General features: G+C 59.9%; 866 protein-coding genes, 19 tRNA genes, 4 other RNA genes, 4 pseudogenes, 2 riboswitches and 2 other annotated features. Of the genes and pseudogenes, 431 read left to right on the plus strand and 462 right to left on the minus strand.

The annotated features are described in order from the left end of the window. Window positions 1-373 precede the first annotated feature (373 nt). Window positions 374-928, plus strand: a complete 555-nt coding sequence (locus CRO23_RS14985; RefSeq protein ID WP_016928207.1) for a cytochrome b — start codon at window positions 374-376, stop codon at window positions 926-928. 23 nt (window positions 929-951) lie between these two features. Beyond that, entirely contained in the window at window positions 952-1530 is a 579-nt protein-coding gene (locus CRO23_RS14990) for a YceI family protein (RefSeq protein WP_016928208.1), read from the plus strand. A 43-nt stretch (window positions 1531-1573) separates the two neighbouring features. Here the strand turns inward: CRO23_RS14990 and trhO are convergent, their stop codons facing one another. Together trhO and CRO23_RS15000 are read right to left on the minus strand one after the other, a co-directional pair. Continuing rightward, entirely contained in the window at window positions 1574-2641 is a 1068-nt protein-coding gene (gene trhO, locus CRO23_RS14995; protein WP_016928209.1) for an oxygen-dependent tRNA uridine(34) hydroxylase TrhO, read from the minus strand. A gap of 119 nt (window positions 2642-2760) precedes the next feature. After that, a complete protein-coding gene (locus tag CRO23_RS15000) occupies window positions 2761-2919 on the minus strand; it encodes a hypothetical protein (protein WP_016928210.1) in 159 nt (52 codons plus the stop codon). 261 nt (window positions 2920-3180) lie between these two features. Here CRO23_RS15000 and CRO23_RS15005 point away from each other — a divergent pair, with 261 nt between their 5' ends. From CRO23_RS15005 to CRO23_RS15020, 4 genes are all read left to right on the plus strand, one after another. Beyond that, entirely contained in the window at window positions 3181-4101 is a 921-nt protein-coding gene (locus CRO23_RS15005; RefSeq protein ID WP_097102365.1) for a Kdo(2)-lipid IV(A) acyltransferase, read from the plus strand. A 102-nt stretch (window positions 4102-4203) separates the two neighbouring features. Next, window positions 4204-4488, plus strand: a complete 285-nt coding sequence (locus tag CRO23_RS15010; protein ID WP_016928212.1) for a YciI family protein — start codon at window positions 4204-4206, stop codon at window positions 4486-4488. Window positions 4489-4689: 201 nt separating this feature from the next. Further along, on the plus strand, window positions 4690-5928 hold the full coding sequence (gene mdtG / locus CRO23_RS15015; protein ID WP_049300566.1) for a multidrug efflux MFS transporter MdtG: 1239 nt from the start codon (window positions 4690-4692) through the stop codon (window positions 5926-5928). A 475-nt stretch (window positions 5929-6403) separates the two neighbouring features. Then, a complete protein-coding gene (locus tag CRO23_RS15020; protein ID WP_097102367.1) occupies window positions 6404-7957 on the plus strand; it encodes a peptide MFS transporter in 1554 nt (517 codons plus the stop codon). A 50-nt stretch (window positions 7958-8007) separates the two neighbouring features. Here the strand turns inward: CRO23_RS15020 and CRO23_RS15025 are convergent, their stop codons facing one another. The 4 genes from CRO23_RS15025 to CRO23_RS15040 are packed head-to-tail and all read right to left on the minus strand — an operon-like array spanning window position 8008 to window position 9569. Further along, window positions 8008-8406, minus strand: coding sequence for a VOC family protein (locus tag CRO23_RS15025; RefSeq protein ID WP_016928215.1), 399 nt, complete (start codon window positions 8404-8406; stop codon window positions 8008-8010). Beyond that, entirely contained in the window at window positions 8397-8825 is a 429-nt protein-coding gene (locus CRO23_RS15030) for a DUF6691 family protein (protein WP_079451369.1), read from the minus strand. The genes CRO23_RS15025 and CRO23_RS15030 overlap by 10 nt, the downstream gene beginning before the upstream one ends. A 2-nt stretch (window positions 8826-8827) precedes the next feature. Continuing rightward, complete coding sequence (locus CRO23_RS15035) at window positions 8828-9262, minus strand: YeeE/YedE family protein (protein WP_016928217.1); 435 nt, start codon at window positions 9260-9262, stop codon at window positions 8828-8830. Then, window positions 9252-9569: an ArsR/SmtB family transcription factor gene (locus CRO23_RS15040; RefSeq protein ID WP_016928218.1), complete on the minus strand. Its 318-nt coding sequence runs from the start codon at window positions 9567-9569 to the stop codon at window positions 9252-9254. Before CRO23_RS15040 ends, CRO23_RS15035 begins: the two co-directional genes overlap by 11 nt. Before the next feature lie 135 nt (window positions 9570-9704). On the opposite strand from CRO23_RS15040, the gene CRO23_RS15045 reads away from it, so the two are divergent. After that, window positions 9705-10505: an AraC family transcriptional regulator gene (locus CRO23_RS15045; RefSeq protein WP_016928219.1), complete on the plus strand. Its 801-nt coding sequence runs from the start codon at window positions 9705-9707 to the stop codon at window positions 10503-10505. On the opposite strand, the gene leuA is transcribed toward CRO23_RS15045, so the two are convergent. Beyond that, entirely contained in the window at window positions 10456-12144 is a 1689-nt protein-coding gene (gene leuA, locus CRO23_RS15050) for a 2-isopropylmalate synthase (protein ID WP_033640758.1), read from the minus strand. The two genes, CRO23_RS15045 and leuA, sit on opposite strands and share 50 nt — an antisense overlap. Window positions 12145-12352: 208 nt before the next feature. Between leuA and CRO23_RS15055 the strand changes: the two genes are divergently transcribed. After that, a complete protein-coding gene (locus CRO23_RS15055) occupies window positions 12353-12730 on the plus strand; it encodes a MysB family protein (protein WP_097102369.1) in 378 nt (125 codons plus the stop codon). A 33-nt stretch (window positions 12731-12763) separates the two neighbouring features. Then, window positions 12764-13309 (plus strand): GNAT family N-acetyltransferase, encoded by a 546-nt coding sequence (locus CRO23_RS15060; RefSeq protein WP_079451372.1) that lies wholly within the window; start codon window positions 12764-12766, stop codon window positions 13307-13309. A 6-nt stretch (window positions 13310-13315) separates the two neighbouring features. Here CRO23_RS15060 and CRO23_RS15065 read toward each other — a convergent pair whose 3' ends face one another. From CRO23_RS15065 to mdoG, 3 genes are all read right to left on the minus strand, one after another. Continuing rightward, a complete protein-coding gene (locus CRO23_RS15065) occupies window positions 13316-13561 on the minus strand; it encodes a YceK/YidQ family lipoprotein (protein WP_015377417.1) in 246 nt (81 codons plus the stop codon). Window positions 13562-13725: 164 nt separating this feature from the next. Next, window positions 13726-16284, minus strand: coding sequence for a glucans biosynthesis glucosyltransferase MdoH (mdoH, locus tag CRO23_RS15070; RefSeq protein WP_016928223.1), 2559 nt, complete (start codon window positions 16282-16284; stop codon window positions 13726-13728). Continuing rightward, a complete protein-coding gene (gene mdoG, locus CRO23_RS15075; RefSeq protein WP_025302384.1) occupies window positions 16277-17845 on the minus strand; it encodes a glucans biosynthesis protein MdoG in 1569 nt (522 codons plus the stop codon). The genes mdoH and mdoG overlap by 8 nt, the downstream gene beginning before the upstream one ends. A 259-nt stretch (window positions 17846-18104) precedes the next feature. On the opposite strand from mdoG, the gene mdoC reads away from it, so the two are divergent. From mdoC to CRO23_RS25320, 5 genes are all read left to right on the plus strand, one after another. Further along, entirely contained in the window at window positions 18105-19235 is a 1131-nt protein-coding gene (gene mdoC / locus CRO23_RS15080) for a glucans biosynthesis protein MdoC (protein WP_079451373.1), read from the plus strand. A 216-nt stretch (window positions 19236-19451) separates the two neighbouring features. Continuing rightward, window positions 19452-20468, plus strand: a complete 1017-nt coding sequence (locus CRO23_RS15085) for an acyltransferase family protein (protein ID WP_097102371.1) — start codon at window positions 19452-19454, stop codon at window positions 20466-20468. A 304-nt stretch (window positions 20469-20772) separates the two neighbouring features. Further along, window positions 20773-20997, plus strand: a complete 225-nt coding sequence (locus tag CRO23_RS15090) for a hypothetical protein (protein WP_016928227.1) — start codon at window positions 20773-20775, stop codon at window positions 20995-20997. A 282-nt stretch (window positions 20998-21279) separates the two neighbouring features. Further along, the gene (locus CRO23_RS15095; RefSeq protein WP_015377414.1) at window positions 21280-23001 is read left to right on the plus strand and encodes a potassium/proton antiporter; all 1722 of its coding nucleotides are present in this window, start codon (window positions 21280-21282) and stop codon (window positions 22999-23001) included. A 246-nt stretch (window positions 23002-23247) separates the two neighbouring features. Beyond that, window positions 23248-23376 carry a hypothetical protein gene (locus tag CRO23_RS25320; protein ID WP_016928228.1) on the plus strand — a complete coding sequence of 43 codons (129 nt, stop codon included), beginning with the start codon at window positions 23248-23250 and terminating at the stop codon, window positions 23374-23376. A 65-nt stretch (window positions 23377-23441) separates the two neighbouring features. On the opposite strand, the gene CRO23_RS25325 is transcribed toward CRO23_RS25320, so the two are convergent. From CRO23_RS25325 to cho, 5 genes are all read right to left on the minus strand, one after another. Beyond that, on the minus strand, window positions 23442-23573 hold the full coding sequence (locus CRO23_RS25325) for a hypothetical protein (RefSeq protein ID WP_015377413.1): 132 nt from the start codon (window positions 23571-23573) through the stop codon (window positions 23442-23444). Window positions 23574-23642: 69 nt separating this feature from the next. Beyond that, a complete protein-coding gene (locus CRO23_RS15100; protein ID WP_016928229.1) occupies window positions 23643-24146 on the minus strand; it encodes a YlaC family protein in 504 nt (167 codons plus the stop codon). 123 nt (window positions 24147-24269) lie between these two features. After that, complete coding sequence (locus CRO23_RS15105; RefSeq protein WP_016928230.1) at window positions 24270-24569, minus strand: sigma-S stabilization anti-adapter protein IraP; 300 nt, start codon at window positions 24567-24569, stop codon at window positions 24270-24272. Between the two features lie 185 nt (window positions 24570-24754). After that, window positions 24755-24851, minus strand: a tRNA-OTHER gene (locus CRO23_RS15110). Between the two features lie 112 nt (window positions 24852-24963). After that, a complete protein-coding gene (gene cho / locus CRO23_RS15115) occupies window positions 24964-25812 on the minus strand; it encodes an excinuclease Cho (RefSeq protein ID WP_079449677.1) in 849 nt (282 codons plus the stop codon). 216 nt (window positions 25813-26028) lie between these two features. Here cho and CRO23_RS15120 point away from each other — a divergent pair, with 216 nt between their 5' ends. The 6 genes from CRO23_RS15120 to CRO23_RS15140 all read left to right on the plus strand — a co-directional run bounded on the left by CRO23_RS15120 (window position 26029) and on the right by CRO23_RS15140 (window position 33102). Next, complete coding sequence (locus CRO23_RS15120; RefSeq protein WP_079449414.1) at window positions 26029-27234, plus strand: efflux RND transporter periplasmic adaptor subunit; 1206 nt, start codon at window positions 26029-26031, stop codon at window positions 27232-27234. Further along, window positions 27231-29168, plus strand: coding sequence for a MacB family efflux pump subunit (locus CRO23_RS15125; RefSeq protein WP_016928233.1), 1938 nt, complete (start codon window positions 27231-27233; stop codon window positions 29166-29168). Before CRO23_RS15120 ends, CRO23_RS15125 begins: the two co-directional genes overlap by 4 nt. Window positions 29169-29171: 3 nt before the next feature. Continuing rightward, a complete protein-coding gene (locus CRO23_RS15130; RefSeq protein WP_097102373.1) occupies window positions 29172-30539 on the plus strand; it encodes a TolC family protein in 1368 nt (455 codons plus the stop codon). A 414-nt stretch (window positions 30540-30953) separates the two neighbouring features. Next, window positions 30954-32456, plus strand: coding sequence for a glycine betaine/L-proline transporter ProP (proP, locus tag CRO23_RS15135; protein ID WP_004927916.1), 1503 nt, complete (start codon window positions 30954-30956; stop codon window positions 32454-32456). Between the two features lie 142 nt (window positions 32457-32598). Then, on the plus strand, window positions 32599-32736 hold the full coding sequence (locus CRO23_RS25105) for a hypothetical protein (RefSeq protein WP_162531381.1): 138 nt from the start codon (window positions 32599-32601) through the stop codon (window positions 32734-32736). A gap of 96 nt (window positions 32737-32832) precedes the next feature. Further along, window positions 32833-33102: a hypothetical protein gene (locus CRO23_RS15140; protein WP_016928237.1), complete on the plus strand. Its 270-nt coding sequence runs from the start codon at window positions 32833-32835 to the stop codon at window positions 33100-33102. A gap of 58 nt (window positions 33103-33160) precedes the next feature. Here the strand turns inward: CRO23_RS15140 and CRO23_RS15145 are convergent, their stop codons facing one another. The 3 genes from CRO23_RS15145 to CRO23_RS15155 form a co-directional block, all read right to left on the minus strand. Next, on the minus strand, window positions 33161-33712 hold the full coding sequence (locus CRO23_RS15145) for a hypothetical protein (RefSeq protein WP_097102375.1): 552 nt from the start codon (window positions 33710-33712) through the stop codon (window positions 33161-33163). Then, window positions 33678-33959 (minus strand): hypothetical protein, encoded by a 282-nt coding sequence (locus CRO23_RS15150; RefSeq protein ID WP_016928239.1) that lies wholly within the window; start codon window positions 33957-33959, stop codon window positions 33678-33680. The genes CRO23_RS15145 and CRO23_RS15150 overlap by 35 nt, the downstream gene beginning before the upstream one ends. Before the next feature lie 141 nt (window positions 33960-34100). Further along, on the minus strand, window positions 34101-34667 hold the full coding sequence (locus CRO23_RS15155) for a PaaI family thioesterase (RefSeq protein WP_239511171.1): 567 nt from the start codon (window positions 34665-34667) through the stop codon (window positions 34101-34103). Window positions 34668-34789: 122 nt separating this feature from the next. Here CRO23_RS15155 and CRO23_RS15160 point away from each other — a divergent pair, with 122 nt between their 5' ends. After that, window positions 34790-36130: an anaerobic C4-dicarboxylate transporter gene (locus CRO23_RS15160; protein WP_097102377.1), complete on the plus strand. Its 1341-nt coding sequence runs from the start codon at window positions 34790-34792 to the stop codon at window positions 36128-36130. A 178-nt stretch (window positions 36131-36308) separates the two neighbouring features. Here the strand turns inward: CRO23_RS15160 and CRO23_RS15165 are convergent. The 6 genes from CRO23_RS15165 to uvrY form a co-directional block, all read right to left on the minus strand. Beyond that, window positions 36309-36394 (minus strand) — tRNA-Leu (locus CRO23_RS15165). A 10-nt stretch (window positions 36395-36404) separates the two neighbouring features. After that, window positions 36405-36478: transfer RNA gene (locus CRO23_RS15170), tRNA-Cys, on the minus strand. 719 nt (window positions 36479-37197) lie between these two features. Next, window positions 37198-37273, minus strand: a tRNA-Gly gene (locus CRO23_RS15175). 144 nt (window positions 37274-37417) lie between these two features. Continuing rightward, window positions 37418-37966 (minus strand): CDP-diacylglycerol--glycerol-3-phosphate 3-phosphatidyltransferase, encoded by a 549-nt coding sequence (pgsA, locus tag CRO23_RS15180; RefSeq protein WP_004927937.1) that lies wholly within the window; start codon window positions 37964-37966, stop codon window positions 37418-37420. Between the two features lie 58 nt (window positions 37967-38024). Then, complete coding sequence (gene uvrC, locus CRO23_RS15185) at window positions 38025-39857, minus strand: excinuclease ABC subunit UvrC (protein ID WP_004927940.1); 1833 nt, start codon at window positions 39855-39857, stop codon at window positions 38025-38027. After that, the gene (gene uvrY, locus CRO23_RS15190) at window positions 39850-40506 is read right to left on the minus strand and encodes a UvrY/SirA/GacA family response regulator transcription factor (protein ID WP_004927947.1); all 657 of its coding nucleotides are present in this window, start codon (window positions 40504-40506) and stop codon (window positions 39850-39852) included. The genes uvrC and uvrY overlap by 8 nt, the downstream gene beginning before the upstream one ends. Before the next feature lie 704 nt (window positions 40507-41210). On the opposite strand from uvrY, the gene CRO23_RS15195 reads away from it, so the two are divergent. Then, complete coding sequence (locus CRO23_RS15195; protein ID WP_004927950.1) at window positions 41211-41435, plus strand: DUF2594 family protein; 225 nt, start codon at window positions 41211-41213, stop codon at window positions 41433-41435. A 123-nt stretch (window positions 41436-41558) separates the two neighbouring features. After that, on the plus strand, window positions 41559-41900 hold the full coding sequence (locus CRO23_RS15200; protein ID WP_016928244.1) for a GlpM family protein: 342 nt from the start codon (window positions 41559-41561) through the stop codon (window positions 41898-41900). Window positions 41901-41917: 17 nt separating this feature from the next. On the opposite strand, the gene CRO23_RS15205 is transcribed toward CRO23_RS15200, so the two are convergent. Then, window positions 41918-42349 carry a hypothetical protein gene (locus tag CRO23_RS15205; protein ID WP_028128013.1) on the minus strand — a complete coding sequence of 144 codons (432 nt, stop codon included), beginning with the start codon at window positions 42347-42349 and terminating at the stop codon, window positions 41918-41920. Window positions 42350-42520: 171 nt separating this feature from the next. After that, window positions 42521-42835, minus strand: a complete 315-nt coding sequence (locus CRO23_RS24775; protein ID WP_033633390.1) for a hypothetical protein — start codon at window positions 42833-42835, stop codon at window positions 42521-42523. Between the two features lie 543 nt (window positions 42836-43378). On the opposite strand from CRO23_RS24775, the gene CRO23_RS15210 reads away from it, so the two are divergent. Continuing rightward, window positions 43379-43738 carry a hypothetical protein gene (locus CRO23_RS15210; RefSeq protein ID WP_004927961.1) on the plus strand — a complete coding sequence of 120 codons (360 nt, stop codon included), beginning with the start codon at window positions 43379-43381 and terminating at the stop codon, window positions 43736-43738. A gap of 41 nt (window positions 43739-43779) precedes the next feature. Here CRO23_RS15210 and CRO23_RS15215 read toward each other — a convergent pair whose 3' ends face one another. Genes CRO23_RS15215 through CRO23_RS15230 form a run of 4 tightly spaced genes read right to left on the minus strand, consistent with a single transcriptional unit; the run spans window position 43780 to window position 47369 of the window. Next, on the minus strand, window positions 43780-45048 hold the full coding sequence (locus tag CRO23_RS15215) for an FAD-dependent oxidoreductase (protein ID WP_016928247.1): 1269 nt from the start codon (window positions 45046-45048) through the stop codon (window positions 43780-43782). After that, entirely contained in the window at window positions 45041-45301 is a 261-nt protein-coding gene (locus CRO23_RS15220) for a (2Fe-2S)-binding protein (protein ID WP_071525942.1), read from the minus strand. Before CRO23_RS15220 ends, CRO23_RS15215 begins: the two co-directional genes overlap by 8 nt. Beyond that, complete coding sequence (locus CRO23_RS15225; RefSeq protein ID WP_097102379.1) at window positions 45298-46422, minus strand: NAD(P)/FAD-dependent oxidoreductase; 1125 nt, start codon at window positions 46420-46422, stop codon at window positions 45298-45300. The genes CRO23_RS15220 and CRO23_RS15225 overlap by 4 nt, the downstream gene beginning before the upstream one ends. Then, a complete protein-coding gene (locus CRO23_RS15230; RefSeq protein WP_097102381.1) occupies window positions 46422-47369 on the minus strand; it encodes a 4-hydroxyproline epimerase in 948 nt (315 codons plus the stop codon). Before CRO23_RS15230 ends, CRO23_RS15225 begins: the two co-directional genes overlap by 1 nt. Window positions 47370-47758: 389 nt before the next feature. Between CRO23_RS15230 and CRO23_RS15235 the strand changes: the two genes are divergently transcribed. Next, the gene (locus CRO23_RS15235) at window positions 47759-48613 is read left to right on the plus strand and encodes an AraC family transcriptional regulator (protein WP_031300114.1); all 855 of its coding nucleotides are present in this window, start codon (window positions 47759-47761) and stop codon (window positions 48611-48613) included. 31 nt (window positions 48614-48644) lie between these two features. On the opposite strand, the gene CRO23_RS25110 is transcribed toward CRO23_RS15235, so the two are convergent. Then, on the minus strand, window positions 48645-48791 hold the full coding sequence (locus tag CRO23_RS25110) for a hypothetical protein (protein WP_153303148.1): 147 nt from the start codon (window positions 48789-48791) through the stop codon (window positions 48645-48647). A 28-nt stretch (window positions 48792-48819) separates the two neighbouring features. Between CRO23_RS25110 and CRO23_RS15240 the strand changes: the two genes are divergently transcribed. Genes CRO23_RS15240 through CRO23_RS15255 form a run of 4 tightly spaced genes read left to right on the plus strand, consistent with a single transcriptional unit; the run spans window position 48820 to window position 54054 of the window. Next, a complete protein-coding gene (locus CRO23_RS15240; protein WP_016928251.1) occupies window positions 48820-49740 on the plus strand; it encodes a dihydrodipicolinate synthase family protein in 921 nt (306 codons plus the stop codon). 54 nt (window positions 49741-49794) lie between these two features. Continuing rightward, window positions 49795-51411, plus strand: a complete 1617-nt coding sequence (locus CRO23_RS15245) for an aldehyde dehydrogenase (NADP(+)) (RefSeq protein WP_097102383.1) — start codon at window positions 49795-49797, stop codon at window positions 51409-51411. 44 nt (window positions 51412-51455) lie between these two features. Continuing rightward, window positions 51456-53021: an APC family permease gene (locus tag CRO23_RS15250; protein ID WP_079449421.1), complete on the plus strand. Its 1566-nt coding sequence runs from the start codon at window positions 51456-51458 to the stop codon at window positions 53019-53021. A gap of 19 nt (window positions 53022-53040) precedes the next feature. Beyond that, window positions 53041-54054, plus strand: coding sequence for an Ldh family oxidoreductase (locus CRO23_RS15255; protein WP_028128275.1), 1014 nt, complete (start codon window positions 53041-53043; stop codon window positions 54052-54054). Window positions 54055-54099: 45 nt separating this feature from the next. Here CRO23_RS15255 and CRO23_RS15260 read toward each other — a convergent pair whose 3' ends face one another. The 3 genes from CRO23_RS15260 to CRO23_RS15270 form a co-directional block, all read right to left on the minus strand. Next, on the minus strand, window positions 54100-54780 hold the full coding sequence (locus CRO23_RS15260; RefSeq protein WP_028128011.1) for a hypothetical protein: 681 nt from the start codon (window positions 54778-54780) through the stop codon (window positions 54100-54102). A 177-nt stretch (window positions 54781-54957) separates the two neighbouring features. Next, window positions 54958-55386: a universal stress protein gene (locus tag CRO23_RS15265; protein ID WP_004927993.1), complete on the minus strand. Its 429-nt coding sequence runs from the start codon at window positions 55384-55386 to the stop codon at window positions 54958-54960. A 180-nt stretch (window positions 55387-55566) separates the two neighbouring features. Continuing rightward, the gene (locus CRO23_RS15270) at window positions 55567-56283 is read right to left on the minus strand and encodes a LuxR family transcriptional regulator (RefSeq protein ID WP_028128010.1); all 717 of its coding nucleotides are present in this window, start codon (window positions 56281-56283) and stop codon (window positions 55567-55569) included. 335 nt (window positions 56284-56618) lie between these two features. Between CRO23_RS15270 and CRO23_RS15275 the strand changes: the two genes are divergently transcribed. The 7 genes from CRO23_RS15275 (at window position 56619) to CRO23_RS15305 (ending at window position 63711) form a co-directional block, all read left to right on the plus strand. Then, window positions 56619-58148 carry a 3-hydroxyacyl-CoA dehydrogenase NAD-binding domain-containing protein gene (locus tag CRO23_RS15275; RefSeq protein WP_028128009.1) on the plus strand — a complete coding sequence of 510 codons (1530 nt, stop codon included), beginning with the start codon at window positions 56619-56621 and terminating at the stop codon, window positions 58146-58148. Between the two features lie 9 nt (window positions 58149-58157). Beyond that, window positions 58158-59369, plus strand: coding sequence for an acetyl-CoA C-acyltransferase (locus CRO23_RS15280; protein ID WP_016928258.1), 1212 nt, complete (start codon window positions 58158-58160; stop codon window positions 59367-59369). 15 nt (window positions 59370-59384) lie between these two features. Beyond that, the gene (gene hemA, locus CRO23_RS15285) at window positions 59385-60596 is read left to right on the plus strand and encodes a 5-aminolevulinate synthase (RefSeq protein WP_015377390.1); all 1212 of its coding nucleotides are present in this window, start codon (window positions 59385-59387) and stop codon (window positions 60594-60596) included. Further along, window positions 60593-61765 (plus strand): MFS transporter, encoded by a 1173-nt coding sequence (locus CRO23_RS15290; protein WP_097102385.1) that lies wholly within the window; start codon window positions 60593-60595, stop codon window positions 61763-61765. Before hemA ends, CRO23_RS15290 begins: the two co-directional genes overlap by 4 nt. Then, a complete protein-coding gene (locus tag CRO23_RS15295) occupies window positions 61758-62477 on the plus strand; it encodes an enoyl-CoA hydratase-related protein (RefSeq protein ID WP_016928259.1) in 720 nt (239 codons plus the stop codon). Before CRO23_RS15290 ends, CRO23_RS15295 begins: the two co-directional genes overlap by 8 nt. Window positions 62478-62600: 123 nt before the next feature. Then, window positions 62601-63167: a GNAT family N-acetyltransferase gene (locus CRO23_RS15300; protein WP_016928260.1), complete on the plus strand. Its 567-nt coding sequence runs from the start codon at window positions 62601-62603 to the stop codon at window positions 63165-63167. Continuing rightward, the gene (locus CRO23_RS15305; RefSeq protein ID WP_028128008.1) at window positions 63151-63711 is read left to right on the plus strand and encodes a hypothetical protein; all 561 of its coding nucleotides are present in this window, start codon (window positions 63151-63153) and stop codon (window positions 63709-63711) included. The genes CRO23_RS15300 and CRO23_RS15305 overlap by 17 nt, the downstream gene beginning before the upstream one ends. Before the next feature lie 117 nt (window positions 63712-63828). On the opposite strand, the gene CRO23_RS15310 is transcribed toward CRO23_RS15305, so the two are convergent. Continuing rightward, the gene (locus CRO23_RS15310; protein ID WP_028128007.1) at window positions 63829-64131 is read right to left on the minus strand and encodes a putative quinol monooxygenase; all 303 of its coding nucleotides are present in this window, start codon (window positions 64129-64131) and stop codon (window positions 63829-63831) included. 451 nt (window positions 64132-64582) lie between these two features. Here CRO23_RS15310 and CRO23_RS15315 point away from each other — a divergent pair, with 451 nt between their 5' ends. Both CRO23_RS15315 and CRO23_RS15320 read left to right on the plus strand, forming a co-directional pair. Further along, window positions 64583-65821, plus strand: coding sequence for an MFS transporter (locus CRO23_RS15315; protein ID WP_250648469.1), 1239 nt, complete (start codon window positions 64583-64585; stop codon window positions 65819-65821). Between the two features lie 74 nt (window positions 65822-65895). Beyond that, window positions 65896-66405 carry a DedA family protein gene (locus CRO23_RS15320; RefSeq protein WP_097102387.1) on the plus strand — a complete coding sequence of 170 codons (510 nt, stop codon included), beginning with the start codon at window positions 65896-65898 and terminating at the stop codon, window positions 66403-66405. A gap of 215 nt (window positions 66406-66620) precedes the next feature. On the opposite strand, the gene CRO23_RS15325 is transcribed toward CRO23_RS15320, so the two are convergent. Further along, window positions 66621-66696 (minus strand) — tRNA-Lys (locus CRO23_RS15325). 349 nt (window positions 66697-67045) lie between these two features. Between CRO23_RS15325 and cycA the strand changes: the two genes are divergently transcribed. Then, complete coding sequence (cycA, locus tag CRO23_RS15330; RefSeq protein WP_028128006.1) at window positions 67046-68446, plus strand: D-serine/D-alanine/glycine transporter; 1401 nt, start codon at window positions 67046-67048, stop codon at window positions 68444-68446. A gap of 48 nt (window positions 68447-68494) precedes the next feature. On the opposite strand, the gene CRO23_RS15335 is transcribed toward cycA, so the two are convergent. Continuing rightward, entirely contained in the window at window positions 68495-69418 is a 924-nt protein-coding gene (locus CRO23_RS15335) for a DMT family transporter (RefSeq protein WP_016928266.1), read from the minus strand. 67 nt (window positions 69419-69485) lie between these two features. On the opposite strand from CRO23_RS15335, the gene CRO23_RS15340 reads away from it, so the two are divergent. Further along, the gene (locus tag CRO23_RS15340; RefSeq protein ID WP_015377381.1) at window positions 69486-70061 is read left to right on the plus strand and encodes a helix-turn-helix domain-containing protein; all 576 of its coding nucleotides are present in this window, start codon (window positions 69486-69488) and stop codon (window positions 70059-70061) included. A gap of 117 nt (window positions 70062-70178) precedes the next feature. Beyond that, complete coding sequence (locus CRO23_RS15345) at window positions 70179-70649, plus strand: helix-turn-helix domain-containing protein (protein ID WP_097102389.1); 471 nt, start codon at window positions 70179-70181, stop codon at window positions 70647-70649. On the opposite strand, the gene CRO23_RS15350 is transcribed toward CRO23_RS15345, so the two are convergent. Then, window positions 70633-71556 (minus strand): LysR family transcriptional regulator, encoded by a 924-nt coding sequence (locus tag CRO23_RS15350; RefSeq protein WP_097102391.1) that lies wholly within the window; start codon window positions 71554-71556, stop codon window positions 70633-70635. The genes CRO23_RS15345 and CRO23_RS15350 overlap by 17 nt on opposite strands. A 68-nt stretch (window positions 71557-71624) precedes the next feature. Here CRO23_RS15350 and CRO23_RS15355 point away from each other — a divergent pair, with 68 nt between their 5' ends. From CRO23_RS15355 to CRO23_RS15370, 4 genes are all read left to right on the plus strand, one after another. Next, entirely contained in the window at window positions 71625-72242 is a 618-nt protein-coding gene (locus CRO23_RS15355; RefSeq protein WP_033640782.1) for a LysE family translocator, read from the plus strand. A gap of 78 nt (window positions 72243-72320) precedes the next feature. Next, window positions 72321-72920 carry an NAD(P)H:quinone oxidoreductase gene (gene wrbA, locus CRO23_RS15360; RefSeq protein ID WP_004928045.1) on the plus strand — a complete coding sequence of 200 codons (600 nt, stop codon included), beginning with the start codon at window positions 72321-72323 and terminating at the stop codon, window positions 72918-72920. A gap of 235 nt (window positions 72921-73155) precedes the next feature. After that, window positions 73156-73470: a hypothetical protein gene (locus tag CRO23_RS15365; protein WP_097102392.1), complete on the plus strand. Its 315-nt coding sequence runs from the start codon at window positions 73156-73158 to the stop codon at window positions 73468-73470. Between the two features lie 189 nt (window positions 73471-73659). Next, window positions 73660-74460, plus strand: coding sequence for a DNA/RNA non-specific endonuclease (locus CRO23_RS15370; RefSeq protein WP_060387549.1), 801 nt, complete (start codon window positions 73660-73662; stop codon window positions 74458-74460). Window positions 74461-74509: 49 nt separating this feature from the next. Here CRO23_RS15370 and CRO23_RS15375 read toward each other — a convergent pair whose 3' ends face one another. Together CRO23_RS15375 and CRO23_RS15380 are read right to left on the minus strand one after the other, a co-directional pair. Further along, the gene (locus CRO23_RS15375; RefSeq protein ID WP_049300490.1) at window positions 74510-77590 is read right to left on the minus strand and encodes a MexW/MexI family multidrug efflux RND transporter permease subunit; all 3081 of its coding nucleotides are present in this window, start codon (window positions 77588-77590) and stop codon (window positions 74510-74512) included. Between the two features lie 10 nt (window positions 77591-77600). Next, window positions 77601-78686 (minus strand): efflux RND transporter periplasmic adaptor subunit, encoded by a 1086-nt coding sequence (locus CRO23_RS15380; protein ID WP_049300491.1) that lies wholly within the window; start codon window positions 78684-78686, stop codon window positions 77601-77603. A gap of 145 nt (window positions 78687-78831) precedes the next feature. Here CRO23_RS15380 and soxR point away from each other — a divergent pair, with 145 nt between their 5' ends. Continuing rightward, window positions 78832-79305, plus strand: a complete 474-nt coding sequence (gene soxR / locus CRO23_RS15385) for a redox-sensitive transcriptional activator SoxR (protein WP_016928275.1) — start codon at window positions 78832-78834, stop codon at window positions 79303-79305. Window positions 79306-79340: 35 nt separating this feature from the next. Here the strand turns inward: soxR and CRO23_RS15390 are convergent, their stop codons facing one another. From CRO23_RS15390 to CRO23_RS15400, 3 genes are all read right to left on the minus strand, one after another. Continuing rightward, on the minus strand, window positions 79341-79844 hold the full coding sequence (locus CRO23_RS15390; protein ID WP_228988414.1) for a fimbrial protein: 504 nt from the start codon (window positions 79842-79844) through the stop codon (window positions 79341-79343). A gap of 31 nt (window positions 79845-79875) precedes the next feature. Further along, window positions 79876-80091, minus strand: a complete 216-nt coding sequence (locus CRO23_RS15395) for a hypothetical protein (RefSeq protein ID WP_016928277.1) — start codon at window positions 80089-80091, stop codon at window positions 79876-79878. A 228-nt stretch (window positions 80092-80319) separates the two neighbouring features. Then, a tRNA-Ser gene (locus tag CRO23_RS15400) sits at window positions 80320-80407 on the minus strand. A gap of 228 nt (window positions 80408-80635) precedes the next feature. On the opposite strand from CRO23_RS15400, the gene yccA reads away from it, so the two are divergent. Both yccA and tusE read left to right on the plus strand, forming a co-directional pair. Beyond that, window positions 80636-81295, plus strand: coding sequence for an FtsH protease modulator YccA (gene yccA, locus CRO23_RS15405; protein WP_004928091.1), 660 nt, complete (start codon window positions 80636-80638; stop codon window positions 81293-81295). 111 nt (window positions 81296-81406) lie between these two features. After that, a complete protein-coding gene (gene tusE, locus CRO23_RS15410) occupies window positions 81407-81736 on the plus strand; it encodes a sulfurtransferase TusE (RefSeq protein ID WP_004928095.1) in 330 nt (109 codons plus the stop codon). 34 nt (window positions 81737-81770) lie between these two features. On the opposite strand, the gene yccX is transcribed toward tusE, so the two are convergent. The 3 genes from yccX to CRO23_RS15425 form a co-directional block, all read right to left on the minus strand. Further along, complete coding sequence (gene yccX, locus CRO23_RS15415; protein ID WP_049300496.1) at window positions 81771-82049, minus strand: acylphosphatase; 279 nt, start codon at window positions 82047-82049, stop codon at window positions 81771-81773. Window positions 82050-82206: 157 nt separating this feature from the next. After that, window positions 82207-83169 carry an acyltransferase family protein gene (locus tag CRO23_RS15420; RefSeq protein ID WP_016928279.1) on the minus strand — a complete coding sequence of 321 codons (963 nt, stop codon included), beginning with the start codon at window positions 83167-83169 and terminating at the stop codon, window positions 82207-82209. Between the two features lie 378 nt (window positions 83170-83547). Beyond that, entirely contained in the window at window positions 83548-83925 is a 378-nt protein-coding gene (locus CRO23_RS15425) for a hypothetical protein (RefSeq protein WP_028128003.1), read from the minus strand. A 379-nt stretch (window positions 83926-84304) separates the two neighbouring features. Between CRO23_RS15425 and rlmI the strand changes: the two genes are divergently transcribed. Both rlmI and hspQ read left to right on the plus strand, forming a co-directional pair. Beyond that, window positions 84305-85489, plus strand: a complete 1185-nt coding sequence (gene rlmI, locus CRO23_RS15430; protein ID WP_028128002.1) for a 23S rRNA (cytosine(1962)-C(5))-methyltransferase RlmI — start codon at window positions 84305-84307, stop codon at window positions 85487-85489. Between the two features lie 60 nt (window positions 85490-85549). After that, window positions 85550-85867 (plus strand): heat shock protein HspQ, encoded by a 318-nt coding sequence (gene hspQ / locus CRO23_RS15435; protein WP_004928104.1) that lies wholly within the window; start codon window positions 85550-85552, stop codon window positions 85865-85867. 59 nt (window positions 85868-85926) lie between these two features. On the opposite strand, the gene CRO23_RS15440 is transcribed toward hspQ, so the two are convergent. Then, on the minus strand, window positions 85927-86340 hold the full coding sequence (locus tag CRO23_RS15440; protein WP_033640793.1) for a CoA-binding protein: 414 nt from the start codon (window positions 86338-86340) through the stop codon (window positions 85927-85929). Window positions 86341-86595: 255 nt separating this feature from the next. Between CRO23_RS15440 and CRO23_RS15445 the strand changes: the two genes are divergently transcribed. Next, the gene (locus CRO23_RS15445; protein WP_097102394.1) at window positions 86596-87261 is read left to right on the plus strand and encodes a DUF2057 family protein; all 666 of its coding nucleotides are present in this window, start codon (window positions 86596-86598) and stop codon (window positions 87259-87261) included. Window positions 87262-87384: 123 nt separating this feature from the next. Further along, window positions 87385-87843: a methylglyoxal synthase gene (locus tag CRO23_RS15450; protein WP_016928284.1), complete on the plus strand. Its 459-nt coding sequence runs from the start codon at window positions 87385-87387 to the stop codon at window positions 87841-87843. A 32-nt stretch (window positions 87844-87875) separates the two neighbouring features. Here the strand turns inward: CRO23_RS15450 and helD are convergent, their stop codons facing one another. Continuing rightward, the gene (gene helD / locus CRO23_RS15455) at window positions 87876-89930 is read right to left on the minus strand and encodes a DNA helicase IV (protein WP_016928285.1); all 2055 of its coding nucleotides are present in this window, start codon (window positions 89928-89930) and stop codon (window positions 87876-87878) included. A gap of 166 nt (window positions 89931-90096) precedes the next feature. Between helD and CRO23_RS15460 the strand changes: the two genes are divergently transcribed. After that, window positions 90097-90549 (plus strand): YccF domain-containing protein, encoded by a 453-nt coding sequence (locus tag CRO23_RS15460; RefSeq protein ID WP_004928120.1) that lies wholly within the window; start codon window positions 90097-90099, stop codon window positions 90547-90549. Window positions 90550-90575: 26 nt separating this feature from the next. After that, complete coding sequence (gene yccS, locus CRO23_RS15465; protein ID WP_079449429.1) at window positions 90576-92711, plus strand: YccS family putative transporter; 2136 nt, start codon at window positions 90576-90578, stop codon at window positions 92709-92711. Window positions 92712-92715: 4 nt separating this feature from the next. On the opposite strand, the gene CRO23_RS15470 is transcribed toward yccS, so the two are convergent. Further along, window positions 92716-93372: a TfoX/Sxy family DNA transformation protein gene (locus tag CRO23_RS15470; RefSeq protein WP_028128001.1), complete on the minus strand. Its 657-nt coding sequence runs from the start codon at window positions 93370-93372 to the stop codon at window positions 92716-92718. A 229-nt stretch (window positions 93373-93601) separates the two neighbouring features. On the opposite strand from CRO23_RS15470, the gene sulA reads away from it, so the two are divergent. Together sulA and ompA are read left to right on the plus strand one after the other, a co-directional pair. Further along, on the plus strand, window positions 93602-94108 hold the full coding sequence (gene sulA / locus CRO23_RS15475; protein ID WP_015377359.1) for an SOS-induced cell division inhibitor SulA: 507 nt from the start codon (window positions 93602-93604) through the stop codon (window positions 94106-94108). Window positions 94109-94464: 356 nt separating this feature from the next. After that, complete coding sequence (gene ompA / locus CRO23_RS15480; RefSeq protein WP_004928134.1) at window positions 94465-95544, plus strand: porin OmpA; 1080 nt, start codon at window positions 94465-94467, stop codon at window positions 95542-95544. Between the two features lie 102 nt (window positions 95545-95646). Here the strand turns inward: ompA and matP are convergent, their stop codons facing one another. Continuing rightward, window positions 95647-96105 (minus strand): macrodomain Ter protein MatP, encoded by a 459-nt coding sequence (matP, locus tag CRO23_RS15485; RefSeq protein ID WP_004928138.1) that lies wholly within the window; start codon window positions 96103-96105, stop codon window positions 95647-95649. A gap of 210 nt (window positions 96106-96315) precedes the next feature. Between matP and CRO23_RS15490 the strand changes: the two genes are divergently transcribed. From CRO23_RS15490 to fabF, 4 genes are all read left to right on the plus strand, one after another. Then, window positions 96316-98064, plus strand: a complete 1749-nt coding sequence (locus CRO23_RS15490; protein WP_033640797.1) for an AAA family ATPase — start codon at window positions 96316-96318, stop codon at window positions 98062-98064. Between the two features lie 68 nt (window positions 98065-98132). After that, a complete protein-coding gene (gene fabA / locus CRO23_RS15495) occupies window positions 98133-98651 on the plus strand; it encodes a bifunctional 3-hydroxydecanoyl-ACP dehydratase/trans-2-decenoyl-ACP isomerase (protein ID WP_004928144.1) in 519 nt (172 codons plus the stop codon). Window positions 98652-98968: 317 nt separating this feature from the next. Next, window positions 98969-99496: a winged helix-turn-helix transcriptional regulator gene (locus CRO23_RS15500; RefSeq protein ID WP_028127999.1), complete on the plus strand. Its 528-nt coding sequence runs from the start codon at window positions 98969-98971 to the stop codon at window positions 99494-99496. Continuing rightward, window positions 99493-100770, plus strand: coding sequence for a beta-ketoacyl-ACP synthase II (gene fabF, locus CRO23_RS15505; protein ID WP_097102396.1), 1278 nt, complete (start codon window positions 99493-99495; stop codon window positions 100768-100770). The genes CRO23_RS15500 and fabF overlap by 4 nt, the downstream gene beginning before the upstream one ends. A gap of 64 nt (window positions 100771-100834) precedes the next feature. On the opposite strand, the gene rmf is transcribed toward fabF, so the two are convergent. The 6 genes from rmf to rlmKL all read right to left on the minus strand — a co-directional run bounded on the left by rmf (window position 100835) and on the right by rlmKL (window position 108892). After that, window positions 100835-101005, minus strand: coding sequence for a ribosome modulation factor (rmf, locus tag CRO23_RS15510; protein WP_004928150.1), 171 nt, complete (start codon window positions 101003-101005; stop codon window positions 100835-100837). A 270-nt stretch (window positions 101006-101275) separates the two neighbouring features. Next, window positions 101276-101836, minus strand: a complete 561-nt coding sequence (gene pqiC / locus CRO23_RS15520; RefSeq protein ID WP_016928294.1) for a membrane integrity-associated transporter subunit PqiC — start codon at window positions 101834-101836, stop codon at window positions 101276-101278. Next, window positions 101833-103479 (minus strand): intermembrane transport protein PqiB, encoded by a 1647-nt coding sequence (gene pqiB / locus CRO23_RS15525; protein WP_016928295.1) that lies wholly within the window; start codon window positions 103477-103479, stop codon window positions 101833-101835. The genes pqiC and pqiB overlap by 4 nt, the downstream gene beginning before the upstream one ends. Next, a complete protein-coding gene (pqiA, locus tag CRO23_RS15530) occupies window positions 103466-104779 on the minus strand; it encodes a membrane integrity-associated transporter subunit PqiA (RefSeq protein ID WP_369825817.1) in 1314 nt (437 codons plus the stop codon). Before pqiA ends, pqiB begins: the two co-directional genes overlap by 14 nt. Before the next feature lie 76 nt (window positions 104780-104855). Then, window positions 104856-106760, minus strand: a complete 1905-nt coding sequence (locus CRO23_RS15535; protein WP_015377351.1) for an ABC transporter ATP-binding protein — start codon at window positions 106758-106760, stop codon at window positions 104856-104858. A 5-nt stretch (window positions 106761-106765) separates the two neighbouring features. Next, window positions 106766-108892, minus strand: a complete 2127-nt coding sequence (gene rlmKL / locus CRO23_RS15540) for a bifunctional 23S rRNA (guanine(2069)-N(7))-methyltransferase RlmK/23S rRNA (guanine(2445)-N(2))-methyltransferase RlmL (RefSeq protein WP_028127997.1) — start codon at window positions 108890-108892, stop codon at window positions 106766-106768. 103 nt (window positions 108893-108995) lie between these two features. Between rlmKL and CRO23_RS15545 the strand changes: the two genes are divergently transcribed. Then, on the plus strand, window positions 108996-110099 hold the full coding sequence (locus CRO23_RS15545) for a YcbX family protein (protein ID WP_097102398.1): 1104 nt from the start codon (window positions 108996-108998) through the stop codon (window positions 110097-110099). 6 nt (window positions 110100-110105) lie between these two features. Here CRO23_RS15545 and CRO23_RS15550 read toward each other — a convergent pair whose 3' ends face one another. Continuing rightward, entirely contained in the window at window positions 110106-110654 is a 549-nt protein-coding gene (locus CRO23_RS15550) for a cell division protein ZapC (RefSeq protein ID WP_004928171.1), read from the minus strand. 176 nt (window positions 110655-110830) lie between these two features. Further along, window positions 110831-111841, minus strand: a complete 1011-nt coding sequence (gene pyrD / locus CRO23_RS15555) for a quinone-dependent dihydroorotate dehydrogenase (protein ID WP_015377348.1) — start codon at window positions 111839-111841, stop codon at window positions 110831-110833. Window positions 111842-112099: 258 nt separating this feature from the next. Between pyrD and ssuE the strand changes: the two genes are divergently transcribed. The 5 genes from ssuE to ssuB are packed head-to-tail and all read left to right on the plus strand — an operon-like array spanning window position 112100 to window position 116412. Beyond that, window positions 112100-112678 (plus strand): NADPH-dependent FMN reductase, encoded by a 579-nt coding sequence (gene ssuE / locus CRO23_RS15560; RefSeq protein ID WP_097102400.1) that lies wholly within the window; start codon window positions 112100-112102, stop codon window positions 112676-112678. A 24-nt stretch (window positions 112679-112702) separates the two neighbouring features. After that, a complete protein-coding gene (locus CRO23_RS15565) occupies window positions 112703-113668 on the plus strand; it encodes a sulfonate ABC transporter substrate-binding protein (RefSeq protein ID WP_015377347.1) in 966 nt (321 codons plus the stop codon). A gap of 19 nt (window positions 113669-113687) precedes the next feature. Further along, entirely contained in the window at window positions 113688-114836 is a 1149-nt protein-coding gene (gene ssuD, locus CRO23_RS15570; RefSeq protein WP_097102402.1) for an FMNH2-dependent alkanesulfonate monooxygenase, read from the plus strand. An 11-nt stretch (window positions 114837-114847) separates the two neighbouring features. Continuing rightward, window positions 114848-115642 carry an aliphatic sulfonate ABC transporter permease SsuC gene (ssuC, locus tag CRO23_RS15575; protein WP_097102404.1) on the plus strand — a complete coding sequence of 265 codons (795 nt, stop codon included), beginning with the start codon at window positions 114848-114850 and terminating at the stop codon, window positions 115640-115642. After that, window positions 115639-116412, plus strand: coding sequence for an aliphatic sulfonates ABC transporter ATP-binding protein (ssuB, locus tag CRO23_RS15580; RefSeq protein WP_016928303.1), 774 nt, complete (start codon window positions 115639-115641; stop codon window positions 116410-116412). The genes ssuC and ssuB overlap by 4 nt, the downstream gene beginning before the upstream one ends. Window positions 116413-116469: 57 nt before the next feature. Here the strand turns inward: ssuB and pepN are convergent, their stop codons facing one another. Further along, window positions 116470-119088, minus strand: coding sequence for an aminopeptidase N (pepN, locus tag CRO23_RS15585; protein ID WP_097102406.1), 2619 nt, complete (start codon window positions 119086-119088; stop codon window positions 116470-116472). Between the two features lie 337 nt (window positions 119089-119425). Here pepN and CRO23_RS15590 point away from each other — a divergent pair, with 337 nt between their 5' ends. From CRO23_RS15590 to CRO23_RS15610, 5 genes are all read left to right on the plus strand, one after another. Continuing rightward, window positions 119426-121126, plus strand: coding sequence for a GGDEF domain-containing protein (locus tag CRO23_RS15590; protein ID WP_097102407.1), 1701 nt, complete (start codon window positions 119426-119428; stop codon window positions 121124-121126). Between the two features lie 255 nt (window positions 121127-121381). Continuing rightward, window positions 121382-122587 carry a nicotinate phosphoribosyltransferase gene (gene pncB / locus CRO23_RS15595; protein WP_028127363.1) on the plus strand — a complete coding sequence of 402 codons (1206 nt, stop codon included), beginning with the start codon at window positions 121382-121384 and terminating at the stop codon, window positions 122585-122587. Between the two features lie 214 nt (window positions 122588-122801). Continuing rightward, a complete protein-coding gene (gene asnS, locus CRO23_RS15600) occupies window positions 122802-124202 on the plus strand; it encodes an asparagine--tRNA ligase (RefSeq protein WP_097102410.1) in 1401 nt (466 codons plus the stop codon). Between the two features lie 301 nt (window positions 124203-124503). Beyond that, a complete protein-coding gene (ompC, locus tag CRO23_RS15605; RefSeq protein ID WP_015377340.1) occupies window positions 124504-125631 on the plus strand; it encodes a porin OmpC in 1128 nt (375 codons plus the stop codon). Between the two features lie 245 nt (window positions 125632-125876). Further along, complete coding sequence (locus CRO23_RS15610) at window positions 125877-127067, plus strand: amino acid aminotransferase (protein ID WP_097102412.1); 1191 nt, start codon at window positions 125877-125879, stop codon at window positions 127065-127067. A gap of 77 nt (window positions 127068-127144) precedes the next feature. On the opposite strand, the gene CRO23_RS15615 is transcribed toward CRO23_RS15610, so the two are convergent. The 7 genes from CRO23_RS15615 to cmoM all read right to left on the minus strand — a co-directional run bounded on the left by CRO23_RS15615 (window position 127145) and on the right by cmoM (window position 137873). Then, window positions 127145-127792 (minus strand): MBL fold metallo-hydrolase, encoded by a 648-nt coding sequence (locus CRO23_RS15615; protein ID WP_097102413.1) that lies wholly within the window; start codon window positions 127790-127792, stop codon window positions 127145-127147. Between the two features lie 64 nt (window positions 127793-127856). Further along, the gene (locus tag CRO23_RS15620) at window positions 127857-128405 is read right to left on the minus strand and encodes a YcbK family protein (RefSeq protein ID WP_004928217.1); all 549 of its coding nucleotides are present in this window, start codon (window positions 128403-128405) and stop codon (window positions 127857-127859) included. A gap of 180 nt (window positions 128406-128585) precedes the next feature. Beyond that, a complete protein-coding gene (ldtD, locus tag CRO23_RS15625; RefSeq protein WP_097102415.1) occupies window positions 128586-130394 on the minus strand; it encodes a L,D-transpeptidase in 1809 nt (602 codons plus the stop codon). A 220-nt stretch (window positions 130395-130614) separates the two neighbouring features. Then, complete coding sequence (gene mukB / locus CRO23_RS15630; RefSeq protein WP_016928310.1) at window positions 130615-135063, minus strand: chromosome partition protein MukB; 4449 nt, start codon at window positions 135061-135063, stop codon at window positions 130615-130617. Further along, the gene (gene mukE, locus CRO23_RS15635) at window positions 135060-135788 is read right to left on the minus strand and encodes a chromosome partition protein MukE (protein ID WP_004928226.1); all 729 of its coding nucleotides are present in this window, start codon (window positions 135786-135788) and stop codon (window positions 135060-135062) included. The genes mukB and mukE overlap by 4 nt, the downstream gene beginning before the upstream one ends. Next, a complete protein-coding gene (mukF, locus tag CRO23_RS15640) occupies window positions 135769-137091 on the minus strand; it encodes a chromosome partition protein MukF (protein WP_004928228.1) in 1323 nt (440 codons plus the stop codon). Before mukF ends, mukE begins: the two co-directional genes overlap by 20 nt. After that, on the minus strand, window positions 137088-137873 hold the full coding sequence (cmoM, locus tag CRO23_RS15645) for a tRNA uridine 5-oxyacetic acid(34) methyltransferase CmoM (RefSeq protein WP_015377334.1): 786 nt from the start codon (window positions 137871-137873) through the stop codon (window positions 137088-137090). The genes mukF and cmoM overlap by 4 nt, the downstream gene beginning before the upstream one ends. A 152-nt stretch (window positions 137874-138025) precedes the next feature. On the opposite strand from cmoM, the gene elyC reads away from it, so the two are divergent. Beyond that, window positions 138026-138799 carry an envelope biogenesis factor ElyC gene (gene elyC / locus CRO23_RS15650; protein ID WP_097102417.1) on the plus strand — a complete coding sequence of 258 codons (774 nt, stop codon included), beginning with the start codon at window positions 138026-138028 and terminating at the stop codon, window positions 138797-138799. 7 nt (window positions 138800-138806) lie between these two features. Here elyC and CRO23_RS15655 read toward each other — a convergent pair whose 3' ends face one another. From CRO23_RS15655 to cspE (CRO23_RS15680), 6 genes are all read right to left on the minus strand, one after another. Next, the gene (locus CRO23_RS15655) at window positions 138807-139703 is read right to left on the minus strand and encodes a YcbJ family phosphotransferase (protein ID WP_097102419.1); all 897 of its coding nucleotides are present in this window, start codon (window positions 139701-139703) and stop codon (window positions 138807-138809) included. 150 nt (window positions 139704-139853) lie between these two features. Further along, a complete protein-coding gene (kdsB, locus tag CRO23_RS15660) occupies window positions 139854-140603 on the minus strand; it encodes a 3-deoxy-manno-octulosonate cytidylyltransferase (protein ID WP_004928235.1) in 750 nt (249 codons plus the stop codon). Beyond that, window positions 140600-140782 (minus strand): Trm112 family protein, encoded by a 183-nt coding sequence (locus CRO23_RS15665; RefSeq protein WP_004928237.1) that lies wholly within the window; start codon window positions 140780-140782, stop codon window positions 140600-140602. Before CRO23_RS15665 ends, kdsB begins: the two co-directional genes overlap by 4 nt. Before the next feature lie 298 nt (window positions 140783-141080). Beyond that, complete coding sequence (locus CRO23_RS15670) at window positions 141081-142307, minus strand: winged helix-turn-helix domain-containing protein (RefSeq protein WP_097102421.1); 1227 nt, start codon at window positions 142305-142307, stop codon at window positions 141081-141083. Between the two features lie 113 nt (window positions 142308-142420). Beyond that, window positions 142421-142642: a cold-shock protein gene (locus tag CRO23_RS15675; RefSeq protein ID WP_004928241.1), complete on the minus strand. Its 222-nt coding sequence runs from the start codon at window positions 142640-142642 to the stop codon at window positions 142421-142423. 223 nt (window positions 142643-142865) lie between these two features. Continuing rightward, window positions 142866-143075 carry a transcription antiterminator/RNA stability regulator CspE gene (gene cspE / locus CRO23_RS15680; RefSeq protein WP_004928244.1) on the minus strand — a complete coding sequence of 70 codons (210 nt, stop codon included), beginning with the start codon at window positions 143073-143075 and terminating at the stop codon, window positions 142866-142868. Between the two features lie 525 nt (window positions 143076-143600). Between cspE (CRO23_RS15680) and hglS the strand changes: the two genes are divergently transcribed. Beyond that, window positions 143601-145007, plus strand: coding sequence for a 2-oxoadipate dioxygenase/decarboxylase HglS (hglS, locus tag CRO23_RS15685; RefSeq protein WP_016928315.1), 1407 nt, complete (start codon window positions 143601-143603; stop codon window positions 145005-145007). Window positions 145008-145009: 2 nt separating this feature from the next. On the opposite strand, the gene lpxK is transcribed toward hglS, so the two are convergent. The 9 genes from lpxK to ansB form a co-directional block, all read right to left on the minus strand. Next, window positions 145010-145990 carry a tetraacyldisaccharide 4'-kinase gene (gene lpxK / locus CRO23_RS15690; RefSeq protein WP_097102423.1) on the minus strand — a complete coding sequence of 327 codons (981 nt, stop codon included), beginning with the start codon at window positions 145988-145990 and terminating at the stop codon, window positions 145010-145012. Next, window positions 145990-147738, minus strand: coding sequence for a lipid A ABC transporter ATP-binding protein/permease MsbA (gene msbA / locus CRO23_RS15695; RefSeq protein ID WP_079449440.1), 1749 nt, complete (start codon window positions 147736-147738; stop codon window positions 145990-145992). The genes lpxK and msbA overlap by 1 nt, the downstream gene beginning before the upstream one ends. Window positions 147739-147773: 35 nt before the next feature. After that, on the minus strand, window positions 147774-150005 hold the full coding sequence (locus CRO23_RS15700) for a ComEC family protein (protein ID WP_441347589.1): 2232 nt from the start codon (window positions 150003-150005) through the stop codon (window positions 147774-147776). Window positions 150006-150320: 315 nt separating this feature from the next. Continuing rightward, the gene (gene ihfB / locus CRO23_RS15705) at window positions 150321-150605 is read right to left on the minus strand and encodes an integration host factor subunit beta (protein ID WP_004928264.1); all 285 of its coding nucleotides are present in this window, start codon (window positions 150603-150605) and stop codon (window positions 150321-150323) included. Window positions 150606-150667: 62 nt separating this feature from the next. Next, window positions 150668-152341 carry a 30S ribosomal protein S1 gene (gene rpsA, locus CRO23_RS15710; protein ID WP_004928267.1) on the minus strand — a complete coding sequence of 558 codons (1674 nt, stop codon included), beginning with the start codon at window positions 152339-152341 and terminating at the stop codon, window positions 150668-150670. Window positions 152342-152516: 175 nt separating this feature from the next. Continuing rightward, window positions 152517-153206: a (d)CMP kinase gene (cmk, locus tag CRO23_RS15715; RefSeq protein WP_028127992.1), complete on the minus strand. Its 690-nt coding sequence runs from the start codon at window positions 153204-153206 to the stop codon at window positions 152517-152519. A 262-nt stretch (window positions 153207-153468) separates the two neighbouring features. Next, window positions 153469-154755 (minus strand): 3-phosphoshikimate 1-carboxyvinyltransferase, encoded by a 1287-nt coding sequence (gene aroA, locus CRO23_RS15720; RefSeq protein WP_016928320.1) that lies wholly within the window; start codon window positions 154753-154755, stop codon window positions 153469-153471. A gap of 113 nt (window positions 154756-154868) precedes the next feature. Then, window positions 154869-155954 carry a 3-phosphoserine/phosphohydroxythreonine transaminase gene (gene serC, locus CRO23_RS15725; protein ID WP_028127991.1) on the minus strand — a complete coding sequence of 362 codons (1086 nt, stop codon included), beginning with the start codon at window positions 155952-155954 and terminating at the stop codon, window positions 154869-154871. 302 nt (window positions 155955-156256) lie between these two features. Further along, window positions 156257-157303, minus strand: a complete 1047-nt coding sequence (ansB, locus tag CRO23_RS15730; protein ID WP_016928322.1) for an L-asparaginase 2 — start codon at window positions 157301-157303, stop codon at window positions 156257-156259. A gap of 148 nt (window positions 157304-157451) precedes the next feature. Between ansB and ycaO the strand changes: the two genes are divergently transcribed. From ycaO to pflA, 4 genes are all read left to right on the plus strand, one after another. Continuing rightward, window positions 157452-159215 carry a 30S ribosomal protein S12 methylthiotransferase accessory factor YcaO gene (ycaO, locus tag CRO23_RS15735; RefSeq protein ID WP_016928323.1) on the plus strand — a complete coding sequence of 588 codons (1764 nt, stop codon included), beginning with the start codon at window positions 157452-157454 and terminating at the stop codon, window positions 159213-159215. 461 nt (window positions 159216-159676) lie between these two features. Next, window positions 159677-160537, plus strand: a complete 861-nt coding sequence (gene focA, locus CRO23_RS15740; RefSeq protein WP_004928284.1) for a formate transporter FocA — start codon at window positions 159677-159679, stop codon at window positions 160535-160537. Between the two features lie 54 nt (window positions 160538-160591). Further along, window positions 160592-162874 carry a formate C-acetyltransferase gene (pflB, locus tag CRO23_RS15745; RefSeq protein ID WP_016928324.1) on the plus strand — a complete coding sequence of 761 codons (2283 nt, stop codon included), beginning with the start codon at window positions 160592-160594 and terminating at the stop codon, window positions 162872-162874. Window positions 162875-163155: 281 nt separating this feature from the next. Further along, window positions 163156-163896: a pyruvate formate lyase 1-activating protein gene (gene pflA, locus CRO23_RS15750; protein WP_031299859.1), complete on the plus strand. Its 741-nt coding sequence runs from the start codon at window positions 163156-163158 to the stop codon at window positions 163894-163896. Between the two features lie 48 nt (window positions 163897-163944). Here pflA and CRO23_RS15755 read toward each other — a convergent pair whose 3' ends face one another. After that, window positions 163945-165096 carry an MFS transporter gene (locus tag CRO23_RS15755; RefSeq protein ID WP_097102427.1) on the minus strand — a complete coding sequence of 384 codons (1152 nt, stop codon included), beginning with the start codon at window positions 165094-165096 and terminating at the stop codon, window positions 163945-163947. A 163-nt stretch (window positions 165097-165259) separates the two neighbouring features. On the opposite strand from CRO23_RS15755, the gene CRO23_RS15760 reads away from it, so the two are divergent. Then, entirely contained in the window at window positions 165260-165625 is a 366-nt protein-coding gene (locus CRO23_RS15760; RefSeq protein ID WP_033640818.1) for a DUF1801 domain-containing protein, read from the plus strand. A 53-nt stretch (window positions 165626-165678) separates the two neighbouring features. On the opposite strand, the gene serS is transcribed toward CRO23_RS15760, so the two are convergent. The 5 genes from serS to lrp form a co-directional block, all read right to left on the minus strand. Beyond that, complete coding sequence (gene serS / locus CRO23_RS15765; protein ID WP_016928328.1) at window positions 165679-166971, minus strand: serine--tRNA ligase; 1293 nt, start codon at window positions 166969-166971, stop codon at window positions 165679-165681. 109 nt (window positions 166972-167080) lie between these two features. Continuing rightward, window positions 167081-168367, minus strand: a complete 1287-nt coding sequence (locus tag CRO23_RS15770) for a replication-associated recombination protein A (RefSeq protein ID WP_176519334.1) — start codon at window positions 168365-168367, stop codon at window positions 167081-167083. A gap of 67 nt (window positions 168368-168434) precedes the next feature. After that, on the minus strand, window positions 168435-169046 hold the full coding sequence (lolA, locus tag CRO23_RS15775) for an outer membrane lipoprotein chaperone LolA (protein WP_015377319.1): 612 nt from the start codon (window positions 169044-169046) through the stop codon (window positions 168435-168437). A gap of 198 nt (window positions 169047-169244) precedes the next feature. Further along, window positions 169245-172997, minus strand: a complete 3753-nt coding sequence (locus CRO23_RS15780) for a DNA translocase FtsK 4TM domain-containing protein (protein ID WP_097102432.1) — start codon at window positions 172995-172997, stop codon at window positions 169245-169247. A 120-nt stretch (window positions 172998-173117) separates the two neighbouring features. Continuing rightward, window positions 173118-173612 carry a leucine-responsive transcriptional regulator Lrp gene (gene lrp / locus CRO23_RS15785; protein WP_004928318.1) on the minus strand — a complete coding sequence of 165 codons (495 nt, stop codon included), beginning with the start codon at window positions 173610-173612 and terminating at the stop codon, window positions 173118-173120. Between the two features lie 654 nt (window positions 173613-174266). Between lrp and trxB the strand changes: the two genes are divergently transcribed. The 5 genes from trxB (at window position 174267) to infA (ending at window position 180064) form a co-directional block, all read left to right on the plus strand. After that, window positions 174267-175238, plus strand: coding sequence for a thioredoxin-disulfide reductase (trxB, locus tag CRO23_RS15790; RefSeq protein WP_016928331.1), 972 nt, complete (start codon window positions 174267-174269; stop codon window positions 175236-175238). Between the two features lie 238 nt (window positions 175239-175476). Next, complete coding sequence (cydD, locus tag CRO23_RS15795) at window positions 175477-177243, plus strand: heme ABC transporter permease/ATP-binding protein CydD (protein WP_097102434.1); 1767 nt, start codon at window positions 175477-175479, stop codon at window positions 177241-177243. Between the two features lie 2 nt (window positions 177244-177245). Then, entirely contained in the window at window positions 177246-178985 is a 1740-nt protein-coding gene (gene cydC, locus CRO23_RS15800; protein WP_097102436.1) for a heme ABC transporter ATP-binding protein/permease CydC, read from the plus strand. Window positions 178986-179014: 29 nt separating this feature from the next. Next, a complete protein-coding gene (gene aat / locus CRO23_RS15805; protein ID WP_016928334.1) occupies window positions 179015-179740 on the plus strand; it encodes a leucyl/phenylalanyl-tRNA--protein transferase in 726 nt (241 codons plus the stop codon). A 105-nt stretch (window positions 179741-179845) separates the two neighbouring features. Then, window positions 179846-180064 (plus strand): translation initiation factor IF-1, encoded by a 219-nt coding sequence (gene infA, locus CRO23_RS15810; protein WP_002211347.1) that lies wholly within the window; start codon window positions 179846-179848, stop codon window positions 180062-180064. Between the two features lie 205 nt (window positions 180065-180269). On the opposite strand, the gene clpA is transcribed toward infA, so the two are convergent. Together clpA and clpS are read right to left on the minus strand one after the other, a co-directional pair. Then, window positions 180270-182549 carry an ATP-dependent Clp protease ATP-binding subunit ClpA gene (clpA, locus tag CRO23_RS15815; protein WP_004928343.1) on the minus strand — a complete coding sequence of 760 codons (2280 nt, stop codon included), beginning with the start codon at window positions 182547-182549 and terminating at the stop codon, window positions 180270-180272. Window positions 182550-182576: 27 nt separating this feature from the next. Beyond that, complete coding sequence (gene clpS / locus CRO23_RS15820; protein ID WP_004928347.1) at window positions 182577-182897, minus strand: ATP-dependent Clp protease adapter ClpS; 321 nt, start codon at window positions 182895-182897, stop codon at window positions 182577-182579. Between the two features lie 355 nt (window positions 182898-183252). Here clpS and cspD point away from each other — a divergent pair, with 355 nt between their 5' ends. Continuing rightward, window positions 183253-183474 carry a cold shock-like protein CspD gene (cspD, locus tag CRO23_RS15825; RefSeq protein WP_004928349.1) on the plus strand — a complete coding sequence of 74 codons (222 nt, stop codon included), beginning with the start codon at window positions 183253-183255 and terminating at the stop codon, window positions 183472-183474. Window positions 183475-183561: 87 nt separating this feature from the next. Here the strand turns inward: cspD and macB are convergent, their stop codons facing one another. Together macB and macA are read right to left on the minus strand one after the other, a co-directional pair. Beyond that, complete coding sequence (gene macB, locus CRO23_RS15830) at window positions 183562-185508, minus strand: macrolide ABC transporter ATP-binding protein/permease MacB (protein WP_097102437.1); 1947 nt, start codon at window positions 185506-185508, stop codon at window positions 183562-183564. Next, window positions 185508-186623 (minus strand): macrolide transporter subunit MacA, encoded by a 1116-nt coding sequence (gene macA, locus CRO23_RS15835; RefSeq protein ID WP_028127988.1) that lies wholly within the window; start codon window positions 186621-186623, stop codon window positions 185508-185510. Before macA ends, macB begins: the two co-directional genes overlap by 1 nt. A gap of 194 nt (window positions 186624-186817) precedes the next feature. Between macA and CRO23_RS15840 the strand changes: the two genes are divergently transcribed. Beyond that, window positions 186818-187771: a VirK/YbjX family protein gene (locus CRO23_RS15840; RefSeq protein WP_016928337.1), complete on the plus strand. Its 954-nt coding sequence runs from the start codon at window positions 186818-186820 to the stop codon at window positions 187769-187771. A 14-nt stretch (window positions 187772-187785) separates the two neighbouring features. On the opposite strand, the gene CRO23_RS15845 is transcribed toward CRO23_RS15840, so the two are convergent. Beyond that, on the minus strand, window positions 187786-189444 hold the full coding sequence (locus tag CRO23_RS15845; protein ID WP_016928338.1) for an ATP-dependent endonuclease: 1659 nt from the start codon (window positions 189442-189444) through the stop codon (window positions 187786-187788). A gap of 187 nt (window positions 189445-189631) precedes the next feature. Between CRO23_RS15845 and CRO23_RS15850 the strand changes: the two genes are divergently transcribed. The 5 genes from CRO23_RS15850 to ltaE all read left to right on the plus strand — a co-directional run bounded on the left by CRO23_RS15850 (window position 189632) and on the right by ltaE (window position 196598). After that, complete coding sequence (locus CRO23_RS15850) at window positions 189632-190528, plus strand: lysine exporter LysO family protein (protein WP_004928363.1); 897 nt, start codon at window positions 189632-189634, stop codon at window positions 190526-190528. A gap of 178 nt (window positions 190529-190706) precedes the next feature. After that, window positions 190707-192356: a hydroxylamine reductase gene (gene hcp, locus CRO23_RS15855; RefSeq protein WP_097102439.1), complete on the plus strand. Its 1650-nt coding sequence runs from the start codon at window positions 190707-190709 to the stop codon at window positions 192354-192356. Window positions 192357-192412: 56 nt separating this feature from the next. Further along, on the plus strand, window positions 192413-193414 hold the full coding sequence (gene hcr, locus CRO23_RS15860; protein WP_097102441.1) for an NADH oxidoreductase: 1002 nt from the start codon (window positions 192413-192415) through the stop codon (window positions 193412-193414). Between the two features lie 201 nt (window positions 193415-193615). Then, window positions 193616-195337, plus strand: coding sequence for a ubiquinone-dependent pyruvate dehydrogenase (gene poxB, locus CRO23_RS15865; RefSeq protein ID WP_097102443.1), 1722 nt, complete (start codon window positions 193616-193618; stop codon window positions 195335-195337). A 244-nt stretch (window positions 195338-195581) separates the two neighbouring features. Then, window positions 195582-196598, plus strand: coding sequence for a low-specificity L-threonine aldolase (ltaE, locus tag CRO23_RS15875; protein WP_016928343.1), 1017 nt, complete (start codon window positions 195582-195584; stop codon window positions 196596-196598). A gap of 29 nt (window positions 196599-196627) precedes the next feature. Here ltaE and CRO23_RS15880 read toward each other — a convergent pair whose 3' ends face one another. Then, window positions 196628-196975 carry a DUF1294 domain-containing protein gene (locus tag CRO23_RS15880; protein ID WP_028127981.1) on the minus strand — a complete coding sequence of 116 codons (348 nt, stop codon included), beginning with the start codon at window positions 196973-196975 and terminating at the stop codon, window positions 196628-196630. A gap of 150 nt (window positions 196976-197125) precedes the next feature. Between CRO23_RS15880 and CRO23_RS15885 the strand changes: the two genes are divergently transcribed. Continuing rightward, window positions 197126-198565, plus strand: coding sequence for a DUF2867 domain-containing protein (locus CRO23_RS15885; protein ID WP_079449452.1), 1440 nt, complete (start codon window positions 197126-197128; stop codon window positions 198563-198565). A gap of 158 nt (window positions 198566-198723) precedes the next feature. Beyond that, window positions 198724-199734, plus strand: coding sequence for an NAD-dependent epimerase/dehydratase family protein (locus CRO23_RS15890; protein ID WP_004928393.1), 1011 nt, complete (start codon window positions 198724-198726; stop codon window positions 199732-199734). Here CRO23_RS15890 and CRO23_RS15895 read toward each other — a convergent pair whose 3' ends face one another. After that, the gene (locus CRO23_RS15895; RefSeq protein ID WP_097102445.1) at window positions 199735-200571 is read right to left on the minus strand and encodes an N-acetylmuramoyl-L-alanine amidase; all 837 of its coding nucleotides are present in this window, start codon (window positions 200569-200571) and stop codon (window positions 199735-199737) included. A 187-nt stretch (window positions 200572-200758) separates the two neighbouring features. On the opposite strand from CRO23_RS15895, the gene CRO23_RS15900 reads away from it, so the two are divergent. Further along, window positions 200759-202240 (plus strand): DUF3300 domain-containing protein, encoded by a 1482-nt coding sequence (locus CRO23_RS15900; RefSeq protein ID WP_097102447.1) that lies wholly within the window; start codon window positions 200759-200761, stop codon window positions 202238-202240. A gap of 49 nt (window positions 202241-202289) precedes the next feature. Here CRO23_RS15900 and CRO23_RS15905 read toward each other — a convergent pair whose 3' ends face one another. Next, window positions 202290-202613, minus strand: a complete 324-nt coding sequence (locus CRO23_RS15905) for a heavy metal-binding domain-containing protein (protein ID WP_004928400.1) — start codon at window positions 202611-202613, stop codon at window positions 202290-202292. A gap of 159 nt (window positions 202614-202772) precedes the next feature. Here CRO23_RS15905 and CRO23_RS15910 point away from each other — a divergent pair, with 159 nt between their 5' ends. The 8 genes from CRO23_RS15910 (at window position 202773) to CRO23_RS15945 (ending at window position 208026) form a co-directional block, all read left to right on the plus strand. After that, window positions 202773-203315 (plus strand): lipoprotein, encoded by a 543-nt coding sequence (locus tag CRO23_RS15910; protein ID WP_097102449.1) that lies wholly within the window; start codon window positions 202773-202775, stop codon window positions 203313-203315. 263 nt (window positions 203316-203578) lie between these two features. Then, on the plus strand, window positions 203579-204307 hold the full coding sequence (gene artP / locus CRO23_RS15915; protein WP_016928352.1) for an arginine ABC transporter ATP-binding protein ArtP: 729 nt from the start codon (window positions 203579-203581) through the stop codon (window positions 204305-204307). 32 nt (window positions 204308-204339) lie between these two features. After that, on the plus strand, window positions 204340-205071 hold the full coding sequence (artJ, locus tag CRO23_RS15920) for an arginine ABC transporter substrate-binding protein (RefSeq protein WP_004928409.1): 732 nt from the start codon (window positions 204340-204342) through the stop codon (window positions 205069-205071). Window positions 205072-205080: 9 nt separating this feature from the next. Then, window positions 205081-205797 carry an arginine ABC transporter permease ArtQ gene (artQ, locus tag CRO23_RS15925; protein WP_028127976.1) on the plus strand — a complete coding sequence of 239 codons (717 nt, stop codon included), beginning with the start codon at window positions 205081-205083 and terminating at the stop codon, window positions 205795-205797. Continuing rightward, window positions 205797-206465 carry an arginine ABC transporter permease ArtM gene (artM, locus tag CRO23_RS15930; protein WP_033637817.1) on the plus strand — a complete coding sequence of 223 codons (669 nt, stop codon included), beginning with the start codon at window positions 205797-205799 and terminating at the stop codon, window positions 206463-206465. The genes artQ and artM overlap by 1 nt, the downstream gene beginning before the upstream one ends. A 199-nt stretch (window positions 206466-206664) precedes the next feature. Next, a complete protein-coding gene (gene artJ / locus CRO23_RS15935) occupies window positions 206665-207399 on the plus strand; it encodes an arginine ABC transporter substrate-binding protein (RefSeq protein ID WP_016928355.1) in 735 nt (244 codons plus the stop codon). A gap of 101 nt (window positions 207400-207500) precedes the next feature. After that, on the plus strand, window positions 207501-207752 hold the full coding sequence (locus CRO23_RS15940; protein WP_097102451.1) for a type II toxin-antitoxin system Phd/YefM family antitoxin: 252 nt from the start codon (window positions 207501-207503) through the stop codon (window positions 207750-207752). After that, window positions 207742-208026: a type II toxin-antitoxin system RelE family toxin gene (locus CRO23_RS15945; protein ID WP_016928357.1), complete on the plus strand. Its 285-nt coding sequence runs from the start codon at window positions 207742-207744 to the stop codon at window positions 208024-208026. Before CRO23_RS15940 ends, CRO23_RS15945 begins: the two co-directional genes overlap by 11 nt. Here the strand turns inward: CRO23_RS15945 and rlmC are convergent. The 9 genes from rlmC to CRO23_RS15990 form a co-directional block, all read right to left on the minus strand. Further along, window positions 208023-209150 (minus strand): 23S rRNA (uracil(747)-C(5))-methyltransferase RlmC, encoded by a 1128-nt coding sequence (gene rlmC / locus CRO23_RS15950; RefSeq protein WP_097102453.1) that lies wholly within the window; start codon window positions 209148-209150, stop codon window positions 208023-208025. The two genes, CRO23_RS15945 and rlmC, sit on opposite strands and share 4 nt — an antisense overlap. 69 nt (window positions 209151-209219) lie before the next feature. After that, the gene (locus CRO23_RS15955; RefSeq protein WP_028127974.1) at window positions 209220-209699 is read right to left on the minus strand and encodes a YbjO family protein; all 480 of its coding nucleotides are present in this window, start codon (window positions 209697-209699) and stop codon (window positions 209220-209222) included. 104 nt (window positions 209700-209803) lie between these two features. Continuing rightward, entirely contained in the window at window positions 209804-210649 is an 846-nt protein-coding gene (gene potI / locus CRO23_RS15960; RefSeq protein WP_016928360.1) for a putrescine ABC transporter permease PotI, read from the minus strand. Beyond that, entirely contained in the window at window positions 210646-211608 is a 963-nt protein-coding gene (gene potH / locus CRO23_RS15965) for a putrescine ABC transporter permease PotH (protein WP_016928361.1), read from the minus strand. The genes potI and potH overlap by 4 nt, the downstream gene beginning before the upstream one ends. Window positions 211609-211632: 24 nt before the next feature. Continuing rightward, the gene (potG, locus tag CRO23_RS15970) at window positions 211633-212766 is read right to left on the minus strand and encodes a putrescine ABC transporter ATP-binding subunit PotG (RefSeq protein ID WP_004938650.1); all 1134 of its coding nucleotides are present in this window, start codon (window positions 212764-212766) and stop codon (window positions 211633-211635) included. Between the two features lie 122 nt (window positions 212767-212888). Further along, on the minus strand, window positions 212889-213998 hold the full coding sequence (gene potF, locus CRO23_RS15975; RefSeq protein ID WP_015377292.1) for a spermidine/putrescine ABC transporter substrate-binding protein PotF: 1110 nt from the start codon (window positions 213996-213998) through the stop codon (window positions 212889-212891). Window positions 213999-214402: 404 nt separating this feature from the next. Further along, window positions 214403-214882, minus strand: a complete 480-nt coding sequence (locus tag CRO23_RS15980) for a YbjN domain-containing protein (protein WP_004938666.1) — start codon at window positions 214880-214882, stop codon at window positions 214403-214405. Between the two features lie 136 nt (window positions 214883-215018). Then, entirely contained in the window at window positions 215019-215921 is a 903-nt protein-coding gene (rimK, locus tag CRO23_RS15985) for a 30S ribosomal protein S6--L-glutamate ligase (RefSeq protein WP_016928363.1), read from the minus strand. 54 nt (window positions 215922-215975) lie between these two features. Then, on the minus strand, window positions 215976-216290 hold the full coding sequence (locus CRO23_RS15990; protein ID WP_016928364.1) for a YbjC family protein: 315 nt from the start codon (window positions 216288-216290) through the stop codon (window positions 215976-215978). A 230-nt stretch (window positions 216291-216520) separates the two neighbouring features. Between CRO23_RS15990 and CRO23_RS15995 the strand changes: the two genes are divergently transcribed. Continuing rightward, window positions 216521-216784: a GrxA family glutaredoxin gene (locus CRO23_RS15995; RefSeq protein ID WP_004938676.1), complete on the plus strand. Its 264-nt coding sequence runs from the start codon at window positions 216521-216523 to the stop codon at window positions 216782-216784. Between the two features lie 39 nt (window positions 216785-216823). Here CRO23_RS15995 and CRO23_RS16000 read toward each other — a convergent pair whose 3' ends face one another. Continuing rightward, complete coding sequence (locus CRO23_RS16000; protein ID WP_004938679.1) at window positions 216824-217213, minus strand: inner membrane protein YbjM; 390 nt, start codon at window positions 217211-217213, stop codon at window positions 216824-216826. A 294-nt stretch (window positions 217214-217507) separates the two neighbouring features. Between CRO23_RS16000 and CRO23_RS16005 the strand changes: the two genes are divergently transcribed. After that, complete coding sequence (locus CRO23_RS16005; RefSeq protein ID WP_004938680.1) at window positions 217508-219196, plus strand: aspartate:alanine antiporter; 1689 nt, start codon at window positions 217508-217510, stop codon at window positions 219194-219196. Between the two features lie 477 nt (window positions 219197-219673). Here CRO23_RS16005 and CRO23_RS16010 read toward each other — a convergent pair whose 3' ends face one another. The 3 genes from CRO23_RS16010 to eco form a co-directional block, all read right to left on the minus strand. Next, window positions 219674-220417 (minus strand): ankyrin repeat domain-containing protein, encoded by a 744-nt coding sequence (locus CRO23_RS16010; RefSeq protein WP_097102455.1) that lies wholly within the window; start codon window positions 220415-220417, stop codon window positions 219674-219676. Beyond that, window positions 220414-221889: a phospholipase gene (locus CRO23_RS16015; RefSeq protein ID WP_097102457.1), complete on the minus strand. Its 1476-nt coding sequence runs from the start codon at window positions 221887-221889 to the stop codon at window positions 220414-220416. The genes CRO23_RS16010 and CRO23_RS16015 overlap by 4 nt, the downstream gene beginning before the upstream one ends. Before the next feature lie 415 nt (window positions 221890-222304). Next, on the minus strand, window positions 222305-222817 hold the full coding sequence (eco, locus tag CRO23_RS16020; protein WP_048796780.1) for a serine protease inhibitor ecotin: 513 nt from the start codon (window positions 222815-222817) through the stop codon (window positions 222305-222307). Window positions 222818-223109: 292 nt separating this feature from the next. Between eco and CRO23_RS16025 the strand changes: the two genes are divergently transcribed. Both CRO23_RS16025 and ybjG read left to right on the plus strand, forming a co-directional pair. Further along, entirely contained in the window at window positions 223110-223844 is a 735-nt protein-coding gene (locus tag CRO23_RS16025) for a phosphatase PAP2 family protein (RefSeq protein ID WP_033634209.1), read from the plus strand. Window positions 223845-223849: 5 nt separating this feature from the next. After that, window positions 223850-224455 (plus strand): undecaprenyl-diphosphate phosphatase, encoded by a 606-nt coding sequence (gene ybjG, locus CRO23_RS16030; RefSeq protein ID WP_028127970.1) that lies wholly within the window; start codon window positions 223850-223852, stop codon window positions 224453-224455. Between the two features lie 36 nt (window positions 224456-224491). On the opposite strand, the gene CRO23_RS16035 is transcribed toward ybjG, so the two are convergent. Then, the gene (locus CRO23_RS16035) at window positions 224492-225325 is read right to left on the minus strand and encodes a hypothetical protein (protein WP_097102459.1); all 834 of its coding nucleotides are present in this window, start codon (window positions 225323-225325) and stop codon (window positions 224492-224494) included. A gap of 219 nt (window positions 225326-225544) precedes the next feature. On the opposite strand from CRO23_RS16035, the gene deoC reads away from it, so the two are divergent. From deoC to CRO23_RS16055, 4 genes are all read left to right on the plus strand, one after another. Beyond that, window positions 225545-226225: a deoxyribose-phosphate aldolase gene (deoC, locus tag CRO23_RS16040; RefSeq protein WP_016928371.1), complete on the plus strand. Its 681-nt coding sequence runs from the start codon at window positions 225545-225547 to the stop codon at window positions 226223-226225. A 151-nt stretch (window positions 226226-226376) separates the two neighbouring features. Next, entirely contained in the window at window positions 226377-227141 is a 765-nt protein-coding gene (deoR, locus tag CRO23_RS16045; RefSeq protein WP_016928372.1) for a DNA-binding transcriptional repressor DeoR, read from the plus strand. A 979-nt stretch (window positions 227142-228120) separates the two neighbouring features. Continuing rightward, window positions 228121-229419: an HAAAP family serine/threonine permease gene (locus CRO23_RS16050; protein WP_004938697.1), complete on the plus strand. Its 1299-nt coding sequence runs from the start codon at window positions 228121-228123 to the stop codon at window positions 229417-229419. Between the two features lie 93 nt (window positions 229420-229512). Continuing rightward, the gene (locus CRO23_RS16055; RefSeq protein ID WP_097102461.1) at window positions 229513-230880 is read left to right on the plus strand and encodes an L-serine ammonia-lyase; all 1368 of its coding nucleotides are present in this window, start codon (window positions 229513-229515) and stop codon (window positions 230878-230880) included. Window positions 230881-230897: 17 nt separating this feature from the next. Here the strand turns inward: CRO23_RS16055 and CRO23_RS16060 are convergent, their stop codons facing one another. The 9 genes from CRO23_RS16060 to CRO23_RS16100 all read right to left on the minus strand — a co-directional run bounded on the left by CRO23_RS16060 (window position 230898) and on the right by CRO23_RS16100 (window position 239306). Next, window positions 230898-231599: a helix-turn-helix domain-containing protein gene (locus CRO23_RS16060; RefSeq protein WP_102025902.1), complete on the minus strand. Its 702-nt coding sequence runs from the start codon at window positions 231597-231599 to the stop codon at window positions 230898-230900. Beyond that, complete coding sequence (locus CRO23_RS16065; protein WP_079451002.1) at window positions 231596-232984, minus strand: FKBP-type peptidyl-prolyl cis-trans isomerase N-terminal domain-containing protein; 1389 nt, start codon at window positions 232982-232984, stop codon at window positions 231596-231598. Before CRO23_RS16065 ends, CRO23_RS16060 begins: the two co-directional genes overlap by 4 nt. Continuing rightward, entirely contained in the window at window positions 232981-233403 is a 423-nt protein-coding gene (locus tag CRO23_RS16070; RefSeq protein WP_016928377.1) for a hypothetical protein, read from the minus strand. The genes CRO23_RS16065 and CRO23_RS16070 overlap by 4 nt, the downstream gene beginning before the upstream one ends. A 24-nt stretch (window positions 233404-233427) precedes the next feature. After that, window positions 233428-233982, minus strand: a complete 555-nt coding sequence (locus CRO23_RS16075; protein ID WP_028127969.1) for a fimbrial protein — start codon at window positions 233980-233982, stop codon at window positions 233428-233430. A 50-nt stretch (window positions 233983-234032) separates the two neighbouring features. Further along, window positions 234033-234671: a fimbrial protein gene (locus CRO23_RS16080; RefSeq protein WP_033640839.1), complete on the minus strand. Its 639-nt coding sequence runs from the start codon at window positions 234669-234671 to the stop codon at window positions 234033-234035. Window positions 234672-234742: 71 nt separating this feature from the next. Beyond that, the gene (locus tag CRO23_RS16085; protein WP_079451001.1) at window positions 234743-235507 is read right to left on the minus strand and encodes a fimbria/pilus periplasmic chaperone; all 765 of its coding nucleotides are present in this window, start codon (window positions 235505-235507) and stop codon (window positions 234743-234745) included. Between the two features lie 81 nt (window positions 235508-235588). After that, window positions 235589-238123, minus strand: coding sequence for an outer membrane usher protein (locus CRO23_RS16090; RefSeq protein ID WP_097102463.1), 2535 nt, complete (start codon window positions 238121-238123; stop codon window positions 235589-235591). Between the two features lie 46 nt (window positions 238124-238169). After that, complete coding sequence (locus tag CRO23_RS16095; RefSeq protein WP_097102465.1) at window positions 238170-238706, minus strand: fimbrial protein; 537 nt, start codon at window positions 238704-238706, stop codon at window positions 238170-238172. Window positions 238707-238784: 78 nt separating this feature from the next. Continuing rightward, entirely contained in the window at window positions 238785-239306 is a 522-nt protein-coding gene (locus CRO23_RS16100; RefSeq protein ID WP_004938731.1) for a fimbrial protein, read from the minus strand. 664 nt (window positions 239307-239970) lie between these two features. Between CRO23_RS16100 and CRO23_RS16105 the strand changes: the two genes are divergently transcribed. From CRO23_RS16105 to CRO23_RS16115, 3 genes are all read left to right on the plus strand, one after another. After that, window positions 239971-240300: a hypothetical protein gene (locus CRO23_RS16105; RefSeq protein WP_016928383.1), complete on the plus strand. Its 330-nt coding sequence runs from the start codon at window positions 239971-239973 to the stop codon at window positions 240298-240300. Between the two features lie 78 nt (window positions 240301-240378). Beyond that, window positions 240379-241350, plus strand: a complete 972-nt coding sequence (locus tag CRO23_RS16110; protein ID WP_228009661.1) for a fimbrial protein — start codon at window positions 240379-240381, stop codon at window positions 241348-241350. Window positions 241351-241369: 19 nt separating this feature from the next. Next, window positions 241370-241861, plus strand: a complete 492-nt coding sequence (locus CRO23_RS16115) for a fimbrial protein (protein WP_227944624.1) — start codon at window positions 241370-241372, stop codon at window positions 241859-241861. Window positions 241862-241955: 94 nt separating this feature from the next. Here the strand turns inward: CRO23_RS16115 and CRO23_RS16120 are convergent, their stop codons facing one another. Then, window positions 241956-243161 carry a serine hydrolase gene (locus tag CRO23_RS16120; protein ID WP_015377270.1) on the minus strand — a complete coding sequence of 402 codons (1206 nt, stop codon included), beginning with the start codon at window positions 243159-243161 and terminating at the stop codon, window positions 241956-241958. A 467-nt stretch (window positions 243162-243628) separates the two neighbouring features. Between CRO23_RS16120 and CRO23_RS16125 the strand changes: the two genes are divergently transcribed. Then, complete coding sequence (locus CRO23_RS16125; RefSeq protein ID WP_033640842.1) at window positions 243629-244996, plus strand: pyridoxal-phosphate dependent enzyme; 1368 nt, start codon at window positions 243629-243631, stop codon at window positions 244994-244996. Window positions 244997-245008: 12 nt separating this feature from the next. Next, window positions 245009-246154: a trans-sulfuration enzyme family protein gene (locus tag CRO23_RS16130; RefSeq protein WP_016928387.1), complete on the plus strand. Its 1146-nt coding sequence runs from the start codon at window positions 245009-245011 to the stop codon at window positions 246152-246154. 59 nt (window positions 246155-246213) lie between these two features. On the opposite strand, the gene CRO23_RS16135 is transcribed toward CRO23_RS16130, so the two are convergent. Both CRO23_RS16135 and CRO23_RS24785 read right to left on the minus strand, forming a co-directional pair. Beyond that, a complete protein-coding gene (locus tag CRO23_RS16135; RefSeq protein WP_097102467.1) occupies window positions 246214-247236 on the minus strand; it encodes an isopenicillin N synthase family dioxygenase in 1023 nt (340 codons plus the stop codon). Then, the gene (locus CRO23_RS24785; RefSeq protein WP_102025903.1) at window positions 247181-247417 is read right to left on the minus strand and encodes a hypothetical protein; all 237 of its coding nucleotides are present in this window, start codon (window positions 247415-247417) and stop codon (window positions 247181-247183) included. The genes CRO23_RS16135 and CRO23_RS24785 overlap by 56 nt, the downstream gene beginning before the upstream one ends. Window positions 247418-247524: 107 nt before the next feature. On the opposite strand from CRO23_RS24785, the gene CRO23_RS16140 reads away from it, so the two are divergent. Together CRO23_RS16140 and CRO23_RS16145 are read left to right on the plus strand one after the other, a co-directional pair. Further along, a complete protein-coding gene (locus tag CRO23_RS16140) occupies window positions 247525-248181 on the plus strand; it encodes an HAD family hydrolase (protein ID WP_016928389.1) in 657 nt (218 codons plus the stop codon). 89 nt (window positions 248182-248270) lie between these two features. Continuing rightward, window positions 248271-248891 (plus strand): glutathione S-transferase family protein, encoded by a 621-nt coding sequence (locus CRO23_RS16145; protein WP_033640845.1) that lies wholly within the window; start codon window positions 248271-248273, stop codon window positions 248889-248891. 13 nt (window positions 248892-248904) lie between these two features. Here the strand turns inward: CRO23_RS16145 and CRO23_RS16150 are convergent, their stop codons facing one another. Next, window positions 248905-250005: a PQQ-dependent sugar dehydrogenase gene (locus CRO23_RS16150; RefSeq protein ID WP_016928391.1), complete on the minus strand. Its 1101-nt coding sequence runs from the start codon at window positions 250003-250005 to the stop codon at window positions 248905-248907. Between the two features lie 131 nt (window positions 250006-250136). On the opposite strand from CRO23_RS16150, the gene CRO23_RS16155 reads away from it, so the two are divergent. Both CRO23_RS16155 and CRO23_RS16160 read left to right on the plus strand, forming a co-directional pair. Further along, complete coding sequence (locus tag CRO23_RS16155) at window positions 250137-250556, plus strand: GNAT family N-acetyltransferase (protein WP_016928392.1); 420 nt, start codon at window positions 250137-250139, stop codon at window positions 250554-250556. Window positions 250557-250567: 11 nt separating this feature from the next. Then, a complete protein-coding gene (locus CRO23_RS16160) occupies window positions 250568-251551 on the plus strand; it encodes a magnesium and cobalt transport protein CorA (RefSeq protein ID WP_015377262.1) in 984 nt (327 codons plus the stop codon). A 74-nt stretch (window positions 251552-251625) separates the two neighbouring features. On the opposite strand, the gene CRO23_RS16165 is transcribed toward CRO23_RS16160, so the two are convergent. The 4 genes from CRO23_RS16165 to speB form a co-directional block, all read right to left on the minus strand. Continuing rightward, window positions 251626-252438, minus strand: coding sequence for a nitrilase-related carbon-nitrogen hydrolase (locus CRO23_RS16165; RefSeq protein WP_016928394.1), 813 nt, complete (start codon window positions 252436-252438; stop codon window positions 251626-251628). Further along, entirely contained in the window at window positions 252435-253862 is a 1428-nt protein-coding gene (locus CRO23_RS16170; RefSeq protein ID WP_079450996.1) for a purine-cytosine permease family protein, read from the minus strand. The genes CRO23_RS16165 and CRO23_RS16170 overlap by 4 nt, the downstream gene beginning before the upstream one ends. Before the next feature lie 16 nt (window positions 253863-253878). Next, complete coding sequence (locus CRO23_RS16175; protein WP_079450995.1) at window positions 253879-255264, minus strand: sodium:solute symporter; 1386 nt, start codon at window positions 255262-255264, stop codon at window positions 253879-253881. Between the two features lie 77 nt (window positions 255265-255341). Further along, complete coding sequence (speB, locus tag CRO23_RS16180) at window positions 255342-256274, minus strand: agmatinase (RefSeq protein ID WP_049299809.1); 933 nt, start codon at window positions 256272-256274, stop codon at window positions 255342-255344. A gap of 249 nt (window positions 256275-256523) precedes the next feature. Between speB and CRO23_RS16185 the strand changes: the two genes are divergently transcribed. Beyond that, window positions 256524-257429, plus strand: coding sequence for a LysR family transcriptional regulator (locus CRO23_RS16185; protein ID WP_016928398.1), 906 nt, complete (start codon window positions 256524-256526; stop codon window positions 257427-257429). Here CRO23_RS16185 and CRO23_RS16190 read toward each other — a convergent pair. Beyond that, on the minus strand, window positions 257420-258610 hold the full coding sequence (locus CRO23_RS16190; RefSeq protein WP_028127964.1) for an MFS transporter: 1191 nt from the start codon (window positions 258608-258610) through the stop codon (window positions 257420-257422). The genes CRO23_RS16185 and CRO23_RS16190 overlap by 10 nt on opposite strands. Window positions 258611-258747: 137 nt before the next feature. Between CRO23_RS16190 and CRO23_RS16195 the strand changes: the two genes are divergently transcribed. Beyond that, window positions 258748-259632, plus strand: coding sequence for a LysR family transcriptional regulator (locus tag CRO23_RS16195; RefSeq protein WP_016928400.1), 885 nt, complete (start codon window positions 258748-258750; stop codon window positions 259630-259632). Window positions 259633-259647: 15 nt separating this feature from the next. Here CRO23_RS16195 and CRO23_RS16200 read toward each other — a convergent pair whose 3' ends face one another. Then, on the minus strand, window positions 259648-260472 hold the full coding sequence (locus tag CRO23_RS16200; protein ID WP_016928401.1) for an SDR family oxidoreductase: 825 nt from the start codon (window positions 260470-260472) through the stop codon (window positions 259648-259650). 229 nt (window positions 260473-260701) lie between these two features. Between CRO23_RS16200 and hisL the strand changes: the two genes are divergently transcribed. The 9 genes from hisL to hisIE all read left to right on the plus strand — a co-directional run bounded on the left by hisL (window position 260702) and on the right by hisIE (window position 267988). Then, a complete protein-coding gene (hisL, locus tag CRO23_RS24790; RefSeq protein WP_100396937.1) occupies window positions 260702-260749 on the plus strand; it encodes a his operon leader peptide in 48 nt (15 codons plus the stop codon). After that, window positions 260725-260851, plus strand: a sequence feature (His leader region). It overlaps the preceding gene by 25 nt. 71 nt (window positions 260852-260922) lie before the next feature. Beyond that, the gene (hisG, locus tag CRO23_RS16205) at window positions 260923-261822 is read left to right on the plus strand and encodes an ATP phosphoribosyltransferase (RefSeq protein WP_004938793.1); all 900 of its coding nucleotides are present in this window, start codon (window positions 260923-260925) and stop codon (window positions 261820-261822) included. A gap of 4 nt (window positions 261823-261826) precedes the next feature. Beyond that, the gene (hisD, locus tag CRO23_RS16210; protein WP_033640853.1) at window positions 261827-263134 is read left to right on the plus strand and encodes a histidinol dehydrogenase; all 1308 of its coding nucleotides are present in this window, start codon (window positions 261827-261829) and stop codon (window positions 263132-263134) included. Continuing rightward, a complete protein-coding gene (hisC, locus tag CRO23_RS16215) occupies window positions 263131-264219 on the plus strand; it encodes a histidinol-phosphate transaminase (protein ID WP_033640854.1) in 1089 nt (362 codons plus the stop codon). Before hisD ends, hisC begins: the two co-directional genes overlap by 4 nt. After that, window positions 264216-265283: a bifunctional histidinol-phosphatase/imidazoleglycerol-phosphate dehydratase HisB gene (gene hisB / locus CRO23_RS16220; protein WP_016928404.1), complete on the plus strand. Its 1068-nt coding sequence runs from the start codon at window positions 264216-264218 to the stop codon at window positions 265281-265283. Before hisC ends, hisB begins: the two co-directional genes overlap by 4 nt. After that, window positions 265283-265873: an imidazole glycerol phosphate synthase subunit HisH gene (gene hisH, locus CRO23_RS16225; RefSeq protein ID WP_004938803.1), complete on the plus strand. Its 591-nt coding sequence runs from the start codon at window positions 265283-265285 to the stop codon at window positions 265871-265873. The genes hisB and hisH overlap by 1 nt, the downstream gene beginning before the upstream one ends. Window positions 265874-265878: 5 nt before the next feature. Beyond that, window positions 265879-266616 (plus strand): 1-(5-phosphoribosyl)-5-[(5-phosphoribosylamino)methylideneamino]imidazole-4-carboxamide isomerase, encoded by a 738-nt coding sequence (gene hisA, locus CRO23_RS16230; protein ID WP_016928405.1) that lies wholly within the window; start codon window positions 265879-265881, stop codon window positions 266614-266616. After that, window positions 266598-267374, plus strand: coding sequence for an imidazole glycerol phosphate synthase subunit HisF (hisF, locus tag CRO23_RS16235; protein WP_016928406.1), 777 nt, complete (start codon window positions 266598-266600; stop codon window positions 267372-267374). Before hisA ends, hisF begins: the two co-directional genes overlap by 19 nt. Then, a complete protein-coding gene (gene hisIE / locus CRO23_RS16240; protein WP_049299812.1) occupies window positions 267368-267988 on the plus strand; it encodes a bifunctional phosphoribosyl-AMP cyclohydrolase/phosphoribosyl-ATP diphosphatase HisIE in 621 nt (206 codons plus the stop codon). Before hisF ends, hisIE begins: the two co-directional genes overlap by 7 nt. A gap of 74 nt (window positions 267989-268062) precedes the next feature. Here hisIE and gndA read toward each other — a convergent pair whose 3' ends face one another. Further along, window positions 268063-269469 (minus strand): NADP-dependent phosphogluconate dehydrogenase, encoded by a 1407-nt coding sequence (gene gndA / locus CRO23_RS16245; RefSeq protein ID WP_004938815.1) that lies wholly within the window; start codon window positions 269467-269469, stop codon window positions 268063-268065. 266 nt (window positions 269470-269735) lie between these two features. Here gndA and CRO23_RS16250 point away from each other — a divergent pair, with 266 nt between their 5' ends. Genes CRO23_RS16250 through CRO23_RS16270 form a run of 5 tightly spaced genes read left to right on the plus strand, consistent with a single transcriptional unit; the run spans window position 269736 to window position 275514 of the window. Further along, the gene (locus CRO23_RS16250) at window positions 269736-271052 is read left to right on the plus strand and encodes a hypothetical protein (protein WP_228988419.1); all 1317 of its coding nucleotides are present in this window, start codon (window positions 269736-269738) and stop codon (window positions 271050-271052) included. Beyond that, window positions 271033-272304: an oligosaccharide flippase family protein gene (locus CRO23_RS16255; RefSeq protein ID WP_016928410.1), complete on the plus strand. Its 1272-nt coding sequence runs from the start codon at window positions 271033-271035 to the stop codon at window positions 272302-272304. The genes CRO23_RS16250 and CRO23_RS16255 overlap by 20 nt, the downstream gene beginning before the upstream one ends. Window positions 272305-272354: 50 nt before the next feature. Then, window positions 272355-273248, plus strand: a complete 894-nt coding sequence (locus CRO23_RS16260) for a glycosyltransferase family 2 protein (RefSeq protein WP_157783257.1) — start codon at window positions 272355-272357, stop codon at window positions 273246-273248. A 7-nt stretch (window positions 273249-273255) separates the two neighbouring features. Further along, on the plus strand, window positions 273256-274344 hold the full coding sequence (locus tag CRO23_RS16265) for a glycosyltransferase (RefSeq protein WP_016928412.1): 1089 nt from the start codon (window positions 273256-273258) through the stop codon (window positions 274342-274344). Window positions 274345-274374: 30 nt separating this feature from the next. Further along, complete coding sequence (locus tag CRO23_RS16270; RefSeq protein ID WP_028127962.1) at window positions 274375-275514, plus strand: glycosyltransferase family 4 protein; 1140 nt, start codon at window positions 274375-274377, stop codon at window positions 275512-275514. A gap of 60 nt (window positions 275515-275574) precedes the next feature. Here the strand turns inward: CRO23_RS16270 and galE are convergent, their stop codons facing one another. The 4 genes from galE to CRO23_RS16290 all read right to left on the minus strand — a co-directional run bounded on the left by galE (window position 275575) and on the right by CRO23_RS16290 (window position 281584). After that, window positions 275575-276591 carry a UDP-glucose 4-epimerase GalE gene (gene galE, locus CRO23_RS16275; RefSeq protein WP_028127961.1) on the minus strand — a complete coding sequence of 339 codons (1017 nt, stop codon included), beginning with the start codon at window positions 276589-276591 and terminating at the stop codon, window positions 275575-275577. Between the two features lie 457 nt (window positions 276592-277048). Beyond that, window positions 277049-278425, minus strand: coding sequence for a TolC family outer membrane protein (locus CRO23_RS16280; protein ID WP_016928415.1), 1377 nt, complete (start codon window positions 278423-278425; stop codon window positions 277049-277051). Window positions 278426-278427: 2 nt separating this feature from the next. Beyond that, window positions 278428-279759, minus strand: a complete 1332-nt coding sequence (locus tag CRO23_RS16285) for an HlyD family type I secretion periplasmic adaptor subunit (protein WP_016928416.1) — start codon at window positions 279757-279759, stop codon at window positions 278428-278430. A gap of 52 nt (window positions 279760-279811) precedes the next feature. Further along, window positions 279812-281584, minus strand: a complete 1773-nt coding sequence (locus tag CRO23_RS16290) for a type I secretion system permease/ATPase (RefSeq protein ID WP_028127960.1) — start codon at window positions 281582-281584, stop codon at window positions 279812-279814. A 641-nt stretch (window positions 281585-282225) separates the two neighbouring features. Here CRO23_RS16290 and CRO23_RS16295 point away from each other — a divergent pair. After that, window positions 282226-285216 (plus strand): beta strand repeat-containing protein, encoded by a 2991-nt coding sequence (locus CRO23_RS16295; protein WP_079450991.1) that lies wholly within the window; start codon window positions 282226-282228, stop codon window positions 285214-285216. Between the two features lie 219 nt (window positions 285217-285435). Here the strand turns inward: CRO23_RS16295 and CRO23_RS16300 are convergent, their stop codons facing one another. From CRO23_RS16300 to galU (CRO23_RS16385), 18 genes are all read right to left on the minus strand, one after another. Continuing rightward, a complete protein-coding gene (locus tag CRO23_RS16300; protein WP_050487525.1) occupies window positions 285436-286761 on the minus strand; it encodes a cellulase family glycosylhydrolase in 1326 nt (441 codons plus the stop codon). 92 nt (window positions 286762-286853) lie between these two features. Further along, on the minus strand, window positions 286854-288248 hold the full coding sequence (gene wcaJ, locus CRO23_RS16305; protein WP_049299854.1) for an undecaprenyl-phosphate glucose phosphotransferase: 1395 nt from the start codon (window positions 288246-288248) through the stop codon (window positions 286854-286856). A gap of 128 nt (window positions 288249-288376) precedes the next feature. Beyond that, window positions 288377-289750, minus strand: coding sequence for a phosphomannomutase CpsG (gene cpsG, locus CRO23_RS16310; RefSeq protein WP_028127956.1), 1374 nt, complete (start codon window positions 289748-289750; stop codon window positions 288377-288379). A 63-nt stretch (window positions 289751-289813) separates the two neighbouring features. Then, entirely contained in the window at window positions 289814-291229 is a 1416-nt protein-coding gene (locus CRO23_RS16315) for a mannose-1-phosphate guanylyltransferase/mannose-6-phosphate isomerase (protein ID WP_028127955.1), read from the minus strand. Window positions 291230-291299: 70 nt separating this feature from the next. Next, on the minus strand, window positions 291300-292364 hold the full coding sequence (locus tag CRO23_RS16320) for a glycosyltransferase family 4 protein (protein WP_016928422.1): 1065 nt from the start codon (window positions 292362-292364) through the stop codon (window positions 291300-291302). After that, the gene (locus tag CRO23_RS16325; protein WP_028127954.1) at window positions 292364-293422 is read right to left on the minus strand and encodes a glycosyltransferase family 4 protein; all 1059 of its coding nucleotides are present in this window, start codon (window positions 293420-293422) and stop codon (window positions 292364-292366) included. The genes CRO23_RS16320 and CRO23_RS16325 overlap by 1 nt, the downstream gene beginning before the upstream one ends. Window positions 293423-293453: 31 nt before the next feature. Continuing rightward, entirely contained in the window at window positions 293454-294788 is a 1335-nt protein-coding gene (locus CRO23_RS16330; RefSeq protein WP_016928424.1) for an O-antigen ligase family protein, read from the minus strand. Continuing rightward, window positions 294788-295927 (minus strand): glycosyltransferase family 4 protein, encoded by a 1140-nt coding sequence (locus CRO23_RS16335; protein WP_028127953.1) that lies wholly within the window; start codon window positions 295925-295927, stop codon window positions 294788-294790. Before CRO23_RS16335 ends, CRO23_RS16330 begins: the two co-directional genes overlap by 1 nt. Before the next feature lie 28 nt (window positions 295928-295955). Then, window positions 295956-296972: a hypothetical protein gene (locus CRO23_RS16340; protein ID WP_016928427.1), complete on the minus strand. Its 1017-nt coding sequence runs from the start codon at window positions 296970-296972 to the stop codon at window positions 295956-295958. A gap of 47 nt (window positions 296973-297019) precedes the next feature. Beyond that, complete coding sequence (locus CRO23_RS16345) at window positions 297020-297526, minus strand: acyltransferase (RefSeq protein WP_071525944.1); 507 nt, start codon at window positions 297524-297526, stop codon at window positions 297020-297022. Continuing rightward, on the minus strand, window positions 297520-298761 hold the full coding sequence (locus CRO23_RS16350; protein WP_016928429.1) for an oligosaccharide flippase family protein: 1242 nt from the start codon (window positions 298759-298761) through the stop codon (window positions 297520-297522). The genes CRO23_RS16345 and CRO23_RS16350 overlap by 7 nt, the downstream gene beginning before the upstream one ends. Next, entirely contained in the window at window positions 298762-301002 is a 2241-nt protein-coding gene (locus CRO23_RS16355; RefSeq protein ID WP_016928430.1) for an N-acetylneuraminate synthase family protein, read from the minus strand. A gap of 3 nt (window positions 301003-301005) precedes the next feature. Further along, window positions 301006-301695 (minus strand): acylneuraminate cytidylyltransferase family protein, encoded by a 690-nt coding sequence (locus CRO23_RS16360; protein WP_016928431.1) that lies wholly within the window; start codon window positions 301693-301695, stop codon window positions 301006-301008. Window positions 301696-301782: 87 nt separating this feature from the next. Then, the gene (gene wzc, locus CRO23_RS16365) at window positions 301783-303930 is read right to left on the minus strand and encodes a tyrosine-protein kinase Wzc (protein WP_028127952.1); all 2148 of its coding nucleotides are present in this window, start codon (window positions 303928-303930) and stop codon (window positions 301783-301785) included. A gap of 12 nt (window positions 303931-303942) precedes the next feature. Continuing rightward, complete coding sequence (locus tag CRO23_RS16370) at window positions 303943-304377, minus strand: arsenate reductase/protein-tyrosine-phosphatase family protein (protein WP_016928433.1); 435 nt, start codon at window positions 304375-304377, stop codon at window positions 303943-303945. A gap of 14 nt (window positions 304378-304391) precedes the next feature. Next, complete coding sequence (locus tag CRO23_RS16375; protein WP_016928434.1) at window positions 304392-305528, minus strand: polysaccharide export protein; 1137 nt, start codon at window positions 305526-305528, stop codon at window positions 304392-304394. A gap of 448 nt (window positions 305529-305976) precedes the next feature. After that, the gene (gene galU / locus CRO23_RS16380; RefSeq protein ID WP_016928435.1) at window positions 305977-306870 is read right to left on the minus strand and encodes a UTP--glucose-1-phosphate uridylyltransferase GalU; all 894 of its coding nucleotides are present in this window, start codon (window positions 306868-306870) and stop codon (window positions 305977-305979) included. A gap of 53 nt (window positions 306871-306923) precedes the next feature. Continuing rightward, entirely contained in the window at window positions 306924-307820 is an 897-nt protein-coding gene (gene galU / locus CRO23_RS16385; protein ID WP_028127951.1) for a UTP--glucose-1-phosphate uridylyltransferase GalU, read from the minus strand. 611 nt (window positions 307821-308431) lie between these two features. Between galU (CRO23_RS16385) and CRO23_RS16390 the strand changes: the two genes are divergently transcribed. Next, on the plus strand, window positions 308432-310015 hold the full coding sequence (locus CRO23_RS16390; protein WP_016928437.1) for a TerC family protein: 1584 nt from the start codon (window positions 308432-308434) through the stop codon (window positions 310013-310015). Between the two features lie 31 nt (window positions 310016-310046). On the opposite strand, the gene dcuC is transcribed toward CRO23_RS16390, so the two are convergent. From dcuC to udk, 4 genes are all read right to left on the minus strand, one after another. Then, window positions 310047-311399 carry an anaerobic C4-dicarboxylate transporter DcuC gene (gene dcuC / locus CRO23_RS16395; protein WP_015377222.1) on the minus strand — a complete coding sequence of 451 codons (1353 nt, stop codon included), beginning with the start codon at window positions 311397-311399 and terminating at the stop codon, window positions 310047-310049. A gap of 175 nt (window positions 311400-311574) precedes the next feature. Beyond that, window positions 311575-313407, minus strand: coding sequence for an outer membrane assembly protein AsmA (gene asmA, locus CRO23_RS16400; RefSeq protein ID WP_079449473.1), 1833 nt, complete (start codon window positions 313405-313407; stop codon window positions 311575-311577). A 44-nt stretch (window positions 313408-313451) separates the two neighbouring features. Beyond that, window positions 313452-314033 (minus strand): dCTP deaminase, encoded by a 582-nt coding sequence (gene dcd, locus CRO23_RS16405; RefSeq protein WP_004938917.1) that lies wholly within the window; start codon window positions 314031-314033, stop codon window positions 313452-313454. A 125-nt stretch (window positions 314034-314158) separates the two neighbouring features. Then, window positions 314159-314800, minus strand: a complete 642-nt coding sequence (gene udk / locus CRO23_RS16410; RefSeq protein WP_004938922.1) for a uridine kinase — start codon at window positions 314798-314800, stop codon at window positions 314159-314161. Window positions 314801-315028: 228 nt separating this feature from the next. On the opposite strand from udk, the gene CRO23_RS16415 reads away from it, so the two are divergent. Continuing rightward, window positions 315029-315658 carry a phosphatase PAP2 family protein gene (locus CRO23_RS16415; RefSeq protein WP_016928440.1) on the plus strand — a complete coding sequence of 210 codons (630 nt, stop codon included), beginning with the start codon at window positions 315029-315031 and terminating at the stop codon, window positions 315656-315658. Window positions 315659-315702: 44 nt separating this feature from the next. Here the strand turns inward: CRO23_RS16415 and apbC are convergent, their stop codons facing one another. After that, entirely contained in the window at window positions 315703-316815 is a 1113-nt protein-coding gene (gene apbC / locus CRO23_RS16420; protein ID WP_016928441.1) for an iron-sulfur cluster carrier protein ApbC, read from the minus strand. A gap of 159 nt (window positions 316816-316974) precedes the next feature. Between apbC and metG the strand changes: the two genes are divergently transcribed. The 8 genes from metG to sanA all read left to right on the plus strand — a co-directional run bounded on the left by metG (window position 316975) and on the right by sanA (window position 326729). Beyond that, window positions 316975-319002 (plus strand): methionine--tRNA ligase, encoded by a 2028-nt coding sequence (metG, locus tag CRO23_RS16425; protein WP_097102469.1) that lies wholly within the window; start codon window positions 316975-316977, stop codon window positions 319000-319002. 224 nt (window positions 319003-319226) lie between these two features. After that, complete coding sequence (locus CRO23_RS16430) at window positions 319227-320294, plus strand: sugar ABC transporter substrate-binding protein (protein ID WP_015377218.1); 1068 nt, start codon at window positions 319227-319229, stop codon at window positions 320292-320294. A 131-nt stretch (window positions 320295-320425) separates the two neighbouring features. Continuing rightward, window positions 320426-321637 (plus strand): MFS transporter, encoded by a 1212-nt coding sequence (locus CRO23_RS16435; RefSeq protein ID WP_097102471.1) that lies wholly within the window; start codon window positions 320426-320428, stop codon window positions 321635-321637. A 138-nt stretch (window positions 321638-321775) separates the two neighbouring features. Next, window positions 321776-322183 carry a CidA/LrgA family protein gene (locus CRO23_RS16440; RefSeq protein ID WP_049299822.1) on the plus strand — a complete coding sequence of 136 codons (408 nt, stop codon included), beginning with the start codon at window positions 321776-321778 and terminating at the stop codon, window positions 322181-322183. Then, a complete protein-coding gene (locus CRO23_RS16445) occupies window positions 322180-322875 on the plus strand; it encodes a CidB/LrgB family autolysis modulator (protein ID WP_016928446.1) in 696 nt (231 codons plus the stop codon). The genes CRO23_RS16440 and CRO23_RS16445 overlap by 4 nt, the downstream gene beginning before the upstream one ends. 137 nt (window positions 322876-323012) lie before the next feature. After that, entirely contained in the window at window positions 323013-323897 is an 885-nt protein-coding gene (gene cdd, locus CRO23_RS16450) for a cytidine deaminase (RefSeq protein WP_097102472.1), read from the plus strand. A 221-nt stretch (window positions 323898-324118) separates the two neighbouring features. Then, window positions 324119-325816 (plus strand): NAD-dependent malic enzyme, encoded by a 1698-nt coding sequence (locus CRO23_RS16455; RefSeq protein ID WP_004938945.1) that lies wholly within the window; start codon window positions 324119-324121, stop codon window positions 325814-325816. A 169-nt stretch (window positions 325817-325985) separates the two neighbouring features. Next, entirely contained in the window at window positions 325986-326729 is a 744-nt protein-coding gene (sanA, locus tag CRO23_RS16460) for an outer membrane permeability protein SanA (RefSeq protein WP_016928448.1), read from the plus strand. A gap of 126 nt (window positions 326730-326855) precedes the next feature. Here the strand turns inward: sanA and CRO23_RS16465 are convergent, their stop codons facing one another. The 8 genes from CRO23_RS16465 to CRO23_RS16500 all read right to left on the minus strand — a co-directional run bounded on the left by CRO23_RS16465 (window position 326856) and on the right by CRO23_RS16500 (window position 335851). Continuing rightward, window positions 326856-327248 carry a tautomerase family protein gene (locus CRO23_RS16465; RefSeq protein WP_079450986.1) on the minus strand — a complete coding sequence of 131 codons (393 nt, stop codon included), beginning with the start codon at window positions 327246-327248 and terminating at the stop codon, window positions 326856-326858. Window positions 327249-327479: 231 nt separating this feature from the next. Further along, window positions 327480-328490 (minus strand): galactose/methyl galactoside ABC transporter permease MglC, encoded by a 1011-nt coding sequence (mglC, locus tag CRO23_RS16470; RefSeq protein WP_004938953.1) that lies wholly within the window; start codon window positions 328488-328490, stop codon window positions 327480-327482. Between the two features lie 11 nt (window positions 328491-328501). Continuing rightward, window positions 328502-330010, minus strand: coding sequence for a galactose/methyl galactoside ABC transporter ATP-binding protein MglA (mglA, locus tag CRO23_RS16475; protein ID WP_004938959.1), 1509 nt, complete (start codon window positions 330008-330010; stop codon window positions 328502-328504). A 99-nt stretch (window positions 330011-330109) separates the two neighbouring features. Continuing rightward, complete coding sequence (gene mglB / locus CRO23_RS16480; protein ID WP_004938962.1) at window positions 330110-331102, minus strand: galactose/glucose ABC transporter substrate-binding protein MglB; 993 nt, start codon at window positions 331100-331102, stop codon at window positions 330110-330112. A 264-nt stretch (window positions 331103-331366) separates the two neighbouring features. Next, window positions 331367-332404, minus strand: a complete 1038-nt coding sequence (gene galS / locus CRO23_RS16485; protein WP_016928450.1) for an HTH-type transcriptional regulator GalS — start codon at window positions 332402-332404, stop codon at window positions 331367-331369. Window positions 332405-332531: 127 nt separating this feature from the next. Continuing rightward, window positions 332532-333704 carry a DUF418 domain-containing protein YeiB gene (gene yeiB, locus CRO23_RS16490; RefSeq protein ID WP_097102474.1) on the minus strand — a complete coding sequence of 391 codons (1173 nt, stop codon included), beginning with the start codon at window positions 333702-333704 and terminating at the stop codon, window positions 332532-332534. Window positions 333705-333783: 79 nt separating this feature from the next. After that, complete coding sequence (gene folE, locus CRO23_RS16495) at window positions 333784-334449, minus strand: GTP cyclohydrolase I FolE (RefSeq protein ID WP_004938969.1); 666 nt, start codon at window positions 334447-334449, stop codon at window positions 333784-333786. 244 nt (window positions 334450-334693) lie between these two features. Next, the gene (locus CRO23_RS16500) at window positions 334694-335851 is read right to left on the minus strand and encodes a YbfB/YjiJ family MFS transporter (protein WP_079450985.1); all 1158 of its coding nucleotides are present in this window, start codon (window positions 335849-335851) and stop codon (window positions 334694-334696) included. A gap of 105 nt (window positions 335852-335956) precedes the next feature. Between CRO23_RS16500 and ptrR the strand changes: the two genes are divergently transcribed. The 3 genes from ptrR to fghA are packed head-to-tail and all read left to right on the plus strand — an operon-like array spanning window position 335957 to window position 338889. Beyond that, entirely contained in the window at window positions 335957-336877 is a 921-nt protein-coding gene (gene ptrR / locus CRO23_RS16505) for a putrescine utilization regulator PtrR (protein WP_016928453.1), read from the plus strand. Window positions 336878-336907: 30 nt separating this feature from the next. Beyond that, window positions 336908-338032, plus strand: a complete 1125-nt coding sequence (locus tag CRO23_RS16510; protein WP_016928454.1) for an S-(hydroxymethyl)glutathione dehydrogenase/class III alcohol dehydrogenase — start codon at window positions 336908-336910, stop codon at window positions 338030-338032. Between the two features lie 14 nt (window positions 338033-338046). After that, window positions 338047-338889, plus strand: a complete 843-nt coding sequence (gene fghA, locus CRO23_RS16515; RefSeq protein ID WP_015377214.1) for an S-formylglutathione hydrolase — start codon at window positions 338047-338049, stop codon at window positions 338887-338889. 35 nt (window positions 338890-338924) lie between these two features. On the opposite strand, the gene CRO23_RS16520 is transcribed toward fghA, so the two are convergent. From CRO23_RS16520 to CRO23_RS16555, 8 genes are all read right to left on the minus strand, one after another. Continuing rightward, a complete protein-coding gene (locus tag CRO23_RS16520; protein WP_028127948.1) occupies window positions 338925-339227 on the minus strand; it encodes a CcdB family protein in 303 nt (100 codons plus the stop codon). A 9-nt stretch (window positions 339228-339236) separates the two neighbouring features. Beyond that, window positions 339237-339479, minus strand: a complete 243-nt coding sequence (locus CRO23_RS16525) for a type II toxin-antitoxin system CcdA family antitoxin (RefSeq protein WP_079449478.1) — start codon at window positions 339477-339479, stop codon at window positions 339237-339239. Window positions 339480-339559: 80 nt separating this feature from the next. Further along, the gene (gene gsiD, locus CRO23_RS16530) at window positions 339560-340468 is read right to left on the minus strand and encodes a glutathione ABC transporter permease GsiD (protein ID WP_016928457.1); all 909 of its coding nucleotides are present in this window, start codon (window positions 340466-340468) and stop codon (window positions 339560-339562) included. A gap of 9 nt (window positions 340469-340477) precedes the next feature. Continuing rightward, window positions 340478-341398, minus strand: coding sequence for a glutathione ABC transporter permease GsiC (gene gsiC, locus CRO23_RS16535; RefSeq protein WP_016928458.1), 921 nt, complete (start codon window positions 341396-341398; stop codon window positions 340478-340480). Between the two features lie 52 nt (window positions 341399-341450). Next, a complete protein-coding gene (gene gsiB, locus CRO23_RS16540) occupies window positions 341451-342986 on the minus strand; it encodes a glutathione ABC transporter substrate-binding protein GsiB (RefSeq protein WP_016928459.1) in 1536 nt (511 codons plus the stop codon). A 23-nt stretch (window positions 342987-343009) separates the two neighbouring features. Beyond that, the gene (locus CRO23_RS16545) at window positions 343010-344884 is read right to left on the minus strand and encodes a dipeptide ABC transporter ATP-binding protein (RefSeq protein WP_016928460.1); all 1875 of its coding nucleotides are present in this window, start codon (window positions 344882-344884) and stop codon (window positions 343010-343012) included. A gap of 19 nt (window positions 344885-344903) precedes the next feature. Continuing rightward, window positions 344904-345860 (minus strand): isoaspartyl peptidase/L-asparaginase family protein, encoded by a 957-nt coding sequence (locus CRO23_RS16550; RefSeq protein ID WP_097102476.1) that lies wholly within the window; start codon window positions 345858-345860, stop codon window positions 344904-344906. Window positions 345861-346217: 357 nt separating this feature from the next. Further along, complete coding sequence (locus tag CRO23_RS16555) at window positions 346218-346754, minus strand: DUF924 family protein (protein ID WP_038629078.1); 537 nt, start codon at window positions 346752-346754, stop codon at window positions 346218-346220. 157 nt (window positions 346755-346911) lie between these two features. Here CRO23_RS16555 and moeA point away from each other — a divergent pair, with 157 nt between their 5' ends. Then, the gene (gene moeA / locus CRO23_RS16560; protein ID WP_097102478.1) at window positions 346912-348150 is read left to right on the plus strand and encodes a molybdopterin molybdotransferase MoeA; all 1239 of its coding nucleotides are present in this window, start codon (window positions 346912-346914) and stop codon (window positions 348148-348150) included. Window positions 348151-348152: 2 nt separating this feature from the next. Beyond that, entirely contained in the window at window positions 348153-348908 is a 756-nt protein-coding gene (moeB, locus tag CRO23_RS16565) for a molybdopterin-synthase adenylyltransferase MoeB (protein ID WP_097102480.1), read from the plus strand. Between the two features lie 51 nt (window positions 348909-348959). On the opposite strand, the gene CRO23_RS16570 is transcribed toward moeB, so the two are convergent. Continuing rightward, window positions 348960-350552 carry an ABC-F family ATPase gene (locus CRO23_RS16570; protein WP_028127944.1) on the minus strand — a complete coding sequence of 531 codons (1593 nt, stop codon included), beginning with the start codon at window positions 350550-350552 and terminating at the stop codon, window positions 348960-348962. Window positions 350553-350733: 181 nt separating this feature from the next. Between CRO23_RS16570 and CRO23_RS16575 the strand changes: the two genes are divergently transcribed. Together CRO23_RS16575 and CRO23_RS16580 are read left to right on the plus strand one after the other, a co-directional pair. Further along, window positions 350734-351378, plus strand: a complete 645-nt coding sequence (locus CRO23_RS16575) for a hypothetical protein (RefSeq protein WP_065424615.1) — start codon at window positions 350734-350736, stop codon at window positions 351376-351378. Then, the gene (locus CRO23_RS16580) at window positions 351375-351590 is read left to right on the plus strand and encodes a hypothetical protein (RefSeq protein WP_025302132.1); all 216 of its coding nucleotides are present in this window, start codon (window positions 351375-351377) and stop codon (window positions 351588-351590) included. Before CRO23_RS16575 ends, CRO23_RS16580 begins: the two co-directional genes overlap by 4 nt. An 86-nt stretch (window positions 351591-351676) precedes the next feature. On the opposite strand, the gene CRO23_RS16585 is transcribed toward CRO23_RS16580, so the two are convergent. Next, window positions 351677-352588: an alpha/beta hydrolase family protein gene (locus tag CRO23_RS16585; RefSeq protein ID WP_072269809.1), complete on the minus strand. Its 912-nt coding sequence runs from the start codon at window positions 352586-352588 to the stop codon at window positions 351677-351679. Between the two features lie 91 nt (window positions 352589-352679). Between CRO23_RS16585 and CRO23_RS16590 the strand changes: the two genes are divergently transcribed. Further along, on the plus strand, window positions 352680-353111 hold the full coding sequence (locus CRO23_RS16590; protein ID WP_016928468.1) for a hypothetical protein: 432 nt from the start codon (window positions 352680-352682) through the stop codon (window positions 353109-353111). On the opposite strand, the gene cynR is transcribed toward CRO23_RS16590, so the two are convergent. Beyond that, a complete protein-coding gene (gene cynR / locus CRO23_RS16595; RefSeq protein WP_097102482.1) occupies window positions 353035-353985 on the minus strand; it encodes a transcriptional regulator CynR in 951 nt (316 codons plus the stop codon). The genes CRO23_RS16590 and cynR overlap by 77 nt on opposite strands. Window positions 353986-354099: 114 nt before the next feature. On the opposite strand from cynR, the gene CRO23_RS16600 reads away from it, so the two are divergent. From CRO23_RS16600 to CRO23_RS16615, 4 genes are all read left to right on the plus strand, one after another. Continuing rightward, the gene (locus CRO23_RS16600; protein ID WP_033642426.1) at window positions 354100-354753 is read left to right on the plus strand and encodes a carbonic anhydrase; all 654 of its coding nucleotides are present in this window, start codon (window positions 354100-354102) and stop codon (window positions 354751-354753) included. A gap of 20 nt (window positions 354754-354773) precedes the next feature. Continuing rightward, window positions 354774-355244 carry a cyanase gene (cynS, locus tag CRO23_RS16605; protein ID WP_004939029.1) on the plus strand — a complete coding sequence of 157 codons (471 nt, stop codon included), beginning with the start codon at window positions 354774-354776 and terminating at the stop codon, window positions 355242-355244. A gap of 233 nt (window positions 355245-355477) precedes the next feature. Further along, window positions 355478-355735, plus strand: a complete 258-nt coding sequence (locus CRO23_RS16610; RefSeq protein ID WP_097102484.1) for a YjhX family toxin — start codon at window positions 355478-355480, stop codon at window positions 355733-355735. 61 nt (window positions 355736-355796) lie between these two features. Next, window positions 355797-356303 carry a GNAT family N-acetyltransferase gene (locus CRO23_RS16615; RefSeq protein WP_097102486.1) on the plus strand — a complete coding sequence of 169 codons (507 nt, stop codon included), beginning with the start codon at window positions 355797-355799 and terminating at the stop codon, window positions 356301-356303. Window positions 356304-356335: 32 nt separating this feature from the next. Here CRO23_RS16615 and CRO23_RS16620 read toward each other — a convergent pair whose 3' ends face one another. Beyond that, window positions 356336-356833 (minus strand): AAA family ATPase, encoded by a 498-nt coding sequence (locus CRO23_RS16620; protein WP_097102488.1) that lies wholly within the window; start codon window positions 356831-356833, stop codon window positions 356336-356338. A 170-nt stretch (window positions 356834-357003) separates the two neighbouring features. Continuing rightward, window positions 357004-357900 carry a LysR family transcriptional regulator gene (locus CRO23_RS16625; protein ID WP_016928473.1) on the minus strand — a complete coding sequence of 299 codons (897 nt, stop codon included), beginning with the start codon at window positions 357898-357900 and terminating at the stop codon, window positions 357004-357006. A gap of 132 nt (window positions 357901-358032) precedes the next feature. Here CRO23_RS16625 and CRO23_RS16630 point away from each other — a divergent pair, with 132 nt between their 5' ends. Then, window positions 358033-358764, plus strand: coding sequence for an isochorismatase family protein (locus CRO23_RS16630; RefSeq protein WP_048796067.1), 732 nt, complete (start codon window positions 358033-358035; stop codon window positions 358762-358764). A gap of 34 nt (window positions 358765-358798) precedes the next feature. On the opposite strand, the gene CRO23_RS16635 is transcribed toward CRO23_RS16630, so the two are convergent. Continuing rightward, window positions 358799-359146 (minus strand): antibiotic biosynthesis monooxygenase family protein, encoded by a 348-nt coding sequence (locus CRO23_RS16635; RefSeq protein WP_097102490.1) that lies wholly within the window; start codon window positions 359144-359146, stop codon window positions 358799-358801. Window positions 359147-359321: 175 nt separating this feature from the next. Here CRO23_RS16635 and CRO23_RS16640 point away from each other — a divergent pair, with 175 nt between their 5' ends. The 5 genes from CRO23_RS16640 to CRO23_RS16660 all read left to right on the plus strand — a co-directional run bounded on the left by CRO23_RS16640 (window position 359322) and on the right by CRO23_RS16660 (window position 365053). Then, complete coding sequence (locus CRO23_RS16640; RefSeq protein ID WP_049299839.1) at window positions 359322-360005, plus strand: ArsR/SmtB family transcription factor; 684 nt, start codon at window positions 359322-359324, stop codon at window positions 360003-360005. 74 nt (window positions 360006-360079) lie between these two features. Continuing rightward, window positions 360080-360787, plus strand: coding sequence for a glutathione S-transferase N-terminal domain-containing protein (locus CRO23_RS16645; RefSeq protein WP_016928477.1), 708 nt, complete (start codon window positions 360080-360082; stop codon window positions 360785-360787). Between the two features lie 132 nt (window positions 360788-360919). Then, window positions 360920-362347: an alkaline phosphatase gene (phoA, locus tag CRO23_RS16650; RefSeq protein ID WP_097102492.1), complete on the plus strand. Its 1428-nt coding sequence runs from the start codon at window positions 360920-360922 to the stop codon at window positions 362345-362347. Between the two features lie 461 nt (window positions 362348-362808). Beyond that, window positions 362809-364389 carry a malate dehydrogenase (quinone) gene (gene mqo / locus CRO23_RS16655; protein ID WP_016928479.1) on the plus strand — a complete coding sequence of 527 codons (1581 nt, stop codon included), beginning with the start codon at window positions 362809-362811 and terminating at the stop codon, window positions 364387-364389. Between the two features lie 205 nt (window positions 364390-364594). Continuing rightward, entirely contained in the window at window positions 364595-365053 is a 459-nt protein-coding gene (locus CRO23_RS16660) for a helix-turn-helix domain-containing protein (protein WP_004939075.1), read from the plus strand. Between the two features lie 76 nt (window positions 365054-365129). On the opposite strand, the gene CRO23_RS16665 is transcribed toward CRO23_RS16660, so the two are convergent. From CRO23_RS16665 to CRO23_RS16680, 4 genes are all read right to left on the minus strand, one after another. Next, window positions 365130-366170, minus strand: coding sequence for a fimbrial protein (locus CRO23_RS16665; protein ID WP_016928480.1), 1041 nt, complete (start codon window positions 366168-366170; stop codon window positions 365130-365132). An 11-nt stretch (window positions 366171-366181) separates the two neighbouring features. After that, window positions 366182-368797, minus strand: a complete 2616-nt coding sequence (locus CRO23_RS16670; RefSeq protein WP_028127938.1) for a fimbria/pilus outer membrane usher protein — start codon at window positions 368795-368797, stop codon at window positions 366182-366184. Between the two features lie 27 nt (window positions 368798-368824). Further along, window positions 368825-369508 (minus strand): fimbrial biogenesis chaperone, encoded by a 684-nt coding sequence (locus CRO23_RS16675; protein ID WP_016928482.1) that lies wholly within the window; start codon window positions 369506-369508, stop codon window positions 368825-368827. 66 nt (window positions 369509-369574) lie between these two features. Next, complete coding sequence (locus tag CRO23_RS16680) at window positions 369575-370102, minus strand: fimbrial protein (protein ID WP_004939088.1); 528 nt, start codon at window positions 370100-370102, stop codon at window positions 369575-369577. Window positions 370103-370616: 514 nt separating this feature from the next. Between CRO23_RS16680 and CRO23_RS16685 the strand changes: the two genes are divergently transcribed. From CRO23_RS16685 to CRO23_RS16695, 3 genes are all read left to right on the plus strand, one after another. Further along, a complete protein-coding gene (locus CRO23_RS16685) occupies window positions 370617-371333 on the plus strand; it encodes an EAL domain-containing protein (RefSeq protein WP_016928483.1) in 717 nt (238 codons plus the stop codon). A 21-nt stretch (window positions 371334-371354) separates the two neighbouring features. Continuing rightward, window positions 371355-371945 (plus strand): LuxR family transcriptional regulator, encoded by a 591-nt coding sequence (locus tag CRO23_RS16690; RefSeq protein WP_004939094.1) that lies wholly within the window; start codon window positions 371355-371357, stop codon window positions 371943-371945. 180 nt (window positions 371946-372125) lie between these two features. Next, the gene (locus CRO23_RS16695; protein ID WP_015377182.1) at window positions 372126-373751 is read left to right on the plus strand and encodes an FMN-binding glutamate synthase family protein; all 1626 of its coding nucleotides are present in this window, start codon (window positions 372126-372128) and stop codon (window positions 373749-373751) included. Between the two features lie 108 nt (window positions 373752-373859). On the opposite strand, the gene betA is transcribed toward CRO23_RS16695, so the two are convergent. From betA to betI, 3 genes are all read right to left on the minus strand, one after another. After that, complete coding sequence (gene betA, locus CRO23_RS16700; protein ID WP_049299841.1) at window positions 373860-375527, minus strand: choline dehydrogenase; 1668 nt, start codon at window positions 375525-375527, stop codon at window positions 373860-373862. Window positions 375528-375752: 225 nt separating this feature from the next. Beyond that, window positions 375753-377225 (minus strand): betaine-aldehyde dehydrogenase, encoded by a 1473-nt coding sequence (gene betB, locus CRO23_RS16710; RefSeq protein WP_097102495.1) that lies wholly within the window; start codon window positions 377223-377225, stop codon window positions 375753-375755. 14 nt (window positions 377226-377239) lie between these two features. Continuing rightward, the gene (gene betI, locus CRO23_RS16715) at window positions 377240-377842 is read right to left on the minus strand and encodes a transcriptional regulator BetI (protein ID WP_004939107.1); all 603 of its coding nucleotides are present in this window, start codon (window positions 377840-377842) and stop codon (window positions 377240-377242) included. A gap of 400 nt (window positions 377843-378242) precedes the next feature. Between betI and CRO23_RS16720 the strand changes: the two genes are divergently transcribed. Then, window positions 378243-380282 (plus strand): choline transporter, encoded by a 2040-nt coding sequence (locus CRO23_RS16720; protein WP_004939112.1) that lies wholly within the window; start codon window positions 378243-378245, stop codon window positions 380280-380282. Window positions 380283-380326: 44 nt separating this feature from the next. On the opposite strand, the gene CRO23_RS16725 is transcribed toward CRO23_RS16720, so the two are convergent. The 4 genes from CRO23_RS16725 to CRO23_RS16740 form a co-directional block, all read right to left on the minus strand. Then, window positions 380327-380794, minus strand: a complete 468-nt coding sequence (locus CRO23_RS16725; RefSeq protein WP_016928490.1) for a YkgB family protein — start codon at window positions 380792-380794, stop codon at window positions 380327-380329. Between the two features lie 67 nt (window positions 380795-380861). Further along, window positions 380862-381152, minus strand: a complete 291-nt coding sequence (locus CRO23_RS16730; protein WP_016928491.1) for a pentapeptide MXKDX repeat protein — start codon at window positions 381150-381152, stop codon at window positions 380862-380864. Between the two features lie 59 nt (window positions 381153-381211). Beyond that, entirely contained in the window at window positions 381212-381988 is a 777-nt protein-coding gene (locus CRO23_RS16735; RefSeq protein ID WP_016928492.1) for a molybdopterin-dependent oxidoreductase, read from the minus strand. A 10-nt stretch (window positions 381989-381998) separates the two neighbouring features. After that, window positions 381999-382610: a cytochrome b/b6 domain-containing protein gene (locus CRO23_RS16740; protein ID WP_097102497.1), complete on the minus strand. Its 612-nt coding sequence runs from the start codon at window positions 382608-382610 to the stop codon at window positions 381999-382001. A gap of 150 nt (window positions 382611-382760) precedes the next feature. Between CRO23_RS16740 and CRO23_RS16745 the strand changes: the two genes are divergently transcribed. Both CRO23_RS16745 and CRO23_RS16750 read left to right on the plus strand, forming a co-directional pair. Further along, the gene (locus CRO23_RS16745) at window positions 382761-383474 is read left to right on the plus strand and encodes a response regulator transcription factor (RefSeq protein WP_016928494.1); all 714 of its coding nucleotides are present in this window, start codon (window positions 382761-382763) and stop codon (window positions 383472-383474) included. Between the two features lie 3 nt (window positions 383475-383477). Beyond that, the gene (locus CRO23_RS16750) at window positions 383478-384986 is read left to right on the plus strand and encodes a sensor histidine kinase (RefSeq protein WP_097102499.1); all 1509 of its coding nucleotides are present in this window, start codon (window positions 383478-383480) and stop codon (window positions 384984-384986) included. Here CRO23_RS16750 and CRO23_RS16755 read toward each other — a convergent pair. Both CRO23_RS16755 and CRO23_RS16760 read right to left on the minus strand, forming a co-directional pair. Beyond that, a complete protein-coding gene (locus CRO23_RS16755; protein ID WP_049299845.1) occupies window positions 384958-386376 on the minus strand; it encodes a heavy metal sensor histidine kinase in 1419 nt (472 codons plus the stop codon). The two genes, CRO23_RS16750 and CRO23_RS16755, sit on opposite strands and share 29 nt — an antisense overlap. Continuing rightward, a complete protein-coding gene (locus tag CRO23_RS16760; RefSeq protein WP_021504273.1) occupies window positions 386373-387044 on the minus strand; it encodes a heavy metal response regulator transcription factor in 672 nt (223 codons plus the stop codon). Before CRO23_RS16760 ends, CRO23_RS16755 begins: the two co-directional genes overlap by 4 nt. A gap of 140 nt (window positions 387045-387184) precedes the next feature. Between CRO23_RS16760 and CRO23_RS16765 the strand changes: the two genes are divergently transcribed. The 4 genes from CRO23_RS16765 to CRO23_RS25330 all read left to right on the plus strand — a co-directional run bounded on the left by CRO23_RS16765 (window position 387185) and on the right by CRO23_RS25330 (window position 389892). Next, complete coding sequence (locus tag CRO23_RS16765; protein WP_033640916.1) at window positions 387185-387811, plus strand: hypothetical protein; 627 nt, start codon at window positions 387185-387187, stop codon at window positions 387809-387811. A 13-nt stretch (window positions 387812-387824) separates the two neighbouring features. Beyond that, window positions 387825-388430, plus strand: a complete 606-nt coding sequence (locus CRO23_RS16770; protein WP_048795952.1) for a cytochrome b/b6 domain-containing protein — start codon at window positions 387825-387827, stop codon at window positions 388428-388430. Beyond that, window positions 388423-389190 (plus strand): molybdopterin-dependent oxidoreductase, encoded by a 768-nt coding sequence (locus CRO23_RS16775; protein WP_033640918.1) that lies wholly within the window; start codon window positions 388423-388425, stop codon window positions 389188-389190. Before CRO23_RS16770 ends, CRO23_RS16775 begins: the two co-directional genes overlap by 8 nt. Before the next feature lie 399 nt (window positions 389191-389589). Next, entirely contained in the window at window positions 389590-389892 is a 303-nt protein-coding gene (locus CRO23_RS25330; RefSeq protein ID WP_255253513.1) for a hypothetical protein, read from the plus strand. A 101-nt stretch (window positions 389893-389993) separates the two neighbouring features. Here the strand turns inward: CRO23_RS25330 and ygbI are convergent, their stop codons facing one another. Continuing rightward, entirely contained in the window at window positions 389994-390764 is a 771-nt protein-coding gene (gene ygbI, locus CRO23_RS16785; RefSeq protein WP_097102501.1) for a DNA-binding transcriptional repressor YgbI, read from the minus strand. 283 nt (window positions 390765-391047) lie between these two features. Between ygbI and ltnD the strand changes: the two genes are divergently transcribed. The 6 genes from ltnD to CRO23_RS16815 all read left to right on the plus strand — a co-directional run bounded on the left by ltnD (window position 391048) and on the right by CRO23_RS16815 (window position 396701). Continuing rightward, the gene (gene ltnD, locus CRO23_RS16790) at window positions 391048-391962 is read left to right on the plus strand and encodes an L-threonate dehydrogenase (protein ID WP_097102503.1); all 915 of its coding nucleotides are present in this window, start codon (window positions 391048-391050) and stop codon (window positions 391960-391962) included. Then, entirely contained in the window at window positions 391962-393221 is a 1260-nt protein-coding gene (gene otnK / locus CRO23_RS16795; protein ID WP_016928504.1) for a 3-oxo-tetronate kinase, read from the plus strand. The genes ltnD and otnK overlap by 1 nt, the downstream gene beginning before the upstream one ends. Beyond that, a complete protein-coding gene (gene otnC, locus CRO23_RS16800; protein ID WP_016928505.1) occupies window positions 393218-393850 on the plus strand; it encodes a 3-oxo-tetronate 4-phosphate decarboxylase in 633 nt (210 codons plus the stop codon). Before otnK ends, otnC begins: the two co-directional genes overlap by 4 nt. Before the next feature lie 3 nt (window positions 393851-393853). Then, entirely contained in the window at window positions 393854-394630 is a 777-nt protein-coding gene (gene otnI / locus CRO23_RS16805) for a 2-oxo-tetronate isomerase (RefSeq protein ID WP_016928506.1), read from the plus strand. Between the two features lie 106 nt (window positions 394631-394736). Next, window positions 394737-396107 (plus strand): GntP family transporter, encoded by a 1371-nt coding sequence (locus tag CRO23_RS16810; protein WP_016928507.1) that lies wholly within the window; start codon window positions 394737-394739, stop codon window positions 396105-396107. 63 nt (window positions 396108-396170) lie between these two features. Then, window positions 396171-396701: a GNAT family N-acetyltransferase gene (locus CRO23_RS16815; protein ID WP_079450971.1), complete on the plus strand. Its 531-nt coding sequence runs from the start codon at window positions 396171-396173 to the stop codon at window positions 396699-396701. Between the two features lie 4 nt (window positions 396702-396705). Here the strand turns inward: CRO23_RS16815 and CRO23_RS16820 are convergent, their stop codons facing one another. After that, window positions 396706-397578 carry a LysR family transcriptional regulator gene (locus tag CRO23_RS16820; protein ID WP_079450970.1) on the minus strand — a complete coding sequence of 291 codons (873 nt, stop codon included), beginning with the start codon at window positions 397576-397578 and terminating at the stop codon, window positions 396706-396708. Window positions 397579-397669: 91 nt separating this feature from the next. Here CRO23_RS16820 and CRO23_RS16825 point away from each other — a divergent pair, with 91 nt between their 5' ends. After that, window positions 397670-398650, plus strand: coding sequence for a nitrilase family protein (locus CRO23_RS16825; RefSeq protein ID WP_016928510.1), 981 nt, complete (start codon window positions 397670-397672; stop codon window positions 398648-398650). 91 nt (window positions 398651-398741) lie between these two features. Here CRO23_RS16825 and ompX read toward each other — a convergent pair whose 3' ends face one another. Continuing rightward, the gene (ompX, locus tag CRO23_RS16830) at window positions 398742-399260 is read right to left on the minus strand and encodes an outer membrane protein OmpX (RefSeq protein ID WP_004939201.1); all 519 of its coding nucleotides are present in this window, start codon (window positions 399258-399260) and stop codon (window positions 398742-398744) included. 400 nt (window positions 399261-399660) lie between these two features. Here ompX and rhtA point away from each other — a divergent pair, with 400 nt between their 5' ends. Both rhtA and nanQ read left to right on the plus strand, forming a co-directional pair. Further along, window positions 399661-400548 (plus strand): threonine/homoserine exporter RhtA, encoded by an 888-nt coding sequence (gene rhtA, locus CRO23_RS16835; RefSeq protein WP_004939202.1) that lies wholly within the window; start codon window positions 399661-399663, stop codon window positions 400546-400548. 132 nt (window positions 400549-400680) lie between these two features. Continuing rightward, entirely contained in the window at window positions 400681-401148 is a 468-nt protein-coding gene (nanQ, locus tag CRO23_RS16840) for an N-acetylneuraminate anomerase (RefSeq protein ID WP_016928512.1), read from the plus strand. Here the strand turns inward: nanQ and CRO23_RS16845 are convergent. Further along, the gene (locus tag CRO23_RS16845; protein WP_016928513.1) at window positions 401130-401681 is read right to left on the minus strand and encodes a shikimate kinase; all 552 of its coding nucleotides are present in this window, start codon (window positions 401679-401681) and stop codon (window positions 401130-401132) included. The two genes, nanQ and CRO23_RS16845, sit on opposite strands and share 19 nt — an antisense overlap. 357 nt (window positions 401682-402038) lie before the next feature. Here CRO23_RS16845 and dps point away from each other — a divergent pair, with 357 nt between their 5' ends. The 6 genes from dps to ybiO all read left to right on the plus strand — a co-directional run bounded on the left by dps (window position 402039) and on the right by ybiO (window position 407889). Further along, entirely contained in the window at window positions 402039-402542 is a 504-nt protein-coding gene (gene dps / locus CRO23_RS16850; RefSeq protein ID WP_016928514.1) for a DNA starvation/stationary phase protection protein Dps, read from the plus strand. 142 nt (window positions 402543-402684) lie between these two features. Then, entirely contained in the window at window positions 402685-402951 is a 267-nt protein-coding gene (locus tag CRO23_RS16855; protein ID WP_016928515.1) for a DksA/TraR family C4-type zinc finger protein, read from the plus strand. Window positions 402952-403290: 339 nt separating this feature from the next. After that, window positions 403291-404034 carry a glutamine ABC transporter substrate-binding protein GlnH gene (gene glnH / locus CRO23_RS16860; protein ID WP_019454486.1) on the plus strand — a complete coding sequence of 248 codons (744 nt, stop codon included), beginning with the start codon at window positions 403291-403293 and terminating at the stop codon, window positions 404032-404034. 102 nt (window positions 404035-404136) lie between these two features. Next, window positions 404137-404796 (plus strand): glutamine ABC transporter permease GlnP, encoded by a 660-nt coding sequence (gene glnP, locus CRO23_RS16865; RefSeq protein WP_004939229.1) that lies wholly within the window; start codon window positions 404137-404139, stop codon window positions 404794-404796. After that, entirely contained in the window at window positions 404793-405515 is a 723-nt protein-coding gene (glnQ, locus tag CRO23_RS16870) for a glutamine ABC transporter ATP-binding protein GlnQ (RefSeq protein ID WP_004939230.1), read from the plus strand. Before glnP ends, glnQ begins: the two co-directional genes overlap by 4 nt. 154 nt (window positions 405516-405669) lie before the next feature. Beyond that, window positions 405670-407889 carry a mechanosensitive channel protein gene (gene ybiO, locus CRO23_RS16875; RefSeq protein ID WP_097102505.1) on the plus strand — a complete coding sequence of 740 codons (2220 nt, stop codon included), beginning with the start codon at window positions 405670-405672 and terminating at the stop codon, window positions 407887-407889. 2 nt (window positions 407890-407891) lie between these two features. On the opposite strand, the gene CRO23_RS16880 is transcribed toward ybiO, so the two are convergent. The 6 genes from CRO23_RS16880 to rlmF all read right to left on the minus strand — a co-directional run bounded on the left by CRO23_RS16880 (window position 407892) and on the right by rlmF (window position 416076). Continuing rightward, on the minus strand, window positions 407892-408902 hold the full coding sequence (locus CRO23_RS16880) for an alpha/beta hydrolase family protein (RefSeq protein ID WP_097102507.1): 1011 nt from the start codon (window positions 408900-408902) through the stop codon (window positions 407892-407894). Further along, entirely contained in the window at window positions 408890-409528 is a 639-nt protein-coding gene (locus CRO23_RS16885) for a GNAT family N-acetyltransferase (RefSeq protein WP_016928519.1), read from the minus strand. The genes CRO23_RS16880 and CRO23_RS16885 overlap by 13 nt, the downstream gene beginning before the upstream one ends. A gap of 11 nt (window positions 409529-409539) precedes the next feature. Further along, on the minus strand, window positions 409540-410109 hold the full coding sequence (locus CRO23_RS16890) for a TetR/AcrR family transcriptional regulator (RefSeq protein ID WP_097102510.1): 570 nt from the start codon (window positions 410107-410109) through the stop codon (window positions 409540-409542). A 178-nt stretch (window positions 410110-410287) separates the two neighbouring features. Further along, window positions 410288-411592, minus strand: coding sequence for a methyl-accepting chemotaxis protein (locus CRO23_RS16895; protein ID WP_097102512.1), 1305 nt, complete (start codon window positions 411590-411592; stop codon window positions 410288-410290). A 308-nt stretch (window positions 411593-411900) separates the two neighbouring features. Beyond that, window positions 411901-414900, minus strand: coding sequence for a DUF4214 domain-containing protein (locus tag CRO23_RS16900; protein ID WP_097102514.1), 3000 nt, complete (start codon window positions 414898-414900; stop codon window positions 411901-411903). Between the two features lie 210 nt (window positions 414901-415110). Then, window positions 415111-416076, minus strand: coding sequence for a 23S rRNA (adenine(1618)-N(6))-methyltransferase RlmF (gene rlmF, locus CRO23_RS16905; protein ID WP_170913119.1), 966 nt, complete (start codon window positions 416074-416076; stop codon window positions 415111-415113). 118 nt (window positions 416077-416194) lie between these two features. Here rlmF and CRO23_RS16910 point away from each other — a divergent pair, with 118 nt between their 5' ends. The 3 genes from CRO23_RS16910 to CRO23_RS16920 all read left to right on the plus strand — a co-directional run bounded on the left by CRO23_RS16910 (window position 416195) and on the right by CRO23_RS16920 (window position 418177). After that, window positions 416195-416824, plus strand: a complete 630-nt coding sequence (locus tag CRO23_RS16910; RefSeq protein ID WP_016928524.1) for a flavin reductase family protein — start codon at window positions 416195-416197, stop codon at window positions 416822-416824. Window positions 416825-416993: 169 nt separating this feature from the next. Further along, window positions 416994-417254, plus strand: coding sequence for a multiple stress resistance protein BhsA (gene bhsA, locus CRO23_RS16915; protein WP_016928525.1), 261 nt, complete (start codon window positions 416994-416996; stop codon window positions 417252-417254). Between the two features lie 287 nt (window positions 417255-417541). Further along, window positions 417542-418177 (plus strand): carbonic anhydrase, encoded by a 636-nt coding sequence (locus CRO23_RS16920; RefSeq protein WP_004939270.1) that lies wholly within the window; start codon window positions 417542-417544, stop codon window positions 418175-418177. A 63-nt stretch (window positions 418178-418240) separates the two neighbouring features. Here CRO23_RS16920 and CRO23_RS16925 read toward each other — a convergent pair whose 3' ends face one another. The 4 genes from CRO23_RS16925 to CRO23_RS16940 are packed head-to-tail and all read right to left on the minus strand — an operon-like array spanning window position 418241 to window position 423253. Beyond that, window positions 418241-420097 (minus strand): M3 family metallopeptidase, encoded by a 1857-nt coding sequence (locus CRO23_RS16925; protein ID WP_097102515.1) that lies wholly within the window; start codon window positions 420095-420097, stop codon window positions 418241-418243. 46 nt (window positions 420098-420143) lie between these two features. After that, window positions 420144-421103 (minus strand): DNA-binding protein YbiB, encoded by a 960-nt coding sequence (gene ybiB, locus CRO23_RS16930; protein WP_016928528.1) that lies wholly within the window; start codon window positions 421101-421103, stop codon window positions 420144-420146. Window positions 421104-421141: 38 nt separating this feature from the next. Continuing rightward, window positions 421142-421771, minus strand: a complete 630-nt coding sequence (locus CRO23_RS16935) for an FMN-binding negative transcriptional regulator (protein ID WP_016928529.1) — start codon at window positions 421769-421771, stop codon at window positions 421142-421144. A 57-nt stretch (window positions 421772-421828) separates the two neighbouring features. Beyond that, a complete protein-coding gene (locus CRO23_RS16940; RefSeq protein ID WP_033640935.1) occupies window positions 421829-423253 on the minus strand; it encodes an MFS transporter in 1425 nt (474 codons plus the stop codon). A 99-nt stretch (window positions 423254-423352) separates the two neighbouring features. On the opposite strand from CRO23_RS16940, the gene CRO23_RS16945 reads away from it, so the two are divergent. Further along, on the plus strand, window positions 423353-424192 hold the full coding sequence (locus CRO23_RS16945; protein ID WP_097102517.1) for a helix-turn-helix transcriptional regulator: 840 nt from the start codon (window positions 423353-423355) through the stop codon (window positions 424190-424192). Here CRO23_RS16945 and CRO23_RS16950 read toward each other — a convergent pair. From CRO23_RS16950 to prpB, 4 genes are all read right to left on the minus strand, one after another. Continuing rightward, window positions 424189-424818, minus strand: a complete 630-nt coding sequence (locus CRO23_RS16950; RefSeq protein ID WP_046896927.1) for a LysE family translocator — start codon at window positions 424816-424818, stop codon at window positions 424189-424191. The genes CRO23_RS16945 and CRO23_RS16950 overlap by 4 nt on opposite strands. 79 nt (window positions 424819-424897) lie before the next feature. Continuing rightward, window positions 424898-426349 (minus strand): bifunctional 2-methylcitrate dehydratase/aconitate hydratase, encoded by a 1452-nt coding sequence (locus CRO23_RS16955; RefSeq protein WP_097103113.1) that lies wholly within the window; start codon window positions 426347-426349, stop codon window positions 424898-424900. A gap of 50 nt (window positions 426350-426399) precedes the next feature. Next, a complete protein-coding gene (prpC, locus tag CRO23_RS16960) occupies window positions 426400-427563 on the minus strand; it encodes a bifunctional 2-methylcitrate synthase/citrate synthase (protein WP_097102519.1) in 1164 nt (387 codons plus the stop codon). 33 nt (window positions 427564-427596) lie between these two features. Beyond that, entirely contained in the window at window positions 427597-428487 is an 891-nt protein-coding gene (gene prpB / locus CRO23_RS16965; RefSeq protein WP_097102521.1) for a methylisocitrate lyase, read from the minus strand. Between the two features lie 244 nt (window positions 428488-428731). Here prpB and prpR point away from each other — a divergent pair, with 244 nt between their 5' ends. Continuing rightward, window positions 428732-430318: a propionate catabolism operon regulatory protein PrpR gene (gene prpR / locus CRO23_RS16970; protein ID WP_097102522.1), complete on the plus strand. Its 1587-nt coding sequence runs from the start codon at window positions 428732-428734 to the stop codon at window positions 430316-430318. Between the two features lie 3 nt (window positions 430319-430321). On the opposite strand, the gene CRO23_RS16975 is transcribed toward prpR, so the two are convergent. After that, on the minus strand, window positions 430322-431230 hold the full coding sequence (locus CRO23_RS16975) for a DMT family transporter (RefSeq protein WP_097102524.1): 909 nt from the start codon (window positions 431228-431230) through the stop codon (window positions 430322-430324). Window positions 431231-431366: 136 nt separating this feature from the next. Here CRO23_RS16975 and CRO23_RS16980 point away from each other — a divergent pair, with 136 nt between their 5' ends. Beyond that, window positions 431367-431801 carry an Lrp/AsnC family transcriptional regulator gene (locus tag CRO23_RS16980; protein WP_016928538.1) on the plus strand — a complete coding sequence of 145 codons (435 nt, stop codon included), beginning with the start codon at window positions 431367-431369 and terminating at the stop codon, window positions 431799-431801. On the opposite strand, the gene dinG is transcribed toward CRO23_RS16980, so the two are convergent. The 4 genes from dinG to CRO23_RS17000 all read right to left on the minus strand — a co-directional run bounded on the left by dinG (window position 431802) and on the right by CRO23_RS17000 (window position 435562). After that, on the minus strand, window positions 431802-434000 hold the full coding sequence (gene dinG, locus CRO23_RS16985) for an ATP-dependent DNA helicase DinG (RefSeq protein WP_033640940.1): 2199 nt from the start codon (window positions 433998-434000) through the stop codon (window positions 431802-431804). Window positions 434001-434066: 66 nt separating this feature from the next. Then, window positions 434067-434459, minus strand: coding sequence for a tautomerase family protein (locus CRO23_RS16990; protein ID WP_016928540.1), 393 nt, complete (start codon window positions 434457-434459; stop codon window positions 434067-434069). Next, a complete protein-coding gene (locus CRO23_RS16995; protein WP_016928541.1) occupies window positions 434449-434781 on the minus strand; it encodes a carboxymuconolactone decarboxylase family protein in 333 nt (110 codons plus the stop codon). Before CRO23_RS16995 ends, CRO23_RS16990 begins: the two co-directional genes overlap by 11 nt. Before the next feature lie 124 nt (window positions 434782-434905). Next, entirely contained in the window at window positions 434906-435562 is a 657-nt protein-coding gene (locus CRO23_RS17000; protein WP_033640943.1) for a glutathione S-transferase family protein, read from the minus strand. Between the two features lie 241 nt (window positions 435563-435803). On the opposite strand from CRO23_RS17000, the gene ompC (CRO23_RS17005) reads away from it, so the two are divergent. From ompC (CRO23_RS17005) to CRO23_RS17015, 3 genes are all read left to right on the plus strand, one after another. Beyond that, complete coding sequence (gene ompC, locus CRO23_RS17005; RefSeq protein WP_004939326.1) at window positions 435804-436901, plus strand: porin OmpC; 1098 nt, start codon at window positions 435804-435806, stop codon at window positions 436899-436901. Window positions 436902-437080: 179 nt separating this feature from the next. Further along, window positions 437081-437932: a GNAT family N-acetyltransferase gene (locus CRO23_RS17010; protein ID WP_097102526.1), complete on the plus strand. Its 852-nt coding sequence runs from the start codon at window positions 437081-437083 to the stop codon at window positions 437930-437932. A 17-nt stretch (window positions 437933-437949) separates the two neighbouring features. Further along, a complete protein-coding gene (locus tag CRO23_RS17015) occupies window positions 437950-438780 on the plus strand; it encodes a 5'-nucleotidase, lipoprotein e(P4) family (protein WP_016928544.1) in 831 nt (276 codons plus the stop codon). A 3-nt stretch (window positions 438781-438783) separates the two neighbouring features. Here CRO23_RS17015 and CRO23_RS17020 read toward each other — a convergent pair whose 3' ends face one another. From CRO23_RS17020 to CRO23_RS17030, 3 genes are all read right to left on the minus strand, one after another. After that, a complete protein-coding gene (locus CRO23_RS17020) occupies window positions 438784-439302 on the minus strand; it encodes a GNAT family N-acetyltransferase (RefSeq protein WP_079449507.1) in 519 nt (172 codons plus the stop codon). A gap of 2 nt (window positions 439303-439304) precedes the next feature. Beyond that, a complete protein-coding gene (locus CRO23_RS17025) occupies window positions 439305-439874 on the minus strand; it encodes a helix-turn-helix domain-containing protein (RefSeq protein ID WP_079449508.1) in 570 nt (189 codons plus the stop codon). 133 nt (window positions 439875-440007) lie between these two features. Continuing rightward, window positions 440008-441462: an MFS transporter gene (locus CRO23_RS17030; protein WP_097102528.1), complete on the minus strand. Its 1455-nt coding sequence runs from the start codon at window positions 441460-441462 to the stop codon at window positions 440008-440010. 103 nt (window positions 441463-441565) lie between these two features. Here CRO23_RS17030 and CRO23_RS17035 point away from each other — a divergent pair, with 103 nt between their 5' ends. From CRO23_RS17035 to CRO23_RS25115, 4 genes are all read left to right on the plus strand, one after another. Beyond that, window positions 441566-442219 carry a helix-turn-helix transcriptional regulator gene (locus CRO23_RS17035; protein ID WP_049299510.1) on the plus strand — a complete coding sequence of 218 codons (654 nt, stop codon included), beginning with the start codon at window positions 441566-441568 and terminating at the stop codon, window positions 442217-442219. A 175-nt stretch (window positions 442220-442394) separates the two neighbouring features. Then, the gene (locus CRO23_RS17040) at window positions 442395-442889 is read left to right on the plus strand and encodes a DUF2878 domain-containing protein (protein ID WP_097102529.1); all 495 of its coding nucleotides are present in this window, start codon (window positions 442395-442397) and stop codon (window positions 442887-442889) included. Between the two features lie 108 nt (window positions 442890-442997). Beyond that, window positions 442998-443921, plus strand: coding sequence for a drug/metabolite exporter YedA (gene yedA / locus CRO23_RS17045; RefSeq protein ID WP_028127923.1), 924 nt, complete (start codon window positions 442998-443000; stop codon window positions 443919-443921). A 103-nt stretch (window positions 443922-444024) separates the two neighbouring features. After that, window positions 444025-444201 (plus strand): hypothetical protein, encoded by a 177-nt coding sequence (locus CRO23_RS25115; protein ID WP_016928550.1) that lies wholly within the window; start codon window positions 444025-444027, stop codon window positions 444199-444201. Here CRO23_RS25115 and CRO23_RS17050 read toward each other — a convergent pair. Then, window positions 444189-445100 (minus strand): LysR family transcriptional regulator, encoded by a 912-nt coding sequence (locus tag CRO23_RS17050; protein WP_079450955.1) that lies wholly within the window; start codon window positions 445098-445100, stop codon window positions 444189-444191. The two genes, CRO23_RS25115 and CRO23_RS17050, sit on opposite strands and share 13 nt — an antisense overlap. Before the next feature lie 134 nt (window positions 445101-445234). On the opposite strand from CRO23_RS17050, the gene CRO23_RS17055 reads away from it, so the two are divergent. Beyond that, a complete protein-coding gene (locus CRO23_RS17055) occupies window positions 445235-445954 on the plus strand; it encodes an SDR family oxidoreductase (RefSeq protein ID WP_016928553.1) in 720 nt (239 codons plus the stop codon). A 6-nt stretch (window positions 445955-445960) separates the two neighbouring features. On the opposite strand, the gene CRO23_RS17060 is transcribed toward CRO23_RS17055, so the two are convergent. The 9 genes from CRO23_RS17060 to CRO23_RS17100 all read right to left on the minus strand — a co-directional run bounded on the left by CRO23_RS17060 (window position 445961) and on the right by CRO23_RS17100 (window position 453707). Then, entirely contained in the window at window positions 445961-446722 is a 762-nt protein-coding gene (locus tag CRO23_RS17060; RefSeq protein ID WP_097102531.1) for a phosphate/phosphite/phosphonate ABC transporter substrate-binding protein, read from the minus strand. Between the two features lie 28 nt (window positions 446723-446750). Then, window positions 446751-447524, minus strand: coding sequence for an ABC transporter permease (locus tag CRO23_RS17065; protein WP_016928555.1), 774 nt, complete (start codon window positions 447522-447524; stop codon window positions 446751-446753). Beyond that, complete coding sequence (locus CRO23_RS17070) at window positions 447521-448456, minus strand: ABC transporter ATP-binding protein (RefSeq protein WP_016928556.1); 936 nt, start codon at window positions 448454-448456, stop codon at window positions 447521-447523. Before CRO23_RS17070 ends, CRO23_RS17065 begins: the two co-directional genes overlap by 4 nt. After that, window positions 448453-449613, minus strand: a complete 1161-nt coding sequence (locus CRO23_RS17075; RefSeq protein ID WP_097102533.1) for an ABC transporter permease — start codon at window positions 449611-449613, stop codon at window positions 448453-448455. Before CRO23_RS17075 ends, CRO23_RS17070 begins: the two co-directional genes overlap by 4 nt. Before the next feature lie 61 nt (window positions 449614-449674). Further along, the gene (osmF, locus tag CRO23_RS17080) at window positions 449675-450604 is read right to left on the minus strand and encodes a glycine betaine ABC transporter substrate-binding protein OsmF (RefSeq protein WP_079450954.1); all 930 of its coding nucleotides are present in this window, start codon (window positions 450602-450604) and stop codon (window positions 449675-449677) included. Between the two features lie 13 nt (window positions 450605-450617). Beyond that, window positions 450618-451676 carry a fatty acid desaturase gene (locus CRO23_RS17085; RefSeq protein ID WP_016928559.1) on the minus strand — a complete coding sequence of 353 codons (1059 nt, stop codon included), beginning with the start codon at window positions 451674-451676 and terminating at the stop codon, window positions 450618-450620. A gap of 90 nt (window positions 451677-451766) precedes the next feature. Next, the gene (locus CRO23_RS17090) at window positions 451767-452243 is read right to left on the minus strand and encodes an OsmC family protein (RefSeq protein WP_016928560.1); all 477 of its coding nucleotides are present in this window, start codon (window positions 452241-452243) and stop codon (window positions 451767-451769) included. Between the two features lie 140 nt (window positions 452244-452383). Then, the gene (locus tag CRO23_RS17095) at window positions 452384-452752 is read right to left on the minus strand and encodes a cell envelope integrity protein TolA (RefSeq protein WP_097102535.1); all 369 of its coding nucleotides are present in this window, start codon (window positions 452750-452752) and stop codon (window positions 452384-452386) included. A 43-nt stretch (window positions 452753-452795) separates the two neighbouring features. Further along, window positions 452796-453707 (minus strand): LysR substrate-binding domain-containing protein, encoded by a 912-nt coding sequence (locus CRO23_RS17100; RefSeq protein ID WP_079449514.1) that lies wholly within the window; start codon window positions 453705-453707, stop codon window positions 452796-452798. Between the two features lie 140 nt (window positions 453708-453847). Here CRO23_RS17100 and CRO23_RS17105 point away from each other — a divergent pair, with 140 nt between their 5' ends. From CRO23_RS17105 to CRO23_RS17115, 3 genes are read left to right on the plus strand one after another with little or no spacing between them, the layout of a single operon-like run. Continuing rightward, window positions 453848-454492 carry a hydrolase gene (locus CRO23_RS17105; protein ID WP_004939390.1) on the plus strand — a complete coding sequence of 215 codons (645 nt, stop codon included), beginning with the start codon at window positions 453848-453850 and terminating at the stop codon, window positions 454490-454492. Window positions 454493-454540: 48 nt separating this feature from the next. After that, window positions 454541-455086, plus strand: a complete 546-nt coding sequence (locus CRO23_RS17110; RefSeq protein WP_033640957.1) for an antibiotic biosynthesis monooxygenase — start codon at window positions 454541-454543, stop codon at window positions 455084-455086. Between the two features lie 21 nt (window positions 455087-455107). Beyond that, entirely contained in the window at window positions 455108-456979 is a 1872-nt protein-coding gene (locus tag CRO23_RS17115; protein ID WP_097102537.1) for an amidohydrolase, read from the plus strand. A 101-nt stretch (window positions 456980-457080) separates the two neighbouring features. Here the strand turns inward: CRO23_RS17115 and CRO23_RS17120 are convergent, their stop codons facing one another. From CRO23_RS17120 to CRO23_RS17130, 3 genes are all read right to left on the minus strand, one after another. Next, window positions 457081-458211, minus strand: a complete 1131-nt coding sequence (locus CRO23_RS17120; RefSeq protein WP_033640958.1) for a Gfo/Idh/MocA family protein — start codon at window positions 458209-458211, stop codon at window positions 457081-457083. Window positions 458212-458439: 228 nt separating this feature from the next. Next, window positions 458440-459063: a glutathione S-transferase family protein gene (locus CRO23_RS17125; protein WP_016928566.1), complete on the minus strand. Its 624-nt coding sequence runs from the start codon at window positions 459061-459063 to the stop codon at window positions 458440-458442. A 15-nt stretch (window positions 459064-459078) separates the two neighbouring features. After that, window positions 459079-459261 (minus strand): DUF1127 domain-containing protein, encoded by a 183-nt coding sequence (locus tag CRO23_RS17130; RefSeq protein ID WP_016928567.1) that lies wholly within the window; start codon window positions 459259-459261, stop codon window positions 459079-459081. Between the two features lie 179 nt (window positions 459262-459440). Between CRO23_RS17130 and CRO23_RS17135 the strand changes: the two genes are divergently transcribed. From CRO23_RS17135 to CRO23_RS17145, 3 genes are all read left to right on the plus strand, one after another. Further along, entirely contained in the window at window positions 459441-460877 is a 1437-nt protein-coding gene (locus CRO23_RS17135; RefSeq protein ID WP_033640960.1) for an aminotransferase-like domain-containing protein, read from the plus strand. An 81-nt stretch (window positions 460878-460958) separates the two neighbouring features. Continuing rightward, a complete protein-coding gene (locus CRO23_RS17140; RefSeq protein ID WP_016928569.1) occupies window positions 460959-461984 on the plus strand; it encodes an AraC family transcriptional regulator in 1026 nt (341 codons plus the stop codon). Next, entirely contained in the window at window positions 461981-462646 is a 666-nt protein-coding gene (locus CRO23_RS17145) for an epimerase (RefSeq protein WP_097102539.1), read from the plus strand. Before CRO23_RS17140 ends, CRO23_RS17145 begins: the two co-directional genes overlap by 4 nt. A gap of 7 nt (window positions 462647-462653) precedes the next feature. Here the strand turns inward: CRO23_RS17145 and CRO23_RS17150 are convergent, their stop codons facing one another. Next, the gene (locus CRO23_RS17150) at window positions 462654-463079 is read right to left on the minus strand and encodes an NUDIX hydrolase (protein ID WP_079451043.1); all 426 of its coding nucleotides are present in this window, start codon (window positions 463077-463079) and stop codon (window positions 462654-462656) included. Between the two features lie 106 nt (window positions 463080-463185). Here CRO23_RS17150 and sseA point away from each other — a divergent pair, with 106 nt between their 5' ends. Continuing rightward, a complete protein-coding gene (gene sseA, locus CRO23_RS17155) occupies window positions 463186-464031 on the plus strand; it encodes a 3-mercaptopyruvate sulfurtransferase (protein ID WP_033640962.1) in 846 nt (281 codons plus the stop codon). Here the strand turns inward: sseA and CRO23_RS17160 are convergent. Continuing rightward, complete coding sequence (locus CRO23_RS17160) at window positions 464028-464897, minus strand: LysR substrate-binding domain-containing protein (protein ID WP_016928573.1); 870 nt, start codon at window positions 464895-464897, stop codon at window positions 464028-464030. The two genes, sseA and CRO23_RS17160, sit on opposite strands and share 4 nt — an antisense overlap. Before the next feature lie 105 nt (window positions 464898-465002). On the opposite strand from CRO23_RS17160, the gene CRO23_RS17165 reads away from it, so the two are divergent. The 5 genes from CRO23_RS17165 to CRO23_RS17185 all read left to right on the plus strand — a co-directional run bounded on the left by CRO23_RS17165 (window position 465003) and on the right by CRO23_RS17185 (window position 468057). After that, window positions 465003-465572 (plus strand): DUF4865 family protein, encoded by a 570-nt coding sequence (locus CRO23_RS17165; protein WP_016928574.1) that lies wholly within the window; start codon window positions 465003-465005, stop codon window positions 465570-465572. A 76-nt stretch (window positions 465573-465648) separates the two neighbouring features. Further along, window positions 465649-466884, plus strand: a complete 1236-nt coding sequence (locus CRO23_RS17170; protein ID WP_028128268.1) for an FAD-dependent oxidoreductase — start codon at window positions 465649-465651, stop codon at window positions 466882-466884. A 68-nt stretch (window positions 466885-466952) separates the two neighbouring features. Continuing rightward, complete coding sequence (locus CRO23_RS17175) at window positions 466953-467213, plus strand: type II toxin-antitoxin system Phd/YefM family antitoxin (RefSeq protein WP_016928576.1); 261 nt, start codon at window positions 466953-466955, stop codon at window positions 467211-467213. 1 nt (window position 467214) lies between these two features. Next, window positions 467215-467520, plus strand: a complete 306-nt coding sequence (locus CRO23_RS17180) for a type II toxin-antitoxin system RelE/ParE family toxin (RefSeq protein WP_028127915.1) — start codon at window positions 467215-467217, stop codon at window positions 467518-467520. A 24-nt stretch (window positions 467521-467544) separates the two neighbouring features. Then, a complete protein-coding gene (locus CRO23_RS17185) occupies window positions 467545-468057 on the plus strand; it encodes a GNAT family N-acetyltransferase (protein WP_016928578.1) in 513 nt (170 codons plus the stop codon). 22 nt (window positions 468058-468079) lie between these two features. Here CRO23_RS17185 and CRO23_RS17190 read toward each other — a convergent pair whose 3' ends face one another. After that, window positions 468080-468592, minus strand: coding sequence for a DUF2165 family protein (locus tag CRO23_RS17190; protein ID WP_033640967.1), 513 nt, complete (start codon window positions 468590-468592; stop codon window positions 468080-468082). Window positions 468593-468726: 134 nt separating this feature from the next. On the opposite strand from CRO23_RS17190, the gene CRO23_RS17195 reads away from it, so the two are divergent. Together CRO23_RS17195 and CRO23_RS17200 are read left to right on the plus strand one after the other, a co-directional pair. Beyond that, window positions 468727-468990 carry a type II toxin-antitoxin system ParD family antitoxin gene (locus tag CRO23_RS17195; RefSeq protein WP_004939442.1) on the plus strand — a complete coding sequence of 88 codons (264 nt, stop codon included), beginning with the start codon at window positions 468727-468729 and terminating at the stop codon, window positions 468988-468990. After that, complete coding sequence (locus CRO23_RS17200; protein WP_042783942.1) at window positions 468975-469274, plus strand: type II toxin-antitoxin system RelE/ParE family toxin; 300 nt, start codon at window positions 468975-468977, stop codon at window positions 469272-469274. Before CRO23_RS17195 ends, CRO23_RS17200 begins: the two co-directional genes overlap by 16 nt. Before the next feature lie 7 nt (window positions 469275-469281). Here CRO23_RS17200 and urtE read toward each other — a convergent pair whose 3' ends face one another. The 15 genes from urtE to trpS all read right to left on the minus strand — a co-directional run bounded on the left by urtE (window position 469282) and on the right by trpS (window position 489424). After that, window positions 469282-469980, minus strand: a complete 699-nt coding sequence (gene urtE, locus CRO23_RS17205) for an urea ABC transporter ATP-binding subunit UrtE (RefSeq protein WP_079450946.1) — start codon at window positions 469978-469980, stop codon at window positions 469282-469284. 12 nt (window positions 469981-469992) lie between these two features. After that, on the minus strand, window positions 469993-470799 hold the full coding sequence (gene urtD, locus CRO23_RS17210) for an urea ABC transporter ATP-binding protein UrtD (RefSeq protein WP_015377102.1): 807 nt from the start codon (window positions 470797-470799) through the stop codon (window positions 469993-469995). Beyond that, window positions 470796-471872, minus strand: coding sequence for an urea ABC transporter permease subunit UrtC (gene urtC / locus CRO23_RS17215; protein ID WP_016928582.1), 1077 nt, complete (start codon window positions 471870-471872; stop codon window positions 470796-470798). Before urtC ends, urtD begins: the two co-directional genes overlap by 4 nt. Continuing rightward, window positions 471872-473452, minus strand: coding sequence for an urea ABC transporter permease subunit UrtB (gene urtB, locus CRO23_RS17220; protein WP_097102541.1), 1581 nt, complete (start codon window positions 473450-473452; stop codon window positions 471872-471874). The genes urtC and urtB overlap by 1 nt, the downstream gene beginning before the upstream one ends. A 56-nt stretch (window positions 473453-473508) precedes the next feature. Continuing rightward, window positions 473509-474777, minus strand: coding sequence for an urea ABC transporter substrate-binding protein (urtA, locus tag CRO23_RS17225; RefSeq protein ID WP_097102542.1), 1269 nt, complete (start codon window positions 474775-474777; stop codon window positions 473509-473511). Window positions 474778-474803: 26 nt separating this feature from the next. Then, complete coding sequence (locus CRO23_RS17230; RefSeq protein ID WP_028128266.1) at window positions 474804-475523, minus strand: GntR family transcriptional regulator; 720 nt, start codon at window positions 475521-475523, stop codon at window positions 474804-474806. A gap of 14 nt (window positions 475524-475537) precedes the next feature. Then, window positions 475538-479158, minus strand: coding sequence for an urea carboxylase (uca, locus tag CRO23_RS17235; RefSeq protein ID WP_097103115.1), 3621 nt, complete (start codon window positions 479156-479158; stop codon window positions 475538-475540). Between the two features lie 2 nt (window positions 479159-479160). Beyond that, window positions 479161-480990, minus strand: a complete 1830-nt coding sequence (atzF, locus tag CRO23_RS17240) for an allophanate hydrolase (RefSeq protein WP_097102544.1) — start codon at window positions 480988-480990, stop codon at window positions 479161-479163. 223 nt (window positions 480991-481213) lie between these two features. Further along, window positions 481214-483781 (minus strand): putative mucin/carbohydrate-binding domain-containing protein, encoded by a 2568-nt coding sequence (locus CRO23_RS17245; RefSeq protein ID WP_097102546.1) that lies wholly within the window; start codon window positions 483779-483781, stop codon window positions 481214-481216. Window positions 483782-483958: 177 nt separating this feature from the next. After that, window positions 483959-484423 (minus strand): DUF1456 family protein, encoded by a 465-nt coding sequence (locus CRO23_RS17250; RefSeq protein ID WP_004939471.1) that lies wholly within the window; start codon window positions 484421-484423, stop codon window positions 483959-483961. A 230-nt stretch (window positions 484424-484653) separates the two neighbouring features. Then, window positions 484654-485553 carry a phosphonate ABC transporter, permease protein PhnE gene (gene phnE, locus CRO23_RS17255; RefSeq protein WP_016928589.1) on the minus strand — a complete coding sequence of 300 codons (900 nt, stop codon included), beginning with the start codon at window positions 485551-485553 and terminating at the stop codon, window positions 484654-484656. Beyond that, on the minus strand, window positions 485550-486413 hold the full coding sequence (phnE, locus tag CRO23_RS17260) for a phosphonate ABC transporter, permease protein PhnE (protein WP_016928590.1): 864 nt from the start codon (window positions 486411-486413) through the stop codon (window positions 485550-485552). Before phnE (CRO23_RS17260) ends, phnE (CRO23_RS17255) begins: the two co-directional genes overlap by 4 nt. Window positions 486414-486491: 78 nt before the next feature. Further along, entirely contained in the window at window positions 486492-487424 is a 933-nt protein-coding gene (gene phnD, locus CRO23_RS17265) for a phosphonate ABC transporter substrate-binding protein (RefSeq protein WP_004939482.1), read from the minus strand. A 41-nt stretch (window positions 487425-487465) separates the two neighbouring features. Continuing rightward, a complete protein-coding gene (gene phnC / locus CRO23_RS17270) occupies window positions 487466-488299 on the minus strand; it encodes a phosphonate ABC transporter ATP-binding protein (protein WP_004939485.1) in 834 nt (277 codons plus the stop codon). 117 nt (window positions 488300-488416) lie between these two features. Next, entirely contained in the window at window positions 488417-489424 is a 1008-nt protein-coding gene (trpS, locus tag CRO23_RS17275; RefSeq protein ID WP_016928591.1) for a tryptophan--tRNA ligase, read from the minus strand. Window positions 489425-489714: 290 nt separating this feature from the next. Here trpS and CRO23_RS17280 point away from each other — a divergent pair, with 290 nt between their 5' ends. Next, window positions 489715-490590, plus strand: a complete 876-nt coding sequence (locus CRO23_RS17280) for an NAD(P)-dependent oxidoreductase (RefSeq protein ID WP_016928592.1) — start codon at window positions 489715-489717, stop codon at window positions 490588-490590. A gap of 32 nt (window positions 490591-490622) precedes the next feature. Here CRO23_RS17280 and CRO23_RS17285 read toward each other — a convergent pair whose 3' ends face one another. The 3 genes from CRO23_RS17285 to CRO23_RS17295 form a co-directional block, all read right to left on the minus strand. Next, window positions 490623-491150, minus strand: coding sequence for a cysteine hydrolase family protein (locus CRO23_RS17285; protein ID WP_097102548.1), 528 nt, complete (start codon window positions 491148-491150; stop codon window positions 490623-490625). A 34-nt stretch (window positions 491151-491184) separates the two neighbouring features. After that, window positions 491185-492288, minus strand: a complete 1104-nt coding sequence (locus tag CRO23_RS17290) for a suppressor of fused domain protein (protein WP_033642320.1) — start codon at window positions 492286-492288, stop codon at window positions 491185-491187. Between the two features lie 162 nt (window positions 492289-492450). Then, window positions 492451-493323, minus strand: a complete 873-nt coding sequence (locus CRO23_RS17295; protein ID WP_097102550.1) for an oxygenase MpaB family protein — start codon at window positions 493321-493323, stop codon at window positions 492451-492453. Between the two features lie 242 nt (window positions 493324-493565). Here CRO23_RS17295 and CRO23_RS17300 point away from each other — a divergent pair, with 242 nt between their 5' ends. From CRO23_RS17300 to CRO23_RS17315, 4 genes are all read left to right on the plus strand, one after another. Next, on the plus strand, window positions 493566-494009 hold the full coding sequence (locus CRO23_RS17300; RefSeq protein ID WP_016928596.1) for an acetyltransferase: 444 nt from the start codon (window positions 493566-493568) through the stop codon (window positions 494007-494009). Window positions 494010-494245: 236 nt separating this feature from the next. Further along, window positions 494246-495271, plus strand: coding sequence for a methionine ABC transporter ATP-binding protein (locus tag CRO23_RS17305; protein WP_097102552.1), 1026 nt, complete (start codon window positions 494246-494248; stop codon window positions 495269-495271). Then, window positions 495264-495932 (plus strand): methionine ABC transporter permease, encoded by a 669-nt coding sequence (locus tag CRO23_RS17310; protein ID WP_004939505.1) that lies wholly within the window; start codon window positions 495264-495266, stop codon window positions 495930-495932. Before CRO23_RS17305 ends, CRO23_RS17310 begins: the two co-directional genes overlap by 8 nt. A 19-nt stretch (window positions 495933-495951) precedes the next feature. Then, window positions 495952-496770: a MetQ/NlpA family ABC transporter substrate-binding protein gene (locus tag CRO23_RS17315; RefSeq protein WP_016928598.1), complete on the plus strand. Its 819-nt coding sequence runs from the start codon at window positions 495952-495954 to the stop codon at window positions 496768-496770. A gap of 807 nt (window positions 496771-497577) precedes the next feature. On the opposite strand, the gene CRO23_RS17320 is transcribed toward CRO23_RS17315, so the two are convergent. Beyond that, the gene (locus CRO23_RS17320) at window positions 497578-498222 is read right to left on the minus strand and encodes a TetR/AcrR family transcriptional regulator (protein ID WP_016928599.1); all 645 of its coding nucleotides are present in this window, start codon (window positions 498220-498222) and stop codon (window positions 497578-497580) included. A 176-nt stretch (window positions 498223-498398) separates the two neighbouring features. On the opposite strand from CRO23_RS17320, the gene bhsA (CRO23_RS17325) reads away from it, so the two are divergent. The 3 genes from bhsA (CRO23_RS17325) to dapF all read left to right on the plus strand — a co-directional run bounded on the left by bhsA (CRO23_RS17325) (window position 498399) and on the right by dapF (window position 500095). Next, window positions 498399-498656 (plus strand): multiple stress resistance protein BhsA, encoded by a 258-nt coding sequence (bhsA, locus tag CRO23_RS17325; RefSeq protein WP_016928600.1) that lies wholly within the window; start codon window positions 498399-498401, stop codon window positions 498654-498656. A 192-nt stretch (window positions 498657-498848) separates the two neighbouring features. Next, the gene (gene bhsA / locus CRO23_RS17330) at window positions 498849-499106 is read left to right on the plus strand and encodes a multiple stress resistance protein BhsA (protein ID WP_097102554.1); all 258 of its coding nucleotides are present in this window, start codon (window positions 498849-498851) and stop codon (window positions 499104-499106) included. A 113-nt stretch (window positions 499107-499219) separates the two neighbouring features. Beyond that, window positions 499220-500095, plus strand: coding sequence for a diaminopimelate epimerase (gene dapF / locus CRO23_RS17335; RefSeq protein WP_097102556.1), 876 nt, complete (start codon window positions 499220-499222; stop codon window positions 500093-500095). On the opposite strand, the gene CRO23_RS17340 is transcribed toward dapF, so the two are convergent. Both CRO23_RS17340 and CRO23_RS17345 read right to left on the minus strand, forming a co-directional pair. After that, window positions 500070-501368 carry an SLC13 family permease gene (locus CRO23_RS17340; protein ID WP_097102557.1) on the minus strand — a complete coding sequence of 433 codons (1299 nt, stop codon included), beginning with the start codon at window positions 501366-501368 and terminating at the stop codon, window positions 500070-500072. The genes dapF and CRO23_RS17340 overlap by 26 nt on opposite strands. Window positions 501369-501452: 84 nt before the next feature. Further along, a complete protein-coding gene (locus tag CRO23_RS17345; protein ID WP_016928604.1) occupies window positions 501453-502358 on the minus strand; it encodes a bifunctional helix-turn-helix transcriptional regulator/GNAT family N-acetyltransferase in 906 nt (301 codons plus the stop codon). Between the two features lie 481 nt (window positions 502359-502839). On the opposite strand from CRO23_RS17345, the gene CRO23_RS17350 reads away from it, so the two are divergent. The 5 genes from CRO23_RS17350 (at window position 502840) to CRO23_RS17370 (ending at window position 507113) form a co-directional block, all read left to right on the plus strand. Then, window positions 502840-503511, plus strand: a complete 672-nt coding sequence (locus CRO23_RS17350) for a CsgG/HfaB family protein (protein WP_016928605.1) — start codon at window positions 502840-502842, stop codon at window positions 503509-503511. Window positions 503512-503531: 20 nt separating this feature from the next. Further along, a complete protein-coding gene (locus CRO23_RS17355) occupies window positions 503532-503888 on the plus strand; it encodes a DUF4810 domain-containing protein (RefSeq protein WP_016928606.1) in 357 nt (118 codons plus the stop codon). After that, window positions 503885-504541: a DUF799 domain-containing protein gene (locus CRO23_RS17360; protein ID WP_016928607.1), complete on the plus strand. Its 657-nt coding sequence runs from the start codon at window positions 503885-503887 to the stop codon at window positions 504539-504541. The genes CRO23_RS17355 and CRO23_RS17360 overlap by 4 nt, the downstream gene beginning before the upstream one ends. A gap of 112 nt (window positions 504542-504653) precedes the next feature. Beyond that, complete coding sequence (amyA, locus tag CRO23_RS17365) at window positions 504654-506144, plus strand: alpha-amylase (protein ID WP_016928608.1); 1491 nt, start codon at window positions 504654-504656, stop codon at window positions 506142-506144. Window positions 506145-506264: 120 nt separating this feature from the next. Continuing rightward, the gene (locus CRO23_RS17370; protein ID WP_016928609.1) at window positions 506265-507113 is read left to right on the plus strand and encodes a PA4780 family RIO1-like protein kinase; all 849 of its coding nucleotides are present in this window, start codon (window positions 506265-506267) and stop codon (window positions 507111-507113) included. Between the two features lie 9 nt (window positions 507114-507122). On the opposite strand, the gene CRO23_RS17375 is transcribed toward CRO23_RS17370, so the two are convergent. Beyond that, complete coding sequence (locus tag CRO23_RS17375) at window positions 507123-507341, minus strand: DUF7661 family protein (RefSeq protein WP_016928610.1); 219 nt, start codon at window positions 507339-507341, stop codon at window positions 507123-507125. Window positions 507342-507410: 69 nt separating this feature from the next. On the opposite strand from CRO23_RS17375, the gene CRO23_RS17380 reads away from it, so the two are divergent. Next, window positions 507411-508238 carry an AraC family transcriptional regulator gene (locus tag CRO23_RS17380; protein ID WP_097102559.1) on the plus strand — a complete coding sequence of 276 codons (828 nt, stop codon included), beginning with the start codon at window positions 507411-507413 and terminating at the stop codon, window positions 508236-508238. On the opposite strand, the gene CRO23_RS17385 is transcribed toward CRO23_RS17380, so the two are convergent. The 3 genes from CRO23_RS17385 to lsrG form a co-directional block, all read right to left on the minus strand. Further along, a complete protein-coding gene (locus tag CRO23_RS17385; protein WP_016928612.1) occupies window positions 508214-508804 on the minus strand; it encodes a LysE family translocator in 591 nt (196 codons plus the stop codon). The genes CRO23_RS17380 and CRO23_RS17385 overlap by 25 nt on opposite strands. A gap of 83 nt (window positions 508805-508887) precedes the next feature. Beyond that, window positions 508888-509793, minus strand: a complete 906-nt coding sequence (locus CRO23_RS17390; RefSeq protein WP_004939557.1) for an O-acetylserine/cysteine exporter — start codon at window positions 509791-509793, stop codon at window positions 508888-508890. Between the two features lie 87 nt (window positions 509794-509880). After that, a complete protein-coding gene (gene lsrG / locus CRO23_RS17395; RefSeq protein ID WP_004939559.1) occupies window positions 509881-510174 on the minus strand; it encodes a (4S)-4-hydroxy-5-phosphonooxypentane-2,3-dione isomerase in 294 nt (97 codons plus the stop codon). A gap of 193 nt (window positions 510175-510367) precedes the next feature. Here lsrG and lsrK point away from each other — a divergent pair, with 193 nt between their 5' ends. From lsrK to CRO23_RS17425, 6 genes are all read left to right on the plus strand, one after another. Beyond that, window positions 510368-511933 carry an autoinducer-2 kinase gene (lsrK, locus tag CRO23_RS17400; RefSeq protein ID WP_016928615.1) on the plus strand — a complete coding sequence of 522 codons (1566 nt, stop codon included), beginning with the start codon at window positions 510368-510370 and terminating at the stop codon, window positions 511931-511933. Window positions 511934-512153: 220 nt separating this feature from the next. Next, window positions 512154-513338, plus strand: coding sequence for an MFS transporter (locus CRO23_RS17405; protein ID WP_016928616.1), 1185 nt, complete (start codon window positions 512154-512156; stop codon window positions 513336-513338). 59 nt (window positions 513339-513397) lie between these two features. Further along, the gene (locus tag CRO23_RS17410; RefSeq protein WP_033641001.1) at window positions 513398-514291 is read left to right on the plus strand and encodes a LysR family transcriptional regulator; all 894 of its coding nucleotides are present in this window, start codon (window positions 513398-513400) and stop codon (window positions 514289-514291) included. Window positions 514292-514370: 79 nt separating this feature from the next. After that, entirely contained in the window at window positions 514371-514712 is a 342-nt protein-coding gene (yajD, locus tag CRO23_RS17415) for an HNH nuclease YajD (protein ID WP_016928619.1), read from the plus strand. 270 nt (window positions 514713-514982) lie between these two features. After that, window positions 514983-515618: an AAA family ATPase gene (locus CRO23_RS17420; protein ID WP_033641002.1), complete on the plus strand. Its 636-nt coding sequence runs from the start codon at window positions 514983-514985 to the stop codon at window positions 515616-515618. After that, on the plus strand, window positions 515615-515917 hold the full coding sequence (locus tag CRO23_RS17425) for a hypothetical protein (RefSeq protein WP_033641003.1): 303 nt from the start codon (window positions 515615-515617) through the stop codon (window positions 515915-515917). Before CRO23_RS17420 ends, CRO23_RS17425 begins: the two co-directional genes overlap by 4 nt. Window positions 515918-515958: 41 nt before the next feature. Here CRO23_RS17425 and CRO23_RS17430 read toward each other — a convergent pair whose 3' ends face one another. Further along, window positions 515959-516720: a CDP-diacylglycerol diphosphatase gene (locus CRO23_RS17430; protein ID WP_176167106.1), complete on the minus strand. Its 762-nt coding sequence runs from the start codon at window positions 516718-516720 to the stop codon at window positions 515959-515961. A 237-nt stretch (window positions 516721-516957) separates the two neighbouring features. Here CRO23_RS17430 and CRO23_RS17435 point away from each other — a divergent pair, with 237 nt between their 5' ends. Next, on the plus strand, window positions 516958-517758 hold the full coding sequence (locus CRO23_RS17435; protein WP_079450938.1) for an alpha/beta fold hydrolase: 801 nt from the start codon (window positions 516958-516960) through the stop codon (window positions 517756-517758). A 73-nt stretch (window positions 517759-517831) separates the two neighbouring features. Here the strand turns inward: CRO23_RS17435 and CRO23_RS17440 are convergent, their stop codons facing one another. Further along, the gene (locus CRO23_RS17440) at window positions 517832-518224 is read right to left on the minus strand and encodes a hypothetical protein (RefSeq protein WP_016928624.1); all 393 of its coding nucleotides are present in this window, start codon (window positions 518222-518224) and stop codon (window positions 517832-517834) included. 352 nt (window positions 518225-518576) lie between these two features. Here CRO23_RS17440 and CRO23_RS17445 point away from each other — a divergent pair, with 352 nt between their 5' ends. Further along, on the plus strand, window positions 518577-519605 hold the full coding sequence (locus CRO23_RS17445) for a methyltransferase (RefSeq protein WP_016928625.1): 1029 nt from the start codon (window positions 518577-518579) through the stop codon (window positions 519603-519605). On the opposite strand, the gene CRO23_RS17450 is transcribed toward CRO23_RS17445, so the two are convergent. The 3 genes from CRO23_RS17450 to CRO23_RS17460 all read right to left on the minus strand — a co-directional run bounded on the left by CRO23_RS17450 (window position 519602) and on the right by CRO23_RS17460 (window position 523929). After that, window positions 519602-520525, minus strand: a complete 924-nt coding sequence (locus CRO23_RS17450; protein ID WP_048795758.1) for a DUF7916 family protein — start codon at window positions 520523-520525, stop codon at window positions 519602-519604. The genes CRO23_RS17445 and CRO23_RS17450 overlap by 4 nt on opposite strands. Window positions 520526-520598: 73 nt before the next feature. Next, complete coding sequence (gene bglX, locus CRO23_RS17455) at window positions 520599-522896, minus strand: beta-glucosidase BglX (RefSeq protein ID WP_028127648.1); 2298 nt, start codon at window positions 522894-522896, stop codon at window positions 520599-520601. A 112-nt stretch (window positions 522897-523008) separates the two neighbouring features. After that, a complete protein-coding gene (locus CRO23_RS17460; RefSeq protein WP_016928628.1) occupies window positions 523009-523929 on the minus strand; it encodes a LysR substrate-binding domain-containing protein in 921 nt (306 codons plus the stop codon). A 118-nt stretch (window positions 523930-524047) separates the two neighbouring features. Here CRO23_RS17460 and CRO23_RS17465 point away from each other — a divergent pair, with 118 nt between their 5' ends. Next, entirely contained in the window at window positions 524048-525202 is a 1155-nt protein-coding gene (locus CRO23_RS17465) for a methionine aminotransferase (RefSeq protein ID WP_021503974.1), read from the plus strand. Between the two features lie 34 nt (window positions 525203-525236). Next, window positions 525237-526016 carry an ABC transporter substrate-binding protein gene (locus tag CRO23_RS17470; protein WP_033641010.1) on the plus strand — a complete coding sequence of 260 codons (780 nt, stop codon included), beginning with the start codon at window positions 525237-525239 and terminating at the stop codon, window positions 526014-526016. Between the two features lie 34 nt (window positions 526017-526050). On the opposite strand, the gene ddlA is transcribed toward CRO23_RS17470, so the two are convergent. Beyond that, window positions 526051-527154: a D-alanine--D-alanine ligase gene (ddlA, locus tag CRO23_RS17475; protein WP_015377061.1), complete on the minus strand. Its 1104-nt coding sequence runs from the start codon at window positions 527152-527154 to the stop codon at window positions 526051-526053. A 168-nt stretch (window positions 527155-527322) separates the two neighbouring features. Between ddlA and CRO23_RS17480 the strand changes: the two genes are divergently transcribed. The 3 genes from CRO23_RS17480 to dld all read left to right on the plus strand — a co-directional run bounded on the left by CRO23_RS17480 (window position 527323) and on the right by dld (window position 530150). Further along, window positions 527323-527526 carry a ParD-like family protein gene (locus CRO23_RS17480; RefSeq protein ID WP_006324220.1) on the plus strand — a complete coding sequence of 68 codons (204 nt, stop codon included), beginning with the start codon at window positions 527323-527325 and terminating at the stop codon, window positions 527524-527526. Beyond that, on the plus strand, window positions 527523-528317 hold the full coding sequence (gene map / locus CRO23_RS17485; RefSeq protein ID WP_016928632.1) for a type I methionyl aminopeptidase: 795 nt from the start codon (window positions 527523-527525) through the stop codon (window positions 528315-528317). Before CRO23_RS17480 ends, map begins: the two co-directional genes overlap by 4 nt. Before the next feature lie 126 nt (window positions 528318-528443). After that, window positions 528444-530150 (plus strand): D-lactate dehydrogenase, encoded by a 1707-nt coding sequence (dld, locus tag CRO23_RS17490; protein ID WP_016928633.1) that lies wholly within the window; start codon window positions 528444-528446, stop codon window positions 530148-530150. 64 nt (window positions 530151-530214) lie between these two features. Here the strand turns inward: dld and CRO23_RS17495 are convergent, their stop codons facing one another. The 3 genes from CRO23_RS17495 to CRO23_RS17505 are packed head-to-tail and all read right to left on the minus strand — an operon-like array spanning window position 530215 to window position 532908. After that, a complete protein-coding gene (locus CRO23_RS17495; RefSeq protein ID WP_162807741.1) occupies window positions 530215-531222 on the minus strand; it encodes a FecCD family ABC transporter permease in 1008 nt (335 codons plus the stop codon). Next, entirely contained in the window at window positions 531219-532175 is a 957-nt protein-coding gene (locus tag CRO23_RS17500; protein WP_097102561.1) for an ABC transporter substrate-binding protein, read from the minus strand. Before CRO23_RS17500 ends, CRO23_RS17495 begins: the two co-directional genes overlap by 4 nt. Before the next feature lie 16 nt (window positions 532176-532191). After that, on the minus strand, window positions 532192-532908 hold the full coding sequence (locus CRO23_RS17505; protein WP_079449534.1) for an ABC transporter ATP-binding protein: 717 nt from the start codon (window positions 532906-532908) through the stop codon (window positions 532192-532194). 565 nt (window positions 532909-533473) lie between these two features. Between CRO23_RS17505 and CRO23_RS17510 the strand changes: the two genes are divergently transcribed. Then, a complete protein-coding gene (locus CRO23_RS17510; RefSeq protein ID WP_079450934.1) occupies window positions 533474-534325 on the plus strand; it encodes a DMT family transporter in 852 nt (283 codons plus the stop codon). Window positions 534326-534388: 63 nt separating this feature from the next. Here CRO23_RS17510 and CRO23_RS17515 read toward each other — a convergent pair whose 3' ends face one another. Beyond that, window positions 534389-534979 carry a Yip1 family protein gene (locus CRO23_RS17515; protein WP_025301967.1) on the minus strand — a complete coding sequence of 197 codons (591 nt, stop codon included), beginning with the start codon at window positions 534977-534979 and terminating at the stop codon, window positions 534389-534391. A 204-nt stretch (window positions 534980-535183) separates the two neighbouring features. On the opposite strand from CRO23_RS17515, the gene CRO23_RS17520 reads away from it, so the two are divergent. The 6 genes from CRO23_RS17520 (at window position 535184) to CRO23_RS25415 (ending at window position 538953) form a co-directional block, all read left to right on the plus strand. Then, window positions 535184-535651, plus strand: coding sequence for an acyltransferase (locus CRO23_RS17520; RefSeq protein ID WP_049299467.1), 468 nt, complete (start codon window positions 535184-535186; stop codon window positions 535649-535651). Next, window positions 535651-536193 carry a GNAT family N-acetyltransferase gene (locus tag CRO23_RS17525; protein ID WP_033641018.1) on the plus strand — a complete coding sequence of 181 codons (543 nt, stop codon included), beginning with the start codon at window positions 535651-535653 and terminating at the stop codon, window positions 536191-536193. Before CRO23_RS17520 ends, CRO23_RS17525 begins: the two co-directional genes overlap by 1 nt. Before the next feature lie 104 nt (window positions 536194-536297). Then, on the plus strand, window positions 536298-537149 hold the full coding sequence (locus CRO23_RS17530; protein WP_097102563.1) for a DUF1460 domain-containing protein: 852 nt from the start codon (window positions 536298-536300) through the stop codon (window positions 537147-537149). Between the two features lie 130 nt (window positions 537150-537279). Further along, entirely contained in the window at window positions 537280-538092 is an 813-nt protein-coding gene (locus CRO23_RS17535) for a MetQ/NlpA family lipoprotein (protein ID WP_079449537.1), read from the plus strand. Window positions 538093-538223: 131 nt separating this feature from the next. Further along, a complete protein-coding gene (locus CRO23_RS17540) occupies window positions 538224-538766 on the plus strand; it encodes a GNAT family N-acetyltransferase (RefSeq protein ID WP_207516375.1) in 543 nt (180 codons plus the stop codon). 103 nt (window positions 538767-538869) lie between these two features. Continuing rightward, complete coding sequence (locus CRO23_RS25415) at window positions 538870-538953, plus strand: membrane protein (RefSeq protein ID WP_016928643.1); 84 nt, start codon at window positions 538870-538872, stop codon at window positions 538951-538953. Between the two features lie 42 nt (window positions 538954-538995). Here CRO23_RS25415 and CRO23_RS17545 read toward each other — a convergent pair whose 3' ends face one another. The 3 genes from CRO23_RS17545 to CRO23_RS17555 form a co-directional block, all read right to left on the minus strand. Then, a complete protein-coding gene (locus tag CRO23_RS17545) occupies window positions 538996-539916 on the minus strand; it encodes a DUF808 domain-containing protein (RefSeq protein WP_028127651.1) in 921 nt (306 codons plus the stop codon). 102 nt (window positions 539917-540018) lie between these two features. After that, a complete protein-coding gene (locus CRO23_RS17550; RefSeq protein WP_233504994.1) occupies window positions 540019-540948 on the minus strand; it encodes an alpha/beta fold hydrolase in 930 nt (309 codons plus the stop codon). Between the two features lie 120 nt (window positions 540949-541068). After that, complete coding sequence (locus CRO23_RS17555) at window positions 541069-541473, minus strand: VOC family protein (protein WP_016928646.1); 405 nt, start codon at window positions 541471-541473, stop codon at window positions 541069-541071. A gap of 76 nt (window positions 541474-541549) precedes the next feature. Between CRO23_RS17555 and CRO23_RS17560 the strand changes: the two genes are divergently transcribed. Further along, a complete protein-coding gene (locus CRO23_RS17560; RefSeq protein WP_016928647.1) occupies window positions 541550-542005 on the plus strand; it encodes a GNAT family N-acetyltransferase in 456 nt (151 codons plus the stop codon). 34 nt (window positions 542006-542039) lie between these two features. Here the strand turns inward: CRO23_RS17560 and pbpG are convergent, their stop codons facing one another. The 3 genes from pbpG to CRO23_RS17575 form a co-directional block, all read right to left on the minus strand. Next, on the minus strand, window positions 542040-542969 hold the full coding sequence (pbpG, locus tag CRO23_RS17565) for a D-alanyl-D-alanine endopeptidase (RefSeq protein ID WP_028127653.1): 930 nt from the start codon (window positions 542967-542969) through the stop codon (window positions 542040-542042). Window positions 542970-543120: 151 nt separating this feature from the next. Continuing rightward, window positions 543121-544224, minus strand: coding sequence for an adenosylhomocysteinase (locus CRO23_RS17570; protein ID WP_016928649.1), 1104 nt, complete (start codon window positions 544222-544224; stop codon window positions 543121-543123). Between the two features lie 44 nt (window positions 544225-544268). Then, entirely contained in the window at window positions 544269-545213 is a 945-nt protein-coding gene (locus CRO23_RS17575) for a GlxA family transcriptional regulator (protein ID WP_016928650.1), read from the minus strand. A 91-nt stretch (window positions 545214-545304) separates the two neighbouring features. Between CRO23_RS17575 and CRO23_RS17580 the strand changes: the two genes are divergently transcribed. Both CRO23_RS17580 and CRO23_RS17585 read left to right on the plus strand, forming a co-directional pair. After that, on the plus strand, window positions 545305-545982 hold the full coding sequence (locus CRO23_RS17580) for a DJ-1/PfpI family protein (RefSeq protein ID WP_097102565.1): 678 nt from the start codon (window positions 545305-545307) through the stop codon (window positions 545980-545982). Between the two features lie 50 nt (window positions 545983-546032). Next, window positions 546033-546596 carry a DedA family protein gene (locus tag CRO23_RS17585; RefSeq protein ID WP_025301947.1) on the plus strand — a complete coding sequence of 188 codons (564 nt, stop codon included), beginning with the start codon at window positions 546033-546035 and terminating at the stop codon, window positions 546594-546596. Window positions 546597-546612: 16 nt separating this feature from the next. On the opposite strand, the gene CRO23_RS17590 is transcribed toward CRO23_RS17585, so the two are convergent. Next, window positions 546613-547506, minus strand: coding sequence for a LysR family transcriptional regulator (locus tag CRO23_RS17590; protein ID WP_016928653.1), 894 nt, complete (start codon window positions 547504-547506; stop codon window positions 546613-546615). Between the two features lie 112 nt (window positions 547507-547618). Between CRO23_RS17590 and CRO23_RS17595 the strand changes: the two genes are divergently transcribed. Together CRO23_RS17595 and ansP are read left to right on the plus strand one after the other, a co-directional pair. Next, entirely contained in the window at window positions 547619-548056 is a 438-nt protein-coding gene (locus CRO23_RS17595; RefSeq protein WP_097102567.1) for a PACE efflux transporter, read from the plus strand. A gap of 432 nt (window positions 548057-548488) precedes the next feature. Then, complete coding sequence (gene ansP / locus CRO23_RS17600) at window positions 548489-549955, plus strand: L-asparagine permease (RefSeq protein ID WP_097102569.1); 1467 nt, start codon at window positions 548489-548491, stop codon at window positions 549953-549955. Between the two features lie 37 nt (window positions 549956-549992). Here ansP and CRO23_RS17605 read toward each other — a convergent pair. Then, a pseudogene (locus CRO23_RS17605) lies at window positions 549993-550764 on the minus strand (HalD/BesD family halogenase). A 117-nt stretch (window positions 550765-550881) separates the two neighbouring features. Between CRO23_RS17605 and CRO23_RS17610 the strand changes: the two are divergent. Continuing rightward, window positions 550882-551778 (plus strand): LysR substrate-binding domain-containing protein, encoded by an 897-nt coding sequence (locus tag CRO23_RS17610; protein ID WP_049299457.1) that lies wholly within the window; start codon window positions 550882-550884, stop codon window positions 551776-551778. Here the strand turns inward: CRO23_RS17610 and CRO23_RS17615 are convergent. After that, window positions 551763-552515, minus strand: a complete 753-nt coding sequence (locus tag CRO23_RS17615) for an SDR family NAD(P)-dependent oxidoreductase (RefSeq protein ID WP_016928658.1) — start codon at window positions 552513-552515, stop codon at window positions 551763-551765. The two genes, CRO23_RS17610 and CRO23_RS17615, sit on opposite strands and share 16 nt — an antisense overlap. A 151-nt stretch (window positions 552516-552666) precedes the next feature. Between CRO23_RS17615 and CRO23_RS17620 the strand changes: the two genes are divergently transcribed. The 8 genes from CRO23_RS17620 (at window position 552667) to CRO23_RS17655 (ending at window position 562128) form a co-directional block, all read left to right on the plus strand. Further along, window positions 552667-553431, plus strand: a complete 765-nt coding sequence (locus CRO23_RS17620; RefSeq protein ID WP_048794765.1) for an arylamine N-acetyltransferase family protein — start codon at window positions 552667-552669, stop codon at window positions 553429-553431. Window positions 553432-553823: 392 nt separating this feature from the next. Beyond that, window positions 553824-554453 (plus strand): response regulator transcription factor, encoded by a 630-nt coding sequence (locus CRO23_RS17625; RefSeq protein WP_049299527.1) that lies wholly within the window; start codon window positions 553824-553826, stop codon window positions 554451-554453. Then, a complete protein-coding gene (locus CRO23_RS17630) occupies window positions 554453-555994 on the plus strand; it encodes an MASE1 domain-containing sensor histidine kinase (protein WP_016928665.1) in 1542 nt (513 codons plus the stop codon). Before CRO23_RS17625 ends, CRO23_RS17630 begins: the two co-directional genes overlap by 1 nt. A 60-nt stretch (window positions 555995-556054) precedes the next feature. Next, window positions 556055-557383: an MFS transporter family glucose-6-phosphate receptor UhpC gene (gene uhpC / locus CRO23_RS17635; RefSeq protein WP_255253524.1), complete on the plus strand. Its 1329-nt coding sequence runs from the start codon at window positions 556055-556057 to the stop codon at window positions 557381-557383. Beyond that, window positions 557380-558411: an ABC transporter substrate-binding protein gene (locus tag CRO23_RS17640; RefSeq protein WP_016928667.1), complete on the plus strand. Its 1032-nt coding sequence runs from the start codon at window positions 557380-557382 to the stop codon at window positions 558409-558411. Before uhpC ends, CRO23_RS17640 begins: the two co-directional genes overlap by 4 nt. Window positions 558412-558478: 67 nt before the next feature. Beyond that, window positions 558479-560557: an ABC transporter permease gene (locus CRO23_RS17645; protein WP_028127657.1), complete on the plus strand. Its 2079-nt coding sequence runs from the start codon at window positions 558479-558481 to the stop codon at window positions 560555-560557. Window positions 560558-560568: 11 nt separating this feature from the next. Continuing rightward, window positions 560569-561615: a ferric ABC transporter ATP-binding protein gene (gene fbpC / locus CRO23_RS17650; protein WP_079450923.1), complete on the plus strand. Its 1047-nt coding sequence runs from the start codon at window positions 560569-560571 to the stop codon at window positions 561613-561615. Between the two features lie 246 nt (window positions 561616-561861). After that, window positions 561862-562128 (plus strand): hypothetical protein, encoded by a 267-nt coding sequence (locus tag CRO23_RS17655; RefSeq protein ID WP_004939738.1) that lies wholly within the window; start codon window positions 561862-561864, stop codon window positions 562126-562128. A 41-nt stretch (window positions 562129-562169) separates the two neighbouring features. On the opposite strand, the pseudogene CRO23_RS17660 reads toward CRO23_RS17655, so the two are convergent. Continuing rightward, window positions 562170-562547, minus strand: a pseudogene (locus CRO23_RS17660) (tRNA-dihydrouridine synthase); the annotation flags it as partial. A 142-nt stretch (window positions 562548-562689) separates the two neighbouring features. Here CRO23_RS17660 and dgt point away from each other — a divergent pair. After that, window positions 562690-564174, plus strand: coding sequence for a dGTPase (dgt, locus tag CRO23_RS17665; protein ID WP_097102573.1), 1485 nt, complete (start codon window positions 562690-562692; stop codon window positions 564172-564174). Then, window positions 564174-564779: a primase 1D-like protein gene (locus CRO23_RS24945; protein ID WP_141398626.1), complete on the plus strand. Its 606-nt coding sequence runs from the start codon at window positions 564174-564176 to the stop codon at window positions 564777-564779. Before dgt ends, CRO23_RS24945 begins: the two co-directional genes overlap by 1 nt. 77 nt (window positions 564780-564856) lie before the next feature. Here the strand turns inward: CRO23_RS24945 and dusC are convergent, their stop codons facing one another. The 3 genes from dusC to rhlE form a co-directional block, all read right to left on the minus strand. Further along, window positions 564857-565789: a tRNA dihydrouridine(16) synthase DusC gene (dusC, locus tag CRO23_RS17670; protein WP_097102576.1), complete on the minus strand. Its 933-nt coding sequence runs from the start codon at window positions 565787-565789 to the stop codon at window positions 564857-564859. A gap of 84 nt (window positions 565790-565873) precedes the next feature. After that, the gene (locus tag CRO23_RS17675; protein ID WP_079449547.1) at window positions 565874-566833 is read right to left on the minus strand and encodes a D-2-hydroxyacid dehydrogenase family protein; all 960 of its coding nucleotides are present in this window, start codon (window positions 566831-566833) and stop codon (window positions 565874-565876) included. 113 nt (window positions 566834-566946) lie between these two features. Further along, window positions 566947-568320, minus strand: a complete 1374-nt coding sequence (gene rhlE, locus CRO23_RS17680) for an ATP-dependent RNA helicase RhlE (RefSeq protein ID WP_097102578.1) — start codon at window positions 568318-568320, stop codon at window positions 566947-566949. 297 nt (window positions 568321-568617) lie between these two features. Here rhlE and cecR point away from each other — a divergent pair, with 297 nt between their 5' ends. From cecR to CRO23_RS17705, 5 genes are read left to right on the plus strand one after another with little or no spacing between them, the layout of a single operon-like run. Next, complete coding sequence (gene cecR, locus CRO23_RS17685; RefSeq protein WP_016928673.1) at window positions 568618-569316, plus strand: transcriptional regulator CecR; 699 nt, start codon at window positions 568618-568620, stop codon at window positions 569314-569316. Window positions 569317-569334: 18 nt separating this feature from the next. After that, the gene (gene hlyD, locus CRO23_RS17690) at window positions 569335-570321 is read left to right on the plus strand and encodes a secretion protein HlyD (protein WP_089184345.1); all 987 of its coding nucleotides are present in this window, start codon (window positions 569335-569337) and stop codon (window positions 570319-570321) included. 8 nt (window positions 570322-570329) lie between these two features. Then, window positions 570330-572066: an ATP-binding cassette domain-containing protein gene (locus tag CRO23_RS17695; protein ID WP_016928675.1), complete on the plus strand. Its 1737-nt coding sequence runs from the start codon at window positions 570330-570332 to the stop codon at window positions 572064-572066. After that, the gene (locus CRO23_RS17700) at window positions 572063-573217 is read left to right on the plus strand and encodes an ABC transporter permease (protein ID WP_097102580.1); all 1155 of its coding nucleotides are present in this window, start codon (window positions 572063-572065) and stop codon (window positions 573215-573217) included. Before CRO23_RS17695 ends, CRO23_RS17700 begins: the two co-directional genes overlap by 4 nt. Before the next feature lie 12 nt (window positions 573218-573229). After that, the gene (locus CRO23_RS17705; protein WP_097102583.1) at window positions 573230-574336 is read left to right on the plus strand and encodes an ABC transporter permease; all 1107 of its coding nucleotides are present in this window, start codon (window positions 573230-573232) and stop codon (window positions 574334-574336) included. Window positions 574337-574411: 75 nt separating this feature from the next. Here CRO23_RS17705 and CRO23_RS17710 read toward each other — a convergent pair whose 3' ends face one another. From CRO23_RS17710 to moaA, 6 genes are all read right to left on the minus strand, one after another. Continuing rightward, the gene (locus CRO23_RS17710) at window positions 574412-575122 is read right to left on the minus strand and encodes a Bax inhibitor-1/YccA family protein (protein WP_004939761.1); all 711 of its coding nucleotides are present in this window, start codon (window positions 575120-575122) and stop codon (window positions 574412-574414) included. Window positions 575123-575252: 130 nt separating this feature from the next. Continuing rightward, complete coding sequence (gene moaE / locus CRO23_RS17715) at window positions 575253-575720, minus strand: molybdopterin synthase catalytic subunit MoaE (RefSeq protein ID WP_033642239.1); 468 nt, start codon at window positions 575718-575720, stop codon at window positions 575253-575255. 2 nt (window positions 575721-575722) lie between these two features. Next, window positions 575723-575968: a molybdopterin synthase sulfur carrier subunit gene (gene moaD, locus CRO23_RS17720; protein ID WP_004939768.1), complete on the minus strand. Its 246-nt coding sequence runs from the start codon at window positions 575966-575968 to the stop codon at window positions 575723-575725. Then, entirely contained in the window at window positions 575965-576444 is a 480-nt protein-coding gene (gene moaC, locus CRO23_RS17725; RefSeq protein ID WP_004939770.1) for a cyclic pyranopterin monophosphate synthase MoaC, read from the minus strand. The genes moaD and moaC overlap by 4 nt, the downstream gene beginning before the upstream one ends. A gap of 3 nt (window positions 576445-576447) precedes the next feature. Further along, window positions 576448-576963 carry a molybdenum cofactor biosynthesis protein B gene (moaB, locus tag CRO23_RS17730; protein ID WP_033633872.1) on the minus strand — a complete coding sequence of 172 codons (516 nt, stop codon included), beginning with the start codon at window positions 576961-576963 and terminating at the stop codon, window positions 576448-576450. A gap of 24 nt (window positions 576964-576987) precedes the next feature. Further along, window positions 576988-577974: a GTP 3',8-cyclase MoaA gene (gene moaA, locus CRO23_RS17735; protein ID WP_016928681.1), complete on the minus strand. Its 987-nt coding sequence runs from the start codon at window positions 577972-577974 to the stop codon at window positions 576988-576990. Next, a riboswitch (molybdenum cofactor riboswitch) is annotated at window positions 577961-578105 on the minus strand. Its footprint overlaps the gene before it by 14 nt. A gap of 260 nt (window positions 578106-578365) precedes the next feature. Between moaA and CRO23_RS17740 the strand changes: the two genes are divergently transcribed. Next, a complete protein-coding gene (locus CRO23_RS17740; RefSeq protein ID WP_049203797.1) occupies window positions 578366-579283 on the plus strand; it encodes a gluconeogenesis factor YvcK family protein in 918 nt (305 codons plus the stop codon). Between the two features lie 6 nt (window positions 579284-579289). Here the strand turns inward: CRO23_RS17740 and CRO23_RS17745 are convergent, their stop codons facing one another. The 3 genes from CRO23_RS17745 to CRO23_RS24950 all read right to left on the minus strand — a co-directional run bounded on the left by CRO23_RS17745 (window position 579290) and on the right by CRO23_RS24950 (window position 582407). Next, window positions 579290-579556: a VF530 family DNA-binding protein gene (locus CRO23_RS17745; protein WP_004939783.1), complete on the minus strand. Its 267-nt coding sequence runs from the start codon at window positions 579554-579556 to the stop codon at window positions 579290-579292. 100 nt (window positions 579557-579656) lie between these two features. Continuing rightward, window positions 579657-581669: an excinuclease ABC subunit UvrB gene (uvrB, locus tag CRO23_RS17750; RefSeq protein ID WP_097102585.1), complete on the minus strand. Its 2013-nt coding sequence runs from the start codon at window positions 581667-581669 to the stop codon at window positions 579657-579659. Window positions 581670-582200: 531 nt separating this feature from the next. Beyond that, window positions 582201-582407, minus strand: coding sequence for a hypothetical protein (locus CRO23_RS24950; protein ID WP_126186656.1), 207 nt, complete (start codon window positions 582405-582407; stop codon window positions 582201-582203). A 369-nt stretch (window positions 582408-582776) separates the two neighbouring features. On the opposite strand from CRO23_RS24950, the gene CRO23_RS17755 reads away from it, so the two are divergent. After that, window positions 582777-583499 (plus strand): ATP-binding cassette domain-containing protein, encoded by a 723-nt coding sequence (locus CRO23_RS17755; RefSeq protein ID WP_016928685.1) that lies wholly within the window; start codon window positions 582777-582779, stop codon window positions 583497-583499. A gap of 28 nt (window positions 583500-583527) precedes the next feature. Here the strand turns inward: CRO23_RS17755 and bioD are convergent, their stop codons facing one another. From bioD to bioB, 4 genes are read right to left on the minus strand one after another with little or no spacing between them, the layout of a single operon-like run. Beyond that, window positions 583528-584202 (minus strand): dethiobiotin synthase, encoded by a 675-nt coding sequence (bioD, locus tag CRO23_RS17760; protein WP_079449553.1) that lies wholly within the window; start codon window positions 584200-584202, stop codon window positions 583528-583530. After that, a complete protein-coding gene (bioC, locus tag CRO23_RS17765) occupies window positions 584195-584962 on the minus strand; it encodes a malonyl-ACP O-methyltransferase BioC (protein WP_028128263.1) in 768 nt (255 codons plus the stop codon). The genes bioD and bioC overlap by 8 nt, the downstream gene beginning before the upstream one ends. After that, complete coding sequence (gene bioF / locus CRO23_RS17770) at window positions 584946-586097, minus strand: 8-amino-7-oxononanoate synthase (protein WP_079450916.1); 1152 nt, start codon at window positions 586095-586097, stop codon at window positions 584946-584948. Before bioF ends, bioC begins: the two co-directional genes overlap by 17 nt. Next, the gene (gene bioB / locus CRO23_RS17775) at window positions 586097-587134 is read right to left on the minus strand and encodes a biotin synthase BioB (protein WP_028127661.1); all 1038 of its coding nucleotides are present in this window, start codon (window positions 587132-587134) and stop codon (window positions 586097-586099) included. The genes bioF and bioB overlap by 1 nt, the downstream gene beginning before the upstream one ends. A gap of 88 nt (window positions 587135-587222) precedes the next feature. On the opposite strand from bioB, the gene bioA reads away from it, so the two are divergent. After that, window positions 587223-588497, plus strand: a complete 1275-nt coding sequence (gene bioA, locus CRO23_RS17780; RefSeq protein WP_016928690.1) for an adenosylmethionine--8-amino-7-oxononanoate transaminase — start codon at window positions 587223-587225, stop codon at window positions 588495-588497. 4 nt (window positions 588498-588501) lie between these two features. On the opposite strand, the gene CRO23_RS17785 is transcribed toward bioA, so the two are convergent. Together CRO23_RS17785 and CRO23_RS17790 are read right to left on the minus strand one after the other, a co-directional pair. Then, window positions 588502-588903, minus strand: coding sequence for a YkvA family protein (locus CRO23_RS17785; protein ID WP_016928691.1), 402 nt, complete (start codon window positions 588901-588903; stop codon window positions 588502-588504). 2 nt (window positions 588904-588905) lie between these two features. Further along, window positions 588906-589181 carry a metal/formaldehyde-sensitive transcriptional repressor gene (locus tag CRO23_RS17790; protein ID WP_004939805.1) on the minus strand — a complete coding sequence of 92 codons (276 nt, stop codon included), beginning with the start codon at window positions 589179-589181 and terminating at the stop codon, window positions 588906-588908. 78 nt (window positions 589182-589259) lie between these two features. Here CRO23_RS17790 and dmeF point away from each other — a divergent pair, with 78 nt between their 5' ends. Both dmeF and CRO23_RS17800 read left to right on the plus strand, forming a co-directional pair. Continuing rightward, entirely contained in the window at window positions 589260-590228 is a 969-nt protein-coding gene (dmeF, locus tag CRO23_RS17795) for a CDF family Co(II)/Ni(II) efflux transporter DmeF (RefSeq protein WP_028127662.1), read from the plus strand. Between the two features lie 32 nt (window positions 590229-590260). Continuing rightward, a complete protein-coding gene (locus CRO23_RS17800) occupies window positions 590261-590743 on the plus strand; it encodes a kinase inhibitor (RefSeq protein WP_016928694.1) in 483 nt (160 codons plus the stop codon). Window positions 590744-590810: 67 nt separating this feature from the next. On the opposite strand, the gene pgl is transcribed toward CRO23_RS17800, so the two are convergent. Next, window positions 590811-591806 carry a 6-phosphogluconolactonase gene (pgl, locus tag CRO23_RS17805; protein WP_033641051.1) on the minus strand — a complete coding sequence of 332 codons (996 nt, stop codon included), beginning with the start codon at window positions 591804-591806 and terminating at the stop codon, window positions 590811-590813. A 178-nt stretch (window positions 591807-591984) separates the two neighbouring features. On the opposite strand from pgl, the gene CRO23_RS17810 reads away from it, so the two are divergent. After that, window positions 591985-592803 carry a pyridoxal phosphatase gene (locus CRO23_RS17810; RefSeq protein WP_049299447.1) on the plus strand — a complete coding sequence of 273 codons (819 nt, stop codon included), beginning with the start codon at window positions 591985-591987 and terminating at the stop codon, window positions 592801-592803. Between the two features lie 31 nt (window positions 592804-592834). Here the strand turns inward: CRO23_RS17810 and modC are convergent, their stop codons facing one another. From modC to CRO23_RS17855, 9 genes are all read right to left on the minus strand, one after another. Beyond that, complete coding sequence (gene modC, locus CRO23_RS17815) at window positions 592835-593902, minus strand: molybdenum ABC transporter ATP-binding protein ModC (protein WP_016928697.1); 1068 nt, start codon at window positions 593900-593902, stop codon at window positions 592835-592837. After that, window positions 593903-594592: a molybdate ABC transporter permease subunit gene (gene modB, locus CRO23_RS17820; protein WP_016928698.1), complete on the minus strand. Its 690-nt coding sequence runs from the start codon at window positions 594590-594592 to the stop codon at window positions 593903-593905. After that, window positions 594589-595362 (minus strand): molybdate ABC transporter substrate-binding protein, encoded by a 774-nt coding sequence (gene modA, locus CRO23_RS17825; RefSeq protein WP_097102587.1) that lies wholly within the window; start codon window positions 595360-595362, stop codon window positions 594589-594591. The genes modB and modA overlap by 4 nt, the downstream gene beginning before the upstream one ends. 158 nt (window positions 595363-595520) lie before the next feature. Further along, window positions 595521-595670, minus strand: a complete 150-nt coding sequence (locus CRO23_RS17830; protein ID WP_004939813.1) for an AcrZ family multidrug efflux pump-associated protein — start codon at window positions 595668-595670, stop codon at window positions 595521-595523. A gap of 146 nt (window positions 595671-595816) precedes the next feature. Then, window positions 595817-596578 (minus strand): ABC transporter ATP-binding protein, encoded by a 762-nt coding sequence (locus CRO23_RS17835; RefSeq protein ID WP_404948236.1) that lies wholly within the window; start codon window positions 596576-596578, stop codon window positions 595817-595819. A gap of 23 nt (window positions 596579-596601) precedes the next feature. Continuing rightward, on the minus strand, window positions 596602-597627 hold the full coding sequence (locus CRO23_RS17840) for a FecCD family ABC transporter permease (protein ID WP_079450910.1): 1026 nt from the start codon (window positions 597625-597627) through the stop codon (window positions 596602-596604). Between the two features lies 1 nt (window position 597628). Continuing rightward, the gene (locus CRO23_RS17845; RefSeq protein WP_097102589.1) at window positions 597629-598384 is read right to left on the minus strand and encodes a class I SAM-dependent methyltransferase; all 756 of its coding nucleotides are present in this window, start codon (window positions 598382-598384) and stop codon (window positions 597629-597631) included. 1 nt (window position 598385) lies between these two features. Next, the gene (locus CRO23_RS17850; RefSeq protein WP_079450908.1) at window positions 598386-599381 is read right to left on the minus strand and encodes an ABC transporter substrate-binding protein; all 996 of its coding nucleotides are present in this window, start codon (window positions 599379-599381) and stop codon (window positions 598386-598388) included. A gap of 4 nt (window positions 599382-599385) precedes the next feature. After that, a complete protein-coding gene (locus CRO23_RS17855; protein WP_079450907.1) occupies window positions 599386-601545 on the minus strand; it encodes a TonB-dependent receptor in 2160 nt (719 codons plus the stop codon). A gap of 189 nt (window positions 601546-601734) precedes the next feature. On the opposite strand from CRO23_RS17855, the gene modE reads away from it, so the two are divergent. The 9 genes from modE to gpmA all read left to right on the plus strand — a co-directional run bounded on the left by modE (window position 601735) and on the right by gpmA (window position 610793). After that, window positions 601735-602526, plus strand: a complete 792-nt coding sequence (gene modE, locus CRO23_RS17860) for a molybdenum-dependent transcriptional regulator (protein WP_033641058.1) — start codon at window positions 601735-601737, stop codon at window positions 602524-602526. 90 nt (window positions 602527-602616) lie between these two features. Then, window positions 602617-604104, plus strand: a complete 1488-nt coding sequence (modF, locus tag CRO23_RS17865; protein ID WP_097103120.1) for a molybdate ABC transporter ATP-binding protein ModF — start codon at window positions 602617-602619, stop codon at window positions 604102-604104. Window positions 604105-604198: 94 nt separating this feature from the next. Then, entirely contained in the window at window positions 604199-604771 is a 573-nt protein-coding gene (locus CRO23_RS17870; RefSeq protein ID WP_079450906.1) for a cysteine hydrolase family protein, read from the plus strand. A gap of 166 nt (window positions 604772-604937) precedes the next feature. After that, window positions 604938-605756 (plus strand): CPBP family intramembrane glutamic endopeptidase, encoded by an 819-nt coding sequence (locus CRO23_RS17875; RefSeq protein ID WP_016928709.1) that lies wholly within the window; start codon window positions 604938-604940, stop codon window positions 605754-605756. 285 nt (window positions 605757-606041) lie between these two features. Further along, window positions 606042-607094, plus strand: a complete 1053-nt coding sequence (galT, locus tag CRO23_RS17880) for a galactose-1-phosphate uridylyltransferase (RefSeq protein WP_097102591.1) — start codon at window positions 606042-606044, stop codon at window positions 607092-607094. Next, entirely contained in the window at window positions 607091-608242 is a 1152-nt protein-coding gene (gene galK / locus CRO23_RS17885; RefSeq protein WP_016928711.1) for a galactokinase, read from the plus strand. The genes galT and galK overlap by 4 nt, the downstream gene beginning before the upstream one ends. Beyond that, complete coding sequence (galM, locus tag CRO23_RS17890) at window positions 608236-609279, plus strand: galactose-1-epimerase (RefSeq protein WP_097102593.1); 1044 nt, start codon at window positions 608236-608238, stop codon at window positions 609277-609279. The genes galK and galM overlap by 7 nt, the downstream gene beginning before the upstream one ends. 197 nt (window positions 609280-609476) lie before the next feature. Then, window positions 609477-609824 (plus strand): PsiF family protein, encoded by a 348-nt coding sequence (locus tag CRO23_RS17895; RefSeq protein ID WP_028127665.1) that lies wholly within the window; start codon window positions 609477-609479, stop codon window positions 609822-609824. Window positions 609825-610040: 216 nt separating this feature from the next. Continuing rightward, window positions 610041-610793 carry a 2,3-diphosphoglycerate-dependent phosphoglycerate mutase gene (gene gpmA, locus CRO23_RS17900; protein ID WP_016928714.1) on the plus strand — a complete coding sequence of 251 codons (753 nt, stop codon included), beginning with the start codon at window positions 610041-610043 and terminating at the stop codon, window positions 610791-610793. A gap of 46 nt (window positions 610794-610839) precedes the next feature. Here the strand turns inward: gpmA and CRO23_RS17905 are convergent, their stop codons facing one another. The 3 genes from CRO23_RS17905 to aroG all read right to left on the minus strand — a co-directional run bounded on the left by CRO23_RS17905 (window position 610840) and on the right by aroG (window position 614395). Beyond that, a complete protein-coding gene (locus CRO23_RS17905; RefSeq protein ID WP_097102595.1) occupies window positions 610840-611877 on the minus strand; it encodes a M48 family metallopeptidase in 1038 nt (345 codons plus the stop codon). Window positions 611878-611884: 7 nt separating this feature from the next. Then, on the minus strand, window positions 611885-613075 hold the full coding sequence (locus CRO23_RS17910) for a YjgN family protein (protein ID WP_016928716.1): 1191 nt from the start codon (window positions 613073-613075) through the stop codon (window positions 611885-611887). A gap of 267 nt (window positions 613076-613342) precedes the next feature. Beyond that, window positions 613343-614395 (minus strand): 3-deoxy-7-phosphoheptulonate synthase AroG, encoded by a 1053-nt coding sequence (gene aroG, locus CRO23_RS17915; RefSeq protein ID WP_016928717.1) that lies wholly within the window; start codon window positions 614393-614395, stop codon window positions 613343-613345. A gap of 212 nt (window positions 614396-614607) precedes the next feature. On the opposite strand from aroG, the gene CRO23_RS17920 reads away from it, so the two are divergent. The 3 genes from CRO23_RS17920 to zitB are packed head-to-tail and all read left to right on the plus strand — an operon-like array spanning window position 614608 to window position 619372. Continuing rightward, window positions 614608-615213, plus strand: coding sequence for a response regulator (locus tag CRO23_RS17920; protein ID WP_028127666.1), 606 nt, complete (start codon window positions 614608-614610; stop codon window positions 615211-615213). Further along, window positions 615210-618410 carry an ATP-binding protein gene (locus tag CRO23_RS17925; protein WP_097102597.1) on the plus strand — a complete coding sequence of 1067 codons (3201 nt, stop codon included), beginning with the start codon at window positions 615210-615212 and terminating at the stop codon, window positions 618408-618410. The genes CRO23_RS17920 and CRO23_RS17925 overlap by 4 nt, the downstream gene beginning before the upstream one ends. After that, the gene (zitB, locus tag CRO23_RS17930) at window positions 618410-619372 is read left to right on the plus strand and encodes a CDF family zinc transporter ZitB (RefSeq protein ID WP_028127667.1); all 963 of its coding nucleotides are present in this window, start codon (window positions 618410-618412) and stop codon (window positions 619370-619372) included. The genes CRO23_RS17925 and zitB overlap by 1 nt, the downstream gene beginning before the upstream one ends. 36 nt (window positions 619373-619408) lie before the next feature. Here the strand turns inward: zitB and pnuC are convergent, their stop codons facing one another. The 22 genes from pnuC to cydA all read right to left on the minus strand — a co-directional run bounded on the left by pnuC (window position 619409) and on the right by cydA (window position 631869). Then, complete coding sequence (gene pnuC, locus CRO23_RS17935) at window positions 619409-620134, minus strand: nicotinamide riboside transporter PnuC (protein WP_016928721.1); 726 nt, start codon at window positions 620132-620134, stop codon at window positions 619409-619411. A 20-nt stretch (window positions 620135-620154) separates the two neighbouring features. Beyond that, window positions 620155-621216, minus strand: coding sequence for a quinolinate synthase NadA (gene nadA / locus CRO23_RS17940; protein WP_015376982.1), 1062 nt, complete (start codon window positions 621214-621216; stop codon window positions 620155-620157). A gap of 313 nt (window positions 621217-621529) precedes the next feature. Further along, window positions 621530-621643: non-coding RNA, RtT sRNA (locus tag CRO23_RS17945), on the minus strand. 74 nt (window positions 621644-621717) lie between these two features. Next, a tRNA-Lys gene (locus tag CRO23_RS17950) sits at window positions 621718-621793 on the minus strand. 6 nt (window positions 621794-621799) lie between these two features. Continuing rightward, window positions 621800-621875, minus strand: a tRNA-Val gene (locus CRO23_RS17955). Window positions 621876-621920: 45 nt separating this feature from the next. Beyond that, window positions 621921-622043: non-coding RNA, RtT sRNA (locus tag CRO23_RS17960), on the minus strand. Window positions 622044-622056: 13 nt separating this feature from the next. Continuing rightward, window positions 622057-622132 (minus strand) — tRNA-Lys (locus CRO23_RS17965). 152 nt (window positions 622133-622284) lie between these two features. Continuing rightward, window positions 622285-622409: non-coding RNA, RtT sRNA (locus CRO23_RS17970), on the minus strand. A 15-nt stretch (window positions 622410-622424) separates the two neighbouring features. Next, window positions 622425-622500: transfer RNA gene (locus CRO23_RS17975), tRNA-Lys, on the minus strand. Between the two features lie 7 nt (window positions 622501-622507). Further along, window positions 622508-622583 (minus strand) — tRNA-Val (locus CRO23_RS17980). A gap of 131 nt (window positions 622584-622714) precedes the next feature. Further along, window positions 622715-622790: transfer RNA gene (locus tag CRO23_RS17985), tRNA-Lys, on the minus strand. A gap of 178 nt (window positions 622791-622968) precedes the next feature. Then, complete coding sequence (gene cpoB, locus CRO23_RS17990; RefSeq protein WP_004939852.1) at window positions 622969-623763, minus strand: cell division protein CpoB; 795 nt, start codon at window positions 623761-623763, stop codon at window positions 622969-622971. Window positions 623764-623772: 9 nt separating this feature from the next. Then, window positions 623773-624288, minus strand: a complete 516-nt coding sequence (gene pal, locus CRO23_RS17995) for a peptidoglycan-associated lipoprotein Pal (RefSeq protein ID WP_004939853.1) — start codon at window positions 624286-624288, stop codon at window positions 623773-623775. 44 nt (window positions 624289-624332) lie between these two features. Beyond that, window positions 624333-625625: a Tol-Pal system beta propeller repeat protein TolB gene (gene tolB, locus CRO23_RS18000; protein ID WP_004939856.1), complete on the minus strand. Its 1293-nt coding sequence runs from the start codon at window positions 625623-625625 to the stop codon at window positions 624333-624335. 133 nt (window positions 625626-625758) lie between these two features. Continuing rightward, window positions 625759-626982 carry a cell envelope integrity protein TolA gene (gene tolA / locus CRO23_RS18005; RefSeq protein ID WP_016928724.1) on the minus strand — a complete coding sequence of 408 codons (1224 nt, stop codon included), beginning with the start codon at window positions 626980-626982 and terminating at the stop codon, window positions 625759-625761. An 81-nt stretch (window positions 626983-627063) separates the two neighbouring features. Then, window positions 627064-627492 (minus strand): colicin uptake protein TolR, encoded by a 429-nt coding sequence (tolR, locus tag CRO23_RS18010; RefSeq protein WP_004939859.1) that lies wholly within the window; start codon window positions 627490-627492, stop codon window positions 627064-627066. Between the two features lie 12 nt (window positions 627493-627504). Continuing rightward, window positions 627505-628188 carry a Tol-Pal system protein TolQ gene (gene tolQ, locus CRO23_RS18015; RefSeq protein WP_004939862.1) on the minus strand — a complete coding sequence of 228 codons (684 nt, stop codon included), beginning with the start codon at window positions 628186-628188 and terminating at the stop codon, window positions 627505-627507. Then, the gene (gene ybgC / locus CRO23_RS18020) at window positions 628185-628589 is read right to left on the minus strand and encodes a tol-pal system-associated acyl-CoA thioesterase (RefSeq protein ID WP_004939863.1); all 405 of its coding nucleotides are present in this window, start codon (window positions 628587-628589) and stop codon (window positions 628185-628187) included. Before ybgC ends, tolQ begins: the two co-directional genes overlap by 4 nt. Window positions 628590-628719: 130 nt before the next feature. After that, the gene (gene ybgE, locus CRO23_RS18025) at window positions 628720-629016 is read right to left on the minus strand and encodes a cyd operon protein YbgE (RefSeq protein ID WP_004939866.1); all 297 of its coding nucleotides are present in this window, start codon (window positions 629014-629016) and stop codon (window positions 628720-628722) included. Next, a complete protein-coding gene (gene cydX, locus CRO23_RS18030; protein WP_004939868.1) occupies window positions 629016-629129 on the minus strand; it encodes a cytochrome bd-I oxidase subunit CydX in 114 nt (37 codons plus the stop codon). Before cydX ends, ybgE begins: the two co-directional genes overlap by 1 nt. 17 nt (window positions 629130-629146) lie before the next feature. After that, window positions 629147-630286 (minus strand): cytochrome d ubiquinol oxidase subunit II, encoded by a 1140-nt coding sequence (cydB, locus tag CRO23_RS18035; protein ID WP_016928727.1) that lies wholly within the window; start codon window positions 630284-630286, stop codon window positions 629147-629149. A gap of 14 nt (window positions 630287-630300) precedes the next feature. Continuing rightward, window positions 630301-631869: a cytochrome ubiquinol oxidase subunit I gene (gene cydA / locus CRO23_RS18040; protein WP_049300326.1), complete on the minus strand. Its 1569-nt coding sequence runs from the start codon at window positions 631867-631869 to the stop codon at window positions 630301-630303. Window positions 631870-632551: 682 nt separating this feature from the next. On the opposite strand from cydA, the gene CRO23_RS18045 reads away from it, so the two are divergent. Next, a complete protein-coding gene (locus CRO23_RS18045; RefSeq protein ID WP_097102598.1) occupies window positions 632552-634450 on the plus strand; it encodes a bifunctional metallophosphatase/5'-nucleotidase in 1899 nt (632 codons plus the stop codon). A gap of 72 nt (window positions 634451-634522) precedes the next feature. On the opposite strand, the gene sucD is transcribed toward CRO23_RS18045, so the two are convergent. The 8 genes from sucD to sdhC all read right to left on the minus strand — a co-directional run bounded on the left by sucD (window position 634523) and on the right by sdhC (window position 644279). Beyond that, the gene (gene sucD / locus CRO23_RS18050; RefSeq protein WP_004939878.1) at window positions 634523-635395 is read right to left on the minus strand and encodes a succinate--CoA ligase subunit alpha; all 873 of its coding nucleotides are present in this window, start codon (window positions 635393-635395) and stop codon (window positions 634523-634525) included. Beyond that, window positions 635395-636561, minus strand: a complete 1167-nt coding sequence (gene sucC, locus CRO23_RS18055; RefSeq protein ID WP_015376978.1) for an ADP-forming succinate--CoA ligase subunit beta — start codon at window positions 636559-636561, stop codon at window positions 635395-635397. Before sucC ends, sucD begins: the two co-directional genes overlap by 1 nt. A 122-nt stretch (window positions 636562-636683) precedes the next feature. Further along, window positions 636684-637901 carry a 2-oxoglutarate dehydrogenase complex dihydrolipoyllysine-residue succinyltransferase gene (gene odhB, locus CRO23_RS18060; protein ID WP_015376977.1) on the minus strand — a complete coding sequence of 406 codons (1218 nt, stop codon included), beginning with the start codon at window positions 637899-637901 and terminating at the stop codon, window positions 636684-636686. A 64-nt stretch (window positions 637902-637965) separates the two neighbouring features. Further along, window positions 637966-640773 (minus strand): 2-oxoglutarate dehydrogenase E1 component, encoded by a 2808-nt coding sequence (sucA, locus tag CRO23_RS18065; protein ID WP_025301881.1) that lies wholly within the window; start codon window positions 640771-640773, stop codon window positions 637966-637968. Between the two features lie 275 nt (window positions 640774-641048). Then, window positions 641049-641765, minus strand: coding sequence for a succinate dehydrogenase iron-sulfur subunit (locus CRO23_RS18070; protein WP_015376975.1), 717 nt, complete (start codon window positions 641763-641765; stop codon window positions 641049-641051). A gap of 16 nt (window positions 641766-641781) precedes the next feature. Continuing rightward, entirely contained in the window at window positions 641782-643548 is a 1767-nt protein-coding gene (gene sdhA / locus CRO23_RS18075; protein ID WP_015376974.1) for a succinate dehydrogenase flavoprotein subunit, read from the minus strand. Further along, entirely contained in the window at window positions 643549-643896 is a 348-nt protein-coding gene (gene sdhD, locus CRO23_RS18080) for a succinate dehydrogenase membrane anchor subunit (RefSeq protein ID WP_004939891.1), read from the minus strand. After that, complete coding sequence (gene sdhC / locus CRO23_RS18085) at window positions 643890-644279, minus strand: succinate dehydrogenase cytochrome b556 subunit (protein ID WP_004939893.1); 390 nt, start codon at window positions 644277-644279, stop codon at window positions 643890-643892. Before sdhC ends, sdhD begins: the two co-directional genes overlap by 7 nt. 728 nt (window positions 644280-645007) lie before the next feature. Here sdhC and CRO23_RS18090 point away from each other — a divergent pair. Further along, a complete protein-coding gene (locus tag CRO23_RS18090) occupies window positions 645008-646300 on the plus strand; it encodes a citrate synthase (protein WP_016928730.1) in 1293 nt (430 codons plus the stop codon). A 61-nt stretch (window positions 646301-646361) separates the two neighbouring features. Here CRO23_RS18090 and nei read toward each other — a convergent pair whose 3' ends face one another. The 12 genes from nei to CRO23_RS18150 all read right to left on the minus strand — a co-directional run bounded on the left by nei (window position 646362) and on the right by CRO23_RS18150 (window position 656654). Further along, window positions 646362-647153: an endonuclease VIII gene (nei, locus tag CRO23_RS18095; protein ID WP_097102600.1), complete on the minus strand. Its 792-nt coding sequence runs from the start codon at window positions 647151-647153 to the stop codon at window positions 646362-646364. Between the two features lie 54 nt (window positions 647154-647207). Continuing rightward, a complete protein-coding gene (gene pcp, locus CRO23_RS18100; RefSeq protein ID WP_016928732.1) occupies window positions 647208-647852 on the minus strand; it encodes a pyroglutamyl-peptidase I in 645 nt (214 codons plus the stop codon). Window positions 647853-647860: 8 nt separating this feature from the next. Beyond that, complete coding sequence (locus CRO23_RS18105) at window positions 647861-648880, minus strand: DUF979 domain-containing protein (protein ID WP_016928733.1); 1020 nt, start codon at window positions 648878-648880, stop codon at window positions 647861-647863. After that, window positions 648877-649608: a DUF969 domain-containing protein gene (locus CRO23_RS18110; RefSeq protein WP_016928734.1), complete on the minus strand. Its 732-nt coding sequence runs from the start codon at window positions 649606-649608 to the stop codon at window positions 648877-648879. Before CRO23_RS18110 ends, CRO23_RS18105 begins: the two co-directional genes overlap by 4 nt. A 54-nt stretch (window positions 649609-649662) precedes the next feature. Beyond that, entirely contained in the window at window positions 649663-650403 is a 741-nt protein-coding gene (gene pxpA / locus CRO23_RS18115; protein ID WP_016928735.1) for a 5-oxoprolinase subunit PxpA, read from the minus strand. Then, on the minus strand, window positions 650393-651325 hold the full coding sequence (gene pxpC, locus CRO23_RS18120) for a 5-oxoprolinase subunit PxpC (RefSeq protein WP_016928736.1): 933 nt from the start codon (window positions 651323-651325) through the stop codon (window positions 650393-650395). The genes pxpA and pxpC overlap by 11 nt, the downstream gene beginning before the upstream one ends. Continuing rightward, complete coding sequence (pxpB, locus tag CRO23_RS18125; RefSeq protein WP_097102602.1) at window positions 651319-651975, minus strand: 5-oxoprolinase subunit PxpB; 657 nt, start codon at window positions 651973-651975, stop codon at window positions 651319-651321. The genes pxpC and pxpB overlap by 7 nt, the downstream gene beginning before the upstream one ends. Window positions 651976-652134: 159 nt before the next feature. Then, window positions 652135-652878 (minus strand): type 2 GTP cyclohydrolase I, encoded by a 744-nt coding sequence (locus CRO23_RS18130; RefSeq protein ID WP_016928738.1) that lies wholly within the window; start codon window positions 652876-652878, stop codon window positions 652135-652137. Between the two features lie 18 nt (window positions 652879-652896). Continuing rightward, a complete protein-coding gene (locus tag CRO23_RS18135) occupies window positions 652897-653877 on the minus strand; it encodes an MBL fold metallo-hydrolase (RefSeq protein ID WP_016928739.1) in 981 nt (326 codons plus the stop codon). Window positions 653878-653899: 22 nt separating this feature from the next. Then, the gene (gene phrB / locus CRO23_RS18140; RefSeq protein ID WP_097102604.1) at window positions 653900-655330 is read right to left on the minus strand and encodes a deoxyribodipyrimidine photo-lyase; all 1431 of its coding nucleotides are present in this window, start codon (window positions 655328-655330) and stop codon (window positions 653900-653902) included. Between the two features lie 15 nt (window positions 655331-655345). Next, window positions 655346-656302, minus strand: a complete 957-nt coding sequence (locus CRO23_RS18145; RefSeq protein WP_016928741.1) for a YbgA family protein — start codon at window positions 656300-656302, stop codon at window positions 655346-655348. Between the two features lie 142 nt (window positions 656303-656444). After that, window positions 656445-656654: a YbfA family protein gene (locus tag CRO23_RS18150; protein ID WP_004939916.1), complete on the minus strand. Its 210-nt coding sequence runs from the start codon at window positions 656652-656654 to the stop codon at window positions 656445-656447. 441 nt (window positions 656655-657095) lie between these two features. Between CRO23_RS18150 and CRO23_RS24800 the strand changes: the two genes are divergently transcribed. The 6 genes from CRO23_RS24800 to kdpE all read left to right on the plus strand — a co-directional run bounded on the left by CRO23_RS24800 (window position 657096) and on the right by kdpE (window position 665033). Then, the gene (locus CRO23_RS24800) at window positions 657096-657185 is read left to right on the plus strand and encodes a K(+)-transporting ATPase subunit F (protein WP_016928742.1); all 90 of its coding nucleotides are present in this window, start codon (window positions 657096-657098) and stop codon (window positions 657183-657185) included. Next, on the plus strand, window positions 657185-658873 hold the full coding sequence (kdpA, locus tag CRO23_RS18160) for a potassium-transporting ATPase subunit KdpA (RefSeq protein ID WP_016928743.1): 1689 nt from the start codon (window positions 657185-657187) through the stop codon (window positions 658871-658873). The genes CRO23_RS24800 and kdpA overlap by 1 nt, the downstream gene beginning before the upstream one ends. A gap of 26 nt (window positions 658874-658899) precedes the next feature. Continuing rightward, entirely contained in the window at window positions 658900-660969 is a 2070-nt protein-coding gene (kdpB, locus tag CRO23_RS18165) for a potassium-transporting ATPase subunit KdpB (RefSeq protein WP_016928744.1), read from the plus strand. An 18-nt stretch (window positions 660970-660987) separates the two neighbouring features. Further along, the gene (kdpC, locus tag CRO23_RS18170; RefSeq protein WP_049300339.1) at window positions 660988-661557 is read left to right on the plus strand and encodes a potassium-transporting ATPase subunit KdpC; all 570 of its coding nucleotides are present in this window, start codon (window positions 660988-660990) and stop codon (window positions 661555-661557) included. A gap of 73 nt (window positions 661558-661630) precedes the next feature. Continuing rightward, window positions 661631-664327 carry a two-component system sensor histidine kinase KdpD gene (kdpD, locus tag CRO23_RS18175; protein ID WP_097102608.1) on the plus strand — a complete coding sequence of 899 codons (2697 nt, stop codon included), beginning with the start codon at window positions 661631-661633 and terminating at the stop codon, window positions 664325-664327. A 16-nt stretch (window positions 664328-664343) separates the two neighbouring features. Beyond that, a complete protein-coding gene (gene kdpE, locus CRO23_RS18180) occupies window positions 664344-665033 on the plus strand; it encodes a two-component system response regulator KdpE (RefSeq protein WP_016928747.1) in 690 nt (229 codons plus the stop codon). A 27-nt stretch (window positions 665034-665060) separates the two neighbouring features. Here the strand turns inward: kdpE and CRO23_RS18185 are convergent, their stop codons facing one another. The 4 genes from CRO23_RS18185 to seqA form a co-directional block, all read right to left on the minus strand. Then, complete coding sequence (locus CRO23_RS18185) at window positions 665061-665360, minus strand: DUF3861 domain-containing protein (RefSeq protein WP_004939927.1); 300 nt, start codon at window positions 665358-665360, stop codon at window positions 665061-665063. Next, entirely contained in the window at window positions 665360-666001 is a 642-nt protein-coding gene (locus CRO23_RS18190) for a PadR family transcriptional regulator (RefSeq protein ID WP_097102610.1), read from the minus strand. Before CRO23_RS18190 ends, CRO23_RS18185 begins: the two co-directional genes overlap by 1 nt. Before the next feature lie 191 nt (window positions 666002-666192). After that, entirely contained in the window at window positions 666193-667836 is a 1644-nt protein-coding gene (gene pgm, locus CRO23_RS18195) for a phosphoglucomutase (alpha-D-glucose-1,6-bisphosphate-dependent) (protein WP_097102612.1), read from the minus strand. 77 nt (window positions 667837-667913) lie between these two features. After that, window positions 667914-668456, minus strand: a complete 543-nt coding sequence (seqA, locus tag CRO23_RS18200) for a replication initiation negative regulator SeqA (RefSeq protein ID WP_016928751.1) — start codon at window positions 668454-668456, stop codon at window positions 667914-667916. Between the two features lie 224 nt (window positions 668457-668680). Here seqA and ybfF point away from each other — a divergent pair, with 224 nt between their 5' ends. From ybfF to fur, 4 genes are all read left to right on the plus strand, one after another. After that, the gene (gene ybfF / locus CRO23_RS18205) at window positions 668681-669454 is read left to right on the plus strand and encodes an esterase (RefSeq protein ID WP_016928752.1); all 774 of its coding nucleotides are present in this window, start codon (window positions 668681-668683) and stop codon (window positions 669452-669454) included. A gap of 256 nt (window positions 669455-669710) precedes the next feature. Continuing rightward, entirely contained in the window at window positions 669711-669998 is a 288-nt protein-coding gene (gene ybfE, locus CRO23_RS18210; protein ID WP_004939936.1) for a LexA regulated protein, read from the plus strand. A 255-nt stretch (window positions 669999-670253) separates the two neighbouring features. Next, window positions 670254-670793 (plus strand): flavodoxin FldA, encoded by a 540-nt coding sequence (gene fldA, locus CRO23_RS18215; RefSeq protein WP_004939938.1) that lies wholly within the window; start codon window positions 670254-670256, stop codon window positions 670791-670793. Between the two features lie 329 nt (window positions 670794-671122). Then, entirely contained in the window at window positions 671123-671569 is a 447-nt protein-coding gene (gene fur, locus CRO23_RS18220) for a ferric iron uptake transcriptional regulator (protein ID WP_004939939.1), read from the plus strand. 251 nt (window positions 671570-671820) lie between these two features. Here the strand turns inward: fur and CRO23_RS18225 are convergent, their stop codons facing one another. From CRO23_RS18225 to nagE, 5 genes are all read right to left on the minus strand, one after another. Further along, window positions 671821-674478, minus strand: a complete 2658-nt coding sequence (locus CRO23_RS18225) for a beta-N-acetylhexosaminidase (protein WP_016928753.1) — start codon at window positions 674476-674478, stop codon at window positions 671821-671823. A gap of 13 nt (window positions 674479-674491) precedes the next feature. After that, the gene (gene chiQ, locus CRO23_RS18230; RefSeq protein ID WP_016928754.1) at window positions 674492-674818 is read right to left on the minus strand and encodes a ChiQ/YbfN family lipoprotein; all 327 of its coding nucleotides are present in this window, start codon (window positions 674816-674818) and stop codon (window positions 674492-674494) included. A 46-nt stretch (window positions 674819-674864) separates the two neighbouring features. Beyond that, window positions 674865-676268, minus strand: coding sequence for a chitoporin ChiP (gene chiP / locus CRO23_RS18235; RefSeq protein WP_016928755.1), 1404 nt, complete (start codon window positions 676266-676268; stop codon window positions 674865-674867). Window positions 676269-676846: 578 nt separating this feature from the next. Continuing rightward, window positions 676847-678511 (minus strand): glutamine--tRNA ligase, encoded by a 1665-nt coding sequence (glnS, locus tag CRO23_RS18240; protein WP_016928756.1) that lies wholly within the window; start codon window positions 678509-678511, stop codon window positions 676847-676849. Between the two features lie 240 nt (window positions 678512-678751). Further along, complete coding sequence (gene nagE, locus CRO23_RS18245; RefSeq protein WP_028127712.1) at window positions 678752-680788, minus strand: N-acetylglucosamine-specific PTS transporter subunit IIBC; 2037 nt, start codon at window positions 680786-680788, stop codon at window positions 678752-678754. A gap of 334 nt (window positions 680789-681122) precedes the next feature. Between nagE and nagB the strand changes: the two genes are divergently transcribed. From nagB to CRO23_RS18305, 12 genes are all read left to right on the plus strand, one after another. After that, window positions 681123-681923, plus strand: a complete 801-nt coding sequence (gene nagB / locus CRO23_RS18250) for a glucosamine-6-phosphate deaminase (RefSeq protein WP_016928758.1) — start codon at window positions 681123-681125, stop codon at window positions 681921-681923. Window positions 681924-681941: 18 nt separating this feature from the next. Continuing rightward, window positions 681942-683081: an N-acetylglucosamine-6-phosphate deacetylase gene (gene nagA, locus CRO23_RS18255; RefSeq protein WP_016928759.1), complete on the plus strand. Its 1140-nt coding sequence runs from the start codon at window positions 681942-681944 to the stop codon at window positions 683079-683081. A gap of 27 nt (window positions 683082-683108) precedes the next feature. Continuing rightward, complete coding sequence (gene nagC, locus CRO23_RS18260; protein ID WP_016928760.1) at window positions 683109-684329, plus strand: DNA-binding transcriptional regulator NagC; 1221 nt, start codon at window positions 683109-683111, stop codon at window positions 684327-684329. Between the two features lie 67 nt (window positions 684330-684396). Beyond that, a complete protein-coding gene (locus CRO23_RS18265; RefSeq protein WP_004939957.1) occupies window positions 684397-685149 on the plus strand; it encodes an HAD-IIA family hydrolase in 753 nt (250 codons plus the stop codon). Between the two features lie 189 nt (window positions 685150-685338). Beyond that, complete coding sequence (locus CRO23_RS18270) at window positions 685339-686781, plus strand: carbohydrate-binding protein (protein WP_089185620.1); 1443 nt, start codon at window positions 685339-685341, stop codon at window positions 686779-686781. Window positions 686782-687065: 284 nt separating this feature from the next. Further along, window positions 687066-688730: an asparagine synthase B gene (asnB, locus tag CRO23_RS18275; RefSeq protein WP_097102614.1), complete on the plus strand. Its 1665-nt coding sequence runs from the start codon at window positions 687066-687068 to the stop codon at window positions 688728-688730. A 219-nt stretch (window positions 688731-688949) separates the two neighbouring features. Continuing rightward, a tRNA-Met gene (locus tag CRO23_RS18280) sits at window positions 688950-689026 on the plus strand. Between the two features lie 16 nt (window positions 689027-689042). Beyond that, a tRNA-Leu gene (locus CRO23_RS18285) sits at window positions 689043-689127 on the plus strand. A gap of 30 nt (window positions 689128-689157) precedes the next feature. Further along, window positions 689158-689232 (plus strand) — tRNA-Gln (locus tag CRO23_RS18290). A 44-nt stretch (window positions 689233-689276) separates the two neighbouring features. Further along, window positions 689277-689351: transfer RNA gene (locus CRO23_RS18295), tRNA-Gln, on the plus strand. A 41-nt stretch (window positions 689352-689392) separates the two neighbouring features. Beyond that, window positions 689393-689469 (plus strand) — tRNA-Met (locus CRO23_RS18300). 4 nt (window positions 689470-689473) lie between these two features. Continuing rightward, window positions 689474-689548, plus strand: a tRNA-Gln gene (locus tag CRO23_RS18305). 87 nt (window positions 689549-689635) lie between these two features. Here the strand turns inward: CRO23_RS18305 and ubiF are convergent. Further along, the gene (ubiF, locus tag CRO23_RS18310) at window positions 689636-690817 is read right to left on the minus strand and encodes a 3-demethoxyubiquinol 3-hydroxylase (RefSeq protein WP_048796867.1); all 1182 of its coding nucleotides are present in this window, start codon (window positions 690815-690817) and stop codon (window positions 689636-689638) included. 197 nt (window positions 690818-691014) lie between these two features. Here ubiF and miaB point away from each other — a divergent pair, with 197 nt between their 5' ends. The 12 genes from miaB to CRO23_RS18370 all read left to right on the plus strand — a co-directional run bounded on the left by miaB (window position 691015) and on the right by CRO23_RS18370 (window position 702698). Next, on the plus strand, window positions 691015-692439 hold the full coding sequence (gene miaB / locus CRO23_RS18315; protein ID WP_004939964.1) for a tRNA (N6-isopentenyl adenosine(37)-C2)-methylthiotransferase MiaB: 1425 nt from the start codon (window positions 691015-691017) through the stop codon (window positions 692437-692439). Between the two features lie 119 nt (window positions 692440-692558). Further along, window positions 692559-692894 carry a zinc ribbon domain-containing protein YjdM gene (locus tag CRO23_RS18320; RefSeq protein ID WP_016928764.1) on the plus strand — a complete coding sequence of 112 codons (336 nt, stop codon included), beginning with the start codon at window positions 692559-692561 and terminating at the stop codon, window positions 692892-692894. Window positions 692895-693128: 234 nt separating this feature from the next. Beyond that, window positions 693129-694184, plus strand: coding sequence for a PhoH family protein (locus CRO23_RS18325; RefSeq protein WP_025301852.1), 1056 nt, complete (start codon window positions 693129-693131; stop codon window positions 694182-694184). After that, on the plus strand, window positions 694181-694654 hold the full coding sequence (gene ybeY, locus CRO23_RS18330; protein WP_016928766.1) for an rRNA maturation RNase YbeY: 474 nt from the start codon (window positions 694181-694183) through the stop codon (window positions 694652-694654). Before CRO23_RS18325 ends, ybeY begins: the two co-directional genes overlap by 4 nt. A gap of 85 nt (window positions 694655-694739) precedes the next feature. After that, window positions 694740-695618, plus strand: coding sequence for a CNNM family magnesium/cobalt transport protein CorC (corC, locus tag CRO23_RS18335; RefSeq protein ID WP_004939973.1), 879 nt, complete (start codon window positions 694740-694742; stop codon window positions 695616-695618). A 7-nt stretch (window positions 695619-695625) separates the two neighbouring features. Further along, window positions 695626-697155, plus strand: a complete 1530-nt coding sequence (gene lnt, locus CRO23_RS18340; RefSeq protein ID WP_016928767.1) for an apolipoprotein N-acyltransferase — start codon at window positions 695626-695628, stop codon at window positions 697153-697155. A gap of 394 nt (window positions 697156-697549) precedes the next feature. Beyond that, window positions 697550-698446 carry an amino acid ABC transporter substrate-binding protein gene (locus CRO23_RS18345; RefSeq protein WP_004939976.1) on the plus strand — a complete coding sequence of 299 codons (897 nt, stop codon included), beginning with the start codon at window positions 697550-697552 and terminating at the stop codon, window positions 698444-698446. A 213-nt stretch (window positions 698447-698659) separates the two neighbouring features. Further along, window positions 698660-699400 (plus strand): amino acid ABC transporter permease, encoded by a 741-nt coding sequence (locus CRO23_RS18350; RefSeq protein WP_004939979.1) that lies wholly within the window; start codon window positions 698660-698662, stop codon window positions 699398-699400. Beyond that, window positions 699400-700074: a glutamate/aspartate ABC transporter permease GltK gene (gltK, locus tag CRO23_RS18355; protein ID WP_015376945.1), complete on the plus strand. Its 675-nt coding sequence runs from the start codon at window positions 699400-699402 to the stop codon at window positions 700072-700074. Before CRO23_RS18350 ends, gltK begins: the two co-directional genes overlap by 1 nt. Continuing rightward, window positions 700074-700799 (plus strand): amino acid ABC transporter ATP-binding protein, encoded by a 726-nt coding sequence (locus CRO23_RS18360; RefSeq protein ID WP_004939983.1) that lies wholly within the window; start codon window positions 700074-700076, stop codon window positions 700797-700799. The genes gltK and CRO23_RS18360 overlap by 1 nt, the downstream gene beginning before the upstream one ends. A gap of 113 nt (window positions 700800-700912) precedes the next feature. Next, window positions 700913-701845 (plus strand): pyrimidine-specific ribonucleoside hydrolase RihA, encoded by a 933-nt coding sequence (gene rihA / locus CRO23_RS18365; protein ID WP_016928768.1) that lies wholly within the window; start codon window positions 700913-700915, stop codon window positions 701843-701845. 148 nt (window positions 701846-701993) lie between these two features. Beyond that, window positions 701994-702698, plus strand: coding sequence for an FMN-dependent NADH-azoreductase (locus tag CRO23_RS18370; protein ID WP_016928769.1), 705 nt, complete (start codon window positions 701994-701996; stop codon window positions 702696-702698). A gap of 40 nt (window positions 702699-702738) precedes the next feature. Here the strand turns inward: CRO23_RS18370 and CRO23_RS18375 are convergent, their stop codons facing one another. Next, on the minus strand, window positions 702739-703221 hold the full coding sequence (locus tag CRO23_RS18375; RefSeq protein ID WP_004939988.1) for a zinc ribbon-containing protein: 483 nt from the start codon (window positions 703219-703221) through the stop codon (window positions 702739-702741). Between the two features lie 286 nt (window positions 703222-703507). Here CRO23_RS18375 and leuS point away from each other — a divergent pair, with 286 nt between their 5' ends. The 13 genes from leuS (at window position 703508) to lipA (ending at window position 717009) form a co-directional block, all read left to right on the plus strand. Continuing rightward, a complete protein-coding gene (gene leuS / locus CRO23_RS18380) occupies window positions 703508-706090 on the plus strand; it encodes a leucine--tRNA ligase (protein WP_033641093.1) in 2583 nt (860 codons plus the stop codon). A gap of 14 nt (window positions 706091-706104) precedes the next feature. After that, window positions 706105-706665: an LPS assembly lipoprotein LptE gene (gene lptE, locus CRO23_RS18385; RefSeq protein ID WP_016928771.1), complete on the plus strand. Its 561-nt coding sequence runs from the start codon at window positions 706105-706107 to the stop codon at window positions 706663-706665. Next, window positions 706662-707696, plus strand: a complete 1035-nt coding sequence (gene holA / locus CRO23_RS18390) for a DNA polymerase III subunit delta (RefSeq protein ID WP_016928772.1) — start codon at window positions 706662-706664, stop codon at window positions 707694-707696. Before lptE ends, holA begins: the two co-directional genes overlap by 4 nt. Next, a complete protein-coding gene (nadD, locus tag CRO23_RS18395) occupies window positions 707686-708348 on the plus strand; it encodes a nicotinate-nucleotide adenylyltransferase (protein WP_015376938.1) in 663 nt (220 codons plus the stop codon). Before holA ends, nadD begins: the two co-directional genes overlap by 11 nt. Window positions 708349-708542: 194 nt before the next feature. Beyond that, complete coding sequence (rsfS, locus tag CRO23_RS18400; RefSeq protein ID WP_016928774.1) at window positions 708543-708860, plus strand: ribosome silencing factor; 318 nt, start codon at window positions 708543-708545, stop codon at window positions 708858-708860. Window positions 708861-708863: 3 nt separating this feature from the next. Continuing rightward, entirely contained in the window at window positions 708864-709334 is a 471-nt protein-coding gene (gene rlmH, locus CRO23_RS18405) for a 23S rRNA (pseudouridine(1915)-N(3))-methyltransferase RlmH (protein WP_004940002.1), read from the plus strand. Between the two features lie 38 nt (window positions 709335-709372). After that, window positions 709373-711268 (plus strand): peptidoglycan DD-transpeptidase MrdA, encoded by a 1896-nt coding sequence (mrdA, locus tag CRO23_RS18410; protein ID WP_016928775.1) that lies wholly within the window; start codon window positions 709373-709375, stop codon window positions 711266-711268. A gap of 8 nt (window positions 711269-711276) precedes the next feature. After that, entirely contained in the window at window positions 711277-712389 is a 1113-nt protein-coding gene (gene mrdB / locus CRO23_RS18415; protein WP_004940006.1) for a peptidoglycan glycosyltransferase MrdB, read from the plus strand. A 10-nt stretch (window positions 712390-712399) separates the two neighbouring features. After that, window positions 712400-713485, plus strand: coding sequence for an endolytic peptidoglycan transglycosylase RlpA (gene rlpA / locus CRO23_RS18420; RefSeq protein ID WP_097102616.1), 1086 nt, complete (start codon window positions 712400-712402; stop codon window positions 713483-713485). Window positions 713486-713665: 180 nt separating this feature from the next. Further along, entirely contained in the window at window positions 713666-714877 is a 1212-nt protein-coding gene (dacA, locus tag CRO23_RS18425) for a D-alanyl-D-alanine carboxypeptidase DacA (RefSeq protein WP_004940010.1), read from the plus strand. A gap of 104 nt (window positions 714878-714981) precedes the next feature. Then, on the plus strand, window positions 714982-715248 hold the full coding sequence (gene ybeD, locus CRO23_RS18430; protein ID WP_004940012.1) for a DUF493 family protein YbeD: 267 nt from the start codon (window positions 714982-714984) through the stop codon (window positions 715246-715248). 134 nt (window positions 715249-715382) lie between these two features. Then, on the plus strand, window positions 715383-716051 hold the full coding sequence (lipB, locus tag CRO23_RS18435; RefSeq protein WP_015376934.1) for a lipoyl(octanoyl) transferase LipB: 669 nt from the start codon (window positions 715383-715385) through the stop codon (window positions 716049-716051). Continuing rightward, window positions 716044-717009, plus strand: a complete 966-nt coding sequence (lipA, locus tag CRO23_RS18440) for a lipoyl synthase (protein ID WP_004940018.1) — start codon at window positions 716044-716046, stop codon at window positions 717007-717009. Before lipB ends, lipA begins: the two co-directional genes overlap by 8 nt. Window positions 717010-717102: 93 nt before the next feature. Here the strand turns inward: lipA and tatA are convergent, their stop codons facing one another. Continuing rightward, window positions 717103-717318 carry a Sec-independent protein translocase subunit TatA gene (gene tatA / locus CRO23_RS18445; protein ID WP_079449583.1) on the minus strand — a complete coding sequence of 72 codons (216 nt, stop codon included), beginning with the start codon at window positions 717316-717318 and terminating at the stop codon, window positions 717103-717105. A gap of 218 nt (window positions 717319-717536) precedes the next feature. Between tatA and CRO23_RS18450 the strand changes: the two genes are divergently transcribed. Beyond that, window positions 717537-718604 carry a diguanylate cyclase gene (locus CRO23_RS18450; protein ID WP_049299645.1) on the plus strand — a complete coding sequence of 356 codons (1068 nt, stop codon included), beginning with the start codon at window positions 717537-717539 and terminating at the stop codon, window positions 718602-718604. Window position 718605: 1 nt separating this feature from the next. Here the strand turns inward: CRO23_RS18450 and CRO23_RS18455 are convergent, their stop codons facing one another. After that, window positions 718606-719034: a GNAT family N-acetyltransferase gene (locus tag CRO23_RS18455; protein ID WP_079449585.1), complete on the minus strand. Its 429-nt coding sequence runs from the start codon at window positions 719032-719034 to the stop codon at window positions 718606-718608. Between the two features lie 83 nt (window positions 719035-719117). Next, window positions 719118-719180, plus strand: a riboswitch (Fluoride riboswitch). A 79-nt stretch (window positions 719181-719259) separates the two neighbouring features. Between CRO23_RS18455 and crcB the strand changes: the two genes are divergently transcribed. The 3 genes from crcB to CRO23_RS18470 all read left to right on the plus strand — a co-directional run bounded on the left by crcB (window position 719260) and on the right by CRO23_RS18470 (window position 721726). After that, on the plus strand, window positions 719260-719643 hold the full coding sequence (gene crcB, locus CRO23_RS18460) for a fluoride efflux transporter CrcB (RefSeq protein ID WP_016928782.1): 384 nt from the start codon (window positions 719260-719262) through the stop codon (window positions 719641-719643). A gap of 289 nt (window positions 719644-719932) precedes the next feature. After that, window positions 719933-720529 carry a TetR/AcrR family transcriptional regulator gene (locus CRO23_RS18465; protein ID WP_016928784.1) on the plus strand — a complete coding sequence of 199 codons (597 nt, stop codon included), beginning with the start codon at window positions 719933-719935 and terminating at the stop codon, window positions 720527-720529. Window positions 720530-720535: 6 nt separating this feature from the next. Further along, window positions 720536-721726, plus strand: a complete 1191-nt coding sequence (locus CRO23_RS18470) for a multidrug effflux MFS transporter (RefSeq protein WP_097102618.1) — start codon at window positions 720536-720538, stop codon at window positions 721724-721726. Between the two features lie 57 nt (window positions 721727-721783). Here CRO23_RS18470 and cspE (CRO23_RS18475) read toward each other — a convergent pair whose 3' ends face one another. Then, window positions 721784-721993 carry a transcription antiterminator/RNA stability regulator CspE gene (gene cspE, locus CRO23_RS18475; protein ID WP_004940030.1) on the minus strand — a complete coding sequence of 70 codons (210 nt, stop codon included), beginning with the start codon at window positions 721991-721993 and terminating at the stop codon, window positions 721784-721786. Window positions 721994-722339: 346 nt separating this feature from the next. Between cspE (CRO23_RS18475) and CRO23_RS18480 the strand changes: the two genes are divergently transcribed. The 6 genes from CRO23_RS18480 to CRO23_RS18505 all read left to right on the plus strand — a co-directional run bounded on the left by CRO23_RS18480 (window position 722340) and on the right by CRO23_RS18505 (window position 728258). Further along, window positions 722340-723503 (plus strand): M20 peptidase aminoacylase family protein, encoded by a 1164-nt coding sequence (locus CRO23_RS18480; protein WP_097102620.1) that lies wholly within the window; start codon window positions 722340-722342, stop codon window positions 723501-723503. Between the two features lie 189 nt (window positions 723504-723692). Beyond that, a complete protein-coding gene (locus CRO23_RS18485) occupies window positions 723693-725018 on the plus strand; it encodes an LLM class flavin-dependent oxidoreductase (RefSeq protein ID WP_016928787.1) in 1326 nt (441 codons plus the stop codon). Between the two features lie 26 nt (window positions 725019-725044). Then, window positions 725045-725965, plus strand: coding sequence for an ABC transporter substrate-binding protein (locus CRO23_RS18490; protein WP_004940036.1), 921 nt, complete (start codon window positions 725045-725047; stop codon window positions 725963-725965). Window positions 725966-725974: 9 nt separating this feature from the next. After that, a complete protein-coding gene (locus CRO23_RS18495) occupies window positions 725975-726502 on the plus strand; it encodes a GNAT family N-acetyltransferase (protein ID WP_015376925.1) in 528 nt (175 codons plus the stop codon). A 31-nt stretch (window positions 726503-726533) separates the two neighbouring features. Next, on the plus strand, window positions 726534-727421 hold the full coding sequence (locus CRO23_RS18500) for an amino acid ABC transporter permease (RefSeq protein WP_004940038.1): 888 nt from the start codon (window positions 726534-726536) through the stop codon (window positions 727419-727421). Window positions 727422-727430: 9 nt separating this feature from the next. Continuing rightward, window positions 727431-728258 (plus strand): amino acid ABC transporter ATP-binding protein, encoded by an 828-nt coding sequence (locus CRO23_RS18505; RefSeq protein WP_015376924.1) that lies wholly within the window; start codon window positions 727431-727433, stop codon window positions 728256-728258. Between the two features lie 36 nt (window positions 728259-728294). Here CRO23_RS18505 and CRO23_RS18510 read toward each other — a convergent pair whose 3' ends face one another. Beyond that, window positions 728295-728804 (minus strand): VOC family protein, encoded by a 510-nt coding sequence (locus CRO23_RS18510; RefSeq protein ID WP_097102622.1) that lies wholly within the window; start codon window positions 728802-728804, stop codon window positions 728295-728297. A 166-nt stretch (window positions 728805-728970) separates the two neighbouring features. Between CRO23_RS18510 and CRO23_RS18515 the strand changes: the two genes are divergently transcribed. Beyond that, window positions 728971-729450 carry a cold-shock protein gene (locus CRO23_RS18515; protein WP_016928791.1) on the plus strand — a complete coding sequence of 160 codons (480 nt, stop codon included), beginning with the start codon at window positions 728971-728973 and terminating at the stop codon, window positions 729448-729450. Between the two features lie 24 nt (window positions 729451-729474). Here CRO23_RS18515 and CRO23_RS18520 read toward each other — a convergent pair whose 3' ends face one another. From CRO23_RS18520 to CRO23_RS25120, 4 genes are all read right to left on the minus strand, one after another. Beyond that, window positions 729475-730923, minus strand: a complete 1449-nt coding sequence (locus CRO23_RS18520; RefSeq protein ID WP_097103122.1) for a sensor domain-containing diguanylate cyclase — start codon at window positions 730921-730923, stop codon at window positions 729475-729477. Window positions 730924-731553: 630 nt separating this feature from the next. Continuing rightward, on the minus strand, window positions 731554-732105 hold the full coding sequence (locus CRO23_RS18525; protein WP_004940045.1) for a flavodoxin family protein: 552 nt from the start codon (window positions 732103-732105) through the stop codon (window positions 731554-731556). A gap of 324 nt (window positions 732106-732429) precedes the next feature. Further along, window positions 732430-733962, minus strand: coding sequence for a glycosyltransferase family 39 protein (locus tag CRO23_RS18530; RefSeq protein WP_016928794.1), 1533 nt, complete (start codon window positions 733960-733962; stop codon window positions 732430-732432). Between the two features lie 125 nt (window positions 733963-734087). After that, window positions 734088-734231 carry a hypothetical protein gene (locus CRO23_RS25120; protein WP_016928795.1) on the minus strand — a complete coding sequence of 48 codons (144 nt, stop codon included), beginning with the start codon at window positions 734229-734231 and terminating at the stop codon, window positions 734088-734090. A gap of 355 nt (window positions 734232-734586) precedes the next feature. Between CRO23_RS25120 and CRO23_RS18535 the strand changes: the two genes are divergently transcribed. After that, a complete protein-coding gene (locus CRO23_RS18535) occupies window positions 734587-734898 on the plus strand; it encodes a MoaF-related domain-containing protein (RefSeq protein ID WP_016928796.1) in 312 nt (103 codons plus the stop codon). A 188-nt stretch (window positions 734899-735086) separates the two neighbouring features. After that, window positions 735087-735322, plus strand: a pseudogene (locus tag CRO23_RS25335) (tyrosine-type recombinase/integrase); the annotation flags it as partial. Between the two features lie 21 nt (window positions 735323-735343). On the opposite strand, the gene CRO23_RS18545 reads toward CRO23_RS25335, so the two are convergent. Then, window positions 735344-735420, minus strand: a tRNA-Arg gene (locus CRO23_RS18545). Between the two features lie 412 nt (window positions 735421-735832). Continuing rightward, the gene (locus CRO23_RS18550) at window positions 735833-736042 is read right to left on the minus strand and encodes a hypothetical protein (RefSeq protein ID WP_049299650.1); all 210 of its coding nucleotides are present in this window, start codon (window positions 736040-736042) and stop codon (window positions 735833-735835) included. Between the two features lie 205 nt (window positions 736043-736247). On the opposite strand from CRO23_RS18550, the gene folD reads away from it, so the two are divergent. Together folD and ybcJ are read left to right on the plus strand one after the other, a co-directional pair. Beyond that, window positions 736248-737114 carry a bifunctional methylenetetrahydrofolate dehydrogenase/methenyltetrahydrofolate cyclohydrolase FolD gene (gene folD / locus CRO23_RS18555; protein ID WP_016928798.1) on the plus strand — a complete coding sequence of 289 codons (867 nt, stop codon included), beginning with the start codon at window positions 736248-736250 and terminating at the stop codon, window positions 737112-737114. 10 nt (window positions 737115-737124) lie between these two features. Beyond that, window positions 737125-737337: a ribosome-associated protein YbcJ gene (gene ybcJ, locus CRO23_RS18560; RefSeq protein WP_097102624.1), complete on the plus strand. Its 213-nt coding sequence runs from the start codon at window positions 737125-737127 to the stop codon at window positions 737335-737337. 60 nt (window positions 737338-737397) lie between these two features. Here the strand turns inward: ybcJ and cysS are convergent, their stop codons facing one another. Next, the gene (gene cysS / locus CRO23_RS18565) at window positions 737398-738783 is read right to left on the minus strand and encodes a cysteine--tRNA ligase (protein ID WP_097102626.1); all 1386 of its coding nucleotides are present in this window, start codon (window positions 738781-738783) and stop codon (window positions 737398-737400) included. Between the two features lie 309 nt (window positions 738784-739092). On the opposite strand from cysS, the gene ppiB reads away from it, so the two are divergent. From ppiB to purK, 4 genes are all read left to right on the plus strand, one after another. Then, window positions 739093-739587, plus strand: coding sequence for a peptidylprolyl isomerase B (gene ppiB, locus CRO23_RS18570; RefSeq protein ID WP_016928800.1), 495 nt, complete (start codon window positions 739093-739095; stop codon window positions 739585-739587). Between the two features lie 10 nt (window positions 739588-739597). Then, on the plus strand, window positions 739598-740320 hold the full coding sequence (locus tag CRO23_RS18575; protein WP_049299651.1) for a UDP-2,3-diacylglucosamine diphosphatase: 723 nt from the start codon (window positions 739598-739600) through the stop codon (window positions 740318-740320). A 149-nt stretch (window positions 740321-740469) separates the two neighbouring features. Then, window positions 740470-740994, plus strand: coding sequence for a 5-(carboxyamino)imidazole ribonucleotide mutase (gene purE / locus CRO23_RS18580; RefSeq protein ID WP_016928802.1), 525 nt, complete (start codon window positions 740470-740472; stop codon window positions 740992-740994). After that, complete coding sequence (gene purK, locus CRO23_RS18585; RefSeq protein ID WP_016928803.1) at window positions 740991-742058, plus strand: 5-(carboxyamino)imidazole ribonucleotide synthase; 1068 nt, start codon at window positions 740991-740993, stop codon at window positions 742056-742058. Before purE ends, purK begins: the two co-directional genes overlap by 4 nt. Before the next feature lie 78 nt (window positions 742059-742136). Here purK and CRO23_RS18590 read toward each other — a convergent pair whose 3' ends face one another. The 3 genes from CRO23_RS18590 to ybbA all read right to left on the minus strand — a co-directional run bounded on the left by CRO23_RS18590 (window position 742137) and on the right by ybbA (window position 745681). Then, window positions 742137-742436, minus strand: coding sequence for a hypothetical protein (locus CRO23_RS18590; RefSeq protein ID WP_016928804.1), 300 nt, complete (start codon window positions 742434-742436; stop codon window positions 742137-742139). Between the two features lie 129 nt (window positions 742437-742565). After that, window positions 742566-744998, minus strand: a complete 2433-nt coding sequence (ybbP, locus tag CRO23_RS18595) for a putative ABC transporter permease subunit YbbP (protein WP_097102628.1) — start codon at window positions 744996-744998, stop codon at window positions 742566-742568. Beyond that, window positions 744995-745681, minus strand: a complete 687-nt coding sequence (gene ybbA / locus CRO23_RS18600) for a putative ABC transporter ATP-binding protein YbbA (RefSeq protein WP_004940192.1) — start codon at window positions 745679-745681, stop codon at window positions 744995-744997. The genes ybbP and ybbA overlap by 4 nt, the downstream gene beginning before the upstream one ends. Between ybbA and tesA the strand changes: the two genes are divergently transcribed. From tesA to CRO23_RS18615, 3 genes are all read left to right on the plus strand, one after another. Continuing rightward, window positions 745652-746290: a multifunctional acyl-CoA thioesterase I/protease I/lysophospholipase L1 gene (tesA, locus tag CRO23_RS18605; protein ID WP_161545168.1), complete on the plus strand. Its 639-nt coding sequence runs from the start codon at window positions 745652-745654 to the stop codon at window positions 746288-746290. The two genes, ybbA and tesA, sit on opposite strands and share 30 nt — an antisense overlap. A gap of 26 nt (window positions 746291-746316) precedes the next feature. Beyond that, complete coding sequence (locus tag CRO23_RS18610) at window positions 746317-747093, plus strand: SDR family oxidoreductase (RefSeq protein ID WP_097102630.1); 777 nt, start codon at window positions 746317-746319, stop codon at window positions 747091-747093. Between the two features lie 77 nt (window positions 747094-747170). Further along, entirely contained in the window at window positions 747171-748025 is an 855-nt protein-coding gene (locus CRO23_RS18615; RefSeq protein ID WP_025160052.1) for a co-chaperone YbbN, read from the plus strand. A 114-nt stretch (window positions 748026-748139) separates the two neighbouring features. Here the strand turns inward: CRO23_RS18615 and cfa are convergent, their stop codons facing one another. Continuing rightward, entirely contained in the window at window positions 748140-749291 is a 1152-nt protein-coding gene (gene cfa / locus CRO23_RS18620) for a cyclopropane fatty acyl phospholipid synthase (RefSeq protein WP_048795093.1), read from the minus strand. 325 nt (window positions 749292-749616) lie between these two features. Between cfa and CRO23_RS18625 the strand changes: the two genes are divergently transcribed. Then, a complete protein-coding gene (locus CRO23_RS18625) occupies window positions 749617-750522 on the plus strand; it encodes an SPFH domain-containing protein (RefSeq protein WP_004940203.1) in 906 nt (301 codons plus the stop codon). Window positions 750523-750524: 2 nt separating this feature from the next. After that, window positions 750525-750986 carry an NfeD family protein gene (locus CRO23_RS18630; protein ID WP_016928811.1) on the plus strand — a complete coding sequence of 154 codons (462 nt, stop codon included), beginning with the start codon at window positions 750525-750527 and terminating at the stop codon, window positions 750984-750986. On the opposite strand, the gene cueR is transcribed toward CRO23_RS18630, so the two are convergent. Then, entirely contained in the window at window positions 750983-751384 is a 402-nt protein-coding gene (cueR, locus tag CRO23_RS18635; RefSeq protein ID WP_015376888.1) for a Cu(I)-responsive transcriptional regulator, read from the minus strand. The genes CRO23_RS18630 and cueR overlap by 4 nt on opposite strands. Window positions 751385-751775: 391 nt before the next feature. On the opposite strand from cueR, the gene CRO23_RS18640 reads away from it, so the two are divergent. The 17 genes from CRO23_RS18640 to ybaK all read left to right on the plus strand — a co-directional run bounded on the left by CRO23_RS18640 (window position 751776) and on the right by ybaK (window position 777304). Continuing rightward, the gene (locus CRO23_RS18640) at window positions 751776-752948 is read left to right on the plus strand and encodes an acyl-CoA dehydrogenase family protein (RefSeq protein WP_228988481.1); all 1173 of its coding nucleotides are present in this window, start codon (window positions 751776-751778) and stop codon (window positions 752946-752948) included. Then, window positions 752945-754960 (plus strand): DUF6041 domain-containing protein, encoded by a 2016-nt coding sequence (locus CRO23_RS18645; RefSeq protein ID WP_255253514.1) that lies wholly within the window; start codon window positions 752945-752947, stop codon window positions 754958-754960. Before CRO23_RS18640 ends, CRO23_RS18645 begins: the two co-directional genes overlap by 4 nt. Beyond that, complete coding sequence (locus CRO23_RS18650; RefSeq protein ID WP_097102632.1) at window positions 754957-757623, plus strand: PEP/pyruvate-binding domain-containing protein; 2667 nt, start codon at window positions 754957-754959, stop codon at window positions 757621-757623. Before CRO23_RS18645 ends, CRO23_RS18650 begins: the two co-directional genes overlap by 4 nt. A gap of 170 nt (window positions 757624-757793) precedes the next feature. Continuing rightward, window positions 757794-760397 carry a hypothetical protein gene (locus CRO23_RS18655; RefSeq protein WP_028128230.1) on the plus strand — a complete coding sequence of 868 codons (2604 nt, stop codon included), beginning with the start codon at window positions 757794-757796 and terminating at the stop codon, window positions 760395-760397. Then, a complete protein-coding gene (locus tag CRO23_RS18660; protein ID WP_097102633.1) occupies window positions 760394-762955 on the plus strand; it encodes an aminotransferase class III-fold pyridoxal phosphate-dependent enzyme in 2562 nt (853 codons plus the stop codon). Before CRO23_RS18655 ends, CRO23_RS18660 begins: the two co-directional genes overlap by 4 nt. Before the next feature lie 10 nt (window positions 762956-762965). Beyond that, the gene (locus tag CRO23_RS18665; RefSeq protein WP_004940222.1) at window positions 762966-763982 is read left to right on the plus strand and encodes a methyltransferase; all 1017 of its coding nucleotides are present in this window, start codon (window positions 762966-762968) and stop codon (window positions 763980-763982) included. A gap of 23 nt (window positions 763983-764005) precedes the next feature. Further along, window positions 764006-764269: an acyl carrier protein gene (locus CRO23_RS18670; RefSeq protein WP_004940224.1), complete on the plus strand. Its 264-nt coding sequence runs from the start codon at window positions 764006-764008 to the stop codon at window positions 764267-764269. Continuing rightward, a complete protein-coding gene (locus CRO23_RS18675) occupies window positions 764266-766212 on the plus strand; it encodes an aminotransferase class I/II-fold pyridoxal phosphate-dependent enzyme (protein WP_097102635.1) in 1947 nt (648 codons plus the stop codon). Before CRO23_RS18670 ends, CRO23_RS18675 begins: the two co-directional genes overlap by 4 nt. Window positions 766213-766216: 4 nt before the next feature. Then, window positions 766217-767692 carry an L-proline--[L-prolyl-carrier protein] ligase PigI gene (pigI, locus tag CRO23_RS18680; protein ID WP_028128229.1) on the plus strand — a complete coding sequence of 492 codons (1476 nt, stop codon included), beginning with the start codon at window positions 766217-766219 and terminating at the stop codon, window positions 767690-767692. Then, window positions 767689-769977: a polyketide synthase gene (locus CRO23_RS18685; protein WP_097102637.1), complete on the plus strand. Its 2289-nt coding sequence runs from the start codon at window positions 767689-767691 to the stop codon at window positions 769975-769977. Before pigI ends, CRO23_RS18685 begins: the two co-directional genes overlap by 4 nt. Before the next feature lie 13 nt (window positions 769978-769990). Next, complete coding sequence (locus tag CRO23_RS18690; RefSeq protein WP_004940233.1) at window positions 769991-770305, plus strand: RedY-like protein; 315 nt, start codon at window positions 769991-769993, stop codon at window positions 770303-770305. Then, window positions 770289-770936: a 4'-phosphopantetheinyl transferase family protein gene (locus tag CRO23_RS18695; RefSeq protein WP_097102639.1), complete on the plus strand. Its 648-nt coding sequence runs from the start codon at window positions 770289-770291 to the stop codon at window positions 770934-770936. Before CRO23_RS18690 ends, CRO23_RS18695 begins: the two co-directional genes overlap by 17 nt. Next, window positions 770933-771991, plus strand: coding sequence for a prodigiosin biosynthesis protein PigM (locus tag CRO23_RS18700; RefSeq protein WP_097102641.1), 1059 nt, complete (start codon window positions 770933-770935; stop codon window positions 771989-771991). The genes CRO23_RS18695 and CRO23_RS18700 overlap by 4 nt, the downstream gene beginning before the upstream one ends. An 18-nt stretch (window positions 771992-772009) precedes the next feature. After that, window positions 772010-772738 carry a DUF1295 domain-containing protein gene (locus CRO23_RS18705; protein WP_016928822.1) on the plus strand — a complete coding sequence of 243 codons (729 nt, stop codon included), beginning with the start codon at window positions 772010-772012 and terminating at the stop codon, window positions 772736-772738. A 206-nt stretch (window positions 772739-772944) separates the two neighbouring features. Beyond that, window positions 772945-775656, plus strand: a complete 2712-nt coding sequence (gene copA / locus CRO23_RS18710; protein ID WP_097102642.1) for a copper-exporting P-type ATPase CopA — start codon at window positions 772945-772947, stop codon at window positions 775654-775656. A gap of 133 nt (window positions 775657-775789) precedes the next feature. Next, a complete protein-coding gene (locus tag CRO23_RS18715; RefSeq protein ID WP_016928824.1) occupies window positions 775790-776596 on the plus strand; it encodes a TraB/GumN family protein in 807 nt (268 codons plus the stop codon). Between the two features lie 228 nt (window positions 776597-776824). Beyond that, window positions 776825-777304 carry a Cys-tRNA(Pro)/Cys-tRNA(Cys) deacylase YbaK gene (ybaK, locus tag CRO23_RS18720; protein WP_016928825.1) on the plus strand — a complete coding sequence of 160 codons (480 nt, stop codon included), beginning with the start codon at window positions 776825-776827 and terminating at the stop codon, window positions 777302-777304. A 10-nt stretch (window positions 777305-777314) separates the two neighbouring features. On the opposite strand, the gene dacB is transcribed toward ybaK, so the two are convergent. Beyond that, the gene (dacB, locus tag CRO23_RS18725; RefSeq protein ID WP_097102644.1) at window positions 777315-778781 is read right to left on the minus strand and encodes a D-alanyl-D-alanine carboxypeptidase/D-alanyl-D-alanine endopeptidase; all 1467 of its coding nucleotides are present in this window, start codon (window positions 778779-778781) and stop codon (window positions 777315-777317) included. Window positions 778782-778930: 149 nt separating this feature from the next. Next, the gene (gene ushA, locus CRO23_RS18730) at window positions 778931-780583 is read right to left on the minus strand and encodes a bifunctional UDP-sugar hydrolase/5'-nucleotidase UshA (RefSeq protein WP_033641128.1); all 1653 of its coding nucleotides are present in this window, start codon (window positions 780581-780583) and stop codon (window positions 778931-778933) included. A 178-nt stretch (window positions 780584-780761) separates the two neighbouring features. On the opposite strand from ushA, the gene CRO23_RS18735 reads away from it, so the two are divergent. Both CRO23_RS18735 and ybaL read left to right on the plus strand, forming a co-directional pair. Continuing rightward, window positions 780762-781982, plus strand: a complete 1221-nt coding sequence (locus CRO23_RS18735) for an MFS transporter (protein ID WP_097102646.1) — start codon at window positions 780762-780764, stop codon at window positions 781980-781982. Window positions 781983-782227: 245 nt separating this feature from the next. After that, window positions 782228-783919, plus strand: a complete 1692-nt coding sequence (ybaL, locus tag CRO23_RS18740) for a YbaL family putative K(+) efflux transporter (RefSeq protein ID WP_004940247.1) — start codon at window positions 782228-782230, stop codon at window positions 783917-783919. Between the two features lie 54 nt (window positions 783920-783973). Here the strand turns inward: ybaL and CRO23_RS18745 are convergent, their stop codons facing one another. The 12 genes from CRO23_RS18745 to CRO23_RS18800 form a co-directional block, all read right to left on the minus strand. After that, window positions 783974-785278 (minus strand): inosine/guanosine kinase, encoded by a 1305-nt coding sequence (locus tag CRO23_RS18745; protein ID WP_004940249.1) that lies wholly within the window; start codon window positions 785276-785278, stop codon window positions 783974-783976. A 90-nt stretch (window positions 785279-785368) separates the two neighbouring features. Next, window positions 785369-786331, minus strand: a complete 963-nt coding sequence (gene hemH / locus CRO23_RS18750; protein ID WP_046897495.1) for a ferrochelatase — start codon at window positions 786329-786331, stop codon at window positions 785369-785371. A gap of 119 nt (window positions 786332-786450) precedes the next feature. Further along, window positions 786451-787614 carry a glycerate kinase gene (locus CRO23_RS18755; protein WP_079449600.1) on the minus strand — a complete coding sequence of 388 codons (1164 nt, stop codon included), beginning with the start codon at window positions 787612-787614 and terminating at the stop codon, window positions 786451-786453. 9 nt (window positions 787615-787623) lie between these two features. Beyond that, the gene (locus CRO23_RS18760; protein WP_016928831.1) at window positions 787624-788889 is read right to left on the minus strand and encodes a GntP family permease; all 1266 of its coding nucleotides are present in this window, start codon (window positions 788887-788889) and stop codon (window positions 787624-787626) included. Between the two features lie 119 nt (window positions 788890-789008). Beyond that, window positions 789009-790142: a sugar diacid recognition domain-containing protein gene (locus tag CRO23_RS18765; protein ID WP_016928832.1), complete on the minus strand. Its 1134-nt coding sequence runs from the start codon at window positions 790140-790142 to the stop codon at window positions 789009-789011. Window positions 790143-790307: 165 nt separating this feature from the next. Further along, window positions 790308-790952, minus strand: coding sequence for an adenylate kinase (gene adk / locus CRO23_RS18770; RefSeq protein WP_004940261.1), 645 nt, complete (start codon window positions 790950-790952; stop codon window positions 790308-790310). A gap of 202 nt (window positions 790953-791154) precedes the next feature. Continuing rightward, window positions 791155-793020 carry a molecular chaperone HtpG gene (gene htpG / locus CRO23_RS18775; protein WP_016928833.1) on the minus strand — a complete coding sequence of 622 codons (1866 nt, stop codon included), beginning with the start codon at window positions 793018-793020 and terminating at the stop codon, window positions 791155-791157. 143 nt (window positions 793021-793163) lie between these two features. After that, window positions 793164-793769: a recombination mediator RecR gene (gene recR, locus CRO23_RS18780; RefSeq protein WP_004940263.1), complete on the minus strand. Its 606-nt coding sequence runs from the start codon at window positions 793767-793769 to the stop codon at window positions 793164-793166. Further along, the gene (locus CRO23_RS18785; RefSeq protein ID WP_004940264.1) at window positions 793769-794098 is read right to left on the minus strand and encodes a YbaB/EbfC family nucleoid-associated protein; all 330 of its coding nucleotides are present in this window, start codon (window positions 794096-794098) and stop codon (window positions 793769-793771) included. Before CRO23_RS18785 ends, recR begins: the two co-directional genes overlap by 1 nt. A gap of 41 nt (window positions 794099-794139) precedes the next feature. Continuing rightward, window positions 794140-796098, minus strand: a complete 1959-nt coding sequence (dnaX, locus tag CRO23_RS18790; protein WP_016928834.1) for a DNA polymerase III subunit gamma/tau — start codon at window positions 796096-796098, stop codon at window positions 794140-794142. Then, window positions 794743-794807 (minus strand) — a sequence feature (DnaX frameshifting element). (Overlaps the previous gene by 65 nt.) Window positions 796099-796190: 92 nt before the next feature. Further along, window positions 796191-796742, minus strand: coding sequence for an adenine phosphoribosyltransferase (gene apt / locus CRO23_RS18795; RefSeq protein ID WP_015376864.1), 552 nt, complete (start codon window positions 796740-796742; stop codon window positions 796191-796193). Window positions 796743-796895: 153 nt separating this feature from the next. After that, a complete protein-coding gene (locus tag CRO23_RS18800) occupies window positions 796896-797276 on the minus strand; it encodes a DUF454 family protein (RefSeq protein WP_016928835.1) in 381 nt (126 codons plus the stop codon). A gap of 134 nt (window positions 797277-797410) precedes the next feature. On the opposite strand from CRO23_RS18800, the gene priC reads away from it, so the two are divergent. Together priC and rsmS are read left to right on the plus strand one after the other, a co-directional pair. Further along, window positions 797411-797947 (plus strand): primosomal replication protein PriC, encoded by a 537-nt coding sequence (priC, locus tag CRO23_RS18805; protein ID WP_028128221.1) that lies wholly within the window; start codon window positions 797411-797413, stop codon window positions 797945-797947. A gap of 106 nt (window positions 797948-798053) precedes the next feature. Continuing rightward, window positions 798054-798233 carry a pleiotropic regulatory protein RsmS gene (gene rsmS / locus CRO23_RS18810; protein WP_016928837.1) on the plus strand — a complete coding sequence of 60 codons (180 nt, stop codon included), beginning with the start codon at window positions 798054-798056 and terminating at the stop codon, window positions 798231-798233. A 31-nt stretch (window positions 798234-798264) separates the two neighbouring features. Here rsmS and mscK read toward each other — a convergent pair whose 3' ends face one another. From mscK to acrR, 3 genes are all read right to left on the minus strand, one after another. Beyond that, window positions 798265-801657 (minus strand): mechanosensitive channel MscK, encoded by a 3393-nt coding sequence (gene mscK / locus CRO23_RS18815; protein ID WP_097102648.1) that lies wholly within the window; start codon window positions 801655-801657, stop codon window positions 798265-798267. Window positions 801658-801757: 100 nt separating this feature from the next. Next, a complete protein-coding gene (locus CRO23_RS18820) occupies window positions 801758-802111 on the minus strand; it encodes a DsrE/DsrF/TusD sulfur relay family protein (RefSeq protein WP_016928839.1) in 354 nt (117 codons plus the stop codon). Between the two features lie 11 nt (window positions 802112-802122). After that, complete coding sequence (gene acrR, locus CRO23_RS18825) at window positions 802123-802806, minus strand: multidrug efflux transporter transcriptional repressor AcrR (protein WP_042705619.1); 684 nt, start codon at window positions 802804-802806, stop codon at window positions 802123-802125. 142 nt (window positions 802807-802948) lie between these two features. Between acrR and sdeX the strand changes: the two genes are divergently transcribed. The 4 genes from sdeX (at window position 802949) to ykgO (ending at window position 807894) form a co-directional block, all read left to right on the plus strand. Beyond that, complete coding sequence (gene sdeX / locus CRO23_RS18830; protein ID WP_004940290.1) at window positions 802949-804136, plus strand: multidrug efflux RND transporter periplasmic adaptor subunit SdeX; 1188 nt, start codon at window positions 802949-802951, stop codon at window positions 804134-804136. A 17-nt stretch (window positions 804137-804153) separates the two neighbouring features. Further along, window positions 804154-807300 carry a multidrug efflux RND transporter permease subunit SdeY gene (gene sdeY / locus CRO23_RS18835; protein WP_016928842.1) on the plus strand — a complete coding sequence of 1049 codons (3147 nt, stop codon included), beginning with the start codon at window positions 804154-804156 and terminating at the stop codon, window positions 807298-807300. A 186-nt stretch (window positions 807301-807486) separates the two neighbouring features. Further along, window positions 807487-807741, plus strand: coding sequence for a type B 50S ribosomal protein L31 (locus tag CRO23_RS18840; RefSeq protein ID WP_004940303.1), 255 nt, complete (start codon window positions 807487-807489; stop codon window positions 807739-807741). Between the two features lie 12 nt (window positions 807742-807753). Further along, on the plus strand, window positions 807754-807894 hold the full coding sequence (ykgO, locus tag CRO23_RS18845; RefSeq protein WP_004940304.1) for a type B 50S ribosomal protein L36: 141 nt from the start codon (window positions 807754-807756) through the stop codon (window positions 807892-807894). Between the two features lie 107 nt (window positions 807895-808001). On the opposite strand, the gene CRO23_RS18850 is transcribed toward ykgO, so the two are convergent. Genes CRO23_RS18850 through CRO23_RS18860 form a run of 3 tightly spaced genes read right to left on the minus strand, consistent with a single transcriptional unit; the run spans window position 808002 to window position 810473 of the window. After that, window positions 808002-808880, minus strand: a complete 879-nt coding sequence (locus CRO23_RS18850) for a metal ABC transporter substrate-binding protein (RefSeq protein ID WP_097102650.1) — start codon at window positions 808878-808880, stop codon at window positions 808002-808004. Between the two features lie 25 nt (window positions 808881-808905). Then, window positions 808906-809763 carry a metal ABC transporter permease gene (locus CRO23_RS18855; RefSeq protein WP_004940309.1) on the minus strand — a complete coding sequence of 286 codons (858 nt, stop codon included), beginning with the start codon at window positions 809761-809763 and terminating at the stop codon, window positions 808906-808908. Next, window positions 809760-810473 carry a metal ABC transporter ATP-binding protein gene (locus tag CRO23_RS18860; protein ID WP_097103127.1) on the minus strand — a complete coding sequence of 238 codons (714 nt, stop codon included), beginning with the start codon at window positions 810471-810473 and terminating at the stop codon, window positions 809760-809762. Before CRO23_RS18860 ends, CRO23_RS18855 begins: the two co-directional genes overlap by 4 nt. Window positions 810474-810877: 404 nt before the next feature. Between CRO23_RS18860 and CRO23_RS18865 the strand changes: the two genes are divergently transcribed. The 3 genes from CRO23_RS18865 to CRO23_RS18875 all read left to right on the plus strand — a co-directional run bounded on the left by CRO23_RS18865 (window position 810878) and on the right by CRO23_RS18875 (window position 812011). Then, a complete protein-coding gene (locus tag CRO23_RS18865; RefSeq protein WP_016928845.1) occupies window positions 810878-811231 on the plus strand; it encodes a hypothetical protein in 354 nt (117 codons plus the stop codon). Between the two features lie 158 nt (window positions 811232-811389). Next, entirely contained in the window at window positions 811390-811758 is a 369-nt protein-coding gene (gene tomB / locus CRO23_RS18870; RefSeq protein ID WP_004940312.1) for an Hha toxicity modulator TomB, read from the plus strand. A gap of 49 nt (window positions 811759-811807) precedes the next feature. Further along, window positions 811808-812011, plus strand: coding sequence for an HHA domain-containing protein (locus CRO23_RS18875; RefSeq protein WP_004940313.1), 204 nt, complete (start codon window positions 811808-811810; stop codon window positions 812009-812011). 329 nt (window positions 812012-812340) lie between these two features. Here the strand turns inward: CRO23_RS18875 and ffs are convergent. Continuing rightward, window positions 812341-812437, minus strand: an RNA gene (gene ffs / locus CRO23_RS18880) — signal recognition particle sRNA small type. Between the two features lie 156 nt (window positions 812438-812593). Here ffs and CRO23_RS18885 point away from each other — a divergent pair. Next, window positions 812594-812908, plus strand: coding sequence for an MGMT family protein (locus CRO23_RS18885; protein WP_004940317.1), 315 nt, complete (start codon window positions 812594-812596; stop codon window positions 812906-812908). Between the two features lie 64 nt (window positions 812909-812972). Here CRO23_RS18885 and CRO23_RS18890 read toward each other — a convergent pair whose 3' ends face one another. Then, window positions 812973-813464 carry a YbaY family lipoprotein gene (locus CRO23_RS18890; RefSeq protein WP_016928846.1) on the minus strand — a complete coding sequence of 164 codons (492 nt, stop codon included), beginning with the start codon at window positions 813462-813464 and terminating at the stop codon, window positions 812973-812975. Between the two features lie 230 nt (window positions 813465-813694). Between CRO23_RS18890 and tesB the strand changes: the two genes are divergently transcribed. Further along, window positions 813695-814558 carry an acyl-CoA thioesterase II gene (gene tesB / locus CRO23_RS18895; protein WP_016928847.1) on the plus strand — a complete coding sequence of 288 codons (864 nt, stop codon included), beginning with the start codon at window positions 813695-813697 and terminating at the stop codon, window positions 814556-814558. 90 nt (window positions 814559-814648) lie between these two features. Here the strand turns inward: tesB and amtB are convergent, their stop codons facing one another. The 5 genes from amtB to CRO23_RS18920 all read right to left on the minus strand — a co-directional run bounded on the left by amtB (window position 814649) and on the right by CRO23_RS18920 (window position 820688). Next, complete coding sequence (amtB, locus tag CRO23_RS18900) at window positions 814649-815935, minus strand: ammonium transporter AmtB (RefSeq protein ID WP_004940322.1); 1287 nt, start codon at window positions 815933-815935, stop codon at window positions 814649-814651. A 35-nt stretch (window positions 815936-815970) separates the two neighbouring features. Beyond that, entirely contained in the window at window positions 815971-816309 is a 339-nt protein-coding gene (gene glnK, locus CRO23_RS18905; protein ID WP_004940327.1) for a P-II family nitrogen regulator, read from the minus strand. 278 nt (window positions 816310-816587) lie between these two features. Continuing rightward, the gene (gene smdB / locus CRO23_RS18910; RefSeq protein WP_016928850.1) at window positions 816588-818366 is read right to left on the minus strand and encodes a multidrug efflux ABC transporter permease/ATP-binding subunit SmdB; all 1779 of its coding nucleotides are present in this window, start codon (window positions 818364-818366) and stop codon (window positions 816588-816590) included. Further along, window positions 818359-820134 carry a multidrug efflux ABC transporter permease/ATP-binding subunit SmdA gene (gene smdA / locus CRO23_RS18915; RefSeq protein WP_016928851.1) on the minus strand — a complete coding sequence of 592 codons (1776 nt, stop codon included), beginning with the start codon at window positions 820132-820134 and terminating at the stop codon, window positions 818359-818361. Before smdA ends, smdB begins: the two co-directional genes overlap by 8 nt. Before the next feature lie 92 nt (window positions 820135-820226). Further along, a complete protein-coding gene (locus tag CRO23_RS18920; protein WP_004940330.1) occupies window positions 820227-820688 on the minus strand; it encodes an Lrp/AsnC family transcriptional regulator in 462 nt (153 codons plus the stop codon). A 122-nt stretch (window positions 820689-820810) separates the two neighbouring features. Between CRO23_RS18920 and CRO23_RS18925 the strand changes: the two genes are divergently transcribed. After that, entirely contained in the window at window positions 820811-821851 is a 1041-nt protein-coding gene (locus tag CRO23_RS18925) for a PLP-dependent cysteine synthase family protein (protein ID WP_004940335.1), read from the plus strand. Between the two features lie 60 nt (window positions 821852-821911). Here CRO23_RS18925 and cof read toward each other — a convergent pair whose 3' ends face one another. Further along, window positions 821912-822736 carry an HMP-PP phosphatase gene (gene cof / locus CRO23_RS18930; RefSeq protein ID WP_049299678.1) on the minus strand — a complete coding sequence of 275 codons (825 nt, stop codon included), beginning with the start codon at window positions 822734-822736 and terminating at the stop codon, window positions 821912-821914. Between the two features lie 104 nt (window positions 822737-822840). On the opposite strand from cof, the gene CRO23_RS18935 reads away from it, so the two are divergent. Both CRO23_RS18935 and queC read left to right on the plus strand, forming a co-directional pair. Beyond that, window positions 822841-824556, plus strand: a complete 1716-nt coding sequence (locus CRO23_RS18935; protein ID WP_097102652.1) for an SgrR family transcriptional regulator — start codon at window positions 822841-822843, stop codon at window positions 824554-824556. A 115-nt stretch (window positions 824557-824671) separates the two neighbouring features. Continuing rightward, on the plus strand, window positions 824672-825370 hold the full coding sequence (queC, locus tag CRO23_RS18940; protein ID WP_016928855.1) for a 7-cyano-7-deazaguanine synthase QueC: 699 nt from the start codon (window positions 824672-824674) through the stop codon (window positions 825368-825370). Window positions 825371-825406: 36 nt separating this feature from the next. Here queC and CRO23_RS18945 read toward each other — a convergent pair whose 3' ends face one another. From CRO23_RS18945 to bolA, 9 genes are all read right to left on the minus strand, one after another. Then, window positions 825407-825820, minus strand: a complete 414-nt coding sequence (locus CRO23_RS18945) for an acyl-CoA thioesterase (RefSeq protein ID WP_004940344.1) — start codon at window positions 825818-825820, stop codon at window positions 825407-825409. Window positions 825821-825974: 154 nt separating this feature from the next. Continuing rightward, on the minus strand, window positions 825975-826349 hold the full coding sequence (locus tag CRO23_RS18950; protein ID WP_016928856.1) for a ComEA family DNA-binding protein: 375 nt from the start codon (window positions 826347-826349) through the stop codon (window positions 825975-825977). 138 nt (window positions 826350-826487) lie between these two features. Then, on the minus strand, window positions 826488-828371 hold the full coding sequence (gene ppiD, locus CRO23_RS18955) for a peptidylprolyl isomerase (protein ID WP_097102654.1): 1884 nt from the start codon (window positions 828369-828371) through the stop codon (window positions 826488-826490). 178 nt (window positions 828372-828549) lie between these two features. Further along, window positions 828550-828822 (minus strand): nucleoid-associated protein HU-beta, encoded by a 273-nt coding sequence (hupB, locus tag CRO23_RS18960; RefSeq protein WP_004940351.1) that lies wholly within the window; start codon window positions 828820-828822, stop codon window positions 828550-828552. A 216-nt stretch (window positions 828823-829038) separates the two neighbouring features. Further along, window positions 829039-831393, minus strand: coding sequence for an endopeptidase La (gene lon / locus CRO23_RS18965; protein WP_004940352.1), 2355 nt, complete (start codon window positions 831391-831393; stop codon window positions 829039-829041). Between the two features lie 194 nt (window positions 831394-831587). Continuing rightward, window positions 831588-832859 (minus strand): ATP-dependent protease ATP-binding subunit ClpX, encoded by a 1272-nt coding sequence (gene clpX, locus CRO23_RS18970; protein ID WP_004940354.1) that lies wholly within the window; start codon window positions 832857-832859, stop codon window positions 831588-831590. Between the two features lie 143 nt (window positions 832860-833002). Then, on the minus strand, window positions 833003-833626 hold the full coding sequence (gene clpP, locus CRO23_RS18975; protein WP_016928858.1) for an ATP-dependent Clp endopeptidase proteolytic subunit ClpP: 624 nt from the start codon (window positions 833624-833626) through the stop codon (window positions 833003-833005). A gap of 438 nt (window positions 833627-834064) precedes the next feature. Continuing rightward, window positions 834065-835369, minus strand: a complete 1305-nt coding sequence (gene tig / locus CRO23_RS18980; protein WP_004940358.1) for a trigger factor — start codon at window positions 835367-835369, stop codon at window positions 834065-834067. Window positions 835370-835736: 367 nt separating this feature from the next. Further along, entirely contained in the window at window positions 835737-836051 is a 315-nt protein-coding gene (gene bolA / locus CRO23_RS18985; protein ID WP_004940361.1) for a transcriptional regulator BolA, read from the minus strand. A 314-nt stretch (window positions 836052-836365) separates the two neighbouring features. On the opposite strand from bolA, the gene CRO23_RS18990 reads away from it, so the two are divergent. The 8 genes from CRO23_RS18990 (at window position 836366) to CRO23_RS19025 (ending at window position 845273) form a co-directional block, all read left to right on the plus strand. Beyond that, window positions 836366-836944, plus strand: a complete 579-nt coding sequence (locus CRO23_RS18990) for a lipoprotein (protein WP_004940363.1) — start codon at window positions 836366-836368, stop codon at window positions 836942-836944. A 51-nt stretch (window positions 836945-836995) separates the two neighbouring features. Continuing rightward, window positions 836996-838474, plus strand: coding sequence for a muropeptide MFS transporter AmpG (gene ampG / locus CRO23_RS18995; RefSeq protein ID WP_097102656.1), 1479 nt, complete (start codon window positions 836996-836998; stop codon window positions 838472-838474). A gap of 440 nt (window positions 838475-838914) precedes the next feature. Next, window positions 838915-839865 carry a cytochrome o ubiquinol oxidase subunit II gene (gene cyoA, locus CRO23_RS19000; RefSeq protein ID WP_004940365.1) on the plus strand — a complete coding sequence of 317 codons (951 nt, stop codon included), beginning with the start codon at window positions 838915-838917 and terminating at the stop codon, window positions 839863-839865. Window positions 839866-839868: 3 nt separating this feature from the next. Then, window positions 839869-841860 (plus strand): cytochrome o ubiquinol oxidase subunit I, encoded by a 1992-nt coding sequence (gene cyoB / locus CRO23_RS19005; protein ID WP_004940366.1) that lies wholly within the window; start codon window positions 839869-839871, stop codon window positions 841858-841860. Further along, on the plus strand, window positions 841850-842464 hold the full coding sequence (locus CRO23_RS19010; protein WP_004940367.1) for a cytochrome o ubiquinol oxidase subunit III: 615 nt from the start codon (window positions 841850-841852) through the stop codon (window positions 842462-842464). The genes cyoB and CRO23_RS19010 overlap by 11 nt, the downstream gene beginning before the upstream one ends. Next, window positions 842464-842802, plus strand: a complete 339-nt coding sequence (locus tag CRO23_RS19015; protein ID WP_016928864.1) for a cytochrome o ubiquinol oxidase subunit IV — start codon at window positions 842464-842466, stop codon at window positions 842800-842802. Before CRO23_RS19010 ends, CRO23_RS19015 begins: the two co-directional genes overlap by 1 nt. Window positions 842803-842819: 17 nt before the next feature. Then, window positions 842820-843710: a heme o synthase gene (gene cyoE / locus CRO23_RS19020; RefSeq protein ID WP_015376842.1), complete on the plus strand. Its 891-nt coding sequence runs from the start codon at window positions 842820-842822 to the stop codon at window positions 843708-843710. Window positions 843711-843908: 198 nt separating this feature from the next. Then, a complete protein-coding gene (locus CRO23_RS19025; RefSeq protein ID WP_176519329.1) occupies window positions 843909-845273 on the plus strand; it encodes an MFS transporter in 1365 nt (454 codons plus the stop codon). A 34-nt stretch (window positions 845274-845307) separates the two neighbouring features. Here the strand turns inward: CRO23_RS19025 and CRO23_RS19030 are convergent, their stop codons facing one another. After that, entirely contained in the window at window positions 845308-845799 is a 492-nt protein-coding gene (locus tag CRO23_RS19030; RefSeq protein ID WP_004940373.1) for a YajQ family cyclic di-GMP-binding protein, read from the minus strand. 182 nt (window positions 845800-845981) lie between these two features. Here CRO23_RS19030 and panE point away from each other — a divergent pair, with 182 nt between their 5' ends. Continuing rightward, entirely contained in the window at window positions 845982-846893 is a 912-nt protein-coding gene (panE, locus tag CRO23_RS19035) for a 2-dehydropantoate 2-reductase (protein WP_079449607.1), read from the plus strand. Continuing rightward, the gene (gene yajL, locus CRO23_RS19040; RefSeq protein ID WP_033641150.1) at window positions 846856-847446 is read left to right on the plus strand and encodes a protein deglycase YajL; all 591 of its coding nucleotides are present in this window, start codon (window positions 846856-846858) and stop codon (window positions 847444-847446) included. Before panE ends, yajL begins: the two co-directional genes overlap by 38 nt. 65 nt (window positions 847447-847511) lie before the next feature. Here the strand turns inward: yajL and thiI are convergent, their stop codons facing one another. Beyond that, window positions 847512-848960 carry a tRNA uracil 4-sulfurtransferase ThiI gene (gene thiI, locus CRO23_RS19045; protein WP_004940377.1) on the minus strand — a complete coding sequence of 483 codons (1449 nt, stop codon included), beginning with the start codon at window positions 848958-848960 and terminating at the stop codon, window positions 847512-847514. Window positions 848961-849120: 160 nt separating this feature from the next. Here thiI and xseB point away from each other — a divergent pair, with 160 nt between their 5' ends. The 4 genes from xseB to CRO23_RS19065 all read left to right on the plus strand — a co-directional run bounded on the left by xseB (window position 849121) and on the right by CRO23_RS19065 (window position 853291). Then, a complete protein-coding gene (gene xseB / locus CRO23_RS19050; protein WP_015376838.1) occupies window positions 849121-849384 on the plus strand; it encodes an exodeoxyribonuclease VII small subunit in 264 nt (87 codons plus the stop codon). A gap of 5 nt (window positions 849385-849389) precedes the next feature. Next, a complete protein-coding gene (gene ispA, locus CRO23_RS19055) occupies window positions 849390-850310 on the plus strand; it encodes a (2E,6E)-farnesyl diphosphate synthase (protein ID WP_016928868.1) in 921 nt (306 codons plus the stop codon). Window positions 850311-850344: 34 nt separating this feature from the next. Continuing rightward, window positions 850345-852210 (plus strand): 1-deoxy-D-xylulose-5-phosphate synthase, encoded by a 1866-nt coding sequence (gene dxs / locus CRO23_RS19060; protein WP_028128213.1) that lies wholly within the window; start codon window positions 850345-850347, stop codon window positions 852208-852210. A gap of 106 nt (window positions 852211-852316) precedes the next feature. Continuing rightward, window positions 852317-853291 (plus strand): aldo/keto reductase, encoded by a 975-nt coding sequence (locus CRO23_RS19065; protein ID WP_016928870.1) that lies wholly within the window; start codon window positions 852317-852319, stop codon window positions 853289-853291. A gap of 33 nt (window positions 853292-853324) precedes the next feature. Here CRO23_RS19065 and pgpA read toward each other — a convergent pair whose 3' ends face one another. The 6 genes from pgpA to nrdR form a co-directional block, all read right to left on the minus strand. After that, window positions 853325-853819: a phosphatidylglycerophosphatase A gene (gene pgpA / locus CRO23_RS19070; protein WP_016928871.1), complete on the minus strand. Its 495-nt coding sequence runs from the start codon at window positions 853817-853819 to the stop codon at window positions 853325-853327. Then, complete coding sequence (thiL, locus tag CRO23_RS19075; protein ID WP_016928872.1) at window positions 853812-854804, minus strand: thiamine-phosphate kinase; 993 nt, start codon at window positions 854802-854804, stop codon at window positions 853812-853814. The genes pgpA and thiL overlap by 8 nt, the downstream gene beginning before the upstream one ends. Before the next feature lie 51 nt (window positions 854805-854855). Further along, complete coding sequence (gene nusB, locus CRO23_RS19080; protein WP_004940384.1) at window positions 854856-855272, minus strand: transcription antitermination factor NusB; 417 nt, start codon at window positions 855270-855272, stop codon at window positions 854856-854858. Between the two features lie 20 nt (window positions 855273-855292). Next, the gene (ribH, locus tag CRO23_RS19085) at window positions 855293-855763 is read right to left on the minus strand and encodes a 6,7-dimethyl-8-ribityllumazine synthase (protein ID WP_004940385.1); all 471 of its coding nucleotides are present in this window, start codon (window positions 855761-855763) and stop codon (window positions 855293-855295) included. A gap of 107 nt (window positions 855764-855870) precedes the next feature. Beyond that, entirely contained in the window at window positions 855871-856980 is a 1110-nt protein-coding gene (gene ribD / locus CRO23_RS19090; RefSeq protein WP_097102660.1) for a bifunctional diaminohydroxyphosphoribosylaminopyrimidine deaminase/5-amino-6-(5-phosphoribosylamino)uracil reductase RibD, read from the minus strand. A 10-nt stretch (window positions 856981-856990) separates the two neighbouring features. Next, window positions 856991-857440 carry a transcriptional regulator NrdR gene (gene nrdR, locus CRO23_RS19095; RefSeq protein ID WP_004940387.1) on the minus strand — a complete coding sequence of 150 codons (450 nt, stop codon included), beginning with the start codon at window positions 857438-857440 and terminating at the stop codon, window positions 856991-856993. 174 nt (window positions 857441-857614) lie between these two features. Between nrdR and CRO23_RS19100 the strand changes: the two genes are divergently transcribed. Beyond that, on the plus strand, window positions 857615-858175 hold the full coding sequence (locus CRO23_RS19100; protein ID WP_016928875.1) for a DUF3251 domain-containing protein: 561 nt from the start codon (window positions 857615-857617) through the stop codon (window positions 858173-858175). 65 nt (window positions 858176-858240) lie between these two features. Here CRO23_RS19100 and secF read toward each other — a convergent pair whose 3' ends face one another. The 5 genes from secF to queA form a co-directional block, all read right to left on the minus strand. Next, complete coding sequence (gene secF / locus CRO23_RS19105) at window positions 858241-859209, minus strand: protein translocase subunit SecF (RefSeq protein WP_004940389.1); 969 nt, start codon at window positions 859207-859209, stop codon at window positions 858241-858243. Window positions 859210-859219: 10 nt separating this feature from the next. Then, a complete protein-coding gene (secD, locus tag CRO23_RS19110; protein WP_004940390.1) occupies window positions 859220-861067 on the minus strand; it encodes a protein translocase subunit SecD in 1848 nt (615 codons plus the stop codon). Window positions 861068-861091: 24 nt separating this feature from the next. Continuing rightward, window positions 861092-861424, minus strand: coding sequence for a preprotein translocase subunit YajC (yajC, locus tag CRO23_RS19115; RefSeq protein WP_004940391.1), 333 nt, complete (start codon window positions 861422-861424; stop codon window positions 861092-861094). Window positions 861425-861457: 33 nt separating this feature from the next. After that, a complete protein-coding gene (gene tgt, locus CRO23_RS19120; protein WP_033634014.1) occupies window positions 861458-862582 on the minus strand; it encodes a tRNA guanosine(34) transglycosylase Tgt in 1125 nt (374 codons plus the stop codon). Window positions 862583-862654: 72 nt separating this feature from the next. Beyond that, complete coding sequence (gene queA, locus CRO23_RS19125) at window positions 862655-863725, minus strand: tRNA preQ1(34) S-adenosylmethionine ribosyltransferase-isomerase QueA (protein WP_016928878.1); 1071 nt, start codon at window positions 863723-863725, stop codon at window positions 862655-862657. Between the two features lie 120 nt (window positions 863726-863845). Between queA and CRO23_RS19130 the strand changes: the two genes are divergently transcribed. From CRO23_RS19130 to ggt, 3 genes are all read left to right on the plus strand, one after another. Beyond that, entirely contained in the window at window positions 863846-864427 is a 582-nt protein-coding gene (locus CRO23_RS19130; protein ID WP_016928879.1) for an acyl carrier protein phosphodiesterase, read from the plus strand. A 229-nt stretch (window positions 864428-864656) separates the two neighbouring features. Further along, complete coding sequence (locus CRO23_RS19135) at window positions 864657-865259, plus strand: peroxiredoxin C (protein WP_004940403.1); 603 nt, start codon at window positions 864657-864659, stop codon at window positions 865257-865259. Between the two features lie 234 nt (window positions 865260-865493). Continuing rightward, window positions 865494-867257, plus strand: coding sequence for a gamma-glutamyltransferase (gene ggt / locus CRO23_RS19140; protein ID WP_097102663.1), 1764 nt, complete (start codon window positions 865494-865496; stop codon window positions 867255-867257). 53 nt (window positions 867258-867310) lie between these two features. On the opposite strand, the gene malZ is transcribed toward ggt, so the two are convergent. Further along, complete coding sequence (gene malZ / locus CRO23_RS19145; protein ID WP_097102665.1) at window positions 867311-869134, minus strand: maltodextrin glucosidase; 1824 nt, start codon at window positions 869132-869134, stop codon at window positions 867311-867313. Between the two features lie 245 nt (window positions 869135-869379). On the opposite strand from malZ, the gene CRO23_RS19150 reads away from it, so the two are divergent. The 4 genes and pseudogenes from CRO23_RS19150 to CRO23_RS19165 all read left to right on the plus strand — a co-directional run bounded on the left by CRO23_RS19150 (window position 869380) and on the right by CRO23_RS19165 (window position 871689). After that, window positions 869380-870636: a mechanosensitive ion channel family protein gene (locus tag CRO23_RS19150; protein ID WP_016928882.1), complete on the plus strand. Its 1257-nt coding sequence runs from the start codon at window positions 869380-869382 to the stop codon at window positions 870634-870636. 132 nt (window positions 870637-870768) lie between these two features. Then, window positions 870769-871038: a hypothetical protein gene (locus tag CRO23_RS19155; RefSeq protein WP_016928883.1), complete on the plus strand. Its 270-nt coding sequence runs from the start codon at window positions 870769-870771 to the stop codon at window positions 871036-871038. 85 nt (window positions 871039-871123) lie between these two features. Beyond that, window positions 871124-871402 (plus strand): annotated as a pseudogene (locus CRO23_RS19160) (type II toxin-antitoxin system RelE/ParE family toxin). Continuing rightward, complete coding sequence (locus CRO23_RS19165) at window positions 871402-871689, plus strand: HigA family addiction module antitoxin (RefSeq protein ID WP_025160069.1); 288 nt, start codon at window positions 871402-871404, stop codon at window positions 871687-871689. Before CRO23_RS19160 ends, CRO23_RS19165 begins: the two are co-directional and overlap by 1 nt. A gap of 45 nt (window positions 871690-871734) precedes the next feature. On the opposite strand, the gene proY is transcribed toward CRO23_RS19165, so the two are convergent. The 5 genes from proY to phoB all read right to left on the minus strand — a co-directional run bounded on the left by proY (window position 871735) and on the right by phoB (window position 878025). Further along, on the minus strand, window positions 871735-873141 hold the full coding sequence (gene proY, locus CRO23_RS19170) for a proline-specific permease ProY (RefSeq protein ID WP_097103129.1): 1407 nt from the start codon (window positions 873139-873141) through the stop codon (window positions 871735-871737). A gap of 73 nt (window positions 873142-873214) precedes the next feature. Further along, window positions 873215-874531 carry a branched-chain amino acid transport system II carrier protein gene (brnQ, locus tag CRO23_RS19175; RefSeq protein WP_079450868.1) on the minus strand — a complete coding sequence of 439 codons (1317 nt, stop codon included), beginning with the start codon at window positions 874529-874531 and terminating at the stop codon, window positions 873215-873217. Window positions 874532-875017: 486 nt separating this feature from the next. After that, window positions 875018-875980 (minus strand): PstS family phosphate ABC transporter substrate-binding protein, encoded by a 963-nt coding sequence (locus CRO23_RS19180; RefSeq protein ID WP_097102667.1) that lies wholly within the window; start codon window positions 875978-875980, stop codon window positions 875018-875020. A 14-nt stretch (window positions 875981-875994) separates the two neighbouring features. After that, complete coding sequence (gene phoR, locus CRO23_RS19185; RefSeq protein WP_004940434.1) at window positions 875995-877311, minus strand: phosphate regulon sensor histidine kinase PhoR; 1317 nt, start codon at window positions 877309-877311, stop codon at window positions 875995-875997. 24 nt (window positions 877312-877335) lie between these two features. Next, the gene (gene phoB, locus CRO23_RS19190; protein ID WP_004940438.1) at window positions 877336-878025 is read right to left on the minus strand and encodes a phosphate response regulator transcription factor PhoB; all 690 of its coding nucleotides are present in this window, start codon (window positions 878023-878025) and stop codon (window positions 877336-877338) included. A 215-nt stretch (window positions 878026-878240) separates the two neighbouring features. On the opposite strand from phoB, the gene sbcD reads away from it, so the two are divergent. The 3 genes from sbcD to licT all read left to right on the plus strand — a co-directional run bounded on the left by sbcD (window position 878241) and on the right by licT (window position 883801). Further along, window positions 878241-879473, plus strand: a complete 1233-nt coding sequence (gene sbcD, locus CRO23_RS19195; RefSeq protein ID WP_097102669.1) for an exonuclease subunit SbcD — start codon at window positions 878241-878243, stop codon at window positions 879471-879473. Further along, the gene (gene sbcC / locus CRO23_RS19200) at window positions 879470-882721 is read left to right on the plus strand and encodes an exonuclease subunit SbcC (RefSeq protein ID WP_097102671.1); all 3252 of its coding nucleotides are present in this window, start codon (window positions 879470-879472) and stop codon (window positions 882719-882721) included. Before sbcD ends, sbcC begins: the two co-directional genes overlap by 4 nt. 231 nt (window positions 882722-882952) lie before the next feature. Next, window positions 882953-883801, plus strand: a complete 849-nt coding sequence (licT, locus tag CRO23_RS19205; protein ID WP_097102673.1) for a BglG family transcription antiterminator LicT — start codon at window positions 882953-882955, stop codon at window positions 883799-883801. Here licT and CRO23_RS19210 read toward each other — a convergent pair. From CRO23_RS19210 to mak, 3 genes are all read right to left on the minus strand, one after another. Further along, window positions 883798-884184 carry a type II toxin-antitoxin system VapC family toxin gene (locus tag CRO23_RS19210; RefSeq protein WP_079450865.1) on the minus strand — a complete coding sequence of 129 codons (387 nt, stop codon included), beginning with the start codon at window positions 884182-884184 and terminating at the stop codon, window positions 883798-883800. The genes licT and CRO23_RS19210 overlap by 4 nt on opposite strands. Beyond that, entirely contained in the window at window positions 884181-884414 is a 234-nt protein-coding gene (locus CRO23_RS19215; RefSeq protein ID WP_016928893.1) for a type II toxin-antitoxin system Phd/YefM family antitoxin, read from the minus strand. The genes CRO23_RS19210 and CRO23_RS19215 overlap by 4 nt, the downstream gene beginning before the upstream one ends. A 102-nt stretch (window positions 884415-884516) precedes the next feature. After that, complete coding sequence (gene mak / locus CRO23_RS19220; protein ID WP_048796822.1) at window positions 884517-885431, minus strand: fructokinase; 915 nt, start codon at window positions 885429-885431, stop codon at window positions 884517-884519. Between the two features lie 217 nt (window positions 885432-885648). Here mak and rdgC point away from each other — a divergent pair, with 217 nt between their 5' ends. Continuing rightward, window positions 885649-886560: a recombination-associated protein RdgC gene (gene rdgC / locus CRO23_RS19225; protein WP_004940461.1), complete on the plus strand. Its 912-nt coding sequence runs from the start codon at window positions 885649-885651 to the stop codon at window positions 886558-886560. 65 nt (window positions 886561-886625) lie between these two features. On the opposite strand, the gene ppnP is transcribed toward rdgC, so the two are convergent. The 10 genes from ppnP to CRO23_RS19275 all read right to left on the minus strand — a co-directional run bounded on the left by ppnP (window position 886626) and on the right by CRO23_RS19275 (window position 896875). Continuing rightward, entirely contained in the window at window positions 886626-886916 is a 291-nt protein-coding gene (ppnP, locus tag CRO23_RS19230) for a pyrimidine/purine nucleoside phosphorylase (RefSeq protein ID WP_004940463.1), read from the minus strand. Between the two features lie 151 nt (window positions 886917-887067). Further along, the gene (locus tag CRO23_RS19235; RefSeq protein WP_097102675.1) at window positions 887068-887859 is read right to left on the minus strand and encodes an energy transducer TonB; all 792 of its coding nucleotides are present in this window, start codon (window positions 887857-887859) and stop codon (window positions 887068-887070) included. Between the two features lie 2 nt (window positions 887860-887861). Beyond that, window positions 887862-889193 carry an HlyD family type I secretion periplasmic adaptor subunit gene (locus tag CRO23_RS19240; protein ID WP_097102677.1) on the minus strand — a complete coding sequence of 444 codons (1332 nt, stop codon included), beginning with the start codon at window positions 889191-889193 and terminating at the stop codon, window positions 887862-887864. Further along, entirely contained in the window at window positions 889190-890974 is a 1785-nt protein-coding gene (locus CRO23_RS19245) for a type I secretion system permease/ATPase (RefSeq protein ID WP_033634212.1), read from the minus strand. The genes CRO23_RS19240 and CRO23_RS19245 overlap by 4 nt, the downstream gene beginning before the upstream one ends. A gap of 72 nt (window positions 890975-891046) precedes the next feature. Then, window positions 891047-891613 carry a hemophore HasA gene (locus CRO23_RS19250; protein ID WP_016928898.1) on the minus strand — a complete coding sequence of 189 codons (567 nt, stop codon included), beginning with the start codon at window positions 891611-891613 and terminating at the stop codon, window positions 891047-891049. A 78-nt stretch (window positions 891614-891691) separates the two neighbouring features. Next, the gene (locus CRO23_RS19255) at window positions 891692-894391 is read right to left on the minus strand and encodes a TonB-dependent receptor (RefSeq protein ID WP_097102679.1); all 2700 of its coding nucleotides are present in this window, start codon (window positions 894389-894391) and stop codon (window positions 891692-891694) included. Window positions 894392-894547: 156 nt separating this feature from the next. After that, complete coding sequence (locus CRO23_RS19260) at window positions 894548-895501, minus strand: FecR family protein (protein WP_097102681.1); 954 nt, start codon at window positions 895499-895501, stop codon at window positions 894548-894550. Between the two features lie 76 nt (window positions 895502-895577). After that, window positions 895578-896078: an RNA polymerase sigma factor gene (locus CRO23_RS19265; protein WP_025301723.1), complete on the minus strand. Its 501-nt coding sequence runs from the start codon at window positions 896076-896078 to the stop codon at window positions 895578-895580. A gap of 144 nt (window positions 896079-896222) precedes the next feature. Further along, entirely contained in the window at window positions 896223-896423 is a 201-nt protein-coding gene (locus CRO23_RS19270; protein WP_015376810.1) for a YaiA family protein, read from the minus strand. A 47-nt stretch (window positions 896424-896470) separates the two neighbouring features. Beyond that, window positions 896471-896875, minus strand: coding sequence for a nuclear transport factor 2 family protein (locus CRO23_RS19275; protein WP_097102683.1), 405 nt, complete (start codon window positions 896873-896875; stop codon window positions 896471-896473). A gap of 96 nt (window positions 896876-896971) precedes the next feature. Here CRO23_RS19275 and CRO23_RS19280 point away from each other — a divergent pair, with 96 nt between their 5' ends. Next, on the plus strand, window positions 896972-897715 hold the full coding sequence (locus tag CRO23_RS19280; protein WP_079450862.1) for a helix-turn-helix domain-containing protein: 744 nt from the start codon (window positions 896972-896974) through the stop codon (window positions 897713-897715). A 36-nt stretch (window positions 897716-897751) separates the two neighbouring features. Here CRO23_RS19280 and aroL read toward each other — a convergent pair whose 3' ends face one another. The 4 genes from aroL to CRO23_RS19300 all read right to left on the minus strand — a co-directional run bounded on the left by aroL (window position 897752) and on the right by CRO23_RS19300 (window position 902189). After that, on the minus strand, window positions 897752-898276 hold the full coding sequence (aroL, locus tag CRO23_RS19285; protein WP_016928904.1) for a shikimate kinase AroL: 525 nt from the start codon (window positions 898274-898276) through the stop codon (window positions 897752-897754). 109 nt (window positions 898277-898385) lie between these two features. Then, window positions 898386-898904: a GNAT family N-acetyltransferase gene (locus CRO23_RS19290; protein ID WP_097102685.1), complete on the minus strand. Its 519-nt coding sequence runs from the start codon at window positions 898902-898904 to the stop codon at window positions 898386-898388. Between the two features lie 53 nt (window positions 898905-898957). Continuing rightward, window positions 898958-901081, minus strand: coding sequence for a TonB-dependent siderophore receptor (locus CRO23_RS19295; RefSeq protein WP_016928906.1), 2124 nt, complete (start codon window positions 901079-901081; stop codon window positions 898958-898960). Further along, a complete protein-coding gene (locus CRO23_RS19300) occupies window positions 901074-902189 on the minus strand; it encodes an ABC transporter substrate-binding protein (protein ID WP_097102687.1) in 1116 nt (371 codons plus the stop codon). Before CRO23_RS19300 ends, CRO23_RS19295 begins: the two co-directional genes overlap by 8 nt. Window positions 902190-902408: 219 nt before the next feature. Here CRO23_RS19300 and CRO23_RS19305 point away from each other — a divergent pair, with 219 nt between their 5' ends. Further along, a complete protein-coding gene (locus CRO23_RS19305; RefSeq protein WP_049299698.1) occupies window positions 902409-902870 on the plus strand; it encodes a GNAT family N-acetyltransferase in 462 nt (153 codons plus the stop codon). On the opposite strand, the gene CRO23_RS19310 is transcribed toward CRO23_RS19305, so the two are convergent. Beyond that, window positions 902871-903428: a class I SAM-dependent methyltransferase gene (locus CRO23_RS19310; protein ID WP_016928909.1), complete on the minus strand. Its 558-nt coding sequence runs from the start codon at window positions 903426-903428 to the stop codon at window positions 902871-902873. It abuts the gene before it with no gap. Between the two features lie 241 nt (window positions 903429-903669). Continuing rightward, window positions 903670-903954, minus strand: coding sequence for a YdgH/BhsA/McbA-like domain containing protein (locus CRO23_RS19315; protein ID WP_004940519.1), 285 nt, complete (start codon window positions 903952-903954; stop codon window positions 903670-903672). A gap of 309 nt (window positions 903955-904263) precedes the next feature. On the opposite strand from CRO23_RS19315, the gene CRO23_RS19320 reads away from it, so the two are divergent. Continuing rightward, window positions 904264-905439, plus strand: a complete 1176-nt coding sequence (locus tag CRO23_RS19320) for a low temperature requirement protein A (protein ID WP_016928910.1) — start codon at window positions 904264-904266, stop codon at window positions 905437-905439. A gap of 31 nt (window positions 905440-905470) precedes the next feature. On the opposite strand, the gene CRO23_RS19325 is transcribed toward CRO23_RS19320, so the two are convergent. After that, on the minus strand, window positions 905471-906832 hold the full coding sequence (locus CRO23_RS19325; RefSeq protein ID WP_097102689.1) for an esterase-like activity of phytase family protein: 1362 nt from the start codon (window positions 906830-906832) through the stop codon (window positions 905471-905473). A gap of 425 nt (window positions 906833-907257) precedes the next feature. Between CRO23_RS19325 and aqpZ the strand changes: the two genes are divergently transcribed. Then, window positions 907258-907953, plus strand: coding sequence for an aquaporin Z (gene aqpZ / locus CRO23_RS19330; protein WP_004940529.1), 696 nt, complete (start codon window positions 907258-907260; stop codon window positions 907951-907953). Window positions 907954-908010: 57 nt separating this feature from the next. Here the strand turns inward: aqpZ and CRO23_RS19335 are convergent, their stop codons facing one another. Then, a complete protein-coding gene (locus CRO23_RS19335; protein ID WP_097102691.1) occupies window positions 908011-908781 on the minus strand; it encodes a class I SAM-dependent methyltransferase in 771 nt (256 codons plus the stop codon). Between the two features lie 117 nt (window positions 908782-908898). Between CRO23_RS19335 and CRO23_RS19340 the strand changes: the two genes are divergently transcribed. From CRO23_RS19340 to CRO23_RS19350, 3 genes are all read left to right on the plus strand, one after another. After that, a complete protein-coding gene (locus CRO23_RS19340; RefSeq protein ID WP_016928914.1) occupies window positions 908899-909702 on the plus strand; it encodes a helix-turn-helix transcriptional regulator in 804 nt (267 codons plus the stop codon). Between the two features lie 107 nt (window positions 909703-909809). Beyond that, window positions 909810-910553, plus strand: coding sequence for a DUF2076 domain-containing protein (locus CRO23_RS19345; protein ID WP_049299701.1), 744 nt, complete (start codon window positions 909810-909812; stop codon window positions 910551-910553). Between the two features lie 95 nt (window positions 910554-910648). Further along, window positions 910649-911197, plus strand: a complete 549-nt coding sequence (locus CRO23_RS19350; protein ID WP_033641180.1) for a GNAT family N-acetyltransferase — start codon at window positions 910649-910651, stop codon at window positions 911195-911197. Here CRO23_RS19350 and CRO23_RS19355 read toward each other — a convergent pair. The 5 genes from CRO23_RS19355 to CRO23_RS19375 all read right to left on the minus strand — a co-directional run bounded on the left by CRO23_RS19355 (window position 911188) and on the right by CRO23_RS19375 (window position 914162). Continuing rightward, complete coding sequence (locus CRO23_RS19355) at window positions 911188-911439, minus strand: hypothetical protein (protein ID WP_016928917.1); 252 nt, start codon at window positions 911437-911439, stop codon at window positions 911188-911190. The two genes, CRO23_RS19350 and CRO23_RS19355, sit on opposite strands and share 10 nt — an antisense overlap. A gap of 86 nt (window positions 911440-911525) precedes the next feature. Next, window positions 911526-911978 carry a thiol-disulfide oxidoreductase DCC family protein gene (locus tag CRO23_RS19360; protein WP_033641181.1) on the minus strand — a complete coding sequence of 151 codons (453 nt, stop codon included), beginning with the start codon at window positions 911976-911978 and terminating at the stop codon, window positions 911526-911528. A 75-nt stretch (window positions 911979-912053) separates the two neighbouring features. Further along, window positions 912054-912383, minus strand: coding sequence for a hypothetical protein (locus tag CRO23_RS19365; protein ID WP_015376796.1), 330 nt, complete (start codon window positions 912381-912383; stop codon window positions 912054-912056). 154 nt (window positions 912384-912537) lie between these two features. Further along, complete coding sequence (ycaC, locus tag CRO23_RS19370) at window positions 912538-913164, minus strand: isochorismate family cysteine hydrolase YcaC (protein ID WP_004928476.1); 627 nt, start codon at window positions 913162-913164, stop codon at window positions 912538-912540. 116 nt (window positions 913165-913280) lie between these two features. Then, window positions 913281-914162, minus strand: coding sequence for a pirin family protein (locus CRO23_RS19375; protein ID WP_016928920.1), 882 nt, complete (start codon window positions 914160-914162; stop codon window positions 913281-913283). A 125-nt stretch (window positions 914163-914287) separates the two neighbouring features. On the opposite strand from CRO23_RS19375, the gene CRO23_RS19380 reads away from it, so the two are divergent. Beyond that, window positions 914288-915196 carry a LysR family transcriptional regulator gene (locus tag CRO23_RS19380; protein ID WP_097102693.1) on the plus strand — a complete coding sequence of 303 codons (909 nt, stop codon included), beginning with the start codon at window positions 914288-914290 and terminating at the stop codon, window positions 915194-915196. Here the strand turns inward: CRO23_RS19380 and CRO23_RS19385 are convergent, their stop codons facing one another. Continuing rightward, window positions 915197-915580 (minus strand): VOC family protein, encoded by a 384-nt coding sequence (locus tag CRO23_RS19385; protein ID WP_033651049.1) that lies wholly within the window; start codon window positions 915578-915580, stop codon window positions 915197-915199. Window positions 915581-915582: 2 nt separating this feature from the next. After that, a complete protein-coding gene (locus CRO23_RS19390; RefSeq protein ID WP_016928923.1) occupies window positions 915583-916365 on the minus strand; it encodes a DeoR/GlpR family DNA-binding transcription regulator in 783 nt (260 codons plus the stop codon). A 34-nt stretch (window positions 916366-916399) separates the two neighbouring features. Here CRO23_RS19390 and CRO23_RS25340 point away from each other — a divergent pair, with 34 nt between their 5' ends. Both CRO23_RS25340 and CRO23_RS19395 read left to right on the plus strand, forming a co-directional pair. Next, on the plus strand, window positions 916400-916690 hold the full coding sequence (locus CRO23_RS25340) for a hypothetical protein (protein WP_228988477.1): 291 nt from the start codon (window positions 916400-916402) through the stop codon (window positions 916688-916690). Next, window positions 916632-917156: a hypothetical protein gene (locus CRO23_RS19395; RefSeq protein ID WP_232036913.1), complete on the plus strand. Its 525-nt coding sequence runs from the start codon at window positions 916632-916634 to the stop codon at window positions 917154-917156. Before CRO23_RS25340 ends, CRO23_RS19395 begins: the two co-directional genes overlap by 59 nt. The last annotated feature ends 22 nt before the right edge of the window (window positions 917157-917178 follow it).

The following is a 917178-nucleotide window of genomic DNA, read 5'->3' on the forward strand; positions in this document are numbered from 1 at the left end:
AATCCACCGTCACGCCGCAGAGTATTTCGCCTAACCGTTCGAAAAAATTAATCTTTCCGCCCTGCTCTTTGCCGCAAGAAATAGGCATAACCTTTGCCAACAAATAATTCCACCGAGCAACTCATGGGCGATTTACGTAAAATGACAAAAGCTGACATTAATAGATAATAAGCCTAATTTTCAACAACTAGCATAACCGCCCCGTGAGGGAAATAATATCATCTTCAACGATTTATCTGATGAAGCCCGAACATCTCAAACAAATTCACTGACTAATATTTCTAAGAAGTAACATAGTTAAATTTATTATTGATTTTATGTTTCCTAAAGTTTAATTATTGCAGCCAGCCAATCGGTAATCGAAGGAAACAGGATGCTCTGGAAAAATACCGCCGATCGTTTCGGCCATGTGTCAGTGTTGATCCACTGGCTGGTGGCGCTGACGGTGTACGGCATGTTCGCACTTGGCCTGTGGATGGTCACGCTGGGCTATTACGACGTCTGGTACCATCAGGCGCCGGAGATCCACAAAAGCATCGGCACGCTGCTGTTCATCGTGATGGTGATCCGCGTGGTCTGGCGCTTTGTCTCGCCGCCGCCCAAACCTCTGGCCAGCTATGGCCGCCTCACTCGCGTCAGCGCTATTCTCGCGCATCTGGCGCTGTATGCCGTGCTGTTCGGCATTCTGATCAGCGGCTATCTGATCTCCACCGCCGACGGCCAACCGATCAGCGTATTCGGCTGGTTCGACGTGCCCGCCACCGTCACCGGCATGGCGGAACAGGCCGACACCGCCGGCGCCATACACCTTTACCTGGCCTGGGCCGTGGTAGTGCTTTCGGTACTGCACGGGCTGGCCGCGCTTAAACATCACTTTATCGATCGTGATGTCACTTTGAAACGGATGCTGGGTAGCAGCGCCGATTAACCTTTGGATTTATGGAGATTGCTATGTTGAAAAAGACCGTATTGGGCCTGACCGCAGGCGCCCTGCTGCTGAGCGCCGGTTCCGCACTGGCGGCGGACTACAAGATCGACAAACAGGGCCAGCACGCCTTTATCGAGTTCCGCATCCAGCACCTGGGCTACAGCTGGCTGTACGGCAGCTTTAAAGACTTCGACGGCGGCTTCACCTTCGACGAGAAAGATCCGTCCAAGGACAAGGTTAACGTGACCATCAATACCGCCAGCGTCGACACCAACCACGCCGAGCGCGACAAGCACCTGCGCAGCGCCGAGTTCCTCAACGTGGAGAAGAACAAACAGGCCAAGTTTGAATCCACCGAAGTGAAGAAAAGCGGCGACGGTTATGCGGTGGTCGGCAACCTGACGCTGAACGGCGTGACCAAGCCCGTCACGCTGGACGCCAAACTGATTGGCCAGGGCAACGATCCGTGGGGCGGCTACCGCGCCGGCTTTGAAGCCAACGGCAAGATCAAGCTGAAAGATTTCGGCATTACCACCGATCTGGGCCCGGCGTCGCAAGACGTTGAGCTGATCATCTCCGTAGAAGGCGTGCGCGAGAAATAAAAAAAAGCCCGGCTTGGCGGCCGGGCTTCTCATTTCCTCAGGCTCAGCGGGCTGGGCCTTCTTCTTCCGGTGCCGGAATGTGCATCGTGGTCTGCAGCAAGCCTTTCGACTTATTGAAGATCTTGACGCCATTTTCGCGGCCTGCACGGCGCGCGCGCTGCTCTTCGCGCGGCAGCTTCAGCTCTTCGCGGCAAATCTCGCTACAGCATCCTTCAAACTTGGCGGCGCAGCTCGGGCACTGAATGAACAGCAGATGGCAGCCGTCGTTCTTGCAGTTGGTATGGGTATCGCACGGCGCGCCGCACTGGTGGCAGTTGGCGATCACATCGTCAGAGATGCGCTCGCCCATGCGCTCATCGAACACGAAGTTTTTGCCGATAAACTTCAGCGGCAACCCCTGTTCTTTCGCTTTGCGGGTGTACTCGATAATCCCGCCTTCCACGTGGTAGATGTTTTTAAAGCCGTTGTGCAGCATATAGGCGCTGGCTTTTTCACAGCGAATGCCGCCGGTGCAGTACATGACGATATTCTTGTCTTTGCTGTCCTGCAGCATCTCCACCGCCATCGGCAGCTGATCGCGGAAGGTATCCGACGGCACCTCGATGGCATTTTCGAAGTGGCCGACTTCGTACTCATAGTGGTTGCGCATATCGACAAATACCGTATTCGGATCGTCGATCATCTGATTGACGCGCTCGGCCTGCAGATACTCGCCGACGTTGCTCGGATCGAAGCTCTCGTCATCGATGCCGTCGGCCACGATGCGCTCACGCACCTTGAGGCGCAGCACCCAGAAGGATTTGCCGTCGTCTTCCAGCGCGATATTCAGGCGGACCTGATCCAACGCCGGGTGCGAGGCGAACAGCGCGGCTTTGAACGCGTCGAAGTGATGCTGCGGCACGCTGATCTGCGCGTTGATGCCCTCTTTCGCCACGTAGATGCGGCCGAACACCTTCAGTTTTTCGAACTGAATGTACAGGCTGTCGCGAAACGCCTTGGGATCGTCGATGGAGAAGTATTTGTAAAAAGAAACTGTGGTGCGCGGCTCGGTTTCCGCCAGCATGCGCGCCTTCAGTTCCTCATTAGAAATTCGGTTATGTAACACTGGCATGGTGTACTTTCCTGTCTTTCGGGAGGTGACTGATTACCGCGCGCAGCCAGCAGGCCCGCGCGCGGCGCACATCATACCCGAAAAACCGCCGCCGCGCAGCCCTGGCGCAAGCGCCCCGTTCAGCGTCCGCCGCCTTCGGTAAACGCGGAAGCCACCATACCGAGCGCCATCATCACGCCGGCAAGCGCCAATATCGCGTTCATCTGCAAATGTGCGCCGACGCTGCCGACCGCCGCGCCCAACACCAGCAGCCCCGCACTGATCCATGGTGCCAACATATTTACCCTCTGAATAATTACCGACAATAATATCGCCATTATCTTTGGCAGGAAAGATTGTGGAAAAATTCGGCATTCGATGCATATTTAACGCTCAAAAAGGGATTTTAATGCGTTGTGTTTTCCCGGATCGCCAGAAAAATGCCACAATAGTCGCAAACAAACGGCAGAAACGAACCTTGCCGCCGAGTTCACCCGGCTGCCAGACCGTGCGATGACGCTGTCATTACACTTAAACAACCGTATTCAAACAGAGAACCCATGACTCAAGTTCCTACTTTCAATCGCTCCTTATTGCACCCGCGCTACTGGCTGACCTGGGTCGGCATCGGCTTGCTGTATCTGCTGGTGTTGCTGCCTTACCCCGTCATCTACTGGCTCGGCACCTCGATTGGGCGATTTTCCATGCGCTTTCTCAAGCGGCGCGTCGCTATCGCCCAGCGCAACCTCGAGCTCTGTTTTCCCGACATGCCGCAGGCCGAACGCGCTGCGCTGGTGGTAAAGAATTTCGAATCGGTCGGCATGGGGCTGTTTGAAACCGGCATGGCGTGGTTCTGGCCCAACTGGCGCATCGAGCGCTGGTTCAAGGTCAGCGGCCTGGAGCATATCCAAAAAGCGCGCGACAACCAGCAGGGCGTGCTGCTGATTGGCCTGCACTTTTTGACGCTGGAGCTGGGCGCGCGCATCTTCGGCATTCACAACCCGGGCATCGGCGTTTACCGCCCGCACGACAACAAGCTGATGGACTGGCTGCAAACCTGGGGGCGCATGCGTTCCAACAAGTCGATGCTGGATCGCAAGGACGTCAAAGGCATGATCCGCGCCCTGAAACAGGGCGATATCATCTGGTATGCGCCGGATCACGACTACGGCCCGCGCAGCAGCGTTTTCGTGCCGCTGTTCGCAGTGGACAAAGCCGCCACCACCACCGGCAGCTATGTGCTGGTGCGAATGGGTAAACCGGCGATCATTCCGTTCACCCCGCGCCGCCTGCCGGACGGCAAAGGGTATGAACTGATCATGCAGCCAGCGGTGGAAAACTTCCCGCTGGATAATGAACTCGACGCCGCCGCCTTCATGAACAAAGTGGTGGAAAAAGAGATCCTGATGGCGCCGGATCAATACATGTGGCTGCATCGCCGCTTCAAGACCCGCCCGGAAGGCGAGCCTTCGCTTTACTGATAAAACCAACCCGCCGCCGGCGGGTTTTTTATTGCGTGCCTCTTGAGAATCGCCGGCGAGGGTGGGATGGTAATGCCTTTGCCGCCACCCCCTGGAGCCGCTATGTACATTGTCAGCCTGACCTACCATCGCCCGATCGCCGACGTCGACAGCCACCTTGACGGGCACATCGCCTGGCTTAAGAAATATTTTCAGGACGGCACCTTCGTCGCTTCCGGCCGCAAGAATCCCCGCACCGGCGGCGTGATCCTGGCCAAAGGCATTGAGCGTGCGCAACTGGACGCCATCCTGGCCGAAGATCCGTTCAACGCCGTGGCCCACTACGAGGTCACCGACTTTAGCGCCACCACCACCGCTGCCGGTTTCGAGGCGCTGGCCGGCTTATAAAACGCTGTAAATTCCGCGCGCCAAGCGCGGAATAAGGTTTAAACGTCATTTTTAAAACTTTATTTCATTTTTCGCCCAATCTTTGTCCCCTCATTTGCCGTCGCCGCGCTTGCGGCGCATACTTACCAGGCTAACTTTTCACGTTTTGCCCCTTCATCTTTGCCACCGGCAAAACGCGTCACCTTTCGGCAATGGACATTTATGGCTTCGGCAGCAGAACCCGTTAACTGGAAACGCAACCTTTTCGTCGCCTGGCTGGGATGCTTTCTCACCGGCGCCGCCTTCAGCCTGGTGATGCCGTTTCTGCCGCTGTACGTAGAGACGCTGGGCGTAACCGGCCATCAGGCGCTCAACATGTGGTCCGGTCTGCTGTTCAGCATCACCTTCCTGTTTTCCGCTATCGCCGCGCCGTTCTGGGGCGCCCTGGCCGACCGACGCGGCCGCAAACTGATGTTGCTGCGTTCGGCGCTCGGTATGGCGATCGTCATGGCGCTGATGGGCATGGCGCAAACGGTCTGGCAGTTTCTCGCGCTGCGTGCGGTGCTGGGGCTGCTCGGCGGGTTCATTCCCAACGCCAACGCGCTGATCGCCACCCAGGTGCCGCGCAACCGCAGCGGCTGGGCGCTCGGCACCCTGTCTACCGGCGGCGTCGGAGGCGCGCTGGTCGGCCCGCTGATCGGGGGGCTGCTGGCCGATTTATACGGCCTGCGCCCGGTGTTTTATATCACCGCCGCGGTGCTGTTCGTCTGCTTCGTGCTGACGTTGCTGTATGTCAAAGAACAATTCACCCCGGTGCAAAAGCGCGACATGTTGCATGCAAAACAGGTGTTCGCTTCGCTGAAAAACCCGAAGCTGGTGCTCAGCCTGTTCGTCACCACCATGATCATCCAAATCGCCACCGGCTCGATCGCGCCGATCCTGACGCTGTATGTGCGCGATCTGGCCGGCGCCACCCACAATCTGGCGTTTATCAGCGGGCTGATTGCCTCGGTGCCCGGCGTCGCGGCGTTGATGAGCGCCCCGCGGCTGGGCAAGCTGGGCGATCGCATCGGCCCGGAACGCATACTGGTATTCATGCTGATCGTCTCGGTGCTATTGCTGATCCCGATGGCGTTCGTGCAAACGCCGTGGCAGCTCGGGGTGCTGCGTTTTCTGCTGGGGGCGGCCGACGGCGCGTTGCTGCCGGCGGTACAGACGTTGTTAATTTATAACTGCACCAATCAGGTGGCCGGCCGTATTTTCAGCTATAACCAGTCTTTCCGCGACGTCGGCAACGTCAGCGGTCCGCTGCTCGGCGCCGCAGTCTCCGCCGGTTACGGTTTTCGCGCGGTCTTCGCCGTCACCGCTTTAGTGGTGCTGTTCAACGCCGGTTATTCCTGGTGGTGTCTGCGGCGGCGGCCGGGCTATTTGCGGGAAGACACGCTGCAGGAAGAACAATAGCTGCATTTATCGCCAGCTTCCTCCGTTGGCCGGTTCAACGGCGCATTTCCCCCACTTTTAATAATGCCTCCTTCGGGCCGGCGAATTTTCGTCCCACCCAGAACTTTCTTATCTCAACATTTTGTTTATCAACAAAAAAATAACTTTCAGCACATAAAACCCGCTGTCAATCATATTCCTGTCATAACCAACAGAAAAACCAGAAAAGGAGATGCTTGTCGACTTTTCATCTAAAAAATGGGATACAGGTACTAGACAAAACCAACGACCAGTTATCAAATGGTTAAATAATATCACGCCAGATGTGAAACATCGGCCAAGTGAAGAAAAGGTCAGCACGCTTTCCACGGTTTATCAGCGTTGCAGCCGCGGTGTTTGTCGGGTAATCCGCATTGGGCGGATCGCCTTCATTAAATACACATACATACCACAGTACGGGCTGCAGCCTTGCAGCGCCTTTTATTGGGAAATCGTTATGCAATCCTCTGTCAATAAGTCAGAAAGCCGGACCTTCTTCGGCCATCCCTATCCGCTGGGTTCTCTGTTCTTCACCGAAATGTGGGAGCGTTTCTCGTTCTACGGCATCCGTCCGCTGCTGATCCTGTTTATGGCCGCCACCGTGTACGATGGCGGTCTGGGTCTCGCGCGCGAGAACGCGTCGGCGATCGTCGGCATCTTCGCCGGCAGCATGTACCTGGCGGCACTGCCGGGCGGCTGGCTGGCGGACAACTGGCTCGGCCAACGCAAGGCCGTCTGGTACGGTTCGATCCTGATCGCGCTCGGCCACCTGTCGATCGCCCTGTCCGCGGTGATGGGCACCAATCTGTTCTTCATCGGCCTGATGTTCATCGTGCTCGGTTCCGGCCTGTTCAAAACCTGTATCTCGGTGATGGTCGGTACGCTGTACAAAAAAGGCGATGCGCGTCGTGACGGCGGTTTCTCGCTGTTCTACATGGGCATCAACATCGGCTCGTTCATTGCCCCGCTGATCTCCGGCTGGTTGATCAAGTCACACGGCTGGCACTGGGGCTTCGGCATCGGCGGTATCGGGATGCTGGTGGCGCTGGTGATCTTCCGGGTATTCGCCGTACCGGCGATGAAACGTTATGACCACGAAGTGGGCCTGGACTCCACCTGGAACAGCCCGGTCGCGAAGAAAGAAGGCGTCGGCGTCTGGTTGCTGGCGCTGGCGGCCATCCTGGTGGCGGTCATCGTGCTGATCGCTCAGGGCACCATCGTCATCAATCCGGTCGAGGTGGCCAGCGTGCTGGTATACGTCATCGCCGCGTCGGTCACCCTGTACTTCATCTATCTGTTCGCCTTTGCCGGCCTGAGCCGCAAAGAGCGTGCGCGCCTGCTGGTGTGCTTCATCCTGCTGATCTCCGCTGCGTTCTTCTGGTCGGCGTTTGAACAGAAACCGACCTCGTTCAACCTGTTCGCCAACGATTACACCAATCGCATGATCGGCGACTTCGAGATCCCGGCGGTATGGTTCCAGTCGATCAACGCCCTGTTCATCATCCTGCTGGCGCCAGTGTTCAGCTGGGCCTGGCCTGCACTGGCACGCAATAACGTGCGTCCGAGCAGCATCACCAAGTTCGTGATCGGCATCCTGTGCGCCGCCGGCGGTTTCGGCCTGATGATGCTGGCCGCGCAGAATGTGCTGAGCAACGGCGGCGCCGGCGTATCGCCGATGTGGCTGGTGGGCAGTATCCTGATGCTGACGCTGGGTGAGCTGTGCCTGAGCCCGATCGGGCTGGCCACCATGACGCTGCTGGCGCCGGAGAGAATGCGCGGGCAAATGATGGGGCTGTGGTTCTGCGCCAGCGCGTTGGGCAACCTGGCGGCCGGTCTGATCGGCGGCCACGTCAAGGCCGACCAACTGGATATGCTGCCGAATCTGTTCGCTCGCTGTTCAGTCGCGTTGCTGATCTGCGCCGCCGTGCTTATCGTGCTGATCGTGCCGATTCGCCGCATGCTGGAAAATACCCAGTCCAAGAGCGCGCAAAAACCGGCGACCAACGTCTGACGGATAACCCGTTTTTCTCTCGCAAACCGGCGCTCGATGCGCCGGTTTTTTTATGCTTGCCAGGCCTGATGTTGCAAGACCACCCGGTAGCCGTCAGGATCTTCAAAGGTTTGCCCCGCGCGATCCCAATAGGGATTATAGGCGGCGACCGCCAAGAACCCCGCCGCCCGCATCCGCTCACACGCGGCCCGCCATTCGTTCTCATCCGGCAGATAAAATACCAGCAGATGATCCTGCGTCGGCGCCTGCCCGACCCGCACCCCGCGGTGCTGCGTGAACTCCAGATGGTAGGCATGCTGCGGATGCCCAATCATCATGCCATCGAACCCCTGATGATCGACAAACTCGCCCAGTTTTTCGAAACCCAGCCCGCGGCAATACAACGCGGCAATTTCCTGCAACCGATCGGTGGGGCGCCCGATGCGCAACACCGCTTTGGCTATCGACATGTACGCCTCCGCCTCATGATAATGTCATACAGCGCCATGCCCGCCAGCATCGCCAGCAGGAACGGCCATACCCGGCCTATCGCCACCCCGGCCAACACCCAGGCCGGGCCGGGGCAAATGCCTGCGATACCCCAGCCGATGCCGAACAGCGCGCTGCCGGCCAGCAAACGGCGATCCACACGCCCGGCGGCCGGGATCTGCAGCGGCTCGCCCAACAGGCTCCGCTCGCGTCGCCGCGCCCACAGGAAGGCCGGCGCCGCCACCGCGATCGCCCCTGCCATCACCAACGCCAGCGAGGGATCCCACATGCCGGTAACGTCGAGAAACGCCAACACCTTGGCCGGATTGGCCATGCCGGCGATAATTAACCCCAGACCGAAAATCACGCCGCTCAGCAGCGCCAACAGCGTTTTAAGCATTTTCAACCTCCCAACGTGTGGCGCATCAGCCACACGGTCATAAAGCCCAGCAGCATAAACACCGCCGTGGCGGCCAGTGAACGCGGCGCCAACCGCGCGACGCCGCACACGCCGTGCCCGCTGGTGCAACCGCTGCCCAATCGAGTGCCCAAGCCCACCAACAGCCCTGCGGCCGCCAGCCAGCCGTTGCCAACCGAGATCTCACCGGGCGGCAACGCCGCAGCGGCAGCATACAGCCAGGGAGAGAGCAGCAACCCGCCAATAAATGCGGCGCGCCAGCCCCCCTCCCGGCCGCCCACGTTCAATAAACCGCCGGTAATGCCGCTGATACCGGCGATCCGGCCATTGAACAGCAGCAGCAGCGCTACCGCGCCGCCGATAATGGCCCCGCCCGCCAACGCGGAATACGGCGTGAAGTGCTGCCAGTCAATGGTCATCGCGGTTCTCCGGCTGTGGGCAATACAGTTGATACAGGGTCGTGAGCAGCGCCAGCGCTTTGGCATCGGCCACCGCATAGTAAATCTGCTTGCCGGCTCGCCGGGTGGAGACCAACCCCTCCTCGCGCAGCACGCCAAGCTGTTGGGACAGCGTCGGCTGGCGGATATCCAGCGCCTGCGCCAGCTCGCTCACCGCCATCTCGCCCTGACTGAGCCTGCACAGTAACAGCAGCCGATCTTCGTTGCCCAAGGTACGCAGCATCGCACCGGCCTGCGCCGCCGCCTTGCGCATCGCATCAATATCCATTGCCCCTCCATCAGTTTATAAAATTATATAATATAATTTTATAAACCATTTTGCCGTGCCGCGCCACAGACTGGTGTGAAACAACGCCGCATGGCATGCTGTCTTCCCCCTTTTGCCGCGCGGAGCCTGCTTACGATGCTGTTGTTTCACGACGTTCTGCCGCCCGATCGGCCTGTACGGCCATTAGCCAGAGATTATCGCCACGGCGACAGCGAGCCGGACCACTACCATAACTGCGCGCAGCTGATTCACAGCCTGAGCGGCGTGGTGCAGGTCACGACCCGGCTCGGCAGTTGGGTGGTGCCGCCCGGCCGCGGCGTCTGGGTGCCGGCGAAAGTGGTGCACAGCCTGCGTATCACCGGCCAGGTGGCCGCCAGGACGTTGTTCGTCGATCCGTTGGCGCGCGCCGATCTGCCGGCCCAATGCCAGGTAGTGCAGGTTTCCCCGCTGCTGCGCGAGTTGATTATCTGTGCGATGGAAATTGCGCCCGGCTATCCAAGCGGCGGGCGCGATGAGCGCGTGATGGAACTGATTCTGGATGAGTTGCGAATGCTGCCGATTCTGCCGCTGCACCTGCCGGAACCTCGCGAAGCCTCGCTGCTCGCCCTGTGCCGCCATATCCAGGCCACGCTGGCGCAACCCTGGACGCTGGAACAGGCTGCCGCTCATCTCAGCGTCAGCGGACGCACTCTGTCGCGGCGCTTCCAGCGAGAAACCGGGCTGCATTTTAGCGATTGGGTGCGACGCGCCCGTTTGCTGGCGGCATTAAACGCGCTGGCGACCGGCCGCTCGGTGTTGGAAGTGGCGCTGGATCTCGGCTATGACAGCCCCAGCGCGTTCAGCGCCATGTTCCGCCGGCTGCTGGGAGTAGCGCCCAGCGACTATTTCAGCCGGACTGCGCCGACGTTGGCGCCAGATAGCGCCCGGCGACGTTGAACAGCGCCTGCAGCGAGGCGCTGGCGGAGTCGGCGTCGATGCCAACGCCGTAAGTCGCCTCACCTTGCGGCAGCGTACAGCGAATATAGGCCACCGCTCGGCTATCGCTCTGATGTCCCAACGTATGCTCGTGATAATCCTCGATCGCCAGCGACAAGCCGAAGCGCTGACGCAGCGCATCCACCGCGCTGGAAAGCAGACCGTTGCCGGCCCCCTGCAGGCGCAGTGGCTCTCCCTCGCAGGCAACTCGCGCGTTGAAGCTGTAGGCCTCTACCCCATGGCTTTCCGTTTGGTAGCTTAACAGCTGCAAACGCGGCTGCTCCACCAGCCCGTAAGTATCGCGGAATAAACGCCACAGCTGCGCGCCGCTCATTTCTTTGCCGCTGCCGTCGGTCGCGCGCTGCACCACTTGGCTGAAATCAATCTGCAAACCGCGCGGCAACGCCAACCCATGATTCTGTTCCAACAACCAGGCGGCGCCGCTTTTGCCGGACTGGCTGTTGACCCGGATCACCGCTTCATAGCTGCAACCGACATCGGCGGGATCGAGCGGCAGGTATGGCACCTGCCAGCGGCCATCTTGCCGCTGCCGTTGCGCGGCGAAACCTTTCTTGATCGCATCCTGATGCGAACCGGAAAAGGCGGTAAACACCAACTCGCCGGCATAAGGATGGCGAGGATGCACCGGCAGCTGATTGCACTGCTCCACCACCTCCACCACCTGCTTCAGGCGGCTGAAGTCCAGACCCGGCGCCACGCCCTGGGTATAGAGATTCAACGCCAGCGTGACCAGATCGACGTTGCCGGTGCGCTCTCCGTTGCCGAACAGGCAACCTTCGACCCGATCGGCGCCGGCCAGCAAGGCCAGCTCCGCACAGGCCACGCCGGTGCCGCGATCGTTATGCGGATGCACGCTGATCGCCACATCGGCGCGACGGCTGAAGTGCCGGCAAAACCATTCGATCTGATCGGCATACACGTTGGGCGTGCTCACTTCCACCGTCGCCGGCAGGTTGATGATCATCGGCCGCTGCGGCCCCGGCTGCCAAACCTCCGCCACCGCTTCGCAGATCTCCAGCGCGAACTCTAACTCAGTAAAACAGAAGGTTTCCGGCGAATACTCAAAGCACCAGGCGGTATCGGGCTGCGCCTCGCACTGCCGGCGGATGCGCCGCGCGCCGTTCACCGCCAGCGCCACGGTGGCGGCCTTATCCTGGCGGAACACGATATCGCGAAACATCGGCGCCGTGGCGTTATACAGATGCACGATAGCCCGCGGCGCCCCCTGCAGCGCCTCGAAGGTGCGATCGATCAGATCGTCGCGCGACTGCGTCAGCACCTGGATCGTGACGTCGTCCGGGATCAGCCGCTCGTCGATCAGCGCGCGTACAAAGTCGAAATCCGTTTGCGACGCCGAAGGGAAAGCCACCTCGATCTCCTTGAAACCGCACTGCAACAACAATTGATAGAATTCGCGCTTGCGCGCGTTATCCATCGGCTCCGCCAGCGCCTGGTTGCCGTCGCGCAGATCGCTGGAGCACCAGCGCGGCGCCTGCCTCAGCGTACGCGCAGGCCATTGGCGGTCCGGCAACGCCACCGGCGGGAACGGTCGGTATTTGCTTGAAGGGTCGATTAACATGGGCTTCTCCTGACGCCAGAGTGAACGATGCGTCATTATTTCCCGCCATCGCCTCCTCTTCTCCCGCTTTGCGGACAACCATCGTCGCAAAGCGGACAACAAAAAAATTTGCATCCTGCGCCAGTGAGACAACAATTAGTTTTGACGTTTCCCCCACCGCACCGGCAGTGCGCCGGACGCTTTACTCTCATTGTCAACGGAGGCGAACATGAGCCTGTATGCAACCCTGGAAGAAGCCATCGAGGCCGCACGCGAAGAGTTTATCGACACCGCCGAAGGCGGCAGCGATGACGAGCCGCCGGTGCCCCAGCAGTTCAATCTGCAAAAGTACGTGATGCAGGATGGGGACACGATGTGGCAGGCGGAGTTCTTCGAAGAAGAAGGAGAGGCGGTGGAATGCCTGACGCTGCGCAGCGGTGCGGCGGCGCAGGCGATCTTCGACGGTGACTACGACGAGGTGGAAATTACCGCCGAGTGGATAGATGAAAACACCCTGTACGAATGGGAAGAAGGCGACTTTCAGCTCGAACCGCCGCTGGATACCGAAGAAGGCCAGGCCGCAGCCGATGAGTGGGATGAACGTTAACCCGCGCCGCGCTTTCATCGCCAAGGAGGCCGCATGATTATTCGCCGGGCCCGCCCTACCGACTACCCCGCCATTTTGCAGCTACAGGGGGAAAACGTGCCGGAAGCGCTCGACGAGAGCCAAAAACGGCAGGGATTTATCGTATCGCGCATGAATGAGGCGCAGCTGGCGACGATCAACCGCGGCATCGGCATATGGGTGGCCGAACAGGAGAACCAACTGGCGGGGTTTGTTTGCCTGATGCCCGCCGACGCGCAACCGCGGCCGCCGGTGGTGGATGCGATGCTGGCGACGCTCGCCACGCAGTCCTTCGCCGGACGGCCGCTGAGTGAGCAGCGGGTGTTTCTCTACGGCCCCGTTTGCCTCGCCGCCGCCTGGCGCGGCAAAGGCGTGCTGAAGCGCCTCTACGCCGCGGTCAAAGCGCACACCCGCGATGATTACGACGTGGGCGCGTTGTTTATCGACGACGACAATCCGCATTCGTTGGCCGCTCACGTGCAAGGGCTGGGGATGACGGCGCTGGCGCCTTTCCATTGCGGGCAGAAAGGCTATCAACTGGTGGTGTTCGCCACCCGCTGAACGAAATTACTCGTAGGGGCCATGCTGCGCATCAAACGGCAGCATAAAGGTGTCCACCACCATCGACAGCGGCACGTCTATCACCGTGACATAGCGCCAGGGCGTATCGCGCAGATCCCACTGCACGCCGGGATAATACTGGTGACCATGCCCGGCGCCGGGCACGGTGCGGCTGATAATGCTGCCGCAGCCGGTGAGTGCCATCACACCGGCCGCCACGCAGGCCAGCCGAAGGTAGGAAGAGAGCTTCACGACATTGACTCTGAGCAAGGGGTTGTTTCGCGAGTGAACAACGCATCGGCCGCAGTCTATCACAGTTCCCGTTCTCCACCGGCGTCGGCGCACGTAAGCAAAAGGTAAAAAAAAACGGGGAATGCGCCATGCGCATTCCCCGTCTGAGCGTTGCCGTTAAGCGATTAACGCCGGCCCGTAGGGTGCGCCAGCGGGTTGTGCGGCAACTGCTGATAGTGCTCACGCCAGGCGGCGCCTTCCGGCAACAGCCAGACGCGCTGATGCAAACGAGCCAGCGTGACCGGATCGCTCAGCAGCTCCAGACGTTTGCCCTTCACCAGCTTCTCAGGTCCCAACTGCAGCGCTTCGTTCACCCGCTCCTCACGGTTGCGATCGAGCGTCGCGCGCAGATGGTGACGCGCCGTCGCCAACGCCGTCGCCAGCGCGTTGAAGGATGGGTTGACCACCGCATGCATAAAGCCGTTGGTCAGCGCGCGGTTACGGTTGAGATGCAGATATTCTTCCGTCGCCAACAGCTCACGCGGCGGATTGTACTCTTCCGGGATCAGGAACAGCTTGGCGCGTTTGCTTTTCATGCCCAGCGTTGCGCGGCTCGACAGCACCGACACGAACGGCGACAGGATCAACGAAAACACGATCGGCGCCAACCACCACAGGAAGCGCAGATCCAGCCACGCCATGCCGCCGGCCCACACCAGGCCCAGCAACATCTGCGAGCCATGGCGGCGGAACGCTTCCCCCCACGGCGTATCGTCATCGTCACGCTGCGGCGAATTCCACACCACTTCCCAACCGAGGAAGGCGCTCACCACGAATACGGTATGGAACAGCATGCGCACCGGCGCCAGCAGCACCGAGAACAGCATTTCCATCAGCATCGAAATGAACAGACGGAACGCCCCGCCGTACTCTTTCGCGCCCTTGGCCCAGATCAGCACAATACTGAGCAACTTCGGCAGGAACAGCAGCACCAGCGTGGTGGAGAACAGCGCTATCGCCAGCTCGGGCCGCCACTGCGGCCAGACCGGGAACAGCTGCCGTGGCTGCAGGAAGTATTGCGGCTCCATCAGCGTATGCACCACCTGCAATGCGGTGGAGAGCGCCAGGAACATAAACCACAGTGGCGCCGACAGGTAGGACATGACACCGGTCAGGAACACCGCGCGGTGCACCGGGTGCATGCCTTTCACCAGGAACAGGCGGAAGTTCATCAGGTTGCCGTGACACCAGCGACGGTCGCGCTTCAGCTCGTCCAGCAGGTTTGGCGGCAGCTCTTCATAACTGCCCGGCAGATCGTAAGCGATCCACACGCCCCAGCCGGCGCGGCGCATCAGCGCCGCTTCAACGAAGTCGTGCGACAGGATAGACCCGGCGAAAGAGCCCTCGCCCGGCAGCGGCGCCAGCGCACAGTGCTCGATAAACGGCTTCACGCGGATGATAGCGTTGTGCCCCCAGTAGTGCGACTCGCCCAGCTGCCAGAAATGCAGGCCGGCGGTGAACAACGGCCCGTAAACGCGGGTGGCGAACTGCTGCACGCGCGCATACAGGGTATCCATACCGGACGCCTTCGGCGCCGACTGGATGATGCCGGCGTTCGGGTTGGCTTCCATCAGACGCACCAGCCCGGTGAGGCATTCGCCGCTCATCACGCTGTCGGCATCCAGGATCACCATGTAGCTGTACTCACCGCCCCAGCGACGGCAGAAGTCGTCGATGTTGCCGCTCTTGCGTTTTACGCGGCGACGGCGGCGGCGATAGAAAATGCGGCCGTGGCCATCGACATCGCGGCACAGCTCCATCCACGCCTTTTGCTCGGCCACGCAGATGTCCGGATCGTAGCTGTCGCTCAGCACGTAGATATCGAAGTGTTCCAACTGACCGGTCGCGGCGACGGACTCATAGGTCGCACGCAGGCCGGCGAACACGCGTTCGACGTCTTCGTTGCAGATCGGCATGATCAGCGCAGTGCGGTGCGCCGGGTTGATCGGCTCATCGCCCTTGATGGTGGAGGAAATGCTGTATTTGTCCTTGCCGATCAGCAGCTGCAGGAAGCCCATCAGCGCGGTCCAAAAACCGGCCGAGACCCAGCAGAACAGCACGGCGAACAGGATCAGAATGCCGGTTTGCAGCACATACGGCAGCAGCTGCAGCACCGACTGCATCAGATCCTGATCCAGCATGGCGATAGGATCGATCAGCGCCCAGCCCTGATAAGGCAAGATGGTTTTCATATACCAGGTAGCGATGCCGGTTTGCACCAGCATCAGCACCAGCAGCACATAGCGGCGCATGGAGCCGACGGTACGCCAGCGGTTTTCAGCCTCGGCCTCCTCTTTGGTGGCGTGCCGATTGTGCGGCGAACGCCCCAGCAGAGAATCCCAGAAGCGCGCCACCGGGTTGGTGCGCCAGGCTTCCGGGAACATGGTGGTCCGTTTGATCGGCGGCGTCGCCTTCAGAATGGCGCGCCCTTCGGCGTCGGTGTCGAAGTCGTCATCGCTGACCGCATCCGGCCAGGCGTTTTCGATACGCGGTTTGACCGAGGCCAGCGCCACGTCATCCGCCGACAGGCTATTGACGTTGGCGTCAGCGGCGCCCATCTGCCGATGGAGCGCCTCCAGTGCCTGAGCGTCATCCGCCGTTTGAGGGTTGAGCGCCTCCGACCGCTCGGCGGTCAGAGGCAGCGCCGCAAGATAATCCTGGGCGGGTTGAGTAGGCTTATTCATTGGCAGGTAGCTGATAGCTCCAGGTTTCCGACAGAGTCTTATCGCCATTGACCAGTGCCGCACGCATTTCTACCGGCTTCTTGTCGTCTTTCACTTTCAGACGCACCGTCAGGCGCCAGCCTTTGGTCACTGGGTTATAGCGGACGTTGTTTTCTACCATCTCACCGTTGTCGCCGATGCTGATCTGAGAGGCGACCGGAGTATTGGCATCCAGCCCTTTCAGCACCGGGCCAACGAAGTCGACCAGGAAGGCCACGCTGCCGTCTGGCTCGCGAATCAGGTTGGACTGCTTCACGTCGCCGGTCGAGCGCATGGTACGAGCCACATAGGCGATATCTTGCGAATGCAGTTTGTCTTCATCGCGGGTGAAGTTCAAACGGTAGCTCAGCGTCAGCGGCTTTTTGGCCTCCGGCAAGGTATCCGGCGTCCAGAACGCGACGATGTTGTCGTTGGTTTCATCCGCCGTCGGGATCTCCACCAGCTCGACCTTGCCTTTGCCCCAGTCGCCCTTCGGTTCGATCCAGGCGCTCGGACGCAGATCGTAACGATCGTCCAGATCTTCATATTCTTTGAAGTTGCGACCGCGCTGCAGCAGACCGAAGCCTTTCGGATTCTCGACGGTATAGGTGCTGACGGACAGGTGTTTAGGATTGTTCAGCGGACGCCAGATCCACTCGCCGTTGCCGGCATGGATAGACAGACCGTTGGAATCGTGCAACGCCGGGCGGTAGTTCAGCGTCGGCGACGGCTGGTTCGGCCCGAACAGGTACATGCTGGTCAACGGCGCCAAGCCCAGTTTGCCCACCTTGTCGCGCAGGAACACTTTGGACTCGACGTCCACGGTGGTGTCGCGGCCCGGGATCACCGTAAAACGGTAAGCGCCGGTGGCGCGCGGGGAATCCAGCAGCGCATAGATCACCAGGTGCTTGTCGCCCTGCTTCGGACGCTCAACCCAGAATTCGCGGAAACGCGGGAACTCTTCGCCGGACGGCAAAGCGGTATCGATAGCCAGGCCGCGAGCGGAAAGCCCGTAAACCTGCCCTTTACCCACCACGCGGAAATAGCTCGCGCCCAGCAGGCTCATGATCTCATCGTTTTTGTCGGCGCTGTTGATCGGGTAGAGCACCTTGAAGCCGGCAAAACCGAGATTTTTCACCGATTCAGGGTCGTGTTTAACCGAACCGAAGTTGAAGTAATCCGGGCTGTACTTGATCTGTTTTACGCTGGTGGAGGTGACTTCGTTGATTTTCACCGGCGTGTCGAAGTACATCCCCTGATGATAAAACTCAAGCTTGAAAGGGGTTTTCAGCTTGCTCCAATAGGCTTTATCGTGATTGAACTGAATCTGCTGATAGTCTGCGAACTTCATCTCGCGGAACTGAGAAGGAAGGTTGCTCTTCGGGGCTTCGAAACCTTTCGCCGCCAGATCCTGCGCCTGCTTGGCGACATCATCAATAGAAAAGGCCCAAGCCGGCGAACTGAACAGCGTGAACAATACGGTCGCACCTAACCAACGAACGCTCGCGGCGCGTGGTTGTCCGGATAATATATTAACTAGCACATCCCCCCCTATTCGTGTGCTCAAATCATTTAAATCCATATTAATGGATTACTCAGCTTTCCGACAACATGATAAATGGATGGTTCATGTTTACGGCTCATTGTTTAAGCAGCTGATGGAACACCAGCGTAGCAAGCCGCGCAACAAGACGCTATGGAAAAATGCGGGGGGCTATAGTAGGGTTCCGGATAACAATTTAACGTTTGACGACTTATTAAGCGTGTTAATGAACTCTCGATTAAATCACCAGCGGTAATCTATGACTAAAGGCAGCAAACAGCGCGAGTTTTTCCTCGACTCCATCAGAGCCTATTTGATGTTGCTCGGCATTCCGTTTCACCTCTCCCTGATTTATTCCAGCCACGCCTGGGCGGTGAACAGCGCGTCGCCCTCCTTCTCGCTCACGGTGCTGAACGACTTTATCCACGCCTTCCGCATGCAGGTGTTCTTCGTGATATCCGGCTACTTCTCCTACATGCTTTACGAGCGCTACGAGCGCCACCAGTGGCTGAAGGTCAGGCTGGAGCGGGTGGCGATCCCGCTGTTGAGCTCCATCCCGCTGATCACGGTGCCGCAGTTTTTCATGCTGAAATATTTCACCGATAAATTAAACGGCTGGGATGAATTTTCTCTCTATCAGAAAATAAATGTAACAGTTTGGGAATTGGTTTCTCATCTGTGGTTCTTATTGACGCTGTCATTGTTAACCTGCGCCTGTTTTTATCTGTTCCGTAAAATCAAGAGTCAACCCCGTGAACATATTCCAACGATAATAAACAGAATGCGCGGATTAGGAAACATCTCACTGTATTTCTTTATTTATGCGGTATGCTATTCGGCCGCGCACCGTATTATTTTAATTTTCGCCCCGCAGCTATTATCCAACGGCCTGTTCAATTTCGTGGTGATGGAGACGATGTTCTACCTGCCGTTCTTCCTCCTCGGCGCCTATGCGTTTAAGTACGTGTGGCTTAAGGAGATTTTTCTGCGCCGCTCGCCGCTGGCGCTGCTCGGTTCGCTGCTGCTGTTTATCGCATATATGCTGAACCAAAAGATGTTGGCGCACAGCAGCTATATGTTCGAGCTGGAAGTGGTGATCAAAACCCTAATGGGGATCCTGATGACCAACGTAGTGTTCTCTTTCGGGCATAACCTGCTGAATTATCACTCGCCGCGCATCACCTATCTGGTCAACGCCTCGCTGTTTATATATCTGGTGCACCATCCGTTGACCCTGATATATGGCGCTTTCGTGACGCCGTATATCGGCAACAACCTGTTGGGATTCTTGCTGGGCCTGCTGTTTGTGTTCTCTCTGGCCTTCGCGCTATATGAACTGCACAAGCGCATTCCGGTGCTGCGCTTCCTGTTCTCCGGCAAGCCGCAATAGGCTTCCCACCCCATTTCTGGGTGATGATTTATCATCCAGAAATTAACCTCACCAATGATAAAGCGCCTCACTACCTCGGCGCAGCGATAGCTGCCCTGAGCATTTTCCTAATATTAATCCTAATCCCCGGGATACATTGCAAAACGGCAACTGCCTGTTACGCTCATTATTCATACTTATAAATCAGTTGCGTTACTTTCTGGGCTAGGTACACATATGAGAGAAGCATGGGTCGATTATGCCAAGGGAATCGGCATCATTCTCGTGGTTTTTGGCCACGTCAATCGGGGTCTATACAGCGCGGGCATTCAGCTTTCCGGTTCATCCTATCTACTGACAGACAGCATCCTCTACAGTTTTCATATGCCACTGTTTTTCTTCCTTTCCGGCCTGTTTTTTACGCAGTCCTTGGATAAAAAGGGAAAAACACGCTTTGTGATCAGCAAGATAGACACCATCGTTTATCCCTATGTCATCTGGTCGCTGCTGCAAGGCATGGTGGAAGTGCTGTTGTCGCGCTATACCAATAACCCTGCCAGCCTGGGCGATATCCTGTCGCTGTTTACGCATCCGCGCGCGCAGTTTTGGTTCCTGTATGCCTTGTTCATGGTCTTTATTTTGGCCACCTTGCTGTATAGAAAAGAAACATACCGCTATCTCCTGCCGGTATTGATCGTTATCAGCGCGGGGCTGTATGTCTATCAAGACAGCCTCACCAAAGCCTTCCATTTTGATTACATTACCCGATTCTTGATCTTCTTCCTGCTGGGCGTTTTTGCCATTCGCTACGCTTCGCTCATCGCCCATCTGGGTTTCGGTTCGCTGCTGGCCTCCCTGATCGCGTTTATCGCGTTGCAGTGGGGATTCCACGGCTATTCAGGCTTGCTGTATACCGATACCGGAAGTTTCTCCCTATTACTGGCGATTGAAGCCATCTTCTTGATCGTCAACCTGTCGGTTCTGTTGGCCAAAACAAATCTTTCCTGGCTGCGCCGACTCGGCGAATTGAGCATGGTCATCTATTTGATGCATATCCTCGCGGCCAGCGGCTTACGCATCGTACTGACCAAGTTTATGCATATCAGCCATTGGCCAACACAAGCGATCGCCGGCACGCTGTTCGGGCTAATCGCCCCTGTTGTCGCCTATGCGCTGATACAACGTCTGCATCTTACTTTTCTGTTGGAGCGTCCTCGTTTCAATAGCCGTCTGCGAAAAGAAAAAATCTCCTGAAGGCGGTTCAACCGCCTTCACGTTTTCTCCCCGTCGCTATACTTGATGGCGCAACCTATCGGTTGCGTCATCTCTCTCTTGCCATGCAGAGCACACATTGCTCAGCCTGGCGTCGCCCGTTAGGGCAAAGTGATACGGCTGCATAGATAACCTAGCCGTTATAACTGCAATGCATAAGTAGAAATCCGGATCCCTGCCTTACGGTAGTGATTGGGCTCAACACCCCCGAAGGGCTGCGCGATCGTTTAATTTATTCGATGGCGTTAGCTGCATCTCCCTTCCGTCACGACAGAGAGGATTTTGAATGACCGATAAGACCCCCCCGGCTCAAGAAGCCATAGCGGAAAACGCCACCCTGCTGAAGATCCTCGGCAGGTTGCTGTCCGCGCTGGACGCTTCGATCAGCGGCAAAGAACGCAGCGTTTTGGTCGCTGAGCTTTCCAACTTCAATCTCGACGGTATTTCTGAGGCGGAAAGCAAGCTGGCCACCGAACTGATCAAACGGGCGCTGGAATCGCTCGATCATTAATCCTACCGCGCCTGCAAACCATTAAGCCTGCCTGCGCGGGCTTAATGGTTTTTCCTCCGCCGAATGGGACATTATTGTCGAAACAGAAACACAGCAGCCTGATAATGTTAGATAAAAGGCAGAATTTCCCCTCTTCTCCTCACTTTCGTAGTTCAAACGTGCCAACAGGCAATAATTGATCGGTTGTTTTCACAATCAGCCTTGGCGTTTTACCCACTAAACACGTTATCATCGGCACACGCGCAGTGCCCCCCCTATTCCCAGCCTCAGGAGAGCAATATTTTGGATGCCAGCACCATTAACAGTTTGTTCGTCATCGGTGCCGTGCTGGTGGGGGCAAGCATTCTGCTCAGCTCATTTTCTTCCCGGCTCGGCATTCCGATCCTGGTGATCTTCCTGGCGATCGGCATGCTGGCCGGCGTCGATGGCCCCGGCGGCATCGTCTTCAGCAATTACCCGGTCGCTTATCTGGTCAGCAACCTCGCGTTGGCAGTGATCCTGCTCGACGGCGGCATGCGTACCCGGGTCAGCTCTTTCCGCGTCGCCCTGTGGCCGGCACTCTCTCTCGCCACCGTCGGTGTAGTGATCACCGCCGGTCTGACCGGCATGGCCGCCGCCTGGCTGTTCAATCTCGATCTGCTGCAGGGGCTGCTGATCGGCGCCATCATCGGTTCCACCGACGCCGCCGCGGTCTTCTCCCTTTTGGGGGGCAAAGGTTTGAACGAACGCGTCAGCGCCACGCTGGAGATCGAATCCGGCAGCAACGATCCGATGGCGGTGTTTCTCACCATCACGCTGATTGCGATGATCGCCGCCGGGGAAACCGCACTGAGCTGGACCTTCCCGCTGCATCTGATGCAGCAGTTCGGCATGGGCATCGTCTTCGGTCTGGGCGGCGGCTGGCTGCTACTGACGCTGATCAACCACATCAAACTGGCGGACGGCCTCTATCCGCTGCTGGCGGTAAGCGGCGGTATTCTTATTTTCGCACTGACCACCGCGCTGGACGGCAGCGGCATTCTGGCGGTGTATTTGTGCGGCCTGCTGCTGGGCAACCGGCCGATCCGCAACCGTCACGGCATCGTACAAACCTTCGATGGCCTGGCCTGGCTCAGCCAGATCGGCATGTTCCTGGTGCTCGGGCTGCTGCTCAACCCGCACGAGCTGCTGCCGATCGCCATCCCTGCTCTGCTGCTGTCGCTGTGGATGATCCTGTTCGCCCGCCCGCTGTCGGTGTTTATCGGCCTGCTGCCGTTCCGCAGCTTTACCCTGCGCGAGCGCGGCTTTATTTCCTGGGTCGGCCTGCGCGGCGCGGTGCCGGTGATTCTGGCGGTGTTCCCGATGATGGCCGGGCTGCCCAACGCCCAGCTGTTCTTCAACGTGGCGTTCTTCGTGGTGCTGGTCTCCCTGCTGCTACAGGGCACCACACTGTCGTTCGCCGCTAAAAAAGCCAAGGTGATCGTGCCGCCGGCGCTGACGCCGATCTCCCGCGTTGGGCTGGATGTACACCCGGAAAACCAGTGGGAACAGTTCGTGTATCAGCTTTCGGCGGAAAACTGGTGCGTCGGCGCGGCGCTGCGTGAGCTGAAAATGCCGCCCAATACCCGCATCGCCGCCCTGTTCCGCGGCAAAGAGCTGCTGCATCCTAGCGGCAGTACCCGGCTGCGGGAGAACGATATTCTGTGCGTCATCGGCCATGAGCACGATCTGCCGATCCTCGGCAAGCTGTTCAGCCAGGCGCCGGCCGTGACGCTCGACGAACGCTTCTTCGGCGACTTTATCCTGCAATCCGACGCCCGTTTAAGCGACATCTCGCAGGTTTATGGCCTCAATCTGCAAGACGACGTCGACGAGCAGCAGACGCTGGGGCAGTTCGTCATTCAGCTGATCGGCGGTGAACCGGTGATCGGCGACCAGGTGGAATGGGACGGCCTGACCTGGACCATAGCCGAAATGGACGGCAATCAAGTCAGTAAGATAGGCGTCCGAATCGTAACCGACTGACGCTACCGCGGGCGGCGTTACCCGATGAGGGAACTTCTGGCCTTAAGAACGTTCTTAATCACTATCATGATGCATGAAATAGAGCGTCGCTGAATGATATCCCTTTGATATAAAAACTAACAGCGGCGTCCACAGGGATTAAGGATGTGAACGGCAAGACTCGATTTCTTTCGGTGATGATGCTCATGGCGCTGGGCGTAGCGGCAGCCGATCTCAGCATCGCCGGTTTGGTCCATAGACTTTTAATTGGATAATTTCAACGTGACGCAGCAGGAACAAGAAAAAGACATTCTGGGGAAAATACTGGTGACGGTGTCCGCGCTTTGCCTGATTCTGGTGGCGGCGTTCCTGATCTGGGGATTCGTGCTGGATTGATAATACCCAGCGACGCTCAGACATAAAAAAAACCGCCGCGGCGGTTTTTTTTATGGGGCAGGCGATCAGATCTTGCAACCTTCGCAGTCCGCTTCGTCTTCGAGGAACTCGGGGACCTCTTTTACCTTCTGCGCCGCTTTTTCTTCGGCTTTCGCCAGTTCGGCATCGATATCAAAATCGAAAATATCATCACTCATCGCTTGGTCCTCATTCTGCTTCGCGTTCAAACGCTGAGTATAATCGACAAGCCGCCGGCCGGAAACCTTTCAGTTTGCCGCCGCCAACTGAGGTGTCTCATCTTGCGGCTTTTTTCCGTAGGCCATGTCGTACACGTCGTAGAAGTCGATTTCGCCTTTGTTGCCGATGATCACGCGCATCTTCTGTTTCAGCGCGGCACCGATAGATGGCTCATCCAGCAGCTGCTGCACCGCATAAGGCGACAGCGCGCGGGTGAAGTACCACTCGCCGTTGTAGCAAACTCGCAGATCCAGCACCCCGATGTCCTCGAAGCGGTACACCGGCCGGATCTCGATCAGTAGCATGGCGAACATGAACAGCACGAAAGCGGTGAAGCCCAGGAAGGCATATATCCCCATGTACGGCACCTGATACATCACGGCGATCACCGCGAAATAACCGGCGAACATGGCAAGGCACAGATAGCGGTGAGTGCGGGCGAATTCGCTGTTGAAGCGCGGCTTGCCGTCCCGCCCTTCACGCCGATTGATCTGTTCAATCTCTTTAACCAAGATGCTTTTAATCGCGTCCATCGTTACAACCTTATGCTGGAAACAGCATTGCCATCAAATCTCACCGCTAAAAGTAACACAAGTACAGTTTCGCCGGGTAGATCAGTTAGCCAACTTAATGGCGGCAACTGTTATAGTTCGGCTTCAGCGCGGCTGGGCGGCCTTGCCCTGTGCAAACATGAACATACGCTGGGCCACATCGTCGGCCTGTTTGATCTTCTGCTTTTGCGGTTCGTTGCTGCGTTGAATGGCGCGGGCGTAAGCGATTTCATGAGCCTGATCGATCATCGCGATGATCCGGTCACGTTCGGTCTTCTCCATATTGCCCAACATGGTGGTGATAATCGCCTGATAAGCGTTGGACGCGGCGCTCAGCGCTTTCTCTCTCGCCTCGAGGGCGGCGACGCGTTGCAAGAGTTCCTGCAGTTGCTCGGAGTGAGACATATCGACCTCCTGTTGCCGGGCAGCAAGCCTGCCTGATTACAGTTTAGCAAAGGATCGAAAGAGAAAGAGGAAGGAAAGCCAGCGGTTACGGTAAAGCACACCCGAAAATCCCAACGAGGAGCCGATAGTGCAAATCAACCCGGGTGCGCTTTACGATAAGCGCGGTGAGATGAAGGAAAGAAAGCTGGCGCGCTATGCAGGACTCGAACCCGCGTCTATCAATTTTCAAGCCAAAACAAGCCATTATAAAACCAATCACTCTGCCAACTGAGTTAATAGCGCATTCCTTCGCTTCGGGGCGCCATTATCCATAACAACATTATGGACTCAAGCTTTTTTAGCATAATGCCCTGACTTTACGGATAAGTCTTAGGTTATCGATAGCGTTATGGCATTACGGCAGCTCAATAATCCGATAATCGCCGGCCATGAGTGGCTTGCACAAAATCTTGTAGCCATCGCTATCAAAATGGCTGGCCGCACTCTGGAGCCGCTGCGCCTGCGCCAGGCTGTTGACCGACCCCAGATAAAACCAATTGTGAATCACATGGTACTGACGCAGCGTCTCGCCCTGTTCTTCCAACGCCACTCGCCCGGCGAACGGCCAACAGGCGATGCTCAGCTGTTCAAGCGCCGCGCCGAGCCGCAGCGCATGCTCCTGCGCCGACTCCACGCCACAGCAGGCGCCCGCGCACTTGCGCAGGCTGTAGCGGAAACAGGCTCGCCCCGCCGGCAGCTTGTCGATCCCCAGCTTGCCGTAACATAAACGATGCTCGTCGGCGATGGCGCGCAGCTTTTCCAGCGCGGCGTGGCGATTGGCGAACAGCCCGTAGAGATGGGGCGTAACGGCGAAATCGATCTCTTTGGCGTGAGCAATCGTCACCGTGTCGGCCTGCACGCGCAGCGCGCACAGCTGCTTCGAGCGCCGCAGGCGCTTGTTGAACAGCGGCTGTTGTTGTTTGATCAATTGCGCCTCCAGCAGCAGTGCCCCCAACTCGCCGGCGGTCTCGATAAAGCTGATGCGTCGGGTTTGCCGCAGCATTTTAGCCTCGTCCTGCGCGCGGAAATGCGCCATCACCCGGCTGCGTATATTGACGCTTTTACCGATGTAAAGCGGCAGGCTCTCGCTTTGACCGTGAAACATATACACACCCGGCCCTTTGGGCAACGGCGCCAGGCAGGCGCGCAGGTGCTCCGGGTATTGATAAATGTCGAGTTCCGGCTCGAGGCGGTTTGGCATCATGGCGGCGGTGTTGTCCTGCTGATGAATGAATACTGGTTTTTTAGCCAGTATAACGCGCCCTGCAGCCGGTTGCACACCCGAAAGATAATAACTCGCCGTGATCTTTAGCGGGAAAGCCTTTACCATCCCCTTTCCAGCGGGAAAGCGCCTCACGTTTAGCGCCAGTTCAAGCTGGCGCTGCCATGATGGCAGACTGGAACCGCCGCTTTTATCGTTATGGAAAACCTGGGTATGTCATCACTGAAACTCCCCTCCCGCCGTCTGGCGTTGCTCGCCGCCATCGTTTTCATCGCCGTCGCCGTCGCGCTGGCCATCTTTTGGCAACGCCCGCCGCAGCAGGATTACGTTACCGCGCCGGCCCGCCTGGGCAATATCGAAAACGCCGTGCTGGCCACCGGGCGGCTGGATGCCATCGAACGCGTCAACGTCGGCGCCCGCGTCTCCGGCGAAGTCAAATCGCTGAAGGTCAAACTGGGCGATCGCGTCACCAAAGGGCAGCCGATCGCCGACATCGACGATCTGCAACAGCGCAACGATCTGCGCAACGCCGAGGCGGCGCTGAACGTCATCAAGGCCGAATTGCAGGCCAAACAGGCGCAGTTGAAGCAGGCGGAATCGCGTTTCAAACGCCAGCGCCGCATGCTGAGCGACGAAGCCAGCTCGCGTGAAGACTTCGAGACCGCCGAGGCCACGCTGGCCACCACCCGCGCCGAACAGCTTTCGCTCAATGCGCGCCTGGTGCAGGCGCAGATTGAAGTCGACAAGAAAAAAATCGATCTGGGCTATACCCGCGTGGTCGCGCCGATGGACGGCATCGTCATCGCCGTGGTGACGCAGCAGGGGCAAACGGTCAACTCCAGCCAAAGCGCGCCGACCATCGTCAAGCTGGCGCGGTTGGATATGATGACCATCAAGGCGCAGATCTCCGAAGCCGACATCACCCGCATTTCACCGGGGCAAAAGGCGTACTTCACTATTTTTTCCGATCCGGATAAACGGTACGACGCCACGCTACGCACCATCGAGCTGGCGCCGGAATCGGTGATGAAAGACGACTCGCTCGCCGGCACCAGCTCCGCGTCCGGTTCCGGCACCTCGAACGCCTCGGTCTATTACAACGCGCTGCTGGACGTGCCCAACCCGGAGAACCGCCTGCGCATCGCCATGACCGCGCAGGTTTCCTTACTGCTCGGCGACGCGAAGAACACCCTGCTGGTGCCGATCCAGGCGGTGCATAAAACCGAAGGAAAAGTGCAGCAGGTGCAGGTGCTGACTCAGGATCAGCGGCTGGAAACGCGCGAAGTGACCACAGGCATCACCAACAACGTCGATATTCAGATCCTCAGCGGCCTGAAAGCCGGTGAAACCGTGGTGCTGTCGCAGCCCGCCGCCAAGTCGGCTGAGGATGGCATTTTCCTGTGAACGCGATCATCGAGCTAAAAGGCATCAGTCGAACCTACACCAACGGCGGTCAGACGCTGACGGTGTTGAAAGACATCGATTTGACCATCGCCGCCGGCGAGCTGGTGGCGATCATCGGCGCCTCCGGTTCCGGCAAATCGACGCTGATGAACATCATGGGCTGCCTCGACGTGCCGGATCGCGGCGACTACTACATCAGCGGCCAGAACGCCGCCCACCTGTCGCCGGACGAACTGGCCCGCCTGCGCCGCGAGCATATCGGCTTTATCTTCCAGCGTTACCACCTGATGCCCGATCTCAGCGCGCTGGGCAACGTCGAAATTCCGGCTATCTACGCCAACGCCCGGCGCGATCAGCGGCGGCGGCGAGCGGCGCAACTGCTGGCGCGGTTGGGCCTTGAGGGACGCGAAGACCACAAGCCCGGCCAGCTTTCCGGCGGCCAGCAGCAGCGCGTCAGCATCGCCCGCTCGCTGATCAACGGCGGCGAAATCATCCTGGCGGACGAACCGACCGGCGCACTGGACACCCAATCCGGCCAGGAAGTGCTGGCGATCCTGAGCGAATTGAATCAGCGCGGCCACACCGTGGTGATCGTGACCCACGATATGAACGTGGCGCAGCATGCGCACCGCGTCATCGAGCTGCGAGACGGCGAGATCATCGCTGACAGCGGCCGCAAGTCGGCGTCCGGCCCATCGCTGCCGCCGCCGAACCGCAGTCGGCAAAGCGGCTGGCAAAGCCTGATTGACCGCACCCGCGAATCGCTACATATGGCGCTGAAAGCGATGAACGCCCATCGCCTGCGCACCGCGCTGACCATGACCGGCATTATCTTCGGCATCGCCGCCGTGGTGACGGTGGTGGCGCTGGGCGAAGGCGCCAAGCAGCGCACGCTGGAGAATATCAAGGGGCTCGGCACCAACGTGGTGAGCATCTATCCGGGGCGCGACTTCTTCGACGACGCCATCGACAGCATCCGCACCCTGGTGCCGGCCGACGCCGACGCGCTGGCGCAGCAAAGCTTCGTCGACAGCGTCAGCCCGGAGGTCAGCGCGTCCGACAGTATCCGTTTTCGCAGCAAATCCGCCACCGCCTCGATCACCGGCGTCGGGCGCGACTATTTCCGCGTCAACGGCATCACGCTGGTGCAAGGCGCCACCTTCCGCGACGATCGCAACGCGCTGCAGGAAGTGATCATCGACGATAACGCGCGCCAGGCGCTGTTCGGCGATTTTGGCGTCGAGCCGCTCGGCCAGATCGTATTTCTCGGCTCGGTGCCGGCGCGGGTGGTCGGCGTCGCCAAAAGCGAACGCAACTATGCGCCTAACCGCATCAGCGTCTGGATGCCCTACAGCACGGTGATGTACCGTATGGTCGGCAAGACCACGCTCAGCGGCATCACCGTGCGCCTGAAAGACGACGTCGCCAGCGAAGCCGCCGTCAGCGCCATCACGCAGTTGCTGACCCAACGCCATGGCGTCAAGGATTTCATGACGTTCAACCGCGATCAGTTCCGTAAATCGATCGAACGCACCTCGATGACGCTCAGCCTGCTGATCCTGATGGTGGCCTCGATCTCGCTGGTGATCGGCAGCCTGGGCGTGATGAACATCATGCTGGTCTCGGTCACCGAGCGCACCCACGAGATCGGCGTGCGCATGGCGGTCGGCGCGCGGCGCGGCGATATCATGCAACAGTTCATGATCGAGGCGGTGCTGGTCTGTCTGATCGGCGGCATTTTGGGCATTGCGCTGTCGTTCGCCGCCGGTTCGCTATTCACCTCGCTGGCGGGCGGCATGTTCACCGCCATCTATTCCTGGCAAGCCGCCGCGACGGCGTTTTTCTGTTCAACCTTAATCGGCATGATCTTCGGTTATCTCCCCGCCCGTAAAGCGGCAAGGATGGATCCGGTCGTTTCATTGGCCAGCGAGTAACCCATGAAAATTCTCTCTCCCCTGGCGTTAAGCCTCGCCGCTCTGCTCACCGCCGGCTGCGGCAACGCCCTGAAAAGCGACTACCGGGCGCCGCAGGTCAACTATCCTGCGGGGTGGCAATACGCCGCCGAAAACGCCACGCCGACGCCGTTCGACTGGCGTGATTTCCACGATCCTGAGCTCGATCGCTGGCTGCAACAGGTGATGGCGAGCAACAACGATCTGGCCGTCGCCGTGCTGCGCGTCTACCGCGCGCGGCTCGAGGCGGAACGCGTCGGCATCAGCACCGCGCCTGACGTCAGCGCCTCGTTAAACAGCGGCATCAATCGCCCGTTGTCCGAGTCCTCCGCCTGGAATAAAACCAGCGGCGCGACTCTCTCTACGAGCTATGAAGTCGATCTGTGGGGCAAACTGGCGCGCCAGCGCGACGCCGCCGAGTGGGCCAGCCAGGCTTCCGAGCAGGATCTGCGAACGGCGCGGCTGACGCTGCTGGCCGACGCCGCCACCAACTACTGGCGCATCGGTTTTCTCAATCAGCAGATCGGCGTCAGCCAGGCGAGCATCGCGTATGCCAAAACGACGCTGCGGCTGGCCAACGCCCGTTATCAGGCCGGCAGCATCTCAGCGCTGGACGTGGTGAACGCGGAACAAAACCTATTGACGCAGGAAAGCCGGCTGTTGACGCTGCAACACGATCGTCAACAGGCGCTGAATGAACAGGCGGTGCTGCGGGGCGCGCCATCAGGCCAGGCCACTATCGCGCCCGCGCGTCTGCCGACGACGGCGATGCCGCAGATCAACACCGGCATTCCCGCCAGCGTCTTGAGCCGTCGTCCGGATCTCAACGCTAAAGAACTGCGGTTGCGCGCCGCCCTGGCCAACGTCGACGAGAAACGTCTGCAATACTATCCCGCGTTCAGCCTGACTGGCTCGCTGGGCGCCAGCAGCAGCGCGCTGCTGGAATTCCTGCGCAACCCGACGGGCAGCCTCGGCGCCGGCCTGACGATGCCGTTCCTGCAATGGCGACAAATGGGCGTGGAGATCAAGATCGCCCGCAACGACTATGAACAGCTGGAGCTGGAGTTCAGGCAGGCGCTGTACAAGGCGATGGGCGATGTGAACAACGCCCTGTCGCTGCGCGCGCAACTGCTGGCGCAAGAGACACAGCTGCAGGCCTCGCTGGCGCTGGCGCGCAAATCGGAACGGCTGAACGAAGTGCGTTACCGGCAGGGCGCCGTCACCATAACCGACTGGTTAAACGCGCAGGAGCAACGCCGTCAGGCGGAACTGGCAGTGGACGAAAACCGCTTCGCGCAGTACCAGAATCTGGCGAAAATCTATCTGGAGTTCGGCGGTTCGTCGGCGCCCTAATCCAAACTGCCTGGCCAGTGGGTCAGGCGTTTTTTTAGCGGCGAACACATCAATTTTTCCGGTTTTATCTCCCGCACTCTCTATACTTGAAACATCACCAATTAGACGAAAAATCGTCAAATCGCACATTTATTAGACCATTCTCGCACCAAATCGGTGCAAATACTTAAGTTAAACTGCTGGATTTGATCGCCGCAAGATATAACGTTAAGCTATAGATGCAAAATAATTAGTCACCTAAATGACATAACCTTGGCATAAATGACGGTATTTTGTGATCCACATCCCAACTTAAATGTGGATAATGAATCGTCTTGAACCGCGATTCGATTAGCCTATTTGATAACTCGAAAACAACAGTGAACGGAGATTACGCTTTCACGAACAACGAATAATTCATTAAGGGATGATTATATGAAGTTAAGAAAAAAACGACATAAACCGATGCACATTAACGACATCACCATCATCGATGACAGCAAACTCAAGAAGGCGATCACCGCAGCGGCCCTGGGCAATGCGATGGAGTGGTTCGACTTCGGCGTATACGGCTTTGTCGCCTACGCACTTGGCCAGGTCTTCTTCCCCGGCGCCTCGCCCGGCGTACAAATGATCGCCGCGCTGGCGACCTTCTCCGTGCCCTTCCTGGTGCGTCCGCTCGGCGGCCTGTTCTTCGGCGCCATGGGCGACAAGTTCGGCCGGCAAAAAGTCCTCTCGGTCACCATTATCATCATGGCGGTCAGCACCTTCTGTATCGGCCTGATCCCGTCCTATGCGTCGATCGGCATCTGGGCTCCGATCCTGCTGCTGCTGGCCAAACTGGCGCAGGGCTTCTCCGTCGGCGGTGAATATTCCGGCGCGGCGATCTTCGTCGCCGAATACTCGCCGGACCGCAAACGCGGCTTTATGGGGAGCTGGCTGGATTTCGGCTCCATTGCCGGCTTTGTGATGGGTGCAGGCGTTGTGGTGCTGATCTCCAGCATCGTCGGCGAAGCTAACTTCCTCGACTGGGGCTGGCGCATTCCGTTCTTCATCGCCGCGCCGCTGGGCCTGATCGGTCTCTATTTGCGCCATGCGCTGGAAGAAACCCCGGCGTTCCAGCAGCACGTGGATAAGATGGAGAAAGAGGATCGCAACGCCATCGAAAATCCGCCGAAAACCTCGTTCAAAGAGATCGCGGCCAAACACTGGAAAAGTTTGCTGGTGTGCGTCGGTATCGTGATTTCCACCAACGTGACCTATTACATGCTGTTGACCTACATGCCGAGTTACCTGTCGCATAACCTGCACTACTCGGAGGATCACGGCGTTCTGATCATCATCGCCATCATGATCGGCATGCTGTTCGTGCAGCCGGTGATCGGCCTGACCAGCGACCGTATCGGCCGTAAGCCGTTCATCATCGGCGGCAGCATCGGCCTGTTGGCGCTAGCGATCCCGTGCTTCATTTTGATCAACAGCAACGTCATCGGCCTGATCTTCGTCGGTCTGCTGGTGCTGGCGGTGCTGCTCAACTCCTTCACCGGGGTGATGGCCTCGATTCTGCCGGCAATGTTCCCGACGCACATTCGCTACAGCGCGCTGGCGATTTCGTTCAACATTTCGGTACTGATCGCCGGTGCGACACCGACCGCCGCTGCCTGGCTGGTCGAAGCGACCGGCAACCTGTACATGCCGGCCTACTACCTGATGGTTGTGGCGGTGATCGGTCTTATCACCGGTCTGTACATGAAAGAGACCGCCAACAAGCCGCTGCGCGGCGCGACGCCGGCCGCTTCTGACCGTACCGAAGCGAAAGAACTGCTGCAGGAGACCTACGACAATATCGAACAGAAAGTCGAGGACATCAACGCGCAGATCGCCGAGCTGGAAAAGAAAAAGCAGATCCTGATAGACCAGCACCCCAAGCTGGACTGATCGCCGCTGAAAGACAAAAGCCACCCGTTTGGGTGGCTTTTTTACTTTGATTTCAAAAGAAATAATGCGCAGCGCATTTTTATGACAATCAGGATTGGTGGTACGCTTTGCCGCACACTCTTTATTGATGAAGAACATAATCATGAGCAAAATGGACCTTCCCATCATCATCGGCATCCTGGTGATGCTGACCCTGTGGCTCGGCGCGCTCTTCAACATTGGCGATATCACCTGCAGCATTTCACGTCTGTTTCACTGGATTGAAAGCCAACGCGGCTAACCCGACGCCGCCGCAGGCGGTGGAAAACTTCGGCTATGATTGATAGACATTACGCTATTTTCCGAGACTGTCGCTCGCGATAAAGAGGACTGCATCATGACCGACTATGAGTTCTACAATCAGATCCTGACCCGGCTGGCCGCCAATCACCCCGGCACGCTGGATGAAAAAACCTACGAACTGTGGAAGCAGGACGCCACCAGCCCGCACGCCTTCGCCGATCCCTTCGCCTATCTCAAAACCAAGGGGCTGATACAAGCCTACGTGATGAGCGACATCGACGAGAACAACTATGATATCGATCCGCATCAAACGCGGATCACCACCGCCGGTCTTGAGTTCATGCGCAACGGCGGGTTTAAGTAAGCAAAAAAAAACCGCCGGACGGCGGTTTTTTATCCTAAAAAGCCTGCGGACCGGTGGTTCAGGCGGGGAAAGGCCGATAAAAAATGCGCAGCACTTCGTTGTCGCCTTGGCGTAAAAAACCGCCTTCCGGCTGCCAGCGCAGATCGCGCGCCAGATTGAGATTTTCCCAACCGACCGCGCCCCCCACGCCGATGCAAAGATTTTTATTGCCCGCGGCAAATCCCGCGCCGGTGCCGATCATGGCATGCAGCAAACGGGGCGCCGCCGCGTCGCGCATGGAAAATATACCGATAAAACATCCCTGCGGCGCGCGCAGCATATCCGCCATGGTGCGGATCTCGGTATCATCAGGGCTGACGAAATGTTTGTATTGCTTATCGAACACCGTCAGCCACAGCTGCTTGTATTTCGCCTTGCTGAGCGCGCCTGAACGATGAGCGCAAAGCACCACCGCATCCCAGCACATCTCCCCGCTCAACGAAAGGTACTCTTCCGTATCGACTTGCGGCTTGTCAGCGTAATGCCGCGCAAACTCAGCCGCATTCAAATGCGGCGGCACAGCCTGTTTGGCAACATCACTCTTGTAGCGCTTGAAATTCAACCAATGCATGGGAAGTATCCTCTTCACCCGCGAGATTAATGAATCTGAAGCCGTGGATGAGACGAGCCATCAAATCCAGAGCGTCGTCGGCGATGGCGGTTTCGTCATCATCCAGCCCCTGCTCCACCGACCGCTCAATCGCGTTCATCACCGCCGGAGCGCTGGTTTCTTCCCCCTGCGCCACCACGTCTAATACGGCTTTGCCGATCGCCAGACAAAGCTCATGATCAAACTCAACCTCTTTATACGGCTGCATAATCACCCCGATAAATTTTCACCCAAGAATACTAGACCACAATGGCGTATCGCGCCTGCCATCGTAGCGCAGCAAGGTATGCAGCCAAAGATAAATGCATCAGGCTCCGGGTTGATAGCCCGAAGCCCGATAAAGAGCAGGTTATTGCGGTGCTTGTTCGGCGGGGCGAATAATAAAACAAGTGGCGGTTGCTGAAGCCAGCAGCTTCCCTTCCGCCGTTTTGAGCGTGCCTTCAGCGAAAGCGACGTTCTTCGCCGCATAGACCAAACGCCCCTCGGCGATCAGATCAGTTTCCTTCGGCACAGGGCGCAACATTTTAACCTGCAGATCGACGGTGCCATAGCCAATCCCCGCGCCCAGCGTACTGTGCACCGCGCAACCGGTCACCGAGTCCAAAACCGTGGCGGCGAAACCGCCATGTACGCCCCCCAGTGGATTCAGATGGCGCCCGTCGGCCCGCGCCGCGATGCGGATATACCCCTCTTCCACCGCGACCGGTTTCATGGGCACGGTTTCAGCGATCGAGGCCGGCGGGATCTTGCCAGCCATCGCAGCCTGTAATAACGCCAGCCCGGTCATTTTTGTCGGATCCATTGCTCTCTCCTCTGGTGGCAAACCGGTTATATAGGAGAGGTCTGACCTCTTGGCTTGTTTTTTCGTGCTGATGTCGTCAGCCGCCTGCTCTTCAGATTCTCTGAACGTGACCATCATCACTCTTTAGAGTCAATAACCACAATTTTTAAGCGCCTTTAGATTTAAAACAACTTTCTACTGTAAACACCGCCGGAAACTGAACGCAGTTAAGTTCAACATTTTAAGGCGTATCTATCATGGATTTCTTTCTGCAATTAGCGGTTATATTGGCATGCCTGCTGTATGGGGCGCGTAAGGGCGGCATTGCGCTGGGGTTACTGGGCGGCATCGGTTTGATGATCCTGGTGTTTGGCTTTCACCTGCAGCCCGGCAAACCGCCGGTAGACGTGATGCTGGTGATCATCGCGGTGGTGGCGGCCTCCGCCACCCTGCAGGCTTCAGGCGGGTTGGACGTCATGCTGCAGATCGCCGAGCGGATGCTGCGGCGCAACCCGCGTTATGTCTCGATCATCGCCCCCTTCGTCACCTGCATTCTCACTATCCTGTGCGGCACCGGCCATGTGGTGTACACCATCTTGCCGATCATCTATGACGTGGCGATCAAAAACAATATCCGCCCGGAACGGCCGATGGCGGCCAGTTCGATCGGCGCGCAGATGGGCATTATCGCCAGCCCGGTGTCGGTGGCGGTGGTGTCACTGGTGGCGATGCTCAGCAGCTACACCTTCAATGGCCGCCATCTGGAATTCCTCGATCTGCTGTCTATCACCATCCCTTCGACGCTGTGCGGCATTCTGGCGATCGGCATCTTCAGCTGGTTCCGCGGCAAAGACTTGGACAAAGACCCGGAGTTCCAGAAGTTCATCTCGGTGCCGGAAAACCATCGCTACGTCTACGGCGACGCCGCTACCCTGCTGGACCGGGTATTGCCGCGCAGCAACTGGATCGCCATGTGGATTTTCCTCGCCACCATCTCCCTGGTGGCGGTGCTGGGAGCCTTTTCCGGCCTGCGGCCCAGCTTCGGCGGCAAGCCACTTTCCATGGTTCTGGTGATCCAGATGTGCATGCTGATGGCCGGGGCGTTGATCGTTATCATCACCCGCACCAACCCGGCGTCTATCTCTAAAAACGAGGTATTCCGTTCCGGCATGATCGCCATCGTGGCGGTGTATGGTGTTGCCTGGATGGCGGAAACCATGTTCGGCGCGCACCTGGCGCAGATCGAGGCCACACTGGGTGTGTTGGTGAAAGAGTACCCTTGGGCCTATGCGCTGATCCTGCTGCTGGTGTCGAAATTCGTCAACTCGCAGGCCGCCGCACTGGCGGCGCTGGTGCCGGTGGCGCTGGCGATCGGGGTTAACCCTGCCTATATCGTCGCTTCGGCGCCGGCCTGTTACGGTTATTACATTCTGCCAACCTACCCCAGCGATCTGGCGGCAATCCAGTTCGATCGCTCCGGCACCACCCGCATCGGCCGCTTCGTGATCAACCACAGCTTTATTCTGCCCGGCCTGATCGGCGTCAGCGTCTCCTGCGTCTTCGGCTGGATCCTCGCTGCGGCGTTCGGTTTCTTATGAGTTGTACTTTGGAGCCCTGCGGGGCTCCCTGCAAGCAGGATGACAATCCATGGGTATAAGGCATGACAAGACAGGGAGGAATGCAGGTGTGATGCGAATGACAGAAACAAAAAAACCGCCTCTCGGCGGTCTACGACATTACTACTTATTGCTTTGATTATTCGGTATTTTCGTTCCCTGGTACCCGGGGCGGGACTTGAACCCGCACAGCCATAAGCCGAGGGATTTTAAATCCCTTGTGTCTACCGATTTCACCACCCGGGCTCGGGAAAGTTGGAGGCGCGTTCCGGAGTCGAACCGGACTGGACGGATTTGCAATCCGCTACATAACCGCTTTGTTAACGCGCCTTTATTCTGTTTGCCTTTTCAGGCCAAAGCCGGTGATTCACCCACTTCGTTTTGTTCTTTTTAACCGCGATGTTGAAATCGCATATCTTAATCATCTGATTCTTAAGTAATTTATTTCGTTACCGCCGAATCGATGGACTGCATTATGGACTAAACCCCCCACCTTGGCAACCCCCCGAAATAGCAAAAAGTTCTCTAACGCTTTCAACTGCTTATTTTGTGGGCGCACTGTTCACAATGCCAACTGAAAGGCAAGCGGAATGTTGAATTTATATGCATCGGCTCGGGGATTTTCACGGGCAAATCGGATCCTTTTTCTCGACATGAATCGCTTACGCACCTCTCTCCGGCTTTTTCACCTGCTTATGATGATGGGATATCATGCAAAACATCATCATGGGAGACATCGCGCAATCTCCGCCGCCCTGAACGGCCAACGTAACTGCAAAGCTGGAGACTGACGTCAGGTTTTCCAGCGCACGATGGGTCGGCATCAATCCCCCCACAAAGCACCGGCACGATGCCCAATCAAATGTGCCTGTTTTCGCCGTTCAACGGGGCATCCTACGGCAGGAAAACGACAGGAGAGATAGGGACAATAGTCGATGCAGGAAGATGCAGACAGGTTTCGCCGGACGGCAAAGGAATAAAAAACGAAAAAGGGGCCGAAGCCCCTTTCTCTTACCTGCCGAATCGCGGAGATCCAACAGGCCAATATTTGGAGCGGGAAACGAGGCTCGAACTCGCGACCTCAACCTTGGCAAGGTTGCGCTCTACCAACTGAGCTATTCCCGCGTTACCAGAACTGACTGATTTCTTTGCCATCTTTCGGCAATTCATCGTTGTCGTCTGATGCGATGCATTCTACTTACCTGACGTGATGAGTCAATAAAATTGTTGGCTCACCACGATCGTTTGCCGATTTTTGCAGCGTATCGATCACGGTTCCAGCAGATCGTTGCGTGCCGCGTTCAAATATTGGAACATCGACCAGAAAGTCAGCACCGCTGCGATATACAATAAGCCAATCGCCACATACTCCACGGAGCGATCCGGCCGCCACAGCAAGCCCACCAGTGACATCATCTGCGCCATGGTTTTCACTTTGCCTATCCAGGACACCGCCACGCTGCTGCGTTTGCCAATTTCCGCCATCCACTCGCGCAGCGACGAAATGATGATTTCACGGGCGATCATGGTGGCCGCCGGCAGCGTGATCCACCAGCTGTGGTAATGTTCCGCCACCAGCACCAGCGCCACCGCCACCATCACTTTATCCGCGACCGGATCCAAAAACGCTCCGAAGCGCGTCGTTTGTTTCCAGCGACGTGCCAGGAAGCCGTCAAACCAGTCGGTGACGGCGGCAAACACAAAGATAACGGCGCAAACCATCGGAGCCCAGTTGAACGGCAGATAAAACGCCAGCACAAAGAATGGGATCAGAACTACGCGAAACAGGGTAAGCCAAGTCGGTATATTCAATTGCATAATGCTACGGTAACTATCTGGCTAGAGTGGAAATTAAGAGTATGTTGCTACATTGCCCTCAGTGTTTCAATGCATTGTAGATCTTTTCTGCCAATGCTTGTGAAATACCCGGCACTTTTGCAATTTCCTCCACGCTGGCGTTCAACAAAGGTTGCAGTCCGCCCATATACTTCAACAGCACCTGGCGCCGTTTCGGCCCTACGCCTTCAATCAGCTCCAATGCGCTGGTATTTCTGACTTTCGCCCTTCTCTGCCGGTGACCGGTAATGGCATGATTGTGCGAATCGTCGCGGATGTGTTGGATCACATGCAGCGCCGGCGAATCCGGCGGCAGAGAAATCCCTTCACCTTCCGGGACGAAGAACAACGTTTCCAACCCTGCCTTGCGGTCGGCACCTTTGGCGATGCCGATCAGCAGCGGCTTATTCTTGTCCCAGGTAACATTCAGCGATTTGAATACGTCGATCGCCATGCCGAGCTGCCCTTTACCGCCGTCGATAAAGATGACATCCGGGATCTTTTTCTCTTCCAGCGCTTTGCCGTAACGGCGCTTCAGCACCTGCGTCATCGCCGCGTAGTCATCGCCAGGAGTGATGCCGCTGATATTGTAACGCCGATACTCCGCTCGCACGGGGCCGTTTCCGTCGAACACCACGCACGAAGCCACGGTCTGCTCACCCATGGTATGGCTGATATCGAAGCACTCCATACGGTTGATTTCCGTCAGGTTCAGCACTTTGGCCAACTCCGCCAGCCGCTGATGGATCGTCGACTGTTGCGACAGCTTGGTGGTCAACGCCGTTGCCGCGTTGGTGCGCGCCAGTTTCAAATAACGGGCGCGATCGCCGCGCGGTTTGCTTTGGATTTGGATCTTGCGCCCCGCCAACTCGGAAAGCGATTCCGCAAGCAGGTCTTTTTCCGGCAGACTGAAATCCAGCAGGATCTCGCCGGGCAGCGTACGCGCCTGGCTGCCTTGCAGATAGAACTGGCCGACAAAGGTCTGCACCACCTCGCCCATATCCGTGCCGCCCGGCACTTTAGGGAAATAGCTGCGGCTGCCCAGCACCTTGCCCTGACGGATGAACAGCACGTGCAGGCACGCCATACCGGCATCGAACGCCACGCCGATCACGTCCAGATCGTCGCTGTCGCCCGACACGAACTGCCGTTCGGTAACGCGGCGCACGGCCTGAATTTGATCGCGAATGCGCGCCGCCTCTTCGAAATTAAGCAGTTTGCTGGCTTCTTCCATACGCTCAATCAGCTGGTGCAATACCTGCTGATCTTTGCCAGAAAGAAACAGCCGCACGTAGTCCACCTGCTGCCGGTACTCTTCTTCGCTCACCAGGCCGGCAACACAAGGCCCCAGACAGCGGCCGATCTGATACTGCAGGCACGGACGCGAACGGTTGCGATACACGCTGTTTTCGCACTGGCGGATTGGGAACAGCTTCTGCAGCAGCGCCAGCGTTTCGCGCACGGCGTAAGAGTTGGGGAAAGGCCCGAAGTATTCGCCTTTGGCGTGTTTGGCGCCGCGATGCACCGCCAAACGGGGATGGGTATCCGCACTGAGAAAAATCAGCGGATAAGATTTATCGTCTCGCAAAAGAACATTATATCGCGGTTGGTACAATTTAATGTAGTTATGTTCCAACAACAGCGCTTCTGTCTCAGTATGGGTAACCGTTACGTCTATTTGCGCGATATTTTTAACCAGCGTCTCGGTTTTACGGCTGCTGACCTGCTGCCGAAAATAGCTGGCGAGACGCTTTTTCAGGTCTTTGGCTTTACCGACGTAGATCACCGTACCCGTGGCGTCGTACATACGGTAGACGCCGGGCTGGCTGGTGACGGTACTCAGGAAGGCTTTGGCATCAAAACGGTCATTCACTGCTTAACAACGTCTCCGCATTGAACAATCCATGTCGGATGGCCAGGTGAGTCAATTCAACGTCGCCGCTGATATTCAGTTTGCTGAACATGCGGTAACGGTAGCTGTTCACCGTTTTCGGGCTGAGACTCAGTTGCTCCGAGATCTCATTCACTTTTTTGCCTTTGGTGATCATCAACATGATCTGTAACTCGCGTTCAGATAAGCAGCTGAACGGCGTTTCAGCCTGCGGTTCCAACTGACTCAGGGCCATCTGCTGGGCGATATCAGACGCGATATAGCGCTGCCCGGCATGCACGGAACGCAAGGCGTTAATCACTTCCTGCGGCGCGGCGCCCTTGCTCAGGTAACCGGCGGCACCCGCCTGCATCACCTTCGCGGGCAAAGGATTTTCAGTATGGATGGTCAACATGATGACTTTGACGTCGGGTGCATAACGCACAATCTTGCGCGTGGCTTCCAGCCCGCCAATGCCCGGCATATTCATGTCCATCAGCACGATATCGACAGCGTTGCCACGGCACCATTTTACGGCGTCTTCACCGCACTGAGCCTCACCGACAACTTTTATACCTTTGATATCTTCAAGAATGCGTCGTATCCCTGCGCGCACCAGTTCGTGGTCATCAACAAGAAGAACGCTAATCAAGGAAAAATCTCCAAAAAAAGGGAGTAACGCAATCGGCCTCTGTTTTCGCCAGAGATATTACTTGTTTTTCAGACAAGAATGAACACAGATTAATACATACTTCCGAATAACTTTGCGGAGCAGAGCTGATTTTTCAATTTTAGCCGTCTATGCCGCCGATAAATCGTCACGTCGGAAAAGATCGGGCGACGAAAATAATTTCGTCGCGCTGCGTCTGACACAGGATAGCGCGACAATCATGCCGCGAGGGAGAAATCTGTGTAAGCAATCACGACATGAATAATATTAACACGGCTGTTGGCTGTTTGTAATCATTTGATATTTAAAGGCGTAACAAAATCCGCGGCTAACGCGGGTCTGGCAACCCACGGTCGAAACTATTATTCCCGGCAAACGTCGGTAAAATCGGCGCCTCCGCCCCCAATAATTATAATAACCCCGATTGTTCAACAATAACGTACCGGAAAAATACTTGTTAACCACCTCGAAATAACTTGCCGAGAGTAGATGATTCAGACAGGCAATGAGCGAACGTTGCCCACCTGCGTGACCTGAGCAAGCCCGGTGCAGATGGCAGACTCATGCTATGCTATACTCCGCGCCCAGTTAAATTCACCGCCGCGCCAGGGGCTAATTTTTAGCCCGCGCGCGGTGCGCCAAAGCAGCTTGTATCAGGCTACGGCCTCAGAAAATCAGGAGAGAAAATGAGCAACGTTGATTTCACTACGTCTGCAAACCCGGAAATCTTGGCGACCGAAGTTGCCTGCCTCAAAGCTACGCTGACGCTGATCTTGAAGTCGATCGGCCAGGCCGACGCCGGGAAAGTCATCATCAACATGGAACGTTTCATCGCGCAGATTGAAGATCCGACCCAGGCAGAAATCTTCAAGAACAGCATTCAGCAAATCAAGCACGCTTACCGTCAGTAAGCGTTGCGCCCCAGACCCGCACTTCTTGTGGGTCTGCTTTTCACCACGCTACGCCACACCCCATTGATCTTGCACGTGCTTTCGGGCAGTGTGTTGACTTTCTCCCCCACACCCGAGACCGTTATGGGCATCCTTGTCAAAGCGCTGATCGGCGCGCTGGTCGTGGTTCTGATCGGCCTGTTGGCCAAAACGCGCAACTATTATATCGCCGGTTTAGTCCCGCTCTTTCCCACTTTCGCCCTGATTGCGCATTACATTGTCGGCAGCGAACGTTCAATTGCGGCACTGAAAACGACGCTGATTTTCGGCATGTGGGCGGTATTGCCCTACCTGGTGTATTTGATTTCGCTGTATTTCCTGATTAACAGTCTGCGGCTGTCGTTAGCGCTGGGTGCAGCGGTACTGTGCTGGATTGCGGCGGCGTGGCTATTAATTACGCTGTGGGGATGGTGGCAAGGGCATTAACGCCCTTGCCTGAGCTGTTACGGCCGCCCTGCCTGCAACACGAAGCCTCGCTGCCGATCGCCGGCGATGCGCAGATAGCGGCTTTCACCGGCGCGCAGCGTCATCGGCACGCTGCCGCTGGTTTCACGCCAAATACATAGAGAGTTCTCGATCATATCTTGCCCGATACTGACCGAAATATTGCCTGGCGGCACGCGAAACTCTGCTTTTTCTTTCGCCTCGAGTGAAGCGGCAAACTCCCCATTCACATAGACGCCGGTACGGCAGCTGCCCGCCAGCATGCCGCTGTCGCGCACCACGACCACCGTAGCGTAAGGCGTATCCGGGATATTCTGATAGAGCATCAGACGGCTTGGGGGGGGCAACTCAGCCTGTTGCGGCGGTACGGCTTGAGTCGCACACCCCGTCAGCAGTGCAGAGGCAAATAACAACGCGGCGTAATGCTTCATCCTTGGCTCCTGAAGAAAATAATGCTTATCGTAACAAGAGAATAGCTGTCTCCAGTAGCATTCATACCGCAGAGACGAAAAAATCGGATAACTTCCCACTCCTCTCACGAACCTGCAGGGATAAGAAGATTCTGCATTAAAGCCATTGAAATAAAGGCGATTCTTGCAGATTTAAAACTTGATCATGCCACGTTGGATATCTGCCGCAAAAGCACCACTGACGTAACTGAAACCATCCTGCGTGACATAAACCCGGGTATGACCGGTCTCTGATAACACCGCCACCATATATCCCAGGCTGATCATTTCATGGGACGGAACGTTCATCGGGGTTAGAAAACCGCGCCCACGGCACCACTGATAAAAGCGGGTTCGCCCATATCCCAACACGGCGCCAACATCGGAGAGGTGCTTAAAAGTATCATAATCCTCTGATGGTGAAGGTAAACCGTCATGACTTTCAGGCGTTTTCTTTATCCCAGACAAAATAAACTCCTTTTTTGACTCTGTCGCCTACGGTTATCCTTCCTCTAAAATGAATTTAAAAAATCCAAATTTAAAATGCAAATGAATTCCCTGTAACTAAAAAGCCTTCCCCAGAAAAAACCTGAAAAAAAAACCCAATAAAAAAACAGAAATAAAAAAATAAGGTATTAATACCGAGAATTAAATCCTTGGCATGGGTAAATATCCTAAATAAAAATAATATTCATACCAGATAAGAAAATGCTTAGCTTGCATATTATTTCCCTCATCAAAACGATGCAATTGCGGTCGGATCATTGCGGCATAAAGAGAATGAATAAAATCAATGCCACATCGTCCAGCCCTCGCCGTGATGTCGCGGATCCTTACAGACTGCCCTCAATGCGCCACATCCTCTCTCAACGCGGCACTTCCTCAATCATACCTAAACAATAACCATTATCATTTCCAATTGTTCCGCCAGTTTATTACACTTTCCTACCTCGTCAGTTAGGAACATTCCTAGGCTGCGAGCCTCAGGATAGAGAAAGAGTTAGGGACACCATGAAGAATTGCCGTTGTTTGATTGTTTTGCCGTTATTGATGTTGACCGCCTGCACCCAATGGGAGAGGCCTGGCGCGGTTGAGAGTACCCGGAACGCCGAATATGCCGAATGCCGCAGCCGCGGATACGATCGCTTCCCCCCGGACGTGGTGCGGGACGTGGAGTTCAGCTACGAAAACAAATACATTCCTTGCGAGAAGAATAAGAAAGACTGTCCATCGGGATACCGCTACGACAAGGAACCGTCGATTAAAACAGTGCAGACCGATCGCAATCAGTCCGCCCGAGACGCCACCATCGAAGCCTGTATGTACGGCAAAGGCTGGCGGGAGAAAACCTACTATTGGCCGCAATGGTGATGTGGCGGCGTTTGCCTGAGGCGAAATGCCCGCAAACCCATTCAACCGTCGTCATCACATCGGCTCAGCCCCAGCGCAACCAGCGTTTCCGTCCTGACCGGCGTTAAAGGCACACGCGGCGACGGTAAAGGCCAGCTCAAAAGCTGCCTCGCCGCCGTTGCGCAGACTTTACCCTGGCATGCCCCCATGCCACAGCGGCTGCTCATCTTTGCCGTGTTCCAATCCGGCTGATGGCGTACCTGTTCCAACGTAACGTCTTCGCAGCGGCACAGTAACGTTTGCGGATTGGCCAGCGAATTCAAGCGCTCATCGAGCGCAAAAGCGGCCGCTGTCGCCGTGGCGAAACGCCGCCACCGCCGCCGCTGCGCCGCCAGGCGCTCTGCCTTTTCCCGCTGCCCGGTGGCGGCATAACCGGCAATGGCGCCTTCGGTGAGCGCCAATTCACTGCCGCCGACGCCGGTACACTCCCCGGCGGCATAAATTTGCGCTTGGCAGGTTTGCTGCCAATGATTCACCGCCACGGCGTCATGTTCTATCCGACACCCCAGCAGCATCGCCAACTCAATGTTCGCCACCAGACCAAAACCGCAGGCCAACCTGTCGCAGGCGATCGTTCTTTCCCGCCCGCCGTTATTGACACGCACCGAGGTTAAACGGTCTTGCCCCAACGCCGCCAGCACCCTGCTGCCGGCACGATAACGATGCGGCATCAAAGAAAACGCCTGACGCAGTTTGGCCGGCCAGCGCCACAAGCCGCCGGCAAACGCCGCCAACCGCCAAAGCGGCGCCTGCTCCGCCAACATGACCACCTCTCCGCCGGCCTGTTTCACGCTGTCGGCCACCGCCAACAGCAGCGGACCACTGCCGGCTATCACCACTCGCTCGCCGCGGATCGCCAATCCCTGCTTGATTTGCGCCTGTAGCCCACCGGCACCGGTCACCCCCGGCAGCGTCCAGCCGGGAAACGGCAACAACAGTTCACGCGCGCCATTGCATAAAATCAGCTTTTGATAGCGAATCACGCCACAGCCTTCAGCGTCTTCATATGCCAATCGGTTAGCGCCACACTGCGCCACCAGCTTGCAGCCGGACTGCCGTGCAATATTTTCCCGCGCCGCCACCGCCTGCCGATAGCGGTTCGCCGTTTCAGGCAACGCCGCCTGCGGTCCATCGCGCCAGATTTGCCCGCCGGGATGCGGATTATCATCAATCATTCGCACCTGGCCACCACTTTCCGCAGCGGCCAGCGCCGCCGCCATGCCGGCCGGCCCAGCGCCGACGATCAGCACCTCACAGTCGAAGTTACTCATCATCGCTCCTCTCTATGCGCATGCCGGCTTGGCACAGCGTTTGGCACGCCAGGCGACGCAGACCGTTAATGGTCACCCGGCACTCCTGACAAACGCCCATGCCGCAAAAGGGAGCGCGCGGTTGGTGTGAAACAGATAACCGACAACGATCGTCGCCGCACAGGCTGAGCGCCGCAGCAACGCTGAGACCAACCGGCACCTGTCGGTGTTCTCCATCGATGCTCAACGCGATCGTATTTTGTCTTTCATTCATACAGGCAACTCCTCGGCGGCAAACGCCCGCGCAGCCAAATACGGGGAATCGTCAATCTCCGGCGTTTGCCGGCCAATCTGCGCAGTAATCAGCGCAGCGCTGCCGAGTGCAGTCGTGACGCCCAATCCCTCATGCCCCAGAGCCAGCCACAACCAGGAATGCCGCGGATGCACGCCCAACAGCGGCAGCCCGTCGGCAGAGGCGGCGCGCAACCCTGTCCAGCAGCGAATGATGTTCATCTGCGCCAGTGCAGGCAAGAAATGCTGCGCACGCGTAAGCATTGCCGCCAACAGCGGCATGTCCAACGCCGAATCGACGGCGTCGAACTGGCGGGAAGAGCCGATCAGCCATTGTCCGGTGGGCCGCGCCTGCACATTGAAAGCCACCGACGTGCCGTTGCTGGCATGCGCGCTGGCGCCATACCCCAGCTCCACCAGTTGATGCCGCACCCGCGGCGGGTAGCGATCGGTGATCGCCAGTTGGCCCTTCTTGGCGTGAAGCAAAGTCTGTGGCAATAGGTTATTGGCCCTAAGGCCGCAGGCCAGGACCACCACCGGCGCGACCAGACGTCTGCCGTCCGTCAGCCGCACGGCTTCCTCCTCCAACGCTGTCGCTTCACCATGCACCACGTCAATTGCCGCACCACCGTCGGCCAACAGCCAGCGAGCCGCGAGCGGCGCATACACAATGCCGTCGCCCGGCACCCGCAGTCCGCCGGCCAGGCCATGCCGCAGCATCGGCTCCATGACGGCGATCTGCTCCGCCGCCAGCAGTTCCGCGGCTACGCCCTGCTCCGCCAGCCGCGCCCGCTTTTGCTCGGCGATGGCCATTTCATCCGCTTGATCCGCCAACCACAGCGTACCGCAACCGCGCCAGGCGCAGGCTTCCGGCATGCGCCCCGTCACTTCGCGCCACAACCGCAGCGAATAAGCGCTTAACGCCAGCTCGGCAGGATTATCGTCCATGCAAACCAGGTGCCCCATACCGGCTGCGGTGGCGCCGGCGCGGCGGTCGTCCACCACCGAGACACGATACCCTTCCCGCGCCAGCCGCCAGGCGCAAGCGGCGCCGATGATACCGGCGCCGACCACGATGACATCGGCTCCCCGCTCGGCGCCCATCAGCGTATTCCCCAGACGAAGGGATCGCGTTCGTCGAGCAACAGTTGGCTATCGGCGCACACATAGGCCTGCCCGCGAATAAAGGGGGCAATGCGATCGCCGTTCCAACGATAATAGGCCTGGAATTCGCTGCCGATCACGCTGGCCTGCCGCCACTGCGTGTCCGGCGGCAGTTTGCCGTCCGCCGCCAGACACGCCAGTTTGGCGCTGGTGCCGGTACCGCACGGGGAACGGTCATAGGCTTTGCCGGGACACAGCACGAAGCTGCGGCTGTCGGCCTGCGGATCGTCACCGAACAGTTCGATATGGTCTATAGCGCCGCCGTCTTCACCGCGGATGCCCGCCTGTTCCAACGTCTGCCGCACCGCCCAGGTGAACGCGGTCAACGCCTCCAGATTGTGTTTATCAATGAGCAACGGTGACTCGCCGATCAGGAAGAACCAGTTGCCCCCCCAGGCGATGTCGCCCGTCACCGGCCCGTGACCGGCAACCTCAATCCGCACCTGGCGGCGGTAACGATAAGCCGCCACATTCTCCACCGTGACGCTGCCGTCATCATGCAGCGTGGCGCTTACCGGGCCGACCGGGGTCTCGATCAGATGGCGCCCGGCGTGGATGCGCCCCAGATGAGCCAGCGAAGCGACCAGCCCGATGGTGCCGTGCCCGCACATGCCCAGATAGCCGCTGTTGTTAAAGAAGATCACCCCGGCGGTGGCCTGTGGCGAGCAGGGGCGGCACAGCAACGCCCCCACCAGCACGTCATTGCCACGCGGTTCGAGCATCACCGCGCAGCGCCAATCGTCATAATGTTGTGCGAAACGCGCCCGCCGTTCCGCCATGCTACCCTCGCCAAGATCGGGAAAACCTTCCACGATCAGGCGGGTCGGCTCTCCGCCGGTATGAGAATCGATCGCCCGCAAAGCGGTGATATGCGCAGAAAGTGCCATCGGCGTCTCCTGGGTTAATGAGATGTTACCAATAGCATTAGCCTGAACGAATGTGAGCATGACGGCTTGATGCGTTTCGGCGCAGCGAATGAAGAAATCAGCACAGTGACAAAAGTCGGGACTGACGCGCCGCGGGTATGAACTTAACGATTGTCATAATAATAACTTATTTATCATATTGTTATTTCCATGCTAAACCCTTGCCTAGCGAGAAACGCCGCAGTTTTCAAGCAACCGCCAAACACCGTCCGGCAAAAGTATGCGGCAATCCGCATATTTGGCAGCCCGCCGGAAATAGCGCTTGCTTCGTTACAAAAAAGTTAATATTGATGCGAAAGCGCCAACCTGGCCCGCCTGTTTTTCCGGCTAACGACCGAAAAGGGACTGCTATGCGATCCACTTCAGACTACCCGCCTCCGGTTTCTCTCTCGCCGCCTTCGCTTGTGGGGCTGCCGGAGCAGGAGGACGTTTTTGCCGTCGAACATCTGTCGCGCCTGTGCGACGGACTGGCGCAGCAGCGCCCGAACAATCTGCGCGATCTGCTGAATACGCTGGCGCTGATCGCGCCGTTGCTGAACGCGATTCCCAACGTCGTGTTCTTTATCAAAGACGCCCAGGCTCGCTACCTGCTGGCCAACCTGACGCTGGCCAGGCGCTGCGGTTTCAAAACCGTCACGCCGCTGCTGGGTAAAACCTCCGCCGACGTTTTTCCCGCTCAGCTCGGATCCGGCTATACCGAGCAGGATCTGCGGGTATTGCGCCACGGCGTGCTGATCCAGGATCAGCTGGAAATGCACCTGTACAACGGCCGAGAAACCGGCTGGTGTCTGACGCAAAAGCTGGCGCTGTATGACGCGCAGGGAAAAATCATCGGTATGGCGGGTATTTCTCACGATCTGCAGGAGGCCAGAGCCAATCACCCGGCCTACCAGCGGCTGGCGGCGATCGACGTGCATATCCGCCGCCACTACGCCCGACCGATCGCGCTTGAAGAGCTGACGGCGCTGACCGGGTTATCGGTGGCGCAGATCGAACGCTACTGCAAACGTATCTTCCACCTCACCCCGCGCCAGATGATCCACAAAGTGCGGCTGGAAAAGGCCACGGAACTCCTGGCCGGCGATCTGCCGATCACGGACATCGCGCTGCAGTGCGGCTATACCGATCACAGCGCCTTCAGCCGTCAGTTCAAAGCGATGACCGGCTCCACGCCACGCGATTTTCGCCTGACGCTTTCCGCTTAACGCGCTGATTTACCCCGTTAACCTTCTCTTCTCACGGCGTACCGACGCCCGATTTTTCACGCCCGTTTTCCGCCGCTATTGTGCCAATTTCGTCGCGGCAATCGGCGAAAAGCGTCAAGCCTCCCTGCGCAATACCGGTCAATCTGTCGGTGAGCCTTACCAAAGATTCACTTTTCATTAACACTTTCGGACGACAGGACAACACGATGAGCCATAAAACCATAAGCTGGAGCGGCGTATTCCCGGCGGTGACGACCCAATTTCGCAACGATTTCTCTCTGGATCTCGACGCCACCCATACGGTGATCAAAAACCTGGTGCGCGACGGCGTCTCCGGCCTGGTGGTGTGCGGCACCGTCGGTGAAAATACTTCGATGACGGTGCAGGAAAAACTGGCGGTGATCGAAGTGGCGAAAGACGCCGCCGACGGTAAAGTGCCGGTGATCGCCGGCATCGCCGAGTTCACCACCGCCTTCGCGCAGAACATGGCGCGTGAAGCGCAAAAGGCTGGCGTCGACGGGATTATGGTGATGCCGGCGCTGGTCTACTCCGCCAAACCGCACGAAACCGCCGCGCACTTCCGCAGCGTCGCTGGCGCGACCGATCTGCCGATAATGGTCTACAACAACCCTCCCATTTACAAAAATGACGTCACGCCCGACATTCTGACCTCGCTGGTCGACTGCGAGAACATCGTGTGCTTCAAAGACTCGTCGGGCGATACCCGCCGCTTTATCGACCTGCGCAATGAAGTCGGCGATCGCTTCGTGCTGTTCGCCGGGTTGGACGATGTGGTGCTGGAAAGCATCGCCGTCGGCGCGCAAGGCTGGATCTCCGGCATGTCCAATGCCTTCCCGCGCGAAGGGGAAACCCTGTTCCGGCTAGCGAAGGAAAAACGCTATGAGGAAGCGTTGGCGCTATACAGCTGGTTTATGCCGCTACTGCACCTCGATGCCCGCCCCGATCTGGTGCAGTGCATCAAACTCTGCGAACAGCGGGTCGGCCGCGGCAGCGCTGTCACTCGCCCTCCACGCCTGGCGCTGCAGGGAGAAACGCTCACCGAGATCAACGCCGTGATCGATAAAGCGCTGGCCACCCGCCCTGCGCTGCCGAACGTCGGCCTGTGACGCCTTCATCGCCCGGCCATGCCGGGCGTCATGCTTTATCTACCGGGGGAAACGATGCCCAACGATCGCTACGCCGCCATCAGCGGCCAACAATTTATCGGCGGCCAGCGCCGCGCCGAAGGGGAAGCGTCGCTGTTTAGCCTGCGCGCCGACGACGGTCAGCCAACCGGCTACCGCTTCCACCAGGCCACGGCGGCAGAAACCGCCGCCGCCGCAGAAGCCGCCGCCGCGGCCTTTGCGCCCTATTCGCAACTCAGTGCAGAACAACGCGCGAACTTTCTCGACGCCATCGCCGAAGAGTTAGACGCATTGGATGATGTTTTCTTCGCCTTCGCCATGCAGGAAACGGCTTTGCCGCCTGCGCGGTTGAGCGGCGAACGCGCCAGAACCAGCGGCCAGATGCGGCTGTTCGCCACGCTGCTGCGGCGCGGCGACGTCGAGGGGGTGCGCATCGACTGCGCGCTGCCGCAGCGTTCCCCCCTGCCGCGCCCCGATCTGCGTCAATACCGCACGGCGCTCGGCCCGGTGGCGGTATTCGGCGCCAGCAACTTCCCGCTGGCGTTTTCCACCGCGGGCGGTGATACCGCCGCCGCGCTCGCCGCCGGCTGCCCGGTCGTGTTCAAGGCGCACAGCGGCCATATGATCACCGCCGAGCTGACCGCTCAGGCGATCGAGCGCGCTCGGGAACGCACAAGGATGCCCGCCGGCGTCTTCAACATGATCTTCGGCAACCGCGTGGGGGCTGATTTGGTACAACATCCGGCGATTCAGGCAGTGGGATTCACCGGCTCGCTGCAAGGCGGCCGAGCGCTGTTCGATCTGGCAATGCAACGCCCTCAACCTATCCCGGTCTTTGCAGAAATGTCGAGCATCAATCCGGTAGTGATCCTGCCCAAGGCGTTGGCGCGGCGCGGACAGCACATTGCGCAGGAGCTGGTCTCTTCCTTCACACTCGGCTGCGGTCAGTTCTGCACCAAGCCCGGCGTGATCGTCGCGCTGCGCGGCGCCGCCTTGGATCGGTTAACCGAAACGATGAGTGCCCTGGTCAACGCCGCCGAGCCGCAGCCGATGCTGAATGCCGGCACCCTGGAGCACTACCGTCACGGGCTGGCGGCCCTTGATGCCCACCCGGGTATGCGGCGGCTGGCAGGCCGAAGCGAAACGCCCGCTCTTCGGGCGGCGGCGCAGCTTTATCAGGCGGAGGAGGCGCTGTTGCTGCAGGCTGACCCGCTGCTGCAACAGGAGGTCTTCGGCCCGGTCAGCATCCTGGTGGCGGTGGATAATGAAATGCAGCTGCATGCGGCGCTAACGGCATTGCAAGGCCAGTTGACCGCCACGCTGCTGGCGGACGACGACGATCTCGATGTGGCCGCCGGTTTGACGACACTGTTGGCGCGCAAAGCCGGTCGGGTGCTGTTCAACGGGTATCCGACCGGGGTGGAAGTGTGCGACGCCATGGTGCACGGCGGCCCTTACCCGGCGACCAGCGACGCACGCGGCACCTCGGTAGGCACGCTGGCCATCGAGCGTTTCCTGCGGCCGGTCTGTTTGCAAAACACCCCTGCGGCGCTGTTGCCGCCGGCGCTGCAGGACGCCAACCCGCTCAACCTGATGCGACTGGTTAACGGCGTTTACACCCGAGATCCCCTGGTTTCACCTGCCCAACATTAGCTCGGCCGCATCTGCCTGCCACTCAATAACAAAAGGGTAATACCATGACAACCCAAGGCAAATTCAAGAAGCAGCTTACGCTCACCGATCTGACGTTCATCGGTCTGGGCGCCATCTTCGGCTCCGGTTGGCTGTTCGCCGCCAGCCATGTCTCCTCCATCGCCGGCCCGGCCGGCATTTATTCCTGGCTGATCGGCGGCCTGGCGGTGCTGCTGCTCGGCATCGTCTACTGCGAGCTGGGCGCCGCCCTGCCACGCGCCGGCGGCATCATTCGCTATCCGGTATTCTCGCACGGCGAACTGATGGGTTATCTGCTGGGGTTTATCACGCTGATCGCCTTCTCCAGCCTGATCGCCATCGAAGTCGTCGCCGCCCGGCAGTACGCCGCCGCCTGGTTCCCGTTCCTCAGCCAGCCGGGTTCCGGCGATCCAACAGCGATCGGCTGGCTGGTGCAGCTGGCGCTGCTGTGCTTTTTCTTCGCGCTCAACTATTACAGCGTCAAAACCTTCGCCAAATCCAATAACCTGATCAGCGTGCTGAAGTTTCTGGTGCCGCTGTTGGTGATCGTGGTGTTGTTCAGCTTTTTCAAACCGGAAAACCTGCACAGCCAGGGCTTTGCTCCCTTCGGTTCCGCCGGCGTTGAGGCCGCCATTTCCGCCGGCGGCATCATCTTCGCCTACCTCGGCTTGACACCGATCATTTCGGTCGCCAGCGAGGTGCAACGGCCGCAGCGCACCATTCCCATCGCGCTGATCCTGTCAGTAGTGCTGTCCACCATCATCTATGTGCTGCTGCAGATAGCGTTTCTCGGCAGTATCCCCAGCGAGATGCTGAGCGGCGGCTGGGCCGGCATCAGCCAACAGTTCTCCCTGCCGTTCCGCGACATCGCCATCACGCTGGGCATGGGGTGGCTGGCGTTTCTGGTGGTCAGCGACGCGATCGTTTCGCCGAGCGGCACCGGCAATATCTATATGAACGCCACGCCTCGCGTGATCTACGGCTGGGCGCGCGCCGGCACCTTCTTCAAACTGTTCACCCGGGTGGATGGCGAGTCCGGTATTCCCCGCCCGGCGCTGTGGCTGACCTTCGCTCTCTCGGTATTCTGGACGCTGCCGTTCCCATCCTGGGAAAAACTGATCGGCGTGGTATCCGCCGCACTGGTGCTGAGCTACGCCATCGCCCCGGTGACCGCCGCCGGGCTGCGGCGCAATGCGCCCGATATGCCGCGTCCGTTCCGGGTCCGCGGTTTCTGCGTGCTCGGCCCGCTGTCGTTTATCATTTCGGCGCTGATCGTCTTCTGGTCCGGCTGGGATACCGTCTCCTGGCTGCTCGGCTTGCAGATCTTGATGTTCTTCATCTATATCCTGTTCAAGAATCAGGTGCCAACCCACGCCGTTAGCCTCCGACAGCAAATTTGGTCCTCGCTGTGGCTGATCGTCTTCTATGCGCTGGTGATCGGGCTTTCCTACCTCAGCAGCTTCGGCGGCATCGGCGCTATTGCTCATCCATGGGACACCCTCACCATGTCGGTGATTGCGCTGGCGATTTACTACTGGGGCGCCTATACCTGTTTACCCCAGGCCAATTTTATCGGCGATGAAGAAGAATGATCCCAGGGAGGACATCGAAATGACATCCATGCATGTGCTGTCGCTGGAACAGGCTTATCAACTGGCGTTGCGTACGCTGCGCAACAACGGTTTCAATCAGGCGCATGCCGAAGCGGTGGCGCAAAATGTCACTCAGGGCGAACGCGACGGCTGCGCTTCTCACGGGCTGTACCGGCTGTTGGGCTGCGTGCGATCGCTGCGGGCAGGCAAGGTTTCTGCCGATGCGATGCCCAGGTTGCTCGACCAGGCGCCGGCCATCTTGCGTGCCGACGCCGGCGGCGCGTTCTCCCTGCTGGCCTACCGTACCGCCCTGCCGGCCTTTATCGATAAAGTGCGCGCCAACGGCCTCGCCGCGCTGGCGATCAACCGCTGCGTGCATTTCTCCGCGCTGTGGGCCGATATCGAACCGCTGACCGAGCAGGGGTTGGTGGCCTTGGCCTGCACGCCCAGCCACGCCTGGGTGACGCCGGCCGGCGGTTCGCGACCGCTCTTCGGCACCAACCCCATCGCCTTCGGCTGGCCGCGTCCGGATCGGCCGCCATTTTTGTTCGACATGGCCACCAGCGCGGCGGCGCGCGGCGAAATCGAATTACACCGCCGCGCTGGCACCCCGCTGCCTGAAGGCTGGGGCATTGATAAGGCAGGCAATCCGTCCACCGATGCCGCCAGCGTGTTGGAGGGCGCGATGCTGACCTTCGGCGGGCATAAGGGCTCGGCGCTGGCGGCGATGGTTGAATTGCTGGCAGGGCCGCTGATCGGCGATATGACCAGCAAGGAATCGCTGGCCTATGACGATGGCACCGGTTCGTCGCCTTACGGCGGTGAGCTGGTCATCGCGTTGGATCCCGAGCGTTTTCTCGGTGCGGATAAGGCGAAATATTTCGCCGGAGCGGAGGCGATGTTTGCCGATATGCAGGCACAAGGCGCCCGCATCCCCGGCGAACGCCGTTATCGGCAACGGCGCCAGAGCGAGCAATACGGCGTGGAAATCCCCAAGGCGTTGTACGACGACATAGTGGCGCTGTGCGATTAACGCTGGATTAATGCCCCGCGCCGGCAACCCGGCGCGGGGAGAGGCTTATCCAGCCTGAGCCAGGTCGCTGTGCAGGCGTTTGCGCCACACCGGTTTGGTGTCCCAGCGGGCGAAGTGTTTCGCCTCTTTACCCGGCTGCACCTGATGCCACATGCCTTCTTGCCACCGGATCGGTTCCTTTCCTCGCAACGTTGGGCGGGTCTGTTTAATCGTCCGTTGCAAGACGTCTGCTTCTTCCGCAGTAATGGGCGGCGCCTGTCTGGCGGCGTCCAGCGCACGGCTTCCCAGCGGCGCCATCACCTGATACAACACGTTGACCTGCTGCAGCGTCGCTTGCTGATTAGTGCTCATGCCCTTACCCGACCAACCGTCGAAGTTTTCACCGGGATCGTCCCCCTGCGCGCGATACTCATTACCTGGCCCCTCGACGATATTCCATCCTTGCCAGGTCACCAGAGTGTGTAATCCATCGCGATCCTGCAGATTCTTATTTTGGATCTGTTTGAGCACCGCCGCGCGGTTTGGCACACCGATCAGGTTCATAAACTCGTCCAGCGCGTTCCAATGCTGCCCCGCCACCAGCCCATTCCAGACATTACGCAAACAGTTCCAGGGAATGGTGTGATGCCAGGTCAGCGTGATAAGCGGTTTGGTTGACGCATGTTGCCAACGGCTCGGTTCACTGCCCCGATCGCCTCTGATAATCCCATCGACTTCTAATGGCATAGCTGCCCCTCTTCTGGCTGAAATGAAAAATATGCGCAAGGCCGGTGGCCCGGTTGGCATAAAAACGTCAGCTAAAATCGTAGCAGTTCAGACTGGGATGGCAATAAAACGCAAAGCACGCTCTGCAGCCGGCCGGTAACCGCAGAGCGTGCCCGAAAATGGTGAGTTTAAGATGGATTATCTGACCACCATCACCGAAATATTGGCATGGCGAACGATAGCGGCGGCGTTGGACCCCAGCAGATAGGTTTTCACGCTCGGGCGACGCGAACCGATGATGATCAGATCGGCGTCGATCTCTTCCGCCAGTTCCAACACCTGATCGCGTGCAGAACCGAAGCTAACGGTGTAATTGAGGCGATCCAGCGGCAGATCGATTTCCGACATGATTTTCTTCAGTCTATCCACCGCCTTCACCTCCGCCTGATTCTCAAACTCCTTGAGACCGAACGAATAGGCAGTAACAAACGCCGAGGCATCCGGCAGCGCATGGAAGAAATGCACTTTAGCGCCGGACATCTTCGCCAAATATTCCACATGCTTCAGCGCATGCTCGGTCAACAGGTCCTCTTCAATATCGATCGGCACTAAAATAGTCTTGTACATATCACGTCCTTTCTATGTAAACCGGGTGCCAACAGAATACTGCCGCGCACGGGCGCGGTGAATCGCTTTATCACGCTTTTGTGATCGGGGGGTAAATACTGATAAGGATAGTTTTTAATTTAACAAAATATAAACATTACACCGATAACGGATAGGCGCTTAATTATTTATTACTCGAGATTAAATCAGCTGTAAATAAACCGCTTTGGCGGTAGCGGCGGTCTTATTGGCGACAGAAAGTTTTTTAATCGAGTTGCCAATGTGGAAATTGACCGTGCGCTCGCTCACCCCCATCAACAACGCGATCTCTTCCGCCGTTTTTCCTTCGCTGCACCAGCGTAAAATGTCTTTTTCGCGCAGCGTCAGCACATCTTTTATCGCGTCATCATTCACCGATATCAAGGCCTCCCGCAGCGTTTTATGGGCGGTTTGCGCCAGCCAAAGGAAAAAAGTTTCATTTGCCGCACGCACTTGCGGCGTTTGCTCGGGTAGCGCTTTACCGGCAAACGTCAGGATCCCCAACCTGCCATAGCAATCCTTGACCGACTGCGACCAACCGGCGCACAGGCCGAATTGCGCCATACGCCGCCAAAGCGTCGGCCGCTCATGATAAAAGCTTTCGTCCCACTGGAACTGCAGCGTGGAATGGTGAGCACGCTCAATAACCGGATCCTGCAAATACACCCGCTGCCGCCGATAATCTTCGAGATAGTTCGTTGAAATATTCCCTTCGATCAGCATCTTGGGGCTGCTGGCCGGATAACAGGAAAACACGATGTAAGAGAAATAATCAAACCCCAACGCCTCGGCGCAGGGTCCCAGTTGCGTCAGAAAGCATTCGCGATCGGCCAGGCTGCCAATTACCTCCGCCATGAGCCGTTGAGTGCGGGTATCCATAACGCAGGTTCTCCAGATAGCGATGTCGATTTATCGATAGGTCAGGTTCACTATAGAATATCGCCGCCCGGCGCCAGTAGCCGTTTCATATAATAAAAAATACCAACGCTATAACGAAAAAAGCTATTCCCCTTAAAATAAGCCTTTTTATTGCGCCGAACAGGAAAACTACGCGAATAGCATACTCTCCTCGGCACGTAAACCTGTCATTTCTACCGTTAGACAGCCAGGACACCACCAATTACTTTCCAGACAGGCACCCAGTGCCGCCGTAAATCCAAAGAGATAATAAGCATTTGCGAATTTCGCATGGCATACAGTGACGGGGATTTTCTATGGCAGAAAGTAATGCGGCAATTCAATCGGCTGCGATTATCGGCGCGGGAACGATGGGCAGAGGCATCGCTTATCTTTTCGCGCAAAAAGGCATTCGCACGGTGCTTTATAATCGCAACGGCAATACCCTCAATCAGGCTCGCGAATATATCGCGCAAGACCTGAACAAGAAAGTCGAACAGGGCAAGATCGCGCTGCAGGATAAAGGCGCGGTGCTGGCCAATCTGATGTTCACTTCAGTGTTTGAGGCCATCGCCGACAGCGAGCTGGTGATAGAAACCATCGCCGAGCAAGAACAAACCAAACTTGAGGTGCTGGCGGCCATCGCCGCGGTGGTCAAGCCCGACACGCTGATCGCCACCAATACCTCCTCACTGTCGCTTAACAAGCTGGCTACTGCGGTGACGCACAGCGAACGCTTTATCGGTTTGCATTTTTTCAACCCCGCGCCGCTGATGAAGCTGATTGAAATCATTCCGGCCTACTTTACCGCGCACGCCACCACCGAACGCTGCCGCCAACTGGTGGCGGCGTTGGGGAAACACGATGTCGTCTGCCAGGCCACGCCGGGGTTCATCGTCAATCGCATGGCCCGCCCCTACTACCTGGAAGGGTTCCGCCTGTTGGAAGAACACGTGGCGCGCGCGGCGCAGATCGACCGCGCTCTCAAGGCCGGCGGGCGCTTCCGCATGGGGCCGCTCGAGCTGACCGATTTTATCGGCCAAGACATCAACTATCAGGTCAGTCGGCAAATCTGGCAGGACATGCAATACGACCCGCGCTATACCCCCGGTCATCTGCAGCGTTCACTGGTCGATGCCGGTCTGTTGGGGAAAAAGAACGGCCGCTCCTATTTTGCCGCCGAAGAAACCGCCCCGCCGGTGACGGCCGCCAGCAATGCAGACGTCGAGACGCTGCGCGTTTACGGCGAGCACCCTTTTTTTACCCTGTTACAGCAGCGAGCCGCGCTTCAGTGGCCACAGCTGCGCGTGGAACAACGGCCGGCATTACCGGGGCTGGGGTCGGCCGTCCAGATCAATGACGCTTTCACCGTCAGCATCACCGATGGCCGCACGGCGAGCCAACTGGCCGAGCAGACGGCAGCAGATGCCTTTGTGGTCGATGTCGCCCTGAACTACGCCGACACGACGTATCTGGCGGCGGCGCACAGCCGCCACGCCTCTGCGGCCAATAAGGCGCTGTTTTTACGCCTGCTGCACACGGCAATCCCGCAGGTTGAATTTATCAAGGACTCTCCGGCGCTTATCGTCGCCCGCGTCCTCAGCAGCCTGATCAATGAGTCGGTGATCATGGTGGAAAGCGGCGTCTGCAGCCGGGAAGACATCGATGTCGCCGCCGTCGCGGGCGTTAACTACGCCGGCGGCATTTTCGACTGGCTCGGCAAACTGGGGGAGAAAAACGTCAGGACAACACTGAGCAATCTGGCTCAGCTGCTGCACGCGGCGCGCTATGCGCCGCATTACACCCTTCTGCACGCCGCGCAACCGGCGCTGACGACCACGCCTTAAGGATCCATGATGAGCATTAACGATGACGGCGTTTATCTGATCGACGGCACGCGCACGGCGATCGGCGCCTATGGCGGCAGCCTGGCGCATACCCGTCCCGACGACATGGCGGCGACGATCATTCGCGGCCTGCTGCAGCGCCATCCCGCGGCGGAAGCAGATCTGGACGAAGTGGTTCTGGGCTGTGCCAACCAGTCCGGCGAAGACAACCGCAACGTCGCCCGCATGGCGACGCTGCTTTCCGGGTTGGATCCGTCGGTGCCGGCCATCACCCTCAACCGCCTTTGCGCCTCCGGGTTGGATGCGGTGATCTACGCCGCGGCGAAAATCCGCAGCGGCCTCAGCGAACTGATTCTGGCCGGCGGTGTGGAAAGCATGAGCCGCGCGCCCTATGTGCTGAGCAAAGGCGAAACGCCGTTCGACAAGGGGGTAAAGCTGTACGACACCACATTGGGGTGGCGCTTTGTTAACCCGCGGCTGGCGCAGCGCTACGGCAGCGATCCGCTGGGCATCACGGCGGAAAACGTGGCCCAACAGCAGGGTATCTCGCGCGAGGAACAGGATCTGTTCGCGCTGGGCTCGCAGCAAAAAGCCCGCCGGGCGATCGACAGCGGCCGGCTGGCGCGGGAAATCACGCCCGTGGACGTGCCGGCGGATCGTAAAACTACCCGCACATTCGCGCAGGACGAATTCCCCCGGCTCAGCACGCTGCAACAGCTGCAGGCGCTGAAACCGGCGTTCTCCGTCGGCGGTTCGGTCACCGCAGGCAACGCTTCCGGCATCAACGACGGCGCCGCCGCGCTGCTATTAGCCTCCGGCCGCTACGTGAAACGCCAGGGGTGGCAACCGCTGGCGGAGATCGGCGACAGCGCGGCCGCCGGCGTTGAACCGGCGCTGATGGGGCTGGGGCCGATCGCCTCCACCGAGCGCTTGCTGCAGCGCGGCGGCTTCACCTTGAACGATTTCGACATCATCGAGATTAACGAAGCGTTCGCCTCACAGGTTCTGGCGGCGCTGAAACACTGGCGTATCGGCGCCAACGACGCGCGCGTCAATCCGAACGGCGGCGCCATCGCACTCGGTCATCCGCTGGGGATGTCCGGCGCGCGCCTGGTGCTGTCGGCGGCGCTGGAATTACGCGACCAACAGGCGAACAACGCATTGGTGACGATGTGCGTCGGCGTCGGTCAGGGGCTGTCATTAAACCTTAAAGCCGTTTAACACAAGGAACATACGATGAGCGTACTGAACATTCTTGAAGAAAAGCTGGCGGAAACCAAAAAACAGGGGCGTTTTCGCGAGTTCCTCAACCTTGAACGCGGCGTGCAGGACAAACCCTGGGCCACCAGCCACGGCCATCACGGTGAGCGCCGTCTCAACGTCTGGTGCTCGAACGACTATCTGGCGATGAGCCACCACCCCAAAGTGCTGCTGGCCACCACCGATGCGGTTAACCGGGTCGGGCTGGGCACCTGCGGCGCCCGCAGCATTTCCGGCACCTCGGTCTACCACAGCGAGCTGGAAACGCTGCTGGCCAGCGCCTACGGCAAAGAGTCGGCGCTGCTGTTCACCACCGGTTTCGGCGCCAACGACGCCACCTTGTCCACCCTGTGCGACGCCATTCCCGATCTGATCGTGTTCTCCGACGAGCTGAATCACGCCTCGATGATTTACGGGATACGCTACAGCAAGGCGGAGAAAAAAATCTTCCGCCATAACGACGTGGCGCACCTCGCCGAGCTGCTGCAGGCCGCCGATCCGGCGCGGCCAAAGCTGATCGCTTTCGAGTCGCTGTATTCCATGGACGGTGACTTCGCCCCCCTGGCGCAGATCGTGGCGCTGGCGGAGCAGTATCAGGCGCTGACCTATCTCGACGAGATCCACTCCGCCGGCGTCTATGGCGAACGGGGGCTGGGCTACGCCGAACAACTGGGCCTGCTGGATAAAATCACCATTATTCAGGGCGGGTTCGGCAAATCTTACGGTGCGGCGGGCGGCTATATCGCCGCGCCCCGCTCGGTGGTGGAGGCCGTGCGCAGTTGGGCTCCGGCATTCGTCTTCAGCACCTCGTCGCCGGCGCCGGTGGTGGCCGCCGCGCTGGCCAGTTTTAAATACAACCTCGAGCATGACACCCAACGCAAACACCTGCTGGCGATCGTCGATCACCTGAAAACCGGCCTGCGCGCCGCCGGCATCCCGCTGGTGTCGGCAGACAGCCATATCCTGCCGCTGCTGGTCGGCGATCCGCACCGCAACAAACACATCAGTAAAGTGCTGCTCGATGAGCACGATATTTACGTGCAACCGGTCAATGCCCCGACGGTGCCCGCAGGCAGCGAGCGGCTGCGGGTGACGCCGACCTCGGCGCACTCCCATGCCGACGTGGAGACCTTCCTGGCGGCGCTGGGGCGAGTCTGGGCGGCGAACGATCTGCGGAGGGCGGGATGAAGTTAGCGGATTATAACGGCCATCTGATCACGCTCTGTCTGATGGCGACCGGTACCTTCGCCATCGGCACCGACGCCTTTATCGTCGCCGGCGTGCTCAGCGACATTTCCGATACCTTTGCCGTCAGCCCCGCGCAAGCGGGGCAATTGATATCGGTATTCGCGCTGGCTTATATGCTGTTCGCCCCCCTCACCGCCTGGCTGCTGGGCAACGTCAACCGCAAGCATATCCTGCAGTTGGCGCTGGTGCTGTTCATCGCCGGCAACCTGGCCTGCGCCTGGGCCACCAGCTACCTGCAGATCTCGTTCGGCAGAGTGCTGGCGGCATTGGGGGCGGCCTGTTACACGCCGCAGGCCGCCGCCGCCGCGGTGGGGCTGGTGGCGGAAAAACGCCGCGGCCTGGCCATTTCCATCGTCTATGGGGGCATGACGTTGGCTATTGCGCTCGGTATTCCGTTCGGCACCTTTCTCGCCAAACTGATCGGCTGGCGTGAAATCTTCCTGTTCATCGCCCTGCTGGGGGCGATTGCGCTGCTGGGCCTGTCGCTGGCGCTGCGGGCCATTGCGCCTCCGGGCAAGCATTCGCTGAAAGAGCGGCTCGCCCCGCTGAGACAAAAGGCGGTGCTGACCACGCTGCTGATCACCTTTTTTGCCGTTTGCTCGGAACACATCGTCTATAGCTACGTCAGCGTGTTGCTGAAAAACACCCAGTTCGGCCCGCAGGCGATCCTGCCCCTCGCGCTGCTGGTGTTCGGCATTGGCGCGGTGATCGGCAATTTTTCCTCCGGCGCGTTAACCGATGCCCTCGGCAGCAAGTTCGTGCTGCTGTTTTCCGTGGCGATCCAGACGCTGTCCCTGTTTCTGCTGGCCTTCTATGTCACTTCCCCCTGGTGGGTGCTGGCCATCTTTCTGGTCTGGGGCATCACCGGCTGGATGTATCTGGTGCCGATCCAGCATCACCTGTTGTCGCTATCGAAACGCTTTGGCGCGCTGACCGTATCGCTCAACAGCTCGGTACTGTACGCCGGCATCGCGGCGGGCGGCATGCTGGGCGGCCTGGCGCTCTACGCGCTGCCGGCCTATTACCTGCCGCTGTTTTCGCTGCCGCTCGGCGCCATCGCCCTGCTGCTGACGCTGATCTTTTTCCGCGGGGAGGCCAGCGATGAGTGAATCACCGCCGGTGCTTTACGAACGTTATGGCGCGCAGGTTGCGGTCATCACCCTCAATCGGCCGGAGAAAAAAAACGCCATCAACCTGCAGATGGCCGAGCTGATCCGCACTTACCTGCGGCAGGCGGATAACGATGACTCGGTGCGAGCGATCGTCCTGGCTGGTCAACCGGCGGTATTTTCCGCCGGCATGGATATCAACGCCTTTCATCAGGGTGAACTGCCCATCGTCACGCCGGAGGGGTTTGGCGGGCTGATCCATGCACAGATCGCCAAGGTGATCATCGCCGCCGTTGACGGCATCGCGTTCGGGGGCGGATTTGAGCTGGCGCTGGCGTGCGATCTGATCGTCGCCGGCCAGAACGCGCGCTTCAGCTTCCCCGAAACCGGGCTCGGGTTAGTCGCCGCACAAGGCGGGTGCGCGCGCTTGCCGGCGCGTATTTCTCCCTATGTCGCGCTCGACTGGCTGCTGACAGGCAGAACCGTCGGCGCACAGGAGGCGTTGTCACACGGCGCCATTTCTCGCATCAGCGAGGGGGCGGCCCGGGAAGAGGCGCTGCGCATCGCCGAACAGATCGCCGGAAAAGATCTTGCCGCCAGCCAGGCGGTTAAGGCCATTGTGCGCCAGGGGCTGGCACGGCAAGAAGCCCCCTCATTCGATTTTCAACAAGGCCCGGTCGAGCGCCTGCGTCAGGCCGCCGCCCGCCGATAATGCCCCTGCCGGTTCGCCTGAACCGGCATTTCCCGTTTGTCCTCCACCGCTCATTTTACGCAGCCCGCCTCTCGGCGCTGGGCTACACTGCCGGTAGCCCTAATGCGCTGATAAGGAAAAACAATGCGCCACTTGCCTTTGCTGACCCCCAGACTGATCCTGCGCCCGTTCACCGCCGACGATCTGCCGCACTTTACCGCCTACCGCAGCCACCCTGACGTGGCGCGCTATCAAAGCTGGAGCGACTACAGCGTCGCCGAGGCACAGGCCTTTTTCGCACAGCAACGGCGGCTCGAATTCAACCGTGACGACAGCTGGTTTCAACTGGCGGTCGAACGCCGCGAGGACGGCGCGTTGCTCGGCGATATCGCGGTGCATTTCTTCGATGAGGGGCGCCAGGCTGAACTGGGCGTGACCTTCGCGCCCAGCCACCAGCGTCAAGGGCTGGCGCGCGAGGCGCTGAACGCCGTCATCGCTCTGCTGTTCGGGCCGCTGGCGAAGCACCGTATTACTGCGGTGGTGGACGCGCGTAATCTTGCCGCCGCCACGCTGTTCGGCAAACTGGGTTTTCGGCGCGAGGCCTATTGGCGGCAAAACGTGTTTTTCAAAGGCGCATGGGGCGACGAATTCGGTTTCGCCCTGCTGCAAAGTGAATGGCGGGAGAATGCAAGGCATGACGTTGCTGAATAAATACCTTGGGCAATACCAGTTCTCGGAACGGCATGCGATCGCCATCGCCGCGCCGCAGGCGCGGATCCTGACGGCCGTGGCCGCCTACGATCCCAAGCACGATCGTTTCTTCCGCAGCATGATAGCGCTGCGCGAATTGCCTGCGCGGCTGATGCCGCGCCGAACGCCCACCCCGCCGCCGTTTGGCCTGCATAACTTTTGCCTGCTTGAGCAGGATGACAGCGCGTTGGTCTATGGCCTGATCGGCCGCTTTTGGCAGGCTGAATACGGTCTGGAGCAGGTCGCTGACGGGGCGGGCTTTCTGGCCTTCGCTCAGCCCGGCGTCGCCAAACTGGCGCTGGGTTATGTTGTGAGTCCCCCCGAGGGCGGGCGTTGTCGTCTGGTGACGGAAACGCGCATCTTCTGCCCCGACGACGCCAGCCGGCGGCGGTTTACCCCCTATTGGTATGCTATTCGCCTGGTGAGCGGGTTGATACGGCGCCGTATGTTGCGCGCCATTAAAACCGCCAGCGAAAAGCAGGCGGTGAATCATTCACCAGATTGATTAATTTAAGAGCATTCTTAGAGAATGAAAATCATTATCAGCCTATTTTTTAATCACAACAAGATCAAGATAGTGTTGAGAAGCCATTAACCCCGCCCCCTGCGGGGATTTTTTCGCCTATTTATCACCTGTTTCAGGAAATGCCTCCATAAACAGGAAGGTGCAAGGCTTGCGTTGATACTGATTGATCTGCGGCACCAGCCGGGTGAAATGCTCGGTCTGACAATGCACGTCCAGGGCGGCGCGATCCGGCCAGCTTTCGATAAAAATAAAATGCCCGGGATCCTGCTGGTCGATGCACAGTTCATAACTGATGTTCAGCGGCTCTTGACGGGTTTTCTCCACCAGCTCGCGATACCACGGCATAACGGTGTCAATGTGTTCCGGGTGGATAAAATCTTCAGCGATGACCTTCAGCATGTTGCGCTCCTGCATTCTGTTTTGCCGTGCCTCACCTTATCGTCCTCACTCCCGAGATGAAAGCGCCATACTCCAGGTCTATCGCCGGGTTGCCAATTCGGTGATAGCGCACACAGATCTCGATCAAAGCGCTTGAACGCGCCCTGGCCCTGTGTGAACGTCTGATTAACAAAAAAGCAACACACCATTCACCATGGTGATGTCTGCATCAACCTGCCGACCCGATATGCGGCATTTTTTTCACCCTTAAAGGCCTGACCATTAGACCTTTAAGGCTCGCGAAGAAAGTCCGCTGTTACCGTCGTGTTGAGGGCAACGGCGCCAGGACGGTCCTTATGACCGACGCTTGTCATTCTCAGAAGAGAGGTTACCGCCAGTGAATCACGCCACCTATGCCGTTCCTGCGCTCAACGCCGCCATTCGCAAAACCTGGCGCAGACTGGTGCCCTTGATGTTCGCCATGTACTTCATCGCGTTTATCGATAGGGTTAACGTCGGCTTTGCCAAGGACGCGATGGCCATCGATATCGCGCTGTCGCAATCCGCCTTTGCACTGGGCGCCGGAATATTTTTTGCCGCCTATGCGCTGTTTGGCATCCCGGCCAACCTGCTGATGAACCGCTGGGGGGCCAAACGCTGGCTCAGCGCCACCACCGCGCTGTGGGGGGCGCTGTCGGCCTGCACCGGGCTGGTGACCAATGAACAGCAATTTATCGTTCTGCGCTTTCTGCTGGGGATCGCCGAAGCCGGCTTTTACCCCGGCATCCTGCTGCTGGCGTCGATCTATTTTCCCAATAAGGTGCGCGCCTCGGTTATTGGCATTTTCGTGCTTGGCGTGCCGGCGGCCCTGACGCTCGGCTCACCGCTGTCGGGGGCATTGCTGGAGATGCACGGCGTGTTGGGTAAACCCGGTTGGTTCTGGATGTTCGTGCTGGAAGGGCTGCCGGCCGTCGCCCTCGGCGTCTTCGCCTTTTTCTATCTCGACGATAACCCACGGCAGGCCCGCTTTCTGACCGAGGAAGAACGCACGGCGCTGGTGGCACAATTGGCCGATGAACAGCAGCAGACCGAAACCAGCAGCGTCAAAGCGGCGATGAGCAGCGGCACCGTTTGGCATCTGGCGTTGATCTACGGCACCCTGCAGATTGGCGTATACGGCCTGATGTTTTTCCTGCCGTCGCAGGTCGCTTCGCTGATGGGCACCCATCTCGGCTTCAAGGCCTCGCTGGTGGCCGCCATCCCCTGGGCGTTCTCCGCGCTGGGCGTCTATTTCCTGCCGCGCTATGCCGACAGAAACACCGCCAGAAGATTACCGATCGCCGTCGGGTGCATGGTCGCCGCAGCGCTGGGGTTGGTGGTGTCTTCCTATGCCGGCCCTCTGCTCGCCATCGTCGCCCTGAGCTGCTGCGCAGTCAGTTTCCTGGCGGTGCAGCCGATTTTCTGGACGTTTCCCGCTCAGGTGCTCACCGGCCCGGCGCTGGCGGCCGGCATCGGTTTTTGCACCACGCTCGGCGCCGCATTCAGCTTTTTAGCCCCGCTGATCCGCACGGAGGCGGAACAGCGTTTTCACAGCCCGCATGCCGGGCCATTGGTGCTGGCCGCCTTTTCGCTGCTGTGCGCCACGCTGTTGTGGGCGCTCAGAAACCGGCGCGCCGACGTGAGCAAGCAAGACGCGGAGATTGCCGGATAGCGGCGCGTTATTTAACCCTTATTGAACCTGCGGATGGGACACTGGCACTCAGCCCTCTCGCCCGCAGGTGTTAAATGGATGAATTGACGCACATTATCGCCAAATACAGTCCGGAACCGGGGATGTTGCTGCTGCTGATTTTCCTGTTCGCGCTGGGAAAATCCGTGATCGTGGTGTCTTCCGCCCTGCCGCCCGCCTCGGTGACGCTGCTGATGGGCATCGTTGCAGGCAAGCACGCGCTGCCCTTCGGCGCGGTTTGGGCGGCCATCGCCCTCGGCGCCGCGTTGGGCTCGATCCTGTCTTTCCACTGTGGCGCACGGCTGCACGGCCGCGTTCTTGGCCGCCGACTGCCGGCACGCTTTCACGCCCCGCTGCGCAAAGCGCAACGTTCCTTGCAAAAGCGCGGACTACCGCTGCTGTTCGCCTCACGTTTTCTGGCGGTGATGCGTTACACCGTGCCGCTGATGGCCGGCATGCTGCAACTGCCGGCGCGGCGCGTCTATGCCACCGCCGCGCTCTCGGCCGGCGTCTGGGCGCTGCTTTTGATGTCGGCGGCGCATTTATTCCCCCGCTTCATGACCTGAAAGATTCTTGGGCAAATGGCTCTCCCCTGCGCCGACATTGCGCCAGCGCACAGCCTCTCTTGCCGTATAAACTGCAGTGCGACACCGCAGTTTGCGCCAGATCACCTTTCTGAACATCAGTCGAAAAATGCGAATTTTTTTGCAAAAAGCGCGCTTAAAACGGCGCAACGAGGGAACAAGCAGAGAAAAGCCTGAGCGTAACACGCTGATTTGGTTGGTGGGTGGTACAGGGTTCGAACCTGTGCCCCATTGATTAAGCGTCAACTGCTCTACCGACTGAGCTAACGACCCAACGCGGTAAGTTGCCCTCCTCGTCAGTGCTGCTGTCAAACGCTTCCACTCATTACTTTTTCTCATGCGAATTTTACAACCCTTTGTTTAATCAACGAGATAAGCCGCATAAGGTCTGTTAATCCCATCTTTTGAAGAGTAATCTTCCGCTCCCTGAACGTCCGATTTGCCTCCTCCGTGTAAAGATTGATCGACTTTTATCCCACGTATAAATGTTGTAAACATGTTGCACAAAGGTGGCGTTATTGCACTACCTTACTAAAGCCGGATCAACCGGATAAATGTATAAAAAAGAGCCACTTCAGAGCTCACGACTTCACTAATGACAGGTAAAACAGGACATCATCAGATGGTAGATCACTCTAAAATAGCGACTGACGCGACGCCCGCTTCAGAAGATCATCTACGGCGAAACCTCACTAACCGACATATTCAACTGATCGCCATCGGCGGCGCCATCGGCACCGGTCTGTTTATGGGCTCCGGTAAAACCATCAGCCTGGCCGGCCCTTCGATCATCTTCGTGTACATGATCATCGGCTTTATGCTGTTCTTCGTGATGCGCGCCATGGGCGAGCTGCTGCTGTCCAATCTGGAATACAAATCGTTCAGCGATTTCGCCGCGGATCTGCTCGGCCCGTGGGCCGGTTTCTTCACCGGCTGGACCTACTGGTTCTGCTGGGTGGTCACCGGCATCGCCGACGTCGTGGCGATCACCGCCTACGCCCAGTTCTGGTTCCCCGAGCTGTCGCAGTGGATCGCTTCACTGCTGTGCGTGCTGTTGCTGCTCGGCCTTAATCTGGCGACGGTGAAAATGTTCGGCGAAATGGAGTTTTGGTTTGCGATGATTAAAATCGTCGCCATCGTCGGGCTGATTGTCGCCGGGCTGGTGATGATCGCCATGCAGTTCCAGTCGCCGACCGGCACCGTGGCCTCATTCACCCATCTGTGGAATGACGGCGGCATGTTCCCGAAAGGCATCAGCGGCTTCTTCGCCGGCTTCCAGATCGCGGTATTCGCCTTCGTCGGCATTGAGCTGGTGGGCACCACCGCCGCGGAAACCAAGGATCCGGAGAAGTCGCTGCCGCGCGCCATCAACTCGATTCCGATCCGCATCATCATGTTCTACGTGTTCGCCCTGATCGTCATCATGTCGGTAACGCCGTGGAACTCCGTGGTGCCTGACAAGAGCCCGTTCGTTGAGCTGTTCGTGCTGATCGGCCTGCCGGCCGCGGCCAGCGTAATCAACTTCGTGGTGCTGACCTCCGCCGCCTCTTCCGCCAACAGCGGCGTGTTCTCCACCAGCCGCATGCTGTTCGGGCTGGCGCAGGAAGGCGACGCGCCGAAATCGTTCGCTAACCTGTCCAAGCGCGCGGTGCCGGCCAACGGCCTCACCTTCTCCTGCATCTGCCTGCTGGGCGGCGTGGTGTTGATTTACCTGATCCCGAACGTGATGACGGTCTTCACTCTGGTGACCACCGTATCGGCGATTCTGTTCATGTTCGTCTGGACCATCATCCTGTGCTCGTACCTGGTCTACCGTAAACGGCGCCCGGCGCTGCACCAGAAATCGATCTACAAGATGCCTGCCGGCAAACTGATGTGCTGGGTGTGCATGGCGTTCTTCGTGTTCGTGCTGGTGCTGCTGTCGCTGCGCGAAGACACCCGCCAGGCGTTGATCGTCACCCCGCTGTGGTTCATCGTGCTCGGCCTCTCTTACGTGTTCCTGCGCAAGAAGAAAACCGCGTGATGCAAAAAGGGGCGGATCTCTCCGCCCCTTTCTTTTTACGCCTCTGCGCTAATCCGCTTCCGTCGCCACCGCCGCTTTATCCTTGCGCCGCACGCGCAGCTCGCTGACCACCACCCCAATCACGATCAACGCGCCCCCCAATAACGCCACGCCCGGTAAACGCTCACCGGCGAGCCGCCCGACGATGCCCGCCCAGACCGGTTCACCGGCGTAGATCACCGTAGCGCGCGTGGGTGAAACGCTGCGCTGCGCCCAGTTCATGGTCAGTTGAATCAACGCGCTGGCCAGCCCCAGCCCTATGGCGCTGTACAGCAGGTAATCCGAATACGGCGGCGGCGACTCGCCGGTCGGCACCATCATCAAAAACGAGGCCAGCGAGGCGGTCGCCAGCTGTACTATGGTCACGCGGCGGATATTCACCTTGCCGGCGAAAGCGCCGATGAGGATGATCTCTGCCGCCATGCCCAGCGTGCCGGCCAGCGTCAGCATTTCGCCGAGGCTCAGCGTCATGTCGGTGCTGCTCGGCGCCGCCAGCAGCATCAGGCCGGTAAAGGCCAGCAGAATGCCGATCCACGACATGATGCCGGGGAAGCGCCCCAGCACCAGCCATTGCAACAGCGGCACGATCGGCACGTACATGGCGGTGATGAACGCCGATTGGCTGCTGCTAATCGTCTGCAGACCGACAGTTTGCATGCTGTAGCCGAACATGATCGCCAGTCCGATCAGGACGCCCGCCTTCAGTTCATACAGGGTCAGGCCGCGCAGCACGCGCAGCGAAAACAACGTCAACGCCAGCGTGGCGGTGGCGAAACGCAGGCCGACAAAAAAGAACGGCCCGCTGACTTGCATCGCGTGATGCACCGCCAAAAAGGTGCCGCCCCAGATCATCGTGATGAAAATCAACACCGCTTCCGGCAGCCTGATCTGCGGAACCACGGCGGAAATAAAGGATTTTTTTGCTGCTGACACCGGCTTGCCCTTCCTGCTGAGTGCAATATAATGCACAGATCCTGCCAGTATGAGATAAAGTCCGGCGATGAGCAATACGGCGCATAACGCGAAAACCGATCCCCCCAAAGTGCTGCAGTACCTGAGCAGCAATCTGCGCGGCTACCGCCAACAGGCGGGCCTGAGCCAGATGGCGCTGGCCGAGCTTTCCGGCGTCAGCCGCCGCATGCTGGCGGGCATCGAGGCCGGCGATCGCAACGTCAGCCTGGCGGTACTCGACAAGATCGCCGCCGCCCTGGCGATTTCCTTTACCGATCTGATTCAGGCGCCGGAGGCTCGCGGCAGCCATCTGGTGGGCGAGTTGGCCTGGCAAGGCGCACAGCCGGGCAGCCAGGCGCTGTTCGCCGCCAGCGTGCCGGCGCGCCAACGGGCCGAGCTGTGGGAATGGACGCTGATGCCGGGTGAGCGCTATGACTCGGCGCCGGACGCCGAAGGCTGGAGTGAAATGATCTACGTGATTGCCGGCACCCTGACATTGGAACTGGAACAAGGCACGCTGACGCTCAGCGCCGGCGCCGCGCAAACCTTCAACAGCGATCAACGTTACGCTTACGCCAACCACGGCGACCTCCCGCTGCGCTTTATCCGCAACGTCGCCTTCTGACTGCCCGCCGGCCCGCGCCGGCGGCGGATGTCGTGTCGCTGTCGTGCCGCTGTCGTGGCGCCGCCACCCCGCGCCTCCTACACTGGATGACAGTGACAGCGAACTCGGGAGTGCATCATGCAAAAGTACCGCATCAGGCCGTTACGTCTGGAGAAAGGCTGGTCGCAGGAACAGTTGGCGACCATCGCCGGCCTCAGCACCCGCACCGTACAGCGGATTGAAAACGGCGAACAGGCCAGCCTGGAAACCTTGACCGCGATCGCCGCCGCGCTGGGCGTGCAGGTCCGCGATCTCAACGCACAGCCGCAACAGACAATAGAGGAGGAGGCGCCTGACGAACAGCGCCTTCGTCGCCAGGTCGTGGCAGAAGGCAAACTGCTGAGCATGGCGGTGCGTTTCGCCGTGATTGGCGTGATGTTGTTCGCCATCAATTGGTTTACCCACCCGCACTATCTCTGGTCGCTGTGGGCGATCGGCGGCATGAGCCTCGCGCTGGTCATGCGGGCGGTGCGCACTCTGCTGCTGCGCAACGTCTTCAGCCGCTGGCAGGAACAGCGGCTGGCGCAAAAACTCAGGCGTCTGCCGTGAGCGTTAGCCACTCGGCCAGCCGGGCCAAGGCGCTGCCCGGCACGATCGCCTGCGGCGACAGCAGGTAATAGCCGCTGCCGTCGGGCGTAAAACCGAACGGCGCACTCAACAAACCGGCGGCCAGATCGTCTCGCACTTGCAACCACGGGCCGATCGCGATACCAAGACCGGCGACCGCCGCCTGCAGGCTGAAATAGAAATGATCAAAGCGCTGCTCCGAATGCCCTGCCAACGTCATCCCCTGCTGCTGCGCCCAGTGCCGCCAGGCATCCGGCCGGGTGGCAGAATGCAGCAGTTTAGTGCCGGGCCGCAAACTCCGCAGGCTGCCCTCGGCGCTCGTCATCCTTGCCAATGCCTCGGGTTGGCACACCGGCCCAACCTTTTCACTGAACAGCGCCAGGCTATGCACCTGCTTTCCCCAATCGAAGTCATTGCGCCTGATCGCCGCCGTAATGCCGTCATGGAACGAAAACGGCCCGCCACCGGCCACCAGTTGTAAGTTGATATCCGGGTGCGCCTGCTGAAAAGCCGGCAGACGCGGGATCAGCCAACGCATCAATAAGGTCGGTTCGCAGGACAAGACCAGCGGCGCGTCGAGCGCCTGCTGACGCAGTTCCAGCGCGGTATGATCCAGAATGCCGAAGGCCTGCTGCGTCGCCTGAAACAGCTTGCGGCCCGCCGCCGTGAGCAGTACCCGCCGATGGCGGCGCTCAAACAACGCCACGCCCAGTTCCTCTTCCAGCGCCCGTACCGCCCGGCTGACGGCGCCATGCGTCAAATTCAGCCCCAGCGCGGCCTGCGTAAAACTTTCCAATCGCGCGGCGGCCTCGAAGCAGCGCAGCCCGCCCAACGGCAACGGCCTGCCGGTTTTGCGTGAGTTTTTCTCACCGATATTGTCACTATTCATCGTTTGTCACCGAGAAAAATTACTCTTATAAATCAGTCACTCTATTGATAAACACCGCAAGGATAACTATGACTGAACTCATCGCTGTCGTCACCATTACTTTACTCGCCGTGATAAGCCCGGGGCCGGACTTCGCCATGGTTTCGCGCAATAGCCTGTTGCTTTCGCGCCGCGCCGGCGTCTTGACCGCCTGCGGCATCGGCGCCGGGGTGCTGGTCCATGTCAGCTATACGCTGATTGGCGTCGGCGTGTTGATTCAACAGTCGCCCTGGTTGTTTAACCTGCTTAAAGCCATCGGCGCCGCCTACCTGATCTACCTCGGCGTTACGCTGCTGCGCAACGCGGCGCATCATGACGCAGCCCCCAGCACAGCGCCGGCCGCCATCAGCGATTTCGCCGCCTTGAAAACCGGTTTTTTCACCAACGCGTTAAACCCGAAAACCACCATCTTCATCGTCAGCCTGTTCATGCAGGTGGTTTCTCCGCACACCCCGCTCGGCGTGCAAATCGGCTATGGTCTTTTTATCGCCGCCGTCCATATCTTCTGGTTTGCCGCCGTCGCGCTGCTATTTTCCGCACCGGGCGTCAATGCGCGCTTTTTGCGTTTGCGCCGCGGCATCGACCGCACCTTTGGCGGGCTGCTGATCGCCTTTGGCGCCCTGCTGGCGATCGCCGGCATCAAGTAACGCCGTAACGCCAAGTTCGCCATTCGCTTCTATGCTTATCAGGGGTTTTTGTTAATCATCTGAGCGGGAGTACGGAACATGACGAAACTGTTGGTGCTTTATTACTCAATGTACGGCCACATCGAACGCCTGGCGCAGGCGGTGGCCGAAGGGGCGAATCGGGTCGATAACGTGGACGTGACGATTAAACGCGTGCCGGAAACCATGACGCCGGAGGCCTTCGCCAAGGCCGGGGGCAAACAACATCAACAGGCGCCGGTCGCCACCCCGCAAGAGCTGGCGGACTATGACGGCATCATCTTCGGTACGCCGACCCGCTTCGGCAATATGGCCGGGCAAATGCGCACCTTCCTCGATCAGACCGGCGGCCTGTGGGCTTCCGGCGCGCTGTACGGCAAGGTAGGCAGCGTCTTCTCCTCCACCGGCACCGGCGGTGGCCAGGAACAGACCATCAGTTCGACCTGGACCACGCTGGCGCACCACGGTTTCATCATCGTGCCGATCGGCTATGCGACGCAGGAGCTGTTTGACGTTTCACAGGTGCGCGGCGGCACCCCGTATGGCGCCACCACCATCGCCGGCGCCGACGGCTCGCGGCAGCCGAGCAACGAAGAGCTGACCATTGCCCGTTATCAGGGCGAACACGTGGCCAAAATCACCGCCAAGCTGAAAAGTTAAGCGCCCTCCAGCCTCGTGATCCAAAGGGCCGCGCATTCGCATGGCCCCATCTTGTTGCCGACCCGCCGCAAGGTTAGAATGCCCCTCCCCCGGCCATTCAGCGTCTGAAGGCCAGGCCCGAATTCGTTCTGCCCGTCGCTCATCCGCTTTCAGCCTGAGGACGGGCGTTCTGTTTTTTGCGCACAGCGAAGGGAATAAGTCAGTGTCTAAAGATTTTGATGAACTAATAAGAGACATGGATCTTATTATTGAAAATGTAGACTGCTTCAAGGCTCTGGCTCCGCGCGCGCCCGAGCCGGCTCCGGCCCCGCCGCCGCCGGTTCATCACTACGACTCGTTCTGCGAAAACATCGCGCTGAAAGTCGTCTTGAAGGTGCTGCTGTCTTCGGTGGACAAGATAGTCAAAGTGCAGATCGCCAACAAGGTCGAGCAGGAAATCGCCCAGATCGAACAGCAGGTGGTGCGCGCCGGCGGCGGCCCGGTATCACCGGACGATCTGGCGCAGATGACGCATTACGTTCGCCGCACGGTCAACGACCTGCTGGAATAATCCCCCCTTTGAAACGGCGTCTGTTGGACGCCGTTTTTATTTCCGCCGCATTTCACGTGCGGCGTGGCTGTACCATGACTGACACATTCACAACATGAATATGTTGCATTGTTGTATTCGTTTCACTGCGATAAGTTTAATTTACTGTAAATATATACAGTACTTTTTTAACTTATTGAGGATATGAATATGCGCTTTAACAACAAGATGTTGGCCCTAGTCGCCCTGCTGTTCGCCGCACAGGCGTCGGCCGACACGCTCGAATCCATCGACAACTGCGCGGTCGGCTGCCCGACCGGCGGCAGCAGCAACGTGTCTATCGTGCGTCATGCTTATACGTTGAACAACAACAGCACCACCAAGTTCGCCAACTGGGTGGCTTATCACATCACCAAAGACACACCGGCCAGCGGCAAGACGCGCAACTGGAAAACCGATCCGGCGCTCAACCCGGCGGACACGTTGGCGCCCGCCGATTACACTGGCGCCAACGCGGCGCTGAAGGTCGATCGCGGTCATCAGGCGCCGCTGGCCTCGCTGGCGGGCGTCTCCGACTGGGAATCGCTGAATTACCTGTCCAACATCACGCCGCAAAAGTCCGATCTTAACCAGGGCGCCTGGGCGCGGCTGGAAGATCAGGAACGCAAGCTGATCGATCGCGCCGATATCTCCTCGGTCTATACCGTGACCGGGCCGCTGTATGAACGCGATATGGGCAAACTGCCGGGCACCCAGAAAGCGCACACCATCCCCAGCGCCTACTGGAAGGTGATTTTCATCAACAACAGCCCGGCGGTGAACCACTATGCCGCTTTCCTGTTCGATCAGAACACGCCGAAGGGCGCCGATTTCTGCCAATTCCGCGTGACGGTGGACGAGATCGAGAAACGCACCGGCCTGATCATCTGGGCCGGTCTGCCGGACGACGTGCAGGCTTCGCTGAAGAGCAAACCCGGCGTCCTGCCGGAGTTGATGGGCTGCAAAAACTGACGAAAAAACCCGCCGAAGCGGGTTTATTTTTCACGCGGGCGCCGGCGGATTATTCCGTCAGCGCCTTTTGCGCGGCGGCCAACTCACGCTGACGGGGTGAGGCTACCGCGTGATCGCGCGCCAACAGCGTATACACCGTCGGCAACACAAACAGGGTAAACAGCGTGCCCACCAGCATGCCGGAGACGATCACCAGCCCCAGGCCGAAGCGGCTGGCAGCCCCGGCGCCGCTGGCGAACAGCAGCGGGATCAAACCGAACACCATCGCCCCGGTGGTCATCAGCACCGGCCGCAGACGAATTTGCGCCGCCTGCAAAATCGCGCCGCGCCGCGTCAGCCCCTGATGCATCTGCAGCTCATTGGCGAACTCCACCATCAGAATGCCGTGCTTGCTGATGAGCCCGATCAGGGTCACCAGCCCGACCTGGGTGTAGATATTCATCGTGGCGTAACCCAGCGCCAGCGGCAGCAAGGCGCCGCAGATCGACAGCGGCACGGTGATGAGGATAATCAGCGGATCTTTCAGGCTCTCGTACTGCGCCGCCAGCACCAGGTAAATGATCACCAAGGCCGCCAGGAACGCGAACGCCAGCGCGCTGCCCTCTTGGGTGTATTGGCGCGAATCCCCCTGCCAGTCGTGGCTAAATTCGGCCGGCAGCGCATTGGCCTGCCGTTCGAGGAAAGCCACCGCTTCGCCCATCGAAACGCCGGGCGCGGGAATGGCCTGCAGGGTGGCGGCGTTCTGCTGGTTGAACTGGGTCAGCTTGTTCGGTTCGACCTTAACGGCCACCGATACCACGGTGGAGAGCGGCACCAGCGTATTGTCCTGGGTGCGGACATATTGCCGCGCCAGCGCCTGCGGCGTCAGCCGTTGTTCGCGCAGGCTTTGCGGGATGACGTCATAAGCGCGCCCGTCCATGCCGAAGCGGTTGAGGTAGTTCTCTCCCACCAGCACCGCCAACGATTCACCGATGTCGCTCATGCGTATCCCCAGACTGTTGGCCTTGGCGCGATCGATGCGCACCTCCGCCAGCGGGTTGTTGTAGTCCAAATCGCTGTCCACCACCATAAACAGGCCGCTGTTTCTGGCGTTCTGCTTCACCTCCTCCAGGGTGCGGTACAGCTGCGGGTAGTCCTGCGGCGTACGCAGCACCATTTGCACCGGCAGCCCCCCGGTGGAGCCTGGCAAGGCGGGCAGCTGGAAGGCGAAAATGCTGGTGCCTTCAACATCGTTCACCGCCCGTTGCAGATCGGCCTGCACCGCCGACGCCGAGCGCTGGCGCGCCTGCCACAGCGTCAGGTTGATGCCGCCGATACCGGACGCCGTGCCGTCGCTGCCGTTGATGATCCAGCGGCTTTCGGTTTCCGGCATGCGGTTGTAAACCTCATCCAGCTTGTAGGCAAAGCGTTCGACATAGTTCAGGTTGGCGTGCTGCGGCGCCTTGATGGCGGTCAGTACAATGGCCTGATCCTCGGTCGGCGCCAGCTCGCGCTGCGGCATCAGGTACAATAGCGGCAGACTGATCATCACCAGCAACGCCAGCGTGCCGGTCACCCAACGGTGGTGCAGCGAGAAATCCAGCGCGCGCGCATAGCGCCGCGTCAGGCCGCCGAAGAACCACTCGGCGGCGTGCGCCACGCGCCCTTCGCTCTGTTTGGCCGGCAGCAGGAGCGAGCTCATCACCGGCGACAGCGTCAGCGCCACCACGCCGGACACCACTACCGCCCCGGCCAGCGTCAGTGCGAATTCGCGAAACAACGCGCCGGTCAGCCCGCCCATCAGGCCGATCGGCGCATAGACCGCGGCCAGCGTCAGAGTCATGGCGATCACTGGCCCGGCCACCTCGCGTGCGCCGATCATCGCCGCCGCCAGCGGCGTTTTCCCCTCTTCGATATGGCGATGCACGTTCTCCACCACCACGATGGCGTCGTCCACCACCAAACCGATCGCCAGGACCATCGCCAGCAGCGTCAGCAAATTGACGCTGAAGCCAAAGGCCAACATCAGCCCGGCAGCGCCAAGTATCGACAGCGGAATGGTCACCACCGGGATCAACACGGTGCGCAGCGACCCCAGACACAGGTAGATCACCGCCACAACGATCGCCAGCGCTTCGAGCAGGGTATGCACCACTTCATCGATCGAGGCCTGAATAAAGCGCGCGGTTTCGAACGCCAGCGCCATCTTCACGCCCGGCGGCTGCATCTTGTCGATCGCCGGCATCAGGTGGCGAATGCCGTCGACGATCACCAGCGGGTTGCCGGTCGGCGTAGGGAAGACGCCGAGGAACACCGCCGGTTCGCCATCCATCAAGGCGCTGGTTTCCGTGGCTGCGGCGCCCAGCTCCACGGTGCCGACGTCTTTCAGGCGCACCAGACCGTTGCCGTCGTTGCGCACCACCAGATTGCGAAACTCCTCTACGCTGGTGAGATCGGTATTCACCCGCACGTTGGCAACCACATACTGCCCTTTCACCTTGCCCGGCGCCGCCTGGTAGTTGTTGCGCCGCACCGCATCGGCCACATCGGCAGCGGTCAGACCGCGGCCGGCCAGCCGATCGCTGTCCAGCCACAGGCGCATCGCCATTTTTTGCCCGCCGAACACTTCAACCTTGGCGACGCCGTCGATGGTGGTGAACATCGGTTCCACCACCCGCGTCAGGTATTCGCTCAGCGCCGGCGTGGACAGCGTTTTACTGGAAAAACCGACATAGGCCACAGCGGTGGCTTCACCGGCTGAGCGCTCAATCACCGGATCGTAAGCCTGTTCCGGCAGCTTATAGCGCACCTGGTTGACCTTGGCCATCACTTCGGTCAGCGCCTGGGTGGAGTCGCGGTTCAGCGCCATGCGCACCGTCACCACGCTGCGCCCCTGCACCGAGGAGGAAGAAAGGTAGTCAACGCCCTCGACGGAGGACACTGCCTGGGCGATCGGCTGCGTAACAAAGCCCTGCATCAGCTCGGACGACGCGCCGGGATAGTCGGTGCTGATGGTGATGGTAGAGTTTTCCAGCAGCGGGTATTGGCGGATCGGCAGTTTGCTGAGCGCCAGCGCGCCGAACAGCAGAATCAGGGTGCTGACCACCAGCGCCAGCACCGGCCGGCGCACGAACAGATCGGTAAATGTCATCAGCCTCTCCTCAGGAACCGGCCTGGGCGGCGTTCAGAGTATCCTGCGCCACCGGCTCGGCCGCCGTGCCGTCGCTCAGCTTGAGCTGGCCCGAAGTCACCACCCGGTCGCCTTCCTGCAGACCGCTGACGATCTCGACGCGCCCGTCGTTGCGCTCACCCACGGTGACTGAGACGCGCTTGACCGTCATGCCCTTTTCACCCTGCTGGGCCAGAAACACGGTATCGCCGTACGCCGTATAGGTCAGCGCCGTTTCCGGCACCGTCAGCACCGCCACGCGCTGCTGCTGCGTGACGCGAATGCCCGCGTACATACCGGCTTTCAGCAATCCTTGACGGTTGGCCAACGTCGCCTGCACCTGCACGGTGCGGGATTTGCCGATCATCGGGTCGATAGCGGTAATGGCGGCGGGGAAAGCGCGCTCGGGATAGGCCCCGACCTGCACCGACACCGCCTGCCCCAACGCCAGCCCGGCGCTGCTTTGTTCGTCCAGCGAGAAGTTGACGCGCAGCGTATCGGCGTCCACCAGGTTCGCCACCGCCTCGGCGGCGTTGAGGTATTGCCCTTCATGCACGCGACGAATGCCGATGGTGCCGGAGAACGGCGCGCGGATCGCCTTTTGTGCGATTTTGGCCTGCGTTTCCTGCACCGCCCCGAACGCCATATCCCGTTCGGCCAGCGCATCGTCCAGCTGTTGTCGCGCGGTGGCGTTGAGGTTCATCAGCTTGCGCATGCGCGCCAACAGCAGATCGGCATTGCGCAATTGTGCCTGCAGGCGCACCAGCTCAGCCTGCTCGACCGCATCGTTGAGCTGCACCAGCAGTTGCCCCTGCCGCACCGTTTGGCCGGATTCGAACAGGATGCGCGTGATGCGGCCGCTGGTCTCTGCCGCCACTTCCACCTGGCTGGCCGCCTCCAGCTCGCCCACGCCGGCGTAACTGCGCGCCGCCTGTTCACGCAGTGCGGGCGCCAGCGCCACTTTCACCGGCGGATAGGCCGGCGCGCCTTCGCTTTGCCGCGCGGTGGATCGCATCGCGACCGCAGCGACGGCGAGCGCCGCCAGCAGCGCGGCAATAATGAGGTATCGTTTCATCATGTAACGGTTTCTTCCTGATTTTACAGCCAAAGCCATCCTTCCCCCGACGCAGCGCAGGCAGGTGACGAGAGATGCCGGTTGCCAAGCCCGGCTGGCTGCACTATAAAACCTCAGGTTAACTTGAGGTCAAGCTGAGGAACGTGGAATGGCAAGAAATGAACCGATTAACACCTATCGGCTATTGACCGTTGGAGAAGTGGCGAAGCGCAGCGGCGTGGCGGTATCCGCGTTGCACTTTTACGAAAGCAAGGGGCTGATTCAGGCAACGCGCAACGCCGGTAACCAGCGCCGCTACACGCCGGTGGTGTTGCGCTACATCGCGGTGATCAAGATCGCGCAAAGCGCGGGCATTCCACTGGAGGAGATCCGCGCCACGCTGGGCCGCTTTCCCAGCGGCAGCAAACTGACCTCAGAACAATGGGGGCTTTTGTCCTCCGCCTGGCGCAAAACGCTGGATGAACGTATTCAACGGCTAACGGTGCTGCGCGACCATCTCGACAGCTGCATCGGCTGCGGCTGCCTGTCGCTCGCCGACTGCCCGCTGCGCAACCCAAACGATATTTTGGGCCAACAGGGCGCCGGCGCGCATATTTTCGAACACCCGACGGAACACCGGTGAGCGAAACAGGTTGCGCACCGGTTCTCCCGGGCCTCTCAGGGATAGATGATGTTCAACGTGGCCGAGGTGTTGATTTCCCCCTGCGTCACGCCATCGCGCTGATAAGGGTAATAATAAGCGCCCATGCCGATGATGAAGTGACTGTTCAGGCTGCCGCCGGCGGCGACATGAAACAGTGAAGTGGCGCTGCCGCGATCGACGTTGGAAGGCGACAATACCACCGGCGAGCTCGGCATGTCGCGCTTGACCAGGCGCAGCCCCACTCCTTGCGCGCCGCCCGCATTGGCATTGGTCAACACGCTGGCGTCGGAGGCCAGCAGGTTATTGCTGGACAGGAACATCTCAACGGCGCGATCGGCGATGCCTTCCTGCTGCATGTTCTGGCAGCTGATGTTCAGCGAGAACGGCGTGTAGCCGGGTTGATTGTTATTCAGCACCTGCGCCATGCCCATTTTGGGCAACCTGACCGTCAGGCCGGCGTTGAGGGAGGAGTAGAAAGACAGCGAAGAAACACAAGGGGGCGTGCTCTTGGCAAACACGCCCCAGATAGCGGTTGGGGAGGCGGGAGGATTATTTTACCGACATATCCGTGCGGACAATGCCATGGTTTTTCATCACCTCTTCCATGGTGAGGTTCTCATCGTACGGCGTATCATCCACCACGACGTCTTGCGGGCGGACATAAGGTTTGGTCGCGCGTTTGAACATCCACCACCATACGAACACCAGAAAAGCGCCGGACTTCAAAAAGATCATCGTCCATAAGGCGACTTGATACCAGTTCATCTCTGTCTCCATAAGAGCATTAAGCGAAATTGATAAGGCGGCGTTGCTTGTCGCACCGGTAACGCCTGGCAACAGCAGGCATCCGAGCGGCCGACCTTGATGGGTGCATAATCTCACCGACGCATGGCCCTTATCAATAGCCGATCGCGTTTCCTGCAGAAGCGCCCCGGTTTATCCGCACGCAAAAGCAAAAAACCCCGTGCTCAGAGAGCACGGGGTCAGAATGTATGGCGGAGGAGCAGAGATTCGAACTCTGGAACGGTTTCCCGTCGACGGTTTTCAAGACCGTTGCCTTCAGCCACTCGGCCACCCCTCCGCAACGACGCGCACTATAAACAGACCTTATTCGCTTGTAAAGCCCAAACGCGTTCAACCGCGCGAAAAATCGCCGCAGGCAAAGCAAGCGGCGATCAAACGAACACCTTCCCCGTTGTTGCCATAATGATAACTAAGGGTAAAGATTGGTAAACAAACTTTAATCAAGCGCTTGCGCTGCCTATCATCGGGATTATTTTGTGATGGCCTGATAAGAGAGAGCATCATTATGGACCGCATTGTCGTCTCATCTTCTTCGCGCGACTCGCTGCTCAGCACGCATAAAGTCCTGCGCAACACCTATTTCCTGTTATCCCTGACCCTGGCTTTCTCAGCCCTGACCGCGACCGCCAGTACGATGTTGGGTCTGCCTGCGCCAGGCTTGCTGCTGATGCTGGTCGGTTTCTACGGCCTGATGTTCCTGACCCATAAACTGGCCAACAGCCCGGCGGGCATTCTGGCGGCTTTCGCGCTGACCGGTTTCATGGGATACGCCCTCGGCCCGATCCTCAGTTCGTTCCTGAACGCCGGCGCGGGCGATCTGATCATGCTGGCGCTGGGCGGCACCGCCGCGGTGTTCTTCTGCTGCTCGGCGTATGTGCTGACCACCCGTAAAGACATGTCGTTCCTGTCCGGCATGATGATGGCCGGTTTTGTGGTGCTGCTGGTGGCGGTGATCGCCAACCTGTTCCTGCAGATCCCTGCTCTGCACCTGGCTATCAGCGCGCTGTTCATCCTGTTCTCCGCCGGCGCGATCCTGTGGGAAACCAGCAACATCATTCACGGCGGCGAGACCAACTACATTCGCGCCACCGTTAGCCTGTACGTGTCGCTCTACAACATGTTCATCAGCCTGTTGAGCATTCTGGGCTTCGCCCGCAGCAACTGATCGCGCGTTACGCATGCCTTCCAGGCCCCGCTCCGGCGGGGCTTTGTTTTTTGCGGCCGAAAAAATTTGCTAAACTGGCGGCCGTTCCGAATTATCCGTTATCGAGGCAGTATGTTGGAGTTTGAAGGTCAGGTTATCGACACTGACGCGCAGGGCTATCTGAAAAACAGCGCCGACTGGCATGAAGGCCTGGCGCCGCTGCTGGCCGCGCAGGAAGAGATCGTGCTCACCGAAGCACACTGGGAAGTGGTGCGCTTCGTGCGCGACTTCTATCAGGAATTCAATACTTCGCCGGCTATTCGCATGCTGGTCAAAGCCATGGCGCAGAAATACGGCGAAGAAAAAGGCAACAGCCGCTATCTGTATCGCCTGTTTCCGAAAGGGCCGGCCAAACAAGCCACCAAAATCGCCGGCTTGCCGAAACCGGTGAAATGCATCTGACCGCTCAGCCCGCAGCGCCGCTGCAGGCGAGCATTCAGTAGCGAATGCCAAACCCGGCGTAATCGGCCACCCCCTGCGGCTCCACCAGCACGCGTTCGACGCGCGCGCTGCGCGGGCCGCCCTGTTTCAACCACTCCACCAGCTTATCCACCTGCGCCTGTGTGCCGCAGGCCACCACCTGAACGCTGCCGTCATCGAGATTGCGCGCATAGCCGGTCACCCCCAACGCCTCGGCCTGCCGCTGAGTGGAATAGCGGAACCCTACCCCCTGCACCACGCCATACACATACGCAGCAATGCAAACTTGTGACATAATCGCCCCCTGTTGTCTTGTCTAAAGAATAAGGATGTATTGAGTATAGAAACTCAATCAAAAGATAAAGAGACAGGGAGCCATAGGACAACAATTTGTCTAATGGAGGCTTACGTAAAAAGTAGACGGCCGAGTCCCCTCGGCCGGGACAGACGTTCTATTTTTCGGCGGGTAGCCAGTTGGCCCTTTCCCCGTAAAAGAAAGAGTCGATAAATCTGCTTTTGCCACGCAAGCGGATAAATATGATGACCAGGGCGAAAATAATGGCCGTTACGCTGAGATAAAAACCTGACGAATCCTTATCGACCATTGCTCCGACAAGCAAAATGGGTAACACATGCCAAAGATAAATAGGCAGAGATACCTGCCCCATTTTGACCACTAAGCCCTCAATTCTTAGCTTCAGGCGCTTACACAAACTCAGCATCAACAACAACAGCGCAGCATTAAATGCAAACCATGAGGCGGCATCCAGCAGTGCCCCGCTCGGTTCATAATACCCTAATATACCTACGGCCAACGCGATAGCGAACAATGCCAGCGGATTACCGTAAAAATTCTTATCCCCCACCAGGAAGCCTAATAAAAAGAAGGAGTAGTAATAATAGAAACGCTTATCACCAATGAATTTCAGCCAGGCATATTGGTTTTCCAGCGTGTCGGCGTAACAGTACCAGACAATAGACAATATGGCGGAAGTGAACAGAAAGAAACCGAGTAAGAAATTACTCTTGTAAATGACCATAGTATATAGCACAAATATGATCACTGCTGGGATATACCAAAGATGATAGTAGGGGTAGAGAAATAGACCGATGAGTTGCTTTAAGCCTACTTCTTCTGAGAAGTAAAGAGAATAAACACTGTAAACAACGAACGCCAAAACATAAGGAATTATCATTCGCCACTGATACTTTTTCAGCACGCTAATCACGCCGCCATCAAGAAAATAGCGCCGAACAAAGTAGCCCGTCACCCCTAGAAAAAGCGGCATATGGAAATAATATATTGCCCCACGTAAACCAACATCAGCACTGCCAGGCAATACATGTCCCACAATGACGAGCAAGATAAGCAACCCTTTCAAAAAATCAAACGATAAGCTTCTTTCTTTAGCCATTTAAGAAAAATCCTAACATCTAAATAATAAATATCAGGTGCTCAATAACAGATTAAGTTAAGATTTTTGTCAATGCGAAAAAACCTAAAAATCACAAAAAACTTACAAAGAACTTACAAACCGTCGCCCGGAGGATAGGCCTTCCTCCGTGAGGCAAACGACAGTCTGAAGTCAATTACCACGACAACAAAACGATAGTAATCAATTAATTAAAAAAATAACCCCCAACCCTCATTGAATGATAGGCTCTGCTTGCTCACAAGAAAGCGCACCGTCGACACGCCGTCGTTGTTACACTTACCGTCGGACAACCAAGCGGCAGCGCTATTCCTATTTCGAGTAAAGCCATCTGCTCCATTGACGATTATGTGAGAGGCGTCAATGATTTTTTTTCAAGTTATCGAGGGATGATGTAATATCAGAGAAATCAACCAACTTGCGAACGACTTTCGTTTTAAAACGATCATCATATTCAACCTGAGCATTTTTTACCTTTAATAACCTATCAATCATTCTGTCCGCTTGCTCGCCGTCGAATCCAAAATAACGGTTGCCGTAAAATCGCTCGCCGTTAATCAACACAGCACCTGAGTTTGGGTTCGCAGTGGGTGGAAATGAAATTTTATAATGCCCGGCCTGAACCGAAATCTTTAATACTCCATCACTTATAGTGTTTTCATCACCATGAAAAACCCACTCGTTAGCTAATACTGTGTTAGTCGTCATAAAAAAAATTAAAAACAAAAACATCCTCACTGGTGCACTCCCTTCAATTCATATCTTAAAAACAATCAGCAACACTCTTAATTAAAATAAAACATTACTATTCAGCCTTATTTCCTATAAAGCATAATGCCTCAGACGAATATCGGCGCCTACAGGTAACGAGGCGCCTTCACTCGCTGATCGACGTGCGTTCATCTCTACCTCGCTATAATACACCTATTTAAGCTGTCATTTCTTCAGTTTGAAGGCTGCACTTTCTCTCTCTTCGGTGTGACGTCAGCAGAGATAACGCGATACAATCCGAGCCAACGCGGTAGTGAACACCGTAAGATTCAGCTATGATGACGAACTTATTTTGGCAATTCTTCAAACCCGCCAATTAACCCATTGAATAAAAAGTAGTTTAACCATGCGCTTACATCTCGCCAAAGGACGTGAAAAGTCCTTACTCCGTCGCCACCCTTGGGTGTTCTCCGGCGCCGTTCAACGCGTTGAGGGTAAAGCCCTCTCCGGTGAAACCATCGATATCCTCGACAGCCAGGGCAAGTGGCTGGCGCGCGGCGCCTATTCGCCCGAGTCGCAGATCCGCGCACGCGTCTGGACTTTCCAACAGGATGAAGAGATTAACATCGATTTCTTCATTCGCCGCCTGCAGCAAGCGCAAAGCTGGCGTGATTGGGTCGCGCAGCGTGACGGTCTGGACGGATACCGCCTGATCGCCGGCGAGTCCGACGGCCTGCCGGGCATCACTATCGATCGCTTCCAGAATTTCCTGGTGCTGCAGCTGCTGTCCGCCGGTGCCGAATACCAGCGCCCGGCCCTGCTTTCCGCCCTGCAGCATTGCTACCCGGAATGTTCGATTTACGATCGCTCCGACGTTGCGGTGCGTAAAAAAGAAGGCCTGCCGCTGGCGCAGGGCCCGGTGCTGGGCGATCTGCCGCCGGAACTGCTGCCTATTACCGAGCACGGCATGAAGCTGCTGGTGGACATTCAGCAAGGGCACAAGACCGGTTTCTACCTCGACCAGCGCGACAGTCGCCTGGCGGCGCGGAACTACTCTGCCGGCCGCCGGGTGCTGAACTGCTTCTCCTACACCGGCGCCTTCGCCGTTTCCGCTCTGATGGGCGGCTGCGAGCAAGTGATCAGCGTGGATACCTCACAGGCGGCGCTGGACATCGCAAAACAGAATGTCGAGCTCAACAAGCTGGACCTGAGCAAGGCGGAGTTCGTTCGCGATGACGTGTTCCAACTGCTGCGCAACTACCGCGCTCAAGGCGAAAAATTCGATCTGATCATCATGGATCCGCCTAAGTTCGTCGAGAACAAGAATCAGTTGGCCAGCGCCTGCCGCGGCTACAAAGACATCAACATGCTGGCGCTGCAGTTGCTGAATCCAGGCGGCATTCTGCTCAGCTTCTCCTGCTCCGGCCTGATGCCGACCGACCTGTTCCAGAAAATTTTGGCCGATGCCGCTGTAGATGCCGGACGTGATGTACAATTTATAGAGCAGTTCCGCCAGGCTGCCGATCACCCGGTGATCGCCACGTATCCTGAGGGGCTGTATCTGAAAGGCTTCGCTTGTCGGGTGATGTAACTTGAAATGCGCTGCCTTGCCCCCATATATGAGCAAGGCATTGTTTCTCAGGAGGTCATCATGATTGCCAGCAAATTCGGTATCGGACAACAGGTTAGGCATAAACTGCTGGGGTATTTGGGCGTCGTGATCGATATCGACCCGGAATACTCTTTAGAACAACCCAAAGCTGACGAGATAGCGGCGAACGACGAACTGCGTTCCGCCCCTTGGTACCACGTGGTGATGGAAGACGAGGAAGGCCAACCGGTGCACACCTATCTGGCGGAAGCGCAGCTGGATGGCGAGCCCCAGGAAGCGCACCCCGAGCAACCATCGCTGGATGAACTGGCGGAATCCATCCGTCACCAGTTACAGGCGCCACGTTTGCGCAATTGACCGCGCCAAGACCTGAGAAACCCCGAGAGGGCCCGGCATCGCGCCAGGCCCTTTTTTATTTAGCGCTCCAGCCCTAAACGCGGTATTTCTATTTTCGGGCAGCGATCCATCACCACGCGCAGCCCAGCCTGTTGCGCCAGCGCCGCCGCCTGATCGTTAATCACCCCTATCTGCAGCCACAGCGCCCTGGCGCCGATCGCTATCGCCTCTTGCGCCACGCCGTAAGCCGCCTCTGAATTGCGAAACACGTCAACCATATCCACCGGCTGTGGGATAGCGGCCAGCGTAGGGTAAACCGGCTGCCCCAGCAGCGTCTGCCCCGCCAGTTTTGGGCTGACCGGTATCACCTGATACCCTTGTGCCAACAGATACGCCATCACCCCATAGCTGGGCCGCGACGGGTTATCGCTGGCGCCGACCAGCGCGATAGTTTTCACTTGCTGCAACAGCTCAACAATCTCTTGATCTTGCATCTTCAACTCCCGTTTATCACTGCGTCACTTTCCATTTCGAGTGTAACCGATCGGCATTCGCTCGGTTAAACGCAACGCGAGGGAAACTTCACCGCAATCTTATGGTCAGAGGCTGTCGCGGTTCAGCTGCGCACGGTCGTGTCTAATCGCGATAAAATATGTAAAAATGTAAACAAAATACCCGATTGAAAAATTTTGACACAACCTATGCCGTGTTCAACACTTAGAGCTACGTCACTTTATAAGGAGATAATGATGAAATTTGGTCTGGTGGTTGCGGCGTTGCTCAGCATCAGTATGCCTGCCGCGGCTACGACCCTGAAACTCTCCCCGGACATCGACCTGCTGGTGGTCGACGGCAAGAAAATGACAGGTTCGTTGTTAAAAGGTGCCGACAGCCTTGAACTGGACGGCGGGCAGCACCAGTTGCTGTTTAAAGTGACCAAAACCGTACGCTCCGGCCAGCATACACAGGCCTATACGTCCCTGCCGCTGGTTGCCACCTTCAATACGCAAAAGATCAGCCAAGTGGCGATCGAACTGCCGCGCATCGAGAACGATCGTGATGCGCAACGCTTTGACAGAACGTTAAATTATCTGGTGGTCGATAAAGACGGCAACGCCTTGCCATTCCGGCATGATGCGCTGCATCCCGACAGCGTCACCTTCAATACCGATTTGGAAAAGGTGATGGCCGATTACAACCGCCAGAACCGCCCGGCCTCCGTTCCGGCCTTTGTGCAGGCGAACGCAGGCAATCCCTCAACCCTCGCGTTGGCCGGCGCGCCGCTGAATGCCCCGACGGTGACGTTGAAAGGTGAGAACGTGTCGGAACAGATGTTGCAATACTGGTTCCAACAGGCCGACAAGGAAACACAGAAGCGCTTTCTGCGCTGGGCCAATAAACAACCGATTCGCTGATCCCTCCCGGCGTCTTTCCCCGCAAAGGCGCCTTTTCTTCGCATTTTCAGGCGCAAACGCTAGGCAGTGAAAAACAGTTTCAGTAATCTGTCGCACATCCCCTGATTAGCGAAGGACACCGAGATGGAATTGACTACCCGCACTATCGCCGCGCGCAAACATATTGCGCTGGTGGCACACGATCACCGCAAACAGGCCCTGTTGGAGTGGGTAGAAAGCCACAAGACCATTCTTGCGCAGCATCAGCTTTACGCCACCGGCACGACCGGTAATCTGATCCAGCGCGCCAGCGGCATTCCCGTCACCAGCATGCTGAGTGGCCCGATGGGCGGCGATCAGCAGGTTGGCGCACTGATTGCGGAAGGCAAGATAGACATGCTGATCTTCTTCTGGGATCCGCTGAACGCGGTGCCGCACGATCCGGACGTGAAGGCGCTGCTACGGCTGGCGACCGTATGGAATATTCCGGTGGCCACCAACCGCTCGACCGCAGACTTTCTGATCGACTCTCCGCTGTTCAAAAACGAGGTGGAGATCGCTATTCCCGACTATCAGCGCTACCTGCAAGACCGCCTGAAATAGTCCTCACGGCCTGGCTGCCGCCAGGCCCGAGCTTACGGTTTTTTCTGCACCGGTACGCCAAGATCCTGCAGATGTTCAACGAATACCGAAGGGCGTTCACGATCCTGCAACAGCCATACCTGATGTTTAGCTCGAGTTAACGCGACATACAGCAGACGGCGTTCTTCGGCATCCGGGAAATCCTCCGGCTGCGGCAGTAGCACCTCTTCCAACACCGACTCGCGCGCCACGGCGGGGAAGCCGTCACGCCCCTCATGCAAACCGGCAATGATGACGTATTCCGCCTGCTGCCCCTTGCTGGCATGGATGGTCATAAACTCCAGATTCAGTTTAGGCCAACGGGTGGCCGCTTTCGCCAGCGCTTCCGGTTTCAGATGGTGGTAACGCGCCAGCACCAGGATGCGCTCATCCGGCTTGGCATAGCCGCTCAGTTTATCCAGCAAGGGCTCCAGTTGTTCGTGCGGCAGGATCGCCACCGACTTTTTATTGCCCTTGCTCAGGCTGTTGAGCGGTTTTTTCAGCTGGTGCGGGTTTTGCTGCACGAACCGGTTGGCCACCTCGCCGATACGTTCATTGAAGCGATAGGTGGTATCCAGCGCGCACTGCGCGCCTTCGCCAAAGTTCGTGGCGAAGGCCGTGGTTAACGTCAATTCTGCGCCGCTGAAGCGATAAATCGCCTGCCAGTCATCCCCCACCGCAAACAGGCAGGTCTGCTTGTTCTGTCGGCGCAATGCCGCCAGCAACAGTGCACGCTGCGGTGAGATATCCTGAAACTCGTCGACCAGAATATGTTTCCACGGGCTGACGAAGCGCCCCTTGTCGAGAATGTTGACTGCCTGATGGATCAGGCCGGAGAAGTCCACCGCCCCTTCCTCTTTCAAGGCGCTTTTCCAGGCTTTCAGCAGCGGCGCCATCAGCCGGATGCGTTTTGAAAACAGATCGCGGATTTCTTCATCCGCCTGCTCAATCATTTCCGCCTGGCTGCCGCCGTGCATGCGCATCAGCCCCAACCAGCGTTCCAACCGGCTTGCCAGGCGATCCGCCAGGCGCTTATCCTGCCAGAAATCGCCTTCCGGCACTTCCCACTCCAGCTCTTCGGTCAACCATTGACGCCACCCCTTGGCCTGCGCTTTCTTCTCTGCGCACTGTTGGCGCCAATGGGTAATCAGCAGCTCTTTGCGCGCTTTGGCATCGGTTTCCAACCGGCTGATGGCCGGCGCTTTGCGGCTGCCTTGTTGAATGATTTGCAGCGCCAAGGCATGGAAGGTCTTGGCCTGAATGCCGACATCGCCCAAACGTTCTTTGATGCGGTCGTTCATCTCGCCGGCAGCCTGACGGCCGAACGCCAACAGCAAGATTTGCCCCGGTTCCGCCTCCTGACGGCGCAGCAGCCAGCCGGCGCGCGCCACCAGCACCGACGTTTTGCCGCTGCCGGCGCCGGCCAACACCAGCACGGAATCCTCGCCGTTGACCACCGCGCGGCTCTGGGCGTCGTTGAGCGGTGAGCTTTCGACGGTCTGGAAGAAGTCGTGATGTTGCTCCAGCATGCGATCGGTCCACTGCCGGTTGCGTTGTTCAACGCTGCGTTGCCCCTGCTGCAGCCATTGCAGACACAGATGGTAATCGGCCCGGCAGTTATCGAATTCATCCAGGCGCGCTACCGGCATCGGCAGCGCGGAGAAAGCCTCACGGATTTGCTGTTGCAGCTTGCCCAGCTCAGACTTTTTGAACCATTTATCTTGCTGTTCTATGCGCTGAATCTGTGCCACCTGCTGTTGCAACACGCCGGCGCTGACCTCACTCATTTCGGCGCTCCACTGCTGCCACGCCTGCTGCAGATAGTGATAAAAACGCTGCGTTTCCTGCCATTCGGTGCCGTGCAGTCGCACCACTTTTTCGTCCGGCAATTCAAATTCCAGCTCGCCCCAGACGATGCCGCGTTTGCACCTGACCTGAATCAGTTGATTGAAGGGGATCAGGTATTCATGTTTTTCCCCGCTCACCTCAACGCCGGCGTGCAGCAACCGCACGCGGTTATAAGGGTGCTGAGCCAGGTGTTTCCCCAGCGATGTCGCTTTAAGTTCCATATCGTCGCGCCATGACTATGTTGAGAGTAAATAACGGATATCTGCCAGTTTACCTGCGATAAGCAGTGGCACTCTAGCGCTAAAAAAAGGGTAGAATAGATTTTGCGTTTTTATCGTGAATACGCCCGCATCGCGGTTTGGCTATCATTAGAGCAGAATGACGTCTATGCGTACTGTACTGAATATTCTTAATTTTGTGTTGGGCGGTTTCTTCACCACGCTAGGCTGGCTTATTGCTACGGTGTTCAGCGTGCTGCTGGTCATCACACTGCCGCTTACCCGCTCCTGTTGGGAAATCACCAAGCTGTCGCTGGTGCCGTTCGGCAACGAAGCGATACACGTCGATGAACTGTATCCGGAAAAAAGCAATGCGCTGCTCTCCGCCGGCGGCTCGCTGCTCAACATTATTTGGCTGGTGCTGTTCGGCTGGTGGCTGTGCCTGTCGCACATCGCCGCCGGTATCGTGCAATGCGTTTCAATCATCGGCATTCCGGTCGGTATCGCCAATTTCAAAATAGCCGCCATCGCGCTGTGGCCGGTGGGGCGCCGCGTCGTCTCGGTCGAAATGGCTCAGCAAGCGCGTATTGAGAATGCTCGCCGCCACTATCATCAGCGTTAATTTTTTCTCCGTTTGAGGAGTTTTTCGTGCGCTCTTTTGCACCCGCAGTACGTCGTTATACCTACAACAGCAATCTGCTGTATCACCTGCGCATTCTTATTGCGCTGATCGGCACCACCGCCGTTCCCTGGTGGCTGGGCATTCCCAAGCTGACCATCCCGCTGACGCTGGGCGTGGTGGCAGCGGCACTGACCGATTTGGACGACCGCCTGGCCGGCAGGTTACGCAACCTGCTGATCACGCTGGTGTGCTTCTTTGTTGCCTCCGCGTCGATCGAGCTGCTGTTCCCTTATCCCTGGTTGTTCGCCCTCGGCTTAACCACGTCGACCTGCGGTTTTATCTTGCTGGGCGCCTTGGGGCAGCGTTACGCCACCATCGCCTTCGGCGCACTGCTGATCGCGGTTTACACCATGCTCGGCACCTCGATGTACGATGCCTGGTATCAGCAACCGCTGCTGCTGGTGATCGGCGCGCTGTGGTACAACTTGCTGACGCTGGCGGGCCACCTGCTGTTCCCTATCCGGCCGCTGCAAGAGAACCTGGCGCGCTGTTACGATCAACTGGCCAATTATCTGGATGCCAAGGCCAATCTGTTCGATCCCGACGCCGAACGCGCCGCCGACCTGCCATGGATGGATGTCGCGATGGCCAACAGCGCGTTGGTCGCGTTGCTGAACCAGACCAAAGCCTCGCTGCTGACGCGCCTGAAAGGCGACCGCGGCCAGCGCGGCACCCGCCGCACCTTGCACTACTATTTTGTCGCGCAGGATATCCACGAGCGCGCCAGCTCTTCCCATGTTCAGTACCACGCGCTCAGCCGGCAATTCCGTCACAGCGATATTTTATTCCGCTTCCAGCGTTTGCTGAGCATGCAGGCGCGCGCCTGCCGCCAGTTGGCACAATCGATCCTGCTGCGGCAAAAATACCAGCACAACCCGCGTTTTGAGCCAGCCTTCAGCCGCATTCAGGAGGCCTTGGCGCGCATAGCCGAAACCCAGGGCAATTCAGAGCAAACCAAAGCGCTGGCGCACCTGCTGAAAAACCTGCATGCGATCGATGCGCAGCTGGCCAATATCGAGTCAGAGCAGACGCTGGCCAGCGGGCAGGCGGAAGAGAACAGCCTGGCCGACGATCGCTTAACCGGCTGGAGCGACATCCGACTGCGCATCAGCCGCCATTTGACGCCGCAGTCGGCCCTGTTCCGCCATGCGATCCGCATGTCGGTAGTGCTGTGCGTGGGTTACGCCTTCATCCAGCTCACCGGCATGCAGCACGGTTACTGGATCCTGTTGACCAGCCTGTTTGTCTGCCAACCGAACTACAACGCGACCCGCCGGCGCCTGGCGCTGCGCATCATCGGCACCCTGGCCGGTATCCTGATCGGCCTGCCAATCCTCTATTTCGTGCCTTCAGTGGAAGGACAACTGGTGTTGATCGTCATCACCGGTGTCTTGTTCTTCGCTTTTCGCACCGTACAGTATGCCCATGCAACGATGTTCATCACGCTGCTTGTGTTGCTGTGCTTTAACCTGTTGGGTGAAGGTTTCGAAGTAGCAGCCCCGCGCGTTTACGATACCTTATTGGGTTGCGCCATCGCCTGGGCGGCGGTCAGCTTTATCTGGCCGGACTGGAAGTTCCGCCAACTGCCGGCGGTGGTGGATAAAACGCTGAATGCCAACTGTCGCTATCTGGACGCCATTCTGGTGCAATATCATCAGGGTAAGGATAACGGGCTCGCTTACCGCATCGCGCGGCGAGATGCCCACAACAGCGATGCCGAACTGGCTTCGGTCATCTCCAACATGTCCGCCGATCCCAAGGCCGACAAGGCGTTGCAGGAAGCCGCCTTCCGTCTGCTCTGCCTGAACCATACTCTCCTGAGTTATATCTCGGCGTTGGGGGCGCACCGCGAGCGGTTGAATACCCCTGCCACACTCGATCTGCTCAATGATGCCGTGTGTTACGTGGACGGCGCCTTGCATCAGGAAGAACGGAACAGCCAGCGCATTGCGCAAGCGCTGGAACAGCTGGCGGAGCGTATTCGCAAAGCCGTTCCAGAACCTGAAAGCAAAGAACAGTTGGTCTTGCAGCAGGTGGGGCTAATGCTCGAGCTGCTGCCGGAACTCACCGCACTCCATACCCAAATCAATAAGGCAACCTAATTATTCAGGGCCCGCTTGATGGGCCCTGAACTACTGGCTCATGGCCATGGCGACGCATAGCCATCGTATGATCGAACCAGCGCACCAGTTCGTTGCGCAATTCGGTCGGCAACGCCGCCTGATGATAACCGGCTATCGCGCCGCCCAGCGACAGCAGCACGCGCAGACCCAGATTGGTCTGCTGTTGCAGCAGGCGAAGATAGCTACGTTTAGCGCCATGCAGCCGCAGGTCATAGGCATTGCGAATACCCGCTCGCCATAGCAAGCGCTCCATGTTGACATCTATATTTGGCAACGCCTTCAATCTGCCGTGATCGCCGGCCTTGAGCCGCTGTTCTCGGCGCGCTTCCCTGATAGCCTGCCAGGCCAGCCCTACCAGCTCATTGCGTTCCCGCCACAGCGACTCGTCAACCCAGTAATAGCGCAAGGTGATGGGCACACCGCGCTTGGAATAGACCATATTGACCATGCCCCGGGCGCGAAAGGCCGGTTCCATGCTCGCCGTAGCCCGCAAGTACAATTCACCTTCTGCTACCACTGCAAACATTACCCCTTCAGCCAGCAGCCCATAGCCGCCAAACTGTGATCGTGTGGTGATGGCGCCCAGCGCCGCAAAGCAATTTTTAGCCTGCGCGATTCTTCTCGTCGACATCCTTTTCATAGCGTTCCTCCTTTTTAGGTTCTGGCCGTATTATTTCTCTCATCAATGAAAAAAGTAACGTGAACAACTAATTAGGAAAATACGCACTATCCGCCCGCCTGCCAATCACAAAAATCGTCGGTACAAAAAATGATCGCAATTATGCGAGCCGCTACGAAAATTTGGGTTGATCTTATCCTAAATCAGGGATACTGTATAAACATACAGTAACACGACGGGCGGGAACTTTATGCGTACTCAATCACTCTACCAACCTCATTTCGGCCATGGCTCTTATACAACGCGCAATGTTGCGAAGAACACGGATATCGGCAAAGAGAATGGCTTGATCAGTGAACTTGTTTACAACGAGCGCCAGCCCGCAGTGGCTCAATTACTGTTGCCCCTGCTGCTGCAATTGGGCAAGCAGTCTCGCTGGCTTCTGTGGCTGACGCCGCAGCAAAAATTAAGCAAGCAATGGCTGCAGCAATCCGGCCTGCCTGTAGATAAAATGGTGCAATTGAGCCAGATCAGCCCGGTGAATACGGTTGAGGCGATGGAAAAAGCGCTGCAAACGGGAAATTACAGCGTGGTTCTCGGCTGGTTGCCCGAGCTAACGGAGGAGGATCGTCTAAAATTAAGACGTGCGGCAGAATTGGGTAATGCCTATGGGTTTATCATGCGCCCTCAACGTGACATTAGCCCGACTCACGGACACTGTTCCACCCTAAAAATTCACTCTTCTTTGTATCATTAAGTAAATTTAGGATTTTTCCCATCATTTTCGCACCCCCTAAGCGGAACCTTTGCGGGGGAAGGCAAAAAGCGAGTCCGGCTGCGGTTTGGCAGGCAAAAACGCGCGATGAATCGCCGTTTTTTTAGGCTAAGAATGTTAGCAAATATGTACGATTCCGCGTTTTTTTTTAGAGCCTTATCACATCACACTTGTAACTTTCGCGCCACGTTGTAGACTTTACATCGCCAAGGTTGCTCTATAACGTCAGAAAAACTGGCGAGTAACAAACGAGGGCTTAAACCTTGGCGAAGGAATTTAACCAAGGGCTTAAACAGCTTTAAAGCTCATTGCCTATTTGGATGATAACGAGGCGCAAAATGAAAAAGACAGCTATCGCATTAGCAGTGGCACTGGCAGGTTTCGCTACCGTAGCGCAAGCCGCTCCAAAAGATAACACCTGGTACACCGGTGCTAAACTGGGCTGGTCCCAGTACCATGACGTTGGCTTCTACGGCAACGGTTACCAGAACGGTATCGGCAACGGCCCAACCCATAAAGATCAGCTGGGTGCCGGCGCGTTCCTGGGCTACCAGGCAAACCAATACCTGGGCTTCGAGCTGGGCTATGACTGGCTCGGCCGCATGCCTTACAAAGGCAGCGTGAACAACGGTGCTTTCAAAGCGCAGGGCGTTCAACTGGCTGCTAAACTGAGCTACCCAATTGCTGACGATCTGGACATCTACACTCGTCTGGGTGGTATGGTATGGCGTGCAGACTCCAAAGCTAACTACGGCCGTACTGGTCAGCGCCTGAGCGACCACGACACCGGCGTTTCTCCGCTGGCTGCTGTTGGTGTTGAATACGCACTGACCAAAAACTGGGCTACCCGTCTGGATTACCAGTTCGTAAGCAACATCGGTGACGCAGGTACCGTTGGCGCACGTCCAGACAACACCATGCTGAGCCTGGGCGTTTCTTACCGCTTCGGTCAGGATGACGTAGTTGCTCCAGCACCAGCTCCGGCTCCAGCTCCAGTTGTTGAAACCAAGCGTTTCACTCTGAAGTCTGACGTGCTGTTCAACTTCAACAAATCTACTCTGAAAGCAGAAGGCCAGCAGGCTCTGGATCAGCTGTACACCCAGCTGAGCTCCATGGATCCTAAAGACGGCTCCGTAGTTGTTCTGGGTTACACCGACGCCGTTGGTTCTGACCAGTACAACCAGAAACTGTCTGAACAACGCGCACAGAGCGTTGTTGACTACCTGGTCTCCAAAGGCATCCCGTCAGACAAAATCTCTGCACGTGGTATGGGTGAAGCAGATGCAGTTACAGGCAACACCTGTGGCTACAAATCTGGCCGCGCTACCAAAGCTCAGATCGCTTGCCTGGCACCAGATCGTCGCGTAGAGATCGAAGTTAAAGGTATCAAAGACGTTGTAACTCAGCCTCAGGGCTAAGTTTACTCGCCTAATAAAAAACCCCGCCAGTGCGGGGTTTTTTTTCGTCCTCTTGTTGCCAGAACATTCAATGCCTGGCGCCATAGAGGCGTTCTCACGCGCTTACTTGGGATCTTTGCCCAGAATCGCCTTCAAGTCTTCTTTCAACGACGACATCTGGTTCGCATACTTTTCTTTGCGTTCAGCGTCTTCGATAAGCTGCACGACGGTTTCCGACAGCGTAACTCCACGGCGGCGCGCCAGGGCAGCCAATCGTTGCCAAACCAAAAACTCCAGATCGATAGATTTTTTACGCGTATGCTGATGTTCTGCGTTAAAATGACGTTTGCGGCGGGCGCGGATCGTTTGTTTCATCCGGTTATCCAATTCCGGATTCATATGAGCGGCAATCCATGCAAGTACCTTGACCGGCTCATTTTCCAGCTTCAGCAGCTCGTTAACCGCCTCTTGAGCAGCGCTGTTTTCAATGTAGCGGGTAATGAGTTCCCCTTCCCGGTGCTTCTTCACCAGGTACTTCCATTTCCAACCGCTCTCCAGATTTTCCAGTTGCTGATATTTCATCTTGAGCTCTTCAGTGACCGCGTAACTTCAAATAAGCATAACAGCTTTGCGCCGAATTTCCCCGGCAATTAAACCGTCTTTTAGACTGTTTTTTGCACAGTCACCGCGCGATGTCAAACTCCCTGATGCCAACTGGCACTCCGCATGTATCAAGCCGCCGTTATTCTTGTATAATCGCCCTTTCCCTTTTTAACGATTGCATCTAACACTTTGACCAATAACCGACTTGAATGGCAATCTTTATTGCCGGACGTAACGCCTTATCAGGCGATATTTGATACCGCCGCTCAGTTGGCACCCGTGCCCTTTTCCGCCATTCAGCCTCGGCTGGAAAATGCCCTGACGCTATTTTGCCACCCCCAATCGCCACCGCGTTTCATGCTGTTGAAAGCGCAAGAAACGCGTGAGTATCTGGAACTGATCGCTCACGCCGTCAAACCACTGCTGCCGAAAAATACGGCATGCCGCGGCAGCCACTATGTCATTCAGGATGGCAAGGTCAGCGTCGAGCCTGCCAGCCGTGGCGATGAACCTTTTGCCGCCGGCGGCGCTTGTCTGTTCCAGGAGTGGATTGAGCCGGAACAGCTGTTTGGCTGCGTACGGATCCACAATGGCGACATTACCCTGCAACCGGGTCTGGTGCACCAGGCCAACGGCGGCATTCTGATTCTGTCGGCGCGGGCGCTGCTTGCTCAGCCGTTGCTGTGGCTGCGGCTGAAACAGATGATCGGCCAGCGTCAGTTCCACTGGGTATCGCCAGACGAAACCCGCCCGCTGCCGGTAGCCATTCCACCGATGCCGCTGGATCTGCGGCTGATTGTAGTCGGCGACCGTCACGGCCTGGCCGATTTTCACGATATCGAGCCGGAACTGAGCGAACAAGCGATCTACGGTGAATTCGAAGACGATCTGCAGCTGACTGAAGTTGATGATATGGCGCAGTGGTGCGGTTACGTCAACGGCGTGATTGCCGACCAGCAGTTGCCGATGCTGGCGACTGACGCCTGGCCGCCGCTGATCGTCCAGGCTGTGCGTTACAGTGGCGATCAGGGCATTCTGCCACTCTCGCCGGTTTGGATTGGCCAGCAGCTATCCGAAGCCGCACTGTATGCCGAAGAAGATCGCATTACGGCCAAAGCGTTCGAGGCGGCGTTAAATGCCCGAGAATGGCGTGAAAGCTATCTGGCCGAGCGTATGCAGGATGAGATTGAGTTGGGTCAGATCCTGATTGAGACCGAGGGTGAAGTGGTCGGACAGATCAACGGTCTGTCAGTCCTGGATTATCCCGGTCATCCACGCAGCTTTGGCGAACCGTCGCGCATCAGTTGCGTTGTGCATCTCGGCGACGGCGAGTTCACCGACGTCGAGCGCAAAGCCGAACTGGGCGGCAACCTGCATGCTAAAGGCATGATGATCATGCAGGCGTTCCTGATCGCCGAACTGGATCTTGATCAGCAACTGCCCTTCTCCGCTTCCATCGTCTTTGAGCAATCTTACGGTGAAGTGGACGGTGACAGCGCCTCGCTGGCTGAGCTGTGCGCATTGATCAGCGCCCTGTCACAGCAACCGATCACCCAGCAGATCGCCGTCACCGGCTCCGTCGACCAATTCGGCAACGTACAGCCGATAGGTGGCGTTAACGAAAAGATCGAAGGTTTCTTCGAGGTTTGTGTACGCCGCGGTCTGACGGGCAAACAGGGCGTCGTATTGCCCGCGACCAACGTGCGCCACCTTTGCCTGCGCCAGGATATCGTCGACGCGGTACGCGAAGGGCAATTCCATCTGTGGGCGGTAGAGAGCGCGGCGGAAGCCTTGCCTTTGCTCACAGGTTGCCTCTACTCTGACGAACAACAGCCGAATTTGTTGGCGGCCATTCAGGAACGGATTGCGCAGGTGAGCCTGCAGGAACGCCGTCGTCCGTGGCCGCTGCGCTGGCTCAACTGGTTCAACCACGGCTGATCGGACTTGTTCAGCGTACACGTGTTAGCTAACCTGCGTCCTTCATTAAAATAAGGCTTACTGAGAACATGGTAGATAAACGCGATTCCTATACGAAAGAAGACCTCGAAGCATCCGGCCGTGGCGAGCTGTTCGGCGCCGGTGGCCCACCGTTGCCGGCAGGTAACATGTTGATGATGGACCGCGTGGTCAAGATGACCGAAGACGGCGGGACTCACAACAAAGGTTATGTGGAAGCGGAGCTGGATATTAATCCGGACCTATGGTTCTTCGGTTGCCACTTTATCGGCGATCCGGTCATGCCAGGCTGTCTGGGCCTGGATGCGATGTGGCAGTTGGTCGGTTTCTACCTCGGTTGGCTGGGTGGCGAAGGCAAAGGCCGCGCGCTGGGCGTTGGTGAAGTCAAGTTTACCGGACAGGTGCTGCCAACCGCGAAAAAAGTGACCTACCGTATTAACTTCAAACGCGTCATCACCCGTAAGCTGATCATGGGCGTCGCCGATGGCGAAGTGCTGGTTGACGGTGAAGTGATCTATACCGCCACCGATCTGAAAGTGGGTCTGTTCAAGGATACCACAGCGTTCTAATCACGCAGAAAAGAGGGCGGCCATCGTCTTCTTTGCTAATGCTCTTCGCATGCATGCCATCACGCCCAGCGTGATGGCATTTCTTTCTCTTACCGTTTAAAGACTACCCACCTCCTTTAATCGCCCGCTACCGAACCGGTTTATCCCGCATGTCTCTACCGAAACGGTCAAAGCCACCGGCCGGTTGAGCGCCCCCTCCCCACAGCCAGCTATCGACACGATAGCGGTTTTTGCGTCCGGTTATTTTCTTGCCCCTTAAAATCACCTAGTATAGGCCCTCCATGTAACTACAATAAATGTACCGAAAAAGGGACGATATGCAAAAAACCCGCTTTAGCGATGCACCTTGCCCCGTCGCACGTTCATTAGATCGTGTCGGAGAATGGTGGAGCATCCTGATCCTGCGTGATGCCTTTCAGGGGTTGTCCAAGTTCGACGAATTCCAACAAAGCCTGGGGATGTCACCGACTCTCCTGGCCCGACGCCTGAAGGACTTGGTGGCCCACGGCATTCTGCATAAGCAACGTTATCAAACGCGGCCGGTCCGCTATCAGTATCTGCTCACCGAACGCGGCAACGATTTTCTCCCCGTGCTGGCAGCTCTCTCAGAATGGGGCAATCGCCATTTGATCGACGGTGACATTAGCGCCTTGTTAGTCGACAGCCGCACCGATCGGCCGATCCAGGTCCAGTTGGTCAATATCGATAGCCAACAACCGGTGCCGCCGCAGTTTATTACGCTGGCGCCAGGGCCTGCGGCAAATGAAGGCATACATCAACGCGCCGCACTGATGCGGCAACGGCGCCTCGCCGATTTATCTGAACTTACCAAGGAGTCGTCATGAGCAATCGTCGTATCGTTATTACCGGCATGGGTGCCGTTTCACCGTTAGGGTGCGGCGTGGAGACCATCTGGCAACGTTTGTTAAAAGGAGAGTCAGGCATTCGGGCTTTGCCTGACGAGATCGTTGCAGATTTACCGATCAAGGTCGGAGGTCAGGTTCCGGCGCTGGCGCAGGATGCTGAAGCGGGCTTCAACCCCGACGCTTCCGTCGCTCCCAAAGACCAAAAGAAAATGGATCGCTTTATCCTGTTTGCCATGGCGGCGGCGGATGAAGCCGTTCGTCAGGCCGGCTGGATAGCCGATACGGAGGAAAAACAAGAGCGCACCGCCACCGTCATCGCCTCGGGCATTGGCGGCTTTCCGGCGATTGCCCAGGCGGTACGCACCACCGACAACCGCGGCGCCAAGCGCCTGTCGCCGTTCACCATCCCCTCTTTCCTGGTCAATCTGGCGGCCGGCCATGTTTCCATCAAGCATCGCTTCAAAGGCCCGATTGGCGCACCGGTCACCGCCTGTGCGGCCGGCGTGCAAGCCATTGGCGACGCCGTGCGTCTGATCCGCAATGATGAGGCCGATATCGCGCTGTGCGGCGGTACCGAAGCCGCTATCGACACCGTCAGCCTGGGCGGCTTCGCCGCCGCGCGCGCTATGTCCACCGCACCGGCCGAGTTGGCAAGGCAGGCTTCTCGGCCTTTTGACAGCGCGCGAGACGGATTTGTCATGGGGGAAGGTGCCGGCATGCTGGTGATTGAAACGCTGGAACACGCGCGGGCGCGCGGCGCCACACCGCTCGCGGAAATCGTCGGTTATGGCACCAGCGCCGACGCCTACCACATGACCTCCGGTGCCGAAGACGGCAACGGTGCTTATCGGGCGATGAAAACCGCGTTGAAGCAGGCGAACGTCGCCCCAGAAGAGGTTCAGCATTTAAACGCACACGCGACCTCAACGCCCGTGGGCGATCTGGGTGAAATCAATGCCATCAAACACCTGTTTGGCACGACAGGGAGCGTCGCGGTAACCTCGACAAAATCCGCCACCGGGCACCTGCTCGGCGCCGCCGGCGGGCTAGAAACCATCTTTACCGCCTTGGCTCTACGCGACCAGATCGCCCCGGCGACGCTGAATCTGGACAATCCCGATCCGGCGGCGGCAGGTTTGCACCTGGTCGCGAAACGGGCTGAATCGATGAGCATAACCTACGCCTTATCGAACGGCTTCGGCTTTGGCGGCGTGAATGCGAGTATTCTACTGAAACGCTGGCAGGACGAATAAACGGCACAAACAAAAACCTCCGCCAAAGGGCGGAGGTTATTCCTTTTATTTGACAGGGAGCCGCTTAAGCGGTCACAGCCCTGTCTTCCATGGCTTCTCGCCAACCTCCCAGCCATTGAGACCGGGCGTCCACTGATGATTGGTAGGGACAATGTTCCCTGGAACGCCCTAAAATACCTGCCTGATACCCTCTCGAATGCGCCCTTTCCAGACGATCGCGTTTCTGTCTCTTCATGCCTCGTTTCCCTCATTTTGGTCTGGTGGAAAGAAAACAATGGCTGCTTTTTGCGCAGCCACGAGTAATCAATAGCGCTAAAAGAAGAGAAGATCAATGCGCAAAATTCACGCCAATGTCATATTTGTGAGCTACGCCCGAGGAAAATGCTAAGTGGCTGATCTGCAGGGGAAGGGGTTAACCAATTGAAAATAAATAGAAATCCCTGCCAGCGAGAAAAAACGGATTTTCACGCCGACAGGGATTAGACGATTTTAGACCAAATTATGACTAAATGCCGCCCATCTGTGCTGCGATAGCCTGAGCTTCCTGCTGCCATCCCTGCGCCAGGGTGCGCACCAGGGCATCATAGCCGTCTTCACCCTGTTTCAATTCCAGGCTGAAAGGCCGTTTGATCAGGCGCCCCTGGCGATTCAGCACCCACTCGCCGCGAATGATCGCCTTGCCGTCAAAACGGCCGTGGAAGCCGCTGATGGTCACGTTCAGTACATCCTGATCGCTGCTCATCGGCTGCGAAGAGACCACCCAGCCCGGCAGCGCGCTGCTCAGGTTGGTGACCAGCGTTTGCTGCAGCTGCTGGTCGAGCGGGCTGGCCCACAGGTTGTTCTGGGCTATCACATACTGTACGTCGTTGGTCTGATACACCACGCCGTTCTGCGCCAGATAATCCGCCACGCTCACGTGTTCCAGCCACAGCTGGCGCGTGGAAGCGCCGCTGCTGCTGGCTGCAGCAGGCGCACCCAGCGCCGGCAACTGATAGTAAGTCTTCTGTGGCGAACTGCTGCAGGCGCTGAGTAACAGCGCCAGGGCTACCGGGATCCATTTCATCATTTCGTGGCCTTCTTCGGCTGAGGGTCAGTGCTGCCGGCGGCTTCAAACACCAGCGCGTTGCTCTTCTCATTCAAGGTGCGCAGCACCGGTTGCAGCTCACGCAATACCTGATCGAGGCGCTGCATGTCGCCCACCATCTTGTTGTAAGCCGGTGAACCAGGCTGGAGCCCTTTCATGCTGCGGTTCAGCTCCAGCAGCGTTTTCTGCATGTCCTGCGGCAGCGCCTGCATCTCTTTGCTGGCGATGATGTCGTTCAGCGACTTCATGGTCTGCTGCGTCGACTTCATGGTTTTCTGACTTTCCGCCAGCGTCTTGGTCGCTTCGTTGATCATCGGATTGATCGGCATCGAATTAATCTTATCCAACGTCTGCATCAGTTTCTGCTGGATCTGCGCCAGACCGCCGCTGGTGGTCGGCATCAGCGGATAACCGAACAGCTCGCGCGGCCCTTTCCACGGTTTTTCCTGCGGATAGAAGTCAAGATCGATGTACAGCGAACCGGTCAGCAGGTTGGCGGACTTCATCGAGGCGCGCATGCCGCGAGACTCCGCATCTTTCAGGTGCCCTTCAATATCGAAGTTGCCGCCCAGCTGTTTCTGGAAGCGATCCGGCTCGATGCGGATCAGCACCGGAATGCGGTAATCGTTATCCAGACGCTGCGCCATGCCGTCTTTATAGAACGGCACCTGCGCCACCGTACCCAGACGGATGCCGCGGAACTCGACCGGCGCGCCCGGCTGCAGGCCGCGTACCGAGTCGGAGAAGAACAGCAGGTAATCCTTATGCACGGTATACAGTGAATCCTGCGTGCTGCGCTGGTTGTCGAACAGCTGGTACTCCGCCTTCTCTTTCGCCTGTTCGCCGCGATCCCAGCCGTCCGGCACGTCAAAACTGACCCCGCCGCTGAACAGCGTGGTCAACGAGCCCATCTCCACCCGCATGCCCTGCGCCGACATGTCAAACGCCACGCCGCTGTCTTTCCAGAAACGCACGTTGGTGGTGACCAACTGATCGTAAGGCGCGGTGATGAACAGCTGATAGCGCATAGCGCGTTCTTTAGGATCGAAGTAGCTGGTTTCCACCGACCCGACGCGATAACCGCGGAACAGCACCGGATCGCCGGCGTTGAGCTGGCCTGACTTCTCGCTGTCCAGCACGATGCGCAACCCTTTGGCATCCGGGGAGGCCAGCGGCGGCGCATCGAGCAGCTGATAGTTGTCTTTGCCGTCTTTGCCTTTGTTGCCCGGCTGCAGTTCGATATAGGCGCCGGAGAGCAGCGTGCCCAGCCCGGAGACGCCTTCACGACCGATCTGCGGCTTCACCACCCAGAAAGCGGAATCCTGGCGCAGCAATTTTTCCATGCCGGAATTGAGGCGAGCCTGCACCATCACCTTGCTCAGGTCATCGCTCAACGTGACGGTTTCCACCACGCCGACGTCAACGCTGCGGCTTTTGATTTTGGTTTTACCCGCTTCCAGCCCTTCCGCCGTCGAGGTCACCAGCGTCACCACCGGCCCCTGATGGCTGAAGTGGTAAAACAGGATCCAGGCGCCGATCAGCGCGGTCACGATGGGAATGATCCACACCGGCGACCAGCGTTTGATCTTCTCGACGTCCGCGACGCTATGATTATTTTCCGTCACCTTGCGGCTCCTTGTTGATTGTTTCACTTGCGCGATCCCAGGTCAGCCGGGGATCAAATGTCATGGCGGCGAACATGGTGAGGATCACCACCAGCGCGAACAGCACGGCGCCCGTCGCGGGATAAATGCTCATCAACTGCCCCATTCGCACCAGCGCCGACAACACGGCGATCACAAACACGTCGATCATTGACCAACGGCCAACGAATTCGACCACTTCATAAATCAGATGCATACGCTCGCTGTCGGCGCGCGGTTTCTTCCTGCCGTTCGCATCCCAGCACAGCCAGCCGATCGCCAACATTTTCAGCGACGGCACCATGATACTGGCGATGAAAATCACCATCGCCACCGGATAAGAGCCGTCCCCCCACAGCAGGATCACCCCCGCCATGATGGTGGAGTTCATCTTGTTGCCCAACGCCTCGGTCACCATGATCGGCATCAGGTTGGCCGGAATATACAGCATGACAGAGGTCACCAGCAGCGCCAGCGTCCACTGCAGGCTGTGACGACGCCGCACGTAGCCCTTGGTGTGGCAGCGCGGACAGCGCACCTGATCGGCCGGCAAGATCGCCGTGCAGCACGCGCAAGAGCGCACGCCCTGGCGCATGCCGGTGCGCCCCACCGTCAGCGGGCGATTAAGTCGCGGCGCCGGTTCGATATCCTGCCACAACCAGCGCCGATCCACGCACTGGAAGGCGCGCACCTGCAGCAGGCAGAACAGGCAGTAAGGCACGAAGCTGCTGCCGATGCCGATATCGCCGTAGGCCATCAGCTTGACGAAGCTGACCAGCACCCCGGCGAGGAAAATCTCCACCATGCACCAGGTCTTGAACTGGAACAGCACCCGGGCCATCCATTCTTTGAGGCCCAGTGGCAAACGCACTCTGGCGCACAGCAGGATGATCGCCACCATGCAAAACGCCGGGATCAGCTGCACGAACACCATAAACAAGGTGGCCATGCTGGCGTAGTCTTCCGCCACCATGACTTCCGGGATTTGGATCAGCCGGATTTCGTTGCCGAGGCCGGCGACGCGCATGTTGATAAACGGGAAAATGTTGGCCAGCACCAGCATGAATAAGGCGCTGAGCGCGTAACCGATCGGCCGCTTGCGCGGCTCGTCCCAGCGGGCGCTGAGCGTGGTTTTGCAGCGCGGGCATACCGCTTTGCTGCCATAGGCCAGCGGCGGCAGCGCCACCAGCATGTCGCACTGCGGACACAGCATCAGGTTATCCTGTTGCGCCGCCGAGGGTGCGGAATGACTATGCTGCTGATGATTGTTGTGGGAACACACCATATTCCTCCTAAATAACGTTGCTCACCGGCACGTCGATGCCGCCCGCAGCAGCGCGCGGGCGGCATCGCAACGGTCAGCCGTTTTTCATCGCTTCCAGCTCTTCCCAACGGGCGAAAGCCTGTTCCAGCGCTTGCTCGGCATCAGCCAGCGCCGTCAGCACTTCTTGCGTTTCGCTGTGCGGCCGCGTGAAGAAATCCGCGTCACTCATCTGCGCCTGCAGCGCTTCGATTTCCGCTTCCAGCTGTTCGAGCCGCTGCGGCAACTGTTCCAGCTCACGCAGCAGGTTGTAACTCAGCTTGGCCGCCGTTTTCTTCGGTTGTTCGGCCTTTTTCTCCGCCGCCGGTTTGCTCGCGCTCGGCGCCGCCTGACGAATCGGTTTCGCCGTCGCGCGCTGGTGATGCGCATCGTAGTAACCGCCGACGAAGGCATTGATCACGCCGTTGCCTTCGAAGATCCAGCACTCGGTCACCGAGTTGTCGACGAACTGACGATCGTGGCTGACCAGCAGTACGGTGCCCTGATAGCCGTCGATCAGCTCTTCCAGCAACTCCAGCGTTTCGACGTCGAGATCGTTGGTTGGTTCATCGAGGATCAGCAGATTGCTCGGTTTAAGAAACAGCTTAGCCAACAGCAGGCGGTTACGCTCACCGCCCGACAGCGCCTTCACCGGCGTCATCGCGCGTTTCGGGTGGAACAGGAAGTCCTGCAGATAGCCCAATACGTGGCGAGGACGGCCGTTGACCATCACTTCCTGCTTGCCTTCCGCCAGATTGTCCATCACCGTGCGTTCCGGATCGAGATCGGCGCGGTGCTGGTCGAAATAGGCCACTTCCAGCTTGGTGCCGCAGTGCACACGGCCGCTGTCGGCTTTCAGCTGACCGAGCATCAGTTTCAGCAGCGTGGTTTTGCCGCAGCCGTTCGGCCCCACCAGCGCAATCTTGTCGCCGCGCTGCACCTGGGCGGAGAAACCGCGCACCAGCACTTTTTCGCCAACCTGATAATTGACGTCTTCCAGCTCGAATACGATTTTGCCGGAGCGGGTCGCCTCTTCCACTTGCATCTTGGCGGTGCCCATCACTTCGCGGCGCTGCGAGCGCTCGACGCGCAGCGCCTTCAGCGCGCGCACGCGGCCCTCATTGCGGGTGCGGCGCGCCTTGATGCCCTGACGGATCCAGACCTCTTCCTGCGCCAGCTTGCGGTCGAACTCGGCGTTTTGCAGCTCTTCCACCCGCAGCGCTTCTTCTTTGCTCTGCAGATACAGATCGTAGTTGCCCGGCCAGGAAACCAGCTTGCCGCGATCCAGATCGACGATGCGCGTCGCCATGTTGCGGATAAACGAACGGTCGTGCGAGATAAAGACGATGCTGCCGTCGAACTCTTTCAGGAAACCTTCCAGCCAGTCGATGGTTTCGATATCCAGGTGGTTGGTCGGTTCGTCGAGCAACAACACGCGCGGTGAGCTCACCAGCGCGCGGCCCAGCGCCGCTTTACGCAGCCAACCGCCGGACAGTGAGGAAAGCTCGGCGTCGCCGTTCAGCCCCAGCTGCAGCAGCACTTCGCTGATGCGGCTGTCGAGCTGCCACAGCCCCTGGTGATCGAGGATCTCCATGATTTGCGCCATGCGCGCCAGGTTTTTCTCGCTTGGATCGCTTTCCACCAGGTGAGAGATCGCGTGATAGGCCTTCAGGTGTTCCGCCTGCTCCGCAACGCCTTCCGCTACGAAGTCGAATACGCTGCCGCCGATATTGCGCGGCGGATCCTGTTGCAGACGTGCCACGATCAGATCTTGTTCGTAGATCACCCGGCCATCGTCCAGCGGGATCTCTTTGCCGAGGATCTTCAGCAGCGTGGATTTGCCGGCGCCGTTGCGCCCGACCAGACACACGCGCTCATTGTCTTCAATATGAATTTCGGTGTTGTCTAACAGTGGCGCATCGCTGAAAGAGAGCCAGGCACCGGACATGCTGATTAACGACATAGTAATTATTTTCCTTCGCCGGCGTGAGTCACCAGCCAGCAGTTGTGGATCTGACGGTTACGGGCAAAATCCTGCGACAGCGTCTTGGCGGTGATCTCTTTCGCCTCCAGACCCAACGCGCTCAGCCCTGCCATATCCATTTGGAAACCGCGCTTGTTGTTCGAGAACATGATGGTTCCGTTGCGGCGCAGCAACCGTTTCAAATCTTTCATCAGCGCCAAATGATCGCGCTGCACGTCAAAGGTGTTCTCCATCCGCTTGGAGTTGGAGAACGTCGGCGGATCGATGAAAATCACGTCGAACTGTTCATTGGCGTTGCTCAGCCACGACAGGCAATCGGCCTGGATCAGCCGATGCTGGCGGCCGGTCAGGCCGTTGGCGCGCAGGTTCTTCTCCGCCCATTCCAGGTAAGTACGCGACATGTCCACCGTGGTGGTGCTGCGCGCGCCGCCCAGCCCGGCGTGCACGCTGGCGGTGCCGGTGTAGGCGAACAGGTTGAGGAAATCCTTGCCGCCGCTCATCTCACCCAGCATACGGCGCGCGATGCGGTGATCGAGGAACAGACCGGTATCGAGATAGTCGGTCAGGTTGACCCACAGTTTGGCGTTATACTCTTCCACCAGCAGGAACTCGCCCTTCTGCGCCAGCTTCTCGTACTGGTTTTTGCCCTTCTGCCGCTCGCGGGTTTTCAGGATCAGCTGATTCGACGGCAGCTCCAGCACCGCCAGCGTCGCGTTGATCACATCGAACAGACGCTGACGTGCTTTCTGCGCATCGACGGTTTTCGGCGGCGCATATTCCTGCACCACCACCTTGCTGCCGTAGCGATCCACCGCAACGTTGTATTCTGGCAGATCGGCATCGTACAGGCGGTAGCATTCAATGCCCTGCTGTTTCGCCCACTTGTCGAGCTTCTTCAAATTCTTGCGCAGACGGTTGGCGAAATCTTCCGCCACCTGCACGCCGCCGGTGGCGCTACCGGCCGGGCTTGCCGCCAGCTGATAATTTTTCTGCACGCACTCCAGCGGGCCGTTCTTCGCCTTGAACTGGCGCTCGGCGCGCAGCTGCAGGCAGCTCAACAGCTCCGGCGAGGCGCTGAACAGCGACAGTTGCCAACCGCCGAAGGCGCTTTTCATCACGCGGCCCAGCATGTTGTGCAGCGCGATCAGCGCCGGTTCGCTTTCCAGGCGTTCGCCGTACGGCGGGTTGCTGATCACCGTGCCTTGCGGGCCTTCCGGCAGCGGGTTGGTCAAGCGCGCGACGTCGCCGACGTTGAAGGTGATCAGCTCGGCGACGCCGGCGCGGCGGGCGTTGCCGCGCGCCATTTCAATCACCCGGCGATCGATATCGGAACCGAAGAAGCGAGAGGCGGTTTCCTGCAGGCCGCGGCGCGCGCGCACCTGCGCTTCGGTGGTGACTTCACGCCACAGTTCGGCGTTGTGGCCATTCCAGGCGCTGAAGCCCCAGTGTTGACGGTGCAGGCCTGGCGCGCGATCGGCAGCGATCATCGCCGCTTCGATCAACAGCGTGCCGGAGCCGCACATCGGATCAAGCATCGGCGTGCCCGGCTGCCAGCCGGAACGCAGCACGATGGCGGCCGCCAGGTTTTCCTTCAGCGGCGCCTGGCCGGTGAGATCGCGGTAGCCGCGCTGATGCAGACCTTCGCCGCTCAGATCGAGCGCCACGCTGGCCATATCGCGCTGCAGGAAGACGTTAACGCGAATGTCCGGCTGCTGTTTGGCGACCGTCGGGCGTTGGTCGAGTTTGCGGGTGAAGCTGTCGACGATGGCGTCTTTCACCTTCAGCGCGCCATATTGGCTGTTGCGGATCTCTTCGTTCACGCCGCTGAAATGCACGGCAAAGGTTTTATCCACGCCAAAAATGCTCGGCCAGTCGATCGCCTGCACCCCGAGGTACAGATCCAGATCGCTGTGCACGCGGAATTCGTTCAGCGGCAACAGAATGCGCGAAGCCAGGCGGCTCCACAGCAAGCTTTGGTACAGAAGACGATCGTCACCCTGAAAATGTACCCCGCCCTGCACCACTTTGCAGTCGTGAGCGCCAAGCGCTTCCAGCTCGCTTTTTAACAGTTCTTCCAATCCACGCGCCGTGCTGGCAAACAGAGAGTTCATATCGTACTTATCACCAAAAAGAAAATTGTTGCGCATTATAGCTAATCCGCACCGCTTGTCATAAAGTTGCTCCCTTCTATTTAATCATCGCACGGAGATAAGGGTGATCACGCTTTCCAAACTCTACGTCCATCCGGTTAAATCACTGCGCGGCCTGCAGCTTTCTTACGCCCAGGTCGGCAGCAGCGGTCTGGCCTTCGACCGCAACTTTATGATCACCGAGCCGGACGGCACCTTTATTACCGCGCGCCAATATCCGCAGATGGTGCTGTTCACGCCGGCGCTGTTGCCGGACGGGCTGTTTCTGACCGCGCCGGACGGTGAAAGCGCCGCCATTCGCTTCAGCGACTTCGCCACCGCGCCGCAGCCGACCGAGGTGTGGGGCAACCATTTCACCGCGCTGACTGCGCCAGATGAGATCAACCGTTGGCTGAGCGGCTATTTCCAGCGCGACGTGCAGCTGCGCTGGCTGGGGCCGGAGCTGACCCGCCGGGTCAAGAAGCACCCTGAAATCCCGCTGACGTTTGCCGACGGCTACCCTTACCTGCTGATTAACCAGGCTTCGTTCAACGATCTGCAGCAGCGTTGCCCCGGCAGCATCAAGCTGGAACAGTTCCGCCCCAATCTGGTGGTGAGCGGCGCTACCGCCTGGGCTGAAGACGGCTGGCAGGTGATCCGCGTCGGCGACGTCATGTTCGATCTGGTGAAACCCTGCAGCCGCTGCGTGCTCACCACCGTCAGCACCGAGCGTGGCCGCAAGCACCCGAGCGGCGAACCGCTCAGCACGCTGCAAAAATTCCGCTCCGCCGACAACGGCGACATCGATTTCGGCCAGAATATGATCGCGCGCAACAGCGGCATCATTCGCGTGGGCGATACGGTGGAAGTGCTGTCGACCAAGCCGCCGCGCCCTTATGGCGCAGGTAAAGTGGTGGAGAGCGTGCAGGCGCCGCAAGACAGCGCGCACAGCGTCACGATCGAATATGAAGGAAAGGTGTTTACCGGCAACAACCAGCAGATTTTGCTCGAACAGCTGGAGCAGCAAGGCATCCGCGTGCCTTACTCGTGCCGCGCCGGGATTTGCGGCAGTTGCCGCATTACGTTGCTGAGCGGTGAAGTCGCGCCCCTGAAGAAAAGCGCGCTGGGCGACAACGGCACCATCCTGTGCTGCAGTTGCATCCCGAAAAGTGATTTGACCCTGGCGTAATCCGCCTTATACCGCCCTGTCGTAAGCCGGGGCGGCGCTTTCATCCTGCGCGCAGGGTTTCAGCCGATCGTGCATCACCTTGATGGCGTCGCCCAATACCATGGTACGGCCAGCGACCGTCAGCTGATTTTGCGCCAGCAGGCACAGGCTGGCGTTATCCCCGGCCTCCACCACCAGCAAGCGCGCTTCCGCGCCGCTCTCCATCACTTTCACCGCCGCCAGCTCGCCGTTTTTCGGCTGCAGCGGGTAATGCTGCTGCGAGAAATGCCAGCTCTTTGGCATCAGCGGTTTCAGGAAGCGATAGGCGACCAGCGCATTCAACACCAGCTCGGCGCGCTGTTCATGGCTCAGCTTGACCTGCTTGCACTGTTCTTCATAGGTGAAATAAAGGGCGGCGTCATCCACGCAAAAAGCGCATTCATCAAAGGCGTCCGGCGTTAACATTTTGGCCGGGAAACGTGAACGAAAGATCATACCATTAGCTAAATCCAGCATTAGCCGATCGTGTTCGGCATCAAAATACCAACGCCAATTATCGTCAGGTTTTATCTTCATTTCGTATCCTTCTCGCTGCCTATGCCAACGCCGCACTCACCCTAAAAGGCGATTTTATCACCGATAAAATAGCTTAAACATCGGATAATTCCGCGAACGATATTTATGCTAACGAACAAAATATAGACGAGCCGGGGGCAGAAATAAACCCCCGGAATAAAATGAGAGGAAAAATATTAGATATGGGTAACGATATCTTTAATCAAACGCGGGCCGTGATAGATAAATCCGGAATAAATTTGCAGCAGGCTCGCGCCGGCCTCCATTTTTTCGCGCGCCGCCGTCAGCGAATCGATGCCGCCTACGCCGATAATCGGCAGACGTCCTTGCAGCTCGGTGGAGAGACGACGGATCACTTCGGTGCTGCGTGATTGCAACGGACGCCCGCTTAACCCGCCCGCTTGTTCGCAATAATTCAACCCCTGGATCAATTTTCGATCCAACGTGGTATTGGTGGCGATCACGCCATCGATATTATGCCGCACCAGGCTATCGGCAATTTGGATCAATTCTTCTTCTGAAAGATCCGGCGCGATCTTTACCGCCACCGGCACATATTTGTGATGACGCGCATGTAATTCCTGCTGCTTATTTTTAATCGCAGCCAAAAGATCGTCCAGCGCTTCGCCATACTGTAAGGATCGTAACCCCGGCGTATTCGGTGAAGAGATGTTAATCGCGATATATCCGGCATACGGATAAACTTTATCCATGCAGATCAAATAATCGTCTTTGCCCTGCTCGACCGGCGTGTCTTTATTCTTGCCGATATTGATCCCAAGAATGCCGCCGAAATGGGATTTCTTAACGTTTTCAACCAGATTGTCCACGCCATGGTTATTGAACCCCATGCGGTTAATCAGGCCTTCCGCCTCAACCACGCGGAACAAGCGCGGCTTGTCATTGCCCGGTTGCGGACGCGGCGTCACGGTGCCGACCTCCACATGGCCGAAGCCCATCGCGCCGAACGCATCGATGCATTCGCCGTTTTTATCCAGACCGGCGGCCAATCCCAGCGGGTTTTTAAACGACAGCCCCATGCAGTTGACCGGTTTGGTCGGCACGGACTGACGGACAAGAAACGCTAATGGGGTGCCGGTAATACGGCTGAGCTGACGAAAGGTCACTTCGTGCGCGCGCTCCGGATCGAGCTGGAACAACGCTTTCCTGATGAGGGGGTAGTACATGGACTCTCCTGATTTCCCGGTTGCAAACCGGGGGCGTATTATCCGGTATCCCCCGCCTAATTGGAATTGATTAAAGGCAAAAAAAGCCGTTTTTACGCAATCGTTTTCCCTCTTCGCCGCCAAATCGCTGCCAATCCGCTTTTGCGCATATCCAAATCAAAAAATGAGATTTAAAAAACGCGCCCGGTTGCTGGTAGGTTTAAAACACTTCCCATTGATTTTCTAATTAAACCTAACTTTTAGTTATAAGGAGTGGCAATGCGCGTTATATCACTGGCCGGTAGCCCACGCATCCCATCACGTTCCGCCGCGCTGCTCTCGCTGAGTCAGAACTGGCTGCGGCAGCAAGGGGTGGAGGTGACGGCCTATACCCTGCACGACTTTGACGCCGAAGATCTGCTGTACGCCAACTTCAACAGTCCGGCGATCCAGGCGTTTGCCGAGCAGCTGGCGCAGGCCGACGGCCTGCTGATTTCCACGCCGGTTTATAAAGCGTCGTTCTCCGGCGCGCTGAAAACCCTGCTGGATCTGCTGCCGGAACGCGCTCTGGATCATAAGGTGGTGTTGCCGCTGGCGACCGGGGGGTCTGTCGGCCACATGCTGGCGGTGGACTATGCGTTGAAACCGGTGCTGGCGGCGCTGAAAGCGCAAGAGGTGCTGCACGGCGTGTTCGCCGACGACAGCCAGATCCAGTTGACCGAAGAAAGCGCCACGCTCACCGACGCCGTGGCCGCCCGGCTGGAAGAGGCACTGGCCAGTTTCTATCTGGCGCTTGGCCGCCGCAAACCGCCTGCGCTGCGCGTCGCCTCGCCACTGGCGGCGCGTCAAACCGCCTGAAACGCCTGGAAAAGGAGAGCCTGAATGAAACAACGCATCGCTTTGCGGCGTTGGCTGAGCGCCGCCGCCTTCACCGGCCTGCTGTCGCTGGTTTGGGCCAACGCCGCCGTCGCTCAGGATCCGGCGCAATTCCGCATCGGCTACCAAAAAGGATCGGTCAGTCTGGTGCTGGCGAAGAGCCACCGGCTGCTGGAGGAACGTTTCCCCGCCACCCGCATCAGTTGGATCGAGTTTCCCGCCGGCCCGCAGATGCTGGAAGCCTTGAACGTCGGCAGCATCGATCTGGGCAGCACCGGCGATATTCCGCCGATCTTCGCGCAGGCCGCCGGGGCGGATCTGCTGTATGTCGGCGTTGAGCCGCCCAAACCGAAGGCGGAAGTGATCCTGGTGCCGGAAAACAGCCCGATCAAAACCGTCGCCGATCTGAAAGGCCATAAGGTCGCGTTCCAGAAAGGATCCAGCTCACATAACCTGCTGCTGCGATCGCTGCAAAAAGCCGGACTGAAATTTACGGATATCCAGCCCGCCTATTTAACGCCCGCCGATGCGCGCGCTGCATTCCAGCAGGGCAACGTCGATGCCTGGGCGATCTGGGATCCTTATTATTCCGCCGCGCTGCTGCAGGGCGGCGTGCGGGTGCTTGGCGACGGCACCGATCTGAATCAGACCGGTTCCTTCTATCTGGCGGCGCGGCCCTATGTCGAAGCCAACGGTGCCTTTATCAGCCAGGTCTTGACGGTGCTGACCCAGGCCGATGCGCTCACCCGCAGCGACCGGGCGCAAAGCGTGACCCTGCTGGCCAACGCCATGGGGCTGCCGGAACCGGTGATCGCCAGCTATCTGGATCACCGCCCTCCGACCGCCATCACACCGCTCGATGCGCATACGATCGCCGCGCAGCAGCAAACCGCCGACCTGTTTTACGCCAACCGGTTGGTGCCGGTGAAGGTCGACATCTCGCAACGCATCTGGCGCCCAAGCGCGCAATAAATACGGGGGAACATTGACGATGAGCCTGAACGTTTTCTGGTTTTTACCCACCCATGGCGACGGCCACTATCTTGGCAGCGCGCAGGGCGCTCGCAGCGTCGATCACGGTTACTTGCAGCAGATCGCCCAGGCGGCGGATCGGCTGGGATTCGGCGGCGTGCTGATCCCCACCGGTCGCTCTTGCGAAGACTCCTGGCTGGTGGCCGCCTCGCTGATCCCGGTCACCCAGCGGCTGAAATTTTTGGTCGCGTTGCGGCCGGGTATCATCTCCCCTACGCTGGCGGCACGTCAGGCGGCGACGCTGGATCGCCTGTCCAACGGGCGCGCGCTGTTCAATCTGGTCACCGGCGGCGATCCGGAAGAGCTGGCGGCGGAGGGGTTACATCTCAGTCATGAAGAGCGTTACGAGGCCTCGACCGAGTTCACTCATATCTGGCGCCGGGTGCTGGAAGGGGAAACCGTCGATTTCCACGGCAAGCATATTCAGGTGAAAGGTGCCAAGCTGCTGTTCCCGCCGGTGCAGCAGCCGCGCCCGCCGCTCTATTTCGGCGGATCCTCCGCCGCCGCACAGGATCTGGCCGCCGAACAGGTAGAAATGTACCTCACCTGGGGAGAGCCGCCGGCGCAGGTCAAAGAGAAGATCGAGGAAGTACGCGCCAAAGCGGCGGCGAAGGGCCGACAGGTGCGTTTCGGCATCCGCCTGCACGTCATCGTGCGGGAAACCACCGAAGAGGCCTGGCGCGCCGCCGATCGGCTGATCGCGCACCTCGATGAGGAAACCATCGCCAACGCGCAGCAGGCCTTTGCGCGCTTCGACTCCGTCGGCCAACGGCGCATGGCGGCGCTGCACGGCGGCAAAAAGGATAACCTGGAGATCAGCCCGAACCTGTGGGCCGGCATCGGCCTGGTGCGCGGCGGCGCCGGCACCGCGCTGGTGGGCGATGGCCCGACGGTCGCGGCGCGCATGCAGGAATATGCCGATCTGGGCATCGACACCTTTATTCTCTCCGGCTATCCGCATCTGGAAGAGGCCTACCGCGTCGGCGAACTGCTGTTCCCGCACCTCGATCTGGCGCAGGAGGAAACGCCCGCTCGCCTTCAACCGGTGCGCCCGCAGGGCGAAGTGGTGGCCAACATCTATGTTCCGCAAAAAGTATCGCAGAACTGAGGAGCGCCCCGATGGCAAATAACGTACAACGCATCCTGTATCGGCTGGCTCCCTGGGCGCTGCCGTTGGCGCTGGTGATCCTCTGGCAGATCGCCGTCGAAACCGGCTGGCTGTCCAACCGCATTTTGCCGGCGCCGAGTGCGGTGCTGGCCGCCTTCTGGCGCCTGAGCCAAAGCGGCGAACTGTGGCAGCACCTGAGCATCAGCAGCCAGCGCGCGTTGATCGGCTTTGGCATCGGCGGCAGCATCGGACTGATACTCGGCTTTATTACCGGGCTGTCACGCTGGGGTGAACGCCTGCTGGACAGCTCGGTGCAAATGATCCGCAACGTGCCTCATCTGGCGCTGATCCCGTTGGTGATCCTGTGGTTCGGCATCGATGAATCCGCCAAGATCTTTCTGGTGGCGCTCGGTACGCTGTTCCCGATTTATCTCAACACCTATCACGGCATCAAAAACATCGATCGCGGCCTGTTGGAGATGGCCCGCAGCTACGGCCTGAGCGGTTTCCGCCTGTTTACACAGGTGGTGCTGCCGGGCGCGCTGCCGTCGATTATGGTCGGCGTGCGTTTCGCTCTCGGCTTCATGTGGCTGACGCTGATCGTCGCCGAAACCATCTCGGCCAATTCGGGCATCGGCTACCTGGCGATGAACGCGCGTGAATTTCTGCAAACCGACGTGGTGGTGGTGGCGATCGTGCTGTACGCCCTGCTCGGCAAGCTGGCGGACGTGGGCGCGCAGCTGTTGGAGCGCGACTGGTTGCGCTGGCATCCGGCCTATCAACTGAAACAGGGAGAAGCGCTATGACCCTTCCCGCTCGCCTTGCGCAAGGCACGCCGGTGACGCTGGAGTCCATCGGCAAACGTTACGGCAACCGCACGGTGCTGGACAATATTCAGCTGCGCATTTCCGCCGGGCAGTTCGTGGCGGTGGTCGGCCGCAGCGGCTGCGGCAAGAGCACCCTGCTGCGCCTGTTGGCCGGCCTGGAACAGGCCAGCAGCGGCGCGCTGCTCAGCGGCAACGCGCCGCTTGCCGCCGCTAAAGAGGATACCCGGTTGATGTTTCAGGATGCACGCCTGTTGCCGTGGAAAACGGTGATCGACAACGTAGGTCTGGGGCTGCGCGGCCAGTGGCGCGACGCGGCGCTGCAGGCGCTGGACGCGGTCGGTTTGGCGGATCGCGCCCACGATTGGCCGGCGGCGCTGTCCGGTGGACAAAAACAGCGGGTCGCCCTGGCGCGCGCGCTGATCCACCGCCCCCGCCTGCTGCTGCTGGACGAACCGCTCGGAGCGCTGGATGCCCTGACGCGCATCGAGATGCAAGGGCTGATAGAAACGCTGTGGCAACAACACGGTTTTACCGTACTGCTGGTCACACATGACGTCAGCGAAGCCATCGCGCTGGCGGATCGGGTGATCCTGATCGAAGAGGGGCATATCGGGCTGGATCTGGCCATCGATCTGCCGCGGCCGCGCCGCAAAGGCTCGGCCAGGCTGGCGGAACTGGAGGCCGAAGTGCTGGAACGGGTGTTATCGCCGCCGGCCGCAGCGGACAGTACCCGCCGGGCGGTGAACTGAACGGATAAAAAAAGGGACGGCGCAGGCCGTCCCCCTTATCTATTCAGCGCGAAAAGATCAGGCGTCGAGCGCCTTGCTGATCTTCTCGTACAGATCGCCGGACAGGTTTTCCAACCCTTTCAGCTGTTCCAACGCCTTGCGCATCAGCGCCTGACGGCCCGCGTCGTAACGCTTCAGGCGAATCAGCGGTTCAATCAGGCGCGCGGCGATCTGCGGGTTGCGCTGGTTGAGATCGCTGAGGATCTCCGCCAGGAACTGATAGCCGCTGCCGTCCGCGGCATGGAACGCCGCCGGGTTGCCGGAAGCGAAGCCGCCGATCAGCGAACGGGTGCGGTTCGGGTTGCTCAGGCTGAACGAACGGTGATGCAACAGTGCGCGCACCTTGCTCAACACATCTGCCGCCGGGCTACTGCCCTGCAGCACGAACCACTTGTCCATCACCAGGCCATCCTGATACCAGCGCTCGTCGAACGCCGCCAGCAGCGCATCGCGGCACGGCAGCTGGGCCGCGACCGCAGCAGACAGCGCCGCCAGCGAGTCGGTCATGTTGTCCGCCTGGCGATACTGTTCGCTCACCAGCTGGTCCGCCAGCGCCACATCTTCGCCGAACGCCAGATAGCCCAGGCACACATTACGCAAGGCGCGCTTGGCGATCTCGGCATGCTCCACGCGGTAGCCGTCGGTCTTGTTGGTGTGATACACCGCCAGCCACTCATCGGCCAACTCCCGCGCCAGACAGCGTACGATCGCTTCGTGCACCGCGGCGATCGCTTCCGGATCGATAGTGGCGAACAGCTCGGCGATTTCGTTCTCCGACGGCAGCGTCAGGATCTGCGCCGCCAGCGCCGGATCCAGTTTTTCGTCCAGCAGCACCGCGCGGAACGCATCGGCCACGTGCAGCGGCAGCGACAGCGGCTGCTTCTGCTGGTGCCGCGCCACGTTCAGCTTGATATAGGTCGCCAGCAGGCTCTGTGCCGCATCCCAACGCGCAAATTCATTGCGTGCGTGCTGCATCAAGAAGGTCAGTTGCTGATCGCTGTACGGATAGTCCAGCTTCACCGGCGCGGAGAATTCGCGCAGCAGCGACGGCACCGGCTTGTGCGCCACGCCGTCGAACACGAAAGTTTGCTCCGCTTCGGTGACGTTCAGCACGTTGTTGACCGGCAGGCCGCCTTTTTGCAATGGAATGACATTGCCTTCGCTGTCGTACAGTTCGATATCCAGCGGAATATGCAGCGGCAACTTCTCCGGCTGATCGGCGGTCGGCGCGGTCTTCTGGCTGACATGCAGGCGATACTGTTGGGTTTCCGCGTCGTACTCGTCGCGCACCGTCAACAGCGGCGTGCCGGACTGGCTATACCAACGGCGGAAGCGCGACAGATCGACGTTAGACGCATCCTCCATCGCCTGAACGAAATCGTCGCAGGTAGCGGCGCTGCCGTCGTGGCGTTCGAAATAGAGCTGCATCCCTTTCTGGAAGTTCTCCTCCCCCAACAGGGTATGCATCATGCGGATCACCTCGGAACCCTTTTCATACACCGTAAGGGTGTAGAAGTTGTTCATCTCGATGACTTTGTCCGGGCGGATGGCGTGCGCCATCGGGCTGGCGTCTTCGGCAAATTGCGCGCCGCGCATCACGCGCACATTGTCGATGCGGTTGACTGAACGCGATCCCAGATCGGAACTGAATTCCTGATCGCGGAACACCGTCAGCCCCTCTTTCAGACTGAGCTGGAACCAGTCGCGGCAGGTCACGCGGTTACCGGTCCAGTTGTGGAAGTATTCGTGGCCGATCACCGCTTCGATGTTCAGGTAATCCTTGTCGGTAGCGGTTTCCGCCTTCGCCAGCACATATTTGGAGTTAAAGATATTTAACCCTTTGTTCTCCATCGCGCCCATATTGAAGAAATCGACCGCCACAATCATATAAATGTCGAGATCGTATTCCAGGCCGAAGCGGGTCTCGTCCCACTTCATCGAGTTCTTCAGCGAAGTCATCGCCCAGTCGGCGCGATCCAGGTTGCCGCGATCGACGAACAGCTCCAGTGCGACCTTACGGCCGGAACGGGTGGTGAAGCTGTCGCGCAGCACGTCGAAGTCCCCCGCCACCAGCGCGAACAGGTAGCAAGGTTTCGGGAACGGATCCTGCCATTGCACCCAGTGGCGGCCATCAGCCAATTCGCCCTGGCCGATGCGGTTGCCGTTCGACAGCAGGAACGGATAGCGCGTCTTGTCGGCCACGATGCGGGTGGTAAAGCGCGCCAGCACGTCCGGGCGATCCTGGTAATAGGTAATGTGGTGGAAGCCTTCGGCTTCGCATTGCGTGCACAGCGCATCGCCGGACAGGTACAGCCCTTCCAGCGCGGTGTTCTTCGCCGGGTGAATATCGTTGACAATGGTAAGAGTGAATTGTGCCGGCAACTCTTCGATGATCAGCTGGTTATCCTGCTGACGGTAGGCGCTCCACGGTTGGCCGTCGACCTGAATGCTCACCAGCGTCAAATCTTCGCCATCCAGCACCAGCGGTGCACCGGCCGCCCCCTGACGTTTGATTTTACTGACGGCGGTCACGCGCGTGGTTTCCGCATCCAGACTGAAGTCCAAATCGATATCGGTCGTGGTGTAATCGGGCGCGCGATAATCGTGGCGGTATTTTGCCTGTGGCTGTTGTGTCATAAAAACCCTTAAACGTCTCAGTGAGTTATAGGTGCCAGGCTGCGCTTCTCCTTCGTACCGCAGCCGGTATGTTCCCCTGCGGCGCGCGGTGAGCCTGAATTGTGAATAAACTGTATCACAGCTGGCCGAAAAGCCCAGAGCCGCAGGGCGACCAAGAGAGAGAAATCAGAGGCAAATCATAAATCGGCCGGCAGGCGGCAGTGCGGGTGACCAATGGCTAAATAAAAATCAGCATTTAATGCTAAAAAGCCGCCATCGCGGCGCGCCGGCATAGTTGAGGCGACACAGGCGGCATGGTGGTATAATTGCGGCATCAGGCTCAGGGATGACTCGCACTATGAAAATTAAATACGCAATCTATTTTTTTACCCTGTGCCTGATGACTTCCTTCTCTCTGTTCATCGTCGATGAGCTGCTCGAAGCCCATACCGACTACCGCGACAACCAGCTGAACCTGTACAAAATCGATCGCGCCAAAGAAATTTCCGAAGCCTTTCAGGCTGCGCTGCTGGCTCATCGCCTCAAACGATTGAGCCTGATCGATCCGCAAATCACCCGTGCGCAATGTTTAGCCGCCGATCGGGTGGCACGCGAGAGAATCACCCGGATCCGCGAACATCTGGACGATGAGGTCGCCAGACAGCTCGGGGTTCGACAAAAAATCGCCGCGCTGTCGATGATCGCGTTGATGGAGCAGCTGCTGGATAATGACAACCTGCAGCTTTCGCAGGTCAATAACACCAACGCCAATCTGTTCAACATCAACAGCGCCTATTACATCTCGCAAACCAGCAAGAGTTATTACCGTTACACCTACGATACCCGGATGGTGGATACCGACTCCTTTATGTTTCTCGAGGCCATCCGTCTCAATAACCGGTTAAATATGTCATTGACGGAATTGAGCGATCAGATTATCGACGTCAACGTCAGCCAGCTCGTTCGCAAAGACGCCTATCTAAAGTCCATTCAGCTTACCGGCGTGCTGAACGCACTGAGCACCCGATTGATCTTCATGAAGATCAACTACGACGATGAACAAATCACCAACATCGTCAATGCGTTGCTCGCCCAGGTGTCCGCTGAGCGCCTCCAGCAGATTACCAATGGGCTGTATACCGCTATCGATACCCATAGGCCCTACCCCACAGCGCTTATTTCTCGCTATATCGACGATGTGAGCGGGCTTTCGCAGGCGCTGTATCAACGCAGTTTCGAATTGGAAACCCTCGCCTCGCGCCACAAGATTTACGACAGCCAGACGACCATTTACGGCATGATCGCACTCGCCGGCCTGGTGGTTTTGCTGTTCATTTTGCCGGCGTTGGTGTTCTGCACCAGCATCAACCGCTGGTTGACCAAGACCCACAACAATATCGTGCGGCTGTCGCGCGGTGAGATGAATATCGATCGCAACGATGCCTTCTACAGCCAGGAATTGATCGCCATCAGCGACGCCATTCAGCAGCTCAGGCAATACCAGCTGGACAAGGTCTCGCTGGAGAGCGAGAAACAACTGCTGATTAAAGAGCTCGAGGCCTCTTCCTTCCTCGATCCGCTCACCAATATCTACAACCGCCGTAAATTCTTCCTTGAATGTCAACTGCTGGGCAACGCCAGCTACCCGCAGGCCTTTTGCCTGATCGACATCGACAATTTCAAACAACTCAACGACAGCTACGGCCACGACGTGGGTGACCGGGCACTGGTGGCATTCGGCCACTTGCTGCAACGCGCGTTCCGCGCCAGCGACATCTTCTGCCGCTATGGCGGCGAAGAGTTCGCGGTGCTGCTGGGCAACTGTTCGTTGGACAACGCGCGGGACATCATGGAGCAATTGCGCGCACGTACTCATCGCCTGACGCTAAATCTGGCCGACGGACGGCAAGTGCGCTTCACCACCAGCTGCGGCATCGCGCCGGTCAGCGCGTTCGCCGCGCTGCAGGCGGCGATCAAACAGGCGGACGAAGCGCTCTATTTTTGCAAAAAGAACGGCAAGGATCGGGTCAGCGTGCATACCCAGGCCGGCTTTATCTGATTCGTTGTTTAAAATAATTAACATTATAATTTTTATGACTAATTAGGCTAAGTCATTCACCTTACAGGCATATCTGGCTTTTTTTCCTCCCCGCCGCTATCCGGCTGCCATAAAGGCACGTTTAATCCTCGACCCGCTTCGGTGATTTATGGTGTGATGCAGCTTCAATAACAGGATAATCCGGGTATACTCCACCCCCACTTTTATGATTATCCGGATTTGGACACGCGCCTGACGAGGATGCTGTAACGCGCTATGACTCAATACGCTTCCCCGATTTTGACATCACTGCTTGATACCGATGCTTATAAGCTTCATATGCAGCAAGCAGTGTTCCATCGCTATCCCGCGATCAGCGTGGCGGCGGAATTCCGCTGCCGCGGCGACGAACTGCTGGGCGAATATGCCGACGAGATCCGCGCGCAGGTGGCGCTGATGAGCCGGCTGGCGCTAACCGACGCCGAATTCGCTTATCTTTCGGGCCTGCCCTTCTTCCGTCAAGATTACCTGAACTGGCTGCGCACGTTCCGCTACGATCCGCAGCAGGTCACCATCGACAACCGCGACGGCAAGCTGCACATCCGCATCGCCGGCCCCTGGCGTGAAGTGATCATGTGGGAAGTGCCGTTGCTGGCGGTGATCAGCGAAGTGGTGCACCGCCGGCGCTCGCCGCTGGCGACGCCGGAACAGGCGGTGGCGCATCTGCAAACCAAGCTGGCGCAGTTCAAGACGTTGGCGGGCGATCTGGATCTTTCACGCTTCAAGTTGATGGACTTCGGCACCCGCCGCCGTTTCTCTCAGGGCGTGCAACAGGCCATCGTCAGCACATTGCAGGCCGAATTCCCGTACCTGTCGGGCACCAGCAATTACGATCTGGCGCACCAGCTGGGTCTGGCGCCGGTCGGCACGCAGGCGCATGAGTGGTTCCAGGCGCATCAGCAGATAAGCCCGGTGCTGGCCAACAGCCAGCGCGCCGCATTGCAGGCCTGGCTGGATGAATATCCGGACCAGCTTGGCATAGCGCTCACCGACTGCATCACCATGGATGCCTTCCTGCGCGACTTCGGCCCGCAGTTCGCCGAGCGTTATCAGGGGCTTCGCCACGATTCGGGCGATCCCGTCGAGTGGGGTGAAAAGGCCATTGCCCACTATCAGAAACTGGGCATCGACCCACTGAGCAAAACGCTGGTGTTCTCGGACAACCTGGATCTGGAAAAAGCGCTGGCGCTCTATCGCCATTTCTACCAGCGCATTAATCTCGGCTTCGGCATCGGCACGCGTCTGACCTGCGATATTCCCGGCGTTAAGCCGTTAAATATCGTGATCAAGCTGGTCGAGTGCAAAGGCAAGCCGGTGGCCAAGCTCTCCGACAGCCCCGGCAAGACCATCTGCCAGGACCAGGCGTTCGTCAGGGCTCTGCGCAAGGCCTTCGATCTACCGCTGGTGAAGAAAGCCAGCTGAGCCTTCTTTATATAAAGAGAGAAAGCCGGCCCGGTTCTCGCGCCGGCTTTTTGTTTTTATCCCGAACGCCCTCTTTTCAGTCAGCCGCGATAAATGTTGCGCCAATCCGATGATTTCTGCTTGTGCTCTGCACCGCGGCAAGTAACATAGCCATTACCCCCATATTCTTGGGTTGTAAGCTATTTCTAAACCAAATTATTAAAGAGAGAAATCTATGAGCGTAGTGCCTGTAGTCGACGTACTGCAAGGTCGTGCTGCGGTTGACAGTGAAGTCACCGTACGCGGCTGGGTACGTACCCGGAGAGATTCAAAAGCTGGTATCTCCTTCCTGGCCGTCTATGACGGTTCCTGCTTTGATCCGTTACAGGCCGTCGTTAATAATTCTCTGCCGAATTATCAAGATGAAGTGCTGCACCTGACCACCGGCTGTTCGGTCGAAGTTACCGGCAAGGTCGTTGCTTCACCGGGCGAAGGCCAGAGCTTCGAGCTGCAGGCCACCGCGATCAAAGTGGTCGGCTGGGTCGACGATCCGGACACTTACCCGATGGCGGCCAAACGTCACAGCATCGAATACCTGCGCGAAGTGGCCCACCTGCGCCCGCGCACCAACCTGATCGGCGCCGTGGCGCGCGTGCGTCATACGCTGGCGCAGGCGATCCACCGCTTCTTCCATGAAAATGGCTATTTCTGGGTGTCCACCCCGCTGATCACCGCCTCCGACACCGAAGGCGCCGGCGAGATGTTCCGCGTGTCCACGCTGGACCTGGAAAACCTGCCGCGCACCGACAAGGGCGCCGTCGACTTCAGCGAAGACTTCTTCGGTAAGGAAGCCTTCCTTACCGTTTCCGGCCAGCTGAACGGCGAAACCTACGCCTGCGCGCTGTCGAAGGTTTACACCTTCGGCCCAACCTTCCGCGCCGAAAACTCCAACACCAGCCGCCACCTGGCGGAATTCTGGATGATCGAGCCGGAAGTGGCCTTCGCGACGCTGGACGATGTCGCCGGCCTGGCCGAAAGCATGCTGAAGTATGTGTTCCAGGCGGTGCTGAATGAACGTGCAGACGATCTGAAATTCTTCGCCGAGCGCGTGGATAAAGACGCTATCGCGCGTCTGGAGCGCTTCGTCTCTTCCGATTTCGCCCAGGTAGACTACACCGACGCCATTGAGATCCTGCTGGCCTCGGGCCAAACCTTCGAAAACCCGGTCTCCTGGGGTATCGATCTCTCTTCCGAACATGAGCGTTATCTGGCGGAGAAACACTTCCAGGCGCCGGTGGTGGTGAAAAACTACCCGAAAGACATCAAGGCGTTCTACATGCGCATGAACGAAGACGGCAAAACCGTCGCGGCCATGGACGTGCTGGCGCCGGGCATCGGTGAAATCATCGGTGGTTCTCAGCGTGAAGAACGCCTCGACGTGCTCGATCAGCGTCTGGAAGAGATGGGCCTGAATAAGGAAGACTACTGGTGGTATCGCGATCTGCGTCGTTACGGCACCGTGCCGCATTCCGGTTTCGGCCTGGGCTTTGAACGTTTAATCGCCTATGTCACCGGCGTGCAAAACGTGCGCGATGTGATCCCGTTCCCACGCACACCACGTAACGCAAGCTTCTAATTCATACGATCACACGTTTTTTAAACGATTTCGTTACAAAACAAAGGCCAGCCTCGCTGGCCTTTCGCATTTTTTAATATTGACGCACGTCACAAAGTTCCCGAAAAATTACATTTAGTTACACATACTTTCCTTTTGCAACCTCATTGCGACATTGGTATCATTTTCGTCCTAGATTAACCCGCCTGTGAATGGAACACTGCGTTCAGACACAGGACGACACCAATCTATCTACAATAGTTCCCAAGGAATTATTGGCGGCAGTGGCAAAGGTGTCCGAATAACACCAATGAGGGTAATAATGATGAAGCGCAACATTCTTGCAGTGGTTATCCCGGCTCTGTTGGCTGCTGGTGCAGCAAACGCAGCTGAAATCTACAACAAAGACGGCAACAAGCTGGATCTGTACGGCAAAGTTGACGGTCTGCACTACTTCTCCGACGACAAAGGTAATGACGGCGATCAGACCTATGTTCGTTTCGGCTTCAAAGGTGAAACTCAGATTACTGACCAACTGACCGGTTACGGCCAGTGGGAATACAACGTCCAGGCTAACCACTCCGAATCTCAGGGCACCGAAGGCACCAAAACCCGTCTGGGCTTCGCGGGTCTGAAATTCGCTGACTACGGCTCCTTCGACTACGGCCGTAACTACGGCGTACTGTACGACGTGGAAGGCTGGACCGATATGCTGCCAGAGTTCGGTGGCGATACTTACACCTACACCGACAACTTCATGACCGGCCGTACCAACGGCGTTGCGACCTATCGTAACAACAACTTCTTCGGTCTGGTTGACGGTCTGAACTTCGCCGTTCAGTACCAGGGCAAAAACCAGAACGACGGCCGTAACGTCAAGAAACAAAACGGCGACGGCTGGGGCATCTCCTCTACTTATGACATCGGCGAAGGCGTAAGCTTCGGCGCTGCATACGCGTCTTCTAACCGTACCGACGACCAGAAACTGCGTTCCAACGAGCGTGGCGACAAGGCTGACGCATGGACCGTAGGTGCGAAATACGACGCCAACAACGTTTACCTGGCGGCGATGTACGCAGAAACCCGTAACATGACCCCGTTCGGCGGCGGTAACTTCGGTGCAGGCTGTGCAGCTACCGATGACAAGTGCGGCGGCTTCGCGAGCAAAACTCAGAACTTCGAAGTGACTGCTCAGTACCAGTTCGACTTCGGTCTGCGTCCAGAAGTGTCTTACCTGCAATCTAAAGGTAAAAACCTGAACGTTCCTGGCGTGGGTTCTGACCAGGATCTGGTTAAATATGTTTCTGTTGGTACCACTTACTACTTCAACAAGAACATGTCCACCTACGTTGATTACAAAATCAACCTGCTGGATGACAACGAGTTCACCAAAGCAACCGGCACCGCTACCGACGATATCGTAGCTGTTGGTCTGGTATACCAGTTCTAAGTTGTCTCGCTTAACGGCGGTTCACCGTCGGCTAAGTTAAAAAAACAGGGCTTCGGCCCTGTTTTTATTTGTGTCTTCCGGTAACGTTTTATCCTGCAGATTTCTCCTTCCCCCTCATTTTTTCTGTCGAATCCTTCCCGTTCACAAGATCGCGGTGTTTTTATCGCAAACGGTTGGCAAAGCCGATAACTGGCGCTACCCTGATGCTTCTGTCTGCTTAACTCCGAGATTTGGAAGCACCTGACATGTTTGAAAAAATCACCGCCGCACCCGCCGACCCGATCCTGGGCCTGACCGACATTTTCCGCGCCGACGCCCGCCCGAATAAAATCAATTTAGGCATTGGCGTTTATAAAGACGAAACCGGCAAAACCCCGGTGCTGACCAGCGTAAAAAAAGCTGAACAGTATCTGCTGGAAAACGAGACCACCAAAAACTATCTCGGCATTGAAGGCATCCCGGCGTTTGCCAGCTGCACGCAAGAGCTGCTGTTCGGTAAAGAGAGCCCGATCGTCACCAATCGTCGCGCGCGCACCGCGCAGACGCCAGGCGGCACCGGCGGCCTGCGCGTGGCGGCAGACTTTATCGCCAACCAGACCAGCGCCAAGCGCATCTGGATCAGCAACCCAAGCTGGCCGAACCACAAGAACGTCTTTAGCGCCGTTGGCCTGGAAGTGCTGGAGTACGCCTACTACGACGCTGCCAACCACGCGCTGGATTTTGACGGCCTGCTGAACAGCCTGAAACAGGCTCAGGCCGGGGATATCGTGTTGTTCCACGGCTGCTGCCATAACCCGACCGGTATCGATCCAACGGCGGAACAGTGGGCACAACTGGCTGAGCTTTCCGTCGCCAATGGCTGGCTGCCGCTGTTCGACTTCGCCTACCAGGGCTTCGCCAACGGTCTGGAAGAGGATGCGCAGGGTCTGCGTATTTTCGCCGCCAAACATCAAGAGCTGATCGTCGCCAGCTCCTACTCGAAAAACTTCGGCCTGTACAATGAGCGCGTCGGCGCTTGCACCATTGTAGCTGCCGATGCCGAAACCGCCGATCGCGCCTTCAGCCAAGTGAAGGCGGCCATTCGCGCCAACTACTCCAACCCGCCGTCACACGGCGCGGCCGTTGTCGCCGCCATTCTGGGCAACGACGCCCTGCGCGCGATGTGGGAGCAGGAGCTGACCGACATGCGCCAGCGCATTCACCGCATGCGTCAGCTGTTCGTGAACACCCTGCAGGAGAAAGGCGCACAACAGGACTTCAGCTTCATCATCCAGCAGAACGGCATGTTCTCATTCAGCGGCCTGACCAAAGAACAGGTGCTGCGTCTGCGTGAAGAGTTCGGCGTATACGCCGTGAACTCGGGCCGGGTGAACGTGGCCGGCATGACCCCGGACAACATGGCGCCGCTGTGTGAAGCCATCGTCGCCGTGCTCTAAAAGCATCGACGCAGGTCATAAATCATAAAAAAAGGGCGCTCTATGCGCCCTTGATTATTTCGGCCGGGAAATAATCGTTACCACACCGCCGGTTCTTCGCGCAGGAACGGGTTGGTCTGGCGCTCGTGGTCAAAGGTCGACATCGGGCCGTGGCCGGGAATAAAGCGCATATCGTCGCCCAATGGCAGCAGCTTGGTGCGAATAGAGGCGATCAACGCCTGATGATCACCGCGCGGGAAGTCGCTGCGCCCCACGCCGCCGTTAAACAGCACGTCGCCGACCAGCGCCAAACGCGCCTGCTCATTGATAAAGACAATGTGGCCTGGTGTGTGCCCGGGGCAGTGCAGCACCTTGAGCGTCATTTCTCCCACCTGCATCTCATCGCCTTCCGACAGCCAACGAGTCGGGGTCAGCGGCGCACACTCCTCCAGCCCGAACATCCGGCTCTGCGCCGGCAAACCATCCAGCCAAAAAGCGTCCTCTTTATCCGGGCCGTAAATCGGCACCTGATAATGGTCCGCCAGCTCCGCCGCCGCGCCGACGTGATCCAAATGGCCGTGCGTCAGCAAAATCTGCGTGATTGTCACACCCTGCTTCGCCACTTCCGCTTTGATTTTTTCCGCTTCGCCGCCGGGATCAACCAACGCCGCCTGCTGCGTGTTTTCACACCAGATCAGGCTGCAGTTCTGGCTAAAGGCGGTAACGGGAATAAGATGGTATTTCATAAGGCTCCAACGACAATAACGCCGCCTCTGCAAGGAGCAGCGTTATTCACTGAGGGCACCGCGATTACCAGCTCCGAACCGGGCCGGTATCGATGTGCACGAAGTTGCTACGTGGGTAATATCCTACACCACCGGCGCGCATTTTTAACGCCGCTTTACGGATATTACTCAATTGGATACCTTCAATGTGGAAATCCATCGCCTGGCCCTTGGTATGGTAGCTGTGCTTGGCCACGCCGCGGCTGTGTGCGCGCAATTCGTTGTTGGTATCTACGGAGCGGTAACCGGAGATCAGCTGCACCGGCTTGCTGGTGCCCAGCAGCCCCTGCAGGCGATAGAGGTGATCAAACAAGCTGGGATCGATCGATTTAACCTTGTTGGCGCGATAATCGCGGAACAGATGATTTAGCCGAACCAACTCTTCTTTATTGTAGCCTTTGCCGTCAAAGAACTCGGCTTTAATAGATTCACCGGTATTCAGGTTATTCAGCACTAAAATACGCGGTCGAGCGGTGGAAAGACTGGCAAATGCCTGCCCTGGAAGCAGCGCTATGCCCATAGCGGCGCCACCTAGCGCCAGCCATTTACGGCGATGATGATCAATTTTGTCCATGACTCTGTTAAACCCGGCAAGAATGTCAAAATAAATGCACAAAGCAGCGCACTGTCCGAACCATAACCGCCTGCGTATGCTGAGTCAACCCGCGATACGCCTAGGTTTACAGGCCCCCGCCTACGAGGGCCTGCGGTATAGCCAAACATTCTGACCGTTATTTATTTATAATTACTGCATTTACTGCATTAATTTTTTGGCCTGAGCCAAAATTTGTGCGCCCGATCTCACCGTATTATCATAATTGTAAATATCTGTACGGAATTGCGGTTGGCCATCATCCGAAACCCAGGCGGTCAGATAATACAGTTTTACGGGAATACGCTGGCGAATATTCACATAAGTGGTATTGCCTTCTTTCAGCGTGGAGGAAACGCGGCTATTGTTCCAGCCGGCATCCTGCAGCAGCATATTCGCCAAATCGGAAGCCTTGTTCACCCGCACGCAGCCGGAGCTGAGCGCGCGGATGTCTTTCTGGAACAGGCTGTGGTTCGGGGTATCGTGCAGGTAGATGGCATCCGAGCTCGGCATATTGAACTTGAAACGTCCCAACGAGTTGGTGGCCCCCGGCGCCTGACGGACGCGATACGGGAAATTGCGCGCGGAAACCATGCTCCAGTCGATCATCGCCGGGTTGATCACTTCCGCATCGTTGCTCCAGCCTGACAGCACGGTATAGCCGTGTTTCTGGAAATAGTTACCGTCGCGCATCGCCTTCGGCACAATATCCTCACGCACCAGCGTGGTCGGCACGTTCCAAGGCGGGTTGACCACCACGTTGTTCAATGCGCTGCTCATCAGCGGCGTCTTACGGCTCGGCCGCCCGACGATAACGCGGGAGGACAACACTTCGTTGCCGTTCTGATAGTAGGTCAGCGAGTAGTTGGGAATGTTCACCATAATGCCGGTGCCGACATGCCCCGGCAAAATGCGCAGGCGCTGGATATTCAGCGCCAACAGCGCGGCGCGGGTTTTCGGTGACACGTTGAGCCACTCGCGGGTGCGCACGCCGATCACGCCGTCCGCCGTCAACCCCTGCCATTTCTGGAAACGCTTGACGCCCTCCACCAGCTCGTTGGTATAGAGGTTGTCGCTCACCACGCTGCCGAGCTGCGGCGGCGTCTGTTCCGCAGTCAAGTCCGTCACCGGCGCCGCCGATGGGCTCACCGTCACGCGGCTTTTCTCTTCATCTACCGTCAGCCCGCCGTCGTCGGGTTCATTGCTCTTCGCCGAAACCACCGCCGGTTCCGGCTCCGCTTCCGGCGCCGAGGCGGCCAGCATGCCGGTGCGCGTCAGGATCTCACGCAGCGCCGGGATATCGTTGCTCATTTGGCCAGGGCGCAGGCTCGGGCCACTGCCCACCTGCGGCCAGGGGCGGTTGTCCGCCAGCATGTCACGCAGCGCCTGATGCATCTTGGCATATTGCGGATGCTGCGGCGCGAGCGAATTTACGTAGCTCAGGGTTCGCGCCTGGCGCACCGCCAGCTGCCATTGATTGATCACCGCCGTGGGCGGCAAACCAAGCTTGTAGGGAATATTGCTGTACAGCCAGTTGTTGCCGTTGGCGCCGATGGCGGATACAAACTGCAAATAACCCAGCATCGCATCGGACAGCACCGCATCGCGGCCCGCTTCACTGAGCGCCGGATCGGTCAACATCTTCACCCACTGGGTGAACTGCGGCTGCACGCCGGACATCGCCAGTTCGGCCAGCTGCTGTTGAAACTGCTGAACGGCCTCGCGATCCTGCCACATCGGCTGCATATGATTCGCCGCATACAGCGGCGCCAGCGTGGAAAGGTAGTGCAGATCCATACCGCGCGGCAACGCGGCCAGCAGTTCAGAACGACTCTGCGCAACGGACATGCCTGCTGTTGCCACCGGTAACGCCGTTACGGTGGCCAAGGCGGAAAACGACGACACAAGACTACAGGCGATAGCGCCACTCAGCGCCAAACGTCGTAGAGAGTTTCCCTTTTTAAGCAACATCCCTTGCCCCCTGTATGCTCACAAAAAAAACGTCAAAAATTGCATATAGTTTCAGTATACAAACAGAAAGGCCGTTTCGCCCTACGGGCGTCGAATAACTGTTTATCTGATTAAACTAACCGCTTTTCAACGGATAAAAAAGCAGGACTATCATCCACGCGCACAAAAAAATAGCCACCCTGCGGCGGCTATTTTCGGATTTTTAGGGCGTTTTTCTGCGTTATGGCGTTTCAACCGGCGCAGTGCCCAGCGCCGGCGGCTCGCCGGCGAAACCGCGCAGCCCCACCACGTGCACATGCTCGTGGTTCTGGAACACCTTACGCACCAGTTTATAGGTGGTGCCCTTCTCCGGACTGATGTTTTCCGGCGCCGCGATGATCAGCTGCATCTCCAGACGATCGCACAGTTCGAACAGCGTGGCGATCGACTTGGCATCCAGACGCGCCGCTTCATCGAGGAACAGCAGGCGACACGGCGAGATATCTTTACCGCGCAGGCGGCGGGATTCTTCTTCCCAGCTCTGCACCACCATCACCAGGATTGACATCCCGGTACCGATGGCTTCACCGGTAGACAACGCGCCGCTTTCCGCACGCAGCCAACCGTCGGAACCACGGTACACCTCAACTTCCATTTCCAGGTAGTTGCGGTAGTCCAGCAACTCCTCGCCGATGGTCTGCGGCGTGCGCTGCCCCATGTCGATCTGCGGATTCAGGCGCTGATACAGTTTGGCCAGCGCTTCGGAGAAGGTCAGGCGGTTGCTGTTGAACAGATCCTGATGCTGTTCCTGCTGCTCGGAGAGCACATCCAGCAGAGTGGCATGCGCTTCGCGCACATTGACGTTCAGACGGACGCTCTTCACCTGGCCGAAGGCAACGGCCTGCAGACCCTGGTTCAGCATGCGAATGCGGTTCTGTTCGCGCTGAATGGTTTTGCGAATGATGTTAGCCACGCTTTTCGAACTGATCGCCAGCTTCTGCTCGCGCGCGGTCAGCTCTTCGGTCAGACGGCCCAGCTCGATTTCCATCTGCTCGATGGCCTCGACCGGATCGTCGGTGCGGATGATGTCCTGACGGATACGCTCGCGCAGGTGTTGGTACACCGCGATATAGAACTGAATCTTACGCTCCGGCCGCTTCGGATCTTCCGACAGGCGCAGCACGTCGCGCAGGTGTTCGTTATCCGCCACCGCCAGACGCAGCGCGCCGAGCGCCTTATCCGACATCGAGCGCAGCTCGTCGCCATCCATATACGCCAGCTCGCGGCGGTGCAGGCGGCGTTCCACGCCGTTGTCTTTCACCAGGCGCATCACCGCGCACCACCCCGCCTTGGCGGTCACCACCTGCTCGCGCAGCTGATGATAGTCGCGTTCCAGCTTCCGCAGTTTCTTCTGCAGGCCGTCCATTTCGGCTTCGCAGAAGGTCAGCTGTTTCTCCAACTGATTGCGGCGAGCGCGGTTGTTGCTCAGCGCCGCATGCAGCTCGTCGCGACGCGCGCGCGCGCGCGCTTCAGCGTTGGCGTCGGCCTGCACGCCGATATCCACCAGCTCCTGGCTCAGCTCTTTCAGCATGTCGCGCTTGGCGTCATACGAGCTTTTCAGCGAGGCCAGCACCTGGCTGTATTGGGTGAACTGGGTTTGATACTGACGCAGCTGCTCACGGGCGCGGGCGCGTTCGGCTTCCGCCTGCTCCAGACGCTGACGCAGCTTGTCGTTGAGATCGTTGTTGGCATTCTGCATGCCGGCGGAGTCGGTATAGCTGAAGTGCGCGCGACGCTGCACCACTTCTGTCAACGCGAACGCCTGCTGTTTAGCCTGACGCTGCACGCTTTGCGCCTGCGCATAGTCCTGCTGCAGCTGTTCATGCTGCTGCGGATCGCTCTGCAGCACTGACAGCAGCGGCTCCAGTTTGGTCAGTGACACCCCGTGCTGTTGAATGTGGCGCGCGGCGTCCTGCGCTTCTTCCAGCTCTTCGCGGATCTCGTCGACGCGATCCTGCAGCGTTTCATCGTTCAGCAACGACACCAGCGGCATCAGGCGGTTGAGCGCGGAAATGCCCTCTTTGGCCTGGTCGTACTGCTGACGCTGCTGCTGATTCTGCGCTTCGTGATTGTTCAGCGCACGCTCGATCTCGCCACGACGGGCGTTCAGACCGCGGATCTCCGCTTCCGGATCGGCGTCGAACGCCACCGCCAGATGGGTGCCGATAAAGCGGCTGAAAGCCTGGTGCGAGCGCTGAGTTTTCTGCACGTCGAACGACAGCGTGGCGTAACGCTCCGCCAGCGTTTCACGCTCGGCATGCAGCACCTCCAGCCGGTTTTCGCGCGCCGCACGGCCGAACAACGGCACTTCCGGGTAGCGGGAATAACGCCACTGGCGATCGGCGATCTTCACCACCACCGCTTTGTCCTGTTCTTCGACGGCAAATACGCTGTCATCGAACGACTGCGGATCCCCTTCGATCAGGTAAAGATCTTCCGGGCAATCTTCCAGTCCTTCCAGCATCTCGCGCACCAGCGACAGATCCGGCACCACGATGGCGTGGCGCGAAGGTCCATACAGCGCCGAGAAGTAAGGTGCGTCATCAATAGTGACGTCATCGTAAATTTCCGACAGCAGCACGCCGCCGAAACGTTCGGCCAAGGTGACCAGGCGTTGATCTTCCGCGCCGCCCGGCTGGCTGAGGCGCTCGATCTGCGCTTCCACTTCGCGCTTGCGGGCCGCCACTTCGTCGCGCTCGACGGTAGTTTCACGCTCGCGCTCCAGCAGTTGCTGCATGTATTCGGTCACCTGCTGGCTGTTTTCCAGCGGCTCCCCGCTCTGATCGCTGAGCTGGCTCAGGGCATCCTGCGCCGCCAGCCACACTGGGGCGCGCGCCGTCAGCTCACGGATGCGCTGCTGGATCTGTTCCAGCTCCTGGCGCATCTCCATGCGGCGTTCGCCGGCTTCGCTGACGTTCTGCGACAGCGCTTCCAGGCGCTCTTCCAGCTCCTGCTGCAGCATGTCGAGATCGTCCGGCTGGTACTCTTGGCCATGGCGTTTGCAAAACTCTTGCAGCAGGCGCTCGGCGTCCTGCTGCGAGCGCAAGCGCTGCTCCAGTTCGCTCAGGCGCAGGCGCAGCGGCTGAACGCGCTCGGCTAAGTGCTGCTGCGAAGGCCAATCGCGCAGCAATTCGCGCGCGCACTGCCAGGCTTCGCTGCGGCTGACCTGACCGGCGATTTTACCCACCAGCTGATAGGCCTGTTCGAACTGGCCGTGCGCGGCGTCGGCCACGCTCAGCTTCTGTTCCAGCATCAGCAGCGCTTCGGTCGCCTCCTGCTCGCGGGCCTGGAAGGTATCCAACCACTGTTCGGCATTATCGGCAGTCAGGTCCGGCAGTTGGCACAGCGCGCGCGCGCGCTCCAGTGCCTGCAGCGCCTGCTGGTACTGAATGGCGCGTGTCTGCTGCACATCGAGCGCCTGCTGGTAGTCGGCCAACTGGCTCTTCAGCTCATCCACTTCCAGCTCGGCCGCTTCGGCGCGCGCTTCGTTTTCGGCCTGTTGCTCGCTCGCCTCGGCCACCACTTCGTTCTGCTCTTCCAGACGGTAGGTCAGCTCTTCCAGATCGGCTTCATAGCGTTCGATCTTCTCCTGCTGACGCATGGCCGTCTGCACCAGATTCAAGTGGTCGCTGGCGGCCTGGTAATCGGTTTCCAGATCGGATTCAGCGCCGCTCTGTTCGCTCAGCTCGCGCGCCATTTCCACATGGCGATACTGTTCGGCGGCCAGCTGCTTGCGGCTGCCCAACAGATCGCTGCGCAGCGCCAGCGCGCCGTCCAGATGGATTCGGCGTTCGTTGGCATGACGCATATAGTCCGCTGCCACATAGGAGGTGGCCTCGGAGATCAGATGCTTGAACAGGTCGCGATCCGACTGGGTGACGCGGATCGCTTCCAGCGTCATGCGGTTTTCGCGCAGCGCCGCTTCCATGTCCTGGAACGCCTTGCGCACGCCGCTGTTTTCCGGCAGCAGGTAATCGCGCAGCGAGCGGGTGATGGCGCTGGAGATACCGCCGTACAGCGACGCCTCAATCAGACGGTAGAACTTGCTGCGATCGGCGGACGAACGCAGGCGTTTCGGGATCACGCCCAGATCGAACATCAGCGAGTGGTAATCGGTGATGGAGTTGAACTGCTTGAACTGCACGCCCTCCATCTCTTCCACGCGCTCTTTCAACTCTTGCAGCGACAGCACGCGCGCCTGGCGCTCACCCACGGTCTGGGTCAGCAATTCAGTCGGCTGTACCGCGGTCGGCAACCCCTGAATGGTGAACGGTTTGATATCGACCTTGCGATCGCGCCCCGCCACCTGCTGCAGACGCACGCCAACCACCACGCGCTGGTGGCGTGAGTTGACGACGTCAAGGGTGGAGTAACACACGCCGGCGCGCAGCTTGCCGTGCAGGCCTTTGTCGCGTGAGCCGCTGGTGGCGCCCGCTTCGGTGGTGTTACGGAAGTGCAGCAGCGTCAGGTCGGGGATCAGTGCGGTGACGAAGGCCGCCATGGTGGTGGATTTCCCCGCCCCGTTACCGCCGGACAGCGTGGTCACCAGCTCATCCAGATCAAAGGTGCGGGCGAAGAAGCCGTTCCAGTTAACCAGCGTCAACGAGCGAAATTTACCGCGTTCAATCATTCCTGTTCATCCTCTGCACCGTCAGGAGCGTTATCAACCTGCTGATCCTCAGCGTCATTCTCATCGTTCAGCGACAGGCTGGTTTCAACCGGCATCGCCTCGCCGTCGCGAATCATGCGCAGTTGCGCTTCACGCGGATCGTCGCCGCTGCGCACGTCGGCGCCGAAGCGGAACACCGCCTCGGTAATGCGGAACTTGCTGCTGTCATTGCCCATGAAATAGACCATGCCGAGGCGGCGCAGGCGGTTCAGGGAAGTGCGCACCTTTTCGTGCAGCTTCTGCCGATCGAGATCCGAACCGGTGGAGCGCTGGTTGACGAACTTCAGCAGCTTGTTCTCATCGGCCAGGCTCAGCAGCTCGTCGTACAGCTCCTGATGACTGAAAATGCCTTCGTGCGCCAGGCGCTCGGGGCTGAGATACAGGTAGCACAAGATCTTACCCACCATCATATCCAGCTCGGACAGCACCGAACGCGGGATCAGCGTGGTGGAGCGCGGGCGCAAATAGAAGAAGCCTTCCGGCGCCCGAATCAGCTCGACGCTGTAACGGTTGTAAAATTCTTCCAGCTCATCCTGGAAATCCATTAAAAAGGCGTGGTTGTCCAGCTCATCGATACCGATGTGACGACCCGCGCGCAGTTGGCTGTCCAACGCCGGAAACAGCGAGTTGGACAGCGCCTTGGCCAGCTTGACTGGCATTACTTGTTCAATATTTGTCGATGACATGGGCCTGGACCTTGGCTCCGTAATCATTGATTGCCTGCCATTCCGCCGGCAACCCTGAGAAATCTGCTTCAGCCACACCGAGGCGCACAGCCTGGTCGACCACTAAACGTGCCACGTCGAAATGACGCGCACGCGGATATTGCGCCAGGTAATCGCGCATCACCGCCGCAAGGTTGAGCGGCATCTGCTGTTCCTGGTACACCTTCAGCGCCTCTTCGATCATCGCCGCCAGCTGTTCGCGAATCTCGCTGAACTCTTCGAATTCCAGATCCGGCGGCAGTTCCCCGGTCACTTCCTCGCTGCGCAGCGCCAGTTCTTCGTCGCGCATGTCCAGCAGACGATCGGCATTGGCATGGGTCAGCGCCCACGGGTGGTCGAAATAGGTTTGCACCGACTGACGCAGGCGCTGGGCGAACACGCGGTTTTTGTCCATATCGATAGCGGTACGGATAAATTTATGCACGTGGCGATCGTAGCCGATCCACAGGTCGATCGCCTGCTGGCCCCAGCTGATGATGCGATCCAGCTTGCTTTGCAGATCGAACACCAGCTTGTCGACGAAACCCAGCTCCACGTTGCCGAGGGTTGCGTCCTGGATGCGCAGCAGGTTGGCCTGCAGCTTATCGCCCGCCGCATCCAGCGTATCCTGCAGCTCGCGCAGGGTGCCCGAGGTTTCCGACAACAGCATCTCGCAGCTGGAGATCGCCGCCCGCCAATCCTTGCTCAGCAGCGCCGCGATGTCGTTCTTCACGCTCTGCTGCTGCTCATCCATCACGCGTTGGGTCATGTCGATGCTGTCGAAGATTTCCGCCACCGAATATTTCAACGGCGCGAACACGTTGCGGTGCCAATGGAAATCGTCGCCGCCCTCGTCGGCGGCATCCGCGGCGCGTTTGAGTTCCTGCGCCACGATCGACAGCTGCATCGACAAACGCAGCGTGGAGAATTCGCGTTGGCGAATATAGTAATCGGTAATGCCGATACCCAGCGGCGTCAGGCGGTAAATCGCGTTGCCGTCCGCCAGCTCGCTGGTAAAACGGTTCAACAGGCGCTGGCGCACCATGTCGTTAATCGCATTGTTGGCGCGCATCGCCACCGTTTCATGCGTCTGTTCAAAACCCTTGCTGACATGGCGAAATGCATCAACCAGCTCACCTTCGCTCATCTCGCCATCCAGTCGTTCGCCGTTCAGGGTGGCGATGGCGAGCAGAAATGCGAGACGCTCCGTAGGGAGCGAAATAGAGAAATCATTTTTCCGTGCCCAGGCGACCAGTTCGGGTACTGTCTGGGAAAATTCACTCATAGTTCGTCCTTCAGGTTTGGTTTATGCGCCATGACGTGAATATAGCGCCCCAAACTCACGTACGGCTCCTGCCGGCAATAGTGCTGTTCAAGCGCCAGTAACTCTTCAAATTTTTGTGTTTGCAGCTGTCTGCTCTGCAGATAGTCGTGGAACACCCGCACGCCGGTTTTGCCGCCGATGCGCATGCCCAGCTGTTCCAACCAACCGTAGACCAATAGCGGATCGTGCGGATATTGCGGCGACAGCGAACGCTTGCGGCGCCGTCTGACCTCGGGATCCACCAGTTGGAAATTACCCAACACCACGTTGCGCATCAAGAGGCCGTTGGCGTTGAAGAACATCAGCGACAGCGCGCCGCCCGGCGTCAGGCAGTCATACAACGCCTGCAGCGCCGCTTCGGGCTCGGCGATCCATTCAAGCACTGCATGAAACAATATCAGATCAACCGGCTGTTCCAAATGTTGAGCGATATCCTGCGCAGAACTTTGTACGAATTGCATGTTCTGGCTCACACCTTTCTGCTCCGCCAGCTGCGCGGCGCGCTGGATCATCTCACCAGAAAGATCGCACAACAACACCTGATGTCCTAATTCTGCCAGTTGGCAGGCCATATGGCCTTCACCGCCCCCGGCGTCGAGAATGCGCAGCGGCCGCTGCGGCAACTGCGCCAGCAGCCCGGTCAGATCCTGCCAAACCACCGCCTGGCGGATTTTTCCTTTCGTGGTGCCGTAAATATTACGCGCAAATTTTTCAGCAATATCGTCAAAATTACGATCCTGCATGGACAACGGCTCCGCTGATCTCAGTCTTGTCGGCGGCAAAGCGCACGCCCATTCAAACCTGCTATTTTGGCACAGACTGGCTTAGAATGTATCTTCTTGCGGCCTGTTTATACCTGGATGCCGATTTTTCACCCAAAAGGATCTGATTTTCGATGCTGTTCAACCTGAAAAAGTTCTTTGGCGCCCTGCTGATGCCACTGCCGCTGTTGATGCTGCTGATGGGGCTGGCGCTGCTGCTGCTGTGGTTCACCCGCTGGCAAAAAAGCGGTAAGACGATTTTCACGCTGAGCTGGCTGTTTTTACTGCTTTTCAGCCTGCAACCGGTGGCCGACCGGCTGCTGCGGCCGATCGAAGCCGAATACCAGACTTATCGCGGTAACGATCCGGTCAGCTACATCGTCGTGTTGGGCGGGGGCTATACCTACAATCCCGATTGGGCGCCCAGTTCAAACCTGCTCGGCAACAGTCTGCCGCGCGTCACGGAAGGCGTGCGGCTCTACCTTGCACATCCCGGCGCCAGGATGGTGTTCACCGGCGCGTCCGCCGGCCCCATGCGAAGCAACGCCGCCACTGCGGCGCTGGTGGCCGAAAGCCTGGGCGTGCCGCGCAGTGATATGGTGATCTTGGGGGAACCGCGCGATACCGAGCAAGAGGCCGCTCAGGTCGCCAAGTTGGTCGGCGAGCAACCGTTCATTCTGGTGACCTCCGCCAACCATCTGCCGCGCGCCATACGTTTCTTCAAGGCTAAGGGGCTGCACCCGATCCCGGCGCCGGCCAATCAGTTGGCTATCGACTCGCCGCTGAATATCTGGGATCGCGCCACACCGTCGTCAATGTTCCTCGGCCATACCGAGCGCGCCTGGTATGAAACGCTGGGTAGCCTGTGGCAATGGCTGAAGGGCGCAGATAGCGCCGGCGCAGAGTAAAGCCCGTTCAACCGGCCAGCCAGGGCAGCAGCTGTTGCGACGCATAGTCGAACGGCCGCCGCTCCAGCTTGCCGGTATGGATCAAACGCCCTACCGCTTCCCATACCGCATATAGCCAGCGCCGCGCCAGGAAAGCGTCGGCGACCGGCGCCCGCTGCAGATAGTTGAACAACAGCTGGCTGGGCATGCCCGCCTCGCAGAGGCGGAAAAGATCGTATTCGCGCGGCGCCCACAGCACTACGCCGGGGTTGAGCATCGCCAGCAGTTGATCGGTTTTGGGATCTTTCAGCATGCTGCGCAGCGATAAGTTACCGTGCACCAGAACACAGGGATCATCGAAGCCGACGAAGAAATGGGTCAGCGTTTCACGCGTGCGGTACAGCAAACGCCGATCCGCCATGGTCAACTGCGGGGTGGTGAGATTGACCACCGTCGCCCACAACACTTCGACCCGCTGTTGATACCAGCAAAACCAGTCATTCTCCTGCGTGCTGTCAACGCTGCCGACGCTGCCGTGGCTGTCGATGCGGTGCCAGGCCAATATCCCGTCAACGATCTGCTCCATCAGCATATTCCAGCGATCCGGCGAGCGCGTCGGCGCCTCAGCCGACACGCCGCGCAGGCGCTCGATCAGCAGGATTTCCGTATACGGCGCCTGGTGGGTGCACACCACGCCATACACCGTAGGCAGGCGAATATCCCCGTCGCGCGCCAGCATCGACAGCTTGTACGCCTCCTGCTGGGCGATGCCCCGACAGATAAAGCTTTTCGCCATCAACGGGATCGCGTTGCCCTGCCGATCGTACAGTGAATACATATGCGCATAAGGCTGTTCGCTCACCCGCTCCAGCCGGCTGACGGACTCACCCAGCACAATGCTCAGTTCGGCGCGTAACTGCTCCATAAGGCATTCACCTCAGGCTAATTAGGGGGGATGCGTAACATCATCAAACGGCGAGCGGAAAAATTCTTCAACGCAGATCAACAAAACGGGGATCAATAATGGGGGTGTTGCATCGTCGGCGCGTTGCGCGGCGCGCCGACGAAATCAGGCTCAAGGTTGAATGCTGTCGCGCACGCGCTGGAGGTCTTCCGGCGTATCGACCCCCACGCTCGGGATCGCTTTCGCGACCGCCACGTGGATCTTTTCACCGTACCACAGCACGCGCAGCTGTTCCAACAGCTCGATCTGCTCCAGCTGGCTCGGCGCCCAGCTGACGTAGCGGCGCACGAAGCCCGCGCGGTACGCGTAGATGCCGATATGACGCAGCAGGCTGTCGCCGATGCTCTCTTTCGACGCGGCGAAACGCTCGCGATCCCACGGAATGGTGGCGCGTGAGAAATAGAGCGCGTAGCCCTGCGCGTCCATCACAACCTTCACCGCGTTGGGGTTGAAGGCCTCTTCGGCGCTCTCGATCGGCACCGCCAGCGTCGCCATGCCGGCCTGGCTGCCCGCCAGGTTCTCCGCCACCTGCCGCACGATCACCGGTGGGATCAGCGGTTCGTCGCCCTGCACGTTAACGATGATCTGATCGTCGGCAAAGCCGTAGTGCGCGATCACTTCCGCCAGACGCTCGGTGCCGGAATGGTGATCCGGGCTGGTCATGCACACTTCGCCGCCGGCGGCTTCCACCGCTTTGGCGACTTCAGGATGATCGGTCGCCACAATGACGCGGCTGGCGCCGGACTCACGGGCACGCTCCATCACGTGCACCACCATCGGCTTGCCGTGAATATCGGCCAGCGGTTTGCCCGGCAAACGGGTTGAGGCGTAGCGGGCGGGAATAATGGCGATAAAACTCATGCGTGCTTCTCATCCAGCGACAGCGCACGCGCTTCATTTTCCAACAGTACCGGAATGCCGTCACGCAGCGGGTAAGCCAACCCGTCCGCTTTGCACACCAGCTCCTGGTTTTCTTTATTGAAATAGAGTTTGCCGTTGCATACCGGGCAGGCAACGATTTCGAGTAAACGGTGGTCCATGCATCCTCCGCTAGGGGATAGGTCATCTGGGAAAGGCAGTGAGGATAGCATAATGCCCGGCCCCAGGTTAATCATCGGCAGCGCCAACCCGCCGATATTTCCTCACTGCGTCAGCGTGACAGCTTGAACTGCGGCGCATCCCGGCGTAGAATTTTGTGATGAAAATCACAAAAGAAAGCAGTGATACATGATCAAACGTCTGCATAAAATCATCGCTCTGTTCGCTAACTTTAGCCACTGAGCCCCTTTGTAACGAGCGACGCTTCACTTCGTTTTACCCCACCGACGGCGTCGCTCGTTATCCCACTTCCCAGCCGGCACCCCATTCAGCGGCTAACGCGGCCGGAATGTCGCCCAGCGCGACGCGTTGCGCACCGTGCCATTTGGCCGTGCGCGCGATGGCCTGCCGGATATCCTGCGTTCGCTGTTTGCCGAAGCGCACCTGCGGCTCCGCATGGAAACTGATGATCTCGAAGATGCCCTGGCGACGGTGCGCCTTGGCGTCAATCCGCCCCACCAGCTCGCCCCGATGCAGCACCGGCAACGTGAAGTAACCGTAGCGGCGTTTTTCTTTCGGCGTGTAACACTCCAGCCGATAGTCAAAGTTGAACAGTTCGAGCGCCCGGCGGCGATCCCACACCACCGGATCAAAAGGCGACAGCAGGCTGGTGACCGTCGATTTCAATTTGCCCTGCTCCGCCAGCGGCAGCAGTTCCGCCAGTGATTCATGCATATAGAACTGCCCTTCCAGCCCCTCTACCTGCACCGGCGAAATTTCCCCCTGCGCCTGCAGCTCTGCCAGCAAGGCTTTTGGCGCCACGCGTTTCAGCCGATAATAATCCGCCAACCATTCGGCGCGAAAAATGCCCAGATAGCGGCAGGTGCGATGCAGCATCTGCCGGCGCGCCCGCTCCGCAGGCAGCGCATGACGCGCATCGTCCCAGGCCGGCAGCAGCCTTTCGGTCAGATCGTAAACCCGGTGGAAGTTGCGACGCTCGGCCACCATCAGCTTGCCGGCGGTAAACAGGATCTCCAGGTGCCGTTTCTCCGGTTTCCAGTCCCACCACCCGCTGTTGCCTTTCTTCTCGGCGCTGAAATCGGCGGAACGCACCGGCCCCTGTTGTTCAATGTGCCGCAGCAGGTTGTCCATCGCGGCCTGGTGCTGCTGCACCCAGTCGGCCGAGTATTTCCAGCCCATATCATGCGGCGCCAGCATGCGGTGGCGCAGCAGACCAAAATCTTCGATCGGCAGGAAACAGGCCTCGTGCGCCCAATACTCGAACAGCTTGCGGCCGGCGAGCGCCTGCTCAAGCCACTCCGGCTGATAGGTTCCCAAACGGCTGAACAGCACCAGATACGGGCTGCGAGCGACGACGCTAATGGTATCGATTTGTAACAGCCCCATGCGCTGGATCGCGCTCACGACGTCATCGGGCCGAGCCTGGCGTTTAAGCGGAGAAAGCAGCCCCTGGGCGGCAAGGTGCAACGCGCGAGCGGCGGTAAGGGAAATGGTCGGGGTGGTCATCCTGATATCCGTGGCGAGTAGGCAATGGCCTGATAATAGTGGATATCGCGGGATTTATCTTCGCCAGTGCTTGCGGGTGGCGACACCGGCACTGGCGAGGAAGGAGGATGCGATCAGAACGCGATAACGTCTGCCGCGGACAGCCCATGCGAGCTGCGATAGATCGAGAACTCAACGTTCTGACCTTCGTTCAACGACTTATTTTTGGTGTTGGCGATAGCGTTGCGGTTGACATAGATTTCGTCGCTGCCATCTACCGGTGAAATAAAACCATAGCCTTCGGCCTGATTAAACCATTTCACACGACCCATTTTTAACACAGTATTTTTAAACATAACTTATATCCTTTTACTTGAGCATCCTTGACAACGTCATTTTTTATATTGTCTGGACGCTACCAGCCCATCCTAAAGTTTTTCGTAACAAACCTCTCGTGAGCAAAAAAATAAAAAACCCGCACTAAGGCGGGCTTGTTGAACTTAATATCTTCCGCATGACTCAGCGCTGAAGCGTCACCATGGTTGTATTAAGATCTCTTTATACGCGTTCCCTGTCTTCTTACAGAGCAACTACGTTGGCGGCAGCCGGCCCGCGCGGGCTGTCCTGGATGGTGTACTCGACACGCTGGCCTTCAGCCAGGGTCTTGAAACCGTCGGTCATGATTGCGGAGAAGTGTACAAATACATCTTTGCCGCCGTCGTGCTGCTCAATGAAACCAAAACCTTTGCTTTCGTTGAACCACTTAACTTGACCAGTCTTCTTAGACATTACTTTTACCTTTAAATATATTTACAAAACCTGCCATAAGAGGCAATTGCGGCCATTTCAGAAACATTACTTATGGGAGGTACTTAGAAGGTTCGTCTTTGAAGCGGAATCGGATGATAACGTTTTTGGAGGAACTGCTTAACTCTAAACTCGAACATAAATAGGTCTGGATTACAGGCCGACTTGCATTTACTCATAAAAATGGTGAATGCACAAGAGGTTTATTGCAATAAATTCATCATTACGCCGAATTTATTTTTATCCCCCTGAATATACATGACTTAATTTAACGCTCGCCGCGGCCGATCCACCGCGTTCCTCTCCTCACCGGAGCATCATTTGCCCGTCTGAGCGCTGCAAATGAGAGCTAACGCATAAAACTCTAATATGCTTGACGCTGCTATAACAAATCCCAAATCAGATGGCTAAACTTGAGGGGAAAACAAGGCAGACGGCTTTTTCGCCAGCACTTTTGCCGCTAAAAACACGATTTTTCAGATTATGCTGAATCAAGGAGCTATGCGCATGACCGCCCAGCAGTTCGTTTCACCTAATGAAATCCGCGCCAGATTCTCTCACGCGATGTCGGACATGTATCAAAAAGAGGTACCGCTGTACGGCGATCTGCTGGAGCTGGTGGCGGAAACCAACCGACAGGTTCTGCGCGAAGATGCCGCACTGGCTCATCAACTGCAAATCACCGGCGAGATCGAACGCCTGGCCATGGAGCGCCACGGCGCGATCCGGGTCGGTACGGCGGACGAACTGGCCACCCTGCGCCGCCTGTTCCGGGTGATGGGCATGGCGCCGGTCGGTTACTATGATCTATCGGTGGCGGGCGTTCCGGTGCACTCCACCGCTTTTCGCGCCATACACGAAGACGCGCTGCAGATCAGTCCTTTCCGCGTGTTCACCTCCCTGCTGCGCCTGGAACTGATAGAAGATCCCGCGCTGCGTGCGCTGGCCGAGCGCTTGCTGGCGCGCCGCCGTATCTTTACCGATCGCGCGCTGGAGCTGATCGCGCTGCAGGAAGCGCAAGGCGGGCTGAATGAAGTGCAGGCGCAAGAATTTGTCGAACAAGCGCTGGAAACCTTCCGCTGGCACAACCAGGCGACGGTCAGCGCCGAAGAATACCGGCAGTTGCACGATCAGCATCGCCTGATCGCCGACGTGGTGGCGTTTAAAGGGCCGCATATCAACCACCTGACACCACGCACGCTGGATATCGATCGCGTTCAGCAAGCGATGCCCGGCCGCGGTATTACGCCCAAAGCGGTCATCGAGGGCCCGCCGCGCCGCCGCCGCGCGATCCTGCTCCGCCAAACCAGCTTCAAAGCGCTGGAAGAAAGCGTCGATTTCGTTGAGCACGACGGGCACGCCGTCGCCGGTCACCATACCGCGCGCTTCGGCGAGATCGAACAACGCGGCGTGGCGCTAACGCCTAAAGGACGCGAACTTTACGACCGTTTGCTGCAGGCGACCAACGATGCGTTGCAGGCGCCGCCGAGCGAGAAGAATGCCGAGCGCTACTATCAACTGCTGGAGGAAAACTTCCGGGCGTTTCCGGATGATTACGCCACGCTGCGTGAGCAACAGCTGGCCTGGTTCCGCTATTTCCCGACCGAATGCGGCCTGGCGGCCAAAGAGTCGCTGGATAAGCACAGCACCCTGGAACAACTGATCGAGAAAGAACACGTTCGCTTCCAGCCTCTGGTGTATGAAGATTTTCTGCCGGTCAGCGCGGCGGGGATTTTCCAGTCAAACCTGGGCGACAGCCGCCACGCGCAGTACAACGCCGCTTCCAGCCGGGCAGCGTTTGAACAAGCGTTGGGCAGTGAGGTGATCGACGAGCTGGCGCTGTATCAGCAAACCCAGCAGCGTTCGCTGGAAGCCTGCGCGCAAGCCTTGGGACTTGCCACGCTGGCATCCTGAGATTACTTAGTCAGCAGAGATTCGATATCCTGCAGCAATTGCTCAGCCTGAGCGGAAGGTAGCACCGCATCAACCGGCAAATACCACCAATTAGGCTGGGCAAAGGCGCGACACTTCACCGCGTCCTTCTCCGTCATCAACAGCGTTTGATCGGCGGCAACCAGCGCCGCCAGCTGTTCCTGCTGATATTCCTGATGATCGGCAAACGCCACTTCCTGTACGACTTCGACGTTCAACTTTTCCAATGTCGCGAAGAAACGCGGCGGATGGCCGATGCCGGCCATCGCCACCACGCGCGGCAGCTCAGCCGCCGGGCGACGTTCACCGCTCAGCAGGTTCACCGCATCACGCGCCTGCAGGCGCATGGCAATTTCCCCGGTCTGCGCCACGCCGCCATTGGCGACGCGCGCATCGACGCTGCCAAGCCGCGCGGCACGCTCGCGCATCGGCCCGGCTGGCAACCACCAGCCGTTGCCGAAACGACGCACGCCATCGATGACCACCAGCTCGAAGTCACGCTGTAAAGCGTAGTGCTGCAAACCGTCGTCGGTGATGATCACATCCAGCGGCTGTTGTTGCAGCAGGGCCTGCACCGCCTCGGCTCGCTTGGGCGCGATCGCCACAGGCGCACCGGTACGTTGATAAATCAGCACCGGCTCATCGCCCGCCTCACGGGTCGATGTATTCTGACCGAGCACCAGCGGATAAACCGCCGACTTGCCGCCGTAGCCGCGTGACACCACGCCAACGCGATAGCCCCGCTGTTGCAGGTGTTCCACCAGCCAAATCACCATCGGCGTTTTGCCGTTGCCGCCGGCGGTGAGGTTACCCACCACCACTACCGGCACCGGCGAACGCCAACTTTTACGCAGGCCGCAGCGGTAACTGAGACGGATCAGCCAACTGAACAAACCATAGAGCCACGAGAGCGGCAATAGCGCCAGATAAAGCAACGAACCGCCGGACCAGATACGCTCAATCATTATTGACCAAACTGCATGCGGTGCAGCTGCGCATAGGCGCCATGCCGCTCAAGCAACTCGGCGTGTTCACCGCGTTCGACGATGCGGCCGTCCTCCACCACCAGGATCTCGTCCGCCTTCTCAATGGTCGACAGACGGTGCGCGATCACCAGCGAAGTGCGGTCTTTCTGCAGCTCGTCCAGCGCGGCCTGAATGGCACGCTCGGACTCGGTATCCAGCGCAGACGTCGCCTCATCCAGGATCAGGATCGGGCAATCGCGCAGCAAAGCACGCGCGATGGCAATGCGCTGGCGCTGGCCGCCGGACAGCATCACGCCATTTTCACCGATCACCGTATCCAGGCCGTTTTCCATCTTGTTGATGAAGTCCATCGCGTACGCCATTTCCGCCGCTTTCTCAATCTGCTCGCGGCTGTATTCGCTCTCGCGCGCATAGGCGATGTTGTTGGCGATAGTGTCGTTGAACAGGTGCACATTTTGCGAGACCAAGGCCACCTGATTGCGCAGCGAGGCCAGGGTATATTCACGCAGATCGTGACCATCCATCAGGATTTCACCTTCCTGAATATCGTAGAAGCGCGTCAACAGGTTGGCGATGGTGGATTTACCCGAACCGGAACGGCCCACCAGCGCGACGGTCTTGCCTTCAGCGATTTTCAGGTTGATATCACGCAGCGCCGGCGTGTCTTTGGCCGGGTAGTAGAAGGTGACGTTACGGAATTCGATGTCGCCTTTCGCACGCTTCACTTCGCGGGTGCCGGTGTCTTTTTCCTGTTCCATATCCAAAATGGAGAACAGCGTCTGACAGGCCGCCATCCCTCGCTGGAACTGGGCATTGACGTTGGTCAGCGACTTCAGCGGACGCATCAGCGCGATCATCGACGAGAACACCACGGTAATGGTACCGGCGGTCAGGGTTTCCATCACGCTTGGGAAGCTGGCGGCAAACAGCACGAACGCCAGGGCCAGCGAAGCAATCAGTTGAATGATCGGATCGGAAATGGAAGACGCGGAAACCAGTTTCATGCCCTGTTGGCGCATGCGGTTGCTCACCGAGTTAAAACGCTCGGTTTCTACCTGCTGGCCACCGAAAATCAGCACTTCTTTATGGCCTTTCAGCATCTGTTCGGCACTGGTGGTCACCTGCCCCATGGTGTTCTGCATGTTCTTGCTGATGTTGCGGAAACGCTTGGACACCAGGCGAATGGCGATGGAGACGATCGGTGCCAGCACGATCAGGATCACCGACAGCTGCCAGCTGTAGTAGAACATCATGATGAACAGGCCAATGATCGAGGCTCCTTCACGCACCACGGTCACCAGCGCGCTGGAAGAGGAGGAAGCCACCTGCTCGGAATCATAGGTAATGCGCGACAGTAAAGTCCCGGTGGACTGCTGATCGAAGAAGGCCACCGGCATTCTCATCATGTGGCCAAACAGGCGGCGGCGCATTTGCATCACCACCATGCCGGAAACCCAGGAAATGCAGTAGCTTGAAACAAAGCTGGTCACGCCGCGCATCAGCATCAGCGCAATCACCGCCAGCGGCATCCACACCAGCACGCTGCTGTCGGTTTTTCCAAACCCATCGTCCAATAACGGTTTAAGCAGAGACAACATCAGCGTGTCCCCCGCTGCGTTCATAATCAACGCAATGGCGGCCACAATCAGCCCGGTCTTAAAAGGAGTGATCATCGGCCAGAGTCGACGGAACGTCTGCCAGGTCGAGAGATCTTTATCATTCATCATGCAAATACCAGCATCGGAAGAAATAGCGGCCTATTTTACTCATTATCACCCTCTACGCCAAACCGCTGATGGTACCAACGGGGCATTAATTGTTCGCGAAAGCCTTTAATTTGCCAATCGTTGTCGAAAAAAAGTACCGATAACTGACCGGAGCGCGTCGTATCGCGCCATTGAATGCCATTTGCCCGGTATCTGGCGACCACTTTCCGCGCCGGCAATCGCCATTTGTTGTAACGCGATGCGGACGCCAGCGCCGCTTCGGGATTGACCGCGCGCAGAAACGGTGGCGTAGAAGACGTCTTGCTGCCGTGATGCCCCACCTGCAACACCGTGGCAGCCAAACGATCGCGCCGCAACCGTAACAGCTGCTCCTCCGCCTTCTTTTCCGCATCACCGGTGAGCAGCAAACTGTATTGCCCATCGTCGATGCGGATCACGCAGGAGTCGTCATTGACCGGCCTTTTGCGCGTTTTCGGTGGCCACAGCACCTCGAATTGCAGCGATTGCCAGCGCCAACGCTCACCGGCGACGCAGGGCAAGTGTCCTTCCCCGCGTATCGGGCTGCGCACCGTCGCCTGAGGAAATGCCCGCCGCATCACCGGCAGCCCGCCGATATGATCGAGGTGAATATGGCTGATAATGATCTGCTCCAGTTCAATATTCCGCCAGTTCAGCATCGGTAAGATATGCCGTTCGGCGGCGCTGCCCGCGGGCCAACGATCGCCGGTATCGTACAGTATCCCCTTGCCGTTTTGCTCGATAACCACCGCCAACCCGTGCCCGACATCAAGCATATCGACGCGCCAGCGATAGTCCGGCGCTTTGCCACGCCACAGCACACAGCATATCGCTATCGTCGCCAGCCCCGGTGCATAACGCCACCACCAATGAAAGCGCCAACAGACGACGATGAGCCACCCAGCCGCGCTGGCCAGCAGCGAGGCAGCCCCCAGATCCACCCAACCGCGTTGCAGGTAATGCAGCGGCACAAACACCCAGTACAGCGTGAAGTCCGCCAGCCACCATAGCCCGTAGCTTAACGGGGGAAAGAAGCCAAATATCACCGCCAGCAAAATCAGCGGCACCGTCACCAATGAGACAATAGGTACCGCCCACAGATTGGCGGGTAGCGAGGTCAACGTCAGGCCCAGAAACAGCGCGGCCTGCATCGGCACCAGCAGCAGCGTCATGCCGAGCTGAATATGCAGCCAGCGCACCGGCGCCCAATACCAGGCCGACCGGAATCGCTCACCGAGCGGCGCCCATTCAAACCAAAAAATCAAACACCCCACCGCCAGCACCGACAGCCAGAAACTGTCTGACAAAACCGCCAACGGATCGCACAGCAAAATCAGCCCGATACACCACAACCACACTTGCCAGGAAGAACAATGAACGCCGCGCAAGCGCAGCAGCATCCACAGCGTCATCGCCAACGCGGTACGCACCGCCGGCGGCTGGGCGCCCACCAACCAAACATAGATCAGCGTCGCCACCCAGCCTGCGACCAATGGAAAGCGATAGCCAATCAAATGGGCGGGCAGAAAAAACTGCAGCGCGCGCAACGCGGCCCAGAACAAAATGGCGACCATCGCCACATGCAACCCTGAAATGGCCATCAGGTGAGCGATGCCAGTCTTCAGCATCAGCGTGCGCAAAGCCTGCTCCAGCGCGGTTCGTTCCCCAAACGCCAGCGCCAGCAATACCGCCTTGTAACGCAATTCACCGATGTTGGTTTCCGCATGGCTGATGATGCGCTGGCGCAGCCCGCAATCGCCATCCAGCAAACGAGCCTGCCTGACCCGCCCCGTCAACGGCTGACGCTGGGCGATCGCCCAACGTTGGCTGTCAAATCCGCCTTGATTGAGCTTGCCATGTACCGGCCGCAGGCGCAGTTTCAATTGCCAACGCTGCCCGGCGCATAGCCGCTGCTGTTCGGGAGCCCACGTCGTGGTAAACGCCAGCGCAGGCGCCAACCAATGACCGTCGACCCGCTCGATGCGCATCAGCGTCTGTTTACTGGCGGCGGGCTCCAGCGCGACGCTGCTCACCTGCACCACCGCCGTCACGTCCGGCATGCGAGTTAAGCGATCCATTTGCCCGATCAGGCTGCCGGCGTTGAAAACCGCCCATATGAATCCCAATCCCAGACAGGCCAAATAGCGGCAGAATGGCCTGCGCGTGCGCAGCAGTAAACAGACAACAAGCACGAGCGGCCACAGCTGCCATTGCTCAGGCAACTGCGGTAAAACCAACAGCGGCAGGATGCCGCAGATAACGGCGAGTATCGCCAGATCCAGCGAAATTTTGATCGCTCTTCTCCCATCGGCTCCGCCATGAGCAAAAGCGCATCACGGCAAGCAAGCAGGATCATTCAGGCGACATGTCACCGCCAGCGGGCTTTAACGAAGATGCGGTGAACATGGCAGGATAAGAGAGATCTATGCAGGAGCCACATCGTAAATGCGGCGTAGTACGCAACTCGCGAGCATATCGCGGAGAATTGCAGGCGAAAAAAAACGGCGCCTTACAGGCACCGTTTTATATTCTTTTCAAGCAACAACGCTATGATCAGTCAGCGACTAGCCATAGATATTGGCGCGGTCACGCAACTCTTTGCCTGGCTTGAAGTGAGGAACGTATTTACCGTCCAGCTCTACTTTGTCACCGGTTTTCGGGTTGCGGCCTACACGCGGGGCACGGTAGTGAAGAGAAAAACTGCCGAATCCGCGGATCTCAATGCGTTCGCCCTCGGCCAGCGTTGCGGCCATGTGCTCAAGCATCTCTTTCACTGCATCCTCAACGGCCTTCGCCGGAATATGAGATTGCTGGCCAGCAAGTCTTTCAATAAGTTCAGACTTGGTCATAGTACCTCCAAGCTTTGCAGCTAAACTACCGTATCGGGGCGGTCAGCGACCGCCCCCCGTCATTACTCGCCTTTAGCCGCTTTGAAAGCTTCAGCCATTGCGTTAGAGAAGTTGCCTTCTTCCTGTTTGTTGTTAACAGTTGCGATGGCGTCTTTCTCGTCAGCTTCGTCCTTAGCACGTACGGACAGGCTTACAACGCGGTTCTTACGGTCAACGCCGGTGAATTTAGCTTCAACTTCGTCACCTACGTTCAGAACCAGAGTTGCATCTTCAATGCGGTCGCGAGAGGCTTCAGATGCACGCAGGTAACCTTCTACGCCGCCTGCCAATTCAACTGTAGCACCTTTGGCGTCAACTGCAGTGACTTTACCAGTAACAATAGCACCTTTCTTGTTCATAGACAGGTAGTTATTGAACGGGTCTTCAGCCAGTTGCTTCACGCCCAAGGAGATACGCTCGCGCTCTGCGTCAACTTGCAGAACAACCGCAGCGATTTCGTCGCCTTTCTTGTATTCACGTACTGCTTCTTCGCCTGCAACGTTCCAGGAGATGTCAGACAGGTGAACCAGGCCGTCGATGCCGCCGTCCAGGCCGATGAAGATACCGAAGTCAGTGATAGACTTGATTTTACCTTCAACGCGGTCGCCCTTGTTGTGGGTTTCTGCGAACTGCTGCCATGGGTTGGATTTGCACTGCTTCAGGCCCAGGGAGATACGACGACGTTCTTCATCGATGTCCAGAACCATCACTTCCACTACGTCGCCCACGTTAACAACTTTGGACGGATGGATGTTTTTGTTGGTCCAATCCATTTCAGAAACGTGTACCAGACCTTCAACGCCTTCTTCGATTTCTACGAAGCAGCCGTAATCAGTCAGGTTGGTTACACGGCCAGTCAGCTTGGTGCCTTCTGGGTAACGTTTCGCGATAGCAACCCATGGATCTTCGCCCAGCTGTTTCAGGCCCAGGGATACACGAGTACGCTCGCGGTCGAACTTCAGCACTTTAACAGTGATTTCATCGCCAACATTGACGATTTCGCTTGGGTGCTTAACGCGTTTCCAAGCCATGTCAGTGATGTGCAGCAGGCCGTCTACGCCGCCCAGATCAACGAATGCACCGTAGTCAGTGAGGTTCTTAACGATACCTTTAACTTCCATGCCTTCCTGCAGGTTTTCCAGCAGTTGATCGCGCTCAGCGCTGTTTTCGGATTCGATAACCGCACGGCGAGAAACGACAACGTTGTTGCGCTTCTGATCCAGCTTGATGACTTTGAACTCAAGCTCTTTGCCTTCCAGGTGCAGAGTGTCACGTACCGGACGCACGTCAACCAGGGAACCTGGCAGGAACGCGCGGATGCCGTTCAGCTCGACGGTGAAGCCACCCTTCACTTTGCCGTTGATAACACCGGTTACAGTCTCAGCTTCTTCGTAGGCTTTTTCCAGCGTGATCCAAGCTTCGTGACGCTTAGCTTTCTCACGGGACAGCAGGGTTTCACCGAAGCCGTCTTCAACAGCATCCAGAGCAACGTCAACTTCGTCACCAACCTGGATTTCCAGCTCGCCCTGGGCGTTTTTGAATTGCTCAGCCGGGATGGCAGACTCAGATTTCAGACCGGCGTCAACCAGTACGATATCTTTGTCGATAGCAACAACGACGCCACGAACGATGGAACCCGGGCGGGTTTCGATTTCTTTTAAGGATTCTTCAAAGAGTTGAGCGAAAGATTCAGTCATGTTGTTAATCTTCAGGGTTCTTTAGTTTAACGTCCATTTAGCGTCCCGCCGAATGGGGTTGTTTCACATACCCCGCCATTGGCTCCATGCCGACAGGGTTTAAGGTTACAGGGGTAAAATTTTACCCGATATATTGCGATACCGCTATGACAAAAAGCCAATAGCGCCGCCGCGCTTATTGCTGCGGCAACGCCAACACTTTCTGTGCATACGTCAACGCCTGCTGGATCACTTCCTCTATCGACATGCTGGTAGAATCCAGCACGAGGGCGTCAGAAGCGGGCACCAGAGGCGCGATAGGCCGATTACGGTCACGGTCGTCCCGTTCCTTTATCTCGGCTAAAAGACGTTCAAAGTTAACATTAAAGCCCTTCTCCTGCAACTGCAGCATGCGGCGGTGCGCGCGCTCCTCCGAGCTGGCGTCGAGGAAAATCTTGACCGGCGCGTCCGGGAACACCACCGTGCCCATGTCGCGGCCATCGGCAATCAGGCCGGGCGCCTCGCGAAACGCGCGCTGGCGGCGCAGCAACGCCTCGCGCACGCGCGGAAACGCCGCCGCTTGCGACGCGGTGTTGCCGACGGTTTCGGTGCGGATCTCATTGCTGACGTCCTCACCTTCCAAAATCACCTGCAACTTGCCGTCCTGGGCAACGAAGCGAACATCGAGATGTGCGGCCAGCGGAACCAGCGCTTCCTCAGAAGTGATATCCACCTGATGATGCAACGCCGCCAGCGCCAGCACGCGGTAGATCGCGCCAGAATCCAGCAAACGCCAACCAAGGGACTCGGCCAACGCTTTACACAGCGTGCCTTTGCCTGCGCCACTTGGTCCATCAACGGTTATCACCGGGGCTGTAGCCGTCATTTCTCTCTCCTTCAGGTAGAAAACCTCACAGAGACACGGCGCGCTTCGACTCGAAGCCCGTGCGCTCTGCCACCTGCCCAATCAGGGGCAAATACGGTGGCGTATTATACGCTGCCCTACGGCAATCTGTTACCCTGGAACTGTCCGGTTGTTGAAAATAAGCGCACAACCGCGAAAAAGTATAGAAGAAACGCCGGTCGCCGAAGGTTAAAAACGATAAAGGCCCACAAAGGGGCCTTAAAAGAAACGATTTGACGGATTACTACGCCGGCTGGCTGATGCGCGCCAACTGCTCGAAATAATCCGGGAAGGTTTTCGCGGTGCATTTCGGATCGAGAATGGTGACCGGGGTATCCGACAGCGCCACCAGCGAGAAGCACATCGCCATGCGGTGATCGTTGTAGGTACCGATCTCGGCGAACTGCAGTTTGGCCGGCGGCACAACGTGAATGTAGTCTTCGCCTTCGTCCACTTCCGCCCCCACTTTACGCAACTCGGTGGCCATCGCCGCCAGACGGTCGGTCTCCTTCACCCGCCAGTTGTAGATATTGCGGATGGTGGTCGGCCCCTCGGCGAACAACGCCGCGGTGGCGATGGTCATCGCCGCGTCCGGAATGTGGTTCATGTCCATGTCGATGCCGCGCAGCTCACCGCGGCTGCACTCGATGAAATCGTCGCCCCAGGTGATGCGCGCGCCCATTTTCTCCAGCACGTCGGCGAACTTGGTGTCGCCCTGCACGCTTTTGCGGCCGATGCCGGTCACGCGCACGGTGCCGCCCTTGATCGCCGCCGCCGCCAGGAAGTAAGAGGCGGAAGAAGCGTCGCCCTCAACCAGGTAGTCGCCCGGCGCGATATACGTCTGGCGCCCCTGGATATGGAATACCCGGTAGTTGTCGTGGCTCACCGATACGCCGAAGGTGCGCATCAGATGCAGCGTGATGTCGATGTAGGGCTTGGAAACCAGCTCGCCCTTGATGTGGATCTGCGTATCCTGCGGCGCCAGGGGCGCGGTCATCAGCAACGCGGTCAGGAACTGGCTGGAGACGCTGCCGTCAACGGTGACGTCGCCGCCCTGGAAACCGCCGCGCAGGCGAATCGGCGGGTAATCGGTCTGCTCGAGGTAATCAATCTGCGCCCCGCCCTGGCGCAACGCGTCCACCAGATGGCCGATCGGGCGTTCTTTCATGCGGGGTTCCCCGGTCAGCACCACATCACCTTCACCAAGGCACAGCGCCGCCGCCAGTGGGCGCATCGCGGTGCCGGCATTGCCGAGGAACAGTTCCAGCGGTTGGTTGGCCACCAACGGCCCGGCCACGCCGGTCACTTCACACACGGTGCGGTCGGCGGAAAGCCGGTAGTTCACGCCCAACGCCTGCAGCGCATTCAGCATATGACGCACATCGTCGCTGTCCAGCAGGTTGGTCAGCCGGGTCGTTCCCTCCGCCAGCGCCGCCAGCAGCAGAGCGCGGTTAGAAACGCTCTTCGAGCCGGGTAAGTTGACGGTGCCATTGACCAGGGCGACCGGTTGTAACGTCAGGGAATCCACCATGTGAACAAAACTCTCCAATTCTGATAAACGAAACGGCTCCGGAATAATGCCGGAGCCGCTTTAATGCAAAAGGACAACAGCCTGAGCAGCCCGCGCCTGGCGGGCTGACGGAATCAACCGTGACGACGTTCGAAGTCGGTCATGAAGTCGGTCAGCGCCTGCACGCCGGCCAGCGGCATGGCATTGTAAATAGAAGCACGCATGCCGCCAACTACCCGGTGGCCTTTCAGCGCCTGCAGGCCGATGGCCTCGGCTTCGCTGAGGAATACCTTGTCCAGCGCCGCATCGGCCAGCTGGAACGGCACGTTCATCCAGGAACGGTTGGCGATCGCCACCTGGCTGCGGTAGAAGTCGGATTTATCGATGGTCGCGTACAGCAGCTCGGCCTTGGCCTGATTGCGTTTTTGCATCTCCACCAGGCCGCCCTGCTCTTTCAGCCATTTGAACACCAGCCCGGACAAGTACCAGGCGAAGGTTGGCGGGGTGTTGAACATCGAGTCGTTCTCGGCCAGCACGGTGTAATCGAGGATAGACGGCACTTCTTTGCGCGCCTTGCCCAGCAGATCGTCGCGCACGATCACCAGCGTCAGGCCGGCCGGGCCGATATTTTTCTGCGCGCCGGCGTAAATCACGCCGAAGCGGCTGACGTCGAGCGGGCGGGACAGAATGGTCGAGGAATAATCGCCGATCACCACTTTGTCGCCGAAGTCCGGCGTTTCATCGATGGCCACGCCGTCGATGGTTTCATTCGGGCAATAATGCACGTAAGCAGCGTCGTTGCTCAGCTGCCACTCTTTCATCGGCTTGATGCCGCTCAGGCCGTCGATGCGGGTTTTCACGTCGATGACGTTCGGGGTGCAATACTTTTCCGCTTCCTTGATGGCGCTGTGCGCCCAATAACCACCGTCGATATAGTCGGCGGTGGCCTTGTCGCCCAGCAGGTTCAGCGGCAGTGCGGCGAATTGTGCGCGGGCGCCGCCGTGGCAAAACAGCACTTTATAGTTGGAGGGGACTTTCAGCAGATCGCGCAGATCCTGTTCCGCCTGCTCGGCAACGGCGATGAATTCTTTGCTGCGGTGACTGATCTCCATCACTGACGTGCCCAGGCCGTGCCAATTGCACAGTTCCTGTTCCGCACGACGCAACACTTCCACCGGCAGCATCGCCGGGCCAGAGCTAAAATTATAAACCTGAGTCATTTCCCCTCACCACATTCACTGTTCGCCGCAGAAAAGCGACCTGTCGAAAAGATGCCCGAAGCTAACGCTCGCGTTAACCAACCCATCGGTTTTATCACTCACGCCCCATGGCTGCAACGCTTATTCGCCCGTCGGCGGCAAACGGTCACGCCGGGTGATGACAGGCTCTGCGGCCGTCGCGATTGTTTGGACGATAAAACCCTGCGACATGGGGAAATTCAGCGGGTTAACGCGGTGTTTTATGCTGTATTCAGCCGAGATGGCTGCGGGAGCCCGGACGGCCCCCGCAGGAGAGAAAACGATCAGTACTGATTGAACATCTGCTGGATCTGCTTCGCGTCTTTGGTTTGCGTCAGCGCCAGCTGCAGCAGAATGCGCGCTTTTTGCGGATTCAGCGTGCCGGCGGCCACGAAGCCGTATTTGGCGTCGTCCACTTCCGCATCCTCGGTGGTCGCGCCGGTTGGCACGCGCGAAGAACGCACCACCGCCACGCCGTTGTGCGCCGCCGTCGCCAAAGTGTCGAACACGGTTTTATACAGGTTACCGTTGCCGACCCCGGCGCTGACGATGCCCTGATATCCTTCGGCGATCAGCGCCTTGGCCGGCGCATCGGAGGCGTTGGCGTAGTTGTAGACGATGCCGACCTTCGGCAGCTCGTTCAGCTTGCTGACGTCGAACGGCGTCTCCCGGGTATGCTTGCGCTGCGGCGAACGCTGGTAATCGATCTTGCCGTTGTGGATGTACCCCAGCGGGCCGAAGTTCGGCGACTGGAAGGTCTGCACGGCGGTGGTATTGGTCTTGGTGACGTCGCGCGCGTCCAGCACGGTGTCGTTCATCGCCACCAGCACCCCGCGGTTGGCCGATTGCGGATCCGCCGCCGTCACCACCGCGTTATACAGGTTGAACGGGCCGTCGGCGCTCATCGCCGTCGCCGGCCGCATCGCCCCGACCAGCACCACCGGCTTGTCGCACTTCACCGTCAGATCGAGGAAATAGGCCGTCTCTTCCAGCGTATCGGTACCGTGGGTGATGACGAAGCCGTCGGTTTTGCCGCAGTCGGCGTCAATTTTCTTCGCCAGCGTCAGCCAGACCTGATCGTTCATGTCCTGCGAGCCGATGTTCACCACCTGCTCCCCCCGCACGTTGGCGATGTTTTTCAGCGCCGGCACCGCATCGACCAGCGCCTCGACGCCCAGCTTGCCCGCGGTATAGTTGGATTTCGTCGCCGAATCGCCGCCGCCGGCAATGGTACCGCCGGTCGCCAGCAGGGTGATGTTGGGCAGCGCCAGCGCCGAAGCGCTGACGCCGGTCAACAAGAGGGTTAACACGCTGAGTTTCACTGATTTCATTAGATTTCTCCGTGACAGATAACTCGCTGAATTATGGCCTTTATCCTTAAAAAAACTGTGACTTTGCCACCGCTTTAGGAATACGTGGAGCTCCAGCGTAAAACCCCGTATCATTGCGCGTTTTTAGTACGCGCAAAAAGTGAAGACAATGACGCAAACTTTTATCCCCGGTAAAGACGCCGCCCTGGAAGACTCCATCGCCCGTTTCCAGCAGAAACTGAGCGACCTCGGTTTCAACATCGAAGAAGCCTCCTGGCTGAACCCGGTGCCGCACGTGTGGTCGGTGCACATTCGCGATCGCGATTGCCCGCTGTGCTTCACCAACGGCAAAGGCGCCAGCAAAAAAGCCGCGCTGGCCTCCGCGCTGGGTGAATATTTCGAGCGCCTGTCCACCAACTACTTCTTTGCCGATTTCTATCTGGGCCGGCAGATCGCCGAAGGCGACTTCGTGCACTACCCGAATGAGAAATGGTTCCCGATCCCTGAAGACGACGCGCTGCCGGCCGGCATCCTCGACGAACGCCTGCACGCCTTCTACGATCCGCAGCAAGAGCTGAGCGCCAGCGATCTGGTCGATCTGCAATCCGGCAACGCCGATCGCGGCGTGTGCGCGCTGCCGTTTACCCGTCAGTCCGACCAGCAAACCGTGTACATCCCGATGAATATCATCGGCAACCTGTATGTTTCCAACGGTATGTCCGCCGGCAACACCGCCAACGAAGCGCGCGTGCAGGGTCTGTCGGAAGTGTTCGAGCGTTATGTGAAAAACCGCATCATCGCCGAATCCATCAGCCTGCCGGCGATCCCGGACGAAGTGCTGAACCGCTACCCGGGCGTGGTGGAGGCCATCGCCAAGTTGGAAGAGGAAGGTTTCCCGATCCTCTCCTATGACGCCTCGCTGGGCGGCAACTACCCGGTGATCTGCGTGGTGCTGTTCAACCCGACCAACGGCACCTGCTTCGCTTCATTCGGCGCGCATCCGGACTTCGGCGTGGCGCTGGAGCGCACGGTAACCGAACTGCTGCAGGGCCGCAGCCTGAAAGATCTCGACGTGTTCACCGCGCCGACCTTCGATGACGAAGAAGTGGCGGAACACACCAACCTGGAAACGCACTTCATCGACTCCAGCGGCCTGATCTCCTGGGATCTGTTCAAACAGGATGCCGATTACCCGTTCGTTGACTGGAACTTCAGCGGCAGCACGCAGGAAGAGTTCGCCACCCTGATGAGCATCTTCGACAAGGAAGACGCGGAAGTGTACATCGCCGACTACGAGCACCTGGGCGTCTACGCTTGCCGCATCATCGTGCCGGGCATGTCCGATATCTACCCGGCGGAAGACCTGCTGCTGGCCAACAACAGCATGGGCGCGCACCTGCGCGATACGCTGCTGGCGCTGCCGGGCAGCGAGTGGGAGCCGGAAGAATACCTGGCGCTGATCGAGCAGCTGGACGACGAAGGGCTGGACGATTTCACCCGCGTACGCGAACTGCTGGGCATTGCCAGCGGCAAAGACAACGCCTGGCATACCCTGCGCGTGGGCGAGCTGAAGTCGATGCTGGCGCTGGCGGGCGGCGATCTGGATCAGGCGCTGATCTGGACCGAATGGACGCAGGACTTCAACGCCTCGGTACTGAGCCCGGCGCGCAGCAACTACTACCGCTGCCTGCAAACGCTGCTGCTGCTGGCGCAGGAGCCTGAACGCGAAGCGGCGCAATACTATACCGCGTTCGTGAAAATGTACGGCCAGGAAGCGGTCGACGCCGCCTCCGCCGCCATCAGCGGTGAAGAGCGCTTCAACGGGCTGTTCGCCGTCGATGCCGATCTGAAGGCGCTGCCGGCGCATCAGGCGCTGCTGGTGGCTTACGAGAAGCTGCAGGCGGCCAAACGCCGCCACTGGGCCAAGGCCTAAGCATCATCAGGGGGTGCCACCACTTTGGGAGTACCCCTGTTGCCAAACGCCGCACTCCGTTGCGGCGTTTTCATTTTTGCGGTTTATTTCAACGCATTCGGTTTTATTTTTTTGCCAGGAAATAGGCGGTTAAACGGCCATAAAAATAAATAAACCGTCAATTGTTGCCGGACGGTGAAATAATAATTAACCGATAATTAAACTTTCAGCGCCGCGCGGCGACAAAACGCCTAAAAATTTAACTTTACTCTATGCCGACCATTCGGTGGATTCAAAAAAATTTGCAAACATTAAAAAAATGTTTTTCATTAAAAATCAATAAATTAACCATAAAAACCACACAAAAAACACGTCATTTCGCCGCTCTACTTCCCCGCCTTATGATCCAAATCAAATTTTCCCCTATACTGCTTTGCTAGTATCTCATTGCGTTGTTTTAACCCTTAAGAGCGAGAGTTAGTTTGAAAACTGACAGCCCCTTCGATCTGATTTTACCTGCAGCAACGGCGAAAATCGCTGAAGATGCCGGCGTGTATAAAGCCACCAAACATCCGCTGAAAACGTTTTATTTGGCGATCACCGCCGGTGTCTTCATTTCCATCGCCTTCGTCTTCTACATCACGGCGACCACCGGCACCGCCGGCGTACCTTTCGGGCTGGCGAAACTGGTCGGCGGCATCTGCTTCTCTCTCGGGTTAATGCTGGTGGTGGTGTCGGGCGCCGACCTGTTCACTTCTACCGTACTTATCGTCATCGCCAAGGCCAGCGGCCGCATCAGTTGGGGCCAGCTGGGCGCCAACTGGCTGAACGTTTATCTCGGCAACCTGGTCGGCGCGCTGTTCTTCGTGGCGCTGATCTGGTTCTCCGGCGAGTATATGGTCGCCAACGGCCAGTGGGGCCTGAATGTCCTGCAAACCGCAGACCATAAGCTGCATCACACCTTCATCGAAGCCGTCTGCCTCGGCATTCTGGCTAACCTGATGGTCTGCCTGGCGGTCTGGATGAGCTACTCCGGCCGCACCCTGACCGACAAGATGCTCGCCATGGTGCTGCCGGTCGGGATGTTTGTCGCCAGCGGCTTCGAACACAGCATCGCCAACATGTTTATGATCCCTATGGGCATCGTGGTCAAACACTTCGCCACGCCGGAGTTCTGGCAAGCCGTAGGGGCGGTACCTGAGCAATTCGCTCATCTGACAGTAAGCAACTTCATCATCGACAACCTGATTCCGGTCACCCTCGGTAACATCATCGGCGGCGGTCTGCTGGTTGGGTTGACTTACTGGGTAATTTATCTGCGCGGGGGCCGCGAGCAGCACTAAGCTGTGAGTTACCGCGCGCAGAGTTAGAAATCCACAATCAAAGGTAGGTGTACAATGACCGAACTTAACGAGAAATTAGCCAACGCTTGGGAAGGTTTCAGCAAGGGTGACTGGCAGAATGAAGTCAACGTTCGTGACTTCATCCAGAAAAACTACACGCCTTATGAAGGTGACGAATCCTTCCTGGCTGGCGCAACTCAAGCCACCACCACCTTGTGGGACAAGGTTATGGAAGGGATCAAACTGGAAAACCGCACTCATGCGCCGGTTGATTTCGACACCAACGTTGCTTCAACCATCATTTCTCACGACGCGGGTTACATCGCCAAAGAGCTGGAAACCATCGTGGGTCTGCAGACCGACGCCCCTCTGAAACGCGCGCTGATCCCGTTCGGCGGCATCAAAATGGTCGAAGGTTCGTGCAAAGTGTACGGCCGCGAGCTGGATCCGCAGCTGAAAAAAGTGTTCACCGAATACCGTAAAACCCACAACCAGGGCGTATTCGACGTTTACACCAAAGACATCCTGAACTGCCGTAAATCCGGCGTGCTGACCGGTCTGCCAGACGCCTACGGCCGCGGCCGCATCATCGGCGACTACCGCCGCGTGGCGCTGTACGGCATCGACTTCCTGATGGCCGACAAACTGAACCAGTTCAAATCGCTGCAGGAAAAACTGGAAAACGGCGAAGACCTGGAAATGACCATCCAGCTGCGCGAAGAGATCGCTGAACAGCACCGTGCTCTGGCTCAGATCAAAGAGATGGCCGCCAAATACGGCTACGACATCTCCGGCCCGGCCACCAGCGCGCAAGAAGCGGTGCAGTGGACCTACTTCGGCTACCTGGCCGCGGTGAAATCCCAGAACGGCGCCGCCATGTCCTTCGGCCGCGTGTCCACCTTCCTCGACGTGTTCATCGAACGCGACATCAAGGCGGGCAAACTGACCGAAGAACAAGCGCAGGAACTGATCGACCACCTGGTGATGAAACTGCGTATGGTGCGCTTCCTGCGTACCCCTGAGTACGATGAGCTGTTCTCCGGCGACCCAATCTGGGCGACTGAGTCCCTGGCCGGTATGGGCGTCGACGGCCGTACCCTGGTCACCAAAAACAGCTTCCGCTTCCTGAACACCCTGTACACCATGGGGCCGTCTCCGGAGCCGAACATGACCATCCTGTGGTCTGAGAAGCTGCCGCTGAACTTCAAGAAATTCGCGGCGAAAGTGTCCATCGACACCTCTTCCGTTCAGTACGAAAACGACGACCTGATGCGCCCTGACTTCAACAACGATGACTATGCCATCGCTTGCTGCGTCAGCCCGATGATCGTCGGCAAACAAATGCAGTTCTTCGGCGCCCGCGCCAACCTGGCGAAAACCATGCTGTACGCCATCAACGGCGGCGTTGACGAAAAACTGAAAATGCAGGTCGGCCCGAAAGAAGCGCCGATGATGGACGAAGTGCTGGACTATGACAAAGTCATGGCGCGCATGGATCACTTTATGGATTGGCTGGCCAAGCAGTACGTGACCGCGCTGAACATCATTCACTACATGCACGACAAGTACAGCTACGAAGCTGCGCTGATGGCGCTGCATGACCGTGACGTTTATCGCACCATGGCTTGCGGCATCGCCGGTCTGTCCGTTGCGGCCGACTCCCTGTCCGCCATCAAGTACGCGAAAGTCACCACCATTCGCGACGAAGACGGCCTGGCTATCGACTTCAAAGTGGAAGGCGAGTATCCGCAGTTCGGTAACAACGACGCCCGCGTCGATGACATCGCCTGCGACCTGGTGGAACGTTTCATGAAGAAAATTCAGAAACTGCGCACCTACCGCAACGCGGTACCGACTCAGTCCGTACTGACCATCACCTCCAACGTGGTGTACGGCAAGAAAACCGGTAACACCCCGGATGGCCGCCGCGCCGGCGCACCGTTCGGCCCAGGCGCCAACCCGATGCACGGCCGCGACCAGAAAGGCGCAGTAGCCTCCCTGACCTCGGTAGCCAAACTGCCGTTTGCCTACGCGAAAGACGGGATCTCCTACACCTTCTCCATCGTGCCTAACGCGCTGGGTAAAGACGACGACGTGCGTAAAGCCAACCTGGCGGGCCTGATGGATGGTTACTTCCATCATGAAGCCTCCATCGAAGGCGGTCAGCACCTGAACGTCAACGTGATGAACCGCGAAATGCTGCTGGACGCGATGGAAAACCCTGAGAAATACCCTCAGCTGACCATCCGCGTCTCCGGTTACGCCGTGCGCTTCAACTCGCTGACCAAAGAGCAACAGCAGGACGTCATTACTCGTACCTTCACTCAAACGATGTAATAACGCCGACCGGGCGGGAAACCGCCCGGTGCCAACGTCAGGGCCGGTTCTGCCGGCCCTTTTCTCCCACCGCTCTCCCCTGACTCTGTACGAGTCTGTTTTGCCGGACATCTATACTTAAATGGATAGCCGGCAAAACAGTTATCCGGCAACTGACCGGCCGACAGGCATCATTACCCCCGGTGGCGGATCCCCCGCCGCTGCATCGCAGATACCTGGCCGGCGGCCACGCGCCTATTTTTAGACTGCGTTTGACAGTCCATATTGGAGAAAACCCCGCAATGTCAGTAACTGGTCGCATCCACTCCTTCGAATCCTGCGGCACCGTCGATGGGCCCGGGATCCGCTTTATCGTCTTCTTCCAGGGCTGCCTGATGCGCTGCCTCTATTGCCATAACCGTGACACCTGGGACACCCACGGCGGCAAAGAAGTGACCGTCGAAGAGCTGATGAAAGACGCGGTGGCCTACCGCCACTTCATGAACGCTTCCGGCGGTGGCGTGACCGCGTCCGGCGGCGAGGCGATCCTGCAGGCTGAATTCGTGCGCGACTGGTTCCGCGCCTGCCATGCCGAAGGCATCAACACCTGCCTGGACACCAATGGCTTCGTGCGCCGCTACGATCCGGTGATCGACGAATTGCTGGACACCACCGATCTGGTGATGCTGGATCTGAAACAGATGAACGACGAGATCCACCAGAATCTGGTCGGCGTCTCCAACCACCGCACGCTGGAATTCGCCCGCTATCTGGCGAAACGCAACCAGCGCACCTGGATCCGTTACGTGGTGGTGCCGGGCTGGTCAGACGACGATAAATCGGCGCACCTGCTGGGCGAGTTCACCAAAGACATGACCAACATCGAGAAAATCGAGCTGCTGCCTTACCACGAGCTGGGCAAGCACAAATGGATAGCGATGGGGGAAGAGTACAAACTGGACGGCGTACATCCGCCGAAGGCCGAGACCATGGATCGCGTCAAAGGCATCCTGGAAAGCTACGGCCACAAAGTGATTTACTGATTGGCGCACGCCAAAAGAAAAACCGGCTCATGGCCGGTTTTTTTATGCTCAGGCGGCGGCGAACGGCGTGTGATGGCGATCCGGCTTCTGCTTTTTCAGCAGCATCAGCAGGTAAACCAGCGCCACGGCGGCGATCATCACAAACAGCACGCGATCGGAATAGTTCTGCATCAGCAGCGCCGTCATCGATGGGCCCAGCAGGCTGCCGATGGTGTAACTCATCAGCAGCGCCTGGTTCATCGCCACCAGTTCGTGCGGCATTGCCTTCTCACAGGCCCAGGACATCGCCACCGGATACAGGGTAAAGCCGGCGCAGCCGAGGATGAACAGCCAAGGCGCCATGGCGTAGTTGCCGAGCATCGCCACGCTGGCGAGGATCACCACGAACACCTGAATGCGCAGCACCAGCAGGCGCCCGTAACGATCGGCCAGGCGCCCGACCGGCCATTGCCCGACGATGCCGGAGCTGACCAGCAGCGCCATCCAGTAACCCACGTTGGCGTCACTCATGCCCTGATGGGAGAGATACAGCGGCATCAGGCCATACAGCGAACCGAGCACGATGCCGGAGATGATGCAGCCGTTGATGCCGAGGCGCGCGCTGCGGCGTCTCAACATTGTCCATACTGCCGCCTGCTGCGGCTCGTCTTCATGGCGGTTGACCCGCGCGAACAGCATTGGCAACATCGCGCTGATCACAATGGCGGTCACCCACGGCACCACGTGCAGCAATTCGGTCGAGGTCATGCTCAACAGCAATTGGCCGGTCACCGTACCGAGGTAATAGACAATCATATAGGCCGCCAGCAGCTGGCCACGGTTGCTCAGGTTACCGCTGCGCAACAGCGCGCTCTCCACGATCACCCAGATCCAGGCGCAACCGACGCCGGCGAAGAAGCGCCAGCCCAGCCAGCTCCAGAAATCGATCGACAGCACCATGCCGGCGGTCGCCGCGGCGAACACCAGACAAGAAAGATGATAGCTGCGGGTAAAGCCGACGCGCTGGATCAGTCTGCCCGCCACCAACGTGCCCAACAGGTTGCCGCTGAAATAAGAGGAGCTGACCATGCCCACCTGCCAGGTTGACAGCTGGGCATGGGTTAACCAAAGCGGCACTAACGTATTCAAAACGGCAATGGATACCGTGAGCAGCAAAAGGCCGCAGAGCAATAGGAGCACTGGGCGGGAGTATGCGGACATAGTGAAATTGTGACCGAACGCGCAATGAGAGTGCGCGCATCATGCCACTGGCGATAAAAAAGTCAATCGCCTCTTATCATTCCAGCGCACGATTTGTTTCCGGCTAAGCGGCTGAAAAAGCGCTATGCTCAGCGCAGAGCGGATTTAACGACGGAGAAGCGAGATGAGTCAGGCAAATAATGCGGCGGTCGAGACCTTGCTGGCAGACATCGGCAGCACGCACGGCGAGCTGCTGGAGATCGTACAACAGGTGCGCCGGGTCGCCACGGCGAGCGGCAGTGGCGTCACCGAATCGGTCAAATACGGCGGCATCATGTTCTCGCATACTCAATTTTTCTGCGGCGTTTTCGCCTACCGCAGTCACGTCACGGTGGAATTCGGCCAAGGGCACCGACTGGAAGATCGCTATCAGCAACTTGAAGGCAACGGCCAATATCGGCGGCACATCAAGCTCCACTCGCTCGCCGAGGTGAAAAGCAAGCATCTGGCAGACTACATTAAACAGGCCTACGCGCTGGCGACAGACTGAATTCTCGACATAAAAAAAGCGCCCGCAGGCGCTTTTTTCTCGTAGCTTGCCGTTTAGCCGATGTATTCCAGGCCGCCCATATAAGGACGCAGCACTTCAGGCACCTGAATGCGACCGTCGGCCTGCTGGTAGTTTTCCAGCACCGCCACCAGCGTGCGGCCGACCGCCAGGCCGGAGCCGTTCAGCGTGTGAACCAGACGCGGCTTCTTGTCGGCCTTGCTGCGGCAACGCGCCTGCATGCGACGCGCCTGGAAGTCCCACATGTTGGAGCAGGACGAGATCTCGCGGTAGGTGTTCTGCGCCGGCAGCCACACTTCCAGATCGTAGGTCTTGCATGCGCCGAAGCCCATATCGCCGGTGCACAGCAGCACTTTGCGGTAAGGCAGGTTCAGCAGCTGCAGCACTTTTTCCGCGTGGCCGGTCAGCTCTTCCAGGGCATCCATCGAATCTTCCGGACGGACGATCTGCACCATCTCGACCTTGTCGAACTGGTGCATGCGGATCAAACCGCGGGTATCGCGACCGTAAGAACCGGCTTCCGCACGGAAGCATGGCGTGTGCGCGGTCATCTTCAGCGGCAGAGTTTCCTCTTCCACGATCTCGTCGCGCACCAGGTTGGTCAGCGGCACTTCCGCCGTTGGGATCAGCGCGTAGTTGCTGCTGTCGGCTTCTTCTTCCAGCGGGCGGGTATGGAACAGATCTTCGCCGAACTTCGGCAGTTGGCCGGTGCCATACAGCGTGGCGTGGTTGACCAAATAAGGTACGTAGGCCTCCAGGTAGCCGTGCTGCTCGGTGTGCAGATCCAGCATGAACTGGGACAGCGCGCGGTGCATGCGGGCGATTTGCCCTTTCATGACCACGAAACGCGAACCGGTCAGCTTAACCGCGGCGGCAAAATCCAGCCCGCCGGCCATTTCGCCCAGATCGACGTGATCGCGCACCGCGAAGTCGTACTGGCGCGGTTCGCCCCAGCGGGTGACTTCCAGGTTTTCGCTGTCGTCTTTACCATCCGGCACCGCGTCGTCCGGCAGGTTAGGCAGCGTCAGAGCGTAATCGCGGATCTCGCTTTGCAGCGCATCCAGCGCCGCCTTGGCGGCATCCAGCTTGTCACCCAGCTCGTTCACTTCGCGACGCAGCGGCTCGATGTCTTCCCCACGCGCTTTGGCCGCGCCGATGGATTTCGATCGGGAGTTGCGTTCCGCTTGCAGCGTTTCAGTTTCTACCTGCAGAACTTTGCGGCGTTCTTCCTGCGAACGCAGCAGATCCAGATCGAGTTTAAAGCCTCGGCGAGCCAGTTTGACGGCGACTGCGTCTAGCTCATTACGCAGCAGATTGGGATCGAGCATGCTAATCCTGTGCTTGTTGTTATTGAAAGAAGTGTTGTTGTTCTATGCGGCTGATTTATAGCCGCATAAAAGAAGAGTGATACCCGCTAACCTTACCGCAACGGCCACGCTAGCGGTAGCGTTTTGTCGGGCTATTTTGATCCTGCTCAGCCAGCCATGCCAACTTTTCGCCGATTTTCCCTTCCAGCCCGCGCGAGGTCGGTTGGTAGTAGCGCGTATGGGCCATTTCGGGCGGGAAATAGTTCTCGCCGGCGGCGTAGGCGTTGGGTTCGTCGTGGGCGTAACGGTATTCCGCCCCCAGCCCCATCTCCTTCATCAGCTTGGTCGGCGCGTTGCGCATGTGCTCCGGCACGTCATAATCGGCCTGCTCTTTGGCATCGCGCATGGCGGCCTTGAACGCGGTGTAAACCGCATTGCTTTTCGGCGCGCAGGCCAGGTAAACAATCGCCTGCGCGATGGCGCGTTCGCCCTCGGCCGGCCCCACGCGGGTGAAGCAATCCCAGGCGGCGATCGCCACCTGCATGCCGCGCGGATCGGCGTTGCCCACGTCTTCAGAGGCAATCGCCAACAGACGGCGCGCCACATAGAGCGGATCGCCGCCGGCGGTAATGATGCGCGCATACCAGTACAGCGCGGCGTCCGGCGCCGAACCGCGCACTGATTTATGCAGCGCGGAAATCAGGTCGTAATAACGATCGCCCTTGTTGTCGAAGCGCGCGCTGCGCTCGCCCGACACCTCTTTCAGCAACTCCGGCGTCAGCACCCGCACGCCTTTGGCATCGATCTCCGCCATGTCCGCCATCATTTCCAGGCTGTTCAGCGCCCGGCGCGCATCGCCGCCCACCAACTCCGACAGCAGGCGGCGCGTTTCCGCGGGCAGCTCGACGTTCTGATTGCCAAAGCCGCGCGCCTTGTCGCTCATCGCCTGATCCAGCACCTGGCCGATATCTTCGGCGGTCAGCGCCTTCAGCAGGTAAACGCGGGCGCGGGACAACAGCGCCGAGTTCAGTTCGAACGACGGGTTTTCGGTGGTGGCGCCGATAAAGGTGATGGTGCCGTCTTCGATATGTGGCAGGAAAGCGTCCTGCTGGCTTTTGTTAAAGCGGTGCACTTCGTCGACGAACAGGATGGTGCGGCGGCCGGCGTCGCGGTTTTGCCGCGCCCGCTCAATCGCCTCGCGGATCTCCTTGATGCCGGAGGTCACGGCAGAGATCCGTTCGACATCCGCCTGGCCATAACGGCCGATCAGCTCTGCCAACGTCGTCTTCCCGGTGCCCGGCGGCCCCCATAAAATCATCGAGTGCAGTTGCCCGGCCTCAATGGCGCGCGGCAGCGGCTTGCCGGCGGCCAGCAGGTGTTGCTGGCCGATATACTGCGCCAGCGTGGTCGGCCGCATGCGCGCGGCCAACGGCTGGAACTCGTTCTGGGAAAAATCGAGCGACAGATTATTACTCACTTGCACCTCACTGGCGCTGGTCGTCCAGCGTCACCCCCTTCGGCGGGGTAAATTTGAATTTGGCCGGATCGGCGGCGACGTTCTGCTGGCTTTTCAGCGTATAAGCACTACGCTGGCCATCCTGCTCCACCGCGGCGAAGCTGCGGATGGTGCCGCTGTTGGTCACGCTGATGGCGAATTGCTTCAGGTTGCCGCTGGCGGATTTCGGCGTTAATTCAAAATCATCGCCCTTTTGCTTCACGTTGTACTGTTTCCAGTCGCTGGCATTATTGCGGGTAATCAGCATAAACGGCGTATTGCCGGTGGCGTTCTTCAACCAGGTCGCCGTCACCTGCTCGACGAACGGGTTGTAAAACCACAGGGTTTGACCATCGGAGACCAGCACGCTCTCATCGGGTGACGTCATGTGCCAGTTGAACAGGTTCGGCCGCTTCACCCACAGCTCGCCTTCACCCTGTTGCACCGCGGCGCCTTCGGCGCTGGTCACGGTTTGCGAGAAGCTGGCGTGGAAACTGTTCACCTTCGCCAGGCGACTTTGCAGATCCTGTGCGGCGTCGGCCAGCACGGAGGTAGAAGCGAATCCCGAAAGCAGACAGCAGGCAACTAACAGTTTTTTCATTATTCCAGATACCTTATGAAATGCGTTAACCGCAGGGCGACGCCGTGCGGGTCAATCAACCCTTTACTCCCGTTACTTTACCTGAAGCCGGCGATCGGCCGGTAGGCCAATGTTCCGAGAAGAAACGGGTTTACGCTTCTTTGCACAAGGGCCGCTTAAGCGGCCCTTTCTTATTAAATTGCAATGGCTAAGCGACCATCAATCGTGCCGCGGCGGCGCCAGCACCTCGCGGTTGCCGTTATGCCCCTGCTCGCTGACGATGCCCTGCGCCTCCATCTGTTCGATGATGCGCGCCGCGCGGTTATAGCCGATGCGGAACTGGCGCTGTACGCCGGAGATGGAGGCGCGGCGTTTATCCACCACGAAATCCACCGCCTGGTCAAACAACGGATCCAGCTCTTCGTCGCCGTCCATCCCGCCACCGGCACCGCCCTCGCCGTCTTCGCCGCCGCTGAGAATGCCCTCTTTATATTGGGGCCGCTCGCGCGCTTTCCAATCCTTGACCACCGCGTGCACTTCCTGATCGCGCACGAATGCGCCATGCACGCGCACCGGGATCGAGGAGTTCGGCGCCAGATAGAGCATGTCACCCATACCCAGCAAGGACTCGGCGCCCCCCTGATCGAGGATGGTGCGGGAGTCGATCTTGCTCGACACGGTAAAGGCGATGCGCGTCGGAATGTTGGCCTTGATCAGGCCGGTGATCACATCCACCGACGGACGCTGGGTCGCCAGCACCAGATGGATGCCCGCCGCACGCGCTTTCTGCGCCAGGCGAGCGATCAGCTCTTCGACCTTCTTGCCGACCGTCATGATCAGATCGGCGAATTCGTCGACCATCACCACGATGTACGGCTCTTTCTCCAACACCGGCGGCGTGATGTCCATGCTGTCGGTCGGCTTCCAGAATGGATCCGGGATCGGACGCCCCATCGCTTCGGCCTGATCGACGCGCTCGTTGTAGCCGGCCAGGTTACGCACGCCCAGGGCAGACATCAGCTTGTAGCGGCGTTCCATTTCACCCACGCACCAGCGCAGCGCGTTGGCGGCGTCTTTCATGTCGGTGACCACGTCGGTCAACAGGTGTGGAATGCCTTCGTAAACCGACAGTTCCAGCATTTTCGGGTCGATCATGATAAAGCGCACTTCTTTCGGCGTGGCCTTATACAAGATGCTCAGGATCATGGCGTTGACCCCGACCGACTTACCGGAACCGGTGGTACCGGCGACCAGCAAGTGCGGCATTTTGCCCAGATCGGCCACGACCGGTTCGCCGGAGATGTCTTTACCCAATACGATGGACAGCGGCGACGGATTGTCACGGAAAGCAGGGCAATCCAGCACTTCACGCAGATACACCGTTTGCCGTTTGGCGTTCGGCAGCTCCAGACCGACATAAGGCTTGCCGGGGATCACTTCCACCACGCGCACCGCCGAAGTCGACAGCGAGCGCGCCAGATCGCGCGACAGGTTGGAAATGCGCGCCGCTTTAACGCCCGGCGCCAGATCCAGCTCGAAGCGGGTGATGACCGGCCCCGGCAGGATGTCCACCACGTCGGCTTTCACGCGGTAATCGGCCAGGCTGGCCTCCACCAAGCGCGCCTTCTGTTCCAGCGCGAAGGAATCGACCGGCTCCACCTCTTTCGGCGCCTCGGTCAACAGATCCAGCGTCGGCAGCGGCGTGGTCGGCTTCTGCAGCGGCTGATCGTTGCGCATCAGGAACGGGTGAATCAGACTGTCCATCGCAGGATGTTGCTCTGCCTGAGCTTGCTGAGGCTGCTGCTGCGCCGGTTGCTGTGGCTGCTGATATTGCTGCTGCGACGGCTGTTGATACTGCTGTTGCTGCGGCTGCTGATATTGCTGCTGCGACGGCTGTTGATACTGCTGTTGCTGCGGCTGCTGATATTGCTGCTGCGACGGCTGTTGATGCTGCTGTTGCTGCGGCTGCTGGTATTGTTGAGGCTGCGGGTGCGATTGCTGAGGTTGGGCAGCCGGCGCCGCCGGCTCAAACTGACCGAACGGCACATCGTCCTCTTGCTCGCTTTGCTGTTCAATGCGCTCTTCAAGCTGCGGGGACAGCGTGAACATCGGCTCGCTCGGGCCATCGTCCACCAGATCCGCCATCGGCGAGAAGCTGAAAGCATTGCGGGTATCGATCGGGCTGGCGGCCGGCGCCTGCGGAGCAGATGCTTGCTGGCCGTAGCGCGCCTGCTGCTGCTCGGCAAACGCCTGGCGCAGCGCGGCCTCTTGCTGCGCCTCTTCGTCGTCCTGTTGATAGCCTTCGCCGTAGCGTTGGTGCTGCTGCTCGGCAAACGCCTTGCTCAGCTCGGCTTCCTGCAATGCGCTCTCGTCATCTTGTTGCTCAGGCGCGTAGCTTTCGCCATAGCGCTGGCTTTGCTGCTCGGCAAACGCCTGACGCAGCGCGGCTTCCTGTAGCGCCTCTTCGTCCTGCGGGTTCACCGCCGCCGGCTGCTGAGGCTCCGCCTCTGTCTGGCGCTGTTCCTGTTCGGCCGCACGCTGTGAAGGCAGCTTGATGCCGTAGGAAGCCAGTTCGCGACGGGTCGGGATGCGCACCGGATTCGGCCGCGGCAGCTCAGGGCCGATGCCCTGCTTAACCTGCGGATTGCCGTCACTGGTCGCCGTGAAGGCCGGCATAAAGGTCGCCGCTGCGACGCCCGCAGCAGCAGCGGCTGCCGCCGTATCCGGCTGCGGTTTGGCGCCGGTGGCGCTGAAACCGCTCGAACTGCCGATGTCGACGCTGTCACGCTGTGCGGCGGTAAAATCAAAGGGAGAACGCGCCGGCGGCTGCGGCGCGACCGGCTCTTGCCAGTTGCCAAGGCGCGGCTCATCGTCATCCTGATAAGGATCGACAGGACGCGTCGCCTTAGGCGCAGGCGTTTCTTCCGGGATCTCGAAGGAATACAGCGGCGGCGTAGCGTCTTGCGCCGGGGCGCTCACCGGGTGCTGATTGACCGAGGCCGGCGCGGCCGGCGCCACCGTTACCGACGGCGCCTGAGCGGCGATCGGCGCAGCAACGGGCTCGTGGATCTCTGCCTTCACCGCCGGTGCAGGCGAAGCCGCCGGCGCGATGGGTGCGGCTTCTGCTTCAAGCTCGTCATCGTCGGCGCGCAGGCCGCTGAGCAACGGATCGGCGGCGTCTTCCGCCGCCGCTTTGGCGCTTTCGGTGACCGAAGGCGCGGAGAACAGCACGTCGTCATCGGCGGCCGCGGCTCCGGCGGCGGTCGCGGCAACCGCTGCGGCGGCGCCCTTCCCTGCCTGCTCAGGCTCGTCGTCAACGTAACGCTCGTCATCCTCAAAATAGCGCTCTTCGCGACGTGAGCGATTGGTCATCACCGTCGCGACGCCCAACACCGCCCCGCCGATCTTCTCGGCGATCACCAGCCAGGACCAGCCGGTAAACAGCGTCAACCCCGCCGCCCATACGCACAGCAGCGCCAGCGTAGCGCCGATGCCGTTGAACCACGGCAACATGGCGTTGCTCAGCAGGCTGCCGATCACGCCACCGGAAGCGAAGTAATAGAGATCGTCGACGTTCAGCGCCGCCAGCCCGCAGGAGGTGAGCACTAACGCCAAGGTGCCGATCAGGCGCAGGGAAAGCGCGAAATAGTCGATGTAGTCTCTGTTGCTGCGTTGGCGATAAGCCGCCCAGCACAAGACCAGCATGATCGGCGGTATCGCGTAGGCGAGCACCCCGAAGGTGAAGAACAGCGTATCGGCCAACCAGGCCCCGACACCGCCGCCCAGATTGTGAATCGGCTCATGCCACGCGGTCTGCGACCAGCTTGGGTCAGACGGATTGAAACTGACCAGCGCAGCCATGAGGTAAACGGCAAAAATCGCTACCACGATAAGCACAGCTTCCAGCAAACGCCGGCCACTGCTGAGTCTTTTCAAGGTAACTTCTTTATCTTCTGTATATTCCTGGCTCAAGAAAGGCTCTCCAGGTTCCTGTTAGCTGACATAGCAACAGCGCCGAGAAACTGCCCCGGCGCCGAAACTGTATGAATAAACAGGAGTGTAACCAATTTAATCAGGTTTTGCACCTGCACCTTACCGTGTTTTGATAACCAGACGGTTACTCTGTTTCACTTCTTCCATCACTACGTAGGTACGGGTGTCGTTAACCCCCGGCAAACGCAGCAAGGTTTCGCCCAGCAATTTGCGGTAAGCCGACATGTCCGGTACGCGGGTTTTCAACAGGTAGTCGAAATCGCCGGAAACCAGATGACACTCCTGAATCTCTTCAAGCTTCTGCACTGCCGAGTTGAATTGCTCAAACACATCCGGCGCGCCGCGGTTCAGCGTGATCTCCACGAAAACCAGCAGGGACGCATCCAGATAATGCGGGTTAAGCAATGCGGTATAGCCATGAATGAAACCCTGGCGCTCAAGACGGCGCACGCGTTCCAAACATGGTGTCGGGGATAACCCCACGCGCTTCGAAAGCTCGACGTTCGAAATACGCCCATCCTTCTGCAGCTCATTCAGGATGTTGCGGTCGATACGGTCAAGATCTTTACCCGGGCGTTTCTTGTTGTCTGCCATTATTATTGTCTCTCTTATTTTCTTCCGTGCACTTGCCACACCCTAGCCAACGTCAATGTGTAAGGGTTCGTTCCAAGCGAAGACCCGATGCCTGTCATATGCTTCTTCACTACCATCATTCCACGCCGCGCAGCCTGTCTGTCCAACCCCGCGCGACGCAGGTAACGACGTTTAGGTCGAGAAAAAATCAGCAAACGCTTGCGCGCTCTGCTCCGCCCACCCATCGCGCATTGCCGCCTCGCGGCGCAAATACGTACGATTTGCTGGTGTTACGGGGATAATTTCTTCTTCCTATGATGTTTTCGCAAATGCGCAGCGGATTGTCAAAGTAAAAGAAGCAAAATCAGAACAACGTACCGTCACGAAAAGTCTGCATCCCATTTTTGGTTATGAATCGCTGGCAGATAAACCCCCGCGGGGAGCGGCTGAAGCCGCAGAATGCGCCGTTTTTGCGCGGTTGGCGATTCGGCGGCCGAATGCGGCTTTGATAAGGTAAATTTCTGCGTTCGGCGTACGATTTGCCGACAGCGGGTGCATTAATAGGCGACAACTATCATACAAATCGTTAACAACGTCGCCCGGCGCTTTTTTTACTGCGCCATTTTCCCTACAATCGGCTTCATTGTCCGCCATTGTGGAATAAAGAGGTTATTCATGGGCACGGCTAAACATAGCAAATTACTGATTCTGGGCTCCGGCCCGGCCGGTTACACCGCCGCCGTCTACGCGGCGCGCGCCAACCTGAATCCGGTGCTGATCACCGGTCTGGAGCAAGGCGGCCAGCTGACCACCACCACCGAAGTGGAAAACTGGCCGGGCGACGCCGACGGCCTGACCGGTCCGGCGCTGATGGAGCGCATGCGCGAGCACGCGGAGAAGTTCCAAACTGAAATCGTCTTCGATCATATCAACAGCGTCGATCTGCAGCAGCGTCCGTTCCGCCTGTTCGGCGACAGCGGCGAATACAGCTGCGACGCGCTGATCATCGCGACCGGCGCCTCCGCCCGCTACCTTGGCCTGCCTTCCGAAGACGCCTTCAAGGGCAAAGGCGTTTCCGCCTGCGCGACCTGCGACGGTTTCTTCTACCGCAACCAGAAAGTCGCGGTGGTCGGCGGCGGCAACACCGCCGTTGAAGAAGCGCTGTACCTGTCCAACATCGCCGCCGAGGTTCACCTGATCCACCGTCGCGACAGCTTCCGCTCAGAGAAGATACTGATCGACCGGCTGATGGAAAAAGTGAAAAGCGGCAACATCGTGTTGCACACCGACCATACGCTGGACGAAGTGCTGGGCGATGAAATGGGCGTGACCGGCGTGCGCATCCGCAGCACCAAAGCGGAAAACGAAACCCGTGAACTGGAACTGGCCGGCGTGTTCATCGCTATCGGCCACAGCCCGAACACCGGCATCTTCGGCGGCCAGCTGGAGCTGGAAAACGGCTACATCAAGGTACAGTCCGGCATTCACGGCAATGCGACCCAGACCACTATCCCCGGCGTCTTCGCCGCAGGCGACGTGATGGATCACGTCTACCGTCAGGCGATCACTTCCGCCGGCACCGGCTGTATGGCGGCGCTGGACGCAGAACGTTACCTGGACGGCATCGCCGGCGCAGAAGTCTGCTAAGACGTTTTCATCATCGGCAAAAAGCGGCTCTCGAGCCGCTTTTTTTGTTTCCCCCCTCCGCCCCCCTTCTCGCGTCTGTTATAGCCACATTTGGCCGCTTTATTATTTTCAGTCTGCCGGGTGACGAGGTAACATGGGACCTCGCTTGTTTGTCGCCGATTGCGCCAAACACTATTATTTAACAGTACGTTAACCCAGCCCGTAACAAACGGGCGCCGGCGACGCAGACGCATATCTGATGAAAAAAACCAGACAGCAACAGTTAACCCGTTGGCTTAAAACCCAGAGTTCGTTGGCGCAGCGTTGGCTGCGCCTTTCCATGCTGTTGGGGCTGTTCAGCGGCCTGCTGATCGTGGCGCAGGCGTGGCTGCTGGCCAGCCTGCTGCACGCCCTGATCATCGAACATACCCCACGCGAACAGCTGCTCCCTTCGTTTATCTGGCTGGCCGCCGCGTTCGCATTGCGGGCGCTGTTGAGCTGGCTGCGGGAGCGGGTCGGTTTCCTGTGTGGCCGGGTGATCCGTCAGCGCATGCGCCAGCAGGTGCTGGATAAGCTGCAGCAGCTCGGCCCGGCCTGGATCCAGGGCAAACCGGCGGGCAGTTGGGCCAGCATCATCGTCGAGCAGATCGAGGATATGCAGGACTATTACTCGCGCTATCTGCCGCAGATGTATCTGGCGGTCTTCATCCCGCTGCTGATCCTGATCGCCGTCTTCCCGATCAATTGGGCCGCCGGTTTGATTCTGTTGGCGACCGCGCCGCTGATCCCGCTGTTCATGGCGCTGGTCGGTATGGGGGCCGCCGACGCCAACCGCCGCAACTTCGTGGCGCTGGCGCGATTGAGCGGCAACTTCCTCGACCGCCTGCGCGGCCTGGACACCCTGCGGCTGTTCGACCGCGCGCAGGCCGAAACCGCGCAGATCGCCAAATCCTCCGAAGACTTCCGCAGCCGCACCATGGAAGTGCTGCGCATGGCCTTCCTCTCTTCCGGCGTGCTGGAATTCTTCGCTTCGATTTCCATCGCCGTGGTGGCGGTGTACTTTGGCTTTTCTTACCTCGGCGAACTCAATTTCGGCAGCTACGGCCTCGGCGTAACGCTGTTTTCCGGTTTTCTGGTGCTGATTCTGGCGCCGGAGTTTTTCCAACCGCTGCGCGATCTCGGCACCTTCTACCATGCCAAAGCGCAGGCGGTCGGCGCGGCGGAAGCGCTGGAAACCTTCCTCAGCGCCGAAGGCGAGCAGATGGGCAACGGCACGCGGCAGCTGCCCGCCGATCAACCGCTGACGCTACAGGCGAACGAATTGGAAATTCTGTCGCCGAACGGCGTGTTGCTGGCCGGGCCGCTGAGTTTCACCCTGCAACCGCAGCAGCGCGTGGCGCTGGTCGGGCTGAGCGGCGCCGGCAAAAGTTCGCTGCTCAATCTGCTGCTCGGCTTCCTGCCCTACCGTGGATCGTTGACCGTCAACGGCATCGAACTGCGTGACCTGTCCGCAGAGAACTGGAGGCAGCAGCTGAGCTGGGTCGGGCAAAACCCGCACCTGCCGGCGCAAACCTTGCGCGCCAATATCCTGCTGGGCTGCCCGCAGGCCGATGAAACGCAGCTGCAGCAGGCGGTGGAACACGCCTACGTCAGCGAGCTGTTGCCGTATCTGCCGCAGGGGCTCGACACCGAAGTGGGCGATAACGCCGCCCGCCTGTCGGTCGGCCAGGCGCAGCGCGTGGCGGTCGCCCGGGCGCTGATCGGCCCGCGCCGCTTGCTGCTGCTCGATGAACCGGCCGCCAGCCTCGATGCCCATAGCGAACAACGGGTGATGCAGGCGTTGAATGCCGCTTCGCATCAGCAAACCACCCTGCTGGTGACGCACCAGTTGGAAGATACCGAAGACTACGATCAGATTTGGGTGATGGATAACGGGCGTATCGTGCAGCAGGGCGATTACGCCACCCTCAGCGCTCAGCCGGGCCTGTTCGCCACTCTGATCGCCCACCGCCGCGGGGAGCTTTAATCATGCGCGTGTTGCTGCCGTTTTTGGCGTTGTATCGCCGCCATAGCCTGCTGATTAGCCTGGGCATCATTTTGGCGATCGTCACTCTGCTGGCCAGCATCGGCCTGCTGGCGCTCTCCGGCTGGTTCCTGGCCGCCTCTTCGCTGGCCGGATTGGCGGGTCTGCTGACCTTCAACTACATGCTGCCCGCCGCCGGCGTGCGCGGCGCGGCGATCTTCCGCACCGCCGGGCGCTACGCCGAGCGCGTGGTCAGCCACGACGCCACCTTCCGCGTGCTGTCGCACCTGCGGGTGTTCACCTTCAGCAAGATCCTGCCGCTGACGCCGGGCGGCATCGCCCGTTTCCGCCAGGCCGACCTGCTCAACCGCCTGGTGGCGGACGTGGACACGCTGGATCATCTTTATCTGCGGGTGATCTCGCCGCTGATCAGCGCGGCGGTGGTGATCCTGGTGGTCACCTACGGTCTGAGCTGGCTGGATCCTGCGCTCGCCCTGACGCTGGGCGGCATTCTGTTGCTGCTGTTGCTGCTGGTGCCGCCGGTGTTCTATCGCGCCGGCAAACCGATCGGCGGGCAACTCACCGCCCTGCGCGGCCAATACCGCACCGACCTGACCGCCTGGCTGCAGGGGCAGGCGGAGCTGGTGGTGTTCGGCGCCGTCAACGACTTCCGCCAGACGCTGAATGCCACCGAACAGCTGTGGCAACGCCGCCAGTGGCAGCAAGCCTCGCTGAGCGGCAAGGCGCAGGCGCTGATGATCCTCGCCAGCGGGCTGACAGTGACGCTGCTGCTGTGGCTGACCGCCGCCGGCATCGGCGGCGATACCCAACCCGGCGCGCTGATCGCGCTGTTTGTCTTCGCCGCGCTGGCGTCGTTCGAAGCGCTGATGCCGGTGGCCGGCGCCTTCCAGCACCTCGGCCAGGTGATCGCCTCCGCCACGCGGGTCAAACAGATCATCGATCGCCAGCCGGAAGTCACCTTCCCCGCCGCCGGTCCGGCCGCCGCCGACCGGGCGCAGCTCAGCCTGCGGCAGCTGAGTTTCACCTACCCCGATCAGCCGCAGCCGGTGCTGCGCGACGTCACGCTTGAGGTGGCGGCCGGCGAACACATCGCCTTGCTCGGCCGCACCGGCTGCGGCAAGTCCACCCTGCTGCAGCTGCTGACCCGCGCCTGGCGCACCGACGGCGGAAAAATTCTGCTCAACGGCGAACCGCTGGAGGATTATGATGAAACCACCCTGCGTCGAATGACCACGGTCGTCAGCCAGCGAGTGCATATCTTCAGTGATACGCTGCGGGAAAACCTGCGGCTGGCCGCACCGGATGCCGACGACGCTCATTTGAGTGACGTCCTGCAGCAGGTGGGGCTCGGCAAATTGCTGGCCGGCGACGGCGGGCTGAACGCCTGGCTCGGCGAAGGCGGCCGGCAGCTGTCCGGCGGCGAACAGCGCCGTCTGGGCATCGCCCGCGCGCTGCTGCATCCGGCCCCGCTGCTGCTGCTTGACGAACCGACCGAAGGGCTGGACGCCGAAACCGAACAGCAGATCCTGGCGCTGCTGCGCCGGCATTGTCAGGGCAAGACGCTGATTCTGGTGACGCACCGCCTGTACGGTCTGGAACATCTCGACCGCATTTGCGTAATGGATGACGGCCAAATTGTCGAACAGGGCGATCACGCCGCCCTAATGCGCCAGCAGGGCCGCTATGCCCGCTTTCGCAACCGTATCAGCAACCTGGCGCCGTAATCGGCCCGTAGAGGACGCAGAAACCCTGTATGCGCATCGTTAAGCTTTCCCCCCAGTCGCTGGCGTTTCCCTCGCCTGAGGGCGCCCTGCGCGATCCCAACGGCCTGCTGGCGATCGGCGGCGACCTGACGGCGCCGCGGCTGCTGGCAGCCTACGAGCGCGGCATCTTCCCCTGGTACTCGCCGGGGGAAGCGATTCTGTGGTGGTCACCCGATCCGCGTGCGGTGCTGTTCCCGGCCGAGTTTCATCTCAACCGCAGCCTGAAACGCTTTCTTCGCCACGATCCGTTTCGCATCACGCTTAATCACGACTTCGCCGCGGTGATCGCCGCCTGCGCCCACCGGCCGAATGAAGGCACCTGGATCGGCCCGGAGGTACAGCGCGCCTATCAACATCTTCATCGCCTCGGCTACGCGCACTCGGTGGAGGTATGGCAGGATGATCAACTGGTTGGCGGCATGTACGGCGTAGCGCAGGGCGCGTTGTTCTGCGGCGAATCGATGTTCAGCCGCGTCACCAACGCCTCAAAATGCGCATTGATGGCCTTTTGCCGCCATTTTGCCGCTTATGGCGGGGAATTGATTGACTGCCAGGTGCTGAACGCTCACACTGCCCGCCTTGGCGCGCGTGAAATTCCGCGCCGTCAATTCTTGCAGCAGCTCAGCACCCTTCAACGGCGGCCTTTGGCACCGGCGTGCTGGGAGCCGCAAGTCATATCCCCACAGCCGGTTGAACCGCCCTATCCAGTAAACTAATTGGTGGAAACGGTGCAATGTTCACCGACACATCTTTACATAATGGGGGTTTTTCGGCATTATCTTGCCGGTTAAAAACTAAGGTAGTTAGACCTAGAGGATTCGATGGCCAAAGAAGACAATATTGAAATGCAGGGCACCGTTCTTGATACGCTGCCGAACACCATGTTCCGCGTTGAATTGGAAAACGGGCACGTGGTAACCGCACACATCTCCGGTAAAATGCGTAAAAACTATATCCGCATCCTGACGGGCGACAAAGTCACTGTTGAGCTGACCCCGTACGACCTGAGCAAAGGCCGCATTGTCTTCCGTAGCCGTTAATCGGCTCACCGCGCGCCACACGCTGGCGGCATCGAGGATGTAATCCCTCGGGAGCCCTTTCCGTTTACCCCCGCAGCGACGTTACACAACGGGTTGCAGGTGCGCAGGTAAACTGAGAGGGCTCACTCGTTTCTGTTGTACGGTGAATCTCACCCATAAAAAAAGCGATGCCGAAGCATCGCTTTTTCTTTGCCTGAAGGCGGCCTTAGTGCACCGCGCCCTCGTCCGCTTTGCGCTTGGCGGCGCTGAGGAAGTGGTAGGTCAGCTGTTTCTTGTCCTTGTCCAGCTCGACCTTCACGGAACCGCCGTCCACCAGCGAACCGAACAGCAACTCGTTGGCCAACGGTTTCTTCAGGTTTTCCTGCATGACGCGCGCCATCGGACGAGCGCCCATCGCACGGTCGTAGCCCTTCACCGACAGCCAGTCGCGCGCTTCGTCGCTCACTTCCAGCGAGACGCCCTTCGCATCCAGCTGCGCCTGCAGTTCGACGATAAACTTGTCGACCACCTGCTGGATCACCTCGGTAGACAGATGGTTGAACCAGATGATGTTGTCCAGACGGTTGCGGAATTCCGGCGTAAACACCTTCTTGATCTCTTCCATCGCGTCGGTGCTGTTGTCCTGCTGCACCAGACCAATCGACTTGCGTTCGGTTTCCCGCACCCCGGCGTTGGTGGTCATCACCAGGATCACATTGCGGAAGTCCGCCTTGCGGCCGTTGTTGTCGGTCAGCGTACCGTTATCCATCACCTGCAACAGCAGGTTGAACACGTCCGGGTGCGCCTTCTCGATCTCATCGAGCAGCACCACCGCATGCGGATGCTTGATCACCGCATCGGTCAGCAGCCCGCCCTGATCGTAACCGACGTAGCCCGGAGGCGCGCCGATCAGGCGGCTGACGGTATGCCGCTCCATGTACTCGGACATGTCGAAACGCAGCAGCTCGATATCCATCGCCTTGGCCAACTGAACGGTGACCTCGGTTTTCCCGACCCCGGTCGGCCCGGCGAACAGGAAGGAACCGACCGGCTTGCGCTCGTGGCCCAGACCAGCGCGGCTCATCTTGATCGCTTCGGTCAGCGCTTCGATCGCCTGATCCTGGCCGAATACCAGCATCTTCAAGCGATCGCCCAGGTTTCTCAGCACGTCGCGATCGCTGGCCGACACGGTTTTCTCCGGGATGCGAGCGATACGCGCCACCACGGATTCGATATCGGCCACGTTAACGGTTTTCTTGCGCTTGCTGGCCGGCATCAACCGGCTGCGGGCGCCCGCCTCGTCAATCACGTCGATCGCCTTGTCCGGCAGATGGCGATCGTTAATGTATTTCACCGACAGCTCCACCGCGGCGCGGATCGCCTTGGCGGTATAACGCACGTCGTGGTGCGCTTCATACTTGGCCTTCAGGCCGTTGATGATCTGAACGGTCTCTTCCGCCGTCGGTTCGGTGATATCGATCTTCTGGAAGCGGCGCGCCAAAGCGCGATCCTTTTCGAAGATGTTGCTGAACTCCTGGTAGGTGGTCGAGCCGATCACCCGGATCTTGCCGCTCGACAGCAGCGGTTTGATCAGGTTGGCGGCATCCACTTGCCCACCGGAAGCCGCACCGGCGCCGATGATGGTATGAATTTCATCGATGAACAGGATGCTGTTCTGATCCTGCTCCAGCTGCTTGAGCAGCGCCTTGAAGCGTTTCTCGAAGTCGCCGCGGTATTTGGTGCCGGCCAGCAGTGAACCGATATCCAGCGAATACAGCGTGCAGTCCGCCATCACTTCCGGCACGTCGCCCTGCACGATACGCCAGGCCAGACCTTCGGCGATGGCGGTCTTGCCCACGCCGGATTCGCCGACCAGCAACGGGTTGTTTTTACGACGGCGGCACAGCACCTGAATCGCGCGCTCCAGCTCACGATCGCGGCCGATCAGCGGATCGATGCCGCCCACACGGGCCAACTGATTGAGGTTGGTGGTGAAGTTTTCCATACGGTCTTCCCCTCCGGACTGCTCTTCGTTCACCGGGTTTTCCGCATTCGGCGCTTGGCCCGGCTCGTCTTTACGCGTGCCATGTGAAATGAAGTTCACCACGTCGAGACGGCTGACGTCGTGCTTGCGCAGCAGATAAGCCGCCTGCGACTCCTGCTCGCTGAAGATAGCCACCAACACGTTGGCGCCGGACACTTCGCTGCGGCCGGAAGATTGCACATGGAAGACCGCGCGCTGCAACACGCGCTGGAAGCTGAGCGTCGGCTGAGTGTCGCGCTCCTCTTCGCCGGCGGGCAGCGTCGGTGTGGTTTGTTCGATGAAGGCTTCCAGCTCCTGGCGCAACGCGGCCAGATCCACCGTACATGCCTCGAGCGCTTCTCGCGCGGCAGGGTTGCTCAGCAACGCCAGCAACAGGTGCTCCACGGTCATAAACTCGTGTCTGTGCTCACGCGCCCTGGCGAAAGCCATGTTGAGACTGAGTTCCAGTTCTTGATTGAGCATAAGCACCTCCCCAATAGATTGCCTTATTCAGGCTTTTTCCAGCGTACAAAGCAACGGATGCTCGTTCTCCCTTGCGTACCGGTTCACATGGACGACTTTGGTTTCCGCCACCTCGGCGGTAAAAACACCACAGATCGCCTTGCCTTGATAGTGGACCGTGAGCATCAGTTGCGTTGCGCGTTCAATATCATAAGAAAAGAACTTTTGCAGAACGTCAATCACAAATTCCATCGGTGTGTAATCGTCGTTGTTAAGTATAACTTTATACATAGACGGCGGTTTTACCGCATCGATTTGTTTTTCTTCGGCCAAGTGTTCAAAGTTTAGCCAGTCGTTGTTATTGCCCATCGCTGCTCATCTTCTCTGCTCTGCCCTCTGATATGGGGGCAGGTTTCGGTTATTCAAAGTGGGGATAGTTACTATTTTATCATCTTCGGCATCGTCCCGCCGCACTGTAACGTGCGCAAAAAAACGGGCCAATTGTGACTGAATCGTGGCAATAGCGTTACCTGCTTCAAACTTTGGTGAACTGCTCCCCGCCGACAAAAGCCGATCCCTTGACGCCCCGATCATTTGCTCTAGAGTGTAAATTCGTGGCTGGTGGTCTTTTAACCACCCCTTGTCCACCCTGCTACCCGCCCACGGCGGGTGCGAATTCAGTTATTCATCTCACTTAAAATAGCGTTGCGAGGGATGTAAAAGCATGGAGACGGGTACTGTTAAATGGTTTAACAACGCCAAAGGCTTTGGCTTCATCTGCCCAGCCGGCGGCGGCGAAGATATTTTCGCGCATTATTCCACCATCAAGATGGATGGTTACAGAACGTTGAAGGCGGGCCAGCAGGTCAGCTTCGACGTGCATCAAGGGCCGAAAGGGAACCATGCCAGTCTTATTGTGCCGGTGGAAAGCGAGGCGCTGTCCTGAACGCTTCCGGCAGCGTCGCGCTGCCTTGCCCCTGACTGCGATAAAAATGCCAGCCGCCGTGTGACTGGCATTTTTTATGCCCTTTACTTACTCGCGCGCCAGCGCATCGATCGGATTCAGCCGCGCGGCATTGCGCGCCGGCAGATAGCCGAACACCACGCCGATGCCGGTAGAACAGAGAAACGCGCTCAGCAACGCCGCCGGCGGGAAACTGATCTGCCAACCCGGCAACACCAACTGCACCGCCAGGCCGATGGCGAACGACAGCGTAATCCCCAGCGCGCCCCCCACCAGGCAGACCAATACCGCCTCGATCAGGAACTGCTGCAACACGTCGCCGGAACGCGCGCCCACCGCCATGCGGATGCCGATCTCGCGCGTGCGCTCGGTTACCGACACCAGCATGATGTTCATCACGCCGATGCCGCCGACCACCAGTGAGATCACCGCCACCAGCGTAAGGAACAGCTGCAACGTGCGGGTGGTTTTCTCCGCGGTTTGCACCAGGCTGTCCATGTTATAGGTGAAGAAATCCTTTTTACCGTGGCGCAGCGTCAACAGGCGCGACAGCTGTTGTTCCGCTTCCTTGCTGTCGTAACCGTCACGGATACGCACGGTGATCGAGTCGAAATAGCTGTTGCCCATCAGCCGGTTGGCCATGGTGCTGTACGGCACCCACACGTTCAGCGTCTTGCTGCTGCCGAACATCGACTGCTTCTCCTTGGCCACGCCGACCACCGTCGCCGGCATGTTGCCCACCAGGATAACTTCCCCCACCACGTTCTTCTGGTGCGGGAACAGCCGCCGTTGGGTATTGGCGTCGATCACCACCGTTTGCGCCTGCGCCTGCACCTGCATCGGATCGATGCCGACGCCCTGGGTAAAGCTCATGCCGTACACGCGGAAGAACTGCTCGCTGACGCCGTTGACGTTGGCCGCCGCATCGACGTTGCCCAAGCGCAGCCGCATGCTGCTGCTGATGCTCGGCGACAGCGCGCTGATGTACGGCTGTTCGCGCAGCGCGTCGAGATCGCCGTATTTCAACGATTGCCGATAGGTCGGATCGTCGTCGCCGAAATCCTTGCCGGGATAAATATCGACAGTATTGGTGCCGATGGATTTGATGTCCGCCAGCACCATCTGCTTGGCGGCGTCGCCGATCACCAGGATCGACACCACCGAGGCGATGCCGATAATGATGCCGAGCATGGTCAGCGCGGTGCGCATCTTGTTGGCCGCCATCGCGCGCCAGGCCATGATCAGCGCCTCGCGGAAACGGTCGCCCATCTGCCGCCAGGAAGGCGCCGTTGCGGCCAGCGCCAGCGGATTGGCCTGCACACTCTCCGGCGGCGCCGGGCGCGAGTCGGCGATGATCTCGCCGTCGCGGATCTCGATGATTCGCTCCGCCTGGCGCGCCACCGCCGGATCGTGAGTCACCAGGATCACCGTGTGCCCTTGGGCGCACAGCTGTTTGAGGATCGCCATCACCTCTTCGCCGGAGTGGCTGTCCAGCGCGCCGGTCGGCTCATCCGCCAGGATCACCTGCCCGCCGTTCATCAACGCGCGGGCGATACTGACGCGCTGCTGCTGGCCGCCGGAAAGCTGGCTCGGCCGATAGTTGACGCGCTCCCCCAGCCCCAACCGCCGCAACAGCGCCTCCGCCCGTTCGCGCCGCGCCGCTTTGCCCAGCCCGGCGTACACCGCCGGCACCTCGACGTTGTGCGCCGCGCTCAGGTGCGGCAGCAGATGGTAGCGTTGAAAGATAAAGCCGAAATGCTCGCGCCGCAGCTGCGCCAGCGCATCGTCGCTCAGCGTCGCCACATCTTGCCCGGCCACCCGATACACGCCGGCGCTCGGCTTGTCCAGACAGCCGAGAATGTTCATCAGCGTCGATTTGCCGGAGCCGGAAGCCCCCATGATCGCCACCATTTCACCGGCGTCGATGCTCAGACTGATCCCCTTCAGCACCTCGACCGTCTGCTCGCCGGAACGGTAGCTGCGGCGAATGCCGCTCAGCTGCAACAGCGCCGCCATCAGCCGGCCTCCACGCCGCCGCGGCTGACGATCACCTCATCGCCCGCCTCAAGCCCGCGGAGGATCTGCACGTCGATATTGTTGCGCAGGCCGATGGCCACCTCGCGCTTCTCTTCCTTGCCCTGTTTCAACACCGAGACGTGGTAGCGATTGTCGGCGATCTGATCGCCCAGCGCCGCCAGCGGGATCACCAGCGCCTGCTGGACGCCGGCCAGCTGAATATGCACCTGCGCCGTCATTTGCAAGCGCAGCAGCCTTTCCGGGTTGGGCACTTCGAAACGCGCATAATAGAAGATGGCGTTGTTGACCTTTTCCGGCGTCGGCTGAATGTCTTTCAGCACGCCGTCGAAGCGCCGGGTCGGATCGCCCAGCACCGTGAACCAGGCCTTCTGACCTGGCTTGAGGTTAATGACGTCGGCCTCCGACACCTGCGCCTTCACCAGCATGGTGCCGAGATCCGCCAGCGTCAGAATGTTCGGCGCCTGCTGCGCCGCGATCACCGTCTGGCCCTGCAGCGTGGTGATCTGCACCACGTCGCCATCCATCGGCGCTTCGATGCGGGTGTAGGCCAGGTTGATCTTGGCGGTGTCCAGGCTGGCCTGATTCCGCGCGATCTGCGCATTGATGGTGCCCACCTGCGCCTTCTTCACCGCCAACTGCGTCGCCGCCTGATCCAGATCCTGACGCGACACCGCCTGCAGCCTGGCCAGCGCCTGGTTGCGCTGCAGCGTGACCGCCGCCAGTTGCTGTTCGGCCTGCGCCTGCAGCAGTTGCGCATGCAGTTCGCGCAGAGTCGCCTCGCCTTCGCGAATGCTGTTCTGCGCCTGTTGCGGATCGATAACCCCCAGCAACTGGCCTTTTTTCACCTTGTCGCCGATCTCGACATACAGTTTTTCCAACTGCCCGCTGACCTGCGCGCCGACGTCAACCTTGCGCACCGCGTCCAGCTGGCCGGTCGCCAACACGTTCTGCTGCAGATCGCGTTTTGTGACCTTCACCGTTTTGAAATCGGTCGGCGCCGGATGGCGGAAGTGCCAAACGGCCGCCGCGGCAATCGCCGCAATCACCGCCAGAACGAGTATCCAGCGGCGTTTATGTCCTTTAAACCCTGTCAAAATGGACCTGCCTGTGCTTGTGAATATCAACCGCCCATTGCGGCGGCGGAGCTAAATTAGCATGCAACGTAGGGAATAACTAAACCTTAGCTCAACACAATGTGGAGACACGCCTGGTTACAGTTCAGCATTGAACTCCCGTTTAGTGAAACCTTGATGAAATAACGCCATTCAACACAGCCAAGGATTTCATCATGTCACAGCTCAGCTACCCACTCGCCTCCGCCCGGCCGCTTAACGGCTGGCAACTGATGACGGCGCTGATCAATGGCGAAAAGGCACCGAGCAACGCCTGGAAAAAAACCTCGTTTCGCCTGAAGTTTCTCGGCCGTTCGCTGCTCAACTGGCGCACCACCAGCGGCCTGCTCAGCACCCTGGCCAGCAACCCGCTGCGGGAGGAGATCCTGAGCGCGCAGCCGAACCTGCCGTGCAAGCTGCATCGCCCCTACCTGGCGGCCAACATGAGCAAGATCGAATGCCTGTTCGCCCTGCGCGATCATTACGATCTCATCGTGCAGCGCATGCCGCTGAAGATGCGTCTCGGCCACCTCGGCCCACAGCCTTTCGTGCTGGCCCGCGCGATGGGCAAAAACGAAGCGCCGATCGCGCTGGAACTGGCGGCGATCGACAAACTGAATAAGGAAGGGGAAGCCACGCTGCTGCTGCGCAACGCCAACGGCGTGATGCTGGCGGAAATCACCTTTGCGCTGATGCATTATCAGCAGCAGCCGACGCTGTTCATCGGCGGCCTGCAGGGCGCGAACCATGAGGTGCCGCACGCCGAGATCCAGCACACCACCAAGGAGTGTCACGGTCTGTTCCCTAAACGGCTGGTGCTGGAAGGCATTTGCACGCTGGCGCGGCATCTCGGCATCCGCCAGATTGTAGCCGTCGGCAATGCCACCCATATCTATCAAAACTGGCGTTACCAGAGTAAGAAGAAGGGCCAACTGCACGCCGATTACGATCAGTTCTGGCTGTCGATGGGCGCCAAACCGCTCGACAGCGGCTATTTCCTGCTGCCCGAGCGCATCGCCCGCAAACCTATCGAAGAGATTGCCAGCAAGAAGCGCGCCGAGTATCGCCGTCGCTATCAGCTGCTGGACGCGCTGGAACAGGAATTGGCGGCGCATTTCTGCGCCCGATGACGCCCGGCGGGCTGTCAGTCCGCCCGGCCGCGCGCCAGCCAGATTACCCGTGAGAACATTTTCTTCAGCAGCGGCGGCACCGAGTCCGTGCCCCATTCGCCGGCCTGCATCGCGACCTCAATCGCCAGATCCGGTTTCGACGAATGGTGAACCGCTTTCAGGATCACCTTGCGCACCGGCATCTGCGCGTTGAGCGGCACCGACGCCATTCGGTGATAAACCGGGCCGAACCCTTCGCGGAACATGAAGTGCTCCATGTCCGGCGCCGGCAGCGCGGTCAGCCGATCGCGTTCGTTGTCTTCATGATTGTCCAGCAGGCTGCGCACGGTATTGGCGTACTTTTTGCCTGCCTCGTCGCCGTCCACCAGCGCATGCCACTCGATGCCCATGCGGCGGGCGAAGCGCAGCAGCGGCTTCAGGCCGCACTGGGCGAATTCGATGACCCTCACCCCTTCCGCCTCGAAATGATAGCCGCACTGGCGCGCCAGCTCGTTCAGCAGCCACACTTCGGTCTCGCCTTCCACCAGCAGCCAGCAACGGGCGAACAGTGACGACGGCCGGTTGAAACGGATGTGAAACGCGATGCGCCGCCCGTCTTCGGCGCTCAGCCCGCGCGGCCCGAGACGGTAGGTCGCAACCCGCCCCGACTCGCGCACTAGCCGGCAGACGTGCTCCACCGGCACCAGCGACACCAGTTCGCTGGAGTTGGTGGTGGTGATGCGCTGCAGCGGCAGCTGATTGAGCAGCCCCCAGGCCACCGACAGCATGATCGGGTGCAGGCGAGTTTCCGGGTCCTCCACCAGCAACAGCGGCCGGGCATGGGGATCCAGCTTGACGTCGCCCTTGGCCTGCAGCAGGGTGGAAAACATCCCCAGCAGGATCAGGCGCATGCTGCGGCTGTTCGGCTCGGCCACCATGCGGTTGATGCCGTCCAGCGCGCGCCAGGCGTCCTGCTCCGGTTCACCGCCGCGGCGGCGCGGCCGCGTCACCTGCGAACTCTGCTCGGCGAAATAGTGCTCCAGCAGCTGCTGCATCGCCGCCAGCCCCTGGCGCAGCTCACCGTTGGTCAGCTTCTGCGGATTGCGCACCAGCTCGCGCGTCAGCTGATCCAACTGCTGCGCCAGCGCCTGGGTATCGGGTTTGCGTTCATCGCCGAGGCTGCTGGGGCGCAGACGACGAATAAAGCGCGCGTCGCGCAGGCGCAATACCGGATGGATCCGGATAATGGCGTGGGCCAGTTGTTCGATATGGTGCAGTTGAAAGGCGTTGCCGTCGGCGTCGAGAAAACCGCGCCAGGTGCACACCGTGCCGTCGTCGGCCAGCTCTCCCTCGCAGCGGTAATGAATGCGGCTCAGGCCATCTTCGCCCTTGACCCACAGCGGCGTCAGGTGGCGATAGCGCGGCAGGTGCGCATGGCCGATGTCTTTTTCGCAGAAGGTGAACACCACCTGCAGGTGGCGCTCTTTGGCTGACTCTTCACCAGGGGGGAAATGGAAATCGTGCGCCTCAAACCGATACAGCTTCTGCTCCGGCGCCAGCAGCAGCGTCAGCGCATCCAGCAGGCTGGATTTACCCCAGGCGTTTTCGCCGAGCAACAGCGTGTTGTCGTCCAGCATCAGCGACAGCCGATTAATGCCGCGAAAACCTACAATTTCGATACGCTCCAAGAACATCCGCCGCCTCCCGTGCGCGCCGTCGCCTCTTCAATGAGGCGACCTTCACAGAGCATGGTCAAAAAACCCCTTGCAGGTCAAGCGGACAGCGTCAAATCTGCCGCTTTACTCCGGCCGGGCTTTTGGTTAGCGTGTGCTCCTCGCCGCCGTTCGGCGCGCCTCAAAACTCAAGGACACAAGCTGCACCATGTACTCAGGACTGTTGATTATTCTGTTACCGCTGATTGTCGGTTACCTCATTCCCTTACGCCATCGCCCGCTGCTGGTGCTGATCAACCGGCTGCTCAGTTGGATGGTGTACGTGATCCTGTTTTTCATGGGCATCAGCCTGGCGTTTATGGAAGATCTCAGCAGCAACCTGGTGCTGATCTTCCAGTACAGCGCGGTGTTCTTCTTCTGCATTCTCTGCGCCAATCTGCTGTTGCTGGCGCTGCTGGAGCGGCGCATGCCGTGGCGCAGCAGCCATAAACAGGAAAAGCTGCCTTCGCGCGTGCACATGGCGCTGGAGTCGCTCAAGCTGTGCGGCGTGGTGCTCGGCGGCTTCCTGCTCGGCCTGACGCAGTGGCAATGGCTGCAGTTCGCCCATAAAGGCAGCGAATATGCGCTGATCTTCCTGCTGTTGCTGGTCGGCATTCAGCTGCGCAACAGCGGCATGACGCTGCGCCAGATCGTGCTCAACCGCCGCGGCACGCTGGTGGCGTTGGTGGTGACCGTCGCGTCGCTGGCCGGCGGCGCGCTGGCGGCGCAGCTGCTGGGGCTGCCGGTCAAGGCCGGGCTGGCGATGGCCTCCGGCTTCGGCTGGTACTCGCTGTCCGGCATTCTGATCACCGACGCCTATGGCCCGGTGATGGGCAGCGCCGCGTTCTTCAACGATCTGGCGCGCGAGCTGGTGGCGATCATGCTGATCCCGACGCTGGTGCGCCGCAGCCGCTCCACCGCCCTCGGCCTGTGCGGCGCCACCTCGATGGACTTCACCTTGCCGGTGCTGCAGCGCAGCGGCGGACTGGACATGGTGCCCCCCGCCATCGTCCACGGCTTCCTGCTGAGCCTGCTGGCGCCGGTGCTGATCGCCCTGTTCTCCTGATCCTTTCCCCTGGGGGCCCCCGGCCCCCAAAGCGTAATAATTCCCATCCGCACGGCAAAATTGCGCTAAATCAAACTTGCCCGCAGTAGTCGCACAAAAGCCTTTTGCAACCCCGATCGCCGATCTATGCTTTTAAACAAGCATTACAAATGCAACTTTAAAATAAAAGGAAGCGACTATGTTCTGTGTGCAATGTGAACAAACCATCCGTACCCCGGCAGGCAACGGCTGCGCGTATGCTCAGGGCATGTGCGGCAAAACGGCGGAAACCTCCGACCTGCAGGATCTGCTGGTGGCGGCGCTGCAGGGCCTCTCCGCCTGGGCGTTGCAGGCGCGTTCGCTGGGCATCGTCGACCACGAGATCGACAGCTTCGCCCCGCGCGCCTTCTTCTCCACCCTGACCAACGTCAACTTCGATTCCCAGCGCATCATCGGCTACGCGCGGGAAACTCTGCTGCTGCGCGACTCGCTGGCCGCCCGTTGCCGGTTGCTGGATGCCGGCGTGCGCGTCGATCACCCGATGGCGGTCCTGCAGCTGGCCGGTGACGATATGCCTGCGCTGCTGCAACAGGCGGCGCAGTTTGCCCTCAACAGCGACAAGGCCGAGGTCGGCGACGACGTACACGGTTTGCGCCTGCTGTGCCTGTATGGCCTGAAAGGCGCGGCGGCCTATATGGAACACGCGCACGTGCTCGGCCAGTTCGACGAGCAACTCTATGCCGACTACCACGCTTTCATGGCCTGGCTCGGCACCCGGCCGCGCGACGTCGACACCCTGCTGAACAACGCCATGGGCATCGGCAAGATGAACTTCAACGTGATGGCGATCCTCGATCGCGGTGAAACCCAGGCCTACGGCGATCCGCAGCCCAGCGCGGTCAACGTGCGCCCGGTGGCCGGGAAAGCCATCCTGATTTCCGGGCACGATCTGAAAGATCTGCGCATGCTGCTCGAGCAAACCGAAGGACAAAACGTCAACGTCTACACCCACGGTGAAATGCTGCCGGCGCACGGCTATCCGGAACTGAAAAAATTCAAGCATCTGGTGGGCAACTACGGCAGCGGCTGGCAGAACCAGCAGACGGAATTCGCCAAATTCCCCGGCCCGATCGTGATGACCTCCAACTGCATCATCGATCCTAACGTCGGCAACTACGGCGATCGCATCTGGACCCGCAGCATCGTCGGCTGGCCGGGTGTCAATCATCTGGAAGGCGACGACTTCGGCGCCGTGATCCGCCAGGCCCAGGGCATGAACGGTTTCCCTTATACCGAGATCGAGCACCTGATCACCGTCGGCTTCGGCCGCCAGACGCTGCTGAACGCCGCCGATACGGTGATCGATCTGGTGTCGCAGAAAAAACTGCGCCACGTCTTCCTGGTCGGCGGCTGCGACGGCAGCCGCGACGAGCGCAGCTACTTCACCGACTTCGCCCGCACCGTGCCGCAAGACTGCCTGATCATGACGCTGGCCTGCGGCAAGTACCGTTTCAACAAGCTGGACTTCGGCACGCTGGAGGGGTTGCCGCGCCTGCTGGACGTCGGCCAGTGCAACGACGCCTACTCCGCCATCATGCTGGCGGTCAAGCTGGCGGACACGCTCGGCTGCAGCGTCAACGAGCTGCCGCTGAGTCTGGTGCTGTCGTGGTTTGAACAGAAGGCGATCGTCATTCTGCTGACGCTGCTGTCGCTGGGGGTGAAAAACATCGTCACCGGCCCGACCGCGCCGGGCTTCCTGACCGACAATCTGATGGCGATCCTCAACGAGAAATTCGGCCTGCGTCCGATCACCACCGTCGAGCAGGATATAGCAGCGCTGCTCGCCTGATGCCGTTACGTTATGGGGCCGCCTGCGCCGGCCCCTTTGTTTTTTGAGGTGCCCCGATGACTAAACCCACTCCGCTTTGCCCGAACCGCATGCAGGTGCATTCCATCCAGCGTGAAACCGCCGACGTCTGGACGCTGAACCTGATCTGCGACGTTTTCTATCCTTACCAGGCCGGCCAGTTCGCGCTGGTCAGCATCCGCAACAGCGAGGAGACGCTGCGCGCCTATACGCTCTCCTCCTCGCCTGGCCAGAGCCGCTTTCTCAGCATCAGCGTGCGCTGCCTGCCGGACGGCGCCGGATCGCGCTGGCTGACGCAAGAGGTCAAGCCCGGCAACACGCTGTGGCTGTCCGACGCACAGGGCGAGTTCAGCTGCGAGCGTCACCCGGCCGATCGTTATCTGATGCTGGCCGCCGGCTGCGGCGTGACGCCGATCGTCTCGATGTGCCGCTGGCTGACCGCCAACCGTCCAACCTGCGATATCGCCGCGATCGTTAACGTGCGCACCCCCGCCGACACGATTTTCGCCGCTCAATGGCGCGCGCTGTGCGCCGCCCATCCGCAGCTGCGCCTGACGCTGATGGCCGAGCAGGATCTGCAACCCGGCTACCTCAGCGGCCGCATCAATGAGCAGACGCTACGGCAGGCGGCGCCGGATATCGCCGAACGCACGGTGATGACCTGCGGCCCCGCGCCCTACATGGATCAGGTGGAGCTGCTTTGCCGCCGGCTCGGCGTGCCGGCCGAGTGTTTCCATAAAGAGCTGTTCCACACGCCGACGGCGCAGGCCGACGCCACCGAAGGGCTGACGCTGCGCGCCGCCCGCCCGCTGCGCGAATTCCGCGTACCGGTCGGCAGCACGCTGCTGGCGGCGATGGAGGCCCATGCCCTGCCGGTCAACGCCGCCTGCCGCGCCGGGGTGTGCGGCTCGTGCAAAACCCGCATCCTCGAGGGCGACTACACCACCACCAGCACCATGACGCTGAGCGCGGAAGAAATCGCGCAGGGCTACGTGCTGGCCTGCAGTTGCCGGCTGCAGGGCGACGTCACATTGGCGTGAGCCCCTATAGCCCCATCACCTCGATGGGGCATTTATCGGCAAGCTCCCCGCGGCCGGCCCGGTTACACTTTTCCCCGTCCTACGCTCTTTACCCTTCCTGACCGCATCTCGTCCACCGCCGGTAAGCTATGCTTGCAGTTGTTCTGCTGCCACTCACCGGATCGAGTACACATCGTTTTTCAAACCTTGTTTGGGGGAACCATGAAGCAAACCGTAGCCACACTGATCGCCAAAACGCTGGATCAAGCCGGCGTAAAACGCATTTGGGGCGTGACCGGCGATTCGCTCAACGGCCTGAGCGACAGCCTGCACCGCATGGGCACCATCGAATGGCTGGGCACCCGCCATGAAGAGGTGGCCGCCTTCGCCGCCGGCGCCGAAGCCCAGCTTACCGGCCAGTTGGCGGTGTGCGCCGGTTCCTGCGGCCCCGGCAACCTGCACCTGATCAACGGCCTGTTCGACTGCCACCGCAACCATGTGCCGGTGCTGGCGATCGCCGCGCATATCCCTTCCAGCGAAATCGGCAGCGGCTACTTCCAGGAAACCCATCCGCAGGAGCTGTTCCGCGAATGCAGCCACTATTGCGAACTGGTCTCCAACCCGGAACAGCTGCCGCGCGTGCTGGAGATCGCCATGCGCAAGGCGATCCTCAATCGCGGCGTCTCGGTGGTGGTCTTGCCGGGCGACGTGGCGCTGCGCATGGCGCCGGAAGACGCGCCCCTGACCTGGCATACCCCGGCGCTGCCGCTGGTGCAGCCGCCGATGAGCGAGCTGAACAAGCTGGCGAAAACGCTGAACAAGGCGAAGAACATCACCCTGATGTGCGGCAGCGGCTGCGCCGGCGCGCACGATGAAGTGGTCAAGCTGGCCGAGCTGCTGCAGGCGCCGGTGGTGCACGCGCTGCGCGGTAAAGAGCATATCGAATGGGACAACCCCTACAGCGTCGGCATGACCGGGCTGATCGGTTTCTCTTCCGGCTACCACGCGATGATGAACGCCGACACGCTGGTGCTGCTCGGCACCCAGTTCCCCTATCGCGCGTTCTACCCCACCAACGCCAACATCATTCAGATCGACATCAACCCCGGCAGCATCGGCGCGCACTGCCCGGTCAATATGGCGCTGGTGGGCGATATCCACACCACCCTCACCGCCCTGCTGCCGCAGCTGGAACCGAAGCGCGACCGGGCGTTCCTCGACAAGGCGCTGGAGCATTACCGCAACGCGCGCAAGGATCTCGACGGGCTGGCGACCGCTAACGACGACCAGCCGATCCACCCGCAATATCTGGCGCAGCAGCTCAGCCACTATGCCAGCGACGACGCCATCTTCACCTGCGACGTCGGCACGCCGACGGTGTGGGCCGCCCGCTACGTGAAAATGAACGGCAAGCGCCGCCTGCTCGGTTCGTTCAACCACGGTTCGATGGCCAACGCCATGCCGCAGGCGATCGGCGCTCAGGCCACCGCGCCGGATAAACAGGTGATCGCCATGTGCGGCGACGGTGGCTTCACCATGCTGATGGGGGATTTCCTGTCGCTGGCGCAGCTCAAATTGCCGGTGAAAATCGTGGTGTTCAACAACAGCGTGCTGGGGTTCGTGGCGATGGAGATGAAGGCCGGCGGCTACCTGACCGACGGCACCGATCTGCATAATCCGGACTTCGCGGCGATCGCCAACGCCGCCGGCATCAAGGGCATCCGCGTGGAAAAAGCCTCCGATCTGGACGGCGCGCTGCAGGAGATGTTGGCGCACCCCGGCCCGGCGCTGCTGGATGTGGTCACCGCCAAGCAAGAGCTGGCGATGCCGCCGCAGATCAAGTTCGAACAGGCGAAAGGCTTCAGCCTGTACATGCTGCGCGCCATCATCAACGGCCGCGGCGACGAAGTGGTCGAACTGGCGAAAACCAACTGGCTGCGCTAGCCGTATTTCCCGGATAGGGAAGCGCCATATCCGGGATTTTTATCTGTGGCTCAAAAAGAATCGGGCTATGATGGAAACCGTTTACTCCTTCAATTCATTATTGCCATCCCCAATAGATTTCAAGTTGCAACCGGGCGGCCGGCAGGTGAATCCCCAAGCGCTGACTCACGTCAGTGACTGGGGGTCTCCTGTGCAGCCAACAACGCTGCGGCTTGAAAGATAAAGGGGGATTAAAAGGAACCCTATGCTTATCGATCTACGCAGCGACACCGTCACCCGCCCCAGCGCCGCCATGCGCCAGGCGATGGCTCAGGCAGAGGTCGGCGACGACGTCTACGGCGATGACCCGACGGTCAACGCGCTGGAGGCCGAGGCGGTGCGCCTGTCAGGCAAAGAAGCGGCATTGTTTCTGCCCAGCGGCACCCAGGCCAACCTGGTGGCGCTGCTGAGCCACTGCCAGCGCGGCGATGAATACCTGGTCGGCCAGCAGGCGCACAACTACAAATACGAAGCCGGCGGCGCAGCGGTGCTGGGCAGCATTCAGCCGCAGCCGATCGAGGCCGACGCCGACGGCACGCTGCCGCTGGACAAGCTCGCCGCCGCCATCAAACCCGACGATATCCACTTCGCCCGCACCCGGCTGCTGAGCCTGGAAAACACCATCAGCGGCCGAGTCCTGCCGCAGGCCTACCTGCAGCAGGCGTGGCAGTTTACCCGCGAGCGGCAGCTGGCGCTGCATATCGACGGCGCGCGCATCTTCAACGCCGCCGTGGCGCTGAACCTGCCGCTGAAAGAGATCGTGCAATACTGCGACACCTTCACCATTTGCCTGTCGAAAGGGTTGGGCGCGCCGGTCGGATCGCTGCTGTGCGGCAGTGAGGCCTTCATTCAGCGCGCGCTGCGCTGGCGCAAGATGACCGGCGGCGGGCTGCGTCAGGCCGGCATCCTGGCGGCGGCCGGCCTCTACGCGCTGGAGCATAACGTTGCGCGGCTGCGCGAAGACCATGACAACGCGGTCTGGCTGGAGCAACAGCTGCGGCAGATCGGCGTGGAGATCGCCGCTCCCGGCGCGCAGACCAACGTGCTGTACCTGCGCCAACCGCCGGCGCTGGCGGCCAAATTCGGTCCGTGGATGCGCGAACGCGGCGTGCTGATCAGCAGTGGCCCGCTGACGCGCATTCTGACCCACCTCGACGTCAGCCGTCAGGATCTGCAGCGGGTGGTCGAACTGTGGCGGGAGTTTCTTCAGCAGCACGCCTGATCGCCAGGGGCGCAGGCCGCGCCCCGCAATCAGAAGATCCAGCGGCCGTAAACCCAATACCACAGCCCCAGCACCGCCGCCAGATTGAGCGCCACGCTGAGGATGAACCAGGTTTTAAACGGCTGTTTCTGGGTTTTGTGGCGAAACAGCTGCTGCGCCAGCAGCGCGCCCAACCACCCGCCCAGCGCGCCGAACAGCAACAGCGTCGCCTCCGGCACTCGTCGCCATCCCTTGCGCGCCGCCAGCTTATCGCCGCCGTAGATCAGAAACGTCAGCAGGTTCGCCAGCAGCAACCCCATCCACACCGGATGCGGCGAGAAAAAACTGGCGATCAGCGCCAGGCCCAGCAGGGCGTAACAAATCACATTGAGCTTCATGGCATTCGTTTTTTCGTGCGATAAGGGGCGCGTAGTGTGAACCTGCGCCGCGGCGGATGCAACCGGCTTATACCCATACAAAATGTGCATTTAAACCCTGAATTTGGCATCCTGTCGTTCTGCGATTCTTTCACCGCACAAGGCGGCCCGATGACACCCCAACGCGTACTGGTTCTTGGAGCCAGCGGCTATATAGGCCAGAACCTGATCCCGCACCTGATCGAACAGGGGCACCAGATTACCGCCGCCGCGCGGCGCATCGAGTGGCTGCAGGCGCAGAACTGGCCGCAGGTCAACTGCCTGTATGTCGATCTGCACCGCCCGGACACCCTGAGCGCGGCGCTGTGGGAGATAGATACGCTGTACTATCTGGTGCACGCGATGGGCGACGGCGACGACTTTATCGAGAAGGAGCGCCAGGCGGCGGAAAATCTGCGCGACGCGCTGCGCAATGCCGGCGTCAAGCAGGTGATCTTTCTCGGCGCGCTGCAGCCGAACGACGACAGTTCGCCGCACCTGGAGGCCCGCCGCCTGACCGGCGAGATCTTGCGCCAGAGCGGCGTGCCGGTGACCGAGCTGCGCGCCGGCATCATCGTCGGCCCCGGCTCGGCGGCGTTCGAAGTGATGCGCGACATGGTCTATAACCTGCCGGTGCTGACGCCGCCGCGCTGGGTGCGCTCGAAGTCGTCGCCGGTGGCGCTGGAGAACCTGCTGGTTTACCTGGCCGATCTGCTGGCGCACCCGGCGGAGGAACACCGCATCTTCGACGTCGCCGGGCCGGAATACCTCAGCTATCAGGACATGTTCCAACGCTTTATCGCCATCAGCGGCAAACGGCGCTGGCTGATCCCGATCCCCTTGCCGACGCGGCTGATTTCGGTGTGGTTCATCAGCCTGATCACCTCGGTGCCAACGCCGATCGCCCGCGCGCTGATCCAGGGGCTGAAGCACGATCTGCCCGCCGACGGCCGGCCGCTGCAAGCCTTGATCCCGCAGCGTCTGCACACTTTTGATCAGGCGGTCACCGCCACGCTGCAGCGCGAACTGGAGGTGGTCGATTCCGCCGACTGGGGCTACGATCCGGCAGCGCGGGCCCGCTGGCGCCCCGGCTACGGCTACTACCCGAAACAGGCCGGTTGCGCGCTGAATACCGCCGCCAGCAGCCAGGCGCTGTGGCAAACGGTGCAGCAACTGGGAGGTGAAGAAGGCTATTTCTACGCCAATATCCTGTGGCGGATCCGCGCCCGCATGGACGACATGATCGGCAACGGCGTGGTCTATGGCCGCCCGGCGCGCGCGACCCTGGCGCTGGGTGACGAAATCGACGGCTGGAAAGTCATCACGCTGAAACCGCTGCGGCAACTGGCGCTGCTGTTCGGCATGAAGGCGCCAGGGCTGGGGCGATTGAGCTTCACCATTACCGATCGCGGCGATCGCCGCACGCTGGACGTGCGCGCTTGGTGGCATCCGGCCGGCTTCAGCGGGCTGCTGTATTGGTTCGCCATGATGCCCGCGCATCTGTTCATTTTCCGCGGCATGGCGAAGCGCATCGCCGAGCTTGCCGAGAACCTGGACCGCCAACAGCGCTGAACGCCGTTCATTTGTCGATCAACCGCACAGTTTGCCGCTGTGCTTCGGGGCTTTCCGATTGCATAGCGCACGAAATCACGGAAGAATGGCATCTTATTTGCTGGGAGCGCCGCAAGCGCCCGCCGGTATTCCGATTTTGGGTGAGAATAGAGTCCGTTATGAAGGTATTGGTCACCGGTGCCACCAGTGGGTTAGGCCGTAACGCCGTTGAATATCTGCGCCGTCAGGGCATCAAAGTGCGCGCCACCGGCCGCAACCAGGCGATGGGCGGCCTGCTGGAAAAAATGGGCGCGGAGTTCATTCATGCCGATCTCACCAACCTGATCTCTTCGCAGGCCAAGGCGATGCTGGCGGACGTCGACGTGCTGTGGCACTGTTCCAGCTTTACCTCGCCCTGGGGCACCGAAGAAGCCTTCGAACTGGCCAACGTCCGCGCCACCCGCCGCCTCGGCGAATGGGCGGCGGCCTATGGCGTGGCGCAGTTCATTCACATCTCTTCCCCGGCGATCTATTTCGATTACCACCATCACCGCAACGTAACCGAAGACTTCCGCCCGCAGCGCTACGCCAATGAGTTCGCGCGCAGCAAGGCCGCCGGCGAGCAGGTGATCCAGCAGTTGGCGCTGTCCAATCCGCAGACCCATTTCACCATTCTGCGCCCGCAGGGATTGTTCGGGCCGCACGACAAGGTGATGCTGCCGCGGCTGCTGCAAATGATCAAACGCTACGGCAACCTGCTGCTGCCGCGCGGCGGCGCGGCGATGGTGGACATGACTTACCTGGAGAACGCGGTGCACGCCATGTGGCTGGCGACGCTAAAAGAAGACACGCCGTCCGGCCGCGCCTACAACATCACCAACCAGCAGCCGCGTCCGCTTCGCACCGTGGTGCAGCAGCTGATCGACGATTTGGGCATGAAGTGTCGCATCCGCTCCGTCCCCTACCCGATGCTCGACATGATGGCGCGCGGCATGGAGCGCCTGGGCAGCAAAAGCGAAAAGGAGCCGGTGTTGACCCACTACGGCGTCGCCAAACTCAACTTCGACCTCACGCTCGATACCACTCGCGCGCAGCAAGAGCTGGGCTATCAGCCGATCGTCTCGCTGGAAGAAGGCATCGCGCGCACCGCCCGCTGGCTGAAAGATCACGGCAAACTGCACGGCCTGTAATCAACGCCACGCGCCGTACTTCACCAGCAGCGCATCGATAATCGCCTCACTCTCTGCATCCGGCTCACCGCGCACATCGTCGGGCCGGAAATGCATCTGAAACGCCGCCAGCACATTGCGCTGCTGCCGCGCATCCCATGACGCATCAACCGCGTAGCCGTAACGCGCCAGCTTATCGAGCAGCGGCATCATCGGCACCGGCGCATGGCGATCGCGCCCCGCCAGCAAACGCTGCACGTCTCGTTCGTCCGGCCAGGCGCCGATGCCGGCCTGCGCCAGCTGCCGCCAGGGGAACAGCGGGCCGGGATCCTGTTTGCGCTGCGGCGCGATGTCGCTGTGCCCCACCACGTCCTGCGGCTGGATGCCATAGCGTTGGATGATGTCACGGCTCAGCGGGATCAGCACGGCGATCTGCTCCGCCGTATAAGGCTGCCAATGGGTGAACAGCATGCTGCGGGTGAACCCCTTGTTGACGATTTCGATGCCGATCGAGGTGTCGTTGAGGTTGCTGCGGCCGCGCCAGGCGCTGGCGCCGGCATGCCAGGCGCGCATCGCTTCCGGCACCAGCCGGTACACCGTCGGTTTGCCGTGTTCGCGCTGCGGATGCGCCGGCAACAGGTAGTGCGCGCTGACGTGTTCATCGGTCAGCGTTTTCAGCGATGAATGGAAGTCTTCCGCCGTATAGTGCATCACCAAAAAGCGAATGCGCCGATCGGCGCCCTGCGCCTGGTGCAGCGTCTCGAGCTGGTAAGCGCCGCGATCGACGAGCGTGTCCTGTTGCGGATTTTGGCACCCCGCCAACAGCGCGGCGGCGATGATCCCTGGCCAAATTTTCACTTATCCTCCTGATTGGCGTCCGTGAGAGATGTAACGCGACGCGATTGACCTGTATCCAATCATCACGTTCGTCGAGAAATAATGACAGACAACGCCGATGTGCAAGCGAGTGTTGCTCCCGGCTGGCGGCCTTTCCCGCCCATGATAGTCTCAAAGTATCATCTGCGCTGAAAGAGCGGAGTCGAACATGTTCACGCCACGCTATCTGTCCTGGTTGCTCTGTGCCGCCATGCTGCCGCTCAGCGGCTGCGATCGGCAAAAAGTCGCCGATGCGATGGGCGGGAGCGCGCCGCCCTCGGCTGCATCCGCCGCCAATGTGAGCGCGCCGGCCTATACGCCGCTGACCGCCGACCAGCTGTACCAGTTGGTCAGCCCGGTGGCGCTGTTCCCCGACAAGCTGCTGGCGCAGGTGTTGGCCGGCGCGGGTTATCCTGACCAAATCAGCGCCGCGGATGCCTGGCTGGCGCAAAACCGCGGGTTGCAACCGGCGGCGCTCAGCTCAGCGGCCGACGCTCAGCCTTGGGATCCCAGCGTGCGCGGCCTGGTGCAATTCCCTGACGTGCTCGATCAAATGGCGAAAAACATCCCCTGGACCACCGCCCTGGGCAGCGCCTACCTGAACGATCCCACCGACGTGATGAACGCCATTCAGGTGATGCGTCAACGGGCGGCCAGCCAAGGCACGCTGAAAAACACCCCGCAGCAGCGCATCGTCGTGGCCCCCACCACCCGTTACGTTGAGCAGCAGCCCTATCGCCAGCGCGTGGTGGCGGCGCCGGGCGAAACCATCGTCATCGAACCCAGCCAGCCGGATACGGTTTACGTCCCGCATTACGATCCCTGGGTGGCCTACGGCACGCCGATCCCAGCTTATCCGAGCTATCGGTATCAACCTTCGGGCTACAGCGGCGGCGACATGTTGGCGGCCGGCGTGATCAGCTTCGGTGTCGGCATTGCGGTCGCCTCATTGTTCAATCAGCACAACAGCGGCTGGCACAGCTGGGATATGCGCTGGGACGATCGACGCCAACCGGTGGTCTACCGCGATGCGCCCTACGTATCGCATTCCACCACCGTGGTGAATCGCGTCACCAACATCAACCAATATAACAACGTGAACAATGTGAATCGCAGCATCCATACAGTGAATAACTACAACAATACGACCGCCGCACCGACGCCGTATTTCAACCCGCCGACGCCTAACGCGCAGCCGCGTGTCGCGCCTGCGGCCCATGCGCCGATGACCCTGCCGACCTTTGCGCACACCCAGCCGGTAGCGGCCGCGCCGCACGTGCAACAGTCGGCCAACGCGCCCCATGTGCAACAACCGAGGAGCATGCCGACGTTCACGCATACCGCGCCGGCGGCGCCCCACGCGCAGGAGCCGATGGCCGTGCATGCTGCGCCGGTGCATCCATCCGCCGTGCACCCCCAGGTTCAGATAGTGCCGCACGTCGTTCAGCCCGGGGCGCGCGAACCGGCCGCAACGCTGCATCCGGCGTTAGTGCGCCCGGCACCGGTGCCGCAAGCGCGCATCATGCCGCATCCTGCCCCGGCGCCGCAGATCCACCAGCCGTCCGTTCAGCCAATGCCGCATCGCCAAGCGCCGGCGCCGGTGAAACCGCAGGAACACCGCCCGATCGCCGAGCAGCACAAGGTGGGATGAACCTACAGGATGTCGCCCCGGCGAAACGGCCGGGGCGCGGAGAATGGCGTTAGCGGCTGACTTTCACCGCGGTGCCGCTGACGGTCACCATCAGCATGCTGCCGTCTTTGCCAACGGTTTCATAATCGATATCAATGCCGACCACCGCGTTGGCGCCCAGCTCTTTCGCCTGATCTTCCAATTCTTCGAACGCGATCAAGCGCGCCTTGCGCAGCTCTTTCTCATAAGCGCCCGAGCGGCCGCCGACGATATCGCGCACGCCGGCGAAGAAATCACGAAAAATGTTGGCGCCGAGGATCGCTTCGCCGGTGACGACGCCGCAGTATTCGGTGATGGTGAACCCTTCCAGGGTCGGGGTAGTTGAAAGCTGCATCAGAATTCCTTGTTTGATTAATTCAACGTATCTATGACCAGAAGATTGGCGTTATGTTCGCTTAATCAATGGCACGCAGTACGAATGCAAGGCAAAAAAACGCATTTATACTGTAAGCTATCGGTCTTCATGGTAGAGACTTTCACATAAGGTAATAAGATGAAAACAAAAACGATTGCGGCTGTTTTACCCTTAGCGCTGTTGCTGAGTGCCTGTACCACGGTGGAACCGGCATACAAGGATATCGGCACCCGCAGCGGCAGCTGTGTGGAAGGCGGCCCGGATACGGTCGCGCAAAAGTTCTATGACCTGCGCATCCAGCAGGGCGCCGGCCTGCCGGACAGCAACCGCCTGGCGCAGCTGCAGCCCTATCTGAGCAAAGTACTGTATCAGGATCTGGTCAGCGCCGCTCAAAACCCGGGCAAGCATCAGATAACCGGCGATCTGTTCTCCGGCAATGCGCAAGGGCCAAGCAACGCCTCCGTCGCCAGCGCCTCGACCATTCCTAACACCGATGCGAAGAACATCCCGCTGCGCGTTGATCTGAGCTACCAGAAAGACGCCAACAGCACCGTGAACTGGCAAGACGAAGTGCTGATGGTGCGCGAAGGCACCTGCTGGGTGGTTGATGATATTCGCTACCTGAATGTTCCAGCGCACGCCACCAACGGCAGCGTGCGCCAGGTGCTGGAAAACCAGTAACCCGCCTTCCCCGGCCGACGCGGGCTTGCCGCGTCGGTCATCCCCGCCGCCCGCTAGTTGCTCAAATTTCGTCCAATAGAAAAAATTTCGCTACCGATATCACAGCCTGCGCCACAAATCCCCTCCCTCGGCTTGAGTCGCGGTATCTTGTGCTAATCTTTTACTGTCCCGCCGCACACTCATAAATTTTAACGCACAAAGATTGCATAAGTATTCTGCGGAAGTTAACATTTGCGGCATCAATGTCTATTCAATTCTGGCGCATGAGTATTCAACTTAACGGTATCAATTGCTATTACGGCGCTCACCAGGCGCTGTTTGACATCACGCTGGATTGTCCAGCCGGGGAAACCCTGGTGCTGCTTGGCCCAAGCGGCGCCGGGAAAAGCTCATTGCTGCGGGTGCTGAACCTGCTGGAAATGCCGCGTTCGGGCCAACTGCAGATCGCCGGCAACCAATTCGACTTCAAACAGGCGCCGGGCGAGAAAGCCATTCGCGAACTGCGTCAAAACGTCGGCATGGTCTTCCAGCAATACAACCTGTGGCCTCACCTCACCGTGGTTCAGAACCTCATCGAGGCGCCTTGCCGCGTGCTGGGTCTGACCAAGGCTCAGGCGATGGAGCGCGCCGACAAGCTGCTCAAGCGTCTGCGCCTGACCGACTTCGCCGATCGCTTCCCGCTGCACCTTTCCGGCGGCCAGCAGCAGCGCGTGGCGATCGCCCGCGCCCTGATGATGGAACCCCAGGTGCTGCTGTTCGATGAACCGACCGCGGCGCTGGATCCGGAAATCACCGCTCAGATCGTCAGCATCATTCGCGAACTGGCCGGCACCGGCATCACGCAGGTGATCGTCACCCACGAAGTGGAAGTGGCGCGCAAGACCGCCAGCCGCGTGGTGTACATGGAAAACGGCCACGTGGTGGAGCAAGGCGACAGCAGCCACTTTGCGCAGCCACGGACCACCGAGTTTGCCAACTACTTATCACACTAACAATTAACTTGCTGTAATTTGGGGATTTTGCGATGAAAAAACTAATAATCGCCGCCGTTCTGGCCGGCATCAGCGTTTCCGCCTCCGCAGCCGAAACCATCCGTTTCGCTACCGAAGCCTCCTATCCTCCATTTGAATTTATTGACGCCGGCAACAAAATTCAGGGTTTTGATGTCGATCTGGCCAACGCGCTGTGCAAAGAGATGCAGGCCGAGTGCACCTTCACCAACCAGGCGTTCGACAGCCTGATCCCGAGCCTGAAGTTCAAGCGTTTCGATGCGGTGATGGCCGGCATGGACATTACGCCGGAGCGTGAGAAGCAGGTGCTGTTCACCAAGCCTTACTACGATAACTCGGCGCTGTTCATCGCGCAGAAAGGAAAAATCGCCGACGTGGCGGCGCTGAAAGGCAAGAAAGTGGGCGTGCAAAACGGCACCACCCACCAAAAATACCTGACCGACAAGCACCCGGAAATCACCACCGTGCCTTACGACAGCTACCAGAACGCCATTTTGGATCTGAAGAACGGCCGCGTTGATGCGGTGTTCGGCGATACCGCGGTGGTCAACGAGTGGCTGAAGCAGAATGACGCGCTGGCGGCAGTGGGCGCCAAAGTGACCGACAAAGACTACTTCGGCACCGGCCTCGGCATCGCGGTGCGCCAGAAGAATACCGATCTGCAGGGCAAGTTCAACGCCGCTCTGGACAAGATCAAGCAGGATGGGACCTATGAAACCATCTACAAAAAATGGTTCCAGCAGTAATACGCCCAAATGAATGAATTACAACCTTTAGCAAGCGCCGCCGGCATGACCGTCGGCCTTGCCGTTTGCGCCCTGATCCTCGGGCTGATTCTGGCGATGCTGTTCGCCGTATGGGAATCGTCCCGCTGGAAAGCGGTCAGCTGGCTCGGCACCGCTTGGGTGACCGTGTTGCGCGGCCTGCCGGAAATCCTGGTGGTGCTGTTTATCTATTTCGGCTCGTCGCAGCTGCTGCTGATGCTCTCCGACGGCTTTACCCTCAACCTCGGTCTGTTCCAGCTGCCGATTCAGCTGGCGATCGACAATTTCGAAGTCAGCCCGTTCCTGTGCGGGGTGATCGCCCTGGCCTTGCTCTATTCCGCCTACGCCTCGCAGACGCTGCGCGGCGCGCTCAAAGCGGTGCCGCAGGGGCAGTGGGAATCCGGTCAAGCGCTTGGACTGAGTAAGGCGGCGATCTTCTTTCGCCTGATCATGCCGCAGATGTGGCGCCACGCCCTGCCCGGCCTCGGCAATCAGTGGCTGGTGTTGTTGAAAGACACCGCGCTGGTGTCGCTGATCAGCGTGAACGATCTGATGTTGCAAACCAAGAGCATCGCCACCCGCACCCAGGAGCCTTTTACCTGGTATGTGATCGCGGCGGCCATCTACCTGCTGGTGACGCTGTTCAGCCAATACGTCATCAAACGCATTGAGCTGCGCGCCACGCGCTTTGAGCGGGGGCCGGTCTGATGATTGAGTATTTGCCGGAAATCCTCAAAGGGCTGCATACCAGCCTGACGCTGACCGTCGCCGCGCTGATCGTCGCGCTGGTGCTGTCGCTGCTGCTGACGGTGATCCTAACGCTGAAAACGCCAATCCTGACGCCGCTGGTCAAGATCTACGTGACGCTGTTCACCGGCACGCCGCTGCTGGTGCAGATCTTCCTGATCTACTACGGCCCCGGTCAGTTTCCGGCGATCCGCGACTATCCGTGGCTGTGGAACCTGCTGTCGCAGCCCTGGCTGTGCGCGATGATAGCGCTGGCGCTGAACAGCGCGGCCTACACCACGCAGCTGTTCTACGGCGCGGTGCGCGCCATTCCCGCCGGGCAATGGCAGTCGTGTGAAGCGCTGGGTATGTCGCGCCGGCAGACGCTGCGCATCCTGCTGCCGTTCGCCTTCAAACGCGCGCTGTCGTCTTATTCCAACGAAGTGGTGCTGGTGTTCAAAAGCACCTCGCTGGCCTATACCATCACGCTGATGGAAGTGATGGGCTACAGCCAGCTGATGTATGGCCGCACCTACGACGTGATGGTGTTCGGCGCCGCCGGCCTGGTGTACCTGTGCGTCAATGGCCTGCTGACGCTGCTGATGCGACTGGTGGAGCGCCGCGCGCTGGCGTTTGAGCGCCGCAACTGAGGCCGCTGCCCCCATGAGCCCCGCCATTGTGCGGGGCTTTTTTTACCCCTCAAAGCAATACTTAATCATTTATATTGCATTTTAATTCACTCAGTGGCAGGGTTAACAACAGGCATTCGCACAAAAACCTCTGGCGATTACCAGTAAAAACAAACGATAGCGAATAATCACTTTCAGGATCCAGACAGGAGCTCTACGCATGAAAAAACTGCTGCTTGCCGCGACGATGTTGGCCGGGATGACCTTTAACGCCGCCGCGGCCGAGACTATCCGCTTCGCCGCCTCCGCCACCTACCCGCCGTTCGAATCGCTCGACGCCAACAACCAGATCGTCGGTTTCGATATCGATCTGGCCAACGCGCTGTGCAAGCAGATGCAGGCGCAGTGCACCTTCACCAACCAGGCGTTCGATAGCCTGATCGCCGCGCTGAAATTCAAGAAATACGATGCGGTGATTTCCGGGATGGATATCACACCGGAACGCAGCAAACAGGTCGCTTTCACCCAGCCTTACTACGCCAACTCGGCAATCGTGATCGCGCAAAAAGGCAAGTTCAGCTCGCTGGCAGATCTGAAAGGCAAAAAGCTCGGCATGGAAAACGGCACCACCCACCAGAAATACATGCAGGACAAGCACCCGGAGATTAACACCGTTTCTTACGACAGCTACCAGAACGCCATTCTGGAGCTGAAAAACGGCCGTATCGACGGCGTGTTCGGCGACACCGCCGTGGTGAACGAGTGGCTGAAAACCAACCCGCAGCTGGCGCCGGTCGGCGAGCACATCACCGATGCGCAATACTTCGGCACCGGTCTCGGCATCGCGGTGCGCCCGGATAACCAGGCGCTGCTGGCCAAGCTGAACGCCGCGCTGGACGCCATCAAGGCCGACGGCACCTACAAAGCCATCAACGACAAGTGGTTCCCGCAGTAAGTCCGCATGTGGAGTCGCCCTCCTTCGGCGGCTCCATCGGATTGCTACCGCATCCGGTTAGTGCTAAATTTGATACTGAATTTAGCACCAAGGATAACATCATGACGGTTCAACCCATTCTCGCCGACTCCGCAGTTAGCATCAGCGATTTTAAAAAATCGCCCAACGCCGCCCTTAAAGAGGCACAAGGGCAACCGGTCGCCGTCCTGACCAACGGTAAGATTTCGGGATATTACGTCTCTCCGGAAACCTGGGAGGCGATCGCGGAGCACCTGGAAGATCTCGAACTCGCTGAAATCGTTCGTTCACGGATGAACGGCAAACGCATTAAGGTCAATTTGGATGACTTATAAGCTTGAATTCGAAGAACACGCACTGAAGGAATTTAAAAAACTGTCCCCGGCGATCCGGGAACAGTTCAAAAAAAAGCTGGCATCCGTGTTGGTTAATCCCCACGTCCCCGCCAACAAACTCGCCGGTTTGCCTGATTGCTACAAAATCAAACTCAGAGCCTCAGGCTTTCGTTTGGTGTATCGCATCATGGAGACGGAGATCGTGGTTCTGGTCCTTTCTGTGGGCAAACGCGAACGTTCAGCGGCTTACACGGCTGCCAAAAAGCGCCTTTAATGCCGCACCAACAGCGTCAACACTTCGTAGTGCGCGGTATGCGGGAACATGTCGAACAGCTGCACCCGTTCGATGCGGTATCCCGGCAACATCTCGATATCTTTCGCCATGCTCTCGGCGTTGCAGCTGGAATACAGAATGTAATCCGGCGCCATCCGGCTTAAATAATCGCACAGCGCCTGGCCGATACCGCGGCGCGGCGGATTGACCAGCACCAGCTGCGGCACCTGGCCTTCGGCGGTGGCGAAGCGGGTGGAGTCGAGCGCCTGAAAATCGACCTGCAACAACCCTAACCGCTGCGCCGACTGGCGCGCGCAGGCGATCGCTTCCGCGCTGATTTCGATGCCGGTCAACCGCGTTTGCGGCTGCGCGCAGTGCAGGCCGAAACCGCCGACGCCGCAGAACAGATCCCACATGCTGTCGATACCCTGCGCGCGCACCCAGTCGCGGGCGGTGGCATACAGTTCGGCGGCCACCTGCGGGTTGGTCTGGAAGAAGCTTTGCGGGCGGATGAACAGCGGCACCTGATTGAACTGTTCCTCCAGCGCCTGCTGTTCGGTCAGCGCGATCTCGCGCTCCCCTTCCATGATCGCCATATGCACCGGCTGAATATTGGCGGAGATCACCTTGAGCTGCGGCAGCTGCTGCTGCAGCCACGGCAGCGCGGCGCGCAGCTGCGCCAGCTTGGTTTCCGAGCGCAGCACGAAGCGCAGCATCACGCCGCCGTCGAGCGTGCTTTCGGTCAGCAGCAGGTATTTCAGCTCGCCGCGTTTGCGCGCCACGTTATACGGCGTCAGGCCGGCGCGGGCGATGAAGCTTTTCAGCACCGCAAACATCGGCGAAAAGCCGGCGGGATACAGCGGGCAATCGCTCAGGTCGACCGGCGTGCCGTCGCGGTGCAGCATGCCGAGCAGCGGGCGCTCCACGCTGCCGCTGACCACCATCTTGGCTTTATTGCGAAATGCGCTCAGTTTCCCCGCCGCCGGCTGCAGCCACTGTGCGACGTCGCGCCCGGCCAGCAGCGAGTGCAGGTGATGCTGTTTGTCGGCCAGTTGCTGCGGATAGGGCTTTTCCAGCCACTGACAGGAACGGCAGGTGCCCGCCGTATACAAAGCGCAATGCATGAAGATTACCGTGAAGTTCAGGATGACGAATTAAGGGCGCAGAGTTTAACACTCCGCGCGCCTAAAATCTCACTTGCGCGCGGTGAAGAAGCGGCGGCTGGCGGCAGGAACGAACAGCAACGCCAGGATCACCGCGTCGGGGATCTTTTGCAGGATCAGAACGTGCAGGATTTGGCCGCTGGTTTCCCCCTCCACGGTGAACACCTCGGGGAAGACGCTGCCGATGGTGGCCAACAGCAGGTAAAGCACCACGATGCACTGGCAGGCCACATAGCCCCAGCGCCCCCAATTGCGGCCGCGCATCACCGCAAAGCCGCAGCTGATTTGCAGGCACAGCAGCATCAGGCCAGCCAGAAAGATAAAGGTGGAATCCCACGCCTGCGCGCTGGTGTTGACGAATTCCTGCGCGCCGTCGACGCCCAGCTCGCCCAGCAGCAGCACCACGCTGATACACTTGATCGCCACCATGGCGGTGCCCGCCACCATCACCGGCACCGGCGCATCCGAAGTCGATCCCATTCCCTGCCCGCTTTTCAGCATGTCTGACATATCCGTGTTCCGCTACGACGCGCCACCTATACAGGTGGCGCATGTAAAGTCAGGTAGTTAGTTGCAATACTTATTGATTGCAAAAATAGCAGGTTTGTTACGATTCAGCTACGGGCCGCCCGCTGCAATTCACGCGATCGTTGTTTTTCCGAGCGCGCCATAAACCACCAGGCGATCAGGCCGAGGATGCCTACCACCAGCAGGATCAGACTGGCCAGCGCATTGATTTCCGGATTCACCCCCATGCGCACGCTGGAGAACACCAGCATCGGCAACGTGGTAGCGCCCGGGCCGGAGACGAAACTGGCGATCACCAGATCGTCCAGCGACAGGGTAAACGCCAGCATCCAGCCGGAGATCAGCGCTGGCGCAATCATCGGCAAGGTGATGACGAAGAACACCTTCAGCGGCGGCGCCCCCAGATCCATTGCCGCCTCTTCAATCGAGCGATCCACCTCGCGCAGACGCGAGCTGATGACCACCGCCACATAAGCGGTACAGAAGGTGACATGCGCCAGCCAGATGGTAAACATGCCGCGCTCTGACGGCCAGCCGAAGGCATGCCCCATCGCCACGAACAACAGCAGCAGCGACAGGCCGGTGATCACGTCCGGCATCACCAGCGGCGCGGTCAGCATAAACGCGAAGCCGGTCGAACCGCGAAAGCGGCCGAATCGCACCATCACCACGGCGGCGATGGCCCCCAGTACCACCGCGGCGGTGGCGGAGGCGGCAGCGATGGTCAGGCTGAGCCCCACCGCGCTGATCATCGCCGAATCGTGGAACAATTCGGTATACCAGCGCGTGGACCAGCCGGCCCACACCGTCACCAGCTTGGAGCTGTTGAAGGAGTAGATCACCAGCATCAGCATCGGCGCATACAGGAAGGTAAAACCGATCGTCAGGATGGCGATGCGCCACGGTGAACGCACTACCGGCAAGTTGTTCATTCCTGCCCCCCTATTTCCTTGTTCTGGTGTTTGTGGAACCACAAAATTGGCACGATCAGCAACAGCAGCATGATGGTGGCGACCGCCGAGGCCACCGGCCAGTCGCGGTTATTGAAGAACTCCTGCCACAGCACGCGGCCGATCATGATGCTGTCCGGCCCACCGAGCAGTTCCGGGATCACGAACTCCCCCACCGCCGGAATGAATACCAGCATCGAACCGGCGATGATGCCGCCCCGCGTCAGCGGCACGATCACGCTGAAGAAGGTTTTCAGCGGCCGCGCCCCCAGATCCAGCGACGCCTCCACCAGCGAGTAATCCAGCCGGATCAGCGCCGTGTAAATCGGCAGCACCATAAACGGCAGATAGGAATAAACGATGCCGATATACACCGCCAGGTTGGTGTGCAGGATCACCAGCGGTTGGTCAATCACCCCTAGCCACATCAGAAAGTTATTCAGCGTGCCGTTGTTTTTCAGGATCCCCATCCAGGCGTAAACGCGGATCAGGAACGAAGTCCAGGAAGGCAGGATCACCAGCAACAGCAGAATGTTGCGGGTCGACGCCTTGCTGTGCGCCACCGCCCAGGCCAGCGGATAGCCGATGATCAGGCAGCACAGCGTCGAGACCGCCGCCACGCGCAGCGACTGCAGGTAGGCATCGATATACAACGGATCGTCGGTCAGCTGCAGATAGTTGGCGAAGTTGAGCGCAATGTTCAGCTTACCGTCCACCCAGCTCATCAGCTCGGTGTAAGGCGGCACCGCCAACGCCAGCTCAGCCAGGCTGATCTTGAACACGATCAGGAACGGCAGCATAAACAGCAGCGTCAGCCATAAATACGGCAATGCGATTACCAGCTTGCGGCCGTGAGCCATCAGCAGGCGGTGGAACAAGGCCTTGAGGGTGGCCGGCGTTTTGGCCGGCGGTTCCGGCGTGCGTTCAGAAAGCAGGGACATACGGGTTACTCCTCACCGGCTCCACTACACCGTCAACACGACACAGCTGTCGGTTTCCCAACATAGACGCACTTCATCGCCCCAGGTGGGCATCCCCTTGCGGAAACGATGGCCGTTTTGCAGCTGGGCGCTGATGATCTGCCCGCTGTGCAGCTTCACGTGGTAGATGGACAGATCGCCCAGATAGGAAATGTGCGCCACTTCCCCCACCGCGAAGTTGCAGCCGTCTTCCGGCACTTGTTCGCACAGCAGGATCTTTTCCGGCCGCAGCGCGACCTGGATCGGCACGCCGTCCACCACCGAGGCGTCCGGATCCACCTTGATCGCATGGCGCAGCCCCGGGCTTTGCAGGATCAGCGCATCGTCGTGGCGCTCTTGCAGCACGCAGTCGAAGACGTTGACCGAACCGATAAATTCGGCGCTGAAGCGGCTATTCGGATGCTCGTAGATCTCTTCCGGCTCGCCGATCTGCACGAACTTGCCGCGGTTCATGATGGCGATGCGCCCCGCCATGGTCATCGCCTCCTCCTGATCGTGCGTCACCATCACGCAGGTCACGCCGACGCGCTCGAGAATGTCGGTCACTTCCAGCTGCATGCGATCGCGCAGCTTCTTGTCCAGCGCGCCCATCGGTTCATCCAGCAGCAGCAGCTTCGGCCGCTTGGCCAGGCTGCGCGCCAGCGCCACCCGCTGCCGCTGGCCGCCGGAAAGCTGGTGCGGTTTGCGTTTGGCGTACTCCTGCATGTGCACCAGCGCCAGCATTTCCGCCACCCGTTCGGCGATCTCCGCCCGCGGCATTTTGTCCTGCTTCAGGCCGAACGCGATGTTTTGCTCCACGGTCATGTGCGGAAACAGCGCGTACGACTGAAACATCATGTTGATCGGCCGCTGGTACGGCGGCACATGCGACATATCCTGCCCGTCGAGCACGATCTGCCCTTCCGTCGGCTGTTCAAAGCCGGCCAGCATGCGCAGCAAGGTGGACTTGCCGCAGCCGGACGGGCCAAGCAGCGCAAAGATCTCGCCCTTGTAGATGGTGAGGCTGACGTCTTCGACCGCATTCTGCCCGTCGAAGGTTTTGGTGAGGTTACGGATTTCCAGCAGAGGGGTGAAGACCTTCTGCGACTTGGCTTGAGGACGAGGGATGGCGTCGTTCAATCGGGGTGCTCTCCGGCGTAAAGCGGCACAAAACCACGGCGAGCGCCGTGGCCCAAAACGGCAATGCAGGCGGGGAGCGCCCGCCTGCCGGTTTACCGACGATGGGGGTATCCCCCCCATCATCACTTCCCGCTTTTAACTTTAGTCCATGCGCGGGTAATGACACGGTCCAGCTTCGGCGACTGCACGTTGAGCGTGAACAGCTTGGCGCGCAGATCGGCCGGCGGATAGACATTCGGGTTCTCGCGCACTTCGGCGTTCACCAGCGGCGTGGAATCTTTCACCGCATTGGCGTAATAGACATAGTTGCTGATGCCCGCCATCACGTCAGGTTTCATCAGGAAGTTCAGGAACTGGTACGCGGCGTCTTTGTTCTTGGCGTCCGCCGGCATGGCGAACATGTCAAAGTAGGTCAGCGCCCCCTCTTTCGGGATCGCGTAGGCCACGTTCACGCCGTTCTTCGCCTCTTTGGCGCGGTTGGCCGCCTGCATCACGTCGCCGGACCAGCCGATCGCCACGCAGATATCACCGTTAGCCAGATCGTTGATGTACTGAGAAGAGTGGAAGTAACGAATGTTCGGCCGCAGTTTCAGCAGCAGATCGTTAGCCGCGCCGGTGTAGTCCGCCGCATTGGTGCTGTTGGGATCCTTGCCCAGGTAGTGCAGCACGGTGGCGTAAACCTCGCTCGGCGCATCGAGGAAGGAGACGCCGCAGCTTTTCAGCTTCTCGAGGTTTTCCGGCTTGAGGATCAGATCCCAACTGTCGACAGGCGCGTCTTTGCCCAATGCCGCCTTCACCTTGTCGACGTTATAGCCGATGCCGGTGGTCACCATCAGGTATGGGATGCCGTATTTGTTGTCTTTGTCGTTATGTGCAACCAACTTCAGCATCTCGGGATCGAGATTCTTGTAGTTGGGCATTTTGCTCTTGTCGAGCGGTTCGAAGATGCCGGCCTGAGACTGGCGCTCGAGGAAGTTGGATGAAGGAACCACCAGATCATAACCGGTGCTGCCCGCCATCAGTTTGCCTTCCAACACTTCGTTGGAGTCAAAGACGTCGTACACCACTTTGATGCCGGTTTCTTTCTGGAAATTAGCCAAAGTGTCCGGCGCGATATAATCGGACCAGTTATACACGTGCAGCGTTTTCTCTTCGGCTGACGCATTGACGGACGCGGCCATCAACAGGCCGGCAACCACACCCGATAACCACTTTTTACGTTGGGTGACCATCCGTAACTTCCTCCAAAACAGGGTGAATCATAGAATTGAACTTGTATCTGCAGCGATACAAAACCTTTCCTGATTGAGCGCAATCGTTGCAACCGCGAACTGAATGGCTATGCATATGATTGCATGCGCCTTTTTCACTGCCCTGCTCGCGTGGTCACAAGGGGAATCGCAAGCCCTTTGCAGAATCAGCAGCATAGCCGCTGCCATCGCAACCCGCCAGCCCCCAGGGTAAAAAACGCCTTTTATCGATTTTTTATGCAGTTTTCTCTATGTGATACGCCATTAACGGCGCAAAAGGCGAGAAAGATCGGGCGGCAAAGGCCAAAGTGCAGAATATTTTATTGCGGAGAGACGTCACGGCAGCATGCCGCCGGAGCGACGGCATGCTTAAGGTATGGCGAGGATCAGTGCAGCATCGGTTGACGCACGGCGCCAGCGGGGATCTCTTCTTCGTCACCCATAAACAGCAGATCGTTCGCCCGCGCCTCAAGGATCACCATCGAGACCTGCTCTTCGCCCTGCTGCATGAAGTGGGTGAACTGCTCGTAGGTGATGCCGACCGCCACGCTCAGCGACTGGCAGACGATCAGCTTCGGCAGGTTGTCGTCCTGAATATCGACAAACGCCTTGATGGTCAGCGAGCTGGCGTTGATCTGGCTCAGGTCCGCCACCAGCGGGATCAGCGCGGTCGGCTTCACTTCGGCCAGCGCGGAGAACAGAATGACGTTGTCCACCAGATCTATCTTGGCGTCGAACACGCCGTCGAAGTTCTGCATGTGCGGCAGGTGCAGCGCCTGGCAGGAATCGCACTCAAAGAAAGAAATGCCCGACTGATCCAGCCAGCGCCGCAACAGCGCCAAATCGGGGACAATGAGTGAATCCATAATAACCAGCCTCACAATATTCAATACGCGAAAAGGCGCATAGCTTACGGAATATTCACCCGATACGCCACGATCAATGCGGCTTAATTCACTAATTCAGATATTGCACGGCGGGAAATGCGCTCAGCCCACCCCGTTAACCGCCGGACTTCAGGCGGAACCCCGGCCGGCCGCGCTGCTCGATGTATTCGATCATCATACCGGCAATGTCCAGCCCGGTAGTGGTTTCCACCCCTTCCAGCCCCGGTGAGGCGTTGACCTCCATCACCAGCGGGCCGCGCTCGGCGCGCAGGATATCCACCCCGGCGACGTCCAGCCCCAGCGTGCTCGCCGCTTTCACCGCGATCGCCCGCTCCCTGGCGGTGATGGTCACCTTGCGGGCGGTGCCGCCGCGGTGCAGGTTGGAGCGAAACTCGCCGGGCTTGGCCTGCCGTTCGATAGCGGCCACCACCCGGCCGCCCACCACCAGGCAGCGCACGTCGCGCCCCTGCGCCTCGCGCACGTACTCCTGCACCAGAATATGGGCGTTCAGGCCGCGAAAGGCGTCGATCACGCTTTCCGCCGCCTGGCGAGTTTCCGCCAGCACCACCCCGATGCCCTGCGTGCCTTCCACCAGCTTGACCACCAGCGGCGCGCCGCCGACCAGTTCGATCAGATCGCCGGTATCGTCCGGTGAATGGGCGAAACCGGTGATCGGCAGATCGATACCCTGCCGGGCCAGCAGTTGCAGCGAACGCAGCTTGTCGCGGGCGCGGGTAATGGCCACGGATTCGTTTAGCGGGTAGCTGCCGAGCAGCTCGAACTGGCGTAGCACCGCCGTGCCGTAAAAGGTGATGGCGGAGCCGATGCGCGGGATCACCGCATCGTAACGTTCCAACTGACGGCCGCGATAATGAATGGTCGGCGCCGCCGGATTGATGTTCATATAGCAGGAGAGCGGATCGATGATATCGATGCTGTGCCCGCGATCTTCCGCCGCTTCACGCAGCCGCTTACATGAATAGAGCGATCCGTCGCGAGAAAGAATGGCAATTTTCACTCGTCACCCCAAAAGCCAACGCCTGCCCGGCAGGCGGGTTAGCGGCCGCGGCGCTCAGGCGCGCGGATCGCGATCCTGATTATCTTTCGATGCGTCTGCATCTTGCGGTTTGCGGCGATCGTTTTCCGGCGGCAACCCGCCGCGCATCAGCGGCCCGAAGCCCTGCACCACGCGCCATACCAGAAACGCCGCCGCCGGCACCATCAGCGCCACGCCGAGGAAAATCATGCCGACCGCCGCCTGCTGCGACGCCAGCCAACCCGGCAGTTGCAGGTGGCCGTGAATGCTGAGGTAGGCCAGCACCAGCATCACGATGCCCACCCCTTCCAACACCAGCACCGGGCGCGGTAAGTCACCGAATGAACGCATATTTTTCCTCTCCAGAAGGTCTGCCCCCAGTGTAGTGAATTCCCGTCGACGGCGACAGCCCCGGCTGACTAATTGGTTACATGAATCAGATTAACAGGTAATTCCTGCTTTTTTTTCACCGCCTCAACGGGCATAGTAGGCGCCATCTGACGCAGGTAATGACTTTTTCGGTGACGGGATGTCGTTGCAATCGCGAATAATTTATCGAAAATCCAATTAAGGAGCGTTGCATGTTTGCAGTAATCTTCGGGCGTCCTGGCTGTCCTTATTGTGTCCGCGCTAAAGAACTGGCGGAAAAACTGACTGAAGAACGCGACGATTTCAACTTCCGTTACGTTGACATCCACGCGGAAGGCATCACCAAGGCCGATCTGGAAAAAACCGTCGGTAAACCGGTTGAAACCGTGCCGCAGATCTTCCTGGACGAGAAGCACATCGGCGGTTGCACCGATTTCGAAGCTTACGCTAAAGAACACCTGAACCTGTTCCAGTAAGTTTTTGAACGACAAAAAAGGCGCTTAACGCGCCTTTTTTTATTGCCGCTGCCGCCGGTGCAGCTGCTGCAGCGTGTGCAACAGACCGAGGGCGAACAGCATCAGCATCGCGCCGAACACGCACCAGAACACCGCGCTGGTGGCGTATGCCAGCTCCTGCCAGAACGAATAGGACGGCGTCAGCCAGAAGTGGCGGATCAGCAGGCACAGCGGCAATGCATACAGCGCGCCAAGCAACGGGCAAAGCAGCCGCTTGCGGCTCGACAAATAGCTGGCGATTGCGCCGGGGATCACAAACAGCAGCAGGCCGGTTTCACCGTGGTGCTCATGATCCGTGCTGCCGAACAGGCCGGTTTGCTGGCCGAGAAACACCAGGCTGAACAACAGAAAACAGCTGAGAATGCCCAGCCAATATCGATAACTCGTCATGCGAATTCTCCCCCGCCCAATTACCGCATCAATAGAAATCGGCCCGGTCACCCGTGCGGTGACGCTGAACCGAATTTTTTCCTTGGTCAAAAGAGAGTTAAATGCGCCCGGCGGCGCAGGAAATCAGCTTTCTGTGCTGGCTGTCATCGGTCATAGCGTCTAGAATGAACGCCGCCGAACGATGGTTCGCTTCGCTTTCTGCTGGTGGTGATTTATGACGTCGTTTTAAGGCTGAATTTATCTCTTATAGTTATCTATATCAAGCACTTACTGGTAAACAATAAGTTATCCTCCGTGAACATAAACGTCGCTAGTTTGTTAAACGGTAACTACATTCTGTTACTGTTCGTGGTACTCGCGCTGGGGCTGTGCCTCGGTAAACTCCGTCTGGGCTCCGTCCAACTCGGTAATTCCATTGGCGTTTTAGTGGTTTCCCTGTTGCTCGGCCAGCAACACTTCGCCATTAACACCGAGGCGCTGAATCTCGGCTTCATGCTGTTTATTTTCTGCGTCGGGGTGGAAGCCGGGCCTAACTTTTTCTCGATTTTCTTCCGCGACGGCAAGAATTACCTGATGCTGGCGCTGGTGATGGTCGGTTCGGCAATGGTGATCGCCATCGGCCTCGGCAAGCTATTCCACTGGGACATCGGCCTGACCGCCGGCATGCTGGCCGGCTCGATGACCTCGACGCCGGTGCTGGTGGGCGCCGGCGATACGCTGCGCAACACCATCGTCAACGGCCCGGCGCTGCTGGCGGCGCAGGATCATCTGAGCCTCGGCTACGCCCTCACCTACCTGATCGGCTTGGTCAGCCTGATTTTCGGCGCGCGCTACCTGCCGAAGCTGCAGCACCAGGATCTGTCCACCTCCGCCCAGCAGATCGCCCGCGAACGCGGCCTGGACACCGACAGCCAGCGCAAGGTCTACCTGCCGGTGATCCGCGCCTATCGCGTCGGCCCCGAGCTGGTGGCCTGGGCCGACGGCAAGAACCTGCGCGAGCTGGGCATCTATCGCCAGACCGGCTGCTACATTGAACGCATCCGCCGCAACGGCATTCTGGCCAACCCGGACGGTGACGCGGTGCTGCAGGTGGGCGACGAGATCTCGCTGGTCGGTTATCCGGACGCCCACGCGCGGCTGGATCCGAGCTTCCGCAACGGTAAGGAAGTGTTCGACCGCGATCTGCTCGACATGCGCATCGTGACCGAAGAGATCGTGGTGAAGAACAGCAACGCGGTGAACAAACGCCTGAGCCAGCTGAAGCTGACCGACCACGGTTGCTTCCTCAACCGCGTGATCCGCAGCCAGATCGAAATGCCAATCGACGACAGCATCGTGCTCAACAAGGGCGACGTGCTGCAGGTGAGCGGCGACGCGCGCCGGGTGAAAAGCGTGGCGGAGAAGATTGGCTTTATCTCGATCCACAGCCAGGTGACCGATCTGCTGGCGTTCTGCGCCTTCTTCATCATCGGCCTGCTGATCGGCCAGATCACCATTCAGTTCAGCAACTTCTCGTTCGGCATCGGCAACGCCGCCGGCCTGTTGATGTCCGGCATCATGCTCGGCTTCCTGCGCGCCAACCACCCGACCTTCGGTTATATTCCGCAGGGCGCGCTGAACATGGTGAAAGAATTCGGCCTGATGGTGTTTATGGCGGGCGTGGGCCTGAGCGCCGGCGCCGGCATCGGCCACAGCCTGGGCGCGGTCGGCGGCCAGATGCTGATCGCCGGGCTTATCGTCAGCCTGGTGCCGGTGATTATCTGCTTCCTGTTCGGCGCCTACGTGCTGCGCATGAACCGCGCCCTGCTGTTCGGCGCCATCATGGGCGCCCGCACCTGCGCGCCGGCGATGGAGATCATCAGCGACACCGCGCGCAGCAACATCCCGGCGCTGGGCTACGCCGGCACCTACGCCATCGCTAACGTGCTGTTAACGCTGGCGGGTTCTCTCATCGTGGTGCTATGGCCGGGCATACTCGGCTGATCGATTAGCGGGAGAGATGGATCGGCGATAAAAATATTTTGATTTTTTTGTCGCCGGCCAGAACTTTCGTTGGGGGCCGCAGTCTGAATTAGTGCCACTGCTTTTCTTTGATGTCCCCATTTTGTGGAGCCCGATAATCCCGCCTTTTAGGTTCAAGATTATCGGGTTTTTTGTTGCCTGAAGCAGCCCGCAACACCCGCTGTCGCGGCCTCGTCGTCAGGCATAAAGCATCCTATCTCTGAGCGTCGCTTACGCCAGCATCCCTATCAATGTGCAGGTTTCAACATAGAAACGCTACTTGTGGATTCGCCGCTTTTCAAAGAGATGGCGTCACAAACGGGACTTAACAACAGCACTCTCGTCGCCGTCGGCTGGGTGCTCTTTGGTGGCTCATTCCTTCATCTTCCTGTATATCATAACGTCATGTTACCGCACTGGAAGAAGACCAGCATTGTCCCCCATGATAGTCGAGACTATCTAATTCACCTGTTTTATTTTTTCTTTAATTTTAATTAGCTTTTTTATATACGCATTGCTCTTATCCCCTTGAGCTATTTCCGCAGAAATCAGCGAGAGGAAGCTGTCATTAAAATCATCTTTGGCTAATGGGTTAGCCCCATGAGCCAAAAGAACCTCAATGTGTTCTGGGCAACTGTTATACAGCGCATTAATTAATGGCGTTCTGTTCATAGCCCCTTTGATATTAACATCAACTTTATAGTCAATAAGTACCTTCAATGTCTCGGTATTCTTCGCTTCAAAACTTTCAAATATAATAGGTTGATTATGAACCTTATCCCTAGCATTTGGAGAGAGTCCGCCCTCTAACATAGCCTGTATCCAGATGCCTTTATCCGCTTTCATAACAAATTCAGCGGGACTACCCGGCGTGTTAGGTTGAGGCTGTAAAGGGTCTGCACCGGCTTTTACCAAGTCAGTGATAATTTTCAGCCTTTCAGGTGTGGTTTTATCATAGATGGCATTGTTTATTGCCCAGAACAATAAGGTCATTTTTTCCTTAGCTGGACGATTTAAGATCTCTTTGTTTACTGATGACAACAGTTTATCCAACTGCGATCTATCACCATCATAAATGGCTTTGGCAATGTCCAATTGCTGACCGTCAAAATAATCCTGTGGTTGTAAATCCATACCTTGTTTGCACCCCTGCATGATGAGCATAGACACTAGCATCGTGATAATGAGTATGATTTTTTTCATATTCGTCCCTTGATTGTGGCAATGTCATCGTCTTTTTCATTTTCAATGCATTGTATCGCCTGGTCTATACCGTGCTTATCCAGTAGTGAACCTGTTCCACCGAGAAGCGTGTGCTTTACTCCCACGGCGTCAGGCGCCAACATGGACAGCCGCTCTTTCGCCATCACCGCCGGGGGATAAAATTTAAGGTCTTTGGCATCCTCCCACAAATCAACCTCCTGCAGCTTGGTCAACAGCTCCCCTTTTACGCGATATGCCTGAATATTATCGGCTCTGCCTATTATCGAGCCACTGTATTTTTCGACGGTTCCCGCGTTCAGGCCTGCTGCATTAAACGTCCAAGCCGGTTTGCCACTGGCCATGGAGGCCGCAGATGCCATGCCCCCACCCAGCGAATGGCCAGATATCCCAACATCGCCTTTAATTGCTTTACCGATATTAACCGCTCTTTTGTAGTATTCAGAATTAAGCCCTATTCCCTGAGCACCATTATTTGTCCAATCGCTCAGGTTTTTAATCCCTGACAAATCGCCGTTCAATAACGCTTTCTGAGCAGCCTTGCTTATTCCCTCCGGGAACTCGGGCGCACGCGATCCGCGGAACACCACCGTCGGACTCATCGCTTTACCAAAGACACTCTCGTCTGGCTGATAAACTCGGGCTAAAAAATCAGGATTCATTGGTTTGTCATAAAGCATTTTACTATCCAGACCAAGCCTATTTAAAGCTCGCTCGTCATTACTGATATCTTTCCAGCCCTCTGGTACTCCAGGTAGTTCGCCAAGTGAATCGGTGGTCTTGTAAACATTCTCAGCCAACTTCGCCTTTTCGACCGCGACGTTGTTCTCCGCCAGGCGCTGTGCCGCCATGCGCGCATCTGGGTAAATGCTGCGGTTGCCTCGCCCTATCAGGTACTGGCGTTCTTGCCAGCGTTCTGCCTTGGTCAGTGGACGGATGGCCTGCACCGTGGCGGCAACGGTTGCCACTGCGGTCGCGATGGCTTGTTGCAGAGGGGGATTCCGGGTCGTATTCTGCCTCGCCGGCAGCACCGTCGGTTTTGCCCGGTGGCCATAGCGGCTGACCATTTCTTCATAGCGGGCGATCACGCGCCCGGTAGGATAAAAGGCGGGAAGAGAGCTGCCTGGGTAGCGCTGTAATCGGCCTTCCGCGTCGATGTAAAAGGCATATTTCGTCGGCGTCCAGGTGCCCATTCCCTGTTCAATCGCCAGCAAGCCGCCCCGGTTGATCTCATCGAGTACGCTGCGCTTCATAGCCACGTCCTCACGATAACCGGTGACGCCAATCCCGGATTGAGTATTGCGGGTGATCGGATACCGGCTGCTTATCGATATGCCGGCTGCGCCGCCGAACAAATAATGCCGTTCCAGCTCATGCCGCGCTGCTGTCGGGTTGAGTATCCTGGAAAAGCTTTCCGGCGCCGTGTGTTCAGAGGAGAAATGAATCAGTTTCATACGGTGCCTGCCCACTCGCAGGGTTCCGTGGTCGGCACAGGCGCACCATCATCAAGCAACTCGCCAGGTGTGCGGCTGTTACGGGGCTCGTCGAGCGTTAGCGAACGATAACGCATTGGATATCCTTATCTTCTGTGTCATTCCATTAATAGGGCATGCGCAAAATTATCACACTTCAGTAAAGATTTCTTTGCTCTATTTCTATGCGCACGCATCCTCTTCCATCCATGCAGCTGCGTGCTTCCTGTGCACTTGTGAAGAGGTATTGACTTGCGTATTTCGTTGCCATGTCGCGCCTAAAAGCCACGTCCGAAAGCAATCAGTCGAGTGTCAAAGATGCGGGAATGATAAGGAGACAGGAAGGAGAAAGGCTCCGCCAACCGGGAATGGCCAGCGGAGCGGCGTCAGGCGGCGGTTATTTCTGCTCAGCCTGGCTTACGGTATCTTCGGCTTTCCAGATGCGGTATTTCACTTCCGCGTCTTTCGGCGCATACACCACGATCGGCAGGCGGCTGTTGTAACGCTGCATCGCGGCGTCGCCCAGGTTGGCGGCGATGAATTGCTTGGTCTTGGTGTTGTCCGGGCAGGCCATCATGGTCGAGGCCGGTTCAGACAGCTTCTCCAGCACCAGGTAGTCGTAACCCCAGCCGGACAGGGTTTTGGTCTCCAGCGTGCCGCCGATCATATGGCGGTTGCAGTCCACTTCCAGCGTCTTGCCGATCAGCAGCTCTACCTTGTAGTTCTCTTCGTGTTCTTGCTTCGGCAGGTAGATCACCTGGCGATTCATGCCCTTCTCGGCTTTCGGGTAAGGCGCGACTTTTTCCAGCGGCTGTTTGCTCATGTCTGCGTCATCGCCAGAGGTCGCCGCCATAGCGCCGGCGGAAACGGCCATCAGCAGGCCGGAAAATACAACGGATGCCTTGTTCATGTTTTATCCCTACACTTTTTGTCAAATAATCCGCTTATAAACTAATACACTACCGCCACGCTCGCCACAAGTTTAATCTTCTTTACAATAGGAGATAAATAGTGACAATCGCCTGATACCACCAATTAACCGGAGCAATACCCCAAAAAACCGCCGGTTAATACGAGAAAAACACGCGCTGACCGGCGCCCAAGCGGGTGCATCAGATAGGGTTCTCTTGCCGCAGGACTAAGGTTTTCTTAAGACAGAATTATTACAGTGGCGCTATTCAATCCTGTCACCGAGCCTGCGCGTGAATCCAGAATCGTCATTAAATCAATCCTCAACGGCACAGCAAATTAAGACAACCGCCCTTTACTCCCTGCCGACATCCTTTTACCGTTGGCAAGTTTTTGGCCTGCTGATCAGCGGTTTGGTATTCCTGTGGCTCTCCCGCAACGAACAGCTGGACTGGGCGATCAGCAATTATTGGTACGATGCCGCCAGCGGGCATTTCCCGTGGCAAAACAATTATTGGCTGGATCTGATCAATCACCGTCTGTTGAAGCAGATAGTGATCGTGGGAGCGGTGCTCACGCTGTTTTGGGGCATCTATCGCCGCAGCGCGCGCCTGATTGTCAGCATGCTGCTTCTCGGCATCGGCCCGCTGGTGGTGGGCATTCTCAAGGCCACCAGCGCGCACTCCTGTCCGTGGGATCTGATCGAGTACGGCGGCAAGGCGATGTCCTTCCCTTTATTCGGCGCGGTACCGGCGCTGCCGGGCCCCGGTCGCTGTTTCCCCGGCGGGCACGCCTCGAGCGGTTTCGCGGTCATGGCGTTGTTTTTCCTGTTTTATCCGCAACGCCCGCGCCTGGCCTGGTGCTGCTGGTGTGGCGGCATTGCGCTCGGCATGTTGATGGGCTTTGGTCAGATCATGCGCGGCGCACATTTTCTTACCCATAACCTGTGGGCGGGTTGGTGGGTTTGGTTAAGCCAGTTGGCTATTTATTGGATGATTAGCGGCTATTGGCGCCGCAAGATGAGGTAACGGTTATGGAGCAGTTAAACCATGTTCTTTTCGCCTGGATCAATGCGACCCCGGCATCTCCCGAATGGATGATCGATTTCGCCACCTTTTTGGCGCGCGATCTTATCATTATCGTGCCGCTGCTGATCGTCGGCCTGTGGCTGTGGGGGCCGCGAAGCCAGCTGGTTTCACAGCGCGAAGTGGTGGCGAAAACCACGATCGCGCTGCTGTTCGCCATGCTTGCCGCCTCCGCTATCGGCGCGCTGCTGCCGCATGAGCGTCCGTTCGTCGCCGGCGTGGGTTATACCTTCCTGGCGCACGCGCCGGACAGCTCGTTCCCCAGCGATCACGGCACCGCCATCTTTACCTTTGCACTGGCGTTCCTGTTCTGGCACCGGGTCTGGTCCGGCGCGCTGCTGATGATTGTCGCCGTCGGCATCGCCTGGTCACGCGTTTACCTCGGCGTGCACTGGCCGCTGGATATGGTCGGCGGTTTCCTGCTCGGCCTGGTCGGCTGCCTGTTCGCTCAGCTGGTATGGAATCTGTTCGGTGATGTCCTCGCCGACAAGCTGTCGCGTCTGTATCGCTTCCTGTTTGCCTTCGCCATTCGCCGCGGCTGGGTGAAAGAATAACCGCATAACATGACAGGGGCGTTACCGCCCCTGCTTTCACACCACGCCGGTGGTCACGCAAAACGCCCGCGTTTTTCCCGCTCCCAGCATCACCCCCTCACCCTCTGGCGCATTCGGGCGGCAGTTTGCCGGCTGGATAAAAGCAAGCAGCCGCCTGTGGCCCTGGACAGCGATGCGCCGCAGGCCATAGTTGAATTGCCCGGTGGCAAAACGCGTCACATAGCGCCGGCCTTGCGGCGCCAGCATAAAGAACTCGGCCTGATCCACGTAGCGCGTCAGATCGTCGGAGCACAGCAGTTCCTGCCCGATCGTATCCCCTGACAAAGCCGGCGTCGGCAGGTTCTGGCGGAATACCGCGTCGGGAATGCAATCATAGTTGAGGCGGCAAACATAGCGCAGCGGCTGCGGCCGCTCGCCCAGGTTGGTAATCTTCATCTCTATGGCGAACTGCGCGCTCTGGGCCGCCAGACGCAGCGCCGGGCCGATGCGCCAACGCTCGCCCAACCGCTCGCCTTCACCGTGCAACGTCAGCTCATCGCCCGCCAGCTGCAGCCACACGCGTTGCATCTGGATCGGCGCGCCGTCGTGACCCGGCCAGGCAGGGCAGAACGCGGCGTCGTCAGCGCGCTTTCTTCCGGCGCCCCGCGCGCTGCGGCGGCCCGATTTCAGCGAATGACCGTCAAACTCGGCGTCCCAGATCGCGAGGCCCTGATACGGTAAAACCCTCAGCGCGCCACGGCAATTCGCCAGCGTCAGCATCAGCCCGCGTTCTGCGCAGCGATGCGCGCTCACCGCGAAATCCGCGTTGCGGAACAGTTCCTGCCGATGCGTCCCGAAAGCTTCAGGAGCCAGATCGATGTTGATCTCCATCTTTTTTCCCCTCGACGTTTCGCCCGTGCAGGCCGCGAGCAGCCACTGAAAATGTTATTAAAATAACAAATAATCCTCCCCTAAGTTATACAGATAACAGTGAAGTAACTATGATCTCGTCGACATTTTTCAAATCCCGCTAGGTTTATCGATGTTGAAATGTTATTATTTTCACATTACCTATCCATGCTATTTTCTCAACTTCACTAAGGAACCGCGATGACCACCGAAAGCATCGATTACGCCAGCTATGTTGACCACACCCTGCTGGCCATGGACGCCACCGAAATGCAGATCGCCAAACTGTGCGAAGAAGCGCAGCAGCACAACTTCTATGCGGTATGTGTCAACTCCGGCTATGTGCCGCTGGCGGCCCAGCTGCTGCAGGAAAGCACCGTGAAAGTCTGCTCGGTGATCGGTTTCCCGCTGGGCGCCGGCCTGACCGTCGCCAAAGCCTTTGAAGCCAAAGCGGCGATCGCCGCCGGCGCGCAAGAGATCGACATGGTGATCAACGTCGGCTGGTTGAAAAGCGGCCTGCTGGACGAAGTGAAAGCCGACATCGCCGCCGTGCGCGAGGTTTGCGCGGCGATCCCGTTGAAGGTAATATTGGAAACCTGCCTGCTCAGCGATGCGCAGATCGTCCAGGTTTGTGAAATGTGTCGCGAACTCGATGTCGCCTTCGTGAAAACCTCCACCGGCTTCAGCACCGGCGGCGCTCGGGAAGAGCACGTCAAACTGATGCGCGAGACCGTGGGCAGCGAAATGGGCGTGAAAGCTTCCGGCGCCGTGCGCGATCGCGCCACCGCCGAGAAGATGATTAAAGCCGGCGCCACGCGTATCGGCACCAGCTCCGGCGTCGCCATCGTCTCCGGCGCCCAGCCGGCGGCGGGCAGCTACTGATCGTCGGCTTGCCCTGACGGGCATGGCCATACACTCCGATGCGGGACAATACGGGCGGTTGATGCGGCCCGATATTGCCCCGCATCGTTGTGTTTAGCGTCGGAAATGCCGGCTCGCCTTTTATCTCTATTACCTGTGGGAAGACGGATCTATGGAAACGCGGCGCGAAGAACGTATCAACCGGTTAGTTCAGGCGTTAAAACGCGCTGACAAGATCCACCTGAAAGAAGCCGCCGCGCTGCTGGGGGTCTCGGAGATGACCATTCGCCGCGATCTGAGCGCCGAACCGGCGGCCGTGGTGTTGCTCGGCGGCTACGTGGTGACCGATCCGCGCAGCAACGGCGTGACCAACTACTTCGTTTCCGATCAAAAAGCCAAACAGGTCACGGAGAAACGGCGCATCGGACTGCTGGCAGCGCCGCTGATCAATGAAAACGACACGGTGTTTTTTGACTGCGGCACCACCACCCCGGCGATCATCGACGCCATCGCCGACGAGCTGGCTTTCACCGCCGTGTGTCATTCGCTGAACACCTTCCTGGCGCTGCAGGACAAACCGAACTGCAAGGTGGTTCTGTGCGGCGGCGAGTTCAAGCCGAACAACTACATCTTTTCCAGCGTCGGCGGCCGCAACGAGCTCGATCACATCTGCCCGAACATCGCCTTTATCTCCGCCGCCGGCCTCAGCCTGCAGCACGGCGCCACCTGCTTCAACTTCGACGAGCTGGAGATGAAGCATCGCGCCATGGCGATGGCGCAGCAAAAGATCCTGGTGGCAGACCACAGCAAGTTCGGCAAAACCAAGCCGGCCTGCATCGGCCCGCTGACGCAGTTCGATCGGGTGATCACCGATCGCCAGCCGGGCGCCGACTTCCTGGCGTTCTTCAACGACAACGCCATCGCTATCCGCTATTAATCCGCCTTCAGCGCCGTCATAACCGACGGCGCACCGCGTCGATATCCCTCTTTCCCCGCCGAAAAATGAACAAATAATGCGCAATCAATTCACGTTTTTCGCTTATCCGCACGCAACATCAGGTTAATAAAATGCAACAGCTCACCCGAGTGATTATTTTTTCGCAGGCTAACCACGCGGTCGGCTGGGTGAATTAACGGCTATTTATGGCTTTTATATGATAAATCGTGCCAAAGGCCAGGAAGTTTAAATAAACGGCGGTTTACGCGATTGCAGCAAATCTCACCAATACCTGTTAGGTATCTGTTATTTATATGATGAATGGTTACGCATTTTTATCCGCTAACCACGTAAGTAATTTCCCTTCGTTACTAGCGGTGAATTTTAAATAAAAATAATTAAAAACAAAAACATAAACTCAATTTACCTTAAAAACACAATGTGATCCACATCACTAAAACTGCTTAATCCGGGTTTTTAGCTAGATCCAAAACCACGCATAAAATATATTGCTCGGCTTGCTGCTGAGCACAGCGCTTTATCCGGCTAATTATTGTACAAGCCACATAATCGCAGAAATTTTTATGAGAGCGTTCTCAGCACAAAATCTTACACAAATGTGCAACAAATGCGCGAAAAATCGATGAAAAAGCAGATAACTGCACATATTACGCATTTGAGAGCAGGATCACGGTTGTTTCTACTGTAAATCGTTATCTTGCCGCCAACAAAAATCGACAGGCAATGACCTGTCGGCAGCGGTAACGACTTTTATCACCCGTGAAGGTGAAAAGTCTTTAGTGAATTACCCGGCGCTGTGCCTTGGTAATGAACGCAATAAACAACCAGGGGGACGCCAAAACATCCCCGCAAGCAACACCTGATTCTTACCGCAAGCGTTGCCTGAATAGGACGTTTGACGGTTTAACCTTAAGTTTTGCCTTTTAATTTTAAATTCGTGTTCACTTCGGAGATATTTATGGACACTACACAGACCGGCACAATTGCCTCTGCGGCCTCGGGCTCCAGCAGTACCTGGCGTAAAACGGATACCATGTGGATGTTGGGCCTGTACGGCACCGCCATCGGCGCAGGCGTCCTGTTCTTGCCCATCAACGCCGGCATCGGCGGTTTGATTCCTCTGATCATCATGGCCATCATCGCTTTCCCGATGACCTTCTTTGCCCACCGCGGCCTGTGCCGTTTCGTTCTGTCCGGCAAAAATCCCGGTGAAGACATCACCGCCGTGGTGGAAGAGCACTTCGGCATCACCGCCGGCAAACTGATCACTCTGCTGTACTTCTTCGCCATCTACCCGATTCTGTTGGTTTACAGCGTGGCGATCACCAACACCGTCGACAGCTTCATTACCCACCAGTTGGGCATGACGTCGCCGCCGCGCGCCATCCTGTCGCTGATCCTGATCGTCGGCCTGATGACCATCGTGCGCTTCGGTGAGCAGGCCATCGTGAAAACCATGAGCATCCTGGTCTTCCCGTTCGTGGCGGTGCTGATGCTGCTGGCGGTATACCTGATCCCTAACTGGACCGGCGCCATCTTCGAAAACGTGTCGCTGTCCGGCAGCGGTACCGGCATGGGTCACGGCCTGATCATGACCCTGTGGCTGGCAATCCCGGTGATGGTGTTCTCCTTCAACCACTCGCCGATCATCTCCGCCTTCGCCGTCGCCAAACGCGAAGAGTACGGCGCGGACGCCGAGAAGAAATGCTCCCGCATTCTGGCTTATGCACACATCATGATGGTGCTGACAGTGATGTTCTTCGTGTTCAGCTGCGTGCTGAGCCTGACGCCGGAAAACCTGGCGGAAGCCAAGGCGCAGAACATCTCGATTCTGTCTTACCTGGCCAACCACTTTAACAACCCGATGATCGAGTACATCGCGCCGGTTATCGCCTTCGTCGCCATCACCAAATCGTTCCTGGGCCACTACCTGGGCGCCCGTGAAGGCTTCAACGGCCTGGTTGCCAAGTCGATGAAGAGCCGCGGCAAAACCGTCAGCACCGCCAAGCTGAACCGCATGACCGCTATCTTCATGCTGGTGACCACCTGGATCGTCGCCACCCTGAACCCGAGCATCCTGGGCATGATCGAAACCCTGGGTGGCCCAATCATCGCCATGCTGCTGTTCCTGATGCCGATGTACGCCATCCGTAAAGTGCCTGCCATGCGCAAGTACAGCGGCCACATCAGCAACGTATTTGTGGTTGTGATGGGTCTGATCGCCATCTCTGCTATCGTGTTCAGCCTGCTCGGCTAATCACGTCCGGCTGGCGCCGCTGCGCGCCGGCCCTCCCGCACTGCCCCCATTTCCCGTATTCACCGCCTGAAACCTGAAGAAGGAGGCGAGACCATGGTCAGCGTTTTCGATATTTTCAAAATTGGCATTGGCCCATCCAGTTCTCACACCGTTGGTCCGATGAAAGCCGGCAAACAGTTCATTGACGATCTGATCGCCCACCAGCAGCTGCAGGACACCACCCGCGTGGTGGTCGACGTGTACGGTTCGCTGTCGTTGACCGGTAAAGGCCACCATACCGATATCGCCATCATCATGGGCCTGGCCGGCAACCTGCCGCACGACGTGGACATCGACAGCATTCCGGGCTTTATCCGCGACGTCGAACAGCGCGGCCGCCTGCCGCTGGCCAACGGCCACCACGAGGTGGATTTCCCGCAGCATGGCGGCATGAATTTCCACGGCGATAACCTGCCGCTGCACGAAAACGGCATGCGCATCCGCGCCTTCGCCGGTGAACGCTTGCTGCACAGCAAAACCTATTACTCGATCGGCGGCGGTTTCATCGTCGACGAAGAGCACTTCGGCCAGTCCGCCGAGGGCACCACGCCGGTGCCCTATCCGTTCAAATCGGCGCACGATCTGCAGCAGCATTGCAAAGAGACCGGGCTGTCGTTGTCCGGCCTGGTGATGCAGAACGAGCTGGCGCTGCGCAGCAAAGCGGATATCGACGCGCACTTCGCCGACGTCTGGCAGGTGATGAGCGCCGGTATTGAGCGCGGCATCAACACCGAAGGCCTGCTGCCCGGCCCGATGAAGGTGCCGCGCCGCGCCGCCGCGCTGCGCCGCATTCTGGTGACCGGAGACAAGAACAATATCGACCCGATGAACGTGGTCGATTGGATCAACATGTTCGCGCTGGCGGTCAACGAAGAGAACGCCGCCGGTGGCCGCGTGGTTACCGCCCCGACCAACGGCGCCTGCGGCATCATCCCTGCGGTGCTGGCCTACTACGACAAGTTCATCCGCCCGGTGAACGCCAATTCCTACACCCGCTACTTCCTGGCGTCCGGCGTGATTGGCGCGCTGTACAAGATGAACGCTTCGATCTCCGGCGCCGAAGTGGGTTGCCAGGGGGAAGTGGGCGTCGCCTGCTCGATGGCGGCGGCCGGGTTGACCGAGCTGCTGGGCGGCAGCCCGGCGCAGGTGTGCATCGCGGCGGAGATCGCCATGGAGCACCATTTGGGATTGACCTGCGATCCGCTCGCCGGCCAGGTTCAGGTGCCTTGCATCGAACGCAACGCCATTTCCGCCGTCAAGGCAGTCAATGCCGCGCGCATGGCGATGCGCCGCACCAGCGAACCGCGGGTTTGTCTGGATAGGGTCATCGAAACCATGTACGAAACCGGCAAAGACATGAACGCCAAATACCGCGAAACCTCACAGGGCGGGCTGGCGATCAAGGTCGTGGCCTGCAACTGATCGCCACGGCAAGGCACTTAAGGCGCCGGCCGGTCCGATTTGGCCGGCGCCGTCTCAATGCCGTTCCTTCCCTGCCGCAACGCCCGGCTGAATGCCGGTTCGAGCCCCATGGCGCCGGGACGGGCGCTGTGTCGCAGCCACCCATAAAGCTCGGCATTACGCCGGAATCCCATTTTGCGCATAACGCTCATCTTGTGGTTGCTGACGGTTTTCACGCTGATGTCCAGCATCCGTGCGATTTGCGTCACCCCCATCTCCCGCGTCATACAGCGCATGATCTCCTGTTCGCGCAGCGTCAGGCCGCGGTGCTGGCATATGCAGTTCCTGCCACAACCCGGCCTGCCCGGCCATTTGCTGCGCCGCTCCAGCTCGGCGCTCACCTGATACAGCGCCGAGACCAACGGCGTATCGTGGTAGATAACACCGGCCTCCAGCGCGCAACGGTTCCCAACGGTGCGCTTATGCCGCCCCTCCGGCGTTCGCAACGAGAAATACAGCGTTTTGCGCCCCGCGGTCTGCGTCTCAAAGAAGTGACAAAAACAGCTTTGCACGCCGGGAGGAAAATAGCAGAACACCAGATCGGCTTCGTGAACCTGCTGCGCATCCAGTAACAGCGTGCGCTTGCCGTAAGTGCTGAAGTGCAGCGCCAGAGCCTCCTGCCAGCCGGCGCTGAAGTAACGGTTTTCATCAAATAGCGCGATTTTTATCATCGTGTTCATCCCTGCCCTCCCGCCGTTCCGGCTTCCCGTTTAACCGCCTGAGCGCCCTTTGCCGGCGCCTGACTGTTGTCGATGCGTAATTCATAAATCATGGTGGCGTTAGGTGGCACTTTCGGCGGGTAGCCGGTTTCGCCGTAGGCCAGCGCCGGCGGCACAACCATCGTCAGCGAACCGTGGTTGTGCAGATGGCTTATCGCCTCCCTGAACAGTGGCGGATACTCGGACAGCGGTTGCGACAGCACCTTGCCGCTCAGTTCCATATCCTGGATCACCGTACCGTCGGTCAACTTCTCCTTCACGACCACATCGACCACCGCCGTTGGCGCCAGCGCGCCCTCCCCGGCGTAATCCACCCGATACCAAAAGCCCATCGCCGACTGCTTTACGCCCTTTTGTTGACTGAATCGCGCCAGGTAATCTTCATCACGCCGCCGCTGTTCGTTAACGCGTTTCTCACGCGCGGCCACGGCGGCGGCATCCGCCTGCGCCGTCAGCGCATCCAGTTCATCCGGCGGCAGCCGCAAGCGCCCCGAGACGCTATCGATGACGCCCGCCAACAGGCTGTCGCGGTCCACCGGTACGCCCCAGCTTTGACGCGCCGCCACTACCCCCTGAATGTCCCGCCCCAGCGCACTGCCCGCCGCATAGGACAAACGCTTGCGTTCATCCTTCAACTGCTCCGGCGTCACTTCCCATTGCAGCCGCTTATGCAGCGCCAATAGCGCTTCGCGCGTCTGCTGGGTCACTTTCTGCTCACCGGCCCGCTTCTGCTCGCTCTCTTCCAACGCGGCGCGCAGAGCGTGCAACGCCTCCTGGTGCTCGCGTTGGCGTTGTGCAAGCGTCTGTGCCGATGCCTGCGCGGCAGATTCCAGCTCGGTAACGCGCCGTTCGGCCTGCGCCGCCGCCGCTCTGCTTTTGGCGGTTTCCTGCGTCGCCTGACGCAACAGCGCCTCGGCGCGCTGCGCATCGGGCGAACCGCGCCAGGCGGCGCCCAGCCCGGCGATCCACTGCTGAAGCGTTGACGAGTCCGGCAACGTCGCGACGGATGGCGTCGCTTTCTCCGCCCGCAACGCGGCGAGTTCCTGGCGCAACATCGTCAGTTCCATTCGCTGACGCGCCAGCTGTTGATCACGCGCCAATAATTCCTGGGTCAGCGTAAAAGCTTTGGCCGATGAAGCAGGCTGGTTGGCGCCCGACGTGCGCTTTGCCGGCTCAGGCCTTTTTTGTCCCGCCCCGCGGTCGGCTGGCGCCGCTTTTTCGTTCGTCGGCACGGTGTTTTGCCGTTGATACTGCTCGGCAAACTGCAGCAGCGCCGGCACGCCGTCGTCCGCCAGCGCGACGCCGGAGAACAGCAGAGCGACGCAGCCCAGCAGGCGCAGCCTCATTTAATCTGCTCCCCGCGATCCGCCAAGCCGGTCAACACCGCCTGATTCACCCCGGCGCACAGATAGTTGACCTTGTAGCGATACAGCGCATCCACCGTCGCCTGCGTGTCGCCGTTTACCCTGGCGCGCAGGCTGGCGTACTGCGAAGCGCCGCTCATCAGGCTGTCGAAGGCCTGCTTATAGCGCTGATACTGTTTCTCGTCGATCGCGCGCAATGCCCCCAGTTGCTGCTGGCACTGCTGCAGCTGCTCGGCCTCACGCTGCTTGCGCAAAGCCTCTTCTGACGGAGGTTGCACAACCTGATTTTTAGTGTTCACGGCGGGCTTGCCCGACTTTTGGCTTTGGCAAGCGGCGGCGCTCAACGCCAACAGGCACAGCAGCCCCATGCGCAGGGCGTGATTGACGTGCTTTCTCATCATTGCGTTTCTTGTCCTTGTAGACGCTTATTCGTATTCCAACGTAAAAGTGGCCACCGCGCTGAAAGTGCCGCGGCCGATGGACTTCGTCTGGATAGCCTCCGGCTCCCCTTGCACATAGGCCTGCAGCGTAAGCGTGGTGTTGCCGGCATTCAGGCGGAATTTATCGCTGGCGCGATTGAGCGGCAGCGCCTTGCCGCTGCTATCCTCCAGCCCGATGCCGATCCCCGACGCCAGGCTGCCGGCATCCAACGCCAACAGGCCGGGCAGTTTGGCGTTCTCGGTGCCGGTAAACGTGATAGCCACCGTATTGCCCAGGCTGAGATCGCACTCGGTCAGGTGCAACGCGAAGGTTTGGCTGTGGGAGCGGGTGTTCAGATACAGGTATTTGTCGACGATGGTGCCGAAATCCAGCGGAATGTCCTCATCCCCTGGCTGAATGACGCACGGCTCGGCCACCAGCGTGCCGTGAAAGCGCATGTTTTCCGCCGCAGTCGCCGACTGCGCCATTATGCCGGCCGCCATGACCATGCCAGCCCCCAACAGCGCGCTCCGGCGCCGGTTCGTCTCTGTCGCGCGCATGACGCCACTCCCTTTGGTTGCGCTTGCGCCGACCGGGCGCAAGCGGCGTATTAGTCGTAGTAAAGCCGGAAATCGATCGCCGCACGGTAAGCGCCGGCGCTCAGCGTCGCCGGGGTGCGCACCGGCGTCACCGTGTACATCAGGGTGTTTTGTCCCGGCGTCAGCAATACCGGTTTGTTACGCGCGCCGAGGCGCACAGGCAGGCCGGTGGCATCTGCCAACTGCAACCCCAATCCGGTAACGCCGGCGACCCTGACCAACCCCGGCGCGTCGTCATCCGTCGGCGCGGCAAACGCCACGGACACCGCAGGCTGGCTGCCGCTCCAGGCCAGCACTCCGGTCCAGGCGTCGCGGTTGCTCGCCGGCGCCCGCAGACAGTCTTTCAGCGTCAGCTCGAACGCCACCGGCGTGCCGCGATCGCCCGGGCGCTGGAAGTGCGCCGTTCCCGTCTCACCCAACCACACTTCCTGACGTGCGGTGGTCATTTCCAGGCTGCAGGCGCTTTCCGTCAACGCGCCGTAGACGTGGAGCGTGCCGTTCGCGCCCTCCACGTCCCAATTGTCTACCGCGCGGGCCGGCGGCATCAGCATCAGCATCGCGCCCGCCGTCAGCGGCACCATCAGCGCGGCCAATACCGTCAGGCCGATAGTGCGTCGCTGATGACGCTCATAGGCCTTTCCCAACAGCATGGGGATCTTTCGTTGCATGATTCGTTCACTCCGCTGTGTTCACTCTGTCTTTCCTGCCTGCGCGCGGCTCGTCATTTGGCGGCCGGCACGGCCTGGCAGGCATTGCCGGCGCAGCGGAAGTTCAACTGCGGCCGCCCGCCGTAATCGTTGATGTACGCCAGCGACGGCGCGTTGCCGAGGCTCGCGGCGGAGACGTTCAGCGGGGCATTGGCCTTCGGCGCCACCATCAACGGTTCAAAGCCCGCCGCCCCTTTCCCGCCCTTGCCGGCGCTCGCCTCAACGATCGTCACGTAATACGGGGTCGGGTTGTTCACCACGTACTTGTCACCCTGCCGGGTCAGGGTCAGCTGCTCCTGCCACGGCGCCGCATTCTTCTTCGGGGCGAGCGCCGCCGGGCGATAAAACATTTTGATGCGCGTCTGCAACGCTATCTGCAGCGTATTCGGCTTGTTGCTGCGCGGCGGGATTTCACGCAGGTTGAAGTAATACAGCGTCTCCCTGTCCTGCGGCAGCTGACGCGCGGCCGGCAGCGACTGGATCTTCACCTGGCTCGGTTTGCCCGGCTCCACCCGCTGCACCGGCGGCAACACGGTGAAAGGGCTTTGGATTTTGTTGCCGCGATCGTCTTCGATCCACCCCTGCGCCAGATACGGCAACTGTTTGTTCTGGTTACTGATGTTGAGACTGACCGTTTTCAGGTCGCCGTCGAAAATCACGCGCGTGCGATCCAGCGCGATAGCCGCATGAGCGGGCAGGCCGACCGCGCCGAGCGTCAATGCGGCGGCGAGCGGGCCCACAAGGGAAACGGTCTTTCTGGTCATAGTCAGATTCATCATGTCTTCACGGTTCCAGTCGGCCGAAGGCGGGCAATCCCGCTCCGGCTGTTTAGCGGCGGAGCGCACTCCGCCGGGTATAAGTCAGTTGGCGTCAGCCGCCGGCTTGTTGCCGGCAAGAGGACGGCAAGGCAGCAGCAGCGTGTTCATCAGCATTTCGGCCGGCAACGGCGCCGGCAGCTGGATTTCACACTGCGCCGCGCCGTTCCAATGCACGCTCATGCGCTCGCCGGGGTTGAGGCCAGACAGGTAAACGCTGCCGCCGTCATTGATGATGCCGGTCTCCTGTTTACGGGCATTCAACACCGTGGCGCCGAATGGAGGCTCGCTGCCGTCCGCCAGTTTGACGATCGCCATCGCCTTCTCGCCGGCAATCACCTCAAACTTGCGGTAGCCGATGGCTCCCTCGGTCAACGTGGCCTGCACCACGGAACGCGTCGCCTCGACGTTGTCGCTCAGGCTGTTGAGATCAATGCTGGCCTTATTGCGGTAGTAGCTGTTTACATCCGCCACCACCGCTTTGCCGTAACGGTTGGTCAGCACCGTACTGCCGTAGCCGCGTACCGGCACGCCGGCGACGCCTTCGGTATCGAGCAGCAAGCGTGTGCCGCCCGGCGTATTGACACGGTGCAGCACCGCCCCTTCCGCCGCCATCGTCAGGCCGCCCTGCGCGCCGATGCCGACGGCGCTATAGCGGCCGGCCTGGTAGCTGGCGTTGGCGTTGATCTGCGCCATATCGCCCTGATGGCTGTAATAGCCGCTGGCCGTCGCCCCGCTGCGTGCGGCGCCGGCGCTGATCTGATAGTTGTTGTGTTCATCGACCCGGTTGTAGTAACCGACCCGGTGGGCGTTCTCTTCGCGATCGAGCGTCATGTTGTAACTGAGCGTGCCCGCGCTGCCCCAGGGCAGCGACAGCGACAGATACATCCCGTCGTCATTGCGTTCGTTATAGCGGTTGCGGTAGGCCGACAGCGACACGCTGACGCTCTTGAAATCGCCGATATCGAAGTAGCGCGATACCATCAGGTTGTAACGATCGTTCGGCGCCCGATCCCAGTAGGTTTGGTGGCTGTAGTTGAGATAGGTGCTCAACCCCAGATCGCGGAACTGTTTGTTGAAGGTGATGGTGTACATTTCCTTGCTCTTGCCGCTGCGTCCTCCTTCGTAACGCGCATCGAGGTAGTCCCCCATGCTCATGAAGTCCTCCTGGGAGAAGCGGTAGCCGGCGAAGGTGATCTGGCTGTCGTACTGGTCGAAGTTCTTCGAATAGCTCAACCGGTACGAACCGCCGGTCAGAGCGCCCTCCTGCGGCAAGCGCGCACGCGACTGCGTGGCATCGAATGACAACGCCCCCAGCGCCATCAGATCGCGCCCGATCCCCAGCGACAGCGCGTTGTAATCGCCGCCGGCGATGCCCCCGCCGTACAGCGACCAGCCGTTGCTGATGCCCCAGGAGAACTCACCGGTGCCGAACATCGGCCCGCGCAGGTGATGCCCCCATTCCGACGGCTTGCCCGTCGCCAGCTTGTAACGCACCGTACCCGGTCGCGTCAGATAAGGGATGTTGGCGGTGTTCATCTTGAACTCCTGCACGCTGCCGTCTTGCTCTTCGACGCGTACGTCCAGCTCGCCGGAAACCGCGTCGTTGATGTCCTGAATGCGGAATGGCCCCGCCGCCACCTGCGTCTCATACAGCACGCGCCCCTGTTGGCTGACCACCACCTTGGCGTTGGTTTTCGCCACGCCCGTCACTTCCGGCGCATAGCCGCGCAGGTTGGGCGGCAGCATGCTGTCGTCGGATCGCAGACTGACGCCGGTAAAACGCAGGCTGTCGAAAATGTCGGAGTTCAGATAATCCTCCCCCATCGTCAGCCGCGAGCGCAGCGCCGGAATAGCCCGATAGGCGTAATAGCGGCTCCAGTCGAACTGTTTGTCGGTCGACTGAGAAGAACCGGTCTGATGGTTGAGATTAGCCTGCCAATCGGCGCGTAGACGCCAGGCGCCCAGATTGGCGCCGCCGGTGCCGTTGCCGCTCAGGCTGTAACTGCTGCCGCCTTTCTGATGTTTTTGCGTTTGAGCATTGACGTTATAGTCAAACAGCAACCCGGGAATACCGTCATCCCAGCGCGAAGGCGGGTCCCAGTTTTCCGAGCTGTATTCCAGATAGGCCTGAGGAATATTGAGGTACAGCGAGGAGCTGGCAAGATCGCCGCGGGCTTCCATCCCAGCCAGGCTGGAGGCCTCAAGGCAACGGCCGCCGTGCGTCCAGTTCAGCGTGCTCAACAGTTTTTCTTTCAGCCCCAGTTGGTTGACCAACTCCGGCGAAAGACAGGCTTCGCTGCCTTTAGGATCGTTCTCGGGCGCCATAAACGTCACCGGCTGTTCCGGCAGGTCGTTCTTATTGACGTGCACCACCATGGTATAAACGCCCGGCATGATGTAGCCGCTGCGCGTAAACTGGCTCAGATCGATATTTTTACGATCGTTGATGTCCAAGACGTCAGTATTGAATTGAATAACGTCGGCGGCATAAACCAACGCGATCGGATTTCCCAGAGAAAGGGCGACACAGAGCCCCAAGGCCTGAAGACGAAATAACTTCCCTGCCGGTGAAAGCATAATAAAGTCCTTTCAATAACGAATTAACCGTCAGTACGAGAAAAAATCAAAAATAATCCAGCTTAAAACGCACTGTGGAAAAATACGCTCCCACCTTCAACGGCTGGTGATTCGGCATTAACGTCATGGAATAATTCAGCACTCGGCTCCCCGGTATTATTCCCTCCATCGGCAATGGCTCCCCTGGAATAACCGGCCTGCCGCGGCTGTCTTTTATCTTCAATGCGATGCCGCGCGCATCGCCCTGTACGCCAAACAAAACGCCTTCCGCCAAACCGTCAAACGTGACCTGAAAGAATTTCCAATCAGGCTTGTTTTCCGGACGTTCCAAAATGCAATTAACCAATTCAATACTGAAAGGTTTAGTCATCCCCTGGCCGTCACGAATGATCTGTCCGATAGGAAGCGTGTCCATATCGATAGTCTGATCGCGGCTGCCGGCGGCAATGGCGCAGGCAGTGTCGATAATGGCGCCGTGCATACTGACTTTGCCCCACCCCTGTGCGGCGGAAATTGCACTGTCGGGCGCAAACGCCAACGACGCCAAAAGAACGGCACCCGCTCGATTCCTTGAAAAAAACATCGCGACATTCCTTTGACACAGAGAGTCACCAGGCATGCGGCGTACCCCATGCCTGGTTGATTAAGCCTGCTGTCTCACTTACTGATAAGCCAGAGTGAAGTCGGCTACGGCGGTGAAATCGCCCGGAACGATGGCTGCGGAAGCGCCTTCACCCTGCAGGTAAGCGGCGAAGTTCAGGCTGTTGTTGCCAGTATTCAGCGTCTGTGCCGCAGTCGCCTGACCCAGTTTGATCGGCTGGCCGCCATAAGTGATTGCTACGCCGGCGCCGCTGGCGGTCCCCGCGATACCCAACAGATCCTTGTTGGTTGACGATGCAATGCCGCTGAAGGTGGTTTTAACGGTTTTCAGCGTAGTGGTATCACACTGCTCCAGCTTGATTTCAAACGGACGCGGGTTGGATTTGCCGCCGTTTTTCAACGCCACGTTAGAAACCTGGCCCAGATCTACGGTCTGATCGATAGACTCGGGTGCAATAGAGCATGGCGCATCAATAATAGAACCCGTGAAGGTCACTTTACCGTGTCCCTGATCGGCTGCCTGTGCAAAAGAACTTGCGCCAAATGCAATCACTGCAGCCATCATGATTTTGTTAAGTTTCATAGAACCTATATTCCTTATAAGAAAAAATGCATATTCCAATCAAGAAAAAGAGCAACAGGAAATCTGCTCGCGCTTATATATGCGCAGCCCTGATTCTTTAGCATCTTGCTGGTTGGTTAACTGCCAAAACCCAAAAACACCGACAATAAACACGTCGATAACGGCAAGTCTGCAGCGGCCTGCCCATTAATGAACTCGTCATATAAAAATAAACGAAATCACAACAAGCAGAGACCAATACTTTCTAACCCGCCCTTCTTGTCTGGCGATGAATATTCTGGCAAATGCCCACCAGCAAAAAAAGTCTTTTTTTGATCAAGACGAACATTCGCAATTTATTTCCTAATTAAAGTTAATTTAGTGTTATTTTTAGGCTCATAGATCGTAAAAAATACTTTTATAGTGCAATATCCTGTTTTTCTCTGTTTCACAATTAATCAGATCGCAAAGCAGCTCTTTGTGAATATAATAAACCAAAACTTTAGGTTTCTGCGTGACACTCCCTCAGCCTGCAAACAGGTAAGAACGGAGTGGGAACCCCCTTTTTTTCAATCCTGATAAATAGATAGGATTTTTCTTGATTCGCGATTTACCTCGTTATTGGTAGGCAGTGAAACTTTGTTTTTTCTTAGGAATACAGCAATCGAAATACAGAGGAAGTGCTATGGAAGCGTTATCTCCAAAACAAAAGGAAATACGGCAATTGCAGCACGATCTGCTGCAAACATTATTCGCGCAGTCGCCCCGTCAATGTCCCGACACCGGACTGCCACCTCAGCATCTGTGGTTGTCTACCCGGCAACTGGCCAACGCCGTCAACGTCGGTGTTTACCGCGCCCGGCTACTGCTGTTGGAGCTCGTCGCCAAACAAGAAGTGCTCGTAACGGACGGCTCCATCAACAACTCGTTGAGGTGGTACCCCACTGCCCTACTGCCAGCTGGCAACAAGGAAATACCAGGAATAGATGCGCCTTATTCTCGTTTAACGGAATAACGCCGGCACAGTCAGCCTAATTAGCCCTATTTCATGGCGGCACCTAACCAAATGACACTATATAATCGGGATATTATTGTGAGAAAAACAACCATCCTATTTTTACAACACTGCCTGGCATTATCTTTCTTCGTACTCATTGGTAACGCCAATGCATTTACCTGTAAAACCTCCGACGGCGGGAGCATTGGTCAGGGTGGTTCAATGACGCCGGTCGACGTCAGGGTAAAGATAGGCCCTGAATTGTCCATCGGGAAAAATGAAATCGTCAACGTCAGTCAGGTGACCTGTAAAAACGACGTCGCCAGCTGGAAAGATATTTTACTCACCGGCAGCCCGGCGTTGTCGATGAACACCGCCATTTTCGGTACGCTTGCCAACGGCATGACAATCAACGGCACCGACTACTTATCCCCGATCCAATCAGGTATCCAGGTGATGACGATTACCGGCCTAAACAGTGCCAGCATTTCCATCAGGGTTTACATCGTGCTCAACCGTTCGCCGACGCAGGATATCAAGGTGAACAAGGGCGACGTCATCGGCCAAATCAACTTTGAACAAAAAAATGACCAGTCAGGTTGCCCAAAGTGTGGGCCTTACCGGTGGCGCCTGATCGCCGACAACGACGCCTACTTCGTCACCACCAGTTGCACTATCAACAACGGCCAGCAGATTAACGTCGACTTTGGGCAGATCCGTCAGGACTTCCTCACGCAGAGCGCCAGCGACGCCCAACTCAAACAGGACAAGGCGCTCAGCTACCGGTGTGACGATCAGAGCGCGACACAAGACATTTTGGTTCGCATGGTCAGCGATGCCAGCGGCTTCTCCAGCGATTTCATCAAGACCTCCAATCCTAATGTCGGCGTAGCCATGGTGCACAATGGCGCGGTGGTGAAACCCAACAATACGTTCAGAACGCGCATCGTCAACGGGCTGGGCAACGACACCGTCACCTTTGTGCCAGTGAAGAACAATGTGCCTTACACCAGTATCGCCACCGGTCCGATGTCAGGCTCGGCCACGCTGATCTTCAGCGCACCTTGAGACGGGAACCCAAATGAACATGATGAGGAAAACGCGCTGCGCTCTGCTGTTTACGCTGGGTGTGATCAGCGCCGCCCCCCAGGCCGCCGACCAGGGCACCAAGGTCAGTATCACCGCCACCGTGGTGGCGCCTCCGCCTTGCGTGATCAACGACGGGCGCACCATCGATATCGACTTCGGCAAGGTCGGCATCAAACGTATCGACGGTAATCGCTATATGCAACGCATCGATTACAGCATCAAGTGTGAGTTTCTGGATAACAGCCGCCAGTTGAAAATGAAGATCATGGGCAGCGCGGCGGCCTTTGACAGCAGCGTGTTGAACAGCAGCGTCAATGGGCTGGGCATCAAACTGCTGGCCAACGGCAAGGCTTTCGCCATCAATACGCCGCTGAACATCGACTATACCAATCTGCCGACGCTTGATGCGGTGCCGGTGAAAAACAGCGCCGTCACCCTGGCGGAAGGTGACTTTTCCAGCGGAGCCACCATGCTGGTGGACTATTTCTGAAACGCCATGGATGCTGAAAATGAAAAAGCCGCAACGGAAGGTTGCGGCTTTTTCAGGAACCGCACGCGACGATGCGGCAGCGGTGTCAGGGCATTCAGCCGAAGATCCCGCCGAACCACTGGCTCAGCTTCATCATCACCATATCCCAGATGCGGCTGAAGAAGTTGCCCTCTTTCACCTCTTGCATCGCCACCAGCGGGTGCTGCTCGATGGTCTTGCCGTCCAGCTGGAAATCGATGGTGCCGACCACCTGGTTTTTCGCCAGCGGTGCCTCCAGCGTCGGTTGAGTCAGCTTGTAGCTGGCCTTCAGGTTTTTCATCTGCCCTTTCGGAATGGTGACCGAAGCGTCTTTCGCCACGCCGAGCGGCACTTCGCTGACGTCGCCGAACCACACTTTCTGGGTGACGAACGGCTTATCGGCCTTGATCGGCGTCGCGGTTTCATAGAAGCGGAAGCCCCAGGTCAGCAGCTTTTCGCTCTCGCTAAAGCGCACGCGATCGCTCGGCGCGCCTAAAACTACCGAGATCAGACGCATCGGGCCGTCGGTGGCGGACGCCACCAGGTTGTGGCCGGCGCCGCTGGTGTAACCGGTCTTGATGCCGTCGACGTTCAGGTTGCTGCTCCACAGCAGACGGTTGCGGTTAATCTGGCGGATCTTGTTAAAGGTGAACTCTTTCTCTTTATGCAGCGCGTATTCGTCCGGCACGTCGCGGATCAGCGCCTGACTCAACAGCGCCATGTCGCGCGCGGTGCTGTACTGCCCTTCCGCATCCAGACCATGCACCGTCAGGAAGTGGGTATTCTGCAGCCCCAGAGATTTGGCGTAGTTGTTCATCAGGCCGACGAACGAATCCTGGCTGCCCGCCACGTAGTCCGCCAGCGCGATGCTGGCGTCGTTGCCAGACTGGATCACGATGCCTTTATTCAGTTCCAGCACCGGCACCTGATCGCCGGGCTTGATAAACATCAGCGAAGAACCGCGCAGCGCCGGGTTACCCGGCGCCCAGGCATCTTTGCCGACGGTGACCATGTCTTCCGGCTTGATCTTGCCGGCCTTGATCGCCTGGCCGATCACGTAGCTGGACATGATCTTGGTCAGGCTGGCGGGATCGAGACGGGTGTCGGCATTGCCTTCGGTCAGCACCTTGCCGCTGTTGTAGTCCATCAGAATGAAGGCCTTGGCGTCTACCTGCGGCGGCGCCGGCGGCTCAGCCGCGTGCACGGCCGGGGCGGCCAGCAACAGGATGCCTACGCTGAAGGTCAGTTTTTTCAGGGAAGTGGATAAGTTTTTTTTCATCATGACGTCGCCAGAGTGTCCATTCAAAACCATTGAAATAGCGTTAACTTTCAAACATGTTCACGTTTTAAGCCAACCAGCGAGAGTGGCCCGGTGCGCGCGTGCCGGCCGCAACCCCTTGCGGCGCCCGTAGCGGGTAACACAACGCACCGAAAATGCCCTTGCTGTGAGTTTATGTGATTTATCTTATTTTTGCAGGGTTTAGCGTGAATTTTCAGCATTTTTACATAACTGTACGCAGCCCCCCGCTTATCGTTCAAAAAAGCATCGCGACGCGCATTTTTGCATCCGCCCACGGCTACACGGCCAAGCATCCGCACCGCTAAACATCTGCGCATCCATACGTCTAAAAAAGATTAATATATTCCATAATGGCATATAGAACCGTTATTTGTTCTTTTTAAAGCGCTTATCCTCAGCGCTATCATCCGCACAAAGACTTTTATACCGAATAATCCTGGAGATGAGTCATGGCAATCCCCCATTCCGTCATCGAGATGATTGGCAATACCCCGATGCTGGAACTGACCCAGTTCGATACCGGCCCATGCCGGCTGTTCGTCAAGCTGGAGAATCAGAATCCCGGCGGTTCGATCAAAGACCGCGTGGCGCTGTCGATGATCGAACAGGCCGAGCGCGACGGCAAACTGCAGCCGGGCGGCACCATCATCGAAGCCACCGCCGGCAATACCGGCCTGGGGTTGGCGCTGGTGGCGGCGCTGAAAGGCTATAAGCTGCTGCTGGTGGTGCCAGACAAGATGAGCCGCGAGAAGATCTTCCACCTGCGCGCGCTGGGCGTGGAAGTGCTGCTGACCCGCTCGGACGTCGGCAAAGGGCATCCGGCTTACTATCAGGATTACGCCAAACGTCTGGCCGGGGAGATCCCCGGCGCCTTTTATATCGATCAGTTCAACAATCCGGCCAATCCGGCGGCCCATACCACCACCACCGCGCCCGAACTGTGGCGGCAAATGGAGCATGACGTGGACGCCATCGTGGTCGGCGTCGGCTCCGGCGGCACGCTGGGCGGGCTGAGCCACTATTTCGCCGAGGTTTCGCCGCAGACGGAATTCGTGCTGGCCGACCCTGCGGGTTCAATACTGGCGGACTATCTCGACAACGGCCACATCGGCGAAGCGGGCAGTTGGCTGGTGGAAGGCATCGGCGAAGACTTCGTCCCGCCGCTCAGCGACTTTGACCAGGTCCGCAATGCTTACCGCATCGGCGACGCCGAAGCCTTCACCACCGCGCGCGAGCTGCTGCGCAAGGAAGGCGTGCTGGCGGGCTCCTCCACCGGCACCCTGCTGGCCGCCGCCCTGCGTTATTGCCGCGCGCAAACCGAACCCAAGCGGGTGGTGACCTTCGTCTGCGACAGCGGCAACAAATACCTGTCTAAAATGTATAACGACCACTGGATGCTGGAACAGGGTCTGCTGAGCAAACCGCAGCACGGCGATCTGCGCGATCTGATCGCCTACCGCCACGACGAAGGCGCCGCCGTTTCCGCCGCGCCGGACGATACGTTGGCGATCGTGCACGCCCGCATGCGGCTGTACGACATCTCTCAGCTGCCGGTGCTGGAAGGCGATCGGGTGGTCGGTCTGATCGATGAGTGGGATCTGCTGAACGCCGTCCAGGCCGACGCCACCCACTTCAGCCTGACGGCCGGCAGCGCGATGACCAAACAGGTTCATACGCTGCAAAAGGAAGCCGGCTACGAGGAATTACAGGCCACCTTCAACCATGGCCACGTCGCGGTGGTGCTCGACGGCGAGCGCTTCCTCGGCCTGATTACCCGCACAGACGTGCTTAACGCCTGGCGCCAAAAATTACGTTAATAAGGACCCATTATGGCCAAGTTTGATACGTTGACCGTTCACGCCGGTTACACCCCGGACGCGACCGGCGCAGTGATGCCGGCGATTTACGCCACCTCCACCTACGCCCAACCGGCGCCGGGCGAACATACCGGCTATGAATATTCCCGCAGCGCCAACCCGACGCGCACCGCGCTGGAAAGCGCCATCGCCGAACTGGAAGGCGGCAGCCGCGGTTACGCCTTCGCCTCCGGCCTGGCGGCCTGCTCCACGGTGCTGGAACTGCTCGATAAAGACAGCCACCTGATCGCGGTGGACGACCTGTACGGCGGCACCTATCGCCTGCTGGAAAAAGTGCGCAGCCGCACCGCCGGCCTGCGCGTCACCTACGTGGCGCCGGCGGATCTCGCCCGATTGGAACAGGCGATCGAACCGGATACCAAAATGATCTGGGTGGAAACCCCGACCAACCCCTTGCTGAAACTGGCGGATCTGAGCGCCATCGCCGCGATCGCTAAAAAGCATCAGCTTATCAGCGTGGCGGACAATACCTTCGCCTCGCCGTATCTGCAGCGTCCGCTGGATCTGGGCTTTGACGTGGTGGTGCACTCCGCCACCAAATACCTCAACGGCCACTCCGACGTGGTGGCCGGCGTCGCGGCGGTGGGGGATAACCCGGCGCTGGCGGAACAGCTCGGTTTCCTGCAAAACGCCGTCGGCGGCATTCTCGATCCGTTCAGCAGCTTCCTGACGCTGCGCGGCATTCGCACTCTGGCCCTGCGCATGCAGCGCCACAGCGACAGCGCGCTGCGCATCGCCCAGTGGCTGGAGAGCCAGCCGCAGGTGGAAAACGTCTACTACCCCGGCCTGCCGAGCCATCCGCAGCATGCGCTGGCGGCACGCCAGATGACGCGCTTCGGCGGCATGATCTCGGTACGGTTGAAAGGCGACGACGCCTATGCGCGCCGGGTCATCCAGCGTTCGCGCCTGTTCACCCTGGCGGAAAGCCTGGGCGGCGTGGAAAGCCTGATCAGCCAGCCGTTCAGCATGACGCACGCCTCCATTCCGCTGGAACAGCGCCTGGCAACCGGCATCACGCCGCAGCTGGTGCGCCTGTCGGTGGGGATAGAGGATGTGGAAGATCTGATCGCCGATCTGCAGCAGGCGCTGGCGGAATAATCGCCGCATCAGCGCACGATCAGCCCGGCCGGCGCGCCGGGCTTTTTTACGCCCGTCGTTCAGACGTCGATGACGTCCTGATAAAAACGGTGCGCCACATCGGGATGGGAGCGGATGCGGCCTTTCAGGTAGTTATACCCCACGTCGCGCAGCAACGGGTTGAGCGGATCGCTGGCCGGGCCGCGCGCCTGCGCCGCCAACTGCGGCGGCAATTGATACAGCGGTACCACCGCATCCAGCCGTGCGCCGAGGAAGAACGCGATCGACAGCCTGTCGCACCCCGCCGGCGGCGTTTCCACCCGGTGCACCGTGGCGCGCAGATAGCCGTTGGTCGCCAGTTCCAGCAGCTCGCCGATGTTCACCACGAAAGTGTCTTCACGCGGTTGGGCGTCGATCCACCGCCCTTCACTCACCTCCACCTGCAGCCCTTTTTGCGCGTCCTGCAGCAGGAAGCTGAGAAACCCGGAGTCCTTGTGCGCGCCGACACCCTGTGCGCTGCCGGTGGCGTCCCGCCCCGGATAGCGGATCAGTTTGATGTGCTCGTTGGGTTTCTCGCCGTACAAGCGATCGAACGCCTGCTCCGGCAGCGACAGCGCCAAAGCGAAAGCGCGCAGCAGCCGCAGCGACATGGCGGTCATCGCCTGTTGCCACTCCAGCAGCAGCGGTTTCAGCGCCGGCAGCGCCGCCGGCCACTGATTTGGCCCCTGCAGACGCGCCCAGCGCGGCGTGTCATCAGCCAGCGTCAGCGCCGGGCGTTCGGCGCCGATATCGAACTGTTCGCGCCAGTCAGGCTGCCCGCGCGTGAGCTCCGCCGCCGCCCGGTTGTAACCGCGAAAGTGCGGCGAATGCACCATCTGCACCGCCAGCTTGTCGGCTTCCGGCAGGGCGAAAAATTGCCGCGCGGCGTGCTGCAGTCGCGCATTCAACGCGCCGTCCACGCCGTGCCCGCGCAGAAAGAAAAAACCGACGTCGCGGGCCGCCGCGCGCAAATCGTCGAGAAAGGCGCGCCGCTGGCGCGCATCGCCGTCAAGCTGCGAAAGATCCAGCAGCGGCAACGTCTTCAACGTCGTCAGGTGCGTCATCATGCGGTTCCTCTTCTTCCCCGATCACGATCGGGCTGCCGTACAGGCGAATAATCAACATTGTCACTCCCTGGCGGGTAGCTGCATTTGCCCCATAGTTACCATCGCGCTCGCCGGGACGGCCAATATTGTTGCGTTCTAAGTTATGCAAACGTTCAACAAACTGTCGCAAAACCGTCATCAATGTTTCTTATGCTCTGCGCAATTTCGCCGACGCCGCTGGCTGGCGACGTGCGCTATCCGCTATCCTGTAAACGACCTCATACCCTGCCTGCCGGAGAAATACTGATGGATTTAGCCTTATTCGACCTGGATGAAACCCTGATTGACGATGACAGCGCCAGCCTGTGGATCCGCTGGCTGGTCGGCCAGGGCTTCGCGCCGGCGGAGCTGGAACTGCAGGAGCAGCAGCTGATGCAGCTCTATTATCAGGGCAAGCTGTCGATGGAGGACTACATGCAGGCCACGCTGGCGCCGCTGACCGGCCTGAGCGTGCAAACCGTGGCCGGCTGGGTGCAACGCTACATCCGGCGCGACATCCTGCCGCGCGTCTATCCCGCCGCCCGTGAACGCCTGCAGTGGCACCGCGAACGCGGCGACTGCATCCTGGTGATCTCCGCCACCGGCGAACACCTGGTGGCGCCGATCGCCGAACAGCTCGGCGCCGACGATGCGCTGGCGATCGGCGTGGAAATCAGCGACGGCCGCTTCACCGGCCACACCTACGGCACCATGACCTACCAACAGGGCAAGGTGATCCGCCTGCAACACTGGCTGGCGCAGCATCCGCACCTGAAGTTCGAGCACAGCCATGGCTACAGCGACTCCCTCAACGACAAGGCGATGCTGCAATTCGTCGACAGCGCCACGGTGATCAACCCCGACAGCGAGTTGAGCGCGCTGGCGGCGGAGCGCGGCTGGGAAGTGTGCCGCTGGGAGCGTTGATCGGCAGACAAAAAATGCCCTGCGGTGTGACAAAAAGCGCATTGTGGCGTAGGTATTAAGGGTCTTTAATCCGCTAACGGAGTTATCCCATGCTGACCATTTGGGGTCGTGAGAATTCGAACAACGTCAGGAAGGTGCTGTGGTGCGCCGCCGAACTGGGGCTGAGCTATACCCACATCAACGCCGGCGGCGCGTTCGGCAAGGTCAACGAAGAGAGTTACCGTGCGTTGAACCCGAACGGCCTGGTGCCGCTGCTGCAGGACGATGACTTCGTGCTGTGGGAGTCCAACACCATCGTGCGCTACCTGGCGGCGAAATTCGGCGACGCGGCGTTCTATCCGCAAGATCTGCAGGCGCGCGCCGCCGCCGAGAAATGGATGGACTGGACCACCTCGACCATCGTTCCGGCCTTCACCATCGTCTTTTGGGGCCTGATCCGCACCGCGCCGGAGCAACGCGACATGGCGAAAATCGAAGCGGCGATCGCCACGCTGGAAAAACACTTCGACGTCATTGAACAGACGCTGGCGCACCAGCCTTACCTCTCCGGCGACGCATTCGGCTTCGGCGATATCCCGCTCGGCAGCTTCGCCTACGGCTGGTTCGAGATGCCGATCGCCCGCCGCCCGCGACCGAACATGGAGCGCTGGTATCAGCAGCTGCGCGCTCGCCCGGCCTATCAGCGCGGCGTGATGAGCGAGCTCACCTGACGCGTTCGGGGCGTTACGACGCCCCGACCTTCAGCAGCTTGCCGTCCCGTTCGTCCGTCAGCAGATACAAATAGCCATCCGGCCCGCTGCGCACCTCGCGGATGCGTTCGCCGCGATCGCCCAGCAGCCGCTCTTCCGCCACCACTTTGTCACCCTCCAGCGTCAGGCGAATCAGTGCCTTTTGCGCCAGCGCGCCGATGAACAGCGAGTGACGCCAGGCGGGGAAACGCTGCCCGTCATAGAACGCCATGCCGCTGAGGCCGGGCGAGACTCGCCAATAGTGCAGCGGTTGTTCGGTGCCGGGCACCCGTTCTCCTTTGGCCTCCGGGATCGGCTGGCCGGAATAGTTGATGCCGTAGGTGGCCAGCGGCCAGCCGTAGTTTTTACCCGGCAGCGGGATATTGAGCTCATCGCCGCCGCGCGGGCCGTGCTCGTGTTCCCAGATCGCGCCGCTCCACGGGTTCAACGCCAGCCCTTGCGGATTGCGGTGGCCGTAAGACCAGACCTCCGGGCGTTTACCTGCCTGGCCGACCCAGGGATTATCCGGTGGTATCGCGCCCTCGGCGGTCAGCCGCACCAGCTTGCCCTGCAGCTTGTCGGTCTCCTGCGCCGTCGGCCGCTGGTTGTTTTCGCCCAGCGCGATAAACAGGTAGCCCTGCCGATCGAACGCCAGCTTGCCGCCAAAGTGATTGCCGACCGACAGCTTGGGCTGCTGACGGAAGATCACCTTAAAGTTTTCCAGCCGCGCGCCGTCGTCACTCAGGCGGCCATAGCCGACCGCCGTGCCGGCTTTGCCGCCCTCGCCCGATTCGGCGAAGCTCAGGTACACCCGGCGGCTGGCGGCGAAGTCGGGCGCCGGCAACACCTCCAGCAGGCCGCCCTGTCCTTCGGCGTAGACCTGCGGCACGCCGGCGATCGGCGGCGACAGGCCTTTGCCTTGCTGCCACAGCCGCAGCCGGCCGGGCCGTTCGGTGATAAGCAGGCCTTGTTCCGCCGGCAAAAAGGCCAGCGACCACGGGTGTTCCAGGCCGTCCTGCAATTGGCTGACCGTCGGCGCAGCGTGCAGCAGGCCGCTGCACAGCAGCAAACCGGCCAGCAGAGTCAATCGGGGCATGGCGTCCTCCTGAAGATGAAATGACCCGTTTAGTGTAGTCCAGCCCATCGGAATGGGTGTTTACATTACATTTCAACGGGTTGCCTTTTAGCCGCAGTGTGCTTAAGTTAATCCATAACCCAGGAGGAAAAATGGACATTACCGTTACCGACGCGATTGACGAACATACCCTCGATGCGATCAGGCAAGGCCTGCGCGCTTACAACCTGCCGCATATCGACGCCAGCCACCGCAAGCCGCTCAGCGTCTATGCGCGCGACGAAGCCGGCACGGTGATCGGCGGCCTGACCGCCGAAACCTGGGGCAACTGGCTGAGCGTCGAGTGGCTGTGGGTGGCGGATACCCAGCGCGGCAGCGGCCTCGGCGGCCGGCTGATGCGCGCCGCCGAGCACGAGGCGCAGGCGCGCGGCTGCCGCTACGCCCGTCTCGACACCTTCAGCTTCCAGGCGCGGCCGTTCTACGAAAAGCTCGGCTATCAGCTGCAAATGACGCTGAAAGAGTATCCGGTGGAACACGAGTGCTATTTTCTTACCAAAACCCTGACTGATTGATGGATGGACAGATGGACAGCAAAAGCATGGTGGTGAACTGTGTGGCGTACAAAGCCGGCCAACGGCTGGGCGAAGTGACCATCGACGATATCAGCGAGGTGGTCAAACAGCCGGACACCTTCGTCTGGCTGGGGTTGCGGCAGCCGGAGCCGGCGTTTATGCGCAAGGTGCAGGAGGAGTTCGGACTGCACGATTTGGCGATCGAAGACGCGCTGTGCGCGCACCAGCGGCCGAAGCTGGAGACCTACGGCGACTCGCTGTTCATCGTGGTGAAAACCGCGCAGTGGGGCGAGCACGACGAAATCGAATACGGCGAAACCCACTTCTTCGTCGGCAAAAACTTTCTGGTGACGGTGCGCCACGGCGCCTCGCCCAGTTACGCGCCGATCCGCGCCAAAGCGGAAGAGAACCACAAGCAGATGTGCCGCGGGCCGGGCTTCGCCCTCTATTCGGTGTTGGACTTCGTGGTGGATAACTACCGCAGCGTGGTGACGCGCTTCGAGAGCACCATCGAGAACATCGAAGCCAACATGTTCCAGTCGGAGTTCGATCAGGCGGCGATCGAGAACGTCTATACCCTGCGCCGCCACCTGCTGGCGCTGCGCAACGCCGCGCTGCCGATGGATGAAATCTGCAACCAGCTGATTCGCCTGCACGAAGAGGTGATCCCGAAAGAGCTGCGCGCCTACGTGCGCGACGTGCAGGATCACGCGCATCAGGTGGTCAGCAACATCGACGACATGCGCGAAATGCTGACCAACGCCATGCACGTCAATCTGGCGCTGGTGACGGTCAAACAAAACGAAGTGGTGAAACGGCTGGCGGGTTGGGGGGCGATTTTGGCTATCCCGACGGTGATCTTCAGCCTGTACGGCATGAACTTCGCCGACATGCCGGAGTTGAAATTCCCGTGGGCCTATCACGCCACGCTGGGGGCGACCGCCGTCGGCTGTATTTTCCTGTATCAGAAGCTGAAGAAGTCAGGCTGGCTGTAAGCGCCAAAACGGCGGATTTTCCCGCCGGAGAAACGATCGGCGGGGCAGCCGGATCCGCCGACCGCCCCGCCGCTTCAATACAGCATCGGCCGCCGATCGCGATGCACATGATTGTGGCGGCCGATGTGTTTGTCATCGGCCGCGCCGATATCCATCGATGCCAGCACCATGCCTTCGCCTGTCAGGCTCTGCGTCAACGGATAGCCATCGGCGTCGACGATCACCGATCCGCCGATCCACGCAACGCCGCGTTCCGTTTCGCAACGATCGCACACCGCGATGAACAGCCGATTGACGGCGGCGTTGGCCTGCGCCTTCACCATCTCCGCCGGCCGTTCGCCCTGCGGGCGCGGCGCCAGCGGCCAGTTGACCGGTGCGCACAGCAGCTGAGCGCCGGCCAGCGCCGGCAGCCGCACCCATTCGGGGAATTCAAGATCGTAGCAGATCATCACCGCCAACCGGCCAAAGCGCGTCTCGACGACCGGCGGCGGCCGATCGCCGGGGGTAAAGATCGTGCTCTCCTCATGCCACAGGTGGGCCTTGCGGTAAATCGCCCTCACGCCCTGCGCATCGATCAACGCCGCGCTGTTGGCCACCCCGCCATCGGGCAGCCGCTCGCAGAAACCGGCGACGATCGCCACATCCAACTCGCGCGCCAGGGTCCCCCACAGGCTGAGGCTAGGCCCGTCCTCGGCTTCGGCCAACGCCAGCGCCTCCGCCTTATCGCGCAGCACGTAGCCGCTGTTCACCAACTCCGGCAACACGATGACGTTGGCGCCGCGCTGCGCCGCCCGGCGGATAGCCTGGGCGGACAGCGCCCGATTGTGATCCGCTTCCCCTACCCGCAACGCTAACTGGCAGCATGCGACGCTGATTTTTTCCTTCACTCCTGTTCTCCTTCCAATAACCCCTCGCAGCGCAACACCACCCGCCGTTCGGCTTCGAGATCGAGCTTCCGGCACATTACGACATAAACGCTCCCGGCCACCAGCAGGCCGATCAGAAAAGCGATATCCGCGCCGCCCAGTAAAACAGCAAAGGGACCGGTGTAAAAGCCCAACGTCATGAACGGCACCATCGCCAGCAGGCCGATCGCGTAGGCCGTCAGACCGGAGCCGCCCCAGCGGCCGTAGATCCCCGCCGGGTTGAAGATTTCACCAATCGCGTAATGCCCGCCGCGCACCACGTAAAAGTCCATCAGGTTCACCGCCGTCCAGGGCACCAGGAAATACAGCATCAGCAGCACGAAGGTATTGAAGCTGGCGAGATAGCTCGTCGGGATGGCCAACGCCACCGCAAACACCGTCAGAGCGACGACGCCAATGCCGGTCATGCGTAATTTCAACGTCGGCGTCACTTTACGGAACGCGTCAATCGCGCTGAGGCTGGTCAGCATCGCGCCATAACAGTTGACCGCCATGATACCAACCAGCGAGGGCACGGCGATCAACACGGCCAACGTGCCAAACCCAGGATAGACGGCATTCCCCACCGCCTGTACGCTGCCGATCGCATCGGGGGCCGGTAAGGCTGAAGCCAGAAACGCCCCCAGCGACATCAGCCAAAGCGCCGATCCGGCCGCCCCCAGATAAGTCCAAAAGATCACGTTGGCAGACGGCGTTTCATGCGGCAAATAGCGCGAATAGTCGGAGACGTACACCGCGTAGCTGATTTGATAGCCGGCGGCGGCCGACAGCTGAATCAAAAAGGCCGCCCACGAGAAATTCCCGGCGCCGACAACGGCGTCCATCCGCAGCGACAACACGGCGCCGACCGTCAGCACACCGAACACCGCCATCATCACATAGGTCAGCCAGCGCTGCACCGCATGCAGCATATCGTGGCCGACGATCGCCAACAGCACGGCCACCGCGATCAGCAACGCATACCAAGGCAGACGGTGCCCCGGCAACACCGTGTTGATCGCATCGGTCGCGAGAATAACGTTGAACACGTTGAAACCGATGTAAACAAACACCACGGCGGCAAAGGGAACGATGGCGCCACGCAGGCCGAATTGGGCCCGCGACTGGATCATCTGTGGCAGCCCCATGCGCGGCCCCTGATTGGCATGACACGCCATGAAGAACGTGCCGAACCCCACGCCGACGGCAAGGGCCAGCATCGAATAAAGCGCGCCCAACCCCAACGCCGGACCGGTGAAACCGACCACCATCGTCGTCAAAACGAAATTACCGGTGAACCAAAACGGCGCCTGATGCCAAACCTTGCCATGCCGCTCGTGACGGGGCACATAGTCTATCGAGCGCACTTCAATTTTTGGGCGTGGCGCCACATTGCGATTGTTCATGTCCCACCTCGTCTTTTCAACGCTCGGTTTGCGGCTGCAGCTGCGCTGCCGGGCGGCTCAGCAGGCTGCCCAGCACGAAGGCGACGCCGCCGCCCAGCAGACCGCCGTAGATCGGGCTGTTGGCGTCGATGCCGTGCCAGATCATTAGCCCCACCACGCACAGACTGCCGGTCAGCATGCTGGCGATGGCCCCGGCGCTGGTGGCGCGCGGCCAGAAGATCGCCCCCACCAACGGGATCAGCATGCCGCCCACCAACAGGTTGTAAGCCAGCGTTAGCGCCGCCAACACGTCGCGCACCACAAACGCCAGCCCCAGCATGACCGCGCCCATGAAAAGCGTGGTGAAGCGCCCGGCGGCCAGCCCGCCGGAAGGTTTACGGCGGATGGCCGGCAGCACGTCCTCCAGCGCGATGGTCGAAGACGCCAACAGGCAGGCGCTGGCGGTGGACATCAGCGCCGCCAAGGCCGCGGCGGCCACCAGCCCGCTGACGCCAACCGGCAACACCGCTTGCGCGATGGCGGCGAAGGCGCCGTCGGTGTTGTTGAGCGACGGCAGCACGATCTTGCCGGCCATGCCGATCAGCGCGCCGGTCACGCCGTACAGCACGCAATAGACGCCCGCCCCCAGCCCGGCGAAGCGCGCCACATTGGCGCTACGGGCGGTGAACACCCGCTGCCAGATGTCCTGGCCGATCAGAATGCCGAAGAAGTAAATCAGGAAGAACACCAGAATGGTGTCCAGCCCGATCGACGACAGTTGGTAGTAACCGGCGGGCAGCAGGCTGGTGAACGCCTCCCAGCCGCCGGCCTTGACGATGCTCATCGGCATCAGCACCAGCATCATGCCGACGGTCATGATGATGAACTGAATGATGTCGGTCAGCGTCAGCGACCACATGCCGCCCAGCGTCGAATACACCACTACCAGCCCGCCGCCGAGCAGGATGGATGCGCTGAACGACAGGCCGAACATCACCTGCATCACGCTGCCGATGGCGATGATCGAGGTCACCGCCACCATCAGGTCATACGCCAGCATGATCGCGCCGCTGGTGACCCGCGCCGCCGGGTGATAGCGCCGCGACAGCACCTGGCTGACGGTATACAGCTTCAGTTTGAGCAGCGGTTTGGCCAGCACCAGACTCAGCACCACAATGCCCAGCCCGAGCGCGCCGCACAGCCAGACGCCGGAGATGCCGTAGGTGTAGCCGAGCTTGACACTGCCGATGGTCGACGCGCCGCCGAGCACCACCGCCGACAGCGTGCCCAGATACAGCCCCGGCCCCAGGTTGCGCCCGGCCACCAGATACGCCTCTTTGGAGTTGGCGCGGCGAATGCCCATCCACCCCACCGCGCCTATCACCAGAAAGTAAAACACCACGACCAGCAGATCGAGATTCATGGGTACCTCCACTCCGTAGTTATTGTTATCAGGGGCCCCGACGCAACCGCTCCGCCGGTAGAGTCAGTGCGCCGGCCTCAACGGGCCGGCAGCACGCACAACATTTCAAACAACAGGTTGGCGGCCAGCAGCGCGGTGTTGCCGGAGCGATCGTAAGGTGGCGACACTTCCACCACGTCGCCGCCGACCAGGTTCAACCCACGGCAGCCGCGCACGATCTCCAGACCTTGCCAAACCGACAGCCCGCCGACCTCCGGCGTGCCGGTGCCCGGCGCGAAGGCCGGATCCAGCCCGTCGATATCGAAACTGAGATAAACCGGCGCTTCGCCCATCTGCTCGCGGATCTCCGCCATCAGCGGCGTCAGCGACCGGTGCCAGCAGGCCTCGGCCGGCACCACACGAAAGCCCTGGCGGCGTGACCAGTCGAAGTCGTCCGCCGCATAGCCACTGCCGCGCAGGCCAATCTGCACCACCTTTTCCGGCGCCAGCAGCCCCTCCTCGAACGCGCGGCGGAAAGTGGTGCCGTGCGCCAGTTGTTCGCCGAACATCTCCTCGTTGGTATCGGAATGCGCATCGACGTGGATCAGCCCGACCGGGCCATGACGACGGGCGACGGCGCGCAGCACCGGCAGCGTCAGGGTGTGATCGCCGCCGAGCGTCAACGGCGTGCAGCCGTGCGCCAGGATCTCGTGGTAAGCCGCCTCGATGCGCTGCACGCTGTCCGCCAGGCTGTAGGGGTTGATGGCGACATCCCCCAGATCGGCCACCTGCAGCCGTTCGAACGGCGCAGAGCCGGTGCCCATGTTGTAGGGGCGGATCATCACCGATTCCTGGCGGATCTGGCGCGGGCCATAGCGAGTGCCGCTGCGGTTGGAGGTGCCGATATCGAGCGGAACGCCGACGAAGGCGGCGTCCAGACCGCGCGCCTGTTCGGCCGCGGGCAGGCGCATCATGGTGGGGAGGCCGGCAAAGCGCGGCATATCGTTACCGCTTTGGGGTTGGTTCAGCATGGCGTTTCCTTGTCTTTATCTGCGATGAATTGAAACATTTGAGCAACATTCGCAGGCTACCCCGTTGGACACCTCGGCTACCATTCCCGCTTTTGCATGTAAACATCGAAAAACGCGATGCAACTAACTTATTGAAGTATTGATTTTTATTTAAAATTCATGCCATAAGGAAGGCCATATCTTCAGCGCCGCACCTATTTCTTCGATGTTAAAAATGGGTTAACCGGCCGACGTTCTGCGGAGGGGGCGATGCTCACCAACCTAAGCGATATCGATCTGAAACTGCTGCGGGTGTTCGTCGCAGTGGCGGAAGCCCAGGGCGTCAGCGCCGCGCAGGAAGCGCTGCTGATGAACCAATCCACCATCAGCACCCATCTGGCCTCGTTGGAAACCCGGCTGGGTTTTCGCCTGTGTCAGCGCGGGCGCTCCGGCTTCCGGCTGACGCCCAAGGGCGAACGCATGCTGATCGCCTGCCGCTCGCTGTTCAACGCCGCCCGCGACTTCACCCGGGTCAGCCAGTCGCTGAACGGCCTGCTGACCGGCGATCTGCAAATCGGTCTGGTGGACAACCTGGTTTCGCTGCCGGGCAATCCGTTCAGCCAGGCCATCAAACACTTCCAGCGCCGACATCAGGACGTGCAATTGCAGTGCCGCATCTGTTCGCCGAACGAGATTGAGCAAGGGCTGCTGCACCGGCAGCTCGATCTGGGCATCGGCTACTTCGGCCAACAGCTGGAAGCGTTGCGTTATCAGCCGTGGCTGGAGGAGACGCAGGCGATCTATTGCAGTGAGGATCACCCGCTGTTCGCGGTGGAAGAACCGGAGCGCGAGCAGATTGAAAACGCGCGCTGGGTCAAGCGCGGCTACCTGCTGGCGCAGCAGCTGTGTCCGATCGCGCCGCCGCATCTGGCGGCGGTGGCTCACCATATGGAAAGCGTCGCCCATCTGGTGCTGAGCGGCACCTGTCTTGGCTATCTGCCCACCCACTACGCGGCGCGCTGGGTGGAACAGGGGCTGCTGCGGCAGTTGGGCGGCGCGGCGCTCTCTTACCGCGCCACGCTCAGCCTGGTCAGCCGCCCCGTCCAGCCCGACGAGGCGTTGAACGCGCTGCTGGAGGATTTGGCGCGCGCCGCACGCCCATCACCTCATCGCTGAGAGGCCAGCGCCCGATTCATAGCAAACAGTGTGCCGGTTAAAGACAGGACGAGGAACCCGATGATGGCCCAGGCGAAAGAGGCCGTCCCGCCCCTGTCGAGCACCATGCCGCCGACCGCGCCACCGGCGGCCACGGCGGTATTCCAGCCCGTCGTATACATGGACTGCGCCACGTCGGCCGCGCGGCCGGAAAGCCGTGACAATGCCGTCTGCGTGAGGGTGGCGAAACCGCCGAAAGCCACGCCCCACAATGCGACGGAGAGATAGACAATCGGGGCCGCCCGTCCCCCACTCCCCAGCAGCACGGCGGCGAAGGAAAAGATAACGATACTCGTCACCGTAAGAGATTGGACTCGCCGATCGACCAGCATCCCGGCAATGCCTAATCCGGCAATCGCGCCCAGCCCGAAGATAAACAGAACGATATCGACCCGCTCGGATAACCCCGACGGCTTGAGGAAAGGCTCCAGGTAGATATACAGAATGTTGTGGGCAACGATGAAGGTGAACACCACGAACAGCACGGCGCGGATCCCGCACTGCAAGAAGACGCCGCTCAGAGACGGGCGATGCGCCTTAGCCTGGCCGGGGAAATCCGGCACAATGGCGATGATCCACGCCACGAGCGCGAGCGCCATCAACGTCATCAGGCCAAAGGCGCCCTGCCAACCGATGGCTCGACCAAGCAACGTGCCAAGCGGTACGCCGAGCACCAACGCCAGGGTGGCGCCGGCGCCGGAGATCGCAATAGCGCGGCCGCCAAGATGAGCCGGTGACATGCGCACGGCGTAACCGGCCAGCAAAGACCAAACGATGCCGCCGAAAACGCCGGCGAAGAAACGCGTCGCCAATGAGACATGGTAATCATGCGACAGCGCCGTGACGAGGTTGACGATGGCAAAACCGCAGATCGCGCTCAACAGCAAGGGGCGGCGCCGCATGCCTTGCGTTAATGCGGTCAGCGGAATGGCGGCGACCAACGCGCCCACCGCATAGGCGGTGATGAATTGCCCCGCCAGGCTTTCAGACACGTTCAAATCGCCCGCGATCGAAGAAAGCACGCCCGCCGGCATGATCTCGGTCAGCAGCGTGATGAAAGCGGCCATCGCCAATGCCAGTAAGCCCCCCAGCGGCAACCGCTCGATGCTCCCGGCAGGCGCAGATATCGTCGTTTGATTCATCAATCACTCCCCATTCAAAGATGCTTCCGCCCATCGCGGATGACGGTTGCATCATGCTGCCCACTCGCCGATAAAAGAAAAATAGGCTAAAGTGAACAACACTCATGACTCATAAGTCATCAATAGAATGGAAGCCTATGGAAAGCTTGGGTTCTCTCGACGTTTTCGTCCGGGTCAGTGAAAGCCGCAGTTTCACGGCGGCCGGGCAACAGCTGGGGATCTCCGCCTCGGCGGTCAGCAAAACCATCGCCCGGCTGGAGGAACGGCTCAGCGTGCGCCTGTTTCACCGTTCCACCCGCACGGTCAACCTGACGCCGGAAGGGGCCTTGTTCCTGGAAAGGTGTCGGCGCATTTTGAGTGAGGTGAAAGAGGCGGAAGCCGAGCTGTTGCAAACGCGGGGAACGCCTCAGGGCAAGCTGCGCATCAGCCTCCCGTCGCTGGGCACGCTCTTCATGCCAAAACTGGGAGACTTCAAGCGCCGCTATCCTGAGATCGAGCTGGATATTGATTATTCGGATCGGCTGGTTGACGTGATTGAGGAAGGTTTCGATGCCGTTATCCGCAGCGGAACCCCGAGTGACTCACGGCTGGTTGCCCGCCGGCTGGGTACCTGCCGCAAGGTTTTCGTTGGCGCGCCGGGTTATTTCAGCAAAGCGGGTATGCCGCGCAAGCCAGAGGATCTGACAAGCCATGCCCGTTTGCATTATCGCTTTCCCAGCACCGGCAAACTGGATATCTGGCCGCTGGGGGACAAGACGGAGATGCTCCCCGAACGGCCAGCCAGCATGGTGACAAATACCCTCGATCCGCAGGTGTGCTTCGCGGAACAAGGGCTGGGCATTGCTTATTTGCCGGAGATCGCCGTGCGCAGACAGCTGGAACAGGGCAGCCTGGTGACGGTTTTGGATGAATACCACCGCGAGAACATGGTCTTTCATGTCCTCTGGCCGTCGGGCCGCCACCTGTCAGTCAAAATCAGGCTGTTCGTCGACTTTGTGACGAGCCATCTGTTCCCGCTTTAAACGACATATACCGTCTTAACTGACCGGCATGCGCGCCGGATCGGGATGCTGGTACTCGAAACCCAGCTCGTTGCAGATGCGGTTGCCGTCCACCAGTCGCTCATCCTGCTCCGCCTCGTCGGCGAACTGCGGCGGCTCCAGGTGCAACTGCTCGGCCAGCGCCGGATAAAATTCGCGTTTGGCCGGATGACGCGGCGCGCACAGGTTGTACACGTGGCCCCCCTTCGGCAGCTTCAGCAACAGTTGGATGGCGGCGATGACGTCGTCCTGGTGCACCAGATTTACCCCCTGCGAACCGCCCTTCACGTCGAGTTTTCCCGCCAGGAAGCGGCCGGGGTGACGATCGGCGCCCACCAGCCCCGCCAGGCGCAGAATGTCCACCGAGGTATTCGGCAATTCATGCAACCAACGTTCGAGCTCGGCCAACACCCGGCCCGACGGCGAGACCGGCCGCAGCGGCGACTCTTCGCGCAGCGTGCCGGCAGTTTCGCCGTACACCGAGGTGGAACTGGTGAAGATCACCCGCGGCACGCCAAAGGCCATCGCGCTGTCCACCAGCATGCGCACCGCATTGAAATAGTTTTCGCTGCCTTCGACGGTGCGGCGAGCGGGCAGTGTCACCACCAGCGCATCCACACGCAGCAGCGATTCCAGATCGTCCGGATCGCACACCAGCTCCGGCGTCAGCTCCAGTTGGTAACATTCGATGCCGCTCATGCGCGCGGCCTCGACGCCGTCCGGCGTGGTTTTGCTGCCGACCACGTCATACCCGCGCCCCATCAGCGACAGCGCCAACGGCATGCCCAGCCAACCCAAACCAATAATGGCTACCTTTTTCATCCTCTTCCTCTCCTGAAGATCGCAGCGCCCTACCCCTAAGGCTACGCCACTGCGCACGGCGATACAATCTGCCCGGCTTAAGGTCAGGTAAAGCCGTCTGTGGCTAATAACCTAACCTGTTTCAATAAATTAAATTTATGACGTTAAAAAAGGGTTGCGCGGTGGACAGCGGATAGTTTAGCTTAATTGGCATACGGTTTTTACCGGCTTTTGATTAGAGAAAAACACCATGACACGCGTTCAGTTCAACCACCATCATCACCATCACCCTGACTAGTCTTTCAGGCGATGAGTGCTGGAAGACGGTTTGTTAATCTTCCAGTGGCGCGCAGAACGCAAGAGAGAGCCCTCGGAAGATTTCTTCCGAGGGTTTTTTTTTGGCTCCGGACAGACAGAAAAGAATAGTTTTTACAATAAATTCATAAAATTACAGATTAAACAGAGGTTACCATGCTGGACAAGACACGTTTACGGATCGCAATGCAGAAGTCGGGCCGCCTGAGCGATGAATCCCAGGAACTGCTGGCGCGCTGCGGCATCAAGATCAACCTGCAGCAACAGCGTCTGATCGCCTTCGCGGAAAACATGCCGATCGATATCCTGCGCGTGCGCGACGACGATATTCCGGGCCTAGTGATGGACGGCGTGGTCGATCTCGGCATCATCGGCGAAAACGTGCTGGAAGAAGAGCTGCTCAGCCGCCGCGCCCAGGGCGAAGACCCGCGTTACTTCACCCTGCGCCGCCTCGATTTCGGCGGCTGCCGCCTGTCGCTGGCCACCCCGCTCGACGCCGAATACACCGGCCCGCAAAGCCTGCAGGACGCCCGCATCGCCACCTCTTACCCGCACCTGCTGAAGCAATACCTCGACAAGCAGGGCGTGCGCTTCAAATCTTGCCTGCTGAACGGCTCGGTGGAAGTGGCGCCGCGCGCCGGCCTGGCCGACGCCATCTGCGATCTGGTCTCTACCGGCGCCACGCTGGAGGCCAACGGCCTGCGCGAAGTGGAGGTGATCTACCGCTCCAAGGCCTGCCTGATCCAGCGCGACGGCGAAATGCCGGAAGCCAAACAGCAGCTGATCGATCGCCTGATGACCCGCATTCAGGGCGTGATCCAGGCGCGTGAATCCAAATACATCATGCTGCACGCGCCGAGCGAGAAACTGGACGAGATCGTCGCGCTGCTGCCGGGCGCCGAGCGCCCGACCATTCTGCCGCTGGCCGGCGCGCAGAACCGTGTGGCGATGCACATGGTGAGCAGCGAAACCCTGTTCTGGGAAACCATGGAAAAACTGAAAGCGCTCGGCGCCAGCTCGATTCTGGTGCTGCCGATTGAAAAGATGATGGAGTAACGCCATGTCGACCTTCAACACGCCGATCGATTGGGCGACCAGTAGCGCCGAACGCCAGACCGAGCTGCTGATGCGCCCGGCAATCGCCGCCTCCGACAGCATCACCCGCACGGTGAGCGAAATCCTCGACAACGTGAAGGCCAACGGCGATCGGGCGCTGCGCGACTACAGCGCCCGTTTCGACAAGGCGGAAGTCTCGGCGCTGCGCGTCAGCGCCGAGCAGATCGCCGCCGCCGCCGCGCGGTTGGGCGACGACATCAAACAGGCGATGGCGGTGGCCGTCGCCAACGTGGAAACCTTCCACAACGCGCAGCGACTGCCGCCGGTGGACGTCGAAACGCAACCGGGCGTGCGCTGCCAACAGGTGACCCGCCCTATCGACTCGGTGGGTCTGTATATTCCCGGCGGATCGGCGCCGCTGTTCTCCACCGTGCTGATGCTGGCGACGCCGGCGCGCATCGCCGGCTGCCGCCGGGTGGTGCTGTGCTCGCCGCCGCCGATCGCCGATGAGATCCTGTATGCGGCGCAGCTGTGCGGCGTGCAGGAAGTGTTTCAGGTCGGGGGCGCGCAGGCGATCGCCGCCCTGGCGTTCGGCACCGAGAGCGTGCCGCGCGTGGCGAAGATCTTCGGGCCGGGCAACGCCTTCGTGACCGAAGCCAAGCGGCAGGTCAGCCAGCGCCTCGACGGCGCGGCCATCGACATGCCTGCCGGCCCTTCGGAGGTGCTGGTGATCGCCGACGCCGGCGCCACCCCGGCATTCGTCGCTTCCGATCTGCTGTCGCAGGCCGAACACGGCCCGGATTCGCAGGTGATCCTGCTGACGCCGGACGCGGCGATGGCGCAGGCGGTGGCCGACGCGGTGGAAAGCCAGCTGGCCGAGCTGCCGCGTGCCGAGACCGCCCGTCAGGCGCTGGCGAGCAGCCGCCTGATCGTAGCGCGCGATCTGTCCGAGTGTGTGGCGATCAGCAACCGCTACGGCCCGGAGCACCTGATTATTCAGACCCGCAATGCGCGTGAACTGGTGGACGGCATCACCAGCGCCGGTTCGGTGTTCCTCGGCGACTGGTCGCCGGAGTCCGCCGGCGATTACGCCTCCGGCACCAACCACGTGCTGCCGACCTACGGCTACACCGCCACCTGCTCCAGCCTGGGGCTGGCCGATTTTCAGAAACGCATGACGGTGCAGGAACTGACGCCGCAGGGCTTCAGCAACCTGGCCGCCACCATCGAGACGCTGGCTGCCGCCGAACAGTTGATCGCCCACAAGAATGCCGTGACCCTGCGCGTCGCCGCCCTGAAGGAGCAAGCATGAGCATCGAAAAACTGGCGCGCGCCAACGTTCGCGAGCTGACCCCTTATCAATCGGCGCGCCGCCTCGGCGGCAAGGGCGACGTGTGGTTGAACGCCAACGAATACCCGATCGCGCCCGAGTTCCAGCTGACCGCGCAAACCTTCAACCGCTATCCGGAATGCCAGCCGGCGCAGGTGATCGAACGCTACGCCGCCTACGCCGGGGTGAAGAAAGAGCAGGTGCTGGTCAGCCGCGGCGCCGATGAAGGCATCGAGCTGCTGATCCGCGCCTTCTGCGAGCCGGGCAAAGACGCCATTCTGTTCTGCCCGCCGACCTACGGCATGTACGCCGTCAGCGCCGAAACCTTCGGCGTGGAGCGCCGCACCGTGGCCGCCAAAGAAGACTGGCAGTTGGATCTGCCGGCCATCGCGGACAGCCTGGACAACGTAAAGCTGATCTACGTCTGCAGCCCGAACAACCCAACCGGCAACCTGATCGATCCGGACGATCTACGCAGCCTGCTGGAGCTGGCCAAAGGCAAGGCGATCGTCGCGGTGGACGAAGCCTATATCGAGTTTTGCCCGCAGGCTTCGGTGGCCGGCTGGCTGAGTGACTACCCGCACCTGGCTATTCTGCGCACGCTGTCGAAGGCCTTTGCGCTGGCCGGCCTGCGCTGCGGCTTTACGCTCGCCAATGAAGATCTGATTGCCCTGCTGCTGAAGGTGATCGCGCCTTACCCGCTCTCGACGCCGGTGGCGGATATCGCCGCGCAGGCGCTGAGCGAAGAAGGTATCCGCACCATGCGCCAGCGCGTCACCGACATCGCAGCCACCCGCAGCTGGCTGCAGCAACAGTTGGAGAAATGCGCCTGCGTCGAGCAGGTTTTCGCCAGCGACAGCAATTACCTGCTGGCCCGCTTCACCGCCTCAAGTAATGTGTTTAAAAGCTTGTGGGATCAGGGCATTATCTTACGAGACCAAAACAAACAGCCCGGGTTGTCCGGCTGCCTGCGCATCACCATAGGCACCCGCGACGAATGTCAACGCGTGGTGGACGCCTTGTCCGCCCTGCCCGGCGCCAACCAGACTCGCCAGGAGCCAATGTGAGCCAAAAAATCCTCTTTATCGATCGTGACGGCACGCTGATCGCCGAGCCACCGGAAGATTTCCAGGTTGACCGCCTGGACAAGCTGGCGCTCGAGCCAGACGTGATCCCTTCCCTGTTGGCGCTGCAACAGGCGGGGTATCAGCTGGTGATGATCACCAATCAGGATGGGCTCGGCACCGCCAGTTTCCCGCAGGAAACCTTCGATCCGCCGCACAACCTGATGATGCAGATCCTCAGCTCCCAGGGCATTCAGTTCACCGATGTGCTGATCTGCCCGCACCTGCCGGCGGACAACTGCGACTGCCGCAAGCCGAAAACCGCGCTGGTGAAGGGCTACCTGGAACCCGGCGTGCTCGATACCGCACACAGCTACGTGATCGGCGATCGGCCGACCGATGTGCAGCTGGCGGAAAACATGGGCATCCAGGGGCTGCGTTACCAGCGCGGCGTGCTGGGTTGGAAAGAGATCGTGCGCCAGCTGACCCTGCGTGACCGTCACGCGCGGGTTAACCGCGTGACCAAAGAGACGCAGATCGACGTCAACGTGTGGCTGGATCGCGAAGGCGGCAGCAAGATCAAAACCGGCGTCGGCTTCTTCGACCACATGCTGGATCAGATCGCCACCCACGGCGGTTTCCGCATGGAGATCGACGTCAAAGGCGACCTGTATATCGACGATCACCACACGGTGGAAGACACCGGCCTGGCGCTGGGTGAAGCGCTGAACAAGGCATTGGGCGACAAGCGCGGCATCGCCCGCTTCGGCTTCGTGCTGCCGATGGACGAATGCCTGGCGCGCTGCGCGCTGGATATCTCCGGCCGCCCGCACCTGGAGTACAAGGCCGAGTTCAACTATCAGCGCGTCGGCGATCTCAGCACCGAAATGGTCGAGCACTTCTTCCGTTCGCTCTCTTACACCATGGGCTGCACGCTGCACCTGAAGACCAAGGGCAAAAACGACCACCACCGGGTCGAGAGCCTGTTCAAAGTGTTTGGCCGCACGCTGCGCCAGGCGATCCGCGTCGAGGGCAATACCCTGCCGAGTTCGAAAGGAGTGCTGTGATGAACGTGGTGATTTTGGATACCGGCTGCGCCAACCTGGCCTCCGTCACCTACGCGGTGCGGCGCCTGGGCTATCAGCCGGAGGTGAGCCGCGATCCGGAGATCGTGCTGCGCGCCGACAAGCTGTTCCTGCCGGGCGTCGGCACTGCGCAGGCGGCGATGGATCAGTTGCGCGAGCGCGATTTGATCGAATTGATCAGGGCCTGCACGCAGCCGGTGCTGGGCATTTGCCTCGGCATGCAGCTGCTGGCGGCCAGCAGCGAAGAGAACGGCGGCGTGACCACGCTCGGCCTCATCGATACGCCGGTGAAGCAGATGACCGACTTCGGCCTGCCGCTGCCGCACATGGGCTGGAACCAGGTGTCCGCGCAGGCGGGCCACCATCTGTTCCGCGGCATCGATGACGGCGCCTACTTCTATTTCGTACACAGCTATGCGATGCCGATATGCCCCAGCACCATCGCCCAGGCGAACTACGGCGAGCCCTTCACCGCCGCCGTGCAAAAAGACAATTTCTTCGGCGTGCAGTTTCATCCAGAACGATCTGGAGCGGCCGGCGCGCAACTGTTGAAAAACTTTCTGGAGATGTAGGCAGCATGATTATTCCGGCTTTGGATTTGATCGACGGCAACGTGGTGCGTTTGCATCAGGGCGATTACGGCCAGCAGCGCGACTACGGCAACGATCCGCTGCTGCGTCTGCAGGACTATCAACAACAGGGCGCGCAGGTGCTGCATCTGGTCGATCTGACCGGCGCCAAGGATCCGGCGGCGCGCCAGATCCCGCTGCTGCGCAAGCTGCTGGCGGGGGTTGACGTGCCGGTGCAGGTCGGCGGCGGCATCCGCAACGAGCAAGACGTCAGCGCCCTGCTGGAGGCCGGTGCCACGCGCGTGGTGATCGGCTCCACCGCGGTGAAACAACCGCAGTTGGTGCAGAGCTGGTTCGAGCGCTACGGCGCCGACGCGCTGGTGCTGGCGCTGGACGTGCGCATCGACGCACAGGGCGTAAAACGCGTGGCCATCAGCGGCTGGCAAGAAGATTCCGACGCCACGCTGGAACAGGTGGTGGAGCAGTTCCTGCCCTACGGGCTCAAGCACGTGCTGTGCACCGATATTTCGCGCGACGGCACGCTGGCCGGTTCCAACGTGGCGCTGTATCAGGCGATCAGCCGCCGTTATCCGCAGGTGGCCTTCCAGGCCTCGGGCGGCATCGGCAATCTGGACGACATCGCCCAGCTGCGCGGCAGCGGCGTTGCCGGCGTGATCGTGGGGCGCGCCCTGCTGGAAGGTAAATTTAGCGTTGAGGAGGCGATCGCATGCTGGCAAAACGGATAATCCCGTGCCTGGATGTTAAAGACGGGCAAGTGGTGAAAGGCGTGCAGTTCCGCAACCACGAAATCATCGGCGACATCGTGCCGCTGGCGCAGCGCTATGCGCAAGAAGGCGCGGACGAGCTGGTGTTTTACGATATCACCGCCTCGAGCGATGGCCGGGTGGTGGACAAAAGCTGGGTGTCGCGCGTGGCGGAGGTGATTGATATTCCGTTCTGCGTCGCCGGCGGCATTAAAAGCGCCGAGGACGCCAGCCAGATCCTGTCTTTCGGCGCCGACAAGATTTCGATCAACTCGCCGGCGCTGGCCGATCCTGAGCTGATTAGCCGCCTGGCTGAACGCTTTGGCGTGCAGTGCATCGTGGTGGGCATCGACACCTGGTTCGACAGTGAAACCGGCAAGTATCATGTCAACCAATATACCGGCGACGAGAGCCGCACCCGAATCACCCAGTGGGAAACCCTCGACTGGGTACAGGAAGTGCAGCGCCGCGGCGCCGGTGAGATCGTGCTGAACATGATGAACCAGGACGGCGTGCGCAACGGTTACGATCTGCAGCAGCTGCGCCGGGTGCGCGAGGCCTGCAAGGTGCCGCTGATCGCCTCCGGCGGCGCGGGCACCATGGCGCACTTCCTGGAAGCGTTCCGCGATGCGGACGTCGACGGTGCGCTGGCGGCATCGGTGTTCCACAAACAAATCATCAATATCGGCGAACTGAAAAGGTTCCTGGTCGAACAAGGCGTGGAGATTCGCGTGTGCTGACAGAACAACAGAGAAACCAGCTGGACTGGGAAAAAACCGACGGCCTGATGCCGGCCATCGTTCAGCACGCCGTTTCCGGCGAAGTGCTGATGCTGGGTTACATGACGCCGGAAGCGCTGGCGACCACCGAGCAAAGCGGCAACGTCACCTTCTTCTCGCGCACCAAGCAGCGCCTGTGGACCAAGGGTGAAAGCTCCGGCCACTTCCTCAAGGTGGTCAGCATCACGCCGGACTGCGATAACGACACGCTGCTGATATTGGCCACCCCGATCGGCCCGACCTGCCACCTCGGCAACAGCAGCTGCTTCCACCCGGCCGCCAGCGACTGGACGTTCCTCTATCAGTTGGAACAGCTGTTGGCGGAGCGCAAGCACGCCAGCCCGGACAGCTCGTACACCGCCAGCCTGTACGCCAGCGGCACCAAGCGCATCGCGCAGAAGGTCGGGGAGGAAGGCGTGGAAACCGCGCTGGCCGCCACGGTCAACGATCGCGAAGAGCTGACCAACGAAGCTTCGGACCTGATCTATCACCTGCTGGTGCTGCTGCAGGACCAGGATTTGGATATGAGCGCGGTGATCGGCCGGCTGCGCGAAAGGCATCAGAAAAAAGCGTGACGTTAAATCACGCGCAATAAAAAAGCCGCCGGGCGTTAACCTCGGCGGCTTTTTTTATCGCTCAACGGGCGGGATTATTCCATCCATTCGGTATGGAACACGCCTTCCTTGTCGATACGTTTATAGGTGTGCGCACCAAAGTAGTCGCGCTGCGCCTGGATCAGGTTCGCCGGCAGCACCGCAGAACGGTAGCTGTCGTAGTAGGCGATCGCGGCGGAGAAGGTTGGCGTAGGAATGCCGTTCTGCACGGCGTAAGCCACCACGTCACGCAGCGCCTGCTGGTACTCGTCGGCGATTTGCTTGAAGTATGGCGCCAGCAGCAGGTTGGCGATATCGGCGTCCGCCGCGTAAGCGTCGGTGATCTTCTGCAGGAACTGGGCGCGGATGATGCAGCCGGCGCGGAAGATCTTGGCGATTTCGCCGTAGTGCAGATCCCAGTTGTTTTCTTTAGACGCGGCTTTCAGCTGAGAGAAGCCCTGCGCGTAGGACACGATCTTGCCCAGATACAGCGCGCGACGCACTTTCTCGATGAATTCAGCTTTGTCGCCGGTGAACGGCGCCACTTTCGGGCCGGTCAGCACTTTAGACGCGGCAACGCGCTGATCTTTCAGCGAGGACAGGTAGCGCGCGAACACCGATTCGGTGATCAGCGACAGCGGTTCGCCCAGATCCAGCGAGCTCTGGCTGGTCCACTTGCCGGTGCCTTTGTTGGCAGCTTCGTCCAGGATCACATCGACCAGGTATTTACCCTCTTCGTCTTTCTTGGTGAAGATGTCTTTGGTGATGTCGATCAGGTAGCTGTTCAGTTCGCCCTTGTTCCATTCGGCGAAGGTTTCGGCCAGCTGCTCGTTGCTCAGATTCAGCGCCTGTTTCAGCAGAGAATAGGCTTCGGCAATCAGCTGCATGTCGCCGTATTCGATGCCGTTGTGCACCATCTTCACATAGTGGCCGGCACCGTCTGCGCCAATGTAGGTCACGCAAGGCTCGCCTTCCGCAACCGCAGCGATTTTCTCCAGGATCGGCGCCACCAGCTCATAAGCTTCTTTCTGGCCGCCAGGCATGATGGAAGGCCCTTTCAGCGCGCCCTCTTCACCGCCGGAAACGCCGGTACCGATGAAATTGAAGCCCTGGTCGGACAGTTCGCGGTTACGGCGGATGGTGTCCTGATAGTAGGTGTTGCCGCCGTCGATCAAGATATCGCCCTTGTCCAGGTGCGGAGTCAGCGAGGCAATGGTTTTATCCGTTGCTTCGCCCGCTTTCACCATCAGCAGGATGCGGCGCGGTTTTTCCAGCGATTCGACAAACTCTTCAACGGTGTAATACGGCGCCAGGTTTTTGCCCGGGTTCTCAGCGATCACTTCGTCAGTTTTGTCGCCAGAACGGTTGAAAATGGAAACGGTGTAACCACGGCTCTCGATGTTCAGCGCGAGGTTGCGGCCCATTACCGCCATGCCGACAACGCCGATTTGTTGCTTGGACATTTAGGAACTCCTGTCTGAGGATGACCCTGCAGGCAACGTCGGCCAGCAGGTTTTGTGATGTGGCACACATGTTAACTCAGGATTGCCTCGTGTGGGTAGTGATTGGTGCGATAGACGGTTGACAAAGAATGCTGCTAAAACAGTCAAGCACAGCGACTGAAGTCACTAAAAAAATGCAGGAAGATTGCGTGTTAAAGGTGAAGGTTTATTGATGACGAGCACGGATCCTGTACAATCTCGCAGTTAAATCACAGTTGGGGTCAAAAGTGCGCGTACTTTCCTGCATTTTCTCTATTATTTTCATCGTGTTCTCAATGTTGGGAACGATTAAGATTTATATTGGCGGCAATTTTAATTGGCTCATCCAGTTGATGTTGCTGTCCGCTGCGGCTGCCAGCTCATTGATGGCCTCACCTCTTTCGCCGGCGCAAACGGTTCGCGCACGACTGCGCAACCTGCGCAACTACAAGCCCATGATGATAGGCTGGCTGCTGTTTATGGCAGGCATAGCTATAGCGGCGGTGATGAATCACGGCACAGGGCTGTATACGTTGGCGAAATACGTCGCTTTCATGTTTGCACTTCTCTGCCTGTTGCTAATTTCCCCGCTCTCATCCGCTTTGCTTGAAAAAGCGCTTAGCATCACACTCGTCATTTCATTGGTGCCGCTGATACTTTTGGCGCTCTTCCGCCAACTTGACGCGATGGTGATTTTAGGCGATGGACGCATGGGGTGGCTCGCCAGTTGGCCCGGTGTCATTTGGAAAATCGGCGCCTTTGTATGGCCTTTTGCTGTTTGGCGCTGCTTAAAAAAAACCAATTTTATCAATGTGCTGTTAGCATTCGGCGCAGTGCTGGTCATGGCGCTTGACGGTAGCCGTACCTCTATGCTGTGGCTGGCGTTAGTATGGGGAGCCTTGGCAATCATTGCCTTCTTTGCTCGCGTGCAAACCCAGCCTGTGCGCGGTCATTTTAGCCTGATAGTCGTGACCTTGCTGTCGTTCTCACTTATTCAGCCCGTACTCTTGGGCTGGGTTTCAGGAGATTATGACAAACTGCTTGTTCAATTGATGGAGAAGCGCACGAGCAATCATGCCGATACGGCCAACCTCAGTATTAGTCATACTCTCGAAGAAACTTTGGCCGCGCCAAAAGAAACGACGGCAGACCGTTTGGTCAAAGGCGACAACAGTATACGTTTGCAAATGCTGCACACCGGGTGGCAGCAAACCGTAGATAAATTCCCTTGGGGAGGCGGTTTTGGCAGCACTCGGGTCGATGATTTTGGCGCCGACAGCGTGATTCACATGACCTATCTTCAGTTATTGGCTGATGAGGGCGTTTTATCGTTCATCGGCTACCTGATGTTTATTTTGACTCCTCTCTATTACGGTCTGAAATTCGTCTTCGAAAAGCGGGAGCTTTTTGTCGAACGCTTCGAGTCTATGTTGAGTCCCTTATCGGTGCTGGCTCTGTTCTTGTTCATGGGATGTTTCCACCCCCTCAGCAATGAGTTAACCGAATGGGCCATCGTTTTAACCGCAATTTCTATTGTGATATGCCATGTCCCGCGTCGCGACTAATACCTTTTGGTTAATGCTGGCACAAATAGGCGGGTTGTTCATTCCGCTTATCGAATTGCCCGTACTGGCTCGCGCTCTAGGCCAACAAAACTACGGGCAAGTGCTTTATGCGCTAGGCATCGCTCTGACAGCCTCGGTATTTGTTGAATTCGGCTTCAATTTCAGCGCCGCGCGTGCCGTTGTCAAGATCAGAGAAAACAAGCAACAGCTGGCTCAGTTGGTAAGCAATGTGTTGTTTGCCAAACTGCTGCTCAGTATGGCCGTTGGTGTCGCCGTAGCCGTCCTGATCCTGACAGGCTCCGGTGCCACGACGATCCCTCATCATTGGTTCGTGTGGATATCGCTATTCATTCTGGCGTTCGGTTTTACACCGCTATGGTACTACGTCGGGATCGAAAAACTGGTTTTGCCGGCATTGCTGGATTTAGGCTTACGCAGCACGGGGCTTTTATTTACCATTTTGCTGGTGTCCTCACCACAACACGCTCAACGTGTACTCATGATTCAAGCCACTGTGGGCATCATTAACACCCTACTTCCAACCTTGCTGATGATGCGCTCCACTGGTTTAGGTCGCATCAGCTTTCGCGGTGCCGTTACCGTTCTGCGTGAAAGCTGGGAACTCTTTTTATACAAAGGGGCTCAAAGCATCATGGGGTCGATCGCGTCTACACTACTGGGATTATTGGGCGGAGCTCGTACGGTTGGCGCCTTTGTGCCCGCCGAAAAACTGGTTCGAGCTGCGAGCGGTTTAGCAGCCCCCGTTCTGAATGCTGCGTTTCCCCATCTGGTCAGACTGCAATCCGACTCGACGCATACCGCAAAACGGGTTGTTACCCTCGCGCTGGGAGCGTTGTTCACCGTAACGATCGCCTTCGCTCTGCTGACCGTTTGGCTAGCCGGTTGGCTGGTGAATACCATCTTCGGCCCCGGCTATCAGGATGCCATTGAGCTATTAAGCATTTTGGTATGGGTTGTCCCTTTACGCATTTGCAGCATGGCGTTGGCCATATTGTGGTTTATACCTGGCGGTAAAGAGCAAGTTGCCAGCCGGGTCATGATGATCAATATAGCGATAATCTGCCTGCTTGCCTTCCTCCTGGTTCCCACATTAGGCGGATTAGGCATGACTATCGCCTTCTTGGTTGCAGAGATAACCATGTTTTCCTTATTGCTTTTTTTATTCTGTCGAAAACCGTCAGGTGTCGCGCCACAAACACCTACACTTGCCCGATTGCGGCACCGACAGTAACAGGATAGTCATGAGTCATTGCTTTATTCTCGATTGTGAAGGAAGCCAGTTTGAGTAACTTTGCCCTAAGCGTGGTTATAACTACCTATAACCGCCCAGATCTGCTCGCGCGCGCAGTGGATTCCGTTGTGACCGAAAGGAATAGGCACAACAAGATACAAATCATAGTGGTTGACGACGCGTCCACGACAGCGCAGCCGGAACTTGCTATAGACGACCTGATCTTTCATCGCATGCCCGTCAACGGCGGCCCTGGTCCCGCTCGCATGCAAGGCTTAGCGTTGGCTAGCTCCCCCTGGGTCTTGATGCTTGACGATGACGATACGCTCGAACCAGGTACGGCTGAGTATTTGGCCGCACGTCTACCCGACCCTGAAACGTCGATGTATCCGGTGTATCAATTTGCCGTCAGCAAGAAAAATCAGAAAGAAGAATTTCGTCTGATCACTTTCGATGACTACGTGAACAAAACCATTACCGGCGATTTCACGCCCGTTTTTGATCGTGAACAATTTTTAGGCACCGGCTTACGCTATCCTGAAAATCGCGCCGGTGGCGAACACCTGCTGTGGTGGAAAGTTGCGGAGAAATTCGGTATTCCTTCGTATGATCGGCCGTTGGTGCGGGTTTCCAACGATGCCACAGTGCGCTTGACGCATTTTTCATCGCAAATCAGCAAGGCCGCCTACCACCAGCAACTGGCTGAAATGGCGCTGGCCGATTTCGGCGAGCGGCTGCAGCGCGATCATCCCGAGGAGTTTCGCCGGATACGTTTGGCGCATATTACCTATAGCTTGCTTAACCGACAGTGTGCGACGGCACGCCAATCGTTAAAAAATGCTCCGCTCGGCGACAAGTTAAAAATGGCTTTATGGACGATCAGTTGGTTACCGCATTCTCTGATCAAGAAGTTATTCATTTCTTATCGTCAGCGCCAAGGGTAAAACAGCGATGCGTATAGACTACGTGATCACCGGTCTTGAGATCGGCGGCGCCGAATATCAAGTTGTCACGCTGCTCGAGAAATTGGCCGAGCGCGGCCATCAAGTGCGCCTGATCTCATTGATTCCACCGACATCTGCAGTATTTGTCGATCGATTGGCCACCGCCGGCGTCCCACTCCACGATCTGGGCATGCGTTCAGGTAAAGACTTGCCGCTCGCACTGCTCCGCTTGCGCAAGGAACTGTTGCGCAATCGGCCGGATGTCGTACACAGCCATATGGTGCACGCGAACCTGTTGGCTCGCCTGGTGCGGTTGTTCACGCCTTCTTTGAAATTAGTTTGCACGGCGCACAACACTCATGAAGGCGGAAAAATTCGCGATTGGGCATATCGCCTGACCAACCCGCTCAGCCAGTTGAACACAACGATCAGCGAAGCGGCCACACGCCGGTTTATTGGCGAACGCGTTTTCAAGGCACGCAATACTCGTACCATTCCCAATGGAATTGATACTGCCAAGTTCAGCCCAGGGAAAGAACACAGCGCCTCTTTAGAGCGCCCTTTCCGCTGGTTGGCCGTCGGGCGTCTGGTCGAACAGAAAGATTACCCGACGCTGATTGCGGCCTTTGGCAAACTCTCAGACAGCCAACTACTGATCGCCGGCCAAGGCCCATTGTTTGAAGCTTTACAACGACAGGTTGAGCAGGCTGGATTGGAAAAACGCATTGAATTTCTTGGCGTTCGTAATGATATTGAGCAACTGTATCGCCAGGTCGATGGTTTTGTCTTGTCATCGGAATGGGAAGGATATGGCTTGGTCGTCGCTGAAGCGATGGCTTCTGAACTTCCTGTCGTCGTCACCAATAGCGGCGGCCCTGGAGAAATCATCGGCAATACGGGCGAGAATGGTTTGCTGGTTCCGATCAAAGACCCTGAAGCGCTCGCCAACGCCATGGCTTCGATAGAAAGGATGTCCTTGCAAGATAGGCGACATTTAGGTCAGCATGCTCGACGTCGTGTCAAAGAAAAATACGCTTTAGATGAAATAGTTACACAGTGGGAATGTATTTATACAGAGCTAAAAAACAATAATTAATGGCTTTGGCGGTATATTGATAAGGTTTTTATGAAAATAGCACTAATAGGTACAGCAGCAAATTGTGTGGTTGGCTTTAGAGCCGATCTGATAAAGTCATTGCACCAGCAGGGGCATACGGTTTACGCCCTGGCTCTGGATTATGATGACAACACCCGCATGCAGGTTACAAATCTGGGAGCGATACCGGTTGACTATAAATTCAGCCGGACAGGCCTCAATCCGCTAAAAGATTTCCTGGATACCTATGCGCTTAGCAAACAGTTAAAGCGTTTAGCTCCCGACCTGGTTTTTTCCTATTTTTCTAAACCCAGCATCTTTGGCACTTTGGCGGCAGTCATGGCGGGCGTTAAAAAACGTTACGCGATGCTGGAAGGCTTGGGCTACCTATTTACTGAACAGCCGCAAGGTGTGAGCAGGAAAGTAAGGCTTTTAAAAAAGATTCAGGTCATGCTCTACCGTTGTATCTTCCCAAGCCTTGATGCGCTCATTCTTCTGAATCCTGACGATCGTCATGATCTGCTGGTTAACTGCAAAATCAACGTCAAGCAGGCACATGTCTTAGGCGGTATCGGTTTGAATCTGGCTGACTATCCTTTCACGCCCCCTCCGACGTCCCCCGTTTCCTTCATCTTTATCGCCCGTTTGTTGGCCGAAAAAGGGGTTCACGAATACGTCGCCGCCGCAAAAATAGTTAAAGCTAAATACCCAGAAACTCGCTTCTATATGTTAGGCGCGATAGATACGCAAAACCCAGGTAGCTTAACAGTAAAATGCCTGAATAATTTAATTGAAGACGATATCATCATCGCCCCAGGCCATGTTTCAAACGTGGCGGAATGGATTGCGAAGTCCAGCGTTTTCGTTTTACCTTCCTACTATCGCGAAGGGATCCCGCGTAGTACTCAGGAAGCGATGGCCATGGGACGTGCCGTTTTAAGCACGGATGTGCCGGGTTGTCGGGAAACAGTAGTTCAAGGCGTTAACGGTTATTTAGTCAAACGCTGGTCACATGCTGAGCTAGCGGAAAAGATGTGCGAATTGATCGAAAACCCACAAAAGATAACGGATATGGGACTTGCCAGTTATCAATTGGCCCAAGAAAGATTTGACGCAGACAAAGTCAATAATCGCCTATTGGAATTGCTGGAGATTCCTCAAACTCGGTGATGTCAAGCCAAACCTGAATGATGCCGGTCGGCATCATTCAGGTCGTGATACCGAAGACAATCAGTCACGGTACCCTTTAGGGTTTTTCTTCTGCCAGTTCCAGGTATCGCGCATCATGTCATCGATACCCCGACTCACTTTCCACCCCAGCTCCTGATAAGCCAGATCGGCGTTCGCCCAGAAGGCAGGCAGATCGCCTTCGCGACGCGGTAATATTTGGTAAGGGATCGTGACCCCCGACGCTTTTTCGAATGCCTGCACCATCGCCAGTACCGAGTGCCCTACACCAGCCCCAAGGTTATAGGCCTTAAATCCGCGGAGCTTCGGCAGATGATCCATCGCTTTCAGGTGGCCTTCGGCCAGATCCATGACATGGATGTAGTCGCGCTCTCCCGTCCCATCGGTCGTCGGATAATCCCCGCCGAAAATACCCAGCTTTTCCAGTTTGCCGATGGCCACCTGCGAGATGTAGGGCAACAGGTTATTGGGAATACCGTTAGGATCCTCACCGATCAACCCCGACTCATGGGCGCCTACCGGATTAAAGTAGCGCAAGGCAATAATCGAAAATTGCGGCTCAGCCTTGGCGACATCTTGCAGGATCTGCTCCACCATCAGCTTCGACGTGCCATAAGGGCTTGTCGTGCCGCCGATCGGTGTCGTCTCGACATAAGGCACCGGTGAATGGGCACCATAAACGGTAGCGGACGAACTAAAGATAAACGCATACACGCCGGCGCGACGCATAGCCTCCAGTAACACCAACGTTCCAGTGACATTATTCTGGTAGTATTCCAGCGGCTTACGCGTAGATTCCCCTACTGCCTTAAGACCGGCGAAGTGGATCACGCCGGTAATCGAGTGCGCTTCAAAGATGCGATGCAAGCATTCCGCATCCTGAACATCACCTTGGTAAAACACGGCGGCTTTTCCCGTCAGTTTCTCTACGCGGTGTAAAGACTCCGCTGACGAGTTCGACAGATTATCCAATACCACCACCTCTTCACCGCGCTCCAACAGCATCAAAACTGTATGTGAACCGATGTAGCCGGCTCCGCCAGTAACTAAAACCGCCATACAAACCCCTCACTCGCGCCCAACGCGCTCAAGAAAAACAGCCGTCTAAAGCCATAGGCTTATTTTAAATAAAACGTAGAATCACGCATCCTTTTCGATCATCAAAGGTTTACGGCTCATCGACCGTAAAGCACCATAAACGGCAACGGTCGCTCTCTCTCGTCGCGTCATGACTCTGGCACCTGAGAGCCGTTCAGGCCGAACTCAGCCATCACTGCGTGCTGAAAAACACGGATTAAAACCGCTGGCACGCCGCGCTCTCTGCGTTATCACACAGCTTAACTGCGCCGGAGGCAGCGATTGAATACAACCGGTTGATACAGTGCCATCGCCCCTCTGGCAAACGAACGAAAATCAGGCCTGCGGCCACCGACCGATAACATAACGCAACAAAACAAAAAGAGCAGCTTAACGCTGCTCCCTTTCAGATAAATACTCGCCTCATCGCAAAACCGGACTAGCGACTGCGGGCAAAATACTGCGCGACCCGCATAACATCTTTTTCATCCAACGTACCGGAATCGCTCAGCAAGGTGATCCATGATTTGATGTAGGCGTACTTGGCGGAAGCCAGATCGCGCTGGGCGCTATAGAGCTGCTGTTCGGCGTTGAGCACATCGACGTTGACGCGTTGCCCGGCCAGTACGCTCTGCCGAGTCGCCGTCACCTGTGTCGTAGCCGATTGTACCGCCAACTCATAGGCCGCCACCTTGGCGCGGCTGCTGATGCACAAATTGTATTGCTTGCGCAGATCGTTGAGCGTGGTGCCCGTCTGTGCATCCATTTCATACATCGCCTGGCCATAGCGCGCCGCCGCCTGCCGGGTCGACGCCGAAACGCCGCCGCCGGAATAAATAGGCATGCTGACCTGCACGCCGATGCTGTCGGTACGGTATTTCTGGTTAACCGTATTATCGCTGCTGGAGTCGTTTTCCGAATGCGAAGCATACAGCTGAACCTGAGGCATAAAGCCCGCACGATTCCTTTCGACATCATACTTGGCGGCGTCCACGCCATGACGCGACGCAGCCAACACCGGGTTGTTCTCCAGCGCGATCTTTTGCCACTCTTCGAACTTGGACGGGATCAGCGGCGCCACCTTAAACTTGCCCGGACGCAAAACCTGCAATTCATCCAGTTGGTTCAGCGGCATGCCGATAATCACTTCCAATTCGCGCTGGGCGGCGTCCAGCGCATCGCGCGCTTCGATTACCTGCGCTTCGGCCAGGCTGTAGCGCGCCTGGGTTTCCGATACGTCGGTAATGGTGCCTTCACCGGCGCTCATCAGGCGATCGTTCAAGGTCAACTGTTCCTTGTAAGCCGCCTTTTGCGCTTCGGCCAACGCGATTTGATCCTTGGAATAGGCCACTTCGACATAGGCGTTAATCACCCTAACCGCAAGATCCAGCAATTTGCCGCGATAGCGCTCGTCCGACATCATCGTCTGCGCCACGCCGGCTTTGTAGCGCGCGTACGCTTCATAGTCGAACAGCGGCTGCGTCAGCGTGATCGAACTGGAATAACTGCGATATTGCTGCCGCCGGGTGACCTCCGAAACATTGCCGAAAAAGTCGCTCTGCGGATATTTTTGCGTCTGCCAATTGCGCGGTGAATTCTGATAGTTCAACGACACCTTCGGCAGCAGCCCCGCCCTACCGATGTTTTCGTTCTCATCTCCCGCTTCTTTCTCTTTTATAGCCGCCCGGAAGGTCGGGTCCTTTTCTAATGCCAGCGAATATGCGTCTAAAATCCCTATCGAATAAACCGGCGCAGATATCGCAAACAAAAGGGTGCCGATAACCAGACCGGCAGCCTGTCGTTTTGATTGAATCAAAATTATTCCTCGGTTAATGAAGTATGAGCGCGATCCAAAATAGGTTTAAACAGATAGCTCAGCAGCGAGCGCGAGCCCGTTTTCACGAACACCTCGACCGGCATCCCCGGCTTGATGTCCTCGCCACTGAGCATCTTCATGCCCTCCGGCGAGACCGTGACCTGCATCTGGTAGTAAGGTTCTCCATTGGATTTGTCGACCAGGCGGTCGGCGGAAACCAACGTGACCGTCCCCGGAATTTTCGGGGTTTTGTTTTGGTTGAAGGCGGTAAACATCAGATCCACCGGCAACCCGTTGTACACCTTGTCGATCAAATCGACTTTCAGGCGAGAATCCACCACCAGCGTCGCCTGGCTGGGCACAACGTCCATCAGGTGGTCACCCGCTCCCACGACGCCCCCCTGAGTGAAAATATTCAATCCGACCACGGTGCCATCCACCGGTGAGATGATGGCGGTATTGCCCAGATCGAAGTCGGCCATTTGCAGTTTGTTGCGGAACTCGCTGGCGTCCATTTGGGTTTGCGCCAGTTGCGTCCTGACCTCGCGCTGATAGTCGGCGAAGCGTTGATCGATGCGCTGCTGAGATTCCTGCAGCTGTTTTTGCAATTGACCAATCCGCCCGATGGTTTCATCGATGCTGCTGTTCACCTCAGCGAACTGGCGCTGGACTTCCAGATAACGATTGCGCGGCAAATAACCGTCCGCCGCCAGTTGCTTCATGCTGTTCATCTGCTCACGCAGGCTGGAAAGTTGGATCTGCTTGTTGGCGCGCGAATCCTGCAGGCCTTTCAACTGGAAGCGGATCCCATCCATCGACTGCTTATAACCGTCAATTTCACTTTGCAGCCCCTGGCGGCGAGAGGCGAACAGCTGCGTTTGCAACGCGATGATTTCGGCCACGCGCGGCTGATCCTTAACCTGGGTGAAAACAGGGGAAAAAGTGACCTTGCTCAGACCATCGCGTTCAGCCAGTAAACGCCCTTCGGTGGCCAGCGTGGTGTAGTACTGATCGCGCAGCGAATCAACCTGAGCCTGCGCCTGCACCTGGCTCAATTGCACCAGAACCTCACCGGCTTTCACCTTGTCGCCGTCTTTCACCGCGATATTCTTGATGATGCCGCTGGCCGGGGCCTGCACCGTTTTGCGGTTGCCGGAAACGGTTACCGATCCCGGTGATGCCACCCCTTTATCCAGAGGCGCGAACGCTGCCCAGGCCAAAAATCCGAACAGACCAATTCCCACTACCAGCCAGCCCATCCGGGTAAACCGCCGTTCATCCTGCGGGATCTCTTCAATATACGAGTCTTGCGGCTCGCCAATATGCGTCGACATACCAACTCCTTTACACTGCGGACGGCAATGAAGCCATCAGGCAATTCACGGCTTAATTAATTTGCGTTTTTGGGATGTTGCCTTCATCCGGCTCAGAATTTACCGCCCTCACCGCTTGCTGAGGCTGTTGCGTCTGCGCTTTTTGCGCATTGGCCAACGCCTGAAGCACTTGTTGAGTCGGGCCGAACGCGTTGACGTTGCCATTCACCAACAGCAACAACTTGCTGGTCATCGACAGCAAATTGGTGCGATGGGTAATCAGAACCACCGTTTTATTACGTTGCTTGAGGAACATAATGGCCTGGTTCAACGCTTTCTCGCCCGCATCATCCAGATTGGAGTTAGGCTCATCCAATACCACCAGCGAAGGGTCGCCGTACAATGCGCGCGCCAGGCCGATACGCTGTTTCTGTCCACCGGACAACCCAGCGCCACCGTTGCCGAGCACCGAATCGTAGCCGTTAGGGAAACGCAGGATCAGTTCGTGCACACCGGCCAGCTTAGCGGCTTCAATGACTTTCTCTGAATCGATATCGTTAAAGCGAGCGATATTCTCGGCGATAGTCCCGGCAAACAGCTCAATGTCCTGCGGCAGATAGCCGATATACGGCCCCAATTCATCCTTGTTCCACTGATAGATGTCGGCATTATCCAACCGAACAATCCCTTCACTGACCGGCCAAATGCCGACCAGCAAACGCGCCAGCGTCGATTTCCCCGACGCGCTCGGGCCAATGATCCCCAGCACGTCACCGGGCTGGATGGCAAAAGTCACGTTATGCAATACCGCATCGCCTTTGGAGCCCGGCGGCGTGGCGGTGACGCCTTCTACTGCGAGTACCCCTTCCGGACGCGGCAAGGACATACCGGTGCCACGTTGCGGGTGCGTTTCCAGCAGCTTGACCAACCGGCCATAAGAAAGCTTTGCCGCGCTGTAGCTCTTCCAGACGTTAATAACCTGCTCAATCGGCGCCAGCGTTCGCCCCATCAGAATGGAGCCGGCGATCATCATACCGGGCGTGATGTGCCCATCGATCGCCAGCCAGCCCCCCAGCCCCAGCACCAGCGATTGCAGCGACATGCGTACAAACTTGGTGATCGATGTGACCCGCGATGCGCGTTCGCTGGCGATGCGCTGACTGTTCAAAAACCGCTGGTGCAGACCGAACCACCGGCGTTTCAGGTTAGGCAACATCCCCAAAGCCTCGATCACTTCGGCATTTCGCAGATTGGTGCTGGCCAGCGTACCGGACATAATCGACAGCTTGCTGGCCTCCGCCAGCGGCTTTTTCGACACCATTTCGTTGATCACCGCCAATGCGATCAGCAACAGCGCACCGACCAGGGCGAAAAGCCCCAACCAAGGATTAAACAGGAATATCACCAACAGATAGATCGGAAACCACGGCGCATCAAAGAAGGCGAACAGCGCGCTGCCGGTGAGGAATTGGCGCAGATTGGTCAAGTCGCTCAGCATCTGGCCGGCGTCGGAAGAACCGTTTTTCAGATTCGCCTCGTAGGCCGCAGTGTAGACTCGCGTGTTGAGACGCATATCCAGCTGACTGCCGATACGGATCACCACCATGCTGCGCACGTATTCCAACAGCGACATCATGCCGAACATGCCCAACATGATCAGCGTCAGCATCAACAGCGTGATTTCATTACGCGAAGGAAGCACCCGGTCGTAAACCTGGAGCATATAGATAGAAGGAACTAGCATTAATAAATTAATAAATGCGGTAAATATGCCAACGGTCCAAAAAACCTTACTGCGAGTCCGTATAACATCCGCAATTTCATTGCGCGGTATAAATTGATTCACTTTCTGCCCTTACATCATGTGCACTGTCAGTCCAATCCGCATTGATATTTATGAGATTAACCTCACAAAAAAAGCCCCAAACATGCTCAAGACTGCAGATGCTTTTTCATTAACTATAGATACATATATGGAATTCCAGCAAGGCTGGCAGATGAAAAAAACATGTGCCAAAAAGAACAAAAAAAAACAATACAAAGCAAAAAGTTAGCAAAGGCTAAACGAATATGGCATCACATCGCATCCGCCGTGCATCAACGAGGCCATTCCCGATGCCACGCCAGTTAAATCATTAGAAATCTAATAATCCCCAATGTTAAAAAGCCAAAGGTGATTATCTTAGACATAAAAACATTAATTTTACACAGCAAACCCACAGGATTAATTGAGATCACAATTGGTTATAGAAAAGCAAAAATCAAAAAAATAAAAAAAATCCTATAACCTTGACAAAAATCTCATCAGCTCCTTTGATTAAATCGTGAAAGCAACAATTGGCATTAGTGTGTCATTTTTATATGCCGTTGTTTTTACAAGGTTTAATACTAAAAAACCTGACCAAACCTCTTCCTGGCACGGCTATGGGGGGCCGGTCACATCTTTCTTATGTCCGTAGAAAATGGGTACATCCAAAGGGGTAACGTATGGCCACATTAGTAGCACAGCAAAAAGCGGCTGCTTTTTTCCTTGCAATCTCTGGAAAGAATATTGACACCGCGGCGTTAGATTACTACTCGCAGAAAATTGAAACTTCTGCACTTTCTCTGGAACAAGTTGCGCAAAAATTCATTGCAGGCACCGCAAGCCTGAACGGTCTGACGGCTTCTCAGATCGTAACCAAAATATACACCGCAGTGAACGGCAGCGCCCCTAGCAGCAGCGTGCTCGCCGATCTTTTAGCGGGCAACCCCACCACGGCGTCCGTCGTCGCCAAGGTGATTAACGACGTACTCAGCTACAGCGGTTTTGATTCAACGCTGCTGACAGCACAGAGCAATTTCGAAGCCCAAGTCGAAAAAACCCTGTTCCCAGTCGCAACCGCCGCATCGTCGGCCGGCGCAGCTGACGTCCAGGGTGTTTTCCATGTCGTGGGCTTAACGCAAACTCAGGACGGCATTACCTACTGGGGAACCGTATTGGCGCAGGGCGGCAAAACGCTGGCGGCAGTCGCACAAACCTTCGTGAACAACAGCCCGCTGAAAACGTTAAGCGATAGCGATTTCATCAATGCCATCTTCCAAAATAGCTATGAACGCGCACCGACCTCGGCCGAAAGCAGCAGCTATCTTGCCTTGCTGAGTGGCGGTTCGACTCGCGGCGATGTCGTCGCTCAAGTGATCGCAGCACTGAAGGGCACCGTTGCCGCCGGCGATACCACGGCCCAACAACACTTCCAGGCGGCGACGCACGTGTGGCAACCGGGTGAACTGCCGGCCCTGAACTATCAAGAACAAGTCGCAGCCGCCTTCCTGGCAATACCGGGCCGTGGCGTCGATGCCAGCGGGCTGGACACCTGGAGCAAAGAACTGTTTGCCGGTAAGACTTATGCACAAGTCATCACTACCCTGATCAATTCCGCAGAGTCGCAAAAGAAAGGCGCTCAATTGACTGGCGATGATTTTGTTCAGCATATCTTTACCCTGGTGCATGGCACCGCCGCCACCGCTGCGCAATTAGCCAGCTATGGTGCGCTGGGGAGCAAAACGACCATCACGCAGGCCATTATCAACGACCTGCGCAACTCCATCGCCACTGACAGTGCCACCGTCACTCAGCAGCATGGCTTCGAATACGATATCGGTACCAGCCTGCTGTACAAAACCGCTGCGTCTCTGACGGCAACGGCCGCCGGCGGCAACGCGACGGGCACCGTCAACACCGGCGCATCTCACCAAATTAGCAATGCCGAAACGGCAGTGTTGACGGATGTGCAACTGAACGCCAATGCCGCCAGCATCGTGAACCTGAAGTTCGCCGACCATCTGGCGAATCTGACCATTAACGGCACCAGCGCAGCAACGGTCAACCTGTCTGACAACGGCGTTAATCCAGGCGTAGATATCACCGTCAATAACGGCAACGTCATCCTGAATGCCAGTTCGGGTGCGGATGACGTAGTCGTCACATCGGCGGCAAACATTGCGGCCGGCACGGCGCAGTTTAACCTTGGCGCCGGCAACGACAGCCTGCACTGGGCTGGGAACGGGGTTTCGGGCGGTGCGAACAGCGTGGCCAACACGGTTAAGGCTGACGGCGGCGCGGGTACGGACTCCATCTCCGCCAACTTCATTACCAAAACCGTGGTGACCAACCAGAACGCCCTGGGCGTTCGCACCAGCACAGTGACCAGCAACGCCAATAACTTCTCGAATTTCGAGAAGATCGACCTGACCGGCTACATCGGCAAGTCCGTTGGTACGCTGATTACGACACCGCTGATTGGTTCACCGACCACCACCAGCGTGACTACGCCAACCAACACCTTTGACTTTGGGCTGACCAACGGTACATCTACGGTTGAAGGCACTACCGGCGGCACGATTACGCAGAACGCGGCGACCACTAATCTGGGCACGCAAGGATTTGTGATCTCCGGTCTGGCTAACGTCAACGTCATCAACGCCGCCGGCGGCAACGCCGCGCAGCTGGAAGTGAAAGGGGACGCGACCTCCGCCAGTACGCTGAATTTCACCTTCGTGCAGAACGCCACCGATCACTTCAACATCAACTTCGATGCTGTGAGCTCTGCCAACGTGAATGCCGGCGCCATCACCCTCAACAGCAGCAGCAGCGCCCTGTTGGGTACCGCGCTGAGCACGGTGAACGTGGCCTCAGGTGGTACCGGCAACTTCGATAACATTCTGTCCTTGGCCGGCACCAATGCGCAGGTTCAGACCATCAACGTGACCGGTGACCACGCGCTGGATCTGACGCTGGGCAGCGGTTTCAGCAACGTGCGTGATATCAATGCGTCCACCAACACCGCGGGTCTGAATCTCGACTCCAGCCATGGCGGTACCGGTGACGGTATCATCATTCAGTTGCTGAACATTCTGCCGCTGAGCGTCATTACCACCAACCTGTTGGCGCCGGTGTTGACGGCGTTGGGCCTGAACGGTTACCAAATGACCGTAGAAGGTTCCAGTGCTGCCGATACCCTGGGCGTGATTGGCAACACCACGCTGACCGGTGGCGCAGGTGCCAACACCTATGACATCAAGGCGAGTAACACCCAGGCGGGTGTGACCATCAAGGACTTTAGCAGCCTCAAAGACAAGATTGTCGATGTTAACCATGGCGGCCTGACTATCTCCAATGACGCCACCGGCACGGCGGTCGCGGACTACGGCACACGTTCCGCAGACACACTGGATGCGCTGTTGGGGACTCTGGTGGGCGGTTTGACCAACGGCGTTATCGGCCTGCTGGGCGGCATTCTCGGTCTGGACAGCAGCAACTCGCTGACGTCGAAAGTGGGTGTGGCATCCGTAGTATTCAGCGGTGGCGGTAATACTGCCAGCTCTTATGTGATTATCGACAACAACGATAACCATACGCTGGATCTCAACGATACCGTGGTATACCTGACCGGGCAGAACCACCAGCAATTGGTGGATACGCTGCACTACGCGTAAGCGTAGCGCCATCACCGAGCGAGCTGATTTTTATTCAGCGCCGCGAGGGGAAATGCAATACGTGTACTGATGCCAGCCGGCTATGCCGGCTGGCTTTTTATTGGCGTCAATGTCGGCGAGTGATGAAGAAGCGCGTCGCTTAATCCTGGATAAAAAAAAACCGCAAGCTTATTAAGCTTGCGGTTTTTTATTCACGGCGCGTACGGCGCTCTCGATAGCCTACCAAGGCGATGCTATAGGGGCACTGGAGCGCATCATTACCGGTACATCACCATCGGGTGCGGCCGTATTCCCCTGAACCTCTTTGAGCGGTGTGGCACTTTGGTTTTGCGGAGCTTCAGCAGACATAAAACTGCGCAGGCTTGAAGAAATGCCGCTTGCAGGTTGGCTCACCGGTTTTTCCTGCCAGAAAAGCATCGCATGCTGATTATTGCCTTTCAGGGCTATGGAGATTTTCCCGCCCGGCAGCACTTGATATTTTTCGACGGAATAGGATCGCGCAACATCTGCCACCTGACTTAAAGCCAGCATCGACGGCTTCGGTTGGCCGTTCCGCGTCAGCAACCCAAATCGATGTTCGTTGATTTTCGGGTTGTCGCCATCATCGAGCAAATCGTACCACCATACCCCCTTAATAAAGGGACGCGATTTGGCCAGGAAGGTATATTTCACCACATATTGCGCGGCCACATCTTTTGATAACCCGCCTTTACCGTCATAGGTTGGCACGCCAATTTCCGTGATATAAATCGGCACCGTCTTACCTGCTGCCTTTGCAAGCCGGGCCTCAAATTTATCCACGACGCCGAGGTTCCCCTCAGGGGCCCGTATAGCGTAATTATCGTTGCCATACGAGTAAGGGTGGATAGAGAAGCCATCAACGTAATTCAACACGCCGAGTTTAACGATGTTATCAACCCAGGAAGGATCGCGAGTGCCTGTTGGGTTAGCCGTTCCCGTAATGACAATTGCGTTGGGATCGGCTTTTCTCACCGCAGCCGCCGTTGCTTTCACCAGCGCGACGAAAACTTCCGGCGGCGGAGGCGTCCGCGGCTTTGGCTTAATTGCAGTGGCATTCGTCCATTCGTTCCAGATCTCGTAATACTTGATCTTGCCCTTGTATTTAGACGCTGTCCAATACGCATAATTGGCGAATGCCTGAATGGCCTCAGGGGTGGTTGGATAACCCGATGGATCGTAAAGCTTGTTACCGTACGCCAATACTAATAACCCATTCAGACCGAATTTCGCCTGAGCATCGTTAAACGCTTGGTCAGCCTTTTGCATATTGCCGGTTATGACATACTGCCCTTTTTGCTGTTCCAACCCGCTCCAGGGAAAATCCGCACGATACGACGTGAAACCGTATCGCTTGATCAGCTCCAAATATTTATCCGGATCGTTGGGATACCAGCGAAAATGCGCATGCACCCCGACTTCGAAAGCCAACGCATTCGCACTGATGAACATCAGCGGCAATGCGAGAGCCAGCGATGCGGCGGGTCCCTGGCGACGCATCCGTTTACGGCTTGATTTAGTCAACATCTGACCTCCAGTTTTAAAAGAAAAATGAATCGTCTCAATACCCCAGAGATCAGGAAATCCGCATTTCCCGGGCGCGACGCTCGGAGAAAACCTCAGTACGCCGCTTTATTAATGAATCCTTTGAAAATGGTCAGGAAGACGATTTTAATGTCCAACCAAACGCTCCAGTTACGGATATAGTCCAAATCGAACTCAACGCGCTTTTGCATTTTTTCCAACGTATCCGTCTCGCCACGCCAACCATTGATTTGGGCCCATCCCGTAATGCCTGGCTTCATTTTATGGCGCAGCATATAGCCGTTGATCAACTTTCTATACTGCTCATTATGTGCCACGGCATGCGGCCTTGGACCTACGATCGACATGTCGCCTTTCAATACATTGACAAACTGCGGCAGTTCATCCAGCGAGGTGCGTCGCAAGAAAGCGCCGACCGGTGTTAAACGCGAGTCCCCTTTTTTCGCTTGAACGACTTTATCGCCATCTTCCATCACGGTCATCGAACGGAACTTCCATACCTCGATAGCCTTACCATCCATGCCATAACGCCTTTGTTTGAAGATGATCGGGCCGGTAGAGGTAAACTTAACCATACCGGCGATCAGCAACAGAACCGGAGATATGAACAGCAGAATAAATATTGACAGAATGATGTCTTCAATACGCTTAATCACCTGATTAATCCCGCTCATCGGGGTATCAAACAATGAAACGACAGGGACGCCATTAATTTCTTCAGAACGCGACTGTAATATATTGAACGTAAAGATATCAGGAATCAGCATCACTGAGCAGGTCGTATCAGAAAGATCCGCAATCGTATCTTTGATCAATTTTTCCTGCTCCATCGACATTGCGATATATACCCGATCAATACGCCCACATTTTGCATCGCTGACGAGTTGAGACAAGTCGCCACAGCGCTCAATCTTGCTGTTCAATGGAGAATTATCATTGTCGTAAATGCCCAACACTTTAAATCCCATCCAGTGAGCATCACGCAAAGACTCTGCCAGGCGAATGCCGACGGGCATCGCCCCCATGATGGCCACATTACGGGTATTGAAACCAATATTGCGCATGTATCCCAAGAGCAGCCGGATCACGCTGCGCGTAATGATCAAACCGCAGCACACCAACAGATACCATTGGATATAAATGGAATATTCGTTGTTGAACACATTTATCAGCGCCACCGTGCCCGACGTCAACAGCAGGCTCAACGACCAGTTTTGCAAAATGAGCTGGATTTCCAGACCCGCACGCACACCACGCCATGATCGATAAAAATCAGTAATACCACCAATCATTTGGAAGATGACGATCGAAATTAATACCATAATCCAGTGCTGCATGCTGAATGCGGCACCGGAGATTAAGCAGGATAAGTACAATCCGCTAAAGATAACGAAAATATCAGAGAAGCGCTGAAGCATTGAAGTAAGAGACGCATTAGTATGCAACACACCCCGACGGAAACCGTTCATAGATAACTGCCTATTAACTATCATAGTATAGATGCCTTTTGTTAGTTTTCTCTGGTACCTATATCACTTCGCAATGCTGGGCCGTATACCGCCCGCCCAGCATTAGAATATAGCTTTAAAACCAGAGATCAGCTTCGAAGCAAGGCCAGTATTTCCTCTGTTTTCTTCTGCATCAGTGCAGGATTGGCTCGCGACTCGACGTTCAAACGCACCACCGGCTCAGTATTCGAGCTGCGTAAATTAAATCGCCAATCTGCAAATTCCAGACTAATGCCATCGGTCGTGTCAAATTCCAGCGCCGTAGGCCGATAGCGATTTAATACTCTTTCGATCGCGGCTTTTGGATTTTGCAGTTTGCTATTAATTTCACCCGATGCTGGATACGCGATCATACGATCCCCGACCAACTCCCCGAGCGTCTTGTTTTTAATGCACAGCAACTCCGCAACCAACAGCCATGGGATCATGCCGCTATCGCAATATGAAAAGTCGCGGAAGTAATGGTGGGCACTCATCTCGCCGCCGTATACGGCGTCTTCCAGGCGCATACGTTCTTTAATGAATGCATGGCCAGTTTTCGACATCACCGGCACTCCGCCCGCCTGCTTGACCACATCAATGGTGTTCCAGCTCAAGCGTGGGTCATGGATGATTTTCGCCCCGCCGTCTTTCTCCAGAAACGCCTCGGCCAGCAGGCCAACGATATAGTAACCTTCAATGAATCCACCGTTCTCATCGAACAAGAAGCAGCGATCGAAATCACCGTCAAACGCGATCCCCATATCCGCCTTATACTGGCGCACGGCTTGCGCCGTATCTTCCCGACATTCCGGCAGCAACGGGTTAGGGATCCCGTTGGGGAAATTGCCGTCAGGCTGGTGATGAACCTTGATAAACTCAACCGGCACCTGAAGCTGCTTGAAACGCGATTCGATAGCATCGATGACGTGACCGGCCGCGCCGTTACCGGAGTTGACCACCAGCTTCAACGGTTTGAAGTTAGCCGTATTCACATAGCCCAGCAGATGATCCACATACTCTTTTTCAATCGATATTTTTTCGTAGCTACCGCGCTTGGCCGGATCAACCGCAGCGAAGCTGTTATTTTCCGCCAGGCGCTGAATATCGCGCAAACCGGTATCACCGCTGATCGGCTTGGCTTGGCTGCGCACCAGCTTCATTCCATTGTAATTCATAGGATTATGGCTGGCCGTCACTTCGATGCCACCATCGAGACCTAAGTGGAAAGTGGCAAAATAGATTTCTTCAGTCCCACTGACGCCAATATCCAGAACATTAACCCCAGCATCGCGTAGCCCCTCAGCCAACGCGAGTTTTAGTTCCTCGCTGGTCAAACGAATGTCTCCCCCGACGACAACGCTTTGAGGTTGCAAAAACTCTCCATAGGCACGGCCGACACGATAGGCGATATCGCTGTTCAGTTCTTCACCTAGTTGCCCGCGAATGTCGTATGCTTTGAAACAAGTCAATGATTGAGACATATTGAGATCCTTACCAAATGTAAATACAGCGATGCGGCTCAAATATCCGCCGCACCAAAATTCTTAATTATGCTGAGCGGAATCGCCGATTCGCACGATATCGTCCTCGCCCAAATAGGCACCCGATTGAATCTCAATCAAATCCAACGGGATTTTTCCCGGGTTTTCGAGAGAATGTTCAACCCCAAGAGGGATATAAATGGATTCGTTTTCACTGATGAGTTGCATTTTTCCATTGGTATGCACTTTGGCGGTGCCTGACACCACTACCCAGTGTTCCGAGCGATGATGATGCATCTGCAAGGACAATTTCTCACCAGGCTTCACGGTAATGCGGCGAACCTGGAAGCGATCGCCTTGCGCAATCGCATCATGTTTGCCCCATGGACGATAAACCTCACGGTGCTGTTTGCTTTCGGAGCGCTTTTGCCGTTTCAGCTGATTGACGATTTCCTTCACGTCTTGCACTTTATCTTTATCGGCAATCAACACGGCGTCTTTGGTTTCAACCACAACCAGATTGTTCACCCCAACAGCGGCCACCAATTTATGCTCCGCGCGAATGTAGTTATTTGAACAGTTATGCTCAAGAACATCACCGAAAGTAGAGTTCCCTTTTGTGTCTTTTTCGCTGATTTCCCACAACGCAGACCATGATCCGACGTCATTCCACCCCGCGTCCAGAGGCACGACGACAGCATCTGCAGTCTGTTCCATCACGGCATAATCGACAGACTCATCCGGGCAGGCGATGAAAGCGTTTCGATCAACGCGGATAAAGTCCATATCAGGGGTCAGATGCGCGAGCGACAGCTTACACGCGTCCAAAATATCTGGGCGGAAGCGCCCCAATTCTTCCAGGTAACGGCTGGCTTTGAACAAGAACATACCGCTATTCCAGAGATATTCACCGCTGGTCAGATACTGCTGCGCAGTATCAAGATCAGGTTTTTCAACGAACCGCGAAACGCCGCAAATACTGGAACCGTCGATGCTGGTACCTTTTTGAATATACCCATAGCCCGTTTCCGGGCCCGTCGGTACTATGCCGAAAGTAGCCAGTTTACCCGCTTCAGCATAAGGAATAGCCTGATTCACCGCGTCGCGGAAAATCTCTTCGTCCTGAATGACGTGATCCGCGGCCAATACCAACATCAGCGGATCGTCACCGCTGGAAACGGCCTGCAAAGCGGCGAGCGCAATCGCCGGCGCGGTATTACGCCCTACCGGCTCCAGAATAATATTATGTGACAAACGCGTTATTTGTCGTAGCTGTTCAGCCACGATAAAACGATGCTCTTCGTTACATATAACAAGAGGATCAATAATGTCTAACCCTTTAAGCCGCATGACCGTTGTTTGCAACATGGAAAACTCGTTGCACAGTGCTAAAAACTGTTTGGGAAATAATTCACGAGAAAGCGGCCACAGGCGACTTCCTGTTCCCCCAGCCATAATAACAGGATAAAGGTTACTCATTTTTACTCTCACCGATTAAATATAATAGGAAAAAAATTTATTTTCATTCCAAAAAACGTGGATGTATCGATTATCTGTAAAGACGGTAGGTATTGGATACCATTTTTTCTGAAGTGAAATTAGCATTGTAGAAATCGACACAGTCTGCTTTCATTGCACCCCAATCGCGCTTGTCGCGAGTACTCAGTATTTCAGCGGCCTCATCAGCTGCATTGGTCGTAAACAGATAGCCCGTAACACCTTCATTCACCACCTCCGGCAATGAACTGCAGCGGCTGGCGACCACAGGCAACCCATAGCTCTCTGCCTCAACGGCGACAAGGCCGAACGATTCCCAGCGGCTTGGCATCAACAACACATCCGCATAAGTGAAATAAGGAGCCATCGCTGAAGGCGTCAACCAGCCTTTAAAGTCCATTCGGACATGAGGCGCGGGTTGTTCTTTCGCATGCACATTGCCGCCGACGATCGTGATTAAAAATCTGTCATCCAGTTTATCGGCAATCTGCTGAACCAAATCAAATCCTTTTTGGTAATCAAAGCGGCCAACAAACAATATATTAATTTTATCTTGATGATAAGGGTTAGTCTCATCGGGCAACGCGACAGGAGGCTCTACGCCGTTATAAACCACGGTCAAATTACCCGGATCCATTCCGGCCATCAGTGCCGTTCTTTTCTCATATTCGCTGGTACAGATGATCACATCGGTATTCTTTTGCAGTACTTTCTCTATCTTGGCATAGACCTTTTTTTTCTTTTCTGATGTGTCCATCAGGAAAGAAAAAGCATGTGGGCAATAAATAATTTTGGGTTTGCACGTCATTCTTACCAATGGCGTTAACAACCGGCAAACAACCCCTGCAAAAGTACTGTGGACGTGAATGACATCCGGTTTTTCTTTACGCACTAACTGGATATAGTTAATAGCCAAAGAGATAAATGAAGGGATATTTCTCCCGGTGCGCGAAAATACCTTCATTTTTTCATCAGGGAAAGCCCCGATCTCGCGGTATTGGCTATCGGGCAACACACAGTAAAAATCAAATTCATCATTTTGCTGTACAAGTTGTCTAATTACCGTAGCGACGCCACCTTTCACTGTTTCGGCAACATGCAGCACTTTTTTTTTCATTACATAGCTCTCGTCATTATCTCGCTCAACGCTGCAGCCGAACGCATCCAATCGAAACGTTTGACATTCTCAAAACCCTCAGCGATTAAAGTTTGGCGCAACGCTTCATCCTGTATAATCCGCTCCAGTGCCTGTTGCATTTCCGGGATATTCTCTGGCTCAAAGTACAATGCACTCTGCAACAACACCTCGGGCAAAGAAGCGCGATTGGACGATACTACCGCGCAGCCACAGGCCTGTGCTTCTAACGGAGGAATGCCAAACCCTTCATATAAAGAAGGAAACACAAAGGCACGAGCATGAGAATAGAGTTCGACAAGCTGTTGATCGCTCACCCGCCCCAAAAACTGTATGTTATCGTTCGCCGCAGCTTCTTTTGTCGAAAACCCCACATCCGCGAAGTTCTTATTGGCGGCTCCAATGATTTTCAGTGTTACATCCTGGCTGTTTGCCATTTTAGAGAAAGCGGCAATCAGACCATGAAAGTTTTTGTGATAATTTGGAGACGAAACAGCCAATAAATAGGGGCGCTCTGTATCGGATACTGGCGCAGCAGGTTTAAACTGCTCAGAGACCGCATTATAGATTACGTAAATATTGTTTAATGGGTAGTCAAACGCCTGGCTAATTTCTTTTTTAGAAAACTCACTAACTGTGATCAACGCCTTACTGTGACGTAGCATCAGAGGGACTAGATTATTATAAACAAAACGAAATTTTGCAGAGTAACTTTGCGGATAGCGTTTATATATAATGTCGTGATGAGTAACAATTTTATTACGATAAAAGATCGGTGCCGTATTACAAAGGTTAATGAGAAGCGGACTTTTATTTTTCCTTAAAAAAGCAGGAAGCTCCAACTGCTCCCAAAAGTGGCCACTTTTCTTACCCACTACCTGAACATTCAATTGCGACGCGATATCGTGATGAATAATATTAGGTGGCGATACAAAAATGACATCATGCCTAATTTTACTCAGCGCAAGACATATTTCTTGAGCAAACCGCTGAACACCTGTCAAATCCTGCGTTAAAAATCGCGCATTGACATAGATCATTAATTACCTCGTAACTTTAAATAATATCGCGTCAATGTAGCGATTGAATATAGCCTACATTCTTCTTTGACCGACTCACGGCCCCCGTCTCGGGCGTTCTAATCGACAATAACAAGATTGAGATAATAATTGGGAATATGTAGCCTGGATAGTTTGTCAACGGATTATTATAAACAAAGTTCATCGATAGCGAGATCATCCAATATAGGTAAATACTGGGGTTAAGGCCAAGACGAGTACGTTGATAAAGAATGCCAAGAATAACCGACGCAACGATAACAAGAATAATAATGCCGACATTCCCGTAATTCGACAACATGTAGATATACATACTGTCAAGCGGGATTGAGTTCGTATTGTCATCACCAATCACTGCGTTGCCATTCACAGCATACCCAGCACCGATAAATGGCGAATATTCACTGTCAGCTCGCACGGCCTCTATATTGACTGTACGAAGTAAAATGCTGTTCTCCGCGTAAGCATTCTCCTTCGGAAATATCATCTCATAAATACTGTAATTGGTTGTCGTAATATAAAAGAACAGTGACAAGACCATCGTTACCATGGTAACTGAGTTCAGGCTAAAACGTTGAGAGAAAAAGCGTCTCAACATCAGGAACATGATATAAAGCAGCGCCATAATGATCGCCGTTTTCGATGTTGAAAATGCGATCCCTACCATAGTGAGAAGAATATACTTTTTGCGATGTTTTACGCTTACATAAGGCGATAACACCAGTGCAAAGAACAGATATTCACTGAGGCTGAATGGCCCGGTGAGCAAACCAAAAGCACGTAATTGACCTTGGATAGTGCGCAGCAGAAGACCATATTCTTTACCAAACTGTGTCAACTGCGGGCCTGGGTCAAAACCGATTAGCGCATAAAGCAGGCCTGCCAAGCTGGATTCGGCGACTGCAAAAAGCGCATTCAATACGGCAAAGAAAATATAGTACTTGATGATTTTATTAACAATTTCGACACGTTCATTATATTCGAAAAGAAGTAAAACGGCCGCAAAGAAAAAAGAACCGAATGTAAGCAACTCTAAGCGAAACTGAACTATAGAACGGAAGAAATCAAATCTTCCGGCAATCATACTAAAAAGAATATAAACTAACGAGAAGACTACCATTGACAAGAAAAAGACCAATACGCTTCTACACTGTTTTGACACTGTAGGATTACGCGCAAAAAGTAGTATTAGTACGAAAACTGGAACTGCCATGGCAAAAAAGTCTTTATATAACAAAAGTGCCCTGGTCGACATATACGCAGCGACGGTCACGACGCCGTTCAATGAGAGCAATGCCATGTACGTCAGCAAAAGAAAAACAACCAGCGACTTTGTCGATACTCTCATTATGACCCTCTATACACACTCTCATAGGCATCGGTTATTTTTTCCAGTTCAAAAAACGAACGACGCGATTTATTGTTATTTTCTCTAACGACGCTTACCACACTAGCGACAGAAAAATCTTTTAGCTCGAAAATGTTGTCGTAAAAAGCGGCGATTTCAGCCACTCCACCATTGAAAGACGTATACACAACCTTACCAGAGATGGCTGATTCCGCAACTGTCCGCCCAAAGGGTTCATTCCACCGCGTCGGTAGAACAACGGCGTCAATCTGCGTCATAAACTCTTCAATCTTGATAAAGCCAAGCAAATGAATGCCTGCTTCCAACGCCAACCCCTTCAACTTCTCGCCAGAAGCGTCACCGTTGAATCTGCCGGCGGCGTAAAATGCAACCTGAGGATCGCCGCTGGCCTGTTTTGCCAGAGCACAAAACTCATCAAACCCTTTGTCTTCGGTGAGACGACCGACAAAACCGATCCTGACCTTTTCGCTGACGGTCGGTACGTAGTCTATCGCCGCGACAGGATTGTAGATATGCGTATGCACCGCGTTGCGAGCAAATCCATTTCCCTGATGCAAGGCGGAAATATATTGACTTATACCAACAAAAGCATCCACGCGTTGACTGGCTTTTTTCTTTAGATAAGAGGTGATGCGCACTGCAGGCGACTGTACATCCATATTTTGGCCATGTTTAAACAACGTGCCATTGGGGTGGAATAGATAATAATCGCGAGTCGTATGCACCACGCGCGCCCCCAGCTTCTTGGCCACTCGCCACGCAGCAACGGAAAACCCGCTGAGGTTATTGGTATGCACCACATCCGGAGAAAACTTGCGTAGCTCGTTGCGCATGGCTCGAGCCATAAATGGATTATAAGAATCGAGTAGGTGCCACACCGCTTTTTTTAATTTGCTTGCAGCTGATGCCTTGAACGGCCAGTACACATTCTTGAGAGGTAAATAGGCAATATGCACGCCATTAAGAGTGTCATACTTTACCTCATCAAGTTCATGAAGACAAAATACACCAACCTCATGCCCGGCCCGTTGCAAACTTTCAGCCAATAGTTGGACTGATACCTCAGCACCACCTATTTTATAAGGAGCATAAAGCGTGTTAATTAAAGCAATCTTCATTCCCATCACCAAAATATAATTTATAAGATTAAAGTTTGTTTTTAATCAGCGTAATGTCCGCGTTTTCATAACTCTCATAGTTTTTATAAATTGCGCCGACGAATCCGACCCACTCTGGCGACAAAACTTTCTCATCGAGAACATAAGCGGTTATTTTTATTTTTTCATCGTATATCTTTACAAGATTATCATACAATGATGAATAAAAACCGGCTATAGACCTGACGTTCTCCCCAGCCACAATCGGATAAACCTCAAAGGGAAAGTCCAAGCGACGAACCTCTACATGCTTTCTGATTTCCTCTATTTTCTCTTCACGTTCGCGGCGATGAGGAATATAAACCAGTTCGGCATCAGTCTGGTTTGACTTTAAATCGCTTATCATTTTAAGCGTCAAATCAATATCATCAACAGACGTTACCCCCGCCTCAAAAAGCGGCGTGCCTATAATGAAGACTCTGTTCTTGCCATCAGGAAGGCTGGCCAGTTTAGCCTTAAAGTTTTGGTAACTGTGTTTAATGACCACATCGCGTTTTGAAACATTGCCTTCAATGTCATACACAGAGAAAAAGGTTATTTTTTCGCGCTCATTATTGGTCATGCCAAGTGACTTAAGGAAAACCGACTTTACGATGCTCCGAGTAGTGACATTATTGTAACGTTTAATTCTGAGCGTTGCCGTACCGTCATCCAGTAGAACTACATCCCTTTTTGGGTACTTATGCGCCAAAATCCAAAAAACTCTGGCGCGGTACTCACCGGCGATCAAAGTGACAGTTTCCTTCGCACTCACTACTGAAGTCGCGCTCTTCAATTGCCGCTTAATGTCAAAAGCATTGCCCAAATTCCCCTCAGCATCAATGGTTTTCAAGGAGCGATGCTTAATCATCTTCAGCAGATACACGATCTGCCCATGATTCAACGCGGAATTGGCCGAGCGCTTATTGACAATCAGCAGATCGAGCATGATGTCATTCGCATCAAGATATTCAATGAGATTAAAAGCCTGAAGCGGTGACTCGATATACGCAATGTACTTACTCATATTTCTAATATCCGATTAAGCTACGGGCATGAATGTTTAGTTGCCGTTCAATGGAATTTGCCTTCAGCTTTAAGCTGCAGATAATGAGCAACATCACGTTGCGAAAAGGGTTTGGCAGGATGGCCACCGGCTATAGCGTAAGGCTCTATATTTTTAACCACCACGCTGCCGGCTTGGATAATCGCCCCCTCACCAATGCTGACGCCAGGAAGAACAATGACATTGATTCCTAACCACACATTATCTCCTATGTGCGTGTCCTTCAGCACATAAGTATTATCGTAGGGAATAGCGTTTCCATGATGATTATGATTTTCTGTAATTAGCACACAGCCAAAACCACAATGGAAATTATCACCAATAACAACCCTGCCCTTGCCGACCACCGTCAAGCCATTAGAGTTGAAGTTGTTGCCAAGCCGGGTTTTGTTATTAACCACAGTTAAAAAATTGACTTTCGGATCGCGGCCGCAGCTTTCAGCCACTCTGATAACTTTTGAGCGATAACGCTGCTTACGTAAGTTTCGCAACCATCGTTTAAGACTTGCTAGCATCTTTTCCTCTCAATGCCGATCTGTCGCTTGCCACAATAAAAAGTCACTGCACATGCATAAAAACTGGAAATTGCATAAACCAGGCAGAAATACTCAACTTTTATTTCCGTCATGGTGATGACAAAGATACCAATCAAATGCGTAATCATCGAGCCCATAGTAATAATCGATATTAATTTATTTTTACGATAGTAAAACAGTGAGTGCGTAAAAATATAATAAATCGATAAAAATGCAGTTCCAGGCAAAAGTATGTTGAAGTAATAAATTGCGCTATTGAATTCAGCATTAAATAAATATGGAAAAGCAAACGGCAGAATGAAGAAATAAATAACACATGAGACAATAACCAGAGCCGTGTATCCATATTGAATAAGCTCCACGCCTCGAAAATCGTTCGCTTTAAGTTTGCGGTAAATAAATGGCTGGAACGCCTGATTGATTACACCAAAAAAAAGCATAACGATGGAGGTTAGCTGGAATGCCAAGCCATAAACCCCCACAACAGCAGTGCTCATGTAATGAGCGATAAAGAAACGATCTACCGATGACTTAATCCAATAACTACCGTGATGCGGTAATAAGGATACTCCATAGCTAATGATTTCCTTATAACGTTTACGCGACGGCTCGAGCTCGCTGCGTTTAACCGCTCTCTTCCGGTAGACAAAGAACTCATAGGCTAACTGAATGCTGAAAAATGATGCCGCGATCGCTATCAAACGTTGTCCTGGCGTCGCCGCTATCATTTCAAAAAGGGCGATCGTGAACAAAACATTGAATGCGGAAAGCAAAAATTGACCGATAGCCGCAACTTTATAGGTCTGACTAATGCGCAAATGCGATAAATTGATAAAGTTCAGCGCTTGTGCCAGAGACGCTAAAACAACCAGAAAACCATCACTGAAAGAAACTGAGATCTTGGTGACCAGTGTGACTATGTAGAATATAGCCACCAATAGCACGCTCGACGCGACAGCCAAGGTGATGTTATCTCTGCGGAACACCAGGGAGCTCCCTTCCCCCTCCTGCATATATTTGACCGGCAACAGACCTTGACCACTGAACGAAATGAAAATGATCAAGATCTGAATAACGGACAAATACAGAGTCAGCGCGCCGTACCCCGACGCGCCAAGGTGTGCTGTCAAATAAGGCAATATGATGAAGCCGATGACTTTGCCGAGAATATCCCCTATCGACAAAGCCGCAGCCCCCATAATGGCTTTACTCATTTACAGATACTTTTCCAGGAAGTTAAGCGCATGCCAGAACCCTTCCCCTTGGTTTTTGTGCCCCTGCCACACTTCCGGAATAAATTGCGCGCCCGGCGCATAGCGGCGCAGATCATCCGCCAGCTCGTCAAAGTTCACATCACCTTTACCGATCTGAACCCCTTCACCATCCACACCCAGTGCATCAACAATATGCATGTGCGCGGTATAAGGGCCGACTTTCTGGGTGAAGTCATGAAGATCCCATTGGTAATAATTGCAAGCCATCATGGAGTGCGACGTATCATAGCAAATACGATAGCCGTATTTTTCACAGAACGCTTTAATCTCGTCCGGATCGACAAAGAGGTTGTGGTAGCTCTGGCCACCAAAGTGCCATGGGAATGGAGGCATCGTTTGGATGATAATTTCAACGCCTTCTTGATTGATCTCCCCCAAAGCGGCACCAATACGTTCGTACATCGCCTGACGCGACTCTTTCGGCAAGAAACCGGTGGTATTGAAACCACCCGCATTCACCACGATGACCGGACGCTCAGTTTTCGGGAAATACTGCTTTAATGCGCGAGTCACATCACAGACACGCTGCAACTGTTTGATCGAATGGGCAAGATAAGCAGGATCATCCGTTGCCAAGTCCAAAATATGATCGTTGGCGAACAACTCTGGGCTATGTACCGCAAAACCGATATCTTCAGCGCCGGAGAAGAATTCGGTCAAATCCAGCTCCATGTCCTGATAGCTCAGGTGGAATTCGACGAAATCCAGGTTGGATTTATTCTTCAGCTTGCCGTAATCGTGATAGCGCACAGGAATGCCGAACGGACGATTGAAGTCATAGTCCTTAGCCTCTATCGCTACATCATTCAGATCTGACTCGTAGAAGTAACCGCCTTTTTCGTGGTCACGATTGGCTTTCTTGCCGACCAATTGCTCCAGATACAGAGGCTGCAGCCCCTGGCCCGGGCTCTTCACCTCTACCATCTCGCGGGTAATGATTTCGCCTTTTTTCAGATCGCGATTGATAATCAAACTCTTCGCCAGAGTCTCGCGATTGATCATTTCCCCTTGGGTGATAGTACGCTCGCCGGCATTGCCCATGGACTCTTCAACTTCGCGGATGCGCACAACCATCTCTTTGAACTCAGGTGGTAAAAGAGACACTTTATGGTCATTGCCTTCCATAGATTTGTCGATGGTGAAGTGTTTCTCGATCACGCGTGCGCCCAAGGCAGTAACGGCGATCGGCACGGAAATACCGCGCTCATGGCCGGAATAGCCCACCAGGCAACCCGTTACCTGCTGCAGACGCTTGATATAGGCCAGGTTGACGTCTTTAAACGGCGTCGGATACGTTGAGTTGCAATGCAGAATCACAAACTCGGCGCCTTTGGATTTCAAAAAATCAACCGAGCTTTTGATTTCCGCTTCGCTGCACATGCCGGTAGAACAAATCAGCGGTTTGCCTGTAGCAGCCAGCGCGGCCAACATTTCGTGGTTGGTGAAGTCGGCGGAAGCGACCTTATAACCTTCCATACCGTAGTTTTCCAGTATTTCAAGGCTCTTCAGATCCCAAGGGGTACAGAGCGGGGTCAACCCCTTCTCCTTGCAGTAATCGAACACTTCGATCAGTTCTTCATTGCTCAACTGGAATTTTCTTAGCAAATCCAGCGTGTACTGCGCGCCAAGATCGGCTGATTTGTCTTTATCGTTGCCGCCCTTATATAGCGAGCTCAGGTCACGCATTTGGAATTTAACGCAATCGGCCCCCGCGTCAACCGCCAGGTCAACCAGATGCTTAGCCAACTTGATGTCGCCATTATGGTTGTTGCCAATTTCAGCAATAATGTAAGTCGGCGAAGTTTCAGTGATGGTGTGCTTGCCGATCGTCAGGCCTTTTTCGCTTTGCAGCGCCACAGCGACCAGACGCCGATAGTCATCAACCAGCGGCAATACGTCAACGCCGTTCGTAAACAGTGAGTCAATCTCGTTACGTGGCGCGTCCACTTTTTTATAGCGAACGTTCTGGTTCATCACTTCTGACATTTCGCGACTCAGATCGAAATCACCATTAGTGATCCAGCGACGGAAATCACCGTCAGAAAAAGAGCCGCACAGCTTGCCGTCTTCAGTGACAACAAAAATGATTCGCTTTTTGTTCGAGTTGATTTTTTCTAATGCTTTAATGATTGATTCTGTTTCAAACACTAAAAAATCAGATATCTTTTTCTGGATTAACATGAATTATCTCCCACTCCAATTTTTCAAAATTACTTCAACAACCGCCCAATCCAGCAGGGTGTCAATTTCAAAGCTTTCCTCTTCAGACATCTTATGCGCAATGACTTTACCGCCAAGACGATTACCGGTGCTGAGGAGAATGTCACTTCTCGTAACGTAAATAGAACCGTTTTCTTTGAGTTTAATATTTTCAGGCTTAATATCTTGCCGACGCGGACGGTTTAAATAATCGTAATAAGCTTTCGGATTGTCTTCGTTTTCCCACAGGAAATGCCAAAACTCACATACACTCAGTAACGAATCGGCTTTTTTTTCGATAATCTTTTTGATTGCAGAATCAATCGCATCATCTTTACGTACAGGAGAGGTTGCCTGCAGCAAGACGGTATAGTCTGGATGGTAATTCTCATGTTCAGCCAACCATTCCAGGGTATGCAAAAGTGCAGGTTCCGTCGCGGCGGTATCGTTCGCGAGATGAGCTGGGCGCATGAACGGCACTTCTGCGCCATATTCCCTGGCTACAGCAGCAATATCCTCACAATCTGTTGAAACAATAACGCGCTCAATACTCGAAGAATTTAGTGCCTGCTCTATGCTCCAGGCAATTAATGGTTTACCTGCAATTTCTTTAATATTTTTCTTGGGAATACCCTTAGACCCACCCCTTGCCGGAATAATTGCAAGATTACTCATTTATTCTCTCCGAAATTGGATTTTACTAATTACTTTGAATGAATCAGAAAGCTCCTCATTACGAGGAGCTTTTTCTTAGAAGGGGATTTATTTATACTCGTAAGCGTAGTAGCCGTAGGCGCTACCCGATTTATTTTCTACGGCGTTAAGGATAATACCTTTAATTTCCATGCCGTTTTGCTCGAAGCGACGAATACTCACTTCGATCTCTTTCAGCGAGTTCACGCCATAACGCGCGACCAACAAGGTAGTGCCTACATTGCGTGCGACAATCGCGGCATCCGTCACCGCCAGGATCGGCGGGGTATCGACCAGAACGATGTCATACTCTTTGCCCGCCCATTCCAGGAATTCCGTCAGGCGGTTGTGCATCAACAGCTCTGACGGGTTCGGTGGGATCTTGCCACGCGAGATAAAGCTAAGATTCTCAATCGAGGTCTTTTTGACCGCTTGCTGCGCTGTCGCTTGTCCTGACAATACATCAGACAGCCCTACGCCCAATTCACAGTTTAACAGTGAGTGGGCGTAGCCTTTACGCATATCGGCGTCCACGACCAGAATACGTTGCCCCGCCTGAGCGATAACGGCTGCCAAGTTGATACTGACAAACGTTTTACCGATGCTTGGGCTGGCGCCCGAAATCATTAGAACGTTATTTTTGGCCTCCAAGGAGGCAAAATGCAGGCTGGTACGCAGGCTTCTAACGGCTTCGATCGCCAGATCGGCCGGATTGCCCACGGCAAGCAGGGTGTAACTCCTGTTGCTATTGCGCTTGCCGGACAGCATGGTTTCGCGGTCGCTTTTTTGCTGCCATTCAGACAGCGGAATACTGGCGTAAACGTTGATCCCTTGCTGTTCCAGCTGTTCCGGGCTTTCGATGCCGCGATGCAGCATGGTTTTAAGCAATACAAAACCCGTCGAGAACAAGCCACCAAGCAACGTGACTATCAGTACGATAATGGTTTTTTGCGGTTTAACCGGACGAGGCTGCGTAACGGCAGGATCCACGATTCGCACGTTACCAACCGTGCTCGCTTTAGTAATCCCCAGCTCTTGCTGTTTATTCAGCAACTGCATGTAAATCTCTTGCCCGGCCTGCACATCACGGGTCAAGCGCAAAATTTCCTGCTGGGTTTTCGGCATGACGCTGACACGCTTGTTCAGCTTGTCTTTTTCTTGCTGCAGCGTAGCGCGTTTTTCCATCAGTGCACGATAAGCGGGGTGTTCTTTGGTATAAAGTTTGGAGATTTCCGCTTCTTTAAACGTTAGCTCATTCAGTTGAGCCTCAACCCCCACGATCGTATCAAGAACAGACTTCGCTTCAAGTGACAGATCGACAGAATCATTCGCCTGACGGAAACGGTTGAGCTTATCTTCGGCGCTATCCAGCGAGCTGCGAACTTCCGGCAGTTGTTCTTTCAAGAAATCCAGGCTTTTAGCGGCCTCTTCCGATTTACGCTCGACGTTCTGCAACAGATAATTTTTGCTGATGCTGTCAAGAATGTTTCGCACTAATATCGGATCGTCACCGGTCAAGCTCAACGCCAAAACGCCGGTATCTTTGCCTTTGTCTTCAACGGTCAATGCATCCAACAGATTATTGGTCGCAACCAGTCGCGCCAACTTGGCGACTTCAAATACGGTGCCTGGCTCCGCTGAAATATCGCTTACCAGCAAGGAAACCCCATGGCCGCTTTCCAGCGCACCGACTTTCCCTTTGATAATCTCGGTGCCGTTATTGCTCAACACATAGTTCTTTGCATCGATCACCGTCAATTCCAGCTCAAGATCGTCTGAGTTGGCTGGCACATTGAGGCGGGACAACGCAATTTTGGCAGGTTCGGTTCCCGTCAAGCGGGCCCAGCCGCGACCAAATACCGGGAAGTATTTTTGCTGCACCACCGTTTCAAGGTTCAGATCATCGACAGTCTTGCCCGTCACCATGCGTGACTTTATCAGCTCGATCTCCGTGGAAGAGCCCGGTTGACTGTTCGGCAGCATTTGGGATAGGTCGTTGACCAACGAGTTACCGACGTTTTGTTCAACCTGAACCATCGCGTCAGCTTGATATATCGGAGTCGCGAACAGTGAATAAATGATCCCGGCAACAGAGAATAACGCAGTAATCCCGATGATGAGCCAGCGGTGATCAATTAAAGTTCCCAACAAGCGACTTAGATCAATCTCATCATGATTATTGGCTGTTGATAAGCCTGGTTTCGTATTATCAGTCATTGTAATCTCTGGTTAACGATTTAATGCCTGGGCCCATTTTTGGGCTGCATCATCAAGAAGGCGGTAAACAAACTCAAACGCTTCAGCGCTCTTTCTGTAGGGATCGGGAATTTCTTTCTGTCCCAACCAATGGGCGAAAAGCATGGTTTTGCCTCTGACCTCCGGAGCCAAACGGCAAACGGCATCGATATGCCCTTTCTCCATAACCAGAATCAATGAATATTCCCGGCACATTTCTTTCGTCAACTGTCTGGCTTCATGGCCCTCTAACGACAGCTGATGTTTTTCCGCAATGGAAATAGCGCTCTTGTCCGCAGTTTTGCCAACCAAGGCGCCGATGCCTGCGGAAGCGATCTCTTTTTCCGGCAGATGCCGCTTCAAGAGACGCTCCCCCGTGGGGGAGCGGCAAATATTACCTACACAGACAACCAAGATAGAATCAAACATGGCTAACCCCCCTACTACGGCCAGTTGCGGATACGCAGTGAGCCTTCCGTGAGATTGTTGAAGCTATCGATGGTTGGTGCCAACTGAACGATCAGACGGTTCCAACGCGCGATTGGCGCTGCCGTCACGTAAACAATGTCATACGGTTGCAGATGGAATTCAGCCCCCATTACCAATGCTGTCGCATCGGACATATTGAGCTGATAAATATTAGCCAGCTTGTCGCCCTGCGTTCCGTGCAATGGCCGGATAACGAACACGCCGGTCGCATCGGCCGCAGCTTGGCTTATCCCTTGAGAATTCCCCAATGCTTCCGTCAACGTCATGCCGCTGCGATCCATTTTAAGCGTCGCAGGGGTCTTAACTTCACCCATAACAAACACTTTAAGATCGTCGTTGCGCGGAATATACAGAATATCCCCAGGATAAAGCAGACGGTTTTGGGTCAGATCGCCATTCTGCATCAGCTTTTGCAGCGACAGACTCTGCTCTTTTCCATTGTGCGTGAGAACGATGTTGCGCCAGTCGGCATTTTCAGTCAGACCGCCAGCGGCGTTAATCGCATCCATCACAGTTAAAGGTACGTTGGTGATCGGCTGCTGTCCGGATTTGGTAACTTCGCCCGTCACGTAAGCTTTTTGCGAGCGGAAAGCGGCAATATTGACGTCAACCTGCGGGCTTTCGATGTACTGAGCCAAACGGGAGGCGATTTGATCGCGGATTTGGGTAACGGTTTTACCCACCACGTTTACCTTACCGATATAAGGATAGAAGATCGTGCCGTCGGAGTGTACCCAGTTGCCTGTGTCGCTGGCGCTGCGGTATTGCCCCGCAGGCGTGGTCAGCTCAGGGTGATCCCAGACGGTAACGTTAAGGACGTCGCCGATCCCGATCCGGTACTCATACGTACGCAACGATGCATCCAGCTGCGCATTCGACTGAGCAACCACCTGTGTCGGACGCATTGAGTCCAACAGCTTCGGTGTCATAGGGTAAATGTTGACCAGTTTATCGATATCGAAGTCAGCATCTTCTTGTTTTACGACGTCTTTTCCGCTGGTCGATAAATGGGTTCCAGGAAAAACAGTGCATCCACTGATTACGCTAATCGATATCAATAGTGATATCGCTTTCAATTGTCGTTTTGCCATCAAATTATCATCACTTTCAAGTAAATGTATCTGCAAAGCTACTATGCGCGCCAACCGTGGCAGCGTCTCTGTAACCTTATCAAACTGTCTGTCGCTTGCTGCGCCGTCTCAAAACATGGGCTCTGTTTGCAATTATCGAGAACGTTTATCTGCCGTTGATAAGAGCAAAGCTATTATGAGCAGGATAAATAAACTGTGATGCCCAGCACCGGTAAAAATCAGTGCGGAGGCGAGTTTAAACTTTAATTTTTTATTAATAACAGCGACTTGTCATAAGCACATGGCCATACCGCATAAAACTCTCTCGCCATAGCAACTCGGATAATCGCAGTAAAATGTATACTAATATAAAAAATGGGACAGTGAAATTCCCCAAAATTCAACAACTATTCTAGCTTCTCCCGCCATGATGGCAACGGCCCTCATCGAGAGAAGCGAGAAGTTTTACTCAAAGCGACAGCTGTTCAGCCCATTCACGGAAAGCTTTGCCTTGGGTTGGGTGACGCAACCCATAAGTGACAAAAGCGCGAAGGTAACCCAGTTTTTCACCGCAGTTGAACGATTCCCCCACCAGCTCCGTCGCCTCTACCGGTTTGTGTTTCAACAATTCTGCAATCGCATCGGTCAGTTGAATACGCCCCCAGGCTCCCGGTTCCGTGGTCTCCAGCAGCGGCCAAATATCGGCGGACAAGACATAGCGCCCTACCGCAGAGTAGTTGGATTCCAACTTGGTTTCCGGCGCCGGTTTTTCAATAATCGATGTGATACGAGCACTTTCACCCGGTTTCAGGTTGCTGGCCTCACACTCAACCACGGAATAATCATGCAGTACGTGTTCGTCTGCCTTTTGCACCAAAACCTGGCTCAGGCCGCTCTGCTCAAAGCGCGCAATCATGTGTGACAGGTTGTCTTTCTTCAAATCGGCTTTTGCGTCATCCAGCAAGATGTCCGGCAACAGAACGACAAATGGAGAATCACCGACCAACGGTTTAGCGCAGAGAACGGCATGTCCCAGTCCTTTTGGCTGCCCCTGGCGAATGTGCATCAGCGTCACGCCTTTTGGCGTTATCGACTGCACCTCATCCAGCAGTTGCCGTTTCACGCGTGCCTCCAGCATCGCCTCCAGCTCGAATGAGGTATCGAAATGGTTTTCAATGGCGTTCTTGGAAGAATGCGTCACCAGGATGATCTCTTTAATCCCCGCCGCGACACATTCGTTGACAATGTATTGAATCAACGGTTTATCAACGATTGGCAACATCTCTTTCGGAATCGCTTTGGTCGCCGGCAGCATACGCATGCCCAATCCGGCAACGGGAATAACCGCTTTCAACTTCGTCATGGTAGACCTCATTCAATCTCGTGATCGCTTTCAGCCGCAGTGGCGACAGCCTGTTACTTTCCCAACGTCTGCTTCAACCAGCGGCTGAAATTTTCACCTTCCGAACCGTGACGCAGACCGTACTGCACAAACGCCTTCATATAGCCAAACTTGTCGCCACAATCATGGGACTTACCGCTCATATGGAATGCTTCAACCGTTTGTTCATCCATCAGCATCGCAATCGCATCGGTCAGTTGAATCTCATCACCCGCGCCGGGAGGGGTTTTCTCAAGTAGCGGCCAAATATCGGCGGCAAGCACATACCGGCCGACGACGGCCAGATTGGAAGGGGCATCCTCGCGGGCCGGCTTCTCAACCACCGCCGTCATCGGTGCGCTTTCTCCCGCGGCGATCGTCGCGCCTGCGCAATCTACCACACCGTATTTGGACACATCTTGTTCCGGCACAGGTTCAACCATGATTTGGCTGTAACCCGTATCACCAAAACGTTGGATCATTTTAGCCAGATTTTCTTTGCGCAAATCCGCCGTAGAATCATCCAATAAAACATCGGGCAACAGCACAACGAAAGGAGCATCACCCACCATTGGTTTGGCGCACAGCACCGCATGCCCCAACCCTTTCGCCTGTCCTTGACGCACCTGCATCACGGTCACATCCGGGGGACAAATGCTTTGCACTTCACTCAGGAGTTGGCGCTTCACGCGCGCTTCGAGCATGGCCTCCAGCTCAAACGAAGTGTCAAAATGGTTTTCAATCGCGTTTTTCGATGAATGCGTGACCAATACGATATCTTTAATCCCCGCCGCCACGCATTCAGCAACAATGTACTGAATTAAGGGCTTATCGACCACGGGCAACATTTCTTTAGGGATAGCCTTGGTCGCCGGCAACATACGGGTTCCCAAGCCCGCAACGGGGATCACTGCCTTAAGTCTTGTTTGCATTTTCATTCCAATTCATCGTAGCGCTGCATTCATCTGTGCAGCGTGAACAAGGGGATCCAATCGGGCACGCTACCGCCCTTGGCTTGCAGCTACCAAAGTACTGTTAATGACGCATCCCCCCACGTCATTGCATGAGCCAGGCAATTTTTATGCAAAGCGGCACTCATTCTTCGTTTGAACTGTCATGCTGTTCACAAAAAAATAAAAAAACCGGTGCCTTTATAACCAAACAATGTTAGTTACTGCCGTTATATGACTAAGATTCTTATACTAATGTCTAAGTGATACAAGCCTTAGATCCCCCCAGTCAGCCGTTTTCAGAATAAGACTACTCGTGCCGCATACCGATAAGAATCATAGCCAAAGAAAATTGTTTTAATGTTTTGATTTAAATAAATTTAATAAGGCGTTTCTTTTCTGAGCGCATGGCATCCCGGTAGATATTTGCTCCCCAGGCCCTTGATTCCTTTGGCCGCTCGGCGCCGATCGATGTTTACGGCAATCCTCCTGTTCTGAACCACATCCTCCCGATTAAAGTTGAATTTTGCCGCCTCAACGCCCATCATTCCCGTGCGGCATAAGCCGTAGAACTTACAGGTGAAATTGGGCGTATGGAATGGATCGCTGATCCAACAATTTGGGCCGGCCTGGCCACTTTGGTCGTGCTGGAAATCGTGCTGGGTATAGACAACCTTGTCTTCATCGCCATTCTGGCGGACAAATTACCAAAACAACAAAGAGATAAGGCCCGTGTCGTCGGTTTGTTGCTAGCGCTGGTCATGCGTCTGGCGCTGCTCGCCTCCATCTCGTGGCTGGCGACGCTGACCAAACCGATGTTCATCGTCGCGGAGCACCCCTTCAGCGGCCGCGATCTGATCATGCTGGTCGGCGGGATATTCCTGCTGTTCAAAGCCACCATGGAGCTCAATGAGCGGCTGGAAGGCAAGGACGAAGAGCAGCACGGCGCGCGCAAAGGCGCACGTTTCTGGCCGGTAGTGGCGCAGATCGTGGTGCTGGACGCCGTTTTCTCGCTCGACTCGGTGATCACCGCGGTGGGGATGGTCGATCACCTGGCGGTGATGATGATCGCGGTCTGTATCGCCATCGGCCTGATGCTGCTGGCCAGCAAACCGCTGACGCGCTTCGTCAACGCTCACCCGACTATCGTCATTCTGTGCCTGAGCTTCCTGCTGATGATCGGTTTCAGCCTGGTGGCGGAGGGCTTTGGCTATCACATTCCTAAAGGCTACCTCTACGCGGCGATCGGCTTCTCGGTCATGATCGAGGCGCTGAACCAGCTGGCGCAGTTCAACCGCCGTCGCTTCCTGTCGAAGGTGCGGCCGCTGCGTGAACGCACCGCCGAAGCGGTGCTGCGCATGCTGAGCGGCAAACATGAAGAAGCGGAAGTCGACAGCCATTCCGCCAACCTGCTGGCGGACAGCGACAGCGAAAACGGCGAGATCTTCAATCAGCAAGAGCGGCGCATGATCGAACGCGTACTCGGCATGGCGCAGCGCACGGTCAGTAGCATCATGACCTCGCGTCACGACGTCGAATACCTTGAGCTGAACGATCCGCAGGAAAAGCTGACGCAGTTGCTGGAACGTAATCAGCACACGCGCATCGTGGTGGTGGAAAGCAGCGCCAGCGACGAACCGCTGGGCGTGATCCACACCATCGACGTCCTCAAACAGCAACTGGCGCAGGCGCCGCTGGATCTGCGAGCGCTGATACGCCAACCGTTGATCTTCCCGGAGCAGCTCACGCTGTTAAGCGCCCTGGAGCAATTCCGCCAGGCGCAGACGCATTTTGCCTTTGTGGTCGATGAGTTCGGCTCCGTCGAAGGCGTCGTCACCCTGACGGACGTGATGGAAACCATCGCCGGCAACCTGCCGGAGGCCGGCGAAGAGGTGGACGCACGCCACGACATTCAGCAAAACGAGGACGGCAGCTGGACCGCCAACGGCTATATGCCGCTGGAAGATCTGGTGTTGTATCTGCCGATGCCGCTGGAAGAAAAGCGCGAATACCACACGCTGGCGGGGCTGTTGATGGAACACAGCCAGCGCGTGCCGCAAGAAGGAGAACAAATCAAGATCGGTGACTACCTGTTCGAACCATTGGAGGTCAACAGCCACCGCATCCTGAAAGTGAAGATCACCCCGCCGCCTCCACCGGAGGAGTACGAGGTTTAACATCGAGGCCGGGCATCGCCCGGCCTTCCTTTTACTGGGGAACCAGCAGCTCCGTCGCCACGATCACCACCACCAACCCGACAATTACCGGCACTGAAGTACGCTTCACCACATCAAACGGCGAGATTTTCGCCATGCCGGAGACCGCCACCACCACGCCGGAAACCGGCGACAGCGTACGGCCGAGATTAGAGGCCTGCAGCATCGGGATCACCAGATAGGCAGGATTCACGCCCATCTGTGCCGCCAGTTTCGGGATCAGTTCGACAAACGCATAGAACGGCGCATTGCCGGAGCCGGTGGTCATGGCCGCCAGCATGGTGATCACCACCAACACCAGCATCATGATCAAACCGCCGGTACCGAACGACTGCGCCAACCCGATCAACCCGCTGATAAAACCGACGGTGCTCAACCCTTGCGCGAAGACACCCGCGGCCACCAACAGCATCACCACGCTGGCGAATGCATCCGCCATACCGCGATACGCCACTTCCAGGCCGCTGAATACCTGTTTGGCGCTGAAGCTGCGCACGAACTCGATCGCAGCCGCCAACAGTATGCACCCTACCAACACGGTAATAATGTGCAGCTCCGGTCCCCATTTGCCGTCGAAGATCAGCACGCCGAGGATCGGCGTAAACGGCAATATCGCGTAGAACCCCGGCGCATGCGTTTTTATTTCACTGACGTCCATGATGTGGTGCTGTTCATCACTCTTCTTATCGAGATAACGCTGCCAGAAAAAGTGCGCCACGGCCATGCAGACGATGGCCGCAATCGAGATAGGCAGCGTGGTTTTGAACGCGAAGTCCACCAGCGGCATTTCCGCCGCCTTGGCTGCCAGCACCACGTCGCCGGAAGTCGGCGCCAGGATAATCGCCGCCGGCGAAGCGCAAATGGCCGCCGCGGCGCCGCGGCTAATGCCAACGTTCACCATCAATGGAAACAGCGTCGCCATCAGCAATACGCCGAGTCCAGTCGCGGAAGAAACCGCCAATGACATCAGGCAAGCGACAAAATAGGCCGCCACCATCAGCAGATAAGGCGAATTGATCATCTGCAATGGGCGCGAGGCCAGCTTGACGACCACGTCGTTGGCGCCGATATGCGTCATATAGGCGGCGAAACCGCACAGCATCATGATCATCATGCCCAGATCGCCGCCGCGGCTCATCAGCAAGATCTTGACGTACTCGATCATATCGGTCGCGCGCCAGCCGGTAGATGCGGCGCCGGACGGCAACAGCGTTTTCCCCATCAGGGCGCTGATGCCAAGCAGCAGCAGCCCTCCCACCATCAAGACGCCCGTGGCGGAATACCCTTTGATGATATAACGGCCCACGCCCGCCGCCACCGCCGCGCCAATAAGAAGCTCTATCATGTTTCCTCAACTCGTCATTTTTTCGCGCTCAGGCGCATAGTCATAGCAGAATGCGCCCTTACTCTGCACAAATTGATCGCGGGTCTTCATGACCTTCATCAAGGTAACGGAGGGAAATTATCGCGGGAAACGTCGATACTGACGCGGGCCGCAAAACGGCCCGCGTCAGGAGGGATTACAGCTTGTCGAGCAGCTTTTTCAAATCCTGACCCTCGCGCGAACCTTTGTTCTTTTCAGCCCACTTGTTCAGCGCATCCTTGGCCCGATCCTGCAGCGTTTTACGCAGCACCTGATCGACCTGCAGTTGATAATTCAGCTGTTGCCACGGCCCGTAGACCCGCAGCGGGATCGGCGTTTTTTGCAGCTGTTCGATCAGCTCGCCGCGCCCTTGCCAACCGCCGGTGACGCGCACGTTAAGCGCCATATCACACTGTTTGCCCGGCATATCGATGCTGCCGGCGCCGGTCAGCGCCAGCAAAGGCGAATCCGCCGTCAGGCCGCTGAGTTTGACCGTGCCCTGGTTCAGGGTAGCTTGCGCCGAAACATTTTTGACTTCGGTATAGCGCTGATAGCTGTCTTGACCGCGCACGCTGTTGTCATTGCGCGCCACGGCCTGTTGGATCAGTTGCTGGATGTTCAAACCGTGCAGTTGCGCATCCTGCATCGCCAGCTGCGCCGTACCGCGCCAGCGGTGCTCAAATGACTGTGAAGAGAGGCGATCGCCGGTCAGATCCCCTTTCATGCTGAACTTGCCGGTCAGCATCTGCGGCATGTCGAAAGCTTTGAGCACCGTGCCCAGCTCAATTTGGTTCAGCGTCGGTTGCACGCTGATGACCGGTTTATTGCCGCGTGCGTCGAGCGATCCCGGCAAGGAGAAATCACCGCCGGCCAAGTGCCCGGCAAGCTTATGCAGCGTCAGCAGGCCGCGTTGATTGTCCGCGGCAACGGCCAATTGGGTGACGTTCATACCGCGATAGGTCAACTGCGCCGCTTGCAGGTTCAACTGCGCATTGAAATCGCGCAGCGCTTCCAGGTTCTGCTGCCGATCGTCGACCTGGCTGGCGATCACCGGCGCGGCGGTCACGGCGGGCTGTTCGGCGGTATTGGTGCTGGATTGCCAGCCGGAAAGCGCGTCGAGATCGAGGTTAGCCGAATTGAGATTCACCACATAGCCCGGCACCGCCCCCAACGTGGCGCTGATATCGCCGGCCAACTGGCTGTTGTTGGCGCTGACGTTCAGTTGGCTGACGGCAATCTGCGCCGGCGTCTGTTGATAGACTACCTGGGCATTGCCCTCGCCCTGAATGCCGCCGTTAAGAATGTCCGCCCCGGCCAGTTGATAATTGAACTGGGTCACTTTGGCGCCGATCTGGTGCGGGAACTGCTGCAAATCGATATCGGCCGTCATGCTGAAGGCCAGGTCGCGCTGATCGCGGTTGACCCGGCTGGACAGTTCAAGCTGCGCCTGCCGTTTCTCCGTTTGCTGCAGGGTAAGATTGATGTCCCGAACATTGATTTGCGCGTTGTCGGCACGCTGCCAAATCAGCAGGCTGTCCACGACGCGCAAGTTATCGATGTCGAACTTCCAGGCCGTGTCTGCCGCATCAGCGCCGCTGCCGGCCGGCGCAATCGGGGCGTCCACTTGTGAGTGCTCTTCACTGTCGGGCGTGAGACGAATGACGGCATTTTTCAACATCACCTGTTTCACAAACAGCTGATGTGACAGCAGCGGCAACAGTTTGACGTCAAGGCGCATGTTTTCCGCGCTCACCACCGGCGCCTTGGCGCCCGGCGCGGTCAGCGTCATGCGCCCGGCCAAAATACTGAGCTGCGGCCAGATATGCCAACGCAGGTCGCCTTCAAGCGTTAGCTGGTAGCCGCTCTTCTGCTCGACCTTTTTGACCATGTAACCGCGAAAATCATTCGGATTGACCAGCAGTACCAGCGCGGACATTCCCGCCACCACGACCACCAGTAAAATCGCCAATGTCGTCAGTAATCTTCTCATGCCACCCTCTTGTCAGCGCCACACCGACGGTGCATCCCGCGCCGTTAGTCCTTGTCGATTCGACTGGCTACTGCGCCCTGCTGATCGCGATATTTTGCGTCCTGCCGGCTGTTATATGGCCGGGCCGCCGGGCCGGACAACGGCTCAAAGCTCAAGGCGCCAATCAGCATCCCCGGCCGCAGCGCCAGCGGCAGCTTGCCGGAGTTGTAAAACTCCAGCACGATGCGCCCGTGCCAGCCCGGATCGATACGGTGCGCGGTCACGTGCACCATCAGCCCCAGACGCGCCAGAGAAGAACGGCCGTCGAGCCAACCCACGAGATCGTTCGGCAGCGTCACGGATTCGAACGTCACCGCCAGAGCCAGTTCGCCGGGATGAAGGAAGAACGCCTCGCCTTCCGGCAGGACAATCTCGTCGCTCATCACGCGATCCAGCGCGGCGCTGACTTCATCTTTCGGCCCGCTGAGATCGATAAACGGCGCGGTATGGCCGCGGAACACGCGGAACTGATTGCCCAAACGGACATCTACTGTGGCCCCGTTGATGCGTTCGAGCGGCGGGCGCGGCGAAATCACCAGTTTCTCGCTATCCAGCCAGGCTTCTATATCGCGGTCGCACAGTCTCATGTCTTTCTTCTCCATCAAAACGCGTAACTAAACAAAAATTGCCACACAACGGGCGAAAGGTCTACGCCGGGGTGCAAATAGTTGGCCGTCGGCCGGAAATGCGCATTTCCGGCCATTAAGCGGCATTATTCAAAGAATTGGCTGATTTTGGCTTTCAGAATATCGATCGCGATGCGGTTTTTGCCGCCGCGCGGAACGATGATATCGGCGTATTGTTTGGAAGGTTCGATAAACTGCAGGAACATCGGGCGCACGGTCTTCTGGTATTGCGCCATCACCGAATCCATCGAGCGACCGCGCTCGTTGACGTCGCGCTTCATACGGCGCATCAGGCAGATATCCAGCGGCGTGTCGACGAAGATCGAGAAGTTCATCTCCTGGCGCAAACGGATATCCGTCAGCAGCAAGATCCCTTCCAGAATGATCACTTTTTTAGGTTCCAGGTGGACGGTTTCTTTCTTGCGCGTGTGTTCGGTGTAGCTATACAGCGGCAGCTCGATCGCCTTACCGGCCTTCAACATCTGCAGATGCTGGAACAGCAGGTTATGATCCATGGCGCTCGGGTGGTCATAGTTGGTTTTGACCCGTTCTTCCATGGTCAGGTGAGTCTGGTCTTTATAGTAACTGTCTTCTGGAATAACGCCGATGTGCTCATCACCGACTTGCTCGCGGAGTTCGCGGTACAACGTGCTGGCGATAAGGCTTTTTCCGGAGGCAGATGCGCCAGCTATACCAATAATGACGCACTGATGCGGATTGTCAGTCATAAAATTAAAGACCTGATTTCATAGTGTGAAGGGGGGAACTAAAACGCGACAATTATAGGGAGTCGCCGGGGATTGCGCCACTGTATATTGCGCGGCGGCGGGTGAATTCGGGCTGCCACGCCACGGGCACGCGGCATTTTAAGAATCTCACGGCTAGGGCAATGCCCCGCAACAGGTTACACTCCTGCGCTGACTTAGGGACCCCGTAGTCTTTCATCGGAGAATGATGTGCTGGATTGGTATTTTTTGACTTTTTTCGGCGACAGCATGCTGCTGCTGCCCTGCGCGCTGATTCTGTTTTTATTGCTGCTCGCATCGCCCGCCACCCGCGTTGCAGGTTGGCAATGGGCGCTGATTTTCGGTTTCACCGGCGGACTGGTCTGCCTGTCCAAGTTGGCCTTTATGGGCTGGGGCATTGGTAGCGCAAGTTATGATTTCACCGGATTCAGCGGCCATTCGGCCCTCGCGGCCAGCATCTGGCCGCCGCTGCTTTGGGCTTTAACCGGTCGATTTTCCCACCCGGTGCGCAGCATCGCGCTGGTGACCGGATGGATATTGCCTTTCACCATCGGCGTGTCGCGCCTGGAAATCCGCGTGCATTCGGTATCCGAGGTCATCAGCGGGCTAATGTTAGGCTACCTGGCCAGCGCGCTGTTTCTATGGCTGCAGCGAGGGAAAGCGCGACCACAGCTTGCCTGGTCGCATTTGGCCATCGCGCTGGCCTTGCCGTTGGCGCTGATGGGACAGCGGCAGCCGGCCCCCACCCAGGGATTGCTGGAACATATCGCCAAAACGCTGGCGCAGATCGAACGCCCTTATACCCGGGCAGATTTGCACAACCCTACCCGCATCCCATAAAAAAACCCGGCGCTTAAGCCGGGTTTTTCATCGCCATAGGCAGATTACAGCGCGCGGAAGGCAATCTCCGTCGGGATCGCTTCACCCTGCCAATACATCTGCGCGGCCACGCGGCCGGCCAGTTGACGATACATGTCGGCGAATTCGCTCTCCGGGCGGCTGATCACCGTCGGCGTACCGCGATCCAGATCTTCGCGCAGCGAGATGTGCAGCGGCATCTGCCCCAGCAGACGGCTGTTATATTTCTGCACCAGCTTCTCGGCGCCGCCGGTACCAAAGATCGGCTCATGGTGGCCGCAGTGGCTGCAAATGTGCACGCTCATGTTTTCGACGATGCCCAGCACCGGCACATGCACTTTCTCGAACATCACGATGCCCTTGGCGGCATCCAGCAGGGCGATATCCTGCGGCGTGGTGACCACCAGCGCGCCGGTCACCGGAATGTTCTGCGACAGCGTCAGCTGAATGTCGCCGGTGCCCGGCGGCATGTCCAGCACCAGATAATCCAGATCCGGCCATAGCGTATCCTGCAGCAGCTGCATCAGCGCCTTGCTGGCCATCGGGCCGCGCCACACCATGGCGTTGTCGTCGGTCACCAGATAACCGATGGAGTTGGTCGCCAGGCCGTGCGCCATGATCGGCGCCATGTGCTGCCCGTCCGGCGAAGTCGGCCGCTCATGTTCGGTGCCCAGCATATTGGGGATCGACGGGCCGTAAATGTCGGCGTCCAGAATGCCGACCTTGGCGCCTTCGGCGGCCAGCGCCAGCGCCAGGTTGACGGCGGTGCTGGATTTCCCCACCCCGCCTTTGCCGGAGCTGACGGCGATGATGTTGCGCACGCCTTTGATCCCGGCTTGGCCGTTGGCGCGTTTCAGCGTCGTGATATCGTGTTTCAGCTTCCAGTCGATGGCGGCGGCGCCGGTCACGCGCAACAGCTCAGGGCCGACGCTCGCCTGCAGCGCTTCAAAACCGCTCTGCCAGGCAAACGGCATCGTCAGTTCGATATGCAGTACGTCGTCCAATAATGCGCAGTGATGAATAGCCTTCAGCGCGGTCAGGTTGTTTTTCAACGTCGGGTGTTCAAAGGCGGCCAGTACACCGGTCACCAGGGCGCGCAGAACTTCGGGGTTGGTCTGCTCAGGGGATTTTGCGTTCATCCCGGCTCCTTGATTTTGAATGAGTCGCTTCCGGCTAAGCATATCAGAACTGCCCGGTAGCTGGCGCGTATAACCTGTAAGAAACCGCCCTAGCAGCGAAGGGCGCGATCGGTTAACATCGAAGGCCCTTTTATTCATTACAGAAAGCAAGTTCTCACTATGGCTCAAGTCGCGAAAAAATTATTGGTGACGTGCGCGCTACCGTACGCAAATGGTTCCATCCATCTCGGCCACATGCTCGAGCACATCCAGGCGGATATCTGGGTGCGTTACCAACGAATGCGCGGCCACGAAGTGCATTTCATCTGCGCGGACGACGCGCACGGCACGCCGATCATGCTGAAAGCGCAGCAACTGGGTGTGAAACCGGAAGAAATGATCGCGGAGATGAGCCAGGAGCACCAACAGGATTTCGCCGGCTTTGGCATCAGCTATGACAACTACCATTCGACCCATAGCGATGAAAACCGTGAGCTGTCCACCCTGATTTACAGCCGCCTGAAAGAAAACGGTTTTATCAAGAACCGCACCATTTCTCAGCTGTACGATCCGGAGAAAGGCATGTTCCTGCCGGACCGTTTCGTGAAGGGCACCTGCCCTAAATGCAAATCGCCGGATCAGTACGGCGACAACTGCGAAGTGTGCGGCGCCACCTACAGCCCGACGGAACTGATCGATCCGAAGTCCGTAGTTTCCGGCGCGACGCCGGTGATGCGCGACTCGGAGCACTTCTTCTTCGATCTGCCGGCCTTCAGCGAAATGCTGCAGGCGTGGACGCGCTCCGGCGCGCTGCAAGAGCAGGTGGCGAACAAGATGCAGGAGTGGTTCGAATCCGGTCTGCAGCAGTGGGACATCTCCCGCGATGCGCCTTACTTCGGCTTCGAAATCCCGGATGCGCCGGGCAAATACTTCTACGTCTGGCTGGACGCGCCGATCGGCTACATGGGTTCCTTCAAGAACCTGTGCGACAAGCGCGGCGATCTGGACTTCGACGAGTTCTGGCGCAAAGACTCCACCACCGAGCTGTATCACTTTATCGGCAAGGACATCGTCTACTTCCACAGCCTGTTCTGGCCGGCGATGCTGGAAGGCAGCAATTTCCGCAAACCGACCAACCTGTTCGTGCACGGCTACGTGACGGTGAACGGCGCCAAGATGTCCAAATCGCGCGGCACCTTCATCAAGGCCGGCACCTACCTGCAGCATCTGGACGCCGACTGCCTGCGTTATTACTACGCCGCCAAGCTCTCTTCACGCATTGATGACATCGATCTCAATCTGGAAGACTTCGTGCAGCGCGTGAACGCCGACATCGTCAACAAGGTGGTGAACCTGGCGTCACGCAACGCCGGCTTTATCAACAAGCGCTTCGGCGGCAAGCTGGCCGACAGCCTGGCCGATCCGGCGCTGTACCAGACCTTCGTCGACGCGGCGCAGAGCATCGCCGAAGCCTACGCCGGCCGCGAGTTCAACCGCGCGATCCGCGAAATCATGGCGCTGGCCGATCTGGCCAACCGTTACGTGGATGAGCAGGCGCCGTGGGTGGTGGCGAAGGAAGAAGGCCGCGATGCCGATCTGCAGGCCATCTGCTCGATGGGCATTAACCTGTTCCGCGTGTTGATGACTTACCTGAAGCCGGTGCTGCCTTCGCTGACCGAACGCGCCGAAGCGTTCCTCAACGCCGAGCTCAGCTGGGACGCGATCCCGCAGCCGCTGCTGGGCCATCAGGTGAACGCGTTCAAAGCGCTGTTCAACCGCATCGATCTGGACAAGGTCAACGAGATGGTCAATGCCTCGAAGGAAGACATGGCCGCCGCCAAACCGGTGACCGGTCCATTGGCCGATGATCCCATTCAGGAAACCATCACCTTCGACGACTTCACCAAGGTGGACATGCGCATCGCCCTGATCAAGAGCGCCGACTTTGTCGAGGGATCCGACAAACTGCTGAAGCTGCAACTGGATCTGGGCGGCGAATCGCGCCAAATCTTCTCCGGCATTCGCTCCGCTTACCCGGACCCGAAAGCGCTGGAAGGCCGTCTGACCATCATGGTCGCCAACCTGGCGCCGCGCAAAATGCGCTTCGGCGTGTCAGAAGGCATGGTGATGGCGGCGGGCCCAGGCGGGAAAGAGATCTTCCTGCTGAGCCCGGACAGCGGCGCGCAGCCTGGCATGCAGGTCAAGTAATCGCGCAGATGCGCGGCGTAGGGAGGGTCGAGCTTGCTCGGCCCTTTTTTATTGCCCCACCCCCCACGTTATAAGCATGAAGAAAAAGTCATAACCGCCCTGATTCCCCTGCCCGCCGCATCCGGCTATGATGCTCCGATACCCAAAATAGACGTCCAGACAGAAAGACTGCTATAACAGACCTTCACCGGGATCGTTTCCCTGCTTTTTTGGAGCCTATAATAATGAAAAACCTCAAGACTTCGCTGCTCGCTCTCAGTCTGCTGGCTGCCCTGCCGCTGCAGGCGGCGGAAAACGCCGCCGTGCCGGCCGCCATCGCTCAACATCAGGGGCCGGTGCGCATCGCGGTGATCCGCAACCTCGGATCCGACGACAACACCACGCAATTTTTGGCGGGCGCCATTCAGGAAGGGCGTAAGCTGGGCTTCAAGGTAGACACCTTCCTCAGCAACGGCGACGATGCGCGTTTTCAGGACTTCGTCAACCAGGCTATCAGCCAGAAATATGACGGCATCATTCTCTCGCAGGGACGAGCCCCCTATTCCACCGATCTGGTCAAGCGCATCGCGGCGGCCGGCATCGCCGTCGCGGCTTTCGATACCGACGTCAGCGGCCGCGTTCCCGGCGTCACCGTCTCGCAGCAGGACGACGCTTCGCTGGCCAACGCCTCGTTCGGCCAGTTGGTGAAGGATTTCAACGGCCAGGCCAACATCATCAAACTCTGGGTGGCAGGCTTCCCGCCGATGGAGCGCCGCCAGGCCGCCTATCAGCAGTTGCTGAAACAGCATCCGGGCATTCACGAGCTGGAATCGATTGGCGCGGTTTCATCCGACGTGCAGGGCGATACCGCCAATAAAGTGGGTGCGGTGCTGGCGAAATACCCGAAAGGCAAGATTGACGCCATCTGGGGCACCTGGGACGCTTTCACCCAGGGCGCTTACAAGGCGCTGAAAGAGAACGGCCGCACCGAAATCAAACTGTACAGCATCGATATCTCCAACCAGGACTTGCAGCTGATGCGCGAAGCCGGCAGCCCATGGCAGGTCAGCGTGGCGGTGGATCCGAAGCTGATCGGCGCGGTCAACCTGCGCCTGGTGGCTAACAAGATCGCCGGGGAAAGCACGCCGGACAGCTATCAATTCAAAGCGGCGGTCATTCCGCAGGCGTTGCTGCTGGCGCAGCCGGGGCCGGTCAACGTCGCCGGGCTGGCGAAGATCATCCCCGGCTGGGGCACCAGCAGCGATTTCGTTCAGCCGTGGTTCGCCACGCTGCAGGCCGAACACGGTAAATAATGCTGTTTTTGACGAGGCTGCCGACGCAGCCTCTGTTTTTAAACTAATTATCGGCTTTCCCCTTCCGTCCTCGCCAAAATACGCTATGTTATCTGCATCGCCCAATAACTGTATGCATAAACAGGCCTCAAATGAAGGGATTCCCCTCGCTGATCAACGTACTGCTGGCCAGTTCGCTGGTGTTGACCATCGGCCGCGGCGTTACGCTGCCGTTCATCACCATCTACCTCACCGAACATTTCCATCTGCTGCCGAAGAGCGTGGGCGTGATTCTGGGCGTCAGCCTCACCCTCGGCATCCTTGCCAGCCTGTACGGCGGCTATCTGGTGGACAAATTCAGCAAAAACCGCCTGATCCTGCTGTCGATTGTATTGTTTGCGCTGAGCTTTTTCGCCATTCCCTGGATCCCGCGCCCCGGCGGCGTGATCGTGGTGCTGGCCATCTTGCATACCTGTTATTCGGTGCTAAGCATCACCATTAAGGCCTGTTTCGCCGACGGGTTGCCGGTCGAGCAGCGCATCAAGGCTTTTTCCATCAACTACACGCTGGTCAACGTCGGCTGGGCGATCGGCTCTGCGCTCGGCGTCCTGGTGGCCGGGCTTAGCCCGTTGCTGCCGTTTTATCTGTCGGGCGGATTGGCGCTGGCGACGGTGGCGGCACTGAGCCTGCGCTTGCGCGGCCGGGAACAGCGCGCAACGCCTGCCGCCGCTGTACCGGCCGCGCTCCCCAACTTCCGTCAGACGCTGACCATCTTGCGAAGCGATCGGCGGCTTATCTACTTCACCCTCGGCAGCACCCTGGGCGCCGTGGTGTTCGGTCAGTTCACCGGCTATCTGTCGCAGTACCTGATCACCGTCTCCAGCGCCGAGTTCGCCTACAAAATCATTGGGTTGGTGATGATCGTCAACGCCAGCATCGTCATCGCCCTGCAATACCTGCTCAGCCGCGGCATGCGCCAGGAAAACATGCTGCGCTGGCTGGTGCTGGGCACGCTGTTTTTCATCGTCGGGCTGCTCGGTTTCATGGCGGCCGGCCAGGCGGTCTGGCTATGGCTGGCGGCGATGGCGGTGTTTACCCTCGGCGAAATCATCGTTATCCCGGTGGAATACATGTTTATCGACTTTATCGCGCCGCCGCACCTGAAAGGCAGCTACTATGGCGTACAGAACCTCAGCGCATTGGGCGGCGCCATCAACCCGGTGCTGTGCGGGGTCATGCTCAGCTACGCCGCGCCGCCGCTGATGTTCGTGATGCTGATCGTCGCCGCGCTGCTCAGCCTGCTGTTTTTCTTCCTCGGCCACCGGCTGGCAGAACACACGGCGGCGGCCGAAGACGTACGCTGATCCCGCAGGCAGCGGCCAATACGGGCTGTCAACCCGCCGCTCGGGCATAGCACCCATAGCGAGAATTCATGGTGCGATCTGTGGCATGGCTCACAGTTTAATTGTATGATGAATACATCAGTTAAACGGGAAAAGACAATGGCCAACGTGCTCACACTGTGCTGGAAATACCTGAGGGCTCTGCTCCTCATCTACCTGTGTCTGTTCGTCGGCAACGCGGTGGCGGCGCTGCTGCCGTTCGCCATTCCCGGCAGCATCATCGGCATGCTGCTGCTGTTCGCCCTGCTCTCAACCCAGATTATGCCAGCCAAATGGGTTAAACCCGGCTGCCATTTGCTGATCCGCTATATGGTGCTGCTGTTCGTGCCGATCGGCGTCGGGGTGATGAAATATTACGACCAGATCGTCGCGCATCTGGGCCCGCTGGTTATCTCTTGCCTCATCAGCACGCTGATGGTGCTGGTGGTAGTCGGCTATACCTCACACTATTTTCATCGCGAGCGCCGCATCGCCGGCAAGCCCGACGACCCGGAGGACAATCCATGATCCATGAAATCTGGTGGTCGTTGCCGCTGACGCTGGCGGTCTATTTTGGCGCGCGCTGGCTGGCGCGCAAGCTGAATATGCCGCTGCTCAACCCGCTGCTGGTGTCCATGGCGGTGATTATCCCGCTGCTGCTGCTCACCGGCATTCCCTATGAGCGCTACTTTCAGGGCAGCAAAATCCTCAACGATCTGCTGCAGCCGGCGGTCGTCGCGCTGGCCTTCCCGCTCTATGAGCAGCTGCACCAAATCCGCGCACGCTGGAAGTCGATTATCACGGTGTGCTTCATCGGCAGCCTGACCGCCATGATCAGCGGCGGCGCCATCGCCCTGTGGTTGGGTGCCACGCCGGAAATCGCCGCCTCTATCTTGCCGAAATCGGTCACTACGCCGATCGCGATGGCCGTCGCGGACTCGCTCGGCGGCATTCCGGCGATCAGCGCGGTTTGCGTCATTTTCGTCGGCATCCTCGGCGCCGTGTTCGGCCACACGCTGTTCAACCTGTTGAAAATCACCACCCCCTCGGCGCGTGGCCTGGCGATGGGCACGGCTTCCCACGCACTGGGCACCGCGCGCTGCGCGGAGATGGACTATCAGGAGGGCGCCTTCGGCTCGCTGGCGTTGGTCATCTGCGGCATCATCACCTCGCTGCTGGCGCCGTTTGTGTTTCCGGTGCTGCTGCATCTGTTCGGTTGATCAGGGTGAAACTTGCGATACATCTCGCATTTATGTATTCCATTGCATTAATTTCATTAATTAAGAGACATTAATCACACTTTAATGTCTCTGGCCTGCCTAGAATGTTATCCCGTTAACCCGTAGAGAGACTTTCTATGCATCCGCGTTTTCACACCGCTTTCAGCGTACTGCCCGCGACACTGCAATCCGCCCTGCAGCCCTATCTGGACGCGTCCGACTTTCCGGCGATGTTCACGGCCGAGCAAGCGGCGGCGATCCGCTCAGGCTGCGGGTTGGACGATGACGCGCTGGCATTCGCGCTGCTGCCGCTGGCGGCGGCCTGCTCGTTAACCCCGATATCGCATTTCCACGTCGGCGCCATCGCGCGCGGGCAAAGCGGCAATCTCTATTTCGGCGCCAATATGGAATTCAGCGGCGCGCCGCTGCAGCAATCCGTGCATGCGGAACAAAGCGCAGTGACTCACGCCTGGCTGCGCGGCGAAAAAGCGCTGGCCTCGATCACCGTCAACTATACGCCGTGCGGCCACTGCCGCCAGTTTATGAATGAGCTGAACAGCGGCGGCGCGCTGCAAATCCGTTTGCCTGGCCGCGCGCCGGCCACGCTGGCGGACTATCTGCCGGACGCCTTCGGCCCGAAAGATCTGGATATCGCTTCGCTGCTGATGGACAAGGTCGATCACGGCCACCGACTGGCGCTGGACGATGCGCTGACGCAGGCGGCGCTGGCGGCGGCCAATCAGAGCCATGCTCCGTACAGCAACGCCCACAGCGGCGTAGCGCTGGAAACGGAGGACGGCAGCCTCTACGCCGGCCGCTATGCGGAAAACGCCGCTTTTAACCCGAGCCTGCCGCCGCTGCAGGCCGCGCTGATCCTGCTGAACCTCTCCGGCGGCGACTGCCTGAACATCCGCCGCGCCGTACTGGTCGAGCCGCAGGAGGCGATCCTCAGCCAATGGGACGCCACCCGCGCCACCCTGGCGGCGCTGGGTTGCCAAAACGTCAGCCGCGCCGCCTTCTAAGCGCACAACGGCGGGGCCATCCGGTTCCGCCGCTAACAGCCCCGCCCGCCAAATACAATGCCCCGACGCCGCCAGAGAGACTTTCTTTAGTTAAAAAATCATTTGATTGTCGATAATTACGCCAACCTGGTTCATCATCGGGCAACAAATGCTGTACATCTTCTCTTTATCTTTTAGGATCGTCGGCAATACAGTTATCTGATACGTGAAGAGTAAAACTGATGGAACTAGAATACGAAAGCAAACGCCCGCTCTACATCCCTTACGCCGGCCCGATTCTGCTGGAATTTCCGCTGCTGAACAAAGGCAGCGCTTTCACCGAGGAAGAACGTAGCCACTTCAACCTGCACGGCCTGCTGCCGGAAGCGGTGGAGACCATCGAAGAACAGGTGGAACGCGCCTACCGTCAGTATCAGGATTTCAAGAACGATAACGATAAGCACATCTACCTGCGCAACATCCAGGACACCAACGAAACCCTGTTCTACCGTCTGCTGGACTCGCACCTGAGTGAGATGATGCCGATCATCTACACCCCGACCGTCGGCGAGGCCTGCGAACACTTCTCCGATATCTATCGCCGTGCGCGCGGGTTGTTCATCTCCTACCCGAACCGCGATCGCATCGATGACATGCTGCAAAACGCCACCAAGCAGAACGTTAAGGTGATCGTGGTCACCGACGGCGAGCGTATTCTAGGCCTGGGCGATCAGGGCATCGGCGGCATGGGCATCCCAATCGGCAAGCTGTCGCTTTACACCGCCTGCGGAGGCATCAGCCCGGCCTACACGCTGCCGGTGGTGCTGGACGTCGGCACCAACAACCCGCAGCGCCTCAACGATCCACTGTACATGGGCTGGCGCCATCCTCGCATCTCCGGCGAGGAGTACCACGCCTTCGTCGAAGAGTTTATTCAGGCGGTCAAACGCCGCTGGCCGAACGTCCTGCTGCAGTTCGAAGACTTCGCGCAGAACAACGCCACCCCGTTGTTGAACCGCTACCGCGACGAGATTTGCTGCTTCAATGACGACATTCAGGGCACCGCCGCGGTCACCCTCGGCAGCCTGATCGCCGCCAGCCGCGCCGCCGGCAGCCAGCTGCGCGATCAGACCGTCACCTTCCTCGGCGCCGGTTCCGCCGGCTGCGGCATCGCCGAGCAGATCATCGCGCAGATGAAGTCCGAAGGGTTGAGCGAAGACGAAGCGCGCGCCCGCGTGTTCATGGTTGACCGTTTCGGCCTGCTGACCGACAAACTGCCGAACCTGCTCGACTTCCAGAGCAAGCTGGTGCAGAAGAGCGACAATCTGGCCGGTTGGGAAACCGCCAGCGACGCCATCTCGCTGCTGGACGTGGTGCGCAACGCCAAGCCGACCATCCTGATCGGCGTGTCCGGCCAGCCGGGGCTGTTTACCGAAGAGCTGATCCGCGAGATGCACAAGCACTGCGAACGCCCTATCGTGATGCCGCTGTCCAACCCGACCTCGCGCGTGGAAGCCCGTCCGGAAGACATCATCAACTGGACCGACGGCGCCGCCCTGGTGGCGACCGGCAGCCCGTTCGCGCCGGTAAGCTATAAAGAGCAGCTGTACCCGATCGCCCAGTGCAATAACTCCTACATCTTCCCGGGAATTGGTCTGGGCGTGCTGGCCTCCGGCGCCACTCGCGTCACCGACGCCATGCTGATGGCCGCCAGCCGCGCGCTGGCGGACTGTTCGCCGCTGGCCACCGACGGCCACGGCGCGCTGCTGCCGAATATCGACGATATTCAGGGCGTGTCGAAGTGCATCGCCATGGAAGTGGGTAAAGCCGCCCAGCTGCAGGGCGTGGCGATCGTCACCTCCGAAGATGCGCTGTCGAAAGCCATCGAGCACAACTTCTGGCGGCCGCAGTACCGCAGCTACAAGCGCACCTCGTTCTGAATGGTGAGCTGAAATGACCCAGCCCGGCTCCGCCGGGCTTTTTTGTGCGGCAAAACCGCCGAAAAATGCGGCGGCGCGCGTGCTTCAGGCGGTTCGCGTCTTGCGTCGGTCGGTCAGGTAAAGTAGCCTTGATCCATCTTTTTCAGCCCGGCGCGCGTAAGGCAACAACATGTGGAAACGCCTGATCATCAGCCTGTTCATCATCATTGCGGTGTTGATGGGTTCGGCTATTGCGCTCGATCGCTGGATCAGTTGGAAAACCGCGCCTTACGTCTACGACGAACTGCAGGAATTGCCGCACCGCCAGGTCGGCGTGGTGCTCGGCACCGCCAAGTATTACCGCACCGGCGTGATCAACCAGTACTACCGTTACCGCATTCAGGGGGCGATCAACGCCTATAACAGCGGCAAGGTGAAATACCTGCTGCTGAGCGGCGACAACGCCCAGCAAAGCTATAACGAACCGATGACCATGCGGCGCGATCTGATCGCCGCCGGCGTGGCGCCGAGCGATATCGTGCTGGACTACGCCGGTTTCCGCACCCTGGACTCCATCGTGCGCACCCGCAAGGTGTTCGACACCAACGATTTCATCATCATCACCCAGCGCTTCCACTGCGAGCGCGCGCTATTCATCGCCCTGCACATGGGCATTCAGGCGCAGTGTTACGCGGTGCCGTCGCCGAAAGACATGATGACGGTGCGCGCCCGCGAGATCTTCGCTCGCCTGGGCGCGCTGACCGATCTGTACATCCTCAAGCGCGAACCGCGCTTCCTCGGCCCGCTGATCCCAATCTCCGCCATGCACACCGTGCCGGAAGACGCCCAGGGCTATCCCGCCGTGTCACCGGAACAGTTGGTTGAGCTGGAGCACAAGCTGAAAGAAGAGAAGCAGAGAGCCAAACAGCCTTAATCATCCGGCAGAGGGTTTGACACGCGCCTCGGCAATACGCTAAAAGGGCGTATTATCCAAGAGAAAACAAAGTGTTAACGAATACCGGATGATTTGCGTAAAGCGCTCTCTACGTACGCTGACAGCTTATTGCGGCATTGAAAGCGGGGATGCCCTTCTGCCACCGCCGAATGAACTATTCAAACGGTCCAATTCAATGAAGAGGACCATCAGATCATTGCTGTCCAGTCCAATCAGGGTGAGTTCCTGTACCAGTGATTGCAAGAGCAATTGTTTGCGGGCGTCAGGGGAACCAGAGGAAAGCATGGCTTCAATCAACACGAAGTTGGCGCTGCGGGGGGAATCCAGGTCAGGATAAGTGGGATCCACATATAAATCGTCTTCCTCAAGACGGATAAAGCGCTGGAATTGATCGTTCGCAGGATAGCCGGTTTTTACTACCGCCGCGTGAATAGCTGATGAAATTCTTTTCTTATCAAGCGTATTACGACTTTTCAGCGTAATGGTAAATACAGGCATAGTTTGCTCCCCGAAAACGGTAGGTGAAACAAGTTTACTGACTTCATACCGCGTTGGTAGCCCGAAAACTGTGTCACGCTGTAACCAATCCAGCCTAAGATCAGGCGATATCCCGAGATACCTCGCCAGCCATTGCCAAATAATGCCTTATTATTTTGCCTGGCACCGTACAGCGCCCCAACGTAACAAGGCCGGCAATAGGCCGGCCTTGTTGCCTGTACTGCGGTAAACCTACTTCTTCTTGGCGTATTTCAACGAGTCCAGCGCCACGGCGAAGATGATGATGCTGCCCTTGATGATGTACTGCCAGTACGGGTTGATGCCGATATAGGTCAGGCCGTAGTTGATGACGGTAAAGATGATCACCCCGGTCACCACGCCCCACACCGTACCCACCCCGCCGGCGAAGGAGACGCCCCCCACCACGCAGGCGGCGATGGCGTCCAGCTCATACATAAAGCCGAGGTTATTGGTGGCGCTGCCGATGCGTCCCGCTTCCAGCAAGCCGCCGAAGGCGTAGAACACGCCGGACAGCGCATAGATCATGATCAGGTTCAACGGCACGTTGACCCCGGACACCTTGGCCGCTTCCGGGTTGCCGCCGATGGCGAAGATGTTCTTGCCGAAGCGGGTCTTGGTCCACAGGATCCAGACGAATATGATGGCGATCAGCGCGTAAAAGGTGATGTAGGACAGCTTAAAGTCGCCGAAGCGCAAGAAGCCCTGGGCAAAGGTGGAAAACTTCGGATCAAAGCCCGCGACCGGCGACGCGCCGACCGAATCGTAATACAGCGAGTTGATGCCGTAGACGATGATCATGGTGCCCAAGGTGGTGATGAACGGCGTCACGTTGAGATAGGCGATAATCAGGCCGTTAACCAGGCCGATCACCGCGCCGACCGCGCACACCAGCAGGATGACCAGGGGAATCGACCAGGTTTCCATGTGCGGGAACACCTTGTTGACGTTATCCATCGATTGCAGCAGCGTGGCCGCCACCACCGCCGCCAACCCCACCTGCCGCCCGGCGGACAGGTCGGTGCCCTGAGTCACGATCAGCCCCGCCACGCCCAGCGCGATGATGATGCGCACCGAAGACTGCGTCAGGATGTTGCTCAGGTTCATCAGGCTGAGGAAGGTAGGATCCTGAATGATGATGATGGCCAACAGCACCAGCAACACCACGTAAATGCCGCCTTCCTTGAAATAGGTAAATAAGGTTTTTTTATTTAGCGCGTTCATAATTCCGATCCTTAAAGGTGCAGGGAGGCGAGACGTAAGATTTCATTTTGCGAGGTCTGTTTGGTGTTAACGATGCCCGCAACCTGACCATTGCTCATCACCAAAATACGGTCGGTGATCCCCAAAAGCTCCGGCATTTCGGACGAGACGATAATGATCCCCTTGCCCTTCTTCGCCAGTTCGGTCATCAGCTGATAAATCTCGAACTTGGCGCCCACGTCGATGCCGCGCGTCGGTTCATCCAGCATCAGGATCTCCGGCTGCGTCAGCAGCCAGCGGCCGATGATCACCTTCTGCTGGTTGCCGCCGGACAGCGAGCCGATATGGGTGTGATGCCCCGGCGTTTTCACCCGCATGGCGTCGATCACCCACTGGGTGTCGCTCTTCATCCGCGCGTTATCCAGCAGGCCGAGCTTGTTTTTATAATTGCGAATGTTGGAGATCAGCGAGTTGAAACCCACGTCGAGGTAAGCGTAAATCCCGGTGGATCGGCGCTCTTCGGTCACCAGCGCAAAACCGTGGTTAATCGCTTCGTTGGCGCTGTGGTTATCGATCGCTTTCCCGTGCAGCTTGATGGTGCCCGCCACCTTTTCGCGAATGCCGAACAGGGTCTCGACGATATCGGTGCGTTTGGCGCCCACCAGCCCGGCGATGCCGAGGATCTCCCCTTGATGCAGATCGAAGGACACATCGCGGATCGAAGGCTGGCGCAGCGACGTCAGGTTTTTCACCTCGAGGATCACCTCACCCGGCGTGTTTTGCCTGTCGGGGAAGCGCTGGCTCAGCGAGCGGCCGACCATCATGGCGATGATCTTGTCCATATCCAGCCCTTCCAGCGGCTGGGTGGCGATCCACTGGCCGTCGCGCAGCACCGTTATCTCGTCGCACAGCTGGAAGATCTCCTCCATCTTGTGCGAGATATAGACGATGCCGCAGCCGCGTTCTTTCAGCTTGCGGATGATGGTGAACAGGTGATTGACCTCTTTCTCCGTCAGCGAAGAGGTCGGTTCATCCATGATGACGATCTTGGCGTCGTAGGAAAACGCCTTGGCAATCTCGATCATCTGCATCTGCGACACCGACAGGTTGCCCACCTTTTCGCGCGGGTTGATGTCGATATCCAGCTCGTCGAAGATCGCCTGGGTGTCTTTGAACATCTTGTCCTGATCGACGAACAGGCCTTTGGTCGGGTAGCGTCCCAACCACATGTTGTCCATCACGGTGCGTTGCAGCACCAGGTTCAGCTCCTGATGCACCATCGAAACGCCGTGTTCCAGCGCTTCCTTCGAGCTCTTGAAATCGATTTCCCGGCCCTGAAATACAATGCTGCCGCTGTCTTTTTTGTAAATGCCGAACAGGCATTTCAACAACGTCGATTTCCCCGCGCCGTTCTCCCCCATCAGGGCGTGAATCGAGTGCGGACGGACGCGTAAATTGACATTGTCCAAGGCTTTGACGCCGGGAAATGACTTACAGATATCCGTCATTTCCAGCAAAAATTCGCGTGAGCTATCGGCCATAAATACACCTGGCTTAACGATCTTGCAGTCGTAAACATCCCCGCCGGCGGTATCCCTGGTGTTGGCGCCGCAGGCGGGGTCTTAGCGGGATCTCAATTCTTATTTAACAAACTGAGACAGGTTGTCTTTATCTACGCCGACGTAAGGAATACGCACGACTTTATTTTCGATTTTATATTGGGTGCCTTCGGTGGCCGGCTTGCCCGCCGCCAGGTTTTTCGCCAGCTCGAAGGTGGCCTTCGCCTGGTTGTCGGCGTCGTTCAGCACCGTGCCCGCCATCGCGCCGGATTTCACCAGCGCCAGCGCTTCAGGCAGCGCATCGACGCCGAACACCGGAATACTGGTCTTGTTGTGCGCTTTCAGCGCTTCCACCGCGCCCATCGCCATGGCGTCGTTGTTGGCGATCACCACTTCGATCTTGTTGGCGTTAGGGCCGGAGAGCCAGGCATCCATCTTGTCTTTCGCCTGCGCGGTATCCCACATCGCGGTATCCATCTGCAGCTGCTGGGTCTTGATGCCTTTTTCGTTCAGCGTTTTCACCACGTAGGTGGTGCGCGCTTCGGCATCCGGGTGGCCCGGCTCGCCTTTCAGCAACACGAACTGGATCTGGCCGTCTTTGTTCAGATCCCAGGCCGGGTTGGCTTGCCAGTGTTTGGCGATCAGTTCGCCCTGGATCACGCCGGACTCTTTGGAGTCGGTGCCGACGTAATATGCCTTGTCATAGCTGTCCAACGCCTTGCGGGAAGGTTCTTTGTTGTAGAACACCACCGGGATATCGTTTGCGCGCGCCTTATCGATAACCACCGGCGCCGCGGCCGGGTCGACCAGGTTGATCGCCAGCGCTTTCACGCCTTTGGCCAGCAGCACATCGATCTGATCGTTCTGCTTGGACTGGTCGTTCTGCGAGTCATTCATCAACAGGGTAACGTCCGGTGAAGCCTTGGCGTCTTTCTCGATCGCCTTGCGCACCACCGACATGAAGTTGTCGTCGTATTTGTAAATCGTGACGCCAATACGGGTGTCAGCATGGGCTGCGGCGCCAAACATCATGGCTGCGGCCATGGCGGCCAGGGTGAAAACCTTCTTATTCATTGTCAGTCTCCGGTTCTGTGTAGGGTATTACTCGTCTTTGAGCCAATGGTCACCGGCAGTGCGCACACCCCAGGCCTGGCGATTTCCACTCAACACCTGTCGTCCGTGGATCTTGTTATTTCCGAGAAATGCTGTGTCAGCGCGAGATAAAGGTTGCAGCGGCAAGGGCCTTTGCGCCGGAAAACGCCTAGAGCATAGACGGCGCGATGTTAATATTCTGTGAATTTTCTCACAGATTGAAAACGGTTACACAAGATTAAATCGTCAGAGAGTGACCGTCGCCTCACTTTGCCAGGGGGCGACAGAATGGCGCCGCACCAGCGTCGGCATGAACAGATGACCGGCCTGCGGCTCCGCCAGGCCTGCTGCGCCCTGCAATGCCAGCTCGGTGGCCAGCGTGGCCATCGAGACGATCGGGTAGCGCACCGTGGTGAGTTTGGGGCTGGTGTAACGCGCGATGGGGATGTCGTCGAAGCCGATCAGCGAGAAATGCTGCGGCACCGTGATACCGTTTTCTTTCAACACCGCCATAGCGCCGGCGGCCATGGCGTCGTTGTAGGCGAACACTGCGCTCAGCTGTAAGTTGCGCCCCAGCAGCTCCACCATCGCCGCCTCGCCGCCCTGCAGATCCGGCGAACCATAGGCACGCCAGTTGTCGGGCGTGGCCAGTCCGGCCGCGGCCATCGCCTGCGCATAGCCCTGCTGGCGCAGCGGCCCGTCTTCGATCGGGTGATTGGAGCCCAGATAGCCGATGCGCCGATGGCCCTGCGACAGCAAAAGACGCATCGCCATTTCTGCGCCGCAGACGTTATCCAGCCCGACGCAGCGCGGCTCATAGCCGGGGATAATCCGGTTGATCAGCACCATGCCCGGCACCTGCTCCAGAAAACCGATCAGCTCGGCGTCGCTCAGGGCTTTGGCGTGAACAATCAGGGCGTTACAGCGTTGGCGGATCAGCACTTCGATCGCGTGGCGCTCTTTGTCCGCCTGATGATAGCTGTTGCCGATCAGCAGATACTTGTGGTGTTTCTGCGCCACCGTGTCTACCGCTTTCACCAGCGCGCCGAAGAACGGATCGGAGACGTCCATCACCACCACGCCCAGGGTATCGCTGCTTTGGGTCGCTAACGCCTGCGCGTTGGCGTTGGGGCGATAGCCCAGATCCGCCACCGCCTGCAGCACCTGCTCGCGCGTCTCTTTGCTGGTCAGCGCGCTGTGGTTCAGCACGCGGGAGACGGTCGCTACGGAGACCCCGGCGCGTTTCGCCACGTCGCGAATGGTGATCGGATGAACTGGAGGCATGCGGGATCCTGAAATCGGGGTTGTGGCCGGTGGCGCTATCCTACCCCGATTGGCCCGCTGCTCTGCGTGAATTACGTCACAGGAAAGAAAACGTTTACATACATTTTTTTAACCTGCCGACGGGCGCTCACTTCAGCGTCCTGGGTTCCGCTGCGCCGGCGGCCAGCTGAGTCAGCTTGCGCCACAGCCATTCCATCGGCCCCTGCTCGAAGTAACGCAGCCACAGTGCGGAAAACGCCAGGTTGGTCAGCCAGACCAGCGGCACGAACGCCAACAGCTGCAGCCGGTCAAACTGCTCATAGAGGCCGAAACGATAAAATAGCGTGGTGCAGATCAGCGTTTGCAGCAGGTAGTTGCTCAACGCCATACGCCCCACCAGGGTCAGCCAGCGGGCGATGCGCAGGCGCGACAGTGCGGGCCAAAAACCGTAACACAGCGCCAGATAGCCTATCGCCTGCAGCGGTGCGCCCAGCTCACGCGGAACCTGCAGCAGGAAACCGCTCCAGCGATAGTCCCACTGCACCTGCCATTGCAGCGCCACCGCCGGCAGTTGGATCAGCACCGAAAGCGGCAGCAGCCACGCCGCCTGCCGCAGGTAATAGCCGGATGAGTAGCTGCCGCGCAGCCAGCCGCTGCGCATCAGCCCGGCGCCGAACAGCATCAGCCCCGCCAGCTCCCAGCCATACTGCGCGCCGATGGCCAGCAGGCTGGAGGAGAGCAAATCGGCGCGGCTGCGCCAGGCTTCGAAACCGCCCTGCAGCTTCCAGAACTTCTCGTACTGCAACTCCGCCACGCCCGGCTGCCAGAAGCTGCCCGGCTCACCGTGCGAGACGAAGCCGAGCAGCAGCAGCACCGCCACGCCAATCAAGTACAGCACCACGCCGGTTTTCAGCAGTTGGACGGTTTCTTTGGCTTCGCGGATCATGCGCCAGCACACCAGGCCGATCAGCCCGTAGGCCAGCAGAATGTCGCCGTCCCACAGGAAGATCGCGTGTGCGAGGCCGAACAGCACCAGCCACGACAAGCGCGCGCGGATCCAGCTTTTGCCGCGCCGCAGCAGCATTTGCAGCCCGGCGCCGAACAGCAGCGCGAACATCGCCAGGAACTTGGCCTGGGCGAAGAGATCGAGCAACGCCCAGGTCCAGGCGTCGCGCGATGACGGCATCCCCAAATAGGCCGGGTTGAGGTAGGCGGCCTTCGGCAAGCCGAAAGCGCTGATGTTCAGCAATAAAATGCCGAGGATGGCGATGCCGCGCACGCAGTCCAGCGTGGCGATGCGCGGCAGAGGATGACTGTTCATTTTTTATCGCTGTCTTCCGCTCATGAAAAAGGCGCCCGCAGGCGCCTGTTGTCGTCTTGCGGGTCGCCCCGCAACGCCATCACCCCTGGTGATGACGCACCGCACGCAGGAACTCCTGGCGGGTATTCTGGCTGGACTTGAACAGCCCCCCCAGCGAAGTGGTGGTGGTGGCGCTGGTCGCGTCACGAATGCCGCGCGCCTTGACACAATAATGGACCGCATCGATCGATACCGCCACGTTATTGGTGCCGAGCAGAGTCTGCAGCGCGACCAGGATCTGCTGGGTCAGGCGCTCTTGCACCTGCGGACGCTGGGAGAAGAACTGCACGATGCGGTTGATCTTCGACAGGCCGATCACCGAGTCTTTCGGGATATAGGCCACGGTAGCCTTGCCGTCGATGGTCACGAAGTGGTGTTCACAGGTGCTGGTCAGCGTGATATCACGCACCGTCACCATCTCATCCACCTTCATCTTGTTCTCGATGACGGTGATTTTCGGGAAGTTGGCGTAGTCCAGCCCGGAGAAGATCTCGTCGACATACATTTTGGCGATGCGATGCGGCGTTTCCGCCAGGCTGTCATCGGACAGATCGAGATTCAGCAGCTGCATGATTTCGGTCATGTGCTCTTTGATGCGACGCTTGCGCGTTTCGCGATCCAGCACTTCCCCGCGCAGCGGCGTCTCCAGACCACGCTCTTCCAGTGCCGCATGCACCAGCGCGGCTTCTTTACTTAATGATGTCATGTATTTGTTCTCCTGCGGACGGAACCCGCCGGCGGCCTGGTAGGGCGTGCGGCCGGCGAATTGCTTGCTCTCGTGACGGCAGAGTTTTCGTGGTGGATAACGTGAACCCGGTCAAGATTTTGCCCCCACTGTAGATGAGAGCGCGGCGATTATCCAGCGATAGTGCTTCATCCGCAGGTGAAATATTCGCATTTAGCACAATCGGGCCGGCTGCGGGTTTCCATGTTTTTTGTATGGATTTTAATCACCGAGTCACCGTTTTTTGCGCCAACCGCCGCGCCGGGGTATTCACCACCAGCCCCCCGGCCGCCAACAGCGCCGCCACTGCCACATACAGCGCCGGCTCCAGTCGATGGGTCATGGCGGTCGACAGCGCCGACAACATCGGCCCGACCAGTTGGCCGATCGCATAACCGGTGGTCAACAGTCCGGCCATGTAACGCGCATGACGCGGCGCCAGCTCACGCCCGTGCTGAAGAGCAAGTTGCACCACGCAGAGGAAACCGCCGCCGGTCAGCAGCGCCCCGAGCGCCAGGCCGGCCACGCCCGGCACCACTTCGGCGCTCAGCACGCCCACCGCCTGTATCCACAGCGTGATCGCCAACCGGGTCTGGGTGGTCAGCCGATGGCGGGTCAGAATGCCGATGACAATCCCCAGCACCGCCGCACCGCCGAACACCGGCCAGACGAACTGCGCGAACAGGCTGGCGGGAAAGCGCGCCGCCGCCATCTGCGACAAAAAGGTCGCCGGCAGGATGTAGCCGAAGCCGGCCAGACTGTAGCTCCACACCAGGCGTTTGAGCGCCGGCGTCAGCAGCAGCGGCTCCGGGGCCACGTCCGGGCGATGCAGCTCGCCGCTGCGCGGCAGAAAGGCGCTAATCCCCCCGACCAGCACCAGCGCCAGCCCGCCATACACCAGCCAGGCCTGCGCCGCCGTCAGCCCCAGCGCGTTGATGCCCACCGCCAGCATGCCGCTGAGGAAGATGCCGGCACCCGGCCCGGCGAATACCGCCGCGCTCAGCGCCGGCCGGCCGTAGTGCGCCAACCGCTCGTTGGTCCAGGCCGCCACCAGCACCATCGCCCAGCCGCTGGCCCAGCCGATGACGAAGCGCAGCGCGCCGTGCGTCCATTCATCCTGCGCCAGCGCCGACAGCAGCGTCAGCGCCATCGCGCCCCATACGCCCAGCCACAGGCGCCGCTCGACGTGGCGCGTGGCGCGCATCGCGTCGTAGGCGCCGCACAAGTAGCCCAAATAGTTGATCGCCGCCACCAGCCCGGCGCCGGTCAGGCTGAACTGATGTTCCGCGATCATCAGCGGCACCTGCGGGGTGAAAGCGAAGCGGCCAATGCCCATCGCAACGATCAGCGCGGCAAACCCGCTCAAGGCAATACGTAAAGCCATATCGGCATCCAAAAGGTTAAAAGAAAGTTGCCAGTATCATGCCGCAGTATTAAACTCACAAAAACTGAATAATACTAATCAAGTTCATCACGAAACGAGAATATTATGGATCTGACCCAGCTTCGCATGTTCTGCTGCGTAGCGGAAACCGGCTCGGTCGCCCGCGCCGCCGAGCAGCTGCACCGCGTGCCGTCGAATCTGACCACCCGGCTGCGCCAGCTCGAGCAGGAGCTGGGCGCCGATCTGTTTATCCGCGAAAAACAGCGCCTGCGCCTGTCGCCGATGGGCCATAACTTTCTGTGCTACGCCAATCGCATCCTGGCGCTGAGCGACGAGGCGATGAGCATCACCCATGCCGGCGAACCGGCGGGCAACTTCGCCCTCGGTTCGATGGAAAGCACCGCCGCCACCCGCCTGCCCTCGCTGTTGGCGGCTTACCACCAGCGCTTCTCGCAGGTTTCACTGTCGCTGACCACCGGCACCTCCGGCGAAATCGCCGATCGGGTGCGCGCCGGCACGTTGGCGGCCGCCCTGGTCGACGGGCCGGTGCCTTATGACGAGTTGAACGGCTGTATCGCCTATCCTGAACATATGGTGGTGATCTCCTGTCTCGATCACGCGCCGATCCACAGCGCCAAAGACGCCAACGGCGAAACGCTGTTCGCCTTTCGCGCCAGCTGCTCCTACCGCCTGCGGCTGGAAGCCTGGTTCAAGCGCGAAGGCGCGCGGCCGGGGCAGATTATGGAGATCCAGTCCTATCACGCCATGCTGGCCTGCGTCGCCAGCGGCGCCGGGCTGGCGATGATCCCGCATTCGGTGCTCAGCCTGCTGCCGGGCCATGAGCGGGTTCGGGTTCACACCCTGCCGCCGGACGTGGCCGACACCGCCACCTGGCTGCTGTGGCGCCGCGACGCGTTCGGGCCGAACGTGCGCGCGCTGAAAGAATTGATTATTGAACAGACGGAAACCGCCGCTGTTGATGAAAGCACCCCCAACGATTTATCAGACGTTGTCGATATCGCCTGATTTAAAAAGAAAACCACTGAGGAGACTATGATGGAGATGATCAAAACCCGCGCCGCCGTTGCCTGGGGCCCGAACCAGCCGCTGAAGATCGAAGAAGTCGAGCTGATGCCACCGCAAAAAGGCGAAGTGCTGGTGCGGATCGTCGCCACCGGCGTTTGTCACACCGACGCCTACACCCTGTCCGGCAAAGATCCGGAAGGCGTGTTCCCGGCGATCCTCGGCCACGAGGGCGGCGGCGTGGTGGAAGCGGTCGGTGAAGGCGTCACCAGCGTGGCGGTCGGCGACCACGTGATCCCGCTCTACACCCCGGAGTGCGGCGAGTGCAAATTCTGTAAATCCGGCAAGACCAACCTGTGCCAGGCGATCCGCGCCACTCAGGGCAAAGGGCTGATGCCGGACGGCACCACCCGCTTCTTCAAGGACGGCAAGCCGATCTTCCACTACATGGGCACCTCCACCTTCTCCGAATACACCGTGGTGCCGGAGATTTCACTGGCGAAAATCAACAAGGAAGCGCCGCTGGAAGAAGTGTGCCTGCTGGGCTGTGGCGTCACCACCGGCATGGGTGCGGTGATGAACACCGCCAAAGTGCAGCCGGGCGACACCGTGGCGATCTTCGGTCTGGGCGGCATCGGCCTGTCGGCGATCATCGGCGCGCAGATGGCCGGCGCGGGCCGCATCATCGGCATCGACATCAACACCAGCAAGTTCGATCTGGCGCGCAAGCTTGGCGCTACCGATCTGATCAACCCGAAAGACTATGACAAACCGATTCAGGAAGTGATCGTCGAGCTAACCGACGGCGGCGTCGACTTCTCCTTCGAGTGCATCGGCAACGTCAACGTGATGCGTTCCGCGCTGGAGTGCTGCCACAAGGGCTGGGGTGAATCGGTGATCATCGGCGTCGCGGGCGCCGGCGAAGAGATCTCGACCCGGCCGTTCCAGCTGGTCACCGGCCGCGTCTGGCGCGGTTCGGCATTCGGCGGCGTCAAGGGCCGTTCGCAGCTGCCGGGCATCGTCGAGCGCTATCTGGACGGCGAATTCGCGCTGAACGACTTTATCACCCACACCATGGGGCTGGAGCAGATCAACGAAGCGTTCGATTTGATGCACGAAGGCAAATCGATCCGTTCCGTCATCCACTTCGACAAATAAGCCAGGAGGCAGAGATGACGTTGTCATTGGAACTTCTCGAAGAGCACCGCATGTTCGGCGGCTGGCAACAGCGTTACCGCCACGCGGCGCAGAGCCTGAATTGCAACATGACATTCAGCATCTACCTGCCGCCGCCGCGCGATGACAACCCGCCGCCGGTGTTGTACTGGCTGTCGGGGCTGACCTGCAACGACGAGAACTTCACGTTGAAAGCCGGCGCGCAGCGCATCGCCGCCGAGCTGGGCCTGGTGCTGGTGATGCCGGACACCAGCCCGCGCGGCGACGAGGTGCCGAACGACGAAGGCTACGATCTGGGCCAGGGCGCCGGGTTCTACCTGAACGCCACCCAGGCACCGTGGGATCGTCACTTCCGCATGTACGACTACATCAGCGCCGAACTGCCGGCGCTGATCGAACAGCACTTCAGCGTCAGCGATCGTCAGTCGATCTTCGGCCACTCGATGGGCGGCCACGGCGCGCTGATGATGGCGTTTCGCAATCCGCAGCGCTTCCGCTCGGTATCGGCCTTCGCGCCGATCGTTAACCCGTGCCAGGTGCCGTGGGGCCGCAAGGCGTTCACCGCCTATCTGGGCAGCGACGAGAGCCAGTGGCTGCAGTACGACAGCTGCCATCTGCTGGCCAGCGGCGCGGAAAAAATGCCGGTCCTTATCGATCAGGGCGACGACGACCAGTTCCTGGCCGATCAGCTGCAGCCGGCGCGGCTGGCCGAGCTGGCGCGCCAGCGCGACTGGCCGCTGACGCTGCGCATTCAGCCGGGGTACGATCACAGCTACTTCACCATCGCCACCTTCGTGGAAGATCACCTGCGCTTCCACGCCGAGCACCTGTTCCGCTGATAAAAAATCCGGGCGGTTTAACCGCCCGGATTTCTTCAAAAGCCATCAATCAGAAAATCGATAGCGGCTTTAATTTGATTCCTGTGCTCATTGACATTACCAACGGCCTTCCCAATCTGCGAAATACGTACGGCAGCCATCTCATGCGTCATAACAAGAAACTTTTCGCCGTTGACCTCAATCTCCGGGCATAAACGTGCAGAAATTTTAACCCTGACGTTATCCAAAGCATAAAGAGGGATCATTAACCGGGTCGAGAGGACATCAATAAGATCGCTTTGAACGTCCAGTAAGTAGGGATAGGCTGATGCCGGATACGTATTGTCATATACGGTAATATTGCATGTTCAAAATGTCCGATATTCATCAGACAACAAACCATTTTCTTCAGTGATACGATTAAGTTCTTCTAACGCCGCGCGATTTTGCTCGCGCCACTGTTGAATCTCAATATCCCTGACGCGGACGCTCAATGCGTCTGTCAATACGGATGACACATTGACGCCCAGGGATTTTGCGCGCTGGAAAAGATCGCGATCGATGGTTACGTTGACTGTCTTTTTCGTCACATTGCTATTTGCCATATCCATACCTCATCCCTGTAATATACACGGGTCAAATTTTCATCAGTTATACTCGTAAACAGGGGTATGCCAATTCAGCGATGCCCTCACCCCTTCAATTTCGGATCGAGCGCGTCGCGCAATCCGTCGCCCAACAGGTTGAACGCCAGCACGGTGATGAATATCGCCAGGCTGGGGAAGATCGCCACGTGCGGCGCGATCACCATATCGGCGCGCGCTTCATTGAGCATCGCCCCCCACTCCGGCGTCGGCGGCTGGGCGCCCAGGCCCAAAAACGACAGGCTGGCGGCGGTGATGATCGAGGTGCCGATGCGCAGGGTGAAATAGACCACGATCGAAGACAGGGTGCCCGGCAGGATGTGCCGCAGGATGATGGTCCCGTCCGAGGCGCCGATGCTGCGCGCCGACTCGATATAGGTCAGGTGCTTCAGCACCAGCGTATTGCCACGCACCAGGCGGGCGAAGGCCGGAATGCTGAAGATCGCCACCGCGACGATCACGTTGGCCATGCCGCTGCCCATGATCGCCACCACGCCAATCGCCAGCAAAATGCCGGGAAACGCGAACAGCACGTCGCAGACGCGCATGGTGAGGCGATCCCACCAGCCCTCATAGTAGCCGGCCAGCAGCCCCAGCAGGGTGCCGATCGCCCCGCCCGCCAACACCGAGAACACCCCGGCCGCCAGCGAAATGCGCGTGCCCATCAGGATGCGGCTGAAGATATCGCGCCCGAGGGAATCTACGCCCAGCCAGTGCACCAGCGAAGGCCCCTCATTCAGCCGGTCGTAATCGAAGTAATTTTCCGCATCGAACGGCGCCAGATAAGGCGCCAGCAGCGCCGCCGCAATCAGCAGCAGCACCAACAGGCCGGCGACCAGCGCCGCCCGCTGACGGCGAAAACGCCGCCAAAACTCACCCCACGGCGTGCGTACCGCGTTAGGGTCGATAAGCGGCATCGCCTTCAGTGCGGCGTTGCGCCGCCAATGCTTAATCATGCCGCATCCTCATTGGTAACGAATCGCCGGGTTGATCGCCGCGTACAGCATATCCACCAGCAGGTTGATCAGGATGAACTCCAGCGAGAACAGCAGCACCTCGGCCTGGATCACCGGGTAATCGCGCATCTCCACCGAATCCACCAGCAAGCGCCCCAACCCCGGCCAGTTGAATACCTTCTCCACCACGATCGAACCGCCGAGCAGGAAGCCGAACTGCAGCCCCATCATGGTCACTACCGGTATCATCGCGTTGCGCAGGCCATGCTTCATCACCACCACGCTTTCCCGCACGCCCTTGGCGCGCGCGGTGCGCATGTAGTCCTCCTGCAACACCTCGACGAACGAAGCGCGGGTGAAGCGCGCCATCACCGCCGCCACCGCCGCCCCCAGGGTGATCGAAGGCAGAATGTAGTGCCGCCAGCTGTCGGCGCCCACCGTCGGCAGCCACCCCAGCTCGACCGAGAACACCTGCATCAGCAGCATGCCGAGCGCAAAGGCCGGGAACGAGATCCCCGACACCGCCAGCGTCATGCCGAGGCGATCCGGCCAGCGGTTGCGCCACACCGCCGACACCACGCCAATCGCCAGACCGAACGCCACCGCCCACAGCATGCTGGCGACGGTCAGCCAGAAGGTCGGCATAAAGCGCGAGGCGATCTCTTCGCTCACCGGGCGCTTGGACACCATCGAGATGCCGAAGTCGCCCCGCAGCGCGTTGCCGAAGAAGTGCGCGAACTGCTGCGGCAGCGGCTTATCCAGCCCCAAATCCTTGCGCACCAGCTGCACCACCGCCTCGTCGGCCTCCGGCCCCGCCGCCAGCCGCGCCGGATCGCCCGGCAGCAGGTGGACGAACAGGAACACCAGCACCGCCACAATCAGCAGCGTCGGGATCAGACCCAGCAATCGTTTCAGAAAATAATTGAGCATCTCATTCCTTCCCCCGCCCGCCGCCGTCTGGCCGCAGGCGGGGATGGGCGCCTTATTTCAGATCGGCGTTATCAAAGTTGAACGAGGTATCCGGCATCACGTAAAAGCCGCTCAGCTGTTTGCTGTTGGCCGACAACAGACGTTCGGTCGCCAGGAAGATCCAGGGCGCGTCGGCCCAGATGCGATCCTGCGCGTCCTGATACAGTTTCTGCTTCTCGGCGCGATCGGTGGTCGCCAGCGCGTCGGTCAGATCCTTGTCCACCTGCGGATTGCTGTAGAACGCGGTGTTGAACTGCTTCGGCGGCGCCGCCTGGGTAGAGAACAGCGGCGACAGCGCCCAGTCCGCTTCCCCGGTCGAGGCCGACCAGCCGGTGTAGAACAGCCGCACGCCGGTGTCTTTCACCCCGACGCTCTCCACCTGCGCCGCGCGCTGCCCGGCGTCCATCGCCGTCACCGTCACTTTCACCCCCACCTGCGCCAGCTGCTGCTGGGTGAACTGCAGCACCTTCTGCGCGGTGCTGTGGTTGTGGGAAGACCACAGCGTGGTGGTGAAGCCGTTCGGGTAGCCGGCCTCTTTCAGCAGCTCGCGCGCCTTGGCCGGATCGTACGGCCACGGCTTATAGCGGGCGGCGAAATCGATCGCCGGCGGCACCGGTCCTTCCGCCGGCACCGCGTAGCCGGCGAACGCCACCTTGATCAGCGCGTCCTTATTGATGGCGTAGTTCAGCGCCTGGCGCACCTTCGGGTTATCGAACGGCTTTTGGGTGACATTCATGCTGATGTAACGCTGCAGGATCGACGGCGCGGCCACCACGTCCAGCTTGGCGTTGCCTTCCAGCACCTTGGCCTGCTCGTAAGGGATCGGGAAGGCGAAGGTCGCCTCGCCGGTCTGCAGCATCGCCGCGCGGGTGTTGTTATCCACCACCGGGCGCCAGGTGATGCTGTCGAGCTTCGGCAGCCCCGGCTGCCAGTAGCCGTCGAACTTCTTCACCTTGACGAAATCGGTCTGGTTCCAGGTCACGAACTGATACGGCCCGGTGCCAACCGGGTGGAAACCGATTTCCTTGCCGTATTGCTTCAGCGCCGCCGGGGAGATGATCGCCGCCGCCGGGTGCGCCAGGTTGTTGACGAACGCCGAGAACGGCGCCTTCAGCACGATCTTCACCGTATTGGCGTCCACCGCTTCGGTTTTGTCGATCATCTTGAACAGGTTGTAACGCTTGAGGTGGCTGTCCGGGTTGCTGGCGCGATCGAGGTTGATCTTCACCGCTTCGGCGTTGAACGCGGTGCCGTCGTGGAATTTGATGCCCTGGCGCAGTTTGACGGTGTAGGTCAGGCCGTCTTTGCTGACCTCATAGCTGTCCGCCAGCACGTTTACCAGCTTCATGTCCTTGTCGAAGCCGAACAGCCCCTGATAGAAAGACTTGGCCACCGCCTGCGACAGCGTGTCGTTGGCGTCGTAAGGATCGAGGGTGGTGAAGTTGGAGGCCACGGCGATCACCGCGTCCTTCGCCGCCCAGACCGGGCCGGTTCCCGCCGCCAGCAGTACGGCGGCCAACAGCGCATTGCGTTTGAATGTGTGCTTCATGTCGCTTGTCTCTCCTGAGGTCTTTAAAAAGCACCGGCGATCGGGTGGCGGGCGACAAAGTGCCCGGCGCCAACCTGCACCAGCGGTGCGGTAACGGGTTCATCGCCCAGTGCGCGCACCGGGCTGGGGATCTCATCGGCCGGCAGCGGCTGCCGTTTGTGAGCATGTGCGGGATCGGCCACCGGCACCGCCGCCATCAGCTTGCGGGTATAGGGGTGCTGCGGATTGTCGAACACTGCCTGCCGCGGGCCGATCTCGACGATCTGCCCGAGGTACATCACCGCCACCCGGTGGCTGATGCGCTCCACCACCGCCATGTCGTGTGAAATGAACAGAAAAGCGATGCCGAACTCACGCTGCAGATCGAGCAGCAGATTGACGATCTGCGCCTGAATCGACACGTCCAGCGCCGAGACCGCCTCGTCGGCGATCACCACTTTCGGGTTCAGCGCCAACGCGCGCGCGATGCAGATGCGCTGACGCTGACCGCCGGAAAACTCGTGCGGATAGCGGCGCGCATGTTCCGGCAACAGGCCGACGCGTTCCAGCAGCCAGGCCACCCGCCGTTCCGCCTCGCGGCCGCGCATCACGTTATGCACCAACAGCGGCTCCATGATGGAAAAACCGACCGTCAGGCGCGGATCGAGCGAGGCGTAAGGATCTTGAAAGATGAACTGAATATCGCGCCGCAGGTGCTGCAGCGCCGATCCCTTCAACCGATCGATTCGCCGCCCGGCGAAGGTAATGGTGCCGCTTTGGCTGTCCACCAGCTTCAGCAAAGAGCGCCCGGTGGTGGACTTGCCGCAGCCGGACTCGCCCACCAGCCCCAGCGTCTCGCCGGGGTAAAGATCGAAACTGACGTTTTCCACCGCGTGCACCCGGCGAGTGACCCGATTGAACAGCCCGCCGCGCAGATCAAAACGCGTGACCAAATGCTCCACCCGCAGGATCGGCGCAGCGTCTGGCGGCACGGTATCCTGCGGCGCGGCATCGCCCTCGCCATCCGGCAGCGGAAACTTCGCCGGCAGCGGCCGATCGGCCATCGCCCCCAGCTTCGGCACCGCCGCCAGCAGCGCCCGGGTATAGGCCTGTTGCGGCGCGGCGAACAGCTCGCGCACCCGATTTTGCTCCACCTGCTCACCGCGGCGCATCACCAGCACCCGATCGGCGATCTCCGCCACCACGCCCATGTCGTGAGTGATGAAGATCACCCCCATCTGCATCTCCTGTTGCAGCACGCGGATCAGCTGCAGGATCTGCGCCTGAATGGTGACGTCGAGGGCGGTGGTGGGTTCATCGGCGATCAGCAACGCCGGCTTGCAGGAGAGCGCCATGGCGATCATCACCCGCTGGCGCATGCCGCCGGAAAGCTGGTGCGGGTAGCGCCCCAGCACCTCTTTAGCCTCCGGAATGCGCACCAGGTCGAGCATGCGCAGCGCCTCCTGGCGCGCGCTGCGGTGGTCCATGCCCTGATGCAAACGCAGTGATTCGGCGATCTGCTCGCCGACCGGAAACACCGGGTTGAGCGAGGTCATCGGCTCCTGGAAGATCATCGCCATATCGGCGCCGCGCACCGTGCGCAGCGTGCGCTGCGAGGCGCGCGCCAGATCGAGCAACCCGCCGTCGCGCCGGCGCAGCGTCATAGCGCCGCCGACGATGCGCCCGCCACCCTGCTCCACAAGACGCATCAGCCCCAGTGAAGTCACCGATTTGCCGGAGCCGGACTCACCGACGATCGCCAGCGTCTCGCCGCGATCGAGATCGAACGACAGGTTGCGCACCGCGTCTACGGCGCCGTCCGCTTGAGGAAAGCTGATGCTCAGATCGCGCACCGTCAGCACCCGCTGCGGCGGCAATGACAGCCCGTCGCCGGCGGGCCGGAATGAAACGTCGGTCATACCCCCTCCCGGTGAACGCTTAGCGATAAATCCCGACGGACGGCGCATCGCCGACATAGCCAAAACCGCGGTACATCCCCTCGCTGTTGAACGGCAGCGCGATATTACCGTGGCGATCGACGGCGATCATGCCGCCGCTGCCGCCCAGCGCCGGCAGCTTCTCCATCACCACCCGATCGCTGGCCTCTTGCAGGCTGAGCCCGCCGTATTCGATCAGGGCGGAGACGTCATAGGCCGCCACGCCGCGCATGAAGATTTCGCCGGTGCCGGTGCTGGAGACCGCCACGGTGGCGTTGTTGGCATAGCAACCGGCACCGATGATCGGCGTGTCGCCCACCCGCCCGGCCTGCTTGTTGGTCATGCCGCCGGTGGAAGTGGCGGCGGCGAGGTTGCCCTGCGCATCCAGCGCCACCGCGCCGACGGTGCCGAATTTGCGATCGGGATCGAGCGGATCCCCGGCCTGCGCCGCGCCGTCGTGATCGAGCAAGACCCGCCCCTGCTCCGCCTGGGCGCGGTGCAGCTGATCAAAACGTTCCTGAGTAAAGAAGAAGTCGGGGGCGACCATTTCCAGGCCGTGGGCGGCGGCAAACTTCTCGGCGCCTTCGGCGGCAAACAGCACGTGTTCGCTGTTTTCCAGCACCGCGCGCGCCGCCAGCACCGGGTTGCGGATATGGCTGACGCCGGCGACGGCGCCGGCGTCGCAGGTGCGACCGTCCATCACGCAGGCGTCCAGTTCGTGGGTGCCCTGATGGGTAAACACCGAGCCTTTGCCGGCGTTGAACAGCGGGCATTCCTCCAGCAGCCGCACCGCTTCGGTCACCGCGTCCAGCGCGCTGCCGCCCTGCGCCAATACCGCCTGCCCGGCGGCCACGATCTCGGACAGCGCCTGGATATACTGCCGTTCTTTTTCCGCACTCAGCGCCGCCCGGGTAATTGCGCCCGCGCCGCCATGAATGGCAATCACTGGTTTGCTCATTTGCCTGACACCCTGTGTTAATCCCGCCGTTGCGCAGCGAATAAGCTGAACGCGGTATCATTATTATTCAGTCTTTTTCGACTCTATTTAGTCCTACAGTGGAAGTACAGCATAACGTCCACGCCCCGCTTTTAGCGTAGCGCGCTTAGACCATTTCGCACCTTGAAATAGCTTATTGGAATAAAAACAGCAGGTTATAAAAAGCAGTAAACCGCTGACAGTGCGGCTGGGATTATTGGTAACTTCGCGAGAGGAAATAGCGGTAGAGCGTAATGAAATAAACGTTCGCGCTGAGTCACGCTTATTGCGGCGCCCGGCCTGCTGTTTTTGCCCGGCCGGGCGCAGATGATCCGACGATTAAAAACCCGATCCTGGCTGCTGTAAAAAGGCCTCTTCTTCCGGCGTGCTGGTGCGCCCCAATATCGCATTGCGATGCGGGTAGCGGCCGAAACGATCGATGATCGCCTTATGCCGCAGCTCGAACTCCAGCTGGTCGCCGTTATTGAGCTCGGTATATAACACCAGCGCCTGCTGGTGGATCAGCGGCGATTCCGAATGCATGAACGGCAGATAAAGGAAGCCGCGCTGCTCGCGGCTCAGCCGTTCGCACTCGCCGCTGCGGATCGCCTCCTGCGCCAGGACCAGCGCCATGCCGTCGCAGGCGAACGACTGCGGTGTGCCGCGAAACAGGTTGCGGCTGAACTGATCGAGCACGATCACCTCCGCCAGGCGCCCTTCGATGGTGTCGCGCCAGTGCGCCAGCTCCCCCGCCGCCGCCGCCCGCCAGATTTCGCCGAAACGGCTGTGCAGCAGACGATCGAAATCATCGTCCTTTTTGAACCACATCACCGGTTCGATCTCGTCGAACCAGAACTCGATAACCTGTTTATGCATCATGATCCTCCTCTGTTTTTCGCAGTTTATACCCGATCGCCCTGACGCCGCAGTGCGAAAGATGGCGGGCATAAGCCGTTCTCCCCCCCGGCGTTCTCTGCCATAATACCCGCACTTTGTCGCTATCATTGCGCACCCTGATTACGGAGTTCCCCTTATGGATCATTGCCATACTTCCGATCTCATCTCCCTGGAGCAAGCGCTGGAAAAAATGCTCGGGCAGATCGCCCCGCTGCAACAGGCCGAATCCGTCGCGCTGACCGCCGCCGCCGGCCGCATCACCGCCGCGCCGGTGGTCTCGCCGCTCGACGTGCCGCCGTTCGCCAACTCGGCGATGGACGGCTATGCGGTGCGCCTCGCCGATCTGGCGGCCAATGCGCCACTACCGGTCGCCGGGAAAGCTTTCGCCGGCGCGCCGTTCGACGGTGAATGGCCGGCCAACAGCTGCGTGCGCATCATGACCGGCGCGCCGATCCCGGCCGGGGCGGACGCGGTGATCATGCAGGAGCAGGCAGAAGTGAGCGACCAGGGCGTGCGTTTTACCGCGCCGGCAGAAGCCGGCCAGAATATCCGTCTGGCGGGTGAAGACATTCGTCGAGGCGCGAGCGTGTTGCCGGCCGGCGTGAAGCTGGGTGCCGCGCAGTTGCCGCTGCTGGCTTCGCTCGGCGTCGCCGAAGTGCAGGTGATGCGTAAGCTGAAGGTGGCGGTGTTCTCCACCGGCGACGAGCTGCAGCCGGTCGGCCAGCCGCTGCAGGCGGGCCAGATCTACGACACTAACCGCTTCGCGGTGCGCCTGATGCTGGAGCAGATGGGCTGTGAAGTGCTCGATCTCGGCATTATCCGCGACGATCGCGATGCGCTGCGCGACGCCTTCACACAGGCGGACAGCCAAGCCGATGTGGTGATCAGCAGCGGCGGCGTCTCGGTCGGCGAAGCCGACTACACCAAACAGATGCTCGATGAACTGGGCCAGGTCAGCTTCTGGAAGCTGGCGATCAAACCCGGCAAACCGTTCGCCTTCGGCAAACTGGGCCACGCCTGGTTCTGCGGCCTGCCTGGCAACCCGGTTTCCGCCGCCCTGACCTTCTACCAACTGGTGCAACCGCTGCTGGCGAAGCTGGCCGGCCACAGCGATTGGCGCCTGCCGCCGCGCCTGCGCGCCCGCGCGCTGACGTCGCTGAAGAAATCGCCGGGCCGCCTCGATTTTCAGCGCGGCGTGTTCAGCAGCAACGCCGCGGGCGAACTGGAGGTGAGCACTACCGGCCACCAGGGCTCGCACGTCTTCAGCTCCTACAGCCAGGGCAACTGTTTCATCGTGCTGGAGCGCGAACGCGGTTCGGTGGCGGCGGGTGAAACGGTGGAGATCGAGCCGTTCAACGCCCTGCTGAGGAGCTGAACATGTTGCCGGAATTGACCGACGCCGAAGCGCTGCGCTACAACCGCCAGATCGTGCTGCGCGGCTTTGACTTCGACGGCCAGGAGAAGCTGAAGGCCGCCCGCGTGCTGATCGCCGGGCTGGGCGGGTTGGGCTGCGCCGCCGCGCCATATCTGGCGGCGGCCGGGGTCGGCCATCTGGTGCTGGTGGATTTCGACACCGTCTCGCTCTCCAATCTGCAGCGCCAGATCCTGCACCGCGACGATCGCATCGGCCAGAGCAAAGTCGCCTCCGCCAGGCAGGAACTGAGCGCCATCAATCCGCATATCCGCATCGACGCCATCGACGGCCGTCTGGAAGATGACGCGGTCGCGGCAGAGATCGCCGCCTGCGATCTGGTGCTGGACTGCACCGACAACGTGGCGGCGCGCGACGCGCTGAACCGCCTGTGCCACGCGCAGCGCAAACCGCTGGTTTCCGGCGCGGCGATCCGCATGGAAGGCCAGCTCAGCGTGTTCACCTATCAGCCGGGCGAACCCTGCTACCGCTGCCTGAGCCGGCTGTTCGGCGACAGCGCCCTCACCTGCGTCGAAGCGGGCGTGATGGCGCCGCTGGTCGGCACCATCGGCACCCTGCAGGCGATGGAAGCGATCAAGCTGCTGGCCGACTATGGTCAGCCGCTGCGCGGCAAGTTGTTAATGTTCGATGCGATGAGCATGCAGTTCCGCGAAATGAAACTGCCGAAGGATCCGCACTGCGAAGTGTGCGGCGGGGAATGACGGATAAAAAAAGGGCGGGATAATTCCCGCCCTGATGCGTTGCCGCGAGAGTTATACGATGCCCTGGCTGCGCAGATAGTCTTCGTAGTTGCCGGTAAAGTCGATCACCTTGTTCGGGGTGATTTCCAGAATCCGCGTCGCCAGCGAGCTGACGAACTCACGGTCGTGGGAGACGAAGATCAGCGTGCCTTCGTACATCTCCAGCGCCATGTTCAGCGATTCGATGGATTCCATATCCAGGTGGTTGGTCGGTTCGTCCATCACCAGAATATTCGGGCGCTGCATCATCAGCTTGCCGAACAGCATGCGGCCCTTCTCACCACCGGACAGCACCTTCACTTTCTTCTTGATGTCGTCCTGGCTGAACAGCAGACGGCCCAACACGCTGCGCACCGCCTGCTCGTCGTCTTTTTCCTGCTTCCACTGGCTCATCCAGTCGAACACGCTCAGGGTGTCGTCGAACTCGTATTCGTGATCCTGCGCGTAGTAACCGATACGGGCGTTTTCTGACCACTTCACGGTGCCGCTGTCCGGCTGCGCGTCGCCCACCAGCGTTTTCAGCAGGGTGGTTTTACCGATGCCGTTGGCGCCCAGCACCGCGACCTTCTCGCCCACTTCCACCATCAGGTTCAGCTTGCTGAACAACGGGCCGTCATCGAAGCCCTTGGTGAGCGCTTCCACTTCCAGCGCGTTACGGAACAGCTTCTTGTCCTGCTCGAAGCGGATGAACGGGTTCTGGCGGCTGGAGGCTTTCACCTCTTCCAGTTGGATCTTGTCGATCTGACGAGCGCGCGAGGTGGCCTGCTTGGATTTGGAGGCGTTGGCGCTGAAGCGGCTGACGAACGATTGCAGCTCATTGATCTGCGCCTTCTTCTTGGCGTTGTCCGCCAGCAGACGCTCACGCGCCTGGGTGGCGGCGGTCATGTATTCGTCGTAGTTGCCCGGATAAACGCGCAGTTCGCCATAGTCCAGATCCGCCATGTGGGTGCAGACCATGTTCAGGAAGTGACGGTCGTGCGAGATGATGATCATGGTGCTGTTGCGCTCGTTGAGCACGTTTTCCAGCCAGCGAATGGTGTCGATGTCCAGGTTGTTGGTCGGTTCGTCGAGCAGCAGGATTTCCGGATCGGAGAACAGCGCCTGCGCCAGCAACACGCGCAGCTTCCAGCCCGGCGCGATTTCGCTCATCGGGCCATAGTGCTGCTCAACCGGAATGCCCACGCCGAGCAACAGTTCGCCGGCGCGCGCTTCGGCGCTGTAGCCGTCCATTTCGCCGTAGGCCACTTCCAGATCGGCCACTTTATAGCCGTCTTCTTCGCTCATCTCCGCCAATGCGTAGATGCGGTCGCGTTCTTCCTTCACCGCCCACAGTTCGGTGTGGCCCATGATCACGGTATCCAGCACGCTGTACTGCTCAAAGGCGAACTGATCCTGACGCAGTTTACCCAGGCGCTCGTTCGGATCGAGGAACACGTTGCCGCCGCTCGGCGCCAGATCGCCGCCGAGGATTTTCATAAAGGTGGACTTGCCGCAGCCGTTGGCGCCGATCAGGCCGTAACGGTTGCCGCCGCCGAATTTGACAGAGATGTTTTCAAACAACGGCTTGCTGCCGAACTGCATGGTGATGTTGTTAGTGCTTAACACAGCGCTCGCTCTTTATACATAGGGAATGTGATTTGGCGCGCATTATGCCACAACGGGGTGCAGAGATCGCGGGAAGTTTCGGTGACATTTTGAGCGTCAGGCTGGTGCCGTTTGCCGGTGGGCATTGGCTTGCGTACAAAAAGTCTGCTAGATTCGGCGGTTCATATTGAAAAGGATTTCTATGAAAAGCGCAAAGCAGATAGCCAACGACATGGCGGATGCCGTAAACATTGACAGCAATTTAGTGCGCGGGTTTGCACAAGGTTTTATCAGCGTACCGGTCGATTTCTACTACCTGGGCTACGACTATATTGATACTGAAAACAGATGGTTAAACTCGCAAGATAAAGAGCGATTTATCAGACTCATCAAGTCAGGCCTGGCCAATAAAGCAAGCATCGAGAAAGTGGCTCATATCTTCATCGAAAACTTCGCCAGTAAGGTCAAGTTTGAAGATGTTAAGGACATGACCATAAGAACATCAGGCAAACTCATCGGCAAATTCGCCTTTAATCAGTTAGCCACCGCAAACATGGGATATATATTCTCTAAACAAATCATCCCACGGCTTGTCTCCGGTGTTGCCGTTGGCTCAATTCTCACCGCTGGGGCAAGCATATCGCGCTCTGTCTATACATCACGCGACTTGAGGGCAAGAAACTCACGGATGTATGATCAACTCAGACGCCTGGGAAACCTCGATCTGCTGTACTTTCTGTTAGAAAACAAAGTCCGACCATTCGAGGATGCCGTCTCGGTTTGGGAAAGAGATCGAAAGAAATTCAACCAAATTTGTCAGTACTTTTTTGCAAAGGTTAACGTATGAAGAACTTTATGCTGGCGGCTTTATCCAGAATTATTCAGGGCATTGGGTGCGGCGTTGTGGCCCTCTCGCTGTTAGCCATTGTCTGGTTCATGTTTTATTCCGACGATAGTTTTAAGTATCTGTGGGTTGCGACCTCCATAGCTGGAATTTTCTTAGGGTATTTCATTTTCAGGTTTGCGGTTAAAAAAATACACGACGGAAGCCCTGATTAAATAACATTGTGTTCAATTGAGCAGCAGATCACTCAGTCCAAAGAAACTCGCGTCAATTATTACATAGTTTGTCCTAATACCGACGCTCAGCGCAGCTGCTTCTCCAGCCACGCGCGCATATCCGCCACCACCCGCGTCATTTCACTCTCGCCATTTTCGCGCCGCATCACATGGTCTAAAGCCGGATAATTCAGGTAAGTGATATTCGTTTTGCCGTCGGCCCGCAGCTCGGCGATCATTTTCCCGACCGCCCCCGGCGAAACGGCGCGATCCTGGTCACCCTGCACGATCAGCACCGGCGTCTTGATGCTGCGCAGGGTGGCAAGCTGATCGATGTTCAGCATGCCATGCCACCAGGCATAGCCATGATCGCTGGCGTTCAGGGGGAACGGCGGCGCCGTCAGCACCTGCTGTAAAAATGCGTTCAGCCCGGCTTTCTCTTCTTTTGGCGCGTCGGCCACGCTGTGGCGCACGTCGTCAATAAACCAGCGTCCGCCGCCGCTGAACGCCAGGGTGGCGTCAACCAGGCCCGAGGAGGCCGTCACCAGATTGGCGATCACCGCCCCTTCGCTGCCCCCCAGCACCGCGACCTTTTGATAGCCGTTGCGCGCACTCACCGCCTGCAGCACCTGGGTGACATCGCTCACCCGCCGCTGCGGCGTATCATGCTGCACGAAAGCGTCCGGGCAATCCTGCCGCGGCACCTCTTCGCGGTACGGCAAGGTGTCGTCGATGCCGTATTTCTCCACCGTCAGCAGGTCTGCGGCGGGTAACACCTGCCGCATCGGCGTGACCAGGCGGATATGCCGCACGCTGTTGCAATCCGAACCTTGCAGGATCACCAACAGCGCCGCCGACGATTGCCCGGGCACCGCAGCGTCCAGATAGTAATGAATACTCGAACCATCCTCCCGCGGCAGCGTCAGCGCTGCAGATTGCGCCATCGCCAGCCCGCTCCACAGCGCCAATACGCTCAGCATGCCTGTCGCCACTCTCATCACTTGCTCCTCTTCCCTGTTGCGTTCGGTTAATTCGTCTTTTCTGGTCTACGCTTCATGCCAATCACGTTTCTGACAGGGAAGCCTTACCATGCCACATCTCTATAACACCGCACTGCTGATCGGCGCCGCGCTGAGCGCCATCGCCGCCCTGCTGCATATTTGGGTGATCGCCACCGGGCCGCGCGGCTATCGGCTGTGCGGCGCCGGCGATCGCTTCATTAAGGCGGCGGAAGCGGGTAAAAAGTTCCCGGCCGTCGTCACCGCCGGTATCGCGCTGGTGCTGTTTATTTGGGCGCTGTATGCGCTATCCGGCGCGGGCCTGATCGCGCCGCTGCCGCTGCTGCGGCCCGCGCTGTTTATCATCACCTTTATCTATCTGCTGCGCGGTGTCGCCGGCCCCTTCGCCCTGCGCGATACCGGCCGCAGCCAGCGTTTTATCGTCGTCAGCTCGCTGATTTGCCTCGGCTTCGGACTGGTGCATCTGCTGGGAATGACGCAGCGCTGGGGTGCGTTGGCGTAACGCCCTGTTGCTGCAGGACGGCGATAAACGCCTGCGCGGCGGCGCTGCGGTAAGCGTCTTTACGCTGCAGCAACACCGCCTGCCGAGCCGGCATGGCGTTGGCCAGCGCCACCTTTTTCAACTGCCGGTTCTCGCGCGCAATCGCGGCCGGCAGCAGCGTGGCGAGCTGCCCGCGCCGCACGATCTCGACAATGGCGCCCAGCGCATTGGCCTCCACCGCCACCTGCGGCCGAAATCCCAGCTGTGTGCAGTAGCGATCGATAAACTGCCGCGTGGCGAAGTCGCCGCTCAGCAAGGCCAGCGGCAGATGTTGCCACTCCGCCAGCGTCAGCGGCCGACGCCGCGCCGCCAGGGGATGATCGGCGCCGACCATCAGTTCCAGCGTCTCACTGAACAACGGCATGGCTTCTACCTCCGCCGACTGCGCCATCTCGAAGGCAATCCCCAGATCCAACCTATCCTGCGCCAGCAGCGCCTCGATCCGCTCCTGCGTCATCTCCTCAATGCTCAGCGTAATCCCCGGATAGCGGCGGTAGAACGCATCGATCGCCGGCCCCACCAGATAGGCGGTGAACGTCGGGGTCATCGCCAGCCGCAAATGGCCGCGCGCCAACGTCGCTACGTCATGGATCGCCCGCGCGCCGGCGTCCAGATCCTGCAGCGCCAGCCGCGCATAGCGCATCCAGGCCTCACCGGCGTCGGTCAGGCGCACGGCTCTGCCGCTGCGATCGAACAACGGCGCTCCCAGCGTATCCTCCAACTGTTTGATCTGTTGGGAGAGCGTCGGTTGCGAGACGTGCAGCGCTTCGGCGGCGCGGGTGAAGTTGCCCTGTTCGGCAACGGCCAGAAAATAACGGATGTGTCGCAGCAGCATAGCGCCCCAGCTATTAGTAAAACCTATAGCCGACATTATAAATGGGTCTTAGACCCTATAGCCAGAAGCGTTCATCATGCCGCCATCGCATAACGACACCCAATGGAGAAACGGATGAAAGAGGTGATTGAAGGCTTCCTGAAGTTCCAGCGCGAAGCCTTTGTTGAACGCACGGCGCTGTTTCAGCGGCTGGCGACCCGCCAAAACCCGCGCACCCTGTTTATCTCGTGTTCCGACAGCCGCCTGGTGCCGGAGCTGGTCACCCAGCGCGAGCCGGGCGATCTGTTTGTGATCCGCAACGCCGGTAACATCGTGCCGTCTTTCGGCCCCGAACCCGGCGGGGTGACCGCCTCGGTCGAGTACGCCGTCGCCGCGCTGGGCGTGGAAGATATCGTGATCTGCGGCCATTCCGACTGCGGCGCGATGACCGCCATCGCCACCTGCCAGTGTCTGGATCACCTGCCGACGGTCGCCGGCTGGCTGCGTTACGCCGATTCCGCCAAGGCGGTCAATCAGGCTTATCCGCACGCCTGCGACGAGGCGCGGGTCGCGTCGATGGTGCGCGAGAACGTCATCGCCCAGCTCAACAACATCAAAACGCACCCTTCCGTCGCCCTGGCGCTGGATCAGGGCCGCCTGGCGCTGCACGGCTGGGTCTATGACATCGCCAGCGGCGCTATCGAGGCGCTGGACGGCGAAACCCGCCGCTTCGTGCCGCTCGCTACCCATCCCGAGGTGACCGCCACCCCGGCGATCGCCCGTTTTTAAGCCGACAATAAGGAGCTAACATGACACACTCTCTGCACAACGCCGCCCCGCGCGAAGCGCTCACCGACACCATCATGGCCGCCAAGATCCGCCATAACCTGACGTTCGAAGCGCTGGCCGAGGGTACCGGCCTCAGCCTGGCGTTTGTCACCGCCGCCCTGCTGGGGCAGCACGCGCTGCCGGAACCGGCGGCGCGCACGGTGGCGGCCAAGCTGGGGCTGGACGAAGAGGCGGTGCAGCTGCTGCAAACCATCCCGCTGCGCGGCAGCATTCCCGGCGGCGTGCCGACCGATCCGACCATTTATCGCTTCTATGAAATGCTGCAGGTCTACGGCTCCACGCTGAAAGCGCTGGTGCACGAGCAGTTTGGCGACGGCATCATCAGCGCCATCAACTTCAAGCTGGATATCAAGAAGGTCGCCGATCCGGACGGCGGCGAACGCGCGGTGATCACCCTGGACGGCAAATACTTGCCGACCAAGCCTTTCTGATTGGTCTTGCGCCGGCGGCCCGTGTCGCCGGCAAATTGACAGCCAACCGGCCATTGGCTACATTAACTGCGCTGAAACGCCGCCCTGGCGTTTTTCACTGCCCGAGGCCTGTATGTTGGAGATTGTAACCACCCGATAGTCGCTTCCTTGCCGTATGGCGAGGGACTCTGACGTATCCGACGCGCGTTTGCGCGGGGATGCGCGTATCTGGGGTTATTACAGGATCTCCCAACATGAACATTTCCAAAGCGGAACAACGCGTGCTGCACGTGTTGGCCAAAGGCGGCTATATCGCCTTCATCCGCAACGACGCCGGTCGCGTCACCCACGTCGAATGCTACACCCGCGAAGGGCTCGGCCTGGCCGACTGCTCGCTGGCCGTTTTCACCAAGCTCAAAACCAAACGCCTGATCCTCTCTCGCCAGGGGCGCCCTTATCGCGTCACCTTCGCCGGGCTCAAGGCCGTGCGGGCGCAGCTGGACAACCGTTAATCATCGATACCGGCCGGGCAGGCAGTCCGGTCGGTTCAGCGTTTTTAATCAGGATACAACCATGAACATCACGTTACGCCACGAAACGCCGGCCGACGTCGGCGCCATCACCACCCTGACCACCGCCGCGTTCCTGCACGCCGAACACAGCAGCCACACCGAACAGTTTATCGTCAATGCGCTGCGCGCGGCGGGAGCCCTCACTCTGTCGCTGGTCGCCGAGCAAAATGGCACACCGATCGGGCACGCGTCCGTCTCGCCGGTCGTGCTCAGCAACGGCGCCGCCGGGTGGTACGGGCTGGCGCCGGTGTCGGTGCTGCCGGCCTGTCAGAACTTGGGGATCGGCAGCCGGCTGATCCGCCAGCTATTGGCCGAACTGCAAGAACGGCATGCCGCAGGCTGCGTGGTGCTGGGCGATCCGAACTATTACGGCCGTTTCGGCTTCCAGGCGCAAAGCGCGCTGACCCTGCCGGGCGTGCCGCAAGACTACTTCCGCGCCATCGCCTTCCAGGGCGCGCTGCCATGCGCGGAGGTCGCCTTCCACAACGCGTTTAACGCCGAAGCCTAACCCTGTTGCCGGCGCCGTCATGGCGCCGGTTTTCAGTCCCGTTCGCCATAACGCAAGACGGTCATTCCTTCCTCTTCCGCCGGGGGAACAAAGTACTGTGCCAGGCGTTCAAACTCCGCTTCGCTCAGTGTAAACGGGTGCTCGCCGCGCGCATTTCTCAGCGTTATCCGGTTCAGGCACTGCGCATGGCTGGCGTCGAGAAAATGCAGGCAGTGCGCGACGCCGGCCTCCTCCGCCAACGCTTTGGCCCAACGCCGCCTGTCCGGCGTATTCATCGGGAAATCGAGCGCCACGGACCATCCGCCGCGCAGCAGCTGAACGAGGTGCCCGCCCAGCGCCCGCCGCAACCGGTCGGAACAGCGCGCATAGTCTTGCAGGCTGGCCATCTCCTGTTCATACAGCGTCGCCAGCCAAGCATCTTCGACCAGCAACAGCGTTTGCGGTTGCTGCGCCAAACGCTGCGCCAGCGTCGATTTGCCTGCGCCGGCCTTGCCGCACATCAGGTGTAAAACTGCAGGGTAGGTTTTCATGCCGTTCTCCGGTCATTGCCGGAAGGGGATAAAAAAACCCGCCTTGCCGGCGGGTTTTTTATTGGCGACACACGCGCTATCCCACCACACGAAGCATGGTGATAATAATTTGCGCGAATGGGCGATAGGATCTTTTCATAACTAAGGAATATGACAACCGTGCGCCGTTGTCAATTCGCCGTCATCAATCCCTGTTCTCGCACAAACTCGGTGAATAAACTCACTTTCTGCTGCAGATGCCGGCGCGTCGGGTAAACCGCGAAGACCTGATGCACGTCGGCAATCTGTTCAGGGAACAGCCGCACCAGTCTGCCGGCGGCGATTTCGGGATCCGCCACGAACGACGGCAGCGAACCGATGCCCAGTCCCGCCATCAGCATATCCCGCAGCATCAGGCTGTTGTTGGCGATCAGCCGGGGAGTGAACGTCACGCTCAGGCTCTCCTCGCCGGCGGTGAACTGCCACTGCCCCGGCTTTTCCGCCAGGGAATAGGCCAGACAGCTGTGCCGCGGCAAGTCATTGGGCGTTTGCGGCACGCCGTGCTGCGCCAAATAGCCGGGCGCGGCGCAAATTCGCTGGTGCACGTCACCCAGCGCCCGGGCGCTGAGGGAAGAATCCGGCAGTCGGCGGCGAATGCGCAAGGAAATATCGAAACCGGCCGCCACCACGTCCAATACCCTGTCGTCCAGCGTCAGTTCCACCTGCAGCTGCGGGTAACGTTGCATAAACGGCGGCAGCAGCGGCGACAGCACCGTCAGGCCGAACGAGAGCGGCGCATTGACCCGCAGCGTGCCGGAGACCTGCTGCGCGCTGGCGGCAACCGTCTGCTCCAGCGCGTCGAACTCGCCAAGCAACCGGCAGGCTTCCTGGTAATAGAGCTGCCCGGCTTCGGTCAGGCTCATGCTGCGGGTGGTGCGCACCAGCAACAGCGTCCCCAACCGACTTTCCAACTGCTTAATCTGCTTGCTCAACGCCGCCGGCGTGATCGCCAGATCCTCCGCCGCCTTATAGAAACTGTTGCGCTCAACCACGCGGCGAAAGGCGCGCATCGTCAGTAGCACGTCCATATTATGTCCCACAGGTTAATTATTAATTCAATAAAACACAGATTATTAACCTCAACAACCTCAGTAGACTTTATTCAACCGCTTCCCTGAGTGGGAAGTGAATTTAATCTACTGATAATCATGGAGTTAATAATGAAAAAGACCCTGTTCGCCCTGATGCTCGGCCTGAGCGCCGCCACCGCCCCCGTCGCCGCGCTGGCGCAATCCCCCGCCGCCGATAGCCGCCAGGCGGGTTATGTGCAACCGCTGACCGCCGACAACAGCCTGTTGCTGCTGGTCGATCTGCAGGACATGTTCGGCATGACCATTTCCTCTATCGATCAAACCAATCTGGTGAATAACGCCGCCGGCATCGCCAAGGCCGCCAAGGTGTTCAACGTGCCGACCATTCTGGCCTCGGCCAACGCCAAAAGCTTCGCCGGGCCGGTATTCCAGCAGGTGACGCAGGCACGCCCGGACCTGCAGGTGTACGATCGCACCGCCATCAACGTCTGGCAGGATCGGCGCGTGGTCGATCTGATCAAACAATCCGGCCGCAAGAAAATCATCATCGGCGGATTGTGGACCGCCAGCTGCGTGATGCTGCCGGCGCTGTCCGCTCTGGGCGAGGGGTATGAGGTTTATATCCTGTCGGACGTCACCGGCGACATTACGCCAGACAGCCAAAACAACGCCATGCAGCGCCTGATACAGGCGGGCGCCACGCCCATCAACTGGGTGGCGTTGATGCTGGAATGGCAGCAGGACTGGAGCCGCAAAGCCACGGCGGGAGGCGTATTGCAGATCGCCCGCGACCACGGCGCCGCCTGGGGGATGGGCGCCAGCTACGCCGGGGCGATGAAGGTGGGCAGCGAAGCGAAATAACGGACGAAGAAAGCCCGCCGCCGGCGGGCTTTTTTCAGGTGCGGTGATAGCCACGGCTATCCTGCGGCGCCTGGTCGCGGCTCTCCAGCCCGTAGTCCCGCACCACCTCCGCCACCCGCAGCCGGTACTGCGCCAGCACCTCGCCACGGCCGCGCGCCTGCGCCGCCCGGTGCTGTTCGAGATTGCGCCACTGCTGCACCGCCGCCTCGTCGCGCCAGAAGGAGAGCGACAGCAGGCGCGCGGGATCGGCCAGGCTTTGAAAACGCTCGATGGAAATGAATCCGTCGATCTGCGCCAGCAGCGGCTTCAGCGCCGCCGCCAACTCCAGGTAAGTCTCCCGCTGCCCGTCGGCGGCCTGCAGTTCAAAAATCACGGCGATCATCCTCGTCTCCTCTCAACGGTAAAATTCCGGCACGCGCGCATTGAACGAACGGCGCCACTGCACCGATTTCAACGCCCGCTCATCAATATCCAGCGAACGCAGACACACAGCTCCAGAATGCGATAGCCACAGGCTAGCGATGGACGCGCCGTCATACTTCGTCTAACCTCGAAGTATGCATAACATCGAGATAGAAGCTCGTTTAGCGGCGCTGAGCGCTGCCATCGCTGACCGCACCCGGGCGCGCATGCTGTGCCTGTTGATGGACGGGCGCGCCTACACCGCCACCGAGCTCAGCGCGGCGGTCGAGGTCGCCCCGTCTACCGCCAGCGCACACCTGGCGAAACTGCTGGAGCAGCGGCTGATTGCCTGCGTCAAACAGGGGCGCTACCGCTATTTCCGGCTGGCCGGGCAACCGGTGGCCGCAGCGCTGGAAGGCCTGATGGCGCTGGCGGGCGTGCCGCGCCCGTCGGTGAAGAGCAGCACGCCTACCTCGCTGCAGTATGCTCGCACCTGCTACGACCATATGGCGGGCGAGGTGGCGGTGAAGCTGCACGATCGGCTGCATGCGCTGAACTGGCTGACCGGCGAAGAAGACTACCGGTTAAGCGACGCCGGTCAGGCCGCGCTGACGCGGCTGGGCGTCGATTGCTCGCCCGCCCCCACCCGCCGCCGCTTCGCCTGCGGGTGCCTGGACTGGAGCGAACGCCGATCTCACCTCGGCGGCGCGCTGGGCGCAGCGCTGTTGGCCGTCTTTATCCAACGCGGCTGGATCCTTCGCCGGCTCGACAGCCGTGAGCTGCAGCTGACCCCCGCCGGTAAAAAAGCGCTGGCCGCACATTTTGACCTCACGGTGTAACCCGGCGACAGGGTAGTTTTACTGCAATACTCTAGGGGTACGCTTAAGCGACCCCGCCAACCCGAGGAGTTTCCATGCTCGATTCCACCCAATTCCCGATCGTCAAACGCTGGCCGGCTCAACATCCGGAACGGCTGCAGCTCTACTCTCTGCCGACGCCGAACGGCGTCAAAGTGTCCATCATGCTGGAAGAGATCGGCCTGCCTTATGAAGCGCACCTGATCGACATCGGCAACAACGAGACCTGGACGCCGGAATTCCTGGCGCTGAACCCGAACGGCAAGATCCCGGCGATCATCGATCCCGACGGCCCCGGCGGCCGGCCGCTGCCGCTGTTCGAATCCGGCGCCATTCTGCTCTACCTGGCGGAAAAGAGCGGCCGTTTCCTGCCGCAGGATCCGGCGCAGCGTTACGAAACCATTCAGTGGGTGTTCTTCCAGATGGCCGCCGTCGGCCCGATGTTCGGCCAGCTCGGTTTCTTCCATAAATTCGCCGGGCGCGAATATGAAGACAAGCGGCCGCTGGAGCGCTACAAAAACGAATCGAAACGCCTGCTCGGCGTGCTGGAAACGCGCCTGGAGGGCCGCGACTGGATCATGGGCGCGGAGTACACCATCGCCGATATCTCGCTGCTGGGCTGGGTGCGCAACCTGATCGGCTTCTATGAGGCGCGCGAACTGGTGGCGTTCGACAGTTTCCCCCGCGTCGCACAGTGGTTGGAGCGCGGTCTGGCGCGGCCGGCGGTGCAGCGCGGGCTGGCTATTCCGGCGCGCACGGCCTGAGACGCCAAACGGGGTGGCCGCCGGGCCATCCCGCCTTTCGCTGTCATAAAATTGTCATCCCTCTGCTCTACTCTCCTTACGTAACAATTTGATGTTATTTATATTGTTGTATTACGACAAGGAGCTTACCCCATGCAACCTGCTGTATCCCTGCTCGCCGGCGCCGTGCTGTCCGCCCTGCTCTGTTCCTCCGCCATCGCGGCGGAAACCTCGCCCAATGCTGATGGCCTGACCGAGCGCGCCGCGCGCGGCAACCTCGCCGAACCGGGCGGCGCCCGTCGTCTGGCCGGCGATCAGACCGCCGCGCTGAAGGCGTCGCTGTCGGACAAAACGGCGAAAAACGTGATACTGCTGATCGGCGACGGCATGGGGGATTCCGAGATCACCGCCGCGCGCAACTACGCTGAAGGCGCAGGCGGTTACTTCAAGGGCATCGACGCCCTGCCGCTGACCGGGCAATACACCCACTACTCGCTGGACAAGAAAACCCACAAGCCGGATTACGTGACCGATTCCGCCGCCTCCGCCACCGCCTGGACCACCGGGGGGAAAACCTATAACGGCGCGCTCGGCGTGGACGTGAACGGCAAAGATCAGCCGACGCTGTTGGAGATCGCCAAGGCGGCCGGCAAGGCCACCGGCAACGTCTCCACCGCCGAGTTGCAAGACGCTACGCCGGCGGCGCTGGTGTCGCACGTCACCTCGCGCAAATGCTACGGCCCGGAGGAAACCAGCGAGAAATGCGCCACTAACGCACTGGAAAACGGCGGCCGCGGCTCCATTACCGAGCAGTTGCTGAAGACCCGCGCCGACGTCACGCTGGGCGGCGGCGCGAAGTCCTTCAACCAGCTGGCGAAAAGCGGCGAATGGCAAGGAAAATCGCTAAAAGATCAGGCGGCGGCGCAGGGTTACCAATGGGTGAGCAACGCGGATGAGCTGCAGGCCGTTACGTTGGCCAACCAGCAAAAACCGCTGCTGGGCCTGTTCGCCGACGGCAACATGCCGGTGCGCTGGTTGGGGCCGAAAGCCAGCTATCACGGCAACCTCGACAAGCCGGCGGTAACCTGCGAAAACAACCCGGCGCGCACCGCGGCCACGCCAACGCTGGCGGCGATGACCGAAAAAGCGATCGCGCTGTTGAAAGATAACCCGAACGGCTTCTTCCTGCAGGTCGAGGGCGCGTCGATAGATAAGCAGGATCACGCCGCCAACCCGTGCGGGCAGATTGGTGAAACCGTCGATCTGGACGAAGCGGTGCAAAAAGCGCTGGCCTTCGCCCGCGCCGACGGCAACACGTTGGTGATCGTCACCGCCGACCATGCGCACTCCAGCCAGATCGTCGCCGCCGGCGCCAAAGCGCCGGGCCTGACCCAGCTGCTGACCACCAAAGACGGCGCGCCGATGACCCTCAGCTACGGCAACTCGGAAGAAGAATCGCAGGGGCACACCGGCACCCAATTGCGCGTCGCGGCCTACGGTCCGCACGCCGCCAACGTGGTGGGATTGACCGATCAGACCGATCTATTCTTCACCATGCGCGATGCGATGGGCATCCAGTAACCGCCTTCCGCACGATGGCCGCCCGCAACGGCGGCCATTTATTATTGGTTACCGATAGGTATTTGCAATTTAACCGCAATTATTGTGTGATAACGAAATAACGTTTAATTGCGCGACAATTAACCCCCTAAAATAACGCGGTTATACGGCCTCTCCCCCCTCTTTGTTTATTACTGCGACAGCAACCGGCCTATTTTTGCTTATATTCATTTTTTTTAGTTACAAAAGTAGTTTTTAACATTCTCGCAAACAATAATACCCCGCCAGTAACGTGAACCGATCAATTTGCATCCGGACGGCCTGCAATAGTTCACTTTTCGTTAAATACCCTATTAACAAAAAGGCATTATCGCTGCCTATCGGCTCACGCCGGGCGGTCGGCTTCATTATTTTCCAGGGTAACTCCCGCTAAATTCTTTCACCTGCAATGAGTAGAATTTACACACAAGAGATTTAATTCAATGAGAAAATTACTCGTCCTGATTTTCAGTCTCAGCCTGTTTGGCGTTACGCAGCAGGCGGCGGCTGAAGAGAAGAATAAAACCGTCGACGTGGTGTTGATCGGCGGCGGCATCATGAGCGCCACCTTGGGTACCTATCTGCATGAGCTGGAGCCGACCTGGACCATCGACATGTATGAGCGCATGAACGGCGTGGCGGAAGAGAGCTCCAACGGCTGGAACAACGCCGGTACCGGCCACTCCGCCTTCAGCGAAATGAACTACACGCCGGAAAAAGCCGATGGCACCATCGACATCAGCAAGGCGGTGAAGGTCAACGAGTCTTTCGAAATCTCCCGTCAGTTCTGGTCTTATCAGGTGAAAAACAATGTCCTGAAAGATCCGAAATCCTTTATTAACAGCGTGCCGCACATGAGCTTCGTGTGGGGCGACGACAACGTCAACTTCCTGCGTAAACGCTACGCGGCGCTGCAGCACAGCACCCTGTTCCGCGGCATGGAATATTCCGAAGACCCTGCGCAAATCAAACAGTGGGCGCCACTGGTGATGAACGGCCGCGATCCGGCGCAGAAAATCGCCGCGACCCGCATGCCGCTGGGTACCGACGTTAACTTCGGCGTGATCACCCACCAGCTGGTTGACGCGCTGAGCGCCAGCGACAAGTTCAAGCTGAACCTGAGCCACGAAGTGCGCGACATCAAGCGCAACGCCGATCAGACCTGGAGCGTGACCGTTGCCGATCTGAACCGCGACGGCAAAGAAACCACCGTTAACGCCAAATTCGTGTTCATCGGCGCAGGCGGCGCGTCCCTGACCCTGCTGCAGAAATCCGGCATCCCTGAAGCCGACGGCTACGGCGGCTTCCCGGTCGGCGGCCAGTTCCTGGTCACCACCAACCCGGCGATCGCCAACCAGCACCTGGCCAAAGTGTATGGCCTGGCCAGCGTAGGTTCGCCGCCGATGTCCGTGCCGCACCTGGATACCCGCATGCTGGACGGCAAGCGCGTGCTGCTGTTCGGGCCGTTCGCCACCTTCTCCAGCAAGTTCCTGAAGAACGGTTCGCTGTTCGATCTGATGCACTCGCTGAGCACCTCGAACCTGATGCCGATGACCCACGTCGGTCTGGATAACTTCGATTTGGTGAAATACCTGGTCGGCCAGCTGATGATGAACGACGACGATCGCTTCGCCGCGCTGAAAGAGTACTTCCCGGACGCCAAGCAGGCAGACTGGAAGCTGTGGACCGCAGGCCAGCGCGTGCAGATCATCAAGAAAGACGCGGATAAAGGCGGCGTGCTGCAGTTCGGCACCGAAGTCGTCAGCTCTGAAGACGGCAGCATCGCCGCTCTGCTGGGCGCTTCGCCGGGCGCTTCCACCGCTGCGCCAATCATGCTGCACCTGATGGAAACCGTGTTCAAAGACAAAGTGGCAACGCCGGAATGGCAGAGCAAGCTGAAAGAGATCATCCCGTCCTACGGCCACAAGCTGAACGGCGATATCGAGATGACCAACAAGATCCGCGGTTACACCAGCAGCGTACTGGGTCTGAACTACATTGAAGTGAAACCAGAAACTAACTGATTTTCCGTCACTTCCTACTGAAAAGGCCGCTTTATGCGGCCTTTCTTTTATCTCCCTGCCATTCAAAGAGCATTTTTGGCCACCTTTTTACCCCCGGTTTACCCTTGCGTAACGGCGCACTCACGCCTATTATCAAAGAATATACTTGGATAATTAAGCTAAGTCACTGTGACCTGAATGTCGTTTTTGCGGGAGAACTAAAACCATGGATCGCGTCAATATCATTCACGATTTACTAGACTGGATTGAAACTCATCTGGATCAGCCGCTGCTGCTGGATAACGTCGCCGCCAAGTCGGGCTACTCCAAATGGCACCTGCAGCGCATGTTCCGCAGCACCACCGGCCACGCGCTCGGCAGCTATATCCGCGAGCGGCGCCTGTCGCAGGCGGCGCAGGCGCTGCGCTCCACCCCACGCCCGATCCTGGATATCGCCCTGCAATACCATTTCGACTCTCAGCCTTCGTTCTCGCGCGCCTTCAAGAAACAGTTCGGCAAAACCCCAGCAGTGTATCGCCGCACCACCCGCTGGGACGTCGCAGAATGGCCGGCGCAGCCGATAGAAATGCAGGCCGAACCGCGCCATGATGCCCCTACGCTGCCCCGTTGGTACGCCGGCAAACCGCCGGAAGGCGTTTGCACCAGCTGGATGGGGCTGCGTTAATCAGCGCGGTATAAGGCACAAAAAAGGGTTCAGTTCGCGAGAACTGAACCCTTTCTTTTATTGACCAGGCACCGAATTATTTGAAGGTGACGTCAATATTCGCCGATGCGCTGAACGGCCCCACTTTCGGGTTGGTGCTCAACCATTTCAGGCTGGCCATAAAGTTCTTTTCAACGATGGTGCCGTTGACCAGGCCCAGATCGACCGGGCTGTTCATCATGATCGGCGTATTTGGCGTCGCCGCCTGCGAGATCAAAATACCGAAGCCGCTGTCGCTGGTCGGCAGGATCACGCTGTTATCCTGCAGCGGATAAGTGCTGCTGAAGCTGGCCTGCAGCGTCTCCCCCTGGCAGTCCTGTCCGGTCGTCGGATCGGACATATTGGCGGCCACCGAGAACGGCACCTGCTTCTCGATTTTGCCCACCACCGCATTCTGACGCGGGATAGTGCCGAAGTTCACCGTCGAACCGTTGTTGGCCACCACGGTGATTTTCGGGTTGCAGGAAATAAACTGAATGTTGCCCAGCCCGGAAATGTAGGCGTTAAAGTTGCTGTTCGGCGTGCCGTTCAAGCCGCCGACGCCATCAACCTGAAATACCGAGTACGAGTTGTTGTCGTTGATCTTGCCGCCGGCCGGCGGCGCCTTGCCGGTTGCTTTAATATAGATGGCGTAAGACACGGTTACCGTCAGCGATCTGGCCGGAGACAAACAACGGCTGCCCGAACGGCGGCATTCCGTGCCGGGACCGACGTCCTGACGTGCGCCTTTAGTCGGTTTGACATCGATCCCCTGATAAGTGACACCCACTTCGATCGAATTATGGATCTGACTCATCCGGGACTGCGGATCCCAGTACAGGTAGGCATTTTCCCCTTTCGGGTTGTTCCAGTCATCCGTACATTGGAAGGTCGAGGTAAAGGTCTGCGAACGCCACAGCAACGCGCCCGGCGCGGTATTGGCGGTCGACACCTTGATGGCTTTATCCAGCACGATATCCTGGCGAATGCTGCCGTTCTGCTTACACGACAGCGCATAGCTGCTCTGCGAAAACGCGCCCAGCGTGACCAGCAGCCCAGCCGCCAACCCGAGATTCTTGTGCTTTAACAAAGAAGACATATCCTTTCCTTTTACGGTTTTCCGCAGGTCAGCGAAAGTTCCTGATAACCCATCAGCTGTTCGGTCGCCGCTTTCAATTCCGGCACCACCAGTGAGCAGCTTTCGCCCGCGTCGTTGCCCCATTTCACCAGCAGGCGATCCCCTGCGGAAGCCCCTGAAATATAAATATCGCCGTTGGTACCGACAGTACCGTTGTTCTTGCCGTCCGCACTGAAGACGTTGGCGCCAATCGGCGGTACGCTGCCGTCGGCCATCTTGCTGTGTACCAACAGGCTTTGGCCCGTGTGCGTTTCAAATTTCACGCGGGTGATTGCGCCGTAAGTCGGCACCACGTCTCTCGCCGCCATTGGGATATCCAGGCCGTTGCCGATATCTTCGGTGCGCAGCGCCACGCGGTTATGGCGGTATGGCGACGCAGAGGTCATCACCGCGTAACCGAAGCGGTCGATGGCGACACCCGGTTGGTTTTCGATACGAACGCCCTTGGCGTCTTTGGCTTCCACCAGCACAAACGTATTCTGCAGCGGCTGGGTCAACGTCACGCCGCCGGAGTGTGCGACGATGCCGCCCGCCACGCCCAACGAAGACTGCTGATAATCTTTGCTGTAGCTATAACCGGCATTGATGGTCCCCATGCTGCCCTGATAACCGACGTTGGCCGAGCTGGTTTGGCCCGAATAACGATCATGACCGCTTTGCACCGCATAGTTCAAGCGGTTGTCATCCAGCGCGGTGCCGCTCAGGCCGGCGCTGTAGGTATTGCCGCTCTGCTTGCTGTGGCCGGCGTTGAAGCTGGCGGTCATGTCCGACGAATCCTTGCTGAAGAAGCTGAACGGAATCGATACGGTCAGGTTGACGCTACGGTCTTTATAGCCGTAGTTGCTGCGGCTGTCCTGATAGAAGACGCCATAGCTGATATTTTTATAGCTGCTGTTGAAACCGGTTTGTACGGTGCGGTCTTCGCCGGATCCGCCCCAGTAAGACTGGTTGCTGACGTTGGCGTACAGCGTCGAATTACCGGCGATGCGCTGGTTGACAGACAGCTCAACACGTTGGCGTTTGTTGTTGAAACGGCTGGTGTAATAGCTGCGACGGCGAGATTCCGCCCAGTCCGGCACGCCCAGGTTGCGATCGTTTTGATCGTAGTAATCGTTACGGTAATAACCGTTCTCATAGCGTTCGCGCTCGGCAACCGCATCGGAGAAATCATAATAGCCGGAGGTCGAGTAACGGTAACCGGCAATGCGGAATTCCGTCCCCCAATCGTTGAGCGACTTGGAATACAGGAAACGGAAACTCTCCCCCTGCTTGTCATCGCCGTTCACCAGGTTGGTGTCGGAATAGGACATATCAAAAGAGACAGCCCCCCAGTTCCCCAGGTTTTTACCGAGGCCCACGACCGCTGAACGGTAGTTTTCCGCCACCAGCACGCCACCGTAAGGCGTGATGTCATACGCCATACCGTGCGACAAGGTGCCTTGGACAAACTTGGGCTGATAGCGGCTGGTGCCATCGTGGTATTTACCGGCGGTCAGCTGATAGTTCCAAATCCCTTCGCGCAGCATGTTCGGCACCGAGGAGAACGGCACGACGAAAGAGGTTCTCGAACCGTTGGCTTCGATAACCGTCACGTCCAGGTTACCGCTCAGGGTGCTTGGGAAAATGTCCGTCAGCGCAAACGGCCCTGGCGGCACGTTGGTGCTGTAAATGGTATAGCCGTTCTGACGCACTTCAACGCGCGCGTTGGTCGTCGCCACACCGCGCACCACCGGCGCATAGCCGCGCTGGCTTTCCGGCAGCATGTCGTCGGCGCTGGACATCTGCACACCGCGGAACTGAATGCTGTCGAAAACATTGTTATTAGTGTTGGTCTGGCCGATCACCAGACGGCTGCGCAGAGAAACGATGTCCGTTTCCGCCCAGCTGGAAATGTTCTTCCAATGCGTACCGGCGCCCGACTGTTGGTTCAACGTCGAGTTGTTGCGCAGGCGCCAATCGCCAATATTGAGGCCATTATTAAGGCTCAGGAAGTAATAGTCGGAAGTCTTGTCGTTCTGGTTGTTGCCGTAGCGGTTATGAGTGCCGCTAAAGTTATAGTTAACAAAGCCGGCATTGATGCCGCGATCGTAAACTTTCGGCGAAATGGCGCCTTGCGGGCGCGGGATCAGAAACACCTGCGGCACTTCCAGATCCATACGCTGTACGGCGGCGTCATAGCTCAGCTTGGCGCCGGAGATCTGTTGTGGCAATGCGTAGCATTGCGCGGCACCGGCGGTGGTCAGATCGCCGGGCAGCTTTACGCCGTAATCCTGGTAGTCCACCGCCGTCAGGCACGGCGCTACCGGAGAGTCTTTGGATTCTTTCTTGAACTCGATTTCGCGGTGATCGATACGCTGCCCGTTGAGATAGATATCAAACGGATATTTACCCGGCAGAATATCATCCCCGCTGGCCAACGACGCCACCTGGGCGATATTGTCATCGCCATGGATGAAGGAGGTGTTGAACTGCTCCTCCGCCATGGCCATCTGTGAGAATGAAAAAGGCACAGCAGAAAAATAAATTACACCATTAATCAGCTTCACCAAACGTTTTGGCGCGAGGGTTGTTATTCTTTTGTGTGCCATTTCTTTCATTCCTTGAAGTGCTTCAAATCAATTCAGTGCGACGTTTTTAATCTCGGTGTGACCGCCATAGTCGTTGATATAGGTAAACGACATAGTGTTGGCTGATTGCGCCCCCTGAGGCAGGGAGATGCGCAGGCTGTCGTGTGGCTTGACCATGTCGGCGTTCACTTTCCAGCTCTTGCCGCCGCTCTTCAGGTTCAGCACGCCCAGCGTGACGAACAGCGGGCCATCGTTAGTCACGACTAAATTGCCGCCCTGGCGCTTCCACTTCAGCGCTTCCGCCTGCTGTTGCAGGTTGGTTTTCAACGAATCCGGGCGATAGAACAGTTTGATACGGGTACGGATCGCCACCTGCAGCACGTTATCTTGCTTAGGCGTTGGCGGAATTTCCTGTACGTTGACCCAGAGCAGAGATTCTCTGTCCTGCGGCAAACCGCTGCCGGAATAGATAAAACGCAAAATGGCGTCTTTCTTGGCAGCCAGCTTCAAAATGGGTGGCGTCACCACGATCGGCAAATTCTTAGGCATCTGGCTTGCATCGCCAGTATCCAGCCAGGTTTGCACCATGTAGGTATCGTCGCTGTCATTGCTGATTGAGAGCGATGCGGATTTACTTGCACTGTTATAGATGACACGCGTCGCATCAACCTGAATGCCGGCAAAGGCATTAACAGAGAATGCGAATAAAATACCAGTCAGAATTTTTTTCATCGGAATGTCTCAACTCTCAAAATTTAGCCATCCTTGGCCAATAACTCTATCTATCCTGCCAGCGAATTATTTGTATTCGATGGTGAAGGTAGCGTTAGAGTTTGCCTGACCGGCAGTTACCAGATCCTGGAAGGATTTGTAACGAGCGCGCAGGTTGAAAGTCGCAGCGCCTGGGTTATCGCCATCAGCAGCAACGGTTACGGTAGCTGGGGTAGCCACTTCCTGAGAGATTGGCAGAGTAGAACCGTTGTTATCCAGAATTTCAACGCCAACGCCAGTCGCGCCGCCAGTTACAGCCAACAGCTCTGGGTGGCCGGCTGGGGTGTTACCGTCGAAACGCAGGGTGTAGTTACCCGCTTCACATTTCTCCAGGCTGATATCGAAAGCTTTAGCACCGCTGGTAGAACCGGCAGTTGGGAAAGCGGTGGTAGGATATTTACCCAGGTAAACTTCTTTATTCTGGTCTTTATCAACAACTTTACAGGTGGACTGTACAATTTCACCGGTGAATTTAACGTTGCCGTTTGCTGCCATTGCGTTGGAAGCAGTTGCAGACAATACCAGGGCAGCCAAAGGCAATAATACTTTTTTCATTTCCAGCTCCATAGAACAATAAAATAATCGATTCAGTGGCGGGCTTATATATATATTGCCGCCACTGAGCATACACTCAGCGATAGCACTCCCTTGCTGAAAAGGAGCGTTGCCTCGATGAACTCATTGCCGGACGAAATATAGACTAAGCATATTCTTAATGTTAAATCGTTTAAAACATTCATAAGCCCCCTCTTGATAGGAATAAACTATCGGCGGATACCTATCGATCGATGTTGACGATTCATATGAATAGGAATAATCTGTGTTTGGGAAAGCTGCAGAGTTCAAGATTTTGCGTTAAGGCCTGAAAATCAGAATATTATTCCGAATATTTACACTTAGTAACATATTGCGACGTTTGGACTTTGGCACGAATTACGCGTTTAATGGTCTGTCGACACGTTTCGGCCTTCCTGACGCTTTAAATAAGAAATTTACCAATAAACCTGGAGTAACTTTCTTTTTAACCATTTAAAATCAACAAGTTAAATATCAATCCAAGGATTGGGAAATGAGCGGTTCTTTCAGAGAGAAAAATAACGGCATTAATTATGTTTTTCAGCCAATGTTCGCGAAATCGGGACAATTGCTGGCCGTTGAATGTCTGTCTCGCTTTACGTTTAATAGCGAATACGCCCATTTTTCTCCTGAACAGTTCTTTCGTCACGCCGACAGCGCAACCCGGATTGAGATTTTGATGGATCAGATCAATCTGATCGATAAATACAAACACTGGTTTCATGAAAACCAAGTGATAGCCACTTTGAATGTTGACGATTATTCCCTGCAATCGCTGGCGAATACTCACTTTGCCGAAAGAATTAATGCCCTGCGCTGTATTCATTTTGAGATCAGCGAGAATTCAACCCGGCTGGTGAAAGATCGCGTGCACGGCGATCCGTCATTGAATAGTTATTCATTTTGGCTCGATGATTTTGGTTCTGGCTACGCGGGTTTTTCCGCGTTGTACAACAGCCAGTTCCGCTTCGTTAAGCTCGACCGTTTTTTGCTTTGGGACTTTATGAAAAAGTCCGGCGGCGAGGGCTTGATGCGCGCGTTACTGCGCTTCTTTTACCTTAATCATTACAAGGTAATTATCGAAGGAGTTGAAACTCCCGAACACAAGAAATGGCTGGATGAAATGCCATATTACGCACTGCAGGGAAAGCTGTGGAAGGAATCCAGCATCAAGGATTTGAACTCGCTTCTTACAGCTGAATACTTTTAACTCGGTATTGGTGTTTGCCCTATGTCTAAAAACAACGTTCTTGTGATTAGTGAGTGTAAGTACAGCTATGTTGGCCTGTCGGTGCTGCTGAAGAAACACTACGGCGCGTACGATATCCGCCTGTTTTCCGATTTCATGCATGGCGGCGCCAAAGCGGAGAAGATCACCAAGCACGATATCGCGCTGATTTTCACCTCGCAAAACCTGGAACAGAGCGTCAACGTGATAGAAAGCCTGGTGTCCCTGCACCAGCAATACAACAGCAAGACGCGCCTGCTGGTGTTCTATGACGACGAGCGCGTAGTGAAACTGCTGTCGATCCTGGGGATTTCCGTTGAGTTGGTTTCTACCCGCATTCCGCTTTATTCGCTGCAGGAAAAAATCCAGCGGCTGCTGGAAAGCAAGGAACCGGGCGGCATTCGGGTGCAGAAAACCCGCGAGCTCAGCCCGGCGGAAAGCGACGTGATCTTCAATCTGCTGCGCGGCGACAGCCTGCTGCACATTGCGGAAAAACGCGGCACGCACCCGAAAACCATCTTCTCGCAAAAATACAGCGCGATGAAAAAGCTGCGGCTGCGCAGCATGAGCACCATCTTCGTCGCCGGAAAATAAATATCTTGGCTTGTTGCGCGGCACGCCGCGCGGCAACCCCCTTCCGCCAGGTTAAATTAATGTAACAACCAGCGACAAAGCAGCAACAGACACACAACATCCTCTCCTGTTGGTTACGATTTGCACACGGATTATCCGTGAGTCATGTCGTGTGGATTAAAATAAACATCAGGAGATGTTATGAAGTCGTCCTTATTCAGCCGCTATACCTGCTTTGTGCTGAGCATCTTGCTCACCCTGGTTTTCTTGATCATGATGCACAACCATCCGTGGTTCTGGCTGCCGGCCCTGGCCTGCGGTTGCCTGATGGTGCTGGGTATCTACGATCTCACGCAGCAGCGCCACGCCATCTGCCGCAACTACCCGATCATCGGCCGCCTGCGCTTCTTCTTCGAGTTCATCCGCCCGGAACTGCGCCAGTATTTCCTCGAGCAGGATAATGAAGAGATCCCGTTTTCGCGCACCCAGCGCACGCTGGTGTATCGCCGTGCGAAAAATGAGATGGGTGACAAACCGTTCGGCACCCTGCTGGACGTCTACCAAACCGGCTATGAGTGCATCGGCCACTCCATGCGGCCGGTGGAAGCCGCCGACCCAACCAGTTTCCGCATCACCATCGGCGGCGCCGATTGCCGCCAGCCCTACTCCGCGTCGATCTTCAACATTTCGGCCATGAGCTTCGGCGCGCTCTCCGCCAACGCCATCCGCGCGCTCAACCTCGGCGCGGCCAAGGGCAACTTCTACCACGACACCGGTGAGGGCAGCATCAGCCGCTATCACCGCGAAAACAACGGCGATCTGGTGTGGGAGCTGGGCAGCGGCTATTTCGGCTGCCGCACCGCCGACGGCCATTTCGATCCGCGCCGCTTTGCCGAACAGGCGCAAAGCCCGCAGGTGAAAATGATTGAAATCAAGCTCAGCCAGGGCGCTAAACCCGGCCACGGCGGCATTCTGCCGGCGAAGAAGGTGGATGCGGAAATCGCCGCCACCCGCGGCGTGCCGGAAGGCGTGGATTGCATCTCGCCGGCTTCGCACAGCGCCTTCACCACCCCGCTGGAAATGATGCAGTTCATCCAGCAGCTGCGCGAGCTGTCAGGCGGCAAGCCGGTCGGTTTCAAGCTGTGCATCGGCCACCCGTGGGAGTTCGTCGCTATCGTCAAGGCGATGCTGCACACCCGCATCCTGCCGGACTTCATCGTGGTGGACGGCAAGGAAGGCGGCACAGGCGCCGCGCCGCTCGAACTCTCTAACTATATGGGCATGCCGCTGCGCGAAGGGCTGCTGTTCGTGCATAACACGCTGGTGGGCTGCGGCCTGCGCGACCAAATCAAGATTGGCGCCAGCGGCAAGATCATCAGCGCCTTTGACATCGCCAGCGTGCTGGTGCTCGGCGCCGACTGGGTGAACTCGGCGCGCGGCTTTATGTTCGCCGTCGGCTGCATCCAGTCGCAAAGCTGCCACACCAACCACTGCCCGACCGGCGTCGCGACGCAAGATCCGCTGCGGCAAAAGGCGCTGGTGGTGCCGAACAAGGCGGAACGCGTCTACCACTTCCATCAAAATACGGTGAAAGCGCTGGCGGACATGCTGGCGGCGGCCGGCGTCAGCCGCCCGGAGCAGCTGACCTCGCACCATATGCTGCGCCGCATCACGCCGACCGAGATCAAGGTGTACGCCGATATCTATTACTACCTGGAGCCCGGCGCGCTGCTGCAGCCGGAGATCAAAAGCGAGTTCTACGCCCGCATGTGGCGCATGGCGACGCCCACCAGTTTCGATCAGGCGATCTCGCTGCCGGCGGCATGATGGGATAAGGGATAAAAGAGAGTTGCCCCCTCGCCTTGGGGAAGAGCATATGGAGAGGGGTTGCTTGCTACGGCGGCCCTCCCCCTCAACGGCGAGAGGGCGTGTCGGTTACTGCTTGCGCACCGGCGCATCGCCGGCGACGTAGTAGTCGGCGGTGCTGCGCGGCAGCGGCGTGCGCTGGCGAATGCGATCGGCGATCTTCTCGGCGATCATGATGGTGGTGGCGTTCAGGTTGCCGGTGATGATCAGCGGCATGATTGACGCATCCACCACCCGCAATCCTTCCATGCCGTGCACCCGGCCCTGGCCGTCGACCACCGCCATTTCGTCTTCGCCCATCTTGCACGAGCAGGACGGGTGGAAGGCGGTTTCGGCGTGCTCGCGCACGAAGGCGTCCAACTGCTCGTCGGTCTGCACCTCCGGCCCTGGGCTAATCTCGCGGCCGCGGTATTCGTCCAAGGCCGGCTGCGCCATGATTTCGCGCGTGATGCGGATAGCGTCGCGGAACTCCTGCCAATCCTGTTCGGTCGCCATGTAGTTGAACAGAATGCTCGGATGCTGGCGCGGATCTTTCGATTTCACCTGCACCCGGCCGCGGCTCGGCGAACGCATCGAACCGACGTGCGCCTGGAAACCGTGCTCTTTCACCGCGTTGCTGCCGTTGTAGTTAATCGCCACCGGCAGGAAGTGATACTGAATGTTCGGCCAGGCGAACTCTGCGCGGCTGCGAATGAAACCGCCGGCCTCGAACTGGTTGCTGGCGCCGATGCCGGTGCCGTTGAACAGCCACTCCGCACCGATCTTCGGCTGGTTAAACCATTGCAACGCCGGGTACAGCGACACCGGTTTCTTGCAGGCGTACTGCAGGTACATCTCCAGGTGATCCTGCAGGTTTTCCCCCACCCCCGGCAGATCGTGCACCACGTTGATGTCCAGACTTTTCAGCAGCGCCGCCGGGCCGACGCCCGAACGCTGCAGAATTTGCGGCGAGGCGATGGCGCCGGCGCACAGCAGCACTTCGCGGCGCGCTTTGGCATGGGTCAGCTGATTGCTGTCGCCCTGCAGATAGTTGACGCCCACTGCGCGCTTGCCGTCGAACACGATATGGTCGGTCAGCGCATGGGTGACGATCTTCAGGTTCGGCCGTGAACGCGCCTGATCAAGATAACCGCGGGCGGTGCTGGCGCGGCGCCCTTTCGGCGTCACGGTACGGTCCATCGGGCCGAATCCTTCCTGCTGGTAACCGTTCAGATCGTCGGTGCGCGGATAGCCCGCCTGTACGCCGGCTTCCACCATGGCGTGGAACAGTTCGTTGTTGCCGGCCTTCGGCGTGGTGACGCTCACCGGGCCATCACCGCCGTGGTAATCGTTCGGGCCGATATCGCGCGTTTCCGCCTTGCGGAAATACGGCAGACAGTCCAGATAGGTCCAGTCTTCCAGACCCGGCGCCTTGGCCCAGTTGTCGAAGTCCATCGCGTTGCCGCGAATGTAACACATGCCGTTGATCAGGGATGAACCGCCCAGCCCTTTGCCGCGGCCGCATTCCATCCGGCGGTTGTTCATGTGCGGCTCAGGATCGGTTTCATACGCCCAGTTATAGCGGCGGCCCTGCAGCGGAAACGCCAGCGCGGCCGGCATCTGGGTACGGAAATCCATCCGGTAATCCGGGCCGCCGGCTTCCAGCAGCAGGACGCTGACGTCGGCGTCTTCGGTCAATCGGGTGGCTAACACGTTGCCGGCGGAACCGGCACCGATAATGATGTAGTCAAATTCCATTCATTATCTCCTAAATATTCATATGCCTGAATGATGCGAATGGCTTGAATTCCGCATGCTGAATATATCAAGGCAGTTTTGGATGCAAAAAAGGATATCTCCCCTATGGATTTCGAGTTACAGCTAGCCGGCAAGGGCGCAGAGCCCCAGGAGCTTACTCAAGTAAGTGACTGGGGTCTGCGCTCGCAGCCAACAACGCTGTAGCTGGAAAGACGACGGGGATAGTTAAAATACCGAGGCGTATTCGCCCAGCTCGACCTGCACCGATTTGATCTGGGTGTAGTGCTCCAGCGTCGTCAGGCCGTTCTCGCGGCCAACGCCGGACTGCTTATAGCCGCCGACCGGCATTTCCGCCGCCGACTCGCCCCAGGTGTTGATCCAGCAAATGCCGGCTTCCAGCTGGTGGATCACGCGGTGCGCGCGGGCCAGATCGTGGGTCACCACGCCCGCGGCCAGGCCGAAGGTGGTGTCGTTGGCGCGGCGCACCACTTCCTCTTCGCTCTGGTAGCTGAGGATGCTCATCACCGGTCCGAAGATCTCTTCGCGCACGATTTCCATGTCGTCGCGGCAGTCGCTGAATACCGTCGGCGCCACATAAGCGCCCTTGCCGAATTCGCCGTGGGTGACGCGTTCGCCGCCGCACAGCAGGCGCGCGCCGCTGTTTTTGCCGCTCTCGATAAAGCGCAGCACCGATTCCATGTGCGCGAAGCTGACCAGCGGCCCGAAGTTGGTTTGCGGATCGGTCGGATCGCCGAGGCGAATGCGTTTCACGCGCTCGAGAATTTTCGCCTCAAACTGCGCCTGCAGCGCCGCCGGCACGAAGACGCGGGTGCCGTTGGTGCACACCTGGCCGGAACTGTAGAAGTTGGCCATCATGGCGATATCGGCGGCGCGATCCAGATCGGCGTCGTTGAAGATAATCAGCGGCGACTTGCCGCCCAGTTCCATGGTGACTTCCTTCAGCGTCGAACCCGACGCGTTGGCCATCACCTTCTTGCCGGTTTTCACCCCGCCGGTGAAAGAGACTTTGGCGATGCCCGGATGGTCGGTCAGGTACTGCCCCACCTCCGCGCCGCTGCCGGTCACCACGTTGAACACGCCGTCCGGCAGGCCGGCTTCGGTGTAGATTTCCGCCAGCTTCAGCGCCGTCAGCGACGTGACTTCACTCGGTTTGAAAATCATCGCATTGCCCGCCGCCAGGGCCGGCGCGGACTTCCACAGCGCGATCTGAATCGGGTAGTTCCAGGCGCCGATGCCGGCCACCACGCCCAGCGGTTCGCGGCGTGTGTAGACGAACGAGGTATCGCGCAGCGGGATCTGCTCGCCTTCAATGGCCGGGATCAGGCCGGCGTAGTACTCCAGCACGTCGGCGCCGGTGACGATGTCCACCGCGGTGGTTTCCGACATCGCTTTACCGGTATCCAGCGTTTCCAGCGCCGCCAGCTCATCGTTGCGCTCGCGCAGAATATCCACCGCGCGACGCAGGATGCGCGAACGCGCCATCGCCGTCATCGCCGCCCACACCTTCTGCCCGCTGGCCGCGCTGGCCACCGCACGATCGACGTCTTCAGCGCCGGCGGACTGGACTTCAGCCAGAACTTCGCCGTTCGCCGGATTAATGGCGTTGAAGGTTTTTCCAGCGGTGCTGTCTACATAGGCGCCATGAATATAGAGCTTCTGCAAGCCAAAACGGGACATAGGATCTCCTTGAGTTAGCCTCCGGGCGGCGTTTGCCCCCGGAGTTGGAACGTGATGTATTCGGTCGTGAGCGCCAGCGCCTGCGCCTGATTGAACGCCGAACCGCGCAGCGCGCTGCGCAGCCACAGCCCATCGATCAGCGCCGCCAGCCCCTTGGCCGCCAACCGCGCCTGCGGCTGCGGCATGACGCGGCGAAACTCGGCGCACAGGTTGGAATAAAGCCGGCGGCCGTTCACCTGTTGCAGCCGGTTGAGCTGCGGCTGGTGCAGGCTGCTGGCCCAAAAGGCCAGCCAGGTCTTCATCGCCGCGCTGTTGATCTGGCTGTCGTCGAAGTTGCCGGCGACGATCGCCTGCAGCCGCGCCGCCGGGCTGTTATCGGTGAGCGCCTGCAAACGCAACTTCACCGCCTCGCCCAGATGGCTGATCAGATAGCGCATCGTGGCTTCCAGCAGGCCGTTCTTGTCCTTGAAATAATGGCTGATGATGCCGTTGGAAACGCCGGCCCGCCGCGCGATCTGCGCGATGGTGGCGTCATGCATTCCCACTTCGTTTACCGCGGCGAGCGTGGCATCAATCAACTGCTGCCTTCTGATTGGCTGCATTCCTACCTTTGGCATATTTCGACTCTCACAAAACCGACTTCGGCCTTATCTCAGCGGGCAAATTTCACTGCCGTTTCGCCCGTGATTCAGGTCATCATGAGGACTATTAAACTTTTTTTTGATTGAACGTTCAATAAAAATTGCATATATTTTATTGCCGCCTGGTTAAAAATTTGTACTATCTGGTTGTGGAACTGGCTGATTTTTGTGAGGTAATTAACGAATCTGACCAAAATCAGTGGCTGTAAGCGGTTCCCGCCGCGAAGCGCTCCGGTGCTTCAGCAACAGGCGAAAGCGGCGTTACTCAGGCCATTCCCATGGGGATGGTCGCCGCCTTCATTCGCCCGTTTTCCGGCGGCGCCAACGCGCCCCGAAATGCGGAGCGGCACGATTTTACTCAGTTCAGAGGATGACGATGACAACACGCGAAACCTCCTCCAAACCGCAGCAGGACCGCCTCAACCCTGTGGTTTTCTTCACCTCGGCGGGGCTGATCCTGGCCTTCTCGCTGATGACCATCTTTTTCACCGACTTCTCCGGGCAGTGGATCACCCGCACGCTGAATTGGGTATCGACCACCTTCGGTTGGTACTACCTGCTGGCGGCGACGCTGTACATCGTGTTCGTGGTGTTTATCGCCGCCTCGCGCTTCGGTTCCATCAAGCTCGGGCCGGAACAGTCCAAACCGGAGTTCAGCCTGATGAGTTGGGCGGCGATGCTGTTCGCCGCCGGCATCGGCATCGACCTGATGTTCTTCTCGGTCGCCGAGCCGGTGACCCAGTACATGATGCCGCCGGAAGGCGACGCGCAAACGCTGGAGGCCGCGCGCCAGGCGATGGTCTGGACGCTGTTCCACTACGGCCTGACCGGCTGGTCGATGTATGCGCTGATGGGCATCGCCCTCGGCTACTTCAGCTATCGCTACAATCTGCCGCTGACCATCCGCTCGGCGCTGTACCCGATCTTCGGTAAGCGCATCAACGGCCCGATCGGCCACAGCGTGGACATCGCCGCGGTGCTCGGCACCATCTTCGGCATCGCCACCACGCTGGGCATCGGCGTGGTGCAGCTCAACTACGGCCTCAAGGTATTGTTCGAGATCCCGGAAAACCTGACGGTGCAGGGCTCGCTGATCCTGCTGTCGGTGATCATGGCCACCATCTCGGTGACTTCCGGCGTCAACAAGGGCATCCGCATCCTGTCCGAGCTGAACGTGCTGCTGGCGCTGGGTCTGATCCTGTTCGTGTTGTTCTTCGGCGACACCGAGTTCCTGCTCAACGCGCTGGTGCTTAACGTCGGCGATTACGTCAACCGCTTTATGGGCATGACGCTCAACAGCTTCGCCTTCGATCGGCCGGTGGAATGGATGAACAACTGGACGCTGTTCTTCTGGGCCTGGTGGGTGGCGTGGTCGCCGTTCGTCGGCCTGTTCCTGGCGCGCATCTCGCGCGGGCGCACCATTCGTCAGTTCGTGGTCGGCACGCTGATCATACCGTTCGTGTTTACCCTGCTGTGGCTGTCTATCTTCGGCAACAGCGCGCTGTACCAGATCATCCACGGCAACGCCGAGTTTGCTCAGGAAGTGATGCAGTTCCCGGAGCGCGGCTTCTACAGCCTGCTGGCGCAATACCCCGGCTTCACCTTCAGCGCCTCGGTGGCCACCATCACCGGCCTGCTGTTCTACGTCACCTCGGCGGACTCCGGCTCGCTGGTGTTGGGCAACTTCACCTCGCGCCTGGCCGACATCAATAATGATGCGCCGAACTGGCTGCGGATTTTCTGGTCGGTGGCCATCGGCCTGCTGACCATCGGCATGCTGATGACCGACGGCGTGCCGGCGCTGCAGAAAACCACGGTGATCATGGGCCTGCCGTTCAGCTTCGTGATCTTCTTCGTGATGGCCGGGCTGTATAAATCGCTGCGGGTGGAAGACTACCGCAAGGCCAGCGCGCTCAGCACCCTGGCGCCGGTGCCGGTCTCCAGCCACGACGTGCTCAACTGGAAACAGCGTCTGTCGCGGGTGATGAACTACCCGGGCACGCAGTACACGCAGAAAATGTTGGATAAGGTTTGCCGTCCGGCGATGCAGGACGTGGCGCGCGAGCTGGAGTTGCGCGGCGCGAAAGTGGAGTTCAGCGAAGTGCCGCCGACCGAAGACGAACGCCTGAACCACCTGGAGCTGCTGGTGCACCTGGGCGAGGAACAGAACTTTATCTATCAGATCTGGCCGATGCGCTACTCGGTGCCGGGCTTCACCTACCGCGCCCGCTCCGGCAAGTCGCACTACTACCGGCTGGAAACCTTCCTGATGGAAGGCACCCAGGGCAACGACCTGATGGACTACAGCAAGGAACAGGTGATTGGCGATATCCTCGACCAGTATGAGAAGCACCTGAACTTCCTGCACATTCATCGCGAAGCGCCGGGGGGCACCCTGACCTTCCCGGATATGTGACGGTCAATCAATAACGAGAGGGCGTAGCCAGGCTACGCCCTTTTTTATGCCTGCTCGGCCGGCAAATCGGCTTTCAACAGCACCAGGGAACCGGCCAGCAACACCAGATCCTTGATTAAAAAGCTGGTGGCGCCGGCCATGGCGGGAAAACCGCCGGCGGAGGGCTCCCAGGCGCCCGGCGTGGAAAAGATCAGCGTCAGCGTGGTCAGGTAGGTCACCGTCGATCCGATCGCCCCCAGCAACCCCAGCCGCCGCGACCAGAATCCCGCCAGCAGCAGCAAACCGAAGCTCCACTCGGCGACGCCCAGCGCATAGCTGGCGCCGCGGATGCCGAACGCCTGGTGCATCCAGCTCAGCAGCGGGCTGTTGCCGATCAGTGGCACCAGTCCCTGCGCTTCGTAATCAAACCACTTGGCGTAGCCGAAGGCGGCGAAGATCACCACCAGCGCCGCGCGCATAAAGATAACGTCCCCGTTCGAGCGCCGAAAGCGCCTCAGCCATGTCGCCAACATCGTCCTCTCTCCTTATGTTGCCCGCGGCCGCCGCGGTTTGCCGCTTGCGGCCGCGGGGTACGGCGGCTTACTGCCCCATCGCGTCCTTTTTCATTTCGTCTTTCTTCATGCCGTCTTTGGCCATACCGTCTTTCGCCATGCCATCCTTTTTCATGGCGTCTTTCCCCATCTTGTCTTTCTTCATGCAGTCCTTGCCCATGCACTCTTTCTTCATCCCATCTTTCGCCATGCCGTCGTGCGACATCTGGCTCATGCCGTCCTTTTTCATCGCGTCTTTGCTCATGCCGTCCGCGGCGTTGGCGCCGGCCACGCCCAGCATCAGCGCGCTGCACATCATCATTGCGAATAACTTTTTCATGGTATTTCCTTCCGTCATGTCAAAGGCACCGGAGTGCCGGAGAATGGCCGGCGGCCGCCTCAGCTGCCGCCAAACCAGTTGTAACCCTGGTCTTCCCAGTAACCGCCCGGGAAGCGGTTGGTGACCTCGATCACCTGAATGTGCTTCGGATTCTTGTAGCCCAGCTTGGTCGGCATGCGCAGCTTCATCGGGTAGCCGTACTTGCGCGGCAAGATCTGGCCGTCGTAAGTCAGCGCGATAATCGTCTGCGGATGCAGCGCGGTGGCCATGTCGATACTGGTGTAGTAGTCGTCGGCGCATTTGAAGCTGACGTAGCGGGCGCTCAGATCCGCGCCGATCGCCTTGAGAAAGGTGGCGAACGGCACGCCGCCCCACTTGCCGATAGCGCTCCAACCCTCGACGCAAATATGACGCGTCACCTGGCTGACCTGCGCCATCCGATGCAGCTGCGGCAGGCTCCAGGCGCGCTTGTCCTGCACCAACCCCGCCACCTCCAGCCGATAGTCGTCGCCGTTGATGTCGGGCGCGTCCTCCTCGGCGTAAAAGGCGTTGAACGGGAATGGCCGGGTGATCATCGACTCCGGGTAGACCGGCGCCAAACGATCGCCGTTGAACAGCCAGCCCTGCACCCGATCGTTGAGGCGCGAAATACGGCTCAACGCCTGCTCGACGTTGGCGCTGCCGCTGAGATCGCAGCCGGTAAGCATGGCGATACCGCCCAACGTCAAGCCGTTGCGCAGAAAGCGGCGGCGGGATGACGCGGTCAACAAGCGCTGCGCTTCTTTGACGATCGCCTGCCCTTCAACGATCGTCATGATTTGTTTATCCTTTTCCATCATTCACTCCTTAGCGTCCGCGCAGCATGGCCAACAGCGTGCGGGGCACCAGCGCCACCATCACCAGATGGATCGCGACGAAGGCCACCAGCGCCGACATGGCGAAAAAGTGGATATAGCGCGCCGCTTCATAGCCGCCGAGCAGCGTGCGCAGCAGTGGAAACTGCACCGATTTCCACAGCACCAGTCCGGACAGCGCGCTCAGCACGCCAAGGAGCATCACCGACAGATAGGCCACGCGCTGCACCATGTTGTAGTGGCGCAGGTCGGCGTGCTGCAATCGGCCGCGCAACGCCGCGCCGACATCGGCGAGAAACTGCTTCGGGCTGAGCGGCCAATATTTGCGTTTGAAACGCCCGCTGCTCAGGTTAAGCAGCAGGTAGCACAGCCCGTTGACGCCAAACAGCCACATGCCGGCGAAGTGCCACTGCAGCGCGCCGCCCAGCCAGCCGCCGAGCGTCAGCTCGTTGAAAAATCTGAAGTTGAACAGCGGCGAGGCGTTGTAGATGCGCCAGCCGCTGGTCACCATGATCAGCATCGCCAGCGCATTCAGCCAATGCGTTAACCGCAGCCACAGCGGATGTACGGTCTGTCGTTGTTCCGGGGTGAGAGTGAGGCTCATAACGATTCCTGCCAGCTAACGATGCGATGAACCGAGTATTCCCCGGATTTGTTCCCCAAGACCTCACGCAGAGTTAAATAAAATGTGATAACTCCGCCGATGGCGGTTGTGTAGACTTCAGAGAGAATCGGGCAATCAGCGGTAATGAGAATGGACAAGCCAAAACGAATTTTGATCGTCGAAGACGACGGCGACATCGCCGAGCTGCTGCAGCTGCATCTGCGTGACGAGGGTTACGCCATCAGCCACGCCGCCGACGGCAATCAGGGCATGGCGATGCTGGAACAGGGCGGCTGGGACGCCTTGATCCTCGATCTGATGCTGCCGGGCGTGGACGGATTGGAGATTTGCCGCCGGGCGCGCACCATGACGCGCTACACGCCGATCATCATCACCAGCGCGCGCTCCAGCGAGGTGCACCGTGTGCTGGGGCTGGAGCTGGGCGCCGACGACTATCTGGCCAAACCCTTTTCCATGCTGGAGCTGGTGGCGCGGGTCAAGGCGCTGTTTCGCCGCCAGGAGGCGATGAGCCGCAACCTGCGCATGGACGCCGGCGCGCTCAGCTTCAACGATCTGACCATCGATCCTATCGCCCGCGAGGTGCGCCTGCACCAACAGCCGATCGAGCTGACGCCGCGCGAATTCGACCTGCTGTACTTTTTCGCCCGCCACCCGGGCCAGGTGTTCTCGCGCCTCAGCCTGTTGAATCAGGTCTGGGGCTATCAGCACGAAGGGTATGAGCACACCGTCAACACCCATATCAACCGGCTGCGCATCAAGATTGAGCGCAATCCGGCGGAACCCGAGCGCATCCTCACGGTGTGGGGAATGGGCTATAAATTCGCGGCCGCGCCGCAAGAGTGAGCCATGAAAAACCTTACGTTAGCGCAGCGCCTCACGCTGATCTTCGCGCTGCTGATCGTCATCGGCTGCGCCTTTTCCGGCTGGATGCAGGTGCGCAGCAATACCCAGTACAGCCAGGCGGTGATCCAGCGCCTGTCCGGCAACCTGGCGCAGCATATCGCCGACAGCAATCCGCTGTTGGGGGTGAACGGGCCGGATCCGCAGGCGGTGCATACCCTGTTCGACCAACTGATGGCGGTGAACCCCAGCGTGGAGGTTTATCTGCTCGACAAACAGGGCGCAATCATCGGCAACGCCGCGCCGGCCGGGCATCTGAAGCGGCAGCGGGTCGCGCTGGCGCCGCTGCAGGCGCTGCTCGATGGCGCGCAGATGCCGGTGTACGGCGACGATCCGCGCAGCGCGGACGGGCGCAAGGTGTTCAGCGTTGCGCCGCTGAAGGTCGACGGCCGGGTCGAGGGCTATCTGTATGTGGTCTTGCTCGGTGAAGAGTACACGGCGCTGGCCAGCAACGCCCAGTTCAACTCGGCGGTCAGGATGGCGCTGTGGACCTCCGGGGTGATGGTGCTGTTCAGCCTGCTGGCCGGCGGTTTCGCGTTTTACTGGGTCACTCGCCCCATCCGGCGCCTGACCCGCCAGGTCAATGCGCTGGACAGCGGCGGCATCGAGGCGGTGCAGGCCTACGCAGCGCTGCCGGCGGCGCCGGCCGGGCGCGACGAGGTCAGTCAGTTGCAACAGGCCTTTCACCGCATGGCGCAGCGTCTCGCCGAACAGTGGCAAACGCTGGCGCAGCAGGATCGGCTGCGGCGCGAATTCATCGCCAACGTCTCGCACGATCTGCGCACCCCGCTCACCTCGCTGCACGGTTATCTGGAAACGCTGTCGGTCAAGGCCGCCACCCTGAGCGACACCGAACGGCGCCGCTATCTGGAGATCGCGCTGGCGCAGAGCCGCAAGGTGGGCAAGCTGGCGCAGGAGCTGTTCGAGCTGGCGCGGCTGGAGTACGGCGTGGTGAAACCGCAGAAAGAACCCTTCTCCCTCAGCGAACTGCTGCAAGACGTGTTCCAGAAGTTCGAGCTGGCGGCGGAGGCGCGCAATCAGCGGCTGCACGCCGACATCGCTCCCGGCATTCCACCGGTGTTCGCCGATCTCAGCATGATTGAGCGGGTGCTGACCAACCTGCTGGACAACGCCATTCGCCATACGCCGCCCGGCGGCGACATTGGCGTGCGGCTGTGGCGGCAGGAAGGTCGGGTGATGGTGCAGGTCAGCGACAGCGGCCCCGGCATTCCGCAGACGCTGCGCGCCGATCTGTTCGTGCGGCCGTCGATCCTGAGCGGCGCCCGACGCCCCGCCGGCGGGCTGGGGTTAATGATCGTGCGGCGCATTCTGCAACTGCACGACAGCGACATCCAACTGATTGAACAACCGCAAAGCGGCGCCTGCTTCCGCTTTGCCATTCCGCCGCGTGAGTCCGGCACAACGGTTATTGCGCGAGCGGGAACCGCAGGCTGAAAATGAGGCTGGCGGCAGACGCGCGCCCGGTACATTCGGCGCGCACCTCACCGCCGTGCAGCGTCATGATGGCGCGTACGATAGACAGCCCGAGGCCGCTGGCGTGGCTGCCGGCGCTGCGCGCGGGATCGGCGCGGTAGAAACGATCGAACAGTTTTTCCAGCTGTGCCGGCGCGATCGGCGGCCCCTGATTGATGACCTGCACCCACCAGGCATCGGCGCGCCGTTCAGCCCGCAGGACGATCAGGCTGTTTTCGTCGGCATAACGCACCGCGTTGGCCACCAGGTTGCTCAGCGCCCGCTGGAACAACATCGCGTCCGCCTTCAGCTCGCCTTCCCCCTCGCAGCTCAGCGCGATGCCGCGTTCTTCCGCCAGCCCTTCGAAGTAATCCGCCACCCGCCGCAGCTCTGCCGCCACATCCAGACGACTGTAGTTCAGCGCGGACTGCGCCTCACCGGCGCGCGCCAGAAACAGGATGTTTTCCACCATGCGCGAAATACGCTCCAGCTCATCCATATTGTCCGACAATAGGGTTTCGTACTCCTCCACGCTGCGGGGTTGATACAGCGCCACCTGACACTGGCCCATCAACGCGCCCACCGGGGTGCGGATCTCATGGGCCAGATCGGCGGAAAACTGCGTCAGCCGCTGATAACCTTCATTCAACCGATCGAGCATCGCATTGAACGAACGGGTCAGCTGCTGCAATTCCTTCGGCGCCCCCTGTTCGCTGAGGCGCGTCGACAATGTATTGGGCGCGATCTGCGACGCCTGCGCCGCCATGCGCCATAGCGGCTTCAATCCCCGGCGCATGACCCCATAGCCCAGCAGCGCAATCAGCAGGAAAGCCACAATGACCGCCGCGACAATGCGCCACAGGTAACGCGCCAGCATCTTCTGCTCGTTGACCATCACGTGCGCGGCGGAGATCTGCAGCAAACTGCCGTCTTCCAGGCGCACCATCGCCGACGCCGCGCGCAGCGGCACCCCCTGCGCCGTTTCCCCGCCGCGCACGGCGGCCAGCGTCTGCGCCTGTTCGGGCGGCGTCGGCGCGATCGGCGGCAGGGCCACCCTGGCCGGATTCACATTGATGAGCGGCTTTTGCCCCGGGATTTGGAAAATCAGCACGTCCTGTTCATTGCCCAGCATATTTTCGAACAGGCCGTTATTGGCGGTCAGACGCGCCAAAGGAAAGCGCTGCCCCAGTAAATGGCGGAAATACTCGATGCGCCCGGTCACCTGCAGATCGCTGCGGAGCGTCATTTCCTGACGCATGGCGCCGAACAGATACCAGCCCGTCCCGCTCACCACGCAGGCGGCCACCAGCGCGAACAACATGGCGGTGCGCAGCGTCAGCGACACCGGCCGACGTGAAGCGCGGGCGTTCACGAGCGCGGCTCGCAAACATAGCCGATGCCGCGCACGCTGTGGATCAGCTTGACGTCGAACGGCCGGTCGATTTTGGCGCGCAGGCGTTTGATCGCCACGTCAACCACATTGGTGTCGCTGTCGAAATTCATGTCCCACACCTGAGAGGCTATCTGCGTGCGCGACAGCACTTCGCCTTCGCGCCGCACCAGCAGATGCAGCAGCATGAACTCCTTGTTGGTCAACGGGATCACCTGATCCTGGCGCACCGCCCGGCGGCGCAATACGTCCAACTGCAGATCGGCGATGGCGTAATGATCGGCTTCGCGCGCCGGCCCGCGGCGCAGCAAGGTGCGCAAACGCAGCACCAGCTCGGTAAAGGAAAACGGCTTGATAAGATAGTCGTCCGCGCCCAGCTCCAGACCGTGAATGCGATCCTGCACGCCATCGCGGGCGGTGAGAAACAGGATCGGCACGTCGCTTTTCTTGCGCAATACCTCGATGATCTGCCAGCCGTCCAGCCCCGGCAGCATCACATCGAGCACGATCGCATCGTAGTCCTGCTCCAACGCGCGAAACAGCCCATCAGTGCCGGTGCGCGCCAAATCGACGCCGTAGCCCGCCTCACCCAGCCCTTTCTTCAGGTAATCCCCTGTGCCGATATCGTCTTCAACAACCAGTATTCGCATGCTCGCCACCTCGTTACGTCTGCAAAAATACTAGCAGTTTCGGCGGACAAACTTGATGACATTAATGTCATCAAACGGCCATGGCGCTGACCCAGTAGGTCAACCATGCTTAACCGGCAAACTCATTTCAGGAGAACGTTATGATTACCCGTCATCGTATAGCCGGTTTATTGTTATCCACATTACTGCTGTCCAGCGGCTTGGCCGCCGCCGCCCAACCGCCGGGCAAGGTGATTGCGCCGCTGCGCGGCACCATCAGCCAGGTTGCCGACGGCAATCTGCAACTGACCGATCGCAAAGGCGAGACACTCAGCGTCAAGCTGAACGATCAGACCAAAGTGCTCAGCGTTTCCAAAGCCACGCTGGACGACATCAAACCGGACAGTTTTATCGGCACCGCCGCCGTGCCGCAGCCGGACGGCACGCTCAAAGCGCTGGAGGTGCACGTGTTCGCCGCCAGCCTGCGCGGCACCGGCGAAGGGCATTCGGCCTGGGAATCCGCCGACGGCAAAGTGGACACCATGACCAACGGCACCGTCGGTAAACTGCTCAAATCCAACGGCCGCACCCTGACCGTCACCTACGGTAACCAGCAGAAAACCGTCGTCGTGCCGGAAGACGTGCCGATCGTGACGCTGGATCCGGGCGATCTGAGCCTGCTGAAACCGGGGGTGCACATTGTGCTGTTCTCCGCCGTCAACGATAAGGGCGAACGCATCGCCACCCGCATTTCCGCCGGCAAAGACGGCACCGTGCCGCCGATGTAACCGGAGGAAAGCCATGAAAACCAACGCGTCGCGGCCGGTGCATCGCTGGCCGGTTCGAATCACTCATTGGATCAACCTGTTCGCCATGGTGTGCATGTTCATGAGCGGTTGGGAAATCTACAACGCCTCGCCGCTGTTCGATTTCCGCTTTCCGCCGCAGATGACGCTGGGCGGTTGGCTGGGCGGCGCGATTGGTTGGCATTTGGCGGTGATGTGGCTATTGGCGCTCAACGCCGTCTGCTATCTGTTGTGGAGCCTGTTCAGCGGTCATTTTCGCCGCGATCTGTTGCCGCTTCGCATCGGCGCGCTGCGGCAGGATATCTGGCTGGCGTTGACGCTGCGCCTGCGCCACCGGCATGGCCACTATAACGCCATTCAGAAACTGATGTACCTCGGCGTACTGGCGCTGGGTCTATTGCTGGTGCTGTCCGGCCTGGCGATTTGGAAGCCGGTTCAGCTGCAGGGATTGGTCGCGCTGTTTGGCGGCTTCGATTTCGCACGCTACGTGCATTTTTTCGCCATGGCCGGCATCGGCCTGTTCGTGGCGATCCACGTCTTTATGGTGGCTGTCGTGCCCAAAACCCTGTGGGCGATGATAACGGGTGGCAAACATGAATGAGAAAAAACAGCGGGCAGCCGCACCGACGCTGGAACCGGACCAAAAAAAGCAGTTGGTCAATCTGCAACGCCGGCTGATGTTGCGCTCCGGGCTGACGCTGGGCGGCATCGCCATGCTCACCGGTTGTAACCTGCAAGACGGCGATCGGGTGGATAAGGTGCTGTGGGCCATGTCGCGCTGGAACGACCGGGTGCAGGCCTGGCTGTTCAGCGGCCAGCGGTTGGCACAAACTTACCGCCCCGATCAGATTACCCAGCCTTTCCCCTTCAACGCGTTTTACCCGGAATACAACGTCCCCGAGATCGATCTTGCCGGCTATCGGCTTGAGGTCGCGGGGAAAGTGGAGAAAAAAGCGCCCTGGACGCTGGAACAGCTGCAGCGGCTGCCACAGCAAAGTCAGATCACGCGTCTGATCTGCATTGAGGGCTGGAGCGCCATTGGTCAATGGGGCGGCGTGCCGCTGCGCACCTTTCTGCAGCACGTCGGCGCGGATCTGAATGCCGGTTACGTCGGCTTCAAATGCGCCGATCGTTACTACGCCAGCCTCGACATGGCCACCGCGCTGCACCCGCAGACCATCCTGGCGCTGGATTTCGGCGGCAAGGCGCTGCCGGCGGACTATGGCTACCCGCTGCGGCTGCGCGTGCCAACCAAACTGGGGTTCAAAAACGCCAAACATATCGCCGCGATCTTCGTCAGCGACGTCAATCCGGGCGGCTATTGGGAAGATCAGGGCTACAACTGGTTCAGCGGCATTTAGTTTTGCGCAGCGCTGCGCACAACCCTCATCGGCGGCTGGAGGATTGTCTCCGCCGCGATTAATAATCTGTTCGTCACGAAGGGGATAACTATAGGAAAAATAATAGTAAAAAGGATTTTATCATGGAGATTGATGTGAGGGAGATCAATGCACGACCTGTCACGGAGTATAGATAACGAATAACGGTTTATAAAAAAGCCAGCAGCGTTGCTGCGTATTACCTTGATTTTAAAAAAGCGACGTTAAGGATGCGTCAATGGCTTATTGGGGCTTATCCTGCCTCGGAAGTATTGGACAATGCTTACGTCATGGAACTGTACGATGTAAGAGCATTGGAAAACCGCGCCGAAGTAACCAGATCCTTATTTGATACCTATACCAGGATGGCGTACACCCGATATGAACGAGAACAACTCTTCATTAATGAATGGCATCGGCCTGGCGATCGTCACTTTTGTGGCGCAATACCAAGCAAGATTGGTTTTCAGTGTACCGCTCAGGCCAGCGCTAGCCAGAATTTATGACTCGCTCTTGAAAAAACACGCGCATCGCGTACATTATTTGTACAACCAAGAGCTTATTGAGGATGGATTATATGTCATCGAAATCCCGCCTGTTGACGGCAGAATCTCACCCAACCCCTATGAGCATAAAGGAACAGCACCAAAAAGAGATGCAAGCCTTCCACGAAGAATGGGCTGAACAAAGGCGCCGCGAATGGCGTGAACGCGGCGGCATTGAAGCAAGTGAAGCGCCCGCACGTGGCATCGATACCGAGCTTTCATCCTGATTCCGGTTCGTTCTTATTCTTCTTCTCCCGCCGTCAGCAATGCAATCCCCGCTTGCTCAATGGCCTCCCGCGCGGCGGCGGGCAACCCTCCGTCGGTAATGACGGCGTCAAAGGCAGCGATCGGCAGCGCCAGGTAGGTCGCGACCTTGCCGTATTTGGACGTATCGCTGAGCAGAATGCGGCGGCGGCTGGCCTCGACGATGGCCTTCTTCACCATCACCTTGTCTTCGTTCGGCGTCGACAGGCCGCGCATGCTCCACGAAGAGGCGGAGATGAACGCCAGATCGATAAACAGACCGCGCAGCGCCTGTGCCGCCGCTTCGCCGACGCAGGAGCGGTTTTCCCGGCACACGGTGCCGCCGGTGTGGATGATTCTGCACTGGCTGTGTTCGATCAGGAAGCCGGCGATGACAAAGTCGTTGGTCACCACCGTCAAATCGTCACGTTCACCGATCTGTTTCGCCAGCGCCAGCGTGGTGGTGCCGGCATCCAGATAGATACAGCTGCCGGCGGGAATTTGCCGCGCCGCCAGCCGGCCAATGGCGAGTTTCTGCCGGCTGAACATCCCCTCTTTGGCCTGGTGCGAAGGTTCGCTCGCCACCCGCTCGGGCGCCTGCACGCCGCCCGAGACCGACTGCACCGCGCCCTGTTCCTCCAGCTTTTGCAAATCACGGCGGATCGTCATGTGCGATACCCCCAGCCGTTCGGTCAGCTCGGCAATGCTGACGACGCCGCGTTCGGATACCAGCGCAAGAATTTGTTGATGGCGTTCTACAGGTATCACGGTTCCCTCTCGTTGCTGCGGTGATAATAATTGTGATTTTACGTCAATTTTCGTTCGCCGATAGCCCTAATTTTTCGCGGCGTGACGACGCGCGCAGTTAGGCCAGGTAAACATAAACTTATTTAAAAACATAATAGTAATGTTGATACGGGCCAGAAATCAGACGAAAAACTCGTTTCACACATTGTTAATTATTGTGATATCGATCGCGGATAAACCGTCGACAAGCGCTTACATTTAACACAACAAAACAAATTATCACTAAAATTAACAGGAGTGCAGTATGACACACCCAGGGAATTATGCCGTCTGCATCATCGGACTGGGCGCGATGGGCATGGGCGCGGCGCGTTCGTGCCTCCGTGCCGGATTGACCACCTACGGGGCGGACCTGAATCCGCAGGCGCTGGCGACGCTGCAGCAGGCTGGCGCGAAACAAACGTCTACCAGCGCGTGCGACTTCGCGGCCGAGCTGGACGCCGTGCTGCTGCTGGTGGTGAATACCGCCCAGGTGAAGCAGATCCTGTTCGGCGAACAAGGCCTGGCGCCAAAGCTCAAGCCAGGCACCGCGGTGATGGTCTCTTCGACCATTTCCGCCGATGACGCCAAACAGATCGAGCAACGGCTGCTGGACTACGGGCTACCGATGCTGGACGCGCCGGTTTCCGGCGGAGCGGCCAAGGCGGAGGAAGGCCAGATGACGGTGATGGCCGCCGGCGCCGACGCCACCTTCGAGCGTCTGCAACCCGTGTTGGACGCCATCGCCGGCAAGGTTTACCGCATCGGCGAGACGATCGGTCTGGGCGCGACGGTAAAAATCATCCATCAGCTGTTGGCCGGCGTGCACATCGCCGCCGGAGCGGAAGCTATGGCGCTGGCCGCCCGCGCCGGCATCCCGCTGGACGTGATGTACGACGTGGTCACCCACGCCGCCGGCAACTCCTGGATGTTCGAAAATCGCATGCGCCACGTGGTCGACGGCGACTATGCGCCCAAATCGGCGGTGGATATCTTCGTCAAGGATTTGGGGCTGGTGGCGGATACCGCCAAGGCGCTGCACTTCCCGCTGCCGCTGGCCTCTACCGCTTTTACCATGTTTACTGCCGCCAGCAACGCCGGTTACGGTAAAGAAGATGACAGTGCGGTAATCAAAATCTTTGCCGGCATCGATCTGCCGCAGAAAAAGGAGGCGCTCTGATGCTGCTTGGCGTAATCGCGGATGACTTTACCGGCGCGACCGACATCGCCAGTTTTCTGGTGCAAAACGGCCTGCCGACGGTGCAGCTGAACGGAGTGCCGCAAGACGAAACCCAGATCAATGCACAGGCGGCGGTCATCAGCCTGAAATCGCGTTCCTGCCCGGCAGAACAGGCGGTCGAACTGTCGTTGCAGGCGCTGGCCTGGTTGCAAAAACAGGGCTGCCGCCAGTTCTACTTCAAATACTGCTCCACTTTCGACAGCACCGCACAGGGCAATATCGGCCCGGTGACCGACGCCCTGCTCACCGCGCTGGGGGAAAATTTCACGGTTGTCTCACCGGCGTTGCCGGTAAACGGCCGCACGGTCTATCAGGGCCACCTGTTCGTCGGGGAACAGCTGCTGTCTGAATCCGGCATGCGTCATCACCCGGTCACGCCAATGACCGACAGCAACCTGCTGCGCCTGATGGAATCCCAGGCCGCCGGGCGCTGCGGGCTGGTGACGGCGGCGGAAATGGATCGCGGTGCCGAGGCGGTCAGCGAGAAGCTGCGCCAACTGGCCCAGGAAGGCGTGCGCTACGCGGTGCTGGATACGCTCAACGAGCGGCATCTGCTCATCCAGGGTGAAGCGTTGAAAACGATGAAGCTGGTGACCGGCGGTTCGGGCCTGGCGATCGGCCTGGCGCGGCAATGGGCGCAAAGCGGCGATCGTGCGGCAGAGGCGGCCGGCGCGCCGCAGGGGGAAAAGGCAGCAGTGCTGTCGGGCTCGTGTTCTGTGATGACTAACCGGCAGGTGGCGCACTATCGCGAGCGCGCTTCGGCGCAGGCCATCGATATCGACCGTTGCCTCGAACCGCAGGCACGCGCCGCCTACGCCGCCGAGTTGGCGCACTGGGCGCAGCATCACGCCGGGGAGGCGCTTGCCCCGCTGATCTACGCCACCGCGGCGCCGGAAGCGCTGCAGCAAACGCAACGGCAGCACGGTAGCGCCGCCAGCGAGGCGGTGGAGGCGTTGTTTGCCGAATTGGTGGTGCAACTGCGCCAGTTGGGATTCAGCCGCTTTATCGTCGCCGGCGGAGAAACCTCCGGCGTGGTCACGCAGGCGCTGGGCATTCGCGGCTTCCATATTGGCCCCAGCATTTCCCCCGGCGTTCCCTGGGTGCGCGCCAGCGATCGGGCGATTTCCCTGGCGCTGAAATCAGGCAATTTTGGCGATGAAGCCTTCTTCGCGCGCGCGCAAACGGAGTTTCCAGTATGACCATGACCATCGAACAACAGGCGCGCGAAGAGATGGTGCGCCTCGGCGCCTCGTTTTTTCAACGCGGTTACGCCACCGGTTCCGCCGGCAACCTCTCGCTGTTGCTGCCGGACGGCGCGCTGCTGGCGACGCCGACCGGCTCTTGCCTGGGCGAGCTGCAGGCCGATCGCCTGTCTAAAGTGAGCCTGAACGGCGACTGGCTCTCCGGCGACAAGCCGTCGAAAGAGATCAGCTTTCACCGAGCGCTGTATCTGAACAATCCTGAATGCAAAGCGGTGGTGCACCTGCATTGCACCTACCTCACGGCGCTCTCTTGCCTGCAGGGGCTGGACGTCGACAACGCCATCAAACCGTTCACCCCCTATGTGGTGATGCGCGTCGGCAAGGTGCCGGTAGTGCCCTACTATCGCCCCGGTGACGAAAGGTTGGCGCAGGATCTGGCTCGCCTGGCACCGACCCACCGCGCCTTTTTGCTGGCCAACCACGGGCCGGTGGTGACCGGTAAAAACCTGCGAGCGGCGGCGGACAATGCCGAAGAGATGGAAGATGCGGCGCGGCTGATCTTCACCCTCGGCGATCGTCCGATCCGCTATTTGACTGATGATGAAATTGCCGAATTACGGAGCTGACCCATGCCTAAATTTGCCGCCAATTTATCGATGATGTTTACCGAGGTGCCGTTCCTCGATCGCTTCACCGCCGCTGCCGAACAAGGCTTCAGCGCGGTGGAATTCCTGTTCCCTTACGAACATCCCGCCGAGCTGTTGGCCGAAAAGCTGCGCGAACACGGCCTGCAACAGGTGCTGTTCAATACCGCGCCCGGCGATGTCGCCGCCGGCGAATGGGGGCTGGCGGCGCTGCCGGGCCGCGAGCAAGATGCGCGCGCTGATATCGATCGCGCGCTGGCCTACGCCATCGCCCTTTCCTGCCCCTGCGTGCACCTGATGGCCGGCGTGGTGCCCGCGGGCGCGGATCGGCAGCGTTATCTCGACACCTTTATCGCCAATGCGCGCTATGCCGCCGACGCCTTCGCCCCGCACGGCGTCAAGGTGCTGATCGAAGCGCTCAGCCCACCGGTCAAGCCCGACTACCTGTTCGCCAGTCAACATCAGGCGGCGGAAGCGGTGGCGGCGATCGAGAGACCGAACGTGTTCATCCAGTTCGACTTTTTCCACGCGCAGTTAGTGGACGGCAATATCAGCGGGCTGCTGGAAACGCTGGCCGGGCGCTACGCGCATATCCAGATAGCCTCGGTGCCGGATCGTCATGAACCGGATGAGGGCGAACTGAATTACCCGTGGCTGTTCGACAAGCTGGATGCGCTCGGCTATCAGGGCTGGATCGGTTGCGAATACCGCCCGCGTGGCGACACCGCCGCCGGACTCGGCTGGCTGAAGCCTTACCGCTAAAGCCGCACGCCGACACCAGGAAAACGATTTTATAACAATGAAACGCACCCGTATCGCCACGCGGCGATCGCGGTGCCCAACGCTTACCCAACGAAAGGCTTTTTTCATGTCTACCTCTCTGCTGTTGCTGATTGCCGTACTCGGCGTGGTGCTGCTGTTATTGATGGTGATCAAGGCGAAGGTGCAACCCTTTGTCGCGCTGTTGGTGGTCAGTCTGCTGGTGGCGTTGGCCAGCGGCATTCCGACCGGTGAAGTGATGAAAGTGATGACCGCCGGGATGGGCGGCGTGCTCGGCTCGGTGACCATCATCATCGGTCTGGGGGCGATGCTCGGGCGCATGATCGAACACTCGGGCGGCGCCGAGTCGCTGGCGCAACGCTTCAGCCAGGGGCTGGGGCCGAAACATACCGTCGCCGCGCTGACCCTCGCCGCATTTATCCTCGGCATTCCGGTCTTCTTCGACGTCGGCTTTATCATTCTGGCGCCGATTATTTACGGCTTCGCCAAGGTCGCCAAAGTGTCGCCGCTGAAGTTCGGCCTGCCGATGGCCGGCGTGATGTTAACGGTACACGTCGCGCTGCCGCCGCACCCCGGCCCGGTCGCCGCCGCCGGCCTGCTCAACGCCGACATCGGTTGGCTGACCATCATCGGCCTCGCGATCTGTATTCCGGTCGGCGTGATCGGCTATTTCGCCGCCAACTACCTCAACCGCAAAACCTATCCGTTATCGATAGAGGTGCTGGAACAACTGCAGCTGGCGGCGCCGGAGCCGCGGCCGGAAGATCACGCGCCGCTCAGCGATCGCATCAACCCGCCCGGCGCCGGCCTGGTGGCGGCGCTGATCGTCATCCCGATCGCCATCATCATGCTCGGCACCGTCTCCGCCACGCTGTTGCCGGCAGGCTCGGCGCTGCGCGATGCGCTGTCTCTGCTGGGGTCGCCGGCGGTGGCGCTGATGATAGCCCTGCTGCTGGCCTTCTACTTCCTGGCGCTGCGCCGCGGCTGGAGTCTGCAACACGCCAGCGACGTGATGGGCGCCGCGCTGCCGACCGCCGCGGTGGTGATCCTGGTGACCGGCGCGGGCGGCGTATTCGGCAAGGTGTTGGTGGAATCCGGCGTCGGCAAGGCGCTGGCGGAAGTGCTGACGGCCATCGGCCTGCCGCTGGTGCCCGCCGCGTTTATCATTTCTCTGGCGCTGCGCGCTTCGCAGGGTTCCGCCACCGTGGCGATCCTGACCACCGGCGGCCTGTTGTCGGAAGCGGTCAGCGGGTTGAATCAGCTGCAGCTGGTGCTGGTGACGCTGGCGACCTGTTTCGGCGGACTGGGGCTTTCCCACGTCAACGACTCCGGTTTTTGGATCGTCACGCGCTATCTGGGGCTGTCGGTGGCCGATGGCCTGAAGACCTGGACGGTGCTGACCACCCTGCTCGGCCTGAGCGGCTTTCTGTTCACCTGGCTGTTGTGGCTGGCGGTGTGATTTCTCTGGCATACTGAACGCCGTTGTTTTTCATCGCCTTTCACCCTGTGCAGGAGCAGCAACATGACCGTAATCAACACCGCGCCAACGCTTATCACCGAACGCCTGCGGCTGGACGCGCACACGCTGGACGACTTCGACTCGCTGGCCGCGCTGTGGGCCGATCCGCTGGTGGTGCGCTATATCGGCGGCACGCCGCGCGACCGGGAAGACTCCTGGGGGCGCCTGATGCGCTACGTCGGCCACTGGGCGCTGCTGGGATACGGGTATTGGGCGGTGCGTGACAAACAAAGCGGCGAGTATCTCGGCAGCATCGGCTTCTCCAACTTCCTGCGCGACATCACCCCGGCGCTCGACGCGCCGGAAATGGGCTGGACGCTGGTGAGCTCGGCGCACGGCAAAGGCTACGCCACCGAGGCACTGCGGGCGGCGCTGGCCTGGGGTAAGACGCACCTGCCGGGCGCGCAAACCGTCTGCATCATCTCGCCGGAAAACCAGGCCTCGCTGGCGCTGGCGAAAAAAGTCGGCTTTAGCGAAAGCCACCGCAGCGAGTATCACCAGAGCCCGATCGTCGTGATGCATTGCTCGCTTTGAATGCCTAAGCGCGTTGCACCGTCAACGCCGTCTGAATGAAGTTGTCCCGCAGCGCGTCGGCGCGCTGCGGATCCCAGGCGATACCGACCTGCCACTCCGTCTCCTCGCCGCTCAGCGGTAAAATGTCGATACCGGCCGGCGCGATATGCGTGATGCTGTGCGGCAGCAGCGCGACACCAACGCCGGCGGCAACCAACGCCAACAACGTTTGGATATCACCGGCCTGCTGCACCACATTCGGCACCAACCGGTGAGCGGCGATGAACCGCAGCGACTGATCGCTCAGCCCGCGCCCGCGTTTGGGCGTCAGCTGCAACAGCGGCAACTGATTGAAACGCGCCATCAGATCGTCGGCGCGCAGCGCCAGCGCGCCCGGCGCGGCCAGCACCAACCGATCGCTCAGCAATGCCACGCCGCACAGCGGCGTATTGACCGGCAAACGCACGAACCCCGCCTGCAACTCTCCCTGCAGCAACAGCTGATACTGGCGTTCCGACGGCAAGTCCTCCAGGCCGATCGCCACCTCGGGGAACCGTTGGCGAAAGGCCGCCACCAGCTGCGGCGCCAGATGAAAGCTGGAAAGGCCAAATCCCAGCGACAGCCGCCCCGCTTCCCCGAGGGCCACCCGCCGCGCGCGCCGCTGAAACTGCTGGTACTGCGCCACCAGCGCCTGCGCCTCCGGGTAGAGCCGCTGCCCGCCGGCGGTGAGCACTGCCCCCTGTCGGCCACGCTCGAACAATCGAACGCCGAGCTGGGTTTCCAGCGCCTGAATTTGCTTGCTCAGCGCCGGTTGGCTGATGCATAGCCGGCTCGCCGCCTGACGATAGTTGCCCTGTTCGGCCAGCGCCACCAGGGCGCGCAGTTGTTTTATATCCATTCCATTAAGTTATCGAATAAGGAATTTAATTGATTATACAGTAATCAATCCACCTGCTGTAATCAACGCAGACCCTAACCGGAGAGACCCCATGACCATCTCATTGCGCGCCGCCACGGTGCAATTCCAGCATCGCGCCAACGATAAAAATTACAACCTGTCGACCATCGAGCGCTTTATCGCTCAGGCGGCCGAGCAGCAGGTACAGCTGCTGGCCTTCCCGGAAATGTGCATCACCGGCTATTGGCACGTACGCCATCTGTCCGACGCCGAAGTGCGGGCGCTGGCGGAACCGATCGCGGCCAGCCCTTCGCTGGCGCGCATTCGCCCGCTGGCGGAGCGTTACAACATGGCGATCGGCGTCGGGCTGATCGAGCTGGGCGATGACGGCCGTTGCTACAACGCCTACGCCGTATGCCTGCCGGACGGCGCGCTGCATGTGCACCGTAAACTGCACGCCTTCGAACATCCGGCTCTCGCCAGCGGCGATCGCTATACGGTGTTCGACACCCCCTGGGGCGTGCGCGTGGGCGTATTGATCTGTTGGGACAACAATCTGGTGGAGAATGCGCGCGCGACGGCGCTGCTGGGCGCGGAGGTGTTGATGGCCCCGCACCAGACCGGCGGCACCCATTCGCGCAGCCCGCACGGTATGAAGCCGATCCCACAGGCGCTGTGGCAGCGGCGAGCGGAAGATCCGCAGGCGATAGAAGCCGCCTTTCGCGGCGAACACGGCCGCGGCTGGCTGATGCGCTGGCTGCCCTCGCGCGCTCATGACAACGGGCTGTTTTTGCTGTTCAGCAACGGCGTGGGCCGCGATGACGATGAGGTACGCACCGGCAATGCGATGATCCTCGATCCCTACGGCCGCATCGTGGCGGAGACCTGGGCGGCGGAGGACCGGCTGGTCAGCGCCGATCTCGATCTGACGCTGATCCCGCTCAGCACCGGCCGCCGCTGGATTTACGGACGCCGCCCCGAGCTGTACGGTTTACTGACCGAACCGCAAGGCTATGAGCGCGATGCCCGCAGCGCGCGCTTTTCGACGCAGCCGACGGGGCGCGGCAGCTAATGACAGATAAAAAAAAATCCGCCCGAAGGCGGATTTTTTATCCGCGCGGCAACCTGTGCCGCGCATTCACGCCCGCAGGCATGAAGAAATCTTAGAAGCGGTAGCCTACGCCAACGTTCCAGCTGCCAACGTCCACGCTGCGGATGCGGCTCTGCTCGTAGCCAACGTCCAGGGCAACGTTTTCGATTGGGTTGAACTGCAGACCGGCACCGTAGGTGAAGCCGTAGTCGCTGTTGCCACCTTTGTTACCGCCAGCCTGGGCGTTGTCGATGTTTTTGCCGTAGCCAACACCGATCACACCGTAGATGCTCGCCCAGTCGTTGAAGCGGTAAGCTGGACCTGCGGTGATGGAATCGTACTGAGATTTCTTGTAGAAACCGCTTTCAGAACGATTTTTTTCCAGGTGGGTGAAGGAGCCGATCACACCCAGTGGGTTGTTGTCGAACTCGTAACGGTATTTCAGGTTGAAACCGTTGGCCTTGTTAGCAACGCCTTGGAGATCACCCTGCGCATAGCCAGCGGATACGGTGCTCTGACCAGCGAATGCGGTACCTGCGCTAACTGCTAATACGCAAGCTGCTACTGCGGAAAGACATGCAATTTTTTTCATAACCACCTCAAACGCGTTTTATTATTAAGTACATCCATTTGTTCATGCTTTGAAAATATAACAAAAATTAGCGTGAAACTCTGCCTTGAAATGAGTGTCTAATGCTTTATATCGTGTAACAGAAGATTTCAAGAACAGTGTATCTGCTTCTTTTCGCTCTATTTTCGGCCGTATTCTACGGCTTTCTGTGACAAAAATCACCAATTTAATATCCAGATAATTCTTAAGAAAAAGCGCACTTTTTGACCAAATTCGCCACATCTCATCCGAGGATCGGCGGATTTCACCGCGATGTGCGCTTTTCTCAGACAGATTTTCGCCATTTCATTTACACTGCTCGCATCCCCGTTTCGACCGTTTTCTCAAGGCTGAGGAACGGCGCAAAAAAGGCCCGTTAAGGATGTCGTTATCTACTTCCGGCAGAGCGCCCTCCGCGCTGCTGCCCATCTGTCTGTTAATCATCGCCATGGTGTCTATCCAAAGCGGTGCCTCGTTGGCCAAAAGCCTGTTCCCGATCGTGGGCGCGGAAGGCATTACGACGCTGCGTCTTTTCATCGGCACCCTGATTCTGTTCATTATCTTCCGCCCGTGGCGTATGCGCATCGTCGCCGGCAGCCGCTTGCCGCTGCTGATTTACGGCCTGTCGCTCGGCGCGATGAACTACCTGTTCTACCTGTCGCTGCGCACCGTGCCGCTCGGCATCGCCGTGGCGTTGGAGTTTACCGGCCCGTTGGCGGTGGCCATGTTCTCGTCGCGGCGGCCGATCGACTTTCTCTGGGTGGCGCTGGCGATCGCCGGGTTGTGGTTCCTGTTGCCGCTCGGCCACGGCGTAGGTGGGATCGATCCGTTCGGCGCCGCCTGTGCGCTCGGCGCCGGCGCCTGCTGGGCGGTCTATATCATTTTCGGCCAAAAGGCCGGCGGCGATCACGGCCCCGGCACGGTGGCGCTCGGTTCGTTGATCGCCGCGCTGGTGTTCTGCCCGATCGGCGCCTGGCAAACCGGCAGCGTGCTGTTCAACCTCGATATTCTGCCGGTCGCTCTGGCGGTGGCGATCCTCTCCACCGCGCTGCCTTATTCGCTGGAGATCATCGCGCTGCCCAAAATTCCGGCGCGCACTTTCGGCACCTTAATGAGCCTGGAGCCGGCGATGGCGGCGCTGTCCGGCATGCTGTTCCTCGGCGAACACCTGAGCGGCGTACAATGGTTGGCGCTGGCGGCGATCATCGCCGCCTCCATGGGTTCCGCCCTGACCATTCGCCCCAAACCGCGCCTCGAAAGCCTTTCCTGATCGCCTGACTCGCCTGCCGACCGCAACGCCGGAATGCAGGCGGGTTAACTGTTTTCCTCGTGACAAATCGGCATACTTCCCCTTAGCCTGTATCGCAGGCTCTTTGGACTTTCGCTCACATGGAGAATAACAGTGATTCATAACAGCCTGTTCAACCCACGCTTCGGCCGCGGACTCGCGCCAGCGCTGGTTTCAACCCTGACCGAGTTGCGCCGATGCGACCTGCCCGAACTGGCGCTGGGCCATCACCCGATCGACGGCGATAACATCTTTATGGACGTGATGACGCTGACCACCGTGCCGGCGGCGGAAAAGCGCGCCGAAATGCATCAGGAGTACATCGCGCTGCATCTGCTGATCAGCGGCGAAGAACGCATCGAATACGGCCTGGCGGGCGACTGGCATCGCGAACATCCGCATGCAGAAAATAGCGACCTGCTGCTGCTGGACATCAAACGCCACCCGCAAACGCTGCACATGACGCACGGTATGTTCGCGATCTTTTTCCAGATGGAACCGCATAAGACCGGCTGCCTGTGGCAGCAGCCGCAGCACGTCAAGAAAGCGGTGGTGAGGATCCATCACCGCCTGCTGCTGTGAGCCTGCGGCAGCGTCCGTAGAAAATCGGCGGCCTGGCGGGGAGAGCGCAAGCGCACGAAACGGCGCCCTGCATCGGTACGGGCCATCTCCGCCAGGTATTTTCGCCGGTTCTTCGAGTAAGTGCGGATCGTCCACAGCACGATCGACTCGCGGCTAAAGAAAGAACGGCGGAAACTTTCCCGATTGCCGGTGCCCGGCCACAGCTCGCTTTTGCTGGCCGCGCGTCGGCACGCGCGCCGCACGGCTTGCCACAACGTGCGGCAGAAACCGTAGTCCAGCCACAGGATATAATCGACCTCGCGCCACTTGATCGGTTGCGTGCGGCTATAGTTGCCGTCCAGCACCCAGCCTCCTCCCGCTTCGGCCAGCGTCTGCTCAAGCCGCGCCAGGAACGCACCATCGGGCGTCCCCTGCCACTCGGGCCGCCAATAGAGTCTGTCCATCTCGATATAGGGAACGTCAAGACGTTCCGCCAGTTGACGCGCCAGAGTGCTTTTACCGCTGCCGCTGGTGCCGACGACGTTAATTTTCATTATTCGCCTATAAAGAGAGAGGATAATTACCCTACTGTAGCGGCATCAATTACCGCTATCAATATGAATGGATGAGAAATTAACACCACGATAACAAAGCGGATATTTAGCCGAAACCCGCAGGCGAAAAAATAAAATAACCAAGGTAAATTTTCACAGCCATAAACAATAAATCAGTGAATGATAAATGATTATATTTTTCATGCTGTTGCATTAAATAAAAATTCAACCAGACCAATTATTCGTAGGCTAACCCTATTTGTGCAATAGCCATTTTCGTCCGGCAAAAATAAACAGCCCTGCTATAATTGATCCCGTAACGAAATAGGACAACGACTAATCAAGAGGATATCTGATATGAGTACCGCTAAACTGGTGAAAACGAAATCTTCTGATCTGCTGTATACCCGTAACGATCTGGACGAAAAAATCAAACTGGCCGCCATCAAGGCGCTGAACCATCAGGTCGTGCAATTCATCGATCTCTCGTTGATCACCAAACAGGCGCACTGGAACATGCGTGGCGCGAACTTTATCGCGGTTCATGAAATGCTGGACGGCTTCCGCACCGCCATCATCGAGCACCAGGACACCTTCGCCGAGCGCGTGGTGCAGCTGGGCGGCGTGGCGCTGGGCACCGTACAGGTGGTGAACGATCGCACGCCGCTGAAAAGCTATCCAACCAATATCCACAGCGTGCAAGAACACCTGAAAGCGCTGGCCGATCGCTACGGCGCGGTGGCGAATGACATCCGCAAAGCCATTACCGAAGTGGAAGACGAAGACACCGCCGACATGTTCACCGCCGCCTCGCGCGATCTGGACAAGTTCCTGTGGTTCATCGAATCCAATATCGAATAACGCCGCAACGCGTTGCAGACCGCCCGTCGTGCCGGGCAGAACAGGCTGGGCTTCGCCCGGCCTGTTTTCTTTTGCGCGGTCGTTGAATTGTGCAAAAAACGGCCCATATTAAACGGTAGGTTTCCCTTATCAGGAGGTGATGATGGCCAGCGGCTGGGCGGCGGACGGCGCCGTACAAGATCAAATTGATTCTACCGTCGACGATGCGGTGCAGCGCGCGCGTGATGCGCTCGGGCATGGCGAGAGCGAACGCTATTGCCAGGAATGCGGAGAACCGATCCCCGAGGCGCGCCGCAAGGCGCTGAAGGGGGTGCGTTATTGCCTCGCCTGCCAGACCGAACAAGACAAAAAACACGCGGCCACCAGCCTATACAACCGGCGCGGCAGCAAAGACAGCCAGTTGCGTTAGCATTATCTGCTCCCCTTTTTCTCCTCTCGCGGCCCCCGCTTGCACCGTCGGTGCATCATGAAAGTTAGAGTTAGTTATCAATATTGAAGCAAAAACGTTAAAGAACGGTTGTTTCACAGCCAAAATTTGGTTAATGATAGCCCCGTGCACCAAGATAATTCTTACGCACCATTTCGGTGCTTCATTGTGGTGCACAACCATAACAATTCGCCTTTCCGGCACAACATCACGAAGTAACTCTTTGTTTTTATAGTAGTTGAAAACATGGCACGATTTTTTCATGGCACCAACTGCAATATAAAAAATGGGTAATCCGCAACCTGTACAGGAATTCCTCTCATGAAGTCGATTTTTAAAGTCTCCCTGGCCGCACTCTCCCTGGCCTTTGCCGTAAGTTCCCACGCAGCAGACAAACTGGTGGTCGCCACCGACACCGCTTTCGTTCCTTTTGAGTTCAAGCAAGGCGACAAATACGTCGGCTTCGACATCGACCTGTGGGCCGCCGTCGCCAAAGAGCTGAAGCTGGACTACACCCTGAAACCGATGGACTTCGGCGGCATCATTCCGGCGCTGCAGACCAAAAACGTCGATCTGGCGCTGGCCGGCATCACCATCACCGATGAGCGCAAGAAAGCCATCGACTTCTCAGACGGTTACTACAAAAGCGGCCTGCTGGTGATGGTCAACGCTGACAACAACAGCGTGAAAAGCATCGACGATCTGAACGGCAAAGTGGTGGCGGTGAAGAGCGGCACCGGCTCGGTGGATTACGCCAAGCAGCACATCAAAACCAAGGATCTGCGTCAGTTCCCGAACATTGACAACGCCTATATGGAACTGGGCACCAAGCGCGCCGACGCGGTGCTGCACGACACGCCAAACATCCTATACTTCATTAAGACGGCCGGCGCCGGCAAGTTCAAAACCGTCGGCGATTCGCTGGAAGCGCAGCAGTATGGCATCGCCTTCCCTAAAGGCAGCGACGCGCTGCGCGAGAAGGTGAACGGCGCGCTGAAAACCCTGCGCGAGAACGGCACCTATAACGAAATCTACAAGAAGTGGTTCGGCACCGAACCTAAGTAAGCTGTGAATTTGGCAAGCTATTAACTTAAGCACAGGGGGCGCTTAACCCCCTGCGCTTCGTTGTATCTGATACCCACGTTTGGGATCACCGGGAGAAATATCATGCAGTTCGACTGGAGCGCCATCTGGCCCGCCATTCCTATCTTGTTAGAGGGCGCCAAAATGACCCTGTGGATTTCGGTCCTCGGTCTGATTGGCGGCCTGATCATCGGCCTCGTCGCCGGCTTTGCCCGCACCTACGGCGGTTGGATCGCCAACCACATCGCGTTGGTGTTTATCGAAGTGATCCGCGGCACGCCGATCGTGGTGCAGGTGATGTTCATCTACTTCGCCCTGCCGATGGCGTTCACCGATTTGCGCATCGATCCGTTCACCGCGGCGGTGGTGACCATCATGATCAACTCCGGCGCCTACATCGCGGAAATCACCCGCGGCGCGGTGCTGTCTATCCATAACGGTTTCCGCGAGGCCGGCCTGGCGCTCGGCCTGTCGCGCCGCGAAACCATCCGCTACGTCATTATGCCGCTGGCGCTGCGCCGCATGCTGCCGCCGCTGGGCAACCAGTGGATCATCAGCATCAAAGACACCTCGCTGTTCATCGTGATCGGCGTGGCGGAGCTGACCCGTCAGGGTCAGGAAATTATTGCCGGTAACTTCCGCGCGCTGGAAATCTGGAGCGCCGTGGCGGTTATCTATCTGATTATTACCCTGGTGCTGAGCTTCGTGCTGCGTCGTCTGGAAAGAAGGATGAAAATCCTGTGATTGAATTTAAAAACGTCTCCAAGCATTTTGGCCAAACCCAGGTGCTGCACAACATCGATTTGAAGATCGACAAAGGCGAAGTGGTGGTGATCATCGGGCCGTCCGGCTCCGGCAAATCCACCCTGCTGCGCTGCATCAACAAGCTGGAAGAAGTCACCAGCGGCGATCTGATCGTCGACGGCCTGAAAGCCAACGATCCGAAAGTGGACGATCGGTTGATCCGCCAGGAAGCCGGCATGGTGTTCCAGCAGTTCTATCTGTTCCCGCACCTGACGGCGCTGGAAAACGTCGCCTTCGGCCCGATCCGCGTACGCGGCGCGAAGAAGTCCGATGCGGAAAAGCTGGCGCGCGAGCTGCTGGCCAAGGTCGGTCTGGCGGAGCGCGCCCACCATTACCCGTCTGAACTGTCGGGCGGCCAGCAGCAGCGCGTGGCGATTGCCCGCGCGCTGGCGGTGAAGCCGAAAATGATGCTGTTCGACGAGCCGACCTCCGCGCTCGATCCGGAACTGCGCCACGAAGTGCTGAAGGTCATGCAGGATCTGGCCGAAGAAGGGATGACGATGGTCATCGTCACTCATGAAGTCGGCTTTGCCGAAAAAGTGGCGTCGCGCCTGATCTTTATCGACAAGGGCCGGATTGCCGAAGACGGCAACCCGCACGATCTGATCAATCATCCGCCAAGCCCGCGTCTGCAGGAGTTCCTGCAGCACGTGTCCTGATCCAAGCGGTTTAACGGCGGGCGCGCCACGCGCCCGCCGCTTTCATTCCGCACGCTCTCCCACGCCCCGTCGCGCCACCTTTCCTACTATATTGATTGTTTTTCATCGTATTGCTTTTATATCCGCCGATCACAGAACGCCAAAGAGAGGAACCATGCCGCCAAACGCATACTCCCGACGAGGTTCTCATCTGCGAGAACACCTGCTTTTCCTGCTGCTGTTGCTGGCCCTGAACGTCTTCGCACCACCGGCGCTGGCGCAAAATGCGCCGCCCGCGCCCGCCGACAAGAGTGAGCAGCAGAAAGCCGCCTACGCCGCGCTGGCCGATCTGCTGCAAGACGACAAAGCGCGCGCGGAACTCATCAACCACCTGAAACAGACCGCCGGCGACGCCCCCGCCGCCGCGCCGGCAACGCCGGAAGAATCGACGCCCGCTACGCTGAGCGACAGCCTGAACTCGCTGGCGCAGGAAGGCATCGGCACCTTTAACCAAAAGCTCGGCGCGCTGCAAAAGCTGATCGACTCCGGCCCGAAGCGCGTTTTCAATCCCGCCGGCTTTTTCCGCGCGCTGGGCTACTTTCTGCTGACGGTGGCGGTTACCTTTGCGCTGTTCCACCTGATCCGGCGGCTGATCGCGCCGCTGTACAAACGCATGGGCAGTTGGGGACACAATGCGCGGCTACAGCGCGGCCCGTGGTATAAACGCCCCGCCGCTATTCTCGGCGCTTTCGCCATCGATCTGCTGGTGCTGCTGCTGGCGCTGGCGGCAGGCAACCTGTTCGCCCGCCATGTCCACGCCGACAGCGCCACCATTCTGCGGCTGCAGACCCTGTTTCTCAGCGCCTTCGCGGTGATTGAATTTTTCAAGGCGGTGCTGCGGCTGATTTTCGCCCCCAACTTCGACTATCTGCGCCCCTTCCCCTTCAGCGACCGAAGCGCGCACTACTGGAACACGCGCCTCGCCTGGCTCAGCGGCCTGATCGGCTACGGCCTGATGGTGGTGGTGCCGGTGGTGGCGGTACAAATAAGCTACCCGGCCGCCGCCACCGTCAACCTGGTGGTGATGCTGGCGCTGACGCTGTACGCCATTTGGCTGATCCTGCACAACCGCAAGCCGATACAGCAACAGATCAACCTGCTGGCCGAACGGTCGATGGCGTTTTTCAGCGTGATCCTGCGCGGCCTGGGGCATATCTGGCATCTGCTGGCGATCGCCTATTTTCTGGTGTTGTTCGTGCTGTCCCAGTTCGACATCGGCAACAGCCTGCGCTTTATGATGAGCGCCACGGTGAAAAGCCTGTTGGTGGTCGGCGTCGGCGCGCTGCTGTCCGGCATGCTGACCCGCTGGATTTTCCGCCGCATTTCACTGCCGACCGACGTCAATCTGCGCTACCCGATGCTCGAGCGGCGCATCAACTCCTACATCCCGAACGGGCTGAAGATACTGCGGGTGATGGTGGTGCTGGCGGTGACGCTGTTCCTGCTCGATGCCTGGCACCTGATCAACCTGTATCAATGGGCGGGCAGCGAAAATGGCCAGCGGACGCTCGGCGGGCTGGTGCATATTCTGCTGATCCTGTTGATCGCCGTGTTCAGCTGGACGCTGATGGCCAGCATCATCGAGCACCGCCTGGCGCTGGAGCTGAGCAACGGCGTGCGGCCGAGCGCGCGCGAACGCACGCTGCTGACGCTGTTTCGCAACGTGTTGGCTATCGTTATCAGCACCATCACCGTGATGATCGTGCTGTCCCAGGTGGGATTGAACATCGCGCCGCTGCTGGCGGGCGCCGGCGCGCTGGGGCTGGCCATCAGCTTCGGCGCCCAGACGCTGGTGAAAGACGTGATCACCGGCGTGTTCATCCAGTTTGAAAACGGCATGAACACCGGCGAATACGTCACCGTCAGCGGCATCACCGGCACGGTGGAGCGCATGACCATCCGCTCGATCGGCCTGCGCGACGACTACGGCGTCTATCACATCGTGCCGTACTCTTCGATCACCACGCTGGCCAACTATGCGCGTGAGTTCGGGGTGTACCGCGCCAACTATACCGTCAGCCGCGACGAGGACATCGATCGGGTCAATGCGGTGCTGCATCAAGCCATCGAGGCGCTGAAGCAGGATGAACAGGTGAAGCATTTCCTGATTGGCGAGCCGGTCTTCAACGGCGTGGTGGCGCTGGGCGATCGCTCGTTCACCACCCGCGTGACGGTGCGCACGCAGGCGCTGAAACAGTGGGTGGTGCAATACGCCCTCGACCGGCTGGTGAAAATCCATTTCGATCGGGCCGGCATCGGCATGCCGCAGCAGGCGATGCAGATTTCCCGCGCGCCGCAGCCGCATGACGAGCAGGCGCCGCCCGCGGCGATCTGAGGTTAGCGCCCGCGCCCGCAGGGCTGAGCGGCCAGGAAGGCCGCCACGTCCTGCCGGTAGGCGTCGTATTGCACCGAACGCGGGGCAAACAGGCCCACCACGTTGGTCAGCCACGGATGGCGCGCGAACAGCGGCTTGACCATCACGTGATCGGCTTCGTCGATGCGCGTCACCGTCAGCAGCGAGGCCGGGATCGTTTGCCGGTAAACGCGCTCGGTTTCGTCCGCGTCCACGTTGACGTCGCGCCCGCCCAGGATCAGGTGCACCGGCGTGGTGAAATGCCGCAATCCCGCCGTCGCGTCGCTGGCCATGTTAGCGCGGATAAAGCGCCAGCGGTCGGCGCTCAATGCGGCGGCGGCGCCATACTCGCGGCGGTACTCCGCGTAGCCGTCCGATTGTTCGAGCAGCGTTTGGATATGGCGCCAATGCGCCTCGCGCGCCTGGATCTGCGCTTCATCATCCCCCGCCGCCGCCATCGCCGCCCGGGTGTTATAGCGCCCCTGTCGCAGCCAGTTGATCGCCGGCGCCACCGCCAGCGTAAACGCGATGTCGGGGCGCAAACGCGCCACCTCCGGCATCACCCACCCCGCCTGGCTGGTGCCCCACAGCCCCACGCAGCGCGCATCGAAGCGCCCGTCCCGCCGGACCCAGTCGATGATATCGACGGTTTCCCGCGCGCGATCCGCCATGGTCTGATGCAGCCAGTTGCCGCCGGAGCCGCCAACGCCCGGCTTATCGAAGGCTAAAACCGCATAGCTCTGCTGCGCCATCGCCTCCCAAATGCCGTAATAGCCTTCGTCGCGGCTGGCGTTGGCCGGCCCATCGCCGTGCACGAACACCACGACGCCGGGCTTGACCGGCGCATGCTCCGGCAGCACCAGCGTGCCGGTCAACCGATTGCCGCCGGCGGTCACCGCGACCGGTTCGGTGACAAAGCGAAAGTCGTTGACGTAAATCACCCAGCCAAGCGCCGCCAAAACCAGCGCCACGAGGCACAGCCCTATTTTGCGCACGTCGCCTCCCCGTTGCGTTTCTCCATCAATATCCAATCGGCCTGGCCGAACAGCAGCCCCAGCAAGGCGTAATGCTCTTCGCGCCGCACCTGAAAGCCGCAGCGCCGGTACAGACGCTGCGCATTCACGTTGCGCCGGCTGACATGCAGGCTCAGACGTCGGCCTGCGCCTTGTTCGGCGGCGTAGCCGTTCATCCACTGCAGCAGCAGCCTGCCCACCCCTTTGCCGCGCTGATTCTCCGCCACCGCCAGGTAAGAGAGATACAGCTCATCGGCCGCCGGGGCATGCTGCAACACCGCCATTTGCAGATACATGCGCCAAACGTTCAGCCAGCCATAGCGGCGACACAGCCGCCAAATCGGCAATCCGCGCGGGCGCAACCCGCCGTCGCCCTCTGCCTCGGCCGCATTGAGGGCAAAAGCCGCCACCACCTGTTCATCCTGCTTCACCACGAAACTGCGCTCCCGGCTGCCGCTTTGCCGCCAACACCACAGCCGATAGAACAGACGCCACTGAAGGCGGGCGCTCAGACGGTGCGCGCGCTGGAATTTGTCGCAGAACGCGGCGTAGATCAACGCCGCCGTTTGCAGCCGGTCAGCGTCGCGATAAGGCTCAATGTGCAACATATCAACCTCGACTAGGGATGCCGGTAGAGCAGTTGTTCCAACAGCCGCACCGGCGTGGTTTCTTCCGGCGCAGGCGACGCAAAGATCGCCTGCCGCCAGGCCTGGCTTTCGATCACGTCCAGCACCAGCTGCGCGAGCGGCAAGGGCGCTATCGCCGGCGCGATCTCGCCGATTTGCTGAGCCTCGGCGATCGTCGTCGCCAGCGCCTCAATCAACTGCCGCTGGTTGGCGCTGAACGGTTCGGCCAATGCCGGGTTACGCGCCACTTCAGCCACAATCTCCGCCGTCAGTTGCACATTGTCCGGTTCGGCGACAAAAGCGTGATAGGCGGTGAAAAAGGCCGACAGCGCCTCTTTCGGCCGCTTTTTCTCGGCCCGCAATGCGGCGGCGAACTCGGCGAATACGCCGTTTTCCAGCAGCGCGATCTCGCCGATCAGCGCCTCCTTGCCGGAAAAATGGTTATAGAGGTTGCCCACGCTGACGCCCGCCGCCTGGGCGATATCCCGCATGCTGGTCTGGTGAAATCCCTTATGGGTAAAGCTGTGCAGCGCAGCGTCGACAATCTTTTCTCGGTTTCCCATCGGCAACTCCCGAAACGGTGAAGGGGGCGCCTGGCGCCATAAATTGACATTAATGAACGAACGTTCGTTCATATCAAGTCTAGCATAGACCGGTAAAATTGAACCGCAGCTCAACGGCGCAGAGATCGGTGGGAAGAGACAAACGCCGCCCCGCTTTCAGGGGCGGCGTCCGGCAGACTCAGTGCAACGCGTCGCCCTGCTTCACCGACGTAAACGCCTGCATCAGCTTCACGACGTCATGCATGCCGATATTGACCTGGTTGATCACTTCTCCGGCGTCATGGGTCAATGCCACACCGCCCCCGGCCTGTTCCACGCAGGTCGCCATGCCGGCGATCGCCGCCGCCACGCCTTGCTGGATAGACTTGGTCATGCGTTCGATCTCGGTCGCCGCCTTGCGCGACTGCTCCGCCAGCGTGCGCACTTCATTGGCCACCACCGCAAAACCGCGCCCGTGCTCACCGGCGTGGGCGGCTTCGATGGAAGCGTTAATCGCCAACAGATTGGTTTGGGCGGCGATTTTACGAATGGCTTCGACGATGGTGCCGATCTGCTGAGAGCACTTGCCGAGCTCGGTGACCACGCCCGACGTTTCGCGCGCCGCCGCTTCGACCTGCTGCATGCCTTTCACCGCCTGCTGCACGATGACCGCGCCCTGCGCCGCCTGCCGGTCGGTATCCAGCGACAGATGATGCGCGTTGCGCACCATCTCTTCTTCATGCTGCTGCTGTTGCATCAATCGGGTGATGTCCTGGGCAATTTTCACTACTTTCACCACCTGGCCTTCATTGTCGAGGATCGGGTTGTAACTGGCCTCCAGCCATACCCGTTCGCCGCGCCGGTTGACGCGCTCAAAACGCCCGGTGATGAACTCGCCGCGCGCCAGGCGCTGCCAATGCCGCCGATAATCGTCGGAAGCGGCGAACGCCGGCGGGCACAGCACCGCATGCGACTGCCCGCACGCCTCTTCAAGCCGATAGCCCATCAGCGCCAGCATATTGTCGTTGGCGCTGACAATGGTGCCCTGCGGCGTGAAAGCGATCATCGCCATCGATCGATTCAGCGCCGCCAGCAGGCTGCGGTGTTCCTGCGCTTGGATCACTCGCTCGGTCACTTCGCTGGCGATCTTGACGATTTCCACCACCTTACCCTGTTTATTCAGCACCGGCGCGTAGGTGCCCTGCAGCCACACCGCCTCGCCGTTTTTCGCGATGCGCTTTATCGTGTCCGTGATGGGCTGCCCCTTATTCAGCGTCTCCCAATGCTTGCGATATAACGGGCTGGCGACATAGTTCGGATCGCAGAAAATACGGTGATGCCGGCCAATCACGTCTTCGCGTTGAAATCCCAGCGTGTTGAGGAAGAGATCGTTGACGCGCAAGACCGTGCCGTCGGGCGAGAATACGATCATGGGAACGGCGTGTTCTATCGCGCCCAGTTCGGCGCCTTTGTGGGTAGTTAACTGACTGAATCGTAACAGCATAAGGTGTAGTCCTTGTGGCAGATGATGGCGCTTTTCTTATTTTGTCTGGCCACATGCCGCGCCCACACGCAGACGTGCCATCGCGGAAGGAACGGGCAGCGCCGAACCTTCTGGTTATTGCTATTAACCGGATTAAATTTATTTATTCAGTAAAGTAATTATTCGAATTTAAATAAACCAACAACCTAAGATTTTTATTATTAAATGCGTAATGAGAATAACGTAAGTAATGAAAATTGAAAGGTAAAATGCGGATTTTTATCGGCGCCGGCAGGATAACCGGCGCCGTTGAGCTAACACATCGCCTCTTACGCGACCAGCGGCTCCGGCTCAGTCACCGTGCCGTTGAGCATGATTTCCGGCACATAGCGCAGTTCATTGAGCAAACTTTGATGGTCCTGCCCCAAGAGCAGGATGACGCTGTCCGCCGCATCCAGACGGTGGTCATCATTGTTATCGACAATGAGGTAACTGCTGTTTTGCTCGCCGAGAACGCTGCTGACCCCGACCTTGGCGCTCAACGCGCCAGGCTGACCGAGATCGAGCAACGCGGCCAACAGCTGGCTGGCGCTGCCGCCCTGCTCGGCCGTCAGGGCGCTGATTCTCGCCTCCATGCCTTGTGCATCGCTGACCCCATAATCCGCCAGCTTAGCGCCGGCGCCATGGGCAATCCGCAGGCCCGAAAGCACATCGTCGATGCTGCCCTGCGTCAGCGAAAAGTCTTTTAACGTCACGCCTGACGCCGCCGTGCTGCTCTGCAGCGTCACGTGGCTTTTCCCTGCGCCGGCCACGATCGTCGTGTCTCCCTGCACGTCAAATTGATCGCTGCCTCCTCCGCCTTTGACCAACAGCTGTTCGCCCTGTAGCCCAAGATCTTCCAGCAGCGGCGCCAATTTGGCCTGCGCGCCACCACTTAACGGCAGCAAGTCCAACATTTGAATGATCGTGCCGTCACCGCTGCCGCCATGAGAGGACGTCAGGGTGAACCCATTACCGGCCAAGGCCGAAGCGTCAACCTGGCGGACCTGAGTGTACCCCTCCGTTAGCGTCAGGTTGAAATTCGCGCCGCCGGACAACGTAATGTCTTGCACCTGATCATTTTGCCCCGTCAGCGTCAAGGCGCCATTTCCCCAGCCGCCGGTGTTAATGGCAACCAATGTCAATGGATTTTCATCGCCATGCGAGTCAAGCGCCAACGAGCCGGCATTACCGCGCCCGGAGAACAACAGATCGAAACGATCGGTGGCATTCTCAAGGAAGGCTATCTCCAGCCGGCTGTCCGCATGATCGCCGATACCGCTGATTTCAAGGCGCGCCGCATCGGCATTGGCGTTGATCACCTTGACGTTATCCGCCCGGCCGGACAACAACAATCCCTCACGGCCAAGCGCCTGCGCCGCCCGGCTCTGCACGACCGTCCCACCGTCCGTTCCCTCTACGGTGGCGTTGCCGCTCAGCACCCCGTAGTCAAACACATGAGCACTCGTCGCCAGCGCTTTCGTGCTGTAACCGTTCCAACCGATTTGCGTCAGCGTAGCTTCCGCCTGGCCGATGTAACCCGCCATATCTATCTGTTCGAAATGACTGAAGTTGGCGGCATTGCTGCTCACCGTACTGATGCGCACGCCAAAGAGATCGAGCGTCGAGGTCATTTTGACGATCAGGTTGGCGGACAAAATATCGTGCCCGTCACCGCCATCGGCGCTGAATATCCATCCCACATGATTGGCGCCGCCATCGGCATTGCCTCCCCATAGCAGGCTGTCATTGCCGTTGTTCAGATAAAAGTGCCCTTGGGCGGCGGCGAGATCGGCCTGCGAAGTGAGCTGCACCCGATCGTCGCCATAGGTGCCATGCACTGTCACATTGGCATTGTTTACCGTTATGTCCACCCCATACCGAGCCGCAGGGTTATTGTGCAGCCAGATATCCGCCGCAGCGTCGCCATTGACGATCAGGTAAGAAAGCTGCGAGGCATAGCTCAGGTCAACCGTGACGTCCGCGTCAGCATCCAGGAACACCCTGAAAAGCACGGCGGTTTCCGCATTGCTCAGCGTATGGTGAGCATGCGTATTCACCGTACCCGACGCGTTGCCGCCGCCCTCGCTGGTGGCGAGAGACGCGGTCGTTTTATACGCCAGGCTGGCGCCGACATCGCGCGCGAACATCCACTGTTCATACTGAACATCACCTGTCGGCGGCGCATTGATCAGATCGGCGATCACCGCCTGCGTGACCAGGGCCTTGTCGCCGCCCAACGTCCGGTAGTGGTCCAACTGCTGTTCATTCGCCGCCCGGCCATGCACCGCCTGATAGACGTGCTGAATAAAGTCGTCCCCCTGTAAACCACCGATCTGCGCCTGAAATTCCGGCGTCGCCAGAAGGGCCGTGACCAATTCGGCATAGCTCAAGGTGCCGGAGGCCAGCGTCTTGCTCCAATTGTCCAGCGAGACGCTGTCCACCGCCCGCTCGGGCAATGCACGGAACAGCGCCGCTATCTGCTCCAGATACTCGGTCGCCGGCAGTTCGCCCGGCGAATATTCCTGGCCCGCCGCATTGAAATGCTGTTGAGCCGCCGCATCCTCCGGCGCCACCACCCCGCGCAACTGCGCGATCATATCCACCAGCAGATCGCCGCGCGTCGCGCCTTCCGCCAGCCGTTGCTGGTAAGCGGCCAGTTCAGTTGCCGTCGGTGGCCGTTCGAATCCCTGAGCGAACAGATGCAAAATGAAGTCATGATCGGAAAGATCGTTAAGCGGCAGGGTGGCAATCTTGCTCTGCGCCAACGCAGCCAGATCGCCCCCCTGATTGAGCAGCTTGCCGTCATGCGCAATTTCATCGGTCTGCCAGGGCGCTCGCAGCAGATAAAACATCGCCTGCGCGTCGCCGCTTCCGCCGGCGGCATCGGCGGCCGTGCCGGGATACAAACCTTCTGCAATGCGCTGATCGAGCGCATCACGCTGCGCCAGCATCACCGGATCGTCCCCCAGATAGTTAAAGAGGTCGATGACGACGCTGGCGACAGCGCTGTTGAAATGCCCCTGTTGCAGTAAGGCATTGATGTAATCCGGATCGGGAGCGCTATTGTAAACGGAGAAATAAACCTGGCTGAGAATGTCGTATTCGCTTTGGCCGCTCATCCAACCAGCATCGGGTTGGCTCATTAGAATACTGGCCATATAGGCGGGCGGCTGGCTGCCGATATCAAATGCGCTGTCGTAGTAATCGATTTCCGCCGCCGTCGGCAAACGCCCGAAAATGCCGATGATTAAGGCGCCGATCTCTTGTTGCGTAGCTAAAGGAATCATAATAAATCCCGTCAGTGTAATGGACTAAGTTCGCGGCATGGCTGTGCCGCGGCCTGTCTCCTACCTCGCGAAGAGAGACATTGCACACTGCCTGGAGGGGTTTTTATAGGTATGACTACAGTTAAGAAATGCTGATGCGATAAGTCAATAAAACGGGGAAAACCGATCCTCGGTATGGGACTTTGCTCCCATACCGAGGTACCTGAAGGCTTAACGCCAGCGTTCGGCTGCCCAGGCGGCCTGTTGCTCGGCGTCGTGGAAGGTCCAGGCGACGAAGCGGCTGATCTTCTGCCCTTGCGCCATCTCGATGGTGCGCACCTCGGCCGCGCCCGCCACCTTCAGCGCATGATAAATGGCCGGCAACGTGGTGTTTTTCGAGATGAGCGAGGTGAACCACAGGCAGTTGTTGGCCTTGCCGACGCTCTCCTCCACCATCTTGCGCACAAAGGCTTCTTCGCCGCCTTCGCACCACAGCTCATTGTTCTTGCCGCCGAAGTTTTGCACCGGCTTGGCGGCCACTTCCCCTTTGCCCAGTTTATGCAGCTTGCGGCGGGTGCTGGCGCGCGCTTCCTGCTCGGACGCATGGAACGGCGGGTTGCACAGGGTGGCGTCGAATTTCTCGGCCGCGCCGATAATGCCGTTAAAAATCAGCTCAGGCTGTTTTTGCAGCCGCAGGCGCACGCTGTTGCGCAGCGTCGGGTTCATCTCGACGATCATCTTGGCCGAGTTGAGCGACACCGGATCGATTTCGGAGCCGGTGAAACGCCAACCGTATTCGCGCAGGCCGACGATCGGGTAAATGCAGTTGGCGCCGACGCCGACGTCGAGGATCGCCACGCCCTTGCCGCGCGGGATCTCGCCGCCGTTGCTGGTCGCCAGCAGATCCGCCAGGTGATGCAGATAGTCGGCGCGGCCGGGGATCGGCGGGCACAGATAATCAGCCGGAATATCCCAGTGTTCGATGCCGTAAAAGTGTTGCAGCAACGCACGGTTGAGCATTTTCACCGCCGCCGGATCGGCGAAGTCCACCGAGACATCGCCCCAGGCGTTCGGTTTTACGAACGGCGCCAGCGCCGGGCAGCTGGCGATCAGCGCCGGGAAGTCGTAGCGCGAACGATGACGGTTGCGCGGATGCAAGCCGCTTTTCTGCTGCGGGAAGGTTTTCTTTTTTTCCACCGTGACGGGCTCTCTTGAAGGGATTTCCGGCGCGTAAGATAACACATCCGGCCCGCAATGGCGCAGCGGCGGGAAACCCGGCACAATGAAAACTTCATCGATTGCCGCAGGACGCCCCATGAACCGTGAATCTCGTTATTATTATGAACCCGCCGCCGGCCACGGCCTGCCGCACGATCCGCTGAACGCCATCGTCGGCCCGCGCCCCATCGGCTGGATCTCTTCCCGCAGCGCCGCCGGCTTGCGTAATCTGGCGCCCTACAGCTTTTTCAACTGCTTCAACTATCGCCCGCCCATCATCGGTTTCGCCAGCACCGGCTGGAAAGACAGCGTGGCGAATATCGTGGAAACCGGTGAGTTCGTTTGGAACCTGGCGACACGCCCGCTGGCGGAAGCGATGAACAACAGTTCCATCAACCTGCCGCGCGGCGAGGACGAATTCGCCTTCGCCGGCGTTACGCCGCTGCCCGGGCGCCGGGTCAAAGCCGAGCGCGTGGCCGAAAGCCCGGTGAACTTCGAATGCCGGCTGACCCAGTGCATTCAGCTGCAAACCGCCGCCGGGGAACAGGTGGAGACCTGGCTGATATTGGGCGAAGTGGTGGCGGTGCACCTCGATCCGGCGCTGCTGGACGAACACGGCGTCTACCAGACCGCCGCTGCCGAACCTATCCTGCGCGCCGGCGGCCCAACCGCCTACTACGGCATTTCCGAACAGCACCGTTTCGATCTGGCGCGCCCGACGCGCTGATCGTCTCCCCCTGTTTATGCAGAAGATGAACGGGGGGAATTAATAATCAAAAAATCTGAACAAAATTGTCAACACTCTCCGATTTCATCCCGACTGTCACTGCGCAATAATCTTCCCATCGAAAGGCAAACCCCTTTCTCCCTAATTCACTTTGACAGGAATGACGAACATGAAAACCATCAAAACTTTTGCTGCCGCTATCGCCCTGGCCACCGCTTCTTTCAGCACTTTTGCCGCTGAACACGTCAGCGCCCAGGATGCCGCCCAATTCGAAAAAGCCGGCGTGATCGTCGCCAGCGGCGCAACCGACCTGAGCAGCCTGAAGTCTCAGCTGGCCGCCAAAGCCGATGCTGCAGGCGCCAAGGCTTTCACCATCACCTCTACCAGCGGCAATAACCTGATGCACGCGACCGCGGTTATCTACAAATAATCGCCGCCCCAGACGTCAAAAAGCCCGCCGGATATCACCCCGGCGGGCTTTTTTTATGTTCGCGTACGTCAGCGCTGAATGGGTACGACAGCGAGTTTTTTGCCGTCCGCATTATCACCACCCCGCGCGCCAACGAGCCGGAAAACTCTGTCGCAAACAGGCAGAAACCCTGTATTCAATGGGGTTTGCGGGGGGCTTGCACACACATTTTTTTACCTGCCTATGGCTGGACTAACGGAAGAGGATGATTATCATGTTACGCAGACTACAGATGCAGAGAGCGTTGTATGCAACATATCATTGAAGGTTTCCTCAGTTTCCAGAAAGAGATTTTCCCACAGCGTAAGGAACTGTTTCGCAGCCTTGCCTCCAGCCAAAATCCTAAAGCGCTTTTCATCTCCTGTTCTGACAGCCGTCTGGTTCCCGAGCTGGTGACGCAGCAAGAACCTGGGCAACTGTTCGTTATCCGCAACGCCGGCAACATCGTTCCTTCCTTTGGCCCGGAGCCGGGTGGGGTTTCTGCGACCATCGAGTACGCAGTGGTGGCATTGGGTGTTACTGATATCGTGATTTGTGGCCACTCGAACTGTGGCGCCATGAAGGCTATCGCGTCCTGCCAGTGCCTCGACCCCATGCCTGCGGTAGCTCACTGGCTGCACTATGCGGATGCGGCAAAAGCGGTGGTCGAGAAGAAAACCTGGAATAGCGAAACAGACAAAGTTAACGCTATGGTGGAAGAGAACGTTATTGCTCAGCTAAATAATATCAAAACCCATCCTTCTGTGGCGGTGGGTCTGCGCAACAGCGGGCTGCGCCTGCACGGCTGGGTGTACGACATCGAAAGCGGCGAAATTCGCACGCTGGATAGAAACACCAAGAGCTTCGTGTCTCTGGCCGATAATCCCGACGTCTATTTCGAATAAAATAACGCCTGGTTTTAACCATTAAATAAAATCCACGCTTCCGCGTGGATTTTATTGTCAGCCTTAAACCAAACGCGCCTCTATCGCCGCGGCGAAGTCGCGGCACATCCGCTCGTCACCCTCGGCGTTGTCCGCCAATACCCTATCGCCATCCACTACCCGGATGTGCGCCTGCAAATCGAAATCTGCCGGCGGCTGCGGGCGCTTGGCCGCGGCGGCCATCGTCTGCTGCGCCTCATGCCACGCCTGCGCCACCGTCTGGTTGCAGGCCTGCGCCAGATAGTCCGGATTAAACCCTTCGCCGGTCAGGCTGCGCAGCGTGTCGTCATGGCTGACGCTGTTGCCCGGCAACCAGTAGTGTTGCGCCAGATCCGGGCCAATGGCCGGGTTGTCCGTCAGATAACCGTCGCGCTGCAGGAAGAAGTGGCGGGTTTGTTCCACCGCCATCATCGCCAGCAGGTAGCCCTGATAAGAACAGGCGGACTCCAGCGACAGCAGATGCGGGATCGCCAGCGTCGGGCGCGGGCTGCCGCTGATGCCGAGGATCTTCTGCTCAACCTCGCGCGCCAGCGCGGTGATGGCTTCCGGCGTGCGCTGCCCGTCATCCCACTGATACAGCGCCCACTCGAAGTACGGCACCAGCAGGATATGGCGTTCGTTGAACGCGCGCATCGGCTGGCGCGCCGCGATGCCGGCTTCGATCAGCGCATCGGGCACCGCCTCACCGGCGGCGTTTTTCGCATAGCGTTTCAGCCAATCGGCGTCGTCCAGCAGGCTGTCGCAGAACATCGACTGGGTTTCGGCATAGGCCATCGAAGTCGGCGGGAACTCCTGCGAGAAGCACGGCGCATTCTGGCGAATGTTGGCGAAATGCGCCGCATGGCCGCCTTCGTGGAACAGCGTGTTAAGCCCGTAAGCCCCGCTGCCCACCTGCCCCGGCTGCGCCAGACTGGTGAAGTTGATGCGCGCCGGCACCCATTCCCCCTGGCGTACAAACGGCGGCACCGGGCCGTGCATGAAGCCGTTCTCATACTTGCCTTTGCGCACCAGCAGATCGAGGTTCATCTCCGCGCCGCCAAAACCGATGTGCAGGCGTTTGAAGCTGTCGACCCAGCGTTCCAGCGAACGGGAAAACGGGAAATAAGGATCCAGTTGGCGGGTGACGTCGCCGGCGCTGGCGAAGCGGACGTTCCATGGCTCCAGCGCCTGGCTGCCCTTCTCGGCCGCCAGCTGTTGCAGACTGCGCGCGTTGGCCTCGCGGGTTTCCCGCTCGAAGCGATCCAGAATGGCGAACAGCTGCTCCGGCGTCATGCGCTCGGTCTTGTTCACCTTGTAGTCGAAATAGTTGCGATAGCCCATCTGGCGCGCAAAGCGGTTGCGCAGGCCGATCAGCTCTGGCAGGCCGTTATGCAGCAGCCATTGCTCCAGATCGCGCAGCGCCTGCTGCGAGCTGCGGCGGTAATCTTCGTTCGGGTTGGTCGCCTGGTTGGTCAACAGCTCGCCGAGCGAAGCCGCCACGCGCCGGCCATCGGCGTTCAGATGGGTGACCTGATAGCCCTTGCGGCGCGAGTAGAGATCGGATTCGGCGTGGATGATCTGATCCAACAGCGCCTGCGCCTGCGGATCTTCAATGGCGTTGCAGTCGAAAAAGCGCAGCCAACCTTGCAGGCCGTGGATCAGCGCATCGCGCTGCGCCTCCTGCGGCAACGCTTCCAATCCGGCCAGCAGATTGCGGATCTCGGCCAGCCGGCGCGGTTCGGCGATAAAGCGCTTATAGGCGCTTTCCGCGGCGGAAAAGCGCGCCGAGACGTCTTCGCCGCCGGTGCCCATGTAGTTTTGCCAGAACAGCTCTTCTTTGGCGCGGTGTACGTCGAGGTAATCCTGGTTCAATTGATTGAAGTAATCGAGAGCCTGTTGCATAACCGTCCTTCTCAACCGATGAGGAAATATCCCAGTATAGTCGCGCTCAGGCCTGATGCAGGCGTTTCAGCCCCTGCTCCAGCGTCTCGCTCTCGCCGGCGGCCACCAGGCAACAGGCGACCTGCCGCTGGATGGCCTGCGGGATCGCCACCTCGCCCGCCAGGCAGCGCTCGGTCCAGCGCGCGGTGGTTGCCGCGTCTTTCGCCGCCGGCAACGCCGGCGTTTCATCCTGCAAGGTGCGCTCCAGCAATATGCGCTGTTCGCCGCCGACGATATGGTGAATCTGCGGGCAGCGCAGCGGATTGGCGTAGGCTTCGCCTTCGGTGCCGTGCATCAACAACCCGCGGGCGCCGATCTGACGGAAAAACGACGCCACTCGGCCGACATACTCCGGGTGTGAGACGCTGGCGAGACGCAGCGCATCCTGTTCGCCGAACGGCGTCGCCAGCTTGGCCAACGTATGGGCGCTGTTGCGCACCCCCATGCGCCAACGCAGCCCGAGCTGCCGCGCCAGCGGCGCCGACAGCGCTGAAACCGGCATGAATACCGCCTCGCCGTTATCGAGACGCTGTTGGGCGTGAGCGGCCTGTTCCGACCACGGCAGCCCAAGCGCGCGGAAAATCTCGGCGCTGGTCACGCGGGTGCTGTCGTCCAGCACGCCGTGCACCACCACCGGCAGGCCCACTTTCGCGAGCAGCAGCGCCAGCAGCGGCGTCAGATTGGCCTGCTTGCGCGCGCCGTTATAGCTCGGCAGCACCACCGGCAATGGCCGCCCCTGCGGCGCCTGCAGCGGCAAGACCTGCTGCTGCATCGCCTGATAGAACCCCAGCATCTCCTCTTCGGCTTCGCCCTTGATGCGCAGCGCGATCAGAATGCCGCCCAACTCCAGCTCGGGGACCTCCCCGGCCAGCATCGCCTGATACAGCTCAAAGGCGGTCTGTCGATCCAGATCGCGCGCATGGTTTTTGCCGCGGCCTATTTCTTTGATAATTTTGGTGTAATCCATCCGAAGGTTCCCTCAGCTCACTCTTCGGTTAGCATACCCTATCCGCGCCGCCGCTCAACCTCCGCCGCCAGCCGCCGCTGCGCTTCATCGCCATCGCGCAGCCCGGCGATCACCCCGCCGGCATCGTCGGCGCTGCGGTTTTGGCTCATTTTCCATTTGCCTTCGCGCCGGGTGACGGCGATCTCGATACCGACGATGCCTTTAAGCTGTGCGGCGATGTAGTTGGCCGGCGCATCCTCGATCCGCCAGGGTTCAGGACGCCGCCCTTCCTGCTGCGCGGTGAAATCGATCAGTTGGCGGCGCAGCCAGGCCGGGTCGTCCGTCACCGTCGGCACGCCATGCAGCTGCACCACGCTGTAGTTCCAGGTCGGCACCACCTTGCCGGTCTGGCGCTTGCTCGGGTACCAGCCGGGCGACACATAGCCCTCCTGGCCCTGAAAAATTACCAGACATTCCGCCGCCTGTTGCAACCGTCGCCAGTGCTCGTTGGCGCGCGACAGGTGCGCCCGCAGCCGGATCTGCCCCTGTTCGACATCGGCCAGAAACGGCAGCGGATCGGCCGTCAATCCCTGCTCGCCGTGGCTGACCAACAGCCCCAGTGGGTGGGCGCGCACCAACGCCAGTTGGGCATCCAGATCGTCTTCGCGAAATGCGGCGGGTTGAAACATCAGTGTGGCTCCTTATCGCTCTCTCATGATGTCGACAGTAAAGCACCCGCCGGCGGCCTACTTAAGATCCGCTTTCTGAGTATTTCGAGTGATCCGGTTTAACAAGATCAGGGCGACGCCCATCGCCACCAAATTACAGAGCATCGCGCCGGCAAAGGCCTGCGCATAGCGTTCCGCCGCGCCGCCGCTCGCCAACAGCGGCACAAAACCGACGCCGCTGACCACGATGCCCAGCGCGCCCCCCACCTGCTGCACGGTGGCCACCAGACCCGCCGCCATGCCCGCCTGCCGCTCCGGCGCCAAACCGAGCACCAGATTCAGCAGCGGCGTCATGCTCAGCGCCTGGCCGAATCCCAGCACGACCAACCCCGGCAGCAGCCGCAGCGGATGCGCCAGCGCCCCGCCCCACAGCGCCTGCGCCATCAATAGCGCCAACCCGGCGGCGTAAATCGCCACACCCGCGCTCAGCACGCCGTTGCCCCAACGCAACGTCAGCCGGGGCGCCAGCATCGAGGCCAGCATAAAGGCCGCGCTGGCCGGGGCGAACAGGCTGCCCGCCTGAAAAGGCGTCAGCCCCGCCCCCGCCTGCAGCAGCAGCGCGAAGCACAAGAAAAACGAGGAGGCGGTGGCATAAATCGCCAGCACCACCGCCATGCCCGGCGCGAAGCCCGCCTGGCGGAACAGCGCCGGATCGAGCACCGCATCATCACCGCGCTGCGCCAGGCGGCGCTCCCAACGCAGGAAGCCCCACAGCGTCAGCAACGCCAATGCCAACATCGGCGCGATCCACCACGGCCAACCGCGCGCCGGGCCTTCCAGCAATGGCAGCAGCAACAGCGACAGGCCGGCCGCCGCCAGCCACAGGCCAACGCCGTCCAGCCGCTGCGCCTGCGCCACTCGCGATTCGGGAATGCGCCGCGCCGCCCACAGCGCCAGTGCGCCGATAGGCAAATTGATCAAAAAGATCATGCGCCAGCCGCTGCCGAACAGGTTGGCCTCGATGATAAATCCGCCGAGGATCTGGCCAAAGATTGCCGCCAACCCCAGCGTCATGCCCAGCCAGGCGAAGGCGCGCCGCCGCTGTTGCGGCGCGTACAGCACCCGCATCAAGGCGTAAATTTGCGGGAACAACAGCGCCGCCGCCGCCCCCTGCAGGATACGCGCGGCGATCAGCAGGCTGAGCGATCCCGCCAGCCCGCACAACAGGGAGCTCAGCGTGAAACCCAGCATGCCGAGGCTGAACAGACGCCGACGCCCGAAGCGATCGCCCAGACGCCCACCGGCGATCAACAGCACCCCAAACGCCAGTTCATAACCGGCGACGATCAAACCGATACCGGCGAAATCGGCGGCGAACTGTTGCTGGATCACCGGCGCCGCCACGTTGACCACAAACAGATCGAACACCGTGACGAAGCCGCCTAACAACAGCACCGGCAGACCGGGCAATCCCCGCCGTTCAACAGATAATGAATGTTCCATACCACCTCCAGAGATTATGATGGCCGCAGTATGGAATAGAGTTTAAACTGTTACTATATAGCCATTTATACTATTACTGACAGCAACAGGACGGCCGACATGCCCCCACGCACCCTCGAACGCACCCGCCACGAACTGGGGGATTTTCTGCGGCAAAAGCGAGAACAACTGTCGCCAGAGTCAGTCGGCTTGCCGAGCGGCAGCCGCCGCCGCACGCCGGGCTTGCGGCGCGAGGAGGTAGCGGCGCTGGCCGGCGTCGGCCTCACCTGGTACACCTGGCTGGAGCAAGGCAGGGAAATCAATGCGTCGGTGACGTTTTTGGAAAATCTGGCGCGGGTGCTGCAGCTCGACGCCGCCGGCCGCTACCACCTGTTCTTATTGGCGCATCAGCGCCCGCCGGTGCCGGTTGGGCATCAGTGGTGCCAGGTTTCGCCGTTGGTGCGGCGTCTGCTGGACGATTTGGCGCTGCGGCCGGCCTACGTCATGAACCTGAGTTGGGACATCATCGCCTGGAATCCGGCGGCGCAGCGGCTGTTCGCCATCGGCGATCGCCCGGCGCAAGAGCGCAACATGTTGTGGATGCTGTTTGCCGATCCGCAGCTCAATGAGCGCCTGCTGGAGTGGCAAGCGCAGGCGCCGCAAATCCTGGCCAGCTTCCGCCGCGACTACGCCCGCGCGCCGGAGGATGAGGTGATGCGCCAACGGGTGCAGGCGCTGGAGCGGGTGTCGCCGCCGTTCCGCCGGCTCTGGCGGCAGCATGACATTCACGGACGCTGTCAGGGGCGGCGCAGCTTCGTCGTCCCGGAGATCGGCCCGGTCACCTTTGACCATGCCTCTTTCATCGTCGACGAAGAGAACCATCTGCGGCTGGTGATGTACAGCGCGCTGCCGGACGAACCGGCCAGCACGGCGTTTGAAGCGCTGCTGCGCGAGGATTAACGACGGCTGTCGAAAATGAGTTTGCAGGCCAGCCCGGCGAACACGCCGCTCAGCAGGTAGTTCGGCCAGCGGGCGCTGAAACGGCGGCCGGCGAAACGGCTTTTCATGCCGCTGACCGCCAGGATCACCCCGCCGTTAATCAGCAAGCCGACCAGATTCAGCACCGTCGCCAACGCCAGCATCTGCACCACCACCGAGCCGGCGCGCGGATCGATAAACTGCGGAAACAGCGCCAGCACGAACAGCGCCATCTTCGGGTTGAGGATGTTGGTCAGCAGCCCCTGTCGGAAAATGCGCGCCGTCGGCACCGCCTGCAACCCGGCGGAAGCCTGCAGACTGCTGCCGGATCGCAGCGTTTTCCAGGCCAGATAAAGCAGATAGGCTGCGCCCAACATTCTCACCGCGTCGTAAGCCAGCGGCACCGCAACGAACAGTTGCGACAACCCCAGCGCCGCCGCCAGCGCATGGCAGTAAGTGCCGAGTTGAATACCCGCCAGCGAAGCGAAACCGGCCCGCCGCCCCTGGCTGACGCTGCGCGAAGCGATCAGCAGCATATCCGGGCCGGGGGTCAGCGCCAGCGCCACGCAGGCGCCGGAAAACAACAACAGCGTTGCGGCATCAATCATGAATCACCTGATAAGAAGACGGACGGGGATGGAGCGTCCATCATAGCGACGCCGACCTGGCTTGTCAGCGCCGCTCGCGTCAGATCACCCACAAATCGAGATACTCGTTGACCGGCATCTGCGCCAGCCGCTGCCGGTCCAGCGACACCTCAAGAATGCGCTGCTGCTGCAGGGCCGGGAACTGGCGCGCCAGGTTGGTTTTGAACTTCTCGATCAGCAGCGGGATGCCCGCTTCGCGCCGCCGCGCATGGCCGATAGGATACTCCACGGCCACCTCATCCAGACGGCTGCCGTCGGCGAACTCCACCGTCAGCGCATTGGCGATCGAGCGTTTTTCCGGATCGTGATAATCGCGCGTGAAGGCGGGATCTTCATGGCAATGTATCTTGCTACGCAATGCGTCGATGCGCGGATCTTCGGCCACCCGGTCCTCGTAATCCGCCGCCGTCAGCCGGCCGAACAGCAGCGGGATCGCCACCATATACTGAATGCAGTGATCGCGATCCGCCGGATTATCCAGCGGCCCCTGCTTGTCGATAATGCGCAGGCAGGCCTCGTGGGTGCGGATGCTCACCCTGGCGATATCGGCGGCGGTTTTGCCGGCGGCCTGCATCTGGCGGTGCAGCGTCATGGCCGCCTCCACGGCGGTCTGGGCATGGAACTCCGCCGGGAACGAAATTTTAAACAGCACGTTCTCCATCACATACGCGCCGTATGGCCGCTGGAAGCGGAAAGGTTTGCCGTTGAACGAGACGTCGTAGAATCCCCAGATCGGCGCCGTGAGCGCCGAGGGATAGCCCATCTCACCGGTGGCGGCCATCAGCGCCAGCCGCACCGCGCGGGCGGTCGCATCCCCCGCAGCCCAGGATTTGCGGGTGCCGGCGTTAGGCGCGTGGCGGTAGGTGCGCAGCGACTGCCCGTCCACCCACGCCAGCGACACCGCGTTCAGGATCGCCTCGCGGCTCAGGCCGAGCAGCTGCGCCACCACCGCGGTGGACGCCACCTTCACCAGCAGCACGTGATCCAACCCTACCCGGTTGAAGGCGTTTTCCAGCGCCAGGCAGCCCTGGATCTCATGCGCCTTGATCATGGCGATCAGCACCTGCCGCATGGTCAGCGGCGCTTTTCCCGCCGCCACCGCCTGGCGAGAGAGCCAATCGGCCACCGCCAGGATCCCGCCCAGGTTGTCCGACGGGTGGCCCCACTCCGCCGCCAGCCAGGTGTCGTTAAAGTCGAGCCAGCGGATCATGGTGCCGATATTGAACGCCGCCTGCACCGGATCCAGCTGGAAACGGGTGCCGGGCACCCGGCTGCCGTTCAGCACCTCGGCGCCCGGCACCACCGGCCCCATCAGTTTCTTGCAGGCCGGGTAGCTCAGCGCCTCCAGCCCGCAGCCGAGGGTATCGAGCAGGCAATAATGGGCGGTGCGGTACGCCGCCGGGGTATCGACGGCCTCTTTCATCACATAATCGACGATATCGACCATTTCGCGATCGAATGGCGGACGGCGGGTATTGGCAGACTCAAGCATCATGATTCCCAAAGGCTCCAGAGTGAAAACGACACGATAACGACCGGCGCTCAGCGCTGATCCAGCGGTACGAAGGCCCGCGCTTCCGGCCCGGTATAGTTGGCGGACGGGCGAATGATTTTGTTGTCCTGCCGTTGCTCGATGATGTGCGCCGACCAGCCGCTGACGCGCGCCATGACGAACAGCGGCGTGAACATTTCGGTGGGCACCCCCAGCTGGTGGTAAGACACCGCCGAGAACCAGTCGAGGTTGGGGAACATATTTTTGGTGTCGCGCATCACGCTTTCCAGCCGGTCGGCGATGTCATACAGCTTCATCGCGCCCGCGTCCTGCGACAGGCGCAGCGCGATCTCTTTGATCACCTGATGGCGCGGATCGGAGACGGTATACACCGGGTGCCCGAAGCCGATCACCACCTCTTTGTTGTCGATGCGGCGGCGAATGTCGGCTTCCGCTTCGTCCGGCGTTTCATAGCGTTGCTGGATCTCCAGCGACACCTCGTTGGCGCCGCCGTGCTTCGGCCCGCGCAGCGCGCCAATGGCGCCGACGATCGCCGAATAGACATCGGATCCGGTGCCGGCGATCACCCGGCCGGCGAAGGTCGAGGCGTTGAACTCATGCTCGGCGTACAGGATCAATGACGCGTGCATCGCCTGCTCCCAGCTGGCGGAAGGCGCTGCGCCGTGCAGCAGGTGCAGGAAGTGGCCGCCGATGGAATCGTCGTCGGTCTCCGGCTGAATGCGCTCGCCGTTGTGGCTGTAGTGATACCAGTAGAGCAGCATCGATCCCAACGACGCCAGCAGCCGGTCGGCGATGTCGCGCGCGCCGGCCGCGCCGTGCTGCTCTTTTTCCGGCAGCGTGCAGCCGAGGGCCGAAACGCCGGTGCGCATCACGTCCATCGGGTGAGATGCCGCCGGCAGCGCCTCCAGCACCGTGCGTACGCTGGCGGGCAGGCCGCGCAGCGCTTTGAGCCGCTGCTTGTAGGCATGAAGTTCGTCGCGGTTGGGCAACTTGCCGTGGATCAGCAGATGGGCGACCTCTTCAAACTCGCAGTGGCGCGCGAGGTCGAGAATGTCGTAACCGCGGTAGTGCAGATCGTTGCCGCTGCGCCCTACGGAACACAGCGCGGTATTCCCGGCGGGCACGCCGGATAACGCCACGGATTTTTTCGGCTTAACGCCAGTCGGGCTTTGCGGGGAGATCGCTTGGCTCATACTGTCCTCATTTGGCTTCTGCGTGAATGGCGCTTATTCGTCGCGTTGGCGAGCGAACAGAGCGTCGAGTTTCTCTTCGAACAAATAGTAGTTGATGCTTTCATACAGCTCGTTGCGGGTCTGCATGGTGTCGATGACGTTTTTCTGCGTGCCCTCCTCGCGCAGGGCGCGGTACACCCGCTCCGCCGCCCGATTCATCGCCCGGAAGGCCGACAGCGGATACAGCGCCATATCCACCTGGGCGCTGCGCAGCTCCTCGGTAGTGAACAGCGGCGTCGCGCCGAATTCGGTGATGTTGGCGAGGATCGGCACCTGCGTCGCTTCGGCGAAGCGGCGGTACATGCCCAGCTCGGTAATCGCTTCCGGGAACAGCATGTCGGCCCCGGCCGCCACGTAAGCCTGAGCGCGCTCGATGGCCGCCTCCAGCCCCTCCACCGCCAGCGCGTCAGTGCGCGCCATGATCACGAAGTCCGGATCGCTGCGCGCATCCACCGCCGCCTTGATGCGATCCACCATCTCTTCGGTGGAAACGATGGCCTTATTGGGCCGATGGCCGCAGCGCTTGGCGCCAACCTGATCTTCGATATGCAGCGCCGCCGCCCCGGCCTTGCTCACCGAGCGCACCGTGCGGGCGACGTTGAACGCCGATGCGCCGAAACCGCTGTCGACATCCACCAGCAGCGGCAGCGGGCAGACGTCGGTGATGCGGCAAATATCGGTCAACACATCGTCCAGCGTTGAAATGCCCAGGTCCGGCAGCCCCAGCGAACCGGCCGCCACGCCGCCGCCGGAAAGATAGATGGCCTGGAACCCCGCCCGCTGGGCCAGCAGGGCATGGTTGGCGTTGATCGCGCCGGCGATTTGCAGGGGTTTCTCTTTACTCAGGGCCTGACGAAAGGCGAGCCCGGGTGAGCGCAGCGTCATGACGTTCTCTCCGATTAGCTAGATGAAACAGACAGAGCAAGGGGCGGGCCAGGTTGCACTTTGGCGAGGAAAAAATTAAAAGCGATAAAAATAAGTGAGTTATAAAATTCGCGTCGCCATTGGGCAGACCAAGCGATAAAAAACGTTTCAGTTAACGTTTCAATCGCGGTTTCAATCGGCATATTTGAAACATGACTGAAACAAGGCTACACCTAATGCAGCCACTTTCATTCGGTAACCCACCATGAGCGATCACATCACGCCGTCCCGCACGCCAGACAAACCGGTGATCTGGACCGTCTCCATCACCCGCCTGTTCGATCTGTTCCGGGATATCAGCCTCGAGTTCGACCATCTGGCGGTCATCACCCCGATCCGCCTCGGCTTTGAGGAGGCGGTGCAGCATATCCGCGCTCGCCTGGCGACCGAGCCTTGCGACGCCATCATCGCCGCCGGCTCCAACGGCGCCTACCTGAAAAGTCGCCTGTCGGTGCCGGTCATTTTGGTCAAACCCGGCGGCTTCGATCTGCTGCAGGCGCTGAGCAAGGCGCGCAGAACCGCCGATCGGATCGGCGTCATCACCTACAAAACGCCCCTGCCCGCGCTGCTGGAGTTCCAGCAAACCTTCGATCTGCCGCTGGAGCAGCGCAGCTACGTCACCGAAGAGGACGCGCGCGGCCAGATCGCCGAGCTGAAAGCCGCCGGCATTCAGGCGGTGGTCGGCGCCGGCCTCATCAGCGATCTGGCGGAAGAGGCCGGGCTCACCGCCATTTTTCTCTATTCCGCCGCCACCCTGCGCGCCGCCTTCAGCGACGCGCTGGACGTGACGCGCCTGATGCTGGGCGGCGCCAAACGCGGCGGCGATTACGCCGCACGCAATACCCTGCAGCCGCGCTATGGGCTGAGCGATTTACAGGGTGATTCCCCGCAGATGGAACAGACGCGACGCACCATCATGCTGTACGCCCGATCGCCGGCGGCGGTGTTGATCGAAGGCGAAACCGGCACCGGCAAAGAGCTGGCGGCGCAGGCGATCCACCGCGAATACTTTTCCCGGCGCGGCGCGACGCCGCCGTTCGTCGCCATCAACTGCGGCGCCATCGCCGAATCGCTGCTGGAGGCGGAACTGTTTGGCTATGAGGAAGGCGCCTTTACCGGCTCACGGCGCGGCGGCCGACGCGGGCTGTTGGAAACCGCCAACGGCGGCACCCTGTTTCTGGATGAGATCGGCGAAATGCCGCTGCACCTGCAAACCCGGCTGCTGCGGGCGCTGGAAGAAAAAACCATCACCCGGGTGGGCGGGCAACAGCCGGTAAAGGTCGATTTTCGCGTTATCAGCGCCACCCACACCCGCCTGGAGCAGGCGATTCAACAGGGCGATTTTCGCGCCGATCTGTTCTACCGCCTGAGCGCCCTGCGGCTGCAGCTGCCGCCGTTGCGGGCGCGCGGCGACGATATTGCGATGCTGGCGGAACACTTTCTGAAACAGTCGCTGGCGGCGCTCGACGTGCCGCTGACGGAGCCGCTGCGCGCCGCCCTGGCCGGGTGTTACGCCGCGCTCAGTCATTACGCCTGGCCCGGCAACCTGCGCGAGCTGCGCAACATGATGGAGCGGGTGGCGCTGATGCTGAGCACCGGCGCTGCGCCGAGCGGCGAGACCCTGCATTGGCTGCTGCCGGAGCTGGCGGTGGCCCCGCCGCCCGAGACGCCGGCGGCGCCCGTCTCCGCCCACGAAGCCCTGGCGCGGTGCGGGGGCGACCACGCCGCCGCCGCCCGATTGCTCGGGATCAGCCGCACCACTTTATGGCGTCGGCTGAAAAAACCGAACTGAGCATCAGCCGGCGCGCCGGCCGTCCGAGGCCGGCAGCAGCCGCGCTCGCCGATCGCCCAGCAGGTTCATGCCCGCCGCCGCCAGCAGGATGATCGCCGCGCCCAGCAGCTGCCACGCAGACAGCCGGTGGCCAAACGCCAGGCGATCCACCAGCATGGCGGCGATCGGATAGATGAATGACAGCGAGCCGATCAGGTGGGTCGGCAGCCTCTGCAACGCGCCGTACATCAGCACGTACATCAGGCCGGTGTGCAACACGCCGAGCGTCGCCAGCATCCCCCACTGGCCAACGCTGGCCGACGCATGAAAATCCACCAGCGGCAGCAGCATCACCGCCCCCACCGTCACCTGGATCAGCGCAATAAGATGCGGCGGCGTGCCCTTCAGCCGCTTGGCCGCCAGCGCCATCAGAGCGTAGAAAAACGCCGCGCCGAGCGCCAGCGCGATGCCGGCCAGATAATGGTTCTGCTCCCCCGCCTGCCGCGGCTGCGCCAGCACCACCAGCATCATGCCGCCGAACGCCAGCCCCAGCCACAGCAGCTTGCGGGCGGTCAGCCGTTCCCCCAGAAACAGCGCCCCCAGCCCCACCAGCATAAACGGCTGGGTGTTGTACACCGCGGTGGCGATGGAGATAGACGCATAGGAATAGGCGGCGAACAGCAGCAGCCAGTTGATCACCAGCGCGACGCCGCCGGCGATCGCCAGCAGCAGCGTGGCGCGCGTCAGCGCATCGCGTCGCAGCTGACCCAATACGCCGCACACCGCCAGCAGCACCAGCGCGCCTACCGCGCAGCGCCAAAACACCACGTTGATAACCGGCTGGCCGGACATCAACACAAACCAGCCGATAGAGCCGGAAATCAACATCGCCGCCGCCATCTCCAGCGATCCGCGTTTTATCTCTGCATTCATTCTGCGTTCCTCGAAGCTTGCCCAGAGACATAGCTTGCGGCCTCGCAGGGCGGCTTTCCATAGCATAAAAAAGGCAAATATGCTTAACTGCCTTTTTCTCGAAGCTATAATAAATAAAACACCTAACGGAGGCGTTATGGATGATATCGATCGCCAAATCCTGACCATTCTGGCGGAAGATGCGCGCGCGTCGTTGAAGACGCTGAGCGCGCAGGTGGGGCTGTCGTCGCCAAGCACGTCGGAAAGACTGCGGCGGCTGGAAGAAAGCGGCGTGATCCAGGGCTATACCCTGAACGTCAATCTGCAGGCGGTGGGCTACGCCTTCGAGTCGCTGGTGCGCATCAAGCCGCTGCCGGGCATGCTGAAGAAGGTCGAGCAGCTGATTCAGGCGATCCCGGAAGTGGTCGAATGCGATAAGGTGACCGGCGAAGACTGCTTTATCGTGCGGCTGGTGGCGCACTCGATGGCGCAGCTCGACCACACTCTCGATCGGCTGGCCGAGCATGCGCAGAGCAACACCTCGATCGTGAAAACCACGCCGGTCAAGCGCCGCCTGCCGCCGCTGCTCTGATTAACGCCGCCGCTTGCGGGCGAACGGGTTGCCGCGCTTCTTCTCTTTTTTGGCCGCATCGGCGGCGGATTGCAGTGCCGCCAGATGCGCCTTGTCGGCCTCCGGCACCGCGCGCTGCTCGATCGGGAACACCGGCAGCGACGCCAACAGCCGCGAACCGTAATTTTTGGTCAGCAACCGGCGATCGTAGATCACGATCTCGCCGTAGCATTGGTTGCTGCGGATCAGACGGCCGACCTGCTGGATCAGGTTGAACGAGGCGCTCGGCAGGCTCTGCACTTCGAACGGATAGCGCTTCAGCGATTTCAGCCACTCGCCTTCGGTGATGATCACCGGGCTGTCGATCGGCGGAAACGCGATTTTGTGAATATGCACCTGGGTCAGCAGTTCGCCTTTCAGATCCAGCCCTTCGGCGAACGATTGCAGCCCCACCAGCACGCTGGCGACGCCCTTCTCCACCCGCTTGCGGTGCTCTTCCACCAGCCGGTAGCGCGGCTGGTCGCCCTGCACCAGCAGCATCAGCCGCAGATCGGTCACGTAGCTGAGGAAAGTCTGCATCGCCCGGTGGCTGCTGAACAGGATCAGCATGCCTTTGTGCTTGCCGCTCGCCTGCTCGGCGCGGAAAAACCGCGCCATCTCCTCGAGGTGCTCCGCCTCGTTGGCGAGCGCCGGTTCATAGCGCATCTGCGGAATGACAATCTTGCCCTGTTCGACGTGATTGAACGGCGATGAGAGCGTTTCGAAGCGGTCGCCGGCCTTCTCGCTCAGCCCGCTCATCTCCTGTAAACGCGCGAAGCTGTTCAGTGAACGCAGCGTGGCCGAGGTGACCACCACGTGCGGCACCTTGCGCCACAGCAGCTTCTCCAGCTGATCGCTGACGCGGATGCCGACGCAGTGCAAATACAGATGGGTGACGTTATCGCGCAGTTCGCGCGTGACCCATTTGGAGATCGGCGCGTTGGACGACTTGTCGAGCGCCGCCAGCCGCCACAGCTTGCTCATCGCCTCCAGATAGCCCAGCGTGCGGCTCATCTGCAAGATGGCGCGGTGCAGGCGCATGATGTCGTGCTTGCCGGTCTGCTCGGTAAGATCGTTAAGCACGAACTCCGCCAGCCCGCGCAGCGCATCGGTCAGTTTGAACAGCCGCGCGCAGCTCTCCACCATCTCCGCGGGCAGCTCGCCCATTTCAAAACGGTGCTCGGCCGCCACGCTGTCGCCAGGCAGATAGGCGCTGACCTGATGCTCGAAGATCTGCACCAGCTCACGCAGCTCCTCGCAATGGTTCTTCAGCCGTTCGCTGTTGGCCAGCCCCGGCGGATTCTTCGGCCGGTACTGCGTCATGCACTGTTCGACCTGGCGCACGATCATGTCCAACTGCAGGTTGGTCGACAGCGCGGTGATTTCCCCGTCGATCTCCAGCGCATCGCGCGCCACCTCCGGCAAATGGTGGCCTTCGTCCAGCACCAGCAGCAATTCTTTCGGGTTCGGCAGCACCGATTCCGTCTCCAGCGCCGCCATCACCAGCGCGTGGTTGGCCACCACAACGTCGGCGCTCTCGATCTCTTTGCGGGCGATATAAAACGGGCATTCACGGATGTAATGGCAGTTGCGCCCCAGGCAGTTGGCCTTGTCGGTACTCAGCTTGGCCCACAGCGGATCGTCGATGCTCTGCTGATAGTGGTCGCGCAGTCCGTCCCACTCGAAGCGGGCCAACGCCTTGGTCAGTTTCTGGCACAGCGCCTGCTCTTCGCCGCTGGACGGCGCCAGTTCGTCGTCGAGGAACAGCGTCAGATCGCCCTGTTGGCTAACGTCGGTGCTCATCGCCGCCAGGTTGCGCGGGCAGACGTAACGCCCGCGGCCAAAGGCGCCGGTAAATTTCAGATCGGGGATAATCTTCTTCAGCAGCGGCAAATCTTTGCTGTAGATCTGGTCCTGCAGCGCCACGTTGGCGGTGCTCACCACCAGCGGCTTGCTCTCCGCCCGCCCGACGGCGATGCCCGGGATCAGGTAAGACAGCGTTTTGCCGACGCCGGTCGGCGCCTCGATCGCCAGATGGCGCGGGTAGTCGCCGGCCAGCGTCTTCGCCACTTCGGCGATCATCTGGCGCTGGGGCGCGCGGGAAATAAAATCCGGTATTTGCTGCTGCAGGGCTTTGTACCACTGGCCAATCTGATCTTTAACTGCGGAGGAGAGCGCCATTCAACTCTTATCTAAACGAAATGATGGCGCTATTGTCCCACAGACCGCCGGCGACGTCAGCCCGAGTTACGCCTGCGGATCGATCATTGAGGCGCGCCCGCCGCCGAACGACCACTCGTCCAACTGGGTGGTGGCGATCACCACCATCACATCCTCGGGGTTCAGCCGCAGCTTTTCCGCCAGCAGCGCCGCCAGCCGTCGGTAGAAACGCCGCTTGGTGTCGCTGTCGCGCGGCCGCCCGGCGGTGATGTAAAACAGCACGAAATCCGCGCTGCGCGGCCCGCCGAGATAGTCGCGATCGTAGATAAGCTCGCCGGGGCGGTATTGATCGATCACCTGAAACCTGTCCGTCGGCGGCACCTCGAAGGCCTCCACCAGCGCCTGATGCAGGCTGTCGGACAAGGTTTGCAGATAGTCGGCGGACTTGCCCTGATGCAGGGCGATGCGGCTAAACGGCATGGGGCGCCTCCGGTTCCAGCTCGCGCAGGCGCGCCACGGCCGACGCCGCCGCGGGCCAGCCGGCGTAGAACGCCAGGTGGGTGATGAGCTCAGCCAGCTGCTGATGCGCCACGCCGTTGCGCTGAGCCAGTTGCAGGTGAAACGGCAGTTGTTCCACGCGGTTAAGCGCCACCAGCGCGGCGACGGTGATCAGGCTGCGTTCGCGCGGGTTCAGCGCCGGCCGCTGCCAGACATCGTCAAACAAGACGCTGTCGCTGAGCTGCGCCAGCTTGGGGGCGATATCGCCGAACGCCTGTTGCCCGGCCTGGGATTTTGATGGCATCACACTCTCCTGTCAGTTGCGGATAGCCTTACGCTACCCGCCAGCGAGGCGAGTGAAAATCGGGATTTTCGGCAGTCTCAGTTCAGAAAAACGGGAGGGTTCCCCGCCGGGCGGCGGGGCGATGTCACGGTTCCAGCGGGGCAACGCCGTCGAAATGGGCGCTCAGCAGCGCATTCAGCTCCGGCCGCTGTTCCACCCGTTCGGCAATGGCGTACAGTCGCGGGCAGTGTTGCCGGAACCACGCGCGGCCCGGCCGCCAGTTGCACATTACCGCCAGGTACAGATCCAGCGCGCTGAAGCTCTTGCCGAGAAACCACGGGCCAGACGCTCCTGCGGCGGCGTTCAACTGCCGCAATAAACGCTCGCGATAATCCATTACCGCGTTTTTCAGCTGTTCCGCCCCTGCCGCCTGCGGCTGCCAGCGCTGCGGATGGTCGGCATAGGTGAAGGTGGGGTAAATCTCCGCGTTGATGAACAGCAGCCAGCGCAGAAAACGCGGCAACAGCGGCGAACCGCCGGGCGGCGCCAGTTCGGCATGCGGTGCGCGATCGTGCAGCAGCAGGATAATCGCCGCGCTCTCCGTCATCACTTCGTCATTGGGCAGCACTAAGGTGGGCACCTGACCCAGCGGGTTCAGCGCCAGCAGGCGATCGCGCTCCGGGCCGTCCTGCGTGTAATCCACCTCCTCATAGCCCCAGGGGAAAGCGGTCAACGCCAACGCGGCGGCCACGATGGTCGAGCCGCAGCCCTGCGTACCGAACAAAGTATAAGTATCGTGCATGATTCCTCCCGCAGCGGAACAAGGTATCGGTAACTGTAGACCAGCCGCCGACCATCGGCTGAAGAAAAAATTCACCCTTTGCGCGACTTTTTTAATCGTTCGACATGAAAATGAATTTTTTGTCATAAATAGATCACATTACTACGGTAAAAATTCTCCGCCGCCAACAATCAGGCGGCACAGTAAAACAGCAATGCAACTGATGATAAGCGTCTTTCAATCGAATAAAGCAGGGTAACCCATGAAACGTAATCTTCTGGCCGTTATTATTCCGGCACTTTTACTTGCGCAAGCGGCACAGGCAGCAGAAATCTACAATAAAGACGGCAACAAGCTCGATTTTTACGGTCGTGTGAAAGCCCTGCATTATTTCTCTGATGATGCCGGCAACGATGGTGATAAAACCTACGTCCGTATCGGCTTTAAAGGCGCGACTCAGATTAACGATATGCTGACCGGCTATGGCCAGTGGGAATATCAGATCGCCGCCAACCATTCTGAATCCGACGGCACCAAAGACACCAAAACGCGTCTGGGCTTCGCCGGTCTGAAATATAAGGATCTCGGCTCCTTCGACTACGGTCGCAACTACGGCATCATTTACGACGTTGGCGCCTGGACGGATATGATCCCTGAATTCGGCGATGATGCTTATATCAAGACCGACAACTTTATGAACGGCCGTACCAATGGCGTCGCCACCTACCGTAATAACAACTTCTTCGGTTTGGTTGACGGCCTGAAATTTGCCGTGCAGTACCAGGGCAAGAACGAAAACGACGGCCGCTCCGCCAGCAAGGCGAACGGCGACGGCTGGGGTCTCTCCTCCAGCTATGAAATCATCGACGGTCTGAGCGTGGGCGCCGCCTATGCCTCTTCCAACCGCACCGCCACGCAAAAGGCGGGCACCTTCGGTAAAGGCGACAAGGCCGATATCTGGGCAGGCGGTCTGAAATACGACAACAACAATGTCTACCTGGCCGCGACTTATTCGCAGAGCCGCAATATCGCGCCTATTTCCGGCACCGCCACCATCAATAATAACTCGACCTCCGTTAGTGGCTTCGCCAATAAAGCGGAAGGGATTGAATTGGTCGCGCAATATCAGTTCGACTTCGGTCTGCGCCCATCGCTGGGTTACGTTCAGCAGAAAGGCAAAGATATTGAAGGCATCGGCGACGTCGATCTGGTGAAATATTTCGACGTAGCGGCGACCTATTACTTCAACAAAAACATGTCCACTTATGTCGAATATAAAATCAACCAGCTTGATGACGACAACAAACTGGGTCTGAAAAACGACGACGTCGTTGTTGTCGCCCTGACCTACCAGTTCTGATGTGATGAATGAATAACCACCACTGCAAACTTTAGCGTCACTTGATACCCAGAGTTTTATTTCGCCGGGCGGCTGCGTCCGGCTTTTTTGTTTTTATTTTCCCCGCCAGCGAATCCCCCCGCTTGCCTTGCAAAACAAACGGGTCTACATGTATAGCTTTCCCCCGAGCGGAATCAGCCATGCATAACGACGGACGCTTCGACTACCACAACGCCTTGCGCTACAGCAGCGACGAACTGGCCAACATCCTCAACCACTGTTTTGAAAACTACATCGTGCGTTTCGTGCTCGACGGATCGACCTTCGCCGCCCGCTTCGGCGCCGAAGATCTCAGCCTGAACGACAGCCTGATCGTCACCCACTGCCATGAACCGGTGGCGGTGGCGCTGATCGCCCGCCGTGGCCGTCACAGCCGGGTTGCGGCTTTTTCCGTGCGCCCGGAGATGCGCGGCCAGGGGCTGGGCAAGGCGCTGATGCAGCGGCTGGTGGCGGATGCCCGCCAACGCGGCGACCATCGGCTGTCGCTGGAAGTGATCGAAGGCAACGACGCCGCGCTGGCGCTATACCACCGCGCCGGGCTGCGCATCGTGCGCACCCTGACCGGCCATCAGGCGCCGGCGGAAGTGCCGCCAGGCACGGCGGCGCTGCAGGCGGTCGATCCGCTGACCGTCAGCCACCGCCTGACGGCGGAAGGCGCCACCGACCTGCCCTGGCTGATTGCCCCCGAATCGCTGTTCAAGCTGCCGGGCACACCGCGAGCCTATACGCTCAATCGTCAGGCCTACGCCGTGGTGATGCCCGGCACCGAGCACTGCTGGCTGCGCCTGATCTACGTGCCGCCGCAGCACCGCGGCCAGGGGCATGCCCGCGCCTTGCTGGCCGCCCTGCAAGCGCAGTTCGCCCCTTTGCCGCTGACCGCCAACGTTTTTGTGCCCGAGGTGGCCGCCCCCTTCTTTACGCATCTTGGCTGGCGGCAGGATCCCCTGCGCCAGTTCGAGATGGATATGCTGCTGGACAGCCCACAAAAATAAAACCGAGAGAGATAACGATGGCAGGAAAACAGGCAAGGAAACTCACCCTCGGCGCGGCGGTTGGCGTCGCGCTGCTGACGTTGGCCGGTTGTGCGCAGCCGCCGCACACCGACGCCCAGGCCCAGCAGCGGCTGGCGGATCAGTCGGTGCTGGCGGTGAACTGGTTCCAACAGTCCGGCGAATACCAGGCGCTGGCGCATCAGGCGTTCAACAGCGCGCAACGCGCCTTCGATCAGGCCAAGACCGCGCCGGGCCGCAAAAAGGCGGTGGTGGTCGATCTGGATGAAACCCTGTTGGACAACAGCGCCTACTCCGGCTGGCAGGCGCAGCACGGCCAGCCGTACGACGGCGCCACCTGGGCCCAATGGACGCAGGCCGAACAGGCCGGCGCGGTGCCGGGCGCAGTGTCGTTTGCCCGCTACGTTAACGCCCACCAGGGGACGATGTTCTACGTCTCGAACCGCAAGCAGAGCGAATACGCCGCCACGGTGGCCAACATGCAGAAGCTCGGATTCACCGGCATGTCGGAAAAAACCGTGCTGCTCAGCACCGATACCTCCAATAAGCAGGCGCGCTTCGACGCCATCAAACAAGCCGGCTATGACATCGTGGTGTACGCAGGCGACAACCTGAACGACTTCGGCGCCGCGACTTACCACCAGGACAATGCGCAACGCCGGGCGTTCGTCAGCGAGAATCAGGGCAAGTTCGGCACCGAATTCATCGTGCTGCCCAACCCGCTGTACGGCGATTGGGAAAGCGGCCTGGCTCGCGACTACAACAAGCTGACGCCGCAACAGAAGCTGCAGGTGCGCCAACAGGCGATCAAGGCCTGGCGCGGGCGCTAAGCCTCACAGCAGTTTGTACATATAGCAGGTGGCCTCCAACGCCCCGCCGTCGCTGGCGCGGGCGTATTGCGGGATGTCGCCCGCCGCCTCGAACCCCAATTGACGGTACAGCCCCTGCGCCGCGCTGCCGCTCAGGGTATCCAGCACCAACAGGCTGCGGCGATGACGCGCCGCCAGCGCCTGCACTTCCTGCATTAACAGCCGGGCGACGCCCTGCCGCCGCGCCTGCGGGTGCACCATCAGCTTGACCACTTCCGCGCGGTGGCGGCCGTTGTCCGGCATCGCCAGTAACAGCTGCACGGTGCCGACCGGCCGGCCGTTCGCGAGCGCCACCAGCATCGCACGCTCTCCCCGCGCGATGGCCGGCAGCAACCCTTGCCAAAACGCCTTCGCCTGCGTCAGCGTAAAGGGCATGACAAAACCGATGCTGGCGCCGTGCGCCACGCTGGCGTGCAGCATCTCGGCCAAGTCGACAATGGCGCTTTGCGCCGCGCCGGCGTCCCACTGTTGCAATTCAATCATGGCTATGGCCTGCAGATAACGAGGGTGTAATGGGCCGGCTCATCGCCGGGGACATGGAAACGGGAGGCGCCGAACAGGCGGTAACGCAGGCAGTCGCCGGCCGACAGCCGGAAAACGCGCCCTTCCAGGGTCAATTCCAACTGCCCGGACAGCAACCAAAGGTGATGTTCCAGCGCCGGAATCGACGGCAGGTCGTAATCGATCTGCGCGCCGGCATCAAGCCGGGATTCGATAAACTCGGCCTTATACAGCGCGGCAGGCGGGGAAACGGAGCGACGGTGAAAACCGCTGGCGCGATCGACCCACACCGGCTGTTGCGGCGGCCGCAGCAGCTCCGGCGGTTCGTCTTCGATTTCGCTCAACAGGCGCGACATGGTTAACCCGTAGGCGGCGCACAGCCGGTTCAGCAACGATGCCGTCGGGCTGGTCTCGGCGCGCTCCACCCGCGAGAGCGTCGCCCGGCTAAGGCCGGTGCGCTGCGCCAACTCCTCCAGCGACCACGCCCGTTGCTGGCGCAAATCCGCCAGCCGCTGCGCCAACCTCAGGTCGGCCGTCTCCAAACCGTTATCCATCGTTCATACTCCGCTTAAAAATCCCATATAAGAGAAATAATCTCAAATTAGAGATATAGCAAGCGGATTTTAAAATGTCGCGCAGGAATAACGCCTGGATCACCGCGAACATCACCAGGTGAGTAGAAGCGTTCTAGCTCTCGCGCGAGGGCGGGGTTCGTACAAAATTGCCCGTTTCGGCCCCCGGCGGCGCGATCGCCGCGCAGCGCCAGGCGCTGAATACCGCCAGCAGCGGCGCCAGCGCGAACGCCAGGAACAGCCAACGCGCCGCCGATGCCGCGCCCGTCGCGCCGCCCGGATCGTTCAGCCCCGCCAGATTGGCGATCATCCCGGCCAGCGCCGCGCCGAATGCGGTGGCGAACAGCTGCACCGTGGTAATTGAAGCGCCGGCGATATCTTTGTCCGCTTCAGGCGCCACCTGCAAAATGCGCGTCAGCAGGTGCGGCCAACCGAAGCCGATGCCGAATCCCACCAGCAATAGCGCAATGACGATCGGCGCCAGCGCCTGCCAGTGGCCGCCGGACGGCGTCGGCATCAGGATCGCCAGCGCCAGCAGGCCTACCAGCACAAACAGCGGCCCGCTGACGATCGCCCGGCGAATGCCCGCCCCACGCCAGCCGGAGCTGAGGATCTCGGACAGCGTCCAGCCGGCGGCCATGGCGGCGGCGATATAGCCGGAGATCAGCGGCGACTGGCCGTGCAGCAGCTGCAGGAAATAGGGCACGAAGATTTCGCTGGTCATGCCGATCACCAGCAACGCGGTCGTGATGTACAACGCCGCCAGCGATGAGCCGCGCCGCAATGCGCCATGCGGCAACAGGCGGGCGCGCGCGTGCGCTTCACGCTTCATCAGCCAGGCCATCAGCACCAGCGAAAGCGCGATGCCCACCAGGTTGATCCAGGCGCTGTGCGCCAGGCTGCCGGCGGACACCACCAGCACCGCCACGGTCAGCAACAGCAGTTGCGCAGTCGGCAACGGCGCGGCCGCCTGCTGCGCCTTGCCCTTAGGCAGGATCAGGAAGGTAAACGCAGCGTACAGCGCCATGATCGGCAGCAGAATGCCGAAGGCCCAACGCCAGGCGTGCAGCTCGGCGAAAATGCCGCCCACCGCCGGCCCCACCAGGGTGGCGATGCCCCACATCGCCGAGATAAGCGCCATGGCGCGCGGCCACAATCGCTGCTCGAACACCAGGTTGATCATCGCGTAGGAGAGCGCAAAGATCAGCCCGCCGCCGAAGCCCTGCACCGTGCGGCCGATCAGCATCACCGGCATGCTCGGCGCCAGCGCGCACAGCGCCGCCCCGGCGATAAAGAACAGCGAAGCCACCAGATAGGCGCTGCGTGCGCCATAGCCGCTGAGCAACCGGGCCGACAGCGCGGAGCCGAGGATCGACGCCACCACGAACAGCGTGGTGTTCCAGGCATAGAGATCCAGCCCGCCGATATCCTGCACCACCGAGGGCAGAATGGTGGTGGCGACCAGAATATTGATGGCATGCAGCGCCACGCCAAGCGAGAGCGCGATCGCACTGGCCGCATTTTTGCCGGAGAAAAGGTCACTCCAGCGGCTATCGTCATGGGTTATCACGGTTGTCGTCCTGTTTTCAGAGGAATGGCATTGAGTTGGTCATAAGATTGCGTTAAATTTAACAAGAGTTATCTTGGAATAAGTTAGGGCGAGGCGGAGAAATATGTCAAGAATAAACTTGGAAAATAGCGGCAGCACCGCACAATCGGTCAGTGACCGCTTGCTGACGTTATTGAAAACCCGCGGCCCGCAGCTAGCTTCTGACGCAGGAAAGGTGCTCGGCACCACCGGTGAGGCGGCCCGCCAGCAGTTCGTCAAGCTGGCGAAAGAGGGGTTGGTCGAAGCGGTGGCAGAAACGCGCGGCGTGGGCCGCCCGGTGCAGCTGTGGCATTTGACCTCGGCCGGCAACGCGCGCTTTCCCGATACCCATGCGGATCTGACGGTGCAGCTGCTGCGCACCGTGCGCGACAAGCTGGGCGAACAGGCGATCGACGTGCTGATCGAGAGCCGCGAGCAGGAAAACCGCATCAACTACAAACAGGCGATGATCGGCGCCACCGAACTGCGCGAACGCGTGGCGCGCCTGACCGAGATCCGCTGCCGCGAAGGGTATATGGCCGAATGGCGCCAGGAGGAGGACGGTTCCTATCTGCTGGTGGAAAACCACTGCCCGATCTGCGCCGCCGCCACCGTCTGCCAGGGCTTCTGCCGGGCGGAATTAAGCATCTTCACCGAAGTGCTGCAGGCGCAGGTGGAGCGCGCCGAACACATTTTGGCCGGCTCGCGCCGCTGCGCCTACCGGATTTCACGCCTGTAACACCGGTTTTTGCCCACGTTTTCAACCGGTACAGATTATTCTGCTTGTGCACCCCGCACCTTCCCTTCTAAGGTTGAACTAACGAACATTCAGGCAAACAGCGGGCCTCGCGCCCGCTCTGGCAAATCCGTCGGCGCTTAGCGCAGCGGCAGAGTAACCCCACGGGAGTTGAACGATGAAGAAGCCGCATGCCGGATTCTGGCTGGCGACGCTGGGACTGGGCGTTTGCTGGCTGCTGGCGCTGCTGACTCGCGATCGGCTCAACGGCATACTGCTGGCCGGCGCGGCGCTGGCGCTGATCTTTACCCCTGCCACCCGCCGCAAAGGCGCGGCCCTGGCCGCCCTGGGCGGTATCGGCATGGATGGGCTGTGGAGCTACAGCGGCGTGCTGCACTACAGCGGGCAACACGGCCTGCCGCTCTGGACCATCGCGCTGTGGATCGGCTTCGGCTGCTGGTGGTATTGGTTGCTGGACATCGTCAGAGCGGCCCCCTGGCCGCTGGCGGTGTTGGGTGCCGCCGTCGGCCCCTTCGCCTACGCCGTGTCCTGGAAGCTGGACGCCTTGTTGCCCGGCGTGCCGCCCGAGTTCATGCTGCTGCTGCTGGCCATCGGCTGGTCGATTTACCTGCCTGCCGTCAGCTGGCTGCAGTGGAAACAGCAAGGCCATTGAACGGCTTTCAGCCGCCGGAAAAATAATGCCGAAGGCCATTGCTTATCGGTTGCCCGATCGGGTTTACTGAGCGTTCTAATAATAATCATTCCCGTAAAATACAATCCTATGCTTAGCCAACAAAGCCGTAGCGTCCTGCCGTTAATCGGGGCGTTGTTCACGTTATATATCGTTTGGGGTTCCACCTATTTCGTCATTCGCCTCGGCGTCGCGCAGTGGCCGCCGCTGATGATGGCCGGCATTCGTTTTCTGATCGCCGGTATCGTGCTGTTCAGTTTCCTGGCCTGGCGCGGCCACGCGCTGCCGACGCTGAAGCAGTGGCTGGCCGCCGGCGCCATCGGCATTCTGCTGCTGGCGGTGGGCAACGGCCTGGTGACGGTGGCGGAACACCAACATGTGCCGTCCGGCATCGCCGCGGTGATGGTGGCGACGGTGCCGCTGTTCACCCTCTGCTTCAGCCTGCTGTGGGGCATGCGCAACACCAAACTGGAATGGGCCGGCATCGCGCTCGGATTGGTGGGCATCGTGCTGCTCAACACCGGCAACAACCTGGTGGGCAACCCGACCGGCGCGCTGCTGATTTTGTTGGCGTCGGCCAGCTGGGCCTTTGGGTCGGTCTTGGGATCGCGCATCTCGCTGCCGGCCGGGCCGATGGCCGGCGCGGCGGAGATGCTGGTCGCCGGCGTGGTGTTATTGGCAGCCAGCCAGCTGAGCGGCGAGCGCCTCACTCAGATGCCGAGCACCGGCGGCTTTCTGGCGCTGGGCTATCTGATCGTCTTTGGTTCGATGCTGGCGATCAGCGCCTATATGTTCTTGTTGAAGAACGTGCGCCCGGCGGTCGCCACCAGCTACGCCTACGTCAACCCGGTGGTGGCGGTGCTGCTCGGCATCGGTTTTGCCGGCGAATCGCTGGCGCCGCGCGAGTGGCTGGCGCTGGTGATCATCGTGGCGGCGGTGGTGCTGGTGACGCTGGGAAAATACCTGTTCGCCCGTCCGGCCAACGTGCAGGCCATCGACTGCGAACGGCGATGATCACAAAGGGCGGTCTGCGGGCCGCCGTTAAAAACGATTCTTGTTTCACCCGGCGAAGGGGCTATAATTCCCGCTGTTCCAAGCAACCTGCGAAATTATTCCTATGCTGAAAAAAGCGTTCGTCATCGTCATCGCCCTGTGCGCCTTCGGTTCTCTGGGCGGCGTATTCCTCGCCGGGCTGAACATCTACACCCGTTCCACCACCCCGCACGAAGAAAGCGCGCCTGCCGGGGATGCCGCCGCTACGCCGGCGCAAACCGAAACCCTTCAGGCCAAGTGATCGTCCATCCAGCGCTGGCAGCGCTGCTGTAAAAAGCGCTGCAGCTGCCTGACGCGCTCCGACACCTGCGAACGATGCGGGCAGACCAGATTGATCGGCACCGCGTCGCTGCGCCATTCCGGCAACAGCTGCACCAACCGCCCGGCGCGAATATCCGCCGCCACGTCGATCGCCGACTTGCGCACCACGCCGTGCCCGGCCAGCGCCCAGCGCCGCGCTACCTCGCCGTCATCGGTAAAATAGCTGCCGTTCAGCGGCAGCTCGACCCCCTCCTCACCGCGCCACAGCCGCCATTCCACCTGCCGTTTGCCGCTGGGCTGATACACCAGAATGCTGTGCCGAAGCAGATCGGCCGGCGTTTGCGGCGCGCCGTGCCGCCGCAGATAATCCGGGCTGGCGCAGATCAACCGCCGATGCTGCGGCAAGATCGGCAGCGCCACCAGCGAAGAGTCGGCCAGCGGCCCGAAGCGCAACGCCACGTCCACCGGTTCGCGGAACAGGTCGGCCTGCCGATCGTTGATCAGAAGCTGCAGCTGAATATGCGGATGCTGCAAGCGGAACTCATCCAGCCAGCCGAGCAGCAAATTACGGCCAAAATCCGACGGCGCGGAAATCTGCAGCACCCCGGACAGCCCCTGATGCTTCTCGCGGATCGCCTGCTCTCCTTCGGCTAACGCGCCCAGCGCCAGGCGCGCACTGTCGAGATAGCGAGCCCCCTCCTCCGTTAACCTCAGGCTGCGGGTGGAACGCACCAACAGCCGCGCGCCCAGCTGCTGCTCCAGCCTTTTCACCGCAATGCTGGCCGCCGCCGGCGTGATATCCAGCGCGCGCGCCGCGGCGGAAAAACTGCCGCCGTCCACCGTGCGGACAAACACCTCGAGATCGACAAATGAGGTCATCTGCTCCCTCTCTTTTTAGCCCAATCAATTATTAATATTAATTTACAAGTGTTTGCTATTAGGCGGGCTTTTTTCCTCATTTTCAATCAGGAAAGATAGATCCCGTTGAAACTTACCTAAAAAGAGGCCTTAACATGACGATTCCCGACTCCCCCCTGAAACAACAAAAGCTGGTGATCCTGGGCGGCACCAGCGGCATTGGCGCCGCGGTGGCCTACGCGGCGGCGGCGCGCGGCGCTGAAGTGGTGCTGGCTTCGCGTCGTCTCCCTCACGCCGGGGAGAAGAACGACGCGCTGCGCCTGATGCAGGCCGATCTGACCGATGACGCGTCGCTGCATGCGCTGTTCGCCGCCGTCGGCGCTTTCGATCATTTGGTGATCACCGCCGGGCCGTTGGTGGACGCGAAGCCGCTGGCGGAGACTGCCCTTGAACAGGCGCAGGCCGACTTCAACGTCAAATTCTGGGGCAGTTTGCGCGCGGTGCAGGCGGCGCTGCCGACGCTGGCGCCGCAGGGCTCGATCACCCTGACCTCCGGCCAGCTGTCGCGTAAATACCTCAACGGTCAGTTGGTCAAAACCGCCATCAATGCCGCGCTGGAAGCGGTCGGCAAACAGCTGGCGAAGGAGCTGGCGCCGCGGCGGGTGAACGTGGTCAGCCCCGGCATCACCGCCACCGAAGCCTACGACGGCATGAGCGCCGCACAGCGTCAGGCGCTGTTCGAGCGCGTAAGCGTCAGCCTGCCGGTCGGCAGGGTCGGCCAGGCGGCCGACGTCGCGGCGGGTTATCTGCTGGCGATGGAGAACGGCTTCGTCACCGGCAGCGTGATCGACATCGACGGCGGCGGCCTGCTGTAACGACGGCTAGAGCGCCGTCACGCCCTGCGCGGCGGCCTGCTGTTCCAGCACGGTGATAATCTGGTAGGCCGAACGCGGCACCAGGCTGAAATCGCCGATCAGCAGGCGGTCGCTGACCGCCTCATCCAGCATCGCGCGAGCGCCGGCGCGCAGGATTTCCACCTGTTCCGGCGGCGTGCCGGCTGCGGTGATCAACGGCAGGCCCGGCACCGCCGCCGTGCGGCCGATGATTTTCAGCCCCTCCAGCGCCTGCGGCTGCGCGCGGCGCAGCAGTTCCATGCTGATCGAATCGATGGCGGCGATATCCGCCTGCCCGCTGCGGATCAGCTTCAGCGACTGATAATGCGCGCCGGAGGCGATAGCCGCCCCGAAGAATTTCCCGTCCAGCGACAGCGGCGCGATCAGCGCGCGCAGTCCGTTGTAGCCGGACTGGGAATCGGTGCTGTTATACGCCGCCGTTCGGCCGCGAAAATCCGCCAGCCGCTCGCCGGGATCGTCCGCGCGCACCACCAGCCAGCTGCGGTAATTCGGCCCGTCGCACCCTTCCACCCGGTAGTGGTAGGTGCCGATTAGCTGCACCTGCGGCAAAGTGCTGACCAACGGATAACCGCAGGTTTGGCTGAGCAGAAGATCCTCGCGCCGCCAGTGCTGCGCCAGATCGTCCGGCCAACTGAGCCGTTCCGGCGCCGCCGGCAACCCCAGCCGCAGCAGCTTGTCGCGCAACACCTGCCAGAAGGATTCGGCCTGATCCCGGCCAACGCCGTACATCGGTAGAGACACCTGCATCATTTCCCCCTTACCCCGCCGAAGTGGCCGCCAGCGTCTGCTGACGCCAGGCGGTGAGATAACGCACCCAACGTTCGAACAGCATATCGGTGATAATAGCCAACAGCGCCACGACCGCCGCGCCCTGGATCACATAGGCGGTGTTAAACCCGCTCAGGCCGATGATGATCGGCGAGCCGAGCGTCTTGGTGCCGACGGTGGAAGCGATGGCCGCCGTGCCGATGTTGATGATCACCGAGGTGCGGATCCCGGCGACAATCACCGGCGCCGCCAGCGGCAGTTCAACCCGCCACAGTATTTGCCAGGCGCTCATCCCCACGCCGCGGGCGATCTCGCGCGTGGCGGGCGGCACCGATTCGATGCCCGCCAGCGTGCCCTGCAGGATCGGCAGCAGGCCGTACAGCACCAGCGCGATGATCGCCGGCTGTTCGCTGAAGCCCATCACCGGCACCGCCACCGCCAACACCGCCACCGGCGGGAAGGTCTGCCCCACCGCCACCACCGTTTCTACCAGCGAACGAAATTCCCGGCCGCTGCGTCGGGTCACAGCCACGCCCGCCGCCACGCCGATCGCCACCGCGATCAGGCTGGAGATCGCCACCAGCGACAGGTGCGCCCCCACCAGCGCGATAAAGCTGTCCTGCTGATAAATGGGCCGCTCCAGATCGGGGAACCAGGCGGCGAACAAGCCGCGCAGATGATCCATGCCGAACACCAGCGCCAACAGCAGCGCCAGCGTCCAGGGCAACGGATCGCGCAGCAGGCGCCCGATGCGCCCGCTCATGACAGCGCCTGCCCGGCGATCAGATCGTTGAAATGCAACACCCCCAACGCTTCGCCCCGTTCATCCACCACCGGCAGGCAGTCGCTGCCGCGCGCCACAAACACCGACAGCGCCTCGCGCAGACTCATGGCGGCGGCGATCGGCTCGCCCCCGGCGACGCCGGGCCGCACCCGCTCCGCCACCGTACCCAGCGACAGCAGCTTGATGCCGCGATCGCTGCGCCCGAAGAAATCGCGCACGAAGTCGTTGGCCGGTGCAGTCAACAGCGTCAGCGGCGTGCCCTGTTGCACCACCCGCCCCTGATCGAGCAACACCAGGCGATCCGCCAAGCCCAACGCCTCGTCGATGTCGTGCGTCACCAGCACAATGGTGCGGCCGGAGAGCTGATGGATGCGCGCGATCTCCGCCTGCAGCGCCGCTCGGGTGACCGGATCCAGCGCGCCGAACGGTTCGTCCATCAGCAACACCTCGGGATCGGCCGCCAGCGCGCGCGCCACCCCCACCCGCTGCTGCTGCCCGCCGGACAGCTGGTGCGGATAGCGGCGGCGAAACAGATCCGGCTCCAGATGCAGCAGCTCCAACAGCTCGGTAACCCGATCGCGAATGCGCGCGCGCGGCCATTTCAGCAACTGCGGCACGGTGGCGATGTTCTCCTCCACCGTCCAGTGCGGGAACAGACCGATCGATTGGATCGCATAGCCCATGCGCCGCCGCAGATCCTGCGGTTTGAACGACTGGATCTCTTCGCCGGCAAAGAGGATCTTGCCCCGATCGTGTTCGATCAGGCGATTGATCATTTTTAACGTCGTGGACTTGCCGGAACCCGAGGTGCCGATCAACACGGTGAATTCACCCTCGGCGATGTGCAGCGTGAGATCGTCGACCGCCGGCTTGCCCTGAAAAATTTTACTGACTTGCTCAAAGTGAATCATCGGCGCGATACGTCCAGGATTGAAACCCAAAATTTAAACAGCGAATCGACGATGACCGCCATCATGACCACCGGGATCACCCCCAGCAGAACCAGATCCAGCGCGCTGCTGAGCAGCCCCTGAAAAACGATGGCGCCAAAACCGCCGGCGCCGATCAGCGCCGCTACCACCGCCATGCCGACGGTCTGCACCGCCAGAATGCGCACGCCGGTCAGGAATAGCGGCAGCGCCAACGGCAGCTGCACGCGCAGGAAGATCTGCCCGCGCGTCAACCCCATGCCGGTGGCGGACTCAATCACACCGGCCGGCACGCTTTGCAGCCCCGCCACCACGCTGCGCACCAGCGGCAACAGCGCGTACAGCACCAGCGCCACGATCGCCGGCGCCATGCCGATACCGCTGACGCCGTGCTCCGCCAGCCAGGGCACCGCCGTCGCCAGCCCCGCCAACGGCGCGATCAGCAGGCCGAACAGCGCGATGGACGGCACAGTCTGGATAATGTTCAGCGCGGAGAAAATCGGCCGCTGCCAGCGTTCGGAACGAAAGCACAGCACCCCGAGCGGCACGCCGATCGTCAGCGCCGGGGCCATCGTCGCCAGCAGAATGGTCAGATGCTGGAACAACGCGGCGTCAAACACCTCCTGCCGATTATGGTACTCCTTCAGCAGCGACAGCTGATCGAGCTGATGGCCGAACAGCAGCAGCGCCGGCGGCACCAGCACCAGCGCGTTGCCCAGCATCCGCCGCAGATGCGACGCGGTGAGGCGCGTCATGGCGTCGGCGGCGATCAGCAGGCTCAGCGCCATCGTCAGCCAGCAGCCGCTGCCCCAGGAGGTGCGCGCCAGGCGCGATCCCTCCTGCGCCAGACGCCCGGCGGCCTGCCCGCTGATCCAGAACGCCAGCGTCAGCACCCCGCAGGCGGCCAGCGCCGTCAGCAGCGCCCGTCCCCGCGTCGGCGGCAACAGGCTGAGGATCGCCAACGCCGCCAGCGGCAACAGCAGCCACAGCGCCGGGCCGTGCAGCAGGGAGAATAAGGACAGGCTTTTACCCGACAGCAGACGATTGGGGGCATAACTGAGGAACGGCAGGCCGAAGGCGGCCAGCAGCAACAGCACGAACAGCGTTAACAAGACGCGATGTTTTACGGCAATAGTCAAAGAAACTCTCCGGCGCCCTCGGTTTTCCCCCTCTTCCGTAGCAAGAGGGGGCACCTCGGCGTTATCCCTTAACAAATCCTTTCTCTTTCAGGTAAGCGGCCGCCACCTGTTTGGCGTCCTGGCCTTCCACAGCGATCTGCGCGTTGAGTTTTTGCAGCGTCGGCCCGTCCAGCGAGGCGAATACCGGCTTCAGCAGCTCAGGCAGATTGGCGTGCGCCTTCAGCGCCGCTTCGCGCACGATCGGCGCCGGCGCGTAGATCGGCTGTACGCCTTTCGGGTCCGCCAGCGTCTGCAGCCCCAGCGCCGCCACCGGGCCATCGGTGCCGTAGGCCATCGCCGCATTGACGCCGGAGGTCTGCTCCGCCGCCGCCTTGATGGTCACCGCAGTGTCGCCGCCGGCCAGGGACAGTAGCTGATCCTGATTCAGTTTGAAGCCGTAGGCGTTCTGGAACGCCGGCAGCGCATCCGGCCGTTCGATAAATTCCGCCGAGGCCGCCAGCTTGAACTTGCCGCCGCCGTTGATCCACTTGCCGAGATCCGCCAGCGTTTTGAGATGGTTGGCGTCCGCCACGTCCTGACGAATGGCGATGGTCCAGGTATTGTTGGCCGGCGCGGCGTCCAACCAGACGATTTTGTTTTTGTCGTAGTCGAGCTGCTTCACCTTCTCGAAGCCGGCCTGGGCGTTCTTCCACGCCGGATCTTTCTCATCGGAGAAGAAAAATGCGCCGTTGCCGGTGTATTCCGGGTAGATGTCGATCTCGCCGGAGGTGATGGCGCCGCGCAGCACCTTGGTGGTGCCGAGCTGCAGCTTGTTGGTGGTTTTGATGCCGTTGGCTTCCAGTACCTGCGCGATGATGTTGCCGAGCAGAGAACCTTCGGTATCGATCTTGGAGCCGACGCGCACCGAGTCGGCCGCCTGCGCCAGACCGCTGGCGGCCAGCAGAGCCAGCGCGACGGCAAAGGAACGTCCGCGTGATAAGGTGATTGCCATACTTTTCCTCTGGTTATATGTTTTCCGGCTCATGGGCCAGTTCGGTTGGAAAATCCTGAGAAACGCGCTTCCAGCGCGCAATAAATTTTTTCTTCGGCCGGGCACCGCGTTCCTCCCGCCGTTCGCCGGCGCTCAGCGGATGCACGCCGACGTCGATCGGCGTCAGCGCGTAATCGCGCAGCCACTCGCCATAACCCTGCGCGACGAATCCCTGGCTGCGGCGCTGATACGCCTCGCGTTCCGCCAGGTAGACTTCGCGCAGGCCATACCAGGGCAGGCCGGGCAAATCGTGATGCACTAAATGGTAGTTCAGATTGAGAAACAGCAGTCGCCACGGCCAGCCCGCCTCATTAATAATAGAACGTGCCTGCGGTGCGTCCACGGCGCGATGCTCAAAAAACGATCTTACCTTGGTCAGCGCCAGCGCCGGGTAGCTGATGGCCAACAGGTAAAACGCCGCGCCGATGCCCTGCATCTGCAGCCAGTACAGCAGCACCGCCAACAGCGACAGGTGCGCCAGCCACATCGCCCAGGCGCGCAGATCGCCCGCTGCAAGCGTCTTCACTGCGCCGAACAGCGTGGTGACGATATCCAGCGCCGGGCCGAGGAGCACCCGGCCGATCAGCGTATTGCGCACCGCGGCCAACAGCGGCAGCAGGCGGGGATAACGCCGCCACTGCGCGGCGCTGAAGTAGTAACTTTCGGGATCTTCATGCGGATCGGTCAGGTGGTCGTTGCGGTGATGGCGCAGATGCGAATCCCGATACAGCCCGTAGGGATACCACACCGCCAGCGGCAACAGGCCGAACAGCTGATTGACGCGCGGCCAGCGCGTCGGATGGCCGTGGATCAGCTCGTGTTGCAGCGACATATACCCGGTGGTCAGCAGGATCAGCAGCGGTGCGCCAAGCCACGGACCCAGCGCCTGCCAATAATGCGCCACGCCGAACCAGCCGCCGTACACTGCCGCCATAATCCCCCAGGTGGGCAGTTCCAGCCGCCAGTGCCAACGCTGATAAAGCCGCCGGATGCGGTCGCGTTGTTCGGGGTGCAAATAGTGGGCGTGGGACATGCTGCGGCTCGCGGTTGGGGAGTTTCCCCCCAGTATCCGTGAGCCGTAACGACGTTCAAAATAACGAAAATGGCAAAGCTAAGTGAAAATTCAGCGGGTTGCGTACGCGGCATGCGGCTCACACGCCACCGGGAAATTCACCGAGTTGGCGATAAAGCACAGGTGATGCGCCTTCTCGTGAAGCTGTTGCGCCAGCTGCAGATCGTCGCCATCGCGCACTGTGACCTGCGGCCGCAGCGTCACCGAGGTAAAAAAGCCGCCGCGCGCGGCGTCTTCGCGCATCACCCCCACGGCATCGTCCTGATAGGCCAGCACCGAAATCCCCGAGGTGGCGCACAGATGCAGATACCATAATTTGTGACAGGCGCTGAGCGATGCCACCAGCAAATCTTCCGGATTCCAGCGCGTCGCGTCACCGCGGAAGGCCGGATCGGCTGAGCCGGCGATGTCTGCCTTGCCCGCGGCGCCGATCAGGTGATCGCGCCCATAGGCGCGGTAATCTTCCGTGCCTGCCCCCAGATTCCCTTGCCAGGTGACCGCCACCTGATAATGATGCTCGCCTTTCATGCCTTTTTCTCCCGTTGGCCGGCCAATGAAAAATCATCTTAATGCATGCCCGGAAAACACTATTGGCGGAAAAGCGTGAATACGCAAACGGCGAGACGAGAAAAAACGGGCCGCGCAAGCGGCCCGTCGGTCACATCCCTTTAGGGAACGAAATCGAGCACCACGGCGTTGAACAGCGCGTACTCGGTGGCGTTGGCCATCGGCGGAAACTGCGCGTGCTGCACCGCCGCGCTGGCCGCCGCGCACAGGGGCGCATCGCCCCTCACGATCTTGCTGCTCGCCAGCTTGCCGTCCGGCCGCAGCCGTATGCTGATGGTGCAGCGTTGGCCGCGCGCGCGCTCCGGCGAGCGCAGCTCGCGGCTCACCGCGTTATGCACCCGCTCCGGGTAACTGAGCTGCGTTGCGGCCAGTGCCGGGGTCTGCGGCAACGGGGTGCCGGTCTGATGGCCGGCCCCGGCGCCACAGCCGCTCAGCAGCGACAACGCCAACAGGCTTAGTGTCTTTTTCATTCCCTATGTCCTTATTGGGGGATTTATCCTTATCGAGCGGCCCTCACTGCGCCGCTGGGTAAGCCTCACCGTCATCCGCGTAACGCTGCAGCCGCTCGCGCCACCACTTGGCCGCCAGGCCGCTGGCGCTTTCCCGCCAGCCGAAGTAGGCGATATCGCTGCACCGTTCCGATTCGACGCGTTTCGCCACCAGTTCGCCGCTGTTCAGGTAAGGTTCCGCCAAGGCGCGCGGCAGATAGCCGCAGCCCAGCCCGGCCAGCTGCGCCTGCAGTTTGGCGTCGAAACCGAAGACCGTCAGCGTATCCTGCTCTTCCAGCAGATTCAGGCTCTGCGGCGCGTTGACACGCGAAGTGTCGCGCACCACCACCGCCCGGTGCTGACGGATTTCGTCCTTCGGCAACGGTTCCGGCAATGCCGCCAGCGGATGCTGCGGCGCGACGGCGAACACGTAATCCAGCTGCCCCAGCCTGCTGAACGCATAGCCTACCCGTGACGGCGGCTCGCAGATGGCGCCGATGATAATGTCGGCGCAACCGTAAACCAGCGACTCCCAGGAACCGGCCAGCACCTCGTGGCTGAAACGCAGCCGGGTATGGTGATGCTGCCGATAAAACTCGTCGATCAGCGGCAACAGGCGGGCAAACGGGAAGGAGGCGTCGATCCCAAGCGTAATCTCGCTTTCCCAGCCGTTCTCCACATAGCGCGCCTGCTGCTCCAGATCCTGTGCCGCCCGCAGCAGCACCCGCCCCTTTTCCAGCATCAGCTTGCCGGTATCGGTGAACTTCGCCCGATGGCCGGAGCGATCCAGCAGGGTGATGTCGAGATCGTTCTCGAGCTTTTGCACCATATAGCTCAGTGCCGAAGGGGTTTTAAACAGTGCGGCGGCCGCGGCGGCGAAAGATCCGTGCCGGTCCAGCGCGTCCAAAATCAGCAGCGCTTCCAGGTTTAATCTCATGCTTTCTCCCGTGTATAAAAAAACTCAACAAGTCGGCAAAAATTCTGCGGTATCTTTGAAATCGCCCTCTGCCTACCATGGGTTTTATCGGCGTTACACTCATCAGATGTTCAACCGAAATATCACTGGGAAGGTAAATTATGTCCAAGTTTCAACTGCTTGATAAAGACAATTCCGCACTGATTTTTATCGACCATCAACCGCAAATGGCCTTCGGCGTGGCTAATATTGATCGTCAGCAACTGAAAAACAACGTTGTTGGTTTGGCGAAGGCAGGCAAGATTTTCAACGTCCCTACCCTTTTCACCTCGGTCGAAACCGAAAGCTTCAGCGGCTATATCTGGCCGGAACTGCTGGCGGTGCACCCTGAAATCACCCCGATTGAACGCACCTCGATGAACTCCTGGGAAGACGCGGCCTTCGTCAAAGCCGTGGAAGCCACCGGCCGCAAAAAGCTGGTGATCTCCGCACTGTGGACCGAAGTCTGCCTGACCTTCCCGGCGCTGATGGCGCTGGAAGCCGGCTATGAAGTGTATGTGGTGACCGACACCTCCGGCGGCACCTCCGTCGATGCGCACGAACGTTCGATCGACCGCATGGTGCAAGCCGGCGCCGTACCGGTGACCTGGCAGCAGGTGCTGCTGGAGTACCAACGCGACTGGGCGCGCAAAGACACCTACGACGCGGTGATGGCGCTGGTGCGCGAACACAGCGGCGCGTACGGCATGGGCGTCGACTACGCTTACACCATGGTGCACCACGCACCGGCCCGCACGGTGAAATAATTCCCCTTGCCCCGGCCCCGCGCCGGGGTATTTTCAGGAGTCGGTTTTATGGCCCATCCGCAGCATGTCACGCTGGTGATCACCCACCGTTTGGCGCCGGGGAACGAGCAGGCCTATGAGGCCTGGCTGAACCGCATCATGCCGGACGCCGCGGGCTTCACCGGCCATCTGGGCGTCAACGTCATCCGCCCATCCGACAGCGAACAGGCCTATACGGTGCTGGTCCGCTTCGACAATCTCGACAATCTCTACCGCTGGCTCAACTCGCCGCTGCGCAAGCAATACATCGAAGAAGTCACTCCGCTGTTGCTGGAGAACGACCATATCGAGATCCGCCCCGGCGCGGAGTTCTGGTTTACCCCGCCCAACCCCGGCGTGCGCCAGCCGCCCCAGTGGAAGCAGTTCATCATCACCCTGCTGGTGATCTTCCCTTCCACCAATCTGGTGCCCTGGTTTTGGGGACTGGCGCTGCCGCAGCTGGACGGCACGCTGCTCGGCCATTTTCTCAATGACGCCACCGTGGTCGCCCTGGTGGTGTACCTGTGGATGCCTATCGTGACTCGCGTTTTTCATCAATGGCTGACCCGCCGCTAGGCGGTTCGCTGGGAGAATGTTATGAACCACCACGCTTCATTGATCATCACCAACGGCAAGTTTCACACCGTCGATCGCCAAAATCCTACCGCACAGGCGGTCGCCATCCGCGACGGCAAGTTTCTGGCGGTCGGCAGCGAAAGCGAAGTCATGCAGCACGCCGGGCCGGAGACCCAGGTGATCGATCTGCACGGCCACACCGCCATTCCGGGCCTGAACGACTCGCACCTGCACCTGATCCGCGGCGGCCTCAACTATAACCTGGAGCTGCGCTGGGAAGGCGTGCCCTCGCTGGCCGACGCGCTGCGCATGTTGAAAGAACAGGCGCTGCGCACGCCGAGCCCGCAATGGGTGCGGGTGGTCGGCGGCTGGACCGAGTTCCAGTTTGCCGAACGCCGCATGCCGACGCTGGACGAAATCAACCAGGCGGCGCCGGACACGCCGGTGTTTATTCTGCATCTCTACGATCGCGCGCTGCTCAACCGCGCAGCGCTGAAGGTGGTCGGCTACACCAAAGACACGCCGAACCCGCCGGGCGGCGAGATCCAGCGCGACGCCAACGGCAACCCGACCGGCATGCTGATCGCCAAACCCAACGCCATGATCCTGTACGCCACGCTGGCGAAAGGGCCGAAGCTGCCGCTGGAACAGCAGGTCAACTCCACCCGCCAGTTTATGCGTGAGCTGAACCGTCTCGGCCTCACCAGCGCCATCGACGCCGGCGGCGGTTTCCAGAACTACCCGGAGGATTATCAGGTGATCGCCGAGCTGCACGAGAAAAAGCAGCTGACCATCCGCATCGCCTATAACCTGTTCACCCAGCGGCCGAAGCAGGAACTGGAAGACTTCGAGCTGTGGACCGACATGCTCAAGCCGGGCCAGGGCACCGACTTCTATCGCCACAACGGCGCCGGCGAGATGCTGGTGTTTTCCGCCGCCGACTTCGAAGACTTCCTGCAGCCGCGCCCGGATCTGCCGCCGGGCACCGAAGACGAACTGGAGCGGGTGGTGCGCCATCTGGTGGAGCACCGCTGGCCGTTCCGGCTGCACGCCACCTATGACGAATCCATCAGCCGCATGCTGGACGTGTTCGAGAAGGTGAACCGCGATATTCCGTTCAACGGCCTGCACTGGCTGTTCGACCACGCCGAAACCATTACCGAGCGCAATATCGAGCGCGTCAAGGCGCTGGGCGGCGGCATTGCGGTCCAGCACCGCATGGCGTTCCAGGGTGAGTATTTCGCCGACCGCTACGGCATCGAAGCCACCAAACATACGCCGCCGGTGGCGAAAATGCTGGCGGCCGAGCTGCCGGTCGGGCTGGGCACCGACGCCACCCGCGTCGCCAGCTACAACCCGTGGACGGCGCTGTACTGGCTGGTCTCCGGCCGCACCGTCGGCGGCATGGCGATGTACGACGACACCGCCCGGCTGGATCGCGAAACGGCGCTGATGCTGTGGACCCAGGGCAGCGCCTGGTTCTCCACCGAACAGGGCAAGAAAGGCCAGATCAAGGTCGGCCAACTGGCGGATTTGGCGGTGCTGTCGCAGGACTACTTCAGCGTGCCGGAAGAGCAGATCAAAGGCATCGAGTCGGTGATGACGGTGGTGGACGGCAAAGTGGTCTACGCCGCCGGCAGCTTCTCGCCGCTGGCGCCGCCGCCGCTGCCGGTGCTGCCGGACTGGTCGCCGGTCACCCAGGTGCCGGGCCATTACCGCTCCGCGCCGCCGTCGGCGGCGGCCCGCGTCGGGGTCGTGAGCCAGGCGCATCAATGCTGCGGCCCGTGCGGCGTGCACGCGCACCAGCATGACATCGCGCGCCGCTCCAGCATCCCGGTGTCGGATGAGAATGCCTTCTGGGGCGCTTTCGGCTGTTCGTGCTTCTCGTTCTAAGTTATCAAGCCAATAACTTATTATAAAATTAATTTAATAAGCTATTAAGCTAACAACATAATAAATTAATGGCGCTGTCCGCAGAGAGCGCCATTTCCTTTTCAATCGCGGTTGATCTCCAGCCAGCGCCGCTGCTCGGCGGAGGCGGCTATCGCGTCCAGCACGCACGACACCTTCCAGCCCTCTTCAAAGTCCGGCCACATGCGATCGCCCGCGGCGATGCCATTGACCAGATCGCGGATCTCCACCGTCTTCTGATCGTTAAAGCCGATGCCGTGCCCGGCGCTGATGCAAAACGCCGCGTAGTCCGGGTGCTTTGGCCCCACCAGCAGCGTCTTGAACCCCTGCCGCTCCGCCGGTTCATCGTGCCGATACAGTTTCAGCTCCGCCATCCGCTCCTGGGTATAGCTCAGCGTGCCTTTGGTGCCGGTGACCACATAGGTCAACCCCATCTTGCGCCCGCAGGCGATGCGCGAGGTTTCGATAGTGCCCATCGCCCCGCCGGCGAAACGCAGCAGCGCGCTGGCCTGATCTTCGTTTTCCACCGGGTGCAGCCGCGTCGGGTCCTGCGGATCCGGGCGCTGTTTGATCACGGTCTGCATATCGCCGGAAACCGCCACAATATCGCCCACCAGGTAGTGCGCCATATTGACGATGTGCGCCGCCAGATCCCCCAGCGCGCCTAACCCGGCGCTGGCGCGGCGGCAGTGCCAATCGATCGGCGTGCGCGGATCGGCCAGATAATCCTCATTGTGGGTGCCGTAAAAATGCACCACCTCGCCGATTTCGCCGTTGGCGATAATTTCGCGCGCCAGTTGGCTGGTGGGGTTTTTCATGTAGTTAAAACCGACCAGCGTTTTCACCCCCTTGGCGCGCGCGGCCTGCACCATCTCCGCCGCATCGGCGGCGTCCAGCGCCAGCGGCTTTTCCGAATACACGTGCTTGCCGTGACGGATCGCCGCCAGCGCCATCTCTTTGTGCAAGAAGTTGGGGGCGCAGATGTCCACCACATCGATCGCCGGATCGGCCACCAACTGCCGCCAGTCGCCGGTCGAACGCGCAAAGCCGAATTCGGCCGCGCGCTGCGCCGCCAGCTCGGGCGTCACCTCCGCCAGCATCTCCAGCACCAGTTCCCCTTTCAGAGGAAAGACCGTGGCGGCCTGCGCATAGGCGATAGCGTGACAACGCCCGATATAACCGGTGCCGATTAACCCAACGCGTACCTGTTTCATCATTTTCTCCCGTGACCGAAATTCTGTGTAGAACCAGGCGTCGCTCAATGAAACGCGCCGGTTGATAACGGGTTTATATGGAATATAAATTTCAATAACAAGCACACAGGAAAATAAAGTTCATATTCGTGATGCCGTTCATGAAACATTGACGGGATGATGCAACGAGGAAAGTTCGGACACGACGGGACGTATCCGGACAAGATAAAATGAACCGTTTATTTCATATCACGGTAAACCGTTGGCGCCGTGCTGCACGTAGCCAGGGCGTTGCAGCAGGCGCTGCTGATAGGCCGCCAGCGCCGCATAATTCGGCCGCTCGAACGGCGTCATCAGCCAGCGGTTCAGCGACAGCCCCAGCACCACGTCCGCCAGCGTGAAGGCGGCGCCGGCGGCATAAGGGCCGTGCTGCGCCAAATGTGCGTCCAACAGGCCCATCAGCCGGTTCCATTCGCGCTCGGCGGCGGCCAGGCTGGCGGCATCCTGATAATCCGCATGCCCACGCACCCGCGACATGAACACGTAGCGCCAGGCGCCGTTCAGATCGGTGGCCTGCCAGTCCATCCACATCTCCACCGCCGCGCGCGCGCCGGGTTCCTGCGGCAGCAGATCGCGGCGCCCTTCCCGCCCCGCCAGATAGCGGCAAATGGTATTCGACTCCCACAGCACCCGCTCGCCGTCGATCAGCACCGGCACCAGGCCGTTGGGATTCAACGCCAGAAACGCCGGCTCCTGCGTGGAGCGAAAGCCGCTGCCCCAGTCTTCCCGTTCCAGCGCCAGCCCCAACTCCTGACAGGTCCATAACACTTTGCGCACGTTGATTGATGAAGCCTTGCCCAAGACTCTCAGCATCGGTTTTCCTCTTATCTATTCTTTCCAGAAAGGTTTACATCCTTCACGCAGCGCTTCTGCACGCGACAAACCAATATCGATCAGCCGTGCATCGTCCAGCAATAATAATTCTTTTCGCGTCCTGTAACGTTGCAGATACAGACGCCAGCGTGACCCGCCGAATGAGCGCCGCCGCGGCGCGCCAGTAAACAGAGCCATCTTGTTATTCCCCCTGATGTTTTCGCCTGGTAGTGATGATGCGCGCCAGGCAAAAAACAATACAGATTCACGCTGGTGCTATTTTTTTCATACAGCTGCGCCAAAAAACCCGCTGAATGGTTTATTTTGAAAGTATCTGTACCGGTTTTTAATCCTTACCCCCGATGAGAGGCCTCTGTATGACACGCTACGCCACGCTGGCCGCCATTCTCAGCCAACGCATTCAGCAAGGGTTGTATCCGGCCGGCCATCGCCTGCCTTCGGTGCGCGCATTGAGCCAGGAGCACGGCGTCAGCATCAGCACGGTGCAGCAAGCCTACCGGCTGCTCGAGGAACAGCGCCTGGTGGAAGCGCGGCCGAAATCGGGCTACTTCGTGCATACGCGGCGCGCGCAGGCCGAGCTGCCCGCCATGACGGCGCCGGTGCAGCGGCCGGTGGACATTTCGCAATGGGAGCAGGTGCTGGAACTGGTGCGCAGCCGGCCGCGCGAAGGCCTGATCCAGCTGGGGCGCGGCATGCCGGATATCGCCGAACCGACGATGAAACCGCTGATCGTCGCCCTGCGCAACGCCGCCCGCCACGGCGACCTGCGCAGCCTGTATTACGACAGCATTCAGGGCGTGGCCGCGCTGCGCGAACAGGTCGCCCGTCTGCTGCTGGACTCCGGCTGCCAAATCGGCCCCGATCAGTTGCTGATCACCACCGGCTGTCAGGAAGCAATCTCCGCCGGGCTGCGCGCCGTTTGCCAACCCGGCGACATCGTGGCGGTCGATTCGCCCTGCTTCCACGGCACCATGCAGACGCTGAAAGGTCTGGGCATCAAGGCGCTGGAAATCCCCACCGATCCGCTCACCGGCGTCAGCCTGGCGGCGCTGGAGATGGCGCTGGAACAGTGGCCGGTCAAGGCCATCCTGCTGACGCCCAACTGCAATAATCCGCTGGGCTACATCATGCCCGACGCCCACAAACAGCGGCTGCTGACGCTGGCGCAGCGCCACGACGCGGCGATCATCGAAGACGATGTCTACGGCGACATCGCCTATCACTACCCGCGGCCGCGCACCATCAAGTCATTCGACGACGACGGCCGCGTGCTGCTGTGCAGTTCGTTTTCCAAAACGCTGGCGCCGGGGCTGCGCGTGGGCTGGATCGCGCCCGGCCGCTACCTGGAGCGGGTGCTGCACATGAAGTTCATCGGCTCCGGCGCCACCGCCACCCAGCCGCAGCTGGCGATCGCCGAATTCATCCGCGGGGGGCACTATCTGCAGCACCTGCGGCGCATGCGCGCCCGCTACCAGCAGAACCGCGACCGCATGACCGATCTGATCCTGAAATACTTCCCGGCCGGCACCCGCGTCAGCCGGCCGCGCGGCGGTTTTATGCTGTGGATCGAACTGGACGAAGCGTTCGACACCCTGCGGCTGAACCGCCATCTTGAACAGCAAGGCGTACAAATCGCCGTCGGCAGCATTTTTTCCGCCGCCGGCAAGTATCGCAACTGCCTGCGCATCAACTATGCGCCGACGCTGACGACGGAGATCGAACAGGCGGTACAGCGGGTCGGCGCCACCATCCAGGCGCTGATGCCGGCCGACAGTTTGGCGCAATCAGATTAAATCTTGACGCGATCGGATTATCGGCGCACGGACAGGCTGTTTTAGAGTAATGCCTTCTCTTACCACTGGCAGGCAACAACCATGAGCAGCGATCAAATTCCGGTTTCCAGCGCGCTGGCGGTGCGCCTCGCGGCGCTAGGTGTCGATCTCGAACGGGTCGGTCAGTTGGCCGGCTTGCCCGCCGGGCTGCTCAGCGAGCGGCGCATAAAAGTGCGGCTGACCACCCACCAGTTCTTCGCCGTCTGGCGCGCCCTCGCCCAACTGAGCGACGATCCCGCCTTTGGTCTGCGGCTGGGCGGCGACGTCGCGCCGGAGCATTACGATATCGCGTCAGTCGCCGCACTGCACTCCGCCACGATGGGCGAAGCGCTGCGCAAAGTCGCGCGCTACAAACGGTTGGTGTGCCCGGAAGAACTGATGCTGGAGGAAGACGGCGACAGTATACGGCTGCATACGCGCTGGACGATGATCGAAGACCATACGCCGGAATTATTGATCGATACAATGTTCGCTTCTATCACCGCCCTGTGCCGCCGTGGCACCGGCTTGCCGCTGCAGCCCAAGGCGCTTGAGGTGACACGCCGTCACGATCCCCACTCGCCGCTGTTGCGCCACTTCGGCTGCCCGGTGCGATTCGATGCGCCGCAGGACGTGCTGGTGTTCGATCGCGCGCTGATGCGGCAGCCGCTCATCACTTATGATCAGGACATGTTGGCGCAGCTGCTGCCGGAGCTGGAGGCCGAGTTGGCCGAGGTGCGCGCCGAGCAAAACTTACCGATGCAGGTGATGGCGATCCTCGGCCGCAGCATGCGCGGCCAGCGCCCCAGCGTCAACAGCGTGGCCGCTGAACTCTATCTCAGCCCGCGCACGCTGCAGCGCCGCTTGCAACAGCACGGCTACAGCTACCAGCAATTGTTGGACAAAACCCGGCACCGCACCGCCTGCCGATTGCTGGCGGAAACCGACCTTGAACCGGGCGAAATCGCCTTTGTGCTGGGATTCGAAGAGCTGAATTCGTTCAGCCGCGCCTTTATTCAGTGGGAAGCGCTGACGCCCAGCCGCTGGCGCACGCAGCGCGCCGCCGGCCAGTGGGAGAACAGAGCATGAAAGTGATTATTTTCGGCGCCAGCGGCATGGTGGGTCAGGGCGCGCTGCGAGAATGCCTGCGCGATCCGCGGGTCAGCGAAGTACTCAGCATCGGCCGTCGCCCGCTGGCGCAAAGCCACGCCAAACTGCGCCAGCTCTCCCTGCCCGATCTGCGTGATCTGTCGGCGCTGGCGCCGCAGCTCGCCGGCTACGACGCCTGTTTCTTCTGCCTGGGGATTTCGTCCTCCGGCCTGAGTGAAGCTGAATATCGCGCGGTGACTTACGATCTGACGCTGGCCGCCGCCCGCCCGCTGGCGACGCTGAATCCGTCGATGGTCTTCGTCTACGTCTCCGGCCTCGGCACCGAGAGCAGCGAACGCGGCCGCAGCATGTGGGCCAGGGTCAAGGGCGCCACCGAAAACGCGCTGCTGGCGCTGCCGTTCCACGCGGTGATGTTCCGTCCCGGCGCCATTGTGCCGCTGCACGGCATTCGCTCCAAAACCCGCCTCTACGATCTGGCCTATCGGCTGTTCAAGCCGCTGTGGCGCGGCGCATTGCGGCTGTTTCCCGCCCGGGTAAGCAGCACCGAACGAATCGGGCGGGCGATGCTCGCGGTGGCGCGACGGGAAAGCGCGCTGCGCATCATCGAACCGGCGCAGATCAACCGGCTGGCGACGCGGTGAAATAACGTCATCCACCGCCCCGCCGCCAATACTCCGCCACCCGGCGACGCAGATGGTCGATGCCCTGCGGATGATGAATGAACTGATCCACCGGCATCATCCGCCAGCGCTGTCCCTCGTCGCCGAAACGTATGGCGGCGATCTGCGCGGGGGCGATCTCGCCGGCCATGAACCAGGTCGGGGGATAGCCGGGCAGAATGCCGTCGTAGCGCCGCCGCCAGACAACCTGACGTTCGGCGATCGACACGCCGAATTCTTCCTGCGTCTCCCGCTGCACGCACTGCAGCGGCGTTTCGCCGTTTTCCCGCCCGCCGCCGGGCAGATCCCACAGGCCGGGCCACGGAATGTCCGGTTTGTCGTCCCGTTGGTAAACCAACAAGAGATCGCCGCACAACAGTGCGATCTTGGCCCCGCCAAACGCCCAATCCGTCATGATTTCTTCGCTCCCGGCCCATTGCCTTTGACTGAACATCATACTTCATCCCCGCGCGGCCTGGTGTATAGTGAAAATCCGTTTTCACAACAGGCGAACAATAACGATGAACTCTCCGTTTCTGGTGACCCCTCAATGGCTTGCGCAACATATCAACGATGAAAATCTGGTGGTGATCGACGTCCGGATGTCGCCGGTGGGGCTAACGCCGAAAAAGGACATGCTTGCCGAGTTCGAACGCGGCCATATCCCCGGCGCGGTCTATTTCGACATCGACGACGTGGCGGACAAAAACACCGCGCTGCCGCATATGCTGCCGACGGCGGCGGAGTTTGGCGAGGCGGTGGGCAAGCTGGGCATCAGCGAGCGCGATACCCTGGTGATTTACGATGAGGGTAACCAGTTCTCCGCGCCGCGCGGCTGGTGGACCTTCCGCAATTTCGGCGCCCAGCATGTTTACGTACTGGACGAAGGGCTGAACGGCTGGACCGCGCAAGGCCAGGCGCTGGCAACCGGCCCGGCGCAGCCTGAACCGCAGACGTTCAACGCCCGGTTCAACGCCGACGCGGTGGTGGATATGCGGCAAGTGGAACAGGCGTTAGGCACGCCGGTGCAAATTCTCGACGCGCGCGCCGCGCCGCGTTTCCATGCCGAAGCGCCGGAGCCGCGCCCCGGCCTGCACCGCGGCCACATTCCCGGCAGCATCAACATTCCGTACGGCGAGCTGCTGGAAAACGGCCGCTTCAAATCGCTGGAGGCGCTGCGCCAAACCTTCAGCGACAAGGGGGTGGACATCAACGGCCCGATCATCACCAGCTGCGGCTCCGGCGTGACGGCGGCGGTGCTGGCGTTTGGCCTGCTGTCGCTCGGCGCGCCGCAGGTCAAGTTGTATGACGGCGCCTGGAGCGAATGGGGCCAGCTGAGCGGCAAGCAGCCGATCGCCCAAGATTAGGTTTCGATCCGCTCGACCACGATCTGCGCCAGCCGCTGCACGGCGGCCGAAGGCTGATCCTCGGCGCGGTGCAGCACCACGCCGAGCTGGCCGAGAGCGGGCAGCAGATCGGGGGCCAGCGGCGACAGGCCGGGCGGTAAGCCCGCCGCCGTGCGTACCGTAACGCCCAACCCGGCGCTCACCGCCGCCCACACGCCGTTCAGGCTGCGGCTGCTAAAGGCGATGCGCCAGGGAATGCCGGCGCGATCCAGCGCCTGCGTCGCCGCGCTGCGCATCAGGCAGGGCGCGTCGAACATCACCAACGGCAAGGGTTCGTCCCCTTCTCGCCACGGCGCCAGCGCGAAGCCGGGCGACGCGATCCAGTGCAGCTGCCGCTGTCCCAGCGCCTGATGAAACGGCGTGCTCAGACCGCCATCCCACGCCAGCGACAGATCCAGCTGGCCTTTCAGCACCCAGTCGATCAGCTCGGCATTACGCGCGATGCGCGCCTCGATCCTCACCTTTGGATTGGCGCGCGCGAAGCTGCCCAACACCTGCGGCAGAAACGTCTCGCCGAAATCCTCCTGCAGCCCCAGCCGCACCGTGCCCTGCAGATCCAACCCGCGCACCGCGGCGGCGGCTTCGTCATTGAGCTCCAGCAGGCGGCGCGCGTAACCGAGCAGGGTCTCCCCCGCCTCGGTCATCACCATGCCGCGTCCGGCCTTGCGCAGGATCGGCGCGCCGACCTGCTGCTCCAGCTTTTTCAGGTGGGCGCTGACCGCCGACGTCGAACGCCCCAGCCGTTCAGCCGCCTTCGCGAAGCTGCCCAGCTCGACGCCGGTGACGAAGCTGCGTAAATCCTCGAGATCGAACGTGATTCGCCCCATGCTGACCATCCTGATTTTCTGAACTATCAATCAAAATAATACCGATTTTACTAATAAAGATGGCGTGTCACGCTCTCCCGGTCAATGTCTTTCAGGAGAATCCTTATGCTCGCGATGCAATACCGTTTCACCCTGCCCGCCGATTACGACATGGCGATCGTCCGCCGCCGCATCGCCGATGTCGGCCACCGGCTCGACGCCTGCCCGCAGCTGATCGTCAAAGCCTATCTGTACGCGCAGCGCAGCGAAGGCAGCGCCGAGAATCTCTACGCTCCCTTCTACCTGTGGAACAGCGGCGCCGGCATGAGCGACTTTCTGATCGGCGAGGGTTTCAGGGGCCTCAGCCAGGCGTTCGGCTGGCCGCGCGTCAATCACTGGCTGCCGTGGCTGGCGCATTTCGATCGTCCTCATCTGGCCGAGGCCGCCTGGGCGACCTGTCAGGAAAGGGCCATCGCCCCCTACAGCGATCTGCCTGCGCTGCGTCGGCAACAGCAGGCGGCGCCCGGCGCGCTGGCCTCCATCGTGGCGTTCGATCCCGCCGAGTGGCGGTTAGTGCGGCTGGATGTCTGGCGTGAACCGCCGCAGGCGCGGCCGCAAAACGGTCAACTGTTCCGCGTCGGCCATCTGTCCGCGCCCTTTGACCACACTGCGCCGCGGGTTGACAGCCAAACTTGATATTGATAATCATTATCAAAATTGCATATTCATTTGCGGCTCGCGGGATGCGGGCCGCTATCCGGGGTCAACCGTCATGTCGTCATCACCAATCACACCTTACGCCACCACCTGCTGCATCGTGGGAGGCGGCCCCGCCGGGCTGATGCTCGGCTATCTGCTGGCGCGGGCGGGGATCGATGTGACGGTGCTGGAGAAGCACGCCGACTTCCTGCGCGATTTTCGCGGTGACACCATTCACCCGTCGACGCTGGAAGTCATGCACCAGCTGGGCCTGCTCGACGAACTGCTGACGTTGCCGCACCAGCGTGCGGAGTCCCTGCACGCCGAAGTCGCCGGGCGCGACATCAAGCTGGCGGATTTCACCCGCCTGCCGACGCGCTGCAAATTTATCGCCTTTATGCCGCAGTGGGAGTTCCTCAACTTTTTGGCCCAGCAGGCCGCCGCCTTCCCCAACTTCAGGCTGCTGACCTCGACGCAGGTTCACCAACTGCTGTACGACCGCGGCCAGGTGTGCGGCGTGCTGGCCGACACGCCGGAAGGCCCGATCCGCGTGCGCAGCCAGTTGGTGATCGGCACCGACGGCCGCAACTCGGTGGTGCGCGAACAGGCGGCGCTCAGCAGCCGATCCTTCGGCGCGCCGCGCGACGTAGTGTGGATGAAGCTCAGCAAGCAGCCGGGCGATCCGGCCTGGTCGATGGGCCACACCGGGCCGAAACAGAACTTCATCATGATCGATCGCGGCGACTACTGGCAGTGCGGCTATTCGATCGACAAAGGCAGCTTCGACGCGATCCGCCGCAGCGGGCTGGAGAAATTTTTGCTGCACCTCGCCGAGGTGGCGCCGTTCCAGGACGATCGCCTGCAGGAGATCGTCGAGTGGGATCAGGTAAAACTGCTGAGCATTCGCATCGATCGTCTGGATCGCTGGGCCAAACCGGGGGTGCTGTGCATCGGCGACGCCGCGCACGCCATGTCGCCGATCGGCGGCGTGGGCGTCAACCTGGCGATTCAGGACGCGGTGGCCGCCGCCAACGCTCTGATCCCGCCGCTGCGCCAGCATCGGCTGCAGCTGAAGCATCTGCTGAGCGTGCAGCGCCGGCGCGAATTTCCCACCCGGGCCATCCAGTTTCTGCAGATCAAAATGAGCCAGCGCAAACCGGGCGAACGCCGCGCGGCGGGCGGCTCGCGCCTGATCGCCCGCGTCGGCAACAGCCGCTGGCTGCCGCGCCTGTTCGGCCGCATCATCGGCCTCGGTTTTCGCCGTGAAACGCCGCGGCATCTGTCCAACGAAACCTGCCCGCCGGAATAGCATTGGTGATTTTTTCATCGCGCCGTATAATGGTTAAATCGAACGATTTAATTAACTGGAGCGATTAAATGTACGCACTCACCGCGAACGAGGCCAAAACCCAATTCGGCGATTTGCTGCTCAAGGCGCAGCGTGAACCGGTGCAAATCAATCGCAACGGCAAACCGGTCGCCGTCGTCATGTCTGTAGAAGATTACCAGGCGCTGGAAGATCTCAAATTAAGCGCACTGCAGCAAAAAATCGCGCAGGCTACCGCCGAGGAAGACGCCGGTAAGGCGGTAGACGGCGATGCCTTCTTCAACCGTCTGCTCACCGATGAAACAGACTGAGATGCCCGCGTTTCGCCTCACCCCGCAGGCCCAACAAGATCTGCTGGCTATTCGTCATTTCACCATCGAGCACTGGGGCCAAGCGCAATCTCGCCGCTATCTTGAGCAGTTGAGAGAGGTCATGCATCATTTGGCAGATATGCCGGAAGCGGGTAAAGCTCACTTCCACGATCTGGGCGAAGAGATACGCAGTTTTCCTTACGCCAGCCATAGGATCTACTACCGCAACCGCCCTGCCGGCATCACCGTTCTCGCCATTCTGCATCAGGCGATGGTGCCTCACCGGCATCTGGAACAACGGCTGTAATTTTTCTTACTCAAAGGGGCACTGATGTTCACCGTTCGTCAGGCATTGCTGGAAGATTTAACCCTGGTGCGCGATATCGGCATCCGCACCTATCGCGCCCACTTCGGTGAGCTGTGGCGCTACCCGCACGAGCTGGAAGCCTTTCTGGCGGAGGATTTTTCCGTCTCCGCACTGGAACGGACGCTGCGCGATCCCGACGTGTGCTGGCTGTTGGCCTATGAGAATGACGCCCTCGTCGGCTATGCGCGGCTCAACGTCGACAGCCTGCTGGCGCCAACGCAAACCCGCGGCGCAGAGCTGCAGAAAATCTATTTTCTGCCGGGCCATGCCGGCAACGGCTATGGCCAGCGCCTGTACGAACAGGTGCAGCTGCGGGCCATCGAGCGCCGGCAAAAAACGCTGTGGCTGGAAGTGCTGCAACGCAACACCCGCGCCCAACGTTTTTATCAGCGTCAGGGATTGAGCATTTGTGGCGAGACCTGCTACACCAGCGCCCAGGGCTCGATAGGCATCTGGTATATGAGCAAGGCGCTGTAACCGCGCCCCGCTCCGCCGTCGTTTAGCGCGGCTCCCGCTGCAGCATCAGGAACAGCAAGGCAAACGCATTGGGCGCCAGGTAGATCAGCGCCCCCAGCTGCACCGCCAGCGGATCCTTCTTGGCCTGCCAGGCCATGAACCAGTCGCCGGCGACCACCATAAAACCGACGCCCCACACCGCAATTGCGCAAAGCGCCCCCAGCATCGCCCAGGCTTTGCCCTTGGCGAAGGCGGCATAAGGGCCTTTCAATCGCCCGATCATCAGCGCCACGCCCGCGGCCGCGAATAGGCCGGCCAGCGTTTCCAGCGTGGTGATGACCGCCAACCCCAACATGCAGGCCCAGTCGGCGCGGATCGCGCGCCACATCAGCCCCGGCGTTTGATAAGTATCCTGCATGGCGAGCAGCGGCCCCACCGCATTGCGCGCGGTGCCGGCGAAATCCGCCGTATTGTTCAACAGGCTAAACAGCCCCCACAGGGCCGGAAACAGAGACAGGACGATGCAACCGAGGCGTGACACAGTGATTTCGTTCATGGTTATCCTTAATGAATAAACGGGTGGCTCCCGTCCTCATGACGGGACCGCTATTGAGATCCTGATAGTTTGACGTGCACAATGTAAGAACTAATCTTACAATGACGCAGCATAGCCGAAAGTGAGGAGGAACAATGGGCAGAACACTAACGGTAGATCTGGGTGACGAACTGCGTAGCTTCGTCGAAGACCTGGTGGCCAGCGGCGATTACCGAACGCCCAGCGAAGTCATCCGCGAATCCGTGCGCACTTTGCGCGAACGTACCGCCGCCTCAAAACTGGAAGAGCTTAGGCGCTTGATCGCCGAAGGAGAGAACAGCGGCGAAGCCGTCGAATGGGATCGTGATGTGTTCATGGAAAGAATACGGAGCAAAGCAAAAGGATGCGCAGGAGAGTAACCGTTCGTCCAAAAGCGTTGGACGATATGGAAGAGATCTATTTTTACGGGTTGGCGCACTTTGGCTTGCAGGTGGCCGAAGATTATCTGCGCCGCCTGCATCAGGCTTTCGATAACCTTAGCCACCACCAACTCGGCAAAAACATCGATGCAATCGGCCCCGGCCTATGGGTATTGCCCGTCGCCAACCACCTGATTTATTTTCGACAGCACAGGCGGGAGGTGAATATCATCAGAGTGCTGCATCATTCCCGCGATCCGCTCAGCCAATCCTTTTTCAGCTGACCCAACGTTAAATCGCCACCAGCCCGCGGACGCCGTCCTGTTCCATATTGCTGCCGGCGCCGCGCTGCACGATGCTGCCGCGCGACATCACCAGATAGCTGTCCGCCAGATCGGCGGCGAAGTCATAGAACTGCTCCACCAGCAGGATCGCCATATCGCCCCGCGCCGCCAGCTGTTTGATCACCGCGCCGATCTCCTTGATCACCGAAGGCTGGATCCCTTCCGTCGGTTCGTCGAGGATCAACAGCTGCGGCCGGCAGGCCAGCGCCCGGCCGATCGCCAGCTGCTGTTGCTGCCCGCCAGAGAGATCGCCGCCGCGCCGATCCTTCATTTGCCGCAGCACCGGAAACAGTTCATAGATCGGATCCGGCACCGCGCGCGCGTCGGTGCCGGAAAAACGCGCCAGCCCCATCAGCAGATTTTCCTCCACCGTCAGGCGCGGAAAAATCTCCCGCCCCTGTGGCACATAGGCGATACCCGCCTGCACCCGCTGATGCGGCTTTTTACCGGTGATGGCTTCGCCCCGCCAACGGACGCTGCCGCTGCGCGCCGGGATCAGCCCCATCAGGCATTTCAGCAGCGTGGTCTTGCCCACGCCGTTGCGCCCCAGCAGGCAGGTCACCTCGCCGATGCGCGCCTCGAACGACAGGCCGCGCAGAATGTGGCTGCCGCCGTAATATTGATTCAATTCCTCTACCTGCAGCATGATTACGCCTCCTCAGCGCCCCAGATATACCTCAATAACTCGCTCATCGGCCTGCACCTGCGCCAGCGATCCTTCCGCCAGCACCTGCCCCTGATGCAGCACCGTCACGCGATCGGCGATGGTCTCCACAAACCCCATATCGTGCTCCACCACCATCAGCGAATGCTTGCCCGCCAGCTCGCGGAACAGTTCGGCGGTGTAGTCGGTTTCGGCGTCGGTCATGCCGGCCGCCGGCTCGTCGAGCAGCAGCAGGTGCGGCTCCTGCACCAGCAGCATGCCGATCTCGAGAAACTGTTTCTGCCCGTGGGACAGCAGCCCGGCGGGCCGGTGGCGTTCATGCCCCAGCCGCAGGGTCTTCAGCATCTCGTCGATGCGGTCGCGCTGTTCGCTGCTCAGGCGGGCGCGCAGGCAGGCCCACACCGACTTACGGGTTTTCTGGGCGATCTCCAGATTTTCGAACACCGTCAGCGCCTCGAACACCGTCGGTTTTTGAAACTTGCGGCCGATGCCGGCGTGGGCGATCTGCATCGGTGCCAGCCGGGTCAGATCGACGGTCTGATCGTAAAACACCCTGCCGCTGTCCGGCCGGGTCTTACCGGTGATCACATCCATCAGCGTGGTCTTGCCGGCGCCGTTGGGGCCGATCACGCAGCGCAGTTCGCCGACGCCAATGCGCAGCGACAGATCGGTCAGCGCGCGAAAACCGTCGAAGCTGACGTTGACGTTGTCGAGCTGCAGCACCGGATCGGTTTGCTGCCGGTATTTATCCGCCGGCAGCGGGTGGGTAAACAACTCGTCGGTCACTTGCATCGCTTTCATGAGGTTTTCCTCCGGCGCAGCAGGCCGATCACCCCTTTGGGCAGAAACAGCGTGACGACGATAAACATCAGGCCGAGGAAGAACTGCCAGTATTCGGGAATGGCCATGGTGAACCAGCTCTTGGCGCCGTTGACGATGCCGGCGCCGAGCAGCGGCCCCACCAGGGTGCCGCGCCCGCCGAGCGCCACCCAGATGGCGGCCTCGATCGAGTTGGTCGGCGACATTTCGCCGGGATTGATGATGCCGACCTGCGGCACATAGAGCGCGCCGGCCAGCCCGCACAGCACCGCCGACAGCGTCCAGACGAACAACTTGAAGCCCTTCGGATCGTAGCCGCAGAAGGTCAGCCGGTTTTCCGCATCGCGCACCGCGGTCAGCACCCGGCCGAACTTGCTGCGCGCCAGGGCAAAGCCGATGGCCAGGCTGGCGGCCAGTAGCAGCACCGTCGCCAGGAACAGCGCCACCCGCGTGCCGGCGGCGGTGATGGGAAAGCCGAGCAGCGTGGTGAAACCGGTAAAGCCGTTATTGCCGCCGAAGCCAGTCTCGTTGCGAAAGAACAGCAGCATGCCGGCATAGGTCAGCGCCTGGGTCATGATCGAGAAATACACCCCTTTGATTTTCGAGCGGAAGGCGAAGTAGCCGAACAGGAAGGCCAGCAGGCCCGGCACCAGCACGATCAGGCACAGCGCCCAGGCGAAATGCTGGGTGCCGCTCCAGAACCACGGCAGCTCATTCCAGGAGAGGAACGCCATAAACGCCGGCAGCCCGTCGCCCGCCGCCTGCCGCATCAGGTACATGCCCATGGCGTAGCCGCCGAGCGCGAAGAATAGCCCGTGGCCGAGCGACAGCAGCCCTGCATAGCCCCACACCAGATCGAGCGCCACCGCCACCACCGCGTAGCACAGGATCTTGCCCGCCAGCGTCAGGGTATAGGTGGACACCGCCAGCGGATGATCCGCCGGCAACAGCGTCATGAACGGCATCACCAGCAGCGCCAGCAACGCCAACCCGCCGATGCTCAACGCCAGCCGGGGCGCTTTCTGCACGCCGGTTACGGTCAATGGTTGGCTCATCAGTCAATCACCCTGCCCTTAAGGGCGAACAGCCCCTGCGGACGCTTTTGAATAAACAGAACGATCAGCACCAGGATCAGGATCTTGCCCAGCACGGCGCCGATCTGCGGTTCGAGGATCTTGTTGACGATGCCGAGACCGAAGGCCGCCGCCACCGTCCCCGCCAGTTGGCCGACGCCGCCGAGCACCACCACCAGGAACGAGTCGATAATGTAACCTTGCCCCAGCTCCGGCCCGACGTTGCCCAACTGCGACAGCGCCACCCCGCCAAGCCCGGCGATGCCGGATCCCAGCCCGAAGGCCAGCATGTCCACCCGGCCGGTGGGCACGCCGCAACAGGCCGCCATCGCGCGGTTTTGCGTCACCGCGCGCACGTTCATGCCGAGCCGGGTCTTGTTCAGCAACAGCCAGGTCAACGCCAGCACCAGCAGCACGAACGCGATCACCGCGATGCGGTTCCACGGCAACACCAGATTCGGCAACAGCTGCACGCCGCCCGACAGCCACGCCGGGTTGGCGACCTCGACGTTCTGCGCGCCGAACAGCACCCGCACCAGTTGGATCAGCACCAGGCTGATGCCCCAGGTGGCCAGCAGGGTTTCCAGCGGCCGGCCGTACAGGTGGCGGATCACCGTACGCTCAAGCGCCATGCCGATCCCGGCGGTGATGGCGAACGCCACCGGCAGCGCCGCCAGCGGATAGAGCGCCAGCCACTGCGGCGCAAATTGCTGAAACACCCCCTGCACCAGATAGGCCGAATAGGCGCCGAGCATCAGCATTTCGCCGTGCGCCATATTGATGACGCCGAGCAGGCCGTAGGTGATCGCCAGGCCGAGCGCCGCCAGCAGCAGGATCGAACCGAGCGACAGGCCGCTGAACGCCTGGCCGAGCAGATCGCCGATCATCAGGCGGTGCTGCACGCGCTGCAGGCTGCGTTGCGCCTCGGCGCGCACCGCGGCGTCCGGCTCATTGGCCGCGTCGGTCAACGCCTGCAGCCGCGCGCGGGTTTCCGGCTCGCCCGATTCCCCCAGCAGCCGCACCGCATTGAAACGCACCTGCGGGCTGGCATCGGCCAATTGCAGGTTCGCCAGCGCAATGCTCAGCGCGTCGCGCACCTGCGGGTCTTTCTCCTGCGCCAGCCGCCGGGTCAACAGCGGCAGCTGCTCGCCCTGCGCTTCGCGCTGCAGCGCGGTCGCCGCCTGCAGCCGCACCGCCGCGTCCACGCTGACCAGCCGCTGCGCCGACAGCGCATTGGCGATCAGAATGCGCAGCCGGTTGTTCAGCCACACCTTCTTCGGCTCGCCAACCGGGGCCGCCTCACCTTCAAGCGGCAGATAGCGATCGCCCTGGCGGATAAAGGCGCGCTTCGCCTCGTCGATCGCCACGGTTTCCTGCTGCAGCCCCTGCAGCAACGGCAGGCGCGCAGGATCCGGCTCGGCCGCCCACGCCTGCAGCAGTTTGGCCTGCTGCGCGCGATTGGCCGCCGCGAACTCATCGGCCGGCCCGGCCTGCGCCAGCAGGGGCCAGGCGCACAACAGCCACAGCCCGGCGCGCAGAGAGGATAAAAACGGAGATTGCATCAGCTGCCTCTTCTGTTGGGCCGGCGCGCGTCGAGCCGCGCCGGCGCTGAGTGACGTTACTTGCCGCCTTTCACCGAGTAATCCGGTTTTTTGTCGTTGCCGGCGATATAGGGACTCCACGGCTGCGCGCGCACCGGCGCTTCGGTCTGCCACACCACGTTGAACTGCCCGTTGCCCTCGATTTCGCCAATCATCACCGGTTTGTGCAGGTGGTGATTGGTCTTGTCCATGGTCAGCGTGAAGCCCGACGGCGCGGCGAAGGTTTGCCCGGCCATCGCGGCGCGCACCTTATCGACGTCGGTAGTGCCGGCTTTTTCCACCGCCTGCGCCCACATGTGGAGGCCGACGTAGGTGGCTTCCATCGGATCGTTGGTCACCGCGGTGGCGTAATTCGGCAGATTGTGCGCCTTGGCGTAGGCTTTCCACTGGCTGACAAACTGTTTGTTGGTCGGGTTATCCAGCGATTCGAAGTAGTTCCAGGCCGCCAGGTTGCCCACCAGCGGTTTGGTGTCGATGCCGCGCAGCTCTTCCTCGCCGACCGAGAAGGCGATCACCGGCACGTCGGTGGCCTTGACGCCCTGGTTGGCGAGTTCTTTGTAGAACGGCACGTTGGAATCGCCGTTGATGGTGGAGATCACCGCGGTGTTGCCGCCGGCGGCGAATTTCTTGATGTTGGCGACGATGGTCTGGTAATCGCTGTAGCCGAACGGCGTATAGACCTCTTCGATATCCTTGTCCTGCACGCCTTTGCTGTGCAGGAAGGCGCGCAGGATCTTGTTGGTGGTGCGCGGATAGACGTAATCGGTGCCCAGCAGGAAGAAGCGCTTGGCGCCGCCGCCATCCTCGCTCAGCAGGTATTCCACCGCCGGGATCGCCTGCTGGTTCGGCGCCGCGCCGGTGTAGAACACGTTCGGCGACATCTCTTCGCCTTCGTATTGCACCGGGTAGAACAGCAGTCCGTTCAGCTCCTCAAACACCGGCAGCACCGACTTGCGCGACACCGAGGTCCAGCAGCCGAACACCGCCGCCACCTTGTCCTGGCTCAGCAGCTGGCGCGCCTTTTCGGCGAACAGCGGCCAGTTGGAGGCCGGATCCACCACCACCGGCTCCAGCTTTTTGCCGAGCACCCCGCCTTTGGCGTTGATCTCGTCGATGGTCATCAGCGCCACATCCTTCAGCGGCGTCTCGGAAATCGCCATGGTGCCGGAGAGCGAACTCAGAATGCCGACCTTGATGGTGTCGGCGGCCTGCGCGCTCCAGGCCAGGCCCATGCCGATCGCGGCGGCGGACAGCGCAAAAGCTTTGATAAAACGACGACGTTGCATAGTTCAAACTCCCGATGTGTGTGAAATCAAAATTGTTGCGCCGAGCGCGCAGGCTGCTGAGCCCGCGCCTGGTGCAACATGTGCAGCGTTATTTTTCGTACCTCTGCCTTGCTGACGGCGATGTGCTCGCCGAGCAGCGTTTGCGCCGCCCCGCTTTGCCGCCGCAGGATCGCCTGCAAAATGGCGGCGTGCTCGCGGTAGGTGGCGTCCACCCGCGCCTGCTGGGTGAAATCCAACCGGCGAATGATGCGGATCTTTTCGGTCAGTTCGCGGTGAATGCGCGCCATTTCGCCGTTGCCCGCCGCGGCCACCAACGCCTGATGAAACTGCTCATCGTGCTGCGACACCGCCTTGCCGTCCGCCAGGCGCGGCGCTGCGGTCCAAAAATGGCTCAGCGCCGCCAGCGCGTCCGGCGTTTCCCCGGCCGGGCGTTCGCACAGCCGTTTCACCGCCTCTTGTTCCAGCACGATGCGCAGGTCGTACAGCTCTTCGAAGTAGGCGAAGTCGAACGGCCGCACCTGCCAGCCGCTACGAAACAGCACCTCGACATAGCCTTCGCGCTCCAGCCGAAACAGCGCCTGACGCACCGGCGTGCGGCTGGCCGCCATGCGCTGCGCCACGTCGCTTTCGCTGAAGCGATCGCCCGGCAGCAGGCGAAACTCGAAGATGTCGGCCTTGAGCTGCAGATAAATGCGCTCCGCCAGCCCCTCCGGGCGCGCCTTGTGCTCTCCGTTGGTGATTTGCATCATCGCTCCTCCGTTCAGACCACCTTTTCCAGCCACAGCAGGGCGTCGCCCGGCCCGACCGGCCGCCCCTGCCGGCAGCTGATGCGTTTAACGATCCCGGCGCGCGGCGCGGTGACCGCCAGCTCCATTTTCATCGCCTCGACCACGATCAGCGGCTGCCCGGCCGCCACCGCCTGCCCCGGTTCCACCAGGATCTTCCACACGCTGCCGTTCAGATCGGCGCTGACCAGATCGCCGTCGATGGCGTCTTCTTCCTCCGGCGGCAACAGCTGCGCCTCGGCCTCGTCGTCATCGCTGCGCCAGCGCGCCACTTCGGCGCTGAACGCCTGTTGCTGGCGATGCTGGAAGTCGGCGATCGCCTCGGCGTTATCGGCCAGGAAGCGGGTGTAGGCGGCGAAGTCGAACTCGCTCTCTTCGATGCGCACCTGCATGCGCCCTTCACGGAACGCTTCGCGCTGCGCGTCCAACTCTTGCTCGCTGACCGGATAGAAGCGCACCTGATCGAAGAAGCGCAGCAGCCAGGGTTCACCGGCGGTGAACTGCGGGTTTTTGAGAAACTTGTTCCAGATCGGCAGCGTGCGCCCCACCAGCTGGTAACCGCCCGGCGAGTCCATGCCGTAGATGCACATGTACATGCCGCCGATGCCGACCGTCCCTTCGGCGGTGTGGGTGCGCGCCGGGTTATATTTGGAGCTCAGCAGGCGATGGCGCGGATCGAGCGGCACCGCGCAGGGCGCGCCGAGGTAGACGTCTCCCAGCCCGAGGATCAGGTAGCTGGCGTCGAACAGAATGTCGCGCACCTGCTCGCGTTGGCTCAGACCGTTGATGCGCTGAATGAAATCGACGTTGTTCGGCAGCCAGGGCGCCGAGGCGCGCACCGTCTGCTGATAGCGATCCACCGCCCCCAGCGTGGCCGAATCCTCGAACGCCATCGGCAGCCAGACGGTGCGCGTCGGCACCTTCAGGCGGCTGACGTCCCCCAGCGCCCGTTCGCGCGCCAGCAGGCGCTGCAACAGGTCGGCCTGGCTTATCAGCCGGCTGTCGTAGCGGATCTGCAGCGAACGCACGCCCGGCGCCAGCTCCGCTACACCCGGGATCGCCTCCTGCCGCAGCGACTGCATCAGCAGATGTATGCGCAGCCGCAGCGCCAGATCGAGCACATTGTCGCCGTACTCCATCAGGATGTAGCCGTCCCCCGCCTGGCGATACGCCACCGCCGGGCGCCCGTCCGCCGCCGGCAGCGCCGCCAGCACCGCGGCGGAAACGGTCTCCGCCGGGGCCAGATCCGGCGGCGGCAGGGTGATGGCCTTCACCGCCGCCAGCGCTTCGATGCTGCCGAGCTGCGCCTGCTCCAGCGACTGCGCCTGCCGGAAGCCGATCGGATGGAACCGGATGCGGTCGCCCGGCTTCACCTGCCCCACTTTCCACAGTTCGGCCTTGGCGATGGTCACCGGGCAAACGAAGCCGCCAAGGCTCGGCCCGTCGCGGGTCAGGATCACCGGGAAGTCGCCGGTGAAGTTGATGGCGCCGATGGCGTACTCGCAGTCGTGCACGTTGGAAGGATGCAAACCGGCCTCGCCGCCGTCCTCCCGCGCCCACTCGGGCTTCGGCCCCGCCAGGCGCACTCCGAGGCGGTTGGAGTTGTAATGCACCTGCCAGTCGGTGGCGAAGAAGGCCTCTATCGATTCAGCGGTGAAAAAGTCCGGCGCGCCGTGCGGCCCGTACAGCACGCCGATGTGCCACTGGTCGCCGTAGTGCGGGATCAGGCTGTCATCCATCGCCTGCGGCGCGGCGATCGGCGCCGGCGTAGTGCAGGCCGCCAGCGCCGGTTGGGCGATCGCCAGCATGTCCGCCACGCGCAAGGTGCGCCCGGCGTGGCCGCCGAACTGGCCCAGCGCGAAGGTGGAGCGGCTGCCGAGATACACCGGCACGTCAAAGCCGTTGCGTACCGCCAGATAGGTGCGGCAGCCGTGCGTGGCGCGCCCCAGCGTCAATACCTGCCCGGCCCGCACCGCGATCGGCCGCCAATATGCAACCGCCTCGCCATCCAGTTCGGCCGGGCAGCTCGCGCCCGTCAGCGCGATGGTGGCGTCGCAGTGAAAGCGCAGCGTCGGCCCCTGCAGGGTAAACTCCAGCCCGGCCGCCGCCGGGTGGTTGCCGACGATGCGGTTGGCCAGCCGAAACGCGAAGTCGTCCATCGGGCCGGACGGCGGCACGCCGATGTCCCAATAGCCGAGGCGGCCGGGATAATCCTGCACGCTGCTGTAGGTGCCGGGTTGCAGCACTTCGAGGCAGTGCGGCTGGAAACGCAAATCGTCCAGCAGGCGCGTCCAGACGTCGCCGCGCTGAAATTGCGGCGTGGCGATCACCTGTCGCAGATAGTCGAGGTTGGTGGCGATGCCGTGCAAACGGGTCGCCGCCAGCGCCACGCGCAGTTTTTCCAGCGCCTGCGCCCGATCGGCGCCGTGCACGATCAGCTTGGCGATCATCGGGTCGTAAAACGCCGACACTTCGCTGCCGGTCGCCACCCAACCGTCGAGGCGCACGTCGTCAGGGAAATGCACCTCGGTCAGCACGCCAGGGCTGGGCTGGAAGTTTTTCAGCGGATCTTCGGCATAGAGACGCACTTCGATCGCCGCGCCCTGCGGCGCGCGTTGCAGCGCCGCCCAATCCAGCGCGTCGCCCGCCGCCACCTGCAGCATGCATGCGATCAGATCCAGGCCGGTGACCATTTCGGTGACCGGGTGCTCGACCTGTAAGCGGGTGTTCACTTCCAGAAAGTAAAACTCGTCACGCGCGGCGTCATAGATAAACTCTACGGTGCCGGCACTGCGGTAATTCACCGACTCGCCCAGCGCCACCGCCGCCCGATGCAGCGCCTGGCGAGTCGCCGCCGGCAGGTGCGGCGCCGGGGTTTCCTCCACCACCTTTTGGTTGCGCCGCTGCAGCGAGCAGTCGCGCTCGCCGAGCGCCGCCACCCGCCCCTGGCCGTCGCCGAAAATCTGCACCTCGACGTGGCGCGCCCGATCGACGAAGCGTTCGATAAAGGCGCCGGCGTCGCGGAAGAACTGCTCTCCCAGCCGTTTGACGCTGTCGTACGCGTCGCGCAGCGCCGCCTCGTCGTCACAGCGCGTCAGGCCGATGCCGCCGCCGCCGGCGGTGCTTTTCAGCATCACCGGGTAGCCGATGCGCGCGGCGGCCGAGACCGCCTGCTCAACGCTCTCCAGCAAGCCGGTGCCCGGCGTCATCGGCACCCCGGCCAACGCCGCCAGCTCGCGCGCCCGGTGCTTGAGGCCGAACTCGCGCATCTGCGCCGCCGTCGGGCCGATAAAGGCGATGCCCGCCGCTTCGCAGGCGTCGGCAAACTCGGCGCTCTCGGACAAAAAGCCGTAGCCGGGGTAGATCGCCTGCGCGCCGGTGGCCACTGCCGCCGCGAGGATCTTGTCGATGCGCAGGTAGCTGTCGGTGGCCTTGTCGCCGCCGAGCGCCACCGCCCGGTCGGCCTCGGCGACGTGCGGCGCATTGCGGTCGGCGTCGGAATAGACCGCCACGCTGGTTACGCCCAGGCGTTTCAGGGTGCGAATGGCGCGGCAGGCGATTTCGCCGCGGTTAGCGATCAGTACGGTAGTAAACATGTTCATGCCCCCTTAACGCTGGCGAGATAGTCGCGCCAGCCGCCAAACTCAGTGATATCCGTCGCGTCTTCCAGCGCCCAGGCTTCGCAGATAAACCCCTTCACCCGCCGGCCGTCCGCCAGCAGCAGCGTGCCGATGCCCAATGGCGCCGGAATTTCCGCCACAAACTCGCCGAAACGGGCCAGCGGGATGTCCCACAGCTCAACGCGGATCGCCGCCCCCTGCGCCGCGCGCGCCAGCCCCGGCTTCGGCGGCTCGGTATCGGCCAACGCGTACAGGCGGTAACAGGGAGCGGTGACGGTTTGTTCCACCCGCACCGCGTCGCGCTGCGTCAGCTGGACGTTGAGCGGCATGCCGCTGAGGTGAGCGCCCACTACCGCCAGACGCACATGCCCTGTGGACGGCGCAGGCACAGGCTGCGGCGGCAATGCCCGCCCGATGGCCCCGAGCGGCAAGGCGCTTTGCCGTTGCCAGCGCAGGCCAAACGCCGCCAGCGCCCGGTCATGCCAGGCGGGCGCAATCAGGGTGATGCCCGCCGGCAGGCCGTCTTCGCGCAGCGGCCCCGGCAGCGCCAGCGCGCTCAGATCGGCCAGGTTGGTGAAATTGGTGTAAGTGCCGAACTGCGAATTGAACAGCACCGGCTCCTGCGCCATCTCCGCCAGGGTGCGGATAGTGGGCGCGGTCGGCACCACCAGCGCGTCGAACGGCGCCAGCCGCTGGGCGATTTGCCGCGCCAGCTCGGCGCGCAGGTATTCCGCCTTGTAGGCGTCGCAGGCGCTGTAGCCGAGGCCGTTGCCGACGATGCCGCGCACCACCGGATCGATGGCCTGCGGGCTCGCTTCCAGCACCTGCTCAATCGCCACGGTGCGCTCCGCCACCCAGGGGCCGTAATACAGCTGTTCCGCCAGGGTGCGAAACGGCGCGAAATCGAGGGGTTCCAGCGTGGCGCCGCCCGCCCGCAGTTGCGCCAGCGCCTGGTGAAACGCCCGCTCGGCCTGCACGTCGCCGAAAAACTCCAGCTGGGCGGGAACGGCGAAACGCGGCGCGGCGGGGATATCCGCCGGCGCGGTATGCGGATCGGCGCGGGAATACGGGTCTGCCGCGTCAAAGCCGCTCGCCAACTCCGCCACCTGCGCGGCGTCGGCCACGGTCAACGCGAAGACCGACACCGTATCGTTCAACCGGCAAGCCGGCACCACGCCGCGGTTGGATAACCGCCCCTTGGTCGGCTTCAGCCCGACGATGTTGTTGAACCCGGCAGGCACGCGTCCCGAACCGGCGGTGTCGGTGCCCAGCGCGAACGGCACCAGGCCGCGCGCCACCACCGAGGCGGAGCCGGAACTGGAACCGCCGCTGACGTAGCGGCTGTCGAAGCTGTTGACCACCGCGCCATAAGGTGAGCGGGTGCCCACCAACCCGGTAGCGAACTGGTCGAGGTTGGTTTTACCGAGGGCGATCGCCCCGGCGGCGCGCAGGTGGGCGACCACGGCGGCATCCGCCGCGGCCTGGTAGGTGAACACCGGGCAGGCGGCGCTGGTCGGCCAGCCGCCGACGTCGATATTGTCTTTGATGGCGAAGGGCACGCCGAACAGCGGCAGGCGGCTGAGATCGCCGGCGACCGCCGCCAGCCTCTGTGCCAGCTGCCGATACTGCTGCTCGCGCTGCGCCGGCGTGGCGAGATACAGCCAGGCGTTATCGTCCGGGTTCAGGCCGGCGACCAACGTTTCGATCGTCGCACTGACGCAGGCGAGGCGCTCGCCCGCCGGGCGGGTTTGATAATGGTGCTGCCATTCACTGAGGGTAAAACCGCACGCTTCAACAGGTTCGCTCATCGACTGAATTCCATCTGGTACACAAGATGGGATTCAACAGAGCAACCGGCGTGCCAATTTTTAATCTCATGATTTCAATAAATTATAATTAAAACTTATGACGGCGGCGGCAAACGGGCTGCACCAGCGGCGCGCAGCGGGAGAACAAAAAGAGTGCAATGGCGGGATGACGCAGAGGAAAAACCGGGGCGACGACACTCGCCGCCCCGCAGGCCGATGTGGCTCAGTCGTTGATGCGTTTCAAACCGACCGGCGTAATGCAGTAGGTCTGTTGCTTGCCCTTCTCCGCCAACCGCAGGTGCTGCATTTCGTTGACGATCGCCAGACGGCTGTCCGGCTCTTCATGCCGCAGATGGATCACCTCACCGCCGTAGCCTGACAACGGCAACACCCAAGTTTTCGCCGGTTGATTCTGGCTGCCGATGACGTCGTAACTGAGCACGATGTTGCCGTCCGCATCCGTCACGCTGAGGAAGGCGTAGCTGTCGGCAAAGTAGTGGTGAGCAATCCCCGCCGCCAGCGTGACGGTAACGGTTTTCTTCACCAGATCGACGGCGCAGGTCAGAAACTGGCGATCGCCAATCCCTTTGCACGCCACGGTAAACGCATTGCCGACGTGAGCGCCCGGCGGCGTATTGTCGACCGGCAGGCAATCCCGATAGGTCGCCAACAATGACTCGCGCTGCGGCTCGGCAAAGGCGCCGATCGCCAGATAAATATCATCCTTGAACGACGACGACGGCGCGTAGTAAGCCGGCAGCAGGTGGCGCAAACGCTGCGCCGCCTGTTCCAGGCGCGCCAGCAGCGCTTGCTCGGGATCGCCGGGCAACGCCGGATTTTTCAGCCCGCGGGTTTCGATACGCAGCACGTTGGTTTTGTTTTTGTTATCGATGACGCCGGCCGCCGCCGGATTCAAACGCACCCGGCTCGGCTCCACATGGTAAATCTCGATGTCATCGCCCTCGGCAAACGGCAGCTCGTCATGACTTAACGTAGCCTGAGTGCCCTGAATCTCCTTGCTGAAGCGCACCGCGCCCTGCCGATCGCGCAGCGTCACCCGGGCATAGGTTTCACCGGGGAAGTAGGCGTGCGGCGTGGTGCTGGTCACGTCAACCACCACCGCTCCTTTGGCGCGATCGACGACCACGGTGGCGAAGACCGCATCGCTCAGGCCCAACAGGTTGATCTCCTGCGAAACGATCGGCGAAGCGGCTTTGCGCTCGAAGCGAAGCGTCACCGCGTTTTTCCCCTGCTTCACCGTCAGGTAACCCGCCGTCGGCCGATATTTACGATCTTTGCCGGTCGGCAACCGCAAGGTATACACGCCGATCGGCAGCGCAGTCAGCGCCAGGGTCGGCGCGTCGATACGGATTTTGTGGGCATAGCGCGCCCCTTCCATCAGGATTAGGTCTTCACCGTAGATCTGCGCAAAGTCATCGATATCCAGACTCAGGGTGACGTCGCCTTTCAGCCCGCTGGCCTTGAGCTGGCAGGAATCGACCAGCCGCAGCGAGGAATCCAGTTTCAGCTGCGCCTGCACCGCCGGCAGACTCTGCGCGTCCACCAGTTGATACAGCGGATACACCGCCTTGGCGTGGCTGAACGCGTTGCGATCGCGCTGCGCTTGGGTGATCACGCCGCCGGTCAGCTCGACGAACGGCGTCACATCGATTTGCTCACCAGCCGCGGCAAAGCTTGCCGACAGCAGGTCCAGCAAGGCATGTTCCGACGGCACGAAGCCCGGCGTATTGCAGCTTTGACGATATTGCTGATTAAAGTGCGTGAAGGCGTTCTTGCCTGCCTTGTCGACCATCAGCATCGCAAAGAACAGCTTGGAGCGCAGATCCCACTGGTTGAGCGGCGTGCCCTGAGCGATCAAATCGATGATTTTCTTCTCGACGCCGGCCGCGTTGCCGTAGTTATACAGCCACCCCTCCTGGTATTTGCGTTCCCCCAGCATCACGTCCTGATAGCAAGCGGCATAAATATTGTTCCACATCTCACCGGTGGAGAAATATTTGTCGCCCATAAAGTGCCCCTGATAGCCGTGCGCGATCTCATGCAGGCTGCCCCAGTTGCTGTCTTTCGGCGTCAGCCAGAAGCTGCTGACCGAGTTGCTGGTTTCCGCCGTCCAGCGGCCGCCGTAATACGCGGCGCCGGCGCCGTGCTTATCGGCCTTCATAAAGTAGCGGTTGCGAATATTGCGATCGGATTCGTGTTCAGCCTCGAACGAGACGCCGGTCAGCGCATTGTAGAAAGTGAAAATGCGATCGTAGTAGGCGATCAGCCCGTCGATGTTTTTCGCTTCGCCCAGCGACTTCAGCGCCGGTTTACTGAATTTCGGCACCAGCAACACAGCGTACTCCGCATCGACCAGGGCAAACTCGGCGTCCCGCTCGTCCCAGCGGGCAAAGAACGCGGCTTCGTTTTCGCCACGGCGATAAACCGGCAGCGCTTTTGCCGTGTCCGGATACTCGAACTCCAGCGCCGGCTCGCCCTGCCCATACGGCGTATCGATGAACGGCACCGAGACGGCATTGATCTGGGCCTCGACCCAGCTCGCGCCGACGCTGAATTCCGCCTCCGTTTTGCTGTCGTCATTCAGCAAGCGCAGCGTTAACTTGCCGGTAAACGCCGCGTTGGTCTGGCGTACTCGCAGCACCTGCCCGGCGGCGAGAATGATGCCCAGATGCTGGCGATCGTGATCGATGCCCTTGCTCATGCCCGCCGCATCCAGCCAGACCGGCCGGGTCAAGGTGTAAAGTGATTGGGTTTTCGTGATGGTTGGCATCCTGCTTTCCTCATGGTTTGGGTGACTGAATTGACCATGAGAAAGTAACCGGACGGGCGGCACGCCCACCATCAATGGCGGATGGCTGAGGGCCAGTACAACAACGGCGGGCGGGAGAGGGGCAATAAAAAAGGCGCAACCTTGCGATTGCGCCTGATGTTCGGTGAACGCTGCGCGTTACTCGCCGCGAACGCGCTGCGCCAGCCCTTTGAGGAAGTAGCGCAGCATCTGATCGCCGCACGGGCGGTAGTTCTTGGTGCCCTCTTTGCGGAACAGCGCGCTCAGCTCCGGCTTGGAGATGCGGAAGTCCACCGCGGTGAAAATCTGGTGCATATCGGTGTCTTTCAGCTCGAACGCCACGCGCAGCTTTTTCAGCACCAGGTTGTTGGTGATCGGCAGTTCAACCGCCGGCGCCGGGAACTTGTCGTCCTTGCCGCGCTTGAAGAACACCAGGCCGTTGAGGAAGTGCGCCATCACTTCGTCCGGGCACTTCTCGTAGCCCGGCTCGCCTTCTTTGATCACGTAAGCGTCCATCGCCGACACCGCCACCTCAAAATCGTCCAGTTTGATAATCTCGACCATTTTGGCGTTGTTAATGCTCAGCATATAGCGCACGCTGCGCAGCACGTCGTTGTTCATCATGGGATTGCATTGCCTTATTTGTCTAACGGGGACGTGCGCATTGTAAAAAAATGCCCCATACCCAAAATAATTGGAGTTGCATCGCGGCGGCAAATTTGTAAGCCCCCAGAGCATAGTTAACTATGTGACCGGGGCGCGCAAATGCAGCCAACAAAGAGGCAGCTCCAAGTATGACGGGTATGGCCGCACACCTTGAATGTGCGGCAGTATAGGGATCGGCAAGGGGTTTCTCAATCGATTTGGCTTTTTTGCTGATACAGCGGGATGTCTTCGCCGATGATGTACTTGTTGCGCAGCATTGACGAGACCTTGTCCATGATCATCACCACCACCACCAGGATCAGAGTGATGAACATCACCACGTCCCAGTTCCACAGCCGCATGTTCTCCGCGTACACCAGGCCGATGCCGCCGGCGCCGACGAAGCCCAGCACCGCCGCAGAGCGGGTGTTGGACTCGATCTGATACAGGCTGAGCGCCAGGAAGGTGGGGAACGACTGGGTGAAAATGCCGTAGCGGTGCTTCTGCAACCCGTTGGCGCCCACCGCCGTCAGGCCGCGGCTGGGGGACTTGTCCACCGCCTCATGGCCTTCGGCGTACAGTTTGCCCAACAGCCCGACGTCCTGCATCACGATAGCCAACACCCCGGCGAGCGGCCCCATGCCGACGGCGCGCACGAAGATCAGCCCCCAGATCGCCATGTCGATGCCGCGCAGCACGTCCAGCAAGCGGCGCACCAGCACCGAAATCGGCCGCAGCAGCGGCGTCGACATCACGTTACGCGCGGCGAAGAACGACAGCGGCAGCGCGATCAGCGACGCGGTGATGGTGCCGGCGAACACGATGGCGATGGTGATGCCGATCTGCTGGAAGTAGTACATGAACGGCCAGTTGGTGAAGTCGTGCCAGACGAACATGCGCAGGAAATAGCGCCCCAGCTGCTGGCAGCCGTTGATAAACTGCGGCCAGCTAATGCCGAAGACCAGGAAGAAGAACACGTAGTACAGCACGATCGCCAAGGCGATCAGGCCGACGGTGCGCAGGTAGCGCCCCTGCTGCGCGAAGATCGCCGGATGCTGCTGTTTTAGCTGGCGCAGCGTTTCCGCCGACGCCGGAGTGCCCGCTGTCATTTTGCCCCCTCCACCACGCGCTTGCGCAGCTCGCCCGACACGTAGTCGAGCACGGAAACCACCACGATGATCAGCAGCAGCGTCATGCTGACCTGATCGTAACGGTCGAGTTTAATGTTGGTCATCAGCTCCTGGCCGATGCCGCCCGCCCCCACCAGCCCCAAAATGGTCGACTGACGGAAGTTGATCTCCAGCCGCATGAAGCTGTAGGAGAGAAACACCGGCTTCACCTGCGGCCACAGGCCAAAGCGCATGCGCTGCAGCGGCGTAGCGCCGCAGGCCGCCAGCCCACGCACCGGTTTGTTGGAGGCGGTTTCGATCGATTCGTAGAACAGCTTGGTCAGGCTGCCGATGGTGTGCAGCGCCAGCGCCAGGAAGCCGGGAATGGCGCCGATGCCGAACGCCATCACGAACATCACCGCCCACGCCAGCTCCGGCATGGTGCGCAAGAACGCCACCAGCGTGCGGATCGCCAGCCGCACCGAGGCCGGGGTATAGGTGTTGCCGGCCGCCAGAAACGCCAGCACGGTCGCCACCAGCACCGAGAAAATGGTCGCCGCCAGCGCCAGCTGCAGGGTCTCCCAGATCAGCGGCAGCTGGATGTTCAGGCGATAGCCCCAGTAGGCCAGCGAGCCTTCGGTACGCCCATCGGCGAACAGCAGGTTCCAGTGCAACGTCGGCACGGTTTCGGCCAGATAGTCGAAGAAGTGCGGAATAGACACCCAGACGGTGTGCAGGTTGAACTCGGCGAGGTTGCCGGCGCCCAGGTACAGCACCACCAGCCCGAGCGACCACAGCAGCGCTTCGCGCTTTTGCTTGCTGCGGATCCGTTGGTAATAGTGTGCGAAATCGGTATTCAAAGCAGGTCTTCCATCTTGATGGAACAAGGGGTTCAGCATGCTGAACCCCTTCATTCGAACGGCCGAGGCAGCCGGGAATTAACGGTCGCCTTTGGTCAGCTCGCGCTTCATATCGATGATGGTCTGGTATTCCGCCAGGGTAGTGTCGCCGATGTGCTGTTTGCCGCCCATCGCTTTGATAAAGCACGCGTGATCGTCTTTATCCAGCTTCTTGATGGCGGTGACCACTTTGGCCTTGAAGTCGGCCGGCAGCGAGTTGCTCACCAGGATCGGGCCGTTCGGGATCAGCGGCGACTGCCAAATGATGCGGATCTGCTTCATCAGGTCCGGGTGATCCATGCGGATCATGCGGGTGAACGCGCCGCTGGTGTAGCCGGTGTTGTAGTCGCCAATCATCGACGCCCAGGTCACCGCGCCTTCGAACTGGCCGTTCAGCACGCCGAGGATGTCCTGCTCGTGGCCGCCGGAGAAGGTGACGCTGGAGAAGGTGTTGTTGTATTTGTTGTCGACCGTGCCGCCGAACAGCTTTTTAAACGCCTGGTTCGGGATCAGGAAGCCGGAGGTCGAATCCGGATCGGCGAAGCCGATGGCCTTGCCTTTCAGGTCTTCCAGTTTCTGGTACGGGCTGCCGGCCTTCACCACCACCACCGAGTGGTAGCCGCGCGACTGGTCAACGTCGTCGACCGCGATGCCGACGATGTCCACCGCTTTCGGATCCTTGATGTAGACCGAGGCGAACGACGACGGCGACATGCTCAGCACCAGGTCAATCTTGCCGCCCAGCAGGCCCTGGATCACGCCGGAATAGTCGGACGAGTTGCGCAGCTTGGTATCGACGTTCAACTCTTTGTCCAGGAACTGCTTCACGCATTGGTTATCGCCGATCTGCTGGGTGGCGTTCTGGCCGCCGAGAATGCCCAGGTTCAGCTCTTTCGGCGCATCCGCTGCGGCAGCATTAAATACCATCATCGCGCCGGCCATCAGGGTGGTCAGACTCAATACTTTTTTCATCAGGTGTGCCTTGTGTGTAAAGGGTAAAGGTCAAAAGTGCTTCAATGGATCTGATTGGCTTCTTCGCCATACAGCTGGTGCAGGATCCGTTCGTTCAGTTGCGAAGGATGCCCGTCAAACACGATCTTCCCGTGGGCGATGCCGATCACCCGCGAGCAATACTCTTTCACCAGTTCGACCGAGTGCAGATTCACCATCACCGCGATGCCGTCTTCGCTGATTTTCTGCAGCGCGTCCATGATGCGGCGGGTGTTTTTCGGATCGAGCGACGCCACCGGCTCATCGGCCAGCAGGATTTGCGGGTTTTGCATCAGCGCACGGCAGATGGCAACGCGCTGCATCTGGCCGCCGGAGAGGTGCTCGGCGCGCTGCAGCGCGTGCGGCAGCATGTTGAGCCACTGCAACAGCTCGATGGCGCGAGCGCGGTCGGCGTCATCGAACAGTTTGAAGAAGGATTTCAGGGTGGAGGTGTGGCTCAGGCGGCCCAGCAACACGTTGGTCATCACGTCCAGCCGCGGCACCAGGCAGAAGTCCTGGAAGATCATGCCGCAGCGCGCGCGCCACTGGCGCATCTGGCGGCCGGCAAGCTGGGCGATATCCTGCGCCACGCCATCGTCTTCGAAGTGCAGCATCTCGCCGCAGCTGGAAGGAATGGTGCCGTTGAGGGTATGCAACAGCGTGGACTTGCCCGCGCCGGAGCGGCCGATCACCGCCACGAATTCGCCGGCGTGCAGATCGAAATTGATGTCATCCAGCACGCGCTGCTGCGCTTTGTAAGCTTTGCCGAGCCCCTTTACCGATAACACTTTGCGGGATGCGGCGGCGTGCTGCCCTGGGAACTCGTGCTGCGCCAATTTTAACAGTGCCTGAGCCATATGATTTCTCTGGTTTCAGTGGCTAATCATTATGGGCACCTATTAACGGATAAGTTTATGACAGTGGGATGATGGTTTTATGGCCGGGGCGTGACGCGTGCCGCCCCGGTGTACGCCTCACGCCACGGTGAAGAAGTCCAGCCCCAGCGCCGCCTTGACCTGCTGCAGCGTCCGCTGGCTGACCTGATGCGCGCGGAGGGTGCCGTGCTGCAGGATGCGCGTCAGCTCGCCTTTATCGGCGATGAATTCGGCGCGGCGGGTGCGGATCGGTTCGAGCAGGCTCTGCAGACAATCCTCCAGCAGCCGTTTGATCTTCACGTCCCCCAACCCGCCGCGGCGGTAGTGCGCCTTCAGTTCCGCCACCAGCGCGGCGTCTTCGCAAAAGGCGTCCAGATAGGTGAACACCATGTTGCCCTCCACCCGGCCGGGATCGCTGACGTTGAGATGGCCGGGATCGGTGAACATGCTCATCACCGCCTTGTGCACCTCGTCGGCGCCGGCGCCAAGCGGGATGGCGTTGCCGCGCGATTTCGACATTTTGCCCTGCCCGTCCAGCCCCGGCAGACGCCCGACGTTGCTTAACAGCGGCTGGCACTCCGTTAATATCGGTTGGCCGACGATGTGGTTGAAGCGCCGCACGATCTCGTTGGTTTGCTCCAGCATCGGCAGCTGATCCTCGCCGACCGGCACGTGGGTGGCGCCGAAGGCGGTGATGTCCGCCGCCTGGCTGACCGGATAGATCAGAAAACCGGCCGGCAGGCTGCGGGCGAAATCCTTCTCGGCGATTTCGCTTTTCACCGTCGGGTTGCGTTCCAGCCGCGCCACGCTGACCAGATTGAGGTAGTACATCGTCAGCTCGGCCAACGCCGGCAGCGCCGACTGCAGGCAAATGGTGGTCTTGTGCGGATCGATGCCGACCGCCAGATAGTCGGCCACGACGTTGAGCACGTTGGCGCTGATTTTTTGCGGGTTGTTGCCGTTGTCGGTCAGGCCTTGCAGATCCGCCACCATCACCGTTTGGTTATGCTGGTGCTGCAGTGCGACGCGCTGGCGCAGCGAGCCGACGAAGTGGCCTAAATGCAGTGGGCCGGTGGCGCGATCGCCGGTAAGAATGGTGTAGCTCATGACAGTGCTCCTGAAGGTCTATAGACCGCCGGATCAACGCCACAAAAAATAATGCCGCCAAACCGGCGGCATTAAAAAGAGATGTGAATACTCGTGCCGCCTCAGAAGAGGCGCCACCATGACTGATTGTGGGTGGAGTGCATCGATATATTCATGCCATCAAGGTATACCCGCCGCGGCAGCGCGTCAATAGCCCGCCGCCGGCGCGTAAGACGGCGTTACACTCCGGCATTTGCGTTCCTGGCCTGGCGCGCTAGGGTAAAACCTTCAACCTGAAAAAGGAGCGCATGATGAAGATCGGATTTGCCGGACTGGGTGGGATGGGCAGCGCCATGGCGGCCAACCTGTTGCAGGCGGGCTTCGCCTTAACGGTATGGAACCGCTCGCCGCAGGCGGCGCAGCCGCTGGTGAGCGCCGGCGCGCGGCAGGCCGAACGGCCAGAACAGTTGGCCGATGCCGACGTGCTGATCACCATGCTGGCCGACGATGCCGCCACGCAGCAGGTGGTCGTGGACAGCGGATTGCTGCAACGGATGAAACCGGGCGCGCTGCATATCAATATGGCGACCATCTCGGTCGAACTCGCCAAACGTTTGACGACGCTGCATGAGGAACACGGCATCGGTTATCTCGCCGCGCCGGTGCTGGGACGGGTCGATGTGGCGGCCGCCGGCAAGCTGAATATTCTGGCGGCCGGCGATAGCGAGCGGCTGAAGCAAGCGCAGCCGCTGTTCGATGCCCTCGGCCAGAAAACCTGGCACTTCGGCGCCGATCCGGCGCAGGCCAACGTGGTCAAAATCGCAACCAACTTTACGCTGGCCAGCGCCATTGAAGCGATGGCGGAAGGCAGCGCGCTGGTGCGCAACTATGGCGTGTCCGGCGCCGACTACCTGCAGATGCTGAGCGGCACCGTCTTCGCCGCCCCGGCCTATCAGGGCTATGGCGCGCTGATCGCCGCCGAGAAGTATTCACCCGCCGGATTCCGGCTGGCGCTGGGGTTGAAAGACGTCGGGCTGGCGCTGGCCGCCGGCGCCGACAGCCATACGCCGATGCCGTTCGCCGGGGTGCTGAAAGACAACTTCCTCGACGCGATGGCGCAGGGGGATGCGGATCTGGACTGGGCGGCGCTGGCCAAGGTGGCGGCGCGGCGGGCGGGCCTGAAATAACGAACGGGGGCGTTGGCCCCCGTTTTCCGTACTCAGAACACGATGTCCGCCGCGGGCACGGCGCGGATCGGCACGCCGAAGCTGTCGATATTCGACAGCGTCTCGTTATGGTGGGTGCGGATCAGCAAACCGTCGGCATAGGATTTGTCGTGGCAGGTATGCGCATCCGCCGCCAGCGTCACCGGATAGCCGCGCGCCGCGGCGCTGCGCACCGTGGTATCGATGCAAAACGGCGTGGAGTAGCCGCAAACCACCAGTTGCGATACGCCGTTGGCGATCAGTAACGCGCCGAGCGAAGTGCGCAGGAACGAGTCCGGCGTGGTTTTATCCACCCGATGGTCGCCCGGCGCCACCTTCAGCGCCGCAAGCACTTGCCAGGCGGCGCTGCCGTGCGGCAGTTCGTCGTCCGGCGTATGGTGCTGAATCACGATCACCGGCACGCCCGCCCGGCGGGCGCGCTCGCTCAGTTGGTTGATGCGCGCAACGGTGCCCGCGGCATCCGCCGGCGGCGGCGTAAACAACCCTTCCTGCACATCGATAATCAACAGCGCGCTGGTCATGGCGGCTCCCGAAGAGAAGACAAGACAAGTCGCGTCAGCACACCGGCTGGCGCGGGCGGAAAATATGGTCGACGCCCTGCTCGCGCAGCCTGTGCACCAGATCGTGCCCGCCGTTCGGCGTGGCGTGCGCCAGCTGGCGCTCGGCGGTAAACACCGGGCTGGCCCAGAACAGGTTCACCGGGTCGCCATACTGCTGAGGCAACGTCAGGTGCGCGTGATGCGGGTAGAAGGACGACGATAAAATATAGCCTTCATAGCCCAACGGCGCCACGTCGGACTCCAGCGTGTGCCCTTCGCCGATCCAGGTCAACCGCGCCCACGGCGCGTGCGCGAAACCGGCCAGCGCGCTGGCCATCTGCACCGCGTTGTCTTCGGTCATGTATTGGCTGTCGATGGCGATCGCCATCTCCATGCGGCGATAGCGCGAAGCCTCGTCGTTGAACAGGATCTCCACCCACGGCATCGGCCGGATGCTGACCCCCATGGTGAGGAAGTAATAGATGCCGTCGCGCTCGTGCTGAGTGATGGCCATCGGCGGCCACTTGCCCTGATCGATGGCGTAGTATTTTACCGAAGGGCCGAAATGCTGCTCATAGCGCGCCTGAAAATCGCGCTGCATCTTCGGCCACGGATTGCCCTCTTCACGCTGCCAGCTGCGCCAAAACTGGCGGGTGCTTTCCGCCTGCGCATATTGCGTGTTGGTCGAGGCCGAACCGAGCGGATAGGCCAGTGGGCTCTCCTTGATGCAGCTGGCCGAATAGCACACCGAATGGTCGATATACAGGCTCCAGCCGGGGATCACCGCCAGCAGTTGGCCGTAATACCACAGGGCCGCGCCGTCGTCGCTTTCGCTCCACACCACCATCAGCCCTTCCGGGTTCAGCGGCGCTTCCCCTTCCAGGTTGCGGCAAAACTCCGCCGCCAGCATCGGCGGCTGCCCTTGTTCCAACGCGGCGCGATCCTCCTGCAGCGGCGCGGCGGCCAGGTTGCGCAGCCAGCAGGCGCGCACCTGATAGCGATCGCTGTAGGCTTCGGCGGGATAGATGTAAAAATAGGCTGCCCGGTGATCTTGCTGAACCACCGCGACCAGCGTCTGGTTCTCATTGCTGACTTCAGCAAGTACGTATGACTCGTTCATATCACCTCAATAGGGTCAGGGCGCGGCAGAATCGGCTGCGCGCCAAAAATGGAATGTGGCTTTGCCCCAAGTGTAAAACGCATTACTGGCCGGATCACCCGTAAAAGTCTCAAAAACGGCCGTAAACGAAGATAAACAAAGGCTAATTATAGCGGCTGCGGCTCATGACGGCCGAGTGATGCGCCGCACCGCGCGCTGATAGGAACCGTTGCGCATCGACGCGCCCAGCACCTTGCCCAAACCGGCGGCGCCCGTTCGCACCAGCCGCCGCCGCAGCGCGCCCGGATGAAAACCGAACTGCCGCTGCGCCCAGTCGGGCAACAGATCGATGCCCGCCTGCATCATCACCCCGCCGAGCGGGCGCGCCAACGCGCTCGGCGCCGGCGCCTTCAGCAGAATGCGCGCCACCTCTTGGGTGCGTTCATCGCACACCAGCTGCGGCCGCATCGCCTGCAGGTATTCTTCGACCTCCGCGCAGGACTGAGGTATTTCAGTGGCTCCCAGCGCGGCGGCCACGCGCGCCGCTTCACGATAGTATTGATCCTGCAAATCGCGGGAAAGATGGGGGTTACGGTAGCGCAGGTGGCTGGCCAGAAAGCGGCTGCTCTCCGCCACGTGCACCCAGGTCAGCAGCGCCGGATCGCTGGCGGCATAAGGCGTGCCGTCGCCGCCGACGCCGGTTACCCGCAGATGGATGGCTTTGACTTTGGCGATCAGCCGCTCCGCCTCGGCGGTCGGGCCGAAGGTGGTGACCGACACGAACTGGCTGGTGCGGCGCAGGCGGCCGATCATATCGTCGCGAAAATTGGAGTGATCCCATACGCCGGCCAGCGCCAGCGGGTGCAGCATTTGCAGCAGCAAGGCGCTGACGCCGCCGCACAGCATCGGCGTGAAATCGCGATGTACCTGCCAGATGACAGACTGCGGGCCGAACAGCCCCGGATCGCCGGGCGGATTCTCAAAATCGACGCCGCCGAGCGCCAGCCCGGTGAGGCTGAGCACCTGTTTCTCTATCGCTGCGCGTACCGCTTCCATCCTGCCGCCCTCTTGCTCATTCAGCGGCCAGTGTAACACGCGGCGAGCGCCTCATTGCGCCCTGCGGCGGTTGAAAGCATTAACTTACTGAATTACAGTTGTTATACCGCTTGCAACAAAGCGGGCCTATTCGATCCACTGCAGAGGCGCTTTGCAGGGCGTTAACCCACGTTAATTCGGCACTAACCCCACAAAACCTCTATCTAGTTTCTTTTCCTTCAACTTAGATAGCAGAGAGTTCGATGATTACCATCAGAGCACGCGCGGCGGAAGACAACGCGCAATTGGCAGATATCTGGCTGCGTTCGGTGCGCGCCACCCACCATTTTTTAACCGAAGACAACATCGCGCAGCTGTTCCCGCTGGTGCTGAACGACTACCTGCCGGCGGTCAACGTTTGGGTGGCCGAAGAACGCCCGGGGCATCCCTGCGGCTTTATCGGCCTGAACGGCAACAAGGTGGAGATGTTGTTTATCGACGCGGATCAGCGCGGCAAAGGGGTGGGCAAAGCGCTGCTGACCCACGCGGAAACGCTGCACGATGAGCTGCAGCTGGACGTGAACGAGCAAAATCCGCAGGCCAGCGGCTTCTACCGCCACTACGGGTTTGTCATCACCGGCCGCTCGCCGCTCGACGGCCAGGGCAACCCGTTCCCGCTGCTGCACATGAAGCTGGAAAAACGCTAGCCCTCCGCCGGCCGCCCTGCGGCCGGTTTCTTCCCCCGCCTCCCCCGCCGCCTTATATATCAAATCAGAATAAGTAATAGATTTTACATTCTTCCTGTCACTATAAACCCTCGGTAGGATTGCCCGGTATTCACCCGCAACAGAGGTTCCGTCAGCCGAAAAGCCGAACGATCTCTGTCCGGCGCACCGCGCTCTGGACGGAATGCTGTGATGTATCGATAAGGATCCGCTTCGCTATGATCGTTCTTTCGAACGTTTGCAAAAGTTTTGACAGCACACAGGGCCGCGTCGTGGCGGTAGACAACGTCAGCCTGGCGGTAGAGGCCGGGCAAATTTACGGCATCATCGGCTACAGCGGCGCCGGCAAAAGCACCCTCATCCGCCTGCTCAACGGCCTGGAAACGCCCACCAGCGGCCGCATTGACGTGGGCGGTTTTGATATCGCCCGCGCCAAAGGCAGCCATCTGCGCCAGGCGCGCCTGAAAATCAGCATGGTGTTTCAGCACTTCAACCTGCTGTGGTCGCGCACCGTCAGCCAGAACATCGCGTTTTCCATGCAGATCGCCGGCGTGCCCAAGGCGCAGATTGCGCCGCGCGTGGCGGAACTGATCGCGCTGGTCGGCCTGCAGGGGCGCGAAAACGCCTACCCGTCGCAGCTCAGCGGCGGCCAAAAGCAGCGCGTCGGCATCGCCCGCGCGCTGGCCAATAACCCGAGCGTGCTGCTGTGCGACGAGGCCACCTCGGCGCTCGATCCGCAGACCACCGACGCCATTCTCGACCTGCTGTTGGACATCAACCGTCAGCTGAAATTGACCATCGTGCTAATCACCCACGAGATGCACGTGGTGCGCAAAATCTGCCACCGCGTGGCGGTGATGGAAAACGGCCGCATCGTCGAAGAAGGCCCGGTGCTTGACGTGTTCACCCGGCCGCAGCAGCCGATCACCCGACAGTTCGTCAAACAGGTGTCGCAGTATGCGGACACCGAAGAGAGCTTCAACCCGCAGCTCACCGCCCACCTGCCGGGGGCGATTTTCAAGCTGACCTTCGTCGGCGTGCAAACCCATCAGGCGGTGATCTCTGAAGTGATCCGGCGCTACGCCCTGACCGTCAACATTCTGCACGGCAAGATCAGCCACACCCTCAACGGTTCGTTCGGCGAACTGTACATCCACGCCGAAGGCAATGAACAACAAGTCGCCGACATGCTCAACCTGCTGCACGAAAGAGACATCGCCGTCGAGGTTATCCAACATGATTGAATCCCTGTTCCCCCACCTGCGTCTGGACCAACTGTGGGACGCCACCTGGGAAACGCTGTACATGACCGGCATCGCCGGTTTGGCCACGCTGGTGCTGGGCATCGTGCTCGGCGTGCTGCTGTTTTTAACCTCGAAGGGCCAGCTGTTGCAGAACCGGGCGGTCTACTCGCTGATCTCCGTGTTGGTCAACGTCTTCCGCTCTATCCCGTTCATCATTCTGATCGTGCTGCTGATCCCATTCACCAAGTCGCTGATCGGCACCATTCTCGGCGCGGACGCGGCCCTGCCGGCGCTGATCGTCGGCGCGGCGCCGTTCTACGCCCGGCTGGTGGAGATCGCGCTGCGCGAAGTCGACAAAGGAGTGATCGAAGCGGCGCGCTCGATGGGCGCCAAAAACCGCACCCTGATTTTCCGCGTATTGCTGCCGGAAAGCTCGCCGGCGCTGGTTTCCGGCATCACCGTCACCCTGATCGCGCTGGTGAGCTACACCGCGATGGCCGGGGTGATCGGCGCCGGCGGCCTGGGCAATCTGGCCTATCTGGAAGGCTTCCAACGCAACCACAGTGACGTGACGCTGGTGGCGACGTTGACGATCCTGCTGATCGTTTTCGTCATTCAGTTCATTGGCGACACCCTGACAAGAACGCTCGATAAACGTTAATTAACCAAGGAAAACGATGATGAAAAAGCACCTACTGATGTTGGCTTTCGCCTCTGTCGCCACCCTCGCCTCTTACGGCGCCGCCGCGGCGACCAAGCTGGTGGTCGGCGCCTCCAACGTACCGCACGCCGAGATCCTCGAACAAGCCAAACCGATACTGGCGAAGGAAGGCATCGATCTGCAGATCAAGCGCTTCCAGGACTACATTCTGCCGAACACCGCCTTGGCCAGCCACGACATCGACGCCAACTACTTCCAGCACGTGCCTTACCTGAACTCGGTGCTGAAAGACCACGCCGACGACAAGAGCTACGACTTCGTCAGCGCCGGCGCGATCCATATTGAGCCTATCGGCATCTACTCGAAGAAGTACAAGAGCCTGAAAGATCTGCCGGAAAACGGCAAAATCATCATGCGCGACGCGGTGGCGGAAGAAGGCCGCATCCTGTCTATTTTTGAACGGGAAGGCGTGATCAAGCTGAAGCCGGGGGTGAGCAAGGTGGACGCGCGCATCACCGACGTGGTGGAAAACCCGAAACACCTGAAGTTCCAGGCCAACGTTGAAGGCGCGCTGCTGCCGCAGATGTATAACAACAACGAAGGCGACGCGGTGGTGATCAACGCCAACTACGCCATCGACGCCGGGCTGAATCCGACCAAGGATCCGATCGCGGTCGAAAGCGGCGAAAACAACCCGTACGCCAACATCATCACCGTGCACAAAGCCGACGTGAACAAGCCGGAGATCGTGGCGCTGGTCAAAGTGCTGCACTCCAAACCGATTCAGGACTTTATCCGCGAGAAGTACCAGGGCGCGGTGATCCCGGTCAATCAGTGACGCTGTATACGGCCCGGTGAAAACCGTAATGCTGGTCAGTTAGCGTTTTTATGCAGGCGTTCGTGAAATTTTCGGTCGATAAAAGTGAGATGCCCCATGTGGCTCCCACACCTCGACCGAGCCAGGGGCCGAAGGCGCGGCCCCTGGCAACCCGCGCCTTTGCCCTATCAGACGGTTGGCTTTGCCAACGTTACTCGGCCCATCCCTGGGCCTCGCCCCTTCGGGGCCGCTGCAAGCAGCGTTCAAATCTGCTCCAGGCAGATTTGTCCTCTCTCCGCCATACCGCATTGAGGCCGGCTGCGACAGGCGTCCCTGCCTGTCTCACCTGAAACCGCCGTCCATGGCGGTTTCGCCTAATGCGCTATGCCTGCGTTCGGCGTCTTCAAGGGCGTCCAATACCGTGCTCATCTCCGATTCCTCTTCTTTGCGATATATGGGTTGCCCGGTAGCAGCCAGCTCGGGGGTTGACCTTTGGCGCGCATCACCGGCTGCCGAGCAAGACGGCATTGTCAGGGGCAACCGGCCAGGGAAGGCCGGTTGAGGCGAGACTAACAGGGACGTTTGTCGCAGCCGACCCGCCCGACAATGCAGACGCGGCGAGGGCATCCGCACAGCGGACAGACGGTGTTAAGCAAAGGCGCGGGTGGAGGGGCCGCGCCATCGGCCCCTCCAATTGCCGTTCGTATTGGCCACAGAGAAATGCGGGACATTTACGGCAATTCCCCTGCACAGAACGCCCAGAGGCTGGATAAAAAAATGCCACTCAGGCTTAACTGATCGGCATTACGGTGAAAACCGGGCCTGTTTCTACACCTTATTGCCAATCTGGCTGAGCCGCGGCCACACCAGCATCAACGCCTCCAGCAACCGCAGCAGATCGCCGCGGCTTGCCCCTTCGCGCGCCTGCACCGACATGCCTTCAATGGTGCAAATGACGTACTTCGCCAGCAGCGCGGTGTCGGTCTTCGCCAGCAGTTCACCCTGCTGCACCTTGCGATCGAAGCAGGCTTTCAGCGCCGCTTCCTGGGCATGATGTTTTTTGCGCAGCATCTGGGCGACGTCGTCGGACGCGGACGACAGCGCGGCGGAGGCGCACACCATAAAACAACCTGACGGCGTATCGGGGTCGGTAAACACTTCGACGGAAGAACGCACGTAGGCCTCGACGATCTCGGCCACCGGCAACGCCTGTTCCAACAGTTGGTTGGTGCAGGTGGTGTATTTTTGCAAATAGCGTTCCACCGCCGCGCGGAACATCCCTTCCTTGTTGCCGAATTCCGCATACAGCGTCGGCGCCTTGGCGCCGGTCACTTCCACCAGATCGGCCAGCGAGGTGGCTTCATAACCGTGCCGCCAGAACAGATCGAGCGCGCTTTCCAGCGCCCGATCGCGATCAAATTGTTTCGGTCTGCCGCGGCTTTTCTTGCCGCAGACCGCTTCATTGATACTCATCGTTCCTCTCCTATCCCGCTCCACGGCAGGGTTAGCACAAATAACTTAACGATCATTATAAAAAAATATTGCGCGCTCGTCGAGAACCGATTAACATTTAGTTATCGATCGTTAAGATAATTTAGCGAAGCGGATTCAACCCCTCTATTCACCGTTATCGGAAAGGAATTAACATTATGAAAAACTTAAAATTAACCTTAGCAGCCCTCACTCTGGCCAGCGTTTCCTTCGGCAGCTTCGCCGCTGATTTGGTTCAGAACCAACCGGCTGACCAGCAGAAAGTGGGCGTCATTACCGTCAGCGGCGCATCCGATCTGACCTCGCTGGAAAACAGCCTGGCCGCCAAAGCCGATCAGGCCGGTGCAAAATCCTTCCGCATCATCGGCGCCGGCGGTAACAACCAGCTGCACGGAACCGCAGAAATCTATCAATAACAAGGTATTAAACCAGCGGATCGCGATAATTTCGGCTCCCGACGCCAGGGTATAAAAAAAATTAATTAATGAGCATTAAAAAAATACTTGCAATCCGTCAAACCGGCATCTAACATTAAATTATCGATCGTTAATTAATTTAACGACCTTACAAAACAAATATCGTAAAGAACAAAGATAGGAAATAAGACCATGAAAAACATGAAAATGATCATCGCAGCCATCGCACTGGCCTCCGTCTCTTTCGGCAGCTTCGCCGCCGATCTGGTTAACGCGCAACCCGCCGACCTGCAAAAAGCCGGCGTCGTCACCGTCAGCGGCGCGTCCGACCTGAGCAGCCTGGAAAACAAACTGGCGGCCAAAGCCGACGCGGCGGGCGCCAAATCTTTCCAGATCATCGCCACCACCGGTGACAACAAACTGCACGGCACCGCGATCATCTACAATTAATCGCCGGATCGGCAATCGTGCAAAAGGGCGGCTCAGGCCGCCTTTTGTTTGCTTTAACGCCAACGTTCTGTTGTAAGCTGTAGCGACCTTTTCCCGCTGAGCCGAGCAACGCCATGACTCCCCTGCTGTTCCACAAATATCACGGTCTGGGCAACGACTACCTGGTCTGCCACCGTTCGGTCGCCGAACGTCTGAGCCAGGAACAGATCCGCCTGCTGTGCCACCCGCATTACGGCATCGGTTCCGACGGCCTGCTGATCGACAGCGGCGACGCCGTCAATCCCACCCTGCGCATCATCAACCCGGACGGCTCCGAAGCGGAGAAAAGCGGCAACGGTCTGCGTATCTACGCGCGCTATCTGTTCGACAGCAAGCGCGTGGCGCATCAGCCGTTTCTGGTGCACACCGCCGGCGGCGACGTGCGTTGCCAGGTGGCGGAAGACGCGCATCAGATAACCGTGGAGATGGGGGGCGCCAATTTCAGCCCGGCGGCGCTGCCGGCGTTGATCGATCTGCCGGAGGCGCTGAACTATCCGCTGCCCCTGAGGGAGGCGACGTTAAGCGTTTCGCTGGTGTCGATGGGCAATCCGCACTGCGTGGTGCCGGTGGAAAAACTGGATCTGGCGCAGGTGCATCGGCTCGGACCGCAGATTGAACGCCATCCGCTGTTCCCGAAACGCACCAATGTACAACTGGTGGAAGTAGTCGATCGCCAGACGCTGCGCATCGGCATCTGGGAGCGCGGCGCCGGCTTTACCCTCGCCTCCGGCAGCAGCAGCTGCGCCGCCGCCAGCGTGATGCGCAAGTTGGGACGAGTCGACGATCGGGTTAGCGTGCGGATGCCGGGCGGCGAACTGCAGATCGCCTTCAGCGGCGATTTTCAGGTCAGCATGCGCGGACCGGTGCATAAAATCGCCACCCTGACGCTGGACGAAGATTGTTTTGCCGGCGGCGCGGAGCTGTTTACGGGATCCACCCCAGCAGCCTGAACCACAGATAGTCCAACGGCACCAGCAGCGCAAAGCTGAGCGCGGCCAACAGCAGGCACAGCTTCAACCCTTCACGCGCCGGCACTTTGCCCATCCCCATCGCCACCACGATCGGCGAAGCCTGATACGGCAGCAGCGGCGTGGCATAGCCGATCACCTGGGTCATCAGCACCGTCAGCAGCGGCAGGCCGCTGCCCGCGGACAACGCCTGCGCCAGCGGAGTAAACAGCGCCGGCACGCCGTTGGCGGTCACCACGAAATTCAGCAACGCGGTGATCCCCACCAGCGAACCGAACGCAGCGAACGGTTTGCCATGCAGATCCGGCATCATCGCCAGCAGCGCACCGCCCAGCCGATCGCCGAGACCGGAGTGGCTGACCAGCGCGGTCAGCCCCAGGATCCCCGCCACGTAGATACAGGTGCGCACGTTAACCCCGGCGGCGAACTGCTCGCCGTTGAGAAAACCGATGCGCGGCAACAGGCAGAAGCAGGCCGCCGCCAACCCGATCCAGGCGGGAGCGATGCCGTGCCAGCTGTCGGTCATCCACAGCAGCACCGTAATGCCCAACAGTGCGATCAGCCGCCACTCGGCGGCGCTGAGCGGGGTTTGCGCCGCCTCGGCCGCCACCGGCTGCGGCCGCGCACGGAACAGGCCGCAGATGCACAGCGTCAGCAGCGCGCCTTTGGCGACCCCGAGCACCGGGGCATGCAACAACAGGTAAGAAAGATAAGCGAAGTGGCTGCCGTAGGCGCTTTCCGCTGCGCCGCTCATCACCAGATTGGGCACGTTGGCCGGCAGGATGCTGGCGGAGAGCTGGAAGGTGCCGAACCCCACCGCCAGCGCCAAACCGATGCGGCCGCGCGAGCCTTCCGCCAGACCGGCGCGATCGGCCAACGCCATGACGATCGGTATCAGCAGCGTAATTCGACCCATGTTGGAGGGCATGACAAACGCCAGCGCGTAGCTTATCGCCACCACGCCGCCCACCAGGCGGGGCCAGGAACCGGCCAGATGCGGCAAGAGTCGGTTGGCCAGGCGATCCGCCAAACCGGTGCTGCGGATGGCGGTGCCCAACACGAAGCCGCTGAGCACCAGCCAAAATGCGGAGGACGCGAAACCGGAAAAGGTCACCGCGGCGGGCGCCAGCTGCAATACCATCACCGCCGCAAAGAACAGCAGCGCGACCAAATACTCCGGCAGGCGGGCGCTGGCCCATAGCGCGATGACCACCAGCGTGACCAGCGCGGACAGCGCCATCGGATCCCCCAACATAGTTTCCTCCCTGATAAAACGTTGTGATTGTTATCAAACGGTTAACAGGGTGACACAAGGCGCGGGCGTTAACCTTGAAACCGCTCACATATCGTCGTTCTGCAGATTTTTCAGCATGCACACATTGCAGCCGTGGTGGCCGGTATTGCCGCGCCGTTCCGTCAACAGCGTGAACCCCAGCGCGTAGTACAACCCGATCGCCTCTTTCAACTGTTCGGTGGTTTCCAGGTAACAGTAGCGATACCCCGCCGCCCGCGCCGCCTTCAGCGCCTGCACCACCATATGGCGCGCCATGCCCAACCCGCGCGCGCCGGGTTTGAAAAACAGTTTTTGCAACTCGCAATAGCCGGGCTCTTCGCCGGCCAGCGGCGCCATGCCGACGCCCCCCACCACCTGCCCGCCGCGCTCCAGCACCCAGTAGTGGCCGCCGTTGTCGCGATACAGACCGGTCAGCCGATCGAGATCCGGATCGTGCAGGCTGACCCCTTCCATTTTGTCCATGCCGTACTCGCGAAACACGTCGCGAATGATCGCCGCCATCGCCGCATCGTCGCGCTCGACGATCGGCCGCACCCGCAGGTTGGCGTCGCGCTGTTTGCGCGCGCTGCGCAGCGCCGCGGTCATCTTTTTCATCGCCGCGGTAGTGCTCGCCAGCTCATCGTCGTCCAACTGCGCCAGCGCCGCCTGCATAAAACCGTCGGCGTCGCTCTCAATGCCGGCCAGCGTCTTGCCGCCCTGTTTACTCAACCGATGCAGGTTGTGCCGCTTGTCATCTGGATGATCCACCGTTTCTATCACGCCGGCGGCCACCAGGCTGCGCAGCGCCCGGCTGGCGCTGGCCTTGTCGATGCAAAGCCGGGCCGCCAGCTCGGTGACGCCCAGCGGCTGCTCGCTGACTTCGATCATCAGATGGATCTGCAGCGGCGAAAAGCGCGAGCCGTTGCTCTGCTTGTTCAACATGCCGAATTCTCTGACCAAACTGCGCGCCAATGCTCTGAAATCCCTGATGTTCACAATTGATATCCCCAATTAACTACCGATAAAAAATGAGATTTGGTTGATAGTGTTACCTAATTCTCACTACCTTAACGGATCATCAAGCCGCCATGAACCCCGGTGTAACAGAGGAGCTGATGCAAAACGTTACATTACCCAATACAGTAAACTGATTAATTCAAAAAAATCAGAATAAAAATTCATTAATTTAATGTTGATAAAACAATAAACCAGTTAAAAAACATACAATCGTGAAAAAATCTGCGGTTAAGAGAAGAAATCGATATCAATCCATTGCATTACAATAGGTTACAACAATGTTAATAGCGGCATTAATGCCGATATCTTGTTGTAATTTGTTACATATTCATGGCAGGATCGCGACGCTTCCATAACGGCGACAACGCTCGTTATGGAAACATCGGGCGCGGGTTGCTCCCGCGCTGTTTTATGCTCATGGAGAGATCGCATGCCAATGAAAAAATCACTCGCCGTCTGTTCCGTCGCCCTTTCCGTCACTTTGCTGGCGGGCTGTGCGACCGAATCCTCCCGCTCTTTGGAAGTGCCGAAAGTGGCTTCCTACAACACCACTTATCAGGGCCCACGCAGCCCTATCGCCGTCGGTAAATTCGACAACCGCTCCAGCTACATGAATGGCATCTTCTCCGATGGCGTCGATCGGCTGGGCAATCAGTCCAAGACTATCCTGATCACGCATTTGCAGCAGACTGGCCGTTTCAACGTGCTGGACCGCGCCAACATGGAAGAGTTGAAAACTGAAGCCGGCATTAAAGGGAAAGCACAAACGCTGAAAGGCGCCAACTATGTGATTACCGGCGATGTCACCGAATTCGGCCGCAAAGAAGTCGGCGATCATCAGCTGTGGGGCATTTTGGGCCGTGGTAAATCACAGGTCGCTTACGCCAAAGTCAATCTGAACGTCGTGAACGTACAGACTTCAGAAGTCGTCTATTCCTCTCAGGGCGCCGGTGAATACGAACTGTCCAATCGCGAAATCATCGGTTTCGGGGGCACCGCCAGCTACGACTCCACCCTTAACGGCAAGGTGCTGGATCTGGCCGTGCGTGAAGCCGTCAATAACCTGGTTACCGGTATCGAAAACGGCGCATGGCGCCCTGCTAACTAACGGACTAGAAGCAGAGAAAGATGATAACTAAAAAAATGGGCGGGGCGCTGTTTGCAGCGACCCTGTTGGCCGGCTGCGCCGCGCCGAAAACGCTTTACAATTGGGATGGCTACCAAACTTCTCTTTATCAATACTACCAGCAGGATGGGCAAAGCCCTGAGCAGCAGATCGCTACGCTGAAAGAGATCGTCGAGAAATCCCGCGCCAAGGATAAAGCCGTACCGCCGGGGCTGCATGCGCAACTGGGGCTGCTGTACAGCAAAACCGGCAACGACGGACAAGCCATGAGTGAATTCAACACGGAAAAAACGCTGTTCCCGGAATCGGCACCGTTTATGAATTTCCTGATGGCCAAGGATAAGGGGAGCTTTAAATGAAGCGTGTACTCACTTTCCTCAGCGTTACCGCCATCCTGTTGCTGAGCGGCTGTGCCAAGCAAACGCCTTATGACTATGCGGCATTCCATGAGAGCAAGCCGAAGTCGATCCTGGTCTTGCCGCCGATGAATCAGTCGCCGGATGTCAAAGCCAGCCACAGCGTGCTCGCCAGTGCAACCTTACCGCTGGCCGAGGCCGGTTACTATGTGATGCCGGTCGCTGTAGTGGAGGAAACCTTCCTGCAAAACGGTCTAACCAACGCCAACGACATCCGCGCCGTCAGTCCGAAAAAACTGCACCAGATTTTCGGCGCCGACACCGTGCTGTACCTGGATGTCACGCAATACGGTACCAGCTACATGGTGATCAGCAGCGAAACTCGCGTTACCGTAGCCGCTCGCCTGGTTGACCTGCGCAACGGCAAACAGCTGTGGGCCGGCACCGCCACCGCATCCAGCAACGAAGGCAACAACAATTCCGGTGGCCTGCTGGGCATGGTGATCAGCGCCGCGATTTCACAAATCGCGGATACCATCAGCGATAAAGGGTTCGACATTGGTGCCATCGCCAACACTCGCCTCCTGTCGGCAACAGGTCAGAACGGCGCCATTCTTTATGGCCCGCGCTCGCCTCATTACGCCAGCCAGCGTTAAGCAGTCTCTCGGGCGGCCTTCTCGGGCCGCCTATGCCAAACTTGTCCCTTTTGCCAAAAGTAGCCCATGCTTTAACTGCTCCTTTCCTTCTGGCTAACCGGGACGCTGGCTCATGACGAAAAAAACCACCCTGCTGCAATTCTTCCACTGGTACTACCCCGACGGCGGCAAACTGTGGCAGGAGGCCGCCGAGCGCGCCCCGCACCTGGCCGAACTGGGCATCACCGATCTGTGGCTGCCCCCCGCCTGCAAGGGCGCTTCCGGCGGCTACTCCGTCGGCTACGACACCTACGATCTGTTCGATCTGGGCGAATTTGACCAGAAAGGCAGCGTGGCCACCAAATACGGCGACAAGGCGGCGCTGGAACATGCCGCCACTACGCTGCGCGAACACGGCGTGGGGGTGATCTACGACGTGGTGTTCAACCACAAGCTCGGCGCGGACGAAAAAGAACGGGTACACGTGTTCAAGGTGGACGCCAACAACCGCAACGATATCGACGACCAGGGCTTCGACGCACTGGCCTACACCCGCTTCACCTTTCCCGGTCGCCAGGGCGTGCATTCCGAGTTTATCTGGGATTACAAATGCTTCAGCGGCGTCGACTATGTTGAGCAGCCGGACGACAAAGGGGTGTTTAAAATCGCCAACGACTACGGCGACGACGGCTGGAACGATCAGGTCGACGACGAGAAAGGCAACTACGACTACCTGATGGGCGCCGACGTGGAGTTCCGCAACGCCGCGGTGACGGAGGAGCTCAAATACTGGGCGCGCTGGCTGCTGGACACGCTGCCGTGCGACGGCTTCCGCCTTGACGCCGCCAAACACATTCCCGCCTGGTTCTTCAAAGAGTGGGCGGATCACGTGCGCGGCAGCGCGCAGCGCGACCTGTTTATCGTTGCCGAATACTGGTCGCACGATCTCGGCGCGCTGCAACAATATATCGAGTTGGTGGACGGCAAGGTGATGCTGTTCGACGTGGCGCTGCACCTGAAGTTTCATCAGGCGTCGAAACAGGGCGACGGCTTCGACATGGCGCAGATCTTCACCGATACCCTGACCGCCGCCGATCCGGCCCACGCGGTGACGCTGGTCGCCAACCACGATACCCAGCCGCTGCAATCGCTGGAAGCGCCGGTGGAACCCTGGTTCAAACCGCTGGCCTATGCGCTGATCCTGCTGCGCGAACAGGGCGTACCCTGCGTGTTTTACCCCGACCTGTATGGCGCCAGCTACCGCGACAAGGGGCGCGACGGCGGCGAATACCAGATCGACATGCCGGCGATCCCGGAGCTGGAGAAACTGATCGCCGCCCGCCAGCGCTTCGCCAACGGCCCGCAAACCGACTACTTCGACGACAGCCACTGCGTGGCCTTCAGCCGCGCCGGCACCGCCGAGGCCCCCGGCTGCGTGGTGGTGCTGACCAACGGCGGCGAGAGCGGCAAGACGGTCGCGCTGGGCGCCGATTTGGCGCACACCGCCTGGCGCGATTTCCTCGGTAACCGCCAGGAGGAAATCACCACCGACGACCAGGGCAGCGCCCATTTCCCGGTTAACGCCGGCAGCGTCAGCGTCTGGGTGCCGACAGGCAGCCTGTGAACGCCCGCCGCCGCGCAATGATGCCGCGGCGGCAAAACTAATGTTTGCCTTTCGGGTCTAACTTACGCTATCAACTGCGCAAGCCATTCACACCGGAGCCTAAATAGGGTACAAGGCTGCATGAAAATTCCAAAACGACTCCAGCCGCTGGTAGATGACGGGTTAATCGACGACGTCATCCGCCGGTTGAAAAGCGGCAAAGAAGCCGACGTGTTTATCGTGCGCTGCGGCGATGAGATCCGCTGCGCCAAAGTGTACAAAGAGGCCGAGAAGCGCAACTTCAAGCAGGCCGTTCACTATCAGGAAGGGCGCAAGGTGCGCAACAGCCGCGACGCGCGCGCCATGAGCAAAGGCTCCAAATTCGGCCGCCAGCAGCAGGAAGAAGCCTGGCAAAACACCGAAGTGGACGCGCTGTATCTGCTGGCCAAGGCCGGGGTACGGGTGCCGCAGCCGGATATCTGCCTGGACGGCGTGCTGCTGATGGAGCTGATTACCGACGAAGAAGGTCTGGTGGCGCCGCGCCTGAGCGATGTCATCCTGACGCCGGAACAGGCGCGCGCCGATCACGCCCTGATGATGAATTACGCGGTGCGCATGCTGTGCGCCGGGCTGGTGCACGGTGACCTGTCGGAATTCAACGTGCTGATGGATAAAGACGGGCCGGTGATCATCGATCTGCCGCAGGTGGTGGACGCCGCCGCCAACAATCACGCCAAAAGCATGTTCGAGCGCGATATCAACAATTTGGCGGAATATTATGGCCAATTCGCGCCGGAACTGCGCGACAGCCAATACGCCAAAGAGATTTGGGCGCTGTATCAGGAAGGCAATCTGACGCCGGACAGCGCCCTCAGCGGCCGGTTCAGCGAAATCCAGAAGCGCGCCGATGTCGGCTCGGTGCTGGAAGAGATCCAGGCCGCCAGCGAGGAACACCAGCGCCGCCTCATGGCGCGCAACGCGGAAGAGTAACGCGCCGCGCTATTCGACGCGAAACACCTCCGGCCGCTGCGGCGTCGCCGCCTCGTGATAGATATCCCCCAGATAGCCGGCGATCTCCTCTTCGCGCAGATCGGCCGGCAACACGATATCGTGGCTGGGGGCATATTTGCGCTCCGGCAGCGTCACGCGGAACAGCCGCCATTCGTCCCCGATGCGCTTCACGCCCAGCAGACGGCCGAACACGTTAAAAATCATCATCCGCCATTCCCCCTCTCGTCGCTTTCAGGCTATAACACTGTGATGCCGCCGCAGTGAAAAGGAAAGCGTATGAGTGAAAAAACGCCGCAGTTCTGGCGCGATCCGCAGTTGCCGTTCGTCGAAGCCCGCGCCATCGCGGATGGCCGCCAGGCGTGTTACAGCCTGCACAGCCACGAATTCTTTTCCATCGGCGCCATCACCGGCGGCGTCAGCACCTATGTCAACGGCGAGCGGCGCATGCAGGTTAGCGCCGGCGATCTGGTGATCATCAACCCGCAGCAGGCGCACGCCTGTAATCCGATCGCCGACCGCAATTGGTCGTACATCATGTTCTATCTCGATCTCGCCTGGATCGGCGCGCTGCAGCAGGAGCTGCTCGGCGGCGAAGACGAGCGTTTTGTTCCGTTCAGCCAGCCGCTCAGTCGCGATCCGGCGCTGTTCCACGGCCTGAATCGCCTTTATGCGCTGCTGACGGATCCGCTGTGCAGCGCACTGGAAAAACAGATCGCCATGGTGGAGTATTTCAGCGCCCTGCAGCTCGGGCTGGGCGATGTCCGCCAGCCGGAGACGCCGCCGCATAGCCGACTGGAAGCGGCGGCGGCGTTTATCGACGCGCACTGCACCCAGCCGCTGACGCTGGACGACATTTGCCGCGCCGCCGCGCTCTCCCCTTCTTACCTGATCCGCGCCTTCCGCCAGCGTTACGGCATGACGCCGCACGCCTATCTGATCAACCGCCGCGTGCAGCACGGCCATCGGCTATTGAAAAGTGGCCTGCCGATCGCCGCGGCCGCCAGCGAAAGCGGCTTTGCCGATCAGGCGCACTTTCAGCGCACCTTCAAACAGCTGTTGGCCGCCACGCCCGGCCAGTATCAAAAACCCTCCGCCAACAGATAACAAGCGCTGGCCGCCAGCAACGCCGCCATCGCGCGATTAAAGCGTTGTACGTTGCGCGCCTGCCTGAGCAGGCCGCGCAGCATCGCGCCGACATAGGCCCAGCAGGCTACCGAGGCATAGCAAATCACGAAGTAGAGCCCGGCGAACTGCCATAGCAACAGCATGTCGCCATCGCCGACAAAGGCGCCGAGGCTGGCCACCGACGCCAGCCATGCCTTGGGATTCAGCCATTGCATCAGCGCGCCGTACCAGCAGGAAGGCGCCTGCGCCGCGCCGTTGCCCAGCCTGCCGTCGTCAAACGCCAGCCGATAGGCCATAAACAGCAGAAAAGCCACGCCGGCCCACTGGATCAAGCGGGTCAGCCCCGGCCACAGGAGCAGCAGCTGGTGCATGCCCAATCCCAGCAGCACCAGCAACAGGGTAAACCCCAGCGTGGCGCCGAACACATGGCGTTGGGTCGCGCCAAAACCGAATTGCGCCCCGGCGCTTAATGCGACGATGTTGACCGGGCCAGGGGTGATGGAAGCCGCCAGCGCAAACGCGGCCATGGAAAGGTAGATATTCATGATGGACACCTGAGAAAATATTCACAGGCGCCAGAATGCCGACCGCCGCCGACACCGTATTGAACAGAATTACCCTGTTCGGTTCAGCGCACGGCGACGGCCCGGCGGCGCGGCAGCCCGAAGGTGTTGACCGCCATGCCGGCCAGCACCAGCAATGCGCCGCCGAACTGCGCCGGCGACAACGCTTCGTCCAGCAGCAGCCAGGCGGCGAACAGCCCGACCAGCGGCACCAGCAGCGTCAGCGGCGCAACGCGCCAGGTTTCATAGCGCCCCAGCAAGCTGCCCCACACCGAATAACCGAACAGCGTGGCGGCAAACGCCAGATAGGCAACCGCCAGCCAGGTGCCAACCTGCACATGACTCAGGCTGCTCAGCACCACCTCAGGGCCGTCGAACAGCCAGCTGCAGGCCAGGAACGGCACGACCGGGATCGGCGCGCTCCACACCACCAGCGATAAAATATTACGCTGCGGGAAACCGGCCAGGATCTTCTTGTTGGTCAGGTTACCCAGCGCCCAGGAAAACGCCGCCGCCAGCGTCAGCAGCAGGCCCGCCAGGGGGACCGCGCCGCTGCCCGGCTTATGCAGGCTGGCCTGCGCCAGCACCAGCATGCCGCCGCTGGCGATAGCGATGCCGACGAAATGGTTGACCCGCAGCTTTTCTCCCATCAGCACGACGCCCAACAGCAGGGTGAAGAACACCTGCGCCTGCAACACCAGCGAGGCCAGCCCCGCCGGCATGCCCACCTTGATGGCGACGAACAAAAACGCGAACTGCGCGAAGCTCATGGTCATGCCGTACAGCAGCAGCCATTTCCACGGGATCGTCGGGCGCGGGATAAAGAAGATCGCCGGCAACGCCACCAGCAAAAAACGCATCCCGGCCAGCAGAAACGGCGGCATGCCCTGTAAACCGAACTTGATCACGACGAAATTCACGCCCCAGATCACCACCACCAACAGCGCCAACAGCCGATCGCGCAATGTCATCCTCGCCCCGCTTATCCCATTGAAAATTCGCTTTGCCTTGCAGGTTACAACCAAACCGGGCGCATGGACACCGGCAAACGCCGGCGATTATTCAGGCATCAGGCCGATAAAGGTGGTCTTCTTGCGCGGGCCGGTCATCAGCGCTTCCAGCTTCTCCACGCACTGCAGGTAGTGCGGAGTCTGCTTGTGCGCTGCCACCGCCTGCTCGTCGCGATAGGCTTCGTAGATGTAAAACCGCGTCGGAATCTGTTCATCCTGCAGCACGTCGAAGCGCAGGTTGCCCGGCTCTTCGATCGCACCCAGGTGATTGGCGCGGAAAACATCGATAAATTCGTCAATTTTGTCTTGTTTAACGTTGATCTCAACCAATGTGACGTGCATGACAACTCCTTGTTTAAACGGCGCGCCGTAACATGGCGCTTTCCAACCATAGGTTTATTCCCGTCGATTGCCCTGCCGCAACGGCAATTTTGCCGCCTGGCTCACAAATCGCGTCGGCGACGCCCACTCCTCCCCCGGCGGGGTAAGGCGGCGGCATCTATAGTTAACACTCCTCCCCCTGAGAGCATAGGCTATGGATAACTACTTGATGGCGCTGGACGCAGGAACGGGCAGCATTCGCGCGGTGATCTTCGATCTGGCGGGTAACCAGATCGCGCACGGCCAGGCGGAGTGGCAACACCTGGCGGTGCCGGGCGTGCCCGGCTCGATGGAGTTTGACCTCAGCCGCAACTGGCAGCTGGCCTGCCAGTGCATCCGCCAGGCAATGCAACGCGCAGGCTTGAGCGCTCAGGCGATCCGCGCGGTGGCCTGCTGCTCGATGCGTGAAGGCATCGTTCTGTACGACCGCAACGGCGTGCCGATCTGGGCCTGCGCCAACGTCGACGCACGCGCCAGCCACGAAGTCAGCGAGCTGAAAGAGCTGCACAACCACGGCTTCGAACGCGAGGTGTACCAGCACTCCGGCCAGACGCTGGCACTGAGCGCCATGCCGCGCCTGTTGTGGCTGGCGCACCATCGGCCGGACATCTACCGCCAGGCGGCGACGCTGACCATGATCAGCGACTGGCTGGCCAACATGCTGAGCGGCGAACTGGCGGTCGATCCTTCCAACGCCGGCACCACCGGCATGCTGGATCTGACCAGCCGCGACTGGCGGCCGGCGTTGCTCGACTTGGCCGGCCTGCGCGCCGATATTCTGTCGCCGGTGAAAGAGACCGGCAGCGTGCTGGGGCGCGTCACCGAACAGGCGTCGCAGGAGAGCGGGCTGCTGCGCGGCACCCCGGTGGTGATGGGCGGCGGCGACGTGCAGCTCGGCAGCCTGGGGCTCGGCATCGTGCGCGCCGGGCAGACGGCGGTGCTCGGCGGCACCTTCTGGCAGCAAATCGTCAACCTGCCGGAGCCGGCCATCGATCCGGAGATGAACATCCGCATCAACCCCCACGTCATTCCCGGCATGGCGCAGGCGGAATCCATCAGCTTCTTTACCGGCCTGACCATGCGCTGGTTCCGCGACGCCTTCTGCGCGGAAGAAAAATTGCTGGCGGAGCGGCTGGGGATCGACGCCTACAGCCTGCTGGAAGAGATGGCGGCCAGAGTGCCGCCGGGCGCCTACGGCGTGATGCCGATTTTCTCCGACGCCATGCATTTCAAAACCTGGTATCACGCGGCGCCGTCGTTCATCAACATGTCGATCGACCCGGAGCGCTGCAACAAACAGACGCTGTTCCGCGCGCTGGAGGAGAATGCCGCCATCGTCTCCGCCTGCAATCTGGAACAGATCGCCGCCTTCTCCGGCGTGCAGGCCCGTTCGCTGGTGTTCGCCGGCGGCGGCGCCAAGGGCAAGCTGTGGAGCCAGATCCTCAGCGACGTCACCGGGCTGACGGTGCGGGTGCCGGTGGTGAAAGAGGCCACCGCGCTGGGCTGCGCGATCGCCGCCGGCGTCGGCGCCGGGCTGTACGAATCGCTGGCCGAAACCGGCGAGCGCCTGGTGCGCTGGGAGCGCGAGCATCAGCCGGACATGACCCACCACGCGCTGTATCAGGAACAGAAAGAAACCTGGCGGCGGGTCTACGCCGATCAGTTGACGCTGGTGGACAACGGCCTGACCACCTCGCTGTGGAAAGCGCCGGGGCTGTAAGCGCCACGCGGCATTCGGTCATAACCTTATGCCGTTTTATTCCTTTCCTCTCGGCGCGGCGCAAGCCGCGCTTTAACTCACTGCCGCGATTGTTCCCCCTCAGAAACAGTGTAACCACCGCAGATGGATTTATCCGCGACTTGCACCTGCCGTAGATTGTGACTTCGGTCACACCGTGCCCCGCGCACGGCCTGCGCATTCACCTGAGACGAGCGGCATTATGCTGAATAATAAAGATAACCCTGCATCATCCCCGTGGCCGGCGATCTTCTCGCTGACGGTCGCCTGTTTTGTCATGGTCACCACCGAGTTTCTGCCGATCGGCCTGCTGACCAACATCGCCCCCTCGCTCGGCGTCAGCACCGGCACCGCCGGGCTGATGGTGACCATGCCCGGCATCGTGGCGGCGGTGGCCGCCCCCGCATTGAGCCTGATTTCCGGCCGTCTGGATCGGCGTTTACTGATGTTGGGGCTGTCGCTGTTGCTGATGGTGTCCAACCTGGTGGCGGCGCTGGCCGTCAACTTCCCGATGATGCTGCTGGGCCGCGTGCTGCTGGGCATCTGCGTCGGCGGTTTCTGGTCGTTCGCCGCCAACTACGGCCGCCATCTGGTGCCGGAAGCCAGCCAGGGCCGCGCCACCGCGCTGATCCTCAGCGGCATCTCGGTCGGCGCGGTGTGCGGCGTGCCGGCCGGGGCGCTGATCGGCGATCTGTTCGGCTGGCGCGCCGCCTTCTTCGGCGGTGCGGCATTGGCGGTCGGCGTACTGGCGGCGCAGCTGCGTTTGCTGACCTCGGTGCCGCCTTCCCGGCCGGTCACGCCGCGCGATCTGGTGCTGCCGCTGCGCCTGCCGATGGCGCGCATCGGCCTGATCGCCATCGTGCTGCTGTTCATCGGCCACTTCGCCGCCTACACCTACCTGCGGCCGCTGCTGCAACAGGTGTTCGTGCTCAGCCCGTCGGCGATCTCGCTGCAGCTGTTGGCCTATGGCGCCATCGGCCTGCTGGGCACTTTCCTCGGCGAGCGTCTGGGGGAATACAGCCTGCGCGCCACCTTTATTCTGATCGCCGCCATGCTGGCGGGCATTTTGATCGTTTCGCCGCTGCTCAGCGGCCTCGCCGGCGCCACGCTGATGGTGCTGGTGTGGGGGCTGGCCTTTGGCGCCGTCCCGGTGTGCGCCACCAACTGGATGTTCGCCGCCGTGCCGCAGGCGCCGGAAGCCGGCCAGGCGCTGTTGGTGTGCGTCATCCAGATCGCGCTGGCCTCCGGCGCACTGCTGGGCGGTGAAGTGGTGGACTGGCAGGGCGTCAGCAGCGCGATGCTGTTCGGCGGCGCGCTGATCCTCTCCGCCACGCTGGTGTTCGGCCTCAGCTTGCGCTCCGGCGCGATTGGCGCTAAACAGTGTTAATCATTATCTATCTGCAGAAACATGCCCCGGCCACCGCCGGGGCATGGTGTTGAGAACCTATGGACCATCATTTGCTCGCTATCCGGGTATTTAACCGCGTGGTGGAAACCGGCGGCTTTACCCGCGCCGCCGATTCGCTGGGCATGCCGAAAGCGACGGTCACCAAGCTGATCCAAAATCTGGAGGATCACCTGCAGACCAAGCTGTTTCAGCGCACCACTCGCAGCGTGTCGGTCACCCGCGAAGGCGAATGCTATTACCAAAATACGGTGAAATGGCTGGCGGATTTGGAGCAGATGGAGGGCTGCCTGACCGAGTCGCAAAGTTCTCCGCAGGGCGTGCTGCGCATCGACACCGGCAGCGGCACCGCTCGCCAACTGCTGTTGCCGGCGCTGCCCGGCTTTTTAGAACGCTACCCGCAAATCCAAATCGATCTCAGCATCGGCGATCGCGTTATCGATCTGATCAGCGACAGCGCCGACTGCGTGATCCGCAGCGGCCCATTGGCCGACTCCAGCCTGATCGCCCGGCGTCTGTTCGATCTGGACTGGGTCAGCTGCGCCACCCCGGCTTATCTGGCGCGCCACGGCGCCCCGCGCCACCCGTGCGATCTGGAACAGGGTTTTCCGATGGTGCACTACCGCCATCCGGTCAACGACCGCATCCATCCGCAACGCTATGTCGAACGCGGCAAAGAGATCGCCATCCAGCAGCGCTACCCGGTCAGCATCAATGAAGGCAACGCGCTGCTGGCGGCGAGCCTGGCCGGATTAGGCATCATCCAGATTTATCGGTTTATGGCGCAGCCGCACCTCGAGCGCGGCGAACTGGTCAGCCTGCTGCACGACTGGCAGCCGCCGCCGGAGCAGATGTACGTGGTCTACCCGTCCAATCGCCACCTCAGCGGCAAGCTGCGGGCGTTCATCGACTGGGCGGTGGAGACGTTTCGCTAACGGCGAGATGAGCCGCACGCTGTAGCCGCGCGCAGTGTGGTATTATTTACCGCATAGTGATTCACCACGGACAACCACCATGGCCTATATCCCCAAAAACTATGCGAAGCTGGAAACCGGCTACCGCGAAAAAGCGCTGAAACTGTTCCCCTGGGTGTGTGGGCGCTGCTCACGCGAGTTCGTCTATTCCAACCTGCGCGAACTGACGGTGCACCACATCGATCACGATCACAGCAACAACCCGGAAGACGGCAGCAACTGGGAAATGTTGTGTCTGTATTGCCACGACCACGAGCACTCGAAATACACCGAGGCCGATCAATACGGTTCGACGGTAGTGGCCGGTGAAGACGCGCAGAAAGATGTCGGCGTCGCCACCCACAATCCGTTCGCCAACCTGAAAGCGATGATGAAGAAATAATGCCGCAAACAGCTTAATAGCCAATTAACTTATTAAGCTGTTAAATTAATAAACCCACCTCCGCATCGCCACTTCCCAGAGAATTCCTACTTACCCATCCGGTTCATTCACCGCAAAATAAGCTGCGCAGTTAACAACATACTGGCTTGGCAAGCCGCCGCAGTTGGTGCATATTGTTCGCGAGTTGTTCTTGTTAACCTGTTTGATTATCAACCTAATAAGCGCATTAACTTAATAAGTTACCCGCTTAATAACTTGAGAGATGGCAGCATGATTGTTCTGATTGGCTCGCAAAAAGGCGGCGTCGGCAAGTCGACGAAAGCGGTGAATATCGCCGGGTATCTGATTCTTAAGCAAGGCAAGACGGCGATCATCGTCGATGCCGACGACCAGAAATCAATCATGACCTGGTACAACGACCGTCAGAACGTCGAAGGGCTGCCGCACATTCCGGTGGTGGCCGCGTCGGGCAAAATCAAGGAAACGCTGCTGGAGCTGGATCGCCATTACGACTACGTGATCGTCGACACCGCCGGCCGCGACAGCGCCGAACTGCGCTCCGGCCTGCTGGCCGCCGATCTGTTCCTCTCGCCGCTGCGCCCTTCGCAGATGGACCTCGACACCATCGGCTATCTGTCGGAGATGTTCTCCACCGCGCAGGAATATAACGAGAAGGTCAAAGGCTACATCGTGCTGAACATGTGCCCGACCAACATCTTCATTAATGAAGCCAACGAAGCGGCGCAGGTGCTGAGCGAATACCCGGAGTTCACCCTGGTGAGCAACCGCCTGTGCGACCGCAAAATTTACCGCGACGCCTGGGGCGAAGCCATCACCGTGCATGAGGCGAACAATGAAAAGGCGCAGGCCGAGATCGAATGCCTGGTGAAAGAGGTGATCCTGTGAAGAAGCGCACCCCCACCCACCGCATGTCGGAAGACGAATTCATCAACAGCGCCACCTCGCACACGTTGCCGGTCGCGGCGCCCGCGCCGGAAACCAAGCCGGCCGGCCGCAAGCGCACCTATAAGGCGATTTCCGTCAGCCTGACGGACAACCACATCGAAGCCATCGATGAGGTGATCGTGCAGGCGGCGCGCAACGGCATCGTGCGCATCACCCGCTCCGACATCATCAAGCTCGCCATCGACGGGCTAGCGGAGAAAAGCGAAGCGCAGCTGCTGGAACTGCTGAAGAAGCTCTGACCGCACGGCAGCCGCCGGCTGACCCAGCCGGCGGGCCGTTATCATCTTGAGTTCCCCGCCACCTCGCACCGGTAGTCCTGAATTTCGCCGGCCGAGCCCAGGTTCAGATCGGTCAACGTCAAACGGTTTGCCAACAGCAGCATCTCGCCCTGCGGGCTGACCGCCAGCGCCAGACCGTAATTGCCGATGCTGTCGCCCTGTTCGACCACATAGTTTTGCAACAAGCGGAAAGGATCTTCCTGGGTTAAATCGGTGCCCGCCAATTTTCTGGCCAGATATTGATGGCCGACCAATTTCACCGCCAGCGGTCGCCACTGTTGATCTAATTGCTCCGCCTGTTCCCCCAGCGCGTTATAGACATCCTGGCGCAAGCAGGCAACGTGAATATGCAGCTGATTCTGAGAACGGCCATATTTCGAATTGACCGCCAGAGAAAGCCACGCGTCTTTTAACGGTTTACCCAGCTCGCCGGATATATGTTCGCGGTTGTTCCAGGCCAGGGCGAAATAATGCGGCGTTCGCTCCGCTTGCAATATCGGGCTCTCGATGCCGCTGACCTTTTCGGTTGGCATCACCAGATCGTGATAGGGACCTTTGCTGTCTTTAAACAGGACATAACCCTCGGTTAAGCCAACCTTTACACAGGGCGCCGGATCGTGGTTCTGTTGCTGATTGGGCACGCACTGCTGGCTAACAATTTGCCATAACGCATTCGGATTGCCGCGCCCGAAGAACCACCACAGCACCGCCGCCAGCAGCAAAATAACAAGCAAAATAATTAATAGTCTGAAAAGTCTTTTCATCGCGACGCCCTGTTTAGCTATTCCATCTTGAAAGGAGCGCCAGCATAAATCAAGGCTCCGGCCTCGACCAGAATATTATCCTTAATGCCACCTTTCATTGACCTCTTGTTAGCAAAGGATAATTACAAATATGTCGCCACCTGAGTAATTTAAGGTAAATTAATACCGCAGGTTGAATATGAGTATGATATAAGCAGCCGGACTCTCTTTATATAAGGAACCGATAAGATGCCAACGATGGGCAAATCCCTGCATTACCTCGACGTGGGTTCGGGCTTTCCGTTGCTGCTGGGCCACAGCTATCTGTTCGATCTGAATATGTGGGCGCCGCAGTTCGAAGCGCTGGCGAAACGCTACCGCCTGATCGTGCCGGATCTCTGGGGCCACGGCGATTCACCGGCGCTGCCGCCCGGGCGAAACAGCCTGTCGGACATCGCCGCCGATCATTTGGCGCTGATGGATCGTTTAGATATTGAAGAGTTCGGCATCGTCGGCCTGTCCGTCGGCGGCATGTGGGGCGCCGAACTGGCGGCGCTGGCGCCGGAGCGGGTGAAAGTGCTGGCGCTGCTGGACAGCTACCTGGGCGACGAAACGCCGGAGGCGCGGCAGCGCTATATGGGCATGCTGGCCGCCGTGGAACAGGCCGGCGCCATCGCATCGCCGCTGCTGGAACATGTCGCGTCGCTGTTTTATTCCGATGATGTCCCCGACGCCTTATTGCAATCGCTGCTGTGCCAGCTCCAGAGCCTGCCCGCCGCTCGCCTACGCGAGAGCATCGTACCGCTGGGCCGGATGATCTTTGGCCGCCCCGACAAGCTGGCGCTGCTGGAAAACATCACCGCCGCCAGCATCGTCATCACCGGCGCGCAAGATAAGCCGCGCCCGCCGGCAGAAGGCCAGCGCATGGCGGATCTTCTCGGCTGTCGGCATGTACTGATCCCTGACGCCGGGCATATCAGCAACAAGGAAAACCCGACGGCGGTCAACGAAACGCTGCTGGCGTTTCTGTCTGAAAACACTACGCCACTGTTCTGGTAAGATGCTCCGGGCCGCTGGCCCGGAGATTCCCTTCAGACGAAGCCTTAAGGAGGGGGGAGGCTAAATCCGGCGCTTATTGGCCGATAGACGTCAGCCCCTGGCGGATCCCTTCGTCAGCCTGCTGACACCACGCCTGCAGACCCTGCGGCGCTTCCTTCTCCAACGCAACCACGTTGCCGTCGTCGTTCAGCACATTGCCTTCACGGCCCATCGCTTCGCGCTTGTCGCCGTCGCGGGTGTCGACGCCGCCGGGGATCGCCGCCACGTAAGCCACCATTTTCTTGGCGTTGTCGATGCTGTCCGCTTTCAGGAAACCTTTATCGACACAGTAGGACATCAGCCCGGCGGTATTACGCGTGATGTCATAGACGTTTTTCAACGCGGCAGGATCCATCCCTTCGGCGTTGGCGGTGTTGAACAAGCCCAGAGTCGCGGCAATCATGCCGGTCAGAATGATCTTTTTCATTGTTATCTCGTTTTAATAATGAATTATTTAGTTTTGAATTATTCACAAAAATAATGTGAATGTCGGTACGGTATAACGGCGGCCCAGATTAACACAACCCTGACGCGTTAATAACTGTGATTAAGTTAACCTCCCATAAAATAAAAATGCATGATGGAGTTATTATTCCGCTCGACGTCAGTTTTTTACGCGCGACATTAACCGCACCCAATTCAATTTAAAATAGTCTCACAGGGAATTATTTACAACGGAAGCGTTGGTCTGCGGTCAATCGCGCCCCCGCCCTTTGCTAAAACCACAGGCGTGGCATAGCCTGTTAAGACGCGCCACGCCTTAGGGGAAGGAGAGCCGCATGAACCATTCCGTCCGGCCGCCACAATGCGACGACAAAACCATTCTCGATATCACGATGAATTTATATCTCTATCCGGCGGCGCTTATTGCGCACCGCCTGGGCATCTTTGAGTTTATTGCTCTGCACCCCCGCAATCTGACCGATATATGCGCTCAGGCCAATGTGGAAAAACGCCCGGCGGAGACGCTGGTCATGGCGCTAGTGGCATTGAAATTGATCGCCAGAGACGGCGAAACATTCTCTCTGACGCCAGAAGCGGAAATCTTTTTGTTAAAAAACAACCCGCATTACTTCGGCTATTTTTGGGATTTGATGATTGAAAACAGCGAGATTTTCACGCTGCAAAACCTGGAAAGCGCCATCAGAAAGAATACTTCGCAGGTGTATGGCGAGCAGGAGCTGTTTGAAACGCATACGCTCGACGCCGACAGAATGCGGCGTTTTACCCACGCCATGCACAGCCTGAGCATGGGATCGGCCAGCGTTTGGCCTACGTTGCTGCCCCTCGGCGCCTGCCGTGCGGCGCTGGATATCGGCGGCGCCTCCGGCGCCCATGCCATCAGCCTGGCGGCCCACTGGCCGGCGCTCACGTGCACCGTGTTCGATCTGCCGGAGGTGTGCCCGCTCGCCGCCGACTACGCGCGCCATTACGGCCTCAGCCACCGCATCGGCACCCACAGCGGTGATATGTGGCGCGATCCCTACCCGGCGGCGGACCTGCACCTGTACTCCAATATTTTCCACGACTGGCCGATGGACAAGAACCGCTTCCTGGCGCAAAAGAGCTATGCGGCCCTCCCGCCCGGAGGCAGGATCGTGATCCACGAAGTGCTGTACAACGATGACGGCGACGGCCCGCCTGCCGCCGCGGGGTACAGCCTGATGATGATGGGATGGACGCAGGGCCGCCAATACTCCGGCAAGGAAATCGGCGGCCTGCTGCGCGACATCGGCTTCGGGCCCGCTCAGGTGCTGCCGTCGCTCGGCTATTTCAGCATCGTCACGGCGCAAAAACCCCTGACTTAACGGTTCACCGATCGCGCCATGCGGCTGTAGGTATGGCGCACGCCGCGAATCGCCACGCTGTAGGCGAAGATGTTTTCCGGCAACGCCAACCCCAAATAGCCGGTATCGCCGATATGATGCAGATCGGCGCCGGCCATTTTGCTCATCAGCGCAATCTGCCGCACGGTCTGCACGTCGGCCCCCTCTTGCGAGGTGCCGATCGCCGTCATCGCCAGCGCGCCCTGCCGCTGGGCAAAGGCGATCAACGCCGCCACTTTCTCCTGCGACATGCCGGGAATGGTGCCCGGCGCCGGCAACAGCACGATGTCCGCGCCGTTTTCCACGAACAGCGCGATGTCCCGCTCGCCGATCAGCTGGCTGCCGCTTTCGCGCACAATGCCCGCGCCGTGCATTTTGCCGGTCACCAGCACCATCTCGTCGCCCACTTCATCGCGGATCGCTTTCAGCGCGGCGGCGATCGCCTGATTGCTGACACCGTTGTTCGGGTTGCCGGTCAGCACCAGCATGCGCGCGCCGAGTTGATACAGTTTACGGGCATTTTCGGCGGTGGCGGCGCGACCCGCCGTCATCTGCCAGAAGTCGTTATGTTCGGTGGCGAAAGCCGGATCGACAGCCTCCAGGTTCACCCCGATCACCCGCCCGGTCAGGCGCTGCAGCGTGCGCAGCGCCTCCTGCGGCGGCACGTCGGCGGGCAGGCCCGCGATATGCGGACGATCGACGTCAAACAGGTTCAACAGCAACAGATCGGCGCCCTGACTGGCCGCCAGTTCGGCATTGGTGACGTTATTGAGCAGCGGCTGAGTGACCGCGATGGTTTCGCTGACCAAAATGCGCCCTTCGCTGGCGCGTATGGCGTAGAGCAGATCGGCTTTGCCGATATCGGCCAGATCGCTGGCGCTGCAGTCCAGATACCGTTTCATGAGGCAAGCTCCGGTGACATTAGCGGAAAGGATGGATCCCCCTCTCCCACCGCAGTGAAAGAGGGGGAAAAGGTTACTTCAGCGTAAAGCTTTGCGCCTGCACGTTGTCGGAATCCAGGCCGACGAACACGTTGAATTTGCCCGGCTCCGCCCCCCATTTCAGGCTGGCGTTGTAGAACTTCAGATCGTCTTCGCTAATCGGCAGTTCGACCTGCTGCGACTGACCGGCCTTCAGCATCACTTTCTTGAAGTTGCGCAGCTCCTTCACCGGCCGGCTGACCGAGGCGGTCACGTCCTGCAGATACAGCTGCACCACCGTGGCGCCGTCGTACTTGCCGGTATTCTTCAGCGTGGCGCTGGCGGTTAGCTTGCCGTTGCGCGCCATCGTCGGGCTGGATAATTTCAGATCCGACAGGCTGAAGGTGGTGTAGCTCAGGCCGTAACCGAACGGATACAGCGGGCCGTTCGGCGAATCGAAGTAGCGTGAGGTGTACTTGCCCGGATTCTCCTTGCCGAACGGACGGCCGGTGTTCAGGTGGTTGTAGTACATCGGGATCTGGCCGACCGAGCGCGGGAAGGTCATCGGCAGTTTGCCCGACGGGTTATAGTCGCCGAACAGCACGTCCGCCACCGCGTTGCCGCCCTCGGTGCCGCTGTACCAGGTTTCCAGCATCGCGTCCGCCTGCTCGCTCTCCCAGCTCAGCGCCAGCGGCCGGCCGTTCATCAGCACCAGCACCAGCGGCTTGCCGGTGGCTTTCAGCGCGGCGATCAAATCGCGTTGGCTCTGCGGGATCGTGATGTCGGCTCGACTGGAGGCCTCATGCGCCATGCCCTGCGATTCCCCCACCACCGCCACCACCACGTCGGCCTTGTTCGCCGCCTGCACCGCTTCGTCGATCATCTGCTGCGGCGAGCGGGTATCGAACGCCACCGCCGGCTCATACTCGTTCAGATAGTCGATGATGCCTTTATCCTGCGTGACGTTGGCGCCCTTGGCGTACAGAATGCGCGCCTTGTCGCCCACCGCCCGCTCCAGCCCTTCGCGCAGGGTGACCGACTGTTTGACCACCCCGGCGGCGGACCAACTGCCCATCACGTCGCGCTGGCTGTCGGCCATCGGCCCGACCAGCGCAATGGTCGCCTGCTTGCTCAGCGGCAGCGTCTGCTTATCGTTCTTCAGCAGCACCATCGTCTTGCGCGCCACCACCCGCGCTTCGGCGCGGTGCAGACGGCTTTCGGCGTTGGTGTCCTGCGGATCGGAACCCGCCGGCCCCAGATGCACATACGGATCGGTGAACAACCCCATGTCATACTTGGTGTTCAGCACGTCGCGGCAGGCGCGGTCGATATCGCTTTCAGGCACCAGCCCGTCCTTCACCAGACCCGGCAGGTACTTGTCGTAGAACTCGTCGCTCATGCTCATGTCGACGCCGGAGGTGATCGCCAGCCGCACCGCGTCGCGCGCGTCGGCGGCCACGCCGTGTTTAATCAGCTCTTTGATCGCGCCGTGGTCGCTGATGGTGATGCCTTTAAAGCCCCACTGCTCGCGCAGCAGATCTTTCAGCAGCCACGGGTTGGCGGTGGCCGGCACGCCGTTGATCGCGTTGAGCGACACCATCACCCCGCCGCTGCCGGCGTCCACCGCCGCTTTATAAGGCGGCAGATAGTCCTGATGCATGCGCAGCGGGCTCATGTCGACAGTGTTGTAATCGCGGCCGCCTTCGACGGCGCCGTACAATGCAAAGTGCTTGACGCTGGCCATCACCGAACCGGGTTTGGCCGGATCGCCGTTCTGGAAACCGTCGACCATCACCTTGGCGATTTTCGATACCAGCCAGGTGTCTTCGCCGAAGCCTTCGGACACCCGGCCCCAGCGCGGATCGCGAGTGATATCGACCATCGGCGCGAAGGTCATGTTCAGGCCATCGTCGCTGGCCTCCTGCGCCGCCACGCGGGCGCTGAGCGCAATGGCCTCCAGATCGAAGCTGGCCGCCAGCCCCAGGCTGATCGGGAACACGGTGCGCTGGCCATGCACCACGTCATAGGCGAAGAACAACGGGATTTTGAGGCGGCTGAGCTGCATCGCCTGATCCTGCATCACCCGGATATCCGGCCGGGTAACGGTATTGAAGATGGCGCCGATCTGCCCTTTGCGGATCCCCTCGCGGATCGCTTCTTTCGGGTTATCCGGCCCGACGCTGATCAGCCGCAGCTGGCCGATCTTCTCTTCCAGCGTCATCTGCTTCATCAAATTGGACACGAAGGCGTCGCGCTGCTGGGCGTGAATGCCCTGCGTTATCGGCGTTTCCTGCGCAAAAGCCGGACTGAGGGCCAGACCGGACAACATACTCACCACACAAAGCCATTTCATCTTGTTTTATCTCAGGCGTGTTTCCGCCGCCAAAGCCGCGGGGTTTAATCGGAGTGAAGAAACAGTTTGCCACACTCTGTTTCATCGCCAAGGGAATTCGCATCGCTAATGTTTACAAAGCATTACAGGTTATCGGCAGGTAATTCTGCAGCCGGGCGCGGCTGTCGGCGGCCTCCGCCGACAGAAAATCGACCAGCGCGGTTAACGTCGGCGGCGCCACCGTGCGTTCAGGATAGACCAAATAATAGGCCGCGCCGCTGCTGACGCAGAGCGGGAACGGCGTCACGACGCGCCGCGCCTGAATATCCTCCTCCAACAGGCACAGATCGCCGATGGCGATGCCAAACCCTTGCAGCGCCGCGCTCATCGCCAGATCGAGGGTATCGAAATGCTGGGCCTTGCCGGACGGCAACGCATCGGCGCCCGCCGCCTTCAGCCAGCGCAGCCAGTCGCGCCGATCGCGCGTCGGGTGCAGCAGAGTTTTGTCCGTCAAGTCCGTCAGCCGAGGCGCCGGCGGCAGAAACGTCGGCGTGCAGACCGGCGTGAGGATTTCGTCGAACAGCAGGTGCGCGGTCAGCTTTTTGCCCGGCGGCCGGCCGAATAGCACCGCGGCGTCAAACTGCTCGGCGCTGAAATCCAGGCCGTGTGACACCGAGGCGGTCAGTTCGATGTGCATGTCCGGCCGTTCATTCTGCAGGCGAATGATGCGCGGCAGCACCCAGCGCATGGCGCAGGTCGGGCATTTGATGCGCAGCGCCCCCGGCGGGGCTGCGGCCCGCGTCAGGGCTTCATCCAACTGCCCCAGCGCCTGCTGCACCGGCGCCAGCAGCTGCGCGCCCTGCGGCGTCAGCGTCAGACCGCGCGCCTGGCGGCTGAACAGCGGATACCCCAGGCGCTGTTCCAGCCCAAGGATTTGCCGGCTGACCGCCCCCTGCGTCAGGTGCAGCTGCCGGGCGGCATGGGTAAAGTTAAGGCGTTGCGCCACCACCACGAAGGTTTTCAACACGTCGAGCGACGGCAGGGATATCGGCATAGCGTGCCTCGATTAGGTATGATCGTAGTGCATGGCAAGTATGACAAACTTTCCCTTGTCCGCCTACGCCGGCTGATGCTTAATCGCTCAACACTTCCCTGTTTGCCTGGAGCCCATCATGCAGAGCGCTTGCTCATCCCGCTCGAAGCTGCCGGACGTCGGCACCACTATCTTCACCGTCATTGGCCAACTCAGCGCCGAACATCAGGCCCTCAATCTGTCGCAGGGCGCGCCCAATTTCGCCGGCGATCCGCAGTTGATCGAGGCAACGGCGCAAGCCATGCGCGCAGGTCATAACCAATACGCGCCGATGAGCGGCGTGGCGGCGTTACGTGCTGCTCTGGCGGAAAAAGCTGAACGATTGTATGGCGCGCGCTATGACGCCGACGAAGAAATCACGGTGATCGCCAGCGCCAGCGAAGGGCTGTACTCGGCGATCAGCGCGCTGGTGCATCCCGGCGACGAGGTGATCTATTTCGAACCGGCGTTCGACAGCTATGCGCCGATCGTGCGCCTGCAGGGCGCCACGCCGGTGGCGATCAAACTGTCGCTGCAGGATTTTCGCGTCGACTGGGACGAAGTGGCCGCCGCCATCAACGGCAAAACGCGCATGATTATCGTCAACACGCCGCACAACCCGACCGGCGCGGTGTTCGACGCGCAGGATATCGACCGCCTGACCGCCCTGACCCGCGACACCGACATCGTGATCCTGTCCGACGAGGTCTACGAGCACGTGGTGTTCGACGGCGATATTCACCACAGCATGGCGCGCTATCCGCAGTTGGCGGAACGCAGCGTGATCGTGTCGTCGTTCGGCAAAACCTACCACGTCACCGGCTGGCGCGTCGGCTATTGCCTGGCGCCGGCGGCGTTGATGGACGAAATCCGCAAGGTGCACCAGTTCATGGTGTTCTCCGCCGATACGCCGATGCAGCACGCCTTCGCCGCCGCGCTCGCCAACCCGCAGAGCTACCTGGGGCTGGCGGCGTTTTACCAACAAAAGCGCGATCTGCTGGCCAGCGCCCTGCAGGATTCGCGCTTTGAGCTGCTGCCCAGCCGCGGCAGCTTCTTCATGCTGGCCCGCTTTAGCGGCTTCAGTCACGAAAGCGACAATGATTTCGCCGTGCGCTTGATCCGCGAAGCGAAGGTGGCGACGATCCCGCTGTCGGCGTTCTACAGCGACGGCACCGATACCGGCCTTATTCGGCTGAGTTTTTCCAAAGATAACGAGACCCTGCTGGAAGGCGCGCGTCGCCTGAGCCAGGTGTAATTTTTTGTCCGACCATGGGAAAGGGGCACTGCCTATGAAAGCTTTGAAAACGCTGTTCGCCGCCGGATGCCTGCTGGCCGCCGGCTCTTCTCTGGCGGCGGAAAACAGCCTGCGCTTCGGTCTGGAAGCGCTGTATCCGCCGTTCGAATCCAAATCCGCCAGCGGCAAACTGGAAGGGTTCGACATCGAGTTGGGCGACGCGGTGTGCGCCGCCGCGCAGTTGCAATGCAGCTGGGTGGAAACCTCGTTCGACAGCCTGATCCCAGCGCTGCAGGCGCGCAAGTTCGACGCCATCAACTCGGCGATGAACGTGACCGAACAGCGGCGCCAGGCGATCGCCTTTACCGACGCCATCTATCAGGTGCCGAACCGCCTGATCGCCAAAGCCGGCAGCGGCCTGCTGCCGGACGCCAACGCGCTGGCGGGCAAACACGTGGGCGTGCTGCAAGGCTCGATTCAGGAGATTTACGCCAAAACCCATTGGGCGCCGGCGGGCGTGGATGTGGTGTCTTACCAGGATCAGAATCAGGTGTATCTCGATCTGGCGGCCGGTCGGCTCGACGCCACGCTGGTGATGGCGCCCTCGGGGCAAAGCGGCTTCCTGTCACAGCCGGACGGCAAAGGCTTCGCCTTCGTCGGCGAGGCGGTGCGCGACGACAAAATCCTCGGTGAAGGCATCGCCTTCGGCCTGCGCAAAGGAGATGAGGCGCTGAAGAAGAAACTGGATGCTGCCATCGCCAAAGTGAAGCAGCAAGGCACGGTGGCGGCGCTGTCGAAGAAGTATTTCGGCGATATCGATGTGACGGTGAAGTGATGGACGGGGGCGGCACCGCCGCCCCCTGCCGCGTTTAGCGATCGAACACCGAACTGTTCAGCGCGCGATCCTGCTGGTGGCGCTCCAGCGCCAATTCGATCAGGCGCGTGATCAGCGCCTGGTAGCTGACGCCGCTGGCGGCCCACAGCTTGGGATACATGCTGATGTTGGTGAAGCCCGGCAGCGTGTTGATCTCGTTGATCACCACCTGGTTGTCCGGCGTCAGGAACACATCCACCCGCGCCAACCCGAAGCACTCCAGCGCGCGGAACGCCTTCAGCGCCACCTCGCGGATGTGGTCGCTCACTTCCGGCGCGATCGCCGCCGGCACCACCACCTGAGCGCCCTGCTCATTGATGTATTTGGTGTCGTAGGAGTAGAAGGCGTCGCTCAGCACGATCTCGCCGCACACGCTGGCCTGCGGATCGTCGTTCCCCAGCACCGCGCACTCGATCTCGCGGCCGACGATCGCCGACTCCACCAGCACCTTGTGATCGAAACTGAAGGCCAGTGCCACCGCCGCGTCAAACTCGGCGCGGTTTTCCACCTTGCTGACCCCGACCGACGAGCCCTGGTTAGCCGGCTTGACGAACAGCGGCAGGCCGAGGCGCTCGCTCAGTTGCTCAAACGTGAAGCCGGCGCGGTTGGCGCGCGTCAGGGTGACGAACGGCGCCACCGCCAGCCCGGCGTCGCGCAGCAGGCGCTTGGTCACGTCTTTATCCATGCTGACCGCCGAGCCGAGCACGCCGGCGCCGACGAATGGCATATTGGCCATGCGCAGCAGCCCCTGCAGCGAGCCGTCCTCCCCCAGCGTGCCGTGCACGATCGGGAAAATGACGTCGAGCTGGCCCAGCGCGCCGGCGCTGCCCGCTTCGATCAGCTGCTGTTTTTCCTGGCCCGGGATCAGCGCCACGTTCTTGTTCGAGCGGTTCAGCGCGATCAACGCCGGATTCTCGGCGTTGAGCAGGTAATTGGAGGCGTCGTTGATGTGCCACTGCCCCTGTTTGTCGATCCCCAGCAGCGTGACGTCAAACTTCTCTTTGTCGATTGCATCCACAATGTTTTTGGCCGACTGCAGCGACACCTCATGCTCCGCCGATTTACCGCCAAAAATCACCCCAACACGTAGTTTAGTCACGCCTTAAATCCTTCTGAAAAATCATGGCAAAAAAGTCGTTCATCACAATAAACGCATTGCCTGGCGGCGGCAATCGTTGTTGCCAGAATCTTCTTACGCCACAGAATGCCACATCGCGACCATCCCAAACGTATACACTTCGTATATTGTTCATTTATGGAGACGCCGATGGGCATCGTAAAAATTTCGGACGCGCTGCATGACGATCTGCGCCTCGCCAGCCTGACCATGACGCGTTCGATCAATGCGCAGGCCGAGTACTGGATCAAGATCGGCATGCTGGCGGAGTTCCATCCGGAACTGACCTATCCGCAGCTGGTAAAAAAAATGATGAAAGATAACGCGCTGACGCTGAAGGAGATTGTCGGGTGAAACAGATTGTGATTAAAACGCCGGAAGAGATTGCCAAAATGCGCCATTCCGGCGCTCTGCTGGCCAAAGTGTTTGCTATGCTCGATGAGGTCATCGTCGAAGGCATCTCCACCATGGAGATCAACGACCGCGCCGAGGCGTTTATCGTCGAAGAACTGAAGTCGCGCCCGGCCAGCAAGGGGCAGTATGATTTCCCCTATGTGCTCAATACCTCCGTGGACGATGTGGTGTGCCACGGCGTGCCGTCGGCCAGCAAGATCCTGCGTTCCGGCATGATCGTCAACGTGGATATCACGCTGGAAAACGGCGGCTATATCGCCGACTCCAGCAAGATGTACTGCATCGGCCAGGTGACGCCGCTGGCCAAACGGTTGGTGAACAACGTCTATGAATCGATGTGGCAGGGCATTCGCGCGGTCAAACCGGGCGCCACTCTGGGGGATATCGGCCACGCCATCCAGCGGCACGCCGAACAGGCCGGCTACAGCATCGTGCGGGAATATTGCGGCCACGGCATCGGCCGCGACATGCACGAAGAGCCGGCGGTGCTGCACTACGGTCAAGCCGGCAGCGGCATGGCGTTGCAGGAAGGCATGGTGTTCACCATCGAGCCGATGATCAACCAGGGCGACCGCCGCATCAAACAGAAGAAGGACGGCTGGACGGTGGTGACGCGCGACAAAAAACTGTCGGCGCAGTGGGAACACACCGTGGCGGTCACCGCCGACGGCGTGGAGATCCTGACGCTGCGCGACGAAGAGCGCCGAGCCGGTTACGCCGAGCGCTACTAAACCCACAAGCCATTAGCCTACCAAGCTGATAGCTTAATAAGTTATTTAATTAATAACCTCTTAGCTTGTTGCGCGGCACCCCGGCGCCGCGGTTAAGGCGACGGGGATGACAGGGAGACAGGCAGCATGCAGTCAGGCAATCAGACGTTTATCAATCAGCTCAAGGACATCGTCGGCGGCCCGCAGCTGTTGACCGGCGATCGCAACACCGAGCGTTATCGCAAGGGCTTCCGCTCCGGCGAAGGCCAGGCGCTGGCGGTGGTATTCCCTACCAGCCTGCTGCAGCTGTGGCGCATTCTGCAGGCCTGCGTGGCCGCCGACAAAATCGTCATCATGCAAGCCGCCAACACCGGCCTGACCGAGGGCTCAACCCCCAGCGGCAACGACTATGATCGCGATATCGTCATCGTCAGCACCCTGCGCCTCGATCATATTCAGGTGCTGGACAACGGCAAGCAGGTGGTCGGCTTCCCCGGCAGCACCCTGCACCACCTCGAGAAATTGCTCAAACCCTACGGCCGCGAACCGCATTCGGTGATCGGCTCCTCCTGCATCGGCGCCTCGGTGATCGGCGGCGTATGCAACAACTCCGGCGGCTCGCTGGTGAAACGCGGCCCGGCCTATACCGAAATGGCGCTGTACGCCCAGTTAGGGGAAGACGGCCAGCTGCGCCTGGTGAACCATCTAGGCATCCGCCTCGGCGACACGCCGGAAGAGATCCTCACCCGGCTGGAAAAAGGCGACTATCGCCCGGAGGACGTCGAATACGGTGAGCTGCGCGCCTCGGATAACGAATACGCCAGCCGGGTGCGCGACGTCGATGCCGACACCCCTTCCCGCTTCAACGCCGACAAACGCCGCCTGTACGAAGCCTCTGGCTGCGCCGGCAAACTGGCGGTGTTCGCGGTGCGGCTCGACACCTTCGAGAAAGAGGGCAAAGAGCAGGTGTTCTATATCGGCACCAACGACACCGCGGTGCTGACCGAACTGCGCCGCCACATGCTGAGCAAATTCGAAAACCTGCCGGTGGCCGGTGAATACATGCACCGCGATATCTTCGACATCGCCGAGGTGTACGGCAAAGACACCTTCATGATGATCGACAAGCTCGGCACCGATCAGATGCCGCGCTTCTTCACTCTGAAGGGCCGCATGGACGCCAGCCTCAACAAGCTGCCGCTGCTGCCGCACAACCTGACCGATCGGCTGATGCAGGGCCTGAGCCATCTGGCGCCGAGCCACCTGCCGAAACGCATGAAGGAATACCGCGAACGTTTCGAACACCATCTGCTGCTGAAGATGGCCGGCCCCGGCGTGGAAGAGGCCCAGCGCTACCTGACCGACTATTTCGCCCAGGCCGAAGGCGCCTTCTTCGCCTGCACGCCTGACGAGGGCAAAAAGGCTTTCCTGCACCGCTTCGCCGCCGCCGGCGCCGCCGTGCGCTACCACGCGGTGCACGCCGACAAGGTGGAGGATATTCTGGCGCTGGACATTGCCCTGCGCCGCAACGACACCGACTGGTTCGAAACGCTGCCGCCGGAAATCGACAGTCAGTTGGTGCATAAGCTGTATTACGGTCACTTTATGTGCCACGTCTTCCACCAGGACTACGTGGTGAAAAAAGGCGTGGACAGCCATGCGCTGAAAGAAAAGATGCTCGAGATCCTCAACCGGCGCGGCGCCGAGTACCCGGCGGAGCATAACGTCGGCCACCTGTACCACGCCAAACCGGATCTGCAAGCGTTCTACCGCACCGCCGATCCGACCAACAGCTTCAACCCCGGCATCGGCAAAACCAGCAAACGCAAGGGCTGGGCCGAAGACCTCCGCTAAGACCGCCCGACCGGCCCGCCGACGCGGGCCGCCTCACCTTCCCCTTTGGCCTTCAATGGCCCATTCATCGTTCCGCGCGCAGCAGCAAGGAGACGATGAACGCGCCCCCCAGCCCGGCCGTAATGATGCCGATGGGCAGCTCCTGATTGGGGATCAGACTGCGGCTGAGCATGTCGCCGCCGGTCAGCAGCATCGCCCCCAGCAGGCCGCACATCGGCACGGCCAAACGGTGGCGCACGCCCACCAGGCGCCGGGCCAGATAGGGCACCATCAGCCCGACAAACCCTATGACGCCCGTCAGCGACACGAGAAACGCCGTAGACAATGCGCAGCACAGAAAGGTCTCGGTGCGCAGGCGCGCCACGTTGACCCCCATCGAATGGGCGGTGTGCTCGCCCGCCAGCAGCGCGTCCAGCGCCCGCCAACGCAGCGCCGTAAACCCGGCCAGCAGCGCGAAACTCACCAACGGAATGAACAGATTATCCCAACGCGCCAACCCCAACCCGCCCAGCGACCAGAACAACACCGAACCGGCCGCCCGCTGATCGCCGGAAAACACCAGGTAGCTGGTGAGCGCGCTGAACAAAAACGAGACCGCCAGGCCGCAGACGACCAGTTGCTCGGCGCGCCTGACCCGGCTGACGCGAAACAGGATCATCACCGCCATCGCGGACAAAATGCCGCCGGCGAAAGCGGACAGCGGCAGCGTCAGCGCGCCCAGCGCATCGCCGAAGCGCGTGATGACCAGCACCGCGCCGGCGGAGGCGCCGGAGGAGAGCCCAAACAAAAAAGGATCGGCCAGCTCATTGCGGGTGGTGGTCTGCAGCAGCGCGCCAGTCATCGCCAGCCCGGCGCCGGTCAAGGCCGCCAATAAGGCTCTGGGCACCCGCAGTTGCACGACGATGGTATCCAGCATGCCGGATAGGGGCGCCGATGAAAGCCCCAATGCCGCCATCGTCTGCCGCCATGACAGCGCGACGCTGCCAAGCTGCAGGCTCCAGATCATTAGCCCGCACAACACTGACAGCGCCAGCGGCGCGAGCAGCATAAACCGCCGGATCGGCGAGTTCATTCAGCCTCCGGCGCGTACAGCGCCCGCGCCAGCTTTTCCACCGCGCCGATGTTGGCCGGCCCCGGCGTCAGCTCCGCATACTGCAGTTTCAGATAACGATGGTGCCGTACCGCGGGCGTCAACTTCATCAACGGGTGAGACTCGAGGAAGCGCCGCAGCGCATCGGCGCCTGACCCGGTCTGGTAATCCAGCAGAATAATGAAGTCGGGCTCGGCCGCCGCCACCGCCTCCCAGGACGCCGTCGTCCAGCTCGCCGGCAAACCGTCCATCACGTTGCGGCCGCCCGCCGCTTCGATGATCGCCGTCGGCATGGCGTATCTGCCGCTGGTGAAAGGCTTCTCCTCCCCCGAGTCATAGACGAACACCTTGAGCGGCGGCTGGCCCGCCGGCCTGGCGGGAAGCGCAGCCAACCGGCGCCGCCAGCCCTCAACCAGCGCGGCGGCCTCTCGCGGCTTGCCGAAAATCTTGCCGAGCTTCAGCTCATCGTCATACAGCAGGTTCATATCGGCCTTCTGCGACCGCCCGCCGGCCTGTACGCAGCTCTCGCTCAGCACCAGCGTTTTGATGCCGAACGGGGCGAGCTTCTCCGGCGTGACGTCGCCGCCGATCTTCATGCCGTAATTCCAGCCGGCGAAGAAGAAGTCTGGCTGTGCCGCCAGCAGCGTTTCCAGAGCGGGATATTTCGGCGCCAGTTCGGGAATGGCGCCCATCGCGGCCTTGAAATCGGGCGTCAGTTTGTACCAGCCGGTGATGCCGGTCAGCCCGACAATGCGATCCTGCAGATGGAGCGCAAAGGCCATCTCGGCCATGTTGATGTCGTTGATGACGGCGCGTTGCGGCGCCTGGTTGAAGGTGACCGGCATACCGCAGCTTTCTACGGTGACGGGAAATTTTTCGGCCGCCGCCGCCCCGCCGGCCAGCAGCAGGAGCAGGGGGAATACGCGTGTGTTCATGTTTCTCTCTGGTTTATCAAGCGCAATGGGGAACGTCAAAAATACGCAGCGTTTTCCCGCTGACGGGGTGCGCCACCTTGAAGCTGTTCATGCCGAACACCGGCAAAATCACCGGGGTCTGCAACACCGCCTCGGGCGTGCCACAGGCCACCTGGCGGCTTTCGTTGAGCACCAGGATCCGATCGGCAAACGCCTCCGCCACGGGCAGATCGTGCAGCACCGCAATCACGGCGATATCTTTATTCTTCACTAGCGACAGCAGCGCCGAGCGCCCGGGCGGATCGAGGTGATTGGTCGGTTCATCCAGCAACAACAGGTCGGGAGACTGCGCCAACGCCCGAGCCAGCGCGGCGCGCTGACGCTGGCCGCCCGAGAGCCGCCCCAACGGATGGTGTCTGAGCGGCGCCAGCCCGGTTTCCCCGATGGCCTCGTCAACGATGCACTTTCCCGTCGCAGAGCGTTCGCCATGCGGTAAACGGCCCAACGCCACGTAATCCTCGACCGACAGCCGCAAATCCGGCAGATCGTTTTGCGCCAGAAAGGCGATGCTTCTGGCGCGCTCCGCCGCCGGCCACGCGGACAAGGCACGCCCCCGCCAGTAAATGCCGCCGCTGTCCGGCCGCGTTTCGCCGATCAGGGTGCGCAACAGGCTGGACTTGCCGCTGCCGTTGGGGCCGATCACCGCCAGCTTCTCACCGGCGCGGAGCGCGAAATGGATGGTGTCGAGTATCAATGCCCCGCCGTGGCCGGTCAGGCTAACTCCATCAACATGGAGGATGTCGTGAACTGAATTCATCATGCATTAATTGTTATATTATAACATACCAATATTTTTACCACGATTGCTCGCCTTCTGCAAAAGCGAATCGCAACGCCTTCTGCCGCACGCGCTGCGTCAACACTGCGTGGCAAAAGCAACATAGCACACCTTCTAATTAATGATAATGATTTTCATTATCATTTAAATCATTGTGATTTCCGATTGCACGCCCCGCTGAACTTGGCTATGTTTGAAGCGATTCGTCTCATTCCCGGTTTGCAGGAACCCATATGACTCCGTTGGCGCACAGCACAGATCCGACAAACGCGACCGTTCCGGCCGTCGTTTTGCTGTGTGCTTCCTCCGCTCCACCCGCCGTTTTCTCTGTCGTTTCCGCGGTTGCCGCTTACCCGCCACGCATTGTGGTTGCGCGTTAAGCCACACCGACTTTTTACCTCCGGCTTATTGATCTGTTGCGTTCAGGCGTAGACCGCCGCGCGCGCCGGAGCCAGTAATTTTCACGACAGGTGAAATTGATATGCGATTCCCTTCTCTCTGGGCCAATGCCGGCCTGGCTACGCTGTTCGTCCTGCTCTGGAGCAGCGGCGCGATCTTCTCCCGTTGGGGGTTGGAGCACGCCTCCGCCTTCGCTTTTCTGTTCTTCCGCTGCGCCATCGCGCTGGCGGTGCTGTTGGCCATCGGCCTGTGGCGGCGCCAGTGCCTGCCCGCTCCCGGCACCCGCCGGCGCGTCGCGTTGATCGGCGTGCTGATGATCGGCAGCTATCAGATCTGCTATCTGCTGGCGTTGGAACAGGGCATTACGCCCGGCGTGCTGGCCACGTTGCTCGGCGTACAGCCGATCCTCACCCAGTTCATCACCGAACGGCGCTGCGCCGGGCTGCGCGCATTCGGGCTGGCGCTGGCGATGGCCGGGCTGACGCTGGTGGTGTACCAAAGCCTGATGGTGGCTCATTTCTCGCCGAGCGGCATGCTGTTCGCCTTTATCGCATTGGGGAGCATGACTGCCGGCACCCTGCTGCAAAAGGGCATGACGCAACCGCCGCTGGCGGTCTTGCCGCTGCAGTATGCCATCGGGCTGTTGATGTGTACGCTGGCGCTGCCGTTTGAGCCGCTGCGGGTCGACTGGCGGCCTGAGTTCGTGCTGCCGCTGCTGTGGATGGCGGTGGTGATCTCGGTGCTGGCGACCTTCTTGCTGTATCGCCTGATCCAACGCGGCAATCTGGTGCAGGTCACCAGCCTGTTCTACCTGATCCCGGCGGTGACCGCCCTGCTGGATTACCTGCTGCTCGGCCACGCGCTGGCCGCGCTGAGCCTGCTGGGCATGGCGGGCATCGTGCTCGGCGTGATGCTGGTTTTCCGCCGCGCATAGCCTAAAAAACAAAAGCCCCCGCGCCGTTCCACCGGCGCGGGGGCGATAACAACAACCGTTAACTCAGAACAACCAGGAACCGTACCCCCACAGCAGCACCGTCACCCCAAGCAGCAGCTCGAGCAACAGGATACCGATAGCGAAGGTCGAGCTGGAGAAGATGAACCCTTCCTTACTGTCGATATTCAGGAAGTGCGGGATCCCCAGATTCAGCAGATAGCCCGAATAGCACAGGCCGATAATGCCGACAAACAGACACAGCCAGACGACCGGATAGAGCGCCACAATCCCGCTGAGGAACATCGGGGTCGCCACATAGCCGGCGAACACCATGCAGCGGTGCAGGCTGGGGCGCGATTCATAGCGCCGCGCCATCCAGTGAATGACTTTCCCCATGGCCGCTACGCCTGCCAGCATCAGCAGGTAGAACGCCACGGCGGTATAAAACGCGGTAAACATGTCGAGCCTGATGGCATGTCCCTCGCCGGAGAGCCAGCCCAACTGGGTGGTGCCGATAAAGGCGCAGACCACCGGGATGGCTGCCAAGAGCAACACGTGATGGGTGTATAGGTGCGAGACGCTTTCATTCTCGCTTTTGATCTGTTCGAACTCGGCGCTGGGATGCGCCAGAAGTCCCCAAACATGACTGACCATGAGACACCTCCTATCTCGCCGTAGGCCGCGATCGGCGAACGAATTTCACACCTCCGACGGACTGCTACCCGTGCGAGGATTGCGGCCACGGGGCTCTCTCCCCTGTACTAATTATAGTCTTTTGGCGAAAAAACGTGCGGAAAGCGAAAGGCGCGGCGCTTTGTCTTATACTCCCCCCATTAAACCCAGGCTGCGAGGAAGGTCATGTCATCCGCTATCACCACCCGCCAGGCGGGGATCGTCGACGTCGACGCCGGGCGCAACGTCACCGTAATCGAGCCCTGCAATCTGTACGGCTGCCGGCTCGGCGACGATGTCTTCGTCGGCCCGTTCGTGGAGATCCAGCGCCACGTCAGCATCGGCGCGCGCAGTAAAATTCAGTCGCACAGCTTTATCTGCGAATACGTCACCCTCGGCGAAGCGTGCTTTATCGGCCACGGCGTCACCTTCGCCAACGATCTGTTCAAAGATGGCGCGCCCAACGCCGATCCGGCCAGCTGGGGGCGCACCTGCATCGGCGATCGAGTGTCCATCGGCTCCGGCGCCACGATCCTAGCGGTGAAGATCTGCAGCGACGCGGTGATCGGCGCCGGGGCGGTGGTGACCCGTGACATCACCCGCAAGGGGATTTATGCCGGCAACCCGGCGCGCCTGCTGCGGGAGCTGCCGTAATGACCCCGGCCATCCGCATCGCGGCCATTGAGGCGCTGCCCGATGATTATCTGACGCGCGGCGATTTCAGCTTCACCATCGCCTGTTACGCTCTGCCGCAGTTTGACAGCCCGGTCGACAGCTGGCCAACCCGCCCGGTGGCGCCGTTTCGCAAGCGGTATCCGCTGGCGCCGTTCGCCAACGAAGACAGCGTGACCTTCCTGGCGTATCGCCAGAATGACGCCGTTGGCCATATTACGCTGAGCAAAAACTGGAACGGTTACACCCTGATCGACGAGATCGCCGTCAGCGCTCACGCGCGCCGCCAAGGCATCGCCGGGGCGCTGCTGGACTGCGCCAAACAGTGGGCGCGGCAACAGGAAACCTCAGGTATGATGCTCGAAACGCAGAACAACAATCTGGCGGCCTGCCGCTGCTACCAGCATTACGGGTTTATTCTCGGCGGCATCGATCGTTTGCTGTACCGCGCCGAGCCGGAGATCGCCGATCACGAAATCGCGCTGTTCTGGTATTTGCCGTTCAATAGCGAAATCGGTTACTGATTTATCGAACGTCATTGAGGCTATGTTTACTTTTTAACCCCTACCATCGGATGAGAACTGTTATCACTTACTCTGATAAGCCAGCGACACCCAGGGAGGGCCGTATGAACCAGAACAAGGCTGTTTTACTGATGTTAGCTATCGCCATGAGCGGATGCGCCGAGCGCCCCACCGCCGTCGCCCACGCAACGCCGCCGACCGGCGTCACCGTTTCGCCGCCGGGCGTGCAGCCGGAGATGGACGCCAGCACCCGCAGCAAGCTGCGTGAGATCCTCGCACTGCGCGCCGGTTGGCCCGCCGCGCAGCCGCATGGCCGCAGCGTCGATTTGATTTCGCGCGAATTCCTCGGCACGCCCTATCTCGCCAACCGCCTGATCGGTGCGCAGAGCACGCCCGAGCGGCTGGTGATCGACTTCCGCGGGCTGGATTGCTTCACCTACATCGATTATGTGGAAGCACTCAGCACCGCCCGCAGCGAGGCCGAGTTCGTTCAGCGTCTGGTGGACATTCGCTACGTCGACGGCAAAATCGCCTTCCCGCAGCGCAAACACTTCTTCACCGACTGGGCGCAGCGGCCGCACAAGGTGGCCGAAGACATCACCGCGCAGCTCAGCCCGCACGCCGTCACCCTCGTGAAAACCCTCAATCAAAAGGCGGACGGCGGCAGCTACCTGCCCGGTTTGCCCAACGTACAACGCAGCGTGACCTATATCCCCAGCGACAGCGTCGACGACACGGTGCTGGCCCAACTGCGCACCGGCGATTACATCGGCATTTACACCAACCTCGCCGGGCTGGACGTGACCCATACCGGCATCTTCGTGATGACCGACAACGGCCCGGTGCTGCGCAACGCCTCATCGCGCAAGGCCAACATGCGGGTGGTCGATTCGCCCTTTATGGATTACGTGATGGCCACGCCGGGCATCGTGGTGCTGCGTTCACTCAGCCGATAATCCCCCATCGCATAACGGCTATAAGCTATAGCCGTTTATGCTGAGCGAGCGTTTGACTTCATCGGCGGTTCAGGCTTAGCTGTAAGAACAAAAAACAACTGATTTTATTGTTCTTTTCAGGGAGACTTCGATGACCTTACGCTGGCGTATCACCCCTCTGGCGGCGGCCTTCGCCGCCGTATTGGCGCTGCAGGGCTGCGATCAAAAAACCGACCAAAACCATATCAAAGTCGGCGTCATCAACGGCGCGGAACAGGACGTGGCGGAAATCGCCAGGCAGGTGGCGAAAGAGAAATATGGGCTGGAGGTCGAGCTGGTCGGCTTCAGCGGCTCGCTGCTGCCGAACGACGCCACCGACAAGGGTGAACTGGACGCCAACGTGTTCCAGCACCGCCCGTTCCTCGAACAGCAAAACAAAGATCACGGCTATAAGCTGGTGGCGGTCGGCAATACCTTCGTCTTCCCGATGGCCGGCTACTCCAAAAAGATAAAATCGCTGAAAGAGCTGCCGGACGGCGCGGTGATCGCCATCCCGCTCGATCCGACCAACCTGGGGCGCGCCCTGCTGCTGCTGGAAAAAACCGGGCTGATTAGCCTGAAGCCTGGCAAAGGGTTGCTGCCTACCGCCCTGGACATCAGCGCCAACCCGCATCGTTATCAGATCATGGAGCTGGAAGGCGCGCAGCTGCCGCACGTGCTGGACGATCCGAAAGTCACCGTCGCCGTCATCAGCACCACCTACATCAACCAGACCGGCCTGTCGCCGACCAAAGACGGCATCTTCATCGAGGATAAAGACTCGCCGTACACCAACATCATCGTCACCCGCGAAGACAACAAGGACGCGCCAAACGTGCAGAACTTCATCAAGGCCTATGAGTCGGACGAAGTGGCCAAGGCCGCCGAGAAAATCTTCAACGGCGGCGCGGTGAAAGGCTGGTAATCACAGGCAAAGAGCCCCTTCCCGCTCATCATCGGGTTTTCTTATCTCACCATAAGAAAACCCGATTTACCCCGGCGGCGAGCGGCGCGCATAATGGCGTTTATCCGCTGATTTTCAAGGTAAACAGACACGTGACAACGCTCTCCGCTCCCGTACTTAGCCTCCTTGACGCCACACCGGACGATATGGCCGCCGTGCTGCGCATTTACACCCACCACGTGCTGTACGGCGCGGCCTCGTTTGAAGAACAGCCGCCGACGCTGACGGAAATGCAGTTGCGCCTGAGCAAAGTGCGGGAAGCCGGGCTGCCCTGGCTGGTGGCGAAAAGCGAAGGCCGTATTGTCGGCTACTGCTATGCCACGCCGTATCGCCCCCGGCCGGCCTATCGCTTTACCGTGGAAGACTCGGTATATATCGCCGAAGGGCAACAGGGCAAAGGCGTCGGAAAGGCGCTGCTGAGCGCGCTGATCGCCCGCTGCGAGCAAGGTCCCTGGCGCCAGATGCTGGCGATCGTCGGCGATTCCGCCGCCAACCGCGGCTCGCTGGCACTGCACCAGTCACTCGGCTTCACCAGCGCAGGGACGTTAAAAGCGGTAGGGTTCAAGCTGGGGGAATGGCGCGACACGCAGATTATGCAGCGCGCGCTGGGCGCGGGCGACAATCGGCATCCTTGAAGGCATGGCGACGCACGATAGGGAGTTAGCGTCTATAGTGAAGAGTGATTTCATTGAGTTAGCGCCAACCGCGCGCCACCTGTAACCGGTAAGGGAGAATCAAATGAAAATTATTCTGTGGATAGTCGCCATCATCTTTATCGTGGGTTTGTTGACGATTACCGGCGTTCTCAAACTGATCTTTTAATTCATCTCATACGTCCCGCCCCTTCCGGGGCGAGACTTTTCATCATGCCTTGAAACGCGCGCGTACCGCGCCCAGCGCCGACACCGCCGCCAGCACCACGCCGCCGGCCACCAGCCCGAACGCCACGTTCAGCAGGGCCGGAACCACACCCTGCAAAAGATGGCCAAACGTCGGCACCACGGTGGTGTACGAGGCCCAGTCTTCGAACAGGTGATGCACCGGCGGCAAACCGTGGGTCAGAATACCGCCGCCGACCATAAACATGGCGACAGTGCCGACGATCGACAGCGTTTTCATCAGATAAGGCGCGGCGCGCACGATGCCGCTGCCGATGGCGCGCGCCAACGCGCTGCCTTTGCGGCTCAGATACAACCCCAGATCGTCCAGCCTGACGATGCCGGCGACAATGCCGTACACGCCGAGCGTCATCACGACGGCGATGCCGCACAAGACGATCACCTGCTGGCTGAAGGTGGCGCCGGCGACCGTGCCCAGCGTGATGGCGATAATCTCGGCGGACAGCACGAAATCGGTGCGTATCGCCCCTTTCACCTTGCGCTTCTCATAGGCCGCGGCGTCCTCATTGGCGCCGGGTCCGTCCGATTTTTCCTCCTGCGCCGCCTTGCCGTGGCTCAGGCTGTGAAACACCTTTTCGAACCCTTCGTAACACAGGTAGGCGCCGCCCACCATCAGCAGCGGCGTAATCGCCCAGGGCGCGAAGGCGCTGATCAGCAGCGCCAGCGGCACCAGGATCGCCTTGTTGATCAGCGAGCCTTTGGCGACGCTCCACACCACCGGCAGTTCGCGATCGGCTTTAACGCCGGTGACCTGCTGCGCGTTAAGCGCCAGATCGTCCCCCAGCACCCCGGCGGTTTTTTTCGCCGCCATCTTGCTCATTAAAGAGACGTCGTCCAGCAACGAGGCGATGTCGTCGATGAGGGTAAGTAAACTACTTCCTGCCAAAATGATTCATCCTTTTCATATTCACGGGCCATTCTATGTTTAGCATAGCGGTAAAGCGTCATAAAAGGATATGGGAGGATCTCGGAAAATGCCGGGCGGGCGTTAAGCCCCCTCGCCCGCCAGCCCCTCATCGGATTCGGTAGCGGCCGCACGCGAGATATGTTGAAGGACAAAACGATGGGCCGCAAAGACGCACGATAAATGCGTACTGCCCTCAAGCAAGCCAAAGGCGGTTTGGGCGTTGCCATGCTGTTCGACGAAGCGCTGCAAGGATTGCGCGCTGAACAACTCGTCCTGCGCTGCCGCCAGCAGCAAGGTCGGCAATCGCAACGCCGCCAGTTGCTTGGCCGGGGCGCGAGGCGTCAACGCGTTAGCCATATTGACGCTGTATTGGCAGACAAAATCGGGGGCGGCGGCCAGCACCGCCGGGGGAAAATTCAGGCTGACCGCCCGGGCTTGCCCAAACCACCGCCCGCCGCTGAGCGCATTGGCGACAAACGGCCATTGACGCACCTGGGCAAAACGGGCCGTCGCCGCCAGATCGCGGGCCATCCCGGAAAATGGCCCCAGCTCGGGCGCCAGCAGGATCAGGCTGTCCGCCTGCTGCTCGCCAGGATAGCGGGTCAAGTAGTTGAGCAACATCCCGGCGCCGCTGGAATGGCCCAGCAGGTGCCTGCGCGCCAACGGGAAACGGCGGCGCATTTCCGCCAGGATGACATCGACATCGCGCCAAATACGCTCAGGCCGCTCAACTGTCCCCCTCTCTCCCGCGGAATCGCCGTGCCCGCGGATATCCACCAGGCACACCGCGAGCGTTGGCACGGCGGCCAACTGGCGCGCAAGAACGTCATACCCGGCGGCGCTGTTAACCCCGCCGCCGTGATAAACCACAATCACGTCTTCGCTCTCGGCAGTGTGCCGATACAGACGATAGCTCAATCCCTCAACGCGACCGGACAGCATGTCCGCATGCCCGCCCGGCCACTCGCCGTAAGACTTCGCTTGCTCAACATAGCGGTCAAAATCAATCAAAGCGCACCTTTCCATGACGTTGTCGGTACTTCCTACGGCAAAATTCCCCGCCCTCACGATGATAAGCATATGAAATAACAGCAGGAACTACCATGCCTTTTACACGCTGAGCCCTTAGTATCAGGGCAGATCGCCCGCCGGCACATTGAGCTGCCAGGAAAGGCCGAAACGATCGTTGAGCCAACCGAAACGGGCGCTGAAGCCGTAGTCATCGAGCGGCATCAGCACCTTGCCGCCCTCCGCCAGCCGGTGGAACGCCCGCTCCAACGCTTCTTCGTTAGGCAGATTGATGAACAGCGACACCGCCGGGGTAAAGCTGAAGTCATGGCTGATCGGGCTATCGGTAAACACCAGGTTCTGTCGATCAAAATCGATGGCAGCATGCTTGATCAACCGCCGGCCGTCCGGCGTCGGGTCGTAATGCTGCACCTGCATGAGCCGAAAACGCTCGAACACCTGGCTGTAGAGATCGATCGCCTGCTGCGCCTCTCCCTGGAACATGACAAAGGTCGAAACCTGACTCATAACATCCCCTCCGGCAAACGTTGTGGTATTAATGGAGGATAGCGGATTACCGTTGAAGCGGCGGAAAGGAGCAACCATGAGCATCATTCATCGCCTGGCGCAGCCGGACGATCTCAACGGCCTGTTAGCCTTGTATCGCGAGCTGCGCCCGCAGGACGCGCCGCTGCGCGCCGACGACGCGCGCCGCACCCTGCAACGCCTGCTGGACGATCCGGCGATCCGCCTGGTGGTGGCGGCGGACGAGGAACAGCCGATCGCCACCTGCATGCTGGCGCTGATCCCGGGGCTGGCGCATCAGGCGCAACCGTTCGGCGTCATCGAACACGTGGTGACGGCGGAGCCCTACCGCGGCCACGGCGTAGCGCTCGCCATGATCGAATACGCGCTGCAGCTGGCCTGGCGTAAAGGCTGTTACAAGGTGATGCTGCTGTCGGGACAGCAACGCACCGGCGCGCACCAGCTTTATCTCAAAGCGGGTTTCGACGGCGATCGCGAGCGGGGATTTGTCATCAGACGGCCCGAAGGCCGATAGCGGCCTGCAGCAAACGGGCAGGCCGCCAGGCGGGTTATTCGCTGTCGTTTTTCGCCAGACGGGCGTCTTTTTGGCGGCGATAGTCACGGGCGGCGGCCGGGATCGGCGTCACCTTGCCGGTTTCAATCCAGCTGCGCAGCCGGTTGGCGTCGGCGAAGTGGGTGTATTTGCCGAAGGCGTCCAGCACCACCAGCGACACCGAGCGGTTACCGATCACGGTGCGCATCGCCAGGCAGTGGCCCGCCTGGTTGGTGAAGCCGGTCTTGGTCAGCTGAATGTTCCACTTCGGGTTGTACACCAGATGGTTGGTGTTGCGGAACGGCAGTGTGTAGTTCGGATCCTTGAAGCTGGCCATGCGCTCGGTGGTGGTGCTGAGCTGGCCGATCAACGGGTATTGCTTGGTGGCGATCAGCAGCTTGGTCAGATCGCGCGCCGTCGATACGTTATGAATAGAGAGCCCGGTCGGTTCCACGTAATGGGTGTTGGTCATGCCAAGCGCCCTGGCCTTGGCGTTCATCGCTTTGATGAAGGCGTTGTAGCCCCCCGGATAGTGGTGCGCCAGGCTGGCGGCCGCGCGGTTTTCCGACGACATCAGCGCCAGCAGCAGCATATCCTTGCGGCTGATTTCGCTGTTCAGCCGCACCCGCGAATACACCCCTTTCATCTCCGGCGTCTGGCGGATGTCCACCGCCAGCATCTCATCGAGCGGCAGGTGCGCGTCCAACGTGACCATGGCGGTCATCAGCTTGGTGATCGAGGCGATCGGCACCACTTCATCCGGGTTGCGCGCATACATCACCTTATGGGTTTGCATATCGACGACCATCGCGCTGCCGGAGGCCAGCTCAGGCTGGGTGGCGTGCACGGCGGCGGCGTTGTCGCTGGCCAGCGCGCGCGGCGCAAAGCCTGCGCCCGCCTGCAAAGCGAGCAGGGTCAGAACCAAAACACGTATTTTCACAGGCATTACTCTGAAATGGGGGCTTGAACTCAGCGAATTATATGTGAGGGTTCAGCGCTTGGCACTGGGATTGTATGGCGGATTTGTGACAAATTCTGTCGGCCGAAAAACGACGCAGCCCGCGGGCGCTCTGGGATGAACGCCCGCGTAGAAAAAGTTACAGCGCCGGCTGCCAGGCCGACTGCGGCAGCAGGTACAGCCCCGGCGTTTGCCGCGCTCCCGCGCCGACGATATGGCCGATGCCGGCCGCCATCACCGCCAGCGTGACGTCGAAGGCGTTGAGGCTGTCGCCGTAGCCGGCGGTCAGGTTGAACATCGACCCGTTGGCCAGCAAATAGACCGTCTTTTCATTCAGTTGGTAAGCATTCACATAAGGCATCGGCTCGTGGTGCGGCAAGCCCTTGAGGAAGCCGACGTCGATCTCTTCCGCCACGTGGCCGACGTTGAGGATAAACACGCCGTCCTGCGCCTGTTGCAGATGCTGCGCCGAAAGCACGTTTTTCGCGCCGGTCGCGGTGGCGATCACGTCCGCCTGCGCGACCCCGCTCGCCAGATCCACCACCTGCCAGCCGTCATAACGCGCCTGCAACGCGCGCGCCGGATCGATTTCCGCCACCATCACCTGGCCGCCGTAGGCTCTGGCCGCGGCCGCCGTCCCCTGCCCGACCAGGCCGTAACCGATCACCAGCACGCGCTTTTCATGCAGCGTCAAGTGGGTGGTCTGGAAGAAAGTGTGCCAGGCGGTCAGCCCAACCATATGCCGATTGTGCAGCCCCTCTTTCACCGGCAGATCGTCCCAGTTGAAGATCGGGTAGCGCGGCGCCACGCCGTTCAACCGGTTGATGCCCGAGCCGGTGGCCTCCAGCCCGGCGACGATCTGCGGGCCGTTCGGCGATTGGTGCAAACGGGTGGTCAAATCCGCTCCCATTTCGCACAAATGAGTCGGCCGCCAGGCCAGCGCGCGGTCGAAGGATTCCGACCATTCGCCGGCGCTCATGTCACGCCAGGCATAGGCCTGCGCGCCTCGCCGCTCCAGCCAGCTCACCACATCGTCCTGCACCGTAGTGGGATTGCAGGTGGTCAGGAAGATCGCCGCGCCCTTGTCCAGCAGGCCGGCCACCAGCGGCGCCATTTTCAGATCCAGGTGCATGTTGCACGCCAGCCGCACCCCGTGCAGGTCCGGCAACGCCGCCACCGCGGCTCGGGTGCGCGGCATATGGCGCATCGCCCAGCTCAATTCGCTCTCAAAATCCTGATACATCCGTTGCTCCTCTGGTGTGCCCCGCCGCCAGGCGTGGCAAAAAATTATCCCGCGCGGCCGAGCCGGCGGATCGCCTGCGGCGACAGGCCAAAGACGCGGATAAACGCCCGCCTCATGCGCTCCGGATCGCTGAATCCCACCGAACGGGCGATCGCCTCCAGCGGCTCGGCGCTCTCTTCAATGCGTACCCTGGCCGCCTCCACCCGCAGCTGTTCGATCACCTTGGCCGGCGTCTGCCCGGTTTCGGCGCGGAACAGCCGGCCGAACTGACGCTCGCTCAGGCAGGCGGCGTCGGCCAGATCCGCCACCGACAGCGGCAGGTGCAAATGTTCGCGCGCGTACGACAGCGCAGCGCGCATGCGATCCGACGACGGGTTCAACGCCAGCAACAGCGAATACTGCGACTGCCCGCCGGGACGACGGTGATAGACCACCAGCTGCCGCGCCACGGCCGCCGCCAGGGTGGCGCCCAGATCGTCCTCGATCAGCGCCAACGCCAGATCGATGCCGGCGCTGATGCCGGCCGACGTCCAGATATCGCCATCGCGAATGAAAATGCGGTTGCTGTCGACGCGAATGCGCGGATAACTCTGCTGCAGCCGCGCCGCATGATACCAGTGGGTGGTGGCGCGTTTGCCGTCCAGCAGTCCGCAGGCCGCCAGAATAAACGCCCCGGTGCACACGCTGGCGATACGCCGCGCTCGTCGGCTTTGGTTGGCCAGGAACGCCGCCAGCGCCGGTGACTGCGCCGCCATCACGTTGCCGCTGCCGCCGGCCACCACCAACGTATCGAAACGCTCGTCGCCGCACGGTTGCGTGGCGATTTCCACCCCGGCCGAGCTGGCGACCATGCCGCCCTGCGGCGAGATCGCCACGCAGCGGTAGGCCGGCGGATCGGTAAACTGACTGACGTTATCGAACGCCGCCAGCGGGCCGGCAAAGTCCAGCAGGTTGAAACCGGGAAAAACCACAAAACCGATCGTTTTCATGATGGCGCTTTTTGAGGGTTATCTGTCATATCAGCCAAATACAGGGCGGCTATTATGGCCCATGTCCAACGGTAAAAATGAGGCGAATGTCATGTCTGAACCACTCGTGATTGTATTTCCCATCTATCAAGGCGTCACCCAACTCGACTTCACTGGCCCCTTGCAGTTCCTGCGCCGCATGCCGGGCGCGGAAATCATCGTCGCCTCGGTAGACGGCACGGATGTCGAGTCGGAAGGCTTGCACTTCACCCAGTTGCGCCCGCTGCCGGAGATCGCGCGCTGCGACGTGCTGTGCGTGCCGGGCGGCAGCGGCTGCGCCCAGGCGCTGCAGGATAAAGCGTTCATGCAGCAAATCCGGCGGCTGGGGGCCGATGCCCGCTACCTGACCTCGGTATGCACCGGTTCGCTGATCTTGGCCGCCGCCGGTCTGCTGGCGGGCAAACGCGCCGCCTGCCACTGGTCGATGCGCGACAGCCTGAAGCTGTTCGGCGCCATACCCAGCGCTGCTCGCGTAGAACGCGACGGCAATGTGATCAGCGGCGGCGGCGTCACCGCCGGCATCGACTTTGCGCTGGCGCTGATCGCCGAACTGCACGGCGAAGACACCGCCCAAATGATCCAGCTTTATCTGGAATACGCCCCGGCGCCGCCGTTCGAGGGCGGCACGCCGGAACTGGCTCCGCCGCACATTTACGCCAGGGTACAGGCGCAGATGGCGGAAAGCCTGGCGCGGCGCAGAGCGTTGGTGGCCCAAATCGCCCAAGGCTAGCGATCGGGCGTATACTTGCCCTTATGCGTCAGCCACATAAGGAGCAAGGAATGACCGATTTGGCCCACTACATTACGGACTACGGTTACTGGGCGTTGTTTATCGGCTGCCTGGCGGAAGGGGAAACCATCACGCTGCTGGGCGGCATCGCCGCCCATGAAGGCTTACTGCACTGGCCGTGGGTGATCGCGGTGGTGGCGCTGGGCGGCATGATGGGAGACCAGCTGCTGTACTTCGCCGGCCGCCGGTTCGAAGGCCGCGTCATCTCGCGGCTCAAGGGGCAGGAAAAGCGCATCGCGCGCGCCAGAAGGCTGATCGCCCGCCACCCGATGCTGTTCGTTATCGGGGTGCGTTTCATGTACGGTTTCCGCATCATCGGCCCAGTGCTGATCGGCGCCAGCCGCCTGCCGCCGTCGCGCTTCGTGCCGCTCAATATCCTCGGCGCCATTCTCTGGGCGACGATCTTCGTCATGCTCGGCTATTTTGGCGGCCAGGCGATCGAACGCTTCGTTACCGGCTTCGACAAAAAGCTCTCCGGCCTGCTGTTTGTCGCGCTGGCGATCGCCGCCATCCTGCTGGTGCGCTTCTGGTGGCGTAAACGCCACCCGGAGTAAGCAAACGCAGCGGGCGTCAGCTTTCCTGCGGCGCCGCGCGCATCAGCTCGACCAGCTCGCGCGCCGCCTTGTCCAGCGGGCGGTTCTTCAGCCAGATCAAATGCATCGGCAAGCGCAGCTCGTTCTTGGTGTTTTTGAATTTCAGCCGCACCAGCCTCCCCTGCGCCAGCAGCGGCTCGGCCAGCGACAGCGGGAAGTTGCCCCAGCCCAGGCCCGCCTCCACCATGTTCAGCGCCATCGGCAGGCTGTCGGTGCGCCAATACGCCTCCGCCACCTGCGGGCGCAGATCGCCGATCGGCAGATCGCGGCTGGCCACCATGATCTGCCGCACGTTGACCAGATCCTCGAGAAACAACTCGCCCGCCGCGCCGTCCAGCGCCGGGTGCTGCGGCGACAGCATCGCCACCAGCGACTCCGCGCCGACGAAGTGGAACTGTTCTGCGCTGTTGATGTTCAGCCCGCCAAACGCCAGACAAACGCCGACGCGCTCCTGATGCAGCATATGCAGCACGTCGTCCTGCGGCGCGCTGAGCACTTCGATGTTCAGCAGCGGATAACGCTGCGACAGCGTTTTCACCGCCGCCAGCAGGCCGGCGCCGTTGATATCCGACGCCACGCCGATCGAGAGCCGGCTCTCCAGCCCCTGAGACAGTTCGATGGCGTGCACCTGCAGTTGCTTGAGCTGCCCGGCGATCAGGCGGGCGTGCGGCGCCAGAGCCAGCGCCAGCGCGGTCGGCGTCGGTTCGCGGTGAGAACGGTCGAACAAGGCAAAACCGAGCTCCGCCTCCATGTTGGCGATAGCCATGCTGACGGCGGACGGCACGCGCCGCAGCGCGCGGGCGGCCGCGGAAAACGAGCCGCGATCGAGCACCGCCAAAAACAGTTCGATATTGTCGCTGGAGAAATTCATTGTTTAACTTGTCAATAAAACTGACAGCTCCTGACTTTTTCTATCAATGTGATTGACGTTATCTTAGCCGCCGTCGCCACAGAGGCAACTAAAAACCGATCGGGAGAAAACGATGCAAGGCGTCAAACGCAAACTGGTGTATGTCACCGCTTATGAAATCATCGGCATGGCGATCTCGGCGCTGGGGCTGGCGCTGCTGTCAGGCCATGCGCCAAGCAGCACCGGGCCGCTGGCGGTGGTGATCACCACCATTGCGGTCAGCTGGAACTTTATTTACAACTATTTATTCGAGTGGTGGGAAAGCCGCCAGGCGTCGCGCACCCGCACGCTCAAACGCCGCATTTTGCACGCAGTCGGCTTTCAGCTGACGCTGGTGGTGTATCTGATCCCGCTGATCGCCTGGTGGATGGGCATTACGCTGTGGCAGGCGCTGCTGCTGGATATGGCGTTGATCGTCATCATTCCTTGCTACACCTTCCTGTTTAACTGGGCGTTCGACAAGCTGTTCGGCCTGCCCGCATCGGCCCTGCCGGCCAGTGAATCGGCCTAAGACTCGCTACGCACCCACCGACCCGCTGCTGATCCCATTTTCTGCGCGGGTCGCCATTTCCTTCCCCCTTAATTCTCACCGCGAAATATAAGAACAACACCCTGTAATTTGCACGGTAATTATTATTTTGTGATTTTAATCACTTTTTATTCTTCGATATTTCCGTCTTGATAAAACATCACATCTTTTTGAATAATATATCCTTTTATATTTGGATTAAAAAATAAACACAATTGTTCACGTTTTATGCGCAGTATTTTTTGCCACCATTACGGAGAAAAGGTAGCATGCTTCGCCGTTATTTTAATGATGGCTGTATACACAATAAACAGCGGAATGATGCCACGACCTCATTCTCATGACGATTGGTCATAGCAATCGTTTGCTCTCGTTAAGAGCAGGGTTAACATAGACAGGTAAACAGGACGGATAATGCACTCACAAAAAAAGTCGGCGGATGACAAACACGCCGCCAGAAGACGCTGGCTAGACTCTCATGAATCCGGTTATCACAAAAGCATGGGCAACCGGCAAATCCAAATGATCGCCATCGGCGGCTCCATCGGTACCGGCTTGTTCCTCGGTACCGGCGGCCGTCTCGAGTTGGCCGGGCCGGCGCTGGCGCTGGTCTACCTGGTGTGCGGGATCTTCTCTTTCTTCATCCTGCGCGCGCTGGGCGAACTGGTGCTGCATCGCCCTTCCAGCGGCAGCTTCGTTTCTTACGCCCGCGAATTCCTCGGTGAGAAAGCCTCTTACGTCGCCGGCTGGATGTATTTCCTCAACTGGGCGATGACCGGCATCGTCGACATCACTGCCGTGGCGCTGTACATGCACTACTGGGGCACCTTCGCCGACGTGCCGCAGTGGCTGTTTGCCCTCGGCGCGCTCGGCATCGTCGCCACCATGAACATGATCGGCGTGAAGTGGTTCGCCGAAATGGAGTTCTGGTTCGCGCTGATCAAGGTCGTCGCCATCGCGCTGTTCCTGATTGTCGGCGTCGTCTTCCTCGGCACCGGCACCCCGGTCGCCGGCCACACCACCGGCATGCACCTGATCACCGAAAACGGCGGCATGTTCCCGCACGGCCTGCTGCCGGCGCTGGTGCTGGTGCAAGGGGTGATCTTCGCCTTCGCCGGCATCGAGCTTATCGGCACCGCCGCCGGCGAGTGTAAAGATCCGGCTAAAATGATGCCCAAAGCGATCAACAGCGTGATCTGGCGCATCGGTCTGTTCTACGTCGGTTCCGTGGTGCTGCTGGTGCTGCTGCTGCCGTGGAACGCCTATCAGGCCGGCCAAAGCCCGTTTGTCACCTTCTTCAGCAAGCTGGGCGTGCCTTACATCGGCACCATCATGAACATCGTGGTGTTGACCGCCGCGCTGTCCAGCCTCAACTCCGGCCTCTATTCCACCGGCCGCATCCTGCGTTCGCTGGCGATGGGCGGCTCCGCGCCGAAGCTGATGGCTAAAATGAGCAGCCAGCAGGTGCCTTACGCCGGCATCCTGGTTACCTGCGGCATCTACGTGATCGGCGTGGTGCTCAACTACCTGGTGCCGTCGCGGGTATTCGAGATCGTGCTGAACATCGCCTCACTGGGCATCATCGCCTCCTGGGCGTTTATCATCATTTGCCAGATGCGCCTGCGCAAAGCCGTGCGCGAAGGCCGTGCGCAGCCGGTATCGTTCAGAATGCCGGGCGCGCCGTTCACCTCCTGGCTGACGCTGGCGTTCCTGCTGATCGTGGTGGTGATGATGGCGTTCGACTACCCGAACGGCACCTGGACCATCGCCACCATTCCGGTGCTGGCGGTGCTGCTGACGCTGGGCTGGTTCGGCCTGCGCAAGCGCGCGCAGGAAGTGAAGCTGGAGCAGCAGGCTCACGAAGAGCAGAACCCGCGCTGAATCGACAAACCGCCCTCCGGGGCGGTTTTTTTATCCGCTATAACCGGCCGTAAAAGGTCATTCTGGCGCTTTCCGACAGCATGACATCCGGCTGCGCATTGTAGGCCAGCACCACCAGCATGCGCGTGGTGTCGCCTTCGGTCGGCGTCACCCGGTGCATGGCGTTGCGCCCGCGAAACAGCACCAGATCCCCCTCCTCGATCGCCAACTGTTTGACCGCCCGCTCGCCGTCCAGCACCTGCGTGACCCCGGCATAGTTCATCTCGCCGCGATCGGCGTCGCGCAGGTTCTCAACGTATTCAAAACGGCCGCCCGCCTGCGGTTTCTGGATCAGCAGCGTGATGGCAAACGAGGAGTTGTCAAAATGCCAGCCCAGCTCCTGACCGGCGTGGGCGTAATGCAGGTTGATCGACGACAGCCGATCGGCGTAGGGATACAGCTGCGCCTCATCCAACACCGCGCAGAGAAACTCGCGAAACGCCGGGGCGTCGTACAACGCGCGCAGCGGCGACTGCAGCGGAATATCCTCGTCGGTAATGCAGCCCTTGGACGACGACACCAGCCGGTTGCGCGCGTGATCGGCCGGCAGCGCGTCGTCCTGCGGGCGCAGATACACGTTGTGTTGGCTGGTGGTATAAAACGCCGCATGGTGCTGTTCGGCGCCCTCCAACCTTACCGTCGCCAGCGCGGCGGCGCGCAGAAATCCCGGCAGCACCGGCGCGCGCCAGCGTTTGCCGGCAACGGGCGCGGAACGCGGCGTCGTCGATGGGATGGGCGGACAGATCGATAATATCGGCAAGTGGCGGCATGACGTTCCCCTCGTGTGCGAAAGCCGGATGCCTCTCACTGTAGCGAATGCCGCATTGCCGCCATAACAAAAATACGTTATGGATAAGCTAACGAATTCTTAGCGATAAGCCCTTCTCATGCACTCACCGTCCCGTGCGCGCTTGCCCAAGCTGAGCGCCATTCTGGCGTTCGAAACCGCCGCTCGCACCGGCAGCCTGGCTCGCGCGGCGGATGCGCTGGCGCTGACCGCCGCCGCCGTCAGCCAGCAGATCCGCCAGCTCGAACAACATCTGGGCATCACGCTGTTCATTCGCGCCAAAAGCGGCGTCACGCTGACCGAGCAGGGCGCGGACTACCTGGCCTACGTGCAGGAGGCGTTTGAAACGCTGCGCGTGGCGCAGCAGCACGTGGAACGCCAGCGCGGCAAGCAGACGTTGACGGTGTTCACCCTGCCGGCATTGGCCTCCAAATGGCTGAACCCGGCGCTGGGCGACTGGCTGGCGCAGTGCCCCGACGGCGATCTGCGGCTGCACGCGACCCATGCGGCGGTCGATTTCGCCCATTCGGCGGCGGATTTCGCCCTGTGCTTCGGCGATCAGGATTACCCGCTGCTGGAAAAGGCGCGGCTGTTTCAGGATCGGGTGCAGCCGGTATGCAGCCCGGCGCTGCGCGATCGCGGCGACTGGACGCAGCTGCCGCTGATCCACGTCGACTGGGGCAAGGAGAGCCAGTTTTTGCCGGGCTGGCACGAGTGGTTCACCGCCGCCGATCGGTCGCCGCCGCCGCGGCGCGGGCTGACCTATAACCTGACCTCGCTGGCCATCGACGCCGCCGTGCAAGGGCACGGGGTGCTGCTCGGCCAGCGGCGGCTGATCGCCCGTGAACTGGCTGAGGGCCAACTGGTCACGCTGGCCGAACCGGCGCTGCCGCTCAGCAAACCCTACTACGTGGTTTACCCGCCGCGCACGCTGGAAAAACCCGGCGCAGCGGCGTTTCTCCGTTGGTTGCAGGCGCTGGCTCAGCGCGCGGTATAACCGCCGTCGATGCTGTAAAACGCGCCGGTGGTGAAACTGCTGTCGTCCGAAAGCAGGAAAGCCACCGTTTTCGCCACCTCTTCCCGCGTCGCCATCCTCCCCATCGGGTGCGAAGCGGCCATCTGCGCCCGCGCCGACGCCGGCAGTTCCCCCATCGCCGGCGTATCCACATAGCCCGGCCCGACGGCATTGACGCGCACGCCGCGCGTGGCGAATTCCAGCGCCGCCGAGCGCGTCAGGCCCAGCACGCCATGCTTGGCGGCGGTATAAGGTGCGATCCCAGCAATGCCCACCACGCCGTTGGCGGAAGAGAGGTTCACCACCGCCCCGCCGCCGCCGGCAACGATCGCCGGCAGGCCATACTTCATACCGAAAAACGTGCCGCTCAGGCAAGTGGCGATCACCTCATGCCACTCGTCGACCGCGTACCGATCGATATCCACCTCGTGCGGGCCGGTGATCCCGGCGTTGTTGACCAGCAGATGCAGCGCGCCGCTGCGCCGCACGGTCTCTTCAATACCCTGCTGTACCGACTGCGCATCGCGCACGTCCATCCGCAACGTCATCACCCGCCGGCCGTCAGGATCGAGCCGCGCGGCGGCGGCGGTGAGAGACGCTGCGTGGCGGCCGGTCATCACCACCGTGGCTCCGCGCCGAAACAGCTCGGCGGCGATCGCTTCGCCAATGCCGGTGGACGCGCCGGTCACCAGCGCCACCCGATGTTTGAAATCTTGCATAGCCGTTCTCCTGCAACGTTGAACTCAGGGGAACAGGCTAGCGCCGGCAAGTGACAGTTTGCGGCAGCAGCGACAGCGCAGCACGTAATGCGCTCACAAACGCCGCAAAGCCCGCTATTTTATGCCTACTTTTTCTCATGCGAGACACCCTGTGGATACCCAACGCTACCTGCAGCATATCGGCTTTGCCGGCGCCGCCCGCCCTGATCTCCCCACGTTGCAACAGCTGCACCATCGCCACATGCTGAGCGTACCGTTCGAGAACCTGAGCATTATTTATCATCAGGGCATTCAGTTGGCGCCCGAAGCGCTGTTCAGCAAGGTGGTGGAGCGTAACCGCGGCGGTTTCTGTTATGAGCTGAACACGCTGTTCGCCCTGCTGCTGCGGGAGATCGGTTTCAAGGTGAGCTTCATCTCCGGCGAGATCCGCGCGCGCGACGGCCATTTCGGCCCGCCCTACGACCATCTGGCGCTGCGGGTGGATCTGGCGGAGCAGGCCTGGCTGGTGGACGTCGGTTTCGGCGATTCCTTCCTGACGCCGCTGAAGATCGTCGCCGCCGAGCCGCAACCGCAGGCCAGCGGCACCTTCCACCTGGAGCGGGAAGGCGAGTATTACCTGCTGGAGCGCCGCAACGGCGACCAACGCTCGCATGCCAAAACGCTGTATCGCTTTACCGTTCAGCCGCGCGAGTTGCACGAGTTCGACGAGATGTGCCGGTTCCACAGCACCTCGCCGCAGTCGCATTTCACCCAACGCCTGGTGTGTTCACGGCCGACGGAACACGGCCGGGTGACCCTCAGCGACATGAAGCTGATCGTGACCGAAGATCACCAGCGCCACGAAACGACGCTGCATTCGGAAGAGGAACGCCGCGCCGCGCTGTGGCAGCATTTCGCCATCGATTTGGATCGTTGACGGCGCCGGCGGCGTAATACTGGTCAGTTAGCGTTTTTCTGAACGTATTTGTGCAGTTTTCGGTCGATAAAGATGAGATGCGCCATGAGGCTCATACGCCTCGACCGAGCCAGGGGCCGAAGACGCGGGTGGAGGGGCCGCGCCTTCGGCCCCTCCAATTGCCGTTCATTGTAGTAACAGAGAAATTCTGGGCATTTACGGCAATTCATCCTGCACGCCACGTACAGAGACTGGATAAAAAAATGCCAGTCAGGCTTAAGTGACCAGCATTACGCACAACGGTATCCTTTTATTACGATTCTGTTACATCGATTGCATAACCGCGCTTGGCTGATTGCCAGCACCGCGGCGGCAGGCATCATAGGGTCATGATTCGGCAACAGAGTGCGAAAATGATCCGTGTGATACTGGTGGATGACCATGTGGTGGTGCGCTCCGGCTTTGCGCAATTGCTCAGCCTCGAAGACGATCTCAACGTGGTGGGGCAATACAGCAGCGCGGCGGCAGCCTGGCCGGCATTGCTGCGCGACGACGTCAGCGTCGCGGTGATGGACATCGCCATGCCGGATGAAAACGGCCTGAGCCTGTTGAAACGCCTGCGGGCGCAGAAGCCGCAGTTCCGCGCGATCATCCTCAGTATCTATGACTCCCCGACCTTCGTGCAGAGCGCGCTGGATGCCGGCGCCAGCGGCTATCTGACCAAACGCTGCGGGCCGGAAGAACTGGTGCAGGCGGTGCGCTCCGTCGATATGGGCGGCCATTACCTGTGCGCCGACGCGCTGCGGGCGCTGCGCGGCGGCGAGCAGCCGGCCACGGCGCTGGAAGCGTTGACCCCGCGCGAGCGCGAGATCTTCGATCTGCTGGTCAAAGGCGACAGCGTAAAGGAGATCGCGTTCAAGCTCGATCTCAGCCATAAAACGGTGCACGTGCATCGCGCCAACGTCCTGGGCAAGCTGCAGTGCAACAGCACCATCGAGCTTGTGCATTTCGCCCTCGACCATCAGCTGCTGGCGGGGCATTGATGTCACCCCGCTTCCGGCCCTGGGTTATCTCGCTGTTTATCCTGTTGGCCTGGGGCAGCGGCTGGCTGATGCTGTGGACGCTCGGTTTCTACCTGACCCACAACGGCAATCAGGCGGCGCTGTTTCTGCCTCACGGCGTCTATCTCGCGCTGCTGATCCTGCTGGCGCGCCGCTATTGGCCCGCCCTGATGATACCGCCGGTGCTGCTGCTGTTCTGGCTGCACGGCGAACGCCTGCTGAGCGGCTACAGCCTGCTGGCCGCGCCGTTCATCACCCTGCTCCCGGCCGCGCTCGCGCAGCGGTTCTGGCGCCGTTTTCCGCTCTACTGGCAGCGGCTGACGCTGCTGCTGGCCGCCGTGACCGCCGCCTCGTTGCTCAATACCGCCCTGCTTGCGCCTTTCGCGCACAGCCCGGCGATGCTGCTCGGCCTGGCGTCGTTTACCGGCGGCGTCTTGCTGACCCCGTTCGTCTACCTGATCTTTGAATTTCTGCGCCAGCAGCACCGTTACCACCTGCTGGGGCTGGACACCACCAACCCGCCGCTGCGCGCCTCCTTAATCATCTGGTGCAGCCTGTTTTTCGTTATCGGCATCGGCACCCAGATGGTGCTGTCGCCGGAAATCGAACGCCTGCTGCTGATCGTGGTGTTTCTGCCGAACGTGGTGATGGCGTGGAAGTTCGGTTGGCAGGGCGGCGTGCTGTCCGGCCTGCTCGGCAGCATGATGATCACCCTCGCCCGGCAGGTCGGCGTGGGGTTCGGCAATCTGGTCGAGCTGGAAATCTTTCTGGCGACGCAGGCGCTGCTCGGCATCGGTCTGGGCATCGCCATCAGCCGCCAGCAACATCTGGCGCAAAACCTGCACCATTATCGCCGACGGCTGGAAGAAGAGCTGGCGGCGCGGCGGGCGCTGACCGAAAAACTGATCCACACCGAAGAAGACACGCGGAAAAACCTGGCGCGCGAGTTGCACGATGAAATCGGCCAGAACATCACCGCGATTCAAATTCAGTCGCAGCTGGTCAAGCGGGCGCGCGATCCGGCGCAAACCCAGGCCGCCGCGAACCAGATAGCCGATCTCGCCCGGCGCATTCATCACTCCACGCGCCAGCTGCTGCGCCAGCTTCGCCCGCCCGCACTGGACGAGCTGGCGTTCAAAGACGCGCTTCACCACCTGCTGAATGAATTCGCCTTCAGCGAACGAGGCATCCGTTGCCGTTTCGACTACCGACTCATCGACACGCCCGCCGGCGAGACGGTGCGCTTCACCCTCTACCGGCTGCTGCAAGAGCTGCTCAACAACGTGTGCAAACACGCCGAAGCCAGCGAAGTCGCCATCGTCTTGCATCAACAGGGGGAGCTTTTGCACCTCGAGGTGCGGGACAACGGCATCGGCATCCGTGCGGACAAGGTGCCCGGCTTCGGCATTCAGGGGATGCGCGAACGGGTCAGCGCGCTCGGCGGCGAACTGACGCTGGAAACGCAGCGCGGCACCCGAGTAATTGTTAACCTGCCCACAAATTTGCAACAAACCGCCGACTAACTAGGAAAAAGTCTTAGCCACTCCGGACTTTCTCTCATCCCCTTTCCCTTTCACCTTCTTATAGTCAGCACCAGGGAGGCGGCTATGCAAGCACGCTCGGCATCTGAAATCGATCATCGTTACCGCGCGCTGCGCCCGCGACTGCTGCTGTATATGGTCATCGGGTACGCCGCCTTTTATCTGACGCGCAAAAGCGTGAATTACGTGCTGCCGGCGCTGCAAACGGATTTGGGGCTGGATAAAGGGGACATCGGCCTGCTCGGCTCGCTGTTTTATCTGAGCTACGGCCTGTCGAAATTCGCCGCCGGGTTGTGGCACGACGGCCATGGGCAGCGCGGGTTTATGGGGATCGGCCTGTTCGCCACCGGAGTGCTGAACGTGGCGTTCGCCTTCGGCGAATCGCTGACGCTGCTGCTGGCGGTCTGGGCGCTGAACGGCTTCTTTCAGGGCTGGGGCTGGCCGCCCTGCGCGCGGCTGCTGACCCACTGGTATTCGCGCAACGAGCGCGGCTTCTGGTGGGGCTGCTGGAATATGTCGATCAACCTCGGCGGCGCGATCGTGCCGCTGATCAGCGCCTTCGCCGCCCAGCGCTGGGGCTGGCAGGCGGCGATGTTGATCCCGGGGGCCGTCAGCATGGTGTTAGGCCTCTGGCTCATGCGGCGGCTGACAGGCACGCCGCAGGAAGAAGGCCTGCCGTCGGTCGGCCGGTGGCGCCACGATCCGCTGGAGCTGCGCCAGGAACAGCAAAGCCCGCCGATGGGGCTGTGGCGGATGTTGCGCACCACGATGCTGAAGAACCCGATGATCTGGCTGCTGGGCGTCTCTTACGTGCTGGTCTACCTGATCCGCATTGCGTTGAACGATTGGGGCAACCTGTGGCTGACGGAAAGTCACGGCGCCAACCTGCTCAGCGCCAACGCGACGGTGATGCTGTTCGAGATAGGCGGCCTACTCGGCGCGCTGTTCGCCGGCTGGGGCTCGGATGTGCTGTTCGGCGGGCAGCGCGCACCGATGATTTTGCTGTTCACGCTTGGGCTGATGGTGTCCGTCGCCGCGCTGTGGCTGGCGCCGGTGCATCACTACGCGCTGCTGGCGGGCTGTTTCTTTGCGGTGGGCTTCTTTGTTTTCGGCCCACAGATGCTGATTGGCCTCGCCGCCGTGGAATGCGGGCACAAAGGCGCCGCGGGCTCCATCACCGGCTTTCTCGGCCTGTTCGCCTATCTGGGGGCGGCGCTGGCGGGCTGGCCGCTGTCGCGGGTCATCGAAGGCTATGGCTGGTCAGGCATGTTCAGTTTGCTGTCGATCGCCGCCGTTCTTATGGGTTTATTGCTGATGCCGCTGCTGCTGGCGAGCGTTACCACCTCTACCGAGAGAAGGATAAAACAATGAAAAAAACGTGGGTCACTACCCTGATAGCGTCCGGCATCGCGCTGGCGACGCTGAGCGGCGCCGCGCACGCCAAGGGCCGCCTGGTGGTTTACTGCAGCGCCACCAATGAAATGTGCGAAGCGGAAACCAAAGCCTTCGGCGAGAAATATGACGTGAAAACCTCGTTCATCCGCAACGGTTCCGGCAGCACGCTGGCAAAAGTGGACGCCGAGAAAAAGAACCCGCAGGCAGACGTCTGGTATGGCGGCACGCTCGATCCGCAATCCCAGGCCGGTGAAATGGGGCTGCTGCAGCCGTACAAATCGCCGAACCTCGAACAGGTGATGACGCAATTCCGCGATCCGGCCAAGCTGAAAGGCAACTACTCCTCGGCGGTCTACGTCGGCATTCTCGGCTTTGGCGTCAATACCCAGCGCCTGAAAGAGAAAAACCTGCCGGTGCCCAAGTGCTGGAAAGACCTGACCAAGCCGGAATACAAGGGCGAGATTCAAATCGCCGATCCGCAAAGCTCCGGCACCGCCTACACCGCGCTGGCGACCTTCGCCCAGCTGTGGGGAGACGATCAGGCGTTCGATTACCTCAAGCAGCTGAACGCCAACGTTTCGCAGTACACCAAGTCCGGCATTGCCCCGGCGCGCAACGCCGCCCGCGGTGAAACGGCGATCGGCATCGGTTTCCTGCATGACTACTCGCTCGAAAAGGAACAGGGCGCGCCGCTTGAGCTGATCTCGCCGTGTGAAGGCACCGGCTACGAAATCGGCGGCGTCAGCATCCTCAAAGGCGCGCGCAACCTCGACAACGCCAAGCTGTTCGTGGATTGGGTGTTGTCGAAAGAGGCGCAGGAGCTGGCGTGGAAGAAAGGCAAGTCCTATCAGATCCTGACCAATACCACCGCCGACACCTCGCCGAACTCGCTGAAGCTCGACGACCTGAAGCTGATCAACTACGACATGGACAAGTACGGCTCGACCGAGGTCCGCAAGGCGCTGATCAACAAATGGGTCAGCGAAGTCAAGATGGGTAAATAAGCCCACATTCTGCGCCTGTTGCCGGGTAAGCCTCACGCCTTACCCGGCCTGAACATCCGGGAAACTTATGTCACATACACATGCACTCCATCTCGTGAAAAAACGAGATGCGATATTCCTTTGGGTTTTGCTTGGCTGGCTGGCGTTCGCCCTGCTGCCGAGCTGGAGCCTGGATTACGGCCTGCTGGAGTCCACCGGCGATGAAATCCTCGCGGCCTACGGCTGGTCACACCGCAATATCAGCTGGCTTTGGTGCCTGTTGCCGAGTCTGCTGCTGCTTCGCCCCTACGCCGCGGCAGGCGGTGAACGGCGGCGGCGGCACGCGTTCGACGCCGGCTGGGCGCTGCTGTGCATGGCCTTTATCGTCGTCAGCGCCACGGTGGCGGGACGCGGCTTAGGCTACGCCACCCTGGTGCAATTGACCGCGCTGGGCGCCATCATGACGCTGGCGCTGACCCGCCTCGAATGGCTGGGCGGCGACCGTTTCGTTATCGGCGCGCTGGTCACCATCGTGGCGCTGATCGGCGTCTTCATCGTCTGGCCGAGCATCGCGATTTTCATTCCGATGTTTACCGACCAGACGGGCGCGTTCGCGCCGCTGGCCTTTATGAACGTGCTGTCGCAGGCGCATATCGTTCAGGTGATCCTCAACTCCATCGCCCTGTCGATCGCGGTCGGCGCCGGCTGCACCTTCTTCGGCCTGGTGCTGGCGATTTACACCACCCGCATCGCCAAACGCAGCGCCATTATCGGCCGCATCTTCTCCATCCTGCCCATCGTCACGCCGCCGTTCGTCGTCGGCCTGGGCGTCACGCTGATGATGGGGCGCTCCGGCTACGTCACCGAGTGGATGGTGACCTGGTTCGGCCTGACCAACACCAACTGGCTGTATGGTTTTACCGGCATCTGGCTGGCGCAGGTGCTGGCGTTCACGCCGATGGCGTTCATGATCCTCGACGGCGCGATCAAGACTATTCATCCTTCGCTGGAAGAGGCCTCCTACACCCTGCGCGCCAGCCGTTGGCAAACCTTTAACGGCGTGTTCGTGCCGCTGCTGAAACCGGCGCTGGCCAACGCGTTTCTGATCGTGGTGGTGCAATCGCTGGCCGACTTCAGCAACCCGCTGGTGCTCGGCGGCAACTTCGACGTGCTGGCGACGCAAATCTATTTCTACATCACCGGCTCGCAGCTCGACTATCAGGCCGCCAGCACCCTCGGCGCCTTCCTGCTGCTGTTCTCGCTGCTGGTGTTCTGCATCCAGTACCTGTGGATCGGCAAGCGTTCCTACGTCACCGTGTCCGGCAAATCCTACCGCGGCGACGTGCAGCCGCTGCCGGTCACGCTGGTGTGGAGCGTGATCGCGCTGCTGGCGGTGTGGATCGCCTTTAACGCCCTGCTCTACGGCAGCATTTTCTACGGCAGCTTCACCGTCAACTGGGGGGTGGATTACACGCTGACGCTGGATAACTTCATCAAGCTGTTCGGCCAGGGCATGAGCGACGGCGCGTGGCCTTCGCTGCTCGACACGCTGCTGTACGCCGGGATCGCCGCGCCGATCACCGCCGCGTTCGGTCTGCTGATCGCCTGGATCGTGGTGCGCCAGCAGTTCAAGGGCAAAAAGACCATCGAGTTCACCACCATGCTGTGCTTTGCGGTGCCGGGCACCGTGGCGGGCGTCTCTTACATTCTCGCCTTCAACAGCGCGCCGGTGTACCTCACCGGGACGGCCGCCATCGTGATTATCTCGATGGTGATGCGCAACGTGCCGGTGGGCATTCGCGCCGGGATCGCCGGGCTGGGCCAGATAGACAAATCGCTGGACGAAGCCTCGCTCAGCCTGCGCGCCGGCTCGCTGCGCACCATCACGCACATTCTGCTGCCGCTGCTGCGCCCGGCGATCCTGTCGGCGCTGATCTACAGCTTCGTGCGCGCCATCACCACCGTCAGCGCCATCGTCTTCCTGGTCACTCCCGATACCCGCGTGGCCACCGCCTACATCCTCAACCGCGTGGAAGACGGCGAATACGGCGTGGCGATCGCCTACGGTTCAATTCTGATCGTGGTGATGCTGGCGATTATTTTCCTCTTTGACTGGCTGATCGGTGAGGCACGCATCTCCCGTTCAAAAGCCAAAAACCAGGCGTAATGGAGCCCATGATGAGCCAGAAAAATTTCGTTGAACTGCGTAATGTCTCCAAACGGTTCGGCAGCAACACGGTAATCGATAACATCACGCTCACCATCCCACGGGGGCAAATGGTGACGCTGCTCGGCCCTTCCGGCTGCGGCAAGACCACCATTTTGCGCCTGGTCGCCGGGCTGGAGAAACCGAGCGACGGGCAGATATTCATTGATGGTGAAGACGTCACCCATCGTTCTATCCAGCAGCGTGATATCTGCATGGTATTCCAGTCTTATGCCCTGTTCCCGCACATGTCGCTGGGGGAGAACGTCGGCTATGGCCTGAAGATGCTCGGCATTCCGCGCGCCGAAGTGAAAGCGCGCGTGCAGGAAGCGCTGGCGATGGTGGATCTGGCGGGGTTCGACGATCGCTATGTCGATCAGATCTCCGGCGGCCAACAGCAGCGCGTGGCGCTGGCGCGCGCGCTGATCCTCAAGCCGAAAGTGCTGCTGTTCGACGAGCCGTTGAGCAATCTCGACGCCAACCTGCGCCGCAGCATGCGCGAAAAGATCCGCGAGCTGCAAAAGCAGTTTGATATCACGTCGCTGTACGTCACCCACGATCAGAGCGAGGCCTTTGCGGTCTCAGACACCGTGCTGGTGATGAACAAAGGGCATATCATGCAGATGGGTTCGCCGCAGGATCTCTATCGGCAGCCCGCTTCGCGCTTTATGGCGAGCTTTATGGGGGACGCCAACCTGTTCCCGGCCAGTTTCAGCGCGGAACATGTCGATATCAGCGGCTATCGCCTGCCGCGCCCCGCGCACTTTGCCGCCCAGGGCGCCGGCATGGTGGGCGTGCGCCCGGAGGCGATCACGCTGAGCGAGCATGGCGATGAAAGCCAGCGCTGCGTGATCGAACATGTCGCCTACATGGGGCCGCAGTATGAGGTGACGGTGGCATGGCACGGACAGCAGATTTTGCTGCAGGTTAACGCCACCCGCCTGCAGCCGAACGTCGGCGAGCAGTATTATCTGGAAATTCATCCCTACGGCATGTTTATGCTGGCGGATGCGGCATAATAAGCATCACTCTTAAGAGTTAGAATAACGGCCATCCCGAACGGGATGGCCGAAAATAATCGCCAAAAACACCGTATTTATCTATTTTTACAATTCCACCCAAGTCCTTGTTAAGCCGAAAAATAAACATAACCACACCCACTAAAAAATAACCACCCAGTTCACTCAGGGTGATATTTTCATTTAAATAGGGTAAGCTTAATCCCGCAATCGAAATTATTTAACGGCCAACTCAAGGAGAAATTCATGAGCAACAATGCAAACGCACAGGCGCAGCTGGATAATTTACGCAACGTCGCTTCCCAGCTGAAGGAAATGCGCCACTATGCGCAGGCGAATACCGAGACGCTCTCCGCACACTGGCTGGCCTTCGATCAGGGGGAATGCAAAAATAAGGCATTCGCCGAAGCCATTAACGACCTGTTGAATAAACAGGGCGCCTGTCTGGAAGGACTGGAAAAAACCATTCAGGATATCGAGATAGAATTGAACCGTCTCGACAAAGCCGCCTGATAATACCATTTTAAATAAACCCGCCGCGCGCGGGTTTATTTTTAGCTGCGGCAGATGACGCGCGCAATATCCCCAGACGTCGTCAGCGCGCGTATTTCGCTGAACAGTTCGGTGGCTTCATCATATTCTTTACGCAAATAACCCAGCCACTGTTTGATGCGCGCCACGTGATACAGGCCGGTGTCGCCCTGCTTTTCCAGATGGACATATTTTTGCAGCAGCTCAACCACCTGCGGCCAGGGCATGCGCGGCTCGTTATACTTCACCACCCGGCTCAGGTTCGGCACGTTGAGCGCGCCGCGCCCCAGCATGACGGCGTCGCAGCCGGTCGCCTGCAGGCAATCCTCTTTTGTGCGGCCGTGCACCGTCAGCTCGCTGGCGCCCGCCTGCTGCACTGCGATATACAAGGTGTAATTCCTTTGATACTCGAGTGTAATCTATTCAATATATAGATTTCTCGGGTTAAATTGATTTACAATAATTTATCAGATGATACAGTTATAGAGCAAAGCTATCTTATGTAGCGGAAATATAGTTATAAAATTAACAAAGTAGGATATCATGACCAACTGTACTTTAGAAAAAACAATTACATATAAAAAAGTGGATACTAGGACAAAATATGATTTGGAAGATGCTTTTATTAGCGACAAAGGAAGATTGATATACTCAGCTCCATTCCGGCGTATGCAACAAAAAGCTCAAGTGTTCTCTCTTGAAAGCAACTCTGCCGTGAGAAGTCGCTTATCTCACTCATTAGAAGTGGCTCACATTGGAGATTATATAGTCCATGCCATCACTAAAGAATTAAAAAAACCAAGCAATGAAAAAAACAAAGACCAAGCATTTTGGATAAACAATGATAAGTCTATTAAGTCAATAGTAGAAACAACATGTTTAATGCATGATATTGGCAACCCTCCCTTTGGTCATTTTGGTGAGTCCACTATATCTGAATGGTTTAAAAACGAAGAGAAACTAACCCTGATACTTAGAAAATCAGGCTTATTAAAAAATAAAGAAAAAATAGATGACAAATTTAGAAAATTAATTCAACTAAAAGATTTCACATCTTTCGATGGTAACCCTCAAGCAATAAGAATCGTAACAAAGTTGCAAGGTGACGATGGCATCACCGGGCTCAACTTCACATATACTCAAATCGCAGCATCCTTGAAATATACACATGGCGGTTCCAATTATAAGAAAATAGAGGAAAACCACTTAACATCCAAAATTGGCTATTTTTCTACAGAAGAAGATATTGTAAAAGAAACATGGCAAGAATTGTCTATACCAGAAAATTGTAGACATCCTCTAACTTTTATAATGGAAGCTGCTGATGATATTTCATATTGCACTAGTGATATCGAGGATGGAATTGAGAAAGGTATTGTAACTGATGAAGAATTATATGAATTCATTAAAGAAAAAACATCTTTAAACTCATCATTATATAACAATGATGTTAGGAAAATACTTGAAATATGTGATGACAATCGGAGTAATAAAAAAATATCACAATTCACTGAATTTAAAACAACGTTATCAAGATTGCTAGTTAAGAAGGCCGCAGATAATTTCGTAGAAGACTTCGATAATATCATGCAGTTTAAAAGAACAGAGCCTTTACTTGTAGAAGATAATGATAATAAAGATATAACCGCAATCCTTTCTCAACTAAAAAGTTTCACCAAGGAATTTATTTTCTCTTCTTCCGAAGTAGAAATGACTGAATTGTCAGGCCACAGCATAATATCTGGAATATTAAATTGCTACTCCCCTTTACTGGAGATAGAACAGCATGACTTCATTGCATTAACAAAAAAAGAGAAGAGCTCATCGATTAGTAAAGTAGCCGTTAGATTATATCGAACATTACCAGAAAAATATTTGAAATCATATATTCAAAACACAGATGAAAAAACCAGCATTCATTCAGAATGGAATTTACGTGCACATCTAATTATCGACTTCATATCAGGAATGACCGATCAATATGCTCTAGAGCTTTATCAATCCCTAACTGGAATTAAGGTGAAATGATGCATGATAGTCTCAACAAAGGTCCAATTAATGATATCTTAGCGCTGTCTAATATTGACCCAATACTAAGCTCTCCGCACAGCAATGTATCATTTTTCTTCAGTAAATACTCTGATAAAAAAAACAATTATGGCCGCAGGATAGTAATTGAGATTAATAGGAATAACTTAACCATTGAGTCAATAATCAAAAATATTTCCGAATTAAAACCAGATGAAGAGTTATCAGCTCTTTCATTAATAAAAGTTGACAATATAATTTATCATATCCCAATGATAGATTTTTTAGCAAAAAAGAGAACAGAATCGACAGTAATAGCTCTCAAACAAACATCTGAGTTTTGGGGTATAGAGTTTAATATCTATAATAGTGGGCGTTCTATTCATGCATATGGAACGAAGCTACTCACATACAATCAGTGGATAAATTTTATGGGTTATTTAATTTTATTAAATCCTAAATCCGGAGAAAAAGTAACTGATACTCGTTGGATAGGTCATAGACTAATGTCAGGATACGCATCCCTGAGAATAACAAACAATACCAGAAAATATAAATCCGCACCAGTTTATATAGGTAGCACGACTGGAGATATATTAATTTAATTTTATTGTATGAACCGTCTCGACAAAGCCGCCTGATAATACCATTTTAAATAAACCCGCCGCGCGCGGGTTTATTTTTAGCTGCGGCAGATGACGCGCGCAATATCCCCTGACGTCGTCAGCGCGCGTATTTCGCTGAACAGTTCGGTGGCTTCGTCATATTCTTTACGCAAATAACCCAGCCACTGTTTGATGCGCGCCACGTGATACAGGCCGGTGTCGCCCTGCTTTTCCAGATGGACATATTTTTGCAGCAGCTCAACCACCTGCGGCCAGGGCATGCGCGGCTCGTTATACTTCACCACCCGGCTCAGGTTCGGCACGTTGAGCGCGCCGCGCCCCAGCATGACGGCGTCGCAGCCGGTCGCCTGCAGGCAATCCTGCGCGCTCTGGTGATCCCAGATCTCGCCGTTGGCGATCACCGGGATGCTCAGCCGCTGACGGATCTCGCCGATCGCCGCCCAATTGATGCGATCCGCCTTGTAGCCGTCCTCTTTGGTGCGGCCGTGCACCGTCAGCTCACTGGCGCCCGCCTGCTGCACCGCATCGGCGATTTCAAAGCTGCGGCTGGAGGAATCCCAGCCCAGACGCACCTTCACCGTGACCGGCAGATGGGCCGGCACCGCCGCGCGCATCGCCTTGGCGCCCTGGTAGATCAATTCCGGATCTTTGAGCAGCGTCGCCCCGCCGCCGCTGCCGTTCACCAGCTTGGACGGGCAGCCGCAGTTGAGATCGACGCCGTAAGAGCCCAGCTCCACCGCACGCGCGGCGTTCTCCGCCAGCCATTGCGGGTACTGCCCCAGCAGCTGTACCCGCACCAGCGTGCCCGATGGCGTGCGGCTGGCGTGACGCAGCTCCGGGCACAGCCGGTAGAACGACTTGGCCGGCAGCAGTTGATCGACCACGCGCAAAAATTCGGTGATGCACAGATCGTAGTCGTTCACGTCGGTGAGCAACTCACGCACCAAAGAGTCGAGAACGCCCTCCATCGGAGCCAATAATACGCGCATGACCAATCCCAGCTAAAAAAAGACCCGCAATGATACGGGTGAATGCCCGCGCCAGACAAGCCTCTGCGGGCATTAAAAATGCCGTCAGCCCAGCCGGCGGATCGGTTGGCCGGCGAGGAACGCCGCAATGTCCTCGACCGCCTCGGTGAAGTAGGCGCGGTAGTTGTCGTCCGCCACATAACCCACATGCGGCGTCGCCAGCACGTTGGGCAGTTGGCGAAACACATCGTCGGCCGGCAACGGCTCCGTCTCGAACACGTCCAGCCCGGCGCCGGCGATCTTCCGCTGTTGCAGCACGTCCACCAACGCCGCCCGATCGACGATGCCCGCGCGCGAGGTGTTGATCAGGTAAGCGGTGGGCTTCATCACCGCCAATTCGTCCCGCCCTACCAACCCGCGGCTGCGGTCGCTCAGCACCAGGTGAATGGAGACAAAATCGCTCTGCTCAAACAGCGCCCGTTTGGATGACGCCAGCTCAGCGCCCTCCTGCGCCGCCCGTTCCGCCGTCAGGTTCTGGCTCCAGGCCAGCACCCGCATGCCGAACGCCTGCGCCACCCGGGCCATCTGGCCGCCGATCTTGCCTAACCCCAGCAGCCCCAGCGTTTTCCCCTGCAGCGTGACGCCTAAGCCCAGCTGCCACGGGCCATTGTTTTGCAGCCCGACGCTTTCCGGTACGATATGCTTCGCCAGCCCGAGCAGCAGCGCCCAGGTCAACTCCATCGGCGCCGCCGACCCGCTGCGGGTGCCGCACACGACTACGCCACGCTCGGCAGCGGCGGCCAAATCGATAGCGGCGTTGCGCATGCCGGAGGTGATCAGCAGCTTCAGCTTCGGCAGCCGCGCCAGCAGCGAGGCGGTCATCGGCGTGCGCTCGCGCATGATGACCAAAATGTCGCACTCCTGCAGATGCACCGCCAGTTCCGCTTCATCGGTAAAGTGCGCGCTGATGGCGGACACCTCCACCCGATCGGCCAGCGCCGACCAGTCCGCCATCTTGAGCGCCACCTGCTGGTAATCATCGAGAATTGCGCACTTCAATTTCATCTCCGTCTCCTGGAATGTAGGGGTAGCCACCGTCCAGCCTAGTACGAAAATGGCGTTCCGCCAGACAAAAAAAAGCCGCCCGTATCGGCGGCTTACTCTTTGAGCAATCAGGCTTATTCAGCCGGTTTGCGATTGCGCGGGTGGCGCGAAGACGGCGCGCCGGAACGGCGCTGGCCGTCACCCTGCGGGCGAGCGTTGCCGTTGCCACGGTTTTCACGCTGGCCGCCGTTCGCGTTACCGCTGCGCTGACCGCCGCCGTTACCGGAACGCTGGCCGCCGCCGTTGCCGCGCGGCGCGCCGCGTCCGCCGCCCTGGCGGCCGTTGATGATCGGCTCGGCCTTGATGGTCGGATCCGGCTCGTAGCCCGGCAGCGCAATGCGCGGAATTTCACGCTTCAGCAGACGCTCGATGTCGCGCAGCAGCTTGTGTTCATCCACGCACACCAGCGAGATAGCTTCACCGGTGCGTTCCGCACGGCCGGTACGGCCGATACGGTGCACATAGTCTTCCGGCACGTTAGGCAGCTCATAGTTCACCACGTGCGGCAGCTGGTCGATATCCAGACCGCGCGCCGCGATATCGGTCGCCACCAGCACGCGGATGCGGCCATCTTTGAAATCGGCCAACGCACGGGTACGGGCGCCCTGGCTCTTGTTGCCGTGGATCGCCGCAGCGGTGATGCCGTCTTTGTTCAGCTGTTCCGCCAGGTGGTTGGCGCCGTGCTTGGTGCGGGTAAACACCAGCACCTGTTTCCAGTCGCCTTCGCCGATCATCTGCGACAGCAGTTCCCGCTTACGCTTCTTGTCGACGAAGTGCACGCTCTGCTCGATCTGCTCGGACGCAGTGTTGCGGCGCGCCACTTCCACCGAGGCCGGGTTGTGCAGCAGCTTGTTGGCCAGCGCCTTGATGTCGTCGGAGAAGGTCGCGGAGAACAGCAGGTTCTGGCGCTTGGCCGGCAGCTTGGCCAGCACGCGGCGGATGTCGTGGATAAAGCCCATGTCCAACATGCGGTCCGCTTCGTCCAACACCAGAATTTCGATTTTGGACAGGTCAACCGCGTTCTGATGTTCCAGATCCAGCAGACGGCCCGGCGTCGCCACCAGGATATCGACGCCGCCGCGCAGCTTCATCATCTGCGGGTTGATGCTCACGCCGCCAAACACCACCAGCGAACGCAGGCGCAGGTGTTTGCTGTAGGCCTCGACGTTTTCGCCGATCTGCGCCGCCAGCTCACGGGTTGGCGTCAGGATCAGCGCGCGCACCGGGCGACGGCCTTTGACCGGATGGTCATGCTTGCTCAGCAGCTGCAACAGCGGCAGGGTAAAACCGGCGGTTTTACCGGTGCCGGTCTGGGCGCTGGCCATCAGGTCACGACCTTCCAGCACGACAGGGATAGCCTGACGCTGGATTGGCGTCGGTTCGCGATAGCCCTGTTCTTCAACAGCGCGCACAATTTCAGCACTTAAGCCGAGGGTTTCAAATGACATAAAGAGAAAAACTCCAGATCCCCCCTAACCTAACGGTGTTCGGTGCAGTTTCCTGGGAGGATGATCAGACGGGGCATTAAGCATGACCACGAGGGATTGGCACAAACTGCAGTGCACCAGGCGCCGATTGTAACAGAAGTCGCGCAATAAAAAGCACTTTTACGCACCTAGAGCACAATCTGCCGTAAATTCAGCATTGTCTGAAGCCGATCACATAACTCATTGTGGTTAGCGGTTGCGTTTTAGACAATCTGGCATAAAGTTAATCATATGATTGATTAACTTCGAGCGTGACCCATGCCAGCTTCCGTCCCTCATCAGGCCGCCGGCCGGGCGCGCGGCGAGCAAACGCGCAGGCAGCTGCTCGCCGCGGCGACCGAACTGTTCGGTGAATTCGGCCTGCAGGGCGCCACCACGCGCGATATCGCCCAGCGCGCCGGCCAGAACATCGCCGCCATTACCTACTACTTCAGCTCCAAAGAGGGGCTGTATCTGGCCGTGGCGCAGTCGCTCGCCGATTTCATCCAGCAGGCGTTCGCCCCGTTGGCCGAAGAGGTCGATCGCTTTGGGCAAGAAGCGCCCGAACAACGCTCACCCGACGCGGCGCTACGCTTGCTGCAGCGTGGCCTGCTGGCCTTCAGCGAGCTGATGACCCAGCCGCACACGCTGAACCTGAGCAAAATCATGTCACGCGAACAGCTCGCCCCGACCGAGGCCTACCCGCTGATCCACCGCCAGGTAATCGCGCCGATGCACGAGCGGCTGTGCCGCCTGCTGTCGGCTGCCACCGGCATCGACGAACACGCTCCCCGCCTCGTATTGCATACCCATGCGCTGATCGGCGAGGTGCTGTCGTTCCGCGTGGCGCGCGAAACCATCCGCCGTCAGGCCGGCTGGCAAGAGATTGGCGAGGGCGAAGCGGCGCAAATCGCGGCGGTGCTGAGCGAACATATTGAAATTCTGGTTACTGGGCTGCGCCAACGTCATGGCGCGTAAATTCAGGCAGGGAGTGTTATGAACAAAAAACGCAGTGCCTTGATCGTGTTGTTAATTCTGCTGATCGCGGCCGCCGCTTACGGGGTCTGGCATTACCAACAGCAGCAGGATAAGCCGCTGACGCTGTACGGCAACGTCGATATCCGCACGGTCAACCTCGGCTTTCGCGTCGACGGCCGCCTGGCGTCGCTGACGGTGGATGAAGGCGATGCCGTTCAGCCGGGCCAGCTGCTCGGCAAGCTGGACGACGCCCCCTACCGCAACGCGCTGCAGCAGGCCGAAGCCAACGTCGGCAGCGCGCGCGCCAAACTGTCGCTGCTGCAGGCCGGCTATCGCACCGAAGAGATAGCCCAGGTGCAGTCAGAAATGGCGCAGCGCCAGTCCGCCTTCACCTATGCCGACAGCTTCCTGAAACGCCAGCAGGGGCTGTGGGCGAAAAACGCCACCTCCGCCGACGCGCTGGAGGATGCGCGCACCGCCCGCAATCAGGCGCAGGCCAATCTGCAGGCGGCGAAGGACAAGCTGTCGCAATACCGCAGCGGCAATCGCCCGCAAGAGATTGAACAGGCCAAGGCCGACGTGGCGCAAAGCGAAGCGGCGCTGGCGCAGGCGCAGTTGAACCTGCAAGACGCCACGCTGATCTCCCCTTCCGCCGGCACGGTGCTGACCCGCGCGGTGGAGCCGGGCACCATGCTCGGCGCCGGCGGCACGGTATTCACCCTGTCGCTGACCCGGCCGGTGTGGGTACGCGCCTACGTCAACGAGACCAGCCTGAATCAGGCGGTGCCCGGCACCGAGTTGGAAATTTACACCGACGGCCGCCCCGGCAAGCCTTACCACGGCAAGATCGGTTTCGTCTCGCCGACCGCAGAGTTCACGCCGAAAAGCGTTGAAACGCCGGATCTGCGCACCGATCTGGTGTATCGCCTGCGGGTGATCGTCACCGACGCCGACGACGCACTGCGCCAGGGCATGCCGGTCACCCTGCGCTTCGCCAAACCCTGAGGCCGGACATGGAACAGGCGCACACCATCGAGCTGGAAGGGCTGGAAAAACGCTTCCCGTCGCTTGAGAAACCGGCGGTCGCCAGCCTGACCACCACCCTGCGCAGCGGCGCGGTGATCGGGCTGGTCGGCCCGGACGGCGCCGGCAAAACCACCCTGCTGCGCATGCTGGCCGGGCTGCTGCAGCCGAGCAGCGGCAAGCTGCGGGTCGCCGGGCTGGATCCGATCGGCCAGGATCGTCAACTGCACGCCATCCTCGGCTACATGCCGCAGAAGTTCGGACTGTATGAGGATCTGACGGTGATGGAGAACCTGACGCTGTACGCCGATCTGCGCGGCGTCACCGGCGATCTGCGGCGTCAGACCTTCGAACGGCTGCTGAAATTCACCGACCTGACCCGCTTCACCGAGCGCCTGGCGGGCAAGCTGTCCGGCGGCATGAAGCAAAAACTGGGACTGGCCTGCACGCTGGTGGGCGCCCCCCAGGTGCTGCTGCTGGATGAACCGGGCGTCGGCGTCGATCCTATCTCGCGCCGCGAACTGTGGCGCATGGTGCACGAGCTGGCCAACGACGGCATGTTGATCCTGTGGAGCACCTCTTATCTCGACGAAGCCGAGCAGTGCCGCGAAGTGCTGCTGCTCAACGAGGGCGAGCTGCTGTTCAGCGGCGCGCCGCAGGATCTGACTCGCCGTATGGCCGGGCGCACGGTGTTGATCGCCGCGCCGCCGGGCAGCCATCGATCGTTGCTGCAGCGGGCGATCTGCCTGCCGGCGGTCACCGACGGCGTGATCCAGGGCAAGTACCTGCGCCTGATCCTGAAAGAAGGCGAAGATCACCGGCAGCTGCTGCAGGCGCTGGATCTGCCGGACGCCGAACTGAACGAAGCGGATCCGCGCTTCGAGGATGCGTTTATCGATCTGCTCGGCGGCGGCCCCAACCATCGCTCGGCGCTGGCGGAGATCATGCCGACCGTCAACGGCGAAAGTGGCGAAACGGTGATCGAAGCGGTGCAGTTGACCAAGAAATTCGGCGATTTCGCCGCCACCGATCACGTCGATTTTCAGGTGCGGCGCGGCGAAATCTTCGGCCTGCTCGGCCCGAACGGCGCCGGCAAGTCCACCACCTTCAAAATGATGTGCGGCCTGCTGGTGCCGTCCGGCGGCAAGGCGCTGGTGCTGGGGATGGATCTGAAGACCAGTTCCGGCAAGGCGCGCCAACGCCTCGGCTACATGGCACAAAAATTCTCGCTGTACGGCAACCTGACGGTGGCGCAGAACCTGAAATTCTTCTCCGGCGTCTACGGCCTGAGCGGCAAGGCGCAGCGCGACAAAATCGACGAGATGTCGCGCGCCTTCAACTTCGCGCCGATCCTCGATCAGACGCCGGACGCGTTGCCGCTCGGCTTCAAACAGCGCCTGGCGCTGGCCTGCGCGCTGATGCACGAACCGGATATTCTGTTCCTCGACGAACCGACTTCCGGCGTCGATCCGCTGACGCGGCGCGAGTTCTGGCTGCACATCAACGGCATGGTCGACAAGGGCGTGACGGTGATGGTGACCACCCACTTTATGGACGAGGCGGAATACTGCGACCGCATCGGCCTGGTGTATCGCGGCAAGATCATCGCCGCCGGCACGCCGGACGATCTCAAACAGCAGGTGGCGCGCGACGACAATCCCAGCCCTTCGATGGAGCAGGCGTTTATTGAGTTGGTGCAAGGCTACGACGAGGAGGAAACGCGGTGAGCGATAACCGAACCCCAATCGACGAGAGCGGCTTATCCTGGCGCCGGCTGCGCGCGCTGTGCCTGAAGGAAACGCGGCAGATACTGCGCGATCCCAGCAGCGGCCTGATCGCCTTCGTCATCCCGCTGATGCTGCTTTTCATCTTCGGCTACGGCATCAACCTGGACTCCAGCAAGCTGCATCTGGGCATTCTGATGGAGCAACAGAGCGAAGACGCGCGCGATCTGGCCCACGCCTTCGCCGGTTCGCCCTATATCGAACCGACCATCAGCGACAACCGCCAACAGCTGATCCAGCAGATGCAGGCCGGCACGATCCGCGGCCTGGTGGTGATCCCGGTGGATTTCGACCAGCGCATGGCGCGCCCGCACGACAGCGCCCCTATCCAGGTGATCACCGACGGCAGCGAGCCGAACACCGCTAACTTCGTGCAGGGCTATGCCCAGGGCGTATGGCAAATTTGGCAGCAGCAGCGCGCCGCCGATCGGGGGAACAACGACAAACCGCTGATTGACGTACAGATGCGCTACTGGTTCAACCCGGCGGCCATCAGCCGGCACTACATCATTCCCGGCGCCATCACCATCATCATGACGGTGATCGGCGCCATTCTCACCTCGCTGGTGATCGCCCGCGAATGGGAGCGCGGCACCATGGAGGCTCTGCTGTCCACCCAGGTGACGCGCAGCGAGCTGCTGCTCTCCAAACTGATCCCTTATTACTTCCTCGGCATGATCGCCATGGCGCTGTGCATGGCGGTGGCGGTGTGGGTGCTCGGCGTGCCCTATCGCGGTTCGCTGCCGATCCTGCTGCTGATCAGCAGCCTGTTCCTCGCCAGCACCCTCGGCATGGGCCTGCTGATCTCCACCCTCACCCGCAACCAGTTCAACGCGGCGATGGTGGCGCTGAACGCCGCCTTTCTGCCGTCGATCATGCTGTCCGGCTTCATTTTCCAGATCGACAGCATGCCGGCGATCGTGCGCGCGGTGACCTACATCATTCCGGCGCGTTACTTCGTCAGCACGCTGCAAACGCTGTTCCTGGCGGGCAACGTCGGCACCGTGCTGGCGATCAATCTGCTGTTCCTGATCGCTTCCGCCGTGGTGTTCATCGGCCTGACGGCCTGGAAAACCCAGCGTCGGCTGGATTAAGGAGAAAGAGCGATGTTTCACCGTCTGTTGACGCTCATCATCAAGGAAATGCAGGCGCTGCTGCGCGATCCGCAAACCCGCGCCATCCTGATCATGCCGGTGATCCTGCAGGTGCTGCTGTTCCCGTTCGCCGCGACGCTGGAGGTGACCAACGCCACCATCGCGGTCTACAGCGAGGACAGCGGCCAGGCTTCGGTGGAGCTGACTCAACGCTTCGCCAAGGCTAAAGCTTTCTCCCATGTGCTGCTGCTGCGCAACCCGCAGGAGATAAAGACCACCATTGATAACCAACAGGCGCTGCTGCTGATCCGCTTCCCGGCGCAGTTCTCGCGCGATATCGCCGCCGGCAATACCGCGCCGCTGCAGCTGCTGCTCGACGGGCGCAACTCCAACAGCGCGCAGATCGCCGCCAACTACGTGCAGCAGATCGTGCAGGAATATCAGAACGAGCTGCTCGGCAACCGCGCCAAACCCAACAACAGCGAACTGGTGGTGCGCAACTGGTATAACCCGAATCTGGACTACAAATGGTTCGTGGTGCCGTCGCTGATCGCCATGATCACCACCATCGGCGTGCTGATCGTCACCTCGCTGTCGGTGGCGCGCGAACGCGAACAGGGCACGCTGGAACAGCTGCTGGTCTCACCGCTCACCACCTGGCAGATCTTTATCGGCAAGGCGGTGCCAGCGCTGATCGTCGCCAGTTTCCAGTCCAGCATCGTGCTGTTGATCGGCATCTTCCTGTACCAGATCCCGTTCGCCGGATCTCTGCTGCTGTTCTATGCCACCATGCTGATCTACGGGCTGTCGCTGGTCGGTTTCGGCCTGCTGATCTCGTCGCTGTGCGCCACTCAGCAGCAGGCGTTTATCGGCGTGTTCGTGTTCATGATGCCGGCGATCCTGCTCTCGGGTTACGTCTCGCCGGTGGAGAATATGCCGGTGTGGCTGCAGGATCTGACCTGGGTGAACCCGATACGCCACTTCACCGACATCACCAAGCAGATCTACCTGAAAGACGCCAGCTTCAGCATCATCTGGCGCAGCCTGTGGCCGCTGCTGGTGATCACCGCCACCACCGGCAGCGCCGCCTACGCGCTGTTTCGCCGCAAAATCGCATAAAAAAAGCTCTGCATGTCACATGCAGAGCCTGTTAAGTCCTTTGGATTTCAAGCGACTGCTTGAAAGACGACGGATTTAGCGGCGGTTGCCGAAGATACGCAGCAACATCAGGAACAGGTTGATGAAGTCGAGATACAGCGTCAGCGCACCGACGATGGCGTACTTGCGGAAGCCGTCTTTATCATCGGCGTTCAGCTGCTCGCCCATCGCCTTGAGTTTTTGCGTGTCGTACGCGGTCAGACCGACGAACACCACCACCCCAATGTAGGTAATCGCCCACATCAGCGCGGTGCTTTTCAGCCAGATGTTCACCAACGAGGCCAGCACGATGCCGATCAGCGCCATGAACAGCATGCTGCCGAAGCCGCTCAGATCGCGCTTGGTGGTGTAGCCGTACAGGCTCATCGCGCCGAACATGCCGGCGGTGACCACGAAGGTGCTGGCGATCGAGCTGTAGGTATAAGCGATGAAGATGCTCGACAGCGTCAGCCCGGTCAGCGCCGAGTACAGCATGAACAGCGAGGTGGCCACCGCGCCGCTCAGGCGGTTGACCATGCCGGAAATCACGAACACCAGCGCCAACTGGGCGATGATCAGACCGAAGAAGGTGATCTGGCTGGAGAAGATGAAGTTGAGGATCGCGGGCGTATTGGCCGCATACCAGGAAACGAACGCCGTCAGCAGCAGACCGCAGGTCATCCAGCCGTAAACCTGCGCCATGTAGGCCTGAATGCCGCTGTTGGCACGTTCGACGATTGAACCATTAGAGCGTGGATATCGGTCCATGACGGTTACCTTTTGCGTTGTAAACAAGATTCCGAAGCCCCGCGAACGGGGCTTCGCCTGCTATAAGCGTACCACAGAATAGGCCGCGCGAAAGCGGCAAAGGTCTTGATTTGTTTCCGCTGTTGACGCGTTATTTAGCCGCGTCGTGCCAGCGCTGCGCGGCCTGACGATCGCTGTCGCGAGCGTCCACCCAACGATCGCCCTGGCCGGTCGCTTCGCGCTTCCAGAACGGCGCCCGGGTCTTCAGGTAGTCCATGATGAACTCGCTGGCGGCGAACGCCATGCCGCGGTGCGCACCGGTCACGCCGACGAACACGATCTCGTCGCCGGGATACAGCGCGCCGACGCGGTGGATCACCGTCACGCGCTGCAACGGCCAACGGCTGCGCGCCTCGGCCACGATCTCCGCCAGCGCCTTCTCGGTCATGCCGGGGTAGTGTTCCAGCGTCAGCGCGCTGACGTCGTCCCCGAGGTTATGGTTGCGCACCTTGCCGGTGAAGGTCACCACCGCGCCGTCGGCGTCGCACTGCGCCAGCCACTGATACTCGTCGCCGACGTTGAACGGCGCTTCGCCCACGCGAATGCGGGTGTTTTCCATGCTTACCCCCCGGTAACCGGCGGGAAGAAGGCCACTTCATCACCGGCGCGCAGCGGGTGATCCGCCGCCACCAGCGACTGATTGACCGCCGCCAACAGCTTGCCGGACTCCAGCGCCAGCGCCCAGCGATCGCCGCGCGCGCACAACGCCTGGCGCAGCGCCTCGACGGTCGGGTAATCCGCCGGCATCGACAGCGCGCCGGTGCCCACCAGTTCGCGCACCTGCGCGAAGAAAAGAATATCGATCATGCGTTCACCTTAAAATCGCCGGATTTGCCGCCGCTTTTCGCCAGCAGGCGTACCGGGCCGATCACCATATCTTTCTGTACCGCTTTGCACATGTCATAGATGGTCAATGCCGCCACCGAGGCGGCGGTCAGCGCCTCCATCTCGACGCCGGTTTTGCCGGTCAGCCGGCAGCAGGTTTCGATGCGCACCCGGCTGTGCTCCGTTTGCGCCTCCAGCTGCACTTCGACTTTGCTCAACATCAGCGGGTGGCACAGCGGGATCAGCTCCCAGGTGCGTTTGGCCGCCTGAATGCCGGCGATGCGCGCCGTGGCGAACACGTCGCCCTTGTGATGGCTGCCGTCGACGATCATCGCCAACGTGGCGGGCAGCATCTCGACGAAGGCTTCGGCGCGCGCCTCGCGCACCGTTTCGGCCTTGGCGGAAACGTCGACCATATGGGCTTCGCCGGCGGCGTTAATGTGGGTTAGCTGTGTCATGACTCAGGGCTTCTTCAAATGGGGTTGGAAGTTGCACGGGCGATGGCGCGCGTCCAACTGCTCTTCGATAATCCGCTCCCAGGCGGTGCGGCAGGCGCGGGTGGAACCCGGCATGGCGAAAATCACCGTGCGGTTGGCCAGGCCGGCCAGCGCGCGCGACTGGATCGTCGCGGTGCCGATCTCTTCGTACGACACCATGCGGAACAGTTCGCCGAACCCTTCCACCTCTCTGTCGAACAGCGGCAACAGCGCTTCCGGCGTGTTGTCGCGCGCGGTAAATCCGGTGCCGCCGGTGATCAGCACCGCCTGCACGTTGTCATCGGCAATCCACGCGGAAACCCGCGCGCGGATCTGGTAAATGTCATCTTTGACGATGGCGCGATCCACCACCTGATGGCCGGCTTCCCGCGCCGCGTCCTGCAGATATTGGCCGGAGGTGTCTTCCGCCTCGCCGCGGCTGTCGGACACGGTCAGGATGGCGATATGCGCCGGAATAAACTCGCTGCTCGCATGGCTCATGGTTCAATAAGCTCCTATTGGCTGTCAGCCGCCGATAAACGACAGGTTCTGGGTGATCCCGCTGTTGCCCTGATGCAGGAAATGGGTCTGCTTCTTGCTCAGCAGCCCGCTCTGAATGCGCGCCTTCAGCGCGTCGAGCTGGCCGTCGTCCGCCAGCAGATCGCGCAGGGGCACCCCCTGCTCGCCGAACAGGCACAGGTGCAGATTGCCGATGGAAGAAACGCGCAGCCGGTTGCAGCTGGCGCAGAAGTCTTTTTCATACGGCATGATAAGACCCACCTCACCCTGGTAGTCCGGGTGGCTGAACACCTGCGCCGGGCCGTCGCTGCGGCCGCGCGCCTGGCGCTGCCAACCCTGCTGCTCCAGCTGCAGGCGAATCACTTCGCCGGAAACGTGGTGTTTGCGAAACAGCTCGCCGCCCTCGCCGGTTTCCATCAGTTCGATAAAGCGCAGCTGGATCGGCCGATCCTTGATCCAGGCGAGAAACGCGCCGAGTTGCTGGTGATTGACGTCGCGCATCAGCACGGCGTTGACCTTGACCTTGCTGAAACCGGCGCTGAAGGCGGCGTCGATGCCGTCCATCACCTGGCGGAACTTGTCCTGGCCGGTGATGGCGTGAAACTGGCGGGGATCTAGGCTGTCGATGCTGACGTTGATCGCCGTCAGGCCGGCGTCACGCCAGGCGGCGACATCGCGCGCCAGACGGTAGCCGTTGGTGGTGACCGCCAGGGTACGGATGGCCGGGTTTTCCCGCACGGCGGCGATGATCTCGGTAAAATCACGGCGCAGCGAAGGTTCGCCGCCGGTCAGGCGCACCTTTTCGGTGCCCAGTTCGGCGAACGCGCGGCTGACGCGGCGGATTTCATCCAGCGACAGGAAGCTTTTCGGGCTGCCGCTCGGCTTGTAGCCGTCGGGCAGACAATAGGTGCAACGAAAGTTGCACACGTCGGTGATCGACAAACGCAGGTAATAGAACTTGCGCTCATAAGCATCAATGAGTTGCGGTACCATAACACCTTTCCAAAGTCGGGAGATGCGAGCGTTTCCCCTCTGCACCCTGGTGGCTGACTTCGCCACGGCCCAGGCGCCATATCGTTCCGGATGAACAACGTAGGCGCAGGGGCTAGGAGTTTGATTTCTCTTCCCGCTACCTTGAGTAGCCGGAATGAAACCGTGGTTTTCAGCAGAATTCTAGCGCTAATCGGCAACGATAGCCAACGCGTTAATTCGCTATATAATTGTCTATACAGCGTTTTTAGACGCCGTCTATTCGGGTAAACCATGATAAATATCGCTTGCGTGGACGAATTGACCAGAATCACGCAAATGACACTCTTTATCGCGTTTTTATGCCGGATCCGCTACCTTATGCGGGCAGTTCAGCCCCTTTGTAAGGAAATTTATGCGTAATCGTACCCTGGCCGATCTCGACCGCGTGGTGGCGTTGGGCGGCGGACACGGCCTGGGCCGTGTGATGTCGGCCCTGTCGTCCTTAGGCTCCCGCCTGACCGGCATCGTCACCACCACCGACAACGGCGGTTCCACCGGCCGCATCCGCCGTTCGGAAGGCGGCATTGCCTGGGGCGATACCCGCAACTGTCTCAACCAGCTGATCACCGAACCGAGCGTCGCCTCGGCGATGTTCGAATACCGTTTCAGCGGCAACGGTGAGCTGGCCGGCCATAACCTGGGCAACCTGATGCTGAAAGCGCTGGATCACCTGAGCGTGCGCCCGCTGGAAGCGATCAATCTGGTGCGCAGCTTGCTGAAGGTGGATGCGGCGCTGATCCCGATGTCGGAGCAGCCGGTGGATTTGATGGCGCACGATCACGAAGGCAATCACGTTTACGGTGAAGTGAATGTCGATCAATTGGCCCACATGCCGCAGGAGCTGATGCTGTCGCCCCCGGTCAACGCCACGCGCGAAGCGCTGGACGCCATCGCGCAAGCCGACGTGATCCTGATCGGGCCGGGCAGCTTTCTCACCAGCCTGATGCCGCTGCTGCTGCTGGACGATCTCACCCAGGCGCTGCGCCGCAGCAGCGCCAGCATGATCTATATCGGCAACCTCGGCCGCGAGCTGAGCGTGGCCGCCGCGGCGCTGTCGTTAAAGGATAAGCTGACGCTGATGGAAGAGAAGATCGGCCGCCGGATGATCGATGCGCTGATCGTCGGCCCGGCGGTGGACGCCAGTGAAGTGCAGGATCGGGTGGTGATTCAACAGCCGCTGGAAGCGAGCGACATCCCCTACCGCCACGATCGCCAACTGCTGCGCCAGGCGCTGGATCACGCGCTGGTGGGGCTGGCCGCCCGCCGCTGACCGAATTTAGCCGTCGCGCCCGCGCAGCCAGGGGTTATCGCTGGCCGGGGCGGGATGGCTGACCATATCGATATACAGGTCTTCCACCTCTTTGCGCGCCCAGGGCGTGCGACGCAAAAACTTCAGACTGGACTTGATGCTCGGATCGCTGCGGAAACAGTTGATGCGAATGCGCGCGCCCAGTTCGGACCAACCGTAGTGATCCACCAGTTTATTCAGCAGTTGCTCCAGCGTCACGCCGTGCAGCGGGTCTTTAGACTGGTGTTGACTCATGTTCGGTACTCTTCGTGGTCAAATCGGGCCGCACACCATAACAGCTTTGACGCGGCCGACAAGGAATTTTGACGCCCACAGCGCGGGCGCCGTCCAACGGTCAGGAAATCGCGATGAACTGCTCGCGCAGCTGGTGGATTTCGTCGCGCAGCGCAGCCGCCTGCTCGAACTCCAGGTTTTGCGCATGGGTGTACATCTGCGCTTCCAGATCGCGGATTTTCTGATCCAGCGCTTTCGGCGTAAGGTTCTGCAGTTGAGCGCCACCGTCCGCCGCCTTGCCCTTGCCTTTAGTCTTGGCGCGGTTGACCGGCTGGCCGATCTGCAGAATATCGCCGATCTTCTTGTTCAGCCCCTGCGGCACGATGCCGTTGGCTTCGTTATAGGCCTGCTGCTTGGCGCGGCGCCGCTCGGTTTCACCGATCGCCTTGGCCATCGAATCGGTAATGCGATCGCCATACAGGATCGCCTTGCCGTTCAGGTTACGCGCCGCACGGCCGATGGTCTGGATCAGCGAACGCTCAGAACGCAGGAAGCCTTCCTTGTCGGCGTCCAGAATCGCCACCAGCGACACCTCAGGCATGTCTAGGCCCTCACGCAGCAGGTTGATGCCCACCAGCACGTCAAACTCGCCCAGACGCAGGTCACGGATGATTTCGACCCGCTCCACGGTATCGATGTCCGAATGCAGGTAGCGCACGCGCTCGCCATGCTCTTCCAGGTATTCGGTCAGGTCTTCCGCCATGCGTTTGGTCAGGGTGGTCACCAGCACGCGCTCGTTGATCGCCGCGCGCTTGCGGATCTCGGAGAGCAGATCGTCCACCTGAGTGGCGACCGGGCGCACTTCCACGATCGGATCCAGCAACCCGGTTGGCCTCACCACCTGATCGATCAGATCGCCGCCGGATTTCTCCAGCTCATATTTGCCCGGCGTGGCGGAAACATAGATGGTCTGCGGCGCCAGCGCCTCGAACTCCTCGAAGCGCAGCGGGCGGTTGTCCAGCGCCGACGGCAGACGGAAGCCGTACTCCACCAGCGTTTCCTTGCGCGCGCGGTCGCCTTTGAACATCGCGCCGATCTGCGGAATGGTGACGTGGGATTCGTCGACCACCAGCAGGCCGTCCGCCGGCAGGTAGTCGAACAGCGTCGGCGGCGGCTCGCCCTCGGCACGCCCGGAAAGGTAGCGCGAGTAGTTTTCGATGCCCGAGCAGTAGCCCAGCTCGTTCATCATCTCCAGATCGAACTGGGTGCGCTGCGTCAGGCGTTGCTCTTCCAGCAGCTTGTTGTTGGCCAACAGCACCTTGCGGCGGTCCGCCAGATCGACCTTGATCTCTTCCATCGCCTGCATGATCCGCTCGCGCGGCGTCACGTAGTGCGACTTCGGGTAAATGGTAAAACGCGGCACCACCTGCTCAATCTGCCCGGTCAGCGGATCGAACAGCGACAGCCGTTCCACTTCTTCGTCGAACAGCTCGACGCGCAGCGCCAGCTCGTCCGATTCCGCCGGGAAGATGTCGATCACCTCGCCGCGCACGCGGAAGGTGGCGCGCTGGAAAGCCTGATCGTTGCGGGAATACTGCAGCTCCGCCAGGCGGCGCAAAATGGAGCGCTGATCGATGATCATTCCCTGGGTCAGGTGCAGCATCATCTTCAGGTAAAGATCCGGATCGCCCAGGCCGTAGATCGCCGATACCGACGCCACCACCACCACGTCGCGCCGCTCCAGCAACGCCTTGGTGGCGGAAAGACGCATCTGCTCGATGTGCTCGTTCACCGAAGCGTCTTTTTCAATGAAGGTGTCGGAGCTGGGCACGTAGGCTTCCGGCTGGTAGTAGTCGTAGTAGGAGACGAAGTATTCCACCGCATTCTCCGGGAAAAACGCTTTCATCTCGCCGTACAGCTGCGCCGCCAGCGTCTTGTTCGGCGCCAGCACCATGGTCGGCCGATTCAGATCGGCTATCACGTTGGCGATGGTGAACGTCTTGCCCGAACCGGTGACCCCCAGCAGCGTCTGGTGCGCCAGGCCGTCTTCCAGCCCTTCTTCCAGCTTGCGGATGGCTTCCGGCTGATCGCCGGCCGGTTTGAACTCGGAATGCAGTTTGAAAAGTTTACTCATTGCTCGGCTACCCTGTGGAGATGCGCGCGCTCAGGCGGCCAGCCGGCTCTGCGCCGGACATGGCCCCTAATTATGGAAAGTGTCGGCGATTTGCGCCAGTGCCCATGATACTGGATATAAAACCAGCTTCAAGCGGATTCGTCGCCGCGCCCGGCACTGCGGCAATGCCGTTGCACCGTGACGTTACAGCGGGGTGACATTTTTATTGTCAATAACAGATTTATCCCCAGAACTTGCCGCGAATTAACTTATTGATAGCACCGCGTCGAAAAATCATACATAGAGGCCTGATCAATACCCCTGCGTCTTGATTTTAATTAATCTATTGATATATAAGACATTTAATAAAAAGACGAGAATGCGGGCAAAGCGAACAGAACCCGCGTCCGCTCTCGCTTTACAGCGTTTTTCTAAATCTAATGCACAAGGTTATCCACAGGAATAGTGGATAACTCTCACCGCCCCGCCCGGGGCGGGAGTTACAGAAAGAAAGCTTTTCGCCCTTTACACTCGCCAAAATGGCTTTTTTAGTTATTTTTTCATAAAAATATCGCTTTGTTTATGCCGATTAATACTAAAAATCCCCATTGCCAAAATCGCATCGGCCCCTTTCTCGCGGATCGCGCTTGACGGCGGCGCAATGCCTTGCACCATGCCCTCACCGAAGAGCACCACAAGAGTGCAAAAAACGTCCGGGTTAACTTCCCCGCGTATTTTCAGGCTGTCACGGCAGCGCACGTCAGGCCTGACCAGCGGTTAACAAGGCGATAACAATCCCCGTTTTCACCCGGCGGTAAAACTGGCCTGAGAGTTGCTTTATCTTCCTGCGTATAAATGCGGTTCGACAGCGTGATGCGCTGCCAGCCGCAGCGTGTCCCCCTCGCGGTGCTATCGCCTGTAAAAGCGCAAGAACGACACCAAGTCGTCACAAGCGTCGTTTTTAACGACATATTGACTGTCATTCCGTCCACCGCAGACCTTGCTCTGGCTCATTGGACGGACGGCATCTTGTTCCAGACATTGCCACACTCGGGAAATTCGCCGCGCATGCGGCCTTTGCTGTCCCCCACCAACGAGTGAAACGAGCGTCTATGAGGAGAATGCCAAATGCTGAGTCTGAGATCGGTCAATCAATTCTACGGTCAAAACCACACCCTGTGGGACATCAACCTGGAGCTGCCGCGCGGCCAGTGCACCGTGCTGCTCGGGCGCAACGGCGTGGGCAAGACCACGCTGGTCAACTGCATCATGGGGCATTTGCCGGTGGTGAGCGGCAGCATGACCTGGCAGCCGGCGGATCAACCGCCGCAAAACCTGCTGCTGCAACCGATGGAGCGCCGCGCGGCACTGGGCATCAGCCACGTCCCGCAAGGGCGGCAACTCTTCTCGCAGCTGAGCGTGGAAGAGAATCTGCAGGTGGCGCAGATGGCCGTGCGCGGCGCCCCTCGCCGCATTCCGCCGCTGATCTACAGCCTGTTTCCCAATTTGCGCCAGATGCGTACCCGCCGCGCCGGCGATCTGTGCGAAGGCGCCCAGCGCCAGTTGGCGATCGGTCGTGCGCTGGCGCAGGAGCCGGCGCTGCTGATCCTCGACGAACCCACGGCAGGCGTGCCTCCCTCGATCGCCGCCGACATCGGCAACGTGATCCGCAGGCTCAACTATGAGTTGGGCATGACCATTTTGCTGGTAGAGCATCAGTTGCCGTTCGTGCGCCGGGTGGCGGACCGCTTTTGCCTGTTGGATAGCGGGCGCACCGTGGCGCACGGCGCGCTGGCGCAGCTGGATGAGGCGCTGATCGGCGCCGGGCTGGCGGGACAGGAAGGAAGATGAGGGGGAATCCCCCTCATGGGGCGTTTGTTTATAGCAGGCTGATGTCCAGATACTGCCCCAACCGCGCCCGTTCGGCCTGCGGCAGGTGCGGGATTTCGCCCAGCAGCGGCGCCGGCAGCATGCGGCGCAGCGTGGCCAGGTATTCCTGATGCCGCCGCCCCGGCGGCGTCACGTCGTTGGCGATCCAACCGGCCAGCGTCAGCCCCGCCTGTTGCACCGCCTGCGCCGTCAGCACCGCGTGGTTGATGCACCCCAGTTTGATGCCCACCACCAGGATCACCGGCAGTTGCTCCTGACGTACCCAGTCGGCGAAGGTGTACTCCGCCGACAGCGGAGTAAACCACCCGCCGGCGCCCTCGACCAGCACCCAGTCGGCGCGCTGCGCCAGCCGGCGCAGGCCGTCGGACAGCCGCGCCGCGTCGATCGGCCGGCCTTCATCGGCGCTGACGATATGCGGCGAGGTCGGTTCGGCAAAAACGTAAGGGTTCACTTCGTCGTAATCCAGCGCCACGCCGCTGTTGGCCTGCAGCGCCAGCGCGTCGCCGTTGCGCAGCCCCTCGGCGGTCATCTCGCTGCCGGAGGCCACCGGCTTATAGCCGGCGCTGCGGTAGCCCGCCCGGTTGGCGGCCTGCAGCAAGGCGCTGCTGGCGACGGTTTTCCCCACTTCGGTGTCGGTGCCGGTCACGAACCAACGTTTAATCACGATAAATCACTCCATAAGCCAGATGATAGCTGAGCGGGAACTGCCCCTGCCGGCACGGGTAAGCCGCCTGCAACGCGGCGAGACGGCCGCGCGACATCAGGCCGCCCTCGCGCCCCTGATGCAAATGCGTCGCCCCGATACCCTTGAGCGAACGCATCAGCGTCATCACGTCCGGGTAGTTCAGGGTGCGTAATTCCGTCACCAGCTCGTGTCGATAGGCAGCGCAGGCGGCGCGGATCTGCGTCAACGGCAAAAAGGCGTTCACGTGACGTTCGCCGTCCACCTGTTGCCAGGCGTCCCCCAATTCCTGCAGCGAGCCCGCCGCCAGCGTGGAAAACAGAATCACGCCGCCGGGACGGGTCACGCGATACAGCTCCGCCAGCGCGGCGGGCAGATCGCTGCACCACTGCACGACCAGGCTGCTGAAACAGATGTCCATCGCCGCGTCGGGCAGTGGCACCTGTTCGATATCGCCCAGCAGATAATGGTGCGCCGCCTGTTGCTGACGGGCGAACGCCAACATCCCCGGCGCCAGATCGAGCGCGGTCACCTGCTTGCCGCGCTCACGCCACATACGGCTGAAATAGCCGGTGCCGCAGCCGGCGTCCAGCAGCCGTTCGCCCGGGTGGGAACTCCCCATCCCCAGTAAGCGCTCGCCAACGTCACGCTGCAGCGCGGCGGCGGCGTCGTAGCTGCCGGCCGCGCGGCTGAAGGCCGAGGCGACCGCCTGTTTGTTCACCCTGTCATTGGCTGACGTCATGCAATACCTCCAGCAGGCGATCGATGTCCTGCGGCTGGTGCGCCGCCGTCAGGGTAATGCGCAGCCGCGCGCCGCCCGGCGGCACCGTCGGCGGACGGATGGCGCTCACCCACAGCCTCCGCTCGCGCAGGCGGGTCGCCAGATCGAGCGCGCGTTGATTGTCACCCACCAGCAGCGGCTGGATGGCGGTGTCGGAGTCCGTCAGGGTCAGCGCCAACGGCGCCGCGCCCTGGCGGAAACGGCGAATATTGTCCTGCAGCCGGGCGCGCAGTTCATCGCCCTCTTGAATGCAGGCCAGCGCCGCCTGCAGCGCGCAGGCCTGCGCCGGCGGCATCGCGGTGCTGTAAATCAGATGGCGGGCGAACTGCAGCAGATACTCGGCGGTCGCCTCATCGCACAGCACCGCCGCGCCGCTGACGCCGAACGCCTTGCCGAAGGTCGCCACCAGCAGTTCAGGGCGCACGCCCTGCTGCCAGCAGCTGCCGCGGCCTTGCTCGCCGCGCACGCCGACGCCGTGGGCATCGTCCACCATCAGCCAGGCGCCCGCCGCGCGGGTTAAGCGGTACAGTTCCGCCAATGGCGCGCCGTCGCCGTCCATGCTGAACACCCCTTCGGTCACCGCCAGCCGCTGCCCGTCGCAGGGTTTGGCCAGCAAATCCGCCAAAGCCTGCGGCTGATTGTGCTGGAACCGGCGCAGCTCGGCCGGCGACTGCGCCGCCGCCTCCAGCAGCGAAGCGTGGCTGAGGCGATCGGCCAAAATGCGATCGCCCTTCTGCATCAACGCCGCCAGCACCGCCTGGTTGGCGGCGTAACCGGAGATGAACAGCAGCGCGCGCGGATAGCCGAGCCACGCCGCCAGTTGCTCTTCCAGCGCCTGATGCGCCACGCTAAAGCCGGTGACGTGGCCCGAACCGCCGCTGCCGACGCCGTAACGCTGCGCGCCCTGCTGCCAGGCGGCGATCACCCGCGCATCCTGGCTCAGCCCCAGGTAGTCGTTGCCCGAGAAGTTCAGATAGAGACGATCGCCGAGCCGGATCTGGCGGCCGTTGCCGCCCTCGGTGGCCTGTCGCCGGCGGTAGGCGGCGTTCAGACGCCGCTCCGCCAGCGCCTGCTCGATGCGTTGTGGCCAGCTCATCACGGCGCCGCGTTGTAAAACTCGGCGGTATCGGCGTTCAGCAGTTGCTTGGCCAGCACCTGCTGTTGCTGGTTGTCGCCGTGTTCGGTGGCGGTCTGCTGCGGGTTCAATCCCAGCTTGCGGAACAGCTGCAGATCCTTATCTTCTTCCGGATTCGGCGTGGTCAGCAGCTTGCAACCGTAGAAGATGGAGTTGGCGCCGGCCATGAAGCACATCGCCTGCGTCTGTTCGTTCATCTGTTCACGGCCGGCGGAAAGGCGGACATAAGAGGATGGCATCATGATGCGCGCCACCGCGATGGTGCGGATGAAGTCAAACGGATCGACGTCGTCGTTATCCGCCAGCGGCGTGCCTTTCACCTTCACCAGCATGTTGATCGGCACGCTCTCCGGCGGTTTCGGCAGGTTGGCCAGCTGCACCAGCAGCCCGGCGCGGTCGCGCACCGTTTCACCCAGCCCGACGATGCCGCCGGAGCACACTTTGATGCCGGCGTCGCGCACCTTGTCGAGCGTATCCAGACGCTCCTGGTAGCTGCGGGTGGTGATGATGTTGCCGTAGAACTCCGGCGAGGTGTCGAGGTTATGGTTGTAGTAATCCAATCCGGCTTCCGCCAGCCGCTCGGCCTGAGTGCCGTCCAGCGTGCCCAGCGTCATGCAGGTTTCCATGCCCATCGCTTTCACGCCCTGCACCATCTGCTGCAAATAAGGCATATCGCGCTCGTGCGGGTTCTTCCAGGCCGCGCCCATGCAAAAACGGGTCGAGCCGTTCGCTTTGGCTTTGCGCGCCGATTCCAGCACCTGCTCGACCTGCATCAGTCGCTCCGACTCCAGGCCGGTCTTGTAGCGTGAGCTCTGCGGGCAGTATTTACAGTCTTCCGGGCAAGCGCCGGTTTTGATCGACAGCAGCGTGCTGACCTGCACCTGACGCGGGTCGAAGTGCCGGCGGTGTACGGTTTGCGCTTCGAACAGCAGTTCAAGCAGCGGTTTATCAAACAGGGCCTGGGCTTGCCCTACTGTCCAGTGAATGCGATCGGCCATCATGGCGTCTCCAAAACGAAAAAGTGTCGCCAGTTTAAATATTGTGGATATACTGTCAACCAATCTTAATTCAACTTGGTTTACAAGTATGTCTGTCACCGCTTCCGACCTGGCGTTTGACCAACGCCATATCTGGCACCCCTACACCTCCATGAGCCGCCCGTTGCCCTGTTACCCGATCGAGTCGGCCAGCGGCGTCGAGCTGCAGCTGGCGGATGGCCGGCGTCTGGTGGACGGCATGTCCTCCTGGTGGGCGGCGATCCACGGGTACAACCATCCGAGTCTGAATCAGGCCGCCAGTCAGCAACTGGAGAAGATGTCGCACGTGATGTTCGGCGGCATCACCCATCCGGCCGCCATCTCGCTGTGCCGTCGGCTGGTGGCGATGACGCCGGAAGCGCTGCAGTGCGTGTTCCTGGCGGATTCCGGTTCGGTGGCGGTGGAAGTGTCGCTGAAGATGGCGCTGCAGTATTGGCAGGCGCGCGGCGAGCGCCGGCAGCGCATCCTGACGCTGCGCCACGGCTATCACGGCGATACCTTCGGCGCGATGTCGGTCTGCGATCCGGACAACTCGATGCACAGCCTCTATCAGGGCTATCTGGCGCCGCACCTGTTCGCCACCGCGCCGCAGTGCCGCTTCGATGAGGAATGGCGCGAAGAGGACATTGCGCCGTTCGCCGCGCTGCTGGAGCAGCACGCCGGTGAAGTGGCGGCGGTGATCCTGGAACCGGTGGTGCAAGGCGCCGGCGGCATGCGCATCTACCACCCAACCTACCTCAAGCGGGTGCGCGAGCTGTGCGATCGCCATCAGGTGCTGCTGATCGCCGACGAGATCGCCACCGGCTTCGGCCGCACCGGCAAGCTGTTCGCCTGCGAACACGCGCAGGTGGTGCCGGACATTCTCTGCCTGGGCAAGGCGCTGACCGGCGGCTACATGACACTGTCCGCTACCCTGACCACCCGCCATGTAGCGGAAACCATCAGCAACGGCGCGGCCGGCTGCTTTATGCACGGGCCGACCTTTATGGGCAACCCGCTAGCCTGTGCGGTGGCGGACGCCAGCCTGGCGCTGCTGGCGGAAAATCGCTGGCAGGCGCAGGTGAGCGCCATCGAAGCCCAGTTGAAGCGGGAACTGCTGCCGTTGGCGGCGCTGCCGAAGGTGGCGGACGTGCGGGTGCTGGGGGCTATTGGGGTGGTGGAGATGCGCGAACCGGTGAATGTCGCCGAGCTGCAGCGCGGGTTCGTCGAGCGCGGGGTGTGGATCCGGCCATTCGGCAAACTGATTTACCTGATGCCGCCTTACATCATCGAAGCGGAACAGCTCAGCCGCCTGACCGCCGCCGTGGCCGCCGCCGCGCGTTAATGCCTTACCAATGCTGGTCCAGATAGCGGGCCAGCAATCCCAGACACAGTAGCCAGAGTAAAATGATCATCACCGCCGCCATGCGGCCGGTGGGGTTATCGACGCGCTTTTGCGCCTTCTCGCGCAGCTCGGCCATCAGCGGTTTGGGGATCAGGCGCACCGCCAGCATGATGCCCAACGGCACGATGATCACATCGTCCAGATAGCCCAGCACCGGAATGAAATCCGGGATCAAATCGATTGGCGAGATCGCATAGCCGGCCACCAGCAGCGCGATCAGCTTGGCGTACCACGGGGTGCGCTTATCACGGGCGGCCAGCCACAGCGCGTAGATATCGCGTTTGATGCCTTTGGCCCAACGGCGCAACCAGCCGAACCACGGCGTGCGTTTTTTCAGTGAAATCATGATTACTTCATATAAGAACGTAAAACGGTCATCAATTGCTCGATGTCCTGCTCGCGCTGCTGCGGCGTAGCGTCCGCGGCAGCCAGATGTTCGCGCACATGCCCTTCCAGCACCTGCGCCATTAAACCGTTGACCGCGCCGCGCACCGCCGCGATCTGCTGCAGAACAGCAGAACATTCGCCACCGCTCTCCAGCGCGCGCTCCAGCGCTTCGGCCTGCCCTTTAATGCGGCGCACCCGCGCCAATAGCTTCTTTTGATCTCTGAGGGTATGGCTCATTATTTCCGCCCGATTGTTATTTACTATACTGGGGTATAGTATATTCCTGCACACTGCCTTTTGCTGAGGAACTTCACCATGACGTCTCACGCGCCCGCTTTACACCGCGAGCACAGCCACGTTTTTGACGATGGTAACCCATTGGCCGAAAGAAACACCAGATGGGCGGTGATACTCACCGCCAGTATGATGGTCATCGAGATCGCCGGCGGTTGGCTGTTTAACTCGATGGCATTGCTGGCCGACGGCTGGCACATGAGCTCGCATGCGCTGGCTCTGGGCTTGTCGCTGCTGGCTTACGGCGCCGCACGCCGGTTGGCCAAGGATCGCCGTTTCAGCCTCGGCACCTGGAAAATAGAAGTGCTGGCCGGTTACACCAGCGCGGTGTTGTTGGTGCTGGTGGCGGCGCTGATGCTGTTCCAGTCAGCGCAGCGGCTGCTGAATCCCAGCCCGATTCATTACAACGAAGCCATCGCCATCGGTACGATCGGGCTGGCCGTCAATCTGCTTTGCGCCTGGCTGTTGCGCGGCGGCGGCCACCATCACCACCACGGGGATAACCACGATGACCCTCATCATGACCTCAACCTGCGCTCCGCCTATATCCACGTCATCGCCGACGCCGCCACCTCGGTGTTGGCCCTCGTCGCGCTGTTTGGCGGCAAGCTTTGGGGCGCCGCTTGGCTCGATCCGTTGATGGGCATCGTCGGCGCGATGATGGTGGCCGCCTGGGCCTATAGCCTGATGCGCGATAGCGGGAAGATTTTGCTGGATGCCGAAATGGACGCCCCCGTGGCGCAAGAGATTCGTCAGACCCTGGCCATTTCCGGCCACCCACTCACGCTGACCGATTTGCACGTAGGCCGCATCGGTAAAGGAAAATATCATTGCGTCATCGCCCTGAGCAGCGCCGATCGCGCCCTCACCGCCGATCGGGTGCGCCAACTGTTGGCCGCGCATCCCGAACTGGTGCATGTCACCGTCGAGATCAACCGTCCGCCGTTGGCGCAAGGGGTTGTATTGTTCCACCGAAAAGATCTAGCTTAGGGGTCCGCGTTTATCGATAACTGGGAGTCATTATGGCTTTTCGTTTGTACAGCAACGATCTGCAGGACGGCGGCACAATGCCGCAGACGCAGGTCTTCAACGGCATGGGCTACCACGGCGATAACCTGTCGCCGCACCTGGCCTGGGACGGCGTGCCCGAGGGCACCAAGAGCTTCGTCGTCACCCTGTACGATCCCGACGCCCCAACCGGCTCCGGCTGGTGGCACTGGGTGGTGGCCAATATTCCGGCCGACGTGCGTGAGCTGCCGCAGGGCGCAGGCTCCGGCAAAGCGCCGCTGCCGAGCGCCGCGCTGCAAACCCGTACCGACTTCGGTTCGGCCGGTTACGGCGGCGCCGCGCCGCCGAATGGCGAAAGCCACCGCTATCAGTTCACCGTGCACGCGCTGGACGTGGAAAGCATTGAGGTGGATGAAGGGTCCAGCGGCGCACTGGTGGGCTTTAACGTGCATTTCCACAGCCTCGGCAGCGCCACGCTGACGGTGATGTTCAACTGATCCCCCGCCCATAAAAAAGCGCGGCTCAACCGAACCGCGCTTTTTCCATACTCCTCTGACCGACGAATTACTTCGCCAGCACGCTGACCCACATCGGGCCTTTGCCCACCGGATAACGCGCCAGCGTGGTCAACTTACCGCTGGCCTGATCAATTTCATGCACCGCGATATGATCGGACTTCTGGCCGGACGAAATCACGAAGCGGCCGCTGTGATCGATATTGAAACCGCGCGGCTGCGTTTCGGTCGGATAATAGCCGACCACGCTCAACGTGCCGCCGTCTTCGGAGACGCTGAAGAGGGTCAGAATGCTGGCGGTGCGATCGCTGGTGTAGAGGAAACGGCCGTTCGGCGTGATATGAATGTCCGCCGCCCAGCGGGTGCCGTCGAAATCGTCCGGCATGATATCCAGCGTTTGCGTCACGGTGTATTTGCCGCCGTTTTCCGAAATCGCCAGCACGTCCACCGTGCCGTTCAACTCATTGACGCAGTAGGCGAACTTGTCGTTATGGTGGAACGCCATATGGCGCGGGCCGGCGCCGGCGGCGATATCCACCGCCTCCTGCGCGTGCGGCGTCAGCTGGCCCGCCAGGCTCAGGTTGAACAGACGGATGCGGTCTTCTTTCAGACACGGCACCAGCACCAGTTGGTTGGTCGGATCGATGTTCGCCGAGTGCGGCGCGCTCAGGCCGTCGATCTGTTGGATCGGCGCCGTCACCACGCCGTCGTGGCCGATCGGGCTGATGCTGGCGCAGTTGCCGCTGTAGGAGGCGGAGAACAGGTAACGCCCCTGCAAATCGGTGGAGATATGGGTCGGGCTGCCCGGCAGCGGCGCCATGCCGGCCTGCTGCAGCGTGCCGTCCGCCTCGATGCGGTAGCTAACGATGCCGAACGCCGGACGCACGCCGACGTACAGGTGGGTCTTGTCCGGATGAAGGGTCATCGGCTGCACCTGGCCCGGCACGTCAACGGTTTGCAGCAGCGCCAGCGCGCCGGCGTCGTCCAACTGCCAGACGTGGATCTGCTGGCTCTCCGGGCTGGCGACATAAACGATTTGCTTCATGTGTTCTCCTTGCAAAGGGTAAAAGAGGAACCGGTTTCAGGCCGTTCGATTGCTCCTAGCTTACCGCACATCCGTCGCATGGCAACCCTGCTTAGCACCGGAAGCTCACGCGGTTTTCTCCATAGGCTATCCGGTGTACCATCGGATTAATTTTATGGCTAACGATAACGAGAACCCTATGAGCTACCGCGTCATCGCCCTCGATCTTGACGGCACCCTGCTGGACAATCAAAAACGCATCTTACCGCAGTCGCTGGAAGCGCTGGCGCAGGCGCGCGCCGCCGGCGTCCAGGTGGTGGTGGTCACCGGCCGCCATCACGTCGCCATCCATCCGTTTTACCAGGCGCTGCAGATAGATACCCCGGCCATCTGCTGCAACGGCACCTACCTGTATGATTTTCAACAGAAAAAGGTGCTGGCCGCCGATCCCTTGGCGAAGGAGCAAGCCAAGCAGGTGCTGCAGATGCTCAAACAGACCGACATTCACGGGCTGATGTACGTTGACGATGCCATGCTGTATCAGGAGCCGAGCGGCCATGTAATTCGCTCGCTGGCCTGGGCCGAAACCCTGCCGGCGTCGCAGCGCCCGACGCTGCTGCAGGTCGGCAGCCTGACGCAGGCGGCCGACGACGCGCAGGCGATCTGGAAATTCGCCACCTCGCACGCCGATATTCCGGCGCTGCGCGAGTTTGCCGACACGGTGGAAAAAGAGCTGGGGTTGGCGTGCGAATGGTCCTGGCACGATCAGGTAGATATCGCCAAAGGCGGCAACAGCAAAGGCAAACGCCTGCGCCAATGGGTGGAGTCGCAGGGGCTGAGCATGGATCAGGTGGTGGCGTTCGGCGACAACTACAATGACATCAGCATGCTGGAAGCGGTCGGGTTGGGCGTGGCGATGGGCAACGCCGATGACGCGATCAAGGAACGCGCCGATCTGGTGATCGCCGATAACCTGCAGCCGGGCATCGCCGAGGTGATCCGCACCCGCATACTCTAGTTTTTTCGCCCTCCCGCCGGGAGGGCCTGCCTTAGCGGCTCTCGCGGCTGATCGACACGCTCTTCACCTGCGCGTACAGCCACTGCCCGGGGCGGATCGCCAGTTCATCGCGCGCCCACGGCGTGATCCGCGCCCACAGCACGTGTTCCCCGACCGCCAGCTTCACTTCCACCTGCCCGTCCACGTCCAGACACTCGCTGACCTTGGCCGGCAAGACGTTGCGAATGCTGCTGTTGACCGGCGGTTGCAGCACCAGCGAGACGTCGGCGGCGTTGATGCGAATGCGCAGTTGGGTGCCCAATTCGGCGTCGATGCCGCTGACCCACAGCCGTTGATCGCCGAGCGCCAGCGCGGTCATGGCATAGCGTTGATGATGCTCAATCACGCTGACGCGCAGCACGCTGCTCTGATCTTCACGTTGCAGCCACGGCCGCAGCGCGCTGCTGGCCCAGACGGCTTCCAGCCCGCCGAACGCGCGCACCTCGCCGCGATCCAGCACCATCACCTGCTCGGCCAGCCGCAGGATCTCGTCCAGGCTATGGCTGACGTAGAGGATAGGGATGTTCACGTCCTGCGCCAACCGCTCCAGATACGGCAGCAGCTCGCGTTTGCGCGGCAGATCGAGCGAGGCCAACGGTTCGTCCATCAGCAGCAGTTCCGGCGCCGTCAGCAGCGCGCGGCCGATCGCCACCCGCTGTTTTTCACCGCCGGAGAGCGTCAACGGCAGCCGATTAAGCAGCGGCCCGATGCCCAGCAGCTCGACAATGGTATTGAACTGCGCGCGCATGCCGGCCGCCATGCCGTACTGCAGGTTGCCGCGCACCCGATAATGCGGGAACAGCCGCGCATCCTGAAACACGTAGCCGATTCGGCGCTTTTCCGGCGGCAGGCAGAGGCCCGCGGCGGTATCCACCAGCGTGCGGCCATTGAGCGCGATGCGCCCCTGCTGTAAACGGGTCAGGCCGCCGATGGCGTTGATCAGGGAGGTTTTTCCCGCGCCGGACAGGCCGAAAATCGCGGTGATGCCCTGCGCCGGCAAATCGGCGCGGACGTTGAGATTAAGGTCGCCCAGCTGCTGCGAGAAGTCCAGCTCCAGCATTTACGCCCCCATCCGTTTGCGGCCCCAGCGGGCCAGCCATTCGGACACCATCAGCGAAGCCAGCGACAGCACGATGGCGATCGCGCACAGACGCGCGGCGGCGGCCTCCGCCCCCGGCGTTTCAATCAGCGTATACATCGCCAGCGGAATGGTGCGGGTTTCACCGGGAATGTTGGAGACGAAGGTGATGGTGGCGCCGAACTCCCCCAGCGAGCGGGCGAAGGCCAGTACCACGCCGACAATGACGCCGGGCAGCGACAGCGGCAGCGTGATGGTGAAAAACACCCGCCATGGGTTGGCGCCCAGCGTGCGCGCCGCCAGCTCCAGCCGAGTGTCCACCGCCTCCAGCGCCAGCCGGATAGCGCGCACCATCAGCGGAAACGCCACCACCGCCGACGCCAGCGCGGCGCCGCGCCAGCTAAAGCTGAAGCTGAAGCCAAACCAGTCGTACAGCCGCTCGCCGATGACGCCGCGCCGCCCCATGGCGATCAGCAGCAAATAGCCGACCACCACCGGCGGCAGCACCAGCGGCAGGTGAATGACGCCATCCAGCAGCGCCTTGCCGGGAAAACGGCAACGCACCAGCACCCAGGCCATCAGAATGCCGAACGGCAGGCTGCAGACCACCGCCAAACCGGAGACTTTCAGGCTCAGCTCAACCGCCTGCCACTCATACTCGCTCAGAATCATTTACGCGGGGTGAATCCATAATGTTCGAAAATAGCGGCCGCTTCCGGACTCTTCAGATAGGTATAGAAAGCGCTGACCGTCGGAGTTTGACGATCTTTCACTATCGCCATCGGATATTCAACCGGTTTGTGGCTGTCTTCCGGGAACACGCCCACCACTTTCACCTTGTCGCTGGCGACCGCATCGGAGCCGTAGACGATGCCGAGCGGCGCTTCACCGCGTTCCACCAACGCCATCGCGCTGCGCACGTTGTTGGCGCGCGCCAGCTTCGGCTCCAGCAGGCTCCAGGCGCCCAGATGCTCCAGCGCCTCTTTGGCGTAGATGCCGGCCGGCACGTGATCCGGATCGCCCACCGCCAGGCGGCCGCCGCTGAGCAGCTTGGCCCAGTCGGTCTGCTTGTCGATGGCAATCTTGTCGTGTTTATCGCTCTTGGCGGCGATCAGCACCAGTTCGTTGCCCAGCAGCGTGTAACGGGTGTCTTTCACCATCTGCTGCTTGTCGATGGCGTAATCCATCCACTGCTGATCGGCGGAGATAAACAGATCGGCCGGAGCGCCCTGCTCAATTTGGCGCGCCAGCGTCGAGGACGACGCAAAGGAGGAAACCACCTGCACGTCCTTGCCTTTTTGATATTGGGTGGCGATGTCCTGCAGCGCGTTGGTCAGCGACGCGGCGGCGAACACGGTGATCTTTTCCGCCGCCGAAGCCTGAGCCACCAGGCCCGATGCCAGAACGATCCCGCCAACCCATTTGGTCCATTGCTGTTTCATTGTTTTTCTCCGCAAGTTAACGTGCATTATCACTCTTCGTTATATAAAAAATAATATAACGTTGCGCGAAAGCTTGTCATGCGGTTTATCGGCAAAGCGTGAGATAACTTGAGGAATGCCCGCCGGGGGATGCCGGCGGGTATCGGGATGGGGAACGGTCAGTGCTGGGTGCGGTTTTCTTTCGAACGGCCCACTTTGGAGAAGACGTTGAACACTTCGCCAAAACCGTAGATCAGGCCGAGAATGAGCGCCATGACCACCGGCACCATCACCACGGCGAACAACAGACTTTTCAATAATTCCAACATGATAGCCTCGCTTAACTGCCCATTGAGCGGCAAATGCCTTTCACCGCATATCGGGTTATTCTAACCCAAAAAAATCGCTAAAACCGGAGTTATTTTAGCCAGCGAGGCGAAATTGTGATCGGCCAAACGTGCCCTTTCAGCCTCGCTCATCCCGGCGCGGGGTAATAGATCAACGGCGGCGCATAGCCGGCGGGCGCCGCCAGCTTGGCCTCCACACCATATACCGCGTGAATGTTCTCCGGCGTCAGCGCCTGCCGCGGCGCGCCTGCCGCACCGATCCCGCCCCGCTGCAGCAGCGCGATCCGATCGCAATAACAGGCCGCCAGATTCAGATCGTGCAGCGTCACCACCACGCTGAGTTTCAGCCGCCGCAGTAAGGCCATAAACTGCTGCTGATGGGCGATATCCAGATGATTGGCGGGTTCGTCCAGCAGCAGCCACGGCGTTTGCTGCGCCAGCGCGCGCGCCAGATGCACCCGCTGCCGTTCACCGCCGGACAGCCGCTGCCAATCGCGATCGGCCAGGTGGCTGATGCCCACTTGCTCCATCGCCTGCCCGGCGAGGCGGCGATCCTCGGAACCAAAACCACGCCAGCGGCCGACATGGGCCAGACGCCCCAACAATACCGCCTCCTTCACCGGCAGCGCGAAGGCGCCGGGGGCGGATTGCTCGAGAAAAGCGATGCGTCTGGCGCGTTCCCGTCCGGAAAATGCGGCGATTTCGCGCCCTTCCAGCCAAACGCGGCCGCCGGCGGCGGGCTGCAGCCCGGCCAGCAACTTAAGCAGCGTCGATTTACCGCTGCCGTTGACGCCGAGCACGCCGGTGATCTCACCGGGCAAGGCGCAGAAACTGAGATTTTCCAGCACCGTGCGCGCCCCCGCTCGCCAGCTCACCGCTTCGGCGCACAGGCCGGATCGCGCTTTTTCAATCGTCATGCATTGACCTTTCGATACAGCAACAGCAGGAATATCGGCACCCCCAGCAGCGCCGTCAGCACGCCGACCGGCAGCTCACGCGGCGCAAACAGCGTTCTGGCCAGCGTGTCCGCCGCCACGGCGAACAGGGCGCCGCACAACGCGCTGGCCGGCAACAGCAGCCGATGCCGCGAGCCCACCAGCCGCCGGGCGACATGCGGCACCGTCAGCCCGATAAACCCCACCGCGCCGCTGAACGCGACGATCGCCGCCGTCAGCGCGGTGGTCACCACATACAGCAGCAGCTTCAGCGGGGCCACCGCCACCCCCAGCGAAGCGGCGGTCACGCCGCCAAACGCCAGCGCGTCCAGTTCGCCCGCCCGCAGCCAGCAAAGCAGCAGCGTCGCCGCCAGCGCCAGCCCGCACAGCCCGACCTGCGGCCAGCGCGCGTCGCTGAACGATCCCAGCAGCCAGAACATCACGCCGCGCGTGGTGTTGGCGTCCGCCTGCCAAAGTGTGATCAGCGAAGTCAGCGCGGAGAGCAGCTGCGTCACCGCCACCCCGGCCAGAATAAACAGCGTGGACTCCCCCTCCAGCGAACGTCCGGCCAGCAGCATCACCAATGCAAACGCCGCCAGCGCGCCGATAAACGCCCCGCCGGACACCGACAATAGGCCGCCCCCCAGCCCCAACACCAACACCGTCACCGCCCCCACGCCGGCGCCGGAGGAGATCCCCAGCACCCAGGGATCGGCCAGCGGGTTGCGGGTCAGCGACTGCAGCACGGTGCCCGCCAGCGCCAGCCCGGCGCCGGCCAGCGCCGCCAGCAGCGCGCGCGGCATCCGCAGCGACCAGATGATGCGCTGATACACCTCGGTATCGGTCTGCGCACCGCCGCTGACGCCGAGCACGATGCGCCAGGCGTCGTGCCACGCGATCGGCGCGGGCCCCGACAAGGTGGCGCCCAGCAGGGCCAGCGGCAGCGCCGCCGCCAGCAGCAACAACCCGCCGGCCTCACGGCCGGGCAGTAACCGCCGGCTCATGCTATTTCCAGCCTGCGATCACATAGTCGTCCAACAGTTGCCATACCGTCCCCGCCTCGCTGAAACCGGCTTGTCTGAGGGCCGCGAGCTGGAAATCCACCGGCGTCGGCGGCGGTACCGTCCGGCCGGCGAACAGCGCTTCGCGCTCGGCCTGATAAGCGGCCAAGGCCGGCGATTGCAGAGCGCCGGCGAACCAACGATCCCAATCCTCAACGCCGCTGTCCCAGGCGTGTTGTTGGGTCTGCTCGTCGTGCCGTTCGGCCAACGCTTTCAGCCGTGGCTGACGGTGGTCATAGCGCTGATGATCGGCATTGAGGAATACGCCGCCGGCGGCCAGCAGCCCGGCGACGTTACGGTACAACGCCAACTGCTGCTCCGGCATCAGCCAGTGCAGCGCCGTGCTGGACACCGCCGCCTGCGGCGTGGTGCCGGACAGCACGGAAAAACAGGCAGGATCCGCCAGATCGGCCTGCAGAATGCGGATCCGATCGCCGTACGCCGCCAGCGCGCCGCGCGCCACCGCCAGCAGCAGCGGATCGAGATCGATGGCGATCACCCTGGCCTGCGGAAAGCGCTGCAAAATACGCAGGCTCAGCGATCCCGGGCCACAGGCCAGATCCAGCACGTGAAAATCCTGGCCGACGGCCAGCGCCAGCACGTCCAGCTGGGCGTTAAAACGCGCTTCGCGTTCGGCGATGTAAGCCGCCTGCTGGCGATCCCAGGAGTCCAGCAGCGAAGAGAATGAAACGGCAGTCATATCAAGGTTCCTTGTTGGAAAGCGTCGGAGTCTGCGGCGGCAAGGCCGCCAGGCCCCGAATCAAACGGCCCAGCGCCGCCACGGTGCGGGCGGAAGGGTCCATGTCGTAACCGGGGAGGATCACGTAGCGCCGCTGACGTACGGCGCGCAGCGTAGCGGTCAGCGGGTGATGCTCCAGAAAGGCGATCTTGTCGGCCGCGCTGTCCCCGAAGCCACCGCGCGGCAGATCGCCAAGCACGATCGCATCCGGATCGCGGGCGGCGATAATCTCCCAGGATACCGTCGGCCACAGCTCGGGCAGATCGCCGAACAGGTTCTCGCTGCCGACGCTGCGGCTCAGCAAACCTGGCGCGCCGCAGCAACCCGCCACGTAGGGCGTCTGCGTGCCGGCATACCACCACAGCAGACGCCGATGCGGCAATGGCGCGCGCTGCGGTTCGAGCGCCTTCAGCTGCTCGCGCAGCCGCGCGAGCAGCGCTTCACCGGCGCGGCCAGCGTTAAAAATGCGCGCCAGCTCCCGCAGCTCGGTGAAAATGTCTTCGAACGTCAGCGCGGCGGCGATCGCGCTTTGCTGGCCGCTGCAGGCGCCGGGGGAGAGATAAGTGTCGATGCCCCATTCCGCCAACCGCGCCCGATCGGGCGTTTCCGGGCTGTGCAGCCAGTAATAGCTGGCCGAATAGACAAAATCCGGCCGCATCAGCAGCAACGCTTCCGCCGTGGGCGGCGCCGGGCCGGCGGGCGCCCGCAGCGTATCGGCCGACGCCGTCGGCGCGGGATCGCGCGTGCGGTCATACCCGACCACGCCGATCGCACGGCCAGCCAGCCCCAGCGCCAGCAGGTTTTCCAGCGCCGGATTGGCGTAGACCAGCACCCGCTGCGGCGGCTGCGGGTAATCGCGCATTGCCCCGCAATTGTGCAGGCTGACGGCATAGGCGTGCAGCGGCACGCCCCAGCCCAATCCCAGGGCGCACAACAACAGGTAAAGCGAACGTTTCACGACGTCAGAACCTGACCGACACGAAGGTTTCATAGCTGCGCGGCGGCGCGATCAGCGCCTGATCCGGGTAGGTGCGCTGATAGGCGTACAGCTGGTTGGTGGCGTTGCGAATGCGGAAACCGACATCGACGATCGGCGTCAGCTGATAATCCGCCGCCAGATCAAGCGTGGTGTACGCACGCATCTTGCGCTGGTTGGCGTCGTCGTTGTAACTGCTGCCGACATAGCGCAGCGAAGAAGCCAGCCCCAAACGTTCCGTCGCCTGATAATGCACGCTGAGGTTGGCGGTCCAGTCCGGGATATAGGCCGGGCGATTGCCGTTGTAGCTGCGCAGCGGGCTGCCGCCGCGATAATCGTCGTAGCGGGCGTGCGTATAGGCGGCGTTGCCGGCCAGCTCCCAACGATCGTCGGGACGCAGCACCACGCCAAGCTCGATGCCGCGCGACGTCTGCCTGCCTACCGCGTTCAACGCATCCGGCCGCTGCGCATCGGGCACAAACAGGTTGTCCTTGCGCAGTTCATACAGCGCCAGCGTCGCCTCGCCCTTGTGATCCCAAAACTGCCCTTTGGCGCCGGCCTCCCACTGGCGCGCTCGCGTCAGCGGCAGATCGGTCTGCGTCGGGCTGAGGAAGAACAGATCGTTGCCCGGCTCCTGGCCGGTGGTGTAGTTGGCGTAAAGCGTGAGGTTATCGGTCAGCGCATAGCTGGGGCCCAGGCTCCAGGTGCTGAAAACATAGGTGCGCGCGCGGCTGTCTTCCTGCGGCCCCTGGAAGCGCCAGTCCATGTCCATATGGTTGTAGCGCAGTTGGCCCAGCAACGCTAAACGCTCGGTCAGGCTGAAGCGATCTTCAAGAAAAGCGGCGTACTGATTCTGAGTAACGTGGCGCACCGGCGCGCGTTGACTGGCGGTGCCCTGAGCGAACGGTTCTCTGGGCGGCGCGCCGAGCGGCACGTCCTCGGAGCCGGGGAAACCGTTGGAGTAGTACTGAAAATGCCGCTTGCTCAGATCGAAGCCGACCAGCAACCGGTTATCGAAACCGGCGATAACGCGATCGAACACCAGCGAACTGCGGTTGCCGATCAGATCGTCGTCGTGCGCCAGAGCGCCGAAAGAGTCGCGGTTGACGTCGCCGGGCCGAGCCGCCGCCGCGACGCGGAAACGTTCGACGTTGCGCCATTCGCGAAAGCCGCTGTAGTAATAGAATTGGTTATGCCACTCCACTTCGGGCGTCATAAACCAGTCCAGACTGGCCTGAAACGCGGTGGCGTTGCTCTGGATGCGGCTGTCGGTCAGGTTGTTGTAATTGATGTCGCGCAGCTCGCCGGCAATGCGCCCATTCAGCAGCGGCGTGCCGTAGTAAGGGTTGTTGGTGCGGTTGAGCATGCGGTCCAGGCTCAGCGTCAGCAACGCATCGTCCGTCAATTTAAACAGCAGCGAGCCGGAAACCCGCTTCTGCCGATCGCGTTCATACTGCACGTTGCTGCCGCTGTCGTTGCCGCTGACGTCTAACCGGTACGCCACCGCATCGTCCACCAGCGCGCCGCCGGCCCCCAGATGCAGACGCTGGCTGCGGTAGCTGCCGAAGCCATAGTCGAGTTCAACCGGCTGGCGGCTGAAGGTCGGCCGCCGCGAGATCAGGTTGACGCTGCCGCCTGCGGCGCTCAGCCCGTTCAATGCCGACCCCGGCCCGCGCAGCACCTCGATGCTGTCGTAATGCGCCGGATCGCCCAGCTGCAGCGTGCTGCCGGGCATCTCTACGCCGTTATACAGCCAGGCGATCGGCCGAAAACCGCGCGCGGAAAAGTTGTTGGACAACGTTGGCGAAGCGACGCCGGACAGACCGGTGGCGCGCTCGACGGCGGCGGCCAGCGAGCGATCGCCCCGCTGTTGGATCGCTCGCGCGCGGATGATATCGACGCTGCGCGGCGTCTCCCGAGCGCTCAGCCCGAGCTGTGACGCGCTGCGGCTCAGGGCGTTCAACGCATCGTAACGCCCGGCGGAGGCCGCCGCCTCCACGGTGAGATGTTCTTCACATCCCGTGGCATTGCGGGCTTTATCGCAGTCGGCGGCGAAAGCCAGCGGCGCCGTCAGTGCGCCGCCGACCCAGGCGGCAAGGCATAAAGATTTTCTGGGCGTGCCAAGACGCCGGCGTGTCGTACTCATGTGGTGCATCCCTGTGGTGAAATAAAAACCGGCCGCAGCCGGCGTAAAGCCTTATTGTTTTTCTGTTATGTTATATTATAACAATAAAACAATACCAGTCTTTATTACCCCCGCTCTCCAGCGCACTGCGTTTGGCGCTTTGTCGCCAAATCGGCGACAATAAGATTTTTGCCGCCGACAGGATGCGCTATGCAGGCCGAAATTCTTCTGACTCTCAAACTCCAGCAAAAGCTGTTCGCCGATCCGCGCCGCATCGCGCTGCTGAAACAGGTACAGCACACCGGCTCCATCAGCCAGGGCGCCAAACTGGCGGGCATCAGCTACAAAAGCGCCTGGGACGCCATCAATGAGATGAACCAACTGGCGGAACACACGGTGGTGGACCGCGCCACCGGCGGAAAAGGCGGCGGCGGCGCGCAGCTGACGCACTACGGCCAACGGCTGATCCAGCTGTATGACCTGCTGGGCCAGGTGCAGCAAAAGGCCTTCGATGTGTTGCAGCAGGACGATCTGCCGCTCGACAGTCTGCTGGCGGCCATCTCGCGCTTCTCGCTGCAAACCAGCGCGCGCAATCAATTTTTCGGCACCGTCATCGAGCGCGATCATCAGCAGGTGCAGCAGCATCTGGCGATCTTGTTGAACGACGGCAGCACTCGCCTGACGGCGGCCATCACCCAGCAAAGCGCCGACCGGCTGCAACTGACGCCGGGCAAAGAGGTGCTGGCGCTGATCAAGGCGCCCTGGGTGCGGTTAAGCGTCGAGACGGCGGAACATGCCGACGCGGATAACGCGCTGGCGGGCGTGGTGGCCGGCATTCAGCCGGGCGCCGAACACAGCGAGGTGCTGGTGACGCTGGCGGGGGGCGAAACCCTGTGCGCCACGCTGACGACGGCGGAGTTGCAGCGCCTGCAGCTGAGCGTCGGCGCCGCCGTACACGCCCTGTTCAACGCCGACCACGTGATTGTCGCCACGTTGTGTTAAGCGCAACGTAACGTTGCATTTTTGTTGATTGACATCCCCCTGCAATACGCCTATTTCTAAGGCAAATAATTGCAAAAAAAGGAACAGGTGATGTCGTCGTTGCATATTTCGCAAGGTTCATTCCGCTTAAGCGATACCCGCACCCTGACGCTGGACGCGCTGGAAATCCAGGCCGGCGACAGCTGGGCCTTCGTCGGCGCCAACGGCAGCGGCAAATCCGCCCTGGCGCGCGCGTTGGCCAACGAACTGCTTCTGCTGAGCGGCGAGCGCCGCAGCGACTTTCAGCACGCGGTGCGCATCTCCTTCGAACAGCTGCAAAAAATGGTCAGCGACGAGTGGCAACGCAACAACACCGATCTGCTCAGCGCGGACGAAGACGACACCGGCCGCACCGCGGCGGAGATCATTCAGGAAGAGGTGAAAGACGCCGCGCGCTGTGAGCGGCTGGCCGCGCAGTTCGGCATCACCGCCCTGCTGACGCGCCGCTTCAAATACCTCTCCACCGGCGAAACGCGCAAGACCCTGCTGTGCCGGGCGCTGATGCCCGAGCCCGACCTGCTGATCCTCGACGAACCCTTCGACGGGCTGGACGTGCACTCGCGCGCGCAGCTCGCCGCGTTGCTGAGCGAGCTTTCCGCCCAGGGCCAAACCGTGGTGCTGGTGCTCAACCGGTTCGACGAAATACCGGATTTTGTCCGCCAGGTCGGCGTGCTGGCGGACTGCACCCTGACCAGCCGCGGGCCGCGCAGCCAGGTAATGGCGGACGCGCTGGTGGCGCAGTTGGCGCACAGCGAAAACCTCAGCGGGCTGGCGCTGCCGGAAACCGAGGATCCGACGCAAAAAGTGGCCCTGCCGGCGGATCGGCCGCTGATCGTCCTGCGCGACGGCGTGGTCAGCTATAACGATCGGCCGATCCTCAATCATCTCGACTGGCAGGTTAACCCCGGCGAGCACTGGCAGATCGTCGGCCCGAACGGCGCCGGCAAATCCACGCTGCTCAGCTTGATCACCGGCGATCATCCACAGGGCTACAGCAACGATCTGACGCTGTTCGGCCGCCGCCGCGGCAGCGGGGAAACCATCTGGGAAATCAAACGCCATATCGGCTACGTCAGCAGCAGCCTGCATCTGGATTATCGCGTCAACACCAGCGTGCGCAACGTGGTGCTGTCAGGGTTCTTCGATTCGATCGGCATTTATCAGGCGGTCTCGGATCGTCAGCGGCAGCTGACAGAGCAATGGCTGGCGCTGCTCGGGCTCAACGGCGCGCGCGGTGACGCCCCGTTCCACAGCCTTTCCTGGGGCCAACAGCGGCTGGCGCTGATCGCCCGCGCGCTGGTGAAACACCCGGCGCTGCTGATCCTCGACGAGCCGCTGCAGGGGCTGGATCCGCTCAATCGCCAGCTGGTGCGCCGCTTTATCGACGTGCTGATCGGCCAGGGCGCCACCCAGTTGCTGTTTGTCTCGCACCATGCCGAAGATGCGCCGCAGTGCATCACTCACCGCCTCAGCTTCGTGCCCGACGGCGAAGGCGGCTATGGTTACCAACAGCAACGGCTGGAGGCGGCCTCCGCCTGAAACGCGGCGTAAACATATCCGGCAACACTTCACCGCAGCACATCACATTTGGCCTTTTATCATAGAAAGGAAGAAGGCCATTTCTGGAGACGCCATGTCCGCTGCGTTGATTATCATCGACCTGATCGAAGATCTGATCGGGCCCAAAGGGCGCGCCAACCACTGCCACGAACAGGTGGCGGCGACCCACCTGCTCGCCAACGTCAATGCCGCCGCGGCCTATGCCCGGGTGCGAAAAATCCCGGTGATTTGGGTGCGGGTGGGATTCGCCGACGATTATCATGACATTCCGCCCCATTCGCCGCTGTTCAACCATCTCAAGCAGATCGGCGCGCTGCGGTTAAACGGCCCGGGCTGCCGCTGGATGCCCGAACTGCATCAGGAAGAGACCGATCTGCAGTTTGAAAAAACGGCAGTCAGCGCTTTCTCCGGTAACAATTTGTTAGCCTGGCTGCGGCAACATCGGTGCCACCATCTGCTGCTGGCGGGCATCAGCACGCCGCTCGCCATCGAGAGCACCGCGCGGCAGGCGCACGACGCCGGCTTTCAGGTGACCGTGCTGCACGATCTGTGCGCGGCCCCCACGCAGGAGATCCACCAGCAGAGCCTGGATACCCTGCAAAACCTGGCCGAAATCACCCGTTCGCAGGCATGGATGAAAGGCTAACCCTCCTCGCCGCCGGTCGTGTGGGCCGGCATCATGCACAAATGCATCACTGCCCCGACCTTTAGCGTCATCCTGGTGTGCTACTATCCGCTCTAGCGCTCAATTTTGCCATCATCGCACGCCGCAAAGGCGCTGAGCGCCGTGTACATATTTAAAGGGACATATCATGTGGGGCGTACTGGCTGCTTCGTTATTTTTCTTGCCGTTTAATCGGCTGATAGCCTGGGTGATCCTGGCCGCCTCGGCGGGCATGGGGCTTTATCATGGGGTACTGACGCCGCTCAGCCTGAGTTATCTGCTGGCGATCGTAGCGCTGGCGGGGTTGCGCCACCATTTTCGCGCGCAGCGTAATCTGGCGATTGCGCTCGAAGGGCTGGTGGCCGCCGGCTGCGTGGCGCTGTTCTTGCACCTGGTGCCCGGCATCCACAATCAACTGATGATCGACGGCGAAAAAGCCGGTCCGCTCAGCGCGCCGTTCACCATGTATTACAACTTCGATAAGGCGATGGTGCCCTTCCTGCTGTTCGCCTGCTTGCCCACGCTGTTTTCCGCCGAACGCGGCGGCAACGCCAGCAGAGCGGGCTGGATTGCGCTGCTGCTGGCCGTGCCGGCGCTGTTGCTGCTGGCCGTCGCGCTGGGCGGCTTAAAAATTGAGTGGCATGCGCCCGCCTGGATCCTGCCTTTCGTGATGGCGAACCTGTTCTTTGTCTGCATGGCCGAGGAAGCGCTGTTTCGCGGCTACCTGCAACAGCGCCTCAGCCAGTGGCTGGGCGCCTGGCCGGCGCTGATCGTCGCCTCCCTGGTGTTCGGCGCCGCGCATCTGGCGGGCGGTACGCTGATGGTGATCTTCGCGACCCTCGCCGGGGTGATCTACGGCATGGCGTGGATGTGGAGCGGCCGTCTGTGGGTGCCGATTCTGTTCCATTTCGGGCTTAATCTGACCCATCTGCTGTTCTTCACCTATCCGCTGTACCAGCATTCTTAACGGCTGAAGCCGGCAGAGAGCCCCTCTCTGCCGGCTGGTCGGGTGAAAACGCTATCACCGGCACTTCACCGCAATGCCCTCAATCACGTTGCCGCCTGCTTTTCTTCGCCCCTCCTGCACTTTGCAATGAAGTGTAAGCGATTCCATTTTTCGCGTTAGATCACCTTTTTACCGCCGCGGGCGTGCTATCTTTCTGCGCAACAGCCTCTCCCTGTTCAGCAACGGGCGTCTCAAGACGGTAATTGGAAGCGATTACACTTTCGTCGGCGCCAAGAAAGGAACCGTATGACGGAATTTAACCCTATCGATCATCCGCACCGCCGCTACAATCCGCTGAGCGGCCAGTGGGTGCTGGTCTCACCGCACCGCGCCAAGCGCCCCTGGCAGGGCCAGCAGGAGGCCGTCCCCACAGAAACGCTGCCGGCGCACGATCCCGACTGTTTCCTGTGCCCGGGCAACGCGCGCGTCACCGGCGATCGCAATCCGGATTATCGCGGTACCTATGTTTTCACCAACGATTTCGCCGCGCTGATGAGCGATACGCCGCCGGCGCCCGACAGCCAGGATCCGCTGATGCGCAGCCAAAGCGCGCGCGGCGTCAGCCGGGTGATCTGCTTCTCTCCCGATCACAGCAAGACCCTGCCCGAACTGACGCTGCCGGCGCTGGAGCAAGTGGTTGCCGCCTGGCAGGCGCAAACCGATGAGCTGGGCAAGCACTACCCCTGGGTACAGCTGTTCGAAAACAAAGGCGCGGCGATGGGCTGCTCCAACCCGCACCCGCACGGGCAGGTCTGGGCCAACAGTTTTCTGCCGAACGAGGCCGAACGCGAAGATCGCCTGCAGCACGACTATTTCCGGGAATATGCCTCCCCGCTGCTGCTGGATTATGCACAGCGCGAGCTGGCCGCAGGCGAACGCATCGTGGTGAACACCGAACACTGGCTGGCGGTGGTGCCCTACTGGGCCGCCTGGCCGTTTGAAACGCTGCTGCTGCCGAAAACGGCGGTGCAGCGCATCACCGAACTCGGCGCGGCGCAGAGCCGCGATCTGGCGCTGGCGCTGAAGAAGCTGACCAGCCGCTACGACAACCTGTTCCAGTGTTCCTTCCCCTATTCGATGGGATGGCACGGCGCGCCGTTCAACGGCGCCGACAACCGGCACTGGCAGCTGCACGCCCATTTCTATCCGCCGCTGCTGCGTTCAGCCAGCGTGCGCAAATTTATGGTCGGTTACGAGATGCTGGCGGAAACCCAGCGCGACCTGACCGCCGAACAGGCCGCAGAGCGTCTGCGCGCCGTCAGTGATATTCATTACCGTGAAGCCGGAGCCCAAGCATGAGCCTGAAACCGCTTACCCATTCCCTGTTTACCGAGCACTTCGGCTACGCGCCGGCGTTGACCATCCAGGCGCCGGGGCGGGTGAACCTGATCGGCGAGCATACCGATTACAACGACGGCTTCGTGCTGCCCTGCGCCATCGATTACCAAACCGTCATCGCCTGCGCCAAGCGCGACGACCGCCAGATCCGCGTGCTGGCCGCCGATTATCAGAATCAGCAGGATCAATTCTCGCTCGACGAGCCGATCGTCAGCCACCCCGATCAGCGCTGGTCCGACTATGTGCGCGGCGTGGTGAAACATCTTCAGCGCCGCAACGCCGACTTCGGCGGCGCGGATCTGGTGATCGCCGGCAATGTGCCGCAAGGGGCGGGGCTCAGCTCCTCCGCCGCGCTGGAGGTGGCGGTGGGCCAGGCGCTGCAGGCGCTCTATCAGCTGCCGCTGGACGGCGTGGCGCTGGCGCTGAACGGCCAGGAGGCGGAGAACCAGTTCGTCGGCTGCAACTGCGGCATCATGGACCAGTTGATCTCCGCGCTCGGCCGGCGCGACAGCGCTCTGCTGATCGACTGCCGCTCGCTGGAGACCCGTGCGGTGCCGATGCCGGACAGCGTCGCGGTGGTGATCATCAACTCCAATGTGCAGCGCGGGCTGGTGGACAGCGAGTACAACACCCGCCGCACACAGTGCGAAGAAGCGGCGCGGTTCTTCGGCGTCAAGGCGCTGCGCGACGTCAGCCCGGAACAGTTTGCAGCGCGTCAACATCAGTTGGATCCGTTGGTGGCCAAACGCGCGCGCCATGTCATCAGTGAGAACGCCCGCACGCTGGCGGCGGCCGACGCGCTGGCGGCAGGCGACCTGCAGCGCATGGGCCGGCTGATGGCGGAGTCCCACGCCTCGATGCGCGATGATTTTGAAATCACCGTGCCGCCGATCGATCGGTTGGTCGAGATCGTCAAAGCGACGATCGGCCCGCGCGGTGGCGTGCGCATGACCGGCGGCGGCTTTGGCGGCTGCATCGTCGCGCTGATGCCGCAGGATCTCGTGGAGACGGTGCGTGCCGCCGTGGCGCACGAGTATCCGCGGCAAACCGGCGGATTGCAGGAAACCTTCTATGTCTGCCAGGCTTCGCAGGGGGCCGGTACATGCTGACGGCAACCACGGCAGCGGCGCCCGATGGGCAGCCTTACCAGCTGACACAGCTGCAAAACGCCGACGGCATGACGGTGACGCTGATGGACTGGGGCGCCACCTGGCTGTCCGCCGTCTTGCCGCTCAAATCCGGTGAAAAACGCGAACTGCTGCTCGGCTGCCGCAGCCCGGCGGACTACCCGCATCAAGGCGCCTATCTGGGCGCCACCGTCGGCCGTTACGCCAACCGCATCGCCAACGCCAGTTTGCCCATCGACGGGAAACCCCATGCGCTGGCCGCCAATCAGGGTGCCCACCAGCTGCACGGCGGCCCCGACGGTTTCCATGCCCGCCGCTGGCGCCGGGTACAGCACGAGGCGCAACAGGTTTGCTATGCGCTGCACTCGGCGGAGGGCGATCAGGGTTTCCCCGGCAATCTCGACGTGCAGGTTTGTTACCGCCTGACCTCGGATAATCGTCTGGAAATCAACTACCTGGCGCAGGTCGATCGCCCCTGCCCGGTCAATCTGACCAACCACGCCTATTTCAATCTCGACGGCGCCGGCACCGACGCCCGCGCCCAACGGCTGCAGCTGTTCGCCGATCGCTACCTGCCCGTCGACGCCGAGGGCATTCCCTGTGCCGATCTGACGGCGGTGGACGGCAGCGGCATGGATTTTCGTCAGCCGAAAACGTTGTTACAGGATTTCCTGCGCGATCGCGACCAGCAGCGGGTGAAAGGCTACGATCACGCCTTTCTGCTGCAGCGTACCTGTGGGGCGCTGGAGAGCCCGGCGGCGCATTTGTGGTCCGCCGACGGGCAAGTGCAAATGAGCGTGTTCACCGACGCGCCTGCGCTGCAGCTCTACAGCGGCAATTATCTGGCCGGCACGCCGGCGCGCGATGGCGGCAGCTACGCCAACCATGCCGGCGTGGCGCTGGAGAGCGAGTTTTTGCCGGACAGCCCGCACCATCCCGAGTGGCCGCAGCCGGACTGTTGGCTGCAACCGGGGAGCCGCTACCGCAGCGCCACGCATTATCAGTTTTATCCTATCTGACCCGCGACGCCCCTCGCCGTGCGGCCGGGGGCAATTTGTTATAAATGCTTACCTTTTAGCGCCATCCCCCCACCGGCGCCCACCTTCCCTTATTCCAAAGCGCGCACTACACTCAGGCTACCGTGATAAGCACAACGCCTTGTGCAACGTCACCATTTTCGGCCGATGGCGGCCAATCAATAGCTGAAGGAACACCTATGCGTCTGATTACTGCACTTCCATTGCTGGCGGGCTTAATGCTGAGCACCAATCTGATGGCGGCCGACGCGACGACGGCGACGAAAACGCCTTCGCCGGCGCAGGCGGCCCAACAGAAACGCATGACCGATTGCAACCAGCAGGCATCCACCAAGTCGCTGAAAGGCGCCGATCGCTCCACCTTTATGAGCACCTGTCTGAAGTCCGAAGGCGCCGCTGCGTCCGGCAAAACCCTGACGCCGCAGCAGCAGAAAATGAAAAGCTGCAATGCCGACGCCAAGACCAAGGATCTGAAGGGCGACGCGCGTAAAACCTTCATGAGCAACTGCCTGAAAAAATCGGCCTGATTTCCCCTCTGCCACGGCGCGTCCGGAGCGATTCCGACGCGCCGTTTCTCCCCCTTACGCATCAGCCTGAACGATTCAGCTTTTTCCTTTCGCCAGCCCTTACTTTGCGGCAAGAAATTGGCTATGGTTAGACACTATCGATTGCCGAGCCCCGGCCCGCGGCAATATAATGATTTTCGTTATCATTGAAATGTCAGATTATTAAGGAGTTAAGCTATGGCTGTAACTAAGCTGGTTCTGGTGCGTCACGGCGAAAGCCAGTGGAACCAAGAAAACCGCTTCACCGGTTGGTATGATGTTGATCTGTCCGACAAGGGCCGCACCGAAGCGAAAGCAGCAGGCAAGCTGTTGAAAGAGGAAGGTTTCACTTTTGACTTCGCTTACACCTCCGTACTGAAGCGCGCGATCCACACCCTGTGGAACATCCTCGACGAGCTGGATCAAGCCTGGTTGCCAACCGAAAAATCCTGGAAGCTGAACGAACGTCACTACGGCGCGCTGCAGGGTCTGAACAAAGCGGAAACCGCGGAAAAATACGGCGACGAGCAGGTGAAACAATGGCGTCGCGGCTTCGCGGTGACCCCACCTGAGCTGACCAAAGAAGACGAACGTTACCCTGGCCACGATCCGCGCTACGCCTCGCTTAGCGAGCAAGAGCTGCCGCTGACCGAAAGCCTGGCGCTGACCATCGATCGCGTTATCCCTTACTGGGACGAAGAGATCCTGCCACGCATCAAGAGCGGCGAGCGCGTGATCGTTGCGGCGCACGGCAACTCCCTGCGCGCGCTGGTGAAATACCTGGATAACCTGAGCGAAGATGAAATCCTCGAGCTGAACATCCCAACCGGCGTGCCGTTGGTGTATGAGTTCGACGAGAACTTCAAACCAACCAAACGTTACTACCTGGGTAACGCCGACGAGATCGCAGCAAAAGCGGCGGCCGTAGCGAACCAGGGTAAAGCGAAGTAATTTCGCCCGTTCACGAAAAAGCCCCCGGTTTTCACCGGGGGCTTTTTTATTGCTGCTGCGCCATCGCCTCGTTCACCGCGTCCAGCCGTTCCTGCATCGCCGGATGGGTGCTGAGCCAGGCAGGCAGCGCCCAGTCATCGGCCTTTTCTCGTTCAGGCGCCTGCGCCAACGCGCGGTAGATCGTCGCCATTTCCGCCAACGACCGCCCCTGGCGCTGCATTTCCGCTATCGCAAACGCATCCGCCTCACGCTCCATCCCGCGAGAAAACTGCATCTCATTCACGAAGGATGCGGACTGCAGCAGCGTGTCGCCGATGCCGCTGACGTCACCCGTCATCCACATCAGCGTCAACGCCACCAGTGACGAACGCACCAACATGCGCATCGGGTGACGATGGGCGTGATGCCCCATCTCATGCAGCATCACCGCCGCCAAGCCATCGTCGTTTTTTGACAAGGTGACCAGGCTATCGCTGAGCACCAGCGTGCCGTCCGGCAACATAAAGGCGTTCGGCGCACCGGGCGCCGCCATCAGCTTCAGCGAGAGCGGCGTGCGCTCCTGGCGCATCTCGGCCGGCATCACCTGCCGGAACAACTGCTGCAGCGCCCGTTGCCGTTCGGCCGGCAGTGCGGAGGGCGCGAAGCCGCTCTGGTCCAAAAACGTCTGCGTATGTTCGCCCAGCGTCTGTTCCACCGAGGTGGGGATGCGCATGGCGATCTCGCTGCTCGCCCACGGCAGCACCACGTAAACGTAAGCCACTACCGCCAGCAGCGTCATCAGCAGCGCCAGGGCGACGCCGCGTTTATGGCGTTCCAGGCGATGCACCCACCCCGGCGAACGGCGTTGATAGAACCAGCGGCGAAAGGCCGCGTCGTCGTCAGGCACAAAGCGCCCGCCGCCCTTGAAGGTGAGCGTCAGCGGAATATTGCCCAGCGCGGCAGAAACGGTGATGTCCGTCAGCGGGATGTAACGCTGTTCATCCTGCCGCTGCAACGTCACGCCTTCGCCGCTTTCGTTCACCAGCAGACGAGCCGCCTCACGTGCGGCCCGTCCCGGCAACTGATAAGCGCCTTCAAGGATCATCGGCGCCTCAGAAGTTGCCGCCCAGATCCAGCGCCTGCAGCGCTTCTTCGGCCACCGCGCTGTTGGCGGTTTCCTGATGCGCCGTAATGTCCAGCAGCGCCAGATCGCCTTCAACCGCCGTGCAGGCCGCCAGATAACGGGCATGACGCACTTCCGCCACCGGCGCCGCCAAACCGAGCGAGAACAGGGTAATCAGGGTATTGGTGATCAACAGTCCCATATACGGCAGCGTTTTCATTGAGGAATGCAGCTTGATGTCGCCGTTCAGCCTTGCCTGGTTAAACAGATAGTTGCGCTGGGCAACGACCTGGTAGCTGCTGGCCACCAGCGCGCCAATTAGCAGCACCACCATCATCAGCAGAAGGCTGCTGATATTATCCAGCACCAGCACATCAATGGCTTCATTGGTTAACATGCCCATCAACACCATCTGATAGAGGGTAAGGAAGAACGAACCGATGCACACCAGCGCGACCAACATGAACGGCAGGAATATGAGCAGGCCAATCAAGGCAAATTTGATAAAGGCCGATTTCTTCAGTTCGGCAATAAACGGTGTCTTTCCGAAAAACAGGTTATTAACGTACAAATCATGCTGCAGTGCGCTAATAATGCCGTTTACCGCCGCAAATGCCGGCACGGCCAAAATCAGCGTCAGCACCAGCATAAAAGCGATGGCGTTGATGCTGCCAAGACCGCTGCCAATGCCGAGCAAGATGATCAGACCGACATACAGCCCGATAATCAGCAATAACGGGCAGAATAGTAAAGCCCAATAGGCGCGCCCGGTGCGGCAGACATAATTAAAACGCACGCCGCGATAGCTCGACATAATCGCATTGTAGCGCCAGCTGCGGATAACGATCCACGGCAGCAGGGCAAGCAACACCAGCAAAGCCAGCAGCCCCAGCAGGGGTGTTATCATCAGCAAGATATAAAACACGATGATGCCGCCGATCACCAACAGCCGCCCTTTCAGAATTTGCAGCGGTTGTGCATGGTAGTCGAAACGATCGCCGTCCAATTCCGTGTTGCCGTAAAAATAGCGGCGACGGCGCACCGTCGCCCAGGCGGAATAGATGCCCAGGGTCAGGGCGGTCAATAATGCATTGACTAACCAAATAGCGAAGTACTCACCACCTTTCCCATGGAATTTAATCCGGTGCAGCCCCAGCGGCTGCGAGGTATTGTTTGTCATAATTCTTTCATCCTGAAAGGAATAAGGTCATACCACTCCCCACTTATTAGGCCTGCGGGGTTTATGGAATAAAAAAAGCGTCTTATATAAGCACAATGCCGCGAGTAGTGACAATTATTCTTTTCTTAAATAGGAATAATGCGAAGAGGGTCGCTTAAGGACTTAATTGGCCTATTAACTGTAAGCCTTAAAGTCGTGGAATATAGAGAAGTGTAATGGCAAGGATAAAACAAGGGCCCGTTATCGGGCCCTTGTCATTGTTTGCGGTTATCCGCGGCGCGCTTTCACCGCCGCCGCCAGATCGCGCAGCACGGTTTCGGTGTCCTGCCAGCCGATGCAGCCGTCGGTCACGCTCTTGCCGTAAACCAGCGGTTCGCCGCTTTCGAGGTTCTGGTTACCTTCCACCAGGTGACTTTCGATCATCACGCCGATGATCGCTTTTTCACCGCCGCTAATCTGCCCGCAAACGTCAGCGCTCACGTCCATCTGCTTTTTGAACTGTTTGCTGCTGTTGGCGTGGCTGAAGTCGATCATCACCTGCGCAGGCAGCCCGGCTTTGCTCAGGCCGGCTTTGACGTCCTTCACGTGCGCCGCGCTGTAGTTCGGCTCTTTGCCGCCGCGCAGAATAATGTGGCAGTCGCCGTTGCCGCTGGTATTAACGATCGCCGAGTGACCCCACTTGGTCACCGACAGGAAGCAGTGCGGCGCGCCGGCGGCGTTGATGGCGTCGATCGCCACCTTGATGGTGCCGTCGGTGCCATTCTTGAAACCGACCGGGCACGAGAGGCCGGAGGCCAGCTCGCGGTGCACCTGCGATTCCGTGGTGCGCGCGCCGATGGCGCCCCAGCTCATCAGATCCGCCAGGTACTGCGGCGTGATCATGTCGAGGAATTCGCCGGCGGCCGGCAGACCGCTGTCGTTGATCTCCACCAGCAGTTTGCGCGCCAGGCGCAGGCCGTCGTTGATGTTGAAGCTGTTGTCCATCTGCGGATCGTTGATCAGGCCTTTCCAGCCCACGGTGGTGCGCGGTTTTTCGAAGTATACGCGCATCACCACTTCCAGCTCGCCGCTCAGTTCTTCACGCAGCGCCAGCAGGCGCCCCGCGTACTCTTTGGCGGCTTGGGTATCGTGGATGGAGCAAGGGCCAATCACCACCAGCAGGCGATCGTCGCTGCCGCGGAGGATATTGTGAATCGCGCTGCGGGCCTGGGACACCGTCTTTGCCGCGCGTTCGGTAGCCGGGAATTTCTCCAGCAGAGCCACCGGCGGCAGGAGTTCCTTAATATCATTAATGCGTAAATCGTCGTTTTGGTAATTCATAGCTTTTCCATTCGGTATCGAGGGGTATTTCGCAGTGCGTAACGGTGTAGATCCCAACAATCTAGCCTGTGGGAATGGCGCTGTAAATCACCTTTGCCCCCCTCCGCTGGAACCGCCAAATTAACAGCAGATTGTGCTGTTTCATCAGGGGAGCGCAGAGCCTCCTTTTTCGCTATGCTAGCGATCGGAATATAAAGCGACCCGAGTTGAACATGCCTTCTCTGTTATTAGTTGATGACCACCCGGTGGTTCATGTCGCACTGGAAGCGGCGCTAATGAAATCATCCCGCCCCTACCGCCTGCAGGCGGCGCAGGACGACGTCCAGGCGTTGGCTCTGCTGGCCGAGGCCGCTTTCGGCCTGGTGATCCTGGATATCGGCCTGCCGCAGGTCGATGGGCTGCAGCTGTTGAAAAAAATCCGCCGCCGCTACCCGCAACAAAAGATCCTGATCTATACCGCGCAAGAGGCCGATGTGTATGCGCGCATGGCGCATGCCGCCGGCGCCGACGGTTTCGTCAATAAAGGCAGCTCGCTGGCGGAGTTGGTGCTGGCGATCGAGCAGGTGCTGGACGGTGAAGCCAGTTTTCCCGCCGCCGCGCTGGCCGAAGAAGCGCCGACGGCGGACGGCGGGCTGCTCACGCCCAAGGAGCTCGAGGTGCTGGGTTTGCTGAGCCAGGGGCTGTCCAACCTGCAGATCGCCGACCGGCTGCACATCAGCAACAAGACCGTCAGCACGCACAAGAAAAACATCCAGCGCAAAACCGGCGCCGGTAATCTGCTGGAGCTGGTGGCGGTATTTAAAGAGCTGGCGCCATGATGCGCCGCGCCCTGCTGCTGCTGATCCTGTGGTGCGGCCTGGCGCAGGCGGGGGAGCCGGTGCGCTATCAGCTGGTCAGCAATCTGAATACCCCCGAGAACATGCTGATCGTCGGCGAGAAAAACCCCTGGCGCGACCACACGCTGCGCGTCGGCATCATCAGTGAGAACACCAGCCCGTACAACATCATTGTGGATGACGATCTGTATGGGCTGAACGCCGACTACCTCGGCTATATCCAGCAGGTAACCGGCATTCGCTTCGCCATTTACGGCTTCGCCGATCTGACGCAGCTGGAGCAGGCGCTGCACGACGGCAAAATCGATCTGCTGTATGGCATCCCGCAAAGTGAAGCGCTGCACGGATTGGCGATCTCTCAGCCCTATTACGTCAGCAACCTGCGCGTATTGCGCGACCGCAGCAACGATCGGCCGGTGATGCTCAACTCCGCCAATGCCCGCGTCGCGATCGGCGCGCTGACCGACATGCAGTCCGGCGGCGCCCTGCAGGCGGTGGCGTCGCAGATCCAGCGCTACGACAACAACCTGCAGGCGGTCTATTCGCTGCTCAACGGCAGCAGCGACTACTTTATCGCCGACGAGGCCAGCGCCAGCTTTATCATCGACCAGTTGCAGCTCGGCCAGCTCTATCAGATTGAAAGCAACGAGAACCTGGGCAACCTGTCCTTCGTGTTCGCCGCCGCCGACCCGCGGCTGATAGATACGCTGGACACCGCCATCGCCGACGCGCCGATGGAGCTGATGAATGCCCTGCAGAGCCGCTGGAGCAAAAAGATCCCCAGCTACCTCGATACCGGCAATGCCGATCTGACGACGATGGAGAAGAATTGGGTGGCGAGCCACCGCGTGGTTTACTACGCCGCCATCGAGAACAATTTCCCGTTCGCCTACCGCGGCTCCGACGGCCAGCCGCGCGGCTACGCCATCGATATTCTCAACATCATCGCGCAAAACACCGGGCTGCGTTTCGCGCCGCTGTGGGCGCGCAACGCCGAGCAGGCCGATCAGCTGGTGCAATCCGGCCAGGCCAGCTTCCGCGCCGCCCTGCCGCTGGCGCGCGGCGTCAAGGCGCGCTACAGCGCCAGCATGCCGATCCACCGTTCGCTGTGGGGCGTTTACGTCGGCCAGTATGCCAACGGCGTCTCGACCTGGGGCGATCTGGCCGGCAAGCGCATCGGCGTGCTGCAGGGCGATTTGGCGCAGGGGCTGGTGCCGGAGCAGGAACAGACCGTCAGCTTCGCCGACAGCAAGTCGATGTACGACGCGCTGGCCAACGGCCAGCTGGATGCGCTGGTGGATAACGTCATCTCCGCCAACTTTTTGGCGCTGTCGCGCTATTCCGGCGCCATCAAGCTGGCCTTCGCCGCCAACAACATCCCCTATCCGGTGGCTTTCGGCGTGCGCCGCGATCAGCCGCTGCTGCTGGCGATCCTCGATAAGAACCTGATGCAGATCCCGGCGGATACCCTGCAATCGCTGCGCGACGAGTGGATCGTCGATCGCAGCAACCTGATCGACGCGGTGAACGACAACCGCATGCCGCCGCAGACCACCTGGCTGCTGGCGCTGTTGGCCGCCGCTACCGTGCTGCTGTTGGCGCTGACTCTGCGCCGTTTCATGCTGCAGCGCCGTGAAAAACGCGAACGCGAAGAGCTCGAGCAGGCGCGCCGCCGCGCCGAAGCGGAAAATCGCATGAAGAGCAAATTCCTCGCCACCGTCAGCCATGAACTGCGCACGCCGATGCACGCCATCCTCGGCCTGCTGGAACTGGAGCTCAAACGCCAACCTGCGCCGGAAGGCCTGCCGGTGATTTACAGTTCGGCCTCATCGCTGCTCAACCTGCTCAACGACCTGCAGGATCACGCGCGGTTGGAAACCGGGTCGTTGACGTTGGCGCCAAAACCGGTGGCGCTGCGCCCCTGGGTCGCGCGCATCGACGCCCTTTACCGACCGCTGATCGGCGATCGGCCGTTGACGCTGAGCGTGGTGGCGGATCTGGCGCTGCCGGAGGCGGTGGTCATTGATGGTGAGCGTTTACTTCAGGTGGCTAATAACCTGATAAACAACGCGATAAAGTTCACGCCGCGCGGTGCCATTCAGGTCGAAGTCGGCTGGCGCGCGCAGGATGAACGGCAGGGGGAATTGCATCTGACGGTGAACGACAGCGGCTGCGGCATCGCCGCCGATGAGGTAGGCAAGCTGTTTCAACCGTTTTACCGCGCGCGCGGCGCGCAACGCATCTCGGTGCAAGGAACCGGTTTGGGCCTGTCGATCTGCAAAGAAATCGTCGAACAGATGGGCGGCCGCATCGCGTTGCACTCGCAGCCGGGCGTCGGTACACGCGTCGAGGTCGCGATACCGGTCGAGCTGAGCGGCGCGCCGCCGGCTGTCGCCCCGGCAGAGCGTAGCTTTGATCTGCCGTCTTCCGCCATGCGTACCGCGCTGATCGACGATCATCCCACCAATCTGTTGCTGCTGGAACGCCAGCTGCGCCACTTCGGGCTGCAGCCGGCCCGCTTTGAACAAGGCTATGCGCTGCTGCAGGCCCAGCGCCGGCAGCCGTTCGATCTGCTGTTTATCGACTATAACATGCCGCGCCCGGACGGACTGACGCTGGCCAGGCTGATCCGGCGCGACGAACAGCGGCTGCAGCGCCCGCCTTGCCGCATCGTGCTCTGCTCGGCAGACGTGCAGGAGTTTACCCGTATCCCGCCGGGCCTGGTGGCGATCGATCACTTCCTGACCAAGCCGATTTCACTGGCGGCAATCGGCCAGGTATTGGCTCAGCAACCGCAGGTTCAGGAGAAAAAGTCAGTCCTTACTGACCTACGGCAAACGCTGGCTGAGATGGCGGGCGGCGATCGCGCCATGATGCAGCGGCTGGCGCAGACGCTCAACGACACGCTGCGGCAAGACCGGCAGCGGCTCGCGGATGCCGTCGCCGCGAGCGACTGGCCACGCCTGGAACAGGCGGCGCACCGCATCAAGGGCAGCCTGCTGATGCTGCAGTTGCCGGAAGCCGCGCGGCTGTGCCAGCAACTGGTGGAAACCGCACGTCGGGGCGAACTTGCCGCCGCCGCTTATACTAAATTAAAGGCGTCAGTGGCGCAGATAGAACCGGAGCTGGACGCTCTGCTCGCCGCCGCCCCCACTTTCGCTATGCATAAGGATGAATAATGTCGGACACTCCACACGTACACCTGCCGAAAGACAGTAATAGTAAACGCCTACTGACCGCTTTTTTAGTCACCGCCGTCTTTATGGTGGCCGAAGTGGCCGGCGGCCTATTGTCCGGCTCGCTGGCGCTGTTGGCCGACGCCGGGCACATGCTGACCGATGCCGCCGCGCTGTTGGTGGCGCTGATGGCGGTGCACTTTTCCCAGCGCAAGCCCAACGCGCGCCACACCTTCGGCTATCTGCGCCTGACCACCCTGGCGGCCTTCCTCAACGCCGCGGCGCTACTGGTGATCGTGGTATTCATCCTGTGGGAGGCGATACGGCGTTTCTTCGAACCACAGCCGGTGATGGGTACTCCGATGCTGATCATCGCCATAGCGGGGCTGCTGGCGAACCTGTTCGCCTTCTGGCTGCTGCATCGCGGCAGCGAAGAGAAAAATATCAACGTGAGGGCGGCCGCGCTGCATGTGTTGGGCGACCTGCTCGGCTCGGTGGGCGCCATCGTCGCCGCCATCGTCATTCTCGCCACCGGCTGGACGCCGATTGACCCGATCCTGTCGGTGCTGGTCTCCTGTCTGGTGCTGCGCAGCGCCTGGCGGCTGCTGAAGGAGAGCTTCCACGAGCTGCTGGAAGGCACGCCGCAGGAGGTCGACATCGCCAAGCTGCAAAAAGACCTGTGCCTGAACATCCCGGAAGTGCGCAATATCCACCATGTACACGTCTGGCAGATCGGCGAACAGAAGCTGATGACGCTGCATGCGCAGGTGATCCCGCCGCATGACCACGATGGGCTGTTGCAACGTATCCAGGCTTATCTATTGGAACACTACAAGATCGGCCACGTGACCATCCAGATGGAGTACCGACACTGCGAGACGCCGGACTGCGGTATCAACCGGGCACCGGAACCGAGTGAACACTCACATGCCGAAGCGCATTCCCATCTGGGGCATCACCACTAAAGCCACGAGGGCGCCATCACGGCGCCCTCTGCGTTGTTACGGTGCGGAAGAGAGCGGATTGGAACGGTTGCGCCCGGCGCTCTTGATCCACAGCCAGGAGCCGTTCAGGGCGATCAGCGTCAGAATGACATACTCCAGCGCCATCGCGTACACGCCCTGGTAGGCGAAGATCGCCACGCTGATGACATCGATAACCACCCACAGCAGCCAGTTTTCCACGTACTTGCGCGTCATCAGGATCATCGCCACGATGGAGAGCACCATCATCGCCGAATCCCAGAACGGGAACGCGTCCGGCTGCAGCGTCGGCATCTGCACGTTCAGCCCCAGCCCTTGCATCACCGCCACCGCAATCTGCGTCAGCCAGGCGAACACGCGGTCGATGTTGAAGGTCATCAGGCCGATGCCGATGACGCAAACCGCCGCCCAGGCCAACGCTTTCGGCAGCGGCAGCCAGCGGATCTGCAGCTCGGCCTGATTATCCTGGGTTTGGCGGCTCCAGGCATACCAACCGTAAATATTGGCGCCGAAGAAAAACAGCTGCAGCAGCAGGCTGGCGTACAGCTGGATCTGGAAGAAAATCACCGCGAACAGCGTGACGTTGATCAGGCCGAACAGGTAGTTGATGATTTTTTCCTTGCTGGCGTACCAGATGCACAGCAACCCGAACAGTGTGCCGATGGCTTCGATCCACGACAGATCGTAACCGCCCGCGCCAAGCGGAATATGCACCAGAATATTGCTGGTACTGAAGAAGCTCATGAGGTCATCCTTTTAAACGGTTAAGCGTTGCCTTTAACCTGCATCTTAAGCTGAGCGGCGAAATCCAGCATGCGGTTCAGCGGCACCAGCGCCTTTTCACGCAGCGCGGCGTCCACGTGGATCTCATGCTGCGCGCCCCCCTGCTCCAGCCCTTCGGCAATCGCCTTCAGGCCATTCATCGCCATCCACGGGCAATGCGCGCAGCTGCGGCAGGTCGCGCCTTCCCCGGCGGTCGGCGCTTCGAACAGCTCCTTGTCCGGACAAGCCTGCTGCATCTTGTAAAAGATACCGCGATCGGTGGCGACGATCAGCTGTTGATGCGGCAATGTTTTCGCCGCCTGAATCAGTTGGCTGGTCGATCCCACCGCATCCGCCAGCTCGACCACCGCCTGAGGCGATTCGGGATGCACCAGGATGGCCGCCTGCGGATAGAGCGCCTTCATGCGCCGCAGCGCCTGGGTCTTAAACTCGTCATGGACAATGCAGGCGCCTTGCCAACACAACACGTCAGCGCCGGTCTGCTTCTGCACGTAGCTGCCGAGATGACGATCCGGCGCCCAGATAATTTTCTCGCCCAGGCTATCCAGATGCTCGATCAGTTCGACGGCGATGCTGGAGGTCACCACCCAGTCAGCGCGCGCTTTGACCGCCGCCGAGGTATTCGCATAGACCACCACAGTGCGATCGGGATGGCTGTCGCAAAACGCATGAAATTCCTCTTCCGGGCAGCCCAGATCCAGCGAACATTCGGCAAACAGCGTCGGCATCAGCACCTGCTTTTCCGGGCTGAGGATCTTGGCGGTTTCCCCCATGAAACGCACGCCGGCCACCAACAGCGTGGAAGCCGGATGCGCGCTGCCGAAGCGTGCCATTTCCAGCGAATCCGCCACGCAGCCGCCGGTTTCTTCCGCCAGCGCCTGGATTTCCGGATCGGTATAATAGTGGGCGACCATCACCGCGTTGCGCTGCTTGAGCAGGGTTTTGATCTTTTCGCGATAAAAGGCTTTTTCGGCTACGTCCAGCGGTACCGGTTTAGGCGGGAAGGGATACACCGCCGCATTGACATCAAACATTTCACTCATCGCTGCAATCTCATGCTAGGCTGGGCGCCTGCCGCTTGAATATTGCCTGCCGCAACGCCCTTCGTTTTATATACTAAACAAAATACCTAAATCAGCGCGAAAAGTCCGCTGATATTTTCAATTTTGCGCACCTATTGTTTAATAGATTAAAAACACAGGCATTGCCCGCGCAGTTCACAGCGGATAACCGCTTGGCGAGAACATATAGCCGTTAAGAAAAGCGCGGGATGACGATCGGTGTGTTGTTGAAACGAGAAAGCAGCGGATTCAGATTGCGGTGATGCGGATGCGATAAAAGGCGCTTTTTCTGAATGGGTGGGTCGTGCAGGATTGATTCGGCCTGTGGCCTCACCCTGCGGGCAACGCTGCGCGTTGTCGTATCTCTGAACCTGAGCGCAGGATCTCACCCGCACGACTCGGTGACCATGTTGGCGAGAAGATGAGGTCAGGTTTGGATGTTACAGAAACGAAAAAAGCGCCCAAAGGCGCTTTTTTCTGAATTGGTGGGTCGTGCAGGATTCGAACCTGCGACCAATTGATTAAAAGTCAACTGCTCTACCAACTGAGCTAACGACCCGCAGTGTGGTGGGTGATGACGGGCTCGAACCGCCGACCCCCTCCGTGTAAAGGAGATGCTCTACCAACTGAGCTAATCACCCACTGCTGTGGTACTGCTATTTTTCACATCTTGTCCACTCAAATCGTGGTGGATCGTGCAGGATAACTCGGCCTTTAGCCTCGCCCTTCGGGCCATCACCGGAGTGATGTTGTCTCGCTTCGCGAGACTCGAACCTTTACGGTTCTCATCCTGACGATTTAACACCTTGCTCTATTAAAGAGTGGTGGGTCGTGCAGGATTCGAACCTGCGACCAATTGATTAAAAGTCAACTGCTCTACCAACTGAGCTAACGACCCACTGATGTGATTTACTGCTGATGGCGAATAGGTTATTGGAACCGACTCGCGGAAAACAAGGATGGGGATGTTCAGGACAACTCGACGGGTACTCGACTCGGACCTTTACTTTGCCACATCAAACCGATTCTGAAGCTGCCATTCTTAAAGAATGGTGGGTCGTGCAGGATAACTCGGCCTTTGGCCTCGCCCTTGCGGGCCATCACCGGAGTGATGTTGTCTCGCTTCGCGAGACTCGAACCTTTACGATTCTCATCCTTTACGATTCTCTGTCGCAGCCATTCTTAAAGAATGGTGGGTCGTGCAGGATTCGAACCTGCGACCAATTGATTAAAAGTCAACTGCTCTACCAACTGAGCTAACGACCCATAACAGTGGTGGGTGATGACGGGCTCGAACCGCCGACCCCCTCCGTGTAAAGGAGATGCTCTACCAACTGAGCTAATCACCCACTGTTGTGGTTACTGCTACTTCAGAAATTGGTGGGTCGTGCAGGATGACTCGGCCTTTGGCCTCGCCCTGACGGGCCATCACTTCGTGATGTTATCCTTCCCGATTCCACTTCATTTCTTGCTTCAAAATTGGTGGGTCGTGCAGGATTCGAACCTGCGACCAATTGATTAAAAGTCAACTGCTCTACCAACTGAGCTAACGACCCAATTTCCCTGCCGCTTTAACATCTTGCAAGATGTCTTGGCAACGGCGGCATATATTACTAATTTATCTTGGCAGCGCAACCTAAATTTTTTACCGATGCGTTCAACTGCTTGTTCTTCACGCGAATGAGCCCAGAAATCGGTCAAATCGACTAACTTCTGGGCTCATTTTTCTAACCGTTAACCGCCTACGCGACTTTTCGCCTGCTTGGCCGCCGCACTGGTTGGGTATTGTTTGATCACCTGCTGGAACACGGCCTTGGCTTTATCGGCCTGCCCTTTTTCCTGCATGATGATACCCACCTTGTACATGGCGTCCGGCGCCTTCGGTGATTTAGCGTAATTCTTCACCACCACCGCAAAATAGTAGGCCGCATCGTCTTTTTTACCCTTGTTGTAGAACAACTGGCCCAGCCAATAGTTGGCATTGGGCTGGTAAGTAGACTTCGGGTACTGTTTTACGAAGGACTGAAAGGCGGAAATCGCCTGGTCATACTGTTTTTTTTCCAGCGCCAGAGAAACAGCGGCGTTGTAGTCGCTGTTCTCATCACCGCCGCTCGGCGTTGCAGAAGCGGCTGCAGGCGCGCTGCTGCCCGCATCGGAAGATGCGCCTGCGGCTGCCCCGCCGGCAGCGCCCGCTGCCGCAGAGGCGCTCTGAGCGCCGCCCTGGCTGAGGCTATCCATCTGTTGATAGATTTGCTTCTGGCGTTCAACGACCTGATTCAACTGATACTGGCTTTCCTGGATTTGCCCACGGAGAGAATCAATGTCGCGTTGATTGTCAGAGAGTTGCTGCTGGAGTTGGTTTAAAAGCTGGCCTTGAGCATTGCTGATGCGCTCAAGCGAGGTGACACGGTCTTCGACCGAGCCGGAGCCGACATTACTGATTGGCGCTTGGGCAGTAGCGGCCCAAGGGGCCGCTACGCCAACCAGTAACGACAGACTCAACAGGTGACGTCTGAAGTTACTGTTCATGCGATTCTCTTAGTAAACCAGAACGGCACGACGGTTTTTAGCATAAGCCGCTTCGTCGTGGCCCAGTACTGCTGGTTTTTCTTTACCGTAAGAAACGATAGAGATCTGGTCAGCGGAAACGCCTTTACCCTGCAGGTACATTTTAACGGCGTTAGCACGACGCTCACCCAGAGCGATGTTGTATTCCGGCGTGCCGCGTTCGTCAGCGTGGCCTTCAACGGTCACTTTGTAAGACGGGTTGTTACGCAGGAATGCAGCGTGCGCGTCCAGCATCTGAGCGAATTCGGAGCTTACGTCATACTTGTCCAGGCCGAAGTAAACGATGTTGTTCTTCTGCAGTTCTTGCATCTGCAGACGAGCTTGTTCTTCGGAAGACAGGTTGCTGCTGCCGTTTTCCATACCAGTGCCGGCGCCAGCGCCCATACCAGATTGGTCGTTGTTCGCGCTTTTGTTAGAACTACAAGCTGCTACAGCCAGAACTGGCAGTGCCAGCAGAAGCCCTTTCAGCACTTTGTTCAGTTGCATTTCTTTGATCCTTTTATAGTTTGCCATACATATTTACACATGCATCACAGATACGGCGACCAGGCAGGGAATTTGACCTGTCCATCAGTTGCCGGAAGACGCGCTTTGAAACGCCCATCAGTTGACACCAACTGCAGCACGGAGCCCATACCTTGCGTGGAGCTATAGATCACCATGGTGCCGTTTGGCGCAATACTAGGCGTTTCATCCAGGAAGGTGCCGGTCAAAACCTGAACGGCGCCCGATCCAAGATCTTGTTTGGCGATGTGTTGTGCACCACTGTTGGTGCTCACCATCACCAGGAATTTACCGTCGGAGCTGACTTCAGAATCCTGGTTCTGAGAGCCTTCCCATGTCAGACGCTGTGCGGCACCGCCGCTGGCGCTGATTTTATAAATCTGCGGACGCCCGCCCTGGTCGGAGGTAAACGCCAGAGACTGGCCATCCGGGAACCAGGTCGGTTCGGTGTTGTTGTTGCGGCCATCGGTCAGCTGCGTGATCTGGCCGGAGCCGAGGTTCATCACGTACAGGTTCAGGCTGCCGCTCTTGGACAGCGCGAAGGCCAGCTTGCTGCCGTCCGGCGAGAACGCCGGCGCACCGTTGTGGCGCGGGAACGAAGCGATCTGGCGGATGGCGCCGTTAGCCAGGGTTTGCACCACCAGCGCGGAACGGCCGCTCTCGAAGGTCACGTAAGCCAGTTTGCTGCCGTCCGGCGACCAGGCCGGCGACATCAGCGGCTCAGGCGAACGGTGCACCGTGAACTGGTTGTAACCGTCGTAATCCGCTACGCGCAGCTCGTACGGGAATTTCCCGCCGTTGGTCTGCACCACGTAGGCGATACGGGTGCGGAACGCGCCCTTGATGCCGGTCAGCTTCTCGAACACTTCGTCGCTGGCGGTATGCGCAGAATAACGCAACCACTGTTTGGTCACTTTATACTGGTTCTGCGCCAATACGGTGCCCGGCGAACCCGAGGTGTCCACCAACTGGTAGGAGATCAGGTAGCTGCCGTCGGCGCCAGGCTGAACCTGGCCGACAACCACGGCGTCGATGCCCAATGCAGTCCAGGCCGCCGGCGTCACTTCAGACGCGGAAGTCGGTTGCTGCGGCATGCGCGCCACGTCGATCGGGTTGAATTTGCCGCTGTTGCGCAGATCCGCTCCGACAATCTTGCCGATATCTTCCGGCGGCGTGCCTGGACCCGCCCACTTAAACGGCACCACGCCAATCGGACGAGCGGAGTCGACCCCTTGGGTGATTTCAATGCGAACTTCCGCGTGCAACACGGACGCCCACAGAATTAAAAAACCTAGCGCTACTCGAAATGCCTGCTTCATCTCATCTCCCTTATCCAGGCGGGATGCCTGCGATAAATTAGCAGAATTTTAACAAACCAACTCACGTAAAACTACATAATCCCTGTTGGTTACCTTAGTACATCCCTGTGATCTTACTCAGCTCAAACAACCATTATTCCGGCCTGAACGTAAGGGGAGCATTCTTAAACACCTCATACACCGCCTGGCTTGGCGGTTTCGGGATCTTCGCCTGTTTCGCCGCGGCTATCGCCGCCTGACACAGTGCCGGATCGCCCCCTTCAGATTTAACGTCTACCAGAAAACCGTCCGGCGCCAGCTTGATTCGCAGGTCACATTTACGGCCCTTGTACAGATCCGCATCGTAGAACTTGCTTTGAATCGCAGCGGTAATCTGGCCAAGATAGCCATTGATTTCCGCCCCGCTGGCGCCAGCCGTTTTGGCATTGCCCTGGCCAGCCGGTTTACCGTCACCCTTCTGCTTGCCGCCACCTTTCGGCGCGTTCTTGCCGTCCGCCAGGCCACCAAACAGGTCATCAACTTCCGCCGATTGCTTCGCAGCCTCGGCGGCGGCTTTTTTCTTCTCTGCAGCAGCTTTCTTGGCTGCCGCAGCTTTCTCAGCGGCGGCCGCTTTCTTCTCTGCCTCGGCGGCAGCCTTCTTCTCGGCTTCCGCTGCGGCTTTTTTCTCGGCTTCAGCAGCCGCTTTCTTCTCCGCAGCCTCTGCAGCTTTTTGCTCTGCGGCAGCGGCTGCGGCTTTCTTCGCCTCTTCCGCCTGTTTCTTGGCGGCGGCGGCAGCGGCCGCTTCTTTCTTGGCTTCCGCTTCGGCTTTCTTCTGCGCGTCCGCCTGCGCCTTGGCGACCTTGTCCGCTTCGGCCTTCGCCTTGGCGGCGGCGGCTTCGGCGACCTTCTGTTGCTCTTTGGCTTTCGCTGCAGCGGCTTCCGCCGCTTTTTGCTGCTCGGCGGCCTGCTTCTGCTGCTCCGCCGCCTTCTGCTGTTGCTCAGCCTGCGCTTTGGCGTCCTGCGCGGCTTTCTCCTGCGCCGCCAAACGCTCTTTCTCCAGCTCTTTCAGGCGCTGCTGTTGCTCCGCCTGCTTCTGCTGAAGCTCTTCGGCCTGTTGCTCCGCTTTTTTCTGGCGCTGCTTCTCGGCACGCTGCGCATCGTTGCTCTGCTGCTGCTGGCGGTTGTACTGCTCCACCACCGCGCCGGGATCGACCATTACCGCGCCCACTACAGAACCATCGCCGCCGCCGCCGGCGCTCATGTCGACCTTTTCCTGCAGCGATCCCCAAATCAGCAGGGCAATCAGTATGAAGTGCAGAACGACCGAAACAATAACGGCGCGGTTCAGCTTATCGTTTTGCTCAGTTGCCTTTACCAAAATAGATTCCCAAAAACTGGTGTTGCTTATACGGGGTTCCTGGGCCGCAGCGCAGGAACCGGGTTGCCGTTCGCCTTACGGTCAGATCGGCTGGGTCATCAGCCCCACGGAAGCTACGCCCGCCTGATGGAGAATATTCAATGCCTTGATAATCTCATCGTAAGGGACTTCCTTCGCACCGCCGATCAAAAAGACCGTTTTCGGGTTAGCCGCCAAACGCGACTTGGCTTCGGCCGCGACTTGTTCAGGCGGCAGCAGCTCCATACGGTTGTGATCCACCACCAGGGTGTATTGACCTACGCCGGAAACCTCAAGGATCACCGGCGGATTGTCATCGCTGGACACCGTTTTGGAATCGGTGGCGTCCGGCAGGTCAACCTCCACGCTCTGCGTGATGATTGGCGCGGTTGCCATAAAGATCAGCAGCAGCACCAGCAACACGTCGAGCAGCGGAACGATGTTAATTTCGGACTTCAGCTCGCGCCGACTACGTCCACGTACTCTCGCCATGCTACCTCCTACTTATTTGCTGTCGCTGGAGAAGGCCTGACGATGCAGAATAGCGGTGAACTCTTCCATAAAGTTGTCGTAATTCTGCTCAAGCTTGTTGACGCGCTGGTTGAGACGGTTATAGGCCATTACCGCCGGGATGGCGGCGAACAGACCGATCGCGGTGGCGATCAGCGCTTCGGCGATACCCGGCGCCACCATCTGCAGCGTGGCTTGCTTCACCGCGCCCAGCGCGATAAAGGCGTGCATGATCCCCCACACGGTGCCGAACAGACCGATGTACGGACTGATCGAACCGACGGTGCCGAGGAACGGAATATGGGTTTCCAGCGTTTCCAGCTCGCGGTTCATCGAAATGCGCATCGCGCGCGACGCCCCTTCGATCACCGACTCCGGCGCATGGTTGTTGGCGCGGTGCAGGCGGGCGAACTCTTTGAAACCGGAATGGAAGATCTGCTCGGAACCGGTCAGGCTATCGCGACGCGCCTGACTTTCCTGGTACAGACGGGAAAGCTCGATACCGGACCAGAATTTGTCTTCAAAGGCTTCGGCGTCGCGCGTCGCCGCATTGAGGATGCGGGTGCGCTGAATGATGATCGCCCAGGAGGCTACCGAGAAGCATATCAAAATCAACATGATAAGCTTAACCAGCAGGCTCGCCTTCAAGAATAAATCTAGGATGTTCATGTCAGTCACTGCTTAAACTCCGCGACAATAGACTTAGGAAGCGCTCTTGGCTTCATTTGGTGTGGATCAATACAGGCAATCAGGACATCTGCCTGGCTCAGTAGGGCCCCGTCAGAATTGACAATGCGTTGAGCAAACGTGAGAGAAGCCCCGCGCAGAGAGGTGATTTCACTCTGGACCTCCAGTTGCTCGTCGAGACGAGCCGGAGCCAGATAATCCACCGTCATGCGCCGGACGACAAAAGCGACTTGTTCACTGAGCAGCTGCTGTTGATGAAAGTTGTGCTGACGCAGCATCTCTGTGCGCGCTCTTTCAAAAAAGGCGACGTAGCGGGCGTGATAGACCACACCACTGGCATCGGTATCCTCGTAGTAAACGCGAACCGGCCATCGAAACAACGTATTACTCACTCTACTTCCCAGCAATGCAATTTAACGCTGCTACTATACGCAAGACGGATCGGGTTGGGAATGGGTTACAAGATGGGAATGAAAATAATTATGGGCCGTGAGGGCCCATAACGTGGGGACATCGGGGAGATTATAAAGAAACGTAAAGTAATCCTGCGCACAAGATCACAATTGCGGGAAGCGGCGCGAAAAAAGCGCGCCAGACGCTGCGCTGCGGGCGGAATCCGAAACCGTGGATCACCCCGGCGCATACGGCCCAAATCAGCAACAGCCCTTCCCAAATCTCCAGCGAGCTGGTTTTGGCGGCGAAACGCGTCGGATCCCAGAACACGCACCCCGCCAAAATCAACGCCAGCACCAGGGAAAGGGCCCGAACCGGGCCCTTGTCGGTGACAGCGTACAGCTTGTCAATCACGGACGAGCTCATCACTTACCGTCTTGCTGAGCTTTGGTCGCTTCGCTCTGCTCAAGCGCCAGCGCCGTGATGATGCCGAAGGCGCAGGCAAGAAGCGTTCCGAGAATCCAGGCAAAATACCACATGGTTTAGCTCCTTATCCTTAGTACAGCGAATGCTTGTTGTTTTCGATGTAATTCTTGTCGAGGCGACCGAACATTTTGTAGTACGACCAGCTGGTGTACGCCAAAACGATAGGCACGAAGATCGCCGCCACGACGGTCATCACTTTCAGCGTCAACAGGCTCGAGGTCGCGTCCCACATGGTCAGGCTGACGTTAGGCACGGTGCTGGACGGCATCACGAACGGGAACATGGTGACCCCGGCAGTGAGGATGACGCAGGCGATGGTCAGCGACGAGGTGACGAACGCCAGCGCGCCTTTCTCCAGACGCGAGAACAGGATGGTGAACAACGGCAGCACCACGCCCAGCGCAGGCAACGCCCACAGCAGCGGATACTTGTTGAAGTTGATCAGCCATGCGCCGGCCTGATGCGCCACTTCTTTACGCAGCGGGTTGGATTCCGCCATGGTGTCCAGCGCCGAAGTGATCACGTAGCCGTCGATGCCTTTCACCAGCCACACGCCCGCCAGCAGGAAGCATACCGCCATGATCAGCGTCGCGATCTGCGCTGCGGCGCGTGACCGCAGGTGGATCTCGCCGGTGGTGCGCATCTGCAGGTAAGTCGCGCCCTGAGTGACCAGCATGGTCAGACTGACCACGCCTGCCAACAGACCGAACGGATTCAGCAGTTGGAAGAAGTTGCCGGTGTAGAACAGACGCAGGTACTCGTCCACATGGAACGGCACGCCCTGCAGCAGGTTGCCGAACGCCACGCCGAACACCAATGCAGGCACGAAGGAACCGATGAAGATGCCCCAGTCCCACATGTTGCGCCAGCGGGTGCTCTCCAGCTTGGAACGGTAGTCAAAACCGACCGGGCGGAAGAACAAGGCCGCCAGCACCAGGATCATGGCGACGTAGAAGCCCGAGAAGGCCGCTGCGTAGACCATCGGCCAGGCGGCGAACAGCGCACCGCCGGCGGTGATCAGCCACACCTGGTTACCGTCCCAGTGCGGGGCGATGGAGTTGATCATCACCCGGCGCTCGGTATCGGTTTTACCGATGATGCGCACCAGGATGCCGACGCCCATGTCGAAACCGTCGGTGACGGCGAAGCCGATCAGCAGTACGCCAACCAGCACCCACCAGATAAATCGCAGTACTTCATAGTCAAACATACGTGGACTCCTGTTTAGCGCGCTTCCTGCACGGCGGCAGTCGGTTGTTCAAAGTGGTAGCGGCCGGTTTTCAGGCTGCTTGGACCCAGACGCGCAAACTTGAACATCAGGTACATTTCAGCCACCAGGAACAGGGTGTACAAGCCGCAAATCAGCCCCATCGAGAACAGAATGTCGCCCGCGGTCAGCGAAGAGTTGGCGACTGCGGTCGGCAGCACCTCACCAATCGCCCACGGTTGACGGCCGTATTCCGCCACGAACCAGCCAGCTTCCACCGCGATCCACGGCAGCGGCAGGCCATACAGCGCCGCACGCAACAGCCATTTTTTCTGGCCGATGCGGCCGCGCACCACGCTCAGGAAGGACAGGCCGATAATCAGCAGCATCAGCACGCCACAGGCCACCATGATGCGGAAGGCGAAGTACAGCGGCGCCACGCGTGGAATGGAATCCTTGGTCGCCTGCTGGATCTGCGCTTCCGTCGCGTCGCTGACGTTCGGGGTATAACGCTTCAGCAGCATGCCGTAGCCCAGGTCTTGCTTGGTTTTGTTGAATTCCGCACGCACCGCAGGATCGGTATTGCCGCCGCGCAGCTCTTCCAGCAGCTGGTAGGCTTTCATGCCGTTGCGGATGCGCACTTCATGTTGCGCCAGCAGATCTTTCAGGCCGGTGACCTGCGTGTCGGTGGAACGCGTGGCGATCAGGCCAAGCGCATACGGGATCTGAATAGAGAAGGAGTTTTCCATCTTGTCCTGATCGGGAATGCCGAACAGGGTGAAGGACGCCGGCGCCGGCTGGGTATCCCACTCCGCTTCAATGGCGGCCAGTTTGGTTTTCTGTACGTCGCCCATTTCGTAACCGGATTCGTCACCCAGCACGATCACCGACAGCACCGCAGCCATGCCGAAGCTGGCGGCGATGGCGAAGGAGCGCTTGGCGAAAGCGATGTCGCGGCCCTTCAGCAGATAGTAAGAGCTGATGCCCAGCACGAACATGGCGCCGGTGGTGTAACCTGCAGCCACGGTGTGAACGAATTTCACCTGCGCAACCGGGTTAAGCACCAGCTCGGAGAAGCTGACCATCTCCATGCGCATGGTTTCGAAGTTGAAATCCGACGCGATCGGGTTCTGCATCCAGCCGTTGGCGACCAGGATCCACAGCGCGGACAGGTTGGAGCCGAGGGCCACGAACCAGGTTACCGCCATGTGCTGCACCTTGCTCAGACGATCCCAGCCGAAGAAGAACAGGCCGACCAGCGTCGATTCAAGGAAGAACGCCATCAGACCTTCGATAGCCAGTGGGGCCCCGAAGATATCGCCGACGTAATGAGAGAAATACGACCAGTTGGTCCCGAACTGGAACTCCATGGTCAAACCGGTGGCCACACCCAGAGCAAAGTTAATCGCAAATAACTTTCCCCAGAATTTGGTCATGTCTTTATAGATTTGTTTGCCAGACAGGACATATACCGTTTCCATAATTGCCAGCAAGAACGCCATACCGAGCGTTAATGGGACAAATAAGAAATGGTACATCGCCGTTAAAGCAAACTGTAAGCGCGACAGTTCGACAATATCAAACATCTTGACTCCTTGCTCCTCGCAGGAAGACTCCGACACGCGGTTATCGGCATGCTTCTTTCAAAGCCGCCAGTAACGCCCCGCAGTGAATGCCCTTAAACACAACAAATTTGATCCAGCTTCTCCGCTTTCAACCGCACACTCGCCAATAGCCTCTCGGGCCGTCGACAAGCACGCCACTGAAAACCGACAACGGGTAACAAATGCAACAAGATCAACCATCCATAATCACAACATGGATGATACTCGCCCAATCCCACACAATAAATAGGTTTTTACGTGACGTGGGTTGGACTTTTGGTTACAGGTCAAATCTTAGCCGAAAGAGGTACTTCGGGCTAATTTGATCTGAGACAATTTAAGCCTATCCGCATATTATTTCCATATTCATCAGCACATTTCGCCTATTTTTCTTGAGGGCATGTTGCGCAATGGTTTAATTGTTTTTTAATGATATTTTTGTGTTAAATAAATGTAATTTAAAAGAGCCGCCATTGTATTATTACGCGCTTATTCTGCGACATAATTAACCTTTTATTTCCATTAAGCCGTGACAGTGATTGCAGTCACAAAACAACAAATCTCTCTCCAATATTAGTCTATTTCTCGCGATGGGATCGTAAAGGTTGCGATTTTGTAGCAAAATGACCGCTTATGTTAAAATTGCATTGAGTGACAATAAGTTATGAAAAAAATCATCTTTGCCTCTGTCTTGGGACTCTCGGGAAACGCCATGGCCGCCGAAACGGTAAACATCACCCTGCTGGGCACCTCCGATCTGCACGGTACCTTCGTGCCTTGGGACTACGCCAGCGACACGGAAAACCTGGCGGGCAGCCTGAGCCAGATAGCCACTCAGGTCAAAAAGGTGCGCGCCGAGCAGCCTAACCTGATCCTGGTGGACGCCGGCGACACTATTCAGGGCAACTTCGTTGAAACCTTCAAGCATGAGGCCATCAGCCCGATGATGCTGGGCCTCAATGCGCTCAATTACGACGTCTGGGTGATGGGCAATCACGAGTTCGACTTCGGCCTGCCGGTGCTGGCCACCCCGCTCAAGCAGTTCAAGGGCGCGGCGCTGGCGGGCAACATCGTCTGGGACAACGGCAAGCCTTATCTGCCGGCCTACACCATCCTCGAACGTCAGGGCGTGAAGATCGGCATTATCGGCATGGACACGCCGATGACCGCTGAATTCGCCAAGGGCACCGATCGCATCAAAGGGCTGAACTTCACCGATCCGGTGCAGGCGGTGAAACAGGTCATCAAACAAATCGACGGCCAGGTCGACGCCATCGTACTGGTGGCGCATATGGGCATCGACAACGAGAACCAGCGCCCGGGCACCGGCGTGGCCGACATTGCCAACGCCAACCCGGAACTGGCGGCAATCGTCGCCGGCCACATGCATGTGAAGATCGACAAGGCGGTGGTCAACGGCGTCATCATCACCGAACCGGACAAATACGGCCGCGCGCTGTCACGCATCGATCTGCAATTTGAACGCCGCGACGGCAAATTCACGCTGATCGACAAAAACAGCTACACCTACCCGATCAAAGGGCTGACGCCGGACAGCGCCATGCAGGCTCTCTACCAGCCGTATCATGACATTTTGCGCGCCAACGCCAACCGGGTGGTGGCGAAGCTGAGCGGCAGCGATCTGGTGCCTGCCGACGAGTTCCGCGGCATTCCTCAGGTGCACGTGCAGGATACCGGCATCAGCGCGCTGTTCCAGCAGGCCGCCCGTCACTACGCACCGCAGGCGCAGGTGATCGCTCTGCAGATCGACAACGATCGCGCCAAACTGGACGTCGGCGACATCAAGGCCAAGGATATCGCCTTTAACTACCAATACGCCGGCGGCGAGATCACCGTTTATCAACTTAACGGTAAAGCGCTTAAACGCTATATGGAGTGGTCCGCCGGCTACTTCAATCAGCTGCAGCCGGGCGACGTCACCTACAGCTTTAACCCGGCGCGGCGTTCGTCCAAATATTCCACCAACGATTTCTTCGATGGCGTCACCTATACCATTGATCTGCGCCAACCCGCCGGTTCGCGCATCGTCGATCTGCGCCTGGCGGACGGCACGCCGGTCACCGACGACATGCCGATCCGTCTGGGCATGAACAGTTACCGCATGGGCCACCTGACGCAAAAGGGCGGCGCGCTGGAAGGGCAATCCTTCCCGGTGCTGTTCGACAGCAAAGCGCAATACGGTGAAGAAGAAGGCACCATTCGCCACCTGGCCCTGCGCTACCTGACGGAAGTGAAACACGGCCAATACCAGGGCGTACCGCCGCAGCGCTGGAAACTGGTTGGCATGGAAGGATACGAACCGCAGCGGGCGATCGTCAAACGGCTGCTTAATGAAGGCGTTATCCAGGTACCGACCACCGACGACGGGCGCTACACCAACGTCGCCTCGATCAACGTCAAAGACGCGCTGTTCAGCAACGCCGACGATTACCGCGCCGCCCTCACCTCGCTGGATCAACAGCGGCAAACTGCCGTGGATCCGGTGCAGCAGCGCCGCCTGCAGGATCGGATCGCGCTGATCAAAGCACTCAACGACTTCTGATCTTCGCCCATAAAAAAGGCCACCCAATGGGTGGCCAAACATGTCGAGATATTATTATTTCGTACTAAGATCTTAGCGCTTCAGCACCGCTTTTACCGCGTCGCCGATGTCCGCCAAGCTGCGAACGGTTTTCACGCCCGCCGCTTCCAGCGCAGCAAACTTCTCGTCCGCCGTGCCTTTGCCGCCGGCGATGATGGCGCCCGCGTGGCCCATACGCTTGCCTTTCGGCGCGGTCACGCCGGCGATGTAACCGACAACCGGTTTGGTGACGTGTTCTTTGATGTAAGCTGCCGCTTCTTCTTCAGCGCTGCCGCCGATCTCACCGATCATCACGATCGCTTCGGTCTGCGGATCCTGCTGGAACATCTTCAGGATATCGATGAAGTTGGAGCCCGGGATCGGGTCGCCGCCGATGCCCACGCAGGTGGACTGGCCCAGACCGGCATCGGTGGTTTGTTTCACCGCTTCATAGGTCAGGGTACCGGAGCGGGAAACGATGCCCACTTTGCCCGGCAGGTGGATGTGGCCAGGCATGATGCCGATTTTGCACTCGCCCGGGGTGATCACGCCAGGGCAGTTCGGCCCAATCATGCGCACGCCGGCTTCGTCCAGCTTCACTTTCACGGTCAGCATGTCCAGGGTCGGGATGCCTTCGGTGATGGTGATGATCAATTTGATGCCGGCATCGATCGCTTCCAGAATGGAGTCTTTGCAGAACGGCGCTGGAACGTAAATGACGGAGGCCGTCGCGCCGGTCGCTTCAACCGCTTCGCGCACGGTGTTGAACACCGGCAGACCCAGGTGCTGAGTGCCGCCTTTGCCTGGGGTGACGCCACCAACCATTTTGGTGCCGTAAGCGATAGCTTGTTCGGAGTGGAAAGTCCCCTGGCTACCGGTGAAGCCCTGGCAAATTACTTTGGTGTTTTTATCGATTAAGATGGACATTATTTACCCTCCACTGCTGCAACAACTTGCTGAGCCGCATCAGTCAGGCTGGTCGCAGCAATGATATTCAGGCCGCTGTCCGCCAGTTTCTTGGCGCCCAGTTCGGCGTTGTTCCCTTCCAGGCGCACCACGACCGGGACGTTAACGCCCACTTCAGCCACTGCGCCGATGATGCCGTCGGCGATCAGATCGCAACGAACGATACCACCGAAGATGTTAACCAGAACCGCTTTCACCTTGTCGTCGGACAGGATGATTTTGAACGCTTCGGTCACGCGCTCTTTGGTCGCGCCGCCGCCTACGTCCAGGAAGTTGGCCGGCTCGCCGCCGTGCAGTTTAACGATGTCCATGGTGCCCATCGCCAGACCTGCGCCGTTCACCATGCAGCCGATGTTGCCGTCGAGGGCAACGTAGTTCAGCTCCCACTGGGCCGCACGGGATTCACGCTCATCTTCCTGAGAAGGGTCACGCATTTCACGCAGTTCAGGCTGACGGAACAGGGCGTTACCGTCGGCGCCCAGTTTGCCGTCCAGGCACACCAGATCGCCCTGCTTGGTGATCACCAGCGGGTTGATCTCAACCATCGCCAGGTCGCGCTCCAGGAACAGCGTCGCCAGGCCCATGAAGATCTTGGCGAACTGGCTGACTTGCTTGCCGGTCAGGCCCAGTTTGAAAGCCAGCTCACGGCCCTGATAAGGCTGTGGACCCGCCAGCGGATCGATGGTCATTTTGTGGATCAGTTCAGGGGTTTCTTCCGCCACTTTCTCGATTTCCACGCCGCCTTCGGTAGACGCCATGAATACGATGCGACGGGTCGCGCGGTCTACGACGGCGCCCAGGTACAGTTCTTTATCGATGTCGGTCGCCGCTTCAACCAGGATCTGGTTAACCGGCTGGCCCAGCGCGTCAGTCTGGTAAGTCACCAGACGCTTGCCCAACCAGGCTTCCGCGAAAGCACGGATATCTTCTTTGCTGTTGACGACTTTAACGCCGCCCGCTTTACCGCGGCCGCCAGCATGAACCTGACATTTCACCACCCACGGGCCGGAGCCGATTTTGGATGCGGCTTCTTCTGCTTCACGCGGAGTGGTACAGGCGTAACCGGTCGGTGCCGGCATGCCATACCGAGCAAACAGCTGTTTTGCCTGATATTCGTGTAAATTCATGATGTTCTATCCATTCAGTTCTGAAGGTTTTTAGCCGGACCATTATTACGCGGTAAACCGCATGGTTTTCCGGCCACATAGCACAGAGTGCGGGCGCGGCACGCCGCGCCCGGCAAGGGTTACTAGACGTCCAGCAGCAGACGAGCCGGATCTTCCAGCATCTCTTTGACCGTCACCAGATAACCGACGGATTCTTTACCGTCGATCAGGCGGTGGTCATAAGACAGCGCCAGATACATCATCGGCTGGATCACCACCTGACCATTGACCGCCATTGGGCGATCTTTGATGGCGTGCATGCCCAGGATGGCGCTCTGCGGCGGGTTGATGATCGGAGTGGACATCAGGGAGCCGAATACGCCGCCGTTGGTAATGGTGAAATTACCGCCGGTCAGCTCTTCCACGGTCAGTTTGCCGTCGCGGCCCTTAACGGCCAGCTCTTTGATTTTCTTCTCGATGTCAGCCATGCTCATGGCGTCCACATCGCGCAGTACCGGCGTCACCAGGCCGCGCGGGGTAGAAACCGCGATGCTGATGTCGAAGTAGTTGTGGTAAACCACGTCGGAACCGTCGATCGACGCGTTCACTTCCGGGAAGCGCTTCAGCGCTTCAACCACCGCCTTGATGTAGAAGGACATGAAGCCCAGACGCACGCCGTGACGCTTCTCGAAGGCTTCGCCGTACTGCTTGCGCAGATCCATGATCGGCTGCATGTTGATTTCGTTGAAGGTGGTCAGCATCGCGGTGCTGTTCTTCGCTTCCAGCAGACGCTCAGCGACGCGTTTGCGCAGGCGAGTCATCGGCACGCGTTTTTCGCTACGGCCGGCCAGAGCAGGCTGCGGTGCGGCTTCAGCGGCGGCGGCCGGTTTGGCGGCGGCGCCGCCTTTGGCCAGGTGCGCTTCCACGTCTTCACGCGTGATGCGGCCACCCACGCCGGTGCCTTTGATGGCGCCGGCATCGAGGTCGTGTTCGGCGATCAGGCGGCGAATCGCCGGGCTGAGCGCGTCATTGCTTTCTTCTTCCAGGCTCGCGGTCGCGCGCTGTGCAGGCGTGGACTCTTTCTCCTGGCTCTTCTCGGCGGTCGGTTTGCCGGAGCTGTCGCCTGGGCGGATGCGGCCGAGCAGCTGGCGAGACAGTACGGTCGCGCCCTCTTCTTCCACGATAGCATCGAGAATGCCCGCTTCACTGGCCGGCACTTCCAACACCACTTTGTCGGTTTCGATTTCAACCAGGACTTCATCACGCTGCACGCTGTCGCCCGGCTTTTTGTGCCAGGTGGCTACGGTCGCATCGGCAACCGATTCAGGAAGGTCAGGAACCAGAATATCTACGCTACTCATTTAGCTTTCCCTTAAGTTTTTTATCATCTGCTTGCCGGCCCCACGGCCGGCAAGCGAGCGAACATTAGTCAATATTCAGCGCGTCGTTCACCAGAGCCTGCTGCTGCTTCTGGTGTACGGACATATAGCCCACCGCCGGAGAAGCGGAGGCCGGACGTCCTGCGTAACGTAAAGAAGCCCCGAACGGCACCACTTCACGGAAGTTGTGCTGGCTGCAGTACCAGGCGCCCTGGTTCAGCGGCTCTTCCTGACACCAGACGAAATCATGCACGTGCGAGTATTGCTCCAGCACGGCCTGCACGGCCTGATGCGGGAACGGATACAGCTGCTCGATGCGCACGATGGCCACGTCTTTCTGCTCGTTCTTGCGACGCTGTTCCAGCAGGTCGTAGTAGACCTTGCCGGAGCACAGCACGACGCGCTTGACCGCTTTCGGATCCAAGTCGTCGATCTCGCCGATCGCCGGCAGGAAGGTGCCGTTGGCCAGCTCGTCCAGCGAAGAAATCGCCAGCGGATGACGCAGCAGCGACTTCGGCGACATCACCACCAACGGACGGCGCATACCGCGCAGCGCCTGACGACGCAGCATATGGTAAACCTGCGCCGGCGTAGACGGGACGCACACCTGCATGTTCTGCTCTGCGCACAGCTGCAGATAGCGTTCCAGACGCGCGGAAGAGTGCTCAGGGCCCTGGCCTTCATAGCCGTGCGGCAGCAGCATCACCAGGCCGCACATACGGCCCCATTTTTGCTCGCCGGAGCTGATGAACTGGTCGATAACGACCTGCGCGCCGTTGGCGAAGTCGCCGAACTGCGCTTCCCAGATGGTCAGCGTACGCGGTTCCGCCGTGGCGTAGCCGTATTCGAACGCCAGCACCGCTTCTTCAGACAGCACGGAGTCCCAGACCTTGAATTCGCCCTGGCCGCTGTGGATATTCGCCAGCGGAACGTAGACCGAACCGTTTTTCTGGTTGTGCACCACCGCGTGACGGTGGAAGAAGGTGCCGCGGCCGGCGTCTTCGCCGGAGATGCGGATTGGAATGCCTTCATCCGCCATGGTGGCGTAGGCCAGCGTTTCGGCGGCGCCCCAGTCGAACGGCTTGTTGCCTGCGGCCATCTCGGCGCGGTCAGCGTAGATTTTCGCCACGCGCGACTGCATTTCGATCGCTTCCGGCACGGTGCTGATGCGGCGTGCCAGCTCCTGCAGGCGCTTCATCTCAACCTTGCTCGGGTACTCTTCGTCCCACTCGTGGTTCAGGTACGGTGACCAGGTGAAGGAGTGCAGGTTCATCGGACGCCACTCTTCAACCACGCAATCGCCGCGGTCGAGCGCGTCGCGGTACAGGTTGACCATTTCCGTGGCATCTTCCAGGCTGGCCACTTTCTGCTCGGTCAGCACGTCAGCATAGATTTTGCGCGGCGTAGGGTGTTTCTTGATCTTCTGATACATCACCGGCTGGGTGGCGCTCGGCTCGTCGGCCTCGTTGTGCCCATGGCGACGGTAGCAGACCAGATCGATCATCACGTCACGCTTAAAGGTGTTACGGAAATCCAACGCCAGGCGGGTGACGAAGGCCACGGCCTCCGGATCGTCCGCATTAACGTGGAAGATCGGCGACTGAACCATTTTGGCGATGTCGGTGCAGTATTCGGTAGAGCGCGCATCCAGCGGGTTGGAGGTGGTGAAGCCAACCTGGTTGTTGATGACGATACGCACGGTGCCGCCCACTTCGTAGCCGCGGGCCTGAGACATGTTCAGGGTTTCCTGAACCACGCCCTGGCCGGTGATGGCGGCGTCGCCGTGGATGGTGATCGGCAGCACCATGTTGCTGCGCGCTTCGTCCAGACGATCGCGACGGGCGCGAACCGACCCCATGACCACCGGGCTGACGATCTCCAGGTGCGACGGGTTGAACGCCAGCGCCAGGTGAACCATGCCGCCTTCGGTTTCCACGTCGGAAGAGAAGCCCTGGTGATATTTCACGTCACCGGTGCCGAGGTGTTCTTTATGCTTGCCGGCGAATTCGTCGAACAGATCGGCCGGCTTTTTGCCCAGCACGTTGATCAGCACGTTCAGACGGCCGCGGTGGGCCATGCCCAACACCACTTCGCGCGTGCCGTTCTTGCCGGCGTGGCGCACCATCTCTTTCAGCATCGGCACCAGCGCGTCGCCGCCTTCCAGCGAGAAGCGTTTGGCGCCCGGGAATTTGGCGCCCAGGTAACGTTCCAGGCCTTCCGCCGCGGTCAGCTCGTTCAGGAAACGGCGTTTTTCGTCGGCGGTAAAGCTGGCGCGCCCCACCACCGACTCGATACGCTGCTGGATCCAGCGTTTCTCTTCGGTGTTGGTGATGTGCATGTACTCAGCACCGATCGACCCGCAATAGGTCTGCTTCAGCGCGGCATACAGATCGCCCAGCTTCATGGTTTCTTTGCCGATGGCGAAAGAGCCCACGTTGAAGGTTTCCTGGAAATCGGCTTCGGTCAGGTTGTGGTAAGCGGGATCAAGGTCAGGAACTTGCTCGCGCTGCCACAGGCCAAGCGGATCGAGGTTGGCATGCTGATGCCCGCGGAAGCGGAAGGCGTTGATCAGCTGCAGTACCTTGACCTGTTTGGCGTCGGTTTCCGGATCGGTGATGGTGGTGTTGTAGCGCGCGGAGTCTTTCGCCAGGCGGCGGAAGTAATCGCGCGTTTGAGAGTGAAGCTGATCGGGTTTGACACCCGCGGTTGGTAGCTGTTGAAAAATGGAACGCCAGCTATCTTCAACGGAACCCGGATCGGTTAAGAAGTCTTCATAGAGCTGCTCTATGTAAGACTGGTTCGCGCCCGCCAGATAGGAGGAATCCAGCCAGGCCTTCATTGCGCCGTTCTGCATCATGATCCCTTAAGCTTTGAAGCTTTAGTTTTCGCCGTGGTTAACATAATTACCGTGATGAATACGGTTTGCCGTAAAACGGTTCACTCGACGTACTTGCGGCCATGACGGCCCGATACGTTCTGTTATGGACCTTGCGGTCCCTTACAAGGAACCTCTAAAAACCGGCGGAAGAACCAGGCTGCATAGCGCCGCAGCCGCGGGTCAGTTTTTAGAGGTTCCCTCCCCTATGGGATGTGCGCCGGAAAAGAGCCCGGCGCAGCATCTCATTCCGTTTATGCGCCGCGTTGCAGCAGCATGGACTTGATATGCCCGATCGCACGCGTCGGGTTCAAGCCTTTAGGGCATACACTGACACAATTCATAATGCTATGGCAGCGGAAAACACTAAAAGCGTCGTCCAGATCATCTAAACGTTCTTGCGTTTCCGTGTCACGGCTGTCGATCAGGAAGCGATACGCCGCCAACAGACCGGCTGGGCCGATGAACTTGTCCGGGTTCCACCAGAACGATGGGCAAGAGGTTGAACAGCAGGCGCACAGGATGCACTCGTACAGACCGTCCAACTTGGCGCGCTGCTCCGGCGATTGCAGGTGCTCGCGCGCCGGCGGGTTCTTGCCGTCGTTCAGCAGGTATGGCTTGATCTTTTCATATTGGGTATAGAACTGGCCCATATCCACCACCAGATCGCGCACCACCGGCAGGCCCGGCAGCGGACGGATCACGATCTTGCCGTTGCCTTTGCGCAGCGACGAAACCGGAGTGATGCACGCGAGGCCGTTTTTACCGTTCATGTTCAGGCCGTCGGAACCGCACACGCCTTCGCGGCATGAGCGACGGAACGACAGGGTCGGGTCTTTTTCTTTCAGCTGGATCAACGCATCCAGCAGCATCATGTCGCGACCTTCTTCCGCTTCCAGGGTGTAATCCTGCATGTGCGGCGCGTCGTCGACATCCGGATTGTAGCGATAAATGGAAAATTCGAGTTTCATCTGTCGATCTCCGCAATTAGTAAGAACGCACTTTCGGCGGGAATGCCGGGCGCAGCTTCGGTTGCATGTTCACTTCACGACGCGTCATGCTTTCCGATTGCGGCAGATACAGCGAATGGCACAGCCAGTTGGCGTCATCGCGTTCCGGATAGTCGAAGCGGCTGTGCGCGCCACGGCTCTCGGTACGGAAGTTGGCCGACACGGCGGTGGAATACGCGGTCTCCATCAGGTTATCCAACTCCAGACATTCGATGCGCTGGGTGTTGAACTCGCTGGAGGTATCGTCCAGGCGTGCGTTCTTCAGACGTTCACGGATCACTTTCAGTTCTTCCAGGCCCTTAGCCATCGCATCGCCTTCGCGGAATACCGAGAAGTTGTGCTGCATGCAAGACTGCAGCGCTTTGCGAATTTCGACCGGGTCTTCGCCGGAACGGGTGTTGTTCCAACGATTCAGACGGTCCAGCGAGGCTTCCACGTCGGAGTCGCTGGCGTCACGGCTCACGCCCTGCTCTTCCAGCGATTCCTGCAGGTGCATGCCGGCGGAACGGCCGAACACCACCAGGTCGAGCAGCGAGTTGCCGCCCAGGCGGTTGGCGCCGTGCACCGATACGCAGGCGATTTCGCCCACGGCGAACAGCCCCGGGATCACCACGTCTTCGCCCTTCTCGTTCACGGTCAGCGCCTGGCCGGTCACCTTGGTCGGAATGCCGCCCATCATATAGTGACAGGTTGGGATAACCGGGATCGGCTCTTTCACCGGATCGACGTGCGCGAAGGTGCGGGACAGTTCCAGAATGCCCGGCAGACGGGATTCCAGCACCTCTTTGCCCAGGTGATCCAGCTTCAGCTTGGCGTGCGGGCCCCAAGGACCGTCGCAGCCGCGGCCTTCGCGGATTTCGATCATGATCGAACGGGCAACCACGTCGCGGCCCGCCAGATCTTTGGCGTTCGGCGCATAACGCTCCATGAAGCGCTCGCCGTGCTTGTTCAGCAGGTAACCGCCTTCGCCGCGGCAGCCTTCGGTCACCAGCACGCCCGCGCCGGCGATGCCGGTCGGGTGGAACTGCCACATTTCCATGTCCTGCACCGGCACGCCGGCGCGCAGCGCCATGCCGACACCGTCGCCGGTGTTGATGTGGGCGTTGGTGGTGGACTGGTAAATGCGGCCTGCGCCGCCGGTCGCCAGCACGGTGGCCTTGGCTTTGAAGTAAACCACTTCACCGGTTTCGATGCAGATAGCCGTGGTGCCGACCACCGCGCCGTCCTGGTTTTTCACCAGATCAAGCGCATACCACTCGGAGAAGATGGTGGTGTGGTTTTTCAGGTTCTGTTGGTACAGGGTGTGCAGCAGCGCATGGCCGGTACGGTCGGCTGCGGCTGCGGTACGCGCCGCCTGCTCGCCGCCGAAGTTCAGCGACTGGCCGCCGAACGGGCGCTGATAAATGCGGCCGTCGTCCAGACGAGAGAACGGCAGGCCCATGTGTTCCAGTTCCAGAATCGCTTCCGGGCCGGTTTTACACATATATTCGATGGCGTCCTGGTCACCGATATAGTCGGAACCTTTCACCGTGTCGTACATATGCCATTCCCAGTTGTCCTCGTGGCTGTTGCCAAGCGCGACGGTAATGCCGCCCTGTGCGGACACGGTATGGGAACGGGTCGGGAAAACTTTGGACAGCAGGGCACAGGTCGAGCCCGCTTGGGAAATTTGCAGCGCGGCACGCATGCCCGCACCGCCGGCGCCGATTACGACGGCATCAAACTCTCTGACTGGCAGTTTCATTTAAGCACCCCACACTACGATTGTTCCGTACAGTAAATAGACCAGCAACGCGACCACGACAGCCAGCTGCAACACCAGGCGAACCGCCAGCGGCTTGACGTAGTCCGTCAGCACCTGCCACAGCCCGATCCAGGCGTGCACCAGAATCGACAGCAAGGTCAGCAGAGTGAACACTTTCGTAATGGAAGTGGCGAAGAAACCGCGCCAGATGTCATAAGTGAGTTCCGGAGCCGTGACGAAAAAGCCCAGGATATACAGGACGTACAGGGTGATGATGATCGCGGAAGCACGCAGCAGCAGCCAATCGTGCACGCCGTTGCGCCCTAATGCAGAAACGTTGTTTACCATACGAGGACTCCAGCCAGAACTGACAGCACGACGGTCAGACCGATCGCCACCTGGGCGGAACGGGTACCGGCGGCCAAACTCTCTTCGATGTAGCCAAAATCCATTAACAAGTGACGGATGCCACCGCAAATGTGATAGGCCAGCGCCGTGAGGATGCCCCAGAATATGAATTTGACGATGAAGCTATTCATGATGGCGGCCGCCTGCAGGAACCCCTCTTGGGAAGAGAGTGACAGGCCCAGCAGCCAGAGGAGGATACCCACGGCAACGAAGGTAATTACGCCAGAGACTCGGTGTAAGATAGACGCTATCGCAGTTACGGGGAACCGGATCGTTTGCAGATCCAAGTTGACAGGTCGTTGTTTTTTCACGTATTTGCCCACACAGCTCTTATTATTTTCCTTCCTCCGGGCCTGGGCGGGGATCAGACAGCGTTAAGAGCCTAAAACCCTTACACGTCACGCGCTCAAACATCAACATCCTCTGTGCTCAAACGGCGCGCATTTATAACGCTGGGTGCTCCTACTTCAGGGTAATCCGGAGACCTGGCGGCAGTATAGGAGGATCACATTCTGATTACAATTCTCATACAACCGCTTTGATAACATTTCCCCCGAACAGTGATTCAGATCACGGATTTCACAATTAGTGCAAAATTAATTATCTGATTTGACAAGAGATCAACATTTCCATTACATATAGGGGCACAAACGGTCCTATGATGCGCTATGGGTCAGCAGATACACTTCCTCCCGGGTTCGAGTTATGCAACAGTGTATTTGGCGAACCTATCCCAATAGCCGTTGTTTCCCGCTCGAGTTTGCCGGCGTCAAAAGCAAATAAAGCACATAAAAACAGATTATTGGGATAGGTTCACATCTCTTCGAACAGCTCATAGGTAAGATTAACAGACTATAACGAATTACTCTGAATCGTTAACAACTGGTCACCCGTCTCGTTCGCCTGGTCAGCACTCTGTACCCTACCCGCGCACAGTTGCGCAGTCGCTCACAGAGTTAGCGTCCGCACCATTTTTTGCGGACAACCTGCAGAGATTTAAGGTATTTCAGTTGTTAGTGGTTTTTAAAATAAGGCGCTAAGGAGACAGTAAATGACTGATAAGAAAGCGACGCTAACCATTAACGACAGCGAAGCTCCGATCGAACTGGGCGTATTGACACCGACACTGGGCCCTGATGTCCTCGATGTCCGCGCCCTGGGTTCCAAAGGTTATTTCACATTTGATCCCGGCTTTACCTCCACCGCTTCTTGCGAATCCAAGATTACCTTCATCGACGGCGACAAAGGCGTGCTGCTGCACCGCGGCTTCCCTATCGAGCAGCTGGCGAAAGAATCTTCCTACCTGGAAGTGTGCTACATCCTGCTGTACGGCGAGACCCCAACGCCAGAAGAATTCGAAACCTTCAAGACCACCGTAACCCGCCATACCATGATCCACGACCAGATCACCCATCTGTTCCGTGGCTTCCGCCGCGACTCGCACCCGATGGCGGTGCTGTGCGGCGTGACCGGCGCGCTGGCGGCGTTCTACCACGATGCGCTGGACGTCAACAACGAGCGTCACCGTGAAATCACCGCGTTCCGCCTGCTGTCCAAAATGCCGACCGTGGCCGCGATGTGCTACAAATACTCCCTGGGCCAGCCGTTCGTTTATCCGCGCAACGATCTGTCCTACGCCGGCAACTTCCTGCACATGATGTTCGCCACTCCGTGCGAAGAATACGTGGTGAACCCGGTGCTGGAACGCGCCATGGACCGCATCCTGATCCTGCACGCCGACCATGAGCAGAACGCCTCTACCTCAACCGTGCGCACCGCCGGCTCTTCCGGCGCCAACCCGTTCGCCTGCATCGCGGCCGGCATCGCCTCCCTGTGGGGGCCGGCGCACGGCGGCGCCAACGAAGCGGCGCTGAAAATGCTGGAAGAGATCAAGACCGTCGAGCACATTCCGGAATTCATCAAGCGCGCCAAGGACAAGAATGACTCCTTCCGCCTGATGGGCTTCGGCCACCGCGTATACAAGAACTACGATCCGCGCGCCACCGTGATGCGCGAAACCTGTCACGAAGTGCTGAAAGAGCTGAACAAGAAGGACGACAACCTGCTGCAGGTGGCGATGGAGCTGGAACACATCGCGCTGAACGACCCGTACTTCATCGAGAAGAAACTGTACCCGAACGTCGACTTCTACTCCGGCATCATCCTGAAGGCGATGGGCATTCCTTCTTCCATGTTCACCGTGATCTTCGCCATCGCGCGCACCATCGGCTGGATCGCCCACTGGAACGAAATGCACGACGAAGGCATCAAAATTGCCCGTCCGCGTCAGCTGTACACCGGCTATGCCGAGCGTGATTTCAAATCCCAGCTGAAAAACAAGTAAGCCACTTTCCTGGCTGAAACCGTACAGCGCCGCCCCTTCGGGCGGCGTTTTTTTTTTTTGGTTATTTCTGGCAGCCCGGGCACCAATAAAACGGCCGCGACGACAGGTCGGTACGCACGATCATCCCACCGCAGCGTTCGCACGGCTCACCGCTGCGATGAAACACCTTGAAGCGAAACAGCGCGCCGTGATGCCGGTTGTCATCCGCCTGCCCGCGCGTCTGGTAGGAAAGGCGCGGCACCGCCAGCGACGCCTCCGCCAGGCGCCGCAGCACCTCTGGCGCCAGATCCTGCGGTTTGTGCTGCGGCGCCAACTCGGCCTGCCACAGGATTTCGGCGCGCAGATAGTTGCCCAATCCGGCAAGAAACGCCTGGTCGAGCAGCATGCCACCCAGCTGCCGGCGGCGAAAACGCGGCGTCAGCAAACGCTCCTGCACCTCATCCACCGTCAGCGACATGTCCAACACGTCGGGGCCGATGCGTTGCAAAAACGGGTGTTGTTCTATTTCCTCGCGCGGCCCGAGGGTAATGTCGGAAGCGCTGTAGAGCAATATCGCGCTGCGAGCGGTTTCCAGCCGCACCCGCAGTTCGCGTTTGGTCTCCGGCGTCTCCCCCGCCGCCGCCACTTTCCACACGCCATACAGCTGGTTATGGCTGTACATCGTCAGCCCGTTGGAGAAATGGGTCAGCAGCGCCTTGCCGCGCGGCTCGATGGCGACGATGCGCTCGCCGAGCAAACGCTGGCGGTAGTGCTTCAACTGGGGAAAAGCGAAATCGACGGCGGTCAGCGGCTGATCGATCACCGCCGCCGCCAGTTTGTCCGCCGCCCGGCGGATCTCCGGTCCTTCCGGCATAGACCACTCCTTGCGTAGACCCGGCGCAACCCGGTGCGCCGGGAGTGTTCTTGATTAATGCGTCGCGCCGCCCACCACTTTCAGATCGTGTTCCACCTGCAAAGCGATGGAAACGGCCAGCTCCAATGCAAACAGCACCGTCGAAGCCGCCATGCTCGGCGCGCCGGGGTGTGCCGCCGCCTGCTCAGGCAGATACGGGATATGGATAAAACCGCCCTTCACCTCGCGTTGGCCGCTCAAACGGTGCAGCAGCCCATACATCACATGGTTGCACACGTAGGTGCCGGCAGTCTGCGAAACGGCGGCCGGAATGCCGGCCTCGCGCATCGAACTCACCATCGCTTTGATCGGCAAAGTGCTGAAATAGGCCGCCGGACCGCCGGCGACGATCGGTTCGTCCACCGGCTGCTGCCCCTGATTGTCGGGGATACGCGCGTCGTCGACGTTGATCGCCACCCGTTCAATCGTGATGTCGGTGCGGCCGCCGGCCTGGCCGATAGCCAGTACCATCACCGGCTGCACCTCGTCGATCGCCGCGTTGAGCGCCTCCAGCGCCGCGCCGAACACGCACGGCAGCTGGCGCGCCACAATGCGCGTGCCGACCAGTTCCATATCGTTGAGCTGCTTCACCACTTCCCAGGAGGGATTGAGGCGCTCACCACCAAACGGCTCGAAGCCGGTGATCAATACTTTTTGCATCCTTACTCCTACAGGAACATCAGGAAATACAGCAGGAACACGTTAACCAACAGCAACAGCACGCCGGTCGGCACCTGCGCCTTGATCACCGCATTCTTGTCCGGCAACTCCAGCAGCGCCGCCGGCACAATGTTGAAGTTCGCCGCCATCGGCGTCATCAGGGTGCCGCAATAGCCGGAGAACATGCCGATCGCCGCCATCACCGCCGGGTTGCCGCCGTGTTGCAGCACCAGGATCGGAATGCCGATGCCTGCGGTGACGATCGGGAACGCGGCGAAGGCGTTGCCCATCACCATGGTCAGCACCGCCATACCGATAGCGTAGACCGCCACGGCGATAAAGCGGTTATCCACCGCCAGATACTCCTGGGTCAAATGCGAGATTGCGGTGCCGACGCCGGCGACGGTAAACAGCAACCCCAGTGTGGCGAGGATCTGCGGCAGAATGAACGCCCAGCCGATCGAATCCAGCAGGCGCCGCGCTTCCTGTATCGGCTGCAGGGCCTTCTCATGGGTCATTTTCACCGCGATCGCCAGACCGATCAGGCAGCCGACGGTCATCGAGAACAGGGTGATCAGCGTCGCGTGGTTACCGCTGCCGAACACCGCGCTTTGCAACGCCGGCACGTTGTTGAACAGCAGCACGCCGATCACCGTCACGACCGGGATCGCCAACGCGGGGATAAACAGCTTGTTGCCCAAACGCTTGGCGCTGGCCTCGCGCTCCTGCGGCGTTCGCTGATGATAGCTGCCGAGGCGCACGCCGCCGAAGCCGGCGATCAGGGCCATCACCACCACCACCCCGCCAACGATGATATGCAGCATGCGTTTCTCGTTGCTGCCTTCGCCGAGCACGTCGCCCAGCAGGCGGTAAGTCCAGTCGCCGACCAGGAATACCAGGCCGTACAGCCCCCAAAACAGCCCGGTGGTGATGCGGCGCGGGTTGGCGCGATCGCGGAAGGACATCACCGCCACAATCAGCAACACCGCGCCGGCCAGCCAGTAGAGATATTGTTGCTGGAAGTTCATCGCGCCTCCCCCTTCGCCTGCAGCGCCGCCTGATTCAGCTGCGCCAGCTCGGCGCTCAGCTGTTTATCCATCCGATACAGCCGGAACGCGTGGATCAGGAAAGCGAAAATGGCGGTCGGAATGCCCCACAGCGCGATATGCAGCGGCTCGGTCTGAATGCCGCCGGACTCCAGCATAAAGTTATGCATGAAGATGATCGCGCCGAAGGCCACGAAAATATCCTCGCCGAAGAACAGCCCGACGTTGTCGGTCGCGGCCGACATGGCGCGCAGGCGGTGGCGGGTGCGCTCTGGCAGCTCGCCGTAGCGGTTTTCCGTCGCCCCTTCCGCCATCGGCGCCAGCAGCGGCCGCACCATCTGCGGGTGCCCACCCAGGCTGGTCAGCCCCATCGCTGCGGTGATCTCGCGCACGAACAGGTACACGATCAGCAAACGGCCGGCGGTGGCGCTTTTGATCTTGGCGATCCACGCCTGCGCCCGCTCTTTCAGCCCGTGTCGTTCCAGCAGGCCGATCACCGCCAGCGGCAACAGCAGGATCAGCGGCAGGTTGCGGGTATTGAGAAAGCCCTCGCCGAGCTTTTCCAGAATGACGTCCAGCGGCATTAGCGCCGCCAGACCGGTGATGATGCCGGCGGCGATCACCACCAGCACCGGATTGAAACGCAATACAAACCCGACCACGATCGCAGCGATGCCGATCAGTGGCCAGAGATTCACGGCCTGTTCCATAGTCTTCCCTCAATATTTTCTAATAGTTTTTTGCTTGTGATGTTGTGTCTTGCTTTATTGCTCCGCGCTGACGCGGATGCCCTGCTGAACAAAACTGTCCCGCAGCTTGCGCGCATACGCCAGCGCATGCTCGCCGTCCCCGTGCAGGCAGACGGTTTCCGCCTGTACGGCGGCCCAGACGCCATCCACGCTGCGAACCCGGTGATGGCGCACCATCTCCAGCGTTTGCGCCAGCGCCTGTTCGTCGTCCTCGATCAGCGCCCCCGGCAAACCGCGCGGCACCAGCGTGCCATCGGCCTGATAGCCGCGATCGGCGAACACCTCTTGCCGGGTGGTCAGGCCAAGTTGTTCCCCGGCGCGGATCAGCGCGCTGCCGGCCAGCCCCACCAGCCGCAGCGCCGGATCGACCGCCTGCACCGCCCGAGCGATCGCTTCCGCCAGCGCCGGCTCAACCGCCGCCTGGTTGTACAGCATGCCGTGCGGCTTAACGTGCACCATCACTCCGCCCTCGGCGCGGGCGATGGCCGCCAGCGCCCCGAGCTGATACACCACCTGCGCGTAGACCGTTTCCGGCGGCAGCTGCATGCGGGTCCGGCCGAAGTTCTCCCGATCGGGAAAACTCGGGTGGGCGCCAATCGCCACGCCGTATTGCAATGCCCAGCGCACCGACTGACGCATGGTCTGCGCATCGCCGGCGTGGAAGCCGCAGGCGATGTTGGCCGAACTCACCAATTGCAGCAGCGCCTGGTCGTTGGCGCAGCCTTCGCCGAGATCGGCGTTCAAATCAACGATCATGTAACCCCCAGGCAATCTGTCGAAGGAAGAGATCCTGCTCGGCCTTGGCGCGCTGCGCCTCGGCCAATGAGCAGAGAACGAAGTGGATCGGTTCGCCGAGACGGACCTGCGCCAGATGGTAGAGATCGGCTTCGATCACGCAGGCGATGCGCGGGTAACCGCCGGTGGTTTGCGCATCAGCCATCAGCACGATCGGCTGGCCGTTGTGCGGCACCTGCACCACGCCGGGCATCAGGCCGTGCGACAGCATCTCTCTCTCAGTGGTGCGCGCCAGCGGCGTGCCGCCATGCAGGCGGTAGCCCATGCGGTTGCTCTGCGGGCTGAGCTGCCAGGCGGTGCGCCAGAACGTGTCCTGCGCCTCTTCGCTGAACTCGGCGTACTCCGGCCCCGGCAAAGCACGGATGCGGTTGGTGAACAGCAGCTGTTTCACGCCGCAGGAATGTTGCGGTTGAGCGGCAGAGTTGCCCAGCGGCAGCCGATCGCCGTCCTTCAGGTTACGGCCTTCGTGGCCGCCAAAGGCAGCTTTCATGTCGGTGCTGCACGATCCCAGCATTTCCGGCACGGCAATACCGCCCGAGATCGCCAGGTAGCTGCGCATGCCGCGTTTCGGCGTGCCCAGCGCCAGCCGCTGCCCCTTTTTCACCGGATAGCGCCAGCCGGTCCACAGCGGCTTGCCGTCCAGCTGCGCGTCGCAGCCGGCGCCGGTCAGGGCGATCCAGCCTGCGCGGGTAAACTCGGCGCTGAACTGGCCGAGGGTGATCTCCAGCCCGGCGGCCTCCGGCGCATTGCCCACCAGCAGGTTGGCGATCTTCAGCGCCGGTTGATCCAGCGCTCCGCCGGTGCTGATGCCCAGACGGCGGAATCCCTCGCGGCCCAAATCCTGCACCGTGGTATAGATGCCGGCGCGCAGAATAATCAGCATACGCCCTCCTTCTGCGGCACAAAGCGTACGTTATCGCCCGGACGCAGCAGCGTCGGCGGCATTTCATGCGGATTGAACAACGCCAACGGCGTGCGGCCGATCAGCTGCCAGCCGCCGGGCGTCACCAGCGGATAGATGCCGGTCTGGCCGCCGCCGATGCCGACGGAGCCGGCCGCCACCGCCAGACGCGGTTCAGCGCGGCGCGGCGTCGCCAGTTGTTCCGGCATGCCGCCCAAATAGGAGAAGCCCGGCTGAAAGCCGAGAAAATAGACCACATAGGCCGCCGCCGCGTGGCATTCCACCACCTGTTGCGGCGTCATGCCGGTATGGCGCGCCACCTCATCCAGGTCGGGGCCCTGTTCCCCGCCGTAGACAACCGGAATATCCACCTGGCGCGACTCCGGCGTCAGGCGCTCTTTGCTTTCCCAGCCCTGCTGCACCAACGCCAGCATCGCTTCGGCGTCGGCCTGCGGCGTATGCAGCAACAGCGTCAGGTTGTTCATCCCCGGCACCACTTCCCGCACGTCGGGATGGTGATTCAGCTTTTCCGCCAGCGCCCAGATGCGCTGCTGGCTCTGCAACGTCACCGGCGGCGACAGTTCAAGCACTACCGCTCTTTCACCCAACAGGTAATAACGCGCTTGTTGCACCCTTATTCTCCTTATTATTATCGCGCTGAAAAACACACCAGTTATGCGTGACGCGGCCCCGGCTGTCAATAGAGCGCAACCATAAGGAAAATAAGGAAATAGCGCGATAAAAGGATTCAGCCGGCGCACAGGCCGGGCTGGATCCGGGGAAGAAAAAAATCAGGCGGGATTCGGGATATCGATAAAGGTCACATCAAAGCCGTGGTGCTGGGCCAGCCACTCACCCAACGCTTTCACGCCGCCGCGCTCGGTGGCGTGGTGACCGGCGGCGAAGAAATGTACGCCCATTTCACGCGCGCTGTGAATGGTCTGCTCAGACACTTCACCGCTGATGAACGCATCGACGCCGAAACGCGCCGCGCTGTCGATAAAACCCTGGCCGCCGCCGGTGCACCAGGCCACCCGGCGAATATGTTCAGGCGCGTTATCGCCGCAGTGCAGCACCGCGCGCCCCAGTCGGCTTTCGATACGCTGCTGCAGCGCTTCACCGGTCAGCGGCTGTTCAAATTCGCCGTGCGGCACCAGCGGCTCGACGTCGCCAATCACCCGGATGCCCAGCGCCTGCGCCAGCTGCGCGTTGTTGCCCAGCACCGGATGCGCGTCCAGCGGCAGGTGGTAGCCGTACAGATTGATATCGTGGGTCAGCAGCGTTTTCAGGCGATTGCGTTTCATGCCGCGCACCGCCGGCGCCTCGTTTTTCCAGAAATAGCCGTGGTGTACGATAATCGCGTCGGCCTGATGCGCCACCGCGGCGTCCAGCAGCGCCTGACAGGCGGTGACGCCGGTCACGATGCGCTGCACGTGCGGGCGGCCTTCTACCTGCAAACCGTTGGGGGCGTAGTCCTGAAATGCCGCGGCGTTCAGTTCCGTGTTGATCAGTTGTTCCAGATCGAGGTTACGCATTCTCTTCTCTCTTCATAGTCAAAATGTCTGCCGGTCGCCCTGCGCCATCAGGATGAATTTCACCCCCAGATCGTTGCCCTGCGTCAGCTGCTGCGCAATGGCGGCGCGCGCGTCTTCGCCCTGCTTCAGGCTGGGCTTGATGTGGCTGATGACCACCGGCAGACCCTTCAGCGAGCCTTCGCCGCCGCTGTACTGTGTCAGGTTCTTCAGCTCCTTCAGCAGCCAGGCCGGCGTCAAATGACCGTACAGATGTTTGTCCTCCATCCCGTTGGGGTAAGAGGTTTCGATAATCATGCCTTTGAGCTTTTTCTGCTCGACAAGCGGCCCCAGCGCGCGCCAGACGGTATCGAGATCGCGCGACTGCTCCACCTTATCCGGCCCGGTATCGCCGAAGTAGGCGAAGAACTCGTTACCGTTGGAAATCAGCAGCATCGACGACGGGTAGCGATCGTGGCTGAGCGGGTACATCACGCCGGTCAACCCGGTCAGCCCGAGGGTAAACCGCTGCTGCGGCCGCACCGTTTGCAGCCGGTAGGTGCCCAGCCGCGCACCGTTGCCGGCGTCGGTAAAGTTCGGCCAGGCCTTCCAGTTAAAGTAGTGATTACGCAGGGTCAGCACGGTGTCAGCCTGGGCGTAAACGGTTTTTTTATTGTCCTCGGGCGAGCCGACGATCAGCCCCGCCACGTGGTCCAGATGGCCGTGGCTGATGAAATAGCCGCCGATCAACTGCCGGAACACATGGCCCTGCGGCGTGTAAGGCGCGGCCAACTCGGCGGTCACCTGCGGGAAGCTGCCCTTCTCCAGCCCTTTGGCGATGCCCGGCAGCAGCGAACCGGCGTCCAGCGCCACATACTGCGGCTGATTGTCGCTGCGGATCAGGTAGGAAGTCAGGTTGCCGTCGCTGACGCCGCCGTCGACGCCCAGCGCCACCACGTCAAAGCCGGCGATCGCCAGCGCGGAATAGCCGCTCAGGCACAGGGCCAACACCTTTTTCATCATTGCGTCGCTCCTTGCAGTTGCCTCAAGACTCTCCCCGTTTCGCCGCCTCGAACGCCGCCAGCGTCTCCAGGCGGGCTTGCTTATGATCGACGATCGGCAGCGGGTAATTCAGCACGCATGGCTGCTTTTCCGCCCAACGGTGAGGATGATGGATGTCATTGTCGGGCACATCCGCCAGTTCCGGCAACCATTTACGGATAAAAGTGCCTTGTGGATCAAAACGTTCACCCTGCGTCGTCGGGTTGAAGATGCGGAAATACGGCGCGGCGTCGGTGCCGGTGGACGCCGCCCACTGCCAGCCGCCGTTGTTGGCCGCCAGATCGCCGTCCAGCAGTTGCGACATGAAGTAGCGCTCCCCGGCCCGCCAGTCGATCAGCAGATCCTTCACCAGGAAACTGGCGCTGATCATGCGCAGCCGGTTATGCATCCAGCCGGTGGCGTTCAGTTGGCGCATGGCGGCATCGACGATCGGGTAGCCGGTCTCGCCCCGCTGCCAGGCCTGCAGCTTCGCCGCGTCATCGCGCCAGCGCACTTTGTCCGTCCAGGCGATAAACGGCCGATGGCGGCACAGCTCGGGATAGGCCACCAGCAGATGGCGGTAGAACTCTCGCCAAATCAGCTCGTTCAGCCAGGCGAAAGCGCCGCTCTCACGATCTTCCAGCAACCGTGGGCATTCGGCGCGCAGGCGATTGAAGCACTGGCGCGGCGACAGCGCGCCAATCGCCAGATAGGGCGACAGGCTGCTGGTGCCGGCGATGGCGGGCAGATCTCGCTGGCGAAGGTAATCCTGCACTTGCTCACGGCAAAAGGCGCGCAGGCGTTGCAGTGCGGCCTCCTCGCCGGCGGGATAGCCATCCCCAACCTCCGCCGCGGGGTAATCGAACGCCGCCGGCGCCTCAGGCGCAGGCAACGCGCCACCGGCACGGGTTTTAGGCGCCGGCAGGCAGCTGAGATCGGACTCGGTCAGGCGCTGAATGAAAGCGTTGCGAAACGGCGTATAGACCTTGTACATCTCGCCGCCGCCGGTTTGCACGCTGCCCGGCGGCAACAGCAGGCTGTCATCGAAACCGCGGCACGCCATCCGGTCGCTCAATCGCTGTTCCAACCGCGCATCGCGGCGCCGTTCATTCAGTTCGTACTGGCGATTGTAAAACAGCGCATCTACCTGCTCTCGCTCGCAATAGTCCGCCAGCCAGTCGATCGACGAGGCAAAGTCCGTGCCAGCATGGCAATGCAGCGCAATGCCTTTTTGCGCCAACGCCTGCTGCACCGCCCGCAGGCTGGCGTGGATCAGCGCCGCCTGCCGCGGCGCCATCTCATGTTGCCGCCACTGCTGCGGGGTGGCGATAAACACCGCCAGCACCCGGGCTTCGGGATCGCTGCAGGCGGCGTGCAGCGCTTTGTTGTCGGTGATACGCAGATCGTTACGCAACCAGACCAGATGCGTGGTCATAAAACTCCTTGTCAATCAATGGCCGTAACGCAAACGCAGCGCCTCCGGGTAAGGTTCGAAATAACGTTGTTCCGCCAGATAGCGGTCGGGGTATTCCGCCATGTAATGCTTAAGCAGCGCGATCGGCGCCAGCAGCGGCTGCATGCCCTGCCGATAACGGTCGATCAGGTGCGCCAGTTCCTGACGCTGCGCCGCGCTGAGCTGACGGCGGAAGTAGCCCTGCACGTGCATCAGCACGTTGGTGTGGTTGCGCCGCGTTGCTTTGTGCGCCAACAGTGCCATCAGGCGACTGCGGTATTCCACGGCGAAGGCCTCCAGCGAGTCCCAGCGGTGAATATCGGCGACGAAGCGCCCCAGCTCGCGATAAGCCGGCTGCGAATGCGCCAACAGTGAAAGCTTGTAGCGGCTGTGAAACGCGATCAACCCGCCGCGGGTCAGCCCCTGGCGCCACAGCATATTCAGCTCATACAGCGCGTACACCCGTTCAATGAAGTTTTCCCGCAATGCCGCATCCTGCAATCGTCCGTCTTCTTCCACCGGCAGCCACGGCATCTGACGCAGCAGTTCAGCGGTAAACAGCCCGACGCCGTTTTTACGCGAGTCTTTACCGTTCTCGCTGTAGACCCGCACCCGCTCCAGTCCGCAGCTCGGCGACTTGGCGCAGACGATATAACCGCACAGGTGCTGCAACGCGGCCACGCGCTGCGAGGAGAAACTGCGCATCTCCTCAGTCAGATCCACGCCGGCGTCGTTGCTGTAACGCATCGCCGGCCACGGCTGCGCCTGTTTCACCAGGCGCAGCGCCGGGCGCGGCGTAGGCAGACCAATCGCCATTTCCGGGCAAACGGGCTCAAAGCGCACATAGGGCGCCAACTGTTCCACCGCAAAGGCCAGCCGCTTATGGCCACCGTCGAAACGCACCGCATCGCCCAGTAAACAGGCGCTGATGCCGATAGGGATCTTGTCACTCATACCGCTCTCCCGCGTTGTTAGCCGATTGAGGAAAGTGTAGAAGAATGGCTTGCCGAATACGACCTTGCGCTTGATAGGGGCGGCTATAGGCATAAAAAAACCCCCGCCGCAGGGCGAGGGTTTTTCGTGAATCAGTAGTGGCTCAGTAGAAATCGCAGGACGCCAGTTCCGCCTGCTGCAGCCAGACCGGCTTATCGCTGGTTTTTGACCAGACGCGGTGCAGGTAGCTGTAAAAACGCCCGCGATCGCTGCGGAACAGCATCACCGGCAGGGCCAAAATGCCCGCGATCACCACTGCGCTGCGGCGCAGGAGAATCCGATGCAATGAATAAGCGTGATAGGTCGTAGACATGCGAACCTCCTTAAAAACGCCTGCCGTTGATTTGTCAGGGAAAACGGCGTCGGCGTATCAAATGAACAATCGGTAATTTGGTAACTGGACAAAATTTTAGCGCACTTGATGAAAGTTTACTACTCATCCGACCACTAAATCGCACAAAAAATCGCTAATCACCATGCTGATTCGTAATTTTGTTACAATCAAGTTAATTTTTAACTAAACATGGGTTACATTGTGGTTATTATTCGGTTCTTCATCCCACGCCTCAGCCCCTGCTTATTCACACATCAGGCGCAATCTCGCCGCAAGCAGACTGCCTGAAATGGCCAATTTCCGCTGAAATTTCAGTCATTTTTATACTTTTTTTACACCCGCCCGCGCGATTTTTTCATCTTCTTTCTACCCCTCTCCCTACACTGCCTCTATCAAAAACAACACCTCTGGAGGTGTCCCGTGAGTTTCAGCGTTATTGGTGGTGCGCTGTTGGTTCTGCTGCTGTTGGCCTATCTGGTCTACGCCCTGTTTAACGCGGAGGATTTCTGATGGCGGCTTCAGCTTTTTTACTGATCGCCAGTTTCCTGCTGGTGCTTCTGCTACTGGCACGGCCGCTGGGCGGTTTTATGGCGCGCCTGATCGAGGGTGAGCCGCTGCCTGCGCTGCGCGGGGTGGAAGCCGGGGTCTGGCGCGCCTGCGGCATCCGCGCCACCGAAATGAACTGGTGGCAGTACGCGCTAGCGATCCTGGCGTTTAACCTGCTCGGCCTGGCGCTGCTGTTCGCCCTGCTGATGACGCAGGGCTCGCTGCCGCTCAACCCGCAAGGCTTCCCGGGCCTCTCCTGGGATCTGGCGCTCAACACCGCCGTCAGCTTCGTCACCAACACCAACTGGCAGGCCTACAGCGGTGAAAGCGCCCTCAGCTATTTCAGCCAGATGGCCGGACTGGCGGTGCAGAACTTCGTCTCCGCCTCCACCGGCATCGCCGTGGCCTTTGCGCTGATCCGCGCCTTCACCCGCCGCGCCGGCACGACCGTCGGCAACGCCTGGGCCGATCTGTTCCGCATCACGCTGTATGTGCTGCTGCCGATCGCGCTGGCGATCGCCCTGTTCTTCGTCAGCCAGGGCACGCTGCAAAACTTCCTGCCTTACCTGCACATCACCACGCTCGAAGGCGCGCAGCAGACGCTGCCGATGGGGCCGGTGGCCTCGCAGGAAGCGATCAAAATGCTCGGCACCAACGGCGGCGGCTTCTTCGGCGCCAACTCGGCGCACCCGTTCGAGAACCCAACCGTGCTGACCAACTTCGTACAAATGCTGGCCATCTTCCTGATCCCCTGCGCGCTGTGCTTCTCCTTCGGCCAGTTGGCCGGTGAAAACCGCCAGGGCCATGCGCTGATCTGGGCGATGGCGCTGATCTTCGTGGTGGCGGTGGTGGTGGTGATGGTCGCCGAGCTGGCGGGCAACCCGCACCTGAGCGCGCTGGGCGCCGACAGCAACATCAATATGGAAGGCAAAGAGTCGCGCTTCGGCATTCTCGCCACCAGCCTGTTCTCGGTGGTGACCACCGCCGCGTCCTGCGGGGCGGTCAACGCCATGCACGACTCTTTCACCGCGCTGGGCGGCATGGTGCCGATGTGGCTGATGCAGATCGGTGAAGTGGTGTTCGGCGGCGTCGGCTCCGGCCTGTACGGCATGCTGCTGTTCGTGCTGCTGACGGTGTTTATCGCCGGCCTGATGATCGGCCGCACCCCGGAATACCTGGGCAAGAAGATCGACGTTTACGACATGAAGATGACCGCGCTGGCGATCCTGGTCACGCCGACGCTGGTGTTGCTGGGCAGCGCGCTGGCCATCGGCACCGACGCGGGCCGCGCCGGCATCCTCAACCCGGGCGCCCACGGCTTCAGCGAAGTGCTGTACGCCCTGTCTTCCGCCGCCAACAACAACGGCAGCGCCTTCGCCGGGTTGAGCGTCAATACGCCGTTCTACAACCTGCTGCTGGCCTTCGCCATGTTCGTCGGCCGCTTCGGGGTGATCCTGCCGGTGCTGGCGATCGCCGGTTCGCTGAGCGCCAAGCAGCGTCAGCCGGCGGGCAACGGCACCCTGCCGACCTATGGGCCGCTGTTTATCGGCCTGCTGATCGGCACCGTGCTGCTGGTGGGTGCGCTGACCTTCGTGCCGGCGCTGGCGCTGGGCCCGGTGGCCGAGCATTTGCAGCTTTGGTTGGCAAACTAACCGACGTCACAGAGAGAGAATAAGAGATGACTCGCAAACAACGCGCGCTGTTTGAACCGGCCCTGGTGCGCACCGCGCTGATCGATGCGGTGAAAAAACTGGACCCTCGCGTTCAATGGCGCAACCCGGTGATGTTCGTGGTGTATATCGGCAGCCTGCTGACCACCGCCATCTGGCTGGCTATCCTCGCCGGCCAAACCGACGGCGCCGCCGCCTTTACCGGCAGCGTCGCCCTGTGGCTGTGGTTCACCGTGCTGTTCGCCAACTTCGCGGAAGCGCTGGCCGAAGGGCGCAGCAAGGCCCAGGCGGAAAGCCTGAAAGGCACCAAGAAAACCAGCTGGGCGAAAAAGCTGGCCGGCCCGCGCCGCGACGGCGCCACGGAGAAAGTGGCCGCCGAAAGCCTGCGCAAGGGCGATATCGTGCTGGTGGAAGCCGGCGACACCATCCCGTGCGACGGCGAGGTGCTGGAAGGCGGCGCTTCGGTGGATGAAAGCGCCATCACCGGCGAATCCGCCCCGGTGATCCGCGAATCCGGCGGCGACTTCTCCTCGGTCACCGGCGGCACCCGCGTGCTGTCTGACTGGCTGGTGGTGCAGTGCAGCGTCAACCCGGGGGAAACCTTCCTCGATCGCATGATCGCCATGGTGGAAGGCGCCAAGCGCCGCAAAACGCCGAACGAGATCGCGCTGACCATCCTGCTGGTGGCGCTGACCATCGTGTTCGTGTTGGCCACCGCCACCCTGTTCCCGTTCTCGCAATACAGCGTCGAGGCGGCCGGCAGCGGCAGCGTGGTCACCATCACCGTGCTGGTCGCATTGCTGGTTTGCCTGATCCCCACCACCATCGGCGGCCTGCTGTCCGCCATCGGCGTGGCCGGGATGAGCCGCATGCTCGGCGCCAACGTGATCGCCACCAGCGGCCGCGCGGTGGAAGCCGCCGGCGACGTGGACGTGCTGCTGCTGGATAAAACCGGCACCATCACGCTGGGCAACCGCCAGGCGTCGGAGTTCCTGCCGGCGCCGGGCGTGAAAGAGCAAGAGCTGGCGGACGCCGCGCAGCTGGCCTCTCTGGCGGACGAAACGCCGGAAGGCCGCAGCATCGTGGTGTTGGCCAAACAGCGCTTTAACCTGCGCGAGCGCGATCTGCAGGCGCTGAACGCCACCTTCGTGCCCTTCTCCGCCCAGACCCGCATGAGCGGCGTCAACGTGCAGGAACGCATGATCCGCAAAGGCGCAGTGGATGCCATTCGCCGTCACGTCGAATCCAATCAGGGCCACTTCCCGCGGGCGGTGGACGACCTGGTGGAAAGCGTGGCGCGCACCGGCGGCACGCCGCTGGTGGTGGCGGAAGGCGCCCGGGTGCTGGGCGTGGTGGCGCTGAAGGATATCGTCAAAGGCGGCATCAAAGAGCGCTTCAATGAGCTGCGCAAGATGGGCATCAAAACGGTGATGATCACCGGCGATAACCCACTGACCGCGGCGGCGATCGCCGCCGAAGCCGGAGTGGACGACTTCCTGTCGGAAGCCACGCCGGAAGCCAAGCTGGCGCTGATCCGCCAGTATCAGGCGGAAGGCCGTCTGGTGGCGATGACCGGCGACGGCACCAACGACGCCCCGGCGCTGGCGCAGGCCGATGTGGCGGTGGCGATGAACTCCGGCACCCAGGCCGCCAAAGAGGCGGGCAACATGGTCGATCTGGATTCCAACCCGACCAAGCTGATCGAAGTGGTGCACATCGGCAAACAGATGCTGATGACGCGCGGCTCGCTGACCACCTTCAGCATCGCCAACGACGTGGCCAAATACTTCGCCATCATTCCGGCGGCGTTCGCGGCCACCTATCCGCAGCTGAACGCGCTGAACGTGATGCATCTGCATTCCCCGGCCTCCGCCATCATGTCGGCGGTGATCTTCAACGCCCTGGTGATCGTGTTCCTGATCCCGCTGGCGCTGAAAGGGGTGAGCTACAAACCGATGAGCGCCGCGGCCCTGCTGCGCCGCAACCTGTGGCTGTACGGAGTCGGCGGCCTGCTGGTGCCGTTCGTCGGCATCAAACTGATCGACCTGATCCTGGTCGCGCTGCACGTCGCCGGTTAACCATTGAGGGAAATGAACATGACGTATTTACGACCTGCGCTGGTGATGGTGATCCTGCTGACACTGATCACCGGCATCGCCTATCCGCTGCTGACCACCGGGCTGGCGCAGCTGCTGTTTTCGGGCTCGGCTAACGGTTCGCTGCTGTACCAGGGCGACAAGGCGGTCGGCTCCGCGCTGATCGGCCAAAACTTCACGCGCGCCGACTATTTCTGGGGCCGCCCGTCGGCCACCGGCGATTCGGCCTATAATCCACTGGCCTCCGCCGGCAGCAACCTGGCGGCCACCAACCCGGCGCTGGATAAGGCTATCGCCGAGCGCGCAGCGCAGCTGCGCCAGGCCAATCCTGCGATGCGTGGCCCGATCCCGGTGGATCTGCTGACCGCCTCCGGCAGCGGGCTGGATCCACAGATCTCGATCGCCGCGGCGCGCTATCAGCTGGCGCGGGTCGCGGCGGCGCGTCATCTGCCGCCGGAACAGATCGCCAAACTGATCGAAGACAACACCGATCGGGCCACGCCCAACTTCATGGGCGAATCGGTGGTGAACGTGTTGAAGCTGAACCTGGCGCTGGATGCGTTGAAGTAACGCGCCGTATTCAGCATAGTGATAGGGTTCGGCGTGCCGAACCCCTTTTTGCTTGGTAACACAAGGAATTGCCATGGTCGAAGAAGAACAGCAGCGTCCCGATCCCGATAGCCTGCTGGCGCTGGCCAATGAAAAACCGCGCGGCCGGTTGAAGGTATTCTTCGGCGCCTGCGCCGGCGTGGGCAAAACCTACGCCATGCTGCAGGAAGCCCAGCGCTTGCGCGCTCAGGGGCTGGATGTGCTGGTCGGCGTGGTGGAAACCCACGGCCGCAACGAGACCGCCGCCCTGCTCGACGGCCTGGCGCTGCTGCCGCAAAAACGCATCCAGCACCGCGGGCGACTGGTGCATGAATTCGATCTCGACGCCGCGCTGGCGCGCCACCCGGCGCTGATCCTGATGGACGAACTGGCGCACAGCAACGCCCACGGTTCGCGCCACCCCAAACGCTGGCAGGATGTGGAAGAGCTGCTGGACGCCGGCATCGACGTGCTGACGACCGTCAACGTGCAACATCTGGAAAGTCTGAACGACGTGGTGGGCGGCGTGACCGGCGTGCGGGTGCGCGAAACGGTGCCCGACCACGTGTTTGACGAGGCCAGCGAAGTGGTGCTGGTCGATCTGCCGCCGGACGATCTGCGCCGACGGCTGCACGAAGGCAAAGTGTATATTCCCGGCCAGGCCGAGCGCGCCATCGAGCATTTTTTCCGTAAAGGCAACCTGATCGCTCTGCGCGAGTTGGCGCTGCGCCGCACCGCCGATCGGGTCGATGATCAGATGCGCGAGTTTCGCGACACCCAGGGGCGCGAGAAAGTGTGGCACACCCGCGACAGCATTCTGCTGTGCGTCGGCCACAGCAGCGGCAACGAAAAGCTGGTGCGCATCGCCGCCCGGCTGGCGGCGCGGCTTGGCTGCCATTGGCATGCAGTCTACGTGGAAACCCCCAAGCTGCACCGGCTGCCGGAAAACCAGCGCCGCGCCATTCTGCGCGCGCTGCGGCTGGCGCAGGAGCTGGGCGCCGAAACCGCCACCCTGGCCGATCCGTCCGAAGAGCGCGCGGTGCTGCGCTACGCCCGCGAGCATAACCTCGGCAAAATCATCATCGGCCGCCGCAGCGAGCAGCGCTGGAAACTGCGCGGCAGCTTCGCCGATCGCCTCGGCCGGCTGGGCTCGGATCTCGATCTGGTGATCGTGGCGCTGGACAGCGACGCCGCGCAGCCCCCGCCGGGCAAGGAGCACGACGGCCGCAGCTTCAATGAGAAATGGCGCATGCAGCTGCGCGGCTGCGCGGTGGCGATAGCGCTGTGTGCGCTGATTACCCTGCTCTCGCAGTGGCTGCTGCCGGGCTTCGATCAGGCCAACCTGGTGATGGTCTACCTGCTCGGCGTGGCGATCGTCGCGCTGTTCTTCGGCCGCTGGCCGTCGGTGCTGGCGGCGGTGATCAACGTCGCCAGCTTCGATCTGTTCTTCGTCCAGCCCGAATGGTCGTTCGCCGTCAGCGATATGCAGTATCTGCTGACCTTCGGCGTGATGCTCGCCGTCGGCATCATCATCGGCAACCTGACCGCCGGGGTGCGTTATCAGGCCCGGGTGGCGCGCTATCGCGAGCAGCGGGCGCGTCATCTGTACGAAATGTCGCGCGGGCTGAGCCGCGCGCTGACCGTGGCCGACATCGCCAACACCAGCCGTCATTTCCTCTCCAGCAGCTTCCAGGCGAAAACCGTGCTGCTGCTGCCGCAGGAAGACGGCCGGCTGCAGCAAATGATCGGCGAGGAAGGCGGACTGCTGTCGGTAGACGAAGCCATCGCGCGCTGGAGTTTCGACAAAGGCTTGCCGGCCGGCGCGGGTACCGACACCCTGCCCGGCGTGCCTTACCAATTGCTGCCGCTCAATACCCCCAAACAGACCTTCGGCCTGTTGGCGATCGAACCCAACAACCTGCGCCAGCTGATGGTGCCGGAACAACAGCGGCTGCTGCAAACCTTCGCAGTGCTGATCGCCAGCGCGCTGGAACGGCTGCACCTGGCGCGCAGCGCCGAAGAAGCCAAGCTGGACGCCGAACGCGAACAGCTGCGCAACTCGCTGCTGGCGGCGCTGTCGCACGATCTGCGCACCCCGCTGACCGTGTTGTTCGGCCAAGCGGAAATTCTCACGCTGGACCTGGCGGCCGAAGGCTCCAATCACGCCACCCAGGCCAGCCAGATCCGCCAGCAGGTGCTGAGCACCACCCGGCTGGTGAACAACCTGCTGGATATGGCGCGCATCCAGTCCGGCGGTTTCAGCCTGCGTAAAGAGTGGCAGTCGCTGGAAGAGATCGTCGGCGCCTCGCTGCACATGCTGGAGCCGCTGCTCAGCCAGCATCCGATCGAGGTCGAGCTGCCGCCGGAACAGATCCTGGTCAACTGCGACGGCAGCCTGCTGGAACGGGTGTTCACCAACCTGTTGGAAAACGCCAATAAATACGCCGGCGCCGAGGCCACCATCGGCATTCGCGCCCGCACGCTGCCCGAGTGGCTGGAAGTCGAGGTCTGGGATAACGGCCCCGGCATCCCCGCCGATCAGCTGCAGCTGATTTTCGACAAGTTTTCACGCGGCAATAAAGAGTCGGCGATCCCCGGCGTAGGCTTGGGGTTAGCGATTTGTCGTGCCATTATTGAAGTGCATGATGGCCGCATCTGGGCGGAAAACGGCGCCAACGGCGGCGCCAGCTTCCGCTTCGTGCTGCCGCTGGAAAAACCGCCCGAGATCGACGGCGACGCCTTCGATCTGTAATCAACGCAGGGGAAACGTGAGCATAACGCCAACCAACATTCTGATTGTTGAAGATGAAAAAGAAATCCGCCGCTTCGTGCGCACCGCGCTGGAGAGCGAAGGCCTGCGGGTGTTTGAAAGTGAAACGCTGCAGCGCGGGCTGATTGAGGCCGGCACGCGCAAACCGGATCTGATCATCCTGGATTTGGGGTTGCCGGATGGCGACGGGCTGAGCTACATCCGCGATCTGCGGCAGTGGAGCGCCATTCCGGTGATCGTACTGTCGGCGCGCAACGCCGAAGAGGACAAAATCGCCGCGCTGGACGCCGGCGCCGACGACTATCTCAGCAAACCGTTCGGCATCGGTGAGCTGTTGGCGCGGGTGCGGGTCGCGCTGCGCCGCCACTCCGCCAACCAACAGGAAAGCCCGCTGGTGAGCTTTTCGGCGATCACCGTCGATCTGGTGAATCGCCGGGTGCTGCGCAACGACGAAGATCTGCACCTGACGCCGATAGAATTTCGCCTGTTGGCGGAGCTGCTGGCCAACGCCGGCAAGGTGATTACCCAACGCCAGCTGTTGAGCCACGTCTGGGGGCCGAACTACGTGGAACACAGCCACTACCTGCGCATCTACATGGGCCATTTGCGGCAGAAGCTCGAAGCCGATCCGGCCCGGCCCAAACACCTGCTGACCGAAACCGGCGTCGGCTACCGTTTCATGCCTTAACCCCGGCGAGCGCGGTGTGCCGCGCCTTTACGCCGCCGGGCCTTTCTTCAATCCGACCATAAATTCCTTAAACGCCTCGCGCAGCGGAGCGAACACCGGGTGTTTGCGGTTTTCGATCATCACTTCGGAGAACAGTTTCAACCCCACGGCGAAGGCCGCGCTCTGCTCGGGGCCGAAGTTCAGATCGTCACGCGCCCGAATGCGCTCGACGATCTCGAGAATATCGTCATGATTGGTCACCTCAAAACTCAGCGGTGCCTTCTCGACGGGGTTGCCCTGGCGGTCGCTCAGGGCTTCAACGGTAATGTTAAAACGGTGGCCGGGCATCAGTTATCCTCCTGCTGCGTGGGTTGAATGTGCATTTCGCTTTCGATCGCCGCCACGGCGGTCAGCAACGCGGCGTTGATGCGCTCCACCTGCTGCGGCGTGAGATCGGCGCGCATCACGTTGCCGCGCAGCAGGCTGCGCAGACGGTTCATGGCGTCGTAAATGCCTTCCGCCAGGTTGCCGTGCCGATGATGCTCGCGGCCGGCGCCCGCCAGACGCGCCAGAATGATGTCAACCACCTGTTGATGCTTTTGCAGCTCGCCCTCACCCGCCGTGGTGATGCGGTAGCTTTTTCGGCCGTTGCCGGTGGTGAGCGGTTCGAGAAAATCCTGTTCTTCCAGCAGCGTCAGCGTGGGGTAAATCACCCCCGGGCTCGGCACATACAGGCCGGAAGAGGCTTCCTCGATCGCCTTGATCAATTCGTATCCGTGGCTGGGCTTGCGCGCCACCAGCGCCAGCAACACCAGGCGCAGATCGCCGTGTTCGAACAGACGATGACGCCCGCCCCGGCCGCCGCGCCCACCTCGGCCGTGCTCTTCGCCTTCGCCGCCGAAGTGATGACGCCCGCCGCGATGACGGCGCCCCTCTTCGCACGCATGAGGGTGGTGGTGATGCCGGTGTAAACCTAATCGATGAAACATAGGGTGATACCTCGCTTTAACAGTGAACATCAATACGAGGTTGTTTAGATATATCTAAACAGCGTCGATAACGCTAATCTAGATCGATATATCTAAATGCGCAAGCGCGTGCCGTGAAAAAGATATATCTAAATTGCAGGCATAAAAAAAGCGCTGTAAAAACAGCGCTTTTTATCCATCAAGAAAAGCGATTACTTGGCGGAAGCCAGCACTTCGCTGACGATCTCGACCGCTTCGTGCTCAATCTTCTCGCGGTGTTCCGCCCCGAGGAAGCTCTCGCAGTAGATCTTGTAAGCCTCTTCGGTGCCGGAAGGACGGGCCGCGAACCAGCCGTTGTCGGTCATGACTTTCAGGCCGCCGATCGACGCGTCGTTGCCCGGCGCCGCAGTCAGACGTGCGGTGATCGGATCCCCGCCCAGCGTACTGGCCTTGACCATCTCCGGCGACAGCTTGGACAGCGCCGCTTTCTGCGCATGGGTTGCCGGCGCCTGGATACGGTTGTAGCTCGGCGCGCCGAAGCGCTTGGCCAGATCGTCATAATGATGCTGCGGGTTCTCACCGGTTACCGCGGTGATTTCAGCCGCCAGCAGGCACATGATGATGCCGTCTTTGTCGGTCGACCACGGCTGGCCGTTGAAACGCAGGAACGAGGCCCCGGCGCTCTCTTCACCGCCGAAGCCCAGGCTGCCGTCGAACAGGCCGTCCACGAACCATTTGAAACCGACCGGCACTTCCACCAGCTTGCGGCCCAGGTCAGCCACCACGCGGTCGATCATCGCGCTAGACACCAGCGTTTTACCTACCGCCACATCGGCGCCCCACTGCGGGCGATGTTGGAACAGGTAGTTGATGGCTACCGCCAGATAGTGGTTCGGGTTCATCAGGCCTTTCGGCGTGACGATGCCGTGGCGGTCATAATCCGGATCGTTGGCGAACGCCAGATCGAATTTGTCGCGCAGCGCCAGCAGGCCGGCCATCGCCGACTCGGACGAGCAATCCATGCGGATGATGCCGTCGTGGTCCAGGTGCATGAAGCGGAAGGTCTGATCGATGGAGTCGTTCACCAGCGTCAGATCCAGCTTGTAGTGTTCCGCTACCCGCTGCCAATAGGCGATGCCGGAGCCGCCGAGCGGATCCACGCCCAGCTTCAGGCCGGCGCGTTGAATGGCCGGCATGTCGACCACGTCAACCAGCCCTTCGACATAAGGCTGCACCAAATCTTTGGCGTGCAGGTGGCCGCTGTTCCAGGCCTTGTCCAGCGACTGGCGCTGAACGCCTTTCAGCTGCTGCGCCAGCAGTTCGTTGGCGCGCTTTTCGATCACCGACGTCAGGTTGGTGTCAGCCGGGCCGCCGTTCGGCGGGTTGTATTTGATGCCGCCGTCTTCCGGCGGGTTGTGGGACGGCGTAATGACGATGCCGTCAGCCTGCGCGCCGCCGCGGCGGTTGTGGCACAGAATGGCGTGCGATACCGCCGGCGTTGGCGTGAAGCCGTTGTTTTCCTGCACGATCACATCGACGCCGTTGGCGGTCAGCACTTCCAGCACGGAAATAAAGGCCGGCTCGGACAGCGCATGGGTGTCTTTGCCCACGTAGCACGGGCCGGTGGTGCCCTGCTGATGACGAACTTCGGCGATCGCCTGAGCGATGGCGAGGATGTGCGCCTCATTGAAGCTGTGGCGCTGCACGCTGCCGCGGTGGCCGGAAGTGCCAAACTTCACCGCATGTGCGGCATTGCCGGCTTCCGGTTGCAGCACATAGTACTGCGACGTCAGCTGGGCTACGTTGATCAGATCGCTTTGACGGGCGGGCTGCCCGGCACGTGGATTATTCGCCATCGACATATCTCCCTCATCCCTGTCGGTGACCGGGCAAATACGTCGCGCACGGCCATCATGACGGGCTGTTCGCTAAATTAGACGGTACCGCAAACTTTCTCGATCAGTTCCGCCGGGAACTGCATCGCCTGCATGATGTGTTCGATCATGCTGCGCTTGCGGCCGGTATTGGTATTGGTGATCACCCAGTAAGGGGTGCCCGGCACATGCTTCGGCTTGGTGTGCGTGCCGTTGGCCAGCAGGGTCTGCTGATCGCCGGCGAAATAGGTGCGGGTGCGGCCGGTCAACGCCTCGGTGGCGGCGGCGAAACCGGCGGCATCGAGGGTGTACAGCGTGGACAGCACCAGCATGAAACGGTTGACCGCTTTGTTCTGCTCGGCGTATTCATCCGACAGCAGCAGTTCACGCACGGCGCGTACGCGATCGCGCGGGCGCTGAACCGGCGCCGCTTTTTCCAGTTCGACGGACGACGACGCACTGGCGGCAGGCAACGCGCGCACCGGCTGACCGGCGGTGAATTTCAACATGCGGCGTAAAATATCGGACGCGCTTTCACCGATGTGTTGCGTGTGGCTGGCAATATAACGGTAAAGCTCTTCGTCGACTTCAATAGTTTTCATCTTTATCCAATACTGTTTTTTCTACTTAGAACCTGAAGCCAGATCCTGCATTCAAGCCATGGGATTATAAGGTTAAAAGCGCTGGGGCGAACACAACAATGTGCCTCCGGACGGCAAATGCAGACTAATACCTATAGCCGGCACTGCCAAGCCCGCGCCGCGAAAATTCCGCATGATTCATCGTGCGATTCAATCATGATACCCTAATCTGAATCTCTCTCAGTATGAACTTCGCCATGAAATTACATTATCAACTGCTGGCCGCCGAGTCAGACGCGCTGCCGGTGCTGCTGATCCACGGCCTGTTCGGCAATCTCGACAACCTGGGCGTGCTGGCGCGCGATCTCCATAAACAGCACAGTGTGATCAAGGTCGATCTGCGCAACCATGGCCTCTCCCCGCGCGCCGACGACATGAACTACCCCGCCATGGCGCAGGATCTGCTGGCGCTGCTCGACGAACTGCAGCTGGAGAAAGCGATCGTCATCGGCCACTCGATGGGCGGCAAAGCGGCGATGGCGCTGACCGCCATCGCGCCCGAGCGCATCGCCAAGCTGATCGTCATCGACGTCGCGCCGGTGGATTACCAGACCCGACGTCATGACGAGATCTTCACCGCGCTGAAGGCCGTCAGCGCCGCCGGCATCACCCAGCGCCAGGCGGCCGCCCAGTTGATGCGCGACTACCTGCAGGAAGAAGGCGTGATCCAGTTCCTGCTGAAGTCCTTCCATAACGGTGAATGGCGCTTCAACCTGCCGGTGCTGATCGAACGCTACGAAGACATCACCGGCTGGCAGGAAGTCCCGGCCTGGCCACACCCGACCCTGTTCATTCGCGGCGGCCTGTCGCCGTACGTGCAGGACAGCTACCGTGCAGACATCGCCCGCCAGTTCCCGCAGGCCCGCGCGCACGTCGTCGCCGGCACCGGCCATTGGGTGCACGCCGAAAAACCGGAAGCGGTGCTGCGCGCCATCCACCGTTTCCTCGGCGAAGCCTGAAAAATACGTTAATCTGGCGAAAAAACGCGCTAAAGATAACGGCTTAGCGCGTTTAGCCCGCAGTTAGGCATTGTCGCCGCTCCATCTGCTGGGGTAATATGGCGCGCTATAATTTTGCCGCCGCGCCAGCGCGTTCGCGAACGCCGGTTCGGGGGTAAATTTGGGTTAGGGTTTATTGGCCCGAAGTGTGTTAATCGATGCCTCCGGAAGCGTGCGAGCGCTTTTTGATGCAAACTCCCTTGCAGTACCGCTACCTATGGCAAAAGAACAAACGGATCGCACGACGCTGGATCTGTTCGCAGATGAACGCCGTCCGGGGCGCCCGAAAACCAACCCGCTTTCCCGCGATGAACAGCTTAGAATCAATAAGCGCAATCAGTTACGGCGCGATAAAGTGCGCGGATTGCGGCGCGTAGAGCTGAAAATCAACGCGGATGCGGTGGACGCCCTGAACAAACTGGCGGAACAGCGCAACATCAGCCGCAGCGAACTCATCGAGCAGATGCTGTTGGCGCAACTGGCGGAAGAACAACCGGAACATTGATCTCTTCGGCCGCACGCGCGGCGCGGCGTTAAGGACAACGCCGGATCGACCACGCTTTTCTTCATCCTTCGGCATCGCATAAATGCGATAAAACCCCGGCGCCACTTTCTGGCATGATACGCATTTACCGGTAAGAGACTGCGCCTGTCGGCGCCCGCCACCATGGCGAAAGGCTCTTGTCATGGCATCATTTTAATCGGCGGCAGTGCCGGCGCCGAGTAATGCAATTAATTGAATTTAAAGGTTATACGCGATATGGCTACTGTAGGCATTTTCTTTGGCAGCGACACTGGCAATACCGAAAACATTGCCAAAATGATCCAGAAAATTCTTCAGAAACAGTTTGGCGACGATGTCTCAGAAGTGCATGACATCGCCAAAAGCAGCAAAGAAGACCTGGAAGGGTTCGATATCCTGCTGCTGGGTATCCCGACCTGGTACTACGGTGAAGCGCAGTGTGACTGGGATGATTTCTTCCCGACGCTGGAAGAAGTCGATTTCAACGGCAAACTGGTGGCGCTGTTCGGCTGCGGCGACCAGGAAGACTACGCGGAATATTTCTGTGACGCGATGGGCACCATCCGCGACATCATCGAACCGCGCGGCGCGGCCATCGTGGGCCACTGGCCGACCAAAGGCTACCACTTCGAAGCATCCAAAGGCCTGGCGGACGACAACCACTTCATCGGTCTGGCGATCGACGAAGACCGTCAGCCGGAGCTGACCAATGAGCGCGTGGACGCCTGGGTCAAACAGATCGTCGAAGAGCTGAGCCTGGCCGATATCGTCGGCTAAACGCCGGTACTGGCGAAAGGTTGAACAAAGGCCCTGTAAAGTGCATAGTGTGCCGACAGGGCCGTCATCGGCAACAGGGATTGCTGCGATAGAAGCTACAGATTTGTAACTTCCCACCCCGTCACGGTAGACTGAGATATCGGTTTATCCCATCCATCAAGGCGTTGCATGCAAAACATGCAATAGTGCAATTATATCTTTGTTAACAACCGGCGGTTTCCATTTAGTACAACCGGTTCTATAATGAGACGCATTAACTCTTTGTGCCGACCGATGCCACAGGCGAGTACGCCTCAACTTGATTAGCATAGTAACAGGACTGAATTCGCATGACCGACAACAACATCGCATTGAAGAAGGCCGGCTTAAAAGTCACGCTTCCGCGACTCAAAATCCTGGAAGTACTGCAAAATCCGGAATGCCATCACGTCAGTGCGGAAGATTTGTACAAAAAACTGATTGATATGGGCGAAGAGATCGGCCTGGCGACGGTTTATCGCGTACTGAACCAGTTTGACGATGCGGGCATTGTGACACGTCACAATTTCGAAGGCGGCAAGTCCGTGTTCGAGCTGACCCAACAACATCACCACGATCACCTGATTTGCCTGGACTGCGGCAAAGTGATCGAATTCAGTGATGAATCCATCGAAGTGCGCCAGCGTGATATCGCCAAGCAGCACGGCATCAAGCTCACCAACCACAGTCTGTACCTGTACGGCCACTGTGAAACCGGTGACTGCCGCGAAGACGAATCGCTGCACGACAAGAAATAAGCCTGACCGGCTATGAAAAACCGCCTCACATTGGGGCGGTTTTTTTATGCCCGCCGTACAACGGGCAAAAAAATCCCCGGACAAGCCGGGGGAAGATCATGTCATGAAATACTACAATTGCAGCGGCACTGCGACTCCACGTACTGCTCTCACTTCAACATCCGCCCCACGCCGGCACGCGCGGGGGCGAACGCATTCCCCCTTCATTATGATGCGGGCCACCGCCAGAACCACGGGCCCCGGAGCCAGACCTAGACCTTCTCGGCGCGGCTGTAGCGTTTACCGTCCGGGCTGACCGAACGCACCTGCACTTCACCGGAGACCGCCGGCTTGGCCTTGGCGTCATAGCGCTGCCACTGCTTGCCGCCGTCGGTGGAATACTCGATGCCCAATCCCGGCAGCGCGATATTCGCTTCCAGCTTGCCGCCCGCCACGCGGGCGCCCGGCACCGGCAGACGATAAGCGACGCCGCCTTTGTCCAGCTTGGCCAGTTCACGTTGGCCCAGGATATTGGCGAAGCGCAGCCAGTCTTTCTCCAGCGCCTGGGTATCGACAAAGTGGGTTTCCCCGCCTTTGTATTCGCGGCCGGCGCGATAGTCCTGCTCCCAACCGGCGCGGTGCCAGGCGCGTTCCGCCACCGAAAGCGCGCGCGGGAAGATCATGTATTCCATCTGCGGATCGGTGCGCTGGGTTTCGCTCCACAGCTGAGCGGACAGACCGTAGGCGCCCGGCCACGGCTTGTCGCTTTTGGCGTTGAAGTGGTTGCCGTCGCGGTCGACCGAGGTTTCCGCGTTCTGCGGCATGTTGTCCGGCGCGAAGCTGAACACCTTGCGCTCGTCGCTGAAGCGGGTGCCCCAGTAGTAACCGCGCTCGTCCGGATTCACCTCGTAAGGGAAGTCCATGTAGACGTAGTCCGGGTTGGAAACCACCACTTCATACCCTTTATTGGCCCAATCGTTAACGCTGTCGAAACCGCCCCAATACAGGGTGTCCCAGAAGTTGACGCCCACGCGCGAGGTGGCGAACGCCTTCGAACTTTCGGCGTCTTTCAGGCCGTCTTGCCAGGCCTGCATTCTGTCGATGCCGTGCGCCTTCACCAGCTTGCTGACCTCTTGGCCGAAGTAGCTCGGCAGGTGCTCCATGTCGGCTACTTTGCCCTCTTTGATCATCGTCTGGCACACCTGCGACTTGGCCCACGGCTTGTCTTCATTACTCTGGTCAATGATGCCTTTACCCGGTTCCGGTTTCGCCTTGTCGGTATAGCCGGCGCCCAGGCGGATGTTTTTCGCCTCATCGCCGCCAAAGTGCCAGGTCTTGATCGGCTGCCCGGCTTCTTTATGCATCTGGGCAATCTCGCCGATCACCTTGTCGACAAAGCGCTGGGAGGAATCCAGGCACGGGTTCAGGTAGCTCTGGCGGTTAAAGAACTGCACGGAGGTGGTGTTGGAGGTATCGGTCGGATCCACCAGACGGAATTCGTTGGCCTCCTGCTCTTTGCCAGCGGCATGCAGCTTTTTATAGCGCGCTTCCATCGAAACCACCGCGGCGCGGGCGTGCGCCGGCATGTCGATCTCCGGGATCACTTCAATCTGGCGCGCCTGGGCGTATTTGATGATGTCGATGTAGTCCTGACGGCTGAAGAAGCCGCCGTAGACGTCCGGCCCCTGGCCGTACTGCGGCAGCAGGCAGGTGGTTTCGCTCAGATCGTGGCAGCGCTGGCCGCCGACTTCCGTCAACTCAGGCAAGCCGGGGATCTCGATGCGCCAGCCTTCGTCATCGCTCAGGTGGAAGTGGAATTTATTGAGCTTGTAAGCCGCCATCTGATCCAGCAGACGCAGCACCGCGTCCTTCTTATGGAAGTTGCGCGCCACGTCGAGGAAAATGCCGCGATACGGGAAGCGTGGCGCATCGCTGGCGTCCAGCGTGGCGATCTTGCCGCTGCCGTCGCTCGGCACTAACGACAGGATCGACTGCAGCCCGTAGAACACCCCGGCCTGATCGAAGCCGATCACTTGCGCCTCTTTCTTGCCGATTTTCAGCTCATAGGCGCCCGATACCGCCATCGCGCCTTTAAACTTGCCCGGCTGGATATCGGTCTTGATCGGGTAACCGTTGGTCTGAACCGGCACGCCCAGCAGCGCGAAACGCTGACTGACGACGTCCGCCGCCGGCTTGACCAGCGTGCTCAGATCCAGCGCCACCCCTTTGCGCAAGTCGGCGTCCTGTGCGTGGACCTTCACCTGCATCGGCGTCGGCACGATCTTGCCGCGCAGCGCGCCGGCGGGCAGCGTCTGCAGATCGGCATTGCTGACAAAGCGCGAAGCCGGCGTCATCAGAATGTTTTTGTCGTCCTTGGTGCGCTTCCACTGGTCGCCGGTGAACGGCGCCACAAACTGATCCAGGTTTTCGGTGTCGGTATTCGCCAGCATTTTCGGCTTAGCGTCGCCGGAGGTGGCATACCAACGCGGCAGGAAGTCGTTTCTGAACAACTGCCAGTATTCGGCGACCACCGGGATTTCCACCGCCTTACCGGCCGGGAAACCGCTGAATTTGGCGGTCGGCTCCAGCTTGTACAGATCGCCGGTCAGATGCGCGATCTTGAACTGGTCGTTGTCCACCCGCAAGGTCTGCCGCGGGCTGTGGAAATAGATGACCCAGTCTTTGCCGTCGATCGCCTGGCCGTCGTTGCTGAGGGTGAACAACACCCGGTTGCAAGAAGCCCAGTCAGCGCCCAGCGCCGCGCAATCCACGCCGTTTTCGCCGGCGCGGTTATCCAGCATTTTCACGTTCAGCTTCAGCTGGCTCAGTTGATCCACCAGCTGTTGATCGGCCATGGCGCTCCCCATACCGCCCAGGAATCCCATCGTTGCCGTCAAGGCGGCAAGCGCGCTCAGTTTGAATGCGTTCATCTTCTCATCCTTCTTAATTATTGTTATCGCGAATTTCTTGCCACAGCTTGCCGCACTTGGCGTCATAAGCCTGACCGTTACCGCTGTGAACCGCCATAATGCAGTTCTGATAATCCATCACCCGCACCGTTTCCTGCTCAGCAAACTGCTGGTGCTGTTTTTCTTGTTTCAGCACGTTCAGCACCGACTTGCAGGGCTGCAGACGCTCCGGCGAACCTTCGGCGGTGTTGATGCAGGCGCTGTAAGCCTGCTTCAATTTGGCGTCTTCCGGCGGTGCGGCGGGTTGCGCACAGGCGCTCAAGGCCGCGGCGGCCGCCAACATCAGCATGATTTTTTTCATCGTTGAATTCCCTTAACTGCCCCCGGCGGCGAGGCCGGGGAACGCATCAGAAGATGGTGAATGGCGCGATGACCATGAACTTGACGTCTTTCTCGTCCTGGAAGATGTTGCCGTAACCGCCGCCCCAGCTCGGGATGTTGGTGTGGTTGTCATACTGGGTATAGTGCAGCTTGATCAGGGTGCCCTTGGCGCGCCCTTCCTGGATGGTGTACATCGCGTCCAGGCTCCAGGCGCTCTCTTTCAGGCGCTGGCTCTGATCGTAGATTGGGTTGGTGCTCGGCTTGGCGTCCCAGGCGTAAACGTAGGAGCCGCCGACCGCCATGCCCGGCAGGTTCCAGTTGCTGAGGTCGTACATCACGCCGGCGTACACCGCTTTCTCGCCGTTGGCGTTAAAGTCGGAGCGGTTGTCCCACCACACGTCCAGACGGCCGTTGGATGAGGCGTAGGTCGGGGTCATACGCTGCAGGAAGAAGCCCTGGTTGCCTTCCGCCTTGACCATGGTGCCTTCCAGACGCCAGTTGAACTGGCCGGTGGTGTAACCGAAGGTCAGCGCCTGCAGCCAGGCCAGGCCGTCGTAGATGCTGTTCGGATCGTTCTTGTCGCTGATGCGGTCTTCCGCGCCGTAGAACTGGTAACTGGTGGTCAGCGGGTTGCCCAGCAGATCGAATTTGTAAGACGCCTTGGTGAAGTACTGATTCACGTACCCCTGGGCTTGGCCGAAAGCGGCTTCCAGCACCAGATCGTTTTTGAAATCGTACTTGGCGCCCAGCGAGTGCAGATAGGAGACGCGGGTTTTCTTATCATTCTGGCGGAAGTCGTCCACCTCGATATGCCACGGCGCCTTGTATTTGTCGGCCCACATGTAGGAGAAGCTCAACGCGCCGGCATCGCCGTAGTCGAACTTGGCGCCGGCCTCGGCGCCCTGATAGGTGCCCGGCATAAAGCTCCAGTGCGGCGCCAGCAGGGTTTGGCCGCTCGGCTGAATGTAGCCGGCGCGCGCCCAGACCGGGCCGTATTTGAATTTGGCGGCGGCTTTGTACAGGCTGATACCGCCTTTATCACCGGAGTAGTCTTCGTCGTAGGTACGGTTCTTCGAGGAGAACGCGATTTCGTTCGGGTGACCGCTGGCGCTGGATTCAGCCAGTTCGATGGCGGTAAAAGTGCCGACGTCCAGACCGAACATGTCCCAGGCGTAGCCCGACGCGAAATCCAGGCTCAGGTTGGCGGTGGAATGCGACAGGTTGGTGGTGTATTGGTTGTAATCCTTGCTGTCCGGATTGAGATCTTTACGGTCACGCTCACGTTGCCAGTAATAGATGCCGCCGGTCAGCGTGGAATCATCGATAAACCCTGCGGCTTTCGCCTCAGGCGCCATGGCAAACCCTGTTCCCAACAGCGCGCCCGCGACTGCGAGCGCCAGCGTTTTACGCTGAGCACCGTGCGTACCCATAGTGAAATTCCTCTTTGACTTAACTTAAAAGTTGCAGCCGCCTGTGTTCACCACTGCCCTGCACGACTGCCAATAAAAAACCCGAACGGGTAAAAAAAATTGCCGACGAGATGTTATTCCCACAGCACTAATTGCTACAGACAGACTATTTTTCGCGACGCGAATTATCAAACAAAAAATGCGGGAGATTTGTCAAAGTATGACAAGCAGCACATATCAGTGATATTTTGTTACGCCGGTGTTCATGGAAGGTATCGAATAAAAAATTCAATTAAATCAGAATAAATTGAGATACAAGGTCAACCAGAGACGATTAATGGTTTCAGCCTGGCCGAATTCGTCAGCCAGAAGATAAAATCTGAGAGCGCTCTCTAAATGAAATTAATTCGCATCACGAATATATAAGCAAAAATTAAGAATATTAAACCCAATATCAGAAAACTTATTGATTAACGCACCGCGGTTAATTAAACACGGCCCGGAATAACTCGGCAGGAATAGATGATTTGCTCAATGGCAGACATAAAAAAAGCGCGGTCTAAGCCGCGCTGATTCATTAATTTTCGAGGCGAATAAGATTAGCCTTCGATTTTCGCCCAGGTATCACGCAGGCCGACGGTGCGGTTAAACACCAGATGATCGGCCGACGAGTAACGGTTGTCGGCGCAGAAGTAGCCTTCACGCTCGAACTGGTAGGCCTTCTCCGGCTGTGCGGCCGCCAGACTCGGCTCGACGAAGCCGTGCTTGATGACCAGCGATTCCGGGTTGATGGTGGAGAGGAAATCCTCCGCCGCGCCTGGGTTAGGCACGCTGAACAGGCGATCGTACAGGCGAATTTCCGCCGGCAGCGCGTGCGCCGCGGACACCCAGTGGATCACGCCCTTCACCTTGCGGCCGTCGGCAGGATCTTTGCTCAGCGTTTCCGCATCGTAGCTGCAGAAAATGGTGGTGATCTCGCCCGCTTCGTCCTTCTCGACGCGCTCGGCCTTGATCACGTACGCATTGCGCAGACGCACTTCCTTGCCCAGCACCAGACGCTTGTACTGCTTGTTGGCTTCTTCGCGGAAGTCGGCGCGATCGATATAGATCTCGCGGCTGAACGGCACATCGCGGCTGCCCATTTCCGGCTTGTTCGGGTGGTTAGGCATGGTGACCATTTCCACCGCATCGCCCATGTTCTCGATGACGACTTTCACCGGATCCAGCACCGCCATAGCGCGCGGGGCGTTCTCGTTAAGATCGTCGCGAATGCAGGACTCCAGCGCCACCATCTCGACGTTGTTGTCTTGCTTGGTCACGCCGATGCGCAGGCAAAACTCGCGAATCGAGGCGGCGGTATAACCGCGACGGCGCAGGCCGGAGACGGTCGGCATGCGCGGGTCATCCCAACCTTCGACGATCTTCTCGGCCACCAGCTGGTGCAGCTTGCGCTTCGACATGATGGCGTATTCGAGGTTGAGACGCGAAAACTCGTACTGCCGCGGGTGGCAAGGAATGGTGATGTTATCCAGCACCCAGTCATACAGACGGCGGTTATCCTGGAATTCCAGAGTACACAGCGAATGGGTGATCCCTTCCAGCGCATCGGAAATGCAGTGGGTGAAATCGTACATCGGGTAGATGCACCATTTGTTGCCGGTCTGGTGGTGTTCGGCGAACTTGATGCGGTACAGCACCGGATCGCGCATCACGATAAACGGCGAAGCCATATCGATCTTGGCGCGCAGGCAGGCGGCGCCTTCGGCGAACTCGCCGTTGCGCATCTTCTCGAACAGCGCCAGGTTCTCTTCCACGCTGCGGTCGCGGTACGGGCTGTCTTTGCCCGGCGCGGTCAGGGTGCCGCGATATTCACGGATCTGCTCCGGCGACAGCTCATCGACGTAGGCCAGCCCCTTGGTGATCAGCTCAACCGCATACTGGTGCAGCTGATCGAAATAGTCTGAGGAGTAATGAACGTTGCCGCTCCACTCAAAGCCCAGCCACTCCACGTCGTGCTTGATTGACTCCACGAACTCGATGTCTTCTTTCACCGGGTTGGTGTCATCGAAACGCAGGTTGCACTGGCCCTGATAGTCCTTGGCGATGCCGAAGTTCAGGCAGATGGACTTGGCGTGGCCGATATGCAGATAGCCGTTAGGCTCCGGCGGGAAACGGGTATGTACCGACGTGTGTTTCCCCGACGCCAGATCTTCATCGACGATCTGACGGATAAAATTGGTTGGGCGGGCTTCAGCCTCACTCATTTCACTGTTCCTCAATGCAAAGCGCTACACATAACCGCCTATGATCCAACAAGCCACGTCTGGAAACAACCGTTTGTTTCACGAAAAATGCGGCATATTGCACCCTCGACGCGCAGCGCGCCGCCGTGGCGCGAAACGGGATAAAAAAAGCGGGAAGAGATCGCTCTCTTCCCGCCAAGTCGGGGCAAACTCCGCCATGATGCGTGACCGGCCCCGGGTACTACTCAGGTAAAAACGGCCTTACTTTTGGATCTCGTACAGCTTGGTCTGGCCGGCGACCACTGAGCCGCTGGCCAGCGCCGCCAGGCCGGCATAGTCGTCAGAGTTGCTGACCACCACCGGGCTGATCATCGAACGCGCATTGGCGTTCAGGTAATCCAAATCCAGTTCCAGAATCGGTTGACCGGCTTTCACTTCCGCGCCCTCTTCCACCAGGCGTTTGAAGCCCTGGCCTTCCAGCGCGACGGTGTCGATCCCCATGTGCACCACAATCTCAGCGCCCTTGTCGGTTTCCAGGCAGAAGGCGTGGTTGGTATTGAAGATTTTCACCACGGTGCCGTCAGCCGGCGACACGACGATGTTGTCGGTCGGGCGAATCGCCAGGCCGTCGCCTACCGCCTTGCTGGCGAAGGCTTCGTCCGGCACCTGATCGAGCGCCACCACTTCACCGGTTACCGGCGCCACCAGCGTTTCAAACGCGGCTTTCGGTGCGTTCGGCACCGCCTGCGGTTTGGCTTCCGCAGCAGGAGCCGCCGCCGGAGCCGCCGCAGCCGCCACCGGGCCGGCCGCAATTACGTTGCGCATTGCGCTGGCAATCAGCTCGGCACGGGTGCCGACGATCACTTGCACGCTCTGCTTGTTCAGACGGATAACGCCCGACGCGCCGAGGCGCTTCGCCAATGCGTCGTTCACCAGCGCAGAGTCCTTCACGTTCAAACGCAGTCGGGTGATGCAGGCGTCGATGCCGGTCAGGTTGTCGGAGCCGCCGATCGCGCCGACGTAGCGACGGGCCAGCGTGGTGGTTTCATTCTCGTCTTTACCGGCGCTGCTGTTGACGTTGACGTCATAACCGTCGGTTTCGTCACCGGCAACCGCCAGCTCGCGGCCCGGGGTCATCAGGTTGAACTTGTTGATGGTGAAGCGGAACACCACATAGTAGATAACGAAGAACACCAGGCCCTGCGGGATCAGCATATACCAGTGGGTCGCCAGCGGGTTACGCACCCACAGCATCATATCCACCAGGCCGGCGCTGAAACCGAAGCCTGAAATCCAATGCATGTTAGCAGCGATGAACACCGAGATACCGGTCAGCACGGCGTGGATCACGTACAGCACCGGCGCCACGAACATGAAGGAGAACTCCAGCGGTTCGGTGATGCCGGTAAAGAAGGCAGCGAATGCCCCTGCCATCATGATCCCCAGCACCTTCGCCTTATTCTCAGGACGCGCGCAGTGATAGATGGCCAGCGCCGCGCCCGGCAGACCGAACATCATGATCGGGAAGAAGCCCGCCTGATAACGGCCGGTGATGCCAACAACCGCTTTACCCGCATCAATCGACTGCTGGCCGCCGAGGAAGTTAGGGATATCGTTGATGCCGGCCACGTCGAACCAGAACACCGAGTTCAGCGCGTGGTGCAAGCCGACCGGGATCAGCAGGCGGTTGAAGAAGGCATAGATGCCCGCGCCGACGGAGCCCAATTTTTGGATGTGTTCGCCGAAGCTCACCAGAGCGCCGAACACGACTGGCCAGACGAACATCAGGATGTAAGCGACCAGGATCATCAGGAAGGAAATGAGGATCGGCACCAAACGGCGGCCGCTGAAGAACGACAGCGCCTTAGGCAGCTCAACGCCGCTGAAGCGGTTGTACACTTCGGCGGAGATGATACCCACCAGAATACCGACGAACTGGTTCTCAATCTTGCCGAACGCGGCAGGCACCTGATCGAGCGGGATCTTCTGAATCATCGACACGGCGGCCGGTGAACAGAGGGTAGTCAGCACCAGGAAACCGACGAAGCCGGTCAGTGCGGCAGAGCCGTCCTTGTCTTTGGACATGCCGTAGGCGACACCAACGGCGAACAACACCGCCATATGATCGATAATCGCAGAGCCAGACTTAATCAATAAGGCAGCGAAAGCGTTGTCGCCGCCCCAACCAACAGGGTCAATCCAGTACCCGACGCCCATCAAGATGGCGGCGGCGGGCAGCGTGGCGACCGGCACCATCAGCGCCCGTCCCACCTTTTGCAAATAACTAAGAATGTTCACCTTTTCCCCCTATGTTGTCCGCGGACGGACCCTATTAGTAGTTTATTTGAAGCTCTCACTACCTTTTTAGAAACAATGCTTGGCACGTATCACTCATGCCGAGTGTAAAAAATTTATTTTGTATCGCAAATTAAAACCTCCCTTTTTGTGATAAATATCACCAAAAAGTAGTCTTCACCTCCCAGATTGCTGGCCATCACACAAAACTTATTTTATCATTCAAAAAATCAACCGGACGGACGATTCACGCGAGAATCATAAAGCTGGGTTACGCTTAGGACTCCCGCAGGCCCGTACAGTATAGCTTTAGTTTACTTATCCCAAGAGGTGTTAGATGAGACTTATCCCACTGAAAGATACCGCACAAGTCGGCAAATGGGCCGCGCGTCATATCGTTCAACGCATCAACGCATTCAAGCCAACCGCAGAGCGCCCGTTTGTACTCGGCCTGCCTACCGGCGGCACGCCGCTGGAAGCCTACAAACATCTGATTGCGATGCACAAAGCAGGTGAAGTAAGCTTTAAGCATGTTGTGACTTTCAACATGGACGAGTACGTTGGCCTGCCGCAGGAACACCCGGAAAGCTACCACACCTTCATGTACCGCAACTTCTTTGACCACATTGATATTCCTCGTGAAAATATCAATCTGCTGAACGGCAACGCCGCGGATGTCGACGCCGAGTGCCGCCAGTACGAAGAGAAGATCAAGTCTTACGGCAAAATTAACCTGTTCATGGGCGGCGTGGGTATCGACGGCCATATCGCGTTCAACGAGCCGGCTTCGTCCCTGGCTTCGCGCACCCGCATCAAAACGCTGACCGAAGACACCCGCATCGCCAACTCGCGCTTCTTCGGCGGCGACGTCAGCCTGGTGCCGAAATATGCGCTGACCGTCGGCGTGGGTACGCTGCTGGACGCGGAAGAGGTGATGATCCTGGTGACCGGCCACGCCAAGGCGCAGGCGCTGGAAGCCGCTGTGGAAGGCAACATCAACCACATGTGGACCATCAGCTGCCTGCAGCTGCACGCCAAAGCGGTGGTGGTGTGCGACGAACCGGCCACCATGGAACTGAAAGTCAAAACCGTCAAATATTTCCGCGAGTTAGAAGCGGAAAGCGTGAAAAGTCTTTAATCTTTGCAGGGGGCTACGATGTTCGCTTTAACCCACGGCCGAATCTATACCGGCCACGACGTACTTGATGACCATGCAGTCATTATCGCTGATGGGCTGATTGAGAAAGTCTGCCCGGTGGCTGAATTGCCCGCCGGCATCGAAACGCGCGACCTGGGTGGCGCCATCCTGGCCCCCGGGCTTATCGACGTGCAGCTGAACGGCTGCGGCGGCGTCCAGTTCAACGATTCGCTGGAAGCCATCTCGGAAGAAACGCTGGAGATCATGCAGCGCGCCAACGAGAAATCCGGCTGCACCAGCTATCTGCCGACGCTGATCACCAGCAGCGACGAATTCATGAAGCACAGCGTCGACGTGATGCGCGCTTATCTGAAAAAGCACCAAAACCAGGCGTTGGGCCTGCACCTGGAAGGGCCGTACCTCAGCCCGGTGAAAAAAGGCACCCACAACCCGGCGTTCATTCGCAAGCCGTCCCAGGACATGATCGATTACCTGTGCGCCAACGCCGACGTGATCACCAAGGTGACGCTGGCGCCGGAAATGGTTGAGCCGCACTTTATCAAGCAGCTGACCGAGGCCGGCATCGTGGTCTCCGCCGGCCACTCGAACGCCACCTACGATCAGGCGCGCACCGGCTTCGCCGCCGGCATCAGCTTCGCCACCCACCTGTACAACGCCATGCCGTATATCACCGGCCGCGAACCGGGGCTGATGGGGGCTATCTTCGATACGCCGGAGGTCTATACCGGCATCATCGCCGACGGCCATCACGTAGCCTGGGCGAGTATCCGTAACGCCAAACGCCTGAAAGGTGATAAATTGGTCTTGGTCACCGACGCGACCGCACCGGCGGGTGCAGATATTGACCAATTTATTTTCGCCGGTAAAACAATATACTATCGGGATGGGCTGTGCGTGGATGAGAACGGCACCCTGAGCGGTTCCGCGCTGACCATGATCGAAGCGGTGCAAAACAGCGTCGAGCATATCGGCATCGCGCTGGACGAAGCGCTGCGCATGGCGACGCTGTACCCGGCGCGCGCGATCGGCGTCGATCACCGTCTGGGCACCCTCGAAGCCGGCAAGGTGGCTAACCTGACCGCCTTCACCCGTGATTTCAAGATCACCAAAACGCTCGTTAACGGTAACGAGGTTTAATTCAATGAACAGCGAGTAACATTATTGATGAGCACTGGCGGACAAGCACAAATAGGGAACGTTGACTTAGTCAAACAACTTAACGGCGCGGCAGTTTATCGCCTGATCGACCAACAGGGCCCGATCTCGCGCATTCAAATCGCCGAACTCAGCCAGCTCGCCCCCGCCAGCGTCACTAAGATTACTCGCCAGCTGCTGGAGCGCGGGTTGATCAAAGAAGTCGATCAGCAAGCCTCCACCGGCGGCCGCCGCGCGATCTCCATCGTGTCGGAAACCCGTCATTTCCATACCGTCGCGGTGCGCCTCGGCCGCCACGACGCCACCATCACGCTGTATGACATGAGCGGTAAATCGCTCAGTGAAGAACACTATCCGCTGCCGGAACGCACCCAGGAAACGCTGGAGAATGCGCTGTTCGCCGCCATCACTCAATTCATCGAAGCGAACCAGCGCCGCCTGCGCGAGCTGATCGCCATCGCGGTGATCCTGCCCGGCCTGGTGGATCCGGCGCTGGGCGTGGTGCGCTATATGCCGCACATCAGCGTCAGCAACTGGGCGCTGGTGGACAACCTGCAGCAGCGCTTTAACGTCACCAGCTTCGTCGGCCACGATATCCGCAGCCTGGCGCTGGCGGAGCACTACTTCGGCGCCACCCGCGACTGCGAAGACTCGATATTGGTGCGCCTGCACCGCGGCACCGGCGCCGGCATCATCGTCAACGGGCAGATTTTTCTCGGCAACAACGGCAACGTCGGCGAGATCGGCCATATCCAGATCGATCCGCTCGGCGAACGCTGCCACTGCGGCAACTTCGGCTGCCTGGAAACGGTGGCCGCCAACGCGGCGATCGAACAGCGCGTGCGCCAGCTGCTGAGCCAGGGCTACCCGAGCAAACTGACGCTGGAAGACTGCGGCATCAACGCCATCTGCAAGGCCGCCAACCGCGGCGATCTGCTGGCCAGCGAAGTGATCGAACACGTCGGCCGCTATCTGGGCAAGGCGGTGGCCATCGCCATCAACCTGTTCAATCCGCAGAAGGTGGTGATCGCCGGTGAGATCACCGAAGCGGACAAGGTGTTGCTGCCGGCGATCCAAAGCTGCATCAATACCCAGGTGCTGAAGGACTTCCGCAAAAATCTGCCGGTGGTGACCTCCGAACTCAATCATCGCTCGGCGATCGGCGCTTTCGCCCTGGCCAAACGCGCGATGCTCAACGGCGTGCTCTTGCAGCGATTGCTGGAAAGCTGATCCGCCGCTTCTGGCAGGTGTGTTATCGTCACTTCTTGCCTGCCGTAATCATGAGAAACAGCGACAAATGAAAATCAAAAACGTTATATGCGATATCGACGGCGTGCTGCTGCATGACAATACGCCGGTGCCCGGCGCCGATCTGTTCCTGGCGCGCATCCAGGAACAAGGCATGCCGCTGGTGGTGCTGACCAACTACCCGTCACAGACCGCACAGGATCTGGCGAACCGCTTCGCCGCCGCCGGGCTGGAAGTGCCGGAGAGCGCGTTCTATACCTCGGCGATGGCCACCGCCGACTTCCTGCGCCGTCAGGAAGGCAAAAAAGCCTATGTGGTCGGCGAAGGCGCGCTGATCCATGAGCTGTACAAAGCCGGTTTCACCATCACCGACATCAACCCGGATTTTGTGATCGTCGGTGAAACCCGCTCTTACAACTGGGACATGATGCACAAAGCCGCCTACTTCGTCAGTAACGGCGCGCGCTTTATCGCGACCAATCCGGATAGCCACGGCCACGGCTTCTCGCCGGCCTGCGGCGCCCTGTGCGCGCCCATCGAGAAGATCACCGGCCGCAAGCCGTTTTATGTCGGCAAGCCCAGCCCGTGGATCATTCGCGCCGCACTGAACAAAATGCAGGCGCACTCGGAAGAGACGGTGATCGTCGGCGACAACCTGCGCACCGACATTCTGGCGGGCTTCCAGGCCGGCCTGGAAACCGTGCTGGTGCTGTCCGGCGTCTCCACGCTGAGCGACATCGAAACCATGCCGTTCCGCCCGAGCTACGTCTACCCTTCCGTCGCCGATATCACCATCTTCTGATCCATCGATGGCGGCTGCCCGGCCGCCATTATTTCCCTCTTCCTGACCGCAGTTTGAATTTAATTCGTTCATGGCCGCAAAAGGTTTCAGCCTGCCTGCGCTAAAAATCCTCATTATAAGTTTACGCCCCGCCAATAGCTGATATTGCCGGCGAGCGAAAAACTCTCCCCCTTAATGAATGAGGCCACCATGAGCACAAATAACATTATTAATGCCGTCGCCGCCGATGACGCGGCCATTATGCCGTCTATCGCCAATAAAAAGATCCTGATGGGTTTCTGGCACAACTGGGCCGCCGGCGCCAGTGACGGTTATCAACAAGGCCAGTTCGCCAATATGAATCTGACCGACATTCCCGCCGAGTACAACGTAGTGGCCGTCGCCTTTATGAAAGGCCAGGGCATCCCGACCTTCAAACCTTACAACCTGTCCGACGCCGAGTTTCGCCGCCAGGTGGGCGTGCTGAACAGCCAGGGCCGCGCGGTGCTGATCTCCCTCGGCGGCGCAGACGCGCATATCGAGCTGAAGACCGGCGACGAAGACAAGCTGAAAGACGAGATTATTCGCCTGGTGGAAGTCTATGGCTTCGACGGCCTGGATATCGATCTGGAACAGGCGGCGATCGGCGCCGCCAATAATAAAACCGTCTTGCCTGCGGCATTGAAAAAAGTAAAAGACCATTACGCCGCGCAGGGGAAAAACTTTATTATCAGCATGGCGCCGGAATTCCCGTATTTGCGCACCAACGGCACCTATCTGGATTATATCAACGCCCTTGAAGGCTATTACGACTTTATTGCGCCGCAATATTACAACCAGGGCGGCGACGGTATTTGGGTGGATGAACTCAACGCCTGGATCACGCAGAATAACGACGCCATGAAAGAGGACTTCCTCTACTATCTGACGGAAAGCCTGGTCACCGGCACCCGCGGCTATGCGAAAATCCCGGCGGCGAAATTCGTCATCGGCCTGCCGAGCAACAACGATGCCGCCGCCACCGGCTACGTGATCGACAAACAGGCGGTGTATAACGCCTTCGCGCGTCTTGACGCCAAAAACCTGTCGATCAAGGGCCTGATGACCTGGTCGATCAACTGGGACAACGGCAAGAGCAAAGCCGGCGTGGCCTACAACTGGGAATTCAAAACCCGCTATGCGCCGCTGATTCAGGGCGGCGTCACCCCGCCGCCGGGAAAGCCTAATGCGCCGACGGCGCTGACGGTCGCCGAGCTGGGCGCCACCTCGCTGAAACTGAGCTGGGCCGCCGCCACCGGCGCGTTACCGATCGCCAGCTACACCGTCTACCGCAACGGCAATCCGATCGGCCAGACCGCCGGCCTGTCGCTGACCGACAGCGGCCTGACCCCGGCCACCCAGTACAGCTACTTCGTTACCGCAACCGACAGCCAGGGCAATACCTCGCTGCCGAGCAGCGCGCTGGCGGTCAAAACCGCCAACGACGGCACGCCGCCCGATCCGGGTGCGCCCGAGTGGCAGAACAACCACAGCTACAAAGCCGGCGACGTGGTGAGCTATAAAGGCAAGAAATACACCTGTATCCAGGCGCACACTTCCAACGCCGGCTGGACGCCGGACGCCGCCTTCACCCTGTGGCAGCTCATCGCCTAATCGCTAATCGATTGCCGGTCAAACTGGCCGGCAATCTCGCCATCACGCTAAAAATTGCATAATCGATAATTTTTCACGCCGATAACTGAACATCCGTTAAAAACCGCACCTAAGCAAACAACTATTTCTCAACGCATGGCTAAAACGCTTGCATCTCCCGCAGCTTTTGGCGCATTTTCATAACCACAGCGCAGCAAAACCGGGTTATCGCTGATAAATCGGCAATGCTGCCCATAAGAGTAAAAAACAACATCACAGTCATAAAAGCCCGTTAGGAGAGTTGTATGTGTTCTATTTTCGGTGTGCTCGATCTGAAGTCCGATCCCGTTGAACTGCGTAAAAAAGCGCTGGAGCTGTCACGTCTGATGCGCCACCGCGGCCCGGATTGGTCCGGCGTTTACGCCAGCGACAAAGCCATTCTGGCTCACGAACGCCTGTCGATCGTCGACGTCAACAACGGCGCTCAACCGCTGTACAACGCTGCGCACACCCACGTTCTGGCGGTCAACGGCGAAATTTACAACCATCAGACGCTGCGCCAACAGCTGAGCGACCGCTACGCGTTCCAGACCGGTTCCGACTGTGAAGTGATCCTGGCGCTGTACCAGGAGAAAGGCCCGGACTTCCTCGACGATCTGCAAGGCATGTTCGCCTTCGCCCTGTATGACACCGAAAAAGACGCCTACCTGATCGGCCGCGATCACCTGGGCATCATTCCGCTGTACATGGGCCACGACGAGCACGGCAACCTGTACGTCGCCTCGGAAATGAAAGCGCTGGTGCCGGTGTGCCGCACCATCAAGGAATTCCCGGCCGGCAGCTATCTGTGGAGCCAGGACGGTGAGATCCGTGAATATTATCGCCGCGACTGGTTCGATTACGACAGCGTCAAGGACAACGTGACCGACGCCGCCGCCCTGCGCACCGCGCTGGAAGAGTCGGTGAAAAGCCACCTGATGTCCGACGTGCCCTACGGCGTGCTGCTGTCGGGCGGGCTGGATTCCTCGGTCATCTCGGCGATCACCAAGAAATACGCCGCGCGCCGCGTGGAGGATCAGGAACGCAGCGAGGCCTGGTGGCCGCAGCTGCACTCCTTCGCCGTCGGCCTGGAAGGCTCGCCGGATTTGCGCGCCGCGCAAGAGGTGGCCAACCATCTGGGCACCGTGCACCATGAAATCCACTTCACCGTGCAGGAAGGCCTGGACGCCATCCGCGACGTGATTTATCACATCGAAACCTACGACGTCACCACCATTCGCGCCTCGACGCCGATGTACCTGATGTCGCGCAAAATCAAGGCGATGGGCATCAAGATGGTGCTCTCCGGCGAAGGCGCGGACGAAGTGTTCGGCGGCTACCTGTACTTCCATAAGGCACCGGACGCCCGCGAATTCCACGAAGAGACCGTGCGTAAACTGCTGGCGCTGCACATGTTCGACTGCGCGCGCGCCAACAAGGCGATGTCCGCCTGGGGCGTCGAAGCCCGCGTGCCGTTCCTGGACAAGAAATTCCTCGACGTGGCGATGCGCATCAACCCGAAAGATAAAATGTGCGGCAACGGCAAAATGGAAAAACACATCGTTCGCGAATGTTTCGAGTCCTATTTGCCGGCCAGCGTGGCCTGGCGCCAGAAAGAGCAGTTCTCCGACGGCGTTGGCTACAGTTGGATCGACACGCTAAAAGAGGTCGCTGCGCAGCAAATCAGCGATCAACAGCTCGAAACCGCGCGTTTCCGCTTCCCGTACAACACGCCGAGCTCTAAAGAAGGCTACCTGTACCGCGAAATCTTCGAGGAGCTGTTCCCGCTGCCGAGCGCCGCCGAATGCGTGCCGGGCGGCCCGTCCGTCGCCTGCTCGTCCGCCAAGGCCATCGAATGGGACGAATCGTTCAAGAAGATGGACGATCCTTCCGGCCGCGCCGTCGGCGTGCATCAGGCCGCCTATAAATAATCGCGCGGCGTTTTCCCTTGGGGCGGGCCTTTTGGCCCGCCTTTTTGTTGCCTTTTTCCTCCGCCAACTGCCTGAATTGCCGATTTTATCGCCATAATGTTCACAACCCAGACAAACGGCGCTTCCGGGCGCTTTTTCGGGAAAAAACTTGTTGACGCAAATCGGTCATATACGCATAATGCGCCCCGCAACGCCGATGAAGGCAAAGCAAAAAAAGAGGGCTACGTAGCTCAGCTGGTTAGAGCACATCACTCATAATGATGGGGTCACAGGTTCGAATCCCGTCGTAGCCACCATCTCTTTTTTGCATTTGCGGGAGTGGCGAAATTGGTAGACGCACCAGATTTAGGTTCTGGCGCCGCAAGGTGTGCGAGTTCAAGTCTCGCCTCCCGCACCATTTCTCTTCATCGTCGGCGCAGTATGTTGATGGGGTATCGCCAAGCGGTAAGGCACCGGTTTTTGATACCGGCATTCCCTGGTTCGAATCCAGGTACCCCAGCCATATTCTTTCGGGAACGGGGTTTCAACATAAGATTTGTTTGCAGGTGGGGTATCGCCAAGCGGTAAGGCACCGGTTTTTGATACCGGCATTCCCTGGTTCGAATCCAGGTACCCCAGCCATAACAAACTGCTTGCAAATCAAAGAAGTAAAAAGTAACATCGGCTACGTAGCTCAGCTGGTTAGAGCACATCACTCATAATGATGGGGTCACAGGTTCAAATCCCGTCGTAGCCACCATAATTGGGGTGTCGCCAAGCGGTAAGGCTCTGGTTTCTGATACCAGCATACCCAGGTTCGAATCCTGGCACCCCAGCCATATTTAGAAAAGCCCGCTTCGGCGGGCTTTTTGCTGTCTGGCGTTCAGCCAATCCTAACGGGCCCAGCCGCCGCTGAGCCCTACCGGTTACAATCCCAACGCGTACTTCAACGCATGCTCTTTCAGCTTGCCCGCCCGCTGCGCGGCCATCAGCGCCAGATTGCGCGCCACGTTCAGCGGCGCCAGGTTATTGCTGAAGGCGGTATAAAACAGATCCATGCCGCTCTGCATCAGCAGATTGTCGGTGCGACGGCGACGCTGATAACGCAACAGCACCGCCTCGCTGCTCCAGTCCTCTCCCTGATCCCGCGCCTCGCTCAACACATTCAACAAGGCATCCACATCGCGATACCCCAGATTGACGCCCTGCCCGGCCAGCGGGTTGATGGTATGCGCGGCATCCCCCAGCAGCGCCAGCCCCGGCAGCACGTAACGCTGCGCATGACGCCGCGTCAACGGGAACGATCCGGCGGCGTGCACCTTGACCGGGCCCAGTCGCGCTGGAAAAGCGGCGGCGATCTCGCGCTCCAGCTGCGCCGGCGGCATCGCCTGCAGTTGGCGAATGCGCTGCGGGCTGTCATACCACACCAGCGATGCCCAGCTGTCGTACAGCGGCAGGAAGGCGCGCGGCCCGGACGGGAAGAAGCGCTGCCAGGTCACATCCTGCTGCGGCGCGCCGGTATCGACGGTGATCAACATGCATGCCTGACGATACTGCCAACCGTTGGTGCCGATCGCCGCCAGCTTGCGTACCTGCGAGTTGGCACCATCGGCGCCGATAACCAGCCGCGCCTGCAGCGTTTCACCGCTGTCCAGCGTCAACTGCCAGGCCTTGTCCGCCCGCTGCAGCGATTGCAGCCTGGCGGGGCACAGCAACGTCAGATTGGCGCACTGCGCGAACTGCTGCCACAGCGCCAGCTGCAGAATACGGTTTTCCACCATAAAGCCCAGCTCCGGCAGCCCCAGGGACACCGCGTCGAACGCCACCCGCGACGATGCCCATTCCCAGGTCTCCAGCCGGCGATACGGCGCCGTGCGCATCGCCGTCACGGCCGGCCAGGCGCCGAGCTGTTTCAGCAGCCCCACCGAGGTGCAGCCGATAGCGGAAATGCGCAGGTCCGGCGGGCTTTGCGCCTCGAACGCCTGCGGCGCCTGATGTTCCAGCAACGCCACCGACCAGCCCGCCTGCGCCAGCCCGAGGGCCGCCGCCGCGCCGACCATGCCGCCGCCCACCACCACCGCGTCATACCGATTTTGAGATGTCTTCATATTGGCTATGTTTTCTGTGTGAATGCTCGCCATCCCACCCGGGATGGCGTTTTGCGCAGTGTACCGGATTTTCGCTTCGGCTTCAGGTTGCGTGCCATTTTCCCCCGCGCTGGTCACAACGGCGGCAAATGATTACAATACGCGCCCTGCATGTCGCGTAACGCAACTTTCGCTCCGCACTGAGTAATGGCAAGTCAATGACGAAAAAACTACATATCAAAACCTGGGGCTGCCAGATGAATGAGTACGATTCATCGAAAATGGCCGACCTGTTGAACAGCACGCACGGCTTCGAGTGGACCGACAACGCCGAAGAAGCGGACGTGCTGTTGCTGAACACCTGCTCGATCCGCGAAAAAGCGCAGGAGAAAGTTTTCGCCATGCTGGGGCGCTGGCGCTTGCTGAAAGAAAAGAACCCGTCTGTCATCATCGGGGTCGGCGGTTGCGTGGCCTCGCAAGAAGGGGAGCTTATCCGCAGCCGCGCGCCCTGCGTCGACGTGGTATTCGGCCCGCAGACCCTGCACCGCCTGCCGGAAATGATCAACCACGTTCAGGGCACCCGCAGCCCGGTGGTCGATATCAGCTTCCCGGAGATCGAAAAGTTCGACCGCCTGCCGGAGCCGCGCGCCGAAGGCCCGACCGCATTCGTGTCGATCATGGAAGGCTGCAACAAATACTGCACTTTCTGCGTGGTGCCTTACACCCGCGGCGAGGAAGTGAGCCGCCCGAGCGACGACGTGCTGTTCGAAATCGCCCAGTTGGCGGCGCAGGGCGTGCGCGAGGTCAACCTGCTCGGCCAAAACGTCAACGCTTACCGCGGCGCCACGCATGACGGCGATATCTGCTCGTTCGCCGAACTGCTGCGCCTGGTGGCCGCCATCGACGGCATCGATCGCATTCGCTTCACCACCAGCCACCCTATCGAGTTCACCGACGATATCATCGCGGTGTACGAAGACACGCCGGAGCTGGTCAGCTTCCTGCATCTGCCGGTGCAGAGTGGTTCGGATCGCATCCTGACCATGATGAAACGCGCGCACACCGCGCTGGAGTACAAGGCGATTATCCGCAAGCTGCGCAAGGCGCGCCCGAATATTCAGCTCAGCTCCGATTTCATCGTCGGTTTCCCGGGCGAGAGCCAGGCCGACTTCGAACAGACCATGAACCTGATCGCCGACGTCAACTTCGACGTCAGCTTCAGCTTCATCTATTCGTCGCGCCCCGGTACGCCGGCGGCGGACATGGTTGACGACGTCAGCGAAGAAGAGAAAAAGCAGCGGCTGTACATTCTGCAGGATCGCATCAACCAGCAGGCGCTGCAATTCAGCCGCCGCATGCTCGGCACCGTCCAGCGTATTCTGGTGGAAGGCACCTCGCGCAAAAGCGTGATGGAACTGGCCGGGCGCACGGAATGCAACCGTGTGGTAAACTTCGAAGGCACGCCTGACATGATCGGCCAGTTTGTCGACGTGGAAATTACCGAGGTGCTGACCAACACCCTGCGTGGCGCAGTGGTGCGCACCGAACAGCAGATGGATCTGCGCGTACATGAATCCCCGCAGTCGGTGATCGCCCGTACCCGCAAAGAAAACGCGCTGGGCGTCGGCATTTACCAGCCCTGACGCCGCGGCGGCCGCCTTATCGCCGCCCATTCACGCTATTCCTTACCGTTTCTCCGCCGGGCGTCCGCGCCCGGTGATGTTCTTTTTTCTATTTTTTATTGTTGAAGAGGCGACATAACATGCAACTCCCACACTGCCCGAAGTGCAACTCCGAATACACCTACCAGGACAATGCCCTGTTCATCTGCCCTGAGTGCGCCCACGAGTGGAGCGACAGCGCCCCGGCGGAAGATCAGGATGCGCTGATCGTCAAAGACGCCAACGGCAACCTGCTGGCGGACGGCGATGCGGTCACCGTGGTCAAAGACCTGAAAGTCAAAGGCAGCTCCTCGATGCTGAAGATCGGCACCAAGGTGAAAAACATTCGTCTGGTGGAAGGCGATCACAACATCGACTGCAAAATCGACGGTTTCGGCCCGATGAAACTGAAGTCCGAATTCGTGAAAAAGAACTGATTCCCAGCGGTCTTGTCCTGTGATGACGCGGCGGGCTTTGCGCCCCGCCGCGTTTTTTCCTGATCTTCCCTTGAATTCCGCCGACGGCGCACAGATAGATCAGCGGTAAACTTGCGCCGTTGCGGCGCACCATGAATAATTCAAGAAAGAGAGTATTCAGGCTCGCCCTGAACGCGCGCGTCCCGGACGCGCTATGTGACATCAACCAGGCCCGATGTGACCTAGAGGAATAGTTTGAACGTCGCAACACAAGAAATTTTGTTAGAGCCCGCAGACAACAAGCGTTTGCTCAGCCTGTGCGGCCCGTTTGATGACAACATCAAACAACTCGAGCGCCGATTGGGCATCGAAATCAATCGCCGCGACAACCGTTTCAAGCTGGTCGGCAAGAACCTGTGCGTGGTCGCCGCCGCCGATATCCTGCGCCATCTTTACGTGGATACCGCGCCGATTCGCGGCGTGATCCCGGATATCGATCCGGAGCAAATCCATCTGGCGATCAAAGAGAGCCGGGTGCTGGAACAGGTGGCCGACAGCGTGCCGGATTACGGCAAGGCGGTCACCATTAAAACCAAGCGCGGCATGGTGAAACCGCGCACGCCTAACCAGGCGCAGTACATCGCCAACATTCTCGATCACGACATCACCTTCGGCATCGGCCCGGCGGGCACCGGCAAAACCTACCTGGCGGTCGCCGCTGCGGTGGATGCGCTGGAACGCCAGGAAATTCGCCGCATACTGCTGACCCGCCCCGCGGTCGAAGCCGGCGAAAAGCTGGGCTTCCTGCCGGGCGATCTGAGCCAGAAGGTCGATCCTTATCTGCGCCCGTTGTACGACGCCCTGTTCGAAATGCTGGGCTTCGAGCGCGTGGAGAAGCTCATTGAGCGCAACGTGATCGAAGTCGCGCCGCTGGCCTATATGCGCGGCCGCACGCTGAACGACGCCTTTATCATCCTGGATGAGAGCCAGAACACCACCATCGAGCAGATGAAGATGTTCCTGACGCGCATCGGCTTCAACTCGAAGGCGGTCATCACCGGCGACGTCACCCAGATCGACCTGCCGCGCAACCAGAAATCCGGCCTGCGCCACGCGGTGGAAGTGCTGTCGGACGTGGAGGAGCTGAGCTTCAACTTCTTCCACAGCGAAGACGTGGTGCGCCACCCGGTGGTGGCTCGCGTGGTCATCGCCTATGAGGCCTGGGAAGCGGCCGAACAGAAACGCAAAGACGCGATTGCCGAACAACGTAAGCGCGAGGCGCTCGCCGCCTCCGAGCAGGAGACACCATGAGCCAGGTGATTTTGGATTTGCAGATTGCCTGTGAAAGCAGCGACGGCCTGCCGGATGAGGCCACCTTCCAACGCTGGCTGGAAGGCGTGCTGCCGCAATTTCAGGAAGAGGCCGAGGTGACCGTGCGTCTGGTGGACGAAGCGGAAAGCCACGAGCTGAACCTGACCTACCGCGGCAAAGACAAGCCGACCAACGTGCTCTCTTTCCCGTTCGAAGCCCCACCGGGCATCGAGCTGCCGCTGCTCGGCGATCTGATCATCTGCCGTCAGGTGGTTGAGCAGGAAGCGATTGAGCAAGGCAAAACGCTGGAGGCCCACTGGGCGCATATGGTTGTCCACGGCAGCCTCCATCTGCTAGGGTATGACCACATCGAAGACGATGAAGCCGAAGAAATGGAGTCTTTGGAAACCGAAATCATGCACGGACTGGGCTATCCTGATCCGTACCTGGCGGAAAAAGACCCCGTCTGACGTCAGCCGTTTACCCTACAGCCCCTTTGCGGGGCTGTCGCTGACGCCCCTTAACTCTGACATGAGTGACAGTAACTAAAACGCCATGAGCGACGACCATTCACAAAGCAATGACAGCCCCAGTCCCAAGAAGGGGTTCTTTACTCTTATCCTTAACCAGCTGTTCCACGGCGAGCCCAAAAACCGTGGCGATCTGGTCGAGCTGATCCGCGATTCCGAACAAAACGACCTGATCGATCCCGATACCCGCGACATGCTGGAAGGCGTGATGGATATCGCCGAACAGCGCGTGCGCGACATCATGATCCCCCGCTCCCAGATGGTGACGCTCAAGCGCAACCAGACGCTGGAAGAGTGCCTGGACGTGATTATCGACTCCGCCCACTCGCGCTTCCCGGTGATCAGCGAAGACAAAGATCACATCGAAGGCATCCTGATGGCCAAGGATCTGCTGCCGTTCATGCGCGCAGACTCCGAGCCGTTCAGCATCGACAAGGTGCTGCGCACCGCAGTGGTGGTGCCGGAAAGCAAGCGCGTCGACCGGATGCTGAAAGAGTTCCGCTCCCAGCGCTATCACATGGCGATTGTCATTGACGAATTCGGCGGCGTGTCCGGCCTGGTCACCATCGAAGATATCCTGGAACTGATCGTCGGCGAGATCGAAGACGAATACGACGACGAAGACGATCTGGATATCCGTCAGCTCAGCCGCCACATGTACACCGTGCGCGCGCTGGCGCCGATCGAAGACTTCAACGAAGCCTTCGGCACCCACTTCAGCGACGACGAGGTCGATACCATCGGCGGTCTGGTGATGCAGGCCTTCGGCCACCTGCCGGCGCGCGGGGAAACCATTGAAATCGAAGGTTACCTATTTAAAGTTGCCATGGCCGACAGTCGACGTATCATCCAGGTTCATGTAAAAATTCCGGACGATTCTCCACCACCGAAACTGGAAGATTAAATCCAACATGGCTAAAGCCTCATTACTTGAACGCCAGCGGGTTCGCGCCCTGCTGGCGCTGTTGTCAGGTGCCGGCGGGACGCTGGCGTTCTCGCCCTACGACTTCTGGCCCGCGGCCATCGTTTCCCTGTTCGGCCTGCTGGCCGTTACCCTCAATCGCACCACCAAACAGTCCGCCCTGCTCGGCTTTGTCTGGGGCTTCGGGCTGTTCGGCAGCGGCATCAACTGGGTGTATGTCAGCATCGCCGATTTCGGCGGCATGCCCTTCGCCGTCAACGTCTTCCTGGTGGTACTGCTCGCCGCTTACCTGTCGCTGTATACCGGGCTGTTCGCCGGGCTGTTGACGCGCTTGTGGCCGGCCACCCGCTGGTGGCGGCTGGCCATCGCCGCGCCGGCGCTGTGGCAGGTGACCGAATTCCTGCGCGGCTGGGTGCTGACCGGCTTCCCGTGGCTGCAGTTCGGCTACAGCCAGATCAATGGCCCGCTGAAGGGCATCGCGCCACTGCTGGGCGTCGACGCCATCACCTTTGTGCTGATGGCCATCGCCGGCCTGCTGGTGTACGCCGTCAATCAGCGCCGTCTCTCGGCAGCCGTGATTGCCGCCGCGCTGCTGCTGTTGCCGTGGCCGCTGCGCCAGCTGCAGTGGTTTACCCCGCAGCCGGAGAAAGCGGTAAACGTCGCCATGGTGCAAGGCAACATTCCCCAGTCGATGAAGTGGGATCCGAGCATTCTGCTCAGCACGCTGCAAACCTATCTGGACGAAACCCGCCCCTACATGGGCAAAGCGCCGATCATCATCTGGCCGGAGTCCGCCATCCCTGACTTCGAGCCGCGTCAGAACGGCTTCCTGACCATGATGGATGACCTGATGCGGGCGAAGAACAGCAGCCTGATCACGGGGATCGTCGATGCGCGCGCCACCCCGCAAGGCGTGCAGGAATACAACAGCGCCATCGTGCTGGGCGAACCGACGCCGTACAGCTACCCGGCCAAGGATCGCTACAACAAGCACCACCTGGTGCCGTTCGGCGAGTTCGTGCCGCTGGGTGAACTGTTGCGCCCTATCGCGCCGTTCTTCAATCTGCCGATGTCCGGTTTCAGCCGCGGCGACTACGTGCAGCCGCAGCTCAGCGTACGCGGCTACAACCTGACGGCGGCCATCTGTTACGAAATCGTGTTGGGCCAGCAGGTGCGCGATAACTTCCGCCCGGACACCAACTTCCTGCTGACCATCTCCAACGATGCCTGGTTCGGTCACTCCATCGGCCCGTGGCAGCACTTCCAGATGGCGCGCATGCGGGCGCTGGAGCTCGGCCGGCCGCTGCTGCGCAGCACCAATAACGGCGTTACCGCCGCAGTGGATGCGAACGGCGAGGTGATCGCCGAGATCCCGCAGTTTACCCGCCAGGTGCTCGAAGTGAAGGTCACGCCGACCACCGGCGTCACGCCTTATGCGCGCTTCGGCGCCACACCGCTGTGGGTGATTACCCTGCTGCTGGGCGGCTGGGCGCTGATGTTGGGCTTGCGCCGCAAATAATCCTCTTCGACGGGGCGCGCCCGCCGCGCCCCGCGTTCCCGTCAATATCCCCACCTCAGTCAGAAAACGTCGTTAAATCAACGCGGCTGGCACACTCCTTGCTTTTATCTATGGCGACAACGCGCGCCGGTTTACTTTTGCTGACGTTTTGTCGCACCTGCGCACATTTTGGGTGCATTAAGCGCACCACGCGGGGGCGCCGACGTTTTGTTGCATTGATTTGGTGCGCGCGGCGTCTCAAAAAATGAAACATTTTAGTTTCAATGTGTTCACAATCGGTTATTTTTTAACAGCGTTCAGTTCATAAGACTATCTTTATAACTTGAGCAATAAACAGTCGATTTAACCTGACGCTCTTTAGTCAGAGCCACAACAACAGCAAAGGAGTTGGACCATGCAAATGCGTAAATTGGCGTTATCGTTACTGCTGCTCGGTGCGGCAGGTAGCGTGGCGCATGCGGAAGACCTGACCGGTACGCTGAAGAAAATCAAAGACAATGGCGTGATCGTTGTCGGCCACCGCGAATCGTCAGTGCCGTTCTCCTACTACGACAACCAACAAAAAGTTGTGGGCTACTCTCAGGACTACTCCAACCAAATCGTTGAAGCCGTTAAGAAAAAGCTGAATGCGCCGAATCTGCAGGTGAAAATGCTGCCGATTACCTCGCAGAACCGCATCCCGCTGCTGCAAAACGGCACCTATGATTTCGAGTGCGGCTCCACCACCAATAACCTCGAGCGCCAGAAACAGGCCGCCTTCTCCGACACCATTTTCGTGGTCGGCACCCGCTTGCTGGTGAAAAAAGGATCCGACATCAAAGACTTTAAGGACCTGGCCGGCAAACCGGTGGTGGTCACCTCCGGCACCACCTCCGAAGTGCTGCTGAACAAACTGAACGACAGCGACAAAATGAACATGCGCATCATCAGCGCCAAAGACCACGGCGACTCCTTCCGTACCCTGGAAAGCGGCCGCGCGGTGGCCTTCATGATGGACGACGCCCTGCTGGCGGGCGAACGCGCCAAGGCCAAGAAACCGGATCAGTGGGAAATCATCGGCACGCCGCAGTCGAAAGAAGCCTACGGCTGCATGCTGCGCAAAGACGATCCTGAGTTTAAAAAGCTGGTCGATGACACCATCGCCCAGGCGCAAACTTCCGGTGAAGCGGCCAAGTGGTTTGAGAAATGGTTCAAGCAGCCTATTCCACCGAAAAACCTCAACATGAACTTCGAACTGTCGGACGACATGAAGCAGCTGTTCAAAGAGCCTAACGACAAAGCGTTGAACTAAATAGAACAAAAGCCGGGGCGGCCGCCAGGCCAAACCGGCCCAGTTGATGACTGGGACAGACAGGAATGAGGGGGGCCGTTCCCCTCCCTCATTTTCCCCAAGGCGCATCACCGACACCCGTACACAACAAGCCAGCCAGACTGGCCGCGCGGCGATCGGCGCTCATCAAGTCATCAATCTTCGGCGCCCTGCGCCCGTTTATCGGAGTTTGTTATGTCAATAGATTGGAACTGGGGTATCTTCCTGCAGCAGGCCCCGTTTGGGAACACCACTTACCTCGGCTGGATCTGGTCCGGCTTTCAGGTCACGGTGGCCCTCTCCGTCTGTGCCTGGATTATCGCTTTCTTCGTCGGTTCACTGTTCGGTATCTTGCGTACCGTGCCCAACCGCTTTCTTTCCACCCTCGGCACCTGTTACGTCGAACTGTTCCGCAACGTGCCGCTGATCGTGCAATTCTTTACCTGGTATCTGGTGATCCCCGAGCTGCTGCCGGCCAATATCGGCACCTGGTTCAAAACCGAGCTGGATCCCAACGTGCAGTTCTTCGTCTCTTCCATGCTCTGCCTGGGGCTGTTTACCGCCGCCCGCGTTTGCGAACAGGTGCGCGCCGCCATTCAGTCCCTGCCGCGCGGCCAGAAAGCCGCCGGGTTGGCGATGGGCCTGACGCTGCCGCAAACCTACCGCTACGTGCTGCTGCCGAACGCCTACCGGGTGATCGTGCCGCCGATGACCTCGGAAATGCTCAACCTGGTCAAAAACTCCGCCATTGCCTCCACCATCGGGCTGGTGGACATGGCCGCACAGGCCGGCAAGCTGTTGGATTACTCCGCACACGCCTATGAATCCTTTACCGCCATTACGCTGGCTTATATCGGCATCAACGCCGTGATCATGCTGTTTATGCGTCTGGTCGAAAAGAAAGTGCAGTTGCCTGGCAACCTGGGGAGTAAATAATGTACGAATTTGACTGGGCGTCGATCGTCCCAAGCTTCCCTTATCTGCTGCAAGGCATGGCGATCACGCTGAAGATCACCGTGACCGCCATCGTGGTCGGCATCCTGTGGGGCACCGTGTTGGCGGTCATGCGTCTGTCGCCGTTCAAACCGATAAGCTGGTTCGCCACCCTGTACGTCAACCTGTTCCGCTCGGTGCCGTTGGTGATGGTGCTGCTGTGGTTCTATCTGGTGGTTCCAAGCTTATTACAACAGGTTCTAGGGCTGTCGCCGAAAACCGATATTCGCCTGATCTCGGCTATGGTAGCCTTTTCCCTGTTTGAAGCGGCCTATTATTCGGAAATCATCCGCGCCGGTATCATCAGCATCTCGCGCGGCCAATCCTCCGCCGCGCTGGCGCTGGGCATGACCCACTGGCAGTCCATGCGGCTGGTGATCCTGCCGCAGGCGTTCCGCGCCATGGTGCCGCTGCTGCTGACTCAGGGCATCGTCCTGTTCCAGGATACCTCGCTGGTTTACGTACTGAGCCTGGCCGACTTCTTCCGCACCGCGTCGACCATTGGCGAACGCGACGGCACCCAGGTTGAAATGATCCTGTTCGCCGGTTTTGTCTATTTTGTTATCAGCCTCGCCGCCTCGGCGCTGGTAAGCTATTTGAAGAAAAGGACTGTTTGATGATATCCCTGAAAAATGTTTCCAAGTGGTACGGTCACTTCCAAGTGTTGACCGATTGCACCACCGAAGTGAAAAAAGGCGAAGTGGTCGTCGTCTGCGGTCCTTCAGGTTCCGGCAAGTCCACCCTGATCAAAACCGTCAACGGCCTCGAGCCGATCCAGCAGGGAAGCATCCTGGTGAACGGCACGCCGGTCAACGACAAGAAAACCAACCTGGCGCAGCTGCGTGCCAAAGTCGGCATGGTGTTCCAACACTTTGAGCTGTTCCCGCACCTGTCTATCATCGACAACCTGACGCTGGCGCAGGTGAAAGTGCTCAAGCGCGATAAGACCGCCTCACGCGAGAAGGGCCTGAAGCTGCTTGAACGCGTCGGCCTCTCCGCCCATGCCAACAAGTTCCCCGGCCAGCTGTCCGGCGGCCAGCAGCAGCGCGTCGCCATCGCCCGCGCGCTGTGCATGGATCCTATCGCCATGCTGTTCGATGAACCGACCTCGGCGCTCGATCCGGAAATGATCAACGAAGTGCTGGACGTGATGGTCGAACTGGCGAACGAAGGCATGACCATGATGGTGGTAACCCACGAAATGGGCTTCGCCCGCAAGGTGGCGAATCGGGTGATCTTTATGGACGAAGGCAAAATCGTCGAAGACCGCAACAAAGACGATTTCTTCAACAACCCCGAGTCCGATCGCGCCAAGGACTTCCTGGCCAAGATCCTGCACTAAACTCTCTCGATGCGCCCCGCCAGGGGCGCATCTTTTCTCCCGGCACTAAAAGCGCTTGTTTCTCCCCGGTTTTGATCCGATGCTCGCTGGATAACAAACAGAGGAGAAAGAACATGCCCCGCCCTATTATCATCGATTGCGATCCCGGCCTCGACGACGCCATCGCGCTGGCCATGGCGCTGCGTTCGCCGGAGCTGGACGTCAAAGCCATTACCACCTCCGCCGGCAACCAGACGCCGGAGAAAACCCTGCATAACGCGCTGGGCCTGCTGACCCTGATGCAGCGCGAGGACATCCCGGTCGCCGCCGGCGCCGGCGGGCCGCTGATGCGCGAGCTGGTGATCGCCGACTATGTCCACGGCAAAACCGGCATGGGCAACACCCACCTGCCGACGCCGACCCTCAAACCCGATCCCCGCGGCGCCGTTGAGCTGATCGCCGACCTGCTGCGCGCCAGCCCGCAGCCGATCACCCTGGTGGTGACCGGCCCGATGACCAACATCGCCCTGCTGCTGGCCCAGCACGCCGAGCTGAAAAGCCGCATCGAGCGCATCGTATTCATGGGCGGCGGCATGAACGCCGGCAATACCACGCCGGTGGCGGAGTTCAACATCTTCGTCGATCCCGAAGCCGCCGAGATGGTGTTGAAATCCGGCGTGCCGCTGACCATGGCCGGCCTGAACGTCACCCATCAGGCGCTGGTGTTGCCGCAGGATATCGAGCGCATTCGCCAGATAGACAATCCGGTCGCGCAGGCGGTCGCGGAGATGCTCGATTTTTACCTGCCGCTGTACCTCAGCCATCCGCGCGGCCTGCCCGGCGCAGCGATGCACGATCCCTGCACCATCGCCTGGCTGCTGGCGCCGCAGCTGTTCACCGGCGTAGAACGCTGGGTCGGCGTGGAGACCAAAGGGGACTACACCGTCGGCATGACGGTGGTGGACTATTTCCAGCAAACCGGCAACGCGGCCAACGTGGAAGTGCTGACCGGCATCAACCGCGAGGGCTTTATCGATCTGCTGGCCGAGCGCGTAGCGCGTTATTGATCCTATCGGGGCGCGCTCGCGCCCCTCATTCAACTTTTTTGATTTAACTCAGCGAATTTTTGCGCTATCACTGTTCATGGCTTGCCTCTACCATGCGTTTACACCGACTGACATCGTTACCGATTAGCCTTCGCCTGGAGATAAGCCAATGAGCCGCGTACTGGTCCTGAAATCAAGCATTCTGGGTGAATATTCCCAGTCTGGAAAATTAGTCGATTTTTTTGTTGAACAATGGCGTGAAACTCACCCTGAAGACACGTTCACCGTGCGCGATTTGGCCAACCCAACGCTGCCGGAGCTGGATGGTGAAGTGATGGCCGGCTTTACCGCCGGCGACAAACCGCTGACGCCGCATCAGCAAAGCACCCTGGCGCTGTCCGATGAGCTGATTGCCGAGCTGAAGTCGCACGACACGCTGATCATCAGCGCCCCGATGTACAACTTCAACATCCCGACGCAGTTGAAGATCTACTTCGATCTTATCGCCCGCGCCGGCCAGACGTTCCGCTATACCTCCGCCGGCGCCGAAGGGCTGGTGACGGGCAAGAAAGCGATCGTCATCTCCAGCCGCGGCGGCGTCCACGCCGACACGCCGACGGATCTGATCACGCCGTACGTGAAGTTGTTCCTGGGCTTTATCGGCATCACCGACGTTGAATTCGTGCTGGCGGAAGGCTTCGCCTACGGCCCGGAAGCGGCGGAGAAAGCCGCCCAGGACAGCCGCATCGCGATCGCGCAGAAAATCCCGGCCGGCGTCGCCGTACCGGCCAGCGCACCGGCGCAGGCGGAAGTTGCCCCGGCAACCGTCAGCGGCGGTTTCCTGAGCAATCTGCTGAAGAAACTGTTCCGTTAAACGCCAGCCTTAGCGTTCCCCGCCCTGCCGGGGAACGTCATCACGGTTCAAACGGCCGGCGCTGGAATTGGTCGTGACCGCATTTCGGGCAGAGCGGCAGCACCTCCGGCGTGTAAAACGCCAGATGGTAGTGACACTGCTCGCACACCAGGTTGCCCAGCCCCACCACTTCACCGCTGTGGTAAACGCCGTGGTGGCTGACATCCTTGAATACCTCGCGCCACTCCAGCTGGGTTTTGTCGGTGATATCCGCCAGTTCCTGCCACAGGCTCTCTTTGATCACGCGCATAAACACGCTGTCGGTAAACTCGTCCCGGCTCTCCTGATAGCTGCGCGCGAACTCTTCCAGATCGCGCCGCACCGCCTGCGTCACCTGCCGCACTTCGTCGCGGGTCAAATCTTCGGCCTCGTTCAAGCGCCGCTCCGCGCTGGCCACCAGTTCATCGATATCGCGTTCGCCGTTTTTCAGGCGTTCGCTCAACGATGCCACCAATTCGCGGTAATACTGAGCAACCTTGTTCATAGACTCTCCTCGATAAACGCTGCGCCGGACTTGGCTGTAGGGATCCCCCCTAAGCTACTTGTTCTTATTTTAGCCGTAAATGACTGATGCCACTTGGCAAGACGCGGGATCCGCAGGTTGTGAGCCGCGTCATGACGGCGTTTTTTTTAAATGCGCCGAGTCAGGCGCTTGGAGTTGTTGCCGGGAGGTCTTATCAGCTATGCTATGCGGATCTACGAATACTAAATGTTCATTGCGTTGCCTCTGACCGGGGCAACGGTTTACACCTACAGGACCACCGGCCGCCATGCAAGAGCAATACCGTCCAGAAGACATAGAATCGAACGTACAGCTTCACTGGCAAGAGAAGCAGACTTTCAAAGTTACCGAAGACGACAGCAAGGAAAAGTACTACTGCCTATCCATGCTGCCTTACCCGTCCGGCCGACTGCACATGGGCCACGTTCGTAACTACACTATCGGCGACGTGATCTCGCGCTATCAGCGCATGCTGGGCAAAAACGTACTGCAGCCGATCGGCTGGGATGCGTTCGGCCTGCCGGCGGAAGGCGCGGCGGTGAAAAACAACACCGCGCCGGCCCCGTGGACCTACGACAACATCGAATACATGAAGAACCAGTTGAAACTGCTGGGCTTCGGCTACGACTGGGATCGCGAAATCGCCACCTGCCAGCCGGAATACTATCGCTGGGAACAGTGGTTCTTCACCAAACTGTATGAAAAAGGCCTGGTCTACAAGAAGACTTCGGCGGTGAACTGGTGTCCGCACGATCTGACCGTGCTGGCCAACGAACAGGTTATCGACGGCTGCTGCTGGCGCTGCGACACCAAGGTCGAGCGTAAAGAGATCCCGCAGTGGTTCATCAAAATCACCGCTTACGCCGATCAGCTGCTGAACGATCTGGACACGCTGGAAAGCTGGCCGGAGCAGGTGAAAACCATGCAGCGCAACTGGATTGGCCGCTCCGAAGGCGTGGAAATCACCTTCGACGTGGCGGACAGCGAAGAGAAGTTGACGGTTTACACCACCCGCCCGGACACCTTCATGGGCGCCACCTACGTGGCGGTCGCCGCGGGCCACCCGCTGGCGCAACAGGGCGCGCGCAACAATCCGGCGCTGACCGAGTTCATCGACGAATGCCGCAACACCAAAGTTGCCGAAGCCGAAATGGCGACGATGGAGAAGAAAGGCATGCCGACCGGCCTGTTCGTTGTCCACCCGCTGAGCGGCGAGAAGCTGCCGGTGTGGGTCGCCAACTTCGTGCTGATGGAATACGGCACCGGCGCCGTGATGGCGGTACCGGCGCACGACCAGCGCGACTGGGAATTCGCCACCAAATATGATTTGCCGATCAAACCGGTGATCCTGAACCTCGACGGCAGCCAGCCTGACGTAAGCGCCGAAGCGATGACCGACAAAGGCGCGCTGTTCAACTCCGGCGAGTTCGACGGTCTGGACAATGAAGCCGGCTTCAACGCCATCGCCGACAAACTGGTCGCCAAAGGCGTCGGCCAACGCAAGGTCAACTACCGTCTGCGCGACTGGGGTGTTTCCCGCCAGCGTTACTGGGGCGCGCCAATCCCGATGGTGACGCTGGAAGACGGCACCGTGATGCCGACGCCGGAAGACCAACTGCCAGTGATCCTGCCGGAAGACGTGGTCATGGACGGCATCACCAGCCCGATCAAGGCCGACCCTGAGTGGGCGAAGACCACCGTCGACGGCCAGCCGGCGCTGCGCGAAACCGACACTTTCGACACCTTTATGGAGTCTTCCTGGTACTACGCGCGCTACACCTGCCCGCAGTATGACCAGGGCATGCTGGATCCGGCCGCCGCCAACTACTGGCTGCCGGTCGATCAATATATCGGCGGCATCGAACACGCCATTATGCACCTGATGTACTTCCGCTTCTTCCACAAGCTGATGCGCGATGCGGGCCTGGTGGATTCCGACGAGCCGGCCAAGCGCCTGCTGTGTCAGGGCATGGTGCTGGCCGACGCCTTCTACTACACCGGCAACAGCGGCGAACGCGTCTGGGTATCCCCGGTTGACGCCACCGTCGAGCGCGACGACAAAGGCCGCATCATTAAAGCCACCGATCCGCAAGGCCGTGAACTGGTCTATGCTGGCATGAGCAAAATGTCGAAGTCGAAGAACAACGGCATCGACCCGCAGGAGATGGTGGAAAAATACGGCGCGGACACCGTGCGTCTGTTCATGATGTTCGCTTCACCGGCAGAAATGACGCTGGAGTGGCAGGAATCCGGCGTGGAAGGGGCTAACCGCTTCCTGAAACGCGTGTGGAAACTGGCCTACGATCACGTGGAAAAAGGCGCGGTGCAGCCGCTGGACGTGGCGGCGCTGAACGAAGATCAGAAAGCGCTGCGCCGCGATCTGCACAAAACCATCGCCAAGGTGACCGACGATATCGGCCGCCGTCAGACCTTCAACACCGCGATCGCCGCCGTGATGGAGCTGATGAACAAGCTGGCCCGCGCGCCGCAGGAGAGCGAGCAGGATCGCGCGCTGCTGCAGGAAGCGCTGCTGGCCGTGGTTCGCATGCTGTATCCGTTCACCCCGCACGTGTGCTTCACCCTGTGGCAGGCGTTGGGTGGCGAAGGCGACGTGGACACCGCGCCATGGCCGGTTGCCGACGAGCAGGCGATGGTCGAGGACTCCAAGCTGGTGGTGGTGCAGGTGAACGGCAAGGTTCGCGCTAAAATCACCGTATCTGCCGATGCGACCGAAGAGCAAGTGCGCGCGCGCGCTGCCGAAGAGCATCTGGTGGCTAAATATCTGGACGGCGTCACGATTCGTAAAGTGATCTACGTTCCGGGCAAACTGCTTAACCTGGTTGTGGGTTAACACAAGGAGGAGTTGTGCGACAACGTATTCTGACGCTGTTGCTGGGGTTGGCGGTGCTGGTCACCGCCGGCTGCGGTTTTCACCTGCGTGGCACCACGCAGGTGCCTAATGAAATGAAAACGCTGATCCTCGACAGCGCCGACCCTTATGGTCCGTTGACGCGCGCGGTGCGTGAGCAGTTGCGTCTGAACGACGTGACCATCGTCAGCGATCCGAAGCGTAAAGACGTGCCTTCCCTGCGCATCATCGGCGCGACGGAAAGCCAGGATACCGCCTCGATCTTCCAGGACGGTAAAACCGCCGAGTACCAGCTGGTGCTGACCGTGCAGGCGCAGGTGCTGCTCCCGGGCCACGACCTGTATCCGCTGTCGGTGAAAGTGTTCCGTTCGTTCTTCGACAACCCGCTGACCGCGCTGGCCAAAGACTCCGAGCAGGAGATCATTCGCCAGGAAATGCGTGAGCAGGCGGCGCAGCAACTGGTGCGCAAACTGCTGACCGTGCATGCGGCGGAAGAAGAAAACCGGCAAAAAGCCGCTGCCGCCGGCGAACGAGCGGCAAGCCAAACCGCACAATGATCCGTATTTATCCGGAACAACTTGCCGCGCAGCTCCGAGAGGGGCTGCGCGCTTGTTATTTATTGAGCGGCAATGAACCGCTGCTGCTGCAGGAAAGCCAGGATCTGCTCCGGCAGGCTGCGCAACAGCAGCAGTTCAGCGAGCACTACAGCATTTCCCTCGACGCCCATACCGACTGGGACGCCATCTTCGGCATCTGCCAGGCGATGAGCCTGTTCGCCAGCCGCCAAACGCTGCTGCTGATCTTCCCGGAAAACGGCCCGACGGCGCCGATCGGCGAACAGCTGACCAAGCTGGCCACGCTGCTGCACGAGGATATTCTGCTGATCCTGCGCGGCCCGCGCCTCACCAAAGCGCAGGAAAACAGCGCCTGGTTCAAGGCGCTCAGCCCGCATGGCGCTCTCGTCAGCTGCCAGACGCCGGAACAGGCGCAGCTGCCGCGCTGGGTCGCCGCACGCGCCAAGGCGATGAAGCTGGAGTTGGACGACGCCGCCAACCAGTTGCTGTGCTACTGCTACGAAGGCAACCTGCTGGCGCTGTCGCAAGCACTGGAGCGGCTGTCGCTGCTGCATCCGGACGGCAAGCTCACCCTGCCGCGCGTCGAGCAGGCGGTGAACGACGCCGCCCACTTCACGCCGTTCCACTGGCTGGACGCCTTGCTGGCCGGCAAGAGCAAGCGCGCCTGGCATATCTTGCAGCAGCTGCAGCAAGAGGATGTCGAGCCGGTGATCCTGCTGCGCACCCTGCAGCGCGAACTGCTGCTGTTGCTGACGCTGCAGCGCCGCATGGCTTCCGCGCCGCTGCGCACGCTGTTCGACCAGCATAAGGTCTGGCAGAACCGCCGCCCGCTGGTGACCCAGGCGTTGCAACGCCTGTCCGGCCCCCAGCTGCAGCAGGCGGTGCAGCTGCTGACGCAAATCGAGCTGACGCTCAAGCAGGACTATGGTCAGTCGGTCTGGCCGGAACTGGAAACCCTGTCGATGCTGCTGTGCGGCAAACCCCTGGCCACGAGTTTTAGCGATGCCCACTAATCCGGAACACCCCACCGTATTGCACGCGCTGTTCGGCGGCACCTTTGACCCGATCCACTACGGCCACCTGCGGCCGGTGGAGGCGCTGGCCGCCGAAGTGGGCCTGAATCGCGTCACGCTGCTGCCTAACCACGTGCCGCCGCACCGCCCGCAGCCGGAGGCCAATGCGCAGCAGCGCCTGAAGATGGTCGAGCTGGCGATCGCCGGCAATCCGCTGTTTGCGGTCGACGATCGCGAACTGCACCGCACGACTCCCTCCTACACCATCGAGACGTTGGAAACGATTCGTAAAGAGCGTGGCGCCGCCCAGCCGCTGGCGTTTATTATTGGCCAGGACTCGCTGCTGACGCTGCATAAGTGGCACCGCTGGCAGGCGCTGTTGGACGTCTGCCACCTGCTGGTGCTGGCGCGCCCGGGCTATAACGATCGCATGGACACGCCGGAACTGCAGCAGTGGCTGGAACGCCATCGCACCGCCGACCCGGCGCTGCTCAGCCGTCGCCCGCACGGCCACATCTATTTGGCCGATACGCCGGAGCTGGAAATTTCCGCCACCGAGATCCGCCAGCGTCGCCATCAGGGCCTCAACTGCGACGACCTGCTGCCGCGCCCAGTGCAGCGCTATATCGAGTTGCAGGGTTTATATCGCTAGCGAAAGGTGCGTGATATACTGCGCCGCTATTTTTCAGGTATCCGCTGAAAACCCCGGAAACCTTAGCTGGCCGGGCAGTCACCAGTTAGCTGGCTTTCAGCGGCAGCCTGCCGAAACCATTATCCGGTTACGCCGCGGCGCGCGCATTTTGCCCGCCGCAGCCGACTGAACAGAACACACCCGAGGGGGAACCTTTGCAAGGTAAAGCGCTCCAAGATTTCGTCATCGATAAAATCGATGATCTGAAAGGCCAAGACATTATCGCTCTGGACGTTCAGGGCAAATCCAGCATCACCGATTGCATGATCATCTGCACCGGCACCTCGACGCGCCACGTGATGTCGATCGCCAGCCACGTGGTGCAGGAATCCCGCGCCGCGGGCATGGAGCTGTACGGCATGAAAGGCCAGGAAGCCTCCGACTGGATCGTGGTCGATCTGGGCGAAGTGATCGTGCACGTGATGCAGGAAGAAAGCCGTCGCCTGTACGAGCTGGAAAAACTCTGGAGCTAAGCGGTGAAACTGCAATTGGTGGCGGTCGGCACCAAAATGCCAGACTGGGTGCAAACCGGCTTTATGGATTACCTGCACCGCTTTCCCAAAGATATGCCGTTTGAGCTGACCGAGATCCCGGCGGGCAAACGCGGCAAAAACGCCGACATCAAGCGCATTCTGGACAAGGAAGGCGAACAGATGCTGGCGGCGGTGGGCAAAGGCAACCGCATCGTTACGCTGGATATCCCAGGCACGCCGTGGGAAACGCCGCAGCTGGCGCAGCAGCTTGAGCGCTGGAAGCAGGATGGCCGCAACGTCAGCTTGCTGATCGGCGGCCCGGAAGGGCTGGCGCCCGCCTGCAAAGCCGCTGCCGAGCAGAGCTGGTCGCTTTCTCCGTTGACGCTGCCGCATCCTTTGGTGCGCGTCCTGGTGGCCGAAAGCCTCTACCGCGCCTGGAGTATTACAACAAATCATCCTTACCACCGGGAATAGCCGGTGGTGACCGTGACAGAGTGAAATAAAGCAGCGGGATGAAAATAGAACGTAACCCTTTTCGCGACTATACGGCTGAATCCGCCCTGTTTGTACGCCGCGCCCTGGTGGCGTTCCTGGTCATCCTGGTGCTGTCCGGCATCCTGATCGCCAACCTGTATAATCTGCAAGTGGTCCGCGTCGAGGATTACCGCACCCGCTCCAACGAAAACCGCATCAAGCTGGTGCCCATCGCGCCCAGCCGAGGCATTATCTACGATCGCAACGGCACCCCACTGGCGCTCAACCGCACCATTTATCAGCTGGAGCTGATGCCGGAGAAGGTCGACGATCTCAAAGCCACGCTACAGGCGCTGCGCACGGTGGTCGATCTGACCGACGACGACATCGCCAATTTCGAAAAAGAGCGCAAGCGCTCACGCCGTTTCGTCTCCATTCCGGTGAAAACCGCGCTAACCGAGGTGCAGGTCGCCCGCTTTGCGGTCAATCAGTTCCGCTTCCCCGGCGTGGAAGTGAAAGGCTATCAACGCCGCTACTACCCCTATGGTTCCGCCCTTACCCACGTCACCGGCTATGTGTCGAAGATCAACGACCGCGACGTCGAACGTTTGGACAAAGACGGCAAGCTGGCCAACTACGCCGCCACCCACGATATCGGCAAGCTGGGCATCGAACGCTATTACGAAGACACGCTGCACGGCAAAACAGGCTATGAAGAGGTCGAGGTCAACAACCGCGGCCGGGTGATCCGCCAATTGCACGAGCAACCGCCTTCCGCCGGTCAGGACGTTTACCTGACGCTCGATCTTGATCTGCAGCGCTATATCGAGCAACTGCTGGTCGGCAGCCGCGCCGCGGTGGTGGTAAGCGATCCGCGCACCGGCGCCATCCTGGCGATGGTGTCCAACCCGAGTTACGATCCGAACCTGTTCGTGGACGGCATTTCCAGCAAGGACTATCAGGGCCTGCTGAACGATCCGAATCGCCCACTGATCAACCGCGCTACGCAGGGGGTCTATCCGCCCGCGTCAACGGTGAAGCCTTACATCGCGGTGTCGGCGCTGAGCGCCGGGGTGATCACCAAAAACACCGTGGTGTTCGATCCCGGCTGGTGGCAACTGCCCGGCTCGGAAAAACGCTTCCGCGACTGGAAAAAATGGGGCCACGGCCGCCTGAACGTCACCAAAGCGCTGGAAGAATCCGCGGATACCTACTTCTATCAGGTCGCCTATGACATGGGGATCGATCGGCTGTCGAGCTGGCTGACCAAATTCGGTTACGGCCAGTACACCGGCATCGATCTGTCCGAAGAACGATCCGGCCTGATGCCGACGCGCGAGTGGAAGCTGAAACGCTATAAAAAGCCGTGGTATCAGGGCGACACCATTCCGGTGGGCATCGGCCAGGGTTACTGGACCGCCACGCCGATCCAGATGGCCAAAGCGCTGAACACCCTGATCAACGACGGCACCGTCAAAACGCCGCACCTGCTGCAGAGCACCCGCGTCAACGGCGCGCTGGTGCCGTTCAAACAGGAAGAGAGCACGCAAATCGGCGATATTCACTCCGGCTTCTGGGAAATCGCCAAAGACGGCATGTATGGTGTGGCCAACCGTCCGAACGGGACGGCGCGCAAGTACTTTGCGGACGCACCTTATAAAGCCGCGGCGAAATCGGGTACCGCACAGGTATTCGGCTACGAAACCTACAACGCCCACAAACTGGCGGAGCACCTGCGCGATCACAAGCTGATGACCGCCTTCGCGCCGTTCAACAACCCGACGGTGTCGGTCGCCATCATTCTGGAAAACGGCGGCTCCGGTCCGGCGGTGGGCACCATCACCCGCCAGATCCTCGACCATATTCTGCTGGGCGACAACAATACGCAATTGCCAAGCGAGGCCCCGCTGCCGCCTGGCGTAGAAGGTGACTAAGGTAGAACATGACTGAAAGCCAACAAAAAGGCTCGATCTGGACCAAAATCCACATCGATCCGACGTTCCTGCTGCTGATCCTGGCCCTGCTGGTCTACAGCGCCTTCGTGATGTGGAGCGCCAGCGGCCAGGACATCGGCATGATGGAGCGCAAGATCGGGCAGATCGTCATGGGGCTGATCGTGATGGCCGTCATGGCGCAAATCCCGCCGCGCGTCTACGAAAGCTGGGCGCCCTATCTGTATATTTTCTGCGTGATTTTGCTGATCCTGGTGGACGCCTTCGGCCAGATCAGTAAAGGCGCGCAGCGCTGGCTGGATCTCGGCGTGGTGCGCTTCCAGCCGTCGGAAATCGCCAAGATCGCCGTGCCGCTGATGGTGGCGCGCTTTATGAACCGCGACGTTTGCCCGCCTTCGCTGAAAAACACCGCCATCGCGCTGGTGCTGATCTTCCTGCCGACGCTGCTGGTGGCCGCGCAGCCGGATCTCGGCACCTCGATCCTGATCGCCGCCTCCGGCCTGTTCGTGCTGTTCCTGTCGGGCATGAGCTGGAAGCTGATCGCCGTCGCCGCCGTCGCGCTGGCGGCCTTTATCCCGGTGCTGTGGTTCTTCCTGATGCACGGTTATCAACGCGACCGCGTGATGATGCTGCTCGATCCGGAAAGCGATCCGCTCGGCGCCGGTTATCACATCATTCAATCCAAGATCGCTATCGGCTCCGGCGGCCTGTCCGGCAAGGGCTGGCTGCACGGCACCCAGTCGCAGCTGGAGTTCCTGCCGGAGCGCCATACCGACTTTATCTTCGCCGTGTTGGCCGAAGAGCTGGGACTGATCGGGGTGTTGGTGCTGCTGGCGCTCTACCTGCTGGTGATCATTCGCGGGCTGATGATCGCCGCCAAGGCGCAAACCACCTTCGGCCGCGTGATGGTCGGCGGCTTGATGCTGATTTTGTTCGTTTATGTCTTTGTTAACATCGGTATGGTCAGTGGCATTTTGCCGGTAGTTGGCGTACCTTTGCCTCTGGTCAGTTACGGGGGTTCGGCGCTGATAGTGTTGATGGCCGGTTTCGGCATCATCATGTCGATCCACACGCATCGGAAAATGCTGTCTAAAAGTTTATAAGAGGTGAGTAATGCGTAAGGAATGGCTTTGGATCGGCGTCGCGGCGGTGTTGCTCTCCGCCTGTACCGCCCCGACCACGGAACAGCAAGCCCCTCCGCAGCCGTACAACGGCCCGGTGGTGGAAATCGGCGGCGTCGAGCCTCAATATGAACCCTATAACCCTAATAACATGCAGGATTATAAGGTTAATGGCGATACTTACCGCATCGTAAAAGATCCGCAGAACTTCTCTCAGACCGGCCTGGCGGCCTGGTATGGCGAAGAGGCCAACGGCAACACCACGGCGCTGGGCGAGCAGTTTGACCCCAACGGCCTGACGGCGGCGCACCCAACGCTGCCGATCCCAAGCTATGTGCGCGTCACCAACCTGGCCAACGGCCGTCAGCTGGTGGTGCGCGTCAACGATCGCGGGCCATACACCAAGGGCCGCATCATCGATCTGTCGAAAGCCGCCGCCGATCGCCTCAACCTGTCCAACAACACCAAGGTCAAAGTCGATTTCATCAACGTGGCGCCGGATGGCACGCTGAGCGGCCCCGGCACCATCGGCACCATCGTGGCGAAACAGAGCTACGCCCTGCCGGCGCGCCCGGATCTCGGCGCCAGCGGCATGGGCACCCCCATTCAACAGGACGTGCCGGTCGCCAGCGGCGCGGCGGTGCGCCCGATCGATAACAGCACCCTGCGCACCGACGACAACAGCGCCCCTGCTGCCGGCGGCAATGCCGCCAACGGCCGCAGCGGTTTCCTCGGCGCGCCAAGCGCATTACCGGCCGGCGTGCTGGAAGGTTCTGAACCTGAAGTCGCAGCGGTGGCCGCACCGGTCGCGGCCGGCGCTGCGGCTGTCGGTACGGCTGCCGCCGCCTCTGCCGGCGGCTACGTGGTGCAGGTCGGCGCGCTGAGCAGCGCCGAACGCGCCCAGAGCTGGCAACAGAGCCTGAGCCAACAGTTTGGCGTCCCGGGCAAAGTAGCGGCCAACGGCAACGTTTATCGCGTTCAGCTCGGCCCGTTCAGCAGCCGTCAGCAGGCGGCCCAGCTGCAGCAACGCCTGGCGAGCGAAGCGCAACAACAGTCTTTCGTTACTGCTGCACCCTGAGCGTTAAGCCCGGCGGGCATTCACGGCCGATAAGCGGTTATTTAGCTGAAACATTTTCTTGCAGCTAAAAGGGTACTAACCGCAATTAGTCAGATGAATGGGTAATGCCTGCCGGGATCGCATCTGCTATAGTGTGGCTCGTTTTTTAACTTTACTTTCACGGATGTTGTAGTCCCGATCATGAAACAAGTAACTTCTTTTCGCTTAATCAAAAGCATCGCCCTCGGCACCGTTATCGCAATGAGCGCAGCCTCCGTTGCGCACGCCGATGACGTTAACATCAAAACCATGATCCCAGGTGTCCCGCAGATCGATGCGGAAGCGTACATCCTGATTGATTACAACTCCGGCAAAGTGCTGGCCGAGATGAACGCCGATGCGCGTCGCGATCCGGCCAGCCTGACCAAAATGATGACCAGCTACGTCATCGGCCAGGCGCTGAAAGCGGGTAAAATCGGCCAGGACGATCTGGTGACCGTCGGCCAGGACGCCTGGGCGACCGGCAACCCGGTGTTCAAAGGCTCCTCGCTGATGTTCCTGAAGCCGGGCGATCGCGTGCCGGTCTCCAAACTGACCCGCGGCATCAACCTGCAGTCCGGTAACGACGCCTGCGTGGCGATGGCCGACTACGTCGCCGGCAGCCAGGACGCATTCGTTAACCTGATGAACACCTACGTCAGCAAACTGGGCCTGCAGAACACTCACTTCCAGACGGTACACGGCCTGGATGCCCAGGGCCAGTACAGTTCGGCGCGCGACATGGCGCTGATCGGCCAGGCGCTGATCCGCGACGTGCCGGAAGAGTACGCGATCTATAAAGAAAAAGAGTTCACCTTCAACAATATCCGCCAGATGAACCGTAATGGTCTGCTGTGGGATAACAGCCTGAACGTCGACGGCATCAAAACCGGTCATACCGACGCAGCGGGTTACAACCTGGTGGCTTCGGCGACCGAAGGCCAGATGCGTCTGATCTCCGCCGTGATGGGCGGCCGCACCTACAAAGGCCGCGAAGCCGAGAGCAAGAAACTGCTGACCTGGGGCTTCCGCTTCTTCGAAACCGTGGCACCGCTGAAAGTCGGTAAAGAGTTCGCCTCCGAGCCGGTCTGGTTCGGCGATGCCGACCGCGTTGAGCTGGGCGTGGATAAAGACGTCTACCTGACCATCCCGCGCGGCCGCATGAAAGATCTGAAGGCCAGCTATGTGCTGAACACGCCGGAAATTCACGCGCCGCTGGCGAAAAACCAGGTGGTGGGCAGCATCAACTTCCAGCTGGACGGCAAAACCATCGACCAGCGTCCGCTGGTGGTGATGAACGAAGTGAAAGAAGGCGGTTTCTTCAGCCGCATCGTGGACTACATCAAACTGATGTTCCACCACTGGTTCGGTTAACGGTTGAAACGGGCGAAATTGCCCCCATATACTGAATAACATTAACTCCCGCCCCGGCGGGAGTTATAATTTATAGATTAGCTAGCACTCTGGAGCGCACGCACATGCAAAAAACTAAACTGAACGAACTGCTCGAATTCCCTTGCTCGTTTACCTACAAGGTGATGGGCCTGGCGCAGCCTGAGCTGGTTGACCAGGTAGTTGAAGTGGTGCAGCGCCATGCGCCGGGCGATTACAACCCGCAGGTTAAGCCGAGCAGCAAAGGCAACTACCACTCGGTTTCCATCACCATCAACGCCACTCACATCGAGCAGGTCGAAACCCTGTACGAAGAGTTGGGCAACATTGAAATTGTTCGCATGGTGCTGTAATTCCAGCATAAACCCCTGCTTATCAACCCGGGATGGCGCAGCGTCTTCCCGGGTTGCGCATTTTTGGTCAGCGAAAGGCTGGCCGCCAGCCGGAGCGCCCGGTATAATGGCTTTACCACTTCTGTAACCTGACGATGACTCTTTTGCAACCAGACAAGATCATTTTGCGTCAGCTGGGGTTGCAGCCCTACGCGCCTGTATCCCAAGCCATGCATAACTTCACCGACAGTCGTACCGAGACTACGCCGGACGAGCTGTGGCTGGTGCAGCATCACCCGGTATTCACCCAGGGCCAGGCCGGCAAAGCCGAACACGTGCTGATGCCCGGCGATATCCCGGTTGTCCAGAGCGATCGCGGCGGCCAGGTGACCTACCACGGGCCGGGCCAGCAGGTGATGTACGTGATGGTCGATCTGAAGCGCAACAAGGTCGGCGTACGCCAATTGGTCACGGCGATAGAAGATACGGTTATCAACACCCTCGCCCACTTCCGCCTCGCATCGCGCGCCCGTCCGGATGCGCCCGGCGTGTACGTGGGGGAGCAGAAAATCTGTTCGTTGGGTTTGCGGATCCGCAAAGGCAGCTCATTCCACGGCCTGGCCCTGAATGTGGCGATGGATCTCAGCCCCTTCCAACGCATCAATCCTTGCGGTTACGCCGGCATGCAGATGACGCAGGTCAGCGCGCTGGCGCCCGGCGTTGGCATTGAAGACATACACCCAATCCTGGTACAGGAATTTGTTCATTTACTCGGCTACCAGACGGTCGAGCTTCGTAACTGGAACCTGCACGATTATGAGTAAACCAATTCAGATGGAACGCGGCGTCAAATACCGCGATGCTGACAAAATGGCGCTGATCCCGGTCAAAACGGTGGTCACCGAACGGCAGGAGCTGTTGCGTAAACCCGAGTGGATGAAGATCAAACTGCCTGCCGACTCAACGCGCATTCAGGGCATCAAAGCCGCCATGCGCAAGAACGGTCTGCACTCCGTCTGTGAGGAAGCTTCGTGCCCTAACCTGTCCGAGTGTTTCAACCACGGTACCGCCACCTTTATGATCCTCGGTGCTATCTGCACCCGTCGTTGCCCGTTCTGCGACGTGGCCCACGGCCGCCCGATCGCGCCAGACGCCAACGAGCCGGAAAAGCTGGCGCAAACCATCGCCGACATGGCGCTGCGTTACGTGGTGATCACCTCGGTTGACCGTGACGACCTGCGCGACGGCGGTGCTCAACACTTTGCCGACTGCATCTCGGCCATCCGCGCCAAGAGCCCGAACATCAAAATTGAAACGCTGGTTCCGGACTTCCGCGGCCGTATGGATCGCGCGCTGGAGATCCTCACCGCCACGCCGCCGGACGTGTTCAACCACAACCTGGAAAACGTGCCGCGCGTCTACCGCCAGGTGCGTCCGGGCGCCAACTACGAGTGGTCGTTGAAGCTGCTGGAGCGCTTTAAAGAAGCGCACCCGGATATCCCGACCAAATCCGGCCTGATGGTTGGCCTGGGCGAAACCAACGCGGAAATCATTGAAGTGATGCGCGATCTGCGTCGCCACGGCGTGACCATGCTGACGCTGGGCCAGTACCTGCAGCCGAGCCGTCACCACCTGCCGGTGCAGCGCTACGTCAGCCCGGCCGAGTTTGACGAGATGAAAGAAGAAGCGATGGCGATGGGCTTCACCCATGCCGCCTGCGGCCCGTTCGTGCGTTCGTCTTACCACGCCGATCTGCAGGCCAAAGGGATGGAAGTGAAATAACGCGTAATAGTTTGTTACGCTAAAGACGGCGGAAACGCCAAAAAACGGATGTCCGCAAGGCATCCGTTTTTTATTGCGCGCCATCAGACGGAATTAAACGTCTTTCTTTTCGACGCTCTGCTGAGCGGACTGGTTCTCGGCGGCATTGTTGCCGGCGGCCGGCGGCGTGCTGTCGTCGCCCACCGCTTTTTTAAAGCCTTTCAGCGCCGCGCCAAGATCGGCGCCGAGCGTGCGCAGTTTGCTGGTGCCGAACAGTAAAATCACCAACACCGCAATCACCAGAAGTTTGGTAATGCTGATACCTTCCATACTCACCTTCTTATCATAGAGCGCTGCGTGAACAGCGAGAAAAACTGACCTTGCCTGCGAATATTTAGCGACTTTCCTTCGGCTCGCACAACCGCAACATGTAACAGAGTGAGATCCGTCGCAGGAATGCCACGCGCCCCCGCGGCGTGAATCCAAGACTATTCTTAGTTTATCACCCGCATGCTACGCTGCCGTGATGCCTATCAGGGAGATGCCGGATGTATATTGCTCCACCCATTTTCGATGCCCGAAAATCCGGCCTCAGCTTCGCCAAACGCACCTATCTGCCCCGCGTCGCCGGTCTGGGGCTCGGCTTTATCTGCGTTTGCGCCGCGCTCTACCCCTTGGCTCCGCCCACGGCGGTCTGGCTATTGCTGGCCTTTCACGGCTTTCTCTGGCCGCATCTCGCCTATCGCCTGGCCTGCCGCGCCAAAGAACCGTTCAAAGCCGAGATCCGCAACCTCTTGATCGACTCCGCCTTCGGCGGCTTCTGGGCGGCGATGATGGCGTTCAACGCGCTGCCCGCCATCGTCATCCTGTCGATGATGAGCATGAACAACATCGCTTCGGCCGGCAAAGCGCTGTTTGTGAAAGGATTGGCCATTCAACTGACCACGGCGATGCTCACCGCCGCGCTGCTCGGCTTCCCGTTTCACCCGCACAGCACGGCGCTGCAAATCTATCTGTGCCTGCCGATGATCTACCTGTATCCGACGCTGCTTGGGCTGGTGACCTACCGCACCGCCAAACGACTGGCGGAAAAGAAACAAGAGCTGCAACGCATCAGCACCCGCGATGGGCTGACCGGCTTATATAACCGCCGCCACTGGGAGCACCTGCTGCATCGCCAGTTCGACAGTTGCCGCCGCTACCAGGATAACGCCACGCTGATTCTGATGGATATCGATCGCTTCAAAACCATCAACGACACCTTCGGCCATGCTTTGGGGGATGAGGCCCTGGCGGCGTTGGCGGAAGAGTTGCTGATCGGCATGCGCAACGTGGATATCGTCGGGCGCTACGGCGGCGACGAGTTTGGCGCGGTGCTGCCGAACACTAACGCTGAACAGGCGGGAATCGTTCTGCGCCGCATCCAGCAGCGGCTGGACGCGGTCAGCTTCAAGGAGGCGCCGCAGCTGCGGCTGCAGATCAGCGCCGGTATCGCTGACTACCACCCCGCGCTGGGCGGCTATCTTGACTGGCTGAAAGCGGCCGACGGCGCGCTCTATCGGGCGAAGCAGAATGGCCGCAACCGGCTGGAAACGGCGGCGCCGCCAGGGAAGTAACTTACTGACTTAATAACTTGGCAAAATACTTCGGCGCTTCGACAAAGCCTTCGCGCCGGTAAAAAGCATGCGCCCGCTCGCGGCGGCTGTGGCAATGGACTTCCAGCCGATCGCAGCCGCGACGGTGCGCCAGCGCCTCGCCTGCCGCCAGCAGCCGCCGCCCTACGCCCGCGCCGCGCGCCCGATCGTCGACGCAAAAATAGCTGATGCGGCCAATGTCGCCGGCCAACGCCAGCTGCGGCAGGAAATGCAGCGACAACACGCCCAACACCTGCTCCCCGTCCGCCGCCACCAGCAGCGCCTCATCCGGATGCGCCAACAATTGCTGCATTCGCTGCGTCAGAAACGCCTCGGTGCCAGGATAATCCAGCGCCGTCATTAATTCAGCGATAGCGTGCCGGTCGCTCAGACGCGCCGTTCTGATTTCCATCCGTTTTACCTCGCAGAGTGTCGATACTACAAAATAGGCGGCGTTAGGTGTAACATCCACCGGGTGCGGCGAAAAAGGCCGTGCGGCACGCTGGAGATGACATTCCTCCCTAACCGCCTTCACAGGCTGATGATGTCTACGTAACCTCTCGGAGAGAGGCGCGTAGCGTTACGCCTGTCCCTTTCCGAGCCTCGTGAATTTCTCTGATTGAAAGGTAGTTGCCCCATGTTGAGCTCTTTACTGGCCGTATTTATCGGCGGCGGCGTCGGCAGCGTTTTGCGCTGGGCGGTAAGCATGAAAATGAATCCGCTGAACGCCCACATTCCGCTCGGTACGCTGATGGTCAATCTGATCGGCGGTTTTATCATCGGCCTGGCGATGGCGATTTTCACCCGCATGACGCATCTGGATCCCACCTGGAAATTACTGATCACCACCGGGTTCTGCGGCGGCCTGACCACCTTCTCCACCTTTTCGCTGGAGGTGGTATACCTGATGCAGGATGGCCGCTTCGGCTGGGCGCTGGCCAACATGCTGCTCAACCTGGCCGGCTCGCTGGCGATGACGCTGCTGGCCTTTATGCTGGTGATGTGGCTCAACGGGCGCTAAGCCCTTAATGTTTCCTTAATCTTGCATGCGCATAATCTCATCCAGTACCCCTGACTGGATGAGAAACCGCTATGTTTAGCCTGCCGAAAACCGCCGCCGAAGCGATTGCCGTTGCGCTGTGCGTCCTGATCGTCGCCGCCTTTATCAAATCCTACCTGTTCACATAAGCGCCTTTTCCCCGCAGCACGCGTTCATCTTGCGTCTTTCCGGCCGTTTACACTACAATTGAGAATGAACGTTCACACTCAAAAATGTGAACCCGGCTCACGCGTAGCAAAGGATCGGGCAGATGCTCCCCCCCAACGACAGTAAACAGGCCAAAGTGCAGGCTCGCCGCGATCAGATCGTCGAAGCGGCGAAAACCAGCTTTCGCCGCCACGGCTTCCACGCCGCCAGCATGGCGGAGATCGCCCAGGGCTCGCAGCTCAGCGTCGGGCAAATCTATCGCTATTTCGCCAATAAAGACGCGATTATCGAAGAGATCGTCAACCGCATCATCACCAACAAGATGCAGCGGCTGGAAAACCTTGGCGATCACATCAACCTGATCGCCGGCACATTGGCGGCGCGCACGCTGTTTCAGCAGCCGGGCGAGAGCGAAACCGATCACATGCTGATGCTAGAAGTGACCGCCGAGGCCACGCGCAACCCGGTGGTGGCCAAAATGCTCAGCGATGCGGAAGCGCGGCTGTTTCGCCACGTGTGCCACAATCTGCAGCGGCTGTATCCCCATTTCAGCGCGGAGGAGATCGCCGCGCGGGTGGAGTTTATCGCCGTCATGAGCGAAGGCACCGGTTACCGTATCCTTACCACGCAAAAAGCCGATGCGTCCCTGCTGCGCGATCTGTATCAGCAGGCCATTTCTCACCTGTTCAGGAAATCTTAATCTCCCATGACCAAACACTTAGCCAGACAACGTCTGGTGTACGCCGTCGTGCTTGGCCTGCTGGCCGCGCTGGGGCCGCTGTGCACCGATCTCTATCTGCCCGCCCTGCCGGAAATGGCGGGCGAGCTGAATACCTCTACCGCCGCCGCGCAGCTCAGTCTGACCGCCGGGCTGCTCGGCCTGGGCGTCGGCCAGCTGATTTTTGGCCCTTACAGCGACAAGCTGGGCCGTATGCGCCCGCTGTTGCTGTCGCTGATCCTGCTGCTCGGCGCTTCGCTGTGGTGCGCGCTGGCGCCCACCATCGACCAGCTGCTGATCGCCCGCCTGCTGCAGGGCATCGCCGGCGCCGGCGGCGCGGTGATTTCCCGCGCCATTGCCCGCGATCTGTACGCCGGCCATGAACTGACCCGCTTCTTCGCCCTGCTGATGCTGGTCAACGGCCTGGCGCCGATCGTCGCGCCGGTGCTGGGCGGCGTCATGCTGCAGGTGATGAACTGGCGCGGTATCTTCGGCGTGCTGGCGGCCATCGCCGTACTGCTGTTCAGCCTGTCGGCGTTGAAGCTGCGCGAATCCCTGCCGGTCGAGCGCCGCAGCCAGGGCGGTATCCTGGCGATGCTGATGTCGCTCGGCGGGTTGCTGACCCAGCGCTATTTCATGGGCCTGTGCCTGACACAGGGCTTCGTGATGGCCGGCATGTTCGCCTATATCGGCGCTTCGCCTTTCGTCTTGCAGCAGATCTACGGCCTCAGCCCGCAGATGTTCAGCCTGTGCTTCGCCATTAACGGCGTCGGGCTGATCATTGCGGCGCAACTGGCCAGCCGTCTCAGTTCACGTTGGGGGGAACGCCGGGTATTGAGGGGCGGGTTAACGCTGGCGGCCGGCGCGTCGTTGTTGCTGCTGTTGGCCGCCGCGCTGCATGCGCCGCTGGCCGTGTTGCTGGTGCCGCTGTTCTTCTCGGTGGCGGTGATCGGCATCGTCGGTCCGACCGCCTCTTCACTGGCGATGCAAAGCCAGGGGGACAAAGCGGGCAGCGCCTCGGCCTTGATCGGCGTGTGCATGTTCGCCCTTGGCGCCTGCGCCGTGCCGCTCACCGGGCTGGGCGGCACTTCGGGCCTGTCGATGGCGCTGACCATCGTCGGCTGTTACGCCATCGCCATCCTGCTGTTCAGCCTGTTGGCCCGCCGTAGCGGCGCATAACGCGCCCAATAAAAAACCCGCTCAATGAGCGGGTTTTAAGAAATTCAGCTACGCAGCTTAGATAGCAGTAACGTTAGCGGCAGATGGGCCTTTGGCACCGTTCGTGATTTCAAACTCTACACGCTGGCCTTCAGCAAGCGTTTTGAAACCATTGCTAACGATGGCAGAAAAGTGAACGAAAACGTCCTTGCTACCATCTTCCGGAGTAATGAAACCGAAGCCTTTGGATTCATTAAACCACTTAACGCTACCTTTAATCTTAGACATCAAACTTACCTTTAACGTGAATGAAAGACACAAAACCTGTGTCGATTACAGTACAGCAAGCAGGCAGGATTTTGTCCACCACCGCGATCACAGAAATCCGATAAAGAGTGAAAAAATCCGTGTTGCCCGGTGTAAATGCATTGCACCGGTTGCGATACGTTACCGTTCCAGGCCAATCCTCTCCCTGCGCCGGCGAACAACGCGCGAACGCCCAAACCCGCCCGCTGACCCCAGCGTTGACGCCCCCATGCAGACGCAATCGCTATGAAATATAACCAGATGGTCTTTTTGCTTCTGCGCCCCCTGCACTAGGGTTAGGGTTTATTTCCCACTGTGAGCCAAGCCTATGACCAGCCAGTTGGCAGAAAAGATCATCGCCTATCGGCGTGAGCTGCACCAAAACCCGGAGCTTTCCAATCACGAATTCGCCACCACCGCCCGGCTGACCCGCTGGCTGCAAGAGGCGGGCATTCGTATTCTGCCGTTGGCGCTGAAAACCGGCGTCGTGGCGGAGATCGGCAGCGGCAAGGGGCCGATCATCGCCCTGCGCGGCGACATTGACGCCCTGCCGATCGACGAAATCGCCGACGTGCCCTTCAGCTCGCAAAACAGCGGCGTGATGCACGCCTGCGGCCACGACTTTCACACCTCGGTGATGCTCGGCGCCGCGCACCTGCTCAAAGCGCGTGAGACCGAGCTGCCCGGCACGGTGCGCATCTTCTTCCAACCGGCGGAAGAGACCTTCAACGGCGCCCGGCACCTGATCGACGCCGGCGCGCTGGATAACGTCGCGGCGGTATTTGGCCTGCATAACGCGCCGGAGCTGCCCACCGGCACCTTCGCCACCCGCGCCGGGCCGTTCTATGCCAACGTCGATCGCTTCCAGATCAGCATCACCGGCAAAGGCGCCCACGCCGCCAAACCGGAACAGGGCGTCGATACCATCGTCACCGCCAGCCAGATCGTCGGCGCGCTGCAGACGCTGCCCAGCCGCAGCTTCAGCTCGCTGGAATCGCTGGTGGTGAGCGTGACGCGCATCGAAGGCGGCAATACCTGGAACGTGCTGCCGCAAACCGTCGAGCTTGAAGGCACGGTGCGCACCCACAGCGACGCGGTGCGCCGCCAGGTGCCGGACAAAATTCGCCAGGTGATCGACGGCGTTGCCGCCGCGCTGGGCGCGCAGGCAGAACTCCACTGGCAGCCGGGGCCGCCGGCGGTGATCAACGACGCCCATTGGGCGGCGTTCAGCAAAACCGTCGCCGCCGAGGCCGGCTACCGGGTCGAAGAGGCGGAGCTGCAAATGGGGGGTGAAGATTTCGCGCTGTATCTGCATCATGTGCCGGGCGTATTCGTCAGCATTGGCTCCGCCAGCGAATTCGGCCTGCATCATCCGCGTTTCAACCCCGATGAACGCGCCCTGTTCCCCGCCGCACAATATTTCACACTGCTGGCGGAACGCACGCTGCAACAGCTCACTACCGCGCCAGAAAAAGCCCTCAGCAACGCCTGAATAACGTGAAAGAGTATTTCCCCGACGCCGCAGATGCCGCGCCGGGGATTATTATTTTCGCTCGCCGTGATATTTGCAGTTTTCAACATTTGAATATGCTGTTTTGTTGTTTTACATCCCGTTGCCGCTCATCAATAGTGGACACATCAGACACCGCGCGCCTTTGCGGCGCATGACAGGATAATCACGATGAGCGACAACGCGAATAATCAACGGCAATTACGGCTGGGCGCCATTCTGCACGGCGCATCGGGAAATATGTCCGCCTGGCGCCACCCGGATGCCACCGCCGACGCCAGCATCAACCTCGAATTTAATATCGCCTCGGCGAAAAAAGCCGAACAGGGGAAATTCGATTTCGTGTTTGTCGCCGATGGGTTATATATCAACGAAAAGTCCATTCCCCATTTTCTTAATCGTTTCGAACCGCTCACCCTGCTGGCCGCGCTGTCCGCCGCCACCGATAAAATCGGCCTGGTGGGCACCCTTTCCACCTCTTACAGCGATCCGTTCACCGTCGCCCGTCAGTTCGCCAGCCTCGACCACCTGAGCAACGGCCGAGCCGGCTGGAACGTGGTGACGTCGCCGCTGGAAGGCTCGGCCAAAAACTTCTCGCGCAAAGAACACCCAGAACACAGCCTGCGTTACCGCATTGCCGGTGAGTTTCTCGACGTCGCCAAAGGGCTGTGGGATTCCTGGGAAGACGATGCCTTCGTGCGCAATAAAGCCAGCGGCGAATTTTTCAGGGCCGGGAAGCTGCACACCCTCAATCACCAGGGGGAGTTCTTCTCGGTGCAGGGGCCGTTGAACATCGGTCGCACGCCGCAGGGCCGCCCGATCCTGTTCCAGGCCGGCGCCTCTGAAGACGGCAAACGGCTGGCGGCCCAACACGCCGATGCGATCTTCACCCATCACGACACGCTGGAGCAGGCGCAGGATTTTTATCAGGACGTGAAGCGGCAACTGGTGGAACAGGGGCGCGAGCCGGACGACCTGCGCATCTTCCAGGGCGTCAGCGTGATCGTCGGCGACGACGACGCGGACGTCGAGCGCCAATACCAGGAGACCGCCCGCCTGGTCAGCATCGAGAACGCCCTCAACTATCTTGGCCGCTACTTCGAACATTACGACTTTTCCCGCCACCCATTGGACGCCCCCTTCCCGGACATCGGCGATCTGGGGCAAAACAGCTTCCGCAGCACCACCGACGCCATCAAGCGCAATGCCCGCGAGCGGAACCTCACGCTGCGCCAGGTGGCGCTGGAAGCCGCTTCGCCGCGCCCGGCGTTCAGCGGCACGCCGGAAGCGGTGGCGGACGGCCTGCAACGCTGGTTCGACGGCGAAGCCGCCGACGGCTTCATCATCAGCGGCGGCACGCCCAACGCCTTCGGCCACTTCGTCGATCGGGTGGTGCCCATCCTGCAACAACGTGGCCTGTTCCGCCGGGCGTACCATGGCGACACGCTGCGCGAGCACCTGGGCCTGACGCGCCCGTTGAACAGATTCACCCAATAATAAGAACGCTGTCAGGGATACCCGCTATGCAAAAAACCGTTACCGCCGCCCTCGTGGCGGCCTTGCTGAGCCTGACCGGCGCCGCGCAAGCGGGCACCGGCATCGATTTACAGGCCAATGAAACCCCGATCCACGCGCCGAAAAACCCGCAGGCGATCGCCAAATTGCCGGCCGATTTCCACTTCGTGAAGCCGGGCCAATTCACCGTTGCAATCGCCGCGCTCAACACGCCGCCGCTGGCGCTGTTCGCCGCCGACAACCGGCGGCTTATCGGCAGCGAAGTGGATATCGCGCAACTGGTGGCCGACAGCCTGGGCCTGGAGCTGAACGTAGTGCAAACCTCGTGGGAAGACTGGCCGCTGGGGGTAGTTTCCGGCAAGTATGACGCGGCCATCACCAACGTCACCGTGACCAAAGAACGCAAAACCCGCTTCGACTTCGCCACCTACCGCATCGACTCGCTCGGCTTTTACGTCAAAACCGGCGGCAAGATCGCAACGATCAAACAGCCTGCCGATATCGCCGGATTAAAGATCATCGTCGGCTCCGGCACCAATCAGGAAGCAATTTTGCTGGCGTGGGACAAACAGAATCGGCAACAGGGGCTCAAACCCTTCCAGCCGATCTACGTGACCGACGATGCGGCCGCCACGCTGGCGATCCAGTCCGGCCGGGCCGATGCCTACTTCGGGCCGAACGTGCTGGGCGCCTATAAGGCGGCGTTGAACGGCCGCACCCGGCTGGCGGGCACGGTGGAAGGCGGCTGGCCCAAGGCGGCGCACATCGCCGTCACCACCCGTAAAGGCAATGGCCTAGTGCAGGCGGTGAATGAAGCGCTGAACGGCGCGATCCGCGGCGGACAGTACGATCAGGTGCTCAACCGCTGGGGCGAGAGCGTCGAACGCCTTGCGCAGTCGGAAATCAACCCGCCCGGCCTGGGCGATTAGGAGCGTGCGATGACGCAAGACACTTTCATTCAGACGCTGCCGACCGATCCGCTGATCGCCCCGGTGATCGAGGGGCTATTCGGCGAATATCGTCAGCGCTACGGCGACTATTTTGGTGACCAGGAACCGGAACCGCTGGACCTGTACGCGCCGCCGCAGGGCGCCTTCATCGTGCTGCTGCGCGCCGGTGCGCCGATCGCCATGGGCGCCTTCAAACGCTATGACGCGCAAACCGCCGAGCTGAAGCGCATCTGGACCCGGGGCGATCTGCGCCGCCAGGGCCTGGCGCAGCGGGTGTTGCAGCAGTTGGAAACGCTGGCGCTGGCGCAGGGGTATCGCCGGCTCTACCTGACCACCGGCTTTCGCCAGCCCGAAGCGGTGGGCCTGTACCTGAGCAACGGTTACCAGCCGCAGTTCGATCCCACCGTTGACAGCGAGGTTTACAGCCGCCCGCCCTACGATGGCCGCCTGCCGTTCCGCAAAAGCCTGATTGCAGAGGACGCGTGTTGTTGCGCGTCAGAAAGGAAAATCGCCTAAACCCCCTTTATCTGTAGTCAGGAGACATGACATGTCCAAACAAGAAGTCTTGAAAGTGGTGCCCGCCCGCTATCCGCTGCGGCTGATCGGCGCCTTGTTCTCGCTGTTTATTCTGGCCGCCATCGTGCAATCGGTGGCGGGCAACGCGCGCTGGGAATGGGGCGTGTTCGCCGAGTGGTTCTTCGCCCCGGCGGTGCTGGCGGGGCTGGGACAGACCCTGCTGCTGACGCTGCTCGGCACGTTGTTCAGCATCCTGTTCGGCACCCTGCTGGCGCTGGCGCGGCTGTCGCGCTCTTACCTGTTGGCGTCGCTGGCCTGGGGGTATATCTGGCTGTTTCGCTCGCTGCCGCTGATCCTGGTGCTGATCATCCTGTATAACTTTTCCTATCTGTACGACGCCATCTCGCTGGGCATTCCCTTTACCTCGGTGGTGTTCGCCAGTTACCCGACCATCGACATCCTCGGCCAGTTCGCCGTGGCGGTGCTGGGCCTGACGCTGGTGCAGTCCGCCTACACCGCCGAGATCATCCGCGGCGGCATTCTGGGCGTGGATTACGGCCAGCACGAGGCGGCGGCGGCGCTGGGCCTGCCGGGCTATCGCCGCACCTTCCGCATTATTCTGCCGCAGGCGCTGCGCTCCATTATTCCGACCGGCTTCAACGAGATCATCAGCCTGGCGAAAGGCACCTCGATCGTTTACGTGCTGGCGCTGCCGGAGCTGTTTTACACCATCCAGGTGATCTATAACCGCACTCAGCAGGTGATACCGCTGCTGATGGTCGCCACCGTCTGGTATCTGTTCATCACCACCGCGCTGTCGGTGATCCAATACTACATCGAGCGCTATTTTGCTCGGGGCGCGGTGCGCGAACTGCCGCCGACGCCCTGGCAGAAACTGGCCGGCTGGCTAAAACGTTAGGAGACCCGCATGTCTGAAGCCATTGATTATTACGCCTTGCCCGAACAGCCGGCGCGCAATCTCACCCCGGTGCCGGCGCGCGGCCTGATCGAAATCAGCAACGTCAGCAAGTTTTTCGGCAAACACAAGGCGCTGGACGACGTCAGCCTGACGCTGCAGCCGGGCACCGTAACCGTGATCCTCGGGCCTTCCGGCTCCGGCAAATCGACGCTGCTGCGGGCGATCAACCATCTGGAGCGCGTGGACGAAGGCTTTATCCGCATCGACGGCGACTACGTCGGTTACCGCCGCAAGGGCAACCGGCTGTACGAGCTGAAGGAAAAGGCCATTCTCCGGCAGCGCATCAACGTCGGCTACGTGTTCCAAAACTTCAACCTGTTCCCGCACCTGACGGTGCTGGAAAACATCATCGAAGCGCCGGTGGTACACAAAATTCACTCCCGCGAACGGGCGAAGGCGGTGGCCTATGAACTTCTGGATACCGTCGGGCTGCGCCACAAGGCGGATGCCTACCCGCGCCACCTCTCCGGTGGCCAGCAGCAGCGCATCGCCATCGCGCGCGCGCTGGCGCTGAACCCGAAGGTGATCCTGTTCGATGAGCCGACCTCCGCGCTCGATCCCGAGCTGGTCGGCGAAGTGCTGGACGTGATTAAGGGATTGGCGGATCTGGGCGTCACGCTGGTGGTAGTCACGCATGAAATCGGCTTTGCGCGCGAAGCGGCGGATCGGGTGGTGTTTATGGTCGACGGGCAGATCGTCGAACAGGGCGACGCCAGGCAGGTGCTGGCTCAGCCGCAGCACCCGCGCACCGTTAACTTCCTCAACAAAGTGCTGTGATCGTCGGGGCGCCGCGGCGCCCCGCACCTGATCCGCTTACAGGCCGGCGAAACGCCGCTTCTCGGCGGCGAAATCCAGCGGGCGAATTCCCTGCCGGTTTTTATCCTCTTCGGTCAGCAGCGCCGGCGGAATAAACCAGGTCACCTCAAACAGCAGTCCGTCCGGATCGTGGCCATAAATGCTTTTGTGTACGCCGTGATCCTCTTCCAGCCCGAGAATGCCGCGTTCGGCCAGCTGGTGACGAATGCGCTCCAGCTCTTCCAGACTGTCCACTTCCCAGGCCAGATGGTACAGCCCGGCCGGTGGCTCATTCTCTGCCGGCGGCTCGTTGTTGGCGCGAAACACCCCGGCGCGCTGCTGGCCCAGATTCTTGCTGAACAGCGCCAAATCGTGATCGTTGTCCGAATCGGCGGCCTGGGTAAATACCGCCCGGTCGGGGCTGTCGGACGGCTTCAGCTTGAAGCCCAAGACCTGATGATAAAAGTCGGCGCTCTGCCGCACGTCGCTGACATACAGCACGGCGTGATTGAGACGTTTGATGCCCATCGATATTCCTTTTTCGCATTGAATGAAGTCAGCATGAACATAGCATGTGGGGGGAAAGCCGCTAAATGCCGTTATCGCATGACTAAATGCCGCCCGCGCAATCTGTCGCTGCAAGGCATTCCGCGCTATCATAAGCGCTGTATTGATCCCTTTTGTGAGAATAGCGATGAACGGCAAGATAACGACTTTTTTTGAAGACAAAGGCTTCGGCTTTATTACCGACGAGAACGGAGAAAATCGTTATTTTCACGTGATTAAAGTGCAGAATCCGGAGCTGATTAAGAAAAACGCGGCGGTGACCTTCGAACCGACCAATAACACCAAAGGTCCGTCGGCTTATGCGGTCAAAGTGTTGGCGCCCAGCAAATACATCATCATCGCCAATGAAAGAATCAAGATCACCAGCATCAAGTCTTTCAATACCTTCACCAAGGAAGTGCCGGTCAAAGCCGATGTGGATAAAGAGAACACCGTGCTGTCGGTCGGCCTGCTGATGAATCGCATTCGCCCGCAGTCAGAAGAGCAGGCACAGGCCATGCAAACGCTGCGCATGCTGACCATCACCACTTTCCAGAACACCACCCATACCTTCTCCGAGCACGAGATCGACATGGATGAAACCATCAAGGCGCTGAAAAGCCTGTAAGCAACGGTTGCCCGGCGTCGAGCCCTAACGGAACAGGATATGCTCGACGCTGTTGCCGTTCACCACGTTGAACGACTCCACCCGATTACGCCCCTGCGATTTGGCGCGATACAGCGCGATATCCGCCATGTTCATCAGTTGCTCCAGCGATTTCACTTCGTTCATCGCCAGGCTGGCGACGCCGACGCTGATGGTGATTTTCAACGTCTGCTTGCCTTCCACCTGCAGCGCCGTCTGCTCCACCAGCCGGCGCAAATGTTCCCCCAACGCCACGCCCTGCGCCGCCAACGCGCGCGGCAGCATGATGGCGAACTCTTCCCCGCCCAGGCGGCCGAACAGCTGATCGTGCCGCAGCTCGCGCCGCACGATGTGCGCAAACGACGCCAAAACCTGATCGCCGGCGCTGTGGCCGTGCGTATCGTTGATCTGCTTGAAATGATCAATGTCGATCAGCAACAGCGACACCGCCTCTTTGGAGCGATGTTTATGCTCCAGCAGCTCGCCCGCTTTACGCGTCATCGCGCTGCGCGCCAGCACGCCGGTCAAAAAATCGTGGTTGGCGCTGTGCTCCAGACGCCGCATCAGCTTGCGGTTGGCGGCGATAGAGCTGGCGAGGATCAGCGGCCCCATCACCAGCATGGCGATGCCCAATCGGGCGGACATCAGCGTATCGAGGAAGGCGTTGTGGTTGTTCGGCGTTTCATACAGCATCAGGTTGGCGGAAATGCTGCTGATCTCGGTCATGCCGGTCAATAGCGTCAGCAACGTCACGGGGAACAGCTGGTAGCGCACCGCGCACCACAGCAGCGCCGGGATCGGGAAGGCGATAGCACCCGGCCCGCCGATATAGACGCTGAACACCAGCGACAGCAGCAGCGCCAGCAGCGGCAGGCAACCTTGCAAACGCCAACGCACCTGCATGCGCAACAGTTGCTTCAGCCGCGGCGCCGCCATCAGCACCGGCAACAGCAGCAAGGTCGTCGAGAACTGCTCACTGAACCAGGCCAGCCAGGCGATCACCACCGTGTTGTTATAGAGGCTGTCATTACGCAGCACCGACAGCGTCGACGCCACCGCCGCGCCGGCCAAACTGGCGCTGAACATATAGAGTATCGCCTGGGGCTTGCCCATGCGCCGTTGAGATTGGGGCAGCATCAGCATGATGCCGTAACCGACGGCGATCAGCGACATGTTGCAGGAGTTCAGCCACAGCGCCAGGGACCAGCCTTCGCCGGTAATGAGATCGGCGACTATCATGCCCAGATAGGTGGTAAGCCAGCCGAGCGGCGTGGCGTAAATGGGTTTGCGCAGCAGCAGACCGAGCAGAATCGCATTCACCGGCCAAAATAAGGAAAGCGAGCCAATTGGCCGGCTAAGAATACCCACCAGGGAAAGTAAAAAGGCCAGCATGAAAAGATTGATCAGCTGAACCGTTAGCGGCAGGCCATGCCTGGCGTTTATTCTGGCGTTCATCGCCTCGCCCATATTTTGCTAATAACCAGAATAATAATGTGCATACTCGCTCGCCCGGCCAGTGAGGGATAGTCAATCCGAATTTCAACCAAAAAAGCCAGACAAATCAATAATAAAAAACATTAACATTTAATTAACAGACTTTTCTTAGCCTGAGGCGGCCGCGGCGGGCCCCCCCCGCATAGCGTCAGCAAATAATACCTACTCTGCTGTCAGCATAGCGCATGGCGTAATAGGCCGCCGACAGCGTTAATTACATTAATAAGTTTATGGTTATTGGTCATTAAATGATGTTTGAATCACTGCGCGATTATTTTCCTGCAACTGGGCCGCCTGTGCAATAACAACCCAAAAAAAGCCCGCATGAAGCGGGCTTGCTTGAACAACAGCAAATCGACAGTTACGACACGGCCATGCATTGCATGACCATGCTGACGCGCAGTATAGCGGCGAAAGCTTAAGCACACCTTAGCAACAAAAAACCCGGCCTAGGAACCGGGAATATTTGTACGAAATGCAGTGTTAGCCCAAGCAGGCTAATAACATTTCACAGATTACACGCCAATTGTGCAGAGAAAATGAACGCGGCATCCGTTCAACCGCACCGCCGTCCCATCTACGCGATAGGTCTTACGCCAGTTTGGCGGCAAAGCCCGCCACGCGCTGACCATAGAGCTTGGCGGTCGCCAGATCGCCCGACAGCATCTCATCCACGCCGGCATCCGCCGGGGTCTGCACCAGCAGCCCCACCGAACCGCCCAGGTTATTGACGTCGGTGCGCTGCGCCGATTTGGTGTTGGCCGGCAGCAGCCCCAGGCTGACCCACAGGCCGCCATGTTGCGAAGCCAGCGTCTGCAGTGCGATCAGCGTCACCTGCTTGTCGCCGTTCAGGCTGGCGCTGTTGGTAAAGCCGCCGAACACTTTGTCTTGCCACTTGCGGCCGAACCAGGCTTTGGAGCTGGCGTCGGCGAATTTCTTGAACTGCCAGGATGGGCCGCCCATATAGGTCGGCGAGCCAAAGATGATGGCGTCCGCCTCATCCAGCGTCTGCCAGGCTTCGTCGCTGATATCGCCGTTCTGATCGATGGCGATCAATTCCGCCCCGGCGCCTTCCGCCACCACTTTCGCCAAACGCTCGGTATGGCCGTAGCCGGAATGAAACACCACTACTGTCTTCGCCATAGAAATTCTCCACTCATTGCACAAAGGCGCCGACGGCGCCCCTCTCGCGTTCAATCTAATCAAGCGCGCAGCGACTGAATACCGAATAAAACTGACGGTGTTATTCAAAAAAATCGCGTTACCCCGCCAGGCATGCGCAGATAAAAAAAATCCCGCACAAGGCGGGATAAACTTAACAGGGATGGGGTAATACACTACAGGGAATGGATAACACACAACATCATCGGGTAGAGCTACAGTACCAATCTCAATGTATAGAACTGTCATCCCCGCGTAAGTTTGCTCAGCCAGATGTAACGCCGAATGGGAAATATGACATTTTACTCAACGCACCACGAACAGGCGCGACTCAAAACCGCCGCTCTTGAAGGTAGCGGTGTTGACCCAACCCGGCGGCGAACGGCCGAAGTCCTGGTTGAAATCGCCGCCGCTGACCAGCCAAATCCGGCGATGGCCTTTCGATAAGGCGCTGAGCTTATCGACGTAGGTCTGCGCCGCCCGATCGTGGAAAAAGGTACCGAAACCATAGGCATTGGGCTTACCCGAGATGCCGTTGGGCCTGGCCGGCGTGTACAGCAAGGCGCGATAACCCTTCTTGTTGTAATACACATAACTCAGGTAGTTGAACATGTTGCTGACCACCACCGCATCGTTGAGCTGATAGTGGCTGTTGATGTAGTGCACCATCACCTTGAACTCATCTTTCTCGACCGGGTAATCGTTACGCACACCGCAACCGAACAACAAACTGAAGAACAGCAGCAAAGAGATCCCGCGCACTCGGCTTTTCGTTCTGGCGATCAGCACACCCAACACCAACGGGATGCCGAGCGCGGCTGAATAGAGGTAGCGATCGACAAACAGCGGCGAGCGCCAGGAAATGGCGAAGACCAGCGTCACCGGGATCAGAATCCCGCCAAGCAACAACAGAGAGAATGTTCTCGGCGTCTCCCGCCGCCACAGCAGCAATGAACACAACGCGACAAACATCGCCGGCAACAGCCAGAGAATGGCCATGGGATAGTTGCTGCCATCATGCCCAGTGAGAAAACGCCAATACATCGCGGGCAGATCGCCCCAGGAAACCCGAGGGATCCAACCGACGTCGCCGCCGACCCGCAGTTCGGCGATATGCGCCAGCAGATTGAACAGCGCCAGCAGCCAGGGAATGTAGGCCATCCCGATCGCCGCATTGGCCAACCACCACGCCGGCCGTTTGATGTAACGTTCGCCTTCGCGGCGGCACGACAGCGCCAGCAGCACCATCCAGTGAGCGATCAGCGTGAAAATCGTGAAGTAATGGGTATAAAAGCTTAGCGTCATCACTAACGCATACAGCGCCAGATAACGGCGGTTATCCGGCGTTTTCAGCCACTTCGCCAACGCCATGGCGGCGGCGATCGCCAGCAGCCCCATCAGCGCATACATGCGCGCCTCCTGGCTGTAGCGCACCGCCATCGGCATGATCGCCATCAGCCATCCCGCGATCAGCGCCGCCCGCTCATTGGCCAGCCAACGGGTAAAGCGCATCGCCAGCGCCACCGTCATCACGCCGAACACCAGACTCAGCGAGCGGGCCGCCAGAATGCCGTCGCCAAACAGCGCCATCCAGCCATGCAGCAGCAGGTAATAAAACGGCGGGTGAACATCGAAGGAAGCGTGATAGAGCAAAGCGCCCACATCGTAACGGCTGGTCAGCACGCTGGAGGCTTCATCGCACCAAAAATACCTGTCCGTTAAGGAAATAGACCGTACGAGCGCCGAAAACGCCACGATCGCCAACGCATAATGTTTGTAACCGATGCCCTTTAAGCCGTTGTTGCTCAAAGAAACATTCGATGCCTGCTGCAGTGACATAACCGCATTCCGCCCAAAAGAACCACACAATGTGGAGACGCAGCGTCATCATTGCCGACGGCGGGTAAATGGCGGGTAAATCAGTGCGAAAAATTCGGCGCAGTCCCCTTCAGGCCGCACGGCCCTCAGCGAATTTCAACGCTGATATCCGGGTAGGCCTTCTCGCCGTCGCTGAGGTAATGCCCCAGTGCCCGATATGCCATAACGTACAGCACGGCGGCGGCGCACAGGCACAGCAAGGTCACGAGCAGGAATCTGGATTTGCGCACGATAGGCTCCATGGGGAAATTTTCACCTATTGTAGCGTGACAAACTAAACGAAGGTTCAATGCCGCTTGCCGTTTCCTGTGACCGCGTTCGGTGCCTGGCAAGACCCGTCACTTAAACCCCACTGTCCCCGCAGTGAACAGTAACCAGCCGCCCGTCCTCTTTATGAACAAAAAGAGAAAAGTGAATTGCCCGCCGGTCCCTTTTTCCACCGATGCGCCCTCTCTACTATTTATTGGCCCTATCCAGCCGCTTAACGCTCAGTTGGCTGACCTCACTCCCGTCTTAGGCACGAGTGATTCGGGATAGCAGCGTGCTTCACCGCCGCTTTTACGACACATTAAAGGAGTTGCGACAATGGCTGTAAAATTTCCTTATGCCGGTCAATCTTTTACCATCAAGATGGACAATGGTCTCGAAGTTAAAAACGCCTACCATGCCAGTGAAAACACCATTACCGTTGAGTTTCTAAACGGAGAACTTCGCGGAACCATTATGAATGTGCCTTTCCAGTGGCGTTCATTGGCTGACGGCTATTTCATGATTTCCTGGCAAGAGTCCGATAAAAATACCGTTGTTCACTGCGATAATTTCGAAAAAAACATTTCTTATGCTTACTACACAACGATGAGTGGAGATTTTTACGTAATGGAAGGGAAAATGATTTAATTTACTTCAGCGCCTTTAATCCTTTACGCATATTAATTGCCGCTCTATCAAATAGCCTATCCTTTAGCGTGGCCATTTTTATGACTTTCTCATATCGCTCCCACATGACGCAAAAAACGGCCGCAGCCGTTTTTTAAATCAAGCCGTCAGGATAATCCCCAGAGTTGGGGCATTTCTTCAACATGTAGATAACTGATTTCCGCTTTCACGATCTGCGGCATACGTGGGCAAGCTGGTTGGTTCAGGCAGCGCCCCGCTTTCGGCACTGCACGAAATGGGCAGCTGGGAGAGCATAGAAATGGTTCAGCGCTATGCTCACCTATCCCCAACCCATCTAACCGAACATGCGAGAAAAACTGACGAAGTCTTGGCGGGCAATGTCACTAATCTGGCACTTTTGGAAAATCTTGCAGTGGGAGAATGAGCCTAACTCATTGATACTTAATGGCACGCCCTATAGGATTCGAACCTATGACCTACGGCTTAGAAGGCCGTTGCTCTATCCAACTGAGCTAAGGGCGCATTGAGATGCGGCAACCTGCGGCTGCGGGTTGGGATTATACGGTCAGAGGTTAGCGAGTCAATGCCTTTTCATGACGTTACGACGGCGGCCGTGCTTTATGGCGTTTTTTCCGCCAGCGCCCGCGCGGCGAGGGTTCTCGTCAACCGGCGCCGTTATGCTGAACCAGGGCAACACCTACGTAAATCGGCGTGCGCTCAGCCTCTTGCCGCCCACCGCCCCGCCGCAGACAAAGGCGCGTAGACTGCACCACTGCGGCAATGTCCCCCCAATCGGCATGCTCAATCACCCGTGTGTTGCAAGTCGCCGTCACGCTTTCAACCCATGCGGCGTCAGGGCGCGCGCTGTTTAAAGAAGCCTGGCTCCATGGCGCCCAAAGCAGCCATAGCGTGCAGCCTACCCATGCGCAGCCGTTCATGCGCACAACTTCCGCCACAGCGCGCTCAGGCGTACCCGCCACGACGGCGCCGCTTCGCGCCGGCCGAGCTGATGCAACGCCGTCAGCTGCGTGCCGTCCGCCGGGTGCAGCGAAGAATCGAACACCGTCTCCCCCACATGTTTGGGCTGCGCCGGTTGCTCGCCAGGCTGATGATGCAACGGATAAAGCCGGGTTATCGCTCTCATGATCCTGCCCTCTTTCGCCCTGTATATGGCCCCAGCGTATGCAAATGCCGGTAAAAATGGCGTAGAGGTTCCTGAAGTCGGCATAAAAAAAGCGTAAATCGGTCTCGCTAACGGCGGCGAGGGTGATTCTGCGCCTGACAGCGCGCTCAGCTTCTGACAGAATAGCGGCATCCCCGCTTTTCTTAATTGATGGATTTCCACACTGATGTCAGCAAAGATTATTGATGGTAAAACGATTGCGCAGCAGGTTAGAAACGAAGTGGCTGAGCAAGTGAAACAACGTCTGGCGGCCGGCAAGCGCGCCCCAGGGCTGGCGGTTGTGCTGGTCGGCGAGAATCCGGCTTCGCAAATTTACGTCGCCAGCAAGCGCCGCGCCTGCGATGAAGTCGGCTTCCTCTCCCGCTCCTACGACCTGCCCGCTGCCACCAGTGAAGCCGAGCTGTTGGCGTTGATCGACCAGCTGAACGCCGACGCGGAAATCGACGGCATTCTGGTGCAGCTGCCGCTGCCGGCCGGCATCGATAACGTCAAGGTGCTGGAGCGCATCCATCCGGACAAAGACGTCGACGGCTTCCACCCCTACAACGTCGGTCGCCTGTGCCAACGCGCACCCAAGCTGCGCCCGTGCACGCCGCGCGGCATCGTCACCCTGCTGGAGCGTTATAACATCGATACCTACGGCCTGAACGCTGTGGTGGTCGGCGCCTCCAACATCGTCGGCCGCCCGATGAGCATGGAGCTGCTGCTGGCCGGTTGCACCACCACCGTCACCCACCGTTTCACCAAAAATCTGCGTCACCACGTCGAGAACGCCGATCTGCTGGTGGTGGCGGTTGGCAAACCGGGCTTCATCCCGGGCGACTGGATCAAACCGGGCGCCATCGTAGTGGACGTCGGCATCAACCGTCTGGAAAGCGGTAAAGTGGTGGGCGATGTCGACTTCGACGCCGCCAGCGAGCGCGCCGCCTACATCACCCCGGTGCCGGGTGGCGTTGGCCCGATGACCGTGGCTACACTGATCCAAAATACCTTGCAGGCCTGCGAGGAATATCACGACGTTCAACCTAAATAAGTAAGGCAGTATGGAAATTTTCAATCTGGACAATCATCCCCATGTCGAACTGTGCGATCTGCTGAAGTTCCAGGGCTGGTGTGAAAGCGGCGGCGCCGCCAAAGAAGTCATCGCCGAAGGGCTGGTGAAAGTCGACGGCAAGGTCGAAACCCGCAAGCGCTGCAAGATCAGCGCCGATCAGGTGGTAGAGTTCAACGGCGGCAAGGTCATGGTTAAACCCTAACCCGCAGCCATAGAAAAAGGCGCTGAATTCAGCGCCTTTTTTGTTTTCACTTCGGCCGGCTTACTTACGGCGCCAGGTGGTGCCCTGCGGGCCGTCTTCCAGCACGATGTTCATCTCGTTCAACCGATCGCGAGCGGCATCCGCCAGCGCCCAGTCCTTGGCGGCGCGCGCTTCGTTACGCTGTTTGATCAGCGCTTCAATCTCCGCCACTTCGCCGTCGTCAACCTGTGCGCCCCCTTGCAGGAACTGCTCCGGCTCCTGCTGCAGCAGGCCGAGCACTTTCGCCAGCTTGCGCAGTTCCGCCGCCATGCCGTTGGCCGCCGCCATGTCTTCGCTCTTCAGGCGGTTAACCTCACGGGCCAGATCGAACAGCGCCGAGTAGGCTTCCGGAGTGTTGAAGTCGTCGTCCATCGCTTCGCGGAAGCGGGCTTCGAACGCTTCGCCGCCGGCCGGCACGGCATCGGCGTCGGTGCCACGCAGCGCGGTATAGAGGCGCTTCAGCGCGGTGCGCGCCTGCTTGAGGTTCTCTTCGCTGTAGTTCAGCTGGCTGCGATAGTGGCCGGACATCAGGAAGTAACGCACCGTCTCCGCATCGTAATGGCCGAGCACGTCGCGGATGGTGAAGAAGTTATCGAGCGATTTGGACATCTTCTCTTTGTCGATCATCACCATGCCGGAGTGCATCCAGTAATTGACGTACGGGCCATCGTGGGCGCAGCTCGACTGCGCGATCTCGTTCTCGTGGTGCGGGAACATCAGATCGGAACCGCCGCCGTGGATGTCGAAGTGGGTGCCCAGCTGTTTGCAGTTCATGGCGGAGCATTCGATGTGCCAGCCCGGACGGCCCGGCCCCCACGGCGACTGCCAGCTCGGCTCGCCCGGCTTGGACATTTTCCACAGCACGAAGTCCATCGGGTTGCGCTTCACGTCGTCGATCTCCACGCGCGCGCCGGCCTGCAGCTGATCCAGATCCTGACGCGACAGCAGGCCGTATTGCGGATCGCTGTCGATGGAGAACATCACGTCGCCGTTGCTGGCCACGTAAGCGTGATCGCGATCGATAAGACGCTGCGTGATCTCGATGATCTCGGCGATGTGCTGGGTCGCGCGCGGCTCTTGATCTGGACGATCGATCAGCAGCGCGTCGAAGTCGGCGTGCATTTCCGCCAGCATGCGTTCGGTCAGTTGGTCGCAAGTCTCATGATTTTCCGCCGCGCGGCGAATGATTTTGTCGTCTACGTCGGTGACGTTGCGCACGTAGTTCAGCGAATAGCCGAGATAGCGCAGATAACGCGCCACCACGTCGAAAGCGACAAAGGTACGACCGTGGCCGATGTGACACAGGTCATAGATGGTTACCCCGCACACGTACATGCCCACTTTCCCGGCATGAATGGGTTTGAATTCCTCTTTTTGACGACTCAGGGTATTAAAAATCTTTAGCATCGGGAGATTCCGTGGTGTGCGTGATAACAAAAAAGATAACCGGGCTTCAGGTTTTACGCCCGGTAGCGTATTGAAACCTGAAGCCTGATCTATTGCAAGGTTAAGGCCAAGCTTTGCTGATTTCACGCGAAGAAAACGCGTAAAATCCGGCCGTCGGCATTATTGTTATAATATAACAATAAAGCAATTACCACAGACAGTGCGCGGTTGACCCGCTGCTGACTCGCCGGGGCGGATATGTTATAAGGGCGGTCTGAATGTTCACTCGCTTTACGTGGCGTCTCACTTCATCTTGTTAGGATTAAAACTATGGTTACTTTCCACACCAATCACGGCGATATCGTCATCAAGACCTTTGCTGACAAAGCGCCGGTTACCGTTGAAAACTTCCTGAACTACTGCCGCGCCGGTTTCTACGACAACACCATCTTCCACCGTGTGATCAACGGCTTCATGATCCAGGGCGGCGGTTTCGAGCCGGGCATGAACCAGAAAGCGACCAATGCGGCTATCAAGAACGAAGCCAACAACGGTCTGAAAAACACCATCGGCACCCTGGCAATGGCGCGTACCAACGATCCGCACTCCGCCACCGCACAGTTCTTCATCAACGTGGCTGACAACGACTTCCTGAACTTCCGCGGCGAAAACGTGCAGGGCTGGGGCTACTGCGTGTTCGCTGAAGTGGTTGAAGGCATGGACGTGGTCAATAAGATCAAAGGCGTGAAAACTGGCCGCAGCGGCATGCACCAGGACGTACCGGTAGAAGACGTCGTCATCAACAGCGTGACCGTCAGCGAGTAATCGCGGCTGCATGAGTACGCTGTTCATCGCAGATCTGCACTTGTGCGCACAGGAACCGGCAATCACTGCCGGTTTTCTGCGTTTTTTACGGCGCGAAGCGATGCACGCCGACGCGCTGTACATCCTCGGCGACCTGTTTGAGGCCTGGATCGGCGACGACGATCCCGAGCCGCTGCACGCGGAGATCGCCGCGGCGCTGAAAGCGCTGCAACAGGCCGGCGTGCCCTGCTATTTCATCCACGGCAACCGCGATTTTCTGCTCGGCAAGCGCTTCGCCCGCGCCAGCGGCATGCAGCTGCTGCCGGAAGAGAAAGTGCTGGAGCTGTACGGCCGCAGGATCCTGATCCTGCACGGCGACACCCTGTGCACCGACGATCAAGCCTATCAGCAATTCCGCCGTAAAGTGCACAACCCGCTGATTCAAAAACTGTTCCTCGCGCTGCCGCTGCGCTGGCGACTGAAGATCGCCGCCAACATGCGCGCCCGCAGCCAGCAATCCAACCAAGGCAAGTCGGACGCCATCATGGACGTCAACCCGCAGGCGGTCGAGCAAACGATGCTGCGCCACGACGTGCACTGGATGATCCACGGCCATACCCATCGCCCGGCGGTGCACCGGCTGGCGCTGAGCAATGGCGAAGCCCATCGTGCGGTGCTGGGCGCCTGGCACGTCGAAGGATCGATGATCAAAGTCAGCGCCGACGCCGTCGAGCTGATCTCATTCCCATTCTGAATTCCGCACTGGCGCGAGAGTGAAAATTCGCGCTTTCGACGGTGAAAACCGGCGACGCAACCGTTTTCCTCGCCGTGCGCTCATGGTATGCTCTACGCCCTCATTCGGCCCTCAGCCGACGCCAGACAAATCACAGGAGCCTTACACCCATGGGAGCCAACGCCGCTTCAGCCGCCAATACCGGGGCGAAAATCGCAATTGTAATGGGATCGAAAAGTGACTGGGCCACCATGCAGTTCGCTGCCGAAGTCCTGACCCAGCTCGACGTCCCCTTCCATGTCGAAGTCGTTTCCGCTCACCGCACGCCGGACAAGCTGTTCAGCTTCGCCGAGCAGGCTGCCGCCAACGGCTTTGACGTGATCATCGCTGGCGCCGGCGGTGCGGCGCATCTGCCGGGCATGCTGGCGGCGAAAACCCTGGTGCCGGTGTTGGGCGTGCCGGTGCAAAGCGCCGCGCTGAGCGGCGTGGACAGCCTCTACTCCATCGTGCAGATGCCGCGCGGCATTCCGGTGGGCACGCTGGCGATCGGCAAAGCCGGCGCCGCCAACGCCGGGCTGCTGGCGATGCAGATCCTGGCGCTGCACGACGCCGCGCTGGCGCAGCGTTTGGCGGACTGGCGTCAGGCGCAGACCGAAGACGTTTTGAACCACCCCGATCCGCGGGAGGACGCATGAAGCCGGTTTGCGTACTGGGCAACGGCCAACTGGGGCGCATGCTGCGCCAGGCCGGCGAACCGCTGGGCATCGCCGTCTACCCTGTCGGCATCGATGCCGAACCTGAAGCGGTGCCGTATCAGAACAGCGTCATTACCGCCGAGATAGAACGCTGGCCGGAAACCGCGCTGACGCGCGAGCTGGCGACCCACAGCGCCTTCGTCAACCGCGACATCTTCCCGCGTCTGGCGGATCGCCTGACGCAAAAACAGCTGCTCGACCAGCTCGGCCTGGCGACCGCGCCGTGGCAGCTGCTGGCGAGCGCCGCCGAATGGCCGCAGGTATTCGCTGCGCTGGGCGAACTGGCGATCGTCAAACGCCGGGTCGGCGGCTATGACGGCCGCGGCCAATGGCGCTTGCGTCCGGGCCAGGAAGCCGAACTGCCGGCCGACGCCTATGGCGAGTGCATCGTCGAGCAAGGCATCAATTTCTCCGGCGAAGTGTCGCTGGTGGGCGCGCGCGGCCACGACGGCCGTTCGGTATTCTACCCGCTGACCCATAACCTGCATGAAGACGGCATCCTGCGCGCCAGCGTGGCGCTGCCGCAGCCCAATCCAGCGCTGCAGCAACAGGCCGAGCAGATGCTGGCGGCGATCCTGAACGAGCTGAACTATGTCGGCGTGATGGCGATGGAGTGCTTTATCGTCGGCGATCGGCTGCTGATCAACGAACTGGCGCCGCGCGTGCACAACAGCGGCCACTGGACGCAAAACGGCGCCTCCATCAGCCAGTTCGAGCTGCACCTGCGCGCCATCCTCGGCCTGCCGCTGCCGCAGCCGGTGGTGAGCACGCCGTCGGTGATGGTCAACCTGATCGGCACCGCCGTCAACGAACAGTGGCTGTCGCTGCCGCTGGTGCATCTGCACTGGTATGAGAAAGAGGTGCGCCCGGGCCGCAAGGTCGGCCACCTCAATCTGAACGACCCGAGCGCCGCCGATCTGCGCCAGGCGCTGCAGGCGCTGGCGCCGCTGCTGCCGGGCGAATACCAAAGCGGGCTGGCCTGGGCGCAGCAGAAGCTGGCCTAAGGCTCACGCCGCCGAAAGTAAAAGGGGTTAGCCCAAGGCTAACCCCTTTTTTATGACGACAATTTTAAACCGCTGCGCTTAATCAGAAAAAATATTCTTATTTTTCCTCAGCATACTTCTTATCATCAGATTCACACCCAAAAAACCGCTGATGCCATATCCAAGCGCTGTGACGATATGATTGCGCAAGAAAGGGTAATTAAGGGTCAGATCGTTAGCGATAAGAATCGAAAACCACGGCAACAATGCAACCAGCAATATGCCCGTTCCGTTAAAGAATCCCGCTGAAGCAAGGCCACGCTGCCAACGTCCGAGACGTTCGCGCAAAGGCAAATTTTTTAATTCCGGGATACTTTTAAGTGACCAGTAGATTTTCATTCCCTTCGTTCCTGGTGGTAACCCGCAGATAACACATTATAAAACACGAAAATAATACAGTTTAAAGACGACGCCTCTCTTTTCTGCCAAGCCGGGTGCTTATCACATCCGGCGTTATAAATAGCCGCATCAACCCTCATAACTGCGGAACAGCGCCTTGCCGCGCAGCAGGCGCACGCCCAGCCAGCCGCCGCACAGCGACAGCAGCAGCGCGCTGGCCAGCGGCAGCGCCCACCACAGCACCGGCGTCGGCGTCCATGGGAAGTCAAACACCCGGCTCTGCAGTAGCCACAGCGCCGCCTCGGCGCCCACCGCCGCCGCGATGCCCGCCACCAGCCCCAGCAAAGCAAACTCGCACCACAGCGTGCGGCGCAGCAGCCGTTTGCCGGCGCCCAGCGTGCGATAGACCACCAGCTCCTGCCGCCGCTGACGCATGCCGACCTGCACCTGCGCCAGCAGCAGCAGGCCGCCGCACAGCACCACCAGCACCACCATCACCTCCAGCGCGCGGCTGACCTGTTGCAGCACGCCGCCGACCTGTTTCAGGATCGCGCCGATGTCCAGCAGGCTGAGCGTCGGGAACTGGCGATTGAGCTGAGTCAGCATCTGGCCGTCGCCGTCGTAGCGAAAGCTGGTGAGCCAGGTCTGCGGCTGGTCGTCCAGCGCGCCCGGCGGGAAGATAAAGTAAAAGTTCGGCTTCAGACTTTCCCAATCCACCTGGCGCAGGCTGGTGACTTTGGCGCTGAACGCCTGGGTATCGCCGCTGAAGGTCAGCGTATCGCCCAGCGTGATCTTCAGCCGCCCGGCGATGCCTTCATCCATCGAAACCTCACCGGTTTTCGGCGGCCAATTGCCCGCCACCAGCGGATTGTGATCCGGCAGATCGGCCAACCAGGTCAGGTTCAGCTCGCGGTTCACCGCCTCGCCGCCCGGATCGTCTTCATGCACCCGCTCGGTCGCCAGCTGCTGGTTTATCTCGGTCAGGCGCACCCGGACGATCGGATAATAGGTTTCCGGCTTGATCTGGTGCTGCTGCAGGAAGGCTTTCACCTGCGGCACCTGTGCCTCGGTCATGTTGAGCAGGAAATAGTTCGGACTGTCCGGCGGCAGCTGTTGCTGCCAGCGTTCGAGCAGATCGCCGCGCAACACCAACAGCAGCGCCAGCAGCATGAACGACAGCGAAAACGCCGCCAGTTGGCTGATGGTCACCCAGGGCTGGTGCAGCAGGCGGTTGACCGCCAGCCGCAGCGCCAGGCTCTTGAGCGTGATGCGGCGCAGCAACAGCAGGCTGCCCCAGCCGATGCCGCCCAGCAGCAGCGCCAGCACCGCCATGCCAGCCAGGATCGCCCACAGCAGCGTGCTGGCCCCCATCAGCGCCACCAACAGCGCCACCACGATCGCCGCCGTCACCGGCAGGAAGTAGCGCAGCGGCCAGACGTTGGCCGTCACGTCGCGGCGCAGCACCCGCAGCGGCTGGGTGGCCAGCAGCTGGCGATACGGCCGCAGCCCGACCAGCAGCGAGATCAGCACCAGCGCGCCGAGCGCCCACAGCCACGGCCAGGCGCCGGCGGCAGGCAACGCAGCCGGTAATACCGGCTTCAGCAGGCGGATCAGCAACGCTTCAAACGCCAGCCCGATCGCCCCGCCGCACGCCGCCGCCAGCGCCATCACCGCCAGCCACTGGCCGACGATCAATTTACGCAGCGCGCCACGCCCGGCGCCGAGGGTTTTCAGCACCGCGATCAGATCGTAACGGCTGCGGCAATAGTGGCTCATCGCCACCGCCACGGCGGCGATCGACAACAGCAGCGTCAGCAGAGCCGACAGCAGCAGGAACTGTTGGGATCGCTGCAGCGACTTGCCGAGCGCGCTGCCGGATTCCTGCAGCCCGAACCAGCGCTGATCCGGCGTCAACTGCGGCGCCAGCCGCTCCTCATAACGCTGAATATCCGGCTCGGCGCCGGCGAACATGTAGCGGTAGGTCAGGCGGCTGCCCGGCTGCACCGCACCGGTCTTCTCGACGTCCGCCAGGTTGATCATGATGCGCGGCGCGGTCTGGAATGGATTGAAGCCGGCGTCCGGCTCCTGAATGATTTCACCGGCGATACGCAGCGTAGTGTCGCCCACCTCCAGCGAATCCCCCACTTTCACGTTCAGCAGCGCCAGCAAACGCGGCGCCACCAGCACGCTGCCCGGTTCGGGCTTGATGTTGGCCGGGCGCGTTTCCAGCTTGCCGTACAGCGGATAGGTCAGATCGGTGGCTTTCACGTCCGCCAGCTGCGGCCGCTCGCCGGCATAGGTCATGGTGGTGAACGACAGCTGGCGGCTCACCTTCAGCCCCTGCTGCTGCGCGTCCAATAGCCAGCCTTCCGGCACCGAATGCGCGCTGCGCAGCACCCGATCGCCGGCGATAAAATCGCGGCTCTGCTGGCTGAGCCCTTTGTCCATGCGATCGCTGATGCTGCCCAGCGCCAGCACGCAGGCGACAGAGAGCGTCAGCGCCAGCCACACGATCAGCAGCGACGGCGAGCGCCATTCGCGCCAGAACCAGCGCCAGATCATGCTTCCTCCCACAGCTTGCCTTCACGCAGCCGCAACCGCCGCTGGCAGCGCGCCGCCAGGGTTTCGTCATGGGTCACCAGGATCAGGGTGGTGTCAAAATCGCGGTTGAGAGAGAACAGCAGGTCGGCGATGCGATCGCCGGTCTGACGATCGAGGTTGCCGGTCGGTTCATCGGCGAACAGCACCCGCGGCCGGCCGCTGAAGGCGCGCGCCAGCGCCACGCGCTGCTGCTCGCCGCCGGACAGCTGCGCCGGCAGGTGATCGAGACGTTTGCCCAGTCCCAGCTGTTCCAGTAACTGCACCGCCTGCTCGCGACTCTGCCTGTCGCTCTCGCCGCGCAGCAGCGCCGGCAGTTGCACGTTCTCCAGCGCGTTCAGCGTCGGCACCAACATGAACGACTGAAACACGAAACCGACGTTCCTGGCGCGCAGCGCGGCGCGGCCTTCTTCGTCCAACGCGGTCAGCGACTCGCCGAGCAAACGCACCTCGCCCTCGCTGCCGTCGTCCAGCCCGGCCAAAATGCCCAGCAAGGTCGATTTCCCCGATCCGGATTCGCCGATCAGGGCGATCGTCTGCGCGGGTTTGACAAGCAGCTCGACTCCGGTAAGGATGGTGAGCTGATGCTCACCCTGACCAACGTGTTTACTAAGATGATGAACTTCAAGAACGTTTTCCGCTGGCATCTTCCCTTCCTTTTGCTGTTGGGATTATTCAGTTTACGCGCTGCCGCCGCCGATACCTTATTGATTTTGGGCGACAGTTTAAGCGCCGGCTATCGCCTGCCGATCGAGCGGGCCTGGCCGACGCTGTTGGCCGAACAGTGGCAGAAAAAACCGGGCGCGCCGCAGCTGGTCAACGCCAGCATCAGCGGCGACACCGCCGCGCAGGGGCTGGCGCGTCTGCCCGCGCTGCTGAAACAGCATCAGCCGCGCTGGGTGCTGATCGAGCTGGGCGCCAACGACGGCCTGCGCGGCTTCCCGGCGCAGGACGTACAGCGCGATCTCGGCCAAATCATCACGCGGGTGCAGCAGGCCGGCGCGCAGCCGCTGCTGATGCAGATCCGCATCCCGCCGAACTACGGCCGCCGCTACACCGAGGCGTTCAGCGCCGTCTACCCGGCGCTGGCCAAGCAGTTCAACATTCCGCTGCTGCCGTTCTATATGGAACAGGTGGTGGTGAAGCCGGAATGGATGCAGGATGACGGATTGCACCCCAATGGGGACGCTCAGCCGTTTATCGCCACCTGGATGGCGGAGCGCCTGGAACCGCTAGTAAAGCATGAGTCTCACTAAATTAGGGTCGTACACTAGGTAAAGTTATGCAAAAAGCGGTATTGATAACCGGCTGTTCCAGCGGGATTGGATTGATTGCGGCGCAGGATCTGCGCAACCGCGGCTACCGGGTGCTGGCCGCCTGCCGTAAGCCGCAGGACGTGGAAAACATGCGCCAGCTGGGGCTGGAAGGCATTGAGCTGGATCTGGACGACAGCGCCAGCGTCGAGCGCGCCGCCGCCGAGGTGATCGCGCTGACCGACGGCCGCCTGTACGGCCTGTTCAATAACGGGGGGTTCGGCGTTTACGGCCCGCTTAGCCGCATTTCGCGCCGCCAGCTGGAGCGGCAGTTCGCCACCAACCTGTTCGGCACCCACCAACTGACCCAGCTGCTGTTGCCGGCGATGTTGCCGCACGGCGAAGGGCGCATCATTCAGACCAGCTCGGTGATGGGGCTGGTCTCCAGCGCCGGGCGCGGCGCCTACGCCGCCAGCAAGTTCGCGCTGGAAGCCTGGTCGGACGCGCTGCGTATGGAGCTGCACGGCAGCGGCATTCAGGTCAGCCTGATCGAACCGGGGCCGATCGCCACCCACTTTAGCCAGAACGTCAACCAGGCGCAGAGCGACAAGCCGGTGCACAATCCCGGCATCGCCAAGCGCCTGACGCTGCCGCCGGAGGCCATTCTGCCCAAACTGCGCCACGCGCTGGAAAGCCCGCGCGCCAAACTGCGCTATCCGGTCACCCTGCTGGCGCACGCGATGAGCGTGCTGCGCCGCATTTTGCCGGGCCGCTGTCTGGATTGGCTGCTGCGCAGCAACGCTTAATTCGCCCGACGGGGTTGAAGAATGGCGGCGCGCCCCCATCTACACCCCATGGCTCCGCACGATCAGAGAGAAAAAAGATGCTAGCTCAAGCTGTTGTTGATATTAACGAAACTAACCTGCACCAGACGCTGGAACAGTCGATGTCCATTCCGGTGCTGTTCTACTTCTGGTCCGAGCGCAGCCAACACTGCCTGCAGCTCACGCCGGTGCTGGACAAGCTGGCGGCGGAATACGCCGGTCAGTTCATTCTGGCCAAGGTGGACTGCGACGCCGAACAGATGATCGCCTCCCAATTCGGGCTGCGTTCCATTCCGACGGTCTACCTGTTTAAAGACGGCCAACCGGTCGACGGCTTCCAGGGCCCGCAGCCGGAAGAAGCGATCCGCGACTTGCTGCAGCGTTTCCTGCCGAAGGAAGAAGATCTGAAACTGGCGCAGGCGCAAGAATTGCTGGCCGCCGGCAACGCCGCCGAAGCGCTGCCGCTGCTGAAAGACGCCTGGCAGAGCAGCCAGCAGCGCAGCGACATCGGCCTGACGCTGGCCGAAACGCAGATCGCCCTCAGCCGCAGCGAAGATGCCGAAGCGGTGCTGGCGACCATCCCGTTGCAGGATCGCGATACGCGCTATCAAGGCCTGGTGGCGCAGATTGAACTGTTGAAACAGGCGGCGGACACGCCGGAAATCCAACAGCTGCAACAGCAGGTGCAGCAGCAGCCGGACAACGTCGAGCTGGCGGTGCAGCTGGCGCTGCAGCTGCATCAGGTCGGGCGTAACGAAGAAGCGTTGGAACTGCTGATGGGGCATCTGAAGAAGGATCTGGCCGCCGCCAACGGCAACGCGCGCAAGACGCTGATGGACATTCTGGCCGCACTCGGCACCGGCGACGCGCTGGCCGCTAAATATCGCCGCCAGCTGTACTCACTGCTGTACTGATACTCGTCATGCTTGAAGCTGCATCCAGGCGGCAAAGGTGAGAAGCCCTGGGAGCTTAGATAACTAAGCGACCAGGGCTCGAACGTGCAGTCAGCTTGAAATATGGCGGGGATATCAGCGATAGACCCGCACCCCGCCCTCCACGCCCGCCGGGCTGAACAACACCTGCCACAGCTGAATGTTGCGCGAACGGAACGCGCCGGCGCAGGCGTTCAGGTAATAAGTGAACATGCGCTCGAAGCGCTCGGAATAACCGCCCGCCAATTCCGGCCACGCCCGTTTGAAATTCTCCAGCCAGGCCATCAGCGTGCGATCGTAATCGGCGCCGAAGTTGTGCCAATCCTCCATCACGAAACGCCCTTCGCTGGCCTCGGCGATATGCCGCACCGAAGGCAGGCAGCCGTTGGGGAAGATGTATTTGTCTATCCAGGCATCGACGTTAAGGTCGGTTTGATTGGAACCGATGGTGTGCAGCAAAAACAGGCCGTCCGGCTTCAGGTTGCGTGCCGCGACGCTGAAATAGGTCTCGTAGTTTTTCGGCCCGACGTGCTCGAACATGCCGACCGACACGATGCGATCGAACTGACGATCCAGATCGCGGTAATCCTGCAGCAAGATCTCGACGTCCAGCCCGGCGCAGCGTGCCTGCGCCAGCTTCTGCTGCTCGGCCGAAATGGTCACGCCGTGCACCGCGACGCCGTAGTTTTGCGCCGCAAACTGCGCCAGCCCGCCCCAGCCGCAGCCGATATCCAGCAGCGTCATGCCCGGTTTCAGCTGCAGCTTCTCGCAGATCATCCGCAGCTTGGCCTGCTGCGCCTGCTCCAGCGTCTGCGCCTCTTTCCAGTAGCCGCAGGAGTATTGCATGTAAGGATCGAGCATCGCCCGGAACAGGTCGTTGCCGATGTCGTAATGCTCTTTGCCCACCTGCCAGGCGCGCTTGCGCGATTGGCGGTTGAACAGCCGGGCATAGGCGATGCGCGCGATGTCGCTCAGGCTTTTCGGCAGGCGCTCATCGACGCCGGCCTGCAGAATGCGGGTAAACAGCATGTCCAGCCGTTCGCATTCCCACCAGCCGTCCATATAGCTCTCGCCGAAGCCGAGCGAGCCTTCCTGCAAAATGCGTTTGAACAGGGCCGGGTTGTGCACCCGAATATCCCAGGCGCGCGGGCCGTTGATGGCGACGCCGGCTTCGGCCAGCATCTCCTCTACAATGCGATACCAGCGGTCTTTCTTCTGGGCGAGTTCATCAACACTGAGCGAATCCATAACAATCCTTGGCCGAAATGTCATTTCAAAAAGCATAGTCGCAAATAAAAATGACAAATTTTTGACGGTAAACACGGGGGTGTTTTTACTCTAGCCACGGCGAGCAACATCATGAAATGAATAAAAATTATTGAAATCATGCCATTTAGGCATACTTATCCGCCAACTGTGCCAGACTTATTTCAATAACGTTTTTCTCCCTGTTCGGAACAGCGGTTCCGCTTATGGCGGAGTCGCCAATGTCCTGGATTAAGTCGCGGTATCGGTAGGCATTTTTCCGGCGCTGACGTAATATCTGTTTACATATGTCTGACAGGAGGTTTGCATGCTTACTTTTATTCCCATCGTGATCGTCGTCGCGCTGATTGTGGTGTTCGCCGGCGTCAAAATTGTGCCGCAGGGGTTCCAATGGACGGTAGAACGCTTCGGCCGCTATACCAAGACGCTGATGCCGGGCCTGAACCTGGTGGTGCCGTTCATGGACCGCATCGGCCGCAAAATCAACATGATGGAGCAGGTGCTGGATATCCCCTCGCAGGAAGTGATTTCCCGCGATAACGCCAACGTCGCCATCGACGCGGTGTGCTTTATCCAGGTGGTCGACCCGGCGCGCGCCGCCTACGAGGTCAGCAACCTCGAACAGGCGATCGTCAACCTGACCATGACCAACTTCCGCACCGTGCTCGGCTCGATGGAGCTGGACGAAATGCTGTCGCAGCGCGACAGCATCAACAGCCGCCTGTTGCACATCGTCGATGAAGCGACCAACCCTTGGGGGGTGAAGATCACCCGTATCGAGATCCGCGACGTGCGGCCGCCGGCGGAGCTGATCGCCTCGATGAACGCCCAGATGAAGGCTGAGCGCACTAAGCGCGCCGACATCCTGGAGGCGGAAGGGGTGCGCCAGGCGGCCATTCTGCGCGCCGAGGGTGAGAAACAATCGCAGATCCTGAAGGCTGAGGGCGAACGTCAGTCGGCGTTCCTGCAGGCGGAAGCGCGTGAGCGCGCCGCCGAGGCCGAGGCGCGCGCCACCCAACTGGTGTCCGACGCCATCGCCAGCGGCAACATTCAGGCGGTGAACTACTTCGTGGCGCAGAAATACACCGATGCGCTGCAGAAGATCGGTTCCTCCAACAACAGCAAAGTGGTGATGATGCCGCTGGACGCCAGCAGCCTGCTCGGCTCGATCGGCGGCATTACCGAACTGCTGAAAGAAAGCAAAGGCAAATAATCATGCTCGAACTGATCGCGGCGAATCCGCTGTGGTTTTGGCTCTCCCTCGGGGGCGTGCTGCTGGCGGCGGAAATGCTCGGCGCCGGCGGCTACCTGCTGTGGAGCGGCGTGGCGGCGCTGTTGGTCGGCGTCCTGATCTGGCTGCTTCCGCAACTTTCCTGGGCGTGGCAAGGCGCGATCTTCGCCGTCCTGACCGTCGTCGTCGCTTACCTGTGGTGGTACTGGCTGCGCCGGCGCCCGGCGGCCGCATCCGGCGGGTCGCCGGTGCTCAACCAGCGCAACCGCCAGCTGATCGGCACCCGCGCCACGTTAACGGAACCGATGCACAACGGCATGGGCCGCATCAATATCGGCGACAGCAGCTGGCGCGCGCAGGCGGCGGAAGATCTGCCTGCCGGCACTGAAGTGGAAGTGGTGGCGGTGGAAGGGGTCACGCTGGTGATCCGCGCCATCAGCCGTTAATTCGAACGACAGCATCCCGCCAGATTATTGATGATGGGGCACTCCGCCCCCTCGTCGCCCGGACATTGTTCCGCCAGCGTCAACAGGCGTTGGCGCATTTCTCCCAGTTCGCTGATGTGCCTTTCGATCTCCGCCACCTTCTGCAGCGTGCGCGCCTTCACGTCGGCGCTGTGGCGGGCCGGATCGTTGAATAACGCCACCAGCTCACGGCACTCGTCCAGGTTGAAGCCCACCTGCCGCGCCTGGCGCAGCAGCGTCAGCTCTTCAACGTGCCTGGCGGAATAATGGCGATAACCGTTATCGCTGCGGATCGGGGCGGTAATCAGCGCTTTCTCCTCGTAAAAACGAATCGTCTTGCTGGTTAACCCGGTCTTTTTCGCGACGTCGCTAATATTCATTTTTTCCTCCGGAATGCTCCTGCTCATCTCCTATCTTAAGCCGCTTTCCGCCACTCACCAAGCCTCAACGCCCTACCGTCGATATCGATGAGAAACCGATAGCCACATCCAAAAGATAGATACTTCACCTGCAAAGCATTCACCAAAAAACAATAGACAATCTAACCTATTAAAATTTGATCAAATTAAGATTTTTATTATATGTAAATTTTTGTGTATAAATAACACAAAATAAAACACAATTAAAACAACAAAATAAAAACACAAATTAACAAAATTGTAATAATAGACCACATAAATAAACATTTATTTACATTTACCATTACTTTGCCTGTTTGAGTTTTGGCCACCTCCAAACTAGAAATATTAGCTAATTTAATCTCTCAACCCAATGGCGGAGTTCGTCATGGATTTTAACTTATCAAGTGAGCAGCAGGCTCTAAGCGAATCCGCTCAGCGTTTTGCCCGCGAGGTGCTGGATCAGGATGCGCATGCTCGGCTTTCACGGCAGGTATTAAGCCTGGATTTGTGGCGACAAGCCGCCGCCTATGGTTTTACCCGAGCCCCCGTGACGACCGCGTTCGGCGGATTGGGCATGAATGCGCTCGATACTGCACTGATGATTGAGGCGCTGGGTAAAGGCAGCCGCGACATCGGCATGTCCTTCTCGCTCTGCGCCCATCTGTGCGCCTGCGTGATCCCGCTTTCCCGCTTCGGTTCCGAGGCATTAAAAGCGCGCTATCTCGAAGCGTTGGCGGCCGGAAAACTGATCGCGGCGAATGCGGCGACGGAGCCGGACGCCGGTTCCGATATTTATGCCATGAAATCAACCGCTCAACCCTGTGAAGGCGGCTACCGGCTCAACGGAAACAAAATTTTCATCACCAACGCGCCGATTGCCGACATCTTCATCGTCTATGCGAAAACCCATCCCGAACATGGCTTTATGGGCGTGTCCGCATTTGTGCTCGAGAAAGGGATGCCAGGCTTAAACGTAGGCGCCGTCAGCCCGAAAGATTGCCTCTCCAACTGCCCGTGGAGCGAACTGACCTTCAACGACGTCTTCATTCCGGAGGCCCAACGGCTCGGTATGCCGGGCGCCGGCGGCGCCATCTTCCACGATTCAATGATCTGGGAAAAGGGCTGCCTGTCGGCTCTGTTTATCGGCGCAATGGAGCGCGTGTTCGACAGCGCGCTGGACTATGCCAAACAACGCCGACAATTCGGCAAAGCGATCGGCCAATTTCAGTCCGTCTCCAACCGCATCATCGAGATGAAACTGCGTCTGGAACAGTGTCGGCTAATGCTCTACCGCGCCTGTTGGAAACACGATCGGGGCCAGGATGCCGAGATCGACATCGCCATGAGCAAACTGTTGATTTCCGAATATGCCGTGCAGTCCGCGCTGGACGCGATTCAAATCTTCGGCGGAGCCGGCATGGATCAAGAACTCGGTCTGGTGCGCCACTTACTGAACGTGATCCCCAGCCGGATCTTCTCCGGCACCAACGAGATACAAAAAGAAATTGTCGCCCGCAAGCTGGGTCTGCGGGGGGGGGCATGATGATCGTTCAACGCGTTTTTGCCGTGCTCTATATGTTGGCCGGCCTGGCGAAAGCCTTCCCTCAGTTGGAAAACGTCGCCGATATTCTGCAGCAGGCGGCCGTGGCGAACCAGGGCACCTGGTACGCCGGGGCGACGGCTTGGTTGGCGGCGCAGGGTACAGTGGTTAACGCGCTGATCGGCGTGGCGCTGTTTGCCTCCGGTGCTGTCTTGATGTTCAACCCGCGTTGGACGCCATTGATCATCTACTGCCAGCTGCTGATGATGGCGGGATTTGTCACGATCCTGCACCGCGCCCAGCCGCAGGTCATGTTGCTCGATGCGATTTTCGCGCTGGCGGCGCTGTACATGCTGCGTCAGCAGCACCACCGCAAACCCAAGCCGCGCACGTTCCCCACGCGCGACTTTTCCACGCCCACGCCGGCGGCAGGCGGCCCGGTAACCCCCGCGCTGGACGGCGAGTATGACGTGGTGATCATCGGCGGCGGCGTCTCCGGTTTGGCCGCGGCCAGCGAACTGACCGATCGCCGGGTTTTGGTGCTGGAAAAAAGCGCCTCCTTCGGCGGCAACGCCCGCTACAGTACGGTGAACCGCCTGAAATTTCCTATCGCTGGCGTCTGCTTCCAGGAACCGCTGCCGAATTCTTTCATGGCGCAACTGCTGAAGAAAATCGGTCTGAGCGGCGTATATAAATCCAATGAAAAGGACACGCTGGTATTTTTCGACACCGTCTTGCTGCTCCGCTGCCTGGGTGAAGTCGTCGTCGGTTTTATCAAACAACCGGTCTACCTGCTTAAACCCGCCGTCTGGCGCCTGACGGGACAACTATTCCTGCATGCCTTGATCGGTAAACCTTATGTTATCGCGGCAAAACAGCTGGGCGATCCGATCTTTGCCGATCTGTACGCCTTCCTGGATACCTTCTCGCCGCGCGGCGAGCGGTATCCCAGCCTGCCCTGGACGCCGCAGAGCGCCTGGAGCAAAACGAATATGGCGCTGCTCGACACTATCCCGCTGTACACTTATCTGTTCGAACCGCACAAACTGGATCAGATCCCGACGGATCTGCGGCCACCGAGAAAATTCGGCAGGTTGGTAGAGAATGCCGTCAGCACCACGCTGCGCGTGGAATGTCTCGATATTCGCGAAGTCTCCGCCTATGTCGGATTGCACTTCCTGGTGGGGTATTTACGCGGCAATCTGGTCACGCTGCCGGGCGGTAACGGCAGCATCAGCGCCGGGCTGCTCGACTATCTTGAGGAGCAAAACAACGTCAGGCTGCAAAGCCGCGTACAGCTTCAAAGCATCACGCCCGGCGGCGACGAAACGGTGATCCGGTTCAGCGTCAATGGCGCGGCCAGCGAAATCAGAGCCAAACAAGTGATCTGGGCCGCCCCCAAAACGCATGTGCCCACCTGGTTGCCCACCCTGCCCAAAGAGCAATTGGCGGCGATCCGCCAGATCCGCCATGAAGATTACTACCTGGCGAACGTGCTGTTGAAAAAACCGATCCTCGAACGCTCGTTCGGCGGCTATCTGATCGAGCCGGAAAACACCCGCACACCTTACTATTGGAGCAAAGCCGGCACCTGCCTGGTCGCCAATTGGATGGACAATCACCTCAGCGCGGAAGCCGGGGTATTAACCCTGCTCAAACCGACCACTCGCCCAGAGCGGCAAGGTCGCACCGCGCAAAACGAGTTCCCGGCGCTGCAGCAACAGACCTATGTCGAAATCGCCAAAGTGCTGGGCAACATGGGCATTGACGCCGACATCATTGAAGACATTCAAATCTGGTTCTGGCCCGCGGGTCTGGTGACCTCGGTCGCCGGGCAACAGGCCCAGGGCGTGTTTCACCAGGCCAGCAGGCCGTTTGAGAATATTCACTTCGCCAATCAGGACAGCGTGGGCATCGGTAATATCGAAAGCGCGGTGTTAGCCGGACTGAACGCCGCCAAAGCGGTGAGAGGACGCCTCGCAATGCCCATTACGCCTGCGGAGGTGATGTCATGAATCCTACCCTGGTGGTTGAACTTTCCGGCGATAAAACGCTGGAACCCCATCGCCTGGGCGGCAAAGCCCATTCGTTGAATCATTTGATTCAGGCGGGCTTGCCGGTGCCGCCGGCGTTTTGCATCACCGCGCAGGCTTACCGACAGTTTATCGAATTCGCCGTGCCGGGAGCGCTGCTCGACACGGGCGCACCGGGCAACGTGCGCGATATGATTTTGAGCGCCGCTATCCCCGCCCCGCTCGATCTGGCGATCCGTCACGCCTGCAAACAGTTGGGCGACGGCGCCTCGCTCGCCGTGCGCTCTTCGGCGCTGGAAGAAGACGGCCTGACCCACTCTTTCGCCGGGCAATACGACACTTACCTGCACGTGCGCGGGGATGACGAGGTGGTGCGCAAGGTGCAATCCTGCTGGGCGTCGCTCTGGGCGGAACGCGCCGCCCAGTATAGCCGGACATCGGCGGCGCAGAGCGATATCGCCGTCGTCTTGCAAATCATGGTGGATGCAGACGCCGCCGGCGTCATGTTTACCCAAGATCCGCTGACAGGCGATGCCAACCACATCGTCATCGACAGCTGCTGGGGGCTGGGGGAAGGCGTGGTATCCGGACAAGTCACCACCGACAGCTTCATTTTGGATAAGACGAGCGGCGAGATCCGCGAGCGGCAAATTCGTCACAAACCGCACTATTACCAACGCGATCCGCAGGGACGGGTCACGCTGCTGCAAACGCCCGAAGCCAGGCGAGACGCCCCCAGCTTAACCCCGGAACAGCTGCAACAGCTTGCCAGGCTGGCCCGGCAAACGCGGATGATTTACGGCACGGAACTGGATATCGAATGGGCGGTGAAAGACGATCGCGTGTGGCTCCTGCAGGCGCGGCCGATCACCACGCAGGCCAAACCGGTTCAGATGCTTTACGCCAACCCGTGGGAAAGCGATCCGACGATCAAGGAACGGGCCTTTTTCTCCCGAATGGACACCGGCGAGATCGTCACCGGCTTGATGACGCCGCTGGGGCTATCGTTTTGCCAGTTCTACCAAAAGCATATTCATGGCCCGGCGATCAAAACCATGGGGCTGGCGGATATCGGCGATTGGCAGATTTATATGGGGTATTTGCAAGGCTACGTCTATCTGAATATCTCCGGATCGGCCTACATGCTCCGCCAATGCCCGCCCACCCGCGACGAAATGAAGTTCACGACCCGCTACGCCACCGCCGATATCGATTTCAGCGGGTACAAAAACCCCTATGGCCCCGGCGTACAGGGATGGGCTTATCTCAAGAGCGCCTGGCATTGGCTGAAACAGCAGAGGCATAACCTGCGCAGCGCCGGCGCGACCGTCGATGCCATGATCGCCCTGCGCCAGCGCGAGACGCGCCGTTTTCTGGCGCTGGATCTGACGACCATGACACATCAGGAACTGGAGCGAGAACTCAGCCGCATCGACGGTTACTTCCTCGACAGCTGCGCCGCCTATATGCCCTTCTTCCTTCAGTCGTTCGCGCTCTACGATGCGCTGGCGCTGACCTGCGAACGTTATCTCAAAGGCCGCGGCAACGGATTGCAAAATCGCATCAAGGCGTCGATGAACAACCTGCGCACCATCGAAGTCACGCTGGGCATTCTCAGCCTGGTGGAGACGGTCAATCGTCAACCGGCGTTGAAGGCCCTGTTCGAGCGACACAGCGCACAGGAACTGGTCACCGTCCTGCCCACCGCTCCCGAATCGCGCGCCTTCTGGCAAAGCGACTTCAGCGCCTTCCTGTTCGAGTTCGGCGCCCGTGGCCGCCAGGAGTTCGAATTGAGTCTTCCGCGCTGGAACGACGATCCCAGCTACCTGCTGCAAGTGATGAAAATGTATCTGCAACATCCGGTGGATCTGCACACGAAACTGCGGGAAACAGAGCGGCTGCGCCATGAAGACAGCGCGACGCTGCTTAAAGCGATGCCCTGGTTTGGCCGGATGAAGCTGAAGTTCATCACCAAACTGTATGGCGTGATGGCCGAACGCCGCGAAGCGACCCGGCCAACCTTCGTCACCGAAACCTGGTTCTACCGCCGCATCATGCTGGAAGTGCTGCGGCGCCTGGAGGCGCAAGGCCTGGTCAAACCGGCCGATCTGCCCTATGTGGACTTCGAGCGCTTCCGCGCGTTTATGGCGGGGGAACAGTCGGCGCAGGAAGCGTTCGCCGCCGATCTGATCGAGCGCAATCGCCACCAGCATCTGCTGAACCTGCATGCGGAAGAGCCGCCGATGGCGATCGTCGGGGGGTATCAGCCCAGGATGAAAGCCCCCACGGCGGAAAACGCCGCCGGCATGCTGTCCGGCCTGGCGGCCAGCCCCGGCAAAGTGGTGGCGAAAGCGCGCGTCATCACCGACCTGCTGGCGCAGGCCGGCGAGCTGCAGCCCAACGAAATCCTGGTGGCGCGCTTTACCGACGCCAGCTGGACCCCGCTCTTCGCGCTGGCGGCGGGCATCGTCACCGATATCGGCTCTGCGCTGTCCCACAGCTGCATCGTCGCACGCGAATTCGGCATTCCCGCGGCGGTCAATCTCAAGAACGCCACCCAGTTGATCAACAGCGGCGACACCTTGATTCTCGACGGCGACAGCGGGACGGTCATTATTCAACGCGGAGAACGTGCCGATGGCTAGTCAGCACCACATCCGGCGAAGGTAAACCATCCGCCTGAACACAGCACAATTCAACGAAGGTGATGCGCGCGGCAACCGCCGCCTGCAGAGACCGTCGCGGGCTTTGTCGTGCCGAATTTGCCCGCCTGGCTGAAGCCGTCACTCCATTTTGGCTGCACAAGGAACTCATCATGACGACCCTGACAGGACAAGCAAGACTCACCAACTCCGCCGCCTACGAGCAAGTGTGGCAAGCGGAGCGCCAAGCCTGCCGCACCGACGCGGATCCCGACACCCTGACGGTCGGCGTGGTGGTGGTGACGCGCAACCCGGCGTTTTTCCAAACCGGGCTTAGCGTACTGAACGATATCCGCGATTATGTTTTCAACCGCGTGCATATCCAGTCCGAGATGCCGCTGAAACTGTTGGATCTGGCGGCGGACTCGCTTTATCTGGCCGCGCGCGAAAAGGCGCTGCACTTTCTCAAAGGCCAAAACAAGGCTATCAACGTTCGCATCATCCAATGCGCCAGCCTGGCCGAGGCCACCGGCAAGATCATCTATACGCATGCGCTGGAACAGCGTCCCGAATTTCATTTGGGCATGCTGTTCTACGATCAGACCACGCCGGCCGGCGTCGATGACAGCATCGAACAGATCGATCGCGATCTGGACGCCTTTTACAGCGCCTTGCAGCGCAGCGGCATTCCCGCGTTTTACACCACCTTCTCCACCGTTGCGTTCATTCGCCAGCTGCGATCGCCCTTCCGCTACCTGCCGCAGCAATACCGCGAAATCGTGCGCAGCGAAGATCCGGCGATCTTCCAAACCGAGCTGTTGTGCCTGTGGATGGACTTCTTCGAGATGAACTACACCAACCGCCGGGTCAAGCCGATCGGCGCGCTGGCGCTGCACAACACGCTGGGTGAGCAGCTGATTCAATTTTTCGAGCGTACCGCCGCCGAACGCTGGCTGGTGTCCTATTACACCGGGTCGATCATCTCCAATCTGATCGGCTATCTGGATCGGCATGCGGAGGCGCGCGGCGCGCTGATCCTGCGCGGCCCTAACGAACACGCCATCGCCTGCGGCGCCATGGCCAACTGGCAGCTGTATCGCATGCCGTTCCTCGGCGTAGTGACCTCCGGGATGATGGATGAATTCAAGGGTACGCTGGCCAACCTCAAGGAAACCGCCGCCCAGGGCATCATCGTCGCGGCGGAAAACCGCGGCAATCAATGGTACAGCTTCCAGGGAACGCTGACGCCGACGGAGGACATGCGCGAAGTGCTTATCGCCCGCCGCATCCCGTTCGTTTATATCGATGACGTCGAAATGATCGGCGCCGGTTTGACGGAAGCCTTCCGCCTTTATCATCAAGGCCAGGGGCCGGTGGTGATTCTGGCGACGCAAAACGTGCTGGAGTCGACCCTGTCGCTGGAGGGCGCCGTCTGCGATCCCTCGCCGATCCCGGTTCTGTCGGCGGACGATCCGCTGCCGATGAGCGAAAGCCTGGCACAGGCGATAGCGCTGATCAACCGCGGGCCGGAACGGCTGGTGTGGCAGTTGGGCCCGGTCAGCGACGACGAATACGCCCTGATCCATGACATCGCCGACGCCGCCGGCATCGCCCTGGTGGACTCGTTGGCCCATCCCGGCTCGGCGCCGAAATATTATCAGGGCCGGCGCAATCCCCACTACCTGGGCACCCTGGCGATTTACGGCTATAGCCCGCGCGTCTACAACTTCCTGCACACCAATGACAAGCTCAACGCCATGAGCGAGCAGAGCCTGTTTATGATCAAAAGCCGCGTCGCTCAGATCACCACCCCCTTCTCCGACGGCAGGCTGGAGCGCAAGGTTCATCTGGTGCAGCTCACGCACGATGATCGCCATCTGTCGCCCTATGCCGATCTGCACCTGCACATGAACTGTCTGGCGTTCCTGCGCACGGTGAAAGCGCATCTCGACGTCGATCCGGCATTGCGGGAAAGACGCCGCGCGTTGATCGCCGCCTATCTCGATTCGCCTTCCGACGTGGTCAGCCAGCTTCCCAGTCTGCCCATGTCGGCCAACTACTTCTTCTGCCAGTTGAACCGAGTGATTGAAGAGTTGATCGAAACGGAGGGCTTCGATTTTACCGGCGTATATGACGTCGGCCGGTGCGGCATCTCCGCCGCGCGTAACGTCGCCAAAACGCGCCGCGGCTTTTCCGGCTGGTATGGCCGCGCCCTGATGGGCGACGCTCTGCTGGCCACCGGCTACCTGGCTTACACCAGCCCAAGCCACGTGATGGCGTTTATCGGCGACGGCGCTAAAGGGATCGTACCGGACATCCTGCCGGCTTTTATCGACAACATTCTCACCCATCCGCAGTTGCTGAATAAAAGCATCACCGTCTTCTATTTATGCAACGGCGGTCTGTCCGTCATCAATACCTATCAGGAACGCATTCTGTTCAATCGCACCTCGCGGCAAATGCGGTTGGTGAACGTCGAACAGCCGGACGTCGAACAAACGGTCAATAACTTCCATATCCAGAGCAAAACGCTTACGCATTTCGACGAAGACGTCATTCGCCAGGCGCTGACCACCCCGCACCGACTCAATCTGTTCTCCGTGGTGCTGGGGCACAACAATGAAGGCGACGGTATCTCGCTGGCCACCGCCAAAGGCTGGCAGCGCGATCCGAGCGACCACGACGCCCTGCAGGAGCGCAAAGCCTGGGCAGCCCAACAGCCCGAATCGACCAGCACCGCCTTCGACCAAGATCCTACACAGGAAGCCACCTCATGAAATTCGGATTCATCGCTCATCCCACCTCGCTGGGGTTGAAACGTTACGTCAAAATGCTCGATCTGCTGCAACGCAACTCGACCGAGCAGCACAGCGGCTATACGCGTGAACTGTGGGAACGACAAAACCTGGTTCCCTTTATGAACTTCGCCAGGATCACCTCGGCGACCGGCGCCACTTGCGAAGGGGTGATCAAATACATGCCGCTGGTGGCGGATGAGATGCTGGCCGACGCACGCGGTATCGCCGCCAGGGTGGTCCAAGGCATCGAAGAACTGGCCGGCGATGGCGCCGAACTGGTCGGTCTCGGCGGTTTTACCTCTATCGTTGGGCGACGCGGCGAAGCCACCGCGGAAAAGTCGCCGGTGCCGGTCACCTCCGGCAACTCGCTGACCACCTACGCCGGCTACAAGGCCTTGATGCAGATCCAGTCCTGGCTGGAAATTCGCCCGGAGGAGGAACCTGTCGCCATCGTCGGCTATCCGGGGTCGATCTGCCTGGCGCTAAGCCGTCTGCTGCTGGCGCACGGTTTCTCTCTCCATTTGCTGCACCGCGCCGGCAACCATGATCGCAGCGAACTGCTCAGCCATTTGCCCGAGGAGTATCACTCGCGCGTCACCCTGACCAGCGATCCCGAAGATCTCTACCCGCGCTGCAAACTGTTTGCCGCCGCGACCTCCGCCGGCGGCGTGATCGACCCCGCCAGACTGCAACCCGGTTCGATCTTCATCGACGTGGCGCTGCCGCGCGATATCGCTTCGGAAACGCGCCCGGCGCGGGATGACATTCTGATCATCGACGGCGGCTGCGTCACCGCCACCGATGCGGTCAAGTTGGGTGGAGAATCGCTCAACATCACCATCAAGCAACAATTGAACGGCTGCATGGCGGAAACCATTGTGCTGGCGCTGGAAAACCGGCGGGAAAACTTTTCGCTGGGCCGCTATCTGGCGCCGGAAAAAGTGCTGGAGATCGGTGAAATCGCCGAGCGCCACGGGTTCTTCGCCTATCCGCTGGCCTCGTACGGCGAGCGCATCGATCGGCAGAGCGTGACCAACCTCAAGCGCTACTACCACCATGACATCTATGCCGGGGAACCGGCTGATGCGGCGCTGCCCGCATCGCGCCTGGCGTTTATCGATGCGGTCATCGCCCAAACGCCGGCCAGGGAAGACACCCTCGACCGCTATCATCAATACATCAACCCCATGATGGTGGACTTCCTCAAGTTGCAGCGCTGCGACAACGTTTTCCGCAGCGCCGCCGGCACCCAGTTGTATGACGATGCGGGCGAGGCTTTCCTGGACATGGTGGCGGGCTACGGGTGCCTAAACCTGGGCCACAACCCGCAGCCAGTGGTCAACGCGCTGAAAAACTACCTCGACGCTCAAGGCCCCAACTTCATTCAATACATTTCCATTCCCGAACAGACCGCCAAGCTGGCCGAAGTGCTCTGTCGTCTGGCGCCGGGCAACATGGGCCGGGTGTTCTTCAGCAACTCCGGCACCGAAGCCGTCGAGGCCGCGATGAAGATCGCCAAGGCCTCGACGGGCAAGCCGGGCATCGCCTATCTGCGCAACAGTTACCACGGTAAAACGCTGGGCGCGTTGTCCATCACCGGACGAGACAAACACCGCCGCTATTTCACACCGCTGCTGGACGCGATGGTGGAAGTGCCGTTCGGCGATCTCGCCGCGCTGCGGGAAGCGCTGAACCGTGAAGACGTCGGCGCGCTGATGATCGAACCGATCCAGGGCGAAGGCGGCGTGCATATCCCGCCCGCCGGTTACCTGCAGGCGGTGCAGCAGCTCTGCCGCGAGACCGGCGTGCTGCTGATGGTGGACGAAGTGCAAACCGGGCTTGGGCGCACCGGCAAACTTTTCGCCTGCGAATGGGACGGTATCGAGCCGGACGTGCTGATGCTGTCGAAATCCCTGTCCGGCGGCCTGATCCCCATCGGCGCCACGCTGTGCCGAACCGATCTTTGGCAAAAAGCCTATGGCACGGCGGACCGCTTCCTGGTGCACAGCTCCACCTACGGCGGCGGCAACCTCGCCTCGGTCGTCGCCCTCAGCGCGCTGCGCGAGATCCTGGCGCAGGATTTGGTCGGCCATGCCGAACGGATGGGCGCCTACTTTAAGCAGGCACTGAGCGAGATCGCCGCCCGCTATCCGTTCGTCAGCGAAGTGCGCGGCCGCGGCCTGATGCTGGGGATCCAGTTCGATCAGGCGTTCACCGGCGCGGTCAACGCCTCCGCCCGCGAATTCGCCACCCGGCTGCCGGGCGATTGGCACACCACCTGGAAATTCTTGCCCGATCCGGTGCAAGCCCATCTGCGGGCGGCGATGGATCGCATGGAACAGGCGCTCGGCGAAATGTTCTGCATGAAATTCGTCACCAAGCTGTGCCAGGACCACAAGATCCTGACCTTCATTACCGCCAACAGCTCGACGGTGATCCGTATTCAACCCCCGCTCATCATCAGCAAAGCCGAGATCGACCGTTTCGTCGGCGCCTTTGCCACGGTGTGCGAGGAACTCTCCACCTTTTTAGACTAGGGAGCCAGCAATGCCTTTAACCAAGCAAGATGCCGTCAATCAGATGATGGGCTTTTTCCAGGCCAAGGCGCTGACCGCCGCGCTGGCGCTGAAGCTGTTCGATCAGCTGCGCGATCGGGACGCCGACGCGGCGCACATCGCCGCGCGGCTTGACTGCCCGGCGCGTTCCACCGAGCAGTTGCTCATCGCGCTGCGGGCCATGGGGTATCTCGACCAACGAGATGGCCTTTATCATTTGCCCGCCGCCCACCGGGCTTTTCTGTTGAGCGACGAACCCCAGTGGCTGGGATGGCTGGGCCGCCACATCGATACCTTCCTGTATCCGCTGTGGGGCGAGCTGAAAACGGCGGTGCGAAACGATGCCCACCAGCGCCGCACGGTCTTCGGCGATGACCGCAGTTGGTTCGACATCCTGTACCAAAATCCGGACGACGTGGCGGACTTCCAGGAATTTCTCGGTAAATTCGCCGCGCCCTTTATCGCCGGCTTTGTTCGCGATTACGACTTCTCGCAACACCGTGCGTTTTTGGACATCGGCAGCGGGATCGGCAGCCTGCCGATGGCGATCGCCGACGCTTATCCGGGGATCGCACTCGCGATCTGCGAACTGCCGCAGGCCTCGGCGTTCTTGCGCGACAAGCTGACGCTGCAAGGCTATGGCGAACGCATTGACGTCGTGGAGGGCGATGTCATCAGCGGCGATCTGCCGATCGGCGGCTATGACCTGATCCACCTGGGATGGATGCTGCACGACTACGCCCCGGAAACTCAACTGACCATCCTGCGCAACATCTATCGGGCGATGCCGGCCGGCGGCCGCTTCATCGCTTCCGAAACGCCGCTGAACGAAGACAAATCAGGGCCGGAATTTACTGCCCTGCTGTCGCTGAACATGCTGGTCTCCACCGACGGCGGCATAGAGAGCAGCGCGCAGGAATACCTGGACAGATTCCGTCTGGCGGGATTCAGCAACGCGCGCATCATGAAAATAGCCGGCCCACGCACCCTGATCGTCGGCGAAAAATAACCAGTTAGCAACGGGAGCTCGCAATGTTAGAAAGCAAATTGATCCAGCATATCGCCACCCAGTATCTGGATGGCGATCACGACGGCCTGAATGCTCAAACCCCGCTGTTTGAACTGAACGTCGTCGATTCCGCCTCCATTTTCGATCTGGTGGATTTTCTGCGTCAGGAGTCTCATGTCGCCATCGGCATGCATGAGATCCATCCGGCGAACTTCGCCTCGGTGCAGGCGATGGTCGCGCTGGTGCAACGGTTGCAAGCGCAAGTCGCCGCAGGGGGTGTCGCATGAGCGTTCACGCCGTCGATAGCGCCGCAAACGCGCATGAAGCCGTCCGGCAGTCGGTGCTGCACACCTTCGCCCGGCTGACCGAGTACGAACCGTCGGCACTGGCCCTGACCAGCCATCTGGAAAACGATTTGGGCGTCGACTCCATCGCGCTGGCGGAAATTGCCATGGTGCTGAACCGTCAGTTCCAATTAAATACGCCGCTGGCGATCCAGGAGATCAAAACCATTCAGGATGCGCTCGACGGTATTTTGCAGCGCGGTTTCACGCTGCCGACGCCGAACGCCGCCGCGCAACCTGCCCCCGAGACGCCTCAGGCCTGGTTGAGCGCTCTCGTGCGCCAGGTGTTCGCCACCCACAGCGGATATGAAGTGCGTGATCTGGCCCCCGACGCCGCCATCGAAGGCGACCTGGGCATCGACTCCGTAGCGGTGGTGATGGCGCGCAACGAGTTGCTCAAAACGCTGGGCCTGGACGATAACGCAACGCTGGCGGAGTGCCGCACGCTGGCTGAGCTGGAGCACAACCTGGCGACGCGGCTGGTTCAGGAACAGGGTGAAGCGTGGTTCAGCCGCTTTGGCCAGCACACCGCCGCGTCCGCCGCGCCGCAGCCCACCAAGGCGCCCGCATCGCCGGACGCGCGCGATGAGCTCGGCGATCCGCGCACCATGCGGGACTTCGTCGGCATCGAGCACCCGGATTTGTTCCATAAAACGCGTGAATTCGGCGCTTTTTATCGCGATAAAAAACAGCGTCAGCTTTACTGGTACGGCATGCCGCTTGAAACGCCGTGCAAAAACCGCGCGGTCATGTTCGACGAGGTCACCGGCAAAAGCCGCGAATTTTTGATGTTCGGCTCCAACAGCTATCTGGGATTGTCGAACCATCCGGAAGTGATCCACGCCATCCAGGACGCCGCTGGCCTGTACGGCGCCACCAACACCGGGTGCCGCATCATCGCCGGCAGCAACGTGCTGCATCTGGAATTGGAGCGCAAACTGGCCAAGCTCAAAGGGCGCGAAGACTGCATCGTCTATCCGTCCGGCTACTCGGCCAACCTGGGATGCATCTCGGCTCTGACCAGCCGACACGACCTGGTGTTCACCGACGCCATCAACCACATGAGCATCCAGGACGGCTGCAAGTTGGCGGGCGCGCAGCGGAAAATTTATGACCACTCTTTGACCAGCCTTGAGAAATCGCTGGCCAAATACGCCGATCACCCCGGCGGCAAGCTGATCGTCACCGATGGCGTTTTCAGCATGCACGGCGATATCGTCGATCTGCCGCGCCTGATGAAGCTGGCCGAACGCTACGGCGCACGCGTATTGGTCGACGACGCGCACGCGACGGGCGTCTTGGGCAAAACCGGCTCGGGCACGGCGGAACACTTCAATATGAAAGGCCAGGTGGATCTCGAACTGGGCACCATGAGCAAGGCGCTGTCGGGGTTAGGCGGCTTCGTTTGCGCCGATGGCGAAGTGGTCGAATACCTGCGTTTCTACTCCAACTCCTATGTTTTCGCCGCCACCATCCCCGCCGCAGTCGCCGCCGGCGTGATCGCCTCCATCGACGTGATGCTGCGTGAACCCGAGCGGCTGACCAAGCTGTGGGACAACATCTACTACTTCCGCACGCTGCTGCTTAACGCCGGTTTTGACCTTGAGCATTCCGACTCGGCCATCATTCCGGTGGTGGTGGGCGACGACGCCAAAACGCTGCTGTTCGGCCGCGCCGTCCGGGCGCGCGGGCTATTCTGTCAGACCGTGGTCTTCCCGGGCGTCAGCGTGGGTGACGCCCGCTTACGCATCAGCGTGACCAGTGAACACACGCGTGAAGATCTGGATGAAGCCTACGCCATTTTGGTGGCGGCGGCGCTGGAGACCGGCGTGCCGGTCAACGGCGATGTCCGACGGGAAGAGCGCGCACGCGCCGCCGAGGTCTGACATCATGGCAACCTTCATTTCACCGATACTGGAGGCCCTGTTCCGGCACGCCCGCCAAGCGCCGGAAAGCACCGCTCTGCTGTGCGGCGATCGGCGCTGGAGCTATCGTCGCCTGGCCGATCGCGCCTGCATGATGGCGGCGGCGCTGCGACATGCCGGGTTGAAGCAGCAGGCCGTGCTGCTCAACCTGCAGAAAGGGCCCGACGCCGTCGCCGCCATGTACGCATGTTGGCTGAGCGGCAACCACTATGTCCCTATCGATTTCAGCCAACCGACGGCGCGCATCGAGCGCATTATCGCCGCCGCCTCACCCGCGCTGATCGTCGATGAGGGTTGGTTGAGCGCGCTCGATGACCGCACCGATCTCGATGGCGCCTGGCCGGAAGCGATCGCCGCGCTCGGCTCTCCCCTCGCCGCCATTCTCTATACTTCAGGCTCCACAGGCACCCCGAAAGGGGTGCAAATCACCCATGACATGCTGACGTTTTTCATCGGCTGGGCCGTCAGCGATACACAACTGACGGCGCGCGACGTGCTGGCCAACCATGCCAGTTTCGCCTTTGATCTGAGCACCTTCGATCTGTTCGCCGGCGTTTGTGCCGGCGCCGCGACCTGGATCGTGCGCGAAGATGAACAGAAAGATTGCCAGGCTCTCGTTCGCGGATTGCAAACGCACGGCGTCACCCTGTGGTATAGCGTGCCTTCGATTTTAGCCATGCTGGAAAAGAGCGCGTTGCTGGCGCCGTCGACGGTGAAAACGCTGCGCCAGGTCACGTTCGCCGGAGAGCCTTATCCGGCCGCCGCGCTGAGGCGCCTGGTTGCGCATCTGCCGGCCCGCTGCCGCGTCAGCAACTGGTATGGCCCGACGGAAACCAATGTCTGCACCGCCTACGCGCTGGATCGAACGCAGTTGGCGACGCTGGAGCAGATCCCCATCGGCCATCCGCTGCCCGGCTTGACGGCGCAGTTGGTCGATGAGCAGGGGCGTCTGCAGCCGATTGACGGTACGCCGGGCCGACGCGGAGAATTGCTGATCGGCGGGCGGTGCGTTACCCCCGGCTACAGCAACGTCGCCTCATCGCGGCAAGCGCAATGGCATCCGCGCCAATGCCACGCGACCGGCGACTGGGTGGAGACGACGGCGAATGGGCTGGTCTACCGCGGCCGGCTGGACGACATGGTGAAAATCAACGGCTACCGGGTGGAATTGGGGGAGATAGAATCGATCCTTCATCACCATCCCTCGGTCTGCCAGGCCGCACTGTATGTCGAGCTCGGCGAGCTGAAGCAAAAACTGATCGCCGTGATCACCCTCCATCCCGGCGCGCTCCGCCCTAACCTGCTGGAGCTCAAGCAGTTCCTGCAGCCCAGGCTGCCCGCCTATATGCTCCCCAGCCAACTGGTGGTCGCCGACAGCCTGCCCACCAACGCGAACGGCAAGGTGGACAGAGGACGTTTGTCCGAGGTGAATGCGCGATGAACCAGGAAATTCATGCCGCGCCGCTGGCGCTGGTCGGCATCGGCTGCGCACTGCCCGGCATCGATCGTATCGATCTGTCCAACGGCGCCGCCTGGTCGGCGCTGTTCGACGCCCCGCCGCCGATGCCGTGGAGCGATGCGGCCGCGCCGATCCGCGGCCGCCAGATCGACGACGCCGCGTTTGATTTCAAAAAATTCGCCATCCCGCCGCTGTTTCGACTGGCGGTCAGCCGCGAGACCCGCCTGGCGCTGCAGGCCGCCTCCGCCGCCATGCAGCATCTGACGTTATCCGACGCGTTGCGCGACCGCTGCGATCAATTTTGCGCCACCCATTTGGGCAGTGATGCGGCCTATCGCAACGCCACCAAAATCGGCGCGCTGCGCAGGCTGGCCGAACGGCTTGACGTTCAGGGGCTCTCACCGGCGGCGGTCATGCGCCGGATTGACGATTACAAACAGCCGCTGGCCCAGGCGTTCGGCAGTTCATCCCACGATCGCGTGGGGGAAATGGCCTCCAGCATTCCCGCGCGCATCGCCCATTTCGCCCGCACGCGCGGTAAATGCCAAACCCTCGACGGCGCCGATCTGGGCGGCCTGCGCTTGCTGCAGCTGGCGCAAGACTGTTTTCGCCATGCCGACAGCCGCATGGCGGTGCTGACCGCCGTACAATGCTTCCACCATCAACCTCAGGCGGACATGCTGTTGGCGCAGGGCGTTTCCTCTTCGGCCTGTTGGCTGGAGGGCGCGATCAGCCTGGTCGTTTGCCCGCTGGACGTCGCTCAGGAACAGGGATGGCCAGCGATCGCACATTTGTCGACCCTGATCGCCGAACGGCAGGATGCCGCGCCGAGCGCCGGCTATTTTGCCGGCGCCAATCAGGTTTTCTGCCATCTCCTCGACATGCTGTTGCAACGGCAACAGGCGTGCGCCGGCCACTCGTTCACCGGCTACCGCTGGCGGATCGACGCGGCGTCTCCCCCCTCATTAAAACCGACGGCTTCGCCACGCATCAGCATCATCGACTATCAGCCCATCACCGCGCAGGGGCTGGATAAAGCGCGTTTCTGGCAGGCCTTGCGCAACGGGGAGGACGCCCTGCGCGATCACAGCCCCGAGCAGCTGCACCCCGGCGCCTTCGTGCGACCCACGCCGCAAAAGCTCAGCGCCTACACCGCTCACGCCATGTGCTTCCCAACGCACGATCCGGTGCGGCTTGAGCTAACGCGGCCTATGATGCCGGCCAAAAAACAGCGCCTCGACGTCACACAACTGCACGCCCTCAACGGCTGCGCGACGTGGCCCGACAGCCTGCGATGCTTTGAACGCATCGCCATTATCGTCGCCAGCAACCTGTCTTTGAGCGCCGATCGACAACAGGCCATGCGCGCCCTGTGGCCGGCATTGCCTCCCGCCGGCGTCTCCCTTTCGCCACCGCCCCAACCCGCGATCAACCGCTGGAGCTGGCATGGCGCCTGCGGCCTCGGCACCGCGCAGCTGTTGGCGCAACAGCTCGGCGTCGAGGCGGACTGCTACGCGGTCGAGGCGGCCTGCGCCAGTTCGCTGGCCGCCTTGCACAATGCGGTCAGGGCGTTACAGGCCGGCCGCTACGATGCGGTGCTCGTCGGCGGCATAGAAACGGCGACGCTCGAACGCGATATGGTGCTGTGCAGCGCGCAGATGATGCTTTCCGCTTCGCGTATGCGACCTTTCGCCCGACAAGCCGACGGTTTTACTCCCGGCGACGGTGGCGGCTTCTTCATTCTAACCGGCCAGGCGACATCGCGGGCCATCGCCACCATCGAAGCGATATCGGGATCTTGCGACAGCTATTCCATGACCGCGCCCGATCCCGAGGGTCAGGCGTTGGCAATCGAAAAAACCCAGAGCCTGAGCGCCGTCGAAGCGCGCCAGATACAGTATCTCGAAGCGCACGGCACCGGCACCGAACTGGGCGATCGGGCAGAAGTCGCGTCATTGCATCAGGGGTATCGCCGCGCCGCGCACGCCCCTTTGTACATCGGTTCGGTGAAGTACAACTTCGGCCACTGTTTCGCCGGCGCCGGCGCGCTCAGCCTGTGCAAAGTGCTGAGCGCTTTCGAACACGGTCAAATCCCGCCCACGCCGGTGGCGACATTGAATGCCGAACTGCCGCTGGCGGCGATCCCGGCCGAAATCCCGCAAGTCGCGCTCGACTGGCCGCACGGTGAAGGCGGACGTCGGGCGGCGATCAACGGCTTTGGCACCGGTGGCATCAATTACCATTTGCTTATCCATCAACCCGTTTAAAAAGGCCGCCCAGATGCACATTATCGTCCATAAGATTCGGCTAAAAGACATCGCCCACCGCGCCGCGTTTCGCGACTGGGTGGAGACGACCGATTACCAGGCTTGCCGCCACCTCGATGCGGTACGCGCCTTCGATGTCATCGAAGTCAGCCCTTCGGCGGAGGCGCCGTTTCACTTTATCGAAATCATTCAGCTGAACTCGCTGAAAATGTTCGAGCGCGAGATGCAAACCCCGCTGTTTCAAAGCCTGGTTGAACGCTTTAATCAGTTGGCGGAAGTCGTTGACGAAATCAGCGGAGAACGCATTGCCGATGGTTATCGAGCTTAGCGTGGCGCCGCGTATCGTCATCGCCCTGGGCGGCACCCACCGCTGCGCCGCCGTTCGGGGATTGCGGCATCTGTCGGCGGTGAAAAACCTCGCGCGGGCGCAGGCCGTCGCGCTGCTGAACCGGACATGGTGCCAGGGGCACGCGACCGGCTTTACGCTGCGCCATGAGGCGAGTGGACAACCGTTCGGCGAACACCTCCTGCTGGGACGCCGCCACGTTTCCCTCAGCCATTCGCATGCCTGGTACGCCAGCGCCACCGGCGATATCCCGCTCGGCATCGATCTGCAGCATTATCGCCCCTTCTCCGGCGCTGCGCTGCGCTGGGCCTTTAGCGAGGCGGAGCAGCGATTGGGACGCATACAGGCCTGCGCCGTCTGGGCCATTCGCGAAGCATTTTTAAAAAGCCACGGCCGCGGTCTGCCCTACGAATTGCGGACGATCGGCATCGACTGGCGCACCGGGTTGGTCTCAAGCGCCGACGGCAGTTTGGCGAGCAGACGTTTCTGGCTGTGGCGCAGCCTGGACTGGGCATGCGCACTCTGCTTTCCGGCGGAGGAGAGCATGTCGTTCAGAGCGAACGTTACCGTATTTTCACTGCCCGCCCCTTCCGCTTTCGGAGCCTTATCATGACCCAAGACCTTTTCGCCGCAGCGCTGCAACAGGCCGTGGACATCGCGCGGCAGGCGCCCTCTTCACACAACTGTCAACCCTGGTCTCTCCACTATGACGCCGACGCCCGATGTGGCCGGTTGGCTATCGACCGCCGTCGCGCCTTGCAGAGCCTGCCTTCGCTGGAACGCGAGATGCTGATGAGCTGCGGGATTTTCTTCGAGTACCTCAGCGCGCTGCTCGACTGTGCAGGCTCGCCTCTCGCCTGGCGTTGGGAGAATGGCCCCACGCATTTACTGAGCTTTGCCCCCGCCGCGCCTGCCGCGCCCGATCGCGCCGCCCATCGCCAATTGGCGCAGCTGATCGGCGAGCGGCATACCGCACGGGCGGCCTATCAGCCTACGCCAATCAATGAAGCGCAGCGGATGCAGCTGCAGACCTTGTTCGACGGAACGGCAAGTTCACTCAGTATCGCAGGTGACGAACGCGCTCGCCGTCGGGTCGCGCAGCTCACCGCTCGTCACGCCGCGCTCGATTTCTCGGATCGCCAAGCCTGGCGGGAAACCTATCAATACATCCGCTTCAACGAACGGCAGCCTACCGACGACGGTTTTCACCTGCACCACCTGTTTGGCCCGGTATCCCCAGTATTCAAGCGCTTCTTTCAAGTGGCGTTTCATCCTCGCTTAAGCCGGCTGGCGACCGGGCTGCGCCTGCCGGCTTATATGGCGCAAGGGCTGGCACAACGCGTCGCGGAAGGCCCGCAATACCTGGCGCTGTGTCTGAACGACGAAAGTGCCGAGCACCTGTTCGCCACCGGCATGCGGCTTGGGCGTCTGTGGCTCACGCTGCAACACTGGGGTTGGGGATTGCATCCGATCAGCGTTCTGGTGCAACACGCCGAGGCACGTCGCGAGCTCGCAGCAACCCTGGCGCTCAGCGCTCCCCCGGTGTTTTTTGCCCGCTTCGGCCACCTGCAACAATGGGGCAGCGCAGCGCCCAGACGCAGTTGGCAAAGCATTTTGACCGCGCCGCCATCCGGCGAATGCGCGCACCCGGGGAACGATTCCCCCTAATCCGCTGAGGAGAACACAATGAATGTATGGATTGCTTTGGCCGTTGTTTTGTTGATCCTTGCCCTGCTGGCGTTTATTACCAGCCGCGGCGCCCAAGACACTCGCCCGATGTTCCTGTGGGGGTTCAACGCCATGGGGCCGGTTACCCTGGTCTATTGCTATTTCGGCGAGGGCGATCTGAGCCACAAAGCCCTGATCCTTCTCATGGTCGGCCTGTACCTGCTGCGCATGAACATCGTGCTGACACGTTGGTACGGCAACACCGCCGCGGCCAAACTCAAGGACGTGATGCCCACGCAGCAGGTGCCCTGGCTGGCGGTGATGATGGTCATGATCTTCGGCGGCCTGTACTGCCTGCCCTTTTACTGGGCCAGCCAACTGCAGGGGACGTGGGGCGCGCTGCAATGGCTGGCCATTGGGGTCTACCTGATAGGCACGCTGTTCCACTTCGGCAGCGATTATCAAAAACGGCGCTTCAAACAGGATCCGAACAATAAAGGCCGGTTGCTGAACAGTGGCTTTTGGGGATTGGCGCGCCATCCGAATTATTTCGGCGACTTTCTTATTTTCGTCAGCTTCGGGCTGCTTGCCGGCAACCTGTTTGGCCTGATCGCACCGCTGACTAACCTGGTGCAGTATTTCGCCGATGCCATTCCCAAAAGCGAGAAAATGGCCGAGAAGCGCTACGGCGAGGTCTGGCGCAACTATAAACGTCAGGTTAAGTGTTTCATTCCTTTCGTGCTGTAACCCCAACGCGGCAGCGCGGTTCGGGTAAGCCGACCGCGCTGCCGCCGATAAAACGCCTTGTCATACAACACAAAACGACCGTCACGCCCGCGCAAGTAAAAACCGCCTTGACCTTACCCTTGCTGGAAGGTTTAAGCTCCCTTCTTAGTGAAAACAGGTCAGGCGGTCAACCTTTAAACACCGCCTTCTAAGCAAGGAGTCCAATCATGTCACACACCACTATGCTGGCATTGCAGGGGCTGTCCTGCATGAACTGCGCGCAGCGGGTGAAAAAAGCCCTGGAAAGCCGCAGCGATGTCGAACAGGCGGACGTTAACGTGCATTACGCCAAAGTGACCGGCGACGCACCGGACAGCGCGCTGATCGACAGCGTGATCGCCGCCGGTTATCAGGCCGAAGTCGCGCCGCACGCCGATACTGAACTGCAGCTGAGCGGCCTGAGCTGCATGCACTGCGTCGGCACCACCCGCAAGGCGCTGGAAGCGGTGCCGGGCGTGTTCGCCGCCGAGGTCGAGATCGACAGCGCGAAAGTATATGGCGATGCCGATTCGCAGGCGCTGATCGCTGCGGTGGAAGATGCCGGTTATCACGCCAGCGTAGCGGGCGCCGCCGCCCCAAAAACTGAGCCGTTGGCTGACGCAACACCTTCGTTGCCGGACGTTCAGCCAGCGGCGCAATCTCCCCTTCCGGCAACCGACAGCGCGGACGACAGCGTACAGCTGCTGCTCAGCGGCATGACCTGCGCCAGCTGCGTCAATAAAGTGCAGCTGGCGCTGCAAAGCGTACCCGGCGTAGAGCACGCGCGCGTCAACCTGGCGGAACGCAGCGCGCTGGTGACCGGCGCCGCCGATGCGCAAGCGCTGGTGGCGGCGGTGGAAAAAGCCGGCTACGGCGCCGAGATGATTCAGGACGAGACCGAACGCCGCGAGCGCCAGCAGCAGACCGCACGCGCCAACATGAAGCGCTTTAGCTGGCAGGCGGCGCTCGGTCTGGCGTTGGGTATCCCGCTGATGGCCTGGGGGCTGTTCGGCGGCAGCATGACGCTGACGCCGGAAACCCAGCGCCCCTGGCTGCTGGTCGGCGTCATCACCCTGGCGGTGATGGTGTTCGCCGGCGGGCACTTCTACCGCAACGCCTGGCGCGCGCTGATGAACGGCAGCGCCACCATGGACACCCTGGTGGCGCTCGGCACCGGCGCCGCCTGGCTTTACTCGATCGCCGTCAACATTTGGCCCGATTTCTTCCCGATGGCGGCGCGCCACCTCTATTACGAGGCCAGCGCGATGATCATCGGTTTGATCAACCTCGGCCATGCGCTGGAGCAGCGCGCCCGTCAGCGTTCTTCACAGGCGCTGGAGCGGCTGCTGGATCTGACGCCGCCCACCGCGCGCCTGGTGACCGACGACGGCGAGCGCGATATCCCGCTGGCGGAGGTGCAGCTCGGCATGACGCTGCGGCTGACCACCGGCGATCGCGTGCCGGTCGACGGTGAAATCGAGCAGGGCGAAGTCTGGCTCGATGAAGCGATGCTGACCGGCGAAGCGGTGCCGCAGCAGAAAGGCCCCGGCGATACGGTGCATGCCGGGACGGTGGTCGACGACGGCAGCGTGCTGTTCCGCGCCGCCGCCATCGGCAGCCAAACCACGCTGGCGCGCATCATCAAACTGGTGCGTCAGGCGCAGAGCAGTAAACCGGCGATCGGCCAACTGGCCGACCGCGTCTCGGCAGTGTTCGTGCCGGCGGTGGTGGCGATCGCGCTGTTCAGCGCGGCGATGTGGTACTTCTTCGGCCCGCAGCCGCGGCTGGTCTATACGCTGGTGATCGCCACCACGGTGCTGATCATCGCCTGCCCGTGCGCATTGGGCCTGGCAACGCCGATGTCGATCATCTCCGGCGTCGGCCGCGCGGCGGAGTTCGGCGTGCTGGTGCGCGACGCCGACGCCCTGCAGCAGGCCAGCCAGCTGGACACCCTGGTGTTCGACAAAACCGGCACCCTGACCGAAGGGAAACCGCAGGTGGTGGAGATCCTCACTTTCAATCAGGTCAGCGAACAGCAGGCGATCGGCTGGGCCGCCGCGCTGGAACAAGGCTCCAACCACCCGCTGGCGCGCGCCATCATGGAACGCGCCGCCGGGCAAACGCTGCCGCAGGTAGCGCAGTTCCGCACCCTGCGCGGCGCCGGCGTCAGCGGGGAGATCGACGGCGTGCAGGTGCTGTTGGGCAACGCCGCGCTGCTGGAGCAGCATCAGGTCGCGACCGCCGAACTGGAAGCGCCGATGCGCGCCCAGGCCGAACGCGGCGTGACGCCGGTGCTGCTGGCCGTGGACGGTAAACCGGCCGCGCTGTTCGCCATTCGCGATCCGCTGCGCGAGGACAGCGTCGCGGCGCTGCAGCGCCTGCACCAACAGGGGTATCAGTTGGTGATGCTGACCGGCGACAACCCGGTAACCGCCAACGCCATCGCCAAAGAGGCCGGTATCGATCGGGTGATTGCCGGCGTGCTGCCGGACGGCAAAGCGGCGGCGATCAAGCAGCTGCAGGCGCAGGGCCAGCGCGTGGCGATGGTCGGCGACGGCATCAACGACGCCCCGGCGCTGGCGCAGGCCGACGTGGGCATCGCGATGGGCGGCGGCAGCGACATCGCCATCGAGACCGCCGCCATCACCCTGATGCGCCACAGCCTGCACGGCGTGGCGGATGCGGTGGAACTGTCGAAGGCCACGCTGCGCAACATGAAGCAGAACCTGTTCGGCGCCTTTATCTACAATACGCTGGGCATCCCGATCGCCGCCGGCGTGCTCTACCCGCTGACCGGCACGCTGCTCAGCCCGGTGGTGGCGGGCGCGGCGATGGCGCTGTCGTCCATTACCGTGGTCAGCAACGCCAACCGGCTGCTGCGTTTTAAACCCAGGAAGTAAGCTCCGGGGCGCCGTCATGGCGCCCCGCCGTTTTCCGGGCTTTCCTGCGCGGCGGATAGCGTTTAGCATGAATGACGATTTCCCCTCGCCTTTCATGCTGAAACGCGCACCCGTTATTCAGGAGCCACGCCGTATGGGTCAACTGTTACGCCGCCTCGCCGCCTTTCTCGGCCTGATTTCCCCCAAACGTTACGCTTATCCGGCGCTGGACATCACTCTGCCAGGCGATCGTCGGCTGCATCTGGTAGGCAGCATCCATATGGGCACCGTCGATATGTCGCCGTTGCCGCCCCGGCTGGCCGCCCGGCTGCAGCAGGCCGACGCGCTGATCGTCGAAGCCGATATCACCGACTCCGCCTCCCCTTTCGACCACGCCGAACTGCAGCCGGCGCTGGAACAGCGCCTGTCCGCCGAAGATTATCAACGGTTGTTGGCGCTGTGCCATGAGTTAGGCGCCGACCCGCACACCTTCGCCACCCTGCCCGGCTGGCAGGTGGCGCTGATGATGCAGGCGCGCCAGGCTCAGCGTCTGGGGCTGCGCGCGGAATATGGCGTGGACTATCAGCTGCTGCAGGCCGCCCGGGCGCAGGACAAACCGGTGATCGAACTGGAAGGCGCGCAGCAGCAGCTGGCGATGCTGGAACAATTGCCGGAAGGCGGCATCGCGCTGCTGCGCGATACGCTGGAACACTGGCATACCAACGCGCGGCTGCTGCAAACCATGGTGAGCTGGTGGCTGGACGCCAAACCGCGCGGCACGCTGGACACGCTGCCGGCCACCTTCAGCGCCGGGCTGTACGACGTGCTGATGCATCAGCGCAATCGAGACTGGCGGCGTCAGTTGGAGGCGCTGCCGGCCGGTGACTATGTGGTGGCGGTTGGCGCATTGCACCTGTACGGCGAGGATAACCTGCCGGCGATGCTGCAGCCGCAGGGGTAAAAAAGTGGCCAATATCGCTATTGGCCAGTCAAAGAGGAATTTCTTGTATTCTAGTTATACGCATAGCAACCGTGTTAACGGTTACAGTAAACAGGGTAGCAACCCGGTGAATATCTTGGCAACCCGCTTTATGTAACAGCCGCTCAGGTTGCCGGGCAGGTTGGATTTTTGTATTTTTAAGGCTGGTTATCACCCTTTCCCCGCTGGGGACATTTTGGACAACACATCATGACGCCCGCAGTCGTTCTGCTTGAGAAACAAAAGGTCGCCTTCACCCTTCATCCTTATCACCACGACAGTGACGAAACCAACTTCGGTGACGAAGCGGTGAAAAAGCTGGGGCTGGATGCCGATCGGGTTTACAAAACCTTGCTGGTGGCGCTGAACGGCGACGCCAAACACCTGGCGGTGGCGGTCACGCCGGTCGCAACCCAGTTGGATCTGAAAAAGGTCGCCCGCGCCCTCGGCGCCAAAAAGGCCGAGATGGCCGATCCGCAGCTGGCGCAGCGCGTCACCGGGTATCTGGTGGGCGGCATCAGCCCGCTGGGGCAGAAAAAACGGCTGCCGACGGTGATCGACAGCCCGGCGCAAGCGTTCACCACCATCTATGTTTCCGGCGGCAAACGCGGGCTGGACATCGAGTTGGCCGCCGCCGATCTGTGCCGCCTGCTGGCCGGCAGCTTCGCCGACATCGCCAAACGCGACTGACGCCGCGCGCTCAGCGGCACGCCACCGTGGCGTCACAGGCCGCCAGCGTTTCCACCAGGCGGTCCTCCAGCGCCTTCACCTTCGCGCCGGGCACCAAATAGTTATTGCTGATGATGGCGAATGCCAGCGGCCGACCGGTCGCCGAATCGACATAGCCGCTGAGCGACGATACGCCGGTCATGGAACCGCTCTTGGCGTGGGCGCGCCCTGCCGCCGCGCTGTTCACCATGCGGTTACGCAGCGTGCCGCCCACCAGCAATCCCGGCTCGCCCGCAATGGGCAAGGCGTGATACCAGTCGGCGAACCACGGCTGTTTTCTGGCCGCCAGCAGCAGCGTCGTCAGCTGTTGCGGCGTGATCTGGTTCATGCGCGACAGCCCTGAACCGTCCACCTGGCGATAGGCGTCGGCCGCGACGCCCTGACTTTGCACAAATCCGTTTATCGCCTGAAGGCCGGCGGCCCAATCCCCTTTACCCTGCGTCTTGCGGCCCATCGCCTTGGTCAATATCTCGCCGTAGCCGTTATTGGAGACTTTCAGGAAGGTGACGACCAGGCGGGAGAGCGGCGGCGAGGTTTTTTCCGCCAGCAGCTGTGCGCCGGCCGGCGTCACGCCCTCGTCAACCTTGCCGCGCAGGGTGATGCCGTGCGCGCGCAGGGCATGTTGCAATAAGGCGCCGACGACGAGGGACGGTTGATCGACGGTAATCAATCGCGAGCTGGCCTCCGCCTGCGCGGCGATGGTGCCGCTGACCACGATCCGGTTGCTGCCCGGCCGGCGCTCGTACGTCAGCGCGGTGTCACTGCCGGTGGTGGTGCGGTTGACCAGCGTCACCGCGTCATTGGCGGGATAGAAGCTCGCCCGTCCCGGCGCGCCGGCGCGGGCGCCCGGCCGCACCGCCACCTGCACCACGTTGATATCGCCGCCGGGAGTAAAGGCGTAGTTCAGCGCCGAGATCGGCGCAGCGAAGGCGAAAGGTTCATCGTCCCAGCTCCAGCCGGCGCCGAATGGCGTCTGATCGAAGGCGCCGGCATCCAGCAACAACCGCCCCTGTATATGACGGACGCCGCGCTGCGCCAGCGCCGCGGCGAAGGTGTCGAGATCGTCCGGATGCAGCGTCGGATCGCCGCTGCCCTGCAGATAGAGATCCCCTTGCAAGGTGTCGCCGCGCTGTTTACCGGCGGTCAGCAGCCGGGTTTCAAAGCGGTAATCGGCCCCCAGCACGCCGAACGCCGCCAGAGAGGTGAACATCTTCATGTTGGAAGCCGGCGCCAAACGCTGATCCGCGTGCGCCTGATACAGCACCTTGCCGCTGTTGGCGTCGCGCACCATCACGCCGCTCGACGCCCCGGCCAACGCCTTGTCCTGGCCGATGGCCGCCAGCGCCTGGCTGAGGGTTTGTTCGTGACGTGGGCCGGATGACGAACACCCCGCCAGCGCCACGATGGCGGGCAGCAGCCAGCCTGCGGTTTTCAACATGTCATCTTCCTGTTTGCGTTATCAAAACCAAATTGTCGCTCAGGCTATCATTGGAAGGCGGCGGCGGCGACTTTTGCGTGCGTTTGAGGCGGGGTTTTCGGCGGGAAAACAGGCGGCCCGCCCATGGGGGCAGGCCGCGGCGGTGGCGATTAGCGATAAACGATTTCGCCCTTCGGTTCGTAAGCCGCCGCATCCAGCGGCGAGTGTTTCTCGATGTATTGCTTCAGCACCTCGGCGTCGATAAAGCCGGTGTTGACATAGCTCGGCAGCCCGTCCAGCTTCGGATAGCCGTCGCCGCCCAGCGCGTTGAAGTTCAGCGTCGCCATGCGGTAAGTTTTATCCGCCTGCAGCGGCTGGCCATTGATCTTCACCTCGCTGACGCCCTTGCCGTCCGCCACCAGGCTGACGTTGGCGAACTGGGCGTAGGCGCCGGAATCCGGCTTCATGTTGGCCACCACCGCCAGGTACTGCTCAACCTCGCGGCCTTTCATATCGACATGCACCAGGGTGTTGCCGAACGGCTGCACCTTGAGCACATTCTTGTAGGTGATATCGCCGCTTTCAATTGAATCGCGCACCCCGCCGCCGCTCATCACGGCGAAGTCGGCGTCGGCGCGCTCCCTCTGCGCGGCCAGCATCACCCGCGCCAGGTTGGTCTGCACGAAGCGCACCTTGCTGCGGTCGCCTTCAAGCTTGCCGTTGACGCTGCCGATCTTCACTTCCAACTGCGCCTTGCCCTTATCCTGGAATGGCGTCAGCAGCTTCATCATGGTCGGATCTTCCGCAATCTGCTGGGTGTAGTACACCCGCTCGCTGGTGCCGTCCGCTTTCTCCACTTTCTTCTTCAGGTTCACCGGAATCAGCTGATAATGCACCAGCTTCAGCTCGCCGTTGCGGAATTCGAAATCGGCGCGCCCCACGTATTTGCCCCACTCGTGCGCCTGCACGATCCAGGTGCCGTTCTGGCGATCCGGCGAGCACGGCGTGCCCGGCACATAATCCGCCTGCTTGCGGTTGTCGCCGGCCATGCACACCGGATCCTGCGAGTGGCCGCCGACGATCATGTCGAGATATCCGGCCGGCAGGCTGCGCGCCATCTCCACGTCGCCCGGCGCGTTCGAGCCGTGTTCGCCGTTGTCATAGTGCCCCATGTGGGTGGCGGCGATAATCACGTCCGGCTTCTCGTCCTTACGCAGTTGCTCCACCACCTGCTTCGCTTCCTGCGCCGGCACGCGGAATTCCATGTCGGTGAAGTACTCCGGGTTGCCGATCTTGGCGGTGTCGTCGGTCGTCAGGCCGATCACGGCAATCTTGATGCCCTGCTTGTCGAACAAGGCGTAAGGCTTGAACAGGCGCTGGCCGGTGCTTTTCTGATAGATATTGGCGGACAGCAGCGGGAAGGTCGCCCACTTCTCCTGCTGGCGCAGCACGCTCAGCGGGTTGTCGAATTCGTGGTTGCCGATCGCCATCGCGTCGTAACCCACCAGGTTCATGCCGCGGAAGTCCGGCTCGGCGTCCTGCAGATCCGATTCTGGCACGCCGGTGTTGATATCGCCGCCGGACAACAACAGCAAGCTGCCGCCCTGCGCCGCCACTTCCTGACGAATGCCGTCCACCAGCGTTTTCTGCGCGCCCAGGCCATATTCACCGTGATCGTTCTGCCAGAAGTGACCGTGATGATCGTTGGTGTGCAGAATGGTAATGGCGTAGGTCTTATCCTTTTCCCAGGCACTGGCGGCCCCCGACAGCAACGTCAGGGAAACGGCCAACGCGCATGCGGTGGTTTTCAGCGAAAAACGCATGGCGGATCTCCGTGTATTAAATGGCTTTTATGATGAGGCCGAAATTGTAGCGCGAATTAATGACAGCTGATTTCAAATTTTTGCGATGTGAGTCTGATTATTTCAGATATGGTAAAAATTGAACGTCCTGCCTAAGATGTCATCTCTGTGCTCAACAACTTATCAGGCTAATAATAATATGACCGACAGTAGCCAAAGCGCGATGCCGCCCGCCAAGGGCAGTACGGTGAAGGGAACCGCCTTCTCCATCCTTGGCGCCATCAGCGTGTCTCACCTGCTCAACGATATGATCCAGTCGCTGATCCTGGCGATTTACCCGATCCTGCAAGCCGATTTCCACCTCAGCTTCGTGCAGATCGGCATGATTACCCTGACCTATCAGCTAACGGCCTCGCTGCTGCAACCATTGATCGGGTATTACACCGATAAACACCCGCAGCCTTACTCGCTGCCGATCGGCATGGGCTTTACCCTGTCCGGCCTGCTGCTGCTGTCGGTGGCGAGCACCTTCCCGCTGGTGCTGCTGGCGGCGGCGCTGGTGGGCACCGGCTCATCGGTCTTCCACCCGGAATCCTCGCGCGTGGCGCGCATGGCCTCCGGCGGGCGGCACGGCCTGGCGCAGTCGCTGTTCCAGGTCGGCGGCAACTTCGGCAGCTCGCTCGGCCCGCTGCTGGCGGCGCTGATCATCGCGCCTTATGGCAAGGGCAACGTCGCCTGGTTCTCGCTGGCGGCGCTGCTGGCGATCGTGGTGTTGCTGCAGGTCAGCAAGTGGTATCAACATCAGCATCGGGCAACTAAAGGGCAGCCGAAAAGCCCGTCGCTGCTGAAACCGCTGCCAAAACGTACCGTCGCCTACTCGCTGGGCATCCTGCTGGTGCTGATTTTCTCCAAATACTTCTATCTGGCCAGCATCAGCAGCTATTACACCTTTTATCTGATACATAAGTTCGGCGTTTCGGTGCAGAATGCCCAAATTCATCTGTTCGCTTTCCTTTTCGCGGTAGCGGCTGGCACCATTATCGGCGGGCCTCTTGGCGACAAGATAGGACGTAAATATGTGATTTGGGGCTCTATTCTCGGCGCTGCGCCGTTTACCCTTGTTTTACCCTATGCATCCCTCTATTGGACCGGCATTTTAACGGTGATCATCGGGGTTATTCTCGCCTCGGCGTTCTCCGCCATTCTGGTCTACGCTCAGGAGCTGATCCCCGGTAAAGTGGGCATGGTTTCCGGCTTATTCTTCGGTTTTGCTTTCGGTATGGGCGGGTTAGGTGCGGCAGTTCTTGGTTATGTCGCCGATTTGACCAGTATCGAACTGGTCTACCAAATCTGTGCTTTCCTGCCGCTGATCGGCATTATCACCGCATTACTGCCCAATATGGAGCATAAACCGCAATAACCCCGCGAACCGCCCGGATGAAATTATTTATTCATCCGGGTTATCCTACGGATAAATCAATGGTATTTGGTTTATCTGGCCCAAAACCCCCTCATTGCCGCGCCTTAAGTGAGATCCTCTGTTTTTTTACAGAAAAGGCCAAATTAGCCAAGCAAGCCGCGAACAAATGCAATAAACTAAATGTATCTTTTCGTAACTTTGTTGCGATTCTCCCGTGCCGCGATGCATAGCCAGAAGGAGTATGGATGCATAATTCAACACCGCTCATCACCACCATCGTCGGAGGGTTAGTACTCGCCTTCCTCCTCGGCATGCTGGCGAACCGCCTGCGCATTTCCCCTCTGGTGGGGTATCTGGCCGCAGGGGTGCTCGCCGGCCCGTTCACCCCCGGTTTCGTCGCCGACACCTCACTGGCGCCGGAACTGGCGGAAATCGGCGTTATCCTGTTGATGTTCGGTGTTGGCCTGCACTTCTCTTTGAAAGACCTCCTCGCAGTAAAATCTATCGCCATTCCCGGCGCCGTGGCGCAGATAGCCGTCGCTACCCTGCTCGGTATGGGGCTGTCCAAGCTGCTCGGCTGGGATCTGATCTCCGGTCTGGTGTTCGGCCTCTGCCTCTCCACCGCCAGCACCGTGGTGCTGCTGCGCGCCCTGGAGGAACGGCAACTGATCGACAGCCAGCGCGGGCAAATCGCCATCGGCTGGCTGATCGTCGAAGATTTGGCGATGGTGCTGACGCTGGTATTGCTGCCGGCCTTCGGCAATATGCTGGGCAACGACAACGCCAGCAGCAGCCAGCTGCTGATGGAGCTGGCGCTGACCATCGGTAAAGTCATCGCCTTCATCGCGCTGATGATCGTGGTCGGCCGCCGCCTGGTGCCATGGATCCTGTCGAAAACCGCCAGCACCGGCTCGCGCGAGCTGTTCACCCTGGCGGTATTGGCGCTGGCGCTCGGCATCGCCTACGGCGCGGTGAAGCTGTTCGACGTCTCCTTCGCGCTGGGCGCCTTCTTTGCCGGCATGGTGCTGAACGAGTCCGAACTGAGCCACCGCGCGGCGCACGACACCCTGCCGCTGCGCGATGCGTTCGCGGTGCTGTTCTTCGTCTCGGTCGGCATGCTGTTCGATCCGATGATCGTGATTAACGAACCGCTGGCGGTGCTGGCGACGCTGGCGATCATCGTGTTCGGCAAATCCGCCGCCGCGTTCCTGCTGGTGAAAATGTTCGGTCACTCCAAGCGCACCGCGCTGACCATTTCCGCCAGCCTGGCGCAGATCGGCGAGTTCGCCTTTATTCTGGCGGGCCTCGGCATCGCGCTCGGCATGATGTCGGAGCACGGCCGCAATCTGGTGCTGGCCGGCGCCATCCTGTCCATCATGCTCAACCCGCTGTTGTTCACCCTGCTGGAACGCTATCTGGCCAAAACCGAAACCATCGAAGAGCAAATCCTCGAAGAGGCGGTGGAAGAAGAGAAACAGATCCCGGTGGATATGTGCAATCACGCGCTGGTGGTCGGCTACGGCCGCGTCGGCAGCCTGCTGGGCGGCAAACTGGCCGAGGCGGGCATTCCGCTGGTGGTGATCGAGAATTCCCGCCCGCGGGTGGAAGCGCTGCGCGAACAGGGTATCAAGACGGTGCTGGGCAACGCCGCCAATCCGGAAGTGATGGATCTGGCGCGGCTCGACTGCGCGCGCTGGCTGCTGCTGACCATCCCGAATGGCTACGAGGCCGGCGAAATCGTCGCCTCAGCGCGCGCCAAGCGGCCGAACATCGAGATCATCGCCCGCGCCCACTACGACGACGAGGTGGCCTACATCACCGATCGCGGCGCCAATCAGGTGGTGATGGGCGAACGGGAGATCGCTAACAGCATGCTGAACATCCTGCAGCTGGACACCCTGAGCGAAGAAGAAAAAATGGGGGGCTGCCCGATCTGAGGCACCGCGCATAAAAAAAGGTCCGGCATGCCGGACCTTTTCTTTTTCAGCGGGTTAACGCTCCCAATAGGACTCTTCCAGGCTGTCTTCGCGCTCCGGCAGGCCGCGAGTGAGACGCGGCGAATGCTGGTTCAACACCTGGTAGCTGACGCGGTTGGCGTATTTGCACACCTGCGCCAACGAAGAGTATGTCAGGTAACTGCGCACGTGCTTGCTGGAGTTCGGCACGTTATGGCGGTGATAACCGTTGGCGGCGATATCGTGCAGCAACGCCGACAGCGCGCCGTCGCCGGCGCCGTTGGTGTTCATGATCTTCTCCGGCCCGCCCATATACGGCGCGATGTGCGAATAAACGCGCAGCGGATTTTCACAGTGCTCGCGGCGCATGGCGCGGCTGAACTCGTAGCGGTTGAACTCGGCGATATGCCCCGGCAACAGCGGGTGCTGGGTCTGGCGCTTATTGGCTTCTTCGGTGTAGCCCGCCATATACAGGCCATTCGGCCCGGCGGTGCACAGCACCAGATCCACCCACTCCAGCGCCATGTCCGACGCGGTCAGCGGATCGCTCAGCCCGGTCAGCTCCAGCGCTTCGTCTTCGTTCATCGCCAGAATCGTCACATTTTCCTTCAGGAAGTCGCGCCACCACTGCGGGTTGTCGGCGATCACGTACTTGGTGCCCAGCGTCAGCACCACCGGCACATCGTGTTTTTTGGCGTACTCGATCGCCTGCAGGGTCGCGTCCTTTATCGGCTCCCCTTCCTTGCAGCGCACCAGATAAGAGCTCAGCACCAGCGCCGACGCGCCGGCGATCACCTCTTCAGGAATGCTTTCCGGGCGCAGCTGGTTCATCTGGCCAGGGTTGATGGCGAAGGTGCGCTCGCCGCTTTCGCCGATCAGCGTGAAACAGCGGCCGATGGCGCCATCAACACCCTGCAAATAGTTAAGATCGGTGCGGCTGGAGGTATTGCACAGATAACGGTAGGCGTAGCTGCCGATTTTCACGTTGCTGCACATCACGCCGAGCAGTACCGAACGATCGTCCGCCAGCACCGAATAGTTGTGCATGGTATTGCCGATGGTGCCGCCGGCGAACTGATGGGTGACCAGGTTGTTTTCATTCAGTTCCTGATACAGCGCCTCGGCGACGTCGTCTTCGATCACCAGAGAGTGGCCCAGGCTCAGGCCGTAACGCTGGACAAAAGCATCGTCCACTTTTGCCTCGATATCCACCAGCGTCTGGTCGATGCCGACAATATACGAGGTGCTGATTTCACTTTCGGGCTGGGCCTGCTGCAGAAGCGGATCGCGGGCGCTCACCGGAAAATAGTGTTTGGACTTGCGTTTACCAGGAAATTTCATGTGATTGGCGGTGGTGACGGTTTAACAAGCGGAGAATGTTAACACATCCCCGCCCGATCACGATGCACCTAATAGACAGATTATGGATGATTACAGACGTTGCGCCACCAGCTGCTGCATCATGTCGATATGCGCCGGCTCGTCGTTCAACGCAGAGATGTATTCAAACTTCTCGCCGCCCGCCTTGAGGAATATCTCGCGGTTCTGCTCTTTGATCTCTTCCAGCGTTTCCAGGCAGTCTGCCGAGAAGCCGGGGCAAATCAGTTGAATGTGCTTCACGCCCTGCGCCGGCAACCCCTTCAGGGTTTCATCGGTATACGGCGTCAGCCAAGGCTCGCGGCCGAAGCGCGATTGGTACGTCATCATCACCCGCTCCGGCGCCAGCGGCAACGCGGCGCTCAGCGCTCGCAGCGTATCCTCGCAGCGCTGCGGGTAGTCGTCGCCAAGCCGCGCATAACGTTTGGGGATGCCGTGGAAAGACAGCACCAGCCGATCCGGCTGGCCGTGCTCGGCGAACGAGCGCTCCACGCTTTGTTGCAGCGCGGCGATATAGGCCGGGTGTTCGGCGTAATCGCGAATGAAGGCCACAGAAGGCAAGCGGCGATAACCTTTCAGCACCCGCGCCACGCCATCCCATACCGCCGCGCTGGTGGAACAGGAATATTGCGGATAGAGCGGCAGCACCACCAGGTTGGTCACGCCCTGCGCCAGCAGCTTGTCGATGGCTTCCGCCAGGCTCGGCGAACCGTAGCTCATGCCCAGCTCCACCGGCGTATTCGGCATGCGCGCCGCCAGCGCCCGCTGTTGGCGGCGGCTGTACACCAGCAGCGGCGAGCCTTCTTCCATCCACACCGACTGATAGAGTTTCGCCACGCGCGGCGAACGGATCGGCAAGATCGCGCCGTTGAGGATCGGCCACCAGATCAGCGGCGCCGTGTCGACCACGCGATCGTCACTGAGGAATTCCTTCAGATAGCGTTTGACCGCCGACGAGGTCGGCGCATCTGGCGTGCCCAGGTTCACCAGCAATACGCCGTGTTTCTCTTGCTTCATCTCAGTTCCCCTCATTTCCTTTCCGGCCGGCATTCCGTTCTGGGTCGGGATGTCAGCAGCCATTAATGCCGGCTATTGTAACGGAAAAGTCCTGCATCGAAACCGATAACAGCAACAGGCTATGCCTGTGGGCTTCTTCCTTGCGCCAGCTGCCATACCGCCGCCACGTTGCGCGCCGTCACCTGCAGATTGCGATCGGCGCCCGCCAGCGCTTCTTCCAGCGTCACAATGCGATCGAGCACCGAAAACGCCGCATCGATGCCGTGTTGATGCACCACCGAATAATCCGGCGTCAGGCTGCCGGCGATGGCGATCACCGGCACGCCGTAACGCTTGGCCACCCGCGCCACGCCGATCGGTGTTTTGCCGTGAATCGACTGGCTGTCCAGCCGCCCTTCGCCGGTGATCACCAGATCGGCATCGCGCACCGCCTCATCCAGGCGCAGGGTTTCAGTGACGATCTCGATGCCCGGCCGCAAACGCGCGTCGAGCATGCCAAGCAGCGCCGCCCCCATGCCGCCCGCCGCACCCGCCCCTGGCTGGGTCAGCACGGCGCGGCCGGTTTCCCGTTCCAGCAGTTCGCCATAGTGATGCAGCGCTGCATCGAGCTGCGCCACCATCTCCGGCGTCGCCCCCTTCTGCGGCCCGAATACCGCCGACGCGCCCTTTTCGCCGCACAGCGGGTTATCGACGTCGCAGGCGGCGGTCACGCTCACCCGTTGCCAACGCGCATCCAGCCCGGCGAGATCGAGGTGCGCCAGCTGCGCCAGCGCCGCGCCGCCCACCGGCAGCGGGCGACCATCCTTATCCAGCAATTTAACGCCCAGCGCCTGCATCATCCCAGCGCCGCCGTCGTTGGTGGCGCTGCCGCCGATGCCGAGAATGATCGCCTTCACGCCGCGTTCCAGCGCCGCCAGCATCAGTTCGCCGGTGCCGTAACTGGTGGTGATGCGCGGATCGCGCCGGTTGGGCGGCGCCAAATGCAGTCCGGAGGCGGCGGCCATTTCAATCACCGCGGTTTCGCCGTCGCCCAGCAGACCATAGAATCCCTGTACCGGCTCCCCCAGCGGCCCGGTGACCGTTACCTGGACGATCTCGCCGCCGGTGGCCGCCACCATCGACTCCACCGTGCCTTCGCCGCCGTCCGCCATCGGCAGCTTCACGTAGTGCGCCTGCGGATAAATCTGACGGAATCCCCGTTCGATGGCGTCGGCGACGCCGAGCGCGCTCAGGCTCTCTTTGAAAGAATCCGGAGCAATAACCACTTTTTTCAGCGCTTTCATCACTGTTCCTTATCCCGCCAGGTTAAATACGCCAAACATCAGCGCCGAGATTGCCGCGATGGTGAACCCCACCAACGTTTCATACGGCAGCAGCTTGAGCCGCTCGTGCACCGCCATATTGACGCTGCCGCCGGTGGCGTGGAAGAAACTGCCATGCGGCAGGTGATCCAGCACCGTGGCGCCCGCGTGGATCATCGCCGCGCCGGCCAACCCGCTCACCCCCAGTTCCAGCAGCGTGGAGCTGAACACCCCGGAGGCGACGGCGGTGCCGGCGGTGGTCGAGGCGGTCGCCATCGACATCAGCGCGCCGGACAGCGGCGCCAGCAGCCAGGCCGGCAGCCCGGTGTGCGTTAAGCCGTTAATCAAGACATCCTTCAGCGCCGAATTGGCGATGATGCCCGCCAATGTGCCGGTGCCGAGCAGCATGATCGCCACCGGCGCCATGCGCGACAGGCCGGAAACCATAAACTGATTGCACTGACGAATGCGCCCCATCAGCAGCGCACCCGCCAACCCGCCGGCCGGCAGCGCGATCAGCGGATCGACGGCGATCCCGGCGATCGGCCGCAGCGACAGCAGCAGGATCGCCACCAGCGGCGCGCTGATCGCCGCAGCAAAACCCGGCCGCGCTCCTTCGGCATGCTGAGTCAGCTCTTCGGCCATCACCCTGCTGCCTTTATCGCTCAGGCGACGCGCCAGCAGATAGGCCACCACCAGGCCGCACAGGCCCGGCACGATGCCGGCCATCATCACCGAAGTGAGCGGCACATGGAAGTTGTCCGCCGCCGCAATGGTGTTCGGGTTAGGCGACATCACGTTGCCGGCCTTGCCGCCGCCGATCATCGCCAGCAGGATCGCCGCGCGTGAAATGCCGGCCTTCTGGGCGATCGACAGCGCGATCGGCGCGACGGTGATCACCGCCACATCGATAAACACCCCCACCGCCGTCAGGATAAGTGTAGCCACCGCCAGCGCCAGCAACGCGCGGGTTTCGCCCACCTTGCGCACGATGGTTTCGGCGATGGTGTGCGCCGCGCCGGATTCGATCAGCACCCCGGCCAATACCCCCGCCGCCAAAATGCGCATCACGGCGTTGGTGATGCCCTGCGCCCCGCCGATCATCAGCGTCACGGTCTGCACCAGGTCGGCGCCGCCGCACAGCCCGCCCGCCAGCGCGCCGGCGATCATGCCGTAAGCCGGCGGCACCTTGCGTAGAATCAGGACGATGGCGACGGCTAACGCCACCAGCGCCCCCAGAGTGGATACGGTTGTCATTGTTGTTTTCTCCGTGGTTGATGTGCAGGCCAACATATCGCGCGCGTCCGGCGTTGACCTGAGGGGAAACAACAAAAAAGCGCCGGGGGAACGGCGCGGAATTTGTGGGTTGGCACAACTCAGTCGTGCATCAGCATGCCGATAAACAACCGCAGAGAGTCAGTTAATTGATTGATTTTCATGCCGGTTATCGCTTCAATGCGCTGCAGGCGATAACGCAGGGTATTGACGTGAATATGCAGCTGCGCGGCGGTCTGCGTCTGATCACAATTCTGCGAAAAATAGTGGCGCAGCGTACTGCGCAGCACGCCTTTTTCATCCTGTTCGCCCAGCGTCCGCCAGGGGCGCCCCAGCTCTTGCGCGCGCCAGTCCTCTCCCAGATCGCACAGCAGCGACGGCAACGGATAGTCGTGGTAGAACAGCGTGGCGTGACGCAGTTTCAGGCGCTGCGCCATTGCCTGGGTGGCGCGCGCCGTCAGGCTGGAACGGTAGGCGCTTTGCGGATCGTCATAAAAACCGCCGACGATCAGCCGCACCCGAAAGCGGTGTTTAAGCTGATTTTGCAAACGCTGCGCCTGCTGGCGCTCCAGCTTCAAACTCCATTCGCCCTGAGCCATGCAGGCCGGGCGCAACAGGGTCATTTCATTGAAGCCGGTAATGGCGATCAACGCGTCGCGCTGGGTGGCCTCCAGCTCCGCCAACAGCTCGCGCAACAGGTGCGGCTGCGCCTCTTGCAGCTCGACGATCCACACGATGCGCGTCTGGCGCAGATCCAATCCCAGATACGCCGCCATCGCTTCCAGCGACGCCGTGTTCGGCTGCGGCTGCAACAGCTGGTTCGCCAGCTCTTCCCGATAGCGCTTTTCCCACTGGTGCTGATCCAGCAGCGCCGCCTGCTCTACCATCATCTCCGCCGCCATCTTGACCAACTCGGCGTAGGCGCGCACCTCGGCCGGTTCGCCGGAAATGCCAATCACCCCCACCCGCTGGTTACGAAAGCTGAACGGCAGGTTGATGCCGGGCCGCACGCCCTTCAGGTGCTCGGCGGTGGCGCGGTCGATTTCCACCACCCGATTCTCCGCCAGCGCCAGCACCGCGCCTTCATGGCGCTGGAACAGGCGCTGCGGGTTGCCGGAGGCGATGATCACGCCGTTGCTGTCCATCACGTTGACGGAATGGCTGATGATGCCCATCGCCCGCTGGACGATCTGGCGCGCGGTGGCTTCCGCCAGAAGATTGGTTTGTCTGAGCATGCCCGGCTCCCTGCTGAGGGTGAAAACGCAGGCTTGTTATACGCCATTTGGCGTGGGCGATTAACGGGCACGGTTGCAACAAGCCGCCGCGATCACAATTTGGCGGCAAAACGGCAAAAAAAACGCCGAGCCACGGGCCCGGCGTCATGCACAATGCGCTTGCGATCAACCGAGGATGGTCGCCAGCTCTGCGCTCACTTCGGCCACCTTGCGGGTGCCGTCGATTTTGCGGTATTGGGTGTTGCCCGCTGCCGCTTCTTTGCTGTAGTAAGAGATCAGCGGCGCGGTCATCTGATGGTATTCCACCAGACGCTTGCGTACGGTCTCTTCCTGATCGTCCTTGCGCGTGGTCAGCTCTTCGCCGGTCACGTCGTCTTTGCCTTCCACCTGCGGCGGATTGAACTTCACGTGGTATACGCGGCCAGACGGCGCGTGCACGCGGCGGCCAACGATGCGGTCAACGATCAGCTCGTCCGGCACGTCGAACTCCAGCACGAAGTCCACGTTGATGCCGGCTTCTTTCATCGCGTCAGCCTGCGGAATGGTGCGTGGGAAACCGTCCAGCAGGAAGCCCTTGCGGCAATCTTCCTGAGCGATGCGCTCTTTGACCAGCGCGATCACCAGTTCATCGGTCACCAGCTTGCCGGCGTCCATGATCTCTTTCGCCTGCTTGCCCAGTTCACTGCCGGCCTTCACGGCTGCGCGCAACATATCACCGGTGGAGATTTGCGGAATGCCGTATTTCTCCATGATGAATTGAGCCTGAGTACCTTTACCAGCGCCCGGAGCGCCCAGCAGAATGATACGCATTGCGTAAATCCCCTTGCTATGTAGTTTTTATAAAATTGCGAAAACGCTCAACGATACCATTTCAGGGGGGGCAGGCTCAAGGCGCGCGAAGGAAATCGATTGCGGAATGTGCAAAAAAACCGACGAACAAAAGGCGAGAAAAGGTGGGGAAAAACCGAAAATGCGCCCCTAACGGTGCCGTTAAGGGCGCATATCTTCAACTTTAGGCGGACAGCAACTTATTCATGCGGCGGATGAACAGGTTCGGATCCTCCAACGTGCCGCGTTCAGCCAACAGCGCCTGATCCAATAGCAGGTCGATCCATTCGGCAAAATGTTCGTTATCGCCCACGTCGGATGCGCGTTTGACCAGAGCATGTTCCGGATTAAGCTCGAAAATGTACTTCACTTCCGGCGCCTGCTGGCCGGCGGCGGCGAACAGCTTGGCCATCTGGGTGCTCATTTCGTCGGCGTCGGTCACGACGATCGCCGGCGTATCGGTCAGGCGGTGCGTCAGGCGCACATCCTTCACACGATCGCCCAGCAGGGTTTTCACGCGTTCGATGAATGGTTCCAGTTGCTTCTCGGCGGCCTTCTGCTCTTCGGTTTCATCCGCCAGTTTATCCAGCGCTTCATCCGCCTTGCTGACCGACTGGAACGGCTTGCCGTCGAACTCGGTCAGGTAGCTCATCATCCACTCGTCGATGCGATCGGACAGCAGCAGCACTTCGATGCCTTTCTTGCGGAACAGCTCCAGGTGCGGGCTGCTCTTGGCCGCGGCGTAGCTGTCGGCGGTGATGTAGTAAATCTTCTCCTGGCCTTCCGCCATGCGGCCGACGTACTCTTCCAGCGATACGGTCTGCGCCGAGCTGTCGCCGTGGGTGGTCGCGAAGCGCAGCAATTTGGCGATCGCTTCCTGGTTGCCGTTGTCTTCCGCCGGGCCCTCTTTCAGCACCAGACCGAACTGCTGCCAGAATTTCTGGTAGCCTTCGGCGTCGTCTTTGGCCAGCTTGTCCAGCATCTGCAGCACACGCTTGGTCAGCGCGCCGCGCAGGTTTTGCGTCACGCGGCTGTCTTGCAGGATCTCGCGCGACACGTTCAGCGGCAGATCGTTGGAATCGATCAGGCCGCGCACGAAGCGCAGGTAGTTGGGCATGAACTGCTCGGCGTCGTCCATGATGAACACGCGCTGCACATACAGCTTCAGGCCGTGCTTGTGATCGCGGTTCCACATGTCCCACGGCGCCTGCGCCGGGATGTACAGCAGGCTGGTGTATTCCTGCTTGCCCTCCACCCGGTTGTGGCTCCAGCTCAGCGGATCGGTGAAGTCATGGGCGATGTGTTTGTAGAACTCTTTGTACTCTTCGTCGGTCACGTCAGCCTTGCTGCGGGTCCACAGGGCCTGCGCCTTGTTGATCTTCTCCCAGGTGACGGTGTCGTCTTCTTCGTTTTTGCTTTCGATCTCCACCGGCAAGGCGATGTGATCGGAATATTTGCCGATCACCGAACGCAGGCGCCAGGCGTCGAGGTACTCATCTTCGCCTTCGCGCAGATGCAGGGTGATTTCGGTGCCGCGGGTCTCTTTGGTGATGTCGGCGATGGTGTAGTCGCCTTCGCCGGCGGACTCCCAGAACACGCCTTCGTCATCGGCGGCGCCGGCGGCGCGGGTGCGCACGGTCACTTTGTCCGCCACGATGAACGCCGAATAGAAACCGACGCCGAACTGACCGATCAGTTGGCTGTCTTTCGCCTGATCGGAACCGATGGACTCCAGGAACGCTTTGGTGCCTGACTTGGCGATGGTGCCGAGGTTTTCAATCACTTCTTCGCGGCGCATGCCGATGCCGTTGTCGGCGATGGTCAGGGTGCGCTGCTCTTTATCGAAGGACAAACGTACGCGCAGTTCGCCGTCGCCGGCGTACAGCTCTGGCGCGGACAGGGCGCGGAAGCGCAGCTTGTCGGCGGCGTCAGAGGCGTTGGAAATCAGCTCGCGCAGGAAAATTTCTTTGTTGGAGTACAGCGAATGGATCATCAAATGAAGCAGCTGTTTTACTTCAGACTGGAACCCGCGGGTTTCTTGACCTTTCATACTCATTGATTACCTCAAAAGACAATGGCTACCAAAATCGAACAATGAGGATCAGATGAGGGTCAGGGTGTTGTTTTTCAAGCGGACAGCGGGAATTTTTTGGCAAAAAACGGTGGGGCCGGGCGGCCCCATCCGGGAAAACATCAGAACTTGATGGCGTGGCGCCCGGCCAGCGAATGCGACAGCGTGGTGCCGTCGACCATCTCCAGCTCGCCGCCCACCGGCACGCCGTGGGCGATGCGGCTGGCGAGCACGCCATACTGGCCGCACATCTCGGCGATGTAGTTGGCGGTCGCTTCCCCTTCCACCGTCGGGTTGGTGGCGAGGATCACTTCGGTGATGCTTTCCTTTTCCAGCCGTTGCTCCAGGCGATCCAGACCGATATCGCCCGGCCCGATGCCGTCCAGCGGCGACAGATGCCCCATCAGCACAAAGTAGCGCCCGGCGAACTGGCCGGTCTGCTCGATGGCGTGGATATCCGCCGGGCTTTCCACCACGCAAATCTGGCCGTTTTGCTGACGGCGCGGATTGGCGCAAATAGTGCAGACGTCCTGTTCGGTGAAGGTGCGGCAGTCGGCGCAGTGGCCGATCTCCGACATCGCGCGCGTCAACGCCTGCGCCAGGCGCATCCCGCCGCTGCGATCGCGCTGCAGCAGCTGAAACGCCATGCGCTGCGCCGATTTCGGGCCGACGCCCGGCAGGCAGCGCAACGCCTCCATCAGGGATTCAAGGAGCGGGCTGGTTTGCATCAGAACGGCATCTTGAAGCCAGGCGGCAACTGCATGCCGCTGGAGACGGAAGCCATTTTCTCTTTCTGAGTCTCTTCGATGCGGCGCGCGGCGTCGTTAAACGCAGCGGCGATCAGATCTTCCAGCATCTCTTTGTCGTCTTCCATCAGGCTAGGATCGATCTCCACGCGGCGGCAGTTGTGCGCGCCGTTGATGGTGACTTTCACCAGGCCCGCGCCGGATTCGCCGGTCACTTCCAATTTGGCGACTTCTTCCTGCATCTGCTGCATTTTTTCTTGCATTTGCTGGGCTTGCTTCATCAGGTTGCCCAGACCGCCTTTACCAAACATAGTCGTCTCTCGTCGCTAGGGCCGCGCACCTCGCGCGGCGTTTAAAGGGGACGAATACTCTCTTCATCCAGATCCGCGTCGAAGAATCGGCGCAGCGTCTGAATGTTGGTATCCGCTTCGATGGACTGGCGCGCCTGCGCCAGCTTTTCTTCATAGATGGCTTGTCGCCATTCCAGCGGGGTCCGCCCCGCCGGATTATCGTCCTCCACCACGGTCAGCTCAATCGGGCCGCCGTACAGCTCACCGAGCGCGTCGGCCAGCGTCTTCTGCGCCGAAGGCGAATTCAGATGGCGCTGCGAAGACCGCAGATGGAGGTTAATTTTGCCCGGCTCCGGCTGCTGCTTGAAGGCGTTCAACGCCAGCTGCTGCACCAATTTCGGGATCTTCAGCTTATCGATTTCCGCCGCCCAGGCGTCGCGCTCCAGCGACTCCACCACCAGCTTGGCGGCCAGCTCCGGCGTTTTCTCGTGCTCCAACGCCGTGCGCAGCGCTTTCGGCGTCGCCAGCGGTTCCGGCGCCGCTTCCGGCTCGGTCTGCGCGCGCCAGCGATAGGCTTCCGGTTTCGCCGGTTTTTCCGGCACCTTCTTCTCCGCCAGGCGCTGCTGGCTGCGCTCGGTCACGGAAGCCAAACGCCCCAGCGCCGAGTTTGCCGGCCGCGCTATTCCTGGCGCCGCCGGCTCATTCTTTTTTGGTGTGGATGCTCCCTGCTGCCGTTGCAGCTGGGACCGCGCTTTCAACAGCTGGGCGGTGGCATCCGGTAAAGGGGCCGATGATTGTCGCTGTGGCGCGGCCGGCTGCCCTAGCGGCGGCGGCGCGTCCTGAAACTGCGGCGGCTGTTGTGAAGCGGCGGCCTGCGGCTGCGCCATCGGCGCCGGCGCGGTCTGCACCAACGCCACCGGCTCCGGGATCACCGCTTTCGGGTGAAACGCCAGCGCACGCAGCAGGGTCATCTCAACCCCCATGCGGCGATCCGGCGCATAGGCCAGCTCTTTGCGGCCCACCAACAGCGTCTGGTAGTAAAGTTGCACATCGGCCGGCGGCAGGGTTCGCGCCAGCTCGCGCAGCCGTTGCTCCACGGCGGCGTACTGGTTGTCGAGCATCGAAGGCAACAGCTGCACCATCGCAATGCGATGCAGCAGCGCCAACGTCTCCACCAGCAGATTTTCCCAGTCCACGCCGCGCGAAGCGGCCTGCGCGACCTGCGCCATCACCTTTTCGCCGTCGGCGCTGACCAGCGCTTCGAGGATCGCCAGCGGTTGCTCGTCATCGAGCGTGCCGAGCATCTGGCTGACGGTGGCGGCGGTCACCTGCCCCTGCCCCATGGCGATCGCCTGATCGGTCAGGCTCAGCGCGTCGCGCATGCTGCCGTCGGCGGCGCGCGCCAGCAGCTGCAGCGCACGCGCGTCGCTGGTGATCTGCTCCGCCGTCAGCACCGTTTCCAGCTGCTGACGGATCTGATCGACGTCCAGCGCTTTGAGGTGGAACTGCAGACAGCGCGAGAGAATGGTCACCGGCAGCTTTTGCGGATCGGTGGTGGCCAACAGGAATTTGACGTGCGGCGGCGGCTCTTCCAACGTCTTCAGCAACGCGTTGAAGCTGTGGCGCGAGAGCATGTGCACTTCGTCGATCAGGTAGACCTTGAAGCGGCCGCGCGCCGGCGCGTACTGGACGTTGTCCAGCAGATCGCGGGTATCTTCCACCTTGGTTCGGGAAGCGGCGTCGATCTCAATCAGATCGACGAAGCGCCCCTGCTCGATCTCGCGGCAGTTGTCGCATTGGCCGCACGGCGTGGCGGTGATGCCGGTTTCACAGTTCAGGCCTTTGGCCAGCAAGCGGGCGATGGTGGTTTTCCCCACGCCGCGCGTGCCCGAGAACAGATAGGCGTGATGGATCCGCCCCAGTGAGAGGCCGTTGGCCAGCGCGGTCAGGACATGTTCCTGGCCGACCACGTCTGCGAACGTTTGAGGGCGCCACTTACGGGCGAGAACCTGATAGCTCATTAATACCGGAGAAGTCGAGGAATCTGGAGGGTCATGCTAACACAGCCCCGCGGCGATCCGCGAGGCCGTTGTGCCCAAGGGGCAATGCCGCATCAATGGCCGGCGAAGTCCACCAGGCAGTAGCAATCGATGCCCAGCTTGTTCAGACGCGCTTCCCCGCCCAGATCCGGCAGGTTGATGATGAACGCGGCGTCGTTCACTTCACCGCCCAGACGGCGGATCAGTTTGGTGGTCGCTTCGATGGTGCCGCCGGTCGCCAGCAGATCGTCCACCACCAGCACTTTGTCACCCGCAGTGATGGCGTCGGTGTGGATCTCCAGCTTGTCGGTGCCGTACTCCAGCTCATAGCTTTCGCTGAGCGTGGCGCGCGGCAGTTTGCCCGGTTTGCGCACCGGCACGAAACCGACGCCCAGCGCCAGCGCGACGGGCGCGCCGAACAGGAAACCGCGCGCTTCGGTACCCACCACCTTGGTCACGCCCGCTTCGCGATAGCGCTCAACCAGCAGCTCGATGCTGGCGGCGTAGGCCAACGGGTTTTCCAGCAGGCTGGTCACGTCGCGGAACAGGATGCCCGGCTTCGGATAATCCGGGATGGTTTTGATACTGTCTTTAATAAACTGAAGCTGCTGCGCAGTAGCGGTCATAATTGTTGCCTGATAAAACTGCCTGAAAACCGGCGCGCCGCTCACCCGCCGCCCCCGGGTGAAACACACCGGAGAAGAAATGGCAGGCGATCCGCGCACGAAAACGCCCAAATCTATGCAAACTGGCGGACAAATGCAACCAGCGGCGCACAATCAGCGCTGTTTTTGTTGCGGCAGGTCAATAACCGGCAGGCGCAGCATAAAGGTCAGCAAAATAGCCAGCATCAGCAGCAACAGCCCGCGCACCCACCAGATTTTCACCAGCCACAGCGAACAGGCGAAGGTAAGTACAATAACCAGCACCGCCTTCCACTTCGCCCCCGGCGGCAGCGCGCGATGCTGCTGCCAGTGGCGCAGATAAGGTCCGAACCAGGAGCGGTACAGCAGCCAGTGATGAAAGCGCGGCGAAGAGCGGGCGAAACACCAGGCGGCCAACAGCAGGAACGGCGTGGTCGGCAGCAATGGCAGCACCACGCCCAACGTCGCCAGCACCACCGCCAGCCAACCCAAAATGATCAATAACCCACGCGTCATGCGGCTCTTCGCTCCTCAATCGGTTGCCGCCTACTGTAGCATCGGCGCCGCGCCGGCGGAATATGCGTACGGCGCTTGTTTCACGGCAGGATCGCGGGCAAGCTTACGCCTGTTGAAATCAAGAGGGAGCTTATGTGAGCACTCAGCGTCTATTACAGGTGTTGGCACAGCAGATCGCGGCGCTGGCGGCCGAAGTGACCCCGCGCGGCGACGTTCCGATCCCGCAGGCGCGCTTCGACGCCGCCCTGTTCGCCAATCGCGGCACGCGGCTGCGCGACTACCTGGCCGAAGTGGAGAAAAATTTCGGCCAATTGCAAAGCGCCGCCAACGACAACCGCACCAGCCAGGTGGCCTTTCTGGCCGAAAAACTGGTGGCTCAAATCTCTGCCCTGCAGCGCGAGCTGGCAACCCAGGCGCTGCGGCGCAAGAACCAGCCGAAAGAAGCCCCCGAGGCCGATCTGTACCACAAACTGGCCGAACATCAGGACTACGAACGCCGGCTGATCGCCATGATTCAGGATCGGGAAAGCCTGCTGGGGCGCCAGACCACGCTGGCGGCGCAGCAAAAGCTGCAGCACGAGCTGGCGGCGCTGGAGGGGAGACTGATGCGCTGCCGTCAGGCGCTGGCGCGCATCGAGCGCAATATCGAGCGCAAAGAAAACGGTTTTTGAAGATTTATCACAATATTTTAATGATTATTCCCGGTTGCGCGCCGGGTTCACTATACTCTGCCGAGACACGAGTTTTTCATCCCATTAATTAATAAGCGCAGGTGCTATGTCTCTGGAAAACGCCTCACCCGAACTGCAGCTGGCGGTAGACTTGATTTACCTGCTGGAATGCAACGAGATCGATCCGGCTACCGCGCTGGCGGCGCTGGATATCGTCAAACGGGATTATCAGGAAAAGCTGCAGCGCGCCGGCGTCACCTCGCCCTATCTGCCCGCCGGACAGTAACCGGGGACAGCGCCGCTGTCCCTTTCGCCTCTCATTGCTTATCCGCCGCCGTCTGGCCGCCGTCGTCCGGCGACAGCGTTCTTTTCACTTCCTGCACTTCGTTGCCCTGCTGGTTATGCAGATACACCTCCAGCTGGTTGAAAGCGATGTCGATGTCGTTTTCCCGGCACAAGCGGTCGATTGAGCGATTCAGTTCATCCACCGTGTAGCTGCGATCGCGCAGTTCGCGCACATAGAGCCGCAGTTCGTGATCCAGCGTGCTGGCGCCGAAGTTGAGGAAGAACACCTGCGGTTCGGGATCGGTCATCACCCGCGGGTTGTCGTGCGCCGCCTGCAGCAGCACCTTTTTCACCTTGTCGAGATCGGAGCCGTAGGCCACGCCGACCTTGATCAGCACGCGGGTGATGGTATCGGACAACGACCAGTTGATCAGCCGCTCGGTGACGAACGCCTTGTTCGGAATGATCACCTCTTTGCGGTCGAAGTCGGTAATGGTGGTGGCGCGAATGCGGATCTTGCTGACCGAACCGGAGAAGGTGCCGATGGTGATGGTATCGCCGATGCGGATCGGGCGTTCGAACAGAATGATCAGACCGGAGACGAAATTGGCGAAGATCTCCTGCAGGCCGAAGCCCAGCCCGACCGTCAGACCGGCGGCCAGCCATTGCAGTTTGTCCCAGGATACGCCGAGCGATCCCAGCGCAACCACGGCGCCCACGGCGGTAATCAGGTAAGTGAGCACGGTGGTGATGGCATAGGACGCCCCCTGCCGCAGCTGCAGCCGCGACAGCACCACCACCTCCAACAAACCGGGCAGGTTGCGGGTGAGCACGTAGGCGACGATCACCGCGGCGATCGCCACCATCATGTTGCCCAGCGTCACCGCCTGCGCCACGCTGCTGCCCGCCACGGTGCTGGTGTAATGCCACAGCGTGATGCTGTCCAGGTAAGCGATGACCGTCACCAGATCCGACCAAATGGCGTAGAAGGCGCTGGCGAAGATGGCGAACAGCACCAGGGTGGTCAGGCGCAGCGACTGTTGGTTGATCTGATCGAGCGCCAGCGGCGGCTCTTCCACCACCGGTTCACCGCCTTCGGCCCCCTCTTTCGCCACGTTTTGCCGCCGCGCCAACGCGCGCCGGTAGGCCAGACGCCGCGCCGCCACGCTCAGGCCGCGCAGGGCAGTCAGGTACACAATATTCCACAGGAAAAACAGATACAGGCTGTCTATCCAGCGGCTGGCCAGCCGCAGCGTGGTATAAAAGTAGCCGGCGAACATCAGCCCCAGCAGGATCAGCGGCGTGGCGGCCAGCGCAGTGACCATCACCAGCCGCACGGCGTGCGAGCCCTTTTCACGCCAGCTGTCGCGACACAGCGGGAACACCAGCACCGTGAGCAGCGCCAGCGTCAACATCACCACGATCTGGCCGATAACGTCTTCCACCAGGCGCAGCGGCGCTTTTTCGCCCAATACCGACCAGAAGATCAGCGGCTGCAGCGCCAGCCCCAGCCGCAGCGTCTGGCGGCGGTAATGCGCGCACAGGTTGGGGCCGAAGTTGAAATGCCGCTCGGCGATGCCGCCCGGTTTCAGCATGCGGTAACTGAAAACGAATACCAGCCATGACAGCGCCAGCTGCTGCGACAATGCCCAGATAAAGTCGCTGATGCCAAAATCTGCGCGATACATCCAGAAACCGACGCCAAGGAGCAACGCGGCGCCGGGCAACACCTTCAGCAAGGTCAGCGCGATGGCCTTCGGCGTATGCAGTTGGCCGTCGCGCTTCAGTTGCCCCACATCGTTGGCCAGCTTTTGTAAATGGCCGTCGATCAGCCGGTAGCGCCAACGCAATACCCCGATCGCCAACAGCAGCGGGATCAGGAACACCAGCGCATTCACCCCGCCCTGCAATAGCTTGCCGCCGTCGAATTTGAGATCGAGCCCGGCAATCTGATCGCGCACCGCCTCCGGCATCGCCTTCAGCCACGCCAGATCGACCGGCTTGTTGCTGTTGACCCAGAAAATCTGCTGGGTCAGCGTATCCTGCAGCGAGCCGTAGACGCTGGTGAGCTGCTGTTGGTTAATCTGCAGGTTGATCGACAGCGACAGCTGGTTACTGAGCTGCTTGTTCAACTGATCCAGCAGTTCGCGGCGCATGTCGACGATCTCGTTCAACGCGTCGATCACTTCCGGGCCGGCCTTTTCCTTGCTCTCGGTCACCAGCTGGTTGATGTAATCTTCGCCCTTGAACAGATCGTCGCGTTGCTGATTGATATCGAACTGCTCCAGCCGCAGATCGGCGATGCGCGTATCCATATCCGCCAGCAGCGTGCCCTGCGGCAGGCTTTGCTGCTGCTGATACAGAATGCGCGATAGCACCAGGCTGCCTTTCAGCACCTGGATCTGCTCTTTCAGGTTACGCTCCGCCTGCAGCCCGCGGTCGAGCCAGTTCTTGACCCGAATGTTCTGCTGGAACAGGGTGTTGCTCTCTTCGGTGGCGGCGATCAGCCGCTGGCTCAGTTGGCGGTTGACGTCCAGCTGCTTGCTGACCAGCTGATCGTGCTGAATATCGGTGGCGTCTTCCGGGTTCTGCGCCTCTTTGGCGGTCTTTTCGGACAGCGTCAACCGCTTGCTGTTGACGATCTCCTGCAGCAGTTGCACCGACCGATCGAGCGCATCGATATGCGCGGTGGTGTAATCGCGCTGCTTTTGCAGCAGATCCTGCAGCGTGGTATTGGCCTCCAGGCTTTTACGCTGCAGCTCCAGCTGCGCATTGAGCAGCGCCTGCTCGGTGCTCAGCATCACCTGCTGACTGTTGCGCAGCGAATCTTGCCCCGGCGTCTGGCCGCTGAGCTGGCTGCGGATCTCCTGCAGGCGCTGCGAGGCGGCGTACATGGTGCTTTGTACCCGCTCGGGCTGGGTTTGCAGCGACACCAGTTGGCTGTTGTAGGTGGAGAGGCTCTCCTGCGCGCTTTGCAGCTCGTCGAGCGTTTGATACAGCCGGCTTTCCAACTGACGCAGCGACAGCGGCAACAGCGCAGCGCGCGCCGCCGCATTGTCTACCGGCTGCTTCAGCGCATCCAATTCGGCGGTGACCTGACTGAGTTTCGCCGGCGCCTGCTGCACCTGCTGTTTAAGCTGCGCGGCGTCTTGCCGATTGCGCTCAAGGGCATCCAGCAGCTCCAGCGTGCGGGTCAAATCCTGCTGGGAGAGCTTTTCGACCGGCGTCAGGGCTTTTTGCTTGTTCAGCATTTCCAGCTGGCTTTGCACTTCGCTGCGCTGCGGCAGATCGCCGCTCAGCGCCGCCTGCGCCGGCGAGCTGAACGCGTAAATAAGGAAAAGGAGAGTCGCGGCGGCGATGCGCCGCCGGCATGCGCCGACAAACATGAGCGGCGCCAGAGAAGGCAGAGTCAACCAGCGATGCATGATTTAGCTTCGGATCGGTTAAGAAGCCTGAAGATTATCACGATCGCCGGCAGGCAACGAACAACAAAAGCGTTGCCGGTGATGTCCCATTGTCGCGAAATCAGAAAGTCAGCACTTTCTCCGCCGCCAGCGTCCACTGCGCCAGCTCGACCAAGGTGCCGATCGCCACGCCGTCCGCCAGCGGCAAGCGGCTGACGCCGCGCGCGTCGGCGCAGGTCTTGCACAGCTTGACCGGCACCTGCTGCGCGGTGAGGATTTCCAGCATCTGCTGCAGGTGGTACCCCTCGTGCGGCTGCTGCCCGGCCAACCCGGCCACCACCGCATCGGACATCAGAAACAGCCGCAGATCGAGATCGCTCTGCTGCTCTTTCATGGCGATGGCCAACCGCAGCGCATTGAACAAGGATTCGTGGCCATAGGCGGCGCCATTGGCGATGAGAACGACTGATGACATGAAATCTCTCCTTATAAAGGCAGGGAGCCGGCGTTGGACGGTGCTGCCGTCGGCATATCGGATTTGAGGCGCAAGGTGGGGCAAAACTGCAGCATCTCCAAAAACGCATCCACCAGCGCTTCGGCTTCAGCCCGCAAATCGAAACTTTCCGGCATAAACAGCCAGTTTTCCAGCAGGCCGGTGATATAACCGCGCAGGATGATCGCCGCGCGACGAGTGTGCAGATCGGCCGGCAATTGCCCGTGGTGAATGCAGTTGCACAGCACCGCCTCGATGCGTTCGTAACCGGCGAGGTACAGCACCTTGCGCGAATCCAGCAGCGGCATCATTTCACCGACAAACTCGCATTTGTGGAATATAATTTCCATCAACGCCCGCCTGCGGCCGTCTTCAACCGTAGACGTCAGAATGTAAATCAGAATTTCTCGGATAACCCGCAGTGGATTATCGGGAAACTTTGCCTGATACTCTGTTTCGAGCTGGTCAATTTTCGGCTCGGTAGATTCCCAAACTTCATTAAACAGGTCTACCTTATTCTTGAAGTGCCAGTAAATGGCTCCACGCGTAACCCCAGCAGCGGTGGCAATATCTGTCAGTGACGTTGCAGCAACGCCACGTTCAGAGAACTCTCTCACCGCAGCATCGAGGATTTGCTGTCGGGTTTCTTGCGCCTGCTGTTTGGTTTTTCGTGCCATGGCATTGTTATTTAGGGGGAGTGTGATTTACATACATTCGCGAATGTATGTACCATAGCACGCACATATAATTAACGCAGCAATGGGTTTTAAAGCTTGTGATCCATTGATCATTTTGAAATCGGACACTTGAGGTTTTTCTATGAACAAAAACAGAGGGTTAACGCCTCTGGCGGCCGTTCTGATGCTTTCAGGCAGCTTAGTGCTAACAGGATGTAACGATAAAGAAACCCAACAGCAAGGTGCCCAACAACAGGCACCTGAAGTGGGCGTAGTCACCTTGAAGGCCGAGCCTCTCAACATCACTACCGATCTTCCTGGCCGCACCGCTGCGTATCGTATCGCCGAAGTTCGCCCTCAGGTCAGCGGCATCATCCTGAAGCGCAACTTCGTCGAAGGCAGCGATATCAAGGCCGGGACGTCTCTGTACCAAATCGATCCCGCAACCTATCAAGCCAGCTACGACAGCGCGAAAGGCGATTTGGCCAAAGCACAGGCCAGCGCTTCCATCGCACGCGTGACGGTAAACCGCTACAAGCCATTGCTGGGTACCAGCTATATCAGTAAGCAGGACTACGACAACGCCGTCTCCACGCTGCAGCAAGCGGATGCCGCCGTCGTGGCCGCCAAGGCCGCCGTCGAAACCGCGCGCATTAATCTGGCGTACACCAAAGTGACCTCCCCGATCTCCGGCCGCATCGGCAAATCCGCCGTGACCGAAGGCGCGCTGGTCAGCAACGGCCAGGCGACCGCCCTGTCCACCGTGCAGCAGTTGGATCCGATGTATGTCGACGTCACCCAGTCGAGCACCGACTTCCTGCGCCTGAAGCAAGAACTGGCCAGCGGCGCGCTGAAGCAGGAAAACGGCAAGGCCAAGGTGAAACTGATGCTGGAAAACGGCACCGAATATGCGCAGGAAGGCACGCTGGAATTCTCTGACGTCACCGTCGATGAGACCACCGGTTCCATTACCATTCGCGCCCTGTTCCCTAACCCGAACGATACGCTGTTGCCTGGCATGTTCGTGCGCGCCCGTCTGGACGAAGGCGTGCGCAGCGATGCGCTGCTGGTGCCGCAGCAAGGCGTCACCCGCAACCCGCGTGGTGAAGCGACGGCGTTAGTGGTCGGTGCAGACGATAAAGTTGAGCTGCGCACGCTGAAGGCGGATCAGGCGATTGGCGACAAATGGCTGGTTACCGATGGCCTGAAAGCCGGCGATCGCGTGATCGTCTCCGGCCTGATGAAAGTGCATCCAGGCGCGCAGGTAAAGGTGCAGGAAGTTGACACTCAGGCGCAAAAACAGCCGCAGTCTGAAGCGCAGAAGTCATAAAAAGGAGCCTGTAATACATGGCTAAGTTCTTTATAGACCGCCCAATTTTCGCCTGGGTAATCGCCATCATCGTCATGTTGGCGGGGGTGCTTGCAATAATGAAACTGCCGATCGCGCAGTATCCCACTATTGCACCGCCGGCGGTGAGTATTTCCGCCACCTACCCGGGCGCAGATGCCAAAACGGTGCAGGATACCGTCACGCAGATTATCGAACAGAACATGAACGGTATCGATAACCTGATGTACATGTCCTCCACCAGTGATTCCTCTGGTAGCGTCACCATTACCCTGACGTTTGATTCCGGCACCGATCCTGACATCGCGCAGGTTCAGGTTCAGAACAAACTGTCGTTGGCCACCCCATTGCTGCCGCAAGAAGTTCAGCAACAGGGCCTGAAAGTAGAAAAATCCAGCAGCAGCTTCCTGATGGTGGCCGGCTTCGTTTCCGACGATCCGAACATGACGCAGGACGATATTGCGGACTACGTGGCGTCCAACATCAAGGATCCGATCAGCCGTTCGTCCGGCGTGGGCGAGGTGCAGCTGTTCGGTGCCCAGTACGCGATGCGTATCTGGCTGGATCCGAACAAGCTGAACAACTACCAGCTGACGACTACGGACGTGACCTCCGCCATCACCGAGCAGAACAACCAGATCGCCGCAGGCCAGCTGGGCGGCCTGCCGCCGGTGCCGGGGCAACAGTTGAACGCCTCGATCATCGCGCAGACCCGTCTGACTTCGCCGGAAGAGTTCGGCAAGATCCTGCTGAAGGTGAATACCGACGGTTCCCAGGTGCGCCTGCGCGACGTCGCTCACATCGAGCGCGGCGCGGAAAGCTATGCCGTTACCGCGCGTTATAACGGCAAGCCTGCCGCCGGCCTGGGTATCAAACTGGCAACCGGCGCCAACGCCTTGAACACCGCCAAAGGTGTGAAAGACGAGCTGGCCAAGATGGCGCCATTCTTCCCGCAAGGGATGAAAGTGGTTTATCCGTACGACACCACCCCGTTCGTTAAAATCTCCATCAACGAAGTGGTGAAAACGCTGATCGAAGCCATCATCCTGGTGTTCCTGGTGATGTATCTGTTCCTGCAGAACTTCCGCGCGACGCTGATCCCAACCATCGCGGTGCCGGTAGTACTGCTGGGGACCTTTGCGATACTCGCGGCGTTCGGCTTCTCGATAAACACCCTGACGATGTTCGGCATGGTGTTGGCGATCGGCCTGCTGGTGGATGACGCCATCGTGGTGGTGGAAAACGTCGAGCGCGTCATGTCCGAAGAGGGGCTGCCGCCGAAAGAAGCCACCCGTAAATCGATGGGCCAGATCCAGGGCGCGCTGGTGGGCATCGCCATGGTGCTGTCGGCGGTATTCGTGCCGATGGCGTTCTTTGGCGGCTCAACCGGCGCCATCTATCGCCAGTTCTCGATCACCATCGTGTCCGCGATGGCGCTGTCGGTGCTGGTGGCCTTGATCCTGACGCCGGCGCTGTGCGCCACCATGCTCAAACCGATCCCGAAAGGCGATCACGGGGTTAAAACAGGCTTCTTCGGCTGGTTTAACCGCATGTTCGAGAAGAGCACGCATCACTATACCGACAGCGTGGGCAACATCCTGCGCAGCACCGGCCGCTATCTGATCATCTACCTGCTGATCGTGGTTGGCATGGGCCTGCTGTTCCTGCGCCTGCCTTCCTCGTTCCTGCCGGACGAAGATCAGGGCATCCTGTTGACCATGGTGCAGTTGCCTGCCGGCGCCACCGAGTCCCGCACCAACAAAGTGCTGGAAGAAGTCTCCGACTACTTCCTGAACAAGGAAAAGGACAACGTGGTTTCGGTGTTTACCGTCGCGGGCTTCGGCTTCAACGGTAACGGCCAGAACAACGGCCTGGCATTCGTCAGCCTGAAAGACTGGGGCGAGCGTCCGGGGGCCGGGAACAAGGTCGAAGCGATCGCGGGTCGCGCCATGGGCGCCTTCTCGCAGATTAAAGAAGGCCTGGTGTTCCCGTTCAACCTGCCGGCGATCATCGAACTCGGTACCGCAACCGGCTTCGACTTCGAGCTGATTGACCAGGGCGGCCTGGGGCACGAAAAACTGACCGAAGCGCGTAACCAGCTGTTGGGCATGGTTGCTCAGCATCCGGACGTGCTGGTGGGCGTGCGCCCGAACGGCCTGGAAGATACGCCGCAGTTCAAACTGATCGTCGATCAGGAGAAAGCCAAGGCGCTGGGCGTGAGCATCACCACCATCAACAGCACGCTGAGCACTGCACTGGGTGGTTCGTACGTCAACGACTTCATCGACCGCGGTCGTGTGAAGAAGGTGTACGTACAGGCCGAAGCGCCGTTCCGCATGCTGCCGGAAGACATCAACAAGTGGTACGTGCGCGGTACCAGCGGCCAGATGGTGCCATTCTCCGCCTTCTCTTCGGCTAAGTGGGAATACGGCTCACCGCGTCTGGAACGCTATAACGGCTTGCCGTCGATGGAAATTCTGGGCCAGGCCGCACCGGGCAAGAGTACCGGTGAAGCGATGAACCTGATGGAGCAACTGGCGTCCAAACTGCCAAGCGGCATCGGTTACGACTGGACCGGCATGTCCTATCAGGAACGTCTGTCGGGCAACCAGGCGCCGGCGCTGTATGCCATCTCGATTCTGGTGGTGTTCCTGTGTCTGGCGGCGCTGTATGAAAGCTGGTCCGTGCCGTTCTCGGTCATGCTGGTATTGCCGCTGGGGGTTATCGGTGCGTTGTTGGCCGCGACGATGCGCGGCATGAACAACGACGTGTACTTCCAGGTGGGGCTGCTGACCACCATCGGTCTATCGGCGAAGAACGCCATCCTGATCGTGGAATTCGCCAAAGACCTGATGGAAAAAGAAGGCAAAGGCCTGATCGAAGCGACATTGGAAGCGGTGCGTATGCGTCTGCGTCCAATCCTGATGACGTCCCTGGCCTTCATCCTCGGGGTTCTGCCGCTGGTTATCAGCAGCGGTGCGGGCTCCGGCGCACAGAACGCGGTTGGTACCGGCGTAATGGGCGGGATGATCACCGCTACCGTCTTGGCGATCTTCTTCGTACCGGTGTTCTTCGTGGTGGTTCGCCGCCGCTTCAGCAAGAAGAACGAAGACCTGGAACACAGCCATCCGGTAGAGCACCACTGATCGCTCAGTGATGTGAGCTCCACCTGATAATCGAAAAGGCCGCGCATGCGGCCTTTTTATTTTGTTTCAGTTACTTAATGCAAACCATTCTCATTAATTCACTTTTGTGTGCAATTTGCGCTTGATCGCGATGCCAGGTCGGCGCATAATTATTGTTATAGTATAACATTACATGAGAGGGCCATTATGAAACCCGGCATCCACCCCGATTACCGCACCGTGGTGTTCCACGACGTCAGCGCCAATGCCTACTTCAAAGTGGGATCGACCATCAAAACCGATCGCACTATCGAACTGGACGGCGAAAGCTGGCCGTATGTCACCCTCGACGTCTCTTCCGCTTCGCATCCGTATTACACCGGCAAGCAGAAAGACTATTCCAAAGAAGGCAGCACGGCGCGCTTCCAGCAGCGCTTTGGCCGCTTTATCGGCAATAAGTAACAAGGAAACCCCATGCAGGTATTGAGTTCATTGCGTTCGGCGAAAAACCGCCACCCGGATTGCAAAGTCGTGCGTCGTCGTGGCCGCATCTATGTGATCTGTAAAAGCAATCCGCGATTCAAAGCGGTACAGGGACGTAAGAAAAAGCGTTAACTCCCAAGTGTCATCTGTCGCAAAGCCCCGTTGCTGCTCAACGGGGCTTTTTTTATGGCGAGAAAGTGCCTGCAAGCTGTCCCCCACCCGCGGGCGGGGGGCAGAGATTACTTCATGCTGCTCAGCAGCGTGTCGACATTGTGTTTGAACGCCTGCTCATAGGTGGCCGCCGGGCCGCCGGCGCGGGAGAGCGCTTCAGGGTACAGCTCGCCGCCCGCCTTGGCGCCGGTGGCGGCGGCAATCTGTTTCACCAGCCGCGGATCGGTCTGGTTTTCGATAAAGTAAGCGTTAACCTTCTCCTGTTTAATCTGCTTAATCAGGTTCGCCACGTCGCTGGCGCTGGCTTCCGCTTCGGTGGAAAATCCGACCGGGGCAAGGAAGGTGACGCCATACTCTTGCCCAAAGTAGCCAAAAGCATCATGGCTGGTCAGCACCTTACGTTTCTGCGGCGGCACTGCGGCGAACTGGGTTTTGGCCCACAGATCCAACTTTTGCAGCTGCTGAATGTAGTCGGTGCCGCGCTGGCGAAAATAGTTGGCATCCTCAGGATCGGCGGCGATCAGGGCGTTCATCACGTTGGTGGCGTACTGCACGCCGTTTTTCATGCTGTTCCAGGCGTGAGGATCGGTAATCGGTTTGCCATCCTCTTCCATCTGGCGGGTGTTGATGCCCTGTGAAGCGGTGATCACCTGCCCTTTATAACCCGAAGCGCTGACCAGGCGATCGATCCACCCTTCCAGCCCCAGGCCGCTGACGAAGACCACATCAGCCTGAGCCAGCTTCTTGCCGTCCTGCGGCGAAGGCTCGAAACTGTGCGGATCGCCATCCGGCCCCACCAGCGTGCTGACCTTGACGTGATCGCCGCCCACCTGCTTGACGATATCTCCCAGAATGGAAAAGCTGGCGACGGCGTCGACGGTCTTCGCCATCGCCAATGGGCTGGCCAGCAGAGCAGCAACCGCCAGCGATATAGGTAAACGTTTCATACTTTCTCCTTGCAAATGGCACTTCTCAACGGCGCGCAAAGGCGTAAATGCCTCCGCGCGTTCCAAACAGGATTGAGACAAAAAAGAGGATGCTGGCGCTGAGCACGATCGCCGGGCCGGCGGGCAGCGAAGCGTGATAGGACCACACCAGCCCAATCAGACTGGAAAGCGCGCCGATGCCCATCGCCGTCGCCAGCGTCTGCGGCAGATTGCGCGCCCAGAAGCGCGCGCTGGCGGCGGGCAACATCATTAACCCAACCGACATCAGGGTGCCGAGGATCTGGAATCCCGCCACCAGATTGACCACCACCAGCGCCAAAAACAGGCCGTGGATCAGCGCCAACCGGCGCGGCGCGTTAACGCGCAGGAAAGTGACGTCGAAGGATTCGATCACCAGCGCGCGGTACAGCGCCGCCAGCGCCAGCAGCGAAACCGAGGCGATCGCACCGACCATCAGCATCGCCTGCGCATCCACCGCCAGGATCGAACCGAACAACACGTGCAGCAGATCCACGCTGGAACCGCGCAGCGAGACCAGCGTGACCCCCAGCGCCAGTGAACCCAGATAGAATCCGGCGAAGCTGGCGTCCTCTTTCAGCGGCGTGCGGCGGCTCACCAGGCCGGACAACATCGCCACCGCCAGCCCGGCGATAAAGCCGCCTACGCCCATCGCCACCAGCGACATGCCGGAGATCAGATAGCCGATCGCCGCGCCCGGCAACACCGCGTGGGACAAGGCATCCCCGACCAGACTCATGCGGCGCAGCAGCAGAAACACGCCCAGCGGGGCGGCGCTGAGCGACAACGCCAGGCAAGCCATCAGCGCGCGACGCATAAAACCGAAAGAGAGAAAAGGATCGATAAGCCCATGCAACAGCATCATGGCACCACCGCCCGCAGATCCGGCTGCCGTTCGGCGGCGTGATGCCTCGGCACCTGCTCCAGCACTTGCTCGGCCGCGCCCCAGTGGCAAGCCTGCGGCGTCAGCAACAGCGCCTGCGGAAAATGCTCGGCGACCATCGACATATCGTGCAGCACGGCGATCACCGTTTTCCCCTGCCGGTGCAGTTGCGCGATCGCCTGCAGCAGGATCTGCGTGGTGGCGCTGTCGATACCGGTGAAAGGTTCATCCAGCAAAATCAGCGGCGCTTGTTGGACCAGCAGGCGCGCAAACAACACCCGCTGCACCTGACCGCCGGACAGCTCGCCCACCGGGTTGCGCACCAGCGCGCTCATGCCAACGCTCGCCAACGCCTCATTGACCTGGCTCGCCGCACGCTTGTTCATGCCTCCGAACATGCCGCTTTGCGGCCAACAGCCCATCGCCACCAGATCGCTCACCGCGATCGGGAATTGCCGATCCAATTCCGCCTGCTGCGGCAAATAAGCTCTGCGCGGCGGCTTTCCGCCGCTAAAATTCAGGCTGCCGCTCATCGGCGGCAGCAAACCGGCGAGCGTTTTCAGCAATGTCGATTTTCCGGCCCCATTGACGCCCACCACCGCGGTCAACGAGCCGGCGGTAAACTGCCCGCTCAGCGGCGGAAAAAGCGGCGTGGTGCCATAGCCCAGCACCAACTGGCGCAGGGTGATCATGGCAGCGATACCGCCCAAAAGATGCCGAGCCACAGCAGAGCCAGCAGCACAGCGGCACCCGCACAACGCGCGGCAGCGGAGGTGGTGAACAACGAATTCAGTGACGACGCGGCGCCATGTTGCGAAGTGGGAATCAATGTGGTGACCAAAATGACGGGTTAATGGTTATAATATAACATCACAACAACTACCGTATCTCAAGCTATGGCGCGACAATAATGCAACGGAACGTAACAATCCCTCGCACAGCGGATCTTCCCCCGTCCCCCTTACAAAACTCAGGGCTATTTCCATTCGGTTGGAATGTTGGCGTAAGGTAAAGAACAGCGGTAAATCGAAAAATTTACCGACGAGGGCGGAAAAGGAGTAAGATAAGCAGATAACATTGTTGTTGGCCGAGATTAATGCTTGTTACCCTTGCCTGTAACCTGGAAGTCAACGCACTTTCTGTTAAAAAATTAAAGAAAGTGATTAATGACAATAGCGCGGAGTTAGTGCCGGCGCTGACCAGCGGACTCAGCTTTTATTCTGAAAGCGCACGCTATGCCGAAGATTCATTAGAAATACTTGATATAGTGCAGCAAGGTGGCGGCGATTATTCAATGAGTTATCGTTATAAGTGGGGCATTTTTAATGCCTGCCTGGATATCAACAGCGAAGATATCATCAACGACAGCGTCCGGTTTCAAGTGACGTCACGGGGTTTAATCTTCGACATCATTGATAACTCACGCCCATCAACTGCGGATGAATTGTAAGTTTACGTAATAACTACAGGCCAAACGCGAAAAAATGATTTATATTCATTTTACGGGAAGTTTATTTAACCACCGTTAAGCTGCCTCCGTTCATGATGTAAATCAGCTTACTCACATAGTGTTATCACACCGCAATTAAGACTTACGGAGGGGATGATATGGATGAGTATTCGCCTAAGCGGCACGACATTGCTCAGCTCAAATTCTTGTGCGAAAATTTGTATGATGAAGGTATCGCTACCCTGGGAGACAGTCATCATGGGTGGGTCAACGATCCGACGTCCTCCGTCAACCTGCAGCTTAATGAGTTGATCGAACATATCGCTTCGTTTGTGATGAGTTATAAAATTAAATACATGGACGAATCTGACCTGTCGGAGTTAGTCGAAGAATATCTCGACGATACCTATACGCTGTTCAGCAGCTATGGTATCAATGATTCCGACCTGCGCCGCTGGCAAAAAACCAAGGCGAGATTATTCAGAATGTTCTCAGGAGAGGACATCTGTACGACAATGAAAACTTAGGGGATAATTATTCCCAAGCTATTTTACGGTTATTAAACTAAAGGCCACCATGACTAAAACCGACTATCTGATGCGTTTACGTAAATGCACCACGATTGATACTCTCGAACGTGTTATTGAGAAAAATAAGTACGAGCTTTCCGATGATGAACTGGAGCTGTTTTACTCAGCGGCCGATCACCGTCTGGCAGAGCTCACCATGAACAAACTGTATGACAAAATCCCCACCTCCGTTTGGAAATATGTCAGATAATCAGCCCCCCAACGCGTTGAGCCGATGCTTTTATCGGCCTCAATGTTCAAGTTAAATACGTACTTTTCCTATTGACAGTAAAACTTCATTTACGTTCCCTCTTTCGATAATAATATTTCCGGAAACAATTTTCTTTTTTTATCGAGACAGGTTACCTCATCGCCCGCCTCACTATGCCTGCCCCCAGCACCGCTAATTCATTATCCAAAAGAATTGAGGGCGGGAAGAAAAGAAATGCGTGTCGCTCTGCCTGATGACAGAAATGGATAATAGATACGTGGAAGAGAGGTGACAAAAGCGCGGATTGGCGAAGCCCAAATGGGTGGGGACCCTGCCAGCTACATCCCGGCACACACGTCACCTGCTGCGGCTGCTTCCTTCCGGACCTGACCGAGTTCACAAGTTAGTGTTGCGGGAGAACCAACAGGGCCCCCATTGACGGCTTCTGTACTCTGAAGCGGTGGGCATTATCGGCGATGCCCCACCAAATAGCAAGCCAACCGGGGCCAACCGCTGTTTTCTTACCCACCTGCGCTGTGGCACACTCTTCACCTGGGTTTTGACTCGTGCAGGAACAGCAATATGCAACCAGAAGACGCCTCTTTCAGCCAGCGGGTTTTCCATATCGTGGCCGCCATCCCGTTCGGCAAAGTCACCACTTACGGTGAAGTCGCCCGGCTGGCCGGCTCGCCGCGCGCCGCGCGTCAGGTTGGCGGCGTGCTGCGGCGTTTGCCCGAAGGCAGCACGCTGCCCTGGCACCGGGTGATCAACCGGCACGGACAGATCTCGCAGCAGGGGGAGGATTTTCAACGGCAACGGCAGGCACTGCTGGCGGAGGGGATAATTTTCGGCCCACACAGCACGGTCGATTTCGAACGCTACGGCTGGCGCTGGTAAAACAAAACAGCCTTTGGCCGAAGCGCAAAGGCTGTTGATTTCATCTTGCTGTACCGCAGTAAGTTTACTGCATGGCGGTTGGCGCAGCCTGAATCGGCACACCCTGAACCGGAACCAGCAGCAGATCGGCGCGGGTGCCGTTGCGGTTAACCACTTCCTGGATGGTGTCGGTAATGAACATCAGGCGCCCGTTGACCGTCACCGCCGCGCTCAGAATGATGCGCGCATTCGGTTGGATGTCGGACGGGTTGTACGGCAGCGTAAAGCTGAATGGCGCCTGCTGCCCTTCAGTACGTACCGCGCGCTGTGCAATCACTTTGGACGGCGCATCTGCCAGCGAAGCGTCAGAGAGGGTGACCGTCAGTACGGCGTCCGGCGGCAGCGCAATGCGCTGACGTATATTAACCGAACCTGTCACCGCCGGGCCCTGAATCTGCGTTTGCGCAGCCGCCGGGTTACCGGCCGCCTGTGTAGGCACATCGGCACTCTTTTGCGCGCATCCTGCCAGCGTGATCGTCAGTGCCGCGGCACCGCCTACGATTTGCCAGAGTTTCATGGATCGGTCTCCTTTTTTATTATCAACATGTTGGTGGCTTTCACCACCTCACCTATTAAACCTAGCACAAAACACTGATAAATCCACTTTACCCCGTCTATTAATCACTTAAACAGCCCAAGGCGTCCATGATTAAGAGCATTCTCATCGGCCCTTAACGCAAAATGTTGACGCCGCGCCGTGATATTCCGCACACTGCGCAAAATGATTATTAGAAAGGTAACAACTTTATGAGCCAGGCATTGCAAAACCTCCTCGATCTGCTGGATCTGGAGAAAATCGAAGAAGGATTGTTCCGCGGTCAGAGTGAAGATCTGGGGCTGCGCCAGGTGTTCGGCGGGCAGGTGGTCGGTCAGGCGTTGTACGCCGCCAAACAAACGGTGCCGGACGAGCGCAGCGTGCATTCGTTCCACAGCTACTTCCTGCGCCCGGGCGACAGCAGCAAACCTATCGTTTACGACGTGGAAACCCTGCGCGACGGCAACAGCTTCAGCGCGCGCCGCGTCAGCGCCATCCAGCACGGCAAACCTATCTTCTATATGACCGCCTCCTTCCAAAGTCCGGAAACGGGCTTCGAGCATCAGAACCTGATGCCGGACGTGCCGCCGCCGGAAGGGCTGCTGTCTGAATCAGAGATCGCCCAGAAGCTGGCGCATATGCTGCCGGAAAAAGTGCGCGAAAAATTTATCGGCCAGAAGCCGATCGAAATGCGCCCGGTGAAATTCCATAACCCGCTGAAAGGCAGCGTGGAAGAACCGCATCGCTATGTGTGGTTCCGCGCCAACGGCAGCATGCCGGACGATCAGCGCATCCACCAATATCTGCTGGGCTACGCGTCGGACTTTAATTTCCTGCCGACGGCGCTGCAGCCGCACGGCGTCGGTTTCCTCGAGCCGGGCATGCAGGTGGCCACCATTGACCACTCAATGTGGTTCCACCGCCCGTTCCGCATGGATGACTGGCTGCTGTACGCGGTGGAGAGCTCCTCCGCCTCCGGCGCACGGGGCTTTGTGCGCGGCCAGATTTATACCCGCGACGGCGTACTGGTCGCCACCACCGTGCAGGAAGGGGTGATTCGCCAACGCGACGCCTGATCCGCAGCATAAAGAAAGGGGCGATGTTTCCATCGCCCCTTTTGGCTTCATCATTATTTTAGTCTTTAGCGCACTGCCCTGCTTTGAGCCTTACTGGTTGTAGGCGCTCTCGCCGTGGCTGTTGACGTCCAGCCCCTCGCGTTCCTGCTCCTCCGGCACTCTCAATCCAACCATGGCGCCCGCGATCTTGAAGGCGATAAAGGCGGCGACGCTCGACCACACCAGCGTGATCAGCACGCTCACCAGTTGGATCCAGACCTGATGGCCCATCGTCACCCCTTCGGCGTAACCGGTGCCGCCCAGTGAAGAGGCGGTGAACACCCCGGTCAACAGGCAGCCGACGATGCCGCACACCCCGTGCACACCGAACACGTCGCAGGTGTCGTCCACTTTCAGCCATTTTTTCAGCGTCACGACGCCCCACAGGCCGGCAACGCCGCCCACCAGGCCGATGATCAACGCCCCGCCCACCCCCACGGTGCCCGCCGCCGGCGTCACTGCAACCAGCCCGGCGATCATGCCGGAGCAGGCGCCCAGCAATGAAGGCTTGCCGCGCAGCACCCACTCGGCGAAGGTCCAGGAGAGAATGGCGCCCGCAGTGGCAACCACGGTATTGAGGAATGCCAAGGCCGCAATGCCGTTGGCCGCACTGGCGGAACCGGCATTGAAGCCGAACCAGCCGATATACAGGATGGACGCCCCGGTAAACACCATCGGCAGGTTGTGCGGTTTGAAGGCCTCTTTACCGAAGCCGGCGCGTTTGCCAATCAGGTAGGCGCCGATCAACCCGGCGCTGGCGGCGTTTATGTGCACCACGGTGCCGCCGGCGAAGTCCAATGCGCCGTCGGCGGCCAGGTAACCGCCACCCCACACCATGTGCGCGATCGGCAGATAAGACAGCGTGAACCACAGGATCGCGAAGATCAGCACCGCCGAGAAACGAATGCGTTCGGCGAAGCCGCCCACCACCAACGCCACGGTGATACAGGCGAAAGAGGCCTGGAAAGCGACGTGGATCATCTGGCTGATGCTGCCGGTGACGCTGTCGATGCCGATGCCTTTCAACATCGCCGTCTCGAATCCGCCGAACACCGCATTGCCTTCGCTGAACGCCAGGCTGTAGCCATACAGCACCCACAGCACGCAGACCAACGCGAAGGTGACGGTGACCTGCGTCAGCATCGACAGCACGTTTTTACCGCGCAGCAGACCGCCGTAAAACAGCGCGATGCCCGGCAGCGTCATGAACAGCACCAACGCGGTGCAGATCATCATAAAGGCGTTGTCGGCCTTATCGGCGACCGCCGGGGCGGCCAGGGCCAAAGAAGGAACCAGGGTTACCGAACTCAGGCCCAACATGGATAACAGTCTTTTCATTATCAATCATCCCCATCACTTAACTGAGTTCGCGGTTACAGTGCCGATTCGTCGGTTTCACCGGTGCGAATGCGGATCACGCGTTGCAATTCGGCAACGAAAATTTTGCCGTCGCCGATTTTGCCGGTGTAGGCGGCTTTGCTAATCACATCAACCACTTCATCCAACTGATCGTCGGCGATGGCGATATCGATTTTGACCTTGGGCAGGAAGTTGACGTTATATTCGGCGCCGCGATACAGCTCGGCGTGCCCCTTCTGGCGGCCAAAGCCCTTCACTTCGGTTACGGTCAACCCCTGAATGCCCACGGAGGACAAGGCCTCGCGCACGTCCTCCAGCTTGAACGGTTTGATTACCACGGTCACCAGCTTCATATTGCCCCTCCACGAATTAAGCCCAAACTCACCCCTGGTACGCGTCATATGTAGCAAGGGCTGTGCCAAATTTAATTTTGCAGGGCGATTCAGCGGATTAGCGGGCACGCGGGCGCAGCCGCGAGGCAGCACGGCACCAATACCTTGGATAGGTTAAATAATGCGCACCGATTTGGTGCGCATCGCGTCGAAAAAGTGCAGAAAGGGGGCGTGGCCCAGATGGTTTGCCTGCTTATGGTGCGTTGGAAAGAAAGAAGGGCCGCGAGCGCGGCCCATGTTCAGGCGGGTTGGCTCTCCTCGCGCACCGCTTCCGCCAGTTGTTCGCCCGCCAACTGCAGCTGGTACATCTGGTAGTAACGCCCCTGCTGCGCCAGCAGCTGCTGATGGTTGCCCTGCTCCACCGCCTGGCCGCGATGCAGCACCAAAATGGAATCGGCATCGACGATGGTCGACAGCCGGTGGGCGATCACCACCAGCGTGGTGTGCTCGCGGATCGCACGCAGCGCGCGCTGGATAGCCTGTTCGGTGCCCGAGTCGATATTGGCGGTCGCCTCGTCGAGGATCAGGATCTGCGGCGCCTGCACCAAGACCCGCGCCATCGCCAGCAGCTGTTTCTGCCCGACCGACAGGTTATTGCCCTGCTCTCCCAGGCGGGTGTGGATACCCTGCGGGAAGCCGCGCACCAGATCCGCCAGCTGCACCGTTTCCAGCGCCCGCCAAACGGCGTCTTCCTCGATATTGCGCCCCAACGTGACGTTGGCCAGCACCGAATCGGCGATCACCACCGGATCCTGCTGCACCATCGCTACGCCCTGGCGCAGCGTGCGGTGCGACAAGCTGGAGATCGGGCGACCATCGAGACGCACTTCCCCCTCGCTGACCGGGTAATAACCCATCAGCAGGTTAGCCAAGGTGCTCTTGCCGCTGCCGGTGTGCCCGACCAGCGCCACGAAGCCGCGCGACGGCACCGACAGCGAAATATGCTGCAGCACCTTTTTATCCGCGCGGTAAGCGAAGCTCAGATCGGTGATGTCGATACGGCCGCCGGCCAATGGACTATCGTCGGCGCCGTAGCTCTGCTGGCTGCGATCCATCAGTTCGAAAATACGTTCGCCGGCCACCACCGCCTGCTGCAGGATCGACTGTTGTGACGTCAGCTCGATCAACGGTTCGTTCAAACGCCCCAGGTAGTTGATGAAGGCATAGAGCACGCCGACGCCAATCACGCCTTCGCCGCTGAAGCCGAACAACATCAGCAAACCGCACAGCACCAGCGCCGAAAACAGGCTGAGCAGCGGCCGCAGCAGGAAACCGTCGAGCCGCAGGGTCTGCATGCGCGCGAGATAGTGCGACTGGCTGGCGGCGCTCATGCGCTCGCCGAAGCGCACCTGCTGGCGGAATTGCTGGATCACGCCCATGCCGTTGATCACTTCGTTGAAACCGTCGTTGATGTCCGCCAGATAACTGCGCACCCGGCGCACGATCGGCGTGCTGTAATATTGATAAATGCCCATCACCACGAACACCGCCGGGAAGATGCAGATGGCCACCAGCGCCATGCGCCAGTCGAGGCTGAACATCGCCACCAGCATGGCGCCGATCAGCGCGGCGCTTTTCAGCACCGTGGAGACCACCATCACGTACAGATCCTTGATCACTTCGGTGTCGTTGGTAACGCGCGAGATCAATTGCCCGACCGGTTGCGTGTCGAAGGCGCTGAGCGGCTGGCGCAGCGCGGCGTCCATCACGTCGGTGCGCAGCCGCTGCACCACCCCCACCGCCGCCTGGTTGAACAGCAGCGCCTGGAAGTAGTGCAGCGCCGCCGCCAGCAGCTCCAGCAGAATGTAGGCCGCCGCCAGCCCGCCGACGATCATCAGCGGTAGTTGCCCTTTGGCGACGTAATTATCGATAAAATAGCTCACCAGGATCGGCCCGGCGACTTCCGCCGCCGCCGCGATCCACAGCATCAGCACCGCCAGCCCCAGCGGTTTGCGGTACGGCGAGCCGTAGGCCAGCAGCCGCTTCAGCGTCGGCCACAGCTTTTGCACTTTATTCATCGGCCAACGCCTCCTCGCCGTTTTCCGGCGCTTCGTCCAGCGCCGCTTCCAGCTGCTGATAACGGTACATATCGCGATACCAGCCCGGCTGCGCCGCCAACGCAGCCGGATCGCCGCGCTGCGCCACGCCGCCGTGCTGCATCACCAGGATCTCGCTGGCTTCGGTCAATGCCGACAGCCGGTGCGCGCTGATGATCACCGTGCGATCTTGTCCCCAGCTGCGCAGGTTGTGCAGGATCTGGTGTTCGGTACGGCCATCCACCGCCGACAGCGCATCGTCGAGGATCAGGATTTCCGCATCCAGCAGCAGCGCTCGTGCAATAGAGATGCGCTGTTTCTGCCCGCCCGACAGCATCACGCCGCGTTCGCCCACCTCGGTGTCATAGCCCTGCGGCAGCCGCAGAATGTCCTCATGGACGCTGGCCAACCGCGCCGCCTGTTCGATCTGCGCCTGCGTCGCCCCCGGATGGCCCAGCGCGATGTTGTTCGCCACGGTATCGGAGAACAGGAACGGCGTTTGGCTCACCACCGACAACCGCGAACGCCAGTCGTCAAGTTTGACCTGCGGTAACGGCAGGCCGTGATAGCGGATCTGCCCTTGGTCGACGTCGAACTGGCGCTGGATCAGCGACAGTAATGTCGACTTACCGGCCCCGGTCGGCCCGCACAGCCCCAGCATCTGCCCCGGCTTCAACGTCAGCGCCACATCGTGCAGCGCCGGATGTGGGTTGTCCGGGTAGTGGAACGCGCGGATATCCACGTCCAGCACGCCGCGCCCGGCCGGCAACGCCTGCGGGCCATCCTGCACCGCCGGCGCCTCATCGAGCAGGCTGCGGATGCGGCTGTAGGCCGCGCTGCCGCGCTCGACGATATTGAACATCCAGGCCAGCGCCAGCATCGGCCAGATCATCAAGCCGAGGTACATCACAAAGCTGGTCAGTTGCCCGAGCGTCAGTGAACCGTTCACCACCATCCAGCTGCCGCCGCCGATGGCCAACAGGTTAGACGCGCCGATGGCGATATAAATGGTCGGATCGAAGCGAGCATCCACCCGCGCCACGTGCATGTTCTTGGCCCCGGTCTGCGCCGCGACATCGGCGAAGCGGTTCGATTGGTGATCTTCCAGCCCAAAGGCCTTGATCATGCGTATGCTGGTCATGCTTTCCTGCGCCTGATCGTTCAGGCTGGAAAACGCCGCCTGCGCCGATTTAAAGCGCTGGTGCAGCTGGTCGCCATAATATTTGATGGCGATCGCCATCAGCGGCATCGGGATTAACGCCAACACCGTCAGCTGCCAGCTGATTTGGGTGCTCATCACCACCAGCACCACCACCCCCATCACCAGCGAATCCACCAACGTCAGCACGCCTTCACCGGCGGCGAACACCACGCGATCCACATCGTTGGTGGCGCGCGCCATCAGGTCGCCGGTGCGGTGGCGCAGGTAGAACGCCGGGTTTTGTCGGCTGAGCTGGCGGTAAAAGTTTTCGCGCAGTTCGACCGCCAGCTGGTAGGAGGCGCCGAACAGCAATACCCGCCACACATAGCGCAGCAGGTAAACGACGATCGCGGTGCCGATCATCAGCCCGAGCCAGGCCATCAGCACGCCGGTGGACATCTGTTTTTCGGTGACGCCGTCCACGATGATGCCGACCAGCTTAGGCGGCAACAGTTGCAGGATGGCGATGACGATCAGCAGCACCACCGCCCCGAGGTAGCGGCGCCACTCCCGGCGGAAGTACCAGCCGATTTGTGCAAATAATCTCACGCAGTTTGATTCCAGGATTTTATGGGATTTGTCTCTTTTTCTGCTTCAGCAGAGCAGGATACCATCGTTGAGCCGCCCGTCCGGTGAACTTTTCACTCCGGCACCGGCAGCGCGGTGGTGTATTTGATTTTTTCCATGGCAAAGCTCGAGGTGACGTCAATAAGGCCCGGTACGCCGTTCACCAGGCGCTTATAAAAGCCGTCGTAGCTTTTCATGTCCGCCACTTCGACCTGCATCAGGTAGTCGTACTCCCCCGCCATCCGGTAGAACGCCAGCACCTCGGGCATTTGGCTGGTCAACTGCACAAACGCCTGATACCACTCGCTGCTGTGCTGCTGGGTCTTGATCAGCACGAACGCCGTCAACCCCAGGCCGAGCTTTTCATTATCCAGCAAGGCCACTCGGCCGCGAATATAGCCCTCGTCCTCCAGGCGCTTCAGCCGTTTCCAGCACGGCGTCGAGGTCAAATTGACCGCATCGGCCAGCGCCTGCAGCGACTGGGTGCAATCTTGCTGCAGCATGCACAGCAGCTTACGGTCTGTTTTATCTAACATAGCGGCCACCAGGAGAAAAATTTTCTCTCATTAGGCAATTAAACAGGGAAAATGGCAATCCTTTTTTCCCGCCGACAGGCTATGCTACGCCATAAACCAGCCCCCTATTCTGAGGCCAAATCATGACAAACTCTTGGGTAAAATATGCTATCGGTGAAATAGAAGCGGATTTTCAGCGCTCCGCCGATACGCATCTGATTCGCCTGAACCTGCCGGCGTTTCCCGGCATCTGCCTGTACCTGAAAGATGAGAGCACCCACCCGACCGGCAGCCTGAAACACCGCCTGGCGCGCTCGCTGTTCCTTTATGGCCTGTGCAACGGCTGGATCACCGAGAACACCACCATCATCGAGGCCTCTTCGGGCAGCACCGCGGTGTCCGAAGCCTACTTCGCCCGTCTGATCGGCCTGCCGTTCATCGCGGTGATGCCGTCCTGCACCGCGCGCCGCAAGGTGGAGCAGATCGCCTTCTATGGCGGCCGCTGTCACTTCGTCGATCACGCCGCCCAGATCTACGCCGCCTCCGAACAGCTGGCGAAAGAGCTGAACGGCCACTATATGGATCAGTTCACCTACGCCGAGCGCGCCACCGACTGGCGCGGCAACAACAACATCGCCGACAGCATCTTCCGCCAGATGGCGCGCGAACCCTTCCCGGTGCCGAAACACATCGTGATGAGCGCCGGCACCGGCGGCACCTCCGCCACGCTGGGGCGCTATATCCGCTATCAGGGGCACGACACCCAATTGACGGTGGTCGATCCGGAAAACTCGGTGTTCTATGACTGCTTCCACCACGGCGATCGCACCCTGATCGGCAGCTGCGGCAGCCGTATCGAAGGCATCGGCCGCCCGCGCGCCGAGCCGTCGTTCATCCCGTCGGTGGTCGACAACATGCTGCGCGTGCCGGATGCCGCCAGCGTCGCCACCATTCACTGGCTGGAAGGCGTGCTGGGCCGCAAGGTTGGCGCCTCTACCGGCACCAACGTTTGGGGTGCGCTGCAGTTGGCGAAGCAGATGCGGGAAAACGGCGAGCAAGGGGCGATCGTCACCCTGCTGTGCGACAGCGGCGAGCGTTATCTGGATACCTATTACAACCCGGAATGGGTCAGCAACAACATCGGCGATCTGCAGCCGTATCTCGCGCAGCTGGCGGATTTGTAACGCCAGGCTTCGGGTAAAAAAAAGCCGGGTAGTCATACCCGGCCGGCTGTAAGGAGAACCTCATTCTTCGGGGGAATAGGTGAGGCAAGGTGAACGCAGCCAATGTTGTAAATAGTGGGCCACCGCCTGTTGTTGGCAATGGCCGATAACCGGTAGCTGCGGCAGCAGGGATTTCAGCTGCGGCAGGGCATTGCCCATCACCACGCCGTGCCCCACCGCTCCCAGCATCTCTTTGTCGTTCATCGCGTCGCCGAACGCCATGCAGTCGGCCATCGTCAGCCCCAGATGACGGCTCAGCCGCTCCAGCGCCGTGCCTTTGTTGCAACCGAGCGGCAGCACCTCCAGACAGTCGTAGGCGGAAAAGCACAGGTCTGCCTCGTCGCCCAACTGCGCCCGCAGCTGCACCTGCAACGCCAGCAACTCTTCATGCGGCGCGACAAAGCACACCTTGCTGTTGCCGAACGCCGGCAGACGGCGCACATCGGCCAGTTGAAAACGAAAACCGCTCAGGTGGTGCGCCCGCAGCATCTCTTCCGGCACGGGAAACTCGGTCAGCCAACCTTCGTCGCGGAATACATGCATGCTGGCGCGGGTGCGCCAATGATGATGCAGCACCTCTTCGGCAATCTCCGCCGGCAGGTCGGTGGCGTGCAGCTGTTGGCCGCGGTTGTCATATACCCGCGTGCCGTTGCCGGTGATCAGGTAACCGTGCAGCCCCAGTTGCGCCATGATCGGTTGCGCATCGAGGTAGTGCCGCCCGGTGGCGAACGTCACCACCATCTCCCGCTCCACCAGCTGGTTCAGCACCGCCAGCGTTTCCGGACCAACCCGGTGATCCGGCATCAACAGCGTGCCGTCCATATCGAAAGCTGCCAGGCGATACATAAAGACCTCTTGAATGTGAACGCGATTACAATCACTGCAGTATGGGATGGCATTTGCGGAAGTAATAGTGAACAATTTGAGAAAACTGTTCCGGATTTCTGCCCATGCGCCTGGTTCACCGTCTCAGCCAATATCAACGCCTGTACCATCAGCTCGGCAGCGCGCCGGTCGCCGTGACCATCGGCGAGCTGGCGGCGATGTTCTACTGCAGCGAACGCCATGCCCGCACGTTGGTGCAACAGCTGCAGGATCAAGGCTGGCTGAGCTGGCATTCGCAGCCCGGCCGCGGCAAACGCGCTCGCCTGCACTGCCTGAAAACCCCGGATGAACTGCGCGCGCAGCTGTTGCAGCAGCTGTTGCAACAGGGCAATCATCAGGGGGCGCTGGAGATGGCGCAGCTCGATCCGCAGCACCTGCAGGATCTGCTCAGCCCGCACCTCGGCGGACAATGGCAGGCCGGCAGCCCGACGCTGCGCATTCCCTATTACCGCACGCTGGAGGCGCTCGACCCGCTCACGCTGACCGGCCGCGCCGAACAACATCTGGTGTCGACCCTGCACGCCGGACTGACGCGCCTGATGACCGGTAACCCGGAACCGCAACCCGATCTGGCGCACCATTGGCAGATTAGCGATCGCGGCCTGCGCTGGCGCTTCTTTCTGCGCAGCCAGCTACGCTGGCACAACGGCGAACCGTTGACCGGCCACCAGCTGCTGCAAACGCTGGAAAAACTGCAGCGCCATCCGCGCAGCCAACCGAGCCTGACTAACGTCGCGCGCATCAGCCTGCCGCATCCGCTGTGCATTCAGTTCGATCTGCAGTTGCCGGACTATTGGCTGGCCCACCGGCTGGCGGAGCTGCCTTGTCTGATGACCCATCCGGAGCTGCCGGCCATCGGCGCCGGCCCGTTCAAGCTGACGTTGAATGAACCGCAGCTGGTGCGGCTGGAACAGCACGCCGGTTACCATCTGCAGCATCCGTATCTGGACACCATCGAATACTGGATCACCCCCGATCTGCCCACCGCCGGCGCCGACACCAGCTGCCAGCATCCGGTACGCATCACCATAGGCCAGCAAGACGATTTGGCGCAGGCCCGGCCAGTGCAGCGCAGCATGAGCCTGGGCTGGTGTTATTTGGCGCTGAACCTGCGCCACGGCGTGCTGAGCGAAGCCCAGGGGCAAAAGCTGCTGATGCTGATCCAGCAGTCCGGCCTGCTGAACCATCTGCCGATCCCCAACAGCGTGATCACCCCCAGCCATGAAATGCTGCCCGGCTGGCGCATCCCGCACCAACAGGTCGAAGAGGACGTCGCCCTGCCCGCCCGGCTGACGCTGCTGTATCGGCCGCCGGTCGAGCTGGAAACGGTGACGGCCGCGCTACAGCGGTTGCTCGCGCAGCACGGCTGCGAGCTGGAAGTGCGCTACTACGCCGGCAAGCGCTGGCAAAGCGAGGAACAGATCGCCCAGGCCGACCTGCTGCTGGCGGACAACTTGATCGGCGAGGCGCCGGAGGCGACGCTGGAGAGCTGGCTGCGTCAGGATACGCTGTGGCGCGGCATCCTCACGGAAAGCCGCTGGCAGCAGCAACAGGATATGCTGCGGCAGATCCAGCAGCTGCAGGCGCAGCAACCGCGCTTCGAACAACTGCAGGCCTATTATCAACAGCTGATGGCCGCCGCCATCATCACGCCGCTGTTTCACTACCAGTATCAGATCAGCGCACCGCCGCGCATGCATGGCGTGACGCTGACCGCGCACGGCTGGTTCGATTTTTGCCAGGCGTGGCTGCCGCCGCCGGTGGATGACGCACCGGCCTGAGCCGAACCGCCCTGCGCCTGGCGGCCCTTTCTGCTACTATTGTCGCCGCAACGCAATTTTTATCCTGCCGCCCGAATGTGTATCGGGAGAGGCCAAAGCCCAAAAAGGTGATTTTATGAAGCGCGCGGTTGTCGTTTTCAGCGGTGGACAAGACTCCACGACCTGCTTGATCCAGGCATTGCAACAGTATGACGAAGTTCACTGCGTCACGTTCGATTACGGCCAGCGCCATCGTGCCGAGATTGAAGTGGCTCAAGCGCTGTCGGTAGCCCTCGGCGCCAAGGCGCACAAGGTGCTGGACGTGACGCTGCTCAATGAGCTGGCCGTCAGCAGCCTGACGCGCGACAATATTCCGGTTCCCGCCTACGATCCCAACCAGAAAAATGCGCTGCCGAGCACCTTCGTGCCGGGCCGCAACATCCTGTTCCTGACGCTGGCGGCGATCTACGCCTACCAGGTCGAAGCGGAAGCGGTGATCACCGGCGTGTGTGAAACCGATTTCTCCGGCTACCCGGATTGCCGCGACGAGTTCGTTAAAGCGCTGAACAAGGCGGTGACGCTGGGTATCGCCCGCGATATCCGCTTCGAAACGCCGCTGATGTGGCTGAACAAGGCCGAGACCTGGGCGCTGGCGGATTATTACCACCAGCTGGATCGCGTACGCCAGGATACGCTGACCTGCTACAACGGCATCAAGGGTGACGGCTGCGGCGAGTGCGCCGCCTGCAACCTGCGCGCCAATGGCCTGACGCAGTACCGGGCCAACCAGGCAGAAGTGATGGCGGCGTTGAAACAGAAAGCCGGCCTGGCCTGAGGGCAGTGACGGCGGCAGCCTCTGCCGCCCGTGAGCTTACTGCGGATTATCCTTCAGCGTGAGCGCCTCCAGGTGCTCGCGCAATTCGCCTTCGATCGGCAGCGCCCGCTGCGTTTTCAGATCGACGCACACGAAAGTCAGCAGCGCGTCTGCCACCGGCGTCCCCGCCGGATCCTGCGTCACCTTTTGGCTCAGCACCCCGCTCTTGCCGTTGAGCTGCACCATCTGGCTGTCGATACGCAGCTTATCCCCCAATACCGCCGGGCTGCGGTAATTGATATTGATGTTCACCACGATGAAAGCGATGTTGTTTTCCGTCATCCAGCGGAACCCGGCTTCGTTCTCCAACCACTCCCAACGCGCCTCTTCCAGAAACTCCAGATAGCGGGCGTTGTTAACGTGCTGGTAAACATCAAGGTGATAACCGCGAACTTTGATAAAGGTTTGCATAGGGAACGATCGCTCCTGCCTGGTGATTACAGAAAGAGGGAGCCACGCTGGCTCCCTCGCCCGTTTGGTCAACGCGCCAAACTGGTAAGACCTGTAAAATGTAGCAGAGGAGTCACGGCCTCAGCGGCATTTTGCCACGCAGCCGCGACCGGGATCACATTTTCAGCCGGGTGCGGTTCTTCTCAAACAGCGCCGGCCCGATGCCCGGCACCTCCTGCAACTGCTCAACCTGGGTGAACGGCCCGTTCTGTTCGCGATAGCGCACGATGCCTTCCGCCTTCTTCAGACCGACGCCGCTCAAGGCGGCGGCCAGCTGTTCGGCGGTGGCCTGATTGATGCTGACCGCCGCCTCTTCGGTTGCCTTGGTCATCACCGATTGCCCGCCATTGCCCACCGGTGTTGAGAGCATGGGCGCCTCGTTTTTTTCCACCGCGGCGGCCGGCCCGGCCAGGCATAACAACAGCGCGGTCAGCGCGGCGTTAACGTGACGACGGTAACCGAAAAACGCTTTTTTCTCTGAATATTGCATGCTGTATCCTCCTTGTGTGTGACAGCACGGCTACCTTGCCGCGGCGGCGGATATTCAGCAATCGACGGATGTCAGATATGGAAAAGGCCGCGAAAGCGGCCTTTGTTTGTTGCACTGCGTTGCAGAAAAATGCGGCGATTACTGAGGCTGTTGCTCAGCGGCGCCCATTTTGATCTTGGCTTCTTTACGCAGGCTCGCCAGCAGCGAATCGAAGGAGACGCCGGTCGCGCCCTCTTCCATCTTGCCGACGAAGGTTTTCATTTCGTCTTCCGGCAGCGTGCCCGGCTTCACCGCATCAAGCGCAATCAGCACCACGTTGTCCTGGCGATCCTGCGACATGCCGTACACCGGTTTGCCGTCCTGCGGGTGCGGCAGCGCGAACACGCTCTCCACCAGCTGGCTGTCTTCCGGCGCGCGCGCCATCTTCTGCACGGCGCCAAAGCTCAGGCCGGCGGCTTTCATCGCTTCGTCGCCCTTGCCCTGCTTCAGCTCAACCAACAGCTTCTCGCCCTGCAGCTTCGCTGCCTGCAGCGCCTTGTTGCGTTTCACCAGTTCCGCCACGCGGTCTTTTACCTGGTCTAACGGTTCGATGCCTTCCGGCTTGTGGCCGCTCACGCGCACCACGAAGGCGCGGTCGCCGTCTACGGTGATCACGTCGGAGTTGCTGCCCGGCGCGCCGTTCTCGCCGATCAGCGAGCCGTCGAAGATCGCCTGCACCACCGGCTTGAAGTTCAGCGCGGCAGGAATGTTGTCACGGGTGAACCAGTCGCTTTGCGCCGCTTTCACGCCGGCCGCTTCTTCAGCCGAGGCCAGAGATTCGTTGTCGCTGGTCGCCGCTTCGCTCACCTTCTGCTGCAGCGCGTAATACGCGTCTACCGCTTTCTCCTGCTGCACCTGCTTGGCGATAGCGTCATGCACGTCGCTCAGCGGTTTCAGTTTCTCAGGTTCGATGTCGTTCAAACGCACGATCAGGAAGCCGACAGAGGATTTCACCACGCCGGACAGCTGCCCTTTCTCGGTCAGGTTAGCCTGCTTCAGCTCATCGGCGGTGGTTTCCGGCTCCAGCCACCCCAGTTCGCCGCCGGTGCGGCGCGAGATGATGTCGGTGGATTTCTCTTTCGCCAGCGTGGCGAAATCGGCGCCCTTCTTCAGCTCGTCCAGCGCCGCGTTGGCTTCCGCCTCGGTTTTCAACTGGATCACGCTGTAGTTTTTACGCTCAGGCTGGCCGTAGCTGCTCTTGTGCTGGTCGTAGTAAGCGCTGATGTCCTCTTCGCTCACTTTCACCTTGTCCTGCATGGACGCGGCGTCCAGCGGGATATAGCTCACCTTCACCTGCTCCGGGGCGATGAAGCTGTTCTTGTTCTGATCGTAATACGCCTTCAGTTCATCGTCGCCGGCGCTTTGTTTCGCCTGCAGCGCTTTCAAATCGATGGTCGCCAGGCGCACGTCGCGCTCCTGCAGCACCAGCGCCGCCATGGCTTGCGATTCAGACGGCAGCACGAAACCGGACTCGCCGAAGGCCTGGATCACCTGCTGATTGACCAACTGCTGACGCATCGACTGCGCGAAGTTGTCGGCGGTGTAACCCATGCGGCCGATCAGATCGAGATATTTGGCGTTATCGAACTGGCCGTTGGTCTGGAAGTAAGGCGCCTTGCGGATGGCGTCCTTGATCTGATCGTCGCTGACCGCCAGGCCCAGCTTTTTGGCGTACTGGTCGAGCAGCATGTTGTCGATCAACTGGGACAACACCTGACGGCGCATCTGCTGCATGTAGCCTTCGTTGCCGGCCAGCGCAGAGAACTGGTCACCCAGCTGCTGCTGCATGCGGCTGCGCTCGCTTTGGAAAGCCTGTTCCAGCTGAGCGCGTTCGATCGTCTGACCATTTACTTTCGCAGCATAATCGCCGGAGCCGCCGATCAGGTAGTTACCCACCCCGGTCAGAACGAATGACAGGATGATCAGGGCCAGGATGATTTTGAGCACGACGTGATTGGCAGCCGCGCGTAAATTGTCCATCATAGTGTGACAACACTCCGCTGTGATGTGGATTAACAACCCTTGCGCAGGCGCGTTCCCTGCGACAAAAATAAAAAAAGCGCATCAGTCCGATGCGCCTTGTATCTTACCTTACCAGCACCGCTGCGTCAGGTGATTGTTTATTACAAAACCCTGTTACGCTAAACGGTTAGACGCTAAATCAGTTTACAGCGTCTTTCAGCGCTTTCCCTGCACGGAAGGCAGGTACTTTGGCTGCCGCGATCTTGATCTCTTTACCGGTCTGCGGGTTGCGGCCGGTACGGGCCGAACGTTCACGCACGGTAAAGGAACCGAAACCTACCAGAGCCACGTCATCCCCTGCTTTCAGGGAGTCGGTAACGGAAGCGATTACTGCGTCTAAAGCACGTCCCGCTGCCGCTTTGGAAATATCAGCACCTGCGGCAATCTTGTCGATCAGTTGTGACTTATTCACTCTATCATCCCCTCTAGAATTCTATCGTCGCACCGAAAAATCCCTACGGTTGCGACAGCGCAGCTGTTATATCAATCCCATCGAACCTTGGCAAGCCACCGACTGGGTGACAAAACGCGGGCCGACAGAGATCTAACTTAGCGGTACAAAAAAATACTGGCAAGTCCGAAATGGCTTGCCAGTATAAGTTTTATCAATGGTTTTTGCGATTCGTCACTATTTTGCCGCTACCGGCAGTGCGCCGAAGGCCGGGTTTTGCAACGCAATGTTCAAAACTTCATCGATTCGCTGCACCGGATGAATCTCCAGATCGGCGATAACATTGTCCGGAATCTCTTCCAGATCGCGCTTGTTCTCGTAAGGGATCAGCACGGTTTTGATGCCGCCACGATGCGCCGCCAGCAGCTTCTCTTTCAGGCCGCCGATCGGCAACACCTGACCGCGCAGCGTGATCTCGCCGGTCATCGCCACATCGGCGCGTACCGGGTTGCCGGTCAGGCAGGAGACCAGCGCGGTGCACATCGCGATACCGGCGCTCGGGCCGTCTTTCGGCGTCGCCCCTTCCGGCACGTGCACGTGGATGTCGCGTTTCTCGTAGAAATCGGCGTTGATGCCCAATTTCTCCGCGCGCGCGCGCACCACGGTCAGCGCCGCCTGAATCGATTCCTGCATCACTTCACCCAGAGAACCGGTGTAGGTCAGCTTGCCTTTGCCCGGCACGCAGGCGGTTTCGATGGTCAGCAGATCGCCGCCCACTTCCGTCCACGCCAGCCCGGTGACTTCGCCCACGCGGTTTTCGGTATCCGCACGGCCGTAATCGACGCGCTGCACGCCCAGGTAATCCTTCAGGTTGTCGCCGTTGATCTCGATATGCTTGCGCTTCTTGTCCATCAGCAACGTTTTCACCGCTTTACGGCACAGCTTGGAGATTTCACGCTCCAGGCTACGCACCCCGGCTTCGCGGGTGTAGAAGCGAATGATGCCGATGATGGCGCTGTCGTCGACCGTCAGTTCGCCTTTTTTCAGCGCATTGCGCTCAAGCTGCTTCGGCAGCAGGTGCTGTTTGGCGATGTTGAGCTTCTCGTCCTCGGTATAACCCGACAGGCGGATCACTTCCATACGGTCCAGCAGCGGCGCAGGAATGTTCATCGAGTTCGAGGTGGCGACGAACATCACGTCGGACAGATCGTAATCCACTTCCAGATAGTGGTCGTTGAACGCCACGTTCTGTTCCGGATCCAGCACCTCCAGCAGAGCGGAAGCCGGATCGCCGCGCATGTCGGAAGACATCTTGTCGATCTCATCCAGCAGGAACAGCGGGTTCTTCACCCCAACCTTGGCCATCTTCTGGATCAGTTTGCCCGGCATCGAACCGATGTAGGTACGACGGTGCCCGCGGATTTCCGCTTCGTCACGCACGCCGCCCAGCGCCATGCGCACGTACTGGCGACCGGTCGCTTTGGCGATCGACTGCCCCAGCGAGGTTTTACCCACGCCCGGCGGCCCCACCAGACACAGGATCGGCCCCTTGATTTTGCTGACGCGACTCTGCACCGCGAGGTACTCGAGGATGCGATCCTTGACGCGCTCCAGGCCGTAGTGATCGGTATCGAGCACTTCCTGCGCCTTGTTCAGGTCTTTTTTCACCTTGCTGCGCGCATTCCACGGCACCTGCAGCATCCAGTCGATGTAGCCGCGCACCACGGTCGCTTCCGCCGACATCGGCGACATCATCTTCAGCTTTTGCAGTTCCGCTTCGGTTTTTTCGCGCGCCTCTTTCGGCATTTTCGCCGCATCGATCTTGCGCTTCAGCGCTTCGTGCTCGTCCGGCGCGTCGTCCATCTCGCCCAGTTCTTTCTGAATCGCCTTCATCTGCTCATTCAGATAGTACTCGCGCTGGCTCTTCTCCATCTGCTTCTTGACGCGGTTACGGATGCGTTTCTCAACCTGCAGCAGATCGATCTCCGATTCCATCATCGCCATCAGGTATTCCAGACGCTCGGTGATGTCGGACATCTCGAGCACCGACTGCTTATCGCTGAGCTTCAGCGGCATATGGGCGGCGATGGTGTCCGCCAGGCGCGCGGCGTCGTCGATGCTGTTGAGTGAAGTCAGCACCTCCGGCGGGATTTTTTTGTTCAGTTTGATATAGCCTTCAAACTGATTGATCGCGGTGCGCACCAGCACTTCCTGCTCGCGCTCGTCGATAGCCGGCGACTCAAGGTATTCCGCCTGCGCGGCGAAATGCTCACCGCTGTCGGACAGCGTAGTGATGCGTGCGCGCTGCAGCCCCTCGACCAGCACTTTTACCGTGCCGTCCGGCAGCTTCAGCATCTGCAGGATCGACGCTACGGTGCCGACCGAGAACAAGTCGTTAATGCCAGGTTCATCCGTTGAGGCCTCTTTCTGTGCCACCAGCATGATCTTCTTATCGTGATCCATTGCGGCTTCGAGGCACCGAATCGATTTTTCCCGGCCAACAAATAACGGGATCACCATGTGCGGATAAACCACCACGTCGCGCAATGGCAAAACGGGGATTTCAATGCGTTCGGAACGCTCAGGGTTCATAGAGCTCTCTCTTAGTTTAATTTCCGCCAGGTTGAGGGGGAATCTCATGAGACGCAAGCATCTAACGTTTCATAAAATCTGGTTAATGAGTATATGGGGATGAATCTCTTACATTCAACGGCAAGAATGCAGGAAAAAGAAATGGGGGATGAAATCCCCCATTTTGCTGATAACGCGCTGGTTTAACTGGCTAATTATTCGCCAGACGCCTGGGCTTCAGGCTTGCCGTAAATCAGCAGCGGTTTGGATTGGCCGGCGATCACCGACTCGTCGATCACCACTTTGTCTACGCTGTCCATCGACGGCAGATCGTACATGGTGTCGAGCAGCGCGCCTTCCACGATGGAACGCAGGCCGCGGGCGCCGGTTTTGCGCGCCATGGCTTTCTTGGCGATGGCGTTCAGCGCTTCGTCGCGGAACTCCAGCTCCACGCCTTCCAGATTGAACAGCGCCTGATACTGCTTGGTCAGGGCGTTCTTCGGCTCTTTCAGGATCTGAATCAGCGCGTCTTCGCTCAGCTCGCTCAGGGTCGCCACCACCGGCAGACGGCCGATGAACTCAGGGATCAGACCAAACTTGATCAAATCTTCCGGTTCGGCCTGCAGCAGCAGTTCGCCTTCGGTGGCCTTCTCGGACTCGCCCTTGACGGTCGCGCCGAAGCCGATGCCGGAGCCGGTGTTGACGCGTTGACCGATCACCTTATCCAGGCCGGCGAATGCGCCGCCGCAGATAAACAGGATCTTGGAAGTATCGACCTGCAGGAATTCCTGTTGCGGATGCTTGCGCCCGCCCTGCGGCGGAACCGCGGCGATGGTGCCTTCAATCAGCTTAAGCAGCGCCTGCTGCACGCCTTCACCCGAGACGTCACGCGTGATCGACGGGTTGTCGGACTTACGGGAAATCTTATCGATTTCATCGATATAAACGATGCCGCGCTGCGCTTTCTGCACGTCATAGTCGCATTTTTGCAACAGCTTCTGGATAATATTTTCCACGTCCTCGCCCACATAACCGGCTTCGGTCAGCGTGGTGGCGTCGGCCATGGTGAACGGCACGTCCAGGAAGCGCGCCAGCGTTTCCGCCAGCAGAGTTTTGCCGCTGCCGGTCGGGCCGATCAGCAAGATGTTGCTCTTGCCCAACTCGATACCGTTGCTGGTATCGCCGTTGCGCAGGCGTTTGTAGTGGTTGTACACCGCAACCGCCAGCACTTTCTTCGCCTGCTCCTGGCCGATGACGTAGTCATCCAGGTGGTGGCGGATCTCGTGCGGCGTCGGCAGCGCACTGCGCTCACGATGCGGGGCAACTTCTTTAATCTCTTCGCGAATAATGTCGTTACACAGATCGACACATTCATCGCAGATATACACTGACGGCCCGGCAATCAGCTTACGCACTTCATGCTGGCTTTTGCCGCAAAAAGAGCAGTACAGCAGCTTTCCTGAACCGTCTTTGCGCTTATCTGTCATCAGTCAAACCTCTTCTTTAGTCTTGTCCCGCAGGAAAATCACGGCGGCAGTGCGCCCAAACTCATATCGGGAACGCCGAGGGGCTACAACAGAGCGAGCCCCTGCCCACTCTGATTACTATAGTCCATCGGCGCCGCGTGGTTCTAGCTGCGGTGTGTCAGAATGCCGTCAACCAGGCCGTATTCCACGGCTTCTTCCGCGGTCATAAAGCGATCGCGCTCGGTGTCGCGCTCGATCTGCTCCAGCGGCTGGCCGGTATGCTCGGCCATCAGTTCGTTCATGCGCGCTTTCACCTTGAGGATTTCACGCGCGTGGATTTCGATGTCCGTCGCCTGGCCCTGGTAGCCGCCCAGCGGCTGGTGAATCATCACGCGCGAGTTCGGCAGGCAGAAACGTTTGCCTTTGGCGCCCGCGGTCAGCAGGAAGGAGCCCATCGAGCACGCCTGGCCCATACAGATAGTGCTGACGTCCGGCTTGATGAACTTCATGGTGTCATAAATCGACATGCCCGCGGTGATCACCCCACCCGGCGAGTTGATGTAGAGGAAAATGTCTTTTTCCGGGCTTTCCGCTTCGAGGAACAGCATTTGCGCCACGATCAGGTTGGCCATGTGATCTTCCACCTGGCCGGTCAGGAAAATGATGCGCTCTTTCAGCAGGCGGGAATAAATGTCGTAAGAACGCTCCCCGCGTGAAGTCTGCTCTACCACCATCGGCACCAGCGCCATGTTCGGTGCAAATTGATCTCGTTCGCCACTGTATGACATTACCGTCTCCTAATAGAAATTGCCTTGGCGGCCAGGGTGTCACCCTAATACGCCGATTCTACTTGAGAACGGCCATGATGACTATGCTCAAGCATTCGACCCGCGCCGCACGTACCCGACGGTTAGTTTATCCCGCGCACTTTGGCAAACAGCCCCAGAATCATTCTTTACAGATTGGGGGATCGCGGCGCAATTTCAAGCCCAGGGGCCGATTTTCTCCGCGCGCCGAAAACGATGCCGTTAATCTGACCGTTATCATGCCAGCCAGTTCCCCAGGCAACAGGGTAAATATAGTGCATATTAACCCGCTTAACCTGAGATTAATCAGCAACGTGGCAAAAAGAAAAGCCCGCAACCTGAGGTTGCGGGCTTTTTCATCGTGCGCCGGTTCGCCAGGCGAAACCGGGGGCGCCATTCATCGCGCCCGGCACGCCGGCATTACGCCTGTTGAGTCTGGTTCATCAGCTCGCTGAAGGTAGTGGCTTTTTCAGTCACTTTCGCTTTTGCCAGCAGGGCTTCAACCGCTTGCTCTTCCAGAGCCACGTTGCGCATGTTGTTCATCAGCTCTTTGTTTTTGCTGTAGAACTCGATGACTTCGCTTGGATCTTCGTAGGCAGAAGCCATTTCTTCGATCAGCGTCTTCACGCGGTCTTCGTCAGCTTTCAGATCGTTGGTGCTGATCACTTCGCCCAGCAGCAGGCCAACCACTACGCGGCGTTTCGCTTGCTCTTCGAACAGTTCGCGTGGCAGTTCCAGCGCTTGCTTCTCGTTGCCGCCGAAACGCTGTGCAGCCTGACGACGCAGCACGTCGATTTCGCCGTCGATCAGGGCAGCAGGCACGTCGATTTCGTTCGCGCTCACCAGGCCGTCGATCGCCTGAGACTTGATGCGGTTACGCACGGCGCCTTTCAGCTCGCGCTCCATGTTCTTGCGAACTTCGGTGCGCAGGCCGGCAACGGAACCGTCCGCCACGCCGAAACGCTTGATGAACTCTTCGGTCAGTTCCGGCAGCTCGCGCTCTTCAACTTTCTTCAGCACGATAGCGAATTTGGCCGCTTTGCCCTTCAGGTTTTCCGCGTGGTAGTCTTCCGGGAAATTCACGTCGATGGAGAACTCTTCGCCCGCTTTGTGACCAACCAGACCTTCTTCGAAGCCTGGGATCATGCGGCCCTGGCCCATTGCCAGCACGAAGTCGGACGCTTTGCCGCCTTCGAACTCTTCACCGTCGATAGAACCGGTGAAGTCAACGGTCACGCGATCTTCAGCTTCCGCTGCGCGATCGGTTTCTTTCCAGGTTGCCTGCTGCTTGCGCAGGGTATCCAGCATCGCGTCGACGTCTTCGTCGTTCACTTCAACCACGGGTTTTTCAACTTCGATGTTTTCCAGGCCTTTCAGCTCAACTTCTGGATACACTTCGAACTCAACGGCGAAAGTGAAGTCTTCACCTTCTTTGTACTCGCCCGGCACGTAGTTTGGTGCGCCGGCCGGATTAATCTTTTCTTTGATGATCGCGTCAACGAAGCTGCGCTGCATCGCTTCGCCCAGCACGTCCTGACGAACAGAGGCGCCGTAACGCTGTTCCACGATGTTCATCGGCACTTTGCCTTTGCGGAAGCCGTCGATACGCACGCTTTTCGCTGCGTTGATCAGCTCTTTCTTCACCGCCTGCTTGATAGTATCAGCCGGTACAGTAATAGAGAGACGGCGCCCAAGGCCTTGAGTGGTTTCTACTGAAACTTGCATCTTGTTACCTCAAAAAAATCACAGTGCTCGGTCAACTCCGTTCCAAGAACCAGGACGGCTACAGATAAGAACCGAGTTCCCTGATGACAGAAGCGTCCCGAAACCATTCCGGAAAAATAAGACGCGACATTATAGCGGCGCATGCGTGGCGAGTCGAGGAAAGCTAGGCGGCGCAGGCGCGCTAAAACTCACACTTTTGCCGATTCGATCGCCAAAAGGCCGCCAAAACAGACCGAACGTTGGCCACATTGCGCGTCGGCCATGTCGTCGTCAAAAACAGAAACGGCCCGCAGGCCGTTTCAAAATTCGTCAGTAGTAATACCCTAATTCAAGGGCAAAGTTCCACTGATACCTGAAAATTTCCCCCTCAGGCCAGCGTGCCCGCGCCGCGACACGGCGGCGAGGCCGGCACGGTATCCTGCAGACCTTCCCACTCTTTGAGCGTATAGGTATGCAGCGCCAGCGCGTGTACGCCGTCCGCCAGCTCCTCCGACAATACGCCGTAGATAGAGCGGTGGCGCGTCAAAAAACGTTCGCCGACGAAGCGATCGCTGACCAATACCACTTTGAAATGGCTTTCTGAACCCGCCGGAACGTTATGACGATAGCTTTCATCAACGACTTCCAGATACGCGGGCTCAAACGCCGCCCTTAACTTTGCTTCTATTTGCTCGCGAATCATAGGATCTCCTTACAACACCGGCAGAGGACCGTGCCCATCTAGTTCAATATTAGCCGGTTTTCCCCCGTTTAGACCATCGCCGGGACAAATTTCTCTTTTCTGCGGTCAAATGATGAGCGCCATCCCCGCCGCTTGGGGGATTATCCGATTGAGCGGGCCAAAAAAGCGTGTTTTTATCAACGGCAGGTAAAAATTTGTCACTCAGGCGCCTTCCGCGCTTCCACCGCACGGCGGCGATGCTATGATGTCGGCAATTTGTTGTCGGCTATCCCGCTCTGATTATTGCTAAATCCATCGAGAATGAGACAGAAAACATGTTAAAGAAACTTTGTCTTCCTTTGCTGGCCGCCCTGCTGCTGGCCGGCTGCGCGACCAGCAGCAACACCCTGAACGTCACGCCGAAAATCGTTCTGCCGCAGCAGGATCCTACCCTGCAGGGCATCACTGTCAGCATCAACGGCGCGGATCAGCGCACCGACCAGGCGCTGGCCAAGGTGAACCGCGACGGCCAGCTGGTCACGCTGACGCCATCGCGCGATCTGCGTTTCCTGCTGCAGGAAGTGCTGGAGAAACAGATGGGCGCACGTGGCTACATGATCGGCGCCGACGGCCCGGTGGCGCTGCAAATCGTCGTCAATAATCTGTACGCGGACGTCGCCGAAGGTAACCTGCGCTACAACATCACCACCAAAGCCGACATCTCGATCATCGCCCAGGCGAAGAACGGCAACAAGCAGGTGAAGAATTACCGCTCGACCTATAACGTGCAGGGCGCCTTCACGGCGACCAACGAGAAGATCACCGACGCCGTCAACTCCGTGCTGGGCGACGTGATCGCCGACATGGCTCAGGACACCAGCGTCAACGATTTCATCAAGCAAAACGCGCGTTAATCGCCGCGCCTTGTGCCGCCCGGCGGATCGGGCGGCGCAGACAGGGAACTCATGTCGAAACACTATTTGAACATCTTCACCCAGCGTAACTCCGCCATTCTGCTGCTGCTGGGCTTCGCGTCGGGTCTGCCGCTGGCATTGACCTCCGGCACGCTGCAAGCCTGGATGACCGTCGAAAATATCGATCTGAAAACCATCGGCATCTTCTCGCTGGTGGGCCAGGCCTACGTCTTCAAATTCCTCTGGTCGCCGTTCATGGACCGCTATACCCCGCCGTTTCTCGGACGGCGGCGCGGTTGGCTGCTGATCAGCCAGCTGTTGCTGGTGGCGGCGATTGTGGCGATGGGCTTTATGCAGCCCGCGCAGCACCTGTGGTGGCTGGCGGCGTTGGCGGTGCTGGTGGCGTTCTGCTCCGCCTCGCAAGATATCGTGTTCGACGCCTATAAAACCGACCTGCTGAAAGCCGAAGAACGGGGCACGGGCGCAGCGATCTCGGTGCTGGGTTATCGGCTGGCGATGCTGGTTTCCGGCGGCCTGGCGCTGTGGCTGGCGGATCGCTATTTCGGCTGGCAAGCCACCTACTGGCTGATGGCCGGGTTGATGCTGATCGGCGTGGCCGCCACGCTGCTGGCGCCGGAGCCGGACGAAAACATCCCGGCGCCGCGCACCATGGAACAGGCGGTCGTCGCGCCGCTGCGCGATTTCTTCGGCCGCAACAACGCCTGGCTGATCCTGCTGCTGATCGTGATGTACAAAATGGGCGACGCTTTCGCCGGCAGCCTGAGCACCACTTTCCTGATCCGCGGCGTGGGGTTCGACGCCGGTGAAGTCGGGCTGGTGAACAAAACCCTCGGCCTGTTCGCGACCATCGTCGGCGCCCTGTTCGGCGGCGTGCTGATGCAGCGTCTCAGCCTGTTCCGCGCGCTGATGCTGTTCGGCGTCCTGCAGGCGGTCTCCAATCTCGGGTATTGGATCCTGGCGGTGACCGACAAGAGCCTGCTCACCATGGGCAGCGCCATCTTCCTCGAAAATCTGTGTGGCGGCATGGGCACCGCGGCCTTCGTGGCGTTGCTGATGACGCTGTGCAACCGGTCGTTCTCCGCCACCCAGTTCGCGCTGCTGTCGGCGCTGTCCGCCGTAGGGCGTGTCTATGTCGGCCCGATCGCCGGCTGGTTCGTCGAAGCCCACGGTTGGCCGTTGTTCTACCTGTTCTCTATCGCCGCTGCCCTGCCCGGCTTGCTGCTGCTCGGTATCTGTCGTCAGACGCTGGAGCACACCCAGCAGCATGACAATTTTATGCCGCGCACCGAGTTTTCAGAATCTTACCGTTGGGCACTGCGCTTGCTGACGCTAGGCTGTTCGCTGTTGGGCCTGTGGTTGCTGTTGCTTATCGCCAATGCGCTGGATTGGACGCAGGCCCCGCAGTTGGCCGATCGGCTGCTGCAGGCCGGCGCCGCGCTGAGCCTGCTCGGCGTCGCAATGGGCAGTACGTTGGATTACCTCGCCCTGCGCCGCACCCGTTTGGCATAATCTGAACGGCCGGTGATTTCGCCGGCCGAAAAAAAAGCGATCCGGGGGTATATTTATTTCGGTAAAAAAAGATAATCGGCGTGGAAATTATTTTTTTATCCGACTGCCGCGCTCGGAAATAAAATTAAATTCACCTTTAAGACACAATTATTTTACATTAAATAAACCTTTTCTGCGTATTTCCCCGCCGCGCATTTCTTCGCCAAATTCATCATACCTTTAGTTTTCCTTAACATACGGGCTGCTCGTCACGATTCAGCGTGCCAACGCGTTGTTGTCATTGGTAAATTGTCACGCAGGGTTACATCTGTGACCCCCTTAACAGAAAGTGTCAACAAGCCGCTGACACTCCCTTAAGCATGTTTACAGTACTGCAACCTTCCCGTAAAATGCCCGCACACATGAAACGACAATTGAGCCTTTGTTATTGAGGTCGTTAGATGAGACTTAAGAAATACAATAAAAGTATTGGGATGCTGTCATTAATCGCAGGCACTGTATTGCTCAGTGGCTGCGATATGGTTTTGATGAATCCCAAAGGAGCAATTGGTGTTGAGCAACGGACACTGATTATCACTGCAATCGCGTTGATGTTGATCGTAGTGGTGCCAGTTATCTTCATGGCGTTCGCCTTTGCCTGGAAGTATCGCGCTTCCAACAAAGACGCCAAGTACAGTCCGAACTGGGCCCACTCCAACAAGATCGAAGCGGTCGTCTGGACCATTCCTATCATTATCATCGCCATCCTTGGCACCATTACCTGGAAGACCACCCACGAACTCGATCCGTTCAAGCCGATTGTCACTGACAAGAAGCCGATGACGATCGAAGTGGTGTCGCTCGACTGGAAATGGCTGTTCATCTACCCGGAACAAGGCATTGCGACCGTTAATGAGCTGGCTTTCCCGAAAGATGTTCCAGTCGAATTCAAGATCACCTCTAACTCGGTAATGAACTCGTTCTTTATCCCGCAGTTGGGTGGACAGATTTATGCGATGGCCGGCATGCAGACCAAACTGCACCTGATCGGCAACGAAGCCGGTGCCTACAAAGGTATCTCCAGCAGCTACAGCGGCGCAGGCTTCTCCGGTATGAAATTCACCGCGATCGTTACCCCGACCGAAGGCGACTTCGATCAGTGGGTGGCCAAGGTGAAGGCATCGTCTAAAAACCTGAACACCACCGACGACTTTAACAAACTGGCAGAGCCGAGTGAAAACAACCCGGTTGAGTACTTTGCCGCTGTCAAACCGAATTTGTTCAAAGAAACAATTGCCAAATTCATGGGCGACATGGATATGCACAAGGGCGCTGGCGCGCACGAAGGCATGGACATGAGCCAAGGTATGGACATGGGTGAACATGCTGCTCACGCCGGAGCCGAGGAATAACTGATGTTGGGAAAATTAACACTTGATGCGGTTCCGTACCACGAACCGATCATCATGGTCACCGTAGCCGCAATTATTGTCGGGGGCTTGGCAGTGCTGGCGCTGCTGACGTATTTCGGCAAATGGAAGTGGCTGTGGAGCGAATGGCTGACTTCGGTCGACCATAAAAAAATTGGTATCATGTACATCATCGTGGCGATGGTCATGCTGCTGCGCGGCTTCGCCGACGCCATCATGATGCGTAGCCAGCAGGCGTTGGCGTCCGCCGGCGAAGCCGGGTTCCTGCCGCCGCACCACTACGACCAGATCTTCACCGCGCACGGCGTTATCATGATCTTCTTCATGGCGATGCCTTTCGTGGTCGGCCTGATGAACGTCGTGGTGCCGCTGCAAATCGGTGCGCGCGACGTCGCCTTCCCGTTCCTGAACTCCCTGAGCTTCTGGTTCTTCGTGGTGGGCGTTGTGCTGATCAACATCTCCCTGGGGGTCGGTGAATTCGCTCAGACCGGTTGGCTGGCGTATCCGCCGCTGTCGGGTAAAGAGTACAGTCCTGGCGTCGGAGTCGATTACTGGATCTGGAGTCTGCAGATTTCCGGTCTGGGTACCCTGCTGACCGGCGTGAACTTCTTCGCCACCATTCTGAAGATGCGTGCCCCTGGCATGCCTATGATGAAGATGCCGGTGTTCACCTGGGCGGCGTTGTGTACTAACGTCCTGATCATCGTTTCTTTCCCAATTCTGACCGTCACCATCGCGCTGCTGACCCTGGATCGCTATCTGGGCACCCATTTCTTCACCAATGATATGGGCGGCAACATGATGATGTACATCAACCTGATTTGGGCCTGGGGTCACCCAGAGGTGTATATCCTGGTTCTGCCGGTGTTCGGCGTGTTCTCCGAAGTCACCGCGACCTTCTCCAGAAAACGCCTGTTCGGCTATACCTCACTGGTATGGGCAACCATCGCGATCACCGTTCTGTCGTTCATCGTCTGGCTGCACCACTTCTTCACCATGGGGTCCGGCGCGAACGTTAACGCCTTCTTCGGTATCGCCACCATGATCATTTCCATCCCGACCGGGGTGAAAATCTTCAACTGGCTGTTCACCATGTATCAGGGCCGTATCAAGCTCAACTCCGCGATGCTGTGGACCGTTGGCTTCATCATCACCTTCTCCGTGGGTGGTATGACCGGCGTTCTGCTGGCGGTGCCGGGCGCGAACTTCGTGCTGCACAACAGCCTGTTCCTGATCGCTCACTTCCACAACGTCATCATCGGCGGCGTGGTGTTCGGTTGCTTCGCGGGCCTGACCTACTGGTTCCCGAAATCCTTCGGCTTCACGCTGAACGAAAAATGGGGCATCCGCGCGTTCTGGTTCTGGATCATCGGCTTCTTCACCGCCTTCATGCCGCTGTACGCATTGGGCTTTATGGGCATGACCCGTCGTATCAGCCAGAACATCAACCCTGAGTTCCACCCTCTGCTGCTGGTTGCAGCCGGCGGTGCGGCGCTGATCGCCTGCGGCATCCTGTGCCAGCTGACCCAGATCTTCGTCAGTATCCGTGACCGCGAACAGAACCGCGATCTGACCGGTGACCCATGGGGTGCTCGTACTCTGGAGTGGTCAACCTCGTCTCCACCGCCGTTCTATAACTTTGCCGTAGTGCCGCAGATTCATGACCGTGATGAATTCTGGGACATGAAAGAAAAAGGCGAAGCGTATAAGAAACCGGCTAAATACGAACCGATTCATATGCCTAAGAACACCGGCGCCGGCGTTATCATCGCCTTCTTCAGCCTGGTATTCGGTTTCGCAATGATTTGGGAAATCTGGTGGATGGCTCTGGCCGGCTTCATCGGTATGATCGTTGTCTGGATCGGCAAGAGCTTCGATCACGATGTTGACTACTATGTGCAGGTTGATGAAATCGAGCGCATTGAGAACCAACACTACGAACAAATCCGTAAAGCAGGCGTGAACCATGTCAACTGAAACTCTGACCAATCATAACGCAGCCCATGCAGAGCATGGGCACCACGACGCGGGAGAGACCAAAGTCTTCGGATTCTGGATCTACCTGATGAGCGACTGTATTTTGTTTGCGAGCTTGTTCGCGACTTATGCAGTCCTGGTGAACGGGACCGCTGGCGGTCCCTCAGGCAAAGACATCTTCGACCTGAAGTTTGTCCTGGTCGAAACTTTCCTGCTGTTGTTCAGCTCCATCACCTACGGCATGGCGATGATCGCCATGAACAAGGGTAAAGTTGGCGGTGTAAACACCTGGTTGTTCCTGACCTTCCTGTTTGGTCTCGGCTTCGTGGCGATGGAAATCTATGAATTCCATCACCTGATCGCCGAAGGCTTCGGTCCGGATCGCAGCGCGTTCCTGTCCAGCTTCTTCGCGCTGGTCGGCACCCACGGTCTGCACGTGACTTCCGGCCTGATTTGGATCATCGTGCTGATGATTCAGGTGAGCAAGTTCGGCCTGACCGCGACCAACAAAACCCGCCTGATGTGCCTGAGCCTGTTCTGGCACTTCCTGGACGTGGTCTGGATCTGCGTATTTACCGTTGTCTACCTGCTGGGGGTTATGTAATGAGCCATTCATCCCATGAAACCTCTCACGGCGGCGCAAGCCACGGCAGCGTGAAGTCATACCTGATCGGCTTTATCCTGTCGATCATCCTGACGGTAATTCCATTTGCGATGGTAATGAACGGCTCCGCCTCTCATTCCACCATCCTGGCGGTTGTTGTCGGTATGGCGGTTATCCAGGTGATTGTTCACCTGGTTTACTTCCTGCACATGAACACCTCATCGGAAGAGCGCTGGAACCTGGTGGCATTGCTGTTCACCGCTATGATCATCGGTATCGTTGTTGTAGGTTCACTCTGGATTATGTACAACCTCAACATCAATATGATGGTCGATTAAGAGCTGAGCTGCACGTGATGATTAAGCAATACCTGCAAGTCACTAAACCAGGAATTATTTTCGGCAATTTAATTTCTGTCGTTGGGGGATTCCTGCTCGCTTCCAAAGGGAGCATCGACTATCCCCTGTTTCTCGCCACCCTGGTGGGTGTCTCGTTGGTGGTCGCGTCGGGCTGTGTGTTTAACAACTACATCGACCGCGACATCGACAAGAAAATGGAGAGAACGAAGAATCGGGTGCTGGTAAAAGGCCTGATCGCGCCGAGTGTCACCCTGGTTTATGCGACCGTGTTGGGTATTGCGGGCTTCGCGTTGCTGTATATCGCGGCCAACCCGCTGGCCATGTGGCTGGCGGTGATGGGCTTCGTGGTTTATGTCGGCGTTTACAGCCTGTACATGAAACGCCATTCGGTCTACGGCACGCTGATCGGCAGCCTGTCGGGCGCCGCGCCGCCGGTTATCGGCTACTGCGCGGTGACCAACGAGTTCGACGCCGGCGCGTTGATCCTGCTGGCTATCTTTAGCCTGTGGCAGATGCCGCATTCTTATGCGATCGCTATCTTCCGCTTTAAAGATTACCAGGCGGCCAACATTCCGGTGCTGCCGGTGGTGAAAGGCATTTCCGTCGCCAAGAACCACATTACGGTCTACATCCTGGCATTTATGATCGCCACGCTGATGCTGACCCTGGTAGGTTATGCCGGCTACAAGTACCTGATCGTCGCTGCGGCGGTGAGCGTATGGTGGCTGGGCATGGCGCTGCGCGGTTACAAGACCGAAAACGACAGCGTCTGGGCGCGTAAACTGTTCGTGTTCTCCATCGTCGCCATCACCTCGCTGAGCGTGATGATGTCGATCGACTTCAGCGCCACGGCGGCGCCTGAAGCGCTGGTGACCTACGTTTGGTAAGCCAAATCATCTGTGAATGGGCCGCTTTTGCGGCCCATTTTATTTGTCACGCCGAAAAGCGGCCAAACTGTAATATCTGTTAAACAACATTCGATTTACCCCCCCTGCCCCGCACACTAAAATGACGCAGCTTTACAGAAATCATGCCATCAGGCGCTGTCTCAACGTCTGATGGCATGGTTTTTACCGAGGTTTGATGTGAACGATAATTCAATGACCCCGCAGGAGCGCCGCGCTACCTGGGGATTGGGCACCGTATTCTCCCTGCGCATGCTCGGCATGTTTATGGTATTGCCGGTGCTGACCACCTACGGCATGGCGCTCAACGGCGCCAGCGAAGCGCTGATCGGCATCGCCATCGGCATCTACGGCCTGGCGCAGGCGGTGTTTCAGATCCCGTTCGGCCTGGTGTCCGATCGCATCGGCCGCAAACCGCTGATCGTCGGCGGCCTGCTGATTTTTGCCCTCGGCAGCGTGATCGCCGCGGTCACTGACTCTATCTGGGGCGTGATCCTCGGCCGCGCGTTGCAAGGCTCCGGCGCCATCGCCGCCGCGGTAATGGCGCTGCTCTCCGATCTGACCCGCGAGCAGAACCGCACCAAAGCGATGGCGTTCATCGGCGTCAGCTTCGGTATCACCTTCGCCATCGCCATGGTTCTGGGCCCTATCATCACTCATGCCTTTGGCTTACATGCGTTGTTCTGGATGATCGCCGTGCTGGCGCTGGCCGGCATCGTCATCACTCTGGCAGTAGTGCCTTCCGCCGATACCCATCTGCTGAACCGCGAGTCCAGCATCGTGCGCGGCAGCTTCCGCAAAGTGCTGAGCAACTCGCGCCTGCTGAAGCTCAACGTCGGCATCATGTGCCTGCATATCCTGCTGATGTCGAGCTTCGTGGCGCTGCCGCTGGCGATGGAGAAAGCCGGGCTGGCGGCCAGCGAACACTGGATCGTCTACCTGGTGACCATGCTGGTGTCGTTCGCCGCCGTAGTGCCGTTCATCATCTATGCCGAAAAGTATCGCCGCATGAAGCAGGTGTTTATGGGCTGCGTGGCGGTGCTGTTTTGCGCCGAAGTGCTGCTGTGGCTCTCCGGCGCGCACCTGTGGGGCATCATCGCCGGCGTACAGCTGTTCTTTATGGCCTTTAACGTGATGGAAGCCATTCTGCCTTCGCTGATTAGCAAAGAGTCACCGGCCGGCTACAAAGGCACCGCGATGGGGGTCTACTCCACCAGCCAGTTTATCGGCGTGGCGATAGGCGGCAGCCTCGGCGGCTGGCTGTACGGTTTGCAGGGGGCAGGCTTGGTGTTTATCGCTGGTGCCGTGTTGGCCGCCGTCTGGTTCCTGGTCAGCAGCACCATGAAAGAGCCGCCGTATGTCAGCAGCCTGCGCATTACGCTGTCGGAACTGGCGGTGAAGGATTCGGCGCTGGAAAGCCGCCTGAAGGCGCAGCCCGGCGTGGCCGAGGCGATCGTGGTGCCGGAAGAGCGCAGCGCCTACGTCAAGGTGGACACCAAGCAGACCAATCGCGGTCAGTTGGAAGCGCTGGTCAATTCGCTGTAAAGAAACGGGGCCGGCAATGCCGGCCCCGTAGAGATTAATCGCGGAAGTTCTTGAACTGGAACGGCTGCCCCAGATCGCCGCCGCGCACCAGCGCCATCACGCTCTGCAAGTCGTCGCGTGATTTGCCGGTCACCCGCACTTCTTCGCCCTGGATCTGCGCCTGCACCTTCAGCTTGCTGTCTTTGATCAGCTTGACGATTTTCTTCGCTACAGAGGTTTCAATCCCCTGCTTCAGCTTGGCTTCCACGCTGTAGGTTTTACCGCTGTGGGTAAACTCTTCCGGGATCTCCAGCGCGGCGCCGTCGATGCTGCGCTTGCTCAGCTTTTCGCGCAGAATGTCGAGCAGCTGCTGCACCTGAAAATCAGACTCGGTGGCAACCTTAATGCTTTGGTTTTTCTCGTTTAGCTCAAAGCTGGCCGGCACATTGCGAAAATCCCAGCGGGTGCCGAGATCGCGGGTGGCGTTCTCAACGGCGTTACGCACTTCCTGCATATCAATTTCGGAAACGATGTCGAAAGATGGCATACTTCTTCCTCCTGAATGAGTGCCTAATAGCTTAGGCGATTTTGATGCCGAGCATGATAACCGCTTTGCCGCCTCAGACAAAATCTGCTGAACGCACGCAGGGATAGCGCTTCAGGCTGCCATAAAGCCTATAGTTAAATCACGGTAATTGAGCGGTATTCCCGTGTTTCCAAGGAGACTGAATGAAAATAACCATTCTTGGTTGCGGCGCGCTCGGACAACTGTGGCTCTCCCGGCTGTATCAGCAGGGCCACGATGTACAGGGATGGCTAAGAGTGCCGCAGCCTTTTTGCGCCGTGAACGTGATCGAGCCGGAAGGCGTCTCGTTTAATCGCAATTTGCCCACCAACGATCCTGAGCACCTCGCGCAGAGCGAGCTGCTGCTGGTGACGCTGAAAGCCTGGCAGGTGTCCAGTGCGGTCAGCGCGCTGCTGCCGAAGCTGAACCCTCAGTGCGCCATTTTGCTGTTGCATAACGGCATGGGCACCCAGGAGGAACTGCCGCCAAACGGCCAGCCCATCCTGCAGGGCACCACCACCCACGCCGCGCGCCACGAAGGCAGCACCATTATCCACGTCGCCACCGGCATCACCCACATCGGCCCAACCTCGCCGGCCGCCCAGCACCTCAGCCACCTGGCGGAAGTGCTGCATCAGGCTTTGCCTGACGTTGCCTGGCACAACAATATCGCCTCGGCCAACTGGCGCAAGCTGGCGGTCAACTGCGTGATCAACCCGCTGACGGCGCTCTACGGCTGTCGCAACGGCGATCTGCAGCGCTACCCGGAGCAAATCGAAGCGCTGTGTCGTGAAGTCGCCAGCGTGATGGCGATGGAGGGCTACCACACCTCCTGCGAAGGCCTGATGCAATATGTGATGGACGTGATCCACAGCACCGCCGACAACGTTTCGTCGATGCTGCAGGATATCCGCAGCCAGCGACACACCGAGATCGACTACATCACCGGCTACCTGCTGCGCCGCGCTCGCAGCCACGGCCTCACGCTGCCGGAGAATGCGCGGCTGTTTGAATTGATTAAACGAAAGGAAAATGAATATGAGCGTATCGGCGCTGGTTTGCCTGGCACCTGGTAGCGAAGAAACCGAAGCCGTCACCACCATCGATCTGCTGGTGCGGGCGGGCGTAAAAGTCACTACCGCCAGCGTCGCCGGCGACGGCGAGCTGACTATCGTCTGTTCACGCGGCGTCAAACTGCTGGCCGATGCGCCGCTGGTGGCGATCGTCGATGAGCCTTTCGACGCCATCGTGCTGCCCGGCGGCCTGAAAGGCGCAGAATGCTTCCGCGACAGCCCGTTGCTGGTGGAAAAAGTGCGGCAGATGCACCTGCAGGGGAATATCGTCGCCGCCATCTGTGCGGCGCCGGCGCTGGTGCTGCAGCACCACGATCTGTTCCCGGTCGGCAACATGACCGGCTTCCCGGGCCTGAAAGACCAGATACCGGCGGAAAAATGGATGGAGCGCCGCGTGGTGTACGACGCGCGCGTCAACCTGCTCACCAGCCAGGGGCCGGGCACCGCGATGGAGTTCGCGCTGAAGCTGATAGACCTGCTGCTCGGCAAGGCCAAAGCGGCGGAGATCGCCGCGCAGCTGGTGCTGATCCCGGGAATGTACGATTTCCGCGACTGAGCGGCTTGTCGATAAAAAAGGGCTGAACATCGGTTCAGCCCTTCTCGTTTATGGCGCTCCGCGCGTTACGGGCGATAAACCTTCACGTTGCTGAAGCCCTGCTCCAGCAGGTACAACGCCTGCAGACGGCTCATCACGCCGCGCTCGCAGTACAGCAGGTAGGTTTTGCTTTGGTCCAGATCGCCGAATTGGGTGCTCAGCTTGTAGAACGGCAACGCTTTCACTTCAACCTGTTCCAGCTGCAGCGGCTTCTCTTCCTGCTCGTCGTTGGAGCGGATATCCAGGATCACCTCATCGGCGCCGAAGGCCGCAACGGTTTCTACCTCGGTCACCTGCTCCTGCGCCTGCTCGGCGATGGAGCGAATATCAACGTTCTTCGCCTCGCTCACCACCCGATCGAGAATGCTGAAATCGAAGTGGCTCTCTTCCTCTTCGATCTTGGCCTTGACGGCTTTTACCGTCGGGCTCTTCGAAATCACGCCGCAGTATTCCGGCATGGTTTTGGCGAAGTCTTCGGTGCCGATTTCACGCGCCAGTTTGATGATGTGCTCTTTATCGTGCGAGATCAGCGGACGCAGGATCAGGGTGTCGGACGCGTTATCGATCAGGCGCAGGTTGGTCAGCGTCTGGCTGGAGACCTGCCCCAACGCTTCGCCGGTCACCAGCGCCTGCACGCCATAGCGTTCGGCCACTTGCGAAGCGGCGCGCACCATCATGCGCTTGAGCACCACGCCCATCTGGCCATCGTCGACCTTCTCCAGGATCTCGCCCACCACCGGCTCGAAGTCAATGGCGACAAAGCGCACCTTGTGCGAGCTGGCGAAGCGGTTCCACAGGTAGTGCGCCACCTGCTTCACGCCGATCTCGTGCGCGGCGCCGCCCAGATTGAAGAAGCAGAAGTGCACGCGGCAGCCGCGACGCATCAGCATGTAGCTGGACACACCCGAATCGAAACCGCCGGAAATCAGCGACATCACGTCTTCCTGGGTGCCGACCGGGTAACCGCCGATGCCTTCGAGGCGGCGTTTGACCAGCATCAGCTTATCGTCTTCAATCTCCAGGTTTACCGTGACCTGCGGGCGGGTCAGGTTAACGCGCGCGCTCTCGATATGCTGGTTCAGGCCGCCGCCGACGTAACGCTCCACGTCCTGCGAATTGAACGCCTGCTTGCCGCGGCGCTTGACGCGCACGCAGAAGGTTTTGCCTTCCAGCTGGGCGCGGTAGGCTTCCAGCGTCTGCTCGAAGATGTGGTGGATGTCGGTATAAGCGCGATCTTCCACTTCCAGAATATGGTGGATGCCGGGAATGCGCGTCAGCGCGTCGGCGATGATCGGCCGCTGGTTTTCATCTTTGGCGCGAACTTCGATATGATCCCAGTGACGGACGACCGCCAGCGTTTCATCATACTGCTTCAGGACGTTGCGAATATTGGTCGAGAGAATCTTGATAAAGCGCAAGCGCACAGATTGGCTCTTGATGGTGATTTCCGGGAACAATTTAATGATAAACTTCATGGCGGTCTTTGTTGTCAGATAAGAATTACGGCGCGGAGTATATCACCATATCGCCGCGCTCTGCGCACAAAACCACACATGAGCGCCATGATTTGCTAATCAAGATCCGCTAGGATAGGCTCTGGCGCCACGGTTCACATGATGACGTAAAAAGAAAATTATGCCGAAAAAACCAGCACAATCAGCCAGTACAGAGCAAACAGCCAGCTTTGAAAGCGCCCTCGGCGAGCTGGAAAGCATCGTGACGCGTCTGGAGTCGGGCGAACTGCCGCTGGAAGACGCGCTGAACGAATTCGAACGCGGCGTGCAGCTGGCGCGCCAAGGCCAGCAGAAACTGCAACAGGCGGAACAGCGTGTGCAGATACTTCTTAACGACAGCGCCGACGATGCGGCGCTGGCGCCTTTCACACCGGATGCCGAGTAACCGACATGTCTGAGATCGCCCCATCGGCCGCTTTTGCCGATCAACTGCAGATTTTCCGCCAGCGCGCCGATCGCGCGCTGCTGGACTTCATCGCCCCGCTGCCGTTCAACGACGGCAACATGGTGGCGGCGATGCGTCATGGCGCCTTGCTGGGCGGCAAGCGCCTGCGCCCGTTCTTGGTGTACACCACCGGCCAGATGTTCGGCGTGTCGCTGGCCAACCTGGACGCGCCGGCGGCGGCGGTGGAATGCATTCACGCCTACTCGCTGATCCATGACGATCTGCCGGCGATGGACGACGACGATCTGCGCCGCGGCCAGCCGACCTGCCACATTAAATTCGGTGAAGCCAACGCGATCCTGGCCGGCGATGCGCTGCAAACGCTGGCGTTTTCGATCCTGGCCGATGCCGAGATGCCTGACGTGGCGCTGCGCGATCGGCTGGCGATGGTTTCCGAACTGGCGACCGCCAGCGGCGTAGCCGGCATGTGCGGCGGCCAATCGCTGGATCTGGAAGCTGAAGGCAAGCACGTCGATCTGCAGGCGCTGGAACAGATCCACCGCCACAAAACCGGCGCGCTGATCCGCGCGGCGGTGCGCCTGGGCGCGCTGAGCGCCGGCGAAGCCGGGCGAGCGGCGCTGCCGCAGCTGGATCGATATGCCGCCGCGGTTGGCCTGGCGTTCCAGGTGCAGGATGACATTTTGGACGTTGTCGGCGAGACTGAAAAGATCGGCAAGCGCCAGGGAGCGGACCAACAACACGGAAAGAGTACCTACCCGGCGTTGCTCGGGCTTGACAGCGCGAAAGCAAAAGCGTGGGATCTCTATCAGGAAGCATTAGCTGCATTAGACACTTTGGCAGCGCAATCTTACAACACAGCGCCATTGCGAGCGTTAGCCAGCTTCATTATTGAACGCGACAATTAACGTGTGACGTTAACTCCTCTGATATGAGTATCGAATGAGTCTTGATATAGCCAAATACCCAACCCTGGCGCTAGCGGAAAACCCCGAGGAACTCCGCTCACTGCCCAAAGAGAGCTTGCCGAAGCTGTGCGATGAGCTGCGGCAATATCTGCTGAACAGCGTCAGCCGCTCCAGCGGCCACTTTGCCTCCGGGCTGGGTACCGTCGAACTGACGGTGGCGTTGCATTTCGTCTACAACACGCCGTTCGATCATCTGGTGTGGGACGTCGGCCACCAGGCCTACCCGCACAAAATCCTGACCGGCCGCCGCGACCGGATCGCCACTATCCGGCAAAAGAACGGCTTGCACCCCTTCCCGTGGCGTGCCGAAAGCGAATACGACGTGCTGTCGGTCGGCCATTCGTCAACCTCGATCAGCGCCGGCCTCGGCATGGCGGTGGCGGCGGAGCGTGAAGGCAAAGGCCGCCGCACGGTGTGCGTGATCGGCGATGGCGCCATCACCGCCGGCATGGCGTTTGAAGCGATGAACCACGCCGGCGACATCAATCCGGACATGCTGGTGGTGCTGAACGACAACGAGATGTCGATCTCGGAAAACGTCGGCGCGCTGAACAACCATCTGGCGCAGCTGCTGTCCGGCAAGCTTTACTCCACCCTGCGCGAAGGCGGCAAGAAAGTGCTGGCCGGCGTGCCGCCGATCAAGGAGCTGGTGAAACGCACCGAAGAGCACCTGAAAGGCATGGTGGTACCGGGCACGCTGTTCGAAGAGCTGGGCTTCAACTACATCGGCCCGGTAGACGGGCACGACGTACAGGGGCTGGTCGCCACGTTGAAAAACATGCGCGATCTGAAAGGCCCGCAGCTGTTGCACATCATGACCAAGAAAGGCCGCGGTTACGCGCCGGCGGAGAAGGATCCGATCAGCTTCCACGCGGTGCCGAAGTTCGATCCCGCCAGCGGCACGCTGCCGAAAAGCGCCGGCGGTCTGCCGACCTATTCGAAAATCTTCGGCGACTGGCTGTGTGAAACCGCCGCCAAAGACAGCTCGCTGATGGCGATCACGCCGGCGATGCGCGAAGGCTCCGGCATGGTGCAGTTCTCCCGCGACTACCCGCAGCAATATTTTGATGTGGCGATCGCCGAGCAGCACGCGGTCACCTTCGCCGCCGGGCTGGCGATCGGCGGCTACAAGCCGGTGGTGGCGATCTATTCCACCTTCCTGCAACGCGCCTACGACCAACTGATCCACGACGTGGCGATCCAAAACCTGCCGGTGATGTTCGCCATCGATCGCGGCGGCATCGTCGGCGCCGATGGTCAGACTCACCAGGGTGCGTTCGATCTGTCGTTCATGCGCTGCATCCCGACCATGGTGATCATGACGCCGAGCGACGAAAACGAATGCCGCCAGATGCTGTATACCGGCTATCACTACAATGCCGGCCCGAGCGCCGTGCGCTATCCGCGCGGCACCGGCACCGGCGCGGCGCTGGAGCCGCTCAACATGCTGCCGATCGGCAAAGGCGTGGTGCGCCGCCAGGGGGAAAAGATCGCCATTCTCAACTTCGGCACTCTGCTGCCGGAGGCCGCGCAAGCGGCGGAAGCGCTCAACGCCACGCTGGTCGACATGCGCTTCGTCAAGCCGCTGGACGAGCAGTTGGTGCTCGAACTGGCCGCCAGCCATGAAACGCTGGTGACGCTGGAAGAGAACGCCATCATGGGCGGCGCCGGCAGCGGCGTCAACGAACTGCTGATGGCCAAACGCCGGCCGGTGCCGGTGCTGAACCTCGGTCTGCCTGACAGCTTCGTCTCGCAGGGCAGCCAGGAAGAGCTGCGCGCCGATCTGGGGCTGGACGCCGCCGGCATTCAGCGCCAAATCGAAACCTGGCTGGCGCAGTAATCACCCCCGCGCCTGAAAAAACGCCTCCGCTCTCGGAGGCGTTTTCGTTTCCGCCCTCCGGGATCCGCGCTACAGTTACTGTCTGAGCTGTGAATGGGAGGCAAACATGAAGTACCTGAAACTGGGCAACACCGATCTGAACGTTTCGCGCATCTGCCTGGGTTGCATGACCTACGGCGAACCGAATCGCGGCAATCACGCCTGGACGTTGCCGGAAGAGAGCAGCCGCCCGCTGCTGAAACAGGCGCTGGAAGCCGGCATCAACTTTTTCGACACCGCCAACAGCTATTCCGACGGCAGCAGCGAGGAGATCCTCGGTCGGGCGCTGCGCGACTATGCGCGCCGCGAGGACGTGGTGATCGCCACCAAGGTCTATTTCCCGCTGAGCAACCTGGAGCGCGGTTTGTCGCGCGCCAAGATCATGCAGTCCATCGACGACAGCCTGCGGCGCCTGGGCACCGACTATGTCGATTTGCTGCAGATCCATCGCTGGGATTACGAAACGCCGCTGGAAGAAACGCTGGAAGCGCTGCACGACGTGGTGAAAGCCGGTAAAGCGCGATACATCGGCGCCTCCTCGATGTACGCCTGGCAGTTCGCCAAAGCGCTGTATACCGCCGATCTGCACGGCTGGACGCGCTTTGTCAGCATGCAGGATCAATACAACCTGATCCAGCGCGAAGAAGAACGCGAGATGCACCCGCTGTGCGCCGCCGAAGGCATCGCCGTGCTGCCGTGGAGCCCGCTGGCGCGCGGCCGCCTGACCCGCCCCTGGGGCGAAACCACCGCGCGGCTGGTCTCCGACCAGTTCGGCAAGAGCCTGTACGAGGACACTGAAGGCATCGACGCCATCATCGCCGAGCGCGTCGCCAGCCTCGCCGACGAACGTGGCGTTTCACGCGCGCAGATCGCGCTGGCCTGGCTGCTGAACAAACCGACGGTCAGCGCGCCGATCGTCGGTGCTTCACGCAGCGAGCAGTTGGATGACGCCATCGCCGCGGTCGATTTGAGTTTGTCGCCACAAGAGGTGGCGGAACTGGAGACGGCCTACGTGCCGCACCGGGTGACAGGGTTTGAATAAAGAGAAGCGGGCGCGAAGAAGCGCGCCCGTCTGTCAGAACAGCCCGATAGGCCAGTGGTGGCCAATCAGGTAGATGATGCCGGCGGACAGCACGCCGGCGATGATATCGTCGACCATGATGCCCATGCCGCCATGCACGTTGCGGTCGAACCAGCGGATCGGCCACGGCTTCCACATATCCAGAATGCGGAAGATGACGAAACCGGCGGCGACCCAGCGCCAGTCGTTGATCGGCAGCGCCATCAGCGTGATCCACATGCCGACGAACTCATCCCAGACGATACTGCCGTGATCGTGCACCTTCATGTCTTTTGCCGTGCGGTGGCAAATATAGACGCCGATACAGATGCTGAACATCACCGCCAACGAGTAGAGCTGCCACGGCAGCTGGATCAGCAGCAGCCAGAACGGGATCGCCGCCAGCGATCCCATGGTGCCCGGCATCACCGGCGACAAACCGCTGCCAAAACCGGTGGCCAGCAGGTGCCACGGATTGCTCATCCGCAGCCGACGTTTGGCTTCATCCATGGGTGCCCGGCTCCGCATTGAAATGATCGAACCCGGCCCAGTCCAGCTCTACCGCTTCGTCGTCGCGATAATAGCGGATGCCTTCAGACAGCGGACCAATTTGGCCGATGCAGGTGTAGTCGGCGCCGAGGTGGCTCAGCGCCACTTCCAGCGCGCCGCGGTTGATCTCCGGCACGGTGAAGCACAGCTCGTAATCTTCGCCGCCCGCCAGCGCCCAGCGCAGCGCCTGCTCGGCGTCGGTGTGGCTGCTCAGCGCCTGCGACATCGGCAGCTCGTCCAGCACGATGCGCGCCCCGCAGTCGCTGGCCTTCAGGATGTGTTTCAGATCGGAAATCAGGCCGTCGGAGATGTCGATCGCCGAGCTGGCCAGATCCCGCAGCGCCTGCCCCTGCAGCACCCGCGGCTGCGGCCGCAGATGGCGAGCGAGCAGGTAATCGCGCGCCGCCGCATCCGGCACCGCCAGGCGATCCTGCAGGATCGCCAGACCGGCGGCGCTGTCGCCCAGCGTGCCGGTCACGTAGATCCAGTCGCCGATGCGCGCGCCGCTGCGGGTCAACGCCCGACCGGCCGGGATCAAACCCTGAATGGTTAACGTCATGCTCAGCGGGCCGCGCGTGGTATCGCCGCCGATCAGCTGCATGCCGTAATAGTTGAGCTGATCAAACAGGCTGTCGCTGAAGGCCTTCAGCCAGGGTTCGTTCACCTCCGGCAGGGTCAGGGCCAGCGAGAGCCACGCCGGATCGGCGCCCATCGCCGCCAGATCGCTCAGATTGACCGCCAGCGCTTTATAACCGAGATCGGCCGGATCGATATCCGGCAAGAAGTGCACGCCCGCCACCAACGTATCGGTACTGACGGCCACCAGCTGTTTTTCCGGCACTGCCAGCAGTGCGCAGTCATCTCCAATGCCCAACTGTACATCCCGGCGCACGCGCTTAAACCGGTCAAAATAGCGGGCAATGAGGTCAAATTCGCCGCATGCCATATCGATATTCCACGAGAAGAAATTAAGGCCGGGAATGCCGGCCTTAATGTTTTACTTTTTCTTGCGAAGGGTTGGCGCCACTTTATCCAGCACCCCGTTCACAAACTTGTGGCTGTCTTCCGCGCCGAAGGTTTTCGCCAGCTCGATCGCTTCGTTGATCGCCACTTTGTAAGGGACATCCTCGCGCATCTTCAGTTCAAACAGCGCGACGCGCAGCACCGCGCGCTCCACCTGGCCCAGCTCTTCGAGCTGACGCGACAGGTATGGCGCCATCAGTTCGTCCAGCATACCTGCATTCACTGCCGCGCCGGACAGCAACTCGCGAAAATAGGCGACGTCAACATCTTTGACATCCTGCTCCGTCAGGAACTGGTGTTCAACATCGGCAAGGTCGTTTTTAGACAACTGCCAAGAGTAAAGCGCTTGAACAGCGCACTCACGAGCGCGGCGACGAGCAGCAGGTTTCACGGAATTCCCCTTAACTAAATTCAGGCTTTAATAGCTTTGATAACATTAATCATTTCAAGTGCGGTCAACGCGGCTTCAGCGCCCTTGTTGCCCGCTTTAGTGCCGGCGCGTTCGATCGCCTGTTCGATGCTTTCGGTGGTCAGCACGCCAAAGGCAACCGGGATTTCGGCATTCATCGCAACGTTGCCGATGCCGGAGCTGGCTTCGCCCGCCACATATTCGAAGTGCGCGGTGCCCCCGCGGATAACGGTGCCCAGCGCGATAACCGCGTCGTATTTGCCGGTTTTGGCCAATACGCTCGCCGTCAGCGGCAGCTCGTAAGCGCCCGGGACCCAGACAACGGTGATGTTGTCGTCAGCAACCTGACCAATGCGTTTCAGCGCGTCGATGGCGCCTTCCAGCAGGCTGTCGTTGATGAAATTGTTAAAACGTGCAATTGCGATCGCCACACGGGCATTTGGAGTAGCAACAACACCTTCGATAACTTTCATGGGCTTTCCTTAAAAATGGGTTCAATACCCCGCAGGGGGGCGGATTCTATCATATTCTTTCATCGCCTGCGCGGCGCTTTTGTAAAACCGGCGCGCGGGCGCGAGATTCAGTGTTTCACCCGCAGGCGCAAACGCAGATCGGGGCCGACCTGGCGCACGTCGCTAAAGACGAATTCCGGCGCGTCGGCCAGCCGTTCCAGGCCCGGCAGATGACACAGGCCACGGCCATTATCGCCCAACAGTTTCGGCGCGATGTACAAAATGAGCTCATCCACCAGGCCGGCCTGCAGCAGCGCGCCGGCCAGCATTGCGCCCGCCTCTACCCAGATTGAATTCACCTGGCGCTTGGCCAACAGCATCATCATCACCACCAGATCAATGCCGCCGCCGTGCGCCGGGCAGATAAACTGTTCGACCTCTTGCGGCCAGGCCTGTTCATCCGCCTGCAGGCGCGCCAGCCAGGTAGCGCCCGGCTGCTGCACCACGCGGTGCTGCGGGGTGATGCGATTTTGGCTGTCGAGCAGGATGCGCAGCGGCTGGCGCAGATTTTCGCGCGGATAGAGGCGCTGCGTCTCGGCGTCCAGCTCATCCCAACGCACCGTCAGCGACGGATCGTCCGCCAGCACGGTGGCGCTGGTGCTGAGAATCGCGGCGCTCTGCGCACGCAGCCGCTGCACGTCCTGACGCGCTTCGGGTGAGGTGATCCACTGGCTCTCGCCGGTGGCCATCGCCGTGCGGCCGTCCAGCGACGCGCCCAGCTTCAGCTGCACGTATGGGAAACCGGTGCGCATGCGCTTGAGGAAGCCCAGGTTGACCGCTTCGGCCTCGGCCAGCATCAGGCCATGACGGACTTCGACGCCGGCCTGCTGCAGCTTGTACAGCCCGCGCCCCGCCACCTGCGGATTGGGATCTTGCATCGCCGCGACCACCCGCGTCACGCCGGCGGCCACCAGCGCATCGGCGCAGGGCGGCGTGCGGCCGTGGTGGCTGCACGGCTCGAGCGTCACATAGGCGGTGGCGCCGCGCGCCTTGTCGCCCGCCATGCGCAGCGCGTGCACTTCCGCGTGCGGCTCGCCGGCGCGCAGATGGTAGCCTTCACCGACAATTTCGCCGTCGCGCACGATAACGCAGCCGACGTTCGGATTGGGCGCGGTGGTGAAACGCCCCAGGCGCGCCAGTTCGAAGGCGCGCGCCATATAAAATTCGTCGTGATGCATGAAAGATCCTTTAGTCTTGCAGGCGGGCAATCTCTTCGCCGAACTCGCGCACGTCCTCGAAGCTGCGGTACACCGACGCAAAGCGAATGTAGGCGACCTTATCCAGCTTCTTCAACGCGTCCATCACCAGATTGCCCACCAGTTTGGTCGGCACTTCGCGTTCGCCGGTGGCGCGCAGTTGGGATTTGATATGATTAAGGGCGTTTTCCACGTCGTCCGAGCTTACCGGGCGCTTTTCCAGCGCTTTCAGCATGCCGCGGCGCAGTTTGTCTTCGTTGAACGGCTCGCGCACCTCATCGCTTTTAATCACTCGCGGCATCACCAGCTCGGCCACCTCGAAGGTGGTGAAGCGCTCATTGCACACCAGACACTGGCGGCGGCGGCGCACTTGCGAACCGTCCCCCACCAGGCGGGAATCAATGACTTTGGTATCAACGGCGGCGCAGAAAGGGCAATGCATAACACGTCCTGATAAACGTTTTTATAGATAAACGCAGTTTACCCCGAAGTGCAGCCACAACAAAGGGCGGCGGCCATTTGTTGCGACACGCCGCCGGGAAGCGGCGCCGATATGACTTTCCCCTCCGAGCGGACTAAGCTGATAGCAGGAGATTCAGCATAGGAAATCGCCGTCATGACAACCTGTTACCCCAAAATCGCCCTGCTCGCCGCCGCCGTGTTGCTGGCAGGCTGCGCGCACAACGCCGCCGTGCCTCAACTGCGCCATCAGGTCGCCGCGCTGAACCAGAAAGTGAGCGTGCTGACCGATCAAACCACCGCGCTGGAGCGGCAGAATATGCTCAATCAGCACTCCGACAACGGCGTCTACCTGCTGCCGGCGGCCCGAAGCGCCGCCCGTTTGCAGAGCGGCATCGGCGAGCTGAGCGTTTCGCTGAGCCACATCAAGAGCGAAGCCAACGGCACGCAGGCGCAGCTGCATGTGCGCATCCTCTCACAGGCCACGCTGCCGCCGTTCAAAGCGGTGGTGGAATGGGGCCAACTGGACGACGCCACCGGGCGGCCGCTGACCGCCGAGGCGCTGTCGCAACCGATCGCCAGCGCCGATTCGCTGCTGCCGAAACCCGGCCAGGACTTTGAGCTGCGCTTCAGCGGCGTGACGCCGGAACAATTGGGCTATATCCGTCTGCACAGTCTGGTTTCGACCGCCCAACCGGCGGTGGTGCAGCAACGCTGAAACCCAAAGCAAAAAAAAGGAGCGCCGATGGGCGCTCCTTCTCATTTCGCTGAATACTGCGGCGGTTAAGGCAGAATCGAAGGCTGATCCGCGCCCTCTTTTTCCACTTTTTGCTGCAGCATGTGCTCGCGTTTCATCCCCAGTTTCAACGCCAGCGCGGACGCGACGTAGATGGAGGAGACGGTACCGATCGACACGCCGATCAACATCGCCAGCGAGAAACCTTGCAGCATCGCGCCACCGAAGATGTACAGCATCAGCACCACCATCAGGGTAGTACCGGAAGTCATCAGCGTACGGCTCAGCGTCTGGGTCAACGACACGTTCATGATCTCGTAAGGCGTGCCGCGGCGGATCTTGCGGAAGTTCTCACGAATACGGTCGGAAACCACGATGCTGTCGTTCAGCGAGTAACCGATAACCGACATCAGGGACGCGACGATGGTCAGGTCAATCTCGATGTGGAACAGCGACAGCACGCCCAGCGTGATGATCACGTCGTGCGCCAGCGCGATAACCGCCCCCAGCGCCAGGCGCCATTCGAAGCGGAAACCGACGTAGATCAGGATACAGATCAACGCCACCAGCAGCGCCATGCCGCCGGTTTGCGCCAGTTCGCTGCCCACGCTCGGGCCGACGAACTCGATGCGCTTCACGGTGGCGTTTTTATCCACCGAGTCGTTGATCACGCCGATCACCTTGTTGCCCAGTTCCTGGCCTGCGGTGCCGGTCGCCGGTGGCATGCGCACCATCACGTCGCGGCTGCTGCCGAAGTTCTGGATGATCGGATCCTGGAACCCGGCCTTCTCCAGCGTATCGCGCATCAGGTCGAGGTTAGCCGGTTTCTCCAGGTTGATTTCAATCACCGTACCGCCGGTGAAATCCAGACCCCAGTTAAACCCGCGCACCGACATGGTGACGATCGACGCGACCAACAGCAGCAACGAGATGCCGAAGGCCAAATAGTCCCAGCGCATAAAGTCGTAGACTTTACGGCCGTAGTTGAGTTGCTCAACAGTATAATCCTGTGCCACAACGCACTCCTCAGATAGACAGCTTGTTAATGCGTTTGCCGCCGTAAAGCAGGTTGACGATGGCACGGGTACCGACAATCGCGGTGAACATGGACGTCGCCACACCGATAGCGGTGGTGATCGCAAAGCCTTTGATCGAACCGGTGCCCACTGCGTACAGGATGACCGCGGTGATCAGGGTGGTGATGTTGGCATCGACGATACTGGAGAACGCGCCTTTATAGCCCTCATGGATCGCCTGCTGAACGGACCGGCCGTTCTTCAGCTCTTCCTTGATACGTTCGTTAATCAGTACGTTGGCGTCAACCGCCACCGCCAGCGTCAACACGATCCCGGCGATACCCGGCATGGTCAGCGTCGCCCCCGGCAACAGGGACATCACGCCGACGATCAGCACCAGGTTGGCGACCAGCGCCGTGGTGGCGATCACGCCGAACTTACGGTACCAGACCACCATGAAGACGATGGACGCCACCAGGCCCCACAGACAGGCTTCCAGACCTTGGGTGATGTTCTGCTGACCCAGGGTTGGGCCGATGGTGCGCTCTTCGACGATCTGAATCGGCGCGATCAACGCACCCGCACGCAGCAGCAGCGAAAGCTGACGCGCTTCGTTCGGGTTGCCGATGCCGGTGATGCGGAAGCTGTTGCCCAGACGCGACTGAATGTTCGCCACGTTGATCACTTCTTCCTGTTTCACCAGCACCGCACGGCCGTTGGCGTCTTTCTTGCCGCTGTCCTTATACTCCACGAACAGGGTCGCCATCGGCTTGCCGATGTTATCCTTGGTGAAGTTGGACATGGACGTGCCGCCGGCGCTGTCCAGCGAGATGTTAACCTGCGGCTGGTTGTATTCGTCGGTGCTCGAGGTCGAGTCGGTGATGTGGTCACCGGTCAGGATCACGCGCTTGTACAGCACGATCGGCTGGCCGTCACGGGTGTATTTCACCTCGGAGTCGCCCGGCACGCGGCCGTTGGCCGCCGCAGTGGCGTCCGCATTGGTGTTCACCAGACGGAATTCCAGGGTCGCGGTGGCGCCCAGAATTTCTTTGGCGCGCGCGGTGTCCTGAATGCCCGGCAGCTCAACCACGATGCGGTCGGCGCCCTGGCGCTGCACCAGCGGTTCGGCGACGCCGAGCTGGTTGACGCGGTTACGCAGGATAGTGATGTTCTGCTGGACGGCGTATTCGCGCGCTTCGCTCAGACGGGCGTCCGTCAGGTTGGCTTTCATGGTGTTGGCGCCGTTGGCGGACAGCACCAGATCGCGCTGACGCGGACCGATGTAGCTGATGGCCTGATCGCGAGCCGCATCGTCGCGGAAGCGAACTTCCACGCCGTTGTTGTCCAGCTTGCGGATAGACGCGTAAGGAATGCCCTTCTCGCGCAGCTCGCTGCGCAGGGTATCCATGGTCTGTTCCTGCAGCTTGCTCAACGCGGTGTCCATGTCCACTTCCATCAGGAAGTGTACGCCGCCGCGCAGGTCCAGGCCGAGTTTCATCGGCTCTGCGCCCAGCATGGCCAGCCAGGTCGGCGTGGCCGGCGCCAGGTTCAGCGCCACGACGAATTTGTCACCCAGCTCGGTCACCAGCGCTTCGCGGGCGCGCAGCTGAACGTCAGGATCTTTAAAGCGAGCCAGGATGGCGCCATTTTCCAGCGCAATCGACTTGCTCGCGATGTTGTCTTTTTCTAATACAGTACGGACCTGGTCCAGCGTAGTTTCACTGGCGGCGACGCCGCGCGCGCCAGTGATTTGTACGGCCGGATCCTCACCGTAGATGTTGGGAAGCGCATAAAGCAGACCGACGAGGATCACGACGATCAACATCAGATACTTCCACAAAGGATAACGGTTTAGCACGGCAATTCCCTTCGGGAAAAAAGATTACAGGGCCTTCATGGTACCTTTCGGCAGAACGGCCGCCACGAAGTCACGCTTGATCATCACTTCCGTGGTGTCGTTCAGCGCGATGGCGATGATGCCGGTGTCGGCCACTTTGGTCACGCGACCGATCAGGCCGCCGGTGGTCAGCACTTCGTCGCCTTTACCGATGGAGTCCATCAGCTTCTTGTGATCTTTCGCGCGCTTCTGCTGCGGGCGCAGGATCATGAAGTAGAAGATCAGGCCGAACACCACCAGCATAATGATCAGAGAGTACGGGCTTCCCTGAGCCGGAGCCCCTGCGGATGCGACGGCGTCAGAAATGAAAAAGCTCATTGAAATTCCCTCATTAAGTTATCAATTATTAGATCAAGCGTTTAAAGGCGGAATCGGCTTGCCGATCCGACCATAGAAATCCGCAACAAACTGCTCTAATTTACCCTCTTCGATAGCCTGGCGTAAACCCGCCATCAGGCGCTGGTAGTGACGCAGGTTATGAATTGTGTTCAGTCGAGCACCCAATATTTCGTTGCAACGGTCGAGATGGTGCAAGTAGGCGCGGCTGTAATGGCGACACGTGTAGCAATCACAGTCCTTATCCAGCGGAGACGTATCATCCTTGTGCTTGGCATTACGGATTTTTACCACACCGTCAGTCACGAACAAATGGCCGTTGCGGGCGTTGCGGGTCGGCATGACGCAGTCGAACATGTCGATGCCGCGACGCACGCCTTCCACCAAATCTTCCGGCTTGCCGACGCCCATCAAATAGCGTGGCTTATCTTCCGGAATTTGCGGGCAAACGTGTTCAAGAATGCGATGCATATCCTCTTTCGGCTCGCCTACAGCCAAGCCGCCCACAGCGTACCCGTCAAAGCCGATATCCACCAGCCCTTTGACGGAAACATCACGTAAATCTTCGTAAACGCCGCCCTGAATGATGCCGAACAGCGCATTTTTATTTTCCAGCTCGTCGAAACGCTTGCGGCTGCGCTGCGCCCAACGCAGCGACATTTCCATCGAACGCTTGGCGTAGTCCCAGTCGGCCGGGTACGGCGTGCATTCGTCGAAAATCATCACGATGTCGGAGCCCAGGTCATACTGGATTTCCATCGATTTTTCCGGGCTCAGGAACACCTTGTCGCCGTTGATCGGGTTACGGAAGTACACGCCTTCCTCTTTGATCTTGCGCATCGCCCCCAGGCTGAACACCTGGAAACCGCCGGAGTCGGTGAGGATCGGGCCCGGCCACTGCATGAAGTCGTGCAGATCGCCGTGCAGCTTCATGATCTCCTGGCCCGGGCGCAGCCACAGGTGGAAGGTGTTGCCCAGCAGGATCTGCGCGCCGGTCTCTTTCACTTCTTCCGGCGTCATGCCCTTGACCGTGCCGTAGGTGCCGACCGGCATAAAGGCCGGGGTTTCCACCACGCCGCGGTCGAAAATCAGGCGGCCGCGGCGTGCGCGGCCATCGGTAGTTTGTAGTTCGTACTTCACAAAGCCTCCAGCATCAGAGAAACAGTCTGATGTCGTTGAAACGGGGCCGCGCCGTAGGCGCAGCCCGGGAAATTAACCGCCGACGGACTCGTTTTCCGCCTGCGGGTTACGGCTGATGAACATCGCATCGCCGTAGCTGAAAAAGCGATACTGCTCGGCCACCGCCTGCTGATAGGCGTTCATGGTATTTTTATAGCCGGCGAAGGCCGATACCAGCATGATCAGGGTCGATTCCGGCAGGTGGAAATTGGTCACCAGCGCGTCGATCACCTGGTAGTGATAACCTGGATAGATAAAGATGCTGGTATCGCCGAAGAACGGCGCAATCAGCGCCTCTTTGCTGGCCGCCGCGGCGCTTTCCAGCGAACGCACCGAGGTGGTGCCCACCGCCACGACGCGCTTGCCGCGCGCTTTGCAGGCCAGCACCGCATCCACCACGTCCTGCGGCACTTCGGCGTATTCGGCGTGCATCACGTGATCTTCGATGGTTTCCACGCGCACCGGCTGGAAGGTGCCGGCGCCGACGTGCAGCGTCACGAACGCCATTTCCACGCCTTTGGCGCGCAGCGCCGCCAGCAGCGGTTCGTCGAAGTGCAGGCCGGCGGTCGGCGCGGCGACCGCGCCCGGTTTCTCGCTGTAGACCGTCTGATACAGCTCACGGTCGGCGTCTTCATCCGGGCGAGCGATATAAGGCGGCAGCGGCATGTGGCCGGCCGCGTTAAGAATGGTGAATACGTCGCGTTCGTCGTTGAAGCGCAGCTCGAACAGCGTCTCGTGGCGCGCCACCATGGTGGCGGCGATGCTCTCGTCATCCCCCAACAGCAGCTCGGCGCCCGGCTTGGGCGCTTTCGACGCGCGCACGTGCGCCAGCACGCGATGGTCGTCCAGCACGCGCTCCACCAGCACTTCTATCTTGCCGCCGCTGACCTTGCGGCCGAACATGCGCGCCGGGATCACGCGGGTATTGTTGAACACCAGCAGGTCGCCGGCTTCCAGCTTATCCAGCAGATCGGTGAATACGCCGTGCGTCAGCGCCCCGCTCGGCCCATCCAGCTGCAGCAGGCGGCATGCGCTGCGCTCGGCCTGGGGATAGTGGGCAATCAGGGATTCGGGAAGTTCAAACGAAAAATCAGCGACGCGCATGGGTATTCACTTCTTCAATTTAAGGCTGGTTGGTAAAAAACAGGCGGCCTAGTCTAAAGCCGGGGGCGGTCAGCGGCAAGAAATAAGGAGGATTTGCCTGACTTCAGGTATAGTTGAGGGATGAATTTTCTCGCTCACCTTCACCTGGCCATGCTGGCAGACAGCTCGCTGCTGGGCAACCTGCTGGCCGATTTCGTTCGCGGCAACCCCGCCGCCGACTACCAGCCCGAGGTCGTGGCCGGCATCATGATGCACCGCCGCGTCGACGTGCTGACCGACAGCCTGCCGCAGGTGAAAGCCTGCCGCGACTATTTCAGCGCCCCCTACCGCCGCGTGGCGCCGATCACCCTCGACGTGGTGTGGGACCATTTTCTGGCGCGCCACTGGCAACAGTTGGAGCCTTCACGCGACCTGCACCAGTTTACCCAGGAAGCCCGCAGCCAGATCGAACCTTACCTGCCGCTCACGCCCCCGCGTTTTCAGAACCTGAACGGCTATCTGTGGCCGGAACGCTGGCTGGAACGCTACGCCGAATTGCCGTTCATCGCCCGGGTATTGCAGGGCATGGCCAGCCGCCGTCCACGCCTCGAAGCGCTGGCCGGCTCGTTCGCCGACGTCGAACAACATTATCATCAGCTTGAAACACACTTCTGGCAGTTTTATCCGAAAATGATGCAGCAGGCGAAGGAAAAAACGCTCTGAGGTCAAGCCCAAGCGTTTGAAATTGCAGCGCATTGCAAGAATTTACGTTTTGCCGCTTGCCCTTTTGCAGGAAAAGGTTATTTTTAAAGCTTGATAAATTATATCAACGACTTTGATAGGTAAAAGCTATCTCATTGATTGGTCTTTTACCCTTTATTCACCAAGTCATGGCCCCTATACTGGCCCTTGTTTTTACATCCACCCTTTAACACCTATTACAGGAGTAATTATGGTCCTGGTAACTCGTCAAGCCCCTGACTTCACTGCAGCTGCCGTACTGGGTAGCGGCGAAATCGTTGAAAACTTCAACCTGAAGAAGCACCTGAACGGCAAACCGGCCGTGCTGTTCTTCTGGCCAATGGACTTCACCTTCGTATGCCCTTCCGAGCTGATCGCTTTCGATCACCGCTATGAAGAGTTCCAGAAGCGTGGCGTTGAAGTGGTTGGCGTTTCCTTCGACTCAGAATTCGTCCACAACGCATGGCGTAAAACCCCTGTCGACAAAGGCGGCATCGGTGAAGTGAAATACGCAATGGTTGCTGACGTTAAGCGTGAAATCCAGAAAGCTTACGGCATCGAACACCCGGAAGCCGGCGTTGCGCTGCGCGGCTCCTTCCTGATCGACAAAGACGGCATCGTGCGTGCTCAGGTTGTTAACGACCTGCCAATCGGCCGTAACATCGACGAAATGATCCGTACCGTTGACGCGCTGCAATTCCACGAAGAGCACGGTGAAGTCTGCCCGGCTCAGTGGGAAAAAGGCAAAGCAGGTATGGGCGCTTCCCCAGACGGCGTGGCAAAATACCTGTCTGAAAACGCTGCCAAGCTGTAATTTCAGCCTGATAGTGAATCAACCGGCCCACGCGGCCGGTTTTTTTATGCCCCTTTTTGGGGCAGACCGCCCGTCTTCAGTGCTTTATTTCCCTGTTTCCGCTCACATTTCCCGCCCAGTTCGCCGCGCGAATGCCCATCTGCGGCTACTATCAATAACGCTGGCTCGCGCTTTGCAAGCGAACAGCGGCAAGCAAACACAACACAATAAAAAACTGACAGGGTAGGAATAACTATGTTTTTACAGAAATGGAGCAAACCCCTGACCATGGCGGCGCTGCTGGTCAGCGGCAGCCTGTATGCGGCATCCAACCCAGCGGTGGAAGCCCAAAACGGCATGGTGGTCACCTCGCAGCATCTGGCCTCGCAGGTCGGGGTGGATATCCTGAAGATGGGCGGCAACGCCATCGACGCCGCCGTGGCGGTCGGCTATGCGCAAGCGGTGGTGAACCCCTGCTGCGGCAACATCGGCGGCGGCGGCTTTATGACCGTCCACCTGGCGGACGGCACCGATACCTTCATCAACTTCCGCGAAACCGCGCCGGCGGCGGCCAGCGCCAACATGTATCTGGACGCCGACGGCAAGGTGAAGAAAGACGCCAGCCTGTACGGCTATCTGGCGGCGGGCGTGCCGGGCACCGTGCTGGGGATGGAAACCGCGCGCGCGAAGTACGGCAAACTGAGCCGCGAACAGGTGCTGGCGCCGGCGATCAGGCTGGCGCGCGAAGGCTTTGTGCTGACCCGCGCCGACACCGATATCCTCGACACCACCATCGCGCGCTTCAGGCAGGATCCCGAGTCGGCCAAAATCTTCCTGCGCCCGGACGGCAGCCCGCTGCAGCCGGGGGACAAGCTGGTGCAAACCGATCTGGCCAACACGCTGGAAGCCATCGCCAAAGGCGGAACCGACGCCTTCTATAAAGGCAAGATCCCGCAGGCGGTAGAGGCGGCGGCCAAACAGGGCGGCGGCATTTTGACCGCCGCCGACTTCGCCAACTATAAAGTCACCGAAACCCCGCCGATCACCTGCAGCTATCGCGGCTACAAGTTCGTGTCAGCGCCGCCTCCCAGTTCCGGCGGCGTGACGCTGTGCGAAATCCTCAACGTGGTGGAAGGCTATGATCTGAAAAGCATGGGCTTCAACTCGGCGGCGGCCATTCACACCATGACCGAAGCGATGCGCCATGCCTACATGGATCGCAACACCTACCTTGGCGATCCGGAATTCATCAAGAACCCGATCGACCGACTGGTGAGCAAGAGCTACGCCGAGCAGATCCGCAAGAAAATCGTCGCGGACAAGGCCACGCCGTCGGAAAACGTGCAGCCCGGCATGGAGCCGCATGAGAAGCCGGAAACCACCCACTATTCGATCGTCGACCATGACGGCAACGCGGTCTCCACCACCTATACCGTCAACGGCCGCTTCGGCGCCGTGGTGATCGCACCGGGCACCGGCTTCTTCCTCAACGATGAGATGGACGATTTTACGGTCAAAGTGGGCGAGAAAAACCTGTACGGGCTGGTGCAGGGCACCGCCAACAACATTGCCCCCGGTAAGCGCCCACTATCGTCAATGAGCCCGACGCTGGTAACCAAGGACAACAAGATCTTTATGGTGCTGGGCTCGCCGGGTGGTTCGCGCATCATCACCATCACCCTGCAGACCGCGTTGAACGTGATCGACCACGGCATGGCGCCGCAGGAAGCGGTGGACGCACCGCGCATCCATCACCAATGGCTGCCGGATGAGGTGTACTACGAACAGCGCGGCGTTTCCGCCGATACGCTGAAGCTGCTGAGCGGCATGGGCTACAAGATGGTCGAGCAAACGCCGTGGGGCGCCGCCGAACTGATTCTGGTCGGTTTGCCGGGCGCGGCGGGCGTCAGCCCGGCCAACTCCGGCAACGATTCGGCGGTATCCGGCAAAGTGCGCGAAGGCTATCTGTACGGCGCCAACGACGTGCGCCGCCCGGCAGGCTCCGCGGTCGGTTACTGATGTAAACGCCTACTCACCTTAACCGCGGGGGCGTTTCTGCCCCCGCACTCCCTTTAGCCCTCGCAGCGCCACACGGTGGCCGACTCTTCCGCCAACTGCAGGCGCAACCCGCCGGCCGTTTCGCTCAACTCGCCTCGCCCTTCCACACGCCGCCACGGGCCGCGGGCCAACAGCGGGTTGTGCGGCAACTGCGCCTGGCCGCTGCCGTCGCGCTGCAGCGCCACCAACACCAGCTCCTGCTGATACAGGCGCACGAACACCAGCGTTTCTCCGCTGGCGTACAGCACCTGACAGCCGCCTCGGCGCAACGCCAGGCTCTGTTTACGCAGCGCCGCCATGCGCTGGAACAGCGTCAACAACGGCCGATCCCAGTCGCCGACGTCCCATGGGAACGGCTTGCGGCAAAACGGATCGTTGCCGCCATCCAGGCCAATCTCATCACCGTAATAGAGGCAAGGCACGCCGATCCAGCTCAGCAACCACACCGCCGCCATCTGCATGCGCGCCGCATTCCCCTGCAACAGCGTGAGGAAGCGCGCGGTATCGTGGCTGTCCAGCTGATTGAACTGGATCAGTTGGCGGCTGTGCGGCAGCCCGGCGCGGTAACCGTCCATCCACTGCGCGCACCCGGCGGCGTCCAGCCGCACCGGGTGGTAGGCCACGTCCAGCCCCGCCAAAAACGCCCGCACCGGCAGCGCGAACCCCATGTAGTTCATCGCCGCATCCTCCACGCCGGCGTGCAGCCAGCGGCGCGCGTCGCCGAAGTGCTCACCCAAGACATAGGCCTGTGGATTCTCCTGCTTCACCGCCTGATAGATGCCCGCCAGGTGGCGCAGATTGCCGGTGGCGCCGCCGTTCTCCCCCAGCATATGCACCACGTCCAGCCGCCAGCCGTCGATGCTGTACGGCGGGCGCAGCCAGTGACGCACCACGCTGCCTTCCCCCTGATAAATCGCTTCCGCCACCTGCGGCTCGGCGAAATTGAGCTTCGGCAGGCTGGCGTTGCCCTTCCAGTCGAGCGCGCGGCCGTCCGGGTAAAAGTTGAACCAACCGCGATACGGCGAATCGGGGTGGTGACAGGCGCCGTTTTCGCCCTGACGATGGCGGTCGAACCACGGGTGCGAGTCGCCGGTGTGGTTGAAGACCCCGTCCAGCACCAGTTTCATGCCCACTTTGTGAGTGCTCACTCGCAAACGCTGCAGCGCCGCGTTGCCGCCGAAGTGCGGATCGACCTGGTAATAGTCCTCGGTATCGTACTTATGCACGCTCGGCGCGGTAAAAATCGGGTTCAAATACAGCGCCGTCACGCCCAGCTGCTGCAAATACGGCAGTTTGGCGCTGATGCCATCCAGATCGCCGCCGTAAAAGGTCGAGGCGGCGTGGCGATCCTCCAACGGGTGCTGCCAGTCGCGCCGAATCACCTCGGCGCCGGCCGCGTGATGGCGATAGCTGCCGCTCTGGATGCCGTGCTCGCCGCCGCTGCTGGCGAAGCGATCGGGGAAAATCTGGTAGAACAGCTGATCCGCCACCCACGCGGGGCCATTGTCAGGATCGTCGACGGCGAACTGCGCCAGCTGGCCCGGCGGCGTTGGCGACCAGCCCTGCGGGCCGAACCACTGTTGGCGATCGGCCCACAGCAGCTTGAAGCAGTAACGCCGCGTCGGCTCGCCCTCATTCAGCGTCAGGCTGGCCTGGTAGCGCCGCATCCCCTCGTGGCGCTGCGCTTTCATCGTCAGCAGCCACTCTTCGTTGTCCGGTTCGGCGCGCAAAAATACCCGTTCCGGCAGTTCATCCCCTTGTAACCACAGCGTGATATCCAAACGTTGCCCTTGTTTCACCACAAAAGGCGGGACCGGTTGATGCCAGGCGTTAAGCATACTGTTCTCCTGCTGTACCAAACGAAATCGACGGCGTTCTTCAAAAACGAACAATGCCACGTTAAGTGCAACTCCCCCTCCTCTCTGGCCGCAAAACCCGGGGATGAGCCGGGGGGCGGAGACTGAAGAATAACGCTAACTTGATGTAAAAAAAGGTAAACAGGCACAAATCCTGCACGTTACCCCTTAGGCTAACGCGTTTTAAGTTTACAGGATATTTTTTGCGCATTTTTTAAGGAGCGGTAATGCAACAACAGATAACGCGCTGGCTGGAACAGTTTGGTTTGGAATTCGGCGGAGTGATGTCGCTGTTGATGGTATTGGGGTTGATTGTTCTGATCTCGGTCGCGATCCACCTGGTGCTGCACCGGGTGGTGTTGGCGGCCCTTCAGCGCCGTGGCCAGCAGTCGCAGCGCGTCTGGCAACAGGCCATCACCCAATACAAACTGTTCCAGCGCGTGGCGCTGCTGCTGCAAGGGGTGATCATCAGCATCCAGGCGACGCTGTGGCTGCAGAGCGGCAGCCAGACTCAGGCGGTGATCGTCACCGCCGCGCAGGTGTGGATACTCGCCTTCACCCTGCTGTCGCTGTTCTCGCTGCTGGATACGCTGCTGGCGCTGCTGCGCCAAAGCCCGATTTCCAATCAGCTGCCGCTGCGCGGCATTTTCCAGGGCCTGAAACTGGTGGCGGCGATCCTGATCGGCATCATGATCGTCTCGCTGCTGATGGGCAAATCGCCGCTGTTGCTGCTCAGTGGCCTGGGCGCCATGACCGCGGTCTTGATGTTGGTGTTCAAGGATCCGATCCTCGGGCTGGTAGCCGGCATCCAGCTCTCCGCCAACGACATGCTGAAGATCGGCGACTGGCTGGAAATGCCGAAATACGGCGCCGACGGCGCGGTCACCGACATCGGCCTGACCACGGTCAAAGTGCGCAACTGGGACAACACCGTCACCACCATCCCCACCTACGCGCTGATCTCCGACTCATTCAAGAACTGGCGGTCGATGTCGGAATCCGGCGGGCGCCGCATCAAGCGCAGCCTGAATATCGACACCGGCAGCGTACACTTCCTGTCGGAAGAAGAGCAGCGCCGCCTGCAGCGCAACCCGCTGCTGCACAGCTATCTGAACGTTAAGACCCAGGAGCTGAGCCAGCACAACCAGGAAATCGCCGTCGATCTGGCCTCGCCGCTCAACGGCCGCCGCCTCACCAACCTCGGCACGCTGCGCGCCTATCTGGAAGCCTACCTGCGCGCTCATCCGCGCATTCACCAAAACATGACGCTGATGGTGCGCCAGCTGGCGCCGACGCCGGAAGGCCTGCCGCTGGAAATCTACGCCTTCACCAACACCACGGTCTGGGCGGAGTACGAAAGTATTCAGGCGGATATTTTCGACCATATCCTGGCGGTGATCGACGAGTTCGGCCTGCGCGTGCATCAGACGCCAACCGGCAATGACCTGCGCGGCATGCTGCGACAAAGCGCGAACGCTTCCTGACGTCGGCTGACGTAACTGTGTCTGCTGGTAATTATTCTCTTTCAATTGCCAGCAGATATCTCCATCCCCTTCTTTTCCCCGGCGAAAACGGCGTTAATGCGCCATCACCTTCACCACCGAGAGGGAAAGCCCTTGCTGAAACGGATACGTCATCGGCTGTTTACCCTGCTGGCCACCCTGCTGTTTATCGGCTGCCTGCACAGCGCGTCGCTGGATGAAAGCCGCATGCCCCGCAATCTGCAACCTTCGCTGAGCGCCCTCAGCAGCAACCTGCAGGACATTCGCGAAGTGCTGGCGCGCTGCGCCGGCGAGGAAGAGGAGGAACGGCTGAACGACGGCGGCATGCGCATCGAAGCGCGCGCCGCCGGGGAGGAGGAAGCGGAAGACAAACGCTTGGCATAGCAGGTTAAAAAACGCCCCATCTTGTTGCGCCACACGCAACACCTGGCTGTGATGCGTATAGCGCAACACTCATGGAGCCATCAGGATGATAAGAAGCTTCAAGCATAAGGGACTCAAAAAGTTTTTCGAAACCGGTTCAACGGCAGGTATCGACGCCAAGCAGGCGAAGAAAATCGCGCTGCGGCTGAGCGTGCTGGATCTGGCGAAAGTGATTGATGACGTAGATCTGCCCGGCTTCTTCTTGCACCCGCTAACGGGCGCTCGCAGCGGGCAGTGATCCGTAACCGTAACCGGCAACTGGCGTATCACGTTTGAACTGGTCGAGGGTGATGTTTATATCGTGAATTATGAGGACTATCACTAATGAACCGCATGCATAATCCTCCTCATCCTGGAGAATTGATCAAAGAAACCATGGAAACGCTGAATCTCAGCGCACGCGCGCTGGCCAAAGCATTGGACGTCGCGCCGTCTACGGTTCAACGCCTGATCAGCGGAAAATCCGATATCTCGCCGGAAATGGCCATCCGCCTGTCCATCGTAATAGGCAGTTCCGAACAGGTCTGGATGGGCATGCAAGATGCTTACGATCTGTGGCAGGCCAGGCAGTCCATCGACGTTTCGAAACTGCGCAAGCTGGACTTCGCTTAACGCCTGCCCCTAAAAAAACACCGGCCTCAGCCGGTGTTTTTCCATTTAGTCTTGCTGCGTCGCCAACGGCGCGCGTTTTTTCTGATGGTTGACCTTGAACCAGTACCCCGCCAGCAGCAACACCACCCAGACCAGGCCGGCGTACAGCGAGACGCGCGTGGTCGGGAAGTAACCGATCAGGCCGATGATGAACACCAGGAACACGATCGCCACCACCGAGGTGAACACCCCGCCGCGCAGCGGGAACGCCAGCTGCTTCACCTGCTCTTTGCTCAGGCTGCGGCGGAAGGCGATTTGCGAGAACAGGATCATGATCCACACCCACACGGTGGCGAAGGTCGCCAGGGAGGCGATCACCAGGAACACGCTCTCCGGCATGATGTAGTTGAGGTATACCGCCAGCAGCAGCGCCAGCATCATCACCACCACCGTCACCCAGGGAATGCCGCGTTTCGACACCTTGCTGAACATCTTCGGCGCGTGCCCTTGCTCGGCCATGCCATGCAGCATGCGGCCGACGCCGAACACGTCGCTGTTGATCGCCGACAGCGAAGCGGTGATCACCACGAAGTTGAGGATGCCCGCCGCCACGGTGATGCCCATATGCTGGAAGGTCAGCACGAACGGGCTGCCGTTGGTGCCCACCTGGTTCCACGGGTAGATCGACATGATGACAAACAGCGTGCCGACGTAGAACACCAGAATGCGCCACGGCACCGAGTTGATGGCTTTGGGAATCGATTTTTTCGGATCCTTGGCTTCGCCGGCGGTGATGCCGATGATTTCAATGCCGCCGTAAGCGAACATCACCAGCTGCAGCGACAGGATCATGCCGATAACGCCGTTGCTGAAGAAGCCGCCGTTCGACCACAGGTTATGAATGCCGGTCGGTTGCCCGCCGTTGCCGATACCCCAGATGATGATGCCGATGCCGGCCGCGATCATGATGATGATGGTGGCGACCTTGAAGAACGAGAACCAGAACTCCAGCTCGCCGAATACCTTGACGCTCATCAGGTTGATGGCGCCGATGATCAGCACCACGCTCAGCACCCAGATCCAGTGCGGCACTTCCGGGAACCAGACCCCCATATAGATGCCGAAGGCGGTCACGTCGGCGATGGCGACGATCAGGATCTCAAAGCAGTAAGTCCAGCCGGTGATGTAACCCGCCATCGGGCCGAGGTAGTCCTGCGCGTAGCGGGAAAATGAGCTGGCCTGCGGGTTGTTGACCGACATCTCCCCCAGTGCGCGCATGATGATAAAGGCCACGATGCCGCCGATCAGGTAAGCCAGCAGCACGCTCGGGCCGGCCATTTTGATGGCGTCCGCCGAGCCGTAGAACAACCCGGTGCCGATGGCCGATCCCAGCGCCATAAAGCGGATATGACGCGTGCTGAGGCCGCGTTTCAGCTTATTGTCGGGGGCAGTGGTGGGTGACTGTTGTTGCATGAAAATGACCCATAGTTTTAAACGAAAAAAAGCCACGGACATGTCCGTGGCCCTGGATTTAGCCGGGGGATTATCAGTGCGCGGTCACTTGGGAACGCGTGCACACCCGATCATAAATCGCGACCAGCGCCAACATCAGCAGCGAAGGCGGCAACCATGCCAACCCCTGCTCCGCCAGCGGCAGGTGAGTGGACCAGGCCGGCAACAGTTGCTGGAAACTGGACGCTTTCACCGCGTCAAGAATACCAAACAACAGGCTGACAAGCATCACCGGCGCAATGATGCGCGGCGCGCTGTGCCACCAACGCAGGGTGAAGCTCAGCACCACCAGCACGATGCACGGCGGATAAATCGCGGTCAGCACCGGAATGGAGATCTGGATCAGGTGGCTCAGGCCGAGGTTGGACACCACCATCGAGAACAGGCCCAGGATAAACACCAGCGTCTTGTAAGAGAACGGCAGGTATTGCGCGAAGAATTCGGCGCAGGCGCAGGTCAAGCCCACCGCGGTCACCATGCAGGCGATGAAGATCAGCGCCGCCAGGAAGAAGCTGCCGAGGCCGCCGAAGGTGTTCTGAACGTAAGCGTGCAGGATCACCGCGCCGTTGGTGGCGTCAGGCACCAGCGCGCCGCTGCCGGAGCCCAGCTTGAACAGGCTCAGATAAACCAGCGTCAGGCCCACGCCGGCGATCAAACCGGCCAGAATGGTGTAACGGGTCAACAGACCGGCGTCTTTCACGCCGCGCGAGCGCGCCGCGTTGACGATAACGATGCCGAATACCAGCGCGCCCAGCGTATCCATGGTCAGATAGCCGTTAACGAAGCCGGAGGAGAAAGGCACGCTCTGATAAGCCGCCGTCGCCGGGATAGGCGTGCCGGCAGGCCACAGCAGCGCGGCGATGCCCAGTACGGCCAGCGCGACGATCTTCAGCGGCGCCAGCACGTGGCCGACGGTATCGAGCAGACGGCCCGGATACAGGGAGATGCCGATCACCAGCGCGAAGTACACCAGACTGTAGATGAACAGCGGCATGGCGCCGTCGCCGGTCAGCGGGGCGATGCCCACCTCAAAGGACACGGTGGCGGTGCGCGGCGTGGCGAACAGCGGGCCGACGGCCAGGTAGCAGACGGTCGCCAGCAGCAGGCCGGCGCCGCGGCCGATCGGCGAACTGAGGGCGTCGATGCCGCCGCCGACGCGCGCCAGCGCGATGACGGTGATGACCGGCAGGCCCACGGCGGTGAGCAGGAAGCCCAGCGCAGCGATCCAGACGTGTTCACCGGACTGCAAGCCGACCATCGGCGGGAAGATGATGTTCCCGGCCCCAACGAATAAGGCAAAGGTCATGAAGCCCAGTGCCAGGATATCTTTTGACGTTAAACGATGACTCATACGATGTCGTGTTGCCTGTTCAAATGAAAAAAAATTGTCCGATAGCGTGGTGGCGAAACGCCCCACCCGGTTGCCGGCATGCCCGATCGTCGCAGCGCCAAATAAGCACCCTAAACGCAGTCGATCCGGCGTTTATGTCCCTATTCGAAAGTGGCCGCTCATGAAGATGGGCAAAATTTTAGGAGTTATAAAAATGGAGGTTTAATCCGACAACGAAGGCTAAGGTAAACGTTTATAGCGCTTCAAGGCAAGACGCACGGCGAAAAGCAGAGCTATCGACCATATAAACTTTAGCCACCAGTCGATCATATTGGCTATCAATAAATATACACTACATGATTTGTATCATTTTTGAACAATGAATTCACGAAACGTGAAGCATATATCGCTTTACCGCGCGAAAACGCCAATAAGCGCCCGATTTTCGCGTGGTATAAGCTCCGTTTCGCCGTGAAAAAAGGCGAAAATTACGCCGATTTTTGTCGCTTATTGCGCCGTGGCCAGCGCGAGCGGTGGCAACCCGAGCGCCTGACGAGTCTTCTGCAGGGCGGCCGGCGGCAGCGGCAGATAGCCGTCGTGGTTGACCAGGCTTTGCCCTGGCGTCGACAGCACGCGATCGAGGAACGCGGCGGTCAGCGGCTCCAGCGGTTGATTGGGGGCTTTGTTGATGTAGATATACAGATAGCGCGACAGCGGGTAGCGATCGTTGCGCACGTTGGCGGCGGTAGGCGCGACATAGTCTTCTCCCGACTCCGCCAGCGGCAGCAGCCGCACGCCGCTGGCGCGAAAACCGATGCTGGCGTAACCGATGCCGTTGAGCGAACCGGCCACCGCCTGCACCACCGAAGCCGAACCGGGCAGCTCATTGACGCGCGGCATGAAATCGCCGCCGCACAGCGCGCGCAGTTTGAAATAGCCGTAGGTGCCGGACGCCGAGTTGCGGCCGAAGCGTTGCAGCGAGCGTGTCGCCCAGTCGCCGCTCAGCCCCAGTTCGCCCCAGCGTGTCAGCGGCTGGCTTTCACCGCAGCGCCGGGTGGCGGAGAAAATGCGATCGAGCTGCTGCAGGTTAAGGCCGCGCAGCGGATTGTCCTGATGCACCAACACCACCAGCGCATCCACCGCTACCGGCACCGCCAGCGGCGCATAACCGTAACGGTGTTCGAACGCCGAAACCTCGGCCGCCTTCATCGGCCGGCTCATCGGGCCCAGCTGCGCGGCGCCCGCCGCCAACGCGGTCGGCGCGGTCGACGAACCGGCGGCCTGGATCTGCAGGTTGACGTTGGGATAATGCTGGCTGAAATCCTGCGCCCACAGCGCCATCAAATTCGCCAGCGTGTCGGAGCCGACGCTGGACAGGTTGCCCGCCAACATGCCGTCAGGCTGCGCCAGCGCGCCGCGTCCGGCCAGCAGCGCCAGGCAAAGCAACAGCCCTCGGGTAATTCGGGTCATACCGGTGTCTCGCGTTAATTTTTCACCGCATTCTCTGATAAAGCGGCGGGAACAATCAACCGATTGGGCAAGGTAAAGATAAAGCGGGTGCCGATCCCCGGTTCGCTGAGGATCTCCAGCCGCGCGTCGTGATGGCTGAGCGCGTGCTTGACGATCGCCAGCCCCAGCCCGCTGCCGCCAGTCTGGCGCGAACGGGCCTTGTCGACGCGATAAAAACGCTCTGTCAGGCGCGGCAGATGCTCGGCGGCGATGCCCGGCCCGTTGTCGCTGACCTGGAATTGCGCGCCGTGCGCCGTCTGCTGCCAGCTGACTTCGATATGGGTGCCCTTCGGCGTGTGGTTGACCGCGTTGTACACCAGGTTAGACACCGCGCTGCGCAACTGATCTTCATTGCCGAACACGTTGAGCTGTTCGTTCACCCGGAAGGTGATCTCGTGATTGCCGCCGCTCAGCGATTGCGCCTCGCGCTGCAACACCCGCAGCATCAGCGGAATATCCACCCGCTCGTTCATGTCGACATTGGGCGCCGCCTCGATGCGCGACAGCGTCAGCAGCTGCTTGACCAGCCCGTCCATCCGGCGGGTCTGCTCTTGCATGGTGCTAAGCGCCTTGCTGCGCAGCGAGCCATCCTGCTCTTCGTCGCCCATCATCTCCAGATAGCCCTGCAGCACCGTCAGCGGCGTGCGCAGTTCATGACTGACGTTGGCGAAGAAGTTGCGCCGCGCGCCCTCCAACTGGCGCATCTGGGTGACGTCGCGCGCCACCATCAGCAGTTGCCCTTCAGAATACGGCATCACGCGGAATTCGACGTAGTGTTCGTTGTTCAGCTGCAGCGTCAGCGGGCGCGAAAACTCCTGCTGTTGCAGATAGTGGCTGAATTCCGGATAACGCAGCAGGTTAAGGATGTGCTGGCCGTTGTCTTCCGGCCAGCGAAAGCCGAGCAGATGCTGCGCCAGCCCGTTGCACCAGAAGATATTGCCTTCGACGGTGGTCATCACCACCGCGTCAGGCAGCGATTCGGCCCCGCTGCGAAAGCGCTTGATCAGCAGCGCCAGCTCGCGCCGGCGGCGGCGGTTGCGCTGCTGCATCTGATACAGGCCATAAAACAGCGGCTCCCAACTCCAGCGGCCGGGCGGCGGCGTCATGCTGCGGTCGATCCACAGCCAATGGGAGAGTTTGAGCTGGTTGTAGAAATTCCACACCAGCGCTGCCAGCGCGGAGGCCAGCAGGAACCAGGGCAGATAACCGAAAATCAGCCCCAGCAGTAAGGCGGGCAGACAGAAAAGAGCCAGCTCCAGAGCCAGCCTCTTCCACGACAGACGTTCTAACACGGCATATTCTCCAGCGCGGCGCGATCAGTAGCGCGTTGAGAACCGGTAGCCGGTGCCCCGAACGGTTTGAACCATTTTATCATGCCCACTGGTTTCTAACGCTTTGCGGAGCCGACGGATATGCACGTCAACGGTACGGTCTTCCACATAAACGTTAGTGCCCCAGACGTGATTAAGCAACTGCTCACGGCTATAAACCCGCTCCGGGTGGGTCATAAAGAAGTGCAGCAGCTTGAACTCGGTCGGCCCCATGTCCAGCGCCTGATCATTCGCCATCACGCGGTGGGAGGACGGGTCCAGGCTCAGCCCTTGCATTTCAATCACCTCCTCCACCGCCATCGGCGAAATGCGGCGCATGACCGCCTTGATGCGCGCCACCAGCTCCTTCGGCGAGAACGGCTTGGTGATGTAATCATCCGCCCCCACTTCCAGGCCGCGCACCCGGTCTTCTTCTTCGCCGCGCGCGGTCAACATCATCACCGGGATATCGCGGGTCAGCGCTTCGCGCTTCATATGTTTGATAAACTGAATGCCGGAACCCCCGGGCAACATCCAGTCAAGCAACACCAAATCAGGGAACGGCTCAGACAGACGCGTCACGGCGCTGTCATAATCCTCGGCTTCCAACGGTTGGTAACCATTCTGTTCCAACACAAAGCACACCATCTCACGGATCGGCGCTTCGTCTTCCACCACCAGTATGCGTCTTGCCATCGTCAATCCTGCCAATGTGTTAGCGACTTTTCGGGCGCCATTATGCGTCAGTTTTGTGACACTTTTATGAAAAAAACCGTCTGTTATAGGCAGTAAGCATAGCGATTATTTCCCGCAGTAAAGAAAAATCATCCGGTTGTCATCATCATTGCGCCGGGACAGCCGCCGCCGCGGCCTTTATAATCATCGCCATTATCTTTGCATCCGGGAGTGTCATGCGCCTGATCCACACCTCTGACTGGCACCTTGGCCAGTACTTTTTCACCAAAAGCCGCGCCGCCGAGCACCAGGCTTTTCTGAACTGGCTGATCGAACAGATCGAACAGCAGCAGGTGGATGCGCTGATCGTCGCCGGGGATCTGTTCGATACCGGCTCGCCGCCCAGCTATGCCCGCGAGCTGTACAACCGCTTCGTGGTGGAACTGCAGCGCACCGGCTGCCAATTGGTAGTGCTGGGCGGCAACCACGATTCGGTCGCAACGCTGAACGAATCGCGTGAACTGCTCTCCTGCCTGAACACCACGGTGATCGCCAGCGCGCAGGGCGCCCCGGAACAGCAGATCGTGGTGCTTAACCAACGCGACGGCCAGCCGGGCGCGGTGCTGTGCGCCATCCCGTTCCTGCGGCCGCGCGACCTGCTCACCAGCCGCGCCGGCGAATCCGGCGCGCAGAAACAGCAGGCGCTGCAGGAAGCCATCGCCGAACATTACCAAGCGCTGTATCAGGCGGCCTGCGAGCGCCGCGACCAGCTGGGCCTACCGCTGCCGATCGTCGCCACCGGCCACCTGACCACCGTCGGCGTCACCACCTCCGACTCGGTGCGCGACATCTATATCGGCACCCTCGACGCCTTCCCGGCGCAGGCCTTCCCGCCCGCCGACTATATCGCGCTCGGCCACATTCACCGCGCGCAGAACGTCGCCAAATCGGAGCATATTCGCTATAGCGGCTCACCGATCCCGCTCAGCTTCGATGAGCTGGGCAAAGCCAAAAGCGTCTTCCTGGTCGATTTCGCCGACGGCGCTTTGCAGCGGGTAGCCGCGTTAACGATCCCGCAGTTTCAGCCCATGCAACTGATCAAAGGCGATCTGGCCGAGATCGAACGGCAGCTGCGGCAATTTGCCGCCTATGCCGGCGAGCTGCCGGTGTGGCTGGATATCGAAGTGGCGACGCAGGACTACCTCAGCGACATCCAGCGCCGCATCCAGCTGATGGCGGATGAGCTGCCGGTGGAAGTGGTGCTGCTGCGGCGCAGTAAAGAGCAGCGCCGCCAGGCGATCGCGCAGCAGGAGAAAGAAACGCTGAACGAGCTGAGCGTCAACGAGGTGTTCGAACGGCGTCTGACACAGGAGGCCGACATGCCCGAAGCGCGCCAACGGCGGATGCACCAACTGTTCCGCCAGGTGGTCGAGGCGGTGCAGCACAACGCCGAGGAGACCAACCCATGAAGATCCTCAGCCTGCGGTTAAAAAACCTCAACTCGCTGCAGGGCGAATGGAAAATTGACTTCACCGCCGAGCCGTTCGCCAGCAACGGCCTGTTCGCCATTACCGGCCCGACCGGCGCGGGCAAAACCACCCTGCTGGACGCCATCTGCCTGGCGCTGTACCACCAGACGCCGCGCCTCAACGTCACGCCGAGCCAGAATGAACTGATGACCCGCCACACCTCCGAATCGCTGGCGGAGGTTGAATTCGAGGTCAAGGGCGTCGGCTATCGCGCCTTCTGGAGCCAGCGCCGCGCCAAAAACGCGCCGGACGGCAATCTGCAGGCGCCGAAGGTCGAACTGGCGCGCCGCGAGGACGGCAAGATCCTGGCGGACAAGGTGCGCGACAAGCTGGAGCTTACCGCCGCCATCACCGGGCTGGACTTTGGCCGCTTCACCAAATCGATGATGCTGTCTCAGGGGCAGTTCGCCGCGTTCCTCAACGCCGACGCCAACGATCGCGCCGAACTGCTGGAAGAGCTGACCGGCACCGAAATCTACGGGCGGTTGTCCGAACAGGTGTTCGAGTCGCACAAGCAGGCCAAAACCGACCTGGATGCGTTGCATCAACGCGCCAGCGGCATCGAACTGCTGAACGACGAGCAGCGCCAGTCTCTGGCCGAACAGCTGATGGCGCTGAGCGCGCAGGAAATCGCCCTCGGCGAGCAAACCCAGCGGCAGCAACAGGCGCTGAGCTGGCTGCAGCAATGGCAACGCCTCCGGCAACAGCAAAGCGAGGGGCAATTGCGGCTGGACACCGCCCAGCGCGAGCAGGCGGAGGCCGCCCCGCAGCTGCAGCGGCTGGCGCGCAGCGAACCGGCCGAGAAATTGCGGCCGCTGCGCGGCGAACGCGATCGTTGCCGCGCCGAGCTGCAGACGATACAACAGCAGGCAGCCCAGCTGACGCAACAACAGGAACAGCACTCGGCGCAGCTGGCGCCGCTGCAGCAGGCGGTGGAAAAAACCCGTCTGGCGCAGCAAACCCATGCCGAGCATATGCGGCAACAGCAACAGTTGATCGATGACCAGGTGGCCCCGCTCGACCATCAAATAGCCCAACTGCAGTCGACACAGGCCGAGCGGCGACAGGCCGGCGATGCCGCCGCGCAGCAATGCGCCCAGCAGCAGACCGCGCTGGAGCAGCTCACCGCCCAGCGCAGCCAACTGACGACGCAGGCCGCACAGCATCAGCAGCAGTTGAACGCGCTGACCGAAGCGCTGGCCGTTCAACAACAGCAGCAACAGGCGCTGGAGGCGCAAACGCCGTTGGCCCCGCTGCGCCAACGCCTGAGCGCCCTGGCGGATCTGCGCCCGACGCGCCGGCAGTTATTTGCTCTCGCTTCTTTATCGCAGCAAATCGTTAAACGGCTGGAACAACAGCGGCAAGAGCTAAACAGCGGCCAACATGAACTTACCCAGTTGGAACCACAGCTAGAACTCATCCGTCAGCAATTTAAGCAGCAGAAAGCCCACCAGGCCGATGTTGAAAAAACCTATGCGCTGGAACAACGGATCGTGGGTCTGGAGGCCGAGCGCGCCCGTTTGCAACCCGGCGCCCCCTGCCCGCTGTGCGGCTCATGCGAGCACCCGGCAGTAGAACAATACCAAGAGGTAAAACTGTCAGAAACCGCGCAACGTTTGGAGCAAATGAAAGTCCAGACCGAAGCATTGCAAAAACAAGGCGTCGAGCTGCGAGCCCGTTACGACAACCTGCAACAGCAATTGCAGCGTCAGCAGCAAACCATCGCGCAGGATGAACAACAGCTGGCAGGCCAACAGCAGCAGTGGCGGCAGCTCAGCGCGCCGTTGGCGTTCGACTTTACGCTGGCGGATGGCGAGCAACTCAGCGCCTGGCTGAACGGCTGCGACGACGAAGAACGGCGCGGGCAACACGCGCTGCAACAGCATGAACAGGCGGCGCAGGCGGTACAGCAGGCGAAGGATGCGCTCATCGCTCTGCAAACGCAGCAGCAGCAGACGCAGCAACAGCTGGCGTTGCTCGAAGAACGCTTTACGCTGCTGCAGAAAGCCCACGCCGACAGCCTGCAACAGCAGCAAGAGCTGCATCAACGCTGGCAAGAAGGCGAGAAGACCCTTGCCGAACGACGCGCGCAGCGGCTGGCGCTGTTCGGCGAACAGCAGGTCGCCGAGGTGCGCGAACAGCTGCGCGCCAAACAAACCGCCTGCGAACAGGCCAGCGTTCAGGCCGCCGAGCAGTGGCAAAAGGCGCAGGAACTGCGCGAACGCCTGGCCGGCCAGCAGGCCGGGCTGCAACATCAACACACTCAGATGCAGGAGCGGCTGCAGCAGGCGCAGCAGCAGTGGCAGCAGGCGCTGGCCGACAGCGAATTCGCCGATGAAACCGCCTTCACCGCCGCGCTGCTGGACGATGTCCTGCGCCGCGAATTGCAACAGCGCAAAGAACAGCTGCAACAGCGGCAGGTGGAGGCCGCCGCCCTGCTGACGCAGGCGACGCAAACGCTGGAGCAGCACCGGCAAAACCGCCCTGAAGGGGTGGATGAAGCCAACGCGGATCTCGATGCGCTCACCCAATCGCTGGCCGAACTGGCACAGCAGTTGAAGGCGCTGCAGCTGCGCCAGGGCGAACTGCGCAACCAGCTGGAAAGCGACGCCGAACGCCGTCTCAATCAACAGGCGCTGTTCGAACAGATCGCCCGCAGCCAGCAAGACTACGACGACTGGAGCTGCCTCAACCAGCTGATCGGCTCAAAAGAGGGCGACAAATTCCGCCGCTTCGCTCAGGGGCTGACGCTCGATCATCTGGTGTATCTGGCCAACCTTCAACTCGGCCGGCTGCACGGGCGCTACCTGCTGCAGCGTAAGACCAGCGACGCGCTGGAGCTGCAGGTGGTGGACACCTGGCAGGCCGACGCGCTGCGCGATACCCGCACCCTGTCCGGCGGCGAGAGCTTCCTGGTCAGCCTGGCGCTGGCGCTGGCGTTGTCCGATTTGGTCAGCCACAAAACCAGCATCGACTCGCTGTTCCTCGACGAGGGTTTCGGCACGCTGGATGCCGAAACCCTCGATACCGCGCTGGACGCGCTGGACAGCCTGAACGCCTCCGGCAAAACCATCGGCGTGATCAGCCACGTCGAGGCGATGAAAGAGCGTATTCCGGTGCAGATCAAAGTGAAAAAGGTCAACGGGCTCGGCGTCAGCCGGTTGGAGGCGCACTTCAGGCTGGAATGATCCCGCCGCGCGCGGCGCAGAAGTGTGACCGCGGCGGCACTCCGCAGTGAAAAGCGTTGAGCCGCGGCAAGCACGGGTTATTATGCCAGCATAACAGGATTGTTACTGTATCCCCTTCGCCGCTCAGGCCGCAGGACAGAAACATAAAATACAGGCAAAACCTGACGCCCGGGATCGCTTTCGGGCGTCAGGTTTTTTCGTTTTCAGGATGCTGAAACACCGGGAAAAACCATGAAAATCGCTAAAATACTCAATAATAACGTGGTGATTACGCAGGACGACCGTCAGGCAGAGACGGTGGTGATGGGAAAAGGAATCGGCTTTAAAAAGAAGCCCGGCGATACGCTGGACGAAAGCCTGATCGAGAAGGTCTTCACCCATAACGGCGGTGAAATCGCCGAGCGCTATAAAGAGCTGCTCGCCGAGATCCCATTGGCCTGCGTCACCACCGCCGACAGAATCATCACCCTCGCCCGCGAACGCCTGCCGGGCAAGCTGCATAACATCGTCTACATCACGCTGACCGATCACATCCACTTCGCCCTGCAGCGCTATGCGCAAGGGCTGGATATCAAAAATGCGCTGCTGTGGGAGATTAAAAAACTCTATCCGGCCGAATTCGCCGTCGGGCTGGAGGCGCTGGCCCTGATCGCCCAGCGGCTGGATACCGCGCTGCCGGAAGACGAAGCCGGATTTATCGCCCTGCACCTGGTCAACGCTCAGCTTAACGACGAGATGCATAACACGCTGCACATCACCCGCGTGATGCAAGAGATCCTCAACCTGGTCAAATACCATTTCCGCTTTGATTACAACGAGGAATCCCTGAGCTACCACCGCTTCGTCACCCATTTGAAGTTCTTCGCCCAGCGCCTGCTGGGGAAAAACTACGTCGACAGCGACGACGACTCGCTGTATCAGGTGGTGAAAGAGAAATACCGCGAGTCTTTCGCCTGCGCCGGCAAGATCAACCGCCACATCGAAAAGCACTATCAGCATCAGCTCACCACGGAAGAGATGATGTTTCTGACCATTCATATCGAACGGGTGCGCAGCGAAAGCGAGGAAAAGCCGGCTTAACGGCGGGCGTCCGCCACCCGCACGCCGTACTGCGGAAACACCGCGTCGGCGGAGATCAGCGTCAGCCCCTCGGCCTGCGCCTGTGCGATCAGCATGCGATCGAAAGGATCCTGATGATAGGGCGGCAGCTGCCCGGCCTGTTGGCAGTGAAAGGTGTCCATCGGCAACGACAGAAAATCCTCGGCCTCGATGATCGCAAAGATATCTTCCGGCAGCGCCAGTTTGCCCTGCGCCTGCTTGATCGAGATCTCCCAAATGCTGGCCGCGCTGACGTACACCGCATTGCCCGGATCGGCGATCTGCCTTTTGGCGTTCGCGCCCAGGCAGGCGTCATCAATCAACCACCACAGCAACGCGTGGGTATCCAGCAACAGGCGCTTCATTCATCGCCCTCAAACAACGCCGCAATGGCCGCATCCCCCGCGTTGAAATCCGCCGGCACGGTGAACTTGCCCTTGGCGGCGCCAGGGCGGCGCGCTTCCCCCTTGATGGCGACCAGCTGTACGTACGGCTTCCCTGCTTTTGCAATAATCACGGTTTCTCCCTCCGCGGCTCTGTCCGCCAACTGACTCAGATTGGATTTGGCTTCGTGCATATTGGCCTGAATCGGCATACGCGTTCTCCTTAGCTAAGTTAGCTAAAGCATAAAACGCCGTCCAGTTTTTGTACAGTGAAGGGTTTAAAGCGCGAGCAGCCTCGCGCTTTGTTGCAACGCTTAGCGCTGCTGTTGCGGCCACAGCCAGGCCGCGCCGCGCACGCCGCTGGAGTCGCCGTGAACCGCCTTGCGGATCGGCGTTTCACACTCGCCGCCGAACACCCAGTCTTTCACTCGCTGCGGCACCGTGCGGTACAGGCGATCCACGTTGCTCATGCCGCCGCCGAGCACCACCACGTCCGGATCCAGCATGTTGATCACGTGCGCCAGCGATTTCGCCAATCGCATTTCGTAACGTACGATCGCCTGCTCCGCTAGCGCATCGCCCCGCTCGCTCAGCGCCATGATCTCATGCCCTTGCAGCGCGTTGCCGCTCAGGCGCGCATAGTCGGTGGCGAAACCGGTGCCGGAAATAAAGGTTTCGATGCAGCCCGGTTTGCCGCAGTAGCACGGCACTTCGCGGGCGTAACGCAGCTCATCGTCATCCTGCCACGGCAGCGGGTTGTGGCCCCATTCGCCGGCAATGCCGTTGCCGCCGGAATGCGCCTGGCCGTTCAGCGCCACGCCGGCGCCGCAGCCGGTGCCGATGATGACCGCAAACACGGTTTTCGCGCCGGCGCCGGCGCCATCGGTGGCTTCCGACACCGCCAGGCAGTTGGCGTCGTTGGCGATGCGCACCTCGCGCGCCAGCAGCGCCGACAGATCCTTATCCAGCGGCTGGCCGTTGAGCCACACCGAGTTGGCGTTCTTCACCCGCCCGGTAAACGGCGACAGCGTGCCGGGAATGCCGATCCCGACCGATCCTCGTTCGCCGGTATGATCCTCCGCCAGTTTCACCAGTCCGGCGATCGCCGCCAGGGTTTGCCGGTAGTCATGGCGCGGCGTGGCGATGCGATGGCGAAACAGCTCTCGCCCGTCATTCGCCAACGCGATCACTTCAATTTTTGTTCCACCCAAGTCGATGCCAATGCGCACGTATTTTTTCTCCTCAATGCCACGCAGCGTTGTCACAGCCTAATGTAAGCGCGCGAATGAATCACCTGTTTCCCATTCTCCGTCCCGTCCTTCCCCGGTGCGCAAAGCGACGCAATTCGGAGAGAATGGGGCGATTTTTCAGCGTCAATTCGTTATCATGCCGCCCTGCTTTTGACGAATCAGCGTGCCGAACGCACGCCCAGCCAGGGATAACATTATGCTGTGGTTTAAGAATTTGATGGTTTACCGTTTGAGCCGCGAAGTGGCGTTAAACGCGGATGAAATGGAAAAACAACTCAGCGCGTTCGCCTTCACGCCGTGCGGCAGCCAGGACATGGCGAAGACCGGCTGGGTCTCCCCGATGGGCTCGCACAGCGATGCGCTGACGCACGCGGTCAACGGCCAGATCGTCATCTGCGCGCGCAAGGAAGAGAAAATCCTGCCGTCGCCGGTGATCAAGCAAGAGCTGCAGGCCAAGATTGAGCGCCTGGAGGCGGAGCAACACCGCAAACTGAAGAAAACCGAGAAGGACGCGCTGAAAGATGAAGTGCTGCACAGCCTGCTGCCGCGCGCGTTCAGCCGCTTCAACCAGACCTTCATGTGGATCGACACTGTCAACGATCTGATCATGGTCGACGCCGCCAGCGCCAAACGCGCCGAAGACACGCTGGCGCTGCTGCGCAAAAGCCTCGGCTCGCTGCCGGTAGTGCCGCTGACCATGGAAAGCCCGATCGAACTGACGCTGACCGAATGGGTGCGTTCCGGCGAGATGCCGGCCGGCTTCGCCATTCAGGATGAAGCGGAACTGAAAGCGATTCTGGAAGAAGGCGGCGTGATCCGCTGCAAGAAGCAGAATCTGATCAGCGACGAAATCGCGGTGCACATCGAAGCCGGCAAGCTGGTGACCAAGCTGGCGGTGGACTGGCAGGAGCGCATCCAGCTGATGCTGTCGGACGACGGCTCGCTCAAGCGCCTGAAGTTCGCCGACACGCTGCGCGAGCAGAACGACGATATCGATCGCGATGACTTCGCCCAGCGCTTTGACGCCGACTTTATCCTGATGACCAGCGAGCTGGCGGCGTTGATCAAAAACACCATCGAAGCGCTCGGCGGCGAAGCCCAGCGTTAATCCCGCCTCAGAAACGACCAGGGCCCAGCCTTCGCTGAGCCCTGCGTTCCCCTAACGAGCAACGTTTATTTGCTCAGGTAGCGGCACAGATAGGCGGTGGCGTCGGCCACCTGCAGGTTGAACTCGCTGTGCCCCGGCACGAAGAACTTCTCGCCCGGCGTAAACACCTGCCAGTCCGGCGCCCCCGGCAGCAGCACTTTCAGCGCCCCGGTGATCACCGTCATTTCTTCCGGCTGCGCGGTGGAGAAGGTGTATTCGCCCTCTTCCATCACGCCCACGCTGGTAAGACCGATGCTGCTACTGTCAAAACCGATAGACTTCACTTTTCCGGCAAAATACTCATTCACTTTCAGCATAGACTGGCACCCGCGTAATCATCTTGATGGAAAATCCATATTGGGGGATTGCGGTTGATCTGTCACTGGTTTTTCGCGCGAAATGCGATCGCGGCGCAGAGGCAAAGGTTTCCGTGCGCCACGCTCAGGCCATCGCCATGAAACAACCGCGTCAAAAACCCACGCCGCGCAAACTGAAATCGATCGGCAACGTCAATTCCACCGTGCCGTTGACGTAGGCGTCCGCCGGCGGCGTGGGCAGCGGCGACGCGCGTTTGACCAGCGCCTGGATTTCACGATCCAGCGACGGCAGCCCGGCGCTGCTGACCAGCGTCACCGCCAGCACGTGGCCCTGTCTGTCCAACGTGAAACGCACCTGCCCGACGCCCTGGCGCTTCAGCCGCAGTGCGTCTTTGGGGTAACGCTTAAAGCGATTCAGGCGGCCGCTGATGCGGCTGCGCCAGTTGTCCTCCCCCGCCTGAGCATAGGGTGTCAGGCGGGTTTGCGGCGCGGCCGTTTTATCCGCGCGGCCCGGCGGCGGCGCGCCGGCGCTTTGCTCCTGAACCTTCGGCGGCGCAATGATTCTCTCCTGCGGCGGCGTGCGGGGCAGGTTGTTTTTCTTCACCGGCTTAGGTGGTTTTTTCTGTTTCGGCGGCACGGCGATGTTCGGCTGCGCGGCGTCAGGCGCTTTCACCAGCGGCAACGGCTCCGGCGGCGCCGACGGTTCAGCCTGAGGCGGCGGCGTCCTTTGTCCCGGCGGCTGTTTCACCTCGGCCGGGGCCTGCGGCGCGGCGGCCATCAGCACCATCACCGCCGGCGGTGGCACCCACGGCGGCACGGCCTTGTCTCTCCAGGGCCAAAGCAGCGCGGCAACCAGCAGATGCAGCGCCAGCACCAACACCAGACAACGGCGCCAGGGCATGGCGGCGCCGGGCGCGGCGAAAGGCAGCGGCGAAACCGACATGCTCACTCTTCCGTCAGCGCCAAATGAAGGCGATCGGTCAGCGGTTTGAACAGATAGTTCATCATCGAACGCTCGCCGGTGCGGATGAACCCTTCAACCGGCATCCCCGGGCGGATCTCCAACCCGTTCAAACGTTGCAATCCTTCTTCGCTGACCTTGGCGCGCACGCTGTAATAAGGCGCGCCGCTTTTCTCGTCGGTCAGGCGATCGGCCCCGACCAGCGTCACTTCACCCTCGACGCGCGGCGTGGTGCTTTGGTTGAACGCCGAGAACAACAGTTCGACCGGCAGTCCCACCTGCACCTTGTCGATCAGTTCGACCGGGATGCGCGCCTCCACCTGCAGCCCCCGATCGCTGGGCACGATCTCCATCAGTTGCTGACCGGCGCCGATCACGCCGCCTTCGGTGAACACGCTCAACCCCACCACGGTGCCCGCCACCGGCGCTTTCACCTGCGTATGCCCCAGATCGGCCTCCGCCTTGGCCAAGCGGTTATCCAGCTCGTCCAGCTTCATCCGTACCTCGGCCAATTGGCTGCTGACCTCTTTCTGATACTCCTCCCGCCGCTGGATCGCCCGCAGTTTCAGCTCCAGGATTTGGCGGCCCAGGCGGCCGATATTCCCGGTATCCTCGGACGCCTGGCCGTCGATCTGCGCATGCTGCCCTTCCAGATCCAACAGCCGATTGCGCGCCACATACCCCTGCGCCGCCAGCTTGCGCATGCCGCTCAGTTGCTCCTGCAACATGGCCTTTTGCCGTTGCTTGCTGACGTAAGATTGCCGAACCCCTTCCAACATCGCCTGCGATCCGGCGATGCTCTCCGCGATCGCTGCCAGCTCGCTCTGCAGCGCCGCACGGCGGCTGGTGAACAGCTGTTGTTGCAGCAGCATCAGCGACATCACCTCCGACTCTTCTCGCCGCGCTTGCAGCAATGGCGGGAAAGCGATCGCCTGCAGACCGTCGCGCTCGGCCTGCAGCCGCGCCTGCTGCGCGGCGTTGCTCAACTGCTGGCTGCGCAGCGCATCGCGCTGGGTCCGGCTGTCGACGGTATCCATCAGTAACAGCACCTGCCCGGCGCGGACCCGGTCACCCTCATGCACCTGAATCTGCGATACCACGCCGCCGCTCGGGTGCTGCACCGCCTTGCGGTTACCGGCCACCACCACGCTGCCGGAAACCGGCACGCCCTTATCCAACGGCGCCAACAGCCCCCACAGCAGGAAGCCGCCAAATCCCAGCAGCACCAGCCAGCCGCCGAGCCGCAGATGGCGCCCTTCGTCAAACTGGCGGGAAAGGGTGTCGATATCGCCGGGGATCACACTCTGATTGCTCATACTTTTCGTTCACCGCTGGCCGTTTTGGCGAAATTGGCGTAATTGACGTTGAAGCCGCCGTTGCTGCGCCCGGTATTGGCCGGAGCGGCGGCAGCGGCGGGCGCAAAACCAGGCAGTTTTTTCAGGATGGCGTCGCTGGGGCCGAAGTGCTGCACCTGGCCGGCGGTCAGCACCAGTAATTTGTCGGTGGTCGCCAGGATCGCCGGTTTGTGGGTCACCAACACGATAGTGGTGCCGCGCGCCTTTAGCGCTTCGATCGCCCTCTGCAGCGCCTCTTCCCCTTCGCGATCGAGGTTGGCATTCGGTTCGTCCAACACCACCAGCGCCGGAGATCCATACAGCGCGCGCGCCAGCGCCACCCGTTGACGTTGGCCTCCGGACAGGCCGCTGCCGCCTTCACCCAGCTCGGTCTCATAGCCTTTCGGTAAATGCAGGATCAGCTGATGCACGCCGGCCAGCGCCGCCGCGGCCACCACCTTCTCGGCGTCGACCTGGCCAAAGCGGGCGATGTTGTCCGTCAAGGTGCCGGCGAACAGCTGGATATCCTGCGGTAAGTAGCCGATATGCGGCCCGAGTTGTTGCTTGTCCCACTGTTGAATGTCTGCTCCGTCCAGCCGCACGTCGCCGCTGATCGGCGTCAGCGCGCCGACCAGTTGGCGCATCAGCAACGTTTTGCCGGAGCCGGACGCGCCAATCACGCCCAGCACCTCGCCGGCTTCCAGACGAAAACTGACGCCGTGCAACACCGGCGCCGTGCCGCCGGGCGCACTGGCGGTCAACTGGCTCACGGTCAATGCGCCGCCGGGCGCCGGCAGCGGCAGACTCGGTATTCGTGGCGGGTTAGCGGCCAGCATCACCTCCAGACGCTGCAGGGACTGGCGCGCCGATGACCACTGCTTCCAGGCGCCGATCAGCTGATCGATCGGCCCCAGCACCCTGCCGATCAGGATCGATCCGGCGATCATCATGCCCGGCGTAATGTCACCGCTGACCGCCAACAGCGCGCCGCAGCCCAACATCAGCGACTGCAGCGCCAGCCGCACGGTTTTCGACCAGGCGGTGACGGCGGCGATTTTCTCGCTGGCGCGGTTCTGCAACAGCAGGAACTGCTGATGCTGCCGCAGCCAACGCAGGCGCAAGTCGGTCAGCATCCCCATGGCGGCGATGGCTTCGGCGTTGCGCAGATTGCCGTTGGCCTGCTGTGTGGCGCTCAGCGCGACCCGGCCGGCCTCCGCCAGAGGCGCTTGCGACACCCGCTGATTGAGCCAGGCCAGCAGCACCAGCACGATTACTCCGGCGCTGGCCAACGCGCCAAGCCAGGGGTGGAGCAGAAAAACCACCAGCAGATAAACCGGGAACCAGGGGGCATCGAAAAAGGCGAACAGCGCATTACCGGTGGCGAACTGGCGCAGGTTGGTCAGATCGTTCAGCGCCTGCCCCGCCAGCGGGTTGCCGGTTTTCAGATTGGTTTCGAAGGCGGCGTCGTAGACTCGCTGATTGAGGCGCATATCCATCTGGGCGCCGAGGCGGATCACCACCTGGCTGCGCACCCACTCCAGCAGCCCCATAAACAGGTAAAGGCCGACCACCATCAGGGTCAGCATCGCCAGCGTCATACGGTTGCCCGACGGCAACACGCGATCGTAGACCTGCAGCATGTACAGCGCCGGTGCCAGCATCAGCAGGTTGATCACCGCGGTAAACAGCGCGATGCCCCAAAATCCGCGCCGGTATGCGGCCAGCACGCTCATCACTTCTCCGCGCCTGACGGCGTTTTTCATGGCGTTTTCCATCGGCTAAAAACGAGAAAACGCCCGCCGGGGCGCACGGCGCCGGCGGGCAAACGGCCGCGATCAGGCCGCCAGCAGTTCCGGGCTGTCGGCGTGCTGCACGCCCACCGCCGTCGCCGCCGCCACCTGATCGAAGGTGGAGTTGACGCTCAGGCCGTAGTCGTCGAGGATGCCGTTCAGCGCGGTCTCCAGCGCGCCGGTATCGCCGGACATCAGGCCGTACACCACCTGGTGCACCACGCCATCATGACCCTGCGCCTGCAGGCTGCTGAGGTTCAGGCCGCCAAAGCTGACGTCAGGCACCTGGATGCTGTACGGCGATGTATCGCCACCGCTCAAACCGTCGCCGAAGGACAGGGAATCCAGCTGGCCGTACAAGGTATGCGCCGGTTCGTTGAACAACGTGTAGGTCAGGTTGCCGCCCGCCACGAAGGCGGTCACCTGGTTTGCCGTGCTGCTGATGGCATACTGACTACCGGACAGGCTGCCGCCATAGAAGCCGCCGCTGTTGGCGTCGGTGACATTGCCGTTGGTGTGATTGACATCACCGAATGTCGAAGCCCACTGGCCCAGATAGTCATGAATGCTGTAACCGCCGAAGCTGCTGTCATAATTGACTGAAAATGCCATTTCTCTATCTCCATTGATGAACGGCGCCCCTTGCGAGGCGGCCCTTGTGCTCAAGGATGAGCAACGCCCTTTTACTGCTTAAAAACGGTATTCCACCCCGCCCTGCACGGTGCGGCCGCGCCCCAGGGTATTGGCCAACGTCTCGCCGTAGCTGACGACATAGGCGCGGTTGGTCAGGTTCTCCACCGAGCCGCGCAGCGTCAGGCTGTCGGTCAGCTTGTAGCTGGCGTACAGATCGAACAGGGTGTACTTCGGCCAGTCGGCCAGGTACGGGTAGTTGGACGGTACCGAGCTGTCCTGATAACCCGGCGCAAAGCGTACGGTCACCCCGGCGTCCAGCTTGCGATCGAAGGCACGCCCGCCCAGCGTCACCGAACCGCGATCGCCCGGCAGGTAGGCGGCGGAGCCGAACTGCGTCCCCCCATCACACGTGACGAAGTCATTGGAAGCGGCATCAGGCTCAACATAGAAGTTCCCGCGGCGCGAGCCGTCGCCGTAGCGCAGACGCCCTCCCAACCAGGCCTTGTTCGAGCAGAACTCGTTTTTGCCGATCATGTGGGTGTAGGTCAGGTCGGCGTAGAAGACCCCGGCGTCATAGTTGAGCTGGTACTCCAGCCCGCGGAAGCGGGTTTTCGACAGATTGTTGACGTAAGCGGCATTACCGATGCTCGGCTGCACCAGCCCCGGTTTATTGCGGTCTATCGCCAGGTTGATGTAGTTATCCACTTTGGTGTCGAAGTAGGCCACCTTGGCCACCAACCGATCGCCCTCAAACCACAGATCCGGCTGCTGCACGTTGAACCCGACTTCCCAGGCGCGCGAACGCTCGGGCTGCAAGAACGGATTGGGGTATTGCGTGGAAGAACTGTGCGCGCTGCCGTTGGTCAGCGTTTCAGTGATCGCCGGCGGCCGCCAGGATTTGCCGTAGGTGGTATACAGCTCCAGCCACTCCACGCCGGGGCGCACCGCCACCGCCAGCGTCGGCGACAGCTTGCCCTGATCGCGATCCACGTCCCAATCTTCGCGGGTGGTGGTTGAACAGCCGGTCAGACGCAACGCTTTGCAAGGATTGTCAATCGTGTAGCGTTGCCCATCCTTGGCCAAATCCGGATAGCTCAGGCCGGTCTGGCCGCGCAGGCGATAGCGGTCGTAACGCAGCCCGCCTTCCAACGTCAGCCAGCCGTCGTAGTCGTAGGTCAGATTGGCGAACAGGCTGGCTACCGAACGGTTGCCGGCCGGCGTCACCCCATCCATGCCTTGGCGGGAAGAGTCGCTGGTCGCTTTGTCGTAATAGAACTCCAGCCCGTAATTGGCGCGGAAGTCATGCCCCGGCGCCAGGCTGAAGCGCGAGGTGTTTTGCGCCTGTGCGCCATAGGTACGCAGGCGGGTGCGCGTCGCGTAGCCGTTGTCCAGCAGCGAACTGGTGCTGTAGGTGTCGCTGTCATCCTGAGTATCGACGTAATACAGCTTGGCCTGAAAATCGAGCCAGTCGACGTCTTCCGGCGCCAGGCTGTAGTCGAACGCCGCGTTGCGCGCCATCACGTCGGTGTAGCCGGTGCGTTTCCAGCCCAGTTCATAGGGCGGGCGAGTGCCCAGGTTAGTCAAGGTGCCGGCGATCGGCGATGAGGTCTGGGTCTGCAGATAACTCAGCTGCAGGCGCTGGTTGGCGGGCAGATTCCAGCCCACCTTGGCCAGCCGCGAGTGCATGCGGTAATGGGTGTCGGGGATTTTGTTGTTCTTGATGCTCTCGGCGTAGCGATCGTAATTGCCGGTGTCGTTATTGATGCGAATGTTGCCGATGTCGCCCTTGTTGCCGGGCCAATAGTCGCCGAGGTGGCGTTCGCTGGCGGCCAGCAGGATATCGCCGGTTTCGTTGCCCAATGCCAGTATGCCGCTGCCGATGAAGTGGGTGCCGTTATCGCCGGTGCTGGCGTGCAGCTTGCCGCCCAGCTCTTTGCCCGGCGCCAGGAAATCGCTCGCGCTGACGGTATTGAAGGTGGCGATGCCGCCGAGCGTGCCGGCGCTGCCCATGCCGCCGGTGGTGCCCTTGTCGATGGTCACGCCGGACAGCAGTTCGGAATCGATGTACATGGTGCCATTACGCTGGCCATGGCCGCTCTTTTGAAAATTCTGCCGCATGCCGTCGATATTCATGTTCACCCGGCCATAGTCTTGTATGCCGCGGATGTTGACCGACAGCGCAGGATCTTGCTGGCTGACGCTGGAATAGGCTCCCGTAGTCTGCTCCAGAATATCGGCCGCGTGTCGCGCCGGGCGGTTGTCCATCTGTTCGCGGCTGATGACGCTGACCGAGCGCGGTTCGTCGTAAACCCAATCGTTGGCGTTGATGCCGCCGGCGCCCAGCACCGTCAGGCTGTCCAACGCCAGCGCGCCACCGTCGCCGTTCGCCGTCGGCAGCCGGCTCAATACGATCTGCCCCTGCGGCTGCAGGCGGAAAGCCACCGGATTGCCGCCGATCAAGCGCCGCAGGCCCTGTTCTACGCTCATGCTGCCATTCAGCGCCGCCGCCTGCATGCCATCGAGTTTCACCTCGTCAAAAAACACCTGCATGCCGGCCTGCTCGGCGAAGCGCAACATGGCGCTCTGCAGCGGCTGCGCCGCAATATTGAAATTCTTTTGCTGTGCGGCCTGCGCGCCGTTCGCCTCAGCCAGGACGGCGAGCGCCACAGCCGGCTGAGTCAACATCATCGCCGCCAGCGCGGCGCGTACCGCCGTGGCCAATCGGCCGGCCGGCGTGGTTCCCTTGTGAATAAGCATGCGTGTGTGTTCCACCCGAAAGAACGTCAAACCAAGTGATAATGGAAATCAATCTCGTTTAAACATAAGGACGTTCCGGGAGGCAAAAACCCGTAAAGATTTTTTACAGAAAGTGAAAATAGCGGTGAAGCGGGCATCCCGGCCCGCCTTGGCCGCTCAGTAAAGCAGCGTGATGCCGGGGAGATTCAGCTGGCGGGCGGAGAGTTCCTGACGAATGGCGCCGACGCCGTCGTCGAGTTTATTGAGCGCGAACACGCCGCTGACCGTGCGCGTTCTTAGCGTGGGATTGACCGCCACGATGCGGGTCTCGCGATAGCGGTTGAGCTGCGCGAGCGCCTGCGTCAGCGGTTGGCGGTCGATCACCAGCCAGCCGCGTCGCCAGGCGTCATCACCGGCCGTTTGCCGCGTCAGCTGCAGCTGCCCGTTGCGGTAATGCGCCGCCTGGCGTTGCGCGACCACCAGCGAGCGCTCGCCGCGCTCAAGCGTCACCCGCACGCTGTGCTGATGCACGCTGACGTCGACGCCCTGTTCAGTGCGCGCCACGCTGAACTCGGTGCCCAGCGCCTGGGTGACGCCGTTTTTCGCCTCCACCCTGAAAGGGCGGCTTTCCGCCCCGCCCAACGGCGCGACGATAAAATAGGCGGCGCCGCTCAGCAGCCGCACCTTGCGCTCGTCTGCGGAATACGCCAGCGCGATCGCGCTGCCGCTGTCCAACGCCACCCGGCTGCCGTCCGGTAACGCAACTTCGCGCACCTCACCGCGAACGGTTTGATAATCGGCCTGCAGGCCGATCCACAGATCCGGCCCGCGATAAACGCCGAATGAAACGGCGAGCGCCACCGCCGCTGCCACCGCCCAGCGGGGCCATCGATGGCGAGATGGCGTTTTCAGCGCCGCCACCTGCGGTTGTAACGCCTGCCGCTGCTCAGGCGGCAGTTGCCCAAGCGCCGTCCACAGCAGGCGAGCCTGACGCAGCGCCGCCGGATGCTGCGGATCGGCGGCCAGCCAGGCGTCCAACGCTCGCCGCCGATCGGCCGGCAGCGCCCCTTCGGCCAGACTCACGGCCCAGGCGGCCGCCTGCTGTCGCGCCTGTGCGGTTAGCGGTTTCATAATGGCATAGACCTCTGTTTTTTCTGGTTATAGGTTAAGACGTCTGAGCGCGGATAAACCCGTAAAAAAATTGCCATTATTGTTCTTCCATCCGCGCCATCAGCCGCTCCAGCGCGCTGGCCAGGTGTTTTTCCACCGTGCTGAGCGACACGCCCAGCTGCGCCGCCACCTGCGCCTGGGTCAGGCCATCGAGCCGGTTAAGGCGGAAAATCTGCTGCGTGCGCGGCGGCATGTCCGCCAGCGCCTGCTGTAACAACTGCAGCAGTTGGCTATCGATCGCCCGTTGTTCAAGCGCCGGTTCACCCGAAGGATACTGCGCCAGAATGTCGTCTTCGACCGCTTCGGTCTGCCGCCGCTGCTGCTGGCGCAGATGGTCGAGCATCAGATTCTTGGCGGTTTTATACAGGTAGGCCTCAATATCGAGAATGTTACCCTGCGGATACTGCTCGGTAAGGCGGGTAAAACTTTCCTGCGCCAAATCCGCGGCCAGCTGAGGGTCGCGCAGTTTGGCGTTCAAATAGGCTTGCAGCGGCCGCATATGGCGCAGAAACAGCGCCTGCAACTCGGAATTGGACATCTCTTTTCCCAGAAGTGAAACACCCAATAGGGGCGATAAAAATCACATAAATGATTATCATTATCAATATTGTTCTGGGAAATATGTGCTACGGCGGGGATAAACAGGAAACCGGCCTGACGCCGGTTTCCGCTGGGCTGCAGGTCAGTGCTCTAGCGCCTCGTCTTCATAGCGGTGCTTGGCGTCGAGCGCTTCCTGCTCGGTTTCATGTTCACTGAGCAGCGTATTCGGCTCAATGTCGTCGGTGCGCACTTCAAAACGGCGCAGATGCAGGTTCGGGTCACCCCGAAACACCTCTACGACGCGGGCGCTCCGCGGATAAGCAGGTTGATCATTTTCGCGCATGCCGTTCTCCCGTGTGTTTCACACAGTAGCAAGTATAGCAGTCGCCCTCATTCCGACACGCGCGAGCCAAGATCGCGATCGCCGGGGGCGCCCGTCAACAGCTCGGTCAATTCGTCGCAGGCGCAAATACGCCCTTCACGCACGGTGAAGTGCGCCAGCACCCGCACGCGGCTGCGGGAACCGTCGCGCTTTTCCACCTCGACCAGATGGTGGGTCAGCACCGCCTCGCCCTGCGCCGCCGCCGCGATCACGCTCAGCGTCATGCGGCGGGTTTGCCGCTTCAGCAGCGCCATATGCTGCTCAAACTGCTCGAAGTTCAGCACCTTGCCATCCACCTGCTGGCGGTAGCCTGCGCTGAAACGGGCGGCGAGCTGCGTCGGCCGATGCTCCGGGCTGGCGATCACCTGCTGCAGCGTATCGAGCACCAGATTCAGCGGGGTAAGTTGAGTCATCACGTTTCTCCGAAATAGGGTGAAAGGCGATCCTATCCCGGCCAGGCGATGGCATAATAACCACATCAAGACTTTCAATAACGTTAAACGGCCAACATGACGCAGATCCGCAGCCAACGCCTTCAGCATGAAAAAAAGCACCTGACGCCCTGGCACCGGCACGAAGGCGGCCAGATCTATCTCTTGACGCGCGGCATGCTGGCAATGGAACTCCCGGGCCGGCAATGGGCGATCACCGGCGGCACACTGGGCTGGCTGCCGCCGGGATGCGCCCATCAGGCGCTGGCCTGCGGCGACGTGGCGGGCTGGAGTCTGTATCTGCCGAGGGAAAGCGTGCCGGAGATGCCGCCGCTGCCGCAGCTGTTCACGGCCTCTGCGCTGTTGCAGGCCCTGGTGGCGCGCATCGCGCAGTTCCCCGCCGGCCCGCTGAGTGCGCCGCAACGGCGGCTGCTGCAGGTGCTGCTGGACGAAATGCACGCGGCAAGCCGCGCGCCGCTGCAATTGCCGCTGCCGCAGGACGCCCGGTTGCTGAACATCGCCCGTGCGCTGCTGAACGATCCCGCCAGCCCGCGCAGCCAGCGCGACTGGGCCGTCTGGGCCGGGCTCAGCCCGCGCACCCTGAGCCGCCGTTTTCTGCAGGAAACCGGCATCAGCTTCGCGCTGTGGCGCCAGCAGGCGCGGGTGTTGCGTTCACTGGAGGGATTATCACGCGGCAAAGCGGTTGGCGAGGTGGCCGACGCCTGCGGCTATGATAACGTCAGCGCCTACATCGCCGCCTTTCGCCGCCGCTTCGGCGTCACGCCCGGGGCGTACTTTGCACCGGCTCGGCAAGCGGAATAAGAAAACGGGCGCCCAGCGCCCGAAGAGAAGAAAGGGTTACTTCACCGTCTCACGCGGCAGCACCGCGAGGATTTGTTCCACCACCCGCTGCGGATCGGCGGCGCCATCCATCACGTAATGCGCGGCCTCCTGATACAACGCTTCGCGCGCGGCCAGCACCTCGCGCATCTCCTCGGCGATCGGCCTGCCGGTGAGCGTCGGGCGCTGCGCATCTTCCGGGTACTCTTCCAACCGCTGCGCCAACACGCTGGCCGGCGCGCGCAGGTAGATAACGGTGCCATGCTGGCGCATAAACTGACGGTTCTCCTCCGCCAGGATCGCGCCGCCGCCAGTGGCAACTATAGTTGACGGCTTGGTCACGGTTTGCAACGCGATGGTCTCGCGGCGGCGGAACCCCAACCAGCCCTCGCGCTCGACCATTTCCGCTACGCTCATCTGCGCCGCCTGCTGCATAAACAGATCGGTATCGACGAACTGATAGCCCAACGCCAGCGCCAATGCGCTGCCTACCGTGGTCTTGCCGGCTCCGCGAGCGCCTATCATGAACAGGGTTTGTGTCATTACGGGTTGTCCCTTATGCGGTGACTTGAGTGCATTGCATACCAAAATACCGAGCGGGTGCGATGGCGTGGTGGCAGCATCATACCCTGCCCGCTCTGTATTTCAATATTTACGATAGTGTAAATTCCATGGCACAGCGACTGCCGACGGCAAAGCCGTGCGCCAGATCTTCATCCAGGTGCCGCCGCAGGGCGACCGTGAGCCGCGCATCGTCAAGCGGCCGGAATCCCAGCCGCCGGTAGTAAGGCGCATTCCACGGCACCTCAATGAAGGTGGTGAGCGTCAGGCGGTCGGCCCCCTGCCGTTTGGCCTCTTCCGCCACCGCGCCGATCAGGCGGCGGCCGACGCCCTGCCGTTGCCAGGCACCGGCGACCGATAATTCGGCGATATGCCAGTCTTTCCCCTGAGTCAGCACGGCGATAAAACCGGCGCACTCGCCGTTGTCGCTTTCCGCCAGCCATTCACGGCGCTCGGCGATAAACGCGGCATGCTGCTGCGGGACCATCACCTCGCCTTCGGCGATAAAGCGCCATTCCGGCTGTTGGCGAAACAATTGCGCCGCCGAGCGCTCAACCGCCATCAGATGCGCGATATCCTGCTGCTGCGCCAAACGGATCTGCAGGCTCATGGGTTCTCCTTAACGTTGGGGCGGTTATTTAAGCAAATTTCACCGCCCGTGGCTCAGAAATCGATACTGCCGCGCAGCACCACCTCACGCGGTTCCCCCACCGCCACGCGCAGATTGCCGCCGCTGGACGGATAGTAGGTTTTATCGAACAGGTTCTTCACGTTCAGCTGCCATTTCACCCGATAGCCGTTGATCGGCATGGTGTAAGCGGCGAACGCATCGGCAACGGTGTAGTTATCCAGGTAGAAGCTGTTGGCGGCGTCGCCCGGGCGGCGCCCTACGTAGCGCGCACCGGCGCCAATGCGCACCTCATCGCCGCTGTACAGGCCCAGGCTGCCGAGGTTCTGGGTCAGGAACAGCGAGGCGGTATGGCGCGCCACATTGGTCATCTCTTTGCCCTTGTTGTCCGGATCGTCCACCACGCGGGCGTCGGTATACGCATAGGAACCGATCAGGCTCAGCGAGTCGGTAAGATTACCGGCCACGTCCAGCTCCACGCCCTGCGAACGCACGCGCCCGGCGGTGCGCGTCACGGTTTCGCCCTCCACCAGCTCATTGACCATCACGTTGCGTTTGGTGATGTCGAACAGCGCCAGCGTGCCGGTGACGCCGTTCGGCAGCGCCAGCTTGCCGCCGACTTCCCACGACTTGCCCTGTTCCGGCGGCAGCGAATCAATTTGGGTGGCGATGGAAGAGTTCGGCTTGAACGACTCGGTATAGCTGCTGTACAGCGACACGTAAGGCGTCAGCTTGTAGACCACACCGGCGCGCGGCACCAGCTTGCCGTCCGAGCTGTCGGTGTTGGTCTGGAACGGCCGCCCCTTGCCGGCATAGACGTCGAAAGCGTCGTAACGCAGCCCGCCCATCACCAGCCATTTATCGGTCAGTTGGATGGAGTCCTGCATAAACCAGCCGTAGCTGGTGAGATTTTCCCGCTGGTCGCTGTCTTTGGCGCTGACCGCGGTCGACGGCGGCATCAGGCCGTATACCGGATGATAGATATTGAAATCGCTGTTCTTTTTACCGCGGATCATGTCGCCGCGGTAGGTACGGTTATCTTCAAAATCAAAGCCGAACAGCATCTGGTGGTTGATGCTGCCCCAGTCCACGTCGCCATTGAGCGTCAGCTGCACCGCGTTGGCGTGGCTGACGGCATGGGCGGTCGAGTCGGCCTGGCGGCTCAATGCGCCGCTCTCCGGGTTCAGCGCCGTAGCGCGCGCCTGGTTGTCGCTGTAGCTGTTGCGGCTGTAGGCGTAGGTCAGCGAGCTTTTCCAGCGCTCATTGAGCGTTTGATCGATCTGCAGAGTGACGCTGTCCTGATCGCCGCGGGTGGCGTTATAGGCTTCGTCGAAACGGCGATCGCGCGGCGTATTCACCGGTTTGCCGGTGCGCGAATCGATGATGGTGCCGCGATCGAACGGCACCAGATATTCCATATGTTCATAGGCCAACCGCACGGTGGTGTTCTCGCCGTACCACATCAGCGAGGGCGCGATCACCGTCTGGCGATTGCGGCCAAAGTTGCGCCAGTAGTCGGTTTCATCGTGATCGACGATCATCCGATAGGCAAATCCCGACGTGCCGAGCGGCCCGGTAACGTCAAGCTGGCCGCCGCCGCCGTGGAAGCTGCTGCCCCAACCTTCCACGTGGGTGTGCTGCTGCAGCTGGGGTTTTTTGGTGATCATATTGATCATCCCGCCCGGCTCGCCCATGCCGTACAGCATCGAGGCAGGCCCCTTAAGCACCTCCACCCGCTCGGTGGTCGGCGTAAAGTTGCGCGCCTGCACCGAACGCACGCCGTCGCGCAGAATGGAGCCGTCGCGGTTGTCGCCGAAGCCGCGTTTCATTACCGCGTCCTGGGTGCCCCCCAGCGTGTTGGCCTGGGTAATGCCGCTGACGTTGTACAGCGCTTCGTCCAGGCTGCTGACAGCCTGATCGGCAATCACCTGTTGCGGCACCACGTCGATCGCTTGCGGCACATTCAGCAGGTTGGTTTCGCTGCGGGTGCCGGTGACGCTGGTCAACGGCTGATAGCTCTGCACGCCGTCGGCGTCTTTGCGGCCGACCACCACCAGGTTCTCTTCCTGCGGCGCGGCTTTTTCCGCCGCCCACGCCGGCGATGTCGCGCAGGCCGCCAAAGGCAATGCGCACCACCAGCCGCGCTTGTTGTTATTCATTATCTAACTGACTCCAATAGGTCCCTGAAAAAGGTAACGGCAAAAACTGCTGATACAACTGTTGGAAGGTCTGCTGCGGGTTGATGTCGGCGAACAGATCCGGGTAAAACGCTTTGGCGAACATCTCGACCAGCACGACATGGTACGGGCTGAGGTAAAAATTGTGCCAGACGCTCCAGGCGCGGTGGTTTTTCACCGCCTGCAGGTTGGTCAGCATCGGCTGTTTGGCGATCAGCCGGCGGAAGCTGTCGGCGGCCTCCTGTGGGCTGACCTGCGGCCCGAGGCGCAGATCGGACAGCCGTTTGCCCTGCGGGCCGGCCATGCCGGTGGCGAGGTACACGTCAGGATTGGCGCTCAGAATGGTTTCCGGGTTCAGTTCGCCATACACCCCTTTGACGCTGGCGTTGGCGATGTTGTCGCCGCCGGCGAAGGTCAGCAGATCGCCGAGATTGCCGTGCGCGGCGGTGGTGCAGCAGGTGTCGCGCCGCCCCAGATGCAGGTGCAGCATCACTTTGGGCTTCGGTCCCTGATAGCCCGCCAGCCGTTGCTGAACCACCGCCATATGCTGCTGATAAAACGTGATGAATTGCTCGGCGCGCTGCTGGCGGTTGAGCACTTCGCCCAGCAGCCGCACGCTCGGCACGGTGTTGTTCAGCAGATCGATGCGCAGATCGACGTAGATCACCGCCACGCCGGCCTTGCTCAGTGCGGAAACCAGCAGATCGTTGTCGCCGTCTTCACGCGCGTAGCGCGCCAAAATCACCAGATCCGGCTTCAGCTGCAGCAGGCTTTCGATGTTGACCTGGCGAAAGTTATTGCCGCTGATGACGGGGATCTGGGCTATCTGGGGAAACTTCTGCGTATAAAGCTGCCAGCTTTGCGCATCAAAGCGCGCCAGATCCGCCGGCCAGCCGATGATGCGCTGCGCCGGGTTGCCCGGCTCCAGCAGCGCCAGCGTATACAGCATGCGGCTCTCCCCCACCACGATGCGCTGCGGGTTGTCCGGCACCGCGACCTGGCGGCCGGTGATATCGGTCACCGTCTTCGCCTGGGCGGAGAACACGCCGAACCACAGGGAAAGCAGCAGTAAAATGAGGGAATTGCGCATGATTGAGCCGAAACGGGGGAAATAGTGTGCGCATGATAATCACTCTCATTAGCACTTGCAATCCCACGCCGCGATTGCCAAAAGAAATCCGGGAAACGGTGCCGGGCACGCGGTGAAACACCGTGAAACCGCTAAAATAGCGGCTTTAAAAAGTTAAAAAAATGGCGGAAAAATCGGTTAAATAGGAGGGGGAAACAGCAAAAAAACCGGGAGACCGCCATGACTCAACGCATCATTCCGCTGTCGGAGTGCCCGCAGTTTGCCGATGTGTGCGCCGCCTGGGCTTTCGGCCAATGGGGCTCACAGCGCGGCGGTTCGCTGGCGCGCACCCAGCTGCGTTTCGCCCAATGCAGCCGGCCAAGCGACGACCACCTGACGCTGATGATGATCGACGGCGATCGTCCGGTGGGCATGGCCAGCCTGTGGCCCAGCGACGACCATCAGCGCCAGGATCTCACCCCGTGGCTGGCCGGCGTCTTCGTGCATCCCGATCACCGCCGCAAGGGCATCGCCCACCGTCTTGAAATGGCCATCGTCGAGGCGGCACGGCAGCGCCATCACTCGGTTCTGCATCTCATCACCGACAAATCGGAAGCGCTGTACGCCGGCTGGGGTTGGCAACCTCTGGAACGCCGGCGGCAGCATGACGAAGACGTGGTGGTGATGGCGAAAACGCTGTAGCTAACGCGGCGTACAGACATACACCAGCGCCGGCGGGAAGTTGCGCACCACCCGCAGGCGCCTCCAGTGAAAATAGCGGGACAGCAATTTTTCCGACAGGTGGCTGTATTGGAACAGCACCAGCGTGCCGTTGCGCGCCAGCAGCCGCTGCCGGGCCTGCTGAAGAATGCGCACGCTGATCCTGACCGGGATCGACAGCAGAGGCAGGCAGGAAAACACCACGTCGTAATCCGTGGCCATCCGGGTCGCCGAATGGCCCATCACCTGCAGCCGCCGATCGTCTATCCCGCGCAGCCGATGCACGAAATGGGGCTGGATTTCGAAAGCCTCCAGCGCCGCATCGGCGCGCATCCGCCCCAAAATGCGTTTGGTCAACACCCCGTCGGCCGCCCCCAGTTCCGCGATCGACAGCGCCCGGGTCCATTCAATCTGGTTCAGCATCGCCTGACACAGCCACGGGGAAGAAGGTGCCAGCGTACCGACGGTGCGCGGTGAAGCCATAAATTGCTGCAGGTAAGCGAAGTGATTCATCAGTTGCAGCCGGGTCGCATTTAACATTGAGGCCTCCTTGGGTTAAGCCCTCAATGTGAGCCGAATTTCTTAAGTAATCATTAACATGATTCCGAAAGCGGCAGACACAGTTGTAATAAAATGCAACCTCATCAGCGGCACGCAAAGAAAAACGGCCGTAATAATGACCTGAAAATAAGTCGTTTAAACACCGACTACTCAGATAATTAGTACGACCATTTATTTTATTGACCGCGTTGCCGCGGCCAAAGCGTAAAAAAGCCGATGCTTAGCGATAAATTTCCGCATTGCCGCGCCAGTTGCTGGAATCCCCGGGGGTGTCCAGACCGATAATGCGATAATGGCTGGCGCCGTCCGCCGCGGCTTTTTCTTTAAGGGCGGTGATGGCATCATGCGGTGAGCCGCTAATGCCGGAAACCGACACGACGCCGATGCTTTGCAGATTGGCGGCCTGCTCGCTGTTGACCTGTTTCACCGACGACAGCGGCGCGGCGAAAGTGGAGAAGGAAGCGGCGGCGATCAATACGGCTGCGATGCTTGGGATGAGTTTCATGATTGACTCCAGGTGTTCTTGTTTATTAGCTCGTTGTCAGTGATGTTAATTATCCGCCAGCCAATGAAAACGGACGTCATGCAACGTAAAGAACATCAATCATTGTGAGGAGAATAAGGAGGAAGTGAGAGCGGGTGTGTATTTTCAGGCGAGAGTGGCTTTATAGGCTTCACCTTACCCCTATTTGATGAACAATTAAAGGCAGGGTGAAAGAAAGAACGCGCGCTGCGTCTATTTAAGATTTTTTACCCGCCGGAGCGCGCTGAGCTACGCTGATTTTGTGGCTTACCCTTTTAAGGAAGAACGCTTATGTCGCAAAACCTGCTGCGCGTGCGTGACGGTCAGGGCGCTTCGGTGTCATTTTCCGAGCTGCTGTTCGATCTGATCTACGTTTTCGCCGTGACCCAACTCTCCCACTATCTGTTGCATCATCTGACGCTGACCGGCGCGCTGGAAACCCTGCTGCTGTGGTTCGCCGTCTGGCTGGCCTGGCAATACACCGCCTGGGTCACCAACTGGTTCAATCCGGATACCCGTCAGATCCGCCTGCTGCTGTTCGCGATCATGCTGCTGGGGCTGTTCGCCGCCGCCGCGCTGCCACAGGCGTTTGGCGAGCGCGGCCTGATCTTCGCGCTGTTCTATGTCGCCATTCAGGTCGGCCGCTCTGTCACGGTGCTGCGCCTGCTGGCGCCTGGTCACCCGTTGAAACAGAACTTTCGCCGCATCCTCGGCTGGCTGTGCATCTCCGCCGTCTTCTGGATCGCCGGTGGGCTGGAGGAAGGCAATGCCCGCCTGGCGCTGTGGGCGATCGCCGTCTTGTGCGAATACGTCTCGCCGATGTTCGGCTTCCGTCTGCCGGTGCTGGGGCGCTCGGACAGCAGCAGCGAATGGACCATCGAAGGCCACCATCTGGCGGAGCGCTGCCAGCTGTTCGTTATCGTGGCGCTGGGGGAAACCATTCTGATCACCGGCGCCACCCTGAGCGAGATGGAAAGCTGGAGTCTGCCGGTGCTCATCGCCTCGCTGGTGGCCTTTCTCGGCAGCCTGGCGATGTGGTGGGTTTACTTCGACACCAGCAGCAAAGCAGGCAGCCACGCCATCAGCCAGGCGGAAAACCCCGGCCAGCTGGGCGCTTATTTCCACTACGTGCACGTCGCGCTGGTGGGTGCCATCATCGTCTGCGCCGTGGCCAACGAGCTGGTGATCGCCCATCCCGATGGCCGCATCCAACACGCCACGGCGGCGGTGCTGCTGCTCGGCCCGGCGCTCTACCTGTTCGCCAACGCGCTGTATAAACGGCTGGTGTATCGCCGTTTCCCGCTGTCGCACCTGGTTGGGCTGCTGGCGTTGGCGGTATTGGCCCCTGTCGCCTATTTAACCGATCTGCTGATGGTCAATGGCCTGACGACGCTGATCATGGTGGTGGTGGCGGTGTGGGAGAGCATCTCGCGCGGCAGAGCGCCGCAGCGGCACGCGGAAGCCTGAAGCGAACGGGGGCGCTGTCGCCCCCTCTCGATCACTTCAAGGGTTGCGGCAAGGTGAGCACCCAGAGCTCGCTCAGCGACTCCGGCTGCTCCAGAGGGCGCAATTCGATACGGGCGTCGGTCTTGTCGCCGTCGAGGCTCAACCGCCCTTCTTTCTCCAACTGGTAGTCGCCGATTTTTTTGCTCTTTGGCGACGCATCCACCAGCTTCGCCTGCAAGCCGAAATCGTTGTCATTGATCACCGCCAGCGTGCGATCGTCGATCAGCGCCAGCCCTTCCGCTTTCTCCTGGCGCCAGCCCAACTGGCGCAGATCCGCCACTTCCCGTTTCTGCGCCAGCTTCACGCCGCGTTTAGCCAGATCTTGCGCGTCGTCGAATTCCAGCGCTTTACCCTGGCCATCAAACGTACTCAGATCGCTGGCCTGCGCGAGATCCACCAGATAGATCTTGTTGATCATCGTCTTATCTTTACCGGTTCCCTGTTCAATCAACAGGATGCGCTGGTTGTCCAACGCCACGACATCGCCAATCTTGGCGTCTTTGGCTTTTTTATAGCGGTCGATATCGATGGGATAGCCATACATCGCAGTTTTGCCACTGCGCGGATCGAAGCTCACCAGCCGGGTAAACTGCGCCTTGTTTTTGCTTTTACCATCGACATCCAGCGTGCTCTGCACCGCCGCCAGAATGCGCCCATCCGGCATCCGAGTCAGCCCCTCAAAACCGCGGTTAGGCTGGCGCCACTTCAGGATGTTCGGCAAACCGCTCGCCACCGCCTGCTCGCCGGCCTGCGGCGTTGGGCCATATTTGGCGAGAATTTTGCCTTTGTCGTCGACGTGGATCAGAAACGGGCCATACTCGTCACACAGCCAATAGCCGCCGTTGCCGTCACCGATGATGCCTTCGGTATCCAACCCGCGGCGATCGCCGGACAGCGGTTGCAGCGCGTCGTTCAAGGCCACTTCGTTCGTGGAACCAATCAGCTCGCTCGGCAGCGGCAGCCCGCTAATCGGCCCTTTTTCGTCATGCAAGGGCCGCGCATTCTCGGCCACGGCCTTGCCGCCGCCGATACGAATATCCATCAACAGAGGCGTGAATTGCGGATTGGCGAAAATCTTGGCTTCTTGCTTGCCCACCGCAGGGGCATCAGCATTCGGGCCGCGATCGGTCAGCGTCGTCAGCACCAGATCGTCGCCCTGCTTGCGATTGAACGACAGCCCTGAGCCGATCCCCACCGGCAGCCCCTGCGGGAAATGCTTGGCAAACGCCCCCTGATAGGCGACGCGCTCCCCGCCGGGGAAGCCGACCACATAACGCGCCACCTCAATATCTGCAGCGTAGGTGAATACAGGAAACAGCGAAGCCAACAGCAGGGAGAGCGATTTTATTCTCATGTTTTTACCCGAGGTTGAATGAAGCGTTATCAGGCAGAAGAAGATATTAATTTAGCATGACACTTAGATGACAACAGGCGCTGCGTCAAATGTAAAACAAGCAATAAGGTTGGCTGGCAAATAGAAATTAGCAATTAACCTGAGCGTATTGAATGGAGAAAACCGCTGGAAAAAACCGCCCGAAAATAGCCCGCCATTTTGCTTAGGGTAAATTCTTATAGTAAAGATAAAAAAAACGGCAAACGCGCGTCGGCACGGGGAAAAACGGTGTTTTTCTCATAGACAAAATAAAATACCAGGGATTTAATACCGCCGTTATTCAAGGTGCATTAAGAAAATTCTATAGAATATCTGCATGAACTCAAAAAGCTGTTCTATAGTTTTTAGTGCTAACGCCCGTTAGTCTATTCCGCAGGATGGAATCTATGTCAAAGCGACTTTTTGCTGAATTTTTTGGCACATTTTGGTTGGTGTTTGGTGGTTGTGGTAGCGCAGTATTGGCAGCGGCATTCCCACAGCTGGGTATTGGTTTCCTCGGCGTCGCGCTCGCTTTCGGTTTGACCGTGGTGACGATGGCCTATGCCGTCGGCCATATTTCCGGCGGGCATTTTAACCCGGCGGTCACCGTCGGCTTATTCGCCGGCGGCCGTTTCGCGGCGAAAGACGTGATTCCTTACGTTATCGCTCAGGTCATCGGCGGTATCGCCGCAGCGGCGGTGCTGTATTTGATCGCCAGCGGCAAAGCCGGTTTCGACGCCACCGCAGGCGGCTTCGCTTCCAACGGTTACGGCGAACACTCACCGGGCGGTTATTCTCTGCAAGCCGCGATCGTGATTGAGCTGGTGCTGACGGCCTTCTTCCTGATCGTTATTCACGGCGTGACCGACAAGCGCGCGCCGGCAGGCTTTGCCCCGCTGGCGATCGGCCTGACGCTGACGCTGATCCACCTGATCAGCATCCCGGTGACCAACACCTCCGTCAACCCGGCGCGCAGCACCGGCGTAGCGATCTTCCAGGGCACCTGGGCGCTGCAGCAGCTGTGGGTGTTCTGGCTGGTGCCGCTGGTCGGCGGCATTATCGGCGGCCTGATCTACCGCTGCCTGCTGGAAGACAAAAAATAAGCGTATCGCAGTCGATCGCGTTTCACGGGGCAGCCTTCATCGGCTGCCCCGTTGCTTTCAGCCCTTCGTCACTGCAAACATCATGATATCGCTGATAAAGGAGCCGTCCGGCTGAATGGCGAAATGCGCCGCCACCTCCTGCGACACGCTTTGCTGCAGCGCGCGGATCGCGGTAACGAAATGCGCCGGCGTGCGCATGCGCGCCACCCAGCTGCCGAACTCCAGCATCAAGCGATCCGACGTCACCTCACGCACCACCAACCCGGCTTCGGTCAATAACGTCAGCCACTCGCCCGGCGCATAATTGCGCACGTGCGAGGTGTCGCGCAGCACTTCCACGGTTTGCAGGTAGATATCCAGCAGCGGATGCCCCGGCGAGACCACGTCCATAAAGATCGCTCTGCCGCCCGGTTTGAGTACCCGCCTGACCTCGCGCAGCGCCTGGCCGACGTCGTGCCAGTGGTGCGCCGAATAGCGGCTGATGACCAGATCGAAGCTGGCGTCTTCAAACGGTAAAGACTCGGCCACGCCCTGCTGCAGCTGAATGTTATTCAGGCCTTTTTCCGCCGCCGCCTGCTTCACCACCGCCAACATTTGCGCCGACAGATCGTAGGCCACCACCTGCGCCACCCTGGCCGCCGCCGTGAAGCTGGCGTGCCCGGCGCCGCAGCCCAGATCGAGCAGGCGCGCGTCGGCGTGCGGCTCCAGTAACTGTGCAAGGCGTTGCAAATCCTTGCCCTGCGCGTGTACCGCGCTGGTTAAGTAGGCGTTGGCCTGCTCGCCGAACTGCCGGTCTACCGCGTTTTTATGGCTGTTGCTGATGCTCATGTTTGCTCCCGTTATTATCCGGCTTGCGCCTGTGCCTGAAGGCTTTCGGCTACTATAATCAGGCTACTATACGGGTACAATATGAGCAGTTATCCTGGTATAAATAGGTACCACGCTATGACATCAGAAGCCTTATCCGGGCCAAAGGCCCTCGGCGCGTTCCTGCGGGCGCACCGCGAACGCATCACGCCGGAAATGCTCGGCCTGCCCAGCTCCTCGCGCCGTCGCACCAGCGGCCTGCGGCGCGAAGAGCTGGCGCAAATCAGCGGCATCAGCGCCACCTGGTATACCTGGATCGAACAGGGCCGCGAGGTATCCATTTCCCCCTATACGCTGGCACGCATCGCCAAGGCGCTGCGGCTCGGCCCGGCCGAACGCCACTACCTGTTTACCCTCGCGCGCGTCGCCGATCCCGAGCAGGAAACACACCGCGAAACCGCCAACGACGCGGTGCTGCAAAGCGTGCACCAGATGACGGTGCCCTGCTACCTGCTGGACGTGACCTGGAACGTCGTCGCCTGGAACCCGCAGGCGGCGGCGCTGTTCAGCGGCTGGCTGGATGTGGCCAACAGCCCCAACCTGCTGCACTTCATGTTCTTCCACCCGTTGGCGAAAACGCTGGTCAGCGATTGGGAGGAACGCGCTCGCCGCGTGGTGGCCGAGTTTCGCGCCGAGACCAGCCATCATCAAAATACCGAAGAGATGCGCGCCTTCGTGCGCAACATGACGCACAACAGCGCGGACTTTAATCACTGGTGGAAGCAACATGACGTCATGGCGCGCGAAGGCGGCGAAAGAGCGTTCGAACATTCTCGGCAAGGCGCACTGCGCTATCGCCAACTGACCTTCCACCCGGCAGAACACGCCGGTCTGAAGCTGGTGATGCTCATCCCGCTGCCGCAATTGGTAACAAATTCATAGGCAAGTTTACCCGCCATTTATTTATTGGTTCATGTAAACGCGCTAGGGTGATTAATACCGATGATAATGATCATCCAGCACCGTTATTTATCTCCTGAGGTACTCCTATGCAATCCGAAGAACAACGCCTTATCGATGGTCTGTTTGGCCGCCTGAAAGACGCCGAGACCAAGACGGGCCCACGGGATCTCCAGGCAGAGCAGCAAATCAACCAGCATATTCGCGAGCAGCCTTCCGCCCCTTATTACATGGCGCAGGCGATGATTATTCAGGAGGCGGCGCTCAAGCAGATGGATCAGCGGGTCAAAGAGCTGGAGGCTCAGGTGGCACAGCTGCAGCAAACCGCCAACGGCCAGCAGAGCAGCGGCGGCTTCCTGGCCGGTCTGTTCGGCGGCGGCAGCCGCACGCCAAGCCCGCGCGAACAGTATCAGGCACAGCAGCAAAATACGGCGGCCTGGAACAACGCGCAGCAGGGGGGCTACGCGCAGCAGCAGCAGCCTGCCTATGCCCAACCGCAGCAGGCGGCGCCTTCACGCGCCGGCGGCTTCCTGGGAGGCGCCTTGCAAACGGCGGCGGGCGTCGCTGGCGGCGTGGTGTTGGCCGACATGCTGACCGGCATGTTCCGCCATTCGCAACCACAGGAAATCGTAAATATTATCGAGGAAACCCCGGCGCCGCTGGACGACAGCGCAATGCGCAATTTCGACGCCTCCAACAACCTCGATACCTTCAACAACGGCGATGGTGGCAGCTTCCTGAACCAGGACAACGGCTTCCAGAACGCCAGCTATCAGGACGACACGGATTACGCCGACGACGATTACAGCGACGACGACGACTCCTTCCTGTAATTCCCTTCGCCCCCTCTCACCCGCAGAGGGGGATTTCCCGTTTCACCAATCTGGTCTACAGTGAACACTGTTCATTTATCCAGCCGGGAGAAACGATGATGAGCCTTACTCCTTCAGACCCTTTTTTCAGCGAACGCCTGCAGATGCGCCCGCCGGTGATGGCGGATCTCGAACGTTTCTACGCCATCTTCGGCGATCCGCAAACCCAGCGTTTCAATCCCGCCGGCCCGCTCACCAGCGAAGCGCAGGCCGCCTCGGCGCTGCAAGAGAGGATTTCCGGGTGGCAACAACACGGTTACGGTTCCTGGGCGATCGCCCTGCGCGAACGGCCGGATTGGATTATCGGCTTTGGCGGATTGTCCTGGAAACCGCTCGGCGCGCAGCGCACCGTGAACCTCGGCTATCGATTCGATACACGCGTCTGGGGCATGGGGTTGGCCACCGAGATGGCGCGGGCTTCGCTGCAATATGGTTTTGTCGGATTGGCGATGGAGGAAATTTCCGCCATTGTGCGAGCGGAGAATCAGGCGTCGTGGCGAGTGCTGGAAAAGATCGGCATGCGGCGGGTGGATACGCTGGATGACGTGCCCGGCGCGGCGCCGAGCCTGGTGTACACACTAAAGCGCGGCGACTATCAGGGCTGATCGTCGCTGATTTTGGCCAATGCCATGCGATAAGATTTGACCTTCTGACGCTTCTTTAGCCAGGTAGTGGTCGACACGATGAACACCGCGCCCGACATCGCCAACACGCCGGTCGGGTGGCCGTAAAACACCATCAAGGCAAAGTACACGGCGGAAACGATCGCCACCCATTTCGCCGTATTGCCCATGTCGTTTTTCTCCTGGGTCAAACGGCGAATGCGCTCTTCTTCACTGATTCCCATACGCGCTCCTTGTTGGTTGAACGTTCCATTATATGGAGTTGGAGTGCTGATATTTCAAGCGATTGGATGGTAAAGAAGCGTAAAGCTCAGGCCGGCGGCTCCCGCCGCCGAGACAGATAGCGCCCGGGCTGATCGGCGCCCGGCAGGCCGCTGCCGTCGTTGCGGCCAAACAGCCGGTAGCGATTGCCGGCGACCGCATCATAGACCTTGTCCGCCAGTCGCGGCGGCAGGTAACGCGCCAGCGCCAGCGCGCGGTACGGCCATCCCACTTGGCGCAGCGCCTGAAACAACGCCGCCGAACGTAGCCAACAGCGCCCCTGCTCAACATAGACCACGGAATCGAATCGATCGGTCGGCAATCCCAGCGCCTGCAGGATCGCCTGCCCTTCGACGGATTGCACCGTCGCCAACAGAATGCGCCGCTGCCGATCGGCGCGAATAAGGTATCTCACCAGCCCGTGACACAGATTGCATTCGCCGTCGAACAACAGCGCGCGATCGCCGGGCTGGAGATAAGGCAGCTGTGATAAAGGGGTCATCCCGCCTCCCGAGAACCGCTCTCCTTAGCCTAACGCACCTGGCGCCCCCAGGCCAGGACGGGATGACAGGGCTCGTTAAGGCGCAGGCGGCGCGTCAGGCACGGCCACCACCGCGACGCGCACTTCGTAATGTTTCGCGCTGCCCGCCGGGATCACCGCCGTCAGTTTGTTGATGGTTTCCACCGGATTGTCGCTGGCCGAGGTGGCGCAGAACAGCTCGCCGCCGTGGCAGAATCCCGGCTTGGGCGGGTGCCCGCCCGGGAAAGGCGGCATGCGCATCGGCGCATCCATCAAAGGCGGCAACGCGTTGGCCGCAGGCTTCTCAGGCGCCGACATCGCGCTCGCGCTGAACAATAGCGCCATGCCCATGCAGGGCAGCGCCAGGATCTTGATTGCTTGTTTCATTGAATTAGCCTCATTTGCCGGGTTCGGGATTACGCTACCCCGCCCCCGGCCCATGAGAAAGCCGCTTTTCGCTACCTTTTCGCCTCACTGCGTTTTGCTTACATCCCGCGTCTAACGTGATGAAAGGCGAAAGGTTGGGTAAAGGGTCGTCGCGTTACTTACCGTTCGTCAGCGTGTTATAGCTGGTCATCAGGTTGCGGTAGTCCGGGATATGGTTGGAGAACAGCGTGCCCAGCCCTTCGATATCGTTGCGCCAGTCACGGTGCAGCTCGCAGGCGACGCCGAACCAGGTCATCAGCTGCGCGCCGGCGGCTTCCATGCGGCTCCAGGCCGACTGACGCGTCAGCTCATTGAAGGTGCCGGAGGCGTCGGTCACCACAAAGACCTCGAAACCTTCATTGAGCGCTGACAGCGCCGGGAATGCCACGCACACTTCGGTCACTACGCCGGCGATGATCAGCTGCTTGCGGCCGGTGGCTTTTACCGCTTTGACGAAGTCATCGTTGTCCCAAGCGTTAATCTGGCCGGGGCGCGGAATAAAGGGAGCATCGGGAAATTGGGCTTTCAGTTCCGGCACCAGCGGGCCATTGGGGCCGTTTTCGAAACTGGTGGTGAGAATGGTCGGCAGGTTGAAGTACTTCGCTAAATCACCCAGCGCCAGCACGTTGTTTTTAAACCGATCGGGATCGATATCACGCACCAGCGAAAGCAGCCCTGCCTGATGATCCACCAGCAATACGGCGGCCTGGTCTTTGTCGAGGCGCTTGTAGTTTGCAGTCATGGTTTTACTCCTGTGGGGTTGATGTTGCGGATGAAACGCCCCGCCTTGCGGCGGGGCGTTGAGGTTTAAGTGTAGCGCCTGAGCCGGGAAACACGGCCCGCCCCAGGCGCCAAAGTTCAACCGGCGCTCGCTTCGGCGTTCATGCTGCCGAACTTGCCGCTGTTGAAATCGCGGAACGCCTGCTGGATTTCCGCGTCGCTGTTCATGACGAACGGGCCGTAGCCGACGATAGGCTCATCGATCGGTTCGCCGCTCAGCACCAGCAGCGCGACGTCGTTGTTGGCTTCGATGGTGATCGAATCCCCCGCCCGGTCGAAACGCACCATTTGGGTTTCACGTACCACGTCTTCGCCGTTGACCAGGATCGCGCCGTGCAGCATCACCAGCGCCAGCGTATGGCCTTCTTTCACCGTCAGCGTGGTGGTATGGCCGGCATTCAGCTTCATGTCCCACACGTTGAGCGGGCTGAAAGTGCGTGCCGGGCCGGCGTGGCCGCCAAAATCACCGGCGATCACCCGCACCTGCCCTGCGCCGTCCGCCAGCGGAACCACCGGAATATCGGCGTTCAACAGCGTCTGGTAACCCGGCTCGGCCATTTTGTCCTTGGCCGGCAGGTTGACCCACAGCTGCACCATTTCCATGGTGCCGCCCTTGCGCGAGAAGTCCCGCGAATGGAACTCTTCGTGCAGGATGCCGGAGGCGGCGGTCATCCACTGGACGTCGCCGGGGCCAATCACCCCGCCGCTGCCGGTCGAGTCGCGGTGTTCCACTTCGCCCTGATAGACGATGGTCACCGTTTCAAACCCGCGATGCGGGTGCTGACCCACGCCACGGGTGCCGGAGGCGGAGCGGAATTTGGTTGGCGCCGCGTGATCCAGCAGCAGGAACGGGCTCATTTCCGCCCCCAAATCGTTATAAGAGAACAGCGAATTCACCAGGAAACCGTTACCGACCCAATGTGCTTCCGGGCTGTTGTGAATACCGAGGATTTTTTTCATCTTGAACTCCCGTTTCAGACCTCACGGCCTTAAGTTGATGTCAGAAGTTTAATCCGCCGGAGTTTGCTGCAGTAGTAGGCAAGATGTACACTCAGCGTTCTACTGATAGAACGATAAGGGATACGATGCTGACCGATCTGAACGATCTGTTTTTCTTCGCCAGCGTGGTCGATCACCAGGGATTCGCCCCCGCCGGCCGGGCGCTGGGCATTCCCAAATCCAAGCTCAGCCGCCGCGTGGCGCTGCTGGAGGAGCGGTTGGGCGTGCGCCTGATCCAGCGTTCGACGCGGCGCTTCTCGGTGACCGAGGTCGGCCAAACCTATTACGCGCACTGCAAGGCGATGCTGGTGGAAGCGGAAGCGGCGCAGCAGGCGATCGAACAGACGCGCGCCGAGCCCTGCGGCACGGTGCGCATGTCCTGCCCGGTGGCGATCCTGCACACTCGCGTCGGCAGCATGGTGGCGGCCTTTATGGCCGATTATCCCAAGGTGACGGTGCATCTGGAGGCCACCAACCGCCGGGTGGACGTGGTGGGGGAAGGATTGGATCTGGCGATCCGCGTGCGGCCGCCGCCGCTGGAGGACAGCGATCTGGTGCTGAAAATCCTGGCGCAGCGCACCTGGTGCGTCGCCGCCAGCCCGGCGCTGGTGCGCACCCTCGGGCCGGCGCACACGCCGGAAGACCTGCGTAAATACCCGACGCTCGATCTCGGCCCGGCGCGCGGCCAGCACCAATGGCGGCTGACCGGCCCGCAGGGTGAACGGGTGGAGTGGGAGCACACGCCGCGGCTGGTCACCGACGACATGCTGATGCTGCGCACCGCCGCCATCGCCGGCGCCGGCATCGTTCAGTTGCCGGCGATGATGATGCGCGACGACATGCTGCGCGGCGAGCTGGTGCAACTGTTGCCAGGCTGGCAGCCGCAGGGCGGCGTGGTGCATGCGGTTTACCCGTCGCGCCGCGGCCTGCTGCCGGCGGTGCGGCTGCTGCTCGACTATCTGGGCGAGCAGTTCGCCTGCATTGAAGAAGAGTGATCAGGCGGTGATTTCGATCGCGTTGCCGTCTGGATCGCGAATGACGGCCTCGTAGAAACCGTCGCCGGTCCAGCGCGGCGCGGACAGCAAAATGCCCTCCTGCTGCGCGCGCTGCGCCAACCGATCGACCTGCCGCTCATCCCCCAGCGACAGCGCGATGTGCGCCCAACCGACCCGCTCCTCCTGCGCCTGCGCCGGCAGCAACGTCGGCACGCGCATGATCTCCAGCGTCGGCCCGGCCGCCAGGCTGACGAAACGGGAAACGAACCCCGGCCGGTTGCGGCTGACGTACTCCTCTCCCGCTTCACCGTTGAAATAGCGCTGCCAGAACGCCAGCTGCGCGTCGATGTCACGGGTCCACAGAGCAACATGGGCTATTTTCATCATCATTCTCCGGTCGGTAAATCGCTGTGCCAAACCTGGCCGCCGCCCTGCGCCACCTGCAGCTCAAGCTGCGGGTGCGCGCCGCGCGCCGTCACCAGATGATCCACCCGCCCGGCGGGCAGGAAGGGGTAAGGGGCGTAGGTATTGAGCTTGTCGCGGGTGCACAGCACCGCCACGCTGCCGGCGCGCGTCAACAGCCGCTTTTTGAAGGTGGCGTCCTGGTAGCTCAACGCGGAGAAGCCGCCGGCCGGGTCGTAGGCGCAAATGCCGGTGAACACCAAATCGAAATGGAAACCGTCGATTTCTTCCGCGGCCTTGGCGTCCACGCAGCCGCCGACCTGCGCATCCAACTCGCCACCGATCAGGATGGTGCGGATCCCCGGCCGCTCCAGCATTTTGCCGGCGATGCTCAATGCATTGGTCACCACCGTTAAACGCCGATCGCGCGGCAACAGATCCGCCAGATACAGGTGGGTGCTGCCGGCGTCGAGGAAGATCAGCTGTTCTTCACCGATCACCCCCAGCGCGGTTTGCGCCAGCGCCAGCTTCTCGTCACCGCTGAGCGCAATGCGCGTCGCAACGGGCCCCTCGGCCGGCGTCGGCGCCAGCGCGCCGCCATAGATGCGTTTGCACAGGTTCTGCGCCGCCAGCTGGCGCAGATCGCGGCGGATGGTCGCTTCGGTGGTGTTCAGCCGCTGCGCCATCTCCAGGGCCAGCACCCGCCCCTGTTGGCGGAGCGTGTCAAGAATGGCCTGGTGACGCTCATTCGGTAACAGTTTGGACATCATGTCAATCCGGTGACGCTAAAAGTGATCACGAATGTACACAAACAAACAAAAACGTACAATCCAGGGCGGAAGAAAAATCGCCGGGCAGGATTTTCGCCTGCGGGATGTTGGCTATACTGAGGCAAGCGAAGTTACCGCAGACGTAACGGCTTGGGCGCTAAGGGAAAACGATGTTATTGACGATCGCAAGGTGGCTGTTTCAACTCCCCGGGAAGCTGTTCGGGCTGATTTTCAAAAATCGCCTGAGGATATTTTTGTTCTTCATGCTGGTCGCCGTTGGGGTGCTCGGCGCCAAGCGCTATCTGCGCGCCCACCAATATGACGACGAATTCAGCCTCGCCGCCCCCGCCGATTACAATCGCGCAATCAAGCGCGAAATGCCGCTGCGAGAGGCGCGCGAACAGTGCGGTGGGCCGTTGCACGACAATGTCGGCCAGCCGTGGCCCGCCTCAGCCGGTTATCTGCATCAGCCGACGCGGCTGCCCGCATCCGGCCTGCATCGGCTGACGCTGGATAATCAGGGCAACGATTTCGCGGTGCTGGTCAAACTGGAAACGCCGGCGGCGCCGCAACAGCTGGCGGAAGTCTTTATTCCGCCCGCCGGCAGCTTCGAGGTAAAAATCAATGCGGACGCGGAACACGTGATGAAAATCAAGAACATCAAGACCGGCTGCATGTTCCGCTCCCGGCCGTTCAACCTGGATAAACAGCGCGATTGGCGCATGCCGCTGACGCTACAGAAGGATGGCAGCCTGCAGCTGCAGCCGATAGGCGATCGCCAATTCTGATCGGGCGCCGGGCGGAAGAGCC

The sequence above is a fragment of the Serratia sp. JKS296 genome (genome assembly GCF_900215445.1).
Classification (GTDB): Bacteria; Pseudomonadota; Gammaproteobacteria; order Enterobacterales; family Enterobacteriaceae; genus Serratia; species Serratia marcescens.

Bases quoted from the DNA above. Each gene is read 5' to 3' on its own strand.
- cynR (WP_097102482.1), bottom strand. From the start codon at position 353,985: ATGCTGCTGCGACACATCCGTTATTTTCTGGCCGTTGCCGAACAGGGC.
- CRO23_RS16820 (WP_079450970.1), bottom strand. From the start codon at position 397,578: ATGGATATAAAACAACTGCGCGCCCTGGTGGCGCTGGCCGAACAGGGC.
- CRO23_RS15610 (WP_097102412.1), top strand. From the start codon at position 125,877: ATGTTTGAAAAAATCACCGCCGCACCCGCCGACCCGATCCTGGGCCTG.
- CRO23_RS16125 (WP_033640842.1), top strand. From the start codon at position 243,629: ATGGCAATCCCCCATTCCGTCATCGAGATGATTGGCAATACCCCGATG.
- CRO23_RS17165 (WP_016928574.1), top strand. From the start codon at position 465,003: ATGCTCGCGATGCAATACCGTTTCACCCTGCCCGCCGATTACGACATG.
- CRO23_RS15370 (WP_060387549.1), top strand. From the start codon at position 73,660: ATGCGCTTTAACAACAAGATGTTGGCCCTAGTCGCCCTGCTGTTCGCC.
- CRO23_RS17705 (WP_097102583.1), top strand. From the start codon at position 573,230: ATGTTTCACCGTCTGTTGACGCTCATCATCAAGGAAATGCAGGCGCTG.
- hspQ (WP_004928104.1), top strand. From the start codon at position 85,550: ATGATTGCCAGCAAATTCGGTATCGGACAACAGGTTAGGCATAAACTG.
- dacB (WP_097102644.1), bottom strand. From the start codon at position 778,781: ATGTTGAAAACCGCAGGCTGGCTGCTGCCCGCCATCGTGGCGCTGGCG.
- CRO23_RS17560 (WP_016928647.1), top strand. From the start codon at position 541,550: ATGAGCATCATTCATCGCCTGGCGCAGCCGGACGATCTCAACGGCCTG.
- folE (WP_004938969.1), bottom strand. From the start codon at position 334,449: ATGACATCATTAAGTAAAGAAGCCGCGCTGGTGCATGCGGCACTGGAA.
- hcr (WP_097102441.1), top strand. From the start codon at position 192,413: ATGACTAAACCCACTCCGCTTTGCCCGAACCGCATGCAGGTGCATTCC.
- bhsA (WP_016928600.1), top strand. From the start codon at position 498,399: ATGAAAAACTTAAAATTAACCTTAGCAGCCCTCACTCTGGCCAGCGTT.
- CRO23_RS17595 (WP_097102567.1), top strand. From the start codon at position 547,619: ATGCAAGGCGTCAAACGCAAACTGGTGTATGTCACCGCTTATGAAATC.
- CRO23_RS16465 (WP_079450986.1), bottom strand. From the start codon at position 327,248: ATGCCTGTATTTACCATTACGCTGAAAAGTCGTAATACGCTTGATAAG.
- nei (WP_097102600.1), bottom strand. From the start codon at position 647,153: ATGCCGGAAGGACCGGAGATCCGCCGGGCGGCGGACAAACTGGCGGCG.
- CRO23_RS17790 (WP_004939805.1), bottom strand. From the start codon at position 589,181: ATGAGCCATACCCTCAGAGATCAAAAGAAGCTATTGGCGCGGGTGCGC.
- CRO23_RS18695 (WP_097102639.1), top strand. From the start codon at position 770,289: ATGGTTATCGAGCTTAGCGTGGCGCCGCGTATCGTCATCGCCCTGGGC.
- phnE (WP_016928589.1), bottom strand. From the start codon at position 485,553: ATGACAGCGGGCACTCCGGCGTCGGCGGAAACGCTGCGCCAGCTAAAA.
- CRO23_RS16675 (WP_016928482.1), bottom strand. From the start codon at position 369,508: ATGAAAAAAATTCTGACTGGTATTTTATTCGCATTCTCTGTTAATGCC.
- CRO23_RS15235 (WP_031300114.1), top strand. From the start codon at position 47,759: ATGCGATCCACTTCAGACTACCCGCCTCCGGTTTCTCTCTCGCCGCCT.
- CRO23_RS17170 (WP_028128268.1), top strand. From the start codon at position 465,649: ATGTCGTCATCACCAATCACACCTTACGCCACCACCTGCTGCATCGTG.
- infA (WP_002211347.1), top strand. From the start codon at position 179,846: ATGGCCAAAGAAGACAATATTGAAATGCAGGGCACCGTTCTTGATACG.
- CRO23_RS16440 (WP_049299822.1), top strand. From the start codon at position 321,776: ATGGCCAACGTGCTCACACTGTGCTGGAAATACCTGAGGGCTCTGCTC.
- CRO23_RS16950 (WP_046896927.1), bottom strand. From the start codon at position 424,818: ATGATTGATGCCGCAACGCTGTTGTTGTTTTCCGGCGCCTGCGTGGCG.
- prpC (WP_097102519.1), bottom strand. From the start codon at position 427,563: ATGAGCCAAGCGATCTCCCCGCAAAGCCCGACTGGCGTTAAGCCGAAA.
- CRO23_RS19345 (WP_049299701.1), top strand. From the start codon at position 909,810: ATGCAATCCGAAGAACAACGCCTTATCGATGGTCTGTTTGGCCGCCTG.
- CRO23_RS16185 (WP_016928398.1), top strand. From the start codon at position 256,524: ATGCTCACCAACCTAAGCGATATCGATCTGAAACTGCTGCGGGTGTTC.
- CRO23_RS19010 (WP_004940367.1), top strand. From the start codon at position 841,850: ATGTCAACTGAAACTCTGACCAATCATAACGCAGCCCATGCAGAGCAT.
- CRO23_RS17840 (WP_079450910.1), bottom strand. From the start codon at position 597,627: ATGAGCCGGCGGTTACTGCCCGGCCGTGAGGCCGGCGGGTTGTTGCTG.
- sdhA (WP_015376974.1), bottom strand. From the start codon at position 643,548: ATGAAACTGCCAGTCAGAGAGTTTGATGCCGTCGTAATCGGCGCCGGC.
- CRO23_RS17280 (WP_016928592.1), top strand. From the start codon at position 489,715: ATGAAGATCGGATTTGCCGGACTGGGTGGGATGGGCAGCGCCATGGCG.
- CRO23_RS16920 (WP_004939270.1), top strand. From the start codon at position 417,542: ATGCAACATATCATTGAAGGTTTCCTCAGTTTCCAGAAAGAGATTTTC.
- CRO23_RS14985 (WP_016928207.1), top strand. From the start codon at position 374: ATGCTCTGGAAAAATACCGCCGATCGTTTCGGCCATGTGTCAGTGTTG.
- CRO23_RS18485 (WP_016928787.1), top strand. From the start codon at position 723,693: ATGAGCGACAACGCGAATAATCAACGGCAATTACGGCTGGGCGCCATT.
- hisH (WP_004938803.1), top strand. From the start codon at position 265,283: ATGAACGTGGTGATTTTGGATACCGGCTGCGCCAACCTGGCCTCCGTC.
- queC (WP_016928855.1), top strand. From the start codon at position 824,672: ATGAAGCGCGCGGTTGTCGTTTTCAGCGGTGGACAAGACTCCACGACC.
- CRO23_RS19015 (WP_016928864.1), top strand. From the start codon at position 842,464: ATGAGCCATTCATCCCATGAAACCTCTCACGGCGGCGCAAGCCACGGC.
- CRO23_RS16265 (WP_016928412.1), top strand. From the start codon at position 273,256: ATGCGTATAGACTACGTGATCACCGGTCTTGAGATCGGCGGCGCCGAA.
- CRO23_RS17740 (WP_049203797.1), top strand. From the start codon at position 578,366: ATGCGTAATCGTACCCTGGCCGATCTCGACCGCGTGGTGGCGTTGGGC.
- CRO23_RS16375 (WP_016928434.1), bottom strand. From the start codon at position 305,528: ATGGCAAAACGACAATTGAAAGCGATATCACTATTGATATCGATTAGC.
- CRO23_RS18450 (WP_049299645.1), top strand. From the start codon at position 717,537: ATGTATATTGCTCCACCCATTTTCGATGCCCGAAAATCCGGCCTCAGC.
- rhlE (WP_097102578.1), bottom strand. From the start codon at position 568,320: ATGTCATTTGAAACCCTCGGCTTAAGTGCTGAAATTGTGCGCGCTGTT.
- CRO23_RS17755 (WP_016928685.1), top strand. From the start codon at position 582,777: ATGCTGAGTCTGAGATCGGTCAATCAATTCTACGGTCAAAACCACACC.
- ybgE (WP_004939866.1), bottom strand. From the start codon at position 629,016: ATGAGCTCGTCCGTGATTGACAAGCTGTACGCTGTCACCGACAAGGGC.
- dgt (WP_097102573.1), top strand. From the start codon at position 562,690: ATGACCAACTGTACTTTAGAAAAAACAATTACATATAAAAAAGTGGAT.
- CRO23_RS15345 (WP_097102389.1), top strand. From the start codon at position 70,179: ATGCAAAAGTACCGCATCAGGCCGTTACGTCTGGAGAAAGGCTGGTCG.
- CRO23_RS17495 (WP_162807741.1), bottom strand. From the start codon at position 531,222: ATGAACTCGCCGATCCGGCGGTTTATGCTGCTCGCGCCGCTGGCGCTG.
- CRO23_RS15085 (WP_097102371.1), top strand. From the start codon at position 19,452: ATGAGAGAAGCATGGGTCGATTATGCCAAGGGAATCGGCATCATTCTC.
- CRO23_RS15565 (WP_015377347.1), top strand. From the start codon at position 112,703: ATGAAACAACGCATCGCTTTGCGGCGTTGGCTGAGCGCCGCCGCCTTC.
- CRO23_RS19245 (WP_033634212.1), bottom strand. From the start codon at position 890,974: ATGAAAAACGCCGTCAGGCGCGGAGAAGTGATGAGCGTGCTGGCCGCA.
- CRO23_RS14990 (WP_016928208.1), top strand. From the start codon at position 952: ATGTTGAAAAAGACCGTATTGGGCCTGACCGCAGGCGCCCTGCTGCTG.
- CRO23_RS15375 (WP_049300490.1), bottom strand. From the start codon at position 77,590: ATGACATTTACCGATCTGTTCGTGCGCCGGCCGGTGCTGGCGCTGGTG.
- CRO23_RS19065 (WP_016928870.1), top strand. From the start codon at position 852,317: ATGAAGTACCTGAAACTGGGCAACACCGATCTGAACGTTTCGCGCATC.
- lsrK (WP_016928615.1), top strand. From the start codon at position 510,368: ATGGATAACTACTTGATGGCGCTGGACGCAGGAACGGGCAGCATTCGC.
- CRO23_RS18715 (WP_016928824.1), top strand. From the start codon at position 775,790: ATGGGTCAACTGTTACGCCGCCTCGCCGCCTTTCTCGGCCTGATTTCC.
- CRO23_RS17370 (WP_016928609.1), top strand. From the start codon at position 506,265: ATGAAAATTCCAAAACGACTCCAGCCGCTGGTAGATGACGGGTTAATC.
- CRO23_RS18765 (WP_016928832.1), bottom strand. From the start codon at position 790,142: ATGCTCAGACAAACCAATCTTCTGGCGGAAGCCACCGCGCGCCAGATC.
- CRO23_RS15665 (WP_004928237.1), bottom strand. From the start codon at position 140,782: ATGGACCACCGTTTACTCGAAATCGTTGCCTGCCCGGTATGCAACGGC.
- CRO23_RS17710 (WP_004939761.1), bottom strand. From the start codon at position 575,122: ATGGACCGATATCCACGCTCTAATGGTTCAATCGTCGAACGTGCCAAC.
- CRO23_RS16975 (WP_097102524.1), bottom strand. From the start codon at position 431,230: ATGAATGCAGAGATAAAACGCGGATCGCTGGAGATGGCGGCGGCGATG.
- CRO23_RS16195 (WP_016928400.1), top strand. From the start codon at position 258,748: ATGGAAAGCTTGGGTTCTCTCGACGTTTTCGTCCGGGTCAGTGAAAGC.
- CRO23_RS18265 (WP_004939957.1), top strand. From the start codon at position 684,397: ATGAAAATCAAAAACGTTATATGCGATATCGACGGCGTGCTGCTGCAT.
- CRO23_RS17410 (WP_033641001.1), top strand. From the start codon at position 513,398: ATGGACCATCATTTGCTCGCTATCCGGGTATTTAACCGCGTGGTGGAA.
- CRO23_RS19130 (WP_016928879.1), top strand. From the start codon at position 863,846: ATGAATTTTCTCGCTCACCTTCACCTGGCCATGCTGGCAGACAGCTCG.
- cydB (WP_016928727.1), bottom strand. From the start codon at position 630,286: ATGTTTGACTATGAAGTACTGCGATTTATCTGGTGGGTGCTGGTTGGC.
- glnP (WP_004939229.1), top strand. From the start codon at position 404,137: ATGCAGTTCGACTGGAGCGCCATCTGGCCCGCCATTCCTATCTTGTTA.
- CRO23_RS17925 (WP_097102597.1), top strand. From the start codon at position 615,210: ATGATGCGCCGCGCCCTGCTGCTGCTGATCCTGTGGTGCGGCCTGGCG.
- CRO23_RS17810 (WP_049299447.1), top strand. From the start codon at position 591,985: ATGAGCTACCGCGTCATCGCCCTCGATCTTGACGGCACCCTGCTGGAC.
- rsmS (WP_016928837.1), top strand. From the start codon at position 798,054: ATGTCTCTGGAAAACGCCTCACCCGAACTGCAGCTGGCGGTAGACTTG.
- CRO23_RS19135 (WP_004940403.1), top strand. From the start codon at position 864,657: ATGGTCCTGGTAACTCGTCAAGCCCCTGACTTCACTGCAGCTGCCGTA.
- tig (WP_004940358.1), bottom strand. From the start codon at position 835,369: ATGCAAGTTTCAGTAGAAACCACTCAAGGCCTTGGGCGCCGTCTCTCT.
- CRO23_RS16510 (WP_016928454.1), top strand. From the start codon at position 336,908: ATGGAGATGATCAAAACCCGCGCCGCCGTTGCCTGGGGCCCGAACCAG.
- ribH (WP_004940385.1), bottom strand. From the start codon at position 855,763: ATGAAAGTTATCGAAGGTGTTGTTGCTACTCCAAATGCCCGTGTGGCG.
- ybfF (WP_016928752.1), top strand. From the start codon at position 668,681: ATGAACTTCGCCATGAAATTACATTATCAACTGCTGGCCGCCGAGTCA.
- ispA (WP_016928868.1), top strand. From the start codon at position 849,390: ATGTCTGAGATCGCCCCATCGGCCGCTTTTGCCGATCAACTGCAGATT.
- betB (WP_097102495.1), bottom strand. From the start codon at position 377,225: ATGTCCCGTTTTGGCTTGCAGAAGCTCTATATTCATGGCGCCTATGTA.
- apbC (WP_016928441.1), bottom strand. From the start codon at position 316,815: ATGAACGCAAAATCCCCTGAGCAGACCAACCCCGAAGTTCTGCGCGCC.
- urtD (WP_015377102.1), bottom strand. From the start codon at position 470,799: ATGAAAGCGATGCAAGTGACCGACGAGTTGTTTACCCACCCGCTGCCG.
- CRO23_RS17310 (WP_004939505.1), top strand. From the start codon at position 495,264: ATGATTGAATCCCTGTTCCCCCACCTGCGTCTGGACCAACTGTGGGAC.
- CRO23_RS16050 (WP_004938697.1), top strand. From the start codon at position 228,121: ATGGACACTACACAGACCGGCACAATTGCCTCTGCGGCCTCGGGCTCC.
- nagB (WP_016928758.1), top strand. From the start codon at position 681,123: ATGAGACTTATCCCACTGAAAGATACCGCACAAGTCGGCAAATGGGCC.
- CRO23_RS19310 (WP_016928909.1), bottom strand. From the start codon at position 903,428: ATGTTAAATGCGACCCGGCTGCAACTGATGAATCACTTCGCTTACCTG.
- CRO23_RS17140 (WP_016928569.1), top strand. From the start codon at position 460,959: ATGAGCAGCGATCAAATTCCGGTTTCCAGCGCGCTGGCGGTGCGCCTC.
- hisA (WP_016928405.1), top strand. From the start codon at position 265,879: ATGATTATTCCGGCTTTGGATTTGATCGACGGCAACGTGGTGCGTTTG.
- ansP (WP_097102569.1), top strand. From the start codon at position 548,489: ATGCACTCACAAAAAAAGTCGGCGGATGACAAACACGCCGCCAGAAGA.
- CRO23_RS18615 (WP_025160052.1), top strand. From the start codon at position 747,171: ATGCTAGCTCAAGCTGTTGTTGATATTAACGAAACTAACCTGCACCAG.
- wcaJ (WP_049299854.1), bottom strand. From the start codon at position 288,248: ATGAACGGTTTCCGTCGGGGTGTGTTGCATACTAATGCGTCTCTTACT.
- CRO23_RS16090 (WP_097102463.1), bottom strand. From the start codon at position 238,123: ATGCTTTCACCGGCAGGGAAGTTATTTCGTCTTCAGGCCTTGGGGCTC.
- CRO23_RS16855 (WP_016928515.1), top strand. From the start codon at position 402,685: ATGGCCAGCGGCTGGGCGGCGGACGGCGCCGTACAAGATCAAATTGAT.
- CRO23_RS19305 (WP_049299698.1), top strand. From the start codon at position 902,409: ATGACTCAACGCATCATTCCGCTGTCGGAGTGCCCGCAGTTTGCCGAT.
- folD (WP_016928798.1), top strand. From the start codon at position 736,248: ATGTCAGCAAAGATTATTGATGGTAAAACGATTGCGCAGCAGGTTAGA.
- CRO23_RS17230 (WP_028128266.1), bottom strand. From the start codon at position 475,523: ATGCAAATCACCAACGGAGAGCACAAGGCGCGCCCGGAGGGGCTGGCG.
- CRO23_RS16885 (WP_016928519.1), bottom strand. From the start codon at position 409,528: ATGTTGCACATTGAGCCTTATCGCGACGCTGACCGGCTGCAAACGGCG.
- CRO23_RS15615 (WP_097102413.1), bottom strand. From the start codon at position 127,792: ATGAAATACCATCTTATTCCCGTTACCGCCTTTAGCCAGAACTGCAGC.
- CRO23_RS17515 (WP_025301967.1), bottom strand. From the start codon at position 534,979: ATGGTCAGTCATGTTTGGGGACTTCTGGCGCATCCCAGCGCCGAGTTC.
- CRO23_RS16270 (WP_028127962.1), top strand. From the start codon at position 274,375: ATGAAAATAGCACTAATAGGTACAGCAGCAAATTGTGTGGTTGGCTTT.
- CRO23_RS15310 (WP_028128007.1), bottom strand. From the start codon at position 64,131: ATGCTGAAGGTCATCGCTGAAGATTTTATCCACCCGGAACACATTGAC.
- CRO23_RS17360 (WP_016928607.1), top strand. From the start codon at position 503,885: ATGAAGCGTGTACTCACTTTCCTCAGCGTTACCGCCATCCTGTTGCTG.
- ssuE (WP_097102400.1), top strand. From the start codon at position 112,100: ATGCGCGTTATATCACTGGCCGGTAGCCCACGCATCCCATCACGTTCC.
- CRO23_RS15245 (WP_097102383.1), top strand. From the start codon at position 49,795: ATGCCCAACGATCGCTACGCCGCCATCAGCGGCCAACAATTTATCGGC.
- amtB (WP_004940322.1), bottom strand. From the start codon at position 815,935: ATGAAAAGACTGTTATCCATGTTGGGCCTGAGTTCGGTAACCCTGGTT.
- CRO23_RS15090 (WP_016928227.1), top strand. From the start codon at position 20,773: ATGACCGATAAGACCCCCCCGGCTCAAGAAGCCATAGCGGAAAACGCC.
- soxR (WP_016928275.1), top strand. From the start codon at position 78,832: ATGGCAAGAAATGAACCGATTAACACCTATCGGCTATTGACCGTTGGA.
- sdeX (WP_004940290.1), top strand. From the start codon at position 802,949: ATGAACAAAAACAGAGGGTTAACGCCTCTGGCGGCCGTTCTGATGCTT.
- moaA (WP_016928681.1), bottom strand. From the start codon at position 577,974: ATGGTACCGCAACTCATTGATGCTTATGAGCGCAAGTTCTATTACCTG.
- CRO23_RS15320 (WP_097102387.1), top strand. From the start codon at position 65,896: ATGGATGAATTGACGCACATTATCGCCAAATACAGTCCGGAACCGGGG.
- CRO23_RS16555 (WP_038629078.1), bottom strand. From the start codon at position 346,754: ATGCATAAACAGGTTATCGAGTTCTGGTTCGACGAGATCGAACCGGTG.
- CRO23_RS16680 (WP_004939088.1), bottom strand. From the start codon at position 370,102: ATGAAAAAAGTATTATTGCCTTTGGCTGCCCTGGTATTGTCTGCAACT.
- CRO23_RS16955 (WP_097103113.1), bottom strand. From the start codon at position 426,349: ATGCTTGAGTCTGCCAATACCCGCCGTCCGCCATTCGATCGCGAAATG.
- bhsA (WP_097102554.1), top strand. From the start codon at position 498,849: ATGAAAAACATGAAAATGATCATCGCAGCCATCGCACTGGCCTCCGTC.
- cspE (WP_004940030.1), bottom strand. From the start codon at position 721,993: ATGTCTAAGATTAAAGGTAGCGTTAAGTGGTTTAATGAATCCAAAGGC.
- CRO23_RS19350 (WP_033641180.1), top strand. From the start codon at position 910,649: ATGATGAGCCTTACTCCTTCAGACCCTTTTTTCAGCGAACGCCTGCAG.
- CRO23_RS17460 (WP_016928628.1), bottom strand. From the start codon at position 523,929: ATGCCGATATCCCTGCCGTCGCTCGACGTGTTGAAAACCTTCGTGGTG.
- corC (WP_004939973.1), top strand. From the start codon at position 694,740: ATGAGCGACGACCATTCACAAAGCAATGACAGCCCCAGTCCCAAGAAG.
- CRO23_RS17035 (WP_049299510.1), top strand. From the start codon at position 441,566: ATGTCAAGAATAAACTTGGAAAATAGCGGCAGCACCGCACAATCGGTC.
- betI (WP_004939107.1), bottom strand. From the start codon at position 377,842: ATGCCAAAGGTAGGAATGCAGCCAATCAGAAGGCAGCAGTTGATTGAT.
- moaE (WP_033642239.1), bottom strand. From the start codon at position 575,720: ATGGAAAACACCCGCATTCGCGTGGGCGAAGCGCCGTTCAACGTCGGC.
- CRO23_RS17145 (WP_097102539.1), top strand. From the start codon at position 461,981: ATGAAAGTGATTATTTTCGGCGCCAGCGGCATGGTGGGTCAGGGCGCG.
- lon (WP_004940352.1), bottom strand. From the start codon at position 831,393: ATGAACCCTGAGCGTTCCGAACGCATTGAAATCCCCGTTTTGCCATTG.
- gndA (WP_004938815.1), bottom strand. From the start codon at position 269,469: ATGTCCAAGCAACAAATCGGCGTTGTCGGCATGGCGGTAATGGGCCGC.
- CRO23_RS16115 (WP_227944624.1), top strand. From the start codon at position 241,370: ATGATGAGGAAAACGCGCTGCGCTCTGCTGTTTACGCTGGGTGTGATC.
- CRO23_RS18675 (WP_097102635.1), top strand. From the start codon at position 764,266: ATGAGCGTTCACGCCGTCGATAGCGCCGCAAACGCGCATGAAGCCGTC.
- CRO23_RS16320 (WP_016928422.1), bottom strand. From the start codon at position 292,364: ATGAAAAAAAAAGTGCTGCATGTTGCCGAAACAGTGAAAGGTGGCGTC.
- CRO23_RS18700 (WP_097102641.1), top strand. From the start codon at position 770,933: ATGACCCAAGACCTTTTCGCCGCAGCGCTGCAACAGGCCGTGGACATC.
- CRO23_RS16300 (WP_050487525.1), bottom strand. From the start codon at position 286,761: ATGTTGACTAAATCAAGCCGTAAACGGATGCGTCGCCAGGGACCCGCC.
- CRO23_RS17160 (WP_016928573.1), bottom strand. From the start codon at position 464,897: ATGGGGCGAATCACGTTCGATCTCGAGGATTTACGCAGCTTCGTCACC.
- CRO23_RS16575 (WP_065424615.1), top strand. From the start codon at position 350,734: ATGAAAAGCGCAAAGCAGATAGCCAACGACATGGCGGATGCCGTAAAC.
- CRO23_RS15195 (WP_004927950.1), top strand. From the start codon at position 41,211: ATGAGCAACGTTGATTTCACTACGTCTGCAAACCCGGAAATCTTGGCG.
- holA (WP_016928772.1), top strand. From the start codon at position 706,662: ATGATCCGTATTTATCCGGAACAACTTGCCGCGCAGCTCCGAGAGGGG.
- CRO23_RS16815 (WP_079450971.1), top strand. From the start codon at position 396,171: ATGACCGTAATCAACACCGCGCCAACGCTTATCACCGAACGCCTGCGG.
- thiL (WP_016928872.1), bottom strand. From the start codon at position 854,804: ATGGCATGCGGCGAATTTGACCTCATTGCCCGCTATTTTGACCGGTTT.
- pncB (WP_028127363.1), top strand. From the start codon at position 121,382: ATGACTCAATACGCTTCCCCGATTTTGACATCACTGCTTGATACCGAT.
- urtC (WP_016928582.1), bottom strand. From the start codon at position 471,872: ATGAGCCAACCATTGACCGTAACCGGCGTGCAGAAAGCGCCCCGGCTG.
- CRO23_RS16015 (WP_097102457.1), bottom strand. From the start codon at position 221,889: ATGAAACTGATTCATTTCTCCTCTGAACACACGGCGCCGGAAAGCTTT.
- CRO23_RS18105 (WP_016928733.1), bottom strand. From the start codon at position 648,880: ATGAACTTCCAGCAACAATATCTCTACTGGCTGGCCGGCGCGGTGTTG.
- CRO23_RS16175 (WP_079450995.1), bottom strand. From the start codon at position 255,264: ATGAATCTCGATCTGCTGGTCGTGGTGTTTTACTTTCTGGTGATAGGC.
- pgsA (WP_004927937.1), bottom strand. From the start codon at position 37,966: ATGCAATTGAATATACCGACTTGGCTTACCCTGTTTCGCGTAGTTCTG.
- yccX (WP_049300496.1), bottom strand. From the start codon at position 82,049: ATGTCACAAGTTTGCATTGCTGCGTATGTGTATGGCGTGGTGCAGGGG.
- trxB (WP_016928331.1), top strand. From the start codon at position 174,267: ATGGGCACGGCTAAACATAGCAAATTACTGATTCTGGGCTCCGGCCCG.
- CRO23_RS19270 (WP_015376810.1), bottom strand. From the start codon at position 896,423: ATGCGCGAAAATGATCAACCTGCTTATCCGCGGAGCGCCCGCGTCGTA.
- ssuD (WP_097102402.1), top strand. From the start codon at position 113,688: ATGAGCCTGAACGTTTTCTGGTTTTTACCCACCCATGGCGACGGCCAC.
- sanA (WP_016928448.1), top strand. From the start codon at position 325,986: ATGTGGAAACGCCTGATCATCAGCCTGTTCATCATCATTGCGGTGTTG.
- CRO23_RS17845 (WP_097102589.1), bottom strand. From the start codon at position 598,384: ATGACTGCCGTTTCATTCTCTTCGCTGCTGGACTCCTGGGATCGCCAG.
- CRO23_RS18665 (WP_004940222.1), top strand. From the start codon at position 762,966: ATGCCTTTAACCAAGCAAGATGCCGTCAATCAGATGATGGGCTTTTTC.
- CRO23_RS18745 (WP_004940249.1), bottom strand. From the start codon at position 785,278: ATGAAATTTCCTGGTAAACGCAAGTCCAAACACTATTTTCCGGTGAGC.
- CRO23_RS17125 (WP_016928566.1), bottom strand. From the start codon at position 459,063: ATGCTGAGAGTCTTGGGCAAGGCTTCATCAATCAACGTGCGCAAAGTG.
- CRO23_RS17610 (WP_049299457.1), top strand. From the start codon at position 550,882: ATGCACTCACCGTCCCGTGCGCGCTTGCCCAAGCTGAGCGCCATTCTG.
- CRO23_RS16895 (WP_097102512.1), bottom strand. From the start codon at position 411,592: ATGCTGTTACGATTCAGTCAGTTAACTACCCACAAAGGCGCCGAACTG.
- ubiF (WP_048796867.1), bottom strand. From the start codon at position 690,817: ATGAAGACATCTCAAAATCGGTATGACGCGGTGGTGGTGGGCGGCGGC.
- dxs (WP_028128213.1), top strand. From the start codon at position 850,345: ATGAGTCTTGATATAGCCAAATACCCAACCCTGGCGCTAGCGGAAAAC.
- CRO23_RS17465 (WP_021503974.1), top strand. From the start codon at position 524,048: ATGCAGAGCGCTTGCTCATCCCGCTCGAAGCTGCCGGACGTCGGCACC.
- CRO23_RS18625 (WP_004940203.1), top strand. From the start codon at position 749,617: ATGCTTACTTTTATTCCCATCGTGATCGTCGTCGCGCTGATTGTGGTG.
- macB (WP_097102437.1), bottom strand. From the start codon at position 185,508: ATGGCGGCGCTGTTGCAGCTGAGCGGCATTCGCCGCAGCTACCGTTCC.
- hemA (WP_015377390.1), top strand. From the start codon at position 59,385: ATGAGCGTACTGAACATTCTTGAAGAAAAGCTGGCGGAAACCAAAAAA.
- CRO23_RS19165 (WP_025160069.1), top strand. From the start codon at position 871,402: ATGAACCGCATGCATAATCCTCCTCATCCTGGAGAATTGATCAAAGAA.
- CRO23_RS19395 (WP_232036913.1), top strand. From the start codon at position 916,632: ATGCTGGTCGCCGTTGGGGTGCTCGGCGCCAAGCGCTATCTGCGCGCC.
- CRO23_RS16740 (WP_097102497.1), bottom strand. From the start codon at position 382,610: ATGAGCCTCACTCTCACCCCGGAACAACGACAGACCGTACATCCGCTG.
- CRO23_RS15460 (WP_004928120.1), top strand. From the start codon at position 90,097: ATGCGTACTGTACTGAATATTCTTAATTTTGTGTTGGGCGGTTTCTTC.
- CRO23_RS16155 (WP_016928392.1), top strand. From the start codon at position 250,137: ATGGACATTACCGTTACCGACGCGATTGACGAACATACCCTCGATGCG.
- CRO23_RS18150 (WP_004939916.1), bottom strand. From the start codon at position 656,654: ATGTCTACGACCTATCACGCTTATTCATTGCATCGGATTCTCCTGCGC.
- CRO23_RS17390 (WP_004939557.1), bottom strand. From the start codon at position 509,793: ATGACATTGCGCGATCGGCTGTTGGCGCTGTTGGTGGTGGTGATCTGG.
- CRO23_RS19150 (WP_016928882.1), top strand. From the start codon at position 869,380: ATGCAACAACAGATAACGCGCTGGCTGGAACAGTTTGGTTTGGAATTC.
- cyoE (WP_015376842.1), top strand. From the start codon at position 842,820: ATGATTAAGCAATACCTGCAAGTCACTAAACCAGGAATTATTTTCGGC.
- CRO23_RS17870 (WP_079450906.1), top strand. From the start codon at position 604,199: ATGTCCGCTGCGTTGATTATCATCGACCTGATCGAAGATCTGATCGGG.
- CRO23_RS16665 (WP_016928480.1), bottom strand. From the start codon at position 366,170: ATGTCTTCTTTGTTAAAGCACAAGAATCTCGGGTTGGCGGCTGGGCTG.
- asnB (WP_097102614.1), top strand. From the start codon at position 687,066: ATGTGTTCTATTTTCGGTGTGCTCGATCTGAAGTCCGATCCCGTTGAA.
- ltnD (WP_097102503.1), top strand. From the start codon at position 391,048: ATGACACACCCAGGGAATTATGCCGTCTGCATCATCGGACTGGGCGCG.
- CRO23_RS16430 (WP_015377218.1), top strand. From the start codon at position 319,227: ATGAAAAACCTCAAGACTTCGCTGCTCGCTCTCAGTCTGCTGGCTGCC.
- CRO23_RS19235 (WP_097102675.1), bottom strand. From the start codon at position 887,859: ATGTCGGTTTCGCCGCTGCCTTTCGCCGCGCCCGGCGCCGCCATGCCC.
- ybaL (WP_004940247.1), top strand. From the start codon at position 782,228: ATGCATAATTCAACACCGCTCATCACCACCATCGTCGGAGGGTTAGTA.
- mglB (WP_004938962.1), bottom strand. From the start codon at position 331,102: ATGAATAAGAAGGTTTTCACCCTGGCCGCCATGGCCGCAGCCATGATG.
- dld (WP_016928633.1), top strand. From the start codon at position 528,444: ATGCAGTCAGGCAATCAGACGTTTATCAATCAGCTCAAGGACATCGTC.
- CRO23_RS15225 (WP_097102379.1), bottom strand. From the start codon at position 46,422: ATGGGCGCCGAGCGGGGAGCCGATGTCATCGTGGTCGGCGCCGGTATC.
- CRO23_RS18495 (WP_015376925.1), top strand. From the start codon at position 725,975: ATGACGCAAGACACTTTCATTCAGACGCTGCCGACCGATCCGCTGATC.
- ycaO (WP_016928323.1), top strand. From the start codon at position 157,452: ATGACGCAAACTTTTATCCCCGGTAAAGACGCCGCCCTGGAAGACTCC.
- CRO23_RS18755 (WP_079449600.1), bottom strand. From the start codon at position 787,614: ATGAAAGCGCTGAAAAAAGTGGTTATTGCTCCGGATTCTTTCAAAGAG.
- pcp (WP_016928732.1), bottom strand. From the start codon at position 647,852: ATGCAAAAAGTATTGATCACCGGCTTCGAGCCGTTTGGTGGTGAGCGC.
- CRO23_RS16105 (WP_016928383.1), top strand. From the start codon at position 239,971: ATGGAAGCGTTATCTCCAAAACAAAAGGAAATACGGCAATTGCAGCAC.
- CRO23_RS17510 (WP_079450934.1), top strand. From the start codon at position 533,474: ATGCGATTCCCTTCTCTCTGGGCCAATGCCGGCCTGGCTACGCTGTTC.
- htpG (WP_016928833.1), bottom strand. From the start codon at position 793,020: ATGAAAGGTCAAGAAACCCGCGGGTTCCAGTCTGAAGTAAAACAGCTG.
- mglA (WP_004938959.1), bottom strand. From the start codon at position 330,010: ATGGCCGATAGCTCACGCGAATTTTTGCTGGAAATGACGGATATCTGT.
- mqo (WP_016928479.1), top strand. From the start codon at position 362,809: ATGAGAAAATTACTCGTCCTGATTTTCAGTCTCAGCCTGTTTGGCGTT.
- CRO23_RS15535 (WP_015377351.1), bottom strand. From the start codon at position 106,760: ATGTCGTTAATCAGCATGTCCGGTGCCTGGCTCTCTTTCAGCGATGCG.
- prpB (WP_097102521.1), bottom strand. From the start codon at position 428,487: ATGACGCTGCGCTCACCCGGGCTCGCCTTTCGTCAGGCCCTGAGTAAA.
- sseA (WP_033640962.1), top strand. From the start codon at position 463,186: ATGAACTCTCCGTTTCTGGTGACCCCTCAATGGCTTGCGCAACATATC.
- CRO23_RS18645 (WP_255253514.1), top strand. From the start codon at position 752,945: ATGATGATCGTTCAACGCGTTTTTGCCGTGCTCTATATGTTGGCCGGC.
- hcp (WP_097102439.1), top strand. From the start codon at position 190,707: ATGTTCTGTGTGCAATGTGAACAAACCATCCGTACCCCGGCAGGCAAC.
- artQ (WP_028127976.1), top strand. From the start codon at position 205,081: ATGAATGAATTACAACCTTTAGCAAGCGCCGCCGGCATGACCGTCGGC.
- CRO23_RS19290 (WP_097102685.1), bottom strand. From the start codon at position 898,904: ATGAGCCTGCAGATCCGTTTGGCGCAGCAGCAGGATATCGCGCATCTG.
- CRO23_RS17115 (WP_097102537.1), top strand. From the start codon at position 455,108: ATGAACCACCACGCTTCATTGATCATCACCAACGGCAAGTTTCACACC.
- fbpC (WP_079450923.1), top strand. From the start codon at position 560,569: ATGAGCCAGAAAAATTTCGTTGAACTGCGTAATGTCTCCAAACGGTTC.
- CRO23_RS16635 (WP_097102490.1), bottom strand. From the start codon at position 359,146: ATGATCGCCGTGATTTTTGAACTGCAGGCCGCCGACGGGCAGCGGGAG.
- chiQ (WP_016928754.1), bottom strand. From the start codon at position 674,818: ATGAAAAAAATCATGCTGATGTTGGCGGCCGCCGCGGCCTTGAGCGCC.
- clpP (WP_016928858.1), bottom strand. From the start codon at position 833,626: ATGTCATACAGTGGCGAACGAGATCAATTTGCACCGAACATGGCGCTG.
- CRO23_RS16435 (WP_097102471.1), top strand. From the start codon at position 320,426: ATGAAGGGATTCCCCTCGCTGATCAACGTACTGCTGGCCAGTTCGCTG.
- ppiD (WP_097102654.1), bottom strand. From the start codon at position 828,371: ATGATGGACAATTTACGCGCGGCTGCCAATCACGTCGTGCTCAAAATC.
- CRO23_RS17645 (WP_028127657.1), top strand. From the start codon at position 558,479: ATGTCACATACACATGCACTCCATCTCGTGAAAAAACGAGATGCGATA.
- glnK (WP_004940327.1), bottom strand. From the start codon at position 816,309: ATGAAGCTGGTGACCGTGGTAATCAAACCGTTCAAGCTGGAGGACGTG.
- malZ (WP_097102665.1), bottom strand. From the start codon at position 869,134: ATGCTTAACGCCTGGCATCAACCGGTCCCGCCTTTTGTGGTGAAACAA.
- aroA (WP_016928320.1), bottom strand. From the start codon at position 154,755: ATGGTGGATTCCCTGACGTTACAACCGGTCGCCCTGGTCAATGGCACC.
- CRO23_RS17375 (WP_016928610.1), bottom strand. From the start codon at position 507,341: ATGATGATTTTTAACGTGTTCGGCCGTCTGCTGGGCGTGAAGCGCATC.
- CRO23_RS15220 (WP_071525942.1), bottom strand. From the start codon at position 45,301: ATGAATGAAAGACAAAATACGATCGCGTTGAGCATCGATGGAGAACAC.
- tesB (WP_016928847.1), top strand. From the start codon at position 813,695: ATGAGCCAGGCATTGCAAAACCTCCTCGATCTGCTGGATCTGGAGAAA.
- CRO23_RS18505 (WP_015376924.1), top strand. From the start codon at position 727,431: ATGTCTGAAGCCATTGATTATTACGCCTTGCCCGAACAGCCGGCGCGC.
- CRO23_RS19180 (WP_097102667.1), bottom strand. From the start codon at position 875,980: ATGACCCGAATTACCCGAGGGCTGTTGCTTTGCCTGGCGCTGCTGGCC.
- CRO23_RS17445 (WP_016928625.1), top strand. From the start codon at position 518,577: ATGAACCATTCCGTCCGGCCGCCACAATGCGACGACAAAACCATTCTC.
- urtE (WP_079450946.1), bottom strand. From the start codon at position 469,980: ATGCTGCAGGTAGAGGAATTGAATCAATATTACGGCGGCAGCCACATT.
- CRO23_RS16360 (WP_016928431.1), bottom strand. From the start codon at position 301,695: ATGAGTAATCTTGCAATTATTCCGGCAAGGGGTGGGTCTAAGGGTATT.
- gpmA (WP_016928714.1), top strand. From the start codon at position 610,041: ATGGCTGTAACTAAGCTGGTTCTGGTGCGTCACGGCGAAAGCCAGTGG.
- ybeY (WP_016928766.1), top strand. From the start codon at position 694,181: ATGAGCCAGGTGATTTTGGATTTGCAGATTGCCTGTGAAAGCAGCGAC.
- CRO23_RS15020 (WP_097102367.1), top strand. From the start codon at position 6,404: ATGCAATCCTCTGTCAATAAGTCAGAAAGCCGGACCTTCTTCGGCCAT.
- aat (WP_016928334.1), top strand. From the start codon at position 179,015: ATGCGCATCGTTAAGCTTTCCCCCCAGTCGCTGGCGTTTCCCTCGCCT.
- CRO23_RS18225 (WP_016928753.1), bottom strand. From the start codon at position 674,478: ATGAACGCATTCAAACTGAGCGCGCTTGCCGCCTTGACGGCAACGATG.
- dusC (WP_097102576.1), bottom strand. From the start codon at position 565,789: ATGCGCGTATTATTGGCTCCGATGGAGGGCGTTCTCGACTCTTTGGTG.
- amyA (WP_016928608.1), top strand. From the start codon at position 504,654: ATGACGAAAAAAACCACCCTGCTGCAATTCTTCCACTGGTACTACCCC.
- rihA (WP_016928768.1), top strand. From the start codon at position 700,913: ATGCCCCGCCCTATTATCATCGATTGCGATCCCGGCCTCGACGACGCC.
- hlyD (WP_089184345.1), top strand. From the start codon at position 569,335: ATGAACAAAAAACGCAGTGCCTTGATCGTGTTGTTAATTCTGCTGATC.
- CRO23_RS16760 (WP_021504273.1), bottom strand. From the start codon at position 387,044: ATGCGAATACTGGTTGTTGAAGACGATATCGGCACAGGGGATTACCTG.
- dmeF (WP_028127662.1), top strand. From the start codon at position 589,260: ATGACGTCTCACGCGCCCGCTTTACACCGCGAGCACAGCCACGTTTTT.
- CRO23_RS15890 (WP_004928393.1), top strand. From the start codon at position 198,724: ATGAAGGTATTGGTCACCGGTGCCACCAGTGGGTTAGGCCGTAACGCC.
- mdoC (WP_079451373.1), top strand. From the start codon at position 18,105: ATGACTAAAGGCAGCAAACAGCGCGAGTTTTTCCTCGACTCCATCAGA.
- eco (WP_048796780.1), bottom strand. From the start codon at position 222,817: ATGAACAAGGCATCCGTTGTATTTTCCGGCCTGCTGATGGCCGTTTCC.
- CRO23_RS18110 (WP_016928734.1), bottom strand. From the start codon at position 649,608: ATGGAACAGGCCGTGAATCTCTGGCCACTGATCGGCATCGCTGCGATC.
- CRO23_RS16295 (WP_079450991.1), top strand. From the start codon at position 282,226: ATGGCCACATTAGTAGCACAGCAAAAAGCGGCTGCTTTTTTCCTTGCA.
- pqiC (WP_016928294.1), bottom strand. From the start codon at position 101,836: ATGATGAAATGGATCCCGGTAGCCCTGGCGCTGTTACTCAGCGCCTGC.
- yajD (WP_016928619.1), top strand. From the start codon at position 514,371: ATGGCCTATATCCCCAAAAACTATGCGAAGCTGGAAACCGGCTACCGC.
- deoR (WP_016928372.1), top strand. From the start codon at position 226,377: ATGGAAACGCGGCGCGAAGAACGTATCAACCGGTTAGTTCAGGCGTTA.
- CRO23_RS18465 (WP_016928784.1), top strand. From the start codon at position 719,933: ATGCTCCCCCCCAACGACAGTAAACAGGCCAAAGTGCAGGCTCGCCGC.
- copA (WP_097102642.1), top strand. From the start codon at position 772,945: ATGTCACACACCACTATGCTGGCATTGCAGGGGCTGTCCTGCATGAAC.
- CRO23_RS19215 (WP_016928893.1), bottom strand. From the start codon at position 884,414: ATGCCGATTCAGGCCAATATGCACGAAGCCAAATCCAATCTGAGTCAG.
- cydA (WP_049300326.1), bottom strand. From the start codon at position 631,869: ATGTTTGATATTGTCGAACTGTCGCGCTTACAGTTTGCTTTAACGGCG.
- CRO23_RS17430 (WP_176167106.1), bottom strand. From the start codon at position 516,720: ATGAAAAGACTTTTCAGACTATTAATTATTTTGCTTGTTATTTTGCTG.
- CRO23_RS16455 (WP_004938945.1), top strand. From the start codon at position 324,119: ATGGAACTAGAATACGAAAGCAAACGCCCGCTCTACATCCCTTACGCC.
- sucD (WP_004939878.1), bottom strand. From the start codon at position 635,395: ATGTCCATCTTAATCGATAAAAACACCAAAGTAATTTGCCAGGGCTTC.
- lrp (WP_004928318.1), bottom strand. From the start codon at position 173,612: ATGGCAGACAACAAGAAACGCCCGGGTAAAGATCTTGACCGTATCGAC.
- cof (WP_049299678.1), bottom strand. From the start codon at position 822,736: ATGTATCGCCTGGCAGCTTTCGATATGGACGGCACGCTGTTGATGCCG.
- moaD (WP_004939768.1), bottom strand. From the start codon at position 575,968: ATGATCGATATTCTTTTCTTCGCGCAGGTGCGCGAACTGGTGGGCACC.
- CRO23_RS16160 (WP_015377262.1), top strand. From the start codon at position 250,568: ATGGACAGCAAAAGCATGGTGGTGAACTGTGTGGCGTACAAAGCCGGC.
- CRO23_RS17135 (WP_033640960.1), top strand. From the start codon at position 459,441: ATGACACGCTACGCCACGCTGGCCGCCATTCTCAGCCAACGCATTCAG.
- yajC (WP_004940391.1), bottom strand. From the start codon at position 861,424: ATGAGCTTTTTCATTTCTGACGCCGTCGCATCCGCAGGGGCTCCGGCT.
- CRO23_RS16010 (WP_097102455.1), bottom strand. From the start codon at position 220,417: ATGAAAAAAATCATACTCATTATCACGATGCTAGTGTCTATGCTCATC.
- CRO23_RS17340 (WP_097102557.1), bottom strand. From the start codon at position 501,368: ATGTTGGGGGATCCGATGGCGCTGTCCGCGCTGGTCACGCTGGTGGTC.
- CRO23_RS17315 (WP_016928598.1), top strand. From the start codon at position 495,952: ATGAAAAAGCACCTACTGATGTTGGCTTTCGCCTCTGTCGCCACCCTC.
- kdsB (WP_004928235.1), bottom strand. From the start codon at position 140,603: ATGAGTTTTATCGCCATTATTCCCGCCCGCTACGCCTCAACCCGTTTG.
- CRO23_RS17250 (WP_004939471.1), bottom strand. From the start codon at position 484,423: ATGATGAACAACGACGTGCTGCGCAGCGTGCGCTATATGCTGAGCATT.
- CRO23_RS15005 (WP_097102365.1), top strand. From the start codon at position 3,181: ATGACTCAAGTTCCTACTTTCAATCGCTCCTTATTGCACCCGCGCTAC.
- aqpZ (WP_004940529.1), top strand. From the start codon at position 907,258: ATGTCAAAGCGACTTTTTGCTGAATTTTTTGGCACATTTTGGTTGGTG.
- cydD (WP_097102434.1), top strand. From the start codon at position 175,477: ATGAAAAAAACCAGACAGCAACAGTTAACCCGTTGGCTTAAAACCCAG.
- CRO23_RS15675 (WP_004928241.1), bottom strand. From the start codon at position 142,642: ATGTTTAAAAATACTGTGTTAAAAATGGGTCGTGTGAAATGGTTTAAT.
- clpA (WP_004928343.1), bottom strand. From the start codon at position 182,549: ATGCTCAATCAAGAACTGGAACTCAGTCTCAACATGGCTTTCGCCAGG.
- pxpA (WP_016928735.1), bottom strand. From the start codon at position 650,403: ATGATCGTTGATTTGAACGCCGATCTCGGCGAAGGCTGCGCCAACGAC.
- CRO23_RS19315 (WP_004940519.1), bottom strand. From the start codon at position 903,954: ATGAAACTCATCCCAAGCATCGCAGCCGTATTGATCGCCGCCGCTTCC.
- tatA (WP_079449583.1), bottom strand. From the start codon at position 717,318: ATGGAAGGTATCAGCATTACCAAACTTCTGGTGATTGCGGTGTTGGTG.
- otnK (WP_016928504.1), top strand. From the start codon at position 391,962: ATGCTGCTTGGCGTAATCGCGGATGACTTTACCGGCGCGACCGACATC.
- gltK (WP_015376945.1), top strand. From the start codon at position 699,400: ATGTACGAATTTGACTGGGCGTCGATCGTCCCAAGCTTCCCTTATCTG.
- recR (WP_004940263.1), bottom strand. From the start codon at position 793,769: ATGCAAACCAGCCCGCTCCTTGAATCCCTGATGGAGGCGTTGCGCTGC.
- osmF (WP_079450954.1), bottom strand. From the start codon at position 450,604: ATGGCAATCACCTTATCACGCGGACGTTCCTTTGCCGTCGCGCTGGCT.
- clpS (WP_004928347.1), bottom strand. From the start codon at position 182,897: ATGGGCAATAACAACGACTGGCTAAACTTTGAACACTTGGCCGAAGAA.
- moaC (WP_004939770.1), bottom strand. From the start codon at position 576,444: ATGACACAGCTAACCCACATTAACGCCGCCGGCGAAGCCCATATGGTC.
- miaB (WP_004939964.1), top strand. From the start codon at position 691,015: ATGACGAAAAAACTACATATCAAAACCTGGGGCTGCCAGATGAATGAG.
- ssuB (WP_016928303.1), top strand. From the start codon at position 115,639: ATGACCCTTCCCGCTCGCCTTGCGCAAGGCACGCCGGTGACGCTGGAG.
- CRO23_RS18185 (WP_004939927.1), bottom strand. From the start codon at position 665,360: ATGCCCGGCCACCGTTTTAACATTACCGTTGAAGCCCTGAGCGACCGC.
- aroL (WP_016928904.1), bottom strand. From the start codon at position 898,276: ATGACACAAACCCTGTTCATGATAGGCGCTCGCGGAGCCGGCAAGACC.
- CRO23_RS17450 (WP_048795758.1), bottom strand. From the start codon at position 520,525: ATGAAACGGTATCTGGACTGCAGCGCCAGCGATCTGGCCGATATCGGC.
- CRO23_RS18800 (WP_016928835.1), bottom strand. From the start codon at position 797,276: ATGACGCGTGGGTTATTGATCATTTTGGGTTGGCTGGCGGTGGTGCTG.
- CRO23_RS17420 (WP_033641002.1), top strand. From the start codon at position 514,983: ATGATTGTTCTGATTGGCTCGCAAAAAGGCGGCGTCGGCAAGTCGACG.
- CRO23_RS16770 (WP_048795952.1), top strand. From the start codon at position 387,825: ATGAAAACCAACGCGTCGCGGCCGGTGCATCGCTGGCCGGTTCGAATC.
- CRO23_RS18550 (WP_049299650.1), bottom strand. From the start codon at position 736,042: ATGAGAGCGATAACCCGGCTTTATCCGTTGCATCATCAGCCTGGCGAG.
- tesA (WP_161545168.1), top strand. From the start codon at position 745,652: ATGAACTTCAAGAACGTTTTCCGCTGGCATCTTCCCTTCCTTTTGCTG.
- CRO23_RS18480 (WP_097102620.1), top strand. From the start codon at position 722,340: ATGACCAGCCAGTTGGCAGAAAAGATCATCGCCTATCGGCGTGAGCTG.
- CRO23_RS16695 (WP_015377182.1), top strand. From the start codon at position 372,126: ATGAAGTCGTCCTTATTCAGCCGCTATACCTGCTTTGTGCTGAGCATC.
- rmf (WP_004928150.1), bottom strand. From the start codon at position 101,005: ATGAAGAGACAGAAACGCGATCGTCTGGAAAGGGCGCATTCGAGAGGG.
- rlmKL (WP_028127997.1), bottom strand. From the start codon at position 108,892: ATGAACTCTCTGTTTGCCAGCACGGCGCGTGGATTGGAAGAACTGTTA.
- wrbA (WP_004928045.1), top strand. From the start codon at position 72,321: ATGACGAAACTGTTGGTGCTTTATTACTCAATGTACGGCCACATCGAA.
- CRO23_RS19100 (WP_016928875.1), top strand. From the start codon at position 857,615: ATGACAACCTGTTACCCCAAAATCGCCCTGCTCGCCGCCGCCGTGTTG.
- ampG (WP_097102656.1), top strand. From the start codon at position 836,996: ATGTCGAAACACTATTTGAACATCTTCACCCAGCGTAACTCCGCCATT.
- CRO23_RS17355 (WP_016928606.1), top strand. From the start codon at position 503,532: ATGATAACTAAAAAAATGGGCGGGGCGCTGTTTGCAGCGACCCTGTTG.
- CRO23_RS16190 (WP_028127964.1), bottom strand. From the start codon at position 258,610: ATGAATCAAACGACGATATCTGCGCCTGCCGGGAGCATCGAGCGGTTG.
- CRO23_RS19280 (WP_079450862.1), top strand. From the start codon at position 896,972: ATGACGCAGATCCGCAGCCAACGCCTTCAGCATGAAAAAAAGCACCTG.
- CRO23_RS16810 (WP_016928507.1), top strand. From the start codon at position 394,737: ATGTCTACCTCTCTGCTGTTGCTGATTGCCGTACTCGGCGTGGTGCTG.
- CRO23_RS15055 (WP_097102369.1), top strand. From the start codon at position 12,353: ATGAGCCTGTATGCAACCCTGGAAGAAGCCATCGAGGCCGCACGCGAA.
- ompA (WP_004928134.1), top strand. From the start codon at position 94,465: ATGAAAAAGACAGCTATCGCATTAGCAGTGGCACTGGCAGGTTTCGCT.
- CRO23_RS15380 (WP_049300491.1), bottom strand. From the start codon at position 78,686: ATGATGAAACGATACCTCATTATTGCCGCGCTGCTGGCGGCGCTCGCC.
- CRO23_RS15980 (WP_004938666.1), bottom strand. From the start codon at position 214,882: ATGGATTCACTCATTGTCCCCGATTTGGCGCTGTTGCGGCGCTGGCTG.
- CRO23_RS16615 (WP_097102486.1), top strand. From the start codon at position 355,797: ATGAACATCACGTTACGCCACGAAACGCCGGCCGACGTCGGCGCCATC.
- rdgC (WP_004940461.1), top strand. From the start codon at position 885,649: ATGCTGTGGTTTAAGAATTTGATGGTTTACCGTTTGAGCCGCGAAGTG.
- mscK (WP_097102648.1), bottom strand. From the start codon at position 801,657: ATGCATCGCTGGTTGACTCTGCCTTCTCTGGCGCCGCTCATGTTTGTC.
- CRO23_RS17640 (WP_016928667.1), top strand. From the start codon at position 557,380: ATGAAAAAAACGTGGGTCACTACCCTGATAGCGTCCGGCATCGCGCTG.
- asmA (WP_079449473.1), bottom strand. From the start codon at position 313,407: ATGAGAAGATTACTGACGACATTGGCGATTTTACTGGTGGTCGTGGTG.
- CRO23_RS18885 (WP_004940317.1), top strand. From the start codon at position 812,594: ATGCAACCAGAAGACGCCTCTTTCAGCCAGCGGGTTTTCCATATCGTG.
- galE (WP_028127961.1), bottom strand. From the start codon at position 276,591: ATGGCGGTTTTAGTTACTGGCGGAGCCGGCTACATCGGTTCACATACA.
- smdB (WP_016928850.1), bottom strand. From the start codon at position 818,366: ATGAATAAAGTGCAAAAGCTGTGGCCGACGCTGAAGCGGCTGCTGGCC.
- CRO23_RS15040 (WP_016928218.1), bottom strand. From the start codon at position 9,569: ATGGATATTGATGCGATGCGCAAGGCGGCGGCGCAGGCCGGTGCGATG.
- hglS (WP_016928315.1), top strand. From the start codon at position 143,601: ATGACCGCCCAGCAGTTCGTTTCACCTAATGAAATCCGCGCCAGATTC.
- CRO23_RS19210 (WP_079450865.1), bottom strand. From the start codon at position 884,184: ATGAAGCGCCTGTTGCTGGATACCCACGCGTTGCTGTGGTGGTTGATT.
- galM (WP_097102593.1), top strand. From the start codon at position 608,236: ATGCTGACGGCAACCACGGCAGCGGCGCCCGATGGGCAGCCTTACCAG.
- CRO23_RS17920 (WP_028127666.1), top strand. From the start codon at position 614,608: ATGCCTTCTCTGTTATTAGTTGATGACCACCCGGTGGTTCATGTCGCA.
- CRO23_RS16735 (WP_016928492.1), bottom strand. From the start codon at position 381,988: ATGGAAAAGGATAAACAAATCATGACGATCGTTGAAGGGCAGGCGATC.
- CRO23_RS16990 (WP_016928540.1), bottom strand. From the start codon at position 434,459: ATGCCGTTTAGCCGCATCGCCCTGCATCAGGGCAAGTCCGCCGACTAT.
- CRO23_RS16135 (WP_097102467.1), bottom strand. From the start codon at position 247,236: ATGACGCACCTGACGACGTTGAAGACGTTGCCGCTGCTGGATCTTTCG.
- CRO23_RS24945 (WP_141398626.1), top strand. From the start codon at position 564,174: ATGCATGATAGTCTCAACAAAGGTCCAATTAATGATATCTTAGCGCTG.
- leuS (WP_033641093.1), top strand. From the start codon at position 703,508: ATGCAAGAGCAATACCGTCCAGAAGACATAGAATCGAACGTACAGCTT.
- cysS (WP_097102626.1), bottom strand. From the start codon at position 738,783: ATGCTAAAGATTTTTAATACCCTGAGTCGTCAAAAAGAGGAATTCAAA.
- CRO23_RS17015 (WP_016928544.1), top strand. From the start codon at position 437,950: ATGGCAGGAAAACAGGCAAGGAAACTCACCCTCGGCGCGGCGGTTGGC.
- CRO23_RS15900 (WP_097102447.1), top strand. From the start codon at position 200,759: ATGTTCACGCCACGCTATCTGTCCTGGTTGCTCTGTGCCGCCATGCTG.
- CRO23_RS17190 (WP_033640967.1), bottom strand. From the start codon at position 468,592: ATGAACGAAATCACTGTGTCACGCCTCGGTTGCATCGTCCTGTCTCTG.
- trhO (WP_016928209.1), bottom strand. From the start codon at position 2,641: ATGCCAGTGTTACATAACCGAATTTCTAATGAGGAACTGAAGGCGCGC.
- mglC (WP_004938953.1), bottom strand. From the start codon at position 328,490: ATGAACGCGCTAAATAAAAAAACCTTATTTACCTATTTCAAGGAAGGC.
- CRO23_RS16140 (WP_016928389.1), top strand. From the start codon at position 247,525: ATGGATTTAGCCTTATTCGACCTGGATGAAACCCTGATTGACGATGAC.
- ppiB (WP_016928800.1), top strand. From the start codon at position 739,093: ATGGTTACTTTCCACACCAATCACGGCGATATCGTCATCAAGACCTTT.
- CRO23_RS16035 (WP_097102459.1), bottom strand. From the start codon at position 225,325: ATGGAGATCAACATCGATCTGGCTCCTGAAGCTTTCGGGACGCATCGG.
- sucC (WP_015376978.1), bottom strand. From the start codon at position 636,561: ATGAATTTACACGAATATCAGGCAAAACAGCTGTTTGCTCGGTATGGC.
- CRO23_RS15145 (WP_097102375.1), bottom strand. From the start codon at position 33,712: ATGCATTGGTTGAATTTCAAGCGCTACAAGAGTGATGTTGCCAAACAG.
- mrdA (WP_016928775.1), top strand. From the start codon at position 709,373: ATGAAAATAGAACGTAACCCTTTTCGCGACTATACGGCTGAATCCGCC.
- asnS (WP_097102410.1), top strand. From the start codon at position 122,802: ATGAGCGTAGTGCCTGTAGTCGACGTACTGCAAGGTCGTGCTGCGGTT.
- cyoB (WP_004940366.1), top strand. From the start codon at position 839,869: ATGTTGGGAAAATTAACACTTGATGCGGTTCCGTACCACGAACCGATC.
- CRO23_RS15670 (WP_097102421.1), bottom strand. From the start codon at position 142,307: ATGACCACCCCGACCATTTCCCTTACCGCCGCTCGCGCGTTGCACCTT.
- CRO23_RS25340 (WP_228988477.1), top strand. From the start codon at position 916,400: ATGTACACAAACAAACAAAAACGTACAATCCAGGGCGGAAGAAAAATC.
- CRO23_RS17180 (WP_028127915.1), top strand. From the start codon at position 467,215: ATGCCCGCGTTTCGCCTCACCCCGCAGGCCCAACAAGATCTGCTGGCT.
- mukE (WP_004928226.1), bottom strand. From the start codon at position 135,788: ATGTCATCGACAAATATTGAACAAGTAATGCCAGTCAAGCTGGCCAAG.
- mdoH (WP_016928223.1), bottom strand. From the start codon at position 16,284: ATGAATAAGCCTACTCAACCCGCCCAGGATTATCTTGCGGCGCTGCCT.
- lipA (WP_004940018.1), top strand. From the start codon at position 716,044: ATGAGTAAACCAATTCAGATGGAACGCGGCGTCAAATACCGCGATGCT.
- CRO23_RS18500 (WP_004940038.1), top strand. From the start codon at position 726,534: ATGTCCAAACAAGAAGTCTTGAAAGTGGTGCCCGCCCGCTATCCGCTG.
- CRO23_RS19240 (WP_097102677.1), bottom strand. From the start codon at position 889,193: ATGAGCAATCAGAGTGTGATCCCCGGCGATATCGACACCCTTTCCCGC.
- CRO23_RS17120 (WP_033640958.1), bottom strand. From the start codon at position 458,211: ATGAAACAGGTACGCGTTGGGTTAATCGGCACCGGTTATATCGGGCGT.
- CRO23_RS15955 (WP_028127974.1), bottom strand. From the start codon at position 209,699: ATGTCAGACATGCTGAAAAGCGGGCAGGGAATGGGATCGACTTCGGAT.
- yedA (WP_028127923.1), top strand. From the start codon at position 442,998: ATGCTTAGCCAACAAAGCCGTAGCGTCCTGCCGTTAATCGGGGCGTTG.
- pgm (WP_097102612.1), bottom strand. From the start codon at position 667,836: ATGGCGAATAATCCACGTGCCGGGCAGCCCGCCCGTCAAAGCGATCTG.
- modF (WP_097103120.1), top strand. From the start codon at position 602,617: ATGTCGTCGTTGCATATTTCGCAAGGTTCATTCCGCTTAAGCGATACC.
- CRO23_RS18515 (WP_016928791.1), top strand. From the start codon at position 728,971: ATGAACGGCAAGATAACGACTTTTTTTGAAGACAAAGGCTTCGGCTTT.
- CRO23_RS17525 (WP_033641018.1), top strand. From the start codon at position 535,651: ATGACCCCGGCCATCCGCATCGCGGCCATTGAGGCGCTGCCCGATGAT.
- rlmC (WP_097102453.1), bottom strand. From the start codon at position 209,150: ATGCATTGCGCTTTGTATACGGCGGGCACCTGCCGTTCCTGTCAGTGG.
- bolA (WP_004940361.1), bottom strand. From the start codon at position 836,051: ATGATTCGCGAGCAAATAGAAGCAAAGTTAAGGGCGGCGTTTGAGCCC.
- cspE (WP_004928244.1), bottom strand. From the start codon at position 143,075: ATGTCTAAGAAGACTGGTCAAGTTAAGTGGTTCAACGAAAGCAAAGGT.
- tolB (WP_004939856.1), bottom strand. From the start codon at position 625,625: ATGAAGCAGGCATTTCGAGTAGCGCTAGGTTTTTTAATTCTGTGGGCG.
- CRO23_RS18660 (WP_097102633.1), top strand. From the start codon at position 760,394: ATGAAATTCGGATTCATCGCTCATCCCACCTCGCTGGGGTTGAAACGT.
- CRO23_RS16130 (WP_016928387.1), top strand. From the start codon at position 245,009: ATGGCCAAGTTTGATACGTTGACCGTTCACGCCGGTTACACCCCGGAC.
- udk (WP_004938922.1), bottom strand. From the start codon at position 314,800: ATGACTGACAATCCGCATCAGTGCGTCATTATTGGTATAGCTGGCGCA.
- CRO23_RS18535 (WP_016928796.1), top strand. From the start codon at position 734,587: ATGGCTGTAAAATTTCCTTATGCCGGTCAATCTTTTACCATCAAGATG.
- dcuC (WP_015377222.1), bottom strand. From the start codon at position 311,399: ATGATAGAGCTTCTTATTGGCGCGGCGGTGGCGGCGGGCGTGGGCCGT.
- CRO23_RS15315 (WP_250648469.1), top strand. From the start codon at position 64,583: ATGTTCGCCATGTACTTCATCGCGTTTATCGATAGGGTTAACGTCGGC.
- serC (WP_028127991.1), bottom strand. From the start codon at position 155,954: ATGACTCAGGTTTATAATTTTAGCTCTGGCCCGGCGATGCTGCCGGTG.
- pyrD (WP_015377348.1), bottom strand. From the start codon at position 111,841: ATGTACTACCCCCTCATCAGGAAAGCGTTGTTCCAGCTCGATCCGGAG.
- CRO23_RS15060 (WP_079451372.1), top strand. From the start codon at position 12,764: ATGATTATTCGCCGGGCCCGCCCTACCGACTACCCCGCCATTTTGCAG.
- odhB (WP_015376977.1), bottom strand. From the start codon at position 637,901: ATGAGTAGCGTAGATATTCTGGTTCCTGACCTTCCTGAATCGGTTGCC.
- CRO23_RS18855 (WP_004940309.1), bottom strand. From the start codon at position 809,763: ATGATGCTGTTGCATGGGCTTATCGATCCTTTTCTCTCTTTCGGTTTT.
- CRO23_RS18070 (WP_015376975.1), bottom strand. From the start codon at position 641,765: ATGAAACTCGAATTTTCCATTTATCGCTACAATCCGGATGTCGACGAC.
- CRO23_RS16590 (WP_016928468.1), top strand. From the start codon at position 352,680: ATGCCACATCTCTATAACACCGCACTGCTGATCGGCGCCGCGCTGAGC.
- CRO23_RS25325 (WP_015377413.1), bottom strand. From the start codon at position 23,573: ATGAGTGATGATATTTTCGATTTTGATATCGATGCCGAACTGGCGAAA.
- CRO23_RS16335 (WP_028127953.1), bottom strand. From the start codon at position 295,927: ATGAAGATTGCTTTAATTAACACGCTTTATGCTCCTTATAAAATAGGT.
- CRO23_RS17470 (WP_033641010.1), top strand. From the start codon at position 525,237: ATGAAAGCTTTGAAAACGCTGTTCGCCGCCGGATGCCTGCTGGCCGCC.
- CRO23_RS18610 (WP_097102630.1), top strand. From the start codon at position 746,317: ATGCAAAAAGCGGTATTGATAACCGGCTGTTCCAGCGGGATTGGATTG.
- CRO23_RS18785 (WP_004940264.1), bottom strand. From the start codon at position 794,098: ATGTTTGGTAAAGGCGGTCTGGGCAACCTGATGAAGCAAGCCCAGCAA.
- CRO23_RS18630 (WP_016928811.1), top strand. From the start codon at position 750,525: ATGCTCGAACTGATCGCGGCGAATCCGCTGTGGTTTTGGCTCTCCCTC.
- CRO23_RS16645 (WP_016928477.1), top strand. From the start codon at position 360,080: ATGCTCGATTCCACCCAATTCCCGATCGTCAAACGCTGGCCGGCTCAA.
- CRO23_RS19325 (WP_097102689.1), bottom strand. From the start codon at position 906,832: ATGAGAATAAAATCGCTCTCCCTGCTGTTGGCTTCGCTGTTTCCTGTA.
- CRO23_RS18860 (WP_097103127.1), bottom strand. From the start codon at position 810,473: ATGATCACCCTGCGCCAGTTGGTGCTGGGCTATGGCACCACGCCGCTT.
- CRO23_RS16390 (WP_016928437.1), top strand. From the start codon at position 308,432: ATGGAATGGATCGCTGATCCAACAATTTGGGCCGGCCTGGCCACTTTG.
- CRO23_RS17745 (WP_004939783.1), bottom strand. From the start codon at position 579,556: ATGAGTCAACACCAGTCTAAAGACCCGCTGCACGGCGTGACGCTGGAG.
- hisG (WP_004938793.1), top strand. From the start codon at position 260,923: ATGCTGGACAAGACACGTTTACGGATCGCAATGCAGAAGTCGGGCCGC.
- CRO23_RS17040 (WP_097102529.1), top strand. From the start codon at position 442,395: ATGAAGAAGCCGCATGCCGGATTCTGGCTGGCGACGCTGGGACTGGGC.
- CRO23_RS19360 (WP_033641181.1), bottom strand. From the start codon at position 911,978: ATGACCCCTTTATCACAGCTGCCTTATCTCCAGCCCGGCGATCGCGCG.
- CRO23_RS18530 (WP_016928794.1), bottom strand. From the start codon at position 733,962: ATGTCACTGCAGCAGGCATCGAATGTTTCTTTGAGCAACAACGGCTTA.
- cecR (WP_016928673.1), top strand. From the start codon at position 568,618: ATGCCAGCTTCCGTCCCTCATCAGGCCGCCGGCCGGGCGCGCGGCGAG.
- CRO23_RS15105 (WP_016928230.1), bottom strand. From the start codon at position 24,569: ATGTCTCACTCCGAGCAACTGCAGGAACTCTTGCAACGCGTCGCCGCC.
- CRO23_RS19385 (WP_033651049.1), bottom strand. From the start codon at position 915,580: ATGAAAATAGCCCATGTTGCTCTGTGGACCCGTGACATCGACGCGCAG.
- CRO23_RS18510 (WP_097102622.1), bottom strand. From the start codon at position 728,804: ATGGGCATCAAACGTCTCAATCACGCCGTGCTGTATGTCAGCGACGTG.
- CRO23_RS18950 (WP_016928856.1), bottom strand. From the start codon at position 826,349: ATGCAATATTCAGAGAAAAAAGCGTTTTTCGGTTACCGTCGTCACGTT.
- CRO23_RS17105 (WP_004939390.1), top strand. From the start codon at position 453,848: ATGTCCAAGTTTCAACTGCTTGATAAAGACAATTCCGCACTGATTTTT.
- CRO23_RS16145 (WP_033640845.1), top strand. From the start codon at position 248,271: ATGCTGACCATTTGGGGTCGTGAGAATTCGAACAACGTCAGGAAGGTG.
- modA (WP_097102587.1), bottom strand. From the start codon at position 595,362: ATGAAACAGCAATGGACCAAATGGGTTGGCGGGATCGTTCTGGCATCG.
- artJ (WP_004928409.1), top strand. From the start codon at position 204,340: ATGAAAAAACTAATAATCGCCGCCGTTCTGGCCGGCATCAGCGTTTCC.
- CRO23_RS18590 (WP_016928804.1), bottom strand. From the start codon at position 742,436: ATGAAAATCTACTGGTCACTTAAAAGTATCCCGGAATTAAAAAATTTG.
- yccA (WP_004928091.1), top strand. From the start codon at position 80,636: ATGGACCGCATTGTCGTCTCATCTTCTTCGCGCGACTCGCTGCTCAGC.
- CRO23_RS17380 (WP_097102559.1), top strand. From the start codon at position 507,411: ATGAGTGAAAAAACGCCGCAGTTCTGGCGCGATCCGCAGTTGCCGTTC.
- CRO23_RS16940 (WP_033640935.1), bottom strand. From the start codon at position 423,253: ATGGAACATTCATTATCTGTTGAACGGCGGGGATTGCCCGGTCTGCCG.
- otnI (WP_016928506.1), top strand. From the start codon at position 393,854: ATGCCTAAATTTGCCGCCAATTTATCGATGATGTTTACCGAGGTGCCG.
- moeB (WP_097102480.1), top strand. From the start codon at position 348,153: ATGTTGCCGGAATTGACCGACGCCGAAGCGCTGCGCTACAACCGCCAG.
- bglX (WP_028127648.1), bottom strand. From the start codon at position 522,896: ATGAAATGGCTTTGTGTGGTGAGTATGTTGTCCGGTCTGGCCCTCAGT.
- CRO23_RS18760 (WP_016928831.1), bottom strand. From the start codon at position 788,889: ATGACAACCGTATCCACTCTGGGGGCGCTGGTGGCGTTAGCCGTCGCC.
- otnC (WP_016928505.1), top strand. From the start codon at position 393,218: ATGACCATGACCATCGAACAACAGGCGCGCGAAGAGATGGTGCGCCTC.
- CRO23_RS15045 (WP_016928219.1), top strand. From the start codon at position 9,705: ATGCTGTTGTTTCACGACGTTCTGCCGCCCGATCGGCCTGTACGGCCA.
- CRO23_RS18520 (WP_097103122.1), bottom strand. From the start codon at position 730,923: ATGAACGCCAGAATAAACGCCAGGCATGGCCTGCCGCTAACGGTTCAG.
- lpxK (WP_097102423.1), bottom strand. From the start codon at position 145,990: ATGATTGAGCGTATCTGGTCCGGCGGTTCGTTGCTTTATCTGGCGCTA.
- cspD (WP_004928349.1), top strand. From the start codon at position 183,253: ATGGAGACGGGTACTGTTAAATGGTTTAACAACGCCAAAGGCTTTGGC.
- ribD (WP_097102660.1), bottom strand. From the start codon at position 856,980: ATGCATCACGACGAATTTTATATGGCGCGCGCCTTCGAACTGGCGCGC.
- pflA (WP_031299859.1), top strand. From the start codon at position 163,156: ATGTCAGTAACTGGTCGCATCCACTCCTTCGAATCCTGCGGCACCGTC.
- CRO23_RS15655 (WP_097102419.1), bottom strand. From the start codon at position 139,703: ATGGAGCAGTTACGCGCCGAACTGAGCATTGTGCTGGGTGAGTCCGTC.
- CRO23_RS18650 (WP_097102632.1), top strand. From the start codon at position 754,957: ATGAATCCTACCCTGGTGGTTGAACTTTCCGGCGATAAAACGCTGGAA.
- CRO23_RS18705 (WP_016928822.1), top strand. From the start codon at position 772,010: ATGAATGTATGGATTGCTTTGGCCGTTGTTTTGTTGATCCTTGCCCTG.
- sbcD (WP_097102669.1), top strand. From the start codon at position 878,241: ATGCGCCTGATCCACACCTCTGACTGGCACCTTGGCCAGTACTTTTTC.
- modB (WP_016928698.1), bottom strand. From the start codon at position 594,592: ATGATTCTGAGCGAGTATGAGTGGCAGGCGGTTGAGCTGAGCCTGAAA.
- phoA (WP_097102492.1), top strand. From the start codon at position 360,920: ATGCAACCTGCTGTATCCCTGCTCGCCGGCGCCGTGCTGTCCGCCCTG.
- elyC (WP_097102417.1), top strand. From the start codon at position 138,026: ATGCTGTTCAACCTGAAAAAGTTCTTTGGCGCCCTGCTGATGCCACTG.
- clpX (WP_004940354.1), bottom strand. From the start codon at position 832,859: ATGACAGATAAGCGCAAAGACGGTTCAGGAAAGCTGCTGTACTGCTCT.
- CRO23_RS17350 (WP_016928605.1), top strand. From the start codon at position 502,840: ATGAAAAAATCACTCGCCGTCTGTTCCGTCGCCCTTTCCGTCACTTTG.
- CRO23_RS17530 (WP_097102563.1), top strand. From the start codon at position 536,298: ATGAACCAGAACAAGGCTGTTTTACTGATGTTAGCTATCGCCATGAGC.
- CRO23_RS19250 (WP_016928898.1), bottom strand. From the start codon at position 891,613: ATGGCATTTTCAGTCAATTATGACAGCAGCTTCGGCGGTTACAGCATT.
- potF (WP_015377292.1), bottom strand. From the start codon at position 213,998: ATGGTCACCCAACGTAAAAAGTGGTTATCGGGTGTGGTTGCCGGCCTG.
- CRO23_RS15270 (WP_028128010.1), bottom strand. From the start codon at position 56,283: ATGGATACCCGCACTCAACGGCTCATGGCGGAGGTAATTGGCAGCCTG.
- ltaE (WP_016928343.1), top strand. From the start codon at position 195,582: ATGCTTATCGATCTACGCAGCGACACCGTCACCCGCCCCAGCGCCGCC.
- gsiD (WP_016928457.1), bottom strand. From the start codon at position 340,468: ATGATTAAGCATTGGCGGCGCAACGCCGCACTGAAGGCGATGCCGCTT.
- pflB (WP_016928324.1), top strand. From the start codon at position 160,592: ATGACCGAACTTAACGAGAAATTAGCCAACGCTTGGGAAGGTTTCAGC.
- CRO23_RS16580 (WP_025302132.1), top strand. From the start codon at position 351,375: ATGAAGAACTTTATGCTGGCGGCTTTATCCAGAATTATTCAGGGCATT.
- potI (WP_016928360.1), bottom strand. From the start codon at position 210,649: ATGAACAACTTGCCGGTAGTGCGTTCACCGTGGCGCATCGCCATCCTG.
- mukF (WP_004928228.1), bottom strand. From the start codon at position 137,091: ATGAGTGAATTTTCCCAGACAGTACCCGAACTGGTCGCCTGGGCACGG.
- CRO23_RS17320 (WP_016928599.1), bottom strand. From the start codon at position 498,222: ATGAGTATCAATGAAGCGGTCTGCGGCAAGAAAAGCCGCGGCAGACCG.
- CRO23_RS16055 (WP_097102461.1), top strand. From the start codon at position 229,513: ATGGTCAGCGTTTTCGATATTTTCAAAATTGGCATTGGCCCATCCAGT.
- CRO23_RS17500 (WP_097102561.1), bottom strand. From the start codon at position 532,175: ATGAACACACGCGTATTCCCCCTGCTCCTGCTGCTGGCCGGCGGGGCG.
- phrB (WP_097102604.1), bottom strand. From the start codon at position 655,330: ATGACCACGCATCTGGTCTGGTTGCGTAACGATCTGCGTATCACCGAC.
- CRO23_RS15440 (WP_033640793.1), bottom strand. From the start codon at position 86,340: ATGCAAGATCAAGAGATTGTTGAGCTGTTGCAGCAAGTGAAAACTATC.
- CRO23_RS17655 (WP_004939738.1), top strand. From the start codon at position 561,862: ATGAGCAACAATGCAAACGCACAGGCGCAGCTGGATAATTTACGCAAC.
- CRO23_RS16150 (WP_016928391.1), bottom strand. From the start codon at position 250,005: ATGCCCCGATTGACTCTGCTGGCCGGTTTGCTGCTGTGCAGCGGCCTG.
- ykgO (WP_004940304.1), top strand. From the start codon at position 807,754: ATGCAGGTATTGAGTTCATTGCGTTCGGCGAAAAACCGCCACCCGGAT.
- CRO23_RS15205 (WP_028128013.1), bottom strand. From the start codon at position 42,349: ATGAAGCATTACGCCGCGTTGTTATTTGCCTCTGCACTGCTGACGGGG.
- nadA (WP_015376982.1), bottom strand. From the start codon at position 621,216: ATGAGTGAAATGTTTGATGTCAATGCGGCGGTGTATCCCTTCCCGCCT.
- hisD (WP_033640853.1), top strand. From the start codon at position 261,827: ATGTCGACCTTCAACACGCCGATCGATTGGGCGACCAGTAGCGCCGAA.
- rlmI (WP_028128002.1), top strand. From the start codon at position 84,305: ATGCGCTTACATCTCGCCAAAGGACGTGAAAAGTCCTTACTCCGTCGC.
- CRO23_RS16585 (WP_072269809.1), bottom strand. From the start codon at position 352,588: ATGAGAGTGGCGACAGGCATGCTGAGCGTATTGGCGCTGTGGAGCGGG.
- fabA (WP_004928144.1), top strand. From the start codon at position 98,133: ATGGTAGATAAACGCGATTCCTATACGAAAGAAGACCTCGAAGCATCC.
- CRO23_RS17300 (WP_016928596.1), top strand. From the start codon at position 493,566: ATGATTACCATCAGAGCACGCGCGGCGGAAGACAACGCGCAATTGGCA.
- CRO23_RS15010 (WP_016928212.1), top strand. From the start codon at position 4,204: ATGTACATTGTCAGCCTGACCTACCATCGCCCGATCGCCGACGTCGAC.
- bioF (WP_079450916.1), bottom strand. From the start codon at position 586,097: ATGAGCTGGCCACAACGCATCGAGCAGGCGCTGGCGGAGCGGCGTCTG.
- CRO23_RS15550 (WP_004928171.1), bottom strand. From the start codon at position 110,654: ATGAAGATAAAACCTGACGATAATTGGCGTTGGTATTTTGATGCCGAA.
- uvrB (WP_097102585.1), bottom strand. From the start codon at position 581,669: ATGAGTAAACTTTTCAAACTGCATTCCGAGTTCAAACCGGCCGGCGAT.
- metG (WP_097102469.1), top strand. From the start codon at position 316,975: ATGGCTCAAGTCGCGAAAAAATTATTGGTGACGTGCGCGCTACCGTAC.
- CRO23_RS16725 (WP_016928490.1), bottom strand. From the start codon at position 380,794: ATGTTGGCGACATGGCTGAGGCGCTTTCGGCGCTCGAACGGGGACGTT.
- cfa (WP_048795093.1), bottom strand. From the start codon at position 749,291: ATGGATTCGCTCAGTGTTGATGAACTCGCCCAGAAGAAAGACCGCTGG.
- apt (WP_015376864.1), bottom strand. From the start codon at position 796,742: ATGACCGCTACTGCGCAGCAGCTTCAGTTTATTAAAGACAGTATCAAA.
- pbpG (WP_028127653.1), bottom strand. From the start codon at position 542,969: ATGCCTGTGAAAATACGTGTTTTGGTTCTGACCCTGCTCGCTTTGCAG.
- CRO23_RS16995 (WP_016928541.1), bottom strand. From the start codon at position 434,781: ATGCCATCAAAATCCCAGGCCGGGCAACAGGCGTTCGGCGATATCGCC.
- galK (WP_016928711.1), top strand. From the start codon at position 607,091: ATGAGCCTGAAACCGCTTACCCATTCCCTGTTTACCGAGCACTTCGGC.
- CRO23_RS15155 (WP_239511171.1), bottom strand. From the start codon at position 34,667: ATGGTCACGTTCAGAGAATCTGAAGAGCAGGCGGCTGACGACATCAGC.
- pxpC (WP_016928736.1), bottom strand. From the start codon at position 651,325: ATGCTGATTATTCTGCGCGCCGGCATCTATACCACGGTGCAGGATTTG.
- CRO23_RS16925 (WP_097102515.1), bottom strand. From the start codon at position 420,097: ATGCAACAGGCTCTCGATTACTTCAATCAATTGAACCAGGATTACCTC.
- hisC (WP_033640854.1), top strand. From the start codon at position 263,131: ATGAGCATCGAAAAACTGGCGCGCGCCAACGTTCGCGAGCTGACCCCT.
- ybaK (WP_016928825.1), top strand. From the start codon at position 776,825: ATGACGCCCGCAGTCGTTCTGCTTGAGAAACAAAAGGTCGCCTTCACC.
- CRO23_RS16325 (WP_028127954.1), bottom strand. From the start codon at position 293,422: ATGATCTATGTCAATGCGCGATTTTTAACGCAGGATTTGACAGGTGTT.
- CRO23_RS24785 (WP_102025903.1), bottom strand. From the start codon at position 247,417: ATGACGGTTTTGCGACAGTTTGTTGAACGTTTGCATAACTTAGAACGC.
- ompC (WP_004939326.1), top strand. From the start codon at position 435,804: ATGAAACGTAATCTTCTGGCCGTTATTATTCCGGCACTTTTACTTGCG.
- pnuC (WP_016928721.1), bottom strand. From the start codon at position 620,134: ATGAGCTTCTTCAGTACCAGCAATATTCTGGTGCATATTCCGCTTGGC.
- fldA (WP_004939938.1), top strand. From the start codon at position 670,254: ATGGCTACTGTAGGCATTTTCTTTGGCAGCGACACTGGCAATACCGAA.
- dacA (WP_004940010.1), top strand. From the start codon at position 713,666: ATGAAACAAGTAACTTCTTTTCGCTTAATCAAAAGCATCGCCCTCGGC.
- CRO23_RS17130 (WP_016928567.1), bottom strand. From the start codon at position 459,261: ATGGCTCTGTTTACTGGCGCGCCGCGGCGGCGCTCATTCGGCGGGTCA.
- dinG (WP_033640940.1), bottom strand. From the start codon at position 434,000: ATGGCGCTCTCCTCCGCAGTTAAAGATCAGATTGGCCAGTGGTACAAA.
- CRO23_RS15470 (WP_028128001.1), bottom strand. From the start codon at position 93,372: ATGAAAAGGATGTCGACGAGAAGAATCGCGCAGGCTAAAAATTGCTTT.
- CRO23_RS17630 (WP_016928665.1), top strand. From the start codon at position 554,453: ATGTCACCCCGCTTCCGGCCCTGGGTTATCTCGCTGTTTATCCTGTTG.
- rlpA (WP_097102616.1), top strand. From the start codon at position 712,400: ATGCGTAAGGAATGGCTTTGGATCGGCGTCGCGGCGGTGTTGCTCTCC.
- CRO23_RS16000 (WP_004938679.1), bottom strand. From the start codon at position 217,213: ATGACGAGTTATCGATATTGGCTGGGCATTCTCAGCTGTTTTCTGTTG.
- CRO23_RS15940 (WP_097102451.1), top strand. From the start codon at position 207,501: ATGACGGTTCAACCCATTCTCGCCGACTCCGCAGTTAGCATCAGCGAT.
- hisF (WP_016928406.1), top strand. From the start codon at position 266,598: ATGCTGGCAAAACGGATAATCCCGTGCCTGGATGTTAAAGACGGGCAA.
- CRO23_RS16980 (WP_016928538.1), top strand. From the start codon at position 431,367: ATGGATGATATCGATCGCCAAATCCTGACCATTCTGGCGGAAGATGCG.
- lsrG (WP_004939559.1), bottom strand. From the start codon at position 510,174: ATGCACGTCACATTGGTTGAGATCAACGTTAAACAAGACAAAATTGAC.
- CRO23_RS15300 (WP_016928260.1), top strand. From the start codon at position 62,601: ATGCGCCACTTGCCTTTGCTGACCCCCAGACTGATCCTGCGCCCGTTC.
- CRO23_RS16255 (WP_016928410.1), top strand. From the start codon at position 271,033: ATGTCCCGCGTCGCGACTAATACCTTTTGGTTAATGCTGGCACAAATA.
- CRO23_RS16355 (WP_016928430.1), bottom strand. From the start codon at position 301,002: ATGTTAATCCAGAAAAAGATATCTGATTTTTTAGTGTTTGAAACAGAA.
- cycA (WP_028128006.1), top strand. From the start codon at position 67,046: ATGGTAGATCACTCTAAAATAGCGACTGACGCGACGCCCGCTTCAGAA.
- speB (WP_049299809.1), bottom strand. From the start codon at position 256,274: ATGCTGAACCAACCCCAAAGCGGTAACGATATGCCGCGCTTTGCCGGC.
- pepN (WP_097102406.1), bottom strand. From the start codon at position 119,088: ATGACACAACAGCCACAGGCAAAATACCGCCACGATTATCGCGCGCCC.
- brnQ (WP_079450868.1), bottom strand. From the start codon at position 874,531: ATGAGTCATCGTTTAACGTCAAAAGATATCCTGGCACTGGGCTTCATG.
- mrdB (WP_004940006.1), top strand. From the start codon at position 711,277: ATGACTGAAAGCCAACAAAAAGGCTCGATCTGGACCAAAATCCACATC.
- CRO23_RS19375 (WP_016928920.1), bottom strand. From the start codon at position 914,162: ATGAAAAAAATCCTCGGTATTCACAACAGCCCGGAAGCACATTGGGTC.
- cynS (WP_004939029.1), top strand. From the start codon at position 354,774: ATGACACACTCTCTGCACAACGCCGCCCCGCGCGAAGCGCTCACCGAC.
- nagA (WP_016928759.1), top strand. From the start codon at position 681,942: ATGTTCGCTTTAACCCACGGCCGAATCTATACCGGCCACGACGTACTT.
- CRO23_RS16610 (WP_097102484.1), top strand. From the start codon at position 355,478: ATGAACATTTCCAAAGCGGAACAACGCGTGCTGCACGTGTTGGCCAAA.
- CRO23_RS15000 (WP_016928210.1), bottom strand. From the start codon at position 2,919: ATGTTGGCACCATGGATCAGTGCGGGGCTGCTGGTGTTGGGCGCGGCG.
- CRO23_RS15295 (WP_016928259.1), top strand. From the start codon at position 61,758: ATGAGTGAATCACCGCCGGTGCTTTACGAACGTTATGGCGCGCAGGTT.
- sdeY (WP_016928842.1), top strand. From the start codon at position 804,154: ATGGCTAAGTTCTTTATAGACCGCCCAATTTTCGCCTGGGTAATCGCC.
- CRO23_RS15280 (WP_016928258.1), top strand. From the start codon at position 58,158: ATGAGCATTAACGATGACGGCGTTTATCTGATCGACGGCACGCGCACG.
- ansB (WP_016928322.1), bottom strand. From the start codon at position 157,303: ATGAAATCAGTGAAACTCAGCGTGTTAACCCTCTTGTTGACCGGCGTC.
- tolR (WP_004939859.1), bottom strand. From the start codon at position 627,492: ATGGCGAGAGTACGTGGACGTAGTCGGCGCGAGCTGAAGTCCGAAATT.
- purK (WP_016928803.1), top strand. From the start codon at position 740,991: ATGAAGCCGGTTTGCGTACTGGGCAACGGCCAACTGGGGCGCATGCTG.
- CRO23_RS16100 (WP_004938731.1), bottom strand. From the start codon at position 239,306: ATGAAACTTAACAAAATCATGATGGCTGCAGTGATTGCATTTGGCGCA.
- CRO23_RS16890 (WP_097102510.1), bottom strand. From the start codon at position 410,109: ATGGGAAACCGAGAAAAGATTGTCGACGCTGCGCTGCACAGCTTTACC.
- poxB (WP_097102443.1), top strand. From the start codon at position 193,616: ATGAAGCAAACCGTAGCCACACTGATCGCCAAAACGCTGGATCAAGCC.
- yajL (WP_033641150.1), top strand. From the start codon at position 846,856: ATGAGCGTATCGGCGCTGGTTTGCCTGGCACCTGGTAGCGAAGAAACC.
- CRO23_RS18470 (WP_097102618.1), top strand. From the start codon at position 720,536: ATGACCAAACACTTAGCCAGACAACGTCTGGTGTACGCCGTCGTGCTT.
- ptrR (WP_016928453.1), top strand. From the start codon at position 335,957: ATGGATCTGACCCAGCTTCGCATGTTCTGCTGCGTAGCGGAAACCGGC.
- CRO23_RS16080 (WP_033640839.1), bottom strand. From the start codon at position 234,671: ATGCTGTTGGGAAAGGCCTATGAGCGTCATCAGCGACGCACTATCGGC.
- urtA (WP_097102542.1), bottom strand. From the start codon at position 474,777: ATGCAACGTCGTCGTTTTATCAAAGCTTTTGCGCTGTCCGCCGCCGCG.
- CRO23_RS15130 (WP_097102373.1), top strand. From the start codon at position 29,172: ATGAAAATTCTCTCTCCCCTGGCGTTAAGCCTCGCCGCTCTGCTCACC.
- CRO23_RS15025 (WP_016928215.1), bottom strand. From the start codon at position 8,406: ATGTCGATAGCCAAAGCGGTGTTGCGCATCGGGCGCCCCACCGATCGG.
- kdpA (WP_016928743.1), top strand. From the start codon at position 657,185: ATGGCGGCTTCAGCTTTTTTACTGATCGCCAGTTTCCTGCTGGTGCTT.
- gsiC (WP_016928458.1), bottom strand. From the start codon at position 341,398: ATGCTCAATTATTTTCTGAAACGATTGCTGGGTCTGATCCCGACGCTG.
- CRO23_RS18455 (WP_079449585.1), bottom strand. From the start codon at position 719,034: ATGGAAATCAGAACGGCGCGTCTGAGCGACCGGCACGCTATCGCTGAA.
- urtB (WP_097102541.1), bottom strand. From the start codon at position 473,452: ATGCAATCTCCGTTTTTATCCTCTCTGCGCGCCGGGCTGTGGCTGTTG.
- CRO23_RS19300 (WP_097102687.1), bottom strand. From the start codon at position 902,189: ATGCGCAATTCCCTCATTTTACTGCTGCTTTCCCTGTGGTTCGGCGTG.
- CRO23_RS18820 (WP_016928839.1), bottom strand. From the start codon at position 802,111: ATGTCATCAGTCGTTCTCATCGCCAATGGCGCCGCCTATGGCCACGAA.
- CRO23_RS18875 (WP_004940313.1), top strand. From the start codon at position 811,808: ATGACTAAAACCGACTATCTGATGCGTTTACGTAAATGCACCACGATT.
- CRO23_RS19340 (WP_016928914.1), top strand. From the start codon at position 908,899: ATGACATCAGAAGCCTTATCCGGGCCAAAGGCCCTCGGCGCGTTCCTG.
- CRO23_RS17055 (WP_016928553.1), top strand. From the start codon at position 445,235: ATGACGATTCCCGACTCCCCCCTGAAACAACAAAAGCTGGTGATCCTG.
- dapF (WP_097102556.1), top strand. From the start codon at position 499,220: ATGACTCCCCTGCTGTTCCACAAATATCACGGTCTGGGCAACGACTAC.
- ybiB (WP_016928528.1), bottom strand. From the start codon at position 421,103: ATGGATTACACCAAAATTATCAAAGAAATAGGCCGCGGCAAAAACCAT.
- CRO23_RS16370 (WP_016928433.1), bottom strand. From the start codon at position 304,377: ATGTTTGATTCTATCTTGGTTGTCTGTGTAGGTAATATTTGCCGCTCC.
- CRO23_RS17405 (WP_016928616.1), top strand. From the start codon at position 512,154: ATGCTGAATAATAAAGATAACCCTGCATCATCCCCGTGGCCGGCGATC.
- CRO23_RS16825 (WP_016928510.1), top strand. From the start codon at position 397,670: ATGACCATCTCATTGCGCGCCGCCACGGTGCAATTCCAGCATCGCGCC.
- ybfE (WP_004939936.1), top strand. From the start codon at position 669,711: ATGGCAAAAGAACAAACGGATCGCACGACGCTGGATCTGTTCGCAGAT.
- CRO23_RS25415 (WP_016928643.1), top strand. From the start codon at position 538,870: ATGAAAATTATTCTGTGGATAGTCGCCATCATCTTTATCGTGGGTTTG.
- CRO23_RS16690 (WP_004939094.1), top strand. From the start codon at position 371,355: ATGTCTAAAAACAACGTTCTTGTGATTAGTGAGTGTAAGTACAGCTAT.
- uca (WP_097103115.1), bottom strand. From the start codon at position 479,158: ATGTTTACTACCGTACTGATCGCTAACCGCGGCGAAATCGCCTGCCGC.
- CRO23_RS15845 (WP_016928338.1), bottom strand. From the start codon at position 189,444: ATGTTCTTGGAGCGTATCGAAATTGTAGGTTTTCGCGGCATTAATCGG.
- CRO23_RS16745 (WP_016928494.1), top strand. From the start codon at position 382,761: ATGGACAAGCCAAAACGAATTTTGATCGTCGAAGACGACGGCGACATC.
- artM (WP_033637817.1), top strand. From the start codon at position 205,797: ATGATTGAGTATTTGCCGGAAATCCTCAAAGGGCTGCATACCAGCCTG.
- CRO23_RS17615 (WP_016928658.1), bottom strand. From the start codon at position 552,515: ATGCAAGATTTCAAACATCGGGTGGCGCTGGTGACCGGCGCGTCCACC.
- CRO23_RS16670 (WP_028127938.1), bottom strand. From the start codon at position 368,797: ATGGCACACAAAAGAATAACAACCCTCGCGCCAAAACGTTTGGTGAAG.
- CRO23_RS16285 (WP_016928416.1), bottom strand. From the start codon at position 279,759: ATGTCGACGCATATTGGCGAGCCGCAAGACTCGTATATTGAAGAGATC.
- CRO23_RS17800 (WP_016928694.1), top strand. From the start codon at position 590,261: ATGGCTTTTCGTTTGTACAGCAACGATCTGCAGGACGGCGGCACAATG.
- CRO23_RS17435 (WP_079450938.1), top strand. From the start codon at position 516,958: ATGGGCAAATCCCTGCATTACCTCGACGTGGGTTCGGGCTTTCCGTTG.
- CRO23_RS17010 (WP_097102526.1), top strand. From the start codon at position 437,081: ATGCATAACGACGGACGCTTCGACTACCACAACGCCTTGCGCTACAGC.
- CRO23_RS18090 (WP_016928730.1), top strand. From the start codon at position 645,008: ATGACTGATAAGAAAGCGACGCTAACCATTAACGACAGCGAAGCTCCG.
- ompX (WP_004939201.1), bottom strand. From the start codon at position 399,260: ATGAAAAAAATTGCATGTCTTTCCGCAGTAGCAGCTTGCGTATTAGCA.
- helD (WP_016928285.1), bottom strand. From the start codon at position 89,930: ATGGAACTTAAAGCGACATCGCTGGGGAAACACCTGGCTCAGCACCCT.
- CRO23_RS16085 (WP_079451001.1), bottom strand. From the start codon at position 235,507: ATGATGAATCTGACTATGACCAGAAAGACCGTTTCCCTTGTGGGCCCG.
- fghA (WP_015377214.1), top strand. From the start codon at position 338,047: ATGACGTTGTCATTGGAACTTCTCGAAGAGCACCGCATGTTCGGCGGC.
- CRO23_RS18655 (WP_028128230.1), top strand. From the start codon at position 757,794: ATGACGACCCTGACAGGACAAGCAAGACTCACCAACTCCGCCGCCTAC.
- CRO23_RS15395 (WP_016928277.1), bottom strand. From the start codon at position 80,091: ATGAACTGGTATCAAGTCGCCTTATGGACGATGATCTTTTTGAAGTCC.
- CRO23_RS15265 (WP_004927993.1), bottom strand. From the start codon at position 55,386: ATGTACAAGACTATTTTAGTGCCGATCGATATTGAAGAGGACCTGTTG.
- dnaX (WP_016928834.1), bottom strand. From the start codon at position 796,098: ATGAGCTATCAGGTTCTCGCCCGTAAGTGGCGCCCTCAAACGTTCGCA.
- CRO23_RS19380 (WP_097102693.1), top strand. From the start codon at position 914,288: ATGCTGACCGATCTGAACGATCTGTTTTTCTTCGCCAGCGTGGTCGAT.
- cmoM (WP_015377334.1), bottom strand. From the start codon at position 137,873: ATGCAGGATCGTAATTTTGACGATATTGCTGAAAAATTTGCGCGTAAT.
- CRO23_RS17290 (WP_033642320.1), bottom strand. From the start codon at position 492,288: ATGAACGAGTCATACGTACTTGCTGAAGTCAGCAATGAGAACCAGACG.
- CRO23_RS17675 (WP_079449547.1), bottom strand. From the start codon at position 566,833: ATGAAATTGAAGTGCGCAATTCTCGATGATTACCAGCAGGTGGCGCTC.
- CRO23_RS18375 (WP_004939988.1), bottom strand. From the start codon at position 703,221: ATGAACAAGGTTGCTCAGTATTACCGCGAATTGGTGGCATCGTTGAGC.
- moeA (WP_097102478.1), top strand. From the start codon at position 346,912: ATGGATCATTGCCATACTTCCGATCTCATCTCCCTGGAGCAAGCGCTG.
- trpS (WP_016928591.1), bottom strand. From the start codon at position 489,424: ATGAGCTACACCATTCTTACCGGCGATCGCGCCACCGGCCCACTGCAT.
- CRO23_RS18145 (WP_016928741.1), bottom strand. From the start codon at position 656,302: ATGAGTGACAAGATCCCTATCGGCATCAGCGCCTGTTTACTGGGCGAT.
- CRO23_RS15945 (WP_016928357.1), top strand. From the start codon at position 207,742: ATGACTTATAAGCTTGAATTCGAAGAACACGCACTGAAGGAATTTAAA.
- CRO23_RS18920 (WP_004940330.1), bottom strand. From the start codon at position 820,688: ATGTTAGATAAAACAGACCGTAAGCTGCTGTGCATGCTGCAGCAAGAT.
- CRO23_RS18135 (WP_016928739.1), bottom strand. From the start codon at position 653,877: ATGATGAAAAAGGTGTTGGCCCTGTGCCTGAGCGGCTATTCCGCGCTG.
- CRO23_RS18990 (WP_004940363.1), top strand. From the start codon at position 836,366: ATGTTAAAGAAACTTTGTCTTCCTTTGCTGGCCGCCCTGCTGCTGGCC.
- CRO23_RS15160 (WP_097102377.1), top strand. From the start codon at position 34,790: ATGGATTTCTTTCTGCAATTAGCGGTTATATTGGCATGCCTGCTGTAT.
- ybeD (WP_004940012.1), top strand. From the start codon at position 714,982: ATGCAAAAAACTAAACTGAACGAACTGCTCGAATTCCCTTGCTCGTTT.
- CRO23_RS15100 (WP_016928229.1), bottom strand. From the start codon at position 24,146: ATGGACGCGATTAAAAGCATCTTGGTTAAAGAGATTGAACAGATCAAT.
- CRO23_RS17895 (WP_028127665.1), top strand. From the start codon at position 609,477: ATGCGTCTGATTACTGCACTTCCATTGCTGGCGGGCTTAATGCTGAGC.
- CRO23_RS17050 (WP_079450955.1), bottom strand. From the start codon at position 445,100: ATGACCTCATTTGTCGATCTCGAGGTGTTTGTCCGCACGGTGGACGGC.
- galS (WP_016928450.1), bottom strand. From the start codon at position 332,404: ATGCCTCCAGTTCATCCGATCACCATTCGCGACGTGGCGAAACGCGCC.
- sdhD (WP_004939891.1), bottom strand. From the start codon at position 643,896: ATGGTAAACAACGTTTCTGCATTAGGGCGCAACGGCGTGCACGATTGG.
- CRO23_RS17580 (WP_097102565.1), top strand. From the start codon at position 545,305: ATGTCTGAACCACTCGTGATTGTATTTCCCATCTATCAAGGCGTCACC.
- CRO23_RS15365 (WP_097102392.1), top strand. From the start codon at position 73,156: ATGGATCTTATTATTGAAAATGTAGACTGCTTCAAGGCTCTGGCTCCG.
- CRO23_RS17295 (WP_097102550.1), bottom strand. From the start codon at position 493,323: ATGGAAGCGGTACGCGCAGCGATAGAGAAACAGGTGCTCAGCCTCACC.
- CRO23_RS19355 (WP_016928917.1), bottom strand. From the start codon at position 911,439: ATGGGAATCAGTGAAGAAGAGCGCATTCGCCGTTTGACCCAGGAGAAA.
- CRO23_RS15840 (WP_016928337.1), top strand. From the start codon at position 186,818: ATGTCACAGCTCAGCTACCCACTCGCCTCCGCCCGGCCGCTTAACGGC.
- CRO23_RS17150 (WP_079451043.1), bottom strand. From the start codon at position 463,079: ATGACGGATTGGGCGTTTGGCGGGGCCAAGATCGCACTGTTGTGCGGC.
- CRO23_RS16330 (WP_016928424.1), bottom strand. From the start codon at position 294,788: ATGAGAGTATCGACAAAGTCGCTGGTTGTTTTTCTTTTGCTGACGTAC.
- CRO23_RS16350 (WP_016928429.1), bottom strand. From the start codon at position 298,761: ATGAGTAAAGCCATTATGGGGGCTGCGGCTTTGTCGATAGGGGATATT.
- CRO23_RS15275 (WP_028128009.1), top strand. From the start codon at position 56,619: ATGGCAGAAAGTAATGCGGCAATTCAATCGGCTGCGATTATCGGCGCG.
- CRO23_RS18345 (WP_004939976.1), top strand. From the start codon at position 697,550: ATGCAAATGCGTAAATTGGCGTTATCGTTACTGCTGCTCGGTGCGGCA.
- galU (WP_016928435.1), bottom strand. From the start codon at position 306,870: ATGACGAAGTTGAAAGCGGTTATTCCCGTTGCCGGATTGGGCATGCGT.
- acrR (WP_042705619.1), bottom strand. From the start codon at position 802,806: ATGGCACGAAAAACCAAACAGCAGGCGCAAGAAACCCGACAGCAAATC.
- tusE (WP_004928095.1), top strand. From the start codon at position 81,407: ATGTTGGAGTTTGAAGGTCAGGTTATCGACACTGACGCGCAGGGCTAT.
- CRO23_RS16545 (WP_016928460.1), bottom strand. From the start codon at position 344,884: ATGACCGACGTTTCATTCCGGCCCGCCGGCGACGGGCTGTCATTGCCG.
- CRO23_RS17245 (WP_097102546.1), bottom strand. From the start codon at position 483,781: ATGCCAACCATCACGAAAACCCAATCACTTTACACCTTGACCCGGCCG.
- CRO23_RS16095 (WP_097102465.1), bottom strand. From the start codon at position 238,706: ATGTTTTTTTCAAGGAATCGAGCGGGTGCCGTTCTTTTGGCGTCGTTG.
- CRO23_RS19030 (WP_004940373.1), bottom strand. From the start codon at position 845,799: ATGCCATCTTTCGACATCGTTTCCGAAATTGATATGCAGGAAGTGCGT.
- CRO23_RS17090 (WP_016928560.1), bottom strand. From the start codon at position 452,243: ATGAAAGGCGAGCATCATTATCAGGTGGCGGTCACCTGGCAAGGGAAT.
- pgl (WP_033641051.1), bottom strand. From the start codon at position 591,806: ATGAAGCAAATCGTTTATGTCGCCAGCCCGGAGAGCCAGCAGATCCAC.
- ssuC (WP_097102404.1), top strand. From the start codon at position 114,848: ATGGCAAATAACGTACAACGCATCCTGTATCGGCTGGCTCCCTGGGCG.
- CRO23_RS16345 (WP_071525944.1), bottom strand. From the start codon at position 297,526: ATGCTAGCAAGTCTTAAACGATGGTTGCGAAACTTACGTAAGCAGCGT.
- adk (WP_004940261.1), bottom strand. From the start codon at position 790,952: ATGCGTATCATTCTGCTGGGCGCTCCGGGCGCTGGTAAAGGTACTCAG.
- CRO23_RS15305 (WP_028128008.1), top strand. From the start codon at position 63,151: ATGACGTTGCTGAATAAATACCTTGGGCAATACCAGTTCTCGGAACGG.
- CRO23_RS15755 (WP_097102427.1), bottom strand. From the start codon at position 165,096: ATGTCCGCATACTCCCGCCCAGTGCTCCTATTGCTCTGCGGCCTTTTG.
- CRO23_RS17025 (WP_079449508.1), bottom strand. From the start codon at position 439,874: ATGGATAACGGTTTGGAGACGGCCGACCTGAGGTTGGCGCAGCGGCTG.
- CRO23_RS15200 (WP_016928244.1), top strand. From the start codon at position 41,559: ATGGGCATCCTTGTCAAAGCGCTGATCGGCGCGCTGGTCGTGGTTCTG.
- cpoB (WP_004939852.1), bottom strand. From the start codon at position 623,763: ATGAACAGTAACTTCAGACGTCACCTGTTGAGTCTGTCGTTACTGGTT.
- CRO23_RS15770 (WP_176519334.1), bottom strand. From the start codon at position 168,367: ATGCGGCCGACCACGCTGGCGCAGTATATCGGCCAGCAACACCTGCTG.
- phnD (WP_004939482.1), bottom strand. From the start codon at position 487,424: ATGAAAAAAGTATTGAGTCTGACCACCCTGATGGCCGGCGCGATGATG.
- CRO23_RS15215 (WP_016928247.1), bottom strand. From the start codon at position 45,048: ATGAGTAACTTCGACTGTGAGGTGCTGATCGTCGGCGCTGGGCCGGCC.
- CRO23_RS16620 (WP_097102488.1), bottom strand. From the start codon at position 356,833: ATGAAAACCTACCCTGCAGTTTTACACCTGATGTGCGGCAAGGCCGGC.
- CRO23_RS16685 (WP_016928483.1), top strand. From the start codon at position 370,617: ATGAGCGGTTCTTTCAGAGAGAAAAATAACGGCATTAATTATGTTTTT.
- ybjG (WP_028127970.1), top strand. From the start codon at position 223,850: ATGGAGCAGTTAAACCATGTTCTTTTCGCCTGGATCAATGCGACCCCG.
- CRO23_RS15260 (WP_028128011.1), bottom strand. From the start codon at position 54,780: ATGCCATTAGAAGTCGATGGGATTATCAGAGGCGATCGGGGCAGTGAA.
- CRO23_RS18190 (WP_097102610.1), bottom strand. From the start codon at position 666,001: ATGTTTCATCGATTAGGTTTACACCGGCATCACCACCACCCTCATGCG.
- CRO23_RS17555 (WP_016928646.1), bottom strand. From the start codon at position 541,473: ATGAGTCAGGTTTCGACCTTTGTCATGTTCCAGGGAGAGGCGCAGCAG.
- CRO23_RS16765 (WP_033640916.1), top strand. From the start codon at position 387,185: ATGATTACCCGTCATCGTATAGCCGGTTTATTGTTATCCACATTACTG.
- CRO23_RS17060 (WP_097102531.1), bottom strand. From the start codon at position 446,722: ATGTACGGCGTTGGCCGGGATCAGGCCGAATCCTTCTGGCAGGTGTTG.
- CRO23_RS16900 (WP_097102514.1), bottom strand. From the start codon at position 414,900: ATGATTCCTTTAGCTACGCAACAAGAGATCGGCGCCTTAATCATCGGC.
- xseB (WP_015376838.1), top strand. From the start codon at position 849,121: ATGCCGAAAAAACCAGCACAATCAGCCAGTACAGAGCAAACAGCCAGC.
- CRO23_RS18360 (WP_004939983.1), top strand. From the start codon at position 700,074: ATGATATCCCTGAAAAATGTTTCCAAGTGGTACGGTCACTTCCAAGTG.
- dcd (WP_004938917.1), bottom strand. From the start codon at position 314,033: ATGAGACTGTGCGACCGCGATATAGAAGCCTGGCTGGATAGCGAGAAA.
- sbcC (WP_097102671.1), top strand. From the start codon at position 879,470: ATGAAGATCCTCAGCCTGCGGTTAAAAAACCTCAACTCGCTGCAGGGC.
- CRO23_RS16720 (WP_004939112.1), top strand. From the start codon at position 378,243: ATGACAACACGCGAAACCTCCTCCAAACCGCAGCAGGACCGCCTCAAC.
- CRO23_RS15850 (WP_004928363.1), top strand. From the start codon at position 189,632: ATGTACTCAGGACTGTTGATTATTCTGTTACCGCTGATTGTCGGTTAC.
- ybbP (WP_097102628.1), bottom strand. From the start codon at position 744,998: ATGATCTGGCGCTGGTTCTGGCGCGAATGGCGCTCGCCGTCGCTGCTG.
- CRO23_RS18865 (WP_016928845.1), top strand. From the start codon at position 810,878: ATGCTTGTTACCCTTGCCTGTAACCTGGAAGTCAACGCACTTTCTGTT.
- CRO23_RS15030 (WP_079451369.1), bottom strand. From the start codon at position 8,825: ATGCTTAAAACGCTGTTGGCGCTGCTGAGCGGCGTGATTTTCGGTCTG.
- cho (WP_079449677.1), bottom strand. From the start codon at position 25,812: ATGATGCCAAACCGCCTCGAGCCGGAACTCGACATTTATCAATACCCG.
- ybbA (WP_004940192.1), bottom strand. From the start codon at position 745,681: ATGCCAGCGGAAAACGTTCTTGAAGTTCATCATCTTAGTAAACACGTT.
- CRO23_RS17855 (WP_079450907.1), bottom strand. From the start codon at position 601,545: ATGAGTACGACACGCCGGCGTCTTGGCACGCCCAGAAAATCTTTATGC.
- CRO23_RS18690 (WP_004940233.1), top strand. From the start codon at position 769,991: ATGCACATTATCGTCCATAAGATTCGGCTAAAAGACATCGCCCACCGC.
- CRO23_RS17575 (WP_016928650.1), bottom strand. From the start codon at position 545,213: ATGAAAACGATCGGTTTTGTGGTTTTTCCCGGTTTCAACCTGCTGGAC.
- CRO23_RS15140 (WP_016928237.1), top strand. From the start codon at position 32,833: ATGACCGACTATGAGTTCTACAATCAGATCCTGACCCGGCTGGCCGCC.
- betA (WP_049299841.1), bottom strand. From the start codon at position 375,527: ATGGAATTTGACTACATCATTATCGGTGCCGGTTCCGCCGGCAACGTG.
- zitB (WP_028127667.1), top strand. From the start codon at position 618,410: ATGTCGGACACTCCACACGTACACCTGCCGAAAGACAGTAATAGTAAA.
- CRO23_RS17875 (WP_016928709.1), top strand. From the start codon at position 604,938: ATGTGGGGCGTACTGGCTGCTTCGTTATTTTTCTTGCCGTTTAATCGG.
- proY (WP_097103129.1), bottom strand. From the start codon at position 873,141: ATGCAACAACAGTCACCCACCACTGCCCCCGACAATAAGCTGAAACGC.
- CRO23_RS16315 (WP_028127955.1), bottom strand. From the start codon at position 291,229: ATGAGTAACCTTTATCCTGTTATTATGGCTGGGGGAACAGGAAGTCGC.
- seqA (WP_016928751.1), bottom strand. From the start codon at position 668,456: ATGAAAACTATTGAAGTCGACGAAGAGCTTTACCGTTATATTGCCAGC.
- nrdR (WP_004940387.1), bottom strand. From the start codon at position 857,440: ATGCATTGCCCTTTCTGCGCCGCCGTTGATACCAAAGTCATTGATTCC.
- CRO23_RS17520 (WP_049299467.1), top strand. From the start codon at position 535,184: ATGTCATCCGCTATCACCACCCGCCAGGCGGGGATCGTCGACGTCGAC.
- lipB (WP_015376934.1), top strand. From the start codon at position 715,383: ATGACTCTTTTGCAACCAGACAAGATCATTTTGCGTCAGCTGGGGTTG.
- potH (WP_016928361.1), bottom strand. From the start codon at position 211,608: ATGTCCCTGCTTTCTGAACGCACGCCGGAACCGCCGGCCAAAACGCCG.
- CRO23_RS16525 (WP_079449478.1), bottom strand. From the start codon at position 339,479: ATGGATATGGCAAATAGCAATGTGACGAAAAAGACAGTCAACGTAACC.
- ggt (WP_097102663.1), top strand. From the start codon at position 865,494: ATGTTTTTACAGAAATGGAGCAAACCCCTGACCATGGCGGCGCTGCTG.
- CRO23_RS16910 (WP_016928524.1), top strand. From the start codon at position 416,195: ATGAACCGTGAATCTCGTTATTATTATGAACCCGCCGCCGGCCACGGC.
- CRO23_RS15445 (WP_097102394.1), top strand. From the start codon at position 86,596: ATGAAATTTGGTCTGGTGGTTGCGGCGTTGCTCAGCATCAGTATGCCT.
- CRO23_RS17185 (WP_016928578.1), top strand. From the start codon at position 467,545: ATGTTCACCGTTCGTCAGGCATTGCTGGAAGATTTAACCCTGGTGCGC.
- CRO23_RS16120 (WP_015377270.1), bottom strand. From the start codon at position 243,161: ATGATGAAAAAAAACTTATCCACTTCCCTGAAAAAACTGACCTTCAGC.
- CRO23_RS15450 (WP_016928284.1), top strand. From the start codon at position 87,385: ATGGAATTGACTACCCGCACTATCGCCGCGCGCAAACATATTGCGCTG.
- CRO23_RS16945 (WP_097102517.1), top strand. From the start codon at position 423,353: ATGCCCCCACGCACCCTCGAACGCACCCGCCACGAACTGGGGGATTTT.
- pal (WP_004939853.1), bottom strand. From the start codon at position 624,288: ATGCAACTGAACAAAGTGCTGAAAGGGCTTCTGCTGGCACTGCCAGTT.
- CRO23_RS17200 (WP_042783942.1), top strand. From the start codon at position 468,975: ATGCGCAGGAGAGTAACCGTTCGTCCAAAAGCGTTGGACGATATGGAA.
- CRO23_RS18130 (WP_016928738.1), bottom strand. From the start codon at position 652,878: ATGCGTAACCTCGATCTGGAACAACTGATCAACACGGAACTGAACGCC.
- CRO23_RS25115 (WP_016928550.1), top strand. From the start codon at position 444,025: ATGCTGAAAAAAGCGTTCGTCATCGTCATCGCCCTGTGCGCCTTCGGT.
- glnH (WP_019454486.1), top strand. From the start codon at position 403,291: ATGAAGTCGATTTTTAAAGTCTCCCTGGCCGCACTCTCCCTGGCCTTT.
- phnC (WP_004939485.1), bottom strand. From the start codon at position 488,299: ATGGCTCAGGCACTGTTAAAATTGGCGCAGCACGAGTTCCCAGGGCAG.
- CRO23_RS16935 (WP_016928529.1), bottom strand. From the start codon at position 421,771: ATGTTTCAACCCGCCGCATTTCGCGAAGACGATCTGGATGCCCAACTG.
- galU (WP_028127951.1), bottom strand. From the start codon at position 307,820: ATGCAAACAAGACTTAAGGCAGTGATCCCCGTTGCGGGCTTGGGAACC.
- ycaC (WP_004928476.1), bottom strand. From the start codon at position 913,164: ATGACTGCAAACTACAAGCGCCTCGACAAAGACCAGGCCGCCGTATTG.
- modE (WP_033641058.1), top strand. From the start codon at position 601,735: ATGCAGGCCGAAATTCTTCTGACTCTCAAACTCCAGCAAAAGCTGTTC.
- CRO23_RS19260 (WP_097102681.1), bottom strand. From the start codon at position 895,501: ATGAAACCGCTAACCGCACAGGCGCGACAGCAGGCGGCCGCCTGGGCC.
- msbA (WP_079449440.1), bottom strand. From the start codon at position 147,738: ATGATGAATGATAAAGATCTCTCGACCTGGCAGACGTTCCGTCGACTC.
- cyoA (WP_004940365.1), top strand. From the start codon at position 838,915: ATGAGACTTAAGAAATACAATAAAAGTATTGGGATGCTGTCATTAATC.
- sulA (WP_015377359.1), top strand. From the start codon at position 93,602: ATGCGTACTCAATCACTCTACCAACCTCATTTCGGCCATGGCTCTTAT.
- bhsA (WP_016928525.1), top strand. From the start codon at position 416,994: ATGAAAACCATCAAAACTTTTGCTGCCGCTATCGCCCTGGCCACCGCT.
- kdpB (WP_016928744.1), top strand. From the start codon at position 658,900: ATGACTCGCAAACAACGCGCGCTGTTTGAACCGGCCCTGGTGCGCACC.
- cydX (WP_004939868.1), bottom strand. From the start codon at position 629,129: ATGTGGTATTTTGCCTGGATTCTCGGAACGCTTCTTGCCTGCGCCTTC.
- CRO23_RS17480 (WP_006324220.1), top strand. From the start codon at position 527,323: ATGGGCATCGTAAAAATTTCGGACGCGCTGCATGACGATCTGCGCCTC.
- CRO23_RS19255 (WP_097102679.1), bottom strand. From the start codon at position 894,391: ATGCTTATTCACAAGGGAACCACGCCGGCCGGCCGATTGGCCACGGCG.
- pigI (WP_028128229.1), top strand. From the start codon at position 766,217: ATGGCAACCTTCATTTCACCGATACTGGAGGCCCTGTTCCGGCACGCC.
- CRO23_RS17095 (WP_097102535.1), bottom strand. From the start codon at position 452,752: ATGAAAAAGACACTAAGCCTGTTGGCGTTGTCGCTGCTGAGCGGCTGT.
- CRO23_RS16730 (WP_016928491.1), bottom strand. From the start codon at position 381,152: ATGAAAAAGTTATTCGCAATGATGATGTGCAGCGCGCTGATGCTGGGC.
- CRO23_RS17110 (WP_033640957.1), top strand. From the start codon at position 454,541: ATGGCCCATCCGCAGCATGTCACGCTGGTGATCACCCACCGTTTGGCG.
- CRO23_RS17440 (WP_016928624.1), bottom strand. From the start codon at position 518,224: ATGAAAAAGATCATTCTGACCGGCATGATTGCCGCGACTCTGGGCTTG.
- ompC (WP_015377340.1), top strand. From the start codon at position 124,504: ATGATGAAGCGCAACATTCTTGCAGTGGTTATCCCGGCTCTGTTGGCT.
- nagC (WP_016928760.1), top strand. From the start codon at position 683,109: ATGAGCACTGGCGGACAAGCACAAATAGGGAACGTTGACTTAGTCAAA.
- nadD (WP_015376938.1), top strand. From the start codon at position 707,686: ATGCCCACTAATCCGGAACACCCCACCGTATTGCACGCGCTGTTCGGC.
- cdd (WP_097102472.1), top strand. From the start codon at position 323,013: ATGCATCCGCGTTTTCACACCGCTTTCAGCGTACTGCCCGCGACACTG.
- wzc (WP_028127952.1), bottom strand. From the start codon at position 303,930: ATGACTGATAATACGAAACCAGGCTTATCAACAGCCAATAATCATGAT.
- CRO23_RS16660 (WP_004939075.1), top strand. From the start codon at position 364,595: ATGGATCGCGTCAATATCATTCACGATTTACTAGACTGGATTGAAACT.
- rhtA (WP_004939202.1), top strand. From the start codon at position 399,661: ATGTCGTTATCTACTTCCGGCAGAGCGCCCTCCGCGCTGCTGCCCATC.
- hemH (WP_046897495.1), bottom strand. From the start codon at position 786,331: ATGAAGCAAGAGAAACACGGCGTATTGCTGGTGAACCTGGGCACGCCA.
- glnS (WP_016928756.1), bottom strand. From the start codon at position 678,511: ATGAGTGAGGCTGAAGCCCGCCCAACCAATTTTATCCGTCAGATCGTC.
- atzF (WP_097102544.1), bottom strand. From the start codon at position 480,990: ATGAGCGAACCTGTTGAAGCGTGCGGTTTTACCCTCAGTGAATGGCAG.
- CRO23_RS19275 (WP_097102683.1), bottom strand. From the start codon at position 896,875: ATGACTCAACTTACCCCGCTGAATCTGGTGCTCGATACGCTGCAGCAG.
- lnt (WP_016928767.1), top strand. From the start codon at position 695,626: ATGGCTAAAGCCTCATTACTTGAACGCCAGCGGGTTCGCGCCCTGCTG.
- CRO23_RS18270 (WP_089185620.1), top strand. From the start codon at position 685,339: ATGAGCACAAATAACATTATTAATGCCGTCGCCGCCGATGACGCGGCC.
- CRO23_RS15240 (WP_016928251.1), top strand. From the start codon at position 48,820: ATGAGCCATAAAACCATAAGCTGGAGCGGCGTATTCCCGGCGGTGACG.
- CRO23_RS16630 (WP_048796067.1), top strand. From the start codon at position 358,033: ATGAAAAAGACCCTGTTCGCCCTGATGCTCGGCCTGAGCGCCGCCACC.
- CRO23_RS15885 (WP_079449452.1), top strand. From the start codon at position 197,126: ATGACACCCCAACGCGTACTGGTTCTTGGAGCCAGCGGCTATATAGGC.
- CRO23_RS15210 (WP_004927961.1), top strand. From the start codon at position 43,379: ATGAAGAATTGCCGTTGTTTGATTGTTTTGCCGTTATTGATGTTGACC.
- bioC (WP_028128263.1), bottom strand. From the start codon at position 584,962: ATGACGTCAGCCAATGACAGGGTGAACAAACAGGCGGTCGCCTCGGCC.
- CRO23_RS18370 (WP_016928769.1), top strand. From the start codon at position 701,994: ATGAGCCGCGTACTGGTCCTGAAATCAAGCATTCTGGGTGAATATTCC.
- CRO23_RS16845 (WP_016928513.1), bottom strand. From the start codon at position 401,681: ATGAAAATTAACGTCGTCGGCACCAGCGGCAGCGGTAAAAGCACTCTG.
- CRO23_RS18735 (WP_097102646.1), top strand. From the start codon at position 780,762: ATGACCGACAGTAGCCAAAGCGCGATGCCGCCCGCCAAGGGCAGTACG.
- CRO23_RS15340 (WP_015377381.1), top strand. From the start codon at position 69,486: ATGAGCAATACGGCGCATAACGCGAAAACCGATCCCCCCAAAGTGCTG.
- CRO23_RS15500 (WP_028127999.1), top strand. From the start codon at position 98,969: ATGCAAAAAACCCGCTTTAGCGATGCACCTTGCCCCGTCGCACGTTCA.
- modC (WP_016928697.1), bottom strand. From the start codon at position 593,902: ATGCTGGAGCTGGACTTCTCGCAGCAGCTGGGCGACCTTAATCTCAAC.
- CRO23_RS19295 (WP_016928906.1), bottom strand. From the start codon at position 901,081: ATGAATAACAACAAGCGCGGCTGGTGGTGCGCATTGCCTTTGGCGGCC.
- CRO23_RS17585 (WP_025301947.1), top strand. From the start codon at position 546,033: ATGACCGATTTGGCCCACTACATTACGGACTACGGTTACTGGGCGTTG.
- CRO23_RS16550 (WP_097102476.1), bottom strand. From the start codon at position 345,860: ATGAGCAAACCAGTGATTGCCATTCATGGCGGCGCGGGCGCAATTACC.
- CRO23_RS15905 (WP_004928400.1), bottom strand. From the start codon at position 202,613: ATGCAGCTTTCAACTACCCCGACCCTGGAAGGGTTCACCATCACCGAA.
- CRO23_RS17085 (WP_016928559.1), bottom strand. From the start codon at position 451,676: ATGTCCCACGCCCACTATTTGCACCCCGAACAACGCGACCGCATCCGG.
- mdtG (WP_049300566.1), top strand. From the start codon at position 4,690: ATGGCTTCGGCAGCAGAACCCGTTAACTGGAAACGCAACCTTTTCGTC.
- cydC (WP_097102436.1), top strand. From the start codon at position 177,246: ATGCGCGTGTTGCTGCCGTTTTTGGCGTTGTATCGCCGCCATAGCCTG.
- CRO23_RS16070 (WP_016928377.1), bottom strand. From the start codon at position 233,403: ATGATGAGAAAGCACGTCAATCACGCCCTGCGCATGGGGCTGCTGTGC.
- leuA (WP_033640758.1), bottom strand. From the start codon at position 12,144: ATGTTAATCGACCCTTCAAGCAAATACCGACCGTTCCCGCCGGTGGCG.
- CRO23_RS17020 (WP_079449507.1), bottom strand. From the start codon at position 439,302: ATGATTGAATTGCAACAGTGGGACGCCGGCGCGGCGCAAAGCGCCATT.
- CRO23_RS15760 (WP_033640818.1), top strand. From the start codon at position 165,260: ATGAGTCAGGCAAATAATGCGGCGGTCGAGACCTTGCTGGCAGACATC.
- CRO23_RS15910 (WP_097102449.1), top strand. From the start codon at position 202,773: ATGAAAACAAAAACGATTGCGGCTGTTTTACCCTTAGCGCTGTTGCTG.
- CRO23_RS16065 (WP_079451002.1), bottom strand. From the start codon at position 232,984: ATGAGGCTGCGCCTGCTGGGCTGCGTCGCTCTGCTGTTCTCCGGCGTC.
- CRO23_RS17625 (WP_049299527.1), top strand. From the start codon at position 553,824: ATGATCCGTGTGATACTGGTGGATGACCATGTGGTGGTGCGCTCCGGC.
- cmk (WP_028127992.1), bottom strand. From the start codon at position 153,206: ATGACGGCTACAGCCCCGGTGATAACCGTTGATGGACCAAGTGGCGCA.
- CRO23_RS17385 (WP_016928612.1), bottom strand. From the start codon at position 508,804: ATGAATATCTACCTTTCCATGGCCGCGTTTGCGCTGGCGGCTTCCATC.
- CRO23_RS17535 (WP_079449537.1), top strand. From the start codon at position 537,280: ATGACCTTACGCTGGCGTATCACCCCTCTGGCGGCGGCCTTCGCCGCC.
- CRO23_RS15230 (WP_097102381.1), bottom strand. From the start codon at position 47,369: ATGGCACTTTCTGCGCATATCACCGCTTTGCGGGCGATCGATTCTCAT.
- CRO23_RS17100 (WP_079449514.1), bottom strand. From the start codon at position 453,707: ATGAGATTAAACCTGGAAGCGCTGCTGATTTTGGACGCGCTGGACCGG.
- CRO23_RS17195 (WP_004939442.1), top strand. From the start codon at position 468,727: ATGGGCAGAACACTAACGGTAGATCTGGGTGACGAACTGCGTAGCTTC.
- licT (WP_097102673.1), top strand. From the start codon at position 882,953: ATGAAAATCGCTAAAATACTCAATAATAACGTGGTGATTACGCAGGAC.
- panE (WP_079449607.1), top strand. From the start codon at position 845,982: ATGAAAATAACCATTCTTGGTTGCGGCGCGCTCGGACAACTGTGGCTC.
- CRO23_RS16750 (WP_097102499.1), top strand. From the start codon at position 383,478: ATGAAAAACCTTACGTTAGCGCAGCGCCTCACGCTGATCTTCGCGCTG.
- CRO23_RS15880 (WP_028127981.1), bottom strand. From the start codon at position 196,975: ATGAAGCTCAATGTGATTTGTTACGCCCTGCTGGGCCTGGCGCTGATC.
- CRO23_RS15350 (WP_097102391.1), bottom strand. From the start codon at position 71,556: ATGAATAGTGACAATATCGGTGAGAAAAACTCACGCAAAACCGGCAGG.
- CRO23_RS15590 (WP_097102407.1), top strand. From the start codon at position 119,426: ATGAAAATTAAATACGCAATCTATTTTTTTACCCTGTGCCTGATGACT.
- CRO23_RS16340 (WP_016928427.1), bottom strand. From the start codon at position 296,972: ATGAGTAAGTACATTGCGTATATCGAGTCACCGCTTCAGGCTTTTAAT.
- CRO23_RS18850 (WP_097102650.1), bottom strand. From the start codon at position 808,880: ATGAAACGTTTACCTATATCGCTGGCGGTTGCTGCTCTGCTGGCCAGC.
- CRO23_RS15035 (WP_016928217.1), bottom strand. From the start codon at position 9,262: ATGACCATTGACTGGCAGCACTTCACGCCGTATTCCGCGTTGGCGGGC.
- kdpC (WP_049300339.1), top strand. From the start codon at position 660,988: ATGACGTATTTACGACCTGCGCTGGTGATGGTGATCCTGCTGACACTG.
- pgpA (WP_016928871.1), bottom strand. From the start codon at position 853,819: ATGGATGAAGCCAAACGTCGGCTGCGGATGAGCAATCCGTGGCACCTG.
- kdpD (WP_097102608.1), top strand. From the start codon at position 661,631: ATGGTCGAAGAAGAACAGCAGCGTCCCGATCCCGATAGCCTGCTGGCG.
- CRO23_RS15120 (WP_079449414.1), top strand. From the start codon at position 26,029: ATGGAAAACCTGGGTATGTCATCACTGAAACTCCCCTCCCGCCGTCTG.
- CRO23_RS18525 (WP_004940045.1), bottom strand. From the start codon at position 732,105: ATGGCGAAGACAGTAGTGGTGTTTCATTCCGGCTACGGCCATACCGAG.
- queA (WP_016928878.1), bottom strand. From the start codon at position 863,725: ATGCGCGTCGCTGATTTTTCGTTTGAACTTCCCGAATCCCTGATTGCC.
- CRO23_RS17785 (WP_016928691.1), bottom strand. From the start codon at position 588,903: ATGATTTCACTGAAAAAACGCACGCCGTGGTTCGGCTGGTTGCGCCGT.
- CRO23_RS16625 (WP_016928473.1), bottom strand. From the start codon at position 357,900: ATGGACGTGCTACTGACGATGCGCGCCTTTCGCCGCGTGGTTGAGCGC.
- ybiO (WP_097102505.1), top strand. From the start codon at position 405,670: ATGCCGCCAAACGCATACTCCCGACGAGGTTCTCATCTGCGAGAACAC.
- CRO23_RS16200 (WP_016928401.1), bottom strand. From the start codon at position 260,472: ATGAAAAAGGTAGCCATTATTGGTTTGGGTTGGCTGGGCATGCCGTTG.
- CRO23_RS18320 (WP_016928764.1), top strand. From the start codon at position 692,559: ATGCAACTCCCACACTGCCCGAAGTGCAACTCCGAATACACCTACCAG.
- CRO23_RS17830 (WP_004939813.1), bottom strand. From the start codon at position 595,670: ATGTTGGAATTATTGAAAAGTCTGTTGTTCGCCGTGGTGATGGTGCCG.
- tomB (WP_004940312.1), top strand. From the start codon at position 811,390: ATGGATGAGTATTCGCCTAAGCGGCACGACATTGCTCAGCTCAAATTC.
- CRO23_RS16075 (WP_028127969.1), bottom strand. From the start codon at position 233,982: ATGCGCGCGACAGAGACGAACCGGCGCCGGAGCGCGCTGTTGGGGGCT.
- CRO23_RS15250 (WP_079449421.1), top strand. From the start codon at position 51,456: ATGACAACCCAAGGCAAATTCAAGAAGCAGCTTACGCTCACCGATCTG.
- serS (WP_016928328.1), bottom strand. From the start codon at position 166,971: ATGCTCGATCCCAATCTGCTGCGTAATGAGCTAGACGCAGTCGCCGTC.
- fur (WP_004939939.1), top strand. From the start codon at position 671,123: ATGACCGACAACAACATCGCATTGAAGAAGGCCGGCTTAAAAGTCACG.
- CRO23_RS15255 (WP_028128275.1), top strand. From the start codon at position 53,041: ATGACATCCATGCATGTGCTGTCGCTGGAACAGGCTTATCAACTGGCG.
- CRO23_RS25330 (WP_255253513.1), top strand. From the start codon at position 389,590: ATGAACGAGAACAACTCTTCATTAATGAATGGCATCGGCCTGGCGATC.
- CRO23_RS18490 (WP_004940036.1), top strand. From the start codon at position 725,045: ATGCAAAAAACCGTTACCGCCGCCCTCGTGGCGGCCTTGCTGAGCCTG.
- CRO23_RS15420 (WP_016928279.1), bottom strand. From the start codon at position 83,169: ATGGCTAAAGAAAGAAGCTTATCGTTTGATTTTTTGAAAGGGTTGCTT.
- moaB (WP_033633872.1), bottom strand. From the start codon at position 576,963: ATGAGCCATGCGAGCAGCGAGTTTATTCCGGCGCATATCGCCATCCTG.
- CRO23_RS18045 (WP_097102598.1), top strand. From the start codon at position 632,552: ATGAAAAAAATCATCTTTGCCTCTGTCTTGGGACTCTCGGGAAACGCC.
- cueR (WP_015376888.1), bottom strand. From the start codon at position 751,384: ATGAATATTAGCGACGTCGCGAAAAAGACCGGGTTAACCAGCAAGACG.
- CRO23_RS25110 (WP_153303148.1), bottom strand. From the start codon at position 48,791: ATGAAAAGTGAATCTTTGGTAAGGCTCACCGACAGATTGACCGGTATT.
- CRO23_RS17070 (WP_016928556.1), bottom strand. From the start codon at position 448,456: ATGATTCACTTTGAGCAAGTCAGTAAAATTTTTCAGGGCAAGCCGGCG.
- CRO23_RS18640 (WP_228988481.1), top strand. From the start codon at position 751,776: ATGGCGGAGTTCGTCATGGATTTTAACTTATCAAGTGAGCAGCAGGCT.
- bioA (WP_016928690.1), top strand. From the start codon at position 587,223: ATGTCTGTCACCGCTTCCGACCTGGCGTTTGACCAACGCCATATCTGG.
- sucA (WP_025301881.1), bottom strand. From the start codon at position 640,773: ATGCAGAACGGCGCAATGAAGGCCTGGCTGGATTCCTCCTATCTGGCG.
- CRO23_RS17000 (WP_033640943.1), bottom strand. From the start codon at position 435,562: ATGCACGATACTTATACTTTGTTCGGTACGCAGGGCTGCGGCTCGACC.
- proP (WP_004927916.1), top strand. From the start codon at position 30,954: ATGAAGTTAAGAAAAAAACGACATAAACCGATGCACATTAACGACATC.
- purE (WP_016928802.1), top strand. From the start codon at position 740,470: ATGGGAGCCAACGCCGCTTCAGCCGCCAATACCGGGGCGAAAATCGCA.
- ihfB (WP_004928264.1), bottom strand. From the start codon at position 150,605: ATGACCAAGTCTGAACTTATTGAAAGACTTGCTGGCCAGCAATCTCAT.
- CRO23_RS16500 (WP_079450985.1), bottom strand. From the start codon at position 335,851: ATGGCTTTACGTATTGCCTTGAGCGGGTTTGCCGCGCTGATCGTTGCG.
- CRO23_RS17285 (WP_097102548.1), bottom strand. From the start codon at position 491,150: ATGACCAGCGCGCTGTTGATTATCGATGTGCAGGAAGGGTTGTTTACG.
- aroG (WP_016928717.1), bottom strand. From the start codon at position 614,395: ATGAATTACCAAAACGACGATTTACGCATTAATGATATTAAGGAACTC.
- CRO23_RS15990 (WP_016928364.1), bottom strand. From the start codon at position 216,290: ATGCGTTCATTCGGTGACTTACCGCGCCCGGTGCTGGTGTTGGAAGGG.
- galT (WP_097102591.1), top strand. From the start codon at position 606,042: ATGACGGAATTTAACCCTATCGATCATCCGCACCGCCGCTACAATCCG.
- phoB (WP_004940438.1), bottom strand. From the start codon at position 878,025: ATGGCAAGACGCATACTGGTGGTGGAAGACGAAGCGCCGATCCGTGAG.
- CRO23_RS19390 (WP_016928923.1), bottom strand. From the start codon at position 916,365: ATGTCCAAACTGTTACCGAATGAGCGTCACCAGGCCATTCTTGACACG.
- fabF (WP_097102396.1), top strand. From the start codon at position 99,493: ATGAGCAATCGTCGTATCGTTATTACCGGCATGGGTGCCGTTTCACCG.
- ybcJ (WP_097102624.1), top strand. From the start codon at position 737,125: ATGGAAATTTTCAATCTGGACAATCATCCCCATGTCGAACTGTGCGAT.
- bioB (WP_028127661.1), bottom strand. From the start codon at position 587,134: ATGGCCGATCGCATTCACTGGACAGTAGGGCAAGCCCAGGCCCTGTTT.
- CRO23_RS17910 (WP_016928716.1), bottom strand. From the start codon at position 613,075: ATGACAAACAATACCTCGCAGCCGCTGGGGCTGCACCGGATTAAATTC.
- deoC (WP_016928371.1), top strand. From the start codon at position 225,545: ATGACCACCGAAAGCATCGATTACGCCAGCTATGTTGACCACACCCTG.
- lolA (WP_015377319.1), bottom strand. From the start codon at position 169,046: ATGAAAAAACTGTTAGTTGCCTGCTGTCTGCTTTCGGGATTCGCTTCT.
- CRO23_RS18670 (WP_004940224.1), top strand. From the start codon at position 764,006: ATGTTAGAAAGCAAATTGATCCAGCATATCGCCACCCAGTATCTGGAT.
- CRO23_RS18840 (WP_004940303.1), top strand. From the start codon at position 807,487: ATGAAACCCGGCATCCACCCCGATTACCGCACCGTGGTGTTCCACGAC.
- CRO23_RS16170 (WP_079450996.1), bottom strand. From the start codon at position 253,862: ATGAACAATCGCAATGTGGCGCCACGCCCAAAAATTGAAGTGCGCTCG.
- CRO23_RS17175 (WP_016928576.1), top strand. From the start codon at position 466,953: ATGTACGCACTCACCGCGAACGAGGCCAAAACCCAATTCGGCGATTTG.
- yeiB (WP_097102474.1), bottom strand. From the start codon at position 333,704: ATGAACAGTCATCCTCTGCCGCGCATCGCCACGCTGGACTGCGTGCGC.
- CRO23_RS17695 (WP_016928675.1), top strand. From the start codon at position 570,330: ATGGAACAGGCGCACACCATCGAGCTGGAAGGGCTGGAAAAACGCTTC.
- CRO23_RS17570 (WP_016928649.1), bottom strand. From the start codon at position 544,224: ATGTATCAGGATTTTGAGAGCGAATTGAGCTGGGCGATGCGCCATATG.
- CRO23_RS15355 (WP_033640782.1), top strand. From the start codon at position 71,625: ATGACTGAACTCATCGCTGTCGTCACCATTACTTTACTCGCCGTGATA.
- CRO23_RS17590 (WP_016928653.1), bottom strand. From the start codon at position 547,506: ATGAATTTCTCCAGCGACAATATCGAACTGTTTTTGGCGGTGCTCGAT.
- matP (WP_004928138.1), bottom strand. From the start codon at position 96,105: ATGAAATATCAGCAACTGGAAAATCTGGAGAGCGGTTGGAAATGGAAG.
- ushA (WP_033641128.1), bottom strand. From the start codon at position 780,583: ATGCGTTTTTCGCTGAAAACCACCGCATGCGCGTTGGCCGTTTCCCTG.
- gsiB (WP_016928459.1), bottom strand. From the start codon at position 342,986: ATGAAGCACACATTCAAACGCAATGCGCTGTTGGCCGCCGTACTGCTG.
- CRO23_RS18925 (WP_004940335.1), top strand. From the start codon at position 820,811: ATGACAAACTCTTGGGTAAAATATGCTATCGGTGAAATAGAAGCGGAT.
- CRO23_RS16775 (WP_033640918.1), top strand. From the start codon at position 388,423: ATGAATGAGAAAAAACAGCGGGCAGCCGCACCGACGCTGGAACCGGAC.
- CRO23_RS19365 (WP_015376796.1), bottom strand. From the start codon at position 912,383: ATGAAACAAGCAATCAAGATCCTGGCGCTGCCCTGCATGGGCATGGCG.
- thiI (WP_004940377.1), bottom strand. From the start codon at position 848,960: ATGAAGTTTATCATTAAATTGTTCCCGGAAATCACCATCAAGAGCCAA.
- CRO23_RS15995 (WP_004938676.1), top strand. From the start codon at position 216,521: ATGTTTGCAGTAATCTTCGGGCGTCCTGGCTGTCCTTATTGTGTCCGC.
- CRO23_RS16445 (WP_016928446.1), top strand. From the start codon at position 322,180: ATGATCCATGAAATCTGGTGGTCGTTGCCGCTGACGCTGGCGGTCTAT.
- CRO23_RS17065 (WP_016928555.1), bottom strand. From the start codon at position 447,524: ATGAGCGGGCGCATCGGGCGCCTGCTGCGCGATCCGTTGCCCTGGACG.
- CRO23_RS18935 (WP_097102652.1), top strand. From the start codon at position 822,841: ATGCGCCTGGTTCACCGTCTCAGCCAATATCAACGCCTGTACCATCAG.
- CRO23_RS25105 (WP_162531381.1), top strand. From the start codon at position 32,599: ATGAGCAAAATGGACCTTCCCATCATCATCGGCATCCTGGTGATGCTG.
- artJ (WP_016928355.1), top strand. From the start codon at position 206,665: ATGAAAAAACTGCTGCTTGCCGCGACGATGTTGGCCGGGATGACCTTT.
- dps (WP_016928514.1), top strand. From the start codon at position 402,039: ATGAGTACCGCTAAACTGGTGAAAACGAAATCTTCTGATCTGCTGTAT.
- mukB (WP_016928310.1), bottom strand. From the start codon at position 135,063: ATGATTGAACGCGGTAAATTTCGCTCGTTGACGCTGGTTAACTGGAAC.
- CRO23_RS16060 (WP_102025902.1), bottom strand. From the start codon at position 231,599: ATGAACACGATGATAAAAATCGCGCTATTTGATGAAAACCGTTACTTC.
- CRO23_RS19265 (WP_025301723.1), bottom strand. From the start codon at position 896,078: ATGTCCAATTCCGAGTTGCAGGCGCTGTTTCTGCGCCATATGCGGCCG.
- CRO23_RS17305 (WP_097102552.1), top strand. From the start codon at position 494,246: ATGATCGTTCTTTCGAACGTTTGCAAAAGTTTTGACAGCACACAGGGC.
- CRO23_RS15620 (WP_004928217.1), bottom strand. From the start codon at position 128,405: ATGGACAAAATTGATCATCATCGCCGTAAATGGCTGGCGCTAGGTGGC.
- ldtD (WP_097102415.1), bottom strand. From the start codon at position 130,394: ATGTTGCTTAAAAAGGGAAACTCTCTACGACGTTTGGCGCTGAGTGGC.
- crcB (WP_016928782.1), top strand. From the start codon at position 719,260: ATGTTGAGCTCTTTACTGGCCGTATTTATCGGCGGCGGCGTCGGCAGC.
- artP (WP_016928352.1), top strand. From the start codon at position 203,579: ATGAGTATTCAACTTAACGGTATCAATTGCTATTACGGCGCTCACCAG.
- CRO23_RS19335 (WP_097102691.1), bottom strand. From the start codon at position 908,781: ATGAGCATCAGCAACAGCCATAAAAACGCGGTAGACCGGCAGTTCGGC.
- rpsA (WP_004928267.1), bottom strand. From the start codon at position 152,341: ATGACTGAATCTTTCGCTCAACTCTTTGAAGAATCCTTAAAAGAAATC.
- ppnP (WP_004940463.1), bottom strand. From the start codon at position 886,916: ATGCTGAAAGTGAATGAGTATTTTGCCGGAAAAGTGAAGTCTATCGGT.
- cpsG (WP_028127956.1), bottom strand. From the start codon at position 289,750: ATGTCTCAATCATTGACTTGTTTCAAAGCATACGACATTCGCGGGCAA.
- CRO23_RS16600 (WP_033642426.1), top strand. From the start codon at position 354,100: ATGAAAGAGGTGATTGAAGGCTTCCTGAAGTTCCAGCGCGAAGCCTTT.
- prpR (WP_097102522.1), top strand. From the start codon at position 428,732: ATGAGCGATCACATCACGCCGTCCCGCACGCCAGACAAACCGGTGATC.
- CRO23_RS19320 (WP_016928910.1), top strand. From the start codon at position 904,264: ATGTCGCAAAACCTGCTGCGCGTGCGTGACGGTCAGGGCGCTTCGGTG.
- CRO23_RS18575 (WP_049299651.1), top strand. From the start codon at position 739,598: ATGAGTACGCTGTTCATCGCAGATCTGCACTTGTGCGCACAGGAACCG.
- CRO23_RS18890 (WP_016928846.1), bottom strand. From the start codon at position 813,464: ATGAAACTCTGGCAAATCGTAGGCGGTGCCGCGGCACTGACGATCACG.
- CRO23_RS15290 (WP_097102385.1), top strand. From the start codon at position 60,593: ATGAAGTTAGCGGATTATAACGGCCATCTGATCACGCTCTGTCTGATG.
- CRO23_RS18685 (WP_097102637.1), top strand. From the start codon at position 767,689: ATGAACCAGGAAATTCATGCCGCGCCGCTGGCGCTGGTCGGCATCGGC.
- CRO23_RS15150 (WP_016928239.1), bottom strand. From the start codon at position 33,959: ATGCAGCCGTATAAAGAGGTTGAGTTTGATCATGAGCTTTGTCTGGCG.
- CRO23_RS18350 (WP_004939979.1), top strand. From the start codon at position 698,660: ATGTCAATAGATTGGAACTGGGGTATCTTCCTGCAGCAGGCCCCGTTT.
- CRO23_RS17905 (WP_097102595.1), bottom strand. From the start codon at position 611,877: ATGATCCTTGAAGGCGCTTATCAGTTGCCGGGACGGGCCGCACGTGAG.
- chiP (WP_016928755.1), bottom strand. From the start codon at position 676,268: ATGGGTACGCACGGTGCTCAGCGTAAAACGCTGGCGCTCGCAGTCGCG.
- CRO23_RS18945 (WP_004940344.1), bottom strand. From the start codon at position 825,820: ATGCAAACCTTTATCAAAGTTCGCGGTTATCACCTTGATGTTTACCAG.
- CRO23_RS16640 (WP_049299839.1), top strand. From the start codon at position 359,322: ATGCATAACATCGAGATAGAAGCTCGTTTAGCGGCGCTGAGCGCTGCC.